905 protein-coding genes, 13 tRNA genes, 3 rRNA genes, 1 other RNA gene and 31 pseudogenes (2 of these 953 only partly in view) are annotated in these 890,649 nt (G+C 62.7%); 481 read left to right on the top strand and 472 right to left on the bottom strand.

Annotation, left to right across the window (positions count from 1 at the left end; translation table 11 throughout):
• Positions 1–462 (top strand): annotated as a pseudogene (locus ACODNH_RS10350) (DEAD/DEAH box helicase) (it extends 2,036 nt beyond the left edge of the window).
• On the opposite strand, the gene ACODNH_RS10355 reads toward ACODNH_RS10350, so the two are convergent.
• Positions 459–1,271 (bottom strand): Sjogren's syndrome/scleroderma autoantigen 1 family protein, encoded by an 813-nt coding sequence (locus tag ACODNH_RS10355; RefSeq protein ID WP_306710003.1) that lies wholly within the window; start codon positions 1,269–1,271, stop codon positions 459–461. The pseudogene ACODNH_RS10350 and the gene ACODNH_RS10355 sit on opposite strands and share 4 nt — an antisense overlap.
• Positions 1,272–1,398: 127 nt before the next feature.
• On the opposite strand from ACODNH_RS10355, the gene mdh reads away from it, so the two are divergent.
• Entirely contained in the window at positions 1,399–2,313 is a 915-nt protein-coding gene (mdh, locus tag ACODNH_RS10360; protein WP_004959949.1) for a malate dehydrogenase, read from the top strand.
• 123 nt (positions 2,314–2,436) lie between these two features.
• Here mdh and ACODNH_RS10365 read toward each other — a convergent pair whose 3' ends face one another.
• From ACODNH_RS10365 to ACODNH_RS10380, 4 genes are all read right to left on the bottom strand, one after another.
• Positions 2,437–2,562: a hypothetical protein gene (locus ACODNH_RS10365; protein WP_306710008.1), complete on the bottom strand. Its 126-nt coding sequence runs from the start codon at positions 2,560–2,562 to the stop codon at positions 2,437–2,439.
• A 132-nt stretch (positions 2,563–2,694) separates the two neighbouring features.
• The gene (locus ACODNH_RS10370) at positions 2,695–3,381 is read right to left on the bottom strand and encodes an OapC/ArvC family zinc-ribbon domain-containing protein (protein WP_306710009.1); all 687 of its coding nucleotides are present in this window, start codon (positions 3,379–3,381) and stop codon (positions 2,695–2,697) included.
• Entirely contained in the window at positions 3,381–3,764 is a 384-nt protein-coding gene (locus ACODNH_RS10375; protein ID WP_306710010.1) for a DUF2073 domain-containing protein, read from the bottom strand. Before ACODNH_RS10375 ends, ACODNH_RS10370 begins: the two co-directional genes overlap by 1 nt.
• 4 nt (positions 3,765–3,768) lie before the next feature.
• Positions 3,769–4,410 (bottom strand): Era-like GTP-binding protein, encoded by a 642-nt coding sequence (locus tag ACODNH_RS10380; protein ID WP_004590329.1) that lies wholly within the window; start codon positions 4,408–4,410, stop codon positions 3,769–3,771.
• Positions 4,411–5,355: 945 nt separating this feature from the next.
• Between ACODNH_RS10380 and ACODNH_RS10385 the strand changes: the two genes are divergently transcribed.
• Positions 5,356–6,930 (top strand): Cdc6/Cdc18 family protein, encoded by a 1,575-nt coding sequence (locus tag ACODNH_RS10385; RefSeq protein ID WP_306710014.1) that lies wholly within the window; start codon positions 5,356–5,358, stop codon positions 6,928–6,930.
• Positions 6,931–7,000: 70 nt separating this feature from the next.
• On the opposite strand, the gene ACODNH_RS10390 is transcribed toward ACODNH_RS10385, so the two are convergent.
• Both ACODNH_RS10390 and ACODNH_RS10395 read right to left on the bottom strand, forming a co-directional pair.
• Positions 7,001–7,678, bottom strand: coding sequence for a S26 family signal peptidase (locus tag ACODNH_RS10390; RefSeq protein ID WP_306710477.1), 678 nt, complete (start codon positions 7,676–7,678; stop codon positions 7,001–7,003).
• Between the two features lie 128 nt (positions 7,679–7,806).
• Positions 7,807–8,517, bottom strand: a complete 711-nt coding sequence (locus tag ACODNH_RS10395) for a S26 family signal peptidase (protein ID WP_434531342.1) — start codon at positions 8,515–8,517, stop codon at positions 7,807–7,809.
• Between the two features lie 88 nt (positions 8,518–8,605).
• Between ACODNH_RS10395 and ACODNH_RS10400 the strand changes: the two genes are divergently transcribed.
• Positions 8,606–10,174, top strand: a complete 1,569-nt coding sequence (locus tag ACODNH_RS10400) for a DNA-directed DNA polymerase II small subunit (RefSeq protein WP_434531343.1) — start codon at positions 8,606–8,608, stop codon at positions 10,172–10,174.
• Between the two features lie 388 nt (positions 10,175–10,562).
• Positions 10,563–11,857 (top strand): annotated as a pseudogene (locus ACODNH_RS10405) (O-acetylhomoserine aminocarboxypropyltransferase/cysteine synthase family protein).
• A gap of 273 nt (positions 11,858–12,130) precedes the next feature.
• Here ACODNH_RS10405 and serB read toward each other — a convergent pair.
• The gene (gene serB, locus ACODNH_RS10410; protein WP_434531344.1) at positions 12,131–12,793 is read right to left on the bottom strand and encodes a phosphoserine phosphatase SerB; all 663 of its coding nucleotides are present in this window, start codon (positions 12,791–12,793) and stop codon (positions 12,131–12,133) included.
• Positions 12,794–12,858: 65 nt separating this feature from the next.
• On the opposite strand from serB, the gene ACODNH_RS10415 reads away from it, so the two are divergent.
• Positions 12,859–13,338, top strand: coding sequence for a cupin domain-containing protein (locus ACODNH_RS10415; protein WP_306710025.1), 480 nt, complete (start codon positions 12,859–12,861; stop codon positions 13,336–13,338).
• A gap of 57 nt (positions 13,339–13,395) precedes the next feature.
• Here ACODNH_RS10415 and ACODNH_RS10420 read toward each other — a convergent pair whose 3' ends face one another.
• Positions 13,396–15,573: an ATP-dependent DNA helicase gene (locus ACODNH_RS10420; RefSeq protein ID WP_434531345.1), complete on the bottom strand. Its 2,178-nt coding sequence runs from the start codon at positions 15,571–15,573 to the stop codon at positions 13,396–13,398.
• 76 nt (positions 15,574–15,649) lie between these two features.
• Here ACODNH_RS10420 and ACODNH_RS10425 point away from each other — a divergent pair, with 76 nt between their 5' ends.
• Entirely contained in the window at positions 15,650–16,402 is a 753-nt protein-coding gene (locus tag ACODNH_RS10425; protein WP_306710030.1) for a hypothetical protein, read from the top strand.
• Here ACODNH_RS10425 and ACODNH_RS10430 read toward each other — a convergent pair.
• Positions 16,381–17,352: a cation diffusion facilitator family transporter gene (locus ACODNH_RS10430; RefSeq protein WP_306710032.1), complete on the bottom strand. Its 972-nt coding sequence runs from the start codon at positions 17,350–17,352 to the stop codon at positions 16,381–16,383. The two genes, ACODNH_RS10425 and ACODNH_RS10430, sit on opposite strands and share 22 nt — an antisense overlap.
• Positions 17,353–17,418: 66 nt before the next feature.
• Between ACODNH_RS10430 and ACODNH_RS10435 the strand changes: the two genes are divergently transcribed.
• Entirely contained in the window at positions 17,419–17,928 is a 510-nt protein-coding gene (locus ACODNH_RS10435; RefSeq protein ID WP_306710034.1) for a metallophosphoesterase, read from the top strand.
• Between the two features lie 66 nt (positions 17,929–17,994).
• Here ACODNH_RS10435 and ACODNH_RS10440 read toward each other — a convergent pair whose 3' ends face one another.
• Entirely contained in the window at positions 17,995–18,678 is a 684-nt protein-coding gene (locus tag ACODNH_RS10440; RefSeq protein WP_306710036.1) for an ArsR/SmtB family transcription factor, read from the bottom strand.
• Positions 18,679–18,837: 159 nt separating this feature from the next.
• Between ACODNH_RS10440 and ACODNH_RS10445 the strand changes: the two genes are divergently transcribed.
• From ACODNH_RS10445 to ACODNH_RS10455, 3 genes are all read left to right on the top strand, one after another.
• Entirely contained in the window at positions 18,838–18,963 is a 126-nt protein-coding gene (locus ACODNH_RS10445) for a hypothetical protein (protein WP_004959992.1), read from the top strand.
• Positions 18,964–19,006: 43 nt separating this feature from the next.
• Complete coding sequence (locus ACODNH_RS10450; RefSeq protein ID WP_306710039.1) at positions 19,007–20,098, top strand: aminopeptidase; 1,092 nt, start codon at positions 19,007–19,009, stop codon at positions 20,096–20,098.
• Between the two features lie 238 nt (positions 20,099–20,336).
• On the top strand, positions 20,337–20,711 hold the full coding sequence (locus tag ACODNH_RS10455) for a YccF domain-containing protein (RefSeq protein WP_306710041.1): 375 nt from the start codon (positions 20,337–20,339) through the stop codon (positions 20,709–20,711).
• A gap of 3 nt (positions 20,712–20,714) precedes the next feature.
• Here the strand turns inward: ACODNH_RS10455 and ACODNH_RS10460 are convergent, their stop codons facing one another.
• Entirely contained in the window at positions 20,715–21,230 is a 516-nt protein-coding gene (locus ACODNH_RS10460) for a DUF21 domain-containing protein (protein ID WP_306710043.1), read from the bottom strand.
• A 107-nt stretch (positions 21,231–21,337) separates the two neighbouring features.
• Between ACODNH_RS10460 and ACODNH_RS10465 the strand changes: the two genes are divergently transcribed.
• On the top strand, positions 21,338–21,655 hold the full coding sequence (locus tag ACODNH_RS10465; RefSeq protein ID WP_306710045.1) for a zinc ribbon domain-containing protein: 318 nt from the start codon (positions 21,338–21,340) through the stop codon (positions 21,653–21,655).
• Here the strand turns inward: ACODNH_RS10465 and ACODNH_RS10470 are convergent, their stop codons facing one another.
• Complete coding sequence (locus ACODNH_RS10470) at positions 21,656–22,495, bottom strand: DUF1109 domain-containing protein (protein WP_306710047.1); 840 nt, start codon at positions 22,493–22,495, stop codon at positions 21,656–21,658.
• Between the two features lie 101 nt (positions 22,496–22,596).
• On the bottom strand, positions 22,597–23,625 hold the full coding sequence (locus tag ACODNH_RS10475; protein WP_434531346.1) for a radical SAM protein: 1,029 nt from the start codon (positions 23,623–23,625) through the stop codon (positions 22,597–22,599).
• 126 nt (positions 23,626–23,751) lie between these two features.
• On the opposite strand from ACODNH_RS10475, the gene ACODNH_RS10480 reads away from it, so the two are divergent.
• From ACODNH_RS10480 to ACODNH_RS10495, 4 genes are all read left to right on the top strand, one after another.
• Positions 23,752–24,252 carry a phosphate-starvation-inducible PsiE family protein gene (locus ACODNH_RS10480; protein WP_306710051.1) on the top strand — a complete coding sequence of 167 codons (501 nt, stop codon included), beginning with the start codon at positions 23,752–23,754 and terminating at the stop codon, positions 24,250–24,252.
• Positions 24,253–24,296: 44 nt separating this feature from the next.
• Positions 24,297–25,394, top strand: coding sequence for a DUF373 family protein (locus tag ACODNH_RS10485; protein ID WP_306710053.1), 1,098 nt, complete (start codon positions 24,297–24,299; stop codon positions 25,392–25,394).
• Positions 25,394–25,690 (top strand): hypothetical protein, encoded by a 297-nt coding sequence (locus ACODNH_RS10490; protein WP_306710054.1) that lies wholly within the window; start codon positions 25,394–25,396, stop codon positions 25,688–25,690. Before ACODNH_RS10485 ends, ACODNH_RS10490 begins: the two co-directional genes overlap by 1 nt.
• 54 nt (positions 25,691–25,744) lie before the next feature.
• Positions 25,745–25,849: transfer RNA gene (locus ACODNH_RS10495), tRNA-Arg, on the top strand.
• A 397-nt stretch (positions 25,850–26,246) separates the two neighbouring features.
• Here the strand turns inward: ACODNH_RS10495 and ACODNH_RS10500 are convergent.
• Together ACODNH_RS10500 and ACODNH_RS10505 are read right to left on the bottom strand one after the other, a co-directional pair.
• Entirely contained in the window at positions 26,247–26,609 is a 363-nt protein-coding gene (locus ACODNH_RS10500) for a group I truncated hemoglobin (RefSeq protein ID WP_434531347.1), read from the bottom strand.
• Between the two features lie 131 nt (positions 26,610–26,740).
• Positions 26,741–28,189, bottom strand: a complete 1,449-nt coding sequence (locus ACODNH_RS10505; protein WP_306710058.1) for a hypothetical protein — start codon at positions 28,187–28,189, stop codon at positions 26,741–26,743.
• A gap of 145 nt (positions 28,190–28,334) precedes the next feature.
• Between ACODNH_RS10505 and ACODNH_RS10510 the strand changes: the two genes are divergently transcribed.
• Positions 28,335–28,787, top strand: coding sequence for a TRAM domain-containing protein (locus ACODNH_RS10510; RefSeq protein WP_434531348.1), 453 nt, complete (start codon positions 28,335–28,337; stop codon positions 28,785–28,787).
• Between the two features lie 63 nt (positions 28,788–28,850).
• Positions 28,851–29,633 (top strand): SDR family oxidoreductase, encoded by a 783-nt coding sequence (locus ACODNH_RS10515; RefSeq protein WP_434531349.1) that lies wholly within the window; start codon positions 28,851–28,853, stop codon positions 29,631–29,633.
• A 21-nt stretch (positions 29,634–29,654) separates the two neighbouring features.
• Here the strand turns inward: ACODNH_RS10515 and ACODNH_RS10520 are convergent, their stop codons facing one another.
• Together ACODNH_RS10520 and ACODNH_RS10525 are read right to left on the bottom strand one after the other, a co-directional pair.
• Positions 29,655–30,650: a mannose-1-phosphate guanylyltransferase gene (locus tag ACODNH_RS10520; RefSeq protein WP_434531350.1), complete on the bottom strand. Its 996-nt coding sequence runs from the start codon at positions 30,648–30,650 to the stop codon at positions 29,655–29,657.
• Positions 30,651–30,732: 82 nt separating this feature from the next.
• On the bottom strand, positions 30,733–31,017 hold the full coding sequence (locus tag ACODNH_RS10525) for a DUF7091 family protein (RefSeq protein WP_005536757.1): 285 nt from the start codon (positions 31,015–31,017) through the stop codon (positions 30,733–30,735).
• 177 nt (positions 31,018–31,194) lie between these two features.
• Between ACODNH_RS10525 and ACODNH_RS10530 the strand changes: the two genes are divergently transcribed.
• Positions 31,195–32,139: a replication factor A gene (locus ACODNH_RS10530; RefSeq protein ID WP_306710068.1), complete on the top strand. Its 945-nt coding sequence runs from the start codon at positions 31,195–31,197 to the stop codon at positions 32,137–32,139.
• A complete protein-coding gene (locus tag ACODNH_RS10535) occupies positions 32,140–32,754 on the top strand; it encodes an RPA family protein (RefSeq protein WP_434531351.1) in 615 nt (204 codons plus the stop codon). It abuts the gene before it with no gap.
• Between the two features lie 46 nt (positions 32,755–32,800).
• Here ACODNH_RS10535 and ACODNH_RS10540 read toward each other — a convergent pair.
• Positions 32,801–33,230 (bottom strand): annotated as a pseudogene (locus ACODNH_RS10540) (VOC family protein).
• Positions 33,231–33,363: 133 nt separating this feature from the next.
• Here ACODNH_RS10540 and ACODNH_RS10545 point away from each other — a divergent pair.
• Complete coding sequence (locus ACODNH_RS10545; protein WP_434531352.1) at positions 33,364–33,798, top strand: CopG family transcriptional regulator; 435 nt, start codon at positions 33,364–33,366, stop codon at positions 33,796–33,798.
• On the opposite strand, the gene ACODNH_RS10550 is transcribed toward ACODNH_RS10545, so the two are convergent.
• Positions 33,790–34,242, bottom strand: coding sequence for a DUF5814 domain-containing protein (locus ACODNH_RS10550; protein ID WP_306710074.1), 453 nt, complete (start codon positions 34,240–34,242; stop codon positions 33,790–33,792). The two genes, ACODNH_RS10545 and ACODNH_RS10550, sit on opposite strands and share 9 nt — an antisense overlap.
• Positions 34,243–34,614: 372 nt before the next feature.
• Here ACODNH_RS10550 and ACODNH_RS10555 point away from each other — a divergent pair, with 372 nt between their 5' ends.
• Together ACODNH_RS10555 and ACODNH_RS10560 are read left to right on the top strand one after the other, a co-directional pair.
• Positions 34,615–34,893, top strand: coding sequence for a hypothetical protein (locus ACODNH_RS10555; RefSeq protein ID WP_306710076.1), 279 nt, complete (start codon positions 34,615–34,617; stop codon positions 34,891–34,893).
• A gap of 89 nt (positions 34,894–34,982) precedes the next feature.
• Positions 34,983–35,630: a phosphoribosyltransferase gene (locus ACODNH_RS10560; protein WP_306710079.1), complete on the top strand. Its 648-nt coding sequence runs from the start codon at positions 34,983–34,985 to the stop codon at positions 35,628–35,630.
• A 3-nt stretch (positions 35,631–35,633) separates the two neighbouring features.
• Here ACODNH_RS10560 and ACODNH_RS10565 read toward each other — a convergent pair whose 3' ends face one another.
• The gene (locus ACODNH_RS10565; protein ID WP_306710081.1) at positions 35,634–36,839 is read right to left on the bottom strand and encodes a CBS domain-containing protein; all 1,206 of its coding nucleotides are present in this window, start codon (positions 36,837–36,839) and stop codon (positions 35,634–35,636) included.
• A 100-nt stretch (positions 36,840–36,939) separates the two neighbouring features.
• Between ACODNH_RS10565 and ACODNH_RS10570 the strand changes: the two genes are divergently transcribed.
• From ACODNH_RS10570 to ACODNH_RS10580, 3 genes are all read left to right on the top strand, one after another.
• On the top strand, positions 36,940–37,305 hold the full coding sequence (locus ACODNH_RS10570) for a cupin domain-containing protein (protein ID WP_306710083.1): 366 nt from the start codon (positions 36,940–36,942) through the stop codon (positions 37,303–37,305).
• 176 nt (positions 37,306–37,481) lie between these two features.
• Positions 37,482–39,527 (top strand): DEAD/DEAH box helicase, encoded by a 2,046-nt coding sequence (locus ACODNH_RS10575; protein ID WP_306710085.1) that lies wholly within the window; start codon positions 37,482–37,484, stop codon positions 39,525–39,527.
• 79 nt (positions 39,528–39,606) lie between these two features.
• Positions 39,607–41,793 carry a hypothetical protein gene (locus ACODNH_RS10580; protein WP_306710088.1) on the top strand — a complete coding sequence of 729 codons (2,187 nt, stop codon included), beginning with the start codon at positions 39,607–39,609 and terminating at the stop codon, positions 41,791–41,793.
• 37 nt (positions 41,794–41,830) lie between these two features.
• Here ACODNH_RS10580 and ACODNH_RS10585 read toward each other — a convergent pair whose 3' ends face one another.
• Positions 41,831–42,004: a hypothetical protein gene (locus ACODNH_RS10585; RefSeq protein WP_306710090.1), complete on the bottom strand. Its 174-nt coding sequence runs from the start codon at positions 42,002–42,004 to the stop codon at positions 41,831–41,833.
• Between the two features lie 142 nt (positions 42,005–42,146).
• On the opposite strand from ACODNH_RS10585, the gene ACODNH_RS10590 reads away from it, so the two are divergent.
• Positions 42,147–44,021 carry an SLC13 family permease gene (locus ACODNH_RS10590; RefSeq protein ID WP_434531439.1) on the top strand — a complete coding sequence of 625 codons (1,875 nt, stop codon included), beginning with the start codon at positions 42,147–42,149 and terminating at the stop codon, positions 44,019–44,021.
• A 55-nt stretch (positions 44,022–44,076) separates the two neighbouring features.
• Positions 44,077–44,148: transfer RNA gene (locus ACODNH_RS10595), tRNA-Pro, on the top strand.
• A gap of 223 nt (positions 44,149–44,371) precedes the next feature.
• On the opposite strand, the gene ACODNH_RS10600 is transcribed toward ACODNH_RS10595, so the two are convergent.
• Both ACODNH_RS10600 and ACODNH_RS10605 read right to left on the bottom strand, forming a co-directional pair.
• Entirely contained in the window at positions 44,372–46,702 is a 2,331-nt protein-coding gene (locus tag ACODNH_RS10600) for a methyl-accepting chemotaxis protein (RefSeq protein WP_306710092.1), read from the bottom strand.
• Positions 46,702–47,844, bottom strand: coding sequence for a BMP family lipoprotein (locus tag ACODNH_RS10605; protein WP_306710094.1), 1,143 nt, complete (start codon positions 47,842–47,844; stop codon positions 46,702–46,704). Before ACODNH_RS10605 ends, ACODNH_RS10600 begins: the two co-directional genes overlap by 1 nt.
• Before the next feature lie 155 nt (positions 47,845–47,999).
• Between ACODNH_RS10605 and ACODNH_RS10610 the strand changes: the two genes are divergently transcribed.
• The 6 genes from ACODNH_RS10610 (at position 48,000) to ACODNH_RS10635 (ending at position 53,192) form a co-directional block, all read left to right on the top strand.
• Positions 48,000–50,096 carry a minichromosome maintenance protein MCM gene (locus ACODNH_RS10610; RefSeq protein WP_306710096.1) on the top strand — a complete coding sequence of 699 codons (2,097 nt, stop codon included), beginning with the start codon at positions 48,000–48,002 and terminating at the stop codon, positions 50,094–50,096.
• Between the two features lies 1 nt (position 50,097).
• The gene (locus tag ACODNH_RS10615; RefSeq protein ID WP_306710098.1) at positions 50,098–50,370 is read left to right on the top strand and encodes a hypothetical protein; all 273 of its coding nucleotides are present in this window, start codon (positions 50,098–50,100) and stop codon (positions 50,368–50,370) included.
• 167 nt (positions 50,371–50,537) lie between these two features.
• The gene (locus ACODNH_RS10620) at positions 50,538–50,873 is read left to right on the top strand and encodes a hypothetical protein (protein WP_306710099.1); all 336 of its coding nucleotides are present in this window, start codon (positions 50,538–50,540) and stop codon (positions 50,871–50,873) included.
• On the top strand, positions 50,870–51,679 hold the full coding sequence (locus ACODNH_RS10625; RefSeq protein WP_306710101.1) for a hypothetical protein: 810 nt from the start codon (positions 50,870–50,872) through the stop codon (positions 51,677–51,679). Before ACODNH_RS10620 ends, ACODNH_RS10625 begins: the two co-directional genes overlap by 4 nt.
• 32 nt (positions 51,680–51,711) lie before the next feature.
• Positions 51,712–52,479 (top strand): hypothetical protein, encoded by a 768-nt coding sequence (locus tag ACODNH_RS10630; protein WP_306710105.1) that lies wholly within the window; start codon positions 51,712–51,714, stop codon positions 52,477–52,479.
• On the top strand, positions 52,476–53,192 hold the full coding sequence (locus ACODNH_RS10635; protein ID WP_306710107.1) for a MinD/ParA family ATP-binding protein: 717 nt from the start codon (positions 52,476–52,478) through the stop codon (positions 53,190–53,192). The genes ACODNH_RS10630 and ACODNH_RS10635 overlap by 4 nt, the downstream gene beginning before the upstream one ends.
• On the opposite strand, the gene ACODNH_RS10640 is transcribed toward ACODNH_RS10635, so the two are convergent.
• A complete protein-coding gene (locus tag ACODNH_RS10640; protein ID WP_306710109.1) occupies positions 53,171–54,031 on the bottom strand; it encodes a transcription initiation factor IIB in 861 nt (286 codons plus the stop codon). The genes ACODNH_RS10635 and ACODNH_RS10640 overlap by 22 nt on opposite strands.
• Before the next feature lie 170 nt (positions 54,032–54,201).
• Here ACODNH_RS10640 and ACODNH_RS10645 point away from each other — a divergent pair, with 170 nt between their 5' ends.
• A complete protein-coding gene (locus ACODNH_RS10645; RefSeq protein ID WP_306710111.1) occupies positions 54,202–54,696 on the top strand; it encodes a hypothetical protein in 495 nt (164 codons plus the stop codon).
• Between the two features lie 137 nt (positions 54,697–54,833).
• A pseudogene (locus ACODNH_RS10650) lies at positions 54,834–56,353 on the top strand (hypothetical protein).
• A gap of 2 nt (positions 56,354–56,355) precedes the next feature.
• Here the strand turns inward: ACODNH_RS10650 and ACODNH_RS10655 are convergent.
• Complete coding sequence (locus ACODNH_RS10655) at positions 56,356–56,940, bottom strand: NADPH-dependent FMN reductase (RefSeq protein ID WP_434531353.1); 585 nt, start codon at positions 56,938–56,940, stop codon at positions 56,356–56,358.
• A gap of 173 nt (positions 56,941–57,113) precedes the next feature.
• Positions 57,114–57,353, bottom strand: a complete 240-nt coding sequence (locus tag ACODNH_RS10660) for a hypothetical protein (protein ID WP_434531354.1) — start codon at positions 57,351–57,353, stop codon at positions 57,114–57,116.
• A gap of 97 nt (positions 57,354–57,450) precedes the next feature.
• On the opposite strand from ACODNH_RS10660, the gene ACODNH_RS10665 reads away from it, so the two are divergent.
• Positions 57,451–57,972: a Rieske (2Fe-2S) protein gene (locus tag ACODNH_RS10665; protein WP_434531355.1), complete on the top strand. Its 522-nt coding sequence runs from the start codon at positions 57,451–57,453 to the stop codon at positions 57,970–57,972.
• A 48-nt stretch (positions 57,973–58,020) separates the two neighbouring features.
• On the opposite strand, the gene ACODNH_RS10670 is transcribed toward ACODNH_RS10665, so the two are convergent.
• The 3 genes from ACODNH_RS10670 to lrp all read right to left on the bottom strand — a co-directional run bounded on the left by ACODNH_RS10670 (position 58,021) and on the right by lrp (position 60,701).
• A complete protein-coding gene (locus tag ACODNH_RS10670) occupies positions 58,021–59,508 on the bottom strand; it encodes an MATE family efflux transporter (protein ID WP_306710120.1) in 1,488 nt (495 codons plus the stop codon).
• A complete protein-coding gene (locus tag ACODNH_RS10675; protein WP_306710122.1) occupies positions 59,505–60,101 on the bottom strand; it encodes a TetR/AcrR family transcriptional regulator in 597 nt (198 codons plus the stop codon). The genes ACODNH_RS10670 and ACODNH_RS10675 overlap by 4 nt, the downstream gene beginning before the upstream one ends.
• A gap of 141 nt (positions 60,102–60,242) precedes the next feature.
• On the bottom strand, positions 60,243–60,701 hold the full coding sequence (gene lrp, locus ACODNH_RS10680; protein WP_306710124.1) for an HTH-type transcriptional regulator Lrp: 459 nt from the start codon (positions 60,699–60,701) through the stop codon (positions 60,243–60,245).
• 126 nt (positions 60,702–60,827) lie between these two features.
• Between lrp and glnA the strand changes: the two genes are divergently transcribed.
• Positions 60,828–62,183 carry a type I glutamate--ammonia ligase gene (gene glnA / locus ACODNH_RS10685; protein WP_434531356.1) on the top strand — a complete coding sequence of 452 codons (1,356 nt, stop codon included), beginning with the start codon at positions 60,828–60,830 and terminating at the stop codon, positions 62,181–62,183.
• 12 nt (positions 62,184–62,195) lie between these two features.
• Here glnA and ACODNH_RS10690 read toward each other — a convergent pair whose 3' ends face one another.
• The 3 genes from ACODNH_RS10690 to ACODNH_RS10700 all read right to left on the bottom strand — a co-directional run bounded on the left by ACODNH_RS10690 (position 62,196) and on the right by ACODNH_RS10700 (position 65,828).
• Positions 62,196–63,089: a phosphatase PAP2 family protein gene (locus tag ACODNH_RS10690; RefSeq protein WP_434531357.1), complete on the bottom strand. Its 894-nt coding sequence runs from the start codon at positions 63,087–63,089 to the stop codon at positions 62,196–62,198.
• Entirely contained in the window at positions 63,086–64,321 is a 1,236-nt protein-coding gene (locus ACODNH_RS10695) for a YihY/virulence factor BrkB family protein (RefSeq protein WP_306710131.1), read from the bottom strand. The genes ACODNH_RS10690 and ACODNH_RS10695 overlap by 4 nt, the downstream gene beginning before the upstream one ends.
• 70 nt (positions 64,322–64,391) lie before the next feature.
• Positions 64,392–65,828 (bottom strand): MATE family efflux transporter, encoded by a 1,437-nt coding sequence (locus ACODNH_RS10700; protein WP_434531358.1) that lies wholly within the window; start codon positions 65,826–65,828, stop codon positions 64,392–64,394.
• A gap of 94 nt (positions 65,829–65,922) precedes the next feature.
• Between ACODNH_RS10700 and ACODNH_RS10705 the strand changes: the two genes are divergently transcribed.
• Positions 65,923–66,339 carry a hypothetical protein gene (locus tag ACODNH_RS10705; protein ID WP_306710135.1) on the top strand — a complete coding sequence of 139 codons (417 nt, stop codon included), beginning with the start codon at positions 65,923–65,925 and terminating at the stop codon, positions 66,337–66,339.
• Positions 66,340–66,400: 61 nt separating this feature from the next.
• Here ACODNH_RS10705 and ACODNH_RS10710 read toward each other — a convergent pair whose 3' ends face one another.
• Both ACODNH_RS10710 and ACODNH_RS10715 read right to left on the bottom strand, forming a co-directional pair.
• Entirely contained in the window at positions 66,401–67,504 is a 1,104-nt protein-coding gene (locus ACODNH_RS10710; RefSeq protein ID WP_306710137.1) for a tRNA (guanine(26)-N(2))-dimethyltransferase, read from the bottom strand.
• Between the two features lie 156 nt (positions 67,505–67,660).
• Positions 67,661–69,343: a histidine kinase N-terminal 7TM domain-containing protein gene (locus tag ACODNH_RS10715; protein ID WP_306710138.1), complete on the bottom strand. Its 1,683-nt coding sequence runs from the start codon at positions 69,341–69,343 to the stop codon at positions 67,661–67,663.
• 140 nt (positions 69,344–69,483) lie between these two features.
• Between ACODNH_RS10715 and ACODNH_RS10720 the strand changes: the two genes are divergently transcribed.
• Positions 69,484–69,831: a hypothetical protein gene (locus ACODNH_RS10720; protein ID WP_306710140.1), complete on the top strand. Its 348-nt coding sequence runs from the start codon at positions 69,484–69,486 to the stop codon at positions 69,829–69,831.
• Positions 69,832–70,177: 346 nt separating this feature from the next.
• On the opposite strand, the gene ACODNH_RS10725 is transcribed toward ACODNH_RS10720, so the two are convergent.
• Genes ACODNH_RS10725 through hisH form a run of 3 tightly spaced genes read right to left on the bottom strand, consistent with a single transcriptional unit; the run spans position 70,178 to position 72,284 of the window.
• Entirely contained in the window at positions 70,178–70,771 is a 594-nt protein-coding gene (locus ACODNH_RS10725; RefSeq protein ID WP_434531359.1) for an acetoacetate decarboxylase family protein, read from the bottom strand.
• Positions 70,768–71,616 (bottom strand): SDR family oxidoreductase, encoded by an 849-nt coding sequence (locus ACODNH_RS10730; RefSeq protein ID WP_306710144.1) that lies wholly within the window; start codon positions 71,614–71,616, stop codon positions 70,768–70,770. The genes ACODNH_RS10725 and ACODNH_RS10730 overlap by 4 nt, the downstream gene beginning before the upstream one ends.
• Positions 71,617–71,636: 20 nt before the next feature.
• Positions 71,637–72,284 (bottom strand): imidazole glycerol phosphate synthase subunit HisH, encoded by a 648-nt coding sequence (gene hisH, locus ACODNH_RS10735; RefSeq protein WP_306710146.1) that lies wholly within the window; start codon positions 72,282–72,284, stop codon positions 71,637–71,639.
• 168 nt (positions 72,285–72,452) lie between these two features.
• Between hisH and ACODNH_RS10740 the strand changes: the two genes are divergently transcribed.
• Positions 72,453–72,818 (top strand): hypothetical protein, encoded by a 366-nt coding sequence (locus ACODNH_RS10740; RefSeq protein WP_306710148.1) that lies wholly within the window; start codon positions 72,453–72,455, stop codon positions 72,816–72,818.
• Positions 72,819–72,845: 27 nt separating this feature from the next.
• Here ACODNH_RS10740 and ACODNH_RS10745 read toward each other — a convergent pair whose 3' ends face one another.
• From ACODNH_RS10745 to ACODNH_RS10760, 4 genes are all read right to left on the bottom strand, one after another.
• The gene (locus ACODNH_RS10745; protein WP_005536699.1) at positions 72,846–73,433 is read right to left on the bottom strand and encodes a uracil-DNA glycosylase; all 588 of its coding nucleotides are present in this window, start codon (positions 73,431–73,433) and stop codon (positions 72,846–72,848) included.
• Between the two features lie 76 nt (positions 73,434–73,509).
• Positions 73,510–73,953, bottom strand: a complete 444-nt coding sequence (locus ACODNH_RS10750) for a RidA family protein (RefSeq protein ID WP_434531360.1) — start codon at positions 73,951–73,953, stop codon at positions 73,510–73,512.
• Between the two features lie 226 nt (positions 73,954–74,179).
• The gene (locus ACODNH_RS10755) at positions 74,180–74,731 is read right to left on the bottom strand and encodes a DUF99 family protein (RefSeq protein WP_434531361.1); all 552 of its coding nucleotides are present in this window, start codon (positions 74,729–74,731) and stop codon (positions 74,180–74,182) included.
• Entirely contained in the window at positions 74,728–74,913 is a 186-nt protein-coding gene (locus ACODNH_RS10760; protein WP_004515979.1) for a DUF5786 family protein, read from the bottom strand. The genes ACODNH_RS10755 and ACODNH_RS10760 overlap by 4 nt, the downstream gene beginning before the upstream one ends.
• 160 nt (positions 74,914–75,073) lie before the next feature.
• Between ACODNH_RS10760 and ACODNH_RS10765 the strand changes: the two genes are divergently transcribed.
• A complete protein-coding gene (locus tag ACODNH_RS10765) occupies positions 75,074–75,685 on the top strand; it encodes an MBL fold metallo-hydrolase (RefSeq protein WP_434531362.1) in 612 nt (203 codons plus the stop codon).
• A 50-nt stretch (positions 75,686–75,735) separates the two neighbouring features.
• Positions 75,736–76,641, top strand: coding sequence for a hypothetical protein (locus ACODNH_RS10770; RefSeq protein ID WP_434531363.1), 906 nt, complete (start codon positions 75,736–75,738; stop codon positions 76,639–76,641).
• 50 nt (positions 76,642–76,691) lie between these two features.
• Here the strand turns inward: ACODNH_RS10770 and ACODNH_RS10775 are convergent, their stop codons facing one another.
• The gene (locus tag ACODNH_RS10775; protein WP_004515982.1) at positions 76,692–76,841 is read right to left on the bottom strand and encodes a 50S ribosomal protein L40e; all 150 of its coding nucleotides are present in this window, start codon (positions 76,839–76,841) and stop codon (positions 76,692–76,694) included.
• A 136-nt stretch (positions 76,842–76,977) separates the two neighbouring features.
• On the opposite strand from ACODNH_RS10775, the gene ACODNH_RS10780 reads away from it, so the two are divergent.
• Positions 76,978–78,051 (top strand): hypothetical protein, encoded by a 1,074-nt coding sequence (locus tag ACODNH_RS10780; RefSeq protein WP_434531364.1) that lies wholly within the window; start codon positions 76,978–76,980, stop codon positions 78,049–78,051.
• A gap of 169 nt (positions 78,052–78,220) precedes the next feature.
• Here the strand turns inward: ACODNH_RS10780 and ACODNH_RS10785 are convergent, their stop codons facing one another.
• Positions 78,221–78,736, bottom strand: a complete 516-nt coding sequence (locus tag ACODNH_RS10785) for a DUF367 family protein (protein ID WP_306710165.1) — start codon at positions 78,734–78,736, stop codon at positions 78,221–78,223.
• 87 nt (positions 78,737–78,823) lie between these two features.
• On the opposite strand from ACODNH_RS10785, the gene ACODNH_RS10790 reads away from it, so the two are divergent.
• Both ACODNH_RS10790 and ACODNH_RS10795 read left to right on the top strand, forming a co-directional pair.
• Positions 78,824–80,509, top strand: a complete 1,686-nt coding sequence (locus ACODNH_RS10790) for a redoxin domain-containing protein (protein WP_434531365.1) — start codon at positions 78,824–78,826, stop codon at positions 80,507–80,509.
• Positions 80,506–80,886, top strand: a complete 381-nt coding sequence (locus ACODNH_RS10795; protein ID WP_306710169.1) for a nuclear transport factor 2 family protein — start codon at positions 80,506–80,508, stop codon at positions 80,884–80,886. The genes ACODNH_RS10790 and ACODNH_RS10795 overlap by 4 nt, the downstream gene beginning before the upstream one ends.
• Positions 80,887–80,912: 26 nt before the next feature.
• Here the strand turns inward: ACODNH_RS10795 and ACODNH_RS10800 are convergent, their stop codons facing one another.
• The 3 genes from ACODNH_RS10800 to ACODNH_RS10810 form a co-directional block, all read right to left on the bottom strand.
• Positions 80,913–81,623, bottom strand: coding sequence for a class I SAM-dependent DNA methyltransferase (locus ACODNH_RS10800; RefSeq protein WP_306710171.1), 711 nt, complete (start codon positions 81,621–81,623; stop codon positions 80,913–80,915).
• A 111-nt stretch (positions 81,624–81,734) separates the two neighbouring features.
• Positions 81,735–83,117, bottom strand: coding sequence for a serine--tRNA ligase (gene serS, locus ACODNH_RS10805; protein WP_306710172.1), 1,383 nt, complete (start codon positions 83,115–83,117; stop codon positions 81,735–81,737).
• A 77-nt stretch (positions 83,118–83,194) separates the two neighbouring features.
• Entirely contained in the window at positions 83,195–83,638 is a 444-nt protein-coding gene (locus ACODNH_RS10810; protein WP_306710173.1) for a universal stress protein, read from the bottom strand.
• 107 nt (positions 83,639–83,745) lie between these two features.
• Here ACODNH_RS10810 and ACODNH_RS10815 point away from each other — a divergent pair, with 107 nt between their 5' ends.
• From ACODNH_RS10815 to ACODNH_RS10825, 3 genes are all read left to right on the top strand, one after another.
• Positions 83,746–84,654: an MBL fold metallo-hydrolase gene (locus ACODNH_RS10815; RefSeq protein WP_306710174.1), complete on the top strand. Its 909-nt coding sequence runs from the start codon at positions 83,746–83,748 to the stop codon at positions 84,652–84,654.
• Positions 84,655–84,689: 35 nt separating this feature from the next.
• Entirely contained in the window at positions 84,690–85,637 is a 948-nt protein-coding gene (locus ACODNH_RS10820) for a mechanosensitive ion channel family protein (RefSeq protein ID WP_306710176.1), read from the top strand.
• A 115-nt stretch (positions 85,638–85,752) separates the two neighbouring features.
• Complete coding sequence (locus ACODNH_RS10825; RefSeq protein WP_306710178.1) at positions 85,753–87,657, top strand: cation:proton antiporter domain-containing protein; 1,905 nt, start codon at positions 85,753–85,755, stop codon at positions 87,655–87,657.
• On the opposite strand, the gene ACODNH_RS10830 is transcribed toward ACODNH_RS10825, so the two are convergent.
• On the bottom strand, positions 87,654–88,106 hold the full coding sequence (locus tag ACODNH_RS10830) for a PaaI family thioesterase (protein ID WP_306710180.1): 453 nt from the start codon (positions 88,104–88,106) through the stop codon (positions 87,654–87,656). The two genes, ACODNH_RS10825 and ACODNH_RS10830, sit on opposite strands and share 4 nt — an antisense overlap.
• 89 nt (positions 88,107–88,195) lie before the next feature.
• A complete protein-coding gene (locus ACODNH_RS10835; protein WP_306710182.1) occupies positions 88,196–88,342 on the bottom strand; it encodes a hypothetical protein in 147 nt (48 codons plus the stop codon).
• A 259-nt stretch (positions 88,343–88,601) separates the two neighbouring features.
• Between ACODNH_RS10835 and ACODNH_RS10840 the strand changes: the two genes are divergently transcribed.
• A complete protein-coding gene (locus ACODNH_RS10840; protein WP_306710184.1) occupies positions 88,602–89,069 on the top strand; it encodes an NUDIX hydrolase in 468 nt (155 codons plus the stop codon).
• Positions 89,070–89,209: 140 nt separating this feature from the next.
• On the opposite strand, the gene ACODNH_RS10845 is transcribed toward ACODNH_RS10840, so the two are convergent.
• From ACODNH_RS10845 to ACODNH_RS10855, 3 genes are all read right to left on the bottom strand, one after another.
• Complete coding sequence (locus ACODNH_RS10845; RefSeq protein WP_146417720.1) at positions 89,210–90,343, bottom strand: thiolase family protein; 1,134 nt, start codon at positions 90,341–90,343, stop codon at positions 89,210–89,212.
• A 110-nt stretch (positions 90,344–90,453) separates the two neighbouring features.
• Positions 90,454–90,924, bottom strand: a complete 471-nt coding sequence (locus ACODNH_RS10850; RefSeq protein ID WP_306710187.1) for a pyridoxamine 5'-phosphate oxidase family protein — start codon at positions 90,922–90,924, stop codon at positions 90,454–90,456.
• A gap of 88 nt (positions 90,925–91,012) precedes the next feature.
• Positions 91,013–92,593 carry a DUF1508 domain-containing protein gene (locus ACODNH_RS10855; protein ID WP_306710480.1) on the bottom strand — a complete coding sequence of 527 codons (1,581 nt, stop codon included), beginning with the start codon at positions 92,591–92,593 and terminating at the stop codon, positions 91,013–91,015.
• A gap of 118 nt (positions 92,594–92,711) precedes the next feature.
• On the opposite strand from ACODNH_RS10855, the gene ACODNH_RS10860 reads away from it, so the two are divergent.
• From ACODNH_RS10860 to ACODNH_RS10875, 4 genes are all read left to right on the top strand, one after another.
• Positions 92,712–94,061 carry an ATP-binding protein gene (locus tag ACODNH_RS10860; protein ID WP_306710189.1) on the top strand — a complete coding sequence of 450 codons (1,350 nt, stop codon included), beginning with the start codon at positions 92,712–92,714 and terminating at the stop codon, positions 94,059–94,061.
• Positions 94,062–94,143: 82 nt separating this feature from the next.
• The gene (locus tag ACODNH_RS10865; protein ID WP_306710191.1) at positions 94,144–94,419 is read left to right on the top strand and encodes a hypothetical protein; all 276 of its coding nucleotides are present in this window, start codon (positions 94,144–94,146) and stop codon (positions 94,417–94,419) included.
• Positions 94,420–94,463: 44 nt separating this feature from the next.
• Entirely contained in the window at positions 94,464–95,339 is an 876-nt protein-coding gene (locus ACODNH_RS10870; protein WP_306710193.1) for an MBL fold metallo-hydrolase, read from the top strand.
• Positions 95,340–95,401: 62 nt separating this feature from the next.
• Positions 95,402–95,698 (top strand): hypothetical protein, encoded by a 297-nt coding sequence (locus tag ACODNH_RS10875; RefSeq protein WP_306710195.1) that lies wholly within the window; start codon positions 95,402–95,404, stop codon positions 95,696–95,698.
• 19 nt (positions 95,699–95,717) lie between these two features.
• On the opposite strand, the gene ACODNH_RS10880 is transcribed toward ACODNH_RS10875, so the two are convergent.
• The 3 genes from ACODNH_RS10880 to ACODNH_RS10890 form a co-directional block, all read right to left on the bottom strand.
• A complete protein-coding gene (locus ACODNH_RS10880) occupies positions 95,718–96,668 on the bottom strand; it encodes a DUF5787 family protein (RefSeq protein ID WP_306710196.1) in 951 nt (316 codons plus the stop codon).
• Between the two features lie 42 nt (positions 96,669–96,710).
• Positions 96,711–96,887 (bottom strand): hypothetical protein, encoded by a 177-nt coding sequence (locus tag ACODNH_RS10885; RefSeq protein WP_306710198.1) that lies wholly within the window; start codon positions 96,885–96,887, stop codon positions 96,711–96,713.
• A 150-nt stretch (positions 96,888–97,037) separates the two neighbouring features.
• Positions 97,038–97,925, bottom strand: coding sequence for a DUF7351 domain-containing protein (locus tag ACODNH_RS10890; protein WP_306710200.1), 888 nt, complete (start codon positions 97,923–97,925; stop codon positions 97,038–97,040).
• 397 nt (positions 97,926–98,322) lie between these two features.
• On the opposite strand from ACODNH_RS10890, the gene ACODNH_RS10895 reads away from it, so the two are divergent.
• From ACODNH_RS10895 to ACODNH_RS10915, 5 genes are read left to right on the top strand one after another with little or no spacing between them, the layout of a single operon-like run.
• Positions 98,323–99,552, top strand: coding sequence for a translation initiation factor IF-2 subunit gamma (locus ACODNH_RS10895; RefSeq protein WP_005536660.1), 1,230 nt, complete (start codon positions 98,323–98,325; stop codon positions 99,550–99,552).
• A complete protein-coding gene (locus ACODNH_RS10900) occupies positions 99,552–99,929 on the top strand; it encodes a DUF188 domain-containing protein (protein WP_170082589.1) in 378 nt (125 codons plus the stop codon). Before ACODNH_RS10895 ends, ACODNH_RS10900 begins: the two co-directional genes overlap by 1 nt.
• A gap of 3 nt (positions 99,930–99,932) precedes the next feature.
• Positions 99,933–100,511 (top strand): DNA-directed RNA polymerase, encoded by a 579-nt coding sequence (locus ACODNH_RS10905; RefSeq protein WP_004516007.1) that lies wholly within the window; start codon positions 99,933–99,935, stop codon positions 100,509–100,511.
• On the top strand, positions 100,511–100,708 hold the full coding sequence (spt4, locus tag ACODNH_RS10910) for a transcription elongation factor subunit Spt4 (RefSeq protein ID WP_004960449.1): 198 nt from the start codon (positions 100,511–100,513) through the stop codon (positions 100,706–100,708). Before ACODNH_RS10905 ends, spt4 begins: the two co-directional genes overlap by 1 nt.
• Before the next feature lies 1 nt (position 100,709).
• On the top strand, positions 100,710–101,249 hold the full coding sequence (locus ACODNH_RS10915; protein ID WP_306710205.1) for a GTP-dependent dephospho-CoA kinase family protein: 540 nt from the start codon (positions 100,710–100,712) through the stop codon (positions 101,247–101,249).
• Positions 101,250–101,272: 23 nt separating this feature from the next.
• Here the strand turns inward: ACODNH_RS10915 and ACODNH_RS10920 are convergent, their stop codons facing one another.
• A complete protein-coding gene (locus tag ACODNH_RS10920) occupies positions 101,273–101,428 on the bottom strand; it encodes a rubrerythrin-like domain-containing protein (protein WP_004960444.1) in 156 nt (51 codons plus the stop codon).
• A gap of 89 nt (positions 101,429–101,517) precedes the next feature.
• The gene (locus tag ACODNH_RS10925) at positions 101,518–102,549 is read right to left on the bottom strand and encodes a TIGR01177 family methyltransferase (protein ID WP_306710208.1); all 1,032 of its coding nucleotides are present in this window, start codon (positions 102,547–102,549) and stop codon (positions 101,518–101,520) included.
• Positions 102,550–102,636: 87 nt separating this feature from the next.
• On the opposite strand from ACODNH_RS10925, the gene ACODNH_RS10930 reads away from it, so the two are divergent.
• The gene (locus tag ACODNH_RS10930; protein WP_004590159.1) at positions 102,637–103,026 is read left to right on the top strand and encodes a DUF7473 family protein; all 390 of its coding nucleotides are present in this window, start codon (positions 102,637–102,639) and stop codon (positions 103,024–103,026) included.
• Between the two features lie 207 nt (positions 103,027–103,233).
• Here ACODNH_RS10930 and hisG read toward each other — a convergent pair whose 3' ends face one another.
• Positions 103,234–104,082, bottom strand: coding sequence for an ATP phosphoribosyltransferase (gene hisG, locus ACODNH_RS10935; protein WP_306710209.1), 849 nt, complete (start codon positions 104,080–104,082; stop codon positions 103,234–103,236).
• 68 nt (positions 104,083–104,150) lie between these two features.
• Positions 104,151–105,294: pseudogene (locus tag ACODNH_RS10940) on the bottom strand (MFS transporter).
• Positions 105,295–105,508: 214 nt separating this feature from the next.
• On the opposite strand from ACODNH_RS10940, the gene ACODNH_RS10945 reads away from it, so the two are divergent.
• The 4 genes from ACODNH_RS10945 to ACODNH_RS10960 all read left to right on the top strand — a co-directional run bounded on the left by ACODNH_RS10945 (position 105,509) and on the right by ACODNH_RS10960 (position 109,956).
• Positions 105,509–106,807, top strand: a complete 1,299-nt coding sequence (locus tag ACODNH_RS10945; protein WP_434531366.1) for an amidohydrolase — start codon at positions 105,509–105,511, stop codon at positions 106,805–106,807.
• 138 nt (positions 106,808–106,945) lie between these two features.
• Positions 106,946–107,959, top strand: a complete 1,014-nt coding sequence (locus ACODNH_RS10950) for a hypothetical protein (protein ID WP_434531367.1) — start codon at positions 106,946–106,948, stop codon at positions 107,957–107,959.
• Between the two features lie 44 nt (positions 107,960–108,003).
• Positions 108,004–109,281, top strand: a complete 1,278-nt coding sequence (locus ACODNH_RS10955) for an adenosylhomocysteinase (RefSeq protein WP_306710218.1) — start codon at positions 108,004–108,006, stop codon at positions 109,279–109,281.
• Between the two features lie 219 nt (positions 109,282–109,500).
• Complete coding sequence (locus ACODNH_RS10960) at positions 109,501–109,956, top strand: acyltransferase (protein WP_434531368.1); 456 nt, start codon at positions 109,501–109,503, stop codon at positions 109,954–109,956.
• A 135-nt stretch (positions 109,957–110,091) separates the two neighbouring features.
• Here the strand turns inward: ACODNH_RS10960 and ACODNH_RS10965 are convergent, their stop codons facing one another.
• Positions 110,092–110,244: a hypothetical protein gene (locus ACODNH_RS10965; RefSeq protein ID WP_306710222.1), complete on the bottom strand. Its 153-nt coding sequence runs from the start codon at positions 110,242–110,244 to the stop codon at positions 110,092–110,094.
• Positions 110,245–110,524: 280 nt separating this feature from the next.
• Here ACODNH_RS10965 and priL point away from each other — a divergent pair, with 280 nt between their 5' ends.
• Positions 110,525–111,601 (top strand): DNA primase regulatory subunit PriL, encoded by a 1,077-nt coding sequence (gene priL, locus ACODNH_RS10970; protein WP_306710224.1) that lies wholly within the window; start codon positions 110,525–110,527, stop codon positions 111,599–111,601.
• Here the strand turns inward: priL and ACODNH_RS10975 are convergent.
• A complete protein-coding gene (locus ACODNH_RS10975) occupies positions 111,598–111,807 on the bottom strand; it encodes a DUF7472 family protein (RefSeq protein ID WP_004590143.1) in 210 nt (69 codons plus the stop codon). The genes priL and ACODNH_RS10975 overlap by 4 nt on opposite strands.
• Before the next feature lie 129 nt (positions 111,808–111,936).
• Here ACODNH_RS10975 and ACODNH_RS10980 point away from each other — a divergent pair, with 129 nt between their 5' ends.
• On the top strand, positions 111,937–112,584 hold the full coding sequence (locus ACODNH_RS10980) for an SWIM zinc finger family protein (protein WP_434531369.1): 648 nt from the start codon (positions 111,937–111,939) through the stop codon (positions 112,582–112,584).
• A gap of 18 nt (positions 112,585–112,602) precedes the next feature.
• Here the strand turns inward: ACODNH_RS10980 and hjc are convergent, their stop codons facing one another.
• Complete coding sequence (hjc, locus tag ACODNH_RS10985; RefSeq protein ID WP_434531370.1) at positions 112,603–113,121, bottom strand: Holliday junction resolvase Hjc; 519 nt, start codon at positions 113,119–113,121, stop codon at positions 112,603–112,605.
• Between the two features lie 192 nt (positions 113,122–113,313).
• Here hjc and ACODNH_RS10990 point away from each other — a divergent pair.
• Positions 113,314–114,269 (top strand): annotated as a pseudogene (locus ACODNH_RS10990) (DUF4382 domain-containing protein).
• Positions 114,270–114,282: 13 nt separating this feature from the next.
• Here ACODNH_RS10990 and ACODNH_RS10995 read toward each other — a convergent pair.
• The 4 genes from ACODNH_RS10995 to nirK all read right to left on the bottom strand — a co-directional run bounded on the left by ACODNH_RS10995 (position 114,283) and on the right by nirK (position 117,822).
• Positions 114,283–114,894, bottom strand: coding sequence for a DUF7139 domain-containing protein (locus ACODNH_RS10995; RefSeq protein WP_306710235.1), 612 nt, complete (start codon positions 114,892–114,894; stop codon positions 114,283–114,285).
• A 36-nt stretch (positions 114,895–114,930) separates the two neighbouring features.
• Positions 114,931–115,827, bottom strand: a complete 897-nt coding sequence (locus ACODNH_RS11000; RefSeq protein ID WP_434531371.1) for an alpha/beta fold hydrolase — start codon at positions 115,825–115,827, stop codon at positions 114,931–114,933.
• Positions 115,828–115,833: 6 nt separating this feature from the next.
• Positions 115,834–116,577, bottom strand: a complete 744-nt coding sequence (locus tag ACODNH_RS11005) for a DNA polymerase sliding clamp (RefSeq protein ID WP_007187874.1) — start codon at positions 116,575–116,577, stop codon at positions 115,834–115,836.
• 159 nt (positions 116,578–116,736) lie between these two features.
• A complete protein-coding gene (nirK, locus tag ACODNH_RS11010) occupies positions 116,737–117,822 on the bottom strand; it encodes a copper-containing nitrite reductase (RefSeq protein ID WP_306710239.1) in 1,086 nt (361 codons plus the stop codon).
• Positions 117,823–118,131: 309 nt separating this feature from the next.
• Here nirK and ACODNH_RS11015 point away from each other — a divergent pair, with 309 nt between their 5' ends.
• Positions 118,132–118,923 (top strand): 23S rRNA (uridine(2552)-2'-O)-methyltransferase, encoded by a 792-nt coding sequence (locus tag ACODNH_RS11015; protein WP_434531372.1) that lies wholly within the window; start codon positions 118,132–118,134, stop codon positions 118,921–118,923.
• A gap of 18 nt (positions 118,924–118,941) precedes the next feature.
• On the opposite strand, the gene ACODNH_RS11020 is transcribed toward ACODNH_RS11015, so the two are convergent.
• From ACODNH_RS11020 to ACODNH_RS11030, 3 genes are all read right to left on the bottom strand, one after another.
• On the bottom strand, positions 118,942–119,640 hold the full coding sequence (locus ACODNH_RS11020; protein WP_306710483.1) for a queuosine precursor transporter: 699 nt from the start codon (positions 119,638–119,640) through the stop codon (positions 118,942–118,944).
• On the bottom strand, positions 119,630–119,806 hold the full coding sequence (locus ACODNH_RS11025; protein ID WP_008307016.1) for a ribbon-helix-helix domain-containing protein: 177 nt from the start codon (positions 119,804–119,806) through the stop codon (positions 119,630–119,632). The genes ACODNH_RS11020 and ACODNH_RS11025 overlap by 11 nt, the downstream gene beginning before the upstream one ends.
• A 274-nt stretch (positions 119,807–120,080) precedes the next feature.
• Positions 120,081–122,276 (bottom strand): twin-arginine translocase subunit TatC, encoded by a 2,196-nt coding sequence (locus tag ACODNH_RS11030; RefSeq protein WP_306710243.1) that lies wholly within the window; start codon positions 122,274–122,276, stop codon positions 120,081–120,083.
• A gap of 104 nt (positions 122,277–122,380) precedes the next feature.
• Here ACODNH_RS11030 and tatC point away from each other — a divergent pair, with 104 nt between their 5' ends.
• Both tatC and ACODNH_RS11040 read left to right on the top strand, forming a co-directional pair.
• Positions 122,381–124,000 carry a twin-arginine translocase subunit TatC gene (gene tatC / locus ACODNH_RS11035; RefSeq protein ID WP_306710245.1) on the top strand — a complete coding sequence of 540 codons (1,620 nt, stop codon included), beginning with the start codon at positions 122,381–122,383 and terminating at the stop codon, positions 123,998–124,000.
• Position 124,001: 1 nt separating this feature from the next.
• Positions 124,002–124,631: a histidine phosphatase family protein gene (locus ACODNH_RS11040; RefSeq protein WP_306710246.1), complete on the top strand. Its 630-nt coding sequence runs from the start codon at positions 124,002–124,004 to the stop codon at positions 124,629–124,631.
• Positions 124,632–124,738: 107 nt separating this feature from the next.
• Here the strand turns inward: ACODNH_RS11040 and ACODNH_RS11045 are convergent, their stop codons facing one another.
• Complete coding sequence (locus tag ACODNH_RS11045) at positions 124,739–125,011, bottom strand: hypothetical protein (protein ID WP_306710248.1); 273 nt, start codon at positions 125,009–125,011, stop codon at positions 124,739–124,741.
• 222 nt (positions 125,012–125,233) lie between these two features.
• On the bottom strand, positions 125,234–126,115 hold the full coding sequence (larE, locus tag ACODNH_RS11050) for an ATP-dependent sacrificial sulfur transferase LarE (RefSeq protein ID WP_306710250.1): 882 nt from the start codon (positions 126,113–126,115) through the stop codon (positions 125,234–125,236).
• Positions 126,116–126,256: 141 nt separating this feature from the next.
• Here larE and ACODNH_RS11055 point away from each other — a divergent pair, with 141 nt between their 5' ends.
• Positions 126,257–128,335, top strand: coding sequence for a helix-hairpin-helix domain-containing protein (locus ACODNH_RS11055; protein ID WP_306710252.1), 2,079 nt, complete (start codon positions 126,257–126,259; stop codon positions 128,333–128,335).
• Between the two features lie 83 nt (positions 128,336–128,418).
• A complete protein-coding gene (locus ACODNH_RS11060) occupies positions 128,419–129,546 on the top strand; it encodes an ORC1-type DNA replication protein (RefSeq protein ID WP_306710254.1) in 1,128 nt (375 codons plus the stop codon).
• Positions 129,547–129,594: 48 nt separating this feature from the next.
• Here ACODNH_RS11060 and ACODNH_RS11065 read toward each other — a convergent pair whose 3' ends face one another.
• Complete coding sequence (locus tag ACODNH_RS11065) at positions 129,595–130,380, bottom strand: DUF7089 family protein (protein WP_306710257.1); 786 nt, start codon at positions 130,378–130,380, stop codon at positions 129,595–129,597.
• Positions 130,381–130,476: a hypothetical protein gene (locus ACODNH_RS11070; protein WP_004960365.1), complete on the bottom strand. Its 96-nt coding sequence runs from the start codon at positions 130,474–130,476 to the stop codon at positions 130,381–130,383.
• Positions 130,477–130,547: 71 nt separating this feature from the next.
• On the opposite strand from ACODNH_RS11070, the gene ACODNH_RS11075 reads away from it, so the two are divergent.
• Entirely contained in the window at positions 130,548–130,934 is a 387-nt protein-coding gene (locus ACODNH_RS11075) for a RidA family protein (protein ID WP_306710259.1), read from the top strand.
• A 34-nt stretch (positions 130,935–130,968) separates the two neighbouring features.
• On the opposite strand, the gene ACODNH_RS11080 is transcribed toward ACODNH_RS11075, so the two are convergent.
• Positions 130,969–132,438 carry an MATE family efflux transporter gene (locus ACODNH_RS11080; protein ID WP_306710261.1) on the bottom strand — a complete coding sequence of 490 codons (1,470 nt, stop codon included), beginning with the start codon at positions 132,436–132,438 and terminating at the stop codon, positions 130,969–130,971.
• Between the two features lie 84 nt (positions 132,439–132,522).
• Here ACODNH_RS11080 and ACODNH_RS11085 point away from each other — a divergent pair, with 84 nt between their 5' ends.
• Positions 132,523–132,969 carry a MaoC/PaaZ C-terminal domain-containing protein gene (locus tag ACODNH_RS11085; RefSeq protein ID WP_306710263.1) on the top strand — a complete coding sequence of 149 codons (447 nt, stop codon included), beginning with the start codon at positions 132,523–132,525 and terminating at the stop codon, positions 132,967–132,969.
• Here ACODNH_RS11085 and ACODNH_RS11090 read toward each other — a convergent pair.
• A complete protein-coding gene (locus ACODNH_RS11090) occupies positions 132,959–133,204 on the bottom strand; it encodes a ferredoxin (protein WP_306710265.1) in 246 nt (81 codons plus the stop codon). The genes ACODNH_RS11085 and ACODNH_RS11090 overlap by 11 nt on opposite strands.
• A 115-nt stretch (positions 133,205–133,319) precedes the next feature.
• On the opposite strand from ACODNH_RS11090, the gene ACODNH_RS11095 reads away from it, so the two are divergent.
• The 4 genes from ACODNH_RS11095 to ACODNH_RS11110 all read left to right on the top strand — a co-directional run bounded on the left by ACODNH_RS11095 (position 133,320) and on the right by ACODNH_RS11110 (position 138,585).
• Complete coding sequence (locus tag ACODNH_RS11095; protein ID WP_434531373.1) at positions 133,320–135,716, top strand: ATP-dependent DNA helicase; 2,397 nt, start codon at positions 133,320–133,322, stop codon at positions 135,714–135,716.
• Positions 135,716–136,243 (top strand): KEOPS complex subunit Cgi121, encoded by a 528-nt coding sequence (cgi121, locus tag ACODNH_RS11100; protein WP_434531374.1) that lies wholly within the window; start codon positions 135,716–135,718, stop codon positions 136,241–136,243. The genes ACODNH_RS11095 and cgi121 overlap by 1 nt, the downstream gene beginning before the upstream one ends.
• Positions 136,244–136,361: 118 nt before the next feature.
• Positions 136,362–137,666 (top strand): NADH:flavin oxidoreductase, encoded by a 1,305-nt coding sequence (locus tag ACODNH_RS11105; RefSeq protein ID WP_434531375.1) that lies wholly within the window; start codon positions 136,362–136,364, stop codon positions 137,664–137,666.
• A gap of 76 nt (positions 137,667–137,742) precedes the next feature.
• A complete protein-coding gene (locus tag ACODNH_RS11110) occupies positions 137,743–138,585 on the top strand; it encodes an alpha/beta fold hydrolase (RefSeq protein WP_434531376.1) in 843 nt (280 codons plus the stop codon).
• A 1-nt stretch (position 138,586) separates the two neighbouring features.
• Here the strand turns inward: ACODNH_RS11110 and ACODNH_RS11115 are convergent, their stop codons facing one another.
• Positions 138,587–139,132, bottom strand: coding sequence for a MaoC family dehydratase (locus tag ACODNH_RS11115; RefSeq protein WP_434531440.1), 546 nt, complete (start codon positions 139,130–139,132; stop codon positions 138,587–138,589).
• Positions 139,133–139,432: 300 nt separating this feature from the next.
• Here ACODNH_RS11115 and ACODNH_RS11120 point away from each other — a divergent pair, with 300 nt between their 5' ends.
• The 5 genes from ACODNH_RS11120 to ACODNH_RS11140 are packed head-to-tail and all read left to right on the top strand — an operon-like array spanning position 139,433 to position 142,822.
• The gene (locus ACODNH_RS11120; RefSeq protein WP_434531377.1) at positions 139,433–139,732 is read left to right on the top strand and encodes an AbrB/MazE/SpoVT family DNA-binding domain-containing protein; all 300 of its coding nucleotides are present in this window, start codon (positions 139,433–139,435) and stop codon (positions 139,730–139,732) included.
• Positions 139,733–139,739: 7 nt separating this feature from the next.
• On the top strand, positions 139,740–140,297 hold the full coding sequence (locus ACODNH_RS11125; RefSeq protein ID WP_151101217.1) for a hypothetical protein: 558 nt from the start codon (positions 139,740–139,742) through the stop codon (positions 140,295–140,297).
• Between the two features lie 45 nt (positions 140,298–140,342).
• Positions 140,343–140,888, top strand: a complete 546-nt coding sequence (locus ACODNH_RS11130; protein ID WP_306710281.1) for a poly(R)-hydroxyalkanoic acid synthase subunit PhaE — start codon at positions 140,343–140,345, stop codon at positions 140,886–140,888.
• Positions 140,889–140,890: 2 nt separating this feature from the next.
• A complete protein-coding gene (gene phaC, locus ACODNH_RS11135) occupies positions 140,891–142,324 on the top strand; it encodes a poly(3-hydroxyalkanoate) polymerase subunit PhaC (protein ID WP_306710283.1) in 1,434 nt (477 codons plus the stop codon).
• Positions 142,325–142,363: 39 nt separating this feature from the next.
• A complete protein-coding gene (locus tag ACODNH_RS11140; protein ID WP_306710285.1) occupies positions 142,364–142,822 on the top strand; it encodes a TIGR00725 family protein in 459 nt (152 codons plus the stop codon).
• A gap of 8 nt (positions 142,823–142,830) precedes the next feature.
• Here ACODNH_RS11140 and ACODNH_RS11145 read toward each other — a convergent pair whose 3' ends face one another.
• From ACODNH_RS11145 to ACODNH_RS11160, 4 genes are all read right to left on the bottom strand, one after another.
• Positions 142,831–143,055 (bottom strand): hypothetical protein, encoded by a 225-nt coding sequence (locus tag ACODNH_RS11145; protein WP_306710287.1) that lies wholly within the window; start codon positions 143,053–143,055, stop codon positions 142,831–142,833.
• Positions 143,056–143,438: 383 nt separating this feature from the next.
• Positions 143,439–145,121: a thermosome subunit alpha gene (gene thsA, locus ACODNH_RS11150; protein ID WP_306710486.1), complete on the bottom strand. Its 1,683-nt coding sequence runs from the start codon at positions 145,119–145,121 to the stop codon at positions 143,439–143,441.
• Positions 145,122–145,267: 146 nt separating this feature from the next.
• Complete coding sequence (locus tag ACODNH_RS11155; protein ID WP_434531378.1) at positions 145,268–146,263, bottom strand: AAA family ATPase; 996 nt, start codon at positions 146,261–146,263, stop codon at positions 145,268–145,270.
• Positions 146,264–146,409: 146 nt separating this feature from the next.
• Entirely contained in the window at positions 146,410–147,384 is a 975-nt protein-coding gene (locus ACODNH_RS11160) for a DUF5784 family protein (RefSeq protein ID WP_170096455.1), read from the bottom strand.
• Positions 147,385–147,537: 153 nt separating this feature from the next.
• On the opposite strand from ACODNH_RS11160, the gene ACODNH_RS11165 reads away from it, so the two are divergent.
• Positions 147,538–147,711: a DUF5786 family protein gene (locus ACODNH_RS11165; protein ID WP_306710291.1), complete on the top strand. Its 174-nt coding sequence runs from the start codon at positions 147,538–147,540 to the stop codon at positions 147,709–147,711.
• Here ACODNH_RS11165 and ACODNH_RS11170 read toward each other — a convergent pair.
• Genes ACODNH_RS11170 through ACODNH_RS11180 form a run of 3 tightly spaced genes read right to left on the bottom strand, consistent with a single transcriptional unit; the run spans position 147,698 to position 150,408 of the window.
• A complete protein-coding gene (locus ACODNH_RS11170) occupies positions 147,698–148,432 on the bottom strand; it encodes a DUF7530 family protein (RefSeq protein WP_306710293.1) in 735 nt (244 codons plus the stop codon). The two genes, ACODNH_RS11165 and ACODNH_RS11170, sit on opposite strands and share 14 nt — an antisense overlap.
• Entirely contained in the window at positions 148,429–149,367 is a 939-nt protein-coding gene (locus ACODNH_RS11175; protein ID WP_434531379.1) for an NmrA family NAD(P)-binding protein, read from the bottom strand. The genes ACODNH_RS11170 and ACODNH_RS11175 overlap by 4 nt, the downstream gene beginning before the upstream one ends.
• A gap of 54 nt (positions 149,368–149,421) precedes the next feature.
• Entirely contained in the window at positions 149,422–150,408 is a 987-nt protein-coding gene (locus ACODNH_RS11180; RefSeq protein ID WP_306710297.1) for an NAD-dependent epimerase/dehydratase family protein, read from the bottom strand.
• A gap of 109 nt (positions 150,409–150,517) precedes the next feature.
• Here ACODNH_RS11180 and ACODNH_RS11185 point away from each other — a divergent pair, with 109 nt between their 5' ends.
• Positions 150,518–150,721 carry a DUF7561 family protein gene (locus ACODNH_RS11185; RefSeq protein WP_004590055.1) on the top strand — a complete coding sequence of 68 codons (204 nt, stop codon included), beginning with the start codon at positions 150,518–150,520 and terminating at the stop codon, positions 150,719–150,721.
• A 5-nt stretch (positions 150,722–150,726) separates the two neighbouring features.
• Here ACODNH_RS11185 and ACODNH_RS11190 read toward each other — a convergent pair whose 3' ends face one another.
• The gene (locus tag ACODNH_RS11190; protein WP_434531380.1) at positions 150,727–151,710 is read right to left on the bottom strand and encodes a lysostaphin resistance A-like protein; all 984 of its coding nucleotides are present in this window, start codon (positions 151,708–151,710) and stop codon (positions 150,727–150,729) included.
• Between the two features lie 99 nt (positions 151,711–151,809).
• On the opposite strand from ACODNH_RS11190, the gene ACODNH_RS11195 reads away from it, so the two are divergent.
• From ACODNH_RS11195 to ACODNH_RS11205, 3 genes are read left to right on the top strand one after another with little or no spacing between them, the layout of a single operon-like run.
• The gene (locus tag ACODNH_RS11195; RefSeq protein WP_058993288.1) at positions 151,810–152,154 is read left to right on the top strand and encodes an ArsR/SmtB family transcription factor; all 345 of its coding nucleotides are present in this window, start codon (positions 151,810–151,812) and stop codon (positions 152,152–152,154) included.
• A 1-nt stretch (position 152,155) separates the two neighbouring features.
• Positions 152,156–152,485, top strand: a complete 330-nt coding sequence (locus ACODNH_RS11200; protein ID WP_306710303.1) for a hypothetical protein — start codon at positions 152,156–152,158, stop codon at positions 152,483–152,485.
• Complete coding sequence (locus ACODNH_RS11205) at positions 152,482–152,775, top strand: DUF7521 family protein (protein WP_306710305.1); 294 nt, start codon at positions 152,482–152,484, stop codon at positions 152,773–152,775. The genes ACODNH_RS11200 and ACODNH_RS11205 overlap by 4 nt, the downstream gene beginning before the upstream one ends.
• Positions 152,776–152,828: 53 nt before the next feature.
• Here ACODNH_RS11205 and ACODNH_RS11210 read toward each other — a convergent pair whose 3' ends face one another.
• Positions 152,829–153,023, bottom strand: coding sequence for a cold-shock protein (locus ACODNH_RS11210; RefSeq protein WP_004516469.1), 195 nt, complete (start codon positions 153,021–153,023; stop codon positions 152,829–152,831).
• A 160-nt stretch (positions 153,024–153,183) separates the two neighbouring features.
• Here ACODNH_RS11210 and ACODNH_RS11215 point away from each other — a divergent pair, with 160 nt between their 5' ends.
• A complete protein-coding gene (locus ACODNH_RS11215) occupies positions 153,184–154,911 on the top strand; it encodes a helicase C-terminal domain-containing protein (RefSeq protein WP_434531381.1) in 1,728 nt (575 codons plus the stop codon).
• 146 nt (positions 154,912–155,057) lie between these two features.
• Positions 155,058–157,184 (top strand): prolyl oligopeptidase family serine peptidase, encoded by a 2,127-nt coding sequence (locus ACODNH_RS11220; protein ID WP_434531382.1) that lies wholly within the window; start codon positions 155,058–155,060, stop codon positions 157,182–157,184.
• Positions 157,185–157,427: 243 nt separating this feature from the next.
• Here ACODNH_RS11220 and ACODNH_RS11225 read toward each other — a convergent pair whose 3' ends face one another.
• The 3 genes from ACODNH_RS11225 to ACODNH_RS11235 all read right to left on the bottom strand — a co-directional run bounded on the left by ACODNH_RS11225 (position 157,428) and on the right by ACODNH_RS11235 (position 160,618).
• Positions 157,428–158,513: a class I SAM-dependent methyltransferase gene (locus ACODNH_RS11225; RefSeq protein ID WP_434531383.1), complete on the bottom strand. Its 1,086-nt coding sequence runs from the start codon at positions 158,511–158,513 to the stop codon at positions 157,428–157,430.
• The gene (locus tag ACODNH_RS11230; protein WP_434531384.1) at positions 158,506–159,645 is read right to left on the bottom strand and encodes a 60S ribosomal export protein NMD3; all 1,140 of its coding nucleotides are present in this window, start codon (positions 159,643–159,645) and stop codon (positions 158,506–158,508) included. The genes ACODNH_RS11225 and ACODNH_RS11230 overlap by 8 nt, the downstream gene beginning before the upstream one ends.
• Before the next feature lie 79 nt (positions 159,646–159,724).
• Positions 159,725–160,618, bottom strand: a complete 894-nt coding sequence (locus ACODNH_RS11235) for an NAD-dependent epimerase/dehydratase family protein (protein WP_434531385.1) — start codon at positions 160,616–160,618, stop codon at positions 159,725–159,727.
• A gap of 128 nt (positions 160,619–160,746) precedes the next feature.
• Here ACODNH_RS11235 and htpX point away from each other — a divergent pair, with 128 nt between their 5' ends.
• The 4 genes from htpX (at position 160,747) to radA (ending at position 164,059) form a co-directional block, all read left to right on the top strand.
• Positions 160,747–161,625: a zinc metalloprotease HtpX gene (gene htpX / locus ACODNH_RS11240; protein WP_434531386.1), complete on the top strand. Its 879-nt coding sequence runs from the start codon at positions 160,747–160,749 to the stop codon at positions 161,623–161,625.
• A 165-nt stretch (positions 161,626–161,790) separates the two neighbouring features.
• Complete coding sequence (gene pspAB / locus ACODNH_RS11245) at positions 161,791–162,408, top strand: PspA-associated protein PspAB (protein ID WP_434531387.1); 618 nt, start codon at positions 161,791–161,793, stop codon at positions 162,406–162,408.
• A gap of 1 nt (position 162,409) precedes the next feature.
• The gene (locus tag ACODNH_RS11250) at positions 162,410–162,868 is read left to right on the top strand and encodes a hypothetical protein (RefSeq protein WP_434531388.1); all 459 of its coding nucleotides are present in this window, start codon (positions 162,410–162,412) and stop codon (positions 162,866–162,868) included.
• A gap of 141 nt (positions 162,869–163,009) precedes the next feature.
• Positions 163,010–164,059 (top strand): DNA repair and recombination protein RadA, encoded by a 1,050-nt coding sequence (gene radA, locus ACODNH_RS11255; RefSeq protein WP_434531389.1) that lies wholly within the window; start codon positions 163,010–163,012, stop codon positions 164,057–164,059.
• 434 nt (positions 164,060–164,493) lie between these two features.
• Here radA and ACODNH_RS11260 read toward each other — a convergent pair whose 3' ends face one another.
• On the bottom strand, positions 164,494–165,546 hold the full coding sequence (locus tag ACODNH_RS11260; RefSeq protein ID WP_306710315.1) for an aldo/keto reductase: 1,053 nt from the start codon (positions 165,544–165,546) through the stop codon (positions 164,494–164,496).
• A gap of 24 nt (positions 165,547–165,570) precedes the next feature.
• Positions 165,571–166,584: a CPBP family intramembrane glutamic endopeptidase gene (locus ACODNH_RS11265; RefSeq protein ID WP_306710316.1), complete on the bottom strand. Its 1,014-nt coding sequence runs from the start codon at positions 166,582–166,584 to the stop codon at positions 165,571–165,573.
• A 131-nt stretch (positions 166,585–166,715) separates the two neighbouring features.
• Between ACODNH_RS11265 and ACODNH_RS11270 the strand changes: the two genes are divergently transcribed.
• The 4 genes from ACODNH_RS11270 to ACODNH_RS11285 all read left to right on the top strand — a co-directional run bounded on the left by ACODNH_RS11270 (position 166,716) and on the right by ACODNH_RS11285 (position 169,562).
• The gene (locus ACODNH_RS11270; protein WP_306710317.1) at positions 166,716–167,621 is read left to right on the top strand and encodes an acyltransferase; all 906 of its coding nucleotides are present in this window, start codon (positions 166,716–166,718) and stop codon (positions 167,619–167,621) included.
• A 66-nt stretch (positions 167,622–167,687) separates the two neighbouring features.
• Positions 167,688–168,395, top strand: a complete 708-nt coding sequence (locus ACODNH_RS11275; protein WP_434531390.1) for a hypothetical protein — start codon at positions 167,688–167,690, stop codon at positions 168,393–168,395.
• Positions 168,396–168,468: 73 nt separating this feature from the next.
• On the top strand, positions 168,469–169,155 hold the full coding sequence (locus ACODNH_RS11280; RefSeq protein WP_306710319.1) for an RAD55 family ATPase: 687 nt from the start codon (positions 168,469–168,471) through the stop codon (positions 169,153–169,155).
• Positions 169,152–169,562 (top strand): hypothetical protein, encoded by a 411-nt coding sequence (locus ACODNH_RS11285; RefSeq protein WP_434531391.1) that lies wholly within the window; start codon positions 169,152–169,154, stop codon positions 169,560–169,562. Before ACODNH_RS11280 ends, ACODNH_RS11285 begins: the two co-directional genes overlap by 4 nt.
• A 114-nt stretch (positions 169,563–169,676) precedes the next feature.
• On the opposite strand, the gene ACODNH_RS11290 is transcribed toward ACODNH_RS11285, so the two are convergent.
• On the bottom strand, positions 169,677–169,964 hold the full coding sequence (locus tag ACODNH_RS11290; protein ID WP_004516454.1) for a DUF5789 family protein: 288 nt from the start codon (positions 169,962–169,964) through the stop codon (positions 169,677–169,679).
• A 146-nt stretch (positions 169,965–170,110) separates the two neighbouring features.
• Here ACODNH_RS11290 and ACODNH_RS11295 point away from each other — a divergent pair, with 146 nt between their 5' ends.
• From ACODNH_RS11295 to ACODNH_RS11305, 3 genes are all read left to right on the top strand, one after another.
• Positions 170,111–170,887 carry a PHP domain-containing protein gene (locus ACODNH_RS11295; protein WP_434531392.1) on the top strand — a complete coding sequence of 259 codons (777 nt, stop codon included), beginning with the start codon at positions 170,111–170,113 and terminating at the stop codon, positions 170,885–170,887.
• A 54-nt stretch (positions 170,888–170,941) separates the two neighbouring features.
• Positions 170,942–171,106 carry a DUF6757 family protein gene (locus ACODNH_RS11300; protein WP_004516452.1) on the top strand — a complete coding sequence of 55 codons (165 nt, stop codon included), beginning with the start codon at positions 170,942–170,944 and terminating at the stop codon, positions 171,104–171,106.
• A 100-nt stretch (positions 171,107–171,206) separates the two neighbouring features.
• Positions 171,207–171,674: a cupin domain-containing protein gene (locus tag ACODNH_RS11305; RefSeq protein WP_306710322.1), complete on the top strand. Its 468-nt coding sequence runs from the start codon at positions 171,207–171,209 to the stop codon at positions 171,672–171,674.
• Between the two features lie 24 nt (positions 171,675–171,698).
• Here the strand turns inward: ACODNH_RS11305 and ACODNH_RS11310 are convergent, their stop codons facing one another.
• The 7 genes from ACODNH_RS11310 to ACODNH_RS11340 form a co-directional block, all read right to left on the bottom strand.
• On the bottom strand, positions 171,699–172,415 hold the full coding sequence (locus ACODNH_RS11310) for a type 1 glutamine amidotransferase (protein ID WP_306710323.1): 717 nt from the start codon (positions 172,413–172,415) through the stop codon (positions 171,699–171,701).
• Positions 172,416–172,584: 169 nt separating this feature from the next.
• Positions 172,585–172,722: a hypothetical protein gene (locus ACODNH_RS11315; protein ID WP_004516449.1), complete on the bottom strand. Its 138-nt coding sequence runs from the start codon at positions 172,720–172,722 to the stop codon at positions 172,585–172,587.
• 74 nt (positions 172,723–172,796) lie between these two features.
• Positions 172,797–172,982 carry a hypothetical protein gene (locus ACODNH_RS11320; RefSeq protein ID WP_306710324.1) on the bottom strand — a complete coding sequence of 62 codons (186 nt, stop codon included), beginning with the start codon at positions 172,980–172,982 and terminating at the stop codon, positions 172,797–172,799.
• Between the two features lie 6 nt (positions 172,983–172,988).
• Positions 172,989–173,783, bottom strand: a complete 795-nt coding sequence (locus ACODNH_RS11325; RefSeq protein WP_306710489.1) for an aldo/keto reductase — start codon at positions 173,781–173,783, stop codon at positions 172,989–172,991.
• 117 nt (positions 173,784–173,900) lie between these two features.
• Positions 173,901–174,884, bottom strand: coding sequence for a Gfo/Idh/MocA family protein (locus ACODNH_RS11330; protein ID WP_306710326.1), 984 nt, complete (start codon positions 174,882–174,884; stop codon positions 173,901–173,903).
• Positions 174,885–174,914: 30 nt separating this feature from the next.
• Positions 174,915–176,210: a hypothetical protein gene (locus tag ACODNH_RS11335; RefSeq protein WP_306710328.1), complete on the bottom strand. Its 1,296-nt coding sequence runs from the start codon at positions 176,208–176,210 to the stop codon at positions 174,915–174,917.
• A gap of 109 nt (positions 176,211–176,319) precedes the next feature.
• Positions 176,320–176,607, bottom strand: a complete 288-nt coding sequence (locus tag ACODNH_RS11340; protein WP_306710330.1) for a zinc ribbon domain-containing protein — start codon at positions 176,605–176,607, stop codon at positions 176,320–176,322.
• Positions 176,608–176,793: 186 nt separating this feature from the next.
• Here ACODNH_RS11340 and ACODNH_RS11345 point away from each other — a divergent pair, with 186 nt between their 5' ends.
• Positions 176,794–177,231, top strand: coding sequence for a hypothetical protein (locus tag ACODNH_RS11345; RefSeq protein WP_306710332.1), 438 nt, complete (start codon positions 176,794–176,796; stop codon positions 177,229–177,231).
• A 9-nt stretch (positions 177,232–177,240) separates the two neighbouring features.
• Complete coding sequence (gene nucS / locus ACODNH_RS11350; RefSeq protein ID WP_306710334.1) at positions 177,241–177,960, top strand: endonuclease NucS; 720 nt, start codon at positions 177,241–177,243, stop codon at positions 177,958–177,960.
• 83 nt (positions 177,961–178,043) lie between these two features.
• Here the strand turns inward: nucS and ACODNH_RS11355 are convergent, their stop codons facing one another.
• A complete protein-coding gene (locus tag ACODNH_RS11355; RefSeq protein WP_306710336.1) occupies positions 178,044–178,295 on the bottom strand; it encodes a HalOD1 output domain-containing protein in 252 nt (83 codons plus the stop codon).
• Positions 178,296–178,415: 120 nt separating this feature from the next.
• Here ACODNH_RS11355 and ACODNH_RS11360 point away from each other — a divergent pair, with 120 nt between their 5' ends.
• The gene (locus tag ACODNH_RS11360) at positions 178,416–179,132 is read left to right on the top strand and encodes a bacterio-opsin activator domain-containing protein (RefSeq protein WP_306710338.1); all 717 of its coding nucleotides are present in this window, start codon (positions 178,416–178,418) and stop codon (positions 179,130–179,132) included.
• A gap of 3 nt (positions 179,133–179,135) precedes the next feature.
• Here the strand turns inward: ACODNH_RS11360 and mutS are convergent, their stop codons facing one another.
• Complete coding sequence (gene mutS, locus ACODNH_RS11365) at positions 179,136–181,919, bottom strand: DNA mismatch repair protein MutS (RefSeq protein ID WP_306710339.1); 2,784 nt, start codon at positions 181,917–181,919, stop codon at positions 179,136–179,138.
• A 106-nt stretch (positions 181,920–182,025) separates the two neighbouring features.
• On the opposite strand from mutS, the gene ACODNH_RS11370 reads away from it, so the two are divergent.
• Both ACODNH_RS11370 and thsB read left to right on the top strand, forming a co-directional pair.
• A complete protein-coding gene (locus ACODNH_RS11370; RefSeq protein WP_306710342.1) occupies positions 182,026–182,415 on the top strand; it encodes a DUF7383 domain-containing protein in 390 nt (129 codons plus the stop codon).
• 174 nt (positions 182,416–182,589) lie between these two features.
• Positions 182,590–184,269 carry a thermosome subunit beta gene (thsB, locus tag ACODNH_RS11375; protein ID WP_058993238.1) on the top strand — a complete coding sequence of 560 codons (1,680 nt, stop codon included), beginning with the start codon at positions 182,590–182,592 and terminating at the stop codon, positions 184,267–184,269.
• A 412-nt stretch (positions 184,270–184,681) separates the two neighbouring features.
• Here the strand turns inward: thsB and ACODNH_RS11380 are convergent, their stop codons facing one another.
• Positions 184,682–185,545 carry a hypothetical protein gene (locus ACODNH_RS11380; protein WP_306710344.1) on the bottom strand — a complete coding sequence of 288 codons (864 nt, stop codon included), beginning with the start codon at positions 185,543–185,545 and terminating at the stop codon, positions 184,682–184,684.
• A gap of 76 nt (positions 185,546–185,621) precedes the next feature.
• Here ACODNH_RS11380 and ACODNH_RS11385 point away from each other — a divergent pair.
• Positions 185,622–186,614, top strand: a pseudogene (locus tag ACODNH_RS11385) (ornithine cyclodeaminase family protein).
• Here ACODNH_RS11385 and ACODNH_RS11390 read toward each other — a convergent pair.
• Genes ACODNH_RS11390 through ACODNH_RS11400 form a run of 3 tightly spaced genes read right to left on the bottom strand, consistent with a single transcriptional unit; the run spans position 186,615 to position 187,232 of the window.
• Entirely contained in the window at positions 186,615–186,836 is a 222-nt protein-coding gene (locus ACODNH_RS11390; RefSeq protein ID WP_306710346.1) for a DUF7535 family protein, read from the bottom strand.
• A 43-nt stretch (positions 186,837–186,879) separates the two neighbouring features.
• The gene (locus tag ACODNH_RS11395) at positions 186,880–187,047 is read right to left on the bottom strand and encodes a hypothetical protein (protein WP_005536532.1); all 168 of its coding nucleotides are present in this window, start codon (positions 187,045–187,047) and stop codon (positions 186,880–186,882) included.
• A complete protein-coding gene (locus tag ACODNH_RS11400) occupies positions 187,047–187,232 on the bottom strand; it encodes a hypothetical protein (RefSeq protein ID WP_306710348.1) in 186 nt (61 codons plus the stop codon). Before ACODNH_RS11400 ends, ACODNH_RS11395 begins: the two co-directional genes overlap by 1 nt.
• 331 nt (positions 187,233–187,563) lie before the next feature.
• Between ACODNH_RS11400 and ACODNH_RS11405 the strand changes: the two genes are divergently transcribed.
• Together ACODNH_RS11405 and leuS are read left to right on the top strand one after the other, a co-directional pair.
• Positions 187,564–188,955 carry a sensor histidine kinase gene (locus ACODNH_RS11405; RefSeq protein WP_306710350.1) on the top strand — a complete coding sequence of 464 codons (1,392 nt, stop codon included), beginning with the start codon at positions 187,564–187,566 and terminating at the stop codon, positions 188,953–188,955.
• Between the two features lie 152 nt (positions 188,956–189,107).
• The gene (gene leuS, locus ACODNH_RS11410; RefSeq protein ID WP_434531393.1) at positions 189,108–191,795 is read left to right on the top strand and encodes a leucine--tRNA ligase; all 2,688 of its coding nucleotides are present in this window, start codon (positions 189,108–189,110) and stop codon (positions 191,793–191,795) included.
• Positions 191,796–191,827: 32 nt separating this feature from the next.
• On the opposite strand, the gene ACODNH_RS11415 is transcribed toward leuS, so the two are convergent.
• The 15 genes and pseudogenes from ACODNH_RS11415 to ACODNH_RS11485 form a co-directional block, all read right to left on the bottom strand.
• Positions 191,828–192,280 (bottom strand): peroxiredoxin, encoded by a 453-nt coding sequence (locus ACODNH_RS11415; RefSeq protein WP_434531394.1) that lies wholly within the window; start codon positions 192,278–192,280, stop codon positions 191,828–191,830.
• A 2-nt stretch (positions 192,281–192,282) separates the two neighbouring features.
• The gene (locus ACODNH_RS11420; RefSeq protein WP_434531395.1) at positions 192,283–192,690 is read right to left on the bottom strand and encodes an Hsp20/alpha crystallin family protein; all 408 of its coding nucleotides are present in this window, start codon (positions 192,688–192,690) and stop codon (positions 192,283–192,285) included.
• Positions 192,691–192,752: 62 nt separating this feature from the next.
• Positions 192,753–193,568 (bottom strand): prephenate dehydratase, encoded by an 816-nt coding sequence (gene pheA, locus ACODNH_RS11425; RefSeq protein WP_434531396.1) that lies wholly within the window; start codon positions 193,566–193,568, stop codon positions 192,753–192,755.
• A gap of 74 nt (positions 193,569–193,642) precedes the next feature.
• Positions 193,643–194,482, bottom strand: a complete 840-nt coding sequence (locus tag ACODNH_RS11430; protein ID WP_434531397.1) for an aldo/keto reductase — start codon at positions 194,480–194,482, stop codon at positions 193,643–193,645.
• 86 nt (positions 194,483–194,568) lie between these two features.
• On the bottom strand, positions 194,569–195,198 hold the full coding sequence (locus ACODNH_RS11435; RefSeq protein WP_306710362.1) for a hypothetical protein: 630 nt from the start codon (positions 195,196–195,198) through the stop codon (positions 194,569–194,571).
• A gap of 147 nt (positions 195,199–195,345) precedes the next feature.
• Positions 195,346–196,764, bottom strand: coding sequence for a dihydrolipoyl dehydrogenase (gene lpdA / locus ACODNH_RS11440; RefSeq protein WP_434531398.1), 1,419 nt, complete (start codon positions 196,762–196,764; stop codon positions 195,346–195,348).
• A 39-nt stretch (positions 196,765–196,803) separates the two neighbouring features.
• Entirely contained in the window at positions 196,804–197,112 is a 309-nt protein-coding gene (locus ACODNH_RS11445; RefSeq protein WP_306710492.1) for a hypothetical protein, read from the bottom strand.
• 89 nt (positions 197,113–197,201) lie between these two features.
• A complete protein-coding gene (locus ACODNH_RS11450; protein ID WP_434531399.1) occupies positions 197,202–198,902 on the bottom strand; it encodes a dihydrolipoamide acetyltransferase family protein in 1,701 nt (566 codons plus the stop codon).
• A 3-nt stretch (positions 198,903–198,905) separates the two neighbouring features.
• Positions 198,906–199,904: an alpha-ketoacid dehydrogenase subunit beta gene (locus ACODNH_RS11455; RefSeq protein ID WP_011224532.1), complete on the bottom strand. Its 999-nt coding sequence runs from the start codon at positions 199,902–199,904 to the stop codon at positions 198,906–198,908.
• Positions 199,901–201,007 (bottom strand): pyruvate dehydrogenase (acetyl-transferring) E1 component subunit alpha, encoded by a 1,107-nt coding sequence (gene pdhA, locus ACODNH_RS11460; protein WP_306710369.1) that lies wholly within the window; start codon positions 201,005–201,007, stop codon positions 199,901–199,903. Before pdhA (ACODNH_RS11460) ends, ACODNH_RS11455 begins: the two co-directional genes overlap by 4 nt.
• Positions 201,008–201,179: 172 nt before the next feature.
• Positions 201,180–201,518, bottom strand: coding sequence for a DUF7521 family protein (locus ACODNH_RS11465; protein WP_306710371.1), 339 nt, complete (start codon positions 201,516–201,518; stop codon positions 201,180–201,182).
• Position 201,519: 1 nt separating this feature from the next.
• Entirely contained in the window at positions 201,520–201,888 is a 369-nt protein-coding gene (locus ACODNH_RS11470; RefSeq protein ID WP_058993208.1) for a helix-turn-helix domain-containing protein, read from the bottom strand.
• A 98-nt stretch (positions 201,889–201,986) separates the two neighbouring features.
• The gene (locus tag ACODNH_RS11475; protein WP_306710375.1) at positions 201,987–203,252 is read right to left on the bottom strand and encodes a hypothetical protein; all 1,266 of its coding nucleotides are present in this window, start codon (positions 203,250–203,252) and stop codon (positions 201,987–201,989) included.
• Positions 203,253–203,369: 117 nt separating this feature from the next.
• Positions 203,370–204,267: pseudogene (gene lipA, locus ACODNH_RS11480) on the bottom strand (lipoyl synthase).
• Between the two features lie 188 nt (positions 204,268–204,455).
• The gene (locus ACODNH_RS11485) at positions 204,456–205,289 is read right to left on the bottom strand and encodes a class I SAM-dependent methyltransferase (protein WP_306710379.1); all 834 of its coding nucleotides are present in this window, start codon (positions 205,287–205,289) and stop codon (positions 204,456–204,458) included.
• A 188-nt stretch (positions 205,290–205,477) separates the two neighbouring features.
• Between ACODNH_RS11485 and ACODNH_RS11490 the strand changes: the two genes are divergently transcribed.
• Together ACODNH_RS11490 and ACODNH_RS11495 are read left to right on the top strand one after the other, a co-directional pair.
• On the top strand, positions 205,478–207,847 hold the full coding sequence (locus ACODNH_RS11490) for a DEAD/DEAH box helicase (protein ID WP_306710494.1): 2,370 nt from the start codon (positions 205,478–205,480) through the stop codon (positions 207,845–207,847).
• Between the two features lie 205 nt (positions 207,848–208,052).
• Positions 208,053–208,292 carry a hypothetical protein gene (locus ACODNH_RS11495; RefSeq protein WP_005536497.1) on the top strand — a complete coding sequence of 80 codons (240 nt, stop codon included), beginning with the start codon at positions 208,053–208,055 and terminating at the stop codon, positions 208,290–208,292.
• Between the two features lie 195 nt (positions 208,293–208,487).
• On the opposite strand, the gene ACODNH_RS11500 is transcribed toward ACODNH_RS11495, so the two are convergent.
• Positions 208,488–209,144 carry an HAD family hydrolase gene (locus tag ACODNH_RS11500; protein WP_306710383.1) on the bottom strand — a complete coding sequence of 219 codons (657 nt, stop codon included), beginning with the start codon at positions 209,142–209,144 and terminating at the stop codon, positions 208,488–208,490.
• A gap of 118 nt (positions 209,145–209,262) precedes the next feature.
• Between ACODNH_RS11500 and ACODNH_RS11505 the strand changes: the two genes are divergently transcribed.
• From ACODNH_RS11505 to pheT, 5 genes are all read left to right on the top strand, one after another.
• Positions 209,263–209,985, top strand: a complete 723-nt coding sequence (locus tag ACODNH_RS11505; protein WP_434531400.1) for a topoisomerase DNA-binding C4 zinc finger domain-containing protein — start codon at positions 209,263–209,265, stop codon at positions 209,983–209,985.
• Positions 209,986–210,072: 87 nt separating this feature from the next.
• Positions 210,073–211,083 (top strand): tRNA-intron lyase, encoded by a 1,011-nt coding sequence (gene endA / locus ACODNH_RS11510; protein WP_306710386.1) that lies wholly within the window; start codon positions 210,073–210,075, stop codon positions 211,081–211,083.
• A 131-nt stretch (positions 211,084–211,214) separates the two neighbouring features.
• Positions 211,215–212,864, top strand: a complete 1,650-nt coding sequence (locus ACODNH_RS11515) for a tryptophan--tRNA ligase (protein ID WP_306710388.1) — start codon at positions 211,215–211,217, stop codon at positions 212,862–212,864.
• Positions 212,865–213,140: 276 nt separating this feature from the next.
• The gene (locus ACODNH_RS11520) at positions 213,141–214,652 is read left to right on the top strand and encodes a phenylalanine--tRNA ligase subunit alpha (protein ID WP_306710390.1); all 1,512 of its coding nucleotides are present in this window, start codon (positions 213,141–213,143) and stop codon (positions 214,650–214,652) included.
• Positions 214,652–216,406 carry a phenylalanine--tRNA ligase subunit beta gene (pheT, locus tag ACODNH_RS11525; RefSeq protein ID WP_306710392.1) on the top strand — a complete coding sequence of 585 codons (1,755 nt, stop codon included), beginning with the start codon at positions 214,652–214,654 and terminating at the stop codon, positions 216,404–216,406. The genes ACODNH_RS11520 and pheT overlap by 1 nt, the downstream gene beginning before the upstream one ends.
• Positions 216,407–216,460: 54 nt before the next feature.
• Here pheT and ACODNH_RS11530 read toward each other — a convergent pair whose 3' ends face one another.
• The 3 genes from ACODNH_RS11530 to ACODNH_RS11540 all read right to left on the bottom strand — a co-directional run bounded on the left by ACODNH_RS11530 (position 216,461) and on the right by ACODNH_RS11540 (position 218,329).
• Positions 216,461–216,937: an RDD family protein gene (locus tag ACODNH_RS11530; protein ID WP_306710394.1), complete on the bottom strand. Its 477-nt coding sequence runs from the start codon at positions 216,935–216,937 to the stop codon at positions 216,461–216,463.
• Positions 216,938–216,976: 39 nt separating this feature from the next.
• Positions 216,977–218,029: a quinone-dependent dihydroorotate dehydrogenase gene (locus tag ACODNH_RS11535; protein ID WP_306710396.1), complete on the bottom strand. Its 1,053-nt coding sequence runs from the start codon at positions 218,027–218,029 to the stop codon at positions 216,977–216,979.
• 102 nt (positions 218,030–218,131) lie between these two features.
• Positions 218,132–218,329, bottom strand: coding sequence for a hypothetical protein (locus tag ACODNH_RS11540; RefSeq protein WP_004516407.1), 198 nt, complete (start codon positions 218,327–218,329; stop codon positions 218,132–218,134).
• A gap of 248 nt (positions 218,330–218,577) precedes the next feature.
• Here ACODNH_RS11540 and ACODNH_RS11545 point away from each other — a divergent pair, with 248 nt between their 5' ends.
• The 7 genes and pseudogenes from ACODNH_RS11545 to ACODNH_RS11575 all read left to right on the top strand — a co-directional run bounded on the left by ACODNH_RS11545 (position 218,578) and on the right by ACODNH_RS11575 (position 226,486).
• Positions 218,578–218,886: a non-histone chromosomal MC1 family protein gene (locus tag ACODNH_RS11545; RefSeq protein ID WP_004960658.1), complete on the top strand. Its 309-nt coding sequence runs from the start codon at positions 218,578–218,580 to the stop codon at positions 218,884–218,886.
• Between the two features lie 662 nt (positions 218,887–219,548).
• Positions 219,549–221,020: ribosomal RNA gene (locus ACODNH_RS11550) — 16S ribosomal RNA — on the top strand.
• A 105-nt stretch (positions 221,021–221,125) separates the two neighbouring features.
• Positions 221,126–221,197, top strand: a tRNA-Ala gene (locus ACODNH_RS11555).
• A 201-nt stretch (positions 221,198–221,398) separates the two neighbouring features.
• A 23S ribosomal RNA gene (locus ACODNH_RS11560) occupies positions 221,399–224,330 on the top strand.
• Positions 224,331–224,464: 134 nt separating this feature from the next.
• Positions 224,465–224,587, top strand: a 5S ribosomal RNA gene (rrf, locus tag ACODNH_RS11565).
• The 16S, 23S and 5S rRNA genes sit together here with 2 tRNA genes alongside, the layout of an rRNA operon.
• 391 nt (positions 224,588–224,978) lie before the next feature.
• Positions 224,979–225,054, top strand: a tRNA-Cys gene (locus tag ACODNH_RS11570).
• 775 nt (positions 225,055–225,829) lie between these two features.
• Positions 225,830–226,486 (top strand): annotated as a pseudogene (locus ACODNH_RS11575) (DUF5305 family protein).
• Positions 226,487–226,496: 10 nt separating this feature from the next.
• Here the strand turns inward: ACODNH_RS11575 and ACODNH_RS11580 are convergent.
• Together ACODNH_RS11580 and ACODNH_RS11585 are read right to left on the bottom strand one after the other, a co-directional pair.
• Positions 226,497–227,738 (bottom strand): ATP synthase subunit I, encoded by a 1,242-nt coding sequence (locus ACODNH_RS11580; protein WP_306704251.1) that lies wholly within the window; start codon positions 227,736–227,738, stop codon positions 226,497–226,499.
• 65 nt (positions 227,739–227,803) lie between these two features.
• On the bottom strand, positions 227,804–228,391 hold the full coding sequence (locus tag ACODNH_RS11585) for a hypothetical protein (RefSeq protein WP_306704253.1): 588 nt from the start codon (positions 228,389–228,391) through the stop codon (positions 227,804–227,806).
• A 280-nt stretch (positions 228,392–228,671) separates the two neighbouring features.
• Here ACODNH_RS11585 and ACODNH_RS11590 point away from each other — a divergent pair, with 280 nt between their 5' ends.
• The 5 genes from ACODNH_RS11590 (at position 228,672) to ACODNH_RS11610 (ending at position 234,254) form a co-directional block, all read left to right on the top strand.
• Positions 228,672–229,229, top strand: coding sequence for a hypothetical protein (locus ACODNH_RS11590; RefSeq protein WP_434531401.1), 558 nt, complete (start codon positions 228,672–228,674; stop codon positions 229,227–229,229).
• A 412-nt stretch (positions 229,230–229,641) separates the two neighbouring features.
• Positions 229,642–230,211, top strand: a complete 570-nt coding sequence (locus ACODNH_RS11595; protein WP_306704256.1) for a DUF7344 domain-containing protein — start codon at positions 229,642–229,644, stop codon at positions 230,209–230,211.
• Positions 230,208–231,488 carry a LamG domain-containing protein gene (locus ACODNH_RS11600; RefSeq protein ID WP_434531402.1) on the top strand — a complete coding sequence of 427 codons (1,281 nt, stop codon included), beginning with the start codon at positions 230,208–230,210 and terminating at the stop codon, positions 231,486–231,488. Before ACODNH_RS11595 ends, ACODNH_RS11600 begins: the two co-directional genes overlap by 4 nt.
• Before the next feature lie 213 nt (positions 231,489–231,701).
• Positions 231,702–232,874 carry a DUF5305 domain-containing protein gene (locus ACODNH_RS11605; RefSeq protein WP_434531403.1) on the top strand — a complete coding sequence of 391 codons (1,173 nt, stop codon included), beginning with the start codon at positions 231,702–231,704 and terminating at the stop codon, positions 232,872–232,874.
• Positions 232,875–233,111: 237 nt separating this feature from the next.
• Entirely contained in the window at positions 233,112–234,254 is a 1,143-nt protein-coding gene (locus tag ACODNH_RS11610) for a signal peptidase I (protein ID WP_434531404.1), read from the top strand.
• A gap of 153 nt (positions 234,255–234,407) precedes the next feature.
• Here ACODNH_RS11610 and ACODNH_RS11615 read toward each other — a convergent pair whose 3' ends face one another.
• A complete protein-coding gene (locus tag ACODNH_RS11615) occupies positions 234,408–234,821 on the bottom strand; it encodes a hypothetical protein (protein WP_306704262.1) in 414 nt (137 codons plus the stop codon).
• Positions 234,822–234,900: 79 nt separating this feature from the next.
• Between ACODNH_RS11615 and ACODNH_RS11620 the strand changes: the two genes are divergently transcribed.
• The 4 genes from ACODNH_RS11620 (at position 234,901) to ACODNH_RS11635 (ending at position 236,863) form a co-directional block, all read left to right on the top strand.
• Positions 234,901–235,209 carry a hypothetical protein gene (locus ACODNH_RS11620; protein ID WP_306704264.1) on the top strand — a complete coding sequence of 103 codons (309 nt, stop codon included), beginning with the start codon at positions 234,901–234,903 and terminating at the stop codon, positions 235,207–235,209.
• 106 nt (positions 235,210–235,315) lie between these two features.
• Entirely contained in the window at positions 235,316–235,495 is a 180-nt protein-coding gene (locus tag ACODNH_RS11625; protein WP_306704266.1) for a hypothetical protein, read from the top strand.
• A gap of 60 nt (positions 235,496–235,555) precedes the next feature.
• A complete protein-coding gene (locus tag ACODNH_RS11630) occupies positions 235,556–235,888 on the top strand; it encodes a hypothetical protein (protein WP_434531405.1) in 333 nt (110 codons plus the stop codon).
• A gap of 111 nt (positions 235,889–235,999) precedes the next feature.
• Positions 236,000–236,863, top strand: a complete 864-nt coding sequence (locus tag ACODNH_RS11635) for a hypothetical protein (protein ID WP_306704268.1) — start codon at positions 236,000–236,002, stop codon at positions 236,861–236,863.
• Between the two features lie 34 nt (positions 236,864–236,897).
• Here the strand turns inward: ACODNH_RS11635 and ACODNH_RS11640 are convergent, their stop codons facing one another.
• From ACODNH_RS11640 to ACODNH_RS11655, 4 genes are all read right to left on the bottom strand, one after another.
• Positions 236,898–237,125 (bottom strand): hypothetical protein, encoded by a 228-nt coding sequence (locus ACODNH_RS11640; protein ID WP_434531406.1) that lies wholly within the window; start codon positions 237,123–237,125, stop codon positions 236,898–236,900.
• 190 nt (positions 237,126–237,315) lie between these two features.
• Positions 237,316–237,389 (bottom strand) — tRNA-Lys (locus ACODNH_RS11645).
• Positions 237,390–237,423: 34 nt separating this feature from the next.
• Positions 237,424–238,101: a DUF7119 family protein gene (locus ACODNH_RS11650; protein ID WP_306704272.1), complete on the bottom strand. Its 678-nt coding sequence runs from the start codon at positions 238,099–238,101 to the stop codon at positions 237,424–237,426.
• A 48-nt stretch (positions 238,102–238,149) separates the two neighbouring features.
• A complete protein-coding gene (locus ACODNH_RS11655; RefSeq protein ID WP_004964979.1) occupies positions 238,150–238,338 on the bottom strand; it encodes a hypothetical protein in 189 nt (62 codons plus the stop codon).
• Between the two features lie 233 nt (positions 238,339–238,571).
• On the opposite strand from ACODNH_RS11655, the gene ACODNH_RS11660 reads away from it, so the two are divergent.
• From ACODNH_RS11660 to ACODNH_RS11675, 4 genes are all read left to right on the top strand, one after another.
• Positions 238,572–238,913: a hypothetical protein gene (locus tag ACODNH_RS11660; protein WP_434531407.1), complete on the top strand. Its 342-nt coding sequence runs from the start codon at positions 238,572–238,574 to the stop codon at positions 238,911–238,913.
• Positions 238,914–239,005: 92 nt separating this feature from the next.
• Positions 239,006–240,769, top strand: coding sequence for a nitrite/sulfite reductase (locus ACODNH_RS11665; protein ID WP_306704276.1), 1,764 nt, complete (start codon positions 239,006–239,008; stop codon positions 240,767–240,769).
• Positions 240,770–241,141: 372 nt separating this feature from the next.
• Positions 241,142–241,622, top strand: an RNA gene (gene rnpB, locus ACODNH_RS11670) — RNase P RNA component.
• A gap of 61 nt (positions 241,623–241,683) precedes the next feature.
• Positions 241,684–242,295 (top strand): rubrerythrin family protein, encoded by a 612-nt coding sequence (locus tag ACODNH_RS11675; protein WP_434531408.1) that lies wholly within the window; start codon positions 241,684–241,686, stop codon positions 242,293–242,295.
• A 49-nt stretch (positions 242,296–242,344) separates the two neighbouring features.
• Here the strand turns inward: ACODNH_RS11675 and ACODNH_RS11680 are convergent, their stop codons facing one another.
• Positions 242,345–242,956 (bottom strand): hypothetical protein, encoded by a 612-nt coding sequence (locus tag ACODNH_RS11680; protein ID WP_434531409.1) that lies wholly within the window; start codon positions 242,954–242,956, stop codon positions 242,345–242,347.
• A 205-nt stretch (positions 242,957–243,161) separates the two neighbouring features.
• Between ACODNH_RS11680 and uvrB the strand changes: the two genes are divergently transcribed.
• The 14 genes from uvrB (at position 243,162) to ACODNH_RS11750 (ending at position 256,402) form a co-directional block, all read left to right on the top strand.
• A complete protein-coding gene (uvrB, locus tag ACODNH_RS11685; protein WP_434531410.1) occupies positions 243,162–245,222 on the top strand; it encodes an excinuclease ABC subunit UvrB in 2,061 nt (686 codons plus the stop codon).
• 155 nt (positions 245,223–245,377) lie between these two features.
• Positions 245,378–245,983: a precorrin-6Y C5,15-methyltransferase (decarboxylating) subunit CbiT gene (cbiT, locus tag ACODNH_RS11690; RefSeq protein ID WP_434531411.1), complete on the top strand. Its 606-nt coding sequence runs from the start codon at positions 245,378–245,380 to the stop codon at positions 245,981–245,983.
• The gene (locus tag ACODNH_RS11695) at positions 245,980–246,777 is read left to right on the top strand and encodes a cobalt-factor II C(20)-methyltransferase (RefSeq protein ID WP_434531412.1); all 798 of its coding nucleotides are present in this window, start codon (positions 245,980–245,982) and stop codon (positions 246,775–246,777) included. The genes cbiT and ACODNH_RS11695 overlap by 4 nt, the downstream gene beginning before the upstream one ends.
• On the top strand, positions 246,770–247,648 hold the full coding sequence (locus ACODNH_RS11700; RefSeq protein ID WP_434531413.1) for a cobalt-precorrin-4/precorrin-4 C(11)-methyltransferase: 879 nt from the start codon (positions 246,770–246,772) through the stop codon (positions 247,646–247,648). Before ACODNH_RS11695 ends, ACODNH_RS11700 begins: the two co-directional genes overlap by 8 nt.
• Positions 247,648–248,619, top strand: a complete 972-nt coding sequence (gene cbiG, locus ACODNH_RS11705) for a cobalt-precorrin 5A hydrolase (protein ID WP_434531414.1) — start codon at positions 247,648–247,650, stop codon at positions 248,617–248,619. Before ACODNH_RS11700 ends, cbiG begins: the two co-directional genes overlap by 1 nt.
• 156 nt (positions 248,620–248,775) lie before the next feature.
• A complete protein-coding gene (locus ACODNH_RS11710; RefSeq protein WP_434531415.1) occupies positions 248,776–249,540 on the top strand; it encodes an SDR family oxidoreductase in 765 nt (254 codons plus the stop codon).
• Between the two features lie 222 nt (positions 249,541–249,762).
• The gene (locus tag ACODNH_RS11715) at positions 249,763–250,689 is read left to right on the top strand and encodes a precorrin-3B C(17)-methyltransferase (RefSeq protein WP_306704286.1); all 927 of its coding nucleotides are present in this window, start codon (positions 249,763–249,765) and stop codon (positions 250,687–250,689) included.
• A 2-nt stretch (positions 250,690–250,691) separates the two neighbouring features.
• Complete coding sequence (gene cobJ, locus ACODNH_RS11720; RefSeq protein WP_434531416.1) at positions 250,692–251,780, top strand: precorrin-3B C(17)-methyltransferase; 1,089 nt, start codon at positions 250,692–250,694, stop codon at positions 251,778–251,780.
• Positions 251,780–252,052 (top strand): ferredoxin, encoded by a 273-nt coding sequence (locus tag ACODNH_RS11725; protein ID WP_434531417.1) that lies wholly within the window; start codon positions 251,780–251,782, stop codon positions 252,050–252,052. The genes cobJ and ACODNH_RS11725 overlap by 1 nt, the downstream gene beginning before the upstream one ends.
• The gene (locus tag ACODNH_RS11730; protein ID WP_306704291.1) at positions 252,049–252,708 is read left to right on the top strand and encodes a cobalamin biosynthesis protein; all 660 of its coding nucleotides are present in this window, start codon (positions 252,049–252,051) and stop codon (positions 252,706–252,708) included. Before ACODNH_RS11725 ends, ACODNH_RS11730 begins: the two co-directional genes overlap by 4 nt.
• On the top strand, positions 252,705–253,928 hold the full coding sequence (locus ACODNH_RS11735) for a CbiX/SirB N-terminal domain-containing protein (RefSeq protein ID WP_306704293.1): 1,224 nt from the start codon (positions 252,705–252,707) through the stop codon (positions 253,926–253,928). The genes ACODNH_RS11730 and ACODNH_RS11735 overlap by 4 nt, the downstream gene beginning before the upstream one ends.
• A gap of 26 nt (positions 253,929–253,954) precedes the next feature.
• Positions 253,955–254,326: a DUF3209 family protein gene (locus ACODNH_RS11740; protein WP_306704295.1), complete on the top strand. Its 372-nt coding sequence runs from the start codon at positions 253,955–253,957 to the stop codon at positions 254,324–254,326.
• A complete protein-coding gene (locus tag ACODNH_RS11745; protein WP_306704297.1) occupies positions 254,319–255,584 on the top strand; it encodes a PQQ-binding-like beta-propeller repeat protein in 1,266 nt (421 codons plus the stop codon). Before ACODNH_RS11740 ends, ACODNH_RS11745 begins: the two co-directional genes overlap by 8 nt.
• 134 nt (positions 255,585–255,718) lie before the next feature.
• Positions 255,719–256,402: an Rnase Y domain-containing protein gene (locus tag ACODNH_RS11750; RefSeq protein WP_306704299.1), complete on the top strand. Its 684-nt coding sequence runs from the start codon at positions 255,719–255,721 to the stop codon at positions 256,400–256,402.
• Between the two features lie 9 nt (positions 256,403–256,411).
• Here the strand turns inward: ACODNH_RS11750 and ACODNH_RS11755 are convergent, their stop codons facing one another.
• From ACODNH_RS11755 to ACODNH_RS11765, 3 genes are all read right to left on the bottom strand, one after another.
• The gene (locus ACODNH_RS11755) at positions 256,412–257,122 is read right to left on the bottom strand and encodes a CbtA family protein (RefSeq protein ID WP_434531418.1); all 711 of its coding nucleotides are present in this window, start codon (positions 257,120–257,122) and stop codon (positions 256,412–256,414) included.
• Positions 257,122–257,328 (bottom strand): CbtB domain-containing protein, encoded by a 207-nt coding sequence (locus ACODNH_RS11760; protein WP_058993123.1) that lies wholly within the window; start codon positions 257,326–257,328, stop codon positions 257,122–257,124. Before ACODNH_RS11760 ends, ACODNH_RS11755 begins: the two co-directional genes overlap by 1 nt.
• A 69-nt stretch (positions 257,329–257,397) precedes the next feature.
• Positions 257,398–259,545: a VWA domain-containing protein gene (locus ACODNH_RS11765; RefSeq protein ID WP_434531419.1), complete on the bottom strand. Its 2,148-nt coding sequence runs from the start codon at positions 259,543–259,545 to the stop codon at positions 257,398–257,400.
• A gap of 35 nt (positions 259,546–259,580) precedes the next feature.
• Between ACODNH_RS11765 and cobN the strand changes: the two genes are divergently transcribed.
• Genes cobN through ACODNH_RS11780 form a run of 3 tightly spaced genes read left to right on the top strand, consistent with a single transcriptional unit; the run spans position 259,581 to position 264,991 of the window.
• Positions 259,581–263,468, top strand: coding sequence for a cobaltochelatase subunit CobN (gene cobN, locus ACODNH_RS11770; RefSeq protein WP_434531420.1), 3,888 nt, complete (start codon positions 259,581–259,583; stop codon positions 263,466–263,468).
• Positions 263,458–264,237: a precorrin-8X methylmutase gene (locus ACODNH_RS11775; RefSeq protein ID WP_058993117.1), complete on the top strand. Its 780-nt coding sequence runs from the start codon at positions 263,458–263,460 to the stop codon at positions 264,235–264,237. Before cobN ends, ACODNH_RS11775 begins: the two co-directional genes overlap by 11 nt.
• On the top strand, positions 264,230–264,991 hold the full coding sequence (locus ACODNH_RS11780) for a cobalt-precorrin-7 (C(5))-methyltransferase (RefSeq protein ID WP_306704310.1): 762 nt from the start codon (positions 264,230–264,232) through the stop codon (positions 264,989–264,991). The genes ACODNH_RS11775 and ACODNH_RS11780 overlap by 8 nt, the downstream gene beginning before the upstream one ends.
• A gap of 133 nt (positions 264,992–265,124) precedes the next feature.
• Here the strand turns inward: ACODNH_RS11780 and ACODNH_RS11785 are convergent, their stop codons facing one another.
• The 4 genes and pseudogenes from ACODNH_RS11785 to ACODNH_RS11800 form a co-directional block, all read right to left on the bottom strand.
• On the bottom strand, positions 265,125–266,528 hold the full coding sequence (locus ACODNH_RS11785) for an acyl-CoA thioester hydrolase/BAAT C-terminal domain-containing protein (RefSeq protein ID WP_434531421.1): 1,404 nt from the start codon (positions 266,526–266,528) through the stop codon (positions 265,125–265,127).
• A 198-nt stretch (positions 266,529–266,726) separates the two neighbouring features.
• Positions 266,727–267,194 (bottom strand): DUF2062 domain-containing protein, encoded by a 468-nt coding sequence (locus ACODNH_RS11790; protein ID WP_306704314.1) that lies wholly within the window; start codon positions 267,192–267,194, stop codon positions 266,727–266,729.
• Between the two features lie 76 nt (positions 267,195–267,270).
• Positions 267,271–268,045: pseudogene (locus tag ACODNH_RS11795) on the bottom strand (CbiX/SirB N-terminal domain-containing protein).
• A 372-nt stretch (positions 268,046–268,417) separates the two neighbouring features.
• A pseudogene (locus ACODNH_RS11800) lies at positions 268,418–269,457 on the bottom strand (zinc-binding dehydrogenase).
• A gap of 466 nt (positions 269,458–269,923) precedes the next feature.
• Between ACODNH_RS11800 and ACODNH_RS11805 the strand changes: the two are divergent.
• Positions 269,924–270,118: a XapX domain-containing protein gene (locus ACODNH_RS11805; protein ID WP_306704321.1), complete on the top strand. Its 195-nt coding sequence runs from the start codon at positions 269,924–269,926 to the stop codon at positions 270,116–270,118.
• Positions 270,119–270,199: 81 nt separating this feature from the next.
• On the opposite strand, the gene ACODNH_RS11810 is transcribed toward ACODNH_RS11805, so the two are convergent.
• Together ACODNH_RS11810 and ACODNH_RS11815 are read right to left on the bottom strand one after the other, a co-directional pair.
• Entirely contained in the window at positions 270,200–270,928 is a 729-nt protein-coding gene (locus ACODNH_RS11810; protein ID WP_434531422.1) for a hypothetical protein, read from the bottom strand.
• Between the two features lie 3 nt (positions 270,929–270,931).
• Positions 270,932–274,384, bottom strand: a complete 3,453-nt coding sequence (locus tag ACODNH_RS11815) for a CehA/McbA family metallohydrolase (protein ID WP_306704325.1) — start codon at positions 274,382–274,384, stop codon at positions 270,932–270,934.
• 364 nt (positions 274,385–274,748) lie between these two features.
• On the opposite strand from ACODNH_RS11815, the gene ACODNH_RS11820 reads away from it, so the two are divergent.
• Positions 274,749–275,675, top strand: a complete 927-nt coding sequence (locus ACODNH_RS11820; protein WP_434530314.1) for a nucleoside hydrolase — start codon at positions 274,749–274,751, stop codon at positions 275,673–275,675.
• A gap of 270 nt (positions 275,676–275,945) precedes the next feature.
• Entirely contained in the window at positions 275,946–277,634 is a 1,689-nt protein-coding gene (locus tag ACODNH_RS11825; protein ID WP_306704329.1) for a bifunctional metallophosphatase/5'-nucleotidase, read from the top strand.
• Between the two features lie 175 nt (positions 277,635–277,809).
• On the opposite strand, the gene ACODNH_RS11830 is transcribed toward ACODNH_RS11825, so the two are convergent.
• The 8 genes from ACODNH_RS11830 to ACODNH_RS11865 form a co-directional block, all read right to left on the bottom strand.
• The gene (locus tag ACODNH_RS11830) at positions 277,810–278,970 is read right to left on the bottom strand and encodes an iron transporter (protein WP_434530315.1); all 1,161 of its coding nucleotides are present in this window, start codon (positions 278,968–278,970) and stop codon (positions 277,810–277,812) included.
• 94 nt (positions 278,971–279,064) lie between these two features.
• Positions 279,065–280,372, bottom strand: a complete 1,308-nt coding sequence (locus ACODNH_RS11835) for a DUF7405 family protein (RefSeq protein WP_434530316.1) — start codon at positions 280,370–280,372, stop codon at positions 279,065–279,067.
• 151 nt (positions 280,373–280,523) lie between these two features.
• Entirely contained in the window at positions 280,524–281,699 is a 1,176-nt protein-coding gene (locus tag ACODNH_RS11840; protein WP_434530317.1) for a mandelate racemase family protein, read from the bottom strand.
• A 101-nt stretch (positions 281,700–281,800) separates the two neighbouring features.
• Positions 281,801–282,661, bottom strand: coding sequence for an MBL fold metallo-hydrolase (locus tag ACODNH_RS11845; RefSeq protein ID WP_306704340.1), 861 nt, complete (start codon positions 282,659–282,661; stop codon positions 281,801–281,803).
• A gap of 44 nt (positions 282,662–282,705) precedes the next feature.
• Positions 282,706–283,788, bottom strand: a complete 1,083-nt coding sequence (gfo6, locus tag ACODNH_RS11850) for a D-xylose 1-dehydrogenase Gfo6 (protein ID WP_434530318.1) — start codon at positions 283,786–283,788, stop codon at positions 282,706–282,708.
• Between the two features lie 723 nt (positions 283,789–284,511).
• On the bottom strand, positions 284,512–285,957 hold the full coding sequence (locus ACODNH_RS11855; RefSeq protein ID WP_306704345.1) for an aldehyde dehydrogenase family protein: 1,446 nt from the start codon (positions 285,955–285,957) through the stop codon (positions 284,512–284,514).
• Positions 285,958–286,681: 724 nt separating this feature from the next.
• Positions 286,682–286,867 (bottom strand): hypothetical protein, encoded by a 186-nt coding sequence (locus ACODNH_RS11860; protein ID WP_306704347.1) that lies wholly within the window; start codon positions 286,865–286,867, stop codon positions 286,682–286,684.
• 358 nt (positions 286,868–287,225) lie between these two features.
• Positions 287,226–288,182, bottom strand: coding sequence for a M48 family metallopeptidase (locus ACODNH_RS11865; protein WP_434530319.1), 957 nt, complete (start codon positions 288,180–288,182; stop codon positions 287,226–287,228).
• A 261-nt stretch (positions 288,183–288,443) separates the two neighbouring features.
• On the opposite strand from ACODNH_RS11865, the gene ACODNH_RS11870 reads away from it, so the two are divergent.
• On the top strand, positions 288,444–289,160 hold the full coding sequence (locus ACODNH_RS11870; RefSeq protein ID WP_306704350.1) for a fumarylacetoacetate hydrolase family protein: 717 nt from the start codon (positions 288,444–288,446) through the stop codon (positions 289,158–289,160).
• 109 nt (positions 289,161–289,269) lie between these two features.
• On the opposite strand, the gene ACODNH_RS11875 is transcribed toward ACODNH_RS11870, so the two are convergent.
• Genes ACODNH_RS11875 through ACODNH_RS11885 form a run of 3 tightly spaced genes read right to left on the bottom strand, consistent with a single transcriptional unit; the run spans position 289,270 to position 291,674 of the window.
• Positions 289,270–291,015 (bottom strand): excinuclease ABC subunit C, encoded by a 1,746-nt coding sequence (locus ACODNH_RS11875; protein ID WP_306704352.1) that lies wholly within the window; start codon positions 291,013–291,015, stop codon positions 289,270–289,272.
• 33 nt (positions 291,016–291,048) lie between these two features.
• Positions 291,049–291,303: a hypothetical protein gene (locus ACODNH_RS11880; RefSeq protein ID WP_434530320.1), complete on the bottom strand. Its 255-nt coding sequence runs from the start codon at positions 291,301–291,303 to the stop codon at positions 291,049–291,051.
• A 5-nt stretch (positions 291,304–291,308) separates the two neighbouring features.
• A complete protein-coding gene (locus ACODNH_RS11885) occupies positions 291,309–291,674 on the bottom strand; it encodes a hypothetical protein (RefSeq protein WP_434530321.1) in 366 nt (121 codons plus the stop codon).
• A 136-nt stretch (positions 291,675–291,810) separates the two neighbouring features.
• Between ACODNH_RS11885 and ACODNH_RS11890 the strand changes: the two genes are divergently transcribed.
• Entirely contained in the window at positions 291,811–292,284 is a 474-nt protein-coding gene (locus ACODNH_RS11890; protein WP_306707418.1) for a hypothetical protein, read from the top strand.
• On the opposite strand, the gene ACODNH_RS11895 is transcribed toward ACODNH_RS11890, so the two are convergent.
• Positions 292,250–292,408, bottom strand: a complete 159-nt coding sequence (locus ACODNH_RS11895) for a hypothetical protein (RefSeq protein ID WP_306704355.1) — start codon at positions 292,406–292,408, stop codon at positions 292,250–292,252. The genes ACODNH_RS11890 and ACODNH_RS11895 overlap by 35 nt on opposite strands.
• A gap of 172 nt (positions 292,409–292,580) precedes the next feature.
• Between ACODNH_RS11895 and ACODNH_RS11900 the strand changes: the two genes are divergently transcribed.
• From ACODNH_RS11900 to ACODNH_RS11920, 5 genes are all read left to right on the top strand, one after another.
• A complete protein-coding gene (locus tag ACODNH_RS11900) occupies positions 292,581–293,684 on the top strand; it encodes a pyridoxal-phosphate-dependent aminotransferase family protein (protein ID WP_306704357.1) in 1,104 nt (367 codons plus the stop codon).
• Between the two features lie 139 nt (positions 293,685–293,823).
• Positions 293,824–294,141: a HalOD1 output domain-containing protein gene (locus ACODNH_RS11905; RefSeq protein WP_434530322.1), complete on the top strand. Its 318-nt coding sequence runs from the start codon at positions 293,824–293,826 to the stop codon at positions 294,139–294,141.
• Positions 294,142–294,349: 208 nt separating this feature from the next.
• Positions 294,350–296,425 carry an NAD-dependent DNA ligase LigA gene (gene ligA / locus ACODNH_RS11910; RefSeq protein ID WP_434530323.1) on the top strand — a complete coding sequence of 692 codons (2,076 nt, stop codon included), beginning with the start codon at positions 294,350–294,352 and terminating at the stop codon, positions 296,423–296,425.
• Between the two features lie 157 nt (positions 296,426–296,582).
• Positions 296,583–297,527: a response regulator gene (locus ACODNH_RS11915; protein ID WP_434530324.1), complete on the top strand. Its 945-nt coding sequence runs from the start codon at positions 296,583–296,585 to the stop codon at positions 297,525–297,527.
• Positions 297,528–297,612: 85 nt separating this feature from the next.
• Positions 297,613–298,782 carry a sensor histidine kinase gene (locus tag ACODNH_RS11920; RefSeq protein WP_434530325.1) on the top strand — a complete coding sequence of 390 codons (1,170 nt, stop codon included), beginning with the start codon at positions 297,613–297,615 and terminating at the stop codon, positions 298,780–298,782.
• A 165-nt stretch (positions 298,783–298,947) separates the two neighbouring features.
• On the opposite strand, the gene ACODNH_RS11925 is transcribed toward ACODNH_RS11920, so the two are convergent.
• From ACODNH_RS11925 to ACODNH_RS11940, 4 genes are all read right to left on the bottom strand, one after another.
• Complete coding sequence (locus ACODNH_RS11925) at positions 298,948–299,952, bottom strand: ABC transporter permease (protein ID WP_306704365.1); 1,005 nt, start codon at positions 299,950–299,952, stop codon at positions 298,948–298,950.
• Positions 299,949–300,887 carry an ABC transporter ATP-binding protein gene (locus ACODNH_RS11930; RefSeq protein ID WP_306704367.1) on the bottom strand — a complete coding sequence of 313 codons (939 nt, stop codon included), beginning with the start codon at positions 300,885–300,887 and terminating at the stop codon, positions 299,949–299,951. The genes ACODNH_RS11925 and ACODNH_RS11930 overlap by 4 nt, the downstream gene beginning before the upstream one ends.
• A 95-nt stretch (positions 300,888–300,982) precedes the next feature.
• The gene (locus ACODNH_RS11935; protein ID WP_306704370.1) at positions 300,983–301,258 is read right to left on the bottom strand and encodes a hypothetical protein; all 276 of its coding nucleotides are present in this window, start codon (positions 301,256–301,258) and stop codon (positions 300,983–300,985) included.
• Between the two features lie 56 nt (positions 301,259–301,314).
• Positions 301,315–302,649: a right-handed parallel beta-helix repeat-containing protein gene (locus ACODNH_RS11940; RefSeq protein WP_434530326.1), complete on the bottom strand. Its 1,335-nt coding sequence runs from the start codon at positions 302,647–302,649 to the stop codon at positions 301,315–301,317.
• A 235-nt stretch (positions 302,650–302,884) separates the two neighbouring features.
• Between ACODNH_RS11940 and ACODNH_RS11945 the strand changes: the two genes are divergently transcribed.
• Genes ACODNH_RS11945 through ACODNH_RS11965 form a run of 5 tightly spaced genes read left to right on the top strand, consistent with a single transcriptional unit; the run spans position 302,885 to position 309,727 of the window.
• On the top strand, positions 302,885–305,668 hold the full coding sequence (locus ACODNH_RS11945) for a transglutaminase TgpA family protein (RefSeq protein ID WP_434530327.1): 2,784 nt from the start codon (positions 302,885–302,887) through the stop codon (positions 305,666–305,668).
• Positions 305,668–306,267, top strand: coding sequence for a DUF7269 family protein (locus ACODNH_RS11950; RefSeq protein WP_306704374.1), 600 nt, complete (start codon positions 305,668–305,670; stop codon positions 306,265–306,267). The genes ACODNH_RS11945 and ACODNH_RS11950 overlap by 1 nt, the downstream gene beginning before the upstream one ends.
• A 2-nt stretch (positions 306,268–306,269) precedes the next feature.
• A complete protein-coding gene (locus ACODNH_RS11955) occupies positions 306,270–307,655 on the top strand; it encodes a DUF58 domain-containing protein (protein WP_434530328.1) in 1,386 nt (461 codons plus the stop codon).
• Positions 307,656–307,657: 2 nt separating this feature from the next.
• The gene (locus tag ACODNH_RS11960; protein ID WP_306704378.1) at positions 307,658–309,271 is read left to right on the top strand and encodes a DUF7519 family protein; all 1,614 of its coding nucleotides are present in this window, start codon (positions 307,658–307,660) and stop codon (positions 309,269–309,271) included.
• A 45-nt stretch (positions 309,272–309,316) separates the two neighbouring features.
• On the top strand, positions 309,317–309,727 hold the full coding sequence (locus ACODNH_RS11965; RefSeq protein WP_434530329.1) for an SHOCT domain-containing protein: 411 nt from the start codon (positions 309,317–309,319) through the stop codon (positions 309,725–309,727).
• 4 nt (positions 309,728–309,731) lie between these two features.
• On the opposite strand, the gene ACODNH_RS11970 is transcribed toward ACODNH_RS11965, so the two are convergent.
• Positions 309,732–310,685: an AAA family ATPase gene (locus tag ACODNH_RS11970; protein ID WP_434530330.1), complete on the bottom strand. Its 954-nt coding sequence runs from the start codon at positions 310,683–310,685 to the stop codon at positions 309,732–309,734.
• Positions 310,686–310,828: 143 nt separating this feature from the next.
• On the opposite strand from ACODNH_RS11970, the gene ACODNH_RS11975 reads away from it, so the two are divergent.
• From ACODNH_RS11975 to ACODNH_RS11985, 3 genes are all read left to right on the top strand, one after another.
• Positions 310,829–312,115, top strand: a complete 1,287-nt coding sequence (locus ACODNH_RS11975; RefSeq protein WP_434530331.1) for an O-acetylhomoserine aminocarboxypropyltransferase/cysteine synthase family protein — start codon at positions 310,829–310,831, stop codon at positions 312,113–312,115.
• Entirely contained in the window at positions 312,112–313,320 is a 1,209-nt protein-coding gene (metX, locus tag ACODNH_RS11980) for a homoserine O-acetyltransferase MetX (RefSeq protein WP_306704386.1), read from the top strand. The genes ACODNH_RS11975 and metX overlap by 4 nt, the downstream gene beginning before the upstream one ends.
• 117 nt (positions 313,321–313,437) lie before the next feature.
• A complete protein-coding gene (locus tag ACODNH_RS11985) occupies positions 313,438–313,740 on the top strand; it encodes a DUF7130 family rubredoxin-like protein (protein WP_004594080.1) in 303 nt (100 codons plus the stop codon).
• Between the two features lie 54 nt (positions 313,741–313,794).
• Here ACODNH_RS11985 and ACODNH_RS11990 read toward each other — a convergent pair.
• Positions 313,795–314,346: pseudogene (locus ACODNH_RS11990) on the bottom strand (hypothetical protein).
• An 88-nt stretch (positions 314,347–314,434) separates the two neighbouring features.
• On the opposite strand from ACODNH_RS11990, the gene ACODNH_RS11995 reads away from it, so the two are divergent.
• The 3 genes from ACODNH_RS11995 (at position 314,435) to ACODNH_RS12005 (ending at position 317,476) form a co-directional block, all read left to right on the top strand.
• Positions 314,435–315,319, top strand: a complete 885-nt coding sequence (locus ACODNH_RS11995; RefSeq protein WP_434530332.1) for a ketopantoate reductase family protein — start codon at positions 314,435–314,437, stop codon at positions 315,317–315,319.
• Positions 315,320–315,540: 221 nt separating this feature from the next.
• Positions 315,541–316,716: a galactonate dehydratase gene (gene dgoD / locus ACODNH_RS12000; RefSeq protein WP_434530333.1), complete on the top strand. Its 1,176-nt coding sequence runs from the start codon at positions 315,541–315,543 to the stop codon at positions 316,714–316,716.
• 100 nt (positions 316,717–316,816) lie between these two features.
• A complete protein-coding gene (locus tag ACODNH_RS12005) occupies positions 316,817–317,476 on the top strand; it encodes a DUF502 domain-containing protein (protein WP_306704399.1) in 660 nt (219 codons plus the stop codon).
• Between the two features lie 20 nt (positions 317,477–317,496).
• Here the strand turns inward: ACODNH_RS12005 and ACODNH_RS12010 are convergent, their stop codons facing one another.
• Positions 317,497–318,429 carry a branched-chain amino acid transaminase gene (locus ACODNH_RS12010; protein WP_434530334.1) on the bottom strand — a complete coding sequence of 311 codons (933 nt, stop codon included), beginning with the start codon at positions 318,427–318,429 and terminating at the stop codon, positions 317,497–317,499.
• Positions 318,430–318,643: 214 nt separating this feature from the next.
• Here ACODNH_RS12010 and ACODNH_RS12015 point away from each other — a divergent pair, with 214 nt between their 5' ends.
• Positions 318,644–318,874, top strand: coding sequence for a hypothetical protein (locus tag ACODNH_RS12015; RefSeq protein ID WP_434530335.1), 231 nt, complete (start codon positions 318,644–318,646; stop codon positions 318,872–318,874).
• A gap of 138 nt (positions 318,875–319,012) precedes the next feature.
• Here the strand turns inward: ACODNH_RS12015 and ribB are convergent, their stop codons facing one another.
• From ribB to ACODNH_RS12035, 4 genes and pseudogenes are all read right to left on the bottom strand, one after another.
• Positions 319,013–319,687, bottom strand: a complete 675-nt coding sequence (ribB, locus tag ACODNH_RS12020; RefSeq protein WP_306704405.1) for a 3,4-dihydroxy-2-butanone-4-phosphate synthase — start codon at positions 319,685–319,687, stop codon at positions 319,013–319,015.
• A pseudogene (locus ACODNH_RS12025) lies at positions 319,674–320,373 on the bottom strand (DUF120 domain-containing protein). Before ACODNH_RS12025 ends, ribB begins: the two are co-directional and overlap by 14 nt.
• A gap of 197 nt (positions 320,374–320,570) precedes the next feature.
• On the bottom strand, positions 320,571–321,551 hold the full coding sequence (gene twy1, locus ACODNH_RS12030) for a 4-demethylwyosine synthase TYW1 (protein WP_306704409.1): 981 nt from the start codon (positions 321,549–321,551) through the stop codon (positions 320,571–320,573).
• 79 nt (positions 321,552–321,630) lie between these two features.
• Positions 321,631–321,768, bottom strand: a complete 138-nt coding sequence (locus ACODNH_RS12035) for a hypothetical protein (protein ID WP_306704411.1) — start codon at positions 321,766–321,768, stop codon at positions 321,631–321,633.
• Between the two features lie 143 nt (positions 321,769–321,911).
• On the opposite strand from ACODNH_RS12035, the gene ACODNH_RS12040 reads away from it, so the two are divergent.
• Complete coding sequence (locus tag ACODNH_RS12040) at positions 321,912–322,079, top strand: FmdB family zinc ribbon protein (protein WP_306704413.1); 168 nt, start codon at positions 321,912–321,914, stop codon at positions 322,077–322,079.
• 27 nt (positions 322,080–322,106) lie between these two features.
• Here the strand turns inward: ACODNH_RS12040 and ACODNH_RS12045 are convergent, their stop codons facing one another.
• Positions 322,107–322,679 carry a peroxidase-related enzyme gene (locus tag ACODNH_RS12045; protein ID WP_306704415.1) on the bottom strand — a complete coding sequence of 191 codons (573 nt, stop codon included), beginning with the start codon at positions 322,677–322,679 and terminating at the stop codon, positions 322,107–322,109.
• Positions 322,680–322,827: 148 nt separating this feature from the next.
• Between ACODNH_RS12045 and ACODNH_RS12050 the strand changes: the two genes are divergently transcribed.
• Positions 322,828–323,301, top strand: a complete 474-nt coding sequence (locus ACODNH_RS12050) for a DUF6789 family protein (RefSeq protein ID WP_306704417.1) — start codon at positions 322,828–322,830, stop codon at positions 323,299–323,301.
• Positions 323,302–323,334: 33 nt separating this feature from the next.
• On the opposite strand, the gene ACODNH_RS12055 is transcribed toward ACODNH_RS12050, so the two are convergent.
• A complete protein-coding gene (locus ACODNH_RS12055) occupies positions 323,335–323,859 on the bottom strand; it encodes a helix-turn-helix domain-containing protein (protein WP_306704419.1) in 525 nt (174 codons plus the stop codon).
• Positions 323,860–324,004: 145 nt separating this feature from the next.
• Here ACODNH_RS12055 and ACODNH_RS12060 point away from each other — a divergent pair, with 145 nt between their 5' ends.
• The 6 genes from ACODNH_RS12060 (at position 324,005) to ACODNH_RS12085 (ending at position 328,151) form a co-directional block, all read left to right on the top strand.
• Entirely contained in the window at positions 324,005–324,379 is a 375-nt protein-coding gene (locus ACODNH_RS12060; RefSeq protein ID WP_058993009.1) for a NifU family protein, read from the top strand.
• Between the two features lie 144 nt (positions 324,380–324,523).
• A complete protein-coding gene (locus tag ACODNH_RS12065) occupies positions 324,524–325,069 on the top strand; it encodes a CDP-2,3-bis-(O-geranylgeranyl)-sn-glycerol synthase (protein ID WP_306704425.1) in 546 nt (181 codons plus the stop codon).
• 64 nt (positions 325,070–325,133) lie between these two features.
• On the top strand, positions 325,134–325,400 hold the full coding sequence (locus ACODNH_RS12070; RefSeq protein ID WP_306704427.1) for a hypothetical protein: 267 nt from the start codon (positions 325,134–325,136) through the stop codon (positions 325,398–325,400).
• A gap of 56 nt (positions 325,401–325,456) precedes the next feature.
• Entirely contained in the window at positions 325,457–326,605 is a 1,149-nt protein-coding gene (gene hemC / locus ACODNH_RS12075; RefSeq protein WP_434530336.1) for a hydroxymethylbilane synthase, read from the top strand.
• A complete protein-coding gene (gene cobA / locus ACODNH_RS12080) occupies positions 326,602–327,363 on the top strand; it encodes a uroporphyrinogen-III C-methyltransferase (protein WP_434530337.1) in 762 nt (253 codons plus the stop codon). Before hemC ends, cobA begins: the two co-directional genes overlap by 4 nt.
• Positions 327,363–328,151, top strand: coding sequence for a uroporphyrinogen-III synthase (locus tag ACODNH_RS12085; protein ID WP_434530338.1), 789 nt, complete (start codon positions 327,363–327,365; stop codon positions 328,149–328,151). The genes cobA and ACODNH_RS12085 overlap by 1 nt, the downstream gene beginning before the upstream one ends.
• 33 nt (positions 328,152–328,184) lie before the next feature.
• On the opposite strand, the pseudogene ACODNH_RS12090 reads toward ACODNH_RS12085, so the two are convergent.
• A pseudogene (locus tag ACODNH_RS12090) lies at positions 328,185–328,911 on the bottom strand (PspA/IM30 family protein).
• Positions 328,912–329,126: 215 nt separating this feature from the next.
• Between ACODNH_RS12090 and ACODNH_RS12095 the strand changes: the two are divergent.
• The 5 genes from ACODNH_RS12095 (at position 329,127) to ACODNH_RS12115 (ending at position 332,160) form a co-directional block, all read left to right on the top strand.
• A complete protein-coding gene (locus tag ACODNH_RS12095) occupies positions 329,127–329,381 on the top strand; it encodes a hypothetical protein (protein WP_434530339.1) in 255 nt (84 codons plus the stop codon).
• Position 329,382: 1 nt separating this feature from the next.
• Entirely contained in the window at positions 329,383–329,931 is a 549-nt protein-coding gene (locus tag ACODNH_RS12100; protein WP_434530340.1) for a hypothetical protein, read from the top strand.
• Positions 329,932–330,006: 75 nt separating this feature from the next.
• Positions 330,007–331,470 (top strand): DHHA1 domain-containing protein, encoded by a 1,464-nt coding sequence (locus tag ACODNH_RS12105; RefSeq protein ID WP_434530341.1) that lies wholly within the window; start codon positions 330,007–330,009, stop codon positions 331,468–331,470.
• Positions 331,471–331,566: 96 nt separating this feature from the next.
• On the top strand, positions 331,567–331,800 hold the full coding sequence (locus ACODNH_RS12110; protein WP_004594051.1) for a hypothetical protein: 234 nt from the start codon (positions 331,567–331,569) through the stop codon (positions 331,798–331,800).
• A gap of 42 nt (positions 331,801–331,842) precedes the next feature.
• Positions 331,843–332,160, top strand: a complete 318-nt coding sequence (locus ACODNH_RS12115) for a DUF5783 family protein (protein ID WP_306704442.1) — start codon at positions 331,843–331,845, stop codon at positions 332,158–332,160.
• Between the two features lie 70 nt (positions 332,161–332,230).
• Here the strand turns inward: ACODNH_RS12115 and ACODNH_RS12120 are convergent, their stop codons facing one another.
• Positions 332,231–333,304 (bottom strand): DUF4350 domain-containing protein, encoded by a 1,074-nt coding sequence (locus tag ACODNH_RS12120; protein ID WP_434530342.1) that lies wholly within the window; start codon positions 333,302–333,304, stop codon positions 332,231–332,233.
• 1 nt (position 333,305) lies between these two features.
• Positions 333,306–334,232, bottom strand: a complete 927-nt coding sequence (locus ACODNH_RS12125; protein ID WP_434530343.1) for a S49 family peptidase — start codon at positions 334,230–334,232, stop codon at positions 333,306–333,308.
• A gap of 123 nt (positions 334,233–334,355) precedes the next feature.
• Here ACODNH_RS12125 and ACODNH_RS12130 point away from each other — a divergent pair, with 123 nt between their 5' ends.
• Entirely contained in the window at positions 334,356–336,365 is a 2,010-nt protein-coding gene (locus tag ACODNH_RS12130) for a heme-binding protein (RefSeq protein ID WP_434530344.1), read from the top strand.
• Between the two features lie 19 nt (positions 336,366–336,384).
• Here ACODNH_RS12130 and ACODNH_RS12135 read toward each other — a convergent pair whose 3' ends face one another.
• Entirely contained in the window at positions 336,385–337,143 is a 759-nt protein-coding gene (locus ACODNH_RS12135) for a class I SAM-dependent methyltransferase (RefSeq protein ID WP_434530345.1), read from the bottom strand.
• Between the two features lie 56 nt (positions 337,144–337,199).
• Complete coding sequence (gene sufU, locus ACODNH_RS12140) at positions 337,200–337,628, bottom strand: Fe-S cluster assembly sulfur transfer protein SufU (protein ID WP_004964685.1); 429 nt, start codon at positions 337,626–337,628, stop codon at positions 337,200–337,202.
• Between the two features lie 163 nt (positions 337,629–337,791).
• Here sufU and ACODNH_RS12145 point away from each other — a divergent pair, with 163 nt between their 5' ends.
• Positions 337,792–338,268, top strand: a complete 477-nt coding sequence (locus tag ACODNH_RS12145) for a protein-tyrosine phosphatase family protein (RefSeq protein ID WP_306704458.1) — start codon at positions 337,792–337,794, stop codon at positions 338,266–338,268.
• Between the two features lie 22 nt (positions 338,269–338,290).
• On the opposite strand, the gene ACODNH_RS12150 is transcribed toward ACODNH_RS12145, so the two are convergent.
• From ACODNH_RS12150 to ACODNH_RS12170, 5 genes and pseudogenes are all read right to left on the bottom strand, one after another.
• The gene (locus ACODNH_RS12150; protein WP_306704460.1) at positions 338,291–338,830 is read right to left on the bottom strand and encodes a cupin domain-containing protein; all 540 of its coding nucleotides are present in this window, start codon (positions 338,828–338,830) and stop codon (positions 338,291–338,293) included.
• A 110-nt stretch (positions 338,831–338,940) separates the two neighbouring features.
• Complete coding sequence (locus tag ACODNH_RS12155) at positions 338,941–340,188, bottom strand: aminotransferase class V-fold PLP-dependent enzyme (protein WP_434530346.1); 1,248 nt, start codon at positions 340,186–340,188, stop codon at positions 338,941–338,943.
• An 83-nt stretch (positions 340,189–340,271) separates the two neighbouring features.
• Positions 340,272–340,730 (bottom strand): hypothetical protein, encoded by a 459-nt coding sequence (locus ACODNH_RS12160; protein WP_434530347.1) that lies wholly within the window; start codon positions 340,728–340,730, stop codon positions 340,272–340,274.
• A 64-nt stretch (positions 340,731–340,794) separates the two neighbouring features.
• Positions 340,795–341,085 (bottom strand): DUF424 domain-containing protein, encoded by a 291-nt coding sequence (locus ACODNH_RS12165; protein WP_434530348.1) that lies wholly within the window; start codon positions 341,083–341,085, stop codon positions 340,795–340,797.
• Positions 341,082–341,811: pseudogene (locus ACODNH_RS12170) on the bottom strand (tetratricopeptide repeat protein). The gene ACODNH_RS12165 and the pseudogene ACODNH_RS12170 overlap by 4 nt, the downstream one beginning before the upstream one ends.
• Before the next feature lie 84 nt (positions 341,812–341,895).
• Here ACODNH_RS12170 and ACODNH_RS12175 point away from each other — a divergent pair.
• From ACODNH_RS12175 to ACODNH_RS12185, 3 genes are all read left to right on the top strand, one after another.
• Positions 341,896–342,294, top strand: coding sequence for a hypothetical protein (locus ACODNH_RS12175; protein WP_306704471.1), 399 nt, complete (start codon positions 341,896–341,898; stop codon positions 342,292–342,294).
• 44 nt (positions 342,295–342,338) lie between these two features.
• Positions 342,339–342,902 (top strand): RNA 2',3'-cyclic phosphodiesterase, encoded by a 564-nt coding sequence (gene thpR / locus ACODNH_RS12180; RefSeq protein WP_434530349.1) that lies wholly within the window; start codon positions 342,339–342,341, stop codon positions 342,900–342,902.
• Positions 342,903–343,156: 254 nt separating this feature from the next.
• Complete coding sequence (locus tag ACODNH_RS12185) at positions 343,157–343,969, top strand: ZIP family metal transporter (RefSeq protein ID WP_306704474.1); 813 nt, start codon at positions 343,157–343,159, stop codon at positions 343,967–343,969.
• Here ACODNH_RS12185 and ACODNH_RS12190 read toward each other — a convergent pair.
• Positions 343,966–344,418 carry a hypothetical protein gene (locus ACODNH_RS12190; protein ID WP_306707422.1) on the bottom strand — a complete coding sequence of 151 codons (453 nt, stop codon included), beginning with the start codon at positions 344,416–344,418 and terminating at the stop codon, positions 343,966–343,968. The two genes, ACODNH_RS12185 and ACODNH_RS12190, sit on opposite strands and share 4 nt — an antisense overlap.
• Before the next feature lie 186 nt (positions 344,419–344,604).
• Between ACODNH_RS12190 and ACODNH_RS12195 the strand changes: the two genes are divergently transcribed.
• From ACODNH_RS12195 to ACODNH_RS12225, 7 genes are all read left to right on the top strand, one after another.
• Positions 344,605–344,757 (top strand): 50S ribosomal protein L39e, encoded by a 153-nt coding sequence (locus tag ACODNH_RS12195; protein ID WP_004518346.1) that lies wholly within the window; start codon positions 344,605–344,607, stop codon positions 344,755–344,757.
• Positions 344,757–345,035 (top strand): 50S ribosomal protein L31e, encoded by a 279-nt coding sequence (locus ACODNH_RS12200; protein WP_004518347.1) that lies wholly within the window; start codon positions 344,757–344,759, stop codon positions 345,033–345,035. Before ACODNH_RS12195 ends, ACODNH_RS12200 begins: the two co-directional genes overlap by 1 nt.
• A 2-nt stretch (positions 345,036–345,037) precedes the next feature.
• Entirely contained in the window at positions 345,038–345,703 is a 666-nt protein-coding gene (locus tag ACODNH_RS12205; RefSeq protein ID WP_306704482.1) for a translation initiation factor IF-6, read from the top strand.
• Positions 345,704–346,265: 562 nt separating this feature from the next.
• Positions 346,266–346,439 (top strand): 50S ribosomal protein L18Ae, encoded by a 174-nt coding sequence (rpl18a, locus tag ACODNH_RS12210; RefSeq protein WP_004594032.1) that lies wholly within the window; start codon positions 346,266–346,268, stop codon positions 346,437–346,439.
• Positions 346,436–346,897, top strand: coding sequence for a prefoldin subunit alpha (gene pfdA, locus ACODNH_RS12215; protein ID WP_306704488.1), 462 nt, complete (start codon positions 346,436–346,438; stop codon positions 346,895–346,897). The genes rpl18a and pfdA overlap by 4 nt, the downstream gene beginning before the upstream one ends.
• A gap of 7 nt (positions 346,898–346,904) precedes the next feature.
• Entirely contained in the window at positions 346,905–348,203 is a 1,299-nt protein-coding gene (gene ftsY, locus ACODNH_RS12220; protein WP_306704489.1) for a signal recognition particle-docking protein FtsY, read from the top strand.
• 885 nt (positions 348,204–349,088) lie between these two features.
• Positions 349,089–349,634 carry a cell wall anchor protein gene (locus ACODNH_RS12225; protein WP_434530350.1) on the top strand — a complete coding sequence of 182 codons (546 nt, stop codon included), beginning with the start codon at positions 349,089–349,091 and terminating at the stop codon, positions 349,632–349,634.
• Positions 349,635–349,678: 44 nt separating this feature from the next.
• Here the strand turns inward: ACODNH_RS12225 and ACODNH_RS12230 are convergent, their stop codons facing one another.
• From ACODNH_RS12230 to ACODNH_RS12240, 3 genes are read right to left on the bottom strand one after another with little or no spacing between them, the layout of a single operon-like run.
• Positions 349,679–350,329 (bottom strand): bifunctional 4-hydroxy-2-oxoglutarate aldolase/2-dehydro-3-deoxy-phosphogluconate aldolase, encoded by a 651-nt coding sequence (locus tag ACODNH_RS12230; RefSeq protein WP_306704493.1) that lies wholly within the window; start codon positions 350,327–350,329, stop codon positions 349,679–349,681.
• A 53-nt stretch (positions 350,330–350,382) separates the two neighbouring features.
• On the bottom strand, positions 350,383–350,757 hold the full coding sequence (locus ACODNH_RS12235; RefSeq protein WP_306704495.1) for a cupin domain-containing protein: 375 nt from the start codon (positions 350,755–350,757) through the stop codon (positions 350,383–350,385).
• 48 nt (positions 350,758–350,805) lie between these two features.
• The gene (locus ACODNH_RS12240) at positions 350,806–351,714 is read right to left on the bottom strand and encodes an AEC family transporter (RefSeq protein ID WP_434530351.1); all 909 of its coding nucleotides are present in this window, start codon (positions 351,712–351,714) and stop codon (positions 350,806–350,808) included.
• A 289-nt stretch (positions 351,715–352,003) separates the two neighbouring features.
• Between ACODNH_RS12240 and ACODNH_RS12245 the strand changes: the two genes are divergently transcribed.
• Positions 352,004–353,413, top strand: a complete 1,410-nt coding sequence (locus ACODNH_RS12245; protein WP_434530352.1) for a signal recognition particle protein Srp54 — start codon at positions 352,004–352,006, stop codon at positions 353,411–353,413.
• 109 nt (positions 353,414–353,522) lie between these two features.
• Positions 353,523–353,921, top strand: coding sequence for a universal stress protein (locus ACODNH_RS12250; RefSeq protein ID WP_004964622.1), 399 nt, complete (start codon positions 353,523–353,525; stop codon positions 353,919–353,921).
• 8 nt (positions 353,922–353,929) lie between these two features.
• Here the strand turns inward: ACODNH_RS12250 and ACODNH_RS12255 are convergent, their stop codons facing one another.
• The 6 genes and pseudogenes from ACODNH_RS12255 to ACODNH_RS12280 all read right to left on the bottom strand — a co-directional run bounded on the left by ACODNH_RS12255 (position 353,930) and on the right by ACODNH_RS12280 (position 359,657).
• On the bottom strand, positions 353,930–354,613 hold the full coding sequence (locus tag ACODNH_RS12255) for a thioredoxin family protein (RefSeq protein WP_306704502.1): 684 nt from the start codon (positions 354,611–354,613) through the stop codon (positions 353,930–353,932).
• A pseudogene (locus ACODNH_RS12260) lies at positions 354,614–355,356 on the bottom strand (ABC transporter ATP-binding protein).
• Positions 355,353–356,111 carry an ABC transporter ATP-binding protein gene (locus ACODNH_RS12265; RefSeq protein WP_306704506.1) on the bottom strand — a complete coding sequence of 253 codons (759 nt, stop codon included), beginning with the start codon at positions 356,109–356,111 and terminating at the stop codon, positions 355,353–355,355. The pseudogene ACODNH_RS12260 and the gene ACODNH_RS12265 overlap by 4 nt, the downstream one beginning before the upstream one ends.
• The gene (locus ACODNH_RS12270) at positions 356,108–357,199 is read right to left on the bottom strand and encodes a branched-chain amino acid ABC transporter permease (protein ID WP_306704509.1); all 1,092 of its coding nucleotides are present in this window, start codon (positions 357,197–357,199) and stop codon (positions 356,108–356,110) included. The genes ACODNH_RS12265 and ACODNH_RS12270 overlap by 4 nt, the downstream gene beginning before the upstream one ends.
• Entirely contained in the window at positions 357,196–358,134 is a 939-nt protein-coding gene (locus ACODNH_RS12275) for a branched-chain amino acid ABC transporter permease (RefSeq protein ID WP_306704511.1), read from the bottom strand. The genes ACODNH_RS12270 and ACODNH_RS12275 overlap by 4 nt, the downstream gene beginning before the upstream one ends.
• A 131-nt stretch (positions 358,135–358,265) precedes the next feature.
• On the bottom strand, positions 358,266–359,657 hold the full coding sequence (locus ACODNH_RS12280) for a substrate-binding protein (RefSeq protein WP_306704513.1): 1,392 nt from the start codon (positions 359,655–359,657) through the stop codon (positions 358,266–358,268).
• A gap of 131 nt (positions 359,658–359,788) precedes the next feature.
• On the opposite strand from ACODNH_RS12280, the gene ACODNH_RS12285 reads away from it, so the two are divergent.
• The 4 genes from ACODNH_RS12285 to ACODNH_RS12300 all read left to right on the top strand — a co-directional run bounded on the left by ACODNH_RS12285 (position 359,789) and on the right by ACODNH_RS12300 (position 363,004).
• On the top strand, positions 359,789–360,640 hold the full coding sequence (locus ACODNH_RS12285; RefSeq protein ID WP_306704514.1) for a hypothetical protein: 852 nt from the start codon (positions 359,789–359,791) through the stop codon (positions 360,638–360,640).
• A gap of 55 nt (positions 360,641–360,695) precedes the next feature.
• Positions 360,696–361,274 (top strand): magnesium transporter, encoded by a 579-nt coding sequence (locus ACODNH_RS12290; protein WP_306704516.1) that lies wholly within the window; start codon positions 360,696–360,698, stop codon positions 361,272–361,274.
• Entirely contained in the window at positions 361,275–361,841 is a 567-nt protein-coding gene (locus ACODNH_RS12295; protein ID WP_306704519.1) for a magnesium transporter, read from the top strand.
• A 116-nt stretch (positions 361,842–361,957) separates the two neighbouring features.
• Positions 361,958–363,004 carry a nucleoside recognition protein gene (locus tag ACODNH_RS12300; RefSeq protein WP_306704521.1) on the top strand — a complete coding sequence of 349 codons (1,047 nt, stop codon included), beginning with the start codon at positions 361,958–361,960 and terminating at the stop codon, positions 363,002–363,004.
• Positions 363,005–363,025: 21 nt separating this feature from the next.
• On the opposite strand, the gene ACODNH_RS12305 is transcribed toward ACODNH_RS12300, so the two are convergent.
• Together ACODNH_RS12305 and ACODNH_RS12310 are read right to left on the bottom strand one after the other, a co-directional pair.
• The gene (locus tag ACODNH_RS12305) at positions 363,026–363,760 is read right to left on the bottom strand and encodes a GNAT family N-acetyltransferase (protein ID WP_434530353.1); all 735 of its coding nucleotides are present in this window, start codon (positions 363,758–363,760) and stop codon (positions 363,026–363,028) included.
• 123 nt (positions 363,761–363,883) lie between these two features.
• Positions 363,884–364,777: a CBS domain-containing protein gene (locus ACODNH_RS12310; protein WP_306704525.1), complete on the bottom strand. Its 894-nt coding sequence runs from the start codon at positions 364,775–364,777 to the stop codon at positions 363,884–363,886.
• Between the two features lie 87 nt (positions 364,778–364,864).
• Between ACODNH_RS12310 and ACODNH_RS12315 the strand changes: the two genes are divergently transcribed.
• From ACODNH_RS12315 to ACODNH_RS12325, 3 genes are all read left to right on the top strand, one after another.
• Positions 364,865–365,824: a lamin tail domain-containing protein gene (locus tag ACODNH_RS12315; RefSeq protein WP_306707424.1), complete on the top strand. Its 960-nt coding sequence runs from the start codon at positions 364,865–364,867 to the stop codon at positions 365,822–365,824.
• A 51-nt stretch (positions 365,825–365,875) separates the two neighbouring features.
• Positions 365,876–366,931: a molybdopterin-dependent oxidoreductase gene (locus ACODNH_RS12320; protein ID WP_306704527.1), complete on the top strand. Its 1,056-nt coding sequence runs from the start codon at positions 365,876–365,878 to the stop codon at positions 366,929–366,931.
• A 243-nt stretch (positions 366,932–367,174) separates the two neighbouring features.
• Positions 367,175–367,519 (top strand): hypothetical protein, encoded by a 345-nt coding sequence (locus ACODNH_RS12325; RefSeq protein WP_306704529.1) that lies wholly within the window; start codon positions 367,175–367,177, stop codon positions 367,517–367,519.
• A 58-nt stretch (positions 367,520–367,577) separates the two neighbouring features.
• Here the strand turns inward: ACODNH_RS12325 and ACODNH_RS12330 are convergent, their stop codons facing one another.
• The 7 genes and pseudogenes from ACODNH_RS12330 to ACODNH_RS12360 form a co-directional block, all read right to left on the bottom strand.
• Positions 367,578–368,201, bottom strand: coding sequence for an HAD family hydrolase (locus ACODNH_RS12330; RefSeq protein ID WP_306704531.1), 624 nt, complete (start codon positions 368,199–368,201; stop codon positions 367,578–367,580).
• Positions 368,198–368,620: an RNA-binding domain-containing protein gene (locus ACODNH_RS12335; protein WP_306704533.1), complete on the bottom strand. Its 423-nt coding sequence runs from the start codon at positions 368,618–368,620 to the stop codon at positions 368,198–368,200. The genes ACODNH_RS12330 and ACODNH_RS12335 overlap by 4 nt, the downstream gene beginning before the upstream one ends.
• A complete protein-coding gene (locus ACODNH_RS12340) occupies positions 368,617–369,180 on the bottom strand; it encodes an AAA family ATPase (RefSeq protein ID WP_306704535.1) in 564 nt (187 codons plus the stop codon). The genes ACODNH_RS12335 and ACODNH_RS12340 overlap by 4 nt, the downstream gene beginning before the upstream one ends.
• Positions 369,181–369,231: 51 nt before the next feature.
• A pseudogene (locus ACODNH_RS12345) lies at positions 369,232–370,073 on the bottom strand (polyprenyl synthetase family protein).
• Positions 370,074–370,134: 61 nt separating this feature from the next.
• Positions 370,135–371,085: an electron transfer flavoprotein subunit alpha/FixB family protein gene (locus tag ACODNH_RS12350; protein WP_306704539.1), complete on the bottom strand. Its 951-nt coding sequence runs from the start codon at positions 371,083–371,085 to the stop codon at positions 370,135–370,137.
• The gene (locus ACODNH_RS12355; RefSeq protein WP_434530354.1) at positions 371,085–371,876 is read right to left on the bottom strand and encodes an electron transfer flavoprotein subunit beta/FixA family protein; all 792 of its coding nucleotides are present in this window, start codon (positions 371,874–371,876) and stop codon (positions 371,085–371,087) included. Before ACODNH_RS12355 ends, ACODNH_RS12350 begins: the two co-directional genes overlap by 1 nt.
• A gap of 84 nt (positions 371,877–371,960) precedes the next feature.
• Positions 371,961–373,052: a helix-turn-helix transcriptional regulator gene (locus tag ACODNH_RS12360; protein ID WP_434530355.1), complete on the bottom strand. Its 1,092-nt coding sequence runs from the start codon at positions 373,050–373,052 to the stop codon at positions 371,961–371,963.
• Between the two features lie 154 nt (positions 373,053–373,206).
• Here ACODNH_RS12360 and ACODNH_RS12365 point away from each other — a divergent pair, with 154 nt between their 5' ends.
• Positions 373,207–374,439 carry a DUF7096 domain-containing protein gene (locus ACODNH_RS12365; RefSeq protein WP_306704545.1) on the top strand — a complete coding sequence of 411 codons (1,233 nt, stop codon included), beginning with the start codon at positions 373,207–373,209 and terminating at the stop codon, positions 374,437–374,439.
• Between the two features lie 182 nt (positions 374,440–374,621).
• On the opposite strand, the gene ACODNH_RS12370 is transcribed toward ACODNH_RS12365, so the two are convergent.
• On the bottom strand, positions 374,622–375,242 hold the full coding sequence (locus ACODNH_RS12370; protein WP_306704547.1) for a methyltransferase domain-containing protein: 621 nt from the start codon (positions 375,240–375,242) through the stop codon (positions 374,622–374,624).
• A 115-nt stretch (positions 375,243–375,357) separates the two neighbouring features.
• On the opposite strand from ACODNH_RS12370, the gene ahaH reads away from it, so the two are divergent.
• The 11 genes and pseudogenes from ahaH (at position 375,358) to ACODNH_RS12425 (ending at position 385,660) form a co-directional block, all read left to right on the top strand.
• Entirely contained in the window at positions 375,358–375,690 is a 333-nt protein-coding gene (ahaH, locus tag ACODNH_RS12375; protein WP_434530356.1) for an ATP synthase archaeal subunit H, read from the top strand.
• Positions 375,677–377,905, top strand: coding sequence for a V-type ATP synthase subunit I (locus tag ACODNH_RS12380; RefSeq protein ID WP_306704551.1), 2,229 nt, complete (start codon positions 375,677–375,679; stop codon positions 377,903–377,905). Before ahaH ends, ACODNH_RS12380 begins: the two co-directional genes overlap by 14 nt.
• Positions 377,906–378,123: 218 nt before the next feature.
• The gene (locus ACODNH_RS12385) at positions 378,124–378,384 is read left to right on the top strand and encodes a F0F1 ATP synthase subunit C (RefSeq protein WP_004518385.1); all 261 of its coding nucleotides are present in this window, start codon (positions 378,124–378,126) and stop codon (positions 378,382–378,384) included.
• A 22-nt stretch (positions 378,385–378,406) separates the two neighbouring features.
• Positions 378,407–378,991: a V-type ATP synthase subunit E gene (locus tag ACODNH_RS12390; protein WP_306704555.1), complete on the top strand. Its 585-nt coding sequence runs from the start codon at positions 378,407–378,409 to the stop codon at positions 378,989–378,991.
• An 8-nt stretch (positions 378,992–378,999) separates the two neighbouring features.
• Positions 379,000–380,061, top strand: a complete 1,062-nt coding sequence (locus tag ACODNH_RS12395) for a V-type ATP synthase subunit C (RefSeq protein ID WP_434531441.1) — start codon at positions 379,000–379,002, stop codon at positions 380,059–380,061.
• Positions 380,058–380,382: pseudogene (locus tag ACODNH_RS12400) on the top strand (V-type ATP synthase subunit F). The gene ACODNH_RS12395 and the pseudogene ACODNH_RS12400 overlap by 4 nt, the downstream one beginning before the upstream one ends.
• 2 nt (positions 380,383–380,384) lie before the next feature.
• Complete coding sequence (locus tag ACODNH_RS12405; RefSeq protein ID WP_306704560.1) at positions 380,385–382,145, top strand: ATP synthase subunit A; 1,761 nt, start codon at positions 380,385–380,387, stop codon at positions 382,143–382,145.
• Positions 382,146–382,147: 2 nt separating this feature from the next.
• Entirely contained in the window at positions 382,148–383,563 is a 1,416-nt protein-coding gene (locus ACODNH_RS12410; RefSeq protein WP_306704563.1) for an ATP synthase subunit B, read from the top strand.
• Positions 383,564–383,657: 94 nt separating this feature from the next.
• Complete coding sequence (locus tag ACODNH_RS12415) at positions 383,658–384,410, top strand: bacteriorhodopsin (RefSeq protein WP_306704565.1); 753 nt, start codon at positions 383,658–383,660, stop codon at positions 384,408–384,410.
• 108 nt (positions 384,411–384,518) lie between these two features.
• On the top strand, positions 384,519–385,211 hold the full coding sequence (locus ACODNH_RS12420) for a V-type ATP synthase subunit D (protein ID WP_306704567.1): 693 nt from the start codon (positions 384,519–384,521) through the stop codon (positions 385,209–385,211).
• 56 nt (positions 385,212–385,267) lie between these two features.
• Positions 385,268–385,660, top strand: a complete 393-nt coding sequence (locus ACODNH_RS12425; RefSeq protein ID WP_306704569.1) for a DUF6276 family protein — start codon at positions 385,268–385,270, stop codon at positions 385,658–385,660.
• Between the two features lie 114 nt (positions 385,661–385,774).
• On the opposite strand, the gene prf1 is transcribed toward ACODNH_RS12425, so the two are convergent.
• The gene (gene prf1, locus ACODNH_RS12430) at positions 385,775–387,031 is read right to left on the bottom strand and encodes a peptide chain release factor aRF-1 (protein ID WP_434530357.1); all 1,257 of its coding nucleotides are present in this window, start codon (positions 387,029–387,031) and stop codon (positions 385,775–385,777) included.
• 295 nt (positions 387,032–387,326) lie between these two features.
• Here prf1 and ACODNH_RS12435 point away from each other — a divergent pair, with 295 nt between their 5' ends.
• Positions 387,327–388,142, top strand: coding sequence for a MinD/ParA family ATP-binding protein (locus ACODNH_RS12435; RefSeq protein WP_306704574.1), 816 nt, complete (start codon positions 387,327–387,329; stop codon positions 388,140–388,142).
• 65 nt (positions 388,143–388,207) lie between these two features.
• Here ACODNH_RS12435 and ACODNH_RS12440 read toward each other — a convergent pair whose 3' ends face one another.
• Positions 388,208–388,894 (bottom strand): helix-turn-helix domain-containing protein, encoded by a 687-nt coding sequence (locus ACODNH_RS12440; RefSeq protein ID WP_434530358.1) that lies wholly within the window; start codon positions 388,892–388,894, stop codon positions 388,208–388,210.
• Positions 388,895–389,026: 132 nt separating this feature from the next.
• Between ACODNH_RS12440 and ACODNH_RS12445 the strand changes: the two genes are divergently transcribed.
• Positions 389,027–389,818 carry an alpha/beta fold hydrolase gene (locus ACODNH_RS12445; protein WP_434530359.1) on the top strand — a complete coding sequence of 264 codons (792 nt, stop codon included), beginning with the start codon at positions 389,027–389,029 and terminating at the stop codon, positions 389,816–389,818.
• A gap of 65 nt (positions 389,819–389,883) precedes the next feature.
• Here the strand turns inward: ACODNH_RS12445 and argS are convergent, their stop codons facing one another.
• Positions 389,884–391,623, bottom strand: a complete 1,740-nt coding sequence (gene argS / locus ACODNH_RS12450; RefSeq protein ID WP_434530360.1) for an arginine--tRNA ligase — start codon at positions 391,621–391,623, stop codon at positions 389,884–389,886.
• A 134-nt stretch (positions 391,624–391,757) separates the two neighbouring features.
• Complete coding sequence (locus tag ACODNH_RS12455; protein ID WP_306704582.1) at positions 391,758–393,524, bottom strand: site-2 protease family protein; 1,767 nt, start codon at positions 393,522–393,524, stop codon at positions 391,758–391,760.
• Positions 393,525–393,627: 103 nt separating this feature from the next.
• Between ACODNH_RS12455 and ACODNH_RS12460 the strand changes: the two genes are divergently transcribed.
• The gene (locus ACODNH_RS12460) at positions 393,628–394,524 is read left to right on the top strand and encodes a universal stress protein (RefSeq protein WP_306704583.1); all 897 of its coding nucleotides are present in this window, start codon (positions 393,628–393,630) and stop codon (positions 394,522–394,524) included.
• Between the two features lie 61 nt (positions 394,525–394,585).
• Positions 394,586–394,762: a hypothetical protein gene (locus ACODNH_RS12465; RefSeq protein WP_306704585.1), complete on the top strand. Its 177-nt coding sequence runs from the start codon at positions 394,586–394,588 to the stop codon at positions 394,760–394,762.
• Between the two features lie 51 nt (positions 394,763–394,813).
• On the opposite strand, the gene lysS is transcribed toward ACODNH_RS12465, so the two are convergent.
• Together lysS and pyrH are read right to left on the bottom strand one after the other, a co-directional pair.
• Positions 394,814–396,451: a lysine--tRNA ligase gene (gene lysS, locus ACODNH_RS12470; RefSeq protein ID WP_434530361.1), complete on the bottom strand. Its 1,638-nt coding sequence runs from the start codon at positions 396,449–396,451 to the stop codon at positions 394,814–394,816.
• Entirely contained in the window at positions 396,452–397,138 is a 687-nt protein-coding gene (pyrH, locus tag ACODNH_RS12475; protein ID WP_011224653.1) for a UMP kinase, read from the bottom strand.
• 419 nt (positions 397,139–397,557) lie between these two features.
• On the opposite strand from pyrH, the gene ACODNH_RS12480 reads away from it, so the two are divergent.
• Together ACODNH_RS12480 and ACODNH_RS12485 are read left to right on the top strand one after the other, a co-directional pair.
• The gene (locus ACODNH_RS12480) at positions 397,558–397,806 is read left to right on the top strand and encodes a DUF7123 family protein (RefSeq protein ID WP_004518404.1); all 249 of its coding nucleotides are present in this window, start codon (positions 397,558–397,560) and stop codon (positions 397,804–397,806) included.
• A gap of 95 nt (positions 397,807–397,901) precedes the next feature.
• Positions 397,902–399,149 carry a site-2 protease family protein gene (locus ACODNH_RS12485; RefSeq protein ID WP_434530362.1) on the top strand — a complete coding sequence of 416 codons (1,248 nt, stop codon included), beginning with the start codon at positions 397,902–397,904 and terminating at the stop codon, positions 399,147–399,149.
• A 28-nt stretch (positions 399,150–399,177) separates the two neighbouring features.
• Here ACODNH_RS12485 and thiL read toward each other — a convergent pair whose 3' ends face one another.
• Positions 399,178–400,044: a thiamine-phosphate kinase gene (gene thiL / locus ACODNH_RS12490; protein ID WP_434530363.1), complete on the bottom strand. Its 867-nt coding sequence runs from the start codon at positions 400,042–400,044 to the stop codon at positions 399,178–399,180.
• A gap of 96 nt (positions 400,045–400,140) precedes the next feature.
• On the opposite strand from thiL, the pseudogene ACODNH_RS12495 reads away from it, so the two are divergent.
• The 4 genes and pseudogenes from ACODNH_RS12495 to ACODNH_RS12510 all read left to right on the top strand — a co-directional run bounded on the left by ACODNH_RS12495 (position 400,141) and on the right by ACODNH_RS12510 (position 402,798).
• Positions 400,141–401,174, top strand: a pseudogene (locus ACODNH_RS12495) (lysylphosphatidylglycerol synthase transmembrane domain-containing protein).
• Between the two features lie 114 nt (positions 401,175–401,288).
• Positions 401,289–401,749 (top strand): annotated as a pseudogene (locus tag ACODNH_RS12500) (30S ribosomal protein S19e).
• An 86-nt stretch (positions 401,750–401,835) separates the two neighbouring features.
• Positions 401,836–402,180, top strand: coding sequence for a DNA-binding protein (locus tag ACODNH_RS12505; protein ID WP_005536183.1), 345 nt, complete (start codon positions 401,836–401,838; stop codon positions 402,178–402,180).
• Positions 402,181–402,798, top strand: a complete 618-nt coding sequence (locus ACODNH_RS12510) for a DUF7411 family protein (RefSeq protein WP_434530364.1) — start codon at positions 402,181–402,183, stop codon at positions 402,796–402,798. It begins immediately after the preceding gene.
• 38 nt (positions 402,799–402,836) lie between these two features.
• On the opposite strand, the gene ACODNH_RS12515 is transcribed toward ACODNH_RS12510, so the two are convergent.
• Positions 402,837–403,463 carry an RAD55 family ATPase gene (locus ACODNH_RS12515; protein ID WP_434530365.1) on the bottom strand — a complete coding sequence of 209 codons (627 nt, stop codon included), beginning with the start codon at positions 403,461–403,463 and terminating at the stop codon, positions 402,837–402,839.
• 293 nt (positions 403,464–403,756) lie between these two features.
• Between ACODNH_RS12515 and hisS the strand changes: the two genes are divergently transcribed.
• Both hisS and ACODNH_RS12525 read left to right on the top strand, forming a co-directional pair.
• Positions 403,757–405,064 carry a histidine--tRNA ligase gene (hisS, locus tag ACODNH_RS12520; protein WP_434530366.1) on the top strand — a complete coding sequence of 436 codons (1,308 nt, stop codon included), beginning with the start codon at positions 403,757–403,759 and terminating at the stop codon, positions 405,062–405,064.
• A gap of 61 nt (positions 405,065–405,125) precedes the next feature.
• The gene (locus ACODNH_RS12525) at positions 405,126–405,548 is read left to right on the top strand and encodes an SHOCT domain-containing protein (RefSeq protein ID WP_434530367.1); all 423 of its coding nucleotides are present in this window, start codon (positions 405,126–405,128) and stop codon (positions 405,546–405,548) included.
• Between the two features lie 68 nt (positions 405,549–405,616).
• On the opposite strand, the gene ACODNH_RS12530 is transcribed toward ACODNH_RS12525, so the two are convergent.
• Positions 405,617–406,123: a GNAT family N-acetyltransferase gene (locus ACODNH_RS12530; RefSeq protein ID WP_306704604.1), complete on the bottom strand. Its 507-nt coding sequence runs from the start codon at positions 406,121–406,123 to the stop codon at positions 405,617–405,619.
• 95 nt (positions 406,124–406,218) lie between these two features.
• On the opposite strand from ACODNH_RS12530, the gene truA reads away from it, so the two are divergent.
• From truA to pan2, 3 genes are all read left to right on the top strand, one after another.
• On the top strand, positions 406,219–407,061 hold the full coding sequence (truA, locus tag ACODNH_RS12535; RefSeq protein WP_434530368.1) for a tRNA pseudouridine(38-40) synthase TruA: 843 nt from the start codon (positions 406,219–406,221) through the stop codon (positions 407,059–407,061).
• A 38-nt stretch (positions 407,062–407,099) separates the two neighbouring features.
• Entirely contained in the window at positions 407,100–408,890 is a 1,791-nt protein-coding gene (gene pepF, locus ACODNH_RS12540; protein ID WP_434530369.1) for an oligoendopeptidase F, read from the top strand.
• 148 nt (positions 408,891–409,038) lie between these two features.
• On the top strand, positions 409,039–410,259 hold the full coding sequence (gene pan2 / locus ACODNH_RS12545) for a proteasome-activating nucleotidase Pan2 (protein WP_050037507.1): 1,221 nt from the start codon (positions 409,039–409,041) through the stop codon (positions 410,257–410,259).
• Positions 410,260–410,294: 35 nt separating this feature from the next.
• On the opposite strand, the gene glpR is transcribed toward pan2, so the two are convergent.
• Genes glpR through ACODNH_RS12580 form a run of 7 tightly spaced genes read right to left on the bottom strand, consistent with a single transcriptional unit; the run spans position 410,295 to position 415,788 of the window.
• Positions 410,295–411,068 carry an HTH-type transcriptional regulator GlpR gene (gene glpR, locus ACODNH_RS12550; protein WP_434530370.1) on the bottom strand — a complete coding sequence of 258 codons (774 nt, stop codon included), beginning with the start codon at positions 411,066–411,068 and terminating at the stop codon, positions 410,295–410,297.
• Between the two features lie 57 nt (positions 411,069–411,125).
• A complete protein-coding gene (locus tag ACODNH_RS12555) occupies positions 411,126–411,248 on the bottom strand; it encodes a hypothetical protein (protein WP_306704609.1) in 123 nt (40 codons plus the stop codon).
• 19 nt (positions 411,249–411,267) lie between these two features.
• Entirely contained in the window at positions 411,268–411,441 is a 174-nt protein-coding gene (locus ACODNH_RS12560; RefSeq protein WP_306704610.1) for a hypothetical protein, read from the bottom strand.
• A gap of 2 nt (positions 411,442–411,443) precedes the next feature.
• On the bottom strand, positions 411,444–412,574 hold the full coding sequence (locus ACODNH_RS12565) for an ABC transporter ATP-binding protein (protein WP_306704611.1): 1,131 nt from the start codon (positions 412,572–412,574) through the stop codon (positions 411,444–411,446).
• A 6-nt stretch (positions 412,575–412,580) separates the two neighbouring features.
• The gene (locus ACODNH_RS12570) at positions 412,581–413,501 is read right to left on the bottom strand and encodes a carbohydrate ABC transporter permease (protein WP_306704612.1); all 921 of its coding nucleotides are present in this window, start codon (positions 413,499–413,501) and stop codon (positions 412,581–412,583) included.
• The gene (locus ACODNH_RS12575; RefSeq protein ID WP_306704613.1) at positions 413,498–414,436 is read right to left on the bottom strand and encodes a carbohydrate ABC transporter permease; all 939 of its coding nucleotides are present in this window, start codon (positions 414,434–414,436) and stop codon (positions 413,498–413,500) included. The genes ACODNH_RS12570 and ACODNH_RS12575 overlap by 4 nt, the downstream gene beginning before the upstream one ends.
• 26 nt (positions 414,437–414,462) lie before the next feature.
• Positions 414,463–415,788 carry a sugar ABC transporter substrate-binding protein gene (locus ACODNH_RS12580; RefSeq protein ID WP_434530371.1) on the bottom strand — a complete coding sequence of 442 codons (1,326 nt, stop codon included), beginning with the start codon at positions 415,786–415,788 and terminating at the stop codon, positions 414,463–414,465.
• Positions 415,789–416,151: 363 nt separating this feature from the next.
• Here ACODNH_RS12580 and ACODNH_RS12585 point away from each other — a divergent pair, with 363 nt between their 5' ends.
• The 3 genes from ACODNH_RS12585 to ACODNH_RS12595 all read left to right on the top strand — a co-directional run bounded on the left by ACODNH_RS12585 (position 416,152) and on the right by ACODNH_RS12595 (position 418,316).
• Positions 416,152–417,366: a PQQ-binding-like beta-propeller repeat protein gene (locus ACODNH_RS12585; RefSeq protein WP_434530372.1), complete on the top strand. Its 1,215-nt coding sequence runs from the start codon at positions 416,152–416,154 to the stop codon at positions 417,364–417,366.
• Between the two features lie 42 nt (positions 417,367–417,408).
• Complete coding sequence (locus tag ACODNH_RS12590) at positions 417,409–417,879, top strand: pyruvoyl-dependent arginine decarboxylase (protein ID WP_434530373.1); 471 nt, start codon at positions 417,409–417,411, stop codon at positions 417,877–417,879.
• An 83-nt stretch (positions 417,880–417,962) separates the two neighbouring features.
• Positions 417,963–418,316, top strand: a complete 354-nt coding sequence (locus ACODNH_RS12595; RefSeq protein WP_058992812.1) for a DUF5811 family protein — start codon at positions 417,963–417,965, stop codon at positions 418,314–418,316.
• 89 nt (positions 418,317–418,405) lie between these two features.
• On the opposite strand, the gene ACODNH_RS12600 is transcribed toward ACODNH_RS12595, so the two are convergent.
• From ACODNH_RS12600 to ACODNH_RS12615, 4 genes are all read right to left on the bottom strand, one after another.
• Positions 418,406–418,720, bottom strand: coding sequence for a nucleoside triphosphate pyrophosphohydrolase (locus ACODNH_RS12600; RefSeq protein ID WP_434530374.1), 315 nt, complete (start codon positions 418,718–418,720; stop codon positions 418,406–418,408).
• A 155-nt stretch (positions 418,721–418,875) separates the two neighbouring features.
• On the bottom strand, positions 418,876–419,070 hold the full coding sequence (locus ACODNH_RS12605) for a hypothetical protein (RefSeq protein WP_434530375.1): 195 nt from the start codon (positions 419,068–419,070) through the stop codon (positions 418,876–418,878).
• A gap of 70 nt (positions 419,071–419,140) precedes the next feature.
• On the bottom strand, positions 419,141–420,946 hold the full coding sequence (gene infB / locus ACODNH_RS12610) for a translation initiation factor IF-2 (RefSeq protein WP_306704618.1): 1,806 nt from the start codon (positions 420,944–420,946) through the stop codon (positions 419,141–419,143).
• A gap of 94 nt (positions 420,947–421,040) precedes the next feature.
• Entirely contained in the window at positions 421,041–421,595 is a 555-nt protein-coding gene (locus tag ACODNH_RS12615; RefSeq protein ID WP_306704620.1) for a plastocyanin/azurin family copper-binding protein, read from the bottom strand.
• A 196-nt stretch (positions 421,596–421,791) separates the two neighbouring features.
• Here ACODNH_RS12615 and ACODNH_RS12620 point away from each other — a divergent pair, with 196 nt between their 5' ends.
• Together ACODNH_RS12620 and ACODNH_RS12625 are read left to right on the top strand one after the other, a co-directional pair.
• Positions 421,792–422,031, top strand: coding sequence for a PRC-barrel domain-containing protein (locus tag ACODNH_RS12620; protein ID WP_004518435.1), 240 nt, complete (start codon positions 421,792–421,794; stop codon positions 422,029–422,031).
• Positions 422,032–422,490, top strand: a complete 459-nt coding sequence (locus ACODNH_RS12625) for an NOB1 family endonuclease (protein ID WP_434530376.1) — start codon at positions 422,032–422,034, stop codon at positions 422,488–422,490.
• Here the strand turns inward: ACODNH_RS12625 and ACODNH_RS12630 are convergent.
• The 3 genes and pseudogenes from ACODNH_RS12630 to ACODNH_RS12640 form a co-directional block, all read right to left on the bottom strand.
• Positions 422,487–422,634: pseudogene (locus tag ACODNH_RS12630) on the bottom strand (CopG family transcriptional regulator). The gene ACODNH_RS12625 and the pseudogene ACODNH_RS12630 sit on opposite strands and share 4 nt — an antisense overlap.
• A gap of 56 nt (positions 422,635–422,690) precedes the next feature.
• On the bottom strand, positions 422,691–423,833 hold the full coding sequence (locus ACODNH_RS12635) for a CPBP family intramembrane glutamic endopeptidase (RefSeq protein WP_306704627.1): 1,143 nt from the start codon (positions 423,831–423,833) through the stop codon (positions 422,691–422,693).
• A gap of 23 nt (positions 423,834–423,856) precedes the next feature.
• On the bottom strand, positions 423,857–425,167 hold the full coding sequence (locus ACODNH_RS12640) for a glucose-6-phosphate isomerase (RefSeq protein ID WP_306704629.1): 1,311 nt from the start codon (positions 425,165–425,167) through the stop codon (positions 423,857–423,859).
• A gap of 126 nt (positions 425,168–425,293) precedes the next feature.
• On the opposite strand from ACODNH_RS12640, the gene ACODNH_RS12645 reads away from it, so the two are divergent.
• Entirely contained in the window at positions 425,294–425,842 is a 549-nt protein-coding gene (locus tag ACODNH_RS12645) for a hypothetical protein (RefSeq protein ID WP_306704631.1), read from the top strand.
• 95 nt (positions 425,843–425,937) lie between these two features.
• On the top strand, positions 425,938–426,405 hold the full coding sequence (locus ACODNH_RS12650; protein ID WP_306704633.1) for a DUF5812 family protein: 468 nt from the start codon (positions 425,938–425,940) through the stop codon (positions 426,403–426,405).
• A gap of 26 nt (positions 426,406–426,431) precedes the next feature.
• On the opposite strand, the gene ACODNH_RS12655 is transcribed toward ACODNH_RS12650, so the two are convergent.
• A complete protein-coding gene (locus ACODNH_RS12655) occupies positions 426,432–426,746 on the bottom strand; it encodes a hypothetical protein (RefSeq protein WP_306704635.1) in 315 nt (104 codons plus the stop codon).
• A gap of 101 nt (positions 426,747–426,847) precedes the next feature.
• Here ACODNH_RS12655 and secF point away from each other — a divergent pair, with 101 nt between their 5' ends.
• Both secF and ACODNH_RS12665 read left to right on the top strand, forming a co-directional pair.
• Positions 426,848–427,711, top strand: a complete 864-nt coding sequence (gene secF, locus ACODNH_RS12660) for a protein translocase subunit SecF (RefSeq protein WP_306704637.1) — start codon at positions 426,848–426,850, stop codon at positions 427,709–427,711.
• A complete protein-coding gene (locus tag ACODNH_RS12665) occupies positions 427,708–429,261 on the top strand; it encodes a preprotein translocase subunit SecD (RefSeq protein ID WP_306704640.1) in 1,554 nt (517 codons plus the stop codon). Before secF ends, ACODNH_RS12665 begins: the two co-directional genes overlap by 4 nt.
• A 151-nt stretch (positions 429,262–429,412) precedes the next feature.
• On the opposite strand, the gene rnhB is transcribed toward ACODNH_RS12665, so the two are convergent.
• The 3 genes from rnhB to ACODNH_RS12680 all read right to left on the bottom strand — a co-directional run bounded on the left by rnhB (position 429,413) and on the right by ACODNH_RS12680 (position 432,581).
• Positions 429,413–430,048: a ribonuclease HII gene (gene rnhB / locus ACODNH_RS12670; protein ID WP_306704642.1), complete on the bottom strand. Its 636-nt coding sequence runs from the start codon at positions 430,046–430,048 to the stop codon at positions 429,413–429,415.
• A 57-nt stretch (positions 430,049–430,105) separates the two neighbouring features.
• Complete coding sequence (locus ACODNH_RS12675; protein ID WP_306704644.1) at positions 430,106–431,383, bottom strand: tRNA pseudouridine(54/55) synthase Pus10; 1,278 nt, start codon at positions 431,381–431,383, stop codon at positions 430,106–430,108.
• An 82-nt stretch (positions 431,384–431,465) separates the two neighbouring features.
• Positions 431,466–432,581, bottom strand: coding sequence for a mechanosensitive ion channel family protein (locus ACODNH_RS12680; RefSeq protein ID WP_306704646.1), 1,116 nt, complete (start codon positions 432,579–432,581; stop codon positions 431,466–431,468).
• Positions 432,582–432,670: 89 nt separating this feature from the next.
• On the opposite strand from ACODNH_RS12680, the gene ACODNH_RS12685 reads away from it, so the two are divergent.
• Together ACODNH_RS12685 and ACODNH_RS12690 are read left to right on the top strand one after the other, a co-directional pair.
• On the top strand, positions 432,671–433,483 hold the full coding sequence (locus ACODNH_RS12685) for an undecaprenyl-diphosphate phosphatase (protein ID WP_306704648.1): 813 nt from the start codon (positions 432,671–432,673) through the stop codon (positions 433,481–433,483).
• Between the two features lie 55 nt (positions 433,484–433,538).
• Positions 433,539–434,405 carry a CheF family chemotaxis protein gene (locus tag ACODNH_RS12690; RefSeq protein WP_434530377.1) on the top strand — a complete coding sequence of 289 codons (867 nt, stop codon included), beginning with the start codon at positions 433,539–433,541 and terminating at the stop codon, positions 434,403–434,405.
• A gap of 315 nt (positions 434,406–434,720) precedes the next feature.
• Here the strand turns inward: ACODNH_RS12690 and ACODNH_RS12695 are convergent, their stop codons facing one another.
• The 8 genes from ACODNH_RS12695 to acs (ACODNH_RS12730) form a co-directional block, all read right to left on the bottom strand.
• Complete coding sequence (locus ACODNH_RS12695; protein WP_306704652.1) at positions 434,721–434,972, bottom strand: hypothetical protein; 252 nt, start codon at positions 434,970–434,972, stop codon at positions 434,721–434,723.
• Positions 434,973–435,156: 184 nt separating this feature from the next.
• Positions 435,157–435,372 (bottom strand): hypothetical protein, encoded by a 216-nt coding sequence (locus tag ACODNH_RS12700; RefSeq protein ID WP_306704654.1) that lies wholly within the window; start codon positions 435,370–435,372, stop codon positions 435,157–435,159.
• Positions 435,373–435,425: 53 nt separating this feature from the next.
• Positions 435,426–435,899: a universal stress protein gene (locus ACODNH_RS12705; protein WP_434530378.1), complete on the bottom strand. Its 474-nt coding sequence runs from the start codon at positions 435,897–435,899 to the stop codon at positions 435,426–435,428.
• 4 nt (positions 435,900–435,903) lie between these two features.
• The gene (locus ACODNH_RS12710; RefSeq protein ID WP_434530379.1) at positions 435,904–437,574 is read right to left on the bottom strand and encodes a sodium:solute symporter family transporter; all 1,671 of its coding nucleotides are present in this window, start codon (positions 437,572–437,574) and stop codon (positions 435,904–435,906) included.
• A complete protein-coding gene (locus ACODNH_RS12715) occupies positions 437,571–438,005 on the bottom strand; it encodes a DUF4212 domain-containing protein (protein ID WP_306704660.1) in 435 nt (144 codons plus the stop codon). Before ACODNH_RS12715 ends, ACODNH_RS12710 begins: the two co-directional genes overlap by 4 nt.
• A gap of 45 nt (positions 438,006–438,050) precedes the next feature.
• Complete coding sequence (gene acs / locus ACODNH_RS12720; protein ID WP_434530380.1) at positions 438,051–440,045, bottom strand: acetate--CoA ligase; 1,995 nt, start codon at positions 440,043–440,045, stop codon at positions 438,051–438,053.
• A 70-nt stretch (positions 440,046–440,115) separates the two neighbouring features.
• Entirely contained in the window at positions 440,116–441,807 is a 1,692-nt protein-coding gene (locus ACODNH_RS12725; protein ID WP_434530381.1) for a bacterio-opsin activator domain-containing protein, read from the bottom strand.
• Positions 441,808–441,948: 141 nt separating this feature from the next.
• The gene (acs, locus tag ACODNH_RS12730; protein ID WP_434530382.1) at positions 441,949–443,892 is read right to left on the bottom strand and encodes an acetate--CoA ligase; all 1,944 of its coding nucleotides are present in this window, start codon (positions 443,890–443,892) and stop codon (positions 441,949–441,951) included.
• Positions 443,893–444,057: 165 nt separating this feature from the next.
• Here acs (ACODNH_RS12730) and ACODNH_RS12735 point away from each other — a divergent pair, with 165 nt between their 5' ends.
• The 3 genes from ACODNH_RS12735 to glmS all read left to right on the top strand — a co-directional run bounded on the left by ACODNH_RS12735 (position 444,058) and on the right by glmS (position 448,057).
• Positions 444,058–444,918, top strand: coding sequence for a CheF family chemotaxis protein (locus ACODNH_RS12735; protein ID WP_058992765.1), 861 nt, complete (start codon positions 444,058–444,060; stop codon positions 444,916–444,918).
• 158 nt (positions 444,919–445,076) lie between these two features.
• Positions 445,077–446,267 carry a bifunctional sugar-1-phosphate nucleotidylyltransferase/acetyltransferase gene (gene glmU, locus ACODNH_RS12740; protein WP_306704668.1) on the top strand — a complete coding sequence of 397 codons (1,191 nt, stop codon included), beginning with the start codon at positions 445,077–445,079 and terminating at the stop codon, positions 446,265–446,267.
• Positions 446,267–448,057, top strand: a complete 1,791-nt coding sequence (glmS, locus tag ACODNH_RS12745) for a glutamine--fructose-6-phosphate transaminase (isomerizing) (RefSeq protein WP_306704675.1) — start codon at positions 446,267–446,269, stop codon at positions 448,055–448,057. Before glmU ends, glmS begins: the two co-directional genes overlap by 1 nt.
• Before the next feature lie 463 nt (positions 448,058–448,520).
• On the opposite strand, the gene ACODNH_RS12750 is transcribed toward glmS, so the two are convergent.
• Together ACODNH_RS12750 and aglF are read right to left on the bottom strand one after the other, a co-directional pair.
• The gene (locus ACODNH_RS12750) at positions 448,521–449,936 is read right to left on the bottom strand and encodes a sugar transferase (RefSeq protein ID WP_434530383.1); all 1,416 of its coding nucleotides are present in this window, start codon (positions 449,934–449,936) and stop codon (positions 448,521–448,523) included.
• Positions 449,937–450,292: 356 nt separating this feature from the next.
• Positions 450,293–451,048 carry a UTP--glucose-1-phosphate uridylyltransferase AglF gene (gene aglF, locus ACODNH_RS12755; RefSeq protein WP_058992757.1) on the bottom strand — a complete coding sequence of 252 codons (756 nt, stop codon included), beginning with the start codon at positions 451,046–451,048 and terminating at the stop codon, positions 450,293–450,295.
• Between the two features lie 88 nt (positions 451,049–451,136).
• On the opposite strand from aglF, the gene aglM reads away from it, so the two are divergent.
• Positions 451,137–452,444 carry a UDP-glucose 6-dehydrogenase AglM gene (gene aglM / locus ACODNH_RS12760; RefSeq protein ID WP_306704680.1) on the top strand — a complete coding sequence of 436 codons (1,308 nt, stop codon included), beginning with the start codon at positions 451,137–451,139 and terminating at the stop codon, positions 452,442–452,444.
• A gap of 5 nt (positions 452,445–452,449) precedes the next feature.
• On the opposite strand, the gene ACODNH_RS12765 is transcribed toward aglM, so the two are convergent.
• From ACODNH_RS12765 to ACODNH_RS12795, 7 genes are all read right to left on the bottom strand, one after another.
• The gene (locus tag ACODNH_RS12765) at positions 452,450–452,944 is read right to left on the bottom strand and encodes a hypothetical protein (RefSeq protein ID WP_306704682.1); all 495 of its coding nucleotides are present in this window, start codon (positions 452,942–452,944) and stop codon (positions 452,450–452,452) included.
• Positions 452,937–453,410, bottom strand: coding sequence for a hypothetical protein (locus ACODNH_RS12770; RefSeq protein ID WP_306707426.1), 474 nt, complete (start codon positions 453,408–453,410; stop codon positions 452,937–452,939). The genes ACODNH_RS12765 and ACODNH_RS12770 overlap by 8 nt, the downstream gene beginning before the upstream one ends.
• Positions 453,411–453,479: 69 nt before the next feature.
• On the bottom strand, positions 453,480–455,813 hold the full coding sequence (locus ACODNH_RS12775) for an STT3 domain-containing protein (RefSeq protein WP_306704684.1): 2,334 nt from the start codon (positions 455,811–455,813) through the stop codon (positions 453,480–453,482).
• Positions 455,814–455,861: 48 nt separating this feature from the next.
• Positions 455,862–456,857 carry an NAD-dependent epimerase/dehydratase family protein gene (locus ACODNH_RS12780; protein ID WP_306704686.1) on the bottom strand — a complete coding sequence of 332 codons (996 nt, stop codon included), beginning with the start codon at positions 456,855–456,857 and terminating at the stop codon, positions 455,862–455,864.
• Positions 456,850–457,782: an NAD-dependent epimerase/dehydratase family protein gene (locus ACODNH_RS12785; protein WP_306707428.1), complete on the bottom strand. Its 933-nt coding sequence runs from the start codon at positions 457,780–457,782 to the stop codon at positions 456,850–456,852. Before ACODNH_RS12785 ends, ACODNH_RS12780 begins: the two co-directional genes overlap by 8 nt.
• A gap of 2 nt (positions 457,783–457,784) precedes the next feature.
• Positions 457,785–458,957 carry an NAD-dependent epimerase/dehydratase family protein gene (locus tag ACODNH_RS12790; protein WP_434530384.1) on the bottom strand — a complete coding sequence of 391 codons (1,173 nt, stop codon included), beginning with the start codon at positions 458,955–458,957 and terminating at the stop codon, positions 457,785–457,787.
• Positions 458,958–459,078: 121 nt separating this feature from the next.
• Entirely contained in the window at positions 459,079–459,225 is a 147-nt protein-coding gene (locus ACODNH_RS12795; protein ID WP_306704690.1) for a hypothetical protein, read from the bottom strand.
• A 57-nt stretch (positions 459,226–459,282) separates the two neighbouring features.
• Here ACODNH_RS12795 and ACODNH_RS12800 point away from each other — a divergent pair.
• A tRNA-Pro gene (locus tag ACODNH_RS12800) sits at positions 459,283–459,355 on the top strand.
• Positions 459,356–459,533: 178 nt separating this feature from the next.
• Here ACODNH_RS12800 and ACODNH_RS12805 read toward each other — a convergent pair.
• The 3 genes from ACODNH_RS12805 to ACODNH_RS12815 form a co-directional block, all read right to left on the bottom strand.
• Complete coding sequence (locus ACODNH_RS12805; protein WP_434530385.1) at positions 459,534–461,054, bottom strand: hypothetical protein; 1,521 nt, start codon at positions 461,052–461,054, stop codon at positions 459,534–459,536.
• 133 nt (positions 461,055–461,187) lie between these two features.
• Positions 461,188–461,604, bottom strand: coding sequence for a CBS domain-containing protein (locus ACODNH_RS12810; protein WP_306704694.1), 417 nt, complete (start codon positions 461,602–461,604; stop codon positions 461,188–461,190).
• A 63-nt stretch (positions 461,605–461,667) separates the two neighbouring features.
• Positions 461,668–462,123, bottom strand: coding sequence for a nucleoside deaminase (locus tag ACODNH_RS12815; protein WP_434530386.1), 456 nt, complete (start codon positions 462,121–462,123; stop codon positions 461,668–461,670).
• Positions 462,124–462,285: 162 nt separating this feature from the next.
• Between ACODNH_RS12815 and trmY the strand changes: the two genes are divergently transcribed.
• A complete protein-coding gene (gene trmY, locus ACODNH_RS12820; RefSeq protein WP_306704700.1) occupies positions 462,286–462,882 on the top strand; it encodes a tRNA (pseudouridine(54)-N(1))-methyltransferase TrmY in 597 nt (198 codons plus the stop codon).
• 128 nt (positions 462,883–463,010) lie between these two features.
• Positions 463,011–465,116, top strand: a complete 2,106-nt coding sequence (locus ACODNH_RS12825; protein WP_434530387.1) for a hypothetical protein — start codon at positions 463,011–463,013, stop codon at positions 465,114–465,116.
• A 15-nt stretch (positions 465,117–465,131) separates the two neighbouring features.
• Here ACODNH_RS12825 and ACODNH_RS12830 read toward each other — a convergent pair whose 3' ends face one another.
• Positions 465,132–465,257, bottom strand: a complete 126-nt coding sequence (locus ACODNH_RS12830; RefSeq protein ID WP_434530388.1) for a hypothetical protein — start codon at positions 465,255–465,257, stop codon at positions 465,132–465,134.
• A 94-nt stretch (positions 465,258–465,351) separates the two neighbouring features.
• Here ACODNH_RS12830 and ACODNH_RS12835 point away from each other — a divergent pair, with 94 nt between their 5' ends.
• The 3 genes from ACODNH_RS12835 (at position 465,352) to tgtA (ending at position 467,793) form a co-directional block, all read left to right on the top strand.
• A complete protein-coding gene (locus ACODNH_RS12835) occupies positions 465,352–465,897 on the top strand; it encodes an NUDIX hydrolase (protein ID WP_306704706.1) in 546 nt (181 codons plus the stop codon).
• A 44-nt stretch (positions 465,898–465,941) separates the two neighbouring features.
• Positions 465,942–466,199, top strand: a complete 258-nt coding sequence (locus tag ACODNH_RS12840) for a hypothetical protein (protein WP_306704708.1) — start codon at positions 465,942–465,944, stop codon at positions 466,197–466,199.
• Between the two features lie 121 nt (positions 466,200–466,320).
• Positions 466,321–467,793: a tRNA guanosine(15) transglycosylase TgtA gene (tgtA, locus tag ACODNH_RS12845; RefSeq protein WP_306704710.1), complete on the top strand. Its 1,473-nt coding sequence runs from the start codon at positions 466,321–466,323 to the stop codon at positions 467,791–467,793.
• Positions 467,794–467,819: 26 nt separating this feature from the next.
• Here the strand turns inward: tgtA and ACODNH_RS12850 are convergent, their stop codons facing one another.
• Together ACODNH_RS12850 and ACODNH_RS12855 are read right to left on the bottom strand one after the other, a co-directional pair.
• Complete coding sequence (locus tag ACODNH_RS12850; RefSeq protein WP_306704712.1) at positions 467,820–468,695, bottom strand: NAD-dependent epimerase/dehydratase family protein; 876 nt, start codon at positions 468,693–468,695, stop codon at positions 467,820–467,822.
• Between the two features lie 75 nt (positions 468,696–468,770).
• Entirely contained in the window at positions 468,771–469,916 is a 1,146-nt protein-coding gene (locus tag ACODNH_RS12855) for an alginate lyase family protein (protein ID WP_306707430.1), read from the bottom strand.
• Positions 469,917–470,284: 368 nt separating this feature from the next.
• Here ACODNH_RS12855 and arcS point away from each other — a divergent pair, with 368 nt between their 5' ends.
• From arcS to ACODNH_RS12880, 5 genes are all read left to right on the top strand, one after another.
• Positions 470,285–472,072 (top strand): archaeosine synthase subunit alpha, encoded by a 1,788-nt coding sequence (arcS, locus tag ACODNH_RS12860; RefSeq protein WP_434530389.1) that lies wholly within the window; start codon positions 470,285–470,287, stop codon positions 472,070–472,072.
• 32 nt (positions 472,073–472,104) lie between these two features.
• Positions 472,105–473,037: a hypothetical protein gene (locus tag ACODNH_RS12865; protein ID WP_306704716.1), complete on the top strand. Its 933-nt coding sequence runs from the start codon at positions 472,105–472,107 to the stop codon at positions 473,035–473,037.
• Between the two features lie 40 nt (positions 473,038–473,077).
• On the top strand, positions 473,078–473,476 hold the full coding sequence (locus ACODNH_RS12870) for a VanZ family protein (protein WP_306704718.1): 399 nt from the start codon (positions 473,078–473,080) through the stop codon (positions 473,474–473,476).
• 389 nt (positions 473,477–473,865) lie between these two features.
• On the top strand, positions 473,866–474,942 hold the full coding sequence (locus ACODNH_RS12875; RefSeq protein WP_306704720.1) for an archaeosine biosynthesis radical SAM protein RaSEA: 1,077 nt from the start codon (positions 473,866–473,868) through the stop codon (positions 474,940–474,942).
• Positions 474,943–475,019: 77 nt separating this feature from the next.
• Positions 475,020–475,181, top strand: a complete 162-nt coding sequence (locus tag ACODNH_RS12880; protein WP_170083976.1) for a hypothetical protein — start codon at positions 475,020–475,022, stop codon at positions 475,179–475,181.
• Positions 475,182–475,211: 30 nt separating this feature from the next.
• Here ACODNH_RS12880 and ACODNH_RS12885 read toward each other — a convergent pair whose 3' ends face one another.
• Positions 475,212–475,940: a TOBE domain-containing protein gene (locus ACODNH_RS12885; protein ID WP_306704721.1), complete on the bottom strand. Its 729-nt coding sequence runs from the start codon at positions 475,938–475,940 to the stop codon at positions 475,212–475,214.
• 66 nt (positions 475,941–476,006) lie between these two features.
• Between ACODNH_RS12885 and ACODNH_RS12890 the strand changes: the two genes are divergently transcribed.
• From ACODNH_RS12890 to ACODNH_RS12900, 3 genes are read left to right on the top strand one after another with little or no spacing between them, the layout of a single operon-like run.
• Complete coding sequence (locus ACODNH_RS12890) at positions 476,007–477,143, top strand: extracellular solute-binding protein (protein ID WP_306704722.1); 1,137 nt, start codon at positions 476,007–476,009, stop codon at positions 477,141–477,143.
• 49 nt (positions 477,144–477,192) lie between these two features.
• Positions 477,193–478,173 carry an ABC transporter permease gene (locus ACODNH_RS12895; RefSeq protein ID WP_306704724.1) on the top strand — a complete coding sequence of 327 codons (981 nt, stop codon included), beginning with the start codon at positions 477,193–477,195 and terminating at the stop codon, positions 478,171–478,173.
• Positions 478,170–479,183 carry an ABC transporter ATP-binding protein gene (locus tag ACODNH_RS12900; RefSeq protein WP_306704726.1) on the top strand — a complete coding sequence of 338 codons (1,014 nt, stop codon included), beginning with the start codon at positions 478,170–478,172 and terminating at the stop codon, positions 479,181–479,183. Before ACODNH_RS12895 ends, ACODNH_RS12900 begins: the two co-directional genes overlap by 4 nt.
• 197 nt (positions 479,184–479,380) lie before the next feature.
• Here the strand turns inward: ACODNH_RS12900 and purQ are convergent, their stop codons facing one another.
• From purQ to ACODNH_RS12920, 4 genes are read right to left on the bottom strand one after another with little or no spacing between them, the layout of a single operon-like run.
• A complete protein-coding gene (gene purQ, locus ACODNH_RS12905) occupies positions 479,381–480,058 on the bottom strand; it encodes a phosphoribosylformylglycinamidine synthase I (RefSeq protein WP_306704728.1) in 678 nt (225 codons plus the stop codon).
• Between the two features lie 52 nt (positions 480,059–480,110).
• Positions 480,111–480,365 (bottom strand): phosphoribosylformylglycinamidine synthase subunit PurS, encoded by a 255-nt coding sequence (gene purS / locus ACODNH_RS12910; RefSeq protein ID WP_306704730.1) that lies wholly within the window; start codon positions 480,363–480,365, stop codon positions 480,111–480,113.
• A 51-nt stretch (positions 480,366–480,416) separates the two neighbouring features.
• A complete protein-coding gene (locus ACODNH_RS12915; RefSeq protein WP_306704732.1) occupies positions 480,417–481,076 on the bottom strand; it encodes a DUF7504 family protein in 660 nt (219 codons plus the stop codon).
• Complete coding sequence (locus tag ACODNH_RS12920; protein WP_306704734.1) at positions 481,076–481,951, bottom strand: GAF domain-containing protein; 876 nt, start codon at positions 481,949–481,951, stop codon at positions 481,076–481,078. The genes ACODNH_RS12915 and ACODNH_RS12920 overlap by 1 nt, the downstream gene beginning before the upstream one ends.
• 120 nt (positions 481,952–482,071) lie before the next feature.
• Between ACODNH_RS12920 and ACODNH_RS12925 the strand changes: the two genes are divergently transcribed.
• The gene (locus ACODNH_RS12925; protein ID WP_306704736.1) at positions 482,072–483,055 is read left to right on the top strand and encodes a formyltetrahydrofolate deformylase; all 984 of its coding nucleotides are present in this window, start codon (positions 482,072–482,074) and stop codon (positions 483,053–483,055) included.
• Positions 483,056–483,077: 22 nt separating this feature from the next.
• Here the strand turns inward: ACODNH_RS12925 and ACODNH_RS12930 are convergent, their stop codons facing one another.
• The gene (locus ACODNH_RS12930; protein WP_306704738.1) at positions 483,078–484,112 is read right to left on the bottom strand and encodes a phosphoribosylaminoimidazolesuccinocarboxamide synthase; all 1,035 of its coding nucleotides are present in this window, start codon (positions 484,110–484,112) and stop codon (positions 483,078–483,080) included.
• 151 nt (positions 484,113–484,263) lie between these two features.
• Here ACODNH_RS12930 and ACODNH_RS12935 point away from each other — a divergent pair, with 151 nt between their 5' ends.
• Together ACODNH_RS12935 and cofH are read left to right on the top strand one after the other, a co-directional pair.
• On the top strand, positions 484,264–485,280 hold the full coding sequence (locus ACODNH_RS12935) for a sodium:calcium antiporter (RefSeq protein WP_306704741.1): 1,017 nt from the start codon (positions 484,264–484,266) through the stop codon (positions 485,278–485,280).
• Between the two features lie 99 nt (positions 485,281–485,379).
• Positions 485,380–486,732, top strand: coding sequence for a 7,8-didemethyl-8-hydroxy-5-deazariboflavin synthase subunit CofH (cofH, locus tag ACODNH_RS12940; protein ID WP_434530390.1), 1,353 nt, complete (start codon positions 485,380–485,382; stop codon positions 486,730–486,732).
• 205 nt (positions 486,733–486,937) lie between these two features.
• On the opposite strand, the gene cofG is transcribed toward cofH, so the two are convergent.
• From cofG to ACODNH_RS12965, 5 genes are all read right to left on the bottom strand, one after another.
• Positions 486,938–488,044 carry a 7,8-didemethyl-8-hydroxy-5-deazariboflavin synthase subunit CofG gene (gene cofG, locus ACODNH_RS12945; protein ID WP_434530391.1) on the bottom strand — a complete coding sequence of 369 codons (1,107 nt, stop codon included), beginning with the start codon at positions 488,042–488,044 and terminating at the stop codon, positions 486,938–486,940.
• Positions 488,045–488,077: 33 nt separating this feature from the next.
• Positions 488,078–488,701, bottom strand: a complete 624-nt coding sequence (cofC, locus tag ACODNH_RS12950) for a 2-phospho-L-lactate guanylyltransferase (protein ID WP_434530392.1) — start codon at positions 488,699–488,701, stop codon at positions 488,078–488,080.
• A complete protein-coding gene (locus ACODNH_RS12955) occupies positions 488,701–489,477 on the bottom strand; it encodes a hypothetical protein (RefSeq protein WP_434530393.1) in 777 nt (258 codons plus the stop codon). Before ACODNH_RS12955 ends, cofC begins: the two co-directional genes overlap by 1 nt.
• Positions 489,455–490,636 (bottom strand): tubulin/FtsZ family protein, encoded by a 1,182-nt coding sequence (locus ACODNH_RS12960; RefSeq protein ID WP_306704751.1) that lies wholly within the window; start codon positions 490,634–490,636, stop codon positions 489,455–489,457. Before ACODNH_RS12960 ends, ACODNH_RS12955 begins: the two co-directional genes overlap by 23 nt.
• A 137-nt stretch (positions 490,637–490,773) precedes the next feature.
• Positions 490,774–491,673 carry a complex I NDUFA9 subunit family protein gene (locus ACODNH_RS12965; protein WP_434530394.1) on the bottom strand — a complete coding sequence of 300 codons (900 nt, stop codon included), beginning with the start codon at positions 491,671–491,673 and terminating at the stop codon, positions 490,774–490,776.
• 141 nt (positions 491,674–491,814) lie between these two features.
• On the opposite strand from ACODNH_RS12965, the gene tmk reads away from it, so the two are divergent.
• On the top strand, positions 491,815–492,402 hold the full coding sequence (gene tmk / locus ACODNH_RS12970; RefSeq protein WP_434530395.1) for a dTMP kinase: 588 nt from the start codon (positions 491,815–491,817) through the stop codon (positions 492,400–492,402).
• Here the strand turns inward: tmk and ACODNH_RS12975 are convergent.
• Both ACODNH_RS12975 and ACODNH_RS12980 read right to left on the bottom strand, forming a co-directional pair.
• The gene (locus ACODNH_RS12975; RefSeq protein ID WP_306704757.1) at positions 492,399–492,719 is read right to left on the bottom strand and encodes a hypothetical protein; all 321 of its coding nucleotides are present in this window, start codon (positions 492,717–492,719) and stop codon (positions 492,399–492,401) included. The genes tmk and ACODNH_RS12975 overlap by 4 nt on opposite strands.
• A gap of 52 nt (positions 492,720–492,771) precedes the next feature.
• Positions 492,772–493,002 carry an Lrp/AsnC ligand binding domain-containing protein gene (locus tag ACODNH_RS12980; RefSeq protein ID WP_004964133.1) on the bottom strand — a complete coding sequence of 77 codons (231 nt, stop codon included), beginning with the start codon at positions 493,000–493,002 and terminating at the stop codon, positions 492,772–492,774.
• 140 nt (positions 493,003–493,142) lie between these two features.
• On the opposite strand from ACODNH_RS12980, the gene ACODNH_RS12985 reads away from it, so the two are divergent.
• Complete coding sequence (locus tag ACODNH_RS12985) at positions 493,143–493,829, top strand: potassium channel family protein (RefSeq protein WP_306704760.1); 687 nt, start codon at positions 493,143–493,145, stop codon at positions 493,827–493,829.
• 2 nt (positions 493,830–493,831) lie between these two features.
• A complete protein-coding gene (locus ACODNH_RS12990; protein ID WP_306704762.1) occupies positions 493,832–494,062 on the top strand; it encodes an Lrp/AsnC family transcriptional regulator in 231 nt (76 codons plus the stop codon).
• A gap of 40 nt (positions 494,063–494,102) precedes the next feature.
• Here the strand turns inward: ACODNH_RS12990 and ACODNH_RS12995 are convergent, their stop codons facing one another.
• The 14 genes and pseudogenes from ACODNH_RS12995 to ACODNH_RS13060 all read right to left on the bottom strand — a co-directional run bounded on the left by ACODNH_RS12995 (position 494,103) and on the right by ACODNH_RS13060 (position 507,346).
• Positions 494,103–494,615 carry a DUF5813 family protein gene (locus ACODNH_RS12995; protein ID WP_306704764.1) on the bottom strand — a complete coding sequence of 171 codons (513 nt, stop codon included), beginning with the start codon at positions 494,613–494,615 and terminating at the stop codon, positions 494,103–494,105.
• 264 nt (positions 494,616–494,879) lie between these two features.
• Positions 494,880–494,964 (bottom strand) — tRNA-Leu (locus tag ACODNH_RS13000).
• Between the two features lie 148 nt (positions 494,965–495,112).
• Positions 495,113–495,637 (bottom strand): DUF7529 family protein, encoded by a 525-nt coding sequence (locus ACODNH_RS13005; RefSeq protein ID WP_306704766.1) that lies wholly within the window; start codon positions 495,635–495,637, stop codon positions 495,113–495,115.
• Positions 495,638–495,674: 37 nt separating this feature from the next.
• Positions 495,675–496,082 (bottom strand): DUF7555 family protein, encoded by a 408-nt coding sequence (locus ACODNH_RS13010; RefSeq protein ID WP_306704768.1) that lies wholly within the window; start codon positions 496,080–496,082, stop codon positions 495,675–495,677.
• Positions 496,075–497,411: pseudogene (locus ACODNH_RS13015) on the bottom strand (ABC transporter ATP-binding protein). Before ACODNH_RS13015 ends, ACODNH_RS13010 begins: the two are co-directional and overlap by 8 nt.
• A complete protein-coding gene (locus ACODNH_RS13020) occupies positions 497,404–498,615 on the bottom strand; it encodes an ABC transporter ATP-binding protein (RefSeq protein ID WP_306704771.1) in 1,212 nt (403 codons plus the stop codon). The pseudogene ACODNH_RS13015 and the gene ACODNH_RS13020 overlap by 8 nt, the downstream one beginning before the upstream one ends.
• Complete coding sequence (locus ACODNH_RS13025; RefSeq protein WP_434530396.1) at positions 498,612–500,069, bottom strand: ABC transporter permease; 1,458 nt, start codon at positions 500,067–500,069, stop codon at positions 498,612–498,614. Before ACODNH_RS13025 ends, ACODNH_RS13020 begins: the two co-directional genes overlap by 4 nt.
• Positions 500,069–501,109 (bottom strand): ABC transporter permease, encoded by a 1,041-nt coding sequence (locus ACODNH_RS13030; RefSeq protein WP_306704773.1) that lies wholly within the window; start codon positions 501,107–501,109, stop codon positions 500,069–500,071. The genes ACODNH_RS13025 and ACODNH_RS13030 overlap by 1 nt, the downstream gene beginning before the upstream one ends.
• Before the next feature lie 112 nt (positions 501,110–501,221).
• Positions 501,222–503,069 carry an ABC transporter substrate-binding protein gene (locus tag ACODNH_RS13035; RefSeq protein WP_434531442.1) on the bottom strand — a complete coding sequence of 616 codons (1,848 nt, stop codon included), beginning with the start codon at positions 503,067–503,069 and terminating at the stop codon, positions 501,222–501,224.
• 266 nt (positions 503,070–503,335) lie between these two features.
• Complete coding sequence (locus ACODNH_RS13040; protein WP_306704775.1) at positions 503,336–503,674, bottom strand: ferredoxin; 339 nt, start codon at positions 503,672–503,674, stop codon at positions 503,336–503,338.
• Positions 503,675–503,730: 56 nt separating this feature from the next.
• On the bottom strand, positions 503,731–504,516 hold the full coding sequence (locus tag ACODNH_RS13045) for an MOSC domain-containing protein (protein ID WP_434530397.1): 786 nt from the start codon (positions 504,514–504,516) through the stop codon (positions 503,731–503,733).
• A 39-nt stretch (positions 504,517–504,555) separates the two neighbouring features.
• Positions 504,556–505,104, bottom strand: a complete 549-nt coding sequence (locus ACODNH_RS13050) for a peptidylprolyl isomerase (RefSeq protein ID WP_306704779.1) — start codon at positions 505,102–505,104, stop codon at positions 504,556–504,558.
• Between the two features lie 166 nt (positions 505,105–505,270).
• Entirely contained in the window at positions 505,271–506,203 is a 933-nt protein-coding gene (locus tag ACODNH_RS13055) for an alpha/beta fold hydrolase (RefSeq protein ID WP_434530398.1), read from the bottom strand.
• Between the two features lie 57 nt (positions 506,204–506,260).
• A complete protein-coding gene (locus ACODNH_RS13060; protein ID WP_306704783.1) occupies positions 506,261–507,346 on the bottom strand; it encodes an anthranilate phosphoribosyltransferase in 1,086 nt (361 codons plus the stop codon).
• A gap of 109 nt (positions 507,347–507,455) precedes the next feature.
• Here ACODNH_RS13060 and ahbB point away from each other — a divergent pair, with 109 nt between their 5' ends.
• The 3 genes from ahbB (at position 507,456) to mptA (ending at position 510,194) form a co-directional block, all read left to right on the top strand.
• A complete protein-coding gene (ahbB, locus tag ACODNH_RS13065) occupies positions 507,456–508,493 on the top strand; it encodes a siroheme decarboxylase subunit beta (protein ID WP_434530399.1) in 1,038 nt (345 codons plus the stop codon).
• Between the two features lie 74 nt (positions 508,494–508,567).
• Complete coding sequence (locus ACODNH_RS13070; protein WP_306704787.1) at positions 508,568–509,167, top strand: response regulator; 600 nt, start codon at positions 508,568–508,570, stop codon at positions 509,165–509,167.
• Between the two features lie 97 nt (positions 509,168–509,264).
• Positions 509,265–510,194, top strand: a complete 930-nt coding sequence (gene mptA / locus ACODNH_RS13075) for a GTP cyclohydrolase MptA (protein ID WP_306704789.1) — start codon at positions 509,265–509,267, stop codon at positions 510,192–510,194.
• Positions 510,195–510,375: 181 nt separating this feature from the next.
• Here mptA and ACODNH_RS13080 read toward each other — a convergent pair whose 3' ends face one another.
• Together ACODNH_RS13080 and ACODNH_RS13085 are read right to left on the bottom strand one after the other, a co-directional pair.
• Positions 510,376–511,182: a TrmB family transcriptional regulator gene (locus ACODNH_RS13080; protein WP_306704790.1), complete on the bottom strand. Its 807-nt coding sequence runs from the start codon at positions 511,180–511,182 to the stop codon at positions 510,376–510,378.
• A 76-nt stretch (positions 511,183–511,258) separates the two neighbouring features.
• Entirely contained in the window at positions 511,259–512,872 is a 1,614-nt protein-coding gene (locus ACODNH_RS13085; protein WP_306704792.1) for a DUF255 domain-containing protein, read from the bottom strand.
• A gap of 81 nt (positions 512,873–512,953) precedes the next feature.
• Here ACODNH_RS13085 and ACODNH_RS13090 point away from each other — a divergent pair, with 81 nt between their 5' ends.
• The 5 genes from ACODNH_RS13090 to ACODNH_RS13110 all read left to right on the top strand — a co-directional run bounded on the left by ACODNH_RS13090 (position 512,954) and on the right by ACODNH_RS13110 (position 517,353).
• Entirely contained in the window at positions 512,954–514,330 is a 1,377-nt protein-coding gene (locus tag ACODNH_RS13090; RefSeq protein ID WP_434530400.1) for a cytochrome P450, read from the top strand.
• Between the two features lie 73 nt (positions 514,331–514,403).
• Positions 514,404–514,961 carry an FxsA family protein gene (locus ACODNH_RS13095; RefSeq protein ID WP_306704796.1) on the top strand — a complete coding sequence of 186 codons (558 nt, stop codon included), beginning with the start codon at positions 514,404–514,406 and terminating at the stop codon, positions 514,959–514,961.
• A gap of 81 nt (positions 514,962–515,042) precedes the next feature.
• Positions 515,043–515,116, top strand: a tRNA-Ile gene (locus ACODNH_RS13100).
• A 417-nt stretch (positions 515,117–515,533) separates the two neighbouring features.
• A complete protein-coding gene (locus tag ACODNH_RS13105) occupies positions 515,534–516,283 on the top strand; it encodes a class I SAM-dependent methyltransferase (protein WP_306704798.1) in 750 nt (249 codons plus the stop codon).
• A gap of 212 nt (positions 516,284–516,495) precedes the next feature.
• Positions 516,496–517,353, top strand: coding sequence for a hypothetical protein (locus tag ACODNH_RS13110; protein WP_306704800.1), 858 nt, complete (start codon positions 516,496–516,498; stop codon positions 517,351–517,353).
• A 144-nt stretch (positions 517,354–517,497) separates the two neighbouring features.
• Here ACODNH_RS13110 and ACODNH_RS13115 read toward each other — a convergent pair whose 3' ends face one another.
• A complete protein-coding gene (locus ACODNH_RS13115; RefSeq protein ID WP_306704802.1) occupies positions 517,498–517,926 on the bottom strand; it encodes a low molecular weight phosphatase family protein in 429 nt (142 codons plus the stop codon).
• A gap of 191 nt (positions 517,927–518,117) precedes the next feature.
• On the opposite strand from ACODNH_RS13115, the gene ACODNH_RS13120 reads away from it, so the two are divergent.
• The 3 genes from ACODNH_RS13120 (at position 518,118) to ACODNH_RS13130 (ending at position 519,253) form a co-directional block, all read left to right on the top strand.
• Entirely contained in the window at positions 518,118–518,279 is a 162-nt protein-coding gene (locus tag ACODNH_RS13120; protein WP_434530401.1) for a DUF7560 family zinc ribbon protein, read from the top strand.
• A 105-nt stretch (positions 518,280–518,384) separates the two neighbouring features.
• Entirely contained in the window at positions 518,385–518,588 is a 204-nt protein-coding gene (locus tag ACODNH_RS13125; RefSeq protein ID WP_434530402.1) for a hypothetical protein, read from the top strand.
• Positions 518,589–518,599: 11 nt separating this feature from the next.
• Entirely contained in the window at positions 518,600–519,253 is a 654-nt protein-coding gene (locus ACODNH_RS13130; RefSeq protein ID WP_434531443.1) for a DUF4013 domain-containing protein, read from the top strand.
• Positions 519,254–519,298: 45 nt separating this feature from the next.
• Here the strand turns inward: ACODNH_RS13130 and nreA are convergent, their stop codons facing one another.
• Positions 519,299–520,588, bottom strand: coding sequence for a DNA repair protein NreA (nreA, locus tag ACODNH_RS13135; RefSeq protein ID WP_306704807.1), 1,290 nt, complete (start codon positions 520,586–520,588; stop codon positions 519,299–519,301).
• Positions 520,589–520,688: 100 nt separating this feature from the next.
• Between nreA and ACODNH_RS13140 the strand changes: the two genes are divergently transcribed.
• From ACODNH_RS13140 to ACODNH_RS13150, 3 genes are read left to right on the top strand one after another with little or no spacing between them, the layout of a single operon-like run.
• Positions 520,689–521,084 (top strand): hypothetical protein, encoded by a 396-nt coding sequence (locus ACODNH_RS13140; protein ID WP_306704809.1) that lies wholly within the window; start codon positions 520,689–520,691, stop codon positions 521,082–521,084.
• 47 nt (positions 521,085–521,131) lie between these two features.
• Entirely contained in the window at positions 521,132–521,728 is a 597-nt protein-coding gene (gene rnhA, locus ACODNH_RS13145; RefSeq protein ID WP_306704811.1) for a ribonuclease HI, read from the top strand.
• Complete coding sequence (locus ACODNH_RS13150) at positions 521,721–522,275, top strand: DUF7108 domain-containing protein (protein WP_306704813.1); 555 nt, start codon at positions 521,721–521,723, stop codon at positions 522,273–522,275. The genes rnhA and ACODNH_RS13150 overlap by 8 nt, the downstream gene beginning before the upstream one ends.
• An 84-nt stretch (positions 522,276–522,359) precedes the next feature.
• Here the strand turns inward: ACODNH_RS13150 and ACODNH_RS13155 are convergent, their stop codons facing one another.
• Positions 522,360–522,719 (bottom strand): PadR family transcriptional regulator, encoded by a 360-nt coding sequence (locus ACODNH_RS13155; RefSeq protein ID WP_004593840.1) that lies wholly within the window; start codon positions 522,717–522,719, stop codon positions 522,360–522,362.
• Positions 522,720–523,016: 297 nt separating this feature from the next.
• Between ACODNH_RS13155 and ACODNH_RS13160 the strand changes: the two genes are divergently transcribed.
• From ACODNH_RS13160 to ACODNH_RS13170, 3 genes are all read left to right on the top strand, one after another.
• Entirely contained in the window at positions 523,017–523,550 is a 534-nt protein-coding gene (locus ACODNH_RS13160; RefSeq protein ID WP_434530403.1) for an inorganic diphosphatase, read from the top strand.
• Positions 523,551–523,681: 131 nt separating this feature from the next.
• Positions 523,682–523,807, top strand: coding sequence for a hypothetical protein (locus tag ACODNH_RS13165; protein WP_005535999.1), 126 nt, complete (start codon positions 523,682–523,684; stop codon positions 523,805–523,807).
• A gap of 86 nt (positions 523,808–523,893) precedes the next feature.
• Positions 523,894–525,237: an alkaline phosphatase family protein gene (locus ACODNH_RS13170; RefSeq protein ID WP_306704820.1), complete on the top strand. Its 1,344-nt coding sequence runs from the start codon at positions 523,894–523,896 to the stop codon at positions 525,235–525,237.
• A gap of 40 nt (positions 525,238–525,277) precedes the next feature.
• Here the strand turns inward: ACODNH_RS13170 and ACODNH_RS13175 are convergent, their stop codons facing one another.
• Together ACODNH_RS13175 and ACODNH_RS13180 are read right to left on the bottom strand one after the other, a co-directional pair.
• Positions 525,278–526,351, bottom strand: coding sequence for a tubulin/FtsZ family protein (locus ACODNH_RS13175; RefSeq protein ID WP_306704822.1), 1,074 nt, complete (start codon positions 526,349–526,351; stop codon positions 525,278–525,280).
• A gap of 125 nt (positions 526,352–526,476) precedes the next feature.
• Entirely contained in the window at positions 526,477–526,752 is a 276-nt protein-coding gene (locus ACODNH_RS13180; RefSeq protein ID WP_306704824.1) for a MarR family transcriptional regulator, read from the bottom strand.
• A gap of 141 nt (positions 526,753–526,893) precedes the next feature.
• On the opposite strand from ACODNH_RS13180, the gene ACODNH_RS13185 reads away from it, so the two are divergent.
• A complete protein-coding gene (locus tag ACODNH_RS13185) occupies positions 526,894–527,424 on the top strand; it encodes a type II toxin-antitoxin system RatA family toxin (RefSeq protein ID WP_306704826.1) in 531 nt (176 codons plus the stop codon).
• Between the two features lie 15 nt (positions 527,425–527,439).
• Here ACODNH_RS13185 and ACODNH_RS13190 read toward each other — a convergent pair whose 3' ends face one another.
• Positions 527,440–528,108, bottom strand: coding sequence for a halocyanin domain-containing protein (locus ACODNH_RS13190; protein ID WP_306704828.1), 669 nt, complete (start codon positions 528,106–528,108; stop codon positions 527,440–527,442).
• 128 nt (positions 528,109–528,236) lie between these two features.
• On the opposite strand from ACODNH_RS13190, the gene ACODNH_RS13195 reads away from it, so the two are divergent.
• Positions 528,237–528,986, top strand: a complete 750-nt coding sequence (locus ACODNH_RS13195) for a hypothetical protein (protein ID WP_306704830.1) — start codon at positions 528,237–528,239, stop codon at positions 528,984–528,986.
• Between the two features lie 201 nt (positions 528,987–529,187).
• Here the strand turns inward: ACODNH_RS13195 and ACODNH_RS13200 are convergent, their stop codons facing one another.
• Both ACODNH_RS13200 and ACODNH_RS13205 read right to left on the bottom strand, forming a co-directional pair.
• Positions 529,188–529,379, bottom strand: coding sequence for a DUF7333 family protein (locus ACODNH_RS13200; protein ID WP_005535987.1), 192 nt, complete (start codon positions 529,377–529,379; stop codon positions 529,188–529,190).
• A 149-nt stretch (positions 529,380–529,528) separates the two neighbouring features.
• Positions 529,529–530,278, bottom strand: a complete 750-nt coding sequence (locus ACODNH_RS13205) for a hypothetical protein (protein ID WP_306704832.1) — start codon at positions 530,276–530,278, stop codon at positions 529,529–529,531.
• Positions 530,279–530,356: 78 nt separating this feature from the next.
• Here ACODNH_RS13205 and ACODNH_RS13210 point away from each other — a divergent pair, with 78 nt between their 5' ends.
• Entirely contained in the window at positions 530,357–530,662 is a 306-nt protein-coding gene (locus tag ACODNH_RS13210) for a nucleotide pyrophosphohydrolase (RefSeq protein WP_306704834.1), read from the top strand.
• Here ACODNH_RS13210 and dnaJ read toward each other — a convergent pair whose 3' ends face one another.
• Positions 530,663–531,817: a molecular chaperone DnaJ gene (gene dnaJ / locus ACODNH_RS13215; protein ID WP_306704836.1), complete on the bottom strand. Its 1,155-nt coding sequence runs from the start codon at positions 531,815–531,817 to the stop codon at positions 530,663–530,665.
• A 111-nt stretch (positions 531,818–531,928) separates the two neighbouring features.
• On the opposite strand from dnaJ, the gene ACODNH_RS13220 reads away from it, so the two are divergent.
• Positions 531,929–532,447 carry a hypothetical protein gene (locus ACODNH_RS13220; protein ID WP_306704838.1) on the top strand — a complete coding sequence of 173 codons (519 nt, stop codon included), beginning with the start codon at positions 531,929–531,931 and terminating at the stop codon, positions 532,445–532,447.
• 86 nt (positions 532,448–532,533) lie between these two features.
• Here ACODNH_RS13220 and ACODNH_RS13225 read toward each other — a convergent pair whose 3' ends face one another.
• The gene (locus tag ACODNH_RS13225; RefSeq protein WP_306704840.1) at positions 532,534–532,842 is read right to left on the bottom strand and encodes a HalOD1 output domain-containing protein; all 309 of its coding nucleotides are present in this window, start codon (positions 532,840–532,842) and stop codon (positions 532,534–532,536) included.
• 523 nt (positions 532,843–533,365) lie between these two features.
• On the opposite strand from ACODNH_RS13225, the gene ACODNH_RS13230 reads away from it, so the two are divergent.
• The gene (locus ACODNH_RS13230) at positions 533,366–534,175 is read left to right on the top strand and encodes a TrmB family transcriptional regulator (protein WP_306704842.1); all 810 of its coding nucleotides are present in this window, start codon (positions 533,366–533,368) and stop codon (positions 534,173–534,175) included.
• Positions 534,176–534,715: 540 nt separating this feature from the next.
• Here the strand turns inward: ACODNH_RS13230 and dnaK are convergent.
• The 8 genes from dnaK to ACODNH_RS13270 form a co-directional block, all read right to left on the bottom strand.
• The gene (gene dnaK / locus ACODNH_RS13235; RefSeq protein WP_306704844.1) at positions 534,716–536,623 is read right to left on the bottom strand and encodes a molecular chaperone DnaK; all 1,908 of its coding nucleotides are present in this window, start codon (positions 536,621–536,623) and stop codon (positions 534,716–534,718) included.
• Between the two features lie 165 nt (positions 536,624–536,788).
• A complete protein-coding gene (locus ACODNH_RS13240; RefSeq protein WP_306704847.1) occupies positions 536,789–537,475 on the bottom strand; it encodes a nucleotide exchange factor GrpE in 687 nt (228 codons plus the stop codon).
• A gap of 75 nt (positions 537,476–537,550) precedes the next feature.
• A complete protein-coding gene (locus ACODNH_RS13245; protein WP_306704848.1) occupies positions 537,551–537,742 on the bottom strand; it encodes a DUF1328 family protein in 192 nt (63 codons plus the stop codon).
• 44 nt (positions 537,743–537,786) lie between these two features.
• A complete protein-coding gene (locus ACODNH_RS13250) occupies positions 537,787–538,407 on the bottom strand; it encodes a hypothetical protein (RefSeq protein WP_434530404.1) in 621 nt (206 codons plus the stop codon).
• A 60-nt stretch (positions 538,408–538,467) separates the two neighbouring features.
• Positions 538,468–539,358 carry an RNA-guided pseudouridylation complex pseudouridine synthase subunit Cbf5 gene (locus ACODNH_RS13255; RefSeq protein WP_434530405.1) on the bottom strand — a complete coding sequence of 297 codons (891 nt, stop codon included), beginning with the start codon at positions 539,356–539,358 and terminating at the stop codon, positions 538,468–538,470.
• A gap of 4 nt (positions 539,359–539,362) precedes the next feature.
• Positions 539,363–539,941, bottom strand: coding sequence for a (d)CMP kinase (gene cmk, locus ACODNH_RS13260; protein ID WP_306704855.1), 579 nt, complete (start codon positions 539,939–539,941; stop codon positions 539,363–539,365).
• A gap of 45 nt (positions 539,942–539,986) precedes the next feature.
• Positions 539,987–540,877 carry a DUF106 domain-containing protein gene (locus tag ACODNH_RS13265; RefSeq protein ID WP_306704857.1) on the bottom strand — a complete coding sequence of 297 codons (891 nt, stop codon included), beginning with the start codon at positions 540,875–540,877 and terminating at the stop codon, positions 539,987–539,989.
• 87 nt (positions 540,878–540,964) lie between these two features.
• Complete coding sequence (locus tag ACODNH_RS13270; RefSeq protein ID WP_434530406.1) at positions 540,965–541,615, bottom strand: adenylate kinase; 651 nt, start codon at positions 541,613–541,615, stop codon at positions 540,965–540,967.
• Between the two features lie 105 nt (positions 541,616–541,720).
• Here ACODNH_RS13270 and ACODNH_RS13275 point away from each other — a divergent pair, with 105 nt between their 5' ends.
• Positions 541,721–542,164, top strand: coding sequence for a peroxiredoxin (locus ACODNH_RS13275; RefSeq protein ID WP_306704862.1), 444 nt, complete (start codon positions 541,721–541,723; stop codon positions 542,162–542,164).
• 93 nt (positions 542,165–542,257) lie between these two features.
• On the opposite strand, the gene ACODNH_RS13280 is transcribed toward ACODNH_RS13275, so the two are convergent.
• A complete protein-coding gene (locus tag ACODNH_RS13280; protein WP_434530407.1) occupies positions 542,258–543,133 on the bottom strand; it encodes a homoserine kinase in 876 nt (291 codons plus the stop codon).
• Positions 543,134–543,256: 123 nt separating this feature from the next.
• Here ACODNH_RS13280 and ACODNH_RS13285 point away from each other — a divergent pair, with 123 nt between their 5' ends.
• Both ACODNH_RS13285 and ACODNH_RS13290 read left to right on the top strand, forming a co-directional pair.
• Positions 543,257–545,485 (top strand): histidine kinase N-terminal 7TM domain-containing protein, encoded by a 2,229-nt coding sequence (locus ACODNH_RS13285; protein ID WP_434530408.1) that lies wholly within the window; start codon positions 543,257–543,259, stop codon positions 545,483–545,485.
• Positions 545,486–545,496: 11 nt separating this feature from the next.
• Positions 545,497–546,858: an NAD(P)/FAD-dependent oxidoreductase gene (locus tag ACODNH_RS13290; RefSeq protein ID WP_434530409.1), complete on the top strand. Its 1,362-nt coding sequence runs from the start codon at positions 545,497–545,499 to the stop codon at positions 546,856–546,858.
• A 102-nt stretch (positions 546,859–546,960) separates the two neighbouring features.
• On the opposite strand, the gene ACODNH_RS13295 is transcribed toward ACODNH_RS13290, so the two are convergent.
• Positions 546,961–547,569 (bottom strand): DUF6149 family protein, encoded by a 609-nt coding sequence (locus ACODNH_RS13295; RefSeq protein WP_306704871.1) that lies wholly within the window; start codon positions 547,567–547,569, stop codon positions 546,961–546,963.
• 131 nt (positions 547,570–547,700) lie between these two features.
• On the opposite strand from ACODNH_RS13295, the gene ACODNH_RS13300 reads away from it, so the two are divergent.
• Genes ACODNH_RS13300 through ACODNH_RS13310 form a run of 3 tightly spaced genes read left to right on the top strand, consistent with a single transcriptional unit; the run spans position 547,701 to position 549,693 of the window.
• Positions 547,701–548,951 carry an NAD(P)/FAD-dependent oxidoreductase gene (locus ACODNH_RS13300; RefSeq protein WP_306704873.1) on the top strand — a complete coding sequence of 417 codons (1,251 nt, stop codon included), beginning with the start codon at positions 547,701–547,703 and terminating at the stop codon, positions 548,949–548,951.
• A gap of 48 nt (positions 548,952–548,999) precedes the next feature.
• Positions 549,000–549,224, top strand: coding sequence for a hypothetical protein (locus tag ACODNH_RS13305; protein WP_306704875.1), 225 nt, complete (start codon positions 549,000–549,002; stop codon positions 549,222–549,224).
• A gap of 52 nt (positions 549,225–549,276) precedes the next feature.
• Entirely contained in the window at positions 549,277–549,693 is a 417-nt protein-coding gene (locus ACODNH_RS13310) for a DUF7124 domain-containing protein (protein WP_306704877.1), read from the top strand.
• Between the two features lie 28 nt (positions 549,694–549,721).
• On the opposite strand, the gene ACODNH_RS13315 is transcribed toward ACODNH_RS13310, so the two are convergent.
• Positions 549,722–550,354 (bottom strand): hypothetical protein, encoded by a 633-nt coding sequence (locus ACODNH_RS13315; protein WP_434530410.1) that lies wholly within the window; start codon positions 550,352–550,354, stop codon positions 549,722–549,724.
• 15 nt (positions 550,355–550,369) lie between these two features.
• On the opposite strand from ACODNH_RS13315, the gene ACODNH_RS13320 reads away from it, so the two are divergent.
• The 8 genes from ACODNH_RS13320 to ACODNH_RS13355 all read left to right on the top strand — a co-directional run bounded on the left by ACODNH_RS13320 (position 550,370) and on the right by ACODNH_RS13355 (position 560,594).
• Positions 550,370–550,615, top strand: coding sequence for a hypothetical protein (locus tag ACODNH_RS13320; protein WP_434530411.1), 246 nt, complete (start codon positions 550,370–550,372; stop codon positions 550,613–550,615).
• 97 nt (positions 550,616–550,712) lie between these two features.
• Positions 550,713–551,486 carry a hypothetical protein gene (locus ACODNH_RS13325; protein WP_306704882.1) on the top strand — a complete coding sequence of 258 codons (774 nt, stop codon included), beginning with the start codon at positions 550,713–550,715 and terminating at the stop codon, positions 551,484–551,486.
• Positions 551,487–551,540: 54 nt separating this feature from the next.
• The gene (locus tag ACODNH_RS13330; RefSeq protein ID WP_011224755.1) at positions 551,541–552,074 is read left to right on the top strand and encodes a DUF5815 family protein; all 534 of its coding nucleotides are present in this window, start codon (positions 551,541–551,543) and stop codon (positions 552,072–552,074) included.
• Positions 552,075–552,123: 49 nt separating this feature from the next.
• Positions 552,124–552,903 carry a hypothetical protein gene (locus ACODNH_RS13335; RefSeq protein ID WP_434530412.1) on the top strand — a complete coding sequence of 260 codons (780 nt, stop codon included), beginning with the start codon at positions 552,124–552,126 and terminating at the stop codon, positions 552,901–552,903.
• Positions 552,904–552,972: 69 nt separating this feature from the next.
• Entirely contained in the window at positions 552,973–553,203 is a 231-nt protein-coding gene (locus ACODNH_RS13340) for a hypothetical protein (RefSeq protein WP_306704887.1), read from the top strand.
• Between the two features lie 156 nt (positions 553,204–553,359).
• Positions 553,360–556,611 (top strand): carbamoyl-phosphate synthase large subunit, encoded by a 3,252-nt coding sequence (gene carB, locus ACODNH_RS13345; RefSeq protein WP_306704890.1) that lies wholly within the window; start codon positions 553,360–553,362, stop codon positions 556,609–556,611.
• A gap of 111 nt (positions 556,612–556,722) precedes the next feature.
• The gene (locus tag ACODNH_RS13350; protein WP_306704892.1) at positions 556,723–559,743 is read left to right on the top strand and encodes a PAS domain S-box protein; all 3,021 of its coding nucleotides are present in this window, start codon (positions 556,723–556,725) and stop codon (positions 559,741–559,743) included.
• 224 nt (positions 559,744–559,967) lie between these two features.
• Complete coding sequence (locus ACODNH_RS13355) at positions 559,968–560,594, top strand: hypothetical protein (RefSeq protein WP_306704894.1); 627 nt, start codon at positions 559,968–559,970, stop codon at positions 560,592–560,594.
• 219 nt (positions 560,595–560,813) lie between these two features.
• On the opposite strand, the gene carA is transcribed toward ACODNH_RS13355, so the two are convergent.
• A complete protein-coding gene (gene carA / locus ACODNH_RS13360) occupies positions 560,814–561,860 on the bottom strand; it encodes a glutamine-hydrolyzing carbamoyl-phosphate synthase small subunit (RefSeq protein ID WP_306704895.1) in 1,047 nt (348 codons plus the stop codon).
• Between the two features lie 102 nt (positions 561,861–561,962).
• On the opposite strand from carA, the gene ACODNH_RS13365 reads away from it, so the two are divergent.
• The 4 genes from ACODNH_RS13365 (at position 561,963) to ACODNH_RS13380 (ending at position 565,832) form a co-directional block, all read left to right on the top strand.
• Positions 561,963–562,376 carry an Lrp/AsnC family transcriptional regulator gene (locus ACODNH_RS13365; protein WP_004518577.1) on the top strand — a complete coding sequence of 138 codons (414 nt, stop codon included), beginning with the start codon at positions 561,963–561,965 and terminating at the stop codon, positions 562,374–562,376.
• A gap of 73 nt (positions 562,377–562,449) precedes the next feature.
• Positions 562,450–563,325, top strand: coding sequence for a mechanosensitive ion channel family protein (locus tag ACODNH_RS13370; protein WP_306704901.1), 876 nt, complete (start codon positions 562,450–562,452; stop codon positions 563,323–563,325).
• A gap of 85 nt (positions 563,326–563,410) precedes the next feature.
• Entirely contained in the window at positions 563,411–564,511 is a 1,101-nt protein-coding gene (locus tag ACODNH_RS13375; protein ID WP_306704903.1) for an AI-2E family transporter, read from the top strand.
• A gap of 133 nt (positions 564,512–564,644) precedes the next feature.
• Positions 564,645–565,832: a sensor histidine kinase gene (locus ACODNH_RS13380; RefSeq protein ID WP_434530413.1), complete on the top strand. Its 1,188-nt coding sequence runs from the start codon at positions 564,645–564,647 to the stop codon at positions 565,830–565,832.
• A gap of 26 nt (positions 565,833–565,858) precedes the next feature.
• Here the strand turns inward: ACODNH_RS13380 and ACODNH_RS13385 are convergent, their stop codons facing one another.
• From ACODNH_RS13385 to btuC, 3 genes are all read right to left on the bottom strand, one after another.
• Positions 565,859–568,279 (bottom strand): DEAD/DEAH box helicase, encoded by a 2,421-nt coding sequence (locus ACODNH_RS13385; protein ID WP_434530414.1) that lies wholly within the window; start codon positions 568,277–568,279, stop codon positions 565,859–565,861.
• A gap of 71 nt (positions 568,280–568,350) precedes the next feature.
• Positions 568,351–569,565 (bottom strand): ATP-binding cassette domain-containing protein, encoded by a 1,215-nt coding sequence (locus ACODNH_RS13390; RefSeq protein WP_434531444.1) that lies wholly within the window; start codon positions 569,563–569,565, stop codon positions 568,351–568,353.
• A 53-nt stretch (positions 569,566–569,618) separates the two neighbouring features.
• The gene (gene btuC, locus ACODNH_RS13395; protein WP_434530415.1) at positions 569,619–570,689 is read right to left on the bottom strand and encodes a vitamin B12 ABC transporter permease BtuC; all 1,071 of its coding nucleotides are present in this window, start codon (positions 570,687–570,689) and stop codon (positions 569,619–569,621) included.
• 58 nt (positions 570,690–570,747) lie between these two features.
• Between btuC and ACODNH_RS13400 the strand changes: the two genes are divergently transcribed.
• From ACODNH_RS13400 to ACODNH_RS13410, 3 genes are all read left to right on the top strand, one after another.
• Positions 570,748–571,836: a PGF-CTERM-anchored ABC transporter substrate-binding protein gene (locus tag ACODNH_RS13400; protein WP_434530416.1), complete on the top strand. Its 1,089-nt coding sequence runs from the start codon at positions 570,748–570,750 to the stop codon at positions 571,834–571,836.
• 4 nt (positions 571,837–571,840) lie between these two features.
• Positions 571,841–572,569 (top strand): 5-formyltetrahydrofolate cyclo-ligase, encoded by a 729-nt coding sequence (locus ACODNH_RS13405; protein WP_434530417.1) that lies wholly within the window; start codon positions 571,841–571,843, stop codon positions 572,567–572,569.
• Positions 572,570–572,655: 86 nt separating this feature from the next.
• Positions 572,656–574,581 (top strand): ATP-binding protein, encoded by a 1,926-nt coding sequence (locus ACODNH_RS13410; protein WP_434530418.1) that lies wholly within the window; start codon positions 572,656–572,658, stop codon positions 574,579–574,581.
• Here ACODNH_RS13410 and ACODNH_RS13415 read toward each other — a convergent pair.
• From ACODNH_RS13415 to ACODNH_RS13425, 3 genes are all read right to left on the bottom strand, one after another.
• Positions 574,576–575,976 (bottom strand): dihydrolipoyl dehydrogenase family protein, encoded by a 1,401-nt coding sequence (locus tag ACODNH_RS13415; protein WP_306704921.1) that lies wholly within the window; start codon positions 575,974–575,976, stop codon positions 574,576–574,578. The genes ACODNH_RS13410 and ACODNH_RS13415 overlap by 6 nt on opposite strands.
• A gap of 92 nt (positions 575,977–576,068) precedes the next feature.
• The gene (locus ACODNH_RS13420) at positions 576,069–578,585 is read right to left on the bottom strand and encodes an efflux RND transporter permease subunit (RefSeq protein ID WP_434530419.1); all 2,517 of its coding nucleotides are present in this window, start codon (positions 578,583–578,585) and stop codon (positions 576,069–576,071) included.
• Positions 578,586–578,588: 3 nt separating this feature from the next.
• Complete coding sequence (locus tag ACODNH_RS13425) at positions 578,589–580,514, bottom strand: COG1361 S-layer family protein (RefSeq protein ID WP_306704925.1); 1,926 nt, start codon at positions 580,512–580,514, stop codon at positions 578,589–578,591.
• A gap of 204 nt (positions 580,515–580,718) precedes the next feature.
• Here ACODNH_RS13425 and ACODNH_RS13430 point away from each other — a divergent pair, with 204 nt between their 5' ends.
• Entirely contained in the window at positions 580,719–581,339 is a 621-nt protein-coding gene (locus tag ACODNH_RS13430) for a TetR/AcrR family transcriptional regulator (RefSeq protein ID WP_306704927.1), read from the top strand.
• Here the strand turns inward: ACODNH_RS13430 and ACODNH_RS13435 are convergent.
• A complete protein-coding gene (locus ACODNH_RS13435) occupies positions 581,336–581,878 on the bottom strand; it encodes a response regulator (RefSeq protein ID WP_306707439.1) in 543 nt (180 codons plus the stop codon). The two genes, ACODNH_RS13430 and ACODNH_RS13435, sit on opposite strands and share 4 nt — an antisense overlap.
• Positions 581,879–582,002: 124 nt before the next feature.
• Here ACODNH_RS13435 and ACODNH_RS13440 point away from each other — a divergent pair, with 124 nt between their 5' ends.
• Both ACODNH_RS13440 and ACODNH_RS13445 read left to right on the top strand, forming a co-directional pair.
• A complete protein-coding gene (locus ACODNH_RS13440) occupies positions 582,003–582,611 on the top strand; it encodes a hypothetical protein (RefSeq protein ID WP_306704929.1) in 609 nt (202 codons plus the stop codon).
• 75 nt (positions 582,612–582,686) lie between these two features.
• Entirely contained in the window at positions 582,687–582,974 is a 288-nt protein-coding gene (locus ACODNH_RS13445; protein ID WP_004593774.1) for a hypothetical protein, read from the top strand.
• On the opposite strand, the gene ACODNH_RS13450 is transcribed toward ACODNH_RS13445, so the two are convergent.
• Positions 582,971–583,822 carry an NAD(+)/NADH kinase gene (locus ACODNH_RS13450; protein WP_306704933.1) on the bottom strand — a complete coding sequence of 284 codons (852 nt, stop codon included), beginning with the start codon at positions 583,820–583,822 and terminating at the stop codon, positions 582,971–582,973. The genes ACODNH_RS13445 and ACODNH_RS13450 overlap by 4 nt on opposite strands.
• 109 nt (positions 583,823–583,931) lie before the next feature.
• Between ACODNH_RS13450 and ACODNH_RS13455 the strand changes: the two genes are divergently transcribed.
• Positions 583,932–585,107 carry a KaiC domain-containing protein gene (locus tag ACODNH_RS13455; protein ID WP_306704936.1) on the top strand — a complete coding sequence of 392 codons (1,176 nt, stop codon included), beginning with the start codon at positions 583,932–583,934 and terminating at the stop codon, positions 585,105–585,107.
• Here the strand turns inward: ACODNH_RS13455 and ACODNH_RS13460 are convergent.
• A complete protein-coding gene (locus ACODNH_RS13460; protein ID WP_306704937.1) occupies positions 585,104–585,817 on the bottom strand; it encodes a DUF4013 domain-containing protein in 714 nt (237 codons plus the stop codon). The two genes, ACODNH_RS13455 and ACODNH_RS13460, sit on opposite strands and share 4 nt — an antisense overlap.
• Positions 585,818–585,972: 155 nt before the next feature.
• On the opposite strand from ACODNH_RS13460, the gene ACODNH_RS13465 reads away from it, so the two are divergent.
• On the top strand, positions 585,973–586,416 hold the full coding sequence (locus tag ACODNH_RS13465; protein WP_434530420.1) for a universal stress protein: 444 nt from the start codon (positions 585,973–585,975) through the stop codon (positions 586,414–586,416).
• A 2-nt stretch (positions 586,417–586,418) separates the two neighbouring features.
• Here ACODNH_RS13465 and ACODNH_RS13470 read toward each other — a convergent pair whose 3' ends face one another.
• The gene (locus ACODNH_RS13470; protein WP_005535919.1) at positions 586,419–586,850 is read right to left on the bottom strand and encodes a universal stress protein; all 432 of its coding nucleotides are present in this window, start codon (positions 586,848–586,850) and stop codon (positions 586,419–586,421) included.
• Between the two features lie 69 nt (positions 586,851–586,919).
• Complete coding sequence (locus ACODNH_RS13475) at positions 586,920–588,770, bottom strand: ATP-binding protein (protein WP_306704939.1); 1,851 nt, start codon at positions 588,768–588,770, stop codon at positions 586,920–586,922.
• Positions 588,771–588,857: 87 nt separating this feature from the next.
• Between ACODNH_RS13475 and ACODNH_RS13480 the strand changes: the two genes are divergently transcribed.
• On the top strand, positions 588,858–589,649 hold the full coding sequence (locus tag ACODNH_RS13480) for an endonuclease/exonuclease/phosphatase family protein (protein ID WP_306704940.1): 792 nt from the start codon (positions 588,858–588,860) through the stop codon (positions 589,647–589,649).
• Positions 589,650–589,712: 63 nt separating this feature from the next.
• Here the strand turns inward: ACODNH_RS13480 and ACODNH_RS13485 are convergent, their stop codons facing one another.
• A complete protein-coding gene (locus tag ACODNH_RS13485; RefSeq protein ID WP_306704942.1) occupies positions 589,713–590,447 on the bottom strand; it encodes an MBL fold metallo-hydrolase in 735 nt (244 codons plus the stop codon).
• A 225-nt stretch (positions 590,448–590,672) separates the two neighbouring features.
• On the opposite strand from ACODNH_RS13485, the gene ACODNH_RS13490 reads away from it, so the two are divergent.
• From ACODNH_RS13490 to ACODNH_RS13500, 3 genes are all read left to right on the top strand, one after another.
• Entirely contained in the window at positions 590,673–591,008 is a 336-nt protein-coding gene (locus ACODNH_RS13490) for a DUF7113 family protein (RefSeq protein ID WP_306704945.1), read from the top strand.
• A gap of 83 nt (positions 591,009–591,091) precedes the next feature.
• Positions 591,092–591,442: a winged helix-turn-helix domain-containing protein gene (locus ACODNH_RS13495; protein ID WP_306704948.1), complete on the top strand. Its 351-nt coding sequence runs from the start codon at positions 591,092–591,094 to the stop codon at positions 591,440–591,442.
• A complete protein-coding gene (locus ACODNH_RS13500; protein ID WP_306704950.1) occupies positions 591,442–591,744 on the top strand; it encodes a DUF7521 family protein in 303 nt (100 codons plus the stop codon). Before ACODNH_RS13495 ends, ACODNH_RS13500 begins: the two co-directional genes overlap by 1 nt.
• Positions 591,745–591,748: 4 nt before the next feature.
• Here the strand turns inward: ACODNH_RS13500 and ACODNH_RS13505 are convergent, their stop codons facing one another.
• Complete coding sequence (locus tag ACODNH_RS13505) at positions 591,749–592,999, bottom strand: DNA double-strand break repair nuclease NurA (protein ID WP_434530421.1); 1,251 nt, start codon at positions 592,997–592,999, stop codon at positions 591,749–591,751.
• A 55-nt stretch (positions 593,000–593,054) separates the two neighbouring features.
• Complete coding sequence (locus tag ACODNH_RS13510; RefSeq protein WP_306707441.1) at positions 593,055–593,447, bottom strand: DUF7522 family protein; 393 nt, start codon at positions 593,445–593,447, stop codon at positions 593,055–593,057.
• A gap of 171 nt (positions 593,448–593,618) precedes the next feature.
• Here ACODNH_RS13510 and gpmI point away from each other — a divergent pair, with 171 nt between their 5' ends.
• Complete coding sequence (gene gpmI / locus ACODNH_RS13515) at positions 593,619–595,178, top strand: 2,3-bisphosphoglycerate-independent phosphoglycerate mutase (RefSeq protein ID WP_306704955.1); 1,560 nt, start codon at positions 593,619–593,621, stop codon at positions 595,176–595,178.
• A 17-nt stretch (positions 595,179–595,195) separates the two neighbouring features.
• Here the strand turns inward: gpmI and ACODNH_RS13520 are convergent, their stop codons facing one another.
• Positions 595,196–595,864 (bottom strand): RNA 2'-phosphotransferase, encoded by a 669-nt coding sequence (locus ACODNH_RS13520; RefSeq protein WP_306704957.1) that lies wholly within the window; start codon positions 595,862–595,864, stop codon positions 595,196–595,198.
• 185 nt (positions 595,865–596,049) lie between these two features.
• Between ACODNH_RS13520 and ACODNH_RS13525 the strand changes: the two genes are divergently transcribed.
• Both ACODNH_RS13525 and ACODNH_RS13530 read left to right on the top strand, forming a co-directional pair.
• Positions 596,050–596,784: a bifunctional helix-turn-helix transcriptional regulator/GNAT family N-acetyltransferase gene (locus ACODNH_RS13525; RefSeq protein ID WP_306704959.1), complete on the top strand. Its 735-nt coding sequence runs from the start codon at positions 596,050–596,052 to the stop codon at positions 596,782–596,784.
• A gap of 91 nt (positions 596,785–596,875) precedes the next feature.
• A complete protein-coding gene (locus tag ACODNH_RS13530; protein ID WP_306704961.1) occupies positions 596,876–597,367 on the top strand; it encodes a pyridoxamine 5'-phosphate oxidase family protein in 492 nt (163 codons plus the stop codon).
• A 6-nt stretch (positions 597,368–597,373) separates the two neighbouring features.
• Here the strand turns inward: ACODNH_RS13530 and nadC are convergent, their stop codons facing one another.
• Genes nadC through nadA form a run of 3 tightly spaced genes read right to left on the bottom strand, consistent with a single transcriptional unit; the run spans position 597,374 to position 600,848 of the window.
• A complete protein-coding gene (nadC, locus tag ACODNH_RS13535) occupies positions 597,374–598,195 on the bottom strand; it encodes a carboxylating nicotinate-nucleotide diphosphorylase (RefSeq protein WP_306704963.1) in 822 nt (273 codons plus the stop codon).
• Positions 598,195–599,718, bottom strand: a complete 1,524-nt coding sequence (locus ACODNH_RS13540) for an L-aspartate oxidase (RefSeq protein ID WP_306704965.1) — start codon at positions 599,716–599,718, stop codon at positions 598,195–598,197. The genes nadC and ACODNH_RS13540 overlap by 1 nt, the downstream gene beginning before the upstream one ends.
• A gap of 2 nt (positions 599,719–599,720) precedes the next feature.
• Complete coding sequence (nadA, locus tag ACODNH_RS13545; RefSeq protein WP_306707443.1) at positions 599,721–600,848, bottom strand: quinolinate synthase NadA; 1,128 nt, start codon at positions 600,846–600,848, stop codon at positions 599,721–599,723.
• A 22-nt stretch (positions 600,849–600,870) separates the two neighbouring features.
• On the opposite strand from nadA, the gene ACODNH_RS13550 reads away from it, so the two are divergent.
• On the top strand, positions 600,871–601,116 hold the full coding sequence (locus ACODNH_RS13550) for a hypothetical protein (RefSeq protein ID WP_306704966.1): 246 nt from the start codon (positions 600,871–600,873) through the stop codon (positions 601,114–601,116).
• Position 601,117: 1 nt separating this feature from the next.
• Here the strand turns inward: ACODNH_RS13550 and ACODNH_RS13555 are convergent, their stop codons facing one another.
• Complete coding sequence (locus ACODNH_RS13555) at positions 601,118–602,614, bottom strand: amidohydrolase (protein ID WP_306704967.1); 1,497 nt, start codon at positions 602,612–602,614, stop codon at positions 601,118–601,120.
• A gap of 81 nt (positions 602,615–602,695) precedes the next feature.
• Between ACODNH_RS13555 and hmgA the strand changes: the two genes are divergently transcribed.
• Positions 602,696–603,913, top strand: coding sequence for a hydroxymethylglutaryl-CoA reductase (NADPH) (hmgA, locus tag ACODNH_RS13560; RefSeq protein ID WP_306704971.1), 1,218 nt, complete (start codon positions 602,696–602,698; stop codon positions 603,911–603,913).
• Between the two features lie 24 nt (positions 603,914–603,937).
• Here the strand turns inward: hmgA and ACODNH_RS13565 are convergent, their stop codons facing one another.
• Entirely contained in the window at positions 603,938–604,288 is a 351-nt protein-coding gene (locus ACODNH_RS13565; protein WP_434530422.1) for a hypothetical protein, read from the bottom strand.
• On the bottom strand, positions 604,285–604,809 hold the full coding sequence (locus ACODNH_RS13570) for a DUF5817 domain-containing protein (protein ID WP_434530423.1): 525 nt from the start codon (positions 604,807–604,809) through the stop codon (positions 604,285–604,287). Before ACODNH_RS13570 ends, ACODNH_RS13565 begins: the two co-directional genes overlap by 4 nt.
• 92 nt (positions 604,810–604,901) lie before the next feature.
• On the opposite strand from ACODNH_RS13570, the gene ACODNH_RS13575 reads away from it, so the two are divergent.
• Positions 604,902–605,240, top strand: a complete 339-nt coding sequence (locus ACODNH_RS13575; RefSeq protein ID WP_306704978.1) for a cupin domain-containing protein — start codon at positions 604,902–604,904, stop codon at positions 605,238–605,240.
• Positions 605,241–605,277: 37 nt separating this feature from the next.
• The gene (locus ACODNH_RS13580; protein WP_306704980.1) at positions 605,278–606,078 is read left to right on the top strand and encodes a hypothetical protein; all 801 of its coding nucleotides are present in this window, start codon (positions 605,278–605,280) and stop codon (positions 606,076–606,078) included.
• Positions 606,079–606,097: 19 nt separating this feature from the next.
• Here ACODNH_RS13580 and ACODNH_RS13585 read toward each other — a convergent pair whose 3' ends face one another.
• On the bottom strand, positions 606,098–606,322 hold the full coding sequence (locus ACODNH_RS13585) for a hypothetical protein (protein WP_306704982.1): 225 nt from the start codon (positions 606,320–606,322) through the stop codon (positions 606,098–606,100).
• Positions 606,323–606,403: 81 nt separating this feature from the next.
• Between ACODNH_RS13585 and ACODNH_RS13590 the strand changes: the two genes are divergently transcribed.
• Positions 606,404–606,631, top strand: coding sequence for a hypothetical protein (locus ACODNH_RS13590; RefSeq protein WP_004593747.1), 228 nt, complete (start codon positions 606,404–606,406; stop codon positions 606,629–606,631).
• A gap of 203 nt (positions 606,632–606,834) precedes the next feature.
• On the opposite strand, the gene icd is transcribed toward ACODNH_RS13590, so the two are convergent.
• Positions 606,835–608,097, bottom strand: a complete 1,263-nt coding sequence (gene icd / locus ACODNH_RS13595) for an isocitrate dehydrogenase (NADP(+)) (RefSeq protein WP_434530424.1) — start codon at positions 608,095–608,097, stop codon at positions 606,835–606,837.
• A 150-nt stretch (positions 608,098–608,247) separates the two neighbouring features.
• Here icd and ACODNH_RS13600 point away from each other — a divergent pair, with 150 nt between their 5' ends.
• Positions 608,248–609,090 (top strand): isoaspartyl peptidase/L-asparaginase, encoded by an 843-nt coding sequence (locus tag ACODNH_RS13600; protein ID WP_434530425.1) that lies wholly within the window; start codon positions 608,248–608,250, stop codon positions 609,088–609,090.
• A gap of 43 nt (positions 609,091–609,133) precedes the next feature.
• A complete protein-coding gene (gene map / locus ACODNH_RS13605; RefSeq protein WP_306704991.1) occupies positions 609,134–610,030 on the top strand; it encodes a type II methionyl aminopeptidase in 897 nt (298 codons plus the stop codon).
• Positions 610,031–610,248: 218 nt separating this feature from the next.
• Here map and ACODNH_RS13610 read toward each other — a convergent pair whose 3' ends face one another.
• Positions 610,249–610,446, bottom strand: a complete 198-nt coding sequence (locus ACODNH_RS13610) for a hypothetical protein (protein ID WP_306704993.1) — start codon at positions 610,444–610,446, stop codon at positions 610,249–610,251.
• A gap of 243 nt (positions 610,447–610,689) precedes the next feature.
• On the opposite strand from ACODNH_RS13610, the gene ACODNH_RS13615 reads away from it, so the two are divergent.
• From ACODNH_RS13615 to ACODNH_RS13630, 4 genes are all read left to right on the top strand, one after another.
• The gene (locus ACODNH_RS13615) at positions 610,690–611,226 is read left to right on the top strand and encodes an HIT family protein (RefSeq protein ID WP_434530426.1); all 537 of its coding nucleotides are present in this window, start codon (positions 610,690–610,692) and stop codon (positions 611,224–611,226) included.
• A 130-nt stretch (positions 611,227–611,356) separates the two neighbouring features.
• Entirely contained in the window at positions 611,357–612,244 is an 888-nt protein-coding gene (locus ACODNH_RS13620) for a ubiquinol-cytochrome c reductase iron-sulfur subunit (RefSeq protein WP_434530427.1), read from the top strand.
• Between the two features lie 46 nt (positions 612,245–612,290).
• The gene (locus ACODNH_RS13625; protein WP_434530428.1) at positions 612,291–613,205 is read left to right on the top strand and encodes a cation diffusion facilitator family transporter; all 915 of its coding nucleotides are present in this window, start codon (positions 612,291–612,293) and stop codon (positions 613,203–613,205) included.
• Positions 613,206–613,238: 33 nt separating this feature from the next.
• On the top strand, positions 613,239–613,625 hold the full coding sequence (locus ACODNH_RS13630) for a DoxX family protein (RefSeq protein WP_306705001.1): 387 nt from the start codon (positions 613,239–613,241) through the stop codon (positions 613,623–613,625).
• A 41-nt stretch (positions 613,626–613,666) separates the two neighbouring features.
• Here ACODNH_RS13630 and ACODNH_RS13635 read toward each other — a convergent pair whose 3' ends face one another.
• Positions 613,667–614,950: a tRNA (N(6)-L-threonylcarbamoyladenosine(37)-C(2))-methylthiotransferase gene (locus ACODNH_RS13635; protein WP_434530429.1), complete on the bottom strand. Its 1,284-nt coding sequence runs from the start codon at positions 614,948–614,950 to the stop codon at positions 613,667–613,669.
• A gap of 50 nt (positions 614,951–615,000) precedes the next feature.
• Complete coding sequence (deoC, locus tag ACODNH_RS13640; protein WP_434530430.1) at positions 615,001–615,696, bottom strand: deoxyribose-phosphate aldolase; 696 nt, start codon at positions 615,694–615,696, stop codon at positions 615,001–615,003.
• 164 nt (positions 615,697–615,860) lie between these two features.
• Here deoC and ACODNH_RS13645 point away from each other — a divergent pair, with 164 nt between their 5' ends.
• Positions 615,861–616,697, top strand: coding sequence for a DUF63 family protein (locus tag ACODNH_RS13645; protein ID WP_306705007.1), 837 nt, complete (start codon positions 615,861–615,863; stop codon positions 616,695–616,697).
• A gap of 6 nt (positions 616,698–616,703) precedes the next feature.
• On the opposite strand, the gene ACODNH_RS13650 is transcribed toward ACODNH_RS13645, so the two are convergent.
• Entirely contained in the window at positions 616,704–617,117 is a 414-nt protein-coding gene (locus ACODNH_RS13650) for a hypothetical protein (RefSeq protein WP_306705009.1), read from the bottom strand.
• A 233-nt stretch (positions 617,118–617,350) separates the two neighbouring features.
• Between ACODNH_RS13650 and ACODNH_RS13655 the strand changes: the two genes are divergently transcribed.
• Positions 617,351–617,860 carry a hypothetical protein gene (locus tag ACODNH_RS13655; RefSeq protein ID WP_306705011.1) on the top strand — a complete coding sequence of 170 codons (510 nt, stop codon included), beginning with the start codon at positions 617,351–617,353 and terminating at the stop codon, positions 617,858–617,860.
• A 1-nt stretch (position 617,861) separates the two neighbouring features.
• Here the strand turns inward: ACODNH_RS13655 and ACODNH_RS13660 are convergent, their stop codons facing one another.
• Positions 617,862–618,083, bottom strand: a complete 222-nt coding sequence (locus tag ACODNH_RS13660; protein WP_306705013.1) for a hypothetical protein — start codon at positions 618,081–618,083, stop codon at positions 617,862–617,864.
• An 86-nt stretch (positions 618,084–618,169) separates the two neighbouring features.
• On the opposite strand from ACODNH_RS13660, the gene ACODNH_RS13665 reads away from it, so the two are divergent.
• Positions 618,170–618,895: a nucleoside phosphorylase gene (locus tag ACODNH_RS13665; protein ID WP_306705015.1), complete on the top strand. Its 726-nt coding sequence runs from the start codon at positions 618,170–618,172 to the stop codon at positions 618,893–618,895.
• A gap of 114 nt (positions 618,896–619,009) precedes the next feature.
• Entirely contained in the window at positions 619,010–620,524 is a 1,515-nt protein-coding gene (locus ACODNH_RS13670; RefSeq protein WP_306705016.1) for an HPP family protein, read from the top strand.
• Here ACODNH_RS13670 and ACODNH_RS13675 read toward each other — a convergent pair.
• A complete protein-coding gene (locus ACODNH_RS13675; protein WP_306705018.1) occupies positions 620,521–621,729 on the bottom strand; it encodes an NAD-binding protein in 1,209 nt (402 codons plus the stop codon). The genes ACODNH_RS13670 and ACODNH_RS13675 overlap by 4 nt on opposite strands.
• 29 nt (positions 621,730–621,758) lie before the next feature.
• Here ACODNH_RS13675 and ACODNH_RS13680 point away from each other — a divergent pair, with 29 nt between their 5' ends.
• The 3 genes from ACODNH_RS13680 (at position 621,759) to ACODNH_RS13690 (ending at position 625,277) form a co-directional block, all read left to right on the top strand.
• Complete coding sequence (locus tag ACODNH_RS13680; protein WP_306705020.1) at positions 621,759–623,039, top strand: potassium channel family protein; 1,281 nt, start codon at positions 621,759–621,761, stop codon at positions 623,037–623,039.
• A complete protein-coding gene (locus ACODNH_RS13685; RefSeq protein WP_306705022.1) occupies positions 623,036–624,877 on the top strand; it encodes a cation:proton antiporter regulatory subunit in 1,842 nt (613 codons plus the stop codon). Before ACODNH_RS13680 ends, ACODNH_RS13685 begins: the two co-directional genes overlap by 4 nt.
• Positions 624,878–624,998: 121 nt before the next feature.
• The gene (locus ACODNH_RS13690; RefSeq protein ID WP_306705024.1) at positions 624,999–625,277 is read left to right on the top strand and encodes a ubiquitin-like small modifier protein 1; all 279 of its coding nucleotides are present in this window, start codon (positions 624,999–625,001) and stop codon (positions 625,275–625,277) included.
• Between the two features lie 18 nt (positions 625,278–625,295).
• Here the strand turns inward: ACODNH_RS13690 and ACODNH_RS13695 are convergent, their stop codons facing one another.
• From ACODNH_RS13695 to gatD, 3 genes are all read right to left on the bottom strand, one after another.
• Positions 625,296–626,951, bottom strand: coding sequence for a histidine kinase N-terminal 7TM domain-containing protein (locus tag ACODNH_RS13695; RefSeq protein WP_306705026.1), 1,656 nt, complete (start codon positions 626,949–626,951; stop codon positions 625,296–625,298).
• Between the two features lie 60 nt (positions 626,952–627,011).
• On the bottom strand, positions 627,012–627,896 hold the full coding sequence (locus ACODNH_RS13700; RefSeq protein ID WP_306705029.1) for a GNAT family N-acetyltransferase: 885 nt from the start codon (positions 627,894–627,896) through the stop codon (positions 627,012–627,014).
• 90 nt (positions 627,897–627,986) lie between these two features.
• Positions 627,987–629,234, bottom strand: a complete 1,248-nt coding sequence (gatD, locus tag ACODNH_RS13705; protein ID WP_306705031.1) for a Glu-tRNA(Gln) amidotransferase subunit GatD — start codon at positions 629,232–629,234, stop codon at positions 627,987–627,989.
• A 196-nt stretch (positions 629,235–629,430) separates the two neighbouring features.
• Between gatD and ACODNH_RS13710 the strand changes: the two genes are divergently transcribed.
• The 3 genes from ACODNH_RS13710 to ACODNH_RS13720 all read left to right on the top strand — a co-directional run bounded on the left by ACODNH_RS13710 (position 629,431) and on the right by ACODNH_RS13720 (position 632,525).
• A complete protein-coding gene (locus ACODNH_RS13710; protein ID WP_306705033.1) occupies positions 629,431–630,030 on the top strand; it encodes a DUF5789 family protein in 600 nt (199 codons plus the stop codon).
• A 73-nt stretch (positions 630,031–630,103) separates the two neighbouring features.
• On the top strand, positions 630,104–630,613 hold the full coding sequence (locus tag ACODNH_RS13715) for a hypothetical protein (protein WP_306705035.1): 510 nt from the start codon (positions 630,104–630,106) through the stop codon (positions 630,611–630,613).
• Between the two features lie 346 nt (positions 630,614–630,959).
• A complete protein-coding gene (locus ACODNH_RS13720) occupies positions 630,960–632,525 on the top strand; it encodes a Na+/H+ antiporter NhaC family protein (protein ID WP_434530431.1) in 1,566 nt (521 codons plus the stop codon).
• Positions 632,526–632,558: 33 nt separating this feature from the next.
• Here the strand turns inward: ACODNH_RS13720 and ACODNH_RS13725 are convergent, their stop codons facing one another.
• The 3 genes from ACODNH_RS13725 to ACODNH_RS13735 all read right to left on the bottom strand — a co-directional run bounded on the left by ACODNH_RS13725 (position 632,559) and on the right by ACODNH_RS13735 (position 635,240).
• Positions 632,559–633,206: an ArsR/SmtB family transcription factor gene (locus ACODNH_RS13725; protein ID WP_434530432.1), complete on the bottom strand. Its 648-nt coding sequence runs from the start codon at positions 633,204–633,206 to the stop codon at positions 632,559–632,561.
• 69 nt (positions 633,207–633,275) lie between these two features.
• A complete protein-coding gene (locus ACODNH_RS13730) occupies positions 633,276–634,499 on the bottom strand; it encodes a hypothetical protein (protein ID WP_434530433.1) in 1,224 nt (407 codons plus the stop codon).
• Between the two features lie 96 nt (positions 634,500–634,595).
• Positions 634,596–635,240, bottom strand: a complete 645-nt coding sequence (locus ACODNH_RS13735) for a DUF1405 domain-containing protein (RefSeq protein ID WP_434530434.1) — start codon at positions 635,238–635,240, stop codon at positions 634,596–634,598.
• 149 nt (positions 635,241–635,389) lie between these two features.
• Here ACODNH_RS13735 and ACODNH_RS13740 point away from each other — a divergent pair, with 149 nt between their 5' ends.
• Genes ACODNH_RS13740 through ACODNH_RS13755 form a run of 4 tightly spaced genes read left to right on the top strand, consistent with a single transcriptional unit; the run spans position 635,390 to position 638,774 of the window.
• The gene (locus ACODNH_RS13740) at positions 635,390–635,755 is read left to right on the top strand and encodes a DUF5802 family protein (protein ID WP_306705045.1); all 366 of its coding nucleotides are present in this window, start codon (positions 635,390–635,392) and stop codon (positions 635,753–635,755) included.
• 49 nt (positions 635,756–635,804) lie between these two features.
• On the top strand, positions 635,805–636,698 hold the full coding sequence (locus ACODNH_RS13745; protein ID WP_306705047.1) for a Vms1/Ankzf1 family peptidyl-tRNA hydrolase: 894 nt from the start codon (positions 635,805–635,807) through the stop codon (positions 636,696–636,698).
• A gap of 31 nt (positions 636,699–636,729) precedes the next feature.
• Positions 636,730–637,740 carry a DUF1611 domain-containing protein gene (locus ACODNH_RS13750; protein WP_434530435.1) on the top strand — a complete coding sequence of 337 codons (1,011 nt, stop codon included), beginning with the start codon at positions 636,730–636,732 and terminating at the stop codon, positions 637,738–637,740.
• Positions 637,737–638,774: a dipeptide epimerase gene (locus tag ACODNH_RS13755; RefSeq protein ID WP_434530436.1), complete on the top strand. Its 1,038-nt coding sequence runs from the start codon at positions 637,737–637,739 to the stop codon at positions 638,772–638,774. Before ACODNH_RS13750 ends, ACODNH_RS13755 begins: the two co-directional genes overlap by 4 nt.
• A 44-nt stretch (positions 638,775–638,818) precedes the next feature.
• Here ACODNH_RS13755 and ACODNH_RS13760 read toward each other — a convergent pair whose 3' ends face one another.
• The 4 genes from ACODNH_RS13760 to ACODNH_RS13775 form a co-directional block, all read right to left on the bottom strand.
• Positions 638,819–639,292 carry a peroxiredoxin gene (locus ACODNH_RS13760; RefSeq protein WP_434530437.1) on the bottom strand — a complete coding sequence of 158 codons (474 nt, stop codon included), beginning with the start codon at positions 639,290–639,292 and terminating at the stop codon, positions 638,819–638,821.
• An 85-nt stretch (positions 639,293–639,377) separates the two neighbouring features.
• Positions 639,378–641,309 (bottom strand): hypothetical protein, encoded by a 1,932-nt coding sequence (locus ACODNH_RS13765; protein WP_434530438.1) that lies wholly within the window; start codon positions 641,307–641,309, stop codon positions 639,378–639,380.
• A 56-nt stretch (positions 641,310–641,365) separates the two neighbouring features.
• Positions 641,366–641,878 carry a gamma carbonic anhydrase family protein gene (locus ACODNH_RS13770; protein WP_434530439.1) on the bottom strand — a complete coding sequence of 171 codons (513 nt, stop codon included), beginning with the start codon at positions 641,876–641,878 and terminating at the stop codon, positions 641,366–641,368.
• Between the two features lie 108 nt (positions 641,879–641,986).
• Positions 641,987–642,418 carry a universal stress protein gene (locus ACODNH_RS13775; protein WP_306705059.1) on the bottom strand — a complete coding sequence of 144 codons (432 nt, stop codon included), beginning with the start codon at positions 642,416–642,418 and terminating at the stop codon, positions 641,987–641,989.
• Between the two features lie 182 nt (positions 642,419–642,600).
• Here ACODNH_RS13775 and ACODNH_RS13780 point away from each other — a divergent pair, with 182 nt between their 5' ends.
• From ACODNH_RS13780 to ACODNH_RS13805, 6 genes are all read left to right on the top strand, one after another.
• A complete protein-coding gene (locus ACODNH_RS13780; RefSeq protein ID WP_434530440.1) occupies positions 642,601–643,167 on the top strand; it encodes an HTH domain-containing protein in 567 nt (188 codons plus the stop codon).
• Between the two features lie 58 nt (positions 643,168–643,225).
• Complete coding sequence (gene thrS, locus ACODNH_RS13785; RefSeq protein ID WP_434530441.1) at positions 643,226–645,154, top strand: threonine--tRNA ligase; 1,929 nt, start codon at positions 643,226–643,228, stop codon at positions 645,152–645,154.
• An 82-nt stretch (positions 645,155–645,236) separates the two neighbouring features.
• Positions 645,237–645,677: an NUDIX hydrolase gene (locus ACODNH_RS13790; RefSeq protein ID WP_306705065.1), complete on the top strand. Its 441-nt coding sequence runs from the start codon at positions 645,237–645,239 to the stop codon at positions 645,675–645,677.
• 281 nt (positions 645,678–645,958) lie between these two features.
• A complete protein-coding gene (locus ACODNH_RS13795) occupies positions 645,959–646,966 on the top strand; it encodes a hypothetical protein (protein ID WP_373567953.1) in 1,008 nt (335 codons plus the stop codon).
• A 49-nt stretch (positions 646,967–647,015) separates the two neighbouring features.
• Complete coding sequence (locus ACODNH_RS13800) at positions 647,016–647,918, top strand: diacylglycerol/lipid kinase family protein (RefSeq protein WP_306705071.1); 903 nt, start codon at positions 647,016–647,018, stop codon at positions 647,916–647,918.
• 105 nt (positions 647,919–648,023) lie between these two features.
• Positions 648,024–649,952 (top strand): SLC13 family permease, encoded by a 1,929-nt coding sequence (locus ACODNH_RS13805; protein WP_306705073.1) that lies wholly within the window; start codon positions 648,024–648,026, stop codon positions 649,950–649,952.
• A gap of 18 nt (positions 649,953–649,970) precedes the next feature.
• Here ACODNH_RS13805 and ACODNH_RS13810 read toward each other — a convergent pair whose 3' ends face one another.
• The gene (locus ACODNH_RS13810) at positions 649,971–650,813 is read right to left on the bottom strand and encodes a PspA/IM30 family protein (protein WP_306705074.1); all 843 of its coding nucleotides are present in this window, start codon (positions 650,811–650,813) and stop codon (positions 649,971–649,973) included.
• A 60-nt stretch (positions 650,814–650,873) separates the two neighbouring features.
• Here ACODNH_RS13810 and ACODNH_RS13815 point away from each other — a divergent pair, with 60 nt between their 5' ends.
• From ACODNH_RS13815 to ACODNH_RS13840, 6 genes are all read left to right on the top strand, one after another.
• Positions 650,874–651,467 carry an alpha/beta hydrolase gene (locus ACODNH_RS13815; RefSeq protein ID WP_306705075.1) on the top strand — a complete coding sequence of 198 codons (594 nt, stop codon included), beginning with the start codon at positions 650,874–650,876 and terminating at the stop codon, positions 651,465–651,467.
• Positions 651,468–651,602: 135 nt separating this feature from the next.
• Positions 651,603–651,776, top strand: coding sequence for a hypothetical protein (locus ACODNH_RS13820; protein WP_306705076.1), 174 nt, complete (start codon positions 651,603–651,605; stop codon positions 651,774–651,776).
• Positions 651,777–651,842: 66 nt separating this feature from the next.
• Positions 651,843–652,034 (top strand): hypothetical protein, encoded by a 192-nt coding sequence (locus ACODNH_RS13825; RefSeq protein ID WP_306705077.1) that lies wholly within the window; start codon positions 651,843–651,845, stop codon positions 652,032–652,034.
• A gap of 77 nt (positions 652,035–652,111) precedes the next feature.
• The gene (locus ACODNH_RS13830; RefSeq protein ID WP_434530442.1) at positions 652,112–653,773 is read left to right on the top strand and encodes a CTP synthase; all 1,662 of its coding nucleotides are present in this window, start codon (positions 652,112–652,114) and stop codon (positions 653,771–653,773) included.
• On the top strand, positions 653,773–654,690 hold the full coding sequence (gene guaA / locus ACODNH_RS13835; protein ID WP_306705079.1) for a glutamine-hydrolyzing GMP synthase: 918 nt from the start codon (positions 653,773–653,775) through the stop codon (positions 654,688–654,690). Before ACODNH_RS13830 ends, guaA begins: the two co-directional genes overlap by 1 nt.
• Entirely contained in the window at positions 654,687–654,998 is a 312-nt protein-coding gene (locus ACODNH_RS13840) for a DUF7126 family protein (RefSeq protein ID WP_306705080.1), read from the top strand. Before guaA ends, ACODNH_RS13840 begins: the two co-directional genes overlap by 4 nt.
• 24 nt (positions 654,999–655,022) lie before the next feature.
• On the opposite strand, the gene ACODNH_RS13845 is transcribed toward ACODNH_RS13840, so the two are convergent.
• The 5 genes from ACODNH_RS13845 to ACODNH_RS13865 form a co-directional block, all read right to left on the bottom strand.
• Positions 655,023–655,697, bottom strand: a complete 675-nt coding sequence (locus tag ACODNH_RS13845; RefSeq protein WP_434530443.1) for an MBL fold metallo-hydrolase — start codon at positions 655,695–655,697, stop codon at positions 655,023–655,025.
• 69 nt (positions 655,698–655,766) lie between these two features.
• Positions 655,767–656,879, bottom strand: a complete 1,113-nt coding sequence (locus ACODNH_RS13850; protein ID WP_306705085.1) for a glutamate-cysteine ligase family protein — start codon at positions 656,877–656,879, stop codon at positions 655,767–655,769.
• Positions 656,880–657,105: 226 nt separating this feature from the next.
• Entirely contained in the window at positions 657,106–657,930 is an 825-nt protein-coding gene (locus ACODNH_RS13855) for an aldo/keto reductase (RefSeq protein WP_306705087.1), read from the bottom strand.
• An 80-nt stretch (positions 657,931–658,010) separates the two neighbouring features.
• Entirely contained in the window at positions 658,011–658,976 is a 966-nt protein-coding gene (locus tag ACODNH_RS13860) for a WD40/YVTN/BNR-like repeat-containing protein (RefSeq protein ID WP_434530444.1), read from the bottom strand.
• Between the two features lie 206 nt (positions 658,977–659,182).
• Positions 659,183–660,151: a molybdopterin-binding protein gene (locus tag ACODNH_RS13865; protein ID WP_434530445.1), complete on the bottom strand. Its 969-nt coding sequence runs from the start codon at positions 660,149–660,151 to the stop codon at positions 659,183–659,185.
• Positions 660,152–660,263: 112 nt separating this feature from the next.
• Here ACODNH_RS13865 and ACODNH_RS13870 point away from each other — a divergent pair, with 112 nt between their 5' ends.
• From ACODNH_RS13870 to ACODNH_RS13880, 3 genes are all read left to right on the top strand, one after another.
• Positions 660,264–660,428, top strand: coding sequence for a hypothetical protein (locus ACODNH_RS13870; protein ID WP_434530446.1), 165 nt, complete (start codon positions 660,264–660,266; stop codon positions 660,426–660,428).
• Between the two features lie 128 nt (positions 660,429–660,556).
• Complete coding sequence (locus ACODNH_RS13875) at positions 660,557–660,877, top strand: hypothetical protein (RefSeq protein ID WP_434530447.1); 321 nt, start codon at positions 660,557–660,559, stop codon at positions 660,875–660,877.
• Between the two features lie 42 nt (positions 660,878–660,919).
• Positions 660,920–662,659: a histidine kinase N-terminal 7TM domain-containing protein gene (locus ACODNH_RS13880; RefSeq protein ID WP_434530448.1), complete on the top strand. Its 1,740-nt coding sequence runs from the start codon at positions 660,920–660,922 to the stop codon at positions 662,657–662,659.
• A 9-nt stretch (positions 662,660–662,668) separates the two neighbouring features.
• Here ACODNH_RS13880 and ACODNH_RS13885 read toward each other — a convergent pair whose 3' ends face one another.
• The 3 genes from ACODNH_RS13885 to ACODNH_RS13895 form a co-directional block, all read right to left on the bottom strand.
• Positions 662,669–663,364: an SDR family NAD(P)-dependent oxidoreductase gene (locus tag ACODNH_RS13885; protein WP_306705099.1), complete on the bottom strand. Its 696-nt coding sequence runs from the start codon at positions 663,362–663,364 to the stop codon at positions 662,669–662,671.
• Positions 663,365–663,455: 91 nt separating this feature from the next.
• A complete protein-coding gene (locus ACODNH_RS13890) occupies positions 663,456–664,019 on the bottom strand; it encodes an NUDIX hydrolase (RefSeq protein WP_306705101.1) in 564 nt (187 codons plus the stop codon).
• 47 nt (positions 664,020–664,066) lie between these two features.
• A complete protein-coding gene (locus ACODNH_RS13895) occupies positions 664,067–664,702 on the bottom strand; it encodes a helix-turn-helix domain-containing protein (protein ID WP_306705103.1) in 636 nt (211 codons plus the stop codon).
• A gap of 193 nt (positions 664,703–664,895) precedes the next feature.
• On the opposite strand from ACODNH_RS13895, the gene ACODNH_RS13900 reads away from it, so the two are divergent.
• The 4 genes from ACODNH_RS13900 to ACODNH_RS13915 all read left to right on the top strand — a co-directional run bounded on the left by ACODNH_RS13900 (position 664,896) and on the right by ACODNH_RS13915 (position 667,514).
• Positions 664,896–665,309 (top strand): SRPBCC family protein, encoded by a 414-nt coding sequence (locus ACODNH_RS13900; protein WP_306705105.1) that lies wholly within the window; start codon positions 664,896–664,898, stop codon positions 665,307–665,309.
• A gap of 112 nt (positions 665,310–665,421) precedes the next feature.
• Positions 665,422–665,727: a CGCGG family putative rSAM-modified RiPP protein gene (locus ACODNH_RS13905; RefSeq protein WP_434530449.1), complete on the top strand. Its 306-nt coding sequence runs from the start codon at positions 665,422–665,424 to the stop codon at positions 665,725–665,727.
• Positions 665,728–666,801, top strand: coding sequence for a radical SAM protein (locus ACODNH_RS13910; protein ID WP_306705109.1), 1,074 nt, complete (start codon positions 665,728–665,730; stop codon positions 666,799–666,801).
• A gap of 65 nt (positions 666,802–666,866) precedes the next feature.
• Entirely contained in the window at positions 666,867–667,514 is a 648-nt protein-coding gene (locus ACODNH_RS13915) for a helix-turn-helix domain-containing protein (protein ID WP_306705111.1), read from the top strand.
• 18 nt (positions 667,515–667,532) lie between these two features.
• Here ACODNH_RS13915 and ACODNH_RS13920 read toward each other — a convergent pair whose 3' ends face one another.
• The 8 genes from ACODNH_RS13920 to ACODNH_RS13955 form a co-directional block, all read right to left on the bottom strand.
• A complete protein-coding gene (locus ACODNH_RS13920) occupies positions 667,533–668,693 on the bottom strand; it encodes a hypothetical protein (RefSeq protein WP_306705113.1) in 1,161 nt (386 codons plus the stop codon).
• 1 nt (position 668,694) lies between these two features.
• Positions 668,695–668,928, bottom strand: coding sequence for a DUF2249 domain-containing protein (locus ACODNH_RS13925; protein WP_306705115.1), 234 nt, complete (start codon positions 668,926–668,928; stop codon positions 668,695–668,697).
• 115 nt (positions 668,929–669,043) lie between these two features.
• On the bottom strand, positions 669,044–669,340 hold the full coding sequence (locus ACODNH_RS13930) for a hypothetical protein (RefSeq protein WP_005535777.1): 297 nt from the start codon (positions 669,338–669,340) through the stop codon (positions 669,044–669,046).
• Between the two features lie 52 nt (positions 669,341–669,392).
• Complete coding sequence (locus ACODNH_RS13935) at positions 669,393–669,671, bottom strand: ArsR/SmtB family transcription factor (RefSeq protein WP_004593670.1); 279 nt, start codon at positions 669,669–669,671, stop codon at positions 669,393–669,395.
• Positions 669,672–669,873: 202 nt separating this feature from the next.
• A complete protein-coding gene (locus tag ACODNH_RS13940; RefSeq protein ID WP_434530450.1) occupies positions 669,874–670,995 on the bottom strand; it encodes a pyridoxal phosphate-dependent aminotransferase in 1,122 nt (373 codons plus the stop codon).
• Positions 670,996–671,121: 126 nt separating this feature from the next.
• Positions 671,122–672,285: a thiolase family protein gene (locus ACODNH_RS13945; protein WP_434530451.1), complete on the bottom strand. Its 1,164-nt coding sequence runs from the start codon at positions 672,283–672,285 to the stop codon at positions 671,122–671,124.
• A 55-nt stretch (positions 672,286–672,340) separates the two neighbouring features.
• Positions 672,341–672,496, bottom strand: a complete 156-nt coding sequence (locus tag ACODNH_RS13950; protein ID WP_306705126.1) for a hypothetical protein — start codon at positions 672,494–672,496, stop codon at positions 672,341–672,343.
• 46 nt (positions 672,497–672,542) lie between these two features.
• The gene (locus ACODNH_RS13955) at positions 672,543–673,310 is read right to left on the bottom strand and encodes a MarR family transcriptional regulator (RefSeq protein WP_306705128.1); all 768 of its coding nucleotides are present in this window, start codon (positions 673,308–673,310) and stop codon (positions 672,543–672,545) included.
• Positions 673,311–673,391: 81 nt separating this feature from the next.
• Between ACODNH_RS13955 and ACODNH_RS13960 the strand changes: the two are divergent.
• Positions 673,392–674,130, top strand: a pseudogene (locus ACODNH_RS13960) (metallophosphoesterase).
• 37 nt (positions 674,131–674,167) lie between these two features.
• Positions 674,168–674,326 carry a hypothetical protein gene (locus ACODNH_RS13965; protein WP_195156681.1) on the top strand — a complete coding sequence of 53 codons (159 nt, stop codon included), beginning with the start codon at positions 674,168–674,170 and terminating at the stop codon, positions 674,324–674,326.
• Between the two features lie 42 nt (positions 674,327–674,368).
• On the opposite strand, the pseudogene ACODNH_RS13970 reads toward ACODNH_RS13965, so the two are convergent.
• Positions 674,369–675,620 (bottom strand): annotated as a pseudogene (locus tag ACODNH_RS13970) (NAD(P)/FAD-dependent oxidoreductase).
• Positions 675,621–675,703: 83 nt separating this feature from the next.
• On the opposite strand from ACODNH_RS13970, the gene ACODNH_RS13975 reads away from it, so the two are divergent.
• Positions 675,704–676,876, top strand: a complete 1,173-nt coding sequence (locus ACODNH_RS13975; RefSeq protein WP_306705134.1) for a threonine synthase — start codon at positions 675,704–675,706, stop codon at positions 676,874–676,876.
• A gap of 106 nt (positions 676,877–676,982) precedes the next feature.
• Positions 676,983–677,996 (top strand): alcohol dehydrogenase catalytic domain-containing protein, encoded by a 1,014-nt coding sequence (locus ACODNH_RS13980; RefSeq protein ID WP_306705136.1) that lies wholly within the window; start codon positions 676,983–676,985, stop codon positions 677,994–677,996.
• A gap of 44 nt (positions 677,997–678,040) precedes the next feature.
• Here ACODNH_RS13980 and ACODNH_RS13985 read toward each other — a convergent pair whose 3' ends face one another.
• Entirely contained in the window at positions 678,041–678,460 is a 420-nt protein-coding gene (locus ACODNH_RS13985) for a universal stress protein (protein WP_306705139.1), read from the bottom strand.
• A 243-nt stretch (positions 678,461–678,703) separates the two neighbouring features.
• Between ACODNH_RS13985 and ACODNH_RS13990 the strand changes: the two genes are divergently transcribed.
• Positions 678,704–679,594 carry a universal stress protein gene (locus ACODNH_RS13990; RefSeq protein WP_306705142.1) on the top strand — a complete coding sequence of 297 codons (891 nt, stop codon included), beginning with the start codon at positions 678,704–678,706 and terminating at the stop codon, positions 679,592–679,594.
• Positions 679,595–679,611: 17 nt separating this feature from the next.
• On the opposite strand, the gene ACODNH_RS13995 is transcribed toward ACODNH_RS13990, so the two are convergent.
• The 7 genes from ACODNH_RS13995 to ACODNH_RS14025 form a co-directional block, all read right to left on the bottom strand.
• Entirely contained in the window at positions 679,612–680,235 is a 624-nt protein-coding gene (locus tag ACODNH_RS13995; protein WP_306707447.1) for a J domain-containing protein, read from the bottom strand.
• A gap of 143 nt (positions 680,236–680,378) precedes the next feature.
• A complete protein-coding gene (locus ACODNH_RS14000) occupies positions 680,379–681,137 on the bottom strand; it encodes a proteasome assembly chaperone family protein (protein ID WP_306705145.1) in 759 nt (252 codons plus the stop codon).
• A gap of 5 nt (positions 681,138–681,142) precedes the next feature.
• A complete protein-coding gene (locus ACODNH_RS14005; protein ID WP_306705148.1) occupies positions 681,143–681,325 on the bottom strand; it encodes an RNA-protein complex protein Nop10 in 183 nt (60 codons plus the stop codon).
• A 30-nt stretch (positions 681,326–681,355) separates the two neighbouring features.
• Positions 681,356–682,156 (bottom strand): translation initiation factor IF-2 subunit alpha, encoded by an 801-nt coding sequence (locus ACODNH_RS14010; protein ID WP_306705150.1) that lies wholly within the window; start codon positions 682,154–682,156, stop codon positions 681,356–681,358.
• 1 nt (position 682,157) lies between these two features.
• Complete coding sequence (locus ACODNH_RS14015) at positions 682,158–682,331, bottom strand: 30S ribosomal protein S27e (RefSeq protein ID WP_004963588.1); 174 nt, start codon at positions 682,329–682,331, stop codon at positions 682,158–682,160.
• A 2-nt stretch (positions 682,332–682,333) separates the two neighbouring features.
• Complete coding sequence (locus ACODNH_RS14020) at positions 682,334–682,612, bottom strand: 50S ribosomal protein L44e (protein WP_004593654.1); 279 nt, start codon at positions 682,610–682,612, stop codon at positions 682,334–682,336.
• A gap of 139 nt (positions 682,613–682,751) precedes the next feature.
• On the bottom strand, positions 682,752–683,015 hold the full coding sequence (locus tag ACODNH_RS14025; protein WP_306705160.1) for a hypothetical protein: 264 nt from the start codon (positions 683,013–683,015) through the stop codon (positions 682,752–682,754).
• 174 nt (positions 683,016–683,189) lie between these two features.
• Between ACODNH_RS14025 and ACODNH_RS14030 the strand changes: the two genes are divergently transcribed.
• Complete coding sequence (locus tag ACODNH_RS14030; protein WP_434531445.1) at positions 683,190–683,462, top strand: HAH_0734 family protein; 273 nt, start codon at positions 683,190–683,192, stop codon at positions 683,460–683,462.
• A 54-nt stretch (positions 683,463–683,516) separates the two neighbouring features.
• On the opposite strand, the gene ACODNH_RS14035 is transcribed toward ACODNH_RS14030, so the two are convergent.
• Positions 683,517–685,835 (bottom strand): DUF2298 domain-containing protein, encoded by a 2,319-nt coding sequence (locus tag ACODNH_RS14035; RefSeq protein WP_434530452.1) that lies wholly within the window; start codon positions 685,833–685,835, stop codon positions 683,517–683,519.
• 117 nt (positions 685,836–685,952) lie between these two features.
• On the opposite strand from ACODNH_RS14035, the gene ACODNH_RS14040 reads away from it, so the two are divergent.
• The 3 genes from ACODNH_RS14040 to ACODNH_RS14050 all read left to right on the top strand — a co-directional run bounded on the left by ACODNH_RS14040 (position 685,953) and on the right by ACODNH_RS14050 (position 687,351).
• Positions 685,953–686,720: a glycosyltransferase gene (locus ACODNH_RS14040; RefSeq protein ID WP_306705163.1), complete on the top strand. Its 768-nt coding sequence runs from the start codon at positions 685,953–685,955 to the stop codon at positions 686,718–686,720.
• Positions 686,717–687,202 (top strand): GtrA family protein, encoded by a 486-nt coding sequence (locus ACODNH_RS14045; RefSeq protein ID WP_306705165.1) that lies wholly within the window; start codon positions 686,717–686,719, stop codon positions 687,200–687,202. The genes ACODNH_RS14040 and ACODNH_RS14045 overlap by 4 nt, the downstream gene beginning before the upstream one ends.
• Before the next feature lie 74 nt (positions 687,203–687,276).
• Positions 687,277–687,351 (top strand) — tRNA-Met (locus tag ACODNH_RS14050).
• Between the two features lie 181 nt (positions 687,352–687,532).
• Here ACODNH_RS14050 and ACODNH_RS14055 read toward each other — a convergent pair.
• The 21 genes and pseudogenes from ACODNH_RS14055 to ACODNH_RS14155 form a co-directional block, all read right to left on the bottom strand.
• On the bottom strand, positions 687,533–688,003 hold the full coding sequence (locus ACODNH_RS14055; RefSeq protein WP_306705167.1) for a hypothetical protein: 471 nt from the start codon (positions 688,001–688,003) through the stop codon (positions 687,533–687,535).
• Positions 688,004–688,096: 93 nt separating this feature from the next.
• A complete protein-coding gene (gene hpt / locus ACODNH_RS14060; RefSeq protein ID WP_004518711.1) occupies positions 688,097–688,666 on the bottom strand; it encodes a hypoxanthine/guanine phosphoribosyltransferase in 570 nt (189 codons plus the stop codon).
• A gap of 44 nt (positions 688,667–688,710) precedes the next feature.
• Positions 688,711–690,615, bottom strand: a complete 1,905-nt coding sequence (locus ACODNH_RS14065; protein WP_434530453.1) for a hypothetical protein — start codon at positions 690,613–690,615, stop codon at positions 688,711–688,713.
• Complete coding sequence (locus ACODNH_RS14070; RefSeq protein ID WP_434530454.1) at positions 690,612–691,100, bottom strand: hypothetical protein; 489 nt, start codon at positions 691,098–691,100, stop codon at positions 690,612–690,614. The genes ACODNH_RS14065 and ACODNH_RS14070 overlap by 4 nt, the downstream gene beginning before the upstream one ends.
• A 148-nt stretch (positions 691,101–691,248) precedes the next feature.
• A complete protein-coding gene (locus tag ACODNH_RS14075; protein ID WP_434530455.1) occupies positions 691,249–691,740 on the bottom strand; it encodes a type IV pilin in 492 nt (163 codons plus the stop codon).
• A 255-nt stretch (positions 691,741–691,995) separates the two neighbouring features.
• Positions 691,996–692,574 (bottom strand): DUF7344 domain-containing protein, encoded by a 579-nt coding sequence (locus tag ACODNH_RS14080; RefSeq protein WP_306705174.1) that lies wholly within the window; start codon positions 692,572–692,574, stop codon positions 691,996–691,998.
• 112 nt (positions 692,575–692,686) lie between these two features.
• Positions 692,687–693,151 carry a type IV pilin N-terminal domain-containing protein gene (locus tag ACODNH_RS14085; protein WP_306707451.1) on the bottom strand — a complete coding sequence of 155 codons (465 nt, stop codon included), beginning with the start codon at positions 693,149–693,151 and terminating at the stop codon, positions 692,687–692,689.
• Between the two features lie 194 nt (positions 693,152–693,345).
• Positions 693,346–695,127 carry a Na(+)/H(+) antiporter subunit D gene (locus tag ACODNH_RS14090; protein ID WP_306705176.1) on the bottom strand — a complete coding sequence of 594 codons (1,782 nt, stop codon included), beginning with the start codon at positions 695,125–695,127 and terminating at the stop codon, positions 693,346–693,348.
• On the bottom strand, positions 695,127–696,818 hold the full coding sequence (locus tag ACODNH_RS14095) for a cation:proton antiporter (RefSeq protein ID WP_306705177.1): 1,692 nt from the start codon (positions 696,816–696,818) through the stop codon (positions 695,127–695,129). The genes ACODNH_RS14090 and ACODNH_RS14095 overlap by 1 nt, the downstream gene beginning before the upstream one ends.
• Positions 696,815–698,308: a monovalent cation/H+ antiporter subunit D family protein gene (locus ACODNH_RS14100; protein ID WP_306705180.1), complete on the bottom strand. Its 1,494-nt coding sequence runs from the start codon at positions 698,306–698,308 to the stop codon at positions 696,815–696,817. The genes ACODNH_RS14095 and ACODNH_RS14100 overlap by 4 nt, the downstream gene beginning before the upstream one ends.
• A pseudogene (locus ACODNH_RS14105) lies at positions 698,301–698,656 on the bottom strand (cation:proton antiporter subunit C). The gene ACODNH_RS14100 and the pseudogene ACODNH_RS14105 overlap by 8 nt, the downstream one beginning before the upstream one ends.
• On the bottom strand, positions 698,656–699,129 hold the full coding sequence (locus ACODNH_RS14110; RefSeq protein ID WP_306705184.1) for a Na(+)/H(+) antiporter subunit B: 474 nt from the start codon (positions 699,127–699,129) through the stop codon (positions 698,656–698,658). The pseudogene ACODNH_RS14105 and the gene ACODNH_RS14110 overlap by 1 nt, the downstream one beginning before the upstream one ends.
• Complete coding sequence (locus ACODNH_RS14115; RefSeq protein ID WP_306705186.1) at positions 699,126–699,671, bottom strand: DUF4040 domain-containing protein; 546 nt, start codon at positions 699,669–699,671, stop codon at positions 699,126–699,128. Before ACODNH_RS14115 ends, ACODNH_RS14110 begins: the two co-directional genes overlap by 4 nt.
• Positions 699,668–699,988, bottom strand: coding sequence for a monovalent cation/H(+) antiporter subunit G (gene mnhG / locus ACODNH_RS14120; protein ID WP_306705188.1), 321 nt, complete (start codon positions 699,986–699,988; stop codon positions 699,668–699,670). The genes ACODNH_RS14115 and mnhG overlap by 4 nt, the downstream gene beginning before the upstream one ends.
• Positions 699,985–700,260 carry a cation:proton antiporter gene (locus tag ACODNH_RS14125; RefSeq protein ID WP_005535719.1) on the bottom strand — a complete coding sequence of 92 codons (276 nt, stop codon included), beginning with the start codon at positions 700,258–700,260 and terminating at the stop codon, positions 699,985–699,987. The genes mnhG and ACODNH_RS14125 overlap by 4 nt, the downstream gene beginning before the upstream one ends.
• On the bottom strand, positions 700,253–701,296 hold the full coding sequence (locus tag ACODNH_RS14130; protein WP_306707453.1) for a monovalent cation/H+ antiporter subunit E: 1,044 nt from the start codon (positions 701,294–701,296) through the stop codon (positions 700,253–700,255). The genes ACODNH_RS14125 and ACODNH_RS14130 overlap by 8 nt, the downstream gene beginning before the upstream one ends.
• Before the next feature lie 152 nt (positions 701,297–701,448).
• Positions 701,449–702,615, bottom strand: coding sequence for a bifunctional phosphopantothenoylcysteine decarboxylase/phosphopantothenate--cysteine ligase CoaBC (gene coaBC, locus ACODNH_RS14135; protein WP_434530456.1), 1,167 nt, complete (start codon positions 702,613–702,615; stop codon positions 701,449–701,451).
• A 50-nt stretch (positions 702,616–702,665) separates the two neighbouring features.
• Entirely contained in the window at positions 702,666–704,231 is a 1,566-nt protein-coding gene (locus ACODNH_RS14140; protein ID WP_306705195.1) for a DUF7519 family protein, read from the bottom strand.
• Positions 704,228–705,541, bottom strand: coding sequence for a DUF58 domain-containing protein (locus tag ACODNH_RS14145; protein ID WP_306705197.1), 1,314 nt, complete (start codon positions 705,539–705,541; stop codon positions 704,228–704,230). The genes ACODNH_RS14140 and ACODNH_RS14145 overlap by 4 nt, the downstream gene beginning before the upstream one ends.
• A complete protein-coding gene (locus tag ACODNH_RS14150) occupies positions 705,538–706,281 on the bottom strand; it encodes a DUF7269 family protein (RefSeq protein ID WP_306705198.1) in 744 nt (247 codons plus the stop codon). The genes ACODNH_RS14145 and ACODNH_RS14150 overlap by 4 nt, the downstream gene beginning before the upstream one ends.
• Positions 706,281–707,393 (bottom strand): DUF4129 domain-containing protein, encoded by a 1,113-nt coding sequence (locus ACODNH_RS14155; protein WP_434530457.1) that lies wholly within the window; start codon positions 707,391–707,393, stop codon positions 706,281–706,283. The genes ACODNH_RS14150 and ACODNH_RS14155 overlap by 1 nt, the downstream gene beginning before the upstream one ends.
• Before the next feature lie 101 nt (positions 707,394–707,494).
• Between ACODNH_RS14155 and ACODNH_RS14160 the strand changes: the two genes are divergently transcribed.
• On the top strand, positions 707,495–708,553 hold the full coding sequence (locus ACODNH_RS14160) for a M48 family metalloprotease (RefSeq protein ID WP_306705204.1): 1,059 nt from the start codon (positions 707,495–707,497) through the stop codon (positions 708,551–708,553).
• A gap of 70 nt (positions 708,554–708,623) precedes the next feature.
• Here the strand turns inward: ACODNH_RS14160 and ACODNH_RS14165 are convergent, their stop codons facing one another.
• Complete coding sequence (locus tag ACODNH_RS14165; protein ID WP_306705206.1) at positions 708,624–709,364, bottom strand: NAD(P)/FAD-dependent oxidoreductase; 741 nt, start codon at positions 709,362–709,364, stop codon at positions 708,624–708,626.
• Between the two features lie 155 nt (positions 709,365–709,519).
• Here ACODNH_RS14165 and pan1 point away from each other — a divergent pair, with 155 nt between their 5' ends.
• The 6 genes from pan1 (at position 709,520) to ACODNH_RS14195 (ending at position 714,814) form a co-directional block, all read left to right on the top strand.
• Complete coding sequence (gene pan1, locus ACODNH_RS14170; protein ID WP_306705208.1) at positions 709,520–710,734, top strand: proteasome-activating nucleotidase Pan1; 1,215 nt, start codon at positions 709,520–709,522, stop codon at positions 710,732–710,734.
• Between the two features lie 128 nt (positions 710,735–710,862).
• Positions 710,863–711,444 (top strand): DUF420 domain-containing protein, encoded by a 582-nt coding sequence (locus tag ACODNH_RS14175; RefSeq protein ID WP_306705210.1) that lies wholly within the window; start codon positions 710,863–710,865, stop codon positions 711,442–711,444.
• 61 nt (positions 711,445–711,505) lie between these two features.
• Positions 711,506–712,729 carry an HD domain-containing protein gene (locus ACODNH_RS14180; RefSeq protein ID WP_306705212.1) on the top strand — a complete coding sequence of 408 codons (1,224 nt, stop codon included), beginning with the start codon at positions 711,506–711,508 and terminating at the stop codon, positions 712,727–712,729.
• A gap of 21 nt (positions 712,730–712,750) precedes the next feature.
• Positions 712,751–713,776, top strand: coding sequence for an amidohydrolase family protein (locus tag ACODNH_RS14185; protein ID WP_306705214.1), 1,026 nt, complete (start codon positions 712,751–712,753; stop codon positions 713,774–713,776).
• Between the two features lie 33 nt (positions 713,777–713,809).
• Positions 713,810–714,262 (top strand): SHOCT domain-containing protein, encoded by a 453-nt coding sequence (locus ACODNH_RS14190; RefSeq protein WP_306705216.1) that lies wholly within the window; start codon positions 713,810–713,812, stop codon positions 714,260–714,262.
• A 72-nt stretch (positions 714,263–714,334) separates the two neighbouring features.
• On the top strand, positions 714,335–714,814 hold the full coding sequence (locus tag ACODNH_RS14195; RefSeq protein ID WP_306705218.1) for a universal stress protein: 480 nt from the start codon (positions 714,335–714,337) through the stop codon (positions 714,812–714,814).
• A 20-nt stretch (positions 714,815–714,834) separates the two neighbouring features.
• On the opposite strand, the gene ACODNH_RS14200 is transcribed toward ACODNH_RS14195, so the two are convergent.
• The 4 genes from ACODNH_RS14200 to ACODNH_RS14215 form a co-directional block, all read right to left on the bottom strand.
• Positions 714,835–715,782 carry a biotin--[acetyl-CoA-carboxylase] ligase gene (locus tag ACODNH_RS14200; protein WP_434530458.1) on the bottom strand — a complete coding sequence of 316 codons (948 nt, stop codon included), beginning with the start codon at positions 715,780–715,782 and terminating at the stop codon, positions 714,835–714,837.
• Positions 715,783–715,845: 63 nt separating this feature from the next.
• Positions 715,846–717,690: an acetyl-CoA carboxylase biotin carboxylase subunit gene (locus ACODNH_RS14205; protein ID WP_434530459.1), complete on the bottom strand. Its 1,845-nt coding sequence runs from the start codon at positions 717,688–717,690 to the stop codon at positions 715,846–715,848.
• A gap of 139 nt (positions 717,691–717,829) precedes the next feature.
• A complete protein-coding gene (locus ACODNH_RS14210) occupies positions 717,830–718,135 on the bottom strand; it encodes an acc operon protein (protein ID WP_306705225.1) in 306 nt (101 codons plus the stop codon).
• 2 nt (positions 718,136–718,137) lie between these two features.
• On the bottom strand, positions 718,138–719,688 hold the full coding sequence (locus ACODNH_RS14215; protein WP_306705227.1) for an acyl-CoA carboxylase subunit beta: 1,551 nt from the start codon (positions 719,686–719,688) through the stop codon (positions 718,138–718,140).
• Positions 719,689–719,829: 141 nt separating this feature from the next.
• On the opposite strand from ACODNH_RS14215, the gene ACODNH_RS14220 reads away from it, so the two are divergent.
• On the top strand, positions 719,830–720,453 hold the full coding sequence (locus tag ACODNH_RS14220; RefSeq protein WP_306705229.1) for a uracil-DNA glycosylase family protein: 624 nt from the start codon (positions 719,830–719,832) through the stop codon (positions 720,451–720,453).
• A gap of 54 nt (positions 720,454–720,507) precedes the next feature.
• Here the strand turns inward: ACODNH_RS14220 and ACODNH_RS14225 are convergent, their stop codons facing one another.
• Positions 720,508–721,299 carry a helix-turn-helix transcriptional regulator gene (locus ACODNH_RS14225; RefSeq protein ID WP_306705231.1) on the bottom strand — a complete coding sequence of 264 codons (792 nt, stop codon included), beginning with the start codon at positions 721,297–721,299 and terminating at the stop codon, positions 720,508–720,510.
• A gap of 224 nt (positions 721,300–721,523) precedes the next feature.
• On the opposite strand from ACODNH_RS14225, the gene ACODNH_RS14230 reads away from it, so the two are divergent.
• Positions 721,524–722,504 carry a DMT family transporter gene (locus ACODNH_RS14230; RefSeq protein WP_306705233.1) on the top strand — a complete coding sequence of 327 codons (981 nt, stop codon included), beginning with the start codon at positions 721,524–721,526 and terminating at the stop codon, positions 722,502–722,504.
• Between the two features lie 470 nt (positions 722,505–722,974).
• On the opposite strand, the gene ACODNH_RS14235 is transcribed toward ACODNH_RS14230, so the two are convergent.
• From ACODNH_RS14235 to ACODNH_RS14245, 3 genes and pseudogenes are all read right to left on the bottom strand, one after another.
• Positions 722,975–724,312, bottom strand: a complete 1,338-nt coding sequence (locus ACODNH_RS14235) for a sodium-dependent transporter (protein ID WP_306705235.1) — start codon at positions 724,310–724,312, stop codon at positions 722,975–722,977.
• A gap of 227 nt (positions 724,313–724,539) precedes the next feature.
• Positions 724,540–725,250 carry an SDR family oxidoreductase gene (locus ACODNH_RS14240; RefSeq protein ID WP_306705237.1) on the bottom strand — a complete coding sequence of 237 codons (711 nt, stop codon included), beginning with the start codon at positions 725,248–725,250 and terminating at the stop codon, positions 724,540–724,542.
• 94 nt (positions 725,251–725,344) lie between these two features.
• A pseudogene (locus ACODNH_RS14245) lies at positions 725,345–726,302 on the bottom strand (NADPH:quinone reductase).
• 345 nt (positions 726,303–726,647) lie between these two features.
• Between ACODNH_RS14245 and ACODNH_RS14250 the strand changes: the two are divergent.
• Together ACODNH_RS14250 and sop2 are read left to right on the top strand one after the other, a co-directional pair.
• Positions 726,648–728,904, top strand: a pseudogene (locus tag ACODNH_RS14250) (methyl-accepting chemotaxis protein).
• Positions 728,905–728,906: 2 nt separating this feature from the next.
• Positions 728,907–729,617, top strand: a complete 711-nt coding sequence (gene sop2 / locus ACODNH_RS14255) for a sensory rhodopsin II (RefSeq protein ID WP_306705241.1) — start codon at positions 728,907–728,909, stop codon at positions 729,615–729,617.
• Positions 729,618–729,779: 162 nt separating this feature from the next.
• Here sop2 and ACODNH_RS14260 read toward each other — a convergent pair whose 3' ends face one another.
• Both ACODNH_RS14260 and ACODNH_RS14265 read right to left on the bottom strand, forming a co-directional pair.
• The gene (locus tag ACODNH_RS14260) at positions 729,780–730,112 is read right to left on the bottom strand and encodes a hypothetical protein (protein ID WP_306705243.1); all 333 of its coding nucleotides are present in this window, start codon (positions 730,110–730,112) and stop codon (positions 729,780–729,782) included.
• Positions 730,113–730,258: 146 nt separating this feature from the next.
• On the bottom strand, positions 730,259–731,218 hold the full coding sequence (locus tag ACODNH_RS14265) for a transcription initiation factor IIB (protein ID WP_004518753.1): 960 nt from the start codon (positions 731,216–731,218) through the stop codon (positions 730,259–730,261).
• A gap of 264 nt (positions 731,219–731,482) precedes the next feature.
• Between ACODNH_RS14265 and ACODNH_RS14270 the strand changes: the two genes are divergently transcribed.
• Positions 731,483–732,007, top strand: coding sequence for a hypothetical protein (locus tag ACODNH_RS14270; protein WP_306705247.1), 525 nt, complete (start codon positions 731,483–731,485; stop codon positions 732,005–732,007).
• Positions 732,004–732,729 (top strand): RNA methyltransferase, encoded by a 726-nt coding sequence (locus ACODNH_RS14275; RefSeq protein ID WP_306705249.1) that lies wholly within the window; start codon positions 732,004–732,006, stop codon positions 732,727–732,729. Before ACODNH_RS14270 ends, ACODNH_RS14275 begins: the two co-directional genes overlap by 4 nt.
• A 3-nt stretch (positions 732,730–732,732) precedes the next feature.
• On the opposite strand, the gene ACODNH_RS14280 is transcribed toward ACODNH_RS14275, so the two are convergent.
• Positions 732,733–735,204 (bottom strand): bacterio-opsin activator domain-containing protein, encoded by a 2,472-nt coding sequence (locus ACODNH_RS14280; RefSeq protein WP_306705251.1) that lies wholly within the window; start codon positions 735,202–735,204, stop codon positions 732,733–732,735.
• A gap of 300 nt (positions 735,205–735,504) precedes the next feature.
• Between ACODNH_RS14280 and ACODNH_RS14285 the strand changes: the two genes are divergently transcribed.
• Both ACODNH_RS14285 and ACODNH_RS14290 read left to right on the top strand, forming a co-directional pair.
• Positions 735,505–735,993 carry an HTH domain-containing protein gene (locus ACODNH_RS14285; protein WP_306705253.1) on the top strand — a complete coding sequence of 163 codons (489 nt, stop codon included), beginning with the start codon at positions 735,505–735,507 and terminating at the stop codon, positions 735,991–735,993.
• A 61-nt stretch (positions 735,994–736,054) separates the two neighbouring features.
• The gene (locus tag ACODNH_RS14290; RefSeq protein WP_306705255.1) at positions 736,055–736,474 is read left to right on the top strand and encodes a DUF7344 domain-containing protein; all 420 of its coding nucleotides are present in this window, start codon (positions 736,055–736,057) and stop codon (positions 736,472–736,474) included.
• Here ACODNH_RS14290 and gatE read toward each other — a convergent pair.
• Positions 736,471–738,342, bottom strand: coding sequence for a Glu-tRNA(Gln) amidotransferase subunit GatE (gene gatE, locus ACODNH_RS14295; protein WP_306705257.1), 1,872 nt, complete (start codon positions 738,340–738,342; stop codon positions 736,471–736,473). The genes ACODNH_RS14290 and gatE overlap by 4 nt on opposite strands.
• Positions 738,343–738,430: 88 nt before the next feature.
• Here gatE and ACODNH_RS14300 point away from each other — a divergent pair, with 88 nt between their 5' ends.
• Positions 738,431–739,225 (top strand): DUF7537 family lipoprotein, encoded by a 795-nt coding sequence (locus tag ACODNH_RS14300; protein ID WP_306705259.1) that lies wholly within the window; start codon positions 738,431–738,433, stop codon positions 739,223–739,225.
• A gap of 32 nt (positions 739,226–739,257) precedes the next feature.
• Here the strand turns inward: ACODNH_RS14300 and ACODNH_RS14305 are convergent, their stop codons facing one another.
• Positions 739,258–739,554, bottom strand: a complete 297-nt coding sequence (locus ACODNH_RS14305; RefSeq protein ID WP_306705261.1) for a hypothetical protein — start codon at positions 739,552–739,554, stop codon at positions 739,258–739,260.
• A 158-nt stretch (positions 739,555–739,712) separates the two neighbouring features.
• On the opposite strand from ACODNH_RS14305, the gene ACODNH_RS14310 reads away from it, so the two are divergent.
• Positions 739,713–740,213, top strand: a complete 501-nt coding sequence (locus ACODNH_RS14310; RefSeq protein ID WP_306705264.1) for a GNAT family N-acetyltransferase — start codon at positions 739,713–739,715, stop codon at positions 740,211–740,213.
• 48 nt (positions 740,214–740,261) lie between these two features.
• Here ACODNH_RS14310 and ACODNH_RS14315 read toward each other — a convergent pair whose 3' ends face one another.
• Together ACODNH_RS14315 and ACODNH_RS14320 are read right to left on the bottom strand one after the other, a co-directional pair.
• Positions 740,262–740,495 (bottom strand): hypothetical protein, encoded by a 234-nt coding sequence (locus tag ACODNH_RS14315; RefSeq protein ID WP_306705267.1) that lies wholly within the window; start codon positions 740,493–740,495, stop codon positions 740,262–740,264.
• A 302-nt stretch (positions 740,496–740,797) separates the two neighbouring features.
• Positions 740,798–742,204, bottom strand: a complete 1,407-nt coding sequence (locus ACODNH_RS14320; protein WP_306705269.1) for a class II fumarate hydratase — start codon at positions 742,202–742,204, stop codon at positions 740,798–740,800.
• Positions 742,205–742,766: 562 nt separating this feature from the next.
• On the opposite strand from ACODNH_RS14320, the gene ACODNH_RS14325 reads away from it, so the two are divergent.
• Genes ACODNH_RS14325 through ACODNH_RS14335 form a run of 3 tightly spaced genes read left to right on the top strand, consistent with a single transcriptional unit; the run spans position 742,767 to position 745,914 of the window.
• On the top strand, positions 742,767–743,831 hold the full coding sequence (locus ACODNH_RS14325) for a carbohydrate ABC transporter permease (RefSeq protein ID WP_306705271.1): 1,065 nt from the start codon (positions 742,767–742,769) through the stop codon (positions 743,829–743,831).
• Entirely contained in the window at positions 743,828–744,757 is a 930-nt protein-coding gene (locus tag ACODNH_RS14330; protein ID WP_306705273.1) for a carbohydrate ABC transporter permease, read from the top strand. The genes ACODNH_RS14325 and ACODNH_RS14330 overlap by 4 nt, the downstream gene beginning before the upstream one ends.
• A gap of 17 nt (positions 744,758–744,774) precedes the next feature.
• Positions 744,775–745,914: an ABC transporter ATP-binding protein gene (locus ACODNH_RS14335; RefSeq protein ID WP_434530460.1), complete on the top strand. Its 1,140-nt coding sequence runs from the start codon at positions 744,775–744,777 to the stop codon at positions 745,912–745,914.
• A 57-nt stretch (positions 745,915–745,971) separates the two neighbouring features.
• On the opposite strand, the gene fen is transcribed toward ACODNH_RS14335, so the two are convergent.
• Together fen and ACODNH_RS14345 are read right to left on the bottom strand one after the other, a co-directional pair.
• Positions 745,972–746,952, bottom strand: a complete 981-nt coding sequence (gene fen, locus ACODNH_RS14340) for a flap endonuclease-1 (RefSeq protein ID WP_434530461.1) — start codon at positions 746,950–746,952, stop codon at positions 745,972–745,974.
• An 86-nt stretch (positions 746,953–747,038) separates the two neighbouring features.
• Positions 747,039–747,587, bottom strand: coding sequence for a GNAT family N-acetyltransferase (locus ACODNH_RS14345; RefSeq protein ID WP_434530462.1), 549 nt, complete (start codon positions 747,585–747,587; stop codon positions 747,039–747,041).
• Between the two features lie 111 nt (positions 747,588–747,698).
• Here ACODNH_RS14345 and ACODNH_RS14350 point away from each other — a divergent pair, with 111 nt between their 5' ends.
• A complete protein-coding gene (locus tag ACODNH_RS14350) occupies positions 747,699–748,112 on the top strand; it encodes a DUF3054 domain-containing protein (protein ID WP_434530463.1) in 414 nt (137 codons plus the stop codon).
• A 35-nt stretch (positions 748,113–748,147) separates the two neighbouring features.
• Here the strand turns inward: ACODNH_RS14350 and ACODNH_RS14355 are convergent, their stop codons facing one another.
• Positions 748,148–748,315, bottom strand: a complete 168-nt coding sequence (locus tag ACODNH_RS14355; protein ID WP_004518770.1) for a DUF7331 family protein — start codon at positions 748,313–748,315, stop codon at positions 748,148–748,150.
• A 477-nt stretch (positions 748,316–748,792) separates the two neighbouring features.
• Between ACODNH_RS14355 and ACODNH_RS14360 the strand changes: the two genes are divergently transcribed.
• The gene (locus ACODNH_RS14360) at positions 748,793–749,023 is read left to right on the top strand and encodes a hypothetical protein (protein ID WP_434530464.1); all 231 of its coding nucleotides are present in this window, start codon (positions 748,793–748,795) and stop codon (positions 749,021–749,023) included.
• Positions 749,024–749,139: 116 nt separating this feature from the next.
• Positions 749,140–750,147: an ornithine cyclodeaminase family protein gene (locus ACODNH_RS14365; protein ID WP_434530465.1), complete on the top strand. Its 1,008-nt coding sequence runs from the start codon at positions 749,140–749,142 to the stop codon at positions 750,145–750,147.
• Between the two features lie 18 nt (positions 750,148–750,165).
• Here ACODNH_RS14365 and ACODNH_RS14370 read toward each other — a convergent pair whose 3' ends face one another.
• The 3 genes from ACODNH_RS14370 to srp19 form a co-directional block, all read right to left on the bottom strand.
• Complete coding sequence (locus ACODNH_RS14370) at positions 750,166–751,194, bottom strand: presenilin family intramembrane aspartyl protease PSH (RefSeq protein WP_434530466.1); 1,029 nt, start codon at positions 751,192–751,194, stop codon at positions 750,166–750,168.
• Between the two features lie 75 nt (positions 751,195–751,269).
• Entirely contained in the window at positions 751,270–751,497 is a 228-nt protein-coding gene (locus ACODNH_RS14375; protein WP_014039740.1) for an H/ACA ribonucleoprotein complex subunit GAR1, read from the bottom strand.
• The gene (srp19, locus tag ACODNH_RS14380; protein WP_023843155.1) at positions 751,494–751,772 is read right to left on the bottom strand and encodes a signal recognition particle subunit SRP19; all 279 of its coding nucleotides are present in this window, start codon (positions 751,770–751,772) and stop codon (positions 751,494–751,496) included. The genes ACODNH_RS14375 and srp19 overlap by 4 nt, the downstream gene beginning before the upstream one ends.
• A 122-nt stretch (positions 751,773–751,894) precedes the next feature.
• On the opposite strand from srp19, the gene ACODNH_RS14385 reads away from it, so the two are divergent.
• Both ACODNH_RS14385 and ACODNH_RS14390 read left to right on the top strand, forming a co-directional pair.
• Positions 751,895–752,671, top strand: coding sequence for a CAP domain-containing protein (locus ACODNH_RS14385; RefSeq protein WP_306705293.1), 777 nt, complete (start codon positions 751,895–751,897; stop codon positions 752,669–752,671).
• Positions 752,672–752,921: 250 nt separating this feature from the next.
• Complete coding sequence (locus ACODNH_RS14390; protein ID WP_434530467.1) at positions 752,922–753,380, top strand: hypothetical protein; 459 nt, start codon at positions 752,922–752,924, stop codon at positions 753,378–753,380.
• 147 nt (positions 753,381–753,527) lie between these two features.
• On the opposite strand, the gene coxB is transcribed toward ACODNH_RS14390, so the two are convergent.
• Positions 753,528–754,292, bottom strand: a complete 765-nt coding sequence (coxB, locus tag ACODNH_RS14395; RefSeq protein ID WP_434530468.1) for a cytochrome c oxidase subunit II — start codon at positions 754,290–754,292, stop codon at positions 753,528–753,530.
• A gap of 142 nt (positions 754,293–754,434) precedes the next feature.
• Between coxB and cyoE the strand changes: the two genes are divergently transcribed.
• The 5 genes from cyoE to ACODNH_RS14420 all read left to right on the top strand — a co-directional run bounded on the left by cyoE (position 754,435) and on the right by ACODNH_RS14420 (position 758,746).
• On the top strand, positions 754,435–755,826 hold the full coding sequence (gene cyoE / locus ACODNH_RS14400) for a heme o synthase (RefSeq protein ID WP_434530469.1): 1,392 nt from the start codon (positions 754,435–754,437) through the stop codon (positions 755,824–755,826).
• Complete coding sequence (locus ACODNH_RS14405; RefSeq protein WP_434530470.1) at positions 755,823–756,524, top strand: DUF7546 family protein; 702 nt, start codon at positions 755,823–755,825, stop codon at positions 756,522–756,524. Before cyoE ends, ACODNH_RS14405 begins: the two co-directional genes overlap by 4 nt.
• A 31-nt stretch (positions 756,525–756,555) precedes the next feature.
• Entirely contained in the window at positions 756,556–756,795 is a 240-nt protein-coding gene (locus tag ACODNH_RS14410) for an Rdx family protein (RefSeq protein ID WP_306705303.1), read from the top strand.
• A gap of 272 nt (positions 756,796–757,067) precedes the next feature.
• Entirely contained in the window at positions 757,068–758,009 is a 942-nt protein-coding gene (locus ACODNH_RS14415) for an ABC transporter ATP-binding protein (protein WP_434530471.1), read from the top strand.
• Complete coding sequence (locus ACODNH_RS14420) at positions 758,006–758,746, top strand: ABC transporter permease (protein ID WP_306705307.1); 741 nt, start codon at positions 758,006–758,008, stop codon at positions 758,744–758,746. The genes ACODNH_RS14415 and ACODNH_RS14420 overlap by 4 nt, the downstream gene beginning before the upstream one ends.
• 16 nt (positions 758,747–758,762) lie before the next feature.
• Here the strand turns inward: ACODNH_RS14420 and ACODNH_RS14425 are convergent, their stop codons facing one another.
• A complete protein-coding gene (locus ACODNH_RS14425; protein ID WP_306705309.1) occupies positions 758,763–759,302 on the bottom strand; it encodes a protein-tyrosine phosphatase family protein in 540 nt (179 codons plus the stop codon).
• Between the two features lie 160 nt (positions 759,303–759,462).
• On the opposite strand from ACODNH_RS14425, the gene cofD reads away from it, so the two are divergent.
• The 5 genes from cofD (at position 759,463) to ACODNH_RS14450 (ending at position 763,043) form a co-directional block, all read left to right on the top strand.
• A complete protein-coding gene (gene cofD / locus ACODNH_RS14430) occupies positions 759,463–760,455 on the top strand; it encodes a 2-phospho-L-lactate transferase (RefSeq protein ID WP_306705312.1) in 993 nt (330 codons plus the stop codon).
• Positions 760,455–761,201, top strand: coding sequence for a tRNA-dihydrouridine synthase (locus ACODNH_RS14435; RefSeq protein ID WP_306705314.1), 747 nt, complete (start codon positions 760,455–760,457; stop codon positions 761,199–761,201). Before cofD ends, ACODNH_RS14435 begins: the two co-directional genes overlap by 1 nt.
• The gene (locus ACODNH_RS14440; RefSeq protein ID WP_306705316.1) at positions 761,174–762,037 is read left to right on the top strand and encodes a triphosphoribosyl-dephospho-CoA synthase; all 864 of its coding nucleotides are present in this window, start codon (positions 761,174–761,176) and stop codon (positions 762,035–762,037) included. Before ACODNH_RS14435 ends, ACODNH_RS14440 begins: the two co-directional genes overlap by 28 nt.
• Positions 762,034–762,660, top strand: coding sequence for a DUF447 domain-containing protein (locus ACODNH_RS14445; RefSeq protein WP_306705318.1), 627 nt, complete (start codon positions 762,034–762,036; stop codon positions 762,658–762,660). The genes ACODNH_RS14440 and ACODNH_RS14445 overlap by 4 nt, the downstream gene beginning before the upstream one ends.
• A 191-nt stretch (positions 762,661–762,851) precedes the next feature.
• On the top strand, positions 762,852–763,043 hold the full coding sequence (locus ACODNH_RS14450; protein ID WP_004516807.1) for a 30S ribosomal protein S17e: 192 nt from the start codon (positions 762,852–762,854) through the stop codon (positions 763,041–763,043).
• 62 nt (positions 763,044–763,105) lie between these two features.
• Here the strand turns inward: ACODNH_RS14450 and ACODNH_RS14455 are convergent, their stop codons facing one another.
• On the bottom strand, positions 763,106–764,167 hold the full coding sequence (locus ACODNH_RS14455) for an Mrp/NBP35 family ATP-binding protein (RefSeq protein ID WP_306705326.1): 1,062 nt from the start codon (positions 764,165–764,167) through the stop codon (positions 763,106–763,108).
• Positions 764,168–764,332: 165 nt separating this feature from the next.
• Positions 764,333–764,635, bottom strand: coding sequence for a hypothetical protein (locus ACODNH_RS14460; protein WP_306705328.1), 303 nt, complete (start codon positions 764,633–764,635; stop codon positions 764,333–764,335).
• A 216-nt stretch (positions 764,636–764,851) separates the two neighbouring features.
• Between ACODNH_RS14460 and ACODNH_RS14465 the strand changes: the two genes are divergently transcribed.
• The 31 genes and pseudogenes from ACODNH_RS14465 (at position 764,852) to ACODNH_RS14615 (ending at position 790,379) form a co-directional block, all read left to right on the top strand.
• Positions 764,852–764,936, top strand: a tRNA-Ser gene (locus tag ACODNH_RS14465).
• A 21-nt stretch (positions 764,937–764,957) separates the two neighbouring features.
• Entirely contained in the window at positions 764,958–765,491 is a 534-nt protein-coding gene (locus tag ACODNH_RS14470; RefSeq protein ID WP_005535607.1) for a 30S ribosomal protein S13, read from the top strand.
• Positions 765,491–766,006: a 30S ribosomal protein S4 gene (locus ACODNH_RS14475; protein WP_306705332.1), complete on the top strand. Its 516-nt coding sequence runs from the start codon at positions 765,491–765,493 to the stop codon at positions 766,004–766,006. Before ACODNH_RS14470 ends, ACODNH_RS14475 begins: the two co-directional genes overlap by 1 nt.
• Positions 766,003–766,392, top strand: coding sequence for a 30S ribosomal protein S11 (locus ACODNH_RS14480; RefSeq protein WP_004516802.1), 390 nt, complete (start codon positions 766,003–766,005; stop codon positions 766,390–766,392). Before ACODNH_RS14475 ends, ACODNH_RS14480 begins: the two co-directional genes overlap by 4 nt.
• Positions 766,393–766,395: 3 nt before the next feature.
• Positions 766,396–767,175 (top strand): DNA-directed RNA polymerase subunit D, encoded by a 780-nt coding sequence (locus ACODNH_RS14485; protein ID WP_004963344.1) that lies wholly within the window; start codon positions 766,396–766,398, stop codon positions 767,173–767,175.
• Positions 767,176–767,279: 104 nt separating this feature from the next.
• Positions 767,280–767,364, top strand: a tRNA-Leu gene (locus tag ACODNH_RS14490).
• Positions 767,365–767,388: 24 nt separating this feature from the next.
• Positions 767,389–767,739, top strand: coding sequence for a 50S ribosomal protein L18e (locus ACODNH_RS14495; protein WP_004516800.1), 351 nt, complete (start codon positions 767,389–767,391; stop codon positions 767,737–767,739).
• The gene (locus ACODNH_RS14500) at positions 767,736–768,173 is read left to right on the top strand and encodes a 50S ribosomal protein L13 (RefSeq protein ID WP_004593558.1); all 438 of its coding nucleotides are present in this window, start codon (positions 767,736–767,738) and stop codon (positions 768,171–768,173) included. The genes ACODNH_RS14495 and ACODNH_RS14500 overlap by 4 nt, the downstream gene beginning before the upstream one ends.
• Positions 768,167–768,565 carry a 30S ribosomal protein S9 gene (locus ACODNH_RS14505; protein WP_004516798.1) on the top strand — a complete coding sequence of 133 codons (399 nt, stop codon included), beginning with the start codon at positions 768,167–768,169 and terminating at the stop codon, positions 768,563–768,565. Before ACODNH_RS14500 ends, ACODNH_RS14505 begins: the two co-directional genes overlap by 7 nt.
• Before the next feature lie 12 nt (positions 768,566–768,577).
• The gene (locus tag ACODNH_RS14510; protein WP_004516797.1) at positions 768,578–768,778 is read left to right on the top strand and encodes a DNA-directed RNA polymerase subunit N; all 201 of its coding nucleotides are present in this window, start codon (positions 768,578–768,580) and stop codon (positions 768,776–768,778) included.
• Positions 768,775–768,948 carry a DNA-directed RNA polymerase subunit K gene (locus ACODNH_RS14515; RefSeq protein WP_004516796.1) on the top strand — a complete coding sequence of 58 codons (174 nt, stop codon included), beginning with the start codon at positions 768,775–768,777 and terminating at the stop codon, positions 768,946–768,948. Before ACODNH_RS14510 ends, ACODNH_RS14515 begins: the two co-directional genes overlap by 4 nt.
• A gap of 2 nt (positions 768,949–768,950) precedes the next feature.
• Entirely contained in the window at positions 768,951–770,156 is a 1,206-nt protein-coding gene (eno, locus tag ACODNH_RS14520; protein WP_306705338.1) for a phosphopyruvate hydratase, read from the top strand.
• Positions 770,153–770,974 (top strand): 30S ribosomal protein S2, encoded by an 822-nt coding sequence (rpsB, locus tag ACODNH_RS14525; protein ID WP_306705340.1) that lies wholly within the window; start codon positions 770,153–770,155, stop codon positions 770,972–770,974. The genes eno and rpsB overlap by 4 nt, the downstream gene beginning before the upstream one ends.
• A 101-nt stretch (positions 770,975–771,075) precedes the next feature.
• Positions 771,076–771,459: a DUF5518 domain-containing protein gene (locus ACODNH_RS14530; RefSeq protein ID WP_434530472.1), complete on the top strand. Its 384-nt coding sequence runs from the start codon at positions 771,076–771,078 to the stop codon at positions 771,457–771,459.
• A gap of 58 nt (positions 771,460–771,517) precedes the next feature.
• On the top strand, positions 771,518–771,898 hold the full coding sequence (locus ACODNH_RS14535) for a DUF5518 domain-containing protein (RefSeq protein WP_434531446.1): 381 nt from the start codon (positions 771,518–771,520) through the stop codon (positions 771,896–771,898).
• Positions 771,899–771,968: 70 nt separating this feature from the next.
• Positions 771,969–773,306: a cytochrome P450 gene (locus ACODNH_RS14540; protein WP_434530473.1), complete on the top strand. Its 1,338-nt coding sequence runs from the start codon at positions 771,969–771,971 to the stop codon at positions 773,304–773,306.
• Between the two features lie 139 nt (positions 773,307–773,445).
• Positions 773,446–774,429, top strand: coding sequence for a mevalonate kinase (gene mvk / locus ACODNH_RS14545; RefSeq protein ID WP_434530474.1), 984 nt, complete (start codon positions 773,446–773,448; stop codon positions 774,427–774,429).
• Positions 774,426–775,177: pseudogene (locus ACODNH_RS14550) on the top strand (isopentenyl phosphate kinase). The gene mvk and the pseudogene ACODNH_RS14550 overlap by 4 nt, the downstream one beginning before the upstream one ends.
• Before the next feature lie 173 nt (positions 775,178–775,350).
• Positions 775,351–776,754, top strand: a complete 1,404-nt coding sequence (locus tag ACODNH_RS14555; protein WP_434530475.1) for a hypothetical protein — start codon at positions 775,351–775,353, stop codon at positions 776,752–776,754.
• 264 nt (positions 776,755–777,018) lie between these two features.
• Positions 777,019–778,365, top strand: coding sequence for a ribonuclease J (locus ACODNH_RS14560; RefSeq protein WP_004593536.1), 1,347 nt, complete (start codon positions 777,019–777,021; stop codon positions 778,363–778,365).
• A 4-nt stretch (positions 778,366–778,369) separates the two neighbouring features.
• The gene (gene idsA3 / locus ACODNH_RS14565) at positions 778,370–779,410 is read left to right on the top strand and encodes a geranylfarnesyl diphosphate synthase (RefSeq protein ID WP_306705351.1); all 1,041 of its coding nucleotides are present in this window, start codon (positions 778,370–778,372) and stop codon (positions 779,408–779,410) included.
• Between the two features lie 87 nt (positions 779,411–779,497).
• Positions 779,498–780,433 (top strand): ArsA family ATPase, encoded by a 936-nt coding sequence (locus ACODNH_RS14570; RefSeq protein WP_306705353.1) that lies wholly within the window; start codon positions 779,498–779,500, stop codon positions 780,431–780,433.
• Between the two features lie 771 nt (positions 780,434–781,204).
• Complete coding sequence (locus ACODNH_RS14575; protein ID WP_306705355.1) at positions 781,205–782,944, top strand: glutamate--tRNA ligase; 1,740 nt, start codon at positions 781,205–781,207, stop codon at positions 782,942–782,944.
• A 154-nt stretch (positions 782,945–783,098) separates the two neighbouring features.
• Entirely contained in the window at positions 783,099–783,308 is a 210-nt protein-coding gene (locus tag ACODNH_RS14580) for a hypothetical protein (RefSeq protein ID WP_434530476.1), read from the top strand.
• A gap of 178 nt (positions 783,309–783,486) precedes the next feature.
• Complete coding sequence (locus tag ACODNH_RS14585; RefSeq protein ID WP_434530477.1) at positions 783,487–784,449, top strand: alpha/beta hydrolase fold domain-containing protein; 963 nt, start codon at positions 783,487–783,489, stop codon at positions 784,447–784,449.
• A 49-nt stretch (positions 784,450–784,498) separates the two neighbouring features.
• Positions 784,499–784,828: a 4Fe-4S dicluster domain-containing protein gene (locus ACODNH_RS14590; RefSeq protein WP_306705361.1), complete on the top strand. Its 330-nt coding sequence runs from the start codon at positions 784,499–784,501 to the stop codon at positions 784,826–784,828.
• 204 nt (positions 784,829–785,032) lie between these two features.
• Positions 785,033–785,887 carry an electron transfer flavoprotein subunit beta/FixA family protein gene (locus tag ACODNH_RS14595; RefSeq protein WP_434530478.1) on the top strand — a complete coding sequence of 285 codons (855 nt, stop codon included), beginning with the start codon at positions 785,033–785,035 and terminating at the stop codon, positions 785,885–785,887.
• 2 nt (positions 785,888–785,889) lie between these two features.
• On the top strand, positions 785,890–787,554 hold the full coding sequence (locus ACODNH_RS14600) for an electron transfer flavoprotein subunit alpha/FixB family protein (protein WP_434530479.1): 1,665 nt from the start codon (positions 785,890–785,892) through the stop codon (positions 787,552–787,554).
• Positions 787,547–789,208: an FAD-dependent monooxygenase gene (locus ACODNH_RS14605; RefSeq protein ID WP_434530480.1), complete on the top strand. Its 1,662-nt coding sequence runs from the start codon at positions 787,547–787,549 to the stop codon at positions 789,206–789,208. The genes ACODNH_RS14600 and ACODNH_RS14605 overlap by 8 nt, the downstream gene beginning before the upstream one ends.
• Positions 789,209–789,219: 11 nt before the next feature.
• A complete protein-coding gene (locus ACODNH_RS14610) occupies positions 789,220–789,579 on the top strand; it encodes a hypothetical protein (RefSeq protein ID WP_306707459.1) in 360 nt (119 codons plus the stop codon).
• 68 nt (positions 789,580–789,647) lie between these two features.
• Positions 789,648–790,379 (top strand): GNAT family N-acetyltransferase, encoded by a 732-nt coding sequence (locus ACODNH_RS14615; RefSeq protein WP_058997003.1) that lies wholly within the window; start codon positions 789,648–789,650, stop codon positions 790,377–790,379.
• On the opposite strand, the gene ACODNH_RS14620 is transcribed toward ACODNH_RS14615, so the two are convergent.
• The 5 genes from ACODNH_RS14620 to tmcA all read right to left on the bottom strand — a co-directional run bounded on the left by ACODNH_RS14620 (position 790,376) and on the right by tmcA (position 796,133).
• On the bottom strand, positions 790,376–791,350 hold the full coding sequence (locus ACODNH_RS14620) for an LLM class flavin-dependent oxidoreductase (protein WP_434530481.1): 975 nt from the start codon (positions 791,348–791,350) through the stop codon (positions 790,376–790,378). The two genes, ACODNH_RS14615 and ACODNH_RS14620, sit on opposite strands and share 4 nt — an antisense overlap.
• Positions 791,351–791,425: 75 nt before the next feature.
• Positions 791,426–793,027, bottom strand: coding sequence for a class I adenylate-forming enzyme family protein (locus ACODNH_RS14625; protein WP_434530482.1), 1,602 nt, complete (start codon positions 793,025–793,027; stop codon positions 791,426–791,428).
• A gap of 123 nt (positions 793,028–793,150) precedes the next feature.
• Entirely contained in the window at positions 793,151–793,315 is a 165-nt protein-coding gene (locus ACODNH_RS14630) for a hypothetical protein (protein ID WP_434530483.1), read from the bottom strand.
• Positions 793,312–793,809 (bottom strand): DUF456 domain-containing protein, encoded by a 498-nt coding sequence (locus ACODNH_RS14635; RefSeq protein WP_434530484.1) that lies wholly within the window; start codon positions 793,807–793,809, stop codon positions 793,312–793,314. Before ACODNH_RS14635 ends, ACODNH_RS14630 begins: the two co-directional genes overlap by 4 nt.
• Positions 793,806–796,133 (bottom strand): tRNA(Met) cytidine acetyltransferase TmcA, encoded by a 2,328-nt coding sequence (tmcA, locus tag ACODNH_RS14640; RefSeq protein WP_434530485.1) that lies wholly within the window; start codon positions 796,131–796,133, stop codon positions 793,806–793,808. Before tmcA ends, ACODNH_RS14635 begins: the two co-directional genes overlap by 4 nt.
• Between tmcA and ACODNH_RS14645 the strand changes: the two genes are divergently transcribed.
• The 6 genes from ACODNH_RS14645 (at position 796,132) to ACODNH_RS14670 (ending at position 799,107) form a co-directional block, all read left to right on the top strand.
• A complete protein-coding gene (locus ACODNH_RS14645; RefSeq protein WP_306705381.1) occupies positions 796,132–797,145 on the top strand; it encodes an NAD(P)H-dependent flavin oxidoreductase in 1,014 nt (337 codons plus the stop codon). The genes tmcA and ACODNH_RS14645 overlap by 2 nt on opposite strands.
• Positions 797,146–797,358: 213 nt before the next feature.
• Entirely contained in the window at positions 797,359–797,721 is a 363-nt protein-coding gene (gene rpl7ae / locus ACODNH_RS14650; protein WP_004593501.1) for a 50S ribosomal protein L7Ae, read from the top strand.
• Positions 797,722–797,732: 11 nt separating this feature from the next.
• Positions 797,733–797,960, top strand: coding sequence for a 30S ribosomal protein S28e (locus ACODNH_RS14655; RefSeq protein ID WP_004516764.1), 228 nt, complete (start codon positions 797,733–797,735; stop codon positions 797,958–797,960).
• Between the two features lie 2 nt (positions 797,961–797,962).
• Entirely contained in the window at positions 797,963–798,319 is a 357-nt protein-coding gene (locus tag ACODNH_RS14660) for a 50S ribosomal protein L24e (protein WP_306705387.1), read from the top strand.
• Complete coding sequence (ndk, locus tag ACODNH_RS14665) at positions 798,319–798,783, top strand: nucleoside-diphosphate kinase (protein WP_306705389.1); 465 nt, start codon at positions 798,319–798,321, stop codon at positions 798,781–798,783. Before ACODNH_RS14660 ends, ndk begins: the two co-directional genes overlap by 1 nt.
• A gap of 66 nt (positions 798,784–798,849) precedes the next feature.
• Entirely contained in the window at positions 798,850–799,107 is a 258-nt protein-coding gene (locus ACODNH_RS14670) for a glutaredoxin family protein (protein WP_306705391.1), read from the top strand.
• Here the strand turns inward: ACODNH_RS14670 and ACODNH_RS14675 are convergent.
• The 12 genes from ACODNH_RS14675 to ACODNH_RS14730 form a co-directional block, all read right to left on the bottom strand.
• Positions 799,080–799,793: a hypothetical protein gene (locus ACODNH_RS14675; RefSeq protein ID WP_306705393.1), complete on the bottom strand. Its 714-nt coding sequence runs from the start codon at positions 799,791–799,793 to the stop codon at positions 799,080–799,082. The two genes, ACODNH_RS14670 and ACODNH_RS14675, sit on opposite strands and share 28 nt — an antisense overlap.
• Positions 799,794–799,841: 48 nt before the next feature.
• Positions 799,842–800,246: a peptide-methionine (R)-S-oxide reductase MsrB gene (gene msrB / locus ACODNH_RS14680; RefSeq protein WP_306705395.1), complete on the bottom strand. Its 405-nt coding sequence runs from the start codon at positions 800,244–800,246 to the stop codon at positions 799,842–799,844.
• 35 nt (positions 800,247–800,281) lie between these two features.
• Positions 800,282–800,355, bottom strand: a tRNA-Thr gene (locus ACODNH_RS14685).
• Positions 800,356–800,387: 32 nt separating this feature from the next.
• Positions 800,388–800,855 (bottom strand): GNAT family N-acetyltransferase, encoded by a 468-nt coding sequence (locus ACODNH_RS14690; RefSeq protein ID WP_306705397.1) that lies wholly within the window; start codon positions 800,853–800,855, stop codon positions 800,388–800,390.
• A gap of 86 nt (positions 800,856–800,941) precedes the next feature.
• Positions 800,942–801,517 carry a CBS domain-containing protein gene (locus ACODNH_RS14695; RefSeq protein WP_306705399.1) on the bottom strand — a complete coding sequence of 192 codons (576 nt, stop codon included), beginning with the start codon at positions 801,515–801,517 and terminating at the stop codon, positions 800,942–800,944.
• 67 nt (positions 801,518–801,584) lie between these two features.
• Positions 801,585–802,358 carry a GTP cyclohydrolase III gene (locus ACODNH_RS14700; protein WP_306705402.1) on the bottom strand — a complete coding sequence of 258 codons (774 nt, stop codon included), beginning with the start codon at positions 802,356–802,358 and terminating at the stop codon, positions 801,585–801,587.
• Positions 802,359–802,466: 108 nt separating this feature from the next.
• Positions 802,467–802,805, bottom strand: coding sequence for a DUF7344 domain-containing protein (locus tag ACODNH_RS14705; protein ID WP_306705404.1), 339 nt, complete (start codon positions 802,803–802,805; stop codon positions 802,467–802,469).
• Positions 802,806–802,860: 55 nt separating this feature from the next.
• Positions 802,861–803,160, bottom strand: a complete 300-nt coding sequence (locus tag ACODNH_RS14710) for a DUF5785 family protein (RefSeq protein ID WP_306705405.1) — start codon at positions 803,158–803,160, stop codon at positions 802,861–802,863.
• A gap of 45 nt (positions 803,161–803,205) precedes the next feature.
• On the bottom strand, positions 803,206–804,588 hold the full coding sequence (locus ACODNH_RS14715; protein ID WP_434530486.1) for a PGF-pre-PGF domain-containing protein: 1,383 nt from the start codon (positions 804,586–804,588) through the stop codon (positions 803,206–803,208).
• A 349-nt stretch (positions 804,589–804,937) separates the two neighbouring features.
• Positions 804,938–805,459, bottom strand: a complete 522-nt coding sequence (locus ACODNH_RS14720; RefSeq protein WP_434530487.1) for a hypothetical protein — start codon at positions 805,457–805,459, stop codon at positions 804,938–804,940.
• A gap of 210 nt (positions 805,460–805,669) precedes the next feature.
• Positions 805,670–805,753: transfer RNA gene (locus tag ACODNH_RS14725), tRNA-Ser, on the bottom strand.
• A gap of 26 nt (positions 805,754–805,779) precedes the next feature.
• Positions 805,780–806,532: a hypothetical protein gene (locus tag ACODNH_RS14730; RefSeq protein ID WP_434530488.1), complete on the bottom strand. Its 753-nt coding sequence runs from the start codon at positions 806,530–806,532 to the stop codon at positions 805,780–805,782.
• Between the two features lie 100 nt (positions 806,533–806,632).
• Here ACODNH_RS14730 and ACODNH_RS14735 point away from each other — a divergent pair, with 100 nt between their 5' ends.
• Complete coding sequence (locus ACODNH_RS14735; RefSeq protein ID WP_306705411.1) at positions 806,633–807,175, top strand: hypothetical protein; 543 nt, start codon at positions 806,633–806,635, stop codon at positions 807,173–807,175.
• Here ACODNH_RS14735 and ACODNH_RS14740 read toward each other — a convergent pair whose 3' ends face one another.
• The 4 genes from ACODNH_RS14740 to aroA all read right to left on the bottom strand — a co-directional run bounded on the left by ACODNH_RS14740 (position 807,176) and on the right by aroA (position 810,839).
• On the bottom strand, positions 807,176–807,802 hold the full coding sequence (locus ACODNH_RS14740; RefSeq protein WP_306705413.1) for a uracil-DNA glycosylase: 627 nt from the start codon (positions 807,800–807,802) through the stop codon (positions 807,176–807,178).
• 1 nt (position 807,803) lies between these two features.
• Positions 807,804–809,003, bottom strand: coding sequence for a chorismate synthase (gene aroC / locus ACODNH_RS14745; RefSeq protein ID WP_434530489.1), 1,200 nt, complete (start codon positions 809,001–809,003; stop codon positions 807,804–807,806).
• Between the two features lie 48 nt (positions 809,004–809,051).
• Entirely contained in the window at positions 809,052–809,447 is a 396-nt protein-coding gene (locus tag ACODNH_RS14750; RefSeq protein ID WP_434530490.1) for a hypothetical protein, read from the bottom strand.
• A gap of 102 nt (positions 809,448–809,549) precedes the next feature.
• A complete protein-coding gene (aroA, locus tag ACODNH_RS14755) occupies positions 809,550–810,839 on the bottom strand; it encodes a 3-phosphoshikimate 1-carboxyvinyltransferase (protein ID WP_434530491.1) in 1,290 nt (429 codons plus the stop codon).
• Between the two features lie 95 nt (positions 810,840–810,934).
• Here aroA and ACODNH_RS14760 point away from each other — a divergent pair, with 95 nt between their 5' ends.
• Both ACODNH_RS14760 and ACODNH_RS14765 read left to right on the top strand, forming a co-directional pair.
• Complete coding sequence (locus ACODNH_RS14760) at positions 810,935–811,639, top strand: SDR family NAD(P)-dependent oxidoreductase (RefSeq protein ID WP_434530492.1); 705 nt, start codon at positions 810,935–810,937, stop codon at positions 811,637–811,639.
• Positions 811,640–811,684: 45 nt separating this feature from the next.
• Positions 811,685–812,551: a ZIP family metal transporter gene (locus ACODNH_RS14765; RefSeq protein ID WP_306705422.1), complete on the top strand. Its 867-nt coding sequence runs from the start codon at positions 811,685–811,687 to the stop codon at positions 812,549–812,551.
• 14 nt (positions 812,552–812,565) lie between these two features.
• Here the strand turns inward: ACODNH_RS14765 and ACODNH_RS14770 are convergent, their stop codons facing one another.
• The 4 genes and pseudogenes from ACODNH_RS14770 to ACODNH_RS14785 form a co-directional block, all read right to left on the bottom strand.
• A complete protein-coding gene (locus ACODNH_RS14770; RefSeq protein WP_434530493.1) occupies positions 812,566–813,966 on the bottom strand; it encodes a PAS domain S-box protein in 1,401 nt (466 codons plus the stop codon).
• Between the two features lie 6 nt (positions 813,967–813,972).
• A pseudogene (locus ACODNH_RS14775) lies at positions 813,973–815,461 on the bottom strand (ATPase domain-containing protein).
• 128 nt (positions 815,462–815,589) lie between these two features.
• Complete coding sequence (locus ACODNH_RS14780) at positions 815,590–816,819, bottom strand: TIGR00300 family protein (protein WP_434530494.1); 1,230 nt, start codon at positions 816,817–816,819, stop codon at positions 815,590–815,592.
• A gap of 62 nt (positions 816,820–816,881) precedes the next feature.
• A complete protein-coding gene (locus tag ACODNH_RS14785) occupies positions 816,882–817,268 on the bottom strand; it encodes a hypothetical protein (protein WP_306705431.1) in 387 nt (128 codons plus the stop codon).
• Positions 817,269–817,434: 166 nt separating this feature from the next.
• On the opposite strand from ACODNH_RS14785, the gene ACODNH_RS14790 reads away from it, so the two are divergent.
• Positions 817,435–819,084 carry a thiamine pyrophosphate-binding protein gene (locus ACODNH_RS14790; protein WP_434530495.1) on the top strand — a complete coding sequence of 550 codons (1,650 nt, stop codon included), beginning with the start codon at positions 817,435–817,437 and terminating at the stop codon, positions 819,082–819,084.
• A gap of 34 nt (positions 819,085–819,118) precedes the next feature.
• Positions 819,119–819,820 (top strand): SOS response-associated peptidase, encoded by a 702-nt coding sequence (locus ACODNH_RS14795; RefSeq protein ID WP_434530496.1) that lies wholly within the window; start codon positions 819,119–819,121, stop codon positions 819,818–819,820.
• Positions 819,821–819,828: 8 nt separating this feature from the next.
• Here the strand turns inward: ACODNH_RS14795 and ACODNH_RS14800 are convergent, their stop codons facing one another.
• The gene (locus tag ACODNH_RS14800; RefSeq protein WP_434530497.1) at positions 819,829–819,954 is read right to left on the bottom strand and encodes a hypothetical protein; all 126 of its coding nucleotides are present in this window, start codon (positions 819,952–819,954) and stop codon (positions 819,829–819,831) included.
• Between the two features lie 119 nt (positions 819,955–820,073).
• Here ACODNH_RS14800 and cysK point away from each other — a divergent pair, with 119 nt between their 5' ends.
• Positions 820,074–821,006, top strand: coding sequence for a cysteine synthase A (gene cysK, locus ACODNH_RS14805; protein ID WP_434530498.1), 933 nt, complete (start codon positions 820,074–820,076; stop codon positions 821,004–821,006).
• A 35-nt stretch (positions 821,007–821,041) separates the two neighbouring features.
• Here cysK and ACODNH_RS14810 read toward each other — a convergent pair whose 3' ends face one another.
• On the bottom strand, positions 821,042–821,653 hold the full coding sequence (locus tag ACODNH_RS14810; RefSeq protein ID WP_306705444.1) for a translation initiation factor IF-2 subunit beta: 612 nt from the start codon (positions 821,651–821,653) through the stop codon (positions 821,042–821,044).
• A gap of 97 nt (positions 821,654–821,750) precedes the next feature.
• Between ACODNH_RS14810 and ACODNH_RS14815 the strand changes: the two genes are divergently transcribed.
• Together ACODNH_RS14815 and ACODNH_RS14820 are read left to right on the top strand one after the other, a co-directional pair.
• Entirely contained in the window at positions 821,751–822,125 is a 375-nt protein-coding gene (locus tag ACODNH_RS14815; RefSeq protein ID WP_306705445.1) for a DUF7344 domain-containing protein, read from the top strand.
• A gap of 10 nt (positions 822,126–822,135) precedes the next feature.
• Positions 822,136–822,855, top strand: coding sequence for a DICT sensory domain-containing protein (locus tag ACODNH_RS14820; protein WP_434530499.1), 720 nt, complete (start codon positions 822,136–822,138; stop codon positions 822,853–822,855).
• Positions 822,856–822,987: 132 nt separating this feature from the next.
• Here ACODNH_RS14820 and ACODNH_RS14825 read toward each other — a convergent pair whose 3' ends face one another.
• The 6 genes from ACODNH_RS14825 to ACODNH_RS14850 all read right to left on the bottom strand — a co-directional run bounded on the left by ACODNH_RS14825 (position 822,988) and on the right by ACODNH_RS14850 (position 831,230).
• A complete protein-coding gene (locus tag ACODNH_RS14825; protein WP_306705449.1) occupies positions 822,988–824,811 on the bottom strand; it encodes an L-aspartate oxidase in 1,824 nt (607 codons plus the stop codon).
• Positions 824,812–824,951: 140 nt separating this feature from the next.
• Positions 824,952–826,427 carry a Na+/H+ antiporter NhaC gene (nhaC, locus tag ACODNH_RS14830; protein ID WP_306705450.1) on the bottom strand — a complete coding sequence of 492 codons (1,476 nt, stop codon included), beginning with the start codon at positions 826,425–826,427 and terminating at the stop codon, positions 824,952–824,954.
• 202 nt (positions 826,428–826,629) lie between these two features.
• Entirely contained in the window at positions 826,630–827,754 is a 1,125-nt protein-coding gene (locus ACODNH_RS14835; protein ID WP_434530500.1) for an ABC transporter ATP-binding protein, read from the bottom strand.
• Positions 827,755–827,779: 25 nt separating this feature from the next.
• On the bottom strand, positions 827,780–829,636 hold the full coding sequence (locus tag ACODNH_RS14840) for an ABC transporter permease (protein WP_434530501.1): 1,857 nt from the start codon (positions 829,634–829,636) through the stop codon (positions 827,780–827,782).
• 12 nt (positions 829,637–829,648) lie between these two features.
• Entirely contained in the window at positions 829,649–830,773 is a 1,125-nt protein-coding gene (locus tag ACODNH_RS14845; RefSeq protein ID WP_306705456.1) for a thiamine ABC transporter substrate-binding protein, read from the bottom strand.
• Between the two features lie 64 nt (positions 830,774–830,837).
• Complete coding sequence (locus ACODNH_RS14850; RefSeq protein ID WP_306707461.1) at positions 830,838–831,230, bottom strand: DUF5658 family protein; 393 nt, start codon at positions 831,228–831,230, stop codon at positions 830,838–830,840.
• A 91-nt stretch (positions 831,231–831,321) separates the two neighbouring features.
• Between ACODNH_RS14850 and ACODNH_RS14855 the strand changes: the two genes are divergently transcribed.
• From ACODNH_RS14855 to ACODNH_RS14875, 5 genes are all read left to right on the top strand, one after another.
• Positions 831,322–831,978 carry a sugar phosphate isomerase/epimerase family protein gene (locus ACODNH_RS14855; protein ID WP_306705458.1) on the top strand — a complete coding sequence of 219 codons (657 nt, stop codon included), beginning with the start codon at positions 831,322–831,324 and terminating at the stop codon, positions 831,976–831,978.
• Positions 831,979–832,029: 51 nt separating this feature from the next.
• A complete protein-coding gene (gene pdhA, locus ACODNH_RS14860; protein WP_434530502.1) occupies positions 832,030–833,142 on the top strand; it encodes a pyruvate dehydrogenase (acetyl-transferring) E1 component subunit alpha in 1,113 nt (370 codons plus the stop codon).
• 60 nt (positions 833,143–833,202) lie between these two features.
• Positions 833,203–833,907, top strand: a complete 705-nt coding sequence (locus ACODNH_RS14865; RefSeq protein ID WP_306707463.1) for a hypothetical protein — start codon at positions 833,203–833,205, stop codon at positions 833,905–833,907.
• A 173-nt stretch (positions 833,908–834,080) separates the two neighbouring features.
• Positions 834,081–835,406, top strand: coding sequence for a divalent metal cation transporter (locus ACODNH_RS14870; RefSeq protein ID WP_306705461.1), 1,326 nt, complete (start codon positions 834,081–834,083; stop codon positions 835,404–835,406).
• Positions 835,403–835,960 (top strand): hypothetical protein, encoded by a 558-nt coding sequence (locus ACODNH_RS14875; protein WP_434530503.1) that lies wholly within the window; start codon positions 835,403–835,405, stop codon positions 835,958–835,960. Before ACODNH_RS14870 ends, ACODNH_RS14875 begins: the two co-directional genes overlap by 4 nt.
• Before the next feature lie 34 nt (positions 835,961–835,994).
• On the opposite strand, the gene ACODNH_RS14880 is transcribed toward ACODNH_RS14875, so the two are convergent.
• The 3 genes from ACODNH_RS14880 to ACODNH_RS14890 form a co-directional block, all read right to left on the bottom strand.
• Positions 835,995–836,243, bottom strand: coding sequence for a hypothetical protein (locus tag ACODNH_RS14880; RefSeq protein WP_434530504.1), 249 nt, complete (start codon positions 836,241–836,243; stop codon positions 835,995–835,997).
• 20 nt (positions 836,244–836,263) lie between these two features.
• Positions 836,264–836,419 carry a hypothetical protein gene (locus ACODNH_RS14885; RefSeq protein WP_306705467.1) on the bottom strand — a complete coding sequence of 52 codons (156 nt, stop codon included), beginning with the start codon at positions 836,417–836,419 and terminating at the stop codon, positions 836,264–836,266.
• A 72-nt stretch (positions 836,420–836,491) separates the two neighbouring features.
• On the bottom strand, positions 836,492–838,408 hold the full coding sequence (locus tag ACODNH_RS14890) for a beta-CASP ribonuclease aCPSF1 (RefSeq protein WP_434530505.1): 1,917 nt from the start codon (positions 838,406–838,408) through the stop codon (positions 836,492–836,494).
• Positions 838,409–838,673: 265 nt separating this feature from the next.
• Between ACODNH_RS14890 and ACODNH_RS14895 the strand changes: the two genes are divergently transcribed.
• Positions 838,674–839,156, top strand: a complete 483-nt coding sequence (locus ACODNH_RS14895; RefSeq protein WP_306705471.1) for a hypothetical protein — start codon at positions 838,674–838,676, stop codon at positions 839,154–839,156.
• A gap of 458 nt (positions 839,157–839,614) precedes the next feature.
• On the opposite strand, the gene ACODNH_RS14900 is transcribed toward ACODNH_RS14895, so the two are convergent.
• Positions 839,615–840,673 carry a DUF7350 domain-containing protein gene (locus ACODNH_RS14900; protein ID WP_306705473.1) on the bottom strand — a complete coding sequence of 353 codons (1,059 nt, stop codon included), beginning with the start codon at positions 840,671–840,673 and terminating at the stop codon, positions 839,615–839,617.
• A 110-nt stretch (positions 840,674–840,783) separates the two neighbouring features.
• Here ACODNH_RS14900 and ACODNH_RS14905 point away from each other — a divergent pair, with 110 nt between their 5' ends.
• Positions 840,784–841,266 carry a hypothetical protein gene (locus tag ACODNH_RS14905; protein WP_306705475.1) on the top strand — a complete coding sequence of 161 codons (483 nt, stop codon included), beginning with the start codon at positions 840,784–840,786 and terminating at the stop codon, positions 841,264–841,266.
• 14 nt (positions 841,267–841,280) lie between these two features.
• Here the strand turns inward: ACODNH_RS14905 and ACODNH_RS14910 are convergent, their stop codons facing one another.
• The 3 genes from ACODNH_RS14910 to ACODNH_RS14920 all read right to left on the bottom strand — a co-directional run bounded on the left by ACODNH_RS14910 (position 841,281) and on the right by ACODNH_RS14920 (position 843,458).
• A complete protein-coding gene (locus ACODNH_RS14910) occupies positions 841,281–842,546 on the bottom strand; it encodes a DUF7405 family protein (RefSeq protein WP_306705477.1) in 1,266 nt (421 codons plus the stop codon).
• 76 nt (positions 842,547–842,622) lie between these two features.
• On the bottom strand, positions 842,623–843,126 hold the full coding sequence (locus tag ACODNH_RS14915; RefSeq protein WP_306705479.1) for a winged helix-turn-helix transcriptional regulator: 504 nt from the start codon (positions 843,124–843,126) through the stop codon (positions 842,623–842,625).
• Positions 843,123–843,458, bottom strand: a complete 336-nt coding sequence (locus ACODNH_RS14920; protein ID WP_306705481.1) for a DUF7471 family protein — start codon at positions 843,456–843,458, stop codon at positions 843,123–843,125. Before ACODNH_RS14920 ends, ACODNH_RS14915 begins: the two co-directional genes overlap by 4 nt.
• Positions 843,459–843,539: 81 nt before the next feature.
• On the opposite strand from ACODNH_RS14920, the gene ACODNH_RS14925 reads away from it, so the two are divergent.
• Positions 843,540–844,262: a hypothetical protein gene (locus ACODNH_RS14925; RefSeq protein WP_306705483.1), complete on the top strand. Its 723-nt coding sequence runs from the start codon at positions 843,540–843,542 to the stop codon at positions 844,260–844,262.
• 150 nt (positions 844,263–844,412) lie between these two features.
• Here the strand turns inward: ACODNH_RS14925 and ACODNH_RS14930 are convergent, their stop codons facing one another.
• Both ACODNH_RS14930 and ACODNH_RS14935 read right to left on the bottom strand, forming a co-directional pair.
• On the bottom strand, positions 844,413–844,802 hold the full coding sequence (locus tag ACODNH_RS14930; RefSeq protein WP_434530506.1) for a hypothetical protein: 390 nt from the start codon (positions 844,800–844,802) through the stop codon (positions 844,413–844,415).
• Positions 844,803–844,823: 21 nt separating this feature from the next.
• Positions 844,824–844,964, bottom strand: a complete 141-nt coding sequence (locus ACODNH_RS14935; RefSeq protein WP_434530507.1) for a hypothetical protein — start codon at positions 844,962–844,964, stop codon at positions 844,824–844,826.
• Between ACODNH_RS14935 and ACODNH_RS14940 the strand changes: the two are divergent.
• Both ACODNH_RS14940 and proS read left to right on the top strand, forming a co-directional pair.
• Positions 844,899–845,036 (top strand): annotated as a pseudogene (locus tag ACODNH_RS14940) (hypothetical protein); the annotation flags it as partial. The gene ACODNH_RS14935 and the pseudogene ACODNH_RS14940 sit on opposite strands and share 66 nt — an antisense overlap.
• A 223-nt stretch (positions 845,037–845,259) precedes the next feature.
• The gene (gene proS, locus ACODNH_RS14945; protein WP_306705487.1) at positions 845,260–846,714 is read left to right on the top strand and encodes a proline--tRNA ligase; all 1,455 of its coding nucleotides are present in this window, start codon (positions 845,260–845,262) and stop codon (positions 846,712–846,714) included.
• Here proS and ACODNH_RS14950 read toward each other — a convergent pair.
• Positions 846,708–847,691: a patatin-like phospholipase family protein gene (locus ACODNH_RS14950; protein ID WP_306705489.1), complete on the bottom strand. Its 984-nt coding sequence runs from the start codon at positions 847,689–847,691 to the stop codon at positions 846,708–846,710. The two genes, proS and ACODNH_RS14950, sit on opposite strands and share 7 nt — an antisense overlap.
• A gap of 472 nt (positions 847,692–848,163) precedes the next feature.
• Here ACODNH_RS14950 and ACODNH_RS14955 point away from each other — a divergent pair, with 472 nt between their 5' ends.
• From ACODNH_RS14955 to ACODNH_RS14965, 3 genes are all read left to right on the top strand, one after another.
• Complete coding sequence (locus ACODNH_RS14955) at positions 848,164–848,577, top strand: CBS domain-containing protein (protein ID WP_306705491.1); 414 nt, start codon at positions 848,164–848,166, stop codon at positions 848,575–848,577.
• Between the two features lie 154 nt (positions 848,578–848,731).
• Complete coding sequence (gene gltB, locus ACODNH_RS14960; protein ID WP_306705493.1) at positions 848,732–853,279, top strand: glutamate synthase large subunit; 4,548 nt, start codon at positions 848,732–848,734, stop codon at positions 853,277–853,279.
• Between the two features lie 183 nt (positions 853,280–853,462).
• Entirely contained in the window at positions 853,463–854,434 is a 972-nt protein-coding gene (locus ACODNH_RS14965; protein ID WP_306705495.1) for a prohibitin family protein, read from the top strand.
• Between the two features lie 116 nt (positions 854,435–854,550).
• On the opposite strand, the gene ACODNH_RS14970 is transcribed toward ACODNH_RS14965, so the two are convergent.
• Positions 854,551–855,111, bottom strand: coding sequence for a type IV pilin (locus tag ACODNH_RS14970; RefSeq protein WP_306705497.1), 561 nt, complete (start codon positions 855,109–855,111; stop codon positions 854,551–854,553).
• Positions 855,112–855,316: 205 nt separating this feature from the next.
• Here ACODNH_RS14970 and ACODNH_RS14975 point away from each other — a divergent pair, with 205 nt between their 5' ends.
• On the top strand, positions 855,317–856,300 hold the full coding sequence (locus ACODNH_RS14975) for an NAD-dependent epimerase/dehydratase family protein (RefSeq protein ID WP_306705499.1): 984 nt from the start codon (positions 855,317–855,319) through the stop codon (positions 856,298–856,300).
• A gap of 3 nt (positions 856,301–856,303) precedes the next feature.
• Here the strand turns inward: ACODNH_RS14975 and ACODNH_RS14980 are convergent, their stop codons facing one another.
• The gene (locus tag ACODNH_RS14980; protein ID WP_306705501.1) at positions 856,304–857,374 is read right to left on the bottom strand and encodes a TrmB family transcriptional regulator; all 1,071 of its coding nucleotides are present in this window, start codon (positions 857,372–857,374) and stop codon (positions 856,304–856,306) included.
• A 182-nt stretch (positions 857,375–857,556) separates the two neighbouring features.
• Entirely contained in the window at positions 857,557–860,151 is a 2,595-nt protein-coding gene (locus ACODNH_RS14985; protein ID WP_306705503.1) for a glycoside hydrolase family 3 N-terminal domain-containing protein, read from the bottom strand.
• Between the two features lie 142 nt (positions 860,152–860,293).
• Between ACODNH_RS14985 and ACODNH_RS14990 the strand changes: the two genes are divergently transcribed.
• Positions 860,294–861,352, top strand: coding sequence for an NAD(P)-dependent glycerol-1-phosphate dehydrogenase (locus ACODNH_RS14990; RefSeq protein WP_306705506.1), 1,059 nt, complete (start codon positions 860,294–860,296; stop codon positions 861,350–861,352).
• Here the strand turns inward: ACODNH_RS14990 and ACODNH_RS14995 are convergent.
• From ACODNH_RS14995 to ACODNH_RS15005, 3 genes are all read right to left on the bottom strand, one after another.
• Positions 861,349–861,864 carry an NUDIX hydrolase gene (locus ACODNH_RS14995; protein ID WP_306705508.1) on the bottom strand — a complete coding sequence of 172 codons (516 nt, stop codon included), beginning with the start codon at positions 861,862–861,864 and terminating at the stop codon, positions 861,349–861,351. The genes ACODNH_RS14990 and ACODNH_RS14995 overlap by 4 nt on opposite strands.
• 123 nt (positions 861,865–861,987) lie before the next feature.
• Complete coding sequence (locus tag ACODNH_RS15000) at positions 861,988–863,799, bottom strand: S9 family peptidase (protein ID WP_306705510.1); 1,812 nt, start codon at positions 863,797–863,799, stop codon at positions 861,988–861,990.
• 107 nt (positions 863,800–863,906) lie between these two features.
• On the bottom strand, positions 863,907–865,664 hold the full coding sequence (locus ACODNH_RS15005; protein ID WP_306705512.1) for a DUF2339 domain-containing protein: 1,758 nt from the start codon (positions 865,662–865,664) through the stop codon (positions 863,907–863,909).
• 131 nt (positions 865,665–865,795) lie between these two features.
• Between ACODNH_RS15005 and ACODNH_RS15010 the strand changes: the two genes are divergently transcribed.
• Complete coding sequence (locus ACODNH_RS15010) at positions 865,796–866,854, top strand: glycosyltransferase (RefSeq protein WP_306705514.1); 1,059 nt, start codon at positions 865,796–865,798, stop codon at positions 866,852–866,854.
• 49 nt (positions 866,855–866,903) lie between these two features.
• On the opposite strand, the gene ACODNH_RS15015 is transcribed toward ACODNH_RS15010, so the two are convergent.
• On the bottom strand, positions 866,904–868,643 hold the full coding sequence (locus ACODNH_RS15015; RefSeq protein WP_306705516.1) for a Na+/H+ antiporter NhaC family protein: 1,740 nt from the start codon (positions 868,641–868,643) through the stop codon (positions 866,904–866,906).
• 102 nt (positions 868,644–868,745) lie between these two features.
• On the opposite strand from ACODNH_RS15015, the gene ACODNH_RS15020 reads away from it, so the two are divergent.
• Complete coding sequence (locus tag ACODNH_RS15020) at positions 868,746–870,611, top strand: DEAD/DEAH box helicase (RefSeq protein WP_306705518.1); 1,866 nt, start codon at positions 868,746–868,748, stop codon at positions 870,609–870,611.
• A gap of 12 nt (positions 870,612–870,623) precedes the next feature.
• On the opposite strand, the gene ACODNH_RS15025 is transcribed toward ACODNH_RS15020, so the two are convergent.
• The 8 genes from ACODNH_RS15025 to purH all read right to left on the bottom strand — a co-directional run bounded on the left by ACODNH_RS15025 (position 870,624) and on the right by purH (position 879,956).
• The gene (locus ACODNH_RS15025) at positions 870,624–871,232 is read right to left on the bottom strand and encodes a class I SAM-dependent methyltransferase (protein WP_306705520.1); all 609 of its coding nucleotides are present in this window, start codon (positions 871,230–871,232) and stop codon (positions 870,624–870,626) included.
• Between the two features lie 101 nt (positions 871,233–871,333).
• Positions 871,334–872,827, bottom strand: coding sequence for a globin-coupled sensor protein (locus tag ACODNH_RS15030; protein ID WP_306705522.1), 1,494 nt, complete (start codon positions 872,825–872,827; stop codon positions 871,334–871,336).
• Positions 872,828–872,964: 137 nt separating this feature from the next.
• Positions 872,965–875,409, bottom strand: a complete 2,445-nt coding sequence (gene folP, locus ACODNH_RS15035) for a dihydropteroate synthase (protein WP_306705525.1) — start codon at positions 875,407–875,409, stop codon at positions 872,965–872,967.
• A 171-nt stretch (positions 875,410–875,580) separates the two neighbouring features.
• Positions 875,581–875,739: a hypothetical protein gene (locus ACODNH_RS15040; protein ID WP_306705527.1), complete on the bottom strand. Its 159-nt coding sequence runs from the start codon at positions 875,737–875,739 to the stop codon at positions 875,581–875,583.
• Positions 875,740–875,891: 152 nt separating this feature from the next.
• A complete protein-coding gene (locus tag ACODNH_RS15045) occupies positions 875,892–876,635 on the bottom strand; it encodes a hypothetical protein (RefSeq protein WP_306705529.1) in 744 nt (247 codons plus the stop codon).
• Positions 876,636–876,677: 42 nt separating this feature from the next.
• Positions 876,678–877,214, bottom strand: coding sequence for a hypothetical protein (locus ACODNH_RS15050; protein ID WP_306705531.1), 537 nt, complete (start codon positions 877,212–877,214; stop codon positions 876,678–876,680).
• Between the two features lie 36 nt (positions 877,215–877,250).
• Entirely contained in the window at positions 877,251–878,237 is a 987-nt protein-coding gene (locus ACODNH_RS15055; protein ID WP_306705533.1) for a formate/nitrite transporter family protein, read from the bottom strand.
• A gap of 138 nt (positions 878,238–878,375) precedes the next feature.
• Positions 878,376–879,956 (bottom strand): bifunctional phosphoribosylaminoimidazolecarboxamide formyltransferase/IMP cyclohydrolase, encoded by a 1,581-nt coding sequence (purH, locus tag ACODNH_RS15060; protein WP_306705534.1) that lies wholly within the window; start codon positions 879,954–879,956, stop codon positions 878,376–878,378.
• A gap of 145 nt (positions 879,957–880,101) precedes the next feature.
• On the opposite strand from purH, the gene ACODNH_RS15065 reads away from it, so the two are divergent.
• The 5 genes from ACODNH_RS15065 to ACODNH_RS15085 all read left to right on the top strand — a co-directional run bounded on the left by ACODNH_RS15065 (position 880,102) and on the right by ACODNH_RS15085 (position 885,613).
• On the top strand, positions 880,102–880,656 hold the full coding sequence (locus ACODNH_RS15065) for a hypothetical protein (protein ID WP_306705536.1): 555 nt from the start codon (positions 880,102–880,104) through the stop codon (positions 880,654–880,656).
• Positions 880,657–880,904: 248 nt separating this feature from the next.
• On the top strand, positions 880,905–881,972 hold the full coding sequence (locus ACODNH_RS15070; protein ID WP_306705539.1) for a zinc-dependent alcohol dehydrogenase family protein: 1,068 nt from the start codon (positions 880,905–880,907) through the stop codon (positions 881,970–881,972).
• Positions 881,973–882,105: 133 nt separating this feature from the next.
• Positions 882,106–883,488, top strand: coding sequence for an adenylosuccinate lyase (purB, locus tag ACODNH_RS15075; protein WP_306705540.1), 1,383 nt, complete (start codon positions 882,106–882,108; stop codon positions 883,486–883,488).
• 93 nt (positions 883,489–883,581) lie between these two features.
• The gene (locus tag ACODNH_RS15080; protein WP_306705542.1) at positions 883,582–884,889 is read left to right on the top strand and encodes an MFS transporter; all 1,308 of its coding nucleotides are present in this window, start codon (positions 883,582–883,584) and stop codon (positions 884,887–884,889) included.
• A gap of 79 nt (positions 884,890–884,968) precedes the next feature.
• Positions 884,969–885,613, top strand: coding sequence for a phosphoribosyltransferase (locus ACODNH_RS15085; protein ID WP_306705544.1), 645 nt, complete (start codon positions 884,969–884,971; stop codon positions 885,611–885,613).
• Between the two features lie 24 nt (positions 885,614–885,637).
• Here the strand turns inward: ACODNH_RS15085 and ACODNH_RS15090 are convergent, their stop codons facing one another.
• The 5 genes and pseudogenes from ACODNH_RS15090 to ACODNH_RS15110 form a co-directional block, all read right to left on the bottom strand.
• Positions 885,638–886,765 (bottom strand): M20 family metallopeptidase, encoded by a 1,128-nt coding sequence (locus ACODNH_RS15090; RefSeq protein WP_306705546.1) that lies wholly within the window; start codon positions 886,763–886,765, stop codon positions 885,638–885,640.
• Positions 886,765–887,999: pseudogene (gene lysA, locus ACODNH_RS15095) on the bottom strand (diaminopimelate decarboxylase). Before lysA ends, ACODNH_RS15090 begins: the two are co-directional and overlap by 1 nt.
• A 207-nt stretch (positions 888,000–888,206) precedes the next feature.
• Positions 888,207–888,686, bottom strand: a complete 480-nt coding sequence (locus tag ACODNH_RS15100) for a Tfx family DNA-binding protein (protein ID WP_373567947.1) — start codon at positions 888,684–888,686, stop codon at positions 888,207–888,209.
• A 124-nt stretch (positions 888,687–888,810) separates the two neighbouring features.
• Positions 888,811–889,182: a hypothetical protein gene (locus ACODNH_RS15105; protein WP_434530508.1), complete on the bottom strand. Its 372-nt coding sequence runs from the start codon at positions 889,180–889,182 to the stop codon at positions 888,811–888,813.
• Position 889,183: 1 nt separating this feature from the next.
• On the bottom strand, positions 889,184–890,649 hold the 3' portion of the coding sequence (locus tag ACODNH_RS15110; protein ID WP_306705554.1) for an aldehyde dehydrogenase family protein. Its footprint extends 61 nt past the window's final position; 1,466 of the gene's 1,527 nt are visible here — the last part of the coding sequence; the start codon falls outside the window, past its right edge; the stop codon is at positions 889,184–889,186.

Consider the following 890,649-nt stretch of genomic DNA (forward strand, 5'->3'; position numbering starts at 1 on the left):
ATGTTCGAACAGGTCGGGGACGCCACACGCAACTACGGTCGGCCCGTCGTCATCATCGAAGGTGAGGACCTCTTCGGCGCGCGAAACGTCCATCACAAGGCGATTCAGGGGGCGCTCGCATCGCTGGCGGTCGATTTCGGCGCGAGCGTTCTCCGGACCAGCGACGAAGACGAGACCGCCGATCTGCTGGAAGTCATCGCCGGACGGGAACAGGAGGTAGCCGACCGCGAGGTGAGCGTCCACGGCGAAAAACAGTCCAAGACGCTCCCCGAGCAACAGGAGTACGTCGTCGCTTCAATCGCCGAAGTCGGGCCGGTGACCGCGCGCACGCTACTGGAAGCCTTCGGGAGCGTCGAAGCGGTGATGACCGCCGACAAAGACGACCTGCTGGACGTGTCCGGTATCGGCGATGTAACAGCCGACCGGATTCGGGAAGTCATCGCCAGCGACTACGAACCCTAGAACCGCGCTGCATCGAGCGCTTCCGCTGCTTCTCGGGCCGCCTGCAGATGTTCGCGAGCCTCACGTGGGTTCTCGGTCGCCGCAGCGCGCTCGGCGAAACGGTGAGCAGTCTCGGCTAGTAGCGCCGACGCCGCATCCATGTTCGCCGCGATATCGTCTGTGTGACTATCGGTCGACTGGGTCTGTCGAGCGGAAACAGGGGGGTTCTGTGACGATGTCCCACGCGGCTGGTCGTTAGCAGTTCGGCTGCTAGGCTCCGACGAAACACCTGTTCGAGCAGTCTGTGGCGCTGGCTCCGAGTGGCTGGACTGCTGGGTCGGCTGGTTACCCCCCGCTTCGGGTGGAGCGGCCGAGTCGGACGTCGACGATGCTGGTTCGGAGGGAGAGTGTGAAGCGGCATCGGCCTGGGTGTGTGCAGTCTCCTGCTGGGCGGGTTCGTCCGTCGCGTCCGCCACACTCTCGGCCGCTTCCTCGTCAGCATCGCCAAACTGGACATGGGCCTCGCCGCTGGGGTCGGCAACCTCAATCTGGTCACCGTCGTCGACCTGACCCTCCTGTTCGTCAGCATCCGACGGGTCCGCCCCGTTAGCCTGCGTGTCACGAGCGACCGGCTTCTGGCAGGTGGGGCAGAACTCCTGGCCGTCATAGCGGAAGATGGGGTCGCCACACTCGCTGCAGTGGGCGTTCGTCATCGTCGCACCCTTCAACAGGAGTTCGCTCATTTGCTCGGTCGCCGCCCGGTTGTCCTCCTCTTTTTCGAACTTCTCGCGGAGTTTCTCACGTTCGGCTTCCTTGTCGAAGTCGCTCATACGAGTCACAACGCCACGGGGCTGAAAACAGTTTACGGGTGCGAGACGTCGAGACCGCCTGAACGATGCGCGGCGGAATCGGGGTTTCGACACGTTTAACGTTCGCGCCCGAGCCTTTTCGAATGGTATGACAAAGGTAAGCGTAGTCGGCGCAGCCGGAACGGTCGGCGCAGCCGCAGGGTACAACATCGCGCTCCGTGACATCGCTGACGAGGTCGTCTTCGTTGACATCCCGGACAAGGAAGACGACACGGTCGGGCAGGCCGCCGACACGAACCACGGCATCGCCTACGATTCCAACACGCGCGTCCGACAGGGCGGCTACGAGGACACCGCCGGCTCAGACGTGGTGGTCATCACGGCTGGGATTCCTCGCCAGCCCGGTCAGACCCGGATCGACCTCGCGGGCGACAACGCGCCCATCATGGAGGACATCCAGTCCTCGCTGGACGAGCACAACGACGATTACATCTCGCTGACCACCTCGAACCCCGTCGATCTGCTCAACCGCCACCTCTACGAGGCCGGCGACCGCTCGCGCGAGCAGGTCATCGGCTTCGGCGGCCGGCTAGACTCCGCGCGGTTCCGCTACGTCCTGAGCGAGGAGTTCGACGCGCCGGTCCAGAACGTCGAAGGAACGATCCTCGGTGAACACGGCGATGCACAGGTTCCCGTGTTCTCAAAGGTCCGCGTCGACGGCACCGACCCCGAGTTCAGCGGCGACGAGAAAGAGCAGCTGCTCGGCGACCTGCAGGAATCGGCGATGGACGTCATCGAGCGCAAGGGCGCGACCGAGTGGGGGCCGGCACGCGGCGTCGCACACATGGTCGAAGCCATCCTCCACGATACCGGTGAAGTGCTGCCGGCCTCGGTCAAGCTAGAGGGTGAGTTCGGGCACGAGGACACTGCCTTCGGTGTCCCAGTCCGTCTCGGGAGCAACGGTGTCGAAGAGATCGTCGAGTGGGACCTCGACGACTACGAGCAGGACCTGATGGCCGACGCTGCCGAGAAGCTCTCCGACCAGTACGACAAAATCTCATAACCCGATATTAGTCGCGGTCGGCAGGTCCGGGACGGGCGCTGTCCCGATCTGCTATTTCGCCTCGCCAGCGGTGTGAAGACATGACTGTGACTGCGAGGAGTGCTCCCTGACGAACAGTGGCCGTTACGCGGGCTCGTCCTGCTCGTCAAGTAAGTCGCTGTCGTGTCCGTCGTCATCGAGATCAGCACCGAGGAGTGACGCCCACTCTTCGAGGTGTGAGTCCGATGTCGAGAGTTCTCGGTGGCTCATGGCGTTATCCGAAGCATCCACGGCATATTATATAATGGTTGTGCCCGCATTGAGACATAATGCTGTATCAGCGGTTCTACGGGGTAATACGGGAGTAGCGAATCAGGAAAGGCGGCGAGAAGACCGTGGCAATCACTCGGAGCGGATGGTTTCCGGGACCTGGATGGAGTAGTGCCCATCTTCCTGCAGTGCAATGATGTACTCTTCGCGGTCGTACAGTTCCATCAAGTTCAGTTCGTACTGGCCGGGTTCCAGCACCTTGATCGACTCGAACTGGTCGTTGAGTTCCGCGCGCAGTTCCTCCAGATCGGGGCGGTCTTCCCGGTCTGGTTCCGTCGGAGGATCAGGATCAGCACCGACAGGGCGGAACTGATGTTCAGATTCGGACGCGGACGGCGCGTCGGATGGGAGTTCGTCTGGCTCGACAATATCGCCACGAGCACTGGCCTGGGCTGAATCCTCAGTCGAAGATGTGGGGTCGGGTTCGGTCGACGGCGAACCGGATGTGTGGGATGGGTCACTCGGCTGTGGGTCAGCCGACCGGTCGGCGTCACGATGGGACTGCTCGGCGGGACGGTCCCCCTCCGTAGTGGAGCCACTGACGAAGTCACGCACCGAGGCGGCGGTCTTGCCGACAGTACGGGCGACAGTGCTGTCGGGTCCCGGTGGTTCCGGTGGCTCCGCATCCGGCGTCTCGGAGATATCTGCTCCCTCTGGCTGATACTGGAACTTGTTCCCGCCGCAGTTGGGACAGCCCGAGAGCATCTCCTTCGACCCGTCGTCGAAGCCACGGCCACAGTCCGTACACTGGTGGGGCATTATTTGCGAGAGACGAGGGCGCTGATTAGCGTTTCGTCCTTGTGGAGCGTCTCTATCTGGTTCGCCGGCCCGATGACTGTCAGCTTCTGGGTCGACTGTTTGCCCATCAGCCGCTCAAGGATGCTGGCGTCGGCGGCCTCGGACTTGGGGTAGGTCTCGATTTCGATGCCGTTGAACTCGTCGGGGCTAATCTCCGTCATCGTGACTTCGATCAGGCGGGACTCCTCGTCGGGGGAGAGTCCCTCTTCGAGGATGACAATATTGCCGTCACGAACCCCGTCGAGAATCATTCGGATCTTCTCCATCGAGGCCAGCCCCGCCATACGTTCGCCACTGATGAGGTCGATCTGGACGCCGTCGTCTGGGTCTTTGACTTCTGCCATTATATCACCCGAAGTACTCCGCGATTTTATCGTAGACTTCGTCCATGTTGTCGCCCTCAAGCGCTGACAGCGGAATCGTCTCGTGCTGTGGGTAGGCGTTTCGAATGCGTTGAACCGAAGACTCCTCCAGATCGATCTTGTTTGCGAGAATCAACACCGGAAGGTCCTGACTCTCGATGATCCCGATGAGCATGGTGTTGACCTGCGTGAACGGATCGGTTGCGGAGTCGAGCACGTAAATGACGCCGTCGACGTCCTCGCGGAGCCAGTGCATCGCTTCGGCGACACCCTCGGTCGCTTCGCGGGAGCGGCGGACGGCGTCGTCTTTCTCCATGTCGTGTTCGAGGAACTCGGTGTAATCGACCTTCGTCGTCACGCCCGGCGTGTCGACGATGTCGATTGTCACTTTCTTCCCGTCGCGTTCGATTTCGACGTTCTCCTTTCGGCGCGCACGACGAGTCTCGTGGGGAACGTGACTCTCCGGGCCGACGGCGTCGCCGGTCCAGTCTCGTGCAATGCGGTTCGCCAACGTCGTCTTGCCGGCGTTTGGCGGGCCGTAAATCCCGATACGCTTCGGATCCTCTTCGGAGAACAGTGTCGATGCCGCACGTGAAATGCTATCTTTGAGGTTTGTTAACAATCCCATCCTATCCTCCCGCCGCCCGGAGTCGTCCGGTATGGCGGCTCTGCCCGTAAAAGATAGGCGAATTCACTTAAGCCTACGTCAGACATGAGTTTTCTTTTTGACACGAGGGGGCATAGCATAGTATAGATCAGCGTGCGGGTGTTACTACGTACAAGGTCGGTGCAGGTGGCGGGGACCTGTTCGGGTGGAGCCCGATCATCCGAAACCTGACGATCAGGAGTGGCGCGTCCCATCCTCAGCCCCCCACCCCTTCATTTCAGGTGGAACGCCACATACCCCTGGGGAGGGGTGGGAGAATTGCCAGTCGAATCGGGAGCGCACCAGTTGTTCAGATCGGTGCGATTCGTGACTTCGCTAGCTAGAGCGGCCTAGACACTAGAAAACCGTACACTAGCCCCTACTAGCTGTTTGTTTTATCTGGTGCGGGTTTGGTTTATGAGATACTGTATTAAATCTTTCCTCTTTCTAGAGGTCATTATAGATCTTCCCACCCCCTCCCCCCGTGGCTGTTTCCCGTTCCACCGGAAACAAAGGGGTGGGGGGGTCGGCCTGGTACGGCTGGTCTCCGCTACAAGTGCCGGCTCTTCATGCTCTTCACTCATATTCACACAGTGTACCTGCTCCCGGAACTTCCCCACCGCTCTCTTTCCTCTCCAACCACTATCCTCCTATATCATGTCTGTTCGACCTCGATGAGATCGAAGCTATAGTCCTCTTTACCACAACAGTCCTCATTCGACAGAAATAATCAATATGGCAACATATATGTTTCAGGGGTGGTGTACCGAAATATTTAATATCGAATCACGGTACGGTTCATGTGGTTCAACTGGACGCACTGGAGAGCGCTGATGCTCACTAATAACGGTACTGACGCACTCCTCGCTCCCTCTGTTCCGGTGTCTCCAACTCTCTCCACACGAAACGAAGGGGATCCTCTCGACTATGACTGACGAAAGCGATAACTCGGCCCCGAAATCCGATCCGTCGACGACAGAGACGTCGAACGAGACTGACGGGTCCGACGGGCAACTCGACATCGAAACAGACTCCGGGACATCGACTGGCCCGTCCGATCTTGACGACGTTATCCTCGACAATCTCGATGCGGGGTCCGACAATCCCTCCGACGAGGCGTCCCGTGGCCTGTTCGACGACCTTCTCGAAGGGGAACCCATTTTCGAGAATAAAGAGGTCCTTCGTCCCTCGTACACACCACATAAACTCCCCCACCGCGAGGAGCAGATCAACAATATGGCGACGATTCTCGTTACTGCCTTGCGCGGTGATACGCCGTCGAACATCCTTATTTATGGCAAGACGGGAACGGGGAAAACCGCGTCCGCGAAGTTCGTCAGTGAGGAACTCGAAACGACCTCACAGAAGTATGAGGTCCCCTGTGAGGTCGAGTACATCAACTGCGAGGTGACCGACACCCAGTACCGCGTGCTGGCGCAGCTCGCGAACAAGTTCATCGACAAGAACGCACAGCTCATCGACGACCGCATCGCTGAACTCGAGGAGCTTCAATCACAGGCACGCGAGAACACGGCTGCACTCGAAGAGACGGCGTTTAATTCCGTTGACGATGTCGAAGCCGAAATCGAGTCGCTGGAAGCCGACAAGTCGGAGTTCGAGGAAGTCCCGATGACGGGGTGGCCAACAGATCGTGTCTACAGTTCCTTTTTCGATGCCGTCGACTACCATGAGCGCGTGGTCGTCATCATGCTCGACGAGATCGACAAGCTCGTCGAGAAAAGCGGTGACGATACCCTGTACAACCTCTCTCGGATGAACTCTGAACTGGAGAACTCCCGGGTCTCGATTATGGGCATCTCGAACGACCTGAAGTTCACCGATTTCCTTGACCCTCGGGTCAAGTCAAGTCTCGGCGAGGAGGAGATCGTCTTTCCGCCCTACGACGCGAATCAGCTCCGGGACATCCTCCAGGCACGCTCGGACGTGGCATTCAAAGGCGACGCACTCACCGAGGATGTCATCCCGCTGTGTGCGGCCTTCGCCGCACAAGAACACGGGGACGCCCGGCGCGCGCTCGACCTCCTCCGGACCGCCGGCGAACTTGCTGAACGGGACCAGACGGACAATGTTCTTGAAGACCACGTCCGCCAGGCTCAGGAGAAAATCGAACTCGACCGCGTTGTGGAGGTCGTCCGGACGCTCCCCACGCAGTCGAAGATTGTCCTTTTCGCTATCATCCTCCTGGAAAAGAATGGTGTTCACAACATCAACACCGGTGAGGTGTTCAACATCTACAAGAACCTCTGTGAGGAGATTGACGCCGATATCCTGACACAGCGTCGCGTCACCGACCTCATCTCCGAACTGGATATGCTTGGCATCGTCAACGCTGTCGTCGTCTCGAAGGGCCGCTACGGCCGGACGAAAGAAATCTCGCTGTCAGTTCCAACCGAAGAGACGGAGGCAGTGCTTTTGTCTGATTCGCGACTCGGCGATATCGACGATGTCCAGCCGTTCGTTCAGGCCCGGTTCGACAACTGATCTGTGTGTTTGTGGTCTCTCAATAGAACTCCCCGTTGCAGGTGAAACAGTCCCCTTCGAGTGAGACGAGCTACCCGGACACAGTCGCGTTCACGGCTGCCGGTTCTGTTTCGTTCACCACTGTTGGTCCTGTTTCGTTCGTCACCGCTGGTCCTGCCCCGCTCGCTACTATATCAGTCGCACCGGCTTGGTTCCACTGGAGTCGGACCTGCCCAAGTAGTGGGACCCGTATCTCCGCAGTTCCGACGACCCACCCGGGCTTGACTGGTTCGCTGATGGGGCTGGAGCCGACCTGGTCGTACCGACCGTTGTTGTCGCCCTTGGTGATGAAGCCGGCGTGGTCGGCCGGACAGGAGGTGAGCTCGTCACAGCTGTCCGCACTGCCGATGTAGTCCCCGTTCGCCCGGCTGTACCAGTTCTCATCTTCCTCGACCCACAACATCGCTCGGTGGATGATCGGCGTTTGCCGACTGTTGCCGTCGGGTTCGTATACGATAACATCGCCCGGCTGCTGAAACGTCCGATAGCTGTCGTCATTTGCGGCGGTGACGACACCCCCGTGGTCACCCGGGCCGGAGAACCGCTCTTCTTCCATCACAAACACGAGGTCTCCTTCCTTGATATGGGGGTCCATGCTCGGGCTTTCGATAGCGACGAGCGGGGGCCACACACCGCTGACGGCGAACAGCAGCATCCCGACAAGCAGAACTGAGCCGGCGCTACTGACGATATCGACCACGTACATCATCCCTCCCGGTCCCTCGGTTTCGTCTCCGTCCGACGACCGACGGTCTGGCCCGGCCATTCGTACCACGAATACTCGGAGGCAGCCAATCAACTTTCTGTTGTTGGACCGAACGCTCCCGTCCGATTTGATCAGGTCGCCGCCGGCGCTGAACCTTCTCCAACCGGCATCGACACTGATGTGTGCCATAGCTGGGACGGCTGGACCCGAACGTATCCGAGACGCGGGATTCGGAAAGTCCCGGTTCCAATGACCCACTCTGGACGGACAACAGTACTCGCTCCGGTGACCTGATCGTATTTATTGTTGGTCAATTTGTTGTCACCTTTCGTAATAAACCCGGCGTGAGGTGCCGGACAGTTCCGAAGCTCGTCGCAACTGTCCGCACTCCCAACGTACTCCCGGTTCGCGCGGCTGTACCAGTTCTCGCCAGCATCGACCCACAGCATCGACCGGTGGATAATCGGCGTTCGTTGCTCGTTACCGTTGGGTTCGAAGACGATGACGTCCCCGGGCTGCTGAAAGGTCTGATACCCGGTTTCGGCCCCGGCCGCTGCCGTTACGATGCCGTGACGGGCCTCCTGCCCCGAGAAGCGGTCTGCGTCCATGACAAACACCATATCGCCAGTGTCGATGTGTGGCTCCATGCTCCCGCTTTCGATGGCGACGAGTGGCGGCCACACCCCACTGACGGCGAACAAGAACGCGCCGACGAGCAGGACCGCCCCGACACTCGTCCCGATATCACGGACGTACAGGCCGAAACGAAATGCAGGACTCGCATCCACAGACTCGTCTGTCTCGCCTGACGGCGTGCTGCTGGTCGATTCGTCCCGGCCCATCCTATCTCGGATTGCTGACAGCGGGATATCAATCTTGTGACGGCTGTCGGTCCGCTATCCTTTTGCCCACAGACACGGAGTGTGGAACGTGCCTCTGGAGACGCCGGCACGCATCGTCAGCGAACTCGCGAGCCGCGGCTACAACGCGGAACGTGAGGCAGTGACTCGGATCGCTGACACGCGGGACCCATCGTCGACGCTAGAACGCGCACTCGAAACGGTCCCCGATGAGGCGCTGAAGCTGACAACCGATCACGTCGAATCTGTGGTTGAAGCGATAGAAAGCGGCGACGGAACGCCGAGTACCGAACCAGACCACGGAACCGAAACGACCGGCGCTCCGACTCATACACACCCGCCCGTTTCAACTGGAACCGACTCGACCACGTCGACTGAACCGGGTACGTCAGTTCCACCTGAAACGGGGGGGTCACGGGATGTAGACACATCCCTCCGAGCTATCGACGTTGCGAACGATATGACCGGCCAGTCCACTGGAACCGGGGAGTACTCGGACTTCGTCTCGGTGTTCCGGGATCGCTACGAGAAACTGGCGGGCAAACTGCGCGGCAGAGTGAACCACCGGCCGACCGACGCTATCGAGAACATGGGCGGCGGCAGCGACGCAGCGCTGATCGGCATGGTCTCTGATATCCGCTCGACCGCCAGCGGCCACTGGCTGGTCGAACTGGAAGACACGAACGGGACCTTCCCCTGTTTGGTGATGAAAGACCGCCCTATCGCCGACCTCGTCCAGCAGTTGCTCATGGACGAGGTCATCGCCGTCGAGGGGACGCTGGCCGACGACGCCGGCATTCTGTTCGTGGACTCACTATACTTCCCGGACGTGCCCCGAACGCACAGCCCCTCAACCGCTGACCGCCACGTTCAGGCGGCGCTCATTTCCGATGTCCACGTCGGTAGTCAGGAGTTCATGGAGGACGCCTGGCATCGCTTTACCGACTGGCTCCACACCTCCGAAGCCGAAACTGTCGAGTACCTGCTCATCGCCGGCGACATAGTGGAGGGCGTCGGCATCTATCCCGAGCAGGACAAGGAACTGGACATCATCGACATCTACGACCAGTACCGCGCGTTCTCAGAGTATCTCAAGGAAGTCCCGGCTGACATGGAGATCCGGATGATCCCGGGCAACCACGACGCCGTTCGGCTGGCCGAACCCCAGCCGGGCTTCGACGAGGAGCTCCGGGACATCATGAGTGCCCACGACGCCCAGGTCCATTCAAACCCCTCGCTGGTCACTGTTGAGGGCGTCACGGTGTTGATGTACCACGGCGTCTCGCTTGACGAAGTCATCGCTGAACTCCCGGATGAGGAAGCCAGCTATGAGGAACCACATAAGGCGATGTACCAGCTCCTGAAGAAACGCCACGTCGCACCGCAGTACGGCGGCCACACCCGGCTCGCCCCTGAGGACCGCGATTATCTGGTAATGGAGGAAGTCCCCGATGTGTTCCACACTGGCCACGTCCACAAGCTTGGCTGGGGCGAGTATCATAACGTCGTTGCCCTGAACTCCGGCTGCTGGCAGGCCCAGACTGAATTCCAGAAAAGCGTCAACATCGACCCTGACGCCGGCTTTGCACCGATTCTGGATCTGGATACGCTGGATATGACGGTCCGGAAGTTCAGCTAAACCACCTTTTTCAGTGTCGCCGTTCCTCGCGCGCTCTACGAGCGCGCTGTGGGACGGCTCCTCGAAAAACGTGGGCGAAAAGGCCGGAATCGCTCTGCGATTCCGGAGAAACCGCGCGCCGTCGGCGCGCGGTATGCTCGTCAGCTATGTCAGAAGCTCACTAATGCAAGCCTGCCCTTCCCCGGGTCGCTTTGGGTGCGACGGTCGTCGCACCACTCGCTCCCGGCCAGAAGACTTGCCTACCTGTTCCTCCAGAAGTACGATAACGGCTTGGCCTTCTACCCCGAATCTGATCGGGAACAGCCCGAAGAATCACCGGTATCTCGTAGCAGTGGCGGGCCTCACCGATTGAGGCGCAATTAAGACCCATCCAGTAAAAGGAGAGAGTATGAGTGACGACCAGAACCACGGATTCGAAACCGACGCGCTGCACGTCGGACAAGAGCCGGACGCCGAGACCCGCTCGCGTGCGCCGCCGCTGTACCAGACCACCTCATACGTCTTCGAGGACGCCGAAGACGCGGCCAAGCAGTTTGCACTCGAAAAGCCGGGCCACATCTACTCGCGGCTGATGAACCCCACGGTCGGGATGCTCCAAGAGCGACTGGCGGCGCTGGAGGGCGGCGTCGGCGCGGTCGCCACGGCCTCCGGGATGGCGTCGCTGAATCTGGCGACGTTCCTGCTCGCGGATGTCGGCGACAACGTCGTCACCGCATCGTCGCTGTACGGCGGAACCTACACCTACTACACCCACACCGCGCCGCGCAACGGCGTCGAGACGCGCTTCGTCGACACACTCGACTACGACGCCTACGCCGAGGCCATCGACGAGAACACGGCCTACGTCCACTGTGAGACCATCGGCAATCCGTCGCTCGTCACGCCCGACTTCGAGCGCCTTGCCGAGATCGCCCACGACCACGGTGTCCCCTTCTTCGTCGACAACACCTTCGCGACGCCGTACCTCTGCAACCCAATCGAACACGGGGCCGACCTCGTCTGGAACTCCACGACGAAGTGGATCCACGGCCACGGTACCACTGTCGGCGGCGTTCTCGTCGACGGGGCTCCTTCCCGTGGGAGGAACACGCCGACAAGTATCCCGAAATCGCCGGCGACAACCCCGCGTACCACGGCGTCAACTTCCGCGAGCGATTCGAGGACGCGGCCTTCACCTACGCCGCCATCGCCCGCGGCCTCCGTGATCTGGGCTGCCAGCAGTCCCCCTTCGACGCCTGGCAGACGATGCAGGGTCTGGAGACGCTGCCCGCGCGGATGGACCGTCACTGCGACAACGCGATGGGCGTCGCCGAGTTCCTCGACGACCACCCCGAGGTTTCGTGGGTCACCTATCCCGGCCTCGAAGATCACGAAACGCATGACACCGCCAGCGAGTACCTCGACGGTGGCTACGGCGGTATGATAACGTTCGGTCTCGACGCAGGCTACGATGCTGCCCGAACAACCGTCGAATCGACGGAAATCGCCTCCCTGCTGGCAAACGTCGGCGACGCGAAGACGCTCATCATCCACCCGGCCTCGACCACCCACCAGCAACTCACTGACGAGGAAAAGGCCGCTGCCGGCGTTACCGACGACATGGTCCGTCTTTCCGTCGGTACCGAGTCCGTTGAGGACATCAAGGCCGACCTCGATCAGGCCATCGGACAGGCAACCAACTAACTAAAGGTACAGTATTTTACGGAGCTTTTCTGGACGGTCTAACCACTATCGCGCAATAATTAACCTGTTCATTAGGCTTATTACGCGAGAGGATGATGTATTCAATGAACCGTCGCCGATAGCGAGCACGCGTCGGTTCACGCTCAACCATACTCTGTCATTGGTCCGACAACGATTGCTCGCATCCGTGGGGAGCGTGCCACTCCCCGTTTGTTCTCCGTCTACAGTGTAGCGTACAGACCGGACCAGTGACCGACAAAAACGACGACGTTGCTACAGGATTTCCTCGGCTTCCAGCAGGTCGTACAGTTCGTCCATCGTCTCGACCGACGTGTCACACGATGGCGCGACAGCTGGTTTCGGGTCGAAGCCGATAGCCAGGTTCGCGACTTCGAGCATCGGCAGGTCGTTGGCCCCGTCGCCGACGGCGACGGTCGTGTCTCGGTCTTCGCCAGTGACCGCCGTCACGACCTCCATTGCGTCGTCCTTGGTGCCGGAGATGAGCGGCCCGCGGACCTCGCCGGTCAGCGTTCCATCTTCCACGGGCAGTCGGTTGGCGACGATAGCGTCGACCTCGACCCCCTCCGTTTCGAGTGCAGCCTCGACGCCGCGCTCGAACCCGCCAGTGAGGATAGCGACGTAGACGCCGGCGTTTCGCAGGGCTTCGATGACCTCTGCCGCGCCGGGGCGCAGAGCGACCTCGTCGAAGGCCGTCTGGGCCTGCTCGTCCGGGAGGTCCTCCAACAACGCGCACCGCTGGCGGAGGCTCTCGGCGTACTCGATTTCGTTGTTCATCGCGCGCTCGGTGATGTCGGCCATGTCCTCGGCCGTCCCGTTCTGGCTCCCGAGTAGGACCGTCATCTCCGAGTCGGAGAGCGTCCCGTCGAAGTCGAAGGCGACTAGCATTGCCCGCGAGTTTCGTGTGGAGGGTTTCAAAACATCCGGTTTCCAGTCGAACGATGGGCTCTCTATTTTTGTGTGTCCCCTGCTGTTGTCCCTCTATGGAGCACGTCTCTGCCGACGAAATCGAACCACAGGCGATGGGTGGCGACGTTGACCGCCGCGGGCTTGCAGACCCGCTGGGTACGACTGATGTCGCAATCAACCGATATGTTCTGGACCCCGGTGAGGCCTTCTCGGGCGGATTACACGCACACCTCGATCAAGAAGAGGTGTTCTACGTCGTCGAGGGCACTGCTACCTTTGAACACCGGCCTGACCCCGCCGGCGAGAGTGAGACAGTCACCGTCGGTCCACACGAAGTCGTCCGGTTCGCGCCCGGAGAGTATCAACAGGGCCGGAACGAAAGCGACGACCGGGTAGTCGCGCTGGCACTCGGTGCGCCCAGGAATTCGACTGAGAGCCGCGTTGCACAGCCCTGCCCTGACTGTGACAGCGATGTCCTCGCGCTGGAACCGGCTGACGAGGGGTTCCTACTTGTCTGCCCTGACTGTGGCACCGAACTTGAACCGGATCTCTAGTCCCGCGGTCGTAAACAAGCGTCAGGACCGGACTGTAACAGTCGTTTCCAGCCGTTCTCAGGGCTTCGGCGGCGGCCCGTCGTAGGCGCCCATGTCCTGATAGAAGTTCAACATCGCGAACTTGAGCTTCTCAGGGCCGATATCCACCATCTCGCGGCGTTCCTCAGGAGGAAAGGTCCCCCGGACGGCGTAGTCGTGCATCTCCATCTCGGCGGCCTCCGTGTAGCGCTTGTCGAGCAGGATGCGCGCGCCGAAGTCGTCCGGCGAGCGGACCACGCGGCCGAGGGCCTGACGTGTCTTCCGGACCGTCGGAATTTCGACGGCATAGCGCCAGCCCGCGTCGTCCTCGCTATCGCCGAAGGCCACGTCGTAGGCGTCCTGCACGGCGTCCATCCGGTCGTCGAGATGGGGGTATGGGACGCCGACGACCACGACGGTTCGGGCGTCGTCGCCGTCGTAGCTCACGCCCTCACCCAGTGTTCCCCACAGCGAGGTGTAGAGAACGCCGTCGTCGCCGTCGGTAAAGGCCTCCCGGAGGTCACGGGCCTGCGTGCCCGGCTTGTCAAGATACCGGGTCGCGCTCACAGCGGTCATGTCATGGTAGCGCTCGGCCTCGCTGTAAGAGGGACAGAACACGAGGGTATTTCCGGGTGTAAAGCGGACGATGTCTTCGAGCGTGCGCGCAATGCGTTGCTGGGTCTGTGGGTCGTCCCGTTCGCTGGAAAACAGCGCCGGGCCGTCGACGGCGTAGGTTCGGCGGCGCGCCTCGGGGAACTGTGCTCCGTAGGCCATCGTCACCGGGTCCTCGACGCCGACGATGTTCTCGGTCACGTCAAAGGGCCGGAGCGTGGCGCTCATCAACACGGCGGCATGGAGGTCGGAAAACAGGTCGCGGGTGACCTGCTCGGGGATACAGGTGTACAGCTCCGCGCGGCCGTACACCTCGTCGGTCGATTCGTCGCGGCGGACGCTGACGACGGGGTACTGGCCAGTCTCGTCCGTCTCATCGAGCCAGTCGGAGATGAAGCCGGCGGCCTGCAGGGTCTGGCACTCCTTTCTGGTGTCGAGGTCCCCTTCTTTGAACGCCTCCTGGTAGCGGGCGTCGAGATCTCGGCCGAGGGCCAGCGCGTGGTCCAGTTCCTCGTGGAAGCCGGGGCCGGTGTAGCCCTGAAGGAAGGCAAGCGTCAGGTCGTCCTTCCGATCGTCGTTGGCGATAGTGATGTCATCCCAGTGTTCGTCGACGGCCTCGCGGCCGCCGAACTCGAAAGAATTCTCGTAGGCCTCGACGAGGGCGTCCCGGAACGTCTCGATGACGTTCGCTGCGGCGTCGGCCCGGGCGTCGTCCTCGGCGTCGAGTTCGTCGAGCGCCTGGTCGAGCGTGTTCTCGGTGAGCGTCCGCCGGGCGTGGTCCCGGGCAGCCGACTCGACGTTGTGGGCCTCGTCGAAGACGGCGATGATGTCCTCGGGGTCGCGGCCGATCCAGTGGAAGAACTGCTCACGGATGGTCGGGTCGAGCAGGTGATGGTAGTTACAGACGACGAGGTCGACGCCGTCCATGCCTTCTTTCAGCAGTTCGTAGCCACACAGTCCCTGCTGATGGGCGTACTCGTACACGTCGTCGGGTGTTCGAACGTCGTCGAACAGCCAGGCGTAGAACTCGCTGGTATCGACGGTAAGATTCCGGTAGTAGTGGTCACAGGTCGAGCGCTCGGTTTCGATCTCCTCGCGCTCGTCCTGCAGATCCCGGAGTTCCTCGACAACGGCGTTGCGGGCCTCCATTGCCTCGCTGCTGCCCGCCTGCCCGTCAGAAAGGAGTTCTCCCTCACGCTGTTCGAGTTCAGCGATATCACTCTCAACCTCGACCAGATCACGAGTCGTGTCCCGAAGCGCCTGACACTCCTCGTAGTCCACGTCGATGTGACACATCGACCCTTTCCCCCGGAAGACGACCGCTCGCAGGCGCTCCTGGTCGGTAATTGCTCTGGCGTCCTCGACGAACTGGCGCATCTGCTGGTGGACGTTCGTCGTGATGACGACGGTCTTGCCCGTCTCGCGGGCGTGTTCCAGCGCGGGGACCAGCGACGCGAGCGTCTTCCCGGTCCCGCAGGCCCCTTCGAACAGTACGTCACGGCCCTCCTCGAGCGCGTCGTATATCGTTCCCATCGCCTCTTGCTGATGGTCGTACGGCTCCTCGAAGGGGAAAAACCGCATGTAGCCGTCGTCCGTCGTTGCCACGTGCCCCGATTGGCCGTTCACCGGCAAAAGGGTTCGCCCCCACAGCTACTTGCCGCGAGCGCCCCTCCAGAACCATATGTGGCGCGTCACACTCGCTGTCGGTATCGCGCTTCTCGCGGGCTGTTCCGGCGTCTTTCCGGCTGGACCAACGGCGGACGACAGCGACCCGGTGACGCCAGCGCCCGTCCCCACTAACACGCCGGAGGCGACAGTCTCAGTCCCGATCAGCGACGGGACGGTCGACATGGACCGACTACTGGACCGTCACGAGCAGGCGCTGGCGACTCGGAGCTTCCACCGCCACGTCGAACAGGCGGGGCCACAGAACACGCTCGACGTCTGGATCGACCATGAGCGAGAGGTAACGCGCGTCAGACGGCGGTTCGGTCCGATCTCGGATGACGTGGTCCGCGCCAACGGGACAGTGTACACGAACGTCCGCGACGACCCCGATACGCCGTACGCCACCAGGGACGCGACGCCGAACACGTCGCTGGTCGCCTCCCCGGCCGGAGTTGACCTACTCCGACAGCTGCTGTCGGATACTGCGTATCGGCAGGTGGATTCTCTCCGGTGGAACGGAAGACCTGTCGCTGTTCTGGCCGCGACGGATACGGCCGAGACACCGACTACCGAGAACGAGTCCGAAATCGGACGGTCGCGGCTGTACGTCGATCGGCAGGGGGTAATCAGATACGTCGAACACACTGAGCGACGACCGGATCGGCCGGATATCGACACGACAGTGACAGTCACGACCGATATTGAGCGCGTCCCGATTCCGTGGTGGCTTGCAGAGAGCGACCCCTACAGCTCTGGCTCAATGTAGACTTTCCTGATATCGCCGTTGGTGTCCTGCATCGCAGATTCGAGGGTCGTTATCTCGTCATCCATCGCTTCCGTGTCCAGCGCTGGGTCGAACTGCAGATCTGCGAAGACGATAACCTCATTCGGCCCGAAATAGACCGTTCGGAAGCCGATGATATCGGTTACGTGCTCGTTTTGCATGATGACATCACGGAGGCGCTGTTCCTCGTCCGCCGGGAGGCTCTCCCCGAGCAGGAGGCGCTTGTTCTCCCAGGCCAGCGCTAGGGCAAATCCCATCAGCATAATCCCGATGAGCAGCGCGGAGATCCGGTCGAAAAAGGGGTTGCCGGTCATCTGTTCGAGAACCAACCCAGTCAGCGCGATGACGATCCCCGTGAGCGCGATGGTGTCCTCAGTCAGCGCGGTCAGCGTTGTCACGTCGCTGGTCTTGCGGAAGGCCTCGCGGTAGCCCGACCAGTCGTTCCGGTCGATCTGCTTTTTCATCTCTGCACGGGCCTTTACCAGCGCGTACGTTTCGAACACAAACGCGCCGATGAGGACAGTGTAGTTGACCCACAGCGGGTCCAGCCAGGCCGGGGGCTGGAAGGAGAAAAACAGGAACTCGACCGCCTCGCCGGCATGTCCACCGCCGCCGTGGCCGCCGGCCGTAAGCTCGTTCCAGCCGTGTTTCGCGCTCTCCCACCCAGCGATGCCGAACAGGAACACGGAGACGAGAAAGCTGTAGAAGAACTGCGCTTTGCCGTAGCCAAAGGGATGGCGCCGGTCGCGCTCCCGATCGCTGAACCGAATCCCGATAAGCAGGAACACCTGATTCCCGGTATCTGAGATGCTGTGGTACGTCTCCGACAGCATTGCGGCACTCCCCGTCAGAAGGAAGCCGAAGAACTTCAGTATCGCAATCGCGGCGTTGGCTATCAGTGCAGCGATGACGACTGACTTGCTCCCTGCCATTATTTTTCCGTCACATTCATGACGCAAAATGCTTCTGGATTTATACCTGGCTCCACTACCGGCGGTATGCTCACTGCTATCTCAGATACGCACGGGACGGACGACCATCGACTGACAGGTCGGACGCTTGACGCCGTCCGCGAAGCCGACCACGTTCTCCACGCGGGCGATTTCATGACTGAGCAGGTTCTTGATGCTATCGACGCTGAATGCGATGAACTCACCGGCGTTGTCGGGAACAACGACAGACCGGCAGTCAGGGCCCGGCTTTCCGATGTTGCAACCGTCTCTTGGGAAGGCCTGACGATCGTCGTTGTGCACGGGCACGAACACACCGAAACCGCCCTCAGCATGTTGGCTCGGCAGGAAAACGCCGATATCGTCGTTGTCGGTCACTCGCACAAGCCTGTACTGACCGACTTCGGCGGCTGGACGCTGGTCAATCCGGGTAGCTACGCCGACCCGCGGCGATACCAGCCGGCCCACGCGGAACTAGATGTCATAGCCGGGGACGTTCGCGTCCGGCTTCGCTCCCCAGACGGGACGCCGATTTCGACGACCATCGTTGAGCGGTAAGCGTATTGCGGAATCCGTCTAGTCTATGTCTATTTTGGATACCGGAGCAAAAACGGTCGCAAGCGGCTACTGTCGCATATACCACAGCGCCGCCATGCCTGCAATGACGAACGCGCCGCCAGCGAAGAACGCCACCCCCGGCGGAATCGCAGCGGCGGCAGCCTCGGCACCACCCCGTGCGGCGGTGTCGAGTGCGCCCGCAGTCGCCTCAAAGCTGCCGTCGGTCACGGTCGTGTTCCCGGCGTAAAAACTCGGATCCCGGGCGCCAGTGTCCGCACTCCCGGACGATACGGCCTGGCCACCGAACAACGACCCCAGCCCGCTCCCGAACACCTGCTGGACCAGCAGGCTGGCGAAGCCGATGATCGCGAGACTGCCGATAATGTTCGCTAGCGCCGCCCGAAGCCCCGATGTCTCCTGTTCGTCACCGGCACAGATAACGAGTGGTTGGTTGGCCGGCGCGAACACGTCCATCTCGCGCCCTTTCTCGGAGTACGCCGTATCGACGACCTCGACCGCACCGGCGTTCTTGAGTTTCTTCAGGTGGTACTGTGCGTTTTGCAGCGACGTATCGACCCGGTCGGCCAGCTCCGACGGCGGTGCTGGCTCCTTGTTTAGCTCTGACAGTAAGTTGCGCGCGGTCTCTGCCGAGAGTGCCGACAGCACGTCGTCCGCATCATCACTGTCGACACCGATAACTCGGGGTTCGGCGTCCGGGGTCGCCGGGTCCCGAGAGGGCAGCAACGACATGACTATCTGTATGTTCTATGGGATTATGAGTCTTTGCCAAAGCACAGTGGTCGTTGTAGCTATCGGTCAAACCCGCATTTTACCCTCCAATATCGCACAGTAGACGCCCGAAGGCGGGACTCCCGAAAGGACTTTGATGTCGGCTCGACAACCGCCGGTATGGCTGACCTGCTCACTTACGCACTCCTCGCTGCTGTGCTCCTGTTTTTCTTCTTCATGTATCTGATGCTCCGCCGGACCTTTCAGGGATTCAAAGAAGGGTTCCAGCAGAGCAAGAAGAAGTAGCCGGGAGGGTAACGGTTAGGGGCCGTCGGTGGTGCCTATCTGTATGGACCCACGTATTCGCGAACACGCGGAAGTCATCGTTGACCACTCTATCGATCTGAGCGAAGGCGACAATCTCGTCATTGATGCCCACCCGCAGGCTGCGGACCTCGTTACTGCGCTACATGAGTTCGCTGCCGACCGTGGCGCAAACCCGCTCGTTGTACAGGACCGCCTCGGTGAGCGGTTCCGTCGCGCCTACCTCCGCAACCGGGATGAGTTTGAGACGCCGAGCCACATCGAAGCGCTATATGAGGAGATGGACGCGTATATCGCGATAAAGGGTAGCGACAACGTCACCGAGACCAGCGACGTCGACCCTGAAACGACGGCCGCCTATCAGCAGTCCCAGCAGCCGCTTCTGAACGAACGCCTCTCAAAGACCTGGTGTCTCACACAGTACCCCGCGCCCGCTAACGCCCAGCTTGCCCAGACCTCTACGGAGGGGTACGAGAACTTCGTCTGGGACGCCGTCCTCAAAGACTGGGACGCCGTCCGCGAACATCAGGCACAGATGGTCGAGATACTCGATCCTGCCGACGAGGTCCGCATCGTTTCCGGGGAGACAACGGACGTGACGATGTCTGTCACCGGTAACGAGACGCTCAATGATTACGGCGAAAAGAACCTTCCCGGCGGCGAGGTGTTCACTGCGCCAGTCCCCGACAGCGTCGATGGCGAGGTGCTCTTTGACAAACCGCTGTACCATCAGGGCCGGGAAGTGACCGATGTCTTCCTCCGGTTCGAGGACGGTGAAGTCGTCGAGCATAGCGCCGGCAAGAACGAGGACCTTCTGACAGAGGTACTATCGACTGATGACGGTGCGAGCCGACTCGGCGAACTGGGTATCGGAATGAACCGAGATATCGACCAGTTCTCCTACAATATGCTGTTCGATGAAAAGATGGGCGATACCGTTCATATGGCAGTAGGAAGAGCTTACGACGAGACTGTTGGCGAGGACAACGAGCAAAACGAGTCGGCCGTTCACGTCGACATGATTGTCGACATGAGCGAGGACTCGTTCATTGAAGTCGATGGTGAAGTCGTCCAGCGGAACGGGACGTTTGTCTTCGAAGACGGGTTCGAGGACTGAGTACCGACTGCGAACGGAGTGAGCGGTCGGCCTTTTCGTCGACGTTTTTCAAGGAGCGGTCGCCTCTGGCGACCCGACGCTGAAAAAGGTCGGTGCAGGTCGTCCAGCGGAACGGGACGTTCGTCTTCGAGGACGGGTTCGAAGCGTAACGCTCGATCTCCCACTGTGTGGCTGGGTCGGTTTCTGTCCTCACACACCGGACAGGAAGCTTATGATGCCGGCCGGGGTACGTTCAGGTATGAGTGAACAGCGGTCTCTCCTCGTTCGGGCGGCGTGGTTTCTGTTCGTCGGCTGGTGGGTGACCGGCATCTGGCTCTCGGTTGCGTGGTTCCTGAACGTCACGATCATCGGCCTCCCACTGGGAATCAAGATGATAAACAAGGTGCCGCTGGTGCTGACGCTCAAACGACGCGACCGGCTCGTCACGGAGAGTGACGGCGGCTCGCAGCACTCACTGCTCGTCCGCGCGGTCTGGTTTGTCTTCGTCGGCTGGTGGGCCAGTGGTGTCTGGACTGGCATCGCGTACGCGCTATCGTTAACAATCGTCGGCCTGCCGCTGGCGATCTGGATGTACAACAGGCTCCCGTTCGTCGTTTCGCTGTACCAGTACTGACAGTCAGTCCAGATACGGCTTCTCGATGTCCGTCTCGACCGTGATGAGGGCGTTTATTCGGCTGGTGATCCCGTCGAACAGCGTGATAAGCGGGGAGAGGACACGCTCGACGACCCGGACCGGTGATGCGACAGTCAAGGCCCATTTCTGGGCATTTCCGAGGCCGAACGCCTTCGGCACGATTTCGCCAAAAATTAGGATGAGAAAGCTCGTCACGACCGTGGTCGCAACGACCGCCGGCCCCGGGGAGAGATAGCCCGCCACGAGGACGGTGAGGATGCTCGAAATTGCGATGTTGACGATGTTGTTGCCGACCAGCAGTGTCACCAGCAAGCGATGTGGATTGTCGTACAGTTCTTGCAGCACCTCGGCTTGGCGGTCGCCTGTCGCCGCCTGTTGCGCGATCCAGTCCTTCTGTAGCGAGAACACTGCTATCTCCGAGCTCGAAAAGAACGCGCTCAATCCGAGAAGCAAGACCACCGCAAGTCCACCACCGACTGCCACGGTAGTACCACTCATACCCCGTGTTCAGCGAGACGAGGCAAGAAGGCGTCGACGCACCTTGTCGGCCCGCGAGCCGACGGATACGGCGAAGGATACTCTACGTTCCAGATCCTTGTGAACGTATGCCACTCGGCCAGGTGGAACTGGCGCTGCGCGTCATCGCTGGCCTGTTCGTCATCGTCGCGCCGACGCTGCTGTTTCTGGGGCTGTGGCGTGGCCTCGAAGCGATGCGTGACGACGAACTCATTCAACAGGTCCACCAGCGCAGCGAGATGCGGGATCAGTCGCCAACCGGCCCTGACTGGCCGGCTGACGTACTAACCGAAGAGGCGTCACCGCTCTCGGAGACCGGTCTATCGGTCGTGACCTGTGACACCTGCGGCACGCCGAACATGGAAGACGCCTCCTACTGTCAGGAGTGTCTCACAGAACTGGAGTAGTCAGTCTAATCTGTTGCTTCCGTCGACCTGAATCGCTATCGTCGGCTCGGACCGAACGACGCTGCAGTCGCTGCCTCGCTCGATGGCGAACGTTATCTGTCTGGTGCGGTTCGTGTCCAGTCGGAACTCGGCCGTCACTGCGTAGGACTTCGTGGTCGACCCGGCGAGTGTATCTTCGTCCCAGTCTCTATCCACATCCACCCACACGTCCTCCCGGGGGTTCTCGGCAGGTCCGACGAGACAGCTTGAGACGGTCGGGGGGTTGAGTGCCCGCAGGAACGGTGACGGGTTCGAAACGGTAACCGTTCCGACCTGCCTGCTGACGGGTGGGTACCCGCCACCTCCCTGCCTTGTCTCCGGGACCGACACGGTGACGGACTCGTCTGTCTGCACATCGTAGGTCACTCCGCCGCTGAGCGCGTCGGCTCCCACGAGTCCGCCGCTCACGATGAGGAGGCCGCCGAGGGCAACCGTCGCCGTTCGCCGTGACGGCGTCGGAATCCCTGCCCGAAGCGCGTAGCCGAGCCCGACGAACAGCCCCGCGGACGCGGCGAGCAACAGGAACGTCCCCGTTTCACCCGGTGAATACCGAACGACGACGTAGCCGACGAACACGACGTAGGTCACGCCACTGAGGGCAAAGGCGACGACGTCAAGCACGTCTCGTTCGAGGGCCACACCCGCAACGAACAGCGCAATAAAGCCCAGCAACAGTAGCGCCGCCTTCACCGTTATCGAGAGATTGAACACAACATCGCGGACGAAATACAGCAGCGCCGCTGCGGCGAACAGGACACCGAGTGCGTACAGGAGCTTACCGCTGTCGATAGCAAGGCGCATGGAGGGTCACCGGCATTTCTCTTAGCTGATAAATAAAGCCACGGCTGGACAGTGCAGGTCTGTGACTGGCAGTAATCGAGAAGCCGAACCGAATTGGGTTCCTAGTCGTCGGCCGTCGCTCGTCCGGCGTCAGCACTGTTCGACAGCGGTGTCCGCTCAACGACCGTCCCGTCGTAGGTCGGGTACTGCTCGACGATTTCACCCTTCTCGACATCGCCCTCCTCGACCATCTCCTCCAGCAGCCACCAGGCGAGTTCGACGTGGTCGGATTTGACGGTGTAGTACTCCTCGGGAACGCCGAGGGTTTCGAGCCGGGCCTCGGAGGTCCACGCCTTCCCGTAGACGAGCGTCCCGTCGTCGGTCACGTCGTCGAACGGGCGGCGGATGTTGCGGGCCATCCGCTTGAGCCGCGAGCGGTGCTGGGCGGCGTCCTTGAAGACGCTCGTACAGAAGTACACCTTCTCGTGGTCGCCCATTTTTTCCAGAATATCGTGGGACCCCTCAACGGCGCTCATGTGGTCCTCTTTCAGTTCGAAGCCCTCCTCCTGCATCCGGCGGTAGTTCCCGTCGGACATCTCGAACTCGTTGATGTTACAGAAGTCGGCCGCACCCTCGTCGAGGAATTCGAGGAACTCCTCCTCGGCGCGGATGCCGGGGATCTCGAAGGCCGGCGTCAGTCCTTCTTCGCGGGCGATGTAGAGGATATCCTCCCACTCGGTGCCGTGAAGGTCACCCCACTGCTCTAGAGGCGGGTGGAAGCGGATCTCGTCGAGGCCGGCTTCCGATAGACGGCGCATATTCTCGCGGCCGCCGGGAATGCCGGTGTAGAGGTGCGTGTGGTGGTCCTCGCCGAACTCGTCTTTCAGCAGTTCCAGATAGTGACAGGTCCGGTCGAGTACTTCCTGGGGTTCGCCACCCGTGATTGAGGTTCCCAGCGCGCTCATGCGCTTTGCTTCCTCGATAACGTCCGCGTCGTCCTCGATGGGACGCTCGTTGGCGTACATCTGGGTGACGTTCTTGCGGTTTTCCCCGAGGGGACAGTAGAAGCAGTCTCGCTGGTCGCAGTAGCCGTAGACGAACAGCACCATCTTGCCGCCTTTGGCGCACTGTTCGCAGCCCTCGGAAATCATTGTCTCTAGCCACCGCTCCCAGCGGGAAAAAGCGTGCGCATCTGACCCGCCGTGGGATAAGACGGCATGGGGTGGGCCACGCCAGATGGGGACCGCTTTGAATGGGCCGGCGTCCGTTCTGTGCGTATGGATGACGAGGATGCCGACCCCGTGGGCGGGCCACTGCCGGAAGCGGAGTCGTTCGACGATCGAGTGCTGGGGGTCAGCGAGTCGCTTATCCGGTACGTCGAAGTCATCGCGGCGCTGGTACTGGTCCTCCTCTTTGCTATCGGCGTCTTCGACCTGACCCTCCAGATACTCCAGAGCGCACTCCGTGGCGATATCACTGACCCGCTGGTCGTTGTTGGTTTCATCGACACAGCCCTCCTCCTGTTCATTATCGTCGAGGTGTACCAGACTGTCGTCGCGTACACGCAGGAAAGCGAGACGCGCCGCATCGTCCGCTTGGTCATCTACACGGGCGTCATCGCGATGGTTCGGAAAGCCATCATCTTCCGCACCGGCGAGTACAGCTCCGAACAGGCCGCGCTCACTGCCGCAGCGGCGTACACGCTCATCATTCTCGGGCTCGCGGCGCTGCTGCTCGTCGAGCGCCGGACCCGAGGCACGCTCCCGGAATCAAAGTGAGCGGTCCCGAAAGAAGTTAAAGACAGGCGGCGTAGCGCCGGTAGATGCTGCTGGTGCTGTGTATCGACCTCGACGACGACCTCGGTCGCAAGACCGGCATCGACACGCCAGTCATCGGGCGCGATGCCGTCGTAGACGCAGCGGTGGCGCTGGCTTCGAACGACCCGGAGGACTCCGACGTGAACGTCCTGTTCGAGGGCGTCCACATTTATGACGACATTACCGACGAACCGGTCGAAGTCGCAGCCGTCACCGGTGTCGACGGAAGCGACGTCGCCGCCAACCGGGCAGTCGGCGAGGAGGTCGATACTGTTCTCGCGTCGCTGGCAGCCAACGAGGATGTGCGAGCGCTGCTGGTCACCGACGGCGCACAGGATGAGTCGGTGGTCCCCGTCATCCGTTCCCGGGTCCAAATTAACGGCGTTCGCCGCGTCGTCGTCCGTCAGGCCCAGAACCTCGAGTCGATGTACTACACCATCAAGCAGGTACTCGACGACCCGGAGACCCGCGGGACGATACTGGTTCCGCTGGGTATCCTCTTGCTGATTTACCCGCTGACAATCGCCGTCGAAGCCCTTGGGTATCCCGGGTCCGCGCTGGGCGTCATCTCCGGCTTGCTTGGGCTCTATATCCTCGCACGGGGCCTCGGCGCTGAGAAAATACTGGACGAAGCAGTCGAGCGAACGACCGCCGGACTGTACGCTGGTCGGGTAACTATCATCACCTACGTCGTCGCGGCCGCACTGCTCGTTATCGGCGGCGTTAGCGGCGTCCAGGAGTTCGAACGCCAGACGGACCCTGACGCACTGGAAGTTATCGCGTCGCTGGTCTCTGGCGCGATTCAGTGGTTTGCCGCCGCGGGCATTACCTCCAGCCTCGGCCGCGTGACCGACGAGTATCTCGACGGGAGCTTCCGCTGGCGGTATCTCAACGCCCCCTTCTATGTCCTCTCGATCGCCCTCGTGCTACACGCCGTCAGCGCCTTCTTCCTCGGGATTCAGGATCTGGAATACCTCGCCATAATGCTCACTGGCGGGACGCTGCTCGGCCTGGTCAGTACGCTGGGCTTCGCTGTCGCGGAGGCCCGCTTCGACCGCACCGAACAGCACAACCAAGGCCCCGGCGGTCCCTCATCCGAGTGATGTACGTCTCCCGTGCTGTCGAGAGTCTGCGCGCGGACCCAATCGATGGCGAGCCCGTCGATCTGGTTCTCGAAACGGCCGATGATGCCGACCCCGAGCGCGTCGCCGCCGCCGCGGAAGCCGCCGGCGCGACCGTCGAGCGCCACCTCCAGTTCAACGATCTGCTGGTCTCGACGACACAGGACGAAATCGACGCCCTCTGTGACTTGGCTGGCCTGACAGCGATTCAGACCGGCAACGTGAACGCCATCACGACGGCTGACGATGTCGAGGAAGACCTCGACCGCGATGGTTGAGCGGCGACCGTGTTCCGCACTTCTTTTGTCACCGCCGGAAATATACGGTAGCGAGGGCACGTAGCTCAGCCCGGATAGAGCGTCGGACTTCTATCTCCGCTGGCGCTGCCATCGGGGGAAGACATCCGACGGTCGTGGGTTCGAATCCCACCGTGCCCGTTATCTGCGAACAACAAGGAGAAGCATCAATACCAGTTGATATCCGGCCTCACAAAGCCAATCGTCTCCGAAACCTACTCTTGCAGTATTACAGTGAAGGGCAGACGACTACCAGTACCGCGTCAGCTTGCATGACCTGTCAGAGGCACGGCAACCCGACTTGGGGGGACGGCACCGGTTTCGTGCCCTTCACACGCATTGGTTTCCCGGCAACACGTATGTACTAGCGACATTTTCACACCCAGCTACTGTTTTGAATATATGGGTAACACACCTGCACTGTCATGGTCTCCGTTTACTGGGGCAGGGCGATAGCGACACCGTGCTTCGCTGCACAATCAGGCTTGGTCTCCGACTCCGGTGCCACGTGTGAGTGCACTCCCGACTCCGGCGGCTGCTACGCCTCCACGATATCGTCTTCCATGGCAGCGACCTCGGTGAGAATCGCTTCGACGTCGTCGTCGGGGACGCCGTTCTCTTGGAGCGCGGCTTCGAGGTGGGTCGCGACATTGGCGAACGCGTCTTCGGTGATTCCCATACCCTCGTGGGCGGTCTCCATTTCATCGCCGTCGTAGTCGACTGGGCCGCCGGCGACGGCGCTGATGAACTGTGCCTGGTGGCTGCGGAGCTGGTCCATGTCGGTTTCCTCGAAGTACGGTTCGAGCAGCGGGTCATCAAGCACGCGATCGTAGAAATCCGAGACCACCGCGTCGACCGCGTCACGACCGCCGATCCGCTCGAAGATAGACTGTGATGCCATTATTGGGTGACAAGTAACCGGCCGGTATGACAGTTGTGGAAAAACATATTCGGCACAGACCACCGCGTTGTGCTCGGCTGCAATGGCTGGCCGTGGCATTCTGCAGCACGACCGAAATGACTCTCGACGCATTACGGTCGCTGGCGACGAACCAGCAACACCGACAGCAGGCCGAGCGTCCCGAGCACGGTCCACTCCCCGTGGCGGTCCGTGACGGGCCGCGTGGTATCGACGACTCGTCCGGGCCCGTCGCCGGCGGTGGCCGCTGTGGTCGCGCTGCTATCGCCCGACGGCGCGAAATTCGTCCGTCGGCCGGTCGTATCTGCTGCGCCGCTTCGCCGCAGGTCGCGGTCCGTGAGTGTCTCGGCCGGGACCGATGGCGCGGTGCCAGTGACAGCCTGTCGAACAAACGCATCGAGCTCGTCTCCGGAGACAGCCGACACCGTCTCGGCGAACAGCGCGAGGGTAATTCGCTCGTTGTGCCGGGTCAGCCTGTCGAGGACCGCTTCGAACGTCTGGATACCGTCGGTCGCTTGGCGGAGACGGGCGTCGATGGCCGCGACGACACGTGTTCCTTTGTGGTACTGTGCACCCGCTCCCTCCCAAGTATCGGGCTGTGTCAGGTCGGCGCTTTCGTGGCGCTCGGTCGTAATCCGCTCACGGAACTGATTTGTCCCGATGCCGCCCGCGCTGTACGTGAGAGCCGCGGTGTGGTAGTCCGCGCTACCCTCACTGAGCCAGTCCATCGCTGGCGTCGTCTCGAAGGTCTGTCGAGTGTGGCGGTATTCGTGGACCCAGACGTTGACCGGGGACCGGACGGGTTCGCCGGCGTTGACGATGACATCCGACGCGCCGTTGGACGGAGTGTACCCGCCCGGTGCGAGTTCGTTCGGCGCGACAAACACGCGGATGTGGTCGTGCTCTGTGCCGGCGGTTGAGGCACGTTTCGCATGGCTAATGGAATCTAGGACGGCGGTCCGGTTGGGCCGCAGATCCGAAGCCGCCGGGACGATAAGCGTGATTCGGTCGCCATTGACCGTTCTGGTTTCTGTCTCGTGGGGACCGATGTAGGCGGCCGTCCGACCGGCGACACCGCTTTGCCCGGGCGCGAGTGCAAGTGACTCGTTCCACGTGGGCCGCGGCCCGACGTGCCAGCGCCAGCGGGCACGCAGTGACACTTCTTGTCGGGCAAGCAGCGTCCAGTTGCGGGTGTCGGCGGTCCGCTGGCCGAACGTCGTTGAGAGTCCGACCGGCACAGTGTAGGTCAGCCGTGCTCTCTCAGTAGCACCGCTGAGACGCCAGCGGTCGCCATCGGACTGGAGTCCGTCGGCTCGGAGGACTGTCGCCTCCCCCGGCGTCCGTACCGATAGTCCGGTGACGTGCCGTGGTCGCTCAATCGTCGCGGTTACCCGGACCTGACCGGTCTGGTTCGGCTCTCTGTCGAGTGTGTACTGAACAGCAATCGACCTGTCGTGGTCGACACTGCCCTGCGCTGGTGGCCCCGATTCGATACCGAGGGCGACCGGAGACGTGCAAACCAGAAGGAGACAGACCAGTCCTGCCAACAACTGCGTTCTCATAGCTATGGGTGGTGTCGAGTGCTACGCGACAACCAGCGAGTGGCGGTAAAGTGTGTGCCGGTGAAAATCTCAAACGTAATAACAGGCTGTGCGCCTCGGACACGGGGTCGCAAGCGTTTTGCCAGCGGCCACGTTATCCCCTGATATGGCCGATTGTCCGCTCGCAGACGACTGTCCCGAATTCACCGAACGAATTCAGGGGATGGGCTGTACCCACTACGGCGACCGTGGCGGCGCCGAGTGGTGCAATCACTACAACCAGCCGATCTCGGAGCTCAAGAGCCAGCCGGTCAAAATGGGCGAGGAAGTCACTGTCGACGTTGAGGACATCCACGAGAGTGGCGCCGGTGTCGGTCGGACCGAGGACGGCTTCATCATCATGGTCGACGGTGTCCTCCCGCCGGCCCGCTCGCTGGTCAAGGTGACGAACGTCCACTCGAACCATGCCCGGGCTGAGGAAGTCGAGCGACTGGAGATGGACGAGGACCTCTCTGAGTCTGAGGGCGAAGCGAACGACGGCGACACCGACGAGACGGACGACAATGCTGATGATGACGACCGGCGTCTCGGGAGTCGGGACAACTTTTGGGGCAGCTAGGACATACCAGTTGGACAGTTTGCGAGCGGGACTTCTTTGAGCCAGTCGGTCCTTCCTGTGGATATGGACCTCGAACTCGATGGCAACGCAGCGCTGTGTACCGCTGCGACGAGCGGACTCGGACTTGCAAGTGCTGAAGCCCTTGCTGCGGATGGTGCCAACGTAGCGGTCTGTGGCCGGACGCCGGAACACGTCGACGAGGCACGGGACCGGCTCGAAGTGGTCGGCGACGGCGACGTCCTGGCCGTCGAGGCCGACATCACTGACCCCGACCAGATCGAGGCACTCGTCGAGGAGACCGTCGACAGTTTCGGCAGCCTCGACCACGTCGTCACCAGCGCCGGCGGTCCGGCCCCCGGGCCGTTCATGGAGACGACCGAGCGAGAGTGGTACAGCGCCTACGACCTGCTCGTGATGAGCGTCGTCTGGACCACTCGGGCCGCCTACCCACACCTCAGGGACTCCGATGCGGGCACCATCGTCAATATCACCTCCCGCTCTGTTCGGGAAGCCATCGACGACCTGGTGCTCTCGAACGCCGTTCGACGCGCCGTTATCGGCCTGATGAAGACACAGGCTAGCGAGTTCGCACCGGAAGTCCGCGTCAACGCTGTCCTCCCCGGTGCACACGAGACGCCACGCATCGAGGAACTCGTCGAGGCGGCCGTCGAACGTGGCGAGTACGACTCCTACGAGGAGGGCATCGAATCCTGGGCCGACGCCCCGCTGCAGCGTGTCGGCCGACCGGAAGAGCTCGGGGACGTCGCCGCCTTCCTCTCCTCGCCCCGGTCCTCATACGTCACTGGAACGGCCCTGCCCGTCGACGGCGGGGCGATGCAGAGCTAATAGTTCCGGCCACTGCCCCGCTCAGAACCGCCCGACCTCTCGCAGTTCTGTGACTACTTCTCGGACGCGCTGGGCCTCGTCTTTCGGGACCACGAGTGTCCGGTCACCAAACGACGCCACGACGAGGTCTTCGACGCCGACCGCGCTGACGTGGCCATCGCTCGCCAGCACGTTCCCATCGGCGTCGATGGTGGTTGCCTCGCCCAGCACTGCGTTTCCGTCCTGGCTGTCGAGGACGCGTTTGAAGGCATCCCACGACCCCAAGTCGTCCCAGTCCAGCGCCGCCGGAACGACGAAGGCGTTCTCGGCGTCTTCGAGCACAGCGTAGTCGATGCTCACCGGGTCAACAGCGGCAAAGGCGGCGCTGTGGTCCCCGTCGTCGAGTCGCTCAACCATGGGTGCAAGCGGTGACGACGACGCGGCGGACAGGAGAGCCGTCGGCGTCCACGCGAACAGGCCGGCGTTCCAGTAGAACCCCTCCCGGACGTACTCCGTCGCGGTCTCCCGGTCGGGTTTCTCGTGGAACGTCTCGACCGGCGCAAAGCCGTTCTCGGACGGCCCGGGCTTGATGTAGCCGTAGCCGGTCGCCGGCCGGTCAGGCTCGATACCGACGGTGACGAGCCCCTTGGTTTCCACTGCGACTTGGGTGGCCGTCCGTGCGACTGTCTCGAACGGCCCCGAAATTCGGTGGTCGCTCGGCAGACACAGCAAAACACAGTCACCGACCTGCTCGCGGATGCGGTGGGCCGCGTACGCCAGTGCCGGCCCGGTGTCTTTCGGTTCTGGTTCGGTCAGTACCGCCGCATTCGGGACGCGCTCCCTGACCCCGTCGGCGAACGAGTCCCAGGTCAGCACGTAGGTTTCGTCGGCGAACCCCACCCGGCTGACAGTCTCAGCGAGTAGCGATTCGTCTTCCCCAAAGGAGAGAAACTGTTTAGGCCGGTCGCTCCGACTCGCCGGATACAGGCGCGTGCCGGTGCCGCCGGCCAGAACGAGCGCGACGATTGGTCGTTCCATACTCGGGCTTTGCCCAGCCAGTGCTAAAATGTTGTACTGGCGACCGAGGCGGAGACCAGCCGAACCCACTGCAGTCAGCGACTTACCACGTCTCTATCGTGCCGCCCCTGATATCCTCGACACAGCCCTGACAGTCCGGGTTCTCCGCGTCGTAGCAGACCGGCCGCCGCTGTTCGTCCATCGACACCGCGCGGTACTCGGCGTGGCGGCGACAGACGATGCGGGCCCGCCCCTCCTCGTCTCTGGGCAGGCCGGCTTCTGCCGACCGCTTCCCGTTCTTGTAGGCCTTCTTCGCATCGGAGAGTTGCTGTTCGGCCGACCGCAAGGTATCCCGGATGAACCGTGCGAGTCGGTCGTCGTCGGCCATACTGACCGTTGTGTCTGCCGACAAATCAATCTTCTCGCGTGACTCTCACACCCGACTTCGGGATTCTGAAACCCAGAGCCAGTTTCACTTCCACTCCGCTGGGCGAGTATTTATATCGGAAGGGGACCAACTATCGATTGTCTCCCAATGAAAACCAGGCGGAGACAGTGAAAGCCAATGACTGAGTCAGATTTGCGTACCCACGCGACAGAGATACACGAGCAGTTTTCCGACCAGCTAGAGATCGACGTCGACGACGTCGTCGAGCGACTCGATACGCTGGTGAACGATTATCAGGTTCCAATCAGCGAGGCCCGTCGGAGCGTCGTCAACACGTACCTCGACGAGGCTGGCATGGACCGCGACCAGCTAGGTGGCGGCGATGGCGGCGGCAACGAGCAGGTGAACGTCGCCGATGTCGACGCCCCCGAGGAGTGGGTCGATGTCCGCGCGACGGTCGTCGAACTCTGGGAGCCACGCGCCGACGCCGTCGCGCAGGTCGGCCTGCTGGGCGATGAGACGGGCACGATCAAGTTCACGAAATGGTCGAAGTCCGACCTCCCGTCGCTCGAAGAAGGCAAGTCCTACGCCCTGCGAAACGTCGTCACCGACGAGTATCAGGGTCGCTTCTCCGTGAAGCTCAACCGGACGACCACCATCGAGGAACTCGACGAAGCAATCGAAGTCGGCGACGACAGCGTCGAGGCCGACGGCGCGCTGGTCGACATCCAGTCGGGCTCTGGGCTCATCAAGCGCTGTCCGGAGGACGACTGCACGCGCGTCCTCCAGAACGGCCGCTGTAGCGAACACGGCGAGGTCGAAGGCGAGTTCGACCTCCGCATCAAGGGCGTCCTCGATGACGGTGAGGAGGTCACTGAGGTCATCTTCGACGAGGACGCGACCGAGGAACTGACCGGTATCGCCCTCGAAGAGGCAAAGGAGATGGCGATGGACGCGCTCGACACCACCGTCGTCGCCGACGAGATGCGACAGAAGATCCTCGGCCGGTACTACCGCGTCCAAGGTCCGACCTTCGGCCGCTACTTGCTCGCCGATGAGCAGGAGCGACTGACCGGGGCCGTGGATGCAGACGAGATTCTCATCAAAGCGAGGTCGATCTAAATGGCGAGTACACCCACCCGCGAGGTCGCACGGCGCGTCTTCGCACGCGAGTTCAACGACGCGAGCTACACGTTCAAAGAATCCGACGACGACCGCGCGCCGGTGTATGTCCTCCTGCCGACTGGTCAGCGCGCTAACCGCGTGTTCCTGGTCGGCACCCTCACCGAGACCGAGGACGTCGGTGAGGACAGCGAGTACTGGCAGGGTCGGGTCGTCGACCCCAACGGCGATACGTTCTTCATGTACGCCGGGCAGTACCAGCCCGACGCGGCGTCAATGCTGCGCGAACTGGAACCGCCGGCCTACGTCGCCGTCGTCGGTAAGCCACGCACCTACGAGACCGACGAGGGCGAAGTGAACGTCTCGATTCGCCCCGAGTCAATTTCGGAGGTCGACGAAGCGACCCGGGACCGCTGGGTCGTCGAAACGGCCGAGCGAACCCTCGACCGGGTCAAGCGGTACAAAGAGGCCGACCTTGAGGACCCAGCCACTGACGAGTACATCGCGATGGCCGACGAGGAATACGACCAACTGTCAATCGAGAACTATCGGCAGTCGGTCGTCGGCGCGCTGGAAAGCCTACAGGACGAGCAGGCCGAAGCCAGCGCGGACTGAATCCGGCGCTATCCTCGATTTTTCGCTGTTGGTGACTTTCCCGTCGCTACGGCTCCAGTAGCTCGATGCAGTTCCCTTCAGGGTCGACGACGAACATGATAGTCGTCCCGCTCTCGGTCGTCTGCGGGCCGCTGAGTGTTTCGACATCTTCGGGCAGTCGGTCGGCGACAGCGTCGAGGTCGTCAACCTCCAGGCCGGGATGGGTCGCCCCCGGCCGATTGAGGTCGGGATCGGGCATTGCCTCGCCTTCCGGATCGTATGTCGCCAGTTCCAGACGGACGGTGCCGGCGTCGAGGTGGACCAGTTCGGCGCTGGCCCCCTCGATGTCGACAGCGGTTCCGAACGCCTCGTCACCGACCGAAAAGCGGGTCAGTACGTCGAGTCCGAGCACGTCGCGGTAGAACTCGATGGCGCGGGTCTAGGTCGCTAACGATGATACCGAAGTGGTGGCCAGTTGCGTCGATGTCTGTCGCCATCTCTGCCGGAATCGCGGTCGGCCGACTGTTAAATCACAGCGGTTCGACTGTTGGCAGCGACGACCACCGACGAACAGGCCCGGTAGTGTCTGACAAACGATTAAATACGTTGCTGCTAAAACAGTACATAACTATGGGCAACAAAAACAAGACCATCTCCTTTCGCGTCAGCGAGGACAAATTCGAAACCCTCCGCGAAATCGCCGAGGAGCGCGATATCTCGCTGTCCGCAGTTTTTCGTGACTACGTCGACACGCTCGTTTCCCACGACGGTCAGGTGAAGGTCGCGCCGGAACACGAGTTCGAGGACGACGCAACCGAGACCAGCACCGAGAGCTTCCCGCCGAAAGTCGAAGTTCCGAAGAGCTTCGTCCGGGAGCACGAGCGGCTCGAACTCGAAGCCGAGCATCTCCGCGAACAACTGGAAGAACACAAGCGCTACGTCACCAAGCTCCGCCAGCAACTCGATGAGATGGACCAGGACGAGGTCATTCACCTCGAAGACCTCGACCAGGGCGAAGAGGATGACGCCTCCTATCGCATCGGCAGTTTCGACAACCTAGAGTAATCGCTGGCGTTTCCGCTGTACGTCTTCGGCCACGTCGTCGCGCCCATCGACGTCGGCCAGGGTTTCCACGGCTTCTAACGTTCTGACGGAGTTATCGAGGAAGGACAGCACGTCGCCCGGATAGGCATACAGCATATAGTCGTCGCTCATCACGTCAACGATGGCGTCCGGCCCCATCCCTTGCTCGCGCAGTTCCAGCAGATATGAGATGAACTTCCGCTCAGCACAGCCGCAGTGAGGGTTGGCCTCACAGTCACAGTCCAGAAAGTCCTCGGCGAAATCAAGGACCCGTTCTCTGGAGGCTTCGTCGAGCTTTGCCAGTCCCTCGCCCTGAAAGAGGATGTCCAGCGTCGCACCTTTGAACGCCCCCTTCGGGAAACTCGTCTCTAGCTGGGAGGCGAGTTGCTGGTGATTCTTGACGTAGATCTTGTCCGTGATGGCCACGCGTGCTTTTCTGTACGCGTCGGCTGTGTAAAAGCGTCTCGAAGCGGCCGATGGACTGGACAGCGTCCGATGTGCCACCGCTGTCACGCGCTCTCACGACCCACTGGTTTCCAGATTCGTAACGTATTTCTGTTCCAGCGGAATATCTATAGGTGCTTCAACAGCGTGTCCGGGCTGGGGTAGTGGCATCCTTTAGCCTTGTGGTGGCTAAGAGGCGGGTTCAATTCCCGCGCCCGGACTTAGGTCTTCTACCTGCAGATTTTGGGACTACCAGTATCTCGTGGATTCCCCCGGATGGGGCTCCTGTTGCAGTCGGCGCGACGGTGTAGTCGGACCGGAATCTACACAATCCGGCCCGCCGCCAGTACGCGTATGTCACCAACTGTCGACGAACTGCGGAACGAGATTCGCGAGGCTGTCGGGCGGTACGAACGCCCGGTCTCGACTGCTTTCACCAAAGAAGCCCTAGCGGCGATCTGCGAGGCCGTCGGGTACGACATCGACACGGATCGGCTGCCATCGAAGCCACAGATGCGGGCGGGCATTCTCTGGAAAATCGGTGAGCAGGACGATGATGACCCGGCGGACGCGGAGCAGCCCTTTCGGAAGGGTGAACTCGAAGCGATTGCCACGGCGCTGTCCGACGAGTAACGAGGCGCTTCGCTGGTACTGGCTCGTTTGACTACCCCGAAGCTGCCAGAATGCGGAAATATTTGCGTCTCGACAGCGAACTAACTAGTATGAGACGCAACCGCTCCCCGACGTTCGAGAACAGGCAGGCGGCTGGGAAACGGCTGGGAGAGGCGTTGCGCGAGCGGGACATCGCAGTCGACATCGTCCTCGCGATACCGCGCGGTGGGCTCCCGGTCGGGCGTCCCGCCGCCGACGCGCTGGACGCGCCGCTGGACATCGCGGTCGCAAAGAAGATCGGCGCACCGAACAACCCTGAGTATGCCATCGGCGCCGTCGCCGCCGACGGGTCGGTGTGGCTCAACACCGATGTCATCGAGCAACGCGAGATACCCCGGGACTACGTTGCGAGCACACGAGCGGAGATGGCGGAAGCCGCTCGGCAGAAGGCCCAGCGCTACCGCAGTTCGGAGTCGTCGCCGACACTTACCGGGAAGCGAGTCTGCCTCGTCGACGATGGTGTGGCGACGGGGGCGACGGCGCGGGCCTGTATCGAGCAGATCCAACAGGCAGACCCCGAACGAATCGTGCTCGCGGTCCCGGTCGGCTCACCGTCGGCGATTTCGGACCTCGAAGCCCTAGTCGACGAGGTGGTCTGTCTGGAAAGGCCGTCGGCGTTTCGCGCTGTCGGCCAGTATTACGAGCAGTTCGAGCAGGTCTCCGACGAGGCGGCGATGTCGTACCTCGCCGAGGAGTGACCGCTACCGCTCGATTCTTGATTCCGGCCGGACGGTCTCGGTTTCTGACTCGCCGATGACAGTGTAGTCGCTGCTTGATTTGATAATCGAAAGTGCTGTCATGATGTCAGACCGGGTGAGTAGTCCCTCGAAGGAGTCGTCCTCGTCAGTGACCAGCAGGCGTCCGACGGAGTTCTGCTGGAGCGAGGTCAGTGCGTCCATCACGTCGGTGTCCGGGCTGATCGTGATGATCTCCGTTGTCATCACGTCGCCGACGGTGTAGGCATCGCGCTCGACCTCCTGAACGGCGCGAGCGTCTTCGAGCGTCACGAGACCAACGACCTCGCCGCCACGTTCGACCGGGTAACCGGTGTGGCGCTCCTTGAACATCGTCTGGATGAGCTCCCGGACGGACATGTCCTCGGGGACCGTCGTCACGCGGTCCGCTGGCGTCATCACATCCGCGACCGTGACGCCCTCAAACGCGGCCCGCATCGAGGTTTGGCGGGACTCGCCCGCCGCCCCGATGTAGATGAAGAAGGCCAGACCGGCGAGGAAGATATTTCCGAGGACGAAGATGCCAAACAGGCCGAGGAAGACGGCGAACACCTTCCCGACTTCAGCGGCGATGGTCGTCGCTCGGGCGTAGGACCGCCGCCGGGCGAGCAGCGCGCGCAGGACCCGGCCGCCGTCCATCGGGAAGCCCGGAAGCATATTGAACGCCGCCAGTGCGATGTTCATCAGCGCGAGATAGCCGAGAATAAACCGGGCCGATTCGATCGATGTCGCCGCGCCGCTCGGAAGAATCTGGAACGCGACAAAACAGACAACGCCGATGGCAATGCTGACGATGGGGCCAGCGATGGCGATGACCAGTTCCTGTTTCCAGTCTTCGGGCATCTCGCTGAGCTGGGCGATGCCGCCGAACAGCCAGAGCGTGATGGAGTCAATGGGGAAGCCATAGCGGATGGCTACGAGGGAGTGGCCGAGTTCGTGGAGGACGACGCCGGTGAACAGGCCGACGGCTGCACCGATGCCAAGCACCCACACGAGCGCGCCGTCTGTGAGGACGGCCGCATCCAGCCCGGCGTTCAGTGTCCCATTCAACAGCTCCGTCGTCTGTTCGATCTGCGTCCCGATAATCCAGGCGAACAGCGGTAGCACGAGGAGAAACGTCAGGTCCAACTGGATGGGGATTCCAAACGCGCTTCCGATACGAAACCGGCGCATATCGAGGGATTGACGCGGGACGGTCTTAAGCCCCCTTGGCGGGACTGCCACGGTCACCGTCGCCGGTACGCCTTTGCGCTGAGCCCACGATGGATCGCACATGAGCGACCCACTGATTCGGCGGACCGAAGATATCGAATACGAACCCGTTGACGCAGCCAATGGGCTGGAAAAGGGCGTTCTCATTGGCGAGGAGAGCGGCGGCGGCAACCTCGCAATCCGTCGCTTCACGCTCGCCCCCGGCGGCAGCGTGCCGAAACACACCAACGACATCGAACACGAGCAGCACGTCCTTGCCGGACGGTACACAGTCGGTATCGAGGGCGAGGAGTACGCCGTCGAGGCGGGCGACAGCCTCCACATTCCCGCTGGCGCTGTCCACTGGTACCGCAACGACGGCGACGAACCGGGCGCGTTCCTCTGTGCGGTTCCCGCCGGCGACGACGAAATCAAACTGCAGGAGTGACCGCTATCAGTAGTTCACGGGAATAGCAACAGCTGAGAGCCAAACCGCACCACATGTAGCCGATTAGACGAGTATGCTGGATGGGACTTCTGGCTGGTCAAACCAACGGCTACAACGATAGCACCACCCACATCTAGTCCGAACCGCTCAAGTAGCGCAGTCGCCTCTAGACGACTGTGTCACAGCAGGCCGCACAGGTAGAGACGCTGTTCCTCCACGAACACGGCGAGGAGTTTCGCGTCGCCGCCCATCGGGACGGCGAGCGGCTCTTCCACGGCATCCTCGAACTGAAAGAGACCGACGCCGGTCCCCGCCCGCGTCGGCTCCGTGTCAAGGACGGGACTAGCGAGGAGCTTCGCTCGCCCGACCAGTTCGTCGACCTCGCCCGCCGTGCGGCCCGCATTCGCATTTCAGAGCAGACCGCCCCGATTGCCCGCGACCGCGTCCGCGAGATGCTCGACGCCTACCAGATTGAGGCCAAGGTCGTCCGGACCTGTCGGCTGTGTGCCTCCGACGGGCGCTACTCGCCGATTACCAGCGAGACAGCTATCGAGACCGACGACGAAACCATCTGCCCGGAGTGCGCTCGCCAGCAACTCGACCGCGAACTCGCGTTCAAAGGGAGCATCAGCGGCGACGCCCGCGACCGACTCGAAGAGTTGCTACTCGAAGTACAGGACCTCGACCGGGTGACAAACCTCCTGTCGGGCCAACTGGACCCGGACCTGACGAAGTTCGACGAGATCTCGGCGACCACCGACGAGGTCGACCCCGTTCGCGTCGATTCACTGGACCTCCACCCCGGGATGCAGGAGCACCTCGAATCCCGGTTCGACACGCTGTTGCCGGTCCAGAGCCTCGCCGTCGAGCACGGGGCCACGGAGGGCCGCGACCAGCTGGTCGTGAGCGCAACGGCGACGGGGAAGACACTCATCGGCGAGATGGCCGGCATCGACCGCGTCCTGAACAACAAGGGCACGATGCTGTTTCTCGTCCCACTGGTCGCCCTTGCGAACCAGAAATACGAGCAGTTTCAGGACCGCTACGGCGACATGGTCGACGTGTCCCTTCGTGTTGGTGCGAGCCGCATCGCTGACGAGGGCGGCCGCTTCGATCCCGAAGCCGATGTCATCGTCGGGACCTACGAGGGGATCGACCACGCGCTCCGGACTGGCAAGGACCTCGGCACTGTCGGGACCGTCGTCATCGACGAGGTCCACACGCTCGGTGAGGACGAGCGGGGCCACCGGCTCGACGGGCTGATTTCCAGACTCAAATACTACTGCGAGTCCGGCGGTGCGCCCGACAGCGGCGACACGCAGTGGATCTATCTCTCGGCGACAGTCGGCAACCCCGGTCAGTTGGCTGACCAGCTTCGAGCGACGCTCATCGAGTTCGAGGAGCGACCGGTCCCAATCGAGCGCCACGTCACGTTTGCCGACGGCCGCGAAAAGATCGAGACCGAAAAGAAGCTTGTCAAGCGGGCCTTCGACAACAAATCCAGCAAGGGGTACCGTGGCCAGACTATCATCTTCACGAACTCTCGGCGGCGCTGTCACCAGATTTCACGCAAACTGGAGTACAGTTCTGCGCCGTATCATGCTGGACTGGACAACCGGAAGCGCCAGCGTGTCGAACGGCAGTTCGCCGACCAGGACCTCGCAGCGGTCGTGACGACGGCGGCGCTGGCTGCTGGGGTCGACTTCCCCGCCTCGCAGGTTATCTTCGACTCGCTGGCGATGGGGATCGAGTGGCTCACCGTCCAGGAGTTCAGCCAGATGCTCGGCCGGGCCGGCCGCCCGGACTACCACGACAAGGGGACCGTCTACATGCTGGTCGAGCCTGACTGTTCGTACCACAACAGCATGGAGATGACCGAGGACGAGGTGGCGTTCAAGCTCCTGAAAGGCGAGATGGAGCCAGTCATCACCCGCTACGACGAGGGTGCGGCCGTCGAGGAGACGCTGGCGAACGTCACCGTCGCCGGCAAACAGGCCAAGCGGCTCAACGACCGGATGGTCGGCGAGGTGCCGACGAAACACGCGCTGGGGAAACTGCTTGAATACGAGTTCATCGACGGCCTCTCGCCGACGCCGCTTGGGCGGGCTGTGACCCGCCACTTCCTCGCGCCCGACGAATCGTTCCAGTTGCTTGATGGCATCCGCAAGGGACAGCACCCCTACGAAATTGTCGCCGACATGGAACTACGCGACGAGCACTGAGCTGATCGTGGCTGCCGGATCTGTCGGCCGAGTATCCTTTCGGCGTACATTCTTGTAGCGGCACGTACTTCCGGTGTCCATGGGCCTGTTCGATAGGATCCGTCGCGCTGTCGGTGGCGATGACTCGTCGACCGACAGGGACGAACAGGCGGCCGGGGGCGACCCGCCGTCCGACGACGGGCCGGAACTACTTGATACAGCGACGCTTAATCCGGCGACCTTTCGCGAGTACGCCGAGAACGTCGTCGATGGTGCGGACCCGCTGACGTTCGACCCCGATGCGCTTGCCCGCCTCGATACGGCAATCGAGGAGAGCTACGGTGGCGAGACCGTCAACGACACCGCGGGGACGACGACGTACACCGAGAACACGGTTCGGTTTGGGAGCTATCTCGGCGAACTCCTCGTGCGGGCGTACGACGGCGAGTGGGTCCAGTCCGACGGCCGATGGGTCGTTACCGTTGCCGGCCCGGATGACCAGGTCCCTGTCGCGGTGTTCGACGTGGCCGCCCGCTCGTTCGGCGACAAGCCGGTGTTTGCGGCCGTCCCAACACGTCTGGAATCCGAACTGGCATTAGATAGCATCCATCGTATCGACGGTGACAGACGGGCAGATGCGGAGACGGGAGAAACCGATACCGACAGCGTCGTCTCCAAGCCGACGCGGATCGTTAGCCGCGTTGACGACGAACAGGCGGATGAGCGCGAGGTTCCACCCGAACCGACGGCGACAGACGAACGAGGTGCGGCAACCGCCAGCGATACCACTGATTCTGCGCCGTCTCAGACTGTCGAAACGAAGCCGACCCGCATCGTCAAACGGGTCGAATCCGAGTCGGAAGCCGACGACCGGTCGGACGATACCGACCCCACACCCGTCGTCAGTGGGGTCGCTGACGATCTGGAGAACGAGCCACCGTGGGGCAGTGACGACCCCGACGACTGGACTTCCGATAGCAGCGGTAGCACAGACCCCGATACGACCGATTCAGCATCAGATGATGCTGGCAGTGAGCCGCCAGCCGCTGAAACTACTGAAGAAGAATCGACTGTTGAGCCCAGTGACAGGCCGGCGGCTGACGACACCGCCGCTGAGCGGTCGGCGGATGATACCGCCACAGAGTGGTTGGCTGATGAGGCCGCTGATGAGCAGCCAACAGTTGAGACGCTGGCCGAGGAGTCAGCCCTCGATGATTCTGCGGATGAACCGGTTGCTGACACGACTGATGCTGTCGAAACGACGACCGATGCGGCCGCAGCCGACGAGCCGGCTGCGTATATCGACGAAGCGGAGTCGTCGTTCGATAGTGTCACAGCGTCCACCTCTGATGAAACGCCAGCGGCCGAGGCACCGCCTGAAGACTCGGCTGTCGACTCCCGCGACGAGGATGGAACTGGTGACATCACGCCCGCGGGGGCGACAACTGACACAGCCGCTGACGAAGCAGCGACGGACACAGCCGACGACACCTCGACCGACGCAGCGATGGACGACGAGCCGACCCGCGATAGCTCGCCGGATGCGTTGTCAGATGCCGTTCCAGACGCAGAGGCAGCTGCCGAAACGACGGCTGACGAGTCACCTGCAGACATCACCGACGCGAGGGCCGATGATACCCCGGCAGCCGTTTCGGACTCTGACACCACGGAGCTGTTCGATGACAGTCCCAACACACCGGCTCCTGTCGCGGATGTCGACGCGACCGATGCCAGCGAGCACGCAGCGTCACAGGACGTAACCGCTGATGAGACGGCTGCGACAGCAGATGCCGATGAGAGTGAACTGTCCGCACCCAGTGACAGCGATTCGACCGCTAGCTCGATGGCCCGTCCGTGGGATTCCGGCACGGTCCGAGCGGACCACGCCGAGACCGCCGTCGAGTTCGCCGACTTCTGGGGCGAGCACGACCTCGATTTCTCGCCGGCCTCGCTTTCGCGGCTCGACGACCTCGTTGACGCGGAGTGGGACGACGAGCGCTTCGCCGAGACGACCTTCGGGAGCGATACGTCGTTCGACGACCGCGCGTTCACCAGCGTTGTGCGGGAACTCGGCGGCTACTTCGGCGAAGTGCTCGTCCGGCACCTCGACGGCGAATGGACCGACCAGACGGACCACGAAGCGGCCGTCGTCGTCGGCGGACCGGACGGACAGTTCGCCGTCCCCGTCTTCGAGGTCGCGATAACCTCGCTTAGAAAACAGGCGGTGTTCGGTCGGAGCTACGACGCCCTGCTCGACGATCTTGGCCGTGACGGGCCGGCACGGTGAGCGATGTGATTCCTGGTCCGTCGTTTCCCCGCTGTTGCTAGCCAGACAGGGGGAGGACGGACGGACTCCCACACTCCGGGCACTCGTCGTGGTCCGTGTAGAGGCGCGTTTCACACTCGCTACACTGGTGGGTGGCCTCGTCGTCGGACGCCTTTTCGACCTCCTGTTTCAGCTCCTCGACCTTTCGACCGATATCGTTGAAAAGGCTCATTGTAACATATTCGGCCCGGACAGGGATAAACGTCGGCTGCGGCTCCGGGTCATGCGGGGATGCCGCCACTCGCAAACGATACATCCTTTTGTCACTGGCGGCGCAGGGGCCAGACGTGTCGCTGCCACCTGTCACGCCGGGGATGTTATTCGTGTTCGCGGTCATCGTCGCTGCGCTGGTGCTGTTTGCGACGGAGGCGCTGCCCGTCGACGTGACTGCTATCGCCGTTATGGTCGCGCTGATGCTGGCCGAGCCAGCAACGACTCTGGCGGCTGATGCCGGACTCCTCGCCGAGCCGGTGTACGTGTTACATCAGGCTGGTGATGGGATTTCGCCGCTGGATCGCGGGCTCTCTGGCTTTGCCTCGACGGCGACGATAACGGTGCTGGCGATGTTCATTCTCTCAGACGGCGTCCAGCGGACCGGTATCGTCCAGATTCTCGGCGCGAAAATCGCCTCGCTGACCGGAGACAGCGAAACGAAACAGCTCGGTGCGACCGTCGGGCTGGTCGCACCTATCTCCGGGTTCATCAACAACACTGCCGCCGTTGCCATCCTCCTGCCGATGGTCACTGATATCGCGCACAAGGGCAAGCTCTCGCCGTCGAAGCTGCTCTTGCCGCTGTCCTATGCTTCGATGTTCGGCGGAATGCTGACGCTCATTGGGACCTCGACGAACATCCTCGCCTCGCAGCTTTCGGCGGAACTGATCGACCATCCGTTCAGTATGTTCGAGTTCACCCAGCTCGGCATCATCGTGACCGTCATCGGCACGGTTTATCTCCTTACCGTCGGGCGCTATCTGATCCCGTCGCGGATTCCGGTCGAAGAGGACCTCACCGAGGAGTTCGAAATGGGGGAGTATCTCACCGAGGTTGTCGTTCGCGAAGACTCCCCGCTCATCGGACAGACTGTCGACGAGGCACTCAGAGTCTCGGCGTTCGACGTGGATATCGTCCAGTTGGTTCGCGAGAAACGCACGTTCCTCGAACCGCTCGGCCAGAAATCCATTCGGGCCGGTGATGTCTTCGCCGTTCGGACGGACCGAGACACGCTCGTCGACCTCCTCGACGTCGAAGGGCTGGACATCATTCCGGATGTCGAGGTCGACGACGCGGAACTGGAAACCGCAAACGAGCGGAAAAACCTCGTTGAGGTTGTCGTCGCTCCCGGCTCTTCGCTTATTGGCGAGACACTCGTCTCCACGAACTTCCGCCAGCGCTACGACGCGACCGTGCTGGCGCTTCGCCACGGTCAGGAGCTGTACCGCCAGCGAATGGACCACGTCACACTCCGCATCGGCGATACGCTCCTGGTGCAGGCTACTCCCGAAAGCATCGACCGTCTCAACCGTAACAACGCCTTCATCGTCGCTCAGGAGGTCGCACGCCCGGATTTCCGGCGGTCGAAGATTCCCGTCGCTATCGGCATCGTCGCTGCTGTTGTCGGCGTCGCGGCGTTGACGCCGGTCCATATCGTCATTTCGGCGCTCGGCGGTGCGCTGGCGATGGTGCTCACTGGCTGTCTCCGCCCGCCGGAGCTGTACGACGCCGTCCAGTGGGATGTCATCTTCCTGCTCGCCGGCGTCATCCCGCTTGGTACCGCACTACAGGAGACCGGCGGCGCTGACTTGCTCGCGGAGCTGTTCGTCATGGGCGCTGGCAGCGTCCTTACCGCTGGGGGCGGCCTCGCTGTCGTCCTCGGACTCATGTACCTCGTTACGGCGCTGCTGACGAACATAATCTCGAACAACGCCTCGGTCGTGCTGATGATCCCGGTCGCCATCGAAACCGCCCAGCAACTGAACGCCAGCGCCTTCGCCTTCGTCCTTGCTGTCACCTTCGCTGCCTCGACGGCGTTCATGACGCCGGTTGGCTATCAGACCAACCTCCTTGTCTATGGCCCCGGTGGGTACCGATTCACCGATTATCTGAAGGTTGGTGCGCCGCTACAGGCCGTATTCGCCGTCGCAACGACGCTTGGCATCGCGTATTTCTGGGGCCTCGCTCCCGCGTGACATGGCCGCCTCGCAACGAAACGCTTTACATGCTGTCGAATTGAGAGAGTAGTACGGGATCGTGGGGTAGCTTGGTAACCTTCGGGCCTTGGGTGCCCGCGCCCTAGTTCAAATCTGGGCGATCCCATACCTGCGATAACGAAAGCGAGCTTTTTCTCGCTGCTACCGCTACTTCTCTGGCAGCCTGTCCTGCCAGTCCCTTGCTGTCATCGCTGTTCACACTCGTAGCCACGGCCAGTCCTCACCACCCTGTCCGTAGCGAATCTCCGAGCGACACTGCGAAAAGAATCCATCGCGATATCACGCCGCGCTAGTCGCCAGTCCCATCAGGGACGGAACGCGTGGAGTGGTTATCGCTGGCCTTCGACATCGCTGTGGTCGTCCTCCCCGCCACTGGTGTCGAACTCGTCGACGGTCGCGGCCAGCGAGTCAGCACGGTCGCGGAGTTCGTCCGCGCTCTGGGCGATTTCAGCGACGGATGCGGACTGCTCTTCGGCGGCCGCCGATACCTGCTCGGCGTCTTCCGTCACGTTCTGGCTGATCTCGGAAACTCCATCGACGCGGTGGACGACGTTCTGCGTTGCGTCGGCCTGGTCCTCTGTGGCATCCGCAATCTCCTGAATACCATCGTTGGCGTTCTCGATTGCGTCGACAGTGTCCTCTATCGCGTCGGCAGCCTCGCGGACAGTATTGACACCGGTGTCGATGTGGTCGCTGGTCGCGCGGATATCCGTGACAGTCTCATCGGTCTCCGTCTGCACGGCCGCGATTTCGGCTTCTATCTCCGCTGCAGCCTGTTTCGTCTCCTCCGCGAGGTTCTTGACCTCGTCGGCGACAACGGCGAAGCCCTCACCGTCCTTGTCGGCACGGGCGGCCTCGATGTTGGCGTTCAGCGCGAGCATATTCGTCTGCTCGGCGATGTCCGAGATGAAGTCGACAATCTCGCCGATGTCGTCCATGCGCTCCTGCAGGTCGAGAATCTGGTCGACCGCATCTGCCGAGCGGGACTCGATCTCCGCCATGTCGTCAATAGCCGACTCGGCGGCTTCTCGGCCTGTTTCGCCACGGTCGACGGCTTCTCTGGCCGTCTCTGCGACTGTCGTTGACGACGCTGCGACTTCCTCGATGCTCGCCGATAGCTCGTCCATCTCGGCGGCGGCCTCCTCGAGGTCGTCGTGCTGCCTGATGGCGCCGTCGGCGATCTCCTGTATGCGGTCACTGACGGTCTGGCTCGTCGTCTCGATTTCCTCGGCCCCGGTCGCGACCTCGATTGTGGCATCCGCGACTTCGTCGGCGAACGCCGCGACCTCGCTGACGGTGGCTTCGAGCCCGTCGAGCATTGCGTTGAACTCCACTGCGACTTCTCGCATCGCCGTCTCCTCCGCGTTCTCATCGAGGCGCTTCGTGAGGTCACCGTCAGCGATCTCCTGCATCACCGCGCTGTACTCGGTGGCGCGCTCCTGGAGGCGCTGGCTGGCTTCCTCCGCTTGAGCCCGTGCGTCTTCCGCCTCCGTGCGGAGCTCTTCGGCTTCCGACCGCGCCGTCTTCGCTTCCTCGACCGCATCTTCCGCTTCTTGAATGCGGTTCTGGAGAGAGATCCGCATATCGTCGAACGTCCCGTAGAGCCGGCCGATTTCGTCGGCGCGGTTCGTCGAGAGGTCAACATCGAAGTCGCCGGCCTCGATGCGCTCAGCACGGTCCCGCAACTGCTTCAGGGGGTCGACCGTGCGTTTCCCGAGCACAAGGCCGACAGCCGACAACGAAACGAGTGCTAGCAGGACAAGCAGGCCGACCATCTGACCGACCGTATCTCGGACACTGAACGCCTGGGCCGTGTCTAGGCTTGTCACCGTGACCCAGTTCGTGGTCGGGACAGGCGCGAACGCGTACACGCGACCATCGGACACCGCTGTCACCGGTGCTGCAGTGCCGTTCGCATCGCGGATTGCCGCGATGCTCTCACTGTGGGTGTCAGAATCAAACTCGCGGTCGATGTTCAGTACTGTCTCATCGTTGGTGTTCAGAATCGTGGTTTCCTTCGTCGAATTCGTATCGCTGAGCCGGTCGACCTGACTCTGGATGCGCGTAACGACGACCAGATGCGAGCCGTCACGCTTCGGAACCGAGCTAGCGAACGCCATCACAGGCTCGTCGTTGAGGACCGGTGAGCGGTACGATCGACTACTCGACCAGACCTGTGTGTTGTTCCCAGGGCCTTCCGGCACTTCGGCGGCCGTCCACGGCGCGTCAAGTTCGGACAGCGACCGTCCCTCTAGCGGGAGTTCAGTGCTGGCGACTACTTCGCCACGGGATTCATTTACGAGGTGCATACTGACAACGTCGTCAGGCAGTAGCTGGTCCTGCAGCAGGATATACGCGGCCGCCCGTCGGTCGCTCCGCAGCGGCTCACCTTGCGAAACGGAGCGCGTGTGCGTGCGCTGTTGCTCGACCCACGAGCCGATAGAGTCCCCCTCCAGCTGGCTGGTCTCGGCGAGTTGTTCGGTCGTCTGGTGTTCGACTGCTGTGGATGTCGCCTGAAACGTGAACGCCCCAGCGCCTGCGATGACGAGCAACACGGCGAGGAACGCAACAGCAAACTTCGCAGCAAACCGCTGCCGGACGAACTCGGGGGCGACCCGATCAAGCGCGCTCGCCAGTCCATCAAGCGGACCGCCCGCCATCAGGCACCACCCGTGTTGGAGCGCTCAGTTGGTACGACAATGTCGCCGGCAGCGACCTGCTCCCGCGATGTCGACAGCGCCTCTCTGACGTCGTCGGGAATTGCTGGCTCGAGGGAGGTCCCATAGACAATGCCGACGCCGTCACTATCAAGCCCAAGCGAGACGACCTCACCAGCAGGGAGGTTGTCTGCGACCGTCGCTGTCGCCGCGTTGTAGACCGCAACGTTCACTCGCTTGACCATGCTCGCGAGCACGACGTCCGCATACCGGGGGTTACTCCGGGACTGGTCTGAGTCCACCCCGATTGCGTACCGGCCATGAGCCTGTGCGGCCTGGAAGATGCCAACACCTGCGCCACCCGCCGCGTGGTAGACGATGTCCGCTCCATCGTCGTACATCCCGGCTGCGATGTCGCGGGCACCCTGCACGTCGTCGAAGTTCCCGAGGTACTCCGTGAGAACATCAACGTCCGCGTTGGCGTACTCGACGCCGGCTCTGAAGCCGGCTTCGAACTTATGGATAAGCGGCTGGTCGAGGCCACCGACAAACCCGACGGTCGTCTCTTCTGGGTTCGTTGCACCCGCACCGAGGTTGACGTCCCTGGTCGTGAGCAGCCCGGCGAGGTTCCCGGCCTGAAACGATCCCTCGTGTTCGCGGAACACATAACTGGCCACGTTGTCGGCATCCACGACAGAGTCGACGATCATGAACTGCTGGTCAGTGTACTCCGATGCTACCTCAGATAGCCCCTCAGCCTGCAGAAATCCGATACAACAGATCAGGTCGTATGACGGGTTCATCGAACTCGCCAGCTCGGCCTGCACTTCGCCGAATCCGGCGATACTGCCTGGCTCGTGGTTCGTGTACTCGACCCCGTCATCGAGGCGTGCGCGCTGAATGCCGCGGTTCGCCGCATCGTTGAACGAGCGGTCATCGAGCCCGCCCAGCGCGTACACCATCCCGACAGTTGCCGCTGCATCGCTCTCGTCGATGCCGCTGGCAGTCGCTTGCTGGCCGTCGCTGGGGCCCTCGTCTCCTTCTCCGCTCCCCCCGAAGCCGCTCACACAGCCGGCGAGTGCTGCGGTCGCGGCCGCGCCGCCACTGGCAAGGAGCCGTCGCCTTGTGATATTTTGATTGCGCACGGTTATTCTACTTTGAGTGAATCGGGATCTCAGCAAAAACTACAGGGCCCAATTCTCGACGCTGATACTGATAGCACCCTCGTGCCGACTCATTTTAGTTCCACCCCGGTTTGCGAACCTTCTTAGGCCAGTGGGCATAACCACTGTCCACTCAAATGGCGACCGCCGAGAACACCGAACTCATCGACCGCTTCGAGGAGTTCTACCGCAACTACTACCGCAACGAGATCGGTGAGCTCGCCCAGAAATATCCGAACGACCAGAAATCGCTGTATATCGACTGGGACGACCTCTATCGTTTCGACCCGGATCTGGCCGACGACTACCGAACCAAGCCCGGGCAGATTCAGGAGTACGCCGAGGAGGCCCTTCGATTGTACGACCTCCCGGTTGATGTCTCACTCGGGCAGGCCCATGTCCGCGTTCGAAATCTCCCGGATTCCGAGGACATCCGTGACCTCCGCCACGAACATCACGGCAACCTCGTTGCCGTCCGTGGTATCATCCGGAAAGCGACTGATGTGCGTCCGAAGGTCACCGAAGCGGCCTTCGAGTGCCAGCGCTGTGGGACGCTCACGCGCATCCCCCAGACCGCCGGCGACTTTCAGGAACCGCACGACTGCCAGGGCTGTGAACGGCAGGGGCCATTCCGGCTCAACACCGACCAGTCCCAGTTCATTGATGCCCAGAAGCTCCGCGTGCAGGAATCTCCCGAGGGACTGCGCGGCGGGGAGACGCCCCAGTCAATCGACATCAACATCGAGGACGATATCACGGGCCACGTCACCGCCGGCGACCACGTCCGCGTGACCGGCATCCTCAAACTTGACCAGCGGGGCAACGACAACGAGAAGTCCCCGATGTTCGACATCTACATGGAGGGCGTCAGCGTCGAAATCGAGGACGAGCAGTTTGAGGACATGGAGATCACTGACGCCGACAAGAAGGAAATCGTCGAACTCTCCAGCGAATCCGACATCTACGACAAGATGGTCGGGGCCATCGCCCCCTCCATCTACGGCTATGAGAAAGAGAAGCTCGCAATGATGCTTCAGCTCTTCTCCGGCGTAACGAAGGAGCTACCTGACGGCTCTCGAATACGCGGCGACCTCCATATGCTGCTGATAGGAGACCCGGGAACGGGTAAATCGCAGATGCTATCATATATCGAGAATATCGCGCCACGCTCTGTCTACACCTCCGGCAAAGGGTCATCGAGTGCGGGGCTCACCGCGGCCGCCGTTCGCGACGACTTCGGCGACGGTCAGCAGTGGACGCTCGAAGCCGGCGCGCTCGTGCTCGCTGATCAGGGTATCGCCGCTATCGACGAACTCGATAAGATGTCCCCGGAAGATCGGTCTGCGATGCATGAAGCGCTGGAACAGCAGCGTATCAGCGTCTCGAAGGCCGGAATCAACGCGACACTCAAATCACGCTGTTCGCTGCTGGGTGCGGCCAACCCGAAGTATGGCCGGTTCGACCAGTACGAACCCATCGGCGAGCAGATAGACCTCGAACCGGCGCTCATCTCGCGGTTCGATCTCATCTTCACCGTGACGGACAAGCCAGATGAGGAAAAAGACCGCAACCTCGCCGAGCACATTATCCAGACCAACTACGCCGGCGAACTCCACACCCATCGGACGGAGAACCCGACCTCGAACTTCAGCGAGGAGGAGGTCGGCACCGTTACTGAGGAGGTCGCACCGACAATCGAGCCGGACCTCCTCCGGAAGTACGTCGCCTATGCGAAGCGCAACTGCTTCCCGACGATGACAGAGGAAGCGAAATCGCGCATTGAGGACTTCTACGTCGACCTGCGGCTCAAGGGTCAGGACGAGGACGCACCGGTGCCGGTCACCGCCCGGAAGCTGGAGGCGCTGGTCCGGCTTGCTGAAGCCTCTGCACGTATACGCCTCTCCGACACCGTCGACGAAGCCGACGCCGACCGTGCGGTCGACATTGCCCACTACTGCCTGAAGGAGATCGGCGTCGACCCCGAGACCGGCGAGTTCGACGCCGACGTGGTCGAGACCGGCCAGTCGAAAACCCAGCGCGACCGTATCCAGAACATCAAGGGCATCATCTCCGACATTGAGGACGAGTACGATGAGGGTGCACCCGCCGACGTGGTCATCGAACGCGCTGAGGAGGTCGGCATCGACGAGTCGAAGGCCGAACACGAGATTGACAAGCTGAAACAGAAAGGCGAGGTGTACGAGCCTCGGACGGATCACCTTCGGACGACCTGATATGGACCGTATCTCTGCACTCCGCAATATCGAAGAGGCGCTGGCCGAGTTCGAGGCCGGGTCGACGTCGCTGAGTGACCTCGAACGGGACGTTCGCGGGACTCTCCGGACCTATGCGACTGAGTTTGAGGGCGACCTGCAGGCCTATCGAGCACGCGGCGGGGCCACCGTGGACGGTCTCGTCGTCCTCGCACCGTCTGAGCCAGCGGCCCGCGAGCGAGTACAGGACCTCGTCGCGGACGCCGGCGAATTCACCATTATAGCCGTTGAGTAGACCTTTTCGAGCAGCGTGGCCCCTATGACATATTCCACACTACCCCTACAGTACTGACTCCGGAGTCCGACTGTCTCCCTCTATCTTTCTTGCCGACTGGCATATATTCAGACTAAATCTACTTCAATTCAGTAAAATTTTATAGTAATAATAGCAATGTCTAGCCAGTGCTACTCGTCGTCACGTACTCCCGGGCGGCACGCAGAGACCTGCGGAACGTCTGTCGTGCCCACGAAGACTGTGTCGTTCGGCAGTTCGGGAGAGCAGCGTTGTTCTCCGGAACTGAGTTCGGGGCCTTCCAGGCGCTTCGGCTTCACGAGAAACACGACCTTGACGTGCAGATCGAGCACGTCGAACCGTTCGAGCCGACAGATGCTCCGGAGCATATCCGTGAGGCGGCCAAACGGTATGAGGCACGCGAGGAACCGGCGACCCCATACGAACGGTTCGCGTCGGGGCGTGACCTTCCGGACCCGGACCAACTCCGAGGCGTTGACCTGTGAAGCTCCGCATCACTGGAACCACGTACACGGGCGCTGTCGTCGACCTCCGCACCCGAACCGTCGACGGTCGGACCATCGCCGCAAGCATCCGCGGGCAGCAGTCCTTTCCGGTCGTTTCCTGCCCGGAACCGCCATCCGTGTACGCCTACGCCGGACACGTCCATCCATCGATGGGACTGCGAACACGGACTGCACTCGCAACTGCCGCTCGGTCACAGGGATACGAGACGCCACAGGACGACGCTATCGCAGACTGCCACGCCCAGTTGGCCGAACTTGAGTGCTCGCCGCCGGAGCTGCCGGACCCTGTCGACCCGGTCCCGAAGTCGACCGTTGACGGCCTGCAGGAAGCGGTCGCTACCCACCGGGGTCGCCTTACCGCTCGGCAGGCGATCGGTGCGGACGACGGGGCGGTACAGGCTGACCTCCGAGACGCGGCGACGGAACTGAGCGAACGAGAAACTCGACGGGCTGCCGCCAGAGAGACTCGCGAACTCCGCCGGGAGCGGGCACGCGCCTACCGGGACACGCTGGAGAAACAACGCCGACTTGCCGACGAACTGGCCAACCTTCGGCGGAGCGCCCGGGCGACTCTCGTTGACCGGTGCGCCGATACGTTCGCTCGGGCCATCGAAGTTGTTCCCGGATCAGTTCCGGACGACCCGTTCGACGCCGACCCAGTAACGGCTGCCCTGGCCGTGCTCCGGATCGCCAAAACGCCTGCACCGGTCGTCCTCGAAACGGATCGGTTCAGGACGCCAGCGACCGCAGCGGACTGTCTCGACGCCCCCATCGTCCGTTGCTGACTTTTAAATTGGAAGGCCGGGCCACCGTCGCTATGGTGACTTTCGACTGTCGCGCCGAGCGAGTCGACGACGTGACGCTCGTCACGGCGACTGTCAGCGACATCGCTGAACCGACTCGAATTACTGTCCGGAACTGTCTCGATGGTCCCCTCTGGCCGCCGAGAACGCAGGGCGTTCCTGCGGCTGGCTGGTCTGAGGACGGGTTCGAGGGTGTCATAAGACCGGGAACACGTGCCCTTGGGTACGCGACGCCGGCCCAACCGTCTGCCCAGCCGGCGGAGCTGGTGAGTGCCGCGCCAGCATCTGATAACACTGTCGCGGACGAGCGACTCGACTCTGCGAACGCCGTTCTCAGAGAACTTGGTGACCCGTCGCCGCCTGCTGCTGCCGTCCCAACAACTGAGTCGGTGGAGGCAGCCGAAGCCGCGAGTGCTGGGTCGCCCGGTCTAACGCTTGAACAAGACACCAAACTGCAGCCAGAGGGATGCCAACCGTCAGCCGAATCGAGGACTGTGGCCGGCCACCAGCCGGACCAGCAACCTCCCGATGCAGTTTCGCAGTGGCTCGAAACCGTTGCTCGGCGGGTTGACCGTGCTGAGCGGCTGGCCGAGGTGGATTCGCTGTCGGCGGCGACGGCTGCGGTTCGCGCGGCGGGCGGCCTGTCTGGCGTCCGGACAGTTGCGGCACGCGGCGATACTGATGAGCAAATGCTCCGGGCACTGGCCCGACGGGCCGAACGGCTTGCCGACCGACGAGCGGCTGCCACGGTACCGACCGAGACGCTGTCGCGCTTGGCATGATTCTGGCAGTCACCGGCGGTAAAGGCGGTGTCGGCAAGTCGACTATCGCGTACAACCTCGCAGCGGAACTTGACGCGTTCGAACGGACTGACAGCAGCGACTCGCGCCCGACTGCGAACACTGGGAGCGTCGTCGTCGACGGCGACCTCGGGATGGCGGACCTCCCGTCCAGTCATGGCCCCGACCTGCACGACGTTCTTGCCGACCGCGCTGACCCGCACGAAGCTGTCCGGGAGGGTGGTCCCGTGACTCTCGCCCCCTGCGGACGAACGCTGGCCGGTGCTCGCAGTGCCGACTTGCGAGCGCTCACAGATGTACTCGACGCGCTGGAACGGACTTATCGCTGGGTCATTGTCGACTCGCCTGCTGGGATGCACGCCGACGTGGGACTGCCCCTTGCAGCAGCCGACGCCGCGGTACTCGTCACGACGCCGGAAGACGCGGCCCTCGCTGACGCGCTCCGGGTCAGGGCGCTGGCTCGCGAACTTGACGCCGGGCTCTGTCGGGTTGCCCTCAACCGCGCCGGTCCAGATCCCGCGACTGGGGCTGTCGCGGACCGGTTCGGTGCGCCAGCTGTCGCTATCCCGAAAAGTGACCCGCTAGCCACGGCACAGGCACATGGACGACCGCTTCGAGACACAGCGCCGGACACGTCGGCTCGGCGCTCGCTCCAATCGCTCGCCGACGCCGTCTATTCCTGTAGCTCGGTGTAGGTTCCGCGAAGCGTGACCGGCGTCACGTCCGCCGTTTCTGCCGCTTCGGCCTGTGTGAGCGCCACACCCTGCTCTTGCGCCGCGGTGTAGAGACACGCTGCCGCGACGCCGGCCGGATTGCGCCCGCTGACCAGCCCACGGTCTTGTGCCTCATCGACGAGCCCTTCCGCACGCTGCCGGACTGCCGTCGGCAAGTCCAGCGTCGTTGCGAACCGAGGGACGTACTCGCGGGGGTCAATCGGACCAGTCGGTAGCCCGAGCTCCCTGTTCAGAGCGTCGTAGGCCGCGCGGAGCTCAGCCTGTGTCGCCTTGGCGACGGTACAGAGTTCGTCGACGGTCCGGGCAACGCTTTCGGTCCGGCAGGTGGCGTAGATGGCCGCGGCCGCGAACCCTTCCAGCGTTCGTCCCTGCAGCAGATCCTCGTTCTGTGCGGATTCGAACAGCACACAGGCCCGGTCCCGGATCGCGTCTGAGAGCCCCATCGAGCTGATGATACGCCGGATCTCGGTGAAGGCGTACACCTTGTTTCGCTCGCGTTTCGAGCTGATCTGGGCGCGGTTATGCTCGCGGCGGAGGCGGGCGAACTGACGCCGCTTACGCCCTTTCAGCCGTGTCGACCGGCCGATTTTCGTCGAGAGGCCGCGGTCATGGCGTGACCGCGTCAGCGGCGCACCCGTGCGTGCCCGGTCAGTGTCGTCATCGTCGAATGACCGCCACTCCGGACCGGGGTCGATGGCGTCCTCGCCGACGACCAGCCCGCAGCTGCCACAGACCGATTCGACGCCCTGCTGTTTGACCGACCCGTTACACTCCGGACATTGCGTTACCGTCGTACTCATGTTTCCACCTACGGCCGGATGGAGGGTTAAAAAACCGATGCAAAGCAGGGTTTCCGGGCACTTTTCGGCGAAACTGCCTACCGGTAACCGGTAGGTAGACCTCAGGAGTCACACTAGCGCATATCGAGATACCGACAGCATTAAATTCCGACGAAAAGAATGAAATTTTAATGACGCTGTCGGATATCGCCGCCGGTGTCGAGGTCACGACCCACCAGCGTGACCACGGCGTCGCTGCTGTCGACGAGACAGACGCGCCGCTCCAGGAGCGACTGGTCTCCGTGGCCGATGATCTCCCGTGCTCAGCGGCGACAGCGGCGACCGTCGTCGAGGCCTACGCAGCCGGCCGGAGTGTCGGCGATGCGGGCCGCGCTGCCGGTGTTGCACCCGTGATGGCCGCCAAGACGCTCCATCTCGTCGGTGAACAGGTCTCGCCGGTCGGCCCACAGGGCCGTGAGATAATTGCCGATTGGCTTGCCGGAGACCTCTCCCGCAGTGACGCCATCGCACTCGCTGACGTGACTGAACAGGAGTTTGCCCTGGCTGTGTACATCGAGACGCACGACCCGCTGCCCGCGGCCCGTGACGCCGTCGAGGGGGCGCTTACAACTGAGGACCGGGACCCGTTAGGAGAGACGATGAGCGACGTCGGCGAACTGCTGTGAGCGTGTGCGAATGACTTTCTTGCCGAGGTCGGGAGTGAGCGACGTCGGCGAGCTGCTGTGACGGTGTCGCAACTGCTCTCTCGCTCTCGCCTCCTGCCTGGGGCATGCTTAACACCCATGGCTGCAAACCCGGAGATATGTCGGCTTCGGAACTGGCGGACCGGGTGGCAGAGGTGCTTGCGACGGACAGCGAGGCGTTCAATGAGCGCGCTCGCGAGGAGGCACAGGCGCTCAAATCCGCTGTTCGTGACGGGACGTTTGACAACACGGAAGCAATCGTCGGCATGGAACTGGAGCTGTATGCTGTCGATGAGCAGACTGACGCGCTCCAGCGGGTCCCCCGTCAGTTGCTCGAACTCATCGGGTTCGAGAAAGAGCTTGGCCTGCACAACGCCGAGATGCAGACGAGTCCACAGCCGCTGAACACCCACGGACTGGCGGCCCAGCGAAACGAACTGAAGGCGTCGCTGATGCCGGCCCAGCAACGGGTACGCAACGAGGGCATCCGCCTCGTCTCCGATGGTATGTGGACTGTTCCGCCCGCCGGCGAGACAGCCGAGACGTATCTCTGTGACTGCGTTGAACAGAGCGGCGTCCGCATCGGGACGAACATGTCGGACTCCGTTCGCTATCACACGATGGCCAACACGGACTACCCCTCGGCGTTTGAAATTGACGCACCACACGTCTCGCTGGAGGCCGAGACGGTGATGCCGGAATCGCTTATCACTTCCATTCAACCACATTACCAGATTCCTCACGCTCCGGACCTGCCGGAGTATTTCACCTATGCACTCCGTATCGCCGCGCCGCTTTTGGCGCTTGGCGTCAATTCGCCGTTTTTCCCGCCGGACCTGTACGACGACGCGCCCGATCCGGAGATTGTCGCGGGGGCGAACATGGAGAACCGCATCGGCGTCTTCGAGTCAGTCCTCAATCCGCCCGACGGCGACTCGACGCCACCGAAGGTCTGTTTCCCCCGGATTTCGACACCGTTGAGGATGCCATCGATGACATCGTTGCGGACGACACTATCGTCCCGGTCGACCTGCCGTCGGGCACCCGCTTCGACGACGACTTCGTCCACCTCCGGCACAAGCATGGCTCCTACTGGCGGTGGGTCAGGCCGGTGTTCGAGGGAGCCACCCGGTCGGCGGCTAACGCCCGCATCGAGTTCCGCCCGCTGGCCGCACAGCCGACCGTCGACGACGCAATCGGATTCGCGGCTGTCTTCGCCGGCCTGATGGAGAGCCTGCCACAGCTGGAACACCCTATCCGGTCGCTGGACTGGGAGACGGCAAAGCGGAACTTCTACACCGCCGCCCGGAACGGCCTCCGGGCGAAAATCGAATGGATCACCGCTGACGGGGCGACGACGACCAGCACCGAAGAAATATACGGTGAATTGTTCGAGCACGCACGCGAGGGGCTCGAACAGCGCGGTCTCTCGGCGGAGGAGGCACACGGGTACATCCGGCCGCTGCGTGAACGCGTCGACCGCCGGCTTACGCCCGCACGCTGGAAACACGACTATGTCCGCCGCCGCGTCGAGGAGAACGTCCCGCTGGCCGAAGCGATCTGGGGGATGCAGGCCACCTATATCCGCCATCAGGAGGAGAATCTGCTGGAGGGGAGTTTCGTCGACTGGTTCGAGTAACTTCAGTCCCCGGTCGCCAGCTCTGACTGGTCCGTTTCCTCGCGTCGGTTCGCAACACCAGCGTACGCGACGACGTTTGATCCCAGTTCTTCGACGCGCTCCCCGATGTCTCCGTCGGCGATGCTGCCGTCATCGAAGGCGGCCCACGAGTCGGGGATGGCGACATCTTGCGGGAGCGGCCAGCCTTTCAGCTCAAGGACGGAGGCCCGAAGATGCTGTAGCGTCGGCGTGGGGAACCCGCCGCCGGCCACTGCGAGGATGCCGACGGTTGTCCCCTCTACGTCGTCGATACCGCAGTAGTCAAGCGCCGTCTTCAGCGGTGAGGCGATTGTGCCGTGGTACACAGGCGTTCCGAGGATCAGTGCGTCGGCCTCGCAGACACGGGCGGCGAGTTCCGGGCCGTCACCGGAGTCAGCCGCACTCGCGTCAGGGTCGAACAGCGGGAGGTCCCACTCCCGCAGGTCGATGTGCTCAACCGTTGCGCCAGCCCCCGCTGCCGCGTCGAGGGCGCGCTGGACAGCGATTCTGGTTCCGCTATCGTCACGAAGGCTGCCGCTGACACCGATAACGTGTGGCGTGTCGTGCATTGTCTGCCTGTTCGTAGCTGCCGCCTATCAGTAAGTATTCTGAGAAATAGATTTCAGTACGTATTTTGATAGGTAGCTGCGTGGCTAGACGGTCCGTGGTGACGTTGCGAGTTTCACTCGCGTTCACTGGGGAGTGGCTTCCCAACCGCGGCTGTCGCTGTCTGTGACTACGCCTAGTCTTCGTCGTCACTATCTGCCTCGTCCACCTCGTCCACTTCGGACTCTTCCGTCTCATCCACCTCTTCGTGCTCGTCGTGCTCGGCGAACTTGACTTCGGCTTCGAGTTCGATTTCGACGCCCTTGCCCTCTAGCTCTGCCTCGAACTCCGCCATGTCTTCGACTTCGGCTTCCAGTTCCGCTGTGTCTATCTCCACTTCGACTTCCACATCGACGGAAACGTCGTCTTGGTCCATATCAACGTTCCGAGGGGCTGACATAACTCCGTTTTGCAACCGGCATCCCGCGGACGACTTCGACATCGATATCTGTGTCAATCGCCGACAACCCGCCATGAGCGACCCCGTGGATGTGACCGTTGACGCTGACGACGAGTCGGAATCGGTCCGAATCCACGACGACGGTGGTGAAGTCGAAGCCGGCGACGCGACCGTCCGATTCAGCTTTTCGGGGACTAGCGACGACGAGCAGTCGCCCGACGGCAATGACGACGGTAACGAGCTGCGCCGCATCGTCGACCTCGATTCGGTTCCCACTGACAGTACGCTCGTTTTCGAGGCACGTGACGGTCGGCGCGGTGTCAACTGCATCCTGCACCGTTCGGGTGATGCCGTCGCCGCCTGGCGCAACTCCTGCCCTCACCAGCCCGAGGTCCCGCTGGATCCGGGCCGGGGCGCGATTGTCCGGGGTGACCAGCTGGTGTGTCACAAACACGGCGCGCAGTTCGAACCCGACGACGGCGTCTGTACGCACGGGCCCTGTGCCGGTGACGCCCTCGACAGTATCGAAGTCTCGGTTCGGGACGGCGACGTGTACCTGATCGACGAGCGCTTCGAGCGGGCCGAACGGCGTTGACATCGCTGTCTGCGTGCTTTCTGCAGTTGTCTCCAAACAAGCAGCCCGTCAGTCGTCGGCGACGGCCGGTTCGCTGTTGCTTCGGGGATCGGCCTCACGCCACGTTCCTCGGAGGAACCAGGCCGCTGCAAGGCCGGCCGCGAGGACGTTCGAGACGGCGAAGGCTAGCCAGATACCCTGTTCAGCCAGCGAGTACGCGAAGAGGTCGACGACCTGCGGGCCAAGCCACGCTGGGACCGCGACCGGGCGGGAGGCGACCCAGGCGACCGGCAGGCGGATGATTCCCAGCATTGTCACCGCCAGCGCCGCTGCGGTGAGCGTCTTGCCAGCCCCACGGAACCCGCCGGAATAGGCCCGAACGATTCCGATGAAGCCGAAGGTCGGGGCAACCCACTGGAGGAACTCAGCCCCGATTCGGACGACTTCGGGGTCGTCGCTGAACACGCTCACGACGGTTGGTGCGGCGAAGATAGTGACCACGCCGAGGACGGTGAGGATGGCAAACGAGACTTTTGCGGCGAAGTGGTTCGCCGTCGCTGCGCGGTCAGGCCGCTCGGCACCGAGGTTCTGGCCAGTCATCGTCTCGACGCCGCGGTCCATCGCGATGGCCGGCATGAACACCAGCGAGAACACGCGGATGCCGACACCGAAGGCTGCCACGATGGTCACGGAGAACGTACCAACGATGAACAGCATGGCGTTGACCGACACGGCGCGTCCAGTGCCTTCAACGGAGGCCGGGATACCCAGCTTGAGCAGTTTCCGGAGGTACTCTAGATCAGGCGCCATATCGCCGAGATGAATCCGCACGCCGCGCCGGCCCGACAGCAGGATACCGATGCCGACGACCAGCGCGACGCCACGCGAGAAGATGGTCGCGACGGCCGCACCGACCACGCCCATCTCGGGGAACACCCACCAGCCGAAGATGAGGAACGGGTCGATGACGATGTTCAGTACGACAGTCCCGAACATCACCAGCATCGGCGTGATGGTGTCACCGGCCCCGCGCATCAACGAGATGAACACGAAGAAACCGAACATCGCCGTCAGCCCGAGCGAGACGACCTGTAGGTAGCCTGTTGCGCCCGGTAGTACCTCGCTGGATGCGCCCAGCAGCGACAGGAAGTCCTCAACGAAGAAGTAGCCAGTCGCGCCGAGCAGTACGGAGGCCAGTAGCGCGAACGTCACAGTCTGGGAGGCGGCGTACTCAGCCTCGCGGTGCTCCTCGGCCCCGGTGTGCTGGGCGACCAGTACGCTGCCCGCCACCGATAGCCCCATGCCGAGCGAGATGAGCAGGAAGATCATTGGGAAGGCAAAGGAGATCGCCGCAAGCGCTGTTGTGGAGTACTGGCCTAGCCAGAACGTGTCGGCCAGATTGTACGCCACCTGTAGCAGGTTTGTGATGACGATGGGAAAGGAGAGAAACAGTAGCGGTTTGCCGATGTCGCCGCTTGTCAGGTCCAGTTCCTCCTGCCCCTTGAACAGGTTCCCGACCAGAGCGCCCAGACGGCCTAGCTTTTGCCGGATGCTCACGCTGTGACCTCCTGCTGTCCGTCCAGAAGGTGTGTCTCGACGTACTCGGTGAGCATCCGTCTGGTACACTTGACCGGGCGTCCGGTCGTGACACGCTCGGTCGCCGCTCCGGTCAGCACGGTGACGATGAACTGGGCGGTCTCCTCAGCATCGAGGTCGGATTTGAATGTCCCATCAGCGATACCGTCTTCGAGAATCACTTCGAGCTCGTCGACGAGGTAATCGTCGAACTTTGTGAGCCGCTCGCGAAAGCCAGGTTCGTAGGGCGCGTGGGCCCGGATTTCGAGAATCGCCGTCCCGAACTCCTCGCTCCCGTCGTCTGGCTTGTCTAGCACGGAATCGATGAGCGAAAGCAGGCGCTCGTGTGGGGTCTCGCCGGCGGGGTCCTCGATCCGGTCGACGAACCCGTCATAGAGGTATTCGAGGAACGCACAGAGGAGGTCGTGTTTGCTGTCGTAGTGGTAGTGGAGGGCAGCCTTGCTCTTGTCCGACTCATCAGCGATGTCCTGCATCGTTAGATCCGCGTAGCCGTGCGTGCACAGCGCCCGGTAGGTCGCATCCATAATATCGTCAGCCGTGTCGCCGTCGTCCATTACGTGTAACTAACTGACTGGTCAGTCAAGTATTCGTCGGTACCGTCTGCAGGTGGGTTCGAGTGGTCTGCTAAATCAGGTACAGACTCGTGGGAGCCGTCGCTCTGGGAGTGTTCGGAACGACGGCAGAAGGGCCGGTCGCTACTCTATCAGATCAAGGTCGAACTGCTCGTGTTCGCTTGCGGCGTTGAGTACGACGGAGGTGTTCGACTCCCTGATGTCAGGGTCGGTCAGTAGTTCCTTTATCTGGGCGTTCATGCCGTCGGTGTCGGTGAACTTCCCGACCGCGATGATATCGTAGTCGCCGGTGACCTCGTACACTGAAATCATCTGCTTGTGTTCTTTGAGGTCTTCGGTGACTGCCGGGAGCGACGACCCCTCCACCTTGAGCTGGATGATTGCCGTCACGTCGTAGCCGAGCTTGTCGTAATCGACTTTGGGGGTGTACCCGTTGATGATCCCCTCGTCTTCAAGATCGGAGAGGTGGTTTGAGACGGTCGTTACCGACACGTCGAGGTCCTCTCCAAGGCTTCGGAGGCTGGCACGGCCATCGCCCAGCAGGGCATTCACTAGCTCACGGTCGAGATTTTCGTACGTCATTACATCGGGGGACGCCCCCCAGGGATTAGAATTTTACGAATGTCCAAATGTAAGCGAAAGCGTCGAAACCTTTGCGCAAATCAGCAGGGTTTTAGTAGTAGCACCGCTCCTATCGGGTGTCCAAAGATGACAAGCGAACTTTCAGAGGCGGCACAGGAGGTACTCGACGAAATCGACGAGAAGAACGTCGACTTCCTTCGGCTCCAGTTTACCGACATCCTCGGCACGATCAAGAACGTCTCGATCACAGCCGACCAGGCAGAGAAAGCGTTCACAGAAGGAATTTACTTCGACGGCTCCTCGATCAATGGCTTCGTCCGGATTCAGGAGTCCGACATGCGTCTGGACCCGGACCCCTCGACGTTCTCCGTGCTCCCGTGGAGAGAAAACGTCGAAGGCGGTTCCAGTGCCCGTCTCATCTGTGATGTCATCGACACCTCGACCGGCGAGCCGTTCTCCGGCGACCCGCGTGGCGTCCTGAAGCGTGCGATCGAGCGCGCAAACGACATGGGCTATACGGTCAACGCCGCGCCCGAGCCCGAGTTCTTCCTGTTCGAGGAAGACGAAGAGGGTCGTGCGACGACAAAGACCAACGACGCCGGTGGCTACTTTGACCTCGCGCCGAAGGACCTCGCTTCCGACGTGCGCCGTGACATCATCTACGGCCTCGAAGACATGGGCTTCGACATCGAAGCCTCCCACCACGAGGTCGCTCAGGGTCAGCACGAGATCAACTTCACCTACGACGACGCGCTCTCGACGGCCGACAACGTCGCGACCTTCCGCTCCGTCGTCCGCGCCATCGCGGCCGAACACGACCTGCACGCGACGTTCATGCCGAAACCTATCCCGAAGATCAACGGCTCCGGGATGCACACGCACCTCTCGCTGTTCACCGAGGACGGCGAGAACGCGTTCCACGACGAGGACGACGAGTTCAACCTCTCCGAGACGGCAAAGAGCTTCACCGCCGGTATCCTCAAGCACGCACCGGCTATCACGGCCGTCTCGAACCCGACCGTGAACTCTTACAAGCGTCTGGTCCCGGGCTACGAGGCGCCTGTCTACGTCGCCTGGTCCGACCGTAACCGCTCGGCGCTCATCCGCAAGCCGGCCGCCCGCACCCCGGCCGCAAGCCGTATCGAGGCTCGCTTCCCCGACCCGTCGTGTAACCCGTACCTCGCCTTCGCCGCACTCATCCACGCCGGTCTCGACGGCGTCGAACAGGATCTCGAGTGCGACGACCCTGTCCGCGAGAACATCTACGACTTCGACGAAGAGAAACGCGAGGAGTACGGCATCACCACGCTCCCATCGAACCTCGGCGAAGCCGTCGAGGCGCTCGAAAACGACGAAGTGATTCAGGACGCACTCGGCGAGCACGTCTACGAGAACTTCGTTGAGGCCAAAACGCAGGAGCACAAGGAGTACCTTGTCGACGTCTCCGACTGGGAACTCGACCGCTACCTCGAGAAGTTCTAAACGGCTCCCTATTCAGTATTTTTCTGCGAGGCGCTCACCGACCAGCGGTAGCGTTAGCAGCGCTCCAGTCCCAAGCCCCGCAAGCACTGTGACGACGCCCGGCGTCGGATCTAACCCGAACGTCACGCCGAGCAACGTTCCGACCGAGACAACGCCCAGCAGCGCTGTGATGCCGACACCGCGCCGGGTCGGCTCCGGGATCGCATCTCCCAGTAGCGACCAGACCACGGCACCCGCGACAGCGACACCCAGCGCGCCGGCCGAATTACGGGAGACGCCGGTGACGAGCAGCCCCGCCACGGCGATGACGGCCGCGAGGCCAAACACCCGCTCGGGCGTTTTGAGCGCGCCGAGGGCGAATGCGAGGGCTGTCCCGGCGATGGCAAAGCCCGCAACGATATCGGCGAGGTAGTGGACGCCGAGTACCAGTCGAGAGAGCCCGATGAGGGAGACGATTACCGCGGCGACAGCGGTGCGCTGTCGACGCGTGCCGACCCGGAGCGCCCACGCGATGCCGCCCCAGACGAGCAGCGAAAGGGTGGCGTGGCCGCTCGGGAAGCCGAACCCCTCTCCGGTCGCCATCGACTCGTAGGCGCCCCGTAGCGCCGCCGGAAGCAGTTCGGCGTGGGTGGCCGTGCCCGCCCCGGGCGGCCGCGGCAGCGCGAACACGCCCTTCAGTGACACGACGAGCGCGACACCGACGGCGAGTAGCGCCACCAGCATCGCCGTCCGGTCGCGAGTGAGGTCCTGCCCAAATTTCGGCGTCCACGGGCCGAGCCAGTACAGCAGGCCACAGGCCAGAAACGTGAACCAGAAATCCCCAAGCTGGGTGATCAGCGCGAACAGCACGACGACCGCGCCGGGCAGCGCTGACAGCACCTCGGTGACCCCGACACCCCGTATCACTGTCGCCAGTCACGCACGCGGTCGACGAGCCGTCCGGGGAGGCCGGTGGCAGTAAGCGTCACACCGACCGCAATCATGATCGCATAGAGGCCCAGCGTTGACAACCAGATGACCAGCATCGCCAGCACAGCATAGAGCCCCTCCAGATAGTAGAACGCGCCAAGGGTCATGATCGTGCCGTACAGCAAGACGATGTAGGGGCCCCACTGGCGGGCATGGCCGCGGCGCATCCGGCGGCGGACGTACTGCTTGAGGTCCGACCGCACCTCGTCACGGTGGAGCGTCCGGCCCTCGATGTCCTCGCGGAACGACTCGAACTCCTCGCGGAGTTCCTGTAGTTCCTCATCTGTCAGCGTATCAGTGTCTCGTCCGGTCGGCCCGGTTCCGGCTGGCGGGGGCGTGTCGGTCTCGTCAGCGTCCTCACTCATCGCTTTGCCGGACCGTCGGCGCGATACCTGTTGTAGTTGCCGGTCCGCGAGCGCCGCGTTGACCGCTGCCCCCACGAGGAGCACCTGTCCGGCGAAGTAAAACCACGTCACGAGCAACAGGACCCCACCGATGACGCCATACACTTGATAGGAATCGGCCTGCGCCGCATAAACGTTGAATCCTGTTCCGAGTAACGTCCACCCGGCACCGGCAAACACCGCGCCGGGAACGGCCTCCCGCAGTGTGATATCCTGATCGGGAAAGAGGTAGTACAGCGGGAGGAAGGCGACTGCCAGCACGGGAACGAGCGCGAGCCCGCCGAGCGCGACCTGCACGCCGAGTACCGTCCCGAACGCGCCGATGATACCGAGCCCGACCAGTGCGATACCGATGCCACCCAGCGCAGCCAGCCCGTCGATGACTTCGCCGACAATCGAGTCGGGGCCGTCCGTCCCGTAGACGCGACTGAAGGCCGTATCCAGCCCGCGAAACACCTTGAGCGCGCTCCACAGCGTCACGCCGACGCCGAGCACAGTCGCACCACCGCGACCGGCCCCGCTGGTCAGCGCGTCTTCGAGCAGTGTCGACGCTGCCGGTGTGAGCACGTCCCCCGCCGCCGTCACGATTCGCTCGGCGAAGGCTTCTCCGCCCGCCAGCGTGCCGACGACCAGCGTCAGCAACAGCAGCGGCAGGAGCGAGACGAACATATAGTAGGCGATGCCAGCGGCGAGAAAGGAGACCTCTTCCTCCTGAACGGTACGGATGACAGCCCGACCGACGGAGACAGCGCGTGTGCGGTCCACGCGAGCACGTCAGAGTGGAGCCACAAATATACTGTCGACTGGCTGATGTCAGTCGGCCATCGACGCCATCTCAGTCGTCGAGCGCCGCGTCGGGCCGGTACGACCGGCTCACGACCCGCCACACCCCTGAGCGGAATCGATAGTAGGTCACCGCTGCGGGAACCGCCGTCTCGACGACGAGTGAGGCGTACAGCGCGAGCTTTCCGAGCGGTGTGACGTAGCCGAGATACGCCAGCGGGAGGGCAAACAGGTACATCCCGGCCAGCTGTGAATAAAACGGCCAGCGCGTGTCGCCGCTGGCACGGAGTGGCCCGACTGAGCCGCCGTCAACGCCACGGAACACAACACTGGCACACGCGACGGCGACGAACACCGTCACCAGCGGGAGCACTGTTGGATCCGAAACGAACAGACGGGCGATGCCCCGCGAGAACGGGAGCAGCGTCGCTGCGACGACGATGTACACACCGATACTCAACCGGAGAACCGTCTCCGCCCAGACGGTTGCCTCACCCTCGTCGCCGTCGCCGAGTGCCTGCCCGACGAGGCTGCTCGATGCGAGGCTTAACCCCCAGTTTGGCGTGTCAAGCAGCGCCCGGACGCGAAGCGCCACGACGTACGCCGAGACGACGCCGGGCCCGAACAGGCCGACGATGAACAGCCGAGGGAACTGCGCCCCGGTCCGTGCGAGGTTGGCTCCCACGAGCGGGGTCCCGGTTTTCGCGAGGTCTCGGCCCAGTCTCCGGTCTAGGAACGGCCGCGACACCGGAATCCGGACCGGGAACGCGCCGATTATCGGCAGGCCACCGCGAGCCAACCCAACGGCGAACCCGACCGTGACTAGCACGTTCGCAATGACTGTGCCCAGCGCCGCACCAACGACGCCGAGGCCGAACCCGAAGATGAAGACGGCGTTCAACGCGATGTTAACGACCCCGCCGCCGGCCCGCAACAGCATCGGCGTCCAGGCGTCGTCGGCCCCCACGAGCGTCCGGCTCCCGATGAGGTTCAGTGCGGCGAAGGGGACACCGAGGGCGACGATACGCAGGTACTGGACCCCGTATCCGACGGCTTCGGACCCCGTTCCGACAAGGTCGACGAGCAGTCCGGGGACGCCCCAGTACGCTGCCGCCAGCGGGAGTGTCAGCCCCAGCACGACAGCGGCGCTGGTCGTGACGGTGACGGCCAGTTCCTCGCTGGCGTCGGCACCGTAGCGCTGTGACACCATGCCGATAGTCCCGCCGGCGACGCCGCCGCCCAGCGCGAACACCAGTTCCCAGAACGGCGCGGCGAAGCCGACGCCGGCGATGGCGGTCGGTCCGAGCGCTAGCCCGACCATCGCCACGTCGACCGTCGACTTCGACATCCGCGCGAGTCCGGTGACGATGCGGGGCCAGGACAGGTCCGTCGCCCGGCGGACCCGCTCGCGCTCGACGAGGCCGAACCGCGCGAGCAGGCTGCCGACGAGTAGCAGGACGCCACGGACCGGATTGTACGTGGAGGGCACGTGTTCGCCACTGCTTTGCGGTCGAACCCGAAAGATGTTAAGAAAGGGGAGCCGCCCTCACAGGGTTTATACAGCGCCGCTGCAACGACCGGATATGGATACGGAAGCGGCCATCCGGCACGGGACGATGCAGGTGACGATCCTGTTGCTCGTCGCGGCCGCGCTGGCTATCGGCTTTGGCGTCGCCGGGGTCGGCGCGTCCCTGCCGATTGTCGTGGGCCTGCTGGTACTGACGGCTGTGCTGTACGCCGTCCGTCCGGACGAGAACCGATTCGGTTCCGTCGCCGGTGTCAATATGGACGGCGTCGTCCAGTCGCTGTGGCTCGCGCCGCTCGTTACGGCTCTACCGCTGCTCGTTCGCCTGTCGGCCACACCCGGCGAGGTCCAGGCCATCGGCGGGCTGCTCGGGCTCGCGGGGATGGCGAACTACTTCCTGCGCCCGGTGTACCTGCTGGGCTACGACCTCGTCTCCGCGGTTCGAGAAAGCGTCGGTCGGGCGAACGGGCGGTAAGAATCAGTTCGATTCACACTCTTGTCGCAATCCTCGATACCGCCTACGACTCTCGGATTCGCTACTCCGCCGTCGCTTCGCGGATTTCCACCACGTCGGCGTCCGTCTTGAACGTCGTGCCGCCATAGTGCGTTCGGGAGGCCTCGTAGCCGGCGTCGCGGAGCTTCTCGATGAACTCGTCCATGGCTTCCGCGCCGCGCCCCCAGCGCTTGCAGAGGCGGTGCTGGTCGTAGTGGGTCGGCGTGTCGATTTCGTCGCTGAGCGTCGCAAGCAGTTCTTTGGCTTCGTCGGCGGTGCCCATCTCTTCGGTCACCTGCTCTGAAACGGCGCTGACGAACTCGGGGTCACAGGTCCGACCGAGCCAGATGGGCCCGGCAGTCTGGAGGTGCTCGTCACAGACCGGACAGTCCTCGGGCGGGTCGGCGATGAGACCGTAGTCGTGGTCGCGCCAGAGGCAGTGCTGGCAGTGGTGGACGTAGCCGAGTTCGTCGATGCAGTCGTTGGCGACTTTTGCGCCGTGGTCGAACTCTAGATAGGTCCGGGCGTAGTGCTTGGTCGCGTGGCTGAGAATCGGCCGGGCGGCGATGTCGTAGCGGGCCGCCGTCCGGATCATCGCTGACAGGAGGACGCGCATCCCCATCTCTGCGTGGAATTCGGTGTTTCGCGGCACCGCGCCATACGAGCGGACGCCGCTCTCGAAGTGCGCCCCACACAGCGGCGCGGTGTCGGTGGCCGTCACACAGAGGAGGTGCTTGGTTCCCTGCACCGCCGCGTCAGCGAAGGGAATCGGCGTGCCGAAGGGGTCCACGTCGACCACGTCGAACGCCTCGGAGTGCATGAGCACGTTCGCGTCCGACCGCCGGACTGAGGCCGCGAGGTCGTTGCGTTCGAGGTTCTGTTCACACAGCGCCGTCGCGTCGTCGTCGATGTCACACAGCGTCGTCTCCCAGTCGTTGGCCGCCGCGCGGACGCCGCGGATGCCGCTGGCGGCGGTGGCGTCCAGATACGTCGACACGCGGGGGGTTCGCTCTCGGTAGGCCCGTAGCGCCGCCACGGTGATGTCTCGGTTCAGCTCCTGTACGGGGTTAAAGAACACGTCCGCACCCTTCCCCGCCTCCGGCTGTTCCGGCACCGTGATCGTCACCCGGCCCTCACTGACGCGCATACTCACCGGTCCGCGCGGGCGCCGTTAAGTCGTTCGAACCTGCTCGTTGGGTCTGCTGTCTTTCAGACTGCTGTGAACAGCCAGAAAGTCCCACCCGATGTTGCTGGTGTAATCGCACTCAGTTCGGCCGGAAGGCCGTCTCTGTGACTGCCACACTCACCCTGCTTCGGCGGCCGTCCGACCCTTGGGCAATCGAACGCTCACCGTCGTCCCGTCGTTCGTGTCGAAGTCGAGGTCGCCCTCAAGCGTTGTCGCGGTCCAGCGGACGAGCCAGAGGCCGACGCCGCTGCCGTGGTTCAGGTCCGTCTCGCGGCCCCGCTCCAGCACGCCGAGTTCGTGTTCGGGTACCCCGGGGCCGTTGTCGCTGACGGTCAGCACAACCTCGTCGCCCTCTGTTGTGGCGCTGACAGTGACGGTGGCAGCCGGCACGTGCTGAAGAGCGTTCTCGACGAGATTGGTAAGCAAGATTTCCAGCAGGGCGGGCTGGGTCGTCAGTTGGAGGTCATCGGGTATCTCCACGGCGACCGAGCCATCGTACTCGTCGCGGACAGTTTCGACGACTCCGGCGGCGAGGTCAGCCAATGCGACGGATTCGAGGGCTGCGTCGCCAGCACCCGCTTCGGCGAGGGTCCGGGCCTTCTGGCCGGAGTCGACCAGACGACTGACAGACTGCTCGATGGTTGCCGCGTAGTCGGCGTGGTCGCCGTCGAGTTCCGTCGCCAGCAGTTCCGCCCGGGCCTGGATGACGACGCTCTCGTTGCGGACGTTGTGTCTGAGAAAGCGATTGAGTACTTCGAGACGGCGCTCGCGGCGAATCTCTTCAGTGATGTCTTGGAAGACAACAGTGTACCCCAGTTGCGTGCCCGTCTCGTCGCGGAGCGCTGTCTGCCGGACTTTGAACTCGCGATGTCGACCACCGGCCTCGATAGACACCCGTGAACTCCCGCCGTCGGTCGCGATATCGTCGTCGCCCAGAAAGTCGTTCAGCGGCTCCGTCAGTGCTTCGTACTTGTCGATGGCGAGCATCCCCTCGGCGGCGGGGTTGAGGTTCACGACCCGGCCCTGTTCGTCGACGATGGCGACGGGCGTGGCGATGTCGTGGATGGCTGCTCGCTCGCCGGCTCGCCGGGTCGCCGGGTGGAACTCGAACATATCGCTCCGGACGAACGCGTACAGATCCAGCCCGACGTGGGGCAGGAACAGGAGCGTCGTCAGATTCACCGCTGGAACCGGCCCGATACCGCCGGCCCACAGCAACACCGCGGCTCCGGGCGGTATCGGACTCAGGCCGACCGCCAGCGCCTCACGCCGGTACAGTGGGCCGTAGCTGACGACCGTATCGAACACCAATAGGGTCCCGAAGCTAACGAACAGCATTGCGACGATGATCGTGAGCAGCCCCACCGGCAAGACGGCGTAGTCGGCCCCCGCGCTGCCGGCAGCCGGTACGACCCGGAAGCCTTGCCAGACCACAGTATGGAGTGGGTTTGTGACGACGAGCGCCGTTTCGACGAGCGGTAGCACCGCCACGCCACGGTACCAGCCACTTTCGAGGACGTTCGTCCGACCTGTGTATCCCAGCGCGAACGAGAGAAAACAGAAGCCGATCCAGATGATGCCCAGCCAGGACACCATCTCCAGGGCGAGGCGCAGTGTCGGGTCGAACACCAGCAGCGCCGCGCCGTAGCTGAAACACCAGACCGTCTGCGTGACGATGGTCGCCACGAACCACTGCGCGCCGGGCTTGTCCCAGTGTGCCCGGAGCTGGGCCAGCAGATACAGCGACCCGAATCCCGAGGCAAATGAGCCCAGCGCCAGCCACGGGAGGTCGAGGTTCATGCCGGAATAAATTTGTACTCCGTGTTTATGTTTCTGGGCACAGTACAAGCATTGATAACTTCTCGCCGCCGGTGGCGAGCCAGCTGGAATCTGGCTGCTGAAGCCGACGCCGTTTTGTCACCCCTTTCCGTAGCACGGATGTGACTGATGTCGAGGAGTGGGTGGCCGACCTCGAAGCCGCCGGTGAGCTGACCCCCGATGCAGTGTCGGCTATCGTCGCCGTCCACGATGACCGCGGCCACCAGGCTATCGAGGCCGTCGGCGAGAGCCGCGTCAAGCAGTACCGTGATTTCACGGTTGTCGTCGGCCACGACGACGAGTACATCGTTGAGGACGGCGGCTGTACTTGCGCCGACAGCGAGTACAACCTCGATGCCGAGGACCCCGACCAGCTCTGCTGGCACGCTATCGCCGTTCACATCGCCGAGGCTATCGACGCCGTCGACGAGCACGATATGTGGTACTCTGAGGTCCGGGAGTTTCTGTAGACCCACCTTTTTCCCGCTCGGGTGAGCGCTACGCGCTCACCTCTCGCGGTAAAAACGTGGGCGAAAAACGCGCGAATCGCTCCGCGATTCGCGTGAAACCGCGCGCCGTCGGCGCGCAGTATGCTCGTGCCACAGTTTCTGTAGCGCTCTGCTATCGTCTCTCCTGCTACTTCGTTACTGCACTGACTTGCTACTGCATCGTCCCGCTACCGCTCTACCGGCCGCCCAGCCCCGTACGTGATCCGCCCTTCCAGCGAGAACCGGAGTACTGACCGGGAGCCGAGGTCGAGCGACCAGAGCGTGTCGGCCCGCTCGTGGTCGCCCAGGTCAACGTGGACGCGCCCGCTCAGCGGTGCGGCCCCCAGTTTCCCCGGAACTCGATCGGTGTTCGTTCCAGTCGTCCCTCTCGAACTGCGTAACTCTCGATGCTCTCCCGGCGCTCCCAGGTTCGGGGCCAGTCGATGCCGACTGTCGCCACGCGGTCGCCGTTCTCGACGACCGTCGTCTCGCGACGGGTCTCGTCGTCGTGGTGGGTGATGTCGGCGACTGTCTTCGGATAGCCCCAGATCTCATCGCCGAGGGCGCGAGCGGGTTCGGTTGTCACCGGGAGCGACCAGATGTAGCCGCCGACATTGCGTGTCAACAGTGGAAGCAGCGGTGGCCGCTGCCCGTCCGGTGTCGCCGCGACTATCACCGCGAACTCGTCGTAGGGCGTCATCGCATCGTCGCCGATACGGTGGTATTCGACGGCGAGGAGCACGACTGCGGCCCGTCGGGCCGTTGCCCGAACCGGCGTCAGCCCGTTGGGCAGCAGCGACTCGGCAACGTCGTATCGTGCCGGGAGCACCGCCCCGGCGGCCGTCGCCTCGGTGACAAGTGGGAGCGTCACCTTGTGGCCGGTCGACAGCCGAACCCGGTCGCAGTCAGACAGTTTTGTCACCGCAGCCACCGCCCCAGAAACGCGCTCGCTCGACCGAACCCGCGGTGAATCGGGTCCTGCAACCGCGCCGGGAGCCAGTGGGTCCATCGGACGAATGTAGCGAACGCGCCGACCGGATAGCGGGCCTTCGGCGGGTCGTCGGTCGCCGCGGCAAGCACCGTCGCGGCGACGGTCTCCGGCGTCGTCGCCAGCGGCCCACCGGTGAGAACCCAGCCGTCCTCCAGCGCGTCGTACGTTCCGTCGTAGGTCGGTGTCCGGGCCTCGGCACGTAGGTTCCCCAGCGCGCCGTCGGCAAACCACGTCTCGACCCACGCCGGTTCGACGAGCGAGACGTGGATGTCGTCCGCGCCGGCCACCTCTATCCGTAGTGCGTCGGTCAGCGACTCGACGGCGGCTTTGCCGGCCGAATACGCGCCGAGTCCGGGTGAGGCGGTGTGGCCCAGCACGCTAGAGACGGTGATGATGAGCCCGCCATGTTCGCGCAGCTCGGGGAGCACTGCCTGTGCGAGTCGGTGTGGGCCGTGGACCAGCACGTCGAACTGCTCGCGGGCGGCGTCGGGCGAAACGTCCTCGACCGGGCCGGCGACTCCGTAGCCGGCGTTGTTCACCAGACAGTCGAGTCGTCCCGCTTCCTCGATGATGTGGTCAACGACAGCCTCGACCTGCTCGCTGTCGGTCACGTCGAGTTCGAGACACCGACAGCGATCGCGGAGGTCGTCGGGAAACGCGCTTTCGATGTCCGTCGCGTAGACCGTCCAGCCGTCGTCGGCGAACGCCTGCGCCGTCGCCGCTCCGATACCAGACGCTGCCCCGGTGAGCAGGACGACAGAATCCCCTGTAGACATACGAATTCCGAGTCGAGAACTCAGTGGTCGAGACAGTAGTCGACGTAGTTCCGGAGGATGCGCAGCCCCGTCTCGCCCGACTTCTCCGGGTGGAACTGCGTGCCAAAGACGTTGCCGGCGTCGTTGGCGACAATCGAGGCAAAGTCCGTCCCGTAGTCCGTCGTCGCCACCGTCGCGCTCTCGTCGTCAGGAACGGCGTAGTAGGAGTGGACGAAATAAGCGTGTTCGCCGTCGATGCCCTCCACAAGCGGGTGGTCCCGCGTCACGTCAAGCTCGTTCCAGCCCATGTGTGGCACGGTCTGGTCGCGGCTGAACCGGACGTTCTTGCCCGGAATGAGGTCCAGCCCCTCAGCGTCACCCTGCCCTTCGTGGTCGGCCTCCTCGCTCGTCGTCAGGAGCATCTGCATCCCGAGACAGATCCCGAACAGCGGCTTGCCGGCCTCCACCTGCTCGACCAGCGCCTCGCGGAACGGGCCGGCGTTGTCCATCCCTTCGGAGAAGGCTCCGACGCCGGGCAGGACGATGCCGTCGGCCGCGTCGAACTCTGCGGGGTCCTCCGAGAGCGACACGTCTGCGCCGGCGCGTTCGAGCCCGCGCGTGACGCTCCGGAGGTTCCCCAGTCCGTAATCGACGACGACCACGTCCGCGGTCGTCTGTCTGACACTCATACTTTTTCGTAGGCGAACGGGGGGTAAGTGAGTTCCTGTTCGAACAAGCCTTCGGCACAGCCATTGTCAGGCATGTGGTCCCGATTGCGTTCACACGCCCTGTCCTGAGGGTATCAAAAATGAGAATGGACCAGCCCAGTTTTATTCACCTACCGCATACAGCCGCTAATGATTGATCTTACAGAAGTCCTGTACGTCGACGGTAACGTTCTCATCGCTGAATTTCCCGAAGAAATGGAGATGACAGACGAGACGTTCGCGAAAGTCAATGAACGGTTTGAGGAACTCGCCTCACAGCCGGCGGTCGACACGCACATCTCAAATCTCCAGATGGAGGCGTCACTGAACGACGACGTATTCACGCGAGCACAGGAGGCCGCTGAGGCGGGCAAGGAGTTCGGTATCACGAACTGGGTCATCGTCTCCGAGGGGATCAAGAAAATGGCGCTCAAGAGTCAGGTCGGCGAGATTCCGGGTGTTGACATTTCACTGGTCGATACCAGAGCAGAAGCGATGGATATCGCAGCGAACTAGCGCTTTCCAGCGCACTATCTGACTGTTTTAAAACTCGCCGAGTCGCGACTGACCGCTCTGGGCGTCGGTAAACTCCGCGGCAGTCGTCAGTGCGGCCTCGAACGTCTCTTTCTGGCTCGGATCGTACAGCGTCGCCGCCGGGTGGACGGAGACGAGAACGCGGCGCGGCTGGCCGGCGATAGCCACGTCGAACACGTCGCCCGCTTCGCCGGTGACGGCGACATCACGCTCCAGCAGGTGCTCCGCCGGCACTTTCCCGAGCGTCACGACGACTTCGGGGTCAACACGGTCGATTTCCGTCTCCAGATAGTCGCGGCAGTTCGCGAGTTCGCCTGTTCGCGGGTCGCGGTTGTCCGGCGGGCGACAGCGCACGCAGTTGGTGATGCGCACGTCGCCGCGGTCGAGGCCGGCATCACGCAACCCGTCATCGAGCACGTCGCCGCTCCGCCCGACGAACGGCTCGCCCTGTTCGTCTTCGTTCGCGCCGGGGGCCTCCCCGACGAACAGCAGGTCCGCGTCCGCGGGGCCGACGCCGTTGACGATGCGCGAGCGCGAGCCACAGAGGTCGTCACAGCGCTCACAGCCAACGACGTCGAGGCCGTCCATCTGCTCCATGCACCGTTGTTTGCACCGGGGACTCTCAAACGCAGCGGTCCGCCGGCAGGCATTCGACCGCAGACGCTGGCCGCGATTACTGCTTTACACCGGTTGCTTCGATCTGCACCGCCGCGTCGTTCGGCAGGCTTGCAACGCCGACGACGCTTCGTGACGGTCGCTGTCCGTCGAAAAACGCCGCGTACGCTTGCTTGACCGCTGGTAGCTGGTCCATCTCTGTGAGGTACACCGTCGTCCGCAGCAGGTCCCGCGGTTCGAGACCGGAGTCGGCAGCCATGGCACGAATCTGGTCGAGCGCGGCCAGCGTCTGTTCCTGAACGTCGCCGTTGCGAGCCGTGTCCGCGTCCGGAACCTGCCCATCGAAGAACAGGAGCTGGCTGTCCTGCTGGCGCTTGCCGTACACGCTGTGTTCTGTCGGCTGGTCGCCTTCGTACCGGGTTACGCTACTGTCGATGTTCGTCTGTTCGTTCGTTTCTGCGGGCTCTACAGCATTCCTCGCCTGCGTCTTGCTCTCTGCCATTGTATGCATACAAACACAGTGCCAGCTAATCAGGATACGTTTAGCTATTACTAACTGTAGGTAATGATGAGGCAGTAATCGCTAGCGAGATGCTTTCGGGCCGCAGATCTAACTTAGCAATAGACAACTTTCCGCTGTGGCTCCTGACAGCAATAACTCTGGCCTGTTCCACTGTCTTGACGGCCAGTGTCACAGCGCCGCCGGTCGGCCACTACCGCCGTCCGACTCACTCCATTTCGACCAGTCCACGTGCTGCCAGTCGGGACACCCGAAGCGGTTCCGGACGGCCGCCCTCCGGCGTGAACGCCCGGACGACATCTGCGGCGGCGCTGTCGTCGATACCGACACTCCGAACGTACACTGTCTCGTCGTTCACCGACACCGGTCGGCGCTCCGGCTGGGCACGGTAGGTCGCCAGTCGGTCCTGTACGGTATCGGGGTCGTCGAACGCCTCGCGGATGGCCCCTTCGAGCCCCGGCGAGGACTCGAAGGTGATCGAGAGGACCGGCAGGTCGGTGTGGTCGTGAATTCGCTGGAGGTCGAGGACGTTGAACCATGCCGGTGCGAGACCCGCCACCAGCAGGTAGCGGATGTCCTCGCGGTCCAGTCGGTCGACCATCGCACACACTGTCTCGGTTGCGTCGCTCCCGCCGACCGTGGCAGTACTGAAAACAAAGCCGTCGGCCACTCTACTGGCGCGAACGACAGCGCCAGCGAACTGACTGGTTTCCGCTCGGTACGACTCCGCCACGCCGAGGGCCCGTGCCCCTGCTTTCACGTGTTCTGGTTGTCTTTGATGTCTTCCAGTCTGTCGAGTAGTTCGTCGTTCGACGCGGTGAACTCGTACTCGATGTCGCCCTCGTGGGCGTTTTCTTCAGCATCGAGGCCGTCTTCGTCCTCGAAGTCTGTGTCGTACTCCTGATTGTCTTGTTCCGATTCGTCGTAGCTCCCGAACCCCATGGTACGTGTACAACTATGACGTTCATAGTAAAAAATCACTCGCCGACTCCAGCGTGTTAGCGCGTTAACACGACGTTCTTCGGTCTCACTCTCGGAAGCGTCTGTAGCGACTGGCGGTCGGGACAGTACACTCAAGCGGGCCGCGCCACAGGCTTCGTGTATGGACGTTCACAACGTCACCGCCGAAGCCGAGACATTCACCTGCAACGCCTATCTCGCCATCGGCGAGCAGACGACCCTGATCGACGCCGGCGCGATGCGTGGCGTCGTCGATGTCATCCGCGAGCATACTGACACGCTCGACGCCGTCGTGTTGACCCACCAGCACGGCGACCACGTCCAGCGACTCGATGCCGTCCTCGACGCCTTCGACGCGCCGCTGTACGCCTACGGCTCCCATCCCCGCCGGGACCACGAACTCGCTGACGGCGACACGCTCACCGTCGGCGACGAGGAGTGCGAGGTCGTGTACACGCCGGGCCACGCCGATGACCACGTCTCACTCGTCTCGGAGTCAGCCCTGTTCTCCGGCGATGTGGTCGTCCACGACGACGGCGCGTTCGACGACGGCTCCTTCGGCCGCACGGACCGCCCCGGCCAGTCCCGCGAGCGCCTCATCGAGAGCATCGAGCGCATTCTCGACCGTATGCCGGCAGGCGTCGAACACATGTACTCAGGTCACGGCGACACCTTCCACGGCGACGTTCGCGAGGTCGTCGAGCGCGCCCTCGAACGGGCCGAGCGCCGTGAGCCGAAGTATCCCGACGACTGACCACTCGAAACCGGCGCAACGCTCTAGTGATAGGGCCGATATTCGACGCTATGAACCAGCGACTTCTGACGGGGACGGCCCTGGCGCTCTCCGGCGTCGTACTGGCCGCGATGCAGGTGCTCCACGCGGTCCAGCAGACCCGGATTCCGGTGGCGGTCGCGGTCGATGCGCTCCCCTTTGCGGCGATGGGCCTCGCGGTAGCGTACGCGGGCGTCTGGCTCGCCCGCGACACGGCATTCGAGGGGGCCACGTCCCGAGTGGCCGCGTGGGCCGCCGGCGGAACCGTGACGTTCGCTGCCGTGGCGGCGCTCCTGTTGTTCAGCCAGCGTGTGACTTCTGGCTCACTTGCCCGAGCATCGTACCTGACGGTGGACCTCGTTACCGTCGGTGTGCTGGCGGGCGTTCTGGTCGGCCTGTACGACGCCCGGAGCCGCAGTCGGCTCCACGAACTCGCGGCCGAGCGTGACCGCATCGAGGCCTTTGCTGGTAAGGCGGCCGACGTGAACAACTACGGACGCGCTATCGCCAGCGCCCCCAGCGTCGACGGCGTCGCCGCCTTCGTCGTCGAGGCCTTCGGCACGATGACCGGTATGGAGGAGACGGCCGTCATCCGGCTCAGGGACGGCGATGCGGTGGCGCTCGCGAACACGGTTCGGACCGTCCCGGTTGATGTCGTCGCCGAATTCGCGCAGGAAGTCGAGACACAGGAACAGGGCGCGGTCACCGTTCACGACCGCCCGTTCCCCGTCGACATCCCCGAGGTAGTCACCGATTGTGTGTCGGCGGTGGTTCTGGACGACGAGGGCACGACGACAGTTGTCATCTCGGTCACGACGGACGAGACGACTGTCGGCGAAGAAGACCGGAAGCTGCTGGAACTCATCGTCTCACACGCGTCGGTTCGGATGGCAACGCTCGACCGCCAGTCAGCGGACAAAGAACCCACTGGGCAGTAGCCGAGTGGTGACGAACTGCCACCGGATGCCGGCGGCAACTGACCCGAAAATCAGGCGCTGCGGGTCTCTTTCGCCTTCGGACGCAGGTTACCGTAGCCGCACTTCCGGCACTGTTGGGCGCGCTCTGGGTTCCGAGCGTTACACCGCATGCAGATCTGCTTGTTGAGGAGTCGGTCGGACGCTGTCTCGAAGCTAGCCATGCGCGGTCATTCCCGGTGCGCGCGTTTAAGCTTTGAGTTTCGGCCCGGGACCGATTCAGCGTGGAACGACATTGAAAGACAGGGAGACACTGCCAGCCGTCGCCGGCTTTAGATGCCCGAGCGGCGAAGCCGGAGTATGTACGACCAGGTCGCAGACCTTCCGGTCACTGTCGAGAGCTGTGCGTTCGAGCGTCGAGAACGGGCGACCTCCAGCGGATTCGACCGGGTGACGACCGTTATCCGGCTCTCCGGCGCGGGCGAGACCGGCAGCGGCGAGGACGTGACGTACACGACCGAGGCCCACGACGCGCTACAGGACAGCGATGCGTTGCCGGGCGAGGGGACTCCGCTGGCCGGCGAGTACACTGTCGATTCGTTTTCGGAAGCGCTGACTGAGGCCGACCTGTGGCCCGCACCACCAGACGAGGAACGGTTCCGTCACTACCGCCGCTGGGGATTCGAAAGCGCGGCGCTTGACCTCGCGCTGAAACAGGCCGACACGGACCTCGGGACGGCACTCGGCCGGCAATACGACCCAGTGAACTTCGTCGTCTCGACGCGGCTCTCGAACGCGGACGACGACACGCCGCCGACGGCCGACAGACTGGCGATGCTGTGTGAGCGCTACGGCGACCTTTCGTTCAAACTCGACCCGACGCCGTCTTGGAGTGACGCCCTTGTCGACGAGCTGGCGGACTACGACGTTCGAGTGCTGGATCTGAAAGGGCTGTACGAGGGGACAGATGTCGATGTCGAGGCCGACCCCGAGTTCTACCACCGCGTCGTCGACGGCCTCCCTGACGCGCTGGTCGAGGACCCCGACCTGACCGACGCGACGCGGCCGGTTTTTGACGGGCAAGAAGCACGCGTCACATGGGACGTACCCATCACCGGCGTCGAGAGCATCGAGTCGCTGCCGTTCGAGCCGTCGTGGCTCAACATGAAGCCGTCCCGTTGCGGGACCGTCGAGTCGGTGCTTGCGGCCATCGACTACTGCGAGGAACACGGCATCGACCTGTACGGCGGCGGCCAGTTCGAACTCGGCGTCGGCCGTGACCACATTCAGGCGCTGGCCTCGCTGTGTTACCCTGACGGGCCGAACGACGTTGCGCCTGGGGGGTACAACGACCCTGACCCGGACGCGGACCTGCCGACGAGTCCGCTTACCCCACCTGATGCACCGACCGGCATCGGGACCGGCTTCTGGTAAGCGGCCTTAGAAATGAAGCCGAAGCTACATTATTGTACGGATACTAACTATTGTCATGCGATGCCAAGCCTGCGGAGAACGCATCGACGACGTGCTGGAGGCACACGCACGGCAAGCCTGTCCACACTGTGATGCGCCGCTCCTCGAAAAGCCAGCAACGCCCCAGTGACTACTCCTCGGCGAGGTAGTCGTCCTGCACGTCGATGATGTCGCTCGAATCCTCGCAGTTCGCGTACCGTTCCAGCGGTTCCTCGTTCAGTTCCAGAAACGTGTGGCCCCAGGAGAATGTCGAGAGAATCCGCTCGGCGTGATCGCGCTCCCCGAGAATGGCGAGCGCACCGGCGAACGCTTCGACGGTATTGAGCTGGAATGCCGTTCCGTAGTTGACCGGATTGCCGGCGACGAGGAACGGGAGCGAGCGGTGCACCCCTTCGAGGTCGAACGCTTCCCGTTCGGCAGTCTCCCATGAGCAGTCGAGTGCGACCAGACGGCTGTGGCGAGCGCCGTCGCCGGGGGTCGGTCGGTCCGCCGGAGACAGCGCCTGCTCGGCGAAGGGGTTGAGCACGATGCCGGGCGGCGTCGACCGCGTCGCGCGGTGGAGTTCGGCCTCGTCCATCCGGGCCAGTTTCCGCGCGCTACATTTATCGGGGTCGTCGTCACCCTCGTACCGGACGTGCAGTTCCACAGGAGCGCTACTACACTGGCGAATAAAAGCGACTCGTTCAGTGACACTGTGCAAACACTGTTATAGCCGGGATTGGTTGTACAACGTGTGATTTCAGAGGGGACGGCGGCACCACTGTTCGAACTGCCGGCGCTCGTCGATGGCGACTGCCAGCGAGTCGAGCTATCCGACTATCTCGGCGAGGACGTAGTCATCCTTGCGTTCTATCCGGCGGATTTCAATCCGGCCTGTGACGACACGTCCTGTGATCTGGACGAACTCGACCTCTTTACGATGCAGAAGGACGTAACTATCTTGGGCATCAGCCCGGATTCGGTGTATAGCCACCGGGCCTTCGCCGACCGCTACGGCCTGAAAGTCCCGCTCCTGTCCGACACTGACCACGATGTCGCCCGCGAGTACGGACTCGACTTTATCGACGATATTGGTCAGCAACTCATCGAGCGCGCTGTCGTCGTCATCGACCACGACGGCGACGTGCAGTACGCCTGGAGTACCGACGACCTCCAGCAACTCCCTCGTGTCGGAGAAATCAAGGACGCTATCGCCGACACCGGTGGCGACGACACCGCGTTCGCCCGCTACCGTGTCGGCCACGCCCACTACACTGAGGGACGGCGCGCGTTCACGTCGGCGATGGCGGCCTTCCGCGACTCGGAGTGGATGGTCGCACAGGGCGACTTCCAGCAGGCACGTGAGGAGTTCGCCGACGCCGAAGATCACTTCGACACCGCTGTCCGGTTCGTCGACGACGAGTCCCTGAAACCGATCTACGAGGACACAAAGACAAAGGCGAACTCGCTGTGGCAGGCCAGCGACTGGCTTACACAGGCCGCCCGCGCCTACTCTAGCGGGAACGGAGCGGAGGGCCAGCAACTTCGGGACGACGCCGAGCGGCCACTTGAAGCCGCCCGCGGCTACGAGGAACCACCCGACCCCGACGGTCCGTGGCCACCAGATCTGGCGACGCTGGAAAAGGACGCGGACGACGACCGGCCGGCGTTCCTCACACAGGACGAGACAGCTGTGGATACATCGCTCGACGTGGATATCGACGCGGAAGTCGAACGGACAGACAGCGAACTGGCGGAGACGGCATCACCGGCTACCGAGTCTACGCTTGAGTCGACGCCGTCGCCTGAAGCAGCCGATACAGCCGACGAAATGCGAGACGCAGCTGACGGGGCGACGGCAGAATCAGCAGAGGGGACGACGGCGGGGACAGCTGAGAAGGCGACGGACCCGGCGACCTCGCCCAACGAAACGCCTGCTCCCTCGGATCAGTCGACAGCGGCGGAATCTGCTGCATCGCCGGCCGACGACTCGCCGCCGGAATCAGCGTCAACGCCTGACGGCGAGGGTGAGATTTCGGATGTCGACGACACCGATATCGAGGAGATTCAGGCCGAACTGGCCGCCAGCGAAGCCGAGACCGAGCCGACCGACCCGCTGGAAGAGCCGACCGCGATGGTCGAAGCGCCGCCCGACACGGTCGCCAGCGTGGACGACGACACCTCGACACAGGATGCGTCGGACGGCGAGCAGTCGACCCCTGACGCGTCATCGGACGCCGCTACCGCCTCTGAGACGGAGACTGACGACACAGTCGAACTGGATCTGGCCGACCCAATGGCCGACGGTGACGGCGGCGACACGAGCGAATCTGCGGCCGAATCCGGGCCAGATGACGGTTCTGACCCGGAGACAGACGGCGAGCAATCCGACGCGGAGAGCGATAGAAACACGCCTGCGGAACCCGAATCAGACCCGTGACGCGACCTGCCCTTCTGCAGCGGACACGGGCCTACTACGACGCCATTGACGATGACGACTACGACCAGTTGGCATCGCTGCTCGCCCCGTCGTTCGTTCACGACCGCCCTGACCGGAGCATCGAGGGCCGGGACCGGTTCGTACAGTTCATGCGCGAGGAACGGCCCCAGACAGACACCACGCATCCGCTCGACGGCCTCTACTGTCGCCAGGAAGACAGCGCGGTTGAGCCGGCTGACGGCGACGACGCGTCGACGGCAGCGGTCGTCGCCCGCGGCCGCCTGCTCGATGCCGACGGTGAGCGTATCGTTGGCTTCGTCGATGTGTTCACGTTCGCTGGGGACGATATCGAGCGCATCGACACGTACACACGCTGATTCCTGCCGCTCGTGGAGTTACTATTTCACTGTCCCGGCAGCGACAGCCGAGCGCCGTACATCGACCCGTCGGTTTCGGTCCCGACGAGCGCGTCCACGGTCCACGGCGTCTCGCTGACTGCGGCACGGAACCGTGACGGCGCGACCAGTAGCAGGTCGGTCCACGGGCCGGCCAGCCCGTCGTACTCGACACGGAAAGTCCGGTAAGCGACACCGGGCTGGACGTGGTGGGACGCGTCGGTCTCCGGGTCTGCTCGGTCGAGCGTGTCCATGTCGGCGACGAGACAGCCACCGGGCCGCGTCACCGACGCCAGTTCGGTGAGCGTCGTCCGGAGGTCGGCCAGCGAACTGCCAAGGCCGAGTTGTTTGCCCAGCGCAACGACCGTCTCAAACCCGTCACCCGGCGGTCGTGGGAGGTCGCCGACCACGGGACGCTTGACGCCGCGCTCGCGGGCGACTGCGACGGCCCCGGGACTCCGGTCGACCGCCAGCACGCTGTGGCCGCGCTCCTGCAGCGCAAGTGCGTGTCGGCCGACGCCACAGCCGGTGTCGAGGACGCGGCCTCTCACCGTCGAGAACAGGTCCCGCTCGGTGGGATGCCACGCCGATGGCGGCTCGAAGTAGCCCGAAAGATGTGCTTCGGTCAAATCGTCGTCATCGCGGCGGTAGCAGGGTTGCTCGGCGAGGTCGTCGCGATGAAAGTCCAGTACCATCCGGCCGAATGCGTCGTCAGCCATATCTCGACGGTGCTGGCGAACGAATGTAATAGTGTAATGAAATGTGATTTCGTGTAACACACCGCATGCAGACGACTGGACGCCGGCCGTGCGTAACGGACCGCGGTGGAATTAGTCCTTTTCGCCGGCTCCGACGGCGCTCTCGCCGATCTTCTCAGAGCCTTCGATGACTTCCTGACCGCCCATGTACGGACGGAGCGGTTCGGGCACGGTGATGGTCCCGTCGTCGTTCTGGTAGTACTCCATAATTGCGACGAGGACCCGGGGGACGGCGAGTCCGGAGCCGTTCAGCGTGTGGAGATAGTCGGCGGACTCGTGCCGCTCGGGGCGGTAGCGTAGACCAGCGCGCCGGGCCTGGAAATCCTCGAAGTTCGAGACCGAGGAGACTTCGAGCCAGCGGCCGCCGCGGTCGGGACCGTCCGCCATGTCGTCACCGGGGGCCCACACCTCGATGTCGTACTTCTTCGCCTGTGTAAAGCCCATATCGCCGGTGCACATGTCGAGCACGCGGTAGGGCAGTTCGAGGCGGTCAAGGACTTCGGCGGCCTCGTCTAGTAGCCCCTCCAGCCGGTCGTAGCTGTTCTCGGGCCGGACGAAGTTGACAAGTTCGACCTTGTGGAACTGGTGGACGCGGACGTACCCCCGCGTTTCGGTCCCGTGCTCGCCGGCCTCGCGGCGGAAGTTCGGCGAAAACGCCTGATGTTTGACCGGCAGGTCGTCGTCAAGCAGAATCTCGCCGCGGTACATGTTGGTGACCGGCACTTCCGCCGTCGGGAGCAGCCACAGGTCGTCGCTGTCGTAGTCGTCGTCCTGTCTGGCCCCGACGCGGTAGGCGTCCTCGTCGAACTTCGGGAGCTGGCCCGTCCCTTCCATCGAATCGGAGTTGACCGGAATCGGCGGGAGCACGTCGACGTACTCCTGCTCGCGGTGGACATCGAGCATGAACTGGATGAGGGCGTGCTCTAGGCGCGCACCTTCACCTTTGACGAACTGGTAGCCGCCGCCGGACACCTTTGCGCCGCGCTCGAAGTCAAGCAGGTCCAGATCCTCGCCGAGGTCGTAGTGGGGCACCACTTCGTCGGGCAGGTCCCGGAGGTCGCCGAACCCCTCGCGGTAGCGCTCGACGTTGTCTGCCTCGCCCTCGCCGGTCGGGACCGAATCGTGGGGGATGTTCGGCAGTTCGAGCAGGGCGTCTTCCAACTGGGACTCCAGTTCGTCGGCGCGCTCCTCGACGTCCTGTAGTTCGTCTTTGAGTTCCTGCGAGCGGTCGATGGCCTCCTGAGCCTCCTCGTCCTTGCCGTCCTGTTTGAGCTCTCCAATCTTGCTCGATACCTCGTTGCGTTCCTGTCGGAGCCCGTCACCTTCGGCTTTCAGTTCTCGCCACTCCTCGTCGATTTCGAGGATTTCGTCGAGGTCGACGCCCGTGACGCCCTTCCGTTCGATAGCGTCACGGACCGTCTCGGGGTTCTCCCGGACGAACTGTCTCGATAACATGGCCGACGGTTCTCGACGGCAGAAATTAGGCGTGTCGGTCCCGCGGTGGGCGACCCCGACCGTCAATGTCCGTCTCGCTACGCCTCGCCGCCGACCTTCACCGCTAGCACCGGCACCGGCGAGGCCCGGATGACCGACTCGGTGACGCTGCCGATAAGTTCCCGGGAGGGGCCGGTCCGTCCCTCCGTTGCCATCACGACGACGTCGATGTCGTGGCGCTCGACGTACTCCACGACTTCCTCGTGGGGAACGCCCTGCTTGACCGCCGTGGTCACCGTGTCGATGTCGGCGTCTTCGGCCTGTGCCTGCAGGTCGTCGACAGCCTGCTGCCCAGCATCGGCGAGGCGGTCGAAGATGCTGCTGTCCTCGAACTCGGGAATCTGGTCGACTACCTGCTCGGTTTCGAGGACGTGTAGCGCGTGCAGACTCGCATCGTGGCGCTCGGCGAGGTCGATAGCGTGTTCGGCCGCGGTGGCAGCCCCCTCGGAGCCGTCGGTCGGAACGAGTACGGCGTCGTACATACAGTGGTGTTTCTGAGTGCGGGTAAATGGCTTTGCCCTTCCTGATGCTTGGGTGTCACGACAGCCACAGCACAACGGTTTTGCCCCCGCCGGTCACGTGGACGTGTATGGGAATCGGTGACGTTTACGAGGTGACGGTCGGGGACTGCACGGACGTCCACTACGTTGACACCGGGATGTACGACGTAGCTGAGTACGGCTCCGTCTACATCATCGACGCCGAGCGACCGGCGCTGGTCGACACTGGCATCGGTGCGCGACACGAGAACATCCTCTCGGCGATGGAGTCGGTCGGTATCGCGCCCGAGGACTTGGAAGTCATTGCGACGACCCATGTCCATCTGGACCACGCCGGCGGGGCCGGGTATCTCGCCGAGGACTGTCTGAATGCGACGGTGTACGTCCACGAGTCCGGCAAGCGCCACCTCGTCGACCCCGAGCGACTCTGGGAGGGGACCAAACACGCCGTCGGCGACCAGATCGAGTTCTACGGCAAGCCGATCCCGGTCGCCGAAGACCGGATCGAGACGCTAACTGACGGCGACGTGATAGACCTTGGTGACCACTCGCTCGAAGTCCTGCACGCGCCGGGCCATGCGCCACATCAGGTCGTCTTCTACGACCCCGTCATCGACGGTGTGTTCACCGCCGACGCCGCCGGCATCTACACGCCGTCGACAGACGAGATGCACGTCACGACGCCGCCGGTCAACTTCACGCTGGATGGAGCCCTCGATGACGTGGCAATGCTGCAGGACCTCGACCCCGAACTCCTCATGTTCGGCCACTACGGCCCCGCGAAGACCGGTGACAAACTGGAAACCTACGCTGAGATCCTGCCCGAATGGGTGGCCGAAGTCGAACGTAAACGCGAGGAACTGGGCGACGACGAGGCGGTCATCGACTACTTCGTCGAGCGGGCTGACACCGATCTCTGGGGCGAGCGCAAGGGCCGTGCCGAGATGCGTCTGAACGTCCGCGGCGTGCTCGTGGCGCTCGATAACCGGGAAGAATAGGAGGCTTTCTCAAGGCCGGGCCACAGTGTCGTGGTATGCGCCGAACTGGCTCCGTGTCGCTGCTCTGTGCGGTCGTCCTGTACGCCGGCTCGCGGTTCGTCCGCCAGTTCGGCTTCGACGAGCGGCTGTTCGGGGTCGAACTCGAACCGCTGACCCTGATGAGCCTGACGCTGGCGTCGCTTTTCCTTGCGTTCTACGGGAGCTACACTATCTGCCAGTCGTACCTCTTCGCTCACACGCAGAACAAACGCCGCCGGCACGACGTGCGGAACGCCCTCCGGCTGACCTTCGGCATCCTCGGAATGATTGCGATTTTCGGCGTCGTCACCCGGGAATGGGTGAGCGTGCTGTTTTCTCTGGGCGTGCTCGGATTCGCGGTCACGTTCGCCCTCCAGCAACCGCTGTTCTCGCTTATCGGCTGGCTGTACATCGTGACGAAACGGCCCTATCAGGTGGGCGACCGCATCGCTATCGAGGAGATGCGCGGCGACGTCGTCGCGGTCGATTTCTTCGTGACGGAGGTGTGGGAGATTGACGGCGACCTCGTCTCCTCGAACCAGCCGTCGGGCCGCATCGTCACCGTGCCTAATAGTACGGTTCTGTCCTCTCGCGTCGTCAACTTCTACGGCGAGGGCGTCCAGTATGTCTGGAACGAGCTCTCGATACAGGTTGCCTACGAGACCGACTTGCAGTTCGCGTCCGAGGTGATGATCGACGTGGCGTCGGCCCACCTCGGCGACGAGATGGCCGAACAGGTCCGTGAGTACCGTGACCGCCTCGCTGAGACACCGGTCGAACTCGACGTGAACGAACAGCCGACAGTCAACGTCACGCAGGGTGAGTCGTGGGTGGAGCTTCGCCTCCGATATCTGGTCCACCCTCGTCGGGGGACCCGGATGCGGAACGCGCTGTACGAGGACATTCTGGAGCAATTTAATGAGCATCCCGACCGCGTGAAGTTCCCGGTGAGCCGGAACCGGTGAACTCTGGTGTGGGTCACAGAGGTCGAGTGGCCTCTGATATCGACCTCTCGTCTGCCGGTGAGTGAATGCGTTTATACGAGGGCGATGCGTTAGGCTGGACAGATGGAGGCTAACTGTGGCTGGTAGTTCGGGGCTATTGATTCCGCTCGTCGCCGGTATCATTGGGCTCGGCGTCCTTGCACAGGTCCTCGCAGCACGCCTACGCGTGCCCAGCATTATCTTCTACCTGCTGGTGGGTGTCATCATCGGCCAGCCCGGACTGGGCATCATCGGTGACGGCACCTTCGGCGGGGCACTGTCGGCAATCGTCGGCTTAGCGGTCGCAATCATCGTTTTCGAAGGGGCCTATCACCTCCGATTCGACCGGCTACGCGAGGCTCCGGCCGCGACGTTCAGACTTGTTACCGTCGGTGCGGCTATCGCGCTTGTGGGCACCGCTATCGCCGTCAAGTTCGCGTTCAGCTCCGCGGCCGTCTCCTGGAACCTCGCGTTCCTGATCGGTGCGCTACTGGTTGCGACTGGACCGACGGTCATCACTCCGATTCTTGATGTCGTCCCGGTTCGAGACCGCGTCGCCGCTGCACTGGAGACGGAAGGGATTGTCAACGATGTGACCGCGGCTATCATCGCTGTCGTCATCTTCGAGACGGTTAATCCAGCCGTTGCCAGTGAGAGCCTACTACGAGGATTTGCGCTCCGACTGGGGACGGGGCTACTTGTCGGCCTCATCGTCGCCGGCGTCGTGTACTACCTCCTCCAGTACGTCGACCTCTCGCCCGGTGACGCACCGCGGAACTCCCGACTGCTCGTGCTCGCCGGGGCGCTCATCGCCTACGCGGGCGCGAACACGATAGCGACCGAGGCCGGCGTTGCCGCCGCCGCCACAGCGGGGATGGCGCTCGGTAACGTTGACCACCCGTACGAGGAGGACATCGAGGAGTTCAAAGGCGATATCACGCTGCTGGTGCTGTCGTTCGTGTTCATCGCACTGGCGGCGCAACTGGAATTGGCCTCACTCATTGATGTTGGGCTAGCGGGCATCATCGTCGTCCTCGCGGTCGCCCTGCTTATCCGACCGCTGCTGGTGTTTGTCTCGGCCGCTGGTGATCGGTTTACCACCAACGAGAAACTGTTCGTCAGCTTCGTCGGGCCGCGCGGTATTATTCCGGCGTCCGTCGCGACGCTGTTTGCCGTCGAACTGCACTCCGCAGCCGAGGAGGTCACCGGGGCACAGGCTGAACTACTGGGGACGCAGGCCGATATCCTGCTTGGCACTGTCTTTCTTGTTATCTTTGCGACCGCCCTGTTCGAGGGTGGACTGGCGCGATTCATCGCGGAAAAACTGGATGTGATACCAATGCGAGTCATCATCGTCGGCGGCGGACAGGTGGGCCGAGCGCTCGCCGCACGCCTCGAAGACCGGGGCGAAAACGTCGTCATCATCGAGGAGGAGGAAGAGATCGTCGAACGAGCCCGTAACGACGGCTATGCCGTCGAGATCGGCGACGGAACCGACACCGACGTGTTGCGGTCGGCCGGGGCTGAAAACGCCAAGACCGTCGTCGCGGCGACCGGTGACGACGACGCGAACCTGCTGGTGTCACAGCTGGCGAGTTCGAAGTTCGGCGTCGACCGGGTCATCGCCCGCGCGAACAACCCGGACAACGTCGAGGCCTTCGAGGACCTCGGCGTTCGGACCATCTCCTCAGCGATGGCGACGGCTTGGGCCATCGACAACCAAATCGAACGTCCGGCTATCGCCCACTGGATGACCGATGTCGGCCGCAGTGGGGATGTTCAGGAAGTCGAGGTCACCAATCCGGAACTCATCGGGAAGTCGATCCGCGATGTCGGTCCGATGCTGCCCGACGCCTGTCTGGTCGCGCTCGTCAGCGGCGAACTCCACGAGAACGCCGAAGTACCCACAGCAGACTACATCCTCGAAGAGGGCGATATGGTGACGCTGCTTGGCCGTCGAGAGTCCGTGCGTGACGGGATGAAGATGGTTAGCGGCGACTAGTCGTCAGTAAGATGGGCAACATCTGATTCCTCGACACCCTCTGTCCATGGCGACTCACCGCGGTCGCCATCAGTTTTGTACGTCCCACGAGCGCTCGCGATGTGATGGCCATCGGTGTCATACACTTCTGCATCGACGACTGAGACGCTCCCGCCGCTTCGGAGCACCTCTGCCTCAGTCCGCAGATCAGCGGTTGCCGGCGCGAGATAATCAATCCGCATGTCGACTGTCGGTGAGACGGTGCCGGATTGCGAGATGACGGCCGCCCCGCCGACGGTATCCACGAGTGAGTACGTGACGCCGCCGTGTGCGATTATCGATTCAGGGTTCGAGGAGTGGCCGTCCTCCAGCGGGAGTTCGCCAGCCGCATAACCGTCATCGACAGCCGTGATCTCCATCCCTAGCTGCTTGACAAACGGGATGTCGTTGAACATCGATTTGAGACTCATGGCTATCTCCACGGAATCGAGTCAGATAAGCCTCCGAGAACAATCAACAACGGGTCGAGTGTGGTCGTTATTCGGGACACGACTTCCTGTCAGTCCCCTGCTACCGCTCCGTCCACGCTCTCGTCGCTCTCCGTGGCTTCTTCTGGAAGTAGATGCTCCGGGCGACGCAGGTAGCTCGGCTTCTGTGCGAACGCTTCGATTCGCTCCCACTCCTCGGGTGTGATGTGACCGTCCATATACAGTATCCACTGTTGACACTACTTTAATCCTTGTAATAAAATCTAAAATAAATTGTAGTGGATTATCACCTACTATAGGGAGCTACCACTATCGTAGTGGGCGTCTGTTACTGAGGATGAGGGGTCGGTGTACTTCGACGGCCTTGCTACCGGCGTCTGATTCCACTCATTACCCCTCTTTGCCCCCCGATGACCTAATATGATTTTAGGCAGATATGTGGGTACTACTATATGTTGGCCGTCGCTACCAGATTCTATGCAACCACAGCGGGCAACGTACGTAAAGAAAGCCTGTGCCTACATCACCAGAAACGGGTCGGAACTGCTGGTGTTCGACGGGCCGGGCCACGACGGGCTACAGATACCGAAGGGAACCGTTGAACCGGGAGAAAGACCGCGGGTAGCCGTACAGCGAGAGGCTGTCGAGGAGAGCGGTCTCGCCTCATTCGAGCGTCTGCAACACATCGCCACCGATGTCTGGACGCGCCGCGAGTCGCCACCGAAGCGATACGTGCGGTCGTTCTACCACCTCCCTGTCCACGAATCCCGGGATCACTGGGTCCACACCGTCACCGGGACGGGCGAGGAACGCGGTGCAGAGTTCGAGTTCTCGTGGGTCGACCTCCAGACCGATGCCACCTTCGCACTCGATCTTGACGACTATCTCCACTCTCTGACGAGTCCCGCTGAGGCGACGACAGCCGGCGATGTGGCTGCCGATTAACGACTTCTTCTCTCAAATATCGCTCGTGCAAGCGCCACAGCGGTCGCAAATGACGGATTCATAAGCAACAGACTCGAAACCGACGGATTCGCAAACGATGTGCTGGGGTAGCATACTGAAACCGCGCTGACAGCGGCTGCTCAGGGCAGTCGGAACTCGATAGCCGCGCCCTGACCGAAGCCGACACACTCTGTCGCCAGACCCAGCTCCGCGTCGCGGCGGTTCATTTCGTGGACGAGCGTCACTGGAAGGCGCGCGCCAGAGGCCCCGAGCGGGTGGCCGATGGCGATTGCGCCGCCGTTGACGTTGTAGATGTCGTCGTCGAAGCCGAGTTCGCGCTGGCAGTACAGACACTGGGAGGCGAAGGCCTCGTTGAGTTCCACGAGGTCGTAATCGTCCGTTTCGCGGTCAGTTCGTTCGGTGAGTTTGCGAACGGCGGGGACCGGGCCGATCCCCATCACGGTCGGGTCAACACCGGCGACTTCGTGGGAGCCGATTTCCGCCAGAATGTCGAGTCCGCGGTCCTCCGCGAACTCACGGGAGGTGACCATCAGCCCTGCCGCACCGTCAGAGACCTGCGAGGCGTTGCCGGGTGTGACCGATCCATCCGACTTGAACACTGTCGGTAGCTGGGACAGCTTTTCGAGTGTGGTGTCAGGACGGATACCCTCGTCCGCTTCGAGCTGACCGTCCTCGGTATCGATCGGGACGATCTCGTCGTCGAAGCGACCGGACTCCGTCGCGTCGGCGGCGCGCTGGTGGCTCCGGAGCGCGTACTCGTCCTGTTCCTGCCGGGCGACCTCCATCTCGCTAGCGACCTTCTCAGCGGTCATTCCCATCTGGAGTTCGCCGATGTTGTAGTGTTCGGCCAGCCGCGGGTGGACGTTGTGCGTGTTTTCGTCCATCTGCACACGGGACATCGACTCCACACCGCCGGCGATGAGCACGTCGCGCTGGCCGGCCGCGATGGCGTCGGCGGCTCGCATCAGCGCTTCGGCGGAGGACGCACACCAGCGGTTAATCGTCGATGCGGGGACGCTCTCGCCGAGGTCCGACAACAGCGCGATGACCCGGGCCATGTTGTTGCCCTGTTCCCCGCGCTGCTGGGCACACCCCCACAGCAGATCGTCGACGTCATCGGCCTCGACGCCGGTCGACGCGAGCAACTGGTTGATAAGCGGCACCGAGAGGTCTTCGCTCCGGACGCCGGCGAGTGCGCCGTCCTCCTTTCCCTGTGGCGTTCTGACTGCGTCCACGATGACAGGTGTGGGCATGGACAACGGAACGTCTCGGCCTGTGTTAAAACCTGACAAACTCTACACAGCGGGGGAACCGTTGTCGGCCGACCGGCCTGACTGCGCCCCGACACGGTCGAGCAGCGGATTCACTCCGGTTCGAATCCCGGCGGGAGGCCGGCGTGTCTGAGCCCTTCCATCTCATCGATACGGAACCGGTAGACTGCGATGTCGCCGTCCTCGATAGCGTCCTCGAACAGCTCCGGCCGCCATGCCGTATCGAGCACGTCCGCGAAGTCGTCCCACTCGGACTCGGGGACGGCCTCGATACCGCCCTGTAACAGGACGCTCTCCCAGTGGAACATCGATTCGACTTTGTATACGAGCACGGCCGCATTCTCCGCCGCCTCGGTCAACTGTTGTTTACGGCTTGCTGACCCACCGATGAAGGTGAAATACAGCGCGCGGTCATCATCGTACCCGAACGACAGGGGAATCATGTACGGTCCGTTCTCGGTCGGTAGCCCCAGCACACCGACCCGCTGGTTCGACAGAAACGCCGCAATGTTGCTGTCGTCCATGCGCGTGAGTCCGGCCGCCTCGAGAGTATCTATTGTCATATAGGTGTAACTTCGACTGAAACCTGTTTAATTAATTCGGCTATTCCTCGCGGCGGAGAATTGCCCGCTGGAACGTGCCCGGTTGCCGCTACTCCTCCTGTGTTGCACCCGGAGCGTGGCGCTTGATCCGCTCAATGGCGGTCACGGCTTTGTTGCGTTCGGCGTACCCCTCACCGGAGTCCGCGATGATTTCGCCGTTGCGATGGCGGAGTCGCCAGCGCCACTCCTCGCCCCTGTCCTCGTACACTTCGAACGCTGCGCTCCCGATTTCTAGCAGATCAGCCTCGGCCGCGTACGACTGGACTCGCTCGATGGCATCCATGGCTTTCGACCGATTTGCGTACCCCTCGCCGCTGTCGGCGACGAGTTCGCTGTTGTCGGCCCGTAGCCGCCAGCGCCACTCCTCGGCAGCGTCCTCGTACACCTCGAAACGGTCATCGACCGCGGAGTCGGGTGCGAGTTCGCTGACTCGACGGGCCGCCCGCCGGGCGTTCGACCGGGAACTGTACCCCTCGCCGCTGTCGGCGAGGATGTTGCCGTTGCGGTGGAGCAAGCGCCAGCGGAACTCCCCGGCAGCGTCGGCGTACACCTCGTAAGCGACGGGGTCGACTTTGAGGTAGGCCGCGCCGGGAACGTATGCGCGGACGCTCTGCAGCGCTCGCCGGACGTTCGACTTCGAGGCGTATCCCTCACCGCTGTCGGCGAGGATATTGCCGTTATCGTGGCGCAAGCGCCAGCGGAACTCCCCGGCATTGTCCTCGAACAGTTCGAACGCGGCGTCGCTTTCGGGAGCCGGCACGACCGGTACGTCCTCGGCGGTGTCGTCCTCTGTCGCATCCTCGAAGAAAACGACAGCCCCGCCGGCGGCGTTGGACTGGACGCTACGGAGCCCCTGCATCGCCTTCTGGCGCGAGGAATACCCCTGTGCGCTGTCGGCGATGACGTTGGAGTTCCGATGGCGGAGCCGCCAGCGGTACTTGCCCGCCGCGTCCTCGTACAGTTCGAACGTCGCCTTGCTGTCCATCGCAGCCGCGATGGTGGCGTGGGCCGCGGCGAGTTCCGCCTCGGTCGCCTCGGTCACGGTCGCCAGTTCCTCGCGGGCGGCCTCGCTGGTCGCTAACTTCTCGGCCAGCCTGTTGCGCTCGCGGCTCGCCTGTTCGGCGGCCTGGGACTGTTGTGTCGCTTCCCGGGACGCCTGGTCGGCCTCCTGTGTGGCTTGCTCGGCCACTTCAGTTGCTTCCTGCGCCGTTTGAACGGCTTTGTCGTACGCTTCTTTTCGGCCAGTCAGCAGCGGGGAGACGACCGCGCCGACAGCCATCAGCCCGAGGCCGACGATGTATAGCGTCACTGCCGGGTTCCCCTCGGGGCCGGCCCAATTGGAGGGGTAGAACGTGGTGAACCACACCATCGCGACCAGTCCGACCACGGCCCCGAGGTATGTGAGTATCAGACCACGTCGTGTCAGCGGCAGCCTGATCGTCGGCCCGGCAAACAGCGAGATGAGCCCAATTGCACCGAGGAGATAGCCGAACTGCCGGGGCGTGCTCCGCGACGCTGTCAGATAAAACAGGAGGAGGCCGACGATACCGAGTACGATGCCGATGACGAACAGCCAGTAGCCGTACACCTCGTCGTCGGTCGTCGGCTCGCCGATGCGGTTCCGATACACCGAGATTAATTTGTTATTAGTTGCCACGTTGGAAACACACGGCGGTGGTATATTACCTTGGTGTCGGACATCGGGGCTTCGAGTGACTTATACCGGTTGCGTGGTAACATCAGTGGGAATGAGCAATCCGGAACTGGATGTCGTTGAGTTTCTGCTGACGGCCACTATTTACAGCGAGCGGCGGGACCTTGAGCCGGACGACCTGCCGGCCTCGTACCGGTCCGTCTTCTGGAGCGACGGCGAGATCGAACGGCCGCTGTCGGTCACCAACACGACCGCGAGCGAGGCCACCGGTGTCGAGCGACCCTGGGCGGCCATCTCCGGCCTGATGTTCACCGACCGCGACGATTTCTCGGGGAGCATTTCCATGACGGACCGCGACCTCGCCGAGGAGTGGTTCCTCGAACGGGTCGACGCCGCGGCGCTCGAAGACAATCCGGTCCTGGCGAAAGCCTTCGAGGACCATGTGGAGGGCGCTGACTACAAGCGGGCCCGCGAACAGAACCGACCGTCGCGTGCCGACCGCGCGTTTATCGACGCCAAACTGGAGGAGGCGTTCGACACCGACGACGAGGACGATGAGGAGATGCTCGACCTTGTCGACGTGCGCGCCCCTGAAGAGGTGGAGATGACGCTGGCTGACTTGGTGTTGACCACCGATCAGGAAGACGAGATCCAGAAGATCGTCAAGGCCATCGAGCACCGCGACTACCTCGCCCGGATCGGCCTGCGAGAGATCGGGAAACTCCTCTTTGTCGGCCCGCCGGGGACCGGCAAGACCAGCGTCGCCCGCGCGCTGGCCCATGACCTCGACCTTCCGTTCGTCGAGGTGAAGCTCTCGATGATCACCAGCCAGTACCTCGGCGAGACGGCCAAGAACGTCGAGAAGGTGTTCGAGGTCGCAAAGCGACTCTCGCCGTGTATCCTCTTCATGGACGAGTTCGACTTCGTCGCCAAGACGCGCTCCTCCGACGAACACGCCGCGATCAAGCGCGCTGTCAACACTCTCCTCAAGAGCATCGACGAGATTTCGCTTATTCAGGATGAGGTGTTGCTCATCGGCGCGACGAACCACCCCGACCAGCTTGACGCCGCCGCCTGGCGGCGCTTCGACGAGATCGTCAACTTCCCGAAGCCGGATAGCGGTATGCGCGCGGACATCCTCCGCATCGTCACCCAGCAGATGGAGATCGACGACTTCGACCCGGAGACACTGGCGGACCTCACCGAGGGGCTGACCGGCAGTGACCTCCGGCTCGTGCTCCGTGAGGCTGTCCTCAATGCTCTGACCGAGGAGCGGACCACGCTCACCCAGCAGGATCTTGAAGACGCTATCATCGACTTCGAGGAGCGGGACAACCTCAAGAACATGGACATGATGGACGGCGACGCCGACGCGTTGGTCGCCGGGAGCGGCGGCTTCTCCGGTGACGGCGGCAGTGATCACGACCACGATCACGACCACTGAGCGACGGCTTGCCCACTTAGACACCCGTTCTGGCTGTCGGTATGAGCGATTTACTTATCAATGCAGGAACCATTCGGTAGCCATGGCTGACAACGACGTGTTCACCGAGACAGACGAGCCGGCCGAGTCGTGGGTTGACGTTCGGATGACTGATCCCGATGAAGGCGAGTGGGACGTAGACGTGGTTATCGCGGAAAAGCAGGTCGAGTATGTCGACCTGCGCATCCGACCGGAGTTACTTGAGGGGTTCTTCGAGTGTCTGTTCGACGACCTCGCGGACGAGCGCGCCCGGTCCCTGCTGGCGGCGACGATGGAGCGACAGGGGATCGACCCGGCGAACCTGTTCGATAGCCAGTAACGAAAGCGAGGGGCTTAGGCGGGTCCCCCTCTGAAGGGATGGTAATGGAGGTCACGCTGCTTGGGACCGGCGACACGACGGGGACGCCGACTGTCCAGTGCGACTGTGACACGTGCGAACGGGCGCGCGACCCCGACGAGGAACTCCGGGCCCGCGTCCGCGAGCGTGGCATCGACCCCACGGGCGGCGTCGAACGGTCGCGCTTCTCCGTCGCCGTGGAGAACGACGAAACCGGCGAGTCACTACTGATCGACCTGAGTCCGGACTTCCGTCACCAGTTCCTCCGCGAGTCGGTCCCGCTGCCGGACGCGGCGATTATCACGCACGTTCACTTCGACCACCTCGATGGCCTCGGCAACGCCTACCGCCTGTTCGACGAACTGCCGGTCCACGCTGCCGACGAAACCGATCCGGTGACTGGTGCAAGCGTCGCCGAGAGCGTCCGGAGCCGCTATGACTATCTCGATACGGTCTCGGTCCACGCACAGACGCCGCTCAAGCCGTTCACCGTCGCTGGCTTCGAGGTGACGCTCGTCCCGGTCACGCACCCACCGCTTCTGTGTTACGGCCTGCGAATCGAGGAACCTCAGACCGGCGCAGTGCTGTCGATTTCCGGGGATACCTGCTACGACGTGCCCGACCGTTCGAAATCCGTCCTGACCGGGGCCGACCTCGCGCTCGTCGAGGGCATCGTCCACCCGGAGGCCTGCGAGTACCACCCGAAAGGCGGCACGCACCACGACGAAAACGGCGTGCCGCGGACCTTCGGCACGAAACACATGACCCTGCCCGGCGCGCGGGACTTCGCCGAAGACATTGCGGCCGACGACTACCGTATCGTCCACACGGCGCACTACGTCCCCGCGGACAGGGCCTTCGCTGACGACATCGGACTCGACGGCGAGCGGTTCACGCTCTGACTCCCGATTCGGCTCGGTGAAACGGACCGTAGCTTATAGGCCATGGCGGCTAATGCCGTTGTATGGACAGGCGCGGCATCGCGGAGGTCGGTGGGCTGTCGCTGGCTGGCGGCGTCCTTGCAATCGCCGTCCAGCAGGGTATCGTGGGCAGTATCGACTGGGTGCTGGTGGTGGGACTGGTCACCTGTGTCGGTATCGCGGCCGCGGCGAACTATCAGGCCAGAACGAAACATGCGGCGAAGGTCGCCACCGAAGCGCCGGCAGTGACCGAAGACAACTACGAACAGCACGGCCGTCCGACAGCCGGTGACGGCGGCTTACCGTCGGATGACGCGCCTTCAGGCGACGACGACCGGTAGCGGTGACGACTTCTCGCGGCTATCCGAACCGATCCAGCCCCGACTGACGACGCCTGCGTCCGTCTGGGTCCGCCCGCCACGGCGTCCGCTCGGCCCGAAGCGAGTCCCCGTCGACGGCCGGCGGGTCGGCTGCCTTGTACCCGCCGCAGTCCGGGCCGCACTCGTCGCTCTCGCGGACAGCGCGATCCTTCCACTGACAGTACGGAATCCCGTCACTGTCGGGTGAACAGCGCTCACACGCCGGATAGTCGAAACTCCGCCATCCCTTCCCATACGCTCGCTCGGCCAGTCGCCGGCGTGCGCGAGCCTTTTCAGAAGCGTTGACTATCCCCACGTCTGTCCGGATCGCCCGCTCGTCGAGGAGTTCGACGCCGGCGTCGTCGGTCGCCAGTGGTGTCGCCTCCCGACGGACGTCTATCGTTCCGCTGTCGGCGTCGAACCGCCAGACACCGACTTCCTCGGGAATCCGGTTGAGGTGCGCCCCGGTAACGTAGGAGGCCGTCGCCAGCACGACGCGGTCGGCAAGCGCGAGCGAGACGTCGGTCCGCAACTGTGATTCCAGGTCGCCGGGCCGACGCAGGTCCGGCTTGTTCTCGATGGCGACGATGTCGCCGACCCAGTCGGGGTACCGCGTCGTCTGTCGGACGTACGTCCGGCCGCCGCGACGCTCGCGCTCGAAGAAGCCCCGATCGACCGCCAGTTCGACGGCCCGCTCGGCGCGGTCGGGGTGACAGTCGAAGGCGTCCTTCCAGTACCGCGCCCGACCCGGGCCAACGTCGCTTTCGATGGCCGCCGTCGGTAGTCGTTCGGGAGTGATGGCCGCCCGCTCGTCGAACTCGGGGCCCGGCTCAACGACGACGGTATCGAGGACGCGCCGGCCGTGGATAGCGCCGCCGAGCTGGCGGCTCACCAGTCGACCCTCGCGTTCGAGGTGGGCACACAGTGCCAGTTCGAAGTCGAACTCCCGCACGACCGGAGGCAGGGCTGGGACGGGCAAAAGCCCCGTGCTCGGTTACCGGGTGGCGACAAGGAAACAGGTCAGCGCCGCCAGTGCGAGAACCGGACTCTGCGAGAGTATCGTCAGCAAGCCGAGGTAGACCGTCAGAACGCCGAGGAGGGAACGAACGGTCAGCGGTGGATACGTCGGCCTGTACAGTTCGGGGTCGGCGTAGGGTGCAGGCTGATACATTACAGTGAAACAATGGTCCCGAACGCCGATAAGCATAATCTGAATGATATTTCTGCAACAGACGCGGACAGAGGCTCTCCTGAAGACGATTTCAGTCAGCCGAAAAACAGCTCACCCCCATAAGACAGACAGTACAACCGGCGGACCGGCTCAGTGCTCGCAAGCCTGTCGCTCGAACTTGGTCGGCTGGAGGTTGCCGTCCAGATAGGCGGTCAGTTCCGCCTCGGCCAGCGGAACCCGGACCGTGAGCCGCCACGGGTCGGTGTCTTCAACGCTGGTGTACTGGTCGTCGACACACCAGGGGAGCGTCCAGTAGGGTCGACTCGACAGATCGACGCCGTGGTCGTCGTAGAACGCTGCAACGCGGGAGTTATCGAGTAGCGTCAGTCCGACAGGCGAACAGAGTTCGTGGCGACACCGTTCGCAGACGAACTCGGCGCGGATCGACACATCGAGACAGCAGTCGCCATCGCGGGAGATCTCTGTCCCCATCCGACCGGCGCAGTCCGGGCAGACCCCGTCGGCGGCCAGACAGTGGAGGTGTCGCACCCGCTCGGCGAAGGCCGTCGCGACTTCCGTCGGTGTCCGGTCGACCAGACCGCCCGGCGGGAACGGGTACTCGCCGTGAGCCTTCCCGCAGTCCTCGCAGTCGATAGCGAACTGCTCGTCGGCGTACTCGGCTAGCAGACCGCCGCCACACCGCGTACAGGCCCCGGTCACCGAGAACGGGTCGATGTCGGGCGTCCGAGTGAACGTTCCCGCCCGCACCGCGCGGATGACCTGCGCCCCGGCGTGCCGGAGGTCGTACCCGTCAGTTCCCTGGCTGACGAACTGATCAGTGAGCTCCTGTAAGTGATAGTTGAACTGCCCGCTGTCGGCTAGCTCTACGGCGTCGAACAACTCCGAGAAGCGAACTGGTCGGTCGTCTGCGCGCCACAGGGCCTCCAGAATGTCCAGGCGCGTCTCGCTCGCGATGACCGAAAACGCTGTCGCCGGGTCAATGTCGGCATCCGTTTCGGGGGACTCATCGACTCGCATCGTGCATGAACCTGTCCCCGCATAAACAAAAGCGTTCACAGAAACACAGTTACGTAACAGCACCGACATGAACGCGTCACGATTACTTCAGCGTCCCCGTCTAGTCAACGAGCAGGGTTCGACCGGTTCGACCGGTTCGTCACGGATGGTGGTATGACTGGTCGTTGACTCCGACGTTCTCTTAACGGCGATAGCCGGTGTAATCTCCGACTCGCGCAGTCCGCGGCTCGTGCGCAGCGATGGGATCGCGTCGCTATATCCGGGCCGATACCGAGCAATCCGGTGATGTTGCCGCTGTCAGCAGGGACAATATCGGCGATTGAACCGGGGTCGACGGGCCGCAAACAGTAGGTTTATCAATTGCACGCGGCGAAAATCCACCAAGATTACTCTCGAAATGACATCGAACAAACAACCGGAGGTGAACATCGGACTCGTTGGGCACGTCGACCACGGAAAGACGACGCTCGTACAGGCGCTGTCCGGCGAATGGACCGACCAGCACTCCGAGGAGATGAAGCGCGGTATCTCTATCCGACTCGGCTACGCCGACGCGACGTTCCGTCGCTGCCCGGAGGCCGAGGAGCCGGAGGCCTTTACCGTCGACGAGCACTGCGACGACCACGACGTCGACACCGACCACCTCCGGACGGTGTCGTTCGTGGACGCGCCCGGACACGAGACGCTGATGGCCACCATGCTGTCCGGCGCGGCCATCATGGACGGGGCCGTTCTCGTCATCTCGGCGACCGAGCCTGTCCCGCAGGCCCAGACCGAGGAACACCTGAGCGCGCTCGATATCATCGGTATTGACAACATCGTCATCGCCCAGAACAAGGTCGACCTCGTCGACGAGGAGCGGGCAATGCAGAACTACGAGCAGATTCAGGAGTTCGTCGAAGGGACCGTCGCCGAAGGCGCACCGGTTGTCCCCATCAGCGCAGGTCAGGAGGCCAACATCGACCTGCTCATTGAGGCTGTCCAGTCCGAGATTCCGACGCCGGAACGGGACCCCGACGAGGACGCCCGCATGATGGTCGCACGCTCGTTCGACATCAACCGTCCCGGCACGACCTGGGACGACCTGATGGGCGGCGTGCTCGGCGGCTCGCTCGTTGGCGGCCAACTGGACGTTGACGACGAGATCGAACTCCGCCCTGGCCGTGAGGTCGAGGAAGGCGGCAAGACGGAGTGGCAGCCCGTGACGACGACGGTCCGCTCGCTCCAGTCCGGCGGCGACTTCGTGGACACGGTTACGCCGGGTGGCCTGCTCGGCGTCGGGACTGGGCTCGACCCCGCTATCACGAAAGGCGACGCGCTCGCCGGCCAGGTCGCCGGGCCGCCCGGTAGCCTCCCGCCGGTCCACGAGACGTTCACGATGGACGTGGACCTGCTGGAACGCATCGTCGGCGACGACGGCGGCGAGGTCGACGAAATCTCGACCGGTGAACCGCTCATGCTGACTATCGGCACCGCCACCACGGTTGGGTCGGTCACGAGCGCGCGCGACGACGAATGTGAAGTCGCGCTCAAGCGCCCGGTCTGTGCGGCCTCGGGCTCGAAGATCGCCATCAACCGCCGTGTCGGCGCTCGATGGCGGCTCATCGGTGTCGGCACGCTGCGGTGATGATCGTGCTGGATACGAACGCACTGATGATGCCGGTCGAATGCAACGTGCGCCTGTTCGAGGAACTCGACAGGGTGCTGCCGGATGCGACGGACTACGTGGCGCCCGCCGCCGTCCGCGACGAGCTGGCGAAACTGGCCGATGGCGCCGGCGCGGAAGCGACGGCCGCTTCTGTCGGGCAGGACCTGCTCGACCGGTGTACAGTTCGGGAGACGACGGCGGACTACGCGGACGATGCCGTCCTCGAACTGGCACAGGCAGACGATGCGACACACGCAGTCACGAACGACAACCCCCTCAAACGACGCCTGCTGGACGCGGGCGTTCCAGTAATTAGTTTAAGGGGCCGGAACAAACTGGGTATCACTCAACCATAACACATGTATAAACGGGTACGCCTACGCGATACGGTCGAAGTCCCGCCACGCTTTCTGGCGGAGGTCAGTCCGGGGCTGGTCAAACGGCTCCTGCAAGAGAAGCTCGAAGGACGAATGGACGAGGACGTCGGCAGCGTCGTCTCCGTCATCGAGGTCCACGACATCGGTACCGGTGCCGTGCTGCCGAACAAGCCCGGCGTCTACTACGAGGCCGAGTTCGACGCCCTCACGTTCGACCCACAGATGCAGGAAGTGGTCGACGGGGAGGTCGTCGAGGTCGTCAACTTCGGGGCCTTCATCGGCATCGGGCCGGTCGACGGTCTGCTCCACGTCTCCCAGATCTCCGACGAGTATCTGGCCTACGACGAGGAGAACCAGCAACTCGCCTCCCGCGAGTCCAACCGGACGCTCACCGTTGGTGACGCCGTCCGGGCGCGTATCGTCACCAAGAGCATCGACGAACGCAACCCACGTGACTCCAAGATCGGCCTGACGGCGAAACAGGTTGGCTTGGGCAAGCACGGCTGGCTCCAGGAGGAGCGCGAGCGCCGTGAAGGCACGGCGGAAGCCGGTGATAGCTGATGGCGGACCGACTCGTCTGTCGCGACTGTCACCGCGTCCAGAGCGCGGAGATCGAAAGCCAGTGTGAGGCCTGCGGCGGCACCGCACTGACCGAGGACTGGGCCGGCTACGTCGTCATCGCCCACCCGGAGCGGTCCGACATCGCCGAGGAGATGGAAGTGACCGAGCCGGGCAAGTACGCGCTGAAAGTCCGCTAACGTGTCCGACGTCGTTCTCGAACTCCCGAGTGCCTTGCGGCACGAGCTAAAAGAGCCGCTCGGACGGATTTATACCGACACAGCGGCGCTGCTGGCCGATGCCGGTGAACCCATCATCGCCGTCGGCGACATGGTCACGTACCATCTCATCGAGGCCGGGCGGACGCCCGACCTCGCGCTGGTCGACGAACGGACCAAACGCTCGGCCGTCGACGCGGACGTGGCAGCGGCAATTGATGGCTTTGACCGGACGCTCCCGGTCGACAACCCACCCGCGACGCTCACTGCTGAACTGCTTACTGCGCTCAGGGATGGTCTCGACAGTGACGGGACGACTCTTCTGGATGTTGACGGCGAGGAGGACCTCGCCACGCTCCCCGCAGTGCTCGCCGCGCCCGCCGGAGCCAGCGTTGTGTACGGCCAGCCGGACGAGGGGATGGTGCTGGCCGACTGCGATGACGCAGCCCGGGACCGGGTCCGGTCGCTACTGGAGCGGATGGACGGTGACGCCGAGCGAGCGACTGCACTCGTGTCGAGCTAACCAGCAAAAAACGCGGACGGGTTTTATTCCGGCCGTGGGACGCTGAGATTCTGCATTTCTGTCTCACAGCGGCCACACGAAACTGTCGAGCGCTCGCTACAGAGGCGCTTCCCACAGTCCGGGCATTCGAACAGCTGTTCGTCATCGTCACATGGGGCGGGGTCTGACCACGTTGGCATACTTGAGACTAATTAGCATTTGTCACGGCATAAACTTTGCTCATACCGAAATAAAAGACAACACCCGTCCAGAGAAAGTGGACGTACGTTCACTCAAGAACGTGGATGTGCCTGACCAGCGAGCGATGAACGCGCCGCTTGAAGTAATCAGTGACAGCCCAGCCCGCGCCGGTCGCGGCCTCGCGCCAGTCGCGGTCGGCGACGAGGACACATCGCTCTGCGACGCGGGTGGCTTCGCCGAGCGCACCGGACACGAGTGGGGCCAGTTCCCCCTCAATACGAGACTGACGACCGTAGGGAGCATCGAAGACGACGGCGTCGACGGCGTCGTCGGCAACCGGTAGTGCGGACGCATCGGAGCGGAACACCCCCCACTCGCCCGCTTCCGGGTACGATGCTCGGTTGGGGTGGCCGTCGCCGTCGAGTGCGTAGGCCAGGTTCTCGCGCGTCCCCGAGACCATCTTTTTCTGTGCGTCGCCGCCGACCACGTCGGCCCCGACCAGCCCCGCCTCTAGCAGGAGGCCGCCGGTGCCACACATTGGGTCCAGTACCGTCGCATCCGGGCCGGCCCCAGCGATGTTGACCAGCGCGCGGGCTTCGAGCGGGTCCATGCTGCCGGGCTGGAAGAACGGGCGCTCGGTCGGCTGGCGGCCCCCGAAGTCTCGTACGCTCCCGGTGGTAAGCCAGCCCAGCGCACAGCAGGCCTCGCCGGTCCCGCCCTCCTCGTCGCCCGCGGGGTCCGAGAAGTGGGCATAGAGAACGTGGTCTGGGTTGTCGAGGTCGACGGCGAAGCCGCGGTCGGTGAGCACACCGCCCAGCGTCCGTTCGGCCTGTTGGGTGTCGATACCGGTGCTCGCTCGCACGTCGACCGCACGCACGGCGACGCTCCCCTCGCGGTCGATTGTTGCGGCCGACAGCAACGCGGCGGCGCTCTCGATGTCCGGGTCCGAGGTTCCGATCAGGTCACAGGCCCGGTGGGTGAACGCGAGGTGGCGAACGCGGTCGCTGATGCCCCGTGCCGTCGCCAGTCCGGGGGCGAGCACGTCGACGGCGCTCGCGGCGCTTGCGGCTTCCCGCCGCGCGAACGCGTCATCCTGCCCGCCGAGTTCGAGGACGTACACGCCCGAGCGGTGTGGGCGAGCGGCTATGAGCGTGCCGGTCGCGCCCGGGAACAAAACGCACAAGCGAGCGGCTGCCGAACCCCGAGTATGCTTCAGTCCGGGTTCTCCAGCCTGACCGGCGGCGGTATCCTTGCGGTCCTCGTGACTGTCCTTGTCACCTGGCTCTTTTACGCCCTCACGCTTCACTTGGCTGCGACGTTTTTTATCGGCGACGTGCCGAGCCAACTCGCCGCAAAGGCCGCCCTCGCGCCAGCGATCGTCTCGCTGATCCTCCAACGCTGGGGCGTCGAGTCCGGCGTCGTTTCGGCCGACCTCGGCGTTGCGGTCGTCCTGTTGCTCACCCTCGTCGCCGACGGGATCGCCATCAGCCTCTCCTATCGGCTGTCGACCCGATCGACGGCCCCGCTCGTGGCGCTGCATCTGGCGTTTGCGGCGGTGCTCGGGTTCGCGCTAAACAACATTTTCATGTTCTTCTGACTCTCCGAGCTGGGAATGTGGTGGGAGTGTCTGTGGAATGCGGGCGCGGAGCGGAGTGTGGTGCATACCGCGCCGGAGGCGCGGTTTCGCTCCGAGTGCGGCCGCAGGCCGCGACCCGGAGGTCGCTTTTAGCGTAGATTTCTGCGAACCCGCTCCCCACAGCGCGCTCTACGAGCGCGCGAGGAGATGGGGTGACGTAAAAAGGTACTATTCAACCAGTCGTTCTATCTCTGTGACGAGGATGTCGCTCGCGCCCACGTCCTTGAGCGAGCTAATGGTCTCGAAGACAGCACGCTCCTCGACGACGGCGTGGACGGCGAGCTGGTCGGAGCCGGCGATGTCCATCACAGTGGGGCCGCCCATCCCCGGAAGCACGTCTTCCACGTCGTCAAGGGCGTCCTCGGGGGCGTTCATCATCAGATAGCGTTTGTCTTCGGCAGCGAGGACGGAGCCAAGCGCGGTGTCGACCTGCTGGACCTTTTCGTTGTCAGCGGTGTCTTCGCGGGCGAACAGACGGACGGAGCTTTCGAGCACCTCGTCGACGACGGCCAGCCGGTTCATCCGGAGCGTGGTCCCGGTCGAGGTGATATCGACGATGCCGTCGGCGATGTCGACATGGGGGGTCAGTTCCGTCGCGCCGGACACTTCGGTTACGTCGACGTCGACGTCGACCCGGTCGAAGTATTGGCGGGTGATTTTAGGGAACTCCGTGGCGATGCGGCCGTCCTCGAAGTCGTAGACGGTTTCGATGTCGCTGTCCTCCGGCGCGGCGAGGACGAGGCGACAGCGGCCGAAATCGAGGTCACGGAGTTCGACGAGGTCGTCGGTGTCGGACTCACGGACCTGATCGAGGCCGGTGATACCCACGTCGGCAGCGCCGTCCGCAACATACTCAGGAATGTCGGCGGCGCGGGCGTACAGGACGGTTACGTCCGGATCGACAGTATCGGCGTGCAGTTGGCGGTCGGCCCCGTCGACCAGATGGAGGCCGGCCCGTTCGAGCAGTTCCTCGCTTGGTTCGTGCAGGCGGCCCTTGTTGGGGACGGCGATTCGCATACGCCTACTGGCAGGCCGTGGTGCAACTGTCTTTCCCCTCAGGCTGGCCGAAGCTGTGGGCGGAGCCGTTACAGGCGGTCCCGGCGTGGGAGGACAACGAAGGTAGCCGCAGCCAGCAGTGTCAGGCCAGCCAGACCGTAGAACGCGAGAGCAAACAGGTTCTGGTCGGCTAGCAGACCGACGGCCGTCGAGCCCAGCGAACTGATCCCGAAGAAGCCGGTCCGGAGCAGGCCCCAGCCGGTCCCTTCGGCGGTGTCAGGCAGCGTATCGACGATGTAGGCGTTCAGCTAGCGGGCCGACGCTCATCCGAACCCCGATGAGGCCGGAGACGATGGCCAGCGGCACGACGCCGCGGACGGACGGAATGAGCACGAGTGGAACAGTACTGACGAGCGCGACAGCCGTCAGGACACTGGGCGTTCCGTATCGGTCGGCGACCCGGCCGGTAACCGTCTGTGAGAGCGCGCCACCGACGAACAGCACCGAGAGGAGCGCCCCGGCGGTCCCCTGTGAGAGGTCCCTGACTGTGACCAGATATGTCGTGAGAAACGCTGTCACGGCCTGAAAGGCAAACAGCATCAGTGTCTTGCCGGAGACCGACAGCACGAGCCGACGGTTGCGAAAGCCGGTGAGGACTATTCGGAGGTCCTGCCGGAGGCTCCGTTTGGACTCACCGGTCGGGCGGTCCGAGACTGAGAGCCAGAGCGCGCCGGCGACAAGGATGAACAGCGGAGCGGCGCTGGCAAGCGCCAGCCGCCAGCCGTACCGTGTGGTGACGAACGCGGCGACGGCAGGCAGTGTGGCCGCGCCGAGAGAACCGGCCGCCATTACGACACCGAAGGCGGTCCCCTCGCGGGCGTCGAACGTCCGTGAGAGCGCGGTCCCGCGGGTCGGGCCGTACACCCCAGTTCCGAGCCCGAACGCGCCCGTTGCGATGAGGAACAGCGAGAAGACCGGCGCGAAGAAGTAGCCCAGCAGCCCGACGCCCGACAGCAACGCTGCGGCTACCAGCAGTGTCCGCTCCCCAATTCGGTCGATCAGCACCCCGGCCGGAAACTGTACCGCCGCGTATGTGAGCCAGAGTACTGTGACTGCGAGCCCTGCCTGTGCGTTCGAGATGACGAACTCCTCGCGTATCGTCGGCAGCACCGCAGGGACGACAAACCGCATCCCGAGAACGAGAAACCAGCCGGCAGCGACGGCAAGCAGCATTCGGCCTGGGCTTCCGTGCCGCATGGCGTTGACCCGTTGTCGGAGTTGCTCTGCCGCCGCCATTCTCTTGCCAATCCGAACGCGCCGGAGCCGAAAGACCCCTGCGGAACAGGCACTGCTGTCACTGCGACACCCGCCGATAAACGTGGCAACACGCCACACAACGACGGCGTGGACCCGGCGAACTAAGGCCCGCGGTTGCGAAGTCACCGTCATGAGCGAACTTCTCGTCACCGGCGGGCAGGTCCTCCGACCTGACCTGACCGTCGAGCGTGCGGATGTACTGGTTTCACAGGACAGCGGCGACATCGTGGCCGTCGACGAACCGGGCACACTGGACGGCGACGATGAACTCGATGCTAGCGACGGCTTAGTCATCCCCGGTCTGGTTAACGCTCACACCCACGTCGCGATGACGCTGCTGCGCGGTCTTGCGGACGATAAGCCCCTCGACGCTTGGCTGCAGGAGGATGTCTGGCCCGTCGAGGCGGAACTGACCGCCGACGACATCCGTGCCGGGGCAGAACTTGGGCTGGTCGAAATGATCCGGTCGGGGACGACAGCACTGTCGGATATGTACTTCGAGGTCGAGGAGATCGCAGATGCAGTCGATCAGGCCGGGATGCGCGCAGTCCTGGGTTTCACCGCGGTCACCGTCGGCAAGGACGACGAGGCCGCGCGGTCTGACCTTCGGGAGAGTCTCGACGTAGCTCGGAAACTCGACGGTGCGGCTGATGGCCGAGTTCGGACGACGTTCCAGCCACACTCGCTCACGACCGTCGGCGAGGAGTTCCTCAGTGAGTTCGTCCCGCAGGCCCTCGACGACGACCTATCGATCCACTTGCACGCCAACGAGACACGCGACGAGGTGACGCCTATCGTCGACGAACACGGACAGCGCCCGCTCGCCTACGCCGACGACATCGGCCTGCTGGATGGCGACACGTACGTGGCCCACGGCGTCCACGTCGACGATAGCGAAATCGACTTGCTGGCAGAGACGGGTACCGGCGTCGCTCACTGCCCGGCCTCGAACATGAAGCTCGCAAGCGGGATGGCACCGGTACAGGACCTGCTGGATGCCGGCGTCACCGTGGGTCTCGGAACCGACGGCGCAGCCTCGAACAACGATCTCGATATGTTCGATGAGATGCGCGACGCGGCGATGATCGGAAAGCTCGCGGCTGACGACGCCAGCGCGGTCGATGCTGGCACTGTCGTCGAAATGGCGACCGCAAACGGCGCGGCTCTGCTGGGCTTCGACAGCGGCCGCATCGAAGCCGGCGCGAACGCCGACCTAGCGGTCATCGACCTCGACGCCCCGCACCTGACGCCAGCCCACGACCTCGTATCGCACCTTGCCTACGCCGTCCACGGGAGCGACGTGCGCCACACGGTCTGTGACGGCGAGGTCCTCATGCGGGACCGCACTGTCGAGGTGTTCGACGAGGGAGCCGTCCGCGAACGAGCCAGCGATCATGCGGCCGCGCTGGTCGAACGAGCCGGCGACTGAACAGGCGAAATAAACGCTGAGAGATATTTTTAAACGGTATACCTACTTTTCAGCCGGTTTTTTCGATCCCGCAAACGGCCTGAACGGGATGAACGGGAGGGGGTGTTTATCGCTCTCTCGGCGAACGTATCGGCTACGATGCGCACCAAACTCTTTGCACTGTACGCCGCTGTCGGACTGACATTGCTGGCCGTCGGTCCGGGACTGGCGGCCGCTGCGGACTCGGCCGGCAACACCAGCGCAGGGAACACCCTCGCTGTCGGTGTTTCACAGGCTGACGACGGCAGCGCGACGGTATCGGTCACACAGAACGAGACGGGCGTCGAGAACACCTCAGTTGCCGTGGAGACGGCTGACAATACCTCCTACGCTGGGTCAGGAAACTACACGACCGACAGTGACGGGACGGTTGGACTGCCTGCCCCCGAGCAGAACGTGACGGTCGACGTGACGGCGACGACCGACAATCACACTGCGACGACGACGGCGGACCTGACCGTCGCGCCGAACGCCACCAACATGACCGAGTTCGACACCTTCGGACTCGAAGTGTCGGCCTACGTGAGCGATGTGCTGAGCGACGAGAACCGGACCGGCGGTATCGGACCGGCCGTTGCCAGCTTCGTGACCGCGAACAACCCCGGCAACGCGCCGGACCACGCCGGCCCGCCTGCGGCAGTCACCGGTGAAAACGAGTCCGACGACAACGAGACCCACCCCAGCGAACGACAGGGTCCGCCGGCCGACATCTTCGGTGACGACGAGAACGAGACCGGGGACGAAAACGAGACAGACGACCGCCGCGGCCCGCCCGAGGACGCCGGACCACCCGAAGACCGCGGTCCGGACAGCGATGACGCGGAGAACGAAACTGACGACGAAAACGAGACGGACGACGACCGTCGTGGTCCGCCCGAAGACGCTGGGCCGCCCGAGGACCGCGATGACGACGACGTGGAGAACGAGACTGAAGACGACGAGAACGAAACCGAGGAACCGGAAGATGAGACGGAAGATGCGGTAGAGGAAGATGAGACGGAAGAGCAAGACGAGGACGACGATGCTGACGACGACAACGACAGCGACGATGCTGACGACGGCGACCGCGGTCGACCGGACGACGCCGGCCCGCCGGATGAACGCGGTAACTGAACGGCTTCGGTAGCGTTTTAGGAACTCTCTTCCTCTATCGTGACATGACGACGCCTATTTCGGAGCAACTTGACGACCTCGACGAGGCTCGCGATTCCGGCCGCCGAAAGATGGACTGGGCTATCCAGCATATGCCCATCTGCGGCGCGCTCCGCGAGGAGTTCGAGGCCGAGCAGCCCTTTTCGGGCGAACGCATCGGCATGGCGATGCACGTCGAAGCCAAGACCGCTGTCCTCGCGGAAATCCTCGCGATCGGTGGCGCGGAAGTCGCCATCACCGGCTGTAACCCGCTCTCGACCCACGACGACGTGAGCGCCGCACTTGACGCTGTTGACGGCATCACTTCCTACGCCGAGCGCGGTGTCGACGACGAGGAGTACTACGAGGCTATCGAGGCTGTTATCGGCCACAAGCCGACCATCACCGTCGACGACGGGATGGACCTCGTCGCGGCCATCCACGAGGACTATCCGGAACTCATCGACACCATCATCGGTGGGGCAGAGGAGACGACGACCGGCGTCCACCGACTGCGCGCGATGGACGATGACGGCGAACTCGACTACCCCGTGTTCGCGGTCAACGACACGCCGATGAAGCGCCTGTTCGACAACGTCCACGGCACCGGCGAATCCTCGCTGGCCTCGATTGCAATGACGACGAACCTCTCGTGGGCCGGCAAGACCGTCGTCGTCTCCGGGTACGGTGACTGCGGCAAAGGTGTCGCGAAGAAAGCCAGCGGACAGAACGCCGACGTGATCGTCACCGAAGTTGAGCCCCGCCGCGCGCTCGAAGCCCACATGGAAGGCTACGAGGTCAAGCCGATGGCCGAGGCCGCCACCGAGGGCGACGTGTTCATCACGACGACCGGCAACCGCGACGTCATCGTCGAGGAGCACTTCGAGGCGATGCAGGACGGCGTCCTGCTCGCCAACGCCGGCCACTTCGACGTGGAGGTGGACCTCGACGCCCTGTCGGACCTTGCCGTCGACACCTACGAAGCCCGCGACGGCGTCCAGACCTACGAGATGGCCGACGGCCGCCGCCTGAACGTACTGGCCGAGGGCCGTCTGGTCAATCTCGCGACGCCTATCGCACTGGGTCACCCCGTCGAGGTGATGGACCAGAGCTTCGGCGTGCAGGCCGTCTGTGTCCGCGAACTGGTCGAAAACGGCGACGACTACGAGGCCGGTGTCCACGCTGTCCCGGACCGACTCGACAAGGAGGTCGCGGAGATCAAACTCGACGCTGAGGGCGTCGACTTCGATTCGCTGACCGATACGCAGGCCGAGTACATGGATTCCTGGCAGCACGGGACGTAGCGAGATTCTGAGCGGTGCGAAGAATCTCGAATCGGAACGGGGAGCGAAGCGACCCGTGGAGGACACAGAGTGGTTCGAGCGGAGCGAGCGGTCTCCAGACTACAACGTCGACGAGACTGCCACACGATAACCGTGCTGGTAACCTTGTTGAATCGATTTAGGATTCAAACACTCGGTCTTCGACACCACGATGATTAGTGTCGGCGCTGATGTGCGAGTATGGCTGTCCACGAGACCGCTCAGGTTGAGAATGCGACGCTGGGAACTGTCGAGATTCGAGAATACGTGACAATCCACGACGCCAACATAGATGACGGCGTCCAGATTTACGAGGGGGCCTCGATCAAGAAGGCGACTATCCACGGACCGACCGATATCAATGCAAACGCCTACGTCGAGAAGGCAACGGTCGGCGAGTCCGTCCAGATCGGACCCAACGCCTCCATCGTCGGCGTAACCCACGACCTCACCGACGCGGGCATGGAGTTCCAGAACGACACGTTCGATGAGATAGTCCTCGAGAACGGAGCTTTCGTCGGCGCTGGTGCGGTGGTCCTTCCGGGTGTCACGGTCGGCGAAAACGCCGTTGTCGGGGCCGGGACCACTGTAACCGAAGATGTCCCGTCCGAGACTGTGGTCCGGAGCGCCACGGAAACGGTACAGCGCTCCCTCTGAGTCGAAAAAATGCCGGTTTCCACTTCCCGGTGAACGGTCGGCCACCGTGACCGATCGACCGGCCGGGGGTACTCGATCGATATAAACGCAAAACCGCTCGTCACATTGGTGTCACCAACCGACCGCCGACTAGTCCTACTCGGTTACGTCGACGAAAACCGTCGACTGAATCCACGCAGACGGGTTTTCGGGGTCGCCGATGTGGGCGACTGTATCCACGCCAACGTCGTACTCTTCGAATGTCGCTCTGATGCCCTCTTGTGAATCGGTGTGTTGCTCGTGCGTCATCGGTGTGTTCCGTGTCTCGTTTGGCAGTTACCTCGTCGGGAATGACTGCACCGGTCCAGTTCCCCGACCGGACCGGGTGCCGTCGCCGACCCGCGCGTCCTTACCACACTTCACCAATAGCGAGTGACGGGCATCCGTCTATCTACTAGCTGTATTCACCTGCCCCGGGGCCGGTTCTATATGTATAGCCCCCGGTCTGGCCGCCCTCGCTGTCGGGAATCCGACACCAACCGTCCCGGTGACGGCAATTTTATTCGCTCCCATCCGAAAGGTGGTGGCAATGGAACCGCTCCACGCACGCTACCCCTTTCTGGCGCGGTCGCGGGAGGCCGTCGAAGCCGCGGCGGTGGACTTGGGCGAGATCGTCGCCACGGACGAAACGGTCACAGCGCGCGCGCTGGAGCGGGTCGAATCGGCAATCACGGACGGGACTGTCGGTGAGCCACATCGACGGACCCGCGTCGAACTGCTTTCGTACCCGGTCGCCCGCGTGCTGGTGTCGCTCGTCGACGTGCACATCTGCACCCGGAAGTACGCACAGGCGGAGGCCGAGGCGGCCTACGACCGGTTTACCGAGGAGTTCGCGACGACGACGGAACTGAAGTCGACTCAGCGCGAGACACTGGACCGAACGGAACTGCTCGCGGAGTTCGACCTCGCGAGTGCTGTTAGCGACGCCGGCGACGGATACCGCGTCGAAGTCGGGGCGTATCTCGACCTGGCGGCCGATCAGCGGGGCGATTCCTGGCGGCTGGTCAATCGGCCACTGACAGACGGCGAGGTCAGGGTCACCGCCGAGGAACTGAACGTCCTGCTGAAGCAGGCGATACGTCACCGAGTCACCGACGGCCTGCCGTTCACCGTCCCGGATGCCATCGCCGACGAACTGACAGAGGAGGTCGACCGCCTAGAGGAAGTCCTCTCGGAACTGGAACTCACCCGCGAGATCGACACTGTCGTCCCGGAGCTGTTCCCACCCTGTATGAAGTCGCTCCTCGACCAGGTGCAGAAGGGCGAACACCTCGAACACCACTCCCGGTTTGCCATCGCGACCTTCCTCATCGGCATCGGGATGACGACAGACGAGATCGTCGACCTGTTCCAGGTCAATCCCGGCTTCGGCGAAGAAGCCACCCGGTATCAGGTCGACCACATCCGTGGGGATACCAGCCCGACGGAGTACTCGACGCCGGCGTGTTCGACCATGCAGTCCTACGGTGACTGTGTCAACATGGACGACCTCTGTGAGACGATTTCTCACCCGATGGGCTACTACGAGCAGAAGTTAGATGACACCGACGAAGAGGAACTAGTCGACTGGCGCGAGGACGAGGCTGACGAAGAGGCCGACGCCTAGAACTGCTGGCGTTCGAGCCAGAGACCGGCAGCAGTCATGAACACGACGAACAGCCCGATCGCGCCGATGAGTGCGTAGCCGCCCGTTGCCTCTACGGTTGACCCACTTAGATACATCTGTGAGGCCGTAACAGTTGCGCCGACGAACAGCACGACGGCGACCGCCGAGATGACGATTTGCAGGAGCGTCTCCCGCTCGATATCCATGCTCTGCGATTTCACAGGGCCGGCAAAAAGGGTATCGAAGCGGCGGAGCCCACTGGCCGAGCCATTTAGGCCCGTGTAGCACCTATGTTTCAACTGGACACATTGGAAAATACAGCCGTGTCCGCACCTATGACGCTCATCGAGCCAGCAGCCGACCGGCAGAGTACCGCACTTGCACCGGACCTCCGTTCCCTCCCGGACCGGGCCGCCCGTGCTTGGACCGAGCGCATGGCCGTCCACCCGCGAGCGGACAGCACGTACGCCGTGACGACGGAGAGCGACAGCACATACCTCGTCGACATCGCACAGCACGCCTGTTCCTGCCCGGACAACCGCATTCGCGGCGAGCACTGCAAACACCTCCGGCGCGTCGCTATCGAAATCACTGCACGTCGGGTCGCACCGCCCGGTAAGCAACGGGCGGTCTGTGACGCCTGTGGGACCGTTACCTTCGTCGCCGTCGACATGGGAACGCCCCATCTCTGTGGCAACTGCCGACTGGAAATCGGCGACATCGTGCGAGACTGCGAGACGGACGACAGCCTCGTCGTTACGGCTGTCACCGACACGTCGGCCGATGCCTGGACCATTGAGGCGACCGACGAGACGGTCGCCGACTACGACACCAACGACGGCTACCCGCCCGATGACCTCGTGGTGCTGGCGACGTATCTCTCGGACGCCGTCAGCGCGACCGAGCCGCGAGAATACGCCTTTCCGCTGTCGCGACTCCGCCGCGTCGAGGACGCCGAACTCGTCGACGGTGGGTGCCCGTAATCGAGCGCCTGCGAACCGCTACTCCAGCATTGCCGCAGCTTCCTCTCTGTCGAGGTCGCCGCGCTCGAAGGCCGACAGCACATCTAGCACGCTCTGGTCGGGGCCGTCGTCGCCCACCTCGTCAAGCGTGACCTTCTCGGAGTTGCCCACGAACTCATCGAAGTCAATCCCGTCAGAGAGAGCTTTCTCCTTTTTGACGCGGTAGTTGCCGCCGTCGGTGGTGTAGAGATCAGCCGGGTGGAAGAAGTACCAGTCCTCGCGGTCGAACCGGACGCCGATACGCGGCTTTGCGCCGAAGTTCCGGGCGAAAAACAGCAGCGCCTCGACCTCTTCACCAGTGAGATAGATGGGGTCACCAGCACTGGACTTCGCCTCGATAGCGTAGAACGTTTCACCGTCGCCTGAGAGCACGTCCGGCAGTTCCCGCTCGGTCGCGCTGCCGCTCGCCGGCGCGCGCATCACTGCAAAGCCCGCCTCGTCGAGTGCGTTGACCAGTTCGCGCTCGCGGCGGTCACCCTTCGCGTTCGAGTTTGCCATTATCAGGTCGTGGCGCGACGGGGGTAAAACCGTTCAGATACAGCCAGACCGTTCATTCCGTTCAGAGAGCCGCACCTCGATTTGACCTATCGCGGGGCATATACGGGCTAACGCCATCCCACGTCATGGAATGACTACGTACGCAACAGCAGCGACAGTATCGTCGGCAACCAACCACACGAGGTGGAGCCAATGAGACGGCGACGATTCATCGCGACAGGCGCTGGCGTCAGCGTCGGTCTCCTCGCCGGCTGTTCCGGGTCGAGCACCTCCGACGAATCCGATGGGACTAGCGGTGATGCAGTGACAGCGGCTCTACTGACGCGGATGCGATGACGGACGACGGCAGTACCGTTGGGACGTTCCGGTTGCTCATCAGCGACCAGCCCGCAGCTATCGGCGACTTCGGCTCGCTTGATGTGTCGTTCTCAAGGGCTCGCATCTTCCACGCGAAAGACAGCGAAGAGACGGACGAAAGCGACGACGCGACCGAAACCGGACCGACGGAAACAGCCACGTCTGAAGCGACCGACACAAAGACGGCCGAGGCGGCTGAAACCGAGACAGCGGACGATGACGACACTGAGGGTGAGGACGAAGACACGGATGAGGAAAAGAACGAGGAAGCTGACGGCGGCGACAGCAGCTTCGAGGTTCGTGACCTCGACGGCGCAACCGTTGACCTCACCGAAGTCGTCGGGGACAAAGCCATCGGCGTCCTCGACGGCGAACTCGAAGCGGGCCGCTACAGCAAGATCGAACTGTACGCTGAATCCGTTGACGGGGTCGTCAACGGCGAATCGGTCGATGTAAAGATTCCGAGCGAGAAGCTCCAGCTCACCAAGCCGTTCGAAGTCGTTGCTGGCGAATCGGTCGACTTCGTCTTCGACATCAATGTCGTCAAGAAGGGCAACGGCGGCTACAACCTCCTGCCGGTCATCTCGGAAAGCGGGGTCGCCGGCAAGGACGTTGCTGTTGAGGAGGTCGGCAGCGACAGTACGGAAGACGAGGCTGACGAGACGGAGACGGACGGCGATAATACCGGCGACGAAGAGGCCGAGGTCGAGACAACAGCAATCGATGAAACTGAGCGCGACTCGACGCCGGAGTCGAACCAGCGCGGCAACGAAACGACAGCCGCCGAGTAGCGCTCAGGGACGCTTAGTCTTCGATTCGTGACTCCAGTTCCTGAATGACCTCATCGGTCGTGCCGCCATCGCCGCGAACCGCCTGCGTGTAGCGCCTGTATTCCTTGGGGGATACCTCCACAGTCTTCGTTTCGCCTTTGTGCGAAATCTCAAGTTTCACTGTGCCGTGTGGATTGTTCCGGCGCCGGAAGCTCGCCATCGCCGTGAAGACGAACCAGAACGCCACGCACGTCCCGATGAAGTACGCCATCGTCGTCTCAAAGGCCAGTGTCTGCTCGCCGACCGTCCAGTTGTAGGGATACGCGACCTGAAACAGTCCGATTCCGACCAGACAGAGAATCGCGCCGACGGCGACACCGCTCTGCTCCCGGCGGCTTGAAGGGAGCACGGCGACGACGCTCAGAAACATCGCGGGGATGCCGAGGCCGCCCAGTGTCCCGCCGAGCTTTTCGGCGGCGTGGGGTTCAGTTGCGCCGACCACTGCCGACAGCGGAGTTGTCACAAGAAGTATCGCCACAACCACTGCCAGCGCGCCGACACCCCCCAGGGTCGCACCGGCAACGACGCGGCGAGGGTTGCGGCCCTCCCAACGCCGGTTGCTGTACGCGTCCCTGAGGTCCTCCATACCGGCCCGTTGGTACCCGACCCACAAAACGCTACGTCAGACGCGCGTTCGACGCTGTACGGCGTCCAATGCGTCGCCGCCAGCAGCTATCAACGTACCGAGATGGTCGCTGTCGACGAGTTCGAGCGAGGCGTCTGGAAGCCGTTGGGCAAGGGCGTTCCCCGTTGACGGGGCAACGTTGGCATCGCTTTGCCCCTGAAACACGCTGACCGGCACTGAAATATCTTCGAGGGCAAATGGCCATGGCTGTGAGAGGAGTCGCTGCTCGCGGATAATCCCGCTTGGACCGCGTGCCATCGACGTGAGCATATCCGCACGGACGATCCGAGCCACCTTGTCAGCTGCCAGGTCGTCTGTTTCCGGTGTCTCATCAGCAACTAACCCCACGGCGTAGGACGGGTCCCTGCGGACAGCAAACCATCGCTGCAGCCGGAAGAGTCGCCCGAGCGCCCATGGAGCGTGCTGGGACAGTGCCCCCACGAACTGCTGTACACGCCCTGTCGCGCCGACTGACGGCGGGCCGCTGCTGCCTAAGAGTGCAACGCGCTCTATGTCTGGCAGTCGGTGACAGGCCAGCGCGAACGGGCCACCGCCGGAGAAACCGACGGCACCAGCCGTGTCGACATCAAGATGGGACAGGAGGTGCGCGGCGTCGTCTGGCCAGTCCTTGAGCGTGACAGAAGCGTCTTCCGAGTTTCCAATGCCCGGTCGGTCCGGAGCGATGAGGTTGATGCCGCGTTCGCGAGCCGGCGCGGCGAGTAGCCGTGCGGCGACGTGTGATCCGGGAGTACCGTGACAGAAGAGGACCGGATAGCCGTCGGCGTCGCCGTAGGTGGCGTAGGCCAGCTGCCGACCGTCTGGGAGCGAGAGTGTCTCCGTTTCGGAATCGTCCGGCAGCCAGTCAGTGGCCGGAATTGGCGGCGCGGAGGGCATCCGTCGTTATTCGCTCTGGATGCGCGGCGCGAGCATGTACGTGACCCGGCCCTGCCCTTCAGCGAAGCTGAAGTGCATCTTAACGGGGAACTCCTCGCCAAGTTCCATCTCGACCTCGGCGTCTTTCGGAATGGCCTTGTTCATGTTCTTCAGGTAATCCAGCGAGAACAGCGAGTGAGCATCCCCGGGGGTGAGGTCGATGAGGTCGTCGCGGGTGAGTTCGAGGTGGACGTCGTCGGTGTCGCCCTCGGCGTCGACGTAGAACAGTTCATCGGTGGCGTCGACGCCCAGTGCGATGTGGTCGCTGACCATGTCTGCGGCGGTCACCGACCGGTCGATGTCCTTCCCTTCGATGACGATGTTTGCCGAGAGGTCCAGATCCGGGAGGTCGGGCTCCTGACGGATGGAGTCGGGGTCGATAAGGGCGAGGGTGTATTCCAGACCGTCGATAGAGATGTGGAGCTTCCGCGTCTCTTCGTCCAGATCGAGGTGGACGAGCTGGCCGGCGTCGGCCATGCCGGCGATGTCTTCGAGGCGGGAGAGATTGACGCCGATGAGCCCACCGTCAGTCTCGTAGGACTCGAACGCCGCCGCGTCGAGCCGCAGGTCGACCATTCCAACGTTTGCCGGGTCGACTGCCCGAATTTCCAGCCCGTCTTCTTCGAGGTGGATCTTGCACTCGTCCACCAGCACGCTCACAGAGTCGAGAGTCGCCTGGAGCGTGTCTGCGCTCACGATGGCGTTGAACATCTTGAACCGGACTATGCCCCCATCCATTAAAAAGTCCCTCATTGAAACCGCGTGCGCGCGAGCGACCGCGGGTGGGCGTTTACGAAAACCGATGACTGTCTATCGAGTGACCGATCAGAACACGAAGCAGCAGCGCAGAGCGTTACTCCGGCGACGCGGTCAGGCCTCTGGTTCGAACACGTCGGGGTTTGCTGGCCCTTCGCGATTGATGATGGCCATCGTGCCCTTACGGGCGACCCGAGAGAGTGCGTGGTCGACCAGTTTGATCGGGCCGGGCACTTCGGCGTGGAGCGTCGTGATGGCACAAGACCCGGGCTTGACCGGTGTGGTCTGGACGTACTTGTTCGGCGGCCCGGCGATAGCGCCCTGCTGCCAGACCTCGTCCCAGACGGACCCGATGGGGTGGAAACTGGAGTCGAGGTTCGGCCCGCCGGTCACGAAGTACACGCGAGCGGTGTCGCCGACCGACATACTCGGCGAGCCGTATCGGTCCGGCGTGATGGCGTACTTCTCGCCGTTCATCAGGACGTACGTCGGCTCTTCGGCTGCCATCGCCTCCATGTCGAAGTCGTGGTGCCCTTTCTCGCCGGTGTCACCGGTAGTGTACAGCTCGTGCTGGCCGAAGTAGAACTCGTGGTCCACTTCGGGGAGCCCCTCCTTCGGCTCAACGAGTATCATCCCGAACATCCCCGAGGAGATGTGCATATCGAGATTCGGGACGGCGCAGTGGTAGATGAACGCGCCGGGGTAGGTGGCCTTGAACCGGAACGTCTTGGTCTGGCCCGGCGTGACCATCGACGCCTCAGCACCGCCCCCTGGGCCGCGGACGGCGTGGAGGTCGATGTTGTGGGGCATCGAGTTCCCCTCCTCGTTCGTGATGGTGAGTTCGACGGTGTCGCCCCGACGGACTCGAATCATCGGACCTGGGATCTGGTCACCGAACGTCATGTACGTGTAGGTGACGCCCGGCTCGACCTCTGCGACCTGTTCTTTGGTGGTCATCTCGACCGACACGGTCTTTGGCTCCGACCGGTCGATAGGGTCTGGGATTGCGGTCGGGTCAGCGGCAATACGGTCGACGTCGGTCTGTTGTGCGGCGTTCATAGCTGGCTCCTGAGGGGTCGTCTCCGCTTCGGTCGCTTGCTCTTTTGCGCCTGGTGCGCTGGCACAGCCCGCAAGTGCGGCCGTGCCGACGCCCAAGGCTTCTAACACCCGCCTCCGCGTCGTCGTCGGAATGGTTGACATTGGGAGGTCACTTCCTACAGATGGGACTCAGCGCGCAACCTGTATATATGGGGACGGCGAATCTCAGCCGCTGAGACGCGTTCTTGTGCGGTAAGAACGACACTGAACGTGTTCGGGTTGGTGGTAATATACCTATGAAAACTGAACGCTATCCCGGTTTCCTCGGAACAACCGACTGGTAACTGTCGCGCAGCAGTTCGACCGGAAACTCTGAGTCGGCATCCATTTGAGCGCTGACCGCCTCCGTGGTACTATGACTACGCGTTCGCCATCTTTCGGCGGTCGAGACGCACGTGGTGTGTGGTAATCATGTCGGGCAAAGACGACTACTACAACAGGGCGAAGCAGGAGGGGTATCGTGCGCGGTCAGCCTACAAGCTCCAGCAGCTAGACGACACAGCCGGCCTCCTCGGTGAGGGACGGACCGTCGTAGACCTCGGTGCGGCACCCGGCGGCTGGATGCAGGTCGCGGCCGAGCGCATCGGTGACCGCGGGACGCTCGTCGGTGTCGATCGCCAGACAATCGATGACCTAAAAGATCCCGAGCCGACCGTCGAGTACGTCCGCGGCGACATGACCGAAGATAGCACGAAAGACGAGATCCGAGAAATCGTCGGTGAAAGCAACGGCAGCGCTGGTCCGGTCGACGTTGTCATCTCTGACATGGCCCCGAACATGACCGGCCAGTATGACCTCGACCACGCCCGGTCGGTCCACTTGGTCCGGCAGGCCTTCGAGGTCGCGACGGACCTGCTCGACGCTGGCGGGGACTTCTGTGCGAAGGTGTTCGACGGACAGGACCTCGACGACCTCATCGCCGATATCGAACCGGAGTTCGAGTACGTCCGCGAGGTCCGTCCCGACGCCTCGCGGGACTCCTCCTCGGAGCTGTATCTGGTGGCGAAACACCGCCTGACTGGGCCGGTCCGCGAGGGCGATGTTGTCGAAGTCACTATCGAGGATATCGGCGAGGAGGGCGACGGTATCGCAAAGATCGAGAACTTCACCGTGTTCGTCAGCGGCGTCGAAGACGGCCAAACAGTCGAGGTCCGAATCGATGACGTGAAACCGCGGTACGCGTTCGCTGAGCCGGTCGAGTAAGCCGCTTCCAGTCGTTTTTCAATCGGCGCTTGCTGGAGTCGAGACGACGTTGTTTCGCCGGGCAAAGCCGACGACGGCGTAGACGAACGGCGTGTCGAGAACGGCGATAGCGAGTTTTAGGAGGTACTGGCCGACGATGAGCGCCAGCGCCTCGGCCGGCGGGACCCCCTGAAACAGGACGAAGCCGACGCCGATGAAGATGACCGTGTCGATGAGCTGGCTGGTGGCTGTCGAGCCGATGTTCCGGAGCCAGAGCTTTTTGCCGTCCGTTCGGTCCCTGAGCCAGTGGAAGACAAACACGTCCCAGTTTTGACTTATCACGTAGGCCGACAGGCTGGCAACGACGATGGCCGTGCTCGCCCCGAGCACATTCTGGAAGGCCGCGAGATCGACCGGCTGGGCCGCCTGTGGGAGTCCGGGGGCGAGAATCGTGCTCCAGACCAGCGCCAGCAGGACGAAGTTCATCGCGAAGCCGACGTTGACGACGACGGTCGCGGCCCGGCGGCCGTACAGTTCGGCGTAGCAGTCGGAGGCAAAGAACGTCAGCGCGTACGCTAGCGCTGCCCCGGGCAGGACAAGTGTCGACCCGGCAAGCGGGAGTGAGAACGGCAGCGAGAACGCAAGCAGCTTCGAGGCGGTCACCTGTGAGGTAACCAGCGCTGTCACGAACAGCGCGACGAGGCCGACGCGCACCGCCTCCGACCGCTCACTGGTCATCGTCGAGTCGTCCTTGGCGCTCATCGATGTCGTCAAGCACGTCGAGCGTTTTTCGGACTGAGGCGCGGATAGCCTCGCTTCGATTGACGAACTTCCCGTCTTCGCCGACGTGCTTGTCGATGTCATTCAGCAACTCCGCCGGAACTTCGACGCTTATCTTGGGCATATCTGGAGAATATATTGGGCATATGCTTAGCCACTGTGGTTCGTTGGCCAGGCGTGTCGACTCACAGGTAGTTTCTGGGCATCACGAGAGCTACTGCACTCGCAACAGGACGGATGGAGAAACAGCTCGGATTTCCGGTTAGGGGGAGGGAGAGCCTCGCGGGGCTGTTATCGAGATAACGGGCCGTTACGAGTATCCCTGAGCGTTCCACGACTGCGACGGCGGTGCGATCATCGTCGAATAACGGTTCGCGACTCGTCGCCGAGCACAGCTATCAGTCAGCTGGTTCGCTTCGGCGGTTCGTCGTCCGCCGGCCGCCCAGCGTGTACACCCAGAGGATACCGAGCCCGAGCATATACGCCAGCGCCGTGGGAATGCCGACGATGAACATCGTGAAAATGCCACTTGGCGAGAGAATCGCCGAGAGGGCGACGATGGCGATGACGACCTCCCGCCAGCGCTCGTACATCAGGCGGAACGGGATGATGCCGCCCTTATGGAAGAGGAACATCGTCACCGGAATCTCCGCCAGCAGGCCGATCCCAATGGTGAGGAAGAACACGAGCCAGCCGAAGTTGCTCACCCGGTAGGCGATGACCATGTTCGAGTTCAGCTGGTCGTAGGCGATCCAGGAGATGGTCATCGGGGCCACGTAGAGGAACCCGAGCAGGCTTCCGCCGATGAGTGCGGCGAACAGCGTTCCGCCCCAGACGCCGAGGATGTTACGGTTCCCAATGACCAGTCCCCGCTCGCGCATCGCCGGCCACGCGAAGTACAGCACCACGGGGATGATGGAGACGGCTCCGAGTATCGTCGAGAACTTGACGATGAACACGAGGTGCTCCACGGGGTGGAGCGTGACGATGCTCACGTCGGCGGCCATCTCCGGCGGGAGCCGGCTGACGAACGTCCGCTGTATCGACCCGATGCCGCCCTGATAGAGGAACAGGAACGCAGCGGCGAGCACCGCCCCGAAGATTCCCAGAATCACGAACGCCCGGGACGCCAGCGCACTGAGAATGAACTGGATGTCGTAGTAGTAGCCGCCGATCTCGTCTTCGGTTGTCTCGTCCTCGGTGAAGGCATCGACCATACCGGCGGTCGTCGAGGTGAACACACCTGTCTCCTCCTCGTCCGCTTCGGCGGCCCCGTCAGCACCGCCGCTCTCACCCTCCGACTCTGTGTCGTCCTCGTGAGCCATGTCCCAGCGGTCGAGGACGGCCTGAGCTTTCTCCTTGTTGTCGTCCGCAAGAGCGCGGTCGGCGTGGGCGAGCGCCTCGTCCTCGGTCATCTCCTCGAACACTTCGGGGGGCGCGACCTCGACGGCCGAGGCGTTGAGTTCGCCAATGTCGATGGCCGTCGGGTCACCGACCTGACCGGGACCGGCTTTCTCTGACAGTGCGGTCAGAACGTGGTAGTACAGGACGACGACAGCACCGATGACACCGAATACGGCGGCGATGAGCAGCGCTGTGCTTTCGACCGGGAGCCCGAACAGCGCCGGCGGCTGGATATCGCCGGTGAGCCGGTCGGACGGGAACACCTCGGCGAACTGCTGGATGTACTGGAACGCCGGCGTCGCTAGGACGTAGTACACCACGCCGCCGCCCAGCACTGCACCGCCGAGAATCGTGTTCCAGTGTCCGCGGGCGACGCTCCACGTGCTCACCAGATCACCGGAGCGCCTGACCAGCATCGCGAGCTTCGCCAGCGCGAGGCTGATCCCGTAGAGGCCACACAGCGGTGCGGCCCACATAATCTGGGTGAAGGGGTCCGGCGGCGAGAACAGCGCCCCGAAGGCGAAAATCCCCATCACCGCGTAGCGCCACTTGTCCCGGAACGTCTCATAGGGGACGATTTCAGTGTAGGAAAGCACCGTCATCACGAGCGGCAACTGGGCGGCGAGCCCGAAGGAGACGGCCAGCAGGAAGACGAACTGGAACCACTTGACGATGGAGTACTGCGGCGTGAAGCCGGCCTTGAACGCGTCCCCGGCGAGGAAGTTGAACATCAGGGGGAAGAACAGTTCGTACGCGTAGGCGACACCGCCGAAAAACAGGCCCAGACTTATGCTGACGAACAGCGCGCCCTTCCAGGTCGGGATGTGTTCGGCCGGCCACCAGCCGCGCTGTCGGAGCCCATCGCGGCCGAAGTAGATCAGCAGCGGCAGCGACATGAGAATCCCGATGACGGCTCCGATTTTCACCTGCAGGAGGATGACGTCGAACGGTGTGACCGCGACGATGCTCGTGGCCTCCTGGGTGGTGAGGTCCATCTGCGAGTACAGGAGATCAGCACGCAGCGTGTCCCAGACGCCGTACTGCAGTCCCATGATCGTGCCGATCATCCCGATGACGAAGACGATGAACACCTTCTGGAGGTGCACCTGTGCCGAGCGGAGCATCGCACCGAGCGTCGCACGCCCGCTCTGGACCGTCTGGACGGTGTCCTCGTCGATAGCACTCGCCATCTTCTCTGTGCCTAGCCCAGTGGGCGTTATCAATTTATTCATCCCGGTGACAGCCACTGCTCGAAAAGAAAGTTTACAACACCCACCGTCTAAGCCCGGGACAGATGGAGGACGGTGATGCGGACGACGAGCAACGCAGGCCCGAAGAGCCGCCGCTACCGTCTGACGACGAGTCCGACGATTCGTCACCCCCTACTGACCCCGTTGCCGAGGCCGATGCCAACCGGGAGGCGGACGAGGTGACCAGCCCCGGTCCCGCACCGGCCGGCGGTGACGAGGACACTGTTGGCTCGCATGCCGCGCCGACAGAAGCCGAATCCAGCGACGGGCTGTTCGACCGGGACGCGTCAGATATCTCCGCTGCTGTCCCGGCTGACGTTCCGACTGACTGGGGCAAGCCGACGCCGTCACCGGCCGGTGCCGGTGGTGCTGCGCCGACAACCGGCGGCGGGAATGCACCGAGCTACGACCCCGACGACGATATCGTCGACGAGGGCGCACCCGACGACGAGGAGATGCCCTTGGCCGACCACGTCGAGGAGATGGCGATGCGGCTGTTCGTCGTCGTCGGCGTGATGGCCGTCGTCGCCGTTATCGCCTTGCCGTACTCCGATGAACTCATCAACTTCCTGTGGTACTCGTTCCTCGACGGCCCGGCCGAGGCCTGCGGACAGGTCGCGACGAACGTCGACGGCAGTGCTGTCGCGGGCGCTGACTGCCCGAACGTGTACAACCCGCTCGCGCTCATTCTGGCGCGTCTCAAGGTGTCTTCGCTAGTCGGCTTTATCGTCGCCTTGCCGGTGTTCGTCTACCAGACGTACCTGTTCATGCGACCGGGGCTGTACCCCCGCGAGCGCCGCTACTATCTGGCTGCGGTTCCGACAAGCCTCGTTCTCGCAGCTGTCGGCGTTGGCTTCGCGTATTTCGCCGTGCTGCGGGCGATGTTCGATTACTTCATTACTTACTCCGACCGCGCAGCCGACCTGGCCTTTGGCCTGAGCGAGACGTTCAACCTCATCATCCTGATGCTGGGGCTGTTCGCGCTCATCTTCCAGATCCCGCTGTTCGTGATGCTCGCAGTGATGATGGGCGTGACGACCCGCCAGTGGCTGCAGGACCGGCGGCTGTACTTCTGGGGTGGCTTCGCCGCTGTGGCATTCCTGTTCAGCCCGGACCCGACTGGGATGGCCCCGCTCATGGTCGCCGTGACGATGATCGGGCTGTTCGAGGGGACCCTGCTGCTCCTTCGTTGGACCGGCAGTACGTCGCCGGTCCCGACAGCGGACGACCTCGCCGCGCGCCGCCCGGTTGCGTGGTTGACCGCCGGTATTGCCGGCTACGTCCTCAGCCCCGCACCGGTCCCGACGGGCTACTATGAGCAACTGCCAGCCACAGTTACTGAGACGCTCGCAGCCGTCGGCCTCGGGAACGCCACGCCAATGCTTGTCGGCGGTGGGATGATCGTCCTGTTCGAGGCGCTGGCCTACGTGAACAAGAACTACTACGGCTCGGTCAAACTCTGGCGCGGGTTCCGGGCCGCCCGCCTGCCGGTGTGGGCCGTCGCCATCGTCGTCGGCTACCTCGGCAGCCCCGACCCGACGCTGTTCCGCCTCATCAACCAGTTCAGCCTCCCGAGAAACGCCGCAATCGCCGTCGCCGCCGGCCTCGTCATCCTCTATGAGGGGACCATCGCCGTCGCGCGCTGGCGAAACCGGGGTGAATAAGATGGGAACCCTACTTGTCGCCCGGCACGGCGAGACGACGTGGAATCGAGACGGACGCATCCAGGGCTGGGCCCCGAGTCGGCTGACCGACCAGGGACAGAAGCAGGCCACGGCGCTCGGAACATGGCTCGATGAGCGCTACGGCGTCGACCGTGTCTTCGCGTCGGACCTCCGGCGGACCCGTGAAACGGCCGCCGCAGCCAACGACGGCTACGGTGGTCTGCCCGACCCTGAGTTCGATACTGACTGGCGTGAGCGGGGCTTTGGGACCATGCAGGGCCTGTACGCGGAGGAACTGCTTGATGAGTTCCCCGACCACGACCGGGACGCGAGCGTCATCTCACTCGACGCAGCCCCGGAAGGCGGCGAGGGCATCCCGACCTTCCGCGGACGGGTCGAGTCGGCTTGGGACCGGGCAATCGCGACCACCGACGCCGGTGAGACGACGCTTGTGGTCACCCACGGCGGCGTCATCAAGGTCTTGCTGGCAAAACTCACCGATGTTGACCCGGATGCGGCGCTGGCCAAAAGCTCACAGCCGAACTGCGCAGCCAACGAAATTCGATTAGACGAGGACGGTCCTGCACTGGTCAACGAGGAGATGACTGGCTGGCGAACGTTGCTAGACTGAGTGCTTACTGTTGCTTGATGCGATACGATCTAAAAACCGCCCTGTACTCTCGTCGGTGAATCTTGAACTACGAGCGATTGCGAGTAGTCGCCGCGCTGTGGTGCTGGCTATCTGACGAACATGAAATAGACACTGATGACAAGGAGTACGAGTGTTAACGTCCCGACGGCGCTCTCCACGCCCGGGGATACCGTAACGAACCGACCCGGAACGAGCTTCGAGAGTACGTACGAGAGGCTGAGAAGCAACGGTGCGACACGTTCTAACTTGGATTCGGCGTCCGTGTTTTCGGTCGATTGCGCGAAAACTACCGGAATGGCAAACAACGAGAAGATGCCGAGTACGAGAAGCGCCGAATCAAGAAATAGGTCAACAAGCATATATAACGTGGTATTCCTGCCGTGTTTCGAGGCTGGCCGCGCATATCACTGAACTCAGCCCGACCGCGGTCCACTGTGGTCTGTATTTCCTCCGACTGTACCGCTACACTTGTACTTTATCTCATACTTTCAATGACAACGAAAGCGCTACTTTGCGCGTCTGATCGCCCAACGTAGAAGCGATGGCTGACGTGACGCACTGGTTTGAGAAGGGTTACGCCGTCAATCGACGGACGGATAGTCGGCGTCGAAAACGTTGCTAACCACGTCCTCGGCCTCTTCTTCGGCTGGTTCTTCTGTTTCCGGGCTCACACTGCCGGTTTCGTACCCGTGGAGGTCGAGCGTGACGTGGTCGAAGCCGCAGTCTTCGATGTGGTCGCGAGCAGTGCGGACGAAGTCTGGGTCGAGTGCGGTTTCGAGTTCTTCCTCGCCGACCTCAATCCGGGCGAGGCCGTCGTGGTCGCGCACGCGGAACTGCTCGAAGCCCCACGTCCGCAGGAGGCGCTCGGCCTTCTCGACGCGGGAGAGTCGTTCCTCCGTGACTTCGAGGCCGGTTGGAATCCGCGAGGAGAGACAGGCCATCGAGGGCTTGTCGGCGACCGAAAGGTCGTACTCGCGGGCGATCTCACGGACCTCGGATTTCTCGATGTTATGTTCCAGTAGCGGTGAGTAGGCGTCCAGTTCCTCGACGGCGCGCAGGCCGGGACGGTGACCCTCGCCCACGTCGGAGGCGTTTGTCCCATCACACACCACGTCGATGCCGAGTTCACGGGCGCGGTCGTACATCGCGCCCAGCCGCATCGACCGGCAGTGGTAACACCGCATGTCGTCGTTCTGCATGAACTCCTCGCTGTCGAGTTCGGAGAACTCAACGATCTCGTGACGGATGCCGATTTCCTCGGCGACGCGGGTCGCGTCCGTAAGCTCGGCTGCGGGGAGCGTCTCAGATTTGGCGGTACAGGCGATGGCGTCGTCGCCGAGGGCGTCGTGCGCCAGTGCGGCGACGACACTCGAATCGACCCCACCGGAGAAGGCGATCAGCACGCCGTCTCGCGACTTGAGGTCTTCGCGGGCGGCCGCGAGCTTCTCCGAAACAGCAGACATGGAATTTCTTTCTCGGTGGAGCGCAAAAACGCCTTCGCGTTCGGTGTTTGACTGACCGGGCCGGAGCGGTATTGACCGCTCCGCTGCCGCCGGAACCGCTGGCAACGGGTTTTTTCTCGCTGGCGTCGAATGGGCGGGCAGATGGAGCTCGAATCGGTTCCGGGCGTCGGGGCGAAGACAGCCGCGGCGCTCCGGGAACTGGACGACCCGGAGGCAGCACTCCGGGACGGCGACGTCGCGTCGCTTGCACGCGCACCGGGTATCAGCGAGGGCCGGGCAGCCCGTATCGCTCGCGGCGCGATCCGGGCCGAACACGACGACCCTGGTGGGTTCACCGCGACGAAACGCGCCCGAGAGATCCACGAGGACGCACTGGCCCTGCTGACCGACCGGACGGTAACCGACTACGCCGCGAAGCGACTGGAGACGATCTATCCCAGCGGCATCCGTAGCCGTATCGAAGAAGTCCGCTCGTTCGCCGAGTCGGCGATGGCCCGCGAGCCCGACCCGGCAGTTCTCGACGCCCTCTCGGCCGTCGAGCCGCTGGCCGAACCCGGTGACGTGCGGGTGCGGGACCGCTGTCTGGCGACCCGCGACGCCGAGCGCTACGCCGACGCACAGGCCGCGATTCCGGAGGTCAGCGTTGAGGTCGTCGACGACGCCCGTCAGCTGGCCGAACTCGCCCGCTCGTACTCGACGGTCGTCGCGCTGGATGAGGCCTTCGCCGGCGTCGACATCGAGGGCGACGTACGGGTGGAGCCGAACGCGCTCGAAGAGCCCGAATCCGTCGTTCCGGAACGCGTACTCACCTTCTTCGCCCGCAACCGCGACCGGATACGGGCCGCCGCCGAGGTCCACTGCGTCGCCGACCTCGACGCGCCGTGTGACCTAGAGACGCTCCTGTCGGCGCTCGACCAGCTCGATGAAGACGGCAGTGTCAGCGGCGACGAGGAACTCGACCGGCTCGCCACTGCTGTCGACGACCTCGACGCGGCGGTGTCGACGGCTGAGAGTGTCGCCAACGACCACCTCCGGGAGGCTATCGAGGAACAGGACGTGACTATCGAGGGGACGGACCTGCTATCGCTGGTCGAACGCGGGGCGGGCGTCGACTCGCTGCTCCAGCGGGAACTGGCCGACGAGTACGCCGCGGCTGTCGAGAAGGCCCGCGACCACCTCGTCGACGCGCTGGCGCTCCGGGACATGGAGGCGACAGCGCGCCGAGCCTTCCCTGACGAGCCCGCCTACCCCGTCGAACACAGTGAAGACGTCGTTGCCCGTCTCCGAGAGGAACTGACCGCCGCGCGCGACCAGCGGGCGACCCGCCGGAAGCGAGAGTTGGCCGACGACCTCGCCGAGATGCGCGACGACGCCGCCGCGCTAGTCGATGCCGCGCTGGAACTCGACGTGGAGCTGGCGATCGCCCGTTTTGCCGACGATTTTGACTGCACGATGCCTGAGCTAACCGAGTCCGAGGGCGTCGCCATCAAGGGCGGGCGCTCTCCACTGCTGGATGTTCCCTTTGAAAACGTCGAGCCTGTCGACTACACTGTCGAGGGCGTGACGGTCCTCTCCGGGGTCAACAGCGGTGGCAAGACGTCGACGCTGGACCTCGTGGCGCTGGTGACGACCCTAGCCCACATGGGCCTGCCCGTCCCGGCGGAGTCGGCCCGAATCGGTCGGATTTCCGAACTCCACTACCACGCCAAGACCCAGGGGACGCTGGACGCCGGTGCGTTCGAAGCTACGTTGCGGGAGTTCGGTGACCTCGTTGCGGACGTGGACCATCGGTCGCCGGCGGCAGCGGATGGGGACGGGACAGAGGCTGACAGCGATGCAACAACAGACAGCGACGATCCGGCGGCTGGGACCGACGACCGCCCAGTGATGGTGCTGGTCGACGAACTCGAATCGATCACCGAGCCCGGCGCCAGCGCGAAGATTATGGCCGGCATCCTCGAAGCGCTGGGTGAACGGCAGGCGACGGCTATCTTCGTATCACACCTCGCACGCGACATCCGCGCGGCCGCCGAAACCGACATCAGTATCGACGGAATCGAGGCGAAAGGGCTGGAAGACGGCAAGCTGCGCGTTGAGCGCTCCCCGGTCAAGGGGAAGCTCGCCCGCTCGACGCCGGAACTCATCGTCGAGAAGCTCGCCGACGACGGGACCGACGATGCCGATGGATTCTACAGTGATTTGCTCGGAAAGTTCGAGTAGTGACCGCCTGAGACGCACTGACCTGTCACTGTGGGTGAAGCTGTGGCAAATGGTTAAGTGGGCCGCGAAGCTCGGTGAAAGTGATGAGCGACGACCCCGAGGACCGGATGCTCGGCTGGGACGAGTCCGTCTTTCGGGACGAACACGTCTTTGAAATCGACTGGCTCCCGGAGACGTTCAAACACCGGGACACCCAGATGGAGACGCTGAAGTACGCGCTTCGGCCGGCCGTCCGGGGGTCGCGCCCGCTCAACGTCATCGCCCGCGGGCCGCCCGGTACAGGGAAGACGACTGCTGCCCAGATCCTGTTCGACGAACTCACCGCCCAGACAGACGTGAAAACCGTCCGGGTGAACTGCCAGATGGACTCGACGCGCTATGCCGTCTTTTCGCGGCTGTTCGCCGAGATCTTCGACTATGAACCGCCCTCCTCGGGCATCTCTTTCAAGAAGCTGTTTTCCCAGATTACCGATAAACTAGTCGAGGAAGACGAGGTGCTCGTCGTCGCCCTCGACGACGTGAACTACCTGTTCTACGAGAGCGAGGCCAGCGACACGCTGTACTCGCTGCTGCGCGCCCACGAGGCCCACTCCGGCGCGAAAATCGGTGTCATCTGCGTCTCCTCGGACCTCGAACTCGATGTCATCGACGCCCTCGATACACGCGTCCAGTCCGTGTTCCGCCCGGAGGAGGTGTATTTCAACCCGTACGGACAGGCCGAAATCGCAGATATCCTGGGCGAGCGTGCCGACCGGGGATTCAACGAAAGTGTCGTCGGCCCCACAGTGCTTGATCGTGTCGCCGAACTGACCGAGGAGCAGGGCGGTGATCTCCGGGTCGGCATCGACCTGCTGCGCCGGGCCGGCATGAACGCCGAGATGCGCGCCTCCCGCTCCGTCGAAACCGAGGACGTCGAGGAAGCCTACGACAAGTCAAAATACGTCCACCTCTCCCGCCGGCTGCGGGAGCTGTCGGACTCGGAAACCGCGCTCGTGGAGGTCATCGCGGCCCACGACGGCCAGCAGGCCGGCGACATCTACGACGCCTTCTCAGAGCAGACAGACTTGGGCTACACTCGGTACTCTGAGATCATCAACAAGCTCGACCAGCTCGACATCATCGATGCCGACTACACAAACGTCGAAGGTCGAGGCCGCTCACGGGAACTGACGCTCAACTACGACGCCGACGCGGTGCTGGAACGGCTGTAGCACAACGTAGTCAATCGTATTCTGCCGAACCACCGAAATAAAGCCGGCTTACTCCATCTTCTCAAACGTCGTCTCGGCCCACTGGACGGCGTAGTCAGCGCCGTACTCCAGATAGGCGTCGGTGTCGAGTGCGGCAAACGGCGCGGGGAGGTCGAGTCCGTGCTTGATGCCGCTGCAGGCAAGTTCGGCGGCCGCGGCGAACTCCGTCTGGCCCTGTGCGATCTCGCTGGGGAGATCTTCGAGGCGGGGTTGCAGGCGCTCGCCGGCGTCATCCCACGCCGCGTAAAGATCCGGATAGTCATCAGCCCAGTCGGCGAACTCCGCCCGGGTCTGGAGCCCGAGATACGCCGTATACACCGCTGCTGAAAGCTGGTATCGGGCGTTCGCATCGAGATGGTTCTCTGTGGCAGCCACGAACTCCGGGTACTGCTCGCCGAAAAAGCCCAGAAAATGCTCGGGTTCGTTGAGACTGACCTCGACGAGCGCCTCGGCGACGAGAAACGAGACGAAGTCGTCCGGTGAGGTCTCCAGCCGCGGCTTGACGAACACGCAGGGCGGGACCGTCTGGCGCGTCCAGGCGACGCCGCCGTCGCCGGGCATTCCGATGGTGAGGTCGTTCCCGATGTACTCCTGTAGCACCTCTGGCGCTGTGGTCGGGAGCCACGCACCGTCGTAGGAAATCTGGTCGAGGCTGTCGGTCACCAGCAGGAGTTCCTCGGCGACTGCGGGGTCCAGCGTCTCGAAGTCACGGTCGCAGTTCAGTACGAGCGCCTTCGGGGCGTAGGCGTCACGTACGGCCGGCAGCTCGCCGGCCAGTGAGCGCTCGGTGAACATCTACGCCGAGAACAGGACGAGGTTGATGATGATGCCGACCGACAGTAGTGCCGACACGCCGATTGTTCCGAGGACAATTTTTGTGGCCTTGCTCATGCCAATGAGTATCTCGGGCCGGACATTAAAACTTGAGAAACGATTTTCGGGATCCGAAGCGAGTATCGAGTATGCGTCGCGAACGCACTTCGACGGGGACTGCCTGGGAACAGCAGGTTGGCTACTCGCGGGCGATACGCACTGGCGATACTGTCCGTGTCGCCGGCACCATCGCCACGGACGACGAAGGCGAGGTCGTCGCGCCGGGTGACCCATACGAACAGACGAAACATGCCTTCGGAATCGTCTCGGATGCACTGACAGCCCTTGATGCCGCTATCGACGACGTGGTCCAGACTCGGATGTACGTCACCGACATCGACAATCAGGAACGGGTCGGCGAGGCCCACAGCGAGTTCTTCGGCGACGTTCGTCCTGTAGCGACGATGGTTGAAGTGAGCGGGCTGGCAACGCCCGAGGCCGTCGTCGAAGTCGAAGCCGTCGCGCAGGGCGAGTGACGCCGTCGAGACGGGTCGGAGACGACCAGTGGTGTCAGTCGTCAGTCGCACCAACGCTCGCCTGTCTGGCAACGTCGCGCCATCCACCGGACCAGAACCGGCCCGCGTTGACCGCAGCTTTCAGGTAGAAGTCGCCAACGAGTGCAGCGAAGATTGCCGGCAGTCCAATCCCGAGTCCCGGTGAGACGGCGATATTGAGGACCGGAACGGTTACCACGAACGACGACGGCAGGGCGAGGGCAGCCACTGGGAGGCGGTAGCAGTAGCCACCCAGGAACGTCCCGTATAGCGGCCAGCGTGTGTCGCCGGCACCCCGCAGGCTGCCCCGCATCGTCCGGGAGATGGAGAAGCCGGCGACGAGCAGGCCGAACACCCGGACGAACGCCGCCGCCAGGTCGGGGTAGGCGGTCCCGAACAGGGCGACGATGGGTCGGGCAAACACCACAAGCAGGGCCGCCACGACGAGCTGGAGAGCAAGCGCGACGCGAAGCGTCTGCCAGCCGTAGGCGGTCGCCTCTCCTTCGTCCCCAGCACCCAGCGACTGCCCGACCAGCGTCGACGCGGCAGTCGCGTACCCCCACGCCGGCATTAGCGCGAGCAGCATGACCCGGCGGCCGATGGCATAGGCCGCGAGTGTCGGCGTCCCCAGCACACCGAGAATGAACAGGAACGGGAAGCGGGCGAACGTCTGCAGTAGCCGCATTCCGGACAGCGGGAGGGCGACACGGACGATTTCGCGCATGAGGTCGGCGCTGAACTGCGTCCCGCCGGGCCGGAGCGTGACGACGTAGCGCCCGGACAGCAACAGTCCGAGGAAAATCACTGCCGCGAGCGTGTTCGCGATGGCTGTCCCCCACGCCGCACCGGCGATGCCGAATTCGGGGAACGGACCGACGCCGAAGATGAGGATGGCGTTGAGTGCGACATTCGTCGGCAGCGTAAGCAGGCGGACGTACATCGGCGTTCGGGTGTCGGCGCTGCCCGCCAGCGCCCGGGCGGCGACCATGCTCCAGAACCGTGGGGCCAGCGACAACATCACGATGGCGAGATACGTCGCGCCGAGGCGGATGGTCGCCGGGTCGTCGGTGAGAACCCCAACGAGTAGTTCCGGATAGCGCCAGCAGAGTACCGACAGCGGCAGGGAGACGAGCAACGCGATCCACAGCGACTGTTTGACCGCGAGGTTTGCACGCTCCGGCTGATCGGCCCCCTGCAGCCGCGAGACGACGCTTATTGTCCCAGAGGAGACTGCCAGTGAGAGCCCAAACCCGACGAAGTAGTACTGGAAGCCGAGTTCGAGGCCAGCGATGGCCGCGTCACCGAGCGCCAGACCGACCATCAGGAAGTCGGCGAGACGCAAGAGGATGCGGAGGCCGCCCGTGACCATCACCGGCGCGGCGAGGTCGGTCGCGGTCGTCGCCTTCTCTTGATCGACGAGGCCTGCACTGGCCAGCAATGCGGGGAACGCAGTCAGCAAGCGGCGGAGGGGACCACCAGTCGACATCGCTCTGACTTGGGGAGCCCAGCCCCCTGTGGGTTTCGGGACGGGGCCGTGGCTTTTTGCCACAAAGCGCCGACAGCCAAGCATATGCCTCCCGTCGAAGTCGGCGAGACGTTCACCGAGACGCGGACGTTCCGGCCCGAAGATGTCGACCAGTTCGCCGCGCTCTCCGGAGACGACCAGCCCCGCCACACGGAGCCTGATGGAGACGGCCGGCGGATGGTCCAGGGGTTGCTCACCGCGTCACTGTTGACCAGCATCGGCGGTGATCTGGAAGTGCTTGCCTCGCGGATGGACCTGCAGTTCCAGCGCCCGGTGTACACCGGCGAGACGCTGGTCTGTGAACTAACGGTCGTGGACGTTGATCTGGATGTCGAGGGCGGCGTCGCTCTCGTGGGTGATGTGGCTGTCCGGCGCATCAATTGCGGCGTTGACTCCGGTCAGGCCGACACAGCCGCGGCGAAGCAGGCTGACGGCGACACCGCTGGAACCGTCGTGCTTGAAGCGACTGTCGAAGGAATAATCAGGGAATGAGCTGTTCGCCGTCGTCGTCGTAGAGTGTGATGGCGTCGACTGGACAGGACCGGGCGGCAAACTTCGCGTCCAGTTCGGCGTCATCTGGGACCTCCCGAACGAACACGTCCGCTTCCTGTTCCTCACTGTCCGCCAGCACCGCTTTGCCGGCGTCCTCGTCGCGCTCGAAGGCGTCCCACTCCGCGACACACTGGAACATCCCGATACAGGTGTCGTAGTCGTACTCGACTCGCATACCTCGTGTTGGCCGCTCGCGGGCAAAGGCGTTCCCCTCGGGACTCGATGCGCTAGTGGACCGACACGGTTGCAGTGCGACAGTTTAAATCGGGGCAGGACCCAAGCGGGGTGTAATGGACGTTGCGGACCTGCCGGGCGTGCCCGAGTGGCTCCCGGACCACCTGCGCGACGACGGCATCGAGGAGCTGTACCCGCCACAGGCCGAGGCCGTCGAGGCCGGGGTCACCGAGGGGGAGAATCTGGTTGCGTCGATTCCGACGGCGAGCGGGAAGACCCTCATCGCCGAGCTAGCGATGCTCTCCTCGGTTGCCCGCGGCGGGAAAGCGCTGTACATCGTTCCACTGCGAGCGCTGGCCAGCGAGAAGCAGGCTGACTTCGAGGAGTTTGAGCAGTACGGCCTCGACATCGGCGTCTCGACGGGGAACTACGAATCCGAGGGCGGATGGCTCGCGGACAAGGACATCGTCGTCGCCACCAGCGAGAAAGTGGACTCGCTGGTCCGGAACGACGCGCCCTGGATCGAGGACCTCACCTGCGTCGTCACTGACGAGGTCCACCTCGTCGATGACGGCGAACGGGGGCCGACACTGGAGGTGACGCTGGCCAAGCTCCGCCGGCTCAATCCTAACTTACAGACCGTCGCGCTGTCGGCAACTATCGGCAACGCCGAGGCGCTGGCGACGTGGCTCGACGCGGGGCTCGTCGACTCTGACTGGCGGCCAATCGACCTCCAGAAGGGAGTCCACTACGGGCAGGCACTGCACCTCGAAGACGGGAGCCAACAACGCCTCTCGGTGCAGAACAACGAGAAGCAGACCGCGGCTATCGTCCGCGATACGCTGGAAGACGACGGGTCGACGCTGGTGTTCGTCAACTCCCGGCGCAACGCCGAGGCGGCGGCGGGCCGGCTGGCGAACACTGTCCGGCCCCACCTCAGTGCCGAGGAGCGGGACCAGTTGGCTGATATCGCCGAGGAGATCCGGGACGTGAGCGACACGGAAACAAGCGACGACCTCGCGGACGCCGTTGCGGACGGGGCGGCGTTCCACCACGCCGGCCTCTCACGGGGCCACCGCGAACTCGTCGAGGAGGCTTTCCGGGACCGGCTGGTGAAGGTCGTCTGTGCGACGCCGACGCTCGCGGCCGGGGTCAACACGCCCTCCCGGCGCGTCGTCGTCCGCGACTGGCGGCGGTACGACGGCTCGGCCGGCGGGATGGCCCCGCTGTCGGTGCTTGAAGTGCACCAGATGATGGGCCGGGCTGGCCGCCCGGGGCTCGACCCCTACGGCGAGGCGGTACTCATCGCCTCTAGCCACGACGAAGTGGACGAACTGTTCGAACGCTACGTCTGGGCCGATCCGGAACCGGTCCGGTCGAAACTCGCGGCCGAACCGGCCCTGCGGACTCACATCCTCGCGACCGTCGCCTCTGGCTTTGCGCGCTCGCGTGAGGGACTGCTTGAGTTCCTCGAACAGACGCTGTACGCCAGCCAGACCGACGACAGCGGCCAACTCGAACGCGTCGTCGACGACGTACTCACGTACCTCCAGCGCAATGACTTCTTAGAAATCGAAGCTGGCGAACTCGACGCTACCTCGCTGGGCCACACCGTCTCGCGGCTCTATCTGGACCCGATGAGCGCCGCCGAAATCGTCGACGGCCTGCGGGACTGGGAACGGGGTGCCAGCGATAGTACCTCGGCCAGCGGGTCGCCGGCCGAGACGCCCGCGGAGCCGCCGGCTGATAGCGGCTTCACAACCGCCAGCGAACTCGCTGAGGATGCTGACGAGACCGACGACGCCGACGCGGACCCGGACGACATCTCCGCGCTGGGCCTGTACCATCTCGTCTCGCGGACGCCGGATATGTACCAGCTCTATCTCCGCTCGGGCGACCGCGAGGAGTACGAAATGGAACTGTTCGAGCGCGAGGAAGAACTGCTCGGACCTACGCCGTCGGAGTTCGAGGAGGGCCGATTCGAGGACTGGCTCTCGGCGCTGAAGACTGCCCGTCTGCTCGAAGACTGGGCCACGGAGGTCGACGAGGCGACAATTACGGAGCGGTACGGCGTCGGCCCAGGCGACATCCGCGGGAAGGTCGAGACGGCCCAGTGGCTGCTTGGGGCCGCCGAATCGCTGGCCAGCGAGGTCGATCTGGACGCCGCGCGGGCCATCAGTGAGGCCCGCATTCGCGTCGAACACGGCGTCCGAGAGGAACTGGTCAATCTGGCCGGCGTCCGCGGCGTCGGCCGCAAACGTGCTCGGCGGCTGTTCCAGGCCGGCATCACCGACCGCGCACAGCTCCGAGATGCGGACAAGACTGTCGTGCTAGCAGCGCTCCGAGGCCGTCGGAAGACGGCCGAGAACGTGCTGGAGAACGCCGGCCACCGGAACCCGTCGATGGAGGGCATCGAGCCCGCGCCCGATGTTGACCTCGACGACAGTGCAGACGGGGACACGACTGCCGAATCGACAGCCAATGATGACCAGTCCAGTCTGGGTGATTTCTGATGCGGGTCGTCGAAGGCACTGCTGAAATCGGCGACGTGGGCACGTTCGTGGAGACGCTTAGTGAAATTGGCGACAGCCACGGCGTCACGGTGCAGGCATTCGACGCCCGCTACGTCGTAGACCGCACCCATCTCGAACTGGCCGTCGAACTCGCGACCCGGGCCCACGACCGGGGCAACGCCATCGCGGAGGATTTCGGGGTCGAAATCCTGCTGTACGCGGCCGGCCGCCGTCAGATCAACCGCGCGCTGACGATGGGCGTCAGCGAGGGAGCCTGTCCCGTCGTCGCAGTCATCGTCGACCACGAACGGAAAGAAACTCACGTAGGAAAAAGCGAACAGGACGGTATCGAGGCAGCTAAAGACGACGTTCGCGAGGAGCTTACGACGACGTCCACCTTAGGCGAGTACGACGCCGACCGCGTCCGGTCGTTTTTCGACGTGACGGACACCGAACTCGCTGCGACAGCCGGCAACCTTCCCGACGCCGTTCGGGAGCGTGTGGCGTTGCTCCCGGTCGAGAAGTAACGGCAGTATTTTTCCCGACGGACATGCCAGTTCTACACATGGACCCACAGCGGACGGCACGGCAGCGGGCCAGTGAGCGCGCCCGCGCCGTGACGACGTTCGACGAGCGCGAGCAGTCGTGACCGCGCTGGAGACGCCGCTGCAGATAGGTGGCATCGAGGTACCCAACCGACTGTATCGTGCACCGGTACTGGAGTGTGCGGGCAACGGCGCGGCCGCCGTCGACACGCTTATCGACGAACTCGAACCGACGGCAGCCTCCGGTGTCGGCCTCCTCTTCCAGGGGGCGAGCATCGTCACCGACCGTGGCGGTTGTGCCGCGCCGAACATGACGCGGGTTCACGACCCGGCCTTCGTCGAGCGACTTGAACGGCTCACCGGGGCAATTCACGACCACGGCGGTCGCATTTTTCTGCAACTGGCCCACGGCGGCCTCCGAAGCATGGCAACGTGGCACGCCGAATACCGCGAGACCCATCCGGACCAGCGCCAGCTCGCTGTCAGCCGCCCGCCTTGGCAACTCCGGGCGCTTGACCGGCTTGGCCTGATTTCGCTCCAGCCGGATGTGCTCTCGACGAACGAGGTATGGGAACTGGCCGAGCAGTTCGGGCGCTGTGCCGGCTACGCCGTTGACGCGGGCTACGATGGTATCCACCTCTCGGCGGCGAACATGAGCCTGATCCAGCAGTTCCTCTCGCCGTTCTACAACCGCCGGAGCGACGAGTTCCGGGACGGCGTTCGGTTCCTCGAAGCAATCCACAACGCCGTTCGGGAACACGCCGGCAATGTGCCACTGGTCACGAAAGTTCCAGCTGAGACCGCTGCGCCGAGTTTCGTTCGAAGGCACCTAACTCGGAGAGATGGCGTGGCCATTGCGACTCGAGCGGCGGCCATCGGCTATGACGGGCTTGTTCCAGTCAAAGTGTCCCCGTTCTGGGACATGAGCATTGTCCGTGGTGCGTTTCCGGACCGGGCCTGGGACGCGAGTGACCTGCAGGACGACTACGCAGCGGTCTTCGGCGGACGCCTACGAGCGCGTGCCGTTCAGTTGCTTAATCGTCTGCAGGCCCGCCGTTTCAGCCGCGACCCGGGCTGGAACGCCGACTTCTGTCGAGCGGTGCGCGAGCGCGTGGACGTACCGGTTTTGCTGGAGGGCGGTCTTCGAACGCGTGCCGACTGTGACCGGTATCTCGGAGCGACTGGAGCGACCGCCGCCGCTGACGCGGTCGGGATGGCCCGCCCGTTCTACGCCGAACCGCGACTCGGCGCACGCCTGCTCGACGGCGCAGACGCGCTGTGTGAGAGCTGTAACAACTGTACCGTCCCGCAGGTCACCGGCGAACCGGGCCGCTGTCGAACGCCGGCTATCGTCCGCGAGCAGGCCCGACTCCGGCGGGACGGTGCCTACGAGCGAACTGAGTGACCGGCCTTCGATACCGCCGCCACCGTCACTGAGCCGATACAAAGGCTCATACGCGCTCGGTCCCGAACGAGTGCCGATGACTACAGGGATTTCGTCCGAACGCGTCGAGCTGTCTGTCGACGGCGAGGACGTTGACATTCACTACCGGACCGGTGGCGAGGGGCCGCCGATGGTGTTTCTCCACGGTATCGGGCTGGACGCCGCGACCGTCTCGTGGCGACACGCGCTGCCCGCACTTGCGCCGGAGCGAACGGTGTATGCGCTCGACTTGCCGGGCCACGGCGACAGTGACAAGCCCGACCGAACGTACACGACCGACTACTATCTTGAGACGCTGTCCGAGTTTCTCGATGCGCTCGGTATCGAAGAACCCGCTCTGGCTGGCCTCTCGATGGGCGGTGCAATCGCGCTCGGCCACGCGCTCGATGGCGGCCCTGTCGAGCGACTGGTGTTGGTCGACAGCTACGGGCTGGGAGCCGACGCCTACTGGCGAACGGCGGCCAGTAGCGTCTTGCAGACGCCGATACTCGGCAACATGCTCTGGCAGGGCGTCGGATCGTCACAGTCGGCGATCAGAAACAGTCTCCGAAGTATGGGTCCCGGAGAGCCACCCCAGCAACTGGTGGAGGATGTCGATAACGCCGTCGACCGACAGACAGTCCGGGCGATGCGGCGCTGGCAGCGCAGCGAGTTCCAGTGGTGTGGCTTCCGGACCGACTACTCCGACCGGCTGGCGGAGATAGACGTGCCGACGATGCTGATTCACGGGGCCGTCGACCCACTGCTCCCCCGTCGATGGTCCGAGCAGGCGGCTGGAACGGTTACTGATAGCACACTGAAGATCTTCGAGAACTGCGGGCACTGTCCGCCGCGGGAACATCCCGACCGTTTCAACCGAGCGGTGCGAGCGTTCTGCTGAGTTATTCCGGCAGTTCGTCGATGAGGACGACCGCTTCGCCGTCGATGACGACTTCGTCGTCAGCGAGGACGCGTGTGGTCAGCCGGTACTGTTCGTCGCCGAGATCCTCGACGATTTCACATTCGGCAGTGAGCCGGTCGCCGATACGGACCGGGTTGTGGAATTCCAGATCCTGTGAGAGATAGATAGTCAGCCCCGGCAGTCGTGCCAGCGCCGCGCTGATGAGGCTCCCGACGAGCGTCCCGTGGGCGATACGGCCCCGGAAGCGTGTCTGCTCCGCAAACTCGTCGTCTAAGTGCAGCGGGTTTGTATCGCCGCTCGCGGCGGCGAACTGTTGCACGTCGTTTTCCGAGATCGTCTTCGTGAAATCGACGTGGTCGCCGACGCCGAGGCGGCCCGGGTGGTCTTCGGAGATCGAGACGTGCCATTCCGGGAGATCTTCGTTCGGTTCGATACGATCTGCGGGCATTACGCCGTCTTCATCCTCCTGCTGGACGCCAAACGCGGCGAACGCTGCCCGGTTAGCTGCGACGACGCTGTTGAACATATGTGACGATGTTTCAGTCCATGTGTCTAACAGCGGGTTTCGTGGCGATTCAGAACTCATCTGTTCTGGTAGTTTATTGGTCGGAGTATTAAACCTTGGTGTTGGTTTCGCCTCAGCTGTCGATAAAAGCCGTCTAACGGGCGTCAGACGCGTATTTGGGGTTGTAGTTATCGACGCTGCAGGGCGTAGCACGCTCCTCGACGCTCCTGAAACGCTAATACCATCTTCTGCCATTCAATGGTATTCAATGGTTTTCAGCGGAAGGTTTATACTGTTGAGGAGAGTACATGTAGTTGACCGATGGCCGACGAGGATGATGGCCTGATGTGGCCTCCGATGTTCAAGGGGATGCAACAGGCGAGCGAGAACGCGATGGAACAGCAACAGCAGCTGATGAGACAGATGTTCGCCAACGGTGGCATGCCGAGTTTCGATATGAATCAGCTCGGTGCCATGAGTCAGATGGCGACGTTCAAGACCCGCGTGCAGAGCGGGGGTCGGATCAGCATCCCCGATGCGGAGCGAGAGGCGCTGGGCATCGACGAAGGCGATATCGTTCAAGCCGTCGTCCTCCCGGTCACTAACAACAACAGCGAGTAATCCAACAATGGTAGACTACACAACCCCCGTTACGACAGCGTTCGAGATGCAGCGTGCGACGATTGAGCAGAGCCAGAAGGCGCTCGAACAGAGCGTTTCCTTCCAGCAAAACGTCAACAACGCGGTCATCGACAGCCTCGACACACAGGAGTCGGCACAGCGCCGCGGTGTCGAGCTCCAGCAGACCGCGTTCCACAGCTATCTCGACGCGATGGCGTCGACGATGCCCGGCATGACCGAAACTGTCGAGCAGATCCGTGAGACCGTCGACGAGCAGTTCGATTTCCTGCTCGAGAACCACGCCGAGGTCTTCGACAACATGGAAACCGAGCTTGAAGAGGGCGCCGACACCTACGACGAGATGACCGACGAGTACGTTACCGCCGTCAACGATCAGGTCGACATGCTCGTCGAGGCCCACGAGGAACTCGAAGCGCAGTCCGTCGAGGCCGCCGAGCAGTTCGGCGAGCAGCTCGAAGAAGTGCAGGAGCAGGTCGAGGAGATTCAGGAGCAGGTCGAGGAAGTGCAGGCCGAAGCCGCCGACGCTGTCGACGTCGAAGCGTAAAAACGACAGTCGGTTTTTTTGTGCGCCCGCCGCCGAGGTACTATTATGAGTAACACAAACGACATTCAGGAGGAATGGACGGAGATGGTTGAGGAGATGAACAACGCGGTCGCTGACTCGATGGAGCAGAACATGAAGGCCCAGGCGGCTTTCGTGGAATCGTGGGCCGATGCGGTCGAGGATACGATCCCGGAGCAAGAGGACCTTGCCGACGGGATGGATGGCTACAACCGCGCCTACGAGGAGTGGATGGACGCCGCCGAGCAGATGGTCGAGCGTTCGACCGACGCCGCTCGAGGTGAGGACGTCGACCCGGCCGAGTTCCGTGATATCTGGCTGCAGTCCGCCAACGAGGCGTTCAAGCACGTCATGGGCACCTCGGCCTTTGCGGCCGCCAACGGCCAGCTCGTCGAGTCGATGATGGAGATGCAACAGGAAGCGGACGACCTGAGTCAGGACGCTCTGGAACAGATGGGCTTCCCGACACGCGACGACGTTGATGAGGTCGCCGAGCGGCTCGTCGAACTCGAACGCCGCCAGCACGCGGTCGAACAGAAGCTCGACCGCGTCCTCGAACACCTTGAAGAGTAATCATGTCCAGCAATCCGTTCAATCCGTTCGAGGCCGCGCTCAACTGGCAGCGAAAGACGCTGGAGAATATGACCGACGCCGCCGAGACCAGCCAGATCGCTGACGAACGACTGGAGCTGATGGAGTCCGTCGAAGTCGGCCAGACGCCCAGCAACGTCGTCTACGAGGAGAACAAGCTCGAACTCCTCCACTACGACGCCGAAGCCGCCGGCATCGAGGTGCCGGACGAGGAGAAGGAGGACGTGCCGATACTCATCGTCTACGCGCTCATCAACCGGCCGTACATCCTCGACCTGCAGGAAGAGCGGTCGGTCGTCCGACGCCTGCTTGAGGCGGGCCACGACGTGTATCTCATCGACTGGAACGAGCCGTCACGGCTCGACCAGCACCTCACCCTCGATGACTACGTCAATCGCTATATGGACAACTGCGTCGACGTGGTCCGCGACCGCTCCGGGCAGGACGCGATCAACATCCTCGGCTACTGTATGGGCGGGACGATGTCGGTGATGTACACCGCGCTCCACAAGGAGAAAGTTAACACGCTGGGCCTGATGGCTGCTGGGCTGTGCTTCGACCACACTGGCGGCGTCCTCGAAGAGTGGGGGTCCGAGGAGTACTATTCCCCGCAGGATGTCGTCGACACGTTCGGCAACGTCCCCTCGGATATGCTCGACATCGGTTTCGCGCTGATGGACCCGGTTGAGAACTACGTCACGAAGTACATCCGGTTCGCGGAGAACATGGAGAACGAAGGCTTTGTCGAGAACTTCGGCCGGATGGAGCAGTGGCTTGGCGACGGTATTGACGTCGCCGGCGAAGCCTACGTTCAGTTCCTCGAGGACGTGTATCAGGACAACAAACTCTACCGGAACGAACTGGAACTCGACGGTAAGCACGTCGACCTGGACAACATCGACATGCCCGTCCTCCAGCTCATGGGAGAGTACGACCACCTCATCCCGCCGGAGGCCTCCAAGCCGTTCAACGACGTTATCGCCAGCGACGACACGCGAACCATCGAGTTCTCGACGGGCCACATCGGCCTCTCGGTTTCGTCGTCGACGCACGCCGACCTCTGGCCCGAGGTCGCCGAGTGGTACTCCGAGCGTAGCAAAGGGAGCGAAGAAGTCGACATTGAGGTCGAATCCCCCGAGGCGGCTGCAGACGACGCGGTGGACCAGTCGGAACTCACCGACATCGACGTTGACGCGACTGATGATGTCGGTGCCGACGCTACCGAGGATGAAGACGACGCGACCGACGGACCTGCCGATGTCGATAGCGTCTCCGGTATCGGCCCGACATACGCCGACCGTCTGCACGACGCCGGCATCCACAGCGTTGCGGACCTGGCTGAATACGATCCGGCCGAACTGGCCGATATCGCTGAGACCACCGAGTCCCGCGCGCAGGACTGGCTCGACCAGCTGTAATCCGGCGCCGTTTTTCTGTTTCCCGCTGTACGATTAGCCATGCGCGTTTCGGTCATCGGCGGCTCGACAGTCACCGACGAACAGTACCAGCAGGCACGCGAGGCCGGGCGCCGACTCGGTGAGCATGGCCACGATGTCGTCTGTGGCGGCCTCACTGGTGTGATGGAGGCGGTCTGCCGAGGTGCGAGTGAGGCCGGCGGCCACACTATCGGTATCCTCCCAGGCGAGCGCCGGGCCGCCGCAAACGACTACGTCGAGACTGCTATTGCGACCGGGATGGGCAATGCCCGGAACGTCCTCGTCGTGATGAACGGCGCGGCCGTCATCGCTATCGACGGCGGCACCGGGACGCTCTCGGAACTCGGCCACGCCCTCGACATAGACCGGCCGGTCGCCGGACTTGGAACACACCGCCTCGACAGCCCAGTCGGCGACGCTATCGAACACGTTGATACTCCCGCCGAGGCCGTCGAACACGTCGAGTCTGCCGTGCAGTAGCCGCCGTTTCAGTCGAGTATCCGTCTCAGCACCGCCGCAACAACGAGGTTCCCCACGCCGAGCAGCCTGACCCGGCGACGAGACCCCTCTTGTGGCGTAAACTCCACCGACAGTACCCAGCGATAGCCCAGCCGCGCCAGCGACAGTAACAGCCCCGGAACGAGTAGATGGAGCATGCCAGCCAGCGCTGTTCCGGTCCACAGTAGCCGCCGTTCGGGCCGTGTCAGGTCCATACTGTGACAAGGTGCCGCGTCGGTTTGACCGTGGTGCCTGCTTGCGATATGTCTGCTTCATACTCGGGCTAGCCGTTTGGATTGAGGCCACTACTCAAACAGCGTCGACACTAACCCAGGTTGACGATAGAAAATATAGAACCGCGGTGATTGTCGCTTGAATCGACGAGTAGGGCAAGCATCCGGCGCGCTTCGCGCGCCGGTTGAATCGCAGCGAGTGACTACCGCGCCGCGAAGCAGCGCGACAGGGCCCGGGTTTCGTATGTATGGCTTGCCTCGCGGGTCACTTCGTCGTCGGGCGGCGGTGCCGCCCGACTGCCTGCGGGACCTTCGGTCCCGCTCTGTTCCCCGCTCGGCTTACCGAGGTTTCTCCGAAACCTCGCTTACATCATGCCGCCCATACCGCCGCCCATGCCGCCCATGCCGCCGCCCATTCCGCCGGGCGCGCCGCCTGGGCCGCCAGGTCCGCCTTCGTCCTCGTCGTCGTCGCCCTGGCCACCCTTGAGGTCGCCAGCAGCGATGACGTCATCGATGCGGAGGATCATGACGGCTGCTTCGGTTGCGCTTTCGACGGCCTGGGTCTTGACACGGAGGGGCTCGACGACGCCGTCCTCTTCCATGTCGACGACCTCACCGGTGTAGGCGTCAAGCCCGGAGGTGACTGCGCCACCGTCGTGCTTGCTGCGGAGGTCGACCAGCGAGTCGATCGGGTCGAGACCAGCGTTCTCTGCGAGGGTGCGCGGGATGACGTCGATGGCGTCGGCGAAGGCTTCGACGGCGAGCTGTTCGCGCCCACCGACGGAGTCGGCGTGGTCGCGCAGGCCGAGTGCGAGCTGCGTCTCAGGGGCACCGCCGCCGGGCAGGACCTTGCCGTCCTCCAGCGTGGCGGCGACGACGCCGAGCGAGTCCTCGATGGCACGCTCGACTTCGTCGACGACGTGTTCGGTGCCGCCGCGGAGAATCATCGTGACAGCGCGGGCGTCCTCGACGTCCTCGACGAAGATACGCTCGTCGCCAGCGATGTCCTTCTGGGCAACGGAGCCGGCGAAGCCGAGGTCGTCGGCTTCGATGTCGTCGATGTTCGAGATGATGCGCGCGCCGGTCGAGCGCGAGAGCGCCTCGATGTCGGACTTCTTGGCGCGGCGAACAGCGAGAATACCTTCCTGCGCGAGGTAGTGCTGAGCCATGTCGTCGATGCCCTTCTGGCAGAAGACGACATCAGCACCGGCTTCGGCGAGCTTGTCGACCATCTCCTTGAGCTGCTCCTCTTCCTGGTCGAGGAACTGCTGGAGCTGGTCGGGGTCGGTGACGTTGACCTCGGTGTCGAGCTCCGTTTCCGGAACCTCGATGGCCGTGTCGAGCAGGGCCACGTCGGCGTCCTCAACGGCGAACGGCATGTTGTCGTGGACGCGTTCCTTGTCGACGATGACGCCTTCGACGAGTTCGGACTCGTCGGTTGCGCCGCCAACGACGGTTTCGATCTGGATGTTGTCAGTGTCAACGCTGCCGTCGTCGTCGACGACGGACTGTGCGGCGCGGACGACGAGTTCGGCGAGGACGTCCTTGGAGGACTCCGCGCCCTTGCCGGTCATCGCGGTCGCGGCGACCTTTTCGAGGGTCTCCGTGTCGTCAGCGTCGACGTCGATGGCGTTGTCTTCGAGGATTTCCTTGGCCTTCTCGGCGGCCTGGCGGTACCCCTGGGCCAGGATGCTGGCGTGGATGTCTTGGTCGAGGAGTTCCTCGGCCTTCGAGAGGAGTTCGCCGGCCATGACGACCGCCGTGGTCGTACCGTCGCCCACTTCGTCTTCCTGGGTCTGGGCGACCTCGACGATCATGTTGGCGGCGGGGTGCTCGATGTCCATCTCATCAAGGATGGTGACGCCGTCGTTCGTGACGACGACCGAGCCTGAGTTGTCGACGAGCATCTTGTCCATGCCCTTCGGACCCAGAGTCGTCCGAACGGCCTCGGCGACGGCCGTCCCGGCCGTGATGTTCATCGACTGCGCGTCCTTTCCGGATGTCCGCTGGGACTCCTCGGAAAGTACAATCATGGGCTGGTTGCCCATCTGCTGTTGAGCCATAGTCAAACGATGATTGAATGTGATTCTATATAAAAGCTACGGTGGCGGGCGGTGTATCGCCCTATTGCACGCCACACTCGACGGTGTGATACCGTATAACGTGGGTGGTTTATATACCCGTTTAGTGCCGCTTAGCGGCCCATTCCGAACCGACGGTGGCGTAGTTCCGGCGTAATCTGGATGCGGGAGATGTCCTGTCCGGTCCGGTACCAGACGAACGCCGCCCTTGTGAATAGTTCACGACACTCGATACGGACTTCCCGGGGATTGCCATCGGTCCGCTCGTGGATATCTTCGATTGCGGCCCGGGTAAAAAGGTCCGGGGCCTGTCCCTCGTAGGGTTCGTCCCGGAAGTACGCCAGCGAGCGGGCGGCGTACTCGGCCACGTCGTCCGGCGAGAACGGGTCGATACCCTCATAATACCGTAGTCGGGAGTCGAGCGTTCCCCGGATTTCTGCCACCCGCCGTTTCCCCTCCGGTGTCCCGGTGAGGAACAGCCGAACGCCGGCGTCCCCGGCCACCTGCAGCGGCGACAGCAGGTCCGCCTCAAGCACTTCGATCTCATCGACGACCAGCAAGAGCGTCTTGCCGTCCTCGCGCACGCGGCGAACGATTTCGTGGACAGCGTCTTTCGCTTCGGCGGTCGCCCACGGAATCCCATCACGGACCTGCGAGTAATTGCGCTGGTCGATGGAGTAGCCCGCAGCGTAGGCGGCGGTCAGCACCGTCTGATAGAGTTTCCGCGGCGTCGTCTCGCGGGGATTGTCCAGATGCGTGATGACAAAACCCTCGTGTTTCGAGAGGTCACGCAGGACAATTTCACGGAAGGCCGTCTTTCCGGTGCCGTAGGGGCTCACCAGTCCGATGTGCTGGTCCTGCAGGAGCCAAGACGTGACTTGATTCAGCATCTCGGTGTCGTGGCGGACGTACAGCGGTTCAGGCATATGGTCCAGCCCGGCTTCCTCAGTAAACGGGAGGTCCGTCACGGTGTCGGCCGTCCCGCCCAGCGCCTCACCGAAGGCCAGCAGCCGTTGTTCGACCTCCTGTAGCTGGTCCAGTAACACGCCAGCGGCGGCGCTCTCGGAACGTTCTTCCTCCTCGGACCGGAGCGATTCGAGTCGGTCCATTACCTCCGAGACCGACTGTCCCGCGCCGCTAGAACCCGGTTGCTCTGTGTCGTCCACCACGGCTATCTCTCTCAGCCTTACCCGTCCGGCGCGTTATATGTTACGCCCCGGATTTCGAGGAAGATAACGTGACCTGGCCGTCCTGCTTAGAACGGCAGTGGAAACGGAACCGAGCCGTAGGCGTACCCTTCCATGCTGCCGTCCGGTCGAGCACGGAACACGATAGTCGGCGAGTATCCCACGTCTGGCTGTTCGCCGTAGACTCGCCGCCAGTCGTCATCCGGGAAAGAACTGCAGTCGACCACGAGGACCGCACCGGGGTGGGCCGCTAGCTGGTCGCGTGTCTTCGCGTCGCCGGACGCCTTCACCGCACCGACGGCAGTGTCGACCTGCCGCCGGGATGGCGGCCGAGGGCGAGTGACCTCGACGAGCGTGTCTTCGACCCGGAAATCGACGGAGTGGCCGGAGTCCAGTTCGACCTCGGGCCTGATGTCGTTGCCCGCATCGACGAGCAGTTTGGCGACGTTGAACTCGCCCATCGTCGCTCGCATCCGCGAAAGATCAAACCCCTCGCTAGTCCCGAGTTTGCTCGCCATCGTGTAGCGGTAGTCGTCAAGCGCCCCGGTCGCGAGGAAGTCGTCGTAGAACGTCAGTCCATCCTCACGGTCGGCGTCGGGGAAGCCGCCGGCGTGGTCCCGAAAGAACGTCCGTGTCGACTCCCGGCCGTCCTTGGAGAGAAACACGGGCAGGAAAAAGTGCGCCAGCGTCTCGTACTCAGTGAGCCAGGGGTCCTCCACCTCTAGCTGGGCGAATAGTTCGCGCTGGACCCACTCGCTAATCTCGTCGGGCACCTCGTCGAACGTGTACTTCTCCGTCCGCCACAGCGTCTCCGGTGTCTCCGTATTTCCGACCCAGTACGCCCGCTGGCCGTTCCAGCAAAACAGCGCCAGATCGCCGTTGTCCATCTCCAGTCGGCGGGCGGCCCAGCCCTCCGGCGGGGCGAACCACGGTCCGTTCATCGTCGCACCGAAGGTGTTCTGTAACGGTGTCAGCAGGTCCGTCCGGACTCGCTTTTCACTCCATCGCTCGTTCGACTGTCGCAGACGTAAGGGACCAGCCACAGGGTCGTGTAGATGGTCAGTGGTCTTGGGCGTTCCGCCCTGTCGAAACACCCTCTTTGGACCGTTCGACTGCTCTGTTGCCCGTGTGGTACGGTTTCTGTGACCACCGTTACATTGATAGTCACTACCAGCCAAGTTTCACCGTGGTAACCTATGTCGATGGGAGCGTACGACGACGACGAACACGAACGCCGTGAGCGCAAGAACAGCGAGGTCGAACTGGCGGAAGACGATGACCGGAGTACATACCACGGGAGCGTCGACTACGACGGTGACGAGTCGACAGAAGAGTTGCTCGACCAGTTCAAGCAGATTAACTCCGACTGACTGCGGCCGTTCTCGACCGGTAGCGCAATAGCCCGACAGAGACGGCCGTCACCGCTGTGACGGCTAACACATGGCCGATTAGTGCCGCGAGCAGCACCGGCTGGTCGAGCACGAACGGCACGAGTACGAGCTGGAGGACGCCAAAGCCCCAGATCTCTAGGTCGGCCCGTATGAACACCCGTGCTGTCTCGGGGTCGAACCGGTAGCGAGCCGACCGCCACAGACCCGTGACGCTGGCCCACCACCCCGTCCCGATGCGGTAACTCACATCCCAGAGAATGAGCAGTGTCAGGTACACGACCAGTACCGGGGGCTCCGACCCGAACAGTCGGCCCAGTAACGGCATCGAACTGACCTGCGGGTCGAACACAAACAGATGGGTAAGCAGTGCGATGTACGCGAGGACGGACAACACGACTTCGACGTTCGAGGCGAACAGCAGCGCACGGTAGGTCGGTGGCACGTCGATACGCCGGATGAGTGTACTGATTCGCAGCATCTCTGCGCTTCCGATGGTCGCGACGAACACGACGACCGTGCCGGCGATTGCGGCGCTCCAGACCTCGTAGTACCACGACAGGGCGATGATGGCAACCTCGAAAATGAGGAGCTGAATCGCCATCGCCGCCCACGTTGGGAGCCGGATCCCTGGCAGTGCGCCGATGATACTCTCGTACACCCACGTCTCGCCGTACTCGGGGCGGGCGCTGTCGCCGCTCATCTGCCGGCACCACCCGTGGCTGCGGCCGCCTGTGTCGCTTCGCGGCTCCGCGGTTCGCTGAGGGCCAGCCTGACCGCGTCTGCGAACGATGTCGGGTCAACGGCGAACTGTGCCTGCGCAGCCTCGGTGTCTGCGACCACCGGCGTCTTCAGCCCGTGGATGAGCGGGCGGGCGACGCTCGATGGCACATCGGTCATGAGCGCGACCCAGTACGCCGACAGCTTCGGCGTCAACACCGGTATCGGCACGATCGTCGGCTCACCGGTCCCCATGAGTCGCCCCGTCTGCTTCAGGATCTCAGCGTATGTCAGTACCTCCGGCCCGCCGATCTCGTAGGTTTCGCCGGCTGTTTCCGGCTTATCGAGCACGTCGATCAGGTACGCGATGACGTCATCGATAGCGATCGGATGACAGTCTGTCCGCACCCAGCGTGGTGTCAGCATCACGGGCAGTCGCGTCGTTAGCTCGCGTATCATTCGAAAGCTTGCCGAGCCCGCGCCGATGATGATGGCCGCCCGGAACGTCGTCAGGTCGTACCCGCCGTCCCGGAGAATGAACTCGACCTCGCGGCGTGACCGGAGGTGCTCGGACAGCGTCTCGTCGTCCTCGCCGAGGCCGCCGAGGTAGACGACCCGGTCGACACCGGCCTCGTCAGCCGCCCGACGGAAGTTCCGCGCTGCCCGCCGGTCCCGCTCGGCGTAGTCGCTCCCGGCACGCATCGAATGGACCAGATAGTACGCGACATCGACCCCAGAGAGGGCGGCGTCGAAACTGCCCGCGTCGAGCAGGTCGCCCGTCGCCACGTCGACGCCGTCTGGTGGGTCGTACTCGCTCGGGTCGCGAACGAGCGCGCGGACGCTGTGGCCGGCCCCGAGGAGCGCCGGGACGAGATGGCCCCCGACGAACCCTGTCGCACCGGTCACGAGCACATGCATACCCTTCCTGCAGGACGGGACGGGGTTAAAACCGTGGTCTGTTCGTGTCGCCTCTCAGGACTGTCGAACGAGCGGCTCGTACCAGTCACGGTTGTCATGGTACCAGTCGATGAACTTCGCGACCCCCTCCCGAATAGTGTGGTCCGGGTCGTAGCCGAGAAGTTCCTCGGCGCGATCGGTCGCGGCGTGGGTGTGTTCGGCGTCGGCGTCGTGGCGTTCCTCGTAGACTAGATCGAGGTCCGGGTCGATCTGGTCGCGGATCTCCGTCGCGAGCGTCTTGATCTCGATGTTGTCAGTCGACCCGATGTTGACCGCCTTGCCGTCCGCGGCGTCCTCGTGGAGCAACGTCATGTTCGCGTCGATGACGTCCTCGATATAGGTGAAATCTCGCGTTTGCGTGCCATCACCGTAGATAACCGGCGGCTCGCCGTTGTGACACCGGGAGACGAAATTCGAGATTGCCATGTTCGGGCGCATCCGCGGGCCGTACACGGTGAAATAGCGGAGGGCGACGGCGGGGAGGTCGTACACTTCGCTGTAGGCACAGGCGTAGCGCTCGGCGGCGAGCTTCGACGCACCGTAGGGTGAGACGGGGGTCGTGGGGTGTTGCTCGTCGTATGGCAGGTACTGCGGGACGCCGTAGACGGAGGAGGAAGAGGCCATCACGAACCGCTCGATACCTTCGTCGCGGCAGGCGTCGAGGAGGTTCAGCGTGCCGTCGACGTTGACCTCGTCGTACTTTCGTGGGTTCTTGACGCTCGGTCGGACGCCAGCCTGGGCGGCCTGATGATAGACGTAGTCGGCGTCGGCGACGAGGTCCGTCACCAGCTCTGCGTCACGCACGTCGCCCTCGATGAACTCGTAGCTCCCGTCACTGTTCCGGGCGGCGTCCCGCCCCGCTTCGACGTTATGCTGCTTGATATCCAGATCGTAGAACGGGTCGCGGTTGTCGAGCACGACGACATCGTGGCTGTCGGCGGCGAACCGCTGTGCCAGGTGACCGCCGATAAACCCGGCACCCCCTGTGACCAATATTTGCATTATCTGAATGGTGCCCGTCGGGCGACAAAAGTATGCCGAGAGTTAATGACGCTGAACTGTTCGAAGGGGCCAGCTACCTTGAAGTGTATACAGTGCATAAACGTCGGAAATGGCTTCCAGAGCCTGCGATGGGTGTGATACGAACGTTTCGATAGCTGGCGGCATTGCCAACATCTGGTCGCAGGAGTCCAGACCGACTGAGGGCATCGTCCTCGAACTCGGCGACGACACGGAGCATTTCCTCTGCTATGACTGTATCGACCGGCTACCCGACGATCAGGAAGTGACTGCGGCGGATGTGGCCGCCCTCTAACGTCATCACGTCTCCCGTTCGGGTCTTGGCGTCCACTGTGTCACGCGCTCGTCGATTCTGAGATGGCCGTCGCGCCAGCGAACGTATGCCAATATCAGAAGCCCTCCGATGACAGCAAAGACAGTGAAGACGACCCCTTCCTCGCCGACCCATCGAGGTGGACCGACGATTTCGACGGCGAACAGTTCGGGGGTCTGCTGTGAGTGGCCGAGACCGAACACCGCGCTCTGGGTGAAGTTGTACCAGACGTGAAAGCCGATCGGGAGCGCGAGGTCGCCGGTGAGTACGTACGCACCGCTCAAGACGAGTCCGGCGAGTAGGTAGTAGCCGTACTGGCTCGGGTGATCGATCTTCCCGCCGTGCAGGAAGGCAAAGACGAGCGCACTCAGGAGCACCGCGAGCCCGACCGCCGCCCACCGCGGAACCAGTTCATCTGCCCCCTCGACGAGGTTCTTCAGCATCGCACCGCGGAAGACGACTTCCTCCCACGCTGCTGCGAGAGCAATGTAGCCGAAGACGACGACCATCGCCGGGAGGAACGGGAGGTCGCCGGCCCCCTCCGCGACCCCGACAACCGTGGCCCAGCCCGCACCGACAGCGACGGCGAGCGCGCCGGCGTTGATGACGGTCGCTATCGCGCCACCGACGGCGAACGACCGCCACCAGCGGCGGTCGAGTGACAGCCCGTACTCGCCGACGGAGCGGCGGTCGAGGAGACGAGCACTGACGAACACAGTGGCGACGAGAATCGCCCCGATCCCGGCCGCTTCGATCGGTTCTCGGACCGGATGTGTGAACCGTGATCGAACGACAGACTGTAGCGCCGCGAGGACCAGAAACGACAACACCGCCGGAAGCACTGCACGCAGCGGCGCTCTGACCCTCCTGTCTGCACTGTTCCAGACCGGCCAGCGGAGTCCCGAGGCGGCCCGCTCGACCACGCTCGCGGTCGCTTGGCTGTCTCTTTGCTCCGGTGAACTCGGTGACATAGATGGACTGCCGGCCGGAGCAGACGTATCACCGCGGGCACCGCTTCCGGGTTGGAAGCCGGTGAGACTTTTTATTGTACTCCGCTCGCTGGAGCGACTATGGACGCGGTCGGCGACGACGAACTGCTCGCGCTACTCGAAGACGAGTACGCGCGGGCCATCATCGCTGAACTCACTACTGGACCGATGTCTGTCTCTGAACTCTGTACGGCCTGCGAGATGTCTGATCCGACGGCGTACCGCCGCCTCGACCGACTGGAGGCCGCCGACCTCGTCGCCGAACGGCAGGCCGTCGACCCTGATGGCCACCACTACAAGCGCTACGTCGCGACCGTCGAGGACGTGACGGTCACGTTCGCCGACGGGACGTACGACATCGCTGTCACGCGGTCCTCGCAGGACCCGGCGGACCGATTCACCGACCTGTTTGAGGGGCTGTCCTGAGATGCTCGCGACACTACTACAGATACGCACGGGCTGGACCGATCCGGGCATCGCGCTGGCCGTTATCGCGCTCTCGCTCGTCACAGTTGCACTTTCGGCCGCCATCGCCGTCGTCTTGATCCGTGGCTACCGCCGCGGCCCCGGCCGGACCGGCATGCTGACCCTCGCTGTCGGGCTTCTCCTACTCACGACTGTCCCGGAAACCCTCCGTATCGTGCTCCCCACGGCCACTGCCGTCGGTACCGTCGGGCGCTCGCTCCTCGTGAGTGCCTGCGAACTGTCCGGACTCGGAACGATTCTCTGGACCGTTTACGGCGGTGAGTCGTCGTGACGGTGGTCCTCGACTTGCTCGCGCCGGATCTCGTCGCGGAACTCTCGCGGGCCCTGACAGCCGCCGTCGGACTGTTCGTCGCATCGCTGGCCTATCGCGGCTACCGGCGCAACGACGCGTCGAAGATGCGATGGCTCGCCGTTGGTATCGCGTCGCTGACTGCCGGCGTTTACGCCGCCGTCACCGTCGCTGACTGGGCGGGTGCCGGAGAAGGGGTCGTGTTACTCGTCAGGGGGCTCGTGACCGTTGCAGGGCTCTGTGCCGTGCTGTACGCGCTGCTTGTCGAGTGAGTGTCGATAAGAACAAGTGTCAGATACGGTCGCTGATCGACCGGAAATCTGCCCTAGTTGCGGACGACGTTCGTCGCGCGGGGGCCCTTGTCGGCCTGTTCAATGTCGAATTCGATTTCCTCGCCTTCTTCGAGGTCAGGGCCGCCAACGTCTTCCATGTGGAAGAAAACGTCATCGTCCGCGTCCTCAGTCGAGATGAAACCGTAACCGCCTGTGTCGTTGAAGAAATCAACCTTACCGTTTGCCATTGCAAATATACGTACAGGGGGTATATGTATAAGCATTCCGAGAGTAGAAGTACCACGACCGTGTGCCTGTGAACACGACTCATGCCGTCGTCACGGATAGCTGCTGACGCACATCCGGCGACAAGAAAGGTTTACGCCGCCTCGTCCGTTGCTTTCTCGCGTGTACCCCGCACGGATTACCGACGAGTTCCCCGCCCCATCCTACCGGGGCAACCAGAAGCAGGCTCTGGCTGATATCCGTGCGGCCTTTGAGCGCGGCAAGGACGTTGTCCTCGTTCGCGCACCGACCGGTAGCGGCAAATCGTTGCTCGCTCGGGCCATCGCCGGGTGTGCCCGGACTGCCGGCGATGCCGCCGCCGAGCAGGTCATCGACGCCTACTACACCACGCCACAGGTCTCGCAACTTGACGATGTGGCTGAGGACGCCCTGCTGGAAGACCTCTGTGTCATCCGCGGGAAGAACAACTACGACTGCATTCTTCCCGGTGAGACTGACACACCGGTGAATCAGGCCCCGTGCGTGCGCGAACGAAAGTTTGACTGTCAGGTCAAGCACCGCTGTCCGTACTTTTCCGACCGTGCCATCGCTTCGAACCGGCGCATCGCCGCGATGACGCTCGCCTATTTCATGCAGACCGCTGGCAGCGACGTGTTCGGCAAGCGCGACGTGGTCGTCATCGACGAGGCCCATGGTCTGGGCGAGTGGGCAGAGATGTACGCCACTATCGACCTTTCGCCGCAGTCTATCCCGATGTGGAACGATATCGACGTACCGGACATCGACGGCCTAGACGAGGCCATCGCTTTCACGGAGCGCGTCGAACACCTTGCCGAGCGCCGCGTGAAGGAACTACGGCAGAAGGCGGAACTCACCGGTGAGGAAGTCGCCGAGCGAGACTCGTTGAACACGCTCCGGCAGGACCTCGGGTGGTTCCGCGAGGACTACACCGACACCGAGAGCGCGACCACGTGGGTCGTCGACCAGGCCGACGGCGAGCACGCACCGGTGACGATCAAGCCGATGAACCCGGAGCGATACCTCAAACACACCGTCTGGGACCGTGGCAATCGCTTTGCCCTGTTGTCGGCGACCATTCTCAACAAGGAAGCGTTCTGTGCTAACGTCGGTCTCGACCCGGATAACGTCGCACTCGTGGAAGTCGGCCACACCTTCCCCGTCGAGAACCGCCCGTTGTACAACGTCGCTCAGGGGAAGATGACCTACGAGCACCGCGACGACACGCTGCCGGACATCGTTCGCACTATCGTGCGTATCATGGCCCGGCACACGGACGAGAAGGGACTGATTCACTGCCACTCGTATGCTATTCAGGAGCAACTGAAGACCCTCCTTGACGACTTCGGAGTCGGCGCTCGCGTCCGCACCCACGACAAGGAGGGTCGAGACGGAGCGCTGTCCGCCTGGAAGCGCAGCGACAACCCCGACGTGTTCCTTTCGGTGAAAATGGAAGAGGCCCTCGACCTTGAAGGCGACCTCTGTCGCTGGCAGGTGCTGTGCAAGGCCCCATATCCGAACACTCGCGATTCTCGTGTCGCCCGACGGCTCGAAGACGACCAGTGGGGCTGGTACTACCGGACGGCACTGCGGACGGTCATTCAGGCCTGTGGCCGCGTCGTCCGCGCGCCCGACGACTACGGTGCGACATACCTCGCGGACTCGTCGCTGCTTGATCTGTTTGAGCGCGCCGACCACGATATGCCCGACTGGTTCCGCGCACAGGTCGATCGCCTCTCACAGCCCGACCTGCCGCGGTTCGCGCCGGACCAGGCGCTCTCGGCGCTCAGTTCGGACACGAAACGCCGGCACGACCGCTCGCGCTCGCGGTCCGGGGATGGTAACCACCCGCTCTCGGACGTGTGGGACTAACGGCCACGCCGCCGACGCCCAGTAGACACGACCGATGTCTATCACGTGTTCGCTGGCGGAACTGTTCATCGTGCTCGGTGTGACCCTCGAATCCGGATGTTTCGACTAAACATAATTTTTTAATGACATCCACTAGACCAAACGGCATGGACGAACTCCCCGCGGATGCGGTCTACGACTTTCGGCGTCCCACGGACGTCGCGGTCTCTCCGGACGGCGAGTACGTTGCCATCGTCGTCTCCGAGGCCGCCCCTGAAGAGGACGAATTCCGCCAGTCTGTCTTCGTCCTGCCTACCGACGGCAGTCGCGACCCACATCGGTTGAGCCGGGCCTCAGGTGCCTGGAACATCGAATGGTCGCCTGACGGGTCACAACTGGGTGTGGTGATGGTTCGTGACGACGACCTGGCACTCCGCGTCGGTCGCGATAACGATGGCGAGACTGACGAACCGGACACTGAGACGGACGACGAGACGGCCGAGGCGACCGACCCTGACGCCGACGATGGGCCCAAACCGCAGGTCTGGGTGTACGACCTCGAACTGGGTGGCGACGCGCGACAGGTGACCAAACGAGAACACGGCGTTCGTGACTTCGACTGGGGGCCGGCGGGCGAACGGCTCGTCGTTTCGGCGCGCGACCCGACGGACGAGGAACAGGCGTACCTCGAACAGCGCCAGGAAAACGGCCCGATAGAAACCGAACGCCTCCAGCACAAGTTCGACGGCGAGGGCTGGCTCGATACGGTGACGACCTACCTGTTCGTCGTCGATGTCGACACACGCCAAGAGCACCGTCTCGACGACGCCCACGGCGGCGGGATATTCGAATCGATGTTCGGTCTCCAGCCCGCCTGGCACCCGACGGACGACCGAGTCGCCTTCTGTGCGTACCACGGCGAGAACGGCGACGATACGAACGTCTATGATGTTCACATCGTCGACATCGAGAGTGATGAGGTCGAACAGGTGACTTCGGGGGAGTACTCGGCGGTCGAACCGACCTGGAGCCCCGATGGCGAGCGCCTCGCGTTTGGTGCACAAAACCCCGAGAACCCGTACGTACCCGGTGACGTCTGCGTGGCCGAGGCCCCGGACGACTACCGCGTCGTCACCGCGGGCCTTGACCGAACGATTAGCCGGCCTGGCGCACCGACGTGGGTAGACGATACGACACTGCTTGCGAGTATCGGTGACGAAGGGCGGACCAGATTCGTTCGCCTCGACGCGACGGGCGGCCACGAACGCGTCTTCGACCGACAGAGAAACGACGAAGCACACCGCCAGTTCGACGTCGGTGGCGGAACGGTCGCGGCAGTTCGAAGTCATTCTTCGGAGGGGACGGATGTCTACGCGATGCCCGTCGACGGACTCGACGTCGATGATGACGGGCCAGACCCGCGGCGGCAACTCACCGCACTCAACGATGGCGTCCTTGCGGAGTATGCGCACCCGGAGACGACCCGGCTCACCGTTGAAAGCGATGACGGGACCGAGGTCGAATGTATCGCCCACTACCCCCCGGAGTTCGATCCGCTCGACCCGGATCCCCGGCCGACGCTGTTGTGGATCCACGGTGGCCCGATGGCCTACGACGAGCCGGGTTTCGATCTCCGTACGAGCTTCTGGACGACGCGCGGGTATCTCGTCTTGCACGTCAACTACCGGGGCTCGACCTCGTACGGGCGGTCGTTCTGTGAATCGTTACGGGGAGCTTGGAACGGCGTCGAGGTCGAGGACCTGCTCGCAGGCGTCGACGAAGTGGTTGAGCGCGGTTGGGCGGACCCCGACCGACTCTTCGCTGGTGGGTTCTCCCAGGGCGCTGTCAACACTGCATATCTCGTTACCCGCACTGACCGATTCGCCGCAGGTCTCGCCGAACACGGCATCTACGATATACGTTCGGCGTTCGGTACCGACGACACTCACAAGTGGTTCGAACACGATTACGGCCTCCCTTGGGAGAACCCGGATGCGTACGAGGCAGCTTCCTCGATTACTGATGTCGACGACATCGAGACCCCACTGCTCCTCACCGCCGGTGAGGAGGACTGGCGCTGTCCGCCAACCCAGTCCGAGCAACTGTACCGTTCGCTCAAGAAACGTGGCGTCGACTCGAAGCTCGTCGTCTACCCCGACGAACACCACAGCGTCAGTAACCCGGACCGGGCGATACACCGCCTCGAAACGCTTGATGAATGGGTTACCCGATTCGACCCAGGTCGGGAGGCAGGCGACGTTACGACCGAAGATTCGGCTAGCGACGCTCGGTGACCACTGACCCGGGCTTTCGTCCCGTCCGTCGGACACAGCCGCTGTCAGACCCTTGGATTAGAAGAACGCGAAGGCTAACCCGTAAACCACCGACGACCCGACCATCAGGCCAACGAGAATGATGCTGATAATCTGCTGTCTGTCCATACTCTCTTCTTGAGCACTCGCCTAATTAGGCGTTACGACCGTCTGTTCGGGGCCTGTTACTCGTCCGCTGATCTGGATTGCTTGCGTAAAGACGCCCTACTGCACCCGAGCATCCACGACGACGTGGGCGACACCCTCACTGTACTCCTTGACCCGTCGAGTGTCCAGAACCTCGACGTCCCGGTCGGCTTTGGCGGCGGCCGCTTCCAGCCGTTCTATCGGGCGGTCGAACACGAGCGCGTCCGGTGTCGCTTCGTGCATGTGCAGGACGCCGCCGGGTGCGAGCGCGTCGAGCGCGCTGTCGAGGTACTCGTGTGAAGCGTCGGGCGGAGCCCGACTGTCCTCCGCGCGCGGCGCGGAGGCCTCGTAGTAGCCCATCACTACTCGGTCGGCGCGACCCTCGCTGGCAAAGCCCGGTACGACTTCTCGACAATCGGCCCGGTAGGGGTGTACGCGCTCGTCCACGTCGTTCAGCATGACGTTCTCGACCAGGAAGCGAAACGCCGTGGGATTGCGCTCGACGGCGGTGACCTGTGCGCCGGCGCGAGCCATCGGGAGTGTGAAGTAACCGATACCGGCGAACATGTCCAGTATGCGCTCATCAGGGTCAACAGTGTCACCCATCCGCGCCCGCTCAGCCTTGTTGCCGGGCGAGAACATCACTTCTGCGAGGTCCATCGCGTAGCGCGTGCCGTGTTCGGTGTGGACTGTCTCGGTATCACCGTCACCGGCGATGACCTCGACGCTGGGTTCGCGGTGCTCGCCGGAGATGCCGTGGCGGGCCAGCACCGTCTCGGCCTCGCCGTGGAGCGCCAACAGCGCGTCGCCGACTTCTGTTGGCCGGGGGCTGTCGCCGATGTCGACCAGCACGACGGAGCCAAGGACGGCCCAGGAACTCGGGGCGGCATCGATTTCCGCGTCGGTCCAGCCGCGCTCCCGGAGGTGGTCGTCGAGCGTTCGGAGGCGGCGCTTGCCGACCTGCCGGACGACCTCCCGGAACTGCGTTTCCTGTGGCGGGGCAGTCACCGGAACCGCGACGCTGTCTGCGGTCCACTCTGTGATGCTTCTGGTGTCGTCGTAGAGGCCCTCGGCCTGCAGGGATTCGATAGCGACCTGCGAGCGGGGTTTGGCGACGACGACGGCTAGCTGCTGGTCGTCCGCTGTCTCCGTGTCCTCACTCATCGGTATCCGCGTCGGTATCGGGAAGAACGTGCAACCCCGCGTGACTCTTCAGTACCGGCACCTCGTCGGCGTCGGTGTCGAGGTAGTCCGGGCGCGGGACGGTCTTGCTCTCGAAGGTTTCTGGGTCGAGCACCTGGACGGCATTGGCGTCCTCGACGGCGACGAGAGTCGTCGTCTGGGCGTCCTCGCGGAACCCCAGCCGCCGGGCGTCGGGGGTCTCGCCGTCCTCGAAACTGGCTTCGTAGTCCTCGCCGGTCGCCAGACGAACGCCCTTGAGGTTCCCCTGGACCGAGCGGACCAGCACCGGCCCGTTGCCATCCTCCGGGTCGATTACCTCGCCCTGTCGATAGCGGGGCAGGCGGACGGCGTAGGTCATCCGGTACAGCTCCTGGCCGTCCTCGTCCTCGGAGATGAGGCGTCGTGAATCGGAGTACGAGCCGCCGAGCTGGGCGGTGATGCGCTTGGCGATGCCCAGCCCCATCTGGTTCGTCGAGATCTTCATGTCCAGCCCGTCGTCGACGGACTTGGTCTCGGTGATGAAGGCGTTGCGGTCGCCGGTCTCCTCGCGGGCGGCGACGTACTCCTGAGCGATTTCTTCAGCGCGCTCGCGCTCGTCGTCGGTCGGGTCGCGGCCGTCGGCCCGCACCTGCACGATACTGGCGAAGGAACCGCCGGCGATTTTCCCACAGCGCTTGCACGTTTGCCGGGAGATGCGAACGGGGACGGTGACCTCCTCGGTGACCGGCGTCCCGCGGATGACGCCGGAGAACTCCGCGTGCATCCGGATGTTGTTCTTGTCGAGTTGCTCAGGGGCGACCTGCCAAGCAACCGACTGGGCGTCGACGTGGATCCCGAGCGCCTCGCTGACCTGCTCGACGGCGATGTCGGTGTAGTCCTCCGCGCCGATGTCGACCCAGCGGTTCCCCTTGTGGACCGCGCCACATCGTGAACAGACCCGCACCTGAATAGTGTCGGGGGCGTCCACAAGATCGAACTCCTCGAAGTAGCAGGCGTCACAGAGGACGTGCTCGGAGTTGCGCTGACCGCCGGCACCCGCAAGCTCCGGGCGCTCGTCAGTGCCCTCCGGTATCTCGTCACCGCAGCGTGGACAGAACTCTCCCGACCGGCTCATTACCTGGCTTACTGTACTGAACTGTTTAAGCCGTGTGTTCCGCCACCGTGACAACTCTGCTGGTGGGCCCGGTATGACCTTACTCTCCCGTGAGGGTCGGCGTCGCAACGTCGGTATCGACGGCCTCGCGCCACCTGTGTTCGGGTTCCCAGTCCAGCAGCCCCTGTGTTTTCGCGGTCGAGAGCCCCGACTGGTCGCCGTCCAGCTTACACTCCGCGGGAAGGTCACCCCACTGCTCTTCCACGAGGTCAGCCGTCGGCCGGCCGACGTAGTTCTCGGCGGCGGCGACATTGAACGCTTCGTGCCCACCGATGTCGGTATCGAGCGCTGCCGCGACGGCTGTCGCCACGTCGCGCACGTCGACATACGACCAGCAGTTACCCGCGCCGTCGGCGAGGTCGCCCGTGGCCACGTCCCGACAGTTGTACTCACCGGGGTACTGAATCCACGACGGTCGTATCGAGGCTACATCGACGCCGTCACGCCGGACGACCATCTTCGCCACCTCTTCGCCGGCGACCTTCGACGTGCCGTACGGGTCCTCCGGCGCAGTCGGATGGGATTCGTCCATCGGGAGATACGCCGGCAGCGGCGTCTCCTCGGCGAAGGATAGTCCGTAGGCGCTCTCGGAGGACGCCCAGACGACGTCTGCGCCGGCACGACCTGCGGCGTCGATGACGTTGTACGTCGCCGAAATGTTGGTGTCGAACACTCGCGTGCCCGCGTGGCGCTCCGGTGCTGGCAACGCAGCCCAGTGGACGACGGCGTCCGGGTCAATCTCGCTGAAGAGGTCCCGGACCTCCACTCCTTCAGTCACGTCGACGGCTTTGAAGTCCATGTGTTCCCGGGTGGGTACCTCCCAGCCGGGATGGTCCAGATCCACGCAGACGACGTTGTACTCGCCGGCGAGGTGGTCACAGATCCAGCGCCCGGACCGCCCGCGCCCGCCAGTGACGACAACTGTGTCGGTCATGCATCCGATTGTTGCCCGGAGAGTAAATGCGTGTGGACCGTTGGCCCGCTGACGGTCCACTGGCCCCTGCCGTGTGGCACTTTCCCACGATAGCGAGGTTTTAGAGTGTCGACCGTCTATCAAGGGGTATGGAGTGGCAAACAGACTGGGGGCTCCGTGGCCGGATGGCCCTGACGATGTTCCTGCTGTTCGCGCTGTACATCGTCTTCCTTGGAGCGCTCACGCTGTATTTCAGCAATCTCGCACTTATCGTGGTTGTCATGGGACTGTTCCTCGGTGCACAGTTCTTCTTCAGCGACAAGCTCGCCCTGTATTCGATGGGCGCCCGGACGGTCGAACCGGAGGAGTATCCGGAACTCCATCGGACCATCGACCGCCTGGCCCAGCAGGCCGACCTCCCGAAGCCGAAGGTCGCTGTCGCTGACTCTCGGGTGCCCAACGCCTTCGCCACTGGCCGGTCGAAAGACAGTTCGGCCGTCTGTGTGACGACGGGCATCATGAACACGCTAGACCAAGACGAACTAGAGGGCGTCATTGCGCACGAACTGGCCCACATCAAGAACCGCGACGTGATGGTGATGACTATCGCGTCGTTCCTCTCGACGATCGCCTTCCTCATCGTCCGGTGGGGCTGGCTGTTCAGCGGCGGCCGCGAACGCGGTGGCCAGCAGGTGCCTGTCATCGTCGCCATTCTCATCTCGCTGGTCGTCTGGGTCGTCTCCTTCCTCCTGATCCGGACGCTCAGCCGCTACCGCGAGTACGCCGCCGACCGCGGCGGCGCGATGATTACCGGCAAGCCCGCCGCCCTCGCGAACGCGCTGATGAAAATCGACGGCCGGATGGACAAGGTACCCAAGGATGATATGCGCGACCAGGCGGAGATGAACGCCTTCTTTATCATCCCGATTAACGTCGGGTGGATCGGCCGACTGTTCAGCACTCACCCCACGACGGAGAAGCGCATCGACCGCCTGCAAGACCTCGAACGTGAACTCGAAGGCCGCTAACCCCGGCTGATTTTCTGACCGCTATCTACCACGCCGCGTGCCGTTTCGTGGTAACTACTGTACAGAGCGGGGTCTTCTCGCCGTTGGTAGACGCGGCTCTGTACACAACCATCCCACTAGCCGAGACGCAAACCACCTTGGTCTCCGGCCCGTAGGGATTCGCATATGGGACTGCTCGACGGACTCAAGAGTGTTCTCGGGGTGAAAGCCGAGGCTGACGCGACACGGGACGCCGATCCGGACGACCTGTTCGGGATGAGTACCGCCTACATCACGATGGAGGCCGATCTGGGGTACGAGTCGACCGGCGAGGCGGCGCTGTGTTTCGCCGACGTGGACAGCACAGATTTCCAGGACGCTGTCGACGAGGTCGAATCCATCCTTGACGCCGGGATGGTCGAGACGGGCACGCGAGCGACCTTCGAGACCGATGATCACGGTTATCAGTGGGTCGTGCTCCACGACAACGACTTCGAGGACCTGCTCACGTCGATTCATTTTGCCGCGGACACGCTCGTCGAGCGGCGCTACGGCTCGCGCTTGCTCGCAGCGCTGTTCGCGTTCGAGCACACGCGCGACGATCAGACCGTCTACTGGGTGTATTCCTTCCGACGGGGCGCGTTCTACCCGTTCGCACCGGACCCCCACGACAGCCACGAGCGCAACACGTCCGCGGAGTTCAAACTGGACAGTAACCTCACCGACGAGATCACCATTGAGGACGACAAGGAATACTGGTATCCGCTGTGGCCGGACCGCCCCGGCTACCACCCCTGGGAGTGACATGACAGACGGCGGCGTCGCTATCGGTGACCACGTCCGGCCGACCGAGGCCGGCCGCGACAGCCACGTTCCCGCCGGTGTCTACCGCGTCGTTGGTACGGACGGTGACGCTGTGACGCTGCTGCTGGTCGGCGACGCGGCCGGCCGTCGGGTCCACACTGGTGAGGTGGTGACTGTCGCTCTCGAATCCCTCGCCGCGTTCGAGCCCGCTGAGAACCCGGACGCAAGTCGCTCATTTGCCACACGCATTCTCTCACAGCTTGCCGGCCTCCGGTGGTCGCTGCGGCTGCTTTGGCGCTCAATCCGCTCCAGGCCGATTCCTGGCACGACTGCGATTACGCTCCTCCTTGTCGGCGCGTTCGGCGAAGCGATACTACCGGTGTCAGAGACGGTGCTGACTGGGCTCTTTCTGCTGGGGACGCTGTTGCTCACCTATCTTGGTCGAATGGGTCCGGCCTGAGTCCGTTTCCACTGCACTCCGACTCTCTTTCCCATCTAAAACTCCCGATTCTGTCCTGAACTGTACCGCTGCCGTCCCTCACTTTCACTTTCACTCTGGTGTTAACGAGGCTTTATACCCCCGGACGCACAAGGCATGTCCATGTCCGCAAGTGAGGACCTCGAAGAGCTGCCGGGTGTCGGTCCGGCGACAGCAGAGAAACTCGAAGACAACGGCTACGACTCCTACCAGGGGATTGCGGTCGCCTCCCCCGGCGAACTGTCAAATACGGCCGATATCGGCGAGTCGTCGGCGGCAGACATCATTCAGGCTGCCCGCGAAGCGGCTGACATCGGCGGTTTCGAAACCGGGTCGACGGTGCTCGAACGCCGTGAACAGATCGGGAAGCTCTCCTGGGGCGTCGACGAGGTCGACGACCTGCTCGGCGGCGGCGTCGAGACTCAGTCCATCACCGAGGTGTACGGTGAGTTCGGGGCCGGGAAGTCCCAGGTAACGCACCAGCTCGCGGTTAACGTCCAGCTTCCGGCCGAACACGGCGGGCTGGAGGGCAGTGCTATCTTCGTCGACTCAGAGGATACGTTCCGACCCGAGCGTATCGAACAGATGGTCAAGGGCCTTACTGACGAGGTACTGTCGGATACGATGGTCCTCCACGGCATCGTCGAGGAGGAGGCCGACGCAGACCCCACTGACGAGGACCTGCTCGATGACCTCGTCGCCTCCGTGCTGGAGAAGATCCACGTCGCGAAGGCGTTCAATTCCAACCACCAGATCCTCCTTGCCGAGAAAGCACAGGAAATCGCCAGCGAGAGTCAGGAAGAGGAGTTCCCCGTTCGCCTGCTCGCCGTTGACTCGCTGACCGCCCACTTCCGCGCCGAGTACGTCGGCCGTGGCGAACTCGCCGACCGCCAGCAGAAGCTCAACAAGCACCTCCACGACCTGATGCGGGTCGGCGACCTCAACAACACCGCCGTCGTCGTCACGAACCAGGTCGCCTCTAACCCCGACTCCTTCTTCGGTGACCCGACACAGCCCATCGGTGGCAACATCCTCGGCCACACCTCCACGTTCCGGATGTACCTCCGGAAGTCCAAGGGGAACAAGCGCATCGTCAAGCTCGTCGACGCGCCGAACCTCCCGGACGGCGAGGGTGTCATGCGTGTCGAAGAGGACGGCCTGCTGAACGAGTAGCCCGAATCTGGCAGTAGCGGCTATCACCGACCCGACGACTGCAGACCATTTTTCTCGGCGGTTTTTGACACCTGTAACAGCTCGTAGCTGGACTAGTGTGTGTACTGGTCCCGCGTCCCGGACCCCTTCGTTTCATCTCGAACCGGCTTCCGTCTAGCGTCTTGCGCACGTCAGACGCACCGTGGTGAATGTGAAACTTCAACACCCTAACCGCAGGACGGCGGTACATCTCTTGTTGAAACAGGGGGGTGCCAGCCGAGAACCGACAGACGGCTGTCTGGTTGCCGGTGTTCTTCGGGGGTAAACTGTCGACTGGAGATTTCAGTGGCCAACCGTCGTTGTTTGGACGGTGCGAAAATCAAGTGAGCGGCGGTAGAATTAGTCGCTCGCCTGGTCTGTCGTGGCCTGTGCGTCAGCGCTCCAACGCCTCGCTGTCAGTCTCCGGCAGACTTCATACCGGTCTCTTCGAGGTCCGCACCGCCGACCGACGAGCGCAGGGCGTCCATCCCGTCGTCACGGTCGATACCGAAGTTGTCCCGGTACAGTTCCTGCACGCGGTCGTACTCCTCGTCGCTGAGCGGCGGCGTGTCGGGCGCACCGGCCCATTCGTCGATGTCGCCGTTCGTCCGGAACGTCGGGGTGACCGACGCCACTTCGTCGTTGTAGAGGAGCCACTGGATGGCGGCCTGGCCCATCGTCCGTGCTCCATCACGTTCGAGGAACCGGATTTCTTCGACCTTCTCCCAGCCGGTCTCGTACCACTCGCTCGGCCGGTGCGAGCGGTGGTCGCCCTTGCCGAGTTCCGTCTCGGGGGTCACCTGCTCGTTCAGTAGGCCCGAGGAGTGCGGGACGCGGGCGAGAACCGACGTATCGGCGTTTTGCTCGCGGATGGTGTCGATGAAGTGCTGGCCGGGGGTCTGCTCGAAGAGGTTAAAGACGGTCTGGAGCGCATCGAACTCGTTTGCGACCGCGGCGTCGCCCTCAGCGAGCCAGCCGATAGAGGGGCCGAGCGCCCAGCCGATGGCCTCGACTTTGCCTTCCTCGCGGAGTTCGTCCAGCGCTTCCAGCACGTCCTCGTCGACCTCGTCGACATTGGCGTTGTGGAGCATCAGGAGTTCGACGTGGTCCATGCCAAGGCGGTCGAGCGAGCGGTCAACGGCAGTGTGTACCCACTCGGGCGTGACCTTCTTCGGGAGTTCGCCGTGGCCGGCCTGTGGGTTGTTGTAGAAGTCGTAGCCGATTTTTGTCGAGACAGTGACTTCGTCACGGTGTTCTGCCAGCGCCTCGCCGATGATCTCTTCGCTGTCGCCGTGTCCGTATACGTCGCCGGTATCGAAGAACGTCACGTCCTCGTCGAGCGCGTGCTGGACCATGTCGATAGCATCGTCGCGAGTGCGGTCGCCCCACCAGTCCGTACCGACGACCCAGGCACCGAATCCGACTTCTGAGACCTCGACGCCGGAGTTTCCGAGTGTCGCGTATTCCATACCCGTTTTAGCGGCGCTGTCCACTTAGCCGTCTTGGTTTGCGGTGTCGGACCGTGTCCGAATCCGGAGCTGTGGGGTTGCAATGTCGTCGAGCAATTTGACCGCGCCGTACTCGCGGCGGACCCACCAGTACAGTCCGGCCCCGCCGACGGCGAGCAGTGGCAGGGCGACAAGGCCCCCTTCGGGACCGAACCCGCCGCCGGTCACCACAGTGGGACCAGTTGCATCGGTCGAAAGGAGGGTGACGCCCATCCGGAGGCCGCTGACGGGGAAGCCAAGCAGTGCGAGCGTGTAGTTCCAGGCGACGTGGAAGCCGCTGGCGACCCCGAGTCGACCGGTCAGGACGTAACACGCACCGAGCAGGAGGCCGTAGAGGGTGATGTTGGCCACACTGAGCAGCGACGCGCTGGGGTTCGTCCAGTGGAGGACGCCGAACAGTGCACCCGTCAGTGCTGTTGCGACGATAACTGCGCGCCGCTTCCCGATCCAGCCAGCGAGCCCTTCAGCCGCGTTCGTCAGGAGATACCCACGGACGAGCACTTCCTCAGTAGTCGCCTGCACGAGGAAGAACGCCCCCAAGAGGAGGACGGCGACCGGCGGCCCGAACGCGGTCAGCGGGAGCGGCCCGCTGTCGACGGTTGCGAGGACGACACTGACTTCGACGAACCCGACAGCCAGTTCAGCGAGCAGGACGAGCGTGGGAAGCCCCACCCCGAGCGCGAGGCCGAAGGCCGCGTCGCGCCACCACTGACGGTCGAATCCTAGCCCGTAATCCGGGAGCGTTCGCCGGTCGAGTAGATAGCCGATCCCGACGGCGATGGCGGTTCCGGAAGCAAAGAGTGTAATCTGGCGTACGACTGCGACCATCGGTGTCTCGCGTACTACCGACGATACCACTGCGATCATCCCCGAAAAGAGGACGAGGCCGAACCCGGCGAGAAAAACCCACAGCGTGACCCGCCACGGCGCTCGCAGCCGGCGCTCGGCGGGATTGACGATGTAGCGCCGTATCTCCATGATGAAGTCCGACCTGACCATGTCGTCGTCTGGAACGGCGGCGTCTTAACTGTGGCTTGCTCGTTGTGACACTCGGTGTCGTGACACGGGTGTTACTGGGTGGGTTTCACGTAACGGAAACCCCTATCTGCCCGCGAAGCCACGTACTCGACATGACGAAGCGTCACGTGTCGCTGCCACCGCTCGCCGAAGAGGGGCTCAGGGCGTTCATCGACGAGGTCGATGAACGCCTCTCCGGTGACGAGGACACCTGCGATGTTGTCACTGACGTGCTTGTCGACCTCCACGGCGACCGGGAGGCCTACGAGCGCTGGCAGGACGGCGCGGATATCTCCCCGGCCGAGCGGGTCCGGCTCCAGGGCTATGACCCCTGCAACACGACCCTCGAAAGCGAGTACTACGCCGAGAAAGACGAGGAGCGGTTCAAACGCTCGAAACACCTCCAGTGGCTCTGGCGGCAGTTCGACGCGACGCCGATGGCGGACAACGTCGAGTTCGCGCTCCGGTTCCGTCGGATGCTCGCCGACCATCTCTTCGAGTCCTGTGGCGAGGGCTGTCGCTTCTTCAAGGGCATCTCTTTTACCTACGGCCACAACATCGAGGTCGGCGACAACGTCGTCGTCCACGACGACGTCCATCTGGACGACCGCGGGAAACTCACAATCGGCGACCGCGTCTCTATCTCTGACGATACCCACGTCTACAGCCACGACCACGACGCCGTCGACCAGACCCACGTCGACAACTACCACACCATCATCGAAGACGATGTACGCCTGACCTACGACTCGATGGTCCGGGCCGGTGTGAAGGTCGGCGAAAACGCCATACTTGCGGCGAAGTCCATCGCCGGCACGGATATCCCCGCCCATCACATCGCTGCCGGCACACCGGCGAAGTCGCTGACGGTCAAGGACGGCTGGGAGTCCGTCGCGGAGCCGATTGAGGGGGCGAACGTTGACCGCCGCACCGAGCGGCAACTGCCGGCTGACTTGCCCGATACTCTGGAGCAGTTTGATGAGTTCCAGCGCGACCTCTCGCCGCCGGACCACGAGTAAACACCGACAGCACGTCTCACCTCTCTGCAACCGAAGTCCTTTCTCGCGAACCGACCAACAACGGCTATGCGAAGCGTCGCTATCAACGTCGGAGCAAACACGAACGAGCCCGGCTTTCGCGGCCCGCTGTTTCCCGACGGCTCTTTCGAGTACATCCCGATTCCCGAACCGAAACCGACCAGCGAGCCCGTGCCGACCTACGGCGACCTTGACCTGCGGACCGACGTGTCCGCGGTGGCCGACCAGCCGGTTCACTTCGACCCAGAGTTCCCGGAAGCCGGCGGTGAACACTACACGTACGGTGACGAACACGGCGTGAAAGCGGGACCGCTCTCGGACCTGTCCGCCGGTGACTACCTGTTCTTCTACGCGACGCTGTCGATGGCCGACGAGTGCCCAGCCTGGGCGTCGCCGGAGTGGGGTGCCCACGTCATCGGTCACTTCCAGCTCGCCCGCGACGCGGTCTCGGGTGAGGAGTACCGTGATCTTCCATCTGCGGAACAGGCCCAGTTTGCCTCGAACGCCCACGTGAAACGCGACCCCTTCGATGCTCGCGTTCTCATTCGCGGCAACGCCGATGAATCACAACTGTACGACACAGTCGTCCCGCTGTCGGCACCGAGCGGTGGCACCGACGCGAACAAACTGGTCACCGAACTGTCGTCCGACTCGGGGAAGGGGCCGTGGTGGCGACGGCCGATGCGGTTCGACGAGGCCGGTACGGAGCGACTGCTTGAATTGACCGATAGCCACCCCAGTGCTATCGAACGCTGACGCAGCCGAATAAGTTATCACCGGTGAAAATAGAATGTGAAAGCATATGTCCAGACGGACTCAGATAGCTGATATGCGTCTCTCTAGTGGGGTCCCCGGATTCGACGAACTCATTGAGGGGGGGTTACTCCCGAATCGTCTTTACGTGGTCAGTGGCCCGCCGGGCAGCGGGAAGACAACCTTCTGTTCACAGTTTATTACACAGGGCGTCAAGGACGGCGAAACGTGCCTGTACGTGACGATGCACGAGACCAAGACGGAGTTGATGCAGGACATGGCCGGCTACGACTTCGGCTTCGACCGGGCCATGCAGTCTGATGCCATCCAGTTCCTCAACCTCGTCACCGAAAGCGGGAAGCGAACTATCACACAGTTCGGCAGCGAGGGCGGCCTGACGAACCGACTCGTTGCCTACATTAGACAGAACGACATCCAGCGGGTCGTCATCGACTCGACGATGCTGTTACAGCACTTCATGGCCGATGTCGAAGACGAGATTACGGGCTTTCTTTCTGCGCTGAAACAGACCGACGCGACGACACTGCTCATTTCCGAGATGACCGATCCATCATCCTACAGCGACGAGCACTACCTCGCCCACGGCGTCGTCTTCTTCCATAACTTCCTCGAAAACGGGAGCATGACCCGCGGCGTTCAGGTCATCAAGATGCGGGGCACCGCTATCGACTGTGACATCCGCGAAATCTCCTTTTCTGATGCTGGACTGCAGGTTCACACTGACCGGAAAGTGGAGACATGAGTCGCTACGAGCGTGAGTTCGGCACCGATTGGGACACTCTCGACAAAGACGAGGCTACCGACCGGGCCTACGCCATCGGTGTCGCCGAGCGCCTCGGGGAGTACAATCGCGAGGAACTCGAAGCCATCTACGCCGAGATGAACTCGGCGTATCACAAGAGCATGGTCGAACTCGCGTACGACGAGGGGCGTAATGAAGCAAAGGAAGCGGCGGAGACGACCAACGCCGACCGGGACGCCCTCTGGGCTGACCTGATCAACGGCGAGAAGACATACCTCGACGAAGGAGACATGCCGACCGGCGGCCGCGACGGCCTGCCGTCGGCGCTCGATTCCTCGGAGCTGCTGGACAGGCAGTCAGTCGACAGCACCGACGCTGTCGACAGGCCGGACTTTCTCGACAGGTAGTCACTCTAAGTGTGCACTCACCGACAGCGATAGCGCTGTTGCTCGCCTGTGTAAAAAACGATGGAGACGGGAAATCCGTCCAGAGCTGGGGTGACTGCAGGCCGTTTCGGGCCGTTAGAAGGAGACTTGGTCCGGCCCGTCTTCGCCCATGCAGATCGGGTCGCGGTCGGAGTAGCCCTTCCGGCCGATGGCCTTGCTCGACACACCCGAGAACGCCGCGAATTCGGCGTCTTCCGCGCTTTCGAAGGTTTCCGGGGCCGACCGGCTGAGTGCGTCGCCCAGCCGTTCGGTGCCGTTTGGCAGTTCGAGTTCCATGTCGCCGTCACCCTCGATGATTTCCTCGGCAGAAACCGGGTAGTCGTACGATTGGAAGGCGTCCGTTGCGTTGCTTAGCATTCGCATGTCTATCGAAAGTTCATGGTTCCTAATAAACCTTCACTATAGATAATCATAATATCCCTTAATGCGTATAAGGAACCCACGTTTCGTGTGCACACCACTCGTGATTTGACCAGAAGCGGCTTCCTGCTGGGGATTGTGGGAGTGGTATGGTCGTCGCTGACTTGCACGTACATACTACTCGCTCCGACGGGACACTCACGCTCGATGCGGTCCCGGCCGCCGCGAGACAAGCGGGCGTCGAGGTCGTCGCCGTCACGGACCACGACCGACTCCAGCCTGCACTCGATGGTCCTGTCACCCAGCAGGACGGTGTGACGCTTCTCCACGGCATCGAACTCCGTGTCGAAACCGAAACACAGCGACTGGACCTGCTGGGCTACGGCGTCGAGCCAACCGACGAACTCCGGGCCGAATGTGCACGCATCCAGCGGAACCGCCGCGAGCGCGGCGCGCGAATCATCGAGTGCGTCGAAGACCACTTGGGCGTCTCGCTGCCCGTCAAACCGCGCGACGGCCTCGGTCGGCCACACATCGCCCGCGGGATCGCCGAGGTGTCGGACCACACTTTCCAGTCCGCGTTTGACGAACTCATCGGCGACGACTGCCCCTGTTACGTCCCGCGGGCGGTTCCGTCATTCGAGCGCGGCTGTGCTGTCCTCTCAGACGCATGCGGGCTGGTTGGCCTCGCACATCCGTTCAGATACCCTGATACGGCGGTCGCACTGTCGAAGTGTGCGTCGCTCGATGCCGTCGAACGGTGGTATCCCTACGGCCGGGCGGTCGACGACAGCCTCGTCGATGCGGCTATCGAGCGATACGACCTCGTTCCGGCAGGCGGCAGCGACGCCCACGGGGAGACGCTGGGTGCCACTGGTCTGGACACGACCGCCTGGGACCGAGTCGAAACGGCACTCAACGTCTGACAATCGGCAGACGGAACCCGAGGGTTCAATGTCGTTCGGGTATATAATTCAAGTATGCAGTGTCACTACTGCGACCGTGAAGCCGACATCGCCGTTGAGAACGACGGTGTCAAGGTCGGTGTCTGCAAGACACACTTCCGTGAACAGATGGCGGAACTGGAAGACGCTGACTGGCTTGAAGACCTCGACGAAGAACTCGATATCGACCGACGCGAGTGATCGACGCTCCGTTTCTCTGCTTTTGCTGTGGCGTCTCCCGCGTGTCACCGCTGTGACCCCCTGACTAACCGTTAAGGACTGCCCGCCGTACATGGCAACTATGGAGAAAGTCAGCCTTGACGCCGTCGAATCGCGAATGGGGCCGGCGTCGGTCAAACGGGCGCTCGCTGGCCCACTCGACACCGACGATATCGCGCTGAACTACTACGAACTGGCATCTGGCGAGTCCTTCGGCTTCGGCTATCACCGCCATCCGGACCAAGAGGAAGTGTTCCTCGTTCAGTCGGGGACAGCGACGTTCGAGACAGAGGACGGCGACGTGCATGTCAGTGCTGGCGAGGCAATCCGCTTCGCTCCCGGCGAGTGGCAACGCGGTCACAACGAGGGTGACGAGCGCGTCGTTGCGCTCGCGCTCGGTGCACCACAGGAAATGGGAGACACGGATATGCTCCGGCACTGCGAGGACTGTGGCGGTCGCACGCACAACTATGTCGAGATGACGGACGACCGTGACGCGCTTGTGACACGCTGCGAGGAATGTGACGCCGAGACCGGTCGGTTCACCTGATCGTCAACAGTTCTCTTGGTGTGGTTAGTCGTCGGCAGCGGTGGTCGCACCGGACCCGTCACCCGCGTGACGCGCGGCGAACTCGGTGAAGTTGTCGAACAGCCGCTTGGCCTCGCAAGCGGCGCGATAGTTCTCTTCTGTAACGCCGTCAAGCACCGCTCCGATGCGCTCGTCGGCGAGCTGGTCGTCCTTGCCCTTCGTCACTGTCTCGGCCGTCTCGGGGTCGTACTCCGGATGGAACTGCACCGAAAAGACGTTCTCTTTCCGGAACCCGTGGACGCCGTAGTCGTTCTCGGCGAACGTGGTTGCGCCCGGTGGCACCTCGGCGACGCGGTCCGAGTGCGTCGTGAAGACGGTGAAGGACTCGTCGACGCCAGCGAGCAGTTCGTTCTCGCCGTCGTGCTCGACCGTCCGGTAGCCGATCTCGTACTCGTCCATCGATTCGACAGTGCCGCCGAGTGCGTGTGCGAGCAACTGGTGGCCGAAACAGACGCCCAGGAACGCGATATCTCGGTCAATCGCGTCCGCGACCCAGGATTCGAGGTCTCGAATCCAGGGCTCGTCCCAGTAGACGGACGCGCGACTGCCCGTGACCAGACAGCCGTCGAACGCGAAGGTATCGGGCAGTTCGCGCTCGGTCACGTCGTATTCCACGAGGTCGGCGTCGAGTTCCCGCCGGAAGTTCCGGCGATTGTCGTCGCCGTCGTGGGCCGCGTTCAGCAGGGCGATTCGTGGCCTCATTACCAGTATGCAGCGGCTCAAATCGTAAAAACATGCGTACCGACGGCAGTGGTTGCCGCTCACAGTGACGGGGACACCGGCGTCGAAGCAGGCGCGGGTACAGCGGCTATCGGGAACGACGAAACTCTCAGAACGGTCTCGCTACGGGTCGTCGACTGCGATATGTGCGTTACGTCTGGTCCGCTTCCGGGTTGTTCGTCCGCCGATAGGAGCCCACCATCTTCCACAGCGTGTCGTTGAAGTCGTCGTTGTTGGCTTCGCTCTCGATCTGCCGGTACAGGTTTTCCGAGACTTCGATACGGGGCATCGAGTGTGTATAGAGAGCGGGAGTAAATAAATCTCCGCTGACACGGAATCGAGTAAAAGCTTCAACGACCCGCTCTAGGGGCCGTATAACCATTTGGCACCGAAGAAGACGAACCAGGCCATCCAGATGCAGAAGACGACTAGCCACGTCCCGTACTGGACTGTCGGGTCCGGAACCAGAACGTACGCCACGACAAGCAAAACCGCGATGCTCGCCGCGGCCGTGGCGTCCCAGCGGTCCAGTGCGGGCGGGTCGACCATTAGGGACTACTGCGAGATGCCGTAGGTGTCGTTGTCCCAGTCGTTGATGCCGGTGTCGTAGACCGCCTGTTCGCGCTCGATGGCGTCAATGCGCTTGCGGTCGGCGGTGCCGAGGTCCCAGTCGAACAACGCGAGGTTCTGGCGGACGTGTTCGGGCGAGGAGGACTTCGGCAGGACCACGACGTCGTTCTCGACCGCCCACTTCAGGATGATCTGGGCCGGCGACCTGTCGTATTTCTCTGCCAGATCCTGAATGACGTCGTCAGCAAACACCTCCGTTCGACATAGCGGCGCGGCCGCCTCGACGACGGTGTCGGTGTCGCGGCAGAACTCGACGACCTGGTCCTGTGTGTTCCATGGGTGGTACTCGATCTGGTTGACGGCGATGGGCACGTCGGCGACGTGCTGGGCGGCCCCGAGCTGGTACGCGCTGAAGTTCGAGACGCCGACGTTGCGGACTTTCCCCTGATCGTGGAGCGTCGCCATCGCGTTCATCGTCTCGCGGATGGAGGTCGCGGGGTTGGGCCAGTGGACGAGATACAGATCGAGGTAGTCAGTCCCGAGACGGTCGAGCGACGCCTTACAGGCCTCGATGACCGACTCGTAGTCGAGGTGTTTCGGCAGTACCTTGGAGGTGAGGAACACGTCCTCGCGGTCGTAGTCGGCGAGGGCCTCGCCGATTTCGCTCTCGTTCTTGTAGCCCTCTGCGGTGTCGACGTGGGCGTAGCCCGCGTCGAGTCCGGCCCGAACGGATTCCTGAACCGTGTCGCCGTCGATGTCCCACGTCCCGACGCCGACCATCGGCAGTTCGTCGCCACTCGGGAGTGTCGCTGTTGGGGGTGTCACAGTACGTGTCTCACTCGCGGCAGTCAAAACCGTTTCGCGCTCGCCGCGGTACGGTACACACCCGGTCGTCTCTCACTCGGGGCTGGCGATGTCGACCGGTTCGCCGGTGTCTGCGCTTCTGGCCAGCGCGTCCATGGCGCGCATATTCCCCAGTGTCTCGGCCTGGTCGATGGGCGGCGTCTCGCCGTTTTCGATAGCGTCCGCGAATGCCTCAACCTGCAACTGGTAGTGGTCGACTGGTTCGAACGTCTCTGTGACCTCGCGGCCATCGACGCTGTAGGTCAGCGAGACGGATTGGTCGTGGGCCGGGCCGAAGCAGTTCGGCGCTTCGAGCCAGCCGTTGTCGGTCTCGACCCGGTAGTACTCCCGTCTCGGCCCGTCGAACCCACAGGAAATAGAGGCGACCCGCCCATCGTTGTACGAGAGGACGCCGCTGAGGTTCGTGTCAACGCCACTGTCCCGCGAGTCCCGGGCATGAGCAAACGCCCGGTCCGGTTCGCCGAGGAACCCTCTGGCCGCGCTGACGGCGTAACAGCCCACGTCCATCAGGCTCCCACCGGCCAGCTCCGGATCCAGACGGATGTCGTCGGGATCGGAGAGCGGAAACTTGAACGACGCATCGACGGTGTGTATCTCGCCCAGTTCGTTTTCGACGATGTCTCTGGCCCGCTGGGTCCGCGGGTGGAACTGATACATGAACGCTTCCATTAGCGTGATGCCCTGTTCGGCACAGTAGTCGAAGAGGTCCACTGCCCCGGCCGTGTCGACGGTCAGCGGCTTCTCACAGAGCACGTCAAGCCCGTGGTCGGCGGCCCGCTGGCTCCACTCGGCATGGAGCGCGTTCGGAAGCGGGTTGTACACCGCGTCGATGTCCGCCTCGGCGAACATCGTCTCGTAGTCGCCGAAGGCACTGGCGATACCCAGCGTTTCGGCCACCTCGCTGGCACGATCTCGGCTTCTGGAGCTGATTGCCGCGACCGTGTGGTCCGACCTCTGGATGCCCGGAATCACGTCTTTGCGCGCGATTTTTGCCGTTGAAATGACCCCAAAGCGCATACCGATACCCGGCTCCCCGCTGATAAACAATTACCGACCTTTCGGCTCCGACTCGACGCTGACTCCCTGTTCAGATACGGCGGCCAGTTCGTCCGCTGGCGGCTCGCATCTGTCGGGCACGAGTTCGGCGGCAACCTCGCGTGCGCGTTCGAAGTGGGCCGTTGCACTGTCACACGCGGCTCCGGAAGTGTCTCGATTTGACTCGTCGCTGCCCTCACGTCGCTTCTGTCGCCCCGCTTCACGGTGTGTCTCGACCAGTTCGACAGCGATGTCTGCGAGCGCCTGCCGGAGCGACGCCCGGTCGCCGTCGAAGCGGCGGTCACGGCCCCAGTCCAGTTCGTACGCCGTCCGGTAGCGGTCGAGGGCGTCTTCCCAGTGTGTGGCCCGCGCCGCCGGGTCTGTTGTTGCTCTGGCCGCGCTCGCAGCCACCTGTGCCGCGTCGACCGGGGCTGACCGGAGTTCGGCATATTCCGCTTCGATTGCGTTTCGAGCGTCCGCGATGGTTTCTGTGGGCGGCTCTGGTGCCGTTACCGCCAGCGCTCGCTCGTACTCGGTCTTTGCCTGTGCGTACGCGTCCGCGGCCCGTTCGTATGCCCGGTTCTCCCATGCACGTCGGGCCGTGTCGCGGTGCTGCTCGGCCGCGCTGACGTGGCGTCGGCGCTGGCAGATATCGATCTGTGCTTGCGTTGACTGGCAACGTTCGTCGATACTCGCTGTCGCCCCCTCTCCCAGCGCTTCGATCCGCCCTCGCCCGTTGTCGAGCGCCTCCTGTGCGGCTGTGATGTGTGTGGCTGCTGTATCGAGGTCTGTCGTCTCTAGTGCCGTCACAGCAGCCTCGACCTGGGATTCTGCCCGATCAAGCTCGGTTAGTGTGCGTGTCCAGACCTGTGTGGCTTCGTCGACGAACTCCCGAACCGGTGTCAGGTCGCCCTTGCACTCGAACGCCCAGCGGTCTTCGTCGACAGTGACGAGTTCGAGTGTCGACGTCCGGAGCCCCGACGTACAATGTACGGCCACGATGTCTTCGTAGGAGAGCGAGATGATCCGGTCACCATCGTCGTCGCCGACGACGAACATGACACGGACGTTGGTTGCGAGCAGATACGCGCGGTAGTCGTCAGCCGGCGTGAGCGACTCGTTGTTCCCCTGAGTAGCGACGAGGCCGGACTGGTCGTTGTACGCGAGATACCTTGGCGTCTCTGTCTCCCGTACGTACTGCCCTAGCGGCTGCTGAAGGCGGCGCGTGCGCCCGAACAGCCCGTCGGTGTTCGCTCGGTCGAATATATCCGGTCGACCCGAGGAACGTACGTCGATAACAGTTTCCACAGTCTACCTCTGTTCGTGACAGTATATTCAAATATCTCTTCGGAGAAATAAATCCTTTGGCCGATAGCAGCGCTCAAACCGGTTGTTTCGACCCAGCCTTGCAACAGTGTCAGTACGGCTGGCTTCGGTCCGTCGGCTGACGCTGTGGGCTCCCGCTCGTCAGGTCGGCGACGCACTGCCGGCAGAACTGGTAGTCCTGCTTGTTCCTCGCCCCGCAGTGAGGACAGTCGATGGATGCAGTGCTGTCGTCGGTGGCGCTGCCACGGCGCCCGTCAGTATCGCCCTGCCCTGTCGCCCCGGCCGGGTCACCGCGGTGCCGGTACGCGTACAGCATGGTCAGGACGTGGAGCCCCACGAGAAGCGCGATTGCGCCGTAGAGCCACTCGCTCACCATCATATGTAACGATACGTGAACGTACTACTTGAGGGTTGTGCCGAGTTACCAATGGTCGGTACTTTCGGCGAGTTCGGAATCAGATCCTGTGACTGCCCGGTGAGCAGACGGGTGTGCTGTGGGCTAGCGTTCAAATACGACCACGCAGCCACAAGAGGCCATGCTTGCTCACACGCTCGGTGGTCCCTGATGGGCCGCCGAACGCTCGTGGCTGTCGGCCGTCCTGACGGCCGTTACGACTGCCGGAGCGCACACTGGGGGGTTGACGCTGACCCCACTGCTCAGTCTCGACCGCTCGGGACCGGGTTGACAGCGTCGGCTGTCCTCGCTGCAATTGATGCCACCTACGAGCAGTTGGTCGTGCTCGACGGGTCGGTCCGAACCTACGCCGTCTGCTGGCTCGACCCAACGCTATCGGACCTCGACGACATAGTTCTCGCCCGCACTGCTGACCCCGATACGTTCCGGCGGTGGTGGGTCGACCGGAAGGACGAGGCCTGTCGCGCCCTCGACAGCGAAGGCTGTGACCCGGCGGCCGTCCGGCGCGCCCTGCTTGCGTCGCTCCGAGACCGCACTTCGTCCGTGTACTGGCCCGACGACGCGTCCTTTTTACGCGGGGACCGCTAATCGCCATCCGTGACTGCCGTCGAGACGCTGACTTACCCCGACCCCGCCGACGCGCTGGATCTTGCGTCGCGCAATGCCGACCGCGGCGCGCTGGTGACACTCGTCGGCACCTGTACGGTCGAGTACGAGGGGCGGGCGGCTAGCTCGCTGGGGCTTGGCGACCGCCACGTGATGCTCAAGCCCGACGGAGCCGCGCTAGTCCACACCGATGAAGGCCAGCAGCCGGTGAACTGGCAGCCACCGGGCTGTGAACACAGCATTAGCGTCGACGACGGCTCGCTGGTTGTTCGTTCCACGCGGTCGACCCCCGAAGAGTTGCTCGAAGTGACCTTTGAGACAGTCGCCCACGCCGCTGCCTTCGATGTGACCGACTCGAAAGACCTCGCACTCACCGGAACGGAGGCCGACCTGAAAGACCGCATTCTTGACGAGCCGGGGTTGGTTGAACCGGGCTTTACACCGCTTGCGACCGAACGCGAGACCCCCGCCGGCGCGGTCGACATTTATGGCGAGGACGCCGACGGTCGGACGACGATACTCGAACTCAAGCGCCGGCGCGTGGGGCCCGATGCAGTCGGCCAACTGGGGCGGTATGTTGATGCGTTAGAACGCGACCTGCACGCCGACACTGATGTCCGGGGTATCCTCGTCGCTCCGTCGGTGACCGACCGGGCACGTCAGTTACTCGCCGAGAAGGGACTGGAGTTCGTCTCGCTGGAGCCACCGTAACTGGCACTTCACTTTCGTCCTACGGACGGTCCGTCCTGCGACTGTACTGACTGCTACAGTCGCCATACAGCCGGATGACGGAGCTACTCGTCTACAGTGACGGTTCCATCGGTGTCGACAACCACACGATAGCCGCTGTAGTCGAACGCCACGTGCCCGTTGGTGTTCGAATCAGCGATGCACGCCCTCAGTGCATCCGGATTGATACTGTCGGCCAGCGGCGGGAGCGTCTCGACCGGCTGTCTCTCCGCGGTTGCCACGGCACGAACGACTGCCATGACGATGGACTGGTCGGTGCCGTGGACTTCTATAACACTTGGTGATCTTCCAGACACGGTTCTCTGACCTCATGCTAAATCTGTTCTCCAGATGTAAAGTTCAGTGTGGCTAGCATAGTAAACGCCGAACCACAATACATGACAACATTCATCATAAGATGTCAACTACACCTGTGTATGTCCCGACAGCTTGGCGACAGCCGGGCGGTAACCCGTGTGGAGTTTGCTCTCTCTGATGGGTCGTATCCCTTTGTGTCGGTGTCTGAAGCCGAAGCGTGTACCGTGATTCTTGAAAAATGCCTCCCGCAGACGGACGATATGTACGCGGAGTTTTTTTCAGTCGAGGGTGCTCGCCCCAGCCGTCTTGTCGAGCGCATCGAAGACGCCAACGGCGGTGAGGCGCGAGTGCTTGAACGCACCAGCGACGGTGGGCTCGTCGAAATCGACGTGCGAGATAACTGTCCCGTTGTCTCGCTTGCGGATGTCGGGGCGGTACCACAGACCGTCCGGAGTGTCGATGGTGAAGGGACTGTCGTAGCTGATGTCCCGGGTCAAATCGAGACGGGGTCGGTTATCGATTCGTTCCTGACTGCCCATCCGGAGGCCGAACTCGCGGCGAAGAAACAGCGTGAGTCTATCGTCCCGCTGTTCGGGTTCCAGAACTATGCGTCCCACACCGAGTCACTGACCAACCGACAGCAGGAGGTTCTTTCGACGGCCCACGAAGCAGGGTACTACAGCTGGCCCCGCGAGGCGACAGCCGCGGACCTGGCTGAACTCCTCGATATCTCGGAGCCCACGCTCCACAAGCATCTCCGGGCTGCCGAACAGAAACTCGTCGCGACCATGTTCGCCTGCCCGCACGACGAACGGGCCACTGACACAGACAGCTGACGGCTACTGTTCTTCGAGTCGGTCCTGCAGGTCCGCGAGCGCGTTCATCGCTTCTATCGGCGTCATCGTCGCGACATCGAGCGAGGCCAACCGCTGTGCCACTGCTTCCGGTAACTCTCCCTTGACGGCGGCCCCGTTCGTCCGAAGCGCCTCCTGTATGTGGCCGTCCGCTCCACCCTCGCTGGCCGAAGCCGCCGCTGCTCCGTTCTCCGTCGGTCCAGTCGTCTCCGTGGCGGCGGAATCCGTGTCGGTGTCGCCCGCCTCGGCATCCGCCAGAAGGTCCCGCGACCGCTCGACGACGGATTCGGGGACGCCAGCCATGCTCGCCACCTCGACACCGTAGGAGGCCGCCGCGGGGCCGGGTGCGAGTTCGTGGTCGAAGCGAACGTCGCCGTCCTCGCGGCTGGTCTCGAAGTGGCGGTTGGTCGCGCCGGGCAGCGCCGCGGCGACGGCAGTCAGGTCGTGGTGGTGGGTCGCAAACAGCGTGTACGCGCCGATATCGTCGTGGAGATGCTCGGTCACGGCGCGAGCGATAGCCAGCCCATCGGCTGTCGACGTGCCGCGGCCGACCTCGTCCAGCAGGACCAGTGAGTCTTCGGTCGCCGCGTCCAGAATCGTCGCCAGTTCGGTCATCTCGATCATGAAGGTCGAGCGGCCGCCGGCGATGTCATCGCTGGCCCCAACGCGGGTGAAGACGCGGTCGAGTATCGGTAGATCGGCCGCCTTCGCGGCGATAAAGCTTCCCGCCTGTGCGAGCAGGCAAATCAACGCGACCTGCCGCATGTACGTCGACTTCCCGCTCATGTTCGGCCCCGTGACCACCCCGAGGAAGGGCTGTCCATCGTTCGTGGCGACGCCATCACCGCTTCCGTCTCCGTTCGCTGGGACTGGCCCGCTCCCCAGATGCGTGTCGTTGGGGACGAAGGCGTCCTCGGTCCGCTCGACGACCGGGTGGCGGCCGGCGGTGATGTCGATGCCATCGCTGCCGACTGTGGGTCGGCAGTAGTTGTACTGCGCCGCGACTTCGGCGAACGAAACAAGCACGTCGAGGCGGGCGAGGCGGTCTGCAAGGGCCTGCACGCGCTCGGCCTCGTCGGCCACCTCGTCCCGGACCGCACAGAACAGGTCGTACTCCAGGTCGTCGGCTGCGCTCTCTGCTCGCAGGATTTCGTCCTCGCGCTCCTTGAGTTCCGGCGTGTAGTAGCGCTCGCTGTTCTTCAGCGTCTGGCGGCGCTGGTAGTCCTCGGGGACGGCATCGAGATTGGCGTTTGTCACCTCGATGTAGTAGCCGTGGACGGAGGTGTGCCCGACCTTCAGCGAGTCGATGCCGGTCCGCTCGCGCTCGCTCGCTTCCAGTTCGTCAATCCACGCCTTGCCGGACTGCTCGGTCGAGCGGAGCCGGTCCAGTTCCTCGTCGTAGCCTTCGCGGATGACGCCGCCTTCGGTCACCTGCTGTGGCGGGTCCGGGCGGATCGCCGCCTCGATTTCCTCGCGGGTTTCGGCCAGTGGGTCCAGTGTCGCGTGCAAGTCCGCGAGTAGGCGGGCATCGGCGTCGGCAAGGTGGTCCTGGATGTCCGGTACGACTGACAGCGTTGCGGCCAGCGACCGGAGGTCACGGGCGTTCGCTCGCCCACGCGAGACGCGTGAGATGAGCCGTTCGAGGTCGTACACCTCCGCGAGCAGGGCTGAGAGCTCCTCTCTGGTTGCGGGGTCGCGCTGGAGTTCCGCAACCGCGCCGTGGCGGGCCTCGATGCGGTCGGCGTCGAGGAGCGGCCGCCGGAGCCAGTCGGTCAGTTTCCGCCGCCCCAGCGCACACGCCGTCTCGTCGACCGTGTCCACGAGCGTGCGGTTCTCGTGACCCCGGACCGAGCGCCGCTCGAACAGTTCGAGACTCTCGACGGCGACGGCGTCAAGCAGCATGTACTCCCGCGGGTCGTACCGCGTGAGGTGATTGAGGTAGTCGAGTGTGCCTGCGGGGTCGACATCTGGATCGACCGGCTCGCCGTCGGGTCCGACTGCCCCGCTGCTGCCGCGGGTGTACTCAGCGTAGGCCAGCAGGCCGCCACAGGCCCGGACTTCCGCGCCGCCGGCGAGCAGTCGATCCGGCGGGCCGAAGTACTGTCCCACCCGGTCCTCGGCGCGTTCCCTGGCAAAGGCGTCCGCGTCGTAGCGCGTCACCAGACAGGCCGGCCCGAAGACGGCGTCCCGGTCCACGTCGACGTCCGGCCCAACGATGGCTTCGGCGGGGCCGAACCGGCTGAGTTCGTCGGCGACGGCGCTTTCCGAGCCGACGCTCGTGGCGTAGCAGTCGCCAGTCGAGATGTCGAGCAGCGCCAGTCCGTACCGCTCGCCTGCGGCCAGAGCCGCGACGTAATTGTTGTCCGCCCCGCCCAGCAGTTCGCTCTCGGTGAGTGTGCCGGGGGTGACGATTCGTGTCACCGCGCGCTCGACCACGCCGCTGACCTCGTCAGGGTCTTCGACTTGGTCGGCGATGGCGACCCGGTAACCCGCGTCCAGCAGCGTCTCGACGTACGACTCGGCGTTGTCGATGGGGATGCCGGCCATCGGGTACTCGCCGGTCGAATCCTCGCGCTGGGTCAGCGTGATCTCACACAGTCGGGCGACCCGTTTCGCGGCCGCACAGAAGGCCTCGTAGAAGTCCCCGACCTGAAAGAGGACCAGCGCGTCGTCGTACTGCCGGCACAGCTCGTAGTACTGTGCCATCATCGGCGTCAGGTCCTCCTCGAGCTCGGCCATCTGCTCGGGCGGGCCAAGCGCAGCGTCCATACCGATTGGCAACAGCCGACACCTGATAGGCGCTCCGCTCTCCCTCGCCATGTGTGTAACGGCGACCAGCCACTAATTTTTATACCGTCCGGGAGACGTAGCCTGTATGTCACGTCGCGCCAACTACGCGCTCTGTGAGTTCCAGCAGCATCTCGGTCCGTCGGCGGACTCGCTCGACGTTCCCTGGGCCGATTTCACTGGTTATTCGACCGATCCGGTTTCCTTCGATATCCCTACCTCGTCGCCGGCAGATCCGTACGTCGAGATGCAGGTGTTCGATGTCGAGGATTTCAACCACGAAATCGTGGTCAACGGCGAACCGCTGTCGGGGTTCGATATCGCGCCCGGCGAGGGGTGGCAGCTCTGGATGGATACGATTGCACCCGAGCGACTCCACCTCGGCGAGAACACGATTCAGTTTCAGCGGAACACCGATTCCAAGGACGCCTTCGTCGTCGGGTCGGTCACAGTCCACTGGACGGAGCCCGTCGAATGAATATATAAACAGATCGACGCCGTTCTGGTGAGGCGTGCCAACAACTACCATTAATAATAGCCAGTACCACCTCTGTCGGGTGATTTCACCCGTTCTGGCTTGGGCAACCGGTGACCGCCGAGCGCCCTATATCCCCTACTTTTATATAGAACCACATGCAATCTTCGCTTGATTATGAGCCAACGCCAGATGCAGGGCCAGCCGATGATCATCCTGGGAGAGGACTCCCAGCGGATGAAGGACAAGTCTGCACAGGAACACAACATCTCGGCCGCTCGCGCGGTCGCCGAGTCAGTACGCTCGACGCTCGGCCCGAAGGGGATGGACAAGATGCTCGTCTCCTCGATGGGCGACGTCACCGTCACGAACGACGGCGTCACCATTCTCTCGGAGATGGACATCGACAACCCGACAGCCTCGATGATTGTCGAGGTTGCCGAGACACAGGAAGACGAGGCCGGTGACGGCACCACCTCCGCTGTCGCCATCGCAGGCGAACTCCTCAAGAACGCCGAGGACCTCCTCGAACAGGACATTCACCCGACGGCGATCATCAAAGGGTTCAACATGGCCGCCACGCAGGCCAAGGACGAACTTGACGACATCGCCACGGAAGTCGACCCCGACGACGAGGAACTCTTGAAGAAGGTCGCCGAAACCTCGATGACGGGCAAGGGCGCGGAGCTCAACAAGGAACTGCTCGCCCAGATCATCGTTGACGCGGTCAACGCTGTGACCGTCGAGGCCGAAGACGGCTCCGTCATCGCCGACCTCGAGTACCTCAACATCGAGACCCAGACCGGCAGCTCCGCCGGCAACTCCGAGCTCCTCGAAGGCGCAGTCATCGACAAGGACCCGGTCCACGAGGAGATGGCAACCGAGGCAGAGGACGCCGACGTCCTCCTCGTCGACACGGCCATCGAACTCGACGAGACCGAAGTCGACGCGCAGCTCTCCGTCGACGACCCGAGCCAGCTCCAGAACTTCCTCGACAAGGAAGAAGAGCAGCTCAAGCAGATGGTCGACCAGATCGCCGACACCGGCGCTGATGTCGTCTTCTGCCAGAAGGGCATCGACGACATGGCCCAGCACTACCTCGCCGAGAAGGGTATTCTGGCCGTCCGCCGCGCCAAGAAGTCCGACATCGAGTTCCTCAAAGAGGTTCTGGGTGCTCGCATCGTCTCCGATCTCGACTCCGCGACCGCGGAAGACCTCGGCCACGGCTCCGTCACCCGCGACGACGCCGAAGGCCTGTTCTACGTCGAGGGTAGCGGCGACGGAGCCCACGGCGTCACCCTCCTGCTCCGTGGCTCGACCGACCACGTCGTTGACGAACTCGAACGTGGTGTCACAGACGCGCTCGACGTTGTCGCGTCCACGGTCGCCAACGGCAGCGTCCTCGGTGGCGGCGGCGCACCTGAAGTCGAAGTCGCCCGCCGGCTCCGCGACTACGCCGACAGCGTCGAAGGCCGCGAACAGCTCGCCATCGAGTCCTTCGCCGACGCGCTGGAGATCATCCCGCGCACGCTCGCCGAAAACGCTGGTCTCGACAGCATCGACACGCTCGTCGACCTGCGCGCCGCCCACGAGGACGGCGACGTCAGCGCTGGCCTGAACGTCTTCTCCGGTGACGTCGAGAACACGCTCGACACCGGCGTCGTTGAGCCAGCACACGCCAAGCGACAGGCGATTTCCTCGGCTGCAGAGGCCGCGAACCTGGTCCTCAAGATCGACGACATCATCGCTGCCGGCGAGCTCTCGACCTCCGGCGGCGACGAAGGCGGCCCCGGCGGCCCCGGTGGCGCCCCTGGAGGCATGGGCGGCATGGGCGGCGGCATGGGCGGCATGATGTAAGCGAGGGGCCGAACGAAGTGAGGGCCCTCGAATAGTGAGCGGCGAAAGCCGCGAACCGCGAGGTTCTGAGCGACGCGAAGAACTTCGTATACGCGAGCGGGGGAACAGCGTGACCCGCAAACAACGTTGCTGATCAGACGAAGACTTTCTGAAAAACGCCGAAGCAACTCCGCTGGGCGTGCTTCGTCTCCTAACAGACCAGCCAGCAGACGATATTTTCGACCGCCTACAGTTCAATTTTCTACGGCTATGGACACGCTGTGACACCGCCGATATCGAGACGTGAAACCGGAGACACAATTAGGTATCTCTCTGCAAAGTATCGACTGTCCCGGTCCGTTTGGTGGGACGGACTGGTGACAGCGGGTGGGGACCTCTTTCCGTTTTAGGGCTGATTCGACAGTCGCTCGCGTTAGTCAGGTTGTGTCGTTCGGTTTCGGTGGCGTCGGTCTTCGAACACCACGTCCGTCGTTCCTAGGTCGCTGTAGCGGAGAATTTCGGTCATCCGGTAGGTATCCGTTCCGTCGTCGACTGTGTACTGGAGCGCGTAGCTCCGGATGACGCCGTTGGGCGTTACGGTCGCCGAGAGGGAGACGTTAGTCACACGGTCGACGGGACGAGTGGCGATCGCGCTGCTGTCGGCCGACCCGGTTCCTTTGATGCGATACAACGAAACGCCGTACAGTTGCTTGATGACCTCATCGCCGGGGCGGATAGACGTGATGTTGGTGGCGGAAAGCAACGCCATGAGACGCCCGTTGAACGTGGGTTCGAAGAACAGTGCGGCCCGGGGTGAGCGTGGCGGGCCACCGATGCCGCGACTGTCCGCGACCACTTCCGTCGATGTCGACCCGTTGACGGTCGTCCGTCTGAGCGCACGGCCGTCCCGCCAGGTGCTGTGAATTTCGCGCGCTGTCACACTCTGTCCGGATATCGTTCGGGTGGCCGTGTACGACTCGTACCCCGCGCTGATGCTGGCACGGGTCCGGACGCGCCTGTGCAGGCCGCTGCCGTTCATGACAGTCCTTGTGTGGTGGACTCGATAGGAGGTGTTCGAGAGCCGACTGACATGGGCGCGGCCGAGCGTGGTGGCGTTGATAACCTGGTCGCCGACAACGCCCGGGGCGCGTTGGGCCGGACTCGTCGGTGCGTCTGCCGTCGGGACTGGTGCTGGTGTCACCGTCTCCCTGGTAGCTGCGTCGTCCCCGAACAGCCCGGCACACCCGGCGCTCAGTAAACAGAGACAGACCACAGCAATCGCCACCCCGCGACGCATACCGATGACTGGTTGCGTGGTAATATAACCTCTGTGACGGCGGAGGGCTAAATATCGTCGAGTGTCAACATACCGTATGCAGACGCTGCTTCTCGGCGCGGACGCGGTCGAGGACCACGCGGCGATGCCGGCAGTCATCGACGCGGTTGCCGCGGCCTTCGCCGCCGATGCCAGGGAGAGCACAATTATGCCGGCCAAGTCCTACATCGACCTGCCGCAGTACAACGGCGACTTCAGGTCGATGCCGGCCTACGTCAACGCCGAGACGTGGGATGCCGCCGCGGTCAAGTGGGTCAACGTCCATCTGGACAACCCCCGCGACCACGACCTCCCGACCGTTCTTGGGACGCTCATCTACTCGGACCCCGAGACTGCGTTCCCGCTGGCTGTGATGGACGGCACAGTCTTGACACGCCTGCGGACCGGGGCGGCGGCCGTCGCCACCGACCATCTTGCCGTCGCCGACGCGGACTCACTCGGACTGGTCGGGGCCGGCACGCAGGCGTACACGCAACTGGACGCTATTTCGGCGGTCCGAGACATCGAGACGGTGGTCGTCGCCGACCGGGATAGAGAGAAACAGCAGGCGTTCGTCGACACGTTCACCGACCGGTTTGACGTGCGGGCGGGCCCCATCGAGGACGCCGCTGGCTGTGACGTGCTATCGACGATTACGCCCGTCGAGTCGCCCATCGTGGACCGTGAGTGGCTCGGCGAGTGCACACACGTCAACGCCATCGGGGCCGACGCCGCCGGCAAGCAGGAACACGACGAACGCACGCTCCTCGACGCGAAACTCGTCATCGATAATTACGAGCAGTGTACTCACTCCGGCGAAATCAACGTCCCGTGGGGCAGGGGTGTCCTGACCGATACTGACCTCCACGGGGAACTCGGAGACATCGTTGCGGGCACGCTTTCGGGGCGGACCGACGACGACGGGATCACGCTTTTCGACTCGACGGGGCTGGCTATCTAGGACGTTGCAGCCGCACACGTCGTCTACGAGAACGCCAGCGACGATGGCGACGGAACGGCGTTCTCACTTGTCGACACCGACGCGACCTGATTACGTCGAGGGCGTGAGCATCTCGGTCACTTTCGAGATGCCCCAGACGATGATAAGAAACGGCAAGAGCGGGACCAGCAGGACGAGCAGGCCGGCGAGCATCCCCCAGCCGAACACGTCCATCTCCTCGTTGCGACGGCTACCCGTCCCCGGCGTGACCGACCGGAGGGCCTTCGGCAGTCGTCCGCTGTCTTCCGCCTCGTCGTCAGGTGATTTTGCCATACCTTCTCTTGCATTGAGACGTGTATAAGCCTAGGCCCGACAGTTACATCGCACCGGCGACACCGCTGCCGATAGCGGCCCCGCAGTTGTCACAGGCGACGAGGTAGAACCGCTTTGAGGCAGTAAAGAAGCCGGTCGTCGACTCCATGTCGAGGAACTCCACATCCTCTTGGGCGTTCATTTCCGCGTCGCATTCGGGACAGTGAACCATCAGGCCGCACCTCCGTTGGACTTCGCGCCGGCGACGCCGCTACCGATAGTAACACCACAGGCCGCGCAGTTGGCAGTGTAGAAGCGCTTGGAGGCTTTGATAAACCCGGTGGTCGCGTCCACTTCAACGAACTCGATGTCGTCGGCCGTTTCGATCGAGGTCTCACAATCAGGGCAGTGTACCATACATTCCTGACACCTGCCGAGTCCGGCAAAAATCTTGTGTGGGCATCTGCTCTTCCGGTCAGCGTACTGGCGACGCTATCGGTTCGACATGCGGCACATCGGATATCACCGACGCCGCTACTGAGACCGAGCACCACTATCTGTGATAGCTGCGTACACCGATCATGCCGAGTCGAAGACTCTCGTTTCGTCTTGGCCGGCCGGAACTGGCTGAAGCTGGAGCATTCGTCCCAGTTCTTGAACTGAGTGCCGTGAACGGCTGTTGAACTCCGAGACACCCGAAACAGTGACAGTCTCCAACACGCAATGGTATGCTCACTGGGAATGTACCATGGGTAGCAAATCTGTCTTGGTCGTCGCAGCCGACGGGCTGGATACCGCCACTCTCGAATCTGCCCTCGCCGAGACGCCGGCTTCGGTCACGCACCTGTCGGACCTCACCGACCTCTTCGATACGCTCACCTATTCGGCGTTCCACGCGCTCGTGCTGCCCGAAACAGTCGATGGCCAGTCCGGAACCGATATCGCGTACGGTGTCAGGAAGCTGTTTCCCGACCTGCCGGTGATCATCGTTGGCGAGGACCCAGCGGCGGTCCCGGATGATCTTGAGGTGACGGCCGTCGAGCCGTCGGCACGTCTCGAAGACGCCGTCGCTGAGGCCGTCCGGGACAGTCTCGACGCTGAGCCACCGTCCGTTGCTGGACGCCCACCGTCCCCGATGGAGACGCTGTTACTCTCTCTGTTCAACGAGATTCCCGACCACCTGTATGCGAAGGACGACCAGGCTCGACACGTCCTGCTGGGCCGGGGGTTCAACGAGCCGACCGACCGGCTCGGCCTCACTGACGTCGAAGTCCCGGAACTGGTCGAGGAACACGCGAAAGCGGCCCTGCGTGACGAGATGGACGTTATCGAGGAGGAAACAGATCTGATCGAAGTGGAGGAGTTCCTCGACCTCGATGCGTCGTACGTCCGCACCCGCAAGATGCCGTGGTATGATCCCGCTGGCGACGTTCAGGGGATCGTCGGACACACGCAGGATATCACTGACCGAAAGCTCCGCGAGCACGCGTTTCGTCGCCAGAACGAACGGATGGTGAAAGTCGCACTCGTGGCGTCTCACGAGCTTCGAAACGAACTTCAGATCGCCTACGGCCGACTCGAAGAGCTGGCTGACTGCGATGGTTCGACTGCCGACATCGAGGAGTCGCTTTCCCAGATCTCTACGATTATCGATACCGTGGTCGAGCTCTCCACGAGCGACCCAAATGGCCCGGTCCAGTACGACGAGGTCGAACAGGTCCCAAAGCGGGAACACGTGTGGCTCTCACGTCTCAGTCGAGAGGTGTGGGACACGCTCGCCGACAGTGAGGCGCGCCTGACCTTCGACGGGGATACCCGTATTGTCGCCGATCAGGAGTCCGCCGGACTGTTGCTCCAGATACTGTTCCAGAACGCACTTGAACACGCCGGACCGTCGGTCACCGTCACTGTCGGTACGACGGCAGACGGTTTCTTTGTCGCCGATGACGGCCCGGGCATCGATGTCGAACCGCTGGAGCGCGTGTTCGACGCGGGTCACACTGCTGTCGCAGAGAACACTGGGTTCGGACTCTATGTCGCCAGACGGGTCGCCGCTGACCACGGTTGGACGGTCACAGCGACGGAGAGCGAGTCGGGCGGTGCCCGATTCGATATTGGAAACGTCGACTGTCCCGAATAGCGGGCGGCCAGTCGACCTGTGGCGACGCGATCGCTCTGTAAGCAGCTGGCTCCCCGGAGTCACGCCCGGTCGGCTTGTGTGTCGTGTGGCGAACCCTGATACCCTCCCGAAGGGAAAGGTATAGCACGGTCGCTGCCGGATGTTCCGATATCATGACCACGACCGGTGAGGAACGCGAGCGGGGGTTCGATCATACAGAGATCGAACCCCGGTGGCAGCGCACGTGGGACGAGGCCGACGTGTTCCGGATCGACGACGACGAGACCGACCCGGAGTACGTGCTGGCGATGTTCCCCTACACCTCCGGAAGCCTCCACATGGGCCACGTCCGGAACTACACAATCACGGATGCCTACGCCCGCTTTGAGCGGATGCGCGGCGAGAGCGTTCTCCACCCGATGGGGTGGGACTCTTTCGGCCTCCCGGCTGAGAACGCCGCCGAGGAACGCGACACCAACCCGCGGGACTGGACGATGCAGTGTATCGACTCGATGCGCGACCAGCTCACGGAGATGGGCTTTGGCTACGACTGGGACCGCGAACTCGCGACCTGTGAACCCGACTACTACCAGTGGAACCAGTGGCTGTTCAAACAGTTCCGCGAGGAAGGGCTGGTCGAGCGTCAGGCCGCCGAGCTGAACTGGTGTCCCTCCTGTGAGACTGTCCTCGCCGATGAGCAGGTTGAGGGCGAGGAAGAACTGTGCTGGCGCTGTGACACGCCCATCGAGGCCCGCGAGATGGACCAGTGGTTCTTCACCATCACCGACTACGCCGAGGAACTGCTCGAGGACTTAGACGACCTCGAGGGCTGGCCGAACAACGTCCGGGAGATGCAGCGCAACTGGATCGGCAAGCAAGAGGGCGCAAGCGTCGCCTTCGAGGTTGGCGACTACGGCGAGGTCGACATCTTCACGACCCGGCTGGACACCATCCACGGGGCGACGTTCTTCTCGCTAGCTCCGGGCCACCCTGTCGCACAGGAAATTGCCGAGGGCAACGACGAGGTCGCCGAATACATCGAAACGGCCGAACAGGCCGACGAGGACGAACTGGACGTGACTTCCGGTGTGTTCACCGGCGAGTACGCGACCAATCCCGCGACCGGTGAGGAGATTCCCGTCTACGTCGCCGACTACGTGCTGACCGACGTGGGGACCGGCGCGCTGTACGCCGTGCCGGCTCACGACGAGCGCGACCACGAGTTCGCGGAGGCCCACGATATCGATATCGTGCAGGTCATCGAACCGACTGACGACGCGGACGCTGATCCCGAAGACATCGACGTGCAGGAAGCGGCCTATCCCGAGGACGGCCTGTTAGTCGACAGCGGCGAGTTCGACGGACTCAGTAGTAACGAAGCCCGCGACCGCTTCGTCGAGGAGTTCGACGGCGAGCACCGCACGGAGTACAACCTCCGGGACTGGGGCATTTCCCGCCAGCGCTACTGGGGCACGCCGATTCCGATGATCCACTGCGACGACTGTGGCTACGTCGAAGTCCCCGACGAGGACCTCCCCGTCGAACTGCCGGAGTTCGTCCACACGACCGGGAACCCGCTGGATGCCGCAGAGGAGTGGAAACACGTCGACTGCCCCGACTGCGGGGAGAGCGCGGTGCGGGAAACGGACACGATGGACACCTTTGTCGACTCCTCGTGGTACTTCCTGCGGTACACCTCGCCGGAGATGGACGAGGCCCCCTTCGACGCCGAGCGAGCCAGCGACTGGATGCCGGTCGACCAGTACGTCGGCGGTATCGAACACGCCGTGATGCACCTGCTGTACGCCCGCTTCTTTACGAAAGTGCTGGACGACCTCGACATGGTTGATGGCGTCCGCGAGCCCTTCACCAACCTCACGAACCAGGGAATGGTGCTGGGCGAGGACGGCAACAAGATGTCGAAGAGTCTGGATAACGGCGTCTCACCCCAGCGCATCATCGAGGAGTACGGGGCCGACACGGCTCGGCTGTTCATCATGGAGGCCGCCCAGCCAGAGAAAGAATTCGCCTGGAGTCCTGAGGGTGTGCAGTCCGCCCACAGCTTCCTCCAGAACGTGTACACGCTGGTTTCGGCCTACGCCGAGGGTGAGGCGGGGACCGCCGCTGACACGGAGAATGGGGCCGACATCGCGGACTACGTCGCCCGCGAAATCGACGCGACGGCAGCGAATGCGACGGCGGAGTTCGAGGACTTCAGGTTCAACCACGCGCTGCAAGCCGTGCGGGAACTGGTGTCGCTACTGCGCCGCTATCAGGAGGCGACTACCCCCGACGCTGACACCTTCGAGCGCGGGCTGGCGACGGCCGCGAAACTGCTCGCTCCGGTCGCCCCCCACGCCGCTGAGGAGATGTGGGCCGAACTGGGCCACGACGACCTTCTCGCGGAGGCCGAGTGGCCGGCCGCTGAGGCGCCCGACGACTACAAGACGGAGCGTCAACTGATTGAGAACACCCGCGAGGACATCCGCGACATCGTCGACACGGTCGGCATCGAGGACCCACAGACGATTACGCTCGCGGTTGCACCGGAGTGGAAACACCGCGTCCTCGACCTTGCCCGGAACGCCGACGGCAACGTCGTCGGCACCGTCATGCAGGACGAGGAACTGCGCGAGCAGGGCGAGGCGGCCGCGGACTTCGCCAAGGAACTGGCCGGCCGTGCACAGTCGCTGGACGAGCAACTGCCGCCCGAGCGTGAACAGGCGGCGCTCGACCGGGCTGCGTGGCTCATCGAACGGGAGTTCGGCGCTGACGTGGTCGTTCGGGGTCCCGAGGAAGGGGACCCCGACCTCGTCAGCAAGGCCGGTCCCGGCCGTCCGGCCATTAACATCGACGAATAGCCCGCAGTCGTTCGATTTTCGTCTGTCGCGGTCTACTTGGCGCTGACCAGCCCAGTATCGACGAGGTCCTCGAAGACGCTCGCCGCGTGGCCGTCGGGGCCGACCCGCTCGTAGACGGCGACGACGCGTTCCTTCGCAATGACGTATGTCGTCCGCTGGCTCCGCCCGTCGACGAGCGGCACGTCGAACGCGTCACACAGCCGCCCTTCGGGGTCGGCCAGCAGGTCGAAACTGATGCCGTTCGATTCAGCAAAGTCGTGGTGGCTCTCGACGCCGTCGGTCGAGACGCCGTACACCGAGACACCGGCCTCCTCGAACCGATTTGCGTGCTCCTCGAACTGCGTCGCTTCCGTCGTGCAGCCGGCGGTGTCGTCCGCCGGATAGAAGTACAGCACCGTCGTCTCCTCGAAGCTGGGCTGGACTGCGTCGCCGTGCTGGTTTGTCGCCCTGATCGTCGGCACGTCGGTACCGGGTTCGAGTACCATCGTTAGTTTACGGGGATATCCGTCCCGTCGTCGTCCTCGCTGTGTCCGACCTTCGCCAGCCGAACGGTGAGAACGCCGCTGTCGTAGCTCGCGGTGGTCTCACCGTCGTCGACGGCTTCGGGGAGGCGGACCGACCGGCTCAGCGACTGTTGCCGACGCTCGCGCTGGACGTACTGACCGTCGGTCGATTCCCGCTCCTGGCTCGACGTGGCGCTGATGGTGAGCTTCCGGTCCTCGACAAGCTGGACGTCGATGTCCTCGCTATCGTAGCCGGGCAGGTCCGCGTGGACGAGGAAGGCGTCGCCCTCGTCGACGACGTCGACCGGGATAGCCCCCATGTCGACGCCAAACTGCTCTCCAAGCATATCGAACGCGCGCTCAATCTCGCTGAACGGATCGCGGTCAGACATACACGGGGGTACACAGGCCCGGGACTTAACGCTTGAAGCGGGGCCGGCGGTGTCTCGCCGGTTCAGTTGACGACCGTCTTGGAGTCATACGACCCGAGCCGGCGGACCCACCCTTTCCCGGCGATGGCCTCAATATCAGCGAGGGCCTCCTGTGTGCGCTGCTCGTAGAGGCCGGCCGAAATGTCGATGTGGAAGACGTAGTCTCCGAGCCGCTCGCCGCTGGGCCGGGATTCGACGCGGGTGAGGTTGATGTCGCGGTCGGCAAACGGCTCCAGCAGTTCAAGTAGGAGTCCGGGATAGTCAACGTCCGGGTAGACGATGAAGGAGGTCTTGCTGCCGGCCTCGCTGCGCTCGCTTTTGGGGGCGACGACGACGAAGCGGGTGGCGTTCGAGGACCGGTCCTGAATGTCCTCTGCGAGCACTTTCAGTTCGGTGCCGTTGGTCGCGTTCTCCGGGTGGCCGATCGCGGCGATGTCAGCGTCGCCACGGGCGCGCTCGACGCCGCGGGCCGTCGACGCGACGGCTTCGACATTGACGCCGGGGTAGTGCTCGTCGAGCCAGCCGCGACACTGGGCCAGCGCCTGGGCATGGCTGGCCACCAGCGAGAACGAGTCGTCCTGTGCGAGTAGGGCGTGGCGGATCGGCGTGATGATCTCCTCGACGACGGCGATGTCGTACTCCGCGAAGGCATCGAGCGATTCGGTGACGGAGCCTTCGATACTGTTCTCGACGGGGACGACGCCACGTTCGGCCTCGCCGTTGGCGACGGCCTCGACGATGGCGGTCACTGACTCAGAAAAGGAGATATTGTCGTCGGTGACTGCCTGTGCGGCGCGGTGGGAGTAGGTCCCCTCAGGACCCAGGGTAACAGTGGTCATACCCGGGGTACAGCGGTGGGAACCAAAAGAACCGTGGTCACCGGCAAGCGCTATCCCCTGTCGTCTGCCGTCGTTCAGGACAGCCGCGCCAGTTCTTCCTCAGTGAGGGCGATGGCGCTTGCGGCCACATTCTGTTCGAGGTGGTCGAGACTGCTGGTTCCGGGAATCGGCAGCGTCACGTCCGAGTGCCCCAGCAGCCACGCCAGCGCGATCTGATAGGGAGTGGCGTCGTGGCGCTGGGCGATTTCGTCGATACCGTCGACGCCGTCGAGGTCGCCAGCCCCTAGCGGGAACCACGGGATGAACCCGATGCCGTAGTTCTCGCAGGCTTCCAGCACGTCCTCGTCGTCGCGGTGGGCGACGTTGTACTGGTTCTGGACCGTCGCGATGTCGACGATGTCTCGGGCGCGGTCCAGTTGTTCGACGGAGACGTTTGAGACGCCGACGTGGCGGATCAGCCCCTCGTCCTTCATCTCGGCGAGCGCGTGAATCGAGTCCTCGAACGGCGTGTCGGGGTCTGGCCGGTGGTACTGGTACAGGTCGATAGGGTCCATCCGCAGGCGGTCCCGTGAGCACAGCAGGGCGTTGCGCAGGTAGTCCGGATCGCCGTGGGGCAGCCAGTCTGCGTCGGTGTTGCGGAGCAGGCCGCCCTTCGTTGCGATGACGAGGTCCTCGCGTTCGGTATCGAGCGCCTCACCGATGAGCCGCTCCGAGACGCCCGGTCCGTACGAATCCGCCGTGTCGATGAAGTCAACGCCGAGTTCGACCGCCCGCTTCAGCACGGCGTGAGCGTCCTCTTCGTCGTCCGGTTCGCCGATGACGTCATCGCCGGTGACCCGCATCGCGCCGAAGCCGAGCCGGCGGACTGTGAGTTCGCCACCGATATCGAACGTCTCACTTTGGTTTGTGACCATGTGAACACGGTTGTCCGCACGCCTGAAAACAGTCGCGCCGGCGCGGGTCGTCATCGCGGCTGGTGTTGATACCCCACGTTGACCGCTCACTCGCTGCTACGGTGGAACAGCGCGAGGTGAACGAGGAGATATCGCGAGGCATAAAAAACCGTCACGCTGGCGACGAAGGCAAACAGCGAGACGGCCGCAACCGACAGCCCGAACCCGGAGTCAACGAATGGGTTTCGACCCGTGAACGCGATGTATGCGGACACTGCGTCACCGCCGCCCAGCCCCACAGCGAACAGGCAAAGCGAGAGGACAATCGCCAGGCCGCCGGTTCCGAGGCCGACGTACCGCGCGAAGTCCTCGGCGTTGAGCGCCGCGTGCGCCTGTTGCTCAGTCAGCGGCGCGAGCCGGACTCGGTAGAGGACTGACCCGACAAGCAAGGTCGCACCGAACAACTGCAGGAACCCGCCGAACACCCCGAGCAACAGCACTTTCGGCGAGGCGACGCCGGGCTCAATCGATGGCAAAAACGCCGCGGTGCTGTCCGGATACAGACCGTAGATCGGTAGTAACAGCGCCAGCGCGCCAAGCAGAGCGCTCTGGAGCGCGAGCGTCCGCGGGACAGTCTGTCTGAGATACGAGTGGCGTTCGTAGCGGAGTCGTTCATACGTCGACCCCGAGATGATTGCCTGAGCGATGGTGTCGTTGGGCTGTGAATCAGTAGACATCTCTTACCGGTTCCTATTCACCGACAGTTTACTCAATCCACCATATAACCCTTTTGCACGGCGCAAGCTTTAGATTCTCTGTCAGTAAAACCCCCTCAGAGTTGTGTTTGAACTCGGTAGTTAATCACGAATCGGTCCAGAGCGTTCTCAGCGCGTGTGAACCGCTTCACCGCGTGCCGCCGCAGCTGCCTCGTGGACCGCTTCGGAAAGCGTCGGATGCGTGTGGATCGTCCCGGCGATGTCTTCAAGCCGTGCGCCCATCTCGATGCCCAGCCCGAGTTCGGCGATGAGTTCGGACGCCTCCGGACCGACGATCTGTGCCCCGAGCAGGAACTCTTCGTCGGCATCAGCGACGACGCGGACGAACCCTTCCTTCTCGTTGACCGTGAGCGCACGGCCGTTGGCCCGTATCGGCATCTGTCCGATGACTGGATCGAAGCCAGCCGCCTCGGCCTCTGCCTCAGTCATTCCGACGGTGGCGATTTCGGGGTCGGTGAACACCGCGGCGGGAATCGCTTGGTGATCGAACGCGGCCGGTTCGCCGGCGGCGGCTCTCGCAGCGACCTCGCCCTCAGCCATCGCCTTGTGGGCCAGCATCGGTTCGCCGGCCACGTCGCCGACTGCGAACACCGACTCGAACGCCGTTCGGCACTGGTCGTCAGTCGGAATGATGCCGTTCTCGTCTGTCTGGAGGTCGATGTTCTCCAGCGCGAGCGTATCTGTGACCGGCTCGCGGCCGACCGCGACAAGACATTTCTCGGCGTTGTACTCGGTGACCGTCTCGTCTTCATCGACGGTCTGGACGCGAATGCCCTCGTCTGTCTCGTCCCAGTCGTCGGCCGCCTCGCCGAAGTTGAACTCGATACCCAGGTCCTCGGCGCGGTCCCGGACGACCGACGCGATGTCGTCCTCGTAGCCGGGCAATACATCGTCGAGCATTTCGACGACCGTGACCTCCGCACCAAGCTTTGCGAACACTGTCGAGAGCTCCATGCCGATGTAGCCCGCGCCGACGACGAGCAGTTTCTCGGGGACCGATTCGAGTGCGAGCGCGTCCTTCGATGAGAGGATGTGTTCGCCGTCGAATTCGAATCCCGGGACCGCCATCGGGCGGCTCCCCGTGGCGACAATGGCGTGTTTGAATGACAGCGATTCCGAACCTTGTCCCTCACCGCCGTGGGCGACCCGGGCCGTCCCGTCATCGACGAACTCGGCGGTCCCCTCCATCAGATTGACGCCGGCGTTCTTACATAGTGACTCAACGCCCCGTGTCAGCCGTGTGACGACGCTGTCTTTCCACTCGGTCATCCCGGACATGTCGACGGCTGGGTCCGCGAACACGCCCATCGACTCGCCCTGTCGGGCGTCATGGGCGACATCCGAGGCCGAAATGAGTGCTTTCGAGGGGATACAGCCGTGGTTCAGACAGGTCCCGCCGTAGGCATCCCGCTCGACGAGCGTCGTGTCCAGTCCCAGTTGCGCGCCCCGAATCGCGGCGACGTAGCCGCCCGGACCGCCGCCAATAACAAGCAGTTCCGTTCCCGTAGTGACATCTCCAACGACCATAGCGGTGCCTCGTCCGGGTCCGTGAAAAGCTATCGCCCTTCAGCTCACTGTCGTCTTTCGCCTGCGCCGTTGGTACAGGTAGTATCCGATGACCGGCACTGACACCGCAAACGCCGCGAGCAGTGTCGTCCCAACGGCGTGGACGATACCGGCGAGCGCATACAGCGGTGTCGGGGCCCAGTCCCCGTCGGTTCGCCGGAGGTGTCGACTGTCGAGAAAAAGAGCGACCGTAAGAAGCAGGCTGAACAGCACACCCGCCCAACTGCCGACGACAGTTAGGGCAAATGCGCCGAGGAACGTTCCAAGACTCCCCTCACCGGCCGACCCCGACGAAATGAACAGTCTCATCCCGACTCGGGAGAGGGCGACACAGCCCGGAACCAGCACAAACAGCCCGGCTAACCCGAACCAGATCCATGTGTCTCTTGTGGAGGGCATCACAAGCCCTGTCGTTCCAGTGACTGGTCTGGTTTTCGGTTGTGACTCCGAGCGGCTACTCTAGGCAGGAGTCGCGTCGGGTCTGCCAGATACTCCTTGAGCGTGTTGACAAAGCGTGCGGCGTCGGCCCCGTCGATGACACGGTGGTCGATTGCCAGCGAGAGTGGGAGCGTGGGTTTCGCGACGACTTCGCCGTCTTCGGCCACCGGTCGCTCTTTCAGCGCTCCGATCCCGAGAATCGCCGTCTCGGGGACGTTGATGATCGGGCTGGCGTACTCGCCGCCGATGGCGCCGAAGTTCGTGACGGTGAACGTTCCACCCTGCATCTCCGAGCGCTCGATGTCCCGCTCTCTGGCCCGCCCCACGAGGTCGTTGATTTCGCCGGCGAGTTCGACTAGCCCCTTCCCGTCCACGTCGTTGACGACCGGGACGACAAGCCCGTGGTCGGTTGCCGCCGCCACGCCGATGTTGTGGACGTCTCTGTAGACGATTTCCTCGTTTTCGGTGTCAAGCGCCGTGTTGAGCACCGGGTGTTGCTCCAGCGCTGCGGCAACGCATTTCACTACAAACGGTGTGTACGTCAGGGTGACATCACGTTCTTCGGCGAGTGGCGCGAGTCGATCACGGGCCTCGACGAGGCCGGACACGACTACCTGGTCGTGGTGGGTCGCGTGGGGCACTTCTCGACGGGAGCGCGCCATCTGTTCGCCGATGGACCGCCGGACACCACGGTACGGTTCGCGGCGCTCGCCGTCGCCTGTCTCGACGGCCGTCGATTCGGCCCCAGTGCCGCCCGCCTCGGCTACCGTTCCCGCCGCGCCACCTTCGGCGCTGACGGCTTCGGCATCGGCTGCCTGCGCGGCCTGCTGGGCCTCCGCGTACGTCCGAACGGCCGACTCGTCGACGTAGGGCTGGCCGTCTCGCGTCTGGTCGGTCGGAACGGCGTTGATGTTCACGTCGAGTTCGCGGGCGGCCTTTCTGGTGGCCGGCGTCGCCAGCGTCTGGTCGCGACTGGCGGCTTCCTGTCCGTCCCCGGAAACACTTCTGACGGCTGACTTGACAGCGGTCCCGTCGTCTGTATCGCCCGCGTCGACTTGCGAAACTGCTGTGGTCGGCCCGTCTCCGTCATCGGACGCCTTCGAGACGACCGATGTCGGGCCGTCGTCACTGTCGGCCGTCTCGCCGGCTGACGCTGTGGCCGCCTCGACATCCCCCTCGGTGACGCGACCGCCCGGTCCGCTTCCGTCGACGGCCGCGATGTCGACCCCCTTCTCACGGGCGAGTCGACGCACGCTCGGCGAGGCGAACACACGACCGTCGGCCGTGCTTGTGCTTGCATCCGACTGTTCCGATGCATCGGCTGCTGTGGCTTCGCTCGCAGCGCTATCGGCCTGCGCCGTGTCGGCTCCCGTCGGCTCGGCTTCATCCGTACCGTCGGCCGCCGCGTCACCCGCTTCGGCGTCGCCCTCTTCTGCAATGGTGATGAGCACCTCGCCGGTCTGTACCATCTCGCCGACCTCGGCGTGCAGTTCCTGTACGACGCCGTCGACCGGTGACGGCACGTCGACGGCGGCCTTGTCGGTTTCCACCTCCGCAAGGACCTGATCCTCGGTGACGGTGTCGCCCGGCGAGACGCGCCAGGTCAGCACCTCACCCTCTGCGACCCCTTCACCGAGGTCTGGAAGATTGAACTCGAACATGCGTCAGAACTCCACTGCCTCTCTGATACCGTCTTTGATGCGGGCGGGTTCGGGGAGGTAGTAGTCCTCTAACGCGTACAGCGGGTAGGGCACGTCGAAGCCCGTCACTCGGGTAACGGGAGCCTCCTGATACAGCAGCACTTCCTCCTGAATGGTGGCGATAATCTCACCGGCCAGCCCACCGGTTTTGGGCGCTTCGTGGACGACGGTCGCTCGTCCGGTCTTTTTGAACGATTCGACGATGGTATCCGTGTCCATCGGCGACAGCGTTCGCAGGTCGATCACTTCGGCGTCGATGCCCTCCTCTGCCAGTTCCTCGGCAGCCTCGACCGTCGGTCGGGTCATCGCGCCCCAAGTGAACACGGACACGTCAGCCCCCTCGCGACGCACCTTCGCCTCGCCAAGTTCGACGGTGTAGGGGTCGTCAGGGACCTCCTCGCGGAACGACCGGTAGATGAGCTTCGGTTCGAGGAAGATTACGGGGTCCGGGTCTCGGATTGCCGCCGTCAGCAGCCCCTTCGTCTCTTTTGGCGTCGACGGGACGACAACCTTCAGTCCCGCTTCGTGGACGTAAAACGCCTCCTTGGACTCGGAGTGGTGTTCCGGCGCACGGATGCCGCCGCCGTACGGTGCGCGAACAGTCAGCGGGCAGTTGTATCGGCCGCGGCTCCTGTTCCGAAGCCGGGCGGCGTGACTAACAATCTGGTCGAACGCGGGGTACATGAACCCGGAGAACTGCATCTCTGGCACCGGTCGAAGCCCGTAGGCGGCCATGCCGATGGCCGTCCCGACGATTCCGGCCTCCGCAAGCGGCGTGTCGATGACTCGGTCATCACCGAACTCCTCGTGGAGCCCCTGTGTCGCCCGGAAGACACCGCCGTTCTTCCCGACGTCTTCACCCATCACGACCACGTCTTCGTCTCGTTCCATCTCGCCGTAGAGCCCGTCACGGACGGCCTGTACGAGCGTCAAACTCTGTGTGTTTGCGTCCTGTGTGCTCATTCCAGTAGCACCTCGTCGCCGTGTCGCGCGCGAAGCTCTTCGAGGTAGTTTAGTTGCTGTTCAAGTCGCTGTGGCATCTCCGCGTACACGTCCGCGAACATCTCCTCTGGCTTCGGTCGCTCTGTCGCCTCAGCCTCGTCGATGGCCGTGGCTACCTCATCCTGAACCGATTCGTCGATGGCGTCGACCCGCTCGTCATCGAGCAGGCCCTGGTCCCGGAGGAACGCCTCCATCCGCGGGATTGGGTCTTTTTGCTTCCAGCGCTCGACTTCGCTGTCGTCGCGGTACACCGATGGGTCGTCAGCCGTCGTGTGTGCGCCAAAGCGGTACTGCACCGCCTCGATCATCGTCGGGCGGAGTTCTCCTTCTGGTGGGTCGTGTGCCTTGTCGACGGCCTCGCGAGTCACCTGATACACCGCCAGTGGGTCCATCCCGTCGACCTGCACGCCATCGAAGCCGTAGGCGTTGGCCTTCTGGGCGAGCGTCTCGCTGGCCGACTGTCGCTCCCGTGGCACCGAAATCGCCCACTGGTTGTTGTTGCAGAAAAACACCGCTGGCACGTCGAACACGCCAGCGAAGTTCAGGCCTTCGTGAAAGTCGCCCTCGGAGGTCGCACCGTCCCCGAAGTACACGAGGGCAGCGGTGTCATCGCCCTTGAGCTTCGATGCCCACGCGGCCCCGGTCGCGTGCGGAATCTGTGTTGCGATCGGGACCGCAAACGAGAACGCTTGAACGTCTTCCGGCGGCGAATTACCGGACTCCGACCCCATCCAGTACAACAGGTCGTCCGACAGGGGCCACCCCTTGACGTACATCGCGAGATGTTCCCGGTAGCTCGGGAAGGCCCAGTCGCCGTCTCGCAGCGCGAAGGCGCTGCCGACCTGCGAGGCCTCCTGCCCCGACATCGGGGGATAGGTCCCCATCCGGCCCTGCCGTTGCAAACTCACCGCCCGCTGGTCGAAATGCCGGCCGAGTTTGAGATACCGGTACATCTCTACCAGTTCGTCGTCCGAGAGGTCCGGGACGGTCGCGCCGTCGACCACTGTCCCGTTTTCATCGAGAATCTGTACCCTGTCCGTGGGGTCGCGTTGGAGGACACTCATAGAAACCGCCTCCGTCGAAGTGGCATACGACGACTGTTCACTCGCACTACGTTTAGAGCTTTCGCGGCGCTGAAAAATATCGCCTACGTGGGTATTACTGGGAATATGGGGGTCTAAGCCGTGCTATAGTGATTTAAATTCTACCTAATTTATAAGCGATAACTCCGATGTATCAGTTGTTAGCGTGGACATCGGCCCGCGTCAGATACAGCGAGTACGCAATACAGAGCAGCCCGGAGAGTTGGATCAGTCGCACGACTAACCGGAAGTAATCCTGATAGACGAGGGGGACTGACCCAGCCTGCAACAGCGCGTTGCCGGCAAAGGCTGTCGCGTAAGTGACGCCGAACAGCAGTACCATCCCGATAGAGAGGTACCGCATCGGGGGGCTGTCGTGGCGTCGGAGCCCGCGGTAGGCCTGATAGCCGATATAGAGGCCGACAAGCGCGGTCGCCGCGGCGGCGGCGGTCGTTGCGAGTTCGAGTGTCGTCAGCGAGTCGTGAAGCGCCATCTCAGAAGTCCTCCCAAAGCCTAGTGAGCCGGTCGGCAACGTCGTCGCCGCGTCGTTCGAGGTCGAACCGGAGTTCGCCGTTGCGCAGACGTATCGACACCTCGTCTAATGTCGCGACGTAGACGGTGTCGTGGTGGCCATCGGCCCGCGGACGGGTGCGCTCGTCGACGAGACCGGCCGCTGTCAGGCGCTCGACGCGCCGGTAAATAGTCGCCTGTGAGACATCACAGCGCTCGCTCAGTTCCTTCGCACTCAGCGCGTCGCCGCTCGTGGCCGTGAGGATCGTCCGGACGTGCTCGTCGTCGAGCAGGCCGACGACGGCCTCGAGCGTCGTGTCGTCGGGCACGTCCGGGTCGTCGGGTAGTGTCATAACTTGCGGTGTGGAGTCGCGTGCGGGTTCTCGCACGCGGGAGGGCAGCACGTCAGCGGGAGAGGGCGGAACGATATCGGGGTCGGGAGACGTCGTAATCATTCGAATTCGTGTTTGTAGACGGTTGCGGACCAGCCACTATCCGAGTGGATGATGATACGAACCCCGATTCCGGCATCGTCGTCGGTTTCGGGGGCAGCGGTGGAGACAGTGAACGACTCGCCCGGTTCCATCCGGCCACCGAGGTGGCCGATGTCGATAGTCGAGGGGTCGAGGTCGCCGATGACACGGAGGGCGTCGGTCGGGACTGAGTCGCCGGCGTCGTGGTGGATGGTCACCTGCTCAGCGTCGGGGTCGTGTGTCGCGCGCCAGGCGACGGCGGGAAGCTGGGACGTCTTTTGGGCCAACGTCTCGTTCACGTACGAACGCTTGATGGCCAGCGTTATTGTCGCAACGCGACCCTCGACGGTGACGTCGACGGCGCTGGCGTGGCGACGGCTCGGGAGGCTCATGGTCGGATAGTCGTTTTTGAGTGCCTCTTTCACTGCCTGCTCCGAGACATCGTACTCTTCGGGGAACAGCCAGGTCTCGACAGTGTAGACGTCCTTGCTGTCGTGTTCGAGCCAGCCGGCCCAGCCGACGGTGTCCTCGAGCATCCCGCCGCCCGTGATGCTCTGGATGCCACGAAGCCACAACCGCCCCCAGCGTCGTTGTCCGGCGCTCTCTGTGAGCGCAGCGACGTTCGCGTCGCGCTCGTGGTATCGCGGGACATCACCGCGGCCGGCGTCGACGGTCGCGGTCACGACCGCTCGTGCATGCAGGCCATCCCCGAACACAATCGCCTCGGGGCCGACGGCGACCGTCCACGGGCGGTCGCCTCGCTCGTACAGGTCGTAGCCGGCGTGGGTATCGACGCGTTCGTAGGCCGTTTCACGGACAGTATCCCTGACCGCGGCCGGGTCGATGTCGCCAACCAGTATCGCGGTCATCCCCGTGCCATACAACTGTAAGAACGTGATGTCCATGTCGTCGATGTCGACGCCAACGTAGTCCATGTTGGAGACGACGGCCCGACGGGCTGCGCTCGACCGTGCCCAGGTCGGGGCATTTGTGGGCGGCGGCACATGAACGATGGCGCTGTAGCCGTCGCTGGCATCGCTCGCGTCTGGTAGCGCCGACGGCGCTGGAAACCACTCGCGATACGACGGCGGCTCCGCCTGCGGGATGTCGATGGAACCGTACTTGAATTGCGTCCCAAGCGGAGGCAACCCGTTACACCCCGCGAGGATGCTCGCAAGTGTCGCACCGCCCGCCCGGAGTACCTGGCGGCGGGGAGTCGTTCGGTCGTTGCAGTCTGGAGTCATCCACTCGGGACGTGGGTGGCAACGTTGGTAAATAGGGCTCTCGGTGTGCCCCTGCTGCAGACTGTGACAACGTTTAAATACTGGAGCGTGCCCGAGGGGTGCGTTCTGCTGGCGTCGCTAATTGCTCGCTCGCGCACGCTCTCGAGCGACGTCCACGTCTTCGCCGTCCCGAACTACCGCCTCCACGAACAGTTCACCGGCGCGGTAGGACGACCGGACCATCGGCCCCGAGGCGCAGTACAGGAAGTCGAACTCTTCCTCGGCCACCCGCTGCCAGGTGTCGAAGGTATCCGGATGAACGTACTCCGAGACTTCCAGATGTGAGCGGGAGGGCTGGAGGTACTGGCCGAACGTCACCACGTCGACGCCGGCCTGCCGGAGATCCGACAGCGTCTGGTACACCTCGTGGGCGTACTCGCCGACGCCCAGCATCAGGCTGGTCTTGCTGTAGCAGTCGCTTTCGCGGTCGACCTGCCGAAGCACTGAGAGGGACTGCTCGTAGCCCGCCCGACGGTCCCGGACCGGCCACTGGAGGCGGTCGACCGTCTCGATGTTGTGTGCGATGACGTCCGGGTCGGCGTCGATGATTTTCTGGACGAGGTCCGGCTCGCCCTGAAAATCGGGGATGAGGACACTCGACGAGGATTGATTGGTCACGCTCTTTGATCGCCCGGATCGTCTCGGCAAAGTGGCCCGCGCCTTGGTCGGGCAGGTCGTCGCGGTCGACACTCGTCAGTACCACGTAGTCCAGCCCGATCTCCGCGACGGCGTCGGCCACCTGCTGTGGCTCGTTGGAGTCCAGCGGGTCCATCCCGCCAGTCTCCACGTCACAGAAGTTACAGCCCCGCGAACAGCGGTCGCCCATCAGCATGAACGTCGCCGTCCCCGGTCCGTCGCGCCCGCTCCAGCACTCCCCGAGGTTGGGGCAGTTGGCTTCCTCACAGACCGTGTTGAGGTTTCGATCCCGGAGCGTCTGCTTGATATCGGTGAACCGCTCGCCCGACGGTGGCCGCATCTTCAGCCAGTCAGGCTTGCGCGAACGACTCATTACCGGCAGTTAGGTTGGGTCGGTCAAAAACGTGCGGGGGTCACGTGCTCTGTGATATCCCGTCTAGCAGGGCAATCGGGCGACCAGGCGGCCCAGCCGAAACGACTGCTGCCTGTGTACTCAAGCATGTCAACGCTACTGCCCGCATGCCCACCTCACGCACGACAGACCGCAAGCATATGTGCGGACATATCCACGACAGTCCGGTCCGTCCGGAGTTCGTCTACGAGCGCCTGAACACCGGCCTGCTCGTGTGCCGACAGGTCGGCAGCGGTCTCTCGGAGCGATGGAGCGGCGAGTACTGACGCCAGCCCCTCCAGTCCGACCAGCGTTTCGACGGTTACTCCGCCTGCCTCTAACAGCGCCTCGAACTCGTCGGCGCGGAAAAAATGGGTCTCGGTGAACGCCGCCTCGTGACCGAGCTGCGCCACGAACGAACTATCGTAATCACCCGTTTCGGCGAGTTCGTCCGCGTGGACGAGGTGTTCCGACCTGCCGACCAGCGAGAGCACCAGCCAGTTGAGCCGCCCCATGACGGAGGCGAACACCGGACTCTCGGCTTTTGTCACCCGGTGAAGCTCCCGCACAGCGGCCGTCCGTTCGTCAGCGTCGAGTATATGAGAAAGCGGCCCACCCAGACACAGCGTCGCGTCGAATACGTCTCGGTCAAACCCGAGGTTGCGCACGTCGCCCGCCTCGACGGCCACCCGCTCTTCGTACCCGTGCTCGGCGATTTTCTCCTGTGCGATAGCTCGCTGGCCCTTGCTGGGGTCGACGAGCGTGACATCGTATCCCTGTTCAGCCAGCCAGACGGCGTACCGACCAGCGCCGCCGCCCACGTCGAGGACGTGTCCTGTGTCGGGGAGGTTCGCTTCGAGCTGTGCAACTGTCCCCGTCCACTCTAACTGCCCGTGTAGCGTGGCTGTCAGGCGGTCCCACTCGCTCTCGTCGTTCTCGTCGTAATAGCTCTCGGGGTCGCTGATAGGCATACCTGCGCACTATCAGCCGGCTGAGTTAATTTTTGGGCAGGCGTGTGGGACGCTCGCACCGACGGGTCATGTCGCGAAACCAGTGAATGGACTCGCTTCTCGCACACGTTCGCTCCCCCATAGAAACGCCTTTGCCGTCGCGGAACCGCGACTGTGACGTGTCATCCAGAACCGACAGCGAGCCGACTGTGGCGGTCGCGGAGGTGCTCCCCGAGTTTGCCGACGCCTTCCCCTTCGAGGAGTTCAACCGGATGCAGTCGGCGGCCCTGCCGGCCCTGCTGAACCGCGACGACAACGTCGTCGTCAGCGCGCCGACGGCCAGCGGGAAGACCGCGCTGGCGGAACTGGCCATCTGCAAGACGCTCGCCGAGGACGGGACCGCGCTCTTTCTCGCGCCACTGCGTGCGCTCACTAACGAGAAGGAAAGCGAATGGGAACGGTTCGAGGATCTGGGCTACTCCGTCTACGTCGTCACCGGCGAGCGGGACCTGAACCCTCGCCGCGCCGAGCGGGCCGATATCCTCGTGATGACGCCGGAGAAAGCTGACTCGGCCACCCGGAAACACGAGACTAGCCGCTACTCCTTCATTACTGATGTGGACTGCTGTGTCATCGATGAGGTCCATCTGCTGGACTCGGACCGCAGGGGGGCGGTGCTCGAAGTCACCGTCTCACGGCTCCGCCGGCTCTGTGACCCGCGCGTCGTGGCGTTGTCGGCGACGATGCCGAACATCGACGACGTGGCTGACTGGCTTGACGCGCCCGATGAAACCACATTCGCCTTCGATGAGAAGTACCGACCGGTCCCACTCAACGCCGACGTGAAGACCTACTCCCACGGCGAGAACGCCTTCGCCGACAAGTACCGGCGGCTCTACCGGGCACTTGACCTCGCCGAGCCACACATCCGCGAGGAGGGCCAGGCGCTCGTCTTCGTCTCCTCGCGCCAGGACACGGTACAGGCAGCGAAGAAGGCCCGCGACGAGATTACCGAACGCGACATCCCCATGGGCGCACGCGGGGACTACGACTTTCACAACGACGCCGCCGACCTCTCGAACGACACGCTCCGCCAGTCCGTACTGGACGGCGTGGGCTTTCACCATGCCGGCCTCGCGCGTGAGGACAAGAACAGAGTCGAGCAGTGGTTCAAGGAGGGTAAGATTCAGCTCCTCTTCTCGACCTCGACGCTGGCCTGGGGCGTGAACCTTCCTGCCCGCTGTGTCGTCATCCGCGACACCAAACTCCACGACCCGCTCGAAGGCGAGGTCGATATGAGTCCACTCGACGTGCTCCAGATGCTCGGCCGCGCGGGCCGGCCGGGCTATGACGACATGGGCTACGCCTGGGTCGTCTGTGACCGCTCGGACGCCGACAAGTATCGCCGTTTGCTTCGGGACGGCAAGGAAATCGAGTCCCGATTGGCGGCTGAACTCGACGCCCACCTGAACGCCGAAATCGCGCTCGGGACCATCGATGACGTGGACGACGTGATGGACTGGCTCGCGACCACGTTTTACTACGCCCGCTCGCAGTCGGCCCCCGACCAGTATGACGCTGGCAGCGACCTCCGGAACCGGGTCAGCGACACGCTCTCCGCGCTCGTCGACGAGGGCTTTGTTGAGCAGGACGGTCTCAACGTTGAGCCGACGCGGCTCGGCCAGCTTGCTTCGAAGTTCTACCTCCGGCTCTCGACCGCACGCCGGTTCGCGGATGTCGCTGAACGCTGTCAGGACGCCGCCGATCCGGACTCCGCTGTCTCCGTCGACGCGGACGACCTGCTGACTGCGGTGGCCGGCGCAACCGAGTTCGACAGTGTCAGCGCCCGCTCCGACGAAGAGGACGCTGTCCACGCGGTGCTGGGAGACAGCGTTGACGACAGCCTCGACGCCGGCCAGCGCAAGGTGTTGGCCATCCTCCGCTCGGGCATGACCGGGACGACGCCGACAGAACTCAAAAGCGACGCGTGGGTCATCCGCCAGAACGCCCTGCGCCTGCTCGCGGCGATGCGGGAGTTCGTCGACACGCTCGGTCCAGCCCGCTACGCGAACCTCGCCTGTCGGGTCGAGGCTCGCGTCGAACACGGCATCAGCGCCGATGCTGTTGGGTTGACGGCTATCGACGGTGTCGCCAGCGGCCGCGCGGGCAAACTCGCCGCGGCGGGGCTCACGTCGCCCGCCGACGTGGTCGAAGCCGGTGAAGACGGGGTCGTCCGTGCTGGGCTCTCCGAGGGCGTTGCCGAGCAAGTGCTTGCCAACGCCCGCGACCTCCCTGTTGTCTCCATCGACTGGGGCGAGTTCCCCGAGACAATCGCTCCCGGTGACAACGATATGCGGGAGGTGACGGTGAAAAACACCGGTGGCAGCGCCCGTGCGGGCCTTCGGGTCACGGTTAACGGGCGTGAGATGACCGCCAAGCCGTCGTATCTCGGTCAGGCCACGCTTCCGGTTGCTGTCTTCGGTGCCGACGCGGACGAACTCACCTTCACTGTCGAGGTCGCCTTCCCTGCGCTGCCGCTCCCGACGATTACCGAAACCCGATCAGTGCTTGTCCGATAACCACTGTTTCTGTTGTCACTCTGAAACCCACTCAGATCACTCGATAAAATTTATAAACGATTTTCGAAGCGTTATGGGCCTCTGTGAAACATCGCTGAAAGGTGCTGAACTCCGGTTAATATTCCGAAAAGAGTTCGAATTTTCCCCAAGGGTCTGGCGTTTATATGGGGGTATGGGTTCTTATGAAGAACTGAGGAAGCCCACAATGTCCAGTGCATCGCCCTTCCGTTCCCCGACGGACGCCGTCCCAAGTAGCCTTGCCCTCCGATCACTCACTCGTCCCCTGCAATTCATCGCGTTCTGGCTGGCTATCGTCACGCCACTGGCATATCCGCCGCTGCTGCTGGGCGGACTGGACAGTCAGAGCTTCCTCATCTTCGTGGGTGTCGTTGCCCTCAACGTCTTCGGCCTCCTCGCGGGCCGCGGATACGGTGACCCCGCCTGACCTGGCCGGGTCTTCCTCCCCTTGACGTGGCATTTCCGGTACACCGCTTTCTGGGTCTACTTCTCGAACACATCTCCACCGCACTGCCACTCGCTTAGCCTCGCTTCTGCCTCTGGCCCAGCTCTGTGCCGAATAGCTGTTTCCAGCTGCCTCTCATTCTGTCCGCCGCCATCTCCAACACAACAGAACCGACTATTATACACCGCCTAACAGCACCTCTCGAAGTGCCGAAGCGTCATCTACGGCCTCGTGGACCATCGATAGGTCCGTCTCGTCACCGTCGCCGCGGAACCCGACAGTCGTCATCCCGGCGGCAACGGCGGCGCGTGCGCCCGCAGTGGAGTCCTCGACGGCCCAGCAGTCCTCGGGCGCGACGCCCAGTTCCGCCGCACCGCGCTCGTAGATGTCCGGCTCCGGCTTGCCGGGGCCATCGATGTCGCCGGCGCTGATGGCGACGTCGAACTTCGAGAGGAGGTCGAAGCGCTCGTCAGCTACGTCGATCCAGACCCATGGTGCGGAGGTCGTCAGCGCCAGCGCCACGCCGGCGTCCCGCAGGTCGTCGAGCAGTTCGTGTGCCCCATCGAGGAACGTCGCCTCGTCGCCGTAAATCCGCTCGCCGTGCTCCTCGAACAGACTCTCGAACATCTCGCGGCTGATTTTGAGGTCGTACTCGGCGTTCAGGTCCGGATACACTTCTCGGTAGTTTCGACCGGTAATTGCGGACAGGGGGATGTCGTCGTTCGGCGCAGCTGTCGGAAGAATCTCCTCGCGCTGGGCGCGGACCCAGTGATCTTCGGACTGGACGAGCACGCCGTCCATATCGAAACAGATCGCAGCAGGCGGGACACTCATTGCTTTGCCGTCGCTCGGCGACGGCTTTGGCTGTTGCGACTCCGACAGCGACGACCGCGCTACGAAGCCCCGTCCACCGACTGAGGGTTTAAATACTGGAATGTGGGCACGTCAGTCCATGCACGACGGAACCCGTGTGATAGCTGGTGAGTGTACGACCGTTTTCGAGGGAACCCGCGAGCGGGAGCAGCGCGGCGACGTACTCGTCGTCGTTAAACCGGACAACACTGTTCTCGTCCACGATGCGACCGGGTATCAGCCGGTCGCGTGGCTCACGCGCGCCGAAAGCGTCACCATCGACGACGGAACGGTGACTGCCCGCGACGGCGACGAACTCCTCCGGGTGGTTCCCCACGACGAACACGGCAGTGCCCGCTATCCGGCCTCGAACGCCGGCGTTCCGGTACGTGACTGTCCAGACTGCACCGGGACGCTGGTCCGCGCTCGGAGCGAAGTCACCTGTACCGGCTGTGACGCCGTCTACGGGATTCCGAGCGATGCCGCGGTCACTGGCGGCCGCTGTGACGACTGCGGACTCCCCACGCTTCGAGTGGAGCGCGGGCGAGCGTTCGAACTGTGCCTCGACCGGGAGTGTGACTCGCTGGACGACGCTGTCACCGCGGCCTTCGACCGCGAGTGGGACTGTCCTGACTGCGACGGCGACCTGCTGATTCTCCGCCGTGGCGGCCTGCTCGCCGGCTGTGAGCACTACCCCGACTGTGACACTGGTTTCTCGATACCGTCCGGCGTCGTCGTCGGCGACTGTGACTGCGGCCTGCCGCTGTTCGAAACCGCTGGCGGCACGCGCTGTTTGGACAGTTCCTGCGAAGAACGGGGGTGAAGGCTGGGCCTCCACACCTGCACCATCCAGTCTCGCCGACGGCTCGGACCCGTAGGGGCTTTGTCGCCGCGGGGGCCACGTCAGGGCATGGAACTGACGCTCGACGGTGCTGTCGTGCGGGCCGGCTACGAGGCGCGCGAGCGGTTCTACGACTCGCGCGGCTACGGGAAGGTCCGTAGCGGCGACATCGACCTGGCACCGGTGGAGGCCGCACACCTCCTCTACCGCGGGGATATCGAAAGCATCGACGGCATGGACTTCCGGGCGTTCCTCGGGTCGGCGGCCGTCTCCGAGGTCGATTTCGCCGTCTACAAAGACCTCCGTGACCGCGGTTTCTACCTTACGCCGGCCCGCGAGGGGTGGGTCGATGACGCCACGGGCGCCGACTTCGTGGTTTACCCGCGCGGGAAGGGGCCGTGGGACAACGAGGTCGCCTACCGCGTCAGGATAGTTGGCGAGCGTGACACGGTTGTGGCCACTGATCTGGGCGACTGCGTGCTGGCGGTCGTCGACGAGGAGAGCGAAGTGACGTACCTCGATACCGACCGACGCGAGGTTTCCGGGACCAGCGACGCCGCCGTCCCAGCGACGGCGGGCGAACTCCTCGGAGAGCGGGTGGTGTGCTGGGAACCGCCGGCGGAACTCTACGACCAGGCGTTCTACGGGCAGCAACTTGGCGACGACGGCGCGGTCCAGCTCTCGCTCGTGGAAGCCGCGTATCTCGCACAGGAGGATTTGCTTACGGTCGATGGCGGGGCTGATGCTGTCGTTGAGCGGGGCCGCGAGGTCGAGGGCGACCGTTTCGACCGCCGTCTGACCGTCTATGCGGCGCTGCGAGCGAGCGGTGTCGCGCCGAAGACCGGCTTCAAATTCGGCGCGGACTTCCGGACCTATGCCGCCGTCGAAAGTGCCGAAAACCTCGGCCACTCGGAGCTACTGGTGCGGGTGCTGCCGGCCAACCACCGTTTCGAGCCACGGGACCTCGCACTGGACGTGCGGCTCGCCCACGGCGTCCGGAAAACGATGGTGTTCGCGCTCACGACGGACGGCGGTGACGGCGATATCGAGTGGATCGCCGTCGAGCGACTGACGCCCTGAGTTGGCTGCGTGTCGGGGTCGGCCGGTTGGTGTCTGTTCGCCGGTCCGGTCGGCGCATCGAAACGAACCCTTTTTGCGCCGACCGGAACCAAAGCACCTGTAACGTGGCTCACCGCGAGCCGACCACATCCATGACAACGGACGACTCCCACCACGACGACGTATCGCCCGACGAGGACCGCCGCCAGTCGGGCGGAGCGTGGCGGGAGCCTGACGCAAGCTCCGGCGACGAACCAGTGCTACCGGACGGCGGCACTGAGGCTGAAGGGGCCGACGAGGCGACGCTCGACCCGTGGGGCTCCTCGACTATCGCCGACTATCGCAAGCTGTTCGAGCAGTTCGGTATCGAGGAGTTCGACGAGGTGCTCCCGGAAGTCCCCAACCCTCACTACCTGATGCGGCGGGGTGTCATCTTCGGCCACCGGGACTATCGACCGGTCGCCGAGGCGATGCGCAACGATGACCCCTTCGCCGCGCTGTCGGGGTTCATGCCGACCGGCGACCCCCACATCGGCCACAAGCTCGTCTTCGACGAGATCATCTGGCATCAACAGCAGGGCGGGGACGCCTACGCACTCATCGCGGACCTCGAAGCCCACAGCGCCCGTGGGCTGTCGTGGGACGAAATTGACGAGCACGCGACAAACTACCTGTTGTCGCTGCTCGCGCTCGGGTTTGACCCCGACGATGGGACGCTGTACCGCCAGTCCGACAACCGCGAGGTGCAGGACCTCGCGTTCGAACTCGGGGCCGAAGCGAACTTCTCGGAACTGCAGGCCATCTACGACTTCGACGGTGAGACCGACGTCTCCCATATGCAGTCGGTCGTCACGCAGATGGCCGACATCCTCTACCCGCAACTGGACGAGCCCAAGCCGACGGTCATCCCCGTTGGCCCGGATCAGGACCCGCACATGCGGCTGGCACGGGACCTCGCCGCCCGGATGCGGTACTTCGGTGTGACGGAAGCCTTCGCCAGTTTCGAAGCCGACGGGGTTGAGCGGACACTGCTCCGCCAGGCCTACGACGCCCGCGAGGAGTACGCCGAGGACGCCGACCGACCGCGGTGTGGCGAGGCCGCCGACTGGCTGCGCGACCACCAGCCAGCGCCCGCCGACGCCCGCGAGTCCGTCGTCGCGAAACTCGACGAGGCCGGAAAGGAGCCGCTCCGACCGCGCATCCGGTTCCTCGACCGCAACGCCACCGACGTAGCCTTCGAGGCCCTTATCGAGGCCATCGACGGCGAGAAGCGGGTATACGACGAACACATCGATACGTTCGATCTGGACCACGCCGAGGCCGAGGAACTGGCCCGACAGGTCGAACTCGACAACGGTGGCTACGGCTTTCAGCCACCGTCGTCCATCTACCACCGGTTCATGACTGGCCTCACCGGCGGCAAAATGTCCTCGTCGATTCCAGCTTCGCACATCTCGCTGCTGGACGACCCGGAGGACGGCTACGACAAAGTGAAATCGGCGACCACTGGCGGCCGCTCTACAGCCGAGGAACAGCGTGAGAAAGGCGGGAAAGCCGACGAGTGCCCGGTATACGAACTGTATGCCTACCTCCTCTCGGGTGACGACGACGAGTTCGCCAAAGAGGTGTACGACGAGTGCGTCGGCGGCGAACGCCTCTGTGGCGGTTGCAAAGAACAGGCCGCCGAACTGATGGAAGAGTTCCTCGAAGATCATCAAGAGAAACGTGCGGAGTGGGAGGACAGGCTCGACGAACTCGAGATCGACCTCGACTCTGACCGCGCGCCGACGAGCGCGGACTGAGAACCGGGCCGCCACCGCCCGTTTCGTGTCGAAACGAGTACACGCACAACGTTTATATCTACCAGTCACAACCGCTCAGACATGGCACCCGAATCCCATTGCGCCGGCGTTGCTTGCCAGCTATCCGACCGTCCGGGGTTCGGCTTCTTTTTCGCTGCCTGATCGCGTGTGGACTCTGACGGCGTCGAGAGGTGTGGTCGGATGAAACCGCGAGCAGGAAGTGAGAACCGTTAACTGAGCGACCCGCGGTTATCCCCACAAGACCGAGAGACCCGTATGAAACGACCACAGGCACAGGTGGCCGTCCTGCAGGCCGCCGACGCACAGGAAGACAGGCGTATCGACGACGTGGCTGCGGAGGCTGACCTCAAGCCGGAAGCGGCCACCAGAGCGGCGTTCGAACTCGAAGCCGACGGACTGCTTGCCGTCTCAGAAGAGACGCTGGAACACTACGAACTCACCGAGGAGGGCGACCGGTACGTCCGCGAGAGCCTGCCCGAACAGGACCTCTACGAGGCGGCTATCGACGCCGGCGCTGCCGACGGCCCGGTCCAGATGGGACAGGTCATTGGTGCGTCCGGCCTCGAAGGCGGCGCGGTCGATATCGCGCTCTCGAACTACGCCCGCAAGGCCTACGGCGAGATTGACAGCGGCGAGATCACGGCCAACTCCGACGCAGACCCGGGCTCCGACCCCGAGATGCTCGCGCTGGAGGCGGTCGCCGACGGGCGCGTCGAGGACGCCGATACGGACGCGCTCAACCAGCTGGAACGGCGTGGCCTCCTCGATGTGCGTGAGGAAACCGTCCGCTCGGTCCAGCTCACTGACGACGGCGTCACCGCGCTGATGGAGGGCGTCGAAGCCGCCGCGACGGTCGACCAGCTCACCCCCGAGCTGCTCACCAGCGGCGAGTGGGAGGACGTGGCCTTCACCGAGTACAACGTCGAGGCCGACGCCGAGGACGTGAGCCACGGCAAGGAACACATCCTCCGACAGACGGCAAACCGCGTGAAGGACACGCTCGTCGGCATGGGCTTCTCCGAGATGGAAGGCCCCCACGCAGACGCCCAATTCTGGATCAACGACTGTCTGTTCATGCCACAGGACCACCCGGCCCGGACCCACTGGGACCAGTTCGCCCTGGAGGAGCCCGAAGAGATCGGTCACCTCCCACCGGACCTCGTCGAACGGGTCCGCTCGGCCCACAAGGAGGGTGTCGGCCCCGACGGCGAGGGGTACCACTCGCCGTGGACCGAGGATATCGCCCGCGGGATGGACCTGCGCGGCCACACCACCTCGCTGTCGATGCGCTATCTCTCGGGCCATCAGGTCGGCGAACTCGACCCGCCCGAGCGCTACTTCAGCGTCGAGAAGGTGTACCGCAACGACACGCTCGACCCGACGCACCTGCTTGAGTTCTTCCAGATCGAGGGCTGGGTGATGGCCGAGGACCTCTCCGTGCGGGACCTGATGGGGACGTTCACGGAGTTCTACGAGCAGTTCGGCATCACCGACTTGGAGTTCAAGCCCCACTACAACCCCTACACGGAGCCGAGTTTCGAACTGTTCGGTACCCACCCCGAGACCGGCGAGGTCGTCGAGGTCGGCAACTCCGGGATTTTCCGCGATGAGGTGCTCACGCCGCTTGGCGTCGACTGCGACGTAATGGCGTGGGGTCTCTCGCTCGAACGACTACTCATGCTCATGTACGGCTTCGAAGATATCCGCGACGTGCACGGGACGCTGTGTGATCTTGAACTGCTGCGGGAGACGGAGGTGATCCGCTGATGCCAGTCGTCGATGTCGACCCTGACGAACTGCGGTATCTGACCGGCCACGACGAGAAAGACGATGACGAACTCAAATCGGACCTGTTCAACCTTGGCCTTGAGTTCGAGGGCTGGACTGAGGACGACGAGTTCCAACTGGAGTTCGCGCCGGACCGGCTGGACCGCCTCTCAGTAGAGGGTGTCGCGCGGTCGCTTCGCTACCACTACGGCGACGACCGCGGGGTGGATATCCCCAACACGAACAGCGCCGACTGGAGCATTGAGGTCGAGGACCAGCCTGACGAGCGGCCCTACGTCACCGGCGCTATCGTCCGCGGCCTGGATATGGACGAGGCTGCACTGGAATCGCTTATCCAGTTGCAGGAGAAGCTCCACGCGACGATGGGGCGCAAGCGGGCGAAAGGCGCGATTGGGGTTCACGACCTCACAATGCTGAAAGGTGACTCGGTCGCGGACGAGACGGGCAAGTCCATCACCTACACCAGCGCGGACCCCGACGAGGCCACGTTCGTTCCGCTGGACGCCGACGCGGAGATGACTCCAAGCGAGGTCATGGCGTCCCACGAGACCGGCCAGACCTACGGTGACCTTGTGGCCGACTTCGACCGCGTGCCGGCCATCTACGACGCTATCGGGCTGTTCTCGTTCCCGCCGGTTATCAACGGCCGCCGGACCGAGGTCAGCGTCGACTCCCGGGATCTGTTCATCGAGATGACCGGGACCGACCAGTGGACCATCGACCATATGTGCAACATCGTCTGCTACGCGCTCGCAGCCCGCGGCGGGCAGGTCGAGAAGGTTGATGTGTCCTACGCCGATGACGCGCCCGGCGAGTACGCTGGCAAGACGCTGGAACGACCGGACTTCTCGGTCCGAACGAAGACAGTCACACACGACCGCATCGAGTCCATCCTCGGCGTTTCACTGGACAACCGCGAGGTCATCGACTACGCCGAGCGGGCCGGCCTCGATGCCACCGAGACGGAATCTGACGACGGTGTGGCATACGAGGTTGAGGTTCCGCCCTACCGCGTCGACGTCATTCACCCACTGGATATCATCGACGACATCGGTCGGGCGCTTGGGTTCAACAGCCTCGAACCGACGTATCCCGACGTGTCGACGGTCGGCGGTCGGCATGAACGCTCCCGGCTTGAGGACGCTGCCCGCGACGCGCTTGTCGGCCTGGGCTTCGAGGACCTGCTGAACTTCCACATGATAAACGAGGTCGAGAACTTTGAGCGGATGAATCTCTCGACGCCGGAGGCCGAAGACGGAAACGACGCTGACACTGTCGGCCTGGCTGACCCGGTCACCATTCAGGAGCCCTACAGCGAGGACTACACCATCCTCCGGACGTGGGCACTCCCGTCCATCATGATGGTACTGGAGAACAACACTCACCGGAGCTACCCGCAGGACCTCGCGGAAATCGGGCTGGCCGCCGGTCTTGACGATTCGGAGAACACTGGCGTTGCTGAGCATCGCACTGTCGCCGCAGCGCTCGCGCGCACGGACGCCTCATACGAGGATGCGAAGGCCCGCCTGCAAGCGCTCGCCGACGCCTTCGACAAAGACCTCTCGACGCCTCCGACCACACATCCAGCGTTCATCGGCGGCCGCGCCGCAGAAGTCGTCCTCGACGGTGAGTCGGTCGGTGTCATCGGCGAAATTCACCCGAAGGTACTCGTCGAGCACGATCTGGAACTGCCAGTCGCAGCGTTCGAGTTCCGTCTGGACGCACTGGAATAGGTACGGCCGCGAATCGTAGCGAGCGCTCGGTTCGCTTTGCGTTGCCCCTCTGCTCTACCTGTCGCTTGGATACACGTACTCCACGTCGCTTGGTCTCCCCTCTTCTTCGTCGGTCTCGATGACGATAGTTGAGGAGAGTTTGTTGAACAGCCGTACCCCGTCTTCTTCGTAGGCCAGCCAGCCAACGAGAATATCTATTGGAAGCAGGAACGCCTTCCCAAAGCTCTCGATGGCTGCCGTACCGTAGTCGATGTCGTCGCCGCGTTCGTCCGTGACAGCGATGTTCAGCACCATCTTCCCGACCGACTGGCCCTGTCGGCCTTCGAGGGCCGTCCAGTACACGAACAGGCCGAGCCCGTTCAGGCCGGTGACTGGGGTTGTAACCGACAGACTGCCGGTCAGGAGCGAGAACACACCAGCCGCCTCGCCAAGTGCGGAGAGGACGACACCGACGAGCAGGATGTCGAGGAGCCACGCTAGAAAGCGGTCATCCCAGGATGCGATATGCAGTGTGCGGCGGGTGTCGGCCATGTCGCCGGTTCGCTGCAACTGTACTTCAAGATTCGCTAGCTACAGGTCCGCACCAACGGCGTCCTCGACTGAGTCGAAGCCGTCCTCCGTGAGCAAGTCAAGCAGTCCCGAATTGATCTCGTGGGCGATGGACGGACCGCGGTAGACTAGGCCGGTGTACAGCTGGACGAGCGAGGCCCCGGCGCGGATCTTCCGGTATGCGCCCTCCGCTGTCGAGACGCCGCCGACGCCGACAACGGGCACGTCGACGCGTTCGGCGACGAACCGCACCATCTCGGTCGCCTCGTTCTCGATTGGTTTCCCTGAGAGGCCGCCTGTCTCGACCGCGTTCGGCGAGCGCAGGCTGGCGGGCCGTTCCGTCGTGGTATTCGTTGCAACGACGCCATCTAGGTCCAGCTCGGTCACTATATCCAGCGCGTCCTCGACTGCCGGTTCGGGGAGGTCCGGCGAGAGCTTCACGAGCAGTGGGGCCGCGCCTGCGTCCTGTAGCTCGCCTAGGATGGCTTCCATTGCGTCACGGTTCTGGAGTTCCTCGAACCCCTCGGAGTTGGGGCAGGAAACGTTGATGACGAAGAAGTCACCGCCTTCCGCGACGTGTTCGTACGTGGTCCGGTAGTCGTCTGGGGCCTCGTCCGTTCCGACGTGTTCCGTCTTGGCGATGTTGACACCCACTGGGAACGGGGCGTCGATGTTCTTCAGCCGCTCGCCGATGACGATGGCCCCGTCGTTGTTCAGTCCCATCCGGTTGATGATTGCCTCGTCTTCTCTCAGTCGGAACATCCGCGGGCGAGCGTTCCCCGCCTGTGGCTTGGCCGTGACGCCGCCGACCTCGGCGAAGCCGAAGCCGAGCGACGCCAAGGTTTCGGGGATGGTCGCGTTCTTGTCGAATCCGGCGGCGATCCCAACGGGGTTGTCGAAAGTGTGGCCAAACGCCTCGACTGCGAGTCGGTCGTCAGCGACGGTGTAGCGGTCGGCCATCATGTCGGCGACGCGCGTGCCGTCGACTGCTTCTAGCAGTCGGTGGACGCTCTGGTTGGCGGTTTCTGCTGGCAGCGAGAACAAGAGTGGTTTCGCGATATCGTAGGGTCTCATTGTGTGGGTGGTCCGGTTGCTTCAAAGAACGGTGGTGACCGACCGAGATCGGGTGTCGGCCCCAACAGCCCCCAGTGGTACTGTGTCACCGTCGATGGTGCCTCAAAAGTCGTGTTCGACCTCTTCCGGGTCTGCTTTCTGGATAATAATCTTGTTATCACGGACGCGAACGAACACCTCATCGCCGATCTCCATCCCGGCGACGGCTAGCTCGTCTTCGTGAATGTTGATATGTACGTTGTGGTACTCGCCGTCCTCATCTTTGGCGCCACTCGGGCTAAGCTTCTTCTTTCGCACCATCGCGCTATCCTACTCCGCACTTCACCGCAGGATACACTTAAGTCTACCGTGCCGTCGGTCGCTGGGTGGCGGTTTTGTGGACGCGCGTGACGATCTTAGTCCGAATATTTGGCTTGAACTGGCTGGTCTGGGGGGTCGAAGCGGCACCCGATGGCATCAGTGTATAAAAGCACCCCCTGACGGAGGGCGGATTGGGGGGTATATTTATGTTCTGCCATGTGCTGAATTGGCATGGAGCGGTGAAATCCATGGCACCCGACAGTGACAAGCGCAACTTCGCACTGCGCGAAGACGGTGACGAATCGAGCGTCTTCTCGGGCGGAACACCTCGACAGGCTGCGCTGAAGGCAGCACGTCGACTCGAACCGGCCGACGGTGAAGAGCAGGCTGACCCTGAGGAGATACGACTACGGGAGAAGGGGACCCACAAAGTCCATATCTACGAGGCGTGGGCATGGGTCGAGGAGGCACCCGACGACAAGCCCGACTGGATGCCCGGCGACATCACGAAAGGGAACGTCTCAAAGCAGGGCGTCGAACACCTAGACGAGATCTAGGTCGCATTCCCGACATTTTCGGTAGCCCTTTCAGTTGATGAGCGTGACCGCGCGTTCACGTGGGCGCGGATGAGATGTTTACTTTCAGCCACTGCTGTTCCGTGACCCGTACTCTCCGCTTGTATACGTGTGGGACACTCACACCCGTGTAATCGCGTCTCGAAGGGGACCTCCTTCGACGGGGTTAAGTGTGGCTCACCCATCGGAATGAAATGCGAACGTGGTCAGGGGCGATGGCCCCCGAACGAACGGACTCGTTCCGACGCTCTTAAGTGTAACAGGGTGTTCGGAATGGACGCGAAGGTCGCTCACGTCGTGCGGTTCGACGCGAGCCCAATCCGACGCCCTTAAGTGTAACAGGGTGTTCGGAATGAACGCGAACGACGTTCGGTCGGGGACATCAAACCCCTGCCGACACGGACCAGGCGGGATCGACTCGCCAACGAAACTCGAAGCCTTTATGATGGCTTCGAGACAACAATCAGGTCCGAAGAAATGAGGATTCCACCCCTGCGGTCCGCCGTCAAGATGGAATCTGATGTTAGCTCTGATAGTTCGGTGACACTCGGTCGACGGGTGTCCTCGAACACCCTTCGATAGCGACCACACCCATATTATATGGGTGTGATCCCGCCTAACCCCCCGGCATTGTGCCGGGATACATTCCGGTTGATCCTGCCGGAGGCCATTGCTATCGGAGTCCGATTTAGCCATGCTAGTTGCACGAGTTTAGACTCGTAGCATATAGCTCAGTAACACGTGGCCAAACTACCCTACAGACCGCAATAACCTCGGGAAACTGAGGCCAATAGCGGATATAACTCTCACGCTGGAGTGCCGAGAGTTAGAAACGTTCCGGCGCTGTAGGATGTGGCTGCGGCCGATTAGGTAGATGGTGGGGTAACGGCCCACCATGCCGATAATCGGTACGGGTTGTGAGAGCAAGAGCCCGGAGACGGTATCTGAGACAAGATACCGGGCCCTACGGGGCGCAGCAGGCGCGAAACCTTTACACTGCACGACAGTGCGATAGGGGGACTCCGAGTGCGAGGGCATATAGCCCTCGCTTTTCTGTACCGTAAGGTGGTACAGGAACAAGGACTGGGCAAGACCGGTGCCAGCCGCCGCGGTAATACCGGCAGTCCAAGTGATGGCCGATATTATTGGGCCTAAAGCGTCCGTAGCCGGCCGGACAAGTCCGTTGGGAAATCGACGCGCTCAACGCGTCGGCGTCCAGCGGAAACTGTCCGGCTTGGGGCCGGAAGACCTGAGGGGTACGTCCGGGGTAGGAGTGAAATCCTGTAATCCTGGACGGACCACCAATGGGGAAACCACCTCAGGAAGACGGACCCGACGGTGAGGGACGAAAGCTAGGGTCTCGAACCGGATTAGATACCCGGGTAGTCCTAGCTGTAAACGATGCTCGCTAGGTGTGCCGTAGGCTACGAGCCTGCGCTGCGCCCTAGGGAAGCCGAGAAGCGAGCCGCCTGGGAAGTACGTCTGCAAGGATGAAACTTAAAGGAATTGGCGGGGGAGCACCACAACCGGAGGAGCCTGCGGTTTAATTGGACTCAACGCCGGAAATCTCACCGGTCCCGACAGTAGTAATGACAGTCAGGTTGACGACTTTACTCGACGCTACTGAGAGGAGGTGCATGGCCGCCGTCAGCTCGTACCGTGAGGCGTCCTGTTAAGTCAGGCAACGAGCGAGACCCGCACTTCTAGTTGCCAGCAATACCCTTGAGGTAGTTGGGTACACTAGGAGGACTGCCGCTGCTAAAGCGGAGGAAGGAACGGGCAACGGTAGGTCAGTATGCCCCGAATGGACCGGGCAACACGCGGGCTACAATGGCTCTGACAGTGGGATGCGACGCCGAGAGGCGGAGCTAATCTCCAAACGGAGTCGTAGTTCGGATTGCGGGCTGAAACCCGCCCGCATGAAGCTGGATTCGGTAGTAATCGCGTGTCAGAAGCGCGCGGTGAATACGTCCCTGCTCCTTGCACACACCGCCCGTCAAAGCACCCGAGTGGGGTCCGGATGAGGCCGTCATGCGACGGTCGAATCTGGGCTCCGCAAGGGGGCTTAAGTCGTAACAAGGTAGCCGTAGAGGAATCTGTGGCTGGATCACCTCCTACTGATCGGGATTGGGGCTCTGCCCCAACCCACCTTTCGGTGTTCGAGAACTCCGTCGACCGGGCACTTATGAACTATCAGGGCTGACAACCGTGCGGATCTGCCGGGCCCATAGCTCAGCGGGAGAGCGCCGCCTTTGCAAGGCGGAGGCCCTGGGTTCAAATCCCAGTGGGTCCATACGACGTGCCTGCCCCGAACCGTGCCCCTTAAGTGTGGGACGGCGATGGAATATGGTACGACGACAGATGCACCAGGCCGGGTAAAACCGAGCTTGGGAAGGGTCGATTCGCCCACCATCTCCACCTTGGGGGCGAATATGAAACCGTGTGTACGTGCGATCCAGGCGTCCACTGGACTCGTTCAGTTGAACGAGTCACAACGACGTTGGCTACTATGCCAGCTGGTGGATTGCTCGGCTCAGGCGCTGATGAAGGACGTGCCAAGCTGCGATAAGCTGTGGGGAGCCGCACGGAGGCGAAGAACCACAGATTTCCGAATGAGAATCTCTCTAACAATTGCTTCGCGCAATGAGGAACCCCGAGAACTGAAACATCTCAGTATCGGGAGGAACAGAAAACGCAATGTGATGTCGTTAGTAACCGCGAGTGAACGCGATACAGCCCAAACCGAAGCCCTCACGGGCAATGTGGTGTCAGGGCTACCTCTCATCAGCCGACCGTCTTCACGAAGTCTCTTGGAATAGAGCGTGATACAGGGTGACAACCCCGTACTGAAGACCAGTACGCTGTGCGGTAGTGCCAGAGTAGCGGGGGTTGGATATCCCTCGCGAATAACGCAGGCATCGACTGCGAAGGCTAAACACAACCTGAGACCGATAGTGAACAAGTAGTGTGAACGAACGCTGCAAAGTACCCTCAGAAGGGAGGCGAAATAGAGCATGAAATCAGTTGGCGATCGAGCGACAGGGCATACAAGGTCCCATGACGAATGACCGAGACGCGAGTCTCCAGTAAGACTCACGGGAAGCCGATGTTCTGTCGTACGTTTTGAAAAACGAGCCAGGGAGTGTGTCTGTATGGCAAGTCTAACCGGAGTATCCGGGGAGGCACAGGGAAACCGACATGGCCGCAGGGCTTTGCCCGAGGGCCGCCGTCTTCAAGGGCGGGGAGCCATTCGGACACGACCCGAATCCGGACGATCTACGCATGGACAAGATGAAGCGTGCCGAAAGGCACGTGGAAGTCTGTTAGAGTTGGTGTCCTACAATACCCTCTCGTGATCTATGTGTAGGGGTGAAAGGCCCATCGAGTCCGGCAACAGCTGGTTCCAATCGAAACATGTCGAAGCATGACCTCCGCCGAGGTAGTCTGTGAGGTAGAGCGACCGATTGGTGTGTCCGCCTCCGAGAGGAGTCGGCACACCTGTCAAACTCCAAACTTACAGACGCTGTTTGACGCGGGGATTCCGGTGCGCGGGGTAAGCCTGTGTACCAGGAGGGGAACAACCCAGAGATAGGTTAAGGTCCCCAAGTGTGGATTAAGTGTAATCCTCTGAAGGTGGTCTCGAGCCCGTAGACAGCCGGGAGGTGAGCTTAGAAGCAGCTACCCTCTAAGAAAAGCGTAACAGCTTACCGGCCGAGGTTTGAGGCGCCCAAAATGATCGGGACTCAAATCCACCACCGAGACCTGTCCGTACCACTCATACTGGTAATCGAGTAGATTGGCGCTCTTATTGGATGGAAGCGGGGGCGAGAGCTCCTGTGGACCGATAAGTGACGAAAATCCTGGCCATAGTAGCAGCGATAGTCGGGTGAGAACCCCGACGGCCTAATGGATAAGGGTTCCTCAGCACTGCTGATCAGCTGAGGGTTAGCCGGTCCTAAGTCATACCGCAACTCGACTATGACGAAATGGGAAACAGGTTAATATTCCTGTGCCATCATGCAGTGAAAGTTGACGCCCTGGGGTCGATCACGCCGGGCATTCGCCCGGTCGAACCGTCCAACTCCGTGGAAGCCGTAATGGCACGAAGCGGACGAACGGCGGTATAGGGAAACGTGATTCAACCTGGGGCCCATGAAAAGACGAGCATGATGTCCGTACCGAGAACCGACACAGGTGTCCATGGCGGCGAAAGCCAAGGCCTGTCGGGAGCAACCAACGTTAGGGAATTCGGCAAGTTAGTCCCGTACCTTCGGAAGAAGGGATGCCTGCTCCGGAACGGAGCAGGTCGCAGTGACTCGGAAGCTCGGACTGTCGAGTAACAACATAGGTGACTGCAAATCCGCAAGGACTCGTACAGTCACTGAATCCTGCCCAGTGCAGGTATCTGAACACCTCGTACAAGAGGACGAAGGACCTGTCAACGGCGGGGGTAACTATGACCCTCTTAAGGTAGCGTAGTACCTTGCCGCATCAGTAGCGGCTTGCATGAATGGATTAACCAGAGCTTCACTGTCCCAACGTTGGGCCCGGTGAACTGTACATTCCAGTGCGGAGTCTGGAGACACCCAGGGGGAAGCGAAGACCCTATGGAGCTTTACTGCAGGCTGTCGCTGAGACGTGGTCGCCGATGTGCAGCATAGGTAGGAGTCGTTACAGAGGTACCCGCGCTAGCGGGCTACCCAGACATCAGTGAAATACTACCCGTCGGTGACTGCGACTCTCACTCCGGGAGGAGGACACCGATAGCCGGGCAGTTTGACTGGGGCGGTACGCGCTCGAAAAGATATCGAGCGCGCCCTATGGCTATCTCAGCCGGGACAGAGACCCGGCGAAGAGTGCAAGAGCAAAAGATAGCTTGACAGTGTTCTTCCCAACGAGGAACGCTGACGCGAAAGCGTGGTCTAGCGAACCAATTAGCCTGCTTGATGCGGGCAATTGATGACAGAAAAGCTACCCTAGGGATAACAGAGTCGTCACTCGCAAGAGCACATATCGACCGAGTGGCTTGCTACCTCGATGTCGGTTCCCTCCATCCTGCCCGTGCAGAAGCGGGCAAGGGTGAGGTTGTTCGCCTATTAAAGGAGGTCGTGAGCTGGGTTTAGACCGTCGTGAGACAGGTCGGCTGCTATCTACTGGGTGTGTTATGGTGTCTGACAAGAACGACCGTATAGTACGAGAGGAACTACGGTTGGTGGCCACTGGTGTACCGGTTGTTCGAGAGAGCACGTGCCGGGTAGCCACGCCACACGGGGTAAGAGCTGAACGCATCTAAGCTCGAAACCCACTTGGAAAAGAGACACCGCTGAGGTCCCGCGTACAAGACGCGGTCGATAGACTCGGGGTGTGCGCGTCGAGGTAACGAGACGTTAAGCCCACGAGCACTAACAGACCAAAGCCATCATTCATACGCACTGTGACTCATTCACCGACGATTTAACTCGTCGCTGAACGAGTCCAGGCGCAAACTGGATCGCACGTAATCACACGGTGGAGACCGATCGAGACTGGTACTCTCGTGGTTCGATTCCACGACTCGACGTTAGGCGGCCACAGCGGTGGGGTTGCCTCCCGTACCCATCCCGAACACGGAAGATAAGCCCACCAGCGTTCCGGGGAGTACTGGAGTGCGCGAGCCTCTGGGAAATCCGGTTCGCCGCCACCATTCATACCTATCACAGCCCACTCAGGAGAGGGATCTCTCCCGAGTGGGCTTTCCGTATTTACACAAGCTGACAGCTATGTGGCTGGGGTGAAAGAGCCCGTATGACTCGCGAAGTCGCGTTCAATGAATGTATCGCTTAACCGTGACGTACCTGCTGTCGGGCGAGATGGCTTGATCGGAGTCCGACGCTGTACGGTTCGCGTATGCCGTTGGCTTCGAACCGCTGGTTGCACTGCTCGCCAATGACAAGCAGTTCTGCTCTCCGGATGAGACACAATCGTCAGTCTACAGCACACCCCATTCGAAGGAGCCAGTGAACCGAGTCAGTCAGAGAGTGATAGCAAATCGAATTCGCTACGCTTAAACGACCGAGTTGACTACCTCTATTTGCGCCAAGGTGGCAGAGTCTGGCCTAACGCAGCGGCCTGCAGAGCCGCCCATCGCCGGTTCAAATCCGGCCCTTGGCTTCTCAGTTGCTTAAGCCTGATAAACCCTGGTGAATTACTGCTTTCTGCCTTTTTATGTTCGACGTTATGAACTGTTGCTCGAAAACTAAGCACAGGAGCAAGCCTCTGTCGAAGGATACAGTGTTGGCAGGCTGTTTATGAACTCTCTTTTCCAGGGCAACAACTGACGGAGCAGGATCGCACAAACTAATAATGCGGCCACAAACAGATTTCCGGGACATTCGAACGTCGGGGTTAGTGGCGATGAGGGCTGCGAAGAAAGAGATATCTCGCTGCTGACTTGGTATCATCCTTTATCTGTCGACACCAGTGTTACAGTTGCCATGGGGTTGTTGGGTCAGAAGACGCGGCGGACAGTCGTCGACAACTACGAACTGCTACTGATTTGTCTGGTTGCTATCGCTGCAGTTGGCGGATATCTCAGTATACGGAGTACATTGCCCCAGGAACGGACACAACCACGCGGCAGGTCTCGTCGTGGCAATCGTCCGGATCGTTCTCTCGCAACGCGACAGTTCACAACGGGATCTCAGCGTTTCCAGAGGGTAAAGTGCTTGAAGACAGATCCGTATACCTCCAGCAGGTCGCTCCCATACTATACGGAGCGTTCACGTACACGTACAGCGCCAGCAACGAAAGCGATCTCGCCGCCGCGGCTGATGTGGTCGTTCAGTATCGGTCCGTCGAATCGACGCAAAACGGTGAGCTCGTCTACTGGGAAGTCGAACGACCGTTGACACAGGGTACTGTACAGTCGCTGGCTGCGGGTGAACGTGTGACGGCTCCGTTCTCGCTGAACGTCAGTCGCGCAGCCGAAACCATTCGACGCATCGATTTGGAACATGGTCAGACGTCCGGCCGACTTGAGATGGGGGTGGTCTCACAGGTAACTCTCTCGGGGACACGTAACGGGAAGTCGGTCGATACAACTCGCACGTACCGCCTTCCGATTATCCCGAGCCAGAGCAGCTATCGTATCGAAAACGCTGGTCCGGTGACGAACAGTGGTGACCGAACTGTCGAAGCACAGGTAGAGAAGACCTACGGACCGCTCTGGACTCTTGGTGGCCCGGTGCTCCTGCTTGGTAGCCTTGGTGGCGCTGCTGCCCTCGTCTATGGGCGCACGACCGACTATCTCACACTCACCGACGCCGAGCGCCGATGGGTCACATACAAGTCCACCCGTGAGGAGTTTGACGAATGGATAACTGTCGGCTAGGCTGATCCAGTCGACGATGCCTGGACGACTTCCGTCGATTCGCTCGTCGGGCTCGTAGATATCGCAATCGACACTCATGAACGTATCATCGAGTCAGATAGCGATTCTGCATTTATCGTGTACACTGGTGACCGACTGTTTCGGTACTGGCCTCCGCTAAAACCCGGAACTAATTCCACTGTGGGCAACAGTGACGCTGAGACATCGGCGTGACCGAGTTATTTTATTGCTCTTCGGTGCCGCCGTTGGCGGCTTGCGGTTCGAGCATTGTATCGAGTTCCGGGAGTAGTCGGTATCCAGTCACTGTACCGACTGCAGCGGAGAACGCGAGTGCTGTAGCCAACTGTGCGACTGGGTCAAAGCCGGCACTTGAAGCCGCTGACACAACCAGAACTGTGAGCACAATCCCAGCAAGACCGACCGCTGCTTCGCGGACAGCGACGCGGCGGAACCGGTGACGGCGGTCACTCGGTTGTGTCTGAAGTACCGGGAGGACATCATGATATCGTGTCTGGACGAGGTAGTTTGTCACTACAGCGAGCAGGCCAGCGATGAACGCCCACAGTCCCCAGCTAATTCCAAATGCCGGATCGAAACCGAGCGCGAATTCGCTCGGCTCGGCTGACTGCTGGCTTTCGGGTGTCGACGGCACAGGCTCAGCGCCACCGCCGGCCACAGTTTGGGTTTCCTCTTCGTTGATGGTCGGCGTATCAGTCGGATCGTCGGTCGATGTCTCAACGCCAGTACCGCTGCCACCGCCGCCTTCATCAGTGGGTGTTTCAGTCGTTTCGCCAGTCGCCGTCACAGTCTCGGGACTGTCAGTGCTCCCGTTGTCAGTGCCATCCCCGTCGCTCGCGTTGGTATCCCCGCCACCAGCACCGCCTGTCTCAGTGTTGCTGCCGCTATCGCCACTGCCTCCGCCGCCCACACTACCGCCACCGCTTCCACCGGCGCCACTCCCACCAGTGCTTGACTCAGAATCTGGGATCTCCATGGTATAAGTCAGTGTCTCGGAGAGGGACGCCGGGCTGTCGGCATCTGTCGTCACGGCGAACCCGAGCGTTGCCTGCTCGCCCGGGTCAAGCCTAAGCGTGTTACTCGCTTCATCGACCGACTTGCGTGTGCCTGCGTCTGTGTTCCTGTAGATGCCCAACCACTCGCTCTGGTGCTTGATACGGATCGTCGCTGCCTCGTCGCTACCGTTGACTCCCGCAAAACCAACGACGAACACGTCGTCGAATACGGTCTCGGTGCTTGAAAAAACATCAACAGAAATGACAAGTTCGCCGTTGCTGTCAAACGATGCGTAGCGGTCGCCATTGGGCGTGTCAGCTGGGGCCAGCGCAACCCCGGTGTCTTCCGCTGGGGCGAGTTCATCAACGGGTTCGGAGAGCGGGACTGCGGCCGTGGACATGACTGTCCCGCAGACGATGAACACCAGCCCAAGAGCGAAGTACCATTTCATGTCATGGCGTACAATACTGCATATCACTACCGTGATCCCGACCACCTATCGTGTGACAACAGACCTCAGTTGCTCTCGCTTGCTTCTGATGTCCGCGCCGCGAAGACGATTTCATTGATCGAACTGATGTCCTCTCCTTTGTTGCCGTTTCGAAGATCAACGACAACTGTGAGATCCATGGAGTTGCCCGCGCTTAGGGAGACAGCATTATCACCGTCATTGGAGCTATCGACGATTGTGTTTTTGTTGTACCGGATATCCAGAACGTCCCCAATAAGGTTATTAGGGTCGGGCGTTGTCGAACTGCTCCCTCCGTCATCATTCACCGAAAGATAGACCTCTTTGTTTCCGTTGTTTGTTACGCGAAGAACATCCTCAAACCGCGTTGTTGCCCTTTCATTCAGATCGATCTGCTCAATCTTAATCACGTCGTTACTACTGGATCCAACAGATTCAGTAGTAATTATCTTCTCAGCAGTGTTGTTGTTCGGATTCTGCTTAAAACTCAGAAGGGAACTTGAGTCGCCACTGGTATTCAGTTTAACTGTCCGCGTCGCTTCAACTGAGGAGAATGCACCGGAGCCGAACGCGCCGCCGACAGTCGCACTGATTGTCCCGAGCCCGAGCAGGACACTTCGTCGATTTAGTCTCATCTGTTATGCTACACAACGATAGCCCACCAGTTACTATTGACCTGCCTGAGCGGTGTTAATGCCGTCCATTAGCGGCTCAAGCATGGCTGTAAGCCGGCTCAAGCAGCACAATAGTAAGTCCCCGGGAACTGTCGTAGCTGGTACGGCACGGCCATAACGTGCTGACTAACATATGAATCGTAGAAACGTACTTACGGGACTTGGTGGACTGGCAATCAGTGGTGGGGCGCTCTTCGGTACGGGCGCGTTTACGAGCGTTACTGCAACGCGTTCAGTCGAAGTGAACGTTTTCGGTGCAGATAGTGGCACGGACGGGCTCGTAGACGGTGTAGACCAAACTACCGAAGACGATATCGCAGACACAATCACAAGCAACGCTGTTGACGTGCTTGTCGATACGTCATCAAGTGATGTCTCAGTCAAAGGCCCCGGGGATAACTCCGTTGATGCAACAAACCTGTTCCCCTCTAATCCGGATGCTCAGGATGGAGCAAACCCGGGCACAGATGGAACGTACGACAATGTGAGCCACAAGTACGTGAGCCTCGTTGCTAATGATGTGAAAATCGTCTTTGGCGAAAATAATGGCCTCCCACCGAACTCGACTCTCGGGTACACTGGTCTGTTTAAATTCGTGCCAAACGCTGACAGTAACAGTACGTTTGACGTTACGTTCGGGGGAGAAAATGGCGGCAATGTGCTTACGCAGGTCGACGGAAAATCGGTTACCGATGGAGCAGTCATCTCAGTCTCCTCGAATAGTTCTTCCGGTGCCGAAATCACGACAGAAACCTCGGCTAACAACGAAGACCTCGACATCAGCATTACAGAACAATAAAACTCAGACGTGAATCGCAGACTGGCATTGACAACCTAGGAAGCTATTTAGCTTACTTCTATCTGTCAATGACTGCTATGATGTAGATGTCGAGTAATCGCATACAGCGCAGGTACCAGATTCGGAGCGTCTTGCCACTGATGAACTGTAACATTGCCTCTATCTTAATCTACTTACTGTAGCTAGTACACCGCGTCGCCCACTCACATCTTGGCACCCGACAGTATTCAACGCTCATAGAATCACGGACTCATCTGCTGTATTATCATAAATTCTATATATTAATATCTGTACTACCGGCTCTGAAGCTGTCAACACCATGTCCCGTCTACTAACAGCCTAATCTACATACAATTTTGTTACCATTGACATTCCAGAACGCTTTTACATATTATAAACTAATATGTCGACAATGGCAGTGGGTGGGAAGCAACGCAACCAGACAGGGGCTGGTGACGCGATTACACGGGACGAAGTATTCGACTTACTCAGTAATCACCGCCGGCGATACGCGCTACACGTAGCGAAGCAGACAGACGGTGACTCAGAACTCTCGGATATTGCTGAACAGGTGGCGGCGTGGGAAAACGGGAAACCACAGAGTGAGATCACGTCCAGTGAGCGCCATCGCGTGTACACGTCAATGCAACAGACGCATCTGCCCGCGATGGACCGCGCGGGCGTGATCGAATACGACAATGGAACGGTCAGGCTGACCGAACAGGCAGCGGACCTCGACGTGTACATGGATGTTGTGCCGGAAGACTCCATCCCGTGGGGACAGTACTACCTCGGGCTGTCAGTGCTGTCGGGTGCTGTTGTCGGCGCTGCCGGACTGAATGTGTTTCCAGCCAGTATTCCTGACCTCGCGTGGGCTGGGCTCGTCGTCATGCTGTTTCTCTGCTCCGGGCTGTATCATGTCTGGCAGAGCCAGCAACTCCGTCTGGGAGCGGGCGAGACGCCCCCGGATGTTGAAACATGAGCAAGAAGTGGACTCGCCGGAGTGCACTCGCGCTGATCGGTAGCGGTGCTGGCCTCCTGACGTGGGGGACTGGTGGGTTCACAGACGTGACCGCTGACCGTCAGGTGAATATCGACACAACTGAAGATAGCTCCGATGGTCCGCTGTTTGGGATTAAATCACTGGCCGATAGTGGGGGCCCCGGTCAGAGGGTATCGCTAATAACGTTCCAGAACAATCTAGACGAAGAAGTTGGAGTAAACCTGAATGCGGCTACAGTCGACAGTGATGATACCACTGAGGTGGCCGATCTGTTCAAAGGTGAAGGAACGGATCCTGCTAATTACTTTGATACGCCCGATAGCGTTGGACCGGGAAAGCAGGGGACGATCGAGGCAACACTTGACCTTCTCCCGGATGTGTCCATTGGCTCCGACCGCGAATATGACCTTCCGCTCGATTTTACTGCTGGAGCCAAAAACGAAAACCAAACAATAACGCTGAGTCGAACACCGACCGTTACATACGAAGACCCGCGGGTTTCGTACTGGGATTTTGAACAAATAGGGGGACAAACAGTCTCAGATATCTGGAGCGGCAACGACGCCAGCCGTAAATCAGTAGGATGGAGTCGCGGCACCTACTATGGTTATGAGCCAGACCCAGCAGACGGTGGTAATCGTGGCACCGTACTTGAGTTCGGCGGCGACAGGTACTCCGGCGGGAGAGGCGTTATTACAGTGTCTAACTCTGAATTAGATTTCACCGATGACTTTTCACTGTCCATCTGGATAAAACCGACTTCAATTCCGAATTTGTACGCGCGACTGTTCAGTAAATGGGATTCCCCCAGAAATAACCGAGATTCTGACGCTGAGAAGGGATACCAGTTTTTCCTCGGCGAAACTGACGATAGATCTGATAATAAATTTGAAATCGGAATAGAAACCGGGCAGAGAAGTGGAAAGACGAATGAAATAAAGACAGGTGCAACAGTGGGTGAAGGTAATTGGAACCATGTTGTCTGGACCCACCGGTCGTCTAACCCATCTGAAGACAGAGTATATGTAAATGGAGATTACGAAAATGATGGATACAGCGGCGATCTAAAAGACCCGTTTGGGTCCGATGAACCACTCCGGATAGGCAACGGGATTGACGGTAATGACGATCTCAGTTTTCCGTTTGATGGTTTCATGGACGAGCCAAAAGCCTACGACACCGCGCTCACCAGCGAGCAGGTTCAAAATCTCTACGCGACAAGCAAAAACGGCGACAGCGGCAGTATAGGCGGCTGAGTTCTATGAGCATATCTATCCAAACCACACTGTCCGTAGCGCATGCAACGAAACAATATCTGGCCAACAGCGAATCAAATGAAGCAGAAAAGACTAATTTGCTGGTCTCAAGGGGGCCAGTAGTCACGTCGCATCGCAGACTACCGGGTGTCAATAGTGAAAATGGATAACTTGCTTTCAGTTTCGGTTCGCTCTGCGCTTAGCAGGTGGTTCGTGCTGATACTGCTCGTTACACTTGCGCTAACGCTTGCTGGCGGCTACGTCACCTACGACAGCCATGTCGACGGAGCGGAAACAGTTACTGAACAGCAGACTGTCGGCACGTGGACGGTGGAAAGCGGGTTCGAACACGGTGCAACAGTGACGCGTGATACCGAGGTTTTCAGTGCGGGTGAGCAACTCAGCAACCGGTCGCTGTATTTTACGACGGCATCGCCCGAACTCGATGGCACGTACACGGTTTCACACGACAACACCGACGGGAACGCGGCAGTCACCTCGACGAACCTGTCACTGATCATCCGCGCGGTCGAGGAGCGAAACGGGAATCAGGTGGTTCACTGGCAGACGCGCGACTCGCTCGACACGCTCGATGCTGTCGAAATCGAGGACGGCGAGTCGGCAGCCACTACAGTCAGTGTGGACATCCCGACAATCCTCAATCGCACTGAAGCAATACAGAACGACCTCGGGGCTGCCCCCGGACAGACCGAAGTCCTCCTTGTCGCCGACACGACTGTCGAATCGTCAGTCGACGGAGAGACGTTTACCGATACTCGCACCGACCGCATCGAGATTGTGCCCGGACAGAGCGTGTACCGCGTCAGCACTACCACAACCGGAGCGACCTCCTACGACGCGACCGAACCGGTAACCCGGACTATTGAACCGACACGGCTGGAACTGTACGGCGGGCCTGTGCTCTGTGTATTCGGACTGGTGTGTATGGCCTTCCTCGGGACCGCACGCTGGCGTGGCTGGCTTGTAGTCACTGACCGTGAGCGAGCGCGCAACGAGTTCGAGCGTGCACGTAATGACTTTGACGAGTGGATCTCGACGGCACGAATCCCGGATACCGACGACCGGACACCTGTCCCGACGAACTCGCTGGCAGACCTCGTTGACATTGCTATCGATAGTGACAGGCGCGTCCTCGAAGATGGTGATCAGTATGCAGTCCTCGTCGACAATGAAATCTACACGTACACGGCGCCACCGGCTGTCGACCCACTTTCGTCACCAGTGGCGAGGGGTACCGAGCCCGCCTCGGAAGACAGAGACGACGCGACAGCGTCGCTTTCGAGCCTGCTCTTCAACGACTCGACCGAGGATGCTGATGCGACACATCCTGATGAAAGCGACACGCGCGACTCGAACGACGGGTGACCCCATCGACCGGCCACGTCCCGCAATTACTGATCGCTCCGACAGTGTTTGCGCTGTTCTATTTTCGCGGCCGCGGCAGGAGATAGATATCGATAGCGGGAGCCACCGCTTGCGATTGGCACAGCTGACGAGTTGAAACACGATATCCTGTGACGATACGGCGCTCACATCGCTTTCCCTGGCTGAGCAACACCGATTTATATTCTGCTGGTCTACATCGCGTAGCGACACACTGGTATGCTCCGAACGTATGTTGTGAGGGGACTGACACTCGCCGGATTCGTGTTGGTTCTGGCACTCGTCGTGGGTGCACTGGTCGGGCAGCCAGTGCTTTTGAGCTTCGTCGTGTCCGGGAGTATGTCGCCAACGATTCAGGAAGGCGATGGCTTCGTCGCGATTCCGGAGCAGGTCGCAGGCGACATCGAGCAGGGTGACGTTATCGTGTTCCAGTCACAGGAGATCCGCGGTGGGGAGCTGACGACACACCGAGTCGTCGGCGAGACTGAGCGGGGGTACATCACCCGGGGAGACGCGAACCCCTTCACAGACCAGGACGGGGCTGAACCCCCAGTGTCTGAAAGCCAAATCGTCGCGGTCGCCTGGCAACCCGGTGGACAGGTGGTGACAATTCCGAATTTCGGCACGGCCATCCTCGCCGGCCGCGTCGTCGTCACGAACATTCTGACTGCGGTTACGACGGTCCTCGGGGTTGAGCAAGCAGCCGAGTCCTGGCAGGCAGGATCGGTGATGCTGGTCTCCGGCGTGATACTGTTTGCAATAAGCCTCAGTAGTGGGATTGTGAACGGTTCCTCGCGTGACCGAGCCCGCTCGCGCGGGCAGGATACCTTCGATCCGCGATACGCCGCGCTCTTTCTGACTGCAATCATCATCGTGCCAGCCAACATCGCAATGGTAGCTCCGAGCTCGACGCACCAGATCCCGGCGGGTGAGATCGCAACCGGGAACAACGTCGCCCCCGGTGAGCCGGTTGAAGCCACGCTTGTAGCCAACAACGAAGATGCGCTGGTGACGATGCTCGTCGTGTTTAACGCGTCCGGTCAGACGACAATCGAGAATCGGTGGCTCGATGTCCCTGGCGGTGAGACGGACTCAACAGCGTTGTATGCCCCCGCACCGCCACGAGGCGAACAGAAGGTTGTGACCGTCTCTGAGTACCGGTACATCGTTTTGCTGCCCCCTACCGTTATTATCGCAATGCATGACATTCACCCACTGGTGGCACTGGGTGTGATTAATGCGGCGCTCACCGTGGCTGTGCTGGCATTCGTCATCGGGTTGCTCGGGACAAGCAAACGACGTGTCCGCGACACCGACCGGGATATCCCGCTGTATCTGCGAGTAAAGCGTAGGCTGTTGTGACTGGGCAATGGGATTGTTCAGCGCAACGCAGCGTACTTGGTGGCGTATCATCCGAACACGCCGCAAACGGTAGTTGTAGTATCTTTGGTTCTTGTGGGAAAACCGACCGCATGGCAGGCCAGTTCTGGTCGGCTATGCCACCTATTGGCTTGATTACTCCGTTTCGACAGGTATCGTATGGACCTGCCGGAGCGGTTCGATGTGGCGTTTCGCTGTCTCGTCCAGTGGAAAGGTCCCGTGGATGTCGGCCGGAACTTGGCCGTGGACAACACGCCCAAACGGCCCGGCTGCGGTGGGGTACACCTGCTCAGCTAACCGAGCGACGGGGGCCGCGATATCGAGTCCTTCCAGCGCTTCCTTCACGGCCGCTTCGCCGACGTGGACTGACTCCCCTTCGATCAGGATGAACGCGAACGGGAGATCACCGAACTGTGCCCGGAGGAACGCCTGAATCGCATCGGATTCCCAGGGAACAGGCGTGATATCCGTGGCACAGCGGGTTACCGTCTCGGCAGCGCGCCGGAACAGGTCGGTACTGCCGTCGTAGACGAGAAGCGACTGAGTCACATCCTCTGTATGGGTTTGGGCCGTTTGAACGTTGTGTAGTGCCACAACGGCTTATGCTTCTGCACCCCGGTGTTTCTGTATGGACGCACAGGACGAACCGACGGCCAGACTCGGGCGACGACTCGAAACGGCACTGGAGGGCGCGCTTGCCGATAGCGTATCGTGGACGGTCACCACTGACGGCCCAGTCGTCGCTCGATTGCCTGACCGCGAAATCGCGTTTGAACGGGCCGATGGTCCGGACGGCCACCGGTGGACGGTCGTGTTACGTGCGGACGGGTCGGTCGTGAGCAAATTCGGGCAGTTCGAGACGATCGACAGCGTTGTTGCGCAGGTTCAATCGCTTGTCAATGCCGACGTTCGGTACACGGTCTGCTGTGACGGCTAGCCGTCCCAGCGCCCACCCGCCAACCGAATTCAGTGACTCCGTTTCAGTCAGTGACACATCGCCTGTGGGTAATCTCTATACGAACCCCGCACCAACGGACAGGCGTATGAGTCTGCTCAAGAACAAGCACCTCCTCAACGGGATCGTCTCACTGGTAATCAGTGTCGCTGTCACTGTCTGGCTGGCCGACGACGAAGACGCGCCGTGGAGTCTGACTGATATGGCCATGGCCGTCGCTATCTCGTCGTTCCTGTCCGGCTTTTTCACCAGCTACTTCGCCGACTGACGGTGGGGTGACCCCATGTAACAGGGGAACACCGATACCGTTGCGGTCCGTGCTACCGGTATGAACGAGCCAGAACCCGTCGATGACTGGCCTCACCGCCCGTTTTCGCCGGCGGAAGCCAGTGCCCTACTAGATGATACCGACGGTGCTGTCGCGGTCTGGGTGATGCACCACGACAACGATGTTCGGTCGGCCGTCGTTCTTGATGATGCCCCCGAGGACGCAGTCATCGATATCGTCGTCGAGACCGACGCCGCATTCGAGATGTACAGTTACACGAGCGGCGTGTGGATGGACTACGGCACTCAGCGGAAAGACGATCCGGATGCCCCCCCGATGGCAGGGACGCTCGACAGCTACGACGTTCTCGCTGGCGAATCTGAGACAGCCTGACCAGTGTGATGCATCTGCACCGCCGTTGCCGGGGCGAAACGGCCGTGCCACCCACGTACCGATACACTCGAAAAGTAATCATTAAACGGCGCGGCGACTGACCCTCCTGATATGCAACGACGAGCCGCGGCGGCGTACTTCGCGTTCTTCCTCGTTATCAGTGTTGCTGCGTACGCCTACATCGGCGTCGCGGAGAGTCAGCGGCCGGCGGTGTCGCTTGACGCTGACGCCGAACTGACCAACGAGAGTGCATTCACTGTCGACGGAACGGAATACACAGCCACGAACATTCATATGTCCAGCGGCGGTGGCGGCCACGGCGGCGGTGGCGGCAGTATGGCAGCTGACCTTTCGTGGACGAACGAATCGTCACAGTATACTGCGACATTAGAGCATAATACTACGACGACCTACCAGAACGACACCTACCGCGTGCACACTGACAGCAACGAGAGTACGGTGACGCTCGAAGAAGAGCTCAACGTCAGCGCGCTCCTCGCTGAGGACTCCTCGGTCAAGAACACGTTGGCGACCCAGAACGGGACTGAATACGTGGTCTACCGGTCGAACAACACGCAAGTCCCGCTGAGTGAGTGGCTCCCAGAGCCGGAGACGGTGTCGTTCACCACTGGTGATACCTACCCGCATGCGACCGACAGCGGCACGCAGGAGGCCACAATCTCCGAAGTGACCGTCGACGGCGCGACGCTCGAATGGTTCGCCCCGCGCGAAAACACGGTCGAACTTTCGGAGGGTGGGAACGTCACGCTGAGCGGACAGCAGTTCTTCACGCACTTCCCCGACCACCATACCGTCCAGATCGTCTCAATTCAGCAGTACGATCAGTATCAGGAGACACTTGACCAGCAGGACTACTTCCACGAGCGCAAGAACGGCATCTGGGGCATCTCGATCCTCTCGGGCATCGCGGCCGTACTGATGCTAGGGATGGCGTATATGCCCGTCCGCGGATAATAACGACGTCTTTTTACGCTCTTTGACGACTGACTTACGCGTCGGCTGCCCAGGTGATGTACGCAAGTCCGACACCGATCACACCCATTAGGACCGCCGCGACCAGTTGCATGGCCACCGCTCCAGTTGACGGGTTCGTCTGCCACGGCGTGCTGGCGACCGCAGCGAGCGTGGCGACGACGAGCAGTACACCCACAGTCGCGCCCAGTGGGCGCAGCGGTTGCGCGAGTGTGCGCTGAATTGTATCGGTAGTTTCGTCCATACTGGTGACATTCGCTGTCTCGGTGGTAAATGAACCGGTCTCGGACTATGTACTGTTGCGCCGCTTCTTTTGTACATAGAATAGTTGTAGGGAGTTGCACCGGAGCCAGATATGCTCTCCGTTGCACGCGACTGGCAGGGTTCAACTCCCCCACAGCGTTACCACTATTCACTGTCGTTTTGCAGGGAAACGGGCCGGGAGGGAGTTGAACCCCCGACCATCTGGTTAAAAGCCAGACGCTCTGCCTAACTGAGCTACCGGCCCTCGCTATTCGCTCGGGGGAGCGGCGATTAAGGCCTTACGGTCCGTCGTCGAAGTACGACTCGATAGCCTCACTGATGACTTCTCCGGGAGAGACCCCATCGAGTGCGGCCTGCCGGCGGAGTCGACAGTAGGCGTCGCGGTCGAGTTGCGTCCGCATTTCACCCAGCGCGTACCCGTTTCTGGCGAGCGCCGCGTCTACGGACGCGCCGTCATTAACACTGCTGGCAACGGATCGGATCTGGCGGACGGTGAGATCGTGATCGAGGGCGGCCCACGCCAGTAGAAGGCGGGACTCGCCGGAGACTCTGGCGATGTGTTTGGCCGCCGTTGGCGCGATATGCCCCATCGCGACGTGAATACGGACAGACCGGGGGAGGTCGTGGACGCGGGACCATTTCCGGATGAATGAGACCGACGCCTCCCCGCCGGCCCGTTCGGCAGCGGCCTTGTAGGATCCTTCACCACGGACCAGGGCCGCACATGCGGCTGCGCCGCGCAGAATGAACACGTTATCGTCGGCGCCGGCGGTGTTCTCGGAGAATTTTTTGACTGTCTTCGCGGCGAGTTCGAGGCTCTCGGGGTCGTCGGGATCGAACTCGATGGCCTCCTCGGGTCGCTGTCCAGTGAGTGCTGGGTCGCCGCGGATGACCGGCTTACCGACCGGTGATTCACGGTCGGTCGATGGAACGTAGTTATCGGGCCCCTCTGGCATCGATATGTGTTTAGGAAGCGCCGCACAAAAGTACCCCGTACAGGGGTGTCAGTCGTCGGATGCGCTTTCGCTTTCGCGTTCTTCGCTCATGTGCTCCCAAATCTCTGTGCAGCCACAGCCGTCCTCGACATTGTCGAGGTGGTCTGTCGTTGGCTCTTCGCGCTCGGCATCGTCGTCGTGGGTCTGTTGTGCGTTCGTCATCGTTTCTCTCACAGCGACGACCAGCGTGGCCGCCACGGGATGTCGTACTCCTCTGTAATAGCCCCACTATCTTAAGGACGGACTCTGCTGTAAGCTTGGCCCGCACTGCGACTTACCGGCAACATATGTGTGTATCTCGTACAGAGCCTGACAAATAGCGGGTTATTATCATGAGACACACACCGCATGACTGCGGCGGATTCGACTCGACCCGGTGATACTTGCACCCGCCGATGGCCTCAGGTGTTTCGAGAATCTAATGAGATGTAATGACGACTGACGTTCACCAGCTCGACGACGGGGCCTGGATTTCCGTCAACGACTCGCGGGAAGTGAACGTCTCGGACCTGTGGTTGTTGGCTCAAAGCGACTTCTGTGGGTGTGAGACGACGGATTTGCTCGCTGAGGGATTCGTGGAAGTGGGCGTTGATTATCTCGATATCCAGGCGCGAATAGCCGGCCAGTGTATCTCCTGTGGTGAAAGCGGCGTGACCGACTGGCTGACGGTCGGGCGCGTCGTGGACCCAGATTCCGGCGAGTTCTACGGCGTTGTCCACGAGAGCGTCCATTTCCCGGCGAAGCGAACCCGGCTCGCCTGTCCAAAAGAATAGGCAACAATCTCTTGTTTCGGGGAGTGGGGGAGACGGTTGACGGCAAAGTGTGTTGTATAAGTCAGTGAGACTTGTGGAAGAACACATTAGCTATGCCCACGAAAGTCGAGAATTGGAAGGACGAGGTTTACGGTAACGAGATCCGGGAGCATTTGATGGAGTTCGCAGAGCAGGGCTGGGATGCCATCCCGGAAGACGAACACGACGCCTGGTTCGAGCGCTTCAAATGGTGGGGCCTGTATCATCAGCGCTCCGGTCAGGAGTCGTACTTCATGATGCGTATCGGGACGCCAAACGGCGTCATCAAGCCCGGCCAGCTCGAAGTCATCGGCGAAATCGCGAAGGAGTACGCGACCGGTCCCGTCGACAATCCCGAGTTCGGCGAGGCCTACTGTGACTGGACGACCCGCCAGAGCATCCAGCTCCACTGGATCAAACTGGAGGACATCCCGGAAATCTTCGAGAAGCTCGAAGCCGTCGGTTTGGGAACCCAGCAGGCCTGTGGCGACTCCTGGCGGAACATCGTCGGCTGTCCCGTCGCCGGTAAGGACAAACACGAGCACGTCGACGCCTGGCCCGTCGCCGAGGACCTCCACGAGACGTTCAAGGGCAACGACGACTACTCCAACCTCCCGCGCAAGTGGAAGGTCGCCATCGCCGGCTGTGACGAGGGCTGTGGACAGGGCGATATCAACGACCTCGCCTTCGAGCCCGCTGAGAAGGATGGCGAACTCGGATTCAACGTCCGTATCGGCGGCGGCCTCTCCCGCAAGGAACCGCGTCTCGCCCGCGATATCGACGTGTGGGTCCCGCCGGAGCAGGCCGCTGACGTGGCCCACGGCATGTCTTCGCTCTTCCGTGACTACGGTGACCGCGAGGACCGCTTCAACGCCCGCATCAAGTTCCTCATGGACGAGTGGGGGCCGGAGAAGATGCGCTCGGTCCTGCAGGAGGAGTACGTCGACTTCGAACTCCCGACTGCAGGCGAGGACATGCGCGACCAGTACAGCTACAACACTGGGTCTCAGGACGGGCACAACGACCACGTCGGGATTCACGAGCAGAAAGACGGCAACTACTACATCGGCCTGAACGTGCTGGTCGGTCGCATGGGTGCCGACGACGTGCTGGAACTCGCGGAACTCGCCGACGAGTACGGCTCCGGCGAGGTCCGACTGACCCAGCGCCAGAACATCATCGTCACTGACGTGCCCGAGGAGAACCTTGACGAGTTCACCAGCGAACCCCTGCTGGAGAACTACTCCCCGGACCCGTCGCCGTTCATGCGCGGCTCCATCGCCTGCACGGGCACGGAGTACTGCTCGCTCTCTATCGTCGAGACGAAGAACCGTCAAGTGCGGTACGCCCGCTGGCTCAAGGACAACGTCGAACTGCCCGAGGACCACAAGGACTTCCACATCCACCTCTCGGGCTGTACGGCTTCCTGTGCCCAGCCCCAGATCGCCGACGTGTCCCTGCGTGGCATGAAGACCCGCAAGGACGGCGAACCGGTTGAGGCGCTCGACATCGGCCTCGGCGGCGGCCTCGGCGACGACCCGCGCTTTGCCGACTGGGTAGAGATGCGCGTCCCAGCCGATGAAGTCCCTGGCGCGATCAAGAACCTCGTCAACAACTTCGAAGACGCCCGTGAGGGTGGCGAGACCTTCCGTGACTTCGTTGAGGACCGCGACGAGGAGACGCTGGCCGAAATGGTCGAACCGGAAGAGACGGACTACCATGATCCGTACATGCACAACACGAAGATGACGTGGTACCCCTACGCAGAGGACGACGACATGCAGGCCTCGCCCGCGCCGACCGACGGCTCTGGTGAGCCCCTGCCCTCCGACGACTAAGGCGCACTGCTGGGCACTCCCGGTTCGACTTTTGCGAATCGTACAACTGTCCGTATTTTGAATCCCTTTCTTCACCGCCTGTGGCCGGGAGCGCGCTCCGTCGCGCGACCCTCCGTCAGAGCGCTGCTCTGACGAGCCTTCGCTCGCTCCGCTCACGAAGACGGGGGAAGGGCAGGCTCGTTCGAATACACAAAATCAGTAGTTGTCGTTTACGAGCATACCGTGAGCGAAGCGAGCGGTTTCACGCGAATCGCGTTGCGATTCGCGCTTTTTCATCGACGTTTTCCAAGGAGCGGTTCGCGCGAAGCGCGAACCCGACGCCGAAAAAGGTCGTTGGTAAGCCTTATTCGCGGCACTGGCGTACCTGTTGGTGGCAGCGGGAGGCCGGCTCCCGTGGCGCAAGCCATGAGGAAAGTCCCCCCACCTGTCGGACAGGTGACCGGGCGCAAGCCCGGGGCGGAAGACCGTCGGCTCTGGAACAGCAACGACACGTCGTCGCCGGACCGATGAGGTGTGCGAATCCCGAGCGAGGCTGGTCGTGCCCCACCAGACGGTGCGGCACGCGGCCAAAGCGAGGGAGAGGTAACCCACCGAGGGCAGTCGCGACCCGGTGACTCCGGGGCGCGCGTTCGTGGATCACAGTTGTGCTCCACACGTGGGCCATCTTCGATGCCCCACGCATTCCGTGGGCCGTCTGAGACGCCCCACGCTTCCGGCGACGGACCGATGGAACGGCGAAACCTCACCGGTGCAAGGCCGCGTCGACAGGTAGTCCGACGCTGCGCGCAAGCGCTGGACGTGGCCGCTCAGCCGAATGCTGGCCCGAACAGAAGGGGGCTTACTCCCCGCAGCCATACGAGCCTTCTAGCGGCGGGTCCGATGGTTACAAGCCCGCGCCGGCCACAGGCCAGAGTATGACCGCAGCCGACCTTATCGACGCAGTTCGTGACGACCAGCAGACGGAACTCTCCCGACTAGGGTCTTCGAAGACACTGTACGCCGACACCCGCGGCGAGATGGAACCGGACGTGGTACTGGCGGCGGCAGCCGCCCGCGAGCAGGCGGCCCACGACACGTTCGATGCCTGGAGCGACGACGAGCACGACGACGCGGCGGCGCTGTTTGTCGATGCGGCAGCCGAAACGGCCGAGCGCCGTGACAGCACTGATGCCGAGCCGGTCGACCGAACGCCGGCGATGCACGACGTGCTTGACGACTTCAACGGGACGGTCGAACGCCTCGGCGGCTTCGTTGGCTGGACGCTTGTCGATAAGAAGGTCAAGGAACAGTACACCGGCTTCTTCACCGGCCAGGCGGACCCACAGACGGCGAGTACGTTCCGCAGCGCCGGCAGCGACGTGGTGGACCTCCGCGATGAGGCCGCCGAACTGCTCGATTCCGTCTGCGAGGATGACGACGACTGGGACGCCGCGGAGGCGGCTGCTATTGACGTCATTTCGACGGCCTACGACGAGTACTTCGAGACGCTGGAAGACCTTGGTGTGAACCCGAAACCGGTCTGCTGACGGTTCTTCGTGTCCGCGCCTCGTTGCGGGAGCGCCAGATAACGACGCTTCAGTCGTCTCCGCTTGGCCCCTGTCCGGAGTCTGGACTCCGCTCGGCGGGCCCACCATCAGCCGCGGTCTGGCCGCCGCTTGGCCCGCTGTTGCTATCCACCCACCCTGACCGCTTTGCCTGCTGTCCGAGTAGCCGGTCCGCCAGACCGCCTAGCCACTTGAACGCGACATTGACGTAGAGGCCGACGAGGAACGGGACACCGGTGGCCAACTGCGACGACGCGAGTTCCGTCGAGCCGAGTGCCAGACTGCCGAACTGATAGACGCCGACAGCCAGAAGCCAGGCGGCAGGAATCCGCATCAACATCTCGGCAAGGTTTTCGAAGTCGCTCCACTTGTCGTAGTCGTCGAGTGAGGTCATCAGTTTCGTGAAGACATAGCCCAGCGCACCCAGGCCCGAATACAGGAAGACAGCCACCGGTATGATGACTCCCGGCCCGTCACCGCCAACTGTTCTGGTGAGTAGCGCACGGCCGCCCGCTCCCGCTGCCATCGCGATGCCGACAATGGTCAGAACGAAGAACAGCCCGATAACGGCCCAGTTTCCGACCGACCAGCGCCCACTGACGAGAATCTCCTCGCTCTCGGTCGATGTTTCTGTCTCGCCCATGTCAGATATTCGATTATGAAACAGAATAAAACTACAAGACTGTTTATACTCCGTCTGAATCGTATTGGATGCTTACTTTCGAGACTAACACTGTTGCATCTTCTTCCCGTCTCCGGGCTGTCGTATCACCTTTACAACACAGGCCGACTGGTCCGGTCTCACATGAACCACGCGGCTCAAGTCTCTCCAGCCCGATGTATCGCTAATGAGCGACACCGGCGGCCCCCTCTCTATTGACCGACCAGATGTCGACCGCGAGTTCCGTGTCGACGCTCCGTTCGACCCTGCGGGCGACCAGCCCGAGGCCATCGAACAGCTGGCGTCGGGCTATCGCCAGGGGATGGACCGACAGACACTGCTCGGTGTGACTGGTTCCGGGAAGACCAATACCGTCTCGTGGGTTGTCGAGGAGATCCAGCAGCCGACCCTCGTTATCGCCCACAACAAGACCCTCGCAGCGCAACTGTACGAGGAGTTCCGCGAGCTGTTTCCGGACAACGCCGTCGAGTACTTCGTCTCCTATTACGACTACTACCAGCCCGAGGCCTACGTCGAGCAGACGGACACGTTCATCGATAAGGACGCCTCCATCAATGACGAAATTGACCGATTGCGCCACTCCGCGACGCGCTCGCTGCTTACCCGGGACGACGTCATCGTCGTCGCGTCGGTGTCAGCCATCTACGGGCTCGGTGACCCGCGCAACTATATCGATATGTCCCTCTCGCTCGAAGTCGGGCAGGAGATCGAGCGCGATGAACTGCTCGGTCGGCTGGTCGACCTGAACTACGAGCGCAACGACGTGGACTTCACGCAGGGAACCTTCCGCGTGCGCGGAGACACGCTCGAAATCTACCCGATGTACGCCCGCTACGCCCTGCGAGTGGAGTTCTGGGGCGACGAGATTGACCGGATGCTGAAGGTCGACCCGCTTGAGGGCGAGGTCAAAAGCGAGGAGCCAGCCGCGCTGTTGCACCCGGCGGAGCACTACTCGATTCCGGAACAGCGGCTCCAGCGGGCTATCGACGAGATTGAGGAACTGCTGGACCAGCGCATTAGCTACTTCGAGCGGCAGGGCGACCACGTCGCCACCCAGCGTATCGAGGAGCGGACCACGTTCGACATCGAGATGATGCAGGAGACGGGCTACTGCTCGGGTATCGAGAACTACTCGGTCCACCTCTCGGACCGCGAGACGGGCGAGGCCCCCTACACCCTGCTGGATTACTTCCCCGATGACTTCCTCACCGTCGTCGATGAGTCCCACCAGACACTCCCCCAAATCCGCGGCCAGTTCGAGGGCGACAAGAGCCGCAAAGAGAGCCTCGTCGAGAACGGCTTCCGCCTGCCGACGGCGTTCGACAATCGCCCGCTCACTTTCGAGGAATTCGAGGAAAAGACCGACCAGACGCTGTACGTGAGCGCCACGCCGGGCGACTACGAGCGCGAACACAGCGACCAGGTCGTCGAGCAAATTGTCCGTCCGACCCATCTCGTCGACCCGGCCGTCGAAATCGCCTCGGCGACGGGACAGGTCGAGGACCTGCTCGGACGGATCGACGACCGCGTCGACCGCGACGAGCGCGTGCTGGTGACCACACTCACGAAACGGATGGCTGAGGACCTCACGGAGTATCTCGAAGAGTCCGGCGTGAACGTCGCCTACATGCACGACGAGACAGACACGCTGGAACGGCACGAACTCATCCGCTCGCTCCGACTGGGCGATATTGACGTTCTAGTCGGCATCAATCTCCTCAGAGAGGGGCTCGACATTCCGGAGGTATCGCTCGTGGCAATTCTCGACGCCGATCAGGAGGGGTTCCTGCGGTCGGAGACGACGCTCGTCCAGACGATGGGGCGGGCCGCCCGGAACGTCAACGGCGAAGTGGTGCTGTACGCCGACGAGCGGAGCAACGCCATGCAGTCGGCCATTCAGGAGACCCAGCGCCGCCGGCGCATCCAGCAGCAGTACAACGAGGAACACGGCTTCGAACCGACCACCATTGAGAAGGAAGTCGGCGAGACGAACTTGCCCGGCAGCAAGACCGATACTGGCGGCATCTCCGGTGACGGAGCGAGCGACGCCGACGAAACCGCTCGCCAGATCGAACAACTGGAAGAGCGGATGCAGGAGGCCGCGGACAATCTGGAGTTCGAACTGGCGGCGGACATCAGAGACCGTATCCGGGAACTGCGGGAGAAGTTCGACCTAGACGGCGGTGACGACAGCGACGGCGTGCCGGCACCTGGGCCGGAGTTCTGATTCGGATTCTGGGCTCCGCTCTGGCATACTCTGCTTGCACTGCTGTCAACCAGCCTGCCGACTCGCTCCCGTCTCCGCCACCGACGCCGCTGTAATCCGTACTTGGACTAATACAACCAAAATTGTTTTACGCGCTACTGTAGTTGTATAGCGTGATGTCCCGCGTCTCGCTCCCACACGATGCGAAGGCCGGTCCCACCAAGCCGGAGGTCCGGGCCGTCCTCGCTAGCAAACTCGCTCTCACCGGGTCCGACCACTTCGCGGAGGTCGGTTCCTGTACCGGCGCCGTCACCATCACGGCGGCGCGCCAGGCCGGGCGGGTCACTGCGCTCGAACGCAAGGGGAATCGACTCGACGTGACTCGCAAGAACCTCGCCGCCAACGATGTCGACGCCGACGTCGAGTTGCGCGAGGCCGAGGCCCCGGAGGGCCTGCCGGACGACGCCGACGCCCTGTTCCTCGGCGGATCACGCAACTACGAGGCCGTTCTCGACCACGCGGTCGAGACCGGCGTCGACCGAATCGTGATGAACGTCTCGCGGCTCGAAGTCGCCGGTGCGGCGACGGAGGCCTTCCGCGAACGCGACATTCTGGAGGAGGTCGTTCAGTTCCAGGTGAGCCACGGCTACGAACTCGCTGGCGCGACGAGCTTCAACTCGGAGAACCCGGTGTACATGCTCGTCGGCAGCGCCAGCGAGGACGTTGCCGCCGACGGCGGGTCACCGTCTGAGACTGAGGCGACCGACGGAGGCCAGCAATGACCCTCTACGGCATCGGCCTCGGTCCCGGCCAGCCCGATCTGGTGACTGTCCGCGGGAAGCGCACTCTCGAATCCGCCGACGTCGTGTACTCGCCGGGGCGGCTCTCGCGGTCGGTCGCGACCGAGCACGTCCCTGAGGAGCGCATCGGCGACCTCGACTTCCCGATGACACGCGACGAGGACAAGCTTCGGACGGCCTGGAAGGAAGCCGCCGCCGAGATCGCGCCGACCGCCCGCGACGGCGACGCCGCCTTCGTCACGCTGGGGGACCCGAACGTCTACTCAACGTTTGGTCACCTCCGGCGAACGCTCGCGGCGTTCCACCCTGAGGTCGATCTCGAAGTGGTGCCCGGCGTCAGTGCTATGTCGGCATTTGCGACCGCGCTAGGCGTCGAAATCACCGCCGGGTCGAGTCTGGCGCTACGGGAGGCCGACCGCGGCGCGTCGCCGACCGGCCCTGACCGAATGATTCTGTTCAAAGTGACCGACGCGCCGGCCACTCACGAGGGACTGGTCGAGGCCGGCTACGACGTGGTGTACGGCCGCCGGCTGTTCATGGAACAGGGCGAGACGGTCGTGACCGACGACCCGACCGACATCGACGAGCGAGACTACTACACGCTGGCCTACGCCGAGAAGCCCGAGACGCGCGTCGAGCAGGCGACCGACGCCTTCCTCGAAGCGGCCGACGAGAGCGGTGTCGTGACCGACGGCGGCGAGCAGTCTATCGGTGAACTGGCGAGACAGGAACGCTCTGAAGCCGTTCTCTGCGGCGACGAGGTGAAGCATGACTGAGGAACCGAGCGAGACGGACCCACAGACGGCAATCGACTCCGTCGCCGGGAACCGAGACGACCGCGTGTACGAGTACAGTGCCGGCGACGAGCAGGAGGGTATTCCCTTCGTCGGAGCCGGGCCCGGCAACCCTCGGCTGCTGACCGTCGCTGGCCGGGAACTCCTAGCCGACGCCGACCTCGTGGTCCACGCCGGATCGCTCGTCAACAGCGAACTGCTGGAGGAGTACTGTGAGGACGCCGAAACGGTGTCCTCCATCGGCAAGGACCTCGAAGAGCTGATTCCGCTGATGCGGGACGCCTACGAGGCCGGCGACACCGTTGTCCGCCTTCACAGCGGCGACCCCGCCATCTACGGCGCGGCCTTGGAGCAGATGGACGCGCTCGAACACGAGGGCGTCCCGACCTACATCGTCCCCGGCGTCACCTCCGCCTTCGCCGCCAGCGCAACGATGCGAACGCAGCTGACGCTGAACGAGGTCGCCGACCACGTCGCCTTCACCCGCCCGCAGGGCAAGACACTGGACGAGGACGAGGACCACATCTCCGAGTTCGTCGGCATGGGTGACGTCACGACCTGTATCTATCTGGGCACCCATGCCGTCAGCGAGACGATGGACCGACTGCTCGAAGACGGCCACGACCCCGAAACCCCAGTGGCGGCTATTTACCACGCGTCCTGGCCCGACGAGGATGTCATCGAGGGGACAATTGCGACCATCGGCGAGAAGCTGGAGGACGCGGGCTATCGCGCTTCTGCGATGGTCGTCATCGGCGACGCTGTCGGCGGCGAGGACTACGAGCGCTCGTTCCTCTACGGCGACTGGGCGAATCGTGGGAGCGACGCGGATTCACAGGAGGCTGATGACTGATGAGCACTGACACAGACGACGAGTCCGGTTCGCATGGTTGCAAAGCACCCGATTCAGACGGTGAAGTAGCCGACGACATCGCCATCGTGGCCTTCGGGCGGAAGATGGATACGGCCGAGGACATCGTCGACGGCATTGGCGACCGTTACGAATCCATCGACATCCTCGAATACCACGGCGACGTGTTCGAGGAGTACTGGGGCGAGTACGACTGCTTCATCGGGCTGATGGCAAGTGGCATCGCGATGCGCAAGACCGCCCACCTGCTCGACGACAAGTGGGACGACCCTGCCATCTGTGTTGTTGACGAGGAACTCACGTGGGCTATCCCCATCACCGGCGGCCACCACGGCGCGAATCAGGTCGCCGACGACCTCGCAAGCATGGGCGCGGTGCCGGCGATGACGACCGCAAGCGAGGCTGCCGACAAGCAGGGCGTCGAGAAGCAGGCCAAAGCGCTTGACGCACACGTCGTCAACGGCGACTCGACCGTGGCGACGAACCTCGCCGTGCTGGACGACGAACTCGGCCCAATCGAGCGCCTCGACGGGCCGAAGGCCGTGCTGGTCGACGACGACGTGACGGTGCTCAAGCGGAACAAAGACGACGGCGTCGTGCTCGGTTGTGGCAGCGTCGCCGGCGCGGATGTCAAGCAGTTTCACGCGGCCTGGGAACAGGCGCTGGATGAGGCCGACCTCGATCGCGACGACGTGGAGTTCGTCGCCACGGGCACCCGGAAAGCCGACGAGGAAGGGATGCTCGCCGCCGCCGAGGAGTGGGGACTGGGTGTCATTGCCTTTGAGAAGGAGACCTTGGAGGAGTTCGAGGGCCCCACGCCCTCGCGGTCGAAAGAGCTCATCGGCTGGCCGGGCATCGCCGAGGCGTCGGCTATCGCCGCCGGTAGCGAGCATGACCTGCTGGCCGAGAAGACCCGTTACGACGAGGCCGTGACCGTCGCTATCGGGCGCTAACCTCGCTTTCTGCAGAAATTGGGTTTTCGTCTCGTCTTTTCATCACCGAGCAGCTACTGGTCTATCTCTGGCAGCCATCCTACAACTGTCCCGAGTTCCTGTCACTGTACAACTCTAAACTTATTTATTATGTGTGATTGTGATGACAAATGACGCATGACAACACTACTCGAAGACAAGGTGGCAGTCGTTACGGGCGGCGCAAGCGGGTTCGGCCGGGCCATCTGCCGACGGTACGCGGAGCACGGTGCAGACGTTATTGTTGCGGATCGACAGCAGGACCCCCGCGAGGGCGGCGAACCGACCCACGAACTGGTCGAAGCCGAGACCGACCGGACGGCGCATTTCGTCGAATGTGACGTAACCAACCCCGACGATCTGGAGGTGGCCGTCGCCGCGGCCGAGGAACTGGGCGGTATCGACATCATGGTCAACAACGCCGGCATTTCGGAGATAGCTGACTTCTACGAGACCACAGAGGAGGACTACGACCGGCTGATGGACGTGAACACGAAGGGCGTGTTCTTCGGCGCGCAGGTCGCAACTGAGGCGATGCGGGAGAACGGCGGCGGCACCGTCATCAATATGTCCAGCTCCGGCGGCATCCGCGGGACCGGCCTGCTGGTCAACTACTGCACCTCGAAAGGTGCAGTCCGGCTGTTCACATATGCGCTCGCAGACCGACTGAGCAACTACGATATTCGGGTCAACGCCATCCACCCAGGCTACAGCAAGACTCAGATGTTTGAGGACGAGCGCATCGACGACACGAAGAAGATGATGCTGAAGGAACTCATCCCCTCGGGCCGCTTCGGCGAACCCGAGGAGATCGCCGACGTGGCGACGTTCCTCGCCAGCGATATGGCCTCCTACGTCAACGGTGAGAGCGTTGTAGTCGATGGGGGACTGACGAACACCTGACCGAAGCAGCTATTGCACTGTTTGCGGTGTGATTCGCAGATGCGAGGACGGTTGAACAGCCACTGCTGTCGACTCCTTCCCGAACTCGAATACAACCAAACTATCCCCTCCCAACACCTGCGCTTGGACTAGTACAAGCACAATTGTTTTATACGAAAGCGGCGTTGTACTCACCATGCGCCACAGTATCGAGATTCGACCGGCGGTTCTCGGAGACCGAGGATGAGCAGCGACGGACGCCAGTCGACAGCGGCCGCGGCCGAGGCGACGCGTCCAGCCGACTACGGGACACTGTACGTGGTCGGCATCGGGCCGGGCCTCCCCCACGACATGACTCAGCGGGCAAAAGACGTCATCCAGACCGCTGATTGCATCATCGCCTCGAACCTCTATCAGGAGTTCCTCCGGAAGGACGGCACGCTCCCGCCTCAGTCGGCTGAACTCGACGGCGAAACCGATGACGGCGAAATCGCTGGCGAAGAAGGGGCCGTACTGGAGCGACCCGACGGCAGCCGGCAGACACTTATCCGGTCGTCGATGGGCAAGCAGGTCGAACTCGCCCGCGAGGCATTCGAGCGGGTTCGCGCCGGTGAGGACATCGCCCACGTCTCCGGCGGCGACCCGAACGTCTACGGGAAGTCCGACCTGTTGTTTACGATGGCCGACGCCGACGACGCCGACGACGTGCCCATCGAGATCGTCCCCGGCGTAACCGCGGCGCTGTCGGGCGCGGCGAACCTCGGCGCGCCGCTGTCGAACGATTTCTGTACGATTTCGCTGTCGGACAAGTGGCGCGGCTGGGACGAAATCGAGGAGAAGCTCCGGGCGGCCGCAATCAGCGGCTTCGTCGTCGTCCTCTACAACTGCTGGCGCGACTACGAGCGGGCCGTCGATGTTCTCCGCGAAGAACGGGCCGACGACGTGCCCGCCGCTATCGTCAACGACTCCGGCCGCGGCGAGGCCGGGCGAAATCTCGACGACGAGACGGAGACCATCACCACGCTCGGCGACCTGTCCGAGCACGACGACAAGGTCGGCGGCATGGGCTCGTCCATCGTCGTCGGCACCCACGAGACCGAAGTCTGGCGCAACGACTACCAGGAGTTCCTCGTCACCCCGCGCGGCGGGCGTGACGTCGACGATTTCTAACAATGAGTACTGACAACACCACTGACGCAAGTACCGAGACAGAATCGAAGTGCGGCGCAAGCGAGGCGCGTAGCGCCTCGGAGACCGAGAGCAAGGCGGAGACAGAGACCGATACCGCCTCCAAGTGCGGCGCAAGCTCGGCGAGTTCATCGACGGAGACAACGCCGGACACAGGCGACGACAGCGCCTCGAAGTGTGGCGCGTCATCATCGTCCGAATCGTCGTCCTCGTCCAGCAGTAGTTCCTGCGGCGCGTCCTCGTCCAGCGAGTCGGACGAAGAGGAAGAAGTCGGTGCGACCGTTGACGACTTCGACGCGGAACCGGGCCAGCTCATCGCTGTCGGCCTCGGTCCTGGGCAGCCGGAAGGGATGACCGCCCGCGCCCGCTCCGCGCTGCTGGACGCCGAACACATCGTGGGCTACACGACCTACGTCGAACTGCTCCCCGACGAAATCACCGACGGAGCCGACGACATCTACAACACGCCGATGTGCGGCGAGGTGTCCCGAACCGAAGAGGCAATCGACCGGGCGCTGGCGGGCAACGACGTGGCCATCATCGGCAGCGGCGACCCGAACGTGTACGCGCTGGCCGGCCTCGCACTGGAGATCGTCGAGTCAAAGGGCGCGACGGCGACGATGCTCGACTTTGACGTGGTTCCGGGCGTCCCGGCCGCCCAGTCCTGTGCAGCCCGCGTTGGTGCGCCGCTGGTCAACGACACCGTCTCAATCTCGCTTTCGGACCACCTCACCGACATGCCGACCATCGAGTCGCGACTCCATGCCGTCGCCAAGGAAGGATTTACTATCACCATCTACAACCCCTGGAGCCGCAAGCGCCGGGACAACTACGAGAAGTGCTGTGAAATCCTGCTTGAACACCGCGACCCCGAGACGCCCGTCGGTGTTGTCCACGCCGCCGGCCGCGAGGACGAACAAGTCGAAATCGTGGAACTCGGCGAACTGCCCGAACTCGGTGAAACCGACCTCGTCGACATGACTACCACCCTCCTCGTGGGCAACGAGGACACCTACGTCTGGGACGACCGGATGGTGACCCCGCGGGGCTACGAGACTAAGTACGACTACTAATGTACCGAATCACTATCGACCGCGACGCCTGCGACGGGGTCTTTGCCTGCCTCGTCCGCGATGACCGCTTCGTTGAGGACAGCGAGGGTCTGGCGGCCATCGAGACAGACGACCAGACGGCAATTGAAGCCACCTTCGACGACAACCGGCGGGACGACGCCGAGCAGGCCGCCGCGGCCTGTCCGCTGGACGCGATTCACGTGGAATCTGTCGAGGAGGACGCTGGAGCCGTCGACGTACCGGCGACTGACCACGAGGAGGTCCAGCCATGAGCGTCGAAACCGGTGCACCGAACGATATGCTCGCAGCGCACCCCGAAACGGCGTACTTCTGGGGCCGGGTTGCCGGCGACGGCGAGTGTGAGGACGGCTGTATCACTGTTCGGACGAACGACGAGACGGCCGCCCGGCGGCTTGCCTCCATCGCCGGTGCGGAGCGGGCCGACCGCCGCATTGTCGAGCGTGCGTATGCCCACGACACTTCGATTACCCGGCAGGAGGAGGAGTTCACGGTGCAGGTCGTCGGCGGGCTCGCCGACCGCGCCAGCGCCGCACTTGGGCTCCCGTTTGACGGCGATTCGGGCGGCTACCGCTTCGACGCGCTGGCTGACTACGACCGCCCGCTCCTCCGCGGCCTGCTTGAAGGCTGTGGCACGGTGTGTTTCAAGTCCGATGACGAGGCGGTCGGTATCTCCTTTGTCCATGAGGACGAACGACTCCTCCGGACGATCCAGACGCTGCTCGACCGCTGTCCGGTGGATGCGCCGTATGACGACCTCTCGGAGACGTCGTCGGGCTACTGGTTCGGCGTGGACGACGATGCGGCACCTGCTCTCGGTGACTGGCTGTACGAGGGCAGCGAGGAGACGGGGCTGTTTGCACCGAGTCGGCGGCGCAAGCTCCGGAAAAGCATCGAACGAGTCCGATGAGCGAAGCTATCTCCGCACCCGAGACGCTGGACGACGAAGCAGTGCTGCTTGCTGGTCATGGTTCCCGGCGCGAGAAGTCGAACGAACAGGTCCGCGACCTTGCGGTCGAACTGGAGGGCCGACTCGGCATCCCGGTCGACGCGGCCTTTCTCGAACTGGCCGAACCGGCCATCGACGAGGCCATCGCGGGGCTGGCCAGAGCCGTCTCGGAGGTGTCGGTGGTCCACCTCTCCCTGTTTGCCGCCAGTCACGTGAAAAACGACGTGCCGCTGGCCGTCGAACAGGCACGTGAGGCCCACCCTGAACTGACCATCAACAACGGCGCACATCTCGGTGTCCACCCGGCCCTGCTGGACCTGCTGGATGACCGCGCGGCGGCCGTTGAGGCCGAACTCGGCGTCGACCGCGAGGAAGACGACGTGGCCGCCGTCGTCTGCGCCCGTGGCTCCAGCGACCCAGACGCCAACGCCGACGTACACAAGCTCGCCCGGCTGCTGTACGAGGGCCGCGAGTTCTCGCGGGTCGAGGCGTCGTTCATCGGCGTTACCGAGCCGTTGCTCGATGACACGCTACACGACATCGCCAAGACACGGCCCGACGCGGTCGTCGTCATCCCGTACATGCTCGGTGACGGCGTGCTGACCGGCCGCATCAAGGACGGCGCACGCGAGTTCGACGAGGAGTACCCCTACGTCGACGCCGCACCGGGCGAACCGCTCGGAACGGATACCCGCTTGCTGGATGTGCTGGGTGACCGCTGGCAGGAAGCAAGAACGGGGAGCGTCGAGATGTCCTGTGACACCTGCAAGTACAAGGTGGAACTTGACGGCTACGAGGAGGATCAGGGCGGCGCTCGCGCGATGCTCCGGGCGCTGACCCATCAGGCCGAACACGCCGACCGCGAGAACGTCGACGATGACCCTCACGTCCACGACGCCCCGGAGAAACACGTCGCCGTCTGTACGAACCAGACCTGCGCTCAGGACGGCGCGCCGGCAGTCCTCGAACGGCTGCGCCAGGCCGCCCGCGACAGCGACCAGTGCGACGCCCGCATCACGCGGTCGTCGTGTCTCGGTCGCTGTGGCGAGGGGCCGATGGTCGCCGTCTACCCCGACGGCGTCTGGTACGGCGGCGTCGAAGACGAGGACGCCGCCGAGATTGTCTCCTCACATCTGGACCGCGACCGCATTGTAAGCGAACTCGTCGACCAGACGCTTTGAAAGTACACACCCGATTCAAGACACACATGAGCTGCTACGAAATCGAGGCCCTCCGACTGGGTCTCATGAACGTTCTCGGCACCGAAGACGACCACGCGCGCCAGCACGCGGAACAGGAGCTGGAGGGCCACATGACCGGCCCGATAAAGGCCCTTGCGGGCGCGAAGACGCTCGCCGCTATCGAGCGCCACCTCGACGCCGCGCTCGTGGATCTCGAAGAAGAGATCGCCGCAACCCCCGAAGACGACCCCGAGTACGACTACCTCCGGGGCCGACTCGTCGCTGTCCGCGACGCTGAGCGGGCGGTGTCGCGCATCACCATGCAGGGCGAGGATGTCCTCGCTGGGCTCGGTGAGGCCCACGACGTGCTTCACGAGGCTTTCCCGATCGATGAGTAGCCAGCGCGCCCCGACTGCAGATCTCGGGGACGTAGCACCGGCCCGTTCGCGCCATCAGGGCCGCCGCTCGGCGGTCACGCTGACCAATGGCCTCGCAGTCGTCGGCACCGCCGACGGGGGCCTGCAGGTGTTCGACGTGTCGGCAGACTCCAGCCCGCCACACCGGCGCTGGCAGTACGATACGGATGGCGAACCAAGCGTCGTCGCGGCGGTACCCTTCGACGACGGCGTCGTCGTTGGCGAACGCAGCGTCCGCGGCGAGATCCGCTGTCACGATGCCGATGGCGACCTGCGATGGCAGTACGAAACCCGGACAGACCTGGGTGACCCACAGCAGGACACACGGTTTCTGCTTCCCTTCGTCGCCAGCCTCGCCACTGACGGTGACCGTCTCTACGCCGCTGCCAGACGGTACGAACGCCGAACCGACGATGACGGGAATGATCTCCGCCACTTCGAGAGCCTCGTCTATGCCTTTGCACCCGACGGCACTGTCGACTGGACCTACCAGACCGACGGTTCCCCCATCTCGATCGACGCCGACGGGAACCGCGTTGCTGTCGCGTACAACCGATGTCCCGGCGACCACCAGCACGGCCTCGTCGTTCTTGACGCCGACGACGGCGACCCGCGCTGGATGTGGGACCCCGGGACCGACGGCCAGCGCCGCGTCGGCGACGTTGCGCTGCTGGCTGACGGCGCTGTCGTCTCCAGTCACGGCGATTACCGCGGCTACCGGCTCGACAGCGGCGGCCGAGAGTGCTGGCGTGTTCCACTGGCGACGCCGACCGACGTGGCCGGTGACACCGTCTACGCGTACCCGAACCACGTCCACGCGACGGACGACGGCGCGGTGTTCGTCACCGGCAACACGTATCCAGAGGACGGTCGTGAGACCGACGCCCGTCACCCGGACGAGCACACCGCCGTTGGTGTCTCACCGGACGGTGACCGCCGCTGGGACGCGCCCGTGGGCGGCTTCGCCAGCGGGCTGGGCACCGACGGCTCGTTGCTGGCTGTTCCCGGCGCGCAGAACTTCCGGGACCGCGATGCCGACGACCACGCGCTTCGACTGTTCGATGTCGTTGACGGTCCCGTCGACACGTTGGATACGGATGGCGTCGTGACGGCGGCCGCAGTCTCTAACGGGACCGCTGTTGCTGTCGAGGAACCGGTCGTCTACCACGATGAGGGTCATGAGCGTGGTGCGTACCGGTTGCATCGAATCGAGACATCCGTCGCTGATGCGTCGACGTAGCGACTTGTACTCTAACGGCACTCCAGACGACTTTTTGCTCAGATGTCCTGTCCCCGGTTTGGCTCCGATTACTGTGTTATGTGGTGTCAAACTAACCGTTCGATAGTCGTAGCATTTCGGTATGGGTGCCCAGTATGGCCGATAATACAGACCCGGATCACGAGGAGGCACAGCCGGCAGCGGACGCCAAAGCTGACGACGACAGCACCGTCGACGACCGCCCAACCGAGCGCGAACGAGAGTTCGCGCAGATGCAGCGACGGCTCAACGAGCGGGAGATGGGCCTTGACCAGCGGAGCGCGGAACTCGACCGGCGCGAAGAGAAGATTGATACCCATGAGGCGGAGCTGGACCGACGAGAGGCGGAACTGGACGAGCGGGAGTACCGGCTCGATGAACGCGAAGCCACTCTCAACGACCGCGAGACCGACCTCGACGAGCGCGAGGCTGAACTGACGGAGTACGATGCGCAGTTGTCCGAACGTGCCACGGAACTCGACGAGCACGAGGAGACGCTAAACACCTACCTTTCGGGGCAGATGGCGGATGTGGAAGCGTCGATTACGGAGACGATGCACGATGCACTGGACCGGTACGAGGCGGACCGGTCAGCTGGTCGGTTCGGCCCGACCGGCACGATGCTCGTCGGGCTAGCCGGCGTGGCGCTCGTCGTCGCCGGCATCGGGTTCGGCGCGCTGGCATCGGCCGGCACGGCCCCGTTCAGCGTCGGCGGGACGACAGCGAACCTCGTTCTCGCCGCTGTTATCGGTATTGTTGGGCTGGCGCTGAATCTCGGAACAGTTGCCGGAAAAATCTGAATCGCGTCGTCAGTCTGCCGTCGCGGAATAGTCTAGGTCGTCCACAGCGGCGGTGTCGTTCTCGCCGAGCCAGGAGTGCACACCAGCGATGGTGGCCCACGGCACTAGCTGACCGAACACGACTGTCCAGCGGTAGGCCGCGACGAGCGCGGCAGGTACGTCACCATGGACCGGGTTTGCCGGTGCGAGCGCGACTGGAACCGCGAGCAGTGCGAGCGGCAGCGCCATGGCTCCCAATCGAACGGCGGTATGGTGGCGCGCCGTCCGCTGATACGCGAGTCCGGCGAGCACTGCGACCAGCGCACCCAGTGCCATCAGGCCGGCGTACCAGGCGAGGCGTGTCTCTGTCCCGAGCGCCTGTTCGACGCCCGGTGGCTGTGGCGGCAAGACGAGCCACGGCGCGCCGGAGACGGTGAGAAAGCCGGCTCCCGCAAGCGCCAGTCGCTTTGTCGCCCCCGAACCGGGGATCGCGGGTTCGAGGAAGAAGTACGCCATTCCGAAGGCTGCAACGCCGAACAGCAGGCCCCAGAGGACGCCGCCGCCGATGCTCGCGACGGTCGTCGTGAGTTCGGAGACGACGGGGCCGCCCCCGCCGTGGCTGTGTTCGAACGTCTCCAGCCCGGCGGTGAAGGCGTTCCCGACCGTTGCGACGAACAGGCCGTAGACCAGCCCACCTGCCACGCCGGCCATCGCGCCGCGTTCGAGGTAGTCAGTCGCCATCAGTGGCAGGTGATGCCGGCGCTGTGTCGGAAGTTGTGTAGTGAGTCGTGCAACATTGGGTCTTGCACGAACAGCAGCGTGAAGCCGAGCGCCGCCACCAGCGCGACGGCGATGGCGATCTGTGGGCCAGTCAGTGACGCCTTTGCGCGTTCGATACGGTCGTACACGCTATCCGTTGCGTGTTTGGTATCAGTGTCATCCTGCATTGAAATCTCGTTTGTATTAAGAACAAGTAAGATTGTAAAACTTCCGCCTGATACAGCGCCGATCAAGAGCTACTGGTCGCCGGCGACGGCATTGACGCGCTCGGCGGTCAACGCGTCCAATGAGACAACTGACGCGTCCGTTTCCTCTGCAACAAGGTCGAGCAATCCAGCGCGCCCCGCGTCGCCAGCATTCACCACAACGGTCCGGTTGGCTTCCTCACCGAGCGTTCGCGCCGCGGTTCTGGTCGCCGCGACCGGACTCCCGTCGGCGGTGTTCGCCCGGCCGTCAGTCACGACAACGACGACGCCGGCGTCCGGGTCCGCCCGGTCGAGTACCTCGCAGGCGGCCGTCAGCCCATCCGGCAGCGGCGTCCGGTCGCCGGTCGGGAGGTCCTTCAGGTGCCGGGCCGCCAGCGAGACACTGTCGGTCGGCGGGAGGACCACGTCCGCGCCCTCGCCAGCGAAGGTGACGAACGCGACCTGATCGCGGGCCTGATAGGCGTCTTTCAGTAGTTCCAGCACGGTACCCTTCGCGGCTTTCATTGCTGGGCGCATTGACGCGCTCGCGTCGACGGCAAACACGACCAGCGTTTCGGCGTCGCCTGCGCGAACGGACTTCCGGAGATCTCGTGACTCGACGCGACCACTCCCACGGCTGGCCGCCGCTCGGACCGACGCCGCGGCGTCGACCTCGTCGTCGCGGCCGGCGCGCTCGGTGCGGACCGTTGCGCCGCGTTTCGTTCCCGTTGCGCTCGCACGGCCGCTCGCGCTCCCGCCGTCCGTGTCGACCGACGGGGCGTCCACGTCGGGTGCGCCGCTGTCGCCGACTGCGGCACGGGACTGGCCCGGCAGCAGCGGGGTCGCGTTTTCGGGGTCGGACTCCCCCTGCTCGTCACCATCGTCCCCTGCCTCTCCCTCGCCGTCGCTGGCTTCAGACTCCTGCTGCTCGCCGTCGCTGTCGGCTGAAGCGGGCGTCGGCTGCTGGCCGCGCTCGTCTGACTCGCTGTCGCCGTCCTCAGTGGATTGCTCCTCGTCGTCTGGCTGCTGTTCCTGTTGTTCGTTCTCATCTCCATTGCCCGCAGAATCATTCCCGTCATCTGCCGGTTCGCCGCCGGCCGCTTCTTCCTCGTCGTCCGCGTCGCCTTCCTCACCACCGTGCTCTCCGTCTTCGGCGGACTCCTCCTCAGATTCGCCTTCCTCGTCCTCGAAGTGATCGTCGAGCACGTCGTCCACGTCCGGTGCGTCCTCAAAGGGCCGAGAGGTGAGCCGGTGGGGGAGTGCGAACTCGGCGGCGCGTTCGATATCCGATTCCAGGACTGTCGTTCGCCCGTCCAGCGCGGCAAACGTCCGGGCTGCCCGCGCTGTGGCGATGTCGCCGCGATGGCCGTCGAGACCTGCGTCTCGGCAGAGTTCGGCGATCTGTTTTCGGAACTCGCGGGCAAGGTCGACCTCTGGGAGCAGGTCGCGGGCGGTCCGCAGCCGCTCGCCCGGACTGCGGTCGGGTTCGGTCCGTGTCTCCTCGTCGCCGTCTTCCCCGAGCGCTTGGTCGATGATGGCGACGCGGTCGTCTATGTCTTCGCAGGCGCTGACCTCGGTCTGGAGGGCGAAACGGTCCCGCAACTGCGGACGGAGGTCGCCCTCCTCGGGGTTCATCGTCCCGACGAGCGTGAACTCGGCGGGGTGGGTGACGGTGACGCCGTCGCGCTCGACCCGGTTCTGGCCGCTTGCGGCCGCGTCGAGCAGCACGTCCACGAGGTGGTCGTCCAGCAGGTTTACCTCGTCGACGTAGAGGATGCCGCGGTTCGCGCGGGCGAGCAGGCCGGGGTCGAACTCGTGGTCGCCGTCGAGCGCGTCGGCCACCGACAGCGTCCCCACGACCCGGTCCCGGGTCGCGCCGAGTGGAAGCGTCACCAGCGGAACCGGCCGCGTCTCGACAGGCGGGTCTGCACGCGCTCGACAGTCTTCGCATTGCTCGTCAGGGCGGTCGGGCGGACAGCCGTAGGGACAGTCCGCGACCGCGCGTTGCTCGGGCAGCAGATCGGCGAGTGCGCGTACCGCTGCCGACTTCGCTGTCCCCTTCTCGCCGCGGACCAGCAGGCCGTCGAGGTCGTCGTCCGTCGCGACGGCCAGCAGGCCGTCCTTGAGGTCGCGCTGGCCGACGACGGCCGCGAACGTCGGTCCCTGCGAAGCTTTTTTGCCCGCGCCGAATACAACCATACTTGTATTAGTGCAAACGGAGATTTAATAACGTTATGCCACAGCTAGGACTCTACACCGCGACGGAGAACGAACTCGGGGCTGTTCAACGGGCTGCGGGCGAGGTCGATGCTGACCTCGTCGTCCGCTCGGAGAGCGACCTCGACGACGAGCCAGCGGTCGAGGCGTTCGTCGACGAATTGACCGACGCCGACGCCGTCGTCCTCTGGCTCCACGGGGCCGAGGACAGCATGCCCGGCTACGACCTCGCTGTCGAGCGGTTGCGTGAGGCCGGCGTCCCGCTCGTGGTGAAAGCGACGGGCGACGCCTTCGCCTTCGAGGACACGTCGGTCCCCGACGAGCACCGCGACACCGTCTACGATTACCTCGACAAGGGCGGAGCGAGCAACGTCGCCAACTGCCTCCGCTATCTCGTGGCACAGTACGGCAACGCCGACCCCTCATACGACGACCCGGTGACACTGCCGACGGAGGGCGTCTACCACCCCGACCACCCCGGCGCGAGCATTGACGAACTGCGGGCGACGTTCGATCCGGCGAAACCGACGGTCGCCGTCTGGTTCTACGAATCGCACTGGACCCACGAGAACACCCGCTACGTCGACGCGCAGGTCCGGGCCATCGAGGCCCAGGGAGCAAACGCGCTCCCGATATTCTGCGAGCCGGCGACCGACGCCGAGGGCCAGTGGAACGCCGAGCAGGTCACCGAGGAGTGGCTGCTGGATGACGATGGCTCGCCCCTTGTCGACGCTGTCTGCTCGTCGTTCATGTTCTCGCTGTCGATGGACGAACGTGGCCGCAGCGCCGACGACGAGGGCCAGAGCGCACAGGACGTGTTCCTCGACAAACTCGGCGTCCCGGTCATCCAGACCGTGACGACGATGCGCTCGCGCTCGCGCTACGACAGCAGCGACACGGGCGTGATGGGCTTCGAACTCGCCCTCTCTGTCGCGCTGCCGGAGTTCGACGGAAACGTCATCACGCACCCGATCTCGGGCAAGGAGCGGACCGACGACGACGCCGGCATCGGCAGCGCGCCGAAACAGCACTTCCCCATCGACGACAGAATCGACCACGTTGCCCGGCTGGCGGTCAACTGGGCCGAACTGCGCCACACCCCGAACGACGAGAAGCAGGTCGCGGTCGTCCTGCACAACTACCCGCCGAGCGACGACGGCATCGGTACGGCGTTCGGACTGGATTCACCCGAGAGCACGGTGAATCTGCTGGAGGAACTGGATGCCCGTGGGTACGACCTCGGTGATACGATGCCCGACAGCGGCCAGTCGCTGGTCGAGCGCTTGACCGCACAGCTCACCCTCGACGACCGCTGGGTCGCGCCCGAGGACGTGCGCGAACTGAGCGTCGACACCGTCTCGCCGGATCAGTACAGCGAGTGGTTCGACGCGCTCGACGACGACTTCCGTGAGAATGTCGTCGAGGAGTGGGGCGACCCGCCGGACCGCCCGTTCGCAATTCCCGGCGTGGAGTTCGGCAACGTCCTTGTGACGGTCCAGCCTCCACGTGGGTTCGGCATGGATCCGTCGAAGGTGTACCACGACTCCGACCTCCAGCCACCTCACGACTACGTCGCGTTTTACCGCTGGCTCCGCAACAGCTACGAGACGGACGCCATCGTCCACCTCGGGACTCACGGCAGTCTGGAGTGGCTACCCGGCAAGACCGTTGGGCTGGACGGCGAGAGCGCGCCGGACCAGCTCATCGACGACATCCCGAACGTCTACCCCTACATCGTCAACAACCCCGGCGAGGGAACGCAAGCGAAGCGCCGGTCCTACGCCGCCATCGTTGACTACCTGACGCCGGTGATGGCCAACGCCGGGACATACGACGATCTGGCCGACTTAGAGGAACTGGCCGACCGCTACCGCGAGGCCGGTATGGAGGACGCCCGGACCGACGACGGCGAGCACCTCGCCGAGCAGATCCGCCAGACGGTTGACGAACTGGATCTCGCCGTGGAACTCGGCATCGCTGGCGAGATCGACGAGAAAGCCGACGTTCGCGGTCCCGACGAAGCCGGGTCGACGCTGGCGGAGGGTGACGTGGACGGTGCGGAACTCGACATCGACGCCCTCGTCGAACGGGTCCACGAGTATCTCACCGATGTGAAAACGACCCAGATCCGGAAAGGCCTGCACACGATGGGTGAACCGCCCGCAGACGACCGACTGGTCGACTATCTGGTCGCACTCACGCGGCTCGAAAACCCCGGCGCGCCGTCGCTCCGTGAGAGCGTCGCGGGTGTCCTTGGTGTCGACTACGACAAGCTCCGGAACGCCCCCGGCGAGTACGACGAGGCGCTGGGGATGACCTACGCCGAGGCCGCCGACCACGTCCACGAGACAAGCAAGGACCTCGTCCGGACGCTGGCTGAGCACGACTTCGACGTGCCCGAGAGCGAACTCGAAGACAGCACCTCGGAGGTGAACATGAATCTTCTCGTGGTCGACATTGAACCGCTCGGCGATACGCGCGTGCGGTCGGGCGCACACGAAGACCTCCGCGAGGCGCTGGCCTACATCTGCGACGAGGCGGCCCCGCGGGTGGCCGGCGCGGCCGACGAGATTCCCCGCACCGCCGACGCGCTGGCGGGCGAGTACGTCCCGCCCGGCGGCTCCGGCGCGCCGACCCGCGGCGGTGTCGATCTGCTTCCCACAGCCAGGAACTTCTACACGCTGGACCCGCGGAAGGTCCCGGCCAAGACGGCCTGGGACGTGGGTAGCGAGGTCGCTGATGGCGTACTGGAGCGCCACAAAACCGACGAAGGCGAGTACCCCGAGGAAATCGGCGTCGTCGTCTGGGGCACGCCGACGGTCCGGACCCGCGGTGAGACCATCGCACAGGTGCTTGCACTGATGGGCGTCGAACCGGTCTGGTCCGACGCCGGCCGCGTCGAGGACGTGGAGCCGATTCCGCTGGACGAACTCGGACGCCCGCGAATCGACGTGACGACGCGCGTTTCCGGCCTGTTCCGTGATGCGTTCCCTGCGGCTGCAGGGGTCGTCCACGACGCCGTTGACGCCGTTGTCGACCTTGATGAACCCCACGAGATGAACTACGTGAAGAAACACGTCGAGGAGGAGACCGACGACCTCGTCGCCGACGGCATGGACGAGGGCGACGCCGAGAGCGCGGCGAAACACCGCGTCTTCACGACCCGACCCGGCGGCTACGGAGCCGGGACCAACAAGGCCGTCGACGAGGGCAACTGGGACGATCGCTCTGACCTCGCCGACGTGTACGTCCAGTGGGGCGGCTATGCGATGGGGTCGCGCGGCCGAGTGAGCGACGCTCACGACGCCTTCGAACGCCGCCTCTCCTCCGTCGACGCGACGGTCAAAATCGAGGACACCGCCGAGCAAGATGAGTTCGACTCCTCGGACTGGTATGCCTTCCATGGCGGCTTCATCTCCGCAGTCACGGAGATCGCCGGCGAAGAACCGAACTCCTACGTCGGGGACTCCTCGGACCCGGACAATGTCGACGTGTACACCAACGAGGAGAAAGTCCGGAAGGCGATGCGCGCCCGCGTGCTCAACCCCGCGTGGCTCGATTCGATGGAGGAACACGGCTACAAGGGCGCTGGCGACCTCTCGACGACGGTCGACGTGGTGCTCGGCTGGGACGCCACGACCGACGTGGTCAGCGACACCCTCTGGGAGGACGTGGCCGAGCGCTACGCTTTCGATGAGGACCGTCAGGACTGGCTCCGCGACGTGAACCCCTGGGCGCTGGACTCGATCACTGACACGCTACTCGAAGCTATCGACCGCGGGCTCTGGGACGCTGACGACGACACCCGGGATCGCCTGCGAGACCTGAATCTGGAAGTCGATGGTGACCTCGAAGCACGCAACAGCGGAGCGGAACGACCGGAGGTGTCCTCAGATGACGACTGATGGCGCGACGCCGGAGGCGTCGCGAGACGGAGGCGGTGAAACCGCCGACGCAGATGATGCGACAGACGGTGACGCGAACAGCGACGATGACTTTGAGGAGTACGCCGACCTCGGTGCGACCACCTCGAACGCAATGGACATCGCGGAGACGTCGATGGACCGCGTGCGCGAACTCGTCCCGGACGAGACGCTGGCCGACCGGATTCGCCAGAAGTCCGTCCATGCGACCGGCGACCCCGAGTTCCAGCACCTCGTTCGTTTCACCGGGGCGGACGACGACGAGCCGGTGCGGACCGGCGCGCAGGCGGTGCTGGACGAACAGCCTATCGTCACCGATATCACGATGGTCAAGGCCGGCATCACCGGCCGCGGCCACGACTGTCCAGTCAAGAAGGCCATCGGCAACGGCGCGGAACTCGCCGCCGAAACCGGGATGACCCGCACGGCCGCGTCGGTCCTCGAACTCGACAAACAGGGCGTCTACGACGGAGCCATCGCCGTCGTCGGGAACGCGCCGACCGCCGCGCTCGCACTCGCGGACTGCATCGAGGACGGCACGCGCCCGGCAGTGGTCGTTGCCACGCCTGTCGGCTTCGTCAAGGCGGCCGAGAGCCGGGAACGGCTCCGCGAGGTCGCCGCCGAGCACGGTGTCCCGACTATCACGAACGTCGGCCGCCGCGGCGGGAGCGGGCTGGCAGCCGGGCTGACGAACGAACTGGTGCATGTCGCCAGCGACGTGCGCGAGGGCGAGGTCTCTTTCGATGACTGAGGACGACTACGACCTCGACTCTGGCCCGGACCCGGCCGATATTGCGGCGAGAGCGCCCGAGGACCCTGACGCGGACGGGCCGGTCCATGCTGTCGGCATTGGCCCGGGGAACACTGACTTCCTGACGCCGCGCGGTGAGCAGGCGATCCGCGAGGCCGATGTCGTCGTCGGCTTCGAGACGGTCGTCGATTTCGTCGCCGACCGGACTGACGCGGACCTGCTGACCTGTGGCTACCGGGACGAACTCGACACCCTGGACGCTTTCGCCGAGCGCGTGGCCGACGGCGAGCGCGGGACTGCGGTCGCGATGGGTGACCCGAATCACTCGGGCTATCAGTTCGTGGGGAAGGTCCAGCGTGCTGTCGACTGTCCGGTTCGTATCGTGCCGGGCATTTCCTCGCTCCAGATCGCTGCCAGTCGGGCACGGACGCCGATGGAGGACACGACGTTTGTCACGCTACACAAGAGCGGTGACCTCTCATCCGATCTCGACCGGCTTCGGAGCGATGTCGGCGACCGACACCTGCTCGTGTTGCCGCGCCCGTTCGACCTGATGCCTGAGGACATCGCGGCCGAACTGTTGGATGCCGGCGGCGACCCCGAGCTACCGGCGCTGGTCTACGAGCGGCTCACCCACGACGATGAGGCCCAGACAGCGACGACGCTCGGCGACCTCGCAGAGGATGCCGGCGGTGACAGCAGAGAGGACACGCGGTTCTCGGACCTGTCCGTATTCGTCGTTCGGCGGGACTGAGATCTGCAATATTTGCCGCTCGTCTCCAGGACCGTCAACAATGAGTCGAGGTTTTCGGAGTGGACTCCGTGTGTCCTGTAGCCATCATATGTGAGCGGTCAAGCGCTGTTGGGACGGACGAAAAGTGGCTACCCTACCCCTCGGTTTTTAACCCACGTTCGAGGTAGTCGAGGCCCGTCGACCAGTGTTTCGCGTTCGCTTCGGCATTCCCGGCTGGCGTTCCACCGTAGACCCAGTTGCCGTACTTCATCGATTGTGTGGTGGGTTTATGTGGCGGTCCGATCGCATGACCCGCATTTTCGAAGGCGAGGTGCTCGTATGGGAAGGACACGTCGCTGTCCTCCAGTCGGGGTATCGCACGTTCACTCAGCGCGGAGGACTGCCAGAGCTGGTCGTCTCTCCCGGTCACTAACAGGAGCGGCGCGTCCGTCTGTTCGACCGCAATCGTAGCGTCCCTGATTGCTTCCTCGGACGCTTGGTCGACAGCAGCCTCGTAGAACTTTCGAATGACGACCCCAGACTCGTCACTCGTTGCTGTCTCGGTGGCTCTATCGGGTGCGGGGATGTACGGCACTGGTTCTCCATCGACGCTCCATGTCGATGTCTTGAAGTTTTCACCGACCATCACGAGGCTGCTCGGAGCGAGGGCGACGACTGCACCAACCCAGTCGAACCGCGCGCCCAGCAACAGTGCGGCTTCACCGCCTTTCGAGGTTCCCCACACGCCGACCGGTCCGTCGACGACGTTATCGCGCTGGCGAAGAACCGTGGCAGCGGTATCGAAATACTCCAGTGGAACCCCGGAATACGTCTCTGTCGGCGTGATATCGTCAGTCCCGTACCACTGGAGCGCCAGGGTTACGTAGCCGTGTGAGGCGAGCAGCCGGGCCCAGTTTCGCAATGGCATCCCGCCGCTCCCGTGCAGCACCAGCACGCCCGGGTACGGTCCATCGCCAGCTGGTTCGTAGAGGAATCCCTTGCTGTCCGACGTGATACTCGACTCCGTTACCCCCTCGGCTTGCATCCGTCGCTGTAGCTGGTGGACCGTCTCTGTCGTGTCTGTCTCTGCGGTAATACGAACGGTCTTCTCGGCGCTGTCCCATCCCGTCCGGAACTCGCCGTCGGAGCCGTCGGGTTGCATCGACCAGCACCACCCCATCGGATCGACTCCATCGTAGTTCGCATCTTTTGGGGCCTGTTTGGATAGATCGACCACACCCTGCCCGTTGGCTTCGACCAGCATTTCGGAGGACCATTCGATTCCTTCTCCATCCTCCATCGTCGCGCGGACTGTCACCTCGCTCCCGGGCTCGGCACCGGTCACCCTGATCGACACCGATTCGTCTCGCAAATACTCGCCCGGGGCGTCGATGGAAAGGGGTGACTCCACTCCCTGTGACGTCGATGTGGCTGTCTGCTCGGGTTCGGTGCCAGATGGTGAGTCGCTACTGGATCCGAAGCTACAACCCGCTATTCCTGCTGTTCCAATGCTGAGTGCCGTCAGAACCTGCCGTCGGCTCAATTCGACGTCCTGCATCGTTCGCCCGGCGTATTATCAGTATAAATATGAAAAGGTGGCGATACTATATCCCCGAAGGCGGCCCTACCCTTCCAGATAAGGGTTACATATGTCGTAGTTTCGACAGGACCCTCCCAGTAAGCGGCTGTCACGTTCGCCGGCCATCGCTGCCGCTGGCAACCACTTCACTTACCGTCGCATTCGTACCCGGCTAGTTCAACTGACCGCGGCCGATCCGGCCTGCCGTCGCCTGTACTCGTTGATCAACCGGAACGCGAGCACGTACCCGACGGCGGCGAACACGACGGCCAGAATGACGTTCCCCGTCCACAGTCGGACCAACACGTCGCTCCCCATCGAGACAGAGACGCCGTCAAACGACAGACCGGGTACCGGCCCCAGAATCTGGTTGCCGAGCCAGAAGCTCGACGCGTACACGCCCCACTTGACCGGCGGATTGAGTATCAGGACAGACGCAAACAGCGCGACCTTGCTGAGCTGTTTGAACAGGTACGCGAGGACGAGGAAGGCGAGAAAGCCGGTGCCAAGCGTCGGCAGTGCGGTGAGGAACACGCCGACGCTGAAGCTCACCGCAACCTCTCGCGGTGAGTGGTCTTCTATCAACGCAGCCACTAGCTTCTCTTTGACCTGGTCTCGCGTCTGCGCTACTCGTCGGCGGAGCATCTACGTGCCAGAACGTACCGTGGGTACAAATCGCTTCCTCTCGTCCGGTGCCCCTGGTCCTGTCGCTGCGACAGTCCTAATCGCCCTCGCCGTCGGTTGCCATCGGCCGGTTTGTCGCGGCCAGCGTCGCCTCGAAGGTCTGTGGTGTGCTCGTGTCGGCCATCGTCCGCGCCGTCTCGACGGCGGTCGCGACGGCCTCAGTGACGAGCGGGTGGTCGTCCAGCGTCTCGGTGTAGGCAAGCCCGCCCCTGTCGAGGTCTGAGTTTGGCGGGAATCTCCGACTCGGTCGCGTCGGTTGGCGCAAGAAAGAGCGGCACGGCGACGGCGTGGTCGTGGGCGAGGTTGTACCTGACACATTCGACGGCGGGGTTCTGGAGCAGATAGCACGGTTCGACCTCGCCGAAGGCCGAGCGCTCGCGCAGGCGCTCGGCGTGGTACTCCGTCACCTGGCGCTGATACGGCTTGCCGCTGGAGCCGAAGGCGACGAGCGCGACGGAGGAATCGGGGGCCTCCGGGACTGCCGCGGCGGCACGGTCACGGATCGCTTCGGTCAGTAGCGGGCTGCGGCCGACTGGTTCACAGTAGTGTGTTTCGGCGTCAATTTCGTCGAGTGCCGCCGGCACGTCAGTCACCGTGGTGTGGTCGTGCGCGACGGTCATCGGCAGCGCGAATACGCGGTCGGCGTCGATGGCTACCAGTTCGTCGCGTAACTCCCGACGAGGTTCGTGGTCGTAGGTCAGCACCGTTACGTCGGTTGCTACGCCGCGCTCGCGCAGACGGCGAGCGTGTGTTTCGTAGGGCGTAGCGCGTGACGTGTCCCGACCGATGAGCAGGAGTGTGTCGTGTGGCATTGGTAGCTCCCCACGCTAAAACAACTCAACTTGTTTTAGCGAAAGTTGGCTTGCCTGAACGTTGGCAGGAACCCACTAATACCTTTGGGTACCCCGTCGTATCGGCTATCGACGACCGTCTGTTCAGCACACTGAAAAGCGGATCATACCGACGCTTGGCTGCAATCCCGGTCGCCTCGCGCCGGTCGATGCGTGTCGGCCTCGGGGCGGCCACTTGCGGCGGGTTCGCTCTAATTATTCCCGGCGTTGCCCTGACCGACGCAGCTGTGATGCACATTCTCGGATCAATGCTGCGGTAGTACTCGATTCTCTTTGAACAGTTCGCGACAGCCCACTTTCGAGTGGAGTAACGACAAAAACGAGAGGGCGGATCTACAGTTCGCTGTCGGGAACGACCACGACCTTCCCGAAGCCCTCGCGGTCCTCGATTATTTCGTGTGCCCGGGCGATCTCGCTCATCGGCAGCGTCTCGCGGACTCGCGGCTCCATCTCACCCTGCCAGACCAGATCCAGCACTTCGTCAGCCTGCCCGGGGTGGCCATCGTCGAGCCGATGACCTGCAACTGGTTCCAGAAGATGCGGTTGATGTCCGTCTCCGGGTTGCCGCCGGTCGTCGCCCCGCAGGTGACGACCCGGCCGCCCTTGACGAGGCTCTTGAGCGAGTCCTGCCAGGTCTGTGCGCCGATGTGGTCGACGACCATGTCGACGCCGCGGCCGTCAGTCAGGTCCCGGATCTCGCCCGCGAAGTCCGTCTCCTCGTAGTTGATCGTGTGGTCCGCACCCAGTTCCTCCGCGTAGTCGAGCTTTTCTTGGCTGCTGGCGGTGGCAAACACCTCAGCGCCGGCGTGGTCGGCGATCTGGACGGCGGCGTGGCCTACACCACCGGATGCCCCGAGGACGAGGACGGACTCGCCGGCCTTCAGGTCGCCACGGTCGCGCAGCATCCGCCAGGCGGTCTGGAACACCAGCGGCGACGCGGCGGCTGTCTCCCAGTCGACGCCCTCCGGGACCGGTGTGAGGTTCTCCGCCGGCACGGCGGCGTACTCGCTGTGGACGCCCCGGACGTGTTCGCCGATGATGTGGTAGTCCGGCGCGAGTGTCGGGTCGCCCTTTCGACTGAACTCGTCGCCACCGCCGCTTTTACCGGCGAGGACGGCCACCCGGTCGCCCGGTTCGAACCGCGAGACACCGTCGCCGACCTCGTCGACGACACCCGCGGCGTCACTACCCGGAATGTGTGGCATATCGAGGTCGACGCCGGGGAGCCCGCGCCGCGTCCAGATATCGAGGTGATTTAGCGCGGCCGCCTTTACGTCGATGACCACCTCGTCGCGGTCCGGTTCGGGATCGGGAAACTCGCCATACTCGAGTACATCACGGTCGCCGTGACTGTCGAACTGAACGGCTTGCATCGTTATCACTTCCCGTGGCTTGGTTATAAACGCCAGCCTCCCGGACTATACTGGTCATGATTGCACCACTGTGCCTACTTACTCTGTGTATGGCTGTTCTGTACCATCGCTACTCACAGACAACCTATCCTCATAATATGCGGAATATTTCTATTCACCGCGACTAAGATACTATTCGTACTTTATGTGGCGAGATGCCCGGAATATGATTTGAGAATAGAGAAAATATGTCTAAAAGAGCGGAAAAATCGTCCATCTGGCTGTAGTTTTCGGTATTACAGAACTGCATTCGAGTGTTGTGTGTTACTATTCACCATTGCTGGCTTGATGAGGAGCATACTTACCGCTTGAATCCGTTCTCTATGCCACCAATGGCACACACTTCAAACACACCCATCGGCCGCTCTCAGGTCGCTCCGACACGCGACTGCGTGGGTCCTCGCTGCAGGGCAGTGGTGACCGACCGATGAATCTCTCACTCGTTATCGTCGCGACGATGACCGGCGTCGCTACCGGCGTCGTGTTCGGACTGCTGGATGTTCCCATTCCGGCCCCGCCGAACCTCGCCGGTGTCATGGGAATCCTCGGAATTCTCGTCGGCTATCGACTCATCAAGTACTTCGATGTCGGCGTCAATCTGCTGTCGTTGCTGAAAGTCTGAGCAACTATACGGATTTTTTGAACCGAATCATACTACCCCGTTCCCAGAACGATGGTGACGGCAGTGACTACACTGTTGCCGTCAGTGGTCCGCGTGCTCGGTCCCGTTGTGCTGGTGAGTGTTTTCGTTCCCGCTGTGGTCGGTTCCAGCGTGGTCGTGGTCGCGAGTGCGGCGGCCGTGGTACGTGTCGAGCGTCCGTTCGAGCAGTTCGGTCCGCGTCTCGTGGCCCTCGGCGACCGGTTCGACCCACCGCGATTCGGTTCGCCAGTAGCCCATCACGTCGCCGGATGGCTCGATTACCTCCGCATCGAGGCCATCGACTCCCCAGTCGTCCGTGTACGCCTGAATGAACGAGACGACGACCGTCTCGATGCCAGCCGCGAGTTCGTGGCTTCGCGTGCTCTTCGTGACGTAGGTCAGCCTGATGCGGCTGTCTTCGACGGCGAGGGAGTCGATATCGACGAACCACTTCCGCAGATTGGACTCGAACGCGGCGAGTTCGGTGTCGGCAGGGATATCGGTTTCGTCGTCGCTACCGGCTTGTTCGTCGTCGTGGCTGTGCCCATCGCCGTGATCGTGACTGCCGTCTGTATGCGTGTGGCCGCGCGCCTCGTCGTGGTGTGCCCCATCGCCTGCCTGTGCGGGCGTTTCACTTGCCCCGGATGTCGCTGCCGAGCCGCCAGCTCCGGTGTCGCCGGGCTGCCCGTTCTGTGTGCCGCCGAGGCTGCTACAGCCAGCGCTGGTCACCGCAGCCAGCGCGAGGGTTCCGAGGAACCCACGTCGACTCCGTCGCTGGCTGGTGTCCCGCATGGCTCAGGTCCCCCGCCGCGTTGCGAGCAGCGCTGCACCGATGAGTGCAAGCAGCGTGACAACGGCAGTGAACCCGGGTCCGGACGCGGCGGTCGTCTCCGATTCCGCGGTTGCAGTGTCATCGGCCATCGTTCCCGCCGACTCGTCCTCGGTGTCTGGCGTGGCGGTCGCCGTGGCACCGCCGGATTCGCCGTTGCCGTCAGTCCCGGATTCGGCTTGCTGGCCGGCCGAAATCCAGACCGGGCTGGTCAGCGCTCGGTCGCCGTCTTCGTCGACGACGCGGAAGGCGACCCAGGCGTTCCCGTCGATGTCAACGTCGGTGCTCATGGTGTCGTTCGTGCCGTCGAGCGTGACGTTCGAGACGGTCGTGCCGTTCCGGATGACCTCGGCGTAGGCCAACTCATCGAGGTTCCGGACCGTTGCGGACGCTTCCACGGACGACCCGGCGGTCGTGTTCACGGTCTCGCCGGGCATCCTGTCGTCGACAGTAAACTCTACGGCCGGGCCGTACGTCGCGTACGTGTGCCCGTCTTTCACTGACTGGGCCCACTTGTCGGGTGTGACGGTCCCCTCGACATATGCTCGGGTGCGGGCGCTCCCATATTTCGCCGGGAAGCACTGCGAACAGTGGTCGTCGCTGACCCCGGTCGCCGTGATATCGTAGCCGTTGTTCCAGAGGGTAAACAGCCCCTGCACGCTCGCGGCGTCGGACTCGCCGTACGGGCCGTTGTACGCCTCGATGGCGTCGACCATCGGGAGGTACTCCTCGTGCTGTCCGGGCGCGCTGTCGAGGCTGACGAAGCGGTCACCCGGATGGTTGATCTGGAACACCGTCGCGTTGTGTCGGCTGCGGGACTCCTCGATGAACTCCACAAGGGTCCCGTCAGAATCGATCATCTCCTCGCCGTGCAGCGGATAGGGGTTGAAGTGCCCGAGGTCGCCCGTGGTGATCTCCTCACTCCGGACGAACATGATCTCGCGCTCCTGTGCCTGTGACTGCATCGCCCCCCAGCCGCCGATGGCGTTGTGGTCAGAGATGAACACCGCGTCGACGCCTGCCGATTTCTGGATGGCGACGAAGTTGTCAATGGGCGTCTTGCCGTCGAAGCTGACGCTACTGTGGGCGTGTGGGTCGATGCCGACCCAGTTGCGTTCGCTGGGGTCCAGTTCCTCGGTGAACGTCGCGTTGACGCTGACTGCCTCGCCGGGCGTCACCGAGATGTTCTTCTCGACTGGTTCGGCGATGTAGCCCGTCCCGTGGTTGAACACCAGCGTGTAGTTGCCGGGCGGGAGCTGGAACGAGGCCGTGCCGGCCGGCGTCGTTTCGGTGTAGACGGTCTGGACCGCGGTGCCGCCGTCGAGCACCGTAATCCGGGCATCGGCGGGACTGACCTCGCCCTCGTCGTCTATTGTTGCACTGACGTTGACGGGGGCCGGCCCCTCCAGCGAGTCGAAATCGGCGGTGGCCGTTTCGCCGCTGCTGACGGTGACGGATTTAGGATCTGATGCCGCAAACCCACTGGCATCGGCCGTCAGCGTGTACTCGCCGGCGGGGAGTTCGAGTTCGTACGTTCCGGTCTCCGATCCGACGGTGTAGGTGAACGCACGGTCGCCCTTCGAGGCGGTGACTGTGGCCTGTGACACGGACTCGTTGTCCGTGCTTTCGATGCTGCCGGTCACCGTCCCCGTCTCGGTTCCTTGTTGCTTGTTGTAGTACTCGCTGGTTCCGCTACTTGCGCCGTCCTCGCCGACGAAGAGGGCGAACTCCGCTGACCGCGTTTCGCCGGAATCGAGACGGTGTTCGAGCCACGGGTCAATCCAGGTCGTGGAACCCGTGTACGAGGTAAAGGAGCCGTTTCCGCCCCAGACGCCGTAGCTCACGCGGTCACCGGTGAGCGCGGCCCAGGGCTGGTCGAGTGTGTCGGCACTCACCGGCGGCGAGCGCGTCTCCTCGACCGTCCCCGAACCGGGGAGCCAGGTCGACTGCCCCTCGGAACTCAGTGCGGCCCCGCTCTGGAGGCGCTCGGAGTCATTGACCGGGAGGCGCTGGTCGCCCCCGTTCTCCATCGTGGTGTTAATCCAGATGTGGCTGGAGTTGGCCGGAAGCGTGTACGTCGTCGTAATCGAGACGTTCGGATTCGTACTGACGTGGCCGGTCGCGGTGACGACTGCCGCGCCGTTTGGCCCGGTGGCGTTCTGGCGCTCGAAGGATTCGTAGTCCGGCCACGTCCCGAAGTTGTTGAACGCGAACTCGGCGACGCCGATCTGGTCGGTCGTCAGCCCGTACGCGTTGGCGTCGTAGATACCGCCCGGCAGCGTGCCGAAGGGTCCGTTCGTCTCGGTGCCGATGGCGGCGGCGACTTCGCTGTTTTTCAGGACGATCGTCTCGTTCGCCGGCGTCTCGCCGCCCTTGATTCGCTCGCCGGTGACGGCGACCGGCTTCTCCGGTCGCTCGACGTGCCCCGACGAGGCCAGCCACTTCACCGTCCGGAAGAGGAACGGCCGTGTATCGGTCTGCTGGTGTTCGGCCTGCCACTCGTCGGTGAGATACGTCGTGACCGACTTCTGGCTGCCGAAGGCGACGACGCGGCCGTTGTTACCGATGTCCCACGTCGCGGCCGCACCGACGATGCGCTCGCCACGGGGGTACTCTTTCTCTGTCGTGGAGTAGGTGTACTCGTAGGTATCGCTGTCACCGTACAGCAACGGGGCCTGCGTCCCGTTTTCCGTATCGGTCACGTTGAGACTGACGCCGTCGTACTCCACGGTATCGACGTTGTTCATTATGGGATGCTGGCCCGTGTTGTGCAGAACAACTCGCCACTCGTAGTCCTCGACTGTCTTATTGGTCGGATCCTGAATGTTCCGGAGCCACTTGTCGCTCTCGCCGTTGAAGTGGAGCCCGTACGGGTCGGTAATGTCGTTGAGCTTGCCGGCGTGGCCCTGCAGTGGTGAGGTCCATTCACCGACGACGAACAGGCTGCCGCCGTTTCTGACGTATTCGTCGATTGCCTCCTGTTCGGCCTCGCTATAGGCCGTCTGGGGGACGGGAATGATGACTACGTCGTAGTCCGACAGCCCGTTCGCGGCCGAACTGTTCCACGAAGTTAGCCCGCCTGACGTCGACCGTTTCGTGTCGACGTCGTATCCGCGTTCGCTGAGTCGGTTTGCGAACTTCGTGAACGTCGAGCCTTGATGACTCCCGTCGATCAACACATCGACCCCGGCACCGCTGTTGTTGAGATCGACTGAATTATCAGGAACTGGACAACTACTGTCAAGCTGACAGGTCGCCCCACCGGCTGCGGCCGTCTGTGTTGCTGTCTGGCTATTCGCCGTTACCAACTCGTTTTGTTCGCTCGGTGCAGCAGCGGCACTTCCGATGAAGCCGGTGCTGACAACCGACAAAACGAGTAGTACGCTGAGTAGTACTGGCCGTATGTGATTTCTGTCCATCACTTCCTATACGGTATTGTGACTATATAGTTAAAATTTATGATAGACGCACTGTTTCCGGATACTGACCGTTCTCTGTAACGAACGACCGATTTCATCTCGGCTCTGCAAACCGTCGCCCGGACTTCGACACTGAGAAGAACCTACTCTTAACTGTCCCCTGCTATCACACCGCTTGGCCAGTATAAGACGGCGTTGACTGACACACCTGATCTGTCGGCCACACATTCCGACACACCGATTGTGGTAGCGACGACAGCCCAACAGATTCCCACAGAATACTGCGGTCTGTCTATAGCGGTGCTTCCGTGTCACGACCGGCACGTACCAGCCTTTAAGACCCGACCGGCGGAATTTCGGAGGTATGTCACGCAAAGTCTTCTTCGATACGGACCCTGGTTGCGACGACGCGGTCATGCTGGCGATGGCGCTCGGTCACGATGCAATCGATGTTGTCGGTCTTTCGACTGTCTGTGGGAACACGACTATCGAGAACACGACGCGAAACGCCCACGCGATACTGGATATCGGGGGCTACGACGTTCCGGTATCCCGTGGCTGTGGCCGCCCGCTCGTCGACGAACTCACGACCGCAGAGTGGATTCACGGTGAGAACGGGCTCCACGGCGATATCCCCGACGCCGACGGCGACACACGGGACATTCACGGGGCCGACGCAATCGTCGAAGCCGCCCACGAGTACGGGGACGAACTGACGATTGCGGCCGTCGGTCCGCTTCCGAATCTGGCACTCGCACTGGCAAAGGAACCCCAGTTACCCGATCTCGTCGAGGATATCTATCTCATGGGTGGGGCGGCGATGACGACAGGGAACGTCACGCCGATGGCCGAGGCCAACTTCCACAACGACCCTGCGGCGGCCAGCCGCGTCCTGCAGGACGCCAACACGCGGATGGTTGGCTTGGATGTGACCAACCGCGCCACCGTCGCCCCCGAGTTCATTGAGGAATTCCGTACGGCCGGTGGCGTTCGCGGGACCATCGCCGAGTGGCTCGACTACCGGCCCGACTCCGGAACCTACCCGCTGGCCGATGCGCCGGCCATCCACGACGCCGCTGTCGTCGCCGACATCATCGACAACTCGGTGCTCACCTTTGAGGAGTACTACCTTGAGGTGGACACGACTGGCGGACCCTGCCACGGAGCCGTCATCTGCGACGAGCACGGCACGACCGACAACGACCCTAACAGTCGTGTCGCTATCGACATCGATGTGGACCGTTATCGCGAGGTTCTCGAAACGGGGATTCAGGCCTACGCAACGCAGTAACAGCCGCTTTCTGTGTCGGTTTTGCTGGTATAAATTCCTCTTAGAGCGATACGAGGGTAGATCGAAACCAGACCACAGAAACACAGGCGACTGACCCGTTGCATCACGCGTATTCGGCCCTCTACTGTGCCGTTGCCGACTGGGCGAAATATGCCACAGCTTCTGTGGTTCATTTTGCGCCAGAGTACTGCACCAGCGTCTGTGTCGGTCGATTGTCGGACTCTTATCGAGGATGGTCCCAGCAAACATTTTATATAAAAGTTCAATCTAATGGATACTGTGGCACGAAGCAACAAAGATGACGTAGAAACCCCTTCAGCGGACCGAACTGAGAACGATACGAAGAACAGACCAGTCGACCGGCGGAAGTTCCTCTCGGCTACTGCTGCACTCGGCGCTGTGGGTCTCGCTGGCTGTTCTTCCAGTACTGAGGACGGGACCGAGCAGACCGACGAAGAATCCGAAGACGCTCAGGAGACCGCGACTTCATCTGGAACTGCCGAGACCGAATCTGAACCTGCAACGGGCGAGGTGACGCTCGTCCACGACACCCACGTACACGGTAGCTACGGCGACCTCGAAGAGGCGGCGAATATCGCCACCTACTTCGATCTGATGAATCAGATTGCGGACAATAACGAACACTCGATAAAGGTTGGATCTGGGGACGACCTGGCCACCTCCATTCTCTCCGCACAGTTCGACGGGAAACACATTGTCGACGCGTTCAACGAGGGTGGGCTGGAGTTCGACACGTTCGGAAACCACGACTTTGACAGAGGGCCGGCTGTTTTGCGGGACCGTATTATCGACAGCGAGTTCCAGTGGGTAAGCGCGAACGCCCGCAACACACAGACTGGCGACGTGTTTGGTGCTGAACAGGGAGCGAGCCAGTACGAACTCGTCGAGGCCGGCGACGTGACCGTCGGTATCACGGGAATCATCAACGTCGAAGCGCCCACGATCACTACCATGGGCGAGACTACTGAGGTCCCGGGCCTTGAGGAACCCGTCGACGAGGTCGTGACCGAAATGCGGGACGACGGTGCCGACCTCGTCGTCGTGCTGTCCCACGTGGCGAGCCCGGCCGCTGTCGAGCTTGCAGAGTCTGTCGACGGGATCGATGCCATCGTCGGCGACCACGCCGCGACGTTCTCAGAGGAGCCCCAAGTCGTGAACAACACGGTGCTTTCGTTCGTTGGCGACGAGTATGACTATCTTGGCGAACTGACGCTCACTGTCGAAGACGGGGAGCGGACCGACCACAGCCTGACGGTGTACGACACCGCTGCTGCGGTTGAGGAGGACCGTGTCGAACCGCATCCAGACGTGCTCGAAGTCGCCCAGAACTACGAAAGCCAGCTCAGTGACGAACTCGATGTCGTCATCGGGGAGACAACCGTTCCGCTCGATGCCCGCGAGGACACTGTCCGTTCCGAGGAATCGAACTTCGGGAATTACATTGCCGATGCGCTCCGCAGTCACGGCAATGCGGACATCGCAATCCAGAACGGTGGCGGCATCCGGACTGACGAACTCTACCCCGAAGGAGACATCACGAGACGGATGGTCTACAGCGTTCTCCCGTTCGGAAACAACCAGGTGACCATCGAGGTTACCGGTGACACGCTGGTCGAGGCGCTGGAACTCAGTTCGACCGGCGGGGGCGGATTCCTGCAAGTGAGCGGTATGCGGTACACCTACGACCCGGACAAATCGCAGGGCGACCGCGTCACTGAGGTAACGGTCGGCGGCGAGCCACTCGACACCGAAGCAACCTACACCGTCGCAACAAACGGCTTCACCGCCACCGGCGGCGACGGCTACACGATGTTCCAAGACGCTCCACGCATTATCGACGCAAACGAGGGCGAGCTGCTGTCGGTCATTCTTGAGGACGCAATCAAGGAGGACGGGACGATTTCGCCGTCGGTCGAAGGCCGCATCACGACAGCGTAACAGACAGATATGGACTCACTCGGGCCAACCGGTACTGTCTCGGCGCTAGCAGACGCTTTCCTGGTCTGACGCTCCGTCTCGGTGTTTCATCTCGCTCGTAGCTGGCGGGACACGGCCAAGCCACACCTCACGTGAGAAATATTGTCTCTTCGCTGTGTCTCCGAACGGCCCCTGACTACTGTTCTCCGAATGTGAGTGTCATGTGGTCGAACTCCAGAAACGCAGTCTGGTAGCCGCGGTGCCGCGCGATCTGCGGCGGGGCTCCGACTTCCAGCGTCACCTCGTCACCCATCGCGATAGCAGGGAACGGGGCACCGTAATGGTACCCCAGTTCGGGGTGAATGGCTGCCTTCAGTGGCTTGCGGACCTCTTCACCGGCGCTGGAAACAGTTGCTCGGAGGCCCATGAACGGGAGTGGATACTGGTTGTACGGTGTTCGAGCGGACACCGCGAGATACGGGCCAGAGCTGTCAATTCCTGCCGGAGCATTTCGAAGAACCTGGACCACAAATTTCGCGGCCCCACTCTCAACGATACCACCGTGATCTCCCGATAGCGCCCTCACCTCCGGCAGCGATCCGTTGGGTTTCATGTTCGTCTCCATTGGTTCGAGCGCCCCCGCCTGTCCCGCCTCGTCGACGAACCGCTCGCGAATGTTGTTCATGATGTCGGCTCTGAACAGCAGGTCGAACTCGGCGTCCACTGTGTCGGTGAACCGCCCGCGATACTCGCCTAACTGCCGCGCCGAAACCGGGTCAAACGAGAGTTGCACCGTGTACTCACCCTCGTCGGGAAACGCGACGTTGTCTCCGAAGTGGGGGCCCATCTGCTGGGACAGCATCGGCCACAGCGACTTCTCGGCCACACTGTCGCCGCTCGCGGCGTCTCGAACCTCGACTGGCGGGCTACCCAGTGGGATACGCTGGTTGTACTCCGGGTCCCACACGGTTGCCATAAGATGCAGACCCTGCCCATCGTTGATCCGTACGTAACTCTTCTCTTGACCAGCCAGTACCCAGAAGTCGTGAAGCAGTGTATAGGACATCGCCACCATGTACGGCCCCACCTGGGTCATACCGACCATCCGCATCCCGTCCTGATGTGCCGGGATGTGTACCAATGGGCGTTCCTGCGCAGTAGCTGTCGGGAGCTCGTTCTCCCGCCCCGCGTCGGTTCCCTCGGACGTTGCTTCGGTCCCGCCAGGTACAGCCCCGGATGGAGTCTCAGTCTCGCTCGTGGCGTCATCCCCCGTTGCACAGCCGGCGACACTCATCCCAAGTGCTACCCCGCTCGTAGCGATGAACTCACGGCGCGTAGGGTCTCTCCCGGGCCACATGGTTGTATGGTGATTACTCTCTCGGAAAGGATATAAAACCTTGTCAGGGACACACTATCGCCGTCGTTCGGGAGGACTGTGGGGTCCGGTCGGGTCACGACGGACGGGGGAACGAGCGCTTCGAGCGGGGCGGGAGCAAGTAGTTCCCGCGTCGAACTGTGGTAATGTACTGCAGTATCCCGTTGTTGTTCTTCGTGCCGACGCCGCCGACATTCGCAACGTCGGTGCCGTTCATGGCGCTCCGGGTCTGAATAAAGTCCGCGATGCTCTCCTGGAGACTGAGGAAGTGGACACCGGTTCGGCCATCGTCTACCGTCGCGAAGTCGCGTCGGAGGAGCCGTGGGTCGCCGTTCTCGTCTCGCGCACGTGCGAGCTTCTGTGCGTGTCCGACCACGCCTTCCTCAAATGCGTCGTCACTGACTCGGTCACCGACGCCAGTCTCCGAGACGAGCGACGAATCACCGAGGTTGTCGCCGACACCCTCGACCAGATCCTCCGCCGCGTGCGTCGCCGAGAACATCTTTGCGACGCGCTGCTCCCGGGAATCTTGATTGTACCACTGGTCAAGCTCTGTGCGTAGCAGTGAGAGGTGTTGCGTGGTGCCGCCTGAGAACGGACCCTCGGTGATCGTTACGCTGTCTTCTGTTGCCTGGTTCTGTACGAACCCCGATTTGAAACCCATGAACAGCGGTGCATCTTCGGGGACCGCTCCGTCCGGAACGCCGTCCACGTCGTCGTGTTCCGCCGGGAGCCCCGGACCGATAAATCCCGTCCGCCGATCGACCAACTCGACTATCCCGTCTATGGTTTCGGTGACTTCACTCCCGTTTGCGGTTTCCAACTCACCGAATAGCGCTTGCTTGGCCTCGAGCACCGCCGAAGCGCGGTCGCTTGCCAGATGAACGAGGAGATCCGGAGTATCGAACGACGGGTCCTCGAAAGGGGCTAGTGCCGCTGGCTGCGGCAGGTCAACCGACTCCGGCAGCGGCTCGTCATATCGGTCGAAGTATGCCGGGGAGTAGCTGACAGTAAACAGCAGCCCGTCAGACGCCCACCGATACGTCTCCTCTAGCTCGCGAAACGCGTTTGCAGCCTGCTTCCGGTCCACGTCGTTGACCGGTCCATCGCCAACATAGTCAGCCAGTAGCAACACGTGGTGCCGAGCGAGCACCGGATTGCCGTGTTCCTCGGTTCGAGAGAACTCGTTCCATGCGTGCTGTCGATTCGGCAGTTCAGCCGTCGATTCGGTTCCGTCTGGCGGGTCGGTATTGCGGTTAGCCTCTCCCGTCTCCGTTGGCTGGCTCTCTAGATCGAGGCAGGCTGCGAGCCCTGTCGATCCTCCGACGGCGACGGCTGCGCGGAGCGCTTCCCGGCGGGTCAGGGTCCTGTCTCCGTCCGTCATCAACTACTGTCTGTTCGGACGAGTCCGACATAAGTATTGGCCTGCTCTCCAACAGGACGACGTTTTGCGGCCTGTCTCTGCTGGATACGAGCTATTTCCGCTACTGAGACGATCAAAATAGACGGGAGACGCTCTCCAAGAAACCGTGCCGCTATTCGTAGACGTGGACGCTCCCGGTAGTGTTGTCCTCGATGTAGTCCCAGTCGTACTCCACACCCAGGCCGGGGCCGTCAGGGACACTGACCGTCCCGTCGTCGTCGACCGCATCCATCAGATCGGAGTAACCGCCCTCGTACACTGGCGGCTGGGTGTTCTGGCAATCCGGATGGACCAGCGCCATCTCGTAGTAGTTGGAGTTGCGGCAGGCGGCGATGCAGTGCCGCTGAGCGGGACCGGGCGCGTGGAACTCTACGTCCAGTCCGAACGCCTCGGCCATGCGGGCCACCTTGATTGCGCCGGTGATGCCCGCGTCGTATTCGGGGTCGGCCCGGAGGAAGTCAGTCGCCTCGCTGGCGGCGAAGTCGGATTTGATCTCCAGTCCGCGGATATGTTCCGTCTGGAGAATCGGGGTGTCGAGTTTCTGTGCCAGTTTCTTGTGGGCGTGCTGTGAGATACCGCCGTCGCGGAACGGGTCCTCGTACCAGAAGAAGTCCTGTTCATCGAGCGCCCGGCCAAGTTCCAGCGCGTCGGCGAACGTCTCCAGTTCGCAGGCCGGGTCGTGCATCAAGTCCATCTCGTCGCCGACCGCTTCGCCGACGGCGTGGACCGCCTCGACTTCGCGGTCGAGACTTCGGGCGTCGTCGCCGCCACCCCAGCCGTGAATCTTGAAGCCGCCGAAGCCTTCCTCGCGGCACTCCTCGGCGAAGTCGGCGAAGGCTTCCGGAGAGTCCAGCCCGCCCGCGTCGTCGCCGTGGTACGTCGACGCGTAGGTGGGAATACGCTCGCGGTAGGTCCCCAGCAGTTCGTGAATCGGGGCGTCGTAGTACTTCCCGGCGAAGTCCCACAGCGCGATATCCATCGGGCCGATGCCCATCCGATCGTATTTTCGGAGCGCGCGCTTGCATTCGGACCAGTGCTTCTCGCGTTTCAGCGGGTCCTTGCCGATGAGGTACTGGGCGGTGATGTTGTACTGGGCGGCTGCCGGCGAGTTACCGCCGACGTACTCGCCGGTGATTCCCTCGTCAGTATGAATCTGGATGCCGAATAGTTTCCGTGTGGTTGTCTCGCCCGGCGCATAGACCAGATTGAAGCCGTGCTTGTCGGTCCCCACGTCTTCGAGGGGGTACTCGAACTCTCGACTTTCGATCTTCGTTATCGTTGGCGACATTTGCCGGACATACTGTGGTGGGGGTATTAAAGCTACCCCGCGACAAACCCGAGGCCCTGTTTGAGTGACCGACACAGCAGCGACCGGACCTACGGTCTCACTCAGTCCAGCGCGTCAATACGACGAATACCGGGCTCACCCAGCCGAACCGAACAGCCGATATACAGCGGTTCGATGACTCGGGGATAGTCGAACGACACCGCGTGTTCGTGGAGTACCTTCGGGTCGCCGGCTTCGCCCTGCCACATATCGTGATGTGAGGGGAGCAACCGGGATAGCTGGAGCTGATTTGCGGCCTCGATAATCTCGTTTTCGTCCATATACCACTTCGTTCTGACACCGGAGTCGGGCTCGGGCTCGTAGATGGAGCCCACAGTGCCAAACGCCAGCGCGCCCACATCGATATCGAACTGCTCGCCCACGTCGGAAAACTCCTCTGCGGGTCGGCTATCACCGGCGTGGAAGAACGTCCCGGCGTCGTGCTCGATGACGTACCCCACCGGTTCGATGGCGTCAGGATCGTTCGTCCCAGTAACGTGCACGGTGAAATCACCGACAGCAAACTCATCACTGACGGCGATTTCGTTGCGCTGCTCGTCGGGCACCTGCAGCTCACCGTCATAGTCCGGAGAGTCATACGATGCCGACGGCGCATACAGGTCCGCGCCGAGATCCTCGACCAGTGGGCCGTACGACGGCGGGTGCATGTGGTCGATGTGTTCGTGTGTGACGAGTGTGGCATCACACTGTGTCGCGTCGTCGGGGTCCATCGGCACCGGAATCATGCGGATGAGGTTCGGTGGGTCGCCAGTCCCGAAGTAGGGGTCGATGTACAGCGTCGTCGACTGCGAGCGGAGTACGAAACCGTTACAGCCGAGATACCAGATCACGACGCCGTCACCGGGGTCTGTCGCTTCTATTTCGTCGCGGACAAACCAGTCGTCCCACGTTGACTGAACCATGCGCTGAACTACACTTGGCCGGGTCAAAAAATCTCGCACCGCGTTCAATCGAGCGTGACCGTCGACTCCGTTTCCGAGGCCTCGTAGACGGCCTTGATCGTGTTGATGTCGACGAGGCCGTGTTCCCCGTCGGCGTAGGGCTCAGTGTCGGTCAGCAGACAGTGAGAGAAGTACTCGAACTCCTCTTCCATCTGGTCGATCTGTTCGAAGTCGATGTCGACTGTCGTTCCCTCGTGGGAAAGCTGGAGCGCACGGTCGTCCCAGGGGTAGAAGGCCGGTTCGACGCGGACCTTGCCTTCGGTTCCGAGTACGGAGATGTGGCTGTCGAGATGGGCGTTCTGGCTGGCGGTACACACCGCGTACACGTGGCCGGGGAAATCTAGCTGGAACGCCCCGTGTTCGTCGGGCACGTCCGCAAACTCCTCTTGCACCGATGCGACGGTTCCCCGGACGGCCACGGGGTCGGCATCCAGCAGGAATCGGCTCGTGTTCAGCGGATAGATGCCGATATCCATGACGGCACACCCACCGGACAGCTCCCCGTCCAGCCGCCACTGGTCGGGGTCGGGGACGAGTTCGAGAATGGGTTCGGTCATGTTGCCGTGGACGAACAGCGGCTCGCCGATGTAGCCCTCGTCGATGAGGTCCTTCGCCCGCCGGACGGCTGGCTCGGTGTGCATCCGATAGGCGATCATCAATGTCGCGTCGTGTTCCTCACAGACCTCGACCATTCGCTCGGCGCGCTCGATGGTGGCCTCCATCGGTTTCTCACAGAGGATCGCCTTGTCCAGTTCTGCTGCCGTCTCGACGTACGGGAGGTGGAGCGCGTTCGGGGTGACGATGTAGACGGCGTCGTACGCGTCGCTTGCGGCCCCGTCGTGGAACTCCTCGTACGTAATCGCGTGTTCGACTGTCTCCGAATTAGCTGCCACGTCCGCCGCTTTCTCGCGGTCGCTGCTGACCAGCACAGTCGTTTCACAGAGCTCCGCCGCGTCGACGGCGGGCATCGCCTGTTCGGTGGTCCACCAGCCGACGCCGATCATCGCGAACCGAACTGGGTCGTCGGTCTCTGTCTGTTCTTGCCAGTCTCGACGGTCGAATCCTCCCGTGAGCGCGTCAACGTTCATACCATTGTGGTCAATTGGCTGGATATTATCTTTTGTGTTGGCACGCCCGTGTCAGCCTGCACTGTCCCAGTGTAGCGAATGATAGTTCATATCAGACGTAAAGATATCCCGAAAGAAGATATAGTCGTTTGCTATAGTGGAACAAGCTACTATTCTCAGCCGCAGAACTTCGACACCAACCGGTCGATAATTCGCGGGGAAAATGCTGTTTCACTGGCTGTCTGTGGCCTGTCTTCGTCCCCGCTTTCCGGTTTCGGTATCGAGAATAACGACAGTACAACCGTTATGGAAGCCGTTCCACCATTATGAATGGACGACCGTGAGCGGAGCACCACGGTTCGTTTGATAGGGGCTGTTTGAAACTCCATCTCATTCGACGCGTTCTCTGTGGACAGAACAAATGCTATAGCCGACGACGAAGTGGCGCTGTGCCCAACCGAATACTGGTCTCGTTTCTCGCCATACTCAGGTGGGTCCAGCCAGTGGCATTAACGGCAGCGAACCTCCCTGGCTGCCGGCGCGCTACTACCGAGAGTGGAGCGTCTGTATGGGACAGACAGCGCCGATGCTGGGACCGGTCCACCACCGCTGGTCGGTTGGGCTACGACCATGACTTTGCACGCTCTTGTGGTTGACAAGAGCAATGGAAAATAGCGATTAGTACCATATAAAAACTATGTGACAAAAATACCACTTCGCAGTTAGCGGTGGTGGCCGCCTCGATTAGCTGTTGCGGTACACCGTCTTGATGTAGCTGAAGAACTCCAGTCCGGCATCACCCTGCTCGCGGTAGGTGTTCGTCGAGGAGCGCTTGAGACCGCCGAAGGGAACGTGCAGTTCCAGCCCGGTCGTCTTCTCGTTGACCTTGACCACGCCGGACTCGGACTGCTCGATGAATTCGTTTTCCTCCTCAATTCGGTCGGTTACGATGCTGGCCGAGAGGCCGTAGTCGATGTCGTTGGCGACCTCAACACCTTCGTCGAAGTCGGAGACAGACATGACGGCGAGCACTGGCCCGAACACCTCTTCCTGTGCGATGCGCATATCGGGCTCGACGTCGGAGAAGACGGCTGGCGAGATGAAGTTCCCGGCGTCGTACTCGCCACCGGTGAGTTCCTCGCCGCCCGTTTCGAGGGTCGCCCCTTCCGACTGTGCGATGTCGATGTACTCTAGGCTCCCCGCGAGCTCGTCTTCGCTGACGTGGGGACCCATGCCGGCCCGGTCGAGGCCATCCCCGATTTCGAGGGACTCGGCGTAATCGACGATGGCGTCAAGGAACTCGTTGTACACGTCCTCATGGACGATAGCCCGGGAGGTCGCCGTACAGGCCTGGCCTGTTCCGCCGAAGGCTCCAGCTCCGACGATGTCAGCCGCTTTGTCCACGTCGGCGCTCGGCATGACGACCGTCGGATTCTTCCCGCCCATCTCCGCCTGTGCGCGCTTTCCGTGGCTCGTTGCCTGTTCATAGACGTGCTCGCCGACCGAAGCACTGCCCGTGAACGACACCACGTCGACATCGTCGTGGGTAGTCAACCGCTCGCCGACCTCGCTCCCGGGGCCACACACCAGATTGATAGCGCCGTCCGGAATCCCGGCCTCGTCTAACGCCTCAACGATCATCGCGCCGACGGTCGGTGCCTGCATCGCGGGCTTGATGACGACAGTGTTGCCGACCGCAAGTGCCGGCGCGATCTTCCAGGCCGGGATTGCGATGGGGTAGTTCCATGGCGTGATGAGCGCCGCGACGCCCATCGGCTCTTTCTTCGTCTGCAGCCCGGCGCGACCGCCGCTGGGCTGTTTGACGGTGCCCCCGAAGTCGCGAGCCTTCTCCGCATAGTAATAGAAGATATCAATCGCACGCTGTACCTCGCCTTCGGCTTCGCCGAGCGGTTTCCCCTCTTCGCGGGTCAGCGTCTCCGCAAGTTTGTCTTTCCGGGACTTCAGGATTTCACCGGTCTCACGCAGGATCGCACCGCGCTCTGGGCCGGGCATCCCGTCCCACTCGTCTGTTGCTGCTGCCGCGGCCGCAACCGCTTCGTCCGCGTCCGCCGCCGAGGCCACCGGAACCGTGCTGACGACGTCAGTCTCGTCTGCTGGATTCGTGACCTCCTGTGTCTCTCCGCTTCCGGTCCACTCACCGCCGATATAGTTCTCGTACGTCTGCGTCATACGTTTGATTCATCTCATTCCCAATACTTACGCGTTTCCCATCCTTCGCTGTGCCGCGTCGTTCGACGGTATGGAACGACAGCTGATGCCGGTGTGTCACTGTGGTAATATGCATGACAAGCACCGTAGCCAGTATAACCGGCGTCGCCGGTCCAATCCCGGACCCGATGACTGATTTACAGCGGAACCGCAAACGCCCAGAAATAGCTATCGCTGTCAAAACAGCAAACAACACAGGATCTGTGTGTTGGCAGATCTGTCACATGGGTAGTGGCTGCTTTGTGATTCCTGTGACACTGGAAATACTGTTCTCTCTGTGATGCTCGAATTCTGTTGCTGTGATACTATGGCTGATCGATTATCTGACTACTTCTAGTATATAAATCTATCCCACAGTATAACATGTGTATGCGTGTTATCGGTCTGCTGTTGACAGTCGTACCGCTGGAGTGGTCGTCGTGAGAAGCTCTCTATAATTTGATATAGCAATATTAAATTTATGCCGGCAAAACACACCGTTCAGTGAAACTCAGTCAACGCGTATAGTCCAGCCATTTCTCCCGAATTCGGCCAAACAGACTACTCTAACGACACTATTTGACTATCACATTTTAATTTCGAAAATATAATACCAAAATGGCGTATATGGGAGCAAAATGTACGATAATACTTATATATCGTGCTATTTTGGTACTGTCTGCCGACCCCGGATATCTTCCCGAAATTAAACACGGGCCTGCTCGTTGTCTACCCTTTCAAGAAGCGCACCAACAAGTTCGCTCTTCCGGTGTGAGACCAGCAGATGGCAGTAAATATCGTCTTCACTGTCCGCGCCACAGTTACACAACGGGCATCCGTATGTGTGGCTCTTTGCCGCCTCGGTCGCTCGCTCAGGGATGCTAGCTTGCATACGCGGGTGTTGTTCCGTGCTGAACATAGCAGTTTCTAGGACCGCTATGTCACTCTCATTGTGTATATAGAGTCCTTCTCTAAGAACTCCATCGGAACCAACACTATCCGGTAGCACACCTCACCTCTGGTCCAGCGCCGCGACAAGTCTCACAGTCCGTGCACCTCTCTTGCGCACCGAACAGGACTTCCGCTAGTCATACAGCTCACCGAAGCCAACGTACTGTGAGCAGTACCTGCTGCGAAAATGACTGCATTCTTAGCTATATTTCCATTATATGTTCGCCGAATGGAATATATATGGCTGAATAGTCTAGTTTGAATATATACGCCCTCTCGGATGTCGCTCAACGGCGCGGCTACCAACGGCTGCTCGATAGTTCGCTCGCCCTCGTAACATTACCATGCTGCGCTCGCTCCCGTAATCGTCGTATTCGTTCGTCTGTCGGTGGATGCGTCGATAGGAGGCGCGAAAGCTCGCTATCCGCTTCACTGTGAACGTATAACTGTCGCAAGAGACCGGGTTCCGGCTTCGACGCCTGCTCGATTTTTGCGAGGGCCCGGGCAAGTCCAACAGGATTCCCTGTTATCTCGACCGCGCGGTCGTCGGCTGCCAACTCGCGACGTCTGGAGTAGCCGAGTATCAGCAGCGTTACGGCGAATCCGAGACCGGAAACGACCTGCAGCGAGTACCGTTGTGCCCGGCCAAGCCAGGATCGCGACCACGACGACGGGTCGCCGCGCAGTAATGCGAATGAACGGGCGATACCACCGGTTAGCACCACGATGGGGAACAACATGAGGCCGATGAGTCCGATAAGCGTCTGGACGAGACTATATCCGACAGTCTGAACGAGCGCATCGCGGGTCTCAAGATGCGCGAGTTCGTGTGCGAGAAGTCCCTCGAATTCTTCTGTGGACAACAGCCGGAACAGCCGCCTGTCGACAACGATAGTGCCAGTGCCGCTGCCGATAGCGAACGCGTTCGGGACCGGCAGCTCTGCCAGCAGTAGCGTCGGTGTCTCGACATCCATCTGATTGACAAGCGTGTCAAGTCGGCGGTAGATCTCTGACGCACGCGCTCGTGAGAGTTCGACCGCATCGAGGGAGCGCTTGAGCCGCGCCGTTGCAGCCCAGTAGTTCACAACGCCGAGCGCAATCGCCGTCCCGAGAGCGACTAGAGCGGCTATCAGTGGTGATGGACGGCTGTCCCACACTAGCAGAAGCAGCAGATACCCGACGTATGCCGCCACGAGATAGACCAGCAGCGAAAACAGTCCGACGACGGCCATGAGTAGCCGTCGGGTCACAGCCATGTTCGCCGGTACGCCGTTGTGGGAAAAAACCGCTTCGGTGGTGCCACCACCGATCGGTCCTTCGAATGCTTCGATGCCAGCTTCGCAATCATCGGGCTATTTGATATAGCGACATTAGATTTACCTCATCTACGGAAAACAGGTCGTTACTTTGCTGTATCGGCGATAAAACAGCGTCTCAGGGCTTGAAATGGTGATTGGAGTCGGTGGCGCACACGGTAGCCGACACGCCTTTTTCCACCGCCACACAGACTACTCAGTATGCGACTCGCACGACTTCTGACCGAGGATGGACCGGTCACCGGCGAATACGCCGACGGTGTCGTCCACGCTGACGATGGCCAGTACACGGTCGGCCGCGATGGACGACTGCTCCCGCCGTGTGAACCAACCGCGCTGTACTGCGTCGGCCGGAACTACGCCGCCACCAATGATCAGATGGATTACGACCCCCCCGAGGAGCCGGACTTCTTCATCAAGCCTCCGACGGCGCTACTCGCCCACGAGCAGGAGATCTCCTACCCGCCGTTCACCGATGAGCTGACCTATGCCGGTGAATTAGCTGCAGTCATCGGCAAGCGGTGTCACGATATCGATCCGGCTGACGTTCCCGACGCGGTCAGGGGATACACGATCCTGAACGATGTCGATGCGCTGGACCAGCAGGGTCGAACCGCCCGAAAGGCCTTCGATGGTTCCGGGCCGCTGGGGCCGTGGATCGAGACTGACGTTGATCCAACCAGCATCGATATGTACACGGACATCAACGATGAGCGCCGGCAGTCTGCCAACACCAGCGAGATGCTGTTCGGTCCCCACGAAGTTGTCGCGTACCTCTCGGAGCGGTTCACGTTCCGGCCCGGCGACGTCGTCGCGTTCGGCAGCCCGGCCAACCCAGGCACGGTCGCGCCCGGCGACACAATCGAGATAACCTATGAGGGCGTCGGGACGCTCCGCAACTCGGTTGCCGAACCGTAACGTTATTCGACCGTTGAAATCGTAGTGTAGCGGCTTTTTGCGACACCTATACGGCAGAGTAGTAGATCTGACCACTCGGTATTGATAAACGACCATCTGCTATACGAAATTACTGTAGCCGGGTCCGAATCGTCTCCGCAGTTTGCTCGCCAATACCGTCGATAGCCGTCAGCTCTTCGTCGGAGGCCGCTCTGACGCTGTCTACGCTACCGAAGCGTCGGAGCAGCCGCTTCCGCGTCTCGGGGCCGATGCCGGGCACGTCGTCAAGCGTTGTCGACACCTCGTCACGTAGTGTTTGGTGGTACTGGACGGCAAAGCGGTGCGCTTCGTCACGAACCCGCTGGAGCAGGTGGAGTTGCGGGGCGTCGTCATCCCAGTCGTACACGCGGTCGGGCGTGATGACCAGTTCCTCGTCTTTCGCGAGCGCGATGGCTGGCACGTCCCAGCCGGTCTCGGCGAGCGCGTCGCGAGCCGCCCCGAGCTGGCCGTCGCCGCCGTCGATGAGTAGCAGGTCTGGGTCTGGCCGGTCGTCCCGGCCCTCGACGGAGCGTGCGGCCCGCCAGCGGAGGAGTTCGCGCATGTTCGCGTAGTCGTCGTTCTGTTCAGTGAGCTTCTTCCGCCGATAGTCGCTCTTCTCTGGCGTCTCGTCGACGAACGTGACGTTCGAGCCGACGGCCGACCGGCCCTGCGCATGGCTCACGTCGAAGCCCTCGATACGGCTCGGCCGGTCGATGCCTAGCGCGTCGGCCAGACGACCGCTCTCGTCGTCGGTCCCACCGCGCTGGCGGGCGTTTTTCAGTGCAAGGTCGACCAGCGTCGCCTCTCGGCCGGCCCCGGGCACACCGAGCGTGACGCCCTCGCTCTCAAGCCATGCTTCGATATCTTGGTTAGCGGGGTCCTCGGCACAGAGAATCCGGTCGGGTAGCTCCCGCTCGGCGTAGTACTGGGGGATGAACGCCCGATACACGCCGGCGGTCCCTTCGCCGTCCGGTGCTTCGAGTGTATGTCGGTCCCGCTCGACGAGCTTGCCGCCCTCGGCGTGGAGCCGAGCGACGATGGCCCGCTCGCCCTCGACGGCGGCCCCGAGCACGTCTGTTGTTTGGTATCCCCTGGAGTCACTGACGGCGGTGTCGCCTTCGCCGTGGAGCGCCTCGACAGCCCCGAGCTTGTCACGGAGGTTCGCTGCGCGTTCGAACTCCTGGTTCTGTGCGGCGGCTTCCATCTCGCGGCGTAGCGGGTCCGCAAGAACGCCCGTTTCGCCCTCGAAGTATCGCGTGACCGCTTCGACGTCCTCGGCGTAGTCGGCTTCGCCGATTTCGCCGGTACAGGGCGCGGTACAGATGCCCATCTCGTAGTCCAGACAGGGCCGGTCCCGGTTGCTGTACTTGTGGTCGGAACAGCCCCGCAGGCCGTACGCCTCCCGCAGTGCCTTCACCACTGTCTCCACCCGACCCTTTTCGGTGAACGGTCCGTAGACGGTCGCGCCGTCCGCGGGATCACGCGTCACCTCGATTCGCGGGACAGGATGGTCGGTCAACTGGACCAGCGGGTAGGACTTGTCGTCTTTCAGCCGGACGTTGTACGGCGGCCGGTGGCGCTTGATGAGGTTCGCTTCGAGCAACAGTGCCTGTGTCTCGGTATCGGTGACGGCAAAGTCGATGGTCTCGGCTCGCTCGACCATCTTGGCGATGCGCTCGCTCCGCGGGTCGGCGTAGGAGCGCACGCGGTCGCGGAGGTCGACGGCCTTCCCGACGTAGAGGACCCGGCGTGTGTCGTCCCGGCCCTGTTCGAACAGGTACACGCCGGGCTCCCGTGGCAACGACCCCGCGCGCTCTCGAACCTCGTCGGCGTCCATTACTCTGGGGTTAGCGCTCGGCGGGGTTGAACGTCACGGGAGCGGGTCGTCGGGCGGTGGCTGTGCCGTCCCTTCGGTCTCGGAAGGAGGGGCCTCCGGAACGATGGCAGCTTCGATCCGATCGACGACGCTCTCGTCCTCTGGTGCAGTCAACTCGATATCGTCGTCGCCGGCGACACGCACGACGAGCAGTCGGTCGCGGCTCCAGAGATAGACCCCGAGGACGACGGCGGCAAAGGCCAGTGCGAGGCCACCGAACAGGCGCATCAGGTCATCTAGCTGCGCCATCAGCGTCAGCATCGTCTGGAGCATCCCCAGCATCCCGCCGATGCCGACGGCGCTCGCAGCCCCCCGCTGTCCAGTGAGACGTTGCCGACGAGGCTATCGAGGCTCACGGTCATCCCGGCGGCTACCAGCACAATACCGACGACCAGCGCCTTCACGCCGAGTTCGAGGAACGACCAGTCGCCGCTCGTGGTAACGTCGACGCCCTCGACGTTGGGGCGGTCGACCTGCCGGTAGTTCGACCCCTCGCGGTCGGGCGTGAACACGAGGACACGGTGGCTCGTCACGACGACACCGCCACGGTCCAGCCGAACGTCCGCTTCGATCACCTCACCGTCGTACAGGAGGCTCTCGGCCCGTGCGACCCAATCCATACACCCCGTTTACCCCGGAGACGTGTATATTCTCCCCCGTAACCGCTAACTGTGCGCCCTCGAACATGACAGTATGACCGCCGATCCCCGCTGCCCTCACTGCTCGGAGAAAGTCAGTGCGACCGCGACGTGGTGTATGCACTGTGGCCGGGACTTCGAGAGCCCGGTCGACGCTGGAACCGGGACAACGGTCCTCGACGCTGGCGGCAGTCAAACCACGTCGGACCTCGAAGCGGCCCTCAACGCCGGTGACCTCGACGGTATCCAGAACGCGCTCGCACAGAGTGACAACGGGCCGACAATCGTCGGTGTCGTACTCGCCGGTATCGCACTGTTCACGCTCCCACTCGTTTCGCCTCCGGGTGCCGCGCTGTATCTCCTCGTCGTCGCTGGCGTCGGGGCAATTGCTGCGACACAGTCGACGTTCGACGCGGCGCTCAGAACCGGCGGGAAGGCCCTCGCTCTCGCCCCCTTCGTGCTGGTGTTTATCGACGTGTTCCTCAGCTACCTGTTCAGTGGAATGGTAGCGACCGACCCCACGGCCTTGTTCGGTCCTGCGATTTATGCCGGGCTGGTCATGTACGGTATCCGCTGGTATCGTCGACGCTGAGGGGTTTGTGCCGGTGCGATTGCGAGCCGTCGTGCATCTCGACTAGCGTGTCGGCGACTTGCTCGACCGCTCTATCGGCGACGGCCGCTCGCTGGGCGTCTGTGAGCGGGGTGTGGCAACCCATGGTCGAAGGTGGTTGTTCAATTGATAAACACTTCGTGGAGGGTACAACCGCTATCTGAGTATCCTCCCCGTGAGCGGTCCGCCCGCTTCAGGGCGCGCACCGGTTCGCTCCGTCCGGTATCAAAACTACCATGCCTCCCGGATTCGAGAGGCTACCTACTACAGGTGGTTCTGTGACCGAAAAACGCGAATACAAAGACGAGTATCAGGACAAGACGCTGTATCTCCCGGGGCCGACAGAGGTGCGCGAGGACGTTATCGAGGCGATGGCCGAGCCGATGTTCGGCCACCGAATGGACCGGATGACCGACCTCTACACCACCATCGTCGAGGACACCAAGGAGTTCCTCGGCACCGACAACGACGTCATCGTGCTCACGGCATCTGGGACGGAGTTCTGGGAGTCGACGACGCTCAATCTGGTCGAAGACAGTATGCTCGTGCCGACCTCCGGCGCGTTCAGCGAGCGCCAGGCCAACGTCGCCGAGCGCCTCGGCAAGAACGTCGACCGCATCGAGTACGACTGGGGTACGGCGGTCAAGCCAGACGATATCCGAGACGCGCTGGAATCCGGTGACTACGACGCTGTCGGGGCCGTGATGAACGAGACCTCGACCGGCGTCCGGAACCCCATCGAGGAAATCGGTGACGTGGTCGCAGAGTACCCGGACACCTACTTCATCGTCGATGCCATTTCCTGTCTTGGCGGTGACCAGATCGACATCGAAGCCCACGGCATCGACGCCATCTTCACGTCTACACAGAAGGCCTTCGCCATGCCGCCCGGGCTGGCCGTCTGTGCCGTCAGCGATGCCGCCTACGAGCGGGAACTGGAGAAAGACTCTGCATCGTGGTACGGCGGCTTCCAGCGCTGTCTGGACTACTACGACCGGAAGGGCCAGACCCACTCCACGCCGGCGACTCCGCTCATGCTTGCCTACCGCAAGCAGATGAAGCATATGCTTGATGAGACCCACGACGCCCGTGACCAGCGCCATCAGGAGATGGCCGAGTACACGCGCGAGTGGGCCCGCGAGCACTTCGACCTCTATCCCGAGGAAGGCTACGAGTCCCAGACGGTGACCTGCATCGAGAACACGCGGGACATCAACGTTGCCGAGACGGTCGAAGCCGTCTCCGAAGAGTACGACATGGTGTTCTCCAGCGGCTACGGCGATATCAGCGAGGATAGTTTCCGTATCGGACACATGGGCGAACACACCGTCGAGAGTATCAAAGAGCTAACCGACGCAATCGAAGACGTGGCCGACCTGTAGCTCAAGTGAGAATCGACGAAGAACGGGGTTATGTATCGATTTGGCGAAATTCGGTGCCACAACTCGGTATTTTCACAGTTTGATAATGCTGGGAAGACTATATTACTGTTTGCTACTTTGCTATAGATAGACGAACCATATGAGTAAAAGCAACAGGCGGAGTAGGGACAGCGACACCGCAACACAGATGAACGTGACCAGAAAACAGTTCGACTGGAGCAAGACACGGCCGAGCGCGGCAGTGACTGAGTACATCTCCGCCATGACCGGCCGGGAACAGACTGACTTCGCACCGCTGTACGAGACTATCGACCCTGAGGCACTCGATTCACTCGTTGATTCGTCAGGCCGATCGACACCTGTCAGTATCTCGTTTGAATATGCCGGCCACTCCGTCACTGTCCGAAGCGACGGGGAACTCGTGATCAAGGCCCCCAGTTCCAGTATCGGCCGATAACTGCAGTTTCTATGGCTGTTACACTCTTGTCTGCCGGTTTTTCCAGCCTCTCCGGGTAATCAACTGTCAAGTTTGTCTCTGCGTCGCTGTTTCGATGGTTCTGGCCGGTCTGTCGGGTCTGCCACAATTCATGTGATACGCGCTTTTTGTCGACTCTGAGACGTGGAGCAGAGCCGTTTTTGTACGCGAGATGTAACACCCCGTCAGTATGACCACTGCCGAGGATGTCGCTGGGAACCCCTATATTTCCGACTCGCGGACTGAGTTCGAGCCGGTCGAAGATGTCGACGAGGCGACGGCCCGCGAGCAAGCCGACCAGTTGCGCGAGGCGCTCCGCTACCACGACCACCGGTACTACGTCGAGGACGACCCGGTCATCGGCGACCGGGCCTACGACGCATTGTTCTCCCGGCTTCAGAGACTTGAATCGGCGTTCGACCTCGACACTGACGGCAGTCCGACCCAGCGCGTCGGCGGTGAGCCACTGAACGAACTCCCCGATGTCGAACACGTCGCCCGAATGGGCTCTATCGACCAGGGCGGAGAGGAAGCCGATGTGCGGGAGTTCGACAAACGAGTCCGCAGTGGCCTCGATGATGACGTCCAGTACTTCTGTGAGCCGAAGTTCGACGGCCTCTCTGTCGAAATCGTCTACGAGAACGGCGTCTACCAGCGGGCCGCGACCCGGGGCGACGGCGAGGTCGGTGAGGACGTGACCGAGAACGTCCGTACCATCTCCAGCGTCCCCCAGCGTCTGCGCGGTGAGTATCCCGAGTATTTGGCCGTCCGGGGCGAGGTGTACATCCCGCGGGACGCCTTCATGGCGTTCAACCGCGAGCGTGTCGAGCGCGGAGAGGACCCCTTTGCGAACCCTCGTAACGCCGCCGCCGGGACGCTTCGCCAGCTTGACCCGTCGGTGACCGCCGAGCGCCCACTGTCGATATTCTTCTTCGGCGTCCTTGACGCCTCGGTCGGTTTCGAGAGCCACAGTGAGCTGCACGAGCGGTTCCCCGAGTGGGGGCTCCGGGTCTGTGACCGGACCACTGTCGTTGACAATATCGACGGAGCCATGGACTACCGGAACGACCAGCAGCAGGCCCGCGACGACCTCGATTACGAAATCGATGGCGTCGTGATCAAGGTTGACGACATGGACGCCTGCGATGAACTCGGCTCGACCGCACGCGCCCCGCGCTGGGCGTTCGCCTACAAGTTCCCGGCCCGGAAAGAGGAGACGACGGTGCGGGACATCGTGGTGCAGGTCGGTCGGACCGGTCGGCTCACCCCAGTCGCGCTCATGGACCCCGTTGAGGTCGGTGGCGTCACCGTCTCGCGTGCCTCGCTACATAACCCGTCGCTCATCGCCGACCTCGGCGTCGACGTGGGTGACCGCGTCCGAATCAAACGAGCCGGTGATGTCATCCCAGATGTCGTCGAAGTGCTTGACGACGACGGCGACGGTCACTTCGAGTTCCCGGAGACCTGCCCGGCCTGTGACAGCCCAGTTGAGCGCGACGGTCCGATGGCGTTCTGCACCGGCGGGCTGACCTGCCCTGCCCAGCGCGAGCGCAGCGTCGAGCACTACGCCAGCCGCGACGCGCTGGATATCGAGGGTGTCGGCGAGAAGGCCGTCCAGCAGTTGCTGGACGCCGGTCTCGTCTCGGACCCCGCGGACCTGTACGACCTCACCGTCGAGGATCTCACCGACTTGGAGGGCTGGGGCGAGACCAGCGCCCGGAACCTCGTCGAAGGGATGGACGGCGCTCGGGAGCCACCGCTCGCGGACTTCCTCGTCGCGCTGGGGATCCCCGAAGTCGGAACTGTCACGGCGCGAAACCTCGCACAGGAGTTCGGCACGTTCGAGGCGATACTCGACGCTGCTGATGAGGGCGACACCGACGCGTTCGAGGCCGTCCCCGACGTGGGGCAGACAGTCGCTCGCTCCATCGTGGAGTTCTTCGAGGGCGAGGGGAACCGCGCCGTCATCGACCGCCTGCTCGATCACGTCGACCCGCAGGCCGCCGAGGAGACGGGCAGTGACGCCTTGGATGGCCAGACGTTCGTCTTCACTGGCTCGCTTGACGGCTACACCCGCAGCGACGCGCAGGAACTGGTTGAGCGTAACGGCGGGTCAGCGACCAGCAGCGTTTCCGGTAACACGGACTATCTGGTGCTCGGTGACAACCCCGGCCAGCGAAAACAGGACGACGCCGAAAAAAACGACGTGACGACGCTCACCGAAACAGAGTTGGAAGAACTGCTGGACGACGCTGGTGTGCTGTGAGAGGCGGGTCGAACGGTCCCGAGTGAGCCGCTGTCGGCCGTAGCGGTAGCGTTTGGACACGCTTGAACCGACCAGTCACGCTACCATCCGTCTCGTGTCTGGGTCCGTCTTGACCCTATCTATTTTATTCGCGTATTCCTACGATACTTGGAAGACTATGGACTTCGCCGGTGAGACAGTCCGCGTTCTTCACGTCGACGACAACTCGGACCTCGTAGACGTGACGGCGTCGGTGCTCGAACACGAGGACGACCGATTGCGTGTCGAGACCGCAAAGAGTGCCGATGCGGCGATGGAGCGACTCTCCGTGGAGCGCTTCGACTGTATCGTCTCGGACTACGACATGCCGGACCAGAACGGAATCGAGTTCCTCGAAGCCGTTCGTGAGGACCAGGGTGACCTCCCATTCATTCTCTATACCGGGAAAGGCTCCGAGGAGATCGCGAGCGACGCGATCTCTGCTGGCGTGACCGACTACCTCCAGAAGGGGTCAGGCACCGAGCAGTACAAACTGCTTGCGAACCGGATCTGCAACGCCGTCGACGCAAGCAGGTCCCGGCAAGAGCTTGACGAGCGAACCCGGCGATTGGAGTCGCTCATCAGCAGCCTTCCGGGAATGGTCTATCGCCGTCTCAACGCACCGGGCTGGCCGATGGAAACCGTCGAGGGCGAGATCGAATCACTCACCGGCTACACGGCTGCGGACTTCGAAACTGGGGAGGTAGTCTGGGGCGACGACGTGCTCCATCCGGAGGACCGCGACCGGGTCTGGGAGACGGTACAGGACGCGCTCGCGGCGCAGGGTGAGTTCGAGGTGACTTATCGGATTATCACTGCCGACGGCATCGAGAAGTGGATGTGGGAACATGGACACCAAGTTCCGGGGGCAGCGGACAAACCGGACGCACTGGAGGGGTTCGTCATGGACATCACCGACCTCCGGGAGCGAGAGCGCAAACTGGAGCGATACAAGCGGATGGTAAACACGATGCCGGAATCGGCCTGCATCTACGACACGGCGGGGCGGTTCGAACTCGTCAATCAGTATCTCAGCCTCGTTCTACGGAACAACCAGAGACGAACTGGAAGGGAAACCGAGTAGCCTCCTGCCGAAGATCCGGAGCGAGTACGAGGGGGACCCGTACCAGGACCTAATCGACGGTGAACGCGACGAACTCCGCGGGGAGGTGAGCGGCGAGTTCCCCGGGCACGGGTACGAGGTGCTGGAGTATCGGCTCACGCCGCTTGTAATCGACGGGACGGTCGAGGGCGTGGTCAGTGTCACCCGCGAAGTGACCGAGCAGCGGGAACACGAGATGAAAATAGCCAGACAGCGGTCGGTTCTCAAAGCACAGCAAGAGGCGGTGATCGACGGGATACTCGTCGTCGACGAAGACGAGACCATCGTTTCTTACAACGAGCGGTTCGTCGATATGTGGGGCATCCCGCGGGATATTGTCGAACGTGGCGACGAGGAAGTCGCCTTGGAATGGGCAATGGAGCAAGTCGCCGAACCGGAGGCGTTTCGCGTGGATGTCGAGGCACTGTATGAGCACCCCCAAATGTCTGCTAGAGACGAACTCGAACTCGCCGACGGTCGCGTATTCGACCGCTATACGGCACCTGTTGTCGCCGAGGACGGGACGCGGTTCGGCCGGCTGTGGACCTTTCGAGACATCACGGACCTGACGGAGCAAAAACGGGAGTTGGCTCGGCAAAACGAGCGCCTCGAAGAGTTTGCTGGTGCTGTCTCTCATGATCTTCAAAACCCGTTACAGGTGGCTCGCAGCCGACTCATGCTCGCTCGCGAGGAGTGTGACAGTGTGCATCTGGACCCGCTCGATAACGCGCTCCAGCGAATGAACGACATCGCCGACAATGTCCTCAGGCTGGCCCGTGAGGGAGTCGATATCGGGGTGACAGAGCCCGTCGATCTCCGGGAGACGATCGACGCCGCATGGACGATCGTCGCGGACGGCGACGAAGCCGCCGAGCTACGGTATGCGACCGACGAGAACCGGAAGTGGATCGCTGAGGCCGACAGCGACCGACTGTCGGGCCTGTTCGAGAACCTCTTCGGGAATGCGATCGAACACGGCGGCCCGGGGGTAACCGTTTCGGTCGGGCTCCTCAACGACGGAACAGGGTTCTACGTTTCCGACGATGGCCCGGGTATCCCCGCCGATGAGCGTGAGCAGGTGTTCGAGGCGGGCTACTCGACCGCCGAGGACGGGACCGGATTCGGGCTCCGGATCGCTAGACAGATCGCCGAGGTCCACGGCTGGGAGATCCGTGTCACCGACAGCGAGGATGGGGGCGCTCGGTTCGAAATCACTGGTGTCGAGTTTCCCGAGTGAAGAATCCGTTGTAACGCTGTAGCACTCCCTGTTGGAGCCGTTGTGGACCAACACTCGTCCGGTCGCCGACGGTAGGCGACCGGCTTGGTACCCGTTCGACTACTGCCATCGCCGTTCGTTGTGGCTGCAAAGTTGCCGGAACGAGACTGCCGACAGCGACGACCGTTACAGGTCCTTGTTCTCGAAGACGTAGTAGCCGGCCACCAGCGGGACGACCAGCCACAGCAAGAGGTAGCCGATAACCGCGACAGTGCTGTACTGGGGCGGCAAAGCGGCGTTGGCACACTCCGCACCAGTCTGTGTTATCTCGAGTGTCCCACCCAGCATTTCCTCACACGTCACCTGCGGGTTCGACGTCAGGAGAAGCCGGGAGCGGATCGGCGTTCCCTGCAAGACCTCCTGAACGAGCGTGCGGTACGCCGCGATAGGGCTCAGGAGTGAAACGAACAGTTCGACGTGGAGTTGGGTCACCTGCCCAATGTTTGCGTGGTCCGACAGCAGGTTTCCGAGGCCTGCTCCGAGGTTCGACCAGAACACCTGCAGGTAGACATAAATCCCGAGTGACGTTGCCATCGCCCGGCGTGCAGTTTTCAGCGCCGCCGAGAGACCGATCGCGAACGCCGTGAACACGACGCCGTACGCCATCGTGGCGAGCGCGAACAGCAGGAACGACTCCCACGCAATTTCGATTTCCGACGGGAGTATCACTAGTAGCGTCGTCAGGAGTCCGACTGTGACCGGAATGAGTGTGATCGCACTCCGGCCGACGAACTTGCCGGCGAGCAGTTCACCGCGTGTGTACGGGAGCGAGAGCAGTATCTTCAGGGAGCCGCGCTCGCTTTCCCGGGCAATTGCAGCGTAGCCGATGACGATGGCGACCGCGGGAAGCAGCGGCGCTGCGATCGGCAGTGCGAACCGGACGTAGGCGTCCGTTGTCAGCGACGCGCCAGCCTCAGCGAACTGCTGGCCGATGTTGAAATACAGGCCAAGCAGTGCCGGTAACGCGAAGAGGACGATGAAAATGAACGAGAGGACCCAGATCCACGGTGAGCGGACCGTATCGCGGAACTCCTTTTTTGAGATCGGGTACCAGTCGGCGAACTCGGAGTTCTTGATGCTCGTATCGATGTCCCCGAGGAATCGCTTGAGGGGGTTCTGCTCGGCGCTCATGCGTCGGCCTCCGGGCGGTCCTGTTCTTGCTGTTCGGTGTAGGTGGCGAACACTTCATCGAGCGAGGCCTCTTCAGTCTCGAAGTTGGCGACCGCGCTTCCGCTTTCCTCGACAGCGTTGAGGACGCCCATCTTTGCGTCGCTATCACAGCCGACGGTGAGCGTTGTTCCATCCGCAGTCACTGTCGAGACCTCGTCGAGCCCCTCAATAGCCGCGACTGCGGCGTCGGTGCCGTCGCCGTCCGCAAGCGTCACGCGGAGGACGGTGTCACCGGCGGCGGCCTCGCGCAGCCCGGCGACGCTGTCTTTGGCGATAAGACGGCCGTTCTGGAGGATCCCAACCGTGTCACAGACGGCCTCGACCTGGCCGAGGATATGGCTGGAGAAGAAGACGGTTGCGCCGCGTTCGTTCTCTTCGCGGATTAGTTCCCGCATCAGGCGGGCGCCGTTCGGGTCGAGCCCGGTCGTCGGCTCGTCGAGGATGAGGAGGTCGGGCTCGCCGACAAGCGCCATCGCCAGCACGAGGCGCTGCTGCATCCCTTTGGAGTAGCCGCCGGCCTTGCGGTCGATAGCGTCGGTGATGCCGACCCGTTCGGCTAGTTTGTCGGGGTCTTCGTCGGCGTCTTTCGACTCGATGACAAAGGAGAGGTGCTGGCGACCGGTGAGCCGGTCGTACACGTCGTAGCCTTCGGGGAGGACTCCAGTGCGGGCACGGATTCGCTTCGGTTCTTCGTGGATGTCGTGGCCGAGCACCGTCGCCGACCCGTCGGTCGCGCGGACGAAATCAAGGAGGATGTTGATTGTCGTCGACTTCCCGGCCCCGTTCGGGCCGAGGAAGCCGAAGATTTCGCCCTCCTCGACGGTGAGGTCGACCCCTTGCAGTGCGGTGACACTCCCGAACTGCTTGGTGACGCCATCCAGTTCTATCGCTGCCATACGGCGCGTTTGTGACGGCCGCGTGTATAGTCTTTCGTGTTCCAGTTATCAATCAAAAAACTCGATAGACGGGTCGTAGCTGCCGAAACGCTCGCTTATACTTCGGCGTCGGGGTCGTGGCGCTCGGCCATCCGCTTGGCCTCCGTCGCGTACCGCTCCTGTGTGTCCTCGTCGGTGACGGGTTCGAGTCGGTCGGGTTCGACGTCGATGGCCGCTGTAATCCGCTTGCGCCTGAGCAGGTTCGGCGAGAGCTGCTTGGTCAGATGGCGGTCGCCGTCCGGGGGCGCGTAGATGAGCGTCACCATGCGCTCGTCGCCGTAACTGGAGCGTTCGACCAGCCAGCACTGGACCGTCTCCTCGTCGTCAGTCATTGCTATGCCGTTTGCGTGCCGGCGGTTTATATCTTACAACCCCTCTCGAACCGCCGTTACCGGGTCACGTTCAGCCCTTGCTGGATGCCCGCGGTGAACTCCTCGTCGATGTCGATCGCAGTCCCGGCGTTCCGGACCGTATTCGTCGCGACCACGCCCGCGTCGCCCGACCGGAGTCGGATACCGGCCGCCGAGGCGTCGCTGACCGTGTTGCCCGTGATAGTGAAACTGTACGGTCGCTCTTCTGTCCGTGTGTCGGTGTTGTCTGCATCTGCTGGGACTGTTCGCGCGAGTATCCCGACCGGACAGTTGTCGACCTGATTGCCCGAGATGGTGATATCGGACGACCGGGCTGCGGGGGTCTCGGCTACCTCGTCCCGAAGGTGGGTCTCCTTGTACTCGATTTCGATGCCTGCCTCGCCGCCGGGGTCGGGCGCGAACTCAGTCAGGTCCCGACAGACGTTCCCGACGATGGTTCCGCGCTGGGCCGGCGAGCAGGCGATGAGGCTGTGGCCGCCGTCGACGGCGACGTTACCGATGACGGCGAAGTTCGCGACGTTGTACGGGGCGATGTTGTTGAACTTCACGCCGACAACGCGGTTACCGGTGATGACCACGTCGCTGGACTGCCGGAGGTCCCGGTCGCTGCCGGTCGGTGCGGCTCGGCTGGTGATACCGTACCAGTTCGGATTGACGACCTCGTTGTGCTTGACCGTCACGCCGGTACACCGCGTGAACGACAGCGCCATCTGGAAGCCGTTTACCGTACGGTTGCGGGCGATGTAGACGCCGTCGCACTGATCGGCCTGAATAGCTTGGTTGTTCAGTTGCGTCCCGTCGGCGTCGAACTCGATATTGGTGACCGAAGCAGCGTCACCGCGCACGCGAATGAGGTCGTGGCCGGCCGGCAGTGGGTTCGACTGTGATTCAGCCGGCGCGGGATCTTCAGCCGTCCCCGTCTGCGAGACGACGAAACGGGTCCCCTGCTGTCCGGTCAACGCGGTCTTGTCGCCCATCGTCGCCGGCCCGCCAAAGCGGAAGGTGTCGGCACTAGCGACAACGGCCCCGCCGCTGTCCGGTACGTTATCGAAGGCATATTGGAATGCCTCATCGGCAGTACCGCCGGTCGAGAACGCGACGCTGCCGCCGCCATCAAGTACCAGATACTCTGTCCCGTTGTCGTTACCGTTGCTGTTTGGCTGGCCGGCTCCTGTCGTGACAAGGTAGACTGCTCCTGTCCCCGGTGGTCCAGCTCCCGTCTGTGCCTGTCCGGTGCCACTGAATAGCCCGATACCCGCTGCCGCACCGATACTCGACAGCACGGACCGACGTGACGCCTGCCAGCCCGACTGTCGTGACCCGGTACCAGCTCCGTTTGTGTCAACAGTCATCCACGTACAGCTGCCCGGCCACTCGCAATAATCGATTATAATAGCGGTCTGACCCGTACGTACTCGTTCATACCTGAATTATCAGCCCCAACCGACCCCGACCAGTGAGTCTCCAGAAGCACGTTGTTGGTGGCACCATGGGATTCCGATCTGTGGAACGCGACGCCAGGGCTCACTTCTCCGCCGCTGACAGCAGATTTATGCCGACAGCGACAGGACGATACGGTAATCCGACGTGGGCTCCGACGACTCGCCGTTCGACGATGTGTCGGCAGACCGGGACTACCTCCGTGTCCTCCTCACTGCCGTGTGTGTCGTCGCCGTGGTGCTGGCGACGGCGACGCTCCCGATTCTGGCACCCGGTGGAACACAGAGCCCGATGGAGTCTCTTATTCCGCTCCCGCAGGAGAACCCGCTCGGCTCGGCGGGGGGCACCTCGACCGGCGGCAGCGGCGGCCAACTCGGCGCGCTGAACCCGGGAAGCCAGACCAGTGTCGGGGGCTCGCTCGATAGTGGCGACAGCGGCGACAGCCCGTACCAGTCACAGGACACGGACCCGCATTTTACTGTCACGAGTTCGGAACCGGCGTACTGGCGGACTGGCGCATATGAAACCTACACCGGTACGGGCTGGGACGGGCAAGCGGACCCACAGGCCTATGAGGGGCCAATTGCGGTTGACGGGATGGCCGACTCGACGGTTGACTACAAGGTGCGACTGGCAAAGTCTGCCACGTCGCTGCCGACCGTCTGGCGGCCGAAATCGGTGTCCCGTGACGACGTAATGGTCACCGAGTACGGCGCGGTCACGTCCGAGCGACCGCTGCCCGCCGGAACGACCTACAGCGCGACCAGCGTGACACCCCCCGACGATCCGGCGGTGCTGCGGACGAGTGGCCGCGACTACCCTGAGGCCATCGAATCACGCTACACGGGCGTGCCGGCGTCGACATCAGCGCAGGTGGGCCCGTTCACCGACCGACTGACTGAGGACAGCGATTCGCCCTACGATACGGCGACAACCATCGAGCAGTGGCTGGAGGCGAACAAGAACTACTCGCTGAACGTCAGCCAGCCACCCGAGGACGACGTGGCCTCGGAGTTCATATTCGAGATGGACAAGGGGTACTGCGAGTACTTCGCCACGTCGATGGTGGTCATGCTCCGGAGTCAGGACATCCCGGCCCGCTACGTCGTCGGCTACTCGACCGGCGAGCAGACCGGCCAGAACCAGTACACTGTTCGCGGAATGAATGCCCACGCGTGGGTCGAGGTGTATTTCGAGGGCGTCGGCTGGGTGCAGTTCGACCCCACGCCCGGGCAAGAGCGCCTTGCGTCTGAACAGCAGGCGATGCAAAACAGTAGTCAGGATTACAGCGCCGCGGAGTCCGGAAGCCCCGATGAGGAGTTCGCCGTCGGGACGCCGACGGACGAGCCACGGACCGAAGTCCCAAACGGGACTGGACAGGAGTCAGAGAGCGACGAAACCGAGGGCACTGAAACGGGCGCAGACGGGACCGGTGAGAGCGACGGAACCGGTAATTCGGGCGACGGACAGACAGTCTCGCAGCCAGGCGAGTTCGTCATCGAACTCAACCGGACGGCGACGCCGGGCGCGGCGGTGGCTGCGACAGTGACCCGTGACGGCGCACCGGTGGAGGGCGTGACGGTCTCGTTCAACGGTGAGCCGGTTGGAACGACGGGCCCGGCTGGCACCGTTTCCGGGACGGTTCCCTACGAAGACGAACTGACGATTACCATCGATGCAGTCGGCGACGCGGACTCACTCATCGCCCCGTCGGTCCCGCATGACAGTACTCGTGCCTTCGCCGTTATCGGCCCGCAGACCCAGCAGTTGACGAACGCGAGCTACGAACTGAACACAACCGCGTCGGTGAGTATCACTGGCGAACAGGTCACTGGCGGCGAGGTGACCGTCACTGCGACTGTCGACGGCGTCCCGGTTCGGGACGGCGATGTCCTGCTTGATGGCGAACCAATGGGGACAACGGACCGGCAGGGGCGGGCAACAGTCACTCTGCCAAGCGAGCCCGGCAACGTCTCGGTCGCCGTCGAGCGGGACGCTGTCAGCGGTAACACGACTGTGGTGCTTGAACGGCTTTCCGTGGCAACGTCGCCGACGCTCCCGCTGGCTCTGCCCGTTGCTGGCCAGACGGTGAACGCGACGATGGGCGGGGAGCCGGTCACGAACGCCACAGTTACCGTCGGCGGGGAGCCGACAGCACGGACCGGCGCGACTGGTCAGGCGATGGTCGGTCTCCCGCTCACGGCGAGTGCCGAAATTTCCGTTTCGAAGTACGGACAGACGGCCACGACGACCGTCAATGGCCTGTTCGTCAACGCCGCGGGCGTCGTGGTTGCTCTCGGCATCCTCATCGCCGGGGCGGTTGTCGGCGCTCGTCGGCGGAACGTCACGCCAGGGACGATATGGGGCTGGGTCCGGGCCGCACGCGAACTCGCCGTCAGGGCGCTCGTCGGCGTTGCGGTGGTGGCTGATGACCTGCTGGGCCGTTTCCGAACGCGACTCGAACTCACTGTCACGGCGCTCCGTGACCTGCTTACCGGCCACCGGTCGCCGGCGGCGCTGTTTGACGCGCTTCGAGCGTGGGTCAGTGAACGCCTTGCAGCGGCCGAAGACGCAGCCGGCGATGCGGTGGCGGCTGTTTCCACGACCAAATCCAACGGAGACGACGGAACGCCTGCGGCTCGCGTCACCATCCGCGAAGCGTGGACGCGCTTCCTGACCCACGTCTCGCTCCGGCGGTACTGGACGCGGACGCCCGGCGAAATCGCGACCCACGCCATCGAACGGGACGGCCTCCCGCCGGCCGCGGTGCGGACGGTCCGGGACGCGTTCCGTGCGGTCGAGTACGGCCAGCGGGACGCACAGGAGCACGTCGCGGCTGTTGAGGACGCGATCCGAACCATCGAGGCGGCCGCCGGGCAGCAGTCCAGCCCGACAGACGACACTGACGACGCGACGGAGGGGCGGCCCTGATGCGTCTGCGAACGGTCGTTTTCGGAACCGTGGGGCTGCTGGCGACCGCCGTCGCGGCCTCCCTCGTTTTCGCGCCGACGGCCGCCGGGGATTCGCTGGTCGCTGTGTTCGGTAGTGTTGCTCCGACAACCATCCTCCTCGCTGGCAGTCTGACCGTTGGACTCTGTGCGGTCCTTGCCGGCTGGCTCGGTGGACTTCTCAGCGGTGGCTCACCGACCGCCTTCGACGTTGCCGTCGACAGCCCCCCGGAAGACGTGACAGCGACGGAGAGCCGGCTGTTCGCCGCCGACATCGACGCGGCCATCGACGACGCCGTCGCTGGCGACGACGCGGCGATGGACACGGTTACCGAGCGACTCACCGCGGCAGCGACCACGGCCTATGCCATTGGAGCCGGCGTCTCGCAGGCGTCCGCCCATCAGGCAGTCCGCGCGGGGACGTGGACCGACGACGCCGTCGCGGCAGCGATGCTGTCCCCGACGGAGCCCCAGTCGCTGCTGGCTCGACTCCGTCTATGGCTCGACCCGGAGAGCGAGCGCCGCCGCCGAATCCGCCGGACGGTCGACGCTATCGCACAAGTGTCGGGAGGTGAGCGCTGACGATGCACCGCCGCATGCGGCGCTGGAGTGGCGGCCTCGCGGCCGCGCTGTTTCTCGTCAGCGTCTCGCTGCTCACTGCCGAGCCGCTGTTACTCGCGGCGACCGCAATTCCGCTCATCTACGTCGCCTACGGCGCGCTCTCGAGGGTGCCGGCGGGAACTGACTTGCAAGCAGCACGGTCCGTCTCCGACGCACAGCCAACGCCGGGCGAGCCGGTCGCGGTCGAACTCACACTCATGAACACCGGCAGCAGTTCGCTGACCGATGTGCGGGTCATCGACGGCGTGCCCGAGGAACTGGCAGTCGTTGAGGGGTCGCCGCGGCTCTGTACGTCGCTGCGGCCCAACGAGAGCGTGACGCTGTCCTACGCCGTGATGGCAAAGCGCGGGACCTACACGTTCGACGCCGCCGCAGTGCGGGTTCGGACGCTGTCGGCCAGCGACGAGGTGACTGTCGACCTGCCCGTGGCCGGCGATGGGACGCTGACGTGCTCGAACACCGTCTCAGAGGTGCCGATGGCCGACGCCACGCTCCCGCGGGCGGGAACGCTCCCGACCGACACCGGCGGAAGCGGGCTTGAGTTCCACTCGACACGGAGCTACCAGCCCGGCGATCCGGTCAACCGCATTGACTGGCGGCGCTACGCAAAGACCGATGAGCTGACCACCATCGACTACCGGGAGGAACAGGCCGTCAGGACGGTGCTGGTCGTTGACGCCCGGCCGCCGGCCCGCGTGACACCAGAGCCGGGGTTCCCGACCGGAGCCGAACTGTCGGCCTACGCCGCCGAGCGTCTGTTCGACGCACTCTCCCGGACCAGCGTCGTCGCAAGCGTCTGTGCCGTCGGATTGGCCGAAGCGGATGTCCCCGGCGGGCTCGGTCCAGACGGCTTGGCGTGGGTCGACGCCTCTGGCGGTCACGCGGACGCCCACGCGAGACAGATATTCGACAGCGTGGGCCGCGCCGCAGCCCGGCAGTCGGACGCCGATACGGCCGACGACGACGTGTCCGAGAACGATCAACCACAGCCGTCCCAGAGCGGAGCTACGAGGGTGACGACGGCCGACGGCGGCACCATCGAGGACCCGGCCCTGCTCGCGGTGCTCGCTCGGCTCCCACCGACCGCGCAGGTGGTCGTGTTCTCGCCGGCCGCCGACGACTGGCCCGTCTCGCTGGTGTCGTCGCTTGCGGTCCGTGAGTACCCGACGACGCTTGTCAGCCCGTCGCTGGCCCGCGGAGACTCGCTCGGCGCGGCTGTCGCGGGTACCGAACGCACCGCCCGCCTCCAGCGGGCCGAACTGTCCGGCGCGACCGTCATCGACTGGGACCTCGACAGCCCAATCGACGTGGCCCTTCGTGCCTCACTTGCCGACCTGTTCAGCGTGTAACAATGGATGACCACACCACACTCCCGACGCGGATGCCCTGGACCAGCCTCGCCACCGTCGTCGGCGTGACGGCGCTGTTGGTCGCAGGACTGCTGGGGACCGTTTCCGCCGACCGGGCCGCGCTCGTCGGTGTGGCCACCGGTGTGCTGCTGGCACTGTCGCTGTGGCTGAGCGGCTGGGACCGCTGGCAGGCGGTCGGCACTGTTCTGGCCAGCACCCTCGCGCTGCCGGTCGCCGTCGGGCTCTCGATCGCCACCGGTGGTGCGGTCGTCTCGCTCGGTGCCGAACTGTTCCCCGTCACTTCCCAAGCTGGCGTCCGACCAGCAGTCGTCACGCTGCTATCGCAAGTAATCGTCGTTCTCGGCTGTCTGACCGCTGTCTTCGGTGCGACCGCGGCCACCCGCGGCGTCGTCGATACCGAACGGGTGGGGACCTACGGTGGCACCGTCGTGCGGACGACCGTCGTTCCGTTCGCTGTTGCCCTCGTACTGTTCACGCGGGGGGCCATCGACTTCTTGCAATCTAACGCCGGGACGCCGGGCATCCAGCAACTGACCGGCGAGGTCCTCACTCGGGTGCTGGAACCGATTTTCGACCCGGTGCCCGGACGAACGCATATCGCTATCTTCAGCCTGTTGCTCGCTCTCGCCGCCACGGCGCTGGCCCGCGGACTCGACGCCTTGCCGCTTTCCGAACTCGTCCCGGAAACGAGCGACGCGCCCAATATCGACAGAGCCGTCGCCGCCGTTGAACGAACCTTCCGGTGGACTGGCCGGCTGGCCATGCTGGTCGCGCCGGTCGCCGGTCTGTTCGAACTGGGTCTCGGTCAGAAATCACTGGCTGGACTACTCCCGGCCGGGCTGTACGACCTCATCGTCGCAGTCACGGCCGCGCCGGGTCTCCGCGGCCTCCTCTGGTGGCTGTTCCTCAGTGGGACAGTCGTCTCGGTGGCTGTCTGGTTCCTCCGGCGGACGGTCCAGAGTTCGGCCGACCGCGTGGGGACCGTCCTCGCGCCGTACGTCGGCGGCGGCGTTATCACGCTCGGCGCGGTGGCGGTCGCGGGACCGGCAATTGATGCCATCGAAGCAGCGCTCCGGGCGACGCCGGCCGCGGCAGCCGTTGAACAGTTCTTTGTTCCGATACTGGACGTTTACGGCCCCGAGACCCTCACGCTGGCGCTGGCAGTCGTTGCGCTGTTTTCGCTTATCGGTGTCGCCGGTCAGCTGTGGGTGGCGCTGGCGATGAGCTATCTGCGTGCGCGGACGGCCGGCGTCACGCTTGCCGCGGCCGGCCTGTTCGGTGCGAGCGCCTTCGCCGCGACGCTTTCGACGCCGACGTGGCTGGTGCTTGCGGGTCTGGTCGGTGCCGTCGTCGTCTGGGACGCCGGCTCCTTCGGGACGACGCTGGGACACGAGGCCGGCAGCGGGGCCGCGACGCGCCGCACTGAACTCGTCCACACCGGCGGGACCGTCGCGGTCGGCGGCGTCGGCGCGGCGGCGACGCTGGGGCTGTCAGGCGTTGCTCGCGGTTCTATTGCTGTTGAGCCATCGGTCGCCGTGGCCGGCCTCGTGGTCTGTCTCGTCGCCGTGTTGGCGCTAGTGGCTGCGATACGGTAGGATCGCACCGAACAATCCATTGTGGCGTGGTGACAAGTCAGTAGTATGACCGACCGGTCCCCGCTGCGACGGGCCAGAGACAACGCGACGGAACTCGCCTCGCTGGCGGTCACCGGGTTCTGGCTTGTCGCCCTCGTGACGGGGCAGGAGTGGTGGCTCGCGGCGCTGCTCGTCGGCTACGTGGTGGTCGCCCCGCTGACGGAGTTGCTATATCGCGATACGGACAAGGAGGTGGCAGATATCGAGGAAGCGGACCCAGCGCCGTCGAGCGATGGCAGTGACGAAACACCGCTGGAACGACTGCGCCGCCGGTACGCTGACGGGAAACTGACCGACGAACAGTTCGAGCGGAAACTGGAACGACTGCTCGAAACGGAGACGCTGGACGATATCGAAGACAGCGCGGTGGTCCGAGAACAGGAGCAGGATCGACAGCGCGAGACCGAGCGAACCTGAACAGTTAGGGACTGACGGCCGGTACCTCGACGCGGTCCAGCACGTCGTCGACGACGGTCGCCGGGTCGACGCCGCGGACGCCAGCGTCGGCAGTCAGGACAAGTCGGTGGGCGAACGCCTCCTCGACGACGGTTTTCACATCATCCGGGACGGCGTAGTCGCGGCCGTCGAGGACCGCGGCGGCGCGAGTCGCCTCGAACAGTCGCTGAATACCACGCGGAGAAACGCCGACGTCCACGCGGTCGTCCTCGCGGGTCGCGCGGCCGAGTTCGACGACGTAGTCTCGAAGCGTGCCGTCAACGGTGACCGACTCGACGGCTCGTTGGAGCGCCGGCAGCCGCTCGCCGTCGATGACGCTGGTGACGCTCGGCGCCTGTGCCGTGCGGTCGGCCCGCCGGTCGATGAGTTCGCGTTCGCCGCCGAAGTCGGGATACCCCATCGATGTTTTGACGATGAAGCGGTCCCGCTGGGCCTCGGGGAGGCCGAAGGTCCCCTCCTGTTCGACGGGGTTCTGCGTGGCGATGACGAAGAATGGCTCGGGCAGGTCGTGAGTCACACCGTCGACAGTGACCTGCTTCTCGCCCATCGCTTCGAGCAGCGCGGCCTGCGTCTTGGGCGGCGCACGGTTGATTTCGTCGGCCAGCACGACGTTGGCGAAGACGGGGCCGGGCTGGAAGTCGAACTCGCCAGTGGCCTCGTTGAACACGTTCGAGCCGGTGATGTCCGACGGCAGCAGGTCCGGCGTGAACTGCACCCGCTTGAACGAGAGGTCGAGCGCCGTCGCGAACGACTGGGCGGTGAGCGTCTTCCCCGTGCCCGGCACGTCTTCGAGCAGGACGTGCCCCCGAGCGAGGATACCGGTCATAACGGTTTCGAGGAAGTGGTCGTCAGCGATGACGGCACTGCCGACGGCGTCGAGAATCTGTCGGCTGGTTCGTCCGGCAGTGTCGTGGTCCATACCGGCGTGTAGACAGCCACCGACAAATACCCTCTCCCTCGGTTTCGCCGGTCGGCGAACCGACACCGTGGTATCCTATCACAATAAGAGAGAATTGCCGTAACTCTGAGTTATAGATAGCTAGAGATATATGCATACTGCACATGACTGACGACTACGGATTCGGGACGCGCTGTGTCCACGCCGGCCAGGAGGAGCCGGACCCGGCCACAGGGGCACGCGCGCCGCCCATCTATCAGACCTCGTCGTACGTCTTCGAAGACGCCGACACCGCGGCCGACCGGTACGCCCTGAATGACGACGGCAACGTCTACTCCCGGTTCGACAATCCCACCGTCCGGATGCTCGAAAACCGCATCGCGTCGCTTGAAAACGCCGTCGACGCCGTCGCGACGGGGTCAGGGATGGCCGCACTTGACGCCGGGACGTTTGTCCTCGCGGCCAACGGCGACAACATCGTGACGGCCTCCTCTATCTATGGCGGCACCCACTCATATTACTCCAACACCGCCAGCCGCCGGGGCATCGAGACGCGGTTCGTCGATACCCTCGACCCGGACGCCTACGCCGAGGCAATCGACGAGGACACGGCTTACGTCCACTTCGAGACCATCGGCAACCCGTCGCTGGTCGTCCCGCCGATGGAGGAAATCGCCGAGGTAGCCCATGACCACGGTGTGCCCGTCTTCGTCGACAACACGTTCGGAACGCCGGCCCTGTGTAACCCGCTAGACCACGGTGTGGACCTCCTCTGGGAGTCGACGACGAAGTGGATCCACGGCTCCGGGACGACCGTCGGCGGCGTCCTCGTTGACGGCGGCTCGTTCCCCTGGGACGAGTACCCCGAGAAGTTCCCGGAACTCGGCGGCGAAAATGAGGCCTTCGGCAAGAACTTCTCCGAGGCCTTCGGCGACCGCGCCTTCTCCGTCGCCGCCCGCCAGCGCGCGCTCCGGTCGCTTGGCGACGGCCAGAAGCCGTTCGACGCCTGGGCGACCCTCCAAGGCGCGGAAACCCTCTCTCTGCGGATGGAACGCCACTGCGAGAACGCGATGGCTGTCGCCCAGCACCTCGAAAACCACTCCGAGGTCGCCTGGGTCACCTATCCTGGGCTGGAGAGCCACGAGACCCACGACCTAGCACAGCAGTACCTCTCCGGCGGGTTCGGCGGTATCGTCACGTTCGGGCTGGAAGCCGGCTACGACGCCGGCCGACGGTTCTGCGAGGAGACGGATCTAGCCCAGTTCCTCGCGAACATCGGCGACGCCAAGACGCTGGTCATCCACCCGGCCTCGACTACCCACGCCCAGCTCAGTGAGGCGGAACAGCGTGCCAGCGGCGTCACGCCGGACCTCCTCCGGTTCAGCGTCGGCATCGAAGACCCAGAGGACATCATCGCAGACATCGACGCCACAATCGAACGAGTCACATGAACGTCGAACACAACACCGTCTCGCTCGGCGAGTTCGAGTTCGACTGCGGGGAGACGATTCCGGATCTGGAAATCACCTACGAGGCCTACGGGGAGTTCGACGGCGACAACGCGGTGCTGGTCTGTCACGCCCTGACTGGTAGCGCCCACGTCGCCGGCCGCGACCGGGTCGACAGTGCCGATCAGGCCCGCGCTTGGTGGGACGACATAGTCGGGCCGGGCAAGGCCATCGACACCACGGAGTACTACGTCGTCTGTGCGAACGTGCCCGGTTCCTGCTACGGCTCGACGGGACCGAAAAGCGAGAACCCGGAGACGGGTGAGCCCTACGGCACCGACTTCCCGCCGGTCACCGTCACAGACTGGACCGAAGCCCAGCGCGCGCTGCTTGACGAACTCGGGATTCCGCACCTCCATGCTGTCGTCGGCGGCAGCGTCGGTGGCATGAACGTCATCGAGTGGGCCAAGCGCCACCCGGACCACGTCGACCGCATCGTTCCCATCGCCGCGGCTGCGCGACTGGACACGCAGTGCCTCTCGCTCGACGCTATCGCCCGCCGGGCCATCACGACCGACCCGAACTGGAATCAGGGCCACTACTACGGCGAGGATCAAGACCCGCCGAGCGACGGGCTGGCGCTGGCCCGCCAACTGGGCCACGTGATGTACCTCTCGAAGGCGTCGATGGAGCGGCGCTTCGGCCGCCGCGCCGCCGGCCGGGACGCCGTCCGCACGTTCCCCACTGACGCCGCGGGCGCGTTCTTTCCGTACCGCGACGTGGAGTCGTATCTCGATTACAACGCCGAGAAGTTCACCGAGCGATTCGACGCCAACAGCTACCTCTATCTGACGCGGGCGATGGACAACTACGACCTCGCCGCCGGGTTCGAGTCCGACACGGACGCGCTGGCGGCGTTCGACGGCGACGCGCTGGTGATGTCCTTTACCGCCGACTGGCACTTCACCACCCAGCAGGCGGAGGCGCTAGCCGACTCGCTCCGGGAGGCCGACGCGAACGTCGCCCACCACGTCATCGACTCCGACCACGGCCACGACGCGTTCCTCGTCGAACCGGACAACGTCGGGCCGCCGCTCGCGGACTTCCTCGACGCGGGCGTCGACGGTAACGCCGTCACCGATTCGGTGGTCGAGGACAGTCAGGAGAGCGACTTCGCACCCGTCCACAACAGCCTGTTCTCGCGGTAGCGACGCAGGCATCTCAGGGGCTGACTGGGCGATCTTCTCTCCTCGGTCGGCTCGTCGATCATGCAATTCTCGGCTCACGCTAGCATTTAACACATCTCGGACCGACTAGCTCTATGTATGGCTGACATGACCACGAACATCGAAAGCGAGGAGTATTCGTTCGGACAGACGGTGTACGACGAAGACGGCAACGAACTCGGGACCATCCGCGGGTTCGACGAACACGGGTTCTACGTCACGGTTGAGGACGGCATCGAAGCGATGTCAAGCGAGCATCTCAGCGCTGGGGCCGCGGGCGAGGCCGAACTGATGTGGCGCTGCTGGGAATGCGGCGAAATGGGCCAAATAGAGGATATCCCCGACGAATGCCCGTCCTGTAACGCGCCAAAAGAGGATATCTACTATTGGCAGGAGGATTGAGACGGCTCGGTGGCTGTCTGGAATCACCGACTGCATCCGCGACGGTGGTTACGCTTACTCGAATCGCTCGGCGACGCCCGGTCCGACTGCTTCCTGCACTGTCTCGCCGGCCGACGGCGGGAGCGAGAACCGAAGCGTCGTCCAGTCGAGTTCGAGAATTGCGTGCCCGTCCTCGTCACCGATGACGACGTACACCAGTGTCCCCCCGTAGACTCGCGCCAGCGCGTCGAACGTCTCTGCCGTCATCGGCACCGTTCCGGTCGTGTGAGTGTCCGTAGCCGAAACGTCGGTGTGTCCCGCGAGTGTCTCGACAGCGAACCGTTCGTGCTGGGGGTATCTCGTCGTCCGACACCGAGGTGGACGAACGCTTTTGCGGGGGATCGCGGTGACGCGTCCAGCACCGCTGCGAGCACGTCCAGTCCAACCGCTTCGTCGGGGTCGGATAGCTCGAACCGATGCCTGGTTTCCTCTTCCGGCCAGGTCGGCCCCGGTTTCGACGCCGCCACCGATCCCCTCCCACGCCGTGACGATGGTCTCAGTCAGCCGGTCGATACCGATCTCGTCGATAGCCCGAACTACCGCCTCGGCGTCGTCGGAGTCGCCCATGCTCACTCGTTCGCCCCTCGTGGGCAAGTGCGTGCTGATTTGGCCCGCCAGTGATGGGTTTTTGTCCGGGCCGTCCCTGCCCGTCGGTATGGATATCGTCGTCGTCGGGGCCGGGAGCCTCGGCAGCCTCGTCGGTGGCCTGCTCGCTCGCGAACACGACGTGACGCTCGTGGGCCGAGAGCCACACGTGGGCAGCGTCAGCGAGAACGGTCTCTCGGTGGTCGGAGCCGAGCAGTTCCGGGTCCACCCGAACGCACAGACGCCGATTCCGCAGCGTGCCGACCTCGCGCTGGTGACAGTCAAGGCATACGACACCGCTGCAACGGCAGCGGACCTTGCCGACTGTACGCTCGATGCGTGTCTCTCACTCCAGAACGGGATGGGCAACGAATCGCAGTTGGCTGCCGAACTCGACTGTCCGGTGCTGGCAGGGACGTGTTCATACGGCGCGCGACTCCAAGAGCCGGGTACCGTCGCGTTCACCGGCCGCGGCGAGATCGTGCTGGGGAACCGCAACGGCGGCCGGTCCGCAGTTGCCGACGACATCGGGGCGGCGTTCCGTGCGGCCGACATTGAGACGACCGTCGCGGAGGACATGCCAACCCGGCTCTGGGAGAAACTCGCAGTCAACGCCGGCATCAACGCGGTGACAGCGCTCGCCCGTGTGCCGAACGGTGCGCTGGCCGACTCACCGGCCGACGATATCGCCGCTGACGCCGCCCGTGAGACGGCCGCCGTTGCCCGCAAGCAGGGCATCGACCTCCCCGACGAGCGCGCGGTGTCGCTCGTCGAGCGTGTCGTCCGTGACACTGCCGCCAACCACTCGTCGATGTATCAGGACATCTCGGCCGGCCGTCGGACAGAAATAGACGCCATCAACGGCTACGTCGCCGAGACTGCGACGGTGCCGGTCCCCGTGAATGAAACGCTTGCCGGTCTGGTCCGCACATGGGAGCGCCACCGCGAGCAGTAACTAGCTGCAACTGACCGCTACCGACGCGATAGCGGGGGTTTGCGTTATCACAAACACCGGGATATCGGCGCTGACGGCCGCTCTGGAATCACACAATGACTATATACACGTCTCCTATGTGTGTCTCACATGACTCCACACGCCGACGAAGCACGGTTCGAAACATCGCGTACTGCTCTCCACGGGACTGATGTGCATGGCACAGCGCGGAGGACACTGGAATGACAGCGGCCGGCGCGAGCGGGAACCGCATCGTCGACTACGAACTGTTCGAGGTGCCGCCCCGGTGGCTCTTCCTTCGACTGGAGACGGCCGACGGGACCGTCGGCTGGGGCGAACCCGTCGTCGAGGGACGGGCCCACACCGTGCGTGCGGCCGTCGAGGAACTGCTTGACAGCTATCTCGTCGGGGAGAACCCCGAGAACATCCAGGACCACTGGCAGGCGATGTACCGCGGCGGCTTCTACCGCGGCGGCCCGGTCCTGATGTCCGCTATCGCCGGCATCGACCAGGCGCTGTGGGACATCAAGGGCAAGCAACTCGGTGCGCCGGTCCACCAGCTGCTTGGCGGGCAGGCACGGGACCGGATTCGGGTGTACCAGTGGATCGGTGGCGACGAGCCCTCGGACGTAGCCAGCGCCGCTCGGGAGCAGGTCGACGCTGGGTTCACGGCGCTGAAAATGAACGCGACACCGAAGATAGAGCGCGTCGACACCCCGGCCACGGTTGAGGCCGCCGCGACACGCCTGCGAGAGGTCAGGGAGGCCGTCGGGCCAGAAGTCGACATCGGCGTCGACTTCCACGGCCGCGTCACGAAGCCGATGGTCAAACGGCTCGCGTCCGCGCTGGAGCCCTACGAGCCGATGTTCATCGAGGAGCCAGTCCTACCAGAACATAACGACGCGCTGCCGGCGCTTGCGGCCCACACCGAGATTCCGATTGCAACCGGCGAGCGGATGTACTCGCGCTGGGACTACAAGGAGGTGTTCGAGGACGGTGCTGTCGACGTGATTCAGCCGGACCTCTCCCACGCCGGCGGCATCACCGAGGTGTACAAGATCGCGTCGATGGCCGAGGCCTACGACGTGGCGATGGCCCCTCACTGCCCGCTCGGCCCGGTCGCCTTGGCGTCGTGTGTTCAGGTCGACGCCTGCTCGCCCAACGCGCTCATTCAGGAACAGAGCATCGACATCCACTACAACGAGACCACCGACGTGCTGGACTACCTCGCCGACCCGTCCGTGTTCGACTACGAGGACGGGTTCGTCACCGTACCCACCGACCCCGGTCTCGGAATCGAGATTGACGAGGCGTTCCTCCGGGAGCAGTCCCAGCAGGAGGTCGACTGGCACAACCCCGTCTGGCGACACGACGACGGCAGCGTTGCCGAGTGGTAGTCCGGCAGCGATTCCCTCTGTCGCCCCCCGTCAGCGACCGCGTTGGTGATTGAACGCACCAAAGGAAAGGGCTCATATCCCGCGCCCGATACGTACCTGTATGGCCTCCTCAACGTCGTGGAAGCGCGATTTCGCGAGCGGCCTTATTATCCTGCTGCCGCTTCTCGTGACAGCATACGTCATTCTCTATCTCTACTCTATTCTCGCGTCCGCAGCGGTTATCGACGCCATTGACAGCCAGTTGCTGTCAACGCTGGGACTCCCTTCGGGAGAGCCGTCTGTTGAACTCGCTCGGGTGTTCACGACGCTGATTATCTTTATCCTCATCGTATTCTCTATCGGCTATCTGATGCGGACGGCCTTCGGCGATATCGTCGAACGCGCAATCGATGACGCAATGAACCACGTGCCGGGCCTCCGGGTGGTGTACAACGCCTCGAAGATGGCGGTCGAGACGGCCGTCGGGGGAACCGAAGACCTCCAGGCGCCGGTAAAACTCGAAGTGTGGGACGGGATGCGGATGACGGCGTTCAAAACTGGACAGACGACCGACGACGGCCGCGAGGTGCTCTTCCTGCCGACGGCGCCGAACATCACGACCGGCTACGTCGTCGAGGTTGAACCGCACCGCTACGAGGAAATTGATGAGCGCGTCGAAGAAGCGCTGACGCGCATCCTCAGCGCCGGCTTCGGCGACACGGACCGTAGTAACGCGACGCCGATTCCGGTCGCCGACGAGGACGACCTCGCAGACAATTAACCGCGGAGTTCAGTTCCCGCTCAGACGTAGTGGAACCACTCTTCGCGGTCACCGCTCTCAATCACGTCGAAGAAAGCCGACTGAAGCTCGTCAGTGACCGGCCCCTTCGTCCCCTTGCCGATTTCGTTGTCGTCAACGCTCCGGATGGGGGTGACCTCCGCTGCCGTCCCGGTGAAGAACAGTTCGTCAGCGGTGTACAGTTCGCCACGGGAGATGGTCGCTTCTTCGTGGACGGTGTAGCCCATCTCTTCGGCGAGCGTGATTGCGGTGTTGCGGGTGATGCCTTCGAGGATGCTCTCGGCCAGCCCGGGCGTGTAGATTTCGCCGTCCCGGATCATGAAGATGTTCTCGCCCGGCCCTTCGGCGACGTTGCCCTCCTTGTTCAGGACGATGGCCTCGGTGTAGCCGTTCCGGCGGGCCTCCTCGCCGGCGAGCATGCTGTTGACGTACAGCCCGGTCGTCTTGATGTTGGTCGGAATCTGGCTGGAGGCGTGCTTGCGCCAGGACGAAACCATCACATCGACGCCCTCCTCCAGCGCTTCCTCACCCAGATACGCGCCCCACGGCCACGCTGCAATGGTGGTCTTCGTCGGGCAGTCTTTCGGGCTCACGCCGAGCGAGTCGAAGCCGTAGTAGACGATGGGGCGGATGTAACACGATTCGAACCCTTCCGTCTCGATGAGTTCTGTCGTCGCCTCGGTGAGTTCGTCTTTGCTGAACTCGATGTCGAGGTCGTAGGGTTTCGCGGACTTGTACAGGCGGTCTAAGTGTTCCTCCCAGCGGAAGATTGCCGGCCCCTGTTCAGTGTCGTAACAGCGAACACCCTCAAAAACGCCGGTCCCGTAGTGCAGCGCGTGCGTGAGAACGTGGGTCTGTGCGTCCTCGAAGTCGACGAACTCGCCGTCCATCCAGATACGGTCTGTTCCCTCGAACATCTCCGGACGGTCGCTCATCGCACGACCCCTCCAGTGAGTTGCCAGTCGCGATGTCCGCGGGTGGTGCCTCCTGCTGTCTCGTCGTGTGTCATATCTACCCCATTGATTCCCTTGGTTAAGAGTGTTGACGATACCCCCGCGGGTCAGGGTCGCGCTGCCTGACACGTCCAGTACGGATCACTGTTCTCGTGAGCGCAAACGCTTTAGTGAAATCTGGTCGTCTGCACCGCACATGTCCTCCCTGAAGCGGTCGCTCCACCGTAGCGTCGCTGTTCTGTTGCTTCCGCTGGGCCTGCTCCTGATTCAGGCCGAGGTCATCACGCGCAATCTCTCCGGTGTCGTCGAATCACCGGTCCCCGGGCTCTCTCGGGCCGTGGGTATCGCGTTGTTCACTGGAGCGACGCTGTACCTCGTCGCCAGCGGTCTCAGACAACTTGGAGCGGCGGCGGATACACCCTTCTGACTCGCAAACCGGTCCAGCCCCATGATTGCCGGACATAAACACTGGCTGCCCGCTTCTCATGATGTCGGACGTACGTCCCTCAATAATCCCGACGCTACGGAGTGACGACTAAGTCTGTCTCAGCTACAGCCGCCAGTATCAGTCGAAGCGCTCTAGCAAGCTGGCACCTTCGACGTACACGAGTCCCTCGCGGTCGGCGTAGGTCCGTGCTGCTGCCGGGGGCAGCGCTGCACCCGTCTCGTCGTCCAACATCTCACAGACCACGGCGGCCTCGGGTTGGTCGGCCGCGGTCGCGAGCGCGAGCGCGAGTTCAGTGTGACCTTCGCGGTCGGAAAGGCCGTCCGGAGCCGCGCGGAGGAGGTGGACATGGCCCGGTGACCGGAAGGCATCGCTGAACGCGTCCGGGTCCGGGTCCGCCGCGACGGCGGCCAGTTCCCGGATGGTCAGCGAGCGGTCCTCGTCGGTGATGCCGGTAAAGGTATCGCGATGGTTCACCGTCAGCGAGAACGAGGAGCGCTCGTCGTACGCGAGGTCGTGGTCGGCCGCTGTCGGATGGTCGAGGACCTCCTGCATGAAGGGGAGTTCCAGCGCCTCGGCAACGTGGTCCGAGAGCGCGACGCAGACGAGGCCTCCGGCGTCGTTCCGCATCCGAGCGACGGCTTCGGGCGTGACGGCACCGGCCGGATAGACGAGGTCCGTCTCGCCCTCGCGGTCGGCGGCGTCGTGGATCAGCACCGGCTCGCCCCGAGCGAATGCGGCGACGGCGTCGGCCACGCTGTCGGCGTCGGCAGCGGTTTCTTCACTCCGAGACATGCACGATCACCTCGTCACCGTCGGCCAGTTCTAGCGACGCCACGGAGCTTCTCGGGCGCGATCACTTCGAGTTGTTCCTCGCCGTGGTGGGTCCGCTCGGGGGCGATGACGTGGGCCGGCTCGTACTCGCCGTCGCTCCCCTCTATCGAGGCAGGGTAGCAGTACGCGGGGCCGTACGTCCGCTCGTCGTCCTCCCAGCCCTCAATGGTGACCGGCTCGATAGCGCTCATCCGCGCTCGCTTGCGGACGCTCTCGGCTGTGAGTTCGAGATTGAGCGTGCCCGCGAACGGCTCGTACCCCAGCCGTTCGATGAACTGCTCCATGTAGCCCGGGAGCGTAATGTAGTGGCGACCCTCGCCCATCCCCGAGGTGACGACGCCGGTCAGATCGACGCTGGCGTCGGATTCGAAGATCCGTCGGTAGTCGGCGTATTCGGACTGGAGGCGTCGTTCACCGTCTCCGGTCAGTTCAACCTCTTGCCCGTCACTGACGATATCACGGGCCAGCAGCCCGGCGTCTTCGAGCCGCTGGAGCCGCCGCGAGGCGGTCTGGTTCGAGGCGTCCAGTCGTTCGGCGAGATCGGCACAAGACACCTTCGTCGACTCGTCGAGCGCACCGTCGAGGGCGAGCAGTTTTAGCGTCGCCAACTCGTCCCGACCGACGCCCTGTCCCATTGATTCAGCCATGCACTGCAGTAGGGATTCCCGCCGGATAAGCATACCGAAGGTGGAATGCATTCCACTTTTGGAACAGTAGAAAACTGGTACGGGGTTGGTAGCAGAAGCGCGTCTTACTGTTCCTGCTGGATACAATTTAAACCGCTGCCTAACACGTTCAGCCCATCACACTGCTGTGATTGGGCGTCCCCTGCTGTACGATGCAGTCAGTACTCCACAAGCGCGTCCTGCTCCCAAAAATCGCTCGACTTCTCCAGTTTCGGGACCCAGGTGTTCTCGTCCTCGGCGAGCATCGCCACGCGGGAGTCTTCGACCTCCTTCAGCACGTCATGGTCGGGGAGGTACTCGCCCATCTCCCGTGTGAACTCCCTGACTTCGCTGTGGTCGGGCATCGAGTCTCGGTCGAGACGACCACGCGAGTGGCCGACGTGCATGTACGCCTTCATCTCGACGAAATCCGCGTCGGCCCGGTCACACATCGCCGCGTACCACTCGGGGTGGTGCATGTTGTGGCCCTTGACCAGCGTCGTCCGGATGACGGTGCGGGTGTCGTCTTTCTCGGCCAGCACGTCTAGCGTGTCGATGAGCGAGTCCCAGGCGTCGTCCTCCATCGCCTGCACCGTCGAGTCGAACGTCTGCCGGTCGGCGGCGTCGACGGAGATGTACAGCTGGGTCGGGTCACACCGCTCGAGCATCTCCGTGTTGGTCCCGTTGGAAACGAGGAACGTGGTGATGTCGCGGTCGTGGAACTCTTCGATGAGTTCCGGCAGGTGCGGATAGAGCGTGGGTTCGCCGTCCAGCGAAATGGCGACGTGGCGCGGTTCCATCGCCTGATCGAACACCTCGCGCGGGACCTCATCGTTGCCACCGAAGCCCGACAGCAGTTTTCGCTGGAGTTCCACGGAAGCGTCGGCGACTGCCGCCGGGTCGTCCCACTCCACGTCACCGAGTTCGTAAGCGTGGCCAGCGTGGTCGCGCCAGCAGAACACGCACCGCTCGTTACATTTCACGACCGGCGTCATCTGGATGCAGCGGTGTGATTCGATACCGTAGAAAATGTACTTGTAACACTTCCCCTCGCCGCGGAGGGCGTTTTTTGTCCAGCCGCAGGTCTGGGCGGCCGTGTGGTTCTCGCTGTGGTAGGCCGGGTCCGAGACCTGTTTCGGACCGCCGTCGGCGTCACTCATTGGACACCGATTCAACAGCCAGCGGCAAAAACTCCCGGATGTTGTGCGTCAGCAGCGATGCTTCGGGACTGCGTTGCGCTTACGTCAGCTTGACGATGGGGTTGCTCATGTGGTGGCCGACAACGTTGCCGTTCTCGATGATTCGGTCGTAGCCATCGTCGTCAACTTCGATCCGCGTTTCGCTGTCCTTCTGCATCAGATAGAGTGTTTTGTTCATACACCTGTGGATGCCCCTGATAGGCAAGACCAGAACTACTAGGTGTATAGATACGCGCTGTGATGCATGCTATATGTATCAAACCACACCGGAAATGTACTTCAGCCGGAAGATTTTGGGGGCTCGACGTTGAGTACACTAGTATGGGTGTGCTTGACACGGTCTCCGAGCTGTTCGGCTCCGGAGAACGGCCCTACAGGTTCCGCTGTGATGACTGCGGGACCGAGTTCGCACAGCGCGCGGCGACAGTCGAAGACCTGACCTGTCCGGAGTGTGGCGCTGAAACGGTACGGCCGGCCGAGGCGGCGTGAGAGCGGGCGTCCAGCACGCCGACCGTATCAGCGGCCCAGGTTGTAGAACTCGTCGTTCGGGCGGATGTCGGCGAGCTGTGCGAGGCGGTTCGAGAGGTTGAAGAAGGCGGCGACGCTGCCGATGTCCCAGATAGCACGGCGGCTGTAGCCGTGTTCCTCCAGCCGTTCGAGGTCCGCGTCCTCGATACGGGCGGGCGATTCGGTCAGTTTGACGGCGAAATCGAGCATCGCCTTGTGCGTCTCGTTAATCTCGGCCGTCCGGTGGTTCGCGGCGACCTGCTCAGCGAGCTTGGGCGCGTCGGCGTAGATCCGCAGGAGCGCACCGTGGGCGACGATGCAATAAAGGCAGTCGTTGACGCCGCTGACAGCGACGATTATCATCTCGACTTCTTCGCGTTCGAGCGCCGTCTCCTCTACTAAGGCGTCGTGGTACGCGAAGAACGCCCGGAAATGCGAGGGGCGATACGCCATCGCCGAGAAAATGTTCGGCGTGAAGCCGGCGCGGTCGGTTTCCTCCGCGATACGCTCTTGCAGGTCCTCGGGGAGGTCGTCGATGTCTGGGGTATCGAACCGAGCCATCACTGTGTCGGAGTCTGCCATACCACCTGTCCGTCCGGCCCCGGCTTGAAAGTTGGTTGCCTGTCTGGCCATGGCCGGCGGGAGCCAGCGTATAGTTCTTCCGGGGACGTGGCACGAGGCCGAACAGCCACGCCGGCTCTTTTGCTAGACGGCGTGACCGTTCGCCTGCATGTCAACGACGACAGAAACGACACAGACGTACGATGTCAGTACCGGCAACTGGAAAGCCGGCGTTCTCGGCGGTATCGCCGGCAGCGCCGTCATGGGCGCGCTGATTCTCGTCATGAACACTGCGACGCTCGCCGTCGCAATCCCGTCCCTGTACGGGCTCGCACCGCCGCCGAGTCCGGGGGCCGGCCTCGTCGTCCACCTCTCACACGGGGCTGTGATGGGCGTAATGTTCGCCGGGCTAGCGAGGGTCCTCAGTCTAGAATCGTCCGGCAAACTGTTTGGACTCGGTGTCGGCTGGGGCGTCGCCACCTGGGTACTCTTCGCCGCGCTTCTGATGCCAGTCTGGCTCGGCGCGGTCGGCTCACCGGCCTCGCCCCCGTTCCCGAACTTCGCGCCGCCGTCGCTGCTGTGGCATGTCGTCTACGGTGCTGTCCTCGCGGTCGTCTACGCTGTGACTGCCGACCGCATCTGAGAGCGGACTGTTCCTGAGTTGTCGCGGTCGCCACTACCGCTCCTGAAACACGGTCCACTGCCGCTCGTCGGTTTCGGCGTCGGCTATCGCCTCGACCTTCTCACGCTGTAGGTCGTCCAACTGCGCGGTCGCCAGCCGGACCCACGACAGGAACGCCCCGCGGAGCCGCTCACGCACTACTTCTGGCGGCTGTGGCGTGTAGACGTACACGTGCCCACCCTCCGGCCTGATTCGCCGGCGCTTCTCGACGACGCCGAACTCCGCGAGATGGTTGAGATGCCGTGCGACCACGCTCCGGTCGTAGCCGATCTGCTCGGCCAGTGCTGCAACGGTCAACTCACCGCCCTCCATCACGCAGAGACAGATGTCCAGCTCGGTCCCGGACATATCGAAGACGGTCTGCAGCAGGGTTTCGAGCGACGGCTCGCTGACTGCCGTCTCCCCTGTCTCGGTCGCCGCCATCGGCTCGCCGCAGCACGCCGGCCGGTTGTCGCCGATGCCGACGCCGCCACAGGTCGCGCACTCGAACATCTGCGCTTCATCAGCGGAGGGTGTCATACCACGGGCTACTCGCCCCGCTCGTAGAAGGTTCAGGTATGTTCAGGGTAACTACGGACAGGTGCCCGCGGGCCGCGGTTTCTCCCTCGTGATATAGATGTTAGTCCAAAGGTCTAAGCCCTCCCGGGACGGAATACAATTCACTATGAGCACTGAGACAGAGGACGCCAACGACCTGCGCGAGCGAATCACGAACTTCCTGCGCCGCAACTTCCCCCAGATCCAGATGCACGGCGGAAGCGCGGCCATCGAGGAAATTGACCGCGAGGAAGGCAGCGTCACGATCCGCCTCGGCGGTGCCTGTTCCGGCTGTGGCATCTCGCCGATGACCATTCAGGCCATCAAGACGCGCATGACCAAGGAGATCCCGGAGATCAACGAGGTCACCGCCCGAACTGGGATGGAACAGCAGGAAGGCATGTCCGGCGGAAGCGGCGGCATGAGTCCGTCCTTCCCCGGTGAGTCTCGCGGCGGCGACGTTGGCGGCGACGAAGACGAAGGCCCCGAAGCGCCGTTCTGAGGCCAGTTCTCGATCTTTTTTAGACTCGTTGACCAGCAACGCGTATAGGCGTGCCCGTGTAAGTCCCGGAGTCTGTGGCCACTCTCGCTAACCCCACAGCGGCGAGTCACACACATTAAGACGACGGGGGCAGACGGCGGGGATATGGAGACGGTCGACACGGTTGTCTGGGCGCTGTGGGCGATGTTGCCGGCGTACATCCCGAACAACGCCGCGGTACTCGCCGGTGGCGGCAGACCGATAGACGGTGGCCGAACGTGGGGCGGGCGGCGAGTGCTGGGTGACGGCAAGACCTGGCGTGGGACGCTCATCGGCACCGCCGCCGGGACGCTACTCGCGCTCGGACTGACGCAGGTCGCGCCCAGCGTGAGCACTGCACTGGGAACCGACCTCCCGACGTTTTCCCTCCGTGCGGGACTCGGACTCGCCTTCGGTGCGATGCTCGGGGACATCGGCGCGTCCTTCCTCAAACGCCGGACGGGCCGTGAGCGCGGGGCCGCGTTCCCCGGGCTGGACCAGCTGGACTTCGTCGTCGGAGCGTTGCTCTGTGCGCTCGTGGCCGCGCCGTCGTGGTTCACCGAGACGTTCACCCTCCCGGTGCTAGTCGTGGTCGTCATCGCGACGCCGGTGCTACATGTCGTGACCAACGGCATCGCCTACCTGCTCGGCCTGAAAAACGAGCCGTGGTAACGCGCTGCATGGACTCACGGACTGCACCACAGAAATACGTGTACCCACCACAAAGCCGTACTCGATGGCCCTGACCAGTTCCCTCCCGGTCGGTGTCCCGCCGGTCATTCGGCGCGCGACGGCTGCCGGCGTGCTCTGTACGGCGGTCTTTCTGCCAGCCATGTACGTGCTCCTGCACGCGTTCGTAGTGCTCACAGTAAGTGTCGGTCCCGTCGACACGCTCAACAGACTGATCGACTTTGCCCTCGTCGCCGGGGGCGCGACAACGTTCATAGCGGGCTTCGTTTCGCAGTGCGTGCTCGGAACTGTGTTCGCTGAGACGACTGCGTAACGACATCGAATCGACGAAGAAGTGCGTTTTTACGCGCTGACCGAGGAATGTCGGGTATGACAACACGCGGGGAGACACTGCAACTGGCGACGCGGGGCTCGGACCTCGCGTTGCGCCAGGCGGCGACGGTTCGGGATTCACTGAGCAGTCGCCGACTGGCGGTCGAACTCGTCGAGGTGGAGACGACGGGCGACCAGATACGGGACGAACTCATTCACCGACTGGGGAAAACCGGCGCGTTCGTGCGCAGCCTTGACGAGAAGGTGCTTGACGGCGAACTCGACGCGGCGGTTCACTCGATGAAGGACATGCCGACCGAACGGCCCGAGCGCCTCGTTGTCGCGGCGGTCCCCGAGCGGGCCGCCGCCGAGGACGTGCTGGTGACGCCCGACGGCCGCTCGCTCGAAGAACTGCCCGAGGGCGCGACCGTCGGCACGTCGAGCCTGCGCCGCAAGGCGCAGTTGCTCGCTGAGCGCGACGACCTCACTGTCGAACCGCTCCGGGGCAACGTCGACACGCGTCTTGCGAAGCTGTTGGCTCCGTCGCTCCAGCAGGAACATCAGGAGCGCCACGAGGCCGAACAGGAGCAGACGGACGACGCCGAGGACTCCGACGAAGGGGACGAGGAACACCCCTACGACCGAACGGTCGAGGAGTGGTTCGACGACCTCACCGAATTCGAACGGCGGGCGATGGAGCGGGACCCAGACACCGAATACGACGCTATCGTGCTGGCGAAGGCGGGGCTCCACCGCGCCGGGCTCACGCGCTACGTCGGGCTGTCTGATCTCGACCCCGACCGGTTTGTGCCGGCCCCGGGGCAGGGCGCACTAGCGGTGACCGCCGTCGATGGCGACCTCGCGCTGGATATCAAAGACCGGCGAGATGACCCCCAGACACGTGTCGAGACGACCGTCGAGCGAACGATTCTCGAAGAACTGGGCGGTGGCTGTGTCGCTCCAATCGGCGTCCACGCCCAGCTAGAGGGTGGCGTTGTCCATACGCGAGTTCGCGTCCTCTCACAGGACGGCACTGAGGAAGTCTCGGTCGGTCGCGACATCCCGGCTGAATACCATATCGACGCGGCACAGGACCTTGCGGCGGAACTCGCCGAGCAGGGCGCTGACGACCTCATTGCCGAGGCCAAGCGGGACTCGACGGACGCCGATGACGCCTCGGCAGTGCGGGAGGAAAACGAGGAATGACGGACGCTGCACCCGGCAAAGTGTATCTGGTCGGCTCCGGGCCCGGCGACCCGGACCTGCTGACGGTCAAGGCAAAGCGCCTGCTGGAGGAGGCCGACGTGGTGTTGCACGACAAGCTCCCTGGCCCGGAAATCATCGGGATGATCCCCGAGGAGAAACGTGAGGACGTGGGCAAACGCGCCGGCGGCGAGTGGACGCCCCAAGAGTATACCAACGCCCGACTGGTCGAACTGGCCGAAGAAGGAAACACCGTCGTCCGGCTGAAAGGCGGCGATTCGATGGTGTTTGGTCGCGGCGGCGAGGAACTGGCCCATCTCGCGGAGCACGGAATCCCCGTGGAGATCGTTCCGGGAATTACGAGCGCTATTGCCGGCCCCGAAGCTGCCGGGATTCCGGTCACGCACCGTGATTATACCTCCTCTGTCTCCTTCGTCACCGGCCACGAGGACCCCACCAAGGACGAATCGGCTGTCGACTGGGAGGCGCTGGCCGCGACCGGCGGCACGCTCGTCGTCCTGATGGGCGTCGGCAAGCTCCCGCAGTACACCGAAGCCCTGCGTGAGGCAGGGATGGACCCCGATACGCCGGTCGCGCTCGTCGAACGCGCGACCTGGCCGGACCAACAGGTCGCAACTGGGACGCTCGACACCATCGTCTCCGTTCGTGACGAGGCCGGTATCGAACCGCCCGCTATCACCGTCATCGGCGAGGTAGCCGGCGAGCGAGAGCAAGTGGTGGAGTTCCTGGAGGGGTACTGATGCGCGAAGAACCGCGTCTACGCGTGGCCGCCTTCCGGCCCGATGATGAGCGCCTGAACGACGCAGTCGAACTCATCGAATCGCTCGGTGCCGACCCGGTTCCGGACCCGATGCTTGCGATCGAACCGGCGACGGCCGACGATGCCGACGGTGATCGAGACGATAGGCTAGTCACGCCCCGTACCGACGCCGACTACGTCGTCCTGACAAGCAAGACCGGTGTCGAACTCGCCGCCGAAGCCGGCTGGGACCCCGGCGAGGCGACGGTGTGTGCCATCGGCGAGTCGACCGCCGAGGCGCTTCACGAGGCCGGTTATGACGTCGACATAATTCCCGCGGAGTACTCTTCGACGGGACTCGTCGAAACGCTGTCCGGAGCGGTGGCCGGCACGAGAGTCGAAGTCGCCCGGTCGGACCACGGCTCCGCAGTGCTGACTGACGGACTGGAGAACGCTGGCGCGTACGTCCACGAAACCGTGCTGTACCGGCTTATCCGGCCCCCGGAATCAGGCGAGTCCGCGGAGCTGGCAGCAAGTGGAGACCTCGACGCGGCGCTGTTCACGTCCTCGCTCACCGTCGAACACTTCCTTGATGCGGCTGCGGACCGCGGTGCCCGCGGGGCTGCCATCGACGGGCTGAACGAGGCGACTGTCGGCGCAATCGGCCAGCCGACGCGAGAGACGGCCGAGGACGCCGGTATCTCGGTCGATGTCGTTCCCGACCAAGCCGACTTCGAGGCGCTGGCTTGCGACGCCGTTGAGGCGGCCGCGCCGACCCACCACGAGTAACGGCTCCGATACGGTTTCGGCGTTTCCCCCGAGCTATTCTGCGGCTTCTTCGACGGCTTCGCGCTCGTCCATCTCGGCCCGCAGCGCCGCCAGTTCGTTCTCGACGGCCCGTTCGCCGGAGAGGCGGTCGAGTTCCTGGTCGATTGAATCGCCCTCGTCGAGTACGGATTCGAGCTGGCCGCTCGCTTCGAGTTCCTCCAGCGCGGCCGCACGTGCCTCCATCTGTTCCGTGCGCTCCGTGGCGCGTTCGATGGAGCGGTGTACATCGGCCATCGTATCGCCAGCGCCGGTAAACGCCTCCGAGACCCGCGCCGACGCTTCGGCGGCCTGATAGCGAGCTTTCATCGTCTCTTTTTTCGTCCGGAACTGTTCTATCTGGCTGCTGAGTTCGGCCCGCTTGCCGACCAGCCGGTCCTGTGTCTCTTGTAAGCCGTCTATCTGCCCTGTTAGCTCCGTTATCTGGCTGACGTTCACCTGCTTCTTTTCCAGCGCCCGGCGTGCGAGGTCGTCACGGTCCTCCTGCAGGGCGGCCCGGGCCTGCGTGTCGTGTTTCTCGACGTTTCGACCGCAACCGGGTTCGGTGTATCTCCAGCCGTTTCTTCTGGGTCGTCACGTCGGCGATACCGCGCGTCACGTCCTGTAGTTCGCCCCGCATCTGTTCATATGAGTAGTCCAGTTCCGCCGCTGGGTCCGAGGTTCGGTTTAAGAGGGCGTTGAGCTTGGCACGGATAGCGAACGCGAACCGTCGGAGGAAGCTCATCGGGACCGCTCCGGCAGACAGATAACTCGATTCGGTTCCGACTGTGGCTCGGATGTGACAGCACTCATGTTATCCAGTATGGATGAACGCATTATAATAACAGGGTACCACTCCGTTTAAGCCGAGTTTAATCCGCTAACATAACTGAGATCCGTGACTATCTGATCTTACTGTCTGGCTACTTGAGGGGTGCTGGGAGCAACGAATACGTGAAGATGACACGATCCTTATTGCGTACGGCCGGGACGCTGGCACTCGCACTGACACACCTCATCGGCGTGGCTGCGGCCGTACCCACAACCGGTGGGGGCGATACGACGAACGCCGTCGGCCCGCCCGGCGGCTTCCCGGATCAGGTCCCTGACTTCGTGGCGGCGATCATCGAAGCGATTCAGGTGTTCCTCACCGATGAGAGCGGCGCCAGCCCTGGAGGGGCCGTGAGTGGCGTGGCTGGCGAGAACGGTGGCTAAGATGGATGGTAAGCTACTCGCCGTCATCGGCATCGTCGTACTCCTGCTCGCGGGTGTCGGCGGGGCGTTCGTCACCAATCTCGGCCCGTTCCAGGCGGAAAGCAGCGGCGAGGACCTCTCGGAGTTCCCGACGGAAACAACTGAAGCCACTGAGAGCGACACCGCAATTACCGATACTGGTAATTCTGACGGCGGCGCAGCAAGCACCCCGCCGTTCGCGTTCACCGTCGACTCCATCGAGGAGTGCGGCCGGACCTGTCGTGATGTGACTTCCACGCTGACAAACCAGCAGAACAGCACAGCGGATGATATCACCGTTTACACGCGGATTTACGCCGGGAACACTACCGATGGTGACGTAGTCTGGCAGGGCTCCGAGGACGTTGGCACACTCGAAGCAGACGGATCCTACACCACGACCCGGCGCGTCGATCTGGCGTTCAGTGACGCTTACGCTATCGAACAGGCGGATGGCTGGATAACTATCCGAACGACCATCGAGACAGCCGACCAGACCGTCACCATCAGCGACCAGCGGGAGGTCATCTGACGGGGCACGCCGCACTGGCGCGAACAACCGTGCGTCTGAACGTTTTTATGCCGGAGCGCACCTATCCCCGGTACGATGACTACGACCGGCCCTGTTCCAGCGCTCGCCGACCGCGCGGCCGCCTGCGCTGACCGACTCCGGGCGGCCGACCGCGTGTTGCTGGCCTCCCACATCGACGCCGACGGGCTGACCAGCGCCGCCATCGCCACCGCGGCGCTGTCGCGGGCCGGCATCCCTGTTGAGACCGTCTTCAAGAAGCAACTCGACGCCGCCGAAATTGAGAGTATCGCGGCCCGTGAGTACGACACCGTCTTATTCACCGACTTCGGCTCGGGCCAGCTAGACGTGATCTCCGAGCACGTCGCCGCAGGCGACTTCGAGGCAATCATCGCCGACCACCACCAGCCGTCGGACCCGGGCGACTGCCACCCAGACGCGGTCGTCGACACCGGCGGCTACGCCGACTTCGAGACGCATCTTAATCCGCTGCTGGAAGGCATCAATGGTGCGTCGGAGCTTTCGGGTGCAGGCGCGGCGTATGTCCTCGCCCGCGCGCTCTCGACCGGAGAAACGGACAACCGCGACCTCGCCGCGCTGGCGGTCGTCGGCGCGGTCGGGGACATGCAGGCCGTCGGCGGCGAACTCGTCGGGGCCAACGCCGGGCTCGTCGAGGATGGAATCGCCGCCGATGTGCTTGAGGAAGGGACCGATCTCTCGCTGTACGGCAAACAGACCCGGCCGCTGCCGAAACTGCTCGAGTACGCCACGGAAGTCCCGATACCGGGCATCTCGAACGATCAGGCCGGCGCGACGATGTTCCTTGAAGGCCTCGGACTGGATCTCAAATCCGATGATGACTGGCGCACGTGGGCCGACCTCTCCGATGACGAGCGCCAGACTGTCGCCAGTGGGCTGGTCCAGCGAGCTGTCGAGCGCGGCGTCCCAGCGGACAAGATAGAGACGCTCATCGGCACGACCTACACGCTGACCGCGGAACCACGCGGGACGGAACTCCGGGACGCAAGCGAGTTCTCGACGCTTTTGAACGCCACCGCTCGCTACGAGCGAGCGGACGTGGGGCTTGCAGTGTGTCTCGGCGAGCGTGACGCGCCGCTTGAGCGGGCGCGGACGCTGCTGTCGAACCACCGCCGGAACCTCTCGGAGGGCCTCACGCTCGTCAAGGAGCGCGGCGTCACGCCGGCGGGGACCGTCCAGTGGTTCGACGCAGGCGATGCCATCCGCGAGACCATCGTCGGCATCGTTGCCGGGATGGCGCTGGGGACCAATGGTGCTGATTCGGACAAGCCTATCATCGCCTTCGCCAGCACCGACGAGGACGAGACCAAAGTGTCCTCACGGGCGACCGGCCCGCTGGTCGGCCGGGGCGTCGACCTGTCGGTCGTGATGCGTGACGCCGCCCAGTCCGTCGGCGGCGACGGTGGCGGTCACGATATCGCAGCGGGTGCGACTATCCCGTCTGGAGAGGAGTCGGCGTTTATCCAAGCGGCTGACGAAATTATCAGCGACCAACTGTCGTAGCGACGACAGCCCGGAACGCGCGACGGCGCAACGTACGACTTCCACCGCCAGTATCAGCAATAAAAGCTATACGTCCGCTTCTCCGAACACCCCACGATGGACTCTCGGGGCCTGTTCGATATTGCACTCGTCGTCGTCGCCGGCCTGCTAGCCTACACTGAGACGTTCGGCTTCGCGAACCCACGGACGACGCTACAGGAGATTATCGCAGCTATTGCCGGGCTGGACATCCGCGTCTTTCTCGTCCTAGGTGGCATCTTCGGCATCTGTTTCGTCGCGTACCTCACGATGTATCTCCCGCAGAAGGACGCACGCACGATACAACGCTGAACATCGGGCCATCTTTATCCCCAGCCCCATACCGTTCTGGCAATGACAGAGTTCGATCCCGAGAAGTTTGAGGACAAGTACGCGAACTACTTCCCGGAACTGCAGAAGGCCTACAAGAACGCCTTCGAGCGGATGAACGACACGTACGACTCCGAACTGGTCCACGCGATCGACCAGCAGATCCTCAATGAGTCAGAGCCGTTCTACGAGGACGGCGAGTTCAGTGTCGAATTACCCGAGAACCCGACAGAACGGCTTTCAGCGGTCATCGTCGACGACGAGAAACTCGACACCGTGCTTTCCGAATATATTGATGAAATCGAGCACGAACTGCGCCGCGTGTTCAATCTCGACGACTGACTGTACTCGCCGCGAACGATTGCTACGGTTCTGTTCTGCGAGTATACCAACGCAAACGCCCGGTGACGCCCTATTCGTCGGACGTCATGGTCTCATTCGGCTCGGGGGCCGGGGTTGAATCCGGTTCGGACGGCAACGTGCTGCCACCGATTCCCGTACCGGGGAGCGATCCGCCAGGTCCGGACTCACCAGACTCTGCGGTCTGTGGCGCGTCTGCGGGTGATTTCTCGCCCGTGACGAGGAAATCAAGCAGGTTCCCGACCAGTTGCTCGTTGTCGGCCCGGTAGAGGAACTCCTGCGTGAAAACGTTCGTGTCACCGACGGTGACGACGTTCCCCGAGCGGGCAACGACGCCGTACGTGTCCTGTCGCCGGGTCTTCGAGAGCGTTGTCTGTTCCGTCGTCGTGAGCGCGGTGTTGCCGCCATGAACGGGGATTGCGGCGTAGAAGACCGTTCGGTCGACGCCCGCTGTGAGTTCCGTATCTCCCGTTGGCGTGGCGTAGACGTTCTGGTAGTTGGTGTCGTACTCGTGCATATTGTACAGGTAGCCGTTCCCGTACGAGAGACCGTACTGGCTTGCCAGCGGCGCCATCGGCATGGTCACGCTGTCCGATCGAATCGGGCCGAACAGTCCCAGCCCTGCGGGGCTCGCCTGCGACGGCTCGTTCAGCAAGAGCACGCGACCGCCTGCGTCACTGAACGCGGAGAGGCCGTTCAGTTCGCTCTCGGTGTAGCGCTGTTCCGCGCCGAGAACGACGAGGGCGTCAGCCGAACGGAGTGACTCGTTGAGCGGGCTCCCGCTCTGTCGCTCACCGACGTGGTATCGCACTGTCGCTCCGTTCTCGGTCAGGGTCGAGACGAGCGGCGTGAGTGCTTCGCGGTCGATATCGCCGGCGTGAGCGACGTCGATAACGACGACCTTCCCAGACGCGTCGGCCGACATCGAGAGGTCACCGCTCTCGTCCGCCGGAGTTGCGACGCCCTCGCCGCTGTTGAACGACGGGGCGTTCACCTGACTTACATCTGGGGCCGATTGCGCGCCGCCACCAATCGCGACGGTGCCGACAATCACCGAGAGGACGAGTATCCCGACGAAAAACCCTGCTCGGATGACTGGACTCGAACGCGAGCTATCGGCTGACATTTCAGGCTCCTCCCTGTGCGGTGCTGTTGTAGATGACCTGTTGGTTCTCCGGCGTACCGTATATCATGAGGAAGTGGACCGTGTCGACGCCCTGGAACGTGTACGGGGCGCCTTCGGCGGCGATGGTGGCGTTCCCACTGGCTCCACTCCCGCCAGTGAGGAGGAACAGCCCCCGTGGGTCCGCGGGGTTGTGGTATACGACCTGATACTCCGAGAGACCGGCCTCTTCGGCCGCGCCGGCTATCGCGGCTTCGAGTCCACCGACTTCATCCGCATAGCCGGTCTGGACCGCGCGACCGCCCTGATAGGCTGACGCTTCAGCGACAGTCTCGCGGGAGACGTTGAGCCTGTCACCGCGTTCAGTCATGACCGCACCGACGAAGGCTCGCTTCATCGATTCGAGGCTCGCGTAGTACTGGTCACGCGTCATCCCTCGATGGGCCTTGTCGGGCCCAGTGGTTGCGGATGCACTCAGGCCGTCGCTCGGCGCGGTGCCGATGACGCCGACGTGGCCAACGAGGCTGGCCGGCGTCACGTAGATGCGGTCGCTCGGGACCGCGGTGTAGTACGCGCCGGAGGCGGCGTACTGGTCAACGCTCGTGTACACCGGTTTCTCCGCTGAGAGCCGCTTGACGGCCAGATACATCGACTCACTGGCGGCGGCACTACCGCCGGGACTCGATACCCGGAGAACGACCGCTTCCACCGACTCGTTGCTGCGGAGTTCACGGAGCTCCTGTACCGTGTCCTGTGCGCTAGAACTGGAAATTGTTTCGTCGACATTCACTACAGCGACGTACTGTTCGTCACCCTCGGCGACCGACGCCGCATACGGCACGACGGCGGCACCAATGAGAATGGCAATAACCGCAAGTATCGTGTACGACTGGAGGGCAGTTGCGACCCGTCTATCGATTGGGTTAGTCATGCGACAACATCGATTCGCTGTCACGTTAGGCTAATAAAAGGATAGCCTGAACTGCTGGCTCAGAAGTCGCCGTCCCGGGACGACATGAGAAGTTTCCTTACTGTCGACCTGCAATCGGGATCTATGGACCAACGCAAGCCGCCAGCCACGGAAGAGGGCTGGTACGCGCTGCACGATTGCCGGAGTATCGACTGGGACGCCTGGCGCGAGGCCCCCCAGCGAGTCCGCGATCGTGCACTCTCGGAGGGGATCGGCTTCCTCGACGCGTACGAAGCCGTCGAAGACGCCGAGGAGGGGCAGACGGCGGTGTACACCGTCATGGGCCACAAGGCCGACATCATGATCCTCCACCTGCGGCCGACGATGGGCGACCTCGATGCGGCCGAGCGCCATTTCGAGCAGACGGAGTTCGCCGCCTTCACCGAGCAGGAGTTCTCCTACGTCTCCGTGACGGAGGCGTCGGGCTACACCGAGAAGTCCCGCGAGTACTTCGAGGGCGAAGTCGACGACGACTCCGGGCTGGCCCAGTACATTCAGGCCCGGCTCCACCCCGACGTGCCGGACGAGGAGTTCGTCTGCTTCTATCCGATGAGCAAGCGCCGCCAGCCTGACCAGAACTGGTACGACACATCCTTCGAGGAACGGGCAGCCCACATCAAGCGGCACGGCGACATCGGCCGTACCTACGGCGGCGACGTGAACCAGATGATCGCCGGCTCTATCGGCTTCGACGACTGGGAGTGGGGCATCACACTCTGGAGCGACGATATGCGCCACATCAAGGAGCTGCTGACCGAGATGCGCTTTGACCCCTCGACCTCCCAGTTCGCCGAGTTTGGCCCCTTCTACGTCGGCCGGAAGTTCGATCCCGCCGAATTACCGGCTGTGATGGCCGGCCAGCGAGTCCCGACCGACGACGAGTCGGTTCCGGAGACGCCGGCGGACGTTGCGGAACACGAGCACGCGCCGGCTGATGCCGGCGCGAGTCACAGTCACGACGGAGAGCCGACGACGGGCGGCGCACAGACAGGGGCACACGCCGGCGGAGACGCCGACAGCCACGGCGGAACCCACCCCGGGAGCGCTAGCGAAGGCGACTATCCCCATTCCGAGGAGTCGTCCGACGAGGACGGTTCAGGTTCGTCGAGTAGCTCTGGCGGCCGGCCGGACGTTTCGGCCGACTTCGAGGAGATAGACGACGCCGCACAGCGACTTGGTCGGTTGGGGCTGTACGAAGACGACGCGTACGACGCTGGTGACTACGCGCTGGTGTTCCACTCCTCGGCCGATGCGGAGGACATCGTCGACGATGTGTCCGACCTCGAAAGCAACTTCGACCACTACGACCGCCACGTCCAGACGGCCGTGCGCGCCGACAGCGGTCAGACGCACCTCGTCAGCATCTGGACGGCGAAAGACGCCGCTGAGACGGCAGCCGGCTTCCTGAAGGATATCGATGGTGTCGACGAACAGTTCGGCGGCTCCCTCGGTGAGGATGCCGAGAGCGACGAGACCGTGGACAATAGCGACGCCCAGACCGCTGAATCGTCCCAGTCGATCCGCGAGACGCTCGAATCGGCGGGCGTCTACGCCGGGCAACCGCACGGCGAGGACGTGTACGCCCTCGTAGTGTACTCCGAGGCTGACGCCGAAACACTCGACGCGGAAGTCGCGGACCTCCGGAGCGCGTTCGAGCGCTACGACACGCACGTCCAGACGACGGTGTACGGCGATACCGACGGCGATCTCTCGGCCGTCGCGTCGCTGTGGGACACCGAGGACGCCGCCCAGACTGCCAGCGACTACCTCACTGACCTCCCCGGCGTCGTCGGCCGCCACGGCGAGGGCGACGGGTTCGGGACGATGGGGATGTTCTACACGGTCAAGCCAGAATACCACGAGGACTTCGTCGAGAAGTTCGACACCGTCGGTGGCCTGCTCAAAGAGATGGACGGTCACCGTGAGACCTCGCTGTTGTTCAACCACGACGACGAGAACGACATGTTCATCGCGAGCCAGTGGGACTCACAGGAGGACGCGATGGCCTTCTTCCGCTCCGACGACTTCTCGGAGACGGTCGACTGGGGTCGGGACGTGCTGGCCGACCGACCGCGGCACGTTTTCCTGGCCTGAATCGCAGGCAACCTATTCGCTATCGACCGGCGACGAGCCGTAGCCGTCGGTAGTCTGCGATCCAGGTGTCACCGTCGAAAAGCGTCGGGCGGAGCCGGTCCTCGACAGCCGACAGCACTGCCGCTTGCTCGCTATCGTCGACACCAGCGAAGAACTCATCACCGAACATCTCAATCCAGTTCTGGAGCCCGTCTTCACCGCCGTCCAGCGGCGTCGGTCGGTCGAATAGCCGTGAGAACTGCAGTTCGAGCCCGTGCGCTTCGACTCGCGGCGCGTACTCGCCGATACTCGGGAAGTACCAGGGATGACTGGCGTCGTAGCCCCGTGCATCCAGTTCGGCGATGAGTGCGTTGGTTATCGCGGCCACGTTACCGTGTCCGCCGAACTCCGCGACGAACCGTCCGCTCTCGGCCAGCGCGTCGGCAACCGTCGACAGCACCGCGTCGTGGTCCTCTCCGGGAATCCAGTGCAGCGCCGCGTTCGAAAACACCGCATCGAACGGCTTGTCAGCGGTATAGGACTGCACGTCCGCCTGCTCGAACGCGAGGGTCGGATAAGCGTCTCTGGCCTGTCCGACCATCTCCGCCGACGCGTCGATACCGACCACCTCGGCACCGCTGTCTGCGATTTCCGCCGTCAGGTGGCCGGTGCCACAGCCGACATCCAGTACCCGCTCGCCGGGGTGAGGGTCCAACAGGTCGACGACCGACTGACCGTGTTCGTGGACGAACCCGTGGCGGTCGTCGTAGTCGTCGGGGTCCCAGTCGTTGCCTGGCATGGCCTGTGCTATTCCGAGATGGAGTCAAAAGAATACCGACGGTGTTTCTGTCCGTTTCAGTCGTCGTCTTCGGTCACAGTTCGGTCGATGTCTTTCTCACCGAAGAAAATGTCTGCCCCGTCTTGGGCCACCTTCTCTGCGAGAACGGCACACTTGACTCGCATCGGCGAGATGTCGACGCCGAGCATTTCTGTGATGTCGTCGCGGTCCATCGCTTTCAGGTCCTCGACCGCCATCCCAGCTAGCTCTTGTGAGAGCATCGACGCGGAGGCTTGGGAGATGGCACAGCCATCGCCTTGGAAGGCGACCTGCTCGATGGTCTCCTCGTCCTCGTCGAGGACGACATCCATCCGTATTTCATCGCCACACATCGGATTCTCGCCGATGTGGGTAAACGTCGGGTCCTCAATCTCCCCGTAATTCCGCGGGTTCTTGTAGTGATCGAGGATCTGCTGCCGGTACATATCCGAGCCACCGATACCCATAATTGAACTATGATATGGCTGTCAGTCGGAAAAACGTTCCGAGGTATCGATTCGCATGTACGATGTCCTGTGATAGGAACCGCTTTGACGGCCTGTGGGAACCGACAGACTCCCTTCTGCCAGTCGGTAGTATTTATACTATCCCTGCCCGTTCTGTCAGCCCGTGGGAGAGAACAACGCTCCATCTCCGACTGACCATGCCGTTCGACCCGTGGGGTTCGTCAGTGACGAGCCGGTGATTCGCCAGATCGGCAACCGGGCGCTGTATCTCGGCAACAAACACGCAGCACGGCCCGAGGCACACGACCACTCCTTCGAACACGTGCTTTCGGCGACGAGCGAGGCCTACTCCCTCACGACCGCCCACCACCCGCTTATCGACGGTGCAGGCAACGAATGGACGGCGTTCGAGGCGGCCGTCGATACTGCTCGGCGCTTCGTCCGTGCGGATGGCACGGCGTTGATTCACTGCAAGGCCGGCGTCTCACGGAGCGCGACGCTGATTGCGACGGCGCTCGCTGCCGAAGAGAACCGACCGCTTTCCGACGCACTGGCAGCTGTCCGGGCAGCCCGACCGATTGCGACCCCGAATCCGGCGCTGTATAAGCTAGCTGTCATCTATCTCGCTGCGAACCGATGATACACATCCACGCCTTCTAGAGCTACTCTGTGACGGCGTTCTCGTCTTTCTTTACGACTTCATCACGGATCCGGTCGACCCACAGCGCAATTGGCCAGTCTTCTGTCTGGTACGGTTCTGTGCCTTCGAGCAATTCGAGGCGTCCGACAGAGTCCGGCGGCATTGTGACCAGTCCCTCGTGACCGGTCTCACCCACTGCCTCGATCTTGTGTCGGGCCCCACCGGGTAGATAGACGAACTCGCGTGGTTCAGCCCGGAGCACCTGCTCGCTTCCGTCTTCACGTTTCAGCGTGTATCTAGCGGCGCCATCGAGACACAGACACACCTCGTCGAAACTGGGCGCGTGCGTGTGCCAGTCGATGACCGCGCCGGGGTCCATCTCGAAGTACAGCAGCTTGAATTCATTCGTGGTACACACTGGATACGTCCGGATGTCGTTCCCGCCCTGTTCGAAGTGGCTGGCGTCGTCGAGCGACACCTTGTACATCGTCTGCTCGGGGAGGTGCGTACGATCGAGTGATGCTGGCGTCAGCGATGGTTCCGCCTCATCGGTGTCAGTCATCGTCCTGTGAAAAATTATCGTTGGTATGTCATATAGGTGCTGTACACACCGGTACTAGATTACAACTGAAAGCAAACGTCTTGCAGTCCAGCGACAGACTGAGCGCCCGATTACGCGAACAACTGCCGGGCGTCGTCGATAGCCGACACGAGCTTGTCCACTTCCTCGCGTGTGTTATAGATGTAGAAGGAGGCTCGCGCAGAGGCAGGGACGCCCATTTTGTCGTGGAGCGGCTGCGTGCAGTGGTCGCCAGCGCGGATAGCGACGGCGGAGTCGTTGAGAATCGAGGAGAGGTCGTGAGCGTGCACCGAGTCGAGGTTGAACGAGACGAGGCCACCGCGCTCCGTTCCCGCAGAGGGACCGTACGTCTCTACGTCACCCTCTTCACGGAGCTGTTCCAGCGCGTACTGGGCGAGCTGTTCCTCGTGGCGCTGGATCCGCTCCATCCCGATGTCGTCGAGGTAGTCACAGGCCTCCGCGAGCGCGATGCCTTGCGCGATGACCGGGGTGCCGGCCTCGAATTTCCACGGAAGGTCGTTCCAGGTGGCGTCCTCGAAGGTGACCTTCTTAATCATCTCGCCGCCGTAGAGGTATGGCTCCATCTCCTCAAGCAGGTGCTTTTTGCCGTAGAGGACGCCGATACCCGTCGGACCAGCCATCTTGTGGCCCGAGAAGGCCAGAAAGTCGGCGTCGATGGCTTCCACGTCGACCGGGCGGTTCGGGACCGACTGCGCGCCGTCGACGAAGATGTATGAATCGTGGTCGTGGGCGATGTCCGCCAGTTCCGAGACGGGGTTGACTGTGCCGAGCGTGTTCGAGACGTGGACGACACTGACCATCGCGGTGTCGTCGGTGATAATCTCGCGGGCGTGGTCCATGTCGAGTGTGCCGTCCTCATCGACACGGATGTAGCGGCAGGTCGCGCCGGTCTTCTTGGCGATCTGTTGCCAGGTGACCAGTGAGGCGTGGTGTTCCATCTCTGTGAGGACGACCTCGTCCTCGGGCCCGAGTTCGTTCAGGCCCCAGGCGTAGGCGACGAGGTTCTCGCTTTCGGTGGTGTTCTTGGTGAAGACGATTTCCTCGCGCTCGCCGGAAGCACCGATGAACTCGGCGACGCGGTCGTGGGCGTCCTCGTAGGCGACGCTGGCCTCCTGACTGAGCTGGTGGAGGCCACGGTGGACGTTGGCGTTGGTCGTCCGGTAGTAGTCGGCGATGGTCTCGACGACCGGCTCGGGCGTCTGCGTGGTGGCCGCGTTGTCGAGATACACCACTTGCTCGCCGCCGAACTCGCGCTGGAGGATGGGGAAGTCCTCGCGGATACGCTCCACGTCCAGTAGTTCAGATTCAGCGTGTCCCATTAGTTCTGTTCAGGGGCTCAACAGGCAACATTCCTTCGGTTCACCTAGAACTCCTTCCGTCCGGTAGCGGCCGCTGACCCGACCTATCCGGAGCCAGAGTCGGATTCGGATTTGGCAGCCATCACGTGTTGCTCCCGATAGGTCTCCAGTAGGTAGTTGTCCCAGACGAGATCGCCGAGAACGTGGGCGTACAGCACGACGGCAGTAAACAGTGCCAGCGGCTCGGAGACGAGCCAGAGGCCGAACACGACTACACCGCCGATGAGATGGTGACTGAGGAGGCGCTGGAGCGGCCAGAGGTCCTGCGGGCCGAATATTTCGTCCTGTTCGAGTACCGCTATCTTCGGATTGCGGAGGCAGCGCCGGAGCGCGGCCCAGTCGCCGGTCTCCAGCCGAGCCACGGCAAAGTGATCGAAATCGATGGCGACACCGACGACGACCGCGTAGCCGACGGCGGCCCACCAGGGGAGCGGGACCGGCAGAACGGCGACGCCGGCGGCCCCGACAGCCACGGAGACGATAGCGTGGTCTCGAGAATACATACATGTCACTCTCGACGGGCGTGTGCAAAGACTGTCGGGGTCGGGCGTGCGGCGGGTACCGCAGTTACATCCAGAGCAGTTGCGCGTGGCGCGTCTCGCCCAGATCGAGGACGTTCTCCTCATCGACGAAGCCGTGCTCGACGGCAACGCTGACGGCGTCGTCGCCGACGATGTTGGCGACCGAACAGCGGGAAAGACTGTTGACGATTTCGTCTTCGGTAGCCGCTTCGCCGCCGTAGAACTCTTCGTTGACGGTGAGTGACACGGGACCGTTCTCGAACGTTTCGCCCATAATGTCAGGGTCACAGACCGAGACGAGCAACCCCTCGTCGGTGTCGCGTTCGTTGAGTATCATTCAAGCAGTTGCTGTTCGGCCTCCTCGCGCATCTCGTCGACTTCCTCGGCCAGTTCCTCGGCGCGGTCGAATTCGCCGACCTCTTCGAGCGCGCGGGCCTTCTCTTCGAGTACGTCGGCGTTGCGGAAGCCGAGGCGGACGGCGTTGTCGAACGCGTCGATAGCCTCGTCGAGCTAGCCCGCGTTCGAGCAGGAAGAAGCCGCGGTTGTACCAGCCTTCACCGAAGCGGGAGTCGATCTCGACGGCGCGCTCGGCGTGTTCGAGTGCCTGCTCGGAGCGGCCGGATTTCCACAGCGCGTATGCGAGGTTCGTCTCCGCCGTGGCGGCGTGGTCGGACTCCTCGTCGAAATTGAGGGCTTCCTTGTACGCGCCGATGGCGGCGTCCCACTCCTCGAGTTCTGCGTGGGCCGCACCCTTGTTCGTCCATGCCTCTTGGAGCAGACGCTCCTCCTCCGTGTGCTGGGCAACGCGCTCGAAGGTTTCGGCGGCCTGTTCGTGGCGGTTGATGTGCATATACTCTAGGCCGACATCGAGTAGCTTCTCCGGTTCCACAGAGTCAGCGGAGATGTTCCGCTGGTCAAGCAGGTCGGTGACGACACGGGAGTCGACGGGGTCGACCTTGTCTGGGTCGACCTCGAACTCCGGCGGTTCAAGATCGAACCCCTCGTAGGGGTCGTCGAACCCTTGCCCTTCCGAAAAGGCGTGATCGTCGTCGTTGTCTGTCATACTACCTGATTGACGGCCAATCCGGTTAAGGGCTACGTCCACGGCTCGCCAGGATTTAGGTGTCCTGCGACCGGATTCTCGGCTATGCGGGATCCACTGGCAGTAGACGCGTTGCTCGTCTTCTTCGGGGGTGTATTTGCTGTCGTTGGTTGGGCTGCTATCACTTCGAACGCGGCCTCGCTGTCACTGCCTGCCGCTGGAGCGGGCGTTGCTGGAACGGTCGTTCTGGCGGCTCTCGTCGGACGCTACGACGCGCAGCTATCGGCGCTCTGGCGCCGGGTGTCCAGTCCGGCAGAGACGCCTCGGGAACGAGCGCAGATGGGCCTCCTGATTGTGGCGGTAATCCTCGCCCGGCTATCCCTTGGTCTACTTCCTGATACCGCCATCCCCGCTCTCTTCGGCGTCGCGGTCGCAATGGTTGCTCTGGGTCTCGGACATAGCCTGTGGCGGTGGTATACAACCCCAGACCATTGCGGCCACTGATTCCCGCCGTAGCTTTCTTGCGGACACGATTGGAACCGCTAGCTATGGCCAAACGCCTGTTCGTCAGCGTCGACCTGGACGGGCTCGAAGACGCTATCGATAGCGTACAGGACCGCTTCGACGGGGTGTCGGGCCTTCGATTGACCGACCCCGAGCAGGCCCACGTCACGCTGAAGTTCCTCGGTGACACCGCGCCGGACCGGGTTGCTGACGTCGTCGCCGCCCTCGAAACCGCGGTCGAAGACAGCGGCGTCGCGCCGTTCGAAGCCGAGTTTGGTGGGCTCGGTGTTTTTCCGTCGCTGTCCTACATCAGCGTTGTCTGGGTCGGCGTTCGCGACGGTCAGGGCGGCGCGGAACTGACCGCGCTGCACGAAGCCGTCGAAGATCGGACCGTCGCAATCGGGTTCGAGCCGGCGGACCACGAGTTCACGCCACACGCGACTATTGCCAGAATGGACCACGCCGGTGGCAAAGAGACAGTACAGAACGCCGTCGAGAACGACGACCCCAACGTAGGTTGCTTGCAGGTCACGGAAATCCGACTGAAGGAGAGTGTGTTCGGGCCCGACGGTCCGGTACGTCGGACCGTCGAATCGGTGTCGCTGTGAGCGTGTGCCCTCACAGCCAAACCGTTGCTCCCGGTGCGAGTGCTATGCGAACGGTGCCGACGGCAGTTATTACCATAATTTTGTCAGGAACTACACGATGACGTTAGGACTACCGTAGTATGGACGCCATCCATGTTGAGGCCGTCAATTAGACACCCGCGTAGCTATCTACGGCGTACTGGCAAGCCGTTTAGGCCAGCCAAAACAATCAGGTTAGTGACAATTTTTATCGGTCCGAGCGGCGTAGGACCGATATGGTCGCCGTCGAGAACGTTGTCTTCGTGTTCGTCGCGGGGTTGCTTACGGCGCTCGCCACCGGCCTCGGTGCGATCCCGTTCTTCCTGGTCGATGAGTTCTCCGACCGATGGAACGTCCTGCTATGGGGGCTGGCCTCGGGCATCATGGTCGCTGCCTCACTGTTCGGGCTCGTCCGGGAAGGGCTGGCCTACGGATCGCCAGTGCTGCTGGTCCCCGGTATTCTGGCCGGGATCGGGCTCGTCGCCGTAGCACACGAACTGCTAGACGATTTTGACCAGTCCCCAGAGGAGTTCGAGCAGGCCGATTTCACCAAGCTGCTGCTGATTCTGGGCATTTTGACTGTCCATAGCTTCCCGGAGGGCGTAGCTGTCGGCGTCTCCTTCGCAGAACTCGGACTGGAGGCGGCCACGCCCGACTCCGCCGTTGGTATCGTCGGCATCTCTGTCCCGCTGTTGGCGGTGTTCATGACAGTCGCGATTTCTATCCACAACATTCCGGAAGGGACTGCTATCGCCATCCCGCTCCGTTCGCTGGGCGTCAGCGAGTGGAAGATGGTCTGGTGGGCAGTGTTCTCCTCGCTGCCACAGCCGGTCGGGGCCGTTATCGCGTACTACTTTGTCACGCTGGCAAAGGCGTTCCTCCCGTTCGGCTTCGGTTTCGCTGCCGGGGCGATGGTGTACCTTGTTCTCACGGAGTTCGTCCCCGAGGCCTTGGAGTACGGCGACGGCTTGCCGGGTGGTGGTAAACGCGAACTACTCACTGGCATCGCTGTTGGTGTGTTGGCGATGGTTCCGCTGGCGTTCGTTTAGAAGGGGAGCTTGTTCCGGATGACGGTGATATCGACGAAGGCCTTCAGCGGGTCGTCGTAGTCATCGACGCGAGTTTCCATCCGGTAGTTCGAGTGATCAACGGCGAAGAAGTACGGACCGGGCTCGTCCAGTGACTCTCGTGCGCCGCCGTCGTCCGTCGATGCTTGGTAGATATCCGACCCCGCGGGCTGGACCGCTGTCTGGCTGAACTTGGGGTTCCCCGGCGGTGTCCCGTCGGGCTCACGACCCTTGATGTACGTGTCGTACTGCTTGAACTGCTCGCGGTCCGTGAAAAAGTACACGTTGAACGGGATGTCTGCCTTGACAATATACTGTAGCTCACCGCCCGGGTCGGATACGTCCGGGATTTCCTCCTTTATCCACGCTTTATGTGGGTTGACTCTGACATCCTGCTGCACGCTGATGACAACTTCACCGCCCCCACCCAAGCAACCAGAGCCGACGGCTGTTGCACCGACGCCCATTGTCCGGAGGAATTTGCGGCGCTCCATCCTTTGATAATCAGGTCTACGTCGTACTTAGTTCTACGTCCGCAGTTATAGCCGCTGATAACGGGCCATGACCGGCTCGAAAAGGAAGGAATTTAAACCACGGCGCGGAACAAGCACCATACCATGGGTAAGAAATCGAAGGCTACGAAGAAGCGACTGGCCAAACTCGACAACCAGAACAGTCGAGTCCCGGCCTGGGTCATGCTCAAGACGGACCGCGAGGTCCAGCGCAACCACAAACGACGCCACTGGCGGCGCAACGACACTGACGAATAATGAGCGCCAGTGACTTCGAGGAGCGTGTCGTCACCGTCCCGCTCCGAGACGCGCGAGCCGAACCGAACCACAAGCGCGCAGACAAGGCGATGATCCTCATCCGCGAGCACCTCGCCAAACACTTCTCTGTCGACGAGGACGCCGTCCGCCTCGACCCCTCGATCAACGAGGCGGCCTGGGCCCGCGGTCGCGCCAACACGCCGAGCAAGATCCGTGTTCGCGCCGCCCGCTTCGAGGAAGAGGGCGAAGCCATCGTCGAAGCAGAGACCGCAGAGTAACGTTGCTCCGCGCGGCTTTCTCCGGGTCGTCGTACGTGGGTGTGTTCGCCCGTGCGACCGACGACTGCGTGCTGGTTCGCCCAGACTTAGACGAATCGCTACTCGACGACCTGAGTGACGAACTCGGCGTTCCGGCCGTGCCGACCACTGTCGGCCGGTCCGGGACCGTCGGCGCGCTCGCGACCGGCAACGAGAACGGTCTGGTCGTCTCCGAACGCGTCCGTGAAACCGAAATCGAACGGATTCAGGACGTCGTCGACGTGCCCGTGACACGGCTTCCCGGCCGGATCAACGCCGCCGGCAACGTCGTCTGCTGTAACGACTACGGCGCGTACGTCCACCCCGACCTCCCCAGAGACGCTGTGCAGGCGGTCAAAGACGGGCTGGACGTCCCAGTCGAACGCGGCGTCATCGCTGGTGTCACGACTGTCGGGACCGCCGCCGTCGCCACCAACAAAGGCGTGCTCTGCCATCCGAAGGCCACGGACGGCGAGCTCGACGCACTTGAGGACATCCTTGACGTGCCGGCCGACATCGGGACCATCAACTACGGTGGCCCGCTCGTCGGCTCTGGCCTGCTTGCCAACGACCACGGCTACGTCTGTGGGTCGGACACCTCCGGCCCAGAGCTTGGCCGTATCGACCAGGCACTCGGCTACATCGACTGACTTCTATTTCACCGCTCAGGACGGATGCTGGTGGCTGAGTTTCTCCGCCACCACGCTTGGAACGGGTAGCCCGCAGTCCCCACACGCCCAAGACCGGCTGGTCCCGCCCTGCTCCAGCGCCAGATTCTGCCTGAACCGCAGCGTCGCACCGCACCAACACCGGTAGGTCGTCTCGCTCATGCCTCGACGTACGTGGTGCACCGGCAAATCCGCCGGGGTCAGTGACCATGACAGCTCGTGTCAAAGAATAATATAGTGTGTTCCCAAATATCACACATGGTCCAGCGAACACCATCCGCGGAAGACCAGAACAGCCTCGTCTGCCGGAAGTGTGACTACTCGACAGGTGTACTCCGCCCGTCCTGTCCGGAGTGTGGCGGCGATATGGTGTATGCGCCAGAACCCACGAATAGGGGCTGAGAACTCTGTTTCTGGGTAGTTCGGACGCTGCCGGTTCGGGCTGAATAGCGGTGCGTATTCCTCAGCGCTGTCACGGAGAGCTGCAATACTCGAAAAAGGCGGAAGGGGAAGATACTTCCCTACCCTGCCCGCATCTGCGTGTATGAGCACGTACACTGTTCGCGGTAGTTTCCCGGCCCGAGACGGCCCACAACAGTTCGAGAAGGAGGTCGACGCGCCAAACGAGAACGTCGCTGAGGAGCGCGTTTACAGCGACTTCGGCTCCCAGCACAACCTCAAGCGCACGCAGATCACGATTGAGGAGGTGGCAGCATGATGGGCGGTGGCGGCGGTGGCGGCGGCGGTCAGATGCAGCAGGTCGCACAGGAGATCGAGCAGATGGAGCAGGAAGTCGATGCTATCGACGAGGAGATCGAACGCCTCCGCGAGAAGCAGACTGATATCGACGAGGCCATCGAGGCCATCGAGACTCTCGATTCAGGGTCCACGGTGCAGGTCCCACTCGGCGGCGACGCCTACATCCGCGCAACAATCGAGGACATCGACGAGGTCGTCGTCTCCCTTGGTGGCGGCTACTCCGCAGAGCGCGAACAGGAAGGCGCCACCAGCACGCTGGAAACCAAGAAGGAGACGCTGGACGACCACATCAGCGACCTGCAGGAAGAGAAGGCCGAAGTCGAGACCGAGATGGAGGAGCTCGAACAGCAGGCCCAGCAGATGCAACAGCAGCAGATGCAGCAGATGATGCAACAGCAAGAGCAGGAAGACGAGTAAGGCCGCCATGTTCGACGGACTGAAGGACAAACTCAGCGGGTTCACGAGTGACGTCGAGGAAGACGTCGACGACGACGCACTTGAAGGGGAGGACGAACCGGACGCCGACGAGGTGGATGGTGAAGCGCCTGCCGATCAGGTGACTGAACCCGAGCCCGCGGTGGACGAACAGTCGTCCGAGGGCGACACGGCGGAACCGCCAGCCGAAACCGAGCAACCACAGGCTGACGCTGAACCGCCAGCCGCAGATTCCGAGGCGACAGACGAGTCAGCCACAGCGTCGACTACGGCAGTCGAAGACGCGGACGCGGACGCGGTCCGCGACGAAGGTTCACAGCCGGACGACGCCGCGGAGACCGACGAGGACTCAGCGTCCGAGGCCGACTCGGAGTCTGAAGCAGAAGACGATGATGACGGTGGCCGCGGCCTCGCCGCGAAGGCGAAGCTCATGGCGACCGGGAAGACGGTCATCGAGGAAGAAGACCTGCAGAGCCACCTTGATGACCTCGAACTGGCGCTGCTGTCGAGCGACGTAGAGATGAGCGTCGCCAACGAGATCCTCGACGGCGTCAAGGAGAACCTCACGGGGCAGACCCGCCGACGGCTCTCCAGCACGGGGAACCTCGTCCGGGACGCGCTTCGGGAGTCGCTGTACGACGTCATCAACGTCGGCCAGTTCGACTTCGACGAGCGCGTCCAGCAGGCAGACAAGCCTGTCACCATCGTGTTCACCGGGGTCAACGGCGTCGGGAAGACGACCTCGATTGCGAAACTCGCCCAGTACTTCGAGGATCGCGGACTCTCGACGGTGCTCGCCAACGGCGACACCTACCGCGCCGGCGCGAACGAGCAACTGGAGAAACACGCCGAGAACCTGAACAAGAAGATCATCACTCACGAGCAGGGGTCGGACCCGACGGCGGTCGTCTACGACGCCGTCGAGTATGCCAAGGCCAATGACATCGACGTGGTCCTGGGTGATACGGCCGGCCGACTCCACACCTCGGATGATCTGATGGCCCAACTGGAGAAGATCGACCGCAACATCGACCCGGACATGACGCTGTTCGTGGACGAGGCGGTCGCAGGCCAAGACGCCGTCAACCGAGCGCGCGAGTTCAACGACGCGGCCGAAATCGATGGGGCAATTCTGACGAAAGCTGACGCCGACCCGCAGGGCGGCGCGGCCATCTCCGTCGCACACGTCACCGGGAAGCCGATCCTCTTCCTGGGGACCGGTCAGGACTACGACGACCTCGAACCGTTCGATCCAGAGGAAATCGTCGACAGCCTCATCGGCGAGTAGGCCTCGGACTTCTCGGTTATTGTTGCTGCAATCTCCAGACTATGAGCAGCTACTATCCACCCTGATTGTCCAGTACCTGGAGCGTTCGCGCCCCTCTAAGTAGAATGCACCGTGTACCATACAGCAAATATCACCACAGCAGTGGAGAGATGGTTGTTTTCGCCGACAGGAGCGCGTTGAGGTCGATCGCTGTCCATCACCCACTCACGCAGTACTGAGCGTGACACCAATACAGACAATCGAACGACACGGCGTTTCTGGCAATGCTGTGAATGGGGGAGACAGCAATGCGACGGACGCAACTGTCGGCATGTCGCGCCGGCTGCTGTCGCACCTGAACTCATTGGGGCGTTCCCGGGTGACCGTAGTCCCTCGCTGACGAGCCGCAACTCGTAACTGACGGGCAAGCCGATTTCCCGTGTTCCAGGCGACGGTGACGATAACTGCGGCTGCGGGGGTTCCTGCAGGTATGTGGACTGATACAGGTACTGACACTGGGGACACGGGTTAGTACGTTGCTAAACGGCGACTGAGCGGGTTTTGACCGCTGAATCGTTGTCTTACTCACAGCGCATGGTAGGTAACAAGCTGATAGCTCGGCTTGGGGACGTTGATACCTATGCACTCGATAACTGCTCGGGAACGGTGTGAATAATTATACCCCGAGTATCGAACCACACCGCAGCAAGTTGCATTTCAGCCGACAAAAGCGCAGAACCACCCGTGAACTGGCCGAGATACCGGGTTCGAACCAATCATGGTCTGAAACCGATTGTTTTGCGAACCGGCTCAACCTTCGGGTGTGGCTAATCCGTTCTGTCGGCTCTCCGTCAGACGCTTAGCAGGTCATTCATAAACTGCCCAGGTTCTCTTCGGACAAATGCTATGGGACGACCCACATCTCGACGGAACGTTATCAAGATTGCAGGCGGCGCACTCGTGGCGCTTGCCGGCTGTAGTGACACTGGCGGTAGTACGGAGTCTGACGGCGGTGACGGCGGTGCCGAAGCGCCGGGCACGTCCACGGCAGCAGAGACTGACGCGATGACGGAAGCCAGTACAGAGTCCGAGCCAGAAACTGCGGTCCAGACCGAGGAAGAAACCGGAATAGATTCCGAAACGGAACTCGGCGAGAACGAAACCGATGCCCTCGGAAACGAGACGGAGATGCCGGATAATGAAACCGAACTGCCCGGCAATGAGACCGAAGTATCGGGCAACGAAACCGAACTGCCCGGGAACGGGACCGAGGCTCCGGACAACGAAACTGAAATACCTGGAAACGAGACAGATATTCCGGGTAACGAAACCGAGATACCCGGTAACGAAACCGAGATACCCGGTAACGAAACCGAACTGCCTGGCAATGAGACCGGCACGGCCGGGAACGAGACAAGCAACGAGACGACCGCGAACGAAACCGAAGCGTAAGCCGCCCACGCTGTATCAGGTCTTTCTCCCACCGGCCGGGTGAGCTACTCTCGGGCGGCCTCGACGGCGCCGACGAACTCCGCGGCCTGTTCGCGGACACCGTCCATGTCGTCGTTCTCGATGGCCTCGTAATTGACCAGTGCTGAGCCCGCGCCAACGGCGACCGCGCCGGCATCGAAGAACTCGTCGACATTATCGGTCGAGACACCACCGGTTGGCATAATCGGGACGTCACCGAGTGGACCCTGCAGCGCGCCAATGTGGGCCGGCCCGACCGTTTTCGCCGGGAACATCTTCAGGATATCAGCGCCCGCTTCCATCGCGTCGGCGGCCTCCGTCGGCGTCATGACGCCCGGGATAGCGAGGACGCCCTCGCGGTTACACACATCGATGACGTCTTCGTTGAGGTTCGGCGCGAGGACGAACTCCGCGCCGGCCTCGATGACATTGCGGGCGGCGGCGGCGTCCATGACTGTGCCGGCTCCGATGATGGCGTCGGTGTCGTCAAGTGCCTTGTCGACGGCGGCGATCATGTCCGAGCAGCGCTTCGCATCCGCCGTCAGTTCCAGTGCTGTGACGCCGCCCTCGTGGACAGCCGTCGCCACGTCGACCATCTTGTCCTCGGGAATTCCCCGCAGGACCGCCGTGACGCCGCTGTCGACCAGTTCCTGTTGTACCGCCTGTTTGCTCGTCATGGGCGCAACTGTGACGGGGTGGCTGAAAAGCGTGTCTGAACTGCCGGACCACGCTACGTGTCCGGGTCGTATGGGCGCGCGATGTCGGTCGGTGGCGCGCCGACGCCCAGCACGGTAACCGACTCGTCAGCATCAGCGGGATTGTGCGCGCGATGTGGGCTGTCCGGTTCGGCGACGAACACCTCGTCGGCCGAGACGACGTACTCCCCGTCGGGCGTTTCGACGTGAAGCGTGCCCTTGAGCACGTAGAACAGTTCCTCGCGCGTCTCGTGGTAGTGGTAGGTCCGCGAGAGGTCTTCGCCAGGTGCCATCTCGTAGGTGGCCGCGTGGAGTGCGTGGAGTTCGGCAGCATCGGAGATGCCGCGCCGGTCGCAGGGGTAGTCCTCAGTTTCCGACAGCGACTCGGGGTCAATCTGGTGATAGCCCATATGGTCGGTGGGGGCGCCGGCGGGCAAAAGCGTGACCACGCCGGGGCGTCAGGCGAATAGCCAGATGAGGAGCGAGAGCGTTCCGATGGAGACCACTGTCGAGGTGAAGACGTTCAGCGAGGCGAAGGCGGCGTCGCCGCCGAGTTCTGTTGTGTAGACGTACGTCGACACCGCCGTTGGGGTACCGAGCATCACGACCGCCGCACCCAGCGCCGTCGCGTCCATCGACAGCGAGGAGTACACCAGCCACGCCAGCGCCGGCATCCACAGTACCTTCAGCCCGACGACGCTGACGGTCTTTTGCAGGTCCGACACCGGGAGGTCCGTGTCAAGCGTCGCACCGATACACAGCAGGGCGACCGGGAGCGCCAGCTCCGCCGGTGGACCGAGCGCACCGATGAGTAACTCCGGAACGGACAGCGACAGGACTAAGGCTGTGATGCCGGCCGCCAGCGCGATGAGTACCGGGTTCGTCACGAGTTTCTTGCACTCGCTCAGCAGCGAGGCGTCGCTGCCGTTGATACGGACCAGCAGGAACACCGTCACCGGGACGTGGGTCACCGCGCCGATGCCGAGGATGACGCTGGCGACAGCCGTCGCTTCGCTGCCCATCGTCGCCGCCACGAGCGGCAGACCCAGAAACCCCATGTTGCTGTGATACGACTGAACGACGGAGACGCTGCGGCGGTCGGCGGACTCCAGCCGCCGGTGGACGAGCCAGCCCATCGTTATGGTCAGCGCGACGATGACCCAGAAGCCCCCCAGCAACGCCGGCGAAATAATCTCCCGTAACGGGCGGTCGTACGTAGATCGGAATATAAGCGCCGGCAGGGCGACAGTAAAAACGAGTGTGGTGAGGATATCCGTCCGCCGCTCGGTCAACAGCCCGTAGTGGCCGGCGGCGACGCCGCCCGAAAGAAAGGCGATCATGAAACCGAGCTGCCCGAGAACGGCCATATTGTCGCCCAGTCGCTTCGACCTTTTGACCCTTTTGTCACGGGCAGAAACGGCATTTATCCAGTAGGCACTGTCTCCCGCGTAGGCAGCACCGGGTGCCGACGCCGACGCACGCAACCCCATCTCGGAACCGATTGGCCAGTTGACGTGGGCGGGACTGAAATGACCGGAGCGCTCCGGCTTTCGGCGGTGGTCGTCACGAGAGCAAACCCAGTTCCCTACGTCTACACGGCAGTCGAGAGCATGACAACAAGCCTTTACCCGCGCCGTCGCGTATCTCGCGCCAACAATGGTACTCGACGATCTTGGGAGTTCACTTCGGGGGACGCTTGACGACCTCCGGGGGAAGTCCCGGCTCTCTGAAGAAGACATCGAGGACATCGTCAAGGAGATTCAGCGGTCGCTGTTGCAGGCCGACGTGGATGTCGGGCTCGTTCAGGACCTCTCCGATAGCATCGAAACACGCGCGCTAGATGAGGAGCCCCCGGCGGGGACGACGCCGCGGGATTGGGTCCTGCGCATCGTCTACGAAGAACTGGTCGACCTCGTCGGCGAGTCGACCGAACTCCCGCTGGAGGAGCAGACCATCATGCTCGCCGGTCTGTACGGGTCGGGGAAGACGACGACGGCCGCAAAGATGGCGTGGTGGTTCTCGACGAAAGGGCTCCGACCGGCCATCATCCAGACCGACACGGACCGACCCGGCGCGTACGACCAGTCCAAGGAGATGGCCGAGCGCGCCGAGGTAGACTTCTATGGCGACCCCGACGAGGACGACCCGGTGAAGATTGCTCGCGACGGGCTGGAAGCGACGGAGAACGCGGACGTTCGTATCGTGGACACGGCGGGCCGTGACGGTCTGAACGAGGAACTCATCGAACAGATTGAGCGTATCGAGCAGGAGGTCCAGCCCGATCGGGACCTGCTCGTGCTGGACGCGGCGATGGGCCAGAGCGCCAAGAGCCAGGCCGCCGACTTCGAGGCGGCCATCGGCATCGATGGCGTCGTCATCACGAAGCTCGACGGGACGGCGAAAGGTGGGGGCGCGCTCGCAGCGGTCAACCAGACCGACTCTACCATCGCCTTCCTCGGCTCCGGGGAGACGGTCAAAGACATCGAGCGGTTCGAACCCTCCGGGTTCATCTCCCGACTGCTCGGGATGGGTGATCTCAAACAGCTCACCGAGCGCGTCGAGCGCGCGATGGAGGAAACCCAGGAAGGCGACGAGGAGGACTGGGACCCTGAGGACATGATGGAGGGGAAGTTCACCCTCAAGGACATGCGCAAGCAGATGCAGACGATGAACAACATGGGGCCGCTGGACCAGGTGATGGATATGATTCCCGGCCTGGGCGGCGGGCTGATGGACCAGCTCCCTGATGACGCGATGGACGTGACCCAGGAGCGGATGCGGGACTTCGATGTCATCATGGACTCGATGACGGAGGAGGAACTGGAGAACCCCCGCGTCGTCGGCCAGTCCCGGACCAAGCGCATCTGCCGTGGGTCCGGCAAGCCCGAGGAGCGGGTGCGTGAACTCCTCCAACAGCACAAGCAGATGGAGCAGATGCTCAAGCAGTTCCAGGGAATGGGCGACGGCGACATGGAGCGGATGATGAAACAGATGCAGCAGGGCGGTGGCGGCGGTGGCGGGATGGGCGGTATGGGTGGCGGCGGCATGGGGCCGTTCGGCGACTGACGCCGCTGTGCCGATCCGCGGGACGCGATACGTGACGCTATTTTTGATGATCTATGTTCGAAATCCGGGCCAGAACTAAGGGTTGGCCCGTTCTACAGATGAAGCGAGCATGTACGAAATTGTCGCTGGGATAGACAAAAGTGAGGCTCGTGGGACCGCCATCGCTGAATCGATAACAGAAATTCCGATGGACGCCAGCCAGGTCCGTGTCACGCTGCTGCACGACTTCGAGGAGAACCCCGAAGGCGCGTCCGTCGATCAGGTGGCCTCCGTGCGCCGGGCACGAGAAGTCCTCGAGGACGCTGGCGTTGAGGTGGCGCTGGAAGAGTCAAGCGGCGAACCGGCCGACGCGATCCTCCGGTTGGCTGACGAGCAGGACGTCGACATGATTGTCGTCGCCGGACGCAAGCGGACGCCGACAGGCAAGGTGCTGTTCGGCAGCGTCACACAGAGTGTGATTCTCGGTACGGACCGTTCCGTACTGGTCTGTAGCGGCGAAGAAGAGTAACGCCGCAGTCAGACGCCGTACACTTCTTCGACTCGGTCAGCGAGCGGCGACGGGTCCGTCCGCCCGGTGATCCGCTCGACGGGCTCGCCGTCCTCGAACAGCACGACGGCGGGCGCTGCGTTGACCCCGACCGACTGACAAAACTCCGGGGAGCGCTCGCCGGCGACGCCGCCGACCGGCACGCCGTCCGGGAACGCGGCCAGAACGTCGTCTAACTCCGCTTTCATCGCTTCGCAGGGGTCACAGAACAGCTTCCACACGGTCACGACACACCGGTCGTGGGTGTCGACGAACGCCTCGTAGCTGTCGTCGTCGAGGTGTTCAACTCTCTCGGGTACCGGCGTCTCCGGCCCCAGTTCGGTCGCCATCTGTGCCATCGTCGTCAGTTCCACGATGGTGTAGGCGTCGTCGACGTTCGACCGCAGGGTCAGGAACGTGGCGAACTCCTCGCGCGATACGTCGAGTTCGTCGACCCGCTCGGCTGCTTCGGCGGCCGAATCGAGGCCGAACACGTCGGCGACGGACTCGTGGAACTCCGTGTCGCCCATCGTCACGTAGGTGTCGTAGTACACCTCGCGGTCGGCCTCGAACGCTTCTGTCGTGCTGACTTCGTCCGTTTCCTCGTCGATGACGACGACACCTTCCGACTCCAGTGCGTCGAGTAGCGCTTCGGGAGATTGAGTTTCCGACATTCAGACACCTAGGTACTTGTCGCGGGTCTCTGGTCGTTCTGCAGTTCCTCGGCGGGCCCCTCGAAGACCACCTGTCCACGGTCCAGCACGTAACACCGGTCGGCGATTTTCATTGCCGCGACAGCGTTTTGCTCGACCAGTAGTATCGTCGTCCCGTCTTCGCTGATGCGTTCGATGGCGTTCTCGACCGACTCGATGATCTGTGGTGCCAGCCCCTCGTATGGCTCGTCGAGCATCAACAGGTCGGTGCTCTGGTGGAGCGCGCGGGCGATGGCGAGCATCTGCTGTTCGCCTCCGGAGAGCGTGCCGGCCTTCTGTGACCGCCGTTCGTCGAGTCTCGGGAAGTACTCGTAAATCTCCGCCGCCGACATCCCTTCGTCGCGGAAATCGAGCTTCCGTCGCCAGGTGTTCGACTTGTTGCGGACGGTGTCCGCGAGGTGGAGGTTCTCGGCAACGGTCAGGTCAGTGAACACGCGCCGTTCCTCCGGAACCAGTGAGATACCGCGGACGGCGATGTCCTCCGGCGGGTCGCTGGTGATGTCCGTCCCGTCGAACTGGATCGTACCGCTCCGGACATCGGGCGGCGTCGCTCCGGAGATACATCGGAGTGTCGAGGTTTTCCCCGCGCCGTTACGGCCCAGCAGGGCCGTGATTTCGCCGTCGTCGACGCTCATCGACACGTCCTGAATGATGTGGCTCTCGCCGTAGTAGCCGTTGATGTTGTCCACGTCGAGCAACGTCATTCCTCGACACCTCCCAGGTACGCTTCCTGCACAGCAGGGTCGTTCTGTACCTCCGTCGGCGTCCCCTCCGCGATAACTGACCCACGGTTGAGGACGACGATGCGGTCGGAAATGTCGAAGACGATCTCCATGTCGTGTTCGACCAGCAGGAACGTCAGATCGAGTTCTTCCTTGACGCGTTTGATGAGGTCGACGGTCGATTTCGTCTCGTCGGGCGACATTCCCGCCGTTGGCTCGTCCATCAGCAGCATGTCCGGTTCGGCGGCCAGCGCGATGCCAAGCTCGAGCCGGCGCTTATTCCCGTAGTCGAGGCTATCGGCTTGGTTCTCTCGCTCGTCGTACAGGCCGACCGACTCGAGCACTTCGTTTGCCAGTTCATCGACCGCCGGGTAGCTGTTCTGATTCCGGAAGAAATTGAATCGGAACGAGCCGTGCTCGGCTGCCAGCGCCGCGATGGTCGCGTTCTCCTTGACGGTTAGTTCAGGGAAGATAGAGGCTGTCTGGAAGGACTTGCTCATCCCCCGCTGGACGACCTCGTGTGGGTCCATCCCGATGATTGAATCTCCTTGGAACGCGATTTCCCCGTAGCTCGGTTCGAGCCGTCTGGTGACGAGGTTGATGAACGTCGATTTCCCCGCGCCGTTGGGGCCGATGAGGCTCACGCCCTCGCCCTGTTCTATCTCCAGATTCACCTCATCAACGGCAGTGAGGCCGCCAAACTGCTTGGTGAGCTGTTCCGTTTTGAGGACCGTCATTCGTCCTCACCTCCGACGACCATATCACGAACGTAGTCGATACCGCCCCAGATTCCGTTGGGGAAGAGGACGACGGCGACGACGAACACGACGCCGAGGATGAGGTGCCAGAACGGGCCAAGTGTCTCGAACCCGCTGACAATATTCTCGATGTACAGGTACAGTCCGGCGCCGAACAGCGGCCCGAACAGCGAGCCGACACCGCCGAGCACAGTCATGATGACGATACGACCGGACTCGGTCCAGTACAGCGACTGCAGGGGCACGTAGTTCCCCTCGATGGTGAACAGGCTCCCGGCGATACCAGCGAAGGCCGCCGAGATGATGAACGCCATCAGCTTGTACCGCCAGACATCCAGCCCGACGAACTCCGCCCGCCGTTCGTTCTCCCGAATAGCGCGGAACACGGTTCCGTACGGCGAGTGCAGGATACGGTTCGCCATTGCGACTGACAGCACCGCCACGACGGCGACGAACACATACAACATGTCGTCGACCAGCATCGTCAGCGGGAACGGCACCCCACCGTGGATGTCGATAACGCCCAGCAGGCTGCCGATGTCCACGGAGGTGAAGCCGTTTTCACCGTTGGTTAGGAAGGCCAGCGGCGAAGCCGCCAGGTAGAACGACATCTGGCCGAACGTCAGCGTCAGGATGGCGAAGTAAATCCCGCCGCGGCGTAGTGACAGGAAGCCGACGACCCACGCCAGCAACACGGCAAACGCCGTGCCGGCGAGCAACACCAGCAGCGGCGAGCTACTGACGCTCGCGCTGAAGATGCCGGCGGCGTAGGCTGCACCGCCGAAGAAGACGGCGTGACCGAACGACAGCAGGCCGGTGTATCCCAGCAGGATGTCGAACCCGACGGCGAAGATGCCGTAGATGAGCATCAGCGTCGCCAGCTGCGTGTAGCCGTCGAGGAAATTGTTGAACAGGAACGGGAAGACGGCCACACCCACGACCGTCAACAGGACCGTCGATATCTCTCGGTCGCGGAAGCTGGCCCATCGGTCGGCGAGGCCACCGGTAACCTCTGCATCTGCGTCGGCCGCTGCCGTCGCAGTCGCGTCGCGTGGTTCGTCGCTCACGAGACATCCACCTCCGAGCCCAGCAGCCCCTGCGGACGCACCAGCAGGACTAGCGCTGCGAGCGCGTAGATGCCGACCTGACTCCAGGCGGCGTAGCCGGTCTGGATGAGGAACACCTGCAGCGTGCCGAGCATCAGCCCGGCTACCACGGCCCCCTCTATTTTCCCGACGCCACCGATGACGACGGTCAGGAACGCCGGAACTAACTGTTCAGTCCCGATGTTGGGGTTGACGTTAGCGAGTGGGCCACCGACGACGCCGGCCACGCCGGCGAGTGCGGCACCAATGCCGAAGACGACGAGGTACGGTCGGCTCAGCTTGATCCCAAGCAGTCGAACCATCTCGCCGTCGAGGGTACCAGCCTGAACGATGAGGCCGAAGTCAGTGTACTCGACGAGTGCGTACACGCCAAGGACAAGGACTGCGGTAATCGCGATGACGCCAAGTCGCCAGCGCGGGAAGTTTCCGACAACGGGCAGCGCGATAGGGCCGGATGCCCACGAAGGCTGTTGGAACGGCTGGCTGTTCCCGCCAAGCAGCGCCCGGAGCAGTTCCTGGACGATAATTGCGAGCCCGAATGTCACGAGAATCTGGTCAGTGTCGGGTCGGTCGTAAAAGGCCTGTGCGATGAACCGCTCCATCAGCAGTCCGATAATGAACACGACAATCGGAACGATGACCAGTGCAGCAACGAACCCCAGTCCGATACCGTATGACTGGATGCCCCATTCCGCTAACTGACCGTCGTTCAACGGGACCTGTCCAGTTATGAACAGCCCTAGATACGCGCCGACGAGGTACAGCGCCCCGTGGGCGAAGTTGACGAATTTTAGCGTCCCGAGGATAATCGACAGTCCAACCGCGAGCAGGACGTAAATCGCGCCCTGTTGTAGCCCATTCAATAGGATGGTGAGGATATCCGCGAGTAGCGTCACGTCGGATCCCCCCACTGCACTCCGCTCGTACTATCTGCGTATTCCTAATCATGCTAGTTTTTGTGTATCAAGTAAGGCAACCTCATGCACTATAAATCATGAGGGGTACGGTCCCCTGTCCGGATTCTGCCCTATTCGTCGCCGTACTCGCCGAGTTCGCACTCCGCGGCCGGCCCGGAATCGCACCCGTATCCGACGTCGTCTCGAGAGGTGATCTCGACAATGTCGATGAAGTTCCCGTCTGACTGTTCGCTCTCTGGCAGCCCCTGGGCAACCGGAATGTCCCGCTGGGCCTGGTGGTCACAGGCGCGCATCGTCTCCTCACCCATGCCGATGTTGCTGTACTCGTAGTCCTCCAGTTGGCGGATGACCTCCGGCGGGTAGAACGTGCCCGCTCGTTCGGCGGCGGCCGCGTACTGGAGCGTCTGTGAGTAGGCGAGCTGGGCCGGTCCGGACGGAACGCGGTCGTACTCGTCCTGGAACGCCTGCGTGAACGCGTTCGACGCCTCGTTGTCGATCTGGGAGTCCCAGGCAATCGTCCCGTAGATGCCTTCGATGGACCCACCGGCGGCCTGTGCCATCGGGCGGTTGTACAGCGGGACGACGAGTTCCATGTCCTCGTCGATACCGGCATCGACGGCCTGGGAGACGGAGTTCGCGCCGTCCAGCCCGTAGTGGTTCAGGACAAGCACGTCCGCGCCGCTGTTTGCGGCCTCCGAGAGATACGAGGAGAAGTCGCTGGTCCCGAGCGGCGTCGGCACGCTGTCGACTTCTTCCCACCCGATTTCCGAGAGGAACTGGTTCATCGAGTCCTGCTGGGTCTGGCCCCAGGAGTAGTCGGCGTACAGCTGGTAGAAGGAGTTGTCCGAGCCGTACTCGCTTTCAAGCACTGGTGCGAGCGCCTGGCCGGTCATGTACGCGTTGAACATCTCCCGGAACCCGTACCGGGCGCAGTCTTTCCCAGTCGTGTCGTTCGAGTGGGTCAGACAGGCCATGAACATCACGTTCTGCGACTGACAGAGACCCTGCACGGCGATGGCCACTGCACTGGAAGAGCCGCCCGAGATCATCACCACGTCGTCCCGGTTTATCATCCGCGAGGCGGCCTGTCGGGCGGTGTCGGCGTCGGTTGCCGTGTCACCGTTTACCGAGTCGACCGTGTACCCGAGGACGCCGTCGCCGCTGAGGTCCTCGAAGCTGTCCACCCAGCCACCCCCGTTATTGAGATGCTTCTGTGCAAGTTCGTACGCCCGGAGTTCGTCCTGCCCCTCAGAGGAGTAGGGTCCGGATTGTGGAACGTTGAACCCGAACGTGACTGTGTCGCCCTCAACCGGGAAGTTCCCGAGCGATGGGTAGTCATCACCGCCGTCGCCACCGCCATCGCCACCGTCGCCGCCGTCGCCACCACCATCGCCACCGTCGCCACCGGAACAACCGGCCAGTCCCGTCAGCCCTGCCACACCTGCGACGCCCGTACTCTTCAGCAACTGTCGTCGGTTGACCGATCTGCCATTAGTTGGCATGTTCCATACGGTGTCTGTATATATCATAATAGTTTCGGTAGGTTAATCAACGATTTCACATCTATAGAACGACATATCCCCGATAAATGGCGATCCGTAGACTTATTCTGACCTGATTGGTTTGTTAGAACATGACGAGGTATCTGTGTCGGCAGCTACTCGTCCTCACCATCGTCGTAACCGCGGGCTGTGGCGGGTTCGGGTTCAGCGGCGGCAACGACCTGGCGACGCCGGTGACGCCTGCTCCGGTACCGACCGACTCTGCGACCACATATCCGACTGGTGTCGGCCCAACGGGTGTCACTAGCCCATCCTTGCTTGGGGCTGCACACGGGAACCGTCTCAACGGAACCGGGTACACGGTGACGATGAACCGGACCGTCAGATATGCAAACGGGTCATTGCGGTCCCACCTTCGAGTCCACGTCGCGCTGGACGCGAACCGGACACACCTCGCTAACATATCTGTCCGTGGCCACGCGGCCCCGGTGCTCCTTGGCCGACCGCCGGCGACTGCGTCGTTCTGGTCCGATGGCGATAGGTATCTCCGCCGACTCGCGCGAGACAACCAGACCATCTACAACGAGTACGACCCGCCGGACAGCTACGCCGGAACGTGGCGGTACTGGGTTCATACCGCCGCGCTGAACGGCCGTCCTGCCGCCGACGTGACTCAGACCGTTGCCCCGTTCCACACCCGGACCCTGCGGTCCCAGCAGTCAGATGGGCCCGTCTACGTCATCAGGGGCGACCGATTGCGGGAAAACACGACTTCGACAGCGTGGACGAGCCGGGAGAACGCAACGCTTGTCGCCCACGTCACGCAGTCAGGCCTCATCCGATACTACCGGACCGAGTACACGACGGTCACGGACGGCGGCGACCCGGTCACCATCAACAGAACAGTTCGGTTTACTGGGGTCGGGAACACGACGGTCGGGCCGCCACCGTGGCGTGGTAGAGTACAGTCGACTCCCGACTGAGGCGTCGCCAGCGCTATCAGGGGGCTTTTTTTCGCTCGCCGTCCTTCGCCCTGCAATGACTGTCCGCGAGGTGGCACTCGAAGCCTACCGGGAATCGCTCCCGGTGCTGGCACTCAGTGCGGTCGGCGGCCTCTTCGCGGGCGTCGTCCTTGGCGGCATGGATGCGGAGTTACAGGATGTCGCCGGACTGCTTGTGCTCGTGCCAGCACTCCTTGCCACTCGGGGGAACGTCTACGGCTCACTCGGCGCGCGCCTAGGGTCGGCGCTCCATCAGGGGCTTATCGAACCGAGGTTTTCCTTTGCTGACGACCGCATCAACGCTGCCGTCGCGGCGGCACTGGCGAACGGGGTACTCATCAGTGGTGTCGCCGCGGTGATGGCCGCCGTGTTGCTCGCGCTGATCGGACGACCGTCGGCCCCGCTCACGACTCTCATTGCCATTGCGCTCATCGCGGGCTTTGTCTCAGGGCTGTTGTTGACCATTGCCGTCGTCTCGGTCGTGTTCGTCGGCTACCGCCGCGGCCTCAATCCGGATACGCTGGCCGGCCCGGTCGTGACGACGACGGGCGATGTGGTCGGCATTGCGACGCTGCTGGGCGCGACCCGCCTCGTCCTCGCGCTGGGGGGTGGCTGAATGGCGGAATTCGCCTCCCAGTGGTCGGTTTCAGGCATCGTCCGGACGATGTTCCCCATCCTGATCGTGCTGACCGCTATTGAACTCGGGAGCGGCCTCGTTCTCGATACCTTCGAGGGAACACTGCTACAGTATCCGTCGTTGCTGGTGCTCGTCCCGGTGACAATCGGGATGGCTGGCAACCTCGGTAGCATCCTCGCGGCGCGGTTCTCGACGGCGTTTCACCTCGGCCTGCTGTCGTTCACGCCGACTGACGACCGGTTGGCCGGCAATGCTATCGCTACCCTTGCGCTTGCGGTGACGCTGTTCCCGCTCGTCGGCGCTGGCGCATGGCTCCTCCAGACCGTCATCGGCGGTGCTGCACTCCCGCTCCGGACGGTCGTGCTGGTCGCGCTCGTCAGCGGGAGTCTACTGGCGGTGCTGGCCATCGTCGTGACGACGGTGACAACCTACGCCGCCTACCGGTTCGAACTGGACCCCGACGACGTGGTTATCCCCGTCGTCACGAACGTCTGTGACGTGCTGGGTGTGGTGGTGCTGTTCGGTGCTGTCCGCGTGCTTGTGTGAGAGGTCGGCGTCGGCACTTCGGTATCTGCTGTCCCACACGGCTACCGCTGCGCGGTTCCCTGAAATCGACCGACGCTATCGATGGGCATTTGCGGGCTAGGACCGTACGTTTCAGCGTGCAGTCGCTCGTTGCCGCAGTGCTTGGCCATCCGGCAGTCGCTGTCCTCGGAGAGGTCGCTATCAGGGTCCTCCGCATCACCTTTTTCCTCTCGTTTGGCGTGTTTCTCGCGGAACTGGCGGTCGCGTTCGGACTGGTCGAGAAAATCGCCGTGGTTTCGCGGTATCTCACGTCGCCGGCAAACCTCCCGGACGAGGTTGGGACCGCGATCCTGACGACGACGGCGTCGACGACCGCCGGCTACGGGATGCTCGCCGACTTCCGGGAGTCTGGCGTGCTGTCAGACCGTGCGACGATAATCGCCGTCACCATCAACACGTTCTTCGGTTTCGCCCAGCACATTATCACGTTCTACGCGCCGATACTCATCCCCATACTGGGCTTCCGGGTTGGGGTGTTGTACGTCGCGACGCGGGGACTCATCGCGCTGGCGATTACGCTGACTGGCATCGCTGCCGGCGCGGTCCTGCTGGACGCATCCAACGTCGGCCGGTCCGGCGCAAATACGGACCCGGCCCCCGACGGTGGGACCGCTGGCGACGCATCCGACGTGTTCGACGACCGTCCGGAGAGTCGTCGAGCGGCCGTCAGGACAGCATTCGACGCGACGGGAGAGAAGGTCCGCGACATCCTGCCGCGGCTAGCGGCCATCTACGCTGTTGTCTCACTCCTGCTCGCCTACAGTGATGAACTACTGGCACTCATCGGAAGCGACGGGGCGTCCGTGACGACTGCCGCCGACGGGTTCGCCGGACTGCTCGGCCTGCCCGGGGCGGCAATCCCCGTTATCGCCGCCTACGCGCTCGATACGACTTCGGGGGCGACGGTCATCGCACCGCTCATCCGAAACGGGACCTTCTCCGCGCGAACCGCCGTGGCGACGATGCTCGTTGGTGGAATCATCTCGTTTGCCGTCTCGACGTTCAAGCGCTCGATCCCCTTCCAGTACGGCATCTGGGGCCGGGAGTTCGGCTCGAAAGTTATTGTCGTCAACACGGGGCTGAAAATCGTCTGGATTGCGCTGGCGCTGGTCGTCCTGCTGTAGTGAGACGCCGGTAGCCCGGCGTCAGTCGAACGTGTAGGCCATCATCACTTCGTCGACCTGCTCGCCGTCGACAGTGTAGTGGTTCCGACGGATACCCTCGGTGTGCCAGCCGTGGTCTTCGAGGAACACCATCGCGTTCTCCGTGATCGCTGGCACGCTGTTGTACAGCTTCCGGTAGCCGTTGGCTTTCGCCCAGTCCAGCCCGCGTTGCATGAGCTGGCTGCCGATGCCTTGGCCACGCTGTTCCTCTCTGACACCGACAGTGAGCTGGGCCGTCTCGCGAAGCTTGTCCAGCTGCGGGATGTCGAGGTGGCACCAGCCGATGACCGCCTCGTCAACTGTCGCGACGAAGAAAACTCTTGATTCAACTGTGTTGTGCCGTGTAACGGCATCTTCGTACAGCAACTGCTCGGCGACGCTCTCGGCGACGACGTACGTCCCGTCGCTTGAGACGTTCCGAATGGTCTGGACGAGCCCCTCGAAATCGTCATTATGAGCCGGTCGAATCGTGTACGTCAGCCCGTCCGTGGCGTGTTCCTCGACTGAGCCGACATCGAGCGCTAGCGTCAGTGTCCCACCGTCGTCCTTGATGTACCCCTTCGACAGAAGGTGCGTCAGGGCCTTCTCGAACGCTTCGGGGGAGAGGTCTACCGTCTCACGGACCCTATGCCGTGCCGCCGTCCCGTGTCGTTCGACGTACTGGTACACCTCCATCGCCGCGCTCGTTTCGAATGTCGGCCGTTCGACAGCGTCCATACCGAATGTATCTACTAGCAGATTATTAACAATTGTTATTTGATAACACGAAACAGGAAACGTGGTTGGAGTTCTCCCGGACTAGCCATAGTCGAATGTGATAGGGTGCGCCTGACTGTCGGTCTATGCCGTGTCCGGAATCGGATCGGAGATGACAACGGCGTCGCCCTCGATGACGCAGTTCCCCTCAGAATCATCGACGGCCGTGGCCAGCCGAAACCGGTTGTCCTGAATGCGTTCGACGACCTCACAGCGGGCCGTGACCTCCTCGTCGATATCGACGGGCCCCTGATAGCTCAGCTCCTGTGAGAGGTAGATTGTCAGCCCGGGGAGCCGCGCCAGAGCCGAACTGATGATGCCGGAAACGAGCGTTCCGTGAACAATTCGGCGGCCGAACCGCGTGCCGTCCGCGAACGTCGCATCGAGGTGGAGTCTGTTCGTGTCGCCACTCGCTTCGGCGAAGGCCTCCACGTCAGCCTTGGATATCGTCTTGCTGAACTCGACGTGGTCACCCACGTCGATACCGTCGGCAGTCCCGTAACTCTCGAACGTCCAGTCCTCGTTCTCGTACAGTGTGTCCGGCCGGGTGAACCGCTTTCGCTGGGGCTGGTCGCTGGACATCCCTATCGCCCGAGAGAGGTGCGGGATGTAGTCCGAGAGGTCAGTCGTCGTGACGATGCCGACGAGTGACCCTTCCTCGACGACGGGCAGCTTCTTGATATTGTTCGTTCGCAGTCGGTCGACGGCCGCTTGCATGTCCGCGTCGGGAGCGACCGTCACCAGTGTCTCGGCCATCACGTCGCCGACGGTCAGTGCTCTAGTATCCCCTTCGGCCGCGGTGACAGCAACGATATCGCTCTCCGTGATGATACCGACGCAGCCGCCGTCGTCCTCGACGACGAGTGAGCCGATGTCCTCGTCGCGGAGGCGTCGGGCAGCTTCGATGACCGGAGCGTCGGGACTGATGGTTTTGACCGGTGTCCGCATGATATCTCTGACTGGCAGCGGGACAAGCATTGTACCGAAACCCAGACATGGCAGACCTATAACAGTCCGCCCAGCGACACCGGCATGCTTGTGTCGCCGGCCGCCAACGTCTATCTGATGCGATGGCCTGTGTTCGGTTTTGTCGTCGTCGTTCTCGTGGTTGCTGCCGGCTGTAGCGGTTTCGCCGGCTCACCATCGCAGTCGGCGGGGACCGCCGTCGACGACCAGTCTGGTGTCAACGTGCCACAAGCAACTGTCACCGTGACGGTCACTGCTGTCGTCGACGGTGACACAATACAGGTCGCCTACGAGAACGGCACCGGTGACACAGTCCGACTCGTCGGCGTCGATACCCCCGAAGTCCATACCGAGAACGACCCCGCGGAATTCGAAGGCGTCCCAGAAACTGACGATGGGGCGTCTTGCCTCCGCGGGGCCGGCACGAACGCGTCGTCGCTCGCTAAACAGCGGCTCCTCGGCGAGACCGTTGGACTCGCGTTCGACCAGAATCTGAACCGGCGCGGCTACTACGATCGGCTGCTGGCCTACGTTGTCCACGACGAGACGCTGTTCAACTACCGGCTTGTCGAAACCGGTCATGCGCGCGTGTACGACAGCGAATTCGAACGAGCCGAACTATTCTACGCCGCCGAGGAGGCTGCCCGCTCCGACCGGCGCGGCCTCTGGCGCTGTACGGACCCGAGTGCGGTGACTCGAACGGCTATCCCCGACGGTGGGACTGAGAGCGCCAGCGGCATCGCACTTGCCGAAATCCACCCCGATGCGGCAGGCAACGACAACGAGAACCTGAACGACGAGTACATCACACTCACGAACACCAACGATGCGCCGCTCGATCTCTCCGGGTGGACGGTCAGCGACGACGTGGGCCACCAGTATACGTTCGCGAACTTGACCCTCGATTCAAACGGCTCAGTGACCCTCTACACCGGCAGCGGCACCGACACTGACACGACGCGGTACTGGGGCCGGAACGGGGCAGTCTGGAACAACGACGGCGACACGGTTATCGTTCGGAACGCCAGCGGCGAGACGGTTCTTCGACAGTCGTACTGATGCTGTCACGCCGCCACGACAGTATAAACCAATCCAGTGCTAACAGTACCCATGACCATCCGCCGGCTGATGCCAACGCCACGGGCGGTCGACTGGGGGCTGTTTGCGGCGGTGGCGACACTGCTTGCCACCGGTGTCGCCACCATCTTCGCAGGCATCCCCAGCAGTGCGTGGATAATCGACCTCCACGCACTCTCCGGCGTGGTGCTGACGCTTCTGTTGCCGGTGAAGCTTCGCCGCGTCTTCCACCGCGTCGCCCCGTCGCGGCTGACCGGTACCCGTCTCCTCTCGGTCGGTCTGGCCGCCGTCACACTGGGCGCGCTCAGTACCGGCGTCTGGTGGATCTTCGGCGGTACGCTCGACCTCGGCCCGTGGGGGCTGTTTCACCTCCACGTCGCGCTCGGCCTACTGGTCCCGCCATTGTTACTGGTGCATCTCCGCGCCCGGCTCTACTCGCCGGCGGAGGCCACCCGCGGCGGCCGCCGGGACGTTCTCCGGTACGCTGGCTTGGTGACCGCGGGAGCGCTCATCTGGCGAGTTCAGAGGCCGGTCAACGACGCACTCGACACAGCCGGCGCGGACCGCCGGTACACCGGGTCACGTGAGGAGGGGACCGACGACGGCAACCGGTTCCCCGTCACCAGCTGGGTCGCCGACGACCCGGACCCGGTCGACGCTGCCGACTGGTCGCTGTCGGTCGCTGGCCGCGTCGCCAGCCCAACCAGCTACGCTGCCGGCGACCTCTCCCCGGACGCAACCGAGTCGGCGGTGCTTGACTGCACGAGCGGCTGGTACTCCGGGCACGAGTGGCAGGGCGTCCGCGTCGGCGACCTGCTCGACGCCGCCGACCCCGACGACGCGGCGGCGTGGGTCCAGTTCCGGTCGGTGACCGGCTACCGCTGGAGCCTCCCGCTGTCGGAGGCACGCGATGCCGTGCTGGCTACCCACGTCGACGGCGAGCGTCTGGCCCACGGTCACGGCTACCCGCTCCGACTTGTCGCGCCTGGTCGTCGGGGTTTCCAGTGGGTGAAGTGGGTCGAGTCAGTGCGAGTCAGCAAGCGCCGCGAACTCGGGGAGTGGCTTGCGATATTCGTGAGCGGACTTTGAGTTCGTCCGAGTCCCTCAGCGACAGCGCAGTCGTCACTCTTTGTGGGCTGTTCCGCCTAGAAGGTGGAGGTTACCTGTAGTACACGGCTCCTTCGGACGGGTTCACTCCGCTGCACTGCCAGTCTTTGCCGACTCGCGGCCCAGTGCAACACTGCGCTAGGTAGCGCTCGAAAGAGCAGCTTACCACTGTAGTTGTCATTGAAGCTACTACTAACGAAGTACCAATGCGCGATAGCAGGAGACATGAACTGGCGGCACCCCGCTCGATTTGCCGGTCCATCGAACACCGCCGTCGCCCTGTGGGCGGTCGCCGTCGCTTTTTTCGGTGTCGGTGACCTCGTCACGACACTCGTTGGCTACAGTATTACCGGCGTGACTGAACTCAGCCCCGTGGTCAAACTACTGCTGGAGGAGCACGCGGTGCTGGTGCTGACCGGCCTGAAAACCACGGTGTTTGTAGGCTTTTTCGCCGTCTGGAAGTACGTTTCTTGGCCATATTCTATCGGCGTCCCGCTCGGCCTGGCGCTACTAGGCGTTGCGGTAACGGCGTGGAACACCGGCATCATCCTCACGGCTGTACTGGCCTGAGCCCCGGCGGTCGGCAGCTTCCAGTACCCGTGGCGTTCTGTCCCGGCAGTTACGCAGGCTACACCAGCGCGTCGATAGAATCCCAGAGGTCTGGCCCGCCGCCGTCGCCCGACTCGTAGTGAATCGGCACGAAGCCCGCGTTGCGTGCGCCCTCGACATCGGTTTCGTACTCGTTGCCGACCATCACGTACTCGTCGGCCGGAAGCTCCTCCCGGACCCGGTCGAACGGAGCGCTGTCGGGCTTGTGCGCGCCGACCTCGTAGGAGGCAACAAAGAGGTCGAACAGGTCGGTCAGCCCGTGGTGGTCGAGCTTGGCGACCTGCCATTCCCGGATACCGTTGGTGACAATTGCGAGCTGATTGTCGGCGGCAAGTGCGGTCAGGCTGTCCCGGGCCGCCTCGGGGACGGTCGTCGACGCGAACTCGGTCTCCCTGAGCGTCTCGACCAGCGTGTCGAGGTCCACGTCCGCCCCGACCGCCTCCACGACGGCGGCCATCGACTGGCGGTACGGGTTTGGCTCCAGCGCCTCGAAGGCCGTGTAGAACGCCTCCTTGCTAACGGCCCGGACCTCGTCCGTATACTCGATACCGTGGGCCTCGACTGTTCTCTGGATGATATTCTTGTACGGCTCCGGATAGTGGACGACCGTGTCGTCGAGGTCGAAACAGATGGTCGTCGTCATGTGTTGTCGTCGTAGACCGGCTGTCCGTCCTCGGTTGGCGGCGCGACATAGTCGATGTACTCCTCGGCGGTCGGTTCGTTGACGGTCACGTTCACATGGATGTCGCCCAGTTCTGAAGGGTCACCGACCGCGAAATTGATTCGCCCCTCGAACGCTGCCTGCTTTTTCACGTCGAACGCGAAAGTGTCACCCTCCAGATTGTCGAAGAAGACCGACCGGGCTGTGTCCAGAATTTCTCGCCGGTGGAGCAGCTCGGAGAACCCGTCCATCGTGTGTACCTCCGCGACGAGTGCGCCCTGCTGGTGGGTCGGGTCAGCCTTCGGGAAGAGGTTCCGGACTGCGTCGGCGACCCGGTCGGTTACTTCGGTGTCGTTGACGGGGGCTTCGATTCGGATGTCGACGGAGTAGACGGCGCTCATTGGTCGAGTACCTCCGGTCCATCCCGAATCAGTGTGCGAACGGTCCGCTGGAACGCGGCCAGCGTCTCCGTGTTCTCGATAGTCAGGTCGGCCATCTCCATGGCCTCGCCCATCCCGAAGCCGAGTTCGCGAGCGTCGCGGTCCTCAAGCGATTCGCCACCGTCTTCCACCGAGGTGTCCCGTCCACGGATGTCGAGGCGGTCGGCCCGCAGTTCAAACGGAGCGTCTATCTCGACGAGCAGGAACGTGTCGCCGAACGCCGATTCGAACGCTTCGACCTCTACGTCCGACCGGATACCGTCGATGAGGACGGTGTCGTTCGATTCGAGTTCCGCCTCGATCATCGGTAGCGAGCGCTCGGCGATGGCGGCGGGCCCGTTCTCCTCTCGGAGTGCCTTCGCGACCGTCCCGTGGTCCGTTGCGGGGTTGAGCCCGCGGTCACGGCACTCCTCGCGGATGACGTCGCCCATCGTCACGATCGGCACGTCCATCTCAGCGGCGACGTTCGCTGCCTCGCTTTTCCCGCTGCCCGGCAGCCCGACGATACCGATAACTGTCATTGCCGGGCGTAATCGAGCAGCGGGCAAAAGCCCTCCCGTTCGGATCGGTCCTCACCGTTCGCGGACAACGACGAACTCCGCGAGGTCGCGCAGGTACTCCATCGACTGGGACTCCGGGGCGTCGATGGTCGACAGCGACTCGAGGGCGGCGTCGGATTCGGCCCGCGCTCGGTCGTTTGCCTCCTCGGTTGTCAGCTCCGTCACTTCCACTAGCGATGGTCGCTGCATCTCCGCGTCGGTCCCAGCCGGCTTGCCCAGCGTTTCGGCGTCTGCCGTTGCATCGAGCACGTCGTCGCGCATCTGGAAGGCTACACCGACCCGTTCAGCGTACTGGCCAACCGCCTCGACCGTGTACGGGTCCGAGTCGGCGGCGATGGCTCCAAGTTCCGCCGCAGCGCGGAACAGCGCCCCGGTTTTCCTGCGAGCCAACTCCATGTACTCCTTCTCGTTGGAGGGCTCCGCGACCAGTTCCATCGCCTCGCCCTCGCCCAGTTCGACCATCGACTCGGAGACGGTCTGCATGGCACGCTCGTCCGTGGAAAAGAGATTGAACGCTTCGCCGAGCAGACCGTCGGAGGCGATAATGGCTGGGCCGTGGCCGAAGGCCTCCCAGGCGGCCGGGGACCCCCGCCGGAGTTCTGACTCGTCGATGATGTCGTCGATGACCAGCGAGGCGTTGTGAACGAGTTCGATGCCGACTGCGAAATCAACGGCGTCCGCTGGCTCCCCACCCAGCGCCTCACACACCAGCACTGTCACCGTCGGCCGCACCCGCTTCCCCCGGAAAGCGCCACGTGACGCACTTCGTCTGCGAGTTCCTCCGGCTCCACGCTGTCGAGAACCGCCTCTAGGCGCTCCTCGACCCGGTCGCGCCGGCGCTCGAGATACTCCATTACTGCTCCCTTAGGACTACCATAAAAAGTACCTTGTCACCCGCGATTCGGTGTGTAGCGACTACTGGAACTGCTCGATGAGTGCCGGGACGACCTCGAACAGGTCGTCCTGGATGCCGTAGTCGGCGATATCGAATATCGGCGCGTTCGGATCGGTGTTGATAGCGACGATCGTATCTGACCCCTTCATTCCGGCGACGTGCTGTACGGCCCCGGAGATACCGATGGCGATGTACACGTCCGGGGTGACGACTTTCCCGCTCTGGCCGACTTGGCGGTCCTTCGCCAGCCAGCCATTGTCGATGAGCGGCCGCGAACCCGACACCGTTGCGTCCAGCGCCTCAGCGAGGTCGTGAATGATATCCAGATTCTCTTCTTCCTCGATCCCGCGGCCGACAGACACCAGCACGTCGGCGTCGGTGATGTCGATATCGCCACCGCCGACTTCCTCGAAGCCCTTTACCGTAGACTTGACGGCGCTCTCGTCGATGCTCGCGTCGAACGCCTCGATGGCGGCGTCGCCCTCTGTCTCGATTGTCGGCCATTCAGCTGGGCGGATAGTCACGGCCGCTTGGTCAGCGTGGACGTCGATTGTCGTCTCGGCTTTTGAGCCGTACAGCTCTCTGGTAGCGGTGAGGCCGTTCTCAGCGTCGATGTCAACCACGTCGGTCACAAGCGGCCGGTCTAGCCGGTTTGCGACTGCTGGCGCGTAATCAAGCCCATTAACGCTGTTCGGCATCAGGAGAACGGTTGGATCCAGTTCCGTGGTCAACTGAGTGACAACCTGCGTGTACACGTCGTGGTTGAACTCTTCGCCGATATCGACAGTGTGGACGGTGTCAACGCCCTCGCGGTTCAGCTTCGCCCCGAACGCTTCGACATCCCCGCCGATAACGGCGGTGTGTAGCTCGCAGTCGAGTTTGTCGGCGAGATCGCGACCGGCTGCTAACTGTTCCAAGCTCACTGGTCGGAGCTCCCCGCGCCGGTGTTCGGCGATAGCAAGGACCGACATTAGCTGGTCACCCCCTTCTCCGCCAGCAGCTCAGCCAACTCGGTCGCCGTCTCCTCGGGACTCCCCTCGAACACCGTCGCCTCGCCTTCGGTCTCAGGCTCGTACAGCGAGGTCTGTTCGAGCGGGCTCTCGATTTCAGACGCGTCAAGACCGATATCTGCCAGACCGTACTCCGCGAGTTCCTTGCTCTGGGCCTGCCGGATACCCCGAAGACTCGCGTAGCGTGGGTCGTTGATCCCGGTCTGTATCGTCAGTACGGCCGGAATCTCAATGTCGGTGAGTTCCTCGACGCCCCCTTCCAGTTCCCGGTGGACGCTGGCAACACCTGCCTCCAGATCGAGGTCGAGATCGTTAACGACAGCGCCCCACTCCATGTCAAGCTTATCGGCCAGCGTGACACCAGTCGCCCCGAACCCGTCATCGGCTGACTGGACGCCGGTCAGCACAAGATCGGGGTCTTCCTCGGCAGCGACGGCGGCCAGCACCTCGGCCTTCGTCTCGGGGTCCAGCAGGCCGGCGTCGTCGAGTGCGTCGTCCCAGACACGGATCGCGCGGTCGGCCCCTTTCGCCAGTGCCTGCCGGATTGTCTCATCCGTCTCGGATGGGCCGACGGTGACAGTGACGACCTCGACATCGTCGTGGGCCTCCTGTATCTGAACGGCCGCTTCGACAGCGTACTCGTCCCACTCGTTGAGGTCGGCTGTGACGTACCGGTCGTCGATAGCGAGGCCGTCGATCTCGAACTCGTCGTCGACGGCTGCCACCTCCTTTACCGTGACAAGGATTTTCATACTCGAACTCCGACCGGACAGCGAATAAACGTTTTCGAACCAGAAACCACGCCCGGCTTGTTTACACTCAGGTCGTCCCGTCGGTTACTCGTCGAAGTCGGTGATATCCTCATCCGGGAACGAAATGAGGTTCTCCCGACCGATTCGGAGCTTGTCAATGCGACCCTCGTCGTCCATCGATGAGAGCAACTGCGACACCTTCGCGTTCGACCAGCCAGTCTCGGAGACAATACGGGCCTGTTTCATCCGTCCACCGTTCTCTTCGAGGAGCCGTTCGACGCGTTCTTCGTCACTCAGGAGTTCAGCATCGACATCGTCTGAGGCCGCGGTATCGCTCGTTCGCGCTGCCGTCCCGGCGCTGTCGTCTCCGTCGTCGTCCCCGGCTCCAACCGATGGTAGTGCGTCAGAATACCCCGTTTTGAACATGTAGCCGACGGCGCCGACGAGTAGCACCATCAGTACGACCCCACCGATCCAGGCCGAATCGATGCCGCTGAAGATCGACTCCGGGGTCTCCGCTGGCGTTCCGGTGTCCGGCTGTTCCCCAGTGTACACGACGGAGAGGTATCCCGGTTCGAACGTTCGTTGCCCCTCGAAAACGAGCTTGCCATCGTTGACGGCGCTCGGGGCACTCTCGACCCCGTATCCCGGCGGCGGCGAGATGACGAATCGCTGGTCGGCAGTCAGCGTCCCAAACCACGTGCCGTCCGTGGAATTGAACGCATCTCCAACGACGATGTTCTCGTCGGTAACCACCGCGAAGTTCGTCCACGTAAACTCGAGGATCACCTGCCCTTTGCGGTCTGACACCTCGTACCGACGGTCGACGTCGGTGATCTCCATCTCACGCCCGGTAACCGTACTGGCCTCGTCTTTTGCCTCCCGGAACGCTGGCAGCCACACTGCCTCATCTCCCTCTGCGAACTGCTCACCGGTGTCTCTAAACCATTCAGTCTCGGTTTCGTCAAGCGCATAGGTATCCGTTATCGTCCACTTGGCGTCGCCGTTTGACTGTAGCTGGAGGGCAAACGTCGTGTTCTCCACGACCGGTGCTGGTGTCCCGGTCGTCTGCTGGGCAGGAACACCACCTGTCGCCGCCGCTGTCGCAAGCGGCGGGGTCGCCAACAGGGCAAACAGGACAAGGAGGAGGAGAGCACCTGAAACCCGCGGGGTCATTCTCGTTCACCGATGAACGTTCTGGGGGCAAAACCCTTTCCATCCGAGAATAAAACGTCAGCAGGCGCTTTGAAAGGTCTCGTGCCCTCTGAGTCGATTATTGATGTATGGAGAATGGGGAGATTTTTGTACGGTGGGTGAGTACGCATCGCTGATGCGTCCCCTCCTCGCAGTCGGTGTGATCCTCCTCATGGTTGTTTCCGTGGCTGCCCCGGTGACCGGGTTCGCCCCGCCAGCCCAGACCGATGAGGGCAGCGACCAGCTGCCACAGATCACGGCCGTCGACAACACGACGAACCATCTCACCATCCCGGCCAGCGATGTCAGGTCGACGACGTACAACCGATCCTCAATCGATGTCGGTGTCGCGGTTGCAGCTGGATCCAGTGACCTTCGGAGCGATTACGCGACGACGACGTTTGAACGACAGTTCTTCCAGCAGGACAGCGAGGCTGCCCGCGACCGCCTCGTCGACGAGACACTGACCGATATCGAGAACCAGCGAACGAGTCTGGAACAACGGAATCAGGCCGCCATCCAGCAATACGCCAACGGTGTAATAACCGCCACTGAGTTCCTGCGACAGCGGGCACTGATCGACGCTGAGTCCCGCCAGCTGGCTACCCGACTGGACCGGATTCGGGCGACTGCCGGAACTGCACCAGACTACTCACTCTCACCGGCTCAGCGCTTCCGGCTGGAAAACAACAGGGGCGTCCTCAAGACATATCGCGGCCCGATAAGCCAGCGTGTCAGTGATGAGACCGCCGGTAAGGTTGAGCCGAATGCGGTGTACGTCGAGGCATCATTGGAGGGGTATATGCTGTCGACGGTCTCAGACGGCCAGTACACGCGTGAGACATATCTCGGTCAGGAACGCGAACAGACGGCAGTCGACCAGTTCGCACAGACCAACGACTCTCTCGGTGCGGTCAACACGCGGGCTGAGACGCTCTACCCGTGGCTCTATAGCGAGCAGTACCCGTCTGTCCAGACGTACGGTCGGAGTGCTATCTACCAGATCCAAGCCGACCATCCGAACGGACGGCTAACCGCGTATCTCGACGGGGGCACGACAAACGTTTTCTACGAAACCCAGCATCTCGAACTGACGACGGTCGACCGGTCGGAAGTAGCGACAAACGTGAACCAGTCAGTTCGCGTCCGAGTCCAGCAGTCCTTTGAGTCCGGACCACTGCTCGTCACGGTCATTGACAACAGTACGGGGTCCACGGCAGATGCAACTGTCAGGATAAACGGCAAGCGGATCGGGACGACCGGGACGGACGGCGCCCTCTGGACGGTCGAACCCCGTGGAGAGTACACCGTCACTGCGACCACACAGGACGGCGAACGAGTTCAAGTGCCTGTCCGTGGGTCGGTGTAGCGACGCAGGAATGTTGAGACTCGCTGTTATTCGGACACTTCTGCAATCGTTGTGATCGCACGTGGAATGCCTGGTCGGGACTATCAAACCACCTTTTTACGGCTCGATGACCTTTGGTCACCGCTCCCCGCAAAAACGTGGGCGAAAAAGCAGCCATTTCGCTTTGCTCGTACCCGAAGGGATTACTCGGGCACTTCTGCAATCGTTGTAATCGCACGCGGACTGCCCGGCCGGGACTGTTGGATGTGATGTTCGAACTCCTCAAATCCGGCCTCGGTGAACATCCGGTCGGCCTCCTCCTCATCGTAAAACAGCATGATGGCGTCGGCCATCTTCTGGAAGACAGTCGAGTTCGGATAGTCGGGGCCGACGATGAGAACCTTGCCACCGGGTTTGGTCAGTCGGCGGCACTCAGCAAGCGCGTTGACGGGGTTGGGCCAGTACTCAATAGACCCCGAGGACCACACCGCGTCGAAGCTGTCGTCCTTGAACGGGAGTCGTTCAGCGTCACCGAGGTGGTAGCGTACGTCACCGAACTTCCCGAACTTCTCGAAGGCTTTCGAGAGCTGGTGGGGGCTCTGGTCAAGCCCGTAGACCGTATCCACGTGTTCGAGCAGCCCCTCGGTGGCGAAGCCGGTGCCACAGCCGACATCAAGGACCTTGTCGTCGGGCGAAAGGTCGAGCATTGCGATTGCCTCGTCGCGCATCCGTTCGTCCCAGATGAAGGGGTTGATCTGGTCGTACACCTTCGAGAGATACTTGTAGAACGTCCGCGCGCGGGCTTTGTTCTCGAGGACTCCCATTACTCTCAGTTTAGGACTTGGCGGTCATAATTCCCCGGATTTCGGCCGCTGTATCACACGGGGAAACTTCGCAACTACCAAATAGCCGCTCTGGCAACGCTCACATGATTAGAGAATGCCACGGCCAGAAGTTCTTGACAGGATACAGGAGGCCGAGCAGGAGGCCGACGAGATCGTCGAAGAGGCCGAACAAGACCGCGAAGACCGCATCGCGGAGGCTCGCGAGGAGGCCGACGAGATCCGCGAATCTGCGCGGGAAGAGGCCGAGGCGGCTGCTGAGGACCGTCTCGAAGCGGCTCGCGAAGAGATCGAGGCCGAACGCGAGCAGATCATCGAAGACGGTGAGAGCGCTCGCGACGACCTCGAACAGCAGGCCAGTGAACAGATCGACGAGGTAGTCGAATACGTCACAGACCTGTTTGAGGAGGCGGTGCATGCTCAGACCTGAGAAGATGTGCCGCGTCTCGGTGACGGGGTCGAAACGCGCGATGGAGCAGACTATTGAGGCCGTCCACGACCTCGATATGCTCCACGTCACCGAGTATGATGGCTCTTGGGACGGATTCGAGCCGGGCAACTCGCTTGCCGGAACCAACGATGTTTCGGACAAGCTCGTCACGGTTCGCTCGCTACAGTCCATTCTGGACGTCAGTGAGGAGGACGCCGGCCCGACCCGAGTTGTCACCGACGAGGCGATCGAGGAGCAACTCGATGAGGTTCGGACAGCAGTCAACGAACTCGACGACCGGCGCGACGATGTCCGGGACGAACTCCGGGCCGTCGAGGACCAGATCAACACGATGGCGCCGTTCGTCTCACTAGGCATCGACCTCGACCTGCTCCGTGGCTACGACTCGCTGTCAGTCGTCGTCGGCGAGGGTGACAGCGACGAGATCGAAGCCGTCCTTACAGAGAGCGACATCGGGACGTTCGAGCTGTTCACCGAGGACGGCGTCACCGCTGTGTTCGCACAGGCTGACGAAGACACCTTGCAGGATGCACTCGTCGGGGCGACGTTCTCTCGGCTCGAAGTGCCTGAGGGCGACGGCGATCCGACGTCATATCTCGAAGAGCTCGAACACGAGAAACAACAGCTCGAATCGAAGCTCTCGACCGTTGAGGACGAACTCGACGAACTCCGCCTTGACCACGCTGGCTTTCTTCTCGCGGCCGAAGAGAAACTGGCTATCGAGGCGCAGAAGGGCGAAGCGCCGCTCACCTTCGCGACGACGGAAAACGCCTTCATTGCTGAGGGCTGGATTCCGAACGAGCGCTACGAGGCGTTCGAGCGGGCTCTTTCGAGCGCCGTCGGTGATGCTGTCGACATCGACCGAATCGAAATCGCCGAGTACGATAGCGAGGGTCACGCGGAGTCTCACGAAGAAGTCGAGCGCGAAGGCGGCAACGGCGGTGAACCCGTCGGCAGTTCCGTCGACGCCCCCGAGCCGGAGAGTGAGAGCCAACCGCAGGAAACCGTCGCTGACGGCGGCGTTATCACGATGGGTGACGACGCACCACCAGTTATTCAGGACAACCCAAGCGGTGTCCGGCCCTTCGAGGATCTTGTCGAAGTCGTCAACCGACCGAAGTACGGCGAGTTCGACCCGACAGTCGCTTTCTTCCTGACGTTCCCGGCCTTCTTCGGGTTCATGATCGGTGACTTCGGTTACGGGCTGCTGTACCTGGCGCTGGGCTATGGGCTGTACTCGAAGGCCGACAGTGACGTGTTGAAGAGCCTCGGTGGTGTCGGTATGTGGGCTGGTGGGTTCACCGCGCTGTTCGGTGTGCTGTACGGCGAAGTCTTCGGGCTCCACCAGCTCGGTGAAATCGTCTGGGGCGGTCACCCGCCGATGCACAAGGGGCTCCAGCCGTCCTACTCCGGCTATGCGCTGGCTTGGCTGACGATGAGCCTGCTCGCCGGGACAGTTCATCTCGCCGCGGGTTGGATCTTCGATTTCATCGAGAACCTGAGTCACGGCCTCTGGGACGCTGTCACCGAGAGCGGGTCTTGGCTGCTGATGCTGTTCGGCCTCTGGGCGTGGGTGTTCTCCGGCGCAAACGGCGCAGCGCCTGACTTCCTCTACACTGCCGAGGCAGGTGTCTTCGCCGGGAATCCGTACGCGTGGGGCTTCACAGGACTGCCAGCGATAAACCTCTTCACGATTCCGGGACTGGGTGCGCCGTTCTCGGCGTGGCTCATCCTCTTCTTCGCCGGCCTCGTGTTGCTGGCACTCGCCGACCCTATCGAGGTCGTCGAGTTCCTCAACGTGCTGGTGAACGTTCTGTCGTACACACGACTGGCCGCTGTACTGCTGGCCAAGGCAGGGATGGCTTTCGTTGTCAACCTGCTGTTCTTCGGAGCCTACTCACACCACGGTGAGTTCCATTTCCTTATCGGGCACGGGCCTGAATGGGCAATCTCTGAATACGGCGCGGAAGCGATCATGTTCCCTGGGCTCATCCACTCCGGGATCGCCGCTGCGCTGGTCGGGGTCCTCATTCTGGTGATCGGTCACCTGCTTGTGTTGGTGCTCGGTATCACCAGTGCCGGACTGCAAGGCGTCCGACTTGAGTATGTGGAGTTCTTCGGCAAGTTCTTCGAAGGCGGCGGGAAGCGGTACAACCCGTTCGGCTACGAACGTAACTACACGACTGAGGACTGATCGCGCGCTTCCGCTTTCTTCGGGCTAATCGTCGTTGTTTACTGCCGGTTTTGCCAATTTCATCGCGGATGTCGACTGCTACACGCTCACAACCGACTACAGCTGAGACCCTAAACCGCCCGAACAGCACGCTGACGAACCGTTTTGGGAAGCTTTATGAACTACGTGGATTCACATACGCCTGTTCGGACACGAGCAATTCCAGAGACTACACATCCATGATCGAAACCATCGCACTCCTTGTTAACGCAGTACTGCAGGAAGGTACCGCCAGTGCTCCAGCTATTCCGGCTTCAGCCGGCGCAGCACTCGCAGTCGGACTCGCCGCGCTCGGCTCGGGGTATGCGGAACGTGGGATCGGGGCCGCCGCCGTCGGCGCAATCGCAGAAGACGAGAGCATGTTCGGCCGCGGGCTTATCCTGACAGTCCTGCCGGAAACGCTCGTCATTCTCGCGCTTGTCGTCGTCTTCGTCGTCTAACAACACTCCGTTTTTTCCAATAATGAGCCTTCAAACAGTCGTAGAGGACATCCGCGACGAGGCCCGCGCGCGTGCTCAGGAGATTAGCGACGCGGCCGACGAACGTGCCGAGGAGATTATCGCCGACGCCGAGGCTGACGCCGACCAGATCCGCGAGGAACGCGAGACCGAGGTCGAGCGGACCATCGAGCAGGAGCGAGAGCAGCGACTCTCCTCTGCGAAGCTCGAGGCCAAACAGGCTCGACTTAACGCCCGGCGTGATATCCTCGAAGACGTTCACGGCGACGTCGAGGACGCGCTTGCGGCCCTCGAAGGGGACCGACGAGAGGAACTGACACGCGCACTGCTTGACGCCGCTGTCGATGAATTCGACGACAGCGACGAGCTATCGGTGTCTGGCCGTGCGTCGGACCAGTCGCTTCTTGAGGATATACTCGATGACTACGACAGCGCGACGTACGCCGGCGAGCGGGATTGCCTCGGCGGCGTCGTCGTCGAGAGCAACGAGTCACGAGTTCGTGTGAACAACACGTTTGATTCCATCCTTGAGGATGTCTGGGAGGACAACCTGAAAGCAATCAGCGACCGCCTGTTCGAAGACCAATGAGTTCGCGAATGGGAACGAGCGGCCAGGGAAGCAACTACGAGTACGTCATCGCACGGGTTCGTGCCCGCAGCGCATCCCTGTTTGACGATGACGACTACCGGAAGCTGGTCCGCATGGGGACGGGCGAAATCGCCCGCTTCATGGAGGAAACGGAGTACGAGACCGAGATGAACGCGCTCGGCTCCCGGTACGATGGCGTTGACCTCGTCGAGTACGCGCTGAACCGCAACCTTGCGAAACACTTCGACGACCTGCTTCGCTGGTCTGAGGGGGCACTGTACGATTACATTGCCCGATACCTGCGAAAATTCGACGTGTGGAACGTCAAAACAGTCATCCGCGGGCTCTACTCGGACGCAGAGCGGACCGAGGTCGAGGACGATCTCATCAGGGCCGGCGAGTTCACTGACCGGCGAATCGAGGATCTGCTGAACGCCGGCTCTATCGAGGAGGTCGTCGAGCAACTCGACGACACCATCTTCGGCGAGTCGCTGGCCGAAGCGTTCGACGTGTACGAGGAAAGCGGCGTTCTCGTGCCGCTGGAGAACGCGCTCGACCGCGCGTTCTACGAAACACTGCTGTCGGGGCTTCCGGACAACCCGGAGATTGACAGCCCGACCGGGCTGTACGTCGAGTTCCTGGAGACGGAAGTCGACTTCCGAAACCTCCGGAATGCGCTCCGGCTGGCCCGCAGTGGCGCGGACCTTGACCCCTCGGAATACTTCATCGAGGGTGGACAGCTGTTCGACGCACAGGAGGTCGCACAGCTGTCGACGAATCTCGATCAGCTGGTCAGCGCCGTCCGCGAGAGCAAGTACGGCGACGACCTTGACCAGGCGCTGTCGGCGCTTGAGGAGGCTGACAACCTCATCGACTTCGAGCGGGCGCTGGACGCGGCGCTACTCGAATACGCCGACCGGCTCTCGAACCGCTACCCGCTGTCGGTCTGTCCGGTGCTGTCCTACGTCCTCGCCAAGGAGCGCGAGGTCGACAACATCCGGGCCATCGCCCGCGGTCGCGAGGCCGGCCTCGGCCCCGACGAAATCGAACAGGAGCTGGTGATACTATGAGCCAGGAGATCGCTGTCATCGGAAGCCCGGAGTTCACGACGGGCTTTCGGCTAGCTCGGCGTCCGCAAATTCGCGGACGTGCCTTCCGACGAGAAAGACGAGCAGCTCGACAACGTCGTCGAGGAGATGCTCAACGACGACGATGTCGGCATCGTCGTGATGCACGACGACGACCTGTCGCATCTCTCACGCGGTGTCAGGCAGGACGCGGAGACGAGTGTCGAGCCGGTGATGGTCACGCTCGGCGGCGGCACTGGGAGCGGCGGACTGCGTGAACAGATCAAGCGAGCCATCGGTATCGACCTGATGGACGAGGACTAACCATGAGTCAAGCAACAGACACAGACGTCCGCGAGGACGGCATTATCGAAAGCGTCTCGGGACCGGTCGTAACGGCTCGGGACCTCGACGCCCGGATGAACGACGTCGTTTACGTCGGCTCGGAAGGGCTGATGGGCGAGGTCATCGAGATTGAAGGAAATATCACCACGATTCAGGTGTACGAGGAGACCTCCGGTGTCTCTCCTGGCGAACCCGTCGAAGGGACGGGCTCGCCGCTCTCCGTGGACCTCGGGCCGGGTATGCTCGACGCCATCTACGATGGTGTCCAGCGCCCGCTCGACGTGCTCGAAGAGAAGATGGGGTCGGCGTTCCTCGACCGTGGTGTCGACGCGCCGGGCATCGACCTAGAGAAGACTTGGGAGTTCACTCCTGAAGTCGAGGAAGGCGACGAGGTCGAATCCGGCGATATCATCGGTACCGTTCCCGAGACGCCAAGCATCGACCACAAGGTGATGGTCCCGCCCGACTCCGAGGGTGGCGAGGTCGTCGCCATCGAATCGGGTAACTTCAACGTTGAAGAGACCGTCGTCGAACTGGACAACGGCGAAGAGATCCAGATGCACCAGGAGTGGCCGGTGCGCCAGCAGCGACCGACCGTCGAGAAGGAGACCCCGACGGAACCGCTCATCTCCGGTCAGCGTGTGCTTGATGGCCTGTTCCCAATTGCGAAAGGCGGGACAGCCGCCATTCCCGGACCATTCGGCTCCGGGAAGACGGTCACCCAGCACCAGCTTGCCAAGTGGGCCGACGCGGACATCGTCGTCTACGTCGGCTGTGGCGAGCGTGGCAACGAGATGACTGAGGTCATTGAGGACTTCCCGGAACTCGAGGACCCGACCACCGGCAACGCGCTGATGGACCGGACCTGCCTCATTGCGAACACGTCGAATATGCCCGTCGCGGCACGCGAATCCTGCGTGTACACGGGTATCACCATCGCGGAGTACTTCCGCGACATGGGGTACGACGTGGCGCTGATGGCCGACTCCACCTCCCGGTGGGCCGAGGCCATGCGTGAGATTTCGTCCCGACTCGAGGAGATGCCGGGTGAGGAGGGGTACCCCGCGTACCTCTCCGCTCGCCTGAGCGAGTTCTACGAACGCGCCGGGTACTTCGAGAACATCAACGGCACCGAGGGCTCTGTCTCAGTCATCGGGGCCGTCTCGCCGCCGGGCGGGGACTTCTCCGAGCCAGTCACTCAGAACACGCTGCGTATTGTCAAGACGTTCTGGGCGCTCGACGCTGATCTGGCCGAACGCCGGCACTTCCCCTCTATCAACTGGAACGAGTCGTACTCGCTGTATCGCGACCAGCTCGACCCGTGGTTCGAGGACAACGTCCGGGCTGACTGGCCGGAGACGCGCCAGTGGGCTATCGACACGCTGGACGAGGAAGCGGAACTGCAGGAGATTGTCCAGCTCGTCGGGAAGGACGCGCTGCCGGAAGACCAGCAGCTGACGCTCGAGATTGCGCGCTACCTGCGCGAGGCGTGGCTCCAGCAGAACGCCTTCCACGACGTGGACACGTTCTGTGAGCCCGAGAAGACCTACCGCATCATGGACGCCGCCAAGACGTACAACGATGCGGCCTTCGAGGCGCTGGATGCCGGTGTCCCTGTCGAGGAGATCACCGACATTGACGCCGCGCCGCGGCTCAACCGTATCGGTGTCCAAGAGGACTGGAACGAGTATATCGACGACCTCGAAGACGAAATCGAGTCTCAACTGCGGGAGCTGTACTAACAATGAAAGAGTATCAGACAATCACGGAGATCAGCGGACCGCTGGTGTTCGTCGAGACCGACGAACCGGTCGGCTACGACGACATCGTCGAAATCGAGCTCAGCGACGGCGAGACCCGCCGTGGCCAGGTGCTCGAATCCGCGAGCGACTACGTCGCCATTCAGGTGTTCGAGGGCACCGAAGGTATCGACCGCGATGCCTCGGTTCGCTTCCTCGGCGAGACGATGAAGATGCCCGTCACCGAGGACCTCCTCGGACGGGTCATGGACGGGACCGGCCAGCCGATCGACGGCGGGCCCGAGATTGTCCCCGACGAACGCCGCGACATCGTCGGTGAGGCGATCAACCCGTTCTCCCGGGAGTACCCTGAGGAGTTCATCCAGACCGGTGTTTCGGCCATCGACGGCATGAACACGCTCGTCCGCGGCCAGAAACTGCCGATTTTCTCCGCCTCCGGCCTGCCACACAACGACCTGGCGCTCCAGATCGCGCGACAGGCAACGGTGCCGGAAGAGGAGGAGGAAGGCGACGACGACGAAGGGTCAGAGTTCGCCGTCATCTTCGGTGCGATGGGTATCACAGCTGAAGAGGCAAACGAGTTCATGGACGACTTCGAGCGTACCGGCGCGCTGGAACGCTCTGTCGTCTTCATGAACCTCGCAGACGACCCAGCCGTCGAGCGGACGATTACGCCACGGCTGGCGCTGACCACCGCCGAGTACCTCGCCTTCGAGAAGGACTACCACGTCCTGGTCATCCTGACGGACATGACCAACTACTGTGAGGCACTGCGCGAAATCGGTGCCGCGCGTGAGGAGGTCCCGGGCCGGCGTGGCTACCCCGGATACATGTACACTGACCTGGCACAGCTCTACGAGCGTGCCGGTCGGATCGAGGGCCGGGAGGGCTCTGTGACCCAGCTCCCGATCCTGACGATGCCGGGCGACGACGACACGCACCCGATTCCGGATCTGACCGGCTACATTACTGAGGGTCAGATCTACATCGACCGCGATCTCAACAGCCAGGGCATCCAGCCGCCGATCAATGTCCTGCCAAGCCTGTCGCGGCTGATGGACGACGGTATCGGCGAGGGACTCACCCGCGCTGATCATGCCGACGTGAAAGACCAGATCTTCGCCGCGTACGCGGAAGGTGAGGACCTGCGCGACCTCGTGAACATCGTCGGTCGCGAGGCGCTGTCGGAACTGGACAACAAGTATCTGGACTTCGCCGACCGCTTCGAGGAGGAGTTCGTCGATCAGGGCACCGACACGGCCCGCAGTATCGACGAGACGCTCGAACTCGGCTGGGACCTGCTCTCGATGCTTCCGAAAGATGCGCTGAACCGCATCGATGAGGACCTGATCGAGGAGCACTACCGCGAGGACGAGACCGCCGAAACCGTCGAGGCCTGACGCGACGGCTTACTTTCTCCAGCACCTCTCTGTCTGTACCATATATTTTGGGTACGCGACTGTTTACCGTTGACCTCCTACACTAGGGTGCACTATGCCAGCACCAGGGAGCGAAGCGACTTGGCTGTGGTTAGGTACAGCGGGCATGTTCCTCGGCATGCTATACTTCATCGCGCGCGGCTGGGGTGAGACCGACAGCAGGCGTCAGAAGTTCTACATCGCGACAATACTAATCACGGCAATCGCGTTCGTGAATTACCTCGCGATGGCGCTTGGCTTCGGGTTGACGATTATCGAGTTCGGCGGGTCGGAACACCCGATCTACTGGGCGCGATACACCGACTGGCTGTTCACGACGCCGTTGCTGCTGTATGACCTCGGGCTGCTCGCAGGAGCAGACCGAAACACCATTTACTCGCTTGTCAGCCTCGACGTGCTGATGATCGGTACCGGTGTGGTCGCAACGCTGAGCGCAGGCAGCGGCGTGCTGTCGGCCGGTGCGGAACGGCTGGTCTGGTGGGGTATCAGTACCGCCTTCCTGCTGGTCCTGCTGTACTTCCTGTTCAGTTCGCTGTCTGGTCGGGTTGCAGACCTGCCCAGTGACACGCGAAGCACGTTCAAGACGTTGCGCAACCTCGTCACGGTCGTCTGGCTGGTCTACCCAGTCTGGTGGCTCGTCGGCAGTGAAGGACTCGGCCTCGTCGGTATCGGGATCGAGACGGCCGGCTTCATGGTCATCGACCTGACCGCCAAGGTCGGCTTCGGTATCATCCTGCTCCGGAGCCACGGCGTGCTCGACGGCGCAGCCGAGACGACCGGCACTGGCGCAACGCCTGCAGACGACTAACGCTACCGTTCGCCGACTTCGTTTTTTTGCGTGTCAGTCCGGAAGCGGCGGCGCTCGAACCGAAATAACTGGAAACCGTTAACTGCCTACGTCGAAAAAAGACCCGTAATGGCTAAGGACGTCAAACCCACGCGAAAGAATCTGATGCAGATCGAGGACCGCATCGAGCTGTCCGAGCGTGGGCACGACACGCTGGAGAAGAAGCGTGACGGCCTCATTATGGAGTTCATGGACATCTTGGACCAAGCGCAGGACGTCCGTGACGACCTCGACGGCTCCTATGAGCGGGCCCAGCGCGCGATCAACATGGCCCGGGCGATGGAAGGCGACGTGGCCGTCCGCGGGGCCGCCGCAGCACTGAAAGAACACCCCGAACTGACGACCCAGTCCAAGAACATCATGGGCGTCGTCGTCCCGCAGATCGAGTCAAGCAAGGTTCGAAAGTCACTGGACGAACGCGGCTACGGCGTCATGGGGACCTCGGCCCGCATCGATGAGGCCGCCGAGGCCTACGAGGAACTGCTTGAGAACATCATCCTCGCCGCCGAAGTCGAGACAGCGATGAAGAAGATGCTCGAGGAAATCGAGACGACGAAGCGCCGTGTCAACGCCCTCGAATTCAAGCTTCTGCCCGACCTCTACGACAATCAGGAGTACATCGAGCAGAAACTCGAAGAGCAGGAGCGTGAGGAGATCTTCCGCATGAAGAAGATCAAAGCCAAGAAGGAAGAAGAAGAGGACGCGCTCGCGGCTGAGGAGGAAGCACAAGAAGAACCCGAAGCGGTCACTGCTGACGACTGAACAGGGCGCTCGTTCTGACCGGTACCGTTTTTGCGCTTTCCCGTTCGTGCTTGAGTATGTCCTGTCCCGAGTGCGGTGGCGACCTCGTTTCGTTCCCAGTCCCGGCCGACCGCCAGCAATTTCTCCCCGGAGACGTACCGGGTGCCAGCGTCTGCCGGTCCTGTCTGGCGCTTCACCCGGAGACCGAGCCGCCCGCTGCTGTGCCTGATTTCACGGGACTTGATGATGCAATTCCCGATGATGACGGCGCAGCGATCCCGCTGGTGTTGCTCGTTGGGCTGCTTGATTCACTCGCAATGCACCGCGAAGAGATCACTGCGCTGCTAGAGCGTATCGAGCGCGAGGGCGTTGACCCACTGCTGGCACTGGACCGTCTCGACGCCAGCTACGGGGAAGCGGCTCATGTCGACCTCGGGCGTCGTCGTCAGCAACTCGAACAGTTGCTGTGAGCGGACAGGTCGACCGCTTCACTACCCCTGAGAGACGGCCCTGCCGGAGCGCGGTTCGGCGGAGCTGGTGGTGGCATTATCAAAGACGTACAGGGAACAGAGAACGACTGAGCGTTAGACGCCTGTCGAGTAGCGCAGCAGACCGGCGACGCCGCCGAAGGCGGTCAGCAGCTGTTCGCCCTTTTCGAAGTCAGTCGAAATGAACACCGTCTCGGTACCACGCTGCTCGGCCAGTTGCATCAGGTGGTCGATGGCGTCTTCGCGCTCGCCGTCGTCGGCGTCGACGATGCCCCCACAGCGGGAGCACTCGTGGTCGTCAGTCCCGGCGCTGCTGTTGATGAGCTCGTACTCGTCGTGGCCGTTCTCGCAGGTGTAGGCGACCACGTCTTTCCGGAGGTCCTCGGAGATGAGCAGCTGTTCGACCGCGCCCATGTTGAGATTCTGGCGCGTCTGGTCGAAGCCATAGGTGGCCTTGTCTCCGTTGTGGAGCTGCTTGAAGAAGTCCTCCATGAGCTCCTTGTCCCGGAGCATTTCGTGTTCGGCCAGCACCTCGTCGGCCGCGTCAACGAGGTCGTACAGCCCTGACTCGTCGGTGTAGGCCACGTCGAACTTCCCGAGCACCATGTCCTGTAGCTCGTGGTGGAGGTAGTCGCCGTCGAGAAACTCGTCTTTGGTCGGTGAAGGGCCGCCCACGAGGATGCCGTCAAGTTCGTGGCGGTCGGCGACGAACAGGTCGTTCGCCATGCCGGCGACCTCCTGATAGAAATTGTCGATAGCTTCCAGCCGGAGGCGGGCGAAACGCTGGGCGGACTGGCCACCTTTCCGCTGTTTGCCCGGGACCAGTGAGGAGGCGGACTTGACGGGTTCAACGCGTTTGCCCTTCAGCCAGCCGACGTTTGCCTCTCGCCGGTCGAGCACGATGAGGCCGAACAGCCCTTTATCAGCCAGCATGTGCTCCAGCGGCTCGGTGAGGAACTCCGAGTCACAGTGGTAGCGGAACGACTCGATGGGGTCCGGTGGTGATTCGAGGACCTTCGTCACCATGTCGGTTCGGCCGCCGCCAGTGTCGAACGCACCCGAGAACACGACCAGTCCGTTGTCGGGTGGCCGCACGTCGTAGTACCGGAGTCGGTCCTTGATCGAAGTGAGCGCGTCTTGCACCGCTGTCCGGGTGTCCTTCGATTTGATGTTCGAAGCTTCGGAGTGTTCCTGGGTGACGTGGGCGACGACGTCGCTGATCAGCTTGTCCTCGGGGATGTAGATAGAGACGAGTTGGGTTCCCGAACCCTGGTACCCCTTGAGTTCCTCTATGACCTTCCGGAACTCATATTTCTGCTTGTCAGATTGTTCCTGTTCCTGCTGCTCGCTCATTACTCCATATTGGCCAAGGTCGCGTAAGAACCTGTTGACAGGGAGCGAAGGGCCCGAGCGAAGCGAGGGGTCTCGAATTGGAACGGCGATCAGCGGGAGCCGTGACGGACGGGAGCGAAAGAAAGCTCTCCGGCACAACGGTACGGTGAAGTGGGACGGTCGATATGGCAGACCTACGCTTCCGATGATCTGATTGGCCGTCGACCCGATTCATCCGGTGGTCCGTCACGTAGCGGTTCGACAAATGACAATCGAATTTATATGACTGCCTGTATTGTACCCAAGCAATCAGACTATGGCGGGGTATGTGTGTACGATTGCGGGCGGCAAGGGCGGCGTCGGAAAGACGACGACCGCGGTAAATCTTGGAGCCGTCCTGCAGGAGATGGACTACGACGTAGCCGTCGTCGACGCAGATCTGGGTATGGCGAATCTCGGCTCGATGCTCTCCGTGGAGCCCGAAAAGAGCCTCCACGAGATTCTGGCTGGCGAGGCTGCGGTGAGTGAGGCTTTGACTGATGCGCCGGGTGGGCTCACGGTGATTCCGGGCGAACAGTCGCTTGAGGCGTTTGCGGACGCTGACCCCGCAAAGCTCAGGAAAGTTATCAAGACGCTCCGAAATGCCTACGACGTGGTGTTGATAGACACTGGGGCTGGACTGAGCCACGAAGTCGCTGTGCCGCTTGGGCTGGCTGATGGAATCGTCCTTGTCACGACCCCTGACGACGTTGCGGTGGGTGATACGGTCAAAACGGCCCAGCTAGCGAACCGAATCGACGGGACCGTCCTCGGTTCGATCATCAACCGCGCGACCCGCCACACTGATGTCGCGGCTATTGCCGAGCAGATGGAGTTCCCGCTGCTTGCGGTCATTCCGGACGACCCGCAGGCGACGACCGAGGAACCACTCGTACTCAACGCCCCTGAGAGCACGGCTGCAGACGCCTATCAGCGGCTGACCGAAGCGCTGGAGGGTGTGTTCTTCCGTGGCGAGAGTCCCGAAACGGATATCGAGACAATACTTGACGATGAGTGGTTCCTCGACGACACCGAGGACCACTCCGATGCCGACGACGAGGACTCTGGCGGCGTGTTTGGTCTTTTTAATTGACGTCCCTGTACCCGATTGTCTCCGGTCTCAGCCTGTCGCTCCGACCGCACGCCACTGGCTCTGGATCAGTCCGGAAGCGGCGGCCACAGCGTCGCGACCGTTTCCTGAATGAGCTGGGTCTGTGCCCGGCGCAGTCGCTCTGAGAGTGACGACGCAGAGATATCCAATTCCGTCGCCACGGCGTCCAGTGATGCACGTCGCGGGATTTCAAAATACCCCATCTCGTACGCCGTCCGTAGCGCCTCCAGCTGTCGGTCAGTGAGCCCGTTCCCGGGCGACTTCGGCTCCGCGTCTCGAGTCAGCCGCTCCAGCCCGAACTCCGCGTTCCGTTGCCAAAACGAGGAAAACTCGGTGAACGCCGCCCGGTCGGCGAACCAGCCCATTTGCTCCCACCCATCCCCGGTCACGGTTATCTGTTCGATTATCGCGTCTGCCGTGGCGAGTGCTTCGAGTCTGTCTAGGTCGTCAATTTCGTCACCGAGTTGCTCTTCGAAGCTCAGCGCCGGCACTGCCTGATACCGTCGGGTGTCGCCGGCCGTCCCGATGCGTGTCCACTCCTGAACGTCGTAGGCGTTGGTGAGTGCCTGCTCGACAGTCTGTTGGGAGCCACCGGTCACGGTTGCGATAAACAGCGGACGACGACCGTGGTTATACTGGAGGGAGAGGGTAATCGACGCTTCGGGGACCGTCTCTGCAACCGACACGAGCGGCAACGCATCGCAGTATATCTGAAACGCTGCAATGAGCCCCATACGAATTCGCTCTACGTCGATGCTGAAGCGCCTGTCGGAACAGTGTGTCCGCCCCTGCTGAACCAATTCCTTTTAAACGGCCCAATCACTGAGAGAACGGCTTAGCCCGACTGCGTTCGACCGTGTTGTTGTATGCAGCCAACACAACCAACAGATGAGATCGAAGTCGAATTCGAGCGCTACGGTGATGGCCAGCCACTCGTTCTCTTACACGGTGGGATGGCCCCTACGGAGTACTGGGGACCGGTCGTACCGGCGTTCGAGGGATACGGCGCTGTCGTTCCTCAGCGGCCAGGGTTCGGGACCTGTCTCGACTCCGCCGCGGAAACGAGCGCCGACGAGGTACTGGACCGCGAGATCAAGTACGTTCAGGCGCTTGTCGACGCTGTCGACGGCGAACCAATCTTGTTCGGCCACTCGTACGGTGCACTTACCGCTATTGAGGCCGCGTCGGTTACGTCGGTCAAGGCAGTTATCGCGTACGAACCGGCGGTACTTCCCGCCGAGTACCGGGCTGACGCTGACCTCGCTGACCGAATGGCATCGCTCGTACAGGACGGAAAGCGAGCGGAGGCGGTGAAACGCTACATCGAACAGGTTCTTCATCCCGACGGTATCGAGGACCTCGACGCCTGGCTGGCGGAGTGGCCCGTCTGGCCCGACTGCGTGGCCCTCGCCGAGGAGGTCGTCCGGATGAACCGCTCTGTCGAACAGTACCGGCTCCCGGACCGTCTCGATGTCGACGCGCCCACGCTCGTTCTCTCCGGCACCGATGGACCCAGTTTCCTTCGACAGAGTGCTCGGGCCGTTCACGACACACTGACACGGAGTCGATTCGTCGAGTTCGACGGTGTCAGCCACAGCGGCCCCGCCGAGGCACCCGATTTGGTCGCAGCGGAAGTCGATGCGTTCCTCGAAACATAGCCTGGCCAGCCGGACTGATTCGCCGCTTATCGCTTGTCACATCGGATACCCGAAACGGGCCGCGCCTACATTGAAGTCGGCGCTTCGACGCCCAGCGCGTCCAGCGCGTTCGCAATCGCCGTTCGGGTCCCGTCGACGAGCGCCAGTCGCGCGGCGCGGGTTTCTGGGTCTGCGTCGAGAACCGGACACTCCCGATAGAAGGCGTTGAACGTCTCGGCGAGGTCGCGGGTGTAGGTTGCGACGGTGTGGGGTGTCAGGTCGTCCGCCGCCGCTTCGATGACGGCGGGGAACCGGGCCAGTTCGCGAAGCAGGTCGCGCTCTTCCGGTTCCGATAGTGGGTCGAGATCGGGTTCGTCAGGGATATCGGTCTCCACGTCGCCCAGAATACCACAGCACCGCGCGTGGACGTACTGTACGTAGGGCGCGGACTGGGCCTCGAAGTCCAGCGCACGGTCCCACTCGAAGGTGATGCCCTTTGTCGGCTGTTTCGAGACGATGTCGTATCGAACCGCGCCAATACCGACCTGGCGGGCGATGCGGTCGATGTCGTCTTCGTCGAGGTCGCCACGGGTCCGGTCGTCGAGTCTGGACTCGACCTCCTCCCGTGCGCGGTCGATTGCTTCATCCAGCAGGTCGTCGAGGTCGATACCGGTCCCCTCGCGCGTGCTCATCCCGCCCTCTGGGAGGTTCACCCAGGAGTAAAACACCTGCCGGAGCTGGTCGGTATCGTTGTCGAGCAGTTCGAGCGCTGCTGAGAGCTGGTCTGCCTGTAGCTTGTGGTCCTCGCCCAGCACCGTGACGGCGCGGTCGTAGGTGTCAAACTTCCACTCGTGGTGGGCCAGGTCCCGAGTGGTGTACAGCGAGGTCCCATCGGAGCGAAGGAACACGAGGTTCTTTTCAAAGTCGGGCAGGTCCAGCTGCCAGGCATCCTCCTCGTAGACGGCGCAGTCGAGGGCCTTCAGGCGGTCGACCAGATCATCGGTATCGCCGTTGCGCATGAACTTCGTCTCCTTGACGAACTCGTCGAACTCCGCCGGAAGCCGGCCGAGCGTACTCTGCATCCCACCCAGCACGGTGTCGACCACCTCGGCGACGCGGTCGTACGTCTCCTCGTCGCCGTCTTCGAGGCCCTGCAAAATCGACTGTACCTCGGTCTCCGCTTCCTCAACCTCCTCGGGGTCGCCCTCTTCGAGGACGGTGTTGCCCTTGCGGTAGTACCGGACCATCTCGTACTCCGGGGACTCCCGCTCGGGTTCGGGCAGGTCATCCTCGTCGAAGGTCTCGTAGGCCCAGGTGAACACCGCGATCTGCCGGCCCGCGTCGTTGACGTAGTAGTGACGGTCGACATCGTAGCCGGCGTAATCGAGCACGCGAGCGACGGCGTCGCCGATGATAGGGTTGCGTGCCCGCCCGACGTGGACCGGGCCAGTCGGATTCGCGGACGTGTGCTCGACGACAACGCTGGTGTCACGGTCGGGAAGCCGGCCGAACTCGTTCTCTGTGACTGACTGCAGGGTCTCGGCGAAGTACGCCTCGCTCGGGAGGAAATTGACGTACGGCCCCTGTGTCGTCACGTCACTGACGTAGGTGAGGTCGTTGGCGGCAATCGCGTCGGCGATGTCGCCGGCGACGTTTGGCGGCGCAGTACCGACCTCGCCGGCCAGCCGGAAGGCGACGCTCGATGCTAATACGGCGTCAACGTCCTCCGGTGGCTCCTCGATACCGAGGTCCTCGGCCGGCAGGTCGAGGGTTGTGAGTGCGTCGGCGAGGGTGTCCTCGACCTCCGCACGGAGCTGCAGGAACATACGCCCGGATTTCGCGGCGGAGAGTAAATGGGTAACGAAACCCCGACCGTCACAGATGGACCGGTAGACTCCACAGCCACAGCAACCGTCGCTAGTCAGGCGAGCGCCGGAAGAAACTGGGACAGCAGTCCGTCTCAGGTCAGGAGCCGCGGACCGAACACCATCAACAGGAGGCCGCTGATCATTGATACCGTGATCGCAATCGAGACGGCCGTCGTCACTCGCCGCCCGTCCGAGACGGGCAGCCGCGAAACGAACGATTCGGTCGACGCCCGCAGGATGTGACCACCGTCAAGTGGGAACGTCGGAATGAGGTTGAACTGACCGATGACGAGGTTGATCCAGCCGGTCCAGAAGAGGACGTTCGCGAGCAGGAACACCGGCGTCGCTCCGAGCGCCCCGAGCGGGCCCTGGACGGTGTAGAAGTTCGTCGCGATCCCGGTGAAGCCGGCGAAGTTGTAGCCGAACCCGCCGGCGACGCCGATGAAGGGGAGCAAGAGCGTGCTGAAAATCCGCTGGGCGAACGAGAACTCGGAGACCGACGTTGGTGTGTCCGGCGAGCCGCCGATGAATTCGAGGAACGCGGCTGCGGGGTAGGTGTCGATGCCGAAGTCACTGACCTGAATGCCGCTGATGCCCTGCTGGATGCTGACACCGATGATGCCGTTGTCGACCTGCTCACTTTCGGCCATCGTCACCTCGTAGGTCTCGCGGGAGCCGTCGGCGTAGCCGGTGATCGTCACCTGGTCACCGGGTTCACCGCTCTCAAGTGCCTGTATCAGTGCCGTTCCGCTGTGTGTTCGCTCTCCGTTGACCTCGGTGATAATCATGCTTTCGCCGCTCGGTGCCCCTTCCCCGGCGAGCGGGCCGTCTTCAGCGACCAGCACGTATGCGCCGAGCGGGGTCGTGACTGTCTCCCCGGACTCGGTTTCGAGTGTCGCTACGGGATGGTTCTGGGCTGCCTGTTCGAACTCATTGCGGGTCGCCACGGCGGTCCCGTTGACAGAGACAATCGTCTCACCAGTCCCAAGTGGCGCACTCTGGAGGGCCGCAGAGACGACGACGGACCGTTCGACGGTGACGGTTTCGGCATCCTTGCGAGCCACTTCGACCGTCTGTGCGTCGCTTTCGGCGAGCACTGATTCGAGGGCCTGCTGGTTCTCGACCGATTGGCCGTTGACCGCCGTGATGACGTCGCCCGACTCGATACCCGCATCTGCGGCGGGGGTGCCGTTGATGGGGCTCCCAACCGGCACGCCGTCGACGACGGCGACAGCACCGGCGACCGGTCCGAATAGCAACAGGAGCGTGATAATCGCGAGCGCGAAGTTGTTCGTCACGCCGGCCGTGTACATCCGGGTCTGGGAGCCACGGTCGGTGCGGAGGAGTTCGTCTTCGTCGGGTTCGACGAACGCCCCAACTGGGATAATCGCCAGCAGGGCAAGTCCCATCGACTCGATGTCGATGTCTTCGACGCGACAGAAGAGTCCGTGGCCGCCCTCGTGGACGACGAGGCCGAGCAACAACCCGAGCACGATTTCGGGTGCGACCGACAGCGGGAGGAAGTCATTCACGCCGGGAATCGCCAGTGCGTTCCGCGGTTCGTTCAGTGCGGAGGGCTGTGGGTTGACGAGCGCCTGGTAGGCGCCGAGCGCAACGAGGAGGAACGAGCCGACCATCACGACAAGGCCGAACCCGACGCCGAGGTTTCCCCAGGCCCGCCAGAACCGCTTTGGCCGTGCGAGCCAGTCGAGCACGGCTTTGCCCTTCTGTGTGTGAATCGTCGTAATCGGGCCGCTAAAACGAATATACTCGGGGACAACGCCGCGGGTCCGTAGCGCCATCGCGAGGAGGGTGTAGGCGACAAGGCCCGCGAGGACCCACGTCAGCGTACTCACCATTTATCCGAAAATAGGCGTAGCCAAGCAAGAGGGTTTGGTTTGGGACACACTGCTGGTCCACAGCAGCCAACGGTGAAGTGACCCCGCCGCAAACGACCACACAATGTACGACCACATTCTCATTCCCGTCGATGGGAGCGATGAAGCCGCGGCAGCCGCACAACGTGGCCTCGCACTGGCAAAAGACTTCGACGCAACGGCTGAGGCGGTCTATGTCGTCGAGCAGCGAGCACGCAGGCTCACGCGAACGGACCGCGAGGACGGCCGTCTGCGGGAACACGGTGAGTCGGTCCTTGCGGATATCGAGTCACTTGCTGCTGACATCGGGCAATCCGTCACGACGGAACTGCTAGAGGGGAAACCGAGCGCGCGAATAGACGAGTACGCTCGTGAAACCGACGCCGGGCTCATCGTCCTTGGCCGACAGGGGATGACCGGTCTCGGGAAACGACTCCTCGGCGGCGTCACTGAGAGGGTCCTGAATCGAACTGCGGTGCCCGTGCTTGTCGTTTCTGCGGAGAAACAGACAGCAAATGACGAATTTGATTACTCGCGGCTACTCGTCACAACCGATGGGAGCGAGAACGCTAACACGGCGACACGACACGGCGCGGCGGTTGCAGACAGATACGACGCTCTAGTACACGTTCTCAACGTCGTCGATATCCAGGCCGCCGGCGGAGCGTTCAACGCTGGCGGGCTGAACGAGACGTTCATCGACCGGCTAGAGGAGAACGGGCGTGACGCCGTCGCAGCAACCGCCGACGAACTTCGGACGGCGGCCTCGGATGTCTCGGTTGAAACTGCTGTGGAACAGACGACCTCGCTTGATGGCGTTGCCGCTGGCATCCAAGCGTACGTCTCCGACAATGACATTGAACTCGTCGTGATGGCGTCACACGGCCGTTCGAACCTGAAACGCCAGTTGCTCGGCAGCGTTACGTCGCAACTGCTCCGAACTGTCGATGTCCCCGTGCTGGTGACGCCTCGTTCGACCTGAGGGGTGGACGGACCACCCGTTCTATGTGGTGTGAGGGCGTACCGCAAGTAGGTGCAGGACAATGCCAGAAACCTGCGGTATCTGTGGCGAGACGGTCCCCTTCGACGCGACCGTCCACGCGATGTTTCACACGCACAGCAAGACGGGCGTCATCGACGTGTACGTCTGTCAGGACTGTTACGACGAGCGCCTCGGACCGATGTTTGAGCGGGTCGACACGCAGGAACAGTCGCCCTGAAGACACCTTCCAATAGGGTGTTACGGACGGGTGGGACCGTCCTACCCCGGACTATCCGTTCCGGCGGAAGCGTTCCACGACGAACTCCTGGTCAAGTTTCGCGATGAACGTCCCGAGCTGTGGGCCTTCGGTGTCGTCGAACAGCAGCCGGTAGCCGGCCGAGAAGAACTCGCTGATGCCGATGTCGTTTCGCTTTGCCGTCTCGTAGATTTCCGACTGAATCGCATCGCCGTCGTGGCCTTCAGCGATGAAATCGGCCAGCTCGTCCAGCGCGGCCGCCGTCGCGTCGTCGAATGACACGTCGGGCATCTCGGCCCGCTTGAGTTCGTAGTTGAATTCGTTGTTCGTCAGGCTGGCCCACTCTTGAGCGCGCTCGACACGGGCGAGCGCCTGCTCGACGGCCCACTCCGGCGCATCGTCCGGGATGTGGCCTTCCTTCCGGGCGATCTGTTCCCGAAGTGCCGGGTCATCGGTCATCCCGAGCACGGCCGCAAACGTGTACGGGATTCGAACCCGCTGTTCGTGCGGGTCGTCCACGACCATCGGGTAAGCTCGCTCCGCGAGTTCTGCGTCGTCCTCGCTGGCCTCGATTTCCTCGAAGTACCGCCGCTCGAACCGATCGAACTCGTCGACAAGCTGGTCGATGGTCTCGACGGAGAAGTCCCGCTGTTTCCGCGGGTCCTTCACGAAGAAGTACCTGAACACCTCCGGTTCGAGGATGTCCAGCACCTCATCGACGGTGATGACATTGCCAGATGAAGAGGAAAGCGGCTCGCCGTCGAGCGTGAACCACTCGTACACCATCGGGACTGGCGGCTGGATGTCCAACACGTTCTCGGCGACATCCTCACCCGATGGCCAGGAGCCCTCGGCGTGGTCCTTGCCGAAGGGCTCGAAGTCGACGCCCAGAATCTCCCACTGACCGGGCCATTCGAACCGCCACGGGAGCTTTCCGTCCCGGAGCGTCGCCGTTCCTTCGTGGCCACAACCATCGATGGTCTGGTCGCCGGCCTCGACGTCTTCACAGACGTATTCGACTTCGCCGGCGTCGAGGTCGACTGCGGTGACGCCCTCGGTGAGTTTGCCGCACTCCTCGCACTGGGGCAGGAACGGGACGTAGTCGTCGTCGACCTTGTTCTGGTACTTAGCGAGCACGTCGCGGGCCCGGTCGGCGCGTTCGAGCACGCGGCGCGTGACTGCTTCGAACTCGCCGTCGGCGTACAGCTCGGTGTTGGAGACGAACTCCACGTCGACGCCGACCAGCTCGGCGCTTTTCTGGAGAAGGGTCGTGAAGTGAGCGCCGTAGGAGTCACAGCAGCCGAATGGGTCCGGGATGTCCGTGTAGGGTTTCCCGAGGTTCCGCCCGAGTGCGCCGGCGTCGACCTCCCCGAGGCCGACGATGTTCCAGTCAAGATCGGCGAGCTGGCGGGGGACCGCCCGCAGCCGGTCCTTGTCGTCGGCGGTGAACACCTGTCGGACCTCGTGACCGCGGTCCCGCAGGGCCTCGGCGACGTAGTAGCCCCGCATAATCTCGTTGAAATGGCCGATGTGGGGGACGCCCGACGGGGAGACACCGCCCTTGATGACGATTGGCTCGTCGGGGTCCCGTGCTTCGATAGCGTCGGCGACGGAGTCGGCCCAGAACGCCCGGGAACCGCCACGACCGACCTCGTAGGGGTCTTCCGCCATCTATGCCTCCGGGAGGATTTCGGACCCGTCGAACTCGCCGTCTTCGACCGCGCGCACGACACGCTCGGGATCAGTGCCGTCAAGGACCATCGTCCGGATGCCGGACCGCTGGATGATTTTTGCGGCGAGCAGGTCGACCGGCGCGCTGCTGCCGGCGTCCATCTCGATGTCGGCGATCACGTCGACGAGTTCGTCCGCGCCGAGTTCGTCGAACCGCGTCGCGTCGTCGTCCTCGTTCGGGTCGGCGTTGTAGACGCCGGGAACCGATGTCGCGTACACGAGCAGGTCCGCGCCCACGTACTCTGCGAAGGCGGCCGCCACGGCATCGGTGGTCTGTGCGGCGACGATACCCCCGAGCACGGGGATATCTCCGCGACGGATGGCCTCCCGGCCCTCATCGTAGCTTTCGGCGGGTGTCGGCGCGGCGCGATCGTCTAGGGCAGCGATCAGCAGTCGGCCGTTCAGCCGCGTAACAGCGATTCCCAGCTGGTCGAGTTCGATTTCGTTCGCGCCGAGGTCCCGAGCGCTGCCGATGTAATCACGTGCGGTTGGGCCGCCACCGACGACGGTCCCGAGTGTATGTCCCTGTGCATCGAGTGACTGGATGGCATCGGCGTAATCGGCGACCCGGTCGGCGTCGAGGTCCGGGGCCAGTACGCTTCCGCCAATGGAAACGACGACTTTCATTAGCCCGCCGTAACCGCGATGCACTCTTAAGGGTTGTCAAGGCCACTGACTGCTGTCTCTCTAGCCAGCCCTTTCTCATCCCCACACCGACTGCTATCGGGTGCATCCCTGTGGGACTGTTGGTATGACGTGTGCCCGACGTGCTGACGCACGTCTGACGCCTCTCCCACTCTATCGGCGAAATATGCCGTTTATCGGGGCCACAGAGGGTGATATCTCTCTTTCACAGACCGTTCAAACCACCACGAAATCAGCCCCTCTTTACGGGCTGAGAAAGCCTTGTAAAACGTCTAAATAAATTTGAAACGGTTGTAAAGAATGCGTTTTAGCTCGATTTGTCCTGAAAGTGACCGAAGTGACCTGAAGGTTCCTTCCTTTATATACTGTCGGCGGGGCTACGAGAAAGTGAGGTGACAAAGATGAGCGCTACCGCAACGCCCTCCGGCGAGGAAGAGCCCTCCAAAGAAGAGCGACTGAAGTCGTTCCTCGCAGAGAAGGCAAGTGACGGCGAGATGTATTTCAAGAGCAAGTTCATCGCTGACGAAGTCGGTCTCTCCCCCAAGGAGATTGGTGCCCTGATGGTCAAGCTCAAGGACAGCGCGTCCGAGATCAATGTCGAAAAGTGGTCGTACACGAGCGCGACCACCTGGCGTATTGAGCCGGCGTAGGCGACTGGTCCCCGCGTACAGTTTTCGGACGGCGTACCTGCTAGCTGTGTGATCGTTCGCGGAGTATTTGTGCCCGCATCGTTTACAAGTAGTTGATGAGTGGTTCCGCCGCGGACCCGCCGTCGCCTGACCGACTGGCCGGCGTGTTCTCCGTCTCGTCAGTACGGCGGGTGGACGGCACTGTCAAGTATATCGGCGACCCGCTGGTGCCACCAGCCGCCGTCGCTGAGCAACTCAGGCCGGTGTTCCGACAGCAGGGCTATGATGTTCGACTCGAAGAACTCGGTCCCGAATCGGCTGCTGGGGCTACCGCGACGAGCAACGGTGGGGCTACTGTTGTCGATGATCTGGGCGCCGATGACTCGATTACCCCCGGTGGTACGCTAAACGCGCGTTCGACCCAGTACGCACTGGTGGCGGAGCCAGTCAGCACGGACACCGGCGGTGTTCCGTGGCTCAACATTGGGCTGCTGCTTGCGACTATCGCGTCGACCCTCTATGTCGGGGCGAGCGCCTGGTATTACATCCCGGTCGCTGAGAACCCACTTCGCGTGTTCGAAGCTTGGCCGTTCGTGGTCGCGATGCTGGGCGTGCTCGGCATCCACGAACTGGGTCACTACGCCGCGGCCCGCTATCACGGCGTCGACGTGACGCTCCCGTATTTCATCCCGTTCCCGTCGTATCTCGGCACGATGGGTGCGGTCATCAACATCCGTGGGCGGATTCCAGACCGGACGGCGCTGTTCGACATCGGTGTCGCCGGTCCGCTTGCCGGCCTCGTCGCGACAACAATTGTCACCGTCATCGGCCTCTCGATAGACCCGATTACTGTCCCGGAACGCGTGGCAAACAGCGGCACCGGTATCATCATTACATTCAATTATCCATTGCTGTTTCAGGCGCTGGAAGCGCTGGTGAACACGCTGGGGCTCGGGACCGAGGTCGGACCCGGTGAGTCTGTCCACCCCATCGTATTCGCCGGCTGGGCCGGGATGTTCTTCACGTTCCTGAACCTGCTCCCGGTAGGACAGCTCGACGGCGGCCACATCGTGCGGTCCATCGTCGGACGGCGTCAGGAAACCATCGCCGCCGCGGTGCCCGGCGCACTGTTCGCACTCGCCGGCTACCTGTATTTCACTCGCGACCCGCCGCCGGTCGGCTTCGGCGTCTGGGGCCTGTGGGTGTTCTGGGGCCTGTTCGCCACCGGGCTCGCGTACGCCGGTCCGGCCCGCCCGACTGTGGACACGACACTGGACCGACGGCGAGCGCTGCTTGGCGTGTTTACGTTCCTGCTTGGACTGGCCTGTTTCACGCCGGTTCCATTCGAGATCAGCGCGGTCTAACTGTCAGGCCGTGTCGCTGGGGGCGGGCTCAGTGTGAGTACCCTCGGTCCGGAAGCGTCTCGCCGTCGAGTGTCACGCCGTGCTCGGTGGCCGTGCCGATGCGGTGGAGCGGGCACGGCACGGTCTTTTTGACCTCAGGAACATCCGACTCGGGCAGCGTACACACCAGCTCAAAGTCCTCACCGAAGAACACACCCAGCTCTCTTCGCTCCTGCTCCGTCTCCGCGAGCGCGTCGACCTGCGGGTCTAGCGGCAGTGGCGCTTCGATAGCGAAGCCACAGCCGCTGGCCTCGGCCAGCTGGTGGAGTGAGCGAGCCAGGCCGTCGCTCGAATCCATCATCGCCGTCGCGTGCGGTCGGAGCGCGACGCCTGCACGCACGCGGGGTTCGAACTGAAACAGTTCGTTCGCCTGGTCGGTATCGCCCCGGTCGAACAGTTCGAGGGCGGCGGCTGACCGGCCCAGTGTTCCGGTGACACAGACCGCGTCACCGGGCAAAGCGCCTGAGCGTCGAACGGGCTCAGCCACAGAGCCGATGGCCGTTGTCGCGACCGTGAACTCGTCATGACTATCCAAGTCGCCGCCAACGTACTCCGCGCCGACCGCGTGACACACGTCCTGTGCGCCGTCGACGAACGCCGCGAGTTCCTCTGGCTCGAACGATGGCGCGCCGTACGCGGCCACCGCCGCGGTTGCGTCGGCCCCCATCGCCGCTACGTCCGACAGCGAGGCGGCAACGGCCCGCCAGCCAGCCGTGTAGCGGCTCGTCCCCGACGGGAAGTCCGTCCGCTCGTGGAGCATATCGGTCGTGATGACCTGCCCGTCCACGACGGCGCAGTCGTCGCCCGCGTCGGGAAGCCGGTCGGCGAGATCGGCGAGTGCAGCCCGCTCGTCCATATCTCGTCGTCAGGTCCCCGGGGCAAAACCCCCGTGGATATCCGCCGGCGAGACAGGGTCGGTGGGTTGAAACCGGAGACTGCCAATCCCATCCACATGGATGGGAACCGCGTGGCGACGGTCGTCGGGTTCGCGGCGGCGCTCGCCGTCCTCGCGGGGCTGGTGTGGCTTGTCGGCATCGGCGAGACGCTGGACGCGCTCGCGACAGCGGACCTGGGGCGCTGCTCGCCGTCGCAGGCATTGCCATACTGTGGCTCGTCTCGTGGGGGCTGGCGCTGTGGACGGTTCTTCAGGCCCTGGGCGCGCCGGTGGCACCACACACTGCCGTGCTCGTGTTCGTCGCCGCCGTGTTCTCGAACAACGTCACACCCTTTGGCCAGGCCGGCGGCGAGCCAGTGAGCGCGCTGCTCATTTCGACGGCCGCCGACACCGAGTACGAGACCGGGCTGGCAGCTATCGCCACCGTCGACACAGTTCACTTCCTCCCGTCGGTCGGGTATGCCGTCATCGGCTTCACGTTCGTCGCCGCTGGTGCGGTCCAGTTGACCCGGAACCTGGCGTTTGCCGCCGGTGCCGTCGCGGTTCTCGCGGTCGGCATCCCCACTGCCGCTGTCCTAGGCTGGCGACACCGGGACCGGGTTCAAGCGCTGGTCATTCGTGGTGTCGCACCGGCTCTGGCCGCGCTGTCGAACGTCGTGCCCCGATGGTCACCGCCGTCCGCGGCCAACATCGAGGCGCGAATTGAGGGGTTCTTTTCCGCCATCGAGCGCATCGCGACCGACCGGCGGACGGTTCTCCAGACCTTCGGGCTCTCGGCCGTTGGCTGGGTCTGCTTGTCGGCGTCGCTGTGGACGTCGCTGTACGCCGTTGGGGCACCAGTACCAGTCGAAGTTGTCCTGCTTGTCGTTCCCGTTGGGAGTATCACCAGCGTCGTCCCGCTTCCCGGCGGGTCCGGCGCTATCGAGACGGTGCTCGTGACGCTGCTGGTCTCGACGGCTCCGGTTTCGGCCGCGCTCGCCACCTCCGCGGTGTTGATCCACCGCGTCGGGAGCTACCTGTTGCCGACGGTTCTCGGCGGCGGCGTCGCCGCTGCGCTCGGCGTCGACCGGGCTGCAGCGCCCGAGGAGTGACTCCACGATTCCCGACAGAAGTGAGAGCATCGCTGGCCTATGGTCGAGTGAACGGTTCACGCCCGCCGACTGCGAACGACGCGTTTAAATGACGGCGACGGAAAGAAATCTGCAATGGCTACACTCTACGACGTTCCCCCGAGGAACTCATCGAGGCACTCACGGAGACGCTCGCAGACGAAGACGACATCGAAGCGCCGGACTGGGCCGAGTTCACCAAGACCGGTGTCGACCGCGAACTCCCACCTGAGCAAGAGGACTTCTGGACGCGACGTGCCGCCAGCCTCCTCCGAAAGGTCGCCGTCGACGGTCCTGTCGGCGTCAACGCTCTCCGCTCCGAGTACGGCACCTCGAAGCAGGGGACGACCCGCTACCGCGTCCGCCCGCACCAGAAGACCAAGGGCTCGGGCAACATCATCCGGACGGCGCTCCAGCAGCTCGAAGACGCCGGCTACGTCGAGACCAGCGAAAACGACGGCCGCCGTGTCACGGGTGACGGCCGCAGCCTCCTCGACGACACCGCAGGCGACCTCCTGACGGAACTCGACCGTCCGGAACTCGAACGCTACGCGTAACCGACGCCTTTCTCGCTGTTTTTCCTCGCCCCATAGCCCCTGCTCCGAAATCGTTTTCCGACCGACTCCAGTATTTCCATACAAGTATGAGTGGCGACCCCAGCGAGGAAGAACTCGACGAGCTCCGAAAAAAGAAGATGGAGCAGCTCAAGGAACAGCAGGGCGGCGAAGGCGAAGGCCAGGAGGCCGCGCAACAGCAGGCTGAAGCCCAGAAACAGGCCGTCCTCAAACAGAACCTTACTGACGGCGCGCGCAAGCGGCTCAACACGGTCAAGATGTCGAAACCGCAGGTCGGCGAACAGGTCGAACAGCAGGTCGTCGCGCTGGCCCGTAGCGGCCGCGTGCAGGGTCAGATCGACGAGGACCAGATGAAAGAGCTCCTCTCGGAGCTGACGCCCGACTCCAAGAGCTTCGATATCAAGCGCCGGTAGATGCGCTGTGCTCTGTTGTACAGCGGCGGAAAGGACTCGACGCTGGCGGCGCTTTTGCTTGACCCCTTTTACGACGTGACGCTCGTCAGCGGCTCTTTTGGCGTCCGCGACACTGACCCTGCACAGGAGAGCGCAACGGCTGTGGGCTTCGACCATGTGACGGTCGAGTTAGACCCGGACGTGGCCCACAATGCCGTCGAGCAGATGCACGACGACGGCTACCCGCGAAACGGCATCCAACAGGTCCACGAACACGCTGTCGAAACCGTTGCCCGTGGTGACTGGGTCGCCGATGCCGACGGTCTCGATACACTCGACGCCGTGGCTGACGGCACCCGGCGCGATGACCGGGTGCCGACGGTGGACCGCCCGCTCGCCCAGAGCATCGAGGACCGTTTCGACGTGGACTACCTCGCGCCGCTTGCGGGCATCGGTCGCGGTGCTATTGACGCGATGGCCGCTGACCGGCTCGTCGTCGAGACCGGCCCCAGCGCCGAGATTCCGAAGGCTGACTACGAGGTCGAACTCCGTGCGCTCCTGCGGGAGCGCTACGGCGAGGGTGTTGTGGCTGACGTGTTCCCCGAGCACACACAGTCCCGCGTGCAGGGTCTGCGGTAGCCGTCGGCGGTTCGAGTCCTGCGCGTGCGTTCGTCAGCCTACGCAATATCTCGGGTGGTGTCCACGCTGATGCGGTCGGTGAGGTCGAGGCAGATCGGTTCGGTGAGCGCTCGCCCTCCGCGGAACTTCGGAACAAAGAGCCTGTTTTCGATGGCGTCGTCGCGCCGCTTCGTTTCGAGGTCAAGCACGACGTCGCTCGTGTACTCCGTCCGGTGGCGCTGTGACGGCGTCGCGTCGTGTTTGAGCGCGTACAGGACCGCGACGCTATCGGTCTGTGTGAGTCTGGAGTGCAGCGTTTCGAGGAAGGCCCGAAACTCCCCTGTATCGGCACGCTCGAGTGGCTCGACTGGGTCGACGACGAGGAGCGACCCTTCGGTGAGTCCCTCGACGTGGGCAAGTGCATCGCTGACCGGAGCCTCCCGGTCCAGTTGGCTGACTGTGAGGTTGTCGTAGGTCCCTCGCTGTGATCGCAACGTCGACGTGACCGTCGTGGGTGCCTGTTCGCCGGAGAGATACACCGTTTCCTGCCGGGCGACGAACTCGGAGAGAAACAGCTCCGCCTGGCTCGCCGGTTCGGCGAGCAGTGTAACGAGGCTGCCAGCCGGTACGCCGCCGTTGAGCTTTCGGTCCAGCGCTCGAACCCCTGTTTCGAATCGTTGCGTCACCGTCTCACCTCACGATGTGTCCACCGATTCACTGCCCATCCCATACAGACACACTCGGTGGAGTGTCTGTTTGTTGTCCGTTCTCTAATACGGGCCGTCCCACACATAGTCAGTCTCTAGCCCGTTTACTGCCAGCGTGTGCTGGTCGTGCCTGCCCATGGTCACAGACCGCTGGCAGAGACAGTTGTGACCTTCATTTTAGCGAGTCTCTACCGGTAGGTATCAACCTATAGCTGTGGCTCTGGTCAGCGTGAACGAACAGGTTCAAGCGCGCCCTTGCTGTAGACGCCGGTATGTACGACTCCGTCAAGGGCTTTCGCGATTTCTACCCCGAGGAGATGCAGGCCCGGCGGTGGGCCATGGATACGCTTGAAGACGTCGCACAGCGCTATGGCTTCCGAGAAATCGGCACCCCAGCGCTGGAACCGACCGAGATGTACGTCGACAAGAGCGGCGAGGAGATCGTCGAGGAACTGTACAGCTTCGAGGACAAGGGCGGACGCGAGGTCGCGCTCACGCCGGAGCTGACGCCGACTGTCGCGCGGATGTTCGTCGCCAAGCAACAGGAACTCTCGAAGCCGATCAAGTGGGTGTCGACGCGGCCGTTCTGGCGCTACGAGGAGCCCCAGCAGGGGCGGTTCCGGGAGTTCTACCAGACCAACGTCGACATCTTCGGGTCGGCAGAGCCGACGGCCGACGCCGAGATTCTGGCCGTTGCCGTGGATATGCTCACTGACCTCGGGCTGACGGGCGAGGACTTCGAAATCCGCGTCTCACATCGGGATATCCTCTCGGGCGTGCTGGAGTCGTTCGGGGCGGACGTTGACGTGCCCGAGGCAATTCGTGCGGTCGACAAGCGGGCGAAGGTCGACCACGACGACTACCTCGACGCGCTCGTCGAGGCGGGGCTCAACTACGGTCAGGCCGACAAGTTCGACGAGATGCTGCAGATCGATGCCCAAGAAATCGAAACACTTGCGGACCTTACCGGCTCCGAGGATGTCCGCGCGGCGACCGACAACCTGCAGGCAGTGCTTGACGCAGCCGAGGACTTCGGCGTCCGCGAGCACCTCACTGTCTCGCTGACGACCGCGCGCGGGCTGGACTACTACACTGGCATCGTCTTCGAGTGCTTCGACTCGACGGGCGAGGTGTCACGCTCGGTGTTCGGCGGCGGCCGCTATGACGACCTCATCGAGGGCTTCGGTGGCCAGCCGACGCCGGCCGTCGGGTTCGCGCCCGGCCACGCCACGCTCCAGCTGCTCTGTCAGCGCGCCGGCGTCTGGCCCGCCGAGGAACTGTCGACGGACTACTACGTCCTGCAGGTCGGTGACACGCGCCCGACCGCAGCCCGCATCGCCCGTGACCTGCGCGAGCGGGGCCACGTCGTTGAGAGCGACGTTGCCGACCGGTCCTTCGGCGCGCAGATGGGCTATGCCGACGGCATCAACGCCGAGACGGTCGTTATCGTCGGCGAGCAGGACCTCGAAAACGACGAGGTGACGCTCAAAGAGATGGACGACGGCGAGCAGGTCAGCGTCCCACTCTCCGAGTTCCCGGGCGACCACGACCGGCCGACGTTCGAGGACTTCACGGAGTAGCGCGACCTAGCGGTCGGATTGTGACAGTAACTTTTTGCGACCAGCGTGTTGAGTAGTCGACATGCAGCTCCCCTCCATCGCTCTCCCGAGGTGGAAGCTCGTCGCAACCATCGCGATACTGTCGATGGGCTTTGCCATGCTCGCAGGTGCGGCCGGCCTCGGAAACGTGCTTGCTCCGATATTTATCATCCTCGGCTGGTTCATCCTGGCCCCGCTTGTCGCCCTGCTTGGATCGAAACTGCCGATGATTGAGTCGCCGGCGGCCGAGCCGGATTCGGATGAAGCCGACATGACCATGGCTTCGGAACCGACGGTAGACCCGGTCGACCAGCTCCGGGAGCGGTACGCCCGCGGTGAATTAACTGACAGCGAGTTCGAGCGGCGTCTGGACCGACTGTTGGAAACCGAATCACTCTCAGCAAACAGTGAAACAGAGGTGACGGTCGGTGAGGCTGACAGAGAAGTTAGCCTCGAAACTGAATGAGACGGAGTCCAGACACTACTTCCGTGTGACCACTATCCCTGCGTGAGGCCGTCTGCGAGGCGGTCCGGTCAGAGCGCCCGTTCCATCTCCATTTCCACGCGCTCTTTGGCAATCGTCTCGAAGCCGACTGATTCGTACAATGCCCGAGCGACGTGGTTCGTGTTCGAGACCGAGAGCCAGACGCGGTCGAGCCCGTTTTCCTGCCCGTAGCCAAGCAGGACGCGGATGAGCTGTGAGCCGATGCCGGCGTGCTGGTAGTCTGGATGGACGAAAATCGCCAGCTCCGATGTGTCCTGGTACGGGACAAGGACGGAGTGGCCGACGGCTTGATCCTCGTGCCAGACAACGACGTTCAGGCCGTCTTCGACAAGGTTCGGCAGCCAGTCGCGGATGTCCGCTTCAGTCCGGGGTGGGACACCCTGTGACCGGGAGTCGGGCCCGAAATCAGCATACATCTCCACCAGTGGGTCAATGTCGCCGTCATAGGCCTCGATTGTTACCGTCCGCCCGTCGTGGTCGGTGAACGTTTCGGGCGGGCGAGGGAAGTTGTGATCCGCCGCGGCGGCGTTGGACATACCCCCGTCTTTGTCCTCAGGACGCCTAAGTTCGTCTATCCTTCCCAGCGACTGAGATTCGGGTGAGACAAGTGGCTCGCAGTCGACAAATCGGTATGCGCGCCTATCGCGTGGCCTACGACGGCCAACCGTATCACGGGTTCCAGCGCCAGCCCGATGTCGATACCGTCGAGGGCCGACTGCGTTCAGCGCTCGTCCGCCTCGGTGTCTGCGAGCGCGGCGAGGGGCTGCCCGACCGGTACGCGGCCGCCGGCCGGACTGATGCTGGCGTCTCTGCACGGGCACAGACCGTCGCCTTCGACGCCCCGGCGTGGCTCTCACCAGCGGCGTTCAACGGGGAACTCCCGGACGATATTCGCGTGTGGGCCAGCGCGGATGTCCCCGACGGTTTCCACGCAACCCACGACGCCACTGAACGAACCTACACCTACTACCTGTACGCGCCGCCAAACGCGGACCGACCTGGACACGGACCAGTCGATGATCAGCGGTGGGCTGACGCTGTCGACGCGCTCGCTGGGACACACGACTTCCACAACCTCACGTCCGACGATACCGGTACTGAGCGGACCGTTGCTATCGACTGGACACGGGACGGCCAGTTCCTCGTCGTCCAGCTTACGGCCGGCGGGTTCTGCCGCCAGCTGGTTCGCCGGCTCGTCTCGCTCGCGGCGGCCGTCGCGGACGGCTCGACCCCACCCTCGAAGGTCGACCGCGTCCTCTCGCAGAAGCCCGTCAGCGGCCCCGATGGGGTTCCACCAGCTCCACCCGAACCGCTGGTACTGACTGACGTTCGCTATCCGAACGTGACCTTCACCCGAGACGAGGACGCCGCGGCTGACGCTCGAACTGTCTTCGCACACCGGCGCGCGAACGCCTGCGCGACTGCGCGGGTTGCCGACAACATCACCGACGGGCTCTCCGGCGGTCGTCGTTGAAACGAAGGCTTACTTCGGCCCCGTTCCAAAAGCGGGCTATGAGTTCGGTACCCGCACGGAGCGACATCGATGAGGCGTACAAGTGGGACCTCGACTCCCTCTACGCCAGCGACGAGGACTGGGAAGCCGCCTACGAGGAGGCGGAGGCGCTAATCGAGGACCTGTCCGCCTACGAAGGACGGGCAACCGAGGACGCCGCCACCCTGCTTGCGACGCTGGAGACGTACGAGGAACTGATGCGGACCGTCTCGAACGTCGCGGCCTACGCCCGGTGCCGCCGGGACGAGGACACGACGGACGACACCTATCAGGCACTGACCGCCCGCTCGCAGTCACTCTCCTCTGAGGCCAGTTCGGCTGCCTCGTTCCTCGACCCGGAACTGCAGGACTTAGAGTATAACGACATTGAGGCGATGATCGAGGAGGAGTCGGCGCTGGAACCGTACGAGCACTACTTCGACGACGTGCTCCGGATGAAAGACCACACCCGCTCGGCCGAAGTCGAGAACCTGCTCGCCGAACTCGGCGAGGTCACCGGCGCGCCCGGCGAGGTGTACAACATGCTGGCCAACGCCGACATGGAGTTCCCGACCGTCGAGGACCCCGACGGCGACCAGCAGCCAATCACGCTCAACAACTTCACGACGCTGCAGAAGCACCCTGACCGCGACTTCCGCCAGCGCGTCTACGAGGCGTTCTACGACGAGTGGGAGACTGTCAGAAATGCGGTCGGGACGGCCTACAAGAACGCCGTCAAGACGGACGTGAAGATGGCCAACGCCCGCAACTACGACACCGCACGCGAGGCCGCACTGGACGGCCCGAACGTTCCCGTCGAGGTGTACGATACGCTGGTCGACACCGTCCACGACAACCTCGATACGCTCCACCGCCACGCCGACCTCAAACGCCAGTCAATCGGGGCCGACGAACTCCGGATGTGGGATCTTTACACCCCACTCGTTCAGGAGGAGTCGCCCGAAATCGAGTACGAACAGGCCTGCGAGTACGTCACCGAAGCCGTCGCACCACTTGGTGAGGACTATCAGTCCCGGCTTGCCGAGGGGCTGGACTCGCGGTGGGTCGACGTCTACGAGACCGAGCACAAGCAGTCCGGCGCGTACTCCGGCGGCACCTACGACTCCCAGCCATTCATCCTGATGAACTATCAGGACGACGTGGAGTCGATGTACACGCTGGCCCACGAACTGGGCCACTCGATGCACTCGGAGTACACCAGCGAAGAGCAGCCCTTCGTCTACTCCGGCTACGAGATATTCGTCGCCGAGGTTGCAAGCACCGTCAACGAGACGCTGCTGACCCACCACCTGCTGGATACCGTGGAGGACGAGCGCCTGCGTCGACACATCCTCAACGAGTACCTCGAACGGTTCCGGTCGACGCTGTACCGCCAGACGATGTTTGCCGAGTTCGAGCACCGCACTCACGAGATGTCCGAGGCCGGCGAGCCGCTGACTCCCGACCGGCTTGACGACCTCTATCGGGACCTGAAAAGCGACTACTACGAGCCGGCAGTGCTCGACGACCGCATTGCCCGCGAGTGGATGCGCATCCCGCACTTCTACCGGGCGTTCTACGTCTACCAGTACGCAACTGGCATTTCGGCGGCTGTCGCGCTCGTCGACGGTATCCTCGAGGAGGGCGAGCCCGCTGCCCAGCGGTATATCGACTTCCTCCAGAGCGGATCGCGGCAGTACCCGCTGGAACTGCTTCGCGACGCCGGCGTCGATATGGCCAGTCCCGACCCGGTCGAATCCGCGCTCTCGACGTATAGCGACTACCTCGATGAGTTCGCCGAGTTGCTGTAGGGCGGTCAGTAGCTATTCGGTGCCTGCCCGGCTAGTCGAGCCACCGGTCTAACTGAACGGTACAGCCCCGTCTCGACACGGATAACTGTTTCACCCCCTGTGACCCGAAGGCACTTTGTGTCTCAACCGTATAGTACCGACCATCCAAATGTCGCGCAGTCCCTCGCTTCCGGAACGACCACGGTTGGAACTTGATCCCGATATGACGCCTGACGAGCGTCTGGAGGCACTCCGGGAACATTTCAAAGAGATAGTACAGGTCAACGAACAGCTGACTGAGCAGCTTGACGCTGCCCGTGACCGCCAACACGACCTCACGGACGAGGTCGACCAGCTCGAACGGGAAAACGAGACGCTCAAAACCTCGTCGCTGTACATCGCGACAGCCGAGGAGCTGACCGACGACGGCGTCGTCGTCAAACAGCACGGCAACAATCAGGAAGTGCTGACGGAAGTCTCACCGTCTATCCGTGACGGCCTTGAGGCCGGCGACCGCGTCGCGATCAACGACTCCTTCGGCGTCAAGCAGATCCTCGACCCCGAGACCGACGCCCGCGCGCAGGCGATGCAGGTCGACGGTTCGCCGGACGTGAGCTATTCGGATATCGGTGGCCTCGAAGAGCAGATCCGCGAGGTCCGGGAAGCCGTCGAGGAACCGCTCGTCAACGCCGAACAGTTCCGCGAGGTCGGTATCGAACCGCCAAGCGGCGTCCTGCTGCACGGCCCGCCCGGCACGGGGAAGACGATGCTGGCGAAGGCCGTCGCCAACGAGACCGACGCGACGTTCATCAAGATGGCCGGCTCCGAACTGGTCCGGAAGTTCATCGGTGAGGGGGCGCGACTGGTCCGAGACCTGTTCGAGCTTGCCGCCGAGCGCGAACCGGCTATCATCTTCATCGACGAGATCGACGCCATCGCGGCCAAGCGGACGGAGTCAAAGACCTCCGGCGACGCCGAGGTACAGCGGACGATGATGCAACTGCTCTCGGAGATGGACGGCTTCGACGAGCGCGGGGAAATCCGTATCATCGCCGCGACGAACCGCTTCGATATGCTTGACCGCGCCATTCTCCGTCCCGGCCGCTTCGACCGTCTCATCGAAGTCCCGAACCCCGATGTCGAGGGTCGCGAGCGCATCCTCGAAATCCACACACAGGAGATGAACCTCGACGACGACGTGGACCTGGGCGCGTTTGCCACCGAAACCGACGGCCTCTCCGGCGCGGAGCTGGCCTCACTGGCGACCGAGGCCGGGATGTTCGCCATCCGCGACGGCCGGACGACGGTCCAGCAGTCCGACCTCCACGACGCCCTCGAGAAGATTGAAGCCGACGACGACGCCAGCAGCGTCCCGGTCGCGTTCGCGTAATACTGCGCGAAAACCAGTTTTAGCCAGTTATGAACTCACGGAACGGCCAGTAAATTGTCCACCACCGTGACGTTCGCCTGCTCGAACACTGTCCGCATTTCGTCGCTCAGCGACACGTCCGTGATGAACATATCAATGTCATCGACAGTCGCGAACTCGCGGAAGCTCTGACTGTCCAGCTTGCTCCCGTCAGCCACGAGGATGACGTGTCGACCGCCTTCACAGAGCAGTGTTTTGATGCGTGCTTCGTCTTCGTTCGAGACCGAGAGACCGCCATCGCTCTGGACCGCGTCGGTTTCGAGAAACACGATATCGAAGTTCGTCTTCCGGAGATACGACTCGGCGCTGGGTCCGACGAGCGCGTCCGATGTCTGGCGCAGCGAGTCACCGACAACCTTGACTTCGCCGCAGGTTTCGCGGAGTTCAAACGCGCTTTCCGGTGAGTTTGTCGCGGCGAGCAGCGATAGCTGTTCCGGGATAGCTTTCGCTACTTCGCGCGCCGTCGGTCCCGTATCGAAGAAGACGGCGTCGCCGTCGCTCAGTTCGTCAACAGCCCGCTCGGCGATTGCCTGCTTGCCGCTCGGGTTGTCGATGTCATCGGTCGTGCCGGACCCGTTGGTCGCTTCCTTCGACGCTGGGAGGGCACCGCCGTGAAACCGTTCGATAAGTCCGTCTTCCGCGAGTGACGATAGGTCTCGCCGGATTGTCGCTTCGGAGACGCCGAACTCTTCGGTGAGCTCTTCGACCGTGACTCGATCCGACTTGTTTACTTGTCGAACGATTTCCTTCCGTCGTTCATCAGGTATCATATTCTAGTACAGCAGGCCCGGACCCTACGAGTGAGTACGGCCTCCGACTGATGTATTCTAGTTGGTGTCATCACTCTCGATAGAATCGGCCCCGTTCTCAGGGCCGGCGTCGCAGTCTAGTGATTTGCGAGATTGCTCGATGGCGTTCAGGGGTATATCATGCAGTATGTAGACGTTCATGAAAAACTCTCTCCCGGTACTAATCGCTGAAAACACCGAACAGCGTCGCGACGACCGTCCCGACACTGCTGACGATTGCACCGCCGTACACGCCGGTCGCGTAATTGACCGCCGCGAGGCCCGCCAGTCCGAATGCGGCTCCGAACGCGAGCAGGCCGGCAGGCGTCATCCTGTCGGTGATTTCCGTCGGCATCGTCAGATCGTCGCCTGTCGTTCGATCTTCGCATCGTACGTGAGCGATTTGCCCGTGGCCGGGTCGAAGTACTGGAGCGAGTCCCTGTCGAACCGGAGGTTCACCGCATCACCCATCTCGACCGTCGTGTCGGGGTCGACTGCGGCCTTGATGCTCTGGCCGGTGTCGAGTTCGAGTTCGAGGACTGTCTTCTCGCCCTGCGGTTCGACGACCTCTACCGTCGCCGGATGGACATTCGCCGGAACACCGTCCTGATTGAGCGCAATGTTCTCCGGGCGGATGCCCAGCGTCACGCGGTCTCCGAGATACGGCTCGAGCGCGTCGGTGAACTCGTCGGGGACGTTGTGGATTACGCCGCCGAGGTCTAGTTCGAACTTGCCGGCGGTGGACTCTTCGAGCGTGCCTTCGAGGAAGTTCATCGATGGCGAGCCGAGGAAGCCGGCCACAAACATGTTCCGCGGATTCGAGTACACGTGCGTCGGTTCGCCGACTTGCTGTATCTGTCCGTTGTCCATCACCGCGATCTGGTCAGCCAGCGTCATCGCCTCGACTTGGTCGTGGGTGACGTAGACGGTCGTCGTCGAGAGTTCCTCGTGGAGTTTGTTCAGTTCGGCGCGCATCTGGACCCGGAGCTTCGCGTCTAAGTTCGACAGCGGCTCGTCCATCAGGAACACCGCCGGGTCGCGGACGATTGCGCGGCCGAGTGCGACCCGCTGTTGCTGTCCGCCGGACAGCTCCGACGGCCGGCGGTCCAGTAGCTCCTCTATCTGTAGCAGTTCCGCAGTCTCCTGGACTCGCTCGGTAATTATCTCCTCGTCCGTGTCGTGTTGCTCCAGCCCGAATCGCATATTGTCCCGCACTGTCTTGTGGGGATACAGCGCGTAGTTCTGGAACACCATCGCGATGTCGCGCTCGTACGCACGAGCGTCGTTAACGATGTCCTCGCCGATGCGGATTTCACCGCCGGTCGCTCGTTCGAGTCCTGCGATGAGGCGCAGAGTCGTGGTTTTGCCACACCCTGACGGGCCGACAAGGACGGTGAAACTTTCATCGGGGATGTCCAGCGAGATACCATCAACTGCGGTAACGTCGTCGAATTCCTTTACGAGGTCGGTGAGTTCTACGTGTGCCATAATTAGTTACTCCTTGACTGCTCCTTGTGTGAGTCCGCTTACGATGTACTGCTGGAAGAACAGGCCGAACAGGATGCCGGGTAACGCGGCGATCATCCCGCCGGCTGCCAGATGTGCCCAGTCGACGAAGTCGTCAGCCACGAACAGCGAGACGGCGATCGGTAGCGTCTGGGCCTGTTCAGAGGACGTGAGAACGAGCGCGAAGACGAACTCGTTCCACGAGAAGATGAACGCGAGGATAGCGGTAGCCGCGATGCCCGGCTTCGCCATCGGCAGGATTATTTTGACGAAGGCCTCCCAGCGGGAACAACCGTCGATTCGGGCCTGTTCGTCCAACGATTCGGGGATGCCGTCGAAGTAGTTCTTCATGATCCAGACGGCGAAGGGGAGATTGAAGAACGTGTACGTGAGGATAAGCGCGAGACGCGTGTCGTACAGGCTCCCGGTGAACCCGCCGATGAGCGGCGGGTTCGACATGATCTGGAAGAACGGGACGATGAGCGCGATGGGGGGAATCATCCGCGCACCGACGATCGATAGCAGCAGCGACTTGTTCCCCATGAAGTCAAACCGGGAGAAACTGTAGCCGGTCACCGTTCCCAGAGTGATACAGATGAGCGTCGTCGTCGTCGCGACGATCATGCTGTTGATTGTGTAGTTGTCGAATGGTCTGTTCGTGAAGATGTCCACGTAGTTCTGTGTCGTCGGGCTCTGTGGAAGGAACGTGATCGGCAGCGACAGCACTTCGCTCGATGGTTTGATGCTCGTAACGAAGATGTAGTAGATCGGGAACCAGATGATCAGGACGTATACGGCGAGCAGTCCGTAAGCCAGCAGTCGCTCGCGGGCGACGGACGGCCACTCGTTCTGTGTATCTAGTCCCAGCGACCGACGCAGTCGGTTGAGTGGTGATTTCTTCGTGCTCATGCTTGGTAGGGTGATTCGCCGAATATCTTGTACAGACTGGCCACGATAGCGAAGGTCACGGCCAGCAGGACGACTCCGAGTGCAGCGCCGGACCCGGGTTCGTTGAACACCTGTGCAGTCCGGTACAGCCAGGAGGCCCACACCTCAGTCGACTTCCCGGGGCCGCCCTGGGTCATCACCCAGACCAGATCCAGTGCCCGGATGTCGAAGATGATACGGATGGTCAGCGCGACCAGTATCGACGGTTTCAGGAACGGATACGTGACGTTCCAGAACCGGGACCACCGACTCGCGCCGTCGACCTCGGCGGCATCGTACAGCTGCTCGGGGACGTTTTGCAGACCCGCAAGCAGGATGATGATAATGAACGGTGTGAATACCCAGACGTCGGCGATAATGAGCGCCATCATGGCGAGTGCGCCGTCCGAGAGGAACGGGATATTCCCGGAGATGATACCGAGTCGCTGGAGCGCGCCGTTAATCGCGCCGAAGTCGGACTGGAACATCCAGCGCCACATCAGCCCGCTCATCACGTATGGGAGAATCCACGGGACGATGACCGCCGTTCTGAACCAGCCCCGTCCTTTCAGGTCTTTATCAAGCAACAGCGCGATACCGAGGCCAAGCAGGAACGAGATGGAGACGCTGAAGCCGACGTAGATGACTGTATTCGTCGTGATTGAAACGAAACTGGGATTGAATATGCCGAGTGCGGCATTGCCCCCCTCTCGTGCGAAGATCAACCGCTGGAAGTTCCGCAGACCGACGAACTCCATTTCGTTTGTCACCGGGTTACGGAACTGGAAGCTACTGACAAGCAACTTCGCGGTCGGATAGACGATTATCGCAGCGATCCACAGGAGCGTTGGCCCGACAGTTAGCGGGACAAATAGCTTGTCGAGTTTGCGACGCAGTGGGCTCTTTTCGATTGACATAATATATAGATCTTGAACCGCGTCACTCAGAGCAGGCCGATGTCCTGGTAGAGGCGCTCGATGTTGTCGTAGGCATCGCTGAGTGCTGCCTCAGGGTCTTTGTTACCCAGCAGTGCCGGCGTGAGTTGTTCGTTAAGATAGTCGTCGACCTGTGGCTGGGCCATGTACGTCTCGCTTTTCGCGTTCTCGAGGTTGAACCGCATATCCTCGAGCAGCCAGGAGGGGTACTCGCTTTGGACCTCGTCGTCTTCGTACACCTCCGGAACAACAGCCGGGTTCCCCTCGACGAGCATGTTGTTCTTGGACGACGCCCGGGTCGTCATGAAGCGGGCGAACTCCTTGGCTGCGCCCTTCCGTTCGGAGAACGCTGAAACGCTGATACCATTCGTGTCTTGGAAAGTCGCGCGGCTCTCCGGCCCCTTCGGCGGCTTAGCGCTCTCGATTCGGCCCTCGTCCCATTCGTCGATGGCACGGGATCCGAGCGGCGTCCAGGATTCAACGGTCGCGTACTGGCCGGCGATGAAGTTGTCACCGACACCACCCTCGCCGAGGCTGGACATCCCGTCTGGGATGATGCCCCGCTCGCGGAGCCCATTGAAGAACTCCAGTACCTCTTTGCCTTCCTCGACAAACACCGGCTCGTAGCTGTCGTTGAACAGCCGGCCGCCGGCCTGGTAGAGGAACTGCTTGAAACTGAACACGGACTTGCCGGACCAGGTGAACGCGAACCCGGACTTGTCGCCCTGTGAGAGCTGTTCGCCCTGACTCAGAACCTCGTCCCACGTGTCCGGCGGCGCATCGAAGCCCTGGTCGTTCAGGTACTGCTGGTCGTAGAGGTAGCTCCCCCACTTCCCGAACTCGGGGGCCATGTACGTCTGGCCGTCGAACTGAACGAGCTCGTTCAGTGAGTCGGGGAACTTGCTCATGTGGTCGCTTCCGAGGCCGATCGGTTCGAGCCAGTCGGAACTGACGAAGTCAGCCAGCCACCAGGTCGGCCCGTTGAAGGCGTCGACGGTACTGTCCTGGTTCCGCCAGATCGTCGTCAGACTGGTCTTGAGGTTACTCCACGGGACCTCATTGACTTCCACAGAGATGCCTGTCTCCTCTTCGAACCGCTCGATGTTGGCTTCCGTTCCGGGATCGAACTCCAGCGACCCGGCGTTGTAAAACACGATTTCGTCTGCCATCGTCTCCGAACCGGTGCCGGTCGTGGCACCGTCGGAGCTTTCGCCGCCGGATCCGTCTTCCGTGCTCGAATCGGAGCCGCCACTGCAGCCAGCGAGTGCCGCTGTCCCGATGACACCGGCACTTTTGATGAACGTTCGACGAGTGCGTTTTGAATTCTTCTGCATGCAATCGCTCACGAGACAGCCATAGATTATAAATTATGGGGGTAATTAAAAATGAAGATTAATATCGTAACAGATACCATAAGCCTTTAAATGGCTGTTTTAGTCGCTAAAATGGGTTTTGAGAAGTTGGATTCGCTGTGGTTGGAATATTTATATATTCTCACTTGCTATTTTGCGTGATTGATTTCGCTCACAAGTCTGAATTCAGGCATGTTTTGAACGATCCGTTCACCGAACCGTGCAGACCCGGCAACCGACTGAATCGGACTTCCGTCATTCGGTTCGGCATTGAGACGCCCGAAGATCGACTGTGACCCACATGACCCCGCGCGATTTAAGCCACCCCGTCCGGTATCGGTGTCCGTGACAGAGCGCGGACGGACGCGGCGGGCATTCTTGCGGACGCTCGCAGCGACGACAGTCGGTGCGGTCGCGGGGTGTCAATCGCAGTTCAATCCGCTCGCATCGACGGCGCTTGATGAACACGCCGCCACGCAGTTCCGGCAGGGGCTCCTGAACCAGGGATATCAGGACGTATCAGTTCCGGATGCTGTTGAGCGGGCTTGGGAACTCCCAGCGAACCGCGGGGAGCACACCGCGGCGAAAGGCAGCCCTGCGATGGCACCGACTGGCGACCTGATTCTGGCTGACGATACCGGCCGCGTACGAGCCATCGCACCGGATGGCGAGGTTCAGTGGTCGACGACGATCACGCAGGCGACGCGCGGGAGCCACGGCACGCCGGCCATCGCCAACGACACTGTCTACATCGGGGCCTACGACGGTGCGCTGTCGGCACTGGATCTCGAAACCGGCCGGCGGCGCTGGCGGACGGAGCTGGGCGATGCAATCGGTGCAAGTCCGACGTACTACAACGGGTCGCTGTACGTCGCTGTCGAGCACGCGGCTCCGAGCGGCAGCGTCGTCGCTGTCAGCGCCGCGACCGGCGACGTGCAGTGGCGCGACAGCCGGCCGACCGACCACCCACACTCGACGGTGGCGCTGGACCGCGAACACGGCCGATTGTTGTTTGGCTCCAATGACGGCTACTGCTACGCGTGGTCGTTTCCGGGTTTTGAGCAAGCCTGGCGCTACGACACTGGCGGCGACGTGAAAGCTCCCATCGCCGTCGCCGACGGGACAGCCATTGTGCCGTCGTGGGCTGAGACAGTCACCGCTGTCGACGTGACCGATGGTTCGGAACTGTGGACCTTCGAGGCCGACGCTGACGTGATGTGCACGCCGGCAGTCCACGACGGCACCGTCTACGTCGGCAGCCACGACGACAGGGTGTACGCAATCGATCTCGTCAGCGGCGCGGAGCAGTGGCGGTACGACACCGGCGGGTGGATTATTGGGAGTGTCGTCGCTACCCGGGAGCACGTACTCGTCGGGTCCTACGACGGGCGGTTGTACGCATTGGAGCGGGACTCGGGTGCAGTGGCGTGGTCCATCGAGAGCCGCGGCCACGTGACGAGTGCGCCGCTGGTGACTGCCGACGGCATCTACTACGCCGAGCGTGCAGTCGACGGTGACTGGAACCGACCGGGGATGTGCTACAGGCTCGTTCCGGCGTAGCGAAACGAAACCCCTTACCCCACAGACCGTCGACTGTCGCCTATGAGTACCATCCGGGTCGTATGGGGGACCGCGACCGGCCCGACCGAGCTGGCTGCGTACGACGCGGCACTCGCCGAGGCAGGCGTCCACAACTATAATCTCATCTCGCTGTCGTCTGTCATTCCTGCTGAGCCAACTATTGAGGTAGTGGAGACAGCGCCAGACCTAGGGCCGCCCGGCGAAGCGCTGGAGGTCGTCCAGTCCTCGGCGACCGTCGCACCGGGTGAACGCGGCGCGGCGGGCATCGGCTGGGCACGCAGCGAGGACGGGCCGGGCATCTTCTACGAGGTCGACGGCACCAGCGAGGACGCGGTCAGGATGGAAATCCGTGAGGGGCTAGCCGCCGGTCGGGACCTGCGGGACTGGGAGTTCGTCGAGGAGAATGTCTACGTCGAGTCAGCGTCCGACGACGCCGAGTACGCCAGTGCTGTCGTTCTCGCCACCTACGGCGAGAGCCACCCCGTCGTGTAAGCGGCGTTGCACCGACGGTTCCGGCCAGAACTGTGCTCGACCCTGGGTTTTTAGTCTTCCCCCCATAGAGACAGAGAACGTTCATGTACGGCAATACGTCGTTTGGTGGGGAGACGGAAGAAGTGACGCTGACCGCAGAACAGCGTGAGGAGCTCCGTCAGGATCTCTCAAGCGTTGCCGCCCGGACCCGCGAACTCCTGCCCGGCGAGTTCGTCGTTGGTTCTGAAATCAGTAACAGCACGACAGGCCCACGGGCCACAATCGCAGTCCAGCCCCCGGTCGGATCGGTCGTCAGCGCTGACTACACGCCGGAAGACCCGGAAAGTGCGAGCATCTCCGCTGCTGAGCGCGACGACCTCGCGCAGGGCATCGCCGCCTCCGCCGCCCTGCAAGTCAAGCAAGTGATGGGCGACGATACGTCGCCGACCGCGCAGTAACAGTCGCTGTTTTTGTGGTTGTAGATGGACAAATAGAGCCTTCAGAACGCTCGTATTTCAGCTCACAGACAGAACGTGATACAGACTTTCTACTCGTCGACTCGTTCGAGAACAATCCCCTCATCAAAACGCCCCCGTTGTTCGGCCTTCAGTGCTCGCTTGTCCCGTAGTTCTTCACCAGTAACCCCTCTGTCTTTTCGAATCGCGTGGATTACTTCAAGAATATCTACCAGTTCCTCGATCTCGTGGCTTTCTCGATACTCTGCCACCTCTTCTTCTAACTTATCGACCAGCCGCTCGGAGTACTCGTCTTCGCCTGCGAGCGAGACTGTCGGCGTTTCCCCGTTTTTCTCGATCACTTCTGGAATCTTGTCTCGAATCAATTTATCAAATTCTCTCGCCATATCATTCACTTCTGACACTATCTCTTAGTGGTGGTGATGAACAATTCCCGGGAAGCGTTGTTAGAAATATGACCGGCGTTCCGAGGAACGACTCGTTTGTAAATAATCCTATTACACGCTCAAGCCGAAGCGGTGGGTAGATAGAGACACTACCGTCAGGAGCGTCGTTCGTCCGCGACCGGCGGATTGTAAAACAGCGCGTAGCCGATGGAGCCGGTCGCCGGGAGGCTGCCGGCACTCAGCGCCGTGACGAAACTAAGCGAAGTAACCACGGCACCGAGCGACGCCAGTAGCATCGAGAGGGCGATGCTGGCAAGCACGAGGTCAGGCATCGACAGGGACCCAGGCATTCGTGTCTGTATGGAGACACGCTTCCTAATTAAATATTATTACTCGCGCAAACAGCGCACCGAGTACCGCCTATTTCCCCCAGAAGGGGTCGCGGTTTCGGTGTTTCTCCAGATACATCGACAGCGCCTCGCGCTCGTCGACGGAGATGTCTTCCTTGAGCTCCTGTTCCAGAATCTTCGCGTGCTTCTCCGGAATCTCGACCCAGAGGTCGTCGCCTTCCTCGATCTGGCGGCCGACGGTCGGTCCCTGGATAGAGACGGCCATACGCTCTCCGGCGCGGGCCGAGTCGACGTCTTCGCCCTCGTCCTGAATCGTTTTGAGGGTCCCGACGCGGTTCGCTTCGCCGTTGTCCCACCTGATGACGTTGACGTTCCGGCGGAGTTCACCGGAGAGGATCTCGACGCCGACGACGGCCGGGTCGGACTGGCGGAAGGTGTGGTCCTGTAGAATCCGGAACTTCGCAGGTCGGGTGATGTTCTCCAGAATCTGTTCCTGCTGGGCTTCCTCGATGGCGGTAACGTGGTCGTCGTAGGACTCGACGAGTTGGTAGATGACGTCGTCCTCGAACAGTTCCACGTCCTCCTGTTCGGCGAGGTCCCGCGCGTCATCGAGCACTTCGACACTGAACGCCAGAATCGCCTGATTGGTTGGCTCGCCGGCGGTTTCGGCGACTCGCACATCCCGCGGTGCGACCGCGCCGACCTCGGCCCGCATCACTGGGATTTCTTCCTCTTCGAGCGTACTGGAGAGGGCCTCCAGCGATCCGAGCGTGTCGGCCTTGATGACGACCCCTTCCTCCTGTGTCGTCACCTCGATTTCGGCGAGTTCCTCCTCCACCTCAGCGATGACCTCGCTGCGGTCGCGGTCGCGGATGACGCGGATCGGCGCGCCGGCCATCGCGTCGCCGAGGTCCGGCGCGGCGATTTTGACACCGTCGGCGGCGGCAACTTGGCCGACCTGTTCGAACTCCTGTTCGGTCCGGATCTCTTCAAGCGGACGCGGCCGGAGCAGGGCGCGCACGTCGGTGACAATTGGCCCTTGCAGCCCGCCGACGACGATGGTATCGTCGTTACGGATCGTCCCGTCGTAGACGATGGCGTCGAGCGTCGTCCCGAATCCCTGGGTGTCTTTGACTTCGAGGACGGTCCCGACACCGGGGCCGGTAGTGTCGATCTCCATCTCCTCTTTCATGTAGCGCTGGGACAGCCCCATCATCACCGTCAGCAGGTCGGGGATACCCTCGCTGGTTTCGGCTGAGACCGGCACGACACCGATGTTGGCTTGGAAGTTCTGGACCCGCCAGTACATATCCGCGGAGAAGCCGTTGTCCGAGAGTTCGCCGATAATTTCGTACAGCTTCTCGTTGAGGTCGGACTGCACGCGGTCGGACTGGGCGTCCATCGTCTGCTGGACTGGTTGCCCCTCATTGGGGTTCCAGCCCGGGACGGTGTCGATCTTGTTTGCGGCAACGATAAACGGTGTCTGCGTTCGCTTGAGGATGTCAATGGCCTCCAGCGTCTGGGGTTGGAAGCCGTCGTTGACATCGACGACGAGGATGGCGATATCGGCGAGTGCGCCACCTCGGGAGCGGAGCGTCGAGAAGGAGTGGTGGCCAGGTGTATCGATGAACAGCAGACCGGGCAGGTCGAAATCTGTCGGATCGACCAGATCTCCCGCGATCTCGGAAATCACGTCAAGCGGGACGGCTGTCGCGCCGATGTGCTGTGTAATCGCACCCGATTCGCCGGCGGTGACGGCCGAACCGCGGATCTTGTCGAGCAGGCTCGTCTTCCCGTGGTCGACGTGGCCCAGAACGGCGACGATGGGCGTCCGCAGGGTGTCGTCGGTGGCTGTTGTGGGGTCCGTGTCAGACATAGATGGCTCCAGAAGTTGTCAGAACCGAGTCGTCGGTGGCAGTTAAGTTCGTCGTCATCAAACGCACGCAACCGAATGTGGGGCTAAGCGGCCGTCACTCGGTTACAGTGAACGACCCCGTCATGCCGACGCTCTGGTGGGGCACGCAGTGGTACTCGTACTCTCCGGGGACCTCGAACGTGTAGGCGTATTCGTAGCCCGAACTGTACGTCTTCCCGTTGTCTCCAGGCGTCCCGGACCAGTTGCTACCGGATGGCGTTGCGGTCGGTTTGACGTTGTGGCCGCCGGCCTCCCAGACCCACAGCACGGTGCTTCCAACAGAGACCTCGAACGTTTCCGGGTCGAAGCTGAGGCTTTCCGGCCCGACGGCGACTTGCTGGTCGGCCTCTACCGGCGTTCCAGTGGGTGTCGGCGTTTCCGTCGGAGTGGCAGTCTCAGTCGGTGTCGGTGTTTCGGGTGGGGTGGCGGTTTCTGTCGCCGTCGTCACTGAATCAGTCGGCGTTGCTGTCGCAGTACGGGTCGGTGTTTGCATAGCGGTGGCTGTCTCCTTTGGGGATGATTCACCGCTGTCGCCATCACTGCAGCCCGCGACAGTCCCAGTAACGACGGCCGTGAGCGCGCCGAGAAACTGACGCCTGTTCCGGTCCATGCGTACTCGTGGGATGCCTGTCGCTTATGACTGCTGCCTCCTGTGACCGTGCGCCCTTGGGCACAGAACGGCACCACCGGTGAATCGACAGTTGCTGACGCATAGTTTCTATCCGTGACCGTCGCTGTCAGCGACCATCGGTTTCTCGCCAGACATCCCCGTGGCGTTTATGTAACCTCGTTCGGAACAAAGGGGTATGGCTGCAATACTCGCAGAAAACCTGTCGGGGAAAGACGTGATGGGGACTGACGGTGCGGAGATCGGCAGTCTCTACAATATCACGATGGACTTCTCCTCGGGCGCGTTGCACAACCTCGTTATTGACCCCGCGGAGTCGCTCCGCAACACGAACTTCGAGTACAGCGATCAGGGCCGCCTGCTTGTCCCAGTTGAGCGGGTCAAGGCGGTGAAAGACCACATGATCGTCAAACGCTAGATGTACGTCCTTGACTCCTCGGCATTTATCAACGAGTATCACACCGACGAGCAGATAGCGGCGATTCCGCTCGTCAGAGAGGAACTGGAAGACGAGGCCGCCTATCGCTTCGACGCCCTCGAAGGTTCGGGGATGCACCTTCACATTCCCGAGGACAACACTGTCGAGCGCATCGAACGCGCCGCCAGTGAGACCGGCGATCTGGCGGAGCTCTCGGAAACCGATATCCGGCTGATCGCAGCCGCGTTCGAACTCGACAGCCGCCTCGTCACGGACGACTACGCGATGCAAAACGTCGCGGAGAAACTCGACGTGGCGGTCGAAGTCATCGCCCGCGAGGGGATTTCCGAACAGCGAGAGTGGCTGTTCCAGTGTGCTGGCTGTGGCCGCGAGTTCGACGAGAACCGCGACCGCTGTCCCATCTGTGGGAGCTCGCTTTCGCGGAAAAACCCGGCTTAGACGGTCTGTTCGTCCCGGGCTTCGAGCCCGAGATCGAGCTAGCTGCGACAGCACTTCCTCCTCTGTGATGCCGTAGCGCCGCGCAAGCGTTTCGATAATCCGCGCTTGATCGTCATCACAGACGATGGTGAACCGCCGAGCCATACCATCGCATACAACCGTTGGTCGCATAAACACCCGTCAGACAACGGTCTGACGGCTCAGACTGCCGGATTTCCTGTAATCTCGATGTACAATGTGAGAAACTGGATGGCGTTGAACGCCCCGTGAATAAAGATGGGCACGAGCAGGTTCTCGGTCTTGAGATAGCTCAGGCCCAGCAGCGTCGAGAGGACGAACACTAGCAGTAGCGAGAGAACGGTCTGTGTCGGCGTGCCGGCGGCGTACTGTCCGAAGTGGACGACGCCGAAGACGGCGCTGGTGAGTATAATCGCCTGGAATTCACCGAAATCATCGTAGAGGTACTTCTGGATGAGGTTCCGGTAAATGAACTCTTCGCTCGGTGCGATAGTCAGAAACGCGAGCGGGACCATCACGAGCAGGAACGACGGGTCCTCGCGGGCCAGTTCTTCGACGCTGCTCCGCGCGGCTTCCAGCCCGAGCGCCTGAATGAGGTAACTGAAGCCAAACAGCGCGACCATGAGAATGACGACGCCGCCGACGCTGTAGCCGATGTCACGGAGACTGGGGCGCTGCAGGTCCAGATCGGTCCAGGTCCGGTTTAGTCGGCTGGCGACGGCTGCCCCAAAGCCGACGAAGCCGACGCCGAGGCCGATAGTGAGCGTAACATACGCGGGGCCGGTGACAGTCCCGCCTTCCAGCGCCGCGGCGCTGACCAGCCCTCCCGCCGCGGCCCCGAGAACGATGAACTGGGCGAACACCGTGCCCACGAGGAAGCCGGCCAGCCCGATTCCGGTTGCGACCGAGAGCGCTCTGGCAATCGTGTACAGCCGGTCGTTTGGTACGCCGGTCGCCAGCGCCCAGCCCAGCGCAACCGTCACGCCGCCGGCCAGCACTGTGAGATACACAGCGGTGCCGACGGTGGCCTCGACGCCAGTACGCAACTCCGGCCCGAAGAAGGCGACGAGTGTCGCGAGGGTTGCGACGATGCCCGCACCTGCTGCGCCCAGACCCGCCTGTCTGTGGTCGAGTGCGCCGTGACGGACAAGTGAGAAGGCGAGCGCGGCGACGACAAAGCCGGCGGTGGCGACCTGTCGGGCGGTGACTGGGCCAACAGTCGTCGTCGGTGTCATCCAGCCAACGACGCCAGTTTCTGTGGCGACGAGTACGACGAGACCGAGGCCAGCGGCGAGCACACCCCAGTTCGCGGCAGTGTCGTCCATTATCGGCAGTCCGTTGCGCCGGCCTAAAGGGACTCCGTTTCACCGATCCGCAGTCGCTCACGTTCGTCGATTACCGCCGTCTCGTCTGTCGCTTCGCCGCGAATGAGCGCTCGCGTGGCGTTTTTACCCCACTCGACAGCGGGCTGAGTGAACGTCTCCACGTCCGCGAGTTCACCGACCAGGACGCAGGCTGCCTCCATCGCGTACAGGAGTTCCCCGACGCTTTCGGCGTCGAGACGGTCGATCTCGACTTCCAGGGCCGGCCGGTCAGCCGCCGGCAGGCTCGCGACTGTCGCCTCGTACTCGGCGTCGATGAGGCCGCCGAGGTCAGTTCCAGCGAGATACGACAGGTCCTCGTGGTCCGGGTCGGGAATCGCCACGTCGGCGCGCTCCCGCGGCCGAACAAACGTGACGACCTTGTCCCGATGGCCGGCGCGGTACAGCTGGAGCTGGGAGTGCTGGTCGGTCGCGCCTAGCGCTCGTGCTGGCGTCTGTCCCCGGCCGTCTTTCCCTAGGCTCTCGGCCCAGAGCTGTGCAAACCATTCGCCGAAGGACTCCAGCCGCTCGGCGTAGGGCATGACGGCGTTGACCGTTGCGCCCGCTTCTTCGAGCGCGTAGGCCATTGCGCCGTAGGCGTAGGCCGGCGAGTCATACAGCGACGGCGCGAGGTCGTCAGCCGCCTTTTTACCGCCGGCAAGCAGCCCCTCGATGTCGATGCCAAGAATCGCTGGCGGAACGAGCCCAACCGCTGACAACGCACTGAAGCGGCCCGGAACGCCCTCGGGAACCGGCAGCGTCGGCAGGTCGTGCTGGTCGGCGAGAGCCCGGAGCGGCCCGGAATCGCCCGTCGTGACGACGATGCGCTCGGTCCAGTCGACGCCCCGGTCCTCGTAGGCCTCGCGGACGACGAGGAAGTTCGCCAGCGTCTCTGCCGTCGTCCCCGAACGGGAGACGACGTTGATGGCTGTGTCAGTGAGCGAGAGCCCGTCGAGCGTCCGCCGGACGTGCTCCGGGTCGACGTTGTCCAGTACGACGTGACTGCCCGGCTCGTCGGCAAGCGCCTCTGTGATGGTTTTCGCTCCCAGCGCGGAGCCACCGATCCCAACGGTGATGACCGATTCGGCGTCGGCGACCGGCGCGACGGCATCGCGGATGACCTCGGCGTCAGTTGTTTCGGGGAGATTCAGCGACGCGTACCCGAACTCGTCGTCGTCCCGACCTTGCTCGATTCGCTCGTGGGCCGTGGCCACCCGCTCGTCCAGTTCCTCAAGCGTCGCTCGCTCGACGCCCGGGTCGGCGGCACTGGCAAGCGCGGCTCCGATATCGACGTGCATACTGGGAGTGTCGACGGGCGGATACAAACAACTCCCGGACGGCATGGCAGGCAGTAGACGTGGCTCCGTTGCCACCACTGGTCGGACAACACCGCGCTTAACCACGCGCTCGCCTAAGCCACAGGTATGACAGACGCGACGGCAGAGCAGTCCGTCACAGCCGACGCCGACGACGACCGGCCCGAACCGTACAACGGGCTCCCCGGCGCGTTCCCGTACGCGTTCCGGGCCACTGATTCGTTGCTGTTCAAAGCCTACGTCCCGGTCGCACTGTTGCTGTCCGTGGCGATTACGCTCGTATTCACCTTCGGGCTGATCACGCAACTCGCCGAAACCGGCAGCGTCCGCGGCGGGACGTTCACCTTCTCCCGGAGCTTCTTCCTGTTCGTTGGACTGTTGCTCGTCGCGCCGCTGCTTGCCCCAGTACTCTCCGTCGCACGCCGCCATCGACGGACCGAATCCTCTGTTGCCTACGACCGCGCTCTCGCCCTCTCCGCGTTCGTATTCATCGGATCAATATACCTCGCGCTGTTAACTTCTGCTCCGGCGGAGCTTCGCGAGCCGACACAGAGCGCTGTCGTTGGCTTCTTCTACTCACTGCCGCCGATTGCTGGCGTCGTCCCGCCGCTGCTCGCAACGCTGGCGATATATCTGACCCACCGGCTGTTGAAGTAGCGCCGCAAGCCTGCGGTTGTCCGCTCCCCTGCGATGACACTCCAGTCCGTTCCCGGGTCGAAACGGGCAAGAACGCCCGTCACGAATGTGTGTCTATGACAGCGATCGAAGGGACATTTCTTGTCACGAACGCCGACGATGCGTCGGCGACGCTTCGGAACGTCGCGGACTCACAAGTGTTGACACTGTCGGACAATCCCGGCGTTGAGGCCGGCGAGGTAGTAGAGGGGACAGTTGAACCGGAGCCGCCGATGGAGGTCACCTACACCGTTACCGAGGTCGCCGAACGGCGCACAATTCCGGTCGAGACGGTCGACCTCGCGCCGACGGCCCAGACGACTGAAATCGCGGCTGAACAGGCCGCTGGCGAGCTAACGACGGTTGAACGGGCTGGCGAGGGCGAGGTACACGTCCTCACGGTCCCAGAAGACGAGACGGCCGAGGCTGCGACGGATGTCGTCGAGGACGAGGCAACTCTCTCGCGAGCGGCTAGGCTCGGCGTCGATCGTGTCGAGGTTCGGACGGCAGATGGCGTCGTCAGCGTGCGCTACTTGCCGGACTGACGCGTTCTCTTATCCGCTCTCGCTGCCTATTCTGTCGGGCCGGCGACGCTCTGGACCTGCCACCCACCGGCGATGCCACACGCCTCGCGCTCGGTGTACACGAATTCGGTGTCTTCGGTCACCGCTGTGCCGCCGTCGACGGATTCGACACGGAGCGGGAAGTCCAGCGTGTCGCCACAGCAGCCGACACCGACGAACTCCGTCCATACGTCGCCCGATGTTGCGGTGTCGTGTGTCTTCCGGAGGTACGCGCGGAACGGCGACCCGTCGATTTTGTCGCGACCCCACCCGCTGAGGTCCGCGGGATACGAAAGCTTGACGCTGATTGCACGCTCGGGCATGGATGGATATACGTGATAGACTGCCATAGATGTACGGCACAGCGGATGTCAGCGGCAGTGATTGGGAAGGCTTATTCCGGCCCGTCTCACACCGTTCCGTCATGTTCGAGTTCGAGGTCCCGGAAGTCGATTACACCCAGTATTCGAACCGCCAACTAGTGGCGGTTCCGCTGGTGGTGCTCGGTCTGGCGCTTGCGGTGCTCGGTGGCTGGTATCTGGTCACCGGAGCGCCAGTATCTCCAAGCATCGACTTCACGGGCGGTTCGGAACTCACCGTCGAGTCGTCTCTCTCACAGGCGGAGCTCAGGGACAATACGTTCGACGAACCCGTGGTTTCCGTCCAACAGGTCGAGGGTGAGAACCGGTATATAATCACGTTTGATTCGTCAAATCTGGAGCCCATTGAGGAAACCGCGCGTTCGAGCGATCAGATGGAGTTCCTCGGTAGCGGGACGACCTCACCGATATTCGGCCAAGAGAACCAACGGCTAGCGGTCGCCGGCATCGGTGTTGCTTTCCTTGGGATGAGTTTGCTTGTCTTTGGGATGTTCCGGTCGGTCGTGCCAAGCATCGCGGTCGTTCTGTCGGCGTTTTCTGACCTCGTCATCCCGCTCGCGGTAATGAACCTCCTCGGAATCAAGCTCTCGCTGGGGACTGTCGCCGCATTGCTGATGCTTATCGGTTACAGCGTCGACTCAGATATCCTGTTGAACAACCACGTCCTCCGCAGGTCCGGCGGGTTCTACGAATCGACGTATCGCGCGATGCGGACTGGTGTGACGATGACGCTGACGTCAATGGCGGCGATGGCGGTGATGGCGATTTCGGCGACGATATTTGGGATCGACCTGATGGCCTCCATTGGGTTCGTTCTCGTTGTGGGACTAGCTGCTGACCTAATGAATACCTATATGCTCAACGTCACGTTGCTTCGCTGGTACAAGTACGAGGGGGTCAAACGATGAGCACACTCAAGGAAAACTGGCGTGTCGTTGCGCTGGTCACGCTGTTGCTACTCAGCGCCGTCGCGCTGTTCGTCCCCGGCGTTCCGCCAGGGACTTCGGATACTGAAGGGGCCGGGGCTGCCAACCAGTCGACAAACCTCCAGTACGGGATTCAGCTTAGCGGTGGGACGCGCATCCAAGCCCCCATTGTCGGCATTACCGCCGAAGGTGTTGAGGTTGCGCCCGCGGATGAGACGACCCTCGAACAATCCGTCTCAGACCAGTTGGGCATCGATTCAATCGACGTACGGGTCTCTAACCGCACTGAAACCGTTGAAGTGTTTGCGAGGAACGTAAGCGAGTCAGAAGTACAGTCCGCGATCGAAGCCGAGGGGTACGAGCCGAGTGAGGTCCGGCCCGGTGTGACCCGAGAAACACGCGAAAATATGGTGTCGGTCATCAACGATAAACTGCGAGAATCAGCCCTCACCGGCGGCTCTGTCCAGCAAGTAAGCTCTCCCGGCGGCCGGAGCTTCATCAGCGTCACAGCCCCAGATAGGGGGCGTGAGGAGCTTATCAGCCTGCTCGAAGAACGTGGCGTCGTTCGCGTGTACGCCGTTCACGACAACACTGAGAACGGATCCTATGTCCGCGAGGAGGTTCTCTCGCAGGAGGATCTGCGCGCCGGATCAGCACAGCGAAGCGAAACGCAGGGAACGCACGTCCCGGTGACAGTCGAACAGGGTGCCGCCGAGCGCTACGCGAACGATATGGTCGAGGCTGGATTCGGTAGTGGATCGACCTGCCGCCGCTCGGACTACGACCACGAGAACCTCCAGAACTCACAGGCGAACTGTCTGGTGACGACGCTGAACGGCGAGCCGGTGTTCGTCGGCGGCGTCGACCCGGGGCTAGGACAGTCCTACCGGAACGGTGACTTCGTCAACAACCCGCAGTTCATCATGCGGACCAGCAATATGTCTGAAGCGACCGAGCTGGAACTCGCGCTGAAAGCTGGTCGGCTGCCGGCCCCACTTGATTTCGACAACGCGGAGAGCCAGACGCTTTCGTCCGCGCTCGCTCAGGAGTTCCAGCAGCGCTCCCTCCTGACTGGCATTCTTGCCGTCATCGCGGTGAGCCTGGTTGTGTATCTCCGGTACGGGCGTCCAGAAGTCGCCCTGCCGATGATTGTCACGGCGCTATCGGAGGTATTCATCCTCCTCGGGTTCGTCGCCTTTGTCCAATATCCGCTGAATCTCTCGCATCTGGCCGGGTTCATCGCGGTCATTGGCACGGGTGTGGACGACCTCATCATTATCGCCGACGAAATCCTCCAGCAGGGGAAAGTCGAAACGGGACGCGTGTTCCAAAGCCGCTTCCGCAAGGCGTTCTGGGTCATTGGCGCGGCCGCGGCGACGACCATCGTCGCCATGAGCCCGCTGATGGTCCTCTCGCTTGGTGACCTTTCCGGGTTCGCTATCATCACCATCGTGGGCGTACTCATCGGTGTACTCGTAACGCGCCCGGCCTACGGTGACATCCTCCGGAGTCTCGTGCTGGACGAGGACTGAGACCCTCGGCTGTACGCCTTTCAGGAATTTCGCCACCGCGAGTACTGTGTCTCAGTTACAGTTAACAGTATGAGCGGTTCCCGCTTTCTGCCTTAGTACGCGGTATTGGTTCGCCTCGAAGACACCACGTTCACTGTCGGCCTGTCCGCGTTCAAAAGTCACCCAGTGTCGACTGTGACGCCGCCGCCAACACGTCGTCACACGTCGACCACGACCGGCGGGCACACGCCGGCAACTCGCCATGTTGGTCGACATAGTCCGCCAGGAAGGCCCGCGTTGTCGGGTCACTGGGATAGCCTGACCCCACGTCGCCGTACTCCGCCGCCAGTTCCGCGACGTGTGTGTCGCGGGCGACCTTCGCGATGATTGAGGCCGCACCGACCAGCGGGTCCGTCTCGTCGGCCCCGTGTTCCGCCCGCACGGTCACCTCGGCGTCGACCGCGTCCGCGACCCGGCGACCGAACCGCGCCGCGTCGGTGTCGCCGGCGTCGACCATCCCCGACAGTCCGTCCCGGGCCACCACCGAGAGCGCCGCTGCCTGCCCCTCGACGGTCAGCGTATTCATGTCCGTCTCGTCGGCATCGATCCGTTCGACCTGAATCTCGGCGACGCCAACGGCGTCCGCCGACTCACGGATTTCCTCGGCCAGTCGCTCACGTCGCTCCGGCTTGATGTCTTTCGAGTCGCCGACACCATTGGGCAGAGCCACGGGGTCAGCCCTGACGGCGGCGGCGAACATCGACCCCAGCACTGGTCCTTTCCCGGCCTCGTCGACGCCGAATCGCATGGCTATCATCTGGATGGCGGTGCAAAAACAGCTTCCGGTCGGACGACTCCGGGAGCGCTACTCTTTGAGGAACTCGTCTGTCGCGAACGGTTCGTCCTCGCCCTGTACGTCGATTACGTCGAGTGCGGTCACCACAGCGTCGGTGTCGAGCAGGCCGGCCAGACTCGGCTCCGTGCGGCCCTCATCGCTGGAGACGAGTTCCTTCACGTACAGGCCGCCCTCGCCGTGGATGCGGAGTTCGGCGTGCCGGTCGTCGGTCAGCTCGCCCTCGGCGTCGTACACCGTCCGCGTTCGGGTGAGGTCGGCCCGTCGGTGGGTGACTCGCTGGGGCGTCTCTTGCTGGATGGTCGCCCCGTCCAGTTCCGTCAGTGCGTCCTGCAGAGCGTCGGCGTCGACCGCGTCGCCGAACTCCACATCCATCCGGTAAGTCTTCGAGGCATCCAGTTCCTTGACGCGTTCGACCATCTCGTGGGTCGCCAGGTGGAGGTCCGTCACCTCAACCTTCCCGTCGGCGAAGGCATTGATGTCGACTTCGAGCTCGTCAGCATCCACGTCGCGTTTGCGGGGTTCCATCACCTCGATGACGAACGGGCGGCCGGAGTCGAGCATCCGGGCGTCTACGTCCTCGCGACCTGCGCCGTGGAACACGGCCTCCTCGCCGTCCATCGCCTCACGGACGACAGGCGCGGACAGTTGCTCGACGCTCTCGTCGTAGCGGTAGCCACTGCCGTCACAGCCGTCACAGGGCTCGCCTTGCCACAGCCCAGTCCCGTTGCAGTCGTTGCAGGGCCACTTCGTCTGGGGGATGTCGCGTTCGAGCTTGCGGTAACGGCCGTAGACGAACGCCGAGTTGACGTGGGTCTCCACTTCGTCCGTTGCGAGGTCGAGCGTGAGCTGGACTGCTGGACGGCCGAACTCCACCTCCGCGCCGGTCAGGTCGCCGATTCGTTTGCCGACTTCGCGGTTGAGTTCGGTCTTCAGCGCTTCGCCGGCGTCGGGGTCTAGCCCCACGTCTTCCCGGAGCAGTTCGTCGTTCTCTTCGAGTAGCGGCGGCACTTTCGTCCCGACCTGATAGGTGTCGAACTCGTAGCCGCGGACGGCACTTGCGGCCTGCTCGGCCCACCACTCGAAGCGGTCACACTCGCCCTCACAGACCCAGCAATCCTCGCTTTCCTCAAAGGGGTCGTCGTCTGCAAGCGCAAGCGTCACCCGAAGGGCGTGCCCTCGTTCGGCGTTGGCCAGCCCGAAACTCCGGTCGGCGAAGAGCCGGCCAAGGCAGGAATCACACAGCGGCCCGGTGGCAAGCGCCGCACGGGCGTCCTCAAGTATACTCATTGCCTGAGCCGACGCGTCGCCCCCGTAATTGCGTTTCGACCTCTCGATCATCGGGTCAGTTGGCCTGCGACCGTGCTTGCGCTCACTCGCCAGTCATGCCGCCGTCGTCTGTGGTTTTGCCTTTTGACTGCGCCTGATCGAACAGTTCGCCCGGAATTTCCTCGGTCGAGACGGAGATGGACCGCTGGGGGAACGGGATTTCGATATCCTCTGCCCGGAATCGCTTGTAGATCGCGCTGTTGAGTTCGTGAGTCGCCCGAGCTGTCAGAGCCGGATTACTGACCCAGCACAGCAGTTCGAAGTTCAGCGCTGAGTTGCCGAACTCCCGGAACCGGACCCGTGGGTTCGGCCGTTCCTGCACGAGGTCTTCGGCTTCGGCCAGTTCCAGAAGAATCTCCTCGACCCGGTCGATATCCGTCCCGTAGGCGACGCCGACAGGGACGCGAATCCGACGCTTGCGCCGCGGCGTCGACTCGTTGACGATGGCGGCGTTGTTGAGCTTCGAGTTCGGAACGGTGACGAGGATGTCGTCACGGGTGCGGATGACCGTCGAGCGGACGGAGATATCCTCGACACGGCCGCGTTCGCCGGTCTCCAGAACGACGAAATCGCCGACTGCGTACGTCCCGTCGAGATACAGCGAGAGCGAGCCGAAAAAATTCGCCAGCGTGTCCCGGGCCGCCAGCCCGACGATGATGCCCATAATCCCCGCTGAGGCCAGAAGCGGCGTCACGTCGATGTCCCAGAGGACTAGCAACAGCAGAATCCCACCGCCCGAGATGAGCGCGCTCCAGACGTTCTGGAGGATGGGGACCATCTGGCGGTCGATGTACGCTGAATCCGTCGCGATGGCGGACGCTTGGCGACCGATGCGCAGTAGCGTCACCATCCAGACGATGACGACTAGCGAGAGCGTCCCGGCCTCCAGCGAGACGGCGATGGCCGGGCGGATGTCGTAAATCTGTGCGCCGGCGTACGCGCCGCCGAGACCGACCGTGACGTACACGGCGGTGTGAATCCCACGGAAGACGATGTCGTCGACATCGCCCTCGATGTGTGGGGTGACCCGTCTGAGCAGCCGGTCACCGAGGACACGGATGACCAGCGCAAGCGCGACCCCGCTGCCGACGAGTACCAGAAACCCTTGCCAGGCCGGCAGTCCCGACAGCAGGTCTACCACCCCGCTTCCCAGTTGCATACCCCCGCTTGGACACCGGGGCTATATATACTGCCACGTCGACGGCCGGAACCGAACGGCCTTTGTCCCGCGGCGTCCGCTCCGTGGGTATGAACCCGATTCTCGTCGCTATTCTGCTGGGCCTGCTGCAAGGGGTGCTGGAATGGATTCCGGTCTCCAGCGAGGGCGGCGTCGCCCTCGCGTCGACGGTGGTCACAGGCGTCTCACCCGCCGCTGCGACCCGCCTCGCACTCTTTCTCCACGCCGGAACGGCGGTTGCGGCCACGGCCTACTACCGCACCGAGGTCCGAACCATCCTCCATTCGATCCGGCAACTCTCGCGTCGTCCGTTCGCCGACGAGACGGCGGACCTCTCGTTTATTATCATCGCGACGGCGGCGACCGCTGTCACTGGTCTCCCCGCGTATATGGTCCTTGACGCGGCCGTTTCGGAGCTTGAGGGTGGTCTCTTTCTGGCGCTGGTCGGCGGCCTGCTCGTCATCACCGGCCTCCTCCAGCGCTTCGCCGCGGCGCTGTCACTGGGAGAGCGTGAGATTCCGGATGGGATCGACGCCGTACTGGTCGGGGTGTTGCAGGGGCTGGCCATCCTCCCCGGTGTCTCCCGGTCTGGAACGACAGTGAGCGCGCTGTTGCTCAGGGGCCACGAGGGTGAGTCGTCGCTTCGACTCTCGTTCTTACTGTCGATTCCGGCCGCGCTCGCTGCCAACGTACTGGTCCTCGTCGATGACGGTGTCCCCGCAATCGACCCGCTGCCGGCCGTCGTCGCGCTCGTTGTGAGCGCCGTCGTCGGCTACCTCACCGTCGACGCGCTGGTCCGACTGGTCCGGCAGGTCCCGTTCTGGGCGGTCTGTACGGTGTTCGGCGGGCTAGGCGTCGCTGGCGGATTGCTTGTCGCGCTGTGAGAGCGGTGCTGGAACTTATTTACCCTTCGGCATCAAATCTGTAGTACCAGCGGCTATGAGTGGTGACGAACGCAAGCTAGTCGACACGTCGGGGGACTTCCAGTACGTCGTCCGCGATGGCGACACGGTGACCGACCCGAAGTGGCGCTCCTGTCGACTCATCGTCACCAACAAGCGACTCATTCTGGCGACGAACGGCTCGAAACAGCCCATTCCTCACTCCAACATCACCCTCCCGTCGAACCCTGACGATCTGGTTCCCGATGGTGGGACTGGCGGTGCAACCGCGCTGGAGGTGGGCAATAACGTCCTCCTCGTCGACACGCCAAACCTAGACGACTTCCAGACGGAGTACGTCCGCGCGACGCTACAGGGTGAGGTCATCCTCGCACGACAGCAAGCGGTCGTCGGTGGCGTCGTTCAGGAGGACGCCGAGTGGCGCAAGGCACGGTTTCAACTAGACGACGACATCATCCGCCTCCAGTTTCCCGGCGGCAAGAGTATGTTCTTCGAAATCGAGGACGTCGGAACCATCGAAACCGAGACCAGTACCGTGATGGGGCAGGAGCGGGAGGTCATCGAGGTCGAACACACTGACGACCAGGACCGCAGCGTCGAAACCCACATTTCGGGGATGGATCACCACACGCGGGCGCTGAAGACGCTGTTCACCCGCGTTATCGAGGACCGCGAGGACGATTACGAACTCTCGGAGATGGAGAGCCAGGTGCTGATGGCGCTGTACTCTGGTGTTTCACCGTTCGAGATGTCCGATTTCGTTGGAACGACACCTGACGAGGTCGAGGAAATCTATCAGAAACTGCTTGATGTTGGTGCGGTTGATGAGGTCCGGGTTCGGACCGAGGTTGCGTTGAACGCGCAAGGGCGGAATATGGCGAGTGAAGCGATGAGTGAGAAGTAGTGCGGCGCTGTGCGCCGCAGAACGAACGGCAAAGCCGTGAGTAGCGAGAGCCCGAGCGAAGCGAGGGGTCTCGAAACGCGAACGGGGAGCAGCGCGACCCGTGAGCACCAGTACGGCGCTACGCGCCACAGAACGACTTCTCTTGACGCCGGGCCGAGAAAATCGGACAGGGACCGGTACTGAGCCGGGGCAGTTGAGCGGTACCGCTGAACGGGAGGACCACTGTGACCCGTGGTTTGCCTCTCGCGGCGGTTAAGTTCCGATGTAGCCCAGTCAGTACAGTCGGACTCGTGACCTGCTCCTGTCTGGCCGTTTTCACTCGGGCAGGTACTCGATGTCCTCAGCCTCGGTCACCGACACCCCGTCCGGAAGGTCTGACTCTGGGACTGGCGTCAGGGTGAGCACTTCACCCGCCTCGGTCTGTACCCACTCCTGTCCTGTCGCTTGACTCCAATCGTGTGGGTCCCAGAACCCCGACTCGAAGCGCATCCAGATGTCGAGACCACTGTAGTACTCTCCCGTTGAACTTTCGTAGATCATTGCTGACTCCACGGCGTCTGCTGCCATCGAAAAAGTCAATGCACCTACATGGTATTATTACTACCGGCAGGGCTGAAATTCGCCAGGCTTGAGAATGGAGGGGTGCTTGGACAGCACGGGTAAAGCGGTGGTTCGGCCACCGTATGTGTACGTTTAACAGGGATGTCGTAAACTAGCTATGGATCTACCGTTGCTGAAAACGGATTCCGATCTACTGCTGTTCCATCGCCAGCTCAAGCGACCAGAAGAAGCCGTAGTACGCGACGACACCGGCGGCGAGCGTCAGGTAGTAGGCCCACTGGGGAGCCGGGAGCAGGTCGAAGATAACACTCACAGCAGTCACCCAGGCGATAGCGAACACGAGGTCGACGAACATTCCCCGCTTGTGGTCTTGCACGTGGTTACGGAGGGTGTCGACGACGCTCATCGGCGGCCTCCCGTCGTCTGTGGCGACTGTGGTCGGTTCTGTCCCATACTCAGTCACGCCTCGATATCCGTATCACCGTGAACATCGACGACCAGCACCGGCAGCCGCGTCCGGCGGAGCACCTTCTCTGTGACGCTGCCGAGGATGACGCGCTTGAGGCCTGAGCGGCCGTGGGACCCCATCACGACGAGGTCGATGTCGTTGTCCTCGACGAACTTTCGGATGGCGCGGGCCGGTTCGCCGGCAGTGATGTGTTCTTCCACGTCGACGCCGTGCTCGGCGGCCCGGTCGCGGACGTAGCCGGTGGCGTCGTCTGCGTCGGCTTTCACTTCTGTCATCTCCTCCAGATTCCCCTGTCGGATTCGGTCGACCTGCTCTGTCCCCAGCGAGTAGCTGGTGGCGTCGACGTCGACGACGTACAGTGCGTGGACCGTCGCGTCGTACTTCGAGGCGATGTCGACTGCCTGATCGACCGCGTTTTCGGCGGTTTCGCTGCCGTCGGTCGGAACAAGAATATTATCGTACATTGGTTTAGTCGTCTGCGGGGGTGCCGCCACTGGTGCTATCGCCGACGACGTCTGCGGCGGTCTCTTGCTGTCCCATTGGTTCGGGGCTGTGACACTGTCGAACCATCTTCTTCGTCTCCAGGGGTGGCTCGGGCGTCGCCAGCGACACGGCGATGGTGACGATGAACACGAGTGGCGTCCCGATCAGCGCCGCGCCGATGGGCGGGACGTACTGGGCGTATATCGGGACGAGTGCGCCACCCTCTCCAGCGGCTGCGCCGAGCGCGCCGATGTAGTTCGGCAGGACGCTGTTGATAATCGAGGTGATCCAGATGAGTAGGCCGAGTATCATCCCGGCCAGTGCGCCCTGACGGTTCGTGTTCTCCCACCAGAGACCGAGGAAGAACATTGGGAACAGGACGACGCCGGCCAGCGAGAACGCGTAGGCGACCAGTTCGCCGATAAGCGCCGGTGGGTTGAACGCGGTCACCGTCACCAGTGCGCCCATGCCGATAATCGTCCCGCGACCGATGAGCACCTGCTGGCGCTGGGTCGCGTCGGGATTGATCAGTTCGGTGTAGATGTCGTGTGCGACCGCCGATGAGGCCGTGATGAACAGGCCAGCTGTCGTCGCGATGGCGGCCGCCATCGCCCCGGCCGCGACGAGGCCGACGAACCACGTCGGGAGGTTCGCGAACTGTGCGGCGAGCACGACGATCACGTCACCTTCAGCGCCGGACATGCCGCCTTCCGCGGCGTAGGCGCTCGCGCCCGTCGTCGCTTGAAAGAGGTCGACACCGAAGGCCGCCATCGCGGGCGACGCCCAGTAGAGCAGGAGGATGAAGAACAGCCCCCACACGCAGGACCAGCGAGCGACGCGCTCGCTCCTGACCGTGTAGAATCGGACGAGGACGTGTGGCAGGCCACAGGTCCCGACAATGAGCGAGAACGCCGTCGCGATCCAGAGGTAGAACGGCTGGTTCACGAACGGCGCGGAGAACTCGCGTCCGAGGTCGGCGATCAGTGCGCCGTACTCGATCTGCGGGAGCACCGTCGAGTATCCCTGCGAGAAACCGACGATGTACACGCCCGCGAGGAACGCGACGATGAGGATCGTGTACTGGACGGCCATGTTCTTGGTCGCGCCCAACATCCCCGAGAGCGCGAGGTAGCCGACGGTGATCGTCATCATCACGACGATCATCGGAATGATGTCGAGCCCGAAGACGTACTGGCCGACAAGCCCCATGCCGCGGGCCTGTCCGACGGAGTAGACGTACGCGATGAGCAGCGTGGTGAACGCCGCCAGCGCGCGGGCAGTCGGTGAATTGAACCGGTCACCCACGAAGTCCGGCGCGGTGTACTTTCCGAACCGCCGCATCTGCGCCGCCAGGAAGATGAGCAGGACGAAGTAGCCGGTCGTCCAGCCGACGATGAACGCCAGCCCGTAGAAGCCAGAGAGCGCGACCAGTCCGGCGAGTCCCAGATACGAGGCGGCGGACATCCAGTTCGCGCCGATGGCCATCCCGTTCTCGATGTTGCCGATGCCGCGGCCCGCGACCCACATCCCCTCGGTGTCGGCCACCTTGAACACGTAGCCGATGACGAGGAACGACGCCATCATCAGGAAGACGATAATCGCCGGGACGAGCTTGAACGAGATGTCGAGCGCCTCTGCCTGTAGTGGGACCGTCACTGCTCGACACCCCCGTCAGTGGCCGCTGGCTCGCCCGCCTCGGGAGCCGTGTTATCGACGGAATCGGAATCGATGCCGTACTTCTGGTCGAGACGGTCCCGGTAGCGGGTGTACACTACTGCCAGTATGAGCGCGCCCGTCGGCGCACCGAACGAAACGAGGAAGTAGTGTAGCGGGAAGCCGAATAGGGGCGTCTGCACGGTCATCATCTCCGGCGCAAGTGCGGTCAGCGTCACCGGGCCGAACACGACCAGCGCCCAGAGCACGAAACTGCTCCAGATGATCTTCAGATGGTCGCGCATGAACGGCGTGCTTGGTCGTAACAGGTTCACCTCCCTGTCGAGGTAATCGATGTCATCGTGGGCGGCCGCCGTGCCGCCATCTGGTTGTATATCTGACTCTTCTCGGTCTGCATGCGTGTCTCTTGACATGGGTTTGAAGGCTTGAAAATTCGTGGTGCTGTTCGCCGCTACGGCTCAGTCACCCTGGACTTTGGTCTCGATATCACTGACGACGTCAGGGTTTCGCAGCGTACTCGTATCGCCCAGCTCTTCGCCGTTCGCGATGTCCTCTAGCAGGCGGCGCATGATCTTTCCGGAGCGAGTCTTCGGTAGCTCGGGTGTGAAGATGACCGCTTCCGGCCGCGCGATCGGGCCGATAGCGTCCTCGACACCTTCGATAATTGCACTGCGGAGTTCCTCGTCCTCGTCGTAGCCGTCCTCGGTGATGACGTATGCGTACACCGCTTCGCCCTTGATATCGTGGTCGCCACCGACGACAGCGGCTTCAGCAACGCCTTCCACGCCGACGATAGCGCTCTCGATTTCCATCGTCCCGAGACGGTGGCCGGAGACGTTGATCACGTCGTCGACCCGTCCCAGCACGGTGATGTAGCCGTCATCATCGATTTTCGCGCCGTCCTCGGGGAAGTACACCCAGTCGTCGGAGTCGTCGCTGTCGGTATCCGAGTACTCGGCCCAGTACTCGTTGATGAACCGCTCGTCGTTCTTGTACAGCGTCCGGAGCATCCCCGGCCACGGCTTGTCGACGGTCAGGTAGCCGGCACGGCCGGGTTCGACTTCCTCACCCTCGGTGTCGACGATGCGTACGTCGTTGCCCGGCAACGGCGGCCCGGCGGACCCTGGTTTCATGTCTTTGACGCCGGGCAGCGTCGTTATCATCATGCCGCCAGTCTCGGTCTGCCACCAGGTGTCGACGACGGGACACTCCTCGTTGCCGATGTGCTTGTAGTACCATTTCCAGGCCCGGGGGTTGATCGGCTCGCCGACCGTGCCCAGCAGGCGCAGGCTGGAGAGATCGTGTTTTTCGGGGTACTCCTTGCCCCACTTCATGAACGCGCGGATGGCCGTCGGCGCGGTGTACAGTTGGTCGGCCTCGTACTCCTCGACAATGTCCCAGAGGCGGTCCTTGTCGGGGTAGTCCGGCGTCCCCTCGTACATCATCGTCGTCGTCCCAAGCGCGAGCGGGCCGTAGACGATGTAGGAGTGGCCGGTAATCCAGCCGATGTCGGCAGAGCAGAAGTACGTGTCCTCGGGTTTGATGTCGAGCACTGCCTGCGAGGTCCAGGCTGCCCAGGCGAGGTAGCCGCCAGTGGAGTGTTTGACACCCTTCGGCTTCCCGGTGGTCCCGGAGGTGTACATGAGAAACAGCATGTCCTCGGCGTCGCGGTTGACCGGTTCGACCGTTGCGCCCTCGTTGTCGGCGATGACGTCCTCGAAGGCGACCTGGTTGTCCGCGTAGTCGTGGTCGAAGCCGTCGCCGTCCATCAGGCGCTCGGCGACGAGAGCGCGTTCGACCTCGTGGTCGACGCCGCTCAGTCCTTCGTTGGCTTTGTCGAGGTGGTCAAGCGGGTCACCGCGGCGGTAGTAGCCGTCACAGGTGACCAGATACTCCGAGTCGGCGGCGTTCATTCGGGTCGCGAGCGCGTCCGCGGAGAAGCCGGCGAACACGACGGAGTGGGGGGCGCCGATGCGGGCACAGGCCAGCATGGCGATGGGGAGCTGCGGAATCATCGGCATGTACATCGTCACGACGTCGTCCTCGCCGACGCCCATCTCCCGCAGGCCGGCCGCGAACTCGTTGACCTTCTGATGGAGTTCCTCGTACGTGTAGGTGATGTTGTCTTCCTCGACCGGCTCGCCGACCCACTCGATAGCGGCTTCGTCACCCCGCTCGTCGAGGTGCCGGTCTAGGCAGTTCGCCGAGGCGTTTAGGGTCCCGTCCGTGAACCACTCGTAGAACGGCGGGTTCGAGTCGTCGAGTACCTGATCGTAGTCCTCCTCCCAGTCGAGGAGCTCGGCGGCCCCCTCCCAGCACTCCGGCCAGTTTTCTTCGAACTCGTCGTAGATACCCTCGTCCGTGACGTTCGCCTGCTCGACGAACGACTCCGGGGGCTCGAAAACCTCCTGCTCCGCAAGCCGCGCTTCTAGCTGGACATCTTCATCTGACATGGTCTATCATCGATATTTCACAGCGGCCATATAAACAGGGGGTCTAACTACGATAACATGAAACAGGGTTTCAGTTGTCGACCGGCTGTCGCGGTTCGGTCGGCCGGTCGTCGAAAAACGCGGTCAGGACCTTCTGCTGTGCCTTCCTGAGGTGATTATGCAACGTCGGCGACGAGACGTCCAGCGAGTCCGCTAGCTCCTCAGCGGTCGAGCCCCGAGGCCACTCGAAATAGCCGCTGTGGTAGGCCGCCTGAAGAACGGTCTCTTGCCGGTCTGAGAGGGTGTCGGTCAGTCGGTCGCGGAATCCGGTGTCCGTCTCGGCCGGCCGTTCCGTCTCTCGCTTCGCTGCTAACGATGTCTCCCTGTAGGCGTCGGTGACGGCGTTGACCGTTGGTCTGATATCGGCCTCACCGGGGAGCTCGACTGCGATAGTTGCGACACCGTCCGTGGCCGTCACAGACCGGATGCGCCCGCCGCTTTCGACCAACTGGAGTGCTGGCGTATCGGTGACGACAACTTCCAGTAACACGCCGTCGCTGTGCTGTTCGAGGAGTCTGGCGTCGGCCACGCCGTCATCGTCGTCCGCATACGAGAGTATCGCGTCGGCCGAAGCGCCTTCGACCATCAGATAATACAGCAGTGACTGGCCCGCAACAGGGACGACGCCGGACAGTTCGACCGTACACTGTAACGCCCCGGATACTCCGGCGGTAAAGGTTCGCTCGTCCCCACAGTGGAATTCCAACTCGGTCACCGTGTCGGCTAGCAGGAGGCGCTTGCGTTCGGCGGCGACCTGTGCGTGGCCGATCTGGACCCCGAGCGCGGACAGTACGGCACGTTCCGCGTCGGTAAGCCCCTCGCTGGCTCCGACCCCGATGACACCGGAGACCGCGTTTTCCCTGACTAGCGGGACCAGCACGACCGGTCCGGCGCTGTCGTCGACGACACGAACCTCGCCCACGTCGAGCGGGGCGGTGACTGACTCGATATGCTCATCGATCTGCTGCTCAACGGTCGACTCCGAGACCTCTGTCGTCGCGCGCGGTGTCAACCCATCGCCGGTACGCTCGGCGAGCCAGGCGAACTCGAAGCCCGCCGTCTCGGTCAGGTGGTCACAGACCGTTGTCGCAATCGCTTCATCAGTTGCAGCGGCCGCAAGCGTCTCGCTGACCGCCGTAATCCAGCCAACGGTTCGTTGCGGCTCGCTTGCGGACGCCTGCCCGCCGGACCCGTCGACGGCCGCGATGATGGTTTCACGGTCTGGTTCGTCAAGCAGCGGGTCCAGTCGGTCGAGTCGGTCCCAGCCGCCGAGCGCACAGACGATGTCCGGCGGAACGCCATCGTCCAGCAGGCTCGCCGCGAACCGCCATCGGAGGTCGCGTGATGAAACCTCCTTCAGGTGTGGTGTCGTCTCAGCGGCTCGGTCGGCTACCTCATTGACCAGCATCTGGAGCCGACGTGGGGAGACGGAAAACAGCGGCTCGTCGTCGTCCATTCCGGCCGAATTCGTGTACTTCCGCATGTCGTGTTCGACCGAATCCGGGAGGTACGTCTCGCGGACTACTTCGCCGTCCTCCCGAACAGCCAGCAGGCGATATCCCTCGAACTCGATGATATCGGCCAGCCGTACGGCGGTCATCTCCGCCGGGCGGAGTCCGACCTCCGCACCGAGTCGGAGCACGAGGTCGGACCGGTGCGTTTCAGCTGCGCGCCGTAGCTGTTCGTATCCTCGCTCACCGATGCGGTCCGATTCGCCGTCCATGCGTTTCGGGGATTCACAGAATATCGAAATAAGCGTTGTGTCCGATGCATAGATACAGACGAGTAAAACAATAGTAAAGCGATCGTCGGAGACGTCGTCGTCGCGATTATATTTCGGAAATACAGAGAAAGCCGAAACAGCTCACTCTCTTCTCGTCGTCGACTGAATTTCGCCGAGAATTTCAGGGTTCCGCAGCGCGCTGGTATCGCCCAGATTCTCGTCGTTCGCCACTGCGGTTAGCAGGCGGCGCATAACCTTGCCCGAGCGTGTCTTTGGGAGGTCGGGCGTGAACACGATTTCTTTCGGACGGGCGATACCACCGATAGCGTTGACGATCGCGTCTTCGATGGCTTCCCGGAGTTCATCCTCCGCGTAGCCGTCCTCCGGGGAGGCGAACGCGTACACCGCCGTTCCGGTCGTCTCGTCGTCGGCACCGACGACGGCGGCTTCTGCGACGCCGGTAACGCCGGCAACCGTCGACTCCAGTTCCTTGGTACTGAACCGCCGTCCAGCGACGTTGATCGCGTCGTCGATCCGACCGAGGAACGTAATGTAGCCGTCAGTGTCGATCGAGACGCTGTCTTCGGGGTAGTACCGCCACTCCTCAGCACTGTCCGGGGCGCTACCCCAGCCCGTCCCGTCGAGCAGCGCCCGCGGCATCCCCGGCCAGGGTCGTGTCACGACGAGTTCGCCGGCTGTGTCTGGCTCGGCTCCCGCGCCAGAGCGGTCGACGACGGACGCCTCGATTCCCGGTAGTGGGGTTCCAGCGGCTCCCGGTTTCATTTCGTCGACGCCAGGCAGGGTCGATACGAGTATCGCGCCCGTCTCGGTCTGCCACCAGGTGTCCACGACTGGGCACTCGCCACCGCCGATATGTTCGCGATACCACTCCCAGGCGCGAGCGTCCATCGGCTCGCCGACCGTGCCCAGCAGGCGCAGGCTGGAGAGGTCATGCTTGTCAGGGTACTCCTCGCCCCACTTCATAAACGCTCGGACGGCCGTCGGCGCAGTGTAGAACACGTCGACGGCGTACTTCTCGATGAGCTCCCACAGGCGGTCCTTCTTTGGGTGGTCCGCCGTGCCGTTGTAAAGAACTGTTGTCGTCCCGAGCGCGAGCGGGCCGTAGACGATGTAGGAGTGGCCGGTAATCCAGCCGATGTCGGCCGAGCACCAGTAGGTGTCCTCGGGCTTGATGTCGAGAACTGACTGGGCGGTCCAGGCGACGTGTGCGAGATAGCCACCGGTCGTGTGTGTGACCGCTTTGGGCTCGCCAGTCGTCCCTGAGGTGTAGATGCGAAAGAGCGGGTCGTTGGCCGCCCGCGAAACCGGTTCGACTTCCGCGCCCTCGTGGGCCGCCAGCAGGTCGTGATAGTCGTCGTAGTCGTCGCCTAAGTGCACGTCACGGCCCAGTCGGTCCAGCACGACGACCGACACGTCGTGGTCGACGGCGATGCGTGCGTTGTCGGCCTTGTTCTTCTGTGCGACGGCGCTCCCGCGGCGGTAGTAGCCGTCGCAGGTGACGAGGTGCTCCGACTCGGCCCGCTCCATGCGCGTCGCCAGCGCGTCCGCGGAGAACCCGGCGAAAACGACGTTGTGTGGCACGCCAAGGCGTGCGCAGGCCAGCATCGCGACCGGGAGTTCGGGTACCATCGGCAAGTACAGCGTCACCACGTCGTCCGGGCCGACGCCGCGGTCCCGCAGTGCCGCAGCGAAGGCGTTGACCTCCCGATACAGTTCGAGGTAGGTGTAGGTGCGGGACTCGCCCAGATGTCCCTCCCAGACCAGTGCCAATTGGTTTTTCCGTTCGGGGAGGTGCCGGTCAAGACAGTTGTATGCGGCGTTTAATCGGCCGCCGGGGAACCATTCGAACGGTGGCCCGTCCGCTCCACGGAGTACTGTCTCGAACGATTCTTCCCAGTCAAGCAACTCGGCGGCCTCGCGCCAGCAATCGGGCCACTCCTGCTCGAAGCGGTCGTAGACAGCCGGGTCCGTCACGTTCGCCTGTTCGACGAACCAGTTCGGTGGTTCGACTGTCTCGTGCCCCGTCTGGGACTGGTCCCGACCCGGTTCGTCTCCCCGTGTCATCAGTTGACAGTACATCGCCGCACGCAAAAAATATCCTATCTAATTGTGTACGACTTCGCTGCGAGAGCCCTACCGGTGCGGCCGGCCGTTCTCACTTTCGACACTGGCGACGGAACTTATATTGAGTCCTGCGGACAACGAGTGTACAAGAGGCCGGTACGGGGTATGAGCGACACCGAAAAGAAGATCGCCGATACGAAGGGGCAGTTCCTTCTGGCGGTCTCACAGGGCCAGCGGCTGACTGACGCCGAGTGGCGAAACTGTCGCATCGTCCTCACCACCGAGCGGGTCGCCCTGCTGGGCGATGATAAGCGACAAATTTCACTGACTGATATCGATCGTATTGCCGACCGGTTCGACGTGAACCAGCAGAGTGCTGGTGTCTCCGACTACGTCGCGCTCTACGTCGGCGAGGACGTTATCCTCGTATCGGCGTCAGACCACGGAACGTTCGAAACCGATTTTTACCGGGCGAGTCTCGACGGCGCAATCGTGCTGGTGCAACACCCGGCACTGAAGGGTGGTGTTGTCCAGTCCGCCGAATGGACGAAAGGCCGACTCAAAGTGACCGACGAGGCGCTGAAACTCGCCATGGCCGACGGGCAGGCCGTTGTCATCGACCGCGCCGACATCGGCGACCTTGCTGTTGAAGAGAAACAGGTCAGCGGCGAGGAGCGGACGGTCATTCAGGTCGAGCACAGCGAGGAGGATATCAGCGTCGAAACACACCTTGCGGGCGAAGAGTTTCACGCAACTGTCCTCCGGACGATGCTCGAAGAGAGCGCCGAACAGAATCAGGCTGATCTTGACCTGAGTTCTACGGAGAAACGGGTCATCATGGCGCTGCACTCCGGCGTGTCGCCGTTCGATATCCCCAACTTTGTCGGCATCGACGTCGAGAAAACCGAGGAGATCTTCGACCGACTGATCGAACTCGACGTGATAAGTGTGCTCCGGGAGCGGACCGAAGTGAATCTGACGACGAAGGGCCGTCGGGTCGCTGGCGAGCGGATGGGCGAGCAGTAGTCTGTCATCCAGACCCCGCGAAGCGTCACGAGGACCGACTGTCTCGGAGGTTTCACTCGTCTGGTTTTGCCGCCATAACTGGACATACGTGTCGAGTAAACACCGACCAATCTCGGTAAGGCCGCCATATTGAAGCCCCTCCTCCGTCTGCAATATGTATGCACATCGATACGGCTGTAGTCCTCGCTGCGGGTGAAGGGACTCGCCTCCGGCCGTTGACGCGAAACCGGCCAAAACCTATGTTGCCGGCCGCGAACCGTCCGATCCTTGAACACGTCTTCGATGCGCTGGTCGAGGCAGGCATCGAGAAACTGGTCGTCGTCGTCGGCTACAAGCGCGACCGCGTTCAGGACCACTTCGGGCCGACGTATCGTGGCGTGCCCATTTCCTACGTGAGCCAGACGAAACAGCTCGGCAGCGGGCACGCACTTCTTCAGGCACGGAGCGTCGTCGACGGCCCTGTTCTGGTGATGAACGGTGACCGTCTCGTCGACGCAGCCACTATCGAGGCGGTAAATACCTCCTACGCGGAGACTGGGCACACGAGTATCGCCGTCATCGAACGACAGGATACCAGTCGATACGGAGCTGTCGAGGTACAGGACGGTGATATCGTTGACATTGTCGAAAAGCCACAACACGACGAATTCAGGCTCATCAATGGCGGCGTGTACGCCTTCAACGGCGACATTTTCGAGGCTATCGATGAAACGACCCGTCATGCCGGCGAGTTGGCACTGACCGACACTATCGAACTCCTGCTTGAATCTGACCGCGTCCAGGCGGTCGAGATCGACGGGATGTGGGTTGACGCAACTTACCCGTGGGACCTGCTGACTGTCGCCCGCGAGGTGCTAGCGCGAGGTCGAGTCGTCGAATCGGCCCGAGACGAACAGGTCTGGGTCGACAACTCCGCACGCGTCCACGACGAGGCGACCCTCCAGTCGCCGGTCGTCATTGGCCCGGACTGCGAGATTGGCCCGGACGCCGTCATCGGTCCAAACGTCGCGCTGGGCCGTAATTCCACTATCGGAGCCAACAGCGTCATCCAGCACACCGTCCTCGATGCGGACACGCGTGTCGACCCGAGTTCAACCCTCATCGACACTGTCACCGGCCAGGACGTGAATCTGGGCGTCAACACCGTCGTTCCTGGTGGGCCGGCCGATGTTCAGGTCGGCATGGAGGTGTTCGAGGACCAGCGGCTCGGTGCCGTCATCGCCGACCGTGCCACTGCGCTTGGTGACGTGAGCTTCGTCTCCGGGTCGCTCGTGGGTCCAAATGCCCGGCTCGCCACCGGCGTGACAGTCGATGGAACCGTCCGCGAAGGCGCGGAGGTGGTCCGCTGATGTGTGGGATTATCGGCTGTGTTGGCCGCGGCGACGAAACGCTCGACACGCTTGTCCACGGCCTCTCGAAACTGGAGTATCGCGGGTACGACTCCGCCGGCGTCGCGCTTGCGAACAATCATATCGACCTGTGCAAACACTCCGGGAAAATTGCTGACTTGCGTGAGGCCCTCTCTGAACGGACGCTCTCAGGGTCGGTCGGTATCGGCCACACCCGCTGGAGCACGCACGGCCCGCCGACCGACGAGAATGCTCACCCGCATCAGGACTGCACCGGCGATGTCGCAGTCGTCCACAACGGGATCATCGAGAACTACCAGTCCCTGCGAGACGAACTCGTCAGCGCTGGACACACGTTCACGTCTGACACCGATACCGAGGTCGTCCCCCATCTCATCGAGGACGCGCTAGAGGCGGGGGCTGACCCTGAAGGCGCTGTCAGAGAGACGGTCGACCGACTTGAGGGAAGCTACGCCGTCGCCGTCGTCGTTGCCGGCTGTGACTCGGTATTTGCCGCACGAAACGACTCGCCGCTCGTGCTAGGCATCGACGACGACGCGACGTATCTGGCCAGTGATGTGCCCGCCTTCCGGGACTTCACTGACAAAGTCGTCTACCTCGCTGACGGCGAATTCGCCCGACTCAACGGTGCCGGATGGACCGTCACTGACACCGACGGCACTGTCGTTGAGAAGGACATCGACACCGTCCAGTGGGATCCCGAGGAGACCGGCAAGAGCGGCTACGACCACTTCATGCTCAAAGAGATTCACGAGCAACCCCGAGCGCTCCGGCAGTGTCTGCGGGGCCGGGTCGACGAACTCGCCGGAACGGTCGATATCGGCGACCTCGGCGACCTCTCCCCGACTGGCGTCCAGTTCGTTGCCTGCGGGACCTCCTACCATGCAGCCCTGCACGGCGCACAGCTGTTTCGTGAAGCGGGCATCCCCGCCCAGGCGTTCCTCGCCAGCGAATACGCCACAGGTACGCCACCCATTGGCGACGCGCTCGTCGTTGGCGTCACGCAGAGCGGCGAAACCGCGGACACGCTTTCGGCACTTCGGGCCGCCCGCCGTCGCGGCGCGCGCACGCTGGCCGTGACCAACGTCGTCGGCTCCACTGCGGCCCGCGAGTGCGACCACGCGCTGTACATCCGCGCCGGACCGGAAATCGGCGTCGCCGCGACCAAGACCTTCGCCTCCCAGCTAGCCGCACTGAATCTGCTCGCCCTCGGGACGTCGACAACCGGCGACGCCCGGCAGGTAATCAGCGCGCTCCGTGACCTCCCTGGCCACGTCCAAGAGGTTCTTGACGAATCTGCCGCCCGGGAAGTCGCTGAGTTGTATCAGAACGCCAACGCCTACTTCTTCATCGGCCGTGGCTACCAGAATCCTGTGGCACTTGAGGGCGCACTGAAGATGAAGGAAATCACCTACAAGCACGCTGAGGGCTTCGCTGCCGGTGAGCTAAAACACGGCCCACTGGCCCTGGTGACCGAGAACACGCCCGTATTCGCTATCGTAACTGGCGACGACGAGCGCGCCCGCAAGACGATCGGAAACGTCAAAGAGGTTGAAGCGCGCGATGCCCCAGTGGTCGCGATTACCGACGGACAGAGCGACGTTGAACGGTACGCTGACCACGTGCTCCAGATTCCGGAGACACATCCGAGGGCCGCTGCAGTGCTTGCAAACACGCACCTGCAACTGGTGTCGTATCACACGGCTGCGTTGCTGGGGCGAAACATCGATAAACCACGCAACCTGGCGAAAAGTGTGACTGTGGAGTAAGCGGCGCGCAGCTGGCTACTCGCGCTGCTCTGGCGGCTCCGGCGGTTCGAGGAGCTTTGCCGCCAGCTTGGCTGTTGTTGAACCCGAGAGCCTTTTTTGACAGATCGGGTCACCGTGTTGAGGCTAGAATGTTTCCAGAATCGTGTAAGCTGGGGGGTGAAAGCGCCGAAAACAGCGAATAATGGATCGACAGTGTGCGTTTCGCGTAGATCGATGACGATGACCGTTGACTGCGACACTACTGTGTGGCTCAAATCATCCTGCCGTGTCACTTTGCCGCTGTGACTGTCTCTGCATCGTTTATCGAAACTCGATGAGACAGTGCACCAGCGTGATGATCACGGTTCCCAGATTTAGTGCCACGATACGCCCCTACTGGAGTGCTTACTGAGACACACTGGTTCACCACGACCGGCGTATTGCGGTCGAATACTGAGATGGTAGACTCAATGACTAACTGTTCTCAATGGTTCCTGTGTGCCGTTATCACATCAATAATAACGCTCCAGACCTGTCTCGAAACGAGTTTCATATCATAGCTAAACGACTGATCGCGCACATACTCTAGGTCGTATCGCAGCTTTTCGCCCGGCTCCTTTCCAGTCACATGATTAACTTGGGCAGGCCCGGTCAGACCCGGTTTGACGAACCATCGTTTCTGCCAGTCAACGACGCCGGTCTGGATATCCGAGTCCAGTTCTGGTCGTTCGGGCCGTGGGCCGACGACACTCATATCGCCCCGCAGTATCGACCAGAGCTGTGGAATTTCATCCAGATGCGTCTGTCGCAGCACTCGCCCAACCGATGTTACGCGTGGATCAACCCCACCTGCATCTTCGTCGCTGATCTTCGCGCCGGTTTCGCCTTCCGCGTTCTCGATCATCGACCGGAACTTGTAGATCGAGAAGGTCTCGCCGAACACCGCTGTTCGGTCTTGTCGGTACAGTATTGTGCCGCCGTCCTCTAGCTTTATCGCTACTACAATCCCAATAATCACCGGCGATAGTACAATCAGCCCGGCCGATGCAAACGCAATATCGAATGCGCGCTTGAGAATGTAGTCCTGTATGTCCCAGGGCTCGATTTCCACGTCGACTAGCGTTCCGACCCCACTGCTGGCGGTCAGTACAGAGTCTGTGTGTTCTCGGTGGACTTTTGCGTTGACACCATACTCGTAGCAGGCGTCGAGCGCGCCGAAGAACTCCGCCCGGTCGGCGTGTTCAAACGCTAGCACGACCGTATCGATATCATACTCGACGAGTACATCCTCGATTCGCGAGAGACCACCCAACCGTTCCAATCCACCGGGGTTAGTTCCGCCGTCAGCGATGGCTTCGGTCCGTTCGACTGTCGTCATAACACTCGTCGGACAGAGATATCCCAGGAGCGTCCCGTCGACCTCGCTTGCTACTTCGTCTATCACTCGGAGGTTATCGCCGACGACGATGGTTCGCTCGCCGTTTGATGATGGCCGCTCTCGAATCCACACAAACCACGCGGGCAGTGCGACCAGTAACAACGGGGTCACTAACACGACAGTCAAGCGCGGCAGTTTGTATGAATAGTCGAAGTAGCCGATTGTCGCCAGAACGAGAGCTGCCACGAGCACCCGCTTCTGGGCCAGCGCTACAGCATCGAGAATTCTCCGTGGACGGGGTTTGTACAGCGGGAGGAACACGCTGACGACGACTGCGGTCGTGACTAGGAGTTCGATCGTGAACTCCGGTCCCTTTGGAGGATCGGTCGGCAACCGACTGAGTATCGGGATGGTTGTCGCTATCGACTGGATGGTAGCGTTGTTGACAAGTGCGACGGCGACCGCTGTCAGCACGACAACGCCGGCTACACTTGCGACTCGATACCGCCAGCCACTATCCATTATCAGTGTGATTGCCGAGTTCCGGCATAAGTCCTACGTCCCGGGACTCAAATGCTGAAGCTACTGTCCGTGGACACGCGGCCCAATAGCCCTGAATTGTCGTTGTGATACCGGGAGAAAGTGCTGCACGAGACGTATTCGTGAGCCGACGTCCCCACGGTGTACGTACCGACGCAGCCGTGTCGGCTATCGCAGCGTCGATCCAGTTCTTGCTGTGCCTGTTCCGTTTGACGCTGTACGATAGATCTCGTCTCACGGTGGTGGTCCAGCCTTCCGATTGAGTACCCGCATAGCCACGCGGCCCACGTGAGTGTCTGGTTTCACTGGTTACTGACCAGGCTACCCAAGCTGGGTTCTCACTCGCTCGCAGCGATGTTTTCGGCGGCTATCTCCGGATCAATCTCGCCCTGTAGCCGCTTCTCGGCCTGATCGCGGTCCTCGGGATAGCCGATATCGTTCCGCCAGCCGTCCATGCGGATCGCGTCGATCGTTCGCCCGGAGTGTAACAGGAGGTCAATCGCATCACTGATCTCGTACTCGCCGCGATTGGAGGGTTGCACCAGATGGCAGGCGTGGAAGATAGCCGGCGTGAACGTGTAGAACCCGGTCATCACTAGGTTCGACGGCGGCTCTTCCGGTTTCTCGACGACTTCGGTGATCTCGCCGTACTTGTTGGTATCACAGACACCGTACCGCCCGGCCTCCTCCCAGGGCACTTCCTCGACGAGGAAGGCGGCGTCGGCGCGTTCTTCGGCCTGACGGTTGACGACGTCTTGGAGGTTCGCTTCGAAGATATTGTCGCCGAGCATCAGCATGAAGTCGTCGTCGACATGCTCCTCGACGGTCAGGAGTGCGTGGGCAAGGCCGTTCTGTTCGCGTTGGTGGGTGTAGGTAATCGGGACGCCATCGAACTCGTCCTCGTAGTGATTAATGATGGCCTGCTTCTTGTAGCCGACAACTACCAGCAGTTCGTCAGCACCCAGTTCGATCAGTTGCTCGAAGCAGTGGGTCAGAATCGGTTTCCCTGCGACCTCTACCATCCCCTTCGGCTTGTCTTCAGTCAGCGGACGGAGACGGGTACCCTCACCAGCGGCGAGTACGACAGCTTTCATATATCTCAATTCGTTGGCCGTCCGATAAAACTCTTGTCGAATTATAAGATCCGAATTATAATATCCGCTCCTTGACTACTGCCGCTCGATGAACGTCAGTATTGTCGGGAGCGGATACGTCGGGACGACGGTCGCGGCGTGTCTTGCGGATCTCGGGCACGAAGTCGTAACGATAGACATCGACGAAGACATCGTTGATGCAATCAATGACGGCGAGTCACCGATACACGAACCTGGGCTTGACGAACTCGTCGCCGAACACGGTGGTGGGCGACTCCGGGCAAGTACCGACTACGAGGAAATACTCGACACTGAGCTAACGATGCTAGCGCTCCCGACGCCCTCCAACGACGATGGAAGCATCGACCTCCAGTTCATGGAAGCCGGGGCGGCATCTATCGGTGAGGCGCTGGCTTCTGCCGAGCGCCCGGCAGACGACCCGCATCTCGTCGTCACGAAGTCGACTGTCGTCCCGAACACGACTGAGGATCGGCTCGCACCACGTATCGCCGACGCCGGTCTTGAACGGGGGGTAGACTTCCTCGTCGCGTCCAATCCCGAGTTCCAGCGCGAGGGGACGGCCGTCGCGGACTTCCTGAACCCCGACAAGCTCGTCTTCGGGACGGACGACGACCGATCTACGGCCCTGCTCCATGACCTCTACGCGCCACTACGCGAGGCCGTTGACGGTGACGTGCCGATCGTCGAGACCGGTATCGCCGAGGCCGAGATGATAAAGTACGCCAACAACACATTCCTCGCAACGAAGGTCAGCCTCATCAACGACATCGGGAACATCTGCAAGGAGTTCAACGTTGACGCCTACGAGGTCGCCGATGCTATCGGACTTGACGACCGAATCAGCGAACAGTTCCTCCGAAGCGGCGTCGGCTGGGGTGGCAGTTGCTTCCCGAAGGACACGGACGCCATCATCGCCGCGGCGCGGGAGCAGGGATACGACCCTGCGGTCCTCTCTGCGGCCGTGGAACTGAACGACGCCCAGCCTGAGCGTCTCCTCTCTCTCCTCGACAACCACGCCGACGTGTCCGGCAAACGCGTCGCCGTTCTTGGATTGGCATTCAAGCCCGGCACGGACGACATCCGGAACACGCGAGCGGTTCCGGTCATCGAGGGATTGCAGGAGCGCGGTGCGGATATCGTCGCCTACGACCCCGTTGCCACCGAGAATATGCGCGAACGCTATCCCGACATCGAGTATGCCGACTCGGCTGCGACCGCTCTCGAGGGTGCCTCCGGCGCTATTGTTGTCACTGACTGGGATGAGTTCGGAGCGCTCGACGCTGAATTCGACGAGATGGCTGCCCCTGTCGTCGTTGACGGCCGACGTATCATTGACCGGCGCGACGGCATCACCTATGAAGGATTGACCTGGTAGCGCGGTCAGTTACGCGACCGTTTTCGCCTATCAAGGACTGTTACTGTACCGGCAGCGAGTAGCGCTACCACGAGCACGGTCGGGTCCGAAGACACGTACAGGCTCGGTGTCGGCGGCCGCCAGTTTGTGAACGGATACAGCCAAGCGCTTGCCCGCCCGTCGGCGTACACCCGCATCCCATCGAGCAGGAGTGACGTGAGGCCGCCGAACGTCACCAGGCCGTACACTCGTCTCCAGTGGCGTCGATCGAATGCGACGGTGATAATTCCAGCGAGCAACAGGACTCCGCCGAGTGTGGAGAGCGGGTCGTATGAAAACGGGAATCCAAGTATAGATTCAACCGTTCTCTCTTCAAGGACGATTTCTATTTTCACCAGATCAGGAATCGCCGCACCGCCCATCCCAACGACGACCCAATGCTGATCGAGCCAGTCGACGCGCCAACTCGCGACCGTGAGAAGGATATACGGAACGAGCAGGTGTGTCAGCAGGTCAGCCATCACGGGCCTCCAGCGTCCACGTCTCTCTATCGATGCGCCAGTACCGGAAGGACAGCAGCAGGAATCCGAATGCGCCGATAGCCGAGGCGCCGTACTTGTAGAACTCGGCCCACCGACTGCTGTTAACGACTTCGATGCGCTCGGCCGCTATCGTCTGTGCTGGTTCGAGCGTCCCGTACACCTGGACAACGCCACCGGGTTCGACGGCTGTTCTCGTCTCAGTGACCCTGAGTGTGATTGCCGTCCCATCGTTTTCGGCCCTGATTCGCATCTCGCCTTCGCTGGTCTCTGTCACCGTGCCAAACACCATAAGCTGCTGACCGACGTACGACTCGTACCCAGCCGAAAGGTCCGTAGCATCTGGATACGGTGACCGTTCGTCCTCCGTAATCTCTGCGTGGACGAACAGTCCCCCGAGTGTCAGACACAGCACAAGCACGATGACGACACGAACCCAGACGCGCACATCCTCTGTTCTTTCGGTGGGTATCATGGTCGTTTCGCTTCAGAACTACGGCATACCAGTCTGCGGAAATCACTCGACAGTGACGTTACCGCCGCCGTATACTGTCTGCTCTGTGACTTTGACGGTCGTTTCACTACCGCTCTCGGTCGTCACGGTGTACGTCCCTGGGTTTGCGACGGTAACAGTGAACTCACCGTTTCGGTTGGCTGTCGTCTGGCGCTCGTAGTCGATCTCTCTGTCCGAGACAGCGACCGTCGTTACGATCGAGACGGTCGAATTCGGGGCCACAGTCCCCTGTATCGTCCCACCGGGGACGACTGCGAACGCCCTGTGGCTCCCGTCTTCGCTTGTGAAGAGCGGTCGGTAGTGAGACAGGCCGTCCACATCTCCGTTCCGGCTTCCGAAGTGCTGGTGTAGCCGAGTATATATCGCGGTCGGCTCCTCGATGTCAGTTTCTGTCGTCACGACGTATCCGACTCGACTGGAAATCCGATTATGGGCCTTATCAGGGTCTGTGGCTGTGACGAACGGCCCGTACGTCTGGCGGGCGTAGCTGTAGCTCCGTGACTCGCCATTGACGAAGTAGTTGTACACGCGATTCTGTCCCCAGCGGCTGAGGACGTAGTTTCCGGGATATTCGAGTCCGCGCTCGGCGGCGTCTGCCTCGATTGCAGTCGCCGCGTCGTATGTCCCATCCTCGACGAGTACTTGACTCGTTTTGACTGGTACCTGCACCATCCCGAGGGCCCCGAACAACAGGAACAGCACGAACAGCGACACAACTGCGCGGCTATCCGGAACGAGTACGTCTCGCAGATCTCTGTCGCCAGTCGCCAGCACCGGACGGGCCAGATCGACCCACGAGGCGACCCAGACGAACGCGAAGCCAGAAAACAGCGCGAGAAACGGGGCCAGTTCGCCGACGAAACGGACCTGAATCACAGCAAGGGCGAACAGTAGCCAGGCGTAGCTACTGGCGACGAGCCAGCCGCTCCGGTCGCTCCGAGCGAGGTCGACGCCCCACACCATTGCTGGGAGCGCTAGGAACAGTGTCAGGCCGAGCAGGAACAGGAAGCCAAATGCGTCTGCGTTGAACAGTCCGTACGTCTCAGCAATCGCGTCGGATCGAAACAGCGTATCGAGACGCCTGCTGAACGTTCCCCACTGTTCTGTGAAGCCAAAGCGGAAGACAAGGAGGCCGACGACGCCAAGCCCGATATCGACCGCAGCCAGCTGTCCGGCGGTGCCACCGAAGCGTCTGGCTACTTCTGCTGTCACGATGACGACAACTGTGCCCACCGTCAGCAGTGCTGGCGCACTAGCGACAAGCGCAGTTTGCCAGCCGGTGACAGTATGGACACCGCCAGCGAGTATCGCACCGAGGCTGACACCGGCAAGAACTGGTGCGTTCTTGACCAGTGCCGATCGGTCGTTTGAGACATCCAGCAGTGTCTGTCCCAGCACCACCAGACTGGCTGGCAGGACAAGCAACGGTCCGGCCTCCCACGCAAGCACCTGGCCGGCGATCCCGACCCCGATACCGACCGCGGCAATCCACGGCTGTGGTCGACGAAGCGACGTTCGATTCGTGGCCGTCGTTAGCGCAACCACGAGTGCAAGGGCGGTGAGCCCCAGCCAGGGGTAGTCGAAGGCGTGGTGGTCCGCGAATCCGAGGCTCGTCCGGAAGGCGTGGCCGGGAATAAACGCCAGAAAGAGGACCGATGCAAGACCGACGCGCCGGTCGCTAGACACCCGAACTGCGAGTAGATAGAGCAGGACGCTCGTGACGAGTGCTGACACGACCGGATACCAGGCGAGAACGTGGCCAATAACTGGTTTGCTCCCACCAAAGAGGCTGGCGACCCACCAGAGCGTCGCAATCGTGAGTGGCTCCCCGTTGGTTATTCCACCAGGGAGCACGGAGAGCGCCCCGAAATCGGCTGCGCTGGCGGCGTTCGCCGCGACCTGTTCGATGTGGTACCTGTAGTAGTAGGGGTCGTTACTTGATAAGACGATGTCGCCACCGCGATATATTGACCCGATGACGTACGTTCGGGCGACGAACACGACCGCTATGGCGGCAACGAGCAGGCCAGTTGCTCGTGCGTCGAAATCAAAGCGTAGCGCGTCACCGAGCGCCAGCCCGTGCCCGCTGTCGCTACCAACCTCGGATTCGCCGTTGAGCGCGGCCCGCACAGCGTCGGGATCGGCGACGCGGTACTCGTCACCAGCCTTCTCGACGATGCCAGCGGAGACAAGTTCACCGAACTGGCCCGAATCGATGGGAATGTCGTCGAACGTCCAGCCGTCCTGCCCGTCGTCGACGGCCAGAACCGCTTCTGTCGCATCTCGTAGCTCGGGCCGGTCATCGAGTACCGCTTCCGTCCCGGGCGTATCGCTCATGTGTCCTCTCTTTCCGGTCTGGCGAATAAATCCATCGGGACTCGTCGTCTACGTGTTCGTCGACTCCAGTGCTGTCCGAATCGCTGACTCGATATCGTGTTCCGGTGACCAGCCTAGCGCATCGGTCGTCCGCCCGGTATCGACCGGGAACGAGTCGACGAGTGTCTCGTCGTCGCCCCGTGGGTTCTCGACCAGTTCAACGTCGGCATCGACGTCGGCAACATCGGCGGCGAGATCCTTGACGAGGTTGGCCACATCGTGGACCCCAGGATCCTCGTCGCTCGCGATTTCGTATTTCTCGACGCCGGTCTCGCCGCGGTCCAGTTGCTCCAGCAGCCGTTCGCAGCTATCGACGTAGGCCCGGGCCACGTCCTTGACGTGAATGAAGTTCCGGGACTGCGTCCCGGGCTCGTAGACCGTCAGCGTCTCGCCAGCGAGCGCACGGTTCACGAAGAAGTTGATGACTGTTCCCTTCGAGACGGTCTGGCCGTCTATCTCGTGGCTTCCGTAAAGGTTCGAGATCATGAACTGATGGGCCGGGAACGTGCCGTCGGCGTACGTCTCAATATCGCGCTCGTTGAGCAGTTTCGTTCGGCCGTACCAGTTCAGCGGGTCCCGCGGATGGTCGACCGTAATGGGGAACTCCTGTGGATCGCCGATGACGGCCATCGAGAACGGGAAAATCAGTGCCGCGCCTGTCTTGCGGCAGAACCAGGCGACGTTGTCTGTTCCCTGAACGTTGACCTCGTAGGCCAGATCCTGCTTCTGCTCGCAGTCGTCGACACCGGAGATGGCGGCGAGGTGCATCACGACGTCGGCCCCGTCCAGCGTTGCTTCCAGACGGTCCCGGTTCCGGATGTCGACGTGCTCGATCTCGACGTCGCCGACGGACCGCACGGTACCGAGATAGAAGTTGTCGATAGCAGTGATCTCCCAGTCGGGGTGGGCCTGCTGTAGTTCGTAGATGACGCGGCTGCCGATGTAGCCTGCACCGCCGGTGACGGCGATGTGGGGCCGTTCGCTGGTTGATTCTGTCTCAGACATTGGTGGTGAATTTTTCCGCGAGGTCGCGGACACCCTCGCGGAGCGTCCACGATGGTTCGAAGCCGGTCTCGCTCAGCCGGTCGAAGTTGACGTGATACGACGGGCCGGGATGCTCGTCTTCGAGGTAGGTCACGTCGACCGGGGCGACCTCGTCGGCGACGATATCGGCAATCTCCGAGATCTGGTAGTTCGCGTCCATCGACCCGACGTTGTACACCGGTTCGTCCCAGGAATCGGGGTCGCACGCCGCCTCCGCGTAGGCACGGGCAGCGTCTCGGACGTGGATGAACGGCCGCCAGTTCGAGCCGTCGCCGTAGACGGTGAGCGAGCGGTCGGTGAGTGCCCGAAACACGAAGTAGTTCACGACGAGGTTGAACCGGATGCCCGGCGAGTGGCCGAAGTTCGTGGCCATTCGCAGGGCGGTGCCGCTCATGTCGAATTCCTCGCAGTACTCCTGCAGTAGCGTTTCGGACTGGAGTTTCGTCTCTGCGTAGGGGTTGATGGGATCTGGGTTGACCGTCTCGTCGATGTCGGTGCTGGTCGCGCGGCCGTAGACGTTGCACGAGGAGGCAAAGACCACGTGGTCGACCCCGAGTTTGCCGGCTGCAGTCAGGAGGTTTTCGGTGCCGTCGTAGTTGATAGCGAACGTCTCGTCGCGGCGCTCGTGTGTGCTCGACGCCCCGGTGATGGCAGCGAGGTGGATGACGCGGTCGACGCCACGCATAGCGCTCTCCACGTCGCCGTACTCGCGGACGTCGCCCCGGCGGAATTCGAGCCCGTCCCCGAGCGTCCCCAGCAGCGCCCGCGGGGACCCTGAGGAGAGGTCGTCGAAGACGACGATGTCATCCACGCGGTCGTCCGCCCGGAGCAACGGTATCAGCGCGCTGCCGATGTAGCCACAGGCCCCGGTGACCAGCACGTCCATCATCAGTCCTCGCTCAGGACGCCCGGGAGGAAGCGGTCCTCGTGGGACTCAATGGTGTCGGCATAGCGGGTCAGCGTCCCGAAGATGTCGTCGACGCCGTCCTCGAAGGACTGTGACTGGCCGCCGATGAGGTCGTCATAGCAGTCGTTCTCGATCTCCATCTTGTGGGTCTCGTCCTCGTCGCGGGGGTTCTCGAAGTGCTCGACATCTACGTCGAGGTCGTACTCGCTGCCCACGTCTGCAATCGTCTCAGCGATCTCGACGATACTGATGGCGCGCGTGACCTGGTTGTACACTGTCAGGCCCTCGGGGCGCTCGTCTGGGTCGGTGAGGGCCACTTCGGCCAGCCCTTCGACGGCGTCTTCGAGTGAGATGAACGGCTTGCGCTGCTCGCCCTTGCCGTAGACGGTGACGGGATAGCCCGCGACGGCCTGTGCGCAAAATCGGTGCGTGACCGTTCCGAAGTAGTAGTCGAAGTCAAAGCGCGTCTTGAGGCGGTCGTCTTCGCGGGTTTCCTCGGTTTCGGTCCCGTAGACGATGGCCGTCCGCACGTCAGAAATTGGGATGTCAAACTGGGTGTGGGCCAGCCGCATGTTCTGTGCGTCGAAGCCCTTCGTCGCGTGGTACCAGCTCCCGCCCATGTTGGGGAACGGCACGTCGTCGCGCTCGCCCTGATTCTCCATCGTCGCGCCGCCCTCGGGAATCGGGAACTCCGGCGCGCCGTAGACGCCCGTCGTCGTCGTCTCGACGAAGTGGGTGTCTGTGAGGTCGTGTTCTTCGAGGCCCCACAGGAGGTTCCGCGTCGCCTGGAGGTTGTTGTGCTGGGTGTAGTTCGCCCGCTCGCCGTTGATCTGGGAGTACGGTGCGGAGGGCTGTGCGGCGGTGTGAACGACGACTTCTGGCTCGTGGACCGCCAGCAGTTCGTCGACGAATGACTTCTCAGCGAGGTCGCCCTCGACGAAAGAGAGGTTCGTCAGGCCGTGGACCTCGCGGGCCGCGTCGAGGCGCTCGTCGATGCTGGCGACCGGTGTCGCACTCGTCGCGCCGACGTCTTCAACCCACCCACGCCGGGAGAAATTGTCGACAAGCAGCACTCGGTCGTCTGTTCGGTCTGCGATTCGCAGTGCGGCTGGCCACCCGACGTAGCCGTCGCCGCCAGTGATGAGGATAGTCATAGTTACTCAGATAGTGAGTAACCGTGATGCGTAATCAATCTTCTGTTTAGCTGTCCGTTTGTCTCGTACAGCCTGCCCGCTCGTGTGACACTTGACCCCTCAAAACAGCAATTTAATCTCTTTATTGGACGATATCGAACCGACCGAAGTACTTGGAGATGTACTGGTTCGCGTCCGCCGGTGGTTCCGTGACGACGCGATACGCGTCATGTTGGTCGCCGAGGCCCATGTCCTCCGCTTGCGGGCCACCGATGAAACCACTCCCCATCTCGTTGTTTCGCAACCGTTAAAACTGCCCCTGTCTTCTATCCGATTGCTATCGCACGGGCCGGTGGGGTAGCCTGGTATCCTTCGGCCTTCGGGTGGCCGTAACCGCGATTCGAATTCGCGCCGGCCCACTTTTCCAATTCAAACCGGTCAGAGACATTTCCGGGTCTGGAGGTGGCCGCACCACGTTCTCACGGGCGAAAGCACTGCGCGCTCACAGAACAAAGCTCCATGGCGGTTCGAATTCGCACTGGTTCCTGTTTCATCTACAGCATCGAAAAGCAACAGGACCGCTCTCTACGCCGATTATCAGCCGTTGTTCCGACCCCGAGTGACTACGTAGGCCTGTCCGCGGAACTGGAACCGTCGACGGTTCGAATCGTATCCGAGTACGCCGTCCACAGCCCGCTCGTCGGTCTCGACAACGATATGACGCACATCGTCGGTCAGGAACGGGAGGGCGTTACGAAGTCCACCCTCGTACGTGGCGAACCGACCGCTTGCCATGACCTGTTCGGCGATAACCCGCTCACTCGCGCTGTCGGTGCGAGTCAGCGAGAACGTTGCGTCGGCAGGACGTTTCCCATCGCCGTGACGGTCAGTCGTCACGGTGACGGTGTCGCTGTCACGCGCTGTTGACACGTCGTCGGTTGGCGTCACGGCAGCGCGGTCACCGACTAGCTCGACTAGGGCACTGCTCTCGGCTGTCGGATGCCCGTAGCCGGCGACGACGGCGTACTCGCCGCCGCCGAGATAGCCCTGCGTGAGGCCGTCACAACGGCAGTCGCCGGTTCCACAACCGACGGCCTGTCGGTTAAACGCCCGGAGGTCCCACTGTTCCCGACCGCCCGGCACCAGGATGCGACAGTCGTCGGTGTGGCCCGTCGGCGCGATGTGGAACCACTCGCCGTCGACGAGTTTGTAGAGATTCCAGTGGCCACACTGCAGTCGCTCGTGGCTGTTGTTGACCATCTCAAAGCCCACCTGTGCGTCCAACTGCACTCGCTCGGCGGTCGGGCGAACGAAGGCTGAGGTCGTCTTATTTGCTTCGTGGAACCACTGGACGCTGCCGTCGCCGGGAAACGGCGGGAGCGAGCGGCCGGCGAACCGGGAATCAGTTTCGGGGCCGGGACTCCGCGTATCCCAGACGGAGACCGAGAGGGATTCGCCTTGGCCGCGGAACTCGTAGGTCCCGGTCGGCCGCCCGGACTGGCCTGGTTCGCCGACGAGTGCGTACTCCAGTCGGACCCATTCACCGGGGTCCAGCCGGTGGGTTTCTGGCATCCACGGACCGACGTCGTCGACGCGCCAGTACCCCTCTTCCGTTCGGCCGAGCGAGGGCACTTCCTCGGCGAGTTCGTTGTTCTCCGTGGGCGCAAGATGGAGGCGGGCTTCGTGGTCATAGCCACTGAGTTGGCGGCTATATGTCCGTCCGACCCCCGGAATCCAATCGATTCTGAACGTGTTCTCGAACTCGTTGCCGTTCTGGAGCCAGCCGCGAAGCGTGGCCGGATGGCTGTCAGTCGCCGTCCGGTCGAACCAGAACCCGATTCGCGCTCCGTCGTCGGTGTGGAGTCCCGGCGAACTGAGGGCGTAGGTTCGCGGCCCGGTTTCCAGTTCGATGACCGTCGTCGGATTCTCGGGTCGCGGTGGGTTGCCCGTATTTGTCGGCGTCTCTGCTCCGCTGTCGTTCGCGTCGGTTGGTGACTGGTCCGGTTGCGGTGCAGGCGTCACGCTGTCAGTTTCATCCGCTCCAGGGGCACCGAACGAACAGCCGGCGAGCCCGGCCAGCGCACCCGGGACCGACGCGAGGAGGGCACGTCTGCGCATAGTCGAGTGGTCCGCCGCTCCCGGTAAACCCCTTCTGGACGCTCAGACGGCGTTTGTAGCGTCTTCGATACTCAATTTGAGAGAGAACTGCCCACCGCCGTCTCGATAGCCCCGACCGTTCGGATTCGGGCTGTCACCCCTCCGCGAACATCTCGACGACGCGGTCCAGGTCGGGCGACAGTTCCTGCATCACATCTGTTGTCGTAAGAATACCAACGCCCTCGATCTGTCCGTCGACTACGAGTCGCTTGATGCCGTGCTCAACCATCGTATCGATGGCTTCCTCTAGCGGGGCACCGGCTTCGATGGTCTTGACGGGAGTTGTCATCAGGTCTCCAATCGGCGTCGTATCAGGGTCGATCCCATCGTGGAGGCCGGTGATAATATCCGTTTTCGTGAGTATTCCTTGCCCGTACTCGGTTTCGACAACGACAGAACCGACCGCTTCGGATGCAAGGAGCTTCGAAGCGTCTCGGACGGACAGCTCGCGGTCAACGGTTTTCACCGGCTTCGTCATCACTTGCTCGATGGGCGTGTCAAGTGAATTCATACCACAAGTTAGCAAACACACATAATAAGTCATTTGACTCCCGCAATCGGTTCTGACCTGGCTTTACCAGTCAAACCCTTCGTGAATCGCCAGTCCCTCTTCCTGACATATCGGCCCGACGACCTCGGTGACGCCATCGAGAATTTCGCCGGAGCGGACGGACGCCTCGTGGCCGCTGAACCTGCTCATCTCATCACTGCTGACGCTGTACGTTATCTGACCGAGACCAGCGTACCGGAGGCCGCCGGCACACATTGGGCACGGTTCGGTGCTCGTGTACATCACGATTTCCGCGCGTTCGTCCGGGTCAAACTCACGCATCGCTCGGTGCGCTAGGTGGAGTTCCGGATGGCGGCGCACATCGGATTCGGTGAGAACGCGGTTCGACGCCTCCATGACGATTTGGTCGTCACGAACGAGTACAGATCCGAACGGCCGGTCACCGCGGTCGACAGCGGCCCGAGCCAGCTCGAACGCGCGCTGCATATGCGTTTCGTGGTCGAACTCTGAAACGGACATAACGGCGCTTCGCCCCGCAGTCGGAAGTAGGCTCGGCGCGGGACACCACCGTCGTGTCCTCGACTGTGGCCCCCACTCGGAATCTGGCTCCTCGTCAGCATGGATGAGAGCTGACGGGTTCGCGGTCGATGCACGTAAGTCTCTAACCGGCTTCGCACCCGTATGCGCCAGTTCATCATCATCGGCCACGACGCCCCGACGACGCCGGAGTTCTCGCTCGACGACTTGGCCGGCGCGGCCGGCCGGCTCGACGTGCTCTGTCGGTGTGTCACCAGCGCGTTCTTCCTGAGCCATGCTATCCGAGAAGACGTGCGAGTCCACTTGGTTCTGGGCGACGAGTACACCGTCACGTTCGATGGCAGCGACCTCCGTCGGCTGAACCCCGACGAACGGTCCACGGCGGCGCTGATACGCAAGGCGCTAGAAGAGCGCGAGGAAGCTATCGGTCACATCCCGGTCGAAACCTCGCCGGGCGTGTCGCTCACGCGACGGGGGTTCGAGGGGACGCTGGACGACGTGGCCCGCCGCGGAACCGTCGTCCAGTTGCACGAGGACGGCGACCCTATCGTCGACGTTGCCCCACCGTCGGACCCGGTGTTCGTCCTCTCGGACCACCATGACTTCCGCGACGAGGAAGCGGCGCTGCTGGCCGACCGCGCAGACGAGCGCGTCTCGCTTGGCCCGAAGGCACTCCATGCTGACCACTCGATCACGGTCGCGCACAACTATCTGGACACGGCGGGGTTCGAGCAGTACTGACGGGGCACGCTTGGAGACTGCCAGAAGGGTTTTGCTCCGTGGTTCGCTGAATGGTGTATGGCATTATTGGGTTCGGAGACAGCGACGGGTCACGCTGTCCGACGACGCACTGAAATGACGGGGGATCGATGACCGACCGGGAAAGCCTATCCCGCCGTGCGGTTCTACAGACGGTCGCCGGAGCCGGCCTCGTATCCGTCGCCGGCTGTTCGGCGCTCGAAAGCGAAAGCGACGACGCGGCCTCGACAGTCGAGGGCGAACGCGCCGAAGAACTCGCCCGACGGTTCGCGCCGACGCTGTACTTCGACCGGGCGGAGCCGTGGTTTCCGACGGACCCGCGACCGTACACCAGTGAACAGGACGGAGAAACTGTCGTCGACGGGTTCGACGCCTTCGACGGCTATCACGAGCGGATGACCGACGGGGAGCCGCCGGACCCGACGGCGTTCTACCACGTCGTCGAGTACGAGAACTCGCCGCTGGCGGCCGTCCAGTTCTGGTTCTATTCGGCGTTCGACCAGTTCACGACGAACTTCCACTGGCACGACTGGGAGGTCCTGCACGTGTTCGTCGACACGGCGATGGGCGACCCGCAACTGTACGTCGCCAGCTCCCACTCCCGGAAGGTGCCCAACAACGAGTTCCTCGATCCTGATCCGGAGATGGTCCCGCGCATCCTCTCGGAACTGGGGTCACATTCCAGCGCGCTGTCGGTCAACGACGTTCGCGACCGGTTCACCCGGCTGCCGGAGGGCGACCGGTTCGCGGACATCACGAACAGCGCCGTCGAGACCATCGAGGATCTTGCGGAGATTCCCGTCGCCTATGGGCTCCCGCGCGACGAGGGCTCCCGACTCCCGTACCTCGTTCCGGAGTACGAGGGCGCGCCGCTGTACGAACACGAGCAACTGCCGTCGGTCAGTCGCGAGGACCTCATCTCGGAGTCGCTCACCGTCCGCTCGTTCGACAGCCTCACCGAACCGCCGTCGGACCTGCCGACGCGGGAGACGGGACTCGTGTTCCAGCACACCGACCGCGGCGAGGCTGACCCGGACATCGAGTACGACCTCATACCGAGTAGCGAACTGGAACACATCGCCGATTTCACCGGCCCGCAGTTGAGCTTCGAGTTCGCAGTACCCGAGTTCGCCGAGGACGCCGTCTCGGGGCATATCACGACGACGGGTGCGCCCTGGAACCAGCCCCGCTACGAGAACCCCGCTGCGGACATCTCCGAGCCGAACCACCGGGCGGCGCTGGCCGAGCGCTACGACGCCATCGGCGCGCCGGCGGAGATACGGACCGTCGTCGCCAGCCTCTCAGAAGCTGTCTCGAACGACGACGCCCCCGAGAACGAGGGGCTCACGACCGAGGACACGACCGTCGAGTCCGTCGCCCTACTGGAGAGCGACCCCGAGGCCATCCCGACCTTTTCGGGCTTAGCCGTTGTTCAAGACGTGCCCACGGGTGAACACCGGTTCACGGTCAACGGGGCCGGCGTCGCGCCACACAGCGAGACAGTATCGGTCCCTGAAACGAGCGAGACCGAGGGACCGACCAGAGCCGGTGTCGACGGCGAGGTCCCACTCGTCGCCCGGGAGAACGCCACCCGCCTTGAAGTCGACCCGTCAGGGGCCGACAGCAACCTCACCGACCTCGCCGTCGAGGATGACTTCGCCGGCCGGCTGTACGACGCCCCACTCTCGGAACCCGACGCCGTGTACGTCCACGGCGGCGGCGCGTACACGACGGAGGTCCGGGACCGCGACGACGAGGTCGGTGCGTTCCGGGTGAACCCGGAGCCTGAGGCCGACATTGCCGCACAGATCGAACAGCCCCGAACCGGAAAGGCGTCGCTGGCGTCATTTCTCGTCGACATCGCCGAGGAGACGCGCCAAGCGGTGCTCGACGAGATGGACGATGACGGCGATTCTGACGATGATGACGGCACTTCCGGGAGTAGCGGCGGCTCCGGGAACGCTATCCAGGGCCTCGAACGGGCGCTCGCCGCTGTCGTCGAGGCTGCTAGGCGAGCGACGGAACGCGCAGAGGCCGGCGACCGCGGGAACGCTGACAAGCAACTCCAGGCCGTTGCCGACCGACTCCAGCGCGTCGCGACCAGAATCGAGGCCGCCAGCGACACCCTCTCTAACCCGCTATCGAACGCGGCTCGACGACGCCTGGAACAGGCCAACCGTCGGACAGAGCAGGCACAGGCCGCCGACAAACTGTGAGTGCCCATCCTATCCTCAGAGCCCGCCCCACCGGGCCAATGCGCCGGCAACGAGCACCAGTCCCCCGGCGATGAACGTTCCGGGGACCGGGAGGACAAACAGTACAATACCGAGCAGGAGAACGATTGTCGATACTCTCATTCCATCTTCAGAGAGTGCGCCACGTCGTATCCGTCCGGTGCCTGCATTTGCGTGGACCCGTGCTGACTTTGCCGGTGGGGACCACACTCTCCATATGGACGAGGAACTCGCCTGGGAGACGCTTGATGCCGAGACCGCCTACGCCTGTCCGGGGTTTGACGTCGTCCGTGAGGACGTCCGCTTCCCTGACGGCACGGAGGGAGAGTTCGACTACGTGCAGCACGGTGAGAGCGTCATCGTGCTCCCGTTTACCGCCGACGGTGACGTGGTTGTCATCGAGGAGTGGCGACAGCCAGTCCGCCGGATCAACTACGGTCTGCCTGCCGGAACGATGGAAGACGAGGACGACGATCCAAGCGTCGCCGCCGCCCGCGAACTCCGCGAGGAAACCGGTTACGAGGCAGATACGCTCGACCACCTCTACACGGGCGAACCGGCCAACGGCAACACCGACTACGTCTTCCACTACTACGTCGCACGCGGATGTGAGGCGACAGCCGACCAGAATCTAGACCACAACGAATCGATTCGGGTCGACACTGCCGACTTCGATTCGCTGGTCCAGTCGGTGCGCGACGGCACGCTCCGTGACAGTCGGTCTGCCGTAGGTATCATGTACTATGCCCTGTTCGAGGGTTGAACCGACGACAGCTTGATACCTTGTGAAGTGGTATCGTATATCATATGGCCTCGATTCCACTCGACGAACAAACGGAGCGCCGGCTTGATAAACTGCGTGCGGCCGTCCGCCGTCGGACCGGCCAGCCGATTTCGCGGGCGGAACTGCTCGAACGGCTTGTCGAGGACGCTTACGGGTCCCGCGATGAGGTGGTTGCTATGTTCCGAACGTCACAGGCGTACGTCGCCGACGAGGACTCAGGGACCGTCCACCGACCCGAGCGAAAACTGGTGCCCGGCGGAGCGGAGCAGCCCGACGAATAGCAGCGCTGTGCCCGCCGGCGCGTCGTTCGCGCCCAACCGCCGTTCTCGGCTGCCGCCAGCAACGAACGGCCAGCCACGGGGGAACACAACCCTTAGGCGCGCCCACCGACGACGACGTGTAATGACGAATTTCGAGGTCCGCCAGTACGACGCCGCGGGCCGGCTGGGCGAGCTAACGGTGCCACGGGCCGGCGTCACCGTTGAGACGCCGACTATTCTGCCGGTGGTCAATCCCCACGTCCAGACGGTCGCACCGGCAACGTTGGCGTCGGAGTTCGGGGCGGAGATACTCATCACGAACAGCTACATCCTGCACGGCTCCGATGACCTCCGTGAGCCCGTGCTGGAGCAGGGCCTCCACGACCTGCTCGGGTTCGACGGGGCTATCATGACCGACTCCGGGTCATTCCAGCTCGCCGAGTACGGCGACATCGACGTGACCACCGAGGAGATTCTGGAATTCCAGCACGAGATTGGCTCCGATATCGGCACGCCGGTGGACATCCCGACGCCGCCGGATGTGGACCGCGAGCGGGCGACCGAGGAACTCAAAACGACACAGGAACGGCTCGAACACGCTGCCACCGTCGACACCGGCGAGATGCTCGTCAGCGCGCCGGTTCAGGGAGCGACCTACCCGGATCTGCGGGAGCGCGCCGCTGCAGATGCCGTCTCCACGGGACTTGATGTGTTCCCGCTGGGAGCCGTCGTCCCGCTGATGAACGAGTATCGCTACGCCGACCTCGCGGATGTCGTCGCGGCCTGCAAGCGCGGGCTGGGTGAGGTCGGCCCGGTCCACCTGTTCGGCGCGGGCCACCCGATGATGTTCGCGATGGCGGCGGCGCTGGGCTGTGACCTGTTCGATTCGGCGGCATACGCGCTGTACGCTCGCGACGACCGGTATCTCACGGTGCAGGGGACGGAACTGCTGTCCGAACTAACCTACTTCCCGTGTCACTGTCCGGTCTGTACAGACCACACACCGGCGGAACTCGATGCGATGGACGCTGACCAGCGCGAGGAACTGCTCGCGCGACACAACCTCCACGTCACCTACGGCGAAATTCGGACGGTCAAACAGGCGATTCGCTCGGGCAACCTCATGGAACTGGTCGACAGCCGCGCCCGTGGTCATCCGGAGATGCTCGACGGCTACCGCGCGCTTCTCGACCACGCCGAGCAACTCGAACGCACTGATCCCGTCTCGAAGGACGCGTTCTTTTACACCTCGAACGAAAGCGCTCGTCGGCCCGAGGTCCGACGCCATCAGGACCGACTGGAGCGTCTCCCGGTTGAGGGCGAGGAGGTGCTGCTGACCGAAGGCAGCTCCAGTGCACAGTACGACGAGAGCTGGGGCGTCCTGCCCCCGTTTGGTCCGTATCCGCGCGAACTCGCCGACACCTATCCGCTGACCGCAGAAACGCCGGACCGGACCGACCGAGCAGCCTACGAGACCGCGGCCACAGGCGTCCGGCGGCTGGTCGAACTCCATCCTGACGTGTCGTTCACGCTGGTCCACGACGACTGGCCGGCGACGGCGCTCGACCGCGTGCCCGAGGGCGTTCGCCTGCGTGACCTGCACGCCCGCGACTGATCTGTTTTAATCTTCTCGTCCGCCGGTCAGATCGTCGGCACATCAACGTCCGCATCGGCAGCCTCACGCCACGAATGGGTCGGCTCCCAGCCAAGCATCGCTGTGGCTTTGGCCGTCGAGTACGCCGCGGCGTCCTCCTCGACCGTGCAGTCGTCCGGAACGTTGCCGTACTGCTCGCGCATGAGGTCGACCAGCGACCGGCCCAGCGCGTTGTCGGGTCCCACGCAGTTGAACGCCTCGTGCCCTGTGACCTCGGCGGTGAGGGTGGCCTCGACGAGGTCGACCACGTCCCGCACGTCGACGTACGACCAGTAGTTGCCCGCCCCGGCCGCGAGGTCATCGACGTACTCCTCGTCTCGACAGGGGTACTCACCGGGAATCTGTATCCACGAGGGGCGAATCGACGCCACAGAGATGCCGTCCCGGCGCGCAATCGTCTTCCCAATCTCCTCTGTGACGACCTTCGAGAGCCCGTAGTCGTCTTCCGGTCTGCACGCGTGCTCTTCCGTGATCGGGAGTTCGTCCGGAACGGGGGTCTCCTCGGCGAAAAAGAAGCCGTACGCGCCGTCCGAAGAGCCCTGCACCACGTCAGCGCCGACGCGGCCGGCCGCTGAGAGGACATTGTGTGCCGCCAGCGTATTATTCTGAAACAGGTCTACCCCGGGGTGGTTCCCGGCGACCGGAATCGCCGCCCAGTGGACCACTGCATCCGGGTCGATGGCGGTGAGCGCGTCAAAGACGCTCCCAGCGTCTGTCAGATCGAGTGCCCGGTATCCGACAGCCGGATGGCCCTCATCGTTGGGGAGTCGACGGTCAAGGACTGTTACGTTGTGCGGTCCAGCGAGCCGCTCGACGATCCAGCGTCCGGAACTCCCTCGGCCGCCGGTCACAACAATATTCATACCGGATCTGAAACCGCTGGCATCCAAAGCGTGGTGGTGTGACTGCGCATTCGGGAACGGGGCTTGCTCGACCCGCTACAGATCAAGCCGGAACCGCTCGCCGTGCGTGAACGTCGTCCAGCCGAGGATGCGTTCGTCCCGATGCGGTCGGTCGGGATTGTCGATTGCCGCCTGCTGGGCCGAAACGTATGTCGGGACGTTCTTCACCGGCTGTCCGCTTTGCTTGAGCGCTTTCAGATACGTGTCTTTCTCGTAGTACGAGTATGCCACCTCGTACACTGAGGACGCAGCTTCCTGCTTTCTGGCGGGGAAGCCGTCACTGTTGACGAACCGGTCGGGGTCTCCCTCGCCCATCGCTTCCCAGGCTTCTGGATCGGCCACGTATGGCGCGTGGGCGTCGAGAATCCGCTCAATCGCCCCCTTGTCACCGTCGAATTTCTGGTACTCGTACAGCGTGGGGCCATCGAGTTTGTCGGCGTAGAGCCGGCTGAGTTCCGCACCGGTGAGCAGCGCCTTCGCCGCGTACAGCGAGTACGCCAGGCTTGACGAGCGACCGATCTCATGTTCCAGCAGGCCGTCTTCCCGGAGCTGGGTGAAGCCCGTCTCGCGGTTACGCTGCATCGCCTTCCGGAACCGGCCCCAGTCACGGAGGTACACTGACCCAGCAGCGTGGGTCATCTCTTGCCAGTTGAAGATATTCTGTTGCCCCATCTCGGTTGGAATACCATGGCCAACGTCGTCTAAGAACGTCCGAACCCACTCCTGTAGGCCGGTCTCTGAGCCGACACTGTCGTCGTTCCACGCTTCGTGGCCGCGAACGAGTTCCGCGCCCCACCACATTTTTGGGAGCGTGATGAACTGTTCGATGCTGTTTGTTTTGACAGGGGCCATGTAGGTCTCCGAACGCAGGAACCAGTGGTTCAGTAGCTCGATGGCTTTCTCGGCGTACTGGTCCGCGCCGGTGTACTGGTAGGCGAGGCCAAGGTCACGGATCCGATCCCCCGTCCTGATGGCGGCGACGTAGTCCTTGCGCGCTCCGGGGTCTTCGGGCCCTTTCGTTTTGAACTCGTGGCCGTCGCCGTTGTCGGTGACACTCTCTGGGTCCGCCGCCATCGCGTCGCGGACATCGTCCATGAAGGCCTTGTGGGCCTCCGTCCACGGGCTGTCACCGTTCTCGACACGGGACTGTACCGCAGCCAGCGCGTCGAGATGAATGAACATTGCGGGCCTGCTTTCCGCTGTTGACTCGGATACCTGTTCTGTCGCTGTCGGTTCCGTCTCGTCTGACGCGGCCCTCGCACCCGAGTCTCCCGAGGAGAGGCCAGTCGAACAGCCCCCCAGCGCTGTGGCTGTCCCCGAGAGGGCGAGCAACACGTCTCGTCGTGTCTGTCGCTGCACGAACGGTCAGCCGTCCCCTATAGATTTAGTTAGGACCCAGCTAATCAGCGGATAGCGGCCTGTTCGCGATAATCATGGTCACATAACTGCCGATCAGGATGGCATCTGCTGGATTTGACCGTCGCTTCGGTCGCGGGGGCGGTGCTGGCCCAAAGGCAAGATAGTTGGTCGCGCGTGGCTGACGCCATTGCATGACCGACTACTTCGAGGTCCACGAGCGTGACAGCGCCGCGCGAGTGGGTGAGTTGCGCCTCGCCGACTCCGTGACGACACCGGCGCTGGTCGACGACGTGGACACTGAGACGCCGGGCGATTGCCGACACGTCCTTGCTGACGCCGGAAGCCGCTGGTCCACCGAGCAAGACGCCCCCGACGGCGACGACTCGCTACTCACTGTTTTGCCCCACCGCGGACTCCCCGCCGGCACGCCGGACGAAGTCGCCGAGGCTTTCGCCGTCGACTATCCCGATGTTGCGTTCCCAAGTGCGGCCGTTGTTTCCCTTGATACCGCGACCAACCACGGCAGCGACGCCTACGTCCTCGCTGGCGCGCCCGGCTACGTCGGGCACGCGTCGGCGTTCGTCGATGCCGTTACGACCGTCCGTGAGACAATCCCCGCGGACACCGCGCTCTACCTGCCTGGCGTTGCAACGCCGCGAAACGTTGCGACGCTCGTCTACGCCGGTGTCGACCTCGTGGACCCCGACCGCGCCGTCATCCGTGGGACCGAGGGCCGGTATCTCACGACCGACGAGGCGTACTTCCTCGAAGACCTCGATGAGTTACCGTGTGCGTGTCCAGCCTGCCAGCAGCCACGTTCGGAGTTCAACCGCGAGGACTGCGCCGAACACAACGTCAACGCGCTCGCTGCGGAACTCCGGCGGGTCCGCCGCCGGATTCGTGATGGTCGCCTCCGTGACTATGTCGAGGGACAGGCCAGACAGAACAACTGGCTCACCGCGACGTTCCGACAGCTGGATCAGGAGTACGGCTACTTGGAGGAGCGAACGCCGCTCATCCGGCGCGCTGACCTCTCGGCGGCCAGCGACGACTCGCTCCGGCGGGTCGAAATCCAGCGCTTCGCCGAGCGCGTCACCGACCGCTACGTACCACGGTTCGATGACCGCCCGCTCGTGCTGGTCCCGTGCTCGGCACGGAAACCCTACAGCGATTCCCAGAGCCACAAGCAGTACCACGACGCCATCAAGTGGCGCGCCCACGTCGTCTCGATGACATCGCCCATCGGCGTCGTGCCACAGGAACTCGAACTCACCTACCCCGCACAGCACTACGACTCCGTCGTCACGGGCAACTGGACTGCCACCGAAATCGAGTTCGTCAGTCGCGTGCTCGAACGCTATTTAGAAGGGACTGACTACCCGGAGATTATTGCCCACGTACCCGGCGAAGGCTACCGCGACATCTGCGAGCGCGTGGCTGATTCGCTGGACCGGGAGTTCACCTACACGGTTACCGACCACCCGACGACGGCAGATTCGCTGGGGAACCTCGCTGCCGAACTGGAAGGCTGGGACCGCTATCCGAAACGAGAACGCGAACACAACACTATCCGCGCCGTCGCCGACTACCAGTTTGGTGAAGGCGCGGGCGACGAACTGTTCGACGACCTCTCGACACAGGGCAGGTATCCGCAACTCCGTGCCGACGACGCCGACGGAGAACAGCTAGCGGCGCTGGCCCAGCAGTATGGCGTGCTCTCGCTGACCACCGCCGGGGCGCGTCGCTGGGTCGAGAGCGATGTTCCGACAAAAACCGTCGAGATCGAACCGTTTGTCCCCCACGGCTCGGTACTGGCGCCGGGGATCACGGACGCTAGCGACGACATCCGCGTCGGCGACGACGTGGTGATTCAGGGCGACGCGGCCTTCGGCGTCGGTCGCGCACAGATGAGCGGCCAGGAGATGCAGTCCTCGACACGAGGTATCGCCGTCCAGATGCGCCACACCGAAGAACTGTAATTTTATTTTCTGCAGAGTAGAATCGGACGCAGATGGTCGATGCCTTTACGCTCTATCTGGTTGGGATCGGTGTTCTGGGCGTTGGTTTCTTTGCCGTCTATGTTTACTACGAGTTTCAGACGGCGGCGGGTCGACCCTACCGGCAACGGGGCGTCACTCGGCGCGGTATCACGGGTGCCACGGTCGTCCCGCTTGCGACAGTCCTGCTGTTCGGGTTCGTGGGCGAGGTGAACATCTTCGCCTCCGACGACGTGCTCAGGGCCGTCGGCTACGCGACTGTCGTCCTCTTGTTCGTGTTCGCCGCTGGGCTGATCGGTCTGAATATCTCTCACACGCTCGGGCGGCGGTGGCGACGACTGCACCCCGACAACGACGTGCCGACCGGGACCCTCGAATCCGGCGAGGTGGCCTGCACTGGCGAGGTGACGGCCGCCGCCGTCGGCACGGCACCGGTCACGGACCGCCGGGCTGTCTGCTGGTCGTGGCACGTCGAGGTGTTGAACCCTCACGGCGTCGGGAGCAAGGGGGACCAGTTCACCACCGTCGAGGCAGACCAGGGCGGTGTCACGTTCGCTGTCGACGACGGGACCGGGCCCGTCCTGGTCGACCCCAAGGAGGCGACGCTCGACCTGTCCTCGACGCGGGCGCTGTCCTTCGATTCCGAGGACGGGCCGCCCCCGGCGTTTCCGAACCCAGCCCCGAAAGTCGAACGGACGCACGACGACAAGCCCCGGACCTACGAGGAGTCCATCGTAGCACCGGGCGACCGGGTTGCTATCGCCGGGACCGCAAGTGAGACCGCGGACGGCCTCCTCGTCTCCGGGCCCGACGCCCACGTCGCCATCGGGTCGCTTTCGACGGTGGCCACCCGGTACCGGAACAAAGCGCTGCTGTACGGGCTGGCGGGGGTCGTCGGTGTCGGCGTCGCCGTCGACTGGCTGGCGGCGCTGTACGGCGTCTTCTGAGCATCGGGGGGCTTATCGACGACGGGGGCCGACACCAGCTATGGCCCGGTTAGTCCCGCGACGGTTCCTGCCCGCTGTTGCGTTCGCGCTGCTACTGCTTGTCGTCTCGCTGCTCCCCGCGCCCGAGGCTGGCAGGCCGATCCCGGTGCTGCTCGGCGTCGCACTCGACAAGTGGGTCCACGCCGGTAGCTACGCGGTACTCGCGTGGCTCCTTGCGCGGGCTCGTGGGAGTCGGACACTGGCCGCAGTGGTGCCAGTGGTCGCTCTCGCCGCCTGCTACGGCGGCGGCATCGAACTCCTGCAGGGACTGACCCCCTCGCGGTCACTTAGCGGAGCCGATGCGATGGCAAACGCCATCGGCGCCGTCGTCGGTGGCGGGCTCTGGGTGGCGCTAGGCAGGCCCGTCCCGACGAGAGCGCGGCGGCAGTCAGAACAGTGACCGCAGCCACGCCAGCAGCCCCCCGTTCCCGCTCAATATCGATGTGTCGCCGGACGCCGTCTCTCGCTCCTATTTCTGGCACCCGGGGTGGTCGCATAGTGCTCTCGCCATACATATGGTAGTTCTGCGGTCGCTCAACGACCGTCCCACAGTTCCGGGCACTCGTAGGCGTCTACAAGCCGTTCGTGTCGGTTTTCGACACGACCCCAGAGGTGTTGATGCTGTTGCCCCGATCGTGTTTCGTTTAGCAGCGACTGGTACGGCGAGCCAGAAAGCCCCGGCTGTTCGTACTGTATGGTCCGCAATCACACACTGCTGTCCCTCCAAACGAGACACCGACCGAACGGCGAACACAGGAGCTATACACGCCCGTCGGCAAGGACGGCGTAATGAGCAAACCGAGTCCTGAAGTCTACGAGGAGGGCAAGGGCATGGACGCCCACAACTCCGTGATGCGTGACATCCGGTCGCGCAACGACTCCACCTACGACCCTCGCGAGCCGACCCGCGTGTGGCTCGACGAGGACAACACACCTGACGGTGTCTACCAGAGCCTGACCATCATCCTGAATACCGGCGGCTGCCGGTGGGCGCGTGCCGGCGGCTGTACGATGTGTGGCTACGTCGCCGAGAGTGTCGAAGGCGGGACCGTTGCCCACGAGGACCTCATGGCTCAGATCCAGCACTGTCTGGACCACGAGAGCGAGAACAGCGACGAGCAGAGCGGCCTCATCAAGATCTACACCTCCGGGAGCTTCCTCGACGAGCGCGAAGTCCCAGCAGAGACGCGGCAGGCTATCGCCGAAACCTTCGCGGACCGCGAGCGCATCGTCGTCGAGTCGCTGCCGGATTTCGTCGACGAGGAGACCGTCGGCGACTTCGTCGATGTGGGTCTAGAGACGGACGTGGCGGTCGGCCTCGAAACCGCGACCGACCGCGTCCGACACGACTGCGTGAACAAGTACTTCGACTTTGCCGACTTCGAGGAAGCCTCCAAGGCAGCACAGGCCGCCGGTGCTGGCGTCAAGGCGTACCTGTTGATGAAGCCTCCGTTCCTCTCTGAAGCCGAGGCCGTCGAAGACATGAAGCGGTCAGTGCGACGCTGTGCGGCCGTCGACGGCTGTCACACCGTCTCGATGAACCCCTGTAACGTCCAGCGCTACACGATGGTCGAGGAACTATACCACGAGGGCGGCTACCGGCCGCCGTGGCTCTGGTCGGTCGCCGACGTGCTGGAATCGACCGCCGACGAGGATGTCATCGTCGTTTCGGACCCAGTCGGCCACGGCAGCGACCGCGGCCCGCACAACTGCGGCGAGTGTGACGACAAACTCCAGCGCGCTATCAAGGACTTCGACCTCCGGCAGGACCCGTCGGTGTTCGAGCAGGTAAGTTGCGAATGCGAGGCGACGTGGGACGCCGTCATCGAACGCGAGCGCAGCTACTCGCTCCCGCTCGCTCGATAGGCACTTCGAGCGCCAGAAACCATGTGACGGCCTGTCGACCAACGCTTATCCGTCTTTCGCGCATAACACTGTTCGATATGACCCCGAACGGTGACCAGGACAGGCGCAGTTTCAATACACGCGGGACGGTCACAGAGTGTGACCTGTGCGGTGAACAGCGACAGTGTATCGACGGCGACGGAATGGTCGCCTGCAGTGCCTGTCAGTCAGACCTGCTGCCGTCCGGCTGGGGTCTCTGAGGCTCCACTTAGACGCTGCCTTTTGGTTGCTTACGATGACTCATCCGACCGCGACTGGTCGAGAGCTGGAATGACGCCGGCGGTCGCGGTTGCTTTGAACGAAGCGACGAGTTCCGAGCCCGTGGTGATGTCGAGTTTGTCGAGGCTCGTGTCGGTCACGAGCGCTGACAGTGTCGTGGTCGGGTCGACTGCCAGTGCGACCAGCGCGATAGATGTCCCCTCGTCGATACGCTCGACGGTCCCCGCGAACTGGTTGCGTGCGCTCGTCCCCGTCGACTCTGGGGCCTCGGGCGGTGCGTTCAGCGTCACCGTGTCGGCGCGGATGCCGACCTCCACCGCGTCACCGGGACACGCTTCAGTGTCGACGATGGCACGGACCGTCCCCGGCGGGGTCTCGACGGTCGCAAGTTCGCCGTCACGGTTCACCACAGTCCCTCGCAGGACCGTCTCCTCCGCCGTCGCTACCCCATCGAACTCGGCCTGTAGCCGCTGAAAGCGGGCCAGCAGTTGCTCGGCCGTCACTGTAAGTTCGCTGCCGCCGCCACCGCTGCCACCTCGACTGCGGTCGACCAGCGGGCCGAAGGCGTCCTCCAGTTCCACGATGCGACGCTGGGCGTGAGCGTACGATCTGCCCAGCGCGTCGGCGGCGGCGTTCAGTGACCCGTGGGCGGCGACCGCCTGCAGGAGCGTCCGGTCGCGGGCGGTCAGCGCCACGTCGCCCTGCTCCAGTTGCACTTCGACGTCCGCAGTCGCGTCCATACGAACGCCAGGCGGAGTGTGGTCAAAGATTTTATGACTATCACGATTGAACTGGAAGTATCTCCCATGACACAACGACCGAACTCCGACACCGCACGCGGTAATTCACGACGACGAACGACCCGGAGAGCGTTTCTCACCGGGGCTGGCGCGGCAACACTGACCGCGTTAGCGGGCTGTAGCGGTGGTGGAGATGGCGGCGGCGACGGCGAATCGGGCGGTGCCACAGACACGGACGACGGCATGGCCGACGGGACGGATTCGATGACCGAGTCGGCGACAACCGAGTCGTCGATGGGTGATTCGATGACGATATTCCACGCGGGGAGCCTCGCGCCGCCGTTCAGTTCAGCCGAACCGGAGTTTGAGGACGAGTACGGTGTCGATGTCACCCGCGAGGCAAAGGGATCGGTTGCGTCGACACAGAAAATCACACAGCAGGGCCGAACGGCCGACGTTCTGGGCGTTTCCGACTTCCGCCTCATCCGCGACCGCATTCTCCCAGATTTCGGGGACTGGTACGCGATCTTCACGACCAACTCGATGTCGATACAGTACCGTGAAGACTCACCCGGCGCGGGAGATATCTCGAAGGACAACTGGTGGGAAGTGCTGACTCGCGACGACATCACTATCGGGCACTCCGACCCGGCCGTCGACCCCGGCGGCTACCGTGCGGTCATGACACAGCAACTCGGCAAGGAGGAGTTCAACGGGGAGCGCCTCTACGACGAGTCGACCTACCAGGCCCTGCGTGACAACTCTGTGGTGCCGACCGGTACGGAGACGAACCTCGAAGGCCAACTGGAGTCCGGCGAACTGGACTACGTGTTCTACTATCAGTCCATCTCCAGCACCGCCGACAAGCCGTTCATCGACCTGCAGTCGGAGGTGGACCTCTCACAGGCAACCAGCGAGTACGCGACGCACTACGCGAAAGCCGAGGTCGAGACCGGCAGCGGGACATTCACCGGCGCACCCATCGCCTACGGCATGACGGTCCCGAACGTCGCGGAGGCGCCCGGACGTGGGGCGCAGTGGGTGGAGTACTTCGCGAGCGACGCGGGCCGGACGATCCTGGAGGACCAGGGGCTCGTCCCGGTCGACCCCATCGTCGTCCCAGCGAGCGGGGAAGACGCCGTTCCTGACCGCGTGATGAACGTCGCTAGCGCGCAGAGCAACCTCGGTCCGCTGGAGCTGTAAGTGGTCACACCGTTGCGGTCGATAGCTCACGAATACGAGACACCGTACGATGGCAACTGAAACCGACCCCCGATTTGGCCGTGAACGCGTCGGCACGCGGCCGCTCGTTGCCGCCTTCATCGCGCTACAGGCGGTCGCGTTCGTTGCGGCCTACACTTACGGACGACCGACCTGGTACGCATACTTCATGGTCGGGAGCACTGCCGTCACCGCGTACTACCTCGACGGCTCCTCGTTCACCGTCGCAACGGCGACCGTCGGGAGCATTCTCACGGTCGCGCTCGGGCTCCCACTGTTCCTCTTCGTTGCCCGGCAGAACCCCTCGCTTGTCGCCGAGAAAGCGGCGGACCCAGGCGTCCACCGAGTCCTCTACCTTGGGGTTTATGGGCCGCTGTTGGCGGCCGTTCTCAGCCTGGTCCTCGGTGTGCCACTGGCACATCTCCTCGCAGAGGGGTTCCCGGGGCAACCGTTCGTCGAGAGTCTCGTGGACCTCCCGCTGGTCGTCCCGCACTCGGTCGCGGGCATCCTCATTCTGTTCGGGTTTGGGAAAGGTGGTGCGTTCCCGCAGTTCTCCGTGCTCGGGACGATGTTCGGGATGGTGCTCGCGATGACGTTCGTCTCGGCCCCCTACGCGGTGAACGCGACCCGGGAGTCGTTCGAGGCTATCGACACCCGACTCGAATACGCGTCGCGGGTCCACGGCGCGAACAAGTGGGCGACGTTCCGTCGTGTCACTGGGCCGCTGGCCTTCCGTGGAATGGTCACTGGCGGCGTTCTTGCCTGGGCTCGCGCCGTCTCGGAGTTCGGTGCGGTCGCCGTCGTCGCCTACTCGGTGTCGTTCTTCTACCCGCCCGAAGGCGGCGAGGTCACTGCCCAGCACGCTCCGGTGTTCGTCTACAACACCTACCTTCAGGGCGGCCTCGCGGAGAGTGGTGCTGTCGCGTTCCTGCTGTTGGCCGTCTCGGCCGTTATCTTCCTCATCGTCAGGTATCTCACCGATGACGGCTCGGCCACCGGAGGGATGCCATGAACGGACTAAACGCCGCTGTCGAGGCGACGTTCACGGCCGATGGAGCCGAAGCGTTCACCGTCGACGCTGAAATCGAAGTCGAACCGGGCGAGAGTGTCGTGATTCTGGGACCAAGCGGTAGCGGGAAGACCCTCTTGTTAGAAACCGTGGCTGGATTTCACGAACATGACGGGTTCGTTGCGTCTGACGGCCGTCAACTCACCGACTTGCCGCCTGAGCGACGCGACTTCGGATTCGTGTTTCAGGACTACGCCCTCTTCCCGCATATGACTGTCAGGGAGAATGTCGTCTACGGAACCCGGTACCACGACGAAACGGGCGATCCCGATGCGCTGCTGACAGAACTGGGGGTAAGCCATCTCTCGGACCGATACCCACCCACGCTGTCGGGTGGGGAAAAACAACGAGTGGGGCTCGCTCGAGCGCTCGCTATCCAGCCGGGGGTTATGCTGCTCGATGAGCCACTCGCAGCGCTAGATGTCCCAACCCGACAGACGCTGCGAGACGACTTGGCAGACGTGCTCGCCGACGTGACATCGGTATACGTCACGCATAACCGAACAACAGCCAGGGCGCTCGCCGACCGTATCGCGGTGATGTGCGACGGACGCATCGTTCAGACCGGAACGCCCGAGGAAGTGTTCGAACGACCCGCTTCGCCGATGGTCGCCGATTTCACCGGTGCCAACACTATCGAACTCTCGTCAGCCCCGTCTCTGCGCCGATTGCTGGACGGGAGCGCCCCGGCAGAGAGTGATGGCGACAGTCACGCTGCGATACGACCGGAAGCTATCACGATCAGCGATTCCGGCGATATACGGGCCTTTGTTGAACGGATCGTCCGCGAAGACGCGACCAGCAGAGTGACGCTCTCGTTTGACGATGTCACCGTCGACGCTTTCGCCGACGATCCGCCGTCAGTCGGCGACACGGTCGGACTGTCATTCCAGACGGACCGACTCCATCACTGCAGGTCGGCTGGCCCCGATCAGCGTGCTCGCCGACTGTAACTGTGGATTACACTTCCACTCCGGTACGCATGTATTTATACGGCTTGACCGCCAAGGTCGATATAGGGACCGCCGGACTATGTCACACGCTCCGCTGGTCCCTTCCCCTTTGCAATAAAACCAGATAGCTGCGCGGCTGTTCGGATGTGTCCTAGTCGATTATCAAACCGCCGCACTGACAGTTTCGTCTGCGAACATCACTCAGCGAAGCCTGTGAGAACGCCGCGGCCGTCGGTCCGCCCGAGGTCCGAAAGTGTCGCCCGCTCCGGGTGGGGCATCATGACGGCGACGTGCTCGGCTTCGTCGGTGACGCCGGCCACGCTATGCTTCGAGCCGTTCGGGTTCGCTTCGGGTGTGACAGTCCCGTCCTCGTCGCAGTACTTGAACAGAATCCGGTCCTCAGCCTCGAGTTCATCCAGCCGCTCGTCGTCGATCTCATAGCGGCCTTCGCCGTGAGCGATCGGGAGTTCGACGATGTCACCCTCCTCGTACTGGCTGGTCCAGGGCGTGTCGGCGTTCTCGACGCGCAGGTGGACGTGTTCACACTGGAAGCGGGCGCTCTCATTGGTCGTGAATGCGCCAGGGGTCAGCGACGACTCGCAGCCGATCTGTGCGCCGTTGCAGATGCCAAGCACCGGCGTCCCCTCGCTTGCGGCTTCCCGAATGTCAGCCATGATTGGCGAACGGGCGGCCATCGCGCCGGCACGGAGGTAATCGCCGTAGGAGAAGCCGCCGGGGAGGACGACACCCTCGACATCCTCGGGAAGCCCGTCCTCGTGCCAGACGCGCTCGGCGTCAAAGCCCAGCGATTCTAGGGCCTGGACAGCGTCGCGGTCGCAGTTCGAGCCGCCGAACTGGATGACGGCAATAGTCACAGAGACCACCCTGTGTGGGAACAGGTCACTGCCGTCCGTTTCGAGGCGCTGGTCATTCTGTCTCGGTCACCTCAACGTCGTAGTCGTGGATGGTGGGGTTCGCCAGAAGCCGCTCGGCCATCTCCTCGGCGCGCTCGGCCGCGTCGTCGGCGCTGTCGGCGTCGAGATCCAACTCGAACACGTCAGCTGAACGGAGGTCGTTCAGGTCGAAGCCGAGGCGTTCCAGCGAGCGCTGTGTCGTCTCGGCTTCGGGGTCGAGGACGCCCCGCTTGAGCCGGACGGTGACAGTCACGGTAAAGGCAGTCATTACTGGCAAGCGAGCGGGCAGCGGAGAAAACGCTTGTGTTCTCCCGGCAGGTCACGTCCCGACAGGCGTCCAGTTGGTTGGCTGGTCACGCAGGCCAGCCACTCGGAGATCGAGGTCGCCCTGGTCGGCGCGAACGTCGACCCGCCCGTCGAAAAACCGTGCCACGCTTTCGACGACCTGCTCCTCGTGGGCGTTCGGGTCAAGCACGCAGACACCAAGGCCGTTAGCGGTTCCGATCCGGCCGGTGATCGTGTTGAGGAACCGGTACACTGCCCGCACGTCGTCGCAATAGACGAGCAGCGGCGTCAGCGTGATGATCCCGGTTCGGACCCGCGTGTAGCCGCTGGCGTACGTCGATTCATACTGGCCGGAGTACTCGATACCGATACCGGTCAGGTCCGCCGGCGTGTTGACCGCGGAGACGCTGTCTTCTGGCAGGTCGCTGCTCTCCTGTACGCAATCGATAACACGGACCCGCTCGCGGTCGAGCGCACCCCCGTGGCGCTCGAAGTCTGCCAATATCGTCGTGGCGTCGCTGTCTGTTGCGACGAGGACGGTTCCGTCGTTGGTATCGGGACTGCAGAGTAGTCGCAGTCCCATCTCCCGCGCACCGCTCAGAACAGGGCCGGTCACGAGCAGGCTCGTCCCCGGTTCGACCGGATTCAGCGGCAGGCCGTCGAACGTGTACCGGTCGTCTCGTCGCTGTGACATCAGTGATCCCCCTGCAGCCGGCGTCGCAACAGCAGTTGTTCCTCGACCTCGTCAGCGAACCGCTGGAGATCGTCCAGTTCAGTCTGGGTGTAACGCCGCGGTTCGCCGTCGGTGCAACAGACGGCACCGATCGCATTCCTTTCCTTGTCCGTGATTCGGACGCCGGCGTAGGACCTGATGTTGAGCTGTTTCAGTGCATCGACCTCGCCGAAGCGGGGGTCTTCGTGGGTGTCCTCGACGACCATCGTTTCGTCAGAGAGAATCGTATGGGTACAGATGGAGTCCTCGCGGGCGAGGGTCCGCCAGTTGGCCCCCTCACACGCCACGAACCGCTCCTCGTGCTCGTCCATAAGCCCGACAAAGGCCACGTCGATGTCGAAGTGACTGGTCATGAGCGCTGTCAGCCGGTCGAACGCGTCGATTGCCGCCAGTTGGTCGACGTCGTACTGTTGGACAGCGGCTAGCCGCTCCGTCTCGGTCTCCGGAACGGGATAGGCCGCCTGCGTTACCTCGGCGGCAGCCATGGCAGCGACATCCGCAAGCCGCTCCCGGGACTCCGGGACTGCCCGCGGCACGTATTCGACAACCTGCTCGGGCCCGCCGCGGGGGAGATCCGACGGTGCGTGTTCCGTATAGAGCGTCACAACACAGTCCGGGTTCACCGCACGGACTGCATCGACCACGTCGAACCCGTCTCCGTCTGGAAGATCGAAGGCCGTCACAACGCAGTCGACCGACCGGTCAAGTACTGCGGTCAGCGTATCGAGGGACCTGACTTCCTCGACAGCGAGTCCGGCGTCGGCAAGCGCATCGGCTGTCTCGGCGCGCTCGTCGGCGTCCGGGTGGACACAGAGAACGGTCGGCAAATCACTCATTACGGCTGTACGTACGCGGACCGATATACAAAGGGTTGGTGTCAACGCTAGGTTGAAAACGAAGGCTTTTGCCGTGGGACTGCCGACTCTGCGTCAAATGAATCACGACGCTGTCCGGAGGTGGGTATCGTGACTCGCGGTTTGACCGAGATTACGGTCGTCGGTGAGGACGACACCGGCCTCATCGCCGAAGTGACCTCGCTCCTGTTCGAGCGCAGCATCAACATCGAGGACCTTGACCAGGCCGTCCGGGAGGGGGTCTTCCGGATGACCATGCGCGTCGACACGTCCGGGATGGTGACGACGGAAGAGAAACTCCGCGAAGACCTCACCGAACTCGGCGACGACCTCGGCGTCGACGTGCAGGTCCGGTTCCCCGCTGACCGCGAGACCCAGACCATCGCCGTCCTCGTTACGAAGGAGTCCCACTGTCTCGAGGCGCTGTTCGAGGCGTGGGCCAACGGCGACCTCGGGGCCGACATCGAGGTGGTCATCGGGAACCACGATGACCTTGAGCCGCTGGCGGCCAAATACGATGTTCCGTTCCACGATATCGGCGACGAGAAGGGGACGCCGGATGAGGACCAACTGCTTGATCTGCTCGCGCAGTACGACGCCGACCTCATCGCGCTGGCCCGGTATATGCGCATCCTCTCGCCCGATGTCGTCTTCCGGTACGAGAGCCGGATCATCAACGTCCACCCGAGCCTGCTGCCCGCCTTCCCCGGCGCGTCGGCATACATGCAGGCCATCGAGGAAGGCGTCCGCATTGCCGGCGTCACGGCCCACTACGTGACGACGGATCTGGATCAGGGACCAATCATCACCCAGCGCGCGTTCAACGTCCCCGACGACGCCACCGAAGAAGAACTCCAGCAGATCGGTCAGCCGCTGGAAGCTGAGGCGCTCATCGAGGCCATCAAGCTCCACCTCAACGACGAGGTGAACGTCCACCGCGGCCGGACGAAACTGCGGGACCCCGAGGAGACCTCGGCCCAGCTTGGTGCACCGGAGAAACTCGATCAGCTGAACCCTGACCGTCCCATCGACGGCCTTGGCGAGTTCGTCGCCGAGGACGACGGTGAGATAGAGGCTGACGACTGAAACGCGCTGTCTTTTACAATCCTCAGAGTTCGCTCGCGGCGCTGACGGCTTCGTCAAGCGATGGCGCGTCGAACACGTCGCCGCCGACGTAGGCGTTCGTGCCGGCACAGTAGAGGTCCCGCGCGACCTGGATTACGTCCTCGTCGAGCGGCTGCGGCGACTCGTCACAGAGTGCTTTCCAGTCGGCGACGCCCTCTGTGTCGGCCTGCTGCTTGGCCTCGCTCACGGCTTCGACCCACTCTGACTGGGTGCGCTTGTGGTACTGGCGGATGACCTCCTTTGAGACCTGCTGCCTCCCGTAGGAGAAGCGGTTTTCGTCGAAGGTTCCGACCACGTCGGCCACGCGGATCTCCCCGTCGTAGTACAGACACTCGATTTTCCCGTCTTCGTGGACGAGGTCAGCTTCGGCGGCCTGCTCGGTGACGATGTGGTTGACTGCCCGAGCCAGTTCTTCGAGACGGTCGATGCTGGCCGCGCCGGCAATGCGGTCGGCTGCCTCCCGGTCGAGGTAGCGGTCCTGTTCCTCGTATTTTGTTGAGAACTCCACGATGGGGTCGTCGAGGCTGACGACTTCCTCGGGCCAGGTGTCGAAATCGAGGCCGTGGTCAGCGGGCTCGGTCCGGGACCGAAGTGATGACCCAACGCCGACCCGGTTCCGGAAGACGATCTCCAGCGGGATGAGGTAGTTCTCGTCGGCCCCCACGTGGTAGGCGTCGTAGTCGTAGCTCCCGTCCTCGAAGGGGAGGTCCGGGACCTGCGTGAGTTCGATGACCATCTCCTCGGGAGCGGCGTCGGCCGACAGCGCCTCGCCGAGGTCAAGCACCTCGTCGCTATCGGGGAGTCTGACGCCCTCGTAGTGTGTCGGGACGTGGTTCTCCTCCAGTAGTTGGAAGTTGTACGCGCCCATCGTACACAGCGACGCGCCCTTGTCGGGGATCTGGTCTGGCATCTTCCCCCAGTCGAATACGGAGTAGTCGTCCGTGAACACGAACGCGCCGCGGCCGAGCCCTTCGGCCGTCGCCGGTTCGTCAACGCGAAATTCCTTGACGCTCGTCATTGTGCCCGCCTTTTGCGCCGGGGACAAAGACGTTTCTCATACTGTTGGCTGTAACTATTGTAAGATATTCGCGGTAGCAAAATTCGTTACAGACAGCATCACTCGCGCTCGGAAGGCAACGTTTTCTGTCGGGCTGTCGACTAACCGCCTGATGGCTTCCAGTCTGTTGGTCGAGGCTGCGATCATCGTCGCTGCGACGGTCGCGATCTGGAAAGGGAGCGACTGGCTCGAATCATCGAGTGAACGGCTCGCGACGTACTACGGGCTCCCAGAGGTCGTCCAGGGCGCGATTATCGTCGCCGTCGGGTCAAGTTTCCCGGAGGTCGCGACTGTCGTCGTCGCGGCGCTTGGCGGGTCGATGCCGCTTGGCGTCGGCGCAATCGTCGGTTCGGCTATCTTCAACATTCTCATTATCCCCGCAGCTGCGGGCATCGCTACGGACGACGAACTCGAATCGAGCCGGACACTCGTCTACAAGGAGGCGCAGTTCTACATGCTCGCCGTCTCAGTCCTGCTCATCACGATGGCGCTTGCGGTCATCTACTACCCTGGCGAGGCCACGCTCACCGGCGTCATCACGCGACCGCTGGCGGCGATCCCGCTCGCGCTCTACGGGCTGTACGTTTTCATCCAGTACCAGGATACGGCCGACCACGACCCCGAAGAGGACTGGACCGCCGGCATCTCGGTCGGGCGAGAGTGGCTCTTCCTCCTGCTGGGTTTGGCTGTCATCCTCGTGGCTGTGGAAAACCTCGTCCACGCCGTCAGGGTCATTGGTCGGGCCGCCGGCGTTCAGGAGTTCCTGCTTGGCGTGACGATTCTCGCGGCGGCGACGAGTCTCCCCGACACGCTCGTTAGCGTCAGAGCAGCCCGTGACGACCGCGGGGTCACGTCGCTCGCGAACGTTCTCGGCTCGAACACGTTCGACCTGCTCGTCGCTATCCCGCTTGGCGTTCTCATTGCCGGCACGTGGACCGTCGACTTCGCGATGGCTGTGCCGATGTTCGGCGTCCTGACCGGAGCAACGATTCTCCTGTTTACCGTCCTTCGGACCGACCTCGTGTTGAGTGAACTCGAATCGTACGCGCTGCTGGGCGCCTATGCGGCCTTCGTCGCCTGGGTTATCGTCGAAACCGGGGGCTGGATCGGCGGCGTATTGCCGACCTGATGTACTGACCGCTCGCGTCACGAAACACAGACCCTGCCGACCTTGTGGACCATGTGCGTACCCATACGTTTTTGACCGTTCTTTCCCTCCTGTCCAGCAATGCCGGACGTCCCAGAGACCGTCGGTACTCCGGACGGCTCCACCGAGTTCGAGCACCGTCCGACGACTGACCAGTCGTTCGAGAACGCCCTCGCCAAGGCGAGAAACGGGACGCGACTGACAGTTGACGACGCTGTCGAACTCTTTACCACGGGCACCGGCCGGGACGGCATCGACCACGACCGGAAAGAGCAGGTACTCGAAGCGGCCGACCGCCGCCGGGCCGAGGTCGTCGGCGACGAGGTCACGTTCGTCGCGAACCTCAACAACAACGTCACGACGGCCTGCAACACTGGCTGTCTGTTCTGTAACTTCAAGGACCGCTCCGAGCAGTTCCGCAGCGACTATCAGGAGGACCACGGCGGCTTCACGAAGCCGCCGAGCGAGTCCCGTGAAATCGTACAAGACGCCCTCGACCGGGGCATCTACGAGGTCTGCTCCGTCTCCGGGCTTCACCCCGCGCTCGCGCTGGACGACGAACACCGAGAGATACTGGAGACGAGCGACCGCAGGGACCTGAACTACCGCTCGCCCGACGAGTACGAGACGGACCCGGCCACATACTGCGAACAGCTCGAGGCGATGAACGTCGGCGACATTCATCTCCACTCGATGACGCCGGAGGAAGCCTATCACGCCCGCCGTGGCACTGACTGGTCCTATGAGGAGGTGTTCAGCCGACTGCAAGACGCCGGGCTCGACAGTGTCCCCGGAACCGCCGCCGAAATCCTCGTCGACGAGGTCCGCGACGTTATCTGTCCGGGGAAGATCCGTACTGACGAGTGGCTCGAAGCGATGGAGGCGGCCGCGTCAGTCGGCCTCGATATGACCTCGACAATGATGTACGGCCACGTCGAGAACGAGCGCCACCGCGCGCTGCACCTGAAGCGCATCCGTGACTTGCAGGACCGGACCGGCGCAATCACGGAGTTCGTCCCGTTATCCTTTGTCCACGAGGAGACGCCGCTGTACGAGCGTGGCATGGTCGACGGCGGCGCGACGATCGACGAGGACGAACTGCTGATCGCCGTCTCACGGCTCTTCCTCGACAACGTCGACCACATTCAGGCCTCGTGGGTCAAATATGGTGACACGCAGGGATTGAAGATGCTCACCTGCGGCGCGGACGACTTCATGGGAACGATTCTCTCCGAAGAGATCACCAAACGTGCCGGCGGCGACTACGGCGAGTTCCGGTCGTTCCAAGAGTACGCCGACATGATTACCGCCATTGGCCGGACGCCCGTCGAGCGCTCGACGGACTACGAGCAACGCCGCATCATCGACCCCGACGCTGACGTGCTCGGCCCGCAGCTTGGACCGAGGGCTGACGGAACGCCATTACTCGACTGAATTAGTGGACCACGGCTGGGCACTGGCCGTGGCCGGTGTGGTAGAGTATTCTGCCTGGAACTGCTGTCAGAGGCACGCCCAGGCATGATATATATTGGTGCGCCAGCGTATGTGTAGATATCGCCTAGACTGCTAGGTGATTTCTGTCCAGTGTCTGTTCTGGCTGTTGTGACCGTCCAGCCGGCCCTGTTTCTTGTTGTCGGAGTCACAGCGTCACTGGATTCACACCCCGGTCCAGTATCGACCGGAACCGTTCGCCGGCATCATCATCGGCCTCGATAGCTGCCTCAATGGGGTCCGAGAGCCAGCCGTCGTCGACGAAGTGGTCGTAGACCGGCAACCGCTCGCTCAGTGGCACCTCGGCGGCCTCGGCGACGGCTGTCAGTTCCTGCAGCGCGGGCCACTCGTACTCGGGGTTGATGTGGTCGACTGTGACCGGGGAGACGCCGCCCAGATCGTCGATGCCACAGTCGGTCAGGTCTTGGGCGGGCGCGAGGTTCGGGGGGACCTGTACGGATACCGCCTCGGGAAGGGCTGCGCGGGCCATCGAAGTCACCCGGCGCATCGTCGCCAGGTCGGGGGACCCGCCCTGCCAGCGTTCGTTCTCGACCACGGGCTGGATGATGACCTCCTGAATATGGCCGTAGCGTTCGTGCATCTCTCGGATAGCGAGCAAGCTCTCGGCACGGTGGTGCCAGTCCTCGCCGATGCCGACGAGAATTCCCGTTGTGAACGGAACGCCGAGTTCGCCGGCCACCCGCAGGGTGTTGAGTCGCTGACCGGGGTTTTTCGCCCGCAGGCCACCGTGTGCCTGAACCTCTGTGGTCGTCTCGAGCATCACGCCCATCGAGGCGTTCAGATCGGCGACGTGGGACATCTGCTCGCGTGTCTGGTCGCCAGGGTTGGCGTGCGGGAGCAACCCCTCTTCCAGCGCGATTTCGCAGGCTTCCCGGAGGTACTCGTGGATGGAGTCGTGGCCCCACTCGGCGAGCTGGTCGTGGACCGCGGTGTAGCGGTCGTCCGGGTCGTCGCCGAAGGTAAACAACGCCTCGGTACAGCCGGCGTCGGCCCCGCGGCGGCAGGTCTCCCGGATTTCTTCTCGGTCCATCAGCTCCGCCTGCCCCGGTGGGTCGTAGTACGTGCAGTAGGTGCAGGTGTAGCGGCAGGCGGTCGTCAGCGGCAGGAACACGTTCCGACAGTAGGACAGCGCCGACGCGGCCTCAACATCCTCGGGCATCACCGTCAGCAGTCGCTCAATGTCGGCGTCCGGAATCTCGATAGCGACGTCATACGCGTCCGTGCCGGGTATCACGTCCCGGGGTCTGCACCCCACGAACAAAAACCTTCACTCGCGGCGGACGGTGACACGGCCGTCTGTGAGCGACAGATTGAAGCCGGCGTCAGTAAGCCAGTCCGCGGCCGCGCCGTCGCTGTGTAACAGCACCTCCGCGAGGTCGCCCGGTTCATCGATGTCAGTCGCGAGCCGCCGGGAGTCAACTTCGGTAACGCTGGCTCCCACGTCCCGTGCGTTCTCGCGGTGGTCGCGGATAGACGCGCCGTGGTAGTCGACCCTGAACTCCGGATGCCGGCAGACGAAGGCGTTCGTCCCGCCGCCGAGGCCCGGGGCCAGCACCACGCCAGTTTCGGGAGCAAGCAGCCGCTCGATGCTCTCCCGGGTCACGAGCGGGAGGTCGGCCATCACGACGGCAAGTGTTCCTTCGCCGTCAGTCACTGTTGACGCGAGCAGGTCGTTGATCAGCGGGTCAAGCCCGCGGTCGTCGACGGTGACCGGAACGGCACAGTTGAGGGGCGCTGTCGAGATGACTTCGGGTTCGTGGCCCGCCGCTGTCACCGCGTTGACGACGTCTGCAAGCATCGCTTCGGTAAAATCACGGCGCTCGTCGGGAGAAAGAACGGCTGCAAGTCGCGTTTTGGGGTCAGACCCCGAGACGGGGACGACGAGACGCATTACAGCTTGGAGTACTCGTCCTCACTCATCTGGGTGTACGCGTAGTAGCCGCCACCGACCAGCAATAGGAGGACGACGAGTCCGCCGCCGACCAGCAGGAGCGTTTGCTGAGTCTGGGCGCTCTGCTGGGCCTGCTGTGCCTGGCTCTCGGCCTGTCCGGCGAGGTCCTGAGCGTTCTGGAAGTTCCCGTTCTCGTAGGAGGAGATAGCGCTACTGACTAGCTCCTCGGCGCCTTCGTTCCCACCGGCTTCGTCGATTGCGGCCTGCGCATCATCGATTGCCTGCCTGGCCGCCTGGCTCTCTTCGGTGTAATGATGCGCGGTGTCGTTGCGGAACTCATCCTCGTTGTTCCCGCTGATACGACTGAGGGTGGCGACCTGATAGTTCTGCGCCGGATCATACGTGTAGTTCGAGATGCCCGGCGTCGTGCCAACGAGTTCAATCCGGACCTCGTCCCCGTTGTTGTCAACCGCCAGATCCTGCTCGAAGGACTGGTCGCCGTAGGTCTCTTGGTCCACTTGGTCACCTGCACGCAACACAGTAACCGTCCAGCTGACGTTCTGGAGCTCGGTCGAGCCGGCGAGTGTCCACTCGTTCGGTGCGTCGGTGAACGGGTCATCTACCGTATACGTCACCGATACCTCTTCGCCGACAGCCGTTTCGGTCGGGACTCCGTCGGCAGAGACAGAGAACGCACTCGCTGTGCCGGCAGTCGCGAGTAGTGCGACAACACAGAGGAGTGCGGCGGTCTTGTTAGAACAGCGGATCAAGTTCATCTTCGTCGTCTTCGACTAAGTCTTCTAAGTTATCTTCGCTTTGGTTACGGATATCGTCGATGTTGTCCTGTGCCTCGATGGCGACCTGCTGGAGTTCCTTGATCCGCGGAACGTTGTGGACACCGGCTAGCAGGATGGATGCGGCCACTTTCGGGGCGTTAGTCGGATAGTCGCCACCGCGGACTTCCATCGAACCGGTCTGCTCCTCGAGCCACTTCCGGCCGCGTTCTATTCCCTTCCGGTTCAGGTGTTTCGGCGGCCCTGCCATCACAAGCAAGGCACGCTCTGCACCTTCAATCTCACAGGGGAGTGTCAGTCGGCCGAGCGCGGCTTTCCGGACGAGCGACGTGATTCGGTTCGTCGTGTTCGCCGTATCCATTCCGTCATCGGACGAGTCGTCGCCCTTGAACCGCGAGAGCAGGCCGCCGCCGCCAGAGGAGACCTCGACATCCTCGGAGGCGTAGCCGACAGTGGACACGCCACCGCCGTCGAGCGTGTTGATGATCTCGGAGGAGTCGACGACGCTTTCCGCGACGTTGTCACCGGCCTCGATCTCGCCGGCCCCGAACAGTACGCCGAAGCGCCGGACGATCTCCTCGTTGATGTGGTCGTAGCCGCCTTCGACGGACTCGCCGGTCTGTCGCCAGGCGTCGTTATCGAACACCATCAGGTTGTCCACCTCGCGCACGAACGTCTGGAACGAGCGGGCGGCGTTGAGGGTGTAGATACCACCCTCGTCACTGCCCGGCAAGACGCCCAGCCCGTACACCGGTTCGGTGTAGATACGTTTGAGGTGTTTCGCGACGACCGGCGACCCGCCCGATCCGGTCCCGCCGCCGAGACCGGCGACGATGAGGAAGGCATCCACTTCGTGGACAGGGATGTTGTCAATCGCACCCTGCACCTCGTCGATATCCTCTTCGGCGATTTCCGCGCCGAGTTCGTTGTCAGCGCCCACGCCGTGGCCCTTGACGCGGGCCTGGCCAATGAGCACTCGATTCTCTTCCGGAATGTGTTCTAGCCCAAGCAGGTCTGCTTTTGCTGTATTAACCGCTACAGCCGAGCGGACGATTCCCGAGCCGGTTTCCTTGTCGTACTCGAGGAATTTGTCCACAATTTTGCCACCGGCCTGCCCGAAGCCGATCATCGCCAGTTTCATTATATAGTTCTCCGCTTAAAGGGTCAAAGAGCGATAGCGAGTATAAGTGTTTTGCCCGGCTCTCAACCTTGAAAGCCTGGCTTGAAAACAAATCCTAGTTTACACAAACCCCTATAGGTGGAGACTACTGCCAGTCCTTATCGGTGAAGGTATCCGCTGAGCGTCGTTAAAGAGCCACTACTAACCCCGAACGCGTCGATATCGTTTGTTGCCGGACTATTATCGAATTTGAGCGAGCGGTACTGGTCGGCACCCATTGGGAACCCAACGCTTCCCAAGACAGAGAGACCGACCTTCGCGAGCGGCATCGGAAGGGGGACGATGCTTACCGACGACGCCTCGGCATCGTATACCTGATTTGTTACGTCTCTGAGCGTCAGTACTTCCGGTCCACCGATCTCGTAGGTCTCGCCGACGTGTTCCTCGGATTCGATACTGTCGACGAGCATTGGAACGAGGTCACCGACCCAGATGGGCTGGAACGTGGTCTGTCTACCGCCGCCGGGGAGCGGGTACAGTGGGACGCCTGGCGCGAACATGCCTTTGAGGCGCTTCGTGAATGAGACGAACTCCCCGCCCTCGCCGAAGACGACTGACGGCCGGAAGATAGTCCAATCCAGCGAGGATTCGGTAACGACCTGCTCGGCCTGTCCCTTCGATCGGATGTAGTGTGTGTCGCCATTGGGGTCTGCACCCAGTGCGCTCAGTTGGACGAACTGGTCGACGCCGTGTTCCTCTGCGGCCTGTACGCTGTTTTCGGTCCCACCAAGATGGATTCGTTCGTGCATCTTATCGCCGCCATCCGGTTTGAACAGGGGCGACAGCGCAACCAAATAATACACTGCGTCCTGGCCCTCGAACGATCTCTCGATGCTACCGTAGTCTGTGACATCCCCGGAGACGGTTTCGACACCGTCTGGTAGTGTCGCGTCCTCCGGAGATCGGGACAGCGCAGTGACAGTGTGTCCCTGTTCGTTGAGTTCACGGCACAGGTGCTGTCCGATGAATCCAGTCCCGCCGACGACAAGTACATCCATAGGCATCAGTACGGCTGGTAGAACCGTAAAGGTGGGCGTATTTCATCGCTTGACCGGCCCGCAGTCCGGTCACTTGTGTCAGCCTACGGATGCACCGCCTAGGTCGGGGCGCTTACGTCCCCCCCACACAGATTGTGAGGTATGCTCGTCACGCTTGAAGGACTGGACGGGAGCGGCAAGACGACCGTGTGGGAACGGCTCCGAACCGACGATACAGTCCCCGACGAGGCTGTGTTCACGCGCGAACCGACCGATAGCTGGTACGGAGATGCCGTCCAGCGTTCCATCGACGACGACGACGCGGACTCGCTGGCCGAACTGTTCCTCTATACGGCGGACCACGCCGCGCATCTCTCGAACACGGTCCGACCGGCACTCAGAGAGAATCAGCTCGTCGTCTCCGACCGCTACAGCGACTCGCGGTACGCCTACCAGGGTGCGACACTCGAAGCGAGTGAGACGTTCGACGACCCGCTGTCGTATGTCCGGGAGGTCCACGCTCCATGGACCCGGCCGCCGGACCGGACCGTGTACCTCGACCTTGATCCCGAAACCGCTGCACAGCGAAGCGGCGCGACGAACAAGTTTGAGACCGCTGACTATCTCACAACGGTTCGTGACAACTACGAGCGACTCATCGAAGCCGACCCAGATCGGTTCGTTCGGGTTGATGCGACCGCCAACCCGGACACCGTGTACGAACGGGTCAAAGCAGCGATTCTGGACTAATCTATCGACGCCGGTACGTCGACTTCATCGGGGGCCGGCATCCAGAAGTAATCGAAGGTGACGCCAATTGCCAAGGGAATGAGGACAGTCACAAGCATGACGGCAGTCGTGGATCCGAGGTTCGCCCCAAGTCTGAACACGCCACTCAACACCAACACGAGAACAACCATGACCACCGGACAGAGAAGCAACGAGTAGACGATACTTCCCCATCGCGTGTGTAAGCGGACGCGGAAAAAGCGCGTCATGAGCGCCGTCACAGCACTGTTGACCAGCACGATGACGAGCAGGCCGATAATACCGGCGACACTGACCATATTCGTCGTAGGGTGGCAAGTCCCTTTGCCGTGTCGGAACAACGCGGGGAACTCACTCCAAACAGATGTACGTGCGCGTGTCGGCGACGCCGTCGAGGTCTCGGACGTGGCCCGAGACCGACTGCATGATGTCATACACTTCCGTACCCGTCGCTTCGCCGATGATGTCGTACTGCCCGGCGACGATGTGTGCCTCGGTGATGCCCTCGGCATCGCGAACTGCCGCAAGGAGTTCTTCGGATTTGCCGGCAGCGGTCTTGATCATAATGAACGCGCTAACCATATTGTGGTGTGTCGTGTCATAGCACGAAAAAGCTTCCGTCAAGAGACAACAATGTCTTTGTTGTTTGCTATCGTGGTCAAGGCGTCCGGTGGTTCCACCGGGTGGGTACTTTTATTCACCCCCGCCCCATAGGGGTGTGTATGCGATTCGTTATCGTGGGTGCAGGCCGTGTCGGATTGCGGACGGCTCGCGTCCTGCAAGAGAGTGGCCACGAAGTTGTCCTCATCGAGCGCGATGAGAACGCAGTCGAGCGCGCGCGAACGGCTGGCTTCGAGGTGATTGCGGGCGACGGCGCTATCGAGGAGACACTCGGCAACGCCGACCTCGAAGCCGCCGACGCGCTCGGCGCGCTCACCGGCGACCTGAACGACAACTTCGTTGCCTGTATGATTGCCAAGGAACACGGCTGTCGAACCGTTATGCGCATCGACGAGGACTACCGCGAGGAAATCTACCGACGCTACGCCTCCGACGTTGACGAGATTATCTACCCCGAACGGCTGGGCGCTATCGCCGCCAAGAACGCGTTGCTGGGCGGGAACATCCGCGCAGTCGCCGATATCGCACAGAACCTCCAGCTCGTGGAGTTTACCATCCAGCGGCAATCGCCGATGGAGGGGTACACACTGTCGGAACTGGAGCTTCCGTCGGATTCCCGGCTGATGGCGCACGGGAAAGGTGAGGACCCACTCGCTATTCCCGACCCGGACGAAACGCTGGAAGCCGGTGACCGAGTCGTGATACTGGCCGACTTTGGGACGCTCTCCGATGTGCGTAGTATTGTTGTCGGTGAATCAGATCCCGCGACCGCGCTTGGAGGTGCCTGAACATGGTCATTGCCTACGTGATGGTCAAAGCCCACACTGGTGACGCGGACCGTCTGAAGACTGATATCGAAGCTGTCGACGGCGTTGTCGAGGCCCACATCGTTGCTGGTGACGTCGACTTCATCGCAAAAGTGAACGTGGAGACGCCCGCCGAAGTCAAAGACGTCGCAGCGACACATATTCAGGAAATCCAGGGCGTCGAAACGACACAGACCTATATCGCGATGGACTGAGACGGACTCCTATCTCTGTTTCGAGCTCGGGACCGTACAGCTACAGCGGTGTCCCGCCGCGGGACCCCTCGCTCCCGCCGGTACTCGCCGAATTGAGCAGGTCAGCTACGACGCCGACGTAGTCGTAGCCGGGAATGACGCCCTCCACGTACGTCCCCTCGACGTACTCGACGAAGGTTTTGGCGACGTCGGCGGCCTGCCGTTCGCCACCCATTGTGTATTCGAACGTGACCACGACCTGCTCGCCGTCCTCGACGACGCTGTAATCGTCCAGTTCGACGGCGGTTCGGGTCGCTTTCGGCGCGTCCTCCAGCCGTCGCTCCAGCGTCTCAAGCCAGCCGTCAACGACTGCGTCCCCGACCTCGTCGCTTGTCGCGGCCTGTAGCGACGGCGCTTTGACCGTCACCTCGTAGTTCGTCCGCCACTCTTCGCCCTCAGACGCGGTCACGCGGCCATCGAAGTTTGTCGTCTCGACAGCGTAGCTATCCCCGGCCGAGACGAGCGCATCGTGTTGGTCGAACGCTTCGGCAACATCATCTGGCATATCAGTCATTACGCCGGTATAGGCCACAGACGTGCAAAAACGCGTCGTGTCCGGACACAATCCGTTCGAACTATCTGTCACTACTGCATCCAAAGCCGTAACCACACAGGCTGTGCCACATCTGGGCCACGTAGACCACAGAATGTGTTTCAGGCGAGCGGTCAGCGTTGCATCTTGTGAACGTCTGTGCCGAACTGCCTCCGAGCCACGGTATCCGCTGGACGGTGGTTCGAATCCCATTCGCATTGCTCCCCGTCTCGACTCGTCACAGAATGCGAGGGATGGGATTCGAACCCACGGACCCCTACGGGAGCGGGTCTTAAGCCCACCGCCTTTGGCCAAGCTCGGCTACCCTCGCGCAGATTGAACTCTGCGGGGGCTAGTGAATGGTCCTTTCGGTCTCGGGCTGCGAGATGACCTATCGTGTCCCACCGCCGTCACGTCGGCGGCACTGGACACGGACTGTGACACATCGACGTGGCTGTCACTCCCTCCGATGCCGATACCTACTCGTCGACAGGGAGTCTATCTGTTGGGAGGAACTTCGTCCGGTCCGCGTGGTTGAACGTTGCGACCGGGGTCCCGTCCAGCTTTCTGAGCATCGTCTGGAACGTCGCGCCGTCGTTCGCAGCGGTAACCGCGTTCCCGGCATCTTGGAGCTTGTACGCGCCAGCGATGAACAGCGAGGCGGCGTCCGGGTCGAAGTACTCGACGGCCAGAAACACCTGCTCTCCGACCGTCCGCCGGTACACGTCATACGCTTCGAGTGGGTTCGATTCGACCAGCCGCGTTACGTCTTGGGCCTTGTTGCCCGGAATGACGAACACGAGTTCGAGTCCGTCACCGTCGTCGACTGTTTGCAGGCCCGCATCCCCAGCCGGGACGACGACGGCCTCGCGGCCGTTAGAACGGCGCTGATCCGCCAGTGCCTGTGTCTCTTCTAGCGTCTGTTTCCACGATGCCTTGCGGTCGTCCGAACCGGCGGCAAGCCGTTCGAGGTCGTCTGTCCCCTCGCCACCTGTCTTAACCATATCCTGTCGTTACGCCCGCGGGAGGTAAATGGTGGTGTCACTGGACGCCGAAGACGACCTCCATGCTCAGGGAGAGCCCGAGGACGAACAGACTCGCAACGAAGAGCTTCACCGGTGGCGAGAGTCGGTCTTCTGGCGGAGCGAGCGTATCGAGAGGCGGGACGACACGAGCCAGCAGCGACTCGAATGGCGTCCGATCCCGCGCTGACACGCCAAACGACACGTTGGATTCGCCGGACTCATCGGAACCGAGAGAGGGCGCACGCCACAGCGTGACCGAGGCGTAGCCGAACAGCGCGAAGCCGATAAAAAACAGTGCAAACTTCACTGTCACCCAGCCACCGCCACGGAGCGGCGAGAGCACGCCACCGATAAGCATAGCTGTGAGCGTTACGCCGAGGGCGTACCACAGCAGATCGAGTACCTTTCCCGCCAGGTTATCCATCGTGCGTGTCGTAGCCACGTTGGCGAAGTTCGTCACCAGGGGAGACATGCTCCTGTGCGTGCCGGTGACAGAAGCTCATCCGTCCGTTGTCGACATCATAGTACTGCGGTGTTTCGGTGTCACACTGACTGCCGAACACTTCTCTGAGGTAGGCTCGAGCGGCGTCTGGGTCGCCATCACTGAGATACGTCGCCGCCTGCTCGACGTGCTCCTGTACGTCCGGCGGAAGGGTCACGTCGCTGAACTCCTCTTCGACGATCTCCTCGCTGTCGGCCAGCGCGGTGTCGAACCCAAGTCGTTCCTTGAGCCGCTCACCGATCGACTGTTCCGCGCGGGACCGCTCGCGAATGACATCTCGGAACTCCCGAATCCGGTCCCACACCGCGTCGCTGGCTTCGATATCTTCCGGGTGGATCCGGACGGGACACCGCGTTGCGAAGGGACACCCTTCCGGCGGGTCCCGTGGGCTCGGTGGTGATCCCGGCAAGGTAATCCGGTCCACCTGCACCGTCGGGTCCGGTTCCGGAATCGCCGACAGCAATGCGCGCGTGTAGGGGTTTTCCGGGCTCTGGAACAGCCGTTCCGTCGGCCCGACCTCCATGAGGTTCCCGAGATACATTACCCCGACGCGGTCACAGATGTGCCGGACCACGCTCAGGTCATGCGCGATGAAGAGGTACGTGAGACCGAACTCCTCTTGCAGTTCCTCTAGCAGATTGAGTATCTGGGCCTGAACGGACACATCGAGTGCCGAAACGGGCTCGTCGAGGACGACGAACTCCGGTTCGAGTGCGAGTGCGCGAGCAATGCCGATTCGCTGTCGCTGCCCGCCGGAGAACTGGTGGGGATACCGGTAGTAGTGCTCCGGCATGAGCCCGACCTGGTCGAGCAGTGTCCGCACCTTCTCCCGACGCTCGCGGGCCGTGCCCTGTTCGTGAACGTCCAGCGGTTCGCGGATGATCTCGCCGACAGTCATCCGGTCGTTGAGGCTCGACTCGGGGTCCTGAAACACCATCTGGGCGTTGCGGCGCCACTGCTTGAGGTCGCCGCCGCTGAGCTCGGTTATATCGGTTCCATCGAAGGAGACCGTTCCAGACGTGGCCGTCTCCAGTTGGATGAGCGTCCGACCCAGAGTTGTCTTGCCACAGCCGGATTCACCGACCAGACCGAACGTCTCGCCGCGTGAGATTTCGAAGCTCACGCCGTCGACGGCTTTCACAGGGTCCCCCCGAGTAGTCCACCGCCTTCGTAGTACGTCTTCAGGTCCTGCACATCGAGCAACGTCTCGCCAGTCTGGTGTGACACAGTGTCGACGACTGATTCACTCATCCGCGCCACCCCCCTCACTGTGTCCGCCGGTGTCACCGGCACTGTGGCCGTGGCCACCATCAGCCCGGGCATCGCTGTCTTCGGGACCAGTGTCCTCTCCGGCGTTTCGCTTTGCAGCCGGCCAGTCATCCGCTGACAGCGCTTCGTCTGCCTCAGCGCCTGTCTGGTCTGCGTTCTCTTCGTGGTGTGTCACAGTGTCGTCGGTAGGCATATCTTCGGGGTACAAGAGACAGGCGGCGGTATGGTCTGATGAGTCGCCGACTTCCACGTGAGCGGGATGGACCCGCTCACACTCGTCGAAGCCCTTCGGGCACCGGCTGACGAATCGGCAGAACGACGCTGATTCGTGTGGCGTCGGCACGTCCCCTTCGATAGTGGGGAGCCGGTCCGTACTGGGGTTCCGACCGGGAATACTCTGCAGGAGTCCCTGCGTGTATGGATGGTGTGGGTTTGCGAACAGTTCCTCTACGGGTGCTCGCTCGACGACTTCGCCAGCGTACATCACGGCGACGCGGTCAGCAACTTCCGCGATAACGCCCATGTCGTGCGTAATGAACATGATACCGATGTCGCGCTCTGTCTGAATTTCCTGCAACAGGTCCAGAATCTGGGCCTGAATAGTGACATCGAGCGCTGTCGTCGGCTCGTCACAGATGAGCAGGTCGGGGTCACAGGCCAGTGCCATCGCGATGACGGCTCGCTGGCGCATCCCGCCGGAGAACTCGTGTGGGAACTCATCGACGCGCCGCGCCGCGTCGGGGATGCCGACCGCACGCAGCAGTTCGATGGCTTCCGACTTGGCTTCGGCCCCCTCCATATCGCGGTGGAGCTCCAGCGCCTCGATGATCTGGTTCCCGACAGTGTACACTGGGTTGAGTGAGCTTAGCGGGTCCTGAAACACCATCGCGATGTCCCCGCCACGAACTGACCGGTATTCCTTCTCCGAAAGCGCTGTCAGCTCTCGCCCGTCTAACCGTATCGACGACTCCTCGCGGATTTCGCCCGGACTGTCGACCAGTCCCATTATCGAGCGTGCGGTAACACTCTTGCCCGAGCCGGATTCGCCGACAATACCAAGCGTCTCGCCGCGAGCAATTTCGAAGGACACCCCGTCGACAGCACGGATCTCCTCTCGCTCGCTGTGGAACACGGTTCTGAGGTTGTCAACGGCCAGCAGTGGCTCGCCGTCTTCGGTGTGGCTCATCCGCCACCACCTCCGGCGGCCGCGCCAGCTGCGCCGCCTTCAGCACCCTCGCTCTGTGGGTCGATAGCGTCACGAATTCCATCACTCAGTGCATTGAACCCGGTGACAACCAGCGTAATCAGGAGCCCCGGAATGAGCGAGATGTGCCAGGACTGACTGGCGACGTACTGCTGCCCGATGTTGATCGCTCGCCCCCACTCTGGGGTCGGGGCGGTAATCCCGAGTCCGATGAACGAGAGGGCAGAGACGGAAATAATGACGCCACCGAGCGTCAGGGAGGCGTAAACCAAGAGATAGCCGAGGATATACGGTGCCATGTGTTTCCGCATAATCACAGTGGGTCGTTGGCCGTAACTCTTTGCCGCGTCGACCCACTCCTGTTCGCCGACCTGTAACGCAGGGCCACGTACTGCTCGCCATAACCCCGGCCAGCGTATTAACGCAAACAGGAGGATGAACAGCATCGCCCCGTTGTATAACTCTGCTATCCAGTGGTTCTTGAACACAACTGTCGCAAGAATCACCAACAGCAATGCTGGCATTGCCTGCACAGAGTCACTGGTCAGTACCACAATGAGGTCGGCCACCCCCTTGTAGTAGGCGGTAACCAATGCCAGCGTCGTCGCGATAAAGCCTGCAATCGCCATCGATCCGAGGCCGATGAACAGTGACACCCGTGCGCCAAAGGCGAGGAAGGTGAACAGGTCCTTGCCGCTGACGAGCGTTCCGACAGGGTGGAACCGCCCGAAGTCGTCGTAACTCCAGACGCCGACATTGCTGTCTCCGCTACCACGGGACGCAGAACCGAGGTTCGCTTCGCCAATGGTAATCGTTTCGACCGTCTCCGTGTCTTCGTTGTAGTACTGCATATCGTAGGAGTACGGTCCTTCGATATTCTCTTCGGCCGTCGTTGGGCCGACAACGGGCGCGAACGCGGCCATCGTAATGAAGAAGACGACGACAGCAAGCCCGAATAGGCCCCAGTAGTGGCTTCGGAGTCGGTCGATAACATCGTCAGTTGGCGTCCAGTCAGCAGCGCGGTAGTGCCGACGGAAGAGCACGTAGCCGTACCACAGCCAGCCCAGCAGGACTGCAACGTATGCATACACCAACAGGAAGCGGATGAGCCATGCGTACTTCGGCTCGAGGCCGAGGAACGTGCCCTGCCAGGCGCTCCCGTCGTAGTACCCCCGGTTGGGTATCAGTTCTCGGCTCAGCAGATGTGGCAGTTCGCCGAAGTAGGCTGAGGCACTGGCGAACGCCTCGGCGCCGGGTGCTCCCGGGAGCAACCCGAGCCCAGCGCCTATCGCACCGAGCAGTCCGTCAAGGTACGTCGGTCCCTCAAGCAACAACAGGAGACAGAGCACAGCCCCCCACAGCAGTGCCGGCCCGGGGTGTGCCTTGAGCCGGTCTCGCAACGGCTGATCGATGTCTTCGGTGGATTCTGTCTCCATCATGCGTCGTACCCCACACGTGGATCGATAATTGTGTACGCGAAGTCCTGTACGATATTCAGCCCGACAATAAGGAGGATGAACAGATACATTAGTGTTCCAACAAGCGGCAGGTCACCCTGTTTTGCCGCCTTGACGAACAGCAGGCCGATGCCATTGATTGAGAAGACAGTCTCGACGAGGACTGACCCGCCGATCAGGATGAACGCTTCGGCAGTGATTACCGGCACGAGCGGAATCAGCGCGTTCCGGAAGATGTGTTTCCAGACCAGCACCCGCGGTGAGACGCCTTTGGCCTTTGCCGTCTCAACGTACTTCGAGTTGATCGTTTCGAGCACAGCAGTTCGGCCGATACGCATCTCTGTACCCATCGATGCGGACCCGAGCACTAGCGCGGGCGGCAGTATCTGTTTTGTCGCTTTTGCGAGGTTGGTCCATGCCTGTCCCGGGTCCGTTATGAGTCTCGTGGGACTCCTCAGCACGGCGAGGTTCGGCGAGGTCACGACGTTAGTCTCGACGATAAAGCTGGTCCAGCTGAACCCAAACAGCTGTTCCGACTGCGAGAGCACCGTCACCAGAATGACCGCGAGCCAGAAGTTCGGCATCGCCCGCCAGACAATCCCACCGAAGGAGGCGAAGTAATCCGAGAACGTGTTGGGATTCAGACCGGCGTAGAAGCCGAGCGGAATGCCGATTCCGATGGCGATCACGACCGCCCAGAATCCGAGCCAGATCGTCCGCGGTGCGTAGCTAACAATAAGGTCGATGGCCGGCGTACCGGAGTTGATAACCCATGACTGGCCCAGATCGAACATGAACAGGTTTCCCATAAAGTCGAAGTACTGTTCCCAGAGCGGTTCGTTCAGTCCCAACCGTTGTTCGATCTGTCGGATCGCGCGTGCGTCACCTTGCGGGCCGAGGATCGCCGCTGCAGGACTGAGCGGCCCCAGCCGGATAATTGCGAACGTTACTGTCGTCCCGAATATAATAACAGGGATTGACAGTACCAAGCGCTTGAGCATATACGTAGCACGGCTCATGGCTTAGCTTGTCTCCGTTGTACGGGTACTTGTGAGTTCATAATCTCTGAGGGCTGCGAAGTTGTTCCCGTCACCAACCGCGACGGGGACGATTACGCCAGCAGGGACGCGATTACTGTCTGTCTCCGAGCGACACAGTGTTCATCTTCTGTCGGCTCGGCCCCATCCCAGCCGGCGGCGTAAAGTCGACATGATCGTACCAGAACAGCTCAGTCAGCTCGTGATACACCGGCAGCATTGCGACGTCTTCCCAGTTTGCGTCCTCGAGTTGGACGTATGCGTCGTTCCGGGCGGCCTGGTCTTCTTCTGTCGGTGCGGGGTTCTCAGCGATTGACTGATACGCCTCCTCAGCCCGCTGTGCAGCGTCGCCGTTCTCCGGCTGCCAGTTGACGTACGAAATCGGGAAATCGAGGCTCGTATCGGTCTGTGGCGGGTTCAGCAGCTGGAGGAAGTTGTCCGGGGCAGGCCAGTCGGCGACCCAGCCAAGCGAGTACATCTCTAGTTCGCCGTTGCGACCACGTTCGAGGAGCGTGTTGAACGGCGCTTGATTGACTTCGAGGTCGATGAAGACACTCTCAAGCTGGTCCCGAAGGATGCTTGCGGTTTCGCTCCAGACACCGGACTCGTAGATTGTCAGCTCCATGGCGAAACGCTCGTTTTCGCCGTAGCCAGCCTCTTCCATCACTGAGCGGGCCTCTCCGAGCTGGCTGTCGTCGTAGCCGTATGGATACTCGTTTTCGGCGCGGTCGTTGTAGTTCTGGGGGCCGCCGGGGAAGATGGATTTCGGCGTGAAGTTGTAGGCAGGCTCGCCGCGCTGTTTGAAGACCTGCTCGACAACGGTATGCTGGTTCATCGCGTACGCGACCGCTTGCCGGACCGGCTTGGGCACGCTGGCCATATTAAAGCCGAGATAGAACACGCCGATGTTCGACACACCGGAGTAATTGGCCGTGGCGCCGTTGCGCAACTCTCCGTAGGTCCCGTTCTGACGACCCTGGTCGTCTTCCTCTTCGACGGATACCTTCCCGGGGTCGTACTGCGCTGTGGGGAGCTCGAAAATGTCGGCATTGCGGTTCATCGCGTAGTTGTAATTGGCCGAATCGCTCTCGATGACCGCAAAGTGGACGCCGTCAACGCTCGCGCTCTCGCCGTAATAGTCGTCGTACGCACTGACTCTGGCCTCAGTGCCGGAGTCCCACGTATCGAATTCGAAGGGCCCGTTCCCGACCGGGCTCGAACTGGAGAACTCGGCCTGTGTCACCTCGCCCTCGTATCCTTCGATGTCGCCGACCATGCCCTCAGGAACCGGGGCGAAGGAAGTGTACGCAAGCATTTCCAGCGTGGAAGCAAATGGCGATTCCAGCTGGACTTCGAGCGTCGTTTCGTCGACAGCTTCGACGCCAAGCGTCCCCGGCTTGTACACTTCCTGTTCCTCGCCGTCGACCGTCTCGGTCGTCGTTTCGTGTGTCACGCCTAGTGAGTCTAGAACGAAATAGGCACGACTGGAGTTGTCAGATGCAGTCAGCCGCTCGAATGAGTAGACAAAGTCACTGGCGGTTACGGTGTCCCCGTTGTGGAAGGTCGCATCTTTCAACTGGAACGTGTAGGTCGTGAAGTCCTCAGATACCTCATAGTCCGCAGCCATAAGCCCCTCTACAGCGGGCTGGCTGTCGGGATAGTTCATCAGTGGGTCGAACATCTGCTGGATGACGATTCCCGACTGGGTGTCCGTTGCCTCGATCGGGTCCATTGTCGTCATCGTGCCCGTGTTGACCCGCCAGAGGTCACCCTCTTGTTTCAGGTCGGTCCCGACATCGCCCCCACTGCCGTCTGTCGAGTCCATACCGCCGCCAGTCCCCTCCTCTGTTCCCTCAGTCTCGTCGCTATCACTGGAACATCCTGCCAGCGCTGCGGCCGCCGCAGCACTGCCCGTTGCTTTCAGAAACGATCGCCGTTCCATGCTACTTGAACGTGGCATATTGATACCCAAATTGCCCCCTACAAATAGAAGTTATGTCATACAGTAGCTTGAAATATTAAACTGCTCGCATGAAGAAATCCAGTTTATTATCTATAGTAATCTTACATGATATATCCTGTAGCGGTTGTTTCCTGCATACAGATATTCTACCCAGCAGAACTGAATTATCGGTGTTATTGACCGCGCGCACCGGTATCTACGCGGACTGATAGACGGTGGTAGAACTGCCGCTAGTAGAAACTGCGCTACCAGTCGACGGATAGTGACCCGTCGCCATTCGGGTCCGGAGCGATTTCTTCGTTCGTTCGCCGGTCGATGACGTGGATAATTCCCCGGTCTTTCTTTGCCGGGCAGGCCTCTGCGGCCGCGATATTATGATCGAGATCCGATTCGTCGATGAAGTACGCCTTGGGCTTGGCGATGCCAGTGTCTAGGTCAAGCGTCCAGTTACGCGACTTTTCGGCGCACTTGCCCGCGCCGAAGCACTTGTTGGCTTCGAAGATTATTTTGTAGGGCTTCTCCTCGACTGGGGGGCCGTCCTGTTCGCCGAACTCGCTCGGATCGACGTCGTCCGCGTCTGCCATTACGCTCTATTCGAGATGGACTGCCTTTCGATTGTCGGTCTCGCCGTCGTTCGCCGCTACGTCTCAATCGCCGAGACGACCTCGACAGGGTCCCCGACGGTGAGCGCCGCGTCGCGGTCGGCCTCTGGAATGCGGGCGATAAGCATCAGGGTGTAGAAGTGATCGAAGGCGTCCCGGTCGGCCCACTCCGGAAACGTCTCTTGCCGGCGCTCGATGAACTGTTCCCGGAACCCCGGCGTTTCCTCGCCGGTATCGGGGTCCCGCTGAGGGACCACACAGCGACCGCAAGGTGTCACCCCTTCGAAGCGGACGCCGCCGGCCTGGAATGCGGGAGCCTCCGCGCCGACGAAGCGGTCCTCCCAGAACGCTGGGACGCCGCCGATTTCGACGTTCGCGCGAAGCCGCCGTCGCAGTCCGTCGACGGTCACGTCGTCGAACCACGATGCCACAGTTTCCAGTGTCGCAGTGCTGATGACTGACGGCCCCATCTCCCGGCGGTCGACGTAACCGAGCGCCTCGTCGCGCTTGACGGTCAGGTCTACATCGAAAAAATCGCTGAGCCAGTCGGCTGCTCGGGTGCGCTCACCTGCATCCCGGAGTTCGAACGATGCACTGTCGCCGTCGGTGGTGACCGACAGCGTTCCTGTTTCGGGGTTGTAGCCGGTGTCGATGTTGTGGACGCGGCGGGTTCGCTTCCCGTTGAGCACGTCGCCGTCGGCGTCGAACAGGGCGAACTCGCGGTCGTGCGCCAGCGTCCCGCCCGGGCGGATCGATACTGAGTTGCAGTCCATACCGTCCAGTGCCTTGACGGGGTAGACGGTGAGGCGTTCGACGTGTGCCACTATCGGGTGCTCGGCCGGAACGACGAAAACGTTGTGTGGTTACCGGTGAACGTCGACCGATTCCAGCAGCATCTCCTCGGTCGGCGCGTCGTTGTGGTCGGTGTCGACGTTGCCGATGGACTCGACGACATCCATCCCGTCGATGACCTTCCCGAAGACGGCGTGCTTACCGTCGAGGTGGGGCTGGGCGTCGAGGGTGATGAAGAACTGCGAGCCGTTGGTGTTCGGGCCGCTGTTGGCCATGCTGAGGACGCCCGGGCCGTCGTGACTGAGTTCGTCGTGGAACTCGTCGTCGAAGGAGTAGCCGGGGCCGCCGCGACCGGTGCCGGTCGGGTCACCCATCTGGATCATGAAGTTCTCGATGATGCGGTGGATGTCGATATCGGTGTACAGCGGGTCGATGCGTTTCTCGCCGGATTCGGGGTCTTCCCACGCGCCGGTCCCCGGACCGACTTCGGTCCCGTCGTAGTCGTCGGCCCCTTCGGCCAGACCGACGAAGTTCTCGACGGTAGTCGGCACGCGCTCGTCGTACAGTTCGACTTCAATCTCGCCCTCTGTTGTGTGGAGGGTCGCAGTCAGGTCACTCATACTCAATCGGAGGGAAGCCCGGCAGAAAAGCTTGCCCACTGACCGAGAGTTCAAGTACCGAAACGAGGCCATCGCCGCCATGGTCTGAGTAGCCGTCGCGTGGCGGGTCGCGGGAGCCCGACATGTCGCCACGTGAGCGGGAGTGTCGGCTGTTCGCTATTCCGGACTACGGCAGATGTGACAGTAGTAGCTTCGACACCTGCTCGGGGGCGTCGAACTGGACCCAGTGGCTCGCCGCCGGGAGCCGCTCGACTCGGCAGTCCGGGATCCATTCTTCGAGGTCCTGAGTCAGATCGATCGAGAGCGCATCGTCCTGCACACCCCAGACAAGGAGCGTCGACGCTGTCACCGGACGGTCGCCGACGCCGCCTTCCGTGAACCTCAGTTTTGCGTTCCGCCGGACAAGCGCCCGGTAATAGTTGACTGCAGCCGTGCGTGCGCCCGGCTGCCCGAGCGCCCGCTTGTACCGCCGCACGTCGGTCTCGGTGAAGGCGTCAGGGCGGCTCGGTCCGTCAGCCAGAATGCGCTCCAGCATGGTGAAATCGTCCCAGCCGAGGCTGGCCTCCGGAAGCACGGGAAGCTGGAAGAACAGCACGTACCAGGAGCGCAAGAGCTGGTCAACTGAGCGGCGGAGCTCCCGTTCGTATGCCGACGGGTGTGGTGCATTCAGGACCGCAAGCTGGTCAACGACATCGGGACGGTCGATGGCAGTCTGCCAAGCGACTACGCCGCCCCAATCGTGGCCAACGACGTGCGCCTGTTCGCGGTCGAGCGCCGAAACGAGGCCCGCGACATCGGCGACCAGCTCATCGATGTGATACGCGGCGACGCCGTTGGGCTTGTCGGAGTGGTTGTAGCCTCGGAGGTCCGGCGCGACCACACGGTAGCCGGCGTCCGCGAGCGCTGGAATCTGGTGTTTCCAGGCGTACCAGAACTCCGGAAAGCCGTGCAACAAGACGACGAGGTCGCCGTCCGGCGGCCCGGCAGTCACGGTGTGGAGCCTAATACCGTTGGTGTCGACCAGTTCGTGGATGCCGGGTGTTTCTGCTGCGGGTACCGTCCACGCAGTGCTGTCACGAGCGCTGGCGTGTTGTCCCATCAGAATGCCTTCGCCCGCTCGGTAGAAGTGGGTTCCGCTCTGCCCGCCGTCGCCGGATCAGAAGGCCCGAAGGTTGTCGAGTGTCTCCGCTGCACTGCCGTCGGCGATCGCTTCACGGGCTTGCTCAAGGCCGTGTTGAATGCTGTCGGCGTCCTCGCGGGCGTAAATGCGGAGGGCGGCGTTGAGCTCGACAGCGTCAGCGAAGCCGTCCTCGCGCTCGCCAGTCAGCACGGCCTCAGTTATTGCCGCCGACTCTTCGGCTACGTCGTCGACCTGCAGATCCTCGCTCTCGATGTCCATCCCGTACTCGCCGGTGCGGATCTCGAAGTCCGCGATGTCCTCGTCGTCGGACTCCTCGCCGGTGACGGGCCATTCGGCCACGATGGTCTCGCCGGGACGAACGTCGTCGTAGCCCTCCATTCCCTGGAAGAACAGGGCACGCTCGACACTGCTGGTCTCTGACCGGACGAGCGTTCGGACCATCTTCTTCGCGAAGGCCAGATGATAGAAGCTGCCGAGATGCACACTGGCGTTAGCCGGGTTCGCGAGCGTTTCAACAGTGTTGACGAACGTCCGGACGCCCATGTTGTCGCGGCGCTCGAACAGGGCGTCGATGCCGGGGTTGAATTCGGGCTGATAGTAGAAGCCAAAGCCGACCTCATCGACCATATCGGCGCTTTCGCTCGGCTCGATTTCGGTTCGGACGCCCAGTTCGTCTAGCACGTGTTTGTAGGCGTCCTGCTTCTGCGTCGGGACGCGGTCGCCGGAGTGAACCACAACGGGCGTCCCGGCGGCGGCGGCGACGACACCTGCGCCGACGCCGAGAATCGCGGACCGGCCTTTGCCGTCGTAGTTGGCCCCGCAGTCGACTGGGTCAGCTTCTGGTGTAGCTGTCTCGACCGATTCCTCGGACATCACGTCGACGTACGCACCCAGTTCCTCGGGACTGTTGCGTTTCCACCGGTTGGCGAGCCAGAACGCGCCAAGCGTTGTCTGGTCGGGTTCGTCGCCGAGGATGCGCTGGAACGCCTCCCGGGCCTGTGTGCGGGACATGTCGTCGGCCGATTTGTGACCGGAGCCGACGACTTCCGTCATGAGTCGTTTGAGCGGCCATTCGCCGTACTCCCGGGTCGCTTGCGCCATGGAAACGTGTTCGGGCCAGAGTTCAAAAGCCCCTGCGTTTCGTTCTCAATTTGCGGGAACTGGCTGAGGTCCCGAAAGGGATACACGACTACACTCCTAACCAGATACAATGAGTCTCCAGTCGGGCGAGTGGCGCGAGCAGATCGACGAGATAGACGCTGCGCTCATCGATGAGTTCCAGAGCGACTTCCCGATTCAGGAACACCCCTTCGAGGCCGTCGGTGATGCACTGGGGGTTTCGGCGGGAACAGCACTCGACCGGGTCAAAACGCTCCGTGACGACGGCATCTTTCGTCGGTTCGGTCCAGTTCTCAATCCGCCGGTCATTGGTTCTTCGACGCTGGCTGCTGTCAGTGCCCCGGAGGATCGGTTCGACGAGGTCGCCGAGATAATCAACGGGTACCGCCAGGTGAACCACAACTACGCTCGCGACCACGAGTGGAATATGTGGTTCGTTGTCACTGCAGGCTCCCGACAGCGACGCGACGAGATTCTGTCCGAGATTGAGGAGCGAACGGGCTGTTCGGTACTCGTCTTGCCGATGCTGACCGACTACTACATCGATCTGGAGTTCCCGGTCGTCAACGGTGACCGGTTTGCCCGGGAGAGTCTGGAGACGACCGACGCCACTGCGACCCGAATAAGCGAAGACGCCGCCGCAGATCTCTCGGAACTGGACCGACGGTTGTTGCTCGAAATCCAGACCGGTTTCCCGCTCGTCGCAACGCCCTACCAGGACGTGGCGGACGCTGTCGATGCCGACGTGTCCGACGTGCTCTCGGGCATCAAGCGACTCCAGCAAGCCGGCTGTATCAAGCGCATCGGCTGTGTCGTGAATCACATTGTCACCGGGTTCGACAACAACTGCATGGTTGTCTGGGATGTCCCTGACGACGCCCTCGACGAGCGCGGGCAGGCAGTCGGCGAGCTCCCCTACGTCACGCTCTGCTATCACCGGCCTCGCCGGCCTGAGCAGGACTGGCAGTACAGCCTCTTTACAATGATTCACGGACGCGAAGCGGCCATCGTGGATAAGAAGATAGACGAACTCGCGACCGACCACCTCCCCTACGACCACGACCGACTGTACTCGACGGAGACGCTCAAACAGACAGGAGCACGATACGACGACATCGTCGGACAGTAGGACTTGGTGAATAAGGTAGCCTGATTTGAGCCGGCCGGAATCCTTTTGCAATCCTGTTGTAAATATGCTAGCTAATGACAAAGGGTCGGCAAGCGACAATCCTCGTCGTCGACGACGAATCAGCGGTGGCCGACGTGTACGCAGAACAGCTACGGGATCGGCACGCAGTCGAGACGGCATACAGCGGTGAGGCCGCCCTTTCGAAACTGGATTCTGCAGTCGATATTGTCCTGTTAGACCGGCGAATGCCGGATCTCTCCGGTGACGAGGTGCTGTCGGCGATTCGTGAGAAACGCTACGACACGCGCGTAGCGATGGTGACCGCAGTGGACCCTGATTTCGATATCATCGAGATGCCCTTCGATGATTACGTCCTCAAACCGGTGTCGAAGGAAGACCTCTTCCAGACAATCGAACAGTTGCTTCTGTACGCTGATTACGAGGAACGCCTGCGCGAGTGTTACTCGCTCACGGCGAAATACGCGGCACTGGAATCGTCGAAACCACAGGCCGTCCTCGATGAAAGTGAGGAGTTTGCTGCACTGGAGGCTGAACTCGCGGAGGTCCGGGCGGAGCTTGACGAACTCACGGATTCGTTCGATGCCACGGACTTCGAGTTGCTGTTCCGGGATTTCGAGACGGACGAATCACTGCCGGACAGTACACAGCTTTGATCCGGTTCGGAGCGGGTAGTTTCCGCGGTGGCGATGCTCACGGCGACCCGCTCACCCTTTCGAAAACACTAACCGATTCTCTTCCATAGGGAGGGCAATGAGTCAACAACTCCCGGACGTGCAGGCGTCAAGTCCGGACGTAACGGTCGGTCTCAATCGCGTCGGTGTGACGGGTGTCGAGAAACTCGTCAAACTGGGGCGTCGTGACCGCGACCCCATCGTACTCATGGCGGAGTTCGAAGTGTTCGTAGACCTGCCGTCCTGGCGAAAGGGTGCCGACATGTCCCGCAATATGGAGGTTATCGACGAGACACTGGAAACCGCTGTCTCCGAGGAAGCCTATCGGGTTGAGGATGTCTGTGGCGACGCCGCCGAACTCCTGCTTGAGAAGCACGATTACACGACGAAAGCAGAGGTTCGGATGGAAGCGGAGTACGTCACCCACGAATCCACGCCGGCGTCGGAAATGGCGACACAGTCGACCGCCGATATCATCGCCTCGGCGACGGCGACCGAAGACGGGACGAGCGAGGAAATCGGTGCTCGTGTCACCGGGATGACCGTCTGTCCGTGCTCACAGGGGATGTCGGCTTCCCGCGCCCGCGAGACGCTCCAGCAGCTAAACGTTGACGACGATGTCATTGAGGAGTTCCTCGAAACCAATCCACAGGCCGGCCACTCACAGCGGGGCCACGCCACGCTCACCGTCCAGAGCGACGGCGCGCCCGAGGTTGACCTGAACGAACTCATCGAAGTCGCCCGCGACTCGATGAGCGCCCGCATCTACAATCTCGCGAAGCGGCCCGACGAGGACCACATGACCTACGAGGCCCACAAGGACGCCAAGTTCGTTGAGGACTGCGTTCGCGCGCTCGCTGAGGGCGTCGTCGAGACGTTCCCGGATCTACCCGACGATGCCGTCGTGACGATGAAACAGTCCAACGACGAGTCCATCCACCAGCACAACGCCCACGCGGAGCGCGTGGCGCAGTTGGACGATCTGCGGCAGGAAGTCAGCGAGGACTGAGCGCAGCGACGTCTTCGGAATTTTGAGTGGGGAGCGCGAGACGCTGTGCGTCTCGATTGTGAACGCTGAAACCGTGAGCGTAGCGACCCGCAGAACCGCAGTATTTTTTGAGCGGCGCAATCCGTGAGAGTACGGACATCGTTTTCGGCCCGATTTCTCCCCGCCTGTTCCAGCGGTCCAACTATGGCGGGCCGACCGGTTTCGCTTCGGCCCAGTGTTCTTCGAACGCCTGGCTGATATCGGCAGTGAAATCGGAGTCTTTCATGTCGATGACGCCGAAGGTCTCTTCTCGGCCCAGCGGGTGTGGGACCTCGATACAGACTTCAATCCCGTCGAGTAGCTCGAACGTAGTCCTGATGTTCGGACTGGCGCGGGCGCTGTAGTTGTCGTAGTGGAAGAGCCGCTCGTAGTACTCACGGTTGGCCTCCTCAGGAAGACTCTCAAACAGATCCGGTCGGACGAGCAGGGACACCTCGACGCCTCGTTCCAGCGCCGCTTCGAGCTCATCGACGATCCGCTCGGTGCCAGAGAGGATATCGACCTGCCGAGCAGGTGCCGAGCCGACCATGATAATCTCGTCGTCGGCAGCAGCTAGTCGTTCAAGCAACAGGTCAAGCGAATTATCGGGGCCAACAGCGGCCGTCCAGAACGGCTCATCGACGGGGTCTGCCGACTCCAGTTGTGACGAGAGGTCGTCGACGATTTCCTCGTACTGGCCGACCTTTTCTTCGAGTTCGCGCTTCTTATCTTCGAGCAGACGGTCGAGAGCCGTGTCGGGCTCGACAGCAACGTATTTTTTGGGTCGGCTGGCGGTCTGACTGCGGACGAGATTGTACGTTTCGAGGCTGTTGAGTACGTCGTAGATGCGGCCCATTGGGACGTCGCTGGCCCGTGATAGTTCCTTGGCCGTTGTCGGTCCCGTTTCCAGCAGTGACCGATATGCTCTAGCTTCATATTCGGAGAGTCCGAGATCTCTGAGACTGGACATACCCATACATCAGGGTACGCGTGCAAAAACTTATCGGGGGTTTACCGTTTGTCCACGTTTGCTGCCGTTGTTCGTGTCAGCGCTCGCCAGTTAGCGAGGCGTCGAGTTCGGCCGGCGTCGTCCCTTCGGCGACGATAGCGTCCCCGTCGAGGAGTCGCGCCGTGCCGTCGCCGTCCGGCTCCGGGACGACGGTGGTCTCGTGGTCGGCCAGCCGAAGCGCCGCGCGGTGGAGATCTGTCCCCGATTCAGTACCGACGGTGAGTGTCTGGGGTTGCTGAAGGCGGGCCGCAACGCCGGCGTAGCCGGCTACCTCAACGCCCATCCGTTCTGCCGCGCCGGCAAAGGACTCGACGGCCGAAAGCGCCGCGTTGCGGTATCGATCCTCGCCGGTGAGTGCTGCGAGGTCGACCAGTGCGTCAGCCAGTTCCACTGTCGCGTCGAGCGGGTGGAGCGAGCGGGTACACAGCCCCGCGCCGCTGGCGGGACCGTCGCGGAACGCGCCGTCGTCCTGCTGGCGGTTCTCGATGGTCCAGTCGGCGACAGCTCTGGCCGGCCCCGGTTCACCGAGGACCTGCCAGCTCGTCGTCAGGCCTTGGAGGAGCTGCGCCTGGTCTAGCAACAGGCCGGTGTCGCTGTCAGTACCGTCGTAGTGGGCGACCTCGCCGCCGTCGACAAGCGACTCACAGATAGCGTCCCGAGCGCGACTGGCATACTGCTGGGCGCGCTCGTCGTCGGTGTAGGCCGCGACCCACAGTAGGGCATCGATAGCGAGGCCGTTGCGGTCGGCGAACACCGTTTCGTCGACATTGGGTGACACTGTTCCTTCGCGCTCTGTCGGCTCTAGGCGGTAGTACTCGTCCGACCCGGCCTGACTCGCGGCGAACGCGTCGCCGGCCCACAGCGTCGTCGTGAGGTAGTCGACGGTCCGCTGGGCGGCGTCCCGGTACGCCTCAGTTCCGGTGTACCGATAGCCGTGAGCGAAGGCCCGGACCAGGGCTGCGTTCTCGTCGAGCAATTTCTCTCTCCGCGGGTTCCCCCAGCTGCGCTCCGTGGAGTATCGGAAGAAGCCGCCGTCGTAGGTGTCGAGCAGGTGTGTGCGGATCGCTTCGAGCGTCCTAGTGGCCTGGTCCCGCGCTCGGACGAGGGCGAACTCTACGGTCCGCGGCAGCGGGAACTTCACGTCGGTTCCCCAGCCGCCGAACTCGTCGTCGAACGCGCCAAGCAGTTGCTCGACCATGTGCTCCTCGATACGCGGGCGGAGCTCGCCAGCAGGCGGCGACTCGTCCTGTAGCTGCCGAGGAATCGAGCCCGCCGCTGCGCCCTGGGCGTCCCATGACTCTCGGACAGAGTCAAGAATACCGCGGAACCCGTCCGGCCCGAGGAACGTCGCGCCGGTGATAACCTCACCCTCAGGGGTCAGGAACACCGTCGACGGGAACCCACCCATCGTGTACCGCTCCCGGACGCGCGGATTGCGGTCGGCGTCAACGCGGACTGGAATGAACCCGTCGTTGATGTTGGCCGCGATGCGGGGCTCACCGAACGTGCCCCGATCCATCGCTCGGCATTCGGCGCTCCACGGGACTGTCAGCGCCAGCAGCACTGGCTTCCCCGACTCGGCGGCGTCCTCAAACGGGGTTGTGCCCCATTCGCGCCACTCGACCTTGGTGTCGCGTGCGTATTCGTCCATATCTAGTCTGGGCGGTGGGCGTACAAAGGCCCTCTCACTCCCGGCGAAAGACCGATTGGCTGGGCGGCCCAAACATTGGCGATGGATACCCAGCAGGCGATTCACGAAACACCGAAACCGGTCACACCGGGCGACCGGCCACCCCGTCTCGGCCGCGTCCCGTTTGTCGACAATACCGCCGCGATGTTGCGTGATCCACTGGGGTTCTATGACCGCGCCGGTGCCCACGAAGCCGATGTGGTGGGGTACAGCGTCGCCGGGACGACGGGCTGTTTCGTCTGTCATCCTGATCTCGTCGAGCAGGTGCTGGTAACTGACGCCGATGTATACGAGAAGGGGCGGCTGCTTCAGGATACCCTTGGCCAGTTCATCGGTGAGGGCCTGTTTCTGTTAGAGGGCGAAGAGTGGCAACGCCAGCGGACGGCGCTCCAGCCCGCGTTCTACCGGGAACGCATCGCCACCTACGGTGACACGATGACCGAGTTCGCCGACCGGACGGCGGCAGGCTGGAGCGACGGCCAGCGCATCGCTGTCCTCCCGCATATGCAGTCGCTGACGCTGAACATTCTCGGCAAGACGCTGCTAGACGTGGATATCGAGACCACTGCGGATGCGCTGGAACCGCTGCTTGACGCGTTGCGCAAGCGGCTGGATCCGCGGTCGCTGTCGGCGTACCTCCCGCTGTGGGTTCCGACCGGAACGAACCGCGCCGTCAACAGCTCGCTGGCCGAGTTCCAGTCCACGCTTGACGACGTTATCGCCGCTCGCCAGCGTGAGGATGAGCGCGCCCGCAAGGCGCGCGACGACGTTCTTTCCTTGCTGCTCTCGCTCGATGACGAGACGATGAACCGCGAGCGACTGGGCCACCAGCTCCTGACGTTTCTCGTCGCCGGCCACGACACGACGGCGCTGACGCTCACCTACGCCTGGTTCTTACTGGCGAACAATCCGAAGCGCCAGCAGCGCCTCCATGATGAACTCGACGCGACGCTGGGAGACGGTCGGCCGACGCCCGAAGACCTGTTCGAACTGCCGTATCTCGATGCCGTGCTGAACGAAGTCCTACGGCTGTACCCGCCCGCGTTCACGGTGTTTCGCCAGCCGACGGAGCCGGTGACCCTCGGCGGATACGAACTCTCAACGGACGCCCAACTCACTCTCCCGCAGTGGCTCGTCCAGCGGGACGACCGGTGGTACGACGCGCCCGACGCCTTCCGCCCCGAGCGATGGGACGATGACCTTGAAGCGTCGCTCCCGGACTACGCCTACTACCCTTTCGGCGGCGGCCCGCGCCACTGCATCGGCATGCGCTTTGCCCGGATGGAGGCCAAGCTCGCCCTGGCGACCATGGCCCAACAGTACGCCGTGGAAGCGGTCACCGAACCACCGCTGTCGCTGGCGATGCAGATTACGCTGAGTCCCACAGAACCGGTCGAAGTCCGACTGCGGGAACGCTGACCCGCTCCCTCGGCAGTTGACTGCTCGGTTCTGCTCTCGAAAGGCGTTTGGGGGCGGGCCTGCAAGCAGTCGTATGCTCCGGGCCATCGGGCTATTGCTGCTCATCCCGCTGTTTGACATCGTGTTGCTGGTGACGGTCGCAATACCGTTCCTCGGCTCGCTCGTGACGGTTGCCCTCGTCGTACTGACGGCGCTGGTCGGTATGCTGCTGGTCCGCGCCGAAGGCCGTGCGACGCTTCGGAAGATCCAACAGCGACTCGCCGTCGGCGAACTCCCGACCGACGAACTCATCGACGGCGGCCTCCTCATCGCCGCCGGCGCGTTCTTCCTTACCCCCGGTCTGGTGACGGACTTCGTCGGCCTCCTGCTCGCGGTACCGTTCACCCGGTACCCCGTCCGTGCCGCCACGCGCCGCTGGGTCGTCCGCCCCTACATCGACGCCAAGACAAGTGGTTTCGCCAGCGGTCAGGTGTACGTTGGCGGCTTCCCTGGTGACGAAAACGGCCCGGCTGGCCCCGGTCCGACCGGTCCAGAGGGTGGCCCCGGTTCCGGCTCTGGCTCCGGTTCCGGCACCTCCTTCGACCCAGACGAAGCCACCGACGTCGACTTCGACGACAGCGACGAAAACTGAAGCCCTGACGCGGTTTCACATCCCCAACCGGCCGCGAAACGTTACCCTTTTCAATACCCCTCGGGTACAAAAGAATGCGTTGGGCCAATAGCTCAATCAGGTTGAGCGCTCGGCTGATAACCGGGAGGTTCGCGGTTCAAATCCGCGTTGGCCCATACCGAGTTCTTCCCGTTCCTTGCTTTACCAGAACCAGATCTACAGCGTTGTAGATTGGAGATTTCGGCAAAATTGAAAGATGCCGCTGAAGGAAGTATTTGTCAACTCGAAAGGGAACCTTGCGGACCCTGCCACCGTCTTGCGTTTACTACGGCTCAGGCTGTTATCACAAGGTGGTCCCGGTGACAACCCCGGAGAATCAAGAGACGGGCATCAACAAAGCGGCGACGTGGACGCTCACATTCTACTAGACGGTAAACCAGCGTCTGGTCTTGTTCGGAATTGATGACGAACGGAATCGATCAGACAACCATACACAATATTGAACAGTTGCGGGTGCGTTCGGCGGTCTCTAAAGAGACATCACATGACATACCACCAATAATATGATGGGGCCATACCACGGTGACAAAAGTATGGACCTCGCAAAAGACTTTTTCGACGAGTGGGCGGGCTTTTACGATGCTAATTACGAGGAGCAGGAAATCGGTGATGTCGAGTTCTACGTTGATCTGGCCGCAGAGACCGATGGTCCGGTGCTTGAAGTCGGCTGTGGAACAGGCCGCATCTATCTTGAACTCCTTCGGGCTGGTGTAGATGCGGACGGTATCGATATCTCTGCGGAGATGCTCACCGTTCTGGAACAGAAAGCCGACGAAGCCGGCCTCACGCCCGCTGTCAGGCAGGCTGATATGACCAACTTTGCCACCTCCCGGGAGTACGAACTCATTATCGTCCCGTTCCGCACTTTCCTCCATAACGTCACAGTAGCGGAACAGAAAGCGGCGCTCCGACAATTCCGCGAGGCTCTTGCGCCGGATGGACGACTTGCTCTGAACTTCTTTGTCCCGAGTTTCGATATGATATCCGAATCCTATGACGAGCCGCAGACGCGGTCTGTGACATATCAGGGCGAGGAATACGTTGTCACCAACATCTCCCGGCTTGTCGACGAAGTTTCCCAGACCGTCGAAACGGAGCGAACGATTGCACACGACGGAGATGTGGTTCGACGGGCAACGTTTCAACTGGCCCTCCTTTCGAAGCCAGAGTTCGAGCTTCTTCTGGAGACAACCGGATGGAGCGACTGGACTGGCTATGGCGGCTTTGACCGGCAGCCGCTGAAAGACGGGGCAAAAGAGATGGTCTGGATAGCGGAAAAATAAGCTGCTTTGTCCCTCGACTCCGTTTCAGCGACCCCTCCACACCGAGTGTCATCACAGCCGCCATATCTCACCCGGGGAAACGACCGCTATTAGGAGATAGTAGAAACCTTGCCAGTCAGTGCGCACGCTCACTCTGTTCATAGCGATTACCGAGGTCAACACAACGAGCTTGGCCCAGAAGACTTTCGTTCCGGTTGGCTGTCAATAGCTGTATGCGACGACGCCAGTTCCTTGCAAGTGGAACAGCCCTCCTCTCGGTCGCTGTCGCCGGCTGCGGCCATCCCTCTGTCGTGCTGGACATGGACGATGCGACGGGAGCCGACATTGCCGACGAAGTCTCGATATCGCCCGATCCCGAGTCGGCGGAATACACGGCCGTCTCAGCGGCCATCGAAAACGGCTCTGCGACACGCCGGGGACGATACGAACTGTTCGACCGGACCGATACCGTCCGGATTGATGATGCCTTCTACGAAGTTTCGGAGACGGCACTCGAGAGCAGTGAAGTGACAGTGTATGAGGTGCGAATTGATCTTGACCCGGGTGATTCGACGGCTGAACTCGGCGAAATCGACTACGAGGAGCTACCGGCCGTGGACCGCCAGCGACTTGAGCCGATCATTTCAGACGATAACCCGCCCAGCGGGGACGGGTACGATGTGGGTGTCGGGTATGGTACTGCCGAGGAAGTGGGCGACGGGTCGGTGTTCGTTCCGGAGCGCCAGTACGATATTATCGTCCACAACGGCGACCGCTACCGGGTGACGGTCAGCACACGAATGACAACAGAGACGAAATACTGGTACGAAGCAACGGAAGTTGCGTCGGGTGTCGACTCGTTCGCTGACCAGATCCGGGACCAGTACCTGTTCACGCTTACGGGCCTTTCCGAAGCCGAACGAGAAGTCGTTGAAGAAGCGATTGACGGCGGCTACTTCCAGGATGACGAGGCCTTCCGGTCGGTCACTGACCACATTCGAGAGCACGAGGGGGTTGAGGTCACAGATAGCTACGGGACGTGGCTTCTGGCGTACGAACAGGTCGAGTATCTCACGTACGTCGAGTGGTAGTTAGTGGTCAAGGACTGCCGCGGCTCTGTCGGCGTGCCGGACCGCCCTAGCTTCAGCGTCTGCAGCAGGCGTCGGTTTTAGTAGCACTGACATTTAGTGTACACCTGATCGCACGAGAGCAGTGCGCCCGGTGTGTACATCGTTTCAATTGGTACTGCTGTCGGTGAATTCGTCGAACAGGTCGGCGACACGCGTCTCGATCTCGTCTCGGATTTCCCGCACCCGCTCAACCGACTGCCCGTGCGGGTCCTCTAGCGCCCAGTCACGCACTGCGATGTCGGTATCGAGTTCGAGCGTCGAACACCCCATCGTCGCAACGACGGTGCAACTGTTGAGCTCGTCGTCCGGAACCGCTTGCGGGGCCCGGTCAGAGAGGTCGATGTCGAGTTCGGCCATCGCCTCGACGACTTCCGGATGTACTTCATCTGCGGGGTCTGTGCCGCCGGTCAGAATTTCGACCGTATCTTCGAGTCCGCGACGGGTGCGTTCCCGTTCGGCAAACGCTGCGGACATCTGGCTTCGGCCCGCGTTCTGGACGCAGACGAACCCGAGCTTCAGCGGCATATCAGTCATCGTGTAACCGTACCGAGCGAGTGGAATAATCCTTCCTAAGACCACTATTGTGGGCTATATATTCGAGACGCTCCACTGTACGACACCAGCGATCGGCGAGCTGACTCGCGAGCGGAACGCCCCCACGTATGTGTAGTCCCTCCACATTGAGGGGGCAGTTCCTTCGGCTATCCAAGTCCCTGCCTGAGTACATGCCGGAGTACCGCTTCACGTGCCCGAACTGTGATGTGTGTGCAACGGTCGACGGTGGCGTTCGGGAGCGCCTGTTGGTTGTTGGGTGCCCGGTTTGTGCCGGAGGAGTCGACACCCCGGCGTTTGTCGAGGTTTCGCCACACAGCACTGATCGAACCTGAGCCACGCTCTTGTCCGTACTGAACCAGTCCGAGAGCTGCGATGTCTGGCTCGCAGCTTTCAACCATGACACAACTTATTTGAATCTATCTTAAGACTGACTGAACATGATAGAAGACGCACTTCGCTATCAGACACAGGGCGATGACTGGGCCAAACGCATCGGCCTCGGTGGGGTTGTACTGTTTTTCGGCTTTTTGATCGTTCCGCTGTTCACGTTTCAGGGATATATGCTCGAAGTGATGCGCCGGGTCCTCAGGGGGAGACTGACACGCCGCCGGCCTGGGACGAACTGGACCTGGCCGACATAACCGTCGACGGAATCCGACATACGGTCGTCGTTATGGGGTACGGGTTGTTGCTCACGCTCGCGCTTGCTATCCCGGGCCTGCTGGTGATCGGTGGTGGACTCGGCGGCTCAGAGGGATTGCTGCTCGTCGGTTTTCTCGTCGCCGCCTTGCTCTACTTTATCGGCGTTCTCGCAATGGCAGTGATACTGCCCGTTGCGACGGGGAACTTCGTCCGGGCGGACAGTATTGCTGCGGGCTTTGACCGTGATGTTCTCTCGTCTGTTGGGACGAACCGAACGATGCTGATGGCCGTGGTAATGGCGTTTGCGGTCAATATCATCGTCTCCGTTGGAGCGACCGTCCTGGGATTCACGATTATTGGCTACCTCGCGGTTCCGTTCCTCGCGTTCGTCGGCCAGTCGGCGATCATGTACGTCTGGGCGCGTGGCTTCGCAGACGCATACGAGGAGGAGTACGGCGAACCGCCGCTTGCACCCACGACCGGCACTGGCGGGACACACAGGTCCGGACAAGCCACCACAGGGACAACTTCGAGCGTGGATGAACAAATAGGAGACAGCTACACCGATGATCCGAGTCGGAGTAACGACACTGATGATGACGGATTCGGTACTTCGGCCTGGGACGACGTCGGTGACAGTGACGGTGACAGCGGGCAACGCTGATAGCGCTTACTGAACACAGGTCGTCCACCGCAATGTGAAGCGCTGTTAGAAATCGCTCAACTGCGACTGAAGACCAGCGACGAGTTCGGACTTGCGCCGTAACTGTCCGAGACTGACGGGGAGCTGGTCGGCGATAGCCGTCAGCGTCTCCCGGAAGGACTGAGCGGTCCCGGGTTCCCCGTCGAAGGCATTCCGGACGCCCTCGCGCACCTGCCAGACACCGACGGGTGCCCAGTAGTCGTCGGTGATTTCCCGCAGCACCAGACACTTCGCCTGCTTGTCCCGCTCCTGCAAATGTTCGAGGACGCCGAGCCGTGCTGCGTAGTACGCTCCGGCCGTCTCCTCGACGTAGGCGGTCCGTCCCTCGTAGCCTTCGTGAGCGCTGGACATGTAGTAGCCCGTCTCCGGGCGTGGGTTCCAGACGCTCTGTGGGGCCTTCATCTCGACGAGCTCGAACTCCCAGCGACCGGGCGCGAGCACGACCCAGTAGCGGTTCCCCATGTACTCGTTGTACCACAGCTCCGGCTTGTCGATGGTGTCGGCGTTACGCAGCGTGCCACGAACGTACTGCCCGACTGTGTCGTCGACGGCAGTGATCGACCATCGTGTCGGCACCAGCGAGCGCTCGCTGGCCTGCCCGAGTGCGCCCGCTGAGAGGATGGTGTTGATGTCGTACACGTCGAACCCGCGGCGGTACAGGTACGCCATCGCGCCCTCCGCGCGCCAGTCGTCGTCCGACAGCGTCTTTTCAACGGGGCGGGGGACGTGGGGGTTCTCCGCCAAGTCGGCACCCGTCGCGTGTGCTCGTGGCCCCGTTGGCGTCCCAACGTCGTCGAAGCTCACATCCATCTCAGGAGTGCCGTCGAGCCCCACCTCCACGTCGACGGGATGGTCCGCGATGGCGACTTCACGCTGGACGCCGACGAAGCCGTTCCAGACGTCGTGGACCCCACCGCCGCCGCGCCCACCACTGGCCCTGACCGAATCGACCGACGTGGTCTGGGTGGAGTTCACCATGCCGGTCCGGCGCTGGAGTACGTCCTCAATGCCCAGTCCTTCCTGATACCAGTCGCCGCTGGTCGCGAACCCGGCAGCGGCGGCGTCGGTGTCAACCGGGGAGAGCAGGCCCGTCGAGACGTTGGGGTACCCCGACCGCCCGACGAATATCTCCGGGGCCGTCGATCCGAACAGCGAATCGCCCTGTACCGCCGCCTCGAACTGCTGCTCGACGTCTTCGAGGTGGTCCGTGATGGCGTAGGACTTCTCCGCCGCGAGGCGGCGCCGCTGTGCGGCTTCGTCTTCCTCGAACCCCTCGATGAACTCGTCGAGTTGCATCTGTCACGCCTTCGGTCCTCCCCGATAAGAACCTTTCCAGCGGTCCGTGGGAGAGCAACTCTTACAGGGGTGGATTGAGTAACAATAGGTGATATAAATCATGGTAAATACAACGAAGTGGTTCCTGCTCGGCGCGACGCTGGTCAGCATGGCTGTCGTATTTGTCTCGGCGATTATCCCTGTCGCGTATGAGCAGGCGCTGGTCAACCTTCTTGTCGGGGAACTCGCAGCCCTCACTCTTGCCCATTCCACGTACCGCGTCTCGTCGGGGAAACAGGTAAGTCCCGTCGCAGCGGCGACAGCCATCCTATCCGGTATTATCCTGTTCCTCTCGCCCATCCTCATCGAGCCTGTCGACCCGATCCTGTCGATCATGTTCGCCGCCGGAGCCGTTGTCACCGTTGGCGGGCTGGTCGGTGTTCTAGGTCGGTTCTTGGGTGGTGAAGAGGGCCGACAGACCGGTGCTGAACGAATCAGCAGCAAAGCCGGGAACTGATAGGGCGACCACAACGTCTATACCGACGGGTCAGCCACCCTCGGACAATGCCGGTCATCGAATGTGACGAGACGACGGCCCGCGAGCGCCTAGCGGATGCGGGACTCGACATTGAATCGGGAAACACTGACCACGAGCGCTGGCGCGTCGAATACGGCGGCGCGACAGCGGTCGCCTACGACGGGAAAGTCGTCGTACAGGGTGAGGGGACCGCACGACTTGAGGCTCTGCTGCGCGACAATGACGGCGGGCGCGTCCATGCGTATTTTGATGGCGCATCGCGTGGCAATCCGGGACCGGCCTCGGTCGGCTACGTGCTGGTCAACGATAGCGGAATTGTCACAGAGGGCGGGGAAACGATTGGAACGGCGACGAACAACCAAGCGGAGTACAAAGCGCTCATCCGCGCGGTTGAAGTCGCACGTGACTACGGATTCGACGACGTCCATATCCGGGGTGATTCAGAGCTTATCGTCAAACAGGTCCGTGGCGAGTGGGATACGAACGACCCCGAACTGCGAGAGAACCGCGTCCGTGTCCGCGAGCTACTGACAGACTTTGACGACTGGCAGATCGAGCACGTTCCGCGGGAAATAAACGACCGTGCAGACGAACTAGCGAACGACGCACTCGACGATGACTGACCTGCCGACAGATGTGACTGAACAGGCCGAACGGCTGACCAGGCTCGCTCGCGAAGCGGTCGATGAGGCCGAGGCTGATGCCTACAGAACCGAACGCGACGAAATCCTCGCCGAGTACGACTACACTGCCCGTATCAGAGACGACGAGACGGGTGACGTACTCGTCTGCCATCCCGCCGAATGGGTCGACGATGGCGTCATCCGTCCGGAGCGGGTCGACGACATCGACCGTGGGGTCGAGATACGGCTCTCAGGCCCCGGTGACCCGGACGAGTGGGCAGAGATAGACGCTGCAAACCGAGCCGTTGTCGAAGCTGTTACCGAAGTCCATGGCGAGACACACGGCGCCAACGCGGAGTTGCTCGCCGATTTCATGAGCAACCACTACGCCAAACCGATCTCCGAGGCGACGCCGGACGAAATTCAGGAGTTTCGGGACGATTACGTTCGGCGGAACGCGTGGCCAACTGCGGAACAGCAGTCGGTTCTTGAGCAGTCGATTCGTCTCACTGTCGAAGAAGCCGGTGGCCGCGTCCCCGACGTCTAATCATCTGGTACACCCGCTGGTGATCCGTATTTGTCTGCCGTTAAGAAGTGGTTACCAGTAGTTCGCAGGTGCCCAGGTGCGAATCTACTGCTGCGCCGCGATCAGATCACGGAGTTCGTCGGCTCGGCCGTCATCGGAGATGAACTTTCCGAACACCCATCCGAGCTGGTCAAGGACCGCGTCCTTGCCCGACTCTGTCAGGGAGTACTGGTTCGTTCGCTTGTCGAGTTCACTCTTCTCGACGAGTCCCATCTCGACGAGGTCGTCGAGGTTCGGGTACAGGCGACCGTGGTTGACTTCGTCGTTGTAGTATTCTTCCAGTTCGCGCTTGATAGCGAGACCATACCGTGGCTCTTCAGCAAGTATTACTAGGATATTCTGCTGAAAAGCGGTGAGTTCTTTTGCGATGCCCGGACTGTCAGTAACTGTTTGTGCCTCTGACATAGTTGAGTAAATGTCAGCAAGCTATTTAACACTTGTTAACTCTGGCGTACAACGCCTGCTGTGGGGCATTAACCACCACACAGCTAGCAGCCACAATCGTATTGGATTTGTTATATTATGTGCCCTTGGTTGAATTGAGTTTCCGATTAATTTGCTTTCAGATTGTCGTTTACAGGTAGTAAGTGTAATCTAAGAATATATCTATAGTTAGATATTATTGGGTTATATAGCGCATAATACCGAATAGCTGCGGCTATTACGAAAGGACTTTTTGACGGCGTCGCGCAGTCGCCGGTGATGACGAACCTCTGGGAAGACCTCGAAACTGGACCGAGCCCACCCGAAGAGATCTACGCTGTCGTCGAGTGCCTGAAAGGCGAGCGTAACAAGTACGAATACGAGAAGGACATCCCCGGTGTCGTCCTCGACCGTGTCCTTCACTCGAACGTTCACTACCCGTCCGACTACGGCTTCATCCCGCAGTCGTACTACGACGACGAGGATCCGTTCGACGTGCTCGTCCTCGTCGAGGACCAGACGTTCCCCGGCTGCGTCATTGAGGCCCGTCCCGTTGCCCTGATGAAGATGGACGACGACGGTGAGCAAGACGACAAGGTCATCGCAGTCCCGATTGAGGACCCGCGCTACGACCACATCGAGGACCTCGACGACATCCCACAGCAGACCCTCGACGAGATTGACGAGTTCTTCTCGACCTACAAGAACCTCGAAGAGGGCAAAGAAGTCGAAACGCTAGGCTGGGAAGACAGAGAAGCCGCAAAGGACGCTATCGTTCACGCGCAGGAACTCTACGACGAAGAGTTCAACTGACGCTTCCAGAACCACGTTTTGCGGTTTTTGTTCCGCTGACGGTGTATTTCCAGAAGTAATACCGGCAGGTGTCTCCGATTATGTATGAGCATGGGTAATCTTTTGTCCGTGTAACCGCTATCTGTACGCGTATGGCTACTGATGACACCGACGCGGCGCTTGACCACACGACTGTCGTTCCGCGAGCCGAACGACGGTCGACACCCGGAATCGCACATCTAACTGTGGTTCCGGAGAACGCGGACCAGTCGTCTTAACCACAGACCGCGTCGATGATATTGCCGCTTTCGGTGACGCGGCGCCGAAAAGAAGTTTCTTGTTCCTGACCTGACTAACGGATCGTATGGGATTATTCGACCGATTGAAGGGCGACGACGCACCGCGTGTTGCCTTCTTCGGCATTGACGGCGTACCGTTCAGCCTCATCGACGAACACCCCGACGTGTTTCCGAACCTTACGGAGATGGCGTCGGACGGAAGCGCCGGCCCCATCGACAGTATCGTCCCTCCCGAGTCTAGCGCCTGCTGGCCAGCGCTGACGACCGGGGTTAACCCTGGGCAAACAGGCGTCTACGGCTTCCAGGACCGCGAAGTTGGTTCGTACGACACCTACGTCCCGATGGGGCGTGACGTGCAGGCGACGCGCCTCTGGGACCGTGTCACCGACGATGGCCGCAACGCGACGGTTTTGAACGTGCCGGTCACCTTCCCGCCGCAGCGGAACGTCCAGCGGATGGTGTCGGGCTTTCTCTCACCGGGCGTGGACAAGGCCGCTTACCCGGACGAACTCCGGGACCACCTCCAGGACAGCGACTACCGGATTGACGTCAACGCCAAACTCGGCCACGACGATGACAAGAGCGACTTCGTCGAAGACGCCCACAAGACGCTGGAAAAGCGCTACGAGGCGTTCAAACACTACGTCGAGCAAGATGACTGGGACCTGTTTTTCGGCGTATTCATGACCACGGATCGGGTCAATCACTTCCTGTTCAAGGACTACGAGCGCGACGGCGAGAACCAGGAAGCCTTCTTCGAGTTCTACAAGCAGGTCGACGCCTATCTCGGCGACCTGCGCGACCGACTCCCCGACGACGTGACGATGGTCGTCGCCTCGGACCACGGCTTCACCTCGCTTGACTATGAGGTCCACTTCAACGAGTGGCTCCAGCAGGAGGGGTGGCTCGACTACGCGACCGACGACCACTCCGAACTCGGCGACATCAGCGAGGATACCAAGGCCTACTCGCTCATCCCCGGCCGCTTCTACATCAATCTCGAGGGCCGCGAACCGAACGGCGGCGTCCCCGAAGACGAGTACGAGTCCGTCCGCGCGGACCTCAAGGAAAAACTCGAAGCGCTTGAGGGACCGGATGGCAAGCCCGTCGCAGACCGTGTTGTCACCAAAGAAGACGCCTACCGTGGCGACCACGACGACATCGCGCCGGACCTCACCGTCGTCCCAAACCACGGGTTCGACCTGAAGGCCGGATTCAAAGGCTCCGAGGACGTGTTCGGTGTCGGGCCGCGAAACGGTATGCACAGCTTCGACAACGCGACGCTCATGGTCGACGACCCGGACGTTCGCATCGACGACGCCGACCTCTACGACATCGCGCCGACCATTCTCGACCTGCTTGACCACGACTTCGACCGCGCAAAGTTCGACGGTAGCAGTCTCGCCTGAGGCTCCTGCCGTCACCAAGTGATTCCGATATCTGGATCGGTTAGAACAGCCCGTCCAGCTGGTCGTTCGTGAACTCGTCCGGGTCGGTCGTTCCGCCCTGTGAGTTTGCCGCTTCCGTGGCGCGCTCCATGAACTCGTCGACCCGCTGGGACCGCTCGACACCCGAAAGGACGATGAGCGACGCGATCTTATCGGAGCCGAGTGGGAAGTCTCCGCCCCGGACCTCCATACTCCCGGTCTGGTCTTCCACCCAGCGGCGCGCTCGCTCGACGCCTTTCCGCGAGAGTCGTTCGGGGTCACCCGCGACGACGAGGAGGGCCGAGTCGGCCTTGACCGCGTTTGGCAGGCTCATGCTCGTAAGGAGGGCTTTCCGGGTCACGCTGGTGATCGTGTTGACGTTCTCGCCGGCGTCCTCGCTGGCCTCGGCGCTGGCGTAACCGATAGAGGCGATGCCGCCGCCCCTGAGTGTGTTGATGATCTCCGAGGAGTCGACGACGCTCTCACCGACCCCCTCAACTGCCTCGCCGGAGGCGAACAGCAGGCCGACACGTCGTGAAATGGCGTCGTTAACGCGTTCGAAACCGGCGGCGACGCTGTCGCCGCTGCCACGCCAGGCGTCGTTATCGACGAGGAGGAGGGAGTCTGCCTCGCGGGCAGCGGTCTTGAGTGAGCGACCGGCATTGGCCTGATAGAGACCACCCTCGTCCCGGCCGGGGAGAATGCCAAGGACGTACACCGGCTTCTCGTAAATCCGCTTGAGTTCGCGGGCGAGCATCGGTGCGCCACCCGAGCCGGTACCGCCGCCGAGTCCGGCGACGACGACGATAGCCTCGGCTTCGGTCGTGATGCGACCGTCAAGTTCGTCGAGCACCTCGGTGGCGTTCTCTTGCATAATCTGGGCCCCGAGCTCGTTGTCACCGCCGACGCCGTGACCTTTCACTCGGTCCTGTCCGATGAGGGCCGTGTCGATATCGAGGTTCTGGAGGTCGGCTCGCGCCGTATTAACGGCGAGGGCCCCCCGGACAGCGTCGAACCCCATGTCGTAATCGAACTGGGCAAGTGACTGGGTTACTTTCCCGCCAGCCTGCCCGACACCAATCAGGACGACTTTCATATCAAATGTCTTGTGAGGGTGACTAATCAACGTTGTCCTCACACTGTGAACGGGCGACAAAGAGGGTGAAACAGCCCCTGGCGTGGAATGGTGGATGCGGTTCCTCGACGTACCGCGTTGGGTGGTTACTCGACCCGGAGCGTGTAGATCCGTTTACGGGCGTCGGAAAACGAAAACCGAGAGTCGATGACGCCGACATCTTCGAGTCGGGACAGGGCGTACCGGACGGTCCGCGGCGGCAGCAGCGTCTCCTCGGCCAGTTGGCTCTGGGTCAGAGTCTCATTGTACTCTAAGACTTTCGCGACGAGTTTCGCGCTTGGCGGAAGATCGCGGACGGCTTCCCATCCACTGTCCTCGTGCTCGCTGTCGGAATCAGCGGACTGGATATCGGATGCGCTCATGCTACTTTCACTGTATCCAATACAGAGTGATAATATTTTCTGTTCACTATTATGCTCTGTAGAAATGTTTCGGCAAAAAACACGGCCGCGGCCGGAGTCCATGCCCGAAAGTTTACCTTCGGTACATCCGGTGTCACAGATGTGGACGAAGTCGAGGTTAGCACAGTCGTGTATGTTTCACCTGAAGCGGTCTACGAGTTTCTGCTGGACTTTCCGGGCTACGCACGATATTCCGAATATCTCGACCGCGTGGTACAGGACGGCGACGGCTCGCCAGGAACCAACTACGACCTCGTGTTCTCATGGTGGAAGCTCTCCTACACCGCTCGGTCAGAGGTGACTGACGTTTCGCCGCCGACGCGCATCGACTGGCGGATCGTCAAAGACATCGACGCCGAAGGGTACTGGGCAGTCGAGCCTGATCCGGACGACGCTCCGGCGGACGTACAGACGGCGTCACGTGTGCGATTTCATGTCGCGTTTGACCCGGGATCGGCCTCGGACAGCGCTATCGACCTCCCCCGACTCGTTTCGATGGACTGGGTAATCGAGAAAGTCAAGCCGCTCATCCGCAAGGAAGCGACTAAAATCGTCGAACGTGTCGTCGAGGACCTCGAAGGGCAGGAACGGGACGTTGATCTGGAGATTCACGCCGGCCCGGATTCGGTATAACGCGGCGACGGAGCGTTACTCGGGCGTCTCGTAGTCGCCGCCGTACCGGATAAAGAAGTACCCGAGTCCGAGCGTTGCGACCATCACGAACGAGGTTGCGACGCCGAGCGTCTTCGCGCTGTTTGGCACTTCCGGCGGGCCGGAGCTCCCACCACCACCGCCGCCATCGGAGGATTTCGTTGGGTAGTCCGTCCCGACGACGATAGCCCCCTTCATCCCCAGTCCTTCGTGTGGCACACAGACGTAGGGATAGATGCCGTCCTCCTCAAAGGTGTGCTCGTAGTTGACACCAGCGCTAGAGGTGGCGCTTCCAGAGTCAAGCGGGCCCTCACTGTCTGATACGACGTTGTGGCCGCCGCCGTTGCCCGTCCACTCCCACTGGACAGTCGCGCCGTTGTCGACGTGAATCGCGGGTGGGCCGAAGCCGAACGCCCCGCCGTTTGCCTGCACGCCGACCTCCACCGTCGCCGTGTCTTGTCCGGTCGCATCGGCGACCGAGCCATCGTAGTTTCCAACCTGATCAAGGAAGCCGCCGAAATCCGGCGGTCCACCGCCACCACCGCCATCGCCGCCTTCGGTGCCTTCCTGTGCGGTCGCGGTGCCTGCTGCGGCCGACGCAGCCGTGGCCCCTGCCGCCGTCCGCAGGAAGCCCCGACGGGACACGTCCGCTCTACCGTCTGTCATACCTGACCGTTTGGGACTCCCCGTCCTGAATATGTCGGTTTCGAATCGGGGCCGTACTCTTCACAGCGATATCACAACAGCCACGGGTGCCGTGAAACATTTAACGCCGGTAGACCGAAACCACCGGTATGTCTACCGGAAGCCATGGGGTCGTCGGCGGGATCCGTATCGACCTCAATCGGTTACACGAAACGTGGATGGAACTCGTATATCCACGTCAGCGAAACGCTAACGACACCGTCCTCGGGACGTGGACACCGGACTCTTCGTTTGGGATGGTCCTCTACCGTCTCTGGTCTGCGCTCGGTGTCCCAGTCATCGCGCTGGTGTATCCGCTGGTATTGTGTGGTGTGGTCCTGCGCTACCAAACCCGCCGCATTGACGGCACGGCGACCCGCTTAGGTGTTGTCGGTGTCGTTCTACTTTCTGTCCTCGTCTGGGGCGGCTTAGCGGCACTCGCCCGGTTCGAGCCCGGGAGCATCGACCTCGTGTCGGGTGGATTCACCGCTGTCGCTGTCGCCGGCGGCGTCGCGACGCTGTCAGCCGCGCTCGCCGTCACGTTCCGGCGCGTCGGCGGCCGCGGGACGACGGTCGCGCTAGCGTATCCGTTCGCCATGACGGCCATCTTCCTGCCGCCGGTCGTCGCGGCGCTGTACTCGACGACTGTCGCCTCAGTCGTCATCCCAGCAAGCGACTCACTGTCCCGGTGGTTCCTCTATGAAGTGCTGGCTTCCGTCGGCGTCGCGGAGTTCTTCATCGAGAACTTCGACCGGGAAGGCATCGCTTACGTCATCATCTGGCTCGGGATTTCCATCCCGCTGGGGTGGGTGCTCGGTCTGCTGGTGACGCTTGCGGACTTCGTCCGTCCGACTGAGTGACCGCAATTCGACGACTCCGGCTCCGGCGACAGACCTATCCTGAATCCGACGGGAGACTCACGAACACGGTCAATTTGTCGTTTGATAGAATGGCCTCACACACAGCCGAACCAGCCGACATACAGCCGTGCTGGTAACCGAGTGGGGTTGAAATAGGAGTGATTTAGCGTAGTGGTCCCGTGACCGTGGACCGAGAGATTGTTACGGACTGGCGCGGAACTCGCCGTGCTTCATCCCAAAGAAGAACGCGATGACCGAGAAGACGATCATCGAGGGTAGCACCATCATGAACACTGTCGAGCGACCCATCACATCCATAGATATGAATGCCACCGTCGCGATGGCGACAATTACAACGAGTGGGGCTACCGCGGTCTTGAAGTCAAAACCCATACTCTTGCTTGTAGCCGGACAAATAAATTCTTTAAGAAAGCAACAGCGTCCATCAGCTGACTGACCAGCGATTCCGCTTTGCATCCGCACCAACACGGCGACTACCGCGTACCCGCTACGCACATTGATGACGAACGTCCGCCGGATTGCTACGCTGGTGTCGCGTCGGCCGGCCGAACAACGATTTCCTCGGGCGCATCCCCGTCGGCAACGGCGATATCCGCAGCCTCGTCGCCGCCGAACACGACCGTCGCACCGGTCCGCATCGGTGCAAGCAGTCCGGCGACGACCGCGCCCGCAGTTGTCATCGGTGCCCGGAGCGCGACGGTCGTCTCCGCATCGATATCGTAGTCGGCGACGACACGGCCGCTCTCGGCCATTAGTTCGCCGTGCGTGTACGTTCTATCGGCCGCCAGTACGCCGTCCTCGGGCGAAACTTCGCCTGGCGGCTGGAGCGGGTTCTCGCTCCACAGTTCCCGCTCGAACTGGGCGACGGTGGGGTCATCGACCGGGCCGCCGTAGGCCAGCCCCTTGGTCCCCGGTCCCTGTGTGTAGCGGTCGAGCCACGCTGCCGGCGCGACGAGCGCCGTCGCATCGACCGCATTCGGTGGGTCCATATCGACGACCGCGCCGTCGAGCGCCGCCGCGAGGAAGGCAAGCAGTGCGTCCGGGGCGTCCCGGAGGTAGCCCGGTCGGTCCTCGTCGGTCGGCTCTTTCGGACCGACGACGACGGCGACCCGCGTCCCGTGCCGGACGCCGTAATGTCGCAGCAGATTCCCGCCTTTCCAGGCGTTCGTGGCGAAATCGGAGTAACTGTACGGCGTCGCCCGCTCCGGCGAACGAAAGAGGACGCCGTCGCGGTCGCGGGCCTGCGCGACAAGGTCACCGAGTACCTGCATACGTCGTCGTTCGGCCCCACCGATGAAAAACAGCGCGGCCACAAAGCCGATGTAGGTGGCTATCCCCACGCTCTAGAAATGAAACGACAACAACAGGTTGCCGACGTACTCAGGCATAGCGACATCGACACGCCGCCCGCCTACCAACTGCTCGATGTGGTGTCTGAACTCGGCGACATCGCGGCACAGGTCAATGAAACGACCGGCTACGGCACCGACTCGACGGCGCTATCGATACCGGAGGCCGAACTCGGCGATGCTCTATTTGCACTGCTCGCGCTGTGTGAAGAACTCGACGTCGACGCCGATGCCGCACTGTCGACGGCACTGGCGAAATACGAGGGCCGATCAGGCACAAGCGGGACGCCGGCGAGTGGCGACTGATTACAGCGAGCTCTTCAGTTTCTCGAAGAAGCCTTCCTCAACGTCGACCTCTTCGCCGCCGGCCTCTGCAAACTGTTCGAGAGCCTCCTTCTGTTCGGCGTTGAGGCTATCGGGCGTGACGACCTGCACCTGCACGTAGAGGTCGCCCTGACCGCGGCGGCGGAGTCGCGGCATTCCCTTGCCTTCTAGTCGGAATACCTCGCCGCTCTGGGTACCGCTGGGCACGTCGACATCCACCTCGCCGTCCAGCGTCGGGACGGTGATGGTGTCACCAAACACTGCTTGCGGGAACGAGATGGCCTGCTGGTATTGCAGGTCGTCGTCGTCGCGCTCGAAGTCCGGGTGGTCGCGGACCCGCACCTCGATGAGCAGGTCGCCGTTCGGGCCGCCGTTTTCTCCGGGCGCGCCCTCGCGCCCCATCCGGAGCGTCTGCCCGTCGGCGATGCCGGCCGGGACCTCGATTTCGAGGCTCGCGTCGTTCTGGACGACACCGTTCCCTCGGCAGGTCGAACACGTTTCGTCGTACAGCGTTCCCTCGCCGTCACACCGGCGGCAGGTCGTCCGCTGTTGCACCCGACCCATCGGTGTCTGCTGGACCTGCGTTGTCTGGCCCTGGCCGTTACACTCTGGACAGGTCTCCGAGTCGGCTCCTGGCGGATGCCCGGCTCCGTCACAGTCGTCGCAGGCTTCCGGCCGGGTGACGTTCAGTTGCTTTGTCGCGCCATTGTAGGCCTCTTCGAGGTCGACCTCCAGTCGCGTCTGGAGGTCTTGTCCCTGTCGCTGTCGGCTGCCACCACGTCCGCCGCGGCCGCCGCCCCCGAAGAACTGGTCGAAGATATCCTGCATATCGAAGCCGCCAGCGCCGCCACCGAACGGGTCTCCACCCATTCCACCGCGGCCGCCGCCACCGCCAGCGCCGCCGCGCTTCTCGGCCTGTTCGAAGCGCTCGTGGCCCATCTGGTCGTACATCTGGCGCTTCTCCTCGTCAGTGAGGACCTCTTTGGCCTTCTTGGCCTGCTTGAACTTCTCCTCGGCGTCGGGGTCGTCACTCACGTCCGGGTGGTATTCCCGGGCTTTCTCCCGATAGGCCTCCTGAATCTCGTCTTCGGAGGCGTCTCGAGAGACACCCAGTATCTCGTAGAAATCCTGACTCATTCGTTGTACAAGGCTTAGACGATTGAGCTACTTCAAAAGAACGGGTTGCCGACTAGTCGTGTTCGACCCGTACCGGGGCGCTTATTTTCGTGCCGGGGGAGGATTCGGGCAATGAGTCCTGAGTCGTCGCGCGGTCACCGGGGTCTCGTCACGGTCGAGCGAGTCGCAGTCTGGGGACTCGCGGCACTGGCCGTTGTCGGGCTGGTCGCACTCGTCGCTGGCCCCGGTGCTGACCTGCGGACGGCGTCGCCGTCGGTGACCATCGACGCCCAGTTCGATGCCGAAGCGGGAGCGGTCACGCTCACTCACACTGGCGGGGACCGGCTCACGGACACCAGTACGCACGCGCTGGCACTTGTCGTCACCGACGCCGACCGGAACCGCTCCACCACGTTGACATGGGCTGAGGCAGCACAGTTGCCCGTCGCGTCCGGTGACAGCGTCATCGTTGACGACCCGCGCGTGGACTCAAATGGTGACGGTAATTATCTTGACGGCGATGTCTCGGTTGGCTTCCACCTCGACAGCGGCGACACTGTCGCGGTCCGCTGGACTGGCCGACCACTCGGTGCACCGGACGAGCGGACAGCGACGCTCGATACCGTAACGCTCGGTAACAAGACTGGCTGACTGTCTACCGATTACAGTGGGCTTACTAGAGCGTCTCCGGGAAGCGTCCACGGCCGTTTGTGTCGGTGCTCTTGCTTCGCGTATAGTCACGGACGAACGGGTCCGGTGTGAACATACACGTCTCCGGTTCCGGTCACAGTCACTCTGTAGTCACCCAGCTGAAACGAGAGCGAGACGGCGCTGTCCGGCTCTGACAAATGGCTGAATAGCTGGTCAAGCGCGTCTGGATCGAGCGTCTCGATGAGGGGTGATAGCTCTATCGCCTCCTGATCAGCCGCGATTGCGACCGTCTGTACGACCGCTACTGATGGTGAGACTGCGTTCCAGTCGAACTCCGCGTGGAGCGTGTCCGGATTGTCGGATGTCCGGTCGGGCCGTCTGTCGGACCCACTCATTACTAGAAATATGTTAATCAAACATCTTAATTCTATTGTCAATTCATCAGTCGGAATTATGATGTATAAAATGAATACCTGATTACCGACTAAAAGCCGGTCAAAGTGTTTAGAACCGGTTGTAACTGGTTGTTTATGACTGCAAAATGATATAATAGCTATCCGTTAGACTTTCTATTCCAGGCGTACCGCTTGAACCCTGCGCGTACAGTTTTCGTGAAAGTGGCACGCAGCAGATGTGGTTGGGACACATAGGACGCTGCGTGCCAACTAACTCTACTCTGGACCGATGTATAACAGTTGTGTGATTAACTGAGTAAACAAGGGCACGGCATCGGAGCGGCCGACACGCAGACCAGTACCTGCGACAACTGGTGCCGTGCTGTCATAATGCGCTCCGAACCCGCACCGAGCGGCGCTAACTCAGGTGAGAGCCGACAGTGTGGCAGTAACAACGTCTTTTACCTGTGGGCATCATCTCCCTACATATCCTCGGCTTCCACCGAGATGAAGGTTGGGACACATGACATCTGATGCAACACACGAAGAAGCGATCAGTTTACTGCAGGAGTTGGGCTTGAAAGAGTACGAGGCGAAGTGTTTTGTGGGACTTTCTCGGATGTCCAGCGGCACGGCCAAAGGATTGAGCGAGGTAACTGACGTCCCAAGGACGCGCGTCTACGACGCTGTCCGGATTCTCGAAGCGAAGGGGCTTGTCGAAGTCCAGCATTCGAGCCCCCAGCAGTTCCGGGCTGTCCCACTCTCTGAGGCCACCGAAACGCTCCGCGATCAGTACGAAGAGCGTGTCGAACGCCTCCAGTCCGCACTGAACGAGATGGGACGCATCGAATCCGACGATGACGAGGCCGAGTTACAGGAGGTCTGGTCGCTCTCCGGGTCCGATGCTATCGAGAACCGCGCCGCGGCGATCAGCAAGGACGCGACCGACGAAGTGGTCCTCGTCATCGCTTCCGAAGCGGTCCTCACCGACCCGCTGATTGAGCAACTCAATTCGCTTGACGCGAGCACCGACCTCATCGTCGGGACTGGGTCCGCCTTGATACGGGATCGCGTGGAACAGGAAATCCCACGTGCCACCGCGTTCCTGTCGGAACTGGACTGGCTTCACAGTGGAATGACGCCAGAAGAGGACGCTGCCGTCGGACGACTGCTGCTCGTCGATCGGTCGGCAATGCTCGTCAGCTCAATCGACCCACAGACTGGCGATGAACAGGCCATCTTCGCGACCGGACTCAGGAACGGACTCATCGTCATCGCACGCCGCCTCCTCTCACAGGGCGTCGTGGAGATGACTCCACTAGAGCAAGATTAGCGAGCCATGTGCACGGGCCGTCACCGCCCACTTCTCTCACTCGTCGTGATACTCGGCGAGGCACACAAGTAGTGGTCGAAGCCGCTGATACTCCGGGCCGCGTGTTACGCAGTGGGTCTCTCGGTCCCACTCAATGAGTCCCATCTCCGCCAGTTTCGGGAAATGCTAATGGTAGAATGCAACAGAGTCAGCCAGTAACGGACCACTGTCGTGAGCGCAGCGGGCCAGTGACGCACCTACCACTGCCTACTGTTGCCTCAAAATGGTTGGATCGGCGGTGTGATGGACAGGCGCCGCCTCCGCCTTGTTTTGGCCGTCTTCCGGGCCGACGCCAAACCGGTGTGACCGAGTCAGCAAGTCACACTCCGGGGACGGTCTGCCCGCAGGTCAGCTTTCGTTGCCGTTGTGCCGACGAAAGTGACGTGACTCGCGTTCTTCGTCTTCGTCAAGCTTGAGAAGCTCACTTCGTTCGCCTCTCAAGACACCGATAGACTCGCTAACGCTCGTCTATCGAGCCGAGGAAAGCTCTTCGGACTCGTTTCACTCGTCTTCGTCGCTTTCCTCGACGTCTTCGAAGTCGGCGTCGACGTACTCTTCGCCTTGCCCGGCCGTGCCGCCCGCTGCGCCGCCCGGTCCAGCAGCACCGCCGGGGCCGGCCGCGCCACCCGGACCAGCGCCCGCGGCGCCGCCTGCGGCCTGCTGGGCCTGATCCTGATACATCTGCTTCCCGATTTCCTGCAGTTCCTCGCTCAGGGTTTCGGTGACCTCTTCGTAGTCCTCTTTCGTGGCGTCCTCGTCTTCGAGAACTTCCTCAACGTCCTCGATCTTCGCTTCGATGTCAGACTGGAGGTCTTCGTCGATCTCTTCTTCGTTTTCTTCGAGGAGCGTCTCGGCACGGCGGACGGACGCCTCGGCCTCGTTGCGCGCTTCGATGCGCTCGCGGCGCTGCTCGTCCTCTTCGGCGTGCTGTTCGGCCTCCTGTTGCATCTCCTCGATCTGATCGTCGGAGAGGCCAGCACCGCCTTCGATGGTGATGTCCTCTTTGTTGCCCGAGCCCTTGTCCTCGGCTTCGACGTTGACGATGCCGTTCTCGTCGATGTTGAACGACACCTCGATCTGGGGCGTGCCTGCGGGAGCCGGTGGGATGCCCGAAAGTGCGAACGCGCCAAGCAGTTCGTTCTCCTCGGCGATCTCACGCTCGCCCTGGAAGACGCGGATCTGGACCTGCGTCTGGTTGCCTTGGGCGGTCGTGAAGATCTTCGACTCCTCGGTCGGAATGGTTGTGTTCTTGTCGATGAGTCGCTCGAACAGGCCACCCTTGACCTCGACACCCAGCGAGAGCGGCGTCACGTCGAGCAGGACGATGTCGTCCACGTCGCCCGAAAGGACGCCGGCCTGAATGGCCGCGCCCAGCGCGACGGCCTCGTCGGGATTGACGTTCTTCTTGGGCTCCTGCCCGGTCATCTCCTCGACCTGGTCCTGCACTTGGGGCATCCGCGTCGAGCCACCGACGAGGATGACCTCGTCAATGTCGCTCTTGGTGTAGTCCGCGTCGGCAAGCGCCTGCTCCGTCGGGCCGACGGTGCGCTCGATGAGGTCCTCGGTGAGGGACTCGAACTTCGCGCGCGTGATCTTCTGTTCGAGGTCCAGCGGACCGTCATCCGTAGTCGCAATGAACGGGAGGTTGATGCGGGTCTCCTTGCGCGAGGAAAGCTCGATCTTGGCTTCCTCGGCGGCCTCGGTCAGGCGCTGGAGGGCCTGCCGGTCGTCGCGCAGGTCGACGCCATGTTCGGCCTCGAACTCGTCGGCAAGGTAGTCGATGATGGCGTGGTCCCAGTCGTCGCCACCGAGGTCGTTGTCACCGTTGGTCGCGACAACTTCGTAGACGCCCCCGCCTAGGTCGAGGATGGAGACGTCGAAGGTCCCGCCACCGAGGTCGTACACGAGGACGGTCTGGTCGGACTCATCGTCGAGGCCGTAGGCCATCGCGGCCGCGGTCGGCTCATTGACGATCCGTTCGACCTCGAAGCCGGCGATTTCGCCAGCGTCCTTGGTCGCTTGGCGCTGGCGGTCGTTGAAGTAGGCCGGAACCGTAATAACGGCCTTCTCGATTTCGTCGCCGAGGTACTCCTCAGCGTCGTGTTTGATCTTCTGGAGGATCATCGCCGAGACCTGCTCGGGGGTGTACTCCTCCCCGTCCAGTTCGACCGAGTAGTCGTCCTCGCCCATGTGGCGCTTGATCGACTGGATGGTCTCGTCGGGGTTCTTTATCGCTTGGTTCTTCGCCGGTTTCCCGACAAGCCGCTCACCGTCGTCGAACGCGACAACGGACGGTGTTGTCCGCTCGCCTTCGCCGTTGACAATGATTTCAGGGTCGCCACCTTCCATGACCGCGAACGCGCTGTTCGTGGTCCCAAGGTCGATACCCAGAATCTTGTTGCTCGCCATCTTACCCGCTCATAGCGGATTGGGCCGGTTAAAAGTTGCTAGATGTACTGATTGGAAAAACGGACAAAGGGGCCTCCTCCGGGCGGTTTTATACTCGGTGGTCTTCCCTGACCGGTGATTATTTAATGTACCGCAATACGACCGCTATACCGCCAGGGTTGCCCGCTACTCTTCGCTCTCGCTGACGGTGACCTGTGCCTCGCGCAGCACCTTGTCGGCCATCTCGTAGCCCGGCCGGTGGACATCGGCGATTGCCCCTTCCGGCTGGTCGCTGTCGACGCGGGCGAGCACCTGATGCTGTGTCGGGTCGACATCTCCACCGGGATCGGGGTCGATAACTTCGACGTTCTCGGCATCGAGCACGTCGTCTAGCTGGCGAAGCGTGGACTCGACCCCCCCTCTGATATCGGAGTCCTCGTCCTGTTCAAGCGCACGCTCCAGATTGTCCCGGACGTCGAGCAGGCGCGTCACGAGGTCCTCTGTGGCACGCTTCTGTTCCTGTTCGCGGCGTTTGTCCATCCGCTTCTTGTAGTTCTGGAACTCCGCTTGCTTGCGCTTGAGCTTCTCCTCTAGCTCCTCGATGTCATCGTCCTGCTGTTCGACCTGCGATTCGAGACTGTCTACGCGCGTCCGCAGCGCGGAGAGTTCTCGAGCGATATCTTCAGGGTCCGATTCAGTGACCCGGTCGATCAGGTCCTCGTCGACATCGGACTCACCAAGGTCGACCTTGTCCGCATCGAAATCTTCAGGCGCATCCTCGAGATCAGCGTCGACGTCGCCGTCCGCTTGCGCTTCGCTCGCGGTCGACTCTTCTGTCGCGGCCGTGTCGTCGGCTGCGTCCTGCTCGGTCATATCCGATAGAAGTCGTCACGTGGATAAAAGGATTCAGAAACGGCGTGGCGGTGATACTGTCCGGTGGGGTCGGCGTCACAGGACGAAGCTAACGACCATCAGGACGAGGAAGACGACGACGAGAATCTTCGCGATTCGCATACTGAGCCCCGCCACACCGCTTAGTCCGGCCAGCCCGGCAACGACAGCGAGGACGAGAAACAACAGCGCCAGTTCGAGGAACCCGCCACCGGGCTGGAGCGGGACTGCAGTTAGTAGGTGGTTCATGACGTTGTGTACCGCCCCATCCTGATTTATTATATATAACCTAATCAGGGACCGACAGTGAACGCGCTCGGGTCGTACTGGAACCGCGTCCGGTAGGTCGCCCACTCGTCGAGCTCTTCGAGACGGTACTTGCTGAACGACGGGTTCCGAACCAGCTCCAGCTCAGCGAGCCGTTCCTGAACCGGGTCGAACAGGGCCGCCCAGTCGAGTTCCTGGAGCGATTCATCCGGCTCCGCCTCACTCTTGGTAAAGGTCAACCCGTCGTCAGTTCGTTCAATGGTCCCGTACTGGTACCGGCTCCAGACGGTGTACTCGCCGAACGGAACGGTCTCAGTCGGTGGCGGTGGTCGGCGGTACTGCGCCTGGAACCGCTGGTGTGTCTCACCGCCGCCCCACAGCACTCCTCGGGTGAGGAGTTTGATACGCTGGTTGGCATCCACGCCGCTGTTGTAGATGATGCGCGCATGCTCGTACTCACTGGACTGGAACTGTTCGGCGACGCTGTCGTCGTGGTGAATGTCGACCTCGTGTTGATACGGCAACGGCGTCCGGAAGGCGCGCTCGAGCACCGAGACCGTCTCAGCGCCCCGGCGCAGGTCTTCGTACGGCCCCGTTCCACGCCACTGCGCCGGGTCGGCCTCGTTGGGGTCGACCCATCGATCCATGCTACCAATATGCGGTATGTGGTCTTAGTTTTTCCCGCGGGGCGGGTGGGTTCGCCGTTTTCACACCAACACGCGGTCGAGTTCGACAACGAGGCCGCTATCGGCGTCCGAGTCGCCGACGAGCGTCCCCAGGCAGACCGCAGCGCCGTCGGGAGTGACGGAGACGACTTGGGAATCCACCTCGGGTGTCGCTCCACCCACTTCCGCCGGCCCGGTCTCGATGACGCCCGGCGCGTACACCGGCGCGCCCTCGGCGACTTCACGGGCGGCGCTGGGCGCAATCGTGACCCGTGGCAGGTGGGACAGCGCGCGCTCTGCCGGCTGGATAATCTCCCGTAGTTGCGTTTCGTCCCCGTCTGCAGCAAAGGCCAGCGCGTCCACGAGTTCGTGCATCGTCGACAGCGACGCGTCGTCGAAGGTCCCCGTCGCCGTCCGGCGGAGGTCGCCCATATGTGCGCCGGTCCCCGCCGCCAGCCCGATATCGTGACACAGTTTCCGGATGTAGGTCCCCGAGGCGCACCGGACTCGCAGGAGCAGCCGGCGCTCGCCCTGTTCGAGGATATCCAGTGAGTGAATCCGGCGGGAACGCAACTGGCGCTTCACTGCGCTCTTTCGCGGTGGCTTCTGGTAAATGTCCGTCTCGAACTCGGCGACGATATCCGCGATATCGGCCGGAGCCTGGTCGTGGAGTTCGAGCACCGTCACGTACTCCTTGATGGCGTTGTCGAACACCTGGGCCATCCGAGCGGCATCACCGAGCAACACGGGCAGACAGCCCGTCACTTTCGGGTCGAGGGTTCCGCCGTGGGCGACCCGGTCTTGACCGGTGGCGTCGCGAATCCAGGCCGCGACCTGATGGGCCGACGGGCCCGGGGGTTTATCCAGGTTGACGACGCCGAACGAGCGAAGCGAATCAAGATCCCGTTCGTCGGGCGGGGCACGGAGTGTCATCGGCTCAGAACTCGTACCGGACGTTCTCGACCGGTGCCTTCCCCTCGTCGCCGTCGGAGCTGTACGATTCGACGGCGTGGAGCGTCACACTCAGCACGCCCTGTGGGTCCCAGCGGGCGGTGTTGACCGACAGGTCGTAGATAGAGAGGTCGTCGAAGTCGATGTCGTAGTAGTCGCTGTAACGCTGAGCCTCGCTCTCACCGCGTTCACGCGTCTCAGTCTTGGCCTGTTCGAAAGGCTTGTTCTCCCGCGTCGCGATGCGGTCGGCGCGCACGTCGAGCGGCGCGGTCAGCCACAGCTTTATATCGGCGTACTCACCCGCCATCCAGCCGGCGAGTCGAGACTCCAGCACGAGGTCGTCACGCTCGGCAGCAATGTCCCGCAGTCGACGGTCCAGATCGCGGTCGATCTGGTCGTCCTCCTCTGCGGCTTTGTTCAGTTCGAGCGGTGTCATCCCACGCTCCTCAGCCAGCGAGCGGAAGATGTCACCGCCGCTGACGTGCTCGTAGCTCAGGGCGTCGGCCAGGCTCTTGGCAAGTGTGCTCTTGCCGCTGCCGGCCGGGCCGGAGACGGTAATCAACATAGAGATGTTCGGGGGGCCCCAATAGAAAGGGCTGTCTCTTCGCGCCTATCCGGTCGGCGACGTCTCGACATTGAGCGCCTTCCGGATGATCTGGGTGAACGACAGCGAGCACAGGAAGTACCAGACAATCCACGCTTGGACTGGGCCGGCAACGCTGTTGCTCCACGCTTCGACTTCGCCGAAGATGGGGAGCGTAATCACCGGGCTCGCGTCGACGCCGGCTCCGAAGACAATCCAGTAGAGCCAGAGGAACAGCGGGATGTTGACCAGCATGATCCACACCATCGGGCGGAACTGCTGTTTGAACATCCCCATCTGGTCTGTCATCAGCTCCATCTGCTCGTCTTCGAGGCGGTCCAGCGCCTCCTGGTCGTCGCGTTCCTTTGCGGCTTTGCGACGCTCTTTGAGGTCTTCCATCTTCTCCTGATGGTCGCTCATCCCCGACATGTCCATGAGATTGTCCTGCAGAATCGTCGAGGTGGTTCCGGTGATAATCGCAAGCACCAGGATAACGACGTAAAACGGCAGCATATCGTTGAGCGGCCCGAGGACGATATTGATGACGTCGCCCGCAATAACGTCGCGGACTGAGGTCATGGAGTAGCCGGCAAACAGGCCGAGCGTTCCGAGGCCGGCGAGCTTGTCCCACTTCGACCAGCCACCGTCCTCATCATCATCGCTCGGTGCCGCATCAGACTCTTCGAGCGCCTCGCGGACGCCCTCGGGGTCGTCGATAACGAACCCCTCGCCGTCGGCGTCAATAAGCAGGCCGGACTCGATGAGCCGGCCCCACTCGCCGCTCGTGAGGTCGTCGCTCACGTCGCTCCAGGTGACGGTCCCGTTCTCTTCGGCCGCAGCGAGTACCGTCAAGAGCGCATCAGTCATTGCCTCGCCGTCTTCGGCGAGTCGTTCTACCTTCGGCGCGGTACGTGCCATTGTGTGTGCTTGAGGTGCGACGGCATATCAACGTTTTACTCTGACTGTCTCGACTGTCTCGACTTCGAACGGTAGTTCCGTCGCGTCTCAGGCCGTGTGTGCGTCGACAGCGTCCTGAATCTCGCTCCAGACTTCGTCGGGCGTCTGCTCGCCGTCGATGGCGACGAAGCCGTCGTGGTCCCCGTAGTGGTCGATGACCGGGGCAGTGTTGTCGTCGAACACGTCCAGTCGGTTGCGGACAGACTCTTCGTTGTCGTCGTCACGCTGGATGAGTTCGCCGCCACATTCGTCACAGACACCGTCCTCCTCGGGCTGATTGAACTCGACGTGGTAGTTCGTTCCGCAGTCGTCACAGACCCGTCGGCCCGTGAGTCGGTCGACCAGTTCCTCGCGGGACACGTCCAGCGAGAGGATCACATCGAGGTCGGTCATCCCTTCCAGTTCCTCGGCTTGTTCGAGGTTGCGCGGATAGCCGTCGAGCACGAACCCGTCGGCCTGCGAGAGGGCTTCATCGACGATAGCGTTGACTACCGCGTCCGGCACGAGGTCGCCCGCTTCCATGTATTCGCGGGGCGTGTCGTACTCGGTGTCCATGTCGCTGATATCCATGTCCTTGTTCGCCCGAAGGGCGTCACCAGTCGTGATGTGTTCGACGCCATACGCTTCGGCGAGGTTGGCGCTCTGGGTTCCTTTGCCGGCTCCCGGCGGCCCAACAATCAGGATTCGCGGATTCGACATAGTCAGCGTTTCCAAGGGGTCGGTTAAATGGTTGTCCAAATCATGCTGGCGGGTCACGCTGCCGCCACCCAAAGGTGTGTAGGCGTCCCGGGCCAATACGGGATCATGCTTGAACCCGGCACACCGGCTCCCGACATCAGGGCACAGAACCAGTTCGGTGAGACCGTCTCGCCCGACTTCGATGCGCCGACCGTGCTGTACTTCTATCCCGAAGATTTCACGGGCGGCTGTACCATTGAAGCCCGGGACTTCCAGGAACACCTCCCGCAGTTCCGTGAAGGCGGTATCACCGTCTACGGCGTCTCGATGGACGACGTGGCGACCCACGACGAGTTCGCAGAGGAGGAAGGACTGCTGTACGACCTGCTGGCCGACCCCGATGGGACCGTCGCCGAAGCGTTCGGCCTAGACACCAGCGGCGGCCGGACGGACCGCCGGACGTTCGTGCTGGCCGACGGCGAAATCAAGTCCGTCTACGACCCGGACCCCAAGGGCCACGCCGAGGCAGTGCTCCGAGACGTTCGCAACGAGTACGTGCAGGGCGGATAGACACGCTGCTTTCCGACTCACTCAGGAGCTGACACGACAGCCGGTACGGGCGGGGCCGTCCGGCTGTGTGACAGCGGCGGCGGACCGTCAGTCCTAGAACACTTCAGCGCCGCCGCCGATGCGCGTCTGATAGACGCGGGCGTCGACACCGCGTTCGCCGAAGGCGTCGAGCATCGTACTCGCAATCTTTCGGCGGTTTTCTTCGGCACACGCGGCGATGACTGTAGGACCGGCCCCAGAGATGGTGACGCCAGTCGCACCGGCCGCCAGCGCGGCCTCGCGGACCTGTTCGTAGCCGTCGATGAGTTTCGCGCGAGCCGGTGTCACCACGGTGTCGTGCATCCCCTGACCGACGAGTTCGGGGTCGTCGCGGTGCATCCCGGTCGTTAGCGCCGCGGCGTTACCCACTGTCTCTACCATCTGGTCGATGCGGGCAGTCTCTGGAACGACGTTACGCGCGTCCCGCGTCGAAACGACGATATCGGGCAGACACGCGACAAGCGGGATATCGGCGTCGACCTGTGTGACGCCTTTGTCGGTCGCGATGGTGAATCCGCCCATAATCGAGGGGGCGACGTTGTCGTCGTGGGCGTCTCCGGAGACAACAGCCTCGCCCTTGGCGGCGATAGGGACCAATTTCTCGCGGGAGTAGCCGCGGTCGTACAGTTCGTTCAGCCCGACGGCCGCTGCGGCGGCGCTGGCCGCGGAGGAGCCAAGCCCCGACGCGGGACGGACACCCTTGTCTATCTGAATGCGTGCCGGCGCATCGAGTGCGTCAGCGACCGCGCCGACGGTGTTCTTGTCGGGGTCCTCCGGGATATACTGGCTGCCAGCGCCGGTTACTTCGATGGTCACCCGGTCGGCTTTCTCCAGACGGACAACGTCGGCCGGACGCTCCAGTGCAACGCCGAACACGTCGAAGCCGCTCCCGAGGTTCGCACTGGTAGCCGGCGCCCGGACTGTCAGCATGCCTGCGAGTTTCAGCAGTGTAGGCAAAAAGGTAGCGAACCGACACTGTGGCCGTTTCCCAGTACTGAGAACGCGGCCCAAAGGCATAATGCTGGGAAACCTGACGTTGGAATAGGTATCGCTATGGATGTCGACATCGCCACGGTCGCCATCCTCGGGAACGCGGGTGGGGCGCTCATTGGTTTTGTAGTTGCGGTTATCGCCGGTCGAAACCGAGATGGCCCCGGTCATCGCCAGTACGGCTGGCTTGCGCTGGCTGGCGGATGCTGGTGTGCCATCTCCATTGTGAAAATCATGGCCGCTAGTCCTGAAGTGGTAGAGACGGCCTACGTGATAGCCCGAACCGTCTCCTCGCAGATAATCGCTATTTGGATTGTTTTTGTGCTTGTCTACACCGGTCGCCGCTCGTGGCTCCGCCCATCCCGCCTCATTCCGGTCCTCGTTATGGCGAACGCAGACGTGCTGCTGCTGTTGCTTGGTCAGGGCCGCTTCGGTCAGGCGACGGCTATCCCCATCACTCAGAACGGCGTGACGCTGCTCGCTGTTCAGCGTGGAGCTGCCTTCGCGGCTACTCTGGCAATCTCTTATATCCCGGCGCTGCTCGGGTACGGATTTCTCATTGAATTACTGTCACGTTCAGAAAACATCTACCGGCGTCAGACTGCGATAATCGGAGCCGGAGGTGCCTTACCGATGATTGTCGCCCTGCTGTATGACTTCGGATACACGCCCCATCCCGTTATCGATTTCACCCCGGTTGTGTTCGCCGTCAGTATGCTGTTTGTCGGCTGGGCGCTATTCAGGGACAAATCCCTGTCTGTGACGACGCTGTCGGGTGATACCCTCGTCGACAACCTCCCCGACCCGGTCATCGCGCTCAACGACGACTGCGTTATTATCGATTACAACGCCGCGGCGGCCAGCACGCTGGATCACCCGGACCCTGACGGAGAGCCACTCGACGACCTTGCCCCAGAGCTCGTTGGCCACATCGAGCGCGGCGAAGTATTCTCGTTTGGGGATTCATTCACCTACTACAACCCACAGACGACGAGCCTTACCGATCAGTCCGGGACGGAGCGCGGTCGCCTCGTCGTGCTCAGGGATGTCACCGGACAACAGCGCCGGCAGGACCGACTCGAAGCGTTACAGGCCGCGACCCAGCAGTTCATTGAAGCAGAGACCGCCGAGGAAGTCTCGGAGATGGCCGTCGAGTTCGCGACGGCCGTTCTCGACCAGAACGCGGCGGGCGTGTTTCTCGAAGATAATAACGTTCTTGAACCGGCTGTCATCAGCGAGACGATCGAAAATAACGTCGAGGAAGAACTGCTGTACGGGTCGCCGACGGACGAGCCCGAAAGCAAACTCTGGAAGACGTACGAAAGTGGTGAGATACAGACTGTCACGCTCGAGCAGGACGGACTCGAACACATCGACAACGCGCTTATGCTGCCGCTTGGCGCCCACGGCGTGATGGCAATCACCGCATACGGTAGCACCTTCGCTACGGAAGACAGGCGATACGCTGCGATTCTCGCACAGACGACGCAGGTGGCTCTCGACCAGGTCAAGCGCGAGCGCGAACTCCGCCAGAGTCGGAGTTCGGTCCAGCGACGCCGCGAACAGATAGAGTTCTTCAACGGCATCCTCAGACACTCGCTACACAACGCGATGGTCGTCATTCGCGGCCGCGCGGAGCACATCAGGGACGATGTCCCGCCACCGAAACAGCGGCATCTCGACAGCATCAGCGACTGGTGTGGGAAGCTCACGGAAATGAGCGAAACGATCCGGGACATCAACAACACGGTGACAGCGAGCGAAGCCGAGCGGCTGGATACCGTCGACCTCAACGCCACGCTCCGTCGCTCAATTGAGTTGCTCCGGGTCGAGTACGATTCGGTATCGGTTTCCTGCGAACTGGACGAGGACTACAGCGTGCAGGCGAACGAACTGCTCGAAGAGGTCCTCTTGAGCATCCTCCGGAACGCGGTCGACCACAACAGCGCTGACACCCCGCAGGTATCCATATTGGTCCAGCAGGCCGGTGACTGGCTCCAAGTCCGCATCGCTGACGACGGCCCGGGCATGAGTGACGAATTAAAAACGAAAGTGTTCGAGCGCGGGCTCTCGCCCGACCAGACCGCCGACGGGTTCGGTCTCTACTTCGTCTCGGTCATGATGGAGCTGTACAGCGGGACGCTCTGGTTCGAAGACAACCACCCGACGGGGACGGTCGCTGTTCTCGAATTCCGGCAGGCGGTGACGGCCGGCGAGGCCGAAGACAACCCACAGCCCGACGACACCGAGACGGCGGCGACCGAAGCGCAAACTAAATCCCACAACCGCTGATAGGTCGGGGTATGATTGGCGTCGTCGGTGGCGGTATCGCCGGCCTCTCAGCAGCGTACCGGCTCCAGCAACGTGGCCACGAGGTTCGTGTGTTCGAAGCGAGTGAGGACCTCGGCGGCCTAGCAGCGACCTACGAGACGGCCGGGGACCCCATCGAGAAATTCTATCACCATCTCTCGAAATCTGAGGAAACAATCGTCGACCTCGCCGAGGAACTGGGCCTCGGTGACGCGGTCGAGTGGCACATCGGAGAGAACGCCTACTACGTCGACGGCGTCGTCCACCCCATGGACAAGCCCTGGGAAATTCTCTCGTATCCGCACCTCTCGCTGTATGATACGTTCCGGCTGGGCATGCTCGTCCTCGATATCGACGTTCGCGGCGGCATCCCTTCTTTCGACACCTACGAGCGACTGGAGGACTTCGAGGACGTGCCTATCGAGGAGTTCGTCGTCGAGCACACCTCGCGGGGCGTCTACGAGAACTTCTTCGAGCCGCTGCTCGACGCGAAGTTCGGCGACCGGAAAGACGACGTGAGCGCGGCGTGGCTGCTCGGCCGTGTCAAGTTCCGCGGCGAGCGGGACATCCTGAACGGCGAGATTCTGGGCTACTTCGACGGCGGATTCGGCCGGTTACTCGACGCGCTGGTCGACGCCGTCGGCCGCGACAATATTGTCACTGACACGCGCGTCTCCGAAGTCGATACGAGCGGCGGGACTGTCTCGTCGCTGACGGCCACGGACGGAACCGGGACGACGGTTCACGATGTTGACAGCGTCGTTGTCGCGACGATGCCGAACGTACTGGAAGCCCTGACCGGCTACACCTGTGACATCGATTTTCAGGGGACAGTGTGTTCGGTCATTAGCATGGACGAACCCCTGCTGGATACGTACTGGCTGAACATTGCCGATGAGGCCCCCTTCGGCGCGCTCATCGAACACACGAACTTCGTTTCCGCGGAGCGGTACGGCGGCGAGCATCTGCTGTACGTCGCCCGCTACATTCAGGACGAATCCGAAGCCATCTGGAACCAGAGCGACGACGAGGTCGCCGAGACCTGGCTGCAGGGCATTGAATCCCTCTTCCCCGAGTTCGACCGCGATGCTGTCAACTGGATTCGGACGGGCCGCAACCCCCGGACAGCCCCGGTGTACGAGCGCGGCTATCTTGACATGGTCATTCCATACGACCTGGGCGATGCCGTCGCGGACGGCCTCTACTACGCCGGGATGGCCTCGCGTGCCCAGTACCCGGAGCGCTCGCTCAACGGCGGTATCGTCGCGGGCTTCGAGTGTGCCGACCGCATCGCACGCGACCCGTCTGCGGCGACGAAAACCGACGATTCGCCGCTTTCGGAAGCCCAACGCTGAGCGTTTTCTGCCCGAACCGATAGTTTACCCTCCGGCCACGTGTCGGCCGACTCTTCTGATTACGGCTGATACAGAAAAACACGTCTTCGGCCGCCGCTCGGCTCAGTCGCCGGCCGCGCTTTCCACGTCGTCCTCGTCGATGACCGGCGCGTCGGTCGGGCTCACGTCGTCCGGTTCCTCGCGGCCGCCGCCGACGACCATCTCCCCGTCCTCGGTTTCGACGTAAACGTCGTCGGCAAAGCCACCGACGGCGTGGGGATGTTCCGGCTCGTCCAGTCGCTCTGGTGTCGACGGCGCATCGGCGACGCCGTCGGCCGGCCGGAACGCCCCGAGCGGGTCGTCGATGGTGATGCCGTGCGCGTCGAAGAAGTCCGCGTACCGCTCGTAGTGGGCTTCGAGTTCGTCAGCCGGGAACTCCATCATCTCCGTCCAGCCGTGGTTGTAGAAGTCGAAGTTCGCCTGAATGTGAGTGATTTCCCGAGCCTCGGCCTCCGAGTAGTCTGCCTGCAGCGCGGCCACGTAGGTGTCCATCGTGGCGTCGAAGAAATCATCGAGGTGGTCGCGCCGCTCCTCTCGGTGAGCCTCGTCAGCCTTCCCGAGGAAGATCTTGGTGTGGAGTTTCACCAGCCCGTAGTTGGCCACCGACCGGACACCGGGTGTGGTCAGCGCCTTCTTGCTTGCCCAGTGGCGCGGGTTCTGGTAGATTTTCATTTCAGTATCGGATACGGGCCCCAGCGCCTTCAAATCCCCGACTATCGGTGTCTTCAGCTGTGTTCACCTCGCTATCGGAAACGATACGCAGATAGCAATCCACATTAAGCCCGATTTCGTATCGGCCGTACATGAGCACGTCGCACGTAATCATCGGTGACGGCATCGCGGGTGCGTCCGCAGCCGAGACAATCCGGGAAGCGGACCCGGACGCGTCGGTCACAGTCCTGACCGACGAGGGGGAGGCACTGTATAACCGGATCCTGATCAAGGAGTTCGCCAAGGGGAAGCTGCCGGAAGCGCCGATCTCGATCCACGAGCCGGAGTGGTACGACGAGCGCGACATCGACCTCCAGTTGAACACCCACGTGACGAACATCGATCCCGATGCTCACGAGATCCAGACTCACGAGGGAGACACCTACGAATACGACAAGCTGCTGGTTGCCACGGGTGGGACGCCGGCCCAGGTCCCGGTCGAGAACAGTGATGCCGACGGCATCCACCACTTCTGGACGTTCCAGGACGCGCGTGGCATCCGTGAGCACGCTGACGAGGCCGACCAGGGTATCATCGTTGGGGCTGGACTGCTCGGCATCGACCTCGCGGCGGTCTGTGCCGCACAGGAAATTGACGCGAAGTACCTGATGCGTGGCAACCGCTGGTGGCGCTACGCGCTCTCGGAGGAGGGCGCAGAGATCATCCACGAGGCGCTCGAAGAGAACGGCGTCGAACCCGTTTTCGAGTCCGGTGTCGACCACTTCGAGGTCGACGACGACGGCAAAGTCACCGGTGCGGTCGACCCTGATGGCAACCACTACGACGGCGAATGGGCCGGCGTCGCCATTGGTCTCGACTTCAACACCGAGTTCCTCAACGGGACCGGGCTTGAACTCGACGACGGCATCGTCGTTGACGAGTACATGCAGACAAACATTGAGGACATCTACGCTGCGGGTGACCTCACCAAGTTCTACGACACCATCCTCAACTCTCAGGCGCAAAACGGCGCGTGGGGCTCGGCCAAGGAGCAAGGGTCGGTTGCCGGGACCAACATGGTCGCGGACGCCGAAGAAAAGGAGTTCCGCTGGGTCTCCTCGTACTCCATCACGCACTTTGACTTCCCGTTCCTTTCCTTCGGTCACCCGACCCGTGGCGACGACGAGGCCGAGCGGAAGTACTCCGACAGCGAGTGGCGGCGCCTCGCTTTCGAGGACGGACAGCTCATCGGCGGCGTGCTGATCGGCGACCTCTCACAGCAGTCGACGTTCAAGAAGCTCATCCGCCAGGAGCGCCAGGTCGCAGACAAGAAGGAACTACTGCTCGAAAAGGAAGTGGACCTCGAAGAAGTGAAGGCGCAGACGCCTGCGCCGGCCGAATAAGGCCTGCCGACACCGATATTTTTACGCGCTGCGGACGTAGTCACACGTATGCGTACCGCCCTTTCCCGCGTCGTTGCTTGGTTCATCCACCGTAGCGGCCAGTCGGGTGAGGCAGACGAGACAGGCGATGAGAGCGGCAGCTTCACCGGCTCGCTACTCGATGCGTCGGTCAATCGAGGCCACGGTCAGGGCGACCCACAGGCCGCCAGCGAGATGGCGGCGGTTCAAGAGGAAGCGGACCGACTCACACAGGCGGACCAGCATCGCGAGTAACTGCTGACGGGAGAACGACGCTCTTTTTTCGCCCTAAAGCGGAGAGTCGCGTATGGATGGCGGCAGCGGCGATATGACACTCGCGTTCGACCTCGACGCCCTCAAGCAACTGGCCTACCCGGACAGCGTGTTCAACGACGCGCGCCAGTGGTCCGAGTACGTCGGCGTCATCTCCGAACAGCCCACCTACGTCGTGACTAACTTTACCCGGAAACACCGGATCAGACAGGACTTCTTCTCGGGGCCGCGCGGCCGCGAGGAGAGCCTCGAAAACGTCAAAGAGCAGTTCGACACTGACCGGCACGTCTTCGTCGGCGCTGACGACGAGGATGCCGATCTCGCCGAGGCGGCGGGCTGGGAGTACCTCCCCGTCACGCAGGCCGCGGAGGCGGCCGACTGGGACCTCGGCGAACCGGAGACGCCGGACGCGACAACTGACGAGGATGAGCAGCGCGACGACTGGCCGTAAGCGGCGTAGTCCCGCTGTCGGCGGGAATCTACGATTCGACGAGTTTTATATTTTCTCGGAGAGCGACTGAAGATATGGCCCTCCAGATCGGCGATGCCTTGCGTAGCGGTCTCGATACCCTTCTCAGCGAGGATGGACTCCTGATTACGGGGGTTTTCCTCCTGTTCAACCTCGGGAACACTGTCGCAAGCTCCACATTTACAGCGGCACTGTTCGACGAAATGATGAACATGGGCGGCCCCGCTGGGCCGGGGAGCGTTGCGGGAGCAGGTGCACCGGGATTCTCGGTGTCGGATTTCACCGGGCCATTCAGCCTTGATGTTGCAATGCCGGTCGCCGTCGTGATGGTTCTCCTGTTTCTGCTCATCGGCCAACTCATCAAGTTCTGGGGGATCAGGCTGTTCGCGGAGCCACGGGAAATCATGGATGAGAATACGTCTGATAGAGCCGTTATGGCTGTTGTCCTCGGCGGCGGTGTCGCGGTTCTCACGTTTGCGCTTTCGATGAGTTCGTCCGCACTGAATGCCAGTGGGCGTCCGCTGTTGGGAGGACTGGCCGGGCTTGTTGGTGGTCTCCTCTCTCGGTCGTCGGCCTTGCACTCGTCTACCTGCTGCAGTCGATTGCCCTGTACGACGGCGGCTACGTCGCGACACTCAAGCACTCCGTCGCGCGGTTCATGGACGCCCCCGCACAAATCATCGTCTTGCTGTTCCTCTTGGCGCTTCTCGGCATTATTCCAGGCATTCCTTCTACGGCGTCCGTCGTATCAATGGTCCTCCCCGGCACATTCAACCTCCCCTCTCAGTCGGTCCTGCAGGTCGTCTCGATGGTACTGAACGCACCGGTGCAGGCGTTTAGTCTCGCAGTGATTACGGACGCATACCTGCAGGTGCGGGCGGATCAGGACGACGACGGGTTCTGAGGGTTGGGCGTGAGTACTCCCCGGCCACCGGTTTCGGGCTTTCGTTCACGCCAAAATATTCATTCAGTTTTATATTTCAGCGGTTAGGGTGGTGTGTATGGCCCTCCAAATCGGCCGTGCCTTCCAAGACGGTATCGACGAACTACTCAGCGAGCGTGGAGCAATATTTGCCGGCGCATTCATCGTGTACGGACTAGTCAGTTCTGTTGTCTATGCGTCACTTTCGCGGGCATTTACAGAACTGTTTCTCGGACAACTGCCGAGCGACGTACAGGTAAGTCAGGCAGCAATGGCTGGTGGTACTCCACTGGCACTCGACCTGCCGCTTGCAGTTGCTGGCGTCGGTGCGCTTGTGCTGTTTGTGGTCAATGAGGCGCTAAATATTGTCGCGATCCGTGCTTTTGCCAGCGACGACCGTGAGCCGATTCCCGACAATGTGGGCCGACGGCTCGGCAAGACCGTTGCAATCGCGATCGCAGCCGGCATTCTCACCAGTCTCGCGGTGGGTATCGGTATTATTCTGCTTATCATCCCCGGACTGTTGTTTGCACTCTTGTTCTTCTTTGTCCGACAAGAGATTGCGCTGAACGATAGCGGAATCGCCGAATCAATCGGTAACAGTGTCAGCATCGTCATTGACAACCTCCTCGCGACGTTTGTTCTGGCCATTGTGCTCGCGGTGCTCGGAATCGTTCTCGGAGGTGCCTTCAGCTTCCTCCCGGTCTCGTTGCCGCCGATGGTCCTGGTGACGGTCTCTACTGTCTTCTCAGGTGTTGTCAGCGTCTTCTCCATCGCTGTAATGACCGTGGCGTACCTCCAGGTGACCGACCTCGACCATACACAGGAAACAGAGTCCATCGGCGGACTCTGAGCCGCTGTAGTTTGTATCGCGGCCTTTAACCACGAGAGCGACCAATCACAAGCAATGGCTGAACCGCGCGTGCCCGGCGGGCGCGAGTCCGAACTCGAACTGGCCTGTGGCGAACTCGTCGACACGCATGACCTCCATCTGGGGATGCGGGAGTTCGCGTGTGACTGCGGGCAGACTCACGGCGTCGTGCTAGACCCGCACCCACTAGCACGGTTCGTTCCGGAGTTTCTCACTGAGGTGCTACACGCGACTATCGAGACCAATGACGACTACGACGAGTTCACCACCGTCCATCTGATGGGCGTCGTCATGGAGGAGTTCCCCGAGAAGGTCGTCGCCGCCGACACCAGCGAGGATGGGTCGGTCGGCTTCTCGCTGGCATGGGTGAGTGACTTCGACTCCCGCCGTCTTCACGAAATCGTCGTCGAACTGCTCGTGGAACTGATGGAACACGCTATCAGCCACGCCGAGGACGACGACGTGATGGCGGAGTTCGAGGAGCAGATGCTCCAGTTCGACGTTGACGCATTTGTTGAGCAGTACCGCGACGAGCGGAACTTTGACGGCCGATCTGATACCGCGATCTGAGGGCGACTGCGACCTGCATACTTAGTAGCGCTGGCTCGCATACCCACGCATGGCGGGTCGTATCGCGGTCCTGCTTGTGCTCTTACTTTGTGCGGGCTGTGGAGCCTTCGGTGGGGCGGAGCGACAGACGGTGACGCCAGTTCCGGTCCCTGAGCAGTCACAGGACGGCCGGTCCGACCCCGCCGTGACTGAGGACGCTGTCGATGCCAGGCGACTTGCGGCGGCCCATCGGCGTGCGACCCAGAACCGCTCGTACGTGCTTGGAATGCGACTGTCGCTGGAGTGGGGAACACAGATCGTTTCGCTTGTCGTCGAAGACAAGTACCGCTACCAGTTCCGAACCGAAATCATCAACAAGAATTACACCAAGCGAGTGTATAACAACCCCAACCGACGCTACGTCTACGACGAGCGAGCCGAGGGGGCCTGGACCGCAACGCGGCGGCCAACCCCGGTCAGTGGGGTACTCGACCCCGACCCCGCTCGACTCATCGAAGCCTACCTCGCGACGAACGTCAGCGTCGACCGTCCGAGAGACGATTGTGACACCTGTAGCGTGACGCTCACGGCTACGGAGCCGCCGGCGGCGTTCAAACCGGCCAACAATTACAGCGTTCGGGCAACTGTTCGGCCGGATGGCCTCGTCCAGTCGCTCACCGTCTCGTACTGGGACCGCTCCAGAAAGGCGCCGGTCAGCTACGAAATCCGGTACTCCGCGGTCGGCGATACAACCGTCTCCCGGCCGGCGTGGGTCCGACAGCGCTGGGGGAACGCGACAGACAGCGACCCTGAACTGTCCGACAGTCAGGGACATGCCGCCGTCGGCTGATTTCCCGAAATCTGCCGTCTGACTGTTGTCTGACGGTGTTATATGGTTGAAGCGGTGTTGTAACTGTGTATGGCTATACGTGAGGGAGAGTTCGAGCTCATTCTGTCAGTGCTCGAAGAAGCCGACGCTGACGGCACACTGACGGCACGCGAAATCTGTGACCTGCTCGAAGAACACGACGAGGCGTTCGGGAGCGCCCACCGTGTTGCGACAGTCCTTGGCCGTCGTGCCCAGTCCGGTGAGGTCGAGGTCATTCAGGGCCAGCCCTACCGGTATCGCGTTCCAGACCGCGACAACTGACTGTTCTCAGCGCCGCTACCGTCTGTCTGCTGTACCGAGACTCGTCTGTAAGATAGCCGACTATGTGACGGACATACATTACGATATTCGAAATTAGGCTTCGAGCTTCGCATTGTTTCGCCGGGCTTATTACGATGTGTAGACTCCGCTCGTACAATGACAGCGGACGAGGACCGTACAATCCTGCTCATCGGCAGTGGCCCGATCAAAATCGGACAGGCGGCCGAGTTCGATTACTCCGGCGCACAGGCGTGTCGCGCCCTTCAGGAAGAGGGTGCCCGCGTCGTGCTCGTGAACTCGAACCCGGCGACGATTATGACTGACCCGGAGATGGCGGACAAGGTGTATCTCGAACCCATCAACACCGAAGCCATCTCTGAAATCATCCGGAAGGAAAACCCTGACGGCGTCATCGCCGGCCTAGGCGGCCAGACCGGCCTGAACGTCACGGCTGAACTCGCCGAGGAGGGCGTCCTCGACGAGTACGACGTGGACGTGATGGGCACGCCACTGGACACCATCTACGCGACTGAGGACCGCGACCTGTTCAAACAGCGGATGGAGGACATCGGCGAACCGGTGCCGCGCTCGACGACTATCACGCTCGACGAGGGCGAGTCGGTCACCGACTTAGACGAGGAGTCGCTCGTGGACCGCGTCGAAGCGGCCGTCGACGAGGTCGGCGGGCTCCCCGTCATCGCACGCACGACGTACACGCTGGGCGGCTCCGGCTCCGGCGTCGTCGACGAGATGGACGAACTCATCGAACGCGTCCGCAAGGGCCTGCGCCTCTCGCGCAACAACGAGGTCCTCATCACCGAGTCCATCTCCGGCTGGGTCGAACTCGAATACGAGGTGATGCGCGACGCCGACGACTCCTGTATCATCATCTGCAACATGGAGAACATCGACCCGATGGGTATCCACACCGGGGAGTCGACCGTCGTCACTCCCTCGCAAGTCATTCCTGACGAGGGCCATCAGGAGATGCGCGACTCTGCGCTGAAGGTCATTCGCGACCTCGGCATTCAGGGCGGCTGTAACATCCAGTTCGCCTGGCACGACGACGGCACGCCCGGCGGCGAGTACCGCGTGGTTGAGGTCAACCCCCGCGTCTCCCGCTCCTCGGCGCTGGCCTCGAAGGCGACCGGCTACCCGATTGCCCGTGTCACCGCGAAGGTCGCGCTCGGCAAGCGCCTCCACGAAATCGACAACGAAATCACGGGCGAGACGACTGCTGCCTTCGAGCCGGCAATCGACTACGTCGTGACGAAAGTGCCGCGCTGGCCTATCGACAAATTCCGCGACACGGAATTCGAGCTCTCGACCGCGATGAAATCCACCGGCGAGGCGATGTCTATCGGCCGGACCTTCCCCGAGAGCCTGCTGAAGGCACTTCGCTCCTCGGAGTACAACCCGGCCGCTGACTTCAACGAGATCGACGACGCGGAACTCGAAACGGAGTACCTCGAAAAGCCGACGCCGGACCGCCCGTACGCGATGTTCGAGGCGTTCTGCCGCGGCTACACCGTCGAGGAAGTCGTCGAAATCACCGATATCAAGGAGTGGTACGTCGAGCGGTTCAAAGAGGTCGCTGACGCCGCCGACGCCGCCCGCGAGGGCGACTACGAGACTGCCGCACAGGCCGGCTTCACCGATCAGGAGATCACGGCGCTGGCCGGCGGCGAGTTCAACGACACGCACGTCTCCTGGCTCCCGGCCGATCTCGATGGAGACGGCGGCGACGAGCCGGAAGTCGAGGCAGCGACCGACGGTAGCGGTGTGCAGATCGAGGACGTCGAGACCGACACGACCGACCGCGACTTCAAGCTCGTCGACACCTGTGCCGGCGAGTTCGAGGCGACGACGCCGTACTACTACTCGACGCGGGACCCGCTGTCGGGTATCGACCGCGACGAGCTCCAGATCGACCCGGACCTCGAAAGCGTCGTCGTCGTCGGCGGCGGCCCCATCCGTATCGGGCAGGGCGTAGAGTTCGATTACTGTTCGGTCCACGCCGTCCGCGCGCTGGAGGAACTGGGCATCGACGCTCACGTCGTCAACAACAACCCCGAGACGGTGTCGACCGACTACGACACTTCTGACGGGCTATTCTTCGAACCAGTCACAGCAGAAGAGGTCGCCGATGTCATCGAAGCGACCGACGCCGACGGCGTGATGGTCCAGTTCGGCGGCCAGACTTCCGTCGACATCGGCCACCCGCTCGAACAGGAACTCGAACGCCGCGACCTCGACTGTGAGATCATGGGGACCTCCGTCGACGCGATGGACCTCGCTGAGGACCGCGACCGGTTCAACAAGCTGATGGCCGAACTCGGCATCTCACAGGCCGAAGGCGGCTCCGCGACCTCCAAAGAAGAGGCCCTTGACCTAGCCCACGATATCGGCTACCCCGTCCTTGTTCGCCCGAGCTACGTGCTCGGTGGCCGCGCGATGGACGTGGTGTACAACGACGAAGACCTCGAAACGTACATCGAGGAAGCAGTTCGCGTGAGCCCGGACAAGCCGATTCTGGTCGACGAGTTCCTCGCCGACGCCGTCGAACTGGATGTTGACGCCGTGGCCGACGAGAACGACGTCCTCATCGGCGGCGTGATGGAACACGTCGAGACAGCGGGCATCCACTCGGGCGACTCCTCCTGTATGATTCCGCCGCGGTCCCAGGAGATCAAGGACGTGATGCCGCGCATCCGCGAGGTCGTCGAGGACATCGCCGACGCGCTCGATACCGTCGGTCTGCTGAACGTCCAGCTCGCCGTTCGTGACGGCGAGGTGTTCGTCCTCGAAGCGAATCCACGCTCGTCCCGTACCGTTCCGTTCATCTCCAAGACGGCTGGCGTTCCAATCGCCAAAATCGCCGCCAAGGTGATGTCCGGCGCGACGCTCTCGGAACTCGACGTGCAGGAGCAGATTCCCGAGCAGGTCTCTGTCAAGGAGGTCGTCCTGCCGTTCGACCGCCTGCCGGGTTCGGATCCGCGTCTCGGCCCGGAGATGAAATCCACCGGCGAGGTCATGGGGACCGCCGGCTCTTTCGGCAAGGCCTACCAGAAGGCACAGATGGCCGTCGGCAAGGCAATCCCGCTTGAGGGAACGGCTATCGTCGACCTGCCCATCCTCGGATTCGAGGAGCATTTCGACGTACAGGACTTCGACGACTACGAAGACACCGACGCCATCATTGACGCCATCCAGAGCGGCGAGGTCGACCTCGTTCTCTCCCGCGACCGCGATGTGCTGGAAGCTTGCGTTGAGGAGACTGTGACGTACTTCTCGACCCACGAGAGCGCTGAGGCGGCACTGGAAGCGATCAACTCCGCTGATCAACCACTCGCTGTCCAGGCCATCGACGAACGGCCAAAGACCCAGCGCGAGTGGGGCGCTGAGTAACGCGGCCGGCCTACCCTCGGGGTCAGATCGCTCCACGCGGTGGCACTGATTCCTGTCATTCGAACAGATCGGCACAAATACTTATTCGTGGGACACGCCCACGTATCATTCATGGCCGATGCCGTACGAGTCCTACATGTTGAGGACGATCCCGAGTTCGCGTCGATGACGGCGGCGTTTCTCAGCCGTACCGACGACCGGATCGACGTGGTTTCGGCAACGTCGGCGAACGAGGGACTCACCCGGCTTAGTGAGGAACCGATCGACTGCGTCGTCTCGGATTTCGATATGCCCCGCCAGGACGGCATCGAGCTTCTGGAATCCGTCCGGGCCGTCGATGAAGATCTCCCGTTTATTCTCTTTACGGGGAAAGGCTCCGAGGAAGTGGCTAGCGAGGCAATTTCGGCCGGTGTGACTGACTACCTCCAGAAACAGCAAGGCACTGATCAGTACACGATTCTGGCCAACCGTATCACTAACGCGGTCGAGCAGTACCGATCACAGCGGGCACTGGACGCGAGCCGGGAGCGACTCTCGCTGTTTATCGATAAGTCACCGCTCGGCGTCATCGAGTGGGACGAGAGCTTTGAGGTGGTTCAGGTCAACGAGAAAGGTGAGGAGATCCTGCGGCGTGGAGAATCGGCGCTCGTCGGCAAGGGGTTTGAGACGCTCGTCCCGGACTCGGAGCTGGATGCAGTCGAAGAGACAATCACGGCTCTACAGGAAGGCAGCGGCGGCTACAACACGGTCCTCGACGTCGAGACCGGCGATGGTGAGCAGATCGTCTGTGAGTGGCACAACCGCATCATCCGAGAGACCGGGGAGACTGTTGCGATCTTCTCGCAGTTTCAGGAGATAACGGAGCGCCGGCAACGACAGCAGCGTATCGAGGCGCTGCACGACACGACGCGGGAGCTGATGCACGTCGAGTCACGCGAGGCTGTCGCCGAACTGGTCGTCGAAACCGCGCGTGATCTGCTTGGATTGCCACTCAGTGCAGTCTTTCTCGCCGACGAGTCCGCCGACGCTCTCAGGCCGACTGCAGTGACTGACGAGGCACAGGCGATTATCGACGACCATCCGACGTTTCGTGAGGGCGACAGTCTCGTCTGGGAGGTGTTCGACTCCGGTGAACAGCGTGTTTTCGACGATGTCTCCACTCACCCCAACCGCTACAACCCAGACACGGACATCAGTAGCGAACTCCTGATTCCACTGGGCGACCACGGTGTGCTGATCGCCGCATCGACCGATGTTGCCGCGTTCGAGGACGCATCGGTCTCACTGATGCGAACCCTCGCTGCCAACACCGAGGAAGCCCTTTCCAGACTTGACCGGCAGCAGGAGCTCAGAACGCTCACCGAGCGCCACGAACTCGCGCTTGACGGTGCCGAACTCGGCGTCTGGGACTGGAAGATCAAGACAGACGAAGTCACCTTCGACGAGCGCTGGGCGGATATGCTGGGCTACTCGCTTGACGAACTCGACCCGACGGTCGACACCTGGGACGAACTGATCCACCCCGAGGATCTCGAACGGACCTACGAAGCACTGAACGCCCACCTCGATGGTGAGACGGAAATATACGAATGTGACCACCGGCTCAAAACGGCGACTGGCGATTACCGATGGATTCGTGACATCGGCAAGGTGTTTGAGCGTGACGAGAACGGCGATCCGGTCCGTGCGGTGGGAATCCATCAGGACGTGACCGACCACAAAGAACGGAAACAGGAACTCGAAGACACGAGCCGCAAACTGCAGGTCATTCTCGACACAGCGCCGACGTACATCCTGATGAAAGATACCGACAGTCGCTTTCTCTTCATCAACAGTGCGGCCCGTGACCTCTACGGGATCGGCGCTGACGAGTCTGTTGTCGGGATGTCCGATTACGATATTCTTCCCGACCACATCGCAGAGCAGACCCACGCTGACGATCAACGGGCCCTCGAACAGCAAGAGACCGTTGAGGTCGAGACGGTAATTCCCGTCGACGGGACGGAGCGGACGCATCTGACGCGGAAGACGCCGATACTCGACGAGGACGGCGAGCCGTACGCTCTCTGTGTCGTTGCGACCGACATCACCGACCAGAAACGGCGCGAGCGGGAGCTGGCCCGCCTCACCGACGAGTACGAAGCGGTGTTCGAGAACACCAACGACGCCATCGCACTCGTCGACATCGAGGGGTCGGCAGACGATCCGACGTTCCGCTACGTCCGGACAAACGAGGCCTACGAACGACAGAGCGGATTCGACACCGAGTCACTGACCGGTCAGACCCCAGTCGAAGCTGCCGGCCCGGACAGCGGTCGTCGAATCGCCGACCACTACAAGCGGTGTGTCTCGGCCGGTGAAACCATCACGTTCGAAGAACGGGACCTCCACCCGACTGGTGTCTGGGAGACGCAGGTGACACCGATCTTCGCTGACGGAGAGATAGATAGACTCGTTGCTATCTCCCGGGATATCTCCGACCGCATCGAGTACCGAGAAGAACTGGAGCGGCAGAACGACCGACTCGAAGAGTTCGCCAGCATCGTTAGCCACGACCTCCGGAACCCGCTTAGCGTCCTCGAAGGCTCACTCGCCCTCGCCAGAGACACCGGCAATGACGAGCAGTTCGACCGTTGTTACCGTGCAATCGACCGCATGAAGGAACTCATCGAGGATCTGCTGACTCTCGCCCGTGAAGGGGACACGGTATCCGAAACGGAACCGCTTGACCTCGAATCGACTGTGCAGTCCTGCTGGCACGCCGTTGAGACGTCTGATGCCACCCTTGAGGTCCCTGCCGAGAGTACCATCTATGCCGACGAGAGTCGGGTTCGCCAACTCCTCGAAAACCTCATCAACAACGCCGTGACACACGGCGGCCCGGCCGTTACTGTCGAGATCGGCACTATCGGTGAGTCTGGCTTTTATGTCGCCGATGATGGCGGCGGCATCCCGGCTGAACAACACGAAACCGTATTTGAGAGTGGCTACACCACTACCGATGGTGGCACTGGCTTTGGTCTCGCTATCGTCAAGGAAATAGCGGCGGCACACGACTGGTCGGTGTCCGTTACTGAGAGCGATACCGGTGGCGCACGGTTCGAGTTCAGGGGCGTCAGACAGGAGTCCTAGAGCAGCCGGGTCCTAACGGCTGTCATCCAAGAGCCAGTTCCTCAAGTATTGCACATCTGAACTGCTGAGCATATATGGTGTCCATAGATAGTACCTAGTTATCTATTGATGATCATCTGTCTTATCCTGGGACAATAATGGCACGTTCGTAACACTCATTTCTGAGGCTATGACACTAGCGGTATGGACCGTGTTGCAATCGCTGTCGCCGCTCCGGGAAGCCGATGATAGAGGACATCACTAAGCGGGCGGAGACAGTCGCTGAGATGGCTCCCGGTGACTCGGTTACGACAGGAGTCCTCGCTGGATACAAGAGTCGCTTCTCCGAGTCACCACCGCTGAACAACCCACCGCTGACGTACCTCGACGGCGCGGAAGCTCCGGCGTATCTCCTGACCAACGGGAAGCGCGGCATCGGGCGCGGGACGAAACGAAAGACCGACTCACCGATCGGCGACCGGCGGACGGTCATTCTGGTTACTGGTCGCCGGACGCTCTGTCTCATCGGGAAAGACGAGGACGACGAAGTCATCGAGATCCCACACGAGGCAGTTGCCGATGTTACCACCAAGTCAGGGTTCCGTGCGCACCGCCTCGCGCTCAGAACCCCACGGAAAATGTACCACTGCTGGGTGCATCGCAAGACCGACAAGACGACTCTCAAAGCAGCTGCCGAGTTCATCGAGACCCACCAGCAGGATAGTCCGGACGCAATCGATGGCGACGACACCGCCAACCGAGTGATGTACCGCGGCCGCCCCGTCGCACCGCAGAACAACACGACCGAAACCGAAGACAGCGACCAGACCACATACTACCGCGGACAACCAATCGACGACGACAGCGACTGACAGACGTGGCTCATGCGTGTGCAAACCGCATTATTGCTCGCGAGTCACTCCGTTCCCCGTCGTCGGGCGGCGATACCGCCCGACTGCCTGCGGGACCGAAGGTCCCGCTCCGCTCGCAATTCGAGGGCCGTTCCCTGTAGTCGCGTCCCTCGCTCTCCTCACGGCTCCTACCGTCGCCGTTCGGATATCTGGAGACCCCTCGCTCCGCTCGGGCTCTCTCTACTCCCCCGCCATCCCTAGCACATCATCAAAGAAGCCGAGCGAATCGTGCGGACCGGGGTTGGCCTCGGGGTGGTACTGGCGCGTGATGATGCTCAGATCATCGTTTTCCAGCCCTTCCGGCGTATCGTCGTTGACGTTGACCTGTGTCACGTCGAGCTTGTCGCCGGGATCGGCGACGGTGTAGCCGTGGTTCTGGGTCGTCATCACGACCTGATTGGAGCGCAGGTCACGGACCGGCTGGTTCACGCCGCGGTGGCCGAACTCCATCTTTTCGGTTTCGCCGCCGAGCGCGTTGGCGACGACCTGCTGGCCGAGACAGATGCCGGCGAGCGGCACGTCACCGACGTATGTCTCGACGAGTTCGCCGGCCTGTTCGAAATTCTCCGGGTCGCCGGGGCCGTTCGAGATGAACAGCAGGTCCGGGTCGACGGCCGCCACGTCGTCCTCGCTGGCGTCGTAGGGGAACACGTGGACCTCGGCGTCGCGTTCGACGAGCGACTCGGTGATAGAACCCTTCGCACCGCAGTCGACCAGCGCGACCGTCGCACCGTCGCCGCCCTCGTTGTGGACCTCCACGTCGTCGACGGAGACCTGCGCGCCGATGTCGGTGTGGTCGGACATATGCTTGCACTCGTGGAGTTCGTCGAGCGCGTCCTGCTCGGTCATGTCCGGCCCGGCGGCGATCCCGCATTTCATCGCCCCCTCGTCGCGGATTTCAGTGACGATATCGCGCGTGTCGAGATGGTCGACGGCCGGGACGTCCTCGGATTCTAGCCACTCGGCCACGTCGTCGGTCATCTCGCGGGCGACCGCCGCGCGCGGGTGGACGCGGTCCGACTCGAAGCGCTCCTCTCGGACGCCGTAGTTCCCGATAAGTGGATAGGAGAACGTCAGGACCTGTTCCTCGTAGGAAGGGTCTGTGAGACTCTCCTCGTAACCGGTGTACGCCGTTGTAAAGACCAGTTCGCCGCGGGCCGTCCCGGGAGCGCGAGCACGCGCCTCGATGACACGGTCGCCTTCGATTGCCACGTATGCGTCAGCCATTACGAGATGCGTATACTATAGTGGGGCATAAGGGTTGCTTTCGAAGACGAATTTCGAATTTCGTAATCCTCAAGTCACGACCGGTGATACTGTCACATCTCGATGGACGACCTCGACAGAGAGATACTCTCGATACTCCGCCGGGACGCTCGGACCCCGTACACCGAAATCGCAGACCGAGTCGGAACGTCGGAAGGGACCGTGCGAAACCGCGTCGAGCGTCTGGTCGATGACGGCGTTATCGAACGGTTCACTGTCGCGACGCGGACCGGCAACGTGAAAGCGATGATCGAGGTCAGCGTCGACGTGAACGTCGACACGGCTGAAGTGTCGGACCGCATCGCCGACTGGCAGGAGGTCGATTTCGTGTGGCAAGTCTCCGGCGAGGAGGACATCGTCGTTGTCGTTGACGCCGCTGACACCGACGCAGTTAACGGACTCATCACGCAAGCCCGTGAGTTGGAGGAGGTTGTGGGTACGAAGACGAGGCTGATTTTAAACGAGCGTGTCGGGTGACGCAGGGCAGAGCCGTAGTCACCACCAGCCCGGGACACCTTGATTTCATATCCGTTGGGCTACGAGAGACGATATGCAGTTCCCGGCGGGTCTGGATATCGACATCATCTCGACGTACGGACAGCTCGCGAGCGACGGGGCGCAGTTTCTCGCCGTGGCGGCGCTGCTCTACGCTATCGGCCGGCTCATCGTTGTGCCAGCGGTCCGGTGGGCGCTGTCACGGACGGCGACGAATAAGACGGTCGCGAGTGCACTCACCAGTGCCGTCCACTTGCTGTCGGTGGTCTTTGCGGTGGTCATCGGGGCTAGCGTTGCGGGCTTCCGGGGCGCGCTCGCGGGGTCGACGCTGCTGGCCGCAGGCATCACACTGGCGGTGGGGCTGGCGGCACAGGACGTGCTCGGGAACTTTGTTGCCGGCGCGTTCATCGTGACCGACCCGGATCTGAACGTCGGTGACGTCATCGCCTGGAACGGGATGCAGGGCACAGTCGTCGACATCGACCTGCGCGTGACGCGGATTCGGACGCCGGACAACGAGCGTATAATCGTCCCGAACACAGAACTGGCAACGAGTGCGGTGACGAACCAGACATCAACAGGCCCAGTGGGTATCTCTTACCGGTTCGGTGTCAGCTACGACGACGATATCGAGACGGTACAGGCAATCATCACGAACGCCGCCCGCGATCTCGATCACGTCTCGGAGAAGCCGGCACCAACAGCCAGAGTCAGCGACCTCGCGTCGACGGCGGTCATCCTGACAGGCCGGATCTGGATTCCCAACGAACGGCGGAATCGACTCGCGTCGGTCAGGGCTGCGTTCATCCAGCAGGTGCAGGAGGACTGCCGCGCGGAGGGTATCGACCTCAGCGACACGAGCCAGCACGAACTCTCCGGCGACATCGGCGTCCACGACGGCGTCAGACCCACACGCGAGCGAACCGAGTAGCTATTTGCGACAGTGTCAGACCCCGTGTTGTCTGCGGAATTCCCAGCGCCCGTACGTTTATACTTGTTCACAAGATGGTATGTATATGGACGAGAAGCGCTTCGTCGTCGCCCTCTTTGGTCTCGCTGTCGCGGTGGTGGTTGGCGTACTCGCATATCAGTTTATCGCGGCGTTGACCGTCTCCGTGTTCCTTTACTACTCGACGCGACGGTATTACAGCTCATTGCGCAGGCTCCGTCTTCCGGCGCGGGTACGTGCCGTCGTCGTCATGGCGTCGCTGGCGATCCCCCTCCTGTTGCTCGTCAGCTATGCCGCCGTCCTCCTCATCGTCGAAGCCCGACAGTTCGTCACCCAGTACGCGCTCGTCGACGTGGCCGCAGCACACATCAGCTGGCTGGACGGCGCGGAGTCAGTGCCAGACCTCACCGTCGAGGGACTGTACAGCGCCTACCAGTCGGGACAGCTCTCGCCATTCGTCGACTTCCTCAGCGAGAACGCGATGGTGCTTACGTCGGTCGCCTCCCAGTTCTTCCTCAATCTGTTCATCACGACCATCGTCACGTACTACCTTCTAGTGGACGGGCAGCGCATTCGCGAGTGGCTGCTCCGATTCGATGACGGGGCCATCATCCGCGAGTACCTCGAAGCCGTCGACGAGGAACTGGAAGCGGTGCTGTTCGGCAATCTTCTGAATGTGCTCGCAATTTCGCTCATCGCCATCGCCGCATTCACCGGCTATAACGTCGTAGCGCCGGCAGCTGTCGAGGTCCCGTATCCGACGCTTGCCGGCGCGCTGACTGGTATTGCGAGCTTGATCCCTGTCGTCGGGATGAAAATAATCTACCTCCCACTGACTGGTATCACTGCGCTCCCGGTGGTGCTTGACGGGCAGTCTTCGCTGCTTGCGTACGTGCTTGGATTCCTTCTCATCGCGGTGGTCGTCGTCGACACAATTCCGGACCTGCTGCTCCGGCCACTTCTCAGCGGTGAGAGCACGCATGTCGGGCTCCTCATGCTCGCGTACACGCTCGGACCAGTCGTACTGGGATTCTACGGGCTCTTCTTTGCACCGATACTACTCGTCGTCGGTATGACGTTCGCGAACACGGCACTCCCCCGTCTGCTCGGCGCGAGCGAACCAGACGGTATCCACCCCGATCAGTTACGACTGGAAGACTTCAGCTAGCCGCCGTAATCGGGCCGGGAAGTCGAACGCGAATGGGGGTTTACGAGTGAACCGTTCTTGATGGCTGTGTTGGGCGTGTACTTTTACCACACAAAAAGAGTATTTATATTCAGGTCGAAATAAGGGGGTAAAAATGGAGTCAAACTCCGACTCCCTTCCCTATCAGGCGCCTCCAGAGGACCAGATCGGGGAGCTACATATAGCGATGCGGCGACTGATGGCCGCCGGAGACCAGTCTACGGTCGCGACAGTCGCGGTCGAGACTGCAACAGCGATTCTCGATTTTCCCTTCAGTGTCTTCTGGGCGGCCACCGACAGCGAACTCAAAGCTGTAACCATCTCTGAGCCACTCCGGGAGCACGTCGAGGTCCGTGCTGACCCGGGCCAGGTGATGCGACACGAGCGCGGGAGTTGGTTGTGGGAACAGTACGAATCCGACGAGACACAGCGAGTTCTCGTTTCGGAAGAGAAAGCCGCAGCGGATGTACCGCTGCACGGGGGTATCACCGTCCCGCTCGCAGAGTACGGACTCCTGACGGCCGGGACGGACGAGCGAGCCGAACCGACCGAACGGGAGGCACAGTTGGCTGATATCCTCGGGAAAAACGCACTCTCGACTCTCGAACGGATCGAACGCGAGCGGGAGCTGAAACGGCAGCGAGACAACCTCGACCTGTTGAATCAGATCGTCCGTCACGACCTCACGAACCACCTTCAGACCATCAGTGGCCGGGCAGAGTTGCTCCGGGACCAGTGCAGTGGCAACGCCTTGGAACACGTCGATGGAATCCAGGAGAGTAGCCGGTCAGCTGCGGAACTGCTTGAGACAGCTGGAAACCTTGCGACGGTAATGCGACAGACGGACTGGGAGACTGAGCCGGTCGCGCTTGAGTCAGTCCTGTCCTCAGTGACTGAGGATATCACAGCGACGTACACCGACGCGCAGGTCACCGTCCCGGATGAGTTCCCGTCGGTACGGGTGCAAGCCGACGAACTCCTGTCCTCCGTGTTTCGGAACGTCCTCACCAACGCCATCCAGCACAACGATTCGGCACCGCCGTCGGTCGCCGTCGACGTAACTGACGACGGTGACGCAGTCAGCGTCACTGTCAGCGACAACGGTCCGGGAATCCCGGACGAGCAGAAACGGACGGTGTTCGAGCGCGGGGAGAAGCGACCGGACAGTGAGGGGACCGGCGTCGGCCTCTATCTTGTCCGAACGCTGGTCGATGCGTACGGCGGCGACGTGTGGGTCGAAGATAACGAGCCGCGGGGGGCCGTTGTCGGACTCACGCTGCCGAAAGCGGCGGATGACATCTGAACCACTGCCGGAACCGAGGGAGCTTGTTATCGATTCAACAATCCGTCCAGTAGATGTATAGCGCCGTGTTTGTCCAGCGGGTCGTTCGCGTTCCCGCAGTGGGGCGACTGCACGCAGGCCGGGCAGCCGTTGGCGCAGTCACACGTGGTCAGCATCGATAGCGTGGTGTCCATCAGCGGTCCGATGTCGTGGTAGCCCGCCCGCGTCAGGCCGATACCGCCGGGGTACCCGTCGTAGATGAAGATGGTCGGCTCGCCGGTGTGGGGGTGCCGGGGCGTCGACAGCCCGCCGATGTCGCCGCGGTCACAGAGGTATTCGAAAGGAAACATCGAAATCATCGCGTGCTCTGCGGCGTGGATTGCCCCTGAGAAGTCGCCGGTGTCACCACCGTCGGTCGCTGCATCGCCGGACTGACCGCCGCCACCGCTCCCGCGGTCGCCTTCGGCTCCGTATGCTCCCTGCCGTATCTGGCTTTCTAGGTCAGACGGCGCGGTGTGGTACAGCGCCTTCGTCTCCAGTGTCGTCTCCGGCAGGTCAAGCGAGCGCTGCCCGAGTACCTCCCCGGAGGAGCCGTCGCGACGCTCGTAGCCGGTGATCTGCTTGCGCATCGTCACTGAGGCGAAGCGGACCGGTACGTCCTCGCGGGTCGGCAGTCGCCGCTCCGCCAGGTCCGCCTCGACGGTGATGGTCTTGTCGTGCAGGACGCGAGTGAAGTAATCGGCCCATGTCCGGTCAAGCTCGGCAACGCCTGTATCGAGATCGAGGTCTGTCACCTCGTAGCGCCGGCCCTGATGGTGGTAAATCGCGCCGGGGTGGGCGTCTCGCAGTGCATCCTCGACGGAGAGCTTCGCTATCACGTCGCCTTTTGCCACCAGCTTCACCTCGCCGTCATCGACGGTCCGCAGGTTCATCTCGTGGTGCGGGCTACCGTTGCCGAGCCAGCGCATTCCCTGGTCGGTCTGGCGGCGGTCGAGCTTTCCGGCCGATTCGAGGCCCGAAACCATGTCGGGGAACGTCTCGCCGAAATGGCGGTCGTCGTCTGGCGAGAGCCAATTCTCGCAGGCGGCTGCATGGACGTGGTCCGGCAGCAGTTGCTCATTTTCGGGATTAGTCACGGCCTGTTCGGCCCCTGTCTCGAACAGCGCGTCGGGGTTGCGAAGGACGTACTGGTCCAGCTGGTCCTCCCCGCCCACCAGCGCCACCAGGGCGGGGTCGGTGCCACGGCCGGCCCGCCCGGCCTGCTGGAAGGCCCGCATCCGCGTGCCGGGGTAGCCGTCAAGCAACACGGCGTCGAGGCCCCCCACGTCGACGCCCAGTTCGAGCGCGCTGGTCGACCAGACGCCCCGCAGGTCGCCGGATTGCAGGCCCTGCTCCAGTTCGCGCCGGCGGTCGTCGGTCAGTGCGGCCTGGTACGCGCCGACGCTGTCGGCGAGGGCGTGCTCCCCGCGGCTCCGGAGTTCGTCGGCGCTATCGCTGGCGTACCGCTCGGCCGTCTGGCGCGACCCGGCGAAGACGACCGTCTGGAGACCCCGCTCGACGAGGTCCACGAACAGCTGCTTCGTTTCGACGTGGTTCGACTTCCGGCGGCCGCTCCCCCACCCGTCGCCTTCGTACTCGGGCGGATTCCACAGCAGCCAGTGACGCGGCCCGCTGGCACTGGCGTCCTCGTCGACCAGCCCGAACGACTGCTCGGGTTGGCCGGTAACGGCCGCGGCGTGTTCGACGGGGTTGCCGATGGTTGCCGAGCAACAGACCCACTCCGGGCCGCCCGCTGTCCCACCGTCGCTTCCTGTGCGTGTCCCCCCGGCATCGAATCGCTCGGCGACGCGCTGGAGGCGGCGCATCACCAGCGAGACGTGGCTGCCGAACACGCCGCGGTAGCCGTGGACCTCGTCGATGACGACGGTCTCGAGCCGCTGGAAGAACCACTCCCACAGCCGGTGGGCGTGTGGGAGGATGCCGTAGTGGAGCATGTCCGGCGTCGTCAGCAACACGGTCGGCTGACGCTCCCGGATGGCCTCCTTCTCGGATTTCGACTGTCGGCCGGTGTACTGGGCGACGGAGACACCGGAGGCGAAGCCGAGTCCCTGTGCCAGTTCCGACAGCGTTTCCGTCTGGTCGTTGATGAGCGCGACCTGTGGTGCGATGTACAGCGTTGTCGCCCGGCGGTCAAGCGCCCGCTCGAACGCCGGAACGGTGTAGGCGAGGCTCTTACCGCTCGCCGTCTCGGTCGCGAGAACGACGTTGTCACCGGACCGGACCGCCTCGATTGCCTCCACTTGGTGGGTGTAGAGGTCCGTGATACCCCGGTCTTCGAGGACGCCGGCGAGCCGGTCCGCAACCTCACAGTCCGCGGTCCGCGCGTCCCGGCCTGGGACCGTCCGCTGATCGACGATCTGTCCCTCGTAGTACGGCCGGTCCCGGAGCCACGAAATCGTATCGTCCACGGACGACGTATGGGAGCGAAAAGTATCGGTGTTGCTGTTCTCGGCTGGAGATACCTCAGTCGACGGTGGACTCAGTCCGTGGTCGACTGATTGAGCGATGGTGTCGCATCTCGCTTCGCTGCGGGCGGCAGAGACGCGACCGCTGTGGGGAGCGCGGCCATCGGCACGGCGTCGCGACCGTTGCTCATGGGGGCACTCTCATCTGCCTCGACGGCGAGGCAGGTCCCGCCAGCCTCGACGACCGGCCTGTTGCCGTCACCGGTCTCGCCCGCTATCACGACGGCATCGGCGGCCCGGGCGAGTTCGGCCGCGCGTTCGCGGGCCGCGTCGTCGATGCCGGCGAAGGCCGGGACCGTGACCGTCTCACAGCCGAGGTCCTGGGCGCGCTCGGCGGCTATATCCCCGGCGGGCACAACGCCGACACTGACACGACAGCCTGCCCCGACGAGCGTCGAGACGGCGGACGCCGCCGGCTTGCCGGTCCCGACGACGTGGATGCGGCGGTCGACTGCCTCCCGGTCAGCCAGCGGCGTCACGAGCGGCGCATCGGTGCCGGGCTGGGTCGTCACCAGCGTCTCCGCGTCGAAAGCGTCCCGAAGCGTGTCGCTCGTGAGAACATCGGCGGGACGGCCCGCAGCACGGATGCCGCCGCCGGCGAGCAACACCAGTTCGTCGCAGTACCGGGCGGCCAGATTGAGGTCGTGGATGGCGGCGACGGCCGTTTTCCCGTCTTCGACCAGTGTCCGGACGAGTTCAAGCGTGCGGACGGCGTGGTTGATGTCGAGGCTCGCCGTCGGCTCGTCCAGCAGGAGGACTGGCGTCTCTTGAGCCAGCGCCCGGGCCAGCAGGACACGCTGGCGCTCGCCGCCGGACAGCGAGGTGAACGGCCGGTCGGCGAACTGGGTAACGCTCGCGCGCTCCATCGCTGTCTCGACGGCATTCCGGTCGTCCTCGTCCATCCGGTCGAACCGGCCGAGATGCGGTGTCCGCCCCATTTCAACGGTCTGCCTGACGCTGAAGTCGAACGACAGCGCGGTTCCTTGTGGCGTGCTCGCGACGAGGCGGCTCACCGCCTTCGCCGAGCGGTCCGAGATCGGCTCGCCGCCGACGCGAACTGTCCCACGGTCGGGATCGAGTGTCCCCTTCACCGCTCGCAGGACGGTCGTCTTGCCCGCGCCGTTAGGGCCGACGAGGCCGACGAGTGACCCACGGTCGACGCTGAAACCGACGCCCGAGACGACCGACTGCTCGCCGAAAGACACCGCGAGGTCGGATACGTCGAGCATCGGCCCGGAGCGGTCCCGTTCCGGGTCGGCACTGTTGGACCCATTTGCACCGCTCACAGTTCGTGCACCTCCCGCTTCCGGAGCAGATACAGGAAAAACGGCGCACCGAGGACGGCAGTGACGATACCGACCGGGACCTCGGCGCTACCCGAGCGTGCTAGCGTGTCCGTCGCCACGAGGAACGACGCCCCGGCGAGCGCCGCCGTCGGGAGCAGTATCCGGTGGTCAGGCCCGACGAGCAGCCGCATCACGTGAGGCACGATGAGGCCGACGAAGCCGACAATGCCGGCGACGGCGACGCCTGCCGCCGTGATGACCGCCGACAGCGCGAGCAGGACCCGCTTGGTCCGTTCGACTTCGATACCGAGGCTCTGTGCGTCCTCCTCGCCGAGCAGCATCACGTTCAGGTCGCGTGCATACGCCAGCAGCACGACGAACGGGATGGCAACGAGCACGATGCTGCTGGTGACTTCGGGCCAGGACGCGCCTTTGAGATGGCCCATTAGCCAGTACAGCGCCCGCCGGATGCTCTCGCCGCTGTGGAGCAACAGGAAGGAGACCACCGCGCCGAGAAACGTCTGTATCGCCACGCCGGCCAGCAACAGCGTCGCGACCGGTGTGCGGCCGTTCCGCGTCGCGATGAGATAGACACCAAAGGCCGCGACCAGCGCCCCCACGAAGGCCGCGCCGCGGAGCCCGAGCCCGAACGGGATCGCGACGGGCGCAACGATGAAGCCGACCGCGCCGACCGCCGCGCCGGAGGAGACGCCAATGATAGAGGGATCAGCCATCGGGTTCCGGAAGATCCCCTGCATGATCGTCCCCGCGGCGGCGAGCGAGAAGCCGACGACCGCACCGAGCAGTATCCGGGGGAGTCGGACCTGCAGCACGATCTGCGTCTGGAGGTCGCTCACAGCGTAGGAGAACACGTGGGCCGTAGTCACGTCGACGGCAGGGCCTGAGACCGAGATACCAGTCGGGATGACGACGGTGTTGAGCAGCACTTTCCCGACGATATCGGGTGGAATCCAAACCGGGCCGATGCCGGCGCTCGTCGTCACCACGGCACAGAGGACGGCGACGAGGCCCGCCGACCACCCGACGGTCCGACCCGCGAAACGCATGTATGAAAGCCCAGTTGCAGTAGATAAGTATTTATTGCTCCTGACACCCGCCTAGGACATGCGACGACTTTCTCTCGTATTCGTCTCTGTCTTGCTTGTCGGCTCGTTCGCGGGTGTCACTCCAGCTTCAGCAACAGCAGCCACACAGGCGGACGACTGCTCGTTTCCTGTGACGATGACCGACGCGACCGGGACCGAGGTCACTATCGAGGAGCGCCCGGAGCGGGTGACGACGACCAACCCTTCGGCTGCCCAGACGATGTGGGAGATCGGTGGCCGCTCCCAAGTGGTCGGGCTCACTCAGTATGCAAGCTATCTTGACGGGGCTGAGAGTCGAACGAACGTCTCCGCGAGCTTCGGCGTCAACGTCGAGCGCGTCGTCAGCACGAACCCGGATTTGGTGATCGCGCCGAACGCCAGCGCCGGTGACGTGGCCCCGCTCCGACAGGCCGGGCTCACCGTGTATCACCTCCCCGCCGCGACGACTATCGAGGATATCCGGACAAAGACGGCGACTATCGGTCGCCTGACTGGTAACTGCGGGGGCGCGAGCGAAGCGAACGCTTGGATGGACGCGAACGTCGACGCCGTTCGACAGGTCACCGCAGACGCCGAAGATCGTCCGGCCGCGCTGTACCCGCTGGGCGGGGGGTACGTGGCGGCAGACAACACCTTCGTCACGTCGCTCATCGAACTCGCCGGCGCGGAGAACGTCGCCGCACGCAACCACACGCAGTACCCACAGCTCAGCGACGAGATTATCCTCAAACTCGATCCGGAGGTCCTCTTCGTCACCGAAAACTCGGCGACCATTGCTGAGACGGAACCATACGCCAGCACGACCGCGGGCGAGACCAACTCGACGGTCTCTGTCCGGGTGCGGGACATTAACCAGCCCGCGCCCCGCAGCGTCGTCGCCTTCGCACACAACGCTACCGCGCAGCTCTATCCGGACCGCTACGACGCCGACAGCTACGTTCCGAGGTCGGCCGTGACCAAAACGAGCGAGCCCACGCCCGCGGACCACACGCCGAGCACTGACCAGTCCACGACCGACGCCAGCGGTCCCGGATTCACAGCTGTCGCGGCGCTTGTCGCACTGCTGGCGCTGGTCTGCACACAGCAGTTCCGCCGCCGGAGGCCGTAGCGCCATGGACAAACAAGCTATCCGTGAAACAGTCTGGGACGCGCTGGAAGAGCGCAGTATCGCTCGGTTTCCGTTTCCGCCCCACGACCGGATTCCGAACTTCGCGGGCGCGAGCGAGGCCGCACAGCGCTTGGCCGAGACGGCGGTATGGGACGCCGCCGAGACGGTCAAGGCGAATCCGGACTCGCCCCAGCTTCCGGTCCGGCGGGCGGCGCTGCGGGCCGGCAAGACAGTGTATATGGCCGTGCCACGGCTCCGGGACGAGCGATGCTTCTACGAACTCGATCCCGCCGAACTCGACGACATTGAGGCCGCACCGGCAGTGTCAAACGTCGCGGACCACGCGCGACAGGTCGGCCCGGAAGCGGTTGGGAGCGTCGACCTCGTGGTGTCGGGGTCGGTCGCGGTCACTGAAGCCGGCGCGCGAATCGGGAAGGGCGAGGGGTACAGCGACCTCGAATACGCCGTCCTCCGTGAACTGGGGCTGGTCGACGAGACGACACCGGTCGTGACGACGGTCCACGAACTCCAGATTGTCGGCGGCCCCGAAGGTGTCGTCGACACCACTGTCCCCGTCGACGACCATGACGTGCCGATGGACTGGGTTGTGACGCCGGAGCGCACGGTTGAGACGGAGACCACGCACACGACGCCAGCGGGCGTCGATTGGGACGCGCTTCCCCCGTCGCGCATCGACGAGATTCCGGTCCTATCGGCTCGTCGGCCCGACTGACCTCCCAGTCGATATACCCTTGCTAAACCCTGGTAATGAAAGCCTACCGGCGGTACAATTTTATTCCCACATCTCCTGAAACGGATATGGATACACCCGTGGCCACGCCGAACCGTCACGGGCATGACGGAACCGCCGGGCGGGTACGCGTTCTCTATGTCGATGCGGACTGTGACGACATCACGGTAGTCAAAGAGACGCTGACTGGTAGCACCGATGAATTCACTGTGACGGTGTGTGAAACGGTTGACGACGCGCTCAAATCCCTCGAAGACGCGTCCTACGACTGCATTGTCAGCGAGTACCGACTCCCGGACCGGAACGGGATCGAACTGTTGAGCGTCGTCCGGGAGCAGTCGTCTGACCTCCCGTTTTTGTTATTCACTGACGATGGGGACGAAAGCGTGGCCAGCGATGCCATTTCTGCCGGGGTCACGGACTACGTGACGAAGACACCCCTCTCAGAGCAGACGGAGTTCCTTCGACAGCAGATCACCGCTGCTGTCGCTCGTTATCAGGAGGAGGCGGACATTCTCGACCGGATGACCGACGCGTTCTTTGCGGTGGACGAAAACTGGGAGTTCACATACGCCAACGAACGCGGTCGCCGCGTCATCGGCCGTGCGATGGCGGGAGACGGTGATACCACCGACTTGCTGGGGAAAAACATCTGGGAAGTGGTCCCGTCCCTCGAAGAAACGGAGTTCAGCAAGCAGTACCGACAGGCGATGACTAAGCAGGAGCCAACATCCTTCGAAGCGTACTTCGAGCCGCTACAGACGTGGTTCGAAGTGTCTGCGTACCCATCGCAAACCGGAATTTCGGTGTACTTCCGTGATATCACTGAGCGACACGAGCACGAGAAAGAGATCAGGAGCAGAGAGCGGACGCTCCGAGAGATTTACCGGGTCATTTCGCGTAAGGATCTGGATTTCGAGGAGAAGGTCGAGCGACTCCTCGAAATCGGGCAGAACGCCCTCAGAGCCGAAACGGCTGTACTCTCACACATCGATGGCGATATGTACGTCTTCGAAATCGTCCGCGACCGGACGGGAGCTATCGAGGCGGGCGATACAGTCCCGCTGGACGCCACAAACTGCGAGCGGGCCGTCGTTGAGGAGCAGACACTGGTGCTCGCCGACATCGCCGCGGACCGTCCTGAACTGACCACCAAGACCGGCTACACGGAGATGGGTGTCTCCTGTTATCTTGGAACGCCCGTCGTCGTCGACGAGTCGGTGTACGGCACGTTCTGCTTCTACGGGACGGAACCCCGTGATTCCTTCTCGGAGTGGGAAGTCACGCTTGTTGAGTTGATGGGGAACTGGATCAGCTACGAACAGGAGCGCGAACGCCGTGAGCAGGAACTCACCCGCCAGCGAAACCGTCTGGAGGACTTCGCCAGCGTCGTCAGCCACGACCTCCGGAACCCACTTAACGTTGCGTTCGGCCGGCTCACGCTTGTTGACGAGGCGTACGACGGGGACCCCGAACACGTCGAATCGCTCCGGCGGTCACTCGAACGGATGGATGAACTCATCGACGACGTGCTCGCGCTCGCTCGCGGCGGCCACAAGGTCATCGACGCGACCGAAACGTCGTTAGACGACATCATCACGGCCGCCTGGGACACCGTCGAGAGTTCGGACGCGACGCTTGAACGGGTCGATACGGACGCACGAATTACGGGCGACCAGACGCGCATTCAACAACTCTTCGAGAATCTCTTCCGAAACAGTGTGGAACACAGCGACGACCCCGTGACCGTCTGCGTCGGGACCCTCGCTGACGGCCGGGGGTTCTACGTCGCGGACGACGGTCCCGGGATTCCCGAAGACGAGCGTGACGAGGTGTTCGAGCGCGGCTACACCACGAGCGACGAAGGGACCGGCTTCGGGCTGGCTATCGTTTCCGAAATCGTCGACGCCCACGGTGGCCGGATCACTGTCACAGAAAGCGAGGACGGCGGAGTGCGATTCGATGTGACCGGTGTTCAGGTCGACCGCTTATAGCTGGTCGACGCAGTCCCGAATGAGGCCATCGACGTTCTCCGGCAGTGTTGGGTGGTAGGCCCGGTCCGGCAGATCACGCACGTCAAGGCCGAGCTCGACGATGGTCTGGAACGTCTTGGCGAAGCTATCCGCGTGGTAGTGCAGGCCCTGCCAGCCGAGTACTGTCCCGTCGTCTGCGTCGACGACGAGCTTTGCAAGCCCTTCGGGCACGTCTTTGGATTTGAACACGCCGTCGTCGCTGGCCTGTCGCGTCGCTGTAACGATGTCGTAGCCCGCTTCGTTTGCGGTTTCCTCGTTGTGGCCGACACGAGCGAACGGATACACGCCCAGTCCGGAGAAGATGACGTGGTGGTGGACGTTTCGGTATGCTTCGAGTGAGCCACCGGCCTCCTGTCGGACGATGTTCTCGGCCGCGGTGAAGCCCTGCTCTTTGGCGACGTGGAGAATCGGCTCCTTGCCGTTGACGTCGCCGACGGCGTAGATGTGGTCGGCGTCGCGGGTCTGCATCGTGTCTTTCGCCCAGTCGCCTTCAACCGAGACTGGCGTGTTCTCCAGACCGAGCCCCTCGACGGTCGGCCGCCGGCCGGTAAAGAGGAACAGCTGGTCGGCTTCGAACGTCTCTTCGCTACCGTCGTCGTACTCAACGGTGAGGCGGACGCCGCCGTCCGCAGTCTCCTCCAGTTCCTTCTCGTAGCAATTCGTCGGGATGGTCACGTCCCAGTTGTCCTCGTAGATGTCAAGCGCCTCGTCGCCGAACTCCGGGTCACCTTCGTCGATTGGCCGGTCGTCGTGCTCGATGACGGTAAGCTCCATGCCGCCGGCCTCCGCCAAATACGGGACCAGTTCCATCCCGATGTACCCGAAGCCCATCACGATGCCGGAGTCGGGGAACTCGGTGGCGTCGAGCACTTGGTCGCTCGTCATGAAGTCGACCTCGTCGATACCGGGCGTATCCGGGACGTTCACGCTGGAACCGGTCGCGATGACGACGTAGTCAGCCTCGTGCTCCTCACCGCCGGCCCGGACCGTATGCTCGTCGACGAACGTGGCAGTGTCATGGATGAACGTTACGTCGTCGCGCTCGGCCATCTCGTGGACGGAGTCCCGGCGGTGGCCCGCCCAGTCGAGCACGTGGTCGTCCTTGCGCTCGACGACGGCATCCAGATCAACGTCGGGCACGTCGCCGACGAGACGGTCGTCGTGGCGCGCTTGGAAGCGATGAGCGCCTGCGGAGAGCACTTCCTTGGACGGCATACAGCCACGGAGGATACAGAGGCCACCGCCGGGCTCGCCGTTGTCGATGAGCGTGAGTTCAATGTCCTCCGCCTCGACAAGGTCGCCGGCGACTGCGGCCCCGGCACTTCCATACGCGCCGATGATAACGACGTGAGTCATACCAATGCTAGGACGATGCCGGCAAATAAAGGCTTCAGTGGCGTGTTTCGCCCGGACACGACCAGCGGTGGGTTGTGCCCCGAGGCCACGGGTCAGTCGTCGCCGTCGACAGGCGCGGGTGGACGCGACCGACCGAACCCGAGTATGCCACGAACCGACCAGTCAGCATTGAATACCCGGTCCCAGACGACGAGCGCGGAGGGGATCACCATCAGGGAGGTGAGGAACGCGTACCCGATTGACATGGCCGTCAGGATGCCGAACTGGCCGATTGCGGGGAACACAGCCAGCCCAAGCACACCGATACCGAATGTCGTGGTGAGCATACTCCCGAACAGCGCCCCACCAGTCCCGCGAACAGTTCGGTCCAGTGCCGTTTCGAGGTCGTTCTCCTTGAACTCGTCGGCGAACCGGTGGGTGACGTGGACAGAGTAGTCGACCCCTAGCCCGATAGTTATCGCCAACATCGTCGCTGTGAGTGCGTTGAACGGGATATTGAGCAGCCGCATCGTCCCGCCGAGCCACGCCACTGTGACGACGACGGGAATCATGTTCACGAGGCCGAGCGACGGCCGCCCCTCCAGCATATTGTAGATGAGGATGAGGAACACTGATGAGCCGACAAGTGCGATTGCCAGCGACTGGATGGCTGACTCCAGAATGAGGTCCGAGACGGCTTGGAACACGACGACCGTGCCGGTTGCCGTCGCCTCATACCGGAAGTCGTCGGCGACGTTTCTCGTATCGGTGGTCACCTCTGCGTCGGTCGCGTCTGATTCGACTGTGTAAACGACACGCGCGCTCCGGTAGTCTTCGGTGATGTATTCTAGCGCCGTACTACGGGCCGGCGAGTCGAGCAGATACTCGTATATCTCCTCGAGGTTATCGTCCGGAACCCCGTTGTCGTTCTGGTCGTTGCGTTCGACCATCCGGCGGAACTCGGGGTCACGCTCTGCCTGATCCTGAATGACCGTCACGATGGACGTCGAATCAGCCCGCCCGTCTGCTCGGACGAACGAGTCTGGCGGGTTGTCACCCGCTCGATACATCTGCTCAAGCGCCGCATCGTTCCGCATCGGCCCCTCTACGTACACTGTCGCCTGACTGGACTGGGTCGTATCGAACCGCTCATCGAGGAAGTTCGTCACCTCCGTTACGGTGTATTCGCTCGGAGCGAACGGTTCCGGCAGGGCCTCGACGAAGTCCGGATTCTCCTCGGGCGGCAGGAAGTCCTCCTGACTGAACGAGGTCGAGACGCCGGTGGCGTAGTAGCTGGCACCGACCGTAGATACGAGGATGAGTATGAGGAAGATGATCGGGGCGCGGTTCGCGATGATAACGCCGCCGCGCAACACGTCGCTGAGTGCCGAATCTTCCGCGCCCAGCGGCGTCTCGCTGAACGTCGGAATGGGGTAGCGCTGGCGGAGTCGGTCCAACTCCACCTTCGCTGCGGGCAGGAACACCCCGAAGATGAGGAAGGTGAACGTGATACCGACAGAGGCCACGTAGCCGAAGTCCTGAATCGGCGGCAGTGCGCTGGTGAGATTCGCGGCGAACCCGATGACCGTTGTCCCGGTCACGATGAAGAACGCGACAAGCAACTGGTCGGTCGTGATCCGCATCGACTTCTGGATGGACGCTCCGGTCTCGCGTTCCTCCCGATACCGGTTGACAGCGTGAATCCCGAAGTCGATACCGACTGCCAGTAACAGCGGTGGCACGGCGATGAGCATCTGCGAGAAGGGGATGCCAGCAAGCCCCATGAAGCCGAACGTCCAGACGACGGCCATAAACAGTGCGACTAAGCCAAGCGCCATGTCCGCGAGGTCGCGATAGGCAATCGTCAGGAAAAACAGGATGAACAGCACTGCTGCGGGCACTGTCAGGATAAGCGAGTCGCCGACGACGTTCGAGAACTCGTCCGCGACGATACCACTGCCGAACAGGGTAATGCCACCGTGGTCAGCACTGGCGACAGTGAACCCGGCCTGTTTTTGAATGCTCGTCAGCGGACTCGAACCGCCCTGGCCTGACCCGGAGGAGATTCCGGCCGGGACCTCATGTGTGACGACCCCGATGGTCGCCGACGCCGAGGCGGCTTTGCGATTGAAGTCCTTGCTTAGTAGCGATTTGAACCGGGGATTCTGCTCGGCCGCGCGCCTGACGGCGGCGTCGATTTCACTCGGTGTCGTGGCTTCGACAGCATAGACTTGCTGTTCCGTCGTCGTCGCTTCCGGGTCCAGTTGCTGGGCGACAATGCTCGCAGCGCTTGAGGTCGATGTGACACGGAGTTTTCCGTGCTGTTCCAACCGATCCTGTGACCTGAGCATCCGGAGCAGCGCCGGCTTCGAGAGGACGTTGGTCTCCCGCTGGATGAGCTGTGTACTCCCTGTGTCTGGTGAGAAGGTCGGCGAGAACTTGTCGTTGACCTCCTGCAGTGCCTCCTCGGCCGGCAGGTCGGTGGTAAACTGTGACGTCCCGGAGTTAGTCGAGACGCTCCCGAGGCCGGCGCTGAAGACCACCGTCACGACTAGGAAGAGAAGCACCACCTTCCGTGAATCGTGGACGATGCGGTCGTCCGCCCAATCGATGTAGCGCTGGTAGTCCATGCGTTAGCGGAACCTGAAGTAGCCGCCGATGGCCAGAGCGGCCACGAGTGCGACGCCGATAATCGCCGTCAGCGGTGAACTGCCACCGCCGGAGTTGGTCACGGAGACCGGAAGGCGGTAGGTGTCAGACACCGGCGTATCTCCGTCCGGCTCCTCGTACTGGAAGTCGACCGAGACGGGGTAGCTTTTCGTCATCGCGGCACCGCTTGCGCTGATACCGAACTCGATGGTCGTTGACTCGCCCTGATCGAGGCTGTTGACGTACGCCTGGTCGTCCGACACAGAGATCGGTGACTCGGCGAACAGTTTTGCCTCGATATCGGTCAGTCGCTCACCGGCGTCGTTGGTGATGGTCACTTCGAGCGTGCTCGACCCACCAACGTTGACCGACGCGTTCGTCGTCTCGACGATAAACTCGTCGGCGCTGCCGTCGACGCTCTGCCGGATTTCGAGCGTGTCGCTCTCGCGCCTGTCGCCCTCACTGTTGCGGTAGTTGGCGACGAAGTCGAACTGTCGTGGGCCGGAGTTCGCGTTATCCGACACGTCGGCATCGAATGAGACGGTCGTTGACTCGCCCGGTTCGAGGTTGCCGACCGCGTACTGGGTCTCCTTCGGCGAGATGTTGTCGTGAGTGCTCGCCCAGTTCAGGACGACGTTACGAACTGTCCGGTCGCCGGTGTTGGTCAACGACGCTTCCAGCGTGCCGTCGTCACCCGCCTGCAGGGACGACTCGACGTCACCCATGGCGAAGGACTGTTCGGGTTCGGGTGTAAGTCCGAGTGAGATGTCGTCAGCGACGCCGGCATCGCCTTCTGGGTCGTCATAGCTCACTGACGCCGACAGCGCGTAGCTCTGTGTCTTGGCGTCGTCGCTGGCGCTTGCGTCAACGCTCACCGTTCGCGTTTCACCAGGCTCCCAGGAGCCGACAAACTGCGATGTGGATTCGGACTGTCCGAACGTAATCGCGCTGTTCTGCGTGGTAAGTGTCACTGTCGCGTCCGAGACTGTGACAGGTCCGTCGTTGCGCAGGGTCACGTTATACGTCCCGGAGTCACTGACAGCAACGTCGCTGTCAACACGTTCGACAGTGAACGTTTGCTCGCGGGCAGGTGTAATCCCGATCGAAGAGGCAGACGTACTCTTTCGCACCCCGTCGGTGTCATCGAAGTCGACTTGCAGGTCAAACTGGTACGGTTCGGCTCTGGCGTCACCGCTTGCACCGACGCGGTACCGGAGCGTCCGCTGTTCACCGGCCTCCCAGGTGTTAATAAACCGGGAGCTGCTGGTGTCACTACCGACTGTGAGTTCAGGATTTGTCGATTCCAGCGTTACTGAGGCTTCTCGGGCTGGTTCGTCACCAGTGTTCTCGACGGTGACTGCAACCGTCCCGACCGAGTCGACGCGCGCGCCGGAGTCGACGCTCACCACGTCAAAACCCGCGTCATCGTCGATTTCGAGTTCGAGTTCGACCCGTTCAGTCGCGGTCTTTTCGTCACGTGCCCCGTCATTTTCGGAGATATAGCTCGTGTACTCGTATTCGACGATGACAGGAACGGTGTAGTCCCCGGGACTTGCGTCGTCATCGACGCTGATGTCGAATGAAATCGGACTCGTCTTGCCTTCCGGGACGGAGCCGACGGCCTGTTTGTTCGTTGTTACCGTAATCGGGGCGTCTCCGTTATTGACCTTGACTGTGGTCCCGCGGGCGGTCGTTACTTCACTATTCTGTATTCCCTGGGTCGTAGACCCGGAGTCGACCGTTCCGCTGTTGACGAGGACAACGTCGAGTGTCGTCTCTTCACCGGGTGTGACGGTGTTATCGACGAACGTTGCGTCGAAATCGGGGCTTCCGGTCACAGCGCCGATCGCCGTTCCGGATGCCATGAGCAATGCGACAACAGCCAGCGTCAGTATCGTTCGTGGTTTCATACGTAGGGACACTTCGGACATTCCTTGTCGTTATTTCTGTCCGGAGCGGACGTCATGCCTGGGAGATTGGGATATATACCCACATACGTCTGTGCAGACTCCCGCCCGAACCGTGTACATCGAACGAACGTTCGGTCGTGCATCAACGTTGTGGTTCCGTAACAGTGGGAAGATATTTACTGCCCGAACGAATATTCGGTCGGGATGAGTGATGGAATTCCGTTCGCCGGGGAGCCAGCGGATTCGCATGAGGCGATAATGCGAGCGACATTCCGTGCCCTCCGGGAATACGGGTATGCCGGACTTTCGATACAGCGAATTGCGGACGAGGCCGACCTCAGCAAATCGACGTTTTACCACCACTTCGATGGCAAGGAGGACCTCTTGCTGTCGTTTCAGGAGTTCATCCTCACGGAATTTAACCGCATCTTTCAAATCGAATCGACTGGCGACCCCGAACAGGACATCAAGACCTTTGTCAGTCTCATTCTCGATGATTTCCCTGACTGCGTTGAAACGCCAGATAAGGACGCCGTACTCGGTTCATACGTCGAGATGCGTGCCCAGGCAGTCCAGAACCCGGATTTCCGTGAGAAGTTCACTGAGACGGACGAACTGTTCGCCCGGCAACTCGTACAGATCATTGAGGACGGCATCGAACAGGGAGTCTTCGCCGATGTCAACCCTAACACGGTTTCGCGGTTCATGATCACGATACTCGACGGTGTGATCCTTCAGAGCGCAACTCGCAACGACAATCCTGTCGCCGAGGTTCGGGATACCATCGACGAGTACATCGAAGAGACGCTGATTCTCAACACCTAGCTTCTGCTGATAGACTGGTACGTCTGTTTCAGTTCTTCGAAATCATTGTTCTCGGCTTGCAGCACCCACTCCAGTTCCCTGGCACGCTCCTTTAGCTCCGTGTACTCGGTGCTCGCTTCCAGTTGTGACGTAGACTTTTCGCGCTCCAGCACGGAGAGTTTCGAGGAAATCCGGAAGTACTCGTCGAGCCTCTCGTCTGCATCGGATCGGTCGAGATGTTGATCGAGCGCCGACAGGAGCGTCGACTGGTCGACCGGCTTCTGAAGGTAGTCATCGAACGGCATCTCCAGAATGTTCAGATCGGCGTCGACTGCGGTCAGCATGATGATGACGCCGTCATACCCCCGCTCGCGCAACCGCGAAAGCACGTCGTCACCGTGCACGTCGGGCATCCGTCGGTCGAGCAACACAGCATCGAACTCTGGGCCGGCAGCGTCAAGCGCCGCCTGACCACTGTACGCGATAGTCGTCTCGTAGCGCTCGCCGAGTTTCAGGGCCTGCGTGTCGGCGACATCGTGTTCGTCGTCGACAACGAGCACCCGCGGTGGGCCACCTGTACTTCTGGACACAGTATTAAACTGTTCTAGGGCTGGCAACTGTATATGTTTTACCGGCAACCGCCTCTCGAAAAGCGTTAACCGATGGCCCATTGAGTGTGCACCGATGAGCAAGTCGTCGACGGACACAGGCGGTCGACACCGTCTTGGCAGCCTCGCGGCCGTGATCGGTTGGATAGGGGCAGGAGCGGTCGTGCTCGCTACCGTCGCGCTGGTGGTGCAGTCAGTGTTTTCACTCGGACTTTCGGAACAGGTCACCGTCGGCCTCGGTCTGGCGCTTGGCGGCGGGCTGGGCGGCGTTTCCTACCTTCTGGTGACTGATTCGCCCGGCGAGACGACCGACGAGATGATGACAGTGTCGGCAGATGTCGAGCAAACACCGGAGCCACAGCCAGTCGACCTCTTCGATGGCCATCCTGACCCGGTGTTGTACTTCGCCGACGAGGGGCACGGCCCGGTCGTGCGTGCGGCAAACGAGTCATTTGGGACCACGTTCGACGTGCCGTCCGATCGCCTCAACGGGACCGCCCTCTCAGAGGCGCTGCTCGTGGCCGGGATAGACGAGGTGGACGCCGAGGCAGTCAGTACAGCTGACCTCGATGTCGTCGCCCTCTCGACAGCACCCGACGAACCGCGGCAGTTTCGGCTGCGGACGGCCGGCGCCCCCTCGACCGGCTATCTCCTGCTCACACCACTGGGGACGGCGGGCGATTGAACGGCCAAACGCCGCCCGTGGTCGGCGGCGTAACGGAACTTTAAAGATTCCATCACGGCGAAATTCTGGATAGGAATGCTCGCGTCACCGCTGCAACTCATCGATAGTTTCCTGCTGAACTACACCATCGGTGATGTCCTGCTACTCGGCTTTGTCGGTGGACTCGTCGCGATTCTCCCACAACGGTCGCTCCGGATGCTGGGACTCCATACAATCGCGCTGGGGGCACTGCTTGTGATTACGCCGGCGTCGGCGATGGAACCGAACAGCGCGAGCGTCCTCGCGTCGTCGTTCCAGTACAAACTGTTCGGTCTGGTACTGCTCGTTCTCGCCCCGGTGCTGTACGCCGTCGGTCGGCGTTAGGCCAGTTTGTCGAGTGCGGTGAAGAAATCAAGTGGCGGACCAGCAAGCCGGACCGGTTCGCCCGCACGCGAGACCGTTATCCGCTCTGGCGGGACCACGTCTTTTCGAACCCGACCATCACTGACGACGACACCGCTGTCAGCATCTGTGAGCTCGATGACGATTTCGCTGTCAACGTCGACGACCAGTGGCGGCGTCCCCATCTCGTCTGCCATCCCCGTGATGATAAGACCGGCCACGTCGGGGTGGACGAGTGGGCCGCGTTCGCTGAGGTTGTACGCCGTCGATCCGGTGGGTGTCGCTACCAGTACGCCGTCAGCGTGGCCGGACGTGTAGAGCGAATCATCGACGTACACATCGACCGTCGCCCCGCCGCCGTGACCGCGTCGCTCGCCCTGCACGACGACCTCGTTCAGCGCCGGCGACAGCTCCCAGTCGTCGCCGCTTGCCTGCAGTCGCGGTTTGGCCCGCGTTCTGGCGCTCCCGGTCTTCTGGATGTGTTCGACCTCCGCGACAACCGTCTCGACGGCCTCTTCGGGTGCAATCGCGTTCAAAAAGCCGACCTCGCCGAGATTGACCCCCAGTATCGGCGTCGACCCCGCACCGCGGGCCGCGTACAGAAACGTTCCGTCACCGCCGATACTCACGACGAGGTCACAGGCGGACATCTCATCGACCGGCGCCGAATCGGGCACGGCTGCGTCCCATGCGTCGTGGTCACCCAGCGCTCCGGCGGTCGTTTCGTCGACGACAACGGCCGCCGACGTGGCGCGCAGCCGGTTACACAGTGTACTCGCAAGCGACATAGCCCGGTCGTTGTCCCGCTGCGCGACGATCCCGACAGTCATTGCCCGGACGTTCCCGCTGGCCGTATATAAACCCTCTACGACGGCAATTATATCAGTCGCGACGCGTATCCACTTCCATGGGCCGTTCGTGTGGCTGGTGGTCGTGCGTATGAGCGAGGACAGCGGGTCCGATGACGACTGGTTCGAAAGTGCGCTGGACGACGAGGACGGCGACAGCGAACCGACGGAGGCCGACGACACTTCGGAGACACCATCCGAGAGCGACGCCGAGGAACCGGCGTCTACCGACACCGGGCCGTCTGCACCCGAGAGCGACGACGACAAGCGCAGTGGTGATAGCAGCCCGTTCGATGACGATAGCAGCGCCGATTTTAGTGAAGGCAGTGATAGTAATCCGTTTGGTGACGACGGCAGCGCCGCTGCTGGCGGGGACAGTGACAGCAGCCCGTTCGACGACAGCAGCGGTGACCCCTTCAGCAGCCAGAGTGAGTCTGCTGATGCCGACGCTGGGTCCCCTGGCGACGATGATGGCGGTGGGCTCTTCGACGACGACTTCGCCACTGCGTTCGAGTCTGCCGGTAGTGGCGATGGTGACAGCGGGAGCGACTTTGAGGAGGAGTTCGAGTCCGACATCCCGCGGGTGGACATCGGTATCGAGGGACTCGACCAGATGATTCAGGGCGGAATCCCACAGCGCCACCTCATCGTCACTATCGGTTCGGCCGGAACCGGAAAGACGACGTTCGGATTGCAGTTCCTCCACCATGGGCTTCGGAATGGCGAAAACGCGGTGTTTCTGACGCTCGAACAGTCCCACGATGCGATACTGGACACCGCCGGCGACCGCGGCTGGGGGTTCGAGGAGTACGAAGAACAGGGCCAGCTAGCGATTGTCGATCTCGACCCGGTCGAGATGGCAAACAGCCTTGACAACATCCGCGGCGAGCTGCCGGCGCTCATCGAGAAGTTCGACGCCGACCGGCTGGTGCTTGACTCCGTCTCATTGCTTGAGATGATGTACGACGACCAGTCCCGTAGACGTACCGAAGTGTTCGATTTCACCCGATCGCTGAAGCAGGCCGGCGTGACGACGATGCTCGTCTCTGAAGCCAGCGAGACCAACCCTTTCGCGTCCAGACACGGTATCATCGAATACCTGACTGACGCCGTGTTCATCCTTCAGTACGTCCGGTCAGACACCAGCGAGACGCGGCTCGCTGTCGAGATCCAAAAGATACGGAACGCGAACCACTCGCGGGAGACGAAACCCTATGAGATAACGAACGACGGTATCTCGGTCTACCAGCAGGCGAATATCTTCTAAACTGTCGCCGTCCCGACTGATTCTGATTCATCTCGCTCGTCGAGTGCGGCGTTGTAGCCACTGGCCCAGAGGTCCGTCGCAACCACCAGCACGTAGAAGGTGGCGAACGGACTGAGAATCAGGGCAATGAGCGAGCCGATGAACGGGACGACGTTCAGCAAGTTCACCACGACGTTGGCACCGATAAACAGGGCAATCGAGACCAGCCACGGCGTCGCGTACTCCGGAGACATGACTAACTTCCGTAGCGTCCCGAAGTCGAACCCGGCACCAAACTCGCCGGTACAGGCGAAGTGGATGATAGCCGCTGTCGCAACATACCCGAACACCAGCGACAGGACAAACGAGATCGCCAGCCCGCCGAAGAGGCCGGCCAGACCGGCACCCGCCCCGGCACGAGTCCCGGTCGCCATCGCGAACAGGCTCCCGCCGACAGTCACCCCGAACACGACGAGCGGGACGAGCATATACACGATACCGATAACCCAGGCTTTGAGCCCGTCAACAAGCAGTTCCCCCCAGTCTTCGAACGCTGGCGGCTGTGTCGCGCCGTCTGCCCGCTTGCGGATTGCCTGAACGAGATAGCCGTACACGAGGATGGCGGGGACGACGAAGAACGAGAGGAGGCTGAGGACGCCACCGATGAGAACGGTCATGGTCCAGTCGTCGTCTTCCATGGGATACCTGAGTGCGTCGTCTATCGACTCCATGGTTATTGGTCACACTAAACACAGTTAGTTACAGACACCTTGCCGGGTTATTCGCTCGGCTTACCGCAGGACTACGATGTGTTATCCGGCACTGTGTCGCTCATATTGCACCGGCCGGCGGAACCAATAAATCACAACCGGGCAACAAGTGGGATATGGTACTACTCGTGCCCTTCGATGGCTCGGCCCTGTCAAAAGCCGCGCTCACGCGGGCGATGGAGTTCGCGGACTACCGCGACGAGGACATCACTGCGCTGTCCGTTATCCCGGATGATGCGGCGTACGCGCGGGAACACGGCTGGCTCGACGCGGATGAAGCGTTCAGTGTTGAGGCGGTCGCCGACCGGATGCGGGAGCAAGCCGAGTCGGTCGCCCCGGCAGTGTCGTTCCGCTACGAGATCCCGAAGGACGTGAGCTCAATGGCGTCAACGACAACGGATATCACCCGGACCATCAGAGAAGTCGCTCACGAAGAGGGAGCCTCAATCGTGTTCATCGGCAGTGAGAACGCCGGGCGGGTGTCAACGCCGGTCTGTAGCGTCGGCTCACCGATATCAGAAGACCCCAAATACGACGTCCATATCGTCCGACACCCGTAGCGCTATCTGACGACGGTTACGGGGATGGACGCTCGTCTGACGACGATTTCAGCGACACTACCAAGCAGGATACGGGACATGCCCGAGCGGCCGTGGCTCCCCATGACGATCTGGTTGATGTCGTGGTCGTCTGCGTACTCCACGATGACCTTCGTTGGTCGCCCGACCTCGATGACGCGTTCGACGGACTCGACACCGGCCGCAGTCACTTCTGCCTCGAGGTCATCGAGCAGGTCCTCCGCTGTGGCTTTCTGTTGTTCATACCACTCCTCGGAGAAGGAGGGAATCGAGGCCTCCGCGCTGTAGCCGGCCTCTGCGGGATTGATGACGTGTAAGAGAACGATCGTTGCGTCGGGATGCTCCTCGGCTGCGAACGAACAGGCGACCGTTGCTTGATCTGAACTGTCGACCGGAACAAGGATTCGCTTTGCCATACGCCCACTTCCGCTGGGGCCGGTTTGAATCTTCGGCCCGCTGCAATCGGTGAGCAGGCCTTCGGTTTGTCAGTCTCGCCCGTGACGGGTCACGCATGTCGACAGGCCGATCAGTTCGACCGGCTCGGAGTTATCGGGCGAGTAGACGACTCGCTGCCCTTTCTCCATGTAGGGAACCTTCGATTCGAGGTTGCTGGGGATGTTTACCGCCGAGATGGCATCCTCGTCGCCGAGGTTGAGCACCATCGTCGTGTTGATCTGCTTGAACACCGGGTCGGCGATGTCCTGTGGGTCCTGCGTGATGAGATACAGGCCGAGACGCTCCTTGCGGCCCTGTTTGGCGGCTTCGGTGAACTTCCCGATGACCTTGCGGCCCTGAACGCTGTCGGCGTCAGTCAGGAAGTTATGGGCCTCGTCCATCCCGAGGACGAGCGGCGTCTCCTTGATGCGGTCGTAGTCCGGGTCGTTCGAGAGCTTCTGGTCGATGAGCAGGCTGGAGACGGCAAGCACGATAGTCGAGGCCGTCCGGGAGTCCGTGATGTGGTAGGTCGGGATGACCGTCAGGCCCCCGTCGCGGACGAACTGTGAAATCTGGTCGGTGATTGGCCGGGCGTCCTGATCGAAGACTGCGCCGAAGCCCTGGACGCGACGCTTGACGGCGTCGAACGTGGCCTCGTGGACATCGCCCGCCTCGTCCAGTTCCTCCTTGAGTGCGGGGTCCCCGAGGAAGGTCCGGAAGTCGCTGTAGGTCCCACCCTCCCCATATTCGCGCTTGAACCGCGGGAGCAGCGTGTTCACCAGCGCGCCGTACTGGTTATCGTTCAGGCTGGAGCCGGCGATGAGCCAGGGATTGTCGTGGACGAGCGAGAACGGGATCGTGAACTCCACCTGCTCAGCGCGGTGGTGGCTGGCGTTGTAGTCGGCCCCGGCCACCTTCGGAACGAAGGCGATGGTGTCGTCATGCCCGCCGTAAGCGACGCCTTCCCGCTCACAGCGGCGCTCGAACTCGTCGGTCATCGCGGGGTTGTCGTCGTGCATCTGTGCGTACTCGTCCTGCGGGTCGAACTGGACGACGGCGAGTTCGGGCGTACGGCCATCGCCCATTTCGTAGGTCCGGCCGAGATACTGCCGCAGGATGTTCTTCGAACTGTGGGTCTTCCCGGACCCGGTCCCGCCCGCGACGAGGGTGTGCCGGAACACGAGTGGGTCGCCGGCGTCGTAGTCGTCTTTCAGCCGGTAGTCGATTGTCGGCGGCTCGGCGGCGGTGCGGACCTTCTCGCCGCCGACGGCGAGATGACCCAGGAAGACGCCGTCCTCGGGAATCTTCAGACCGGTCTTGATTTCAGACTTGTCGGTGGCCTCCCGGACGACAGTTTCGGGTTTGGGGACCCGGTCGGTCATCCGACGTTTGAGTTCGCCACCGTCGCTGTACAGCACTGCAACCGGCTCAAGCTCGGCGATGAATTTGAAATCTCGTTCGTCGATTCCCCGCTCGCGCATCGCTCGCCGGGCGTGGATCTCGGTCGCGTCGTCGGCGTGGAACTCTTGGGCGTACTCCAGAGCCTTGATACGACAGAACAGACGTTCACCGCCAGGGTATGGGACGAGTAGATATGTGCCGATACGCAGACGCGAGCGGTTCCGCGCGGTGACGTAGGCTCGCAGGACCGTTTCCTCCGCTTCCTCGCTGATTCGAAGGCCGTTCGCCGCTGAGAGGACACCGAGACCGGTGTCTGTTCCTGCTGGTGTCACGTCCATATCTTCGAAGTCATCGTCCGTAGATTGTGCTGTCGGGCCGGTCCCCTCCGACGCGTCGACAGCCCCATCGCCGTCATCGGCCGTCTCGGCCGACTGTGCGGCCTCGTCGTCGGCCGCCGCGTCGTCGCCATCGAAATCAGTGAAATCCCCGAGGTCGGACATACCCCAGTTCAGGGTAGCCGGGGATTAACACCTTTCCCCAGCAGCATGAATGTGAAACCTTACCCGGTTGGCTGTCAACGAACGCATATGAAGCCGACGCGGGTGATGTCTTTCAATGTGCGGTACGACACCGCCGGGGATGGGGTAGACGGGTGGCCCCACAGGCGGCGGCTGGTGGCGGGTATCATCCAGTATCATAACCCCGACATTATCGGGGTACAGGAGGCGATGGCTCACCAGCTCCGGGAGCTCGAGGTGCTGCTGGACGGCTACGAGTGGGTCGGTGACCCGCGGGACTCTGTCGATGCCGGCGGGGAGCATACGGCCATCGGCTACCGGGCCGAGCGCTTCGACTGCGCGGCCACAAACACGTTCTGGCTCTCCGAACAGCCCGCCGAGCCGAGCAGCATCGGCTGGGACGCCGCCTATCCCCGCGTAGCGACCTGGGCCCGCCTTCGTGACCGCGACACCGACGATGATCTCCTGTGCTTGAACACGCATCTCGACCATCAGGGGGCTGACGCGCGTGTCGAGGGTATCGAACTGGTGCTTGACCATCTCGATTCTGCCACCCGGGATGCGCCCGCAGTGGTGATGGGCGATTTCAACTGTGTTGTCGGTGAACCGGCCTACGAGCGCGCCGAGGGGCACGAACTCCCGGACGGCCGCACACTTGTTGACGCTCGCGATACAGCGACCGTCACCCACGGTCCGACGACGAGCCGAACCGACTTCCACGACTTGCTCCCCGAGATGGGGATTGACCACGTGTTCGTCAGCGAGGACGTGTCCATCGACACCAGGGCAGTCATCGCCGACCGCGACGACGACCACTACGGCTCCGACCACCTGCCCGTCGTGGTCGACTGCGAACCCTGACCTGCCGGTGTCGCCGTGGCATCTGACAGCGCCTTCGTCAAAGCACCTGCTAACTGACCGAGCCTATCGATTGACCCATTCCCCGTCGTCGGGAACCCGAACGTCTTCCGTTGCCGACCGTAGCTCGTCCCGGCTGAGCAGGCAGTGGTTGATCGCCTCCATGTGAACGACAACGACCGTAGCGGCGGTCCCATCCCGGACAGCCGTGATGTCCTCGACGCCCATTGTGATGGGGTCGCCGTGTTCGAACTGCGCTTCACCGCCGTTCAACACGACCAGATCCGGCTCGAACCTATCGAGCGTTTCCTCGACCGGCTCGTACCAGACCGTGTCGCCTGCGACGTACACCGTTTCGTCGCCCTCGAACACGAATCCCGAAACGGGGCCCATCTCCGCCGCTAACTCTCCGTGCCCGTGCCGCCCGGGCGTTCGGTGTATCGAGACTCCCTCGATAGACGCCTCGTCGTCGACGGGGCAGACATTGGTGAACTCCTCGTCAATAAATTCGTCCGCCTCCTCGGGCTGACAGAACAGCGGCACGTCGGCATCGAGTTCCGCCTGGGCCGCCCCATCCCAGTGGTCTTGGTGGCGGTGCGTGACAACCACAGCGTCGTAGGACAGGTCACTGTCGGGCATTGGGACGAGCGGGTTTCGACGGTCGTTCGGCGAATTCGGAACAGGCGGGTTCTCCCCAGGTGACGCGAACATCGGGTCGACGAGGAACGTCACGTCTCCAACGTCCACGAGGACAGTCGCGTTACGAAGTAACTGAACACTGGCACCAGTCGAGTCAGACATACGACTATCTGCGGCACCCACTGACATACGACTTGTCTCGGCACGTGCCAAATTCCGAGGCACGAGAAAGAGCGCGTTCGGATACCGCTTGGGATGCTGCCGCCAGTCGAAGACCCTCGTCGGGATGCGAGCAGTTCCGAGAGCGACCGGTTCAGTCCAGCGGTGTCGGGGCGACCGCTTGTCCCGGGGGAGAATCTTTTGCCGCTGGGGCCCTTACATCGGAGCATGTTGCTTATTCGGGGGACAGCAGGCGGGACAGCGCTAACCGGGACGCTGTACGAACCAGGCGAGGAGCCGCCCAAGTTCAACGGCGCACCGGACGAGGGGACACCCTACGTCTGGGTCTGTGACGCCTTCTACGAGGTTGAAAGCGGCGGACAGGTCCAGTCAATCGGCGACCGTGAGATCCGAATCGCCTTCGAATCCCCGATGCCCCGCGGCTTCGAGACGCGTGATGCGGCCATCAACGCGGCCAAAGAACACGTCCGAACGCAGTTCGCCCGGCTCGGTGTGGCCGGCGAGACGGTCGACGTGACGGTGCAGCAGGCCGAGACGGCGTAGTCGAACCGGCATGCTTTCCCGCCGTTTTCTGAGTCAGCGAACGACCGGTGAGTTATACAACGGCTCGGGTGAAACCGCTGCACGTGGCCGAGGACCCGTCCCCGACCGAGGTGTTTGCCCTCCTCGATGACGAATACGCTCGCGCACTCCTTGCAGCCACGAGTCACAGACCCATGACAGCAACTGAACTCAGCAACGACTGCGACATGTCACTCTCGACCGTGTATCGCCGTCTCGACGCGCTTGAGGACTGCGGCCTCGTCGCTGCTCGAACGCAAATTGCGGATGACGGGCATCACGTAGACGTGTACGAGGCACAGATGGACGAACTCACCGTCTGTCTCACCGAAGGAGCCTTCGACGTGACCCTCTCCGTTGAGTCAAAGACACATGAGTTCGCCGATGCGCTAGTAGACCTCTGGGAGGGACTCTAATGGAGTTTGCCGGCCTCTCCGCCGAAACGTGGGTTACCGTCAACACTGCTTTCCACCTCGCACAGACGGGGGTCGGACTGCTCATTGCTGCATTGGCGCTCGTTGGCTACCGTCGACGGCGGACTCGCTCCATGCTCGCACTGGCTACCGGAATCAGCCTCCTCACCTTCGTTTCGTACCTGGTTACCCTTAGTGCCGTGCAGGTCCTCCCGCGAATGGTGCTTCCCCTCCCGGGCACCATCACCGAACTAGTCGGTCTCCTCGTCCTCCTCTACGCTATCGTTCTGGCCCGTCGTGACTAACCCTTCAGAACGATTCTTCGACGGCTCCCCACCGGATGTCGTTGAACTCTCGCTCCCGGTCGGTCTCGAACGTCCGCTCGATGCGGCGAGTGAGTTCCTCGCTGCCCTGCCGGTCGATTTTGGCGAGTTCATCGGCCTTTCCGATGGCCAGTGGCGGCCCCTGTTCCCGGGCCACGTCGTGGAGTATCTGCCGCGTGAGCTTGGCCCGGCATTCCGGATCTTTGGTGAACGCGTACGGGGCCTCGACGCGGAACACGAGATCCGAACGCGGGTCGTAGAGGACGAAAAACGTCACCTCGTAGGCTTCGGGGTCGAGGGACCGTTCGATGCCCAGCGCGTCACCGTCGGCGGCCATGATGCCGTCAGTACCGCCCCGTGAGCGGAACCAGTCCGTCGCGGTGAGACAGTCGGTTTGCCGCTCTCCCTCGTTGTCGCGGCGCTCAAGGATTCGCCGGAAGAAGGCGGTGTCGTTCACCCACGGGGCGTTGGTCTTGCGCCGTAACGCCCGCGTGAGGGCCTTCGTCGAGGAGTTCTTGATGAACCCCACCATCGGGACGCCCCGCTCGACGAATCGCTCGACGAGGTCGACATAGTTGTTCACGACCGTTTTGGGGCGGTCGTCTTCCGCGAGCAGGTCGGCCAATTCAGTGTCGCGGTCGGCCCAGCGGAGCACGCCGGTCGGGTAGATGGGGCCGTCGAGGATGAACAGGTCCTCGACCATGTCGGCGTTGGTCAGTGCGTGCTGGCTCTCCGCGAGGTACAGCGCCAGCGCGTGGACGACCCGCTGTTCGTAACGGTCGACCTGTGGTACGTCGAGAACGCGCCGCTTGGCGTAGCCGCGGTCCCCGCCCTGCCACTCGCCGTCGAACCCCAGCGTCGCGTCGTTGGAGTGGACGGCCATGATGATGGTCCGGCCCCGGTGGAGTTCCACGTCCGAGGGAACACTCCCCATCGCCGCCTGGGCCACATCAAGTACCAGCCCGTTCTTGAATGTCGTCGGATTGATTGTCCCCGAGTCCAGACCGTGCTGGGTCGGAAACGGTGGGTCCGCCAGCGCGATATCCTCAATGGGGACCTTCCGGCGGCGCTGCTCGTCCAGTGGCTCCAGAATCTTCGTTCCCTCCTGCCACAGCGGGTCGAGAAAGTTGTCCCACACCTCCTCGGCGGCCGCCTCTTGGTCGCTCGTCTCGACGGTCTCGCGTACCTGCCCGGCGAGCTTGGCGATTCCGTCGACGTGGACCGGGTCAAGCGTCATGCCCGTGGGTTCGCCGGCACGGGCATAACCCTTTGGTCACCCGCCGATTCAGTGGTTACTCCTTGCCCGACTCCTCGCGGAGCAGGCGCTCGATGGCCTCGGCGATCTCTTCGTAGGACTGCATCGTCAGGCCGTCCGTGGTGATGAGCACGCCCTGACGCTCGGTTGTCGCTCGCACGAGGTAGCCGTTGGAGAACGCGCGTACGGTGAAGCGATAGTCGCCCAGTTCGGACTCCTGATAGGCGTTCTTCGTCTGCTTGTACCCCTGCCACTCGTGGCCGACGAAGTCGTTGAGGTCGGCGTCCTGTTCGAGGTCCTCCCGCAGGTAGAGTTGCTCGAAGTTCGCACGTGTGAAATACGTCACTGAACGGAGCGAGTCGCCCGTCGCCGTCCGGGCTGTGGTAACGATTGCGTCGGCTAGATCGTCCGAGAGAATATTTCGAGTCATGCCCGACCGAAGGCGGGCCACCCTCTTAATTTCAGGGTTCCAGATACCGGCAAGGATAGCGGAGTGGATGCGTAGGGATAGCCCCATCAGCACCGCCGAATTTCGCATTATCGACCGTCACGTTCGAGACTGACCGACAGTGTATTACGCCGGTCGCGTGACCCACTGGATATGGACGCCGGACTCATCATCTTGGACGGCTGGGGCCTGAATCCGGACGACGATGTCCGGGATGCCGTCGCTGCCGCCGACACGCCGAACTTCGACCGCTACCGAGACGCAGGCGCAGCGTCGACACTTGCCACCCACGGCCGCCGGGTCGGCCTCCCGGAGGGCCAGATGGGCAACTCCGAGGTCGGCCACCTCAACATCGGGGCCGGCCGCGTCGTCAAACAGGACTCCGCTCGCGTCAGCGACAGTATCGCTCGCTCACGTGGCGAATCACCGCCCGACGACGACGCACAGGACCCACCATTCTTCGAGAACGAAACGATTTTATCGGCCTTCGAGCACGCCGAGGCGCACGACGGTCGGGTCCACTTCATGGGCCTCGTTTCGGACGGCGGCGTCCACTCGTATCAGGACCACCTGCACGCGCTCATCGAACTCGCAGGCGAGCGTGATACCGACGCCGTCTCCCATGCTTTCACCGACGGCCGTGACACCTCGCCGACCGGCGGCGAGGAGTATCTCGCCGACCTCGAAGCCCACGCCGAGGAGCACGGAACTGGCCATACCGCCACCGTCTGCGGGCGCTACTACGCGATGGACCGTGACCAGAACTGGGAGCGGACCCGCCGAGCCTACGACGCCATCGTTCACCGCGAGGGCGACCACCACGCCGATGACGCCGTCACGGCGGCCACCGAGTCGTACGCCCGCGACACCACTGACGAGTTCATCGAGCCGACGACCGTCGGCGACCACGCCGGTCTCGAAGACGGCGATGCGGTCATCTTCTTCAATTTCCGGTCGGACCGCGCTCGGCAACTTACCCGGATGCTCGGCGATATCCGCCCGGATGACTGGGGAGCTGACACCGAGCCGCCGGACACCCGGCTGGTGACGATGACGCAGTACGACGAGACGTTCGACCTGCCGGTCGCGTTCCCACCGAACCAGCCTGAGGACGTGCTCGGCGAGGTGCTTTCCGAAGCCGGGAATACACAGATTCGGCTGGCCGAGACAGAAAAATACCCGCACGTCACGTACTTCCTCAACGGCGGTCGTGAGGTCGCGTTCGACGGCGAGAGTCGCGAAATCGTCGACAGCCCCGACGTGGCGACCTACGATATGCAACCGGAAATGAGCGCGCCAGAACTGGCCGACACTGCTATCGACTTCATCGAGACTGAGGACCCCAATGCGATGGTGCTGAACTTCGCCAACCCTGATATGGTTGGCCACACTGGCGATTTCGACGCGGCGGTGACCGCCGTCGAGGTCGTCGACGAACAACTCGGGCGGCTAGTCGAGACGATTGGGGCTGCTGGCGGTCACGCACTCATCTGTGCCGACCACGGGAACGCCGACGACATGGGGACCGAAGACGACCCGCACACGGCCCACACGACCAACCCCGTCCCGTTCATCTACCTCTCTCCTGACGGGACTGCCGGTGGACGGACCGCTCGTGACGGCGGGACGCTGGCCGACCTTGCGCCGACGATGCTCATGCTCATGGGTATCGACCGGCCGGACGCGATGACCGGCACGCCGCTGGTCGAGTAGCAGGCGACGCGACCACGCTAGTTTTCGAGCACGGAGAGATACTGCGGCGGCACGCGGGCAGTCGTGTACGTCTCGGTCCCGCGCTTGACAATCCGTCGGTCATCGGACTTCATCACTTCGGCGTCAACGACAAACACGACCGGGTCTGCGGCGTGGCGACGCCCCACCTCGCGGGCCGCTGCGACGGATTCCGAGAGGTGGACCGTCTGGCGGCCCATCGGTTTCAGCCCCGCTTCGCGTATCGAATCGGCGTTCCGCGGGGCAGTCCCGTGATACAGCGTCGCCGGAACGGGGTCGTCGGTCTTGTCGAGGGTCACGTCGATGGAGTGCCCGTACGCCGCGCGAACGCGACCGCCAGCGGTCGCTGTATCTGTCTCTCCACTGTCCCCTGTCCGTTCGAACCGCCCTTTTGGGTCTGTGGCAATGACGCCGGCCAGTGCTTCACCATCCACCCAGTCGTACTGTCGCTCGACCGCCGTACGGAGAGAAGCGAAGTCCGTCCACCCCGCTTTGTCTACCTCGATGCCTGCGTCTTCGGGAAAATGTCTGAGCGCGCCCGAGACGAACTTCGAGAGCTGTCGTCGCCGTTCGCCGTCGAGAATCTGGGGCCCTGTTCCGTCACAAACCGGGCACGTGTCGCCCTCGAAGAAGCCGTCTTCGGGACAGCGGCGGACTGCGTCTGGCATAGCCGAAAATGAGCTACGACCATACAAAAGCGTCACGCGGACGCATGCAATGCTGCGGCAGCAACTCCTGTTCCAACCGGTCTCACCGGCGGCCACGGCAGCGCTGCTGGCAAGCCGGCCTGCAATTGCAGGCGACGTTGCCGGGTAGCTTCAAGTAGATACAGTCATCAGTGGGCCATAGCGAAATGCCGTCCCCAACAGACCTCGAACTCGGCGGTGAGCGGTCCGATGTGTACCGGTTTGTGGAACGGAACGGCCCTGTCGCACCCAGCGAGGTGGCCGAAGCCATCAGTGTCGACCCCGAGCGGTTCCAGCACCACGTCTCCATTCTCAAACGGGACGACCTCATCGAGGCCACCGAGGACGGGCACCTCACTGTGGCGCTTCATGACGGTGAAACGGCCGAACACTACGAGGCCGGCGTCAGCTATGAGATACGCCCGTCCCGGCCGTCGGACCTCTCCGGCGTCGTCGGCACGATACGCGACGTGACCAGCGAAGCGCCGTATCTCATCGCGGCCGGCGTGGCCGAACAATTGGCCTACGAGGACACGCTCGTCCGCTGGGGCCCCAACCGCTGTCGTGTCGTGTTCGTCGCCACGGTGGACGATGACGTCGTCGGTTGGGTCCACGTCGCCATGTCCGAAGTGGACGAACTCGCGTCGACGGCCGAACTCACGCTCGGCGTGATGGAGACGTACCGTCGCCATGGTATCGGCAGTCACCTGCTCCACCGTGGGGTCGAATGGGCCGCAAGCCGTGGCTGTCGAAAGGTGTACAACAGCCTGCCGGCGACGAACGAGCGAGCAATCGACTTTCTGAAGGCGGCCGGCTGGACGGCTGAGGCTGTCCGTGCCGATCACTACGAAATCCGGGACGAACTGGTCGACGAGGTAATGTTGGCCCGCCGACTGGACTGAGACAGACTGCACAGCGTCCCACCGCGTGGTGAATAGCGACCCCCGAGCCAGCGCCCTGTGGCTTTATGATTATATGCCGACAAGTAGCGACATGACAGTTTCCGAACTGGAAGACTTCGGGATGCTCCAGATGGACAGCGGGGACATCGAAAAGACCCTCGAACACACAAGTGTCGGCGTGCTCGGCGTCCCAACTGACTCCGCGCCGCTATTGCGCCCGCTTAGTTTCTGGTACGACGGCGAGTCCGCGCTTTACTTCGTCTACGTTCTCGGTGTCGACAGCCGAAAAGTAACAGCGAGCGATAACGCGGCCGTTGCCCGGTTTCTCATCCACGACATCGAAACGACGTTCAACTGGCGCAGCGTCCTATTGACGGGACCAATCGAGCGAGTCCCTGAGGACGAACGTATGGCAATTGGAGAACAGATCGACACCGCTTGGGAGCCCGACGTGTTTGAGCGGGCGGCCGAGACGGAGGCCACAGCGCTGTACCGGTTCCGAATCGATGACCGCGCCGGTATCAAGCAACTCGAACTCCCGCCCGAACTCAGGACCGAATCCTCGTCGAGTCGGCCGGACTGACCGGATTCAACCCGTTCGAAAGGAGAAATCCAGCGTCGGTGCGGAGTGGGTCAGCGACCCCATTGAGATGATATCCACACCTGTCTCGGCGTAGGCCGGCACGTCCGCGACGGTGATGCCGCCACTGGCCTCTGTGAGCGCGTTGGCATCGGCCGCCGCTACGAGGTCGACGGCCCGCTCGGTCTCCGCGGGGGGCATGTTGTCCAGCAGGACGATGTCCGCACCGGCCTCGGCGGCCCGCGGCGCGTCCGCCGGGGATTCGACCTCTACGTCGAGTTTCGTGGCGAAGGAGACCCGCTCGCGGAAGTGCTCGACGGCGTCAAGCAGTCCCATCTCGGCGATGTGGTTGTCCTTGACCATCACCATGTGCGAGAGGTCAAGCCGGTGGGTGTCGCCGCCGCCGGCTGCCACCGCTCGCTTCTCGATGCCGCGCAGGCCCGGGGTCGTCTTTCGCGTGCCGGCGATACGGGGTGTGGAATCTGCCGTGGAGGATTCCGCCGCATCGACAGCGGCCCGGGTCTTCGTCGCCACACCCGAGGCGTGACCAGTGAGGTTCACGGCGACGCGCTCGCCGCGGAGCACCGACTGCGCGGGGCCGTCGACGCGAAGCACCACGTCGCCGGCGTCGATAGCGTCACCGGAGTCGACCGGTGTCTCCACCGCACAGTCCAGATACTCGAACACGCCGGTGGCGGCGTCGAGGCCCGCAACCACGCCGGACGCTTTCGCGACTAGTCGCCCCTCGGTCGTCCCAGGCACGTCGTTGGTCACATCGTGGTGGCCCACGTCCTCGCGGAGCCACCGCTCGATGTCGCTGTCAGTGAGCATTAGTCGGCTGTGGACTCCGGTGGGTCCTCGCTCGCGTCCACGAGATTGTGCGTGCCGACGCTCTTCTCGTTCTCGGCGGCGTGGCGCGCAATCAACAGGGCGGTGACGCTAGCGTGGCGGAGTTCGTACAGCGAGCGGCTGGTTCGCGTACGGACGTAGGCATCCACTTCGCCCTTAAGCCGGCGGAGGACGGCCATCGCGCGCTGGAGGTCCGCGGGGTCGCGCTCGACGCCGACATTCTCGTCCATCACGCGGGTCAGCCGCTGGAACTTGTCGCGGGCGAACCGCTCGGGCAGGTCCGGGTCGCGTTCGAGCAGTTCCGGCGCTTCGATTGGTTCCGGATCGGCCCCGGCAGCGTCTTCGCCGGCACGCAGACCCCAGACCAGTCCCTCAAGCAGGGATGTACTTGCGAGGCGGTTCGCGCCGTGGACGCCGGTCCGGGAGCACTCGCCGACGGCGTAGAGCCGATCCAGCGTCGTCCGGCCACGATCGTCGACGCTGATGCCGCCACAGAGGAAGTGCTCGGCAGGCGCGACTGGGATGCCGTCCGCCCACTCGACACCGTGTTCCGCACACCTGTCGGCGAGGTTCGGGAACTCTTCGGCGAAGTCGAGCGGCGACACGTCCAGTGTCACTTCGCCCGTCGCCTCCCGCTCGGCCTTGACAGCGCGGGCCACCACGTCGCGGGGCGCGAGTTCGGCGTCGGCGTGGTAGTCGGGCATGAACCGCTCGCCGTCGCCATTGCGGAGCAGACCGCCCTCGCCGCGGACGGCCTCGCTGACGAGGAATGCAACGTCAGCGTCGCCATTCTCCTCCAGTACGCACGCGGTCGGGTGGAACTGGACGTACTCCATGTCCTCGACCTCGGCTCCGGCGAGTGCGGCCATGCCGATACCGTCCCCGGTCGTGTTGTCGGGGTTCGTCGTCCGCGGGTAGAGGTCGCCGATACCGCCCGTCGCCAGCACGACGCTGCCGGCGAAGTACGGGTCGACCTCGCCGTCGGATTCGAGCATTGCGCCGTGGACCCGGCCCTCGTGACGGATGAGTTCGAGTGCGGCGGTGTCGTCCAGAATCTCCACGCCGTCGTGATCGTCGATGTAGTTCAGGAACGGGACGTGGATGTGCTTGCCCGTCGAGGCGTCCACGTGGAGAATGCGGTCCTCGCTGTGGGCAGCCTCGCGGGTGAAGTCGTGGCCCGAGCCGTTCTGGTCGAACTCGACGTCGAGCGTCTCAAGCAACACGTCCTCGACGGCCTCGTTTGCGTTCTCGACCAGCACATCGACGGCATCGGGGTCAGCGGTACCGTCGGAGGCGGCCATGATGTCGTCTTTGAATTCTTCGGGCGTATCCCGGGAGACGGCGATGCCGCCTTGCGCCCACCAGGAAGAGGAGCCTTCCGGACGGGTCGCCTTCGTAGCGAGCGTCACGTTGTCACCTTCGCGGGCCGCGGCGAGCGCCACCGCCAGCCCGGCGATACCGGAACCGATGACTAGCACATCCGTCGTAATCGGGTCGTCTGTCATGGTTAGATCTCCAGCATTCGGTCCATCGCGACCTGTGCCAGTTCCTTCTCTTCGGGCGCGACTTCGATGACGTTGCGCTCGCGGCCCTCGACCAGTTCCTCTAGCACCCACGCGAGGTAGTTCGGGTCGATCTGGCGCATGGCGTTGCAGTCCATGCAGGCGTCGCCACACAGCGGGACGACGTTCACCTCTGGGTGCCACCGCTGGAGGTGGTGCGTGAGGTGAATCTCCGTGCCGATGGCCCACGTCTCGCCGGGGTCAGCCTCGGCGACGGACTCACAGATAGTCGACGTGGAGCCGGCCACGTCGGCGGCCTCAACGACTTCGCGGCGACACTCGGGGTGGACGATGACGTTCGCGTCGGGGTAGTCCTCGCGGATGGAGTCGATGTGGTGCTCGCGGAAGCGTTCGTGAACCTGGCAGTACCCTTCCCAGAGGATGACATCGTTTTCGACGGCGTCGGCGGCGTCGGTGCCCTCGGCGTCCCAGGGGTCCCACTCGACTGTCTCGTCGGCCATGTCGAGCCGGTGGGCCGTGTTTTCGCCGAGGTGTTTATCGGGAAGGAACAGCACCTTGTCACCTTTCTCGAAGGCGTACTCGAACGCTTTGTGGGCATTCGAGGACGTACAGACAAGACCGCCCTGCTCGGCGCAGAAGGCCTTCAGGTCGGCGTAGCTATTCATGTACGTGATTGGGATGATTTCCTCGTCGTCGTCGAGCGCCGCGGTCAGTTCCGCCCACGCGGCGTCGACCTGCAGCGCCTCGGCCATGCCGGCCATCGGGCAGGACGCCTCCATCGACGGGAGAATCACGGACTGATCGTCGTCCGTGATAATGTCCGCGGATTCAGCCATGAACGTCACGCCACCGAAGATTACGTAATCGGCGTCGGACTGGGCGGCTTCCTTCGAGAGCTGGTAGGAGTCGCCGATAAAGTCGGCGTGCTCGACGATTTCCCGCCGCTGATAGTTGTGGCCGAGGATGACCACGTCGTCGCCAAGCTCGGCGAGCGCGCTCTCGATGCGCTCGGTCCGCTCGTCTGCCTCGAGGTCCCGGTACGCCGGCGGGAGTTGCTCGAGGTTGTCATACTTGAAGAGGCTCAGATCCGTCTCGAACGCGGCGGTTTCCATTTCGGGCACGTTGTATCCACCTGTGGGTACTCACACTTCGGAACTGCTCGGTGAAAAGATTTTATCTTCAAAAGAGTTGGTTGGTGGCGGAGAAGATTGTATAATCAATATCGGTGGCAACTCTATTTTTGTTTCTGGACTTGGTGGCCACTCTGGTTTTATACTCGACTTTGGCGATATATCCGGTTCTATACCCTGTATTGTTGAACCAAGTTATTTGTTACCGAACAACAAGAACTGTGGCGCTTCGATACCGCTCTTTGTTTGATTCAGTCACCGGAGTCAAATACGATATCGCCAGCGCTGACGGTCATCGTGATTGCTGTGTCCGAAATCTCCCCGTTTGGCATTTCCCACGGCGAGGCCGATAGCACAGCGAAATCCGCGACCGATCCCGGCGTAATCGTGCCCATCCGGTCCTCATCGAAGCCTGCATACGCAGCACCGCTGGTGTACGCCCGGAGCGCCTCGTCGACTGTCAGGCGCTGGCTCGGTTCCGGCGCAGTGACGGCCTGCTGGACGCCATACAGCGGAGAGAGCGGCATACAGTCGCTCCCGAAGGCCAGTTGTGCGCCGGCATCAACGAGGTCGCGGAAACGGTTCGTCAGTCCGCGACGCTCGCCGAGGCGTTCGTCGTACAGGTCCCCCGTCGCTGCCCAGCGGTGGAAGTTCGGCTGGGCCGAAACGACCAGCGGCGACGCTGCCAGTCGCTCCACGAGGTCACCGGTGAGGACCTCGGCGTGTTCGACACGGTGGCGCTCGTCCGCGGCATCGACGGATTCGATAGCTGAGAGCAGCGTGTCGATAGCCGCGTCGCCGATGGCGTGGGCGGCGAACTGGAGGCCCGCGTCGTCGACCGCCGACACGAGTTCCCGAAGTGCGTCGGGGTCCGTCCGCCACTCGCCGACGCTGTCGCTGTCGGCGTATGGGTCCCGGAGCCGCGCGGTTCCAGCCCCGAGCGACCCGTCAATGTACGCCTTGATCGCGCCCGTCCGGACGCGGTCGCTCCCGTGGTTCGTCACCAGACCGAGTTCTCTGATTGCTTCGAGATGGTCCGCCCAGTAGTTGAGTCGCACTCGCAGGGAAAGGGCGTTCTCGGTATCTAAATCGCGGTACACTCGTGGGGCGTGTGACTGCCGAACCATGTCGTGGACAGCGGTGACTCCCTTCGAGAGGGCCACCTCCTGTGCAGCCAGCAGGTACTCCCGTGTCTGTGCGTAGTCGGGCGCGATGGCATCGAAGACGGCCTCGGCGGCTTCTTCAACGAGTACCCCGGTCGGCGCGCCGTCCCCGGTCTGAACGCCGTCGTCGGGCAGATCCAGCACGTCCAGCGCGGCGTGGTTCACCGATACGGTGTGGATGTCCTCCCGCGCGGCCGCGACCGGACGTTCAGTGCTTACCCGGTCCAGTGTCGCCGCCTGCAACAAGTCCCCGCCCCAGTCGCTCTCGTCGTAGCCGAAGCCCAGAACCCAGCCCTCGCCGTCGTCGGCCGCCAGCAGCCGGTCGATGCAGTCGTTCGGTCCGTCTGCCCCGGCGAGATCGGCTTCGATCGCACGCCGGCCGACGATGTCCAGATGCGTATGGGCGTCGACGAAGCCGGGCAACAGAACGCCACCGCGACAGTCGACGGTCTCAGCACCCGCGGCCGAGAGTTCGTCCGGGTCCCCGACGGCGGTAACCGTGCCGTCCGTTACTGCAACCGCTGACGCCGGGTCGTCGCCGGACAGCGGCCGTACCTCACAGTTTGTGAATACGCGGTCGACCATACAGACTCCGGGCGCGGCGACTGCAAAACCCTTGGCCCGCCAAGAGCAACTGTTAGGAGCCCCGAAGCCACACCGGTCAGTATGACCGACTCCGACGTCGTCGCGCTCGCAGAGCGCATTCGTGACGGTGAGTTGCGGCTCTACGAACTGGAAGACCACGCCGACCCTGACACTGCAGCGGCTGCCCGCAGGCACCTGCTGGCCGAGGAGACTGGTGCGGACCTCTCCGCGGTCGGCGACTACACCTTCGACGCCGCCGACGCCGAGAGCAATATTGAGAATATGGTCGGCGCGGCACAGGTTCCGATGGGCGTCGTTGGCCCGCTGCCTGTTGACGGTGGAGCCGCTGACGGCGACCACCACCTCCCGCTGGCGACCAGCGAGGGCGCGCTGCTGGCCTCAGTCAACCGCGGCGTCTCGACCATCCGCAACGCCGGGGGCGCGACCGCTCGCGTCCTCAAGTCCGGGATGACCCGCGCGCCGGTGTTTCGCGTCGAGGATGTGGCCGAGGCAGGCGAGGTGTCGGCCTGGGTTCGCGAACACGTCGATGTTCTCGCCGACGCCGCCGAGTCGACGACGAGTCACGGCGAACTACAGGACGTGACACCCTACGTCGTCGGTGACAGCGTCTTCCTTCGTTTTTCCTACGACACCAAGGACGCGATGGGGATGAACATGGCCACCATCGCGACGGAGGCGGCCTGTGACGTTGTCGAGTCCGAAACGCCGGCCGACCTCGTGGCGCTGTCGGGCAACCTCTGTTCGGATAAGAAGCCTGCTGCCATCAACGCCGTCGAGGGCCGGGGCCGCACCGTCGCCGCCGACGTGCTCATCCCCCACGAGCAGGTCGAGGACCGACTCGATACGACGTCCGACGCTATCGTCGAGGCCAACACCCGCAAGAACCTCGTCGGCTCGGCGAAGGCCGGTGCGCTGGGGTTCAACGCCCACGCTGCCAACGTCGTCGCTGCCGCCTTCCTCGCGCTCGGGCAGGACATCGCACAGGTAGTCGAAGGGAGTAACGCTATCACGACGGTCGACGCTCGCGAGGACGGTCTATACGCCTCCGTCACCATCGCATCGCTGGAGGTCGGTACCGTCGGCGGCGGCACGGGCCTGCCAACCCAGTCCGAAGCGCTTGACGTGCTGGGGTACAGCGGCGGCGGTGACCCTGCCGGGAGCAACGCCGACGCGCTCGCCGAAGTCATCGCCGCCGGCGCGCTGGCTGGCGAACTCTCCTTGCTTGCGGCGCTGTCCTCGCGCCACCTCTCCTCGGCGCACGCTGACCTCGGGCGGTAGTCCCGGCTTCGGGGAGGTGTGCTGTCACTCCCGACTCTGGCTCACCAGAAAGCCGGCCCCCGCGACGAGCACGACGACGCCGGCGAGCAGGAGCGCTTCCCGCCCGAGCAGCGGGCCGAGCACGAGCAGCGCCCACGCGACGGCAAAGACACCGTGGGCGATGGCGAACAGCCGGCGGCCCCGGCGAGCGAACACGACCGTCCCCAGCGCGAACCCGAGCGTGAGAACGACCGCCGAGAGCGCAACCGTGCTCACCCGCAACGAGCCGACTGCGACGGGTTCGACGACCGGCGTGAGCAAGAACAGCAGTCCAGAGAGACCGACGAGCGTCCCGACCGCGACTGGTCCAAGCTCGAAATCCAGTGTCTCGGTCATAGCAGCCGGTACTGCCCCCGGCTTTCCGATGCTTCGCCGGCGCGAACCAGCTTTTTCAACGCCTTCCGGGTGTACGACGCCGGGACGCCGCGCTCTTCCGCGTACCCCACGATGTCGTCCTCGGTCGGCTCATCCAGTTCCCGCACCGCGCTCGTTACCGTCTCCTTGCGGCTTGACCCGCCCGTCGCTCCCTGTTCGGCGCGGTCGGCGGCCGCCGACACGGCGTCGGTGTCGATCCCCGAATCTTCGAGGTATGTCTCGTCATCCACACCCACGTCGTCGACCTGCCGCTCCATCTCGGCGTAGGAGTCCAACTCCGCGAAGGCGTCGCCCTCCCCCTGACGGTTGGCCAGCATCGAGGCCCGAACCTCGCGGGCGTGGGCCTCGTCGTCCGTCTCGATGAACTTCCGACGCTTCTCGTGTTTGCGGCGCGTGCCACACCGCGGGCACTGGGTCGTCTCCGGTCGCCCTTCGGTGACCCACAGCGCACTGCACTCACTACACCCGACGACCGCGTACATAGCTCTCCGTCAGGGCTGGACGGTACTGAACCCACCGACGTCCGATGCCGGGGGACGAACGCTTAGGTGGAGAGGGCGCGACAGCACCGCCCATGGAAGAAGTACCGCAGGCGGCCTGTGAGACAGTCGAAGCAGTCGACGGCGTGCACCTGACACAGATGGCCGTCGGAGAGGAGATGAGCGTCCAGCAGTTCCATATCGAACCAGGCGCGGCCGTCCCGGAGCACAGCCATCACCACGAGCAGGTCGGTTACGTTGTCAAAGGGACCTTCACGTTCCACGTCAACGGCGAGGAGTACGTCATCGGCCCCGGAGACTCCTATGTGGTCCCGAGCGAGGAACCACATGAAGCGCGCAACGACGGTGAGGAGCCGGTCCGCGGCATCGACGTGTTCAGTCCGCCCAGACCAAACCCGGACTGGCAGGACTAACCACAACTGTTTGAGTCCTGCGGCCGTATGGTAGTTGATGACGCGGGCAGTGGCTGCTATCGTGACGCTCACGCTCGTCCTCGCTGGCTGTTCCGGGTTCGTCCAGCCGGACAGTCCAGAGACGGTCACACCGGCGGCGGTGCCGACTGACGGGGTCGGGTATCCGCCGGGCGTGAGCGACGACGCAGTGATTCCGTCAACGCTGGCCAGCGCTCACGAGCGGACACTTGCGACGACAAATTACACGCTGATCACTCGCCAGCGAGTCACAGACCGCAACGGGACGTTACTCCGACGGTCAAACCATACGCGCTACGTTGCGGTGAACAAGACGACGTACGCAGGGCGGTTCCGACAGAACGGCACGGAACTGAACACGTTCACTACCCGCATTGACTACTGGACCAACGGCTCCATCGTCGCGGCCCAGTACGACGAGCGAGTGAACCGCCGCAGCCAGGTCAAGTGGTCTGTCCCCGACGACGGCCCGGTTTCGGACCTCTCGGAGCGCCGGACGATCCGTGGGATCGGGGAAGCCGTCGACCTCTCCGTTGCCGACCGGAGTGATGGCGTCGTCGTCCTCGTCGGCACCCGCCTTAGCAACCCTGACAGACTCAACACACCGCTGTTCGTGAGCGACCCCCGCAACGTCTCCGTCCGACTCCGCGTCAATCACGATGGCACCGTTTCGGCGTTTCGGCTGGCTTTCGACGCTGAACGAAGCGACCGGCAGGTTCGTGTCACACAAGAGATGCGGCTACGACACATCGGGTCGACAACGGTGAGACAGCCGGAGTGGGTCGCCAATACGACCCAGCGGTCGCTTCAGGACTACTAGTCCGCCTGCAAAGAACAGATCAGGCGCTACCGAGCGCGGGCAGTACCCGCCGTGAGCTGAGCATATAGCCAGCGTACAGGAGGACCAGACCCATGTACACCTCCCAGGCAGCGAACGCGGAGATGCCGCCGGACAGGTCGACGAGAGCGGCCTGTTCGGTGAGTGCTCCCCCTACAGTTAGCCCGGTTGCGAGAAGCGTCGAGAGCAGGAGTTCGAATAGTTCCGGAATCGATTCTGAAACCATGTATGCACAGATATCACTACGAATGCGCTTGTAGCTCTTTCGATCCGAGAAAGCTTAGTAGGCCCACGAGAACTGACTTGTATGAGTCAAAACTGGAACGCGGACTACGCGACACTCGCAAAGCGCGGGTTCATGCTCGGGGCAGGGTTGTTCCTCCTCGGTATCGCAGGGGAAGTCGCTGGGGGCACCGTTCTCGGGACGCTCCCTGCCTGGGGCGACACGCTGCTGGTCGACATAGAAATGCTCGGTATTCTCGTCGGGCTTCTCTCGCCGCTCGTGTTCGGTGTGGTTATGCCGCTGACCGAGTAACGCTTTTCGGACCGGGTACGCTCCGTAGACAAAGGAAACCGATGAGTGACAGCTCTGTTCTATTGACAGACTCCGCGCCTGTCTCGTCGCTCTCGAGCTGTAATGTGCGATAAAAATGGAGCGTCTATGTAGTCAGCGCGACTAGCTTATGCGAGTTTCTCGATATTCGCGCGGTGTAACCGCGCGAGCCAGAGAAGTTGGCTTCAGGCCAGCTTCTCTATGTTCTCGACGACCTTCTCGGCGAACTCGCTGGTGGCGAGCTTCGTGCCGCCCTCGATCTGACGTTCGAGGTCGTAGGTGACGTTGCCCGAGGAGATTGTCTCCTCGACGGCGTCACGAACGAGCTCGCCGGCGTCCTTCCAGCCCATGTATTCGAGCATGAGGCGGCCGGAGAGAATCATCGCGGTCGGGTTGACCTTGTCCTCGCCGGCGTACTTCGGCGCGGAGCCGTGGACCGGCTCTGCGAGACAGCGAGCCGAGCCGAAGTTCGCACCGGGGGCGATGCCGAGCCCACCGATCTGTGCGCCGGCGGCGTCGGACATGTAGTCCCCGTTGAGGTTCATCGTCGCGATGACGTCGTACTCGTCGGTACGGGTCAGGAGCTGCTGGAGCATGTTGTCGGCGATGCGGTCGTTGACAACGAGCGCGTCCTCGGGCGTCTCGCCGTCGTACTCGTCCCATAGCTCGTCCTCGGTGATGACGTGCTCACCGTATTCTTCTTCGGCGACTTCGTAGCCCCAGTCACGGAAGGCACCCTCGGTGAACTTCATGATGTTGCCCTTGTGAACCAGCGTGACGCTGTCGCGGTCCTCTTCGAGGGCGTAGTCGATGGCCTCGCGGACGAGGCGTTTGGTCCCGAACTCGGTGATCGGCTTGACGCCGATGCCGACCGGGCCGTCGTGGATGGTCTCGTCGAAGTTCATCTCATCCTCGACGAACTCCTTGACCTCCTCGACTTCGTCGGTGCCGGCCTCCCACTCGATGCCGGCGTAGACGTCCTCGGTGTTCTCCCGGAAGGTGACCATGTCCATCTCCTCGGGGTCCTTGACCGGTGACGGGACGCCCTCGATGTGGTAGGTCGGGCGAACGTTCGCGTAGAGGTCGAGCGTCTTCCGGAGTGCGACGTTCAGCGAGCGGAAGCCAGCGCCGACCGGTGTCGTTAGCGGGCCCTTAATAGCGACGTTGAACTCTTTGATGGCTTCGACGGTGTCATCAGGGAGATTCTCGTCGTACTTGTCCCGGGCGGACTGGCCGGCGTAGACGCGCATCCAAGAGATGTCACGACCGGTCGCGTTCGCGGCAGCTTCGAGCACCTTCTGTGCGGCCGGACCGACGTCCGTCCCGATACCGTCCCCGTGGATGATGGGGATAATTGGGTTTTCCGGAACGTCGAGTTCGTCGTCCTCCGTGACCTGAATCTGCTGTCCCTCGTCGGGAATCTCCACTTTGTCGTAATCGTAGCCCATATTCCGCCAATTGATAGTCGCCCCTAAAGGCGTGCCGCTTTGCCTCAGACGTGGTAACACAGCGCGTAAAGAAAGGTCACGACCGCACGCCGGCACGTCACTATCGCAACTGTCGGAGGTAATATGCCTTTCGTGTGTCAACGGGGCTGTATGCACGTTATCGTCCACGGCGGCGCGGGCAGTCTCCCGGAGACACCGGCCACTCGGCAGGGAACCCTCACAGAGGCCGCTGAACAGGCGACGGATGCAGAGGGTCCGATAGAGGTGGTGCTGGCCGCGCTTCGGCCGCTCGAATCGGATCCGGCGTTCAACGCCGGCGTCGGTGGGGCAATCCAGAGCGACGGCGAAGTCCGGACTGACGCTGGACTGATGACCGACGGCGGCGGGGTCGGAGCGGCGTGTGCAATGTCTGGTGTTGTACACGCTACGGATGTGGCCCATACTGTGGCAACTGAGACGCCACACGTCCTGCTGGCCGGCAACGAAGCCGTTGACTTCGCGGCTGGCACAGGTGTCGAAACCGGCCGGGACCTCACGACTACAGAGACGCGACAGCGATACGAGCGTGCGGACCCGCCCGACGGTGGACCCGCCGACCACCTCGACTGGGTCCGTGAGCATTTCAGCGGTACTGACACCGTCGGCGCTGTCGCAACCGATGGAGACCGCCTCGTCGCGGCGACGTTGACCGCCGGGCGCTGGTACGCGCTGGCCGGTCGAGTCGGCGATGTGCCACAGGTCGGCGCTGGCTTCTACGCGGACGACCGCGGTGGTGCGAGCGCGACCGGAGAGGGAGAAGCTATCGCCCGGTTCGGGTTGGCTCGCCGCGCTGTCGAACTCTTGGGCACGTACGGCCCGAAACAGGCCGCCGAAGAAGCAATCGCCGAGTTCGAAGACGCGACTGGCGGGCGTGCCGGCGTAATCCTTCTCGACCACGCCGGCCACACCGGAGCCGAACGGAACACTGCCGCAATGCAAACCGCGACGAGATAACCAGAGGGAAACCCCTTTGGCCGCCACCGACTAACCGGCGTGCATGACTGACGTGGACTTCGATTCCGAGCAGTACGAGAAATGCCGCGAAGCGGGCGAGATTCTGGCACAGGTGCGCGACGAGGCGGCCGAGCGCGTCGAGGTGGGCGTCTCCCACCTCGAAGTCGCTCAGTGGGCCGAGGACAAGATCCGGGAGCTGGGCGGCGAGCCGGCGTTCCCGGTGAACATCTCCATCGACGAGGAGGCCGCTCACGCTACCCCTGAGCGCGACGACGACGCGACGTTCGGTGAAGAGATGGTTAACCTCGACATCGGCGTCCACGTCGACGGGTGGCTCGCCGACACCGCCGTGACGGTCGATCTCTCCGGGCAGGACGAACTCGCCAAAGCCCCCGAAGAGGCTTTGGACGCCGCGCTGGACGTTGCCGGCCCGGGTGTTGACGTGGGCCAGATCGGCGCAGCCGTCGAGGAGGTCATCGAGGGGTACGGCTACAACCCCGTCGTGAATCTCACCGGCCACGGACTCGGTCACTGGGAGCAACACACATCGCCGAACATCCCGAACCGCGAAGTGGCACAGGGTGCGACACTCGACGTGGGCGACGTGGTCGCTATCGAGCCGTTCGCCACCGACGGCCGCGGCAAGGTGCAGGAAGGGGCCGACGAGGAGATTTTCGCCCTCGAACGGGAGGGGTCAGTCCGCAACCGGCAGGCCCGCCAGGTCCTCGAACAGATCACCGAGGAGTACCGTACGCTGCCGTTTGCCGCACGCTGGCTCGACTCGCCGCGAGCGGAGATGGCGCTTCGCCGCCTGAAACAGCAGGACATTGTCCACGGCTACCCAGTCCTCAAAGAGCAGGACGGCGCGTACGTCAGCCAGAAGGAACACACTGTCATCATCACCGAGGACGGCTGTGAAGTAACGACGCGCTCGCGGTAACGCGATACGGCTTCGAACCTGCTGGGTGACATCGGGATACCGTTTTCGAGCAACGCCACCACTCTGCGAATAGTGGAAAGGGTGGAGTAGGGGGTGTGTGGCCACGCAGTCAGAGACCGCGTGGCGTATGGAAAGGTGGGGTGGGGGTGTGTGGCCACGTAGTCAGAAACCGCGTGGCGTACGGAAATGGTGGGGTGGGGGTGGGGTGTGTGGGATGGTCAGGCGTTGTTCATCCGTGTCGACGTGGTTGTCCCACAGATTTGACACTCGCTAACCCGATACGGCTCCCGGGAAAACGCCGCGTTTTCGCGTTTATCGGACTCTGTCTGTATCTGGACACGCACGCCGTGCGGTGTTTCACGGTCACACGTGGTACAGTGTTCGGCCATGTCAACGCCGCCGTTTATCGCTGCCATCCCGTCTGATACAAGCCCGGTAGAGAGTATAAAAACCACCTTCAGTTCTGGTCCGTTCAGCACTGTTTATCGCAAGACGGAAGTCGATTTCTGCTGAAGGCGGCGTTAGGTAAGCCAAGAATGTTTAAAAGATTCGCTAAGGCCACAGAATCCACTCAGGTTGCGTGAACGGCCAACACTTTTATATATGCGCTTCACAGCCACAGTCCTGCCGTTTTTGCTGATGGGTCGACAACTGGCGGTATGGACAAGGTGTTTGCGCCGTGGCGCATCGAGTGGGTCGAGCGCGAGGAGACGAACCCAGATGTCGACTGCGTGTTCTGTGCGTTTCAGGCACAGGACGACGACCGGGCGAACAATCTCGTGGCGCGAAGCGACCATGCCTTTGTCCTCCTGAACAACTATCCGTACAATCCCGGACACGTGATGGTCATTCCCCACACCCACACCGGCGAGTACGGCGATCTCGACGACGAAACCTTGCTCGACCACGCTCGACTGAAACAGCGGACGTTCGACGCTCTCGAAACTGCGCTATCCCCGGATGCGTTCAACGCGGGGCTAAACCTCGGCGGAACGGCGGCTGGCGGCTCCATCGACGACCACCTCCATACCCACATTGTGCCGCGGTGGAACGGCGACACCAACTTCATGCCGGTCATCAGTGATACGAAAGTCATCGTCGAGGCTGTCGAAGAGACGTACGACCGGCTCTACGCTGCGTTCGCGTCACAAGACGGGACGACTGCTCCTGCGGATGGGGCTGTTCGAGTCGAGTAGACCGGCTGTTCTGGCATCCAGCTAAGCTACGGTCTTCGCCGGTAGAACTGTGGTCAGACAGCCGATTTCCGGTAGCTGAAAAGCATCGGGTGGGCCTTTTTCAGTGGCCGTCAAACCGTCGTATGGTCCCATGACCCAAGAAGGCCCTCTAAATCACGGCCAGCGTGATAAGTACCCGGCTCCATCCGGTCGCCGCCGCTTCGTCAAAGGACTGGTCGGCGCCAGTGCGCTGTCGGGGGTGACAACCGTCGGTGGCCTCGCAGTCGACGCAACGACCGACCAAGGCGGCGTCGGTGGCGGTACCGTGTCCTATGTCGGCATCCGGAACATCGCTGGCCCGGCGAACCGACCGATGCCGATCGTCCCGCTGGAGATATCCGATGGCGCACTCCGCGGCATCTGGCCGTCCGTCTCAGAAGAAACAGCGGGCGGCGATACCTTCCGTATCGCCAAGGGCGAACTGGGCGGCGTGACGTACTCCCAGCAGTGGTTCCAGTACTGTGGGCTCGAAGTCGCTGCGGGACTCGAACCAGACCCCGATCGCGATGGGTTCCTCAGGTCGAAGGCGACGTACGACTGGCAATCCGAGCTACGCGACGGCGATAAACTCCGTGTCGAGCACTTCGAGGACTACGAGTCGTGGGGAAACAACATCGGTAGCGACGGTCTCGGCAAGCCAGCGGTCGCGACCTGGCGCTCACAGGGCGAGGACGTCAAGGAGATTCAGGTTCAGGTACTCCGGACACCTGCCGTCGCGAAGATGGTCGCCGGTGAAGACAAGTACGCCGACCTCGCCGGTGAGATACGTGAATTCATAGACGCGGCCACCGCCGAGGATTTCATCGCATGGGTGAACCGCTGTACGCACCTCTGCTGTAATCCCGGGTACAAAAAGACGCCTGGAAGCGCGAAGTTCGAAGCCGCCGACAAGGTGTACTGTAACTGCCACCAGTCGGTGTATGATCCGTTCTCACCAACGAAGGCAACCTTCGCGTCCCGGCCTCGGCCACAGGGATAGGTCAGTGTCGAAGCGGCTTTGACGGCGGCCCGACAACGGGGGAGCAATGTCACGCCGCGCGACGCTCAGGCGAGTCGGCCTGCTCGTTCTCGGCGTCAACCTTCTCCTCGTGCTGCTGAAAGCCGGCGTCTGGCTCACCACTGGAAGCTTCGCCGTCCAGTCCGAGGCGGTCAACAGCGCCGCCGACACCGCCTACTCGCTGGTCATCGTTGCCGGGCTGTACCTGACAACGCGCCCGCCGGACTTCGAGCACCCCCACGGCCACGAGCGTATCGAGCCGTTCGTCTCGCTGTTCGTCGCCGCGGGTATCTTCGCCGCTGGCGGGTTCGTCCTCTGGAACGCCGGAACCGCCCTGTTGACCGGGGACATCTCGGTGACACAGGGGCCAGCCGCTGTGCTCGTGCTCGCGTTCTCGGCCGTCGCGAAGTACGGGCTCTACCGGTACTGTCTCCGCGCGGGCACGGACCGTAACTCCCCGGCGCTCATTGCGACAGCGAAGGACAACCGTAACGACATCCTCACAGCAGGAGCGGCGCTGGTCGGCGTCGCCGGCGCGATGGCCGGCTACCCTATCGCCGACCCGCTGGCCGCACTCGTCGTCGCCGTCGGCATCATCTACACCGGCATCGAGGTCGTCCAGGAAAACGTCACGTATCTCGTCGGCGGCGCACCGCCGGAAGACCTCCGGCGCGAAATCCTCCGCCGCGCGCTCGACCACCCGAAGGTCAGCGGCGCACACGACGTCATCGCTCACTACGTCGGTCCCGAAATCGACGTGAGCCTCCACATCGAGGTGGAGGGCGACCTGACGCTGTTCGAGGCCCACGACATCGAGACGGCGGTCATCAAATCTATCGAGGAGCTTCCGGAGGTCGACGACGCGTTCATCCACGTTGACCCAAAGGAACTCGGCGAGTGGAAAGACGACGAAGAAGTGGAACGGCTCGCTGACTTGGAGTGACGTTTTAATACCTGTCGTGCCATGCGATAGCATATGGGTGATGACTCATCGCGTAGCTGGCTCGCGCTTGGACGACTGTTGTTCGGCCTCGGTGTGGCCCTCCAAGCCGCTGAGGATTTCCGTGACATGGAGGATGCTATCGAGTATGCTGAGTCTGCGGGCGTCCCCGCACCGGACCTGCTGGCCCCGCTGGCCTCGGGAATGATGCTGGTCGGCGGGCTGGGGACGGCATTCTGGCGGCTCCCCCGTATTTCGACCGGTGCCGTCGCCACGTTTCTGGCCGTCGTCACGCCGACGATGCACGACTTCTGGAACGCCGACCCGGACAACCGGGGCGGCGAGCGCTTGGCTTTCTTCGGGAACCTCGCGATGTTCGGCGCAGCGGTCACGTTCCTTCGCGAAGCCTATCGTAGCGACTGAGGGGCCGGTCGTTCTGACTGAAAATGTGAGCTGACGACCCGTCAGTCCGCTATCTGCGCTCGCTCGACCGGCTCGCCAAAGGCGTACACGGTGTTGTGGCTCGTGATTTCCACGTCTACCGTGTCACCGATTTCGAGGCCGCGTTCCTGTGCGTCAGCGATGACGACCTGCCGGTAGGCCTCGTCGTAGCCAACCAGCGACTCGTCGGTGCCGTCCTCGACGAGCAACACCGAGGACGTGTGGCCGACCATCTCCTCGTAGGCCTCGGCCATCAGTTCCATCTTCGCCTCGCTCATTTCCTTCGAGCGGTCCTTCTTCGTCTGGCCGCCCAGTCCCTTCATATCGTCGGCGTCGGTTCCGGGCCGCTTGGAGAAGCGCGTGACGTTGATTTTCTCGGGGCGGGTCTCGCGAAGCAGCGCCATCGATTGCTCGTGGTCGGCCGGCTCCTCGGTCGGGAAGCCGACGATGAAGTCCGTCGATAGCGTCCAGTAGTCTAGGTGGTCGTCCAGCGTCTCGACGACCTCCAGATACTCCGAAACGGCGTGCTGGCGGCGCATGTCGGCCAGCACGTCGTCGCTGCCAGACTGGACCGGCGCGTGGATGAAGTTGTATAGTTTGTCGTGTTCGGCAAACACCGCTGCGAGTTCCTCACGGACGCCATGGAGTCCCTTCGGGTTCGCCATGCCAACACGGACCCGGAAGTCGCCGTCGATGTCGGAACAGATGCGGTCCAGTAGCTCCGGCAGGAGGCTCGTCCCTTGGTTCGTATCCCAGCCGTAGACGCCCGTGTCCTGGCCGGTGATACGGACTTCCTTCGCGCCGGCGTGGACGAGCGCGCGGGCCTTCTCGACGTTCTCCTCGACAGATGGCGATTCGATTCGACCGGTCGCCTGCTTGGTGATGCAGTAGGAGCAGTCTGACATACAGCCCCGGGCGATGGGGAGGATGCCGACGACGCCGTTGAGCACCGTTTCGGTGTCCGGCGTGATCGTCGGGCACTCGCCGTTGAGGACGTACTGCGGGACGTCGTCCCAGTGGAGCACCTCGGCGTCGATGTCGGCGCTCTGGAACTCCTCGCCCTGTGCGAGCGCCATACAGCCCGTGATGACGAGGTCGGCCGGCGTTTCCTTGTCGAGTTCTTTGGCCCGTGCGAGCATGTTGCGTTCGGTTTTCTCAAGCACCGTACAGGTGTTGAGGATCGCCACGTCGGCGGACTCCGGCCCGTCGGCGGGGTGGTGCCCGCCCTCCCGGAGCGCCTGCTCGATCTGCTGGGTTTCACCTCTGTTCGAGGTGCACCCGTACGTCTCGATGTGATACCGGGCCATTCATCCAGACACTATCGCCAGGACGGCAAAAGGGCGACGGATTGGACTGGTCAGTAGCCGTCGTCTGTGGCCGCGTCGTCTCGGTCTGATTCCGGTTCGGTCACGGTCTCACCTTCCGTTGCGGCCTGCCACTCCCGAACGATGGTATCGCCGCTCGACGCACCGATCCGCTCGGCTCCGGCCTCGAACATCGCCTTGGCGTCGGCCCACGACCCGACGCCGCCGCTGGCTTTCACCGGGAGGTACTTGCTGAGAATCTCCACGTCGTGGACCGTCGCACCGCCCTCGCTGAATCCCGTCGCCGTCTTGAGATACGCGGCGTCGGCATCAGCCGTGAGCTGCCCGACCCGTTCGAGTTCGTCATCGGAAAGCAGCGGCGCTTCGACGATGACCTTCACGGGAACCGGGACGCTAGCGACGACTTCGGTGATGTGGTCCCGGACGGCGTCGTCCTCGCCGGCTTTGAGCAAGCCCACGTTGCACACCATATCCAGTTCGTCGGCTCCAGCGTCCCAGGCCAACTTGGCCGCCTGGCAGACGCTGTCGGTCTGACCCTGGCCGTGTGGGAAGTCGATGACGGCCGTGAGTGGGACGTTCGCGTACTCGGTCGCCAGCGGGAGCGCCCACGGCGGGATGCATGCTCGCATGCCGTACTGGAGCGCCTCGTCCAGACAGGTTCGTATGTCGTCCGGTGTCGTCGTCGGTCCGAGGACTGTATGCTCGATTCGGTCTGGTATATCGTCCATACCGCGGGGTGACACGTGGTATCTACGTAAAGACGGCGGGCGGCAGACGGTGGGTGGTTTACTGTCTCTCCGTCTTCAGTGTCCGACGGTCGCCGCTCAGGCTGTGATTCCCTCCGTCAGTCTCGTTCGGAAGATTTTCCCTCATCGGAGTCGGCGTGGGGGACATGGTACTGCCTTCGGGGTTAGCGCTCCCGCCGCTTGAGTACACTGTTGGGCTGCTTGCGGGCACGCTCGTGGTGACAGCGCTGCTGTACGCCCTCGAACCACCGATCGACCAGCGGACCGTGGTTGCCCTGACGCCGTGGATGGCGCTTGGCGGCGCACTCCACGCGTTCCACCAGCCACCGATTGAAGCGTACAGGCCCGTAGTCACGCCGCTGTTCGGCGCGCCGGCGGTGTACCTCACAACCTTCGTCACGCTGGGCGTCGTCTGGATCACGTTGACGCTGTTCAGCGTTCGCCGCGGCCACAGCGAGACGATATCGCGCAATCTGGGGTATATTGGTATCGGACTCCTGACGGTGTTGCTTGTCATCGCTGTCGTGATGGCACTGGAGTCCGACCTGCTGGGGCTTATCTGGCCAACCATCGCTGTCGTCGTCGCGACGGTTGCCACCGCGGTGACGGTGCTTGCGGTCGCGCTATGGCGGACACCGGTCGTGGTTCGGATGCGCTATGCAGCCCCGACGGTCGTGTTCGCGCATATGCTCGACGGCGTCTCGACGGCGGTCGGCGCTGATGTTATCGGCATCACGGAACGAACGCCAATCCCGGCCCGAATCATGGAGTTCGCCGGCACACTTCCGACGGCCCCGTATCTTGGTAAAGGCTGGCTGTTCGTGTTCGTCAAACTCCTCGTGGCGATTGGGGTTGTCTTCCTGCTGGATGACTATCTCGAAGAGGACCCCGTCGAAGCGAGCCTCTTGCTCGCGGTCGTGACCGCCGTCGGCATCGGCCCGGCCACGAACAACATCGTCCTGTTCCTGTTCAGTCCGGTCTGAGGGCGGCTACTCTGGGACCGAATCACCGAATCGCTCCTGCCGTTCCCGTTCGAGCCGCTGACATCCGAACACGAGTGAATCCGGAACGTCCGTCGCGTTGGACTGTAGCGATTCGAACACGACAGCCACCTCATCAAACCGTGGACCGCGACTGGCAACCAGTGGCTCACTTTCCCACGTAATGAACTCGTGGTCGGACAGCATCGGCAGATGACAGTGGTACAACTCCTGCCGAAGGCCCTCTGGATCCGGCGGGACGTTTGGGTTTACCGCACTCTCGGGGAGGGGGACTGTCTCGTCAGGGTGGGCATCCAACAACGTGATGATGAGCTGTCGCCGCGGCTCGACGGCAACAGCCTTGAAAACTTTGTCCCAGCGTCTGATCACCTGCTTTCCGTTCTGGTAGCGCTGCTGTGTCATGATATAACTTGCATCATGATTTCGTGCGGCGACATATATATTATCGTGGTGTACTATATTGAGTGAATTGAGCTCCGGGGACGGTTGCTCCAAGACGACACTACCGCGGATGCTGAAACAAGCTTGCTGGCGCTCGGTGAGACACCCGGAGTAGCTATCCTGACGGCGGGCCGTTCTAGCCCCGGACCCTGTTCTGGAACTGTACCGCTGCGCCTCCCCAGTCGCATGACACAATGCTCATTGGCACTGCGAACAAGGGATGGTACGTGCTTGACTACCCCCTCACGCAGTGGGCGTTCGTCTGTGTCGTCGCCGGCGCGGTCGTCGGCCTGTTGTTGAACATCCCGATGGTGACACAGGACGAGGGGTACCTGCCGGCGTACGTTGCCGCGGCCGGACTCACCCGCACTGACCCGAGTGCAGTGAGTCGTCCCCTCGCTGTCGTCGTCCATCACGGCACCGCCCTCGTCGCGGCGCTGCTGTACGGCGCGGTTGTTGCTGGCCTCTCGTTCGTGCTTCCGACGGCGCTCCCGGTCAACGGCGTCCCGCTGATACCCCATATCGTCGGTGTTGTGGGCATCTCCACGTTCATCTACTACTTTTTCGCCCGTGTCGCTATGCCTCGTTTCGGCGGCAGCGTCCGAGACGACGCTGACGAGATTATCCGACAGTGGGCACTCACGGCGTTCATCTTCGGGACGGCGCTTGCACTGTTCACCCCGGTGCTCGTTACCTGGCTGTAAGCTACGTGTCCCCGACTCGCTTCGAGAGGTTTCTGTAGGCCCCGAGATACAGGAAGACGCTGGCGAGCAGCGCGAACGGGACGACGAGGGTCCACGAGGGGCCGTTCGGCGTTCCTGCGCCGATGGTGTAGCCGGTCAGCAGTCCGAGGACGACTCCGGCGGCGAGAGCGATACCCGCCGGCCCTCGCATCCGCCTGTCGAACAGCGAGATATCGTCTGCCATACGTCCTCTCTCACGGCCGTCCTACCTCACTGTTGTGACCGACGGAAATCCATTGACTACTAAATAGTTCCGTGCGACTGGCCTGTATGGCGAAACAACCGCATCTACTCGTTGAGCCGGGTGACCTAACAGATATCGCGCTCGTGCCGGGCGACCCCGGACGCGTCGACCGCATTGCAGGCCTCTGTGACGACCACGAGGTCGTCGCGGAGAACCGCGAGTACAAACTCGTCAACGCGACCTACGACGGCCGCGAACTGACGATTTGCTCGACCGGCATCGGTTCGCCGTCGACGGCCATCGCTGTCGAGGAGCTGGAGGCAGTCGGCGTCGAGACGCTCATCCGTGTCGGAACGACCGGCGCGCTTCAGGAAGGCATCGAAATCGGCGACATGGTCGTCGCCAATGGCGCTGCCAAGGACGAGGGGACGACGAAACGCTACGAGGACGTGGAGATTCCGGCTGTCCCCGACTACGACGTGCTTTCGTCGCTGGTCGACGCCGCCGAGGCGAACGACGAGGACGTTCACGTCGGCCCCATCGCCACGGATGACGCCTTCTATGCCGAGACGGACGAATACATCAACGACTGGGAGGCCGCGGGCCTGCTGGCCGTCGAGATGGAGGCCGCCGCGCTGTTCTCGCTGTGCCGTCGCAAGGGCCTGCGCTCGGGCGCTATCTGTACCGTCGACGGAAACCTCGTCGAGGGGACGCAGAAGGGCGAAACCGATGGCGAGGAACTCCCCGAGAAAGCCAAGAACAACGTCGAGCGCGCTATCGAAATCAGTCTGACGGCGGCCGCGTCGCTGTAGGGTTGGAACTGCTGGACTTCTGAGAGCGCCAGCCGGGCTATCGGACCCCATGAGTGTCCGGTCGCGCCGCTTTCCGGCGGAGGGCTTAACAGACACTCTCCCGTGGAAAACTGTATGCTCGACCAGTTCCGGAAGCGACTCCACGCGGCGGTCAGACGGCTCCGGCGGGTCGAGCGCCGCGAACTACAGGACTTCAGACGGTGGGCCGAGGTGACCGAAAACCTCGTCCACCTCTCCATGCTGGTGTTCGTTCCGCTTGCGATCGTGCTGGTGACAACGCTAGCAAACACTGTCCCACGACTCAGTTTCCTACTGTTCCCGCCGCTCGCGGCGGGGTCGTACACCCTGTTCATCGACCCGACGAGCAAGTACTCCGATCCGAAGCGGTTCGTCGCGGGGCTCACCATCGGCGCGGTCTGTGGGCTGGGTGCACTCGCCGTTTCGAACGGCTATCTCACAGCACCGGGCGGCCAGTTCGGTGTCAACGCGCTCGGTGCCGGCCTCGCTGTCTTCGCGACTGGCGTTGTCACCTGGCCGCTGGACATCGAGGAGCCCTCATCGTACTCCACCGCCTTGCTGGCGCTGCTGGTCGAACCGAGCCAACGGGCGACGTTCGTTGCCAGCATCTTCCTCGCCAGTTCGCTCGTGGCGGTTCTCTTCGTCATCTGGCGCGAGCAGTTCTATGAACAGCGAGCAACGTATCTCTACGAGTCGATGTCCGGTGACGACCACGTTCTGGTCCCGATGCGCGGCGACTCGGCAGGACAGACAGCGATGCTAGGCGCGCGACTCGCAGCCGCCCACGAAGCCGGCAAAGTGGTCCTGCTGGACGTGGTTTCGGACAGCGACGCCGCCACGGCCCAGCAATCCCTCACGCGGGACACGATACAGATGGACATTCGGTCGGAGAACGGCGCAGAGTCGCCACCGGCCCGGACCCGCCTCGTCGGCGATGGCGGTGACCCGGCCACCGCAGGGGTGTCGCCGGACAAGACCGATCTTGAAGCGGAGGTCGACTGGCTGGAGACCCACGCCGACCGGATCGAGACGCGAACGGGCGTCTCCTGTCAGGTCGTCGTCGCGAGCGACGATGGCTCGCCGGCCAAGACGACGCTGCAGACTGCGGCCGAAACCAACTGTGACCTCATCGTCGCACCTTACGAGAGTCAGCACGGGGCGCTGACGCCGTATCTACAGCGGTTGTTCCGCAGTAAGAGCGACATCGTCGTCCATCGGTCTCGGAGCGACCGGACCCGCTGGAAACAGGTCATCGTCCCGGTGCGGTCTGTCAGCGACGTGGCACACAACATGGTCGACTTCGCCACGCGACTGGCCGGTCGGAGCGGGCGGGTCGCTGTCGCGACCTGTATCGGCTCCCGCGGGGACCGCCGCCGGGCCGAAGAGATGCTTGCGGACCTCATCGAGCCATACGAGGGCGCGTTCGAGACGCGGGTTCCGCGAACAAGCATTCAGACGTTCCTGTCCGATACTGCATCGCAATACGACCTCATCATGATCGGGGCTAGCCGTGACCGGAGCAAGGCGTCGCGATTCATTTCGCCGCCGACATTCGAACGGCTTGAGGACGTGGAGACGGACATCGCTATCGTCGACCGCGGCCGGCCCTAGATATCTGCGTCGTCCTCGTCGCTCACGTCGAGCAGGTGGTCGGCGATATTCTCCATCCCCTTTCGACCCAGTGCCGACTGAACGATGAGGTGGCCACCCAGCACTGCCGGGCTGATGACCGTGTCCGCGCCCGCTCGGCGGAGCTTCTCGATGTTCTCGCGGTCGGTCGCTCCGGCGACGATGTTGACCTCCGGATTCAGCGTCTGTGCCGTCAGTACCGCCAGCGCATCCTGTGCGTCGTCATTCGTCGCCGCAACGACCGCCGCGGCCTCCTCGATACCGGCCCGTTGCATGGGTTCCTCATCGCTTGGGTCTGCGGTCAGGACAGCGATGTCCTGTTGCTGGAGCCGCGTGGCCGTCTCTGTGTCCGGCGTAATGACCACGAAATCGATTGCGCCGGTCAGTTCTTCGATAATCGGTTCCGTCAGGTCGCCGTGGCCGAGCACCAGTACGTGGTTCTCGAGCAAGTCAAGTTGTGCGTCAGTCATGTTTCCGAGTGCTTCCGAAAGCCGCTTCTCGATTGCTGGGCCCAGCAGCGACCCCAGTGCGATAGCGAAACTGGCCGTTCCGAGGACGACCACGGACATCCCGAACAGCTTCGCCTGCTGGCTCTGTGGGGTCACGTCGCCGTACCCGACGGTACTGGCCGTGACCAGCGTGTAATAGAACGCATCGGTCGCCGTCGAAAGATTGGCGAATTCATCGCGTAGCGCGTACGACCCTGCCGTCCCGTACATGAGCGAGCCGACGAGTGCCGCGCCCGCAGCCAGCTGTGCTGTCGAGAGATCGACCGATCGGTCGAAGCGCCGCCGGTTCAGTAGCATCACCGGGAGCGAGAGCAGCGAGAACACGACGAGCGGAACCGAGACGGCTGAACTCGGCACGGTGCCAATGAACGGAAGTACCACCTCCGACTTCTGTACCAGCCCCTGAATCGCTGCCACGGGCAGCAAGACGACGGTCGCGTACCACGCGATTCGCAGGCGGCGTCGGAGTCCGATGGCGCTAACGAGTAGCGTAAACCCAGTGAGCGCACCGGTGAATCCGGCTGTCCGCTGTATGCTTCGCGGAATGAGACCCCCGAGCGGCCCGCTGATCGACACGGCACTGATGTTGACCACACCAGTGACGAACGACAACACTGCCACCAGCACTGGCAGGATGATCGTTGCGCGTGCCCCCAACCAGTTCCGCGGCCTGTCCATACCCATCCAGATTACAGCGGTCGGTGTAAATGTACTGTCCGCGGGCCGGAAGCGATTTACTACCGGCCACGCAGAATGTGGACATGGCTTCGCTCCCAGTCGAGGTGTTGATGGGGATCTATCTGGGCCTGTTGGTGGGAGTGATACCGGCGCTCGTGTCGTGGGCGCTGGGGTTTACTTTCAAGTATTTCACCGGCATCACCGTGCCGGGGTTCGGTGTTGTCGTGCTGGCAATCGCGCTTGCCGGCGTCAGCGGCGGCCTCATGGCACTGGCGGATAAGTCGATTACGCAGGCCCCCAACGCCGAGCGCATCATTACTGCAATCATCCTCGTTGGGATGGTATCGCTGTACGCACATAGCAAGGGTGACCAGCTCGGCGCGAACTTCCCGAAGCGGCTCTCCTTGCAGGGGCTACGCGAGAAGAAACTCTCCGCGGATGTGGTCGAATTCGTCGGCGGCCGCGACGAGGTCCGTATTCGCATCGTCGGTGACGTGGCCGACATGGAGGGGTATCCGCCGCTTTCCGAGCCGCTCCGAGCCGAAATTCGCAACGAGGAGTGGCGATTCCCGGCCGACCTGCGCATCGGCGAACTCGAACGCCGGATGGAGGAGCGCCTGAAGTCGGAGTTCGATCTCGGCGACACCGCCGTCTCAATCGACGAGCAAGGGCGAGCGACGGTCGTCGCCGCGCCGCCGTTTTCGGGCCTGTCGAAACGGGTGGGCGACAATCGCCACGCCGTTTCGGTCGACACGCTGTTGCCGACCGGGCTGGCCCGAAACGATGAGGTGACAGTGCTGACTGAGGACGCACAGGTTCGGGGGACTGTGGTCAGTGCCCGGTCGACGCCGTCCGCCGATGAGACGCCGGCCGAGACGCCGACGGAACCGGAAATCGCCGACGCCGAGGCGCCCCCGACGCCGGTTCAGGCACCGACGACCGACGGCGGCGAGGGCCGACTCACCGTCGCTGTGACCCGGACGGATGTGCAACCGCTCTTGCGGTCGGCCCAGCCAAAGGTCGTGGTCGAACCCCGGGGAACTCACCGGGAGTACGAACTCGTCTCCCTGCTCCGCCGGGCTGGAAGCCGGTTTCGCCGTCTCACGGTTCGCGCCGACGGCCCGCTTGACGGGACGACGCTCCGGGATGCCCATGTTCGGGAGGCCCACGACGTTGCTATCGTCGCTATCCGGACACAGGATGGCTGGCAGGTCGCGCCGCGTGGCGATGCGGCCGTCGAAGCCGGCGACGAACTGTACGCGATTGGCCGCCGAACCGACCTTGATGCCTTCGTGGAGGCGGTCGCATGACACCGCTTGGCCCGACACTGCTTGCACAGATCGGTGCAAACCTGCAACTGGAGACGGTGTCACAGACGTTGGTCGAGGGCGTTGTCTGGCTCCTCGTCATTATGCTCCTCGCTGCGACGCCGGCTGGCGCTATCGCTGTCTTCTACCGCTGGTACGTCCGTGAACGGATTCAGACGGGCCTGGGGCTCCTGTTCGGGCTAACTGCGGTCGTCCTCGTTATCGGCGCGACGACTGCGCTCAGCGAGGTTATCCTCGGTGATGAGGACGTGTTGGCGGCCGGTGCAGTCCTGTTGAATCTTGCCGCGTTCCTCGCCGGCGGCGTCGGAGCCTACGGCGGGATGCGCATTGGAGACCGACTGGGTGTTGACCTCTTTGCCGCGACTGGCGGCCGGAACATCGACGCCGACGTGAGCGAGATCGTCCAGACCGTCGGTCGTGTCACGTCTGTCCGCCTCCCCGAGGATATCGAAGACATTATCGGCTACGACCCGATGCCCGATGAGACTAAAGAGACACTTGCAAACCGGCGGTTTCTCTTCCCTCGACGGCTGACGAAAGACGAACTCCGGGACCGCCTGGTTGGCCGGCTCAAGACCGACTACGGCGTCGGCCATGTGGATGTCGAACTGGCCGATGACGGCACCGTCGACTACCTTGCGGTCGGGTCGCGGGCGGCTGGTATCGGCCCGACGCTGCCGCCCTCGACGAACGCCGTCGCTATCCAGGCAGACCCAGCCCATGCCGCGAGCGCCGGCGATCTGGTTCAGGTCTGGGCGCAGGCACCGTCGAAGCGCGTGCTCACCGGCGAACTCCGGGGCGTCGCCGACGACGTGGTAACGGTCGCTATCGACGCCGCCGACACGCCGAAACTCGACCCGCAAACACAGTACAAGCTCGTCACGCTCCCGGTGCAGGACCGCTCCGACCGGGAGTTCGCCTCGCTGCTCCGTGCGGCCGACGAGACGATGGGCACCGCCACTGTCGAACCGGGGAGCACGCTTGACGGCGCGCCGGTCGGCAGTCTGGCAGTCTCGGTGGTCGCGATCACCCGCGACGACACAGCGCCGGAGACAATCCCCTCCCGCGAACGCGTCCTCGCAGTCGGAGACACAATCTACGCAATCGCCACCCCGGACGCGTTGCGGCGGCTGGAACAGGCCACGGAGGGGAGAGGCGAACCAGCCACGACGGCAGCTGTGATGGACGAACCGGACGACGATACTGATGACGGGGATGGCCAGCCAGATGCGTCCAAACCCACTGGTGGCCACGAGCAGACTGGCGGGACGGAAAAAACGGCGGCTGATACGACTGCTACCACCGCTGACGACAGCGCTACCGATGTCGACACGGTCGAGACTGATGCCGATGACACAGCCAACGCTGACGCAGGCGCAGACGCGGCTGACACCGCTACTGCCGACGAGCCGACAGGTACCGCTACTACCGCGACTGACACCGCTGTTGAGGATGAGTCGACGGCGACCCGCGACGAAGCGGACTCCATGGCAGACACCGAAATCGAGGCCATGGCGGACGCCGCCGACAGCGACGAGTCCCCGGACGACGACCCGCTAGAGGCACTCCGGAACACCGACGTTGAAGAGCCAAGCGACGATCTGACGGCTGATGACGCGTTCGACGACTTGCCGGCGGACGACGACGATGACACTGTCGAGGTGTGGGACCCGGAAGAGCGAATCGCCGAGGCGGACGGTGAGCCTGCTGCCGACGAAACCGACGACAGTGACTCGCCGGCCTCCGAAGCGCTAACCGAAGACGGAGACGGCGAAGATGACGAATCAACTGCTGGTGATGATCCAGAGAAACCCAGCTGAGGGGCGAGTATCGTTACTGCCAGATGCACGCCGTCGCAGACTGTTATTCTCCAGCCTGCCCGAACGGGCCGGACACACTGTGGTCCGGAACTCTCTTTTGCCGGACGCTCGGAGTACGGCTATGGAGTGGAAACTGTTCGCACACCTCCGGGATGCGGCCGACGGCCAGTCGGTCAGCGTCGATATCGAAGGGGACGCGACGGTCGAAACAGCGCTCGACGCGCTGCTTACGACGCGACCGACGCTCGCTGAGGAGGTACTCGACGAGAACGAAGAGTTGGCCGACCACATCCGGGTGCTCGTCGACGGCGAAGACCCGTTCGCCGCCGGCGATGGGCTGGCGACGACAGTCAATGAGGAGACGGAACTGGCGCTGTTCCCACCGGTCAGCGGCGGTTGAGACGGATCGTTGGCCGGGTCAGTTTTTCACCGGACTCGCCACTGTTACGTTCGAGATGACGACGCGAACGCCGTCCTGATATTCAGTATCGAGTGTTACGTCCCAGCCGTGGGTCCGTGCAAGCATCCGCAAGTTCGGGAGCGTCATCCCGGCTGCAGCGTCCGGTATCGCGCCGCCGTACTCGAAAAAGGCCTCCGAGTCTGTCTCGCCCGCCGGGGTCCCATCGTCGGTAATGACAATCTCATCGGCCTCCCGGGAAACGGTAACTGTTGACGCGTCGTTATGGGCCGCGAACGTGAACCCGCTCTCGAAGAGGTCCCGCAATCGTGTCGGATCGGCGACGACCTGTCCCTCCACGTCAGCCGCCATGGTGAGACTGTCGGTGTCGGCACGTTCCCAGGCTCCTTCGACAACTGGCTCGAGGTCGACAGGCATTGTTTCGTCAATTGTCTGCCCATGTCGAGCTAGCGTCGCGAGCCCATCGACGATTTCTGACATCCGATCGGCCGTTTCAGACGTTGATTGGAGGGATTCTTTCGCTAGGTCTACGTCTCCGCGGTTCAGGGCGTCGCCAGCGGCGGAGACGCGACCGGTGATTATCTGGAGCGTGTTCAGCAGTTCGTGTCTGATTGCAGTGGCGAATCCCTCTAATTGCTCGTTCTGTCGGTCAAGTTCGCGGCGACGCCGCTCGGTTTCGGTCACATCGGTGAACACGAGCATCCGACCGATATCGACCTGTCCTAGCGAAAATGAGGTGTCACTGACGAGGTAATACTCGGTCCCGCCACCCCGGCTTCGTTCGAGAATCTGCTCGTCCGTTTTCAGGATCTCCATGACCGCCGGCAATACCGTCTTGAGGTGCTGCCCGCGGCTCCCAGATAGTGTCGGGAAGAGCCGCTGTGCCTTGCCGTTAGATTCCTTGATATGGCCGTCCTCGTCGAGATACACGACAGCATCATCGACGCCGTCGGTCAACTGTACGGCGAGGAACGCCTCATCGTACACGTAGAGGACACCCAACGCGAACAGTGCAACGCCGAGCGGTTCGTGATTGATGTCGAGCAAGAGGTCGCTGACGTACCCGACGATATCGAGCGTCGCCGGAAGTGCGGTAATACCGACGAGAACGCCGAGCGGACGTGTATCGTAGTCGGCTTCGAGGAACAACTCGAACAGCATGAAGAAGCCGACGGTGACGAGCGCGTAGGAGAGCCCCGTCACTACCCAGTGGAATACCCCGTGTGTGATCGACAGATGCGGGAACGGGTTGGCGACGAACTGCGTGGCGAAGTAGAGCCCGTGAAGCGGATTGGTCAGCTTTATTATGACGATACCGAGATACGCGCCCACAGCGACCGCACGGTACGATTGGTTCCGGTGGAAGGCCCGACCCGTGTACGCCGAGCAGAAGTACAGCCACGCACCGACCGTCGCAAGCCCGACGATGAGGCTGCCGAGGTAGAATGCGTACCCCAGCGTCCCGGGCGTGATCAGGAAGCCGAGTTCCAGCGCCGCCCAGCCACCGCTACAGAGGAGGAGCCCGACCATTCCCCGGCGGGTATCGGGGTCCTCCATGCGAGTCGCTCTGTAGAGCCCGATACCACACCCGACCGCCGCGAGGGCGTACGCCGCCACATACGCAAGAAACGCTGGAGGGCTCCCAAACAAATTCATCTACCGATGGTACGGCAAGTATTTCTATGAGTGTTGTGACCGCGTTATCGGTTATGATAACTATCTGAGGCCGTCTATCTCGAACACGAAGTCCGGGCGCTCATCGATGTTCCCGCCAGCGTACGCGGTCTGGGCGACGTGGCGCGGTGTCTCAGGGATGAGGACCCGCGTTCCGTCGACGCCGAGAGTAGCTGCATCGGCAGCTATCGCAGTGAATAACGCCTGTGCGGCGTCGACATCATGCCACACCCCGACCGCGTACTCCGCGAGCTGTTCGCCGTCAGCGTCTGTCGTTCGGACCCGACAGGCCATCCCCTGTGGCCCGTCACCGCCGACAGTAAGGACAGTCTGGTCGGCCGCCAGCCGGTCGAGTGTTTCCCGAGTCAGCGTCGAGAGCGCCCAGCTCTCCCCGCTGTCGAGCGCGAGCCCGGACAGGGCGCTTCGGCCGTCGCTCTCCTTCCAATAGCGCCATGCTGTCGCGGGGTCGTTTCCGACAGTCATTTCAGGCGTCTCGTCCGCCGGATCGGGGTGCGCCCAGCGGAACGACGTGACCGCTTCGAAGCCAGTCGCCAGCGACTGGCCAAGTCCAGCCTCATTCCAGGAAAACACCATGCTTCGACCGACCGACGCGCCGGCATCGGCCGCCCACTCAATGAGGTGGTCCGTCAGCAGTGACCCGAACCCCTTCCCCCGGTAGTCCGAGTCAACACGCATGCCCTGGAACCATGCCTCGGTCTCGGTGAGTATAACGGCCTGCGCGAGGCCGACCGCGTGGCCGTCAACGTCGACGACGAGGGTTTTCCGGTCCGCGCCGTCGTCGTCGACCCACTCGCGGAACACGTCGGGGATGTAATCAGCCATCGCGCGGTCGGCCCAGACATCGCTTGTCAAGTCCACAATATCGTCGTAGTCGTCGTGACGAGCCGTCCGAACAGTCGGCGACATACCGGGAGACTCGCCCGCGACAATAAAAAAGAGGCGCTCCGGTGGCGGAGTCGCCCGCACCGTGACCGAGTTACCGCGCTGGGTCCAGTGCTACAACCAAGGTGTCGAGCGCTGCTGAATCTCGCCGGCGAGGGGGTCCTGCATCGTATCGGCCACGTCGTCGCTGTTTGCCATCGCCCACATGAGCTTGACCTTCGCTGTGCCGGGGAGCATATCCTCGCCCTCGATGACGCCGGCGTCGAGCAGGTCCCGGCCAGTGTCGTAGACGCGGTCACAGACACGCCCTTCGAGGCACTGGCTGGTCATGACAAGCGGGATGTCCAGTTCCTCGACGGTCCCGATCCAGTCGGTGTTGACGTGGCCGAGCCCGGTCCCTTCGATAACGATGCCTTCGCTGTTCTCGGCGGCCGCTTCGAGCAGCGACGGGTCCATCCCCGGCGAGAACTTCAGGAGTTCCACGTCGGTCTCGATATGGTCGTGTAGCGCCAGGTCGACGGCGTCCCGTTCGGTGTACTCGCGGCGGAACGTGACCGTGCTCTCGCCGTCGATGTCGTAGTCGACCTCGCCGAGTGGCTTCGCGCCGACGGTCTCGAAGGCATCCCGGCGCGAGGTGTGGTTCTTCCGGACGCGAGTGCCGCGGTGGAGCGCACAGCGGTCGTCGGACTCGTCGGCGTGCATACAGACCAAAACCTCCGCACAGTCGCTCGTCGCAGCCTCGACCGCTGAAACAGCGTTCATCACGTTGTCCGAGGACGGGCGGTCCGCCGAGCGCTGGCTGCCGGTAAACACAATGGGTACTGGCGTATCGAGCATGAACGACAGCGCCGACGCGGAGTACTGCATCGTGTCAGTGCCGTGCATGACGACGATGCCATCCGCGCCGGCCTCGATCTCCTCGTGGACCGCTTGCGCGAGGTCCTGCCAGACGGCCGGGGTCATGTTCTCCGAGAGGATGTTGGCAACGACGCGGCCGCGGTAGTTCGCCATCCCGGCCAGGTCCGGGACTGCCCGCAGCACGTCCTCGGCGTCGAACTGTGCCGTCACTGCCCCGGTCCGGTAGTCGACCGTCGAGGCGATGGTTCCGCCAGTGGAAATCAGCGAGACCGTCGGGAGGTCGTCGTCGAACTCGATTGCCGACTGGCTCTGTTCGTCCTGTGCGCTCTCGACGTCGTACACGTCCGATTCAAGCACGTCGATGGATGCGTCCTCACGGTCGATACCAACGTTGTATCCGCCGTCGAGCTTGACGACGAGGTGCTCGGGCGTACTCGATGGGAGCAACACGCCCTCGTAGGTCTGGGCCGCGCGCTCGACGCGGACCCGGTCGCCTGCGTTCATGCGCGGCACTTTCCGCCGGTGGGACTTGAACCCACTCGTTTCGACGAGCGCTCTCAGTCACACATTGGACTGTGCTGACCGGTCGGCGGTTTCAGTCTATGCTTCGGTTCAATTTCGGAATATCGACACTCGTTACGTTGGATTTCAAGCGTTACCAGACCACAGTGTTATCCCACTCGACATTCTTCTAACAGGTATGGCAGACAACAAGAACGGCCGCGAAGCCCAGGCCCGGAACGAGGAACGCCGCCAGCGGGAGCGCGCTATCGCCGAGGAACTTGAGCGCGCGGACGAACCCGAACCGCCGGTCGACCCGACGGAACTCGCGTACTTCGAGACAGAACTCGAAACGCTCGAATTCCCGGTGACAGCGGCTGAAGTGGTCGCTACGGTCGGCGATAGGGAAATCGAGGCCACCGAAGGGACGTACACCGTTGCGGACCTCTTACCCGATGCGGAGGTCGAGTCCTTTGAATCGCCAGCCGAGGTCCGGACGCGGGTCCAGCGGCCGACGGTAGCCGGGGCGATGAAACGCGTCGTCGAGGCCGCCGACGAACACCAGAGCGCGTCGTTCGGGGCCTCACAGCGCGACGGTTACGAGCGGACGTTCCGGGAGCTACGGACTATCGACGCGGATGACGACGATGAGGGCATTCGGGCCATCGCCGACTGGATTATTGAGCACATTCACAAGAACGAGAAGCTTCCTGGGTCTCGCGACGTTCGCCGGGAAGCGGCGGAGTTCTGCCGGTCGAACGGCTACTCGGTTCGCAACGACGAGTGGCTCGGTATCTGAGCGACACACCACCGTATCCCTGAGTGCCGGCAGACCCCACAAGGACCATACTACTCGCGGTCCCACACTCTGTATGGCCGAACGAACCGAGGAACGGACCCGCGACACGGACGCGAAATCGGGCAGTGACCTCGGCGTCGATGTTGGCACGACCGAGTCGGTCGAGACGGATGTTGCTGTCGGGGAATCGCGAGATACGACATCGTCTGTCACCGAAACGTCCACGAAAGACAGCGGCAGCTACTTCTCACTGCGGGCGCTGCTATTTGCCTTCGGCGCGGTCGGCGGCGGAATGGTGCTCGGCGGGCTGATACCGCTCGTCCCGTTCACCGAACTGGTCGGCATCTTGCTTGGTGGATTCGTCTACGGACTGCTCGCCAGCGAGCGCCGATACGTCGAACTGGGGCTGGCGGGCGGTTTCAGCGGCGGTGCGACGGCCGTTCTGTCTCTCCTCCCACAGCTCGCCGCGGGATTGAACGGGACCAGACTGTTCGCCATCGCCGGCGCTGTCGGTTTGGTACTCGCAGTCGGCGGGCACTACTTCGGGCGTGACCTTCGCAGCGGACTGACGGAAGACCTGTAGTTTGCTCGACGGTACATTCTGGCCAGTGGCGCGACCGCCCCTTCTGGGCTTACTGTACTTGATGATCCTGTCGTCTGATATGCCGCACATCGGTCGGCCAAACGATCTCGATGTCCTGCCGATAGCCTGCCTGCGAAAGAGTCCCCAATAGCAGTCTCGGCGTGAACGGACTTCTTGGCACGTAATATTGACTGTACTGGTCTTGTCATATAGTGGTAAGATAAATCCATATATCCAGAATATTGAGATGTAACTGACCATATGGTGCACTTTCTCGATTTTCAATCACAGTGTCTTGAGTTGATAACGCTTATAACTCTCGTATGTAAATCCCGGAACAGAACGCATGGCACCAGAAACGTACGGGCTTATCAGCCTGTTTCCGGCGATGCTCGCCATTGTACTGACGTTGTTCACTCGCCAAGTACTGCTCTCGCTGTTTGCAGGTATCTGGATCGGTGCGACGGTGCTCGTCGGCTGGAACCCAGCCGCCGGAGCCGCTCGGAGCCTACAGTTTGTCGTGGATAACGTGACCGAGCCGTTTAACGTCAAATTGCTCCTGTTCACCTTCCTCATCGGAGCAATGCTGGGGATGATCTTCCTCTCCGGCGGGATGAATGCGCTTGCGTCACAGATGGTCAAGCGCATTCGGACCCGCCGGCAGGCGGCGCTTGGCACGTCGCTACTGGGGATGACGATCTTCGTCGACTCGTACGCCTCGACGATGATTACCGGGTCGGTCATGCGGCCGATCACCGATAAGTTCGGCATCAGTCGCGAGAAGCTGGCGTACATTCTTGACTCCACCACTGCCCCGACCGCGTCGATATCAGTCGTCTCGACGTGGCTCGGATTCGAGGTCGGACTCATCGCCGAGCAACTGACCACAATCGGGGTGGACCGAAGCGCGTTCCTGCTGTTCCTCGAATCGATTCCCTATCGGTTCTACAGCCTGCTCGCGCTTGCAATGGTCTTCATTGTCGTCATCGCCGACCTTGACTTCGGCCCGATGGCGGAGGCCGAACGTAGAGCCAGAGAAGAGGGCAAAGTCCTCGGCGACAACGCTGACCCGCTCATGGAAACGCAGGAAGACGATATCGTGACGCCCGACCACGTCGAGCCGCGGTGGTGGTACTTCGCCGCCCCAATCGCCGCACTCGTTGGGGTGACCGGGTTTTCACTGTATTACTCCGGCGGTGGGTTCGCTGGACGGGGTCTCACCGATGCGCTGTCGAACGCGGCCACTGCGGATGCCATCGTCTGGGCCTCGTTCTCAGCCTGTCTGGTCATTCTGACCATTCTCGTCGGGCACGCACGGATCGCGGTTGACGAAGTGAGCGACGCTATCTTCGAGGGGTTCAAGATGGTGATGTTCCCCGTCGCGGTGCTCTCGCTCGCGTGGTCTATCGGTGCCGTGAGCCAGGCACTCGGTGTCGGCCCATACGTCATCGCCATCAGCGAGGGGATTATCACGGCTGGGATGCTGCCCGCCGTCATTTTTGTCAGTGCGGTCATTATCAGCTTCAGCATCGGTACGTCTTGGGGGACGATGGGTATCCTGTTCCCGGTCGCAATCCCGCTCGGACACGCGCTCGGCGCGCCGCTGGCACCGGCTATCGCAGCGATTCTGACTGGCGCGCTGTTCGGTGACCACTGCTCGCCGATCTCGGACACCACGGTGATGTCGAGTATGTTTGCCGCAAGCGACCACGTTGACCACGTGAACACCCAGATTCCCTATGCAGTGCTGGCCGGTATTGTCGCAACCGGGCTGTTCCTGATGGCCGGCTACGGCGTCCCGGCGTACATCGCGCTTCCGATCGGACTGGCCGCTGTCGGGTCAGTGACGTACCTGCTCTCAGAACAGTTGTCGGTCGAGGTCCCGAGTTCGTACGGGTCGAATGCGGACTGAGACGGTCCGCTTCCTGAAGCTCTCCCGTCCCGTCTAAACGATTTCCCAGCCGTCGTCGGTCCGTTTGACCACATCGTCCTCCGCAAGCCGAGTGAGTGCTTCCTCGACGATTTCCGGCGGGGCCTCGATCTCTCTGGCCAGCGCCGGGACGGTATCGATACCGTTTGCGAGTCCGCTGACCAGCTCTGCGTATAGTCGTCCGTCGCCGTTCTCGAAGCCGGAGTCGATGCGGTCCCGCACGTCGGTCATGCGGGCCTGCACCCACCGCTGGGCCAGCGACAGTTCGTTCTCTAGCTGCTGGAGATGCTCTAGTTCGCGTGCCAGGTCGTGAAAATTCCCGCCAGCTTCTTCGCCGACATCTATCGAGAGGTGGCGGCAAGAGGGCATCTCGAACTCGGGATTTGCCGGATAGGCGCTCTTGGTACCGAACTCATACGGAGAGACACGAACCTCCAAACGGAGGTTCCGAGCGATAGAGAAGTACTTCCGGCGTTGGTCGTCTGTCCGGGAGTCGATGAGCCCGGCGTCTTCGAGCTTCTGGAGGTGGTCGATGACCGCTTTCGGGCTAACCCCGATGTATTCGCTGATTTCGGTGACGTAGCAGGGTTTGTGTGCGAGTAGTTTGAGAATCCGCCGGCGGTTGGCGTTTCCAAGGAGATTGAGTAACTCGGCGGAGTCCATCGATACGTAGGTAGCGGGTCACGGTTCAAAAGCATGACTCTCGTCAGGCGGTTTGCTGGTGTCACCCGCCTACGATAGCCGGTCTATCCACGATGTGCCCTGTAAGCCGCTGTTTCCGCTTCCCTGACCGCTTCCGCCATTACCACTCTGTCCGCCACCATCATTTCCTCCGTTATCGGCGTTGTCGTTGCCACCATCGGAAGCGCTGCCAGAATCATCGACACCGCCATTGCCGGCGGAATCGTCACTACCAGAACTGTCGTCGGAGCCGCTAGAATCGCCACTGCCAGAACTATCGTCAGAGCCGCTAGAACCGTCACTGCCAGAACTATCGTCAGAGCCGCTAGAACCGTCACTGCCAGAACTGTCGTCAGAATCCGACGTGTCGGCTGAATCATCTTCCCCACCACTGTCAGAAGCCCCATCAGGCCCAGTGCTGCCTCCCGCGCTATCGTCGCCGCTGGCGTTCTCATCATCACTGCTGTTGCCCCTATCGTTACCCTGTTCAGCGCCGTTTCCCCCACTCTGAGCTGTGTCGTCGGACTCTGCAGTTTCGTTTTCGCTGTCGCCAGGCCCGTCGTCCGGTGGGCCTTGGTCGCTCTCGTTCCCTTGCTGTCCGGGGGTATCAACAGGCGGCCCCTGTTGGCTCTGGTTTGCACCCTGCTCGGATGTGTTGGCTGGTGGGCCCCGTTCGCTCTGGTTGGATCCGATGTTGTCCGGCGGCCCCTGCTCATCCGGGTCGGTGGTCTCCGGCGGTCCGGCGATGCCGCGAGCAATCGATGCGACCCGCTGACCGGAGAGATTGCTGGCGTTCTGTTTCAGCCGCTTCAGTGCGGTGTCGTTCACACCGGTCTGTTCGGCGGCTGTGTCAGTGTCATTAATCGCGGCCTGCAGGCCCGCGATCTCCGCGGTAAGTCTGCTCTGTTGTGCCACGTAGGCCTGCTCACTGATGCTTCCGTTCTCGTATCGCTGTTCGAGCGTGGTATTGCGCTCCTGTAGTCGGTCGAGTCGGCGCTCAAGCGAGTCGGCCCGGTCTGTGACCAGTTCGGCCCGTTCGGTTCCGTTCGATTGGTTGTATGCGGACCGCCACATCCCGTTCTCGACCGTGTCGTTCGCGGCGGCGGAGTTCGACTGCAGGAACGCGGTGAGTTGCGTTCCCATGCCGCTGGCAGAGTCGTTCTGCGTAGCCACTGCCTCCGTCGCGGTCTCCTGTGCTGTCACGGCCGGGAGGCCGACAGCGACAGTCCCGACGATGACCAGCACGGTGAGGAGCGTGGCCTGACGTGGGCTCATTCCTGTTCCTGCCTCTGTCCTCCCACATCAAAAAGAAATGCCTTCGTTCGCGTCGTTCATAGACGCTCGAAATAACCTCAAATAGTCCAAGAGTGTTTAAGCTGTCTTTTCAGTCGGCAGCTGCATCGGAAGCAGTCGCCAGGCGATTCCCACCGATAGCACTGAGAGCGCGACGGTGGCAATCGGTAACACGAGTCCTGGATCGTATCGTAACGGCGGATAGTAGCCGAAGCCGTAGTCGAGGACGTCGTTGCCGAGTGCCAGCACCAGTGCAGTCACGAGCGCGCCCTTCGTTGTTCGGGCGTAGTGCGGGACTAACAGCCCCTCGGCGACGAAGCCGAGGTGGGTAATGATGATGCCGAAATACGCCCACGGAGCCGGGAAGTAGGCGTCGAAGCCGATGTTTAACGCCACGACGGTCCACAGACCCATCTTGACCAGCCAGACCAGCGCAATCGTGTGGAGGTACGCGAGCGGCACCGTCAGCGGGACCTCGTCGAGTGACTTGCCGAGGAATGGCAGGAGGGTCGCTACCGATAGCGTCATCAGGAACAGCGCAGCCGGCGAATCGGCGTACAGTGGCCAGAGGAACGTCGACACTCCGGGCATCGTCTCGACGTAAAACCGGACACCGACGAGCATCGCGACGGCGTTGACGACCAGCAGCCACACGAGACTCGGCGTCTGTTCCAGATAGTAGCGCGCGTACCGACGTGGCAACGGCCCTCGCTGCTCGCTCATAGGTCGATTCGGGGCCGGCCGTGGCAAAGCCCTGTCGGACAGACGCCGGTATCGGGTTACCGACCCCCCGAATCCGCGCTGTTTGCACGACGGGAAAAGGTTGCCGGCGAACACTTATGTATGTCAATGACACACATTCAGTTGCACCGATGTTCGAACAGTTTTCGCGCGGATACTACCTCGGCCGCCTCTACGTCGAACCGAGAGACGACGCGGCGGCCGCAATGTGTCGCGAGCAGCACGAGCGAGTGAACGAACAGTTGTACGCCTCCGGGGACGGGGTCGAGCGCACAGACTATCCGCTCGTAATGAAACTCGGCTCCCAGCACTTCGCCGTCCACGGTGACGAACAGGTCCCGGCGGACACACTCGTCGTTCCCGAAACGATGCTTGAAAACGCCAACGTCCGGAACCCACCCAGCCTCGAAGAAGTATTTCTGGCGAAAGCGGACCACGCCGCACAACTGCTCTCTATTTCAGAGGGGACGCCGACACTGCCCGACACCGCCGTCTGAGGGTCGTCGGAAGTCAGTTTTAAGCCCGTCCCCGTCTGCCATCCAGTCGATGCTTGACCGGTTGCTGGGACGAGCGTCGCTGAAAGAGCGGGTGGCCGAACTCGAAGAGGAGAACCACCATCTCGAACGACAGCTCGACGCCGAGAAGGAGCGCCGCGCCGACGCAGCGACCGAACGCCAGCAGGCCGAGGCCGAGGTCAATCGGCTGGAGGACCGCGTGGCCGAACTCCAGGACCGGGTCGCACGCCTGCAAGACGAGGAGGGCGAATCGACGTTCCGGGCCGAGGAGACGCTCAGTCGGGCGCGCCTGAGTGAAGTACTCGACCGGCTGGAATCTGTCGAGACGGAGCCAGAGGGGATCTTTACCGCCTACGTCGACGCGGAGCGCTCCCTGCCCGGCCCGGTTCGGGACGCCTTCGGCGACCGCGCGGCGCTGGTCGCCAGCGCCGCGCCGTGTCTGGCTGTGACGGACGACGCCGGCATCCTGTCGGCGTGTCTGTCCGTCCCTGCGCCGCCGTCGCCGTTCACCGGGTGGGCCGACACTGTTCAACTGGAGCGGTCTTGGTTCGAACCGACCGGCGAACACGTCGTCGCGCTGGTTCGCTCGGACCTGTTCGCCATGGGCGAGTACGACGGCCGCGAGCGGACCGCGTTCCACGGGTTCGACTCGGAGCTGAAAAGCCAGCACTCGAAGGGCGGCTTCTCGCAGGGCCGGTTCGAACGGCTCCGGGACCAGCAAATCGACTCCCACCTCGACCGCTGTCGGGCCGCCATTGAGGAGGTGTCGCCCGACCGGCTGTACGTCGTCGGCGAGGGGTCGGTCATCCACGAGTTTGAGGACCTTGCGACGGCGACGAAGCCGGTCGACGCGACTGGGGAGCCCGACGCGGCGCTCGACGACGCCGTTCGGTCGCTGTGGTCAGTCCGGCTACGCGTTCCGTAGCTTTTTCGCGGGGCGGTGATTCTGTCCGGCCATGGCCGTAGCCATCTTAACACACGACGCCTTCCCCGACCGAGCCAAGACGGCCGTCGGGCTGTTGCGGTACGGTGACCGAACGGTACGCGCGCTTATCGACCGCGAGCGGGCCGGCCAGCGCGTCCACGACTCGCTGCCGGACGTACAGGATGCGCCAGTCGTCGCATCGATGGCCGACGCACCCGACGTTGACGCGCTCGTAATTGGTATCTCTCCAATCGGCGGCGAGTTCAACGAGTCCTGGCGAGACGACGTTCGTACAGCGCTCGAACGCGGTTGTGACGTGTATTCTGGACTGCACGACTTTCTGGCTGACGACGACGAGTTTTCTCGTCTCGCCGCGGAACACGACGCCGAACTGCACGACCTCCGCAAGCCGCCCGAAGACCTGACCGTGGCAGCGGGGACCGCCGGTGAAGTGGACGCGACAGTCGTCACGACTGTCGGCACCGACTGCTCGACGGGGAAGATGACTTCGTCGTTCGAGATCCGCGATGCGGCGCGGGAGCGGGGCCTCAACGCTGCCGTCGTTCCGACGGGTCAGACCGGTATCGCCATCACCGGCTGGGGCATCGTCATCGACCGCGTCATCGCTGACTACGCCGCCGGCGCGGTCGAACGGCTGGTGGAAGAAGTGCAGGCGGCGGACCTCCTCGTCGTCGAAGGACAGGGCGCGCTGGCCCATCCGGCCTATTCGGGTGTGACGACGAGCATCCTCCACGGGTCGGTCCCGGATGCGCTCGTCATGTGCCACGAGGCCGGCCGCGAGGCCATTCACGGCTACGAGTCGTTCGATATTCCGCCCCTCCCCGAGTACGTCGACATCTACGAGCGTCTGGCCGCGCCCATCTCGGACGCCTCTGTCGTTGCGGGCATGTTGAACACGCGCCACCTCGACGACGGTGTGGCCGCAGATGCTGTTGCAGAGTACAGCGACGCTCTGGACGCACCGGCAACTGATCCCGTCCGCCACGGCGTCCCTGACGAGGTACTGGACGCCATCCTATGAACTGGCGCGTCGACCGTCACGACCTGCCGCTGTCGAACCCGTTCGGCATCTCGCGGGAGACCAGCGAGACCAGCGAGACCGTTGTGGTTGAACTCACCTATGAGGGCACCACCGGCATCGGGGCCGTCACGCCGTCCGCGTACTACAACGAGAGCGCTCGGTCGGTGGCTGAAACGCTGCCCTCGCTCTGTGAGACTGTCGACCGCATCGGCGACCCACATGCCCAGCAACGCATCGAACGGGAACTCGCCGAGCGAGCGCCGGACCAGCCCGCCGCCCGGATGGCACTCTCTATCGCCGTCCACGACCTCGCCGCTCGGCAACTGGACCTGCCACTGTACCGCCAGTGGGGACTTGACCCGGACACGGTCCCACCGACCACCTACACGGTCGGCATCGACTCACCCGAGCGGATGGCTGAGAAAGCAAGGAAGGCGGCCGACAGCGGCTTTGGCCACCTGAAAGTCAAACTCGGGACTGAGGACGACCGGGCGCGACTGGACGCGGTCCGGGACGCCGTTCCCGACGCCGAGGTACGCGTCGACGCCAACACCGCATGGACCGCACAGGAAGCTATCGACAATGCGGACTGGCTTGCCGACGCTGGCGTGACGATGCTCGAACAGCCGGTTGCGGCCGACGATATTGACGGCTTGCGCCGCGTGACCGACGCGACTGAGATTCCTGTCGCCGCCGACGAGTCCTGCGTGACTGCGTCCGACGTGCCGCGGGTCGCTGACGCCTGTGACATCGTCAACGCCAAGCTTGTCAAATGCGGCGGTCTTCGGCCCGCAATGCGGCTGCTCAACGCCGCCGACGCCCACGGCCTCGACCTGATGCTCGGATGTATGGTCGAGTCCAACGCCAGTATCGCCGCAGCGGTACATCTCGCGCCGCTGGTCGACTACGTCGACCTCGACGGAGCGCTCTTGTTAGCGTCAGACCCCTACACCGGCGTCCCGCTCGACGGTGACGTGTTCGACCTGACCGCGGTGTCGGCCGGCACCGGCGCTCACCGGACACGAGACGCGTAGCTGCGAGGGAGTGCCTATAAAAACCGGGTTCGGGGGTGACCCGCTTACGCCGACTGGACGGCGTCCAGCAGCTCGTCGTAGTCCGGCTCGTTGGTCGGGTCGTCGGCGACCCAGCTGTAGGCGACCTCGCCGTCGTCGTCGACGACGAACACGGCGCGGTTCGAGACGCCGAGCAGCCCGAGGTCTTCGATGTCAATTTCGAGGTCGTAGTCCTGAATCGCCGACCGGCCCATGTCGCTGAGCAGGTCGAACTCCAGACCGTGCTCGTCACGGAAGGAGTTCAGCGAGAACGCCGAGTCGGCGCTGACGCCGAGGACCGTTGCGCCGGCGTCGTGGAAGTCACCGAGGTGCTCCTGCAGGGCCACCATCTCGTTGGAGCACGGCGGTGTGAACGCGCCCGGGAAGAAGGCCAGCACGACCGGCCCATCACCAAGGTGGTCGCTCAGTTCGAAGTCCTCTACCTCACCGTTCGCGATTGTCGCCGAGATGTCCGGCGCTGTGTCGCCTGTGGATACCATCACCCAAATATAACGGCGTCATCCGAATAAATACCCGCCATCCGGCAGGAGACTCTTGGACTCCGTTTTACCGGGGGCTGGCCGCTTACAGCCACTCTTCGAAGGAGTGGTGTTCGCGACTTGCTTCGATATAGTCCCGTTGCATCGACTGGATGGCTGCCGAGAGGTCGTCGCCGTCGTCGAGGTACTCACGGACGCGAGCGATCTTCCATCCGCTTGGGGTCATGCCGGCGTCGTATCGGGCTTCAATGGGGCCGAGGTACTCGTCGATGCGGGCCTCTGGCACATCCTGTTCGGCTAGCCCCAGACGAGCGTACTGGAAAATCTCGTCGTAGATCGCGTCGTGATCGACCGTCCGCTCGCCCTCGGCCGTCACCCACGAGAGGTCCGCGTCGGAGCCGTCCTGTGCGGCGCTGTAGAAGCTCCGCCTGGCCTCCTGCCAGGGCAGTTCTGCGGCTGGGTGGTCGGCGACGACCAGCCCGCGGATGAGGCCGACCGTCAGCGCCTGCAGCCCGATCATGTCCTTGGCGTGGGGCTGGGTCGGGAGCGGGCGATACTCGATTCGGAGTGACTTTTCAGTGCTTGCCCCGTCGACGGGCGTCCCGCCGACGACACAGCGGAGCCAGCGCCAGTAGGTCCCGCGCTTGTGGTCGAACTCCCAGAACTCGTCTTCGAATGCCGCCCGGTCGTCGTCGTGCAGAAACTCCCGGAGGAACGGCGCGAACAGGTCGTCGTCGACGACGCGACCGACGACATCAGTGGTGTCGTTGAGGTCTCGCGGGACCCGGACTTTCGGGTTTTCACTGGTGTTGACCGACTGCTCGAAGGCCGCAATACGGAGTTCGTGATGGGTAGTCTCACAGAGCCACTCGCCGTCGGTGTCACCGTACATATCGGCGGGTAGGAACGGCGAATTGACTGATAGCGCAAGCAGCGGCCCGAGCGTCCGTATCGCAGCGTTGTAGTACTCGGGGAACGCTCCGGCATCCGGAATCTGGAGGTGTGGCTGGATCGAGGTAGCCAGCGACTCGAACAGAATCGTCGGGAACGACCCGCTGTACCCCGGTACGTCGAAGTCGATGCTGCCGCCGGCGTGGTCCAGCGCTTCGTTGTCTAGTGCCACGTATCTGGGGGCCTGCCGCATGTTGTCCGCGAGGACGACACCGTCGTTCGTCTCGTGCGCCGAGAGGTACTGCTCGCTTCCCTCCTCCGGGGGAATGGTCCACATCGCGTCGAGGACGAGTTCGCAGTTGTGCTTGCTCGCTTGCTGGCGGGCCTGTTTCGTCTGCATCTCCACCGCCGTCGTCTGGACTTCCATTCCCGTCTCGTCGAAACTGTTCGGCTCGGTGTTGACCTCGGCGTTGTGCAGGCCCAGTTCCTTGTTGGCCTCCCCCTCGAACACCACGTCGGGTAAGGGGGTCAGCCGCCCCTTCCAGTCCTCGGGGTCCATGTACGGTTCGTCACTTTCTTCCTCGACTGATGACTCGACGGCCGGTTCGGCCTCTTCCTCCTCTGGCGTCTCCGGTTCGTCCTCTGCCAGCGGGCTGTCCGGGTCGATGTCGAGTGACGGCCCCTCTCCGGGACCGAACGCGTCGTCGGACCCGTCAACAGCTTCACCAGCGTCTTGATCTGGAGACTCATCGCCGTCGGGCTCCAGTGGATTGCCATCGTCTGGCTCCAGCGATGCCCCGTTGCCGTTTGGCTCCAGTGATGCGCCGTCGTCTTCTGGCTCCGCCGGCGCGTCGAGCGACCCGCTCCAGGCTGCCCCGCCCGATCCGCTCAGGCCCTCTTCGGTGGCTTCCTCGCTGTCTTCCGCATCGTCCGGTTCGGGCGGGTCCGGCTCGGCGTTGATGGCGTACAGTTCGATTTCCAGACCGACGGAGAACGCCTCGTTGTCGAACTCCCCGGCCTCGATGGCTCTCCGGAGCTGCATCGCCTGTTCGTCGACCCGCTCAGTGAACGCCGCGGCAGTCTCGTCAGCGAGCGACCGGGTCACGAGGTCGACGATATCGTCCATGCTCGGTACTGTGTGGGTTCTTCCACTATAAGTGACCTGTCGTTGTCCGCCGGGTGTTACTCGAAGAGGTCCTCGTGGCGGGCCGCGAGGTTGGCGTAATCGCCGGAACTGAACGCCTCGAACACTTCGTTGGGATCGATAGTGGTCTCTGACAACGGTGTCACTGTGGCCGGACTCCCGCGGACAAAGGACTCCGCGGGGACCTCGTAGCCCGGTGGGACGACCGTTCCCATCGCGACAATAGAGCCCTCGCCGATAGTGGCGTCGCTGACTGTCGAATTGAATCCAACGAGCGCCCCGTCACGCACATGGGCGTCGTTGAGAACAGCTCCGTGGCCGACCATCACTTTTTCACCGACGGTCGAGGCGTGGACAATGGCCCCGTCACCGATCGCCGATTCGCGGCCTACCTCGACGGGGGCCACGTCGCCGCGCAACACGACACCGGGCCAGACGTTCGCGTTCGGGCCGACGGTGACATTACCCACCAGCGTCGCCTCGCGGCTGACGTGGGCGTATCCGTGGATGTCAGGTGTTGCTCCTTCGAAAGCGTACTCTCGGCTGTCCATACTGTCACCATCGTGTCGGCGGATCGAAAAGATACCGGTCAGAAGGGGGTGCTACCGGTTGTATAGCCGCTGTCGCGCACGTCTCCACCGCAACCGCACCTCACCGAGCTATTCGATGTGGACGACGAGGACGGGGACGGGCGCGCTCTGGACGACGCGCTCGGTGACGCTCCCGAGATTGGCGACCCGGTCTCGGCCGGTTCGGCCGTGGGTTCCCATCACGATGAGGTCAATGTCTTCCTGTTCTGCGTAGTCGGTGATTGTCTTGTGGGGAATCCCTTCCGCCATGGTCGTGACGACCTCGACGCCGGCCTCCTCGCCCCCAACCACGATGTCGTCAAGCGCGACATCTCCCTCTTCCTCCAGCGACTGACGCACCTCGTCCTGATTGGCCTTGTCGGCCGCGACGTACAGTCGTCTGTCCACGACGTACAGCCCATGGAGGGTCGCGTCGTTGTCGCGCGCGATCGAAGTGGCGTGTGCGAGCGTCTCAGTCGTTCCCGAACTGCCGTCTGTGGCCACGAGCACCGAATCGTACATATCCGGCTTCTCATGCGAACTGTGCCCACATAGTATTCCCTATCACACTGACACGGTCCACAGCTGTCCAACCGGTGGTGTAATCGTTTGATTCAGTTTCCGTCGTTCAGTGTATAATCGTTCTAACCATTATTTGTCAACAGGAATACTTTTGCCAGTTGCTGTCCATTAATTTCTATACGATGCAGGGGAGCACGCAGCCAGACGGCACACGGGCAGAACTGTACGTTCGTTCACTCCTGCCCGACGGGCACACGCAGCAACAGGCTGCGGTTATCGACCGACTTCAGGGGCTGTCAGACACTGATGTTTTGTCGGACTTTACTGTTCAGGTCGTTGGTCGGCAAATACCGTCCACGCCAGCCGAGGCGCGGACCGAACTCGGACTCTTCGCACTCAACCGAGTCAGCGTCTTTCAGGAATGGGCAAAACGCAACAAATGTTCACTCGAACCCGCGTTCCAGGTCCGATCGGTTGACTCCGAGATGTCGGGGGAGCAGTACCGAGCGCTTGTGTTTCCGGTCCAACTATTAGCCGAGTACGCCGGGTCGGAACTCAGGTGCGTGACACCGCATACGGCCGGCGGGGAGACTGTCACTGTCATGGATCGCCTCACAATGCTCGAAGGAGAGGAAGAACTGGCGCTTTCATCGCTGGAGCGGGCAAGTGCAGCACGGCCACCGGCCCAGTCTGACCTGCCGGCGGCCGACACTATCGACGAGGATTCGGACCCGCTGTTGCCAGAGTAACACCAGCGTCGCCCGCGTCTCAATACACTTATCCCCGGCCGCCGTCGTATCCTCGGATATGAGTACGGTCACGGTCACGCTGCCCGACGGGACCCCACTCGAGGTCGAACGCGGCAGCACGGTCGAGGATGTCGCCTACGAAATCGGGCCAGGGCTGGGTGACGACACGGTCGCCGGCGTTGTCGACGGCGAACTTGTCGACAAACACGCGCCGTTGACAGAAGATGTCGGACTCGAAATCGTCACCGAGAGCAGTGACGAGTATCTCGATGTGCTTCGTCACTCCGCCGCCCACGTCTTCGCGCAGGCCCTGCAGCGCCTCTACCCCGATGCAAAGCTCACAATTGGGCCGTGGACCGACAACGGGTTCTACTACGACATTACCGGTGTCGACATCGACGAGGACGACCTCGAAGCTATCGAGACCGAAGCCGAGGAGATCATTGAGGAGGACCTCGACATCGAACGCGAACTCGTCGACCGCGACGACGCCTTCGAACGCTACGAGGATAATCAGTTCAAACAGGACATCCTCGAAACCGAGGCCGCAGACGACGAGGAAGTCTCGTTCTACACCCAGGGCGAGTTCGAGGACCTCTGTCAGGGCCCCCACGTCGAATCGACCGGCGAAATCGGCGGCTTCGCACTGCTCGAAATCTCGGCGGCCTTCTGGCGTGGCGAGGAGGAAAACGAGACGCTGACTCGCGTGTACGGAACCGCCTTCCCGACGGAGGACGCGCTCGACGAGTTCCTCGAACAGCGCCGCAAGGCCGAGGAGCGCGACCACCGCAAGATTGGTCAGGAGATGGATCTGTTCTCCATCGACGAAACGACCGGGCCGGGCCTGCCGCTGTACGAGCCCAACGGCAAGAAGATCCTCAACGAGCTGTCGGACTACGTCGCCGGCCTCAACCGCGACGCCGGCTACGACGAGGTCGAGACGCCCCACGTCTTCCGGACCGAACTCTGGAAGAAGTCAGGCCACTACGAGAACTACGTCGACGACATGTTCTTGCTCGATGTCAACGACGAGGAGTACGGCCTGAAGCCGATGAACTGCCCGGGCCACGCCACCATCTTCGAGCAGAACTCCTGGAGCTACCGGGATCTGCCGGTGCGGTACTTCGAGGACGGGAAGGTGTACCGCAAAGAGCAGCGCGGCGAACTCTCCGGGCTCTCCCGAACTTGGGCCTTCACCATCGACGACGGCCATCTATTCGTCCGCCCGGACCAGATCGAGGAGGAAGTGCTGGCGACGGTCGACATCATCCTCGATACGCTTGACACCTTCAACCTCGACTACACGGTCCAGTTCGCTACCCGGCCGGAGAAGTCCGTCGGCGGCGACGAAATCTGGGAGAAAGCCGAATCCCAGCTCGAATCTGTCCTCGACGAGCAGGACATCGACTACGTCGTCGAGGAAGGCGATGGCGCGTTCTACGGCCCGAAGATCGACTTCGCCTTCGAGGACGCGCTCGGTCGCCACTGGGACGGCCCGACCGTCCAGTTGGACTTCAATATGCCCGAGCGGTTCGACCTCTCCTACACCGGTGAGGACAACAAGGAGCATCGCCCGGTGATGATCCACCGCGCGCTGTATGGCTCCTACGAACGGTTCTTCATGGTGCTGACCGAGCACTACAACGGGAAGTTCCCGCCGTGGCTTGCCCCCGAACAAATTCGCCTGCTACCGGTCAGCGACGACAACATCGACTACTGCGAGGAGATTCAGGACGAACTCGATGACTTCCGGGTCACTATCGAGGACCGATCCTGGACTGTCGGCAAGAAGATCCAGCAGGCCCACGACGACCGGGTTCCCTATATGTGTGTCATCGGCGACAACGAGGAGGAAGCCGGGACAATCTCAGTCAGGGATCGCAAGGAACGCGAGGAGAAGGACATCGACATCGCCGAGTTCCGCGACCACCTCGAAACCGAGGTCGAGCAGCAGCGAACCGCTGTGACGTTCCTCGCCGGGCGGTAGCCTCCAGTCAGCCCCTGCCCCCGCGTTTGCTCCGGTAGACGGAAACTACTAATGTGGTTGTCTCGCGATAGTTGCACTCCACGTGTCGAATCAGACCGTCAACCCAACGACTAGTGATTCCGCGACCGGTGGTTGCCTCCGTCCCGGTGCAAAAGCCCTCATCCGGTCGTCGGACGAGGTTTTGTTGGTGAAAGAGTACCACGCCGACGGAACGCCGTTCTGGACGCTCCCCGGTGGCGGGACTCAGCCAGGCGAGGACGACCGGGAGGCGCTCGAACGCGAACTCGCCGAGGAACTTGGGTGTCGGAGCGCGATCCACGGACCGGTAGCGACCATCTACTACGCTCACCACAGTCGCTCGCAGACGCTCTCAGCGTATCGTGTGTTCGGGTGTCAGTTGTTGGATCACCCCACTCCGAACGCCGCGGAGGGGATTCAGGCCGCTCGTTGGGTCCGGCCGGAATCGCCGCCGGCGCAGACGCTGCCGCAAGTCCGGTGGGTACTGCGGACTCACTACTGGTGACTGTCACGACGACCGAGCCGAATGCGGCGGCATTCCGGGTTGAGGCAGTCGAGACGCGGGTGGTCCGTCCGGTCACGTCGGTCACCGCCCCGTCAATGTTTACACCAACATTGCAGGGGCGCAATCCGAGACGCTGGAACTGATGACGAACGACACTGACGCCACCGACAACTGACTGGCCCATTCAGGGGTGACGCCGCCCCGGCCGGAGGCTTTTCTGCCTGGCAGGAGTCCGGGACGGTGTGCCATCCCCCTCTGCCGAGAGCCAGTTGAGCGACACCATGCGAGAGCGCGCCGCCGGTGACACCCGGCTCCTCTGGCTCCTCCTCGATGCGAACCGCTGGCTCGTCACCAGCCTCCTCTCGGCCGTCCTGTTCTGTGGGATTCTCGCCGTCGGGCTCTTGCATCCTGAACCGGCCATGACGCTGTTGACTCGCGGCGACCCGGTCGAAACGCTGTTTCAGGCGCTGATTACGGGGACGATAACTGCCGTTACGCTGGTCCTGACACTCAATCAGCTTGTCCTGTCGCAGGAACTCGGTGCGGCCGGCGACCAGCGCGAACGGATGAACGGGGCGATGCAGTTCCGCGCCGATGTGGCCGACGCCGTCGACACGCCGGTCAGTCCGGCAGAGCCCTCGGCGTTCCTCCGGTCGCTGGTTCGCGGGACCGCCGAGCGAGCTGAGAATGCCCAAAACGTCGTCGATGAGACGACCCTTGATGACGACCTGACGGCGTTGCTGTCGAACTATCTGGACGCCGTACTGACCAACGCCGACAGCGTTACCGATCAACTCGACGGCGGAACCTTCGGCGAGTTCGATGTCGTCAAGGCCGCGCTAAACTACAACTACTCCTGGAAGCTGTATGCTGGGCGGCGGATTCGCGAAGCCTACGCCGACGAACTCACCGACGAGATCGACGACTCACTTGCGGAACTCGTCGAGACGCTCGAACTGTTTGGTCCGGCTCGAGAACACTTCAAAACGTTGTATTTTCAGTGGGAACTGTCCGACCTCTCTCGGACATTGCTGTACGTCGCCATCCCGGCGCTTACCGTCGCAATCACCTCATTGTTGTTCCTCGATGTGCAGGATTTCGTCGGCGTCACAGCCGGCGTCCCCGACGCGCTGTGGCTCCTCGCGGTGACGACGACAGCATCGCTGCTTCCGTTCACAGTCCTGATTTCGTACATCCTCCGTATCGTCACAATAACTAAGCGAACGCTCGCAATTGGCCCATTCATCCTCCGTGAGACGGACCGGAGTGTCGACGTCGACTGGGAGTGACGCCGTTACATCACCACGGTATAAGTGCTGGTCTGGACTCGCTAGTACTATGCAGATTGGCTCGCGTCGGTGCATTCTCAATCCCGTCAGCGGCGATGGCGAGCACGCCGACTACGTTCCGCGGCTGATGGCGGCACGCGGGTTCGAGGTGTACGAAACCGAGGCAGCGGGCGACGCAGTCGAACTCGGCCGCGAGGCCGGGCGGGCCGAGGCCTCTGAGGTCGCCGTCTGTGGTGGCGACGGGACGGTGAACGAGGTCGTCCGCGGACTCGATGACGCCGGCCACCTCGACTCGGTGACGCTGAGCGTCATCCCGGCCGGAACGGCGAACCTGCTGGCCGGGAACATCGGTGTCAAGGACATCGAACACGGCGTCGAAATCGCCGACACCGGAGAGACGCGCCCGGTTGACGTGGGTGTCGCCGGCGACGAACCGTTTCTGGTGTCCTGTATCGCTGGCCTTCCTGCCGACGCTAGCGTCTCGACTCCGGGCGACCTCAAGGAGCGGTTCGGCACGCTGGCGTTTCTGCTCACTGGCGCACAAGAGGCGCTCCGCTTCGACGGGCTCGATATCACTATCGCGGCTGTCGGCGAAGACGGACCATTCACCTGGTCCGGCGAAGCCACCTGCCTGCTGGTGGGCAACGCTCGCAAGTTCGTTGCCGAAGGCGGACAGGCAAACATGGAAGACGGCCTGCTTGACGTGGCCATCGTCGAACAGATGCCCACGGGAAACCTCGTCGCGGAGGCCATCGGCCAGCGGCTGCTGACGCTGGACACTGACGGAGTGACCCACGTCCGGGCGGATGAAATCACAGTCGCCGGACACGGCGAGCAACTCACGTTCAGCCGCGACGGCGAACTCAGTACGCACGAGACGCTGTCGCTGTCAGTGCGTGAGACCGCACTGACGCTCCGGGTCGGCCCGGGATACGAGCCGGACCCGACGTGACAAGATGGCGCGACCGGTGGGCGGCGGTGAGCGAAGTGAGTCCGCTCGCGAAACCCCCTGACGGCGTCCCGGATGTTTTTATCGCCGTCCGCCGAGAGGGGTGGTATGCCCTCGCTCTCGATGGGCGCGCTCGTGGTTTTCGCGCTCGTCGCCGCCGCCCTGACGCTGTTTGTCACCGAATGGCTCCCGCCAGACATGACGGCCATCGCCGTCCTCGTCGCGTTGGTCGTGCTGGAACCGTACACCGGTGTCCCGGCGCGGACAGCCATCGAGGGGTTTGCCAGCCCGGCGGTGGTCACTATCGTTGCGATGTACATTCTCAGCGCCGGCGTCGAATCGGCCGGTGTTGTCGACTGGCTGGCCGGGCGGCTCGCGGCGCTGACGGGCGGTGACGAACGGCGTCTGCTGACCGCCATCGTCGGCACGACGGGCGTCAGCGCGGGCTTCGTCAACAACACGCCGGTGGTCGCGGTCTTCATACCGCTGGTCACCGGGCTCTCGGAGCGATACGGTATCTCACCGTCGAACCTGCTGCTGCCGCTCTCGTTCGCCGCGATGCTCGGCGGGACGCTCACGCTGGTCGGCACTGCGACGAACTTACTCGCGAGCGACCTTTCGGCGCAGTTACTCGGCCGGCCGTTCTCGATGTTCACGCTGACGCCTGTCGGCGTGGTCGTTCTCACTGTCGGCGTGGGCTACCTGCTGACGGTGGGTCGGGCGCTCGTCCCCGAACGCATCCACCCCGCAGCCGACTTCACTGAGGAGTTCGAGATGGATCGCCACCTGTCGCAGCTACGGGTTCGCGAGACGTCCCCGCTGGTCGGGCTGACGGTGCAGGAAGCGCTCGAAGGCAGCGTCCCTGTCGACGCGGTTGAGGCGGTTGTTGAGGTGGTCGACACGGGGGAATCACTGCCGACCGAGGCTACCGTTGAGCAGGTCCTTGCCGTGAGTGACCCGCTCGATGTCGACGTGCTCCAGATTGACCGCAACGGCGAGTCGTTCTTCGCGACGGCCACCGATCGGCCGCTCGAACCCGGCGACGTGCTGACGGTCCGTGGGAACCGTCAGGCTGTCAACCAACTCGCACAGACGCTCGACCTGCGGGACCTCGCCCGCGAGTCCGTTACAGCGGACCTACTGGCGGAGAGCGGTCACCCGGGCATCCTCGCGGAGGCCGTCATCGACAGGGAGTCGCGGCTCCGCGGGCGAACGCTCGCCGACGTGCAACTTCGCAGTCGATTCGACGTGACGGTCCTCGCCGTCCGCCGCGGTGACGAGATCATTCACGAGGACCTCACAGCAGTCGAACTGTCCGCCGGCGACCTGCTCTTGCTCCAGACGCCCCTTGACGAAGTGGGACATCTTCAGGATGAGGGCTACCTGACCCTGACAGAGGGCCCTCCCGAGCTGTTCGACGCGCTCGACGGCGGCCAGCCCTCGCTCGACGCCGCTGCGGCGGTCCCACTCGTGACCTTGCTTGCTGTCATCGCGCTTGCGGCACTGGACCTCCTCCCGATCTACATCGCCGCGCTGGGCGGCGTCGTCGCCACGGTGGCGACCGGCACGCTAAGCGCGTCGAAGGCCTACGACGCGGTGAGCTGGAACGTTGTGTTCCTGCTCGCCGGGTTGCTCCCACTGGGGCAGGCGATGCAAGCCACTGGCGGGGCCGCGTTCGTCGGCGCGCTCCTCGTTGACGCCGCCGGCGTCCTCCCGCCGCTCGCGCTGCTGGCGCTGGTGTACCTCCTGACTGCCGTCCTCGCCAGCGCCATCACCCCGGCCGCGACCGTCGTGTTGATGATCCCGATTGCCGTCGCCACCGCCGCTGAAATCGGCGTTTCCGGGTTCCCGTTCCTCGTTGTCGTGACGTTCGCGGTCGCGACGGCCTTCCTGACGCCCATCGGCTACCAGACGAACCTGATGGTGTACGGCCCCGGCGGCTACCGCTTCACCGACTTCGCGCGTGTCGGCGGACCGCTACAGCTGCTTCTGTGTGCAGCTACGACGCTCTCGGTGTCGGTTGTCTGGCCGCTATAAAACTCCCGTGTCGCCGCGTTACTGCTCGTCTTCTTTCAGCTCATCCAGTTCTGACTCGACCTCGCTCTCGTCGACGTCGACTTGTGTACTCTCGTCGGTGAGTTCCTGTTCCAGTTCGGCCTCGGAGACGTCCGCATCGCTCGACCCGCTGTCGCCGTCCTCGGCTTTCCCCATCTCTGCTTTGAGCGTGTCGAGTTCGGCGTCGACTGACCCTTTCTGTCGGACCTCTTCAAGCTCCCGTTCCAGTGAACTCTCATCCGATATCTGACTTTCGAGGACGCCGTCCTCGCGGAGTTCGTCCATCGCCTGCGAACGGGCTTCCATGTCCTCGGTGCGTTCCTCCGCGCGCTCGATAGCCTGATTGATGTCCTGCATCTCGTCGCCCGCGCCGGTCATCGCCTCGTTGACGCGCGCTGACGCCTTGGCGGCCTCGTGGCGAGCCTTCATCGTCTCCTTTTTCGTGCGGAACTGCTCGATCTGTTTCTGCAGTTCGTCTTTCTGCTCGACTAGCTGGTCCTGTTGGCTCTGTAAGTCCTGTATCTGGCCTTCCAGGTCCTCAATCTGGCTCATCTTCTGCTTTTTCTTTTCCAGCGCCTGGCGGGCGAGGTCCTCGCGGTCCTGCTCGACAGCCTGGCGCGCCTGTTCGTTGTGCTTCTCGACGTTCTCTTCGAGGCGGCGCTTCTGTATCTCCAGTCGCTTCTTCTGGGTCGTCAGGTCCGCAATGCCCTGTTTGACGTCCTGCAGTTCGTCACGCAGCTGCTCGTAGCTGTAGTCGAGGGTCTCTGTCGGGTCCTCCGCTCGGTTCAGGACGGCGTTGAGCTTGGAGCGGATGACGTACGACGCGCGCGAGAGGATTCCCATGTATGCGCATTGGTCTCTCCAACCTTAAATTTCTTACAGAGGGATGACGAGTGAACACGTATGACTACCGTCGGGATACCGGGCGGGCGAGATGTCACCGCATCGCTCGACCGGCCGGCATCGGATGCCGTCGTCGTCGCGTGCCCGCCCCATCCGCAGTACGGCGGTAAGCGGTCGGACACGCGCCTGAAAGCGGTCAGTGATGCGCTGGCCCCCGATATCGGCTGTCTCCGCTTCGACTACGGCGCGTGGGACGAGGGCCGTGGCGAGCGGGCCGACGCCGAAAACGCGCTGGTATGGGCCGACGAGGGGTACGACGCAGTCGGCCTGTTTGGCTACAGTTTCGGCGCGGCTGTGGCGCTCTGTGCGGCCGCTGAACACGACACTGCGGCCGACCCCGTGGCCCTGTCAGTGCTTGCACCACCGGCCGGAGTGACCGAGCACCTCGACGTTGTTGCCGCGCTTGAGGCCATCGACTGTCCAGTGCAGGTCGTGGTCGGGGAGCGCGATGCGACAGTGGACTGGGACCCGGTCGTCGACCGGGCCACCGAGCTGGGCCAGACAGTTGAGCACCTGCCAGCCGACCACCATTTCGTCGGTCAGAGCGGCCGTATCGGCGAGACAGTTGGGCCCTTTCTCCGCGACCACCTGTAGCTGCTGGGAACCCACTGTTCAGGGTCCGTGGTCGATTCCTGTCGCCAGTTCAGCGCCCAGTGAACGTATCGTTCAGGCCCCACACCTGCTGGATAGTATCGAAAGACAGAGGCGCTGTCGGCTCGATTTTCAATCATGGATCGCCCGCTCGCGTTCGCTGCTGTGTCGTTTCTCGCCACGCTGGTGACGCTGTTAGTACTGATGCAGACGGCACTCGTCGCGGGCGGGCCGGCACGGGCGCTTGTGCTCGCCTCGGCTGGTGCTATCGGGACGTACTTCGCCATCCGATCCGGCGTGCTCAAGTCCTGACCGTCGCCGAACCCGCCCACGGATACCGAAGGTACATTTATACTATATACTGATAAATAATGTTGTATGTCAACGCGAACCAGGGCGGCGGTGTCTCACTCGACACGGCACGGCGTCGTCTCGCTTCTGGGTGGGTTCGTCGCCGGCTACCTGCTGTTCATCGCAATCGGCTCCAGTCCCGGTGATGCGCTGTTCTCGGCGCTGTCGCTGGCTGTTCTCGTGGCAGCGTGGCGCGTCCTCACGCAGCCGTCACTGTAGTCGCGTTGACACTGCGACGGGGTGGCGAACAGTGCGCGCTCCGAAACCGTTTAGACTACGCGGGGTTCACCGTCGGTATGCCGACCGAACCCGAAACGGACTACGACCCAGAACTGGGTCGGAAGTTCATCTTCGTCACCGGTGGCGTGATGTCTGGCCTGGGGAAAGGCATCACCGCCGCCAGCACAGGTAGATTACTCAAAAACGCCGGGTTCGACGTTACAGCGGTCAAGATTGACCCGTATCTGAACGTCGATGCCGGTACGATGAATCCCTTCCAGCACGGCGAGGTGTACGTGCTCAAAGACGGCGGGGAAGTCGACCTCGATCTGGGGAACTACGAGCGGTTCCTCGACATCGACATGACCTTCGACCACAACGTCACGACGGGGAAGACCTACCAGCACGTCATCGAGAAGGAGCGGTCCGGCGACTACCTCGGTCGCACGGTCCAGATTATCCCGCATATCACCGACGATATCAAGCGCCGTATCCGCGAGGCCGCCGAAGGCAACGACGTCTGTATCATTGAAGTTGGCGGCACGGTTGGAGACATCGAAGGGATGCCGTATCTCGAAGCGCTCCGACAGTTTGCCCACGAGGAGGACGAGGACGATATTCTCTTTACCCACGTCACGCTCGTCCCCTACTCGAAAAACGGCGAGCAGAAGACCAAGCCGACCCAACACTCTGTGAAGGAACTGCGCTCTATCGGTCTTCAGCCCGACATTCTGGTCGGCCGCTGTTCGGACAAACTCGACATCGACACGAAGGAGAAGATCGCACTGTTCTGTGACGTGCCGACGGAAGCAGTCTTCTCGAACCCGGACGTCGACGATATCTATCACGTCCCGCTGATGGTCGAGGAGGAAGGCCTCGATCAGTACGTGATGGAAGAACTGGACATCGCCTCGGAGGCGCTGCCGGAAGACGAACGGGAGAACCGCTGGCGCGACCTCGTCACCCAGAACACCGAAGGCGAGGTCGAAGTCGCGCTTGTCGGCAAGTACGACCTCGAAGACGCCTACATGTCCGTCCACGAGGCGCTGAAACACGCCGGCCTGGAGAAGAACGTCGACGTGAACGTCCGGTGGGTCAACTCCGAGAAAATGAATGACCACCATGCTGACCGGATGCGCGAGGCCGATGCTATCGTCGTGCCGGGCGGCTTCGGTGCCCGCGGCACGGAGGGTAAAATCGAGGCGATCCGGTACGCCCGCGAGAACGACGTTCCGTTCCTCGGGCTGTGTCTCGGCTTCCAGATGGCTGTCGTCGAGTACGCCCGCAACGTACTGGATCTGGACGCCGCCCACTCGGCGGAACTGGACGAGGACACGCCACACCCCGTCATCGATATCCTCCCCGAGCAGTACGAAATCGAGGACATGGGCGGGACGATGCGGCTGGGTGCTCATGAAACCGAAATCAACGCGAACACGCTCGCCGCAACGCTGTACGGCGGCGAGTCCTGCACGGAGCGGCACCGCCACCGCTACGAGGTCAACCCCGAGTACATCGACGACCTCGAAGCCGCCGGGCTGAAGTTCTCTGGCTACGCCGAAAACCGTATGGAGATACTCGAACTCGAACCCGAGGACCACCCCTATTTCATCGGGACGCAGTTCCATCCGGAGTTCCGCTCCCGGCCGACGCGTGCCAGCCCGCCGTTCGTCGGACTGCTCGAAGCAGTCCTTGGCGACGACCCCCACACTGCGACGACTGAGGAGGTGAGCCACTGATGGTGAACGTCGACGAGTTCATCGAGGAGGCGAAAGCCGAGATCGCCGACGAGATCGGGGACAAGCACGCCGTCATCGGGCTTTCCGGCGGTGTTGACTCCTCGACGGCCGCCGCGCTGGCCTACGAGGCTATCGGCGACCAGCTCACCGCCGTCTACGTCGACACCGGGCTGATGCGGAAAGGCGAGACCGACGAGATCCGTGAGACGTTCGATTACATGGATTCGCTGCGCATTGTCGAGGCACAGGACCGCTTCCTCGACGAACTCGAAGGCGAGACCGACCCCGAGGAGAAGCGCCATATCATCGGCGAGCAGTTCATCCGGGAGTTCGAGACGGTCGCCCGCGAGGTTGACGCCGACTACCTGGTGCAGGGGACCATCTACCCCGACCGCATCGAGAGTGAGGGGACGATCAAGTCCCACCACAACGTCGGTGGTCTCCCCGAACGCATCGACTTCGACGGCATTGTCGAGCCGATGCGGGACCTCTACAAGGACGAGGTCCGTGAGGTCGCCCGCGCGCTCAACCTCGAAGAGATCATCTCCGAGCGGATGCCGTTCCCCGGTCCGGGACTCGCCGTCCGGATCATCGGCGAGGTCACCGAGGAGAAACTGGCGGTGGCCCGCGAGGCCAACCACGTCGTCGAGGAGGAACTGGAGGAGTACGAGCCGTGGCAGGCGCTCGCTGCCGTCATCGGCAAGGCCACGGGCGTCAAGGGCGACAACCGCGTCCACGGCTGGGTCGTCGCCGTCCGCTCCGTCGAGAGCCGGGACGGAATGACCGCCCGCGCACAGGAACTCGACTGGGACACGCTCCAGCGTATGCAGTCGCGCATCACCGGGGCCCACGAGAACGTCGCCCGCGTCGTCTACGACGTGACCCACAAACCGCCGGCGACAATCGAGTACGAATGAACGTCGTTCTCGTCGGCTCGGACCCCAACGGACTCACGGACGCGCTCGAAGCCGAGGGACACACTGTGACGGTCGCTGACGTGGGCAACCGCCCCGGGCTGGAGGAGGCCGGCATCCACGAAGCGGACGTGTACCTGCTGACTGAGATGTCACAGGCGACCTCCATCGCCGTCGCCAAGGACCTCAACCCCGACCTCCGGATCGTCGTCTACGCAGAGGGCTCCCTGCCCGATTTCGCCAGCCGACAGACGGACCTCGTCGTCGACCCGGGCCTGCTCGGTTCCGACGCGGTCGCCGAGGAACTGTAGCGCAGTCCCACACGGTCCGGTTACTCACACCGTCGCCGCGAGGCGGTCCAGCCGCTCTGAGCCGTTTTTTTCGAAGGGAACGCCATGGCCCGGCACAGCAATCTCAAACTGTGGTGCGCGCTCGGCAAAATCTCTGACACTCCGGGCAACGGCGTCGGTATCGTAACTCAACAACCACGGTGACGGCTCGAAGCGGCCGCTGTCCTCACGGACGAGGTCACCTAGCAGTCCCAGTGACAGCGACTCGCTGACGTAGCAGACGTGCCCTGGCGTGTGTCCGGGGGTGTGATAGGCGGTGAAACTCCCGACGGTATCGCCGTCGGCCAGGGGGATAACGTCGTTGTCCGGTGCGTCGACGAACGGTGAGACGAGTCGCTGGAACGCACCCTTGTGGTTTCCCAGCGGCGGCGACCGCTCACCGGTGACCAGCGGCGCGTCCCGCTTGCCGACGTAGATGGGCACGTCGATGCCGTCGAAGGCGGTTAGTCCGCCGACGTGGTCGAAATCGAAGTGTGTGAGGAGGATTCGGTCAAGATCCCGGAGTTCGTAGCCGGCCTCGCTCAGGCCGGCGACGAGCCCGTTCCCGTGCCAGGGCAGCCCCGTGTCCACGAGCGTGAGCGCGCCGTCGTCGTCAACGAGCGTCGCGTTGACGCCCGTGAGATCGTACCACCAGACATCATCGTCGAGCGCCGTTACCATAGCGCGGGATTGGTGTGGCGATTCCTAAACCCTTGGTCACCACTCCGTCTCGGCGAGCCGACTCCGGTTCTAATCGAGTGCGACCGGCGCAGCCTGTCGCACATCGTCCTGAAGTCGGTCAGCGTGTTCGAGCCGAGTCTCGCGAGCATCGTGAGGTGTGACCGGTTCCGGTCTGTCGAACGTCGGCGCGACCGGCTCGTACGCGTCCACATCGAATCCCATCCGGTCGAGATACGACCGAACGCTGTCCGAGGTGGCTCCGTCCCGGATAGCGTCGTTCGCGTATGCAAGGACAGCATCGAACTCTGGGAGCACGATTTCGTCGTCGGTAACGCGGCCCGTTTCGCCCTCGATACGTACTTCGGTTTCCCTGAGGTGGTCCATGAGAGACGCAACAGCATCGGCGAGTTGCAGGACCTGACTCGGGAGTGCAGCGTCGGGCGACCGCCACTCGACGGTGCCGAACTCGGCCCGAAGCTGGACCGGCGTCCAGATCGTGCTTTCGGGCTCGAAGTTCGCTGCGACAGTCCGGCGGTCGACACCAGCGTCGACAGCCGCGGTCACGAACTCATCGTAGCGCCGTTCGAGCCGGCGGTCCCACTCCGCAGTGTCGTCGAGATACGACCACAGCCAGCCCTGGTGTGGCACTGAGTTGTACGCCATCCAGCGGTACAGCTTCGAGCGCGCACTGTCGGCCAGCCGCCGGCCACGGAAGTACGGCGAGGATGAGACGAGCGCTAGCGCGGGGTCAATGGCAATCAGCGCGTTCAATTGGTCGATTTCCCGCCCCGACTGCTGTTCGACATGGATGTGCGTGCCGGCACAGTGGCGGACGTACTCGAAATCGTCGCCGACGACACAGTTTTGAATCCGGGTCCGGTCACACGGAATCTCCTGAATCTCGTCAGCGTTGACTGGGGTCGAAAGCGGCACGAGCCGTTTCCCGAGGTCGTCGGCCCGTCGCAGCACAGACCCGAGCCGGCCAAGGAGTTCCTCGCGCAGTTCTGTCGCTGTCTCACACGGGGTCGTCTTGACTTCCAGCAGGGGCTCGACGAACTCCCGCTCTGCCCCAGGGGTTGCGTCGACGAGCGCGCCCGGTTCGACCAGCCGGCCCGCGTCGTCGATGACCCAGTACTCCACTTCGATGCTCCGTCGTATCGGATCGGATTCGTGTACTGACACAGTGGCCTCGCTGTGGGTTCATCGGTGTGTTCCCGCGCCGAAATCCAGTGGTAACACACCACACAAAAGATGCGGCCAGACGGCTTATCATAGTTGTGTGATTAGTAATATTTGCCACACCATGCGCCACGATTGCGGGGGTAAACGCTACAAAATACTTCATACGTGCCACCACCCGCCGAATCCTCTCCTATCCAGAGATCGTTGGTTCGAAACGGAACACCGCTCAGAACGGCAACTGTGACCGGACGAACTGCACGCCCGTCTTGACCTTTGACGGGTCCCGAATCCGCTCCATCTCCGCGTCGGTGAGTTCGAAATCAAAGATCGCCATGTTCGCTTCCAGATGCTCGCGGCTCGATGCCTTCGGAATCGCGGCTACGCCTTCCTGCTGGACCAGCCACCGGAGCGCGACCTGCGCCGGGGATTTCCCGTACCTGTTCCCGATCTGGATGAGCGCGGGGTCGTCGAGGACGCCGCCGCGAGCCAGTGGGCTATACGCGGTCAGGAGCACGTCGTGAATGCGACAGTAGTCCAGCAGTTTCCGCTGGTCCCAGTAGGGATGGTACTGCACCTGATCAGTGAAAATAGGGGCTGAAGAGATGCCTCGTGCTTTGTCCAGCAGCGACGGCGAGAAGTTGCTGACGCCGATGTGTCGAACTAGCCCCTCCTCGACGAGGTTGTTCATCGCGCCGAGAGTCTCGGATAGCGACGCCATCCACGGCGTGTTCGGCCAGTGAATGAGCAGGAGGTCAAGGTAGTCTGTTCCCAGTTTATTCAGGCTCTCGCGGGTCGACCGGCGCACACTGTGCTCGTCGCGGTTGGACCCGTCGAGCTTCGTCGTCAGAAACACGTCCTCGCGGTCGACCGTGGTGGCGTCCATCCCCAACCCGACCTGCCGCTCGTTGCCATACGCCTGTGCGGTGTCGATGTGGCGATAACCCATCTCCAGGGCCGTTTCAACGGTCTCACGGCAGGTATGGCCGGTGAGCTGCCACGTTCCGAGGCCGAGTGCGGGGACCGAGGTTCCTTGGACCTGAATGTCGTCCATGTACGGTGTTGGAGGGGGCCGGTGAAAAGTCAGTGGCTCCGATGTGTCGCGGCCTCGAACCAGCCAGTGCTACTGTGGCGTCACTTCTCGAGGATAGTCCCGCCAGAACCGACCGCGATGTCGGTGCCGCCCCGGACGACGGCCTTCAGGTTCTCGCCGGCAGGAGTCTCCTCCTGTGTCCAGTCGCCACCGCTGAGGGCGTACACCTTGCCGCCGCCACCGACCGTGTAGCCAGTACTGTCGTCGTCGGTGACCTCGATGTCGCGCAGGCCGGCGTCGCCGGTGTCAGTCGGCATCCACTCGGAGCCGTTCCAGTGGAATATCATGCCGCCACCGCCAGAGACCCACACGTCGTCCGGGCCGTCGGAGTCGACGCCGTAGAAGTTGACGTTGGCATCGGCGAGGCCGATCTTGTTCCACGTTGCGCCGTCATCGGTGACGAAGACGCTCTTGTTGCCGTCGACGATGTGGCCCGAGCGAACCCCGTGGAAGTCGACGGCGTTGATGGCTGACCCGGACCCGGGTGTGGTGTAGTCCCACGTCTCACTCGCGCCGTTCTCGAAGCTGTAGTACATCTTGCCCGAGTCGCCGGCGACGTAGACGTTCGCCTCGCCGGCGGTGCCGGTCACGGACACGTCGTTGAAGTTGTTGGTGACGTCCATCGGGGCGCTGTGGTCGGTGAGGACGCCCGACTCCACGTCGTACTCGCCGATAGCGCCCGACGCGCCGACGAACCAGAGGGCCTTGCCGTCGTCGGTCACGTCGGCCCCGTAGAGGCTGTTGCCGTTGCCAGTCGGGCCGCCGCCGATGACCTTCTGCCAGCCCGTACTAGTTCGTTCGAGGACGATACCACCACCCGCCACCGCGTACGCACCGGCCGTAGTGTACTCGACATCGTGGAGGGTGTTCCCGGTCGGGGACTCGACGGACTCCCAGGGACCGGCCGCCGCAACCGTCCCGGAGAGGGCCGCCCCACCCAGTGCAGCCGCAGCTGTCGCGCCGATACCTTTGAGCACGCCGCGTCGTGTCGCGTTGCGATCGGACATGACACCCGGTCCTGTGGACTGTCTTCACTTCAATGGGGGGCGCAGTTAACGACCTTTCACGGCGATTTATCCGTTTAAACGGCCGATATCTAGAAGTACAAGCCGTCGGCATCGGAAAAATTGGTGGCCCGGATCGAACCGGCAAATATCACGTTAAGCCGGGTAAACGGACACAAGACTGATAACATGCATCCGCCGGCTGTAGGTCAGGACAATTCAGCGACAAGGGATGGGGCCTCCGCCGCGATGATCTCGTCGATAGCGACACGGGCCGCCGCTGGGTCTGCGGGCAGGCAAAACACTGGTGTCCCGTCGGCTATTCCGGCCGTCGCGCGGACAGCGATGACACTGGTCCCCTGTTGCTCGAAAAGAAGGCCCCGGTACACCTCCTCAAATCCCGGCAGGGCCTTCTCGAACAACGGGTGGACCGCTTCGAGCGTCTGCTCCGACGGGGCGACACCGAGGCCACCGGCAGTGACGACGACTGCAACGTCGTCACGCCCGACCAGTCGGTCGACGGCTTCCTGGATGCCGTCGTAGTCTCCTCGAAGGCGCTCACGGGCTGTGACTGTCTGGCCGGTCGCTTCGAGTGCTGTCTCCACCGCCTCGCCCGTCGGGTCGCCTTCCTCTGTCGCTGTCCCGACCGTGACGACGGCAGTGGCAACCGACTGCTCCTGCGCCGCGTCTGTCTGGGTGGCTGTCTGCGCTGTCGTCTCATCCGTCGTCTGAACCGCTGCTTTCTCCCCCGACTGAGCGGCTGATCGGGTCTCAGTGTGGGGTTCTTCCTGTGGGCCCTCGTCAGGTCTCTGTGTCGCCTCGGCAGTCACTTCAGCGTCCTGTGTTTCAGCCGTTGATTGGCTGTCCGCACTGTGATCCGCCGCCTCGTCGATTCGCTCCGTCACAGAGCTGTCAGTTTCGGGCTCCGAGGTAGACTCGTCACTGTTCTCTGCGGTATCATCCGTTCCAGAGGTATCTGGGCTGTCAGCCTCATTTGGGACTCTGTCGTCATTCCTCGTCGCTGTATCCGCTGCTTCGGTGGGTTCCGAACTAGTGGCCGCGTCGTCAGTCTCGGCTGCTGCGGATTCCTCGTCGTCCCCCGTCTCGGCCTCATCTATCTCCTCGTCCTCCCCGTCAGTCGGACCCCGGCGTGTGTCACGGGACTGGAAATCCACCATACTACTCCATCGGCTGCGGTGAATAAATACCCTGACGACTGTTTGCGGAACTGCAATACATATAATATCTGAAACCGATACGCTTAAAATATAGCAAGAAGAAAGAAAATGTATGGCTGAGAGATACCACGTCGTCTGCCATGAGTGTGCGTTCGAGGGACTCTACGAAGACTCGTCGGTCGCGGAGGGGCAGCGGGACGCACACGTTTCCGACAGCGGCCACCGGATGAGCCTGCGTGACATCTCACGCCAGGAAGCACCCGGTCTGTCGCAGTAGCGGGACCGTTAGCGTTTTGCGCACGCTTGCCTGACTCCGAAATATGCAGCCACGTTGTTCCGTCGGTATTACTGGAGGTGGGCCCATCGTGACGCACCGTTCGAGCAGGTGCGACGGGGTGCGTGCCGATGGCTGACGACGAGTCCGGCTACGTCCATCGCCCTGACACGGAGCCACAGTCCACAGAGATGTCACGTGCGGACAGTGAAACGGGCACGGAAGCCGCCGACGGTCCCGAGTTCGGAACGAGCGGCTGGATTCTGGTCGGGATGATTGGCGTGGCGTTCCTCCTCGTTCCTGGCGCAATTTTGCTCTTGCCGGCCGCCCAGACCGTCATCAGTAACTTCGGGCTCACGCTCCGGGACGCCTATCTCACGCTCCCGCTTGTTCCGGCGTTCGCACTCGGTGCGCTTGCGGTCTGGTCTGCGCTCCGTTCGCAGTCGAAGTGACCGAGAATAGTTATGTCAGGGACGCCTTTGCTAGGCTACTGAATGGTCCTGTCGCCGCTTACTGTCGTTTTATTGTCGGGTGTTGTCGGTATGGCTGTCGCCTTTCTGGTGTGGCTCCACCGGGACCGGCCAGGGGCAGGACCGCTGGCAGTGTTCGTCGTCGCGGCGAGCCTCTGGGCTGTTGCGTACGGTATCGAACTCGCTGTGCCGGGGTTATCCACCATGGAGCGCCTCGTTCAGGCACAGCTGACGCTCTCAGTAATCATCCCTGTCGCGTGGCTCGTGACGGTTATCGAGTACACGGGGCACCCACACTGGCTCACGCAGCGCCGAACAGCGCTGTTGCTCGTCGAACCGGCGGTGTTTGTCACGCTCGTGTGGTCGAATCACGCCCACGAACTCATCTGGTCCGGCCACGGGACACAATCCGTCTCCGCATCGTCGGTAGCCCTCGCTCCCGCGTACGAAGTCATGTACTGGGGGCACATGTCCTACATACTGCTGTTGATTCTCGCCGGCGGTGTCCTCCTGTTGCGGATGCTGTTCCGGTCGAACCAGGTGTTTCAGGGCCAAGGGGTCGCATTGTTGCTCGCCATCGCCGTCCCGACGGTCGTCCAGACGCTGTTCGTGCTCGGTGCGGTACCGACTCCGTTCAACCCGACGAGTCTCGGGTACGTCGCGTCGGGGGCCGTCCTCTCGGTCGCCATCCTCCGCGGGCAACTACTTGATGTGGCGCCGGTGACCCGGGAACTGGGTCGGGAAGCTATCTTCACGGAAATGGACGACTTCGTCATCATTGTCGACGACGAGCGCCGCATCGTCGATGTCAATGCGGCCGCCACGGCGCTGTTCGACGGAGACCAGAACTCGCTTCTGGGCCACTCGCTACCGCATACGTCACCGGCACTTGCCGAGACGGTCCCTGACCCCGGTGAGCGAACGCAAACCGAGACGGCCCTCGAACGCGACGGCAGCGTCCGCTACTACGACGTGCGCGTGATACCGCTGTACCGCGCGTACGGCGTTGTCTCGGGCCATCTTATCAGCCTTCGGGATATCACAGACCGCCGACAGCGCGAGCAACGACTGGACGTGCTCAACCGCTTGCTCCGTCACGATATCCGAAACGAAATGAACGTCGTCAAGGGGAACGCGGACCTGCTCAGGGATACGGCCGACGCCGACGAACGCGAACGACTCAACCGTATTATCAGCACGGTCGACGACATCGTCGATCGCAGTAACAAGATTGGCCGAGTCACGGAGGCTCTAGAGACCGAACAGCACAGCTCGACACCGCTTCAGAAACTGCTGGACTCGGTCATGAACGATGCGCAGGGCCGCCATCCTGACGTGGCGATCACGCTCACCTGCGAGGATGATCTCTGGATACGGGGTGGTCCATCGGTCCTCATCGCGCTGGAGGAACTTGTCGAGAACGCTGTCGAACATCAGGCGACCGATGCGGGGCCAGTCGCGGTCGAAATCACGGCGACACGGGCCGATGGAACGCCGGGCGTCCGTGTGGCCGTTCATGACAACGGTCCCGGTATCACAGATCACGAGCGTGAGGTCATCCGCTCGGGGACCGAAACGCCGCTCAAACACGGTTCCGGCGTTGGGCTCTGGCTCGTCAACTGGATCGTCCGGAACCTTGGCGGCCGGATGTCGTTCCCCGACACGGACGAGCCGGGAACGACTGTGGAACTGCAACTGCCGGCGGCTGAGCCAGCCCACGCGACGGACGTATCAGCGGCGGCCCACAGCGAGAACGCTGATTGATCGCGGCTGCTACCACTCGATTTCAGCTCTGTCGCGCCAGAACCGCCCGCTTGGCGCATCGGGTCGGAACCGAGCGAGCCAGACTGGTGTTTCAGCCCCTTTTTCGGGCGTTCGTGGGGCGCTCCCCTCAGTCATGTCCGTCTGAACGTAGCCCGGACACACCGAGTTGGCGATGAGGCCGTCGGCCGCGTACTCGCCGTCGAGGTACTTCGTCAGCCCGTTGACGCCTGTCTTCGAGATGCGGTAGGCCGGCGTGCCGCCTGACTGGCTCTCGGTGATAGCGCCCAGCCCGGAGGACATGGTGACGACGCGGCCGCCCGCCTCGGCCAGCAACAGCGGGAGGGCATACTTCGTCATGAGCACCGCTCCCCGGAGATTCGTGTCGAGGGTGTGGTCGATAACATCGGTCGGCATCTCATCGAGCGGCTCCCGTGAGTCCATCACACCAGCGTTGTTGATCAGCACGTCGAGCCGGCCCTGCTCGCGCTCGATGCGGTCGACCGCGGCGACCATCCCGTCGTCGGTCACGTCGAGTTCGATAGCGTGGCGGTCCGTAGCCGCGATGTCGTCAGTATCACGAGCGCCGGCGTACACCGTCGCGTCGAGGTCGACCAGCCTGTCGGCGATTGCCTTCCCGATGCCCCGCGTGGCTCCGGTGACGAGCACGATCTGACCGTCAAGGGAGTCGTACAGCGGAACGTCCATACCCGGGGTTAGGCGGCGGGGCCGAAAAGAGGGCGGGTCAGGGTGGCGTCACTGCAATACCTGTCGACCGTGCTGTCAGTGAGCGTCGGCGTTACCGTTCCTCGTCCCGGCGCATCGCAATTTCGAACCATGGACAGAGGCGGAGCTGACGGTAGTACTCGGGGTGTTCGCGGAGTCGCTCGTAGGGAACCCACATGAGGCCGTCGACCTCCTCGGGATTCGGTTCCAGTGAGGTGTCGTGGAGCGTGGCCTGCAAGACCGCACAGACTTCCCATTCGAGGCCGGCGTTCTCGTAGTAGCGCTTGTACTCGAACCGATCGGTCACGCGGAGATTCTGGTACTGTGAAGGGTCGATACCCAGTTCCTCTTCGAGCCGTTCCTCGGTGGCTTCGACCTGTGTCTGGCCTTCGACGGGGTGGGAGGCGACGGTGCCGTCCCAGTGCGTATCCCAGAGGCGTTTGTTTGCCGCGCGCTGTGCGAGCAGGATTCGGTCGTTCTCGTCGAACAGCAGGGCGGTGAACGCGCGGTGGCGGACTCCCTCGCCGGTGTGGGCGTCCAGCCGATTGACCAGCCCTTCCTTGTTGTCGTCGGCGTCTACCGCGATAACCTCCTGTCGGGCGTTTTCGTGCGTCTCGTCGACCGCGTCGGAACTCATATGTCGTACCTCTCACAGAGGCGCGTATTACGCGCTTCGACTTCCCGTCACCGCGCGGGGAGGTCCGAAACGAACTGCTTGAGTATCTGTTCCTCCGCGCGGTGGAGCGTCTCGCTGCAGGTCGACTTCGCGATACCGACGCGGTCCGCCAGTTCCGTCAGCGAGCACTCCCGTGGCGTGTCGTAGTAGCCCGCGTCGATGGCCTCTTGAACCAGCTCCAGTTGGCTATCAGTGAGTATCTGCTCGGTTTCGAGGTGTTGCTGGATGCGGTCAACATTGAATGAGATACCGAACTCTTCCAGTTGCTCGCCGAGTTCGGAGAGCCGCTCCTGTGGCGCTGATATCTCCCAGACGGCTTCGCCGTTGGACAGGGTAAACGGCATCTCAAGCGGGACACCCGAGCCCTGCACCGGGAAGAGCAGGAGTGGCATCGAGGTCTCGAACTGCACCAGTGCGCTGTCGTCCCGGTGAGAGAGTATCTCAAGAGTCGTGACCGACTCGCGATTTTCAATATCACGGAGAACCGCTGGGAGGTCGTCCGATGTGATCTCCGCTAACCCGACACCGGAGTCCTCGCCGGGGAGCGCAGACAGGATGCGAAACGTCGCGTCGTCGTACGCTCGCGAGACGTCGCCGATCCAAATCTCCTCCGGAATCGTGAGCGTGAGTTCAGCGTGTGGCATTGGTGTATCCGAATATATTCGCCCAACCCCCGCGGCGATATTCCCGAACATGTTCGTTTAGTTTGGGTGAGGATAAGAAACTTGGGGCGTACTGTCACACGCTGTCAACACGAGGCTAAGCCGGTCAAAACCACAGCGTCGAACATCTCCGGGTATGGCGAACGCTTATTCCGCCGGCCACTGGCCGTCTGGTATGGAGCGTGTCTCACTGACCCAGATGGTCCCGGCCGATCCAGAAACAGTCACTGCCCTCATAACTGACGTGGAGCCGTTTATGCTTGCGGCAGGGTTCGACGAGGTAACACTCGACGGCGACGACCTCGGCATCACGAACCGCGTCGGACTCTTCGAAATCGAACTGGACCTCGAAATCGTCGAGACTGACACAGTGCTGCGGTACGAGCAGCAGCAAGGTATCTTTGAGTCAATGATGACAGAATACACCGTCGAGGCCGTCGACGGCGGGACCGAAGTCACGGCGACGACGGAGTACAGCGCACTCGACCTCCCGGTCCTCGGCGAGATGATCGATTCGACCGTGATCTCGCGACAGCGCAAGAAGGAACTGAACAAGCAGTTCGACTGGCTCGTCGATCAGGTGTCGTAGCGGGACGTGTGATAGCGGCTGTTCGGAGATCGACTCTCTGCTATCCGGTGTGTATAGTAACCCGAACATCTTCGGGAGAGGACCGAGGGACGCCCGCCGATAACGGGTACATATGAGCCACTCCCACGAGGACGTGTCGCCGGTCACGACCGAGGTTCACGACAACTCCTGGTCGGCGAACCTGGAGACGCCCGCACACGCCGAAGACTCCGACTTGGTCGTCGAACAGTCCATCGACGCCGTCGAGATGACGACGGCTGGGAATCACGTCAATCTGGTGAGCCACGCCGACCACGGCCACCCGGAAACCTATCTGTTCGACGCGCTGGAGGAAGCGTTCGGTGAGACGATCACAACGGAGTACGTCCAGCAGTGTGGCTGTGGGGGCCACGTTACCCGCGTCCACCGGGAGGCATAGATGCGCGGGAAACTCGACCTTGACGAGCAGCCGCTTGTGCTGATCTGGGAAGTGACACAGGCCTGTGAACTGGCTTGCAAACACTGCCGGGCCGACGCCCAACCCCGCCGACATCCCGACGAACTCTCGACGGCAGAGGGGAAGGCACTGCTGGATCAGGCCCGCGACTTTGGCGACGGCCAACTGGTCGTCCTCTCGGGCGGGGACCCGCTCGCTCGGGAAGATCTCCCGGAACTCGTCGACTACGGGACCGAGCAGGGGCTTCGGATGACGCTGACGCCCAGCGGGACGAACTCCATCACGCGAGACCGACTAATCGAACTCGACGACGCCGGACTCCGGCGGCTGGCCCTGTCCATCGACGGCGGCGACAGCGAGTCTCATGATACCTTCCGGGGTGAGTCCGGGAGCTTCGAGGCGACGATGGAGGCCGCCGAGGCGGCTCGTGACCTCGATATTCCACTGCAGATCAACACCACCGTCAGTGCAGAAACGGTCGAGCAACTGCCGGCTATCCGGAACCTCGTTGCGGACCTCGACGCGGTGCTGTGGTCGGTGTTTTTCCTCGTTCCGGTCGGCCGCGGGCGAGTGTTGACGCCGATTGATCCCGAGCGAGCGGAGCGCGTGCTGTCGTGGCTCCACGAGGTCAGCGACGAGGCCCCGTTCGGCCTCAAGACGACTGAAGCGCCCCACTACCGGCGGGTCGCGATGCAGAATCAGGAGGAGGGGGCCAGCGGGCTCAAACGCCGGAGGGGCATTCGCGCTGGCAAGGGATTCGCCTTCGTGAGCCACACCGGCGAGGTGTTCCCCTCCGGGTTCCTGCCGAAATCGGCTGGTAGCGTCCGCGAGGAAAGCGTCGTAGACATCTATCGGGAGTCATCCCTGTTCCAGCAACTCAGGGATGATGACGCGCTGACGGGCAAATGCGGGGCCTGTCGATACCGAACAGTCTGTGGCGGCAGCCGGTCGCGGGCGTATGCGACGACAGGGGACCCGCTGGCTGCGGACCCGCTGTGTGACTACCAGCCGGATGGGTTCGAGGGATCGGTTCCCGATCAGCACCCAGCAGATTGAGGGGGTTTTTCACTCCGTGGGAACGCGCCTCGCCCGTTTTGTAACGTGGTGTCACAGTATCTCATATGAGCGACTCCGGCATCAGAGTGGAGCTGTCGGTCGACACCCCCGGGGCCTGTCCAGTGGCGAGCGTCTCAGATGAGGCGGGCACGGCAGTGACCGATGTCGCCCGAAGCAGCCCAGATGCAGACGGGCAAGTCATCGAAGAGTTCACCGCCACGGACACTGACGACGGGGAAATCGAAGCACGGGAAGACATGGACAAAGTGTTCGCGACAGGCAATGGGACGCGCTACCAGTTTTCTCGGTCGCGAACTGAGTGCGTCTGCGAGGCGGTCGAAACATATGACTGTCCGGTCGCGGATATCCGTGCCGAGGGCGGACAGCTCCACCTGACCTTCCACGTTCCCGATGTCGACCGGGTTCGCGCTATCGTGACGCGGCTGAAAGAACTGTATGACGGCGTCTCGCTCCGATCGATGCGGCGGAACGGCGACGTTGACCCGGTGGACTCGATTCTTGTCGACCGAAGTAAACTCACCGACCGGCAGCAAGAAGTGCTCGAAACCGCCGTTGAGATGGGGTACTTCGAGTATCCGAAAGGAGCCAACGCTGGCGACGTGGCGGCGGAACTGGATATCTCTGTCTCGACGTTCGCGGAACACCTCGCCGCCGCCCAGACGAAACTGCTCGACAGCATTGTCGCGGAGTAGGCTCGTGACGGGGAGCTCCTACTGCCATCGGCGAGCGAATGCCGCTAACAGGAGATACGTATAGCAGAGTGCGCCGACAACGCCAGCCACTGTGCCGACTGATCTCATCCAGCCGAACCGACCGATGAGACCGAGTAGTTGTATGCCGAGTCCACCACCAAGCAGCCCAATCGACAGCAGCGCAGTCCGGTCATCAGCGTAGGGCCAGACGCCGACGGCCGGCGGATAGAACTGGAACGTCGCCCCGACCACAGTGAGTCCGAGAAAGCCCGCCAACATCGCCCGATAGTGTGCGCTGACCAGCGCCGGGTCCCGACCGGTTGCGGCGATAATCAGTCCGAGTCCGATACCGACGACCCCGAACACCACTGCCAGTAGCACCGCGTAGAACCCGACTCGACGGCGCTCCGACCGCAGGAACAGGACCAGATATGACAGCGTGAATCCTGCGACCGCGATAGCCTCGATGACGCCACCGACGAGGAGAAGTCCGGGTTCGAACAGCCCGAAGCCGAGCAATGCGGGACCGACAGCGCCGGCAGCGATGACTACCGTAACGATCGGTCGCGGCGCTTCGGCAACCAGAAACCGGGGAAACAGCCGGAAACCGACGCCGAAGACGAACAGCGCGGCTGTCCCCGTAGCGAGCAAGTGCGACAGTTGTTGGGGGAGTACCGACCCGAAGCCGGCGACGGTAACGAGCGCACCACCGGTCGCAAGTGCGAGGTAGCCGAGCGCTATCGGGACTGCGACGTTGGCAGTCCGGTCGACCGGCTCCCTGTGGGCGTTTGGACCGCCGGTCCCTGTTGCCACGCCAGTGACGTTGTCGCGAATTGTCCATCCTAGCGTGCTGAGAAACACTGCGACGCCGCCGGCCCAGAGCGCAGTCCCGACTGGTCGGAGCCACGGTGGACCGAGCGGTGTAAGCGCCAGCCCTGTTGTGCCGAGGACGGACAGCGGGAACTGGACGGCAGGCCCCAGTTCCCACGCGAGGTCCCGATCGAAGTACGACGGCACAAGCGCGTAAGCCTTCCCGAACAGGACGTGCAGGACGAACCCGTACAGACCGAGCGTGACGACCACGCGGCGGGGCGCTGCGACCGCCATCGCGGCGTGGAAGCCGATGAAAAACAGCGCGCTGGCGGTGACGAACCACCGCGAGGCACGCTCGGGTCGCATCTCACTCCGGCCTGATCGTGACGTGCCACTCTTCGTCGGCGATTTGTTCCGTGTCGTACTGGTACCCTTTTTTTATGAGGACGTCGTACAGCGGCACCGGTTCGAAACTGTTCACCAACCGGAGCGCCTCGCTTTCGCTGACAGCGTCGAGGGCGCTCATAATCTGTTCGAACGGTTCCCCGTCGACATCTCGGACGTCGAGTTCCTGTACCGATTCTTGGTGATCTGTGCTCATACGTCCGACAACGGTCTCCGCCAGTCAGGCGCTTGCCCCGAACGTGTTCGCCTCTGTAGCGGTACAGCACTGTGATCGGAGGCTGAAAGCCCTAGCATACTGCTATGGTATCGCGCTACCGAAGCGTGGTGTAGCTCAGTCCAGCAATCGCGACGAACTGTAACGAGCGCAGGACCAGTACAGCTTGCTGGACGTGTGGGTCGCCGGCGTAGAAGCTCTGCATCGAGAAGAAAAAGTAGACAGCGATGGCGTTCTCGGCGAGCATCGCGACGGCGAAAGCGATGAGGCCGGCGACGAGTCCCGTCCGGAACGTCGCGTAGTTGCGGACCCAGACGCCCAGCAGTGGGAGCAACAATAGGACGTTAAGCCCGCCAACGATGGCTGCGGCGGTGATGAGCGGTCCCATCGCCATCAGCACCACCGCTCCTGTTGGCTGGCCACGGTCCGGATGGTGGTTTGTCCCCTCATTCGTCCATCTTCTCCACGATTTCTTCGAAGGTGTCACGGTAGTTGTCGAACCGGTCGGTCAGGAAGTAGAGTTTGGCGTACTCTTCGTCGCCGGATTCGACCACGTCGTGGTCCTCTAGCTGTTCCATGTGATGTCTGATCGTCTTGTAGCCCACGTCGAGTTCGTCGGCGAGTTCGTTGGCGTTCATCGGTCGGTCCGAGAGAGCATCGATGATACGCGCCCGGTTGGCACCGCCGCGTGTCGCCGTCAGCAGATACCAGAGCGCTTTCTCCATCCCACTGTCCTCCCGGGAACTGTGTCTGCCCGTCGTATAGTCCTGTCTCTCCCCGTCGAACAGTGCGCTGGACTTTGATTCATATACCACGATGGGATACGCGAGTCAAGACAGGCGGCAAATAAAGCGTTTCTTCGCACTCTCTTCCGAGACTGTTCCAATTTCGGGACGACTGTCCGCGGGCCCACTCGCTTGCGAGCGCTCAGCGGACCGCCGCCGTCGCGTCGGCCATGATACCGATGGCTTCCTTCAGCGTCGCCATATCCGTTGCGTAGGAGATGCGGGCGTAGCCCGTGCCATGCTCGCCGAAGGCGTCGCCGGGTACGACCACGACCCCGCGGTCGATGACCTCGTCCACCCAGCCGTCGGGAACCTTCGGCATCGCGTAGAACGCGCCCTTGGGCGTGGGACAGTCCAGTCCCATCTCGTCGAGGCCATCCAGCAGCACGTCGCGGCGCTCTTGGAACGCCTCGCGCATCTCCGCGACGGGCTCCTGTGGCCCGGTCAGCGCCGCCTCGGCGGCGTACTGTGCCGGGGCCGACGCACAGGCCTGTGCGTACTGGTGGACCCGCAGCATCCGCTCGATGCGGTCCGTCGCCCCGGTGACCCAGCCGAGCCGCCAGCCAGTCATCGAGTACGCCTTCGAGCAGGCGTTGACGATGACGACGTTGCCCGTGTCACTGAACTCCGCCGGCGAGCGGTGCTCGCCCTCGAACACCTGGTGTTCGTACACCTCGTCGGAGATACACAGTACGTCGTGCTCATCGGCGATACGGGCGAACTCTCGCATGTCCTCGGGGGACTGCACTGCCCCGGTCGGGTTCGCGGGCGAGTTCACGACGAACGCCGCCGTGTCGTCGGTGATGGCCTCCTCGACTATCTCGGGGGCCATCGTGAGATCCTCGCGCAGTGGGACGGGCCGCGGCGTCCCGCCTGAGAGGTGTGTCAGGGCGTCGTAGGAGACGAATCCCGGGTCTGGGAAGATAACCTCCTGTCCCGCATCAACGTGGGCTTCCAGCGCGATATGCAGCGCCTCGCTCCCACCCGACGTGGCAATGATGTCTCCGGGGTCGACGTCGAGGTCGTTATCCCGCTCGTGTTTGGCGGCGATGGCTTCTCGGAGTTCCTCAGTCCCCTTGTTCGACGTGTAAGCGTCGACCTCTCCCGCCTGAATTGCCTCGACAGCCGCTTCGCGGGCATGCTGCGGCGTCGGGAAGTCCGGCTGACCCAGGCCGAGGTTGATAGCGTCCTCGCCCGCCGCCTCGAACACTTCGCGGATGCCCGAGATCGATACCTGCTCTACCCGCCGGGAGAATCCAGTCATACTTTCTCTGGGGGCGGCCGGCCCGATAATTCTTCCCGATTCCCCGGCCGCGCTCAACTCTCGGTGCCTCCAGCGTCACCACGCCGTGGCGGGGAGACGGTCATCCGCCTCGTCGTTGGCGGCTCCTCAGCGCACCACAGACATCGCAATCGCCCCGCCACCGCCGACACTCATCCCCACGATGCCGCGGTGATGGTCCGCTCGCTCCATCGCATACAGCATCGTGGTCGTGAGGATCCCACCGCTGGCCCCGATTGGGTGGCCGAGCGCCACCGCGCCGCCGAGCGGGTTGTGCTTCTCGGCGGGGATATCGAGTTCGTCGGCGACGTATACCATCTGCGCGGCGAAGGCCTCGTTGAGTTCGAAGTGGTCCACGTCGGCCACGGTGAGGTCGTTGCGCTCCAGCAGCTTTGCAACGACGTCGCGGACGGCGATAGAGAACTCCGACGGGTCGCGGTAGGCAACCGCGTAGTCCTCGACGTGGGCCATCGGCCCCAGTCCCTCGCGCTCAACTGTCTCAGCATCGGCCAGTACCACCGCACCTGCCCCGTCAGAAAGCTTCGAGGCGTTGCCGGCGGTGATTGTCCCATCGTCCGCAAAAGCCGGTGGGAGCGCCGCCAGCTTATCCATCGTCGTGTCTGGATGCGGCCCTTCGTCCTCGGTTACAAGCCCGGCCGCTGTTTCTACGGGAACGAGTTCCTCGGTGAACTTCGCGGACCGGATAGCCTCACCGGCTCGATGATTGCTCCGCCGAGCGTACGCGTCCTGGGCCTCGCGACTGATGCCGTGCTCGGCGGCGAGTTCCTCTGTCAGCATGCCCATATGCGCGTCGTAGTGTTTGTCCCACAGCGAGTCCCAGATCATCGCATCGACGAGTTCGCTGTTTCCGTGGCGGCGACCGCCACGCATGTCCGGGACGAGATACGGCGCGTTCGACATCGACTCCATGCCGCCGGCGAGACACACCGATGCCCGACCGGCCTCAATACGGTCGGCGGCGGTCGTGATTGCTCGCAGTCCCGACCCCGACGCCTCGTTCAGTGTCGTCGCGGCGACATCGTCAGGGAGCGGCGATTCGACGACGACCTGTCTGGCCGGGACCTGACCGACGCCGGCCTGCACCGCGTTTCCAAGGCCAACCCAGTCGACACTGTCTTCATCGACGCTGGTCCGGTTGAGCAGTCCCTCGACAGCTGCACTGCCAAGCGCTATCGCGCTTCGGTCTGCAAGCCCTCCCAGCAGTTCACCGTGTGCAGTGCGTGCGCCGTCGACCAGAACCACATCAGTCATACGAGCTACATGAACCTAATCCTACAATATTGTTCGCCCGACGATGGACGGCGTCCTACTCCTCACTCGCTGTCCGCAGTTCCTCGATAGCTGTCTCCAGTCGCCTGAGTGTCGCATCAGCGTCGGTATACCCCTGCTCGTACTCACCGTAGGCGTCGTCGGCTTCGTTCAGGAACGCCTCGACAGCGTCACGGATCTCGTTGTCGCTCATGGCTGTCCCGACGGCAGCCGACCGGAAAAGTCCCGCTACTCGCGGGTCACTGCGTCACGTCGTAGTCGACGCTCGCGTCGCGAAGCGCGTCGGTCACACGCCCAACGGTGTCCTGTGTCGCGACGACGACAGCATCAAGTCCCCGCGATGCGGCGGCGGCGGCCACCTCTCCCGCCGCGAAATGCGTTGTCGGTTCGATGTCGGCATCGCGGAGCGCAACGACGGACTCGACGCCCGCTGCGGTGACGATGGGGACGTCCGCACAGGCCACAGCGATCTCGTCGATGTTCTCGACCGGCCCCGACCGTACCGGCGGGACCTGGATGACGCTAACGTGACCCGGGTTAAGATCGATGACGCCCTCGAAGCCGGTGACGCCGACGACCTCGCCCTCCGCGGCGCTGGTTGTCGTCACGCCCGTCGCGTCGCCGCCGCCGGGGTCGGCGTGCAACAGGCCGTCCGACAGCGAGAGTGTCACCGTCTCTCCTTCTTCCAGATCCGCCGTGGCGATGGCGGCGTCCTCCTGGACACTGCCGAGCACGTCGTCGGTGACGTGGTCGGCGAACCGGCGCACGTCGGTGGCGGACTGGAACACCCAGTCGACGCCCTCTTTGGTGACGCGGTAGCGCGACCGCCCTTCCTTCTCGACGAGGCCATCGTCGACGAGTTCGCGGATGTACTCGCTGACGGCCTGGCTCGTCACGCCGACAGCGTCGGCGATTTCGCCCTGACTCACTGCGGGCTGGCGCTCGGCAATCTCCACGAGGACCCGAAACCGCGTCGCGGCCCGCTTGTTCTCCAGGACGTCGACCATACAGGAGTCACGGGAGTCGCAGGTAAAAATACCACCGACACTGTCAGGCCAAGCTATTCGGCTGTGGTCCAGACACCTGCGATGTGGCTCATCGCCATGACCGACAATATAAGCCTCGCCAGCGCCGACTGGACGGCGATGACAGCCAGCTACGACGACCGGGCGCTCCTGCTCAGGGACACGCTCGTCGTCGCCGACCTCCACGTCGGCCGGGGTACTGGCGGGAACCTCGAACTTCCGGTCGGGTCCGGCTCGGACATGGTCCAGCGGTTCCAGTCACTCGTTGAGCGCCACGACCCAGCGGAGGTCGTTATCGCCGGCGACCTCCTCCACTCGTTCCAGACAATCCCCCGCTCGGTCGAGAGTACCGTGGCGGGGCTCGAAAAGCGCCTGTCAGGCGGTCGGGGCACGCCTGCTTGTGACGCCGGGTAACCACGACACGATGCTCGACAGCGTGTGGGATGGCCCGACTGAGACGGCATACCGGATCAGCGACACCGTCGTTTGCCACGGCCACGAGGCCCCTGAAGTCGACGCCGACCGCTACATCGTCGGGCATGACCATCCGACAATCAACATCGAGGGGCAACGCCAACCCTGCTACCTTGTCGGGAGCGGTCAATACCGTGGCAGCGACGTCGTGATGCTCCCGTCATTCAACAGGCTGAACGCCGGCGTCGAGGTCAACGAGATGCGGGCCGGCGACTTTCAGTCCCCGCTCGTCACCGATTCTGACCGACTGGAGCCAGTGGTTTGGGACGAGAGCGGGCGCGAGACCCTGTCGTTCCCGCCGCTGGGTGAGTTCCGGCGCATGCTATAACGGTAAGTATTTGAGCGACGACGGTGGACGCTGGAATATGGTTCAGACAGAAATCGCGCTGGGTCTCATCGCGATTACGCTGCTCTCGCTACTGCTGCTGTACTTCGCGACAATAAAGTACGTCTCTGAAGTCCTCAAGGGGGAGGGGCACGACGACAACGAGGGAAACACGAATAGCGGCGGTCCAGCCGCATAGACCGCCGTCCATTTGAGCGCTGTATCTGTATCGGCAGGCCTGTTATCGCAGCAGATCAGCGGCGACCTTGCCGCTTTCCAGCGCACCCTGTATCGCCGACCAGCGGGTGTAGTCGCCGGCCAAGACGGCGTTGCCCTCCGGCGCTGTCGGGTCCGGGAGCGAGCCCCGATACCCCGGCGGCTGGGCGAACTGTGAGAGCGGGACGCGGTCGGTCCGGAGCAGTTCCATCGCCTCGAAGCTCGCGTTCGGATACCACGACTGCAGCGCCGCCCGGACTTCAGCGGCCAGTTCCGCGTCGTCTTCTTCCGGCGTTCCGAGGAACGTGGCGCTGTATAACTCCATGCCGGCGGGCGCGTACTCACTGGCAACGGCCGACAGCGGCGCGACGGTGTTCGGTCGGTCGTCCGCCGCGTTGAGGATAATGCGCTGTCCGGTCGTCGGCGCACGGTTGGTCGGGAGCGCAAAGTACTGGGTGACACAGCCGACGGGCTCGGTTGGAATCGCGTCGATGTTCGTCAGCTCCGCCGCAGTCTGCGGGTCCGTCGCGACGACGGCGCTTTCAGCTGTCACTGTCTCGCTGCCTACCTCGGCAGTGACCTCCCCCTCATGGGTCTCCAAGTCTGTCACGGCCGCGTCGGTTTCGATGGTCGCGCCCGCCGAGCGAGCGCGGTCGGCGAGCTGTCGCGGCATCGCCTGCATCCCGTCGGCGGGGACGAATATCTCGCCCTCGCTCAGCATCTTGTAGGTGTACTCGAAGATGCTGCTGTCCGTTCCCAGCGAGCGGTCGAGCGTGATGCCGCCGTAGAACGGCGCGGCGAACCGCTCGACGAACCGCTTCGAGAATCCGTAGTCGGCGAGGTATTCCCGGATAGTCGTTCCCCCCGAGAGAGCAGTTCGACGGGCTCGATGCCGGCCAATTCGCGCTGGAGCCGGAACAGCCTGAGCTTGTCGGCCGTGCGAACGTCCGTGTTGAGCAGCGTCTGTGGTGCTGCCGAGGGATTGCGGAGCGGGTCCGACAGCACCGAACGGTGGTTCGGGCTGGCGATAGTGGCCCCCGGCGTGAACGTTCGTGGAGCCAGCGCCTCAATATCGAGTTCCCGCTTCGCCGCAGGGTAGGCGGTGAACATGACCTGAAATCCGCGGTCGAACGTGTAGCCGTCCTCGTGGGCTGTCTGGACTCGACCCCCGACCTCGGACGCCTGTTCGAAGACGGTCACGTCCTGACCCGACTCCGCCAAGTGGCGAGCGGCGACCAGCCCGGCGAGTCCCCGCCGGCGACGACGACATCTGTCATGTCCGCTCCTTTGGCCGCCCGGGACAAGAGCGTGCTGAAGCGGGACCGGACCACACTTGGTTGTCCCGTCCACAGGGAAAGCCATGGAGACGACTGCGGCGTTTCGCGGCCTCATCTGCACGGCGTGTGGCGCGGAAACCGACAGCACGGCCGACCGCTGTCCCGACTGTGGCGGGGTTCTCGTCGGTGACTACGACGTTCCGGACTTGACGCCAGAGGCGCTGCCCGATGCGACGGGACCGGGCCGGTACGAGCCGCTTCGGCCGTTCCCGGGAGACGCGACGGTCTCGCTCAGCGAAGGGGCGACGCCGCTAGTCCCGGTGCCGGACTTGGCCGAGGAACTTGGCGTCGACTCGGTGTACGTCAAAGACGAGGGGCGTAATCCGACGGCCTCGCTGGGCGACCGCAAGCTCTCGCTCGCTGTCACCGCTGCCGCTCAGCGCGGAGCCGAGCGCGTCGCGACGCCATCGACGGGGAACGGCGCACAGTCCAGCGCCGCCTACGCGGCTCGCGCCGGCATCGAATCAAAGGGGTTCGTCCCTTCACGCTGCCCATTCCTCAACAAGGCGATGGTGAACGTCCATGGCGGCGACATGCGTGTCGTTGAGGGCCGGTACGACGACGCTGTCTCAGTGTTCGAGGATGAACTGACCGACGCCTCCGATGGCTGGGTTCCGGTCGCGCCCGGCCATCCGTTCCGCATCGAGGGAGCCAGATCCGTCGCGTTCGAGACGGCCGATGACCTCGACTGGACGGCCCCCGACGCGGTAGTCCACCCCACCGGCCATGGCGAGACACTCGTCGGTCTCGAACACGGCTTCCGGGCGGCCACTGATAGTGGCCTGACGGACTCAGTACCACGAATCTACGCTGCTCAGCCGGATTCGACGGCCGCCATCGCTGATGCCGCAAGTGAGGGTGTGAGCGAACCGGTGTCCATCGAACACCCCGACACCATCGTCGGCCCGCTTGAGGTCCCCGACCCTGCCGCTGGCGTTGCGGCACTTGACTCGCTCGACCGCTCGGGCGGCGACGGCGTCGCTGTCTCTGACAAGGACATTCTGGCCGGCGCGGTCGACGGCTGTGAGATGGGTCCGGAAACCGGTGCGACCGGCGGGACGGCAATCGCTGGCGCGCGGGCGCTGGCCGACGACGGGGCCTTCGATGATGACGATGTCGTGGTCCTTGTGAACCCCGTCGCCGGGAGCAAGGAGGCAGACCTGCTACGCAGTCACCTCATGAGCCAGGGTATCTGAGAGATCGGTCGTCTGACCGGGGAGCGGGAACCGCTACTGCCGTCAAGCAGGCAGGTATCCCACACTTCGGTGTTGTTTATACGCTTCTGGCCCATCCACGAACCTAATGCGCGTTGCAGCGTTTAGCGAACTCACTGGCCCGGACGGCGTATCGGTTATCAACCAAACAACCCCTGCGCCCGAACGCAGCGAGGCGGTGGTCTCCGTCGAAGCGTGTGCGATCAACCGCCACGACCTCTGGGTTCTCGAAGGGGACTCCGCGATGGTCGACACGGACGACTTGCCGTTTGTCAGCGGCCTCGACGTTGCCGGGACCGTCGACGCCGTCGGCGATGGCGTCACGGCTGTCGAACCCGGGGACCGCGTGGTCCTCTGCCCGAACGAAACCTGCGGGACGTGTCGCTACTGTCGTGAGGGGCCGGAGAACCTCTGTGAGAACTTTTCGCTGTATCACGGTGGCCTCGCCGAGGCGGCCCGCGTGCAGGCCGACCGCCTTGTCAGGCTCCCCGACAGCGTGGAGACGGTCGACGCGGCCGCGCTTCCGACGGCCTACATGACCGCCTTCCATATGCTCCGCCGGATCGACGCTGGACCGGGCGATCTGGTGTTCATCCCGGGCGTCACCGGCGGCGTCGGCGTCGCGGGTGTGCAACTCGCGTCCGTTCTCGGCGCCCGTAGCGTCGGAACTTCTTCTTCAGCGGCGAAGCTAAACCGCGTCGAATCGCTCGGTCTTGACTACGCCATCGAGAGCACCGATCCGGACGAGATTCGGGCGGCAGTCGCCGATATCGGGACGGTCGACGGCGTCCTCAACCACCTCGGTGGCGAGTACACGCAGACCGGTCTGGGCGTTCTGCGACGCGGTGGCCGGATGGCTGTCTGTGGTCGGACCGCCGGCGGCACATCCGAGATCAATATTCCCGACCTGTTCCTCGGTCACAAACGCGTCATCGGGAGTACGATGGGGACACAGGGCGACTTAGAGCGGCTCGTCGGACTCGTCGCCGACGGCGAACTCACCCCGGAAATCGAGGAGACGTACTCGCTCGAAGAGACCGGTGCGGCGTTTGCGGCGATGCAGGACCGCGACAGCGTCGGGAAGCTCGTCGTGACGCCGTAGTCACTCCTGTGCCTACGGTGTTTCGTGACCACAGCCGCTGCCACTCATCGGGCGACGATGACGGGAACGGGTGAGTTACGGAAGACTTTCTGGGCGACGTTCCCGACAACCAGTCGATCGGCTAACGAGCCGCCGTGCGTTCCGAGCACGACCGCATCGAAGTCGTCGGCTCTGTTCAAAATCGCCCGAGCGGGGTGTCCCAGTTGCACTTCGGTGGTGATTTCGACATCGTATTCCGCGGCGGTCTCCCGAGCGCCATCGAATACCTCTTCCGCACGCTCCTCGGCAGCCGCTTCGACGTCATCCGCAAGAGCAAGTGCGGTGGCTGCTCCCCCCAACGGTGAGGGTCCGCCCACGACGTGTAAGACAGTAATCTCCGCGTCGGGATGGTTTTCAAGGGTGTACTTGAGCGCTTGTTGGGCCATCTCCGAGTCGTCCATTGGAACGAGAATCTGTGCGATCATATCGCGACTACGGCCAGACTGTGGATAAAATGGTGGTGCGCTTGCTTCAGAGACGCGACCTATTACCACCGGCTCTGAAGGACCCGCTACCTCGCCAGTGGCTTCTGAAGGTGCGATATCCGTTGGACGAGGCGTGCAAGATGCAGTACACGTACGCAGCACAGAGAGGTCTCAGATTCACTCTGCAACAGCGTGGTGGGCATCGAACGTAGTGTTAAATCAACAGCCTGTCAAACCGTGGCTATGAGCCAAACAATCGACTCGATTCTCGTCCCGACCGACGGCAGTGACGGGGCACGGATAGGGGCCCGGCGAGGTATCAACCTCGCTGCCACAATCGATGCCGACCTCCACGTCCTATCAGCGGTTGACGCCCGTGACATCGAACCGGATCTGAACGCTGATGGGCAGACCGAGCGGGAGCGGCTCCTCGAAACGGAGGCTGAACAGGCGGTGGATTCCATCGCAAGACTTGCCGGGACGCACCTCTCTGGGCGAATCACCACCGCTGTCGAGTCGGGAATCCCGTTCCAGACGATCAACGACTACGTCGATACCCACGACATCGATCTCATCGTTATGGGGACGCAAGGACGGACCGGGTTCGAACGGGTTGTACTCGGGAGCGTTGCAGAAAAGACGCTCCGCACCGCTGATGTCCCGATCGTCACAGTAACTCCGGACGGGGACATCGTCGAAATCGGCGACCAGCAGTACGAGAACGTTCTACTCCCGACTGACGGCAGCGAGGGGGCAGAACTCGCGGTCGAGTGGGGAATCACGCTAGCTGAGGTGTTTGACGCAACGATACACACGCTCTATTCTGTTGACACGAGCCGATTCGGCGGCGTTGAGGGATCAGCAGAGATTCACGATGCGCTTGAGCAAACTGGTCAGAAAGCACTTGAGACGGTCCATGAGCGTGCCAGCGAAGCGGATGTCAGTGTCGCAGGCAATATCGCAAGCGGCCCGGCTGCACGCACGATTCTCTCCTACAGCGAGGAGCACGATATCGACCTCACCGTGATGGGAACGCACGGCCGATCCGGCCTCACTCGATACCTTACCGGGAGCGTCACTGAGACGGTGGTACGTAATTCGGCTATCCCGGTCTGTTGTGTCCCGATGCAGTGACAGGCCTTCGGTCCCTTCTACGATGCCCGCTGTCTTGATGCGCCAGACGCGTGCTGTTTTGCAGTGGTGTACGCTTCCCGGACGCGCTTGAACTCGTCCTCGTTGCCGCCGTGGTCTGGGTGGACCTCCTTGACGCGCTCACGGTAGGCAGATTTCACGTCGTCCAGCGACGCGCTCTGGGTCAGGCCCAGTTCGCTGAATGCCTGCACTGTCGGGTGTGGTTCCTCCTCGGGGTCCGGGCCGAGGTTGACTTCAGGCGTCTCAAAGGGAAGGCGTGCGCCGAGGTAGACGCCAGGCATCTCGTGTTCGACCAGTACAGGGATGGTTGGTGATCGCTCGATTCGGTAATACGCTCGGGCGTCGAACGTGATGGCCACGTCCCGCTTGGGGAGATAGAAGGCGACGTGTTGGCCCTCGACGAAGTGGTTCTCGGCGAACTGCTCGTCGATGGCTGTGAGGTACTCACGGAGCTCCGCCCGGCGTCGCATTTCCCCGCCGTCTGTCGCCTGCCGGTTCGGCCGCTCGGCCGGAAACACACGGTTCGCGAGGACGAACAGTCCAGCGACGACTAGGGTTCCGGCGACACCGAGGACGAGCCCGAGGAGCAGCCACTCCGGTAGGACGCCCGGTTCTGTCTGCACGACCATCTGTTAGGCTCCAGTGGTAAAGAAATTCCCGCTCTCCGGTAACACGTGACTGCGTCAGGCGGACTGCTGTATGTCATTTCCGACCAGCACCAACTCTGTAGCCAGCGAGTACTGTGACCAAGGGGTAACAATCCGTCTCAGCCGATGTATCTGAGGTCTTCGTCGGCGGGTGACGGGGAGTTCTGCTGTTCCATCTCCTGGATCTTCCGGACGACCTCCTCCATCTCGTCGGCACGGTCTTCCAGGGAACTGTAGTCGACTTCGAACCCGATGACTTCCTGCAGGATTTCGAGGACGGCCTGCGCGCTCTTGGGGTCGACCAGATAGCCCGACGTCTCGCCCATGAGGCAACTGGCCGGCACGTCCCGTCGTTTGCTCAGGCCCAGCAGCAGGCCGGAGACGCCGACGATGCCGCCGGCCGGTTCGTCCTCGCGGAAGGCCACACCAGCGTCCTCCAGCGTTTCCTTGAAATCCTCGGTCGTCGTCGCACCGAGCACGTCGTACTCCTCGATGAGTTCGCCAGTTGGGACGCCGCCGAGAGCGAACACCCGCTGGACGCCGAACTCGTCAGCGATGTCGAGGAACGTGTCGGTCAGGCCGTAGTGGCCCTGGTTGTCCTGTGCCTGGTGGTCCCCGGAGAGTACGAGCAGGTCCTGCCCCTCGTCGGGGGTGACGGCGTGGAATTCAGCGCAGGCGAGCTGTGCCTGTCCGTCATCGATACTGACCTGCGGTGGGAAATGCGTCGAGTAGACGCGGCGGACAAGCTCGCTTTCGAGCTCCTCCAGTAGATGCTCTGCGGCAAGTTTCCCGACGTGGCCGACGCCGGGCAAGCCCTCGACCAGTACTGGTTCGTTGAGGTCGGGGTCCGCTACGCGCTCGATGTCGAATTCGTCCATACGGCTTATTCGCGGCTGCGGCGCTTAAGAGAACGTCGATACTCGCCGTAGCTATCTTCAGGAGAGAACGGTGCGGGTGCGCTGTTGACCGCTCCGGCCCCGCATTCGGGACAGGTATCATCCAGCGTGTACACCGGCCGGTCGTGTTCGGACTCCCAGATGGCACAGACGTGGATATCCGATTTCATCGGTGGTGAATCACTGGAGCGATAACCGGCTTACTCGTCGTCTTCGCTGCGTTCGCGGTGGAACTGCCCTGACCCACCGTGTTGCTCAACGACCGTCGCGGCGCGGTCCGCGCTCTCTTCGAGCGCGTCCTCGGCGGTCTTGTAGTCGGGCGCTTGCACCTGAACCCGGTACTCGGGCGAGCCGACGTAGGTCACTTCGAGCTCAATCTCTTCGGGAATCTTGCCGTTGCCCTCCGCAGCTTGGAGCGCTTCCTTGATGATGTCGACGCCGTCGCTTTCGGGACAGGACAGGTCAACGTAGCCGGTGACCTGTACGTACGGCACGGAGACGTTGTTCCGGGCCGTCTGGACGATGGCGTCAATCTCCTCTTCGGAGAGGTCAACGTCTTCGAGGGCGTCCTTGCCGTGGATCGCCGCTGACTCGAACCCGTCGTACATCGAGCCGAACTCCGCCAACAGCTCGTTGGCGATGGCAGCATAGGTCTCGTCGTCCAGATCCTCGCCGAAGGCCAGTTCCATCCAGTTGTCGGCCTTCTGCTCATTTTTCCACTCCTGGATCTTCTCTTTTCGCTGGTGGTCGTTGACGTCCTTGATTGAGAGGTCGATCTGCTGGGCGCTCTCGTCGACGTCAAGCACCTTGGCAACGACTGTCTGCCCTTCGTTGACGTGGTCGCGGACGTTCTTGATCCATCCGCTGGCGACCTCGGAGATGTGACAGAGGCCGCGCTTGCCTTCGTACTCGTCGAGGTCGACGAAGACGCCGAAGTCCTCGATCTCGTCGATCTTGCCGACGACGAGTTCGCCCGGTTCGGGCCAGCCGCTGTATTTCATCCTATCGGGCCTCGACGACGGCGGTCACTTCGCCTTCGATGTCGGCCTTGCCGCCCGTCGGGCGGGCGATAGTGTGGCCACAAACGGCACACGAAACTTCGCTCGCGGCCTTCTCGAAGAGACTCTGTTCGTTCTCGCAGTCGGGACATTCGACGGTGATGAAGCTTCCTGCCATTGTTACTCCTGGAACTCCAGTCGGCCGGCGCGCCATCCTTCGCGGAGGTGGGCCTTCCCACACTCGCCACAGCGGTACTTGAGGTCCGTCTTCTTGGTGGGCTTGTCGCCACCCGGGACCTTCGAGAACTTCCCGTCGTTCCCGATACCGGAATTACGCTCGCGCTGGCGGTCGATCCACTTCATGCCCGTCTGGCGGCCGCTGCGGACTTTCTCGACCTCGTGTTCCTGATGCTCGTTACAGTGCGGACAGTACGTATTGAATCGTCGTGGCATCTGCATAGATATCGGCCTTACCGAGCGATTTGACGTGGCCGCTTAAAACCCGTTTGGTTCGCACCTGCTGTGTGCCCCACAGTACCGTCCCTGCCGCGTGACTATCCGCAACATTCGGTCCGTCCGCGCTCTGCCACAGCGCTGGCTACTGGAACCGGGCTGACGGCCCACTTGATTCGATTCGGACAGCTCCATACACACCTGACTCCGAACCCGAGAGCAGTTCGAGATTCACCGCTTCACCAGCAGAGAATGAATCCAGCTTCGTCGCCAGTTCGTCGTCGATGTAGTCCACAATCTCGTAGGTTTCGTCGGCTTCGACGTCCCGGAGTTCCATCCGTCCGTCATCGTCCATCGGGCTGACAACGACTGAGGCCCGCTCGCACGACCGCTGCTGTTGTTTCAACATACACGACTGTCGCGATTCCGGATATATAAACCTCGGCTATCAGGCTGTTAAGCATCTAGACACGACCAGTAACAATATAAGGACATTCTAGTTACAGGTACTCCCTGTCGATTGGTGCGCTGTGTCGCAATCGCCTTCGAAGTCACTAAGTACGCTGTTGGCAAAGAAACGGGCATGAAGAAGCTCATTATCCACGGCGACCCGGGGCTGCGAAAGGGCGGCCGCATCGAATACGAGGACGAGGAGTACGAGGTGTTCTCGGTCTCGCGGCAGGGTGACTGGCACGGCCCGGACCGGCCACAGCTCTGGTGTACTATCGGCTCGGAAGACGAGGAGGAGACGTTCAAACGGCAGGAGTTCATCCCGATGCACCTGGATACAGACGACATCGAGGCCGAGGCCGTCACCGTCCACCGCGAGCGCGCGCCGCCGAACGCTGAGTCCTGAGCGGCCCGTATCGTACCTGAAATCGCCGTTCGCCCACAGTAACCCGTTCCTTTTTCAGAAGTACTTCGGTCGGACCTGATAGATCGTGACGCCGTCGGTTCGCTTTGCTACGGTGACGCCCTGTAGCTGGTCGACAGTCACCTCGCCGTAGCGGGCTCGTTCGGCCGGGCCGACGTAGACGTAGCGCACGTCATACGCTTCGAGGAGTCGGCGTTGCTCTGTGGCGTCCCCGGTGTAAATCGTCTCCACGTCGTCGACACGACGGTTGTACACCGTGTCATTGCGGTACTGGGCCTCGTGGGTCCAGCCCGCGACGGTCGGTAGTCCGGTCAGGCTCGACGGCGCGCTTGCGCCCTTGCCCTCGTTGGCATTCCACTCATAGTCAGCAGGGGCGGCTGTGACAATGGTTGGCCGGCCCTCCGTTGTCGCATCGAGCCATCGAATCGCTTCGGCTTCTTCGGGATGGTCGTCGTCGAGGTACGCCAGCCCGTCCAGCGTTGGGTCGTCAGCGGCAGCAACGTGGTTCGAGAGTGCGAACACACCGTACAGGGACGCTGAACAGACCAGCAGGGCGACGAACGCGCGGACGCCGATGCCTGCCCACGCTCGCGCGCGGTCGCCGGTCGGCCGCCAACGAGTGAGCAGCCACGCCAGCACGGGGCCGGCGGCGGCTCCCCAGAGCACCCACACCTGCATATACGTCTTGAACACGGTGTTCATCCGGCCGATGTTCTCCCTGACGAAGACGAATTCGACGAGGAAAACGAGGCCTGCGCCGGCGAGAATCAGCACGGCCTCGAAGCCGACGGGTCGGTCGCCGCCGTCAGCGAGCGCCGGGACCGCGTCGACGGTGCGGTCAAGTGTCGGCGAGCGCGCGAACAGCCACGCACCGACCAGTAGCGGGGTAAGCAAGCCGACCGCTGCGATGTCAAGTGTCGCGGCGAGTGCCGCCGTTCCGACGGTTACGAGACCGACGATTCGGGCCGTACTCCGCCCGACGGCACGCCCAGTCTGGGCGTACAGGTATAGCCAGAACGGGACGACGAACAGGCCGTGGACGGCCAGGAGCTCAAGCAACGAGGTCCGGTCGGGCAGGACCGCAATCTCGCGGCCGCTCGCCGGGCCGAGCCAGAACGGGAGCGACCAGAGCAGTCCCAGCGCGAGGACGCCGCCAGCGACGGCCAGTCCCATCCCGATTCGGATACCCTCTTGGCCCGGTCCGTTCAGTCGGAGTCGCTGCCCGATAGCATCCGGGAGGAGCGTCGTCGGGTCGGCCGGCGCAACGGTGACCGTCAGCAACGCCAGCCCGCCCATCGACGGGAACGACCACGTGTTCGTCACGGCCATGATGCCCGCGATGGCCGGGAGTGCACCGAAAAGCAGTGCCAGCCGCTGTCGACGCTCGGCGGCCGGTGTCTGATAGTAGCTGAAACAGAGCGCGGCAGCGAGCAGCAGGAAGCCCGTACTCATCATGTGAGCGTGCATATCTCCGTTGAGCCAGGAGAACAGTGGGAACTCATCGATGACCAGCGCAGCACCGGGTTCGTACGTACCGAAATCAGATGCCGTGTCCTCGATGACACGGCTCGCGTCCCAGTAGCTAAACGAATCCGGCCCCGCTGCAAGCCCCTTCAGTTCGTAACCCGCCCGCTCGGCGACTGTCTGGCGCAGCCCACCCGGCAGGAGCCAGACGACGAACCTGGCGGGCGTCGACAGATTGCTCGCGATGCCGACACAAAACGCCGTGAGGCCGGCGGCCAGCCGTCGCGGGAGGCCGCGCTCGCTCGCGACAGCGCCCGCCAGTCCGTACGCCGCCGTGACCAGCGTCGCATAAAAGCCCGCCAGCGCGAGATTGTACGCGAACTGTCCGGCAGTGCCCGTTATTCTGGTGAGAATCGCCGCGATGAGATGCCCACCGTAGTAGTACGCGACCGACTCGCCGGCGAACCACATGTCCTCTAGCGGGAGGCTGTCAGCCCGTACGAGCGACTGCAACAGGCCGAAATCGAGGAACTTCTCGCCGCCGATTGGGACAATTGCTGGGTCAAGCGCTCGGATACCGACGACGAACAGGAACGCGACCGTGAACACGCCGGCCGTCTCCGCGTACATTCGGGCGTTCGGTCCACTGTCGCTCCGCCAGACAGCCAGTGTACTCACAGCGAGCACGGCGACGCCGAGCCAGATGCCAAGCGTCAGCGAGAGGCGGCCGAGGAAATAGGTGATCAGCCACAGTATCGAGACGGCGACCGGGACGCCGAAGGCGAGTCCGTGGTCGGCAAAGCGTGGGAACAATAGTCTGGCGACGGTCCCGCCGGCGTACAGTAATAGAAGGTAGAGGGCGAGCCAGATGGCGAGGAGCCCGTATTCCATCAGTGAAGGGACCGGTTCGCTGGCCTATACGCTTTTTCGTTGCTCCCGCGGTTATCAACTGACTAGGGACCGGTAGCTTCGAACTGTTTTTACTTCCGCCTGTCCGACTACTCGGCAATGTCGCGTTCCGTCGGGGTTGTCCTTCCAGCCTACCGTCCCGACATGGATCAGCTCGGGACCTATATCGCCGCCATCGACGATGCCCTTGCCCCGCAGACAATTGTTGTCGAGCTTGATGCGCCACGAGACGGCGTCCCTGCACAGCTCCGTTCGCTCCCAGCCGAGGTGCACACCGTGCCCTATCGCCGTGGGAAAGGCGCAGCAATCACCGCTGGGTTCGAACGGTTGGAGACCGATGTGCTGGCGTTTGTCGACGCCGATGGGTCGACACCGGTCCGCTCGCTCGAACGGATACTGGACCCGGTCACCGACGGCCAAACGGACCTCGCTGTGGGCTCCCGTCGTCACCCGGACGCGACGGTCGCCACCCATCAGACGTTCGCTCGCCGGTTCCTCGGTGACGGCTTCGCGTGGCTCGCCGGCCAGCTGCTCGACGCGCGGCTGTATGACTACCAGTGCGGTGCGAAAGCCATCGACGCAGCCGCCTGGAACCGGGTCCGTGACCACCTATACGAGCCCGGCTTCGCGTGGGACGTCGAACTGATCGCTATCACCGCGGCGCTGGACTTGCGTATTGAGGAAGTCCCCATCGAGTGGGAGGACAAGCCCGGCTCGACGGTGTCGCCAATACGAACGTCGATAGACCTGCTCGAGGCGCTGTTGACGGCTCGCCACCGATCGAAGCAACTGCGCGATGATCGCCTTCATACGGCTCTGGCTGAGCATCTCGACGAACCAACCGCCCTTATCGAGAAGAACCGATGATAGACATCGAACAGCAGGTTCGACGCATCGTTCCCGACCGGTTCGAGTCACTTGTGTCGGGCGTTCGTTTCGGCCAGTTCGTCTCTGTCGGTGTTGTGGGTGCGATCAGCGACAATACGGTTCTCGCTGTGCTCGGTCTGGCTTTCGGTGTGAGCGACATGTGGGCGAAAGCCGCTGGCGTCGAAACGGCGATTCTCGTGATGTTTCTGGTCAACGAACATTGGACGTTCTCCAGTCAGGGTGCCACCGGTCGTCGTTCGTTCGCCAAGCGACTCGGGAAATCACACCTCGTCCGGTCCGGCGGCGTCGCGGTCCAGCTTGCTATCTACTGGCTGCTCACGCAGTGGTTGACGGTTGAGCTTCTCGTTGCCGGAACTGATCTGTGGTTCATTGCCGCGAGCCCACTCGCCATTGGCGTTGCGATGCTGGTCAACTACGTCGCTGAGAGTATCTTCACTTGGCAGGTCCATGCGGACGAGTGACCATAGCGCGTTACTAACTCACGGACGGCACTCGAATCACAACCCTTAATGAGGGGACCGGACTACGAGATAGTAGCGGGATGGGATAGCCAGGAGATTCCGGCGGGCTCATAACCCGCAGATCGGTAGTTCAAATCTACCTCCCGCTATCATTTTGCCGAACTCACTCTTCCAGTGAGGCATTTCACCGTCGAACGACGCTGCATTCGACAATTATAGCTGAGAAGAATTGAACGAGAGAACACCGAGTGATAGCGAGGTGTTCGCGTTGTTCAAATCTACCTCATGGGACATTTCTCGCGTTGTAGACTGCTTTCAGCCTGTTCACCGCTATTGCTCATTGCTATGGAGGTACCCCTCTTTGGCCGCCGTCAGTATCCGGTACAGCGTGGCAACCAGCGCAACAACGAGGAACACGCCAAGGACCTGTGCAGGCGTGTTTTGCGTCTCGAATGCCCATGGGAGCGACAGCGCTACAAACCGAACGGAGACGATGAGTCCGGCGAAGGTCGTAACGGCGACCAACAGATACCGGGCAACACACTGAAATGGGCCGCCGCGGTCCATCGTCTCGAGCCCGTGTCGCTGTACCATCGCTCCTTCCAGTGCCAGCCAGAGCGCTAGCAGTGCGGCCACACCGAATCCGACGGTTCCGAGTGGGTCCGGAAGCGCGAGCTCCGTTAGCCCGCCGATAATCCTGCTCGCACCGACGAGCAACCCGAGCGTCAGCGGCCCAAGCAGTACAAGCGAACTGAACACGGCGGCGAAATCCCCTGCAAGGGATCGAATGGAGGGAGACACAGCAGCTAGTGTCGATTCAATCTTTTGTAAGCCTACTGGTAACTGCTGGTGGCCCGCTTTCAAATCGCTACGGAAACCGTATCAATAGCCGTCTTAGTCGTCGCCGTGCTCGTCGACGATGGTGACCTCGCCGTCGATGACCTGGACGTTGATCAGCGTCTTCGCGTCGTACCCCGCTTCGTCGAGCTTGTTGGTCCCGTCAGCTTTCTTGATGACACAGACGATGTCGCGGATGTCCGCGCCGATGTCTTCGAGCGCGCCCGTGAGTCCGGCCAGCGTCCCGCCGGTCGAGAGCACGTCGTCGAGGACGAGCACCTGGTCGCCCTCGTACACGTCGTTGACGTACATCTCGCTCTCGGAGTAGCCAGTCACCTGAGACAGCGACACTTCCCCGTCGAGCCCGTACTGACGCTTGCGGACGACGACAAGGGGGATATCGGTCATCAGCGAGACGGCTGTGGAAATGTGGATACCCATCGCCGCCGGTGTGACGATCTTGTCGACGTCGTCGAGCTCTGCCTTTCGAATGATCTTGATGACGATTTCGCGCAGAAGTTCTGGTCGAAGCATCGGCACCCCGTCGCTGATGGGGTGAACGAAGTAGTGATAGCCTTCCTTCTCGATAATTGGCGCCTCGAGTAGGGACTTCTTGAGTCGGTCCATGCTGGCGGTACTACAAGCCCGTACTAAAATTCTCCGTCACCGACTCAGTAGAGCGCCAGCAACTCACCGAGTGCTCGCATCATCGGGAGGAGGTGCGCATCACCCAGCGCATAGTACTCGACGATCGTCAGCAGTAGAAACACAGCCGCCACACCCGTTGCAGCCCCGAGAAGCACTGCCCCTGCCTGTCCAGCCACTCCTTTCGAGCGACCACACAGTGCCCAGATACCGAGTGGAACAGCGATCCCAAGCGCGAGCAGCGCGTGCAACTGGAACGCTTCGCCGATGCCGTTCACCGTCAGCGCGACGAACATCACGATCATTTGCCCGCCGATCAACACTGTCCCCGCAACTGTCCAGAGGAATATGCGCCAGCGGTCCGTGAAGCTCTGGCGTACCACTGGGAGCCGCACGAGCAGATACACGCCGAGTGGATAGAGCGGGAACAGATACCGGGCGGTCACCTGTGCGTGCAGTGGCAAGCGACTGTTGTACAGCAGGACGATGCCGACGAACGCCGTTATTGCGAACGCGTCTGTGACACGGTCGGCACTGAGTGTCCGGCCAGCCATCGACGATGGCAAACGCAGCCGTCGGACGACTGGGAGCGCTCCAAGCATGGCGACAAGCACTGGCGCGGATTCCAGAAGTGAGAGGTTGACGGATTCTTCGCCGGCGTTGTCCAGTGCGCTGGTCGCGCTTCCCGACCGGACGAACGCGTGATACACGTCGGCTGGCTGCTGGTGGAGCGTTTCGAGTCCCGAAACGAGTTCCCTACCGAGCAGCAACAGTGGCTGCATCCCGCTTTCGATGGTCCCGAGTAGAGGTTCCAGTAGCCTGAGCGCTCCTCCGGACTCGCCACCCCCGGAACTACCCCCGCTCCCGCCGGTACTGCTTGCAGCATCGTTACCCAGGGTACCGCCGCCGGAAACCAGTCTTGGCGGCTTAATCGGGGAGCCGGTGATGGCGATATTAGTGATAATGAACGGCAGCAGGGAAAGGGCGAAGACGAAACCGATACGAGCGAGCGTTCGTGGGCTGTTGTCCGGGGCTGTCGGGATATCGACCATCGCCAGGGTGACACAGAGCAGGAGCGCTTCCGGAGCGTGTACCCACGCATATAATCCCACCAGCGCGTAGGCGAGTGCGCGGAAGGTCTGCCGCTGCGTGATAACCGCCCCGTCCGCTGGCTTCCGGCTCCGATAGAGGCAGTACGCGATGCAGATGACCACCGTCCCGGTGATGGCGTGGCGCTTCGGTACCGACGCCCAGAAGGCCAGTGGCGTCCCGGCTGTGAGCAACACGACGCTCAGGAGCCCCAGCCGACGCGTTTGCATCCGGCTGAGGAGTCGGTAGAGAACTACCAGCGTGAACGCCGCGATGAGGAGATGGGTCAGTTGCAGCGCGTACAGATGGATTCGACCGGCATCGAGTGGCTGCGCCAGCGCCACGTTCAGCCCGAACAGTCCCAGGACGGCGGCGGTGCCGCCGTAGAGAACCCAGTCACCGTCGGTGTAGTAACTGCACTGAACCACCAGCGCTAACAGCGCGAGCGACCAGAGCGCAACCAGCGCAATGCGGAGTTCGACGATGGCGGTGAGCAGGTCAAGCATGAGCACGAGCGGCAGCGAGAGGACAATGACGCCGTAGTTGCGCGCGTACCACTGGCCGCCGTATCTGCTCGCCCCCGGCGTTTCTAGTCCGGGGCCGTAGGCAGCTTCAGTTATCGCTAGCTGTCCGTTCGAAAGGCTGTACAACCCATTTGCCAGCGTATAGGAATCGTTTATCAGGAACGCCGTCCGCCACAGCAGCCCGAACAGCACGACTGTCGCGAGAAATACGGTCAGGCCAAGTCGGTCCCCAAACAGCACCGAATACGCCGTCTCGCGGGTGTTCGACAGCGCGGGTGTTCGCTGTCGGAGACGCCCGACGAACTCCGTCGCCGTCATTCGACCACCGATATTGTGACGTTGCGCGTCGCCACCACGCCGTGGCCCGACTCGTCGCGCTTACTCACAGTCACTGTGCCGTTGTACCGCTCGCGCTCTATCTCCGCGTCGGTGAACGTGTCCGACGCCAGCGTCAGTTCGTACGTGTCACCGGTCGAGTCGCCCAGGAAGTGATTTGTCGTCCGCGAGTAGCCCAGTTCTTCGATTGTGAGTTCGTAGACGAGCGTCGGTCGTCCGGTATGATTCGCGAAGTGTATGGGGACCGGCGGCGCATCAAGGTAGTAGCTCGCCGCGCCATAGGATCCCTTCTTTAGCGTGACGTCCTCCGGCATTTCAACCGTGGAAACTGTGATATTGCCTGCTTCGAGTGCAACCGGTTCTGGTTCCGTTGTCAGTGTCACGCCGGGGACCAGTGGGCCGGAAAGCAGTGTAACGCCGAGGATTATGGCGATCACACTGGTGATAACAGCCCGCATTCTTTCCATCGTTATCAGTCACTGGGTAGGTGGAAATAAAAGTATCGTGACGGGTTCTCGTGTTTGATTCTGCAATATTACCAGTATGAGACTAGCGTCAATTCAAGCACTATCACGCCACTGCTCATCGCTTACAAAACAAAAATTGAGAGCCGGATTATGCGTCCGGACCGCTATCTTGAGCGAGCGTTGCAGAAGTGTCGCCTTCTTGAGTTTCGTAGACGACACGGATATCGTAATTAGATGAAACAGCAGCATCTATAGAGTTCCCAGCGGTTACCTCCGTTTGACCTCCCACAGCGGTGTCCCAATCGTCATCAGGATTAGTGCTGTCAATATTGGGCGTCGACCCTGACCAGGAACTTCCGTCTGCAAGATCACCACGGACAAAGAGTTCGTTACCTTGGATTGTGTCCCCGCCATCATGCGTTATCGTTAGCATTCCTTCGTTGCTACCGCTACCACTTGCAGAAGAATCATATTCAAATGAGAAACTCGCTTGCGGCGTTGCCTGCTGTGCCTGGTCACCGAGACCGAGCACGAAGGAAGCGATTACGGCGGCCAGAATGACCGTGATTGCGACCATCAGGATGACCCCGATGACCGGCGACACAGCGTCGTCGTCGTGGATGAGTTGTTTGATATCCATGGTTTATTCGACGCACACCGCGAGTGTGACCCGAGTAGGAACCCCCTATAGACCGAAGGGTTTCCTTACCGGCTCGCGGGGTGTGCTGATTCAAGCACATGGGAGGGGACCACTTATACTCACAATACGTTTTAGCCGTTCAACGTTGCCTTGAAAGCCTTCAAGGCTGGCTGTACCGCCAGAATTCGATACAGCGGCATTTCGATAGTTTAGCGGCAAACGAAACGGTACAAGCCGTGAAACAAACTGTGTGCTTCAGTCGTCGGGCTCGGCTTCCTGTGCCACATACTCGGTCAGTGTCATCTCACGACCGGCGTAGGTATGATAGCCCGCGGAGATACTGAGTACAACCGCGATCAGCGTGGCCCAGACCAGCGGCGGAATTGCCGTGAAGGGATAGACGCCAACCCAGAGGATTGTTACGATTGCTAGACTGACCGCGCCGAGCGAGAGGTAGTACTCGCGCCAGGGGAACTCGCTTCCCGGCACGATTTCGAGATAGACAGTGAGTTCTTCCGTGTGTGCAGTCTTGGAAATCGTCCCGTTCTCGTCGTCGTAGTCGATGATACCCGTCTCATCCATCCGCGGGAGATGTGACTGCTGTAACGTGGTGTACACGCGCTTCCGTTGCGCGCTCGTGACTGCGGTGTTCGGGCAGTCGTACTCCTGTGCTGCGACGTGTGATGCAAGGTCGCCGAGCTGTACCGGCCCGTCGTGTTCCCGTAGATACTGAAGCGTGTACCGACGCCGTTCGTTCTGCAGAACGTCGAATATCTCGCCTTTTGAAAGGTCATCGTCCGCAGCGGAGTCCGACCGTTCTACCTGCTTGCTCATGTCATACTCTCCAATTACCCCCACCCATCGCAGGGAATACAGCGAACATCAGGGCGTTCATCGGTTATAAACTCATGGGTTTTGGTGCCGGAAAAAACGAGATGTTGCGAGTTTATGCGCTCGGTCCGGATGCGGTAGCGAGCGTCGCGGAGTTGTCACCAGTAGCCGACTGGTAGACTAGGTTGATAGTGAAACTTTCCGTATCAACCCCGACGGTGACGCTATTACCTGCGACGACCTTACTATTACTCCCGCTGGCCTCTCCGTTCCACTGTGTGTTGTCCGAGGTTATATCCGGGGTATCGCCGTCGGAACCACTGGCGATATCGCCTCTGAGATACAAGTTACTCGCTTTAATTGAGTCACCACCGTCATGTGTGAATTCAACCCAGTCGTTTGCATCCTCGTACTCCGTACTGAAGCTAGCCTGTGGAGCCGTGTTACTGACCTGGTCGCCCAGACCGAGGACGAATGTTGCGATAACGGCTGCGAGGATGACCGTGATTGCGACCATCAGGATGACCCCGATGACCGGCGACACAGCATCGTCGTCGTTGAAGAATCGTTTGAGTTCCATTGTTGTGTCCGCACGCATCAACAGGTCTCCCTGTTATGCCGTGCTTATCGAATCGTAGCTATGGAGATATATAAGTCTGCACCTGTATTATCAGAGACTGTAATCACTTAATCTGTTAACAGCTATTCTGGGATGTTTGAACCCAACTGTGACTGATAAGGTCCACAATTATCACAAAATATGCTTTTATGACTTTATGAAAGGGCCAAGAGCGCCACTGTAACGAACACTGCGAGAATGAGGATGCTAAGTCCGATGCCGGCCCGCATCGGATGTACGAGGGTGTCGTCGTCGCGGAGCCGCGCAATCACGTCGTTCGGGGATGTAACGGTCCGTGTGACGACGCTCGTAGCCTGAACCACTGCGCGGTCAACGGCGGCGTACAGTTCGGTCACACCGACAACGAGCCCGCGGGAGCCATAGAAGACGGTGGGGTTGTACAGCGAATCGATGTCCGGGACGCGGCCGAGCTTCGAGAGGGGCTTCTTAGTCACCGCGAAGCCAATCAGCCCGAGGATGGCCAGAACCACTCCCTCGATGACGTGGGGAATAGTGTAGGTCTTGTAGACGTGGTGAACGGCAGCCTCGCTCGTAACGTCGAACGGAAGGATGGCGAACAGTGCCGTGTCGTACACACCGTAGATGACACACAGCGCAGCCACGGACACCATTGCCACGCTCTGCAAACGGTTCGCGTCCGGGACGCTGCTGTCGTACTCGCCGTGGAAGAACGCGTAGTAGCCGAACTTGATGAACGACATGAACGTGCCGACACCGCCCAGTAGCAGCAGCCACTCGAGCGTATAGAACTCACCGAGCGGGAGCGGTCCCTTGCCGAAAGTATAGTGGCTCCCGGAGATGATGATCCCCTTGCTGACGAACCCGTTGAAGCCGGGGAAGCCGGCGATAGACAGCGCAGCGACGGAGAACGCCCCCGCCGTGATCGGCATCTCTCGCCAGAGACCGCCGAGTTTCTTCAGGCTCTCCGTCCCGGTCCGATAGATAACGACACCGGCAGTCATGAACAGTAGACCCTTATAGAGAATGTGGTTGAACACGTGAGCGAACGCGCCGGCCTGTGAGAGGGCGCTCCCGATACCGACGCCAGCGACCATGTACCCGACTTGGGACTGAATGTGATACGAGAGGAGTCGCCGCATATCGTTCTGGAACAGCGCGAACAGCGCGCCGAAGACTGCCATCCCGCCGCCCATGTACGCGATGGCCTCGTGGCCGTTGGGGAATGCGCGGTACATCCCGTAAACGCCAGTCTTGGTCGTGAACACACAGAGGAAGACGCTGGCGGCGATGTGTGGACGCGGATAGGTATCGGGTAGCCACGCGTGCAGGCCGATGAAGCCAACGTTGACGCCGATACCGATCGCGGCCAGCGCAGCGGCCAGCCCGGACGTGATTCCAGCCGTTTCCGGACCGCCCGGCACTGACGCAAACAGGAACGTCTCCACCTCGACGTAGTGCCGGAGGATAGCGGCCATCAACAGCGTACCGCCCAGTCCGTGTAGCAGGGCATACCGGAACCCGGCCCGGACCGCCTTGCCGCCGTAGTGCCACACAAGCAGCGTGCTGGTAACGGCCATCAGCTCCCAGAAGAAGATGAGCGTCAGCCAGTCACCGGCGAACACAGCCCCGAAGCTGGTCGCGACGTACGAGAGAGCGTATCCGGTCTGTGTCGTGTCGGCCTCGCTGGCATAGGAATAGAGCACGGCGACCGCGGCGATGAGCCCGAAGATGATACCCATCAGTCGCGAGAACGGGTCGACGTTCAGCAGGACGGCGTCGAACCCGAGGAACTGGGTCTGGAGATGTGCGCCTTCGGGCACCATGACGGCCCACGGCACCGCCAGCGCCGGGACGAGTGCACCGACCGCGTGTCCGGCACGCCGCGGGAGCCGCGAGACGACGATTGCCAGCGCGAGCAGTACGACGACTGGCGGAACCGCTGTAAGCATCGACATTAGGCCATCACCCCCGGCAGATTACTGACGATGGTGTCAACGATTCGCAGGAAGACAGCCGTGTACGGCACTGTTCCCAGCAAAAGCGACAGCGTAGCCGCGGTGAGTATCGGCCCGAGCATGAACCACGTGCTTTCGCCGCCGCGCCAGCCGCGGTCGTCCCAGCCTCCTGCGGGCGGGCCGCCGTGGTGCTCGTGCTCCTCATCGTGTTTCCCGAGGTGGTCGACGTGCTCAGGCTCCGGCACCTCGCCCTCGTCGCTGGCGGCGTGTGTCTCGTCACTGTCACCACCGTCAGCACGCAATTCACTCCGGCCGCCGAATGGCCCCTCGATGAGTGGTTTCTCGTCGTGGCCCTCCGGCGATTCGAAGTACGCCTGGTAGACGATAGGCCAGAAGTACGCAATGTTGAGGACGCCGGAGACTAGCAACGCGGCAGCGAATACGAGCCCGCCGCTTCCGAGGTCCAGCGCGCCGATGACGAGATACCACTTGCTGACAAACCCGGCGACCAGCGGAATCCCGGCCATCCCAGCCGCAGCGACAGCAAAGGCGGCCATCGTTAGCGGCATCCGTTTCCCGATGCCGGCCATGTCGCTGATGTCGTCGGTGTGAGTTTCGACGTGGATTGCACCGGCACAGAAGAACAGGGTGAGTTTCATGAACGCGTGGGCAGGAATGTGGAGCAGGCCGCCGGTTAGAGCGCTCTCCTTGAGCAGTGCTAGCCCGAGCACGATATAGGAGAGTTGGCTTATCGTCGAATACGCCAGCCGCCGCTTGAGGTTGTCCTGTCTGAGCGCGATGACACTCGCGGTCAGCAGGGTGAAGGTCGCAATCGCAGCCAGTGGGAGGGCGACGCCGAGTTGCTCCATCGTCACAGGGCCGTACACGTCGAGGACGACTCTGGCGATGCCGAACACGCCGCTTTTGACGACTGCGACGGCGTGCAGCAGGCCCGACACCGGCGTCGGCGCGACCATGGCATCCGGAAGCCAGGAGTGCATCGGCATCAGCGCGGCCTTGACGCCGAAGCCGGCAGCAAGCAGGGCGAATGCGGCTCGTGCCAGCGTCGGGTCGGCCGTCGCGAGACCTTCGAGCCCGCCGGGAGTAAACGCGGTCGTCCCAGCGAGGACGAACACCAGAACTGTGCCACCTAGCACGGCAACCCCACCGCCGAAGGTGTATGCGAGGTACTTCCGGCCGGCGGCGCGGGCTTCGTCGGTTTCGTCGTGGGTAACGAGCGGGTATGTCGACACTGTCAGCAGTTCGTAGCAGACGAACAGTGTCAGCAGGTTCGACGCAAAGGCGACGCCGATGGCCGACGCGAGACTGGCGGCGAAGGAGGCGAAATACCTCGTCTGTGCGTGTTCGTCCAGCCCGCGCATGTAGCCGATGCTGTAGAAACTAGTGACGATCCACAGCAGGCTTGCAAGCAGGCCAAATAGGAGTCCCAGCGGGTCGACACGGAACGCTAGTTCGATCCCGGTTGCCAACTGGCCGAACGAGAAGACGTACCGCGTCCCCGAGAGGACGCCGGGGACCATGCTCGCGACGATAGCGAACTTCGCGACTGCCACCGTGATGGTCACTCCTTCCCGCACGTTCGGACGGCGTTTGAGCGAGAGAATCACGGGGATGGCCACCGCGGAGACGAGGATTGCAAACAGCGGTCGAAGTGATGTGATATCAGTCATTGGTTTAGCAGGGGTGGAAGCGTCTCTCGAAGCACCTGTTCAAGCATCGGGACGGCTGCGGTCAGCGCGACCGCGAGTGCGGCCGCGATAACGACGACAGCGATCATCCCGAACGAGATCGCCTGTCCGCTCCCGTCTGTCACGGGAGCCTCGTCATGCTCCGTGTGGATGGTTGCCTCGGCGAAGTATAGCCGCTCGACGAGGCGGGCGAAGTACGCAAGGGTCAGCAGGGTACTCGCGAGCAACACAGCCACGACGGGCCAGTTCTCGGCATTGACCGCGCCGAGGACGATGTACCACTTGCCGACGAAGCCGACCGCCGGTGGAACACCGACCATCGCCAGCGAGAGCACGGCAAAGGCAAACGCCGAGATCGGGACGCGGCTCCCCATCCCAGCGTAGCCGCTCACAGTTGTTGCACCCGTCTTGCGCTCGATAACGCCCGTCGCAGCGAATAGCCCGCCCTTCATCACTGCGTGGCCAAGCAGGTGGACGGTCGCGCCGATGACGGCCAGCGGGGTTGCAATGGCGAATCCGGCGATGACGAGGCCGAACTGTGACACTGAGGAGTAGGCTAGCATCCGCTGGACGCTGTCCTGTGAGACGGCGAGCGCACTTCCCGCGATGATACTCACGCACGCCAGACCGACCAGCGCCCAGCGCGCGACAGGTACTGCTGTCAGGAACTCCACGGTGAACACAGAAAACAGCAGGCGGGCGAGCGCGTACGCCGAAACCGTCGAGACAAGCGCTGAAATGAACGCGCTCACCGTATCCGGGGCGTTCGCGTAGGCGTCGGGCTGCCAGGTGTGCAAGGGGAACAGAGCGACTTTCACCGTCAGCCCGCCGACCATCAGGCCGAACGCGGTCAGGACGAGCGTCGAGTCGTAGGCCGCCATCTCCCCGAGTTTGGTCGCCAGGTCGGCCATGTTGAGCGTGCCCGTCGCCGCAAGCAGGTAGCCGATGCCGAGCAGGTACAGCGAGGCCCCGACGGTCCCGATGATGAGGTACTTCAGCGCCGCGACGGCGGCGCTTGCGTCCCGGCCACTCGCTACGAGGCCGTACGCTGCAAGCCCCGTGATTTCAAGGAACACGTAGAGATTGAACACGTCGCCAGTGATCGTCATCCCCGTCAGGCCGGCGACCAGCAGCAGGTACAGGCCGTAGAAGGGACCCGAGTGCGGGCCGGCTTGGCGAGAATACGCAAGCACGCCCAGTGACACGACGGCCACGAGCAGCGCAACGGCCCCGGAGAGCCCGTCGACGACGAGTTCGATACCGTACGGGGCGGCGAAACCACCGACCGCGTAGGAAACAGTCCCATTTGTGCCGACGGTCCACGCGAGCAGTCCGGCCAGGCCGGCCTGCCCGATGAGTGTCACCGTCGCGACGGGCCACCCGGCCCGGTCGCTGACGAGACTTGCGGCCAGCGGTATTGCACCGCCGATAATCGGCAGGACGACCAACAATACAGGGAGGTGTTCAATCATAGTAGAGCTGTTTGAGTTTGTCTTCGTCCAGCGTGCCGTACTCGGTGTAGATGCGGATGATCAGCGCCAGCGCCACGGCGGTCAGGCTCACCCCGACGACGATAGCGGTCAGGATGAGGACGTGTGGCAGCGGGCTGACGTAGGGGCCGCCACCCTCCTTGATTATCGGGGGGTTCCCCCGGCCCGGAACGCGAGCGTGATGAAAAACAGGAAGATGCCAGTCTGGAAGATATTCATCCCGATGACTTTCTTTACGAGGTTCCGGGACTCGATGAGCATATACAGGCCAATACCCAGCAGGAGCATCACCGCGAAGTAGTTGTAGTGTGAGTTCAGCAGTTCAAACATTAGCTCTCATCCTCCGGTGCGTCGACAGCGTGGCCGAACCCCGCTGCGAGCAGGAAAAAGAGGCCGATGGCAACACTGGCGACGATGCCACCGATGGCCAGTTCGACGAGCTCGATAGCGTAGGCGACCACATGCGAGATGTACTGTTCGTACAGGTGATACTCGAGGAAGTTCCCGCCCAGAACTATCGTTCCCAGCCCGATGGCTGCGAACGTCAGCACGCCGCCGGATGCGAGCGTGGCGACGACACGGACATCGAGCCACTCGCGCGCGGCATCAATCCCGTAGGCGAAGGCAAGCATCATCACGACTGAGCCGGCGATGACCCCGCCCTGGAATCCACCGCCCGGAGAGTCTGCCCCGTGGAACATCACGAACAGGGCGAAGGTGAGGACGAACGGCGCGACAACCCGCACCGTCGTCATGATGATGGTGCTCTCGACGTACAGTCCAGTTCGCTCGTTACTACTCATGCGAAGACCTCCTGTCTGAGGACGGTCAGCGCCGCGACGCCGGCCGAGAAGACCACGACAGCCTCACCCAGCGTGTCGAATCCACGGTAGGCCGCGAGCACCGCCGTCACTGCATTGTGGACTTCCGTGTCCGCGTACGCGTTGTCGATGTAGTGCTGCGTTATCTCGCCGCTGACGACGGGGTTTGCCGCCCCCTCCGCCCCAACAGCAGGCAGCGACGGAACGGTCGCAATCATGACGACGACGAACGCGCCGACCAGCACGACGGTCCGGACGCTGATCGACTCGAACAGGCCGTTTTCCTGTGGCCGAACGGTGTTTGCCAGCGCCAGAATGAACAGTATCGTCATGATGCCGGCCCCGACAGCCGCTTCGGTCAGCCCCACGTCGGGGGCTTCGAGCATCACCCAGATGATGGAGATGCCGAGGCTGTAGGCGGCAAACGCCATGAGCGACGCCAGCACGTCACGGAGTACGGCCGCGCCGATAGCACAGCCCAGCACAAACACCAGCAACACTCCTTCGATGAGCGAGAGCGTCATGACTCGCCCTCCTCATCGCCGGCAGTCCACGGCTCGATACCCTGGTCTTGTGCTGCCCGGGCGATGGCGTGGGCGGCGGTTGGGTTCGTCAGAAACATGAACGTCAGCAGGAAGACGGCTTTGATTGTCGCGAGGTCGGTCTGAATCGCGAGTGCAGCGGCAGCGATACCGAGAACAGCTCCCAGCGTATCGCTTTTCGACGCTGCGTGAGCGCGCGTATACACGTCGGGAAGTCGGACAATGCCGATCGAGGCGACGCCAGCAAAGAAGGCACCGACCAGTGCGAGTACGACAATGGCCCACTCCGTTGGCGTCATAGCACACCCCCGTGCTCGACGTTGAACTTCGAGAACGCTATCGAGAGCAGGAAGTTCAGCAGGGCGTACACGAGCGCGATGTCCAGGAACAGCGGCTTATCGAGCGCACCGGAGACGAGCGCGATAGCGATGACAGTGTTCGTCCCCATCACGTTGACCGCGATGACCCTGTCGTGGTCCGTCGGTCCGGCGAACACGCGGTACAGCGATACGATAGCGAACAGGACGAACGCGCTAGCGATTGCCAGCAGCGCCGCTTCGAACTCAATCATCGTCGGCCACCTCCGGGTCGCCGATGTCGCTCTCGATTGTGCCATCGTCGTCCCCCTGCCCCCGTTCGCGCGGCGAAGGGATCGCCGCGGCCTCCCGGCCGTAGAAGACGAACCGGACGGCCCGTTCGAGGCCACCGTCCAACAGGTCCTCGCGCGCACTACCGGTGAGTGAATGGATATCGAACGCCCGCTCGGAGACGCTGACGGTGAGCGTCCCGGGCGTCAGCGTGATGCTGTTTGCCAGCGTCGTCACCGCGCCGTCACCCCAGATGGCGGCCTCCAGTTCGACCATCTGCGGGTCGATAGGCAGTGACGGGTGCAAGACGACGTACGCGATTTCGAGGTTGGCGATGGCGATTTCCTTGAGCAGATACGGGACGTAAATCGCGAACCGAGCGAGCTGTCTCGGAATCCGAGTCAGCGACGGCTGGCGACTGAACGCGATTGGCGCAAGCAACGCCGTGACGATCGTCGCCGTTATCGCGCCAGTGAGGAAATCCAGCGGCTTGTACGAACTCAACAGCAGATAAAACAGGTACGACGCCCCGAAAATGCTGAGATACTTCTGGAGCGTCGCGGCGCGAGCGAGCGCGGTCGACCGTGCCGGCCGCTCGACAGGCGCGGTCTCGACCTCGATATCGCCCCGGACGAGTTCGACTTCGAGCGGCCGAAGCATCGGCGTCGTGCCGCCCGGGTTGAACTCCGGATCGAGGACGACTCGTTCGATGCTGTGTTCATCGGCGTAGGCCAGTATCACGTCGGCGTAATCGCCGGGACTGAACAGGTAGCGGTCGGCACCGATGACGCCCAGTTCAACCTCAAGGTTCGACGGTGGGGAAGTACCCATATCTTCGTCGAGCCAGACCTCAATGCGGTCGAGGAGGTCCTTGGCCCGGCCGAGTTCTGTCTGTGCGTCGGGGTCAACGGCGCGTGTGCTTGCGACGGCGACGAGGTGCAGCGATATCTGTTGCTGTCCCTCTCTGGCCGCCGATTCGGCCTGTTCAACGGCGTAGGCGACGGTGTTCCGGACCGTCACCGAATCGGCTACTGGCACGAGCAGGCGACGGGGTGGTGGTACAGTCACAGTATCTGTTTAGAAACTCCGAATAGGCGGTTCGTCGGGCAGTACTGTCGTTATCGGACCGGAGCAACGGAACACGCAAAACTATTTCGTAATCGGATACGCGCTCAGTCACGACTGGACAGATGGTCACCGAGCTCAGCGGCGACACGAGCGCCCAGCCCCTGTTTTTCCCCGACGTACTCTGTGGCCGCGTCTGCGCCGACAAGCAGGGCGCGCGTCTCGTCGTCGCCCATCACGCTCGCGTCGTTGGCGACCACGAAGGCTAGCCCGGTCCGCTCGCGTATCTCGCGGGCGCGCTCGACTAACGTCTCGTCGTCGCCTTCGGTTTCGACTTTGAACCCGACGATAGGGAGGTCCGGGTGGTCCGCCCGAACGGTGTCGATGAGCTTCGGCGTCGGTTCGAGTGTCAGCGCCAGTTCCGCCCGTCCGCTCTTGATCTTCTCCGGAGCCTGCTCGACGGTGTAATCTGAGATGGCGGCCGCTGAGACCAGCGCATCGGCCGAGTCGGCGACCCGACGGGTGGCCTCTGTCATCTCCGCGGCTGATTCGACCTGCTCGACAGTGGCGTACGGCACGTCTTCCCCGTCGTGGACCAGCGTCACGTCGGCCCCGCGGACGTAACAGGCCCGCGCGACCGCCCGGCCAGTCCGTCCCGAGGAGCGATTTGAGAGCGTCCGCACGGGGTCGACTGATTCCGTGGTCGCGCCAGCAGTCACGACGACGTGTTCGTCCGCCAGCGGTCGGTCGCCCGCGGCCCGTGCAGTCGCTGTGACGATGGCTTCCTCAGTTGCGATCTTGGCTTTCCCCTCCTCGATTCGCGGATCAACGAACTCGACGCCCCAGGACTCGACGCGGTCGATAGCGTCCAGCACGCCGGGGTGGTCATACATCGGTTCGTGCATCGCCGGCGCGACGACGACAGGCACGTCAGCACCGAGGGCAGTCGTCACACACGTCGTCACCGGCGTGTCGTCGATTGCCGCTGCGACCTTGCCGACGGTGTTTGCCGTTGCCGGTGCGAGCAAGAGCACGTCCCCCCAGCCCGAGCGCCCGCAGAGGTCGACGTGCTCGACACTGCCTGTGATTTCGGTAACTACCTCATTGTCCGTTGCGAACTCAAGTGCCCACGGGTGGATGATGCCGGTCGCGCTGTCGGTCATCACGGCTCGGACGGACGCCCCCTGTCGTCGGAGTTCGTGTGCGAGTTCCACCGTCTTGACGGCCGCGATAGACCCCGAAATCCCCAGAACGACGTTGACTCCGGTCAGCATACCCGCCGGTTCGCGGTCCGTGGGTAAAAGCCCCTGTCTCTCCGGCGGCGTTAGTCGCTATCGTCGGCTGTCCGCTCACTCCGTCTACTGCCCGTGTCACTGCTGGTATGTGGTGCCCCGTCGTGTGCGTTCAGTGCTAGGGCGAACGCGGCTATTGCCAGCAGAACCAGTCCAAGCGCGAGTACTGAACTGAATGAGAGCCCGGCCGACGTGGTCGGAATCGCGACCGGAATAAGCGCGTATCGAACGAACAGCACGAGGAGGATAGCCCCGGCGAGGACGGCCGCAGTTCCGGTGACATGGACGAACTCGCTATCCGTCGTTTTGGCGTCCCGGCCCAGCTGTTGCCCGATACTGCTGGCGTGCGCGCCGGCATCCCAGACCAGTAGCGCCGCCGCGCACCCGACGAGGACGAGTATCGGTGCGAGTCCGCGCTCAGCCCCGACCAAGGTCATGACAAACAGGAGCCCGCTTCCGGCCGCGAACCCTGCCACCTGCCGGGACAGCACCTCCGCGCCGACTAGTTCGGTCAGCAGCGCAACGAGCCCGCGGAGGACGACGACCGAAATCAAGACGCCTATGAGCAATACGGTAGCCGAGCCGTAATGGCCGCCCCCGGTGAATGTGGGCGCTACTCGCCGGGTCACGCCGGCGGCAGTAAGGATCAGCCCGCCCAGCAGCAGTCCCACAGAGGCCACGATACTGCCAGTCTGCCGTGCCAGTGACCGTCCGGGATCGTCCCCAAGCCACTGTAGCAGCCACTGGCGGAGCCGTTCGACGATGAGGATAGCCAGTAACGCAATGCTCCCGGCCGCAAGGGGGAGATGGAGCGGGCCACTGAAGGCGACCCGAAGAGCCGACCCGAGCACCGGGAGGCTGTTGAGGAAGCGGTCGAACAGTTGCTGTGCCGTCGGAACAAACGCCACGAGCAACTGCAGGCCAATGGCGGCCTTGAACGGTGTGTTGATGTCACACCAACTCGTCCCCAGCAGTTCCAGCCGCCCGAGCGCCCGGTCAGTCGTCGTCGTGGGTTCTGGAATCCACGACTCCAGCGTCTTTGTGGCTCGGTCCAGCAACAGCAGGGCAAGGAGGACCCCGACCTGTAGCGTCACGAAGCCCACGAGCGGATGGAGCGAGAAGCCGACGACGACACGGACGAGTACCCAGGGCAACCTGATGGCAGCGGCAACGGCACAGACGATTGTGATGATGATGCCGACGACCAGTACCACGAAACTCTCATTGAGCATCGCCGAGAGTTCATTCGTCGCATCGGCCGGTGGCACCAGCCCACTACTCGCGTCGATGACAACAAGTGTGGCAGCCAGCGGGAACCCGAGCGCCACAATGAGCGACCAGTAGTCAGTCGCCACTAGCACGGTCCCACAGAACACGCCCGCGCCGATAACGATAGCAAGGCTGCCGCCGGCGATGCGTTCGTGAGTATCGCTGCGGAGCGCCCAGACCCCGGCCGCGATACAGAGCCCGCCGACGAAGCCGGCCAGCACCGGTATTGGGTCCACGACAGCGAGGCCAAGGACGAGTGAGACAAGCACCGCGACCGTTCCAGCCAGTGCTGCGCTCGATGCCGCCGGTCGGCTGTCGAGTTCCGTCATGCCCACCGCTCCGTTGCGCGAATGAGGGCCTTAGCAAGCGGTTCCGTAGGCGTCCAGTCGACGACTCGAACTGTCCCTCGCAGGGTGTCGAGGCGGGCCGTCCGGTCGATTTGCTCGACGGTACGTCCCGGGCTGTCACCGGTCGTCATATCTGGGCTGACGACCGTGACCGCGTGTCCGTACGCGGCGAGCCGTTTCGCCGCATCGGCTGCCCGGTCATCGAGCAGGGGCGTACAGAACACGACCTGTGACTCGCTCGGTATCGATCGGTCGAGCGTCGCCACCGCGTCGCCGCCGTCGGCGATGCCGTACCGATCTGCCATCTTGGTCGGCGACTGCATTCGCCGGCTTCGGGTGCTGGTGTCGAGCAGCGATGAACCACGGGTCCCTGACGACCCACTCACAACCTCTCTCAGGAACGCCTCCAATCGCTGTTCCTGTGCCCGGTTGGCCGACGGCTGTAGCGTCTCGCAACTGTCGTAGACGGCGGCACCCACGCGGTTGTCCATCCCCAGAAGCGCCGACCCGACCTGCTGGGCCGCGTAGGCACAGAACTGGACCGCTGTGGGCGCGTTTACCTCGCCCGCAATGGAGTGTCGGGAATCTACCAGCGTGATGACGGTGGCCGCTCGCGTCTCCTTGAACTCGACTGTTGCAAGCTCGTTTGTCTTCGCGAGGCGGTTCCAGTCGACGCGACTCATCGGGTCCGAGGACTGGTGCTCGCGGATAGCGTAGAAAGCGAGCCCGTTCCCGCCGGCATCCGTCGGGACACGCCCGGACTGTGCCAATGTCTGGCCCGAGAGTGGGACAGTGTCAACACTGGCACTGCACGAGAGCGTCGTCTCGACGCTGACTTGCTCGGCGAATTCGACGGTCCCGGTTAGGTTTCGGCAGACGATTGCCACGTCGGTGAAGGCGTGGTCACCGCGCCGGGCTTCGACGGTGTAGGTGACCGAATCCGATGCCCCGGCTTCAAGATGGGTTCCAAACCGCGGGGTGCCGTCGATGACTTCCAGCCGCTCCGGAACGCCGTCGAGGACGCGAACGTCGGGTAACGTCGCGTCCCCGTCGTTCGTGAGCGTCAGCGTCACTGTCACCTCTGCGCCGGGGAGCGGGTCGGTCGGTTCGACGTGGCGCTCGACCGTGAGCGTCGGCTCTGGGTCACCGATGGCCGCCTGATAGGCTGCGTACACCAGCGCCACCGCTGCGACCATGAAAACCGCCGGGTTCCCGGTGACAATACCGGCCCCGCCGGCCACTAGCGCGGCCGAGACGCCGACGTTGCGCTGTGTGGTCTCGCGTGTTCTCACGCGTGCTCACCCCGCTGGAGGCGGCGTATCTCGGCCGTCGCCGCCTCGACCTTTCGGTCGAACCCTTCGCCGCTGGCCCAGTCCCGTAGCTGCATCTCGATTGGCGGGTCGGGCGCGTCCGGGCCGCCAAGGAAGGTGGCTGCCCGGCGGTTGTCTGTCCACGAACCAGTTCGGACTTCCCGGGCCGCCGCCTCCACCGACAGATCTGCTGTTTCGACCAGCATCTGTCGCGCGGCCTCACGGAGCCTGTTCCTGATTTCCGACGCATAGCTCGCTTCGAGGCCGTTGTATGGGTCGACGCGCCCGTCGATTTTTCTGAGCAACTCGTCGATATCGTCACCGACTATATCGTCGGATTCTGTCTGGGTTGCTTCCGGTTCTAGCAGTTCATCGAGCAGTTCCGTCGACTTGTCGCCTGTCTCGTCGTCATGATACGGGTCACGCGGCTGACGCCCCTTTACCGGCGGCAGAGCGGAGTCCTGTGTCCGAACGACAGAATACAGGCCGAAAAGGCCGACAACGGCGGCGCTGACGCTTGCAACAAGCTGTAGTTGCTTGGCCGTTCTGCTCCCGACATCCGGAAGGACCGAGGGGAAAGTAACGACGAACACTGCCCCGGCAAGCGCGGCGAGTCCCAGCAGGGTGTACCGAACGAACCTGCGCCCCGGTGTTGGGCGGTCGACACTGACATCGATGGTTGCGCTGGCAGTTTCTCCCTGTCGTGACTCTGCGTCAGTCATCAGTCGTCACCCCCGTTGAGGAGCTGTCTGAGGGCGGTCCGAGCCGATTCGACTCGGTCACCGGTCGCCGGTCTCCCGCCGTATTCGACCTCCCGAAAGCGGACAGTTAGCCGGCGCACGGGCTCGGCCGGGAGCCCGCTGTCGATAGCCCGGCGAGCGTACTCCCCGGGCGTCGCCGTCTCGGGGTCTGACACTGACACGCGGTCAGCTAGCAGCGCCCAGGCCTCTTGCACCGATAATGAATCGATGTCCGGCCCGTCGTCTGCCTCGGCTGTCGATTCGGCGGCCGCTGACCCGCTGGCCTTCGAATCTGATGAGCCAAACAGCGACGGGCTGTCGACACCACTCCGAACGGAGGTAAGGAAGCCGCCAGTCCCGCCGAAGCCGCTGAGGGCTTTGAACGGCGCGACTGAGAGCGATCCGAGCGCACTCGGCAGGCCGGCGACGCCCCGCAGTGACATTGTGCCGACCGATCCGACTCCTGTCGCCAATCCGGTCAGGATACCGCCTGAGACGGCACTGATACCGGCCCCGACTCGTGAGAGCGCCGACGACCCCGAGAGCAACGCGGCGGTTGTTACCTGCGGAATCCGGCCGATGGTCCGCCCGATCGTCCCGTTCGAAATCGCCGAGACGACCGTCCCGACCAGCTCATCCAGAATCGGGTGCAGTTGGAGTCCAGCGTCTGTTGACCCATCACTCTCCGCGTTCGATGCGGCCCGGATGACACCGACTGCGACAACGCCGAACCCGCCGATCAGCGCCAGCCCGAACAGTTTCACCAGAATAGGGGACCCACTATCTTCGCCGTCGCCGGCTGCCGGCGTTTCTGTCGCCGTCTCTGTCGGTGTTGGCGTCGCTGTCGCCGCCGGCTCATCGCTCGTTACCCGTGGTGTCGTCTCTACCCCATCGCTTGTCGCTACCGGCGTCGACCCACCGTCGATTTCGTCGGGCGCTGTTCCGTCGGGTGTGGCTGGCCCGCTCGCTCGGCTGTCGAGGGGGCCGCTCGACTCGAACTTGACGCCGATTGCGCCGGGAAACAGCGCCGTGCCGAACAGCACAGCGACTGCACAGAGGAGGGCGAGGGCGGCACGCACCAGCTTTGTTGACACTACGGCACCGTTTCCGGCGGTAGAGTAAATATTTTCCCTCACTACCGGACTGTCCGAGCAGAAAACCTTTCATTCGCTGTGGGTATAGCAGAACTACCGCTATGCGGACACTGACCCGCCGTATGCTGTGGACCCTCCTGCTCCTCCTCGCCGTCGACATCGCTGTGGTCGCGACCGCAGCGGTGCTCCTGACGCCCTGGCTTGCGCCGGTGCGGGATGTTGTCGCGTCTCACCTCCCGTTCGGTGGAGCATCGGCACGTATCGCCTGGTGGGTGGCCGTTCTTGCCCCCGCCCTCGTGGCGTTTGTCTGGGCACAGCTCCGGTACACCAGCGCCCAGACGATGGCCGAGGTTGACGCTCGTATCGTCGGTCCCGAGGAGTACCCCGAACTCTACGAACGAGTCCAGCGGCTCGCACAACTGGCTGACCTCACGCCACCACGGATTGCCGTCACGGATACCGACGTACCGAACAGCTTCGCTATCGGGACGCTTGGCGGCGCGACGGTGGTTGTCAGCGAGGGGCTCCTCTCAACGCTCGACGGCGACGAACTTGACGCCGTACTGGCCCACGAACTCATGCACGTCGCCAACCGCGACGCGACTGTCATGACGCTGGCCAGCTTCCTTCCGTCGCTGACCAACGGGGAGTATGACCCGCTTGCAGACCTGCTCCCGGGCGGAAGCCGATACGCGCTCGGACTGGTCGCGCTTGGTTTCGCGTACGTGTTCAGCGCCCGGGTGCTTGCAGCCCCTTTCGGAAGCCTCTCGTTCACGCTGGGGTTCCTGTTTCTGTTTGCGGTGACTGTCCTGCTGGGTAGCGTCGCGCTGGGTGTGTTTACTGCCCCCGTTGTCGTCCTCGGGCGGTCGCTCTCACGCGCTCGGGAGTTTGCCGCTGACCGGAGCGCGGCCCAGTTGACCGGAGACCCTGCCGCGCTCGTCGAGGCGTTAGAGACACTCGACGGCGGGGGCCACGGTCGTCCGGGAACAGACAAACGCTCCGCGTACGCGGGCGTCCGTGGACTGTGCTTCCTTCCTTACGGGTTCGATACAGAGGCGTCGAGCGATTCGCTGTCTATCGAAACGCGGTCCCATCCACCGACAGCCGAGCGGATCGAGCGACTGCAGTCAGTCGCACGCTCGCTCGAAACCGGGCCATAGCGACTGCTCTAAGCCGTTTCGGCATCGACCGCCGTACGGTCGACCCGGGAAACTGTTACAGCAATCCCTATCAGTCTGAATCCTGATCGACGCTCGGATGCATCGTCGGCTCGCCCGGCATCGGCTCTTCGAAGTACCGCCGCATGACCTCAAGCGATTCTTGTTCGCGTTTCTTGCGCTCCGCCTCGTCGATTTCCTCACAGCCCGGCGGAACCGGGCGGTCCCGATCGGTGAAATACCCCTCTGGCGCGGTCCAGTCGTGATAGAAGTCGATGTCGGCGTCTTCGAGCAGCGTGAGCCCGACCTGTGCGCCGTGGCCCGCAGCGACGATAGTCTGGTGGTGCTGCTCGGCCAGGCGGCCGGCCGCGTACAGCCCTTCGACGTCGGTCCGACCCTGTTCGTCGGTCGAGATGAACTGTTTCGACCCCCGGTCGATGAACGATAGATCCAGCCCCTCCAGATACGACGGGTCCGACCAGGACGCGGCGATGAGGTACGTCGCGTCATACGACTCATCATCAGCACAGGCTACCTCGAAGCCCTCCTCAGTTTCCGTCACCTGTTCGGCCTCGCCGTCGATGAACCAGACGCCGGCGCGCCGCGCCTGTGCCCGCATGAGTTCGAGCAGGAGCCGGGGGTTGATTCCCGCTGGAAATCCGGGGTAGTTTTCGAGATGTGCGTTGCGGTTTAGTATCGACTCACCGGTCGAGATGATGCGTGTCGACAGGTCGGCCCGAGCGGTGTAGATCGCCGCCGACAGTCCGGCGACGCCGCCGCCCACGATAATGACTTCTTCGCGGTCGGTTGGCATGGACGGATGTTTCCAGCGGGGACCAAGAAACGTGCCGGTTTGATACCTATAGACGGAGAGCGGCCAGTAACGGCCCCCTCAAGGCACATGCCGGGCGATACAGTTTCTGAGACTACCCGAAGCCTCATAACGATACACCTACTAAAGGCGTCGTAATGACCGACACCGTCGACGAGGTCGATATGCCGTACGACGATGACGCGTCTCAGCAACAGAAGATCGAGGCGCTGCAGGAGCGGCTAGAGGTGCTCGAATCGCAGAACGAGGAGATGCGCGACAAACTGCTGGACGCGAACGCGGAGAACAACAAGTACCAGCAGAAGCTCGAACGGCTCACGCACGAGAACAAGAAGCTCAAGCAGTCACCGCTGTTTGTCGCGACCGTTCAGGAGCTCTCCAGTGATGGCGTGATTATCAAGCAGCACGGCAACAACCAGGAGGCCCTGACAGAGGTCACTGACGAGATGCGCGAGGACCTTGAGCCCGACGACCGCGTCGCCGTCAACAACTCACTCTCTATCGTCAAGCAACTCGACGACGAGACTGACGTTCGCGCTCGCGTGATGCAGGTCGACCAGTCGCCGGATGTCACCTTTGCTGACATCGGTGGCATCGAGGAGCAGATGGAAGAGGTCCGCGAGACCGTCGAGATGCCGCTGAAGAGCCCCGAAATGTTCGAGGATGTCGGCATTGACCCACCGAGCGGTGTCCTGCTACACGGCCCGCCCGGCACCGGGAAAACGATGCTGGCGAAGGCCGTCGCCAACGAGACCGACGCGACCTTCATCAAGATGGCCGGCTCCGAACTGGTCCACAAGTTCATTGGCGAGGGCGCGAAGCTCGTCCGCGACCTGTTCGAACTGGCCCGTCAGGAGGAGCCAGCCGTCGTCTTCATCGATGAGATCGACGCCATCGCGGCCAAGCGAACGGAGTCGAAGACCTCCGGCGACGCCGAGGTCCAGCGGACGATGATGCAACTGCTCTCGGAGATGGACGGCTTCGACGACCGCGGCGACATCCGTATCATCGCCGCGACGAACCGCTTCGATATGCTTGATCGGGCCATTCTCCGCCCCGGCCGCTTCGACCGGCTCATCGAAGTCCCGAACCCCGACATCGAAGGGCGCAAGCAGATCTTCCAGATCCACACCCGAAGCATGAACGTCGCCGATGACGTGGACTTCGAGACGCTGGCCGAGGACATTCAGGATGCCTCCGGTGCTGACGTGAAAGCCACCTGTACTGAGGCCGGGATGTTCGCCATCCGCGACGACCGGACCGAGGTCACGATGGCGGACTTCCACAACGCTTGGGAGAAGATTCAGCAGGAAGAGACCGACGACGAGGACGTTTCCCGGACGTTCGCCTGATTTCGGTAGCGCTTCTCTCCGATTCTCCGCGCTTTTGTAGGTCCGTAGTCACCGCTTCGACCTGCAATTTCGCTGTCGTGCTCGCCCGTTTCAGAACACAGTTACCATTCCGGTCCTGAATCATGGGCATGGCCGTCGCAGACACACTCCAGTCGCGTGCCCGCGCTCGTCCGCGGCTCGTCACCGCCGTCGTCTCGGTCGTTGGCTACGCGCTCGTGTTCGGCGCGTTTGGTGGCGTCTTACCGTTGCCAGAGTTCTCGAATGACACCGTTATTCTGCTAGGTGATGCAATCGCCGTCGTCAACAGTATCGCCCTGCTCGCAATCATCGTCGGCGTCTACTTCATCAAGAACAATCAGGTACAGAAACACCGCGCGGCCATGCTGACCGCGTTCACGCTCATCATGGTGTTTCTGGCCCTGTACATCCTCAAGGTCGGCGGCGGCTTCGAGAAGGCAATCGACGTCGACGGGTTCGTCTGGACGGCATACATCGTGATGCTCGCTATCCACATCCTGCTATCCGCGGTGTCCGTGCCCGTCGTCGTTCACGCCGTCGTCCTCGGGCTGACCCACTCTCCCGCCGAACTCAGAGAAACAATCCACGCCCGTGTGGGTCGTATCGCGGTCTCCGCCTGGGGGCTGAGCCTGTTCCTCGGGCTCGTCACCTACGTCATGTTGAACCACATCTACGGCTGGGTCCCTCGCTAGTATCGGGTTTCGCGTGTCGGGTGGCGAACGATTTTGCCGGCCGCCGCCGTAGGCCACGGCAATGACCACAATCAAGGACAGCGTCCACGACCACATTGAGGTTCAGGGCGTCGCGGCGGCGTTGCTCGACACGCCACCGGTCCAGCGGCTTCGGCACATCTCCCAGCTCGGCACGGTGACGCTCGTCTACCCTTCGGCGAACCACACTCGATTCGAGCACTCGCTGGGCGTCTATCACCTCGCGGACCGGGCACTGTCCCATCTTGGCATTGAGGGCCAGCAGGCCGAACGGGTCCGAGCCGCGGCGCTGCTCCACGACGTGGGGCATTCACCGTACAGCCACAACGTCGAGGCGCTTATCCACCGCCGGACGGGGAAGTACCACGACGACGTGGACGAACTGCTCGGTGACGGCTCTGTCGCGCGGGTGCTCTCAGAGCACGGCCTCAACCCGGACCGCGTGGCTGACCTCGTTGCTGGCGAGGGCGAACTGGGGCAGCTCGTCTCCGGCGAACTGGATGTCGACCGGATGGACTATCTGGTCCGCGACGCCCACCACACGGGCGTTCCCTACGGTACTATCGACCACGAGCGGCTGGTCCGAGAGCTGTGTTTCGTCGACGGGGAACTTGTCCTCGATGAGGGCAATGTCCAGACGGCCGAATCGCTCCTGCTCGCGCGGGCACTGATGAATCCCACCGTCTACCAGCACCACGTCGCCCGCATCGCCAAGTCGATGCTGCGCCGCGGGACCGAGGAATTACTCGCTGCGACTGACACGACAGCCGAGACGCTTCGCAGGTGGGACGACAACGACCTGCTCGTGGCGCTCAGGCAGTGCGAGGCGACGGCGGCGTACGCACGGCGGCTGACCCAGCGAGACCTGTACAAGCGGGCCGTCTGGGCGGAGTGGCAGGCCGTGCCCGATGAGGTGCTGGCGGCCGATCACAACGCTGTCGGGACGATGGAGCAGGCTATCGCCGACGAAGCGAACGTCGATAGTGACGCCGTTGTACTCGACATTCCGCCCGAACCGTCGATGACCGAATCCAGCAGCCGCGTCCTCGTCAACGGCGAGGTCCGCCGTCTCGGCGAACAGTCGACGCTGGTCAACGCCATCCGCGCCGCCCAGCGCGACCAGTGGCGGCTCGGCGTCTATGCCCCCGAATCTGAGAGCGAACGGGTCGGTGCGGCGGCGATCCGCGAGTTGGGACTCGACCTCGACGGAGCTAGGGTCCGGGACGTGCGGACTGGTATCCATGCGACCCTCGATGAGTTTAACTGAGAGAGCGGGCGAACAGGGAACATGATTCTTGAAGGGACGATTCTGACGGGACGGTCGTTCGAGGCTATCGAGGGCCGCGTCGTCGTTGAAGACGGGGAGATAGTCGCTATCGAGGAAACTGCGGTCGACAGCGACGACATCGTGGTGCCAGCGTTCGTCAACGCTCACACCCACATCGGCGATTCAATCGCCAAGGAGGCCGGGGAGGGGCTCTCGCTCGAAGAACTCGTTGCCCCACCGGGCGGCCTGAAACACCGATTGCTCCGCGATGCGAGTCGAGACGAATTAGTGGCCGCAATGGAGCGGTCGCTGTCGTTCATGGAGCAGGCCGGGACTGGTGCGTTTATCGAGTTTCGGGAGGGCGGCGTTGATGGCGTCCGCGCGATACAGGACGCGCTAGCGGGGTCAAACCTCGACAGCGTGATTCTCGGACGCGAGACGACCGATGCAATGGAGCTGGCTGATGGGTTCGGCGCGAGCGGAGCCAACGACAGCGAATTTGGGGCGGAACGGCGCGCGACCAAGCAGGCCGGGAAGCTGTTCGGCATCCACGCCGGCGAGGTCGATAGCTCCGATATCAACCCCGCGCTCGACCTCGACCCGGACTTCCTCGTCCACATGGTTCACGCCGAGTCACTGCATCTCGAACGGGTCGCTGACAGCGAGATCCCAGTAGTGGTCTGTCCCCGGTCGAACATCGTCACCGACGTAGGCCGCCCGCCAGTTGAGGAATTGGCTGACCGGACGACAGTCGCGCTTGGGACGGACAACGTCATGCTCAACAGCCCGTCGATGTTCCGCGAGATGGAGTTCACCGCAAAGCTGTACGACCTCTCGGCCCGCGAGGTGCTGCGCATGGCCACGGTCAACGGGGCCGAGATCGCGGGGCTTGGCGGCGGACTCATCAAGACCGGGCAGCCGGGACGCCTGCTGGTGCTCGATGGAGATTCGGACAACCTTGCCGGCGCACAGAACCCCGTTCGGGCGGTCGTTCGCCGGGCGGGAACGGCTGACGTTCGACGAGTCATCCAGCCGATGACGGAATAATTCTTATCACTGCGGAAATAGTATACTTGGGCAATGCCCTCCACCACCGACCGCGCTCAGAGCACCTCCCTGAAAATACTCCTGTATGGCGTGTTAGGGCTTGTCTCGTTGTTTGTCGTCATCGCGGCTGTGAGACTTGCGTTCGGACTGTTCTTCGGTCTCATCGGCATCATACTGGGGCTGCTCTCTCTGGCCGCTACCATCGGGTTTCTGGCGGCTGTCGGCTATGCCGTGTACTGGGTCGTGTCGGAAGTATTCGGTCAGGACGAGGCAACGGCGTCAACGACTGGCGCGTCACGAGCACAGGCCGCACACACGACTGACGAGGCCAGCGAGACAGACCCCGTCGACCGACTCTCCGAGCGCTACGCTAACGGGGAGATTACCGAGGCTGAACTGGAACGCCGGCTCGAACAGGCCCTTGACGGCCCGTCCGTGGATAACTCCGGGACAACGGAGTTCGAACGGGACCGAGAGTTGAACTGAACCATCTCTGGCTTGATTGTTGAATGTTATCTCTTACCAAACTATATCCGTTCAGCCAGTCAATAGTACAGTATGTACGACAGAATACTGGTACCAACAGACGGGTCGGCGGGGTCGAAAGACGTTCTCAGACACGCTAAAACACTTGCAACGGCCCACAACAGTGAGATTCATGGGCTGTACGTCGTCGACATCGGTCGGTTCTCGACGCTCCCCCACGAACCGACGTGGGAGGGCGTCACCGACTCGCTCCACCGCGAAGGCGAGATGGCGCTGGACATGGTGGAACGTCTCGTTGCCGACGACGTGGCTGTCACGCGAGCCACGACCGAGGGCAGCCCGAGTCGGGAAATCGTCGACTATGCGAGCCAGCACGGCTGTGATCTCATCGTGATGGGGACCCACGGACGCGGCGGCATTGACCGCTTGTTGCTGGGCAGCGTCGCCGAACGGGTCGTCCGGTCAGCCACCGTTCCAGTCGTCACTGTTCCGGTGGAGACAGCGATGCAAGACGTCTCGGAAGACGAACAGCCTGCCGGCGTTCCACAGTGATGTCTCTCCTGTCGTCGCGATCACTCCGTAACTGGGCGGAGATGCTCACAATCCCCCGCTGAAACGACCTCTGTACCTGATTCTGTTTCGATGACGAGCGCGCCCGGGAACTGGACATCCACGGCTTCGCCCTCGATGGGGCCCCCGGGTGTCTCGACCCGGACTTTTTTGCCCAGCGTCGTCGCGTACTCCCGCCATGCCTCGACGACGTGATCCGTATCCTGTCGCAACGCGTCGAATTCTTCTAGCAGTCGTTGCGTGAACAGCCGTCTGTCGACCGGTTCGTCTCGTTCGGCCGAGAGGCTCGTCGGGTTTGCTTCGTCGGGCAAGTCGGCGGGGTCGACGTTCGCGTTGACACCGATCCCGACGACGACCCAGGAGACGCGGTCGGCCTCCCCCTCCATCTCGGTGAGGATACCGACCAGTTTACGCTCCTCGTCACCGTGACGGACCAGCACGTCGTTGGGCCACTTGATGCCGGCCTCGACGCCGGCCTCACGGGCCGCCCGTGTCACCGCGACAGCGGCCGCGAGCGTGAACACCGGCGCGTGGGCCATCGGCACGTCGGGCCGGAACAGCACGGAGAGCCAGATTCCACCGCTGGGCGAATGCCAATCACGCTCGAGTCGCCCCCGGCCACCGGTCTGTTCGTCGGCTAGCACCACAGTGTCCGACGCCCCCTCCGCGGCCAGATCCCTGGCGCGTGCGTTTGTGCTCGGGATACTGTCGTGGTACTCGACCGAGAGGGGGGCGTCGAGGCCGTATTCGACCGCGCTCGCCCCGAACTCCGGTACCGAATCGAGGGCGTAGCCCGCGTCGTCGCTGCGGATCTCGAACCCCTCGTCGCGGAGCGCTTCGACGTGCTTCCAGACCGCGGAGCGGGAGATATCCAGTTCGTCGGCAAGAGTCGGCCCCGAGACAGGACCGTCGGCCAGTGCATCGAGTACCCGGTGACGTGTGTCGTTCATAGGCGGGGCTTCGACCGGCCGGAATAAAAGGCGTCTGCAGCGCGCAGCGGGCAGTCCGCTAGCTCACCCGATCACAAAGAGCAAGTCGCCCATGTCGACGGATTCGCCCTCGCCGACGGCCACGTCGTTGACAGTGCCGCCGCGTTCGGCGACGATGTCATTCTCCATCTTCATCGCCTCCAGCACACAGAGAACGTCGCCGGCCTCGACCTCGTCACCTTCCTCGACGTTGACCTCCAGAATCGTTCCCTGCATCTCCGCGGCGACCTCCTGCCCTTCGGCGGTGGTGGCACTGCCACCTCCGCTGTCAGAGCTACTGCCGCCCTGTGGCCGCTGTGGCTGATTCCCGCCGTCGGCGTCCACATCGCCGACGTTGATTGGGGGTGCGCCGCGCTCTTCGAGGTCGACTTGGAAGCGCTTGCCGTTGACCTCGACAGTAAATTCGCGTTCGACGACCTCCTCGTCTTCGTCGCTGCCGGGTTCAGTGACAGTACCCCACTGCTCCTGCGCCTCTTCGATGCGCGTGCGGTCGAGGTGCTCGTCGAGGTACTTCGTGGTGTGTGTCCCGGTGACGAACTTCTCGTCGGTGAGCATAAGCCGGTGGAACGGAATGACGGTCGGGATGCCTTCGATGTCGAAGTCCTTGAGCGCCCGTTTCCCGCGCTCGATACACTCCTCGCGGTCCTCGCCGTAAGTGATGAGTTTCGCGATCATCGAGTCGTAGTCGGTGACGAGGTCGTCGCCCTGCCGGAGCGCATCGTCGAGGCGGACGCCGATACCGCCCGGCGGGTCGTATGTGTCGAGGCTGCCGCCGGTCGCGGGCGCGAAGTCGTCGGCGGCGTTCTCGGCGTTGATACGGAACTCCATTGCGTGCCCCTCGATTTCCACGTCATCCTGATCGAAGGTGATCTCTTCGTCCATCGCCACCCGCAGTTGCCACTTGACGATGTCGATGTCGGTAATCTCCTCGGTGACGCAGTGTTCGACCTGAATACGGGTGTTGACTTCGAGGAAGTAGAAGTTTGCCCCCTCGCCGAGTAGTTCACCCTGCTCGCGGTCGGTGTCCTCTTCGACGAGGAACTCGACAGTCCCGGCGTTGTAGTAGTCCGATTCGCGGACGCCACGGCGGGCAGCATCGCCGATTTTCTCGCGGAGCGCATCGTTCAGGGCCGGCGAGGGCCCCTCCTCGATGACCTTCTGATGGCGGCGCTGGAGCGAGCAGTCACGCTCGCCCAGGTGCCTGACATTGCCGTGGTGGTCGGCGATGATCTGGACCTCGATGTGGCGGGGGTTCTCCAGATAGCGTTCGAGATAGACGGAGTCGTTCGAGAAGTACGCTTCTCCCTCCCGCTTTGCGCTTTCGAGTTGCTCCTCGGCTTCCTCGGGGTCGTGGACGATTTTCATCCCGCGGCCGCCGCCACCGCCTTCAGCCTTGATCGCGACCGGGAAGCCGTTCTCCTCGCCGAACTCGACGACTTCCTCGGGGTCCTCGACGGGGTCGGTCGTCCCCGGGACGATGGGCACGTCGGCCGACTGCATGATCTTGCGAGCCTTTGTTTTCTCGCCCAGTGCCTCCATCGACTCGCTCTCGGGACCGACCCAGGTCACGCCGTCCGTTTCCTGAACGCGCGCGGCGAAGTCGGCGTTCTCCGCGAGGAAGCCATACCCCGGGTGGATGGCGTCAGCTCCGGCTTGCTTGGCCGCGTCGATAATCGCTTCTTGATCGAGATAGGAGTCTGCGGCACGGGCCGGGCCGACGTTGTACGCCTCGTCCGCATACCGGACGTGCCCGGCGTGCTTGTCGGCGTCAGAGTAGACGGCCACTGTGCCGATGCCCAACTCCTCGCATGCGCGCATCACGCGCACCGCTATCTCCCCGCGATTAGCGACGAGCACCTTATCGAACATACGCCCTCATACTGAGAGTCGCCTCATAAAACTATGCGCAGATAGCGGCCAAACTTACATATATAATCATGTTAGTATGGAACATGACCACAAACCTAGTCACGGCGTCGCCAATCAACTGAGAAAAAACTGTCCGCGATTAGAACCGTTTGGCGCGGCCAGCGGCGCTCCAGGGATCGGTTGGAGCGTCAGCACGGACCCGAACAGAACGCTTCTGCGTGGCTTCCACGCGCCCGGAGAACGACCACTGCTTGCCGTCCCAGGAGTCACCGTCGTCTGCCGCCGCAGCCGCCGCGGCCGCCGCTGCCGCGCGCTGGCGGTCCGTGAGGTGTGCGCCGATAGCAACGGCGATAGCAGCCGCCTCGTCCGCCGACGCGTCGTCGAGTTGGGCAGCGATCTCCGCGACTAAATCCGCATCGACAGCCGAGTCAGTGTCAGCCGCCATCGTTACAGTGGGATGTTGCCGTGCTTGCGGTCGGGCTGGTCCTTGCGTTTCCCCCGGAGAAGGTCCAGATCGTCGATGAGCCGCGGGCGGGTCTCCTGAGGCTCGATGACATCGTCGACGAAGCCGCGCTTGGCCGCGGTGTAGGGGTTCGCGAAGGCGTCGCGGTACTCGTCGATGAGTTGCTGCCGGCGGGCCTCCACGTCGTCGGCGTCCTCCAGTTCGTCGTCGTAGAGGACGTTGACTGCGCCCTTCGGCCCCATCACGGCGATTTCGGCGGTCGGCCAGGCGTAGTTCATGTCTGCGCCGATGTGCTTTGAGGCCATCACGTCGTAGGCTCCCCCGTAGGCCTTCCGCGTGATGACGGTCACCAGCGGCACAGTGGCCTCGGAGTAGGCGTACAGGAGCTTCGCGCCGTGGTTGATGATGGCGTTGCGTTCCTGATCCTTGCCGGGCATGAACCCGGGCACATCGACGAACGTGAGAATCGGGATGTTGAACGCGTCACAGAACCGGACGAAGCGCGCGCCCTTCCGCGAGGCGTTGATGTCGAGCGTGCCGGCGTTGACCCGCGGCTGGTTGCCGACGACGCCGACGCTGTGGCCGTCCATGCGGGCGAACCCGATGACGATGTTGCGCGCGAAGTCCTCGGCGACCTCGAAGAACGAGTCCTCGTCGACGATACGCCCGACAACATCCGTCATGTCGTAGGGTTTCTGTGGCGCGTCGGGAACTGCGGTCTTTAGTGCCTCGTCCCGGCGCTCGGGGTCGTCCCAGGGTTTGACCCGCGGCGGATCCTCGACGTTGTTCTGCGGGAGATACGAGAGGAGGTAGCGGATGTCGTCCATCGCGTCCTTCTCGTCGGCGGCCGTGAAGTGGGCCACCCCGGACTCGGAGGCGTGGGTCTTCGCCCCGCCGAGTTCGTCGAAGCCAACCTCCTCGCCGGTCACCGTTTCGATGACGTCCGGCCCGGTAATGAACATGTGGCTGGTCTCCTCGACCATGTAGACGAAGTCCGTAATGGACGGGGAGTACACCGCGCCACCGGCACACGGCCCCATGATGGCCGAGATCTGCGGGACGACACCGCTGGCTTGCTGATTGCGGTGGAAGATATCGGCATAGCCCGCCAGCGAGTCGATCCCCTCCTGAATCCGCGCGCCGGCGGAGTCATTCAGGCCGATGATCGGTGCGCCCGTCTCGATGGCCTTGTCCATCACCTTGCAGACTTTCTGTGCGAACGCCTCGCCCAGCGACCCGCCAAAGACGGTGAAATCGTGGGCAAAGACGTAGACACGCCGACCGTCGACCTGGCCGTAGCCGACGACGACGCCGTCTCCCGGTACTTTCTTGTCGGCCATGTCGAAGTTCGTCGAGCGGTGTTCACGGAGCGAGTCAATCTCGACGAAGGTGCCGTCGTCGAGGAAGTAATCGATGCGCTCACGCGCGGTGAGTTTCCCGCGGTCGTGTTGCGCCTCGATTCGTTCCTCACCACCGCCACGTTCGGCCTCGGCTTTTCGTTCCCGAAGGTCCTCGACACGGTCATCGTGGCTCACGCGATATCACTTCTCCCGGACCGGAGCATATCCGACTCCTTGCGGGCATCCGAGAAAAGCGTTATCAAACTTAACCATTATTTCTCGTATTCGATAACCGAAACCGGCGGAGTTTTGAGCGATGGCCCGTTGCATTCGCGCGTGAAGAACGTCACGGCCCGCCAGCACAACCCCTTTGGCTTCGACGCACCGTGTGAGCCGTTTGTGCCGGGGTACGGCGACGCCAACGCCCACTTCCACGTCATCGGTGACCACCCCGGCGTCCACGGTGGCGCGACCTCAGGCATCCCATTTACCGACAACGCTGCGGGTGAACGCCTCCAGCGGGTGCTTGTCGAGGCCGGACTGCTCGCTGAGACTGGCACTCCGCCGACTGTGGAAAAGACGTATCTGTCGTATCTATACATGTGCGGCGGCGATCCGCCGACAGACACGGACTACGAGGCTCTGGAGCCGCTGTTCGACACGGAACTCCGGGCCATCACCGCCCACGTCCTCCTGCCCGTCGGCGAGCGCGCCACGCGACACGTGTTCGCGAACACGACATCGGAGCCAACCGAGTCGATCGACATGGACGCGCTGCACGCAGATGAAGTTCTTGGCAGTGGCTGGCTTGTCTACCCGATCAAAGAGCCAGCGGAGTGGACCGACAACGACGAGGATGTCCTTATCGATGCGCTGACGGCGCTACTGGAAACGGACTATCGCCGCGAGGCGGACCTCGGACGGTTCATGCCTGGCGAGGACCCGTATCTGGTCCGGTAGCTGCGTCGCAACTGGTTTTCTTGCAGTACTAGTCTGAGTGAGCCGAAACAGCAGTTACAGCGACCACTCGTCCGAAAGCGGCTCCGCGGACGCCCAGTATGTGTCGAACGTCTCGATAGCCCACTCGCGGACGGCCGGCGCGGTCGTATCGATAGACGCCTGCAGGACGCCGTTGTCGTCCCGCAACAGCAGATGCACCACGTCGTCGGCGATCATCACGGCGAGCGGCACACCGTTGTTTCGTACCCGGACCGACGCGTCCGATTCGGAACGCAGCGATTCGAGCCGATTCCGGAGCCGGTCATCTGCCGCCAGCGCGTCGATTGCGCCGGGCGAGAACACGCCCGAGAACCGCTGCTCACCCGCGCTGACCCGCTCCTGAACGACCCGAATCGCCTGATTGTTGAACGCATGGGAGAACGTCCGGACTTCCTCGGCGTCTCGAAGCAGGTCGAGCAGTCGCTGGACCGGCGCGTTCGGACGCGTCTGGCTCGGGACGGTTATTCTCGCGTCGGCTAGGTGTTGCAGGTCGAAGTCCATCGCATCGGTAGGGAGATACTGGATGATGTCGCGCAGCCGCCGCTCGGTTTCGAGGCTGCCGAGCAGGTCGGTGAACCCGTCAGCGACGATACGACCCGTCGCCGTGGCGACGTATTCGCCCCCTGTTCGACGAATCCACGACCGCTCCTCAAAGTCAGCGATGATTCGCCCGAGCGTCGCCTGTGATGCGCCGGTTTCTGCCGCCAGTTCCCCGCGTGAGTGCGGTTCCGATGCGAGGAGCCGTAACACCTCGACCCGGTTCGAGGAGAGTGCGAGGAACTCGATCTCTTCGAGCGCCGATTCCATACCGCCACGTTGGGGAGTCCGTCCTAAAGCGCTTTCGCAGTGTGAAATTATTTCACACCGTGAATGTCCGCCACGGGTGTTCGGCCGTTTCGCGTTATGTAATATTTTCTAAACGGGCCTATAAGCCTCGATACCGTACCGTAGAGTACGATGACTCAGGTTTCTTCACGTGCTCTCTCTGTCGGCTGTGCAGTCGTATCAGAAACAAGATACGAGGTGGCGGTATGATTTCGCGCCGGACGCTCGCCCTTGCTGCTGTTGCCAGTGTTCTGCTTGGTGGGACCTTCGTCGGCGCGAAGGCCGGTCTGTCGTATCTCCCGCCACTTCTGTTCGTCGCCCTACGGTTCGATATCGCCGCCGTCGTGCTCCTCGGCTACGTTGTCGTGACGCGGTCCCGAGACGAACTGCTCCCACAGACCCGCGGCGACGTGCTGGGGATTCTCTCGACGGGCCTGTTCGCGCTCGGTCTCGCGAACGCACTGATATTCGTGGGTCAGCAGTCCGCCACCAGTGCGGTTGCCGCTATCATCTTCAGTCTCAACCCGATACTGACGCCGGTGTTCGCCGCTCTCTTGCTCTCCGACGAACGACTTTCGGCCCGCGGCGGTCTTGGGATGGTTATCGGCCTGCTCGGCGTCGGTCTCGTCGTCAGTCCCGATCCGGCGATGCTCCTGAGCGGGGGCATCGGCAAGCTCATCCTGTTCGCCGGCGCGACCAGCGCGGCGCTGGGTAGCGTCCTCATCCGGTGGTCCGGTGGCGGCCTGTCGAGCACGGTCCGGACCGCGTGGGCACTCCCCGTCGCCGCCGCGCTCTGTCACTCACTGAGCATCGGCATGGGCGAATCGGCGGCCACGGCGGTCTGGTCGCCGACTGCGATCGCGGCCCTGCTGTACGTCGGCATCTTCGCCGGGGCAATCGCCTACATTGCCTACTTCGGCCTGCTCGATATTACCGGTGCAATTCAGGCCAACCTCATCTTCTACGTGGTCCCCGTCGTGTCGACGCTCGGCGGGTGGGCCCTGCTTGGCGAGGCGATCACCCCGACCGCAGTGGCGGGCTTCCTGACTATCTTCACGGGGTTCGTGGTACTCGGAAGCGAGTCGGTCAACATCCGGGCACTGTTCCCGGGTACTACTGACGAGTCTGACACTGTGTCTGAAAGCCTCGGGATGGCGGACGAGCCGCGCGGGTTCGAGTCTGACTGAGATGGACGTAGGGCATCATATACTTGCTATCACCCCCATTTAGACTGGATAGTACACTGAGCCCGCCGGCCACAGAGGTTCAGTAAAGTATTCAGCCCACCGTTATGTATCCCCAAGGACATGAGTATCGGCGAAAATACACGCATTCGGCGACTATTGATACCGATAGGCGGACTGGCGCTAGTGCTTCAGTCGATAGCGTTTGAGGGTACCTTCGGACTCGTGGAGCGTCCCGGTGTTTCCGGGCTCCTCAGAGACGTGCTGAGCGGTGGTCTATTGCTGGTAGCAACGGTCTGTCTCTTTGGTGGCGTGTATCTACGCCTCCACGATTCGTGAGAGACATGCAGCCCTCCTCTACGTCCGTCTAGTCTGCCACGGCTGAAAAAACATCCCGCGACGACCGCCCACACCGGGCGGTCACTGCGAACTGCTGAGAAGAAGGTCCGCGGGAAACCGACCCTGTTCGTCGTTTATATTGGCGGGATGATCGCGGGGTCCTCAGCGAGGAACAGCGTCTGCAGGCCGAGGGCCAGCGTCAGGACGACGCCGAGGATGACCACCGTTCGGACCATCCAGAGCCAGGTCGGACCGAATGCCCGGAGCCCACCCGTCCCCTGTCGGAGCTCGGCAACTGCGTTGGAGGAGAGCACCCAGCCGACGAACACTAGGATGAGCAGCACTGACAGCGGGAGGAACAGCTTGTACGCGAGCGTGTCGAACCAGCCGAACCACGCCAGGTCCCAGGCCGACGGCAGGCCCAGAATGAACAGTCCAACCCCGAGCATCGCCGACAGTGACACCCGTGAGTATGACGTGTTGTCGACGCCGTAGGAGACTGCCACCTCAAGGAGGCTGATGGCAGAGGAGATCGCGGCGATGAGGACAACGCCGAAGAACACGACGCCGAGGAGTCGCCCTCCGGGGAGCTGTGGGAACGCCGACGCCATCGCGACGAAGATGGCCGACGGACCGCTGGTGTCGGGGCTGACGTTGATAGCGAAGAGAATCGGGAACACGACTAGCCCGGCCAGCACACCGACCATCGTGTTCGTCACGACGATGATGCCACCATCAACCGGGAGGCTCTCGTCGTCACCGATGTACGAGGAGTAGGTAATCATGGCCGCCATCCCCAGCGAGAGGGTGAAGAACGCCTGGCCAACTGCGAACGGAATCAGGTCGCCAGCGTTCGCCGCCAGCGTGGAGAAGTCCGGTGAGAGGAAGTAGCTGTAGCCAGCCCCAGCTCCCTCAAGCGTGGTGACCCAGGCCGCCATCCCGAGCATGAGAATCACGATACTGGGGACCATCACCTTTGTCGCTTTCTCGATACCGTCCTCGACACCCACTGCGACGATACCGACACAGATCAGCAGGAACAGTGCCTGTCCGAGGACAGCTTCTGGCCCACTTGAGATGGCTCCGAAGTACTCCGCGGAATTTCCGAAGTATGCGCCCGTTGCGCTACCAAGGATATACCGCATGACCCACCCGCCGACGACGTTGTAATACGAGAGGATCCAGAATCCCGTAAAGACGCCCAGACCACCGACGACCCGCCACTGCTTGAATCCGAGTTCAGCGAACGCGTCGACGGCATTACGGTTCGTTCGCCGCCCGATGATGAACTCTGCCAGCATTGCCGGGAAGCCGATGAGCAATACGGCGGCGAGGTAAAAGACGAGGAACACTGCGCCGCCGTTTGTCGCGGTCTTGAACGGGAACTGCCAGATGTTTCCGAGACCAACTGCGCTACCGATTGCTGCGAGAAGGAACCCGAGCCGTGAGGCCCACGTTTCTCTGTCACTCATTGTGATGCGGCATATTCTTTTGGGGTATAAAAACCACCATGATTCAGGTTCGCAATACCACCCTGTAATATCAGTATAAAAACACTATTTGTGAAGCCAAACAGCAGCAGTCGGGAGATTCGCGCTGATCCCGCTCTGTCCGCCGTTTCTCGACAATGCGGATACGTAACTACGAGAAACGCGTGATTGTGGCCGAACAGTAGGCAGACCAGATACAGCCTACAATATCAGACCTCGCCGTACACCGGCACCGCCGCACCGCTGGTCACGGTTGCGGTGTCAGAACAGAGGAACAACAGGACGCCGGCGATGTCTTTCGGATCGACCCACGTCTCGAAGTCAGCGTCGGGCATCATCTCGCGGTTCATCGGGGTATCGATGACGCTGGGCATGACGGCGTTGGCTCGCACGGACCCGAGGTTCTCCGCCGCGATAGTCTCTGTTAGCAGTCGGACGCCGGCTTTCGACGCTCGGTAGAGTCCGTCGCCTGCACCGCCTTCGAGTGACGACCGCGCGGAGACAGAGACGATCGCGCCCTCGCCAGCCCGCAAGTGTGGAATCGCGTGTTTCGACGCCAGAAACATCGTCTTCAGGTTCACATCGAACAGGAAATCGAACGTATCCGCATCCGTCTCGTGGATCGGTGTGCCGCCGCGCCACGTTCCGGCGATGTTCAGCAAGTAGTCCAACTGCCCGTGCTCGTCGACGACCGCGTCGATGGTGTCGGCGACGTCGTCCTCGTCGCTGAAGTCCGCCCGGTAGAAACCCACACGTTCGGGGTCGGCCAACAGGAAATCCTCGGTGTTCGGTTCGACAATGTCACTGCCACAGACGGTCGCCCCGGCTTCGAGGAACGCGTTTGCGACCGCGCTGCCCAGCGCCCCGCCGATACCCGTAACCAGTGCTACCTCGCCGTCGAAATTAAACTCGGCTGACATGGATGTGTCAACGGATAGTGGAAAGATAAAGGCCCCTCCCGAAAACCCGAGGTTCGAGTCCGTGGACCGACGATGGACGGTAACACCGGTCTGATTACGGCGTGACGACGAGTTTGCCGAGGAAGCTGTCGTTGAGCACGTCCTCGTGAGCAGCCGGGACTTCTGCAAGGTCGTAGCGGCGGGCGACGACTGGCGTCAGTTTGTCGTCGGCCATGAGGGTCGCCAGTCGGTCCAGTACCGCGCCGAACTCGGGCGTGTTGAACATCGAGACGTGGTGGACGCTGAGGGCTTTCGCCCGGCAGCGTGGAACGCTCTCGAACGTCGCCGCGGGGTCGGTGTTCCCGATGGCGGCGACCTGCGCGCCCTGCGCGGCCACCTCGGCGTCGAACCCGAGATAGTCGTCGAGCCGGTGGTCAAGAATCACGTCTGGCGCGCCGGCGCCGACCACCGCGTCGGCGAGGTCGTCCCGGCTGTAGTCGAACACGTCGTCCGCACCGAGGTCGGCAAGTCGGTCGTGGTATTTCGGTGCTGCCGTCGTCATCACCCGTGCGCCATTCGCCGCCGCTAACTGGACCGCAACGTGGCCGACACCGCCGCTCCCGCCGTGAATCAGCGCCCGCTCAGCCGGCTCCAGCGCGCAAGCGTCGACGAGCGTCTGCCAGGCGGTGACACCGACGAGCGCGACGGCCGCGCCCGTCTCGGCGGACACCCCCTCGGGGAGCTTTCGCTAGGTGTGATTCGGGAACAGCGACGTACTCCGCACAGGTTCCCTGGAGCCAGTTGCCCAGTCCGGTCGCGAACGCCCGGTCGTCTTCGGTGACGGAAGCCACGCGCTCGCCGGTCGCGGCGACGGTCCCGGCACAGTCGGAGCCGGGTATCCAGGGCAGTTCGCCCGGTTCGTAGTCGCCGGTCCGGAAGTACGTATCGACCGGATTGACCGCCGCTGCCTCGACTTCGAGCAGGACCTCCTCCGGTCCCGGTGTGGGTCGTTCGATGTCGTCGACACGGAGCACGTCCGTCCCGCCGTATTCGTGGAATCGTACAGCACGCATTGGGATATGCGTCAGGTGGTATCGGGAAAACCTTTCCCCACGGACTGAGCGGCCCCGGATACGGTTTCAACATATCGCAGTACGTGGCGTGGCATCGCCGACACCGAACGAGTCAGGTCGGTGCTCATCTCGGTGACTGTAGGGTGTATCATCGGAGCAATAGACTGTCCCAACGGTAGCCGCTCTGAGGCGATAGATGTCCACAGTCGGCCGCAGTGCTTATCATCGGTGAGAATTGCGCAACAACCCTTTATTAGCACGTTTGTGTAGAATTGGGTGATGGAATCAGATAGGGACTCGCCGCTCCCGAGCTTTATTGCTGGCAGTTACGCCGCCAGGCTCGGGTTGGCGCTTTCATTCGCGATACTTGTCATTATCGCTGCTGGAGTCCTGACAAGCGTACAGGCGTCCGCCACTCTCGAGGAGGACGTGGCGGACGACATCACCGCGCTGTCAGAGACGCAAGCAGTACAGTTAGACGACTGGCTGACGACATCGCGTCGGAACGTCCGGTCGACGTCGCGACTTCCCGTGTTCACCGATGGAACAGACACGGAGAAACAGCAACGACTGGAGGAATTACAATCCAACGAGGAACTGCCACCCGGTGTCGTCGCAGTACACTACTTCGACACCGAGACAGACGAGATTCGTGCCAGTTCGAATCAGGACTTCATCGGGGTCAACGCTGCCGATCAAGGGGCTCCGTTCGCTACGGACCCGCCACAGTTCGACGGGCCTGACGACACGCACGTGACGGAGCCGTTCTCCGTCTCAGTCGTTGACCACCCGATAGTTGCTGTCGTTTCGCCAGTCCCAGGGGACGACGACAGGGCGCTCGTGTACATGATCGACCTCCGGGAGAAGGCAGATCAGATATCAAACCAGCGCGATGGGTCATTTACCACGGTCGTCAACACTGAGGGTGAGTTCGTTTCTCACCCCAACACCTCGATGATCGGGTCGACAGCACCGATTTCGCAGATGGAGTCGGACCCGCTGGGTACAGTTGAACCCGGAAAGAGTGCCTTCCACGAGACAGGCAGTATGCTGATGGGCCTGAGCCGCCTCGAATCGCATGAGTGGGTCGTTATGGTCCACTCTGACCCAGAGGCCGCATACGCCCTGAGCGATCAGATCAACTCCGATCTCATCGGGCTCATTCTGCTTGCCGTCGTCAACCTCGGACTTATTCGGGGTCACGATCGGCGGGAACACGATCGCTTCGCTGCGGCGGCTTTCGGTGAAGGCCGAATCGATGGCCGATGGTGAGCTTGACGTTGATCTTGACACCTCCCGCGAAGACGAGTTCGGAACGCTGTACGCGGCCTTCGATAACATGCGGGCGAACCTCCGTACACAGATATCCGAAGCCGAAACCGCCCGGCAGGAAGCGGAGGAAGCCAAAGAGCAGGCCGAGGCCGCCCGCAAGGATGTTGAATCCGAGCGCAACGAGATGGAGGCACTGACCGGCCACCTCGAACTCAAAGCAGAGCAGTACAGCAATACGTTGGAAGCTGCCGCCAACGGGGACCTCACCGCACGGGTGGACACGGACAGCATGAACGACGCGATGGCGGAAGTCGGCGAGGACATCAATACGACGCTTGATGCGCTCGAAGACACCATCGCCGATATGAAAGCGTTCGCGACGAACGTCATCCAGTCCAGCGACCGTGTCAACTCGAACGCGGAACGGGTCGACCGGGCCAGCAAGCAGGTGTCGAAGTCGATCAACGAGATCTTCGAGGGAACGACCGAGCAAAACGAAGGCCTCGAATCAGCGGCTGCCGAGATGCAGAACCTCTCTGCAACCGCACAGCAAGTCGCCTCCTCTGCCCAGCAGGTCGCTGACACGTCCCAATCGGCTGCAGAAGTTGGTGAGGACGGCCGTGAAGCCGCACAGGAAGCTATTGCGGAGATGAGCGCTATCGAGGACGAGACCGGCGAGACCGTCGAAGAGATCAATGCGCTCGACGACGAACTTGACGAGATCGGCGAGATCGTCGGCGTCATCACAAGTATTGTCGAGCAGACGAACATGCTGGCGCTGAACGCCTCCATTGAGGCTGCCCACGCCGACGGTGATGGCGAAGGGTTCGCCGTCGTCGCAGACGAGATCAAGGGCCTCGCGGAAGAGACGAAAGAGGCCGCCGCCGACATCGAAGGGCGCATTGAGGGCATCCAAGAGCAGGCCGGCGACACTGTCGAGACGATGGAGTCGACCAGCACCCGGATCACCGAAGGCGTCTCGACGGTCGAGGAGACCGTCGACGCGCTGGAAACCATCGTCGAGTACACGGAAGAGGTCGACACTGGTATCCAAGAGATTGATCGGGCGACCGAGGAGCAGGCCCGAACCGCACAGGACGTGATGGGGACTATCGACGACCTGACGACGATCAGTCAGCAGACGGCGACGGAGGCAGACACCGTGGCCGGTGCAGCACAGGATCAGTCCGCGTCTATCGACGAAGTGTCGGACTCTGCGACGGAACTCAGGCAGCGTGCTGACGATCTCGAATCGCTACTGGACCGCTTCACTGTCGAAAACTCCGCTGGGACGGGCACTGACAGTACGGCCGCTGTGGGGGATGACTAACAATGGCAACGATAACGACCTGGTTCACGCTGGGACTACTGGGTGAACTGCTCGGGACGGCGGTGCTGGCGTACGGCTACACGCTCGTCCCCGAAGAGGTGCGGAAGCGGTATCTGCTGCTGATCGCGATTCCGGGTATCGCAATCGTCGCCTACGCTCTGATGGCGCTTGGCTTCGGGTCGATACAGAGTGAGGGCCACGCGGTGTACGTGATCCGGTACGTTGACTGGCTGTTGACGACGCCGCTCAACGTCTGGTTCCTGGCGCTGCTCGCTGGCGCGAGCCGGGAGGACACAGTGAAACTTGTCGTCCTGCAGGCGTTGACTATCGTCTTCGGATTCGCCGGCGCGGTCACTCCATCGCCGATTAGCTACGCGCTGTTCGCGGTCGGCGGAGCGCTGTTCGGCGGCGTCATCTCGCTCCTCTATCGGAACATTGCGGCGGCCGCAAAGTCGACCCTGTCCGACATCGAGATGAGCCTGTACCGCACGCTCCGGAACTTCGTCGTCGTCCTCTGGCTCGTGTATCCGGTCGTCTGGGTACTCGGTGCGGCAGGAGTGGGCCTCATGGATGTCGAGACTGCGACGCTCGTAATCGTTTACCTCGACGTGGTCACGAAAGTCGGCTTTGGCGTCATTGCCTTGCTGGCGATGATCGACCTCGGCTCGGTCGGCGAGACTGCCGAGGAGTCGACGGCGGTTGCAGGGGACTAGCGAAGGGCGCGACCGCAGGGAGCGCCCCTCGAAAATGCGAACGGCGACGGAAGGGGCCGTGCGCAGGGAGTGGCCCTCGTTGCTGTGAGCGACCTTCATTACTGTGAGCGGCTCGATTTTGTGTGAATCGCTATACTCTCATACGATAACATCAGTGGCCAGTCAGGACCGACCCTCACTGACGGTCCCAGTGGTCTCTGCCTCATCAGTCGTGTCACTTCCCTCAGTCTCGTCGACGGTATCGAGTGCGTCTGGAAGCTGATCTTGGATCAGCCAGAACGTCAGCCGGTAGACGCCGTACCCGAGCAGGACGAACAGCACGAGGTCGATAAGATACAGTTCGACGAATTCGAGGACCGAAATCTCGCTGAGCGCGAGGTTGCCGGACAGGATGAGAAACTCTAGCGTGGCGAGAACAAACAGCGCGGGTGCAAAGAGGACCACCAGTCCGATGACGAGAAGTGCAATCCGTTTCTGCGAGGGGGAAACAGGCATACCGACAGTTCGCTGCCCAGACAGATAGCTCTACACGTTGCTTGTTACCAATCCTGTAACAACCGGGTGAGTCGTACTATCAGTGGCAGTATGTAGAGCGAACGGCGGACAGCGATACAACCGAATAAAAGGGGAAGCGCGGCCGGTCAGTGGATTCCCATCGCTTCGATCTGCTCCTGATACCGGTTCCGGATGGTGACCTCTGTTACCTGGGCCACGTCGGCGACCTCACGTTGGGTCTTCTTTTCGTTACAGAGCAGCGAGGCGGCGTAGATGGCTGCGGCGGCGTAGCCGGTCGGTGACTTCCCCGAGAGCAAGCCTTGCTCGGCGGTGGTGTCGATGATTTCGTTAGCCTTGGACTGGACTTCCTCGGAGAGTTCCAGTTCGGAGGCAAACCGCGGGACGTACTGCTTGGGGTCGACCGGTTCCATCTTCAGTTCGAGCTCTTGTGCAACGTATCGGTACGTCCGCCCGATTTCCTTCTGTTCGACCCGGGAAACGTCCGACACCTCTTCCAGACTTCGTGGGATGCCTTCCTGTCGACAGGCCGCATACAGGCAGGCTGTGGCGACGCCCTCAATGGAGCGACCGCGGATGAGGTCCTCGTTGAGCGCCCGTCGGTAAATGACTGAGGCGACTTCGCGGACCGACCGGGGGACGCCCAGTGCGCTCGCCATGCGATCAATCTCCGACAGCGCGAACTGTAGGTTCCGTTCGCCGGCATCCTTGGTTCGGATGCGTTCCTGCCACTTCCGAAGGCGGTGCATCTGGCTCCGCTTCTCCGAGGAGAGTGACCGACCGTAGGCGTCCTTGTCCTTCCAGTCGATCTGTGTGGTCAGCCCCTTGTCGTGCATCGTCTGGGTTGTGGGGGCTCCGACGCGTGACTTGGACTGGCGTTCGGAGTGATTGAACGCCCGCCACTCCGGCCCGCGGTCGATGTTCTCGTCTTCGATGACGAGGCCACAGTCCTCGCAGACGAGTTCACCACCGCCGTCGCTAGATATGGACTCCGACTCACACTCAGGGCAGGTCTGCTGGCCCGTGCTCTCGGACTCCTCCTCGCGTTCCTCCTGTTCAGAATCCCGCTGGCGCGTCGGCCGTTCCATGTGTTCTTTTACGGAGAAAAGCCAATCACGTATAAATGTTTGGGCGAGACCGACAGTTTTGCCTGATTTGGACGCTGTCTGTGAATGCTAGATGGAAAAATCATGTTAAATTTAGCTAGAACTGTCTATCTTTCGAGCGACCGATGGGTGTAATGGGATGGCACACCTTGTTCTCACTCCGCGGTGACGGTGGAGCGCGGACAGCCAGCACTGTTCGTCCCACATATCGCGCTCTTTTAGTCCGGGACTCCCCCACCTTGCGGTATGAGCAAGGTCAATATCGGGCTTCGGGGCTGGCGCTTCGATGAGGACGTGCTTGGGCCGGACGGGCGGGTCCGTCCGCTCAAGACGATGGAACCGGAAACCCGGCAGCGGCTACTGGTGCTTGCAGAACGAGTGGTCGACCCCTGTGATGCCTGTTGGCTGATTCACGGGGACGAAGACATTGAGCAGTGCAACGTTGCGGACGCTATCTACGGCGAGCCAATGGGTGAGGTAGTGGTCTGTTCGGACCACGAGACGGACTTCATTTACTGGTTCCGTGAGGAAGGCGGCGAGGCCTACGCCGGTGATACTGACCTGGCCTCGGCCTTCCACGAATGGTTCCTTGATGGGAACCGCGCGCCAGAGGAGTACGTCGGCCTCGAACACGTCGATGAGGATCCGACAGCGCTGCCAGAGGCCCCCGACAGGGACGAAGCGATTCCAGGACTTGAAGAGGAAGTCGAGCAGATGGACGAGGAGGATCTCGACACGATCGATATGGACCTCAGCGACCTGGACGTATGATCTCGGTCGCCGTCGTCGACGCGGAGACACCGGGCAACGTCGGCACCATTGCACGGTCGATGAAGAACTTCGGCCTGTCGGAGCTGTTGCTCGTCGACCCACCGGAGCTGGACCCAGACGGCGAAGCGTATGGCTTTGCCGGCCAGGCCCGGGACGACATCCTTCCGAACGCCCGGACGGTGACATTCGACGACATCGTCGAGAACTACCACACCGTCGCCTGCACGGCGACGACGAACGAGGACCCGGCCAACCACGTCCGGTATCCGGCGACGACGCCGGCCGACCTAGCCGACTCGCTCCGGGACGTTGAGGGCGATATCTGCGTCGTCTTCGGCCGCGAGCGGGTCGGGCTCTCGAACGACGAACTCGCACGGCTGGATGTCATCTGCTCTATCCCGGCCAGCGCGTCGTATCCGGTGTTGAATCTCGGCCAGGCGGCCACCATCGTTCTTTACGAACTCCGTGATCTAACTGTCGGCGAGACCCAGCACCCCGAGGAACTCCATACGCTCGCCGAGACGCCAGCGGTTGAGGGCCTACATGAGGAGTTCGACCGGTTCCTCGGGGCTATCGGTCACCCCGAAGAAAAACAGCACAAGGCTCGACGGCTGTTCCGGCGGGTCCTCGGGCGTGCACAACCGACCGGCCGAGAGACAAAGACGCTTCGCGGTCTGTTCCGGCAAGCCCGACAGCGAATCGAGCGTGCCGAAGACGACTGAGGGTCAGCTGAGGTTCTCAGATCCGGTTCCGGAGTCGAATAGCGAACCGATAACAGCGTCGTGGGCCTTCCGCAACCGGTAGTGTAAGGTCGGCGCGGAAATGTCGAGTGTCTCAGCCAGTTCCTCTGCGGAGCTCCCTCGCGGCCAGTCGTAGTAGCCGCGTGCATAGGCAGTCTTGAGTGCGGCGGCCTGTTTCGGAGTCAGCTGATCGCGTATCTGTGTCTGGAAATCTGTCACCGTAGAGACTGGCTGGTCGACGTACTGCTTGCTCCGTAGTTCTGTCCCGGGTGTTCCCTCCTGGATCGCCTCAACGACAGCACGGACGTTGATGTCCGGCGCCATCTCCGCTGTGAACCGCAGATCACCGTCCGCTGCAACGGCCTGCTGAACGGCCCCGCCGTAATCTGCGAGCGTGTCAAGCGGCGATGCGGATATCTCATCGAGCGTGACTTCGAGCAAGGGCACTCGGTTTTCCGCCGCCGTTTCCACGACGGCACAGGACTCGACCGACGGCATCTCAGTGAGCGCCCGACACACCCGGTCAGTGTCCACACCACTGGCGCGAACGTAGTGGAGACAGTTCCCGGAACTGATCGGAACGCGCCGTTCGAGCGTGAACGAACAGTCGAGCATCGCGGAGAGGCGGGCGAAGACGTCGTCGGAATCCGGCGTCAGGAACTCTAGTTTGACGGTCGTCGCCGCCAGCAATGACTGCTGACTGTGGACGCGCTGGATAGAAAGCGCGATAAGTCGCCCCAGATCGGCCAGGATGTCGGACTCACGACAGCCAATCGTGGCCCCAGTCGATGCGTAGACCATCAGTACGCCGTATGTCGTCACGCCAGTTGTCAGGGGAACTGCCGCAACGGAACAGTGGTCTGCAATTAGTGAACGGTCCATGTCGGCGTCCGAAGGCGTCGACACGCTGGCGATGTCCTCAACGACCTGTACCTCGCCGGTGTCGATGGCGTCGATGGCGAGGCTGTGCTCGTCGGACGAAAGCTGCTCCGGCGCCGTGTCAATCCCAGCGGCGGCAGCCAGTGTTATGCTCGTGGCACCCCCGCGGCTCCCGGTCCAGACGGCCTGGTACAAGTCCGATTCAGTGAGATGCGCACACACTGCCGATTCGATTCCCTCACGTGTCTGTGTGTCCTGTAGTGCCTTTGCAATCTCTCTGCCCAGCACATTGAGCCGCTGTGCCTGCTTGAGTTCGTCACGCTGTCGCTCAAGTTCGGCTTGGCGATTCTTGTGAGCAGTGACGTCGCGAGCGACGAAGATGACAGTATCGAGGTCGTAGGCGCGACTTTCCAGCGGCGCGACCCGTGCCTCGAACCACCGCTTGCCATCGGGAACCCGTAGTTTGTACTCCACGGACTGGAATGACCCGGTTCGCAGGGCCGCACGAACGGTCGTCAGGAGCGAATCAGCGGTGTCGTGGGGAAGAAACTCATGTAGCGTCTGGCCGACAAGCGTGTCTGTATCGTCTACCGTCAGCATTGTCTCGGGGTCGGTCAGGCAGTCGAGGAATCGCCCTTCCGCGTCGATGATGAAACTAGGGTCCGGAAAGGCGGTGTTCAACGCATCGCGCTGTTCCGTGTGGCGCTGTCGTTCGAGTTCATAGCCCGCCCAGTCGGAGAGCAACCGAACGAACGTCAGGTCCCACTGCGTGAACTCCGCTGTGCGCGGCTCCAGTCCGTAGAAGCAGAACGTTCCGTACACGGCCCCATCGACGACGACGGGTGCACCGATGTAGTTCGCAATGCCCCACTCAGGGTCAGCGAGGTCCGGCGCGTCCGTCTCAACGTCCCTGATCGCGAGCGGTTCGCGGTGTTCGACGACGTGCCTGCAGTTCGGGAGGTCCTCGATGCTGGTCGTTCTGCCGGCTTCGAGGTCGGCAGTCGTCGGTGCAGTGACTGCTTCAAACACGTATTCGTCGCCGTGGACCCGGGAGAGCGTCCCAAACGACGAACCGAGTGTCTCACAGCCGAGCTCTAACAGCGCGTTGAGTTGTTCCGTGAACGTCCGGCTCGAATCGGTACAGATGTCGTAGGCCGCTTCGAGCACCGACTCCCGTTGCTTCCGAGCCGTGATGTCGATATGTGCGATGGACGCGAACGTTGCTCCATCGACGGTGAACGGGGCAGCGTACAACCGGAACCACCGTTTCGACGACGGGGCGTGACACGGATATTCGAGTTCGAACGAGGATTGCTCGCCAGCGAGGACGGCCCTGATCCCGTCGGCTGCCTGTTGCCCGGTCGTGTCGTCAGCCATGTCAGCGACGTCGAGATAGTTCACACCGACCGTATTCGGCGTCAACTCTGTTCCGTTTGCCCGGCCGAACTCGCTCCATGTCTCGTTCGTCGAGAGAATCACCCCGGACGCATCTACAACCGCAAACATGAGGGGTAGTGTATCGATGGATGGCCCGTACAGAGTGGGAACATCGTAGCCATCCATGACACTTGGGACCATGTATTTACTGTTGCGGCGAGCCACTTAACGCCCAGTGTCTGGTTAGAATACTAACATTCTCGCAGAGAACATATTTGCCGTGAATATCATGCCGAATTGGGGTTAAAGGACTGTAAAATGGATCTATTCAAATGAACGCCTGCCAGACCACCCACCAAATATCCATATATTAACCAATTACCGACTGGCCCGGATATATCAAACAGGATTCTGTCTCACCCCGATTTATTCTAGGGACCTAGAGAGAGTGTTTAGGATGGTGACCACTGTAGCGACCCACAGGATACGCACTACCTCACTATGGACTCCACTGTCAATCCAGTTCGCGTCGAACTGTTCGTCCGGTCCCTGTGTCCGGAAGATACAACGCAACAACAGAATTACGTGCTTGATCGATTACAGGCTCTTGAGAACGCTGGCCGTATCGAGGACCTGTCGATACTGATCTGGGGACGCCGGATCGAACCACGACTCGCACAGCGGACTGCGGAGGGACGACACCTGCTGGAACGGCTGTCCATGTTCGAACAGTGGGAGCGGGACGCCGATGCCTCGCTTGACGCATTCGACTGGCAGCACCCGGTGACGAACATGGTTTCCGATGAGTCGGTCACCGTCATCACGCTGCCCACGCTTGCCCTCGCTGAATACGTTGACGGTGACCTCCAGCACGTCGCCCCCTGCACGCGGGATGGGACGGTCCACCGCGTCGCGGATCGTGTTAGACACCTCTCAGATACCGCAGACATAGCCGACGAATTCGACCATGAGCGTACCGTGGTACAATAGCATCCGAACCGCCCCAAACCTAACACGCTGACCGTCCAGATCCAGCACCATACCAGGTAACATGAATACGAAACAAACCGAGATACCGGATTCGCTACCACTGGACGACCGGCTGTCGCTCCTGTCGTCGCACTATCGACGGTTCCTCCTGTACGGGCTTTCACAGTACACGACCCCGGTTTCACTGGCTGTACTTACGGACACGGTGACCGAATTCGAACACGAGGCACCGGCCGAACACTACCGTGACGAGCGACTCAAGATCTACACGGCTCTCTATCACAACCACCTTCCGCGGCTGGTCGATGCCGGTGTCGTCCAGTACAACCAGTCGGAAGATATGGTCGATATCGGGCCGAACGCGCCAGCCCTCGTCCCGCTACTCGAGTCGACGATCGAACACGACCTGTCGGCGAACGGTAACGACCTATCATCGAACGCCGTCGATGTCAATTCCTTACAGCCCGAGCGACGCAATTAAGCCCGCTTTTGTATCTCCGAGCGCAACACGTCGCTCACCGTATCACCGTCAGCTTTGCCACGGAGTGCGCCCATGCACTCGCCCATCAGCGCCGAGAACGCGCCCATTCCTTCCTCGGCGACTTGGTCCTCATGGCGTTCGACGACTTCGGCAACGGCGTCACGGACTTCTGACTCGTCGACGCCGCCCAGCCCTTCCTGCTCGACGGCCGCCTCGGCCGTCAGCGACGGGTTCTCGGCGAGTGCCGTCAGGAGGTCTTCTATACCCTCACGGGGCACATCTCCGCTGTCGACCAGCAGGATAGCCCCTTTGAGGTGCTCGTCGGTGAGATGCCCGACGGGCACATCGTCGCGGCGGAGTTCGGTCAGCGTCGACTCCAGCGTCCCGGCAGCCAGCGTCGGGTCAACACCTTCGCCCGCCACCAGTGCCTCGAACAGCGGCCACCGCTGGCCGTAGGCGACCTGCTCGGCGAGGCCGGAGCCGAGGTCGAACTCGCGCTCGTACCGGTCGACCTTCTCGGTGAGCAGTTCCGGGGTCTCGACTTCGGTTACGTCGGGTTCGACGGGCGGCACGTCCGTCTCGGGGTACATCCGTGCCGCGCCGGGGAGCGGGCGGAGGTACCGCGACGTAGCGTCCTCATTCGCGTCGCGGGTCTCCTCCGGGACGCCCTCAAGCGCCGTCTCGGCCCGCTCCGCAACGGCGTCGATGGCCAGTTCGGCGGTCTCCGGGTCGTCAGCGACGATAGCGACGGCGTCCTCGGGACTGGCTCCAACAGCGTCCCGCAGCGCCTCGACTTCCGCCTCGGTGACGCCGTAGGCCGGGAGCTCGTCGGTGTGGAAGATGCCGCCCGCGCCGTGGCGCTTGGCGTGGTCGGACAGTTCGGTCCCAAGCCGTCGGTCGGGCTGAATCTCCCGGCCGACGAGCCCGTCGAAGCCGGACAGCAGGAGGCCCTGTACTTTGCCGCCTGAGGAGAGCGCGCCCTCGATGACGCCGGACTCCGTATCTTCGAACACCTCCGTCACGTCCTGTGGCTCGCCGACTGTTGCGTCGCGCTCGGTGAGTTCTTCGGCGATGTCCAGCAGTTCGACCTGCCGGCGGACCTCGTTGCGGACGAGGTCGTCGATGTCATCGAGGCTCTGGACGCCTTTCAGTTCGATCCGTGCGCCATCCTCGATAGAGACGTTCACGTCCTGGCGGATGGTCCCAAGGCCGCGCTTGACCTTCCCGGTCGAACGGAGGAGCATCCCGATGCGCTCGGCGGCCTCGCGGGCCTGCTCGGGCGACCTGATGTCCGGCTTCGTGCCGATTTCGACCAGCGGGATGCCAAGGCGGTCAAGCGAGAAGCGCACGCCGTTCTCGGTTTCCTCGACGCGCTGGCAGGACTCTTCTTCCAGTAGCATATCCTCGATGCCGACTGGGCCGGCGCTCGTCTCGATGGCCCCGTCGTTGGCGACCAGCATCGAGCGCTGGAACCCCGTGGTGTTCGAGCCGTCGACGACGATTTTCCGCATGACGTTCACCTGGTCGATGACGGACATATCCAGTAGCTGGGCGATCTCGAGCGTCGTTTCCATCGCCTCGCGATCGACACGGTGGGGTGGCTCGTCGTCCTCCTCGACGAGACAGGTCGTGTCGTAGGCCAGGTACTCGAACTCCCGGTCGACCATGCTCTCCTCCAGCGCCGCCTCGTCGATCTCCCCGAGTTCGCTCTTGGTCGGGTGCAGATAGCGGGTAAAGGAGCGCTCGCTCTCCTCGGGCTCGCGGATCGTCGTCGGACAGTCACAGAACAGCTTCGTCGCGGTATCGAGTTGCTGGTGGATCTCCAGGCCGGCGACGAGCCCCAGCTCCTCGTAGTCGTACTCAGTCATTGTCGAGGTGTCCGGGACCGGGGGCCAAAAAACGCACCCTTCCCGCGCTCGCCGCCGCCCTTTTGACTGTCTCGTCCTCACTGTCGATATGCGCTGGCTGTCGACAGCCGCGGTGGTCGTTCTTCTTCTGACCGGCGGCTGTAACGCTTTCGTCGGCGCTGACACCGCCGATAAGGGGACCGTCACGCCAGCCCCGGTCCCGACCGCAGCGGAGTCGGACACAGCAACATCGCTGGACCCGCCGCCCGGCGTTACCACGGACCGGCTCGATAACGTTGCCCTCCTGTCGGCTGCCCACCGGCAGGCGCTCAACGGCACTACCTACACCCTGAACGAACGTTACAGCGAGTTCACAATCGGGAACGACAGCACTTCCGTCCGGCGTGAAGAGACTGTCGCCGTCGAATCACCGACCCGGTACCGCGACGAGATGGTAAGAATGACGACTGACTCAAACGGGGCCGTCAAGCGGTACGAACAGTCGACCTACGCTGACGGCACCAACTGGTATGAGCGTCGTGACAACGGCACAGTCGAGCGCCAGCGTGGTGAGGTCCGGTTCAGCCGCGACAAGTACGCCTACCGGACGGCGTTCTATCTTAACCGCTACGCCGTGGTCAACCAGAGCGCCACGGACGTCGTCACACGGGACGGCAGTCGGCTCTACCGGATTCGGGGCTCCGGCGGCGAGATTCCGACCACGGAACGGCTGGAGGAGTTCCGAATCGAACTGCTGGTCGAACCTGCCGGCCTCGTCCGCCGATTCAGCGTCTGGTACCGCACCGAAGATCGCATCGTCGAATACAGCTTCTGGTACGAGGATATCGGTGAGACGACGGCGGAGCGGCCAGCGTGGCTCAACGAATCAACACCGGCGGACTGAGGGGGCCGGTAGGCAACAGCGCACGTCAGCGGCTACAGACGATCAGTCTCAGTTCGAACATCGTCGGTTCCGGACGTGCTCCCGGCCCGGTCGTCGTAGTACTTTCGGCCGATGAAGTCGTCGTCAAGATTCCCGACCAGAGAGTTGTACAGCCCATCTGCGGACTGGTACGTGGCTTCGCTGGTCCGAGCCAGTACCTCACTCATTTCGATCGAGTCGCCGTTCTGGGCGACCAGCTCAACGTCGCCGAGTTGCCGGACGACAGCGGCATGGTCAGCGGGGAACTCACAGGCCTGGTCGAACAACTGCAACGTTTCGGAGTAACGCATCTGTACTACACATCCGTATTCATCATCAAAAAATATTATGAATTCTGGTTATCCGGTAATCGGCTTCACTGACCAGATCCGGTTGTTGAGACGAGACCTGATATTTCGCTCCAATCGGTGCGGGAAAACATTTCAAAGATCATGGCATATGTTTTCGTATGTCAATTAGCCTGGCAACTCCGGACGATGTAACGGCGATCAATCAGGTGGCAACGGCAGCCTGGGAGACGGACTACCCCCTGCTCACCCAGGAAACGGTTGAAGACGGCGTTCACGACTGGTATTCGCCCGAGCAGCTCGAATCGGAACTGGTCGAACCGCAGACCCTCTTGCTTGTCGCCGAGCGCGAGGAGCACGTTGTCGGGTTCGCACACGCGACGTGGCACGAGACTGACCACACGGGGTATATTCTCCGGCTGTACGTCCATCCTGACTCCCGGCGCGAGGGAATCGGCCAGTCACTGCTAGAACGGACCTGCGAGGAACTGTTCGAGCACGATATCGACCGGATCAACGCGATGGTCCTCTCGGCGAACGAACCGGGAGCCGAGTTCTACGAGCAGTTCGGATTCGAGTTCGCCGACGAGAGCGACACCGAAATCGGCGGCGAGCGCTACCCCGAGAGCCGCTACGTCCTTGCGGACGAGTCACGGGTATAGGTCACAGAGTCACTTACGGGAAAGCCGTCGCTCTCCGAGGCTATCGTCCTAAGAAAGGTGCGTGACGAGTTCCGTAACGCGCCCACCCGGGTACTCGACCTCGTCGACCTCCTGCTCGACAACGTCACCGGCGAGGCCTGTCACGTTGGAGAGCGGAATAACGCGCTCCTGTCCGTCGCCCTCCGGTACGGCCCAGACGACGTTTCCCATGATTTTAGCTGTCGTACACTCGATACTGGTGTCGCCGTCCATCGAACTGTCGAGGAACACTGTCGCGCTCATTGTGGTACCCTTTGACACGATAGGACATAACCGATACGGTCAGGTCGGAGTGGCGGTTGGCGTCCCAGCTGCCACTCAAAGCAGGGTCGAACAGAAACCTGTGTAAAGCAAGAGTCTCTGCTGCTCACGGGTCACTCTGTTCCCGCTCGCATTTTCGAGGTAGCTCCATCGCTACTCCCTCACGGCGCCTCACGGCACTGTTCCAGTACGAGAGCCCTCACTCCGTTCGACTCTCGCTACTCGCGGGTCGCTATCGCTCTCCCCTCGCACTAACGAGGGCCGCGCTTCGCGCGCGCTCCTCGCTATTCCTCGCCCAGGATGCCACGCTTCGTCATCTTCTCGGGGTCGAGTACGTCGTCGACCTCATCTTCGTCGAGATAGCCCTCTTCGAGGACGACCTCGCGGATGGTCTTCTCCTCGGCGAGCGCCTTCTTCGCTACCTTGCTTGCCTTGTCGTAGCCGATAGCTGGGTTGAGCGCCGTTGCCAGCGCCATGCTCTGCTCGACGCGCTCGGCGCAGTGGTCGGCGTCGGCCTCCAGTTTGGCGACGAACTTCTCGCCGAACACCGCACTGCTGTTGGCGATGAGCTTGGCCGACTGCAGGAAGTTCGAAGCCAGCACGGGCTTGTAGAGGTTCAGGTCGATCTGGCCCTCGGCAGCGCCGGCCGAGACGGCGGCGTCGTTGCCGACGACCTGCTTGTGGACCTGATTGACCGCTTCGGCGACAACGGGATTGATTTTCCCGGGCATGATCGAGGAGCCGGGCTGGTTCTCCGGCTGGTCGATCTCGCCGAGGCCGTTTCGGGGACCAGACGCCAGCAGACGGAGGTCGTTGGCGATCTTGTTCAGTGAACCAGCGACCGTCCGGAGCGCACCGTGGGCCTCGGCCATCGCGTCGTGTGCGGCCTGGGCCTCGAAGTGGTTGTCCGCCTCGCGGAAGTTGAGGTCGGTCTCTTCGCTGATGTACGTCGCGGCTTTTTCGGGGAATTCGGGATGGGTGTTCAGGCCAGTCCCGACCGCGGTTCCGCCGAGTGCGAGTTCAGCGAGGCGACCGTGAACGTCCTGTACGCGGGAGATGCCCTTCTCGACCTGCGTGCGGTAGCCGGAGAACTCCTGGCCCAGCGTCACCGGCGTCGCGTCTTGGAGGTGGGTTCGCCCGGTCTTGACGACGTTGTCGAACTCGTTCTCTTTGGCTTCGAGTTCGTCACGCAGCGTCTTCAGGCCCGGAATGACGTCCTTCTCGACCGCTTCGAGGGAGGCGACGTGCATCGCCGTCGGAATCACGTCGTTGCTGGACTGACCGAAGTTGACGTGGTCGTTCGGGTGGATCTCGCGGGTCCCGATGTCGCCGCCGTACAGCTCCGTGGCGCGGTTGGAGATGACCTCATTGGCGTTCATGTTCGACGACGTGCCCGACCCGGTCTGGAACACGTCGACGGGGAACTGGTCGTCGTGCTCGCCGGCGATGACCTCATCGGCGGCCTCGATGATACAGTCCGCCTTGTCCTCTGGAATCGTTTCGAGGTCGCGGTTCGCCTGTGCGGCCGCTTTCTTGACAACGCCAAGCGCTCGGATGAATCGCCGCCCGAACGTCACGTCGCTGATCGGGAAGTTCTCGACGGCACGTTGCGTCTGTGCGCCCCAGTACGCGTCGGCTGGCACCTGCATTTCACCGAGGCTATCCTGCTCTGTCCGGTACTCGTCGGTCATACGTCCGGGGGGTGGTCCGCCCGGTCGTAAAACCCACCGGTACGAGTCGGGACACCACTCGGCACAGCCCTGTAACCGCCGGGACAGTCACTCACGGGGTGCCACGAGTCCCTCCTCGGACAGCGGAGACCGTAGGGCTCAGCACCCATGACTTGGATAAACGTGTATTATCATTCGGAAATATTAAGTAGAATCTCTCTCCACTTACCATGAGTTCGACGCCACAGAGACGTTCATGACTGATGGCCTACAATGCCCGGTGACGGCGGTGTGTTGCTGCCGTCGTCGGCTGTTAGGGCCCGATGGGACACCGACGGACGTGACACATCGCGAACGCTCGCGGCCGGTGTACCCGCCGCGTTGCAATCGCTCGCCCACTCGGCACGACGACGGGATGGCACACCCGTCATCTGGCGTTCCCATGCTGCCTGCCGGCCTGTGTTGGTGCGACAGGCTGTGCGGGTCGCGTGGTCTGCGTGCTAGCTGGCGAGTCTATGTGACTGACGACACATCCGTCGGGACGATGGACGGCGAACTCACGTCGGCGAACCACTGACCAACCATGCGCGAGATACTCAGTAGACTCCTCGCCACCGGGGGTAGGCTCCGGTCGGCGGTATCGAGAGACGAATCGGACGGCGACCAACTGGCAACAGACGGAGGGGCGACGGTGAAAACGACCCGGAGAGACTCGCTCCGGAACTCACTGCCGGTCGAGTGGGAACTCATCGAATCCGCCCCGTTCTGGCTGCCGCCAGTCCTGTTTGCGGGCTTTTTCGTCTACGGCGCTATCGCCTGGAACTTTCTCCTGTCGCTGACCGACTACAGCGGCCTGGGTGGTGCACAGTACGAGACCTTCGATCTCAGTATGTACAGCCGCATACTGAACGACGGGGCGTTCTGGCAGGCGGCACAGAATACGGTGGTGTTACTTGTCGTGTTCACCGCCCTCTGTCTGGCGCTTGGCCTGTTTGTGGCCATCCTCATCGACCAGCAGATACGCTTCGAGAACACGTTCCGGACCATCTACCTGCTCCCGATGAGCCTCTCGTTCGTCGTCACGGCGACGATGTGGGCGTGGGTGTACAACGCCCGTAACGGCGTTCTCAACCAATTTCTCCGCGTGTTCAATCTCGAAGGGGCCATCGTGGGACTACTCCGGCCGGCTGGAGTCAACGCTGAGGTCATTCAGTGGCTCTCTTGGAACACGACCGCACTGGCGGCGGTCATCTTCGCGCTTATCTGGCAGTTCAGCGGCTACGCGATGGTTGTCTTCCTCGCCGGCCTCCGTGCAATCCCGACCGAACACTACGAGGCTGCGCGGGTCGACGGGGCGTCGACGGTTCGGATGTACGCGCGAGTAATCATCCCGCAGCTCCGCGCTTCCGCGGTGTCCGCGTCGGTGGTGCTGATGGTGTTTGCGCTGAAAGCGTTCGACTTCATCTACGCGCTTCGTGGCTCACAGCCGGGGGCGAACATGGACATTCTGGCGACGATGATGTATCGGGTTGCGTTCGACAGCCTCCAGTGGGCGTATGGGTCAGCCGTCGCTATTGTGCTGTTTGCCCTCGCACTGCTGGTCATCGGACCATATCTCTACAGCGAATACCGACGGGGTGAACTATGAGTATCAGAGACGGCGGTTTCATCGACGAACTTCGTAGTACAGAGAACAGCCGTATCGGCCTGTATGCCCTCCTGCTGGCGGGCATTGTCTTCTACCTCTTCCCGGTGGAGACGGCCGTGATGACGATGTTCAAGACCGAGAGCGCGTTCGCCCGGACGCTTCCGTTCGCGCCGCCGGGCACTGACGGCTTCACGCTTGACGCGCTCACTACCGCCTGGAACACGCTCCGGCCGGGACTTATAAACTCGCTGCTGATGGCGATTCCCGCGACGATTGTGTCGGCGCTGCTGGGCAGTATGACTGCGTACGGACTGACGACGATTAGCTGGCGGGGGCAGGTCGGCGTGGTCGTCCTCATCATCGCGGGCATCTTCATTCCCTATCAGGCCGTGCTGGTCCCGCTGGCACAGTTCTGGTTCCAGGTGCTTCCGGGACTGCTCAACGGCTTCGTCAACACCGTCTTTGGCTTCATCACGGGTGGCAACTGGCAGTATCCGAGCCGCAATGGGTACGTGCAGTTGCTGCAGTTGTCGATTACCCACGCCGCGTACGGGATTCCGATCTGTACGCTGCTGTTCCGGTCGTATTACCAGAGCATCTCCGACGAGATGATTGAGGCCGCTCGCCTCGACGGCGCGAGTGCGTTCAGCATCTACCGCAACATCATCCTCCCGCTGTCGCTGCCGATGTTCGCGGTGACGCTCATCTACCAGTTCACGCAGGTCTACAACGATCTGTTGTTCGCACTCGTGCTCGTTAACGAACCGGCTTCGCAGGTGGCGACCCAGCGCCTTGCGGCGCTCACTGGTGGGGTCGTCCAGTCGTTTAACACCACGATGGCAGGGGCCATCGTCGCAGCACTTCCGACGCTGCTCGTCTACATCATGTTCGGCGAACAGTTCGCGAAAGGCGTCGCTGGAGAATAATCACGGAGGTATTCACAATGGCACAACTCACACTGGACGAGGTAACGAAGACGTTCCAAGACGACGACGGCGAAATTATCGCAGTTGACGAGATATCGGTCGACATCGAGGACGGCGAGTTCCTCTGTGTCGTCGGTCCATCTGGCTGTGGAAAATCAACGACACTGCGGATGATTGCCGGGCTCGAAGACATCACGCGCGGCGAAATCCGACTGAACGGTCAGATAATCAACGATCAGCCGCCGGCCCGTCGGAACGTGGCCATGGCGTTCCAGTCCTACGCCCTGTACCCGCACATGACCGTGCGGGAGAACATGGCGTTCGGGCTGGAGGAATCGACAGATATGCCCGACGACGAGATCAACGAGCGCGTTGAGAAGGCGTGCAAGGATATGGGCATCTTCGAGCTCATCGACCGCAAACCAGGCGAACTCTCCGGCGGGCAGCAACAGCGTGTGGCCCTGGGCCGCGCTATCGTCCGGGACCCCGAAGTGTTCCTGATGGACGAACCGCTGGCGAATCTGGACGCGAAGCTCAAAGCCGAGATGCGAACCGAACTTCAGGAGCTCCAGCAAGATCTTGACGTGACGACGGTGTACGTCACCCACGACCAGACGGAGGCGATGACGATGAGTGACCGCATTGCAATCCTCAACGACGGCGTCCTCCAGCAGTGCGCGACGCCGCTTGAGTGTTACCACGAGCCGAACAACCTCTTTGTCGCTGGCTTCATCGGCGAGCCGTCGATGAATTTCTTCCCGATGACGCTGGAGGGGTCGACGCTCAAAGGTGAGTGGTTCGAGTACGAACTCAGCGACGAGACGATCGCCGCGGTCGAGGGGACGACCGACATCACGCTCGGTATCAGGCCTGAAGATATCGAATTCATTCAGAGCGACGCCGGCCCGAACGTGTTTGATTCGACGGTCCATGTCGTTGAGCCACGCGGGAACGAGAACACGGCGCACCTGCAGTTCGACGAGTCGATGGACGACCAGTTCATCGCGACAGTCGGTGGGATGAAACAGCTCAAAGCCGGCCAGCGCGTCAAAGTCCGGTTCCCCGAAAACGCCATCCACCTCTTCGACACGGCCAGTGGAGAGGCCATCCGGAACCGTACGCTCGACGAGATCGAAACGGTCGAATCTGTCGTCTGAGCGGAACCCGTCGTAGCCGTCCTTATTCCGCTGTTGGTCGGTCGTGAGCCTCTGCTGTCACGCCCAACGGTCGAGTCCGGTCTGGACGACCGAGTCGTCAATGCGTTCGAATCCGCGAGCGACTTCGTCAGCGTCGACCTCCCACTGCTCGGTGACAAATGCACGGGCGGCATCGATGTCCGGCTCGATGCTGTCCGGAATCTCGTAGTCGTCACTCACCGCGGGGTCGAGAAACAGGTCCCGGATGCGGTCTGCGTGGTCGATGTGTTCGTCGCGGGCCTCAAGCACCGCGTAGAGGTCGCCATGCTCGTGGAGGTCCTTGACGGCTGTTTTGGGGCCGATACCGGAGATTCCCTCGTTGAAGTCCGTCCCCATCAGAATCGCCGCGTCGACCAGTTGCTCCCAGGTAAGGTCGTGCCGCTCAAGCGTGGCCTCAAAGTCCATCAGTTCGGGGTCGCCCTTCGACGTGATCTGCCGGAGTGTCATCGGCGCACCGAACAGGAGCGCGTCGTAGTCTTCAGTCCCGACGTAGTCTACGTCGCCCCGCCGGGCCATCACCGACGCCTGCCCCTCGCCTTCTGCTGGGGCATCGACGATAGGCACGTCGAGCAGTTTCAGCAGGTCCCGCGTCGTATCGACGATAGTGTCGGTCAGCCGCTGCGTGCGCGAGTCAAGCTTGGCGACGCGGGTGCTGTCACCAGCTTTCCGGGCCGCCTCCAGTTCGGACTCGTATTTCTCGCGTTGCTCGCGGCGCTTCTCGACCTCGTCGTCTTTGAGGTCCGTGACTGCGCCGTCGAAGACGAATACCGGCGTCATGTCGTGCTCGAAGAACTTCGGCAAGCCCTGAACGACGCCGATGAGGTTCGCCACCTCCTCGCCGTTGCTGGTGGTGTACTTCGACTCGCTGGTGAATTTCACCGTCGTCGTCAGATAGCGATAGAGCCAGTTGTGGGCGTCCACGGCAACGACACTCCCGCCGAGGTCGTCGAGCGACACGTCAGACAGCGCCGCGAGCGACCGTAAATCAGCGTTTCCCATTGGCAGGCCTTTGGCCGACAGCGGTTTGAATCTCTCGGAGACGACGTATTACTCCGTGATGGCGCAGTCGGTGCCGGTCGGGCGACTCAGTCGGTCCGTGGGGACGGCTGTTCGGCCCAGTCGTCGAGGACTGATGGCGGGTCGGCGTCGGCCCTCGTCGCGAGAAACGACTCCTCTTCGGGCGAGAGGTCGCGCTCTCGAAACAGGTCCAGCCCGTCCTGATACCGCTCGGTGCTACGGTCGCCCGGCCAGACAAGATCGAGTTCGGCCATCCCTGACTCCGCGCCGCTGAAACAGAACCCGGCCCGATAGGCGGCCTGATACGAAAACGGATTGTTGACGCCGATGGACACGCGCTCGAAGCCCCGATCCGTGGCCCGTTCCCGGACGAACCGGAGGAGGCGGGCACCGAGCCGGTCGCCCTGCCGGTCCTGCCGAACGGTGATGTACCGGATACAGAGGGTATCCGCGTCTGTCCGGTCGGCATCGAACGCAGCCGCGGCCACGACCCCATCGTCCCCGACGACGGCCTTTCCGGTCGAGGTCATCACGAACTTGCCCGCGTACGCGAACTGCTCGTGGTCCAGCCGGAGCCGGTGACCGTCCTCGGGCCAGCCGAGCAGCGTGAACTCCATAGTCCAACTGAACAGGCCGCCCAGTGTAATCAGTACTGGTCGCTGTTTCAGGATACTAACCGTCGTCGTCAAATCCGAGAGAGCGAAGTGCTTGGAGTTGGAACTCCGTGTATGAGCGTCTCGACGGTGGGGAACGGTCGTATCGAACTGTCCACTCGGACGGCGCTGGTCGCCGTCGGTGACTTGCTGGCGATTGCCCTGTTCGTCGGTGTCGGCGAGCTAACCCACGGTACCAATCCGATACTCAGTCCCGGTCGGTTCGTTGGGGCGCTGACGCCCTTTTATATCGGGTGGCTCCTCGTTGCAGGACTTGGGGGACTGTACACCGCCGCCGCGACCGCAACGATTCGAGTGGCTCTCGGCCGCACTATCGTGGGGTGGGTGCTGGCAGTCGGGATCGCACAGGGACTTCGGTCAACGGCGATGTTCCCCGGTAATGCGGCGCTGACATTCGCGCTCGTATCCGTGATCATTGGTGGCACGCTGCTGCTGCTCTGGCGCAGTGCAGTTGCAGTCGTAAAATAGGCGGCCCGTAGTAGAACTGGGGTGTCGATGACGGACTATCGCAGGTCGGCGACTTCGAGCGACTCTGTCGACTGAATCCATGCCTGGTGGTTCTCTCGGTCGTAAATTACGAACTCTTCGTCTCCGATGTTCAGTTCGGCGTAGCGTCGTTCTTGGTCGTCGGTCGCGGCGTCCGTCGTGTTGTCCGTTGCGTTCGTGCTCATTGTCTCGTTTGGAAGTCGGCGTTCCGTTTTTCTCCGGTTCAATGTATCTTGGCGTAGTTAATAAGCACACGGACCCAGTTATCATTGGAGAAAATAGCCTGCATTACCACTCCACGAATGGCCAAATCCCGTTCTCAAATTCTGAAAACAGACGTATAACCGGGTCCTATACCGAGAAACAGATAGCCGTTACAGCACCTACCGCATAACGGTTGGTAAACACTGTATTCCTGCTTTGTAGTAACATTACATATCCTGCGCGTGACTGCAGCCAGGAATAACGGATCGTCTCTGTCCTTATATTGTGAAAGACTCACAGGAATAGAGCCATATTAATCTTTTCCCCATATCCAACTCATAACTTATGAAATTGTTACGCAGCGGGTACTGAGTAAATTTGCAGGGGCCATTGAGTGTATTATCCCGTATTTTAGGGAAACATTCATATACCACACTACCGTAGAATAATTCATACTTATGACGGGTTATTACGACATCATTCTCGGACTCATTCCGCTCGCCATGGCCGGCATCACTGCCACTCTGTTCGTTGTCGGCTTCGAACTGACGACGGCGATTCCGATGGCCTCTGTCGTAACGGTCGGCCTTATCGGCCACGCGATGTTCGTCCGTGCCCCCGTTGACCCGGTTCCAAACGAGACGTCAGCCCGGAGTGCACAGTCGGATCCGGTCCAGACCGCGGATTAGGCGCTTTCCACCCGTCTTCTCGCCTGTTTTCGATAGAAATCCAGTAACTGCATACCCGATCGAACACACTGGCCACCGCCGGGCAGTATAAGGGTCGGTCGCCCAAACGACGGAGTATGACAACAGATGCGACAGCGCTGTTCTTGCAGAGTGATGAGGTCGCTGACCTCGCTGAACCCGCCGAGTACGTTGACGCCGTCCGGGAGGGGTATCGCCAGCGTGGTGAAGGGGCCCCGGCAACTCCCAGAACAACGCTGTTCTCGGACGAGCCCGCAGGCATGTTGACGGGCTATCTCGCGATCCTCCCCGACACCGGCGCGATGGGTGGGTACACCTACGCAGCCGGGTTCAGCGGACGGGATGCACACTTCACACTCCCGATTTTTGACGCCGACAGCGGCGACCCGCTCGCTGTCCTTGACGGTGCGAGCATGAACCCGCACAAGACTGGCGCGGTCGGGGCTGTCGGTGTCGACGCACTGGCCCGCCGTGACGCCAGCGACCTCGCAATCATCGGCAGTGGCGCACAGGCACGCGGCCAGGTCCGTGCGACGGCGACGGTCCGTGATTTTGACCGCATTGAGGTGTACTCGCCGACAGCCGATAACCGGGAGTCGTTCGCCGCGGAGATGAACGACGCGCTGGACCCGACAGTTGCAGCCGTTGCGTCCCCGGCCGCAGCAATCGAAGGGGCCGATGTCGTTATCACGGCGACTAACGCAAGCGAGCCGGTGTTCGACGGCGACCTTCTGGAACCTGGAACACACGTGACTGCGATGGGTCAGTACCACCCCGAGAAGAACGAACTGGACGCGACGACAATCGAGCGCGCCACGTACGTTCCGGACCTGCGCGAGCGAGTGACACAGGACGCCGGATCGTTCATCAGTGCCCTCGATGCGGGCGTCGTCGACGAGGACCACGTCCACGCAGAACTGGGTGACATCGTCGCTGGAAACGCATCCGGGCGGCAGTCACCCGAGGAGATTACAGTCTTCGACTCCGGCGGCACGGCCATCGAAACCGTCGCTGCAGGCCATATGCTATACGAGCGGGCGACGGCAGACGGTCGCGGCAAAGAGATCGACTTCGCGCCCGCAAGCAAGGCTCTGACCGGCCGGTAGCGGTCGCAGGAATGCTAATTAGAGATACGGGCCGAGACCGAAGGCGTCGACCAGACTGATGCCCGCGGCGAGCGCGCCGACGATGTAGCCGGCGATAGTTCCACCGTTCAACAGTGGGAGTCCTGCGTGCGCACGTCCTTTTAACACCATCCAGAGCAGTATCGTCAGGCCAACGTAGGACCCGATCATCGCGGTCAGCGCCGGCAACGGAACGCCGAACACCGACAGTACGTCCGATGAGGCAAAGAACGCGGCGCTAGCGACGAGTATCGACGGAATAATCGCATCACCGAGGCCGATAAACAGCGCGTCGCGCTCTAGCGGGTCGGCGTGAACGTCGTCACCTTCGTCTGCTTCGCCAGTGCCTGTCGCCCCCTCAGTTGTGTCGTCTGCCGTCGAGTCGTCGCTCGTCTCGTCTTCCGTCGTTGGGTTCGGCGTCGTCGCGTCGAGATAGGAGTACGACAGCGTCATGGGAATCACGAGGACGACGGGGACCCTGAGGTCCATGACGCCCGAGGCCAGCGTGAGCATGTGCTCGGTCCCGTAGACGCTGACTGCGTCGTACACGGCGAGGACAGTCAGCAGAACGAGCGCCGGCAACACGCCGAAACTGATACCGAACAGGCCAGCGGCGGCGGCCCCCATTACAGCACCGGCACCGTCGATGACGTACCACTCAGGATAGACCAGCAGCGCCGTCCCCAGACCCAGCGCTAATAGGGCGGCAACGACGTTGATGCCGGCGTACGTGAACACCGGCGGCACCAGCACCTGAAACACGTACAGAGAAAGCCAGGCCGACGAGAAGACGATGAGTCCGCGGATGAACTGATCGACATCGTAGCGGAAGGCAAGCAACATAACTGCCGTCGCGACCAGAATCGCCCCGATGTACATGAGGCTGTTCGTAGGGTCAGACGGATCCTCGACGGCTTGGTAGCCAGCCGATTCGAAGGGCTGGACCAGCGCTAGCGCGCCGAGTTGGACGAACAGAAAGATACCAGCGATAAGGCCACAGCCGCCGAGGATTCGCCACCGTCTCTCCATGCACACACGTCCTGCAGGAACCGGTTTGAGCGTTACGAAGCAGGTGCGGACACGTGTCGGCGGATCGGAGTGCTGTTATCGCGCGTACAGGACCGTGCCGACCAGCGCCGGGAGATGCACGCTGTCGTTCGGCGAGACTGCGAGATATGGGCGCTCGACCGGACCGAACACGTCGACAACGGAGCCAACCGTCTGGAGTTCCTCGTCCACGACGTCGGTTCCGACGGACGCGTACTCGTCGTCAGGTGCCCGGACAACCGCTAGTCCCTGTGCGACCCGCGAGACAGTGCCGATACGTTTCATTCACGGAGCGCCTGCATGTAGGCCGCTACGGCCCCAAGCAGGTCGCTTTTCGTCGCATCGTCCGCGTCCTTGACGACGACTCGCCCGCGGCCTTCGTACTCGCGTGGATACGTCTTGTCCCGTTCAATGACCGCATCATAACCAACCTGCTGGACGGCTTTGGCGATCTCGTCGACAGTCGGGTCCTCGACGGCTAGATCCAGTGATACACGACGCCCATCGCTTCGCGAACGGTTGGCGTCGAGTGCCGCCGGCCAGATAACGTTCTCGACCATACCGGCAGTGGCCGCCCGTGGCATATATGGGTTATCGTCACCGTCGACAGTAGGAGAAATGAAAATCAGATTAGGTAAATGAAGAATCAAGCTTACATACCTCTGTAATCTATTCGTTGTATATGGTAAAGAAAGGGTTACTCGCTATCGCCGCCGTGGTACTCCTCGTGGTTCTGGGGACGGGAGTCCTTGTCGGAGCACAGTTCGCGGGCGGGACAGCGGACACGACGACACAGACAACCGATTCACAGAACGGCGATGGCGGCGGCGGTAATGACGGTAGCTCAACGGCGACGGCGACAGCGGGCAATAGTACGACGCCGACACCGACACCGGGAGCAAATGGAACGGCGACCGAGACAGCGACTCCACAGCAGAAGTCGATCCCGGCACGACAGTTCAACGAACAGAACGTCTCGGACTACGTCCGACAGTTCCTCAACGAAGAACGCGAGGCTGCAGGAGTCCCACCGTTCGAATCAGGACTTCGGACGGAAAAAGATCTCAACGAGATGGCAAAGAACCACAGCAAGCAGATGTCCATCGAAGGGAAGGCGATTCACAAGGTCGACGGCGTCTCCAGTAAGGACCGGTACAAAAACACCGGCCTTTACGACCGGTGCACGTTCAACTCTGCAGAAGGCGAGTACATCGAGCAACCAGACCGAAACCGGTTCGAGGCGGTTGAGAAGACAGTCGCTGGACAAACGTACGAGGAGGGTGGCAAAGAGCGATTCCACGCTACCGATAAGGAAGTCGCCAGAAAGATCGTTGATGACTGGATGGCGTGGCCAGACTACCGCGAACGGCTCACGCTCCGCAACGCTAATCTCGTCGGCATCGGCGTGGAGATAACCGACACTGGTAACGTGTACGTGACTGCCAACATCTGCAGCTAACTGCTGGACGGGCTAATCGGCACAGCGACTGTTCTGATGGCCGGGCCGTTTATGAGCGCTGCCTTGCCGCCACCGCTCTACATCTCTGCCCAAACTCTATACTTCCCCAAATGCGAGCAGTGTCGTTGTTACCCCGCTTCTCTCTGTGGTGAGCGTTCGGAAATCGCTGGTGTCAGTACTCACTCAGTCAGCAGAGATCCTCAACCTAATTTCTCACAAGACACTTACACAACCCATTTCACCAGCTATTATGAATCGTCGACAACTCCTCTCAATCTCAGCACTTTCCATACCTCTCACCGGTTGTGTCAAGTGGGATTTTGATGGCGCAACCGAAAATAATTCCCCAGCACAGAAGATGACCGAAACGCCGAGCAAAACCGCCACTGAAACTGGGACGACGCCTTCCGAGGTATCGACACCGGAATGTTGGCCATCGATGTGTGAAGGGTCGCAGCTCGTGGAAGCCCAAGTCGTCGGCGGGTTCTCGGGTGCCGTTGTTCTAATAGCCACATGCCGGAACAAGGAGCTTTCAATCCAAGCAGGGGAATCAGTCCGAATTAACCGCGATACGGATGCGCAGACCTGTCGAATTGTGTTATCTGTCGACGGTAAGCAAGAATTCAGTGAAACGGTCAACAGCCACCAAAGCGTGAATCTGACCGTGGGTTCGGACGGCGAAGTGACTGAAAGATGGATCGTTCAGTAACGGACAGGCCCGCTTCAGTTCGCTCTCTTGTGGTACTTCGATTTGGTCGCGACTCCCGTTCCGTACGGAAACGTACGGTGTGCCGGGTGAACGTAATATTCCGTAGTTCGCCAGTTCTCGAAGCGAAAAAGCCGCTCAGTTACCGCGCTACTCGCCACTGTCTTCGGAGCCGTCACCGCCGCTCTTCTGCTCTGCCAGCCAGTCCTCATACTCGTCCTGCGGGACGACCTCAACGGTCCCGAGCATCTGTGAGTGGCCAGAGCCACAGTACTCGGCACAGTAGAGCTGGTATGTCCCGGTGTTACCCGCGTTGGTTCGGAGGCGGTTGTACTGGCCGGGGAACGCGTCGGATTTCAGTCCAAGTCCAGGCACGTGGAACGCGTGTAGCCAGTCTTTCGATGTAACCCGCAAGGAGACGTCCTGATTGGCTGGTATCTTCAGGTCCGTTCTAGTGGTTACTTCTGCCTCGCCGTCCCAGCTTGATTCGTTGTAGTAGAACGTCCAGCCGTACCGCTGGGCTTCGACGGTAATGAGTTCAGTGTCCTGTTCCTGTAGTGCGGCCTGATCACCGGCCTCGGCGGTGACGTACGGGCTAGCCATAACTTGGTAGGAGGCGACGCCCACGAACAGGAGAATAATTGCTGTCGCGATGGTCCAAGTCACTTCGAGCCGGCGGTTCTCCCGCGTTGGAAGCGCCTCTTCCTGATTACGGAACCGCCAGACGGTGTAAATCAGAATCCCTTCGACGAGGACCGTAATCGGGAGAGCGACATACAGGAGGTTCATGTTTAGCCCCCAGATGAGGCTATCCGTCGTCGAGTCCTGAATCTGTGCGGCGGCGGCCGGCTCGGCGGCGAGCGCGAGTAACGCAGCACCGAACAGAGCGACCAGACCGGCGCGTTTCCGGGTCATGAATGCGGCTTAGGATTTCGGAGATAAATAACTGCTGTCTTCGCCGCAGGCCCCCGATTTGCAGCAATAGGGAAGCAGAACTGCTCCGGACAGAGACAGCAGAATCGCGAGGTCTAAGTGGCCAGCATCGAAGTATACAATAATGGCAGAGAGCCGGACCTTCACCGGGCTGCTCGCCGCGACCGCTGTCGGCGTGTACTTGCTAGTCCTCGCCGGCGCGACGACAACGCTCACGGATGCGGCAGCAGCCTGTACGACTTGGCCGCTGTGTGACGGACCGGTCGACGTGACGAACACGGCCCTGTTGGTCGCCTGGGGACATCGACTTGTCGCAGCCGCTGTCGGACTCCTCGTGGTGGCTATGGCCGTCGTCGGGCTCCGTTCCGACTGTCGTGGCCGTGTCAAAGCGGCGATTCTTCTTGGGGCTGCGCTGTACCCAGTCCAGATAGCGCTCGGTGCTGTCGTCGCGACGAGCACCGAGACGGCACTCCCTGGGACCCACCTCGCTCTGGGGATGGGTATCTTCGGCTCGTTCGTGCTGGCCTTGGCGTGGCACCTCGAAGCTGAGACGGGCAGTGATGATGAGTCTCCGGTGAAGAACCCAACACTCGCACCAGAGCCGACCGGAGACGAAACCGCCGGCCGGACTCCAACACTCTCCTTCCGTGAACGGCTTGTCGGGACCGCATCTGCGTACTTCCGCCTGATGAAACCCCGGCTGATGTGGCTCCTGTGTCTGGTCGCCGCGGCCGGGATGGCACTCGCCGCCGAACAGACGCTCACCGTTCGAACGGTGCTACTCACGCTTGGGGGCGGCGTCCTCTCTATCGGCGCTTCGGGAACGTTCAACCACGTCCTCGAACGTGATATCGACAAGCGGATGGACCGAACCTCGGACCGTCCTATCGCGACCCACCAGATTCCGGTCCGGAACGCGCTGGCTTTCGGCCTGCTCCTGTCGTTCGCCTCGTTATGGCTGTTCTGGCAGGTGAACGCGCTCGTAGCGGTCCTCGGACTGACCGCGATTGTGTTCTACAGCATTATCTACACGCTCGTGCTGAAGCCCAATACCGTCCAGAACACTGTCATCGGCGGGGCTGCCGGTGCACTACCGGCGCTAATCGGCTGGGTCGCTGCTGACGGATCGGTCGGCCTCCCGGGCGTCGTCCTTGCCGTGGTCATCTTCCTCTGGACGCCAGCGCATTTTTACAATCTCGCGCTCGCGTACAAGGACGACTACGAGGCGGGTGGTTTCCCGATGATGCCGGTCGTCCGCGGCGAGACGGAGACGCGCAAGCACATCGTCTACTATCTCGGGGCGACGCTCATCGCTGCGGGTGTTCTGGGCGTACTCACGCCGCTTGGCTGGTTGTACGCCGTCACGTCGGTGTTGCTGGGGGCAGTGTTCCTCTGGGCCGTCATCCTGCTCCACCGCGAGCAGACCGAAGCGGCGGCGTTCCGGGCGTTCCACGCATCGAACGCCTACCTTGGGGCGGTTCTGGTCGCCATCGTCGTCGACGCACTGGCACTATGAGCACTACGACAGCCACGCTCAGGGATGCGATACCGGACACGCGCTCGCTCGTAACCGGGGCAGTCGTACTGAACGCGGAATTAATCCTCATTCTGGGCTACGTCGTCAACACGGCCCAGCCCGCAACGGACCCGTTTTTGCTGGTGTTCCCATTCATCTGGCTCAATATCGCCGGTCTCGTTGCCCTGCGAGTGCGGCCGGAACTGACCGACCGCCGTCGGACGGTCAGCAGTGCGGTTGTCGCTCTCGGCTATCTACTTGTGCTGGGGTATGTCGGTGGCGTGTACGGCACGGGCGGCCAGGGGACTGGTCTCCGGCTAGTCACACAGGCTCCGCCAGGGTTCTCGCCGACGGTCGTGTTCAGCGGCGCGACCCTGAGCGTGGTACTTATCCCGTGGAAGGCTGCCGGCTACTTGGCGCTCTCGTATCTTGTGTTCGTGACTGCCGTCGATGCGAGCGGCGGCGCGGTGGGCGGCATCGTCGGCCTCTTTTCGTGTGTTTCCTGTGTTCTCCCGATCATCGCGTCGATACTGGGCGGGTTTGTGGGTGTCGGGGCAACGCTGTCGCAGGCGGCCCTGTCCCAGTCGTACGGGCTCTCCACGGTGGTGTTCGTCACCTCGGTTGGACTGCTGTACGGTGTCCACCGCTTCGACGTGACGCTCGTCGGTCGGCTCCGAACATTGGTCGACCGGCCATAGCGCTTTCAGGCTGACAGGCGTAAGGGCCGGTATGAGTTCTGTCGAAATCGAATACTGTGTTCCGTGTGGGTTCCGCGAACGAGCGGTAAACGTCCAGCAAGCGATTTTATCCGGACTCGAGCGGGAACTCGACAGCGTCCGGCTGGTCATGGGCGACCACGGCGTGTTCAGGATTAGCGTGGACGACGAGACCGTCTACGACAAGGCCGAGGCCGGTGATGAGTTCGATGTGGACGCTATCGTGCGCGAGATTCGGTCGCACGTCATGTAGCAGGCCACTGTGCTACTGTCGGCGGAATATCGTGGCGAAGCTATCCTCGGTTTGTGACTTCCTACCGCACAACAAACTATTTGTTGTTCTGGTGTGACACTTTCGGCAAATGGCGACGAAAACCGAATTCTGTGACCACTGTGAAGAGACCATGCCAGTCGTCACGGACAAGCCGTGGCTCCCCGCTGTCTGTCTGGAATGTGGCCGCAACGTGTAGCCCATAGTCGCGCGAGAACGGAACTGCTTTCGGCTACCCGACCGGACGAGGGCGCATGGACGAGGTACTGGTCGCGTCGGATGTCGGGCGGCGCTACGGCGATACGGTCGCACTTGACGGCGTTTCGCTGACGGCGACCACTGGAGAGGTGCTCGCGCTGGTCGGTCCCAACGGGGCTGGCAAGACGACGCTGGTGCGAGCGTTGACCGGAACGACAGATGCGACTGGCGAGGTACGGCTGTTCGGCCAGTCACCCAGAACGGTCGCTCGCGACCGAATTGGCCTGTTGCCACAGTCGTTTTCGCCCCACGAGCGACTGACGGCGCGGGAACTGCTTGAATACTACGCCGGCCTGTACGATGATACCCGCGACGTCGAGGCTGTTCTCGACGATGTGGGTCTAGCCGACACCGCAAGCACCACATACGAGAATCTCTCGGGCGGGCAGCAGCGCCGGACTTGCGTCGCGACGGCGCTCATCAACGATCCGGACCTCCTTGTGCTGGACGAACCGACCACCGGTATCGACCCGGCCGGTCGGCGGGATCTCTGGCGACTGCTGGAGGGACTCGCCGACCGCGGCGTGACGATTCTCGTCACAACACACTATATGGAGGAAGCCCAGCGCCTCGCGGACCGCGTCGGCCTCCTCGCTGACGGGACACTCATCGCACTTGACTCGCCGGAGCAGCTCGTGGCCGAACACGGTGGCGACAGCCAGCTCATCGTTGATGGATCCTTCGACGAAGCTGCCGTCTCAGCCATCGACTATCCGGCGGAGACAGCGATCCGGAACGGCCGGCTGGTCGTCTACGGCATCCGCCCGGAGTCTATCGGCAACATCACTGAGCAACTGGGGCAGGCGGGCATCGAGTACGACAGCCTGACCTGGAAACAGCCGGACTTGGAGGATGTCTACCTCAAACTGACCGGAACGGCCGTCGGTCAGCGCGGTGAGCCACAACAGGCGGAGCCGGTCGCGGGTGGTGCCCAATGAGCCGGCTGGGACGACTCACAGCGGAGACGCGTGCGGCGTCGCTGGCCTTCCTCCGGCGACGGACGGCCGTCTTCTTCACGTTCTTTTTCCCGGTCATCATCGTCGTCATCTTCGGCGTACTGGTCCAGACCCAGCCGGGCGGCGGCGGGCTGTTCACCGAGCCGCCGAGCTTCTACGCACCGGGCTATCTGGCCGTCGTCGTCCTGTTTACGCCGCTCTCCCGCGTCGGTAGCGAAGTGGCGCGGCATCGGGACGGCAACCGCTTCGAGAAGCTGGCGACGACACCGCTGACCCGGACCGAGTGGCTGCTGGCACAGACGCTCGTCAACGTCGTCATCATCGGCATCGCCGGCCTGCTGATACTCGGTATGATGGTATGGCTCACCGGCGCAACCATCCATCTGTCGGGGCTGTTGCTTCCCTTTGTCGGCCTCGGCGTCGCGCTGTTCTGTGCCGTCGGCGCGATGCTGGGTAGTCTCGCGGACTCACAGGACGGCGTCATTGCGGCGAGCAACGGCCTCGCGCTCCCGCTGCTCTTTCTCTCGGAGACGTTTGTCCCACAGACACTTCTGCCCGCGTGGCTGCCGACGTGGCTCTCGCCGCTGACGTACTTCTCCCGTGGCGTCCGTGCGGCGACGACCGGTACTGGCGATGCACTCGGGCCGCTGGCTGTTCTCACAGTCTGTGCTGTCGTCGGCTTTGTGATCGGTGCGCGACTCCTCCCGCAGACGGATTGAGTTCTGGCGGGACCTTCTATAGGCGTGCGACTGACGATAGCAGCCCGGACAGCTCTGCTTCAGTCGCGTTCCCTGATTCGATAGCGTCTCTGGGGTCACGACCCATCTCCTGAACGGTCTCGATGGCGCGGTTGGGGCCGTAGTCATAGTGATACACCAGCCACGCGGCGAGCACCTGTCCGGTGCGGCCGATGCCGGCCAGGCAATGAACCACGACTCGCTCCTCTGCCTCACAGGCGTCAACTAAGAACGGCAGGACATCGTCGTGAAGGCGGTCTTGAGGGATAAGTCGGTGGTCGGGAACCGGTACGTGGCGGACTGATGACGCTCCGAAGGCCTCTCGATAGCGCTGGATATTGGCCCCAGCATCGTCGAGTTGTCGCCCGGGAAGCAGACAGCAGATCCGCTCAATGTCGTGGGCCTGCATATGTGCAATCCAATCATCAAGAGCGTCCTGATGCGTGGCGGCCGTATGCCAGCCCGGTGCACAGGACCCGTAGACGTACTCTTCGTTGGAGGCTGCAGGCGCGAAGCGGTGTGGATTCACGATGGGCATAGCACCCGTTACCCTGCCTATCCTACCGACCCCCTTCACTCTACCCACCCAGTTCTCAGCTGTGATTCTCTGAATAGAACACTGTCCCCGCCGGACCGCTTTCCAGCCTGACCAGCTTCAGTGACCACGTTTATACTGTCAGTTCCCCCTACGTCGAGACATGGTGACGTTTCTCGCCGGCGGGACGGGAACGCCGAAGCTCCTCGTCGGTGCCGACGACGTGTTTTCGCCGGAAGCCACGACTGTTGTCGCCAACACTGGCGACGATATCGAGCTGGGAGGCCACCTTGTCTGCCCGGACCTCGACACCGTGCTGTTTCTGGACGGGGAAGTCCTCGACCGTGAGACATGGTGGGGTATCGCCGACGACACCGCTGAGACACACGCCGAACTGACACGGCTCGCCGATGCCGCCGGGCTCGACGGCGGACCGCGATACCTTTCCGACGACGCGCAAATTGAGGGCCGAGACATTGCCCACTGGCGGCGATTCTCCGGTGTCGCGGAGTTCATGCACATCGGCGACCAGGACCGCGCGGTCCACGTCACGCGGACCTCGTTGCTCGACGAGGGCCGCTCACTGACAGACGTAACGCGTACGCTCGCCGATGCATTCGGGCTGGAACGGACGCTGTTACCGATGAGCGACGACCCTGTCGCGTCAATCATACACACGCCGAGCGGTCCAATGCACTTTCAGGAGTGGTGGGTCGGTCATGAGGGGGAGCTGCCGGTCGAAGATGTTGAGTTCAGAGGCGCAGAACGGGCCAGCGCGACGGACGCCGTCCTGACCGCACTCGACGATACTGTTGTCATCGGTCCGTCGAACCCTGTGACTTCGCTCGGGCCGATGCTCGCCATTGACGACATCGAACGGGCACTACACGAGACAACGGTCGTCGCCGTCTCGCCGTTCATCGAGGATACGGTGTTCTCGGGGCCGGCGGCGGACCTCATGGCCGGTGTCGGGCTGGAGCCAAGCACTGCCGGCGTGGCCGAGGCCTACCCCTTCGCTGATGCGTTCGTGCTGGACGGCGAGGACTCGACACCGCTTGACGTGCCGGTTGTCCAAACCGACACGACCCTCAACGACGCGGCCGACGCCGAGCGAGTGAACCGTGCGGTCGAGACTGCTCTTTCGGAGGTGTCCTGATGTTCGAGCCGCGCGTCGCCCTCGCGAGTCTGAGTGGCGAGGCCGACGCGTCGTGGGCCCGCGCGGTCAAGTCCCACGTCGGATGTGCGTTCCTCGGCGGCATCGCGCTCGACAACCAGACGCGCAAGGCCGCCCGGGCGATGACCGACCGCGACCGCTCCGAGTTCCTGCCGGACGATCCGATTGCGTTCATCGATGAACAGCTCGGCGCACTTGCGGACGCACCGCTTCGATCTGGTTTCAACGTCCGGAGCGCGACACCTGCCCCCGTCGAGCGTGCCGCCTCCGTCTGTCGGCGCCACGACGCCATCATCGAAATCAACGCTCACTGCCGGCAGGACGAGATGTGCGCTGCGGGTGCCGGTGAGTCGCTCCTTCGGGAGCCGGAGCGACTGGCGGCGTTCGTGGAAGCAGCAGCGTCGACAGGGGCGACGGTTTCGGTGAAGGGGCGTGCCGAACTCGACGGTGTCTCGCTTCCGGCCGTTGCTCGAGCCATCGAAGATGCCGGTGGTGATGTATTCCACGTCGACGCGATGGACTCGGAGTCGGTCATCGCCGACGTGACCGACGCCACCGACCTGTTCGTCGTGGCGAACAACGGCGTTCGCGGGACGGCGACCACACTGGAGTACCTCTCGTACGGTGCTGACGCCGTCAGCGTCGGTCGCGCAAGCGACAGGCCGGAGTTACTTGACGAGGTCCGGGCGACGACAGCGGAGTGGTTCGCCTCGGAGGTGTCACCGTGACCGAGCGGTCTGTTGCACAGAACGCCCAGCTGGCACTGTTACTGGAGGTCTCCGGCACGCCGAAGCCCGGCAACGTCGACCGCCAGCGGGAGTACGACGACCTCCGGTTCGAGCACTTCATGGCCGGTGCCGTGGGGGCGCGTCCGGGCCTCGACCGCGCGGCCGCGGGCGACCCTATCGGTCCTGCGTTCGAGACCGCTGTCGAAGGGATGGCGGGCCAATCCGGCGGGAACACCCAGTTCGGGGCCTTGCTGGTGCTCACACCGCTGGTGGCCGCGGCGAGTGATGGCCGGCTGTCCCCATCTGGCGTCGATGCTGTGGTTCGTGGGACGATAGTCGAAGACGCGGCGGCATTCTACCGCGCCTTCGAGCACGTCGACGTGGCTGTCGACGACCCGCCGGACGGGCTGGAACCGCTCGATGTTCGCCGCGGAAGCGACGCGGTTCCGGCACTCCAGGCGCGCGAGATGACGCTGTTCGACGTGATGGAGTCCAGCGCCGATACCGACGGCGTGGCCGCCGAGTGGGTCTCCGACTTCGAGCGCGTATTCGAGGCCAGCGAGAGGCTACTGGACGGGTCTGGTCCGGTCGCCGACCGCGCGTCCGAGGTCTTCCTCGAACTGCTCGCGGCGGAACCGGACACGTTCGTCGTCACGCGTCAGGACCGCGAAACCGCCGAGGAGGTCCAAGAGCGGGCACAGGCTGTTCTCGACGGCGACGGAGACGCAACCGATCTCGCCGAGGAGTTCGTCAGGCGTGACATCAATCCCGGAACGACTGCCGACATCGTTGCCGGTGCGCTGTTCGTCGCGCTGGAACGGGGGCTCGAAGTGTGACTGGGGCTCCTTCGACAGGCGATGGTCCGGACTCTGGTGAGTCCGAGACACAGTGGCCCGTCACGCTTGCTGGCGTCTCCGAGACAGTCGTCACAACACTGGGCCCGAACGAGCGCTGGAACGTGGCTGCGCTGGGTGTGCATGCACCGGATGACGATGGGCCAGCTACGGCGACGACGTGGGGCCGAACCCGGACTTGGCGGAACTTCCGGGAGCGAGAGGGTGGCTACGTTCAGTTCACGCGCGACTCGGTCGATTTCGCCGAGGCGGCGCTGTCGGTCCGCGAGGAGGACGACCCCGTCCTCGACAGCGCGGACGCCTGGGTACAGGTCAATGTCGAACGGCGTGACTCCGGTACTGAGGGCAACACGCAGTGGGTCGAGTGGGCGCTACACCCCGTCGACAGCACTGTCGAGCGCCGCGTCGTCCCGACGACGAACCGCGGCCACGCCGCCGTCGTCGAGGCGACCGTCGCAGCCTCACGGCTGGATGTACCGAGCTACGACCGCGAGACGCTGCTGGATCGTCTCGCGTACTTCGAGTCCGTGGTCGAAACAGCCGGCGGTGAGCGCGAGCGCGCGGCCTTCGAGCGCGTCCGCGACTTGGTCGACACCGACTGGTAGGGGACTTCGAACGGAATTTGGGGCATGCAGGTGACACACGACGGTCCGAGACAGGCTGTGTCGCACTCTTGCGGGACCTGCCACGGCAACGATCAGCGCACGGTTGCGGGTCGTCCCACCCCTACTGATAAACATTCGCGTGCGTGGTCCGTTCCGAACCCTTTTTGAGTGCGACCAAGCAAGTAGCGCGCATGGCAATCAAACCCGCCTACGTCAAGAAGACCGGGACGCTCCTCATGGAGCGATACCCTGACGCCTTCGGTGCAGACTTCGAACACAACAAAGACGTCGTCGAGGAACTGACCAACATCGAGTCCAAGGGTGTCCGCAACCGCATCGCCGGCTACGTCACCCGGAAGATGAACAACCCGGTCGAAGCGTAACTCGGTTCTTTCTCTCTGTCTCCCGCGGCATCTGAGCTACTGCTCTCTTCAGTCGCTGCCCGCTACTGTTCGGGCTGAGCGCGCTGGCTGTCGCTCTGTCGCTTCCGGTGGATGATGCCCTGCATGTTCGCGGTGCGAGCGGCGATGTCGCGGAACGATTCACCAACGTCGCTATCCTCATCGAGCACGAGCGGTTCGCCAGTGGCTCCACCCTCCCTGACTTCGGGGTCGAGAGGAATCTCGCCAAGGAACGGCATCTCCGTCTCGTCGGCGAACTCGCGGCCGCCGCCGCTGCCGAAGATATCGTGCGTGCCACCACAGTCCGGACAGACGAACGACGACATGTTCTCGACGATGCCCAGAACCGGCGTCTCGTGGCGACCGAACATCCGCAGGCCCTTCCGGGCGTCGTCGAGCGCGACCTCCTCCGGCGTGGTGACGATGACGGCCCCGGAGACGGGCACCTGCTGGAGCATCGTCAGTTGCGTGTCGCCGGTCCCCGGCGGCAGGTCCACGACCATGTAGTCGAGCTCGCCCCAGAGCACGTCGTCCCACAGTTGCGTGAGGACGTTGTCGACCATCGGACCACGGAAGATAACTGGGTCGTCCTTGCCGACAAGGAAGTCCATGCTCATCAGCCGCATCCCGTGTTTCTCCACGGGAATTATCTCTTCGTCCTCTGTCGCTTGTGGCTGTTCGTCAGCATCGAGCATCCGCGGGACGTTCGGCCCGTACACGTCGGCGTCGAACAGGCCAACGCGGGCACCGAGCCGCGAGAGACCGGCAGCGAGGTTCACTGCGACGGTCGACTTGCCCACCCCACCCTTGCCCGAGGCGACCGCGATGACGTTCTTGACCTTCGGCAGTGGGTCCTCTGCTTCCGGGACGCCGCGGTCGACGCTCGCCGAGAGGTCGATCTCGCGGTCAAGGTCACCCAGCGCCTCGCGGACCTCGTTCGCGATGCTCGTCTCCGTCGGCGAGTACGGCGCACCGAGCGCCAGGTCGATGCTGACTTGGTCGTCAGTCACGTCGATGCTGTTGATCAGCCCGAGCGAGACAATGTCGTCCCCAAGATCCGGGTCCTCGACCGCTTGCAGGCGCTCGCGTACGTCATCTGTATTCATGCACAGGGTTAGGCTCTGGAGGTGCGATAAGGATTGTGACACCGCCGGACACGGCAGTAACCGAATTGGCGGCATCGAGATGTGCTGGCTCCAGTTATCGTAGCTCTCGCGTACGCAAGCGCACGAGGTCAAATAACGAAAATCGGTACAGCAGCCGTCTCGGACTCAAGGGCGTCGAAACACGTAGATGCCGCCGTCGTCAAGTTCGGCGCGTAGCTCACCGCTGTCGTGGTCGAACACGAGCCGCTCCGGCGTCCCAGCAAAGGAGTGTAGCGGCATGCCGGTGTCTATCGCGCCGTCGGGGGCCACTGTGACGTGTGTGCGGCCGCCGAAGTCGGCCCGGAGCGTTCCGTCGTCCGCCTCGGTCACGGCGTCCGGTCCCGCGAACCGTTCCAGCTGGCCGCGAACCGCCGTTCGGTCGGTCGGGTCGATGCCACCGCCGCCGCCGTCGGTGATCTGTCGGCGCATACGTTGACATGTGGTCCCAGTGATGAGTGTATTGTGCCGGCCCCGTCAACGACCTGAGGCCTGTTACTCCATGCCTCAGTGGGTATGCCTTACAATCACGCGCCCGGCCCCCTTCGTTGCGTTTAAATACAACCCCGGAATAGAATCGGATAGACTCGTGTAGGGGGACCGGCCCCCGAGTCCGCGTGCTGCGGGCGCGAGTGTCATAGAACGCGTGTCGTGGTAGCCAAGCCTGGCCCAAGGCGCAGGGTTGCTAACTCTGTGGCGTACAGCCTCCGGGGTTCGAATCCCCGCCACGACGCTCACCCATCAGTACCTACATATGAGTGCAGAAGACCCCAACGCGGGCGAGGACGCGGATGCCGAAGAGGAGGAGGACATCCGCTATTTCGTCCGTATCGGACAGACAGACCTCGACGGGACGAAATCCGTCGAGCGAGCACTGACAGAACTGAACGGTATCGGCCACCGGGCCGCCCGAATTATCGCCCAGAAGGCGGACGTCGACCGGCGCGCTGTCTTCGGCAAGCTCGACGACGACGTCATTGAGCGCGTTGTCGACCGCGTCGAGAACTTCGCCGACGATGTGCCCGAGTGGATGACCAACCACCAGAAGGATTACTTCACTGGTGAAACCACCCACGAGACTGGCAACGACCTCCAGCTTACCCGCCGGCAGGACATCAACCGCATGAAGATGATCGACTCCTACCGCGGTGTCCGCCACAAGCGCGGCCAGAAGGTCCGTGGACAGCGTACCAAGTCCACCGGCCGGACGGAGGGAACCATCGGCGTCAACGTCGAGGCGATCAAGGAAGAGCAAGCCGAGGAAGCCGCTGCGGAGGATGACGAATAATGGCGCTTGGTTCAAACACGAAGTTCTACGAGACGCCGAATCATCCCTTCCAGGGCGAACGCATCGCCGACGAGGCCAATCTCATCGGCCGCTACGGCCTGAAGAACAAAGAAGAGCTCTGGCGCGCACAGTCCGAGCTTCGTGGCTACCGCCGTGAGGCACGGAAGCTGCTGGGCAGCGCCGGCGAGCACGAGACCGAGTCCGAGGAGTTCCTCGCTCGGCTCAAGCGCTACGGCATCCTCAACGAGCAGGACCAGCTCGACGACGTCCTGTCGCTTGACGTGACTGACGTGCTGGAACGCCGCCTGCAGACGGTCGTCTACCGCAAGGGCTACGCGAACACGCCCGAGCAGGCCCGCCAGTTCATCGTCCACGGACATATCGTGCTGGACGACGCTCGCGTTACCCGACCCGGCATGACGGTGGAGAACGCCGTCGAAAGCTCGGTCGGCTTCGACGAGCACAGCTCTCTGTCGGACGAACTCCATCCTGAGCGCGCGGAGGCCCAAGAATGAGCGAAGAAACCGAAGACATCTGGGGCATCGCCCACGTGCACGCATCGTTCAACAACACGATTATCACCATCACCGACCAGACCGGCGCGGAAACGCTCGCAAAGAGCTCCGGCGGGACGGTTGTCAAGCAGAACCGCGACGAAGCGTCGCCGTACGCGGCGATGCAGATGGCTGAGGTCGTTGCCGAAAAGGCCCTCGACCGTGGCGTCGAAGGCGTCGATGTTCGGGTCCGTGGTCCCGGCGGCAACCTCCAGACCTCGCCCGGTCCGGGTGCGCAGGCGACGATCCGCGCACTCGCCCGAGCGGGTCTGGAGATCGGTCGCATCGAGGACGTCACGCCGACCCCGCACGACGGCACTCGTGCACCCAAGAACTCCGGATTCTAACCAATGACACAGGACTACGAGGTTGAGTTCGTCGAACGCGGCGAGCGCGAGGCGCGGATCCTCGTGCGCGGCATCACGCCGGCCTTCGCCAACGGCATCCGGCGAGCGATGGTCGCGGACGTACCGACGTTCAGTATCGACACCGTCCGCGTCATCGAGAACACCAGCGTGATGTTCAACGAGCAGATCGGTCTCCGACTGGGACTGGTCCCGCTGACGACCGACCTCGACGACTTCGAGATCGGCGACGAAGTGACGCTGTCGCTGTCCGTCGACGGGCCGAGCACGGCCTACTCCAGCGACCTCGTCTCTTCGGACCCGATGGTCGAGGCCGCCGACGACAACATCCCGATCATCGACCTCAAGGAAGGCCAACGTCTCGAAGTCGAGGCAGACGCCGTCCTCGATACCGGTCGGGAACACGCCAAACACCAGGGCGGCGTGGCCGTCGGCTACCGACACCTCCAGCAGGTGGAGGTCGTCGGCGACCTCGGCGAGTTCGAGGACGACGACCCGAACATCCTGCGTGGCGTCATCGAAGAGCAGGCGGCCGAACACGCCGCCGGCGACGCCACCAACGGCGAACTTGTCGCGACAGACGAGTTCGATAACGACCTTCGGAACCGCTACCCCGGCAAGGACGTCGAGGTATCGGACGTGCCGAACGCGTTCGTGTTCCACGTCGAGACGGACGGGTCGTTCACCACCGAGGAACTGGTCCTGCGTGCGGTCGAGACGCTGCGTGACCGCGCGACCGAACTGAAAGACGCAGTCCAGCTGTAACGATACAATGCCCCGACACACCCCACTACTACCGATGACCGCCCGCTCCCCGAGCGCGAGGACCGAAAGGGGTTTTACGGGGCACGCAAAACGAACAATCGCGCGCAGGGATAGCCAAGTTTGGCCAACGGCGCAGCGTTCAGGGCGCTGTCCCGTAGGGGTCCGCAGGTTCAAATCCTGCTCCCTGCACTTTTCCCACAACGGAGGAATCATATGAGTAAGACGAACCCGAGACTCAGTAGTCTCATCGCCGACCTGAAGTCAGCCGCCCGCAGTTCGGGCGGTGCTGTCTGGGGCGACGTCGCCGAGCGCTTAGAAAAGCCACGGCGCACACACGCGGAAGTCAACCTCGGCCGTATCGAACGATACGCCCAGGAAGACGAAACCGTCGTTGTGCCCGGCAAGGTGCTTGGCTCCGGTGTCCTGCAGAAGGACGTCACCGTCGCCGCTGTCGACTTCTCCGGAACCGCCGAGACGAAGATCGACCAGGTTGGAGAGGCTGTATCACTCGAACAGGCAATTGAAAACAACCCAGAAGGCTCCCACGTCCGGGTGATCCGATGAGCGTCGCAGAGTTCGACGCGGATGTCATCGTTGATGCCCGCGACTGTATCATGGGCCGCGTCGCATCACAGGTCGCCGAACAGGCTCTCGATGGCGAGACGGTCGCTGTCGTCAACGCCGAACGCGCCGTGATCACCGGCCGAGAGGAGCAGATCGTAGAGAAGTACGAGAAACGTGTCGACATCGGTAACGACAACGGGTACTTCTACCCCAAGCGACCGGACGGCATCTTCAAACGCACCATCCGTGGCATGCTGCCCCACAAGAAGCAGCGTGGCCGCGAGGCGTTCGAGAGCGTCCGTGTCTACCTCGGCAACCCGTACGACGAGGACGGCGAGGTTCTAGACGGCACGTCGCTTGACCGACTGTCGAACATCAAGTTCGTCACGCTGGGCGAGATCAGCGAAACGCTTGGAGCGAACAAGACATGGTAACGAACACGTCTGGCAAGAAGAAGACCGCCGTCGCCCGCGCGACCGTTCGCGAGGGTGAGGGCCGCGTGCGTATCGACTCGCAGCCGGTCGAACTCGTCGACCCCGAGCTGGCGCAGCTCAAGATGCTGGAACCGTTCCGCATCGCCGAGGACGACCTCCGCGGCGAGGTCGACGTGGAAGTGTCCGTCGAAGGTGGCGGTGTCATGGGGCAGGCAGATGCCGCCCGAACCGCCATCGCTCGCGGACTTGTCGACCACACCAACGACGCCGAACTCCGTGACGCGTTCATGGAGTTCGACCGCTCGCTGCTGGTCAACGATGTTCGCCAGTCCGAACCCAAGAAGTGGGGCGGCCCCGGTGCGCGGGCCCGCTACCAGAAATCGTACCGCTAAGGTGATTCAGGTATGATGGTACCGGTTCGGTGTTTCACGTGCGGTAATGTCGTCGGCGAGCACTGGGAAGAGTTCAAAGCACGCACCCGCGAGGCCGAGGAGCCTGAGGACCCGGAGAAGGTCCTTGATGAACTCGGCGTCGAGCGGCACTGCTGTCGCCGGATGCTCGTCTCGCACAAGGACCTCGTCGACATCGTCTCACCCTACCAATGAACGCACAGGAAAGCCGCTACGAGAAGGCCCGCAAACTCGGCGCGCGAGCGCTGCAGTTGGCCCACGGTGCTCCCGTGCTCATCGAGACGGAACACACCCAGCCGATACTCATCGCCGCCGAGGAGTACGACGCTGGCGTCCTACCGTTTACGGTCAACAGGAGTGATTAACGATGACGCTCATCACTGACATCCGACTCCGCCGCGTCCTCGACTCCCGCGGGAACGCGACTGTCGAGGCCGACGTTCTCACTGAGAGTGGGGGCTTCGGTCGTGGCAAGGCACCGAGCGGCGCAAGCACGGGTGAGTACGAGGCCATCGAACTCCCCGCCAACGAGGCCATCGCCAAGGCCCGTGAGGAGGCACTCCCACGACTCATCGGTGAGGTCCACGCCGGGAACCAGCGTGACGTCGACGCGGCGCTTCACGCCGCCGATGGCACTGACGACTTCTCCGGCATCGGAGCCAACAGCGCTGTCGCCATCTCGATGGCGGCCGCAAAGGCTGGTGCTGATGTGCTGGGCGCACCGCTGTACCAGCACCTCGGTGGCACGTTCCGGGGCAACGCGTACCCGACGCCACTGGGCAACATCATCGGCGGCGGCGAACACGCCGCGGATGCAACCAACATTCAGGAGTTCCTCGCGGCCCCCGTCGGCGCGCCGAGCGTCGAAGAGGCCGTCTTCGCCAACGCCGCGGTCCACCAGGAAGTCCACGACATCCTGGCTGACCGCGACTTGCCAGCGGGCAAGGGCGACGAGGGAGCCTGGGCACCGTCCGTCTCGGACGACGAAGCGTTCGAGATCATGGACGAGGCCGTTGAGACCGTTGCCGACGACTTCGGCTTCGCAATCTCTTTCGGCCTCGACGTCGCTGGCGCGGAACTCTACGACGACGAGGAGGACGGCTACGTCTACGATGACGGCGTCAAGTCCACCGAAGCGCAGATCGAGTACATCGCCGAGAAGGTCGAGGAGTACGACCTCGTCTACGTCGAGGACCCACTCGACGAGAATGATTACGAGGCCTTCGCGGACCTGACCGCACAGGTCGGTGACCAGACGCTCGTCTGTGGCGACGACCTGTTCGTCACGAACGTCGAGCGCCTGCAGGCCGGTATCAACGCCGACGCCGGTAACTCCATCCTGATCAAGCCGAACCAGATCGGGACGCTTACCGACGCTGTCGACGCCATCGAACTGGCGACGGCAAACGGCTACGAGTCCGTCGTCTCCCACCGCAGCGGTGAGACGGAAGACACGACGATTGCACACCTCGCTGTCGCCACTGACGCACCGTTCATCAAGACCGGCGCGGTCGGCGGCGAGCGCACAGCCAAGCTGAACGAACTAATCCGTATCGAGGACAACGCAGTATGAGCGGCAACGAAAAAGAAGGTCTCGACGCGTCCGATTCCGACTTCGACCCGTCCGACGAGGACGACGAAGCGGTCGACGCGGAGACCGAAACGGAAGCCGAACAGCCCGCCGACGACGCCGAAGAGGCGACAGAGGCCGAACCAACTGATGACGACACGGAAGCCGACGAAGCGGCCGACGCCGACGAGGCTGCCGGCCCACAGCTGGACGAGGACGTCATGCCCGACGAGCAGTCGGAGGCCGACCTCCTCATCCCCGTCGAGGACTACCTCGGCGCCGGTGTCCACATCGGGACCCAGCAGAAGACCCAGGACATGGAGCGGTTCATCCACCGCGTCCGGACCGACGGGCTCTACGTGCTGGACGTCTCGATGACCGACGAGCGTATCCGCACCGCCGCGGACTTCCTGGCCAACTACGAGCCGGAGCAGATCCTGGCCGCATCGTCGCGCCAGTACGGCCGGTTCCCGGCAGAGAAGTTCGCCGAAGCGATCGGCGCGCGCGTCCGCACCGGTCGGTTCATCCCCGGCACGCTGACCAATCCCGACTACGACGGCTACATCGAGCCTGACATCGTGGTCGTCACCGACCCGATCGGTGACGCCCAGGCTGTCAAGGAGGCCATCACAGTCGGGATCCCGGTCATCGCAATGTGTGACTCCAACAACACCACGTCGAACGTCGACCTGGTGGTCCCGACGAACAACAAGGGGCGAAAGGCGCTGTCAGTCGTCTACTGGCTGCTGGCCAACGAGACGCTCGACCGCCGCGGTGCCGAGCCGACGTACGGACTCGACGACTTCGAGTCCGACCTCTAACGTCGCTGAACTGTTTCGTTTTCCGGCCCGTTGCCGCACAAGTGGCGACGCCGGTGTCGCCAACACAAAACATACCACGAGCCTCGGAGTAGCTCCGGGAAATGGCAGAAGGAGACACGTTCGTCAACGCTATCATTGGTGCTGTCGCGACCGCACTGCTGAGCGGGTTCGTCCCGCTCGCACCGCTCCTTGGTGGTGGCATCGCTGGCTATCTCGAAGGCGGTGAGCGAGCCGACGGGGTTCGCGTCGGGTTCCTGTCCGGCGTCATCGGGCTGGCAATATCGCTGGTCTTCCTGCTGGTTGTGTTCGCCTTCCTGACTGTGTTTCTGGCGATCGCTCCCGAAGCCATGGGCGTGTTCGGTGCGATGGGGCTGCTCGTGCTCGTTCTGGGAACGCTCACGACGGCCGCGTACTTCCTCGGTCTGAGTGCCCTCGGCGGCTGGCTGGGCAACTACGTCAGATACGACACCACCATTGGTGATTAACCGGCTAGCCGCGCTGTCGGTAACTACATCACTGGAGATACCGCTACTACCAACGCATATGCGTGAGACGGTGACCAACGCCGGTATCGGGGCAGTCGTCACGGTTGCGCTGTCGTTCATCCCCTTTTCGTCGGTGGCTGGCGGTGCCGTGGCCGCGGCGAACCACGGTGGCGGCTACCGGACCGGGCTTTGGCTGGGGACGCTGGCCGGCGCCTGCGCGATGGTCCCCTTGCTCGCCCTCTTCATCCCGGCGCTGTACATCGCCGGCCTCCTGGGGTTTGGGATTCCGCCCGGGACGCCCGGGTACGGCCTGTTCCTGGCGCTCGTGTTCACGTTCTTTCTGCTGTACACTGTCGGTCTCAGCGCCCTCGGTGGCCTCGGCGGCGTCTGGATATCGGTACACACTGACTGGCGCATAGATGCCGACCGCTGGCTCTGAACGTGCCAGAACCGCCTGCTACCCGACATTTGGCATACCATTCAAGCGTGTCCGACACTAACAGTAGTCGATGTCAAAGACGCCGCCCGGACCGAAGGGCGAACCGCTGTTCGGCAGTAGTCGAACGTACGCACAGGACCCATTCCGGTTCATTTCGGCGCTGGAGCGGGCCTACGGCGACGTCGCTCGATTCGACATGGGGCCGATGGACACGGTCATGCTGTGTGACCCGACGGCACTCGAGCGCGTACTGGTTTCGGAGGCCGATCGGTTCCGCAAGCCCGACTTTCAGGGAGATGCGCTCGGGGATCTGCTGGGTGATGGGCTGCTGTTGAGCGAAGGCGAGACGTGGGAGCAACAGCGAAAGCTCGCGAACCCCGCGTTCTCAATGGCGCGGCTATCGGGGATGGCTGATCGCATCACCGACCACGCGGAGGACCGCATCGCCGACTGGTCCCACGGTGATGTCATCGACGCCGAGCAGTCAATGACCCGAGTGACGCTGGACGTGATTCTGGACCTGATGATGGGTGTCGAACTCTCTGAGCAGCGAGTCCAGACCATCGAGGAGCAACTGCTGCCGCTGGGCCAGCGGTTCGAACCGGACCCGATCCGGTTTGCTATGCCAGAGTGGATGCCGATGCCCGACGACGCAGAGTTCAACCGCGCTGTGCGGACGCTTGACGAGGTACTGGACGACATTATCGAGGTCCGTGAGGACTCGGTCGGGTCCGGTGACGACGGCCCGATGGACTTCCTGTCGGTGCTCCTGCGTGCCCTCAACGAAGGGAATCAGTCGCCCGAGCAACTGCGCGATGAAATGATGACGATGCTGCTCGCGGGCCACGACACGACGGCACTGACGCTTACCTACACCTGGTTCCTGCTGTCGGAACACCCCGAAGTCGAACAGCGAGTCCACGAAGAACTGGACGATGTCATCGGCGACGAGCGGCCGGGGATGGAACACGTCCGCGAACTGGACTACCTCGAATGGGTGATTCAGGAAGCGATGCGGCTCTACCCGCCAGTGTACACAATCTTCCGAGAACCGACCGAAGACGTGACGCTGTCGGGATATGATGTCGAGGCCGGGACGACGCTGATGGTCCCACAGTGGGGCGTCCACCGGTCCGAACGGTTCTACGATGACCCCGAAGCGTTCGACCCGGAGCGCTGGAAGCCCGAGCGAGCGAGCGAGCGCCCGCGGTTCGCCTACTTCCCCTTCGGTGGTGGCCCGCGCCACTGTATCGGGAAGCACCTCGCAATGCTCGAAGCGCAGCTCATCACCGCAACAACGGCCAGTCAGTACCGACTGGAATTTCAGGGGGAGACGCCGCTGGAGCTGCTGCCGTCGCTGACTGCCCACCCCCGACAGGAGATGTCGATGCGCGTACAGGAACGGTAACACAGACGCCGATGGGACCACCCTGTTGACGCACGGTTCGAATTCTCCGATATCGGCACCGCTTCCGAGTATTATACCGACGGTCGTCCTGACCGTCGACTCCGAAAACGCCTAACGCCCTGGGAGCACACGAGCGGGTATGGTCACGTCGAGCGCTCCCGGGAAGGTGTACCTGTTCGGGGAGCACGCAGTCGTCTACGGCGAGCCGGCGGTGCCCTGCGCCATTGAGCGGCGGGTGCACGTGACGGCAACCGAAATCGATGAGGGATTGCGCATCCACGCGAACGACTTGCAACTGGACGGCTTTACCGTCGAGTACTCCGGTGACGGGGAGAGCCATCCGGACGTGGATGTCGCCGAGTCTCTCGTCGAAGCTGGGATGGGATACGTCAACGAAGCGGTCGCACAGGCCCGTGATGCGGCCGATTCGCCTGAAGCGGGCTTCGAGATCTCCGTCGAGGGCGACATCCCGCTCGGGGCAGGGCTGGGGTCGTCGGCCGCGCTCGTCGTCGCAGCGATAGACGCGGCGACCAGGGAACTTGGTGTCGAACTGCCGGCAAGCGAAATCGCCGACCGCGCCTATCAGGTCGAACACGAGGTACAGGACGGGCAAGCCTCGCGGGCAGACACGTTCTGCTCAGCGATGGGCGGGGCAGTTCGTGTGGAGGGTGACGACTGCCGGCGGATCGAGGGTATCGACACCCTTCCCTTCGTCATCGGCTACGACGGCGGGGCCGGCGATACCGGGGCGCTCGTTGCCGGCGTCCGGGACCTCCGCGGGAAGTACGATTTCGCTGCCGACACCGTCGCAGCAATCGGCGACATCGTTCGCGAGGGCGAGTCAGTACTGGGAACGGGCGACTACGAACGGCTCGGGGAGCTGATGGATTTCAACCACGGACTGCTCTCGGCGCTGGGGGTCTCTTCGCGGTCGCTGGACTCGATGGTGTGGGCGGCCCGCAACGCCGACGCCCATGGCGCGAAACTCACTGGGGCCGGTGGCGGCGGCTGTATCGTCGTGCTGGACGAGACGGATGACGCGCTCACGGCGCTGAAGTACACGCCGGGGTGTGAGGACGTCTTCCGGGCTGAACTGGACACCGACGGAGTCCGACAGGAATGACGGTCGTCCTCAAACTCGGTGGGAGCGTCATCACCGAAAAAGACGAACCTGAGACGGTCGACCGAACTGCGCTATCGGCGGCGGTGTCAGCTATCGCTGACTCGGCAGTCGGCGAGGATATCGTCATCGTGCATGGCGGGGGAGCTTCGGCCACCACCACGCCGCCGAATATGGCGTTAGCACGACCGAAGGAACCCACGACGTAAACGGCGTGCAGGCCATCCACGGCGCGATGTGCCGGCTCAACGCCGCTGTCGTAGATGCGCTCTCCGAGGCAGGCGTTCCGGCTGTTCCGGTCCACCCGTTCTCGGCGGCTGCACGCGACACAGGTGGCGATATCTCGCTACCGACGGCGCAGGTCACGACGCTGCTTGAGGAAGGGTTCGTTCCAGTCCTGCACGGCGACCTCGTCGCACACGCCGGCGCGGGCGCGACGGTTCTAAGCGGCGACGAACTGGTCGTCGAACTCGCGCCCGCCGTCGACGCCGACCGCGTCGGCGTCTGTTCGACCGTTCCCGGCGTTCTCTATGAAGACGGGACCGTCATTGACCGTATCGAGGCATTCGAGGCTGTAGCATCGGCCCTTGGTGGGAGCGACACGACGGATGTGTCGGGCGGGATGGCCGGCAAGGTCCGTGCGCTGCTCGCACTTTCAGCCCCCGCACTCGTATTTGGCCCTGACGCACTTCCCGCGTTTCTCGCCGGTGAGAGTCCGGGGACGACTATCGCTGGTAATGACAGCGACTGATAGAATCGCTAGCCCTGTCGTCGGCTGACTCTGCCCAGAGTGTGAATACTCGAACTCAAGCCCAAACGGACTGATGGAGCGGTATCACTGCTCGCTCTCAGCGGACAGGTAATCTAAATATCACTTCCTCGACTGTCGTAACATATTTGTCCTCTGTTATCAATTATGCGACTATGTCTGCAGTAGGTCTGACCGACGTCTATCGATACGGAACGAGGTTTCTCGGGATATTGCTTGTCGTCGCCGGCGTCGGTGGCGGCCTCATCGCTGCAGGGTACGTGTTGATACAGAACGGCTCGCTCGCCTCGCTATCGGGGAACGCGGGCTATCGTGCGGTACTCGGCATCGTCGTCGGGGCGCTCGGTGGACTCCTGTTGCTCTCCGGCGTGCTCGGCTTGACCCACAAGCTCATCGCCGACGCAACGATGGCAGGAACGTTCGCGGCACAGACAGCACAGCGTGATGCGACCGATGTGGCATCCGGGGCCCCTCCGGCCAGTGACCAGACAGCAACTGAAACTGCCGAGGATAGCACTGCACCCGCCACCGAACCGACTTCGGATTCCGACGACCCGACACCGGAGCCAACCGAGCCTGAGCCAGCGGCTTCCCGGGATACCGAACCGGCTGCTGACCCGGCGGTTGCCGAGTCGGCAATGGGCGAGTCCGAGGTGTCGGAACCGGTCGCTGACTCCGAACCGGACGCCGACTCGACCGGTGAACCGGGAGTCCACGCGCCCGCACAGCGACCCCCTGAGCAATCCGATGGGGCAGCGCTGTCTACTCCGTCCGACACTGCGGTGGCCGAGACTGACGACGCGCCGGTGACGGCGGCCGACGATGATCCGCTGGCAGATGCTGACCCAGCGACGGATGCTGGCCCGGTGACGGACGAAGACGCAGTAGAGACAGCCCCGGCGGAGCAGGACGAACAGATATCGAACCAGCAGCCGGCGGAAAACGTTGCTGGACCGGAACCTGAAGCGGTGGACGACACTACGGCGGAGCCATCCCAAACGGATCTCGCCGAGGACTCGGAAACGGTGGGTCCGCAGTCAGACCCCACCGAGCAGTCGGACCGTGACCTGCTTGCTTCGGACGCCGCCGAGGAGTCGGAGCCGAGCACGGAGCCACAGGAATGGACCCCGCCGGACCCTGCGGAGTTCGACACGCAGGGCGAGGAACCCGCGGCAGCTGACGACCGGAGGGCAGATGAGCCAGCACCGGCCGACGACTGGGAAACCGAACCTGAAGCCGATGCTGAACCCACTGGTGCCGGCACGCCGGATACCGACGAGGCGGACCAGCACGACGCCGTGACTCAGGACACTCGATTACTCGACGAATCGGATGAAAAAGACACGTCTGGCGGCCCGCGGACGACGGACGACCTGTTTGGCGGTGCTGATGACGGCCAACCTGGAACCGGGGCTGATGGGGTCGTGCAGGACGAGACGGAGCCTCAGGACGCGGACGCGACTGATGACGAGGACGCGACGCTCGCGGACGACGGTGTCACTGGCTTCGACGTCTCCAGTGATGACGACCCGCTCTCGGACCCCTTAGACGACGAGTAGCGACGAACCCACACCGTTTTAAGAAGCGCCGTTGTAGACCGACGTAACCGAGCGCACGGCCGCCCGTGGACTGCGGTTTGGCGGCCGGCAGACGGCGGATGTAAGTTGCGGGACGGAAGTCCCTCCCACTGCGGTTGCACAGGCTACGGGCGTACCCGACTGGCCTGGAGCGCCGACGCGGACGAAGTCGCCTACATTGCAGATACCGTCGTTGCCGTGCCCCACCGGATGCCCGCGGCCGGCTTTCCACTCGGAGCTACAACCATGGAAGTCGAAATTGCGACAATTGGCGGTTACGAGGCTGTAGGCCGACAGATGACGGCCGTCCGTGCAGGGGACGACGTCGTCATCTTCGACATGGGCCTGAACCTCTCGAAGGTACTGATTCACGACAACGTCGAAACGGAACGGATGCACTCGCTGGACCTCATCGACATGGGTGCCATTCCGGACGACCGGGTCATGTCCGACCTGGAAGGCGACGTGAAGGCTATCGTGCCGACACACGGTCACCTTGACCACATCGGCGCGATATCCAAGCTCGCCCACCGCTACGACGCACCGATCGTCGCGACGCCCTTTACGATCGAACTCGTCAAACAGCAGATCAAGAGCGAGGAGAAGTTCGGCGTCCAGAACGACCTCGTCAAGATGGACGCCGGCGAGACGATGTCTATCGGCGAGCGCAACGAGCTGGAGTTTGTTAACGTCACGCACTCCATTATCGACGCCATCAACCCCGTCCTCCACACGCCGGAAGGATCGGTCGTCTACGGGCTGGACAAGCGGATGGACCACACGCCGGTCATCGGCGACCCTATCGATATGAAGCGGTTCCGAGAGATCGGCCGCGAGGGCGAGGGCGTCCTCTGTTACATTGAGGACTGTACGAACGCGGGCAAGAAGGGCCGCACGCCCTCCGAGTCCGTGGCGCGTCGCCACCTCAAAGACGTGATGGACAGCGTCGCCGACTACGACGGCGGTATCGTCGCGACGACGTTCTCCTCACACATCGCTCGTGTCAAGAGCCTCGTCGAGTTTGCCGACGACATCGGCCGTCAGCCGGTGCTGCTCGGTCGCTCGATGGAGAAGTACTCCGGCACCGCCGAACGGCTTGACTTCGTTGACTTCCCGGAAGATCTGGGGATGTACGGCCACCGCAAGTCCGTCGACCGGACGTTCAAGCGGATCATGAACGAGGGCAAGGAGAACTTCCTCCCCATCGTCACCGGCCACCAAGGCGAGCCACGCGCGATGCTCACCCGCATGGGCCGCGGCGAGACGCCCTACGAGCTAGACGACGGCGACAAGGTCATCTTCTCGGCTCGGGTCATTCCGGAGCCGACCAACGAGGGCCAGCGCTACCAGTCCGAGAAGCTTCTGGGCATGCAGGGCGCACGCATCTACGACGATATCCACGTTTCGGGCCACCTCCGCGAAGAGGGCCACTACGAAATGATCGACGCGCTCCAGCCGAAGAACATCATTCCGGCCCACCAGAGCCTCGAAGGGTTCGCACCGTATGTCGACCTCGCCGAAAACATGGGCTACAAAGCCGGACGGGACCTCCACATCACCCGCAACGGCAACATGATCAAGCTCACCGAGTAAATCGATGTCCGAACGCCATCAGCAGGTCGAAGACGCGATTGTCGCCCGACGAGACCGGGTCAACGATGCCCTGCCAGAGGACCTTCCGGTACAGAAGCCGGACCACCTCTACGAGGCGTCGCGATACCTGCTGGACGCGGGCGGGAAACGACTCCGCCCGACGGTCCTGCTGCTGGTCGCGGAGTCGCTACTTGATGTCGACCCGCTGACGGCAGACTACCGTGACTTCCCGACACTCGGAGGCGGGCAAGCCGACATGATGTCGGCCGCCCTCGCCATCGAGGTCATCCAGACGTTCACGCTTATTCACGACGACATCATGGACGACGACGCGCTCCGCCGTGGAGTGCCCGCCGTTCACAAGGAGTACGACCTCTCAACGGCAATTCTCGCCGGCGACACGCTGTACTCGAAAGCGTTCGAGTTCCTGCTTGAGACGGGCGCGGCCCACGATCGGACCGTCGACGCGAACAAGCGACTCGCGACGACGTGTACCCGCATCTGCGAGGGCCAGTCCCTCGACATCGAGTTCGAGCAACGCGATGTCGTCACGCCTGAGGAGTACTTGGAGATGGTCGAACTCAAGACGGCCGTGCTGTACGGCGCGGCCGCCTCGATTCCGGCCACGCTGCTGGGGGCCGACGAGGAAACCGTCGATGCCCTGTACAACTACGGGCTCGACGTGGGGCGTGCGTTCCAGATTCAGGACGACCTGCTGGACCTGACGACGCCCTCGGAGAAACTGGGCAAGCAACGGGGCTCGGACCTCGTCGAAGAAAAGCAGACGCTGGTAACACTGCACGCCCGCCAGCAGGGTGTCGATGTCGGCGATCTGGTCGACACGGACTCCGTGGAGGCCGTTTCGGAAGCCGAAATCGATGACGCCGTCGAGCGCCTGCGAGAGGTGGGGTCAATCGAATACGCCCGCCAGACCGGGCAAGACCTCATCGCGAGCGGCAAGCAGAACCTCGAAGTCCTCCCGGACAACGAAGCTCGCTACCTGCTCGAAGGCATCGCGAACTACCTCGTTGAGCGCGACTACTGAGCGCGCCGGCGGTCAGTTTTCCCGCGTCGCTTCGACCCTGACTAGTGCTGGTCAGCAACTAAGACACGTCGCTCCCTAGCGACGCCCGTGACTCGATTCGTCCTCTACGGCGGCAAGGGCGGCGTCGGCAAGACGACCGTGGCCGCGGCGACTGGCTATCGGCTGGCGAGGACGGGCCACGAGACACTCGTTGTCTCTACCGACCCCGCCCACTCGCTGGCCGACGCCGTCGAGACCGAGGTCGGTGGCGACCCGACAAAAATCCGGTCGGGGCTGTGGGGTGTCGAGGTCGACCCACAGACTGGAATCGACCGCTACCGGTCGCTGTTCGAGGCGCTCGCGTCGGAGTTCTCCGATGCCGGCATTCGGATGGACGAGGACGAAATCGCCGACCTGTTCACCACCGGCGTGATGCCCGGTAGCGACGAACTGGCGGCTATCGAAGGCATGGCGACGTACATCGAGAGCGACCGCTGGGACCGCGTGGTGTTCGACACCGCTCCGACCGGCCACACGCTCCGCCTGCTTGACCTCCCGTCGGTGATGGACCGTGGCGTTGCGACGGCGATGGACCTGCGCGATCAGGTCCGCCGGAAGGTCAACACCGCTCGGACGATGATGTTCGGCCCGATGGCGAGTCGGCGCGACGACGGCCCGGACGACTTCACCGAGATGCGCACGCGGATGGAGCGGGTCGGCACGGTGCTTCGGGACCCCGAACAGACCGCGTTCCGGGTCGTCACCATCCCCGAGACGATGGCCGTCCGCGAGACGGAGCGGCTGGTCGGGAAACTCCGCGAGTTCGACGTGCCGGTGACGACGCTGGTCGTGAACAAGGTTATCGAGGATGCTGGTGACTGTCAGCGGTGTCAGGGCAAGCAGGCAGTGCAGGAGGCGGCTATTGCACAACTCCGGGAGTCGCTGCCCGAACTGGATATCTGGACGATTACCGATCAGTCCGGTGAGGTGACTGGTCTTAGCGCGCTGGAACGGGTCGCGGACTCATTGGGTGCTGTTGAGTGACCACTCTTCGTTTGCGGGGAACCGTCCTGCGTAGAATACACAGCCCGTCTGCGAACGTACCAACCGGAAAACACATGGGGCCAGAGGTGAGTTGCTTGCGTCATGAATCTGCGTCCGCTTCTTGCGGTGTTTCTCATTATTACTGTCGGCATCGTAGCTTCGCTACTCCTGTTTCCAACCCTTTCTGCCCACAGCGGCCCGCCCGATGTAACGACGACTGACACGCCGACGATTGATCCATCTGTTCCAGCACCATACCAAGGAACGAAAGCCAACCCCTCTGTCGTCATCCAAGTCGGTGCAACTGGGAATGGGTTGCCGATTCAGGTTTGGAATGCTAGCCCGATGAATCAAACCGTATCCGTCGAACTAATACATAATGACAGTGACTCTTCAGTCGTAACCCGTACAGAAACACTCCCACAGAACGGGACACTTTGGTTAGAAATTCCGTCTCCAGGGTACCTCCTCACAGTGACGGACGTGTCAACACAGGCGAATGGAACGTACCCAGTGACAACTGACCATTTCGACTGTAATTCCCGGTTTGCAGAAGTCCGTATCGATAGCAACGGAACAGTCGATTCTCGGACCGTCTCCACAAGTATGGGCTGTTGACGGTGCTCGCTGTACTAACCAGTGTGTTTCCCCCTGTACCGAGTGAAGCGAATCGTTGTAGACATAGGGCTATGTGAACGCTTGCTGACACCCTGCCCCCATAGCTGGCTGAACCCGACGGCGTTTTGACCCTCCCAGTCGCAGGTCCCGGTAATGGACGACGAGCTGCGAGACCGAATCACGGAGGCGGCGGAGACGAGCGCCCTCCTCAACGCGGTCAAACACGACAGCGAGGCACAGGTCGGCGCAATAATGGGCCCGCTCATGGGCGAGAATCCGGAGTTCCGCGAGTACGGCGACGAGATACCCGGCGTTATCGCGCCGGTCGTTGAGCGAGTCAACGGGATGGATGCCGAGGAGCGCCGGGAGCGGCTGGCCGAACTCGCTCCGGAGAAACTCGAAGAGCTGGAGGCCGAGGATGAGGGCGAGGACCACCCGCTGCCAGACCTGCCCAACGCCGAAGAGTACGACACCGTCCGGATGCGCGTTGCGCCAAACCCCAACGGCCCGTGGCACATCGGCCACGCGCGGATGGCCGCCGTCGTCGGCACGTACAAACAGCGCTACGACGGGGAGTTCATCTGCCGCTTTGACGACACCGACCCCGAGACCAAGCGGCCGGATCTGGATGCCTACGACGCAATCCTGGACGCTATCGGCTATCTGGGCTTCGAACCCGACGACGTGGTCAACGCCAGCGACCGCGTCGAGACGTACTACGAGTACGCCCGCGAGCTCATCGACAAGGGCGGGGCCTACACCTGCTCGTGCCCGCAGGGCGAGTTCTCCGATCTGAAGAATAACGGCAAGGCCTGTCCGCATCGCGACAAGGACGCCGAGACCACGCGCTCGGAGTTCGAGGCGATGGTCGACGGCGAGTACGACAGCGGCGAGATGGTACTGCGGGTCCGGACCGACATTACGCATAAGAACCCCGCACTGCGGGACTTCGTCGCGTTCCGGATGGTGGACACACCACACCCGCGAACGGCGGCCGAGGAGTACCGCTGCTGGCCGATGCTGGACTTCCAGAGCGGGCTGGACGACCACCTGCTGGGGGTCACGCACATCATCCGCGGTATCGACCTGCAGGACTCCGCGAAGCGCCAGCAGTTCGTCTACGACTACTTCGACTGGGAATACCCCGAGGTCATCCACTGGGGCCACGTCCAGGTCGATGCTTACGACGTACCGCTGTCCACATCGAGCATCGCCGAACTCATCGCTGACGGCGAACTCGCGGACTGGGACGATCCGCGAGCGCCGACCGTCGCCAGCCTCGAACGGCGCGGCATCCGCGGTGAGGCCGTCGTCGATGCGATGATTCAGCTGGGTACGTCCACCTCGAACGTCGATCTGGCGATGTCCTCTATCTACTCGAACAACCGCGATCTCATTGACGACGACTCAGACCGGGCGTTCTTCGTCCGGGACAGCGACGACCACGGCGGTCTCGTTGAGCGCCAGATCGTCGGCGGGCCGGACGCTGGCGAACCGCCGTTGCATCCGGACCACGAGGAGCGTGGCCGCCGCGAGATTCCGGTGACCAGCGGTGTCGTCGTTGAGGGCGACGACCTGCCGGAACACGGCGATCGTATATGGCTCAAAGGATACGGCTGCGTGCGCCACACCCGCGACGCATTCGAATACACCGGCGACGACATTGACGCCGTCCGCGAGGAGGGCGTCGACGTGATTCACTGGGCACCGGCTGATGGGCCAAAGTTCCGCTTGCGGACGATGGACGGCGACGTGTCTGGCGTGGCGGAATCTGGACTACTCGATTACGACGCCGACAAAGTCGTTCAGTTCGAGCGTATCGGGTTCGCCCGACTCGACGAGATCGCGGACGACTCAGACGCGGAGTCTGTCGCGTACTTCACACATCCCTGACACGGGCGAACCGCTGGCTCTGCTGGCCTGATACCGTTTTTCTGTACCGCAACGACTCACTTACGTTCTATCTGTCGTATGGCTTCAGTTAATATGATTAGGGGTTTTTTACGAACCACACCACTAGTGTCAAATAGATGTGAGGTGATGGCCAATGGCACTGCCAACAACCACACCGAGTTCATGGATGCGCGGTCTTGACCTCCCGTCCCGCTTGTTCGAAACCGGTAGTAACGACTACGAACTGTACGAGGAAGAAGGCGAGGGAATCGCTGCGAACTATACGAACGGTATCCTCGAAGTGCGCCTACCCGTTGAGACGGGCGCGACAGCCCGTGGCAAGCAGATCGAGGTCGAAGGCTGACCGTCGGGCCACAGACGCACCGCCCGAGAGCCGACCTTTTTCACTTCGTTCGGAGGGAGGCAACTGACGATCAAGCCAGTTCCCAACAGACCACGGTGGGATAGCGATGCCGACGCGTCGTTCAACTCCGGGACCGAGAGCTGATAGCGTCGGGCTTATGTCCGCGACGGCCCGACCAATGCCCGTGACAGAACGCGCCCCGGAGTCAGTGACAGTGCAGCGCGACATTCCGTTCGATGAGGCGGGTGGCGAGACGCTGACGCTCGACCTGTACGACGCAACGGCGGCCAGCGGCCCAAAGCCGGTTGCCGTGCTCGTCCGAGGTGGCGCGTTCACGTCTGGCGACAAGGGCGAGTTCGCCCGGCACGCGCTTGATCTCGCCGCGGACGGCTTTCTGGTCATCGAGCCGCAGTATCGGCTTGCACCGGAATGGACGTTCCCAGCGGCGCTGGTCGACGTGAAGGCCGCTATCGAGTGGGCACGGACGGAGGGAGAGAGCTACGGCGCGGACACCGACCGAGTTGTCGGCATCGGCCACTCCGCGGGCGCAAACCTCGTTGTTCTGGCCGCGCTGACGGCGGATGAGCCCGGATTCGAACCCGAACTGTACCCCGGTTCGTCCTCGGCACTGTCAGCCGTCGTCGGCTATGCTGGCGTCTACGACTTCCACGCGCTCGACACTGCCACTGACGTCCCAGCGGGTGAGGGCCATCGAGCGTATCTCGGCGGCGGGCCCGACGGTGAACCCGCAGCCTACGACCTCGCCTCGCCGGTCGCACAGGTGGATATCGACGCCCCGCCGACGCTGTTGCTCCATGGGACCGACGACGACGTCGTGCCGCCGGCACAGTCCGAATTGCTGGCTGATGCCCTCGGTCCCATGACCGATGTGGTCCACAAGACGGTGCCGTCGGACCACGGGTTCCCGTTCTACGGCGCTCACTACGACGACGTGTACGAACGGACCGTCGAGTTCATTCGGCGAATCGGAACCGACAGTCCGGGCACTGACGGCCCAGGGGGAACAGGCGAGGACACCGGCTTGCCCGACGGCAATCTGCCAGGATCGACCGACCGCATTGACGACCTCGGGTCGGGGGACATTCGCGGCTCGGATCGCCGCAACGGCCCCGGATTCTGACGGGCAGGTCGAAAAGTTAAGTAGCTCCCAAAAGTGAGATAAGATACCAATGGCCATAGATCCGGAGTTCGAGGAGAACCGCGACGTTGTCGAACAGCATGATGGACACGATGTCTGGGGGCCGGTTGACGAGCCCGAGGACTTGGGCATCCACGGGACACACGTCGCCGTCGATTTCGACATCTGCATCGCTGACGGCGCGTGCCTGGAGGACTGCCCCGTCGACGTGTTCGAGTGGGTCGACACGCCGGACCATCCGGAGAGCGAGATCAAGGCCGACCCGGCTCACGAGGACCAGTGCATCGACTGTATGCTCTGTGTCGACGTGTGCCCGGTCGACGCTATCGACGTGGACCCGGGCCGTGCTGGTCGCATCTGAAGCTACCAAAATCCTATTTTCGCGGGATTGCAGTATTCTAAACCTCGAATACAAACGACCTGTAGCTATCGGCCCGTCGACATACTGCGCATTGCCCGGACTCTACCTCCCCTGAGAAAGAGCTCTCGACCTGTCATTCAGATTTGTAAACATACATTTATTATAGATTCTTGTGTGAGATACACTCACGAAGGTCATAGTACCATGCATACAGTTGTTATGACAAAGGGCGTTCCGGACTTCCGCGAGGGACAGGTATCGTTCGACGAGGACGGGCATCTCGAACGGGGAAAGACACCGACGGTGATGAACCCCAACGACAAGCACGCACTCCGTGCGGCGTTCCAGACGAAAGTCCGCAACGGCGGCCACGTCTCGCTGATGAGTATGGGGCCGCCGGGGTACAAAGAGGTCCTGCAAGAAGGGATGCGGGATGTGTACGCCGACGACCTGTATCTCCTCTCGGACCGCGAGATGGGGGCTGCGGACACCTGGGCCACCGCGATGACCGTCGCCACTGGCCTCCAGAACCTTGACGAGCAGCCTGATCTGGTGTTTGCCGGCTTCAAAACGGCCGACGGCGAAACGGGCCACACCGGCCCACAGACCTGCTGGTGTCTGGACTGGCCGATAATCACTCACGTTCTCTCGCTCGATATCGACGAGGACGCCGGCACTGTCCGGGCGAAGCGGCTGGTTGACGGTGACATCTCTGAGATCGAGACGGTCAAAGCGCCGATGCCGTGTTTCATCGTCGCCGACCCCGAGTTTGAACCGACCTATCGGAAGGCGAGCCACCGGCTGAAGCACAAGGACCTCCGCGGGGGGACCCAGCAGCGGGCCGAAGAGTACGAGGACCACCTCACGGTCTGGGACCACGAAGATCTCAACCTCGATCCGGATTACATCGGTCTCGACGGGTCGCCGACGATCGTCGCCGGCGTCGACCCGATTCCGAAGGCACCCTCGGAGCGAGAGGCAACGATGATCGAAGCCGACGAACGCGAGGCACTGGAACCGGTACTGGACGAACTCACGCCGTACGCGGCGGGTGACTGACCATGCCTGATATCGACCCCACAGAACACGAAATCGCCGAGCTCGGGCCGAAACTCAAAGATGTCGATGATGCCGACGAACTGCGGGCGATGCTGGCGCTGGAGGAAGATGGTGAGGACCGAATGCCCGTCAAGACGCTCATCGAGGACCGTATCGAGAAGGTCGAAAGCGACGACGACGGCGAGACCGACCCGGAAAGCGTCGACCTCTCCGACCTCACCGTCGCTGACGTGGCGAACATGGTCAGGGACGTCGATGACGCCGATGTGCTCCGGGACCTGATCGAACGCGAGAAAGCAGGCCAGGACCGGAAGACAGCGAAATCCCAGATAGAGAGTCGAATCGAATCGGTCGAGGGAACCGAGGAGGCCGAAGGCGAGGAGGTGACAGAGGTCGAGTACGTCCCACCGGAGGAGAAGTACCCCGAACTCGACCACCCGACCAACGACAAGCAGTGGGTTGAGGGCACAGTCGGCGCAGAGTACCGCGATATGTGGGTGTACTGCGAGACGCAGGCCGGCGACTTGGTGGACGTTTCGAAGGAGATGCTCGGGAAGGCTCGCGAACTGATGGACGACTACAACGCAGCGTACGACGAGGAGGAGCGTGTCGTCGCCGTGCTCATCGAGGCCGACGCCAGCGACCACATCGACGATGTCATCGCCTGCGGCGCGGATCTCGTCGTCTATCACGAGGACGACCGCCTCGAGCGCTTCCGCCATCAGCCCTACACCGAAATCTTCTGTGACATGGCTCGTGCCGGTGGCGACCTCGCTACCGAGGGGCGAGAGGAAATCGAATGGAAGGACTACCACGAACCGCGGTATGCCGTCTTCCCGGCGACGAACAACGGTCGGGACCTCTCGGCGCTCGTTCAGGGTGAACTCGACTCCGGATTAGCGTCGGACTGTTCGGGGTTGTACATCGAGAGCGCGATGATCTCAAACCCCGCGAAGGTCGGCACCGCCGGCGACAAGAAGGAGTTCGAACGGGTGCTACATATGAAGCGCCCGGACTTCTCCGGGTTCGAGTACTCGACGATTCTCTGCATCGACAAACCCCACCGGGATTTCCACCCACAAGGGGCGTCGGTGATTCCGGGGAGCTTCGAGATGCCTGACCCCGACTACGAGCGCGACGGCGAGGTCATCGACTACGAGATGGACCTCGATGACAACTGGTTCACAGTCGAAGTCGAGGAGTACGATCGCCTCTCCGGCGGCGTCGACCTCACCGGCAACGACGTTATCGTCGCCGTGGGTCGCGGTATCGGTGACGATCCGACGCGGGGCATCGAGCAGGCACTGGACCTCGTTGACGCCTTCGAGGACGCCGACCTTGGGCTCTCGCGTGGCGTCATCACTTCGTCGTACTCCTTCGACGGCCACGTCGAGCAGTACGTCACCGAGGAGCGCCAGATCGGCGAGTCCGGGCAGGAGGTCGAACCGGACGTGTACATCGCGGCGGGCATCTCCGGCGCGATACAGCACAAGGTCGGCTGCGACGAGTCCGACACGATCATCGCAATCAACACTGACCCGGACGCCGATATCCGCGACTTCTCGGACTATCTCATCGAGGGCGACTTATTCGAGGTGTTGCCGCAGTTGACCGAGGCGGTCGAGGCCGGTGAACTGGGTGCGATGATGGAGGCCAGCGATGACTGACGCCGTTGAGGAGTACGAGGCCGTCGTCGTTGGCTGTGGTCCGGGCGGGGCCGCCGCGGCGGCGACACTCGCGCGGAACGACGTCGAGACGCTCGTCCTCGAACGCGGCGTCGATGCCGGCTCGAAGAACGTCTCTGGCGGGCTCATATACGCCGAAGAATCGGCCCCATACACTATCGACGGGCTGTTCCCGGACTTCCGCGAGGAGGCGACCGAGCGGCCGGTGACAGAGAATATGATTCACAACATCGCCGGCGACAAGGTGAAATCCTTCGACATCGGCGACCTGCACCACCACGACACGGCGTGGGCCGACGCAGTGCTCCGTCGGAAGATGGACTCGTGGCTCGCCCAGCAGGTCCACGAGCGCACCCGCGAGACCGGCGGCGGATTGCTGACCGAGGTCCATGTCACCGGCTTGCTCCGCGAACGGGGCGAAATCGTCGGCGTGACGACCGAGGAGCTGACACCCATCAAAGCCGACATCGTCGTGGCGGCCGACGGCGTCAACTCCGAACTCGCCCGGGACGCCGGGCTGATGGACTGGGACGAGCCCGAGGAATGGTTCCAGGGCGTCAAAGCGGTCGTCGACATGGAGCCGGAGGTCATCAACGACCGCTTCGACGTGGCTCCCGATGACGGCGCGGCCCACCTGTTCTCCGGCGACCTGTTCGACGGCGTCCGCGGCGGTGGCTTCCTCTACACCAACGAGTCCTCGCTGTCTATCGGCACTGTGTTCCACCTCGATTCTATCGCCGAGGAGCGGGCGGAGCCCCACGAACTGCTCGACAGCCTGCTCACGCATCCGCTCATGGCCCAGTGGCTCGGTGACGAATACGACGAGCGCGAGTACAGCGCGAAACTTGTCCCGGACTCGAAGAAAGCGGCCCATCCCTCGCCACACAAGGACCGGCTCGTGCTGGTCGGCGACGCCGCCGGCCAGATGCAGGCCCAGGGCCCCATTATCAAGGGGATGAACCATGCGGTCACTGCCGGGGCGCTGGCCGCCGAGGCCTTCGCCGACGCGAGGGCACGAGACGATCCGTCTCAGGCCGGCGACCTGTACGAGAAGAAACTCCACGACGAGGGCGTGATGGACAAGCTCCGGCCGACCGGGTACAGGGTGTTCGGGCAGCTCGGCGAACTCGGCCCCGTCGACGACTTCTCGAACGCTATCGCCGACTCCGCCGTCGGCCGGTTCGGGGTCCGCGCGGCAGCCGGACTGCTTGAACGGGCCTACTCGTCGCCGCGCATGGTGTCGATGATTCCTGACACTAAACTTCCCTACGTGACGCTACCGACTGTCATTGCCGAGGAGCTCGGCGAGCCGGTAACCGATGAGAACACCGTCTCACCACCTGACCTGGGTGACCGCATCGGCGACTTGACCTACGACGTAGACGACCCGCACATCGAACTGGTCGACAAGTCATTCGAAGCCTCGGGCACCGCCGTGACGGCCTGCCCGGTCAGCGCCGAGGACTTCGGCGGCGGCTGTTACCGCGACGAGATGGTCCAGACCAACGGAAGCGAGGAACACCTCGTGAGCCTCGACACCCAGCCCTGCGTCGAGTGTGGTACCTGCGCCATCGTCGCCGACACCGAGTGGGAACACCCTGCCGGCGGGAAAGGCGTGGAGTTCAACCAGGGGTGACCCGGTCGGTGATGAGCGGCCAGTACGACGACCGTGTTCGGGCGCTCGCGCGCCGGGCCGAACAGGTCCACGAGTCGCTGGACCCCGACCCGCCAGACGAGGAGCGCGCGATGGAAATCCTTCGGGACGGGTTCGGACCCACAGTAGCTCTGTACTGCGAGGCCCGGACCGGCGGGTCGTGGGTCCGGTTCTCCGAAGCGGAATTCGAGCGGCTGGAACGGGCGATGAATGACTGGCTTGACTGCTACGCCGCCTGCTACGGCGTGGAGTTAGCCGGCACCTACAGCGTCAGAGCGGCCGCAGAGCTGCTCGTCGACACGCATAACGCCCGTGATGTGGCAGTCCTTTTGACCGGTGTTCCGGAGCAGTAGCTGCCGTTTACTGAGAAGTACATGGTTTTTGATAAAGGATTAAGTACTGTGTCGTGGTAGCAGATACCATGGAGTTAACAGAGCCACTGCATTTCGATCACGAGGACCGACGGGACATCTACGAGTACGTCGAATCGCACGGGTCTGTGGAGCCGCGAGCCGCTCGCTCGGCGCTACAGATGGACCCGCGACCGTTCGGCCACCACGTTGCGATACTCAAACGCGACGGCGTACTGGAAGAGATTGACGGGCAACTCCGCGTCGCCTACAACGATACCGTCGAAGAAGAGTTCGAGGCCGACGACATCGAGTTCACCATCCGTCAGGCGCGACAGGAAGACCTGACCGGTCTCGTTGGGGCCATCCGGGCCGCGATCGGCGGCGGTGAGTACGTCGACGCGGAGACCGTCGCCGACGTGGTGGACAGCGAGGGCGTGTTGCTCCGACACAACGAACTGGAGTCGCGCATCTTCTTCGTCGCCTGCATCAACGACGACGTAGTCGGATGGGTCCATCTCAAACATCCCGAAGTCGAGAAGCTCAGCCACACGGCAGAGCTGACGCTTGGCGTCCTTGACCGGTATCGAGGCCACGGCATCGGCTCGCAGTTGCTTGCCCGGGGCACCGAGTGGGCGGCGTCGAACGGCTACGAGAAACTGTACAACTCTGTCCCATCGACGAACGAGGATGCGATCGAGTTCCTTGAAGGCCACGGGTGGGACACTGACGCCATCCGCGAGGACCACTACAAGTTCGGCGACGAGTACGCCGACGAGGTGATGATGGAAATTGACCTCTAACTCGGCCCCAGCGCCCGAATCGTCTTCCGAGCCAGCTCCCCATCGACCTGCTGTGGCACAGTTAGCAGAAGCCGGTCGATGACATCCCTGTCCGCAATCTTATCCCGTTTCTCCCGCGCCTGTTCCGGCGTCCCAGCGATGCCGAGGTCGACCGTCATTTCGTCGGTGACGAGCTCCGTCGCCTCGTTGCGGTCACCCGCCTGCCAGGCGTCGGCGATGCGCTCCGCCCGGTCCGGATACGTCTCCGCAACAGCCCGGCGGTACCCCTCGCCGCTGCCGACGTAGTAGGCGATGTGTTGCCGGAGTTCCTCTGTCGCTCGCTCGGCATCCTCGTGGACTACTGCCGGCACGTACGGTGCGACGGTGATCTCGCCCGGGTCGCGGTCGGCATCGCGTGCGGTCTCGGCGATGTAGTCGAACGACGCTTCGAGTTCGGAGAAGGGAACCATATGCGGGAGCCAGCCATCGGCGAGTCTGGCGACGACGCGCCTGTTCGCCGGCCCGAGCGCGGCGTGGTACACCGGCACGTCACGGTCTAGCGGCGGAACGCCTCTGACCGACACCACCTCGCCGTCATAGGTTACCCGCTCGTCGCTGGTCATGAGTTGTTTGATGATATCGATCGTCTCGTGGGCGCGACGGACCGGTCGCTTGAACTCCATGCTGTGCATATTCTCGATGGACCGGGCTGTGCTCGTCCCCAGCCCCAGCACTGCCCGTCCGTCCGACACCCTGTCGAGGGTCGTCGCTGTCATCGCCAGCACGGCCGGTGACCGCGAGAAGACGTTGAGTATCGCGCTGCCAATTTCGATATCGTCGGTACGGGTCGCGATATCCGTGAGTTCGACAACGGAGCTAGCGCCCCACAGTTCGTTCAGCCAGACCGAGTCGTACCCGTAATCTTCGGCTTCGACGGCCAGGTCGATTGTGCTGTGGTCCTCGACGCGTGGCACGACGACTCCCAGATGCATGGTGTGACCGACTGCTGGAACACTAATAAAGAATCGTGTTGGTTCTGTTCCACTACTTCACAGCTACCGCCGCGCTCACTCCTGCCCGATCATCCGCTCCTGCTCTTGCCAGTACTCCTCTCGGAGTTCGTACTTCTGGATCTTCCCGGTCGCTGTTTCAGGAAGCGAGTCACGGAAGTCGATGCCTGCGGGGACCTTGTAGCTCGCAACGCGTTCTCTGAGGAATTCGAGAATATCCTGTTCGGTCGCGTCGCTGTCGGCCGTTGGGACGACAATTGCCATCGGCGTCTCGCCCCAGTCCTCACTCGGTGCCGGAATGACCGCGGCTTTCAGCACATCGGGGTGATCGTACAGTTCGTCCTCCAGTTCGATCGAGGAGATATTCTCGCCCCCAGAGATGATGATATCCTTCCGGCGGTCCATGATCTGTATCATCCCGTCGTCGTCCCACGTCGCGAGGTCGCCAGTGTGGAAGTACCCTTCGACGCGGTCGTTGAACGCCTCCTCGGTAATATCGGGCTTGTTGAGATAGCGGTCCATCACCTGGTTGCCCTGCACCACGATCTCACCGATGGCCGTCCCATCGCGTGGCACGTCGGTGCCGTCCTCGTCGACGACCCTGATGTCGGTACACAGCGCCTGAGACCCCTGCTTGACCTTGATCTCACGGCCCCGTTCAGCGATACGCCGCGGGGAGTTGCTGGTCGTGATGATCGGGGCCGTCTCGGTCAGGCCGTAGATGTGGATGATGCGCCAGCCGAACTCGTCTTCGACGCGGTCGATGGTCGCCGTCGCCGGAGCACTGCCGGCTGTCGCGATTCGCACGTCGCGGTCACCCTGCGTCACTACGTCGCCGTCGTTGGCCCGGTAGTGCTGGATGAGCTTGTTCAGAACCGTCGGCGCGCCACACATGAACGACACGTCGTACTCGCGGACCCGGCGGAAGGTATCCGCAGCGTCGAAGGTCCGCTGGCAGACGTGCGTCCCGCCGGTCCCGGTGATGGCGTAGGTGTGGCCCCAGCCGTTGCAGTGGAACATCGGGAGTGTCCAGAGGTACGTGTCATCGTCGCGTATCTCCATATGCTGATTGAGGACCAGCGAGTGCCAGCTTTCGGTCCGATGGGTCCTGACCACGCCCTTCGGGTCCCCCGTCGTTCCGGACGTGTAGTTGATGCTGGCGTCGTCGTCCTCGGTCATGTCCGGTCGGTCCGGTTCGGCAGTCGGCTGCCCGTCAAGGACATCGCTGTACCCCTCCCATTCCCCATCGATACGGTCGGGCTCGTAGCCGATAAACGTCTCCGCAGGGATGTCGTCCCGTACTGGCTGGACCTTCTCCGCGAAGTCGTAGTCGGCGATTACTGTTGCGGCTTCACAGTCGTTCAGAATGTACTCGATTTTTGCGGGATCGAGTCGGTAGTTCAGCGGGACAAAGACTGCGCCGAGTTTATTCGTCGCGTACAGCGTCTCGATGAAGTAGTGTGTGTTCGGCGCGAGGAGAGCCACGCGACTCCCCTTCGAGACGCCCCGGTCCGACAGCGCGTGTGCCAGCCGGTTGACTCGTTCGTTCATCTCCGCGTACGTGTACTCGGTGCCGTCATGGGCGATGATCCCGGTAACGTCGTCGTATATGTCTGCTGCACGGTCGATGAAGTCGGTGGTGAGCATCTCGCGTTTCATGATAACACGCCTCAGTTGTCGTATTCAAACCCAATTATTATTATATTTTCTTCGTGAACGGTTGACAACCTGTTGATTCGATACCCACGTGTAAATTAAATCGTCAATTCCGACGACAGCGGTCTATGGCCACCTGTCTTCGTGGCCGTCCATCGGCGCTGGGACGACGCCGTCCTTCTGCGCCCAGACGCGAGCGTGGGCCGGACACACTTCTCGGTTCGCCTCCCAAGGGATGTGGAGTTCGACCGCGGCCTCATTCTCGCAGCCGTCCTCCGCACACTGTGTCATAGGAGCGCGACGGCAATCATGGTAACCAGTATCGACGCCGTCAGCAGGGCCTGGACGACGCCGGAGGCCAGCATCCCGACAGTGGTTACCAGCGCGGCCTTCGCGCTCCCTCTTGCGTCCTCCTGCCGATAGAACTCGACGACGAACACCGTTCCAGCGACGCCCAGCAGGATGCCGAGCGGGCCGGTGACGAAAAAGAGGACGAGCGCCACCAGGCCGGCCAGAACTGCTGTCCAGTTCGACGCCCCGCCGACGCGCGCGGCGACGGCTCCGCCCGCGATGTCGACAGCCCACGTCAGCAGGCCGACCAGCGTCAACAGGGCCAGCAAGAGCGTTCCGGGGGCGGTCATGCCGCTGGCGATCCAGTACAGGTACACGCCGGCGAGCGAGACGAGCGCGCCGGGGACCTGGGGCGTGAGGCTACCGATGACACCGCCGACCAGTAGGGCGAACGCGAGTACAAACAACAGCGTTTCGAGGCCAAGCAGGCTCATAGGTGTCTGTCGAGTTCCTCCTGTACCCAAGGGTCGCCGTACAGACGCGTCAACCTTTCGACTATTCCGCCGAGCGTGCGCATACACTCACGCTCGGAGACGAACGCCAGCTCCTCGGCGACGGCCGACCATGGATGTGCCTGCAAGACTTTTCGGACGAGCAGGCGTTCCTCCTGCGCTGAGAGCGCGGTCGCGTCGGCCGGGTCCGACAGGTGTCGACGGGTGAGTTGACGGAACGGCTTCGGGTTCGTGTCGAGGACCGACGCGCCACCGGGGACGCCGGCGACCAGCCGCCAGTCCCACTCCGAGAGCGATACCGGCCGCTTGCTGTCGGCCGCCCGAAGCACGGCCCGAACTACGTCGGAGTCACAGTCGTCGAGTGGGTCCGACAGTACTGCGCCGATGCGGTCCTGAAACCACTCCCCGTGGCGCGCCGCGAGCGCCGCCCCGTCGTCGGAACAGGGGTCGAGCATCACGACGGAGTACTCGCCGCTGGTCGCGTTCCGAGAGGTTGCGAGGTGGATGGTGTTGTAGCCGTTGTCTGCCCAGAAGCGGACGAGCTCCGGCGTTGCACCGTAGCTGACCCCAAGCCAGTCCACCCGTTCAGCGAACTCCGCTCTGATTTCCGAGAGGAGTTCGGACCCGAGTCCGCGGGACCGGACCGCAGCGTGGGTCGCGATGCGGAGGACCCGCTGGCCGACCGGGATTCCGGCAGCTTCGTCCCGGAGTTGTGTCGACAGCACGTCCGGGAGCATGTTTCCTCGCACCCGTCCACCCTCGTACATCGTGGCCCGGGTCGACGCCGAGAGCCCACCTTCCTGTGCCAGCAACGCCACTGCAACGACGTGGCCTTCGTGGGTTAGCGCCCGGACAGTGAGATTGGGGGCGTCGAGCAGTCGGGCCAGGTCCGAGGGTTCCGTCCGGTAGTGCGCCAGCACGAGCAGGCCGAAGACCTCCCGGAGCAGGTGCTCGTCAGCGAGCAGGTCGGCTGCCGAGAGCCGGCGGTACTCCACGGTCTCTGGCGTCGCATCTGCGATAAGCTGGTCGACCGGCGGGCGAGCGTCCAGCAACAGCGCCCGGAACGCCCACACCTCCACGGGGTCGGCGTCCCCGTATCGAATGGGCGTCGTCATCGACACGTCGGTGACGGCGAGGTCGCTTTCCGCGAGGCGGTCACGGAACCGGACGGAGAAGCCCCGGCCTGCCCCCTCGTAGCCGTGGACGGTCGTGGTGAAGGCGACCGCCGGCGCGTCGAGGAACTGTTCGAGTCGCCGGACCGGCAGGGCCGCGGCCTCGTCGACGATGACCACGTCGGGACCATCCGGAAGCGATGCCGCTTCGTCCGGTGGCGCGTACCGCACACAGCCCGCCCCTGCAACGCTGAGCCGCTGGGGGTCTGACGAACGGTCGCGCGTGAAGTCGACGCCGAGCGTCTCCAGCAGATGTCCCGCCCGCGCGAACACCTCGGCGGCGCTCCGGTACTGCGGCCCGGTCACCAGTACGTCTCGCCCCGCTACAGCGAGATTTCCGGCGGCCAGCCCGGCGGCACTTGACTTCCCCCGACCCCGGTCGGCCTCGATCACGACCGCCTCGCCGTCGTCCCGCAGGGATTCGAATGCCTGGACCGCGTCCCGCTGGTCGTCGGTGAGACACTGAGCGTAGGTCTCGGAGCAGAACCACGCGTCGGTGGGTAGTGTCGGGCGCGGAACCGGACGGCTCGGTGGCGGGTCCGTCAGGCCGTCCTGCTCGATAGTGCCCGTGTCGGCGTCGACGATGGCAACACCTCGGTGTGCTTGCAGTGTCTCGACGAACCGACGGCGGAAGTGCCCGCTCACGTCCTCGACGCCGAAGGGCGGGACTGCGAGCGAGGCGTCGAACCCGTCGCTTTCTTCGGGCCACGTTTCCAGTGGTGGCGCGAGGAGGACGTAGAGGCCGCCACCGTCGACGGCACCGACGGTGCGCCCGACCGCATCCGGTCGTAGTTCCTCGTGCGCATCGATGATGACAGCCGTCCGCGTCCGACCGAGAAGCTCCTCGGCGCGGGACTGCTCGTGGTGTTCACAGTCGAGAAACGATTCCGGGCCGACGACAGTCGTTTCGGCGCTGGAGATGCCTGCCGCGTCAAGCGCTGCTGCCGCTCGCTCCCGCGTCCGGTCGGGGTCGCCCGCCAGCACGAGCAGCCGGCGCTCGTTCGCACGGCGGGCCTCCGCTCGGAGCGAGCGCGCGATGTCCATACCGGTGGTGGCGGACGAGCCAGTATGGACCTGACGGTCACGGTGCTCTCCAGGTACGCTTTTTATTGGACCGGACACAGTCGCCGGCATGGCTCCCCTCCAGACCCCGCTCTGTTCCGAGATCGGTATCGACCACCCAGTCGTGCAGGCACCGGTCGGGAGTGTCTCGACACCGTCCCTGGCCGCGGCAGTCGCGGACGCGGGCGGCTTCGGGATGCTGGCGATGTCGTGGCGTGAGGCCGACGCGATCCGTGACGCGTACACGGACGCTGCAAACGCGACTGACGGCGTGGTCGGCGTCAACGTCGTCCTCGACGAATCGACGGGCGTGCTCTCGCCGTCGGCGTGTCTCGATGCCTGTCTGGACGCGGGCGCGTCGGTCGTCTCCTTCTCGTTTGGCGATGCCGGGCCGTACATCGACCGGGTCCACGAGGTCGGCGGGACGGTGATGGTCACGGTTGCCAGCGCTGCCGAGGCCGGGGCCGCCGTCGACGCCGGGGCCGACGTAGTGGTCGCTCAGGGCCGGGAGGCTGGTGGCCACGTCCAGAGCGACGTGACGACTTTCGCGTTGCTCCCGCGGGTGGCTGACGCGGTTCCAGTCCCGGTCGTTGCGGCCGGCGGTCTCGGCGACGGGCGTGGGCTTGCGGCGGCGCTGACGCTCGGAGCCGATGGCGGCTGGTTCGGCACTCGGTTTGTGGCGACCGAGGAATCGGGCGCGCACGAGACATATCGGCAGCGAATCGTTGACGCGCCTGAGACGGCGACACGGTTTACCGACCTGTTCGACCGGGGCTGGCCGGACCAACCACACCGAGTCCTCGAAACCGACGAGGTTCGACAACAGGCCGGACACGACTCGGATGAACTGGACGACGCCAGCGACCCCGAACAAATTGCACAGATGCCCGACGGCGAGCCGATTAGTCGGATTGCTGATATGCCCCCGCTTGCGGGGATGTCCGGCGATGTCGAGGCCCTGCCACACTACGCCGGCCAGAGCACTGGCCTCACACAGGACGTACGGCCCGCCGGTGAGGTGGTGGCCCGTCTCGTCTCGGACGCGCGGGCCGCGCTGGTCGATGCGTCGGCGGCCGCAGAATAGGCAGACCCCCCGACAGCACCTGTGTGGCGGGCTGGCACGCGATTTCGGCTTCGAAAGCGCTTTTAGGGCCGGTAGCACAGAATGGTGTACAGCCTGCGCCGAGTTGATGATGCTCCCAGCCTTTTCAGGATACACACCATCACGGTGTGACGGGCCTCGCGGCCCGGACACGGCGGGGGAGCCTGAGCTCGCGCGCAGGAGGTGAACATACAAATGCCAGTATACGTAGATTTCGACGTTCCCGCGGACCTCGAAGACGACGCCCTTGAGGCGCTCGAGGTTGCCCGGGACACAGGCGCAGTAAAGAAGGGTACAAACGAGACGACCAAGTCCATCGAGCGCGGCTCCGCCGAGCTCGTCTTTGTCGCTGAAGATGTCCAGCCCGAGGAAATCGTCATGCACATTCCGGAGCTTGCCGACGAGAAGGGCGTTCCCTTCATCTTCGTCGAGCAGCAGGACGACCTCGGACACGCCGCCGGGCTCGAAGTCGGCTCGGCCGCCGCAGCCGTCACCGACGCCGGTGAGGCTGACGCCGATGTCGAGGACATCGCCGACAAGGTCGAGGAGCTTCGGTGAGGTGACCTCGGATGAGCGCTGAGGAATCCGAAAGCAGCGGTTCCACGCCCGCCGAGGTTATCGAAGTCGTGGGCCGGACGGGGATGCACGGCGAGGCCATGCAGGTCAAGTGCCGCATCCGCGAAGGCGAGAACCAGGGGCGCATCATCACGCGCAACGTTCTCGGCCCGGTCCGCGAAGGTGACGTGCTCCAGCTCCGCGAGACGGCTCGCGAGGCCGACACCATCGGAGGGCAGTAACCATGCCCCGGACACGCGAATGTGACTACTGCGGCACGGACATCGAACCCGGCACGGGCACGATGTTCGTCCACAAGGACGGCGCGACCACGCACTTCTGTTCCTCGAAGTGCGAGAACAACGCCGACCTGGGCCGCGAGGCCCGCAACCTTGAATGGACTGACACCGCACGCGGTGACGCCGGTGCGGTCGAGGACGAGGCTGAAGACGTCGAAGCTGACGCTGACGAGGCAGAAGCGGACGCTGAGGCGGCTGCGGACGAGGAAGCAGACGCTGAAGAAGCTGCTGCCGACGCCGACGAGGCCGACGCAGATGCTGAAGACGAGGCGGACGAGGAAGCTGAGGAGGCCGAGGCCTGATGTCCGAGCACGAGCGCACGTTCGTGATGGTCAAGCCTGACGGCGTCCAGCGCGGCCTCATAGGAGATATCGTCTCCCGCTTCGAGGACCGCGGCTTGAAGATGGTCGGTGGCAAGTTCATGCAGATCGACCAGGAGCTCGCCGAGGAGCACTACGGCGAGCACGAGGACAAGCCGTTCTTCGACGGGCTTGTCGACTTCATCACCTCCGGGCCCGTGTTCGCGATGGTCTGGGAAGGTCAGGACGCGACCCGGCAGGTCCGAAACATGATGGGCGAGACTGACCCCGCCGAATCGGCTCCCGGCACCATTCGTGGTGACTACGGGCTCGACCTCGGTCGGAACGTCATCCACGGCTCCGACCACGAGGACGAGGGCGCAAACGAGCGCGAAATCGAGCTGTTCTTCGACGAGGGCGAACTCGTCGACTGGGACCAGATCGACTCGTCCTGGCTGTACGAGTAACGTCAGGTCGACCGCTGCGTTTTTTCGAGCACAACCACCTTGAGGGCGGCGTCCGTACCGCTCAGTATGAGCCTGACGCTCTACCAGCTCGACGGCTGTCCGTATTGTGAGAAAGTCGCCGACCGACTGGACGAACTCGGCATCGATTACGACAGCGTCTGGGTCGAGGCGTTGCACTCGAAACGCGACGAGGTGAAGCGGGTCTCCGGTCAGCGGGGGGTCCCGGTTCTGGTTGATGAGGACCGCGGCGTCACGATGGCCGAGTCCGACCGTATCCTCGAGCTTATTGAGACGACTTACGCGCCCGAAGCCCAGTCAGCGTAGAGATAGCGAGCGGCCGCGCCGAGGCTCGCAAATACCAGCGGGAGGAAAAACAGCAGAATGAGAAGCCACAGCACTGCCGGTGCAGCCTGCCCTTCGCCCCCACCATCGAACATGACCGTCCGAACAAACACGAAGCTCCCGATAAACCCAGTGACGACGTAGCCAAAGCCGATACCAGTCCCGACGAGCGCCGCTTCCTCGAGCAGGCTGTCCGACCGGGCATCGCCGCGATAGCGCTCGAACAGCGCGCCGACGACGAGCAGCGAGACAATCGGAATCAGGAAATAGACTATCGGCGGGATGCTTGCACCCTGTGCGCCGTACAGGACGTTCCGTGCGGCCGAGCCGTACACCTCTGCGTCCGATGCCGTCACCAGCGTCGGCACGTGGTGGGCGTTGTACAGCACGAACCCGTACTGGACTAGTCGGTCCGACAGTTCCGGCAGGTCGACCGACGACGGGCCGACGAGAAACAGCAGGGCGACGAGCAGATACTCGACAGCCAGCGTCCCGACTGCGACGCCGGCGGCGCGGAGCCACGGAAACGTTCGGAGGCTCTCAGCTAGCAGGTGACTCTCCGGCTGTGGCTGTTCGGCGGTCGCAGTCGGTGGTTCGTCGACCAGCGACTCGTCGACCGATGCTCCGGCCCCGTCGTCGCCCGCCTCGTCGGTCCCATGTTCAGTCACGTCTAGCCGTATCAACTTCAATGACGAAAAAAAGGGTTCCGGTGGTTGCTACTCTGACTCGAAGTCAAGCGCCGCGCCGTTGATGCAGTACCGCTTCCCGCTTGGCTCCGGTCCATCATCGAACACGTGACCCAGATGACCGCCACACTCGGCACAGATGACTTCTGTTCGCTCCATCCCGTGGCTGTTGTCCGCCCGTGTTTCGACGTTGCCTTCCTGATACACGTCCCAGAAGCTCGGCCAGCCAGTTTCTGATTCGAATTTCCTGTCGCTATCGAATAGTTCTGTCCCGCAGCCGGCACAGGTGAATACGCCCTCGTCCTCTACATCGATAAGTTCGCTGCTGAACCGCGGCTCTGTTCCAGACTCGCGGAGGATTCGGTACTCTTCGTCGGAGAGTATGTCGCGCCACTCTTCGTCGTTGTCCGGGAGTTCTTCTTCGGATTCACTCATGCTCTGCCGTACGCCCTCCAGCGGTAAAAGCGTAAAGCCAGGGGTGGGATTTGAACCCACGAACTCTCGATTACAAGTCGAGTGCTTGGACCACCCAAGCTCCCCTGGCACGGTTGCATACCTGCGTTGTGTGGGGACCGTTTAGAGAGTATCGTTTTCGGTCGGCTTTTCGAGCTCGATCCGGTGTGGTGCGTAGCCGTGTGCGCGGTAGAACTGTCGGGCGGACTCGTTGTCTGCCATCGCTTCCAGCGCAAGGATATCTGCACCGGCCTGGTGGAGTAGCTCTTCTCCTGTAGCGAGCAGTTCGCTGCCGATTCCCTGGTTCCTGTGGACCGGTTCGACGAAGATATTCTCGATGATACCCCGCGTCTCGTCTTGTTCGTACCGGCCGCTGTCGATGGTCACCATGACGAACCCGACGACGTGCCGGTCTATGCGAGCCAGACAGACGTTCTCGGCGACAACGCGCTGTACGACTGTCTCTCGGACCGCGGTTCGGTTCCGGTCTCCGAACAGATGTGATCCGTGAGCACGCTGGCTCTCCGCCAAGTGGACCCACAGGTCAACGATGGTGTCCACGTCATCCATCGAGGCGGTGGCGATTTCCACAATGTTACTCCGTGTCGTACGGTCAAAACAGTTCGGCTACGCCGTCGTATCCGTCCGCTGCAGTGAGGGAGACCGGTTGAAGTGGCTCAGACGTCCCGGCAGTCCGCACAGAGAAGCTGCCCGTTGAACGAGGCCAGATCCCGTGTAAACGTGCTGCAGGCGGAACAGATGCCCTGACTGTCGAACGAATCCTCGGCGGCGGACTGCATTCCGTCGGTTGTGGCTTCCTGACCGGTCGTCGCAACTGTCGAGGTCTGTTCGACGACCTCTGTCGACTCGCTCTCTAATCTCGCAGTCGAGAGGATATCGTGCTCGGTCAGTGTCCCGAGCGGCTCTCCGTCAGCCGTTACCAGAAGGAACTCGGCGGAGCGTGTCGCCATCCGGTCCCGTGCCGCCGGGAGTCCAGCATCGGGACCGATTGTCGGAATGGATTCACGCATCACGTCACCGACAGTGGCAGTCTCCGGGTCACCACCGTCAACGATATATGCCAGCACGTCTCTGTCCGTCGCGACGCCGACTGGTTCGTTCCCCCGTAATACGAGAATCGGGTGCTGATCCTCTCGGATCAGCAGCTCCGTCGTTTCAAGGAGGTCGTCGGACTCGCTTGCGCCGACGTACTCTCTATTCATAACCTCCCGCACAGTGACCTCACCGTTCATGTGTGTAGTTACCACATGACCGGTCTAAAAGATACCTCCACTACGTTTATATCGCGTGGTTCACAAGTTATTCACTTGTCTCGGTTTCGATGGTGACGGCCTCGCCAGTCGCTCGACAGGTTTCTAGCGCATGCTTGGCGTCCATCCCGGCCGTCGCTGCCGTCCGCCCGCGTCCGACACCGACTTTCAACTCTACGTCGACCGCTTCACGAACGTGATTAATTGCGTCGTGGTAGTCGGCTTCATCCAGGTCCGGACAGACTGCGATGACGTTGTCGCCGCCGACGAAAAACGACAGCGAGTCGTGGGCCTCGCGCATATATTTCATGAGCGCTGCATACCCCTGTTCGATCTGAATGAACGTGTCGAACTCGTTGAGCTGGTCGGTGTATTTCTCGGTGGCGTCATCGACATCGAAATGCGCGAGTTGTACGTCTGTGGGCTTCTGGAACTGCTCGTCGATCGTCTGGCCGCGTAGCACTTCTCGTCGACCCTTGTCCTGGGCACTACCGGCCTCCTGAAGTTGTTCCGTCGCCGTTCCCAGCGCCGAGACGGGTGTCGTTCCCGTCGCGACAGAGAGGCTCATCGTCACCGGGTAGCGATTGCCGACGGATTCCTGAATGAGCGCGTGTGCGGCCTCATCCAGTCCATTCGTCACGGCAATCATGTTGTCGAACCGCGAGAAGAAGATGTAGCCGTCGCGGTTCCCGACCAACTGTGCGAGGTCAGCGTACAACCGGGACTGGAGCGTCTGCAAGTCGACTTCACGGCGGGGCTCAGGCGTCACAGTCCACGGCCCGTAATTATCAATCTGTATATGGGTGATTTGGGTGTTGGTCACTGTCCATCGTTCGTTTAGAAGCAACGGGTATTGCTCTGTCGAAATTAACCGGCAGAATGGACTGAAGGCCGGTCCGACCGGTGTTGGATTCCAGATATGCGAGCCGATTCAACGGGGGTCAGTCGCTACTGCATCACGTCGCTGGATCTCGACAGTTCCGACCATCGAATCGTACGCGACAATATCTGTTGCCGTCAGTTTCGGGAGGTGATCGGTAAACAGTTCCTCGGTGAGTTCGTCCCTGTCAGTGTCTGGGATCGCCGCTGGTTCGGTGTCACGCTCGGCCGCCAGAACCGCTGCTGCGAGGTCTGACACGACCACTGGCTCATCGCGGTCAGCCAGTATTGAGAGCGCCTGCCGGCGAGTGTTGTCCGACAACAGGTCAGCAACAACCTCTTCGGGAAGTCCCTGCTCGGTGCGGTCGCCGCTTGAAGATGTCGTCGCCATACGCGACGCTACACCGGCCTCCCACAAGTATGTGTCGTGCCCACACACTACACAATCAGGCCTGTTCGAGTCTGTACGGCCACCAGTCTGCCTCGCGCAGCGCGCGCCCAAGCGATTTGTGGAAGTCCGGGAAGTCCTTGAACTCCTCTTGGTCGACGTATTCGAAGATGTCCGCCACGCTGACGACCGTCTCGTAATCGATCCGAACCGGGTGATCTCCGTACTGTTCGACATACTCCTCGGCGGTCAGCGGGAAGTCCTCGTCCTCGTCAACTTTCTTCGCCAGCACAGCGTGGCCGTACTTTCGCCGGCCCTCGCTTCCTTCCTCGCCGTCCGGATCGTGTGGCCAATCCATACGCGACTCTCTGGACACTGGCACAAAAAGGGTTTCTCTCCCCGCCTACAGTTCGAAGCCGCTGTCGTTCCGGCTGCCACCTCGTCGGAGGAGCGCGATGACGACACCGAACAGCAGCAACGCACCGAGAAGTCCGCCGATGACCAGCATCGTATTGATGCCCATGATTGTGCCCGGGAGCGGCCCGAGTCCGCCGTCACCGTCAACCGCTGGTTCGGTCTGGGCCGCTGGCTCTGTTCCCGTCGGCTCCGGATTCGGCTCGGCGCCGCCGTCTTCGCCGGTCTGGACCTGACTCTCGGTTACCTGAATCTCGCCGGCGTTGACATCGTTGAAGTTGATTTGGAACGTCCCTGGCGTTGTTACGACCGTCGACAGCGTCACCGTCTGTTCGGTGTCCGCTGGTACAGTCACCGATGTTCGATTGACGACCGCATCGTCCACCCGCATTTGTGCGTCGTAGGAGCCCTCGATACCGCCGCCGTTGGAGACCGTTGCCTCAACGACGACTCGTTGCCCCTCAGGAACCTGTTCGCTGACAACTGCGGTTCGCGTGATGCTGAATGCAGGCTCGATCTGCCCAATCGCGTAGGCCGATGCGCCCGCCGTGTCCGCTTCGTAGACGACTTGGTTAGGCCGCTCGTCAACAACGCTTGTTTCGGCGGCTTGCCATGACCCGTTCACACGGTGGTACACGCGGACCGCCGAAGCATCGATGCCAGCCGATTGAAGGTTCGAGCGGTTCAATATGAACTGCATCGACGACGGCTGGACCCCTGCCGATGATCCGACGGTAACCACACCGAACACCGATGCATCGTCGTCATCGGGTACTGTGATACCTGCGCCCGCGGGGTCTGTATATTCAGTTACGTCCTGTGTGAACGATCGCTGGGATGCGTTTACAGTCCACGACTGGACCGCGAACGTCCGGTTCATCGCACCCGGCATCTCGACTTCGTATGGCTTCGCCGTTGGCACTGCGCCGCCACGGACCTCGGTTTGTCGGCTGGTTGCATCCTGTCGTCTCATCGTTGCAGTCGCCTTCTTGACCTGAAGGCGTCCAGCCGACCGCTCTGGACCTTTAACCGTAATCTGATATGTCCCAGGCGTGTTAAACGTTAGTGCCCGTGTCTGCTTGGCCGATGACCCGGAATCGACGGCCACCCGCTCAGTCGCTTTCGTCGTTCCGTTCGCTATGTACTCAACTCTCATCGCGCCCCCGGAGCTCCCGGTGTTCTTGACCGTCGCGGTGACGTTTACCGATTCACCGGCCAGTATCGTGTCTACCTCTTTCGATGCGCCGGATACGAACAGTCGTGGTGCAGCAGCAACAGGACCTGCCACCGTCGCTGCGAGGAGGAGGGCAACGACACAGACCGCGAGGAGGCTCGGAAGATGCTGCTTTGGGGACCTCTCTTCACGTACCATTACTCAAATATAATCCAGACCATCGACATAAAACCGCCCGATTGCCTCGATTCGGTAAACGGTCCCTACGAGTCAGAAGGCAGCGAATTCTGTATCTTCCCGTTGCAGCGTCTGTTACTCGTGCAGTCGGCTGCGACGGGTTTCAGCTTTCCAGACAAGGCGATCACACTCACCGCGTTCTGCGTGGACTTGCAAGGCTCAAATCGCCAATGCGTACCGGTGGCTCCTCGCGTATTCGCTCGGAGCAATTTTAATCATTCTGCTGTTCCATATCTACACCAAGCAATTCGCGGAAGTAGTCTTCTAGCTCTGCTTTTAGTTCAGGCACTTCGTCTTTTGTTACCCGATTTCATACATTTAGCCATTCTTCAGGGTCTTGAGGGTCTCCAATACGAGACTGGTATGGCTTGAAGATGCCAAATTTGGTATAAATAGATTGCATTTCGTCATCCAAGCTCTCGATAGTTTCACATATTTCTGGCGGGAAATGTATTTTATTTTTCATATAATAGTTTCGGAATTCGTTACCTGATTCAGCCGCTGGTTGAAATTTTTCGTCTTTCGGTGGGCCATCCCTTCTTTCCACAGGGTCGGTCAGACTCCGCATATCCTCTTCAAATTCTACGAACTTCTCGTATAATTCCGCAGTAATCCTTGCCCTCTCATTGTGTAATTGAGAAAACTGCATTTTATCTTTCTCAAGTTCAGCTTGAAATCTGCTTATCTCTTTATCAATCTCTTTTTGGTATTTGTTTAATTCCTTATCAAAGTAATTAGCAATCGCCTCTTTTGCTACCAAACCAGCAACTGTCGCACCAACTGCGAAAACGCCTAAATCCCGCAAGACTGGGAGCAGGGATTGTAGAATCATGGTTACACGCATGTCGTCACCGCATCATGATTGTTTCTAATTAAACTATTCCACTCTAACATATGCAACCAAGCTAGGCCCAATTAGCCCCGAGGCTATCGTGCATAGGATTTATTATCATGAATATAGACTACGGATGTGAACGCTACGGGGCTAGATACCCGAACCACCGAAAACCGCAGTACGTGAGGCTATTCACGTAGAAACAAACGGTGGGACTGGGATTTGAACCCAGGAATCCGTGAGGATACCTGCTTTCAAGGCAGGCGCAATAGGCCGCTCTGCCATCCCACCGCAGTCAAGCATATTCGGTGGGCCTTCTAAGACCTGTCGGTCTCTCGGACCACGCTCGGCTCGCCGTCGTCGTCGACAACACGTATTCCGAGGTCATCGAGGAACCCCGTCGTCTGTTGCGGTACGACCCGACCAGCCCGGCTCCGGGCCCGGAGCAGCGGCACGATGGTCTCAAGATCCGCTCGCGTTTCGAGAACGGCTGACGGCGGGAGAAAGTCCACGTCGAGGCCGGCATCCGCAGCACGCTCGCCGATCGTTTCGACTGTTGGGGTGGCGTAGCTGTCCTCGAAATCTATCGGCTCGCCGAAGCCGGCGTAGTAGACGCGGCCGCCGGCAGCGGGGCCGAGAACCACGCCGCTGGACCGGAGTTTCATTGCTGCGCTGTCGATGAGTTGCCGGTTCAGCAGCGCTGCTGTCGGTTTGACGGCGGCGACAGTTGCGACATCTTCTTCATCAAGGAGGTGCGTCACCGTGTTCCCGACCCGACCGGCGAACGTCGAACCGACCTGAACCTCGAACCGGGCGTTATCCGGTGATTCAAGAGCTTCTGTCACTGGCTCCCGCACCGCAGCTTCGGGGTCGACGTCGTCCGGGACCTGTTCCGAGGGACGGTAGTTCACCAACAACTCGGCACCGCTGATCTCCACCGCACGACAAACGTCAAGCAGCATGGCTTCGTATAGCTCGGCGGCCTCGGCGTCGTCTACAATGCCGCCCGCCAGTTCCTGTAACACGAACCCTTCGACTGGCGGGTCAGCCAGCACAGTTACCGTAGTCATACTGTCTTCTCGGCCCGACTGTGATTAGTCGCTTGTGTTCCGGTGTAGGCACAGAACAATTATATCACATGGGGGATAATTGATAAGTAAGAGAATCTATATGGAGCAATCCCAGACCTACAGATGCGATGGATGTGGGTCGGAGTATCGGGTACTTGGAGATCCACAACCGAAAGTCGTGTGTCGCGACTGCGACCGCCAAGCGACGTTATCCGGGACGGCGGCAGCACAGCGGGCATATCGTATCGGCTACACACGGTATCGCGAGGCGCGCCGCCAGCTATCGGACGCGCTGGCGACCGTCGAAGACGGGGAGTTGGCGCTCGCTCGTGGTGGGTTCGACAGTGCCGCGTCGGATTTCGAGGACAGCGTCGAGGAGTTCACGACGGCTGTTCGCGAAGCGAACGACGACACGCTGGCCGAGCTATCGGAACGAGCACGCAAGAAAGCGACCTGCCTCTGGCAAGCCGCCGAATGGCTCAGCGGCATGACCTATGCCAGCGAACAGGGTGAGTCGACACAGGCGAGCCAGTACCGCCACGACGCCGAGAACCGTCTACAGGCAGCAACAGAGTACGGAACAGTGTCGAGCCCGAAAGAGTTACCTCAGGCCGCTGCGACTGAAGTCCAGTCTGACACCTGACTACCGCCCGCGTCGGCCCTTCGTCTGGCGGTAGTCCTGTCCAAGCGTCTCGCTGAAGTGTTCCAGAAACGCCGTCCGTTCCGCGTCAGTCTGTTCGCTCGGTGGAATCATCGGGAGGATCTCGAACCCGCGGCCGCGGATCGTCGTCGCGTGGCGGTCCTCGATGTCGAGTTCGTCCTCGCTCATCGTCGTGTACTCGAAGGCCAATTCTTCGAGTGGCCGTTGTCCGACCGGCAGCAGGATCTCGGGGTTAATCATCCGTATCTCGCTGTTGAGATACGGCTCGCAGTTAACGACCTCCTCGTCAGTCGCATCCCTGTCGGGATGGCGACAGCGGGTGACGTAGGTCAGGAAGGTGTTCTGTAGCTGTGGTCTGTCAGCGTCCGGGTCTGAACACATATCGACCGCGGCGAGGATGTCGAGCAGTTCGCGCTCGCTCTCCCCGGTGAAGGGGAGACCGGACTCGTTGGCGCCGACTGCGGGCGAGTCACCGAGAACGATGAACTCTGCGCCCACGTCGCCGTAGCCGTGAACGACGTTCTCGCGCGTCTCACACAGCGCAGGGCAGTTCTGGCATTCTTCATCCATCCCGAAGGGGTTCGACTTGGACTCCTGTTGTGCGTCCATGTTAGTCGTCGTCGATGGTTTTTGCGTGGGTGTCCGCATCCTCGGGGTCGTTCTGCGGGCTGGACGGGTGGTAGTCGGTGTCGTATTCGCCTGGCCGGCCGTCGAGCCGGTCGGGATTGATGCGGCCGCCAAGCAGCATGAAATCGAGCACCGTACAGGCGAGCATGGCCTCGACGACTGGGACCGCCCGCGGCGGCAGGACCGGGTCGTGGCGACCGGTGACGGTAATTTCCTTGCCTTCGCCGGTCTCCCAGTCGACGGTCTCCTGGGTCTTTGGAATCGACACCGGCGCGTGCCACGACACTTCGCCGTAGATGGGCTGGCCTGTTGTGATGCCGCCCTGGATTCCGCCGTGGTCGTTGCCGACGGGCGTGGGGTGACCGTCCTCGTTGAACTCCCAGTTCTCGGTGTACTCGCTGCCCTTGGTTGTCCGGGCTTCACGGCCGATACCGTACTCGAAGTCATTGACCGCCGGGATGGAGTACATTGCCTGTCCGAGCCGGGACGGGAAGCTATCGAACCGCGGCGCGCCGAGGCCGGACGGGACGCCGCGACACTCGAAGTAAATCGCGCCGCCAATGGAGTCACCCTCCTTCTGGTGCTGGTCGGCCACGTCGCGCATCTCCTCGGCGGCTTCGGGGTCAGCACAGCGAACCTCGTTTTCCTCGCTGTGTTCGAGCATGTCCTCGAAGGTCACCGGGCCGGCCTCTACGTCACCGATCTGGCAGACGTGGGCCTTGATCTGAACATCGTGGTCGGACTGTTCGAGGACCTGCTTAGCGACGCCGCCAGCAGCGACCCAGTTGACGGTCTCGCGGGCAGAGGAGCGACCGCCGCCGCCCCAGTTTCGGGTCCCGAACTTCGCGGAGTAGGTGTAGTCGCCATGAGACGGCCGCGGGGCCGTGATGAAGGGTTCGTACTTGCCCGAGCGGGCGTCCTTGTTCTGGATGACCATCCCGATAGGCGTCCCCGTCGTGTAGCCGTCCTGAATCCCGGAGTTGATCGTCACCTTATCAGGCTCGCCCCGGGAGGTGGTGATCATCGACTGGCCGGGCTTGCGCCGGTCGAGGTCTTTCTGTATCTCTTCCTCTGAGAGTTCGACGCCCGCCGGAACGCCGGAGACGGTACAGCCCATCGCCTCCCCGTGAGATTCACCGTAGGTCGTCATGCGGAACAGACGACCGAACTCGTTACCGTTCATTACAGTGGTGTCGGGGTTGGGGGCATTTGAACCTTGTAGATGCACCCGTCAGTCGTCGAGCCACCTGACACGGTCGAGGAACTGCACCGTCTCCGCCGCCCTGATCTGTTTTTCAAGGACCGCATCGAACACCTCGTCTGCGTCGTCAGGCCAGGGCTCCCAGGTGTACCGTACCAGTGTCGTGTCCGTATACTTCGTGTTGACCGTACGGGCAAAGTTGCCCACTGAGGAGGCAGTACGCCGGCGTCCAACCACCACGCAGTCGAATTCGCGGTCGGTCAGCAGTGTCATCGCCCGGTCGGTGTTTGGTGTCGTTACTAGTTCGACTGCCTCGCGCTCGTCGGCGATATCGGCCTGCAAATCAAGCAACAACTGGTCGTCATCGACGTAGAGGACTGTCGTGGGGTCCGCAGTAGACTGTTCGGAAGCGCTCGTCTGATTCACAACGTGTGTTGTAAATGACACTCGAAACGTATAAGACCACTCATCTATCAAATCATCAAAACTATTTCATTGCAAAAACTGACCTGCTGGTGTCCCGATACCTTATTGCTCGACAGCAGCGCCGAGCGACTCGAGCACGTCGAAGAAGTCCGGGAAGGACACGTCGACGTGCTCCGCGCCCGTCACCGTCGTTTCGCCGTCGGCGACGAGGCCGGCGACGGCCAGCGACATGATGATGCGGTGGTCTGCACGGCCCTCGACGGTCGTGCCGGCGAGGTCGCTGTCCGCGCCGTAAACGAACAGTTCGTCCTGGTGTTCCTCTACTTCCGCGCCCATCTTCGTGAGTTCCTCGGCCATCGCGCTCACGCGGTCAGTCTCCTTGTACCGGACGTGTTCGGCGTCGGTAATCCGGGTGACGCCGTCGGCAGCGGCCCCCAGCGTTGCGATGGTCGGCAGGAGGTCCGGCGTGTCCTCGACGCCGACCTCAATGCCGGTCAGCGAAGATTTCGAGACGGTGATTTCGCCGTGTTCCTCATCCCAGTCGAGGTCGGCCCCCATCCGGTCGAGGATGTCGACGATTGCGGCGTCACCCTGAGCGCTCGGGAACGCCGACGTGACCTGCAGGCCGTCCTCGGCGGCGAGCGCGCCGGCCGCGAGCAGGTAGCTCATCGACGAGAAGTCCCCGGGGACGTTGTAGTCGCCGCCGTCGGGGACGTAGGTCTGGCCGCCGTCGACGGTGAACCCGGTGTCGGTTTTCTGGGTGTCGACGCCGAACGCGTCCAGCACCTCCAGCGTGATGTCGACGTACGGCGACGACTTCAGTTCGGTCGTCAGGTCGATGTCGATGCCGTCCGGCGAGACGGCACCGGCCATCAGCAGCGCAGTGATGTACTGCGAGGATACGTCGCCGGGGATTTCCACTGCGCCGCCGTCGATGCCGCCGCCGACCACAAGCGGGGCCTGCCCGTTCCGGCGCGTCGACTCGGCGTCGCCGTCCAACTGTCCGATAGCATCCAGCAGCGGCCCCTGCGGGCGCGACCGGAGTGACTCGTCACCAGTCAGCACCGCGAGGTCGTCCTGTAGCGCAGCCGTAGCGGTGACCAGTCGCATCGTCGTCCCGCTGTTGGCGCAGTCGATGATGTCAGCCGGCGTTTCCGGACGCCCGTCGAAGCCCGTAACCTCGACCGTCGATTCGTCGTCGGCCAGCGAAACACTGCCGCCGTAGGCCTCGACGGCTCGCATCGTGGCCTTCGTGTCCGCACTCACGAGCGGGTCGCGGACGACTGCGCCGTCAGCGTAGCCCGCGGCCAGCACTGCCCGGTGCGTGTAGCTCTTCGACGGCGGCGCCTGTGCCGTCCCCTCGACCGTCGACTTGGCAATCGTGATGTCCATGCCCGGTCGGTAGCGGGCGTTCGACAAGAGACTACCGCTCCCACTCAATAGGGGGTGAGAGCAACGACCTTGTGGCTGGCAGCGGTACCACCGCTATGGTCCCAGCGATGGACAGCGCAACCGCTGTTGTCACGGGTGCGAGTAGAGGTATCGGCGAGCAGATAGCTCACGCGGTAGCGGGTGCAGGCGCACATACGGTTATCTGTGCCCGCGACGCCGAGGCGCTTGAGCGGGTCGAAGGTGACATCCGGGACGCGGGTGGCTCCGTGACCGCGATTCGCACGGACGTACGCGATGAGTACGATGTTGAACGGCTGGTCGAAACTGCCATGCGGGAAGGAGATGCAATACAGTACGTTGTCGCCAACGCCGGCGTCTACCACGGAACCGCCGGTGAGACGCCGCTCACCGAGGAGTCCTACACCGCCTTCGACGACCACATTCGGACGAACGCTCGCGGCGTGTTCTCAACGATCCGTGAAGCGGTCCCACACCTCGGTTCGGACGCCCGCATCGTCGTCCCGACGGGCGTCGTTGCGCGTGAGGGAATGCCCGGGTACGGTTCTTACGCCGTCTCAAAGGCCGCCGCGGAGGCTGTTGCCCGCGGGTTCGCCGCCGAACTCGATATTCCGGTCGGTGCAGTCGACCCCGGACAGGTCGCGACGGACCTCTCCGGTGACGGCGGACGCGATCCAGAATCCGTCGCTGAAATGGTTCTCTGGGCACTCCGGGACGCTGATCCGTCAGCACTGGACGGCGGGGTCCTCGACTGGGGCGACTATCGGTCAGCGACGCGGTGACCGCCACCGATGGGTTTATTGGCAACAGGCCGGTGATTGTAGATAATGTCTATTAACTCAACCTCAATTTTTAATAACAATGGGCGGGTGTCCGCCGCTGGTATCGCGGGTGCCGTCGGCTTGGTAGTCCTGTCAGCCGTCGCATTCACTGCCGGGGCGGGCAAAGTCCTCGTTATCTCCTGGGTCGCATTCGTCGCAATGGCAATGGGCGCGTGGCTCGGTGCGCGGGCCGACGAGACAAACCCGTACCGACTGGTCTGGGGGTACGGCCTCGCGAGCGGAGCGATGGTTGCGTCAGCAGCCATGTTCCTCGTCCCGCAGGCGATGGGGCTTGGCGGTCAGGCCGGTGCAGCGCGAATCGGCGGCGTCGGTATCGCCGCCGGACTGGTCACCGGCTACGGCACCCACACTATCGGCCACCGACTGACCCACATTGAGACGTCCTTCGATATAACGACACTCGCCATCGCTGCCCACGCGCTCTCGGCCGGACTGGTCATCGGGCTGGTCTATGCTTCGATGCCAGAACTGGGTATCCTGCTCGGCCTCGCCATCGTCTCGCACAAAGGGCCGGCCGGCTACGCTGCCGCCCGGCGGCTCGGACGTAGCGGCAAGTCCGCAACTGCCCTGTTGCTCCCCGCGGCCGGCGTTGGCCTGACGGCGATCCCGGCAGCGCTGCTTCCAGTACCGGAGTCAGCGCTTCTCAACGCAGTTATCTTCGGATTCGCCGCTGGCATCTTCCTCCACGTCGCAATGGATTTCCTGCCGAACTGCGAAGCCGGCAGTGAGATCGATGAGGTCTGTGAACTCCACGACCACTCTCACGACCTGCTCGACGAACTCCGGACGCACGCTGTCGGGTCAACGGTGGTCGGCGCTGCCGTCATTGTCCTGGCATGGGCCGCCATCTGAGCGTGTGTTCGCCGTCACCGCACGGGCATCATCACGGAGATACTCGTCCCGTCACTATGGGTCTGAATGTCGATATCGCCACCGATGTAGCTGATAAGCCAGTACGCGAACCACAGCCCCAGCCCGGACCCGTGTTCAAGCGGCTTTTCTTCCGCTGCTTCGATGACCTGTCGCTCCTGGTCCGGGACGCCCGGCCCATTGTCTGAAATCGTCACTGTCGCTGTCGTGTCGTGGCGCTTCGCCCGGATGGTCACTCGCGGTGCCGATGCGTCGGAGTGCTTGATACCGTTCTCGATGAGTTCCTGCAACGCCGGAACAACCTTTGCATCTATCGTCGATGACGGGAGTGAATCGACCTCGACGACGAACTCGGCGTCGGGGTATGCTGCGGCCAGCCCGTCTGTGATATCACCGAGGGCAGTTTCGAGTTCGCGCTCGACATCGTCGGTCAGTGAGTCCGCGAGCAGTTCCTGCACGTGGTGGGCTTTCTCGCTGATATCGAGCAGGGACTGAACGTTTCTTTTGATGGTCTCAAGATGGGCGAGCGCGTCATCGTCGTCGACTAGTTCTGAGAGAATATCCGCACGTCCGCTGATCGTCGTTCCGTTGTTACGGAGATTATGTCGGAGTATCCGGTGAAAAACGGTGAGCTGTTGCTCACGTAGCCGACGACCGGTAATTTCGTCCTGAATCCCAACAAACCCTTGGATCGTCCCGTCTGCGTCCTGAATCGGGGCAATGGTCTGGTTGATGATGAATCGCTCTCCGGACTTTCGCTCGTTTACAATTTCGCTCGTCCAGACCTCGCCACGGCAAATCGTGTCCCAGAGCTGTTCGTAGAACTGTTCGCCCTGTTCGCCGGACTTGAGTATCCGCGGCGTCCGACCGATTGCTTCTTCGGCACTGAATCCAGTTAACTCCTCGAACGCCGGATTAACGTACTCGATGATGCCGTACATGTTTGTTATCAGAATCGCGTGCCCTGCGTGCTCGACAGCGTTTCTGAACCGCCGGAGTTCGTTGTGTTGCTCCCTGAGGTTTTTAGCAAGGTCCTCGGTGTGACTGCGCCGCGCGAGGAGGTTCGCGATGGTTCGAAAGAGTGCCTGCGTGTCCAGCGGCACTGTCATGATATCGTCGACGACGAGTGGCTGTTCGGCCGCGTCGATATCGGGGAGATCGATCCTGCCCGGAGTCTCCTCGCGACGGACCAGAATCACGGGGCAGAACACCGGATCTGCCCGATGTTTGTACTGCTCTATCGCTTCTCTGTATTGCGAAAACGACGACTCGTCGACGATGTGGAGGTCCGCCTCCCGGAACTCGCCGTCCGTGATCGCCGTGTGGTGTTCGGCGACGACGGAGGCGAGTGCGTCCCGGTTGCCATCGCCGGCCAGCAGTAACTGGATGTCGGCCATCGGTGGTTAGCGAGTGGACGACTGATTGGTGTTGTCGCCGCGCTGTTCGGGAACGCCCTCGAACACGCCGTGCATCCCTGAGACGGGGGCACCGACCTGTAGGCCGTCGGCCGTTATTTCGAATCGGCGCGGGACTGTCTCGAACCCGCCGACGCGCTTTTTCAGTGCGCCGACGACGCGCTGGAGTTCGCCCGCAACCTCGATGTAGTTCTCGAAGACGATGTTGTCAGCGAGGTAGCTGACGTTCTCGCTCGTCGGCTCGTGCAACCCGGTCACGTCTCTTCGCTGGTCAATCAGGATTACGGCCGTGTTCCCGCGAGAGATGCTGTGTCAGGGCGTGGAGTCGCCGACGCAGTTCCACGTCGTCTTGGCCGCGCTTGATCGCGTTCTTGTAGCCTGCGATGCCGTCGATAACGACGAGTTCGGCCCCCCGATCCTCGGACTGGGTCTTGACGCGGTTCGCGAACTCCTCGGGCGACAGCGCCAGCGATTCGACCTCCTCGACGAGAAGTGTCCCCTCGTCACGTAACTCCGAGAGTGGTATCCCGAACGTCTCACAGCGGTGGCTGAACGTGTCGATTGACTCGTCGAACAGGTACGCGAGCGCCGGGGACCCGTCTGCCGCTGCGGAGGCCAGGAACTCCGTCGCTGTCGTCGACTTGCCGACACCGGAGGGGCCACTAAGAATCGTCACTGTCCCGCGTTCGAGTCCCCCATCGAGGAGCGAATCCAGTTCCGGAACCCCCGCGGAAAACTGCGTGGGGTCGAACGACCGCGTCCGCTGTTCCGGTTCGAGCGCCGGATACACTTCGACGCCGGAGTCGCGGATTTCCATCCCGTGTGAGCCGTCCTGTTGGCCGATGCCGCGATGCTTGCGCAATCGAATCCGTCGACCTGCCTTCTCGTCGCCGTAGCTGAGCGAGATGATGCCGTCGCTGAGCGACCTGAGCTGGCTGTCCATCTGATTGCTCGGCGTCTTGGTCGCCAGCACGGTCGTCTCCCTGTCCTGCAGGAAGCGTGCGAAAGAGATGACGCGCTTGCGAAACTGGTACTCGGTCGGTTCAAGATACTGGAAATGCGTGATGGGGTCGATGAGAACGCGGTCCGGGTCGACCCGCTCGATAGCCTCGCGGATATCCGAAATCAGGTGGCCGTCCTCGACGTCTTGGGGTTTGACAACGTCGTACGACTCAGCCTCTTCGAAGAACTCTGAGTCGGGGCCAACGTCGAGAAACGTCGCGTCGCTGATATCAATGCCGAGTTCGGCAGTGTTCGCCAGCAGGTCGGAAGCAGATTCTTCGGCATGAATGAACAGTACGTCGTCGCCAGCTTCGAGCCCTGCTTCGAGAAACTGCGTGCCAAGCAGTGTTTTGCCAGTTCCGGGCGGCCCGATAACGAGATAGAGTCGCCCTTCTACCAGTCCACCTCTGAGAAGCGAATCAAGGCCGGAAATACCGCTAGAAAGCTGCACGAACTGCCGCTCGGAAGAGAACATAGACGGACTATCGGATGGCCGGTAATAAGCATCTCGCGAGAACACGGGCGTGACAACCGAGGACAGTCCACGAATCACCGATTCGCGTCTCCTCGCTTGTTCGCTCACTCGCGCCGCTCGTGGTCGTTCTATTCCTCGCCAAGCAACTGCCTCGCCAGAATCGGGACAAAGGTGCCGATATCGGTGACCATCCCGACTGCCTGTGCGGAGCCGCGGTCGAGGAGCTGTGTCACCGTCGCGGGGTTGATGTCGACGCAGACGACCCGTGTCGTCGAGGGGAGGCAATTCCCGACGGCGACCGAGTGCAGCAGCGTCGAGAGCATCAGCACCATGTCGGCTTCGTGGGCCTGCTCTCGGATGGCGTTCTGGGCCTCGACGGCGTCGGTAATCGTGTCCGGGAGCGGGCCGTCGTCGCGGATCGATCCCGCGAGCACGAACGGACGGTCGTTATCGATACACTCGTACATGACGCCGGACTCGATGGTTCCGGATTCGACGGCCGCCTCAATCCCGCCCTCGCGGATGACCTCGCTGATGGTGTAGATGTGGTGTTTGTGGCCGTGGCGGGGGTGGTCAAGGCTCTCGGTGTCCATGCCGAGTGAGGTGCCGTAGATGTCCCGCTCGATGTCGTGGACTGCAAAGCCGTTGCCGGCCGAGAGTATGTCGACGTAGCCCTCTCGGACAAGGCGAGCGAGGTCCTCACGTGCCCCGGAGTGGATGAGCGCCGGCCCACAGACCGCCATCACCTTGCCGCCCTCCTTTTTCGTTTCTTCGATCGCGTTTGCGATTTTGCGGATTGTCGACTCTGACGGCCGCTCCGAGGAGACGCCACCTTGCATGAAGCCGAACGCGCCACCTGAGTCACGGGGCCGCTCCGGAGGTTGGACCTTGATGCCCGTTTCGTCGGTGACGACCATGTCGCCCTCTTCGATGGCGTTGAGAACTTTCGTGTAGGCCCGGGGGGAGTCACCGTCCTCGACCACCACGGCGCAATCCATCTCCACGTCCTCGACTTCGACCCACTCGCCGTCGTGACGGATGAACGTCGGATGGTTCGTCGTCGAGTAGAAGCCATGTGGGACGACCTGATCGTCGGGCGCGGGGACGAGCGTGGCGTCTTTCGGGTCCGAGGGGTTGACGCCGTGCTGGTGGAGTTCGTGGACAATCGACTGTAGTTGGGCCTCATCGTCGGCTTCGACGAGCATCCGGGCGTAGGACTCCTCGTCTTTGTGGCGGCCGATATCGAACTCTTGGACGGAGAAGGAACCGCCCAGATCCATGATGATACCGAAACAGGACTGCATCATCCCGGAGTCGATGATGTGGCCTTCTAGCTCGACTTCGCGAGAGACGGTCATGGCCAAGACATGGAGGCAGGTGTGTAAGACGGTTTTGGGTCTGCGTGACCCCGGCGGTCCGGCTACTGTCCGTCAACGTGTCGTTGCACGGCCCACGACACCCCCGCGCTGGTCTCACACAGGCGCTCAAAGAAACGCTGTAGCCCGTCGGATTCCGTGGTCGGCAGGACGTGCAATCGCACGGTTCCGTCGCGGACCGCGACGCGGAACACATCGGCTGTTTCCTCGTCGCGGACCAGCCACAGCGGCATCGGCAGGTCGTGGAAATCACCGTAGCGGTACGGCCCAGCCGCAAGAATGTCGACGACTGTCTCGGCGAGTTCCGGCGTCGCCTGCTCCTGTTCCGGGATGAGTCGGAATTCCGTCCCGCCCTCGTACTCGACCCCGCTCCCGTGGGGAAAGCGCCGCTGTGGGTGTGCGGGGATGCTGAACGAGGGGTCCGTGGTCATCTGTCACGTAGTTGGGCGCTTTCGGATTTAAATTCGCGGGCCGTGCAGGGCCCAGTAGTATCTTCTCCCCTGCGGCTGTGGCGACCCGATGTGGTCTGGGGTCTAGGCATGGCCGGCGGCGAACTAAAGTCATGAGAGTGAATTGTCTTCGGAGTGAGGAATCAGTATGCGCGTTAGTCTGGCGGTGGTAGACCGTCTCGTCGCGAACGGCATCGATACCGTCTTCGGAATCCCGGGGAAGCAGTCCCTCCCGCTGAACGAGGCCATCGGCAACCGGGACGACATCCGCTTCGTCGTGGCCCGACACGAAACTGCGGTCTCACATCAGGCTTGGGGCTATGCAGAAACGAGCGGAGAGATAGCGAGCACTGTTGTCGTCCCCGGCCCGGGCGATATGAACGCGATGAACGGCCTGAAAAACGCGCTGAATGACTGCACGCCGCTGGTGCATTTCGCCATCGAAACCGAGCCGGCACTCCGGGGCGGTGATGCGATTCACGAAACCCCACCGGACACCTACGACAACGTCGTCAAAGAGAACATACTACTGAAAAACCCCGAAACGACAGCGGCGACAATCGACCGGGCAGTACAGATCGCGCAAACACCCCCGAAGGGCCCAGTCAGAGTCGGGCTTCCGAAGAATTATTTACAGATGGATGTCCCGCTCGCCGGTGCAAGCACACCGTCGGCTCCGTCCGCAAGCACCGTCCCGGAGCAAGAGGTTTCGACAGCCGCCGAGCACCTGCTCGCGGCCGAGCGGCCGCTTATTCTGGCCGGTGGTGGCGTGCGGGCGTCGGGTGGGACGGCGGCGCTCCGAAGCCTCGCCGAGCGAATCGACGCGCCCGTCGTAACGACGTACAAAGGCAAAGGCGTGCTCCCGGAGGATCACGACCTCAGTGCCGGCGTGTTGGCCGGCAGCGCGAGCCCGGAGCTACTGGACTGTCTCGCCGACTCCGATGCCGTGCTCGCCGTCGGTTCAGACCTCGACGCCCACGGGACACGCGGGTGGTCCGTCGAACTGCCCGAGACACTCATTCAGGTCACCATTGACGCTGACGACCTCGGCACGGGCTATGACCCGACTGTCGGCATCCTCGCAGATGCCGCGGACGCGATGGCAGCGATTGAAAACAGAATCGCGGCGGCCGACACCGCTCCTGTCTCGAAGACGGACGGCACCGAACGCGCACAGGCTGTCCGTGCTGCCACTGCGCGTCGAATCGAACCGCTCGTCGACTCGGAACTACCGCTCACCTCCGTCCACGTGCTGCAAATCCTTCGAGACGCACTCCCTTCGGACGCCATCACGGCCGTCGATGCCGGAGGGTTCCGCGTCTGGGCGCTGAACGCGTTTGAGGCGCACGGGCCACGCAGCTACGTCAACCCCGGGTCGTGGGCGACCATGGGAACGGGACTGCCGTCGGCGATTGGGGCACAGCTAGCGAACCCGGACACGCCCGTCGTTGCACTGACCGGTGATGGCGGCCTCATGATGTGCGTCCACGAGCTTCATACCGCGGTCGCTGAAGACCTCCCGATCACCGTTGTCGTCCTCAACAACGATGATTACGCGATTATCAGCGAGGAGGCCGGGCGCAGCTACGATCTCGACGATCAGGCGTACGGATGGGACAGGACGCCGATTGATTTCGGAACTGTCGCTGCCGGAATGGGGATGGAGGCCATGCAAGCCGACACACCGTCCGAGATCCGCGCGGCGGTTCGTGAAGCGGTGCAGACGGACGCGCCGACGCTCGTTGAGGTCAGGACCGACCCGGCGGAGCCACAGGCAAGCGAGTGGATGCGCGAGTAGTGGATTTATCCAGCGGGAACGCCAAACACAGGTCATGTGTGGCCGCTACAGTTTGTTCTCCCCCCGCGAAGAAATTGAGACGCGATTCGACGCCGAGTTTTCCGTCGACCACGAGTCTCGATACAACGCCGCTCCGAGTCAGGACCTGCCGGTCATCACCGACAAGTCGCCCGGGACAATCCAGCGGATGGAATGGGGCCTGATTCCGACTTGGGCCGACAACCGAACGGACCACGGGCACATCAATGCCCGCGCCGAGACGCTGGCGGAGAAACGATCGTTCGCCGATGCCTACGAGTCCCGGCGCTGTCTGGTTCCCGCTGATGGGTTCTACGAGTGGGTCGAGACGAGCGACGGCAAGCAACCGTACCGCGTGGCGCTGCCGGACGACGACCTGTTCGCGATGGCGGGGCTGTACGAGCGATGGGAGCCGCCACAGCGACAGGCCGGGCTGGGCGAGTTCGGTGCAAGCGGCGGCGATTCGGGTGGAGAAGACGATACTGTCGAGTCGTTCACGATTGTGACGACCGAGCCGAACGAGGCTGTCGCCGACCTGCATCACCGGATGGCCGTCATTCTTGACCCATCAGAGGAGTCGACGTGGCTGCACGGCAGCGCCGACGACGTGGGCACACTGCTTGACCCGTACGACGGGCCCATGCAGACCTATCCGATTTCGTCAGCGGTCAACAGCCCCGCCAACGACTCATCAGAACTCATCGAACCGGTCGGATAGCAACGGCGTTACTCGCTTGGCGTGTTCTGGCGCTTGAACTGGTGCAGCATCTTCCAGAGCGTGTCTTCCTCGACCTTATCATCGGCGGCGGATAGCTGGCGGTACAGGCCCTCAGAGACAGTAATCTCAGGCATTACTGAAACGATTGGATGGGGACGACATAAGCTTCTGGAGACTCGGAACCGAGTGAATGTATTCGACCCACAGTATTCGGGGCACTCTGTTACGGGGACCAATCGTCTTCTCCCGATGTATGCAGTCGTACGCCCAGCGAGATGATGATGACGGCACTGTCGCAGCTAGCGTGACTGACCTCATCGGCGACACGCCGCTGGTCTGTCTCGACAGTTTCGCAGGCAATCTGCTCGCGAAGGTCGAAGCGGCCAACCCCTACTCGGTGAAGGATCGCGTCGCGCTGTACATGGTTGAGGCGGCCGCCGAATCCGGGGACCTCCCCGACGACGGAACGGTCGTCGAAGCGACCAGTGGTAACACCGGCATCGGGCTGGCCGCTGTCTGTGCTGCACGGGGCTATGACTGCGTGCTGACGATGCCCGAATCGATGAGCGAGGAGCGCCGGCAGTTGCTCTCGGGACTCGGCGCGGACCTCGAACTCACATCGGCCGACGGCGGGATGAGCGGCGCAATCGAGCGCGCGAACGAACTCGCGGATGCGCCGGGCACTGTCCGTGCCCGGCAGTTCGAGAACGAGGCGAACCCGCGGGCCCACCGCGAGACGACCGGCCCGGAAATCTGGGCTGATACCGACGGCCACGTAGACACGGTCGTCGCCGGCGTCGGGACCGGCGGCACAATCACCGGCATCTCGGAGTACATCGAGGAGGCGGTCGGTGCAGACCTCACCTCAGTTGCTGTTGAGCCGGAACAGTCCAAACTGCTCTCGGCGGACGACCCCGATAGCCACGATATCCAGGGCATCGGTCCCGGGTTCGTACCGGACATTCTCCGGCGTGACCTCGTCGATGAGGTTCGGACCGTGAGCAAGGCGGAATCTATCGACGCGACCCACCGACTTGCCAGCGAAGAGGGAATCATGGTTGGAATCTCCTCGGGTGCGGCGTTGCACGCGGCCGCCGAATATGCCCGAAAGAACCCCGAGGAAACGGTCGTCGTCATCCTGCCTGACACCGGCGAACGATACCTCTCGACGGATCTCTGGGAATAAGGAAGAAACGTAACTGCGCCGCGGAGAAGCTTCCTTCAGGCGACCCGGCCGAACGCCAGCGTACCGCTGATGCTCTCGATGTAAGCTTCGACGACCTGTCCTTCGCGCGCTCCGGAGACGAAGATGGTGTATTTCCCTTTCTCGGCGACACCGTCGCCCTCGCGGCCGGTGCCGGTGATCTTGACCTCGTAGGTCTCGCCCTCTTCGAGCGTCGGTCGGTCCTGCTGTGTGTTCGAACTCGCACCCTTGGCAACCGGGCGGAACGCACCACAGGCCTGACAGCGAAGCATATCGACGCCGTCCTCGTTCTTGAGGACGGTGTCGGGCAGGCCACACTCGGAACAGGTGACGTACTCGGCGACGTACGCGTCAATGGCAGCCTCGAAATCGCTGGTATCGAACGAGCCGTTGTAACGGGCTTCACCGCCGTCGAACTGCCCGTTGGTCCCGAACTCGCGCTGGATGGCCCGGTGGAGGTGCTGTGCGTCCCGTGAGACGGCGTCAGCGATTGCCTCTAAGTTTGTCAGGCGTGTGAACGCCCCGTCTGTCTGACCTTCCGGGTCCGGAATCGAGAGCCGTTCACCGGCTTCCCGGGGCTGGTCTGGTAGCACGTCGTACGCACGCTGTAGAGCGGACTCGTAGTTCATACGTTTTAGACGGTGCTGGCACGTAAATGGATTCCGTCACATCTGTGACTAACTACTGCCAAATGATATTAATACTGAGAGTGGATAATTGGTTGACATGGATCAACACGAACAGCCTGCGGAGACATCGGGATCATCATCCGAGCGACTCGATACGCTCCTACGGGCGCTGGCAGCTGAGCCCCGACGGATGATATGCACCTACCTCGCCGAACACGATTCGGCCACAGTTACGGAACTCACTGATGTGGTCGTAGGCTGGCTCAAAACGCGTGGGCGGGACGCCTGCAACTGGGACGATACCCGCACTGCGCTCCACCACCAGCACCTCCCCATTCTCGATGACGCTGGCATCGTTACCTACGATGCTGACCAGCAGACGGCAACGCTGGCATCGCTGCCGCCGTCAGCGACCGAGATTCTTGCAACGATAACCGATCTGGATCCCGCTGAGACAGACCACGAAGGCTAACTATGGGCCGATGACAGTCAGCACGCTCCTCCGACGGTTTGAGGGCTCGGACGTAGCGATGACTGTGTACGGTCCGCCTGCATCGACAACTCTAGTTGAGCGTCTGGCAGGCCAGGGAATCGACGCCACGTGGCGGAAACTCCCGACCGGCGACAAAGATGCGTTCGTCGTCATCCGTCGGGATGGCGCGTTCGCAGAGACAGTCCCACTCACCGTCCTGCAGGCGTTCCTGTGCAAGCCGACGATCGGCTCCGACGAACGCGGACCGCCTGACAGTGACCCGGGCCGACAGTTGCTCTACTCGGCACTCGCAAACACGCTCCTCTCATCGCTCACACCGGCACAGTTGCTCGAAACGTCCCACGAGTTCGAGGACAGAGCCTACCGCGTCGGGGAGGGAACCCTTCGAGTGAGCTTCCAGTCGCTGTCGATTTTCCGCTCTCAGCGCGCCCGGTATGAGACGCTTGCCAGCGACACGGCCCTCGACATTCACGTGTACGGACAGGCGGACTGGGAGCCGCCGACGATTCCCGGAATCACGTTCCATCCGCTCACAGACACCGCCCTCGAACAGGTGTGGTTGCTGGCGTTCGACGCCGCCGGTGACGACCAGAACAAGTGTGCGCTCGTTGCTGAGGAAACAGTTGACGGACCGTTCCGGGGCCTCTGGACGTACAGCCCGCGACTGGTCGACGATATCATGACCGCAGTTGTCGCTGTCGAGGAGTAGCCGTCGAAGCCGCGCCGATTTGAAAGACACCACAGCGGATGCTATGCCGGACACGACAGCGGAGCCAAAACCACGAGCCTATCACCGTTTGATTAGTGCTCGAAAAGGCCGAGCCCGTCCTCGAAGTGTCCCCTACTCAAGATGGTGATAGTCGAGTTCGTAGCCGACATCGACCGCCTCGCTGACTGCGTCGCTCGGCTCGGCGACCCCGCGGGTCGTCAGTTCGAGCCCGGTGTCTCCGCGGTTCACGAGGATGTTCCGCCGCCAGTCGGGGTCCACATCGGGCGCATCGGTGCGGTAGTGTGCGCCGCGGGACTCGTCACGCTTGCGCGCACCCAGCAGTAGCGCTTCGGCCACCGTGAGGCTGAACGAGAGGTCGACAGCGAGTTCGAACGACAGACTGGTCCGGTCGCCGTCGACGCTGATGTTCCCCGTCCGCTCGCGGAGGTTTCGGAGCTTCTCCAGCCCTGCCGACACCGACTCGTCAGTGCGGAGGATACCAGCGTGCTCCCACAGCAGGTCGCCGAGGTCTGCGAGGAGCTGCTCGGGCGTTTCGTCGCCATCGGTGGCCTCGAGTTCCCGCAGCGACCGGAACTCACGCTCGGCGATAGCGCGCTGTCCATCCGGCAAGGCCCCGTTGCGGTCGTCGCCTGTCACCTGCGCCGCGACGTGGTCGCCGACGAGCGCGCCGATGGCGACCGTCTCCGCGAGCGAGTTCCCGCCAAGGCGGTTCGCACCGTGAACGCCTGCTACTGTCTCGCCGACGGCATAGAGCCCACCAACGCCGGTTTCGCCGGTCTCGAAGCTGATGTCGACGCCGCCCATCGAGTAGTGGGCGGTCGGCGCGACTTCCATCGGCTCCTCGGTGATGTCGACGCCGAGGTCCATGAACCGCTCGTACATCCGCGGGAGCCGCGATTTGATGTACTCGTCGTCGCGGTGGGAGATATCCAGATAGACACCTCCGTTCTCGGTTCCGCGGCCTTCACGGAGCTCCTGTGCGATGGCGCGGGCCACCACGTCCCGCGCGTCGAGTTCCATCTGATCCGGCGAGTACTCTTCCATGAACCGCTTGCCGTTGGCGTTGAGCAGCCGACCGCCTTCGCCGCGAACCGCCTCGGTGACGAGTCGGCCGTCCCAGTCCTCGCCGTAGCGGTTGCCGACCATCCCCGTCGGGTGGAACTGAACGAACTCCATGTCCATCAGCGACGCGCCGGCTTCGAGTGCCAGCGCCGGGCCGTCACCGTTGTTCTCCTCATCACGCGAGGAGTGGCGGTTGTAGAGGGCGGAGGAGCCACCCGCCGCCAGGACGACGTGGTCGGACTCGAAGAGGATGAACTCGCCGCTCTCCATGTCGTAGCCGGCCGCGCCGTAGATCTGGTCGCCATCCGAGAGCAAGCGGGTAATCATCACGTTGTCGCGGTAGGGAATCTCGAGACTCTGGGCCTTGTCGACGAGCGTATCAAGCATCGCCTCGCCCGTCCGGTCACCGACGAAGCAGGTCCGACGGAACGACTGCGCGCCGAAGTACCGCTGATTGATTTTGCCGTCCTCGGTGCGGTCAAACGGCATTCCCCACTCGTCGAGTTCCCGGATGCGGTCGGGCATGTGCTTAGCCGTCAACTCGACCGCTTTCGGGTCGTTGATGAAATGACCCTCGTCCAGCGTATCCGCCGCATGGATGGTCCAGTCGTCCTCAGGGTCGAGCGACCCAAGCGAGGCGTTGATGCCACCGGCCGCCCAGGTCGTATGCGCATCGCCGTGGTCCCGCTTGCCAATGACCAGCGGTTCGACACCGTTCTCGGCGAGTCCGATCGCGACCCGCGCCCCGGCAGCGCCAGCGCCGACGACCAGCACTGGGACCGACACCGTCTCGTAGTCGACCGCCGGGCCCGCGTCGCTCGCCCGACCGTCGGCAGCCTGCTCGCCGTCAGCGGATGGCTTCTGTGGTGTCATCATTTAATGTAGGGGCTGTGGACTTATCAGGGCTTCGCGCGCACACGCGCACGCGGACCCCGAAACGGTTTTCAGACATCGTCAGAAGATGACTTCCAGATGTCGTCACGTATCCGCTACTGCGGGCGGTTCGGGGCCGATTAGTCCTCGCCCGCTGCCACCGATCCGGCACCACCGGGCCCCGTGGCCGGCTCTTCGCTGTCGGTTCGGTCCGCATAGACGATCTGCCAGCCGGTCACCCCGATGAACAGGAGCACGAGCGGCGAGAGGAAGCCGAAGAAGTAGTACGGCGCGTACTCCAGTGTTGGAACGCCGAGCGTTCCGGCCATGAACAGTCCGCCGCTGCTCCACGGGATAAGGGCACTCGTCGTCGTTCCCGACGCTTCGATGGCCCGGGAGAGGTTCTGACTCTTGAGCCCCTGTTCGTTGTACAGATTCCCGAGTGTCATCCCCGGCACCACGATACTCACGTACTGTTCCGCCGCAAGAATGTTCATCGAGATGGCGGACACAGCGGTCACGCCCGTGAGACTCGCGACGCTGTGGCAGAGTCGCCCGAGATGGTGGGAGAGCACCGCGAGCACGCCGGCCCGTTCGAGCAGGCCGCCCAGTGCGAGCGCGGCAATCGCGATCGTCACAATCCACGCGCCGCCGGTCAGCCCACCGCTCTCTAGGAGCCCGTTGACGAGTTCCATCCCAGTTTCCGGGGCTGTTCCGGACTGTGCCGCCGACCAGGCAGCGCCAAATCCGGTTCCCTGCACGAACATCGCGGTCCCAACGCCCGCGAAGACGCCCGTCCCGAGCGTCGGCAGTGCGGGGATGCCACGCAGCGCAAGCCCAAAGGTCACGACGATTGGCAGAAACACGAGCGGCGAGACGACGTATGTACTCTCGATCGCCGCTTGGATGGACGCAACGCGGTCAGCGGGAATGGCCCCAGCGGCCCGCAGTCCGAGGCCAGCGTACAGGACGATGGCGATCGTGAACGCGACGAGCGTCCCGGCCCGCATCGCGTTGATGTGCTCGTACAGGTCTGTGTCCGTCACTGCGGCGGCCAGATTCGTCGTATCCGAGAGCGGGGACTGCTTATCTCCCGTGTAGGCCCCGCTGAGAATCGCGCCGGCAGTCATCGGCTCTGAAATACCCAGTCCCGACCCGATCCCGATGAGCGCGACCCCGAGCGTCCCGGCCGTCGTCCACGAGGAGCCGACGGCGAAAGAGATTATCGCCGAGAGAATAGCCGCTACTGGGAGAAACACCGTGGGCGTGAACAGCTCCAGCCCGAAGTACATGAGGCTGGGAATCGTGCCCGCCTGAATCCACGACGCGATGAGCGCATAGACGGTGAACATGATGAGAATTACCCGCATGCCCATGAGCAGGCTACTGGCAATGCCGTCATACAGTTCCGTCCACGACAGCCCGAGATGGTACCGTGCGAACAGGCCGGTGAAGGCAATCCCCCAGAAAAGCGGGAACTGTGGGTCCAGATCGAAGGCGACGAGGCCCACGCTGAGGAACACGATCATTCCCGCGATTGGCACGAGTGCGGCACCCAACGAGGGCCGTTCAGACGGATCGATCTCGTCGAACAGCCGAGGTTCGAACTCGACCATCACTGCACCCCGTCGCGCCTATCTGACCGGACTCCGGCAGGATTCCGGTCTGGGGATGGAGATTCCCGCCAGCCCTGTCGACACGCACCGATACGCCTCTTCTGACCACTTGCGACGGCACCGCGTGTCATAGTTATATCGGCGATAACCACAGGCGGGTTAAAACAGACTTCATTCCAGTGTCGGCGTGGGGAATGGTAGCTTACGACTGCTTATCGACAATGTGTGCGTCCGCCGGGTCAAAGCCGACTGTCACGGTCCCGGTTGGCGGGTCTTCGGCTCGCAACAGGAGTTCGCGTCCCTCCCAGTCGAGATGAACGCGCGTGGTCTCTCCGAGGAACTCCGCGCTCGTGACCGTCGCCGTCACCGCGTTTCGGTCAGCGTCGACAGCAAGCCGTTCCGGGCGCACACAGAATGTGAGCCGGTCTCCGGACGAAACAGCCGGGGTCGGGTCGCTGTCACCGTTCAGGGCCACTGAGAGCGTGGTGTCGTCGACCGTCACGTCTGCGATGGAGTGACCACTATCACCGCCAGAGTTGTCGGCATCCTCGGCACTGACGGTTGACCGTACCGCTGTCACCTCGCCGCTGAGAACATTGTTGTCGCCGACGAAGGTGGCGACAAACTCCGTCGCCGGCTCGCGGTAGATAGTCCGCGGCGGCGCGACTTGCTCTGGCGTCCCGTCGCGCATGACCGCCACGCGGTCAGATACGGCCAGGGCCTCTTCCTGGTCGTGGGTGACGTAAATCGTCGTAATTCCCAGTTCCTGCTGAATCTCGCGGACCTGCACGCGGAGGCGCTCCCGGAGTTTCGCGTCAAGGGCGCTCATCGGCTCGTCGAGCAAGAGCACGTCGGGGCCGGGGGCCAGTGCGCGGGCCATCGCCACTCGCTGTTGCTGGCCGCCGGAAAGCGTGTCCGGGTCCCGGTCCACCATGCCGCCGAGGTCAACCAGTTCAAGCAGTTCACGCACCCGTGCCTCGGCGCTGCCGCCGCCCGGCGGGTCGGCGAATCGGAGTCCGTAGGCGACGTTCTCCCCGACGGTCATGTGGGGGAACAGCGCGTAGTTCTGGAAGACGACGCCCACGTCGCGGTCCTCCGGTGGGACGCCAGTGATGGACGTGCCGCCGAATCGGACTTCGCCTTGCGTCGGGTCCTCGAAGCCGGCGATGAGACGGAGCGTCGTCGTCTTCCCACAGCCGGAGGGCCCGACCAGCGTGAAGAACTCGCCGTCCCGAACCGACAGCGAAAGGTCATCGACGGCGGTCGTCTCGCCGTAGCGTCTGGTGACACCGTCGAGTTCAACAGCCGGCAGGGCGGTCCGGTTCACGGCAGCCCTGTCTGCTGGGGGCTCCTTAGAACCCAACCTCGTCACCCCCGAGCCGGTCGATGAGCAGGAAGCTCGCGCTGGTGACCACGAGCAGGACGACCCCCATTGCCGTCGCGGGACCGAGTCGCCGGCCGATGAACCGCTCGATGGCGATGGGCATCGTGAACTGGTTCGTCCCGGAGGCAAGGACAATCGTCGCTGAGAACTCCCCGATAGAGATAGCGAACGCGAAGGCCGATCCAGCGATGACGGCTGGCCACACGAGCGGCAGTTCGATGTCGAGGAGCACTCGAGCACGCGGTGCGCCGAGTGCGCGGGCGGATTCGACCAGCGTGTGGTCGACCCCCTCCAGTCCGGGCGCGACCGTCCGAACGACGAACGGGTAACCGGCGACAGCGTGGGCGGCGATGATAGCGAGACCGCCACCGACGGCGAAGCGGGACCCGCCGACTTCGACGCCGAAGACGAGGCCACGAAGCAGGCCGAGGCCGACGACGATGCCCGACACGGCGAGCGGAGCCATTGCGACGGCGTCAACGAGCTTCCGACCGCGGTAGTCCCGAGTCGTGAGGACGGCCACGACGACACCCATCGGCAGGGCAACGGCGAGCGAGGCGACCCCGAACAGGAGTGAGTTCCTGACCGCATCCCACGGCTGGACCTGGAACGACGCGCCGGTCGTCTGGCGGTCGATGAGGAACTGATAGTTCGCCAGCGTCAAACCCTCCGGCCCGCTGAAGCTAGCCAGAATCATGCTCGCTATCGGCGCGACAAACACCGCCAGCGCGACGATGGCGTAGACGGCGATCCCCATCCGTGGAAGCAGTTCCCGAACCGAGAGCGACGGCGGCGTCAGCGGCCGCCGCGGGAGCGGCCGAATCCCTCGTGACTGGACAGTATGTTTGACCTCGTACCGGAGATACGCGTACAGCAGCCCCAGCGAGATGCCGAGTTCAATCAGCGCGAGGGCGGCCGCCTCGGCGTATTCCAAGTCGCGGATGAGCCGATAGACGAACACCTCGACGGTGGCCAGCTGGAACCCACCCAGCGCGAGGACGATGGGGAACGTACTGAAGGTGAACACGAAGGTAAGCGCCGCACCCATCAGCACCGACGGATACAGTTGCGGGGCGACCACGTCGCGGAACGCTCGGAAGGGGCTCGCGCCGAGGCTCCGGGCCGTCTCGACCGCGCTGGCGTCGACGGACTCCCAGGCGGCGGTGGTCACCCGCGCCACGAGGGGGGCGTTGTAGAACGCGTGAGCGATGACGACAGCCTCCAGCGTGAACAAGAGATCCACCTGTCCTATCCCGATCGCACCGAGAACGGCGTTGAGCGTTCCGTTTTGGCCGAATGTTGCGACGAAGCCCACTCCGACCATTATCGATGGGAGGACGAACGGAAGAATCGTCAGCGACCGGAACGTTCGCCGACCGGGGAACTCGTAGCGCGCCAGCAGATACGCCGCCGGCAGGCCGAGTGCGACGCTGGCAACGGTTGAGAGGGCCGCCTGATAGGCCGTGAAGCCGATGACGCCAAGCCGCCGGTCCGGCGACAGAACACTCTCGATGACGGCACCTACTGGCTCGCCTGCGAGGAATCGCGCGGGCTCCCCGAAATAGAACGGGTCCTGCAGTATCGAGACAAACACCCGGCCAGTCCAGCGGCTGTCGACGAGAACGCTGTCGATAAAGACTGTCGCCACCGGGTAGTAGAAAATGCCGAGCAACAGCGCGATAGTGACGACTGCAAGTCCGACGATTGCCCGGCGTTCGATAGTATTTCGGACGGTCCGGCCTCGCTCGCGGGACGGACTGCTCGCTGTCCCTGTCGCTGTTTCGCTGTCGGAATCATCTACGCCGCCGTCGAAATCTCGGGCCACAGTCCGTCGTCGTTAGTTCGAGGCGAACTGCCGTTCCCAGTCAGAAATCCAGCCCGAGACGGAGCCCTTGAGTTCGTCGTAGCCGAACGTGACCGGCTCAGGTGGCTCTTGGGCCAGTTCGGCGTAGTCCTCGGGGAGGTCGGCTGACTCAGTCGCCGGGAACTGGACGTTCCGGACGGCGATTTCGCCCTGGATTTCCGGGCGCAGCAGGAAGCCCATGAACTCCCGGGCGAGGTCGGGCGTGTCCGCCCCGTCGAAGATCGCCATCCCTTCCGGGTTGGCGTAGCCCTGGTCGTTCAGGAAGCGGATCTGGTGTTTCTCCATGTTCGCGTCGTTCTGGTCGGCAAACACCTGGTCAGTGGAGTAGGAGACGACCATCGGCGCTTCGCCGCCCGACCAGGCGCTGTAGGCGTCGCTCCAGGAGCCAAGCACCCGAACGTCGTTGTCCTGCAGGTCGCTCCAGTAGTCCAGATAGCCGTCCGGGCCGAACTGCTTGACCGTGTGCAGCAGGAACGCCCGCCCGGTCGCTGAACTGGCAGGGTTCTGTGTGATGAGGTCGCCAGCGTGTTCCTCGGCAAGGAGGCCGTCGAACGTCTCCGGCGCCGTAGTCGCTGTCCCGTCGAACACCAGGCTGATGTAGCCGGTGTCGTAGGGGATCGCCCGGCCGTCGGGATCGAACTGCAGGCCAGATTTGATGTCGTTCTGCCCCGCCACGTCGCCGACATCGGCGAACAGGCTGTCGTCGAGGTTCTCGTCGACTCGGACGAGGTGGTCCGTGTTCAGTCCGAGGTACATATCGGCCTCGATGTCGACGCCAGCGTTCCGGCGCTCGATGTAGTGGTTGACCTCATTGCTTGGTGTCTGCCAGATCAGGCGAGCGTCGAACTCCTCTTCGAAGCGCTGTTTCACCCATGCGCCCGGGCTCGTCGACGGCGAGTCGACGAACGCGCTGTAGGTCCCAACGACCAGCGTCTCGTCGGCACTGCCGGCGTCGCCGGTACTTGTCCCGGTGGCGGTTGATTCGTCCGTGCTCGACGCCTCAGTGCTCGCTTCGTCGCTGCCACCCAGTCCGGCACAGCCGGCAAACGAGACGGACACCGTCGCGCCGGCCGCTGTCAGGAAAGAACGTCTATCCATTACACCGTGGTCACACCCAGTGGTACTTAATCCCGCTGTTCCTGAATTCTAAGGCTTCAGCGCTTCAGATGCCCGCAAAAGCCGTTATTACCCCGCGGTACTGCAGGATGGTGACTGAGTTGTAGGCGACGACCATGAGTGTCACCACGGCAAACAGGGCAAGAAAGATCGTCGCGTTGCGCTCGGAGAGCAGTCGCCACCCGGCGACCAGCCACAGCATCGCCCCGAACTTCACCAGCCAGAGGCCAGCCAGCCCGAACTCCGCAAGCATCGTGCTGACGACGGCGTTCCCCTCCTGTAGGCCGACCGTGAGCCCAGTCATTGTCAGGAGGATATCTCCGACTGTTGCGACGAGGATGACGGTCCAGAGCACCGCATGAGTGTGCGATAGGTGGTGATCCGGCCAGAGCGTCACCCGCTCACTGTCTGCCGCTGGCCCCTCTTTGCCGAGCATCATGAATACGTTGGGCGGACACGCCATGAATTATACGGCTCAGTTATGCTAATGAAGGGACTGTTTTATTTTCGCCGTCGTGAAAATCACGATAATGAATCTTGTCGGCAAGTGCCCGCCGACCCCGGCCAAGCTAGACGCCGCGGCCGATCGGGGCTTTGATAGCGTAGAACTTCACTTGCGGCCGTCAGACCTCGATGACGTACCGGCTACAGCGGCAACGGTCGAAGAGTCACCCGTCTCCGCGACGTCGGTCCACACGCTTCATGCCCGCCCGGATGACCCGGACCCGTTCCGCCAGAGCGATGCATTGGCCCAGCGACTCGACGCCTATCTCGTGGTCCACAGCCAGTACGCACAGCACACGCATACTACCCAACTGGACAGCTACGACTTCACCGCTCCCTGCGGCTACGAGAACAATCCCGGCGCGAGTCAGTTCTCGCTGGCAAACCTCCTGCTCGACCGTGGCCACGACCTGGTGCTCGATACAGCGCACCTGTTCATGTCCGAGCCAGCCTATCTGGAGTCGCTGACAACCCTCCTGAGAGACTACGGCGACCAGATTCAAGTCGTTCACTTCACCGACAGCACAGTACTGACGGACGGGCTGGCATTCGGCGATGGTGACATTCCGCTCGAACCAACTGCCGGTGTTCTCAATACCCACTTCGACGGCGCCGTCGTCCTCGAAGTGATGCCCGACGATCAGGCTGACGCCCGTCGGCGCGTGTTGGAGTGGCTTGGCTGACCGGAGCCGAACACAGCTTTTTGACGGTCCTCTCCGAGTGTAGGGTACGAAATGACACAGGACGTTCTCAATCGGGCGCCCGACGACCGGGTACAGGCGCTCGATTCAGACGGTGAGATCGTCGAACCAGACCTCATTCCGGACCTGTCCGATGAGTCACTGGTGTCGATGTACCGCGATATGCGCTTTGCCCGCCGGTTTGACGAGCGGATGATAAGCCTCCAGCGGCAGGGCCGGCTCGGGACCTACTCATCGCTGGCGGGCCAGGAGGGGTCACAGATCGGGTCGACGTACGCGCTGGCCGACGAGGACACTATCTTCTATCAGTACCGGGAACACGGCGCGCTCGTCGCCCGCGGGCTCCCCTGGGAGTACGTCCTCTACTGGATGGGCCACGAAGCGGGTAACGCCGCTCTCGGCGACGTGAACGTGTTCCCGCTGAACATCTCCATCGGCGCACACCTGCCCCACGCCGTCGGCTGGTCGTGGGCGGCAAAGCGCAAGGGCGACGAGCGGGCAGGCGTCGTCCACTTCGGCGACGGGGCCACCAGCGAGGGGGATTTCCACGAGGCGATGAACTTTGCCGGCGTGTTCGAGACACCGACGGTGTTCTTCTGCAACAACAATCAGTGGGCCATCTCCGTCCCGCGGGAGCGCCAGACTGCCAGCCAGACGCTGGCGCAGAAAGCCGACGCGTACGGCTTCGACGGCGTGCAGGTCGACGGGATGGACCCGCTGGCGACCTACTCCGTCACCGAGGCCGCCAGAGAGCGGGCCGTAGGAGCAAACGGCGAAGATCAGGAGCCAATTTTCATCGAGGCCGTCCAGTACCGCTTTGGCGCGCACACGACCGCCGACGACCCGGACGTATACCGGGACGACGCAGAGGTCGAGGAGTGGCGCGAACGCGACCCGCTGGACCGCATGGAGGCATTCCTCAGAAACTGCAATCTGCTGGACGACGGGAAAATCGACGTGATGGACGACACCATCGACGAGCGCCTTGGCGAAATCATCGACAACGCTGAGGCCCACGCACCGGACCCGACGGACCTCTTTACCGACGTGTACGATGAATCGACATCGAACATCGACGAGCAGCGCGAGTACTTCGAGGGACTCCGCGAGCGCCACGGTGACGATGCGCTCCTAGAGTCCGAGTAGCCGACCGAGCCTGTTATTGCCGTCCCGTCGCTTCCGTCTACTGTGACAGAGTGGCCACCGGTGGACCCCGCCGACGCAACGGCCGTTGCACAGCAGCGTGACGAACTGGTCGCGGCGGTCCGGGACCACGCCGGACAGGTCGCCTACCAGCTCGCCCGACTGGAGGGCGGCGACTACGGACAGGCGGATATCGAGACCGACCGCGGCGAGTGGACGGTGAAGTACGAGGGTGGCGATCTGGAGTACCTCCGGTTCTCCCCCTCGCGCGGCTCCGATACCTACGTCATCTCGACCAAACAGCCACCAGAGCCGGAGCCGCTGGCGGCCGCGCTCGCCGACTACGATGCCTTCGTCGAGGGATTCAACAACTACGTCGCGTCGCTCGACGGTGTTCTCGACGACGTGTCGACGGAATTCCCGGAAATCGAGACGACCGACGGCGTTGTGGCCGAACGAGACCGTGTCCTCGGCCGTATCCGCGAGATATGCGACCAGATCGCGCGGGAACTCCAGCGCTACGAGGGCGGCGACTACGGCACCTTCACCGACCGAATCGGCGGCACGCGCTGGGAACTGAAGTGGGACACCGACGGGGCGTCGTACCTCCGGGTCGGCGGGAGCAACGGGCTCTATCTCCTCTCGCAGTACGAACCCCCTTCGGCAGCCGACATCCGTGAGTACGCCCCGCAGTTCGAGGATTTCGTCGACGCGTACAACGACCACGTCGACGAACTGGAATCGGACCTCGGGACCGTCGAACTCTGAGTCAGCGCAGTCTGGACTCCTTCTGGTAGCGTTCCGCCCGGTGAGCGCGTGATATACTAATTCCGCAGAGCTTCCATTTCCGCATAATCGCTGTACAGCAACCGAATTACCGTAGAATACCACCGAACAATATGTCGGCAGTGTTTTCAGGGGGCCTCACCCAAGCCGGAGGTATGAGTTCGACCGAAACCGTCGACAGTTCGGCTGTTAGCAGCGGGACAATCAGTGACTACGTCGAAGCGATGGGACCATCCTGGATCGCGGGCGCGATTGCTGCCGGCCCAGCGACGATAGCCAGCCTCGTTACCGCGGGCGGTGCCTTCGGCTACAGTCTCCTGTGGGTCGTCGTCCTCTCCGCAGGGGCGGGAGCGCTGGCGCAGTATCTCGCGATGCGGCTGGGACTGCTGACCGAGCGTGGCATCGTCGCCGTTGTCGAGGATCACCTCGGCGAAACGTGGGCGTGGTTGCTTGTCGGCGACGCGGTACTCGCTGCCGGCGTGGCACAGTTGGTCATCATGAAGACCGTCGCCACGGTTTCGGCGACGGTGACGGGTATCGACGCGCGTATCTGGGGCGTCGTCTGGGCGCTCATCCTCGCAGCGGGGCTGGCGGGCGGGGGCTACCGGTTCCTCGAACTGGCCGCGAAAGTGCTCGTCCTGCTGGTCGTCGTCGCGTTCGTCGCCAGTCTATTCGTCGTGCCCATCGACGCCGGTGCGGCGGTGACAGGACTGGTCCCGTCTGTCCCATCCGGAAGCGCACTGGTCGCGGCCGGCATCCTCGGTGGCGCGGTCCACATCACGCTCATTACGATGCACTCCTACACAATGCGGGCACGCGGCTGGACCCGCGAGGACTACGACCTCGCGACGGTCGACGTGGGGGCGTCGATGCTGGTGGCCTTCGGCATCTACAGCCTCGCCATCTTTCTGGTGACGGCGAGCGTGCTCACTTCGGGCGACCTTACCACGGTCGGCGCTGCTGAGGCCCTCGGTCCGCTGGTCGGCGACAGCGCCCGCTGGCTGTTCCTGCTCGGTCTGTGGGGCGCTGCTGTGTCGACGCTCGGAGGCAACACCATCGTCCCGCCGTTCCTGCTCGCGGACAAACTCGGCTGGGGCACTACTATCGAGGACAACCGCTACCGCGGCCTGCTCGTCGCTGTTGCGCTGCTGTCCGCGCCGGGCGCGTTCATCGGCGGGAACGTCCTCGGCCAACTCGTCCTCGTGCTCGCGCTCGGCACCGTCGGCACGCCGTTCGTCATCGCCCTCGTCCTCTATCTCCTGAATTCTGATGCGGTCCCGGAGTCCAACTCGCTGCTCGCCAACGTCGGCGGGCTGGCACTCATCGCTGTTTCGGGCGGGCTGGCCGCGAACTTCGTTGTCGAACAGATCGGCGGCGGTGTCGGCCCGCTTTCCGGGTTCGTGCTGGCGTTCGCTGTCGCGCTCGGCCTCGCCATGGCTGGCCTCGGCGGGAAATTCCTCCGGGAGGAACTCCTCGCGTGACCGGCCTCCAGTTCCCGCTCTCGGGGTCGACGCTGGTCACCGGTCCCTCGAACGCCGGCAAGACGCGGACGACTGCGACCGCCCTTGACGCTTGGCTCGACAGCGAGGGACCCGCGGGCGTCGTCGTCCTCGATTTCGCACCCGAACTCGAACGGGACGGGACCATTCTGGGCGGTCGCCTCGACCGATTCATCACTGTGCCGGAGGCGGTCTGGCTCGGCCGGGTTGACGCCAACGCGCCCCGTGCCGAGAGCGAGACAGGCGAGCAGGCAGTCGCGCTCGCCCGGGAAAACGCTCGCCGTGCCGAGCAACAACTGGACGCGCTCCCGGAGACTCCCCGGGCGGTGTTCGTCAACGACGCGACGATCCCATTCCAGCACGATTCCATTTCGGTCAGCCGGCTCACCGAATACTGTGAGAAAGCGGACGTAGCCGTCCTCAACGCTTTCGATAGCGACGAACTGGGCGTCGACGACCCGGTCTCCCGGGCCGAGCGGGATGCGCTCGATCGGCTTCGGCGCTGGGCCGACCGGACTGTCGACCTGTCGGAGTGACGGTCGACCACTGCCCGGACGCGTCAGCGACTGGCTACGACCCACCGCGTTTCCGGAACCAGACGCGCTCGCCGACCGGACTTTCGTTGTCGCCGATGTCCAGCCGACTGACGAACAGGTCCCGGATGGCCATCGTGACGACGAGTTCCGTCGGCTCGCCGGCCTCGTCTTCGACAGTGACGACACAGTGGCCGTCTTGCTCCGCTATCTCGGTGATTGTGCCGACCGTCCAGCGATCGCGGTGGTGTGACGGTTCCTGTGCGTGAATGCGGTCGTGATTCATGACGACTACCCCGAGTTATCTCAGCGGTTCCACTCGTAGAACCACCACGCGCCGCCGAGCACCATCAGGCCGATTCCGAGTGTCGATGTCGCAGGTTCCGGGATGATAAACAGCACGAGTCCAATGAGTACCATCCCGACCGGTTCGAGTTCGTCGAGATACTGGGTGATGTTCATACGTGTTGCTTCACCCGCCTGCAGTATAGAGGTTTGTCTGATTACTGATAGCGAATCGAGAACAGCGACCGGTCAGCGGAAGCGGAACGTTTCGAGGTTCTCCGGCGCGAAGGTCCGGATGTTCTGGTCGTGGTACAGCGACGAGGAGAGGTCCTGTGTCGCGGATTCATCGCCGTGCACGCAGAGGATTTTCTCGGGCCGGGGGTTCATCGTCTTCACGAAGTTCTCCAGCCCTTGCCGGTCGGCGTGCCCGGAGAAGCCGTCGACCGTTTCGACGGTCATCTCCAGCGGGACCTTCTCGCTGCGTCCCTTGCCGCCGACGGGCACCTCGTCGATGCCGCGCTGGATTCGCTTGCCGAGCGTTCCCTGTGCCTGATAGCCAACGAAGGTGAGCGTCGAATCCGGGTCGGGGCCGAGCTGTTCGAGCCAGGACATGGCTGGGCCACCGGTGAGCATCCCAGACGTGGAGAGGATGATAGAGGAATCACCGTCGGCAATTTCCTCTCGCTCCTCGTCACCGCCGTCGATAGGGTTGAACTGGTCGGCCAGGAACGGATTCTTGTCTTCGTCGAAGATGCGGTCCTGCAGACCGTCACGGAGATACTCGGGGTAGGTCGTATGGACGGCTGTCGCCTCCCAGATCATCCCGTCGAGGTGGACCGGCATCTCGGGGATATCACCGTTCCGCATCGCCTCTTCGAGGACGAGCATGAGTTCCTGGGCCCGTCCCACGGCGAAGGTCGGAATGAGGACCTTCCCGTCGCGGTCGTAGGCGTTCTGGATGATCTGTTTGAGCTTTCGCTCCGAGTCTTCCTGGTCGGTCTGGTAGTCGTTGCGGCCGCCGTAAGTCGACTCTAGCACGAGCGTCTCGACGCGCGGGAAGTCGTTGACCGCGCCGTCGAACAGGCGCGTGTCGTCGTAGTGGATGTCACCGGAGAAAGCGACGTTGTACAGGCCGTCACCGACGTGGAAGTGACACACCGACGAGCCCAGAATGTGGCCGGCGTTGTGCAGTGTCAGCTTGATATCGGGCGCGATATCGGTCACGTCGCCGTACTCCAGCGGGATGGTGTGTTTGATCGCCTCACGGACCATCTCGGAGTCGTACGGCGGGGTGCGGCCGTCGTCCGCGGCGGTATCGAGGTGATCGAGCGTCAGCAGTCCCATCAGGTCCCGCGTCGGCTCGGTACAGTAGATGGGGCCGTCGTAGCCGTACTCGAACAGCAGCGGGACCAGTGCTGAGTGGTCGAGATGCGCGTGGGTCAGAACGACAGCGTCGATACCATTGGTTCCAGCCCCGAACGCCTCCGGAATGTCCAGATACGGCTTCTCGCCGTTCGAGCCGGGCTTGTTGCCACAGTCGATGAGGATTCGCGTGTCCGGCGTCGAGAGGATGAACGCGGCGCGACCAACCTCCCGACAGCAGCCTAGCGTCGTAATACGGACGTACTCATCGTCCGACATCGGCTCGCGGTGGATCTGCCGACCCACGCGTTCGAGGACGTCGCGGCGGTCCTCGCGCTCCTGTTTGAGGAAGTTTCGGACATTCTCGACCGTTGAGGACTCGATGGGTGGCGTCCGAACGACTTCGGGCGTCCACCCGACCGCCTGCGTGATCTCACGCAGGGTCGAGCCGCGCCGGCCGATGACGACGCCGGGCTTCTGTGCCTGAACGACGACTTCGCCGGTGTCAGCGTGGAAATTCAGGTCCATGACGCCGGCTTCCTCGGGGATGAGGTCCCGGATTGCCTCTTCGGCCTCGGCTGGCGGGGCCAGTACGTCCGGGTCCGGGCGGACCGTGATACGCTTCCGGAGCTTCGATGCGAGCCGGCGAACGAGGTCGCTGTTCGCGGCAAACTCCTTCGGGTCCCGCGTGTATATGACGAGTTCCGGTCCCTCGTACGTGACATCCGAGACGGAGATACGGCGCGGGACTTCCTCGTCGATCGTTGCCTTCACGTCTTCGAGTTGCTTGTCTACAGTGCTCATAGCTCAAAACGGGTCATCCCGGTAGCGGGGCCGTCCACGGCTGGTGCGGGTCGACCTGGTGCCGCGGGATGTACGCTCTCTAATAAAGTCATCAGTTATCGGTGAGTTGCCTCCGGACGTGGAGAGATGTCCGGAAAACCGTCCTCTATTTCTCAGTATTCCCCTCGCGTTATAAAAGCCTTCGCAATACGGAGGTCGGAACTGTCCCGCAGTCGCCGCTGTGTGTGCCCACAAACGGTAAGCGGCCGCCACGTGAGACGCCGGCATGCGATTGACACCTGAAACCGTCCGTGAGGAGTACGACTGGGTCCAGAAACGGGGCGACGACGTTGTCCCGCTAATAAATGAAACGCGAGCCTTCCTCGGTTCCCAGTTTGCTGTCGACGTTGACACGCTCACAGACGACGCCTATACGGCTGCTATCGACGAGGTGTTCGCCGACGGCGACCGAGCGGTCAACGTCGCCGCGCTGGTTCGCTTGCTCCGAGGCCTGGACGTCACAGGCGATTACCCAGGCTTTGTCGTCGACGAACTCCTCGGCCGCGAGCTTGCGGCTATGATCGCCGGTGAGCAACCGCTCCGGCTGCTCGCGGAGGCGACCTTCCACGTTGCGGACGTACGAACCCACGGTGACGACACGGCCGCCGCGGGTGCCGACGACCTCGATGCCGCGCTTGCGGCGGGGGTCCAGACACGGGTCCCGGGCTGGCCGTGGCAACAGGCAGAGAGTCCGTTCGCTGTGGAGTGATTCGGCTATCGGATTCGACCCGACTCTGCCGTTCTATACGTGGTACTATCTCACAACATATTATTCTGGAAAACAAATATTAGTGTGCATGAAAATCTGGTAACTATACGGACTGTATTACTCATGTTCAGTGAGCAAGTCCCGGGCCAGTGTCCAGAATGTGGGTCGGTGAATGTCCAGATAAACAGGGTCGCACCGTCGTCACACGAGCGCGGAGATGACTGGAGCATCCGTGCCGAGTGCCGCGACTGTGACGAGTACACAGATTGGTTCGATTAGGTGCCAGACTGCAACGCTATTCGGATCGGTCGCGGAGGGTCATTCAGGTCGCCGAAGGCATCGCCTCGACAGATGTCTCATGCCGAGGCGTTACTCTCGGTGTCCCTCAGCGATCATCACCGACGGATTTCGACCGGTCGAACCCTATCGGGCGTCTGGTCTCAATCGAGCGGAAGCGGTCAGTTACCCGAAAACGAGAACGAGGGCGTCGTCAGGAACGCTGTCTCGTATCCCTCATGACGGGACACCTGTGGCGGGGCGACGACATCGATGCCGACCGATGGCTCTTGTACTGCCGTCCCGACGATTGCGCCGTAGTGATACCCGAGTTCGGGGTGGACTGCGGCGGTCAGCGCGTCTTCAAACACTGTCTCGCCGTCGGCATCCACGGTTCCGTCGAGAGACATCATCGGGAGGGGAACGCGGTTGTATGGCGTCCGAGCTGAGACGGCGAGATACGACTCACCGTCGGCGAGGAACGCGGCGTCCTGAAGCCACGTAACCGCGTAGACGCCGTCGTTTCCTTTGTCCGTCCCGAGGACCGTTCCGGGCAGCGCCGACACTTCGGGGACCTGCGAGGTCGGCACCATGTCCATGTTCATCAGGTCGATTGCTGCACGCTCGCCCTGTGAGTCCGGGAACTGCTCAAAGGAGAGCTGGTCGCGGGTGCTCTGTGCGAAATCGAATTCGACCGTCGCCTCGCCGGCCTCGTTGAACCGGCCTTCGAGGGCACCCAGTCGGCGTTCACCCATCCCGTTGACGCGGACCGAGAGCTGATAGACGCCGTCGCCGTCAAGCGCGTAGTTGTCGCCGTAGTGAAACCCCATGTTCTGGGAGATCATCGGCCACGGAGACTTGTCAGCGACCGTCTCCCCGTCGCGCTCAACGGTGATTGAGAGGCCGGCGGACACCGGGAGGACCATCTCGGTCTCGGGGTCCCAGACAGTCGCCATCAGGTGAACGCTGTCCTCACTCCGGATGTCGACCTTTTCGGCCGTCGTCCCAGTGACCGTCCAGAAGCGGTGGGGAAAGGAGTAGCTCAGTCCGACCATGTACTCGCCCGCCTGTGCAATCCCGGCCATTCCCATCCCCTCTGCGTGGGTGGGCCGGTACGTGGCGTCGGGGCGGTTCTCGACCAGCGGTGGAGCGCGTGTCGACTGGGAACTCAGCGAACCACACCCCGCTAGGACTGTCGTGCCGGCGAAACCGGCACTGGCGAGGAACTGTCGTCGATTCATGAACCGCCTTTGGGTCCTCGTCTGAAAGACCGTTCTGGTACGGCGGCCGAATATCGTGGCGGGAACTGGACGGCACAAGACACTTGTTATTGGTCAGCACATTCCGGGATATGCCCTCCCTAACGCTTCGAGTTGTAGTCCTCGGTTTCGTCGTCCTGACCGCAGGCTGTTTCGGTGCGCCGTCGCCGGAGTCACCGGCCCCGTCGGAAGCAGCGACGACCGCTCCGTCCCCAACAGGGACCGTCGAGTTTCGGGACGGTCCGAAGGAACGGCCGAACCGGCCCGCGACGCTGAACGAGTCCTCCGTCCGTGAGTTCGTGTCCGAGTACCAGTACCGGCACGTCTACAACGGTCTGTGGCAGGGTGAATACACCGAAATGAGCCTCGACTGCCGCGTTGATACTGTTACCGAGCGGTCGTGGGGGTACGATGTCGTCGTCACCTGTACGGGATCTTCGACGACTGACCCGCCGGCCGGATCAACGGCGACAGAAGGACCGATATCCGACTATTTCACCCAGTCGTACCGCTACAGCGTCAGCGCCGACGCCCTCACCCGTGAATCAGTCGAGAACCGCGACCCGGTATCCTGACGACGCCAGAACCGTCAGGCTGGATCGGCCGGCGGGAGCGCCCGCAGGTCACGTGGCGGGAGCAGGTAGTTCCCACGTCGCGTAACCGTCATGTACTGGAGGATCCCGTTGTTCACCCGCTGGCCGACGGCGGAGTCGTTAGCGACATCTGTTCCGTTCATCGCCTGTTTCGTCGCGACGAAGTCGGCGATAGAGCGTTGCAGCGCGAGGAAGTGCAGTCCCGCTTCACCGCCGTCGGTCGAATCAAAGTCCCGGCGGAGAATGGTCGGCGTCCCGTCTTCCCTGACGCGGGACATCTTCTGTGCGTGGCCAACGACACCCTCCCGCCGGCCGCTGTCGACCACATCCTCGGGGCATTCGCCGGCACCGTTGTCAGTGCCGAGGTTCTCGCCGACGCCTTCAACCTTGTCCTCGGCGGCGTGGGCCGGACAGAACATCTTCGAGACGCGCTGGTCCCGAGAGTCCTGTTCGTACCACTGCTGGAGTTGCAGCCGGATTTTCGAGAGGTGCTGGGTCGCGCCGCCGGCGAACGGCCCTGAATCGACCGTTACCCGGTCCTCGGAGGCCTGGTTCTCCTTGAATCCTGACTTGAAGCCCATGAACAGCGGGGCCTCTTCCGGGACTGGCTCGGAGTCCGGAACCCCGTCGACGTCCTGATTCTCGGCGGGCAGACCGGCCCCGACGAATCCCGTCCGGCGCTCCGCCTCGCGCAGCACACCCTCGAAGGTAGCGCTCATCTCGTGGTCGTTTACCGTGTCTCGGTTGCCTTTCACCGCTTCCTCGGCTGCAATAACGGCCCGCTCGTCGTCGCTCGCGAGGTGTAGCAGTGCGTCGGGCGTGTCGAGTTCTGGGTCTTCGAAGGGGGCAAGCGCCATTGGCTCGGGCAGGTCGACGCCGGCTACGTCGGCCTCGAAGCGGTCGAAGTAGGTCGGACTGTACCCGAGCGTGAACAGCAGTCCCTCGTTGCTCCACTCGTAGGCCCGTTCGAGGTCTCGAAGCGCAGTCTCGACCTGCTCGCGGTCGGCATCGGCCGGCGTTCCGTCGCCAGTGTAGTCCAGCAACAAGAGGACGTGGTGGCGCGACAGTCGGTGGTTCCCCGCGTCGTCAGTGGCCAGCGACGCGTCCCAGGCGTGCTGGCGCTCCGGGAGGGACGAGGGGTCATCGGTTCCCTTGGGTACCGTTCCCGATCCGCGATCAAGACAGGCGGCCAGTGCCGCGGTGCCGCCGATGGCGACGGCACTCTTGGCGAACTCGCGTCGGGAAATGCCGCGTTCAGTCATCACCCACACTATGGGCTGCCCGTGCAATTGGGTTGTGGTACAAGACTCGAAAGCACCGCTGCCCGCAGAAACTGAGCTACTCGCTCTCGAACAGCCTGTCAAGTAACCGGGTGAAGCGATCCGACAGGCGGTCGGGGCCCGTGGGCTCCACTGCCGCGAGCAGTTCGACCGTCAGGTCCGGCCGACAGAGCGCCAGCGTCACTCGTCCCTCGCTCCGGCGCTTTTCGACGATATCGTGCTCGACCAGCCCGCTGAGGTGGTGTTCGAGCGTGCTCCGTGCGATATCGAGATGGCCGGCCACCTCGCCGGGGCGAGCAGTTTCGCGCTGTATGAGCGTAACAAGAATGTCTCTCGCCGTCTCGCGACGGAGGAAGGCGATAGCATGGCGCTCCCAGGGGTCAAACGACGACGCGTAGTAGTGTGTACGCCCATTGACCGACTCGCTGTGAACGCGGTCAAGTCTGGCCAGGTGGTGCTGGACCTGTCCCGTCGCGAGGTCCAGCGCCCGTGTTAGTTCTCGGAAGTGAACGCCCGGATTCGACTCGATATGCTGGTGGATTCTGGCTCTGGTGTCGCTCATAGTCCCTCCTCATCGAGGCGTTTCTCGACTGTCCGGGCGTAGTACACTGCACCGAGGACGAGGACGACAAAGACGGTATCGAGCGCGTGTTCGAGGAGATGGTGAGTCGGTGCTGAAACCACTGAAAACCCCGACAACAGCGCGATGAGCGGGCGGGCAAACAGCGCGGTGAGTGCGAGCGCAATCAGCAGGTACGCGCGCGTTCCGCGTTGTCGGTACGCGGCCAGGGCGAGCCCACACAGGATTGCTCCGGCTACGGCGGAGAGGACAACGACGGCGACGATATCCCAGCTCTCAGCGCCGGAGTGCCCCCCAATACTGAGCAGCTTCATCAGACCACTACTTCGAAACCACGGTGCCTCAGTCGTTCGGTTTTGCGCGACTTTTTTATCGGACCGCTGAGACGTGGCGGTATGGACTGCATCGGCTTCATCTGCGAGCCTGAACACCCGGTGTTTGGTGCCGTCGCAGAACGGCTCTCCGCTCGGGGGTTCGACGTCCAGTTTCTCCGCCCCGGAAACCCGGTGGCCAAAGCCGATATCGACGACCTGGCCGCACTCGTCAATACGACGCTCGGGCCGGAGTCGTTCAGCGCCCTTCGATACGCTGACAGCGTTGGCGTTGAGACGTGGAACGGGTTCCTGCCGACGACGGCGCTTGCCTGCCGACTTGTCGCCCTGAACGGGTTGGAACAGGTCGGCTGTAAGGTGCCGACCGTCTGGTTCGAAAAGCCAGAGTGCGATTACATCCCTCGCACCCGCTACTCCTGGGACGGTGTGCCGGCAAATAGCGACGAGGGCGATTTCTATCAGGCCTGTGTTCGGGAGGAGCCGGTGGAGTACAAGTACTTCGCCGTCAACGACGGCCGCGAAACCCATCTGCGAGCGATTCAGGTTCGGTCGGAAGTGTCCGGGCTGGACCACGTCATCAGCGAGGAGACTGTTGAGGTGACGCTCGCGGCCCGTGTCCGGGAGTTACTGGACCGCTTCGGCGCGCGGGCGCTCTGTGTCGAGTTTGTCGAAGGCGAATCACAGTTCTACGCACAGGCTGTCGACCCCGTGCCGGGATTCGCTGGGACGGGGATGGAGCGCCGCGTCGCCGACTCTATCGCCTCGCTGACAACAATCGGTGCCTGAGTGCCGGCGTCGTCAGGGACGTTCGATAATCCTATATCTGGTACCAAGGCACAAGATTATACAGGCGTACCGACGTGGTAACGACCGGAGCATCATATGAGCACGTTCGTTCATCTTATCGCGGATTACGGCCCGGCCGACCCGGCCTTCTCAGAGGTCGTCCACCGTCTCACTGCTGCCAACCCGACGATGACCGTCCAGTCGACCGAGGTCAAGCCGTTCTCGACGGTCGCCACGGGGTTCTGGATCGCGCAGCTCGGCATCCACAATCCGTCGTTCGACGACCTGTTGATTTACTCGAACACGGCCCCACGAACAACGGAATCGACACCGGAGCGGCCCGACACCGGCGGGGCGCTCTGTTACCTCGAACTGGACAACGGTGTCCCCGTCGTCGCCGTCGACGCCGGCTACAACCTCTCGTTTATCGCCGACCACGCCACGACCTTCCGTGAGATCGAACTCCCGGCGGACACGGGCCAGTTCCGCTCGCGGGACGTGTTTCCCCGGCGAGTCGTCGAAATCGCAAATGGGAATCACTCGTCCCTCGGCGTGGAGCGGTCACTCGACGACGTGCCGGCCCCGCCCGAGTCCGTGGTCTGTCACGTCGACGGCTACGGGAACGTCAAGACCTCGATCCGCCATTCGGCGTTCGCACCGGGGAGTGACACAGTCACTGTCGAACTCAACGACGAGTCCCATGAAGTCGCCGTCAGAGATGCTGTGTCGAACGTTTCGGAAGGGTCCCTTGCTATCGTCCCGGGGTCGGCAGGTGGGGGCGACCCGTATCAGGAACTGTTCCTTCGCGGCGGGTCCGCGGCGTCAGCCTTCGGCAATCCGGAGCCCGGAGATTCTCTCTATTCGGGCGGAACAAGCCTGAGATCGCCCATACAATGGTCTCGCAGCGCGGAGCAGGGATCGAACTGGTCCGGTCGGCGTGCCAGCGGCTCACCACCCTTCGGGGAGTTTATTAGCGCCGTGGGCCACGACACACCTAATGAGTGGCGAGCAGGAACTCGGCATCACCGAGAGCAAGGAGCATTCACCCGGCGAGTGGTACGCCGAGGTCGTCCAGAAGGCCGGCCTCGCGGACTACGCCCCCATGGGCGGGTTCATCGTCACGCGCCCACGCGGCTACGCTATCTGGGAGCGTATCCAGAACAATCTCGACGGCTGGTTCAAGGACACCGGCGTGCAGAACGCCTACTTCCCCATGTTTATCCCCGAAGAGTATCTGGAGAAGGAGAAAGACGTCGTCGAAGGGTTCGACCCCGAGGTGGCATGGGTAACCCATGGTGGCCACGACGAACTCGAAGAACGCCTCGCCGTCCGGCCCACCAGCGAGTCCATCATCGCGCCGTTCATGGCCCAGTGGACTCGCTCGCACCGGGACCTCCCGATGCGGCTGAACCAGTGGTGTTCGGTCGTCCGATGGGAGGCCACCGAGACGAAGCCGTTCTTCCGCACCAAGGAGTTCCTCTGGCAGGAGGGCCACACCGCCCACGCCGACAAGGACGGCGCGTGGGAGGAGACGATGACCCGTCTGGATCAGTACGCCCGCCTCTACGAGGAGGTCATGGCGATGCCGCCGCTGAAGGGACGCAAGCCGCCCCACGACAAGTTCCCCGGCGCGCACACGACGACGACCATCGAGACGCTGATGCCCGACGGTAAGACCGTGCAGGCTGCCACCTCCCACTACCTCGGGACCTCCTTCGGCGAGGCGTTCGACATCACCTACGCCGACGCCGACGAGGAGGAGAACACGGCCCACACGACCTCGTGGGGACTGTCCTGGCGCGCGATGGGTGCGCTCATCATGACCCACTCGGATGACCAGGGCCTCGTGCTCCCGCCCGCACTCGCGCCTGACCAAGTCGTGGTCGTCCCCATCTGGCAGGAGGACAACAAGGACGAAGTCATTGACTACGCCGCCGACCTCGCTGCCGAACTCGACGAGGCCGGCGTCCGCGTCGAACTCGATGACCGCGAACACCGCAATCCCGGCTTCAAATACAACGAACACGAACTCCACGGCGTTCCCCTCCGGGTCGAAATCGGCCCCCACGAGGTTGAGGACGGGGAAGCCACGCTGGTCCACCGGCCCGACGGCGAAACCGAGACGGTCGACCGCGACGGTATCGCCGACACCGTTACCGACCACCTCGACACCGTCCACGCCAAGCTATATGCCAGCGCTGAGGAGACGCTGGAAGGCGAAATCCGTGAGGCTGAGTCCCGCGAGGAAATCCTCGGCACCATCGGCCAGCACGGCGGCTACGTGAAGTGTGGTTGGTGTGGTGACGAGGACTGCGAGGAGCCGATCAAGGACGCTATCGCGGCCGAAATCGTGATGGTGCCCCTTGACCGCGACGAGGAGCCAATCCACGACGATTGCGCCATCTGTGGCGAGGACGCCGAGGAGACGGCGTACTTCGCGAAGAGCTACTGACCAGACGGTTCGGTTGCTTTCTCCGGCACCCGCTCCAGAAACGCGTCCGCTTCGGCTCGGCCCGTTTCGATGAGATCCTCGATAAACCGAGGGTCGCGGTCGCGTTTCGAGGCTGCTGTCAGCTTTTCATCGAGTTTCAGTCGCCGTATCTCCACGTGTTTGAAATCGTCCGGGAGATACCCTTTGTCCACCCATTCGTTGACCTTCCGGACGAAGAACAGCTCCTGATTCAGCGAAAGATTCCCGGATAGCTCCTGCCGGCGGTCGGTGATCTCTGCCAGCGATGTCGGACGGTCATCGCGGGTCTGTGGCTCGATCTGGATAACCCAGATCTCGTCCGGTTTTGGCCGGTCACTGGTCAGGAACTCCCGGATCGGCGGGTTCTGTGAGAACAGGCCGTCCCAATGCCAGTGGCCGTTCAGTTCGACAGCCTCGTACAGCAGCGGGAACGCAGCCGAGGCCAGCACCGCCTTCGGTGTGATGGCATCGTCGGTGAACGTCTCGAACACGCCGCTGTTGACGTTGACTGTGCCGACGGTCACGTGTGGCGGCGCCCTGTCAGCGAGGCTGTCGAACTCGTCGAACGCGATGTGGCGGTCAAGCAGCGACAGATACCAGTCGTGGCCGACTGCTCCCGGCGTCGCGTAGGGCGAGATATCGGCCGCAGGGAGCATGCGGTTCTGCAGTCGCTTGCGCCACACGAGCGACTCGTTCAGCAGGAACGAGGGCGTCGTCGTGGCGGCGACATCACACCAGACATCCTCCAGTAGTTCCCCGGCGTAGTCGTGGCCGTCACTGAGCAGGCCGTACCAGGCCGTGACTGCACAGAGAGCGCCGCCTGAGGTGCCACTCAACCCTACGAGATTGTACTCGGCGTTGACCGCTGGTAGGAGTTGTTGCAGCGCACCGGCGGTAAACGCGCTGTGGCTGCCGCCGCCCTGACAGGCGATAGCGACGCTGGGGCCATGACCAGACATGGTTTAATTCATATACGAAGAACTTGTATAGATAACTGCCGGCTGATACTGCCGTGAAGCACATTGCTACCCCTGAGGGAGCCTGTGTCTTCACAAAGGTACAGCCAGCAATCTGAAGGAAGGATGGGGTCGGGGAGCGTGTGACATTTTCCTCCGTGCCCCCGATACTCTCTGCTGTCCCTATGTATATAAATCGCCGTCAGACTACAGTCATACAAACGCCAAACGGCGAACAGATACCGTCGTGGGAAATGTAGCCCTTCAGACAGTACATGACAGCAGCGGAGGAGCAACAGCCCTGATGCAACCGATCAGTTGGAGTGGGTTGTCGGAGACAGCGGGCGGTTAGTTGAGTGGGTACATCCGTCGCAGCGAGTGACGAATATTAAGACCTTATATATTTCTCAGCAGGTGAAATGGATAGATATCCGGAACCAACACGGTTATATCTCGGCCTATGTTATCAGCTGTCATGGACGACGTGTTTGTCGGACGAATTATGTCATCGCCTGTCACCACTGTTGCCGCCGATGCGAACGCGAAAGCGGTCGCCAAGCGGATGCTTGACGAGAACATTAGCTCTGTTGTCGTCGTCGACCCCGACGGAGCGTTACTGGGGATCCTCACCTCCACGGACTTCGTCGAAATCGCCGCAGAAGGAGGCGATACGGCGGGGTTAGACGTGTCCGAATTCATGACGACGGACTTGGTTACGGTAACGGCAAACGACCCCATCGAGGCGGCCGCAAGCGTAATGCTGGACCACAGTGTCCACCACCTTCCTGTCGTCGACGAAACGGAAGGGGTGGTCGGAATGTTGACGACAACTGACATGACGGCGTACGTTTCGGGTATCGAGCAGTCATCTGCACCCGTGCTCGGCTGAACACGATGTAAACCGCCAGCCGCGGTACGATGATTTATAAATGGTGATACAGTTCAAACAATCGTGATAAATATATACTCCCTAATGTGGGGTTAAACAACACTAATACCATTAGGATTACCCTCTTATAGTGGCATCCCCAGTCGTGAAACACATGGTTGAGCGACAGACAGGTCTCTCTGCAGGCGACGCCGGGCTTGCAGATCCCACAGACGAACGGTCGAACTGTGGTGTCGGGGTCGTCATGGACCTCGACGGCCAGAGCGACCACTGGGTTGTATCGGACGGACTCGAACTCCTCGACAACCTCGAACATCGAGGAACGACAGGAGCCGAGCAAGATACGGGCGACGGAGCGGGCATCATGCTCCAGATTCCACACGAGTTTTTCGCTGCCGAAGTCGACGCCGACCTGCCACCTGCTGGCGAGTACGCCGTCGGCACGCTCTTTCTCCCGCAGGACGACGAGGTCGCCGAGAGTCTGACAGACCTCGTCGAGACGGAACTCGCCGCTGAGGGCCTCGATGTCCTCGACTGGCGCGACGTTCCAACGGACAACAGCGACCTTGGCGCGACGGCGCTCGAATCCGAACCCGACATCGTCCAGTTTTTCGTTACCTCTGCGACGGGCAAGACCGGTGATGCCTTCGAGAATCAGCTGTACATCGGCCGCCGGGCGCTCGAAAACACTGTTGAGGGGGAAAAGCCGGCAGGCCACGAGCGGTTCTACGTCGTTTCGCTCGCAACCGATGTCGTGGTGTACAAAGGCCTGCTCAAGGCCGAACAGCTCGAAGACTACTATCCTGACCTCGAAGACGAGCGGATGCAGTCGACGTTCGCAATGGTTCACGCCCGGTTCTCGACGAACACGCTGGGTGCGTGGCACCTCGCCCACCCGTATCGTCGCGTCATCCACAACGGCGAGTTCAACACGATTCAGGGGAACATCAACTGGATGCGCGCTCGGGAGACCGACATCCAGAGCGACGAGTTCGAGGGAGATCTGGAGAAGATCAAGCCCATCATCGACGACCCCGAGCAGTCAGACACTGCGAGCGTTGACAATGCGCTCGAACTCCTCCTGCAGGGCGGCCGCGACCTCCCCCACGCCCTCCGGATGCTCATCCCCGAGGCCTGGCGTGGCGAGATGAACGACGTGACCGGTGACCGTCGTGACTTCTACGATTACCACGCCTCGCTTGTCGAACCGTGGGACGGCCCGGCGCTCGTCGCAGCCACCGACGGCGACCGCATCGGAGCCGTGCTGGACCGGAACGGTCTCCGCCCGTGCCGCTATGACGTGTTGGAGGACAATACGCTCGTGATGTCCTCAGAAGCCGGCGCACTGGAACACGACGCCAGCGAAATCACGGAGCGCGGGCGTCTCCAGCCCGGCCAGTGTTTCCTCGCCGACCCTGAAGAGGGACGCGTTATCCCTGACGAGGAAGTGTTCGACGACATCACTGACGACAAGTACGGCGAGTGGGTCGACGAAGAACAGGTCGACCTTGACGAGGTTGCTGACCGCGGAGACAACGCACCTCGGGACCCCGCGGACGCGCTCCGGAGCCAGCAGGCCATGTACGGCTACACGTATGACGAGGTCGACCACCTCATCGAGCCGATGGCCGAGAAGGGGAAAGACCCCGTCGGCTCCATGGGTGACGACACGCCGCTGTCGGTGCTTTCGCAGTTCAACCGCCCGCTGTTCACCTACTTCAAGCAACTGTTCGCCCAGGTGACGAATCCGCCGCTTGACTACATCCGCGAGGAACTCGTCACGTCGCTGGAGTCTCGGCTGGGCCACCAGCGTAACATCCTCAACGAGAGTCAGGGCCACGCTCGCCAGCTCGTTTTGGACTCGCCGGTTCTCACCGACGAGGAGACGCAGTCCATCAAGGATCTGGACGCCAACGGCATGTCCACGACGGTCATCGATATCACCTATGAAGAGGGCGGCGACCTTCGCCAGGCCGTCGAAGACGTGCGGGCCGAGGCTGACGCCGCGGCGCAGGAACACGATATTCTCGTGCTCTCGGACCGTGCGGCCAGCGACGGCCGCGTGCCAATTCCGAGCCTCCTTGCCGTCGGTGGGATCCACCACCATCTCGTCCGCAACGGCCTCCGCAATCACGTCGGACTCATCGTCGAGTCCGGTGACCCGCGTGCAGTCCATCACTTCGCGACGCTCATCGGCTACGGGGCCGGGGCCGTCAACCCCTATCTGGCCTACCAGACCATCGATGATCTGGTAGCCGGACCGGACGGCGCAGACCTGGCCGACGCCATTGATGCCTACATCACTGCCGTCGAGGACGGCCTCCTGAAGACGATGGCCAAGATGGGTATCTCCACGGTCGAATCCTATCAGGGTGCCCAGATCTTCGAGGCCGTCGGCCTCTCCTCGGACTTCATCGCCGAGTACTTCGAGGGGACGACTTGCCGGACCGACGGTATCGGCATCGAGGAAATCGAGGACGACCTCACCCAGCGACATGATGTCGCCTGGAGCGAGGAGGAGCCCGACATGCCCCGCCAGGGCGAGTACGAGTTCCGCTCGAACGGCATCCATCACCAGTGGAACCCCAACACGGTTGGCAAGATCCAGCAAGCCGTCCGGATGGGCGACTACGATACGTACAAGGAGTTTGCCGAACTGGTCAACGACCAGAACGAGGAGCTCCAGACGCTGCGCGGTCTACTCGAATTCGACTCCGACCGTGAGTCTATCCCCATCGAGGATGTCGAGTCGGTTGACGACATTGTCGAGCGTTTCGAGACCGCGGCGATGTCACTCGGGTCGCTGTCGCCCGAGATGCACGAGAACAACGCCATCGCAATGAACCGGCTCGGTGCCAACGCCAACACCGGCGAGGGCGGCGAACCGCCCGAGCGGTTCGACACCGAGAAGGAGTGTACGACCAAGCAGGTCGCCTCCGGCCGCTTCGGCGTCACTTCCGACTACCTCGCGTCAGCCGACGAACTCCAGATCAAGATGGCACAGGGGTCCAAGCCCGGCGAGGGCGGCCACCTGCCCGGCAAGAAGGTGAACGAGATGATCGCCCACGTGCGGTACGCGACGCCGGGCGTCGGCCTCATCTCGCCGCCGCCGTTGCACGACATCTACTCCATCGAGGACCTGAAACAGCTCATCCACGATCTCAAGGCCTCGAACCCAGAGGCCGACATCAACGTCAAACTGGTCTCGGAGGACGGCATCGGGACCATCGCGGCCGGCGTCGCCAAGGCCAACGCTGACGTGGTCCACATCTCGGGCCACGACGGCGGGACCGGCGCGTCGCCGAAGACCTCGATCAAGAACGCCGGCCTCCCGTGGGAGCTCGGTGTTTCGGAGGCCAACCAGATGCTCCGGGCGACTGGCCTGCGCTCACGAATCAAGGTGACCACCGACGGCGGCATGAAGACCGGCCGCGACGTGGCCGTTGCCGCCCTGCTCGGTGCCGAGGGGTACACCTTCGGGACCGCCTCGCTGGTCACCTCCGGCTGCGTGATGGCCCGGCAGTGCCACGAGAACACCTGCCCGGTCGGCATCGCCACGCAGAACGAGAACCTCCGCGAGCGGTTCCCCGGCGAGCCACAGCACGTCATCAACTACATGACCTTCGTGGCCCAGGAACTGCGCGAGATCATGGCTGAACTCGGCTTCGAGACCATCGACGAGATGATCGGCCGACCGAGCGTCCTGAAACAGCGCGACAACGTGAGCCAGCCCAAGGCCCAGAAGCTCGATCTTTCCTCGGTCATCGCCGAGCCGGCCGACAACGACGGCCGCTACAAGCAGCGCGAGCAGACCCACGAGGTCGACGAACAGCTCGACTGGGATCTCATCGACGCCGCCGAGGACGCCATCTACAGCGGCGACCCGGTCGCTATTGACACCGACATCACCAACGTCGACCGTGCGGTCGGGGCGACGCTCTCGAACCGCATCTCCCGCGAGCACGCAAGTGACGGGCTCGCGGACGACACCATCCGGGTCGACTTCGACGGCACGGCGGGCCAGTCCTTCGGCGCGTTCCTCTCACAGGGCGTGACGATGGAACTGACCGGGACGGCCAATGACTACGTCGGCAAGGGCCTCTCCGGCGGGAAGCTCATCGTGAACACGCCGGATCAGGCTCCCTTCGATCCATCGGAGAACATCGTCATCGGCAACGTCGCGCTGTACGGCGCGACGCAGGGCGAGGCCTACGTCAACGGCATGGCCGGCGAACGCTTCGCCGTCCGCAACTCCGGGGTCAAGGGCGTTGTCGAAGGCGTCGGCGACCACGGCTGTGAGTACATGACCGGCGGCGCTATTGTCGTGCTGGGCGAGACGGGCAAGAACTTCGCGGCCGGGATGTCCGGCGGCGTCGCCTACGTCTACGACCCCGATGGCGAGTTCGCAGCGAAGGCAAACACCGGCATGGTGTCGCTGGCCGAGACGCTCGAAGGCAAAGACCGCCAGATGATTACCCGGCTCGTCGAGAACCACGCCGCCTACACCGACTCTGACCGAGCGGCGGAGTTGCTCGACGACTGGGACGCTGAGGTGGAGAACTTCACGAAGGTGATGCCTGACGCCTACGCCGAGGTCATCGCCGACCGCGAGCGCGACGACGTGCGCAACGAGCCGCCGGCCAAGGCTGCGGCGAGCGCCGAAGCCGCTGAGGCCGACTTCGCCGCCTCGACAGACGACTGAAGCGCCGTTTTTCAGCGTTTTTGTCTGTCGTCAGGGGCTCTGTTTTTCTGCCACAATCGAGCCGCGTTCTGGGGGGTCGTAATGCGACATTGTAACAATCAACCGCTGGTCCTATAGCTGTCGGGCCGAAGTGCTGGACATGGTCCCCGTACAACCAACCGTCGTATCGTATCGGAGCACAGCATGAGTGACATCCCCGGTCCTGACCCCGATTCCGGGTCAGACATCGACATTGATGTCGGCCGCGGCCTCCGTATCGGAGTCAGCGTCGTTGTCGCCCTCGCCGTCGCAATAGCCCTGTTTGGTGGCTACCATCAGGTCCCCGAAGGCCACGTCGGCGTCCAGAAATCGTTCGGCGCGGTAACCGGTGACCAACTTCAGCCGGGCGCACACATCATCGTGCCAGTCAAGGATTCGGTTCAGGACGTGGAAATCCGGCCACGGACCTACACCATGGCCAACACAGAGGGCGAAGGCGACAGACCGTCACAAGCCGATGCGGTGACCGTCCAGACCATCAATGGGACGACGGTCGACATCGACATCACCGTCCGGTACAAGATCCAAGAATCAGACGCATCAGGATTCGTCACTGAATGGCGGACCGTCGGCCAGGCGGAGGAGCGACTTATCCGACCGTCCGTCCGGTCGCAGCTCCGTGATGAGGCCGCAGGTATCCAGACGAGCGAGATATACACCAACGACGGCCGCGAGCGACTCGGCGATGCGGCACAGCAGAAACTCGAATCCGCGTTCGAGGGCGAAGCGCTCGTCCTCGAAGAGGTGCAGGTTCGGACCGTTGACCTCCCAGACTCGTACGATCAGGCGCTCAACGACAAGGAAATCGCAAAGCAACGCGTCGAAGAGAAGAAATTCGAGATCCAACAGGCCGAACGCGACAAGGAACGGCAGGAGATTCAGGCCGAAGCCGACGCCCGGGTTATCGAGATCCGCGGTGAGGCGCTTCGGGACAACCCGGTCGTGCTGAAACAGCAGTACGTCCAGAGCATCGACGATTCGGATAAGGTCATTCTGGCGACTGACGATGATGGAACACCCATCATCCTGCAGACTGGCCGGAGCAGGGGCGGAAACACTTCCAGCGCCGATACTGGGTTCTCGACGAACGTAACGAACGCGACGGCCGGCAACTGAACACAGACACGCGGGCACGCCTCGTTCGTTTTTTATTTGGCTGTGCCGTTCATCAGAGATGACGACCGGTTTTGCGCAGTGGCAGATCGATATCGGGACACAGCGTACCTGTCGAGTCACGCAGTTAGTTGCTGCTGGATAATAACCGCGTTTGACGGGGTGTGCACGACTCGGACGGTCACTGTGTCGCCCGGCTGCAAGTCACAGTCCCCGCCCGCTATCCGGAAGACAATCACATCTCCGGGACGGAACTCGTCTGTAACCAGAGCCCCGGTATCATCAGCACCGCGCTCTGTAAGCGAGCCAGTGCTCTCATCAAAGATGTCGTCGCCCTCGATGTTGTCGCTCTGTGGCCGGTCACCGGATTTCACTGGGAGATTGACTAACCGCCCGTGCTTTTCAGTCCCATCGCTGCCGCAGTCAGCACTGACGGCCACCTCAATCTCGGAGACGCGGACGATATCTCCAGCAACGTGCCTGATACGGACGATGCCCCCGTCGAACCCACTCTGCGGGGCGAACTCACCGTCTGATTGGCTGATCACAGGCGCTGTGTCATCCAGTTTCTCCGCGAGGCCGAGCGTCGCCACTGACAGCACTGCTGCGAGAACGACAGTTACCGCCACGAGGAGGATAACCGAAATAACTGAAGAGACAGCACGCAACTTACCTGTCACTGCATCTGTTACTGCCCGACTACGTAAAAATATCCGCCCCCTGAGATGTCGTCTTGCACCGTACATTGCCGACTCTATCGCCCGTTCTGCTGATGGGGTGTCGGTCGTCATGCCACCTCGGTAAACACTCGGTGTCAACTGTCGGACCGCGGCAGACGCTGGCGGTGAGCCACACTGTTTTGCTGGTCCCGTTCGAGCACAGCGTATGGACAGTGTCCTCGTCATCGGCGGCGGTCGGTTCATCGGCCGGCACACAGTCACCGAGTTCCGCGACGCAGGCTACGACGTGACAATGCTCACCCGCGGACAGCGTCAGAATCCGTTCACGAACTCCGATGTCGCTCACATCAAGGGCGACCGACGCGAGCGGGACACACTCGAAACCGCTCGCGAACGGGTCGAGCCGGACGTGGTCGTCGACTGTGTGGCATACTTTCCGGAGGATGTCCGGGTGGCGACCGACGTGTTCGCCGATGTCGATGCGTACGTGTATATCTCAAGCGGCGCGGCCTACGGCGCTGAACGGACGCCCAAGCGGGAGGGGGAGACACCGCTTGCGGGCTGTACTGCCGAGCAGGCCACAACCGACAGCGCGGAGACCTACGGGCCGCGGAAGGCCGAAGGCGATCGTGAAGTGTTCGCTGCCGCGGAGGACGGTGTGCGAGCGATGAGCGTCCGACCGACCGTCGTGTACGGGCCCTACGACTACACTGAGCGGTTCGCCTACTGGGTCGACCGCGTGGCCGAGTACGAGCAGGTCGTTGTTCCCAGTGACGGCCTCAGCCTGTGGCAGATGGCCTACGTCGAGGACGTGGCGAGCGCGCTTCGCCTCGTCGCGGAGCGAGGGACAGCCGGCGAGGCCTACAACGTCGGCGACGAGCACGCGCCGACGCTCCGGGAGTGGGTCGACCTGCTTGCCAGAGTGCACGAGACGGATGTCGAGACAGTCGGTGTCGGTGAGCGCGAACTCGGGGCCGCGGGGCTGGACCCCGACGACTTCCCTATCTACCGCGAGTCACCGCATCTGCTATCGACGGCGAAGCTCCGCGACATAGGCTGGTCATCGACGCCCCACGAGACGGCACTGGCCGTAACCGTCGCCGAGCACCGGGAGAACGAGCGAACCGGCCGTGAGTTCGGGCCTGACCGGGACACGGAATCAGAGCTTATCGACCGCCTAACCGAATGACAACTACGTCCGGCGTAGCGTCGTGTGCTTGACCTCGTAGTCCTCTAAGAACGCACCGTATCCGCCGACGGTGATGCGGCCGTCTCCGATGTCGACGACCAGCGAGTTCTCGAACCCGAAATCGCTATTGTGCGGCTCAACGAGGTTCTGTCGGACGTCGATCACCTCGCCGGATATCACTTCGAAGTCGTCGTCGGAGCCCGTCTGCCGCGCGTACAGGTCGGCGACGACGGACTCACCAGCCCGGAGTGCGAGTGTGGTCGTGAACACGACGGGACGGAACATATCGTACCGAGCCGGGAGTGTCGGAGGTTGCGACACGAGGACCTCTTCGCCTATCGGCCAATAATTGCCCAGGTAGGAACCGACTAACACAGCCGCAACTGCCTCCTGCGTAAACGTGATCGCGTTCGTCTCGTCGTGATCCCAGCTGAGCATTGTCGACGGAGAGACGAACCCGCGCTGCTGGTCCGTCGCAAGCAACGAAGGCGCGCCATCGAGGCCGATTCGGACGGCGTTGGCGATCTCCTCTAGGTCTAACTCCATCGTCGCCCTGTCGTAACTCGACAGCGTTAGGAGCACGAGGATGCCCCGTTCCTGGGCACGACGGAGCGGTTCGCGGATATCGGGGAGCCGCCGGGCCGGGATCTGCAGAATAACCTCGCAGTCGGCGGCTTCGATGTGTTGCTCCAGCCGTTTGACGATAGTCGGTCGGGACTTGACCACCTCGAAAGTGTTATTCTCGGCCGAAGTGTCCTCGTACCGGGTCTGTACCGCTGTCTCCAGCGTGTCGAGTTCGCGTTTCAGCGCGCCAAAAGCCTCTGACGGGGGTGTCGCACGGATGATCGTCGGTGTCCGATGGTCGTCGACGGTGACAAAGCCGTCCGCGGCCAGCGAACCACAGATGTCGTACACGTAGCTCTTGGATATCCCTGCTGTTTCGGCCACTGTTCGGGCTGTTGCTGGCCCCTTTTCGACGACGGCGAGGTACGTTTCCGCCTCTGTCCTGGAGAGGCCATACTGCTGGAGTCGGTCCCGAAGGGTCTCGCTGGGTTGGCGTGTGGAGTCAGGCATCGGAGTGCTGCTCAAACCGTATTGGCTGATTCCGTGTCACTGGGTCACTGCTTTAGTTACTATAATCGAATATACATAATTGTTTGTGGGCGTGCGAGCGGACCAGTGTCTGTCTGTGCATGGTGGGTCTCTGAGGTCTGTGCACCGGCGGGAACACCGCGGATTAGAGTACGTGACCCGCCTCAGGATCCCTTCCGAACCTCATCGAGAAGTTCGACGACGTCTTCCATGGTGGGGTCGCGGCTGGTGCTGTCGCCGTTAGCATTTCTGTTCCCGTTGTTACCGTTGCCGGTTTTATTCCCACTATTGCCCCGACCGGGGTTGCTCTCTGACCCGTTCGGGAGGCCCGGAACGGGGTCCGGATCGGTGATGCTCGCCGTGTTCCGGACGGTGAGCGTGGCCGTTGGGCCGTCTTGGCCGACAGTGAGTTGGTACTCGCCAGCTTCGACGACCTTCGGGCCGAGTCCAAGCACGTCACCGGGAACCACCTCCAGCGCCGTCAGGTCGGCGGTCACGTCCACTGTGGCTGACTCGCCAGCGTCAAGCGAGACACGCTCGTAGCCGAGCAGTCGGCGTCTCGGCTGGAGGACCGAGCCGTACGACTGGGTGTTGAACACCTCGACGATGTGCTCGCCAGCCATCTCGCCGACGTTCGTCACCTCGACGCTGACAGTCACTTCAGACTGGTTAGCCGGGTTACCGACAGTGGGCTGCGTGACCGAGACGCTGCCGTACTCGAAATTGGTGTACGAGAGCCCGTGGCCGTACTCGTACAGCGCGGTGTTGTCCGTCGCGCCCGTCGATGTCGGGTCGTAGCGGCTGTGCTGTACGGGCGCGGTCCCGACGTTCTCGGGCCAACTGAAAGGGAGCTTGCCCGAGGGGTTGTACTCGCCGACCAGTGTTTCGGCGATGGCGACCCCGCCGTCGCTACCGGGCTGGCCGGCAAACAGGAGGGCGTCGAGCTGGCTGAACGTCTCCGGAGACCCTCGCGGCGCACCGGCGAGCATGACGCCGATTATCGGCGTCGAATCGTCTGCGGATTCGACGACGGTGTCGAGGAGGGCTTGCTGGGACTCGTCGAGCACCAGTTCGTCACGGTCGCCGAACCCTTCATTGTGGGTCCCTTCGCCGATAACGACGACGACGGCGTCGGACTCGGGAGCAGCCGATTCGACCTGTGACCGTTGCTCGTCGGTGAAGTCGAAATTTCCGTTCTCGTCGCTCTGCTGGTTCTCGCCGTCGCCCTCGCCGGCCCACCAGGTGGTGTTCTCGTACGAGGTGGGAACGTGCGTGAGACTGCCGACGCGAGCGCGGAGTTCCGCTTCGAGGAGGTTCTGGCGCGGGAACGGGCCGCTGGCGCTGGCCCCCTGCCAGCCAAGCGTCCAGCCGCCGTGTTGCATCAGCGCGCGGGTGTTGTTGCCGTTGGCGTCGACGCCGGGCCCGGTCAGCAGGACGGTCTCGTCGCCGGACAGCGGGAGCGTGTCCTCCGTGTTTTTCAGGAGGACCATCGATTCCTTTGCCATCGTCTCGGCGGTCTCCTGTGCGCCGCCGAGTACGTTCCCGATGCGGGACTCGTCGACCGTCGGCTGCTCGAACAGGCCGAGGTCGGCCTTCAGTTCGAGGATCCGCCGGACCGCTTCGTCGATACGCTCCATCGGAATCGCGCCGTCCTCGACGAGGCCGACCACGGTATCGATGAACTGGACCGGTCCCGGTGCGTCGCCGCCGTTGCCGATCATATACATATCGACGCCAGCGTTGATGGCCATCTCTGTCGCCGTCTCGAAGTCGGGCGCGTAGTCGTGGTTCGTGATCATGCGGTTCAGGTCGTCCCAGTCCGAGACGACCATCCCCTCGTAGCCGTAGGTATCCCGGAGCAGGGTCGTCAACAGCCAGTGAGAGGCGTGGGCCGGCACCCCGTTTATCGACCCGCTGTTGACCATTACCGTCCCGGGTTCGGATTTCAGTGCCTCCCGGTACGGCGGGAGGATGTTCGTCCGGAGGTCACGTAGCGACGTTGAGGCCGGTGCGCGGTCGTTGCCGTTGTTCGGGATGGAGTAGGCCGCGAAGTGTTTGACACACGCTGTCAGCCGGTCGTCGTCCTCAAGTGCCCGTGCTCGTACCCGTGAGACATCCGCTTCGAGTTTTGGGTCCTCGCTGATACCCTCGAAGAAGCGGCCCCAGCGGGGGTCTCGCTGGAGATCCGTCGTCGGTGCGAAGGTCCAGTGTGCGCCCATCGCCGCCGTTGAGTTGCTCGTGTGGCGCTCGGCCTCTGCGATCAGACTCAGGTCTCGCGTCGCACCCATGTTCAACCGCTGGGGGAACACCGTCGCACCCTCCAAGAGGCCGTTGCCGTGTGTTGCATCGACGCCGTAGAGAAACGGGATGTCGTGATCGGCGTTCTCCATGTTGTATTCCTGGAGAGCATTGATTCCTTGAACCACGGTCTCGCCGTCGAAGCTCGGCGGTTCGGCCCCACCTGAGAGGATTGACCCGACGCCGAGTTCACTGAAATACTCGCCGACCGTGTCGACCCCGAAGCTATCAGGGACGTTTGATTCCTCGGGTTCTGCCTCGAAGGAGCTAATTGCGACCTGCGTCATCTGTCCCGCTTTCTCCTCCAGTGTGAGGTCGCCGACGAGCGAATCGACGTCCGGTTGCGCCGCGGCGGTCCCAACACCTGCGCCGGTGGCGGCCGCTGCCGTGGCCACGCCGGTCGCTTTCAGAAACGCCCGCCGAGACGCTCGCATGCCGTCGTCAGTCGTGTCATGTGCCATGACAGGCACACCCAATCGTTAACGTTAATAATTGTTTTTGAAAAACTTGTGTGTAATAGTTGCCAACGGATTTTGGGTACCGCGCAGTCGGAACGCCAGTCGCACCTAAACTGTTTTCACGCGTGCCCGGAGACAGGCAACCATGTTCGAGAAACGCACCTGGATCCGTCTCCCCCGGAACGTCGTGGTCGGGCACGGTGTCCTCGGCCAGGCAATCGAGGCCGTGAGCGAACTCCACCTGACCGGCAGGCCGCTGGTTGTCTCCAGTCCGACGCCACATGATGTCGCCGGCAAGCGGGTCGTCGACCAGTTTGAGGACGCGGGGTACGACCCCTCCGAGATCGTCATCGATCAAGCCAGTTTCGATGCCGTCCAGCAGGTCATCGACCACGCGTCGGAGATTGATGCGGGCTTCCTGCTTGGTGTTGGCGGCGGGAAGGCCATCGATATCACGAAGATGGCAGCCGACGACCTCGGGCTGGGGTTTGTCTCGGTGCCGACGGCCGCGAGCCACGACGGCATCGTCTCTGGCCGCGGCTCGGTCCCCGAAGGTGATACGCGCCACAGCGTCGCCGCTGAGCCGCCACTGGCCGTCATCGCCGACACTGAGGTGCTGGCAGAGGCCCCCTGGCGGCTGACCACTGCCGGCTGTGCCGACATAATCTCGAACTACACCGCGGTTCGGGACTGGCAACTTGCCCACCGGCTCAAGAACGTCCACTACTCCGAGTACGCCGGCGCGCTCTCCCAGATGACCGCCGAGATGCTCGTCGAGAGTGCTGACTCGATAAAACAGGGGCTCGAGGAGTCGTCATGGATTGTCGTGAAAGCGCTCGTTTCTTCCGGCGTTGCGATGTCTATTGCCGGTTCTTCTCGGCCGGCAAGCGGCGCGGAACACCTGTTTTCCCACCAGCTGGATCGGCTCGTCCCAGACGGCGCGCTTCACGGCCATCAGGTCGGTGTCGGCTCGATCATGACCGAATACCTCCACAGCGGCCAGAAAGGCCAGTGGAAAGACGCCAGAGATGCACTGGCCGCCATCGGCGCGCCGACAACGGCAGACGAGCTCGGCATCGATGACGAGACGGTGATCGAAGCGCTGACCACGGCCCATCAGATCCGTGACCGCTACACGGTGTTGGGGGATGGAATGAGTGAAGAAGCAGCGATAGAAGCAGCGACCGTTACCGGCGTTATCTAAACCAGTTCCGCGACCGCGACATCGCTCGCGTCGTCCCACCGGATCGACGCTTCGGCCTCGTCGGGCGTCCCAGCGTCACCGTCTTCGGGTGCCGTGCTTTTGATCTCCGCGTCGAACACGATACTGAGCCGGTACACCGTCTCAGCGTCCGGGTCTGCCTCGTTTCGCACGCCACAAATGGTCGCCCGAACCGCGTCACGAATCGTACACGCGACGCCGGCCGTTTCGGTGACAACCCGCTCGACCGCTGCCGCCGGCCGTTCGGCCCCCTGTGTCTGGCCTTGCGGGATCTCCCAGGACCCGTCAGCGTCACTCATCAACACGTCGCCCGACTCGTTGTGGACGAACGCGTGTACGTCCACCTGTCCTGCTCGTGAGCGCTCGACAGCACGCTGGTATGCCTCTGCACCCACCGAAAAGGTGGTCTGGTCAACCGGCGTCGAGCCGAACTCCTGTTCGAGACGGGCGAGACGCTCTTGCACCCGTGCTCGCGAGCGCTCGGCTATCTCCATACGAAACGGTGCTTCGGCAGCATAATAAATCCGCCTGAACACTCTCACGGTTTGAAAATACCCCGGTGTACCGGCGACAACACGCGTGCAGTGGACGCCCGCGACAACGTTAGTATGGCTCGCTCAGACGTGGTCGTTGAGGAATTCGACGACGGCGGTGTACGCTTCAATCCGGTTCTCCCGCTTGCTGATGCCGTGTCCCTCGTCGTCGAAGATGAGCTTTTCCACCGGGACGCCCTGTTTGGACGCCTGCTCGGCGATTTGTTCGGCCTCGTCAACTGGGACACGCGGGTCGTTGGCCCCGTGGAGGACGAACAGTGGCGCGTGGATGCGGTCGACGTTGTTGATCGGCGAGATAGATTCGAGGAACTCGCGGTCCGCTTCGAGAGACCCGTACTCGGCCTCGCGGAGTTCCCGCCGCCAGTCACCGGTGTTCTCCAGAAACGTCACGAAGTTGGCGATGCCAACCACGTCGACACCGGCCGCCCAGAGGTCCGGGTACTCGGTCAGTGCCGCAAGGACCATGAAACCGCCGTAGGACCCGCCCATCGCCACGATCCGGTCGGAGTCGACAGCCCGGTGGTCGTGGAGCCAATCGACGCCGGCCCGAAGGTCTTTCACCGAGTCCATCCGCTTTTCCACGTCATCAAGGTGCGTGTAGGCCTTTCCGTAGCCCGTCGACCCGCGGACATTGGGCTCGAAGACGGCGTAGCCTCGTGAGAGGAAGTACTGGGTCAGGCCGGAGAACGACGGGCGACGCTGGCTCTCCGGGCCGCCGTGGATATCGACGATGACGGGCGTGTCGCCGTCAGCGCCAGCCCCGTCAGCCGCGCCGTCCGGCAGCGAGAACAGCGCCGGAATCTCTCGCCCGTCGAAGGAGTCAAACCGGACGACTTCTGGCTCAATGAACGTTTCACGCGGGATGCCAGCTGTCGAGGCGGCCGTCCACTGCTCGCTCTCGCCGGTCTCGGCCTCCACGACGAACACGTTGGTGTTGACCTGCCGCCCGGTGACGCTGACGGCGAACCGTTCGGCGTCGGGTCCCCACGAAACGCCCCCGGCCAGCCCGCCCGGCAGGTCCGGCGTCGGGAACGTCTCAATGGTTGTCGGCCCTGTCAGTTCGCCGACGGTGAGTTCGTTGTAGCCGTCGATGTTGCGCGAGTACACGAGACGGCCACTGTCCTTGTCAAGCGCGACGCCGTCGATGTTCCACTGGTCGTCCGAGCGGACGATGTCGAGGTCGCCCTCAAGCGAAAGGCGGGCAAGTTCGAGCGTGTCGCTTTCGGCGTCGGTGACGAGATACACCGCCTCGCCCTCCGGTCCCCACGACGCGCTCGTGTAACGGACCTTCCCCTCGTGTGGCGTGAGATGGCTGCGATTCCCGCTGTCGATGTCAAGCACGTAGATGTCTTGGTCGAAACTGGAGTGGGCTTCGCTGACTAACAGTCGCTCACCGTCGGGCGAGAAGCCGCGGACGGAGAACCAGCCATCTCCCTTCCAGATTAGGTCCGCATCGTCGCCGGTCGCGTCGCGGTCCTGCACGTAGATGTCGAAGACAGCCTCGTCCCGACGGTTCGACGCGAACGCGAAGCGCTCGCCATCGGGCGACCAGCCGCCCCAGCGGTGTTTCGCGTCGGGCATCCCGGTGAGTTCGTGGACGCGCCCGTTCGCGTCGAGCCGGTACAGCTGCGCCCGCTCGTTGCCGCCCTCGTCCATGCCGAAGACGAGTTCCTGGCGCTCGGGCGAGAAGTCGACGAAGCTCACAGTGTCGTCGTAGAACGTCAACTGTTCGGGCCAGCCGTGGGGTTCGGGAAGCGACCAGAGCTGGGCAACGCCGGTCGTGTTCATCAGGAAAGCGAGCGTCCCGTCCGGCGCGAACGAGCTGCCGTAGGCGCTTCGGACGTTGAGATAGCGCGAAAGGTCGTACGCGGTCACAACGGGAGGGAGGGCAGGCACGGGCAAAACCCTTTGTGGCGACCGTAGTCCTGATTCAGCGGAACGCAGCTGTGTTACCCTGACAGACGCTGAAGCGGTTTCTCGCCCTACCAGCGGGCGTACGCGTACGAGGCGACGAGGAGAATCCCCCCGAGTACGAGAAAGGAGAGTGTCCGGGCGAGCGTATCGAGCCCCTGCGTATCGTAGAGGAACACCTTGACTGTCACCAGGCCGAGGACGACGACGCCCTGAAGCCGACGACTGCGGGCGTCAAGTGCGAGGCCAACCCCGACGAACACGAGCCCCAGAACTGCCCAGGCGACCGACAGACTCGCTCCCGAAAGCTCCAGTCCCAGAAGCACCACTGCGAGCCCGGTCGCAGTCCAGACGTACGGCGCAGCCACCGAAAGTTTGCGGTCACTGCTGGGTACCGTCGTCGATGTGCCGCTGAACCATCGACCGAGTGCATAGAAAACCGCGATTCCCAGCAGATAGGCGGCCGGCCGCCCCGTCACCGTCGCAAGTGGGTCCGCAAGCGAGAACGCCGGTAATCTGGTCGCGTCCACAACGAGCAGTTTGACGACAGTCCCGACAGCGACGAGATGCCCGCCGATACGGACCGCCCCTGCATCGTGCCGGGCTCCGAGCGCCAGCGCCCCACAGAGCAGGATGAGGAGACCGACGGTTTCGACGAACGGGTCGGCCGCGAGGATGACACTGATGGCGAGTAGAACGACGGCAAGCACCCCAGAGGCGCTGTTTTGCTGTCTCAGGCGTGACTCCGTGACGGCGTAGATGCCGCCGAGGGCGAGCCCGACTGCCCCGACAGCTACCCCGTCCGGTGCCGTCGGGATGAGTCGACGAACGACTCCTTCCAGCAACAACACGGCGAACACGGCATTGGACGCGGTCGTCCCTTCCACCAGTCGGCGGTGCCATCGATCCGTTCGGTCGCTCGCACGGAGTACGTACACACCGGCAGCATATATTCCGAACGTCGCGGCGAGAACAGCGGTGGCGACCGCCTCAGGCGGCTCCAGCCGCTCCAACCACGCAAGGTGGAGCACGTAGGCCGGGAGGACGCTGCCGAGGACGAGTCGGCTCCACGGGCGGACAGCGGCGATGGTCACGAGCCCGGCAGTGAGAAGCACGACGTAGGCCGGCGAGACGATGAAGGACCCGGCGTCGATTCCGACGTAGGCAGTGACGTATCCCAGCAGGAACGCCTCGCCGGCGACAGCCGGTGCGTGGTCCCGGACCGAGAGCGCCGCGGTGGCGGCCACGAGAGCTGTCAAGACCAGCAGCACCGCCCACAGTGGCGCTCCGATGGCAGCGCGGTACGACTCGAAGCCGTAGGCCGCGTAGACGCTGAAATACGCGATTGCGAGGCCAGTCCCGGCGACGAGTCGCCCCCACCGGCTGTAGCCCTGTGCCTCGGCGGCGTACCGGCCGCCAGCGAGCAGTATGAGCCCGCCCGCCGTGCCGGTGAGTACACGCCCGAGCGGGCCGAGGTATCCCGCCTCGATGGCCAGCCGAATGAAGAAGACGACGCCGACCACCAGCGTGAGGCCACCGACCCCACCGAGCCACTTCATCCCGATGTTGCGCTCCCAGTTCCGTTCGTCGGCCGGTGCGTTGCTGTCGGCAGTCTCGCCGGTGTCTGGCTCTGGCTCCGTACTACCTACGGACTCCGATTCGGGAGCCGCTGTGTCCGACTCGACTGCTGTGCTGGCAGTTTCGGCCTCGGTGGACGGAGGCGGGTCGGTGTCTAACGCCGACTCCAGGGCGGCGATGCGTGTGTGGAGGGCATCAACCTCGGCACGGAGTTCCTGTACCTCCGCACTGAGGTCGCCATCATCGCTCATACAGTGACACGTTGCGGAGTCGCTGTAATAAACATCCAGCCGAACGACAGGTTTGTCGAGGGCAAACCTGTCGTCTGCCGCCGTCAGACTCGAACGGGTGGATTTTTGAGCGGCCACGTCGTCGCCCCTGTATGCGTGTCGCGGTCGTCGCCATGGAGACGAGTCAGTACCGGGACACAGTGGGCCGGACCCGGCTGGAGCGGGTGGCCACCGAACTCGCCGCTGCCGGCCACGACGTGACCGTGTTCTGTTCGCAGTGGTGGCCGGGGTTCGATAATCAGCGCGAGCGCGACGGCGTTACGTACCGCGCTGTCACCGTCTCGCCCACTGTCCCGTCCTTCTGTGTCCGCCTGCCAGTCATGCTTGCTCGGTTCCGACCGGATGTCGTCCACGTTCACCCGACACCAGCATCAGTCTCGCTCGCGGCCAAGACCGGCGCAACGCTTTCACGCGCACCGCTTTTGACGGAGTGGTTCGGGGACGAGGACGTCCCCAAAAACCGCCGGGCTAGCCTTGCGCTTCAGGCGTCGGACTGTCTCATCACCCCCTCTGAACTCGTCCGTACGCGGGTCCGAGAGCGGGGGGCGACGGCGGACCAGACCACGATACTCCCACAGAGCATCGACATGGATCTCGTTAGAGAGGCCGATGCCGGCGAGGAGATCGACGTGGTGTACGCCCATCGACTGGACGGCAGTGCGAACGTCGAGTCGCTGCTGCTCGGGCTGGCGGAACTCAGACAGAAGGGCTGGTCGGCGACGATCATCGGTGACGGCCCGGAACGGGAGTACTACGAACAGGAGGCGGCCGACCTTCGTATCGACGACCGCGTGACCTTCGCCGGCGCGTGCGATATCGAAGAGCGCGTCTCGGTTTACAAGGGCGCGCACGTATTCGTCCAGACGGCGTTCCGGGAGTGTTTCGCCACGGACCTCCTCTGGGCAATGGCCTGTGGCTGTATCGGCATCGTGGAGTACCAGGCCGAGTCGTCGGCCCACGAACTCATCGAGCAGCGCGACCGTGCCTTCCGGGTGACGAACCCGCAGGAAATCGCCGACAAAATCACCGAGTCGGCCGGCTTCGAGCGCCGGACGGTCGACGAGTCCTTCGTCGAGTTCGACCACACACAGGTCCGTGCGGAGTACGAGGACCTCTACGAGAAGCAAATCGAGGATACTGGCCTTTTCTAATCGAAACGGCGCTCAGACGCACTGACGGCGAGCAGAAACGCGCCGTCAGTCAGTACGGGATGACGCGGAACCCTTCGGGGAGCACCAGCCCGAACACAAGGAACAGCACGGCTGCGATACCCGCCGCGATGAGGGCGTAGGGGGCTTGACTCCTGACGTGGACCATGTGATCGCTGCCGCTCGTCGAGGAGGCCAGCACGGTCGTGTCGCTGATGGGCGATGTGTGGTCACCGAAGATGCCGCCGCTGAACACCGCGCCGAGGACGAGCGGGAGGTTCGCGCCCGTCGAGAACGCCAGCGGGATGGCGATGGGGAACATGATGCCGTAGGTCGACCACGACGACCCATCGGAGAAGCTGACAAAAGAGGTCACGAGGAAGATGCCGACTGGGATGATGAACGCCGGCACGCCGCCGAAGACGTTCGTCACGAACGACGAGACACCGAGTATCGTCACTGCGTTCTGGATGGAACTGGCGAACATCAGGATGACAGCAGCCAGGAGGATGCCCTTGAAACCGACCATCATCGCATCGGTGGCGTCGTCGTTCGACGGGATGTCGCCCTTCCAGCGATACAGCAGGAAGCCGACGATAAGTGCTGAGAACGAGGCGAGACCGAGCTGGACGCCACCGATGTTGAACGCCCAGGGACCGCTCGGCGGCGTGATTAGCTGCCAACTGCCGAGTTGGAGCAGTGTGGCCCCCATCCCTTCCTTCCCTTTGACGTAGATAACGGGGCTGGCCCGCCAGAACATCGCGCCGAGGCCGACGACGATCATGGTGAGGATCGGCCAGGCGAAGTTCCGCCAGTCCGGTGTGGCGGTTTCGGACATCTCGTATTCGTCCATCTCCGCAGATATCATCGGATCGGCGTCGTCGCCGACGACCTTCCCTTCGTTTCTCGCTCGGGACTCCTCTGTTCCCATCCCGTAGATGTTTGGCACGACCTGCCACGCGACGAGGCCAGCGAGTCCAAGCGCGATCCATGAGTAAAAGCCGGTAAACAGCGTGTTGAAAAACAGCGGCCAGACGGCGCCGGTTGCCGCGGTGACCTGCTCGCCGCCGGTGTTCACGAAGTTCGTCATCCCCGACGGCAGCGTTCCCTGACGCTGTGCCTCAACGAGGCCACCTCCGATGAAGCCGACCATCGCCGCTCCCCAGGTCGAGTAGAACGCGAGCCGGGACGCCGGCGACCCCGCTGAGTCGACGTAGTAGGCCAGCTTGGCCCGTGACACGTCGAACTTGTCGGTCAGCGGTCGCATCATTGAGCCGACCACGAGGCAGTTGAAGTAGTCGTCAATGTGGATGGAGATACCGGCCAGAAACGCAGCCTTCTCGGCGTCTGCGGCGGAGTCGGCCCGTGCCACCAGCGCCTCCAGCACACCCTGAATCGCACCAGCTCGAATCATCAGTCCGATCAGCCCGCCGATGGCGAAGATGGCGAGCAAGACGTTCTTGACGTACCACTCTCCGAATAGCGGGGCCGTGGCAATTATATCTGGAACGAGCTTCAGGCCGAAAATGCCGCCAAGCACGATGCCACCAAGACCGACCGTCCAGGGACTCCCGTCCTCGGCCTGTGGCTGGACGGTCGCCACCTCGCCGCCAGCGGTGATCAGGTCCGACGGGACCCCGACTGCTTGGGGGTGTAATGCGCCGACCAGCATGCCTGTGATGACGATACCCACGAACAGTCCGATAAGCGCGTCTCGGGTGTACCAGGCGAGACCGATTGCGACGAGCGCTGGAACGATTGACCACGGTCCAGCCGCGATTCCCTCAACCATGCCGGCAGGTCTAGGTGGCGCTATATTAAGGTATGTATTCACACCCGCATCAGGGATGGTCCAGACGAAACCCGTTTGAGCGTCGGTCCCCTCCATTCGGTAGTGACAGACGAGGAGCCAGCCGACCGAGACGACGACTCTGACTCCACCCCGGAACTCGAACTCGACGCCGTCTACGACGCTATCGACGCCGTCGGTCGTCCGCACCTGACGGCGACAGAGTTCTCCCGAAAGACGGACCTGACACCCGACGAGGCGCGGGCAGAACTGGAGCGTCTCGCCGACGACGGCGACATCGAGCGCCAGGACGTTTCCGAGGTCGAGTCCGTGTGGTATCCGACAGACATCGCCGAAGTGACCGACCGCGAGCGTGTAGTTCTGTTTCCCGACCGGCGGGAGGTCGTCGTCGAACACCCCGAACAGTTCACACGAGCACAGCTCTCACAGTTCGCCCGCTTGCAGGACACCAACCGTTCGGGCGGGTACGTGTACGAACTCCGCGAGGAGGACATCTGGGCCGCGCCCCACGAGTCCTTAGACGACCTTCTGACGACGATGCGGGACGTGCTGGGCGAGCGCTCGCCACACCTCGAAGAGTGGGTGACGAGCCAGTGGGAACGCGCCCGGAAATTCCGCCTGAAGACCCACGAGGACGGGTATGTCGTACTCGAAGCCGAAAGCGACGACCTGATGGGCAACGTCGCCCGGCCGAAACTCGACGATGACCACCTCCGAGCCCCCATCTCGGACTCGGAGTCGTGGGTCAATGAGGACGCCACCGCCGAAATCAAGCGCACGCTGTACGAGGCAGGCTATCCGGTCCGGGACGACCGCGACCTCGAAACGGGCGACGCCATCGACATGGACCTTCGCCTGCGCCTGCGGGACTACCAGCAGGACTGGGTGGAACGATTCACCGAACAGGGCTCGGGCGTGTTCGTCGGCCCGCCCGGTTCAGGCAAGACTGTCGCCGCGATGGGTGCGATGGCCGCTATCAGCGGCGAAACGCTGATTCTCGTCCCCTCGCGGGAACTCGCGACTCAGTGGCACGACGAACTGGTCCGGCACACCTCGCTGACCGACGACGACATCGGCGAGTACCACGGCGGCGAGAAGTCTATCCGCCCCGTTACCATCGCCACCTACCGTACTGCTGGGATGGACCGACACCGGAAGCTATTCGACCAGCGCAAGTGGGGCCTCATCGTCTTCGATGAGGTCCACCACGTCCCGTCGCCGATTCACCGTCGGAGCGCGGACCTCCAGACCAAACACCGACTGGGGCTTACCGCCACACCGACCAGAGAGAGCGACGACGAGGAGGAGATATTCACGCTCATCGGCCCACCTATCGGGACGGACTGGGGCAAGTTGTTCGACGAGGGTTACGTCGCCGAACCGGAGGTCGAAATCCGCCTTGTTCCGTGGGGGAACGAGACGGAACAGTCCGAGTACAGTTCCACCTCGGGCCACGACCGCCGGCAGGCCGCCGCCAGCAACACCGGGAAGATCGACGAGATACGCTATGCGCTGGCCGAGAACCCGGCCGCAAAGGCACTGGTGTTCATCGAGTATCTCGACCAAGGTGAGGCTATTAGCGAGGCCATCGATGCGCCGTTTATCAGCGGCGAGACGCCACACGCCCGCCGGGAGAAGCTGTTCGACGAGTTCCGCCGTGGCGAACTGAACACGCTGGTCGTCTCTCGCGTCGGCGACGAGGGGATCGACCTGCCGGACGCCGAACTCGCGCTCGTCGCCTCTGGACTGGGTGGGTCCCGTCGGCAGGGCGCACAGCGGGCCGGGCGGACGATGCGCCCTGCCGGCGACGCCCGGATGGTCATTCTCGCGACGCGAGGGACGACGGAGGAGGACTTCGTCCGCCGCCAGATGCGCCACCTCGCTTCGAAGGGCATCCGCGTGACCGAGACAGAGGCCGAGGCTGTCGAGCCACCGGCAAAGACAGAGTGAGCAGGGATGGGGCTACGCTCGCGCCTGGAAAAACGCGAAAACCCCACCGAGTTCATCGTCGACGGTCTCGACGTCGATGACGGAGAAGCCGGCCTCGGTCAGTAGCTCGCGATTGCGCTCGCGGCCATGGAAGCTCCAGGCCATCTCGGTATCGGTCCCCAGCCAGTCCTCGTTGTGGCCTTCCCATTGTTCGTCGCCCAGCGCGGCCAGTAGTCGACCGCCCGGTTTGAGCACGCGCTCAAACTCGGCGAAGACGCCGGCGTGTTCCGCTCGTGGGACGTGGATGACCGCGTGCAGTGAGACGACCGCGTCGAACGTGTCTGCCGGGAACGGCAGCGCTGCCAGATCTCCCTGACAGAGCCGCGATCCGGGGAGCCGTTCGCCTGCCATCTGTAGCTGCTCGCGAGAGAGATCTAGCCCTGTGACGGTGTGATCGGTTTCGAGAACGTCCATCGCTGGCGTCCCAGCGCCACAGCCGGCATCGAGGACCCGACTCTCGGCAGGTAGCCGATCCGCGAGGCCCGCGACCAGATCGCGCTCGCGACCCTCGCCGTCACGCTGGGCTGCGTATGCCGCGGCGATATCGTCGTAGCCCTCGCGGACGATGTCGCGTCGGTTCATACGCGGTGCTCTCGACTGACCAGAATAGCTCTTTGGGTGGTGTGTGAGCGGGTACACCCCGCGCTCACACCTCGCACTACGTAGCTGGCTGGGAATCGAAGTTACGCCGTATCTGTGTCGAGTCGACGCGCGGTTTCGGCTACGTCCTGAATCTTCTCCGTCTGCTTCTCGTTCGTCGCCGCGAGGTCGTCGAGTTGTGCCGATATATCGTCGATCCCGCTCGACAGTTCGTCGACCATGCTGGCGACCGCTTCTGTCGACGCCGCTTGGTCGTCGGTCGCCGCAGAGACTTCCTGAATGCCCTGTGACGCCTCGTTGACCGCCGAAACGATCTCTTCGAGTCGTTCAGCTGCCGTCTCGACCTGATCGATACCCTCCGTCACCTGCTCAGTCACGGTTTCGAGGCTCTCGACGGCATCGACAGTCTCGTCCTGAATCTCCGTGACGGTGTCTTCGATCTGGTTCGCGTGTTCCTGTGAATCGCCCGCGAGCGTCTTGATTTCGTCGGCGACAACAGCAAACCCATCGCCCGCTTCGCCGGCACGTGCGGCCTCGATGGAGGCGTTCAGCGCGAGCATATTGGTCTGGTCAGCGATGTCGTTTATCACTTCGACGATGTCATCGATTTCGTCGGCTTGCTCCTGCAGGCCCGCGATATCAGCCGAAACCGTGTCGACGGCGTCGTCGACCTCATTCATCATAGTCGCGGCCTGCTGTGCGGCTTCGTTCCCGCGTTCAGCCTTCTGTTCGGCCGATGTGCTAGTACTTGCGACCTCTTCGGCGGTCGAGGCGATCTCTTCGATTGTCGCGCTCATATCCGCAACCTCGCCCGCCACTTCGTCCATTGACTCGGACTGGCTCTCGGCAGCGGCGTTGATCTGCTGGTTCGTCTGCGCGACCTCTTCGGCTGAGGTGCTCAGTTCGTCGATAGGCCCCTGCAGTCCGCTCTCGACCCCCTCCATCAGCGCTTGTTGGTCATCGATTGCTGATTCAAGTCGCTGACTGTATGAGTCGATGTAGGTGTCCATCGCGACCTGCTGGTCGAGGTTCAACAGTTTGAACACTGACAGCGCCCGCGACTGCATTTCTTCGAGCGCTTCGTCCCGGGCAGCGTCGCCCGATTGCAGGTCTTCGACGATTGTCCGCAGGAAGTGTTCGAAATAGATGGTGTAGGCCCCGAGATAGATCTTCGGCCCGAGGTCGAGCATATCGTGAATCTTCCCGATACGGGCCCGATTCTCGAAGTACTGTTTGTCGTAGGTCCCGGCGACGAGGTCCCGGAGGTACTGTGACTGCGTGTTTTTCAGCTGGTCGACTGACTTGGTGGATCGCCCAAAAATCTCGACAGTCTCGTCGAACGACTGGAGGTGATCGTAGAAGTCGTCGACGACAGATTCCGCCCGGGCGTTCGTCTCATCTGCCATCGCGGTGAGATTGTCGGCGTCAGACTCGTCAAATCCAGTAAAATCCTTCCGCCAGTGTATCTCTCTGGTGTCAAGTCCAATGCGATCGGTCAGCGTCCCGCCGTCGACGCCAGACCTGTCAGATTTAGTGATGCGTTTCCGAGAGCCCGTACTCTCGCTCTGGAATGCCATGGAGAAGAGTCAACCGACATAGGGGTTATATGTTCGCCCCTGATTCTCACCATTGAGAAATATAAAAAGGGTGGCCAAATATTTCGGGTTGGCGGTCACGTCTGTCGATTATCCGGCCGCCTGTTTAGCAGTCAGAATCAGTCCTCGAACTTCTGTGGATCGCGGGCTGCCTCGGCGACGCGAACGGCGGCAACGTTCTCCGGGACGTCGTGGACACGAACGATGTCGGCCCCTCGCTCGGCCGCCAGCGTCGTCCCGGCGATGGTTGCCTCCAGACAGTCGCCCGCCTCCTGCCCGACCAGCCCGAACAGTGACTTGTGGGAGTGCCCAACCAGAATCGGGCAGCCGAGTGCCTCGAACTCCGAGAGGCGGTCGAGCAGTTCGAAATCTTCCGTGGGCGATTTCCCGAAGCCAACGCCGGGGTCGACGATAATCTGGTCGCGGTCAAGTCCGGCCTTTTCAGCGAGCAAGACGCGCTCCGTCAGTTGGTCGATGCAGTCCTCGACTACGTCGTCGTAGTGGATGTCGCTGTCGGGGTCGACTGGTGTCTCGATGGAATGCATCACAACCACCGGCACGTCGTACTCGGCGGCGACGAGGCGCATTTCGGGGTCTTCGAGGCCGGAGACGTCGTTCAGGATGTCCGCGCCAGCATCGAGTGCCGCCCGCGCGACAGGGGCTTTCCGCGTGTCGACGGAGATGGCGACATCTAGCTCCGACAGCCGCTCGATAACCGGGACGACGCGGTCGATTTCCTCCTCAGCCGGGACCGGTTCGGCACCGGGGCGGGTCGACTCCCCGCCGATATCGAGGATGTCCGCACCCGCTTCGACCATCCGCTCGGCGCGGGCGACGGCGTCCTCGACGGCGTTGTACTCGCCGCCGTCGTGGAAGGAGTCCGGGGTGATGTTGCAGATGCCCATGACGGCTGTCCCGTCGTCCCAGGGATACGTCGTCGACGTGTCGGGCTCTGGCTGCTGGATAGACAGTGCCGTCCGTAGTTCGTCGGCGAACGAAGCGAGTCCGTAGGGCTGGCCGTCAAGTTTCTCCGCGAGGCGTTTGTACTGGGCCATCGTCGCCATCGTGACCACATCGATGGCCTCCTCGTCCTGCCCGCTCAGGCCTGAAATCGCACATTCGCCGCCCAGCGATAGCAGTTCCTCCTTGAGATACTGGGCCTGTCGCGGCTGGACGCGAGTGTGCAGGACGCGGTGGACGCCCTTCCCCCGCATCCGCTGGGCCCCGGCCGCGGTGACGTGGGCGCTCTCGATGGCCTCGCGGGCCTCGGCCAGCGAGTCGACCTGTTTGGGGACCAGCGACCGCGACCAGTTAGTCCGGGCCTCCCGCACGGCGTACAGCGACCCCACCACGAGGACCGCATCACCGGACTCTGCGGCGTCGAGTGCGATATCGAGCGCCCCTGTAACGTCGCTACACGTCTCAACTGTGGCGTCGGTCGCGTTCTCTACCGCAGCCGCGACGACGTGATGGGACTCTGCCCGGTCGACGTTTGGCTGACAGGCGACGACGTGGTCCGGGTCCGGCAGCGCCGTGGCGATGCGTTCGTGGTCCTTGTCCACCATCGCGCCGATAACGACGTGGAGGTCGTCGTAGTCGAACGAGGACAGTGTCTCCGCGGTGCGTTCGATGCTTCCGGGATTGTGAGCACCGTCGAGGACGACCAGCGGCGACTCGTTCATCACCTCGAACCGACCGGGCCAATGGGCGTTTCGCAGGCCGCGTTCAAGATTCGTCTGTGAGACATCCGCGACTTGCTGGCATAGCGTGGCGGCGATTCCGGCGTTCTGTGCCTGATGTGCGCCCAGAAGCGGGAGATAGGTATCGACACTCCAGTCGGGGCCGTCGACCGAGACTGACCCCTCCAGCCCCTCGCGACCGCCGTACATGGCCGTCACGTCGGCGTCGTCGCCCTCGCCGACAGTCACCACCTCGTCAGCGACATCGCGGACGGCGGCGAGCGCGTCGCCAGTCGTCCCGGTCACCAGCGGAGTGTCGTCTGGGGCGACGTGGGCCTTGTCGTGGGCGATTTCCTCGACAGTATCGCCGAGAATGTGAGTGTGTTCGAGCGTCACAGACGTGACAGCGCTGGCGACCGGATCGACCACGCTCGTAGCGTCGTATCGGCCGCCGATACCGACTTCCAGCACCGCCACGTCGACGTCCTGTCGGGCGAACTCCCACAGTGCCATCGCGGTCATCGTCTCGAAGAAAGTGGGCGAGTCGTTGGCCGCGCCCTGTTCGGTCACGTACGACCGGACCGACTCGACGAACTCAACGAGGGCGGCTTCGGAGAGCTTCCGGCCGTTGATACGGATCCGCTCGCGCACGTCGTCGAGATGTGGCGACGTGTACAGTCCGACATCGAGACCGGCTTCCCGCAACGTTCGTTCGACCATCCGCGCGGTGGACCCCTTCCCGTTGGACCCCGCAATCTGGACGCAGCGAAGGCCCTCCTGTGGGTCACCGAGCGACGATAGCAGGTCCTGCGTGGCATCAGTGCCGGCTCGCGGGGCGAACCGGCGCAACTCGAAGAGGAAGTTCGCGGCCTCGTGGAACTCCATGGTCGGGCTATCAGAGCCGCTCGCTTTAGCCTGTCGAACTGTTGTGTGTCTCCGGAGTGAAGACGCCCCGAACGCCCGTTTCCTTACCAGTAGCTGGTAATCCGGTTTCTGTATTCAGCTACCTCTCTGAAACTGAAATGGCTGTATCGGTCAGTGCAGGTGCAAAATCTATCATCTCCGCCTAAGTTCGTTCGTGTACACTGCGAAGGTGAACAGTGGGCCAACAGCGAGGAGAAAAATTAATTCGTCAATAGCGGCTCCGATGATACTGAGCTGGAGGCCGATAATCATAACCATAATGTCCTTCTGTCTGGCGGCAGTCTCGGTCATACGATAGAGTTTTATTCATATCTGACAGGTGTTTCGGTTCATTTTATCAGTCGTTCAGTCTGCAGGCTCACTGAGCGGGCATTTCACCTCTACAGCTGAAGAGAGAAACTATATTAGCAACTACTGTTACCTATCGCCACTACCGGTGACAACTACGCCTGGTCGCTCCGGTCGCGCGTGGCCCACCGACCGAGCGCGCTCGACAGAATCAGGAACGCGGCACCAAGCAGCGGTGCCGGGTCGATTTTCGCTTCCGGCCGTTCATCCGTATCTGTTGCATCGTGCTCTGTCTCCTCCTGTTCCAGTGTCTCCGCCGCCATCTCAGACCCGGTGACGCTAGCCGCCTCGGCATCTCTCCCAGTGTTCTGGCGTCGGTGCCCGGCCTCGCTGTCCTGCTGTCGCTGCCCGGACTCAGTCCGTGACCGATCTGCGGCCAGCGTTGTTTCCCGGGTCTCCGAAGTCTGCGTGTCCTCGGCCTCTTCTACCGCTGCTGTCGGCTCGAACTCCGTATCGGTTGGCGATGGTGTGTCAACAGTTGGCTCTGCCGGTGGTGGCATCTCATCCGGGCCTTCAGTGGCCCATTCCGACGCGTACTCGTCGGTACTATCGACATCGGTTTCGTCAGCGTTGCGGCGACGGTACCACCAGAGCCCGGCTGTAGCCGCGCCGAGCGTGATAAGCGACAGTCCCGTGCCGAGCAGCCCCCACTGTCGCCACAGTGACCCGAGACGGTCCGTGAGACTGGGACCGGAATCTTCTGTGTCATCCGGCCCTGCCGGTCCCGGTGATGGGGCAGCAGTGGCGTCGTCGACGACAGCGACACCGGGAACGGTGTCAAGCACCGAGGCGACGGCGTCCCGCTCCACCTCGACTTCGAGAAATGTGGGTGCGTCCATATGTGACCTGTCGTCCGGCGACCATGTAAAACCCGCTCAGTGCTATTCCCGGGCGGGTTCGTACTCGGTGTCAGTTGTCGTGGTCCGCGACAGGTCAGTCTCAATGTTGTCATCGAGCCGTTCTGTATTCGACACCTCATTCTCGCCGAGAAGCGCCTGCAGTTCTCGCTCGTATTCGGCCTCTGAGAGTTCCCCGTCGACGTACCGACGCGTCAGCGCCTCGTGTCGCTCCTCAACTGTCGGCTCCGGCGGCGCGAACACATCGGAGAGCCCAAGTGACGCCAGCGGCGGAACGATGGATTCGAGACGCGAAAGCCCATCGGCGACGCGCTGGCTTTTCGGCACCGACGCTCGTCGGGCCAGCGCACGGACCAGCGCGACAGCGAAGACGATGTCGACGCCCACGAGCAAAAATGTCCCAAGCAAGAACGTGGCAAACGTCTGGACAACCGCCCCGCCACCGAGTAGCGCCCCGAGTGTCGCGACAACGCCGACGATCCCAACCCCGACGGTCCCCAGTGTCGTCAGAACGACGGCGGCAAACAGAAGCAGGAGTCGGTTATCTCTCACCCAGTTCACACCAACGATAGCCGGAGGGCGTTGAAATGGTTTGTGTCAGCGCTCTTTCTCTCGTGACTCCGGATCAGTTCTGGGAACCTCGTCAGTCGCAGGGACGTACGAGCGCCCGGAAGCGGACCACCCGCCCCAGACCCACTCTCGGAGAGTGAGCTGGCGCTTGGGTCCTTCGTCCCGCGCCGTTTCGAGCCGCCGTTCGGTCGTATGGAAGTAGTTGACGACGGTCACGAGGACGACGCCACCGACAGAGTTGCCCAAGAGTACCGGCAGAACGAACTGCCAGAGGCCAACAGACAGCGCCAGCTCACCGATGAAAACCAGATAGAACATCTCTGTCGCGGAGACAACGACGTGGTAGAGGTTTCCGAACGGGATCGCCAAGAAGGAGATGTATATCAACACGAGCCGCGAGATGCTGTCCCGCAGCGAGTAATCGACCCAGACGACGCCGGCGACGATGAGCCCGGCGAACACTGCCTTCGAGAACAGCGCTAGCTGCGATGTCTCGATTGCTTTCTGGGCGAAGCCGGCGGCAGCCGCCGCTGCGTCATCGGAAAGGACATCGGTCGTCGCCAGTGCGAGCGCCCCGAGCATCCCGCCGAAGACATTCGACACCAGAACGACGCCCCAGATGCGAAGCAGCGACGGGAGACTCGCCAGCCGCTCGAGGACGAGCGCGACAGGCGGGAGCGTGTTTTCGGTGTAGAGTTGGTAATCCCCGAGAATGATGAAAACGAACCCGAGCGGATACAGGAGCGCGCTCAATATCGGGTCGCCACCGGTTTTCGCATACAGCGACGCGTACAGCATGAACGTCACAGTGATAGCGAACCCACCCGCGATCCCGGCGAAGAACAGTTCGCGGGTCCCAACTGTTACCTCCTCATCTGCCGCGACGATGATGCGCTGGAATATCTCGTCAGCGGAGAACCGGTCCCGGATGACACTCCCACCCGCCGGCGCACCGCTTCGAGAGACGTCCACAGCGTCGCGGACAGCCTCCTCTCTGTCTTCATTATCTGCCATCGGTCCGCTGATTCGGTATCCGGTGTCAAACTTCTTTGGTTGTTGCTGAGTAGCGCCGTAGAGAAGCCCGCAGCTACCATGTCTGAAAACCGACAGGTTGCTACACTCTATCGAGGTTCAGACATCCTTCGCTATTACTCAGTCGTGTCTGAACGACCGCTGGCCGGTGAACACCATCGCGATGTCGTGTTCGTCCGCGGCCTCGATGACGCTCTCGTCGTTCTTCGAGCCGCCGGGCTGGATGACAGCTTCGATACCGGCGTCGGCAGCCTCCTCGATACCGTCCGGAAACGGGAAGAAGGCGTCCGAGGCCATCACAGCGCCCTCGGCGTCCTTCCCTTCGGCGTGTTCATCGGCTTTCATCGCGGCCAGTCGGACGGCGTCGACGCGGGACACTTGCCCCATGCCGATGCCGACTGTTTCCGTCCCGTCGGCGAAGAGGATGCCGTTGGACTTGACGTGTTTGAGCGTGTGCCAGGCGAACAGCATCGACTTGATCTGCTCGTCGGTCGGGTCGCGCTCGGTGACGACTTCCAGATCGTCGGCCGACAGGTGTTGGGTGTCCCGTTCCTGCACCAGCCGGCCCCCGACGAGGGGCTTCTCGGTCAGGCTGTCGGTGACCTCGAAGTTCTCGTTCACATCGAGAACGCGGAGATTGTCCTTCTCGAACAGCACATCGAGCGCGGCGTCGGTGTAGCCGGGCGCGACGACGACTTCCTTGAAGGAGTCGATGATCTGCTCGGCGGTGGCGGCGTCGCACTCGCGGTTCAGCGCGACGATACCGCCGAAGGCGCTCATCGGGTCCGTCGACAGCGCCTTCTCGTAGGCGTCAGCCACGGTGTCAGCAGTCGCACAGCCGGCCGGGTTAGTGTGTTTGATGACTGCGGCGGCTGGCTCCTCGAACTCCTTGATGAGGTTCAACGCGCCGTCGGCGTCGTTGTAGTTGTTGTACGACAGCGCCTTCGCGCCCTCGTTGAGCTGGTCGGCGTGGACGACGCTGGCCTCCGAAACAGTCGTGTCGGTGTACAGCGCGGCGTTCTGATGGGGGTTCTCCCCGTAACGCAGACTCGATGCCAAGTCATCCGAGACGATGCGGCGGGCAGGGAAGTCGCCGCCCTCATCGCCTTCTACCGAAACCGTCCCTTCATCCCAGTCGATGGTGACGCGGTCCTCGGCGAACCACTCGATGACGCGCGGGTAGGCGGTGAACTCACCTTCATAGAGGACGCGCTCCTTGAGGCTGTCCTCGTCGTCGTCCTCGAAGACGGGGATTGGCTCCTGTGTGACGATGGGACCGCCGTCGACGCTCTCATCAAGGACGTGGACGGTACAGCCCGTCACCTTCACGCCGGCGTCGAGGACCTGCTCGTGGGCGTTCGCTCCGGTGAAATTCGGCAGGAGACTCGGATGGACGTTCAACGCGGTCGGTGTCCCTTCGAGGAACGTCTCGCTGAGGACGCGCATGTAGCCGTCCAGCGTGACGAGGTCGAAGTCGTACTCCGAAAGGGCGTCGAGAACACGCTCTTCGTGGGACTGGCGCGACTCGTCCGCATCGCGCTCGACGACTTCGGTCGGGATGCCGCGCTCGGCGGCTGCTTCGAGTACCGGCGCATCCGCGTCGTTAGTCAGAACGACGGCGAACTCCGCCCCGCCTGGGGCGCGGTCCGCGATGTTCATGAGATTTCGGCCACGGTTACTGGCCATACCGGCGAGTTTCATGTGGGACTGACCGACCGGACCGTGCAAAGTTGTTGCGAAACCCCCGGCTGGCCTGTTGTATGCGACCGAGGACCACTATTTGCGTCTGTGGTGTTGGCGTGTACCGGTTCGGTGTGCATTTGTAGCCCGCCGCCAACTCGCCCGTATGGCGAAGCTACGGTGTCAGCGCGCGGGTGCGGTCGCCGCCGTCGGTGGTGTCGTCTGGGTCGGCTGGGCCGTGGCGCTGTCCGCGACCGGTCAGACCGAAATGAGTACCCCCATCCTCGCCGGAACCGCCCTCTCCGCACTCGGTGTCGTCGCCGGTCACTATGCCATTGAGGATTTCTATGGCGCACGGATGAAGCGGCCAGGGACCATCGGCGCGTGGGCCGGCGGCCTCGGTGGTCTCGTTTTCGCGGTCGGACAACTGGTCCGCCTCCTTACCGGTGGTGGCGAACCAGTCATCGCGGTCGGCGTGCTCGTGCTGGTCAGCGGGTCACTGCTGGTCGCCGTCGGTCTCGTCAGGACGCGCATCCAGCCGCCGTGGCTGGGCGTGTTGCTGGGCGTCGGGACCATTGCGTTTCTCGGGTTCGGGATCCAGCCAGCGACGGCGACCGTCTACGGCCTTGCGTGGGCCGCACTCGGACAGGACCTCTATCGCTTTGACCCGCCGGACGGCCGCTTCGGCGATGCCGATGGCGACTACGGTTGGCTGAACTGAGGATTGCTCGCTAGCGGGACCATCTCTTCACTTTCTTTCGAAGGTACTTCGATGCGGACGGTCCTGAGTATATTTGATATGTTTCGACGGCTTTGGCAACTGTGGATGGGTATCTAAAAGTAATCTAGACGTGTCCTGTAAGAACTACTACCCCTCAAAAATGGGGGTATGGCCCCTCTTAGTGACACATCTATTGTAGTTTAAAAACCATAATATTCATTAGTAAGATATCCAATGCTATTAATGTAATGCAAGCAGTACTACTAGAAGAGTTTCAGGAACCGCTAACAGTACAGGACGTCGAACGTCCCGAGCCAGAGCCAGACGGTGCCGTCGCCGAGGTCATCGGCTGTGGTATCTGCCGGTCTGACTGGCACTGCTGGCAGGGGGACTGGGACTGGTTCGGCTACCGGCCTGATCCGCCACACGTCCTCGGCCACGAGCCGACAGGCCGTATCGTCTCCGTCGGCGATGATGTCGAAAACGTCGAGGAGGGTCAGGAGGTCGCAATCCCGTTCAATTTCGCCTGCGGGAGCTGTGACCTCTGCCGGAACGGGCGTGAAAACATCTGTGAGAACCACATCGGACTCGGGTTCATGAATCAGGCGCCCGGCGCGTTCGCCGAGGAGGTCCACATCCCCAACGCCGACCTCAACGCCGTGCCGCTCCCGGACGGTATCGACGCCGAGTCAGCCGCCGGCATGGGCTGTCGGTTCATGACCTCGTTCCACGCGATGGCCCACCGGGCACCGGTCAGTGCCGGCGACGACGTTGTCATCCACGGCTGCGGTGGTATCGGGCTCTCGGCGGTCCACATCGCGAACGCGCTTGGGGGCAACGTCATCGGCGTCGACCTGATGGACGAGAAACTGGAGCGCGCCGAAGACCTCGGCGCTGTCGCCACCGTCAATGCACAGGAGGTGGACGACCCCGCAAAGGAAGTCAGGGACATCACTGACGGCGGGGCCGACGTGTCCGCAGACGCGCTCGGCATCGCAACGACCTGCCAGAACGCCGTGAACTCACTGCGTAAGGGCGGGACGCACGTCCAGATCGGACTGACCACCAGCGAAGAGGAAGGGATGGTGTCGCTCCCGACCGACGAGTTCGTTGCCAAAGAAATCGACTTCAAAGGGTCGCTCGGCCTCCAGCCGTCGCGGTACAGCGAAATGCTGGACATGGTTGAGTCGAGCAAACTCGACCCGACCGCGCTGGTCGAGGACACGGTCGACATCCACCAAGTCCCCGACGAACTGGCCGCGATGAGCGACTACAACACGGTCGGTATCCCGGTCTGCAACGAGTTCAGCAACTAGCGACGCGAGCTCGTTCTGTACCCGAATCCCCCTTTTTGTCCCTTTCTACTGTCACACCACGCGCCGAAGCTGCACCGCGTCGCGGTTGCGGGAGAACGACACGCTTTTTCGCGCCTCCCGCGCACACTCGGGTATGACCGATAGAGGGCCACTGGCTGCTGTTTCGCCGCTCGACGGCCGATACGCCCGCTACACCGAGCCGCTCGTCCCGTACGCCAGCGAGCGGGCGCTGATGCGCGCCCGCGTCGAAGTGGAAGTCGAGTACCTCATCGCGCTTGCCGACCTTGACGCCACGCCGCTGACAATCGATGACGGCCAGCGCGCGACGCTCCGGGCGCTGTACGAGGAGTTCGACGACGAGGACGCGAGCGTCGTCAAGCAACTCGAAACTGAGGGGTACGGGGAGTATTCGGCGACCAATCACGACGTGAAGGCTATCGAGTACTTCATCCGGCTGGGGATGCCTGATGACCTCGACGCCGACAACTGGATTCACTTCGGACTCACCAGCGAGGACGTGAACAACCTCGCCCAGCGGCTGCTGGTCAAGCCCGCTGCCGAGGAGGTGCTGGTACCCGAACTCCGCGAGATTCGGGATACACTGGTCGAGATGGCCCACACCTACGCCGACGTGCCGATGCTGGCCCGCACCCACGGGCAGCCCGCGACGCCGACGACGTTCGGCAAGGAGATGGCCGTCTACGCTTCCCGACTGGGCCAGGCCATCGGTCGCGTGGAACGGGCCGCCGAGAGTCTCTCCGGAAAGCTCGCTGGTGCGTCCGGTACATACGCGGCCCATGTTGCCGCCTACCCCGACGTGGACTGGCCGACGTTCGCTGAGTCCTTCGTCGACGACCTCGGACTGGAACACGAACCGCTCACGACACAAGTCAACCCCTGTGACGACCTCGCGGTCCTGTTCGACGCGCTCCGGGGTGCGAACAATATCTTGCTTGACCTCGACCTCGACGTGTGGCTCTACGTCTCGGATCGCTATCTCGGTCAGGAGGCTGTCGAGGGCGAGACTGGTTCCTCGACAATGCCTCACAAGGTCAACCCCATCGACTTCGAGAACAGCGAAGGGAACCTCTCGAAGGCCAACTCCGATCTGGTCTTCCTCGGCGACTACGTCACGAACTCCCGGCTCCAGCGGGACCTCTCGGACTCGACGGTCAAGCGCAACATCGGGGCCGCATTCGCCCACTGTCTCATCGGCTACAGCAAGTGCCAGAACGGGCTGGCGAAGGTCGTCCCCAACGAGCAGGTAATGGCCGACGATTTGGCTGGGACGCCAGAGATCATCGGCGAGGCCGTCCAGACGATTCTTCGCCGTGAAGGGTACGCCGACGCCTACGAACAGGTGAAGAAAGCTACACGGGGCCGCGAGGTCACCATCGGGGACTTCCACGATATGTTCGCCGATCTCGACGTGAGCGACGAGGTGCGGGCCGAACTGGAAGCGCTGACGCCGACCGGATACACGGGCATCGCGGCGCAGCAGGCCGAGGACAGCTGAGGATCGCTGCCTTGCCGCCGTCGTTTTCAGATCGACACGTACCCCCGCGGCGAACGCAACTATGACGAGTGTGGCCGCCTTCGTTGGCAGTAGATGGTTCTCGGCACTGACACGCGGGTTCTGACGCTGGCGTTCGCCCGGATGGCGGACGCACTGGGCAACTCGTTTCTCATCATCGTCCTTCCTCTGTACATCGCCAGCGGGCAGGTGTCGCTCGCCGGCATCGCCGGCCAACAGGTACTCGGGCTCACGCTCCAGACGGAGACGCTGATCGGGCTGGTGCTGTCCCTGTTCGGTCTGCTGAACAGTTTCGGCCAACCCTTTACCGGGCGCCTCTCGGACCGGACCGGCAAGCGCCGGGTTTTCGTCCTCACCGGCCTGGTACTGTTCGCTATCGGAAGCGCGGCCTACCCGTTCCTTTCCTCGTACTGGACGGTCCTCGCCGCGCGGGCGTTCCAGGGCCTTGGTGCAGCCTTTACCATTCCGGCGACGGTCGCACTGGTCAACGACTACGCCGCGAGTGATGCGGAGCGCGGCGGGAACTTCGGCGTGTTCAACACCTTCCGGCTCATCGGCTTCGGCTTCGGGCCGATAATCGCCGGCGTCGTCATCACTGGCGGACTCGCCGCGAACGACGTGGTGACCTACCGGGTCGCCGGCACCGCTATCTCCGGCTTCACCGCTGCCTTCGCTATCGCCGTTCTGGGCGCTGTTGTGAGCTTTGCCCTCGTATGGGCGCTGATTCAGGACCCGCCGTTCGAGGCAGAGGCCGGAAAAGACCTCTCGATAGCGATTCTGGACCGAAACGGCGAGGGGCTGGATTCGGTATTCGTCCTCGGCGTCGGCACGTTCATGATGGCGTCCACTATTGCGTTGTTTGCCACGCTCGAGGGACCGGTCCGGATGCGGCTGGACGAATCGACCCTGTTTTTCAGCGTTCAGTTCGCCGCCGTCGTCATCGCAAACGTCGTCTTTCAGGTGCCCATCGGCCGGGCGAGTGACCGGTTCGGCCGGCGACCGTTCATCGTCGCCGGGTTCGTCATCCTTGTTCCGTCGGTGTTCGCACAGGGAATCGTGACAGGCCCGTGGCTCATGCTTCTGGCGCGGTTCGTTCAGGGCATCGCCGTCGCGCTCGTGTTCGCCCCGTCGCTTGCTCTTGCTGGTGACTTGGCTGGTGCCCGCGGGTCAGGAACAACGCTATCTGTCCTGACGATGGCGTTCGGCCTCGGCGTCGCTATCGGGCCGCTGGCGTCGGGCCTGCTGTACAACTTCGGTTCGTTCAGCACGCCCTTCACCGCCGGTGCTGCGCTCGCGTTCGTCGGACTCGTCCTGACGTATACACAGGTCGAGGAGACGCTGGACCTCGGGCAGGGGTCGGACCAGCCGGCACCACAAGACTGAGCATGATGAATCCGGCCAGCCGCCAGTCGAAAAACCGCTAACCGGAATGATTAGGATGCACGACTCCATATAGTGTGATATGTTCACAGACCGCTCGGATGCGGCGCAACAGCTCGTAGCCGCGCTGCGCCAGCGGGATGTCGTCGGCGATATCATCGTCACGCTCGCACCGAACGGCGTCCCTGTCGGCAACGTGGTCGCTGACGCGACCGGACTCCCGATGGATGTCATCGTCATACAGCGTATACGCGCGCCAAACCACCCTGAGTTGACCATCGGAGCTGTCGCTCCGGGTGGCTTTTCGTGGATCAACAGCCCGATGATGCGGTTTCTGGACGTGAACTGGGAGTACGTGCAGGAGGCGAAGACGCACGCGAGTGACACCGTCGAGTCGCGAGCGGTCGACTACGGCGAGACGTGGGGGCCGCTTGACGTGGCCGGCAAACGGGTTCTGCTGGTCGATGATGGGATTCCGACGGGTGCGGCGATGCGTGTCGCAATCCAGCGTCTCCGAAAGGCAGGTGCGAACGAGATTATCGCCGCTGCCCCTGTCGCGCCGCCGGACGTGCTTGAGGAGGTACAGCGGTGGGCCGACGACGTCGTCGTCCCGCTAAAACCGGCGGCGTTTCAGGCCACCGCGGACTACTACGAGGAGTTCGACAGCGTGACAGACGAAGACGCGACGACGGCGCTCTCTGACCTCGTCCAGCGGCGGTCGGCGTAGGCCAGTCCATCGGCGAGTCGCGGCTCAGACCAGTCGTTCGACCGTCTCCCGCACGGCTCGCGCGGCGGTTCGAACTTCGGAGAGCCTGACGTACTCGCGTTTCGAGTGAGCGATAGCACCCGTTTCGTCGCTCAGGTCACCGGGGCCGAACACCACCGTCGGCCCGTTGGTTGCGAAATACGAGGCTTCCGTCGCGGCCCCGAACTGCCGGACTGCGCCGCCGCTCGCTTCTTGGAGTGTACGAACCAGTTCCGCGTCGGTGTCGGTCGCAAACGCTTCGGGAAACGGCGTATCCGGGCGGATGAGGTCCACGGTGAGGCCCATTGATTTCGGGAGCCACTGTTCGAGGTGGGCCTGCAGGTCCGCACAGAAGGATTCGCTCGTCTCTGGCGGGACGCTCCGTCGGTCGAACGTAATGGCGCACTCCGCCGGGACCTGATTGGTCGCCTCACCGCCCTCCACCATCGACGGGGTGAGAATGGGGTAGCCAAGCGTTTCGTGTTCGCCCGGCCCTTTCTTCTCGTCGTAGCTTTCCATCGCCTGCAGAATCGGCGTAGCGGCCCGAATCGCGTTGTGGCCGCTGCCGGGGTCGGCGGCGTGGGCGCTCTCGCCGTGGATGGTGACCGTTCCCTCGAACTGGCCGCGGGCGGCCGTACACACGTCGAGGCCAGTCGGCTCGCCGACGATGTAGCCATCGGCGTCGATGGTGTCCGCGAGGTGTGCGCCGCCGGTCTGTGTCGTCTCCTCGTCGGTCGAAATCGCCAGTGTGACGCGGCCGTCGTCAGGCGCAACCGTGAGGAACGCATCGAGGAGCGCCGCGAGCGGCCCTTTCGCGTCGCAGGCCCCGCGGCCACAGACGATGTCGCCGTCCCCATCACCGCCGGTGCCGTCGACAGTCTCGTCCGGCCCCGGTGGCTCTGTCCGCCGTTCGTAGGGCAGGTTCGGTGGGACGGTGTCGATGTGCGTGTTGAGCAGGATATGCGTTCCGTCGTCGTCGCCGCGGGACGCGACGACGTTGCCGAGGTCGTCTATCTCCGGGTATTCGCCGGCGTCTTCCAGCGTGTCGACTAGCAGCGAGCGGATGTCGTCGACGTGCTCGTCTGACCGTGTTTCGACCGCCCGCCGGTGGAACGAAGGAATGTCGAAGGCCATTACTGTTCCATGCGGGTCACGTCCGCCAGCGTTTCGCGCTCCCGCACGACTCGCGTTTCGCCGCCCTCGAAGGCAACCTCTGCCGGCCGTGGCTGGGAGTGGAACTGGTTCGCCAGTTCGTAACCGTACGCGCCGGCGTTGCCGATAGCGAGCAGGTCAGTTTGCTCGGGTCGAGCGAGCGGTCGGTCAGTGCAGAACACGTCGGCGCTCGTACAGCAGGGGCCGCCGACCGACACCGGTTCGGCCTCCCGTCTCGGCGCGGTGACGTTCCGAATCGGGTGGTATGAGCCGAACATCGCCGGTCGGATAAGCGTCGCCAGCGAGGCGTCGACGCCGACAACAGTCGCTGCCGGCGTCTCTTTGACTGTGTTGACCTCCGTGAGGATGCACTCGGCGTCGGCGACGACGTACCGGCCGGGTTCGAGTTTGACCTGTGCGTCGAGATCCCCGACCGCCTCGCGAACCTTCTCGCCCACGACCTCCATGTTCAGTGGCTCGACATCTTCCCGGTAGGGGACGCCGAAGCCACCGCCGAAATCGACAAAGTCTAGGTCCGCGCCGTCAGCGATGACTTCTCGGCCCATGTCAGCGACCTTCCCAATGGCACGACAGTGGTCGTCTAAGTCGTCGTGGAGGACGCCGCTGCCGGCGTGGGCATGCAGGCCGACGAGGTCGAACCGCTCGCGCACGTCGGCCGCGACCTCGGGCACCTCGTCGTAGGGAATTCCGAACTTGGCGTCCTTGCCGGTGGCGACCTTCTCGTGGTGGCCCGTTCCGATACCGGGATTGATGCGGATGGCGACCCGGCCGTCGTAGCCGCGCTCTTCGAGGCGGTCGAAGGTGTCCCGCGCGCCCCCCGTAATCGTCAGCCCAGGGTGCTCTGCCGCCAGTTCGACGGCACGGTCGAGGTCGCGGTCTGGCGGATTGACGGCGGTGTACTGGAGCGTGTTCGGGTCCGCGCCGGCGTCGATAGCTCGCTGGAGTTCCCCCAGGCCGCACACTCGATGTCAGCGCCCGTCTCAAGCAGTTTCGACAGAACGGCCTGACCGGTGTGGGCCTTCGCAGCGTACATGACGTGGGCGTCGGGAAACGCCGCGGCGAACCGCTCGTAATTCTCGGCGACGCGGTCGAGGTCAACGACGTACAGCGGCGTGCCGTGCTCGGCAGCTACCGCCTCCAGACGCTCGTGGTCCCAGTCCGCGAGGCGGCGGACCGGCGGCGAGTCGTGGCTCATTGGGGAAACCACGGTGTCGGCGGCTAACAAGGGTTCCGTTTCGATACACACAGCGCCCCAACTGCTTACCATCTCCGCTATCGGGCGACGGTCGACTCCGGACGGCACTGTATCAATAACTCGTCTGTTGGGACGCAACGATGCATCGGTTGTGAGCCGTGCCTACCGATTCAAGACTACAGTACTGCCGTCGGACGCTGTCCCCGCTCATTCTGTGCGCTCTGCCGACCGTTCTCGAACGTGTACGACACCGTCGTTTGTCACATCAATGCGAAGTGGCACCTGCACCGTGTCCTGCTGAATCGCACCATCGACGGCGTCATCGATGAGTTGCAACAGATTCGAGGAGCCGTAATTGACCTCGACTCCGGCTTCATCGCAGGCGGCATACACCGTCTGGGGAATATCGTAGATGTCGGTCCCGACCGCAATGTCGACACGAACGGGTGCAGTCAGGGTGTTCGCGAAGGCGACTGTCTGGCGTGCCTTCTCGACGTTTTCTCTTGCATTGCGCTCTATACTTGAAATATTCGCGCGTGACGTGCCGAGCAATTCCCCGATATCACTCTGACGGACATCCTTTTCGCGTAGCGCAAGCACCTCCGCTTGCCGGCGCGTTAGCACGCTTTCATCTGCATCAAAGCCGACAGCGGCAAGTAGTTCGTCGGGATCGATTTGCTCATCCATAGCCACAGGTCGGCAGCCGAAGTGAAAATAACGTTGTTGCCAGCCGCGAGCTATCATCCCTGAATGTATTTAGGAGGCTGGAGTGCTGACCCTGAGTGACAGCACAGACTGCTGACTACCGAGTTCACTGTTCGGTAACGGACACAGTGCCTGGCGACTCCCAGCGGGTCACCTCGCCGCTTGGATGGCGTGCCATGACAATCGATTCGGCGTCGTGTGACCGGGCGAACCGCTTTACGATGGCAGTTTCGGTGAAGTCATCCGGGGCATCGATGTACACGCGTCTGGTCAGCCCATCCGTGTGCAGTGAAACCCACCCGGCCAGCGCCAGTTCGGTCTTAGGGTCAAATGTGCCCTCAGCAGCGTCGGGCACCACCGCCCGGCACAGCCGCTCGTGCATCCCTGACGGGACGACGTATTTCGTCCCGTCGGGGGCGATGGACACGTTCGCGGCTTCAATCTGTCCGGGCTGGACTTGCGGGAACGGAATGTTCACATCAATCGAGTGAGATGTTCACCGTCTTCGTCTGCGTGTAATGGTCGATCGTTTCCTCACCGATCTCTCGACCGATTCCCGACTGTTTGTAGCCGCCAAACGGCTGTCCCGCCGGGAAGTCGTTGTAGGTGTTGACCCAGATATTCCCGGCTTCGATGTCTTTTGCACACTGGTGCGCCTTTGAGAGGTCTTCTGTGAGGACCCCTGCTGCGAGACCGTAGTCGACATCGTTCGCCAGGTGCATCATCTCATCGTACTCGCTCCAGCTGAACACTTCTTGGACCGGGCCGAAGATCTCCTCCTGGACCGGCTTGCTGTCGTGGTCAATCTCGTCAATGAGTGTCGGCGCGACGAAGCAGCCATCCGAAAGGGCTTCGTCGTCCGGCTGACTTCCCCCGGTGACGAAGGCTGCCCCTTCCTGTTCTGCCTCCTCAATGTAGCCCAGCGTCCGCTCGACCTGCTCCGCGGTCACTTTCGGGCCGAGGTCTGTCGACTCCAGCAGTGGGTCGTCAACAGTCAGGTCCTCAGCCGCAGCCGCAAGCTCATCCAGGAACTCGTCTTTGATATCTTCGTGCACGAACAACCGTGACCCGGCACAGCAGCACTCACCGGTATTAAAGAATATCGCCGTAATCGTTGTCTGGACGGCCTGTTCCAGGTCTGCATCGGGGAATACAATGAGCGGACTCTTTCCGCCCAGCTCCAGCGTCACGTCGGTGATACTTTCGGCGGCACTTTGCATCACCTTACTCCCGATTTCTGTCGAGCCAGTGAACGCTAGTTTCCGGATATCAGGGTGCTTTGAGAGAGGTTCACCCGCATCGGGGCCGAATCCAGTGACGACGTTAACGACCCCGTCAGGAATCACGTCTTCTGTGATTTCCATCAGCTTGAGAATACTCAGCGGCGTCTCCTCGGCAGGCTTCAGTACGACGGTGTTTCCAGCCGACAGCGCCGGAGCGAGCTTCCAGGCTGCCATCAGGAGCGGGAAGTTCCACGGGATTATCTGTCCAACAACCCCGTACGGCTCCCGAAGTGTCTGGACGTGCCGGCTGTCGTCAGTTTCGATGGTCCGTCCCTCGCCCGACCGAGCGAGACCTGCGAAATACCGGAAGTGGTCGATAACAAGGTCAATATCGATCCGAGCTTCGGTAATCGGCTTCCCGTTATCTAAACTCTCGAGCTTTGCGAACTCCTCGCTTCGCTCTGCAATGGCATCTGCGATACCGTCCAGCATCGCCTGCCGTTCGCCTGTAGACATCTCGCTATACGTCTCGTCGTAGGCCTCCCACGCGGCCGCAACCGCGCTGTCGATGTCCTCGGCGGTGCCGGCCTGCACTTCCGCAAGTGTTTCACCGGTTGTCGGATCTACTGTTTCGAATGTTTCCCCGCCGCTACTCCGGACCCATTCCCCACCGATGTACAGTTCACGCCGATCCGGCAGCACCTCGTTTGCCGCCTGTTCGT

The sequence above is a fragment of the Haloarcula sp. NS06 genome, from assembly GCF_051122755.1.
Classification (GTDB): Archaea; Halobacteriota; Halobacteria; order Halobacteriales; family Haloarculaceae; genus Haloarcula.

What these genes read in the sequence shown, in the direction of transcription:
- ACODNH_RS10355 (WP_306710003.1), bottom strand. Translation starts at nt 1,271, where the DNA reads ATGAGCGACTTCGACAAGGAAGCCGAACGTGAGAAACTCCGCGAGAAG.
- mdh (WP_004959949.1), top strand. Translation starts at nt 1,399, where the DNA reads ATGACAAAGGTAAGCGTAGTCGGCGCAGCCGGAACGGTCGGCGCAGCC.
- ACODNH_RS10365 (WP_306710008.1), bottom strand. Translation starts at nt 2,562, where the DNA reads ATGAGCCACCGAGAACTCTCGACATCGGACTCACACCTCGAAGAGTGG.
- ACODNH_RS10370 (WP_306710009.1), bottom strand. Translation starts at nt 3,381, where the DNA reads ATGCCCCACCAGTGTACGGACTGTGGCCGTGGCTTCGACGACGGGTCG.
- ACODNH_RS10375 (WP_306710010.1), bottom strand. Translation starts at nt 3,764, where the DNA reads ATGGCAGAAGTCAAAGACCCAGACGACGGCGTCCAGATCGACCTCATC.
- ACODNH_RS10380 (WP_004590329.1), bottom strand. Translation starts at nt 4,410, where the DNA reads ATGGGATTGTTAACAAACCTCAAAGATAGCATTTCACGTGCGGCATCG.
- ACODNH_RS10385 (WP_306710014.1), top strand. Translation starts at nt 5,356, where the DNA reads ATGACTGACGAAAGCGATAACTCGGCCCCGAAATCCGATCCGTCGACG.
- ACODNH_RS10390 (WP_306710477.1), bottom strand. Translation starts at nt 7,678, where the DNA reads ATGATGTACGTGGTCGATATCGTCAGTAGCGCCGGCTCAGTTCTGCTT.
- ACODNH_RS10395 (WP_434531342.1), bottom strand. Translation starts at nt 8,517, where the DNA reads ATGGGCCGGGACGAATCGACCAGCAGCACGCCGTCAGGCGAGACAGAC.
- ACODNH_RS10415 (WP_306710025.1), top strand. Translation starts at nt 12,859, where the DNA reads ATGGAGCACGTCTCTGCCGACGAAATCGAACCACAGGCGATGGGTGGC.
- ACODNH_RS10425 (WP_306710030.1), top strand. Translation starts at nt 15,650, where the DNA reads ATGTGGCGCGTCACACTCGCTGTCGGTATCGCGCTTCTCGCGGGCTGT.
- ACODNH_RS10430 (WP_306710032.1), bottom strand. Translation starts at nt 17,352, where the DNA reads ATGGCAGGGAGCAAGTCAGTCGTCATCGCTGCACTGATAGCCAACGCC.
- ACODNH_RS10435 (WP_306710034.1), top strand. Translation starts at nt 17,419, where the DNA reads ATGCTCACTGCTATCTCAGATACGCACGGGACGGACGACCATCGACTG.
- ACODNH_RS10440 (WP_306710036.1), bottom strand. Translation starts at nt 18,678, where the DNA reads ATGTCGTTGCTGCCCTCTCGGGACCCGGCGACCCCGGACGCCGAACCC.
- ACODNH_RS10445 (WP_004959992.1), top strand. Translation starts at nt 18,838, where the DNA reads ATGGCTGACCTGCTCACTTACGCACTCCTCGCTGCTGTGCTCCTGTTT.
- ACODNH_RS10450 (WP_306710039.1), top strand. Translation starts at nt 19,007, where the DNA reads ATGGACCCACGTATTCGCGAACACGCGGAAGTCATCGTTGACCACTCT.
- ACODNH_RS10455 (WP_306710041.1), top strand. Translation starts at nt 20,337, where the DNA reads ATGAGTGAACAGCGGTCTCTCCTCGTTCGGGCGGCGTGGTTTCTGTTC.
- ACODNH_RS10460 (WP_306710043.1), bottom strand. Translation starts at nt 21,230, where the DNA reads ATGAGTGGTACTACCGTGGCAGTCGGTGGTGGACTTGCGGTGGTCTTG.
- ACODNH_RS10465 (WP_306710045.1), top strand. Translation starts at nt 21,338, where the DNA reads ATGCCACTCGGCCAGGTGGAACTGGCGCTGCGCGTCATCGCTGGCCTG.
- ACODNH_RS10470 (WP_306710047.1), bottom strand. Translation starts at nt 22,495, where the DNA reads ATGCGCCTTGCTATCGACAGCGGTAAGCTCCTGTACGCACTCGGTGTC.
- ACODNH_RS10475 (WP_434531346.1), bottom strand. Translation starts at nt 23,625, where the DNA reads ATGATTTCCGAGGGCTGCGAACAGTGCGCCAAAGGCGGCAAGATGGTG.
- ACODNH_RS10480 (WP_306710051.1), top strand. Translation starts at nt 23,752, where the DNA reads ATGGATGACGAGGATGCCGACCCCGTGGGCGGGCCACTGCCGGAAGCG.
- ACODNH_RS10485 (WP_306710053.1), top strand. Translation starts at nt 24,297, where the DNA reads ATGCTGCTGGTGCTGTGTATCGACCTCGACGACGACCTCGGTCGCAAG.
- ACODNH_RS10490 (WP_306710054.1), top strand. Translation starts at nt 25,394, where the DNA reads ATGTACGTCTCCCGTGCTGTCGAGAGTCTGCGCGCGGACCCAATCGAT.
- ACODNH_RS10500 (WP_434531347.1), bottom strand. Translation starts at nt 26,609, where the DNA reads ATGGCATCACAGTCTATCTTCGAGCGGATCGGCGGTCGTGACGCGGTC.
- ACODNH_RS10505 (WP_306710058.1), bottom strand. Translation starts at nt 28,189, where the DNA reads ATGAGAACGCAGTTGTTGGCAGGACTGGTCTGTCTCCTTCTGGTTTGC.
- ACODNH_RS10510 (WP_434531348.1), top strand. Translation starts at nt 28,335, where the DNA reads ATGGCCGATTGTCCGCTCGCAGACGACTGTCCCGAATTCACCGAACGA.
- ACODNH_RS10515 (WP_434531349.1), top strand. Translation starts at nt 28,851, where the DNA reads ATGGACCTCGAACTCGATGGCAACGCAGCGCTGTGTACCGCTGCGACG.
- ACODNH_RS10520 (WP_434531350.1), bottom strand. Translation starts at nt 30,650, where the DNA reads ATGGAACGACCAATCGTCGCGCTCGTTCTGGCCGGCGGCACCGGCACG.
- ACODNH_RS10525 (WP_005536757.1), bottom strand. Translation starts at nt 31,017, where the DNA reads ATGGCCGACGACGACCGACTCGCACGGTTCATCCGGGATACCTTGCGG.
- ACODNH_RS10530 (WP_306710068.1), top strand. Translation starts at nt 31,195, where the DNA reads ATGACTGAGTCAGATTTGCGTACCCACGCGACAGAGATACACGAGCAG.
- ACODNH_RS10535 (WP_434531351.1), top strand. Translation starts at nt 32,140, where the DNA reads ATGGCGAGTACACCCACCCGCGAGGTCGCACGGCGCGTCTTCGCACGC.
- ACODNH_RS10545 (WP_434531352.1), top strand. Translation starts at nt 33,364, where the DNA reads ATGGGCAACAAAAACAAGACCATCTCCTTTCGCGTCAGCGAGGACAAA.
- ACODNH_RS10555 (WP_306710076.1), top strand. Translation starts at nt 34,615, where the DNA reads ATGTCACCAACTGTCGACGAACTGCGGAACGAGATTCGCGAGGCTGTC.
- ACODNH_RS10560 (WP_306710079.1), top strand. Translation starts at nt 34,983, where the DNA reads ATGAGACGCAACCGCTCCCCGACGTTCGAGAACAGGCAGGCGGCTGGG.
- ACODNH_RS10565 (WP_306710081.1), bottom strand. Translation starts at nt 36,839, where the DNA reads ATGCGCCGGTTTCGTATCGGAAGCGCGTTTGGAATCCCCATCCAGTTG.
- ACODNH_RS10570 (WP_306710083.1), top strand. Translation starts at nt 36,940, where the DNA reads ATGAGCGACCCACTGATTCGGCGGACCGAAGATATCGAATACGAACCC.
- ACODNH_RS10580 (WP_306710088.1), top strand. Translation starts at nt 39,607, where the DNA reads ATGGGCCTGTTCGATAGGATCCGTCGCGCTGTCGGTGGCGATGACTCG.
- ACODNH_RS10585 (WP_306710090.1), bottom strand. Translation starts at nt 42,004, where the DNA reads ATGAGCCTTTTCAACGATATCGGTCGAAAGGTCGAGGAGCTGAAACAG.
- ACODNH_RS10590 (WP_434531439.1), top strand. Translation starts at nt 42,147, where the DNA reads ATGTTATTCGTGTTCGCGGTCATCGTCGCTGCGCTGGTGCTGTTTGCG.
- ACODNH_RS10600 (WP_306710092.1), bottom strand. Translation starts at nt 46,702, where the DNA reads ATGGCGGGCGGTCCGCTTGATGGACTGGCGAGCGCGCTTGATCGGGTC.
- ACODNH_RS10610 (WP_306710096.1), top strand. Translation starts at nt 48,000, where the DNA reads ATGGCGACCGCCGAGAACACCGAACTCATCGACCGCTTCGAGGAGTTC.
- ACODNH_RS10615 (WP_306710098.1), top strand. Translation starts at nt 50,098, where the DNA reads ATGGACCGTATCTCTGCACTCCGCAATATCGAAGAGGCGCTGGCCGAG.
- ACODNH_RS10630 (WP_306710105.1), top strand. Translation starts at nt 51,712, where the DNA reads ATGGTGACTTTCGACTGTCGCGCCGAGCGAGTCGACGACGTGACGCTC.
- ACODNH_RS10635 (WP_306710107.1), top strand. Translation starts at nt 52,476, where the DNA reads ATGATTCTGGCAGTCACCGGCGGTAAAGGCGGTGTCGGCAAGTCGACT.
- ACODNH_RS10640 (WP_306710109.1), bottom strand. Translation starts at nt 54,031, where the DNA reads ATGAGTACGACGGTAACGCAATGTCCGGAGTGTAACGGGTCGGTCAAA.
- ACODNH_RS10645 (WP_306710111.1), top strand. Translation starts at nt 54,202, where the DNA reads ATGACGCTGTCGGATATCGCCGCCGGTGTCGAGGTCACGACCCACCAG.
- ACODNH_RS10655 (WP_434531353.1), bottom strand. Translation starts at nt 56,940, where the DNA reads ATGCACGACACGCCACACGTTATCGGTGTCAGCGGCAGCCTTCGTGAC.
- ACODNH_RS10660 (WP_434531354.1), bottom strand. Translation starts at nt 57,353, where the DNA reads ATGGACCAAGACGACGTTTCCGTCGATGTGGAAGTCGAAGTGGAGATA.
- ACODNH_RS10665 (WP_434531355.1), top strand. Translation starts at nt 57,451, where the DNA reads ATGAGCGACCCCGTGGATGTGACCGTTGACGCTGACGACGAGTCGGAA.
- ACODNH_RS10675 (WP_306710122.1), bottom strand. Translation starts at nt 60,101, where the DNA reads ATGGACGACGGCGACACGGCTGACGATATTATGGATGCGACCTACCGG.
- lrp (WP_306710124.1), bottom strand. Translation starts at nt 60,701, where the DNA reads ATGACGTACGAAAATCTCGACCGTGAGCTAGTGAATGCCCTGCTGGGC.
- glnA (WP_434531356.1), top strand. Translation starts at nt 60,828, where the DNA reads ATGACAAGCGAACTTTCAGAGGCGGCACAGGAGGTACTCGACGAAATC.
- ACODNH_RS10705 (WP_306710135.1), top strand. Translation starts at nt 65,923, where the DNA reads ATGGATACGGAAGCGGCCATCCGGCACGGGACGATGCAGGTGACGATC.
- ACODNH_RS10710 (WP_306710137.1), bottom strand. Translation starts at nt 67,504, where the DNA reads ATGCGCGTCAGTGAGGGCCGGGTGACGATCACGGTGCCGGAACAGCCG.
- ACODNH_RS10715 (WP_306710138.1), bottom strand. Translation starts at nt 69,343, where the DNA reads ATGAACCTCGACCTCCCGTGGCTGGCGCTGGGCTCATTTGCCTCGGGA.
- ACODNH_RS10730 (WP_306710144.1), bottom strand. Translation starts at nt 71,616, where the DNA reads ATGTCTACAGGGGATTCTGTCGTCCTGCTCACCGGGGCAGCGTCTGGT.
- hisH (WP_306710146.1), bottom strand. Translation starts at nt 72,284, where the DNA reads ATGAGTGTCAGACAGACGACCGCGGACGTGGTCGTCGTCGATTACGGA.
- ACODNH_RS10740 (WP_306710148.1), top strand. Translation starts at nt 72,453, where the DNA reads ATGATTGATCTTACAGAAGTCCTGTACGTCGACGGTAACGTTCTCATC.
- ACODNH_RS10745 (WP_005536699.1), bottom strand. Translation starts at nt 73,433, where the DNA reads ATGGAGCAGATGGACGGCCTCGACGTCGTTGGCTGTGAGCGCTGTGAC.
- ACODNH_RS10750 (WP_434531360.1), bottom strand. Translation starts at nt 73,953, where the DNA reads ATGGCAGAGAGCAAGACGCAGGCGAGGAATGCTGTAGAGCCCGCAGAA.
- ACODNH_RS10760 (WP_004515979.1), bottom strand. Translation starts at nt 74,913, where the DNA reads ATGGGGTTCGGGAGCTACGACGAATCGGAACAAGACAATCAGGAGTAC.
- ACODNH_RS10765 (WP_434531362.1), top strand. Translation starts at nt 75,074, where the DNA reads ATGGACGTTCACAACGTCACCGCCGAAGCCGAGACATTCACCTGCAAC.
- ACODNH_RS10770 (WP_434531363.1), top strand. Translation starts at nt 75,736, where the DNA reads ATGAACCAGCGACTTCTGACGGGGACGGCCCTGGCGCTCTCCGGCGTC.
- ACODNH_RS10775 (WP_004515982.1), bottom strand. Translation starts at nt 76,841, where the DNA reads ATGGCTAGCTTCGAGACAGCGTCCGACCGACTCCTCAACAAGCAGATC.
- ACODNH_RS10780 (WP_434531364.1), top strand. Translation starts at nt 76,978, where the DNA reads ATGTACGACCAGGTCGCAGACCTTCCGGTCACTGTCGAGAGCTGTGCG.
- ACODNH_RS10800 (WP_306710171.1), bottom strand. Translation starts at nt 81,623, where the DNA reads ATGGCTGACGACGCATTCGGCCGGATGGTACTGGACTTTCATCGCGAC.
- serS (WP_306710172.1), bottom strand. Translation starts at nt 83,117, where the DNA reads ATGTTATCGAGACAGTTCGTCCGGGAGAACCCCGAGACGGTCCGTGAC.
- ACODNH_RS10810 (WP_306710173.1), bottom strand. Translation starts at nt 83,638, where the DNA reads ATGTACGACGCCGTACTCGTTCCGACCGACGGCTCCGAGGGGGCTGCC.
- ACODNH_RS10815 (WP_306710174.1), top strand. Translation starts at nt 83,746, where the DNA reads ATGGGAATCGGTGACGTTTACGAGGTGACGGTCGGGGACTGCACGGAC.
- ACODNH_RS10820 (WP_306710176.1), top strand. Translation starts at nt 84,690, where the DNA reads ATGCGCCGAACTGGCTCCGTGTCGCTGCTCTGTGCGGTCGTCCTGTAC.
- ACODNH_RS10830 (WP_306710180.1), bottom strand. Translation starts at nt 88,106, where the DNA reads ATGAGTCTCAAATCGATGTTCAACGACATCCCGTTTGTCAAGCAGCTA.
- ACODNH_RS10835 (WP_306710182.1), bottom strand. Translation starts at nt 88,342, where the DNA reads ATGGACGGTCACATCACACCCGAGGAGTGGGAGCGAATCGAAGCGTTC.
- ACODNH_RS10840 (WP_306710184.1), top strand. Translation starts at nt 88,602, where the DNA reads ATGCAACCACAGCGGGCAACGTACGTAAAGAAAGCCTGTGCCTACATC.
- ACODNH_RS10845 (WP_146417720.1), bottom strand. Translation starts at nt 90,343, where the DNA reads ATGCCCACACCTGTCATCGTGGACGCAGTCAGAACGCCACAGGGAAAG.
- ACODNH_RS10850 (WP_306710187.1), bottom strand. Translation starts at nt 90,924, where the DNA reads ATGACAATAGATACTCTCGAGGCGGCCGGACTCACGCGCATGGACGAC.
- ACODNH_RS10860 (WP_306710189.1), top strand. Translation starts at nt 92,712, where the DNA reads ATGAGCAATCCGGAACTGGATGTCGTTGAGTTTCTGCTGACGGCCACT.
- ACODNH_RS10865 (WP_306710191.1), top strand. Translation starts at nt 94,144, where the DNA reads ATGGCTGACAACGACGTGTTCACCGAGACAGACGAGCCGGCCGAGTCG.
- ACODNH_RS10870 (WP_306710193.1), top strand. Translation starts at nt 94,464, where the DNA reads ATGGAGGTCACGCTGCTTGGGACCGGCGACACGACGGGGACGCCGACT.
- ACODNH_RS10875 (WP_306710195.1), top strand. Translation starts at nt 95,402, where the DNA reads ATGGACAGGCGCGGCATCGCGGAGGTCGGTGGGCTGTCGCTGGCTGGC.
- ACODNH_RS10885 (WP_306710198.1), bottom strand. Translation starts at nt 96,887, where the DNA reads ATGTATCAGCCTGCACCCTACGCCGACCCCGAACTGTACAGGCCGACG.
- ACODNH_RS10890 (WP_306710200.1), bottom strand. Translation starts at nt 97,925, where the DNA reads ATGCGAGTCGATGAGTCCCCCGAAACGGATGCCGACATTGACCCGGCG.
- ACODNH_RS10895 (WP_005536660.1), top strand. Translation starts at nt 98,323, where the DNA reads ATGACATCGAACAAACAACCGGAGGTGAACATCGGACTCGTTGGGCAC.
- ACODNH_RS10900 (WP_170082589.1), top strand. Translation starts at nt 99,552, where the DNA reads ATGATCGTGCTGGATACGAACGCACTGATGATGCCGGTCGAATGCAAC.
- ACODNH_RS10905 (WP_004516007.1), top strand. Translation starts at nt 99,933, where the DNA reads ATGTATAAACGGGTACGCCTACGCGATACGGTCGAAGTCCCGCCACGC.
- spt4 (WP_004960449.1), top strand. Translation starts at nt 100,511, where the DNA reads ATGGCGGACCGACTCGTCTGTCGCGACTGTCACCGCGTCCAGAGCGCG.
- ACODNH_RS10920 (WP_004960444.1), bottom strand. Translation starts at nt 101,428, where the DNA reads ATGCCAACGTGGTCAGACCCCGCCCCATGTGACGATGACGAACAGCTG.
- ACODNH_RS10930 (WP_004590159.1), top strand. Translation starts at nt 102,637, where the DNA reads ATGCTTCAGTCCGGGTTCTCCAGCCTGACCGGCGGCGGTATCCTTGCG.
- hisG (WP_306710209.1), bottom strand. Translation starts at nt 104,082, where the DNA reads ATGCGAATCGCCGTCCCCAACAAGGGCCGCCTGCACGAACCAAGCGAG.
- ACODNH_RS10945 (WP_434531366.1), top strand. Translation starts at nt 105,509, where the DNA reads ATGAGCGAACTTCTCGTCACCGGCGGGCAGGTCCTCCGACCTGACCTG.
- ACODNH_RS10950 (WP_434531367.1), top strand. Translation starts at nt 106,946, where the DNA reads ATGCGCACCAAACTCTTTGCACTGTACGCCGCTGTCGGACTGACATTG.
- ACODNH_RS10955 (WP_306710218.1), top strand. Translation starts at nt 108,004, where the DNA reads ATGACGACGCCTATTTCGGAGCAACTTGACGACCTCGACGAGGCTCGC.
- ACODNH_RS10960 (WP_434531368.1), top strand. Translation starts at nt 109,501, where the DNA reads ATGGCTGTCCACGAGACCGCTCAGGTTGAGAATGCGACGCTGGGAACT.
- ACODNH_RS10965 (WP_306710222.1), bottom strand. Translation starts at nt 110,244, where the DNA reads ATGACGCACGAGCAACACACCGATTCACAAGAGGGCATCAGAGCGACA.
- priL (WP_306710224.1), top strand. Translation starts at nt 110,525, where the DNA reads ATGGAACCGCTCCACGCACGCTACCCCTTTCTGGCGCGGTCGCGGGAG.
- ACODNH_RS10975 (WP_004590143.1), bottom strand. Translation starts at nt 111,807, where the DNA reads ATGGATATCGAGCGGGAGACGCTCCTGCAAATCGTCATCTCGGCGGTC.
- ACODNH_RS10980 (WP_434531369.1), top strand. Translation starts at nt 111,937, where the DNA reads ATGACGCTCATCGAGCCAGCAGCCGACCGGCAGAGTACCGCACTTGCA.
- hjc (WP_434531370.1), bottom strand. Translation starts at nt 113,121, where the DNA reads ATGGCAAACTCGAACGCGAAGGGTGACCGCCGCGAGCGCGAACTGGTC.
- ACODNH_RS10995 (WP_306710235.1), bottom strand. Translation starts at nt 114,894, where the DNA reads ATGGAGGACCTCAGGGACGCGTACAGCAACCGGCGTTGGGAGGGCCGC.
- ACODNH_RS11000 (WP_434531371.1), bottom strand. Translation starts at nt 115,827, where the DNA reads ATGCCCTCCGCGCCGCCAATTCCGGCCACTGACTGGCTGCCGGACGAT.
- ACODNH_RS11005 (WP_007187874.1), bottom strand. Translation starts at nt 116,577, where the DNA reads ATGTTCAACGCCATCGTGAGCGCAGACACGCTCCAGGCGACTCTCGAC.
- nirK (WP_306710239.1), bottom strand. Translation starts at nt 117,822, where the DNA reads ATGTCAACCATTCCGACGACGACGCGGAGGCGGGTGTTAGAAGCCTTG.
- ACODNH_RS11015 (WP_434531372.1), top strand. Translation starts at nt 118,132, where the DNA reads ATGTCGGGCAAAGACGACTACTACAACAGGGCGAAGCAGGAGGGGTAT.
- ACODNH_RS11020 (WP_306710483.1), bottom strand. Translation starts at nt 119,640, where the DNA reads ATGACCAGTGAGCGGTCGGAGGCGGTGCGCGTCGGCCTCGTCGCGCTG.
- ACODNH_RS11025 (WP_008307016.1), bottom strand. Translation starts at nt 119,806, where the DNA reads ATGCCCAAGATAAGCGTCGAAGTTCCGGCGGAGTTGCTGAATGACATC.
- ACODNH_RS11030 (WP_306710243.1), bottom strand. Translation starts at nt 122,276, where the DNA reads ATGGCGAGTGCTATCGACGAGGACACCGTCCAGACGGTCCAGAGCGGG.
- tatC (WP_306710245.1), top strand. Translation starts at nt 122,381, where the DNA reads ATGGAGGACGGTGATGCGGACGACGAGCAACGCAGGCCCGAAGAGCCG.
- ACODNH_RS11040 (WP_306710246.1), top strand. Translation starts at nt 124,002, where the DNA reads ATGGGAACCCTACTTGTCGCCCGGCACGGCGAGACGACGTGGAATCGA.
- ACODNH_RS11045 (WP_306710248.1), bottom strand. Translation starts at nt 125,011, where the DNA reads ATGCTTGTTGACCTATTTCTTGATTCGGCGCTTCTCGTACTCGGCATC.
- larE (WP_306710250.1), bottom strand. Translation starts at nt 126,115, where the DNA reads ATGTCTGCTGTTTCGGAGAAGCTCGCGGCCGCCCGCGAAGACCTCAAG.
- ACODNH_RS11055 (WP_306710252.1), top strand. Translation starts at nt 126,257, where the DNA reads ATGGAGCTCGAATCGGTTCCGGGCGTCGGGGCGAAGACAGCCGCGGCG.
- ACODNH_RS11060 (WP_306710254.1), top strand. Translation starts at nt 128,419, where the DNA reads ATGAGCGACGACCCCGAGGACCGGATGCTCGGCTGGGACGAGTCCGTC.
- ACODNH_RS11065 (WP_306710257.1), bottom strand. Translation starts at nt 130,380, where the DNA reads ATGTTCACCGAGCGCTCACTGGCCGGCGAGCTGCCGGCCGTACGTGAC.
- ACODNH_RS11070 (WP_004960365.1), bottom strand. Translation starts at nt 130,476, where the DNA reads ATGAGCAAGGCCACAAAAATTGTCCTCGGAACAATCGGCGTGTCGGCA.
- ACODNH_RS11075 (WP_306710259.1), top strand. Translation starts at nt 130,548, where the DNA reads ATGCGTCGCGAACGCACTTCGACGGGGACTGCCTGGGAACAGCAGGTT.
- ACODNH_RS11080 (WP_306710261.1), bottom strand. Translation starts at nt 132,438, where the DNA reads ATGTCGACTGGTGGTCCCCTCCGCCGCTTGCTGACTGCGTTCCCCGCA.
- ACODNH_RS11085 (WP_306710263.1), top strand. Translation starts at nt 132,523, where the DNA reads ATGCCTCCCGTCGAAGTCGGCGAGACGTTCACCGAGACGCGGACGTTC.
- ACODNH_RS11090 (WP_306710265.1), bottom strand. Translation starts at nt 133,204, where the DNA reads ATGCGAGTCGAGTACGACTACGACACCTGTATCGGGATGTTCCAGTGT.
- ACODNH_RS11095 (WP_434531373.1), top strand. Translation starts at nt 133,320, where the DNA reads ATGGACGTTGCGGACCTGCCGGGCGTGCCCGAGTGGCTCCCGGACCAC.
- cgi121 (WP_434531374.1), top strand. Translation starts at nt 135,716, where the DNA reads ATGCGGGTCGTCGAAGGCACTGCTGAAATCGGCGACGTGGGCACGTTC.
- ACODNH_RS11110 (WP_434531376.1), top strand. Translation starts at nt 137,743, where the DNA reads ATGACTACAGGGATTTCGTCCGAACGCGTCGAGCTGTCTGTCGACGGC.
- ACODNH_RS11115 (WP_434531440.1), bottom strand. Translation starts at nt 139,132, where the DNA reads ATGTTCAACAGCGTCGTCGCAGCTAACCGGGCAGCGTTCGCCGCGTTT.
- ACODNH_RS11120 (WP_434531377.1), top strand. Translation starts at nt 139,433, where the DNA reads ATGGCCGACGAGGATGATGGCCTGATGTGGCCTCCGATGTTCAAGGGG.
- ACODNH_RS11125 (WP_151101217.1), top strand. Translation starts at nt 139,740, where the DNA reads ATGGTAGACTACACAACCCCCGTTACGACAGCGTTCGAGATGCAGCGT.
- ACODNH_RS11130 (WP_306710281.1), top strand. Translation starts at nt 140,343, where the DNA reads ATGAGTAACACAAACGACATTCAGGAGGAATGGACGGAGATGGTTGAG.
- phaC (WP_306710283.1), top strand. Translation starts at nt 140,891, where the DNA reads ATGTCCAGCAATCCGTTCAATCCGTTCGAGGCCGCGCTCAACTGGCAG.
- ACODNH_RS11140 (WP_306710285.1), top strand. Translation starts at nt 142,364, where the DNA reads ATGCGCGTTTCGGTCATCGGCGGCTCGACAGTCACCGACGAACAGTAC.
- ACODNH_RS11145 (WP_306710287.1), bottom strand. Translation starts at nt 143,055, where the DNA reads ATGGACCTGACACGGCCCGAACGGCGGCTACTGTGGACCGGAACAGCG.
- thsA (WP_306710486.1), bottom strand. Translation starts at nt 145,121, where the DNA reads ATGGGCAACCAGCCCATGATTGTACTTTCCGAGGAGTCCCAGCGGACA.
- ACODNH_RS11155 (WP_434531378.1), bottom strand. Translation starts at nt 146,263, where the DNA reads ATGGACCGACTCGAATCGCTCCGGTCCGAGGAGGAAGAACGTTCCGAG.
- ACODNH_RS11165 (WP_306710291.1), top strand. Translation starts at nt 147,538, where the DNA reads ATGTCGATGGGAGCGTACGACGACGACGAACACGAACGCCGTGAGCGC.
- ACODNH_RS11170 (WP_306710293.1), bottom strand. Translation starts at nt 148,432, where the DNA reads ATGAGCGGCGACAGCGCCCGCCCCGAGTACGGCGAGACGTGGGTGTAC.
- ACODNH_RS11175 (WP_434531379.1), bottom strand. Translation starts at nt 149,367, where the DNA reads ATGCATGTGCTCGTGACCGGTGCGACAGGGTTCGTCGGGGGCCATCTC.
- ACODNH_RS11180 (WP_306710297.1), bottom strand. Translation starts at nt 150,408, where the DNA reads ATGCAAATATTGGTCACAGGGGGTGCCGGGTTTATCGGCGGTCACCTG.
- ACODNH_RS11185 (WP_004590055.1), top strand. Translation starts at nt 150,518, where the DNA reads ATGGCTTCCAGAGCCTGCGATGGGTGTGATACGAACGTTTCGATAGCT.
- ACODNH_RS11190 (WP_434531380.1), bottom strand. Translation starts at nt 151,710, where the DNA reads ATGTCACCGAGTTCACCGGAGCAAAGAGACAGCCAAGCGACCGCGAGC.
- ACODNH_RS11195 (WP_058993288.1), top strand. Translation starts at nt 151,810, where the DNA reads ATGGACGCGGTCGGCGACGACGAACTGCTCGCGCTACTCGAAGACGAG.
- ACODNH_RS11200 (WP_306710303.1), top strand. Translation starts at nt 152,156, where the DNA reads ATGCTCGCGACACTACTACAGATACGCACGGGCTGGACCGATCCGGGC.
- ACODNH_RS11210 (WP_004516469.1), bottom strand. Translation starts at nt 153,023, where the DNA reads ATGGCAAACGGTAAGGTTGATTTCTTCAACGACACAGGCGGTTACGGT.
- ACODNH_RS11220 (WP_434531382.1), top strand. Translation starts at nt 155,058, where the DNA reads ATGGACGAACTCCCCGCGGATGCGGTCTACGACTTTCGGCGTCCCACG.
- ACODNH_RS11225 (WP_434531383.1), bottom strand. Translation starts at nt 158,513, where the DNA reads ATGAGTGAGGACACGGAGACAGCGGACGACCAGCAGCTAGCCGTCGTC.
- ACODNH_RS11230 (WP_434531384.1), bottom strand. Translation starts at nt 159,645, where the DNA reads ATGAGCCGGTCGGGAGAGTTCTGTCCACGCTGCGGTGACGAGATACCG.
- ACODNH_RS11235 (WP_434531385.1), bottom strand. Translation starts at nt 160,618, where the DNA reads ATGACCGACACAGTTGTCGTCACTGGCGGGCGCGGGCGGTCCGGGCGC.
- htpX (WP_434531386.1), top strand. Translation starts at nt 160,747, where the DNA reads ATGGAGTGGCAAACAGACTGGGGGCTCCGTGGCCGGATGGCCCTGACG.
- pspAB (WP_434531387.1), top strand. Translation starts at nt 161,791, where the DNA reads ATGGGACTGCTCGACGGACTCAAGAGTGTTCTCGGGGTGAAAGCCGAG.
- ACODNH_RS11250 (WP_434531388.1), top strand. Translation starts at nt 162,410, where the DNA reads ATGACAGACGGCGGCGTCGCTATCGGTGACCACGTCCGGCCGACCGAG.
- radA (WP_434531389.1), top strand. Translation starts at nt 163,010, where the DNA reads ATGTCCGCAAGTGAGGACCTCGAAGAGCTGCCGGGTGTCGGTCCGGCG.
- ACODNH_RS11260 (WP_306710315.1), bottom strand. Translation starts at nt 165,546, where the DNA reads ATGGAATACGCGACACTCGGAAACTCCGGCGTCGAGGTCTCAGAAGTC.
- ACODNH_RS11265 (WP_306710316.1), bottom strand. Translation starts at nt 166,584, where the DNA reads ATGGTCAGGTCGGACTTCATCATGGAGATACGGCGCTACATCGTCAAT.
- ACODNH_RS11270 (WP_306710317.1), top strand. Translation starts at nt 166,716, where the DNA reads ATGACGAAGCGTCACGTGTCGCTGCCACCGCTCGCCGAAGAGGGGCTC.
- ACODNH_RS11275 (WP_434531390.1), top strand. Translation starts at nt 167,688, where the DNA reads ATGCGAAGCGTCGCTATCAACGTCGGAGCAAACACGAACGAGCCCGGC.
- ACODNH_RS11280 (WP_306710319.1), top strand. Translation starts at nt 168,469, where the DNA reads ATGCGTCTCTCTAGTGGGGTCCCCGGATTCGACGAACTCATTGAGGGG.
- ACODNH_RS11285 (WP_434531391.1), top strand. Translation starts at nt 169,152, where the DNA reads ATGAGTCGCTACGAGCGTGAGTTCGGCACCGATTGGGACACTCTCGAC.
- ACODNH_RS11290 (WP_004516454.1), bottom strand. Translation starts at nt 169,964, where the DNA reads ATGCGAATGCTAAGCAACGCAACGGACGCCTTCCAATCGTACGACTAC.
- ACODNH_RS11295 (WP_434531392.1), top strand. Translation starts at nt 170,111, where the DNA reads ATGGTCGTCGCTGACTTGCACGTACATACTACTCGCTCCGACGGGACA.
- ACODNH_RS11300 (WP_004516452.1), top strand. Translation starts at nt 170,942, where the DNA reads ATGCAGTGTCACTACTGCGACCGTGAAGCCGACATCGCCGTTGAGAAC.
- ACODNH_RS11305 (WP_306710322.1), top strand. Translation starts at nt 171,207, where the DNA reads ATGGAGAAAGTCAGCCTTGACGCCGTCGAATCGCGAATGGGGCCGGCG.
- ACODNH_RS11310 (WP_306710323.1), bottom strand. Translation starts at nt 172,415, where the DNA reads ATGAGGCCACGAATCGCCCTGCTGAACGCGGCCCACGACGGCGACGAC.
- ACODNH_RS11315 (WP_004516449.1), bottom strand. Translation starts at nt 172,722, where the DNA reads ATGCCCCGTATCGAAGTCTCGGAAAACCTGTACCGGCAGATCGAGAGC.
- ACODNH_RS11320 (WP_306710324.1), bottom strand. Translation starts at nt 172,982, where the DNA reads ATGGTCGACCCGCCCGCACTGGACCGCTGGGACGCCACGGCCGCGGCG.
- ACODNH_RS11325 (WP_306710489.1), bottom strand. Translation starts at nt 173,783, where the DNA reads ATGGTCGGCGTCGGGACGTGGGACATCGACGGCGACACGGTTCAGGAA.
- ACODNH_RS11330 (WP_306710326.1), bottom strand. Translation starts at nt 174,884, where the DNA reads ATGCGCTTTGGGGTCATTTCAACGGCAAAAATCGCGCGCAAAGACGTG.
- ACODNH_RS11340 (WP_306710330.1), bottom strand. Translation starts at nt 176,607, where the DNA reads ATGATGGTGAGCGAGTGGCTCTACGGCGCAATCGCGCTTCTCGTGGGG.
- ACODNH_RS11345 (WP_306710332.1), top strand. Translation starts at nt 176,794, where the DNA reads ATGGGCCGCCGAACGCTCGTGGCTGTCGGCCGTCCTGACGGCCGTTAC.
- ACODNH_RS11360 (WP_306710338.1), top strand. Translation starts at nt 178,416, where the DNA reads ATGTCCCGACAGCTTGGCGACAGCCGGGCGGTAACCCGTGTGGAGTTT.
- mutS (WP_306710339.1), bottom strand. Translation starts at nt 181,919, where the DNA reads ATGGACGCTGCGCTTGGCCCGCCCGAGCAGATGGCCGAGCTCGAGGAG.
- ACODNH_RS11370 (WP_306710342.1), top strand. Translation starts at nt 182,026, where the DNA reads ATGTCACGTCGCGCCAACTACGCGCTCTGTGAGTTCCAGCAGCATCTC.
- thsB (WP_058993238.1), top strand. Translation starts at nt 182,590, where the DNA reads ATGAGCCAACGCCAGATGCAGGGCCAGCCGATGATCATCCTGGGAGAG.
- ACODNH_RS11380 (WP_306710344.1), bottom strand. Translation starts at nt 185,545, where the DNA reads ATGCGTCGCGGGGTGGCGATTGCTGTGGTCTGTCTCTGTTTACTGAGC.
- ACODNH_RS11390 (WP_306710346.1), bottom strand. Translation starts at nt 186,836, where the DNA reads ATGGCAAAATCACCTGACGACGAGGCGGAAGACAGCGGACGACTGCCG.
- ACODNH_RS11395 (WP_005536532.1), bottom strand. Translation starts at nt 187,047, where the DNA reads ATGGTTCACTGTCCCGAATGCGACGCGGAAATGAACGCCCAAGAGGAT.
- ACODNH_RS11400 (WP_306710348.1), bottom strand. Translation starts at nt 187,232, where the DNA reads ATGGTACACTGCCCTGATTGTGAGACCTCGATCGAAACGGCCGACGAC.
- ACODNH_RS11405 (WP_306710350.1), top strand. Translation starts at nt 187,564, where the DNA reads ATGGGTAGCAAATCTGTCTTGGTCGTCGCAGCCGACGGGCTGGATACC.
- leuS (WP_434531393.1), top strand. Translation starts at nt 189,108, where the DNA reads ATGACCACGACCGGTGAGGAACGCGAGCGGGGGTTCGATCATACAGAG.
- ACODNH_RS11415 (WP_434531394.1), bottom strand. Translation starts at nt 192,280, where the DNA reads ATGGTACTCGAACCCGGTACCGACGTGCCGACGATCAGGGCGACAAAC.
- ACODNH_RS11420 (WP_434531395.1), bottom strand. Translation starts at nt 192,690, where the DNA reads ATGTCTGACCGCGATCCGTTCAGCGAGATTGAGCGCGCGTTCGATATG.
- pheA (WP_434531396.1), bottom strand. Translation starts at nt 193,568, where the DNA reads ATGACCACTGTTACCCTGGGTCCTGAGGGGACCTACTCCCACCGCGCC.
- ACODNH_RS11430 (WP_434531397.1), bottom strand. Translation starts at nt 194,482, where the DNA reads ATGGTCACAAACCAAAGTGAGACGTTCGATATCGGTGGCGAACTCACA.
- ACODNH_RS11435 (WP_306710362.1), bottom strand. Translation starts at nt 195,198, where the DNA reads ATGTCTACTGATTCACAGCCCAACGACACCATCGCTCAGGCAATCATC.
- lpdA (WP_434531398.1), bottom strand. Translation starts at nt 196,764, where the DNA reads ATGGTCGTTGGAGATGTCACTACGGGAACGGAACTGCTTGTTATTGGC.
- ACODNH_RS11445 (WP_306710492.1), bottom strand. Translation starts at nt 197,112, where the DNA reads ATGAGACTGTTCATTTCGTCGGGGTCGGCCGGTGAGGGGAGTCTTGGA.
- ACODNH_RS11450 (WP_434531399.1), bottom strand. Translation starts at nt 198,902, where the DNA reads ATGTTCGAGTTCAATCTTCCAGACCTCGGTGAAGGGGTCGCAGAGGGT.
- ACODNH_RS11455 (WP_011224532.1), bottom strand. Translation starts at nt 199,904, where the DNA reads ATGAGCACACAGGACGCAAACACACAGAGTTTGACGCTCGTACAGGCC.
- pdhA (WP_306710369.1), bottom strand. Translation starts at nt 201,007, where the DNA reads ATGAGTGTCCTCCAACGCGACCCCACGGACAGGGTACAGATTCTCGAT.
- ACODNH_RS11465 (WP_306710371.1), bottom strand. Translation starts at nt 201,518, where the DNA reads ATGGCGCTTCACGACTCGCTGACGACACTCGAACTCGCAACGACCGCC.
- ACODNH_RS11470 (WP_058993208.1), bottom strand. Translation starts at nt 201,888, where the DNA reads ATGACACTACCCGACGACCCGGACGTGCCCGACGACACGACGCTCGAG.
- ACODNH_RS11475 (WP_306710375.1), bottom strand. Translation starts at nt 203,252, where the DNA reads ATGACTCCAGACTGCAACGACCGAACGACTCCCCGCCGCCAGGTACTC.
- ACODNH_RS11485 (WP_306710379.1), bottom strand. Translation starts at nt 205,289, where the DNA reads ATGCCTATCAGCGACCCCGAGAGCTATTACGACGAGAACGACGAGAGC.
- ACODNH_RS11495 (WP_005536497.1), top strand. Translation starts at nt 208,053, where the DNA reads ATGTCCAGTGCATCGCCCTTCCGTTCCCCGACGGACGCCGTCCCAAGT.
- ACODNH_RS11500 (WP_306710383.1), bottom strand. Translation starts at nt 209,144, where the DNA reads ATGAGTGTCCCGCCTGCTGCGATCTGTTTCGATATGGACGGCGTGCTC.
- ACODNH_RS11505 (WP_434531400.1), top strand. Translation starts at nt 209,263, where the DNA reads ATGCACGACGGAACCCGTGTGATAGCTGGTGAGTGTACGACCGTTTTC.
- endA (WP_306710386.1), top strand. Translation starts at nt 210,073, where the DNA reads ATGGAACTGACGCTCGACGGTGCTGTCGTGCGGGCCGGCTACGAGGCG.
- ACODNH_RS11515 (WP_306710388.1), top strand. Translation starts at nt 211,215, where the DNA reads ATGACAACGGACGACTCCCACCACGACGACGTATCGCCCGACGAGGAC.
- ACODNH_RS11520 (WP_306710390.1), top strand. Translation starts at nt 213,141, where the DNA reads ATGAAACGACCACAGGCACAGGTGGCCGTCCTGCAGGCCGCCGACGCA.
- pheT (WP_306710392.1), top strand. Translation starts at nt 214,652, where the DNA reads ATGCCAGTCGTCGATGTCGACCCTGACGAACTGCGGTATCTGACCGGC.
- ACODNH_RS11530 (WP_306710394.1), bottom strand. Translation starts at nt 216,937, where the DNA reads ATGGCCGACACCCGCCGCACACTGCATATCGCATCCTGGGATGACCGC.
- ACODNH_RS11535 (WP_306710396.1), bottom strand. Translation starts at nt 218,029, where the DNA reads ATGAGACCCTACGATATCGCGAAACCACTCTTGTTCTCGCTGCCAGCA.
- ACODNH_RS11540 (WP_004516407.1), bottom strand. Translation starts at nt 218,329, where the DNA reads ATGGTGCGAAAGAAGAAGCTTAGCCCGAGTGGCGCCAAAGATGAGGAC.
- ACODNH_RS11545 (WP_004960658.1), top strand. Translation starts at nt 218,578, where the DNA reads ATGGCACCCGACAGTGACAAGCGCAACTTCGCACTGCGCGAAGACGGT.
- ACODNH_RS11580 (WP_306704251.1), bottom strand. Translation starts at nt 227,738, where the DNA reads ATGAAATGGTACTTCGCTCTTGGGCTGGTGTTCATCGTCTGCGGGACA.
- ACODNH_RS11585 (WP_306704253.1), bottom strand. Translation starts at nt 228,391, where the DNA reads ATGAGACTAAATCGACGAAGTGTCCTGCTCGGGCTCGGGACAATCAGT.
- ACODNH_RS11595 (WP_306704256.1), top strand. Translation starts at nt 229,642, where the DNA reads ATGGCAGTGGGTGGGAAGCAACGCAACCAGACAGGGGCTGGTGACGCG.
- ACODNH_RS11600 (WP_434531402.1), top strand. Translation starts at nt 230,208, where the DNA reads ATGAGCAAGAAGTGGACTCGCCGGAGTGCACTCGCGCTGATCGGTAGC.
- ACODNH_RS11610 (WP_434531404.1), top strand. Translation starts at nt 233,112, where the DNA reads ATGCTCCGAACGTATGTTGTGAGGGGACTGACACTCGCCGGATTCGTG.
- ACODNH_RS11620 (WP_306704264.1), top strand. Translation starts at nt 234,901, where the DNA reads ATGGACGCACAGGACGAACCGACGGCCAGACTCGGGCGACGACTCGAA.
- ACODNH_RS11625 (WP_306704266.1), top strand. Translation starts at nt 235,316, where the DNA reads ATGAGTCTGCTCAAGAACAAGCACCTCCTCAACGGGATCGTCTCACTG.
- ACODNH_RS11630 (WP_434531405.1), top strand. Translation starts at nt 235,556, where the DNA reads ATGAACGAGCCAGAACCCGTCGATGACTGGCCTCACCGCCCGTTTTCG.
- ACODNH_RS11635 (WP_306704268.1), top strand. Translation starts at nt 236,000, where the DNA reads ATGCAACGACGAGCCGCGGCGGCGTACTTCGCGTTCTTCCTCGTTATC.
- ACODNH_RS11640 (WP_434531406.1), bottom strand. Translation starts at nt 237,125, where the DNA reads ATGGACGAAACTACCGATACAATTCAGCGCACACTCGCGCAACCGCTG.
- ACODNH_RS11650 (WP_306704272.1), bottom strand. Translation starts at nt 238,101, where the DNA reads ATGCCAGAGGGGCCCGATAACTACGTTCCATCGACCGACCGTGAATCA.
- ACODNH_RS11660 (WP_434531407.1), top strand. Translation starts at nt 238,572, where the DNA reads ATGACGACTGACGTTCACCAGCTCGACGACGGGGCCTGGATTTCCGTC.
- ACODNH_RS11665 (WP_306704276.1), top strand. Translation starts at nt 239,006, where the DNA reads ATGCCCACGAAAGTCGAGAATTGGAAGGACGAGGTTTACGGTAACGAG.
- ACODNH_RS11675 (WP_434531408.1), top strand. Translation starts at nt 241,684, where the DNA reads ATGACCGCAGCCGACCTTATCGACGCAGTTCGTGACGACCAGCAGACG.
- ACODNH_RS11680 (WP_434531409.1), bottom strand. Translation starts at nt 242,956, where the DNA reads ATGGGCGAGACAGAAACATCGACCGAGAGCGAGGAGATTCTCGTCAGT.
- uvrB (WP_434531410.1), top strand. Translation starts at nt 243,162, where the DNA reads ATGAGCGACACCGGCGGCCCCCTCTCTATTGACCGACCAGATGTCGAC.
- cbiT (WP_434531411.1), top strand. Translation starts at nt 245,378, where the DNA reads ATGTCCCGCGTCTCGCTCCCACACGATGCGAAGGCCGGTCCCACCAAG.
- ACODNH_RS11695 (WP_434531412.1), top strand. Translation starts at nt 245,980, where the DNA reads ATGACCCTCTACGGCATCGGCCTCGGTCCCGGCCAGCCCGATCTGGTG.
- ACODNH_RS11700 (WP_434531413.1), top strand. Translation starts at nt 246,770, where the DNA reads ATGACTGAGGAACCGAGCGAGACGGACCCACAGACGGCAATCGACTCC.
- cbiG (WP_434531414.1), top strand. Translation starts at nt 247,648, where the DNA reads ATGAGCACTGACACAGACGACGAGTCCGGTTCGCATGGTTGCAAAGCA.
- ACODNH_RS11710 (WP_434531415.1), top strand. Translation starts at nt 248,776, where the DNA reads ATGACAACACTACTCGAAGACAAGGTGGCAGTCGTTACGGGCGGCGCA.
- ACODNH_RS11715 (WP_306704286.1), top strand. Translation starts at nt 249,763, where the DNA reads ATGAGCAGCGACGGACGCCAGTCGACAGCGGCCGCGGCCGAGGCGACG.
- cobJ (WP_434531416.1), top strand. Translation starts at nt 250,692, where the DNA reads ATGAGTACTGACAACACCACTGACGCAAGTACCGAGACAGAATCGAAG.
- ACODNH_RS11725 (WP_434531417.1), top strand. Translation starts at nt 251,780, where the DNA reads ATGTACCGAATCACTATCGACCGCGACGCCTGCGACGGGGTCTTTGCC.
- ACODNH_RS11730 (WP_306704291.1), top strand. Translation starts at nt 252,049, where the DNA reads ATGAGCGTCGAAACCGGTGCACCGAACGATATGCTCGCAGCGCACCCC.
- ACODNH_RS11735 (WP_306704293.1), top strand. Translation starts at nt 252,705, where the DNA reads ATGAGCGAAGCTATCTCCGCACCCGAGACGCTGGACGACGAAGCAGTG.
- ACODNH_RS11740 (WP_306704295.1), top strand. Translation starts at nt 253,955, where the DNA reads ATGAGCTGCTACGAAATCGAGGCCCTCCGACTGGGTCTCATGAACGTT.
- ACODNH_RS11745 (WP_306704297.1), top strand. Translation starts at nt 254,319, where the DNA reads ATGAGTAGCCAGCGCGCCCCGACTGCAGATCTCGGGGACGTAGCACCG.
- ACODNH_RS11750 (WP_306704299.1), top strand. Translation starts at nt 255,719, where the DNA reads ATGGCCGATAATACAGACCCGGATCACGAGGAGGCACAGCCGGCAGCG.
- ACODNH_RS11755 (WP_434531418.1), bottom strand. Translation starts at nt 257,122, where the DNA reads ATGGCGACTGACTACCTCGAACGCGGCGCGATGGCCGGCGTGGCAGGT.
- ACODNH_RS11760 (WP_058993123.1), bottom strand. Translation starts at nt 257,328, where the DNA reads ATGCAGGATGACACTGATACCAAACACGCAACGGATAGCGTGTACGAC.
- ACODNH_RS11765 (WP_434531419.1), bottom strand. Translation starts at nt 259,545, where the DNA reads ATGGTTGTATTCGGCGCGGGCAAAAAAGCTTCGCAGGGACCGACGTTC.
- cobN (WP_434531420.1), top strand. Translation starts at nt 259,581, where the DNA reads ATGCCACAGCTAGGACTCTACACCGCGACGGAGAACGAACTCGGGGCT.
- ACODNH_RS11775 (WP_058993117.1), top strand. Translation starts at nt 263,458, where the DNA reads ATGACGACTGATGGCGCGACGCCGGAGGCGTCGCGAGACGGAGGCGGT.
- ACODNH_RS11780 (WP_306704310.1), top strand. Translation starts at nt 264,230, where the DNA reads ATGACTGAGGACGACTACGACCTCGACTCTGGCCCGGACCCGGCCGAT.
- ACODNH_RS11785 (WP_434531421.1), bottom strand. Translation starts at nt 266,528, where the DNA reads ATGCAGGACGTCGAATTGAGCCGACGGCAGGTTCTGACGGCACTCAGC.
- ACODNH_RS11790 (WP_306704314.1), bottom strand. Translation starts at nt 267,194, where the DNA reads ATGCTCCGCCGACGAGTAGCGCAGACGCGAGACCAGGTCAAAGAGAAG.
- ACODNH_RS11805 (WP_306704321.1), top strand. Translation starts at nt 269,924, where the DNA reads ATGAATCTCTCACTCGTTATCGTCGCGACGATGACCGGCGTCGCTACC.
- ACODNH_RS11810 (WP_434531422.1), bottom strand. Translation starts at nt 270,928, where the DNA reads ATGCGGGACACCAGCCAGCGACGGAGTCGACGTGGGTTCCTCGGAACC.
- ACODNH_RS11815 (WP_306704325.1), bottom strand. Translation starts at nt 274,384, where the DNA reads ATGGACAGAAATCACATACGGCCAGTACTACTCAGCGTACTACTCGTT.
- ACODNH_RS11820 (WP_434530314.1), top strand. Translation starts at nt 274,749, where the DNA reads ATGTCACGCAAAGTCTTCTTCGATACGGACCCTGGTTGCGACGACGCG.
- ACODNH_RS11825 (WP_306704329.1), top strand. Translation starts at nt 275,946, where the DNA reads ATGGATACTGTGGCACGAAGCAACAAAGATGACGTAGAAACCCCTTCA.
- ACODNH_RS11830 (WP_434530315.1), bottom strand. Translation starts at nt 278,970, where the DNA reads ATGTGGCCCGGGAGAGACCCTACGCGCCGTGAGTTCATCGCTACGAGC.
- ACODNH_RS11835 (WP_434530316.1), bottom strand. Translation starts at nt 280,372, where the DNA reads ATGACGGACGGAGACAGGACCCTGACCCGCCGGGAAGCGCTCCGCGCA.
- ACODNH_RS11840 (WP_434530317.1), bottom strand. Translation starts at nt 281,699, where the DNA reads ATGTCGCCAACGATAACGAAGATCGAAAGTCGAGAGTTCGAGTACCCC.
- ACODNH_RS11845 (WP_306704340.1), bottom strand. Translation starts at nt 282,661, where the DNA reads ATGGTTCAGTCAACGTGGGACGACTGGTTTGTCCGCGACGAAATAGAA.
- gfo6 (WP_434530318.1), bottom strand. Translation starts at nt 283,788, where the DNA reads ATGAACGTTGACGCGCTCACGGGAGGATTCGACCGTCGAGACTGGCAA.
- ACODNH_RS11855 (WP_306704345.1), bottom strand. Translation starts at nt 285,957, where the DNA reads ATGACGCAGACGTACGAGAACTATATCGGCGGTGAGTGGACCGGAAGC.
- ACODNH_RS11860 (WP_306704347.1), bottom strand. Translation starts at nt 286,867, where the DNA reads ATGCAAGCTAGCATCCCTGAGCGAGCGACCGAGGCGGCAAAGAGCCAC.
- ACODNH_RS11865 (WP_434530319.1), bottom strand. Translation starts at nt 288,182, where the DNA reads ATGGCTGTGACCCGACGGCTACTCATGGCCGTCGTCGGACTGTTTTCG.
- ACODNH_RS11870 (WP_306704350.1), top strand. Translation starts at nt 288,444, where the DNA reads ATGCGACTCGCACGACTTCTGACCGAGGATGGACCGGTCACCGGCGAA.
- ACODNH_RS11875 (WP_306704352.1), bottom strand. Translation starts at nt 291,015, where the DNA reads ATGGACGCCGACGAGGTTCGAGAGCGCGCGGGGTCGTTGCCACGGGAG.
- ACODNH_RS11880 (WP_434530320.1), bottom strand. Translation starts at nt 291,303, where the DNA reads ATGGCGCAGCTAGATGACCTGATGCGCCTGTTCGGTGGCCTCGCACTG.
- ACODNH_RS11885 (WP_434530321.1), bottom strand. Translation starts at nt 291,674, where the DNA reads ATGGATTGGGTCGCACGGGCCGAGAGCCTCCTGTACGACGGTGAGGTG.
- ACODNH_RS11890 (WP_306707418.1), top strand. Translation starts at nt 291,811, where the DNA reads ATGCACTGTGGCCGGGACTTCGAGAGCCCGGTCGACGCTGGAACCGGG.
- ACODNH_RS11895 (WP_306704355.1), bottom strand. Translation starts at nt 292,408, where the DNA reads ATGGGTTGCCACACCCCGCTCACAGACGCCCAGCGAGCGGCCGTCGCC.
- ACODNH_RS11905 (WP_434530322.1), top strand. Translation starts at nt 293,824, where the DNA reads ATGAGTAAAAGCAACAGGCGGAGTAGGGACAGCGACACCGCAACACAG.
- ligA (WP_434530323.1), top strand. Translation starts at nt 294,350, where the DNA reads ATGACCACTGCCGAGGATGTCGCTGGGAACCCCTATATTTCCGACTCG.
- ACODNH_RS11915 (WP_434530324.1), top strand. Translation starts at nt 296,583, where the DNA reads ATGGACTTCGCCGGTGAGACAGTCCGCGTTCTTCACGTCGACGACAAC.
- ACODNH_RS11925 (WP_306704365.1), bottom strand. Translation starts at nt 299,952, where the DNA reads ATGAGCGCCGAGCAGAACCCCCTCAAGCGATTCCTCGGGGACATCGAT.
- ACODNH_RS11930 (WP_306704367.1), bottom strand. Translation starts at nt 300,887, where the DNA reads ATGGCAGCGATAGAACTGGATGGCGTCACCAAGCAGTTCGGGAGTGTC.
- ACODNH_RS11935 (WP_306704370.1), bottom strand. Translation starts at nt 301,258, where the DNA reads ATGACTGACGACGAGGAGACGGTCCAGTGCTGGCTGGTCGAACGCTCC.
- ACODNH_RS11940 (WP_434530326.1), bottom strand. Translation starts at nt 302,649, where the DNA reads ATGACTGTTGACACAAACGGAGCTGGTACCGGGTCACGACAGTCGGGC.
- ACODNH_RS11950 (WP_306704374.1), top strand. Translation starts at nt 305,668, where the DNA reads ATGCGTCTGCGAACGGTCGTTTTCGGAACCGTGGGGCTGCTGGCGACC.
- ACODNH_RS11955 (WP_434530328.1), top strand. Translation starts at nt 306,270, where the DNA reads ATGCACCGCCGCATGCGGCGCTGGAGTGGCGGCCTCGCGGCCGCGCTG.
- ACODNH_RS11960 (WP_306704378.1), top strand. Translation starts at nt 307,658, where the DNA reads ATGGATGACCACACCACACTCCCGACGCGGATGCCCTGGACCAGCCTC.
- ACODNH_RS11965 (WP_434530329.1), top strand. Translation starts at nt 309,317, where the DNA reads ATGACCGACCGGTCCCCGCTGCGACGGGCCAGAGACAACGCGACGGAA.
- ACODNH_RS11970 (WP_434530330.1), bottom strand. Translation starts at nt 310,685, where the DNA reads ATGGACCACGACACTGCCGGACGAACCAGCCGACAGATTCTCGACGCC.
- ACODNH_RS11975 (WP_434530331.1), top strand. Translation starts at nt 310,829, where the DNA reads ATGACTGACGACTACGGATTCGGGACGCGCTGTGTCCACGCCGGCCAG.
- metX (WP_306704386.1), top strand. Translation starts at nt 312,112, where the DNA reads ATGAACGTCGAACACAACACCGTCTCGCTCGGCGAGTTCGAGTTCGAC.
- ACODNH_RS11985 (WP_004594080.1), top strand. Translation starts at nt 313,438, where the DNA reads ATGGCTGACATGACCACGAACATCGAAAGCGAGGAGTATTCGTTCGGA.
- ACODNH_RS11995 (WP_434530332.1), top strand. Translation starts at nt 314,435, where the DNA reads ATGGATATCGTCGTCGTCGGGGCCGGGAGCCTCGGCAGCCTCGTCGGT.
- dgoD (WP_434530333.1), top strand. Translation starts at nt 315,541, where the DNA reads ATGACAGCGGCCGGCGCGAGCGGGAACCGCATCGTCGACTACGAACTG.
- ACODNH_RS12005 (WP_306704399.1), top strand. Translation starts at nt 316,817, where the DNA reads ATGGCCTCCTCAACGTCGTGGAAGCGCGATTTCGCGAGCGGCCTTATT.
- ACODNH_RS12010 (WP_434530334.1), bottom strand. Translation starts at nt 318,429, where the DNA reads ATGAGCGACCGTCCGGAGATGTTCGAGGGAACAGACCGTATCTGGATG.
- ACODNH_RS12015 (WP_434530335.1), top strand. Translation starts at nt 318,644, where the DNA reads ATGTCCTCCCTGAAGCGGTCGCTCCACCGTAGCGTCGCTGTTCTGTTG.
- ribB (WP_306704405.1), bottom strand. Translation starts at nt 319,687, where the DNA reads ATGTCTCGGAGTGAAGAAACCGCTGCCGACGCCGACAGCGTGGCCGAC.
- twy1 (WP_306704409.1), bottom strand. Translation starts at nt 321,551, where the DNA reads ATGAGTGACGCCGACGGCGGTCCGAAACAGGTCTCGGACCCGGCCTAC.
- ACODNH_RS12035 (WP_306704411.1), bottom strand. Translation starts at nt 321,768, where the DNA reads ATGAACAAAACACTCTATCTGATGCAGAAGGACAGCGAAACGCGGATC.
- ACODNH_RS12040 (WP_306704413.1), top strand. Translation starts at nt 321,912, where the DNA reads ATGGGTGTGCTTGACACGGTCTCCGAGCTGTTCGGCTCCGGAGAACGG.
- ACODNH_RS12045 (WP_306704415.1), bottom strand. Translation starts at nt 322,679, where the DNA reads ATGGCAGACTCCGACACAGTGATGGCTCGGTTCGATACCCCAGACATC.
- ACODNH_RS12050 (WP_306704417.1), top strand. Translation starts at nt 322,828, where the DNA reads ATGTCAACGACGACAGAAACGACACAGACGTACGATGTCAGTACCGGC.
- ACODNH_RS12055 (WP_306704419.1), bottom strand. Translation starts at nt 323,859, where the DNA reads ATGACACCCTCCGCTGATGAAGCGCAGATGTTCGAGTGCGCGACCTGT.
- ACODNH_RS12060 (WP_058993009.1), top strand. Translation starts at nt 324,005, where the DNA reads ATGAGCACTGAGACAGAGGACGCCAACGACCTGCGCGAGCGAATCACG.
- ACODNH_RS12065 (WP_306704425.1), top strand. Translation starts at nt 324,524, where the DNA reads ATGGAGACGGTCGACACGGTTGTCTGGGCGCTGTGGGCGATGTTGCCG.
- ACODNH_RS12070 (WP_306704427.1), top strand. Translation starts at nt 325,134, where the DNA reads ATGGCCCTGACCAGTTCCCTCCCGGTCGGTGTCCCGCCGGTCATTCGG.
- hemC (WP_434530336.1), top strand. Translation starts at nt 325,457, where the DNA reads ATGACAACACGCGGGGAGACACTGCAACTGGCGACGCGGGGCTCGGAC.
- cobA (WP_434530337.1), top strand. Translation starts at nt 326,602, where the DNA reads ATGACGGACGCTGCACCCGGCAAAGTGTATCTGGTCGGCTCCGGGCCC.
- ACODNH_RS12085 (WP_434530338.1), top strand. Translation starts at nt 327,363, where the DNA reads ATGCGCGAAGAACCGCGTCTACGCGTGGCCGCCTTCCGGCCCGATGAT.
- ACODNH_RS12095 (WP_434530339.1), top strand. Translation starts at nt 329,127, where the DNA reads ATGACACGATCCTTATTGCGTACGGCCGGGACGCTGGCACTCGCACTG.
- ACODNH_RS12100 (WP_434530340.1), top strand. Translation starts at nt 329,383, where the DNA reads ATGGATGGTAAGCTACTCGCCGTCATCGGCATCGTCGTACTCCTGCTC.
- ACODNH_RS12105 (WP_434530341.1), top strand. Translation starts at nt 330,007, where the DNA reads ATGACTACGACCGGCCCTGTTCCAGCGCTCGCCGACCGCGCGGCCGCC.
- ACODNH_RS12110 (WP_004594051.1), top strand. Translation starts at nt 331,567, where the DNA reads ATGGACTCTCGGGGCCTGTTCGATATTGCACTCGTCGTCGTCGCCGGC.
- ACODNH_RS12115 (WP_306704442.1), top strand. Translation starts at nt 331,843, where the DNA reads ATGACAGAGTTCGATCCCGAGAAGTTTGAGGACAAGTACGCGAACTAC.
- ACODNH_RS12120 (WP_434530342.1), bottom strand. Translation starts at nt 333,304, where the DNA reads ATGTCAGCCGATAGCTCGCGTTCGAGTCCAGTCATCCGAGCAGGGTTT.
- ACODNH_RS12125 (WP_434530343.1), bottom strand. Translation starts at nt 334,232, where the DNA reads ATGACTAACCCAATCGATAGACGGGTCGCAACTGCCCTCCAGTCGTAC.
- ACODNH_RS12130 (WP_434530344.1), top strand. Translation starts at nt 334,356, where the DNA reads ATGGACCAACGCAAGCCGCCAGCCACGGAAGAGGGCTGGTACGCGCTG.
- ACODNH_RS12135 (WP_434530345.1), bottom strand. Translation starts at nt 337,143, where the DNA reads ATGCCAGGCAACGACTGGGACCCCGACGACTACGACGACCGCCACGGG.
- sufU (WP_004964685.1), bottom strand. Translation starts at nt 337,628, where the DNA reads ATGGGTATCGGTGGCTCGGATATGTACCGGCAGCAGATCCTCGATCAC.
- ACODNH_RS12150 (WP_306704460.1), bottom strand. Translation starts at nt 338,830, where the DNA reads ATGACTGACACCGATGAGGCGGAACCATCGCTGACGCCAGCATCACTC.
- ACODNH_RS12155 (WP_434530346.1), bottom strand. Translation starts at nt 340,188, where the DNA reads ATGGGACACGCTGAATCTGAACTACTGGACGTGGAGCGTATCCGCGAG.
- ACODNH_RS12160 (WP_434530347.1), bottom strand. Translation starts at nt 340,730, where the DNA reads ATGTATTCTCGAGACCACGCTATCGTCTCCGTGGCTGTCGGGGCCGCC.
- ACODNH_RS12165 (WP_434530348.1), bottom strand. Translation starts at nt 341,085, where the DNA reads ATGATACTCAACGAACGCGACACCGACGAGGGGTTGCTCGTCTCGGTC.
- ACODNH_RS12175 (WP_306704471.1), top strand. Translation starts at nt 341,896, where the DNA reads ATGCGGGATCCACTGGCAGTAGACGCGTTGCTCGTCTTCTTCGGGGGT.
- thpR (WP_434530349.1), top strand. Translation starts at nt 342,339, where the DNA reads ATGGCCAAACGCCTGTTCGTCAGCGTCGACCTGGACGGGCTCGAAGAC.
- ACODNH_RS12185 (WP_306704474.1), top strand. Translation starts at nt 343,157, where the DNA reads ATGGTCGCCGTCGAGAACGTTGTCTTCGTGTTCGTCGCGGGGTTGCTT.
- ACODNH_RS12195 (WP_004518346.1), top strand. Translation starts at nt 344,605, where the DNA reads ATGGGTAAGAAATCGAAGGCTACGAAGAAGCGACTGGCCAAACTCGAC.
- ACODNH_RS12200 (WP_004518347.1), top strand. Translation starts at nt 344,757, where the DNA reads ATGAGCGCCAGTGACTTCGAGGAGCGTGTCGTCACCGTCCCGCTCCGA.
- rpl18a (WP_004594032.1), top strand. Translation starts at nt 346,266, where the DNA reads ATGAGCACGTACACTGTTCGCGGTAGTTTCCCGGCCCGAGACGGCCCA.
- pfdA (WP_306704488.1), top strand. Translation starts at nt 346,436, where the DNA reads ATGATGGGCGGTGGCGGCGGTGGCGGCGGCGGTCAGATGCAGCAGGTC.
- ftsY (WP_306704489.1), top strand. Translation starts at nt 346,905, where the DNA reads ATGTTCGACGGACTGAAGGACAAACTCAGCGGGTTCACGAGTGACGTC.
- ACODNH_RS12225 (WP_434530350.1), top strand. Translation starts at nt 349,089, where the DNA reads ATGGGACGACCCACATCTCGACGGAACGTTATCAAGATTGCAGGCGGC.
- ACODNH_RS12230 (WP_306704493.1), bottom strand. Translation starts at nt 350,329, where the DNA reads ATGACGAGCAAACAGGCGGTACAACAGGAACTGGTCGACAGCGGCGTC.
- ACODNH_RS12235 (WP_306704495.1), bottom strand. Translation starts at nt 350,757, where the DNA reads ATGGGCTATCACCAGATTGACCCCGAGTCGCTGTCGGAAACTGAGGAC.
- ACODNH_RS12240 (WP_434530351.1), bottom strand. Translation starts at nt 351,714, where the DNA reads ATGGCCGTTCTCGGGCAGCTCGGTTTCATGATCGCCTTTCTTTCGGGC.
- ACODNH_RS12245 (WP_434530352.1), top strand. Translation starts at nt 352,004, where the DNA reads ATGGTACTCGACGATCTTGGGAGTTCACTTCGGGGGACGCTTGACGAC.
- ACODNH_RS12250 (WP_004964622.1), top strand. Translation starts at nt 353,523, where the DNA reads ATGTACGAAATTGTCGCTGGGATAGACAAAAGTGAGGCTCGTGGGACC.
- ACODNH_RS12255 (WP_306704502.1), bottom strand. Translation starts at nt 354,613, where the DNA reads ATGTCGGAAACTCAATCTCCCGAAGCGCTACTCGACGCACTGGAGTCG.
- ACODNH_RS12265 (WP_306704506.1), bottom strand. Translation starts at nt 356,111, where the DNA reads ATGACGGTCCTCAAAACGGAACAGCTCACCAAGCAGTTTGGCGGCCTC.
- ACODNH_RS12280 (WP_306704513.1), bottom strand. Translation starts at nt 359,657, where the DNA reads ATGCCAACTAATGGCAGATCGGTCAACCGACGACAGTTGCTGAAGAGT.
- ACODNH_RS12285 (WP_306704514.1), top strand. Translation starts at nt 359,789, where the DNA reads ATGACGAGGTATCTGTGTCGGCAGCTACTCGTCCTCACCATCGTCGTA.
- ACODNH_RS12290 (WP_306704516.1), top strand. Translation starts at nt 360,696, where the DNA reads ATGACTGTCCGCGAGGTGGCACTCGAAGCCTACCGGGAATCGCTCCCG.
- ACODNH_RS12295 (WP_306704519.1), top strand. Translation starts at nt 361,275, where the DNA reads ATGGCGGAATTCGCCTCCCAGTGGTCGGTTTCAGGCATCGTCCGGACG.
- ACODNH_RS12305 (WP_434530353.1), bottom strand. Translation starts at nt 363,760, where the DNA reads ATGGACGCTGTCGAACGGCCGACATTCGAAACGAGCGCGGCGATGGAG.
- ACODNH_RS12310 (WP_306704525.1), bottom strand. Translation starts at nt 364,777, where the DNA reads ATGCTTGTCCCGCTGCCAGTCAGAGATATCATGCGGACACCGGTCAAA.
- ACODNH_RS12315 (WP_306707424.1), top strand. Translation starts at nt 364,865, where the DNA reads ATGCGATGGCCTGTGTTCGGTTTTGTCGTCGTCGTTCTCGTGGTTGCT.
- ACODNH_RS12320 (WP_306704527.1), top strand. Translation starts at nt 365,876, where the DNA reads ATGACCATCCGCCGGCTGATGCCAACGCCACGGGCGGTCGACTGGGGG.
- ACODNH_RS12325 (WP_306704529.1), top strand. Translation starts at nt 367,175, where the DNA reads ATGAACTGGCGGCACCCCGCTCGATTTGCCGGTCCATCGAACACCGCC.
- ACODNH_RS12330 (WP_306704531.1), bottom strand. Translation starts at nt 368,201, where the DNA reads ATGACGACGACCATCTGTTTCGACCTCGACGACACGGTCGTCCACTAT.
- ACODNH_RS12335 (WP_306704533.1), bottom strand. Translation starts at nt 368,620, where the DNA reads ATGAGCGCCGTCTACTCCGTCGACATCCGAATCGAAGCCCCCGTCAAC.
- ACODNH_RS12340 (WP_306704535.1), bottom strand. Translation starts at nt 369,180, where the DNA reads ATGACAGTTATCGGTATCGTCGGGCTGCCGGGCAGCGGGAAAAGCGAG.
- ACODNH_RS12350 (WP_306704539.1), bottom strand. Translation starts at nt 371,085, where the DNA reads ATGTCGGTCCTTGCTATCGCCGAACACCGGCGCGGGGAGCTCCGACCA.
- ACODNH_RS12355 (WP_434530354.1), bottom strand. Translation starts at nt 371,876, where the DNA reads ATGAAAATCCTTGTCACGGTAAAGGAGGTGGCAGCCGTCGACGACGAG.
- ACODNH_RS12360 (WP_434530355.1), bottom strand. Translation starts at nt 373,052, where the DNA reads ATGACCCCGCGGGTTTCAGGTGCTCTCCTCCTCCTTGTCCTGTTTGCC.
- ACODNH_RS12365 (WP_306704545.1), top strand. Translation starts at nt 373,207, where the DNA reads ATGCGTCCCCTCCTCGCAGTCGGTGTGATCCTCCTCATGGTTGTTTCC.
- ACODNH_RS12370 (WP_306704547.1), bottom strand. Translation starts at nt 375,242, where the DNA reads ATGGGAGTCCTCGAGAACAAAGCCCGCGCGCGGACGTTCTACAAGTAT.
- ahaH (WP_434530356.1), top strand. Translation starts at nt 375,358, where the DNA reads ATGCCACGGCCAGAAGTTCTTGACAGGATACAGGAGGCCGAGCAGGAG.
- ACODNH_RS12380 (WP_306704551.1), top strand. Translation starts at nt 375,677, where the DNA reads ATGCTCAGACCTGAGAAGATGTGCCGCGTCTCGGTGACGGGGTCGAAA.
- ACODNH_RS12385 (WP_004518385.1), top strand. Translation starts at nt 378,124, where the DNA reads ATGATCGAAACCATCGCACTCCTTGTTAACGCAGTACTGCAGGAAGGT.
- ACODNH_RS12390 (WP_306704555.1), top strand. Translation starts at nt 378,407, where the DNA reads ATGAGCCTTCAAACAGTCGTAGAGGACATCCGCGACGAGGCCCGCGCG.
- ACODNH_RS12395 (WP_434531441.1), top strand. Translation starts at nt 379,000, where the DNA reads ATGGGAACGAGCGGCCAGGGAAGCAACTACGAGTACGTCATCGCACGG.
- ACODNH_RS12405 (WP_306704560.1), top strand. Translation starts at nt 380,385, where the DNA reads ATGAGTCAAGCAACAGACACAGACGTCCGCGAGGACGGCATTATCGAA.
- ACODNH_RS12410 (WP_306704563.1), top strand. Translation starts at nt 382,148, where the DNA reads ATGAAAGAGTATCAGACAATCACGGAGATCAGCGGACCGCTGGTGTTC.
- ACODNH_RS12415 (WP_306704565.1), top strand. Translation starts at nt 383,658, where the DNA reads ATGCCAGCACCAGGGAGCGAAGCGACTTGGCTGTGGTTAGGTACAGCG.
- ACODNH_RS12420 (WP_306704567.1), top strand. Translation starts at nt 384,519, where the DNA reads ATGGCTAAGGACGTCAAACCCACGCGAAAGAATCTGATGCAGATCGAG.
- ACODNH_RS12425 (WP_306704569.1), top strand. Translation starts at nt 385,268, where the DNA reads ATGTCCTGTCCCGAGTGCGGTGGCGACCTCGTTTCGTTCCCAGTCCCG.
- prf1 (WP_434530357.1), bottom strand. Translation starts at nt 387,031, where the DNA reads ATGAGCGAGCAGCAGGAACAGGAACAATCTGACAAGCAGAAATATGAG.
- ACODNH_RS12435 (WP_306704574.1), top strand. Translation starts at nt 387,327, where the DNA reads ATGGCGGGGTATGTGTGTACGATTGCGGGCGGCAAGGGCGGCGTCGGA.
- ACODNH_RS12440 (WP_434530358.1), bottom strand. Translation starts at nt 388,894, where the DNA reads ATGGGGCTCATTGCAGCGTTTCAGATATACTGCGATGCGTTGCCGCTC.
- ACODNH_RS12445 (WP_434530359.1), top strand. Translation starts at nt 389,027, where the DNA reads ATGCAGCCAACACAACCAACAGATGAGATCGAAGTCGAATTCGAGCGC.
- argS (WP_434530360.1), bottom strand. Translation starts at nt 391,623, where the DNA reads ATGTTCCTGCAGCTCCGTGCGGAGGTCGAGGACACCCTCGCCGACGCA.
- ACODNH_RS12455 (WP_306704582.1), bottom strand. Translation starts at nt 393,524, where the DNA reads ATGGTGAGTACGCTGACGTGGGTCCTCGCGGGCCTTGTCGCCTACACC.
- ACODNH_RS12460 (WP_306704583.1), top strand. Translation starts at nt 393,628, where the DNA reads ATGTACGACCACATTCTCATTCCCGTCGATGGGAGCGATGAAGCCGCG.
- ACODNH_RS12465 (WP_306704585.1), top strand. Translation starts at nt 394,586, where the DNA reads ATGCCAGAAACCTGCGGTATCTGTGGCGAGACGGTCCCCTTCGACGCG.
- lysS (WP_434530361.1), bottom strand. Translation starts at nt 396,451, where the DNA reads ATGGCGGAAGACCCCTACGAGGTCGGTCGTGGCGGTTCCCGGGCGTTC.
- pyrH (WP_011224653.1), bottom strand. Translation starts at nt 397,138, where the DNA reads ATGAAAGTCGTCGTTTCCATTGGCGGAAGCGTACTGGCCCCGGACCTC.
- ACODNH_RS12480 (WP_004518404.1), top strand. Translation starts at nt 397,558, where the DNA reads ATGAGCGCTACCGCAACGCCCTCCGGCGAGGAAGAGCCCTCCAAAGAA.
- ACODNH_RS12485 (WP_434530362.1), top strand. Translation starts at nt 397,902, where the DNA reads ATGAGTGGTTCCGCCGCGGACCCGCCGTCGCCTGACCGACTGGCCGGC.
- thiL (WP_434530363.1), bottom strand. Translation starts at nt 400,044, where the DNA reads ATGGACGAGCGGGCTGCACTCGCCGATCTCGCCGACCGGCTTCCCGAC.
- ACODNH_RS12505 (WP_005536183.1), top strand. Translation starts at nt 401,836, where the DNA reads ATGAGTGGCGACCCCAGCGAGGAAGAACTCGACGAGCTCCGAAAAAAG.
- ACODNH_RS12510 (WP_434530364.1), top strand. Translation starts at nt 402,181, where the DNA reads ATGCGCTGTGCTCTGTTGTACAGCGGCGGAAAGGACTCGACGCTGGCG.
- hisS (WP_434530366.1), top strand. Translation starts at nt 403,757, where the DNA reads ATGTACGACTCCGTCAAGGGCTTTCGCGATTTCTACCCCGAGGAGATG.
- ACODNH_RS12525 (WP_434530367.1), top strand. Translation starts at nt 405,126, where the DNA reads ATGCAGCTCCCCTCCATCGCTCTCCCGAGGTGGAAGCTCGTCGCAACC.
- ACODNH_RS12530 (WP_306704604.1), bottom strand. Translation starts at nt 406,123, where the DNA reads ATGTCCAACGCCGCCGCGGCGGATCACAACTTCCCTCGCCCGCCCGAA.
- truA (WP_434530368.1), top strand. Translation starts at nt 406,219, where the DNA reads ATGCGCGCCTATCGCGTGGCCTACGACGGCCAACCGTATCACGGGTTC.
- pepF (WP_434530369.1), top strand. Translation starts at nt 407,100, where the DNA reads ATGAGTTCGGTACCCGCACGGAGCGACATCGATGAGGCGTACAAGTGG.
- pan2 (WP_050037507.1), top strand. Translation starts at nt 409,039, where the DNA reads ATGTCGCGCAGTCCCTCGCTTCCGGAACGACCACGGTTGGAACTTGAT.
- glpR (WP_434530370.1), bottom strand. Translation starts at nt 411,068, where the DNA reads ATGATACCTGATGAACGACGGAAGGAAATCGTTCGACAAGTAAACAAG.
- ACODNH_RS12555 (WP_306704609.1), bottom strand. Translation starts at nt 411,248, where the DNA reads ATGAACGTCTACATACTGCATGATATACCCCTGAACGCCATCGAGCAA.
- ACODNH_RS12560 (WP_306704610.1), bottom strand. Translation starts at nt 411,441, where the DNA reads ATGCCGACGGAAATCACCGACAGGATGACGCCTGCCGGCCTGCTCGCG.
- ACODNH_RS12565 (WP_306704611.1), bottom strand. Translation starts at nt 412,574, where the DNA reads ATGGCACACGTAGAACTCACCGACCTCGTAAAGGAATTCGACGACGTT.
- ACODNH_RS12570 (WP_306704612.1), bottom strand. Translation starts at nt 413,501, where the DNA reads ATGAGCACGAAGAAATCACCACTCAACCGACTGCGTCGGTCGCTGGGA.
- ACODNH_RS12575 (WP_306704613.1), bottom strand. Translation starts at nt 414,436, where the DNA reads ATGTCAATCGAAAAGAGCCCACTGCGTCGCAAACTCGACAAGCTATTT.
- ACODNH_RS12580 (WP_434530371.1), bottom strand. Translation starts at nt 415,788, where the DNA reads ATGCAGAAGAATTCAAAACGCACTCGTCGAACGTTCATCAAAAGTGCC.
- ACODNH_RS12590 (WP_434530373.1), top strand. Translation starts at nt 417,409, where the DNA reads ATGAGTACCATCCGGGTCGTATGGGGGACCGCGACCGGCCCGACCGAG.
- ACODNH_RS12595 (WP_058992812.1), top strand. Translation starts at nt 417,963, where the DNA reads ATGTACGGCAATACGTCGTTTGGTGGGGAGACGGAAGAAGTGACGCTG.
- ACODNH_RS12600 (WP_434530374.1), bottom strand. Translation starts at nt 418,720, where the DNA reads ATGGCGAGAGAATTTGATAAATTGATTCGAGACAAGATTCCAGAAGTG.
- ACODNH_RS12605 (WP_434530375.1), bottom strand. Translation starts at nt 419,070, where the DNA reads ATGCCTGGGTCCCTGTCGATGCCTGACCTCGTGCTTGCCAGCATCGCC.
- infB (WP_306704618.1), bottom strand. Translation starts at nt 420,946, where the DNA reads ATGTCTGACACGGACCCCACAACAGCCACCGACGACACCCTGCGGACG.
- ACODNH_RS12615 (WP_306704620.1), bottom strand. Translation starts at nt 421,595, where the DNA reads ATGGACCGGAACAGGCGTCAGTTTCTCGGCGCGCTCACGGCCGTCGTT.
- ACODNH_RS12620 (WP_004518435.1), top strand. Translation starts at nt 421,792, where the DNA reads ATGGCTGCAATACTCGCAGAAAACCTGTCGGGGAAAGACGTGATGGGG.
- ACODNH_RS12625 (WP_434530376.1), top strand. Translation starts at nt 422,032, where the DNA reads ATGTACGTCCTTGACTCCTCGGCATTTATCAACGAGTATCACACCGAC.
- ACODNH_RS12635 (WP_306704627.1), bottom strand. Translation starts at nt 423,833, where the DNA reads ATGGACGACACTGCCGCGAACTGGGGTGTGCTCGCCGCTGGCCTCGGT.
- ACODNH_RS12640 (WP_306704629.1), bottom strand. Translation starts at nt 425,167, where the DNA reads ATGCACGTCGATATCGGAGCCGCGCTTGCCAGTGCCGCCGACCCGGGC.
- ACODNH_RS12645 (WP_306704631.1), top strand. Translation starts at nt 425,294, where the DNA reads ATGACAGACGCGACGGCAGAGCAGTCCGTCACAGCCGACGCCGACGAC.
- ACODNH_RS12650 (WP_306704633.1), top strand. Translation starts at nt 425,938, where the DNA reads ATGACAGCGATCGAAGGGACATTTCTTGTCACGAACGCCGACGATGCG.
- ACODNH_RS12655 (WP_306704635.1), bottom strand. Translation starts at nt 426,746, where the DNA reads ATGCCCGAGCGTGCAATCAGCGTCAAGCTTTCGTATCCCGCGGACCTC.
- secF (WP_306704637.1), top strand. Translation starts at nt 426,848, where the DNA reads ATGTTCGAGTTCGAGGTCCCGGAAGTCGATTACACCCAGTATTCGAAC.
- ACODNH_RS12665 (WP_306704640.1), top strand. Translation starts at nt 427,708, where the DNA reads ATGAGCACACTCAAGGAAAACTGGCGTGTCGTTGCGCTGGTCACGCTG.
- rnhB (WP_306704642.1), bottom strand. Translation starts at nt 430,048, where the DNA reads ATGCGATTCGGCGTCGACGAGGCCGGGAAAGGACCAGTGCTGGGGTCG.
- ACODNH_RS12675 (WP_306704644.1), bottom strand. Translation starts at nt 431,383, where the DNA reads ATGAGTATACTTGAGGACGCCCGTGCGGCGCTTGCCACCGGGCCGCTG.
- ACODNH_RS12680 (WP_306704646.1), bottom strand. Translation starts at nt 432,581, where the DNA reads ATGCAACTGGGAAGCGGGGTGGTAGACCTGCTGTCGGGACTGCCGGCC.
- ACODNH_RS12685 (WP_306704648.1), top strand. Translation starts at nt 432,671, where the DNA reads ATGAACCCGATTCTCGTCGCTATTCTGCTGGGCCTGCTGCAAGGGGTG.
- ACODNH_RS12690 (WP_434530377.1), top strand. Translation starts at nt 433,539, where the DNA reads ATGAGTGGTGACGAACGCAAGCTAGTCGACACGTCGGGGGACTTCCAG.
- ACODNH_RS12695 (WP_306704652.1), bottom strand. Translation starts at nt 434,972, where the DNA reads ATGGCAGCAGACGCCGTGGAGTCAGCAATGATCTACGAAAGTTCAACG.
- ACODNH_RS12700 (WP_306704654.1), bottom strand. Translation starts at nt 435,372, where the DNA reads ATGAGCGTCGTCGACACCCTCCGTAACCACGTGCAAGACCACAAGCGG.
- ACODNH_RS12705 (WP_434530378.1), bottom strand. Translation starts at nt 435,899, where the DNA reads ATGTACGATAATATTCTTGTTCCGACCGACGGCAGCGAAACCGCCGAA.
- ACODNH_RS12715 (WP_306704660.1), bottom strand. Translation starts at nt 438,005, where the DNA reads ATGTCAAGAGACACGCATGCAGACCGAGAAGAGTCAGATATACAACCA.
- acs (WP_434530380.1), bottom strand. Translation starts at nt 440,045, where the DNA reads ATGTCAGATGAAGATGTCCAGCTAGAAGCGCGGCTTGCGGAGCAGGAG.
- ACODNH_RS12725 (WP_434530381.1), bottom strand. Translation starts at nt 441,807, where the DNA reads ATGGACGGCGAATCGGACCGCATCGGTGAGCGAGGATACGAACAGCTA.
- acs (WP_434530382.1), bottom strand. Translation starts at nt 443,892, where the DNA reads ATGACACGGGGAGACGAACCGGGTCGGGACCAGTCCCAGACGGGGCAC.
- ACODNH_RS12735 (WP_058992765.1), top strand. Translation starts at nt 444,058, where the DNA reads ATGAGCGACACCGAAAAGAAGATCGCCGATACGAAGGGGCAGTTCCTT.
- glmU (WP_306704668.1), top strand. Translation starts at nt 445,077, where the DNA reads ATGCACATCGATACGGCTGTAGTCCTCGCTGCGGGTGAAGGGACTCGC.
- glmS (WP_306704675.1), top strand. Translation starts at nt 446,267, where the DNA reads ATGTGTGGGATTATCGGCTGTGTTGGCCGCGGCGACGAAACGCTCGAC.
- ACODNH_RS12750 (WP_434530383.1), bottom strand. Translation starts at nt 449,936, where the DNA reads ATGGATAGTGGCTGGCGGTATCGAGTCGCAAGTGTAGCCGGCGTTGTC.
- aglF (WP_058992757.1), bottom strand. Translation starts at nt 451,048, where the DNA reads ATGAAAGCTGTCGTACTCGCCGCTGGTGAGGGTACCCGTCTCCGTCCG.
- aglM (WP_306704680.1), top strand. Translation starts at nt 451,137, where the DNA reads ATGAACGTCAGTATTGTCGGGAGCGGATACGTCGGGACGACGGTCGCG.
- ACODNH_RS12765 (WP_306704682.1), bottom strand. Translation starts at nt 452,944, where the DNA reads ATGGCTGACCTGCTGACACACCTGCTCGTTCCGTATATCCTTCTCACG.
- ACODNH_RS12775 (WP_306704684.1), bottom strand. Translation starts at nt 455,813, where the DNA reads ATGAGCGATACGCCCGGGACGGAAGCGGTACTCGATGACCGGCCCGAG.
- ACODNH_RS12780 (WP_306704686.1), bottom strand. Translation starts at nt 456,857, where the DNA reads ATGTCTGAGACAGAATCAACCAGCGAACGGCCCCACATCGCCGTCACC.
- ACODNH_RS12785 (WP_306707428.1), bottom strand. Translation starts at nt 457,782, where the DNA reads ATGGACGTGCTGGTCACCGGGGCCTGTGGCTACATCGGCAGCGCGCTG.
- ACODNH_RS12790 (WP_434530384.1), bottom strand. Translation starts at nt 458,957, where the DNA reads ATGACTATCCTCATCACTGGCGGCGACGGCTACGTCGGGTGGCCAGCC.
- ACODNH_RS12795 (WP_306704690.1), bottom strand. Translation starts at nt 459,225, where the DNA reads ATGGGGAGTGGTTTCATCGGTGGCCCGCAAGCGGAGGACATGGGCCTC.
- ACODNH_RS12805 (WP_434530385.1), bottom strand. Translation starts at nt 461,054, where the DNA reads ATGCGCAGACGTGCCCTCCTCGCGTCGGTCCCGGGTGCGCTGGCCGGG.
- ACODNH_RS12810 (WP_306704694.1), bottom strand. Translation starts at nt 461,604, where the DNA reads ATGAATTCACTTGACACGCCCATCGAGCAAGTGATGACGAAGCCGGTG.
- ACODNH_RS12815 (WP_434530386.1), bottom strand. Translation starts at nt 462,123, where the DNA reads ATGTCCGTTTCAGAGTTCGACCACGAAACGCATATGCAGCGCGCGTTC.
- trmY (WP_306704700.1), top strand. Translation starts at nt 462,286, where the DNA reads ATGCGCCAGTTCATCATCATCGGCCACGACGCCCCGACGACGCCGGAG.
- ACODNH_RS12825 (WP_434530387.1), top strand. Translation starts at nt 463,011, where the DNA reads ATGACCGACCGGGAAAGCCTATCCCGCCGTGCGGTTCTACAGACGGTC.
- ACODNH_RS12830 (WP_434530388.1), bottom strand. Translation starts at nt 465,257, where the DNA reads ATGAGAGTATCGACAATCGTTCTCCTGCTCGGTATTGTACTGTTTGTC.
- ACODNH_RS12835 (WP_306704706.1), top strand. Translation starts at nt 465,352, where the DNA reads ATGGACGAGGAACTCGCCTGGGAGACGCTTGATGCCGAGACCGCCTAC.
- ACODNH_RS12840 (WP_306704708.1), top strand. Translation starts at nt 465,942, where the DNA reads ATGGCCTCGATTCCACTCGACGAACAAACGGAGCGCCGGCTTGATAAA.
- tgtA (WP_306704710.1), top strand. Translation starts at nt 466,321, where the DNA reads ATGACGAATTTCGAGGTCCGCCAGTACGACGCCGCGGGCCGGCTGGGC.
- ACODNH_RS12850 (WP_306704712.1), bottom strand. Translation starts at nt 468,695, where the DNA reads ATGAATATTGTTGTGACCGGCGGCCGAGGGAGTTCCGGACGCTGGATC.
- ACODNH_RS12855 (WP_306707430.1), bottom strand. Translation starts at nt 469,916, where the DNA reads ATGTTCATTCATCTCGACGCGCTGGCTGCGGTACAGTCCCGTGTCGAG.
- arcS (WP_434530389.1), top strand. Translation starts at nt 470,285, where the DNA reads ATGACCGACTACTTCGAGGTCCACGAGCGTGACAGCGCCGCGCGAGTG.
- ACODNH_RS12865 (WP_306704716.1), top strand. Translation starts at nt 472,105, where the DNA reads ATGGTCGATGCCTTTACGCTCTATCTGGTTGGGATCGGTGTTCTGGGC.
- ACODNH_RS12870 (WP_306704718.1), top strand. Translation starts at nt 473,078, where the DNA reads ATGGCCCGGTTAGTCCCGCGACGGTTCCTGCCCGCTGTTGCGTTCGCG.
- ACODNH_RS12875 (WP_306704720.1), top strand. Translation starts at nt 473,866, where the DNA reads ATGAGCAAACCGAGTCCTGAAGTCTACGAGGAGGGCAAGGGCATGGAC.
- ACODNH_RS12880 (WP_170083976.1), top strand. Translation starts at nt 475,020, where the DNA reads ATGACCCCGAACGGTGACCAGGACAGGCGCAGTTTCAATACACGCGGG.
- ACODNH_RS12885 (WP_306704721.1), bottom strand. Translation starts at nt 475,940, where the DNA reads ATGGACGCGACTGCGGACGTCGAAGTGCAACTGGAGCAGGGCGACGTG.
- ACODNH_RS12890 (WP_306704722.1), top strand. Translation starts at nt 476,007, where the DNA reads ATGACACAACGACCGAACTCCGACACCGCACGCGGTAATTCACGACGA.
- ACODNH_RS12895 (WP_306704724.1), top strand. Translation starts at nt 477,193, where the DNA reads ATGGCAACTGAAACCGACCCCCGATTTGGCCGTGAACGCGTCGGCACG.
- ACODNH_RS12900 (WP_306704726.1), top strand. Translation starts at nt 478,170, where the DNA reads ATGAACGGACTAAACGCCGCTGTCGAGGCGACGTTCACGGCCGATGGA.
- purS (WP_306704730.1), bottom strand. Translation starts at nt 480,365, where the DNA reads ATGACTGCCTTTACCGTGACTGTCACCGTCCGGCTCAAGCGGGGCGTC.
- ACODNH_RS12915 (WP_306704732.1), bottom strand. Translation starts at nt 481,076, where the DNA reads ATGTCACAGCGACGAGACGACCGGTACACGTTCGACGGCCTGCCGCTG.
- ACODNH_RS12920 (WP_306704734.1), bottom strand. Translation starts at nt 481,951, where the DNA reads ATGAGTGATTTGCCGACCGTTCTCTGTGTCCACCCGGACGCCGACGAG.
- ACODNH_RS12930 (WP_306704738.1), bottom strand. Translation starts at nt 484,112, where the DNA reads ATGACGAGCGTCAAGGAATTTCGCGTTGACGAACCGGCGACGGCCGAA.
- ACODNH_RS12935 (WP_306704741.1), top strand. Translation starts at nt 484,264, where the DNA reads ATGGCTTCCAGTCTGTTGGTCGAGGCTGCGATCATCGTCGCTGCGACG.
- cofH (WP_434530390.1), top strand. Translation starts at nt 485,380, where the DNA reads ATGCCGGACGTCCCAGAGACCGTCGGTACTCCGGACGGCTCCACCGAG.
- cofC (WP_434530392.1), bottom strand. Translation starts at nt 488,701, where the DNA reads ATGCGTCTCGTCGTCCCCGTCTCGGGGTCTGACCCCAAAACGCGACTT.
- ACODNH_RS12955 (WP_434530393.1), bottom strand. Translation starts at nt 489,477, where the DNA reads ATGAACTTGATCCGCTGTTCTAACAAGACCGCCGCACTCCTCTGTGTT.
- ACODNH_RS12960 (WP_306704751.1), bottom strand. Translation starts at nt 490,636, where the DNA reads ATGAAACTGGCGATGATCGGCTTCGGGCAGGCCGGTGGCAAAATTGTG.
- ACODNH_RS12965 (WP_434530394.1), bottom strand. Translation starts at nt 491,673, where the DNA reads ATGGATGTACTTGTCGTCGGCGGGACTGGATTCATCGGACAGCACCTG.
- tmk (WP_434530395.1), top strand. Translation starts at nt 491,815, where the DNA reads ATGCTCGTCACGCTTGAAGGACTGGACGGGAGCGGCAAGACGACCGTG.
- ACODNH_RS12975 (WP_306704757.1), bottom strand. Translation starts at nt 492,719, where the DNA reads ATGGTCAGTGTCGCCGGTATTATCGGCCTGCTCGTCATCGTGCTGGTC.
- ACODNH_RS12980 (WP_004964133.1), bottom strand. Translation starts at nt 493,002, where the DNA reads ATGGTTAGCGCGTTCATTATGATCAAGACCGCTGCCGGCAAATCCGAA.
- ACODNH_RS12985 (WP_306704760.1), top strand. Translation starts at nt 493,143, where the DNA reads ATGCGATTCGTTATCGTGGGTGCAGGCCGTGTCGGATTGCGGACGGCT.
- ACODNH_RS12990 (WP_306704762.1), top strand. Translation starts at nt 493,832, where the DNA reads ATGGTCATTGCCTACGTGATGGTCAAAGCCCACACTGGTGACGCGGAC.
- ACODNH_RS12995 (WP_306704764.1), bottom strand. Translation starts at nt 494,615, where the DNA reads ATGACTGATATGCCAGATGATGTTGCCGAAGCGTTCGACCAACACGAT.
- ACODNH_RS13005 (WP_306704766.1), bottom strand. Translation starts at nt 495,637, where the DNA reads ATGGTTAAGACAGGTGGCGAGGGGACAGACGACCTCGAACGGCTTGCC.
- ACODNH_RS13010 (WP_306704768.1), bottom strand. Translation starts at nt 496,082, where the DNA reads ATGGATAACCTGGCGGGAAAGGTACTCGATCTGCTGTGGTACGCCCTC.
- ACODNH_RS13020 (WP_306704771.1), bottom strand. Translation starts at nt 498,615, where the DNA reads ATGAGCCACACCGAAGACGGCGAGCCACTGCTGGCCGTTGACAACCTC.
- ACODNH_RS13025 (WP_434530396.1), bottom strand. Translation starts at nt 500,069, where the DNA reads ATGGAGACAGAATCCACCGAAGACATCGATCAGCCGTTGCGAGACCGG.
- ACODNH_RS13030 (WP_306704773.1), bottom strand. Translation starts at nt 501,109, where the DNA reads ATGAGCCGTGCTACGTATATGCTCAAGCGCTTGGTACTGTCAATCCCT.
- ACODNH_RS13035 (WP_434531442.1), bottom strand. Translation starts at nt 503,069, where the DNA reads ATGGAACGGCGATCGTTTCTGAAAGCAACGGGCAGTGCTGCGGCGGCC.
- ACODNH_RS13040 (WP_306704775.1), bottom strand. Translation starts at nt 503,674, where the DNA reads ATGGCAGACGCGGACGACGTCGATCCGAGCGAGTTCGGCGAACAGGAC.
- ACODNH_RS13050 (WP_306704779.1), bottom strand. Translation starts at nt 505,104, where the DNA reads ATGAGTGACCTGACTGCGACCCTCCACACAACAGAGGGCGAGATTGAA.
- ACODNH_RS13055 (WP_434530398.1), bottom strand. Translation starts at nt 506,203, where the DNA reads ATGGGACAACACGCCAGCGCTCGTGACAGCACTGCGTGGACGGTACCC.
- ACODNH_RS13060 (WP_306704783.1), bottom strand. Translation starts at nt 507,346, where the DNA reads ATGGCGCAAGCGACCCGGGAGTACGGCGAATGGCCGCTCAAACGACTC.
- ahbB (WP_434530399.1), top strand. Translation starts at nt 507,456, where the DNA reads ATGAGTCTCCAGTCGGGCGAGTGGCGCGAGCAGATCGACGAGATAGAC.
- ACODNH_RS13070 (WP_306704787.1), top strand. Translation starts at nt 508,568, where the DNA reads ATGACAAAGGGTCGGCAAGCGACAATCCTCGTCGTCGACGACGAATCA.
- mptA (WP_306704789.1), top strand. Translation starts at nt 509,265, where the DNA reads ATGAGTCAACAACTCCCGGACGTGCAGGCGTCAAGTCCGGACGTAACG.
- ACODNH_RS13080 (WP_306704790.1), bottom strand. Translation starts at nt 511,182, where the DNA reads ATGTCCAGTCTCAGAGATCTCGGACTCTCCGAATATGAAGCTAGAGCA.
- ACODNH_RS13085 (WP_306704792.1), bottom strand. Translation starts at nt 512,872, where the DNA reads ATGGACGAATACGCACGCGACACCAAGGTCGAGTGGCGCGAATGGGGC.
- ACODNH_RS13090 (WP_434530400.1), top strand. Translation starts at nt 512,954, where the DNA reads ATGGATACCCAGCAGGCGATTCACGAAACACCGAAACCGGTCACACCG.
- ACODNH_RS13095 (WP_306704796.1), top strand. Translation starts at nt 514,404, where the DNA reads ATGCTCCGGGCCATCGGGCTATTGCTGCTCATCCCGCTGTTTGACATC.
- ACODNH_RS13105 (WP_306704798.1), top strand. Translation starts at nt 515,534, where the DNA reads ATGGACCTCGCAAAAGACTTTTTCGACGAGTGGGCGGGCTTTTACGAT.
- ACODNH_RS13110 (WP_306704800.1), top strand. Translation starts at nt 516,496, where the DNA reads ATGCGACGACGCCAGTTCCTTGCAAGTGGAACAGCCCTCCTCTCGGTC.
- ACODNH_RS13115 (WP_306704802.1), bottom strand. Translation starts at nt 517,926, where the DNA reads ATGACTGATATGCCGCTGAAGCTCGGGTTCGTCTGCGTCCAGAACGCG.
- ACODNH_RS13120 (WP_434530401.1), top strand. Translation starts at nt 518,118, where the DNA reads ATGCCGGAGTACCGCTTCACGTGCCCGAACTGTGATGTGTGTGCAACG.
- ACODNH_RS13125 (WP_434530402.1), top strand. Translation starts at nt 518,385, where the DNA reads ATGATAGAAGACGCACTTCGCTATCAGACACAGGGCGATGACTGGGCC.
- nreA (WP_306704807.1), bottom strand. Translation starts at nt 520,588, where the DNA reads ATGCAACTCGACGAGTTCATCGAGGGGTTCGAGGAAGACGAAGCCGCA.
- ACODNH_RS13140 (WP_306704809.1), top strand. Translation starts at nt 520,689, where the DNA reads ATGGTAAATACAACGAAGTGGTTCCTGCTCGGCGCGACGCTGGTCAGC.
- rnhA (WP_306704811.1), top strand. Translation starts at nt 521,132, where the DNA reads ATGCCGGTCATCGAATGTGACGAGACGACGGCCCGCGAGCGCCTAGCG.
- ACODNH_RS13150 (WP_306704813.1), top strand. Translation starts at nt 521,721, where the DNA reads ATGACTGACCTGCCGACAGATGTGACTGAACAGGCCGAACGGCTGACC.
- ACODNH_RS13155 (WP_004593840.1), bottom strand. Translation starts at nt 522,719, where the DNA reads ATGTCAGAGGCACAAACAGTTACTGACAGTCCGGGCATCGCAAAAGAA.
- ACODNH_RS13160 (WP_434530403.1), top strand. Translation starts at nt 523,017, where the DNA reads ATGACGAACCTCTGGGAAGACCTCGAAACTGGACCGAGCCCACCCGAA.
- ACODNH_RS13165 (WP_005535999.1), top strand. Translation starts at nt 523,682, where the DNA reads ATGGCTACTGATGACACCGACGCGGCGCTTGACCACACGACTGTCGTT.
- ACODNH_RS13170 (WP_306704820.1), top strand. Translation starts at nt 523,894, where the DNA reads ATGGGATTATTCGACCGATTGAAGGGCGACGACGCACCGCGTGTTGCC.
- ACODNH_RS13175 (WP_306704822.1), bottom strand. Translation starts at nt 526,351, where the DNA reads ATGAAAGTCGTCCTGATTGGTGTCGGGCAGGCTGGCGGGAAAGTAACC.
- ACODNH_RS13180 (WP_306704824.1), bottom strand. Translation starts at nt 526,752, where the DNA reads ATGAGCGCATCCGATATCCAGTCCGCTGATTCCGACAGCGAGCACGAG.
- ACODNH_RS13190 (WP_306704828.1), bottom strand. Translation starts at nt 528,108, where the DNA reads ATGACAGACGGTAGAGCGGACGTGTCCCGTCGGGGCTTCCTGCGGACG.
- ACODNH_RS13195 (WP_306704830.1), top strand. Translation starts at nt 528,237, where the DNA reads ATGTCTACCGGAAGCCATGGGGTCGTCGGCGGGATCCGTATCGACCTC.
- ACODNH_RS13200 (WP_005535987.1), bottom strand. Translation starts at nt 529,379, where the DNA reads ATGGGTTTTGACTTCAAGACCGCGGTAGCCCCACTCGTTGTAATTGTC.
- ACODNH_RS13205 (WP_306704832.1), bottom strand. Translation starts at nt 530,278, where the DNA reads ATGCAGGTACTCGGTGACCTTGTCGCGCAGGCCCGCGACCGCGACGGC.
- ACODNH_RS13210 (WP_306704834.1), top strand. Translation starts at nt 530,357, where the DNA reads ATGAAACGACAACAACAGGTTGCCGACGTACTCAGGCATAGCGACATC.
- dnaJ (WP_306704836.1), bottom strand. Translation starts at nt 531,817, where the DNA reads ATGAGTCAGGATTTCTACGAGATACTGGGTGTCTCTCGAGACGCCTCC.
- ACODNH_RS13220 (WP_306704838.1), top strand. Translation starts at nt 531,929, where the DNA reads ATGAGTCCTGAGTCGTCGCGCGGTCACCGGGGTCTCGTCACGGTCGAG.
- ACODNH_RS13225 (WP_306704840.1), bottom strand. Translation starts at nt 532,842, where the DNA reads ATGAGTGGGTCCGACAGACGGCCCGACCGGACATCCGACAATCCGGAC.
- ACODNH_RS13230 (WP_306704842.1), top strand. Translation starts at nt 533,366, where the DNA reads ATGACATCTGATGCAACACACGAAGAAGCGATCAGTTTACTGCAGGAG.
- dnaK (WP_306704844.1), bottom strand. Translation starts at nt 536,623, where the DNA reads ATGGCGAGCAACAAGATTCTGGGTATCGACCTTGGGACCACGAACAGC.
- ACODNH_RS13240 (WP_306704847.1), bottom strand. Translation starts at nt 537,475, where the DNA reads ATGACCGAGCAGGACGCAGCCGACGACACGGCCGCGACAGAAGAGTCG.
- ACODNH_RS13245 (WP_306704848.1), bottom strand. Translation starts at nt 537,742, where the DNA reads ATGAACCACCTACTAACTGCAGTCCCGCTCCAGCCCGGTGGCGGGTTC.
- ACODNH_RS13250 (WP_434530404.1), bottom strand. Translation starts at nt 538,407, where the DNA reads ATGGATCGATGGGTCGACCCCAACGAGGCCGACCCGGCGCAGTGGCGT.
- ACODNH_RS13255 (WP_434530405.1), bottom strand. Translation starts at nt 539,358, where the DNA reads ATGACACTCCGTGCCCCGCCCGACGAACGGGATCTTGATTCGCTTCGC.
- cmk (WP_306704855.1), bottom strand. Translation starts at nt 539,941, where the DNA reads ATGTTGATTACCGTCTCCGGCCCGGCCGGCAGCGGCAAGAGCACACTT.
- ACODNH_RS13265 (WP_306704857.1), bottom strand. Translation starts at nt 540,877, where the DNA reads ATGGCACGTACCGCGCCGAAGGTAGAACGACTCGCCGAAGACGGCGAG.
- ACODNH_RS13270 (WP_434530406.1), bottom strand. Translation starts at nt 541,615, where the DNA reads ATGTCGAATCCGCGAATCCTGATTGTTGGGCCGCCGGGAGCCGGCAAA.
- ACODNH_RS13275 (WP_306704862.1), top strand. Translation starts at nt 541,721, where the DNA reads ATGCTTGAACCCGGCACACCGGCTCCCGACATCAGGGCACAGAACCAG.
- ACODNH_RS13280 (WP_434530407.1), bottom strand. Translation starts at nt 543,133, where the DNA reads ATGCTGACAGTCCGGGCGCCGGCTACCAGTGCGAACCTCGGGAGCGGC.
- ACODNH_RS13285 (WP_434530408.1), top strand. Translation starts at nt 543,257, where the DNA reads ATGGATGTCGACATCGCCACGGTCGCCATCCTCGGGAACGCGGGTGGG.
- ACODNH_RS13290 (WP_434530409.1), top strand. Translation starts at nt 545,497, where the DNA reads ATGATTGGCGTCGTCGGTGGCGGTATCGCCGGCCTCTCAGCAGCGTAC.
- ACODNH_RS13295 (WP_306704871.1), bottom strand. Translation starts at nt 547,569, where the DNA reads ATGAAAATCTACCAGAACCCGCGCCACTGGGCAAGCAAGAAGGCGCTG.
- ACODNH_RS13300 (WP_306704873.1), top strand. Translation starts at nt 547,701, where the DNA reads ATGAGCACGTCGCACGTAATCATCGGTGACGGCATCGCGGGTGCGTCC.
- ACODNH_RS13305 (WP_306704875.1), top strand. Translation starts at nt 549,000, where the DNA reads ATGCGTACCGCCCTTTCCCGCGTCGTTGCTTGGTTCATCCACCGTAGC.
- ACODNH_RS13310 (WP_306704877.1), top strand. Translation starts at nt 549,277, where the DNA reads ATGGATGGCGGCAGCGGCGATATGACACTCGCGTTCGACCTCGACGCC.
- ACODNH_RS13320 (WP_434530411.1), top strand. Translation starts at nt 550,370, where the DNA reads ATGGACGCCCCCGCACAAATCATCGTCTTGCTGTTCCTCTTGGCGCTT.
- ACODNH_RS13325 (WP_306704882.1), top strand. Translation starts at nt 550,713, where the DNA reads ATGGCCCTCCAAATCGGCCGTGCCTTCCAAGACGGTATCGACGAACTA.
- ACODNH_RS13330 (WP_011224755.1), top strand. Translation starts at nt 551,541, where the DNA reads ATGGCTGAACCGCGCGTGCCCGGCGGGCGCGAGTCCGAACTCGAACTG.
- ACODNH_RS13335 (WP_434530412.1), top strand. Translation starts at nt 552,124, where the DNA reads ATGGCGGGTCGTATCGCGGTCCTGCTTGTGCTCTTACTTTGTGCGGGC.
- ACODNH_RS13340 (WP_306704887.1), top strand. Translation starts at nt 552,973, where the DNA reads ATGGCTATACGTGAGGGAGAGTTCGAGCTCATTCTGTCAGTGCTCGAA.
- carB (WP_306704890.1), top strand. Translation starts at nt 553,360, where the DNA reads ATGACAGCGGACGAGGACCGTACAATCCTGCTCATCGGCAGTGGCCCG.
- ACODNH_RS13350 (WP_306704892.1), top strand. Translation starts at nt 556,723, where the DNA reads ATGGCCGATGCCGTACGAGTCCTACATGTTGAGGACGATCCCGAGTTC.
- ACODNH_RS13355 (WP_306704894.1), top strand. Translation starts at nt 559,968, where the DNA reads ATGATAGAGGACATCACTAAGCGGGCGGAGACAGTCGCTGAGATGGCT.
- carA (WP_306704895.1), bottom strand. Translation starts at nt 561,860, where the DNA reads ATGGCTGACGCATACGTGGCAATCGAAGGCGACCGTGTCATCGAGGCG.
- ACODNH_RS13365 (WP_004518577.1), top strand. Translation starts at nt 561,963, where the DNA reads ATGGACGACCTCGACAGAGAGATACTCTCGATACTCCGCCGGGACGCT.
- ACODNH_RS13370 (WP_306704901.1), top strand. Translation starts at nt 562,450, where the DNA reads ATGCAGTTCCCGGCGGGTCTGGATATCGACATCATCTCGACGTACGGA.
- ACODNH_RS13375 (WP_306704903.1), top strand. Translation starts at nt 563,411, where the DNA reads ATGGACGAGAAGCGCTTCGTCGTCGCCCTCTTTGGTCTCGCTGTCGCG.
- ACODNH_RS13380 (WP_434530413.1), top strand. Translation starts at nt 564,645, where the DNA reads ATGGAGTCAAACTCCGACTCCCTTCCCTATCAGGCGCCTCCAGAGGAC.
- ACODNH_RS13390 (WP_434531444.1), bottom strand. Translation starts at nt 569,565, where the DNA reads ATGCTCGACGTATCCGACCTCGCGGTGTCTTTCGGCGAGCAGTCGGTC.
- btuC (WP_434530415.1), bottom strand. Translation starts at nt 570,689, where the DNA reads ATGCGTTTCGCGGGTCGGACCGTCGGGTGGTCGGCGGGCCTCGTCGCC.
- ACODNH_RS13400 (WP_434530416.1), top strand. Translation starts at nt 570,748, where the DNA reads ATGCGACGACTTTCTCTCGTATTCGTCTCTGTCTTGCTTGTCGGCTCG.
- ACODNH_RS13405 (WP_434530417.1), top strand. Translation starts at nt 571,841, where the DNA reads ATGGACAAACAAGCTATCCGTGAAACAGTCTGGGACGCGCTGGAAGAG.
- ACODNH_RS13410 (WP_434530418.1), top strand. Translation starts at nt 572,656, where the DNA reads ATGGATACACCCGTGGCCACGCCGAACCGTCACGGGCATGACGGAACC.
- ACODNH_RS13415 (WP_306704921.1), bottom strand. Translation starts at nt 575,976, where the DNA reads ATGACTCACGTCGTTATCATCGGCGCGTATGGAAGTGCCGGGGCCGCA.
- ACODNH_RS13420 (WP_434530419.1), bottom strand. Translation starts at nt 578,585, where the DNA reads ATGGACTACCAGCGCTACATCGATTGGGCGGACGACCGCATCGTCCAC.
- ACODNH_RS13425 (WP_306704925.1), bottom strand. Translation starts at nt 580,514, where the DNA reads ATGAAACCACGAACGATACTGACGCTGGCTGTTGTCGCATTGCTCATG.
- ACODNH_RS13430 (WP_306704927.1), top strand. Translation starts at nt 580,719, where the DNA reads ATGAGTGATGGAATTCCGTTCGCCGGGGAGCCAGCGGATTCGCATGAG.
- ACODNH_RS13440 (WP_306704929.1), top strand. Translation starts at nt 582,003, where the DNA reads ATGAGCAAGTCGTCGACGGACACAGGCGGTCGACACCGTCTTGGCAGC.
- ACODNH_RS13445 (WP_004593774.1), top strand. Translation starts at nt 582,687, where the DNA reads ATGCTCGCGTCACCGCTGCAACTCATCGATAGTTTCCTGCTGAACTAC.
- ACODNH_RS13450 (WP_306704933.1), bottom strand. Translation starts at nt 583,822, where the DNA reads ATGACTGTCGGGATCGTCGCGCAGCGGGACAACGACCGGGCTATGTCG.
- ACODNH_RS13455 (WP_306704936.1), top strand. Translation starts at nt 583,932, where the DNA reads ATGAGCGAGGACAGCGGGTCCGATGACGACTGGTTCGAAAGTGCGCTG.
- ACODNH_RS13460 (WP_306704937.1), bottom strand. Translation starts at nt 585,817, where the DNA reads ATGGAGTCGATAGACGACGCACTCAGGTATCCCATGGAAGACGACGAC.
- ACODNH_RS13465 (WP_434530420.1), top strand. Translation starts at nt 585,973, where the DNA reads ATGGTACTACTCGTGCCCTTCGATGGCTCGGCCCTGTCAAAAGCCGCG.
- ACODNH_RS13470 (WP_005535919.1), bottom strand. Translation starts at nt 586,850, where the DNA reads ATGGCAAAGCGAATCCTTGTTCCGGTCGACAGTTCAGATCAAGCAACG.
- ACODNH_RS13475 (WP_306704939.1), bottom strand. Translation starts at nt 588,770, where the DNA reads ATGTCCGACCTCGGGGATTTCACTGATTTCGATGGCGACGACGCGGCG.
- ACODNH_RS13480 (WP_306704940.1), top strand. Translation starts at nt 588,858, where the DNA reads ATGAAGCCGACGCGGGTGATGTCTTTCAATGTGCGGTACGACACCGCC.
- ACODNH_RS13485 (WP_306704942.1), bottom strand. Translation starts at nt 590,447, where the DNA reads ATGTCTGACTCGACTGGTGCCAGTGTTCAGTTACTTCGTAACGCGACT.
- ACODNH_RS13490 (WP_306704945.1), top strand. Translation starts at nt 590,673, where the DNA reads ATGTTGCTTATTCGGGGGACAGCAGGCGGGACAGCGCTAACCGGGACG.
- ACODNH_RS13500 (WP_306704950.1), top strand. Translation starts at nt 591,442, where the DNA reads ATGGAGTTTGCCGGCCTCTCCGCCGAAACGTGGGTTACCGTCAACACT.
- ACODNH_RS13505 (WP_434530421.1), bottom strand. Translation starts at nt 592,999, where the DNA reads ATGACGCTTGACCCGGTCCACGTCGACGGAATCGCCAAGCTCGCCGGG.
- ACODNH_RS13510 (WP_306707441.1), bottom strand. Translation starts at nt 593,447, where the DNA reads ATGACTCGAAATATTCTCTCGGACGATCTAGCCGACGCAATCGTTACC.
- gpmI (WP_306704955.1), top strand. Translation starts at nt 593,619, where the DNA reads ATGGACGCCGGACTCATCATCTTGGACGGCTGGGGCCTGAATCCGGAC.
- ACODNH_RS13520 (WP_306704957.1), bottom strand. Translation starts at nt 595,864, where the DNA reads ATGCCAGACGCAGTCCGCCGCTGTCCCGAAGACGGCTTCTTCGAGGGC.
- ACODNH_RS13525 (WP_306704959.1), top strand. Translation starts at nt 596,050, where the DNA reads ATGCCGTCCCCAACAGACCTCGAACTCGGCGGTGAGCGGTCCGATGTG.
- ACODNH_RS13530 (WP_306704961.1), top strand. Translation starts at nt 596,876, where the DNA reads ATGACAGTTTCCGAACTGGAAGACTTCGGGATGCTCCAGATGGACAGC.
- nadC (WP_306704963.1), bottom strand. Translation starts at nt 598,195, where the DNA reads ATGCTCACTGACAGCGACATCGAGCGGTGGCTCCGCGAGGACGTGGGC.
- ACODNH_RS13540 (WP_306704965.1), bottom strand. Translation starts at nt 599,718, where the DNA reads ATGACAGACGACCCGATTACGACGGATGTGCTAGTCATCGGTTCCGGT.
- nadA (WP_306707443.1), bottom strand. Translation starts at nt 600,848, where the DNA reads ATGGAAACCGCCGCGTTCGAGACGGATCTGAGCCTCTTCAAGTATGAC.
- ACODNH_RS13555 (WP_306704967.1), bottom strand. Translation starts at nt 602,614, where the DNA reads ATGGTCGACCGCGTATTCACAAACTGTGAGGTACGGCCGCTGTCCGGC.
- hmgA (WP_306704971.1), top strand. Translation starts at nt 602,696, where the DNA reads ATGACCGACTCCGACGTCGTCGCGCTCGCAGAGCGCATTCGTGACGGT.
- ACODNH_RS13565 (WP_434530422.1), bottom strand. Translation starts at nt 604,288, where the DNA reads ATGACCGAGACACTGGATTTCGAGCTTGGACCAGTCGCGGTCGGGACG.
- ACODNH_RS13570 (WP_434530423.1), bottom strand. Translation starts at nt 604,809, where the DNA reads ATGTACGCGGTCGTCGGGTGTAGTGAGTGCAGTGCGCTGTGGGTCACC.
- ACODNH_RS13575 (WP_306704978.1), top strand. Translation starts at nt 604,902, where the DNA reads ATGGAAGAAGTACCGCAGGCGGCCTGTGAGACAGTCGAAGCAGTCGAC.
- ACODNH_RS13580 (WP_306704980.1), top strand. Translation starts at nt 605,278, where the DNA reads ATGACGCGGGCAGTGGCTGCTATCGTGACGCTCACGCTCGTCCTCGCT.
- ACODNH_RS13585 (WP_306704982.1), bottom strand. Translation starts at nt 606,322, where the DNA reads ATGGTTTCAGAATCGATTCCGGAACTATTCGAACTCCTGCTCTCGACG.
- ACODNH_RS13590 (WP_004593747.1), top strand. Translation starts at nt 606,404, where the DNA reads ATGAGTCAAAACTGGAACGCGGACTACGCGACACTCGCAAAGCGCGGG.
- icd (WP_434530424.1), bottom strand. Translation starts at nt 608,097, where the DNA reads ATGGGCTACGATTACGACAAAGTGGAGATTCCCGACGAGGGACAGCAG.
- ACODNH_RS13600 (WP_434530425.1), top strand. Translation starts at nt 608,248, where the DNA reads ATGCACGTTATCGTCCACGGCGGCGCGGGCAGTCTCCCGGAGACACCG.
- map (WP_306704991.1), top strand. Translation starts at nt 609,134, where the DNA reads ATGACTGACGTGGACTTCGATTCCGAGCAGTACGAGAAATGCCGCGAA.
- ACODNH_RS13610 (WP_306704993.1), bottom strand. Translation starts at nt 610,446, where the DNA reads ATGGCAGCGATAAACGGCGGCGTTGACATGGCCGAACACTGTACCACG.
- ACODNH_RS13615 (WP_434530426.1), top strand. Translation starts at nt 610,690, where the DNA reads ATGGACAAGGTGTTTGCGCCGTGGCGCATCGAGTGGGTCGAGCGCGAG.
- ACODNH_RS13620 (WP_434530427.1), top strand. Translation starts at nt 611,357, where the DNA reads ATGACCCAAGAAGGCCCTCTAAATCACGGCCAGCGTGATAAGTACCCG.
- ACODNH_RS13625 (WP_434530428.1), top strand. Translation starts at nt 612,291, where the DNA reads ATGTCACGCCGCGCGACGCTCAGGCGAGTCGGCCTGCTCGTTCTCGGC.
- ACODNH_RS13630 (WP_306705001.1), top strand. Translation starts at nt 613,239, where the DNA reads ATGGGTGATGACTCATCGCGTAGCTGGCTCGCGCTTGGACGACTGTTG.
- ACODNH_RS13635 (WP_434530429.1), bottom strand. Translation starts at nt 614,950, where the DNA reads ATGGCCCGGTATCACATCGAGACGTACGGGTGCACCTCGAACAGAGGT.
- deoC (WP_434530430.1), bottom strand. Translation starts at nt 615,696, where the DNA reads ATGGACGATATACCAGACCGAATCGAGCATACAGTCCTCGGACCGACG.
- ACODNH_RS13645 (WP_306705007.1), top strand. Translation starts at nt 615,861, where the DNA reads ATGGTACTGCCTTCGGGGTTAGCGCTCCCGCCGCTTGAGTACACTGTT.
- ACODNH_RS13650 (WP_306705009.1), bottom strand. Translation starts at nt 617,117, where the DNA reads ATGACACAGCAGCGCTACCAGAACGGAAAGCAGGTGATCAGACGCTGG.
- ACODNH_RS13655 (WP_306705011.1), top strand. Translation starts at nt 617,351, where the DNA reads ATGCTCATTGGCACTGCGAACAAGGGATGGTACGTGCTTGACTACCCC.
- ACODNH_RS13660 (WP_306705013.1), bottom strand. Translation starts at nt 618,083, where the DNA reads ATGGCAGACGATATCTCGCTGTTCGACAGGCGGATGCGAGGGCCGGCG.
- ACODNH_RS13665 (WP_306705015.1), top strand. Translation starts at nt 618,170, where the DNA reads ATGGCGAAACAACCGCATCTACTCGTTGAGCCGGGTGACCTAACAGAT.
- ACODNH_RS13670 (WP_306705016.1), top strand. Translation starts at nt 619,010, where the DNA reads ATGCTCGACCAGTTCCGGAAGCGACTCCACGCGGCGGTCAGACGGCTC.
- ACODNH_RS13675 (WP_306705018.1), bottom strand. Translation starts at nt 621,729, where the DNA reads ATGGACAGGCCGCGGAACTGGTTGGGGGCACGCGCAACGATCATCCTG.
- ACODNH_RS13680 (WP_306705020.1), top strand. Translation starts at nt 621,759, where the DNA reads ATGTACTGTCCGCGGGCCGGAAGCGATTTACTACCGGCCACGCAGAAT.
- ACODNH_RS13685 (WP_306705022.1), top strand. Translation starts at nt 623,036, where the DNA reads ATGACACCGCTTGGCCCGACACTGCTTGCACAGATCGGTGCAAACCTG.
- ACODNH_RS13690 (WP_306705024.1), top strand. Translation starts at nt 624,999, where the DNA reads ATGGAGTGGAAACTGTTCGCACACCTCCGGGATGCGGCCGACGGCCAG.
- ACODNH_RS13695 (WP_306705026.1), bottom strand. Translation starts at nt 626,951, where the DNA reads ATGAATTTGTTTGGGAGCCCTCCAGCGTTTCTTGCGTATGTGGCGGCG.
- ACODNH_RS13700 (WP_306705029.1), bottom strand. Translation starts at nt 627,896, where the DNA reads ATGTCGCCGACTGTTCGGACGGCTCGTCACGACGACTACGACGATATT.
- gatD (WP_306705031.1), bottom strand. Translation starts at nt 629,234, where the DNA reads ATGAACGCAGGCGACCGGGTCCGCGTCGAGCGCGCGGCCCAGACCTAC.
- ACODNH_RS13710 (WP_306705033.1), top strand. Translation starts at nt 629,431, where the DNA reads ATGGCAGACAACAAGAACGGCCGCGAAGCCCAGGCCCGGAACGAGGAA.
- ACODNH_RS13715 (WP_306705035.1), top strand. Translation starts at nt 630,104, where the DNA reads ATGGCCGAACGAACCGAGGAACGGACCCGCGACACGGACGCGAAATCG.
- ACODNH_RS13720 (WP_434530431.1), top strand. Translation starts at nt 630,960, where the DNA reads ATGGCACCAGAAACGTACGGGCTTATCAGCCTGTTTCCGGCGATGCTC.
- ACODNH_RS13725 (WP_434530432.1), bottom strand. Translation starts at nt 633,206, where the DNA reads ATGGACTCCGCCGAGTTACTCAATCTCCTTGGAAACGCCAACCGCCGG.
- ACODNH_RS13730 (WP_434530433.1), bottom strand. Translation starts at nt 634,499, where the DNA reads ATGAGCCCACGTCAGGCCACGCTCCTCACCGTGCTGGTCATCGTCGGG.
- ACODNH_RS13735 (WP_434530434.1), bottom strand. Translation starts at nt 635,240, where the DNA reads ATGAGCGAGCAGCGAGGGCCGTTGCCACGTCGGTACGCGCGCTACTAT.
- ACODNH_RS13740 (WP_306705045.1), top strand. Translation starts at nt 635,390, where the DNA reads ATGTTCGAACAGTTTTCGCGCGGATACTACCTCGGCCGCCTCTACGTC.
- ACODNH_RS13745 (WP_306705047.1), top strand. Translation starts at nt 635,805, where the DNA reads ATGCTTGACCGGTTGCTGGGACGAGCGTCGCTGAAAGAGCGGGTGGCC.
- ACODNH_RS13750 (WP_434530435.1), top strand. Translation starts at nt 636,730, where the DNA reads ATGGCCGTAGCCATCTTAACACACGACGCCTTCCCCGACCGAGCCAAG.
- ACODNH_RS13755 (WP_434530436.1), top strand. Translation starts at nt 637,737, where the DNA reads ATGAACTGGCGCGTCGACCGTCACGACCTGCCGCTGTCGAACCCGTTC.
- ACODNH_RS13760 (WP_434530437.1), bottom strand. Translation starts at nt 639,292, where the DNA reads ATGGTATCCACAGGCGACACAGCGCCGGACATCTCGGCGACAATCGCG.
- ACODNH_RS13765 (WP_434530438.1), bottom strand. Translation starts at nt 641,309, where the DNA reads ATGGACGATATCGTCGACCTCGTGACCCGGTCGCTCGCTGACGAGACT.
- ACODNH_RS13770 (WP_434530439.1), bottom strand. Translation starts at nt 641,878, where the DNA reads ATGGACAGCCGAGAGTACGCTTTCGAAGGAGCAACACCTGACATCCAC.
- ACODNH_RS13775 (WP_306705059.1), bottom strand. Translation starts at nt 642,418, where the DNA reads ATGTACGATTCGGTGCTCGTGGCCACAGACGGCAGTTCGGGAACGACT.
- ACODNH_RS13780 (WP_434530440.1), top strand. Translation starts at nt 642,601, where the DNA reads ATGCAGGGGAGCACGCAGCCAGACGGCACACGGGCAGAACTGTACGTT.
- thrS (WP_434530441.1), top strand. Translation starts at nt 643,226, where the DNA reads ATGAGTACGGTCACGGTCACGCTGCCCGACGGGACCCCACTCGAGGTC.
- ACODNH_RS13795 (WP_373567953.1), top strand. Translation starts at nt 645,959, where the DNA reads ATGCGAGAGCGCGCCGCCGGTGACACCCGGCTCCTCTGGCTCCTCCTC.
- ACODNH_RS13800 (WP_306705071.1), top strand. Translation starts at nt 647,016, where the DNA reads ATGCAGATTGGCTCGCGTCGGTGCATTCTCAATCCCGTCAGCGGCGAT.
- ACODNH_RS13805 (WP_306705073.1), top strand. Translation starts at nt 648,024, where the DNA reads ATGCCCTCGCTCTCGATGGGCGCGCTCGTGGTTTTCGCGCTCGTCGCC.
- ACODNH_RS13810 (WP_306705074.1), bottom strand. Translation starts at nt 650,813, where the DNA reads ATGGGAATCCTCTCGCGCGCGTCGTACGTCATCCGCTCCAAGCTCAAC.
- ACODNH_RS13815 (WP_306705075.1), top strand. Translation starts at nt 650,874, where the DNA reads ATGACTACCGTCGGGATACCGGGCGGGCGAGATGTCACCGCATCGCTC.
- ACODNH_RS13820 (WP_306705076.1), top strand. Translation starts at nt 651,603, where the DNA reads ATGGATCGCCCGCTCGCGTTCGCTGCTGTGTCGTTTCTCGCCACGCTG.
- ACODNH_RS13825 (WP_306705077.1), top strand. Translation starts at nt 651,843, where the DNA reads ATGTCAACGCGAACCAGGGCGGCGGTGTCTCACTCGACACGGCACGGC.
- ACODNH_RS13830 (WP_434530442.1), top strand. Translation starts at nt 652,112, where the DNA reads ATGCCGACCGAACCCGAAACGGACTACGACCCAGAACTGGGTCGGAAG.
- guaA (WP_306705079.1), top strand. Translation starts at nt 653,773, where the DNA reads ATGGTGAACGTCGACGAGTTCATCGAGGAGGCGAAAGCCGAGATCGCC.
- ACODNH_RS13840 (WP_306705080.1), top strand. Translation starts at nt 654,687, where the DNA reads ATGAACGTCGTTCTCGTCGGCTCGGACCCCAACGGACTCACGGACGCG.
- ACODNH_RS13845 (WP_434530443.1), bottom strand. Translation starts at nt 655,697, where the DNA reads ATGGTAACGGCGCTCGACGATGATGTCTGGTGGTACGATCTCACGGGC.
- ACODNH_RS13855 (WP_306705087.1), bottom strand. Translation starts at nt 657,930, where the DNA reads ATGGACGACATTCAGGTCCAAGGAACCTCGGTCCCCGCACTCGGCCTC.
- ACODNH_RS13860 (WP_434530444.1), bottom strand. Translation starts at nt 658,976, where the DNA reads ATGTCCGATCGCAACGCGACACGACGCGGCGTGCTCAAAGGTATCGGC.
- ACODNH_RS13865 (WP_434530445.1), bottom strand. Translation starts at nt 660,151, where the DNA reads ATGGTGGATTTCCAGTCCCGTGACACACGCCGGGGTCCGACTGACGGG.
- ACODNH_RS13870 (WP_434530446.1), top strand. Translation starts at nt 660,264, where the DNA reads ATGGCTGAGAGATACCACGTCGTCTGCCATGAGTGTGCGTTCGAGGGA.
- ACODNH_RS13875 (WP_434530447.1), top strand. Translation starts at nt 660,557, where the DNA reads ATGGCTGACGACGAGTCCGGCTACGTCCATCGCCCTGACACGGAGCCA.
- ACODNH_RS13880 (WP_434530448.1), top strand. Translation starts at nt 660,920, where the DNA reads ATGGTCCTGTCGCCGCTTACTGTCGTTTTATTGTCGGGTGTTGTCGGT.
- ACODNH_RS13885 (WP_306705099.1), bottom strand. Translation starts at nt 663,364, where the DNA reads ATGGACGTTCCGCTGTACGACTCCCTTGACGGTCAGATCGTGCTCGTC.
- ACODNH_RS13890 (WP_306705101.1), bottom strand. Translation starts at nt 664,019, where the DNA reads ATGAGTTCCGACGCGGTCGACGAGACGCACGAAAACGCCCGACAGGAG.
- ACODNH_RS13895 (WP_306705103.1), bottom strand. Translation starts at nt 664,702, where the DNA reads ATGCCACACGCTGAACTCACGCTCACGATTCCGGAGGAGATTTGGATC.
- ACODNH_RS13900 (WP_306705105.1), top strand. Translation starts at nt 664,896, where the DNA reads ATGGAGCGTGTCTCACTGACCCAGATGGTCCCGGCCGATCCAGAAACA.
- ACODNH_RS13905 (WP_434530449.1), top strand. Translation starts at nt 665,422, where the DNA reads ATGAGCCACTCCCACGAGGACGTGTCGCCGGTCACGACCGAGGTTCAC.
- ACODNH_RS13910 (WP_306705109.1), top strand. Translation starts at nt 665,728, where the DNA reads ATGCGCGGGAAACTCGACCTTGACGAGCAGCCGCTTGTGCTGATCTGG.
- ACODNH_RS13915 (WP_306705111.1), top strand. Translation starts at nt 666,867, where the DNA reads ATGAGCGACTCCGGCATCAGAGTGGAGCTGTCGGTCGACACCCCCGGG.
- ACODNH_RS13920 (WP_306705113.1), bottom strand. Translation starts at nt 668,693, where the DNA reads ATGCGACCCGAGCGTGCCTCGCGGTGGTTCGTCACCGCCAGCGCGCTG.
- ACODNH_RS13925 (WP_306705115.1), bottom strand. Translation starts at nt 668,928, where the DNA reads ATGAGCACAGATCACCAAGAATCGGTACAGGAACTCGACGTCCGAGAT.
- ACODNH_RS13930 (WP_005535777.1), bottom strand. Translation starts at nt 669,340, where the DNA reads ATGGCGATGGGACCGCTCATCACCGCCGCAGCCATCGTTGGCGGGCTT.
- ACODNH_RS13935 (WP_004593670.1), bottom strand. Translation starts at nt 669,671, where the DNA reads ATGGAGAAAGCGCTCTGGTATCTGCTGACGGCGACACGCGGCGGTGCC.
- ACODNH_RS13940 (WP_434530450.1), bottom strand. Translation starts at nt 670,995, where the DNA reads ATGACTGGATTCTCCCGGCGGGTAGAGCAGGTATCGATCTCGGGCATC.
- ACODNH_RS13945 (WP_434530451.1), bottom strand. Translation starts at nt 672,285, where the DNA reads ATGACTGATGTGGTTCTGGTCGACGGCGCACGCACTGCACACGGTGAA.
- ACODNH_RS13950 (WP_306705126.1), bottom strand. Translation starts at nt 672,496, where the DNA reads ATGAGCGACAACGAGATCCGTGACGCTGTCGAGGCGTTCCTGAACGAA.
- ACODNH_RS13955 (WP_306705128.1), bottom strand. Translation starts at nt 673,310, where the DNA reads ATGGTCGACGTCCTGGAGAACAAGCGGGCCGCGACGCGGTTTCGGGTC.
- ACODNH_RS13965 (WP_195156681.1), top strand. Translation starts at nt 674,168, where the DNA reads ATGGTTCAGACAGAAATCGCGCTGGGTCTCATCGCGATTACGCTGCTC.
- ACODNH_RS13975 (WP_306705134.1), top strand. Translation starts at nt 675,704, where the DNA reads ATGGAGACGACTGCGGCGTTTCGCGGCCTCATCTGCACGGCGTGTGGC.
- ACODNH_RS13980 (WP_306705136.1), top strand. Translation starts at nt 676,983, where the DNA reads ATGCGCGTTGCAGCGTTTAGCGAACTCACTGGCCCGGACGGCGTATCG.
- ACODNH_RS13985 (WP_306705139.1), bottom strand. Translation starts at nt 678,460, where the DNA reads ATGATCGCACAGATTCTCGTTCCAATGGACGACTCGGAGATGGCCCAA.
- ACODNH_RS13990 (WP_306705142.1), top strand. Translation starts at nt 678,704, where the DNA reads ATGAGCCAAACAATCGACTCGATTCTCGTCCCGACCGACGGCAGTGAC.
- ACODNH_RS14000 (WP_306705145.1), bottom strand. Translation starts at nt 681,137, where the DNA reads ATGGACGAATTCGACATCGAGCGCGTAGCGGACCCCGACCTCAACGAA.
- ACODNH_RS14005 (WP_306705148.1), bottom strand. Translation starts at nt 681,325, where the DNA reads ATGAAATCGGATATCCACGTCTGTGCCATCTGGGAGTCCGAACACGAC.
- ACODNH_RS14010 (WP_306705150.1), bottom strand. Translation starts at nt 682,156, where the DNA reads ATGAAATACAGCGGCTGGCCCGAACCGGGCGAACTCGTCGTCGGCAAG.
- ACODNH_RS14015 (WP_004963588.1), bottom strand. Translation starts at nt 682,331, where the DNA reads ATGGCAGGAAGCTTCATCACCGTCGAATGTCCCGACTGCGAGAACGAA.
- ACODNH_RS14020 (WP_004593654.1), bottom strand. Translation starts at nt 682,612, where the DNA reads ATGCAGATGCCACGACGATTCAATACGTACTGTCCGCACTGTAACGAG.
- ACODNH_RS14025 (WP_306705160.1), bottom strand. Translation starts at nt 683,015, where the DNA reads ATGTTGAAACAACAGCAGCGGTCGTGCGAGCGGGCCTCAGTCGTTGTC.
- ACODNH_RS14030 (WP_434531445.1), top strand. Translation starts at nt 683,190, where the DNA reads ATGAAGAAGCTCATTATCCACGGCGACCCGGGGCTGCGAAAGGGCGGC.
- ACODNH_RS14035 (WP_434530452.1), bottom strand. Translation starts at nt 685,835, where the DNA reads ATGGAATACGGGCTCCTCGCCATCTGGCTCGCCCTCTACCTTCTATTA.
- ACODNH_RS14040 (WP_306705163.1), top strand. Translation starts at nt 685,953, where the DNA reads ATGTCGCGTTCCGTCGGGGTTGTCCTTCCAGCCTACCGTCCCGACATG.
- ACODNH_RS14045 (WP_306705165.1), top strand. Translation starts at nt 686,717, where the DNA reads ATGATAGACATCGAACAGCAGGTTCGACGCATCGTTCCCGACCGGTTC.
- hpt (WP_004518711.1), bottom strand. Translation starts at nt 688,666, where the DNA reads ATGGACCGACTCAAGAAGTCCCTACTCGAGGCGCCAATTATCGAGAAG.
- ACODNH_RS14065 (WP_434530453.1), bottom strand. Translation starts at nt 690,615, where the DNA reads ATGACGGCGACGGAGTTCGTCGGGCGTCTCCGACAGCGAACACCCGCG.
- ACODNH_RS14070 (WP_434530454.1), bottom strand. Translation starts at nt 691,100, where the DNA reads ATGGAAAGAATGCGGGCTGTTATCACCAGTGTGATCGCCATAATCCTC.
- ACODNH_RS14075 (WP_434530455.1), bottom strand. Translation starts at nt 691,740, where the DNA reads ATGGATATCAAACAACTCATCCACGACGACGACGCTGTGTCGCCGGTC.
- ACODNH_RS14080 (WP_306705174.1), bottom strand. Translation starts at nt 692,574, where the DNA reads ATGAGCAAGCAGGTAGAACGGTCGGACTCCGCTGCGGACGATGACCTT.
- ACODNH_RS14085 (WP_306707451.1), bottom strand. Translation starts at nt 693,151, where the DNA reads ATGGAACTCAAACGATTCTTCAACGACGACGATGCTGTGTCGCCGGTC.
- ACODNH_RS14090 (WP_306705176.1), bottom strand. Translation starts at nt 695,127, where the DNA reads ATGTCGATGCTTACAGCGGTTCCGCCAGTCGTCGTACTGCTCGCGCTG.
- ACODNH_RS14095 (WP_306705177.1), bottom strand. Translation starts at nt 696,818, where the DNA reads ATGACTGATATCACATCACTTCGACCGCTGTTTGCAATCCTCGTCTCC.
- ACODNH_RS14100 (WP_306705180.1), bottom strand. Translation starts at nt 698,308, where the DNA reads ATGATTGAACACCTCCCTGTATTGTTGGTCGTCCTGCCGATTATCGGC.
- ACODNH_RS14110 (WP_306705184.1), bottom strand. Translation starts at nt 699,129, where the DNA reads ATGAGTAGTAACGAGCGAACTGGACTGTACGTCGAGAGCACCATCATC.
- ACODNH_RS14115 (WP_306705186.1), bottom strand. Translation starts at nt 699,671, where the DNA reads ATGACGCTCTCGCTCATCGAAGGAGTGTTGCTGGTGTTTGTGCTGGGC.
- mnhG (WP_306705188.1), bottom strand. Translation starts at nt 699,988, where the DNA reads ATGACGCCAACGGAGTGGGCCATTGTCGTACTCGCACTGGTCGGTGCC.
- ACODNH_RS14125 (WP_005535719.1), bottom strand. Translation starts at nt 700,260, where the DNA reads ATGATTGAGTTCGAAGCGGCGCTGCTGGCAATCGCTAGCGCGTTCGTC.
- coaBC (WP_434530456.1), bottom strand. Translation starts at nt 702,615, where the DNA reads ATGCTGACCGGAGTCAACGTCGTTCTGGGGATTTCGGGGTCTATCGCG.
- ACODNH_RS14140 (WP_306705195.1), bottom strand. Translation starts at nt 704,231, where the DNA reads ATGACGGAACTCGACAGCCGACCGGCGGCATCGAGCGCAGCACTGGCT.
- ACODNH_RS14150 (WP_306705198.1), bottom strand. Translation starts at nt 706,281, where the DNA reads ATGACTGACGCAGAGTCACGACAGGGAGAAACTGCCAGCGCAACCATC.
- ACODNH_RS14160 (WP_306705204.1), top strand. Translation starts at nt 707,495, where the DNA reads ATGCGGACACTGACCCGCCGTATGCTGTGGACCCTCCTGCTCCTCCTC.
- ACODNH_RS14165 (WP_306705206.1), bottom strand. Translation starts at nt 709,364, where the DNA reads ATGCCAACCGACCGCGAAGAAGTCATTATCGTGGGCGGCGGCGTCGCC.
- pan1 (WP_306705208.1), top strand. Translation starts at nt 709,520, where the DNA reads ATGACCGACACCGTCGACGAGGTCGATATGCCGTACGACGATGACGCG.
- ACODNH_RS14175 (WP_306705210.1), top strand. Translation starts at nt 710,863, where the DNA reads ATGGCCGTCGCAGACACACTCCAGTCGCGTGCCCGCGCTCGTCCGCGG.
- ACODNH_RS14180 (WP_306705212.1), top strand. Translation starts at nt 711,506, where the DNA reads ATGACCACAATCAAGGACAGCGTCCACGACCACATTGAGGTTCAGGGC.
- ACODNH_RS14185 (WP_306705214.1), top strand. Translation starts at nt 712,751, where the DNA reads ATGATTCTTGAAGGGACGATTCTGACGGGACGGTCGTTCGAGGCTATC.
- ACODNH_RS14190 (WP_306705216.1), top strand. Translation starts at nt 713,810, where the DNA reads ATGCCCTCCACCACCGACCGCGCTCAGAGCACCTCCCTGAAAATACTC.
- ACODNH_RS14195 (WP_306705218.1), top strand. Translation starts at nt 714,335, where the DNA reads ATGTACGACAGAATACTGGTACCAACAGACGGGTCGGCGGGGTCGAAA.
- ACODNH_RS14200 (WP_434530458.1), bottom strand. Translation starts at nt 715,782, where the DNA reads ATGAACGACACACGTCACCGGGTACTCGATGCACTGGCCGACGGTCCT.
- ACODNH_RS14205 (WP_434530459.1), bottom strand. Translation starts at nt 717,690, where the DNA reads ATGTTCGATAAGGTGCTCGTCGCTAATCGCGGGGAGATAGCGGTGCGC.
- ACODNH_RS14210 (WP_306705225.1), bottom strand. Translation starts at nt 718,135, where the DNA reads ATGGCGGCTGACACTGACTCGGCTGTCGATGCGGATTTAGTCGCGGAG.
- ACODNH_RS14225 (WP_306705231.1), bottom strand. Translation starts at nt 721,299, where the DNA reads ATGGAATCGGCGCTCGAAGAGATCGAGTTCCTCGCACTCTCCTCGAAC.
- ACODNH_RS14230 (WP_306705233.1), top strand. Translation starts at nt 721,524, where the DNA reads ATGATTTCGCGCCGGACGCTCGCCCTTGCTGCTGTTGCCAGTGTTCTG.
- ACODNH_RS14235 (WP_306705235.1), bottom strand. Translation starts at nt 724,312, where the DNA reads ATGAGTGACAGAGAAACGTGGGCCTCACGGCTCGGGTTCCTTCTCGCA.
- ACODNH_RS14240 (WP_306705237.1), bottom strand. Translation starts at nt 725,250, where the DNA reads ATGTCAGCCGAGTTTAATTTCGACGGCGAGGTAGCACTGGTTACGGGT.
- sop2 (WP_306705241.1), top strand. Translation starts at nt 728,907, where the DNA reads ATGGCAACGATAACGACCTGGTTCACGCTGGGACTACTGGGTGAACTG.
- ACODNH_RS14260 (WP_306705243.1), bottom strand. Translation starts at nt 730,112, where the DNA reads ATGCCTGTTTCCCCCTCGCAGAAACGGATTGCACTTCTCGTCATCGGA.
- ACODNH_RS14265 (WP_004518753.1), bottom strand. Translation starts at nt 731,218, where the DNA reads ATGGAACGGCCGACGCGCCAGCGGGATTCTGAACAGGAGGAACGCGAG.
- ACODNH_RS14270 (WP_306705247.1), top strand. Translation starts at nt 731,483, where the DNA reads ATGAGCAAGGTCAATATCGGGCTTCGGGGCTGGCGCTTCGATGAGGAC.
- ACODNH_RS14275 (WP_306705249.1), top strand. Translation starts at nt 732,004, where the DNA reads ATGATCTCGGTCGCCGTCGTCGACGCGGAGACACCGGGCAACGTCGGC.
- ACODNH_RS14280 (WP_306705251.1), bottom strand. Translation starts at nt 735,204, where the DNA reads ATGGTCCCAAGTGTCATGGATGGCTACGATGTTCCCACTCTGTACGGG.
- ACODNH_RS14285 (WP_306705253.1), top strand. Translation starts at nt 735,505, where the DNA reads ATGGACTCCACTGTCAATCCAGTTCGCGTCGAACTGTTCGTCCGGTCC.
- ACODNH_RS14290 (WP_306705255.1), top strand. Translation starts at nt 736,055, where the DNA reads ATGAATACGAAACAAACCGAGATACCGGATTCGCTACCACTGGACGAC.
- gatE (WP_306705257.1), bottom strand. Translation starts at nt 738,342, where the DNA reads ATGACTGAGTACGACTACGAGGAGCTGGGGCTCGTCGCCGGCCTGGAG.
- ACODNH_RS14300 (WP_306705259.1), top strand. Translation starts at nt 738,431, where the DNA reads ATGCGCTGGCTGTCGACAGCCGCGGTGGTCGTTCTTCTTCTGACCGGC.
- ACODNH_RS14305 (WP_306705261.1), bottom strand. Translation starts at nt 739,554, where the DNA reads ATGCGTTACTCCGAAACGTTGCAGTTGTTCGACCAGGCCTGTGAGTTC.
- ACODNH_RS14310 (WP_306705264.1), top strand. Translation starts at nt 739,713, where the DNA reads ATGTCAATTAGCCTGGCAACTCCGGACGATGTAACGGCGATCAATCAG.
- ACODNH_RS14315 (WP_306705267.1), bottom strand. Translation starts at nt 740,495, where the DNA reads ATGAGCGCGACAGTGTTCCTCGACAGTTCGATGGACGGCGACACCAGT.
- ACODNH_RS14320 (WP_306705269.1), bottom strand. Translation starts at nt 742,204, where the DNA reads ATGACCGACGAGTACCGGACAGAGCAGGATAGCCTCGGTGAAATGCAG.
- ACODNH_RS14325 (WP_306705271.1), top strand. Translation starts at nt 742,767, where the DNA reads ATGCGCGAGATACTCAGTAGACTCCTCGCCACCGGGGGTAGGCTCCGG.
- ACODNH_RS14330 (WP_306705273.1), top strand. Translation starts at nt 743,828, where the DNA reads ATGAGTATCAGAGACGGCGGTTTCATCGACGAACTTCGTAGTACAGAG.
- ACODNH_RS14335 (WP_434530460.1), top strand. Translation starts at nt 744,775, where the DNA reads ATGGCACAACTCACACTGGACGAGGTAACGAAGACGTTCCAAGACGAC.
- fen (WP_434530461.1), bottom strand. Translation starts at nt 746,952, where the DNA reads ATGGGAAACGCTGATTTACGGTCGCTCGCGGCGCTGTCTGACGTGTCG.
- ACODNH_RS14345 (WP_434530462.1), bottom strand. Translation starts at nt 747,587, where the DNA reads ATGGAGTTCACGCTGCTCGGCTGGCCCGAGGACGGTCACCGGCTCCGG.
- ACODNH_RS14350 (WP_434530463.1), top strand. Translation starts at nt 747,699, where the DNA reads ATGAGCGTCTCGACGGTGGGGAACGGTCGTATCGAACTGTCCACTCGG.
- ACODNH_RS14355 (WP_004518770.1), bottom strand. Translation starts at nt 748,315, where the DNA reads ATGAGCACGAACGCAACGGACAACACGACGGACGCCGCGACCGACGAC.
- ACODNH_RS14360 (WP_434530464.1), top strand. Translation starts at nt 748,793, where the DNA reads ATGACGGGTTATTACGACATCATTCTCGGACTCATTCCGCTCGCCATG.
- ACODNH_RS14365 (WP_434530465.1), top strand. Translation starts at nt 749,140, where the DNA reads ATGACAACAGATGCGACAGCGCTGTTCTTGCAGAGTGATGAGGTCGCT.
- ACODNH_RS14370 (WP_434530466.1), bottom strand. Translation starts at nt 751,194, where the DNA reads ATGGAGAGACGGTGGCGAATCCTCGGCGGCTGTGGCCTTATCGCTGGT.
- ACODNH_RS14375 (WP_014039740.1), bottom strand. Translation starts at nt 751,497, where the DNA reads ATGAAACGTATCGGCACTGTCTCGCGGGTCGCACAGGGACTAGCGGTT.
- srp19 (WP_023843155.1), bottom strand. Translation starts at nt 751,772, where the DNA reads ATGGTCGAGAACGTTATCTGGCCGGCGGCACTCGACGCCAACCGTTCG.
- ACODNH_RS14385 (WP_306705293.1), top strand. Translation starts at nt 751,895, where the DNA reads ATGGTAAAGAAAGGGTTACTCGCTATCGCCGCCGTGGTACTCCTCGTG.
- ACODNH_RS14390 (WP_434530467.1), top strand. Translation starts at nt 752,922, where the DNA reads ATGAATCGTCGACAACTCCTCTCAATCTCAGCACTTTCCATACCTCTC.
- coxB (WP_434530468.1), bottom strand. Translation starts at nt 754,292, where the DNA reads ATGACCCGGAAACGCGCCGGTCTGGTCGCTCTGTTCGGTGCTGCGTTA.
- cyoE (WP_434530469.1), top strand. Translation starts at nt 754,435, where the DNA reads ATGGCAGAGAGCCGGACCTTCACCGGGCTGCTCGCCGCGACCGCTGTC.
- ACODNH_RS14405 (WP_434530470.1), top strand. Translation starts at nt 755,823, where the DNA reads ATGAGCACTACGACAGCCACGCTCAGGGATGCGATACCGGACACGCGC.
- ACODNH_RS14410 (WP_306705303.1), top strand. Translation starts at nt 756,556, where the DNA reads ATGAGTTCTGTCGAAATCGAATACTGTGTTCCGTGTGGGTTCCGCGAA.
- ACODNH_RS14415 (WP_434530471.1), top strand. Translation starts at nt 757,068, where the DNA reads ATGGACGAGGTACTGGTCGCGTCGGATGTCGGGCGGCGCTACGGCGAT.
- ACODNH_RS14420 (WP_306705307.1), top strand. Translation starts at nt 758,006, where the DNA reads ATGAGCCGGCTGGGACGACTCACAGCGGAGACGCGTGCGGCGTCGCTG.
- ACODNH_RS14425 (WP_306705309.1), bottom strand. Translation starts at nt 759,302, where the DNA reads ATGCCCATCGTGAATCCACACCGCTTCGCGCCTGCAGCCTCCAACGAA.
- cofD (WP_306705312.1), top strand. Translation starts at nt 759,463, where the DNA reads ATGGTGACGTTTCTCGCCGGCGGGACGGGAACGCCGAAGCTCCTCGTC.
- ACODNH_RS14435 (WP_306705314.1), top strand. Translation starts at nt 760,455, where the DNA reads ATGTTCGAGCCGCGCGTCGCCCTCGCGAGTCTGAGTGGCGAGGCCGAC.
- ACODNH_RS14450 (WP_004516807.1), top strand. Translation starts at nt 762,852, where the DNA reads ATGGCAATCAAACCCGCCTACGTCAAGAAGACCGGGACGCTCCTCATG.
- ACODNH_RS14455 (WP_306705326.1), bottom strand. Translation starts at nt 764,167, where the DNA reads ATGAATACAGATGACGTACGCGAGCGCCTGCAAGCGGTCGAGGACCCG.
- ACODNH_RS14460 (WP_306705328.1), bottom strand. Translation starts at nt 764,635, where the DNA reads ATGCGCCGACAGATCACCGACGGCGGCGGCGGTGGCATCGACCCGACC.
- ACODNH_RS14470 (WP_005535607.1), top strand. Translation starts at nt 764,958, where the DNA reads ATGAGTGCAGAAGACCCCAACGCGGGCGAGGACGCGGATGCCGAAGAG.
- ACODNH_RS14475 (WP_306705332.1), top strand. Translation starts at nt 765,491, where the DNA reads ATGGCGCTTGGTTCAAACACGAAGTTCTACGAGACGCCGAATCATCCC.
- ACODNH_RS14480 (WP_004516802.1), top strand. Translation starts at nt 766,003, where the DNA reads ATGAGCGAAGAAACCGAAGACATCTGGGGCATCGCCCACGTGCACGCA.
- ACODNH_RS14485 (WP_004963344.1), top strand. Translation starts at nt 766,396, where the DNA reads ATGACACAGGACTACGAGGTTGAGTTCGTCGAACGCGGCGAGCGCGAG.
- ACODNH_RS14495 (WP_004516800.1), top strand. Translation starts at nt 767,389, where the DNA reads ATGAGTAAGACGAACCCGAGACTCAGTAGTCTCATCGCCGACCTGAAG.
- ACODNH_RS14500 (WP_004593558.1), top strand. Translation starts at nt 767,736, where the DNA reads ATGAGCGTCGCAGAGTTCGACGCGGATGTCATCGTTGATGCCCGCGAC.
- ACODNH_RS14505 (WP_004516798.1), top strand. Translation starts at nt 768,167, where the DNA reads ATGGTAACGAACACGTCTGGCAAGAAGAAGACCGCCGTCGCCCGCGCG.
- ACODNH_RS14510 (WP_004516797.1), top strand. Translation starts at nt 768,578, where the DNA reads ATGATGGTACCGGTTCGGTGTTTCACGTGCGGTAATGTCGTCGGCGAG.
- ACODNH_RS14515 (WP_004516796.1), top strand. Translation starts at nt 768,775, where the DNA reads ATGAACGCACAGGAAAGCCGCTACGAGAAGGCCCGCAAACTCGGCGCG.
- eno (WP_306705338.1), top strand. Translation starts at nt 768,951, where the DNA reads ATGACGCTCATCACTGACATCCGACTCCGCCGCGTCCTCGACTCCCGC.
- rpsB (WP_306705340.1), top strand. Translation starts at nt 770,153, where the DNA reads ATGAGCGGCAACGAAAAAGAAGGTCTCGACGCGTCCGATTCCGACTTC.
- ACODNH_RS14530 (WP_434530472.1), top strand. Translation starts at nt 771,076, where the DNA reads ATGGCAGAAGGAGACACGTTCGTCAACGCTATCATTGGTGCTGTCGCG.
- ACODNH_RS14535 (WP_434531446.1), top strand. Translation starts at nt 771,518, where the DNA reads ATGCGTGAGACGGTGACCAACGCCGGTATCGGGGCAGTCGTCACGGTT.
- ACODNH_RS14540 (WP_434530473.1), top strand. Translation starts at nt 771,969, where the DNA reads ATGTCAAAGACGCCGCCCGGACCGAAGGGCGAACCGCTGTTCGGCAGT.
- mvk (WP_434530474.1), top strand. Translation starts at nt 773,446, where the DNA reads ATGGTCACGTCGAGCGCTCCCGGGAAGGTGTACCTGTTCGGGGAGCAC.
- ACODNH_RS14555 (WP_434530475.1), top strand. Translation starts at nt 775,351, where the DNA reads ATGTCTGCAGTAGGTCTGACCGACGTCTATCGATACGGAACGAGGTTT.
- ACODNH_RS14560 (WP_004593536.1), top strand. Translation starts at nt 777,019, where the DNA reads ATGGAAGTCGAAATTGCGACAATTGGCGGTTACGAGGCTGTAGGCCGA.
- idsA3 (WP_306705351.1), top strand. Translation starts at nt 778,370, where the DNA reads ATGTCCGAACGCCATCAGCAGGTCGAAGACGCGATTGTCGCCCGACGA.
- ACODNH_RS14575 (WP_306705355.1), top strand. Translation starts at nt 781,205, where the DNA reads ATGGACGACGAGCTGCGAGACCGAATCACGGAGGCGGCGGAGACGAGC.
- ACODNH_RS14580 (WP_434530476.1), top strand. Translation starts at nt 783,099, where the DNA reads ATGGCACTGCCAACAACCACACCGAGTTCATGGATGCGCGGTCTTGAC.
- ACODNH_RS14585 (WP_434530477.1), top strand. Translation starts at nt 783,487, where the DNA reads ATGCCCGTGACAGAACGCGCCCCGGAGTCAGTGACAGTGCAGCGCGAC.
- ACODNH_RS14590 (WP_306705361.1), top strand. Translation starts at nt 784,499, where the DNA reads ATGGCCATAGATCCGGAGTTCGAGGAGAACCGCGACGTTGTCGAACAG.
- ACODNH_RS14595 (WP_434530478.1), top strand. Translation starts at nt 785,033, where the DNA reads ATGCATACAGTTGTTATGACAAAGGGCGTTCCGGACTTCCGCGAGGGA.
- ACODNH_RS14600 (WP_434530479.1), top strand. Translation starts at nt 785,890, where the DNA reads ATGCCTGATATCGACCCCACAGAACACGAAATCGCCGAGCTCGGGCCG.
- ACODNH_RS14605 (WP_434530480.1), top strand. Translation starts at nt 787,547, where the DNA reads ATGACTGACGCCGTTGAGGAGTACGAGGCCGTCGTCGTTGGCTGTGGT.
- ACODNH_RS14610 (WP_306707459.1), top strand. Translation starts at nt 789,220, where the DNA reads ATGAGCGGCCAGTACGACGACCGTGTTCGGGCGCTCGCGCGCCGGGCC.
- ACODNH_RS14615 (WP_058997003.1), top strand. Translation starts at nt 789,648, where the DNA reads ATGGAGTTAACAGAGCCACTGCATTTCGATCACGAGGACCGACGGGAC.
- ACODNH_RS14620 (WP_434530481.1), bottom strand. Translation starts at nt 791,350, where the DNA reads ATGCATCTGGGAGTCGTCGTGCCACGCGTCGAGGACCACAGCACAATC.
- ACODNH_RS14625 (WP_434530482.1), bottom strand. Translation starts at nt 793,027, where the DNA reads ATGAAACGCGAGATGCTCACCACCGACTTCATCGACCGTGCAGCAGAC.
- ACODNH_RS14630 (WP_434530483.1), bottom strand. Translation starts at nt 793,315, where the DNA reads ATGACACAGTGTGCGGAGGACGGCTGCGAGAATGAGGCCGCGGTCGAA.
- ACODNH_RS14635 (WP_434530484.1), bottom strand. Translation starts at nt 793,809, where the DNA reads ATGAGCCTGCTTGGCCTCGAAACGCTGTTGTTTGTACTCGCGTTCGCC.
- ACODNH_RS14645 (WP_306705381.1), top strand. Translation starts at nt 796,132, where the DNA reads ATGGCTCCCCTCCAGACCCCGCTCTGTTCCGAGATCGGTATCGACCAC.
- tmcA (WP_434530485.1), bottom strand. Translation starts at nt 796,133, where the DNA reads ATGCCGGCGACTGTGTCCGGTCCAATAAAAAGCGTACCTGGAGAGCAC.
- rpl7ae (WP_004593501.1), top strand. Translation starts at nt 797,359, where the DNA reads ATGCCAGTATACGTAGATTTCGACGTTCCCGCGGACCTCGAAGACGAC.
- ACODNH_RS14655 (WP_004516764.1), top strand. Translation starts at nt 797,733, where the DNA reads ATGAGCGCTGAGGAATCCGAAAGCAGCGGTTCCACGCCCGCCGAGGTT.
- ACODNH_RS14660 (WP_306705387.1), top strand. Translation starts at nt 797,963, where the DNA reads ATGCCCCGGACACGCGAATGTGACTACTGCGGCACGGACATCGAACCC.
- ndk (WP_306705389.1), top strand. Translation starts at nt 798,319, where the DNA reads ATGTCCGAGCACGAGCGCACGTTCGTGATGGTCAAGCCTGACGGCGTC.
- ACODNH_RS14670 (WP_306705391.1), top strand. Translation starts at nt 798,850, where the DNA reads ATGAGCCTGACGCTCTACCAGCTCGACGGCTGTCCGTATTGTGAGAAA.
- msrB (WP_306705395.1), bottom strand. Translation starts at nt 800,246, where the DNA reads ATGAGTGAATCCGAAGAAGAACTCCCGGACAACGACGAAGAGTGGCGC.
- ACODNH_RS14695 (WP_306705399.1), bottom strand. Translation starts at nt 801,517, where the DNA reads ATGAACGGTGAGGTCACTGTGCGGGAGGTTATGAATAGAGAGTACGTC.
- ACODNH_RS14705 (WP_306705404.1), bottom strand. Translation starts at nt 802,805, where the DNA reads ATGGCGACGACATCTTCAAGCGGCGACCGCACCGAGCAGGGACTTCCC.
- ACODNH_RS14710 (WP_306705405.1), bottom strand. Translation starts at nt 803,160, where the DNA reads ATGGATTGGCCACACGATCCGGACGGCGAGGAAGGAAGCGAGGGCCGG.
- ACODNH_RS14715 (WP_434530486.1), bottom strand. Translation starts at nt 804,588, where the DNA reads ATGGTACGTGAAGAGAGGTCCCCAAAGCAGCATCTTCCGAGCCTCCTC.
- ACODNH_RS14720 (WP_434530487.1), bottom strand. Translation starts at nt 805,459, where the DNA reads ATGATTCTACAATCCCTGCTCCCAGTCTTGCGGGATTTAGGCGTTTTC.
- ACODNH_RS14730 (WP_434530488.1), bottom strand. Translation starts at nt 806,532, where the DNA reads ATGACTACGGTAACTGTGCTGGCTGACCCGCCAGTCGAAGGGTTCGTG.
- ACODNH_RS14735 (WP_306705411.1), top strand. Translation starts at nt 806,633, where the DNA reads ATGGAGCAATCCCAGACCTACAGATGCGATGGATGTGGGTCGGAGTAT.
- ACODNH_RS14740 (WP_306705413.1), bottom strand. Translation starts at nt 807,802, where the DNA reads ATGGACGCACAACAGGAGTCCAAGTCGAACCCCTTCGGGATGGATGAA.
- aroC (WP_434530489.1), bottom strand. Translation starts at nt 809,003, where the DNA reads ATGAACGGTAACGAGTTCGGTCGTCTGTTCCGCATGACGACCTACGGT.
- aroA (WP_434530491.1), bottom strand. Translation starts at nt 810,839, where the DNA reads ATGGACATCACGATTGCCAAGTCGACGGTCGAGGGGACGGCACAGGCG.
- ACODNH_RS14760 (WP_434530492.1), top strand. Translation starts at nt 810,935, where the DNA reads ATGGTCCCAGCGATGGACAGCGCAACCGCTGTTGTCACGGGTGCGAGT.
- ACODNH_RS14765 (WP_306705422.1), top strand. Translation starts at nt 811,685, where the DNA reads ATGTCTATTAACTCAACCTCAATTTTTAATAACAATGGGCGGGTGTCC.
- ACODNH_RS14770 (WP_434530493.1), bottom strand. Translation starts at nt 813,966, where the DNA reads ATGGCCGACATCCAGTTACTGCTGGCCGGCGATGGCAACCGGGACGCA.
- ACODNH_RS14780 (WP_434530494.1), bottom strand. Translation starts at nt 816,819, where the DNA reads ATGACCGTCTCTCGCGAAGTCGAGCTAGAAGGCCACATCATCGACTCC.
- ACODNH_RS14785 (WP_306705431.1), bottom strand. Translation starts at nt 817,268, where the DNA reads ATGACCACGGACCCCTCGTTCAGCATCCCCGCACACCCACAGCGGCGC.
- ACODNH_RS14790 (WP_434530495.1), top strand. Translation starts at nt 817,435, where the DNA reads ATGCGCGTTAGTCTGGCGGTGGTAGACCGTCTCGTCGCGAACGGCATC.
- ACODNH_RS14795 (WP_434530496.1), top strand. Translation starts at nt 819,119, where the DNA reads ATGTGTGGCCGCTACAGTTTGTTCTCCCCCCGCGAAGAAATTGAGACG.
- ACODNH_RS14800 (WP_434530497.1), bottom strand. Translation starts at nt 819,954, where the DNA reads ATGCCTGAGATTACTGTCTCTGAGGGCCTGTACCGCCAGCTATCCGCC.
- cysK (WP_434530498.1), top strand. Translation starts at nt 820,074, where the DNA reads ATGCAGTCGTACGCCCAGCGAGATGATGATGACGGCACTGTCGCAGCT.
- ACODNH_RS14810 (WP_306705444.1), bottom strand. Translation starts at nt 821,653, where the DNA reads ATGAACTACGAGTCCGCTCTACAGCGTGCGTACGACGTGCTACCAGAC.
- ACODNH_RS14815 (WP_306705445.1), top strand. Translation starts at nt 821,751, where the DNA reads ATGGATCAACACGAACAGCCTGCGGAGACATCGGGATCATCATCCGAG.
- ACODNH_RS14820 (WP_434530499.1), top strand. Translation starts at nt 822,136, where the DNA reads ATGACAGTCAGCACGCTCCTCCGACGGTTTGAGGGCTCGGACGTAGCG.
- ACODNH_RS14825 (WP_306705449.1), bottom strand. Translation starts at nt 824,811, where the DNA reads ATGACACCACAGAAGCCATCCGCTGACGGCGAGCAGGCTGCCGACGGT.
- nhaC (WP_306705450.1), bottom strand. Translation starts at nt 826,427, where the DNA reads ATGGTCGAGTTCGAACCTCGGCTGTTCGACGAGATCGATCCGTCTGAA.
- ACODNH_RS14845 (WP_306705456.1), bottom strand. Translation starts at nt 830,773, where the DNA reads ATGGATAGACGTTCTTTCCTGACAGCGGCCGGCGCGACGGTGTCCGTC.
- ACODNH_RS14850 (WP_306707461.1), bottom strand. Translation starts at nt 831,230, where the DNA reads ATGATGCTCGGCAAAGAGGGGCCAGCGGCAGACAGTGAGCGGGTGACG.
- ACODNH_RS14855 (WP_306705458.1), top strand. Translation starts at nt 831,322, where the DNA reads ATGAATCTTGTCGGCAAGTGCCCGCCGACCCCGGCCAAGCTAGACGCC.
- pdhA (WP_434530502.1), top strand. Translation starts at nt 832,030, where the DNA reads ATGACACAGGACGTTCTCAATCGGGCGCCCGACGACCGGGTACAGGCG.
- ACODNH_RS14870 (WP_306705461.1), top strand. Translation starts at nt 834,081, where the DNA reads ATGAGTTCGACCGAAACCGTCGACAGTTCGGCTGTTAGCAGCGGGACA.
- ACODNH_RS14880 (WP_434530504.1), bottom strand. Translation starts at nt 836,243, where the DNA reads ATGAATCACGACCGCATTCACGCACAGGAACCGTCACACCACCGCGAT.
- ACODNH_RS14885 (WP_306705467.1), bottom strand. Translation starts at nt 836,419, where the DNA reads ATGAACATCACCCAGTATCTCGACGAACTCGAACCGGTCGGGATGGTA.
- ACODNH_RS14890 (WP_434530505.1), bottom strand. Translation starts at nt 838,408, where the DNA reads ATGAGCACTGTAGACAAGCAACTCGAAGACGTGAAGGCAACGATCGAC.
- ACODNH_RS14895 (WP_306705471.1), top strand. Translation starts at nt 838,674, where the DNA reads ATGCGATTGACACCTGAAACCGTCCGTGAGGAGTACGACTGGGTCCAG.
- ACODNH_RS14900 (WP_306705473.1), bottom strand. Translation starts at nt 840,673, where the DNA reads ATGAATCGACGACAGTTCCTCGCCAGTGCCGGTTTCGCCGGCACGACA.
- ACODNH_RS14905 (WP_306705475.1), top strand. Translation starts at nt 840,784, where the DNA reads ATGCCCTCCCTAACGCTTCGAGTTGTAGTCCTCGGTTTCGTCGTCCTG.
- ACODNH_RS14910 (WP_306705477.1), bottom strand. Translation starts at nt 842,546, where the DNA reads ATGACTGAACGCGGCATTTCCCGACGCGAGTTCGCCAAGAGTGCCGTC.
- ACODNH_RS14915 (WP_306705479.1), bottom strand. Translation starts at nt 843,126, where the DNA reads ATGAGCGACACCAGAGCCAGAATCCACCAGCATATCGAGTCGAATCCG.
- ACODNH_RS14920 (WP_306705481.1), bottom strand. Translation starts at nt 843,458, where the DNA reads ATGAAGCTGCTCAGTATTGGGGGGCACTCCGGCGCTGAGAGCTGGGAT.
- ACODNH_RS14925 (WP_306705483.1), top strand. Translation starts at nt 843,540, where the DNA reads ATGGACTGCATCGGCTTCATCTGCGAGCCTGAACACCCGGTGTTTGGT.
- ACODNH_RS14935 (WP_434530507.1), bottom strand. Translation starts at nt 844,964, where the DNA reads ATGGGACTCGTCGTTGAGTTCGACAGTGACTGTGTCACTCCCCGGTGC.
- proS (WP_306705487.1), top strand. Translation starts at nt 845,260, where the DNA reads ATGAGTGGCGAGCAGGAACTCGGCATCACCGAGAGCAAGGAGCATTCA.
- ACODNH_RS14950 (WP_306705489.1), bottom strand. Translation starts at nt 847,691, where the DNA reads ATGTCTGGTCATGGCCCCAGCGTCGCTATCGCCTGTCAGGGCGGCGGC.
- ACODNH_RS14955 (WP_306705491.1), top strand. Translation starts at nt 848,164, where the DNA reads ATGGACGACGTGTTTGTCGGACGAATTATGTCATCGCCTGTCACCACT.
- gltB (WP_306705493.1), top strand. Translation starts at nt 848,732, where the DNA reads ATGGTTGAGCGACAGACAGGTCTCTCTGCAGGCGACGCCGGGCTTGCA.
- ACODNH_RS14965 (WP_306705495.1), top strand. Translation starts at nt 853,463, where the DNA reads ATGAGTGACATCCCCGGTCCTGACCCCGATTCCGGGTCAGACATCGAC.
- ACODNH_RS14975 (WP_306705499.1), top strand. Translation starts at nt 855,317, where the DNA reads ATGGACAGTGTCCTCGTCATCGGCGGCGGTCGGTTCATCGGCCGGCAC.
- ACODNH_RS14980 (WP_306705501.1), bottom strand. Translation starts at nt 857,374, where the DNA reads ATGCCTGACTCCACACGCCAACCCAGCGAGACCCTTCGGGACCGACTC.
- ACODNH_RS14985 (WP_306705503.1), bottom strand. Translation starts at nt 860,151, where the DNA reads ATGGCACATGACACGACTGACGACGGCATGCGAGCGTCTCGGCGGGCG.
- ACODNH_RS14990 (WP_306705506.1), top strand. Translation starts at nt 860,294, where the DNA reads ATGTTCGAGAAACGCACCTGGATCCGTCTCCCCCGGAACGTCGTGGTC.
- ACODNH_RS14995 (WP_306705508.1), bottom strand. Translation starts at nt 861,864, where the DNA reads ATGGAGATAGCCGAGCGCTCGCGAGCACGGGTGCAAGAGCGTCTCGCC.
- ACODNH_RS15005 (WP_306705512.1), bottom strand. Translation starts at nt 865,664, where the DNA reads ATGAGCGATGATGGCGACCTCAGTGCGGAGGTACAGGAACTCCGTGCC.
- ACODNH_RS15010 (WP_306705514.1), top strand. Translation starts at nt 865,796, where the DNA reads ATGCGTGTCGCGGTCGTCGCCATGGAGACGAGTCAGTACCGGGACACA.
- ACODNH_RS15015 (WP_306705516.1), bottom strand. Translation starts at nt 868,643, where the DNA reads ATGGTTGAGGGAATCGCGGCTGGACCGTGGTCAATCGTTCCAGCGCTC.
- ACODNH_RS15025 (WP_306705520.1), bottom strand. Translation starts at nt 871,232, where the DNA reads ATGAACCGACGCGACATCGTCCGCGAGGGCTACGACGATATCGCCGCG.
- ACODNH_RS15030 (WP_306705522.1), bottom strand. Translation starts at nt 872,827, where the DNA reads ATGGCATTCCAGAGCGAGAGTACGGGCTCTCGGAAACGCATCACTAAA.
- folP (WP_306705525.1), bottom strand. Translation starts at nt 875,409, where the DNA reads ATGGAGTTCCACGAGGCCGCGAACTTCCTCTTCGAGTTGCGCCGGTTC.
- ACODNH_RS15040 (WP_306705527.1), bottom strand. Translation starts at nt 875,739, where the DNA reads ATGACCGAGACTGCCGCCAGACAGAAGGACATTATGGTTATGATTATC.
- ACODNH_RS15045 (WP_306705529.1), bottom strand. Translation starts at nt 876,635, where the DNA reads ATGGACGCACCCACATTTCTCGAAGTCGAGGTGGAGCGGGACGCCGTC.
- ACODNH_RS15055 (WP_306705533.1), bottom strand. Translation starts at nt 878,237, where the DNA reads ATGGCAGATAATGAAGACAGAGAGGAGGCTGTCCGCGACGCTGTGGAC.
- purH (WP_306705534.1), bottom strand. Translation starts at nt 879,956, where the DNA reads ATGAAACTCGCCGGTATGGCCAGTAACCGTGGCCGAAATCTCATGAAC.
- ACODNH_RS15065 (WP_306705536.1), top strand. Translation starts at nt 880,102, where the DNA reads ATGGCGAAGCTACGGTGTCAGCGCGCGGGTGCGGTCGCCGCCGTCGGT.
- ACODNH_RS15070 (WP_306705539.1), top strand. Translation starts at nt 880,905, where the DNA reads ATGCAAGCAGTACTACTAGAAGAGTTTCAGGAACCGCTAACAGTACAG.
- purB (WP_306705540.1), top strand. Translation starts at nt 882,106, where the DNA reads ATGACCGATAGAGGGCCACTGGCTGCTGTTTCGCCGCTCGACGGCCGA.
- ACODNH_RS15080 (WP_306705542.1), top strand. Translation starts at nt 883,582, where the DNA reads ATGGTTCTCGGCACTGACACGCGGGTTCTGACGCTGGCGTTCGCCCGG.
- ACODNH_RS15085 (WP_306705544.1), top strand. Translation starts at nt 884,969, where the DNA reads ATGTTCACAGACCGCTCGGATGCGGCGCAACAGCTCGTAGCCGCGCTG.
- ACODNH_RS15090 (WP_306705546.1), bottom strand. Translation starts at nt 886,765, where the DNA reads ATGGCCTTCGACATTCCTTCGTTCCACCGGCGGGCGGTCGAAACACGG.
- ACODNH_RS15100 (WP_373567947.1), bottom strand. Translation starts at nt 888,686, where the DNA reads ATGGATGAGCAAATCGATCCCGACGAACTACTTGCCGCTGTCGGCTTT.